Source organism: Rhizobium sp. MHM7A (assembly GCF_005862215.1).
Taxonomy (GTDB): domain Bacteria; phylum Pseudomonadota; class Alphaproteobacteria; order Rhizobiales; family Rhizobiaceae; genus Rhizobium; species Rhizobium bangladeshense.
This window is the reverse complement of sequence record NZ_VCHT01000001.1, coordinates 438,610-1,332,262: the sequence shown is the minus strand read 5'-3', so window position 1 is coordinate 1,332,262 and position 893,653 is coordinate 438,610. Positions and strand designations below refer to the sequence as shown.

The 893,653-nt window shown below is 53.7% G+C and carries 955 protein-coding genes, 45 tRNA genes, 1 other RNA gene and 3 pseudogenes (2 of these 1004 running past the window's edge); 515 read left to right on the top strand and 489 right to left on the bottom strand.

What is annotated here, in order from left to right; all coding sequences use genetic code 11:
* The 6 genes from FFR93_RS07585 to FFR93_RS07560 all read right to left on the bottom strand — a co-directional run.
* Positions 1-300, bottom strand: partial view of a hypothetical protein gene (locus tag FFR93_RS07585; RefSeq protein WP_138392734.1) — the 5' end (the start) only. Its footprint begins 495 nt before the window's first position; 300 of the gene's 795 nt are visible here — the first part of the coding sequence; its start codon is at positions 298-300; its stop codon lies beyond the left edge, outside the window.
* 484 nt (positions 301-784) lie between these two features.
* Positions 785-1,021: a hypothetical protein gene (locus FFR93_RS07580; RefSeq protein ID WP_138392733.1), complete on the bottom strand. Its 237-nt coding sequence runs from the start codon at positions 1,019-1,021 to the stop codon at positions 785-787.
* A gap of 3 nt (positions 1,022-1,024) precedes the next feature.
* On the bottom strand, positions 1,025-1,339 hold the full coding sequence (locus tag FFR93_RS07575; RefSeq protein ID WP_138392732.1) for a hypothetical protein: 315 nt from the start codon (positions 1,337-1,339) through the stop codon (positions 1,025-1,027).
* 456 nt (positions 1,340-1,795) lie between these two features.
* Complete coding sequence (locus tag FFR93_RS07570) at positions 1,796-2,068, bottom strand: hypothetical protein (protein WP_138392731.1); 273 nt, start codon at positions 2,066-2,068, stop codon at positions 1,796-1,798.
* Positions 2,069-2,157: 89 nt separating this feature from the next.
* Complete coding sequence (locus FFR93_RS07565; RefSeq protein ID WP_138392730.1) at positions 2,158-3,264, bottom strand: hypothetical protein; 1,107 nt, start codon at positions 3,262-3,264, stop codon at positions 2,158-2,160.
* A gap of 31 nt (positions 3,265-3,295) precedes the next feature.
* On the bottom strand, positions 3,296-3,703 hold the full coding sequence (locus FFR93_RS07560) for a hypothetical protein (protein WP_138392729.1): 408 nt from the start codon (positions 3,701-3,703) through the stop codon (positions 3,296-3,298).
* Positions 3,704-3,914: 211 nt separating this feature from the next.
* Here FFR93_RS07560 and FFR93_RS07555 point away from each other — a divergent pair, with 211 nt between their 5' ends.
* The 4 genes from FFR93_RS07555 (at position 3,915) to FFR93_RS07540 (ending at position 6,810) form a co-directional block, all read left to right on the top strand.
* Positions 3,915-4,943 carry a hypothetical protein gene (locus FFR93_RS07555; RefSeq protein WP_138392728.1) on the top strand — a complete coding sequence of 343 codons (1,029 nt, stop codon included), beginning with the start codon at positions 3,915-3,917 and terminating at the stop codon, positions 4,941-4,943.
* A gap of 165 nt (positions 4,944-5,108) precedes the next feature.
* Complete coding sequence (locus tag FFR93_RS07550) at positions 5,109-5,828, top strand: HNH/ENDO VII family nuclease (protein WP_138392727.1); 720 nt, start codon at positions 5,109-5,111, stop codon at positions 5,826-5,828.
* A gap of 6 nt (positions 5,829-5,834) precedes the next feature.
* Complete coding sequence (locus FFR93_RS07545) at positions 5,835-6,296, top strand: SMI1/KNR4 family protein (protein ID WP_138392726.1); 462 nt, start codon at positions 5,835-5,837, stop codon at positions 6,294-6,296.
* Positions 6,297-6,432: 136 nt separating this feature from the next.
* Positions 6,433-6,810, top strand: a complete 378-nt coding sequence (locus tag FFR93_RS07540) for a DUF4279 domain-containing protein (RefSeq protein WP_138392725.1) — start codon at positions 6,433-6,435, stop codon at positions 6,808-6,810.
* Between the two features lie 106 nt (positions 6,811-6,916).
* Here the strand turns inward: FFR93_RS07540 and FFR93_RS07535 are convergent, their stop codons facing one another.
* Complete coding sequence (locus FFR93_RS07535; protein WP_138392724.1) at positions 6,917-7,405, bottom strand: hypothetical protein; 489 nt, start codon at positions 7,403-7,405, stop codon at positions 6,917-6,919.
* Positions 7,406-7,492: 87 nt separating this feature from the next.
* Between FFR93_RS07535 and FFR93_RS07530 the strand changes: the two genes are divergently transcribed.
* Positions 7,493-7,975: a hypothetical protein gene (locus FFR93_RS07530; protein WP_138392723.1), complete on the top strand. Its 483-nt coding sequence runs from the start codon at positions 7,493-7,495 to the stop codon at positions 7,973-7,975.
* Positions 7,976-8,012: 37 nt separating this feature from the next.
* On the opposite strand, the gene FFR93_RS07525 is transcribed toward FFR93_RS07530, so the two are convergent.
* Both FFR93_RS07525 and FFR93_RS07520 read right to left on the bottom strand, forming a co-directional pair.
* Positions 8,013-8,825 (bottom strand): Ku protein, encoded by an 813-nt coding sequence (locus tag FFR93_RS07525; protein WP_138392722.1) that lies wholly within the window; start codon positions 8,823-8,825, stop codon positions 8,013-8,015.
* A gap of 2 nt (positions 8,826-8,827) precedes the next feature.
* Entirely contained in the window at positions 8,828-9,703 is an 876-nt protein-coding gene (locus FFR93_RS07520; RefSeq protein ID WP_138392721.1) for a Ku protein, read from the bottom strand.
* A gap of 755 nt (positions 9,704-10,458) precedes the next feature.
* On the opposite strand from FFR93_RS07520, the gene FFR93_RS07515 reads away from it, so the two are divergent.
* Together FFR93_RS07515 and FFR93_RS07510 are read left to right on the top strand one after the other, a co-directional pair.
* On the top strand, positions 10,459-11,913 hold the full coding sequence (locus tag FFR93_RS07515; protein WP_171049134.1) for an IS200/IS605 family accessory protein TnpB-related protein: 1,455 nt from the start codon (positions 10,459-10,461) through the stop codon (positions 11,911-11,913).
* Between the two features lie 298 nt (positions 11,914-12,211).
* Positions 12,212-12,562 carry a hypothetical protein gene (locus FFR93_RS07510; RefSeq protein ID WP_138392719.1) on the top strand — a complete coding sequence of 117 codons (351 nt, stop codon included), beginning with the start codon at positions 12,212-12,214 and terminating at the stop codon, positions 12,560-12,562.
* A gap of 597 nt (positions 12,563-13,159) precedes the next feature.
* Here the strand turns inward: FFR93_RS07510 and FFR93_RS07505 are convergent.
* The 7 genes from FFR93_RS07505 to FFR93_RS07470 form a co-directional block, all read right to left on the bottom strand.
* Complete coding sequence (locus FFR93_RS07505) at positions 13,160-13,564, bottom strand: hypothetical protein (protein WP_138392718.1); 405 nt, start codon at positions 13,562-13,564, stop codon at positions 13,160-13,162.
* Between the two features lie 996 nt (positions 13,565-14,560).
* Positions 14,561-15,163: a MarR family transcriptional regulator gene (locus FFR93_RS07500; protein ID WP_138392717.1), complete on the bottom strand. Its 603-nt coding sequence runs from the start codon at positions 15,161-15,163 to the stop codon at positions 14,561-14,563.
* Entirely contained in the window at positions 15,160-15,822 is a 663-nt protein-coding gene (locus tag FFR93_RS07495) for a hypothetical protein (RefSeq protein ID WP_138392716.1), read from the bottom strand. The genes FFR93_RS07500 and FFR93_RS07495 overlap by 4 nt, the downstream gene beginning before the upstream one ends.
* A gap of 182 nt (positions 15,823-16,004) precedes the next feature.
* Positions 16,005-17,309, bottom strand: a complete 1,305-nt coding sequence (locus FFR93_RS07490; RefSeq protein ID WP_138392715.1) for an aminotransferase class I/II-fold pyridoxal phosphate-dependent enzyme — start codon at positions 17,307-17,309, stop codon at positions 16,005-16,007.
* Between the two features lie 675 nt (positions 17,310-17,984).
* Positions 17,985-18,602, bottom strand: a complete 618-nt coding sequence (locus tag FFR93_RS40760; protein ID WP_171049132.1) for a transposase — start codon at positions 18,600-18,602, stop codon at positions 17,985-17,987.
* 359 nt (positions 18,603-18,961) lie between these two features.
* Positions 18,962-19,804: an EAL domain-containing protein gene (locus tag FFR93_RS07475; RefSeq protein ID WP_171049131.1), complete on the bottom strand. Its 843-nt coding sequence runs from the start codon at positions 19,802-19,804 to the stop codon at positions 18,962-18,964.
* The gene (locus FFR93_RS07470) at positions 19,770-21,335 is read right to left on the bottom strand and encodes a sensor domain-containing diguanylate cyclase (protein ID WP_138392712.1); all 1,566 of its coding nucleotides are present in this window, start codon (positions 21,333-21,335) and stop codon (positions 19,770-19,772) included. The genes FFR93_RS07475 and FFR93_RS07470 overlap by 35 nt, the downstream gene beginning before the upstream one ends.
* 597 nt (positions 21,336-21,932) lie before the next feature.
* On the opposite strand from FFR93_RS07470, the gene FFR93_RS07465 reads away from it, so the two are divergent.
* Positions 21,933-22,883, top strand: a complete 951-nt coding sequence (locus tag FFR93_RS07465; protein WP_138392711.1) for a hypothetical protein — start codon at positions 21,933-21,935, stop codon at positions 22,881-22,883.
* Positions 22,884-22,915: 32 nt separating this feature from the next.
* Complete coding sequence (locus tag FFR93_RS07460) at positions 22,916-23,245, top strand: hypothetical protein (RefSeq protein ID WP_138392710.1); 330 nt, start codon at positions 22,916-22,918, stop codon at positions 23,243-23,245.
* Positions 23,246-23,305: 60 nt separating this feature from the next.
* Here the strand turns inward: FFR93_RS07460 and FFR93_RS07455 are convergent, their stop codons facing one another.
* A complete protein-coding gene (locus FFR93_RS07455; RefSeq protein ID WP_138392709.1) occupies positions 23,306-24,244 on the bottom strand; it encodes a hypothetical protein in 939 nt (312 codons plus the stop codon).
* Positions 24,245-24,422: 178 nt separating this feature from the next.
* Between FFR93_RS07455 and FFR93_RS07450 the strand changes: the two genes are divergently transcribed.
* Together FFR93_RS07450 and FFR93_RS07445 are read left to right on the top strand one after the other, a co-directional pair.
* Complete coding sequence (locus FFR93_RS07450; protein ID WP_138392708.1) at positions 24,423-24,803, top strand: hypothetical protein; 381 nt, start codon at positions 24,423-24,425, stop codon at positions 24,801-24,803.
* 18 nt (positions 24,804-24,821) lie between these two features.
* Positions 24,822-25,523 (top strand): hypothetical protein, encoded by a 702-nt coding sequence (locus FFR93_RS07445; protein ID WP_138392707.1) that lies wholly within the window; start codon positions 24,822-24,824, stop codon positions 25,521-25,523.
* Between the two features lie 56 nt (positions 25,524-25,579).
* Here FFR93_RS07445 and FFR93_RS07440 read toward each other — a convergent pair whose 3' ends face one another.
* On the bottom strand, positions 25,580-26,599 hold the full coding sequence (locus FFR93_RS07440) for a hypothetical protein (protein WP_138392706.1): 1,020 nt from the start codon (positions 26,597-26,599) through the stop codon (positions 25,580-25,582).
* Between the two features lie 247 nt (positions 26,600-26,846).
* Between FFR93_RS07440 and FFR93_RS40755 the strand changes: the two genes are divergently transcribed.
* The 4 genes from FFR93_RS40755 (at position 26,847) to FFR93_RS07425 (ending at position 28,927) form a co-directional block, all read left to right on the top strand.
* Positions 26,847-26,987: a hypothetical protein gene (locus FFR93_RS40755; protein WP_171049130.1), complete on the top strand. Its 141-nt coding sequence runs from the start codon at positions 26,847-26,849 to the stop codon at positions 26,985-26,987.
* 173 nt (positions 26,988-27,160) lie between these two features.
* Positions 27,161-27,616 carry a hypothetical protein gene (locus FFR93_RS07435; protein ID WP_138392705.1) on the top strand — a complete coding sequence of 152 codons (456 nt, stop codon included), beginning with the start codon at positions 27,161-27,163 and terminating at the stop codon, positions 27,614-27,616.
* A 96-nt stretch (positions 27,617-27,712) separates the two neighbouring features.
* Entirely contained in the window at positions 27,713-28,117 is a 405-nt protein-coding gene (locus FFR93_RS07430; RefSeq protein WP_138392704.1) for a hypothetical protein, read from the top strand.
* Positions 28,118-28,504: 387 nt separating this feature from the next.
* Entirely contained in the window at positions 28,505-28,927 is a 423-nt protein-coding gene (locus FFR93_RS07425; RefSeq protein ID WP_138392703.1) for a hypothetical protein, read from the top strand.
* Positions 28,928-28,940: 13 nt separating this feature from the next.
* Here FFR93_RS07425 and FFR93_RS07420 read toward each other — a convergent pair whose 3' ends face one another.
* The 5 genes from FFR93_RS07420 to FFR93_RS07395 form a co-directional block, all read right to left on the bottom strand.
* A complete protein-coding gene (locus tag FFR93_RS07420; RefSeq protein ID WP_138392702.1) occupies positions 28,941-29,432 on the bottom strand; it encodes a hypothetical protein in 492 nt (163 codons plus the stop codon).
* Between the two features lie 11 nt (positions 29,433-29,443).
* On the bottom strand, positions 29,444-29,890 hold the full coding sequence (locus tag FFR93_RS07415) for a hypothetical protein (protein ID WP_138392701.1): 447 nt from the start codon (positions 29,888-29,890) through the stop codon (positions 29,444-29,446).
* A gap of 24 nt (positions 29,891-29,914) precedes the next feature.
* Complete coding sequence (locus FFR93_RS07410) at positions 29,915-30,634, bottom strand: hypothetical protein (RefSeq protein ID WP_138392700.1); 720 nt, start codon at positions 30,632-30,634, stop codon at positions 29,915-29,917.
* A 461-nt stretch (positions 30,635-31,095) separates the two neighbouring features.
* Positions 31,096-31,833, bottom strand: a complete 738-nt coding sequence (locus FFR93_RS07400; protein ID WP_138392699.1) for a hypothetical protein — start codon at positions 31,831-31,833, stop codon at positions 31,096-31,098.
* Positions 31,834-32,009: 176 nt separating this feature from the next.
* Positions 32,010-32,345: a hypothetical protein gene (locus FFR93_RS07395; RefSeq protein WP_138392698.1), complete on the bottom strand. Its 336-nt coding sequence runs from the start codon at positions 32,343-32,345 to the stop codon at positions 32,010-32,012.
* Positions 32,346-32,700: 355 nt separating this feature from the next.
* Between FFR93_RS07395 and FFR93_RS07390 the strand changes: the two genes are divergently transcribed.
* Positions 32,701-33,057, top strand: a complete 357-nt coding sequence (locus FFR93_RS07390; protein ID WP_138392697.1) for a hypothetical protein — start codon at positions 32,701-32,703, stop codon at positions 33,055-33,057.
* Between the two features lie 47 nt (positions 33,058-33,104).
* Here the strand turns inward: FFR93_RS07390 and FFR93_RS07385 are convergent, their stop codons facing one another.
* Positions 33,105-34,241, bottom strand: a complete 1,137-nt coding sequence (locus FFR93_RS07385) for a hypothetical protein (RefSeq protein ID WP_138392696.1) — start codon at positions 34,239-34,241, stop codon at positions 33,105-33,107.
* Positions 34,242-34,746: 505 nt separating this feature from the next.
* Here FFR93_RS07385 and FFR93_RS07375 point away from each other — a divergent pair.
* On the top strand, positions 34,747-35,583 hold the full coding sequence (locus tag FFR93_RS07375) for a nucleotidyl transferase AbiEii/AbiGii toxin family protein (RefSeq protein WP_138392695.1): 837 nt from the start codon (positions 34,747-34,749) through the stop codon (positions 35,581-35,583).
* Between the two features lie 177 nt (positions 35,584-35,760).
* Here FFR93_RS07375 and FFR93_RS07370 read toward each other — a convergent pair whose 3' ends face one another.
* From FFR93_RS07370 to FFR93_RS07355, 4 genes are all read right to left on the bottom strand, one after another.
* Positions 35,761-36,246: a hypothetical protein gene (locus tag FFR93_RS07370; RefSeq protein ID WP_138392694.1), complete on the bottom strand. Its 486-nt coding sequence runs from the start codon at positions 36,244-36,246 to the stop codon at positions 35,761-35,763.
* Between the two features lie 124 nt (positions 36,247-36,370).
* Positions 36,371-37,363 (bottom strand): metallophosphoesterase, encoded by a 993-nt coding sequence (locus FFR93_RS07365; RefSeq protein WP_171049128.1) that lies wholly within the window; start codon positions 37,361-37,363, stop codon positions 36,371-36,373.
* 1 nt (position 37,364) lies between these two features.
* The gene (locus FFR93_RS07360; protein ID WP_171049127.1) at positions 37,365-39,299 is read right to left on the bottom strand and encodes an AAA family ATPase; all 1,935 of its coding nucleotides are present in this window, start codon (positions 39,297-39,299) and stop codon (positions 37,365-37,367) included.
* A 38-nt stretch (positions 39,300-39,337) separates the two neighbouring features.
* Entirely contained in the window at positions 39,338-39,679 is a 342-nt protein-coding gene (locus FFR93_RS07355) for a hypothetical protein (RefSeq protein WP_138392691.1), read from the bottom strand.
* Positions 39,680-39,834: 155 nt separating this feature from the next.
* Between FFR93_RS07355 and FFR93_RS07350 the strand changes: the two genes are divergently transcribed.
* Positions 39,835-40,437: a hypothetical protein gene (locus FFR93_RS07350; RefSeq protein WP_138392690.1), complete on the top strand. Its 603-nt coding sequence runs from the start codon at positions 39,835-39,837 to the stop codon at positions 40,435-40,437.
* A 452-nt stretch (positions 40,438-40,889) separates the two neighbouring features.
* Positions 40,890-43,088 carry a DotA/TraY family protein gene (locus tag FFR93_RS07345; protein ID WP_138392689.1) on the top strand — a complete coding sequence of 733 codons (2,199 nt, stop codon included), beginning with the start codon at positions 40,890-40,892 and terminating at the stop codon, positions 43,086-43,088.
* Between the two features lie 38 nt (positions 43,089-43,126).
* Here FFR93_RS07345 and FFR93_RS07340 read toward each other — a convergent pair whose 3' ends face one another.
* Entirely contained in the window at positions 43,127-43,786 is a 660-nt protein-coding gene (locus FFR93_RS07340) for a hypothetical protein (protein ID WP_138392688.1), read from the bottom strand.
* A gap of 296 nt (positions 43,787-44,082) precedes the next feature.
* Here FFR93_RS07340 and FFR93_RS07335 point away from each other — a divergent pair, with 296 nt between their 5' ends.
* The 3 genes from FFR93_RS07335 (at position 44,083) to FFR93_RS07325 (ending at position 45,709) form a co-directional block, all read left to right on the top strand.
* Positions 44,083-44,604: an HNH endonuclease signature motif containing protein gene (locus FFR93_RS07335; RefSeq protein WP_138392687.1), complete on the top strand. Its 522-nt coding sequence runs from the start codon at positions 44,083-44,085 to the stop codon at positions 44,602-44,604.
* 8 nt (positions 44,605-44,612) lie between these two features.
* Positions 44,613-45,053, top strand: a complete 441-nt coding sequence (locus tag FFR93_RS07330; RefSeq protein ID WP_138392686.1) for a hypothetical protein — start codon at positions 44,613-44,615, stop codon at positions 45,051-45,053.
* Between the two features lie 119 nt (positions 45,054-45,172).
* Positions 45,173-45,709 (top strand): hypothetical protein, encoded by a 537-nt coding sequence (locus FFR93_RS07325; RefSeq protein ID WP_138392685.1) that lies wholly within the window; start codon positions 45,173-45,175, stop codon positions 45,707-45,709.
* A 569-nt stretch (positions 45,710-46,278) separates the two neighbouring features.
* On the opposite strand, the gene FFR93_RS07320 is transcribed toward FFR93_RS07325, so the two are convergent.
* Positions 46,279-49,680: an acyl-[ACP]--phospholipid O-acyltransferase gene (locus FFR93_RS07320; RefSeq protein ID WP_138392684.1), complete on the bottom strand. Its 3,402-nt coding sequence runs from the start codon at positions 49,678-49,680 to the stop codon at positions 46,279-46,281.
* A 41-nt stretch (positions 49,681-49,721) separates the two neighbouring features.
* On the bottom strand, positions 49,722-49,970 hold the full coding sequence (locus tag FFR93_RS07315; protein WP_138392683.1) for a YiaA/YiaB family inner membrane protein: 249 nt from the start codon (positions 49,968-49,970) through the stop codon (positions 49,722-49,724).
* 143 nt (positions 49,971-50,113) lie between these two features.
* Here FFR93_RS07315 and FFR93_RS07310 point away from each other — a divergent pair, with 143 nt between their 5' ends.
* From FFR93_RS07310 to FFR93_RS07300, 3 genes are all read left to right on the top strand, one after another.
* Positions 50,114-50,737, top strand: coding sequence for a TetR/AcrR family transcriptional regulator (locus tag FFR93_RS07310; RefSeq protein ID WP_138392682.1), 624 nt, complete (start codon positions 50,114-50,116; stop codon positions 50,735-50,737).
* Between the two features lie 78 nt (positions 50,738-50,815).
* Positions 50,816-52,081 (top strand): hypothetical protein, encoded by a 1,266-nt coding sequence (locus tag FFR93_RS07305; RefSeq protein ID WP_138392681.1) that lies wholly within the window; start codon positions 50,816-50,818, stop codon positions 52,079-52,081.
* A gap of 640 nt (positions 52,082-52,721) precedes the next feature.
* Complete coding sequence (locus FFR93_RS07300) at positions 52,722-59,018, top strand: putative Ig domain-containing protein (protein WP_138392680.1); 6,297 nt, start codon at positions 52,722-52,724, stop codon at positions 59,016-59,018.
* A 670-nt stretch (positions 59,019-59,688) separates the two neighbouring features.
* Here the strand turns inward: FFR93_RS07300 and FFR93_RS07295 are convergent.
* From FFR93_RS07295 to FFR93_RS07280, 4 genes are all read right to left on the bottom strand, one after another.
* Positions 59,689-61,488 carry an IS200/IS605 family accessory protein TnpB-related protein gene (locus tag FFR93_RS07295; protein WP_138392679.1) on the bottom strand — a complete coding sequence of 600 codons (1,800 nt, stop codon included), beginning with the start codon at positions 61,486-61,488 and terminating at the stop codon, positions 59,689-59,691.
* 133 nt (positions 61,489-61,621) lie between these two features.
* Complete coding sequence (locus FFR93_RS07290) at positions 61,622-62,695, bottom strand: hypothetical protein (RefSeq protein ID WP_138392678.1); 1,074 nt, start codon at positions 62,693-62,695, stop codon at positions 61,622-61,624.
* 63 nt (positions 62,696-62,758) lie between these two features.
* Positions 62,759-63,742, bottom strand: coding sequence for a hypothetical protein (locus FFR93_RS07285; protein WP_138392677.1), 984 nt, complete (start codon positions 63,740-63,742; stop codon positions 62,759-62,761).
* Between the two features lie 94 nt (positions 63,743-63,836).
* Positions 63,837-64,913, bottom strand: a complete 1,077-nt coding sequence (locus FFR93_RS07280; protein ID WP_138392676.1) for a hypothetical protein — start codon at positions 64,911-64,913, stop codon at positions 63,837-63,839.
* A gap of 156 nt (positions 64,914-65,069) precedes the next feature.
* On the opposite strand from FFR93_RS07280, the gene FFR93_RS07275 reads away from it, so the two are divergent.
* The 3 genes from FFR93_RS07275 (at position 65,070) to FFR93_RS07265 (ending at position 67,591) form a co-directional block, all read left to right on the top strand.
* Positions 65,070-65,831, top strand: a complete 762-nt coding sequence (locus tag FFR93_RS07275; protein ID WP_138392675.1) for a sulfite oxidase-like oxidoreductase — start codon at positions 65,070-65,072, stop codon at positions 65,829-65,831.
* Positions 65,832-66,352: 521 nt separating this feature from the next.
* Positions 66,353-66,787: a hypothetical protein gene (locus tag FFR93_RS07270; protein WP_138392674.1), complete on the top strand. Its 435-nt coding sequence runs from the start codon at positions 66,353-66,355 to the stop codon at positions 66,785-66,787.
* Between the two features lie 258 nt (positions 66,788-67,045).
* The gene (locus FFR93_RS07265) at positions 67,046-67,591 is read left to right on the top strand and encodes a hypothetical protein (protein WP_138392673.1); all 546 of its coding nucleotides are present in this window, start codon (positions 67,046-67,048) and stop codon (positions 67,589-67,591) included.
* Positions 67,592-67,776: 185 nt separating this feature from the next.
* Here the strand turns inward: FFR93_RS07265 and FFR93_RS07260 are convergent.
* The 6 genes from FFR93_RS07260 to FFR93_RS07235 all read right to left on the bottom strand — a co-directional run bounded on the left by FFR93_RS07260 (position 67,777) and on the right by FFR93_RS07235 (position 69,440).
* A tRNA-Asp gene (locus tag FFR93_RS07260) sits at positions 67,777-67,849 on the bottom strand.
* A 244-nt stretch (positions 67,850-68,093) separates the two neighbouring features.
* A tRNA-Glu gene (locus FFR93_RS07255) sits at positions 68,094-68,168 on the bottom strand.
* A 103-nt stretch (positions 68,169-68,271) separates the two neighbouring features.
* Positions 68,272-68,348: transfer RNA gene (locus FFR93_RS07250), tRNA-Asp, on the bottom strand.
* A 29-nt stretch (positions 68,349-68,377) separates the two neighbouring features.
* Positions 68,378-68,452 (bottom strand) — tRNA-Glu (locus FFR93_RS07245).
* Positions 68,453-68,679: 227 nt separating this feature from the next.
* Entirely contained in the window at positions 68,680-68,871 is a 192-nt protein-coding gene (locus tag FFR93_RS07240; protein WP_138392672.1) for a hypothetical protein, read from the bottom strand.
* A gap of 170 nt (positions 68,872-69,041) precedes the next feature.
* Entirely contained in the window at positions 69,042-69,440 is a 399-nt protein-coding gene (locus FFR93_RS07235) for a DoxX family protein (protein ID WP_138392671.1), read from the bottom strand.
* Between the two features lie 322 nt (positions 69,441-69,762).
* Here FFR93_RS07235 and FFR93_RS07230 point away from each other — a divergent pair, with 322 nt between their 5' ends.
* Positions 69,763-70,941, top strand: coding sequence for a CCA tRNA nucleotidyltransferase (locus FFR93_RS07230; RefSeq protein WP_138392670.1), 1,179 nt, complete (start codon positions 69,763-69,765; stop codon positions 70,939-70,941).
* A gap of 415 nt (positions 70,942-71,356) precedes the next feature.
* Here FFR93_RS07230 and FFR93_RS07225 read toward each other — a convergent pair whose 3' ends face one another.
* On the bottom strand, positions 71,357-71,842 hold the full coding sequence (locus FFR93_RS07225; RefSeq protein ID WP_138392669.1) for a hypothetical protein: 486 nt from the start codon (positions 71,840-71,842) through the stop codon (positions 71,357-71,359).
* 66 nt (positions 71,843-71,908) lie between these two features.
* Entirely contained in the window at positions 71,909-73,444 is a 1,536-nt protein-coding gene (locus tag FFR93_RS07220) for a hypothetical protein (protein ID WP_138392668.1), read from the bottom strand.
* A gap of 146 nt (positions 73,445-73,590) precedes the next feature.
* Here FFR93_RS07220 and FFR93_RS07215 point away from each other — a divergent pair, with 146 nt between their 5' ends.
* The 3 genes from FFR93_RS07215 to FFR93_RS07205 all read left to right on the top strand — a co-directional run bounded on the left by FFR93_RS07215 (position 73,591) and on the right by FFR93_RS07205 (position 75,106).
* The gene (locus tag FFR93_RS07215) at positions 73,591-74,151 is read left to right on the top strand and encodes a hypothetical protein (protein ID WP_138392667.1); all 561 of its coding nucleotides are present in this window, start codon (positions 73,591-73,593) and stop codon (positions 74,149-74,151) included.
* 116 nt (positions 74,152-74,267) lie between these two features.
* Positions 74,268-74,816, top strand: a complete 549-nt coding sequence (locus FFR93_RS07210; RefSeq protein ID WP_138392666.1) for a hypothetical protein — start codon at positions 74,268-74,270, stop codon at positions 74,814-74,816.
* Complete coding sequence (locus FFR93_RS07205; RefSeq protein WP_138392665.1) at positions 74,813-75,106, top strand: hypothetical protein; 294 nt, start codon at positions 74,813-74,815, stop codon at positions 75,104-75,106. The genes FFR93_RS07210 and FFR93_RS07205 overlap by 4 nt, the downstream gene beginning before the upstream one ends.
* Positions 75,107-75,111: 5 nt before the next feature.
* On the opposite strand, the gene FFR93_RS07200 is transcribed toward FFR93_RS07205, so the two are convergent.
* From FFR93_RS07200 to FFR93_RS07170, 7 genes are all read right to left on the bottom strand, one after another.
* The gene (locus tag FFR93_RS07200; RefSeq protein WP_138392664.1) at positions 75,112-75,402 is read right to left on the bottom strand and encodes a hypothetical protein; all 291 of its coding nucleotides are present in this window, start codon (positions 75,400-75,402) and stop codon (positions 75,112-75,114) included.
* The gene (locus FFR93_RS07195) at positions 75,399-75,845 is read right to left on the bottom strand and encodes a hypothetical protein (protein ID WP_138392663.1); all 447 of its coding nucleotides are present in this window, start codon (positions 75,843-75,845) and stop codon (positions 75,399-75,401) included. Before FFR93_RS07195 ends, FFR93_RS07200 begins: the two co-directional genes overlap by 4 nt.
* A gap of 42 nt (positions 75,846-75,887) precedes the next feature.
* Positions 75,888-76,409 (bottom strand): hypothetical protein, encoded by a 522-nt coding sequence (locus FFR93_RS07190; RefSeq protein ID WP_138392662.1) that lies wholly within the window; start codon positions 76,407-76,409, stop codon positions 75,888-75,890.
* Positions 76,402-76,914: a hypothetical protein gene (locus FFR93_RS07185; RefSeq protein WP_138392661.1), complete on the bottom strand. Its 513-nt coding sequence runs from the start codon at positions 76,912-76,914 to the stop codon at positions 76,402-76,404. The genes FFR93_RS07190 and FFR93_RS07185 overlap by 8 nt, the downstream gene beginning before the upstream one ends.
* 39 nt (positions 76,915-76,953) lie before the next feature.
* Positions 76,954-77,274: a hypothetical protein gene (locus FFR93_RS07180; protein ID WP_138392660.1), complete on the bottom strand. Its 321-nt coding sequence runs from the start codon at positions 77,272-77,274 to the stop codon at positions 76,954-76,956.
* Positions 77,275-77,548: 274 nt separating this feature from the next.
* Positions 77,549-78,370 (bottom strand): hypothetical protein, encoded by an 822-nt coding sequence (locus FFR93_RS07175; protein WP_138392659.1) that lies wholly within the window; start codon positions 78,368-78,370, stop codon positions 77,549-77,551.
* The gene (locus tag FFR93_RS07170; protein ID WP_138392658.1) at positions 78,367-79,713 is read right to left on the bottom strand and encodes a hypothetical protein; all 1,347 of its coding nucleotides are present in this window, start codon (positions 79,711-79,713) and stop codon (positions 78,367-78,369) included. Before FFR93_RS07170 ends, FFR93_RS07175 begins: the two co-directional genes overlap by 4 nt.
* A gap of 498 nt (positions 79,714-80,211) precedes the next feature.
* On the opposite strand from FFR93_RS07170, the gene nrdH reads away from it, so the two are divergent.
* The 5 genes and pseudogenes from nrdH to FFR93_RS07145 all read left to right on the top strand — a co-directional run bounded on the left by nrdH (position 80,212) and on the right by FFR93_RS07145 (position 85,000).
* Positions 80,212-80,439 (top strand): glutaredoxin-like protein NrdH, encoded by a 228-nt coding sequence (gene nrdH, locus FFR93_RS07165; RefSeq protein ID WP_138392657.1) that lies wholly within the window; start codon positions 80,212-80,214, stop codon positions 80,437-80,439.
* Positions 80,440-80,459: 20 nt separating this feature from the next.
* On the top strand, positions 80,460-80,867 hold the full coding sequence (gene nrdI / locus FFR93_RS07160) for a class Ib ribonucleoside-diphosphate reductase assembly flavoprotein NrdI (protein WP_138392656.1): 408 nt from the start codon (positions 80,460-80,462) through the stop codon (positions 80,865-80,867).
* Complete coding sequence (gene nrdE / locus FFR93_RS07155; protein WP_138392655.1) at positions 80,846-83,002, top strand: class 1b ribonucleoside-diphosphate reductase subunit alpha; 2,157 nt, start codon at positions 80,846-80,848, stop codon at positions 83,000-83,002. The genes nrdI and nrdE overlap by 22 nt, the downstream gene beginning before the upstream one ends.
* Before the next feature lie 27 nt (positions 83,003-83,029).
* Positions 83,030-83,992, top strand: a pseudogene (nrdF, locus tag FFR93_RS07150) (class 1b ribonucleoside-diphosphate reductase subunit beta); the annotation flags it as partial.
* 360 nt (positions 83,993-84,352) lie between these two features.
* Positions 84,353-85,000 carry a hypothetical protein gene (locus tag FFR93_RS07145; RefSeq protein ID WP_138392653.1) on the top strand — a complete coding sequence of 216 codons (648 nt, stop codon included), beginning with the start codon at positions 84,353-84,355 and terminating at the stop codon, positions 84,998-85,000.
* A gap of 94 nt (positions 85,001-85,094) precedes the next feature.
* Here FFR93_RS07145 and FFR93_RS07140 read toward each other — a convergent pair whose 3' ends face one another.
* The gene (locus FFR93_RS07140) at positions 85,095-86,123 is read right to left on the bottom strand and encodes an HNH endonuclease (protein ID WP_138392652.1); all 1,029 of its coding nucleotides are present in this window, start codon (positions 86,121-86,123) and stop codon (positions 85,095-85,097) included.
* Between the two features lie 196 nt (positions 86,124-86,319).
* Between FFR93_RS07140 and FFR93_RS07135 the strand changes: the two genes are divergently transcribed.
* Complete coding sequence (locus tag FFR93_RS07135) at positions 86,320-87,969, top strand: hypothetical protein (RefSeq protein ID WP_138392651.1); 1,650 nt, start codon at positions 86,320-86,322, stop codon at positions 87,967-87,969.
* A gap of 8 nt (positions 87,970-87,977) precedes the next feature.
* Here the strand turns inward: FFR93_RS07135 and FFR93_RS07130 are convergent, their stop codons facing one another.
* Entirely contained in the window at positions 87,978-89,921 is a 1,944-nt protein-coding gene (locus FFR93_RS07130) for a DUF4139 domain-containing protein (RefSeq protein WP_138392650.1), read from the bottom strand.
* 93 nt (positions 89,922-90,014) lie between these two features.
* Positions 90,015-91,514, bottom strand: coding sequence for a methionine--tRNA ligase (gene metG / locus FFR93_RS07125; RefSeq protein WP_138392649.1), 1,500 nt, complete (start codon positions 91,512-91,514; stop codon positions 90,015-90,017).
* Between the two features lie 642 nt (positions 91,515-92,156).
* Between metG and FFR93_RS07120 the strand changes: the two genes are divergently transcribed.
* The 5 genes from FFR93_RS07120 (at position 92,157) to FFR93_RS07100 (ending at position 97,167) form a co-directional block, all read left to right on the top strand.
* Positions 92,157-93,017 carry a hypothetical protein gene (locus FFR93_RS07120; RefSeq protein WP_138392648.1) on the top strand — a complete coding sequence of 287 codons (861 nt, stop codon included), beginning with the start codon at positions 92,157-92,159 and terminating at the stop codon, positions 93,015-93,017.
* Positions 93,018-93,064: 47 nt separating this feature from the next.
* Complete coding sequence (locus tag FFR93_RS07115) at positions 93,065-93,724, top strand: hypothetical protein (protein ID WP_138392647.1); 660 nt, start codon at positions 93,065-93,067, stop codon at positions 93,722-93,724.
* 112 nt (positions 93,725-93,836) lie between these two features.
* Positions 93,837-95,795 carry an ATP-dependent helicase gene (locus tag FFR93_RS07110; RefSeq protein WP_171049126.1) on the top strand — a complete coding sequence of 653 codons (1,959 nt, stop codon included), beginning with the start codon at positions 93,837-93,839 and terminating at the stop codon, positions 95,793-95,795.
* A gap of 168 nt (positions 95,796-95,963) precedes the next feature.
* Entirely contained in the window at positions 95,964-96,248 is a 285-nt protein-coding gene (locus tag FFR93_RS07105; protein WP_138392645.1) for a hypothetical protein, read from the top strand.
* A 181-nt stretch (positions 96,249-96,429) separates the two neighbouring features.
* Positions 96,430-97,167, top strand: coding sequence for an NUDIX domain-containing protein (locus FFR93_RS07100; protein WP_138392644.1), 738 nt, complete (start codon positions 96,430-96,432; stop codon positions 97,165-97,167).
* A gap of 148 nt (positions 97,168-97,315) precedes the next feature.
* Here FFR93_RS07100 and FFR93_RS07095 read toward each other — a convergent pair whose 3' ends face one another.
* Positions 97,316-97,780, bottom strand: a complete 465-nt coding sequence (locus FFR93_RS07095) for a hypothetical protein (RefSeq protein ID WP_138392643.1) — start codon at positions 97,778-97,780, stop codon at positions 97,316-97,318.
* A gap of 237 nt (positions 97,781-98,017) precedes the next feature.
* Here FFR93_RS07095 and FFR93_RS07090 point away from each other — a divergent pair, with 237 nt between their 5' ends.
* Positions 98,018-98,449 (top strand): MarR family transcriptional regulator, encoded by a 432-nt coding sequence (locus FFR93_RS07090; RefSeq protein WP_171049125.1) that lies wholly within the window; start codon positions 98,018-98,020, stop codon positions 98,447-98,449.
* A complete protein-coding gene (mutL, locus tag FFR93_RS07085; RefSeq protein ID WP_138392641.1) occupies positions 98,450-100,084 on the top strand; it encodes a DNA mismatch repair endonuclease MutL in 1,635 nt (544 codons plus the stop codon).
* A 152-nt stretch (positions 100,085-100,236) separates the two neighbouring features.
* Here the strand turns inward: mutL and FFR93_RS07080 are convergent, their stop codons facing one another.
* The 4 genes from FFR93_RS07080 to FFR93_RS07065 form a co-directional block, all read right to left on the bottom strand.
* A complete protein-coding gene (locus FFR93_RS07080; RefSeq protein WP_138392640.1) occupies positions 100,237-107,574 on the bottom strand; it encodes a putative Ig domain-containing protein in 7,338 nt (2,445 codons plus the stop codon).
* A 112-nt stretch (positions 107,575-107,686) separates the two neighbouring features.
* Complete coding sequence (locus FFR93_RS07075; RefSeq protein WP_138392639.1) at positions 107,687-108,382, bottom strand: hypothetical protein; 696 nt, start codon at positions 108,380-108,382, stop codon at positions 107,687-107,689.
* Positions 108,382-109,539, bottom strand: a complete 1,158-nt coding sequence (locus FFR93_RS07070) for a hypothetical protein (RefSeq protein WP_138392638.1) — start codon at positions 109,537-109,539, stop codon at positions 108,382-108,384. The genes FFR93_RS07075 and FFR93_RS07070 overlap by 1 nt, the downstream gene beginning before the upstream one ends.
* 93 nt (positions 109,540-109,632) lie before the next feature.
* The gene (locus FFR93_RS07065) at positions 109,633-110,256 is read right to left on the bottom strand and encodes a hypothetical protein (protein WP_138392637.1); all 624 of its coding nucleotides are present in this window, start codon (positions 110,254-110,256) and stop codon (positions 109,633-109,635) included.
* A gap of 111 nt (positions 110,257-110,367) precedes the next feature.
* Here FFR93_RS07065 and FFR93_RS07060 point away from each other — a divergent pair, with 111 nt between their 5' ends.
* The 7 genes from FFR93_RS07060 (at position 110,368) to FFR93_RS07030 (ending at position 115,069) form a co-directional block, all read left to right on the top strand.
* Complete coding sequence (locus FFR93_RS07060; protein WP_138392636.1) at positions 110,368-111,441, top strand: hypothetical protein; 1,074 nt, start codon at positions 110,368-110,370, stop codon at positions 111,439-111,441.
* 401 nt (positions 111,442-111,842) lie between these two features.
* Positions 111,843-112,457 (top strand): hypothetical protein, encoded by a 615-nt coding sequence (locus FFR93_RS07055; protein WP_138392635.1) that lies wholly within the window; start codon positions 111,843-111,845, stop codon positions 112,455-112,457.
* Positions 112,458-112,571: 114 nt separating this feature from the next.
* On the top strand, positions 112,572-113,060 hold the full coding sequence (locus FFR93_RS07050; RefSeq protein ID WP_138392634.1) for a hypothetical protein: 489 nt from the start codon (positions 112,572-112,574) through the stop codon (positions 113,058-113,060).
* Between the two features lie 10 nt (positions 113,061-113,070).
* Positions 113,071-113,457, top strand: coding sequence for a hypothetical protein (locus FFR93_RS07045; RefSeq protein WP_138392633.1), 387 nt, complete (start codon positions 113,071-113,073; stop codon positions 113,455-113,457).
* A gap of 116 nt (positions 113,458-113,573) precedes the next feature.
* A complete protein-coding gene (locus FFR93_RS07040; protein ID WP_138392632.1) occupies positions 113,574-113,894 on the top strand; it encodes a hypothetical protein in 321 nt (106 codons plus the stop codon).
* Between the two features lie 77 nt (positions 113,895-113,971).
* On the top strand, positions 113,972-114,436 hold the full coding sequence (locus tag FFR93_RS07035) for a hypothetical protein (RefSeq protein WP_138392631.1): 465 nt from the start codon (positions 113,972-113,974) through the stop codon (positions 114,434-114,436).
* Between the two features lie 3 nt (positions 114,437-114,439).
* Positions 114,440-115,069, top strand: coding sequence for a hypothetical protein (locus tag FFR93_RS07030; RefSeq protein WP_138392630.1), 630 nt, complete (start codon positions 114,440-114,442; stop codon positions 115,067-115,069).
* A 78-nt stretch (positions 115,070-115,147) separates the two neighbouring features.
* Here FFR93_RS07030 and FFR93_RS07025 read toward each other — a convergent pair.
* From FFR93_RS07025 to FFR93_RS07010, 4 genes are all read right to left on the bottom strand, one after another.
* Positions 115,148-115,222 (bottom strand) — tRNA-Lys (locus FFR93_RS07025).
* Positions 115,223-115,239: 17 nt separating this feature from the next.
* A tRNA-Lys gene (locus FFR93_RS07020) sits at positions 115,240-115,316 on the bottom strand.
* Between the two features lie 18 nt (positions 115,317-115,334).
* Positions 115,335-115,410: transfer RNA gene (locus tag FFR93_RS07015), tRNA-Lys, on the bottom strand.
* 286 nt (positions 115,411-115,696) lie between these two features.
* Positions 115,697-116,221, bottom strand: coding sequence for a sigma-70 family RNA polymerase sigma factor (locus FFR93_RS07010; protein WP_138392629.1), 525 nt, complete (start codon positions 116,219-116,221; stop codon positions 115,697-115,699).
* Between the two features lie 131 nt (positions 116,222-116,352).
* On the opposite strand from FFR93_RS07010, the gene FFR93_RS07005 reads away from it, so the two are divergent.
* The 5 genes from FFR93_RS07005 to FFR93_RS06985 all read left to right on the top strand — a co-directional run bounded on the left by FFR93_RS07005 (position 116,353) and on the right by FFR93_RS06985 (position 120,622).
* Positions 116,353-116,922 carry a hypothetical protein gene (locus FFR93_RS07005; protein ID WP_138392628.1) on the top strand — a complete coding sequence of 190 codons (570 nt, stop codon included), beginning with the start codon at positions 116,353-116,355 and terminating at the stop codon, positions 116,920-116,922.
* A 5-nt stretch (positions 116,923-116,927) separates the two neighbouring features.
* Positions 116,928-119,249 carry a transglycosylase domain-containing protein gene (locus FFR93_RS07000; protein WP_138392627.1) on the top strand — a complete coding sequence of 774 codons (2,322 nt, stop codon included), beginning with the start codon at positions 116,928-116,930 and terminating at the stop codon, positions 119,247-119,249.
* Complete coding sequence (locus tag FFR93_RS06995) at positions 119,242-119,529, top strand: hypothetical protein (protein ID WP_171049124.1); 288 nt, start codon at positions 119,242-119,244, stop codon at positions 119,527-119,529. The genes FFR93_RS07000 and FFR93_RS06995 overlap by 8 nt, the downstream gene beginning before the upstream one ends.
* Before the next feature lie 3 nt (positions 119,530-119,532).
* Positions 119,533-119,784, top strand: a complete 252-nt coding sequence (locus FFR93_RS06990) for a hypothetical protein (protein ID WP_138392625.1) — start codon at positions 119,533-119,535, stop codon at positions 119,782-119,784.
* Positions 119,785-119,872: 88 nt separating this feature from the next.
* Positions 119,873-120,622, top strand: coding sequence for a sigma-70 family RNA polymerase sigma factor (locus FFR93_RS06985; protein ID WP_138392624.1), 750 nt, complete (start codon positions 119,873-119,875; stop codon positions 120,620-120,622).
* Here FFR93_RS06985 and dut read toward each other — a convergent pair.
* The 3 genes from dut to thyA are packed head-to-tail and all read right to left on the bottom strand — an operon-like array spanning position 120,614 to position 122,587.
* A complete protein-coding gene (gene dut / locus FFR93_RS06980; RefSeq protein ID WP_138392623.1) occupies positions 120,614-121,153 on the bottom strand; it encodes a dUTP diphosphatase in 540 nt (179 codons plus the stop codon). The genes FFR93_RS06985 and dut overlap by 9 nt on opposite strands.
* On the bottom strand, positions 121,150-121,605 hold the full coding sequence (locus FFR93_RS06975) for a dihydrofolate reductase (protein ID WP_138392622.1): 456 nt from the start codon (positions 121,603-121,605) through the stop codon (positions 121,150-121,152). The genes dut and FFR93_RS06975 overlap by 4 nt, the downstream gene beginning before the upstream one ends.
* A gap of 4 nt (positions 121,606-121,609) precedes the next feature.
* Positions 121,610-122,587, bottom strand: a complete 978-nt coding sequence (gene thyA / locus FFR93_RS06970; RefSeq protein ID WP_138392621.1) for a thymidylate synthase — start codon at positions 122,585-122,587, stop codon at positions 121,610-121,612.
* 127 nt (positions 122,588-122,714) lie between these two features.
* Between thyA and FFR93_RS06965 the strand changes: the two genes are divergently transcribed.
* The 5 genes from FFR93_RS06965 to FFR93_RS06945 all read left to right on the top strand — a co-directional run bounded on the left by FFR93_RS06965 (position 122,715) and on the right by FFR93_RS06945 (position 127,153).
* Complete coding sequence (locus FFR93_RS06965; protein WP_138392620.1) at positions 122,715-123,056, top strand: hypothetical protein; 342 nt, start codon at positions 122,715-122,717, stop codon at positions 123,054-123,056.
* Positions 123,057-123,133: 77 nt separating this feature from the next.
* Positions 123,134-124,474 (top strand): hypothetical protein, encoded by a 1,341-nt coding sequence (locus tag FFR93_RS06960; protein ID WP_138392619.1) that lies wholly within the window; start codon positions 123,134-123,136, stop codon positions 124,472-124,474.
* Positions 124,475-124,570: 96 nt separating this feature from the next.
* Positions 124,571-125,653: a recombinase RecA gene (gene recA / locus FFR93_RS06955; RefSeq protein ID WP_138392618.1), complete on the top strand. Its 1,083-nt coding sequence runs from the start codon at positions 124,571-124,573 to the stop codon at positions 125,651-125,653.
* Positions 125,654-125,918: 265 nt separating this feature from the next.
* Positions 125,919-126,314, top strand: a complete 396-nt coding sequence (locus tag FFR93_RS06950) for a hypothetical protein (RefSeq protein WP_138392617.1) — start codon at positions 125,919-125,921, stop codon at positions 126,312-126,314.
* A 140-nt stretch (positions 126,315-126,454) separates the two neighbouring features.
* Positions 126,455-127,153, top strand: coding sequence for a thioredoxin domain-containing protein (locus FFR93_RS06945; RefSeq protein ID WP_138392616.1), 699 nt, complete (start codon positions 126,455-126,457; stop codon positions 127,151-127,153).
* 22 nt (positions 127,154-127,175) lie between these two features.
* On the opposite strand, the gene FFR93_RS06940 is transcribed toward FFR93_RS06945, so the two are convergent.
* Together FFR93_RS06940 and FFR93_RS06935 are read right to left on the bottom strand one after the other, a co-directional pair.
* Positions 127,176-127,649 (bottom strand): SprT family zinc-dependent metalloprotease, encoded by a 474-nt coding sequence (locus tag FFR93_RS06940; RefSeq protein WP_138392615.1) that lies wholly within the window; start codon positions 127,647-127,649, stop codon positions 127,176-127,178.
* A gap of 72 nt (positions 127,650-127,721) precedes the next feature.
* Positions 127,722-128,768 carry a hypothetical protein gene (locus tag FFR93_RS06935; protein ID WP_138392614.1) on the bottom strand — a complete coding sequence of 349 codons (1,047 nt, stop codon included), beginning with the start codon at positions 128,766-128,768 and terminating at the stop codon, positions 127,722-127,724.
* Positions 128,769-128,830: 62 nt separating this feature from the next.
* Here FFR93_RS06935 and ssrA point away from each other — a divergent pair.
* From ssrA to FFR93_RS06920, 3 genes are all read left to right on the top strand, one after another.
* Positions 128,831-129,275: a transfer-messenger RNA gene (gene ssrA / locus FFR93_RS06930) on the top strand.
* 96 nt (positions 129,276-129,371) lie between these two features.
* A complete protein-coding gene (locus tag FFR93_RS06925; RefSeq protein WP_138392613.1) occupies positions 129,372-130,496 on the top strand; it encodes an OpgC domain-containing protein in 1,125 nt (374 codons plus the stop codon).
* 101 nt (positions 130,497-130,597) lie between these two features.
* A complete protein-coding gene (locus FFR93_RS06920; protein ID WP_171049123.1) occupies positions 130,598-131,404 on the top strand; it encodes a metallophosphoesterase in 807 nt (268 codons plus the stop codon).
* 35 nt (positions 131,405-131,439) lie between these two features.
* Here FFR93_RS06920 and FFR93_RS06915 read toward each other — a convergent pair whose 3' ends face one another.
* Complete coding sequence (locus FFR93_RS06915) at positions 131,440-131,916, bottom strand: invasion associated locus B family protein (RefSeq protein ID WP_138392611.1); 477 nt, start codon at positions 131,914-131,916, stop codon at positions 131,440-131,442.
* Between the two features lie 148 nt (positions 131,917-132,064).
* Here FFR93_RS06915 and FFR93_RS06910 point away from each other — a divergent pair, with 148 nt between their 5' ends.
* Positions 132,065-133,177 (top strand): hypothetical protein, encoded by a 1,113-nt coding sequence (locus FFR93_RS06910; protein WP_138392610.1) that lies wholly within the window; start codon positions 132,065-132,067, stop codon positions 133,175-133,177.
* A 4-nt stretch (positions 133,178-133,181) separates the two neighbouring features.
* On the opposite strand, the gene FFR93_RS06905 is transcribed toward FFR93_RS06910, so the two are convergent.
* Together FFR93_RS06905 and FFR93_RS06900 are read right to left on the bottom strand one after the other, a co-directional pair.
* Complete coding sequence (locus tag FFR93_RS06905) at positions 133,182-134,123, bottom strand: 5'-nucleotidase (protein ID WP_138392609.1); 942 nt, start codon at positions 134,121-134,123, stop codon at positions 133,182-133,184.
* A 45-nt stretch (positions 134,124-134,168) separates the two neighbouring features.
* Complete coding sequence (locus FFR93_RS06900; protein WP_138392608.1) at positions 134,169-134,939, bottom strand: metallophosphoesterase; 771 nt, start codon at positions 134,937-134,939, stop codon at positions 134,169-134,171.
* 74 nt (positions 134,940-135,013) lie between these two features.
* On the opposite strand from FFR93_RS06900, the gene FFR93_RS06895 reads away from it, so the two are divergent.
* The gene (locus tag FFR93_RS06895; RefSeq protein WP_138392607.1) at positions 135,014-135,580 is read left to right on the top strand and encodes a hypothetical protein; all 567 of its coding nucleotides are present in this window, start codon (positions 135,014-135,016) and stop codon (positions 135,578-135,580) included.
* 1 nt (position 135,581) lies between these two features.
* On the opposite strand, the gene FFR93_RS06890 is transcribed toward FFR93_RS06895, so the two are convergent.
* A complete protein-coding gene (locus FFR93_RS06890) occupies positions 135,582-138,014 on the bottom strand; it encodes an ATP-dependent RecD-like DNA helicase (protein WP_171049121.1) in 2,433 nt (810 codons plus the stop codon).
* 397 nt (positions 138,015-138,411) lie between these two features.
* On the opposite strand from FFR93_RS06890, the gene FFR93_RS06885 reads away from it, so the two are divergent.
* Positions 138,412-139,461, top strand: a complete 1,050-nt coding sequence (locus tag FFR93_RS06885) for a hypothetical protein (RefSeq protein WP_138392605.1) — start codon at positions 138,412-138,414, stop codon at positions 139,459-139,461.
* A 78-nt stretch (positions 139,462-139,539) separates the two neighbouring features.
* On the opposite strand, the gene FFR93_RS06880 is transcribed toward FFR93_RS06885, so the two are convergent.
* Positions 139,540-140,277: a thioredoxin domain-containing protein gene (locus FFR93_RS06880; RefSeq protein WP_138392604.1), complete on the bottom strand. Its 738-nt coding sequence runs from the start codon at positions 140,275-140,277 to the stop codon at positions 139,540-139,542.
* Between the two features lie 61 nt (positions 140,278-140,338).
* On the opposite strand from FFR93_RS06880, the gene FFR93_RS06875 reads away from it, so the two are divergent.
* Entirely contained in the window at positions 140,339-141,259 is a 921-nt protein-coding gene (locus FFR93_RS06875) for a DnaJ domain-containing protein (protein WP_138392603.1), read from the top strand.
* Positions 141,260-141,319: 60 nt separating this feature from the next.
* Here the strand turns inward: FFR93_RS06875 and FFR93_RS06870 are convergent, their stop codons facing one another.
* Positions 141,320-142,012, bottom strand: a complete 693-nt coding sequence (locus FFR93_RS06870) for a Bax inhibitor-1 family protein (protein ID WP_138392602.1) — start codon at positions 142,010-142,012, stop codon at positions 141,320-141,322.
* A 59-nt stretch (positions 142,013-142,071) separates the two neighbouring features.
* Between FFR93_RS06870 and FFR93_RS06865 the strand changes: the two genes are divergently transcribed.
* Positions 142,072-142,758, top strand: coding sequence for a hypothetical protein (locus FFR93_RS06865; RefSeq protein ID WP_138392601.1), 687 nt, complete (start codon positions 142,072-142,074; stop codon positions 142,756-142,758).
* Between the two features lie 57 nt (positions 142,759-142,815).
* Here the strand turns inward: FFR93_RS06865 and FFR93_RS06860 are convergent, their stop codons facing one another.
* The 4 genes from FFR93_RS06860 to FFR93_RS06845 all read right to left on the bottom strand — a co-directional run bounded on the left by FFR93_RS06860 (position 142,816) and on the right by FFR93_RS06845 (position 146,405).
* A complete protein-coding gene (locus FFR93_RS06860) occupies positions 142,816-143,289 on the bottom strand; it encodes a hypothetical protein (protein ID WP_138392600.1) in 474 nt (157 codons plus the stop codon).
* 165 nt (positions 143,290-143,454) lie between these two features.
* The gene (locus FFR93_RS06855) at positions 143,455-145,068 is read right to left on the bottom strand and encodes a pentapeptide repeat-containing protein (protein WP_138392599.1); all 1,614 of its coding nucleotides are present in this window, start codon (positions 145,066-145,068) and stop codon (positions 143,455-143,457) included.
* A 21-nt stretch (positions 145,069-145,089) separates the two neighbouring features.
* Positions 145,090-145,728 (bottom strand): GIY-YIG nuclease family protein, encoded by a 639-nt coding sequence (locus FFR93_RS06850; protein ID WP_138392598.1) that lies wholly within the window; start codon positions 145,726-145,728, stop codon positions 145,090-145,092.
* Positions 145,729-145,811: 83 nt separating this feature from the next.
* Positions 145,812-146,405: a hypothetical protein gene (locus tag FFR93_RS06845; protein ID WP_138392597.1), complete on the bottom strand. Its 594-nt coding sequence runs from the start codon at positions 146,403-146,405 to the stop codon at positions 145,812-145,814.
* A 108-nt stretch (positions 146,406-146,513) separates the two neighbouring features.
* Between FFR93_RS06845 and dinB the strand changes: the two genes are divergently transcribed.
* Positions 146,514-147,632, top strand: coding sequence for a DNA polymerase IV (gene dinB / locus FFR93_RS06840; RefSeq protein WP_138392596.1), 1,119 nt, complete (start codon positions 146,514-146,516; stop codon positions 147,630-147,632).
* 96 nt (positions 147,633-147,728) lie between these two features.
* Positions 147,729-148,025 (top strand): hypothetical protein, encoded by a 297-nt coding sequence (locus FFR93_RS06835; RefSeq protein ID WP_138392595.1) that lies wholly within the window; start codon positions 147,729-147,731, stop codon positions 148,023-148,025.
* A 29-nt stretch (positions 148,026-148,054) separates the two neighbouring features.
* On the opposite strand, the gene FFR93_RS06830 is transcribed toward FFR93_RS06835, so the two are convergent.
* Positions 148,055-148,297, bottom strand: a complete 243-nt coding sequence (locus FFR93_RS06830) for a hypothetical protein (RefSeq protein WP_138392594.1) — start codon at positions 148,295-148,297, stop codon at positions 148,055-148,057.
* 123 nt (positions 148,298-148,420) lie between these two features.
* Here FFR93_RS06830 and FFR93_RS06825 point away from each other — a divergent pair, with 123 nt between their 5' ends.
* From FFR93_RS06825 to FFR93_RS06815, 3 genes are all read left to right on the top strand, one after another.
* Complete coding sequence (locus FFR93_RS06825; protein WP_138392593.1) at positions 148,421-148,837, top strand: hypothetical protein; 417 nt, start codon at positions 148,421-148,423, stop codon at positions 148,835-148,837.
* A 94-nt stretch (positions 148,838-148,931) separates the two neighbouring features.
* Complete coding sequence (locus FFR93_RS06820; protein WP_138392592.1) at positions 148,932-149,891, top strand: DUF808 domain-containing protein; 960 nt, start codon at positions 148,932-148,934, stop codon at positions 149,889-149,891.
* A gap of 80 nt (positions 149,892-149,971) precedes the next feature.
* Positions 149,972-150,313, top strand: coding sequence for a hypothetical protein (locus FFR93_RS06815; RefSeq protein ID WP_171049120.1), 342 nt, complete (start codon positions 149,972-149,974; stop codon positions 150,311-150,313).
* 54 nt (positions 150,314-150,367) lie between these two features.
* On the opposite strand, the gene FFR93_RS06810 is transcribed toward FFR93_RS06815, so the two are convergent.
* The gene (locus tag FFR93_RS06810) at positions 150,368-150,940 is read right to left on the bottom strand and encodes a hypothetical protein (protein WP_138392590.1); all 573 of its coding nucleotides are present in this window, start codon (positions 150,938-150,940) and stop codon (positions 150,368-150,370) included.
* Complete coding sequence (locus FFR93_RS40750) at positions 150,937-151,083, bottom strand: hypothetical protein (RefSeq protein WP_171049119.1); 147 nt, start codon at positions 151,081-151,083, stop codon at positions 150,937-150,939. The genes FFR93_RS06810 and FFR93_RS40750 overlap by 4 nt, the downstream gene beginning before the upstream one ends.
* Before the next feature lie 278 nt (positions 151,084-151,361).
* Here FFR93_RS40750 and FFR93_RS06805 point away from each other — a divergent pair, with 278 nt between their 5' ends.
* Positions 151,362-151,610, top strand: a complete 249-nt coding sequence (locus tag FFR93_RS06805) for a hypothetical protein (protein WP_138392589.1) — start codon at positions 151,362-151,364, stop codon at positions 151,608-151,610.
* Positions 151,611-151,743: 133 nt separating this feature from the next.
* On the opposite strand, the gene FFR93_RS06800 is transcribed toward FFR93_RS06805, so the two are convergent.
* The gene (locus tag FFR93_RS06800; RefSeq protein ID WP_138392588.1) at positions 151,744-153,438 is read right to left on the bottom strand and encodes a flagellin; all 1,695 of its coding nucleotides are present in this window, start codon (positions 153,436-153,438) and stop codon (positions 151,744-151,746) included.
* Positions 153,439-153,835: 397 nt separating this feature from the next.
* Positions 153,836-154,147: a hypothetical protein gene (locus FFR93_RS06795; protein WP_138392587.1), complete on the bottom strand. Its 312-nt coding sequence runs from the start codon at positions 154,145-154,147 to the stop codon at positions 153,836-153,838.
* 115 nt (positions 154,148-154,262) lie between these two features.
* On the opposite strand from FFR93_RS06795, the gene FFR93_RS06790 reads away from it, so the two are divergent.
* Positions 154,263-154,685: a hypothetical protein gene (locus tag FFR93_RS06790; RefSeq protein ID WP_138392586.1), complete on the top strand. Its 423-nt coding sequence runs from the start codon at positions 154,263-154,265 to the stop codon at positions 154,683-154,685.
* Between the two features lie 577 nt (positions 154,686-155,262).
* Here the strand turns inward: FFR93_RS06790 and FFR93_RS06785 are convergent.
* Entirely contained in the window at positions 155,263-156,699 is a 1,437-nt protein-coding gene (locus FFR93_RS06785; protein WP_138392585.1) for a hypothetical protein, read from the bottom strand.
* Between the two features lie 28 nt (positions 156,700-156,727).
* Positions 156,728-157,192: a hypothetical protein gene (locus FFR93_RS06780; RefSeq protein WP_138392584.1), complete on the bottom strand. Its 465-nt coding sequence runs from the start codon at positions 157,190-157,192 to the stop codon at positions 156,728-156,730.
* A 327-nt stretch (positions 157,193-157,519) separates the two neighbouring features.
* Between FFR93_RS06780 and FFR93_RS06775 the strand changes: the two genes are divergently transcribed.
* Together FFR93_RS06775 and FFR93_RS06770 are read left to right on the top strand one after the other, a co-directional pair.
* Complete coding sequence (locus FFR93_RS06775) at positions 157,520-157,786, top strand: hypothetical protein (RefSeq protein ID WP_171049118.1); 267 nt, start codon at positions 157,520-157,522, stop codon at positions 157,784-157,786.
* Between the two features lie 283 nt (positions 157,787-158,069).
* Positions 158,070-158,279: a cold-shock protein gene (locus FFR93_RS06770; RefSeq protein ID WP_138392583.1), complete on the top strand. Its 210-nt coding sequence runs from the start codon at positions 158,070-158,072 to the stop codon at positions 158,277-158,279.
* Here the strand turns inward: FFR93_RS06770 and FFR93_RS06765 are convergent.
* Positions 158,271-158,564 carry a hypothetical protein gene (locus FFR93_RS06765; protein WP_138392582.1) on the bottom strand — a complete coding sequence of 98 codons (294 nt, stop codon included), beginning with the start codon at positions 158,562-158,564 and terminating at the stop codon, positions 158,271-158,273. The two genes, FFR93_RS06770 and FFR93_RS06765, sit on opposite strands and share 9 nt — an antisense overlap.
* A gap of 443 nt (positions 158,565-159,007) precedes the next feature.
* Between FFR93_RS06765 and FFR93_RS06760 the strand changes: the two genes are divergently transcribed.
* The 5 genes from FFR93_RS06760 (at position 159,008) to FFR93_RS06740 (ending at position 160,890) form a co-directional block, all read left to right on the top strand.
* Positions 159,008-159,187 (top strand): hypothetical protein, encoded by a 180-nt coding sequence (locus FFR93_RS06760; RefSeq protein ID WP_138392581.1) that lies wholly within the window; start codon positions 159,008-159,010, stop codon positions 159,185-159,187.
* Positions 159,184-159,381, top strand: a complete 198-nt coding sequence (locus FFR93_RS06755; RefSeq protein ID WP_138392580.1) for a hypothetical protein — start codon at positions 159,184-159,186, stop codon at positions 159,379-159,381. The genes FFR93_RS06760 and FFR93_RS06755 overlap by 4 nt, the downstream gene beginning before the upstream one ends.
* Before the next feature lie 115 nt (positions 159,382-159,496).
* Positions 159,497-159,814, top strand: coding sequence for a hypothetical protein (locus FFR93_RS06750; RefSeq protein ID WP_138392579.1), 318 nt, complete (start codon positions 159,497-159,499; stop codon positions 159,812-159,814).
* Positions 159,815-160,083: 269 nt separating this feature from the next.
* A complete protein-coding gene (locus FFR93_RS06745) occupies positions 160,084-160,389 on the top strand; it encodes a hypothetical protein (protein WP_138392578.1) in 306 nt (101 codons plus the stop codon).
* 198 nt (positions 160,390-160,587) lie between these two features.
* Positions 160,588-160,890 (top strand): hypothetical protein, encoded by a 303-nt coding sequence (locus FFR93_RS06740; protein ID WP_138392577.1) that lies wholly within the window; start codon positions 160,588-160,590, stop codon positions 160,888-160,890.
* Between the two features lie 313 nt (positions 160,891-161,203).
* Here FFR93_RS06740 and FFR93_RS06735 read toward each other — a convergent pair.
* From FFR93_RS06735 to FFR93_RS06705, 7 genes are all read right to left on the bottom strand, one after another.
* Positions 161,204-161,279, bottom strand: a tRNA-Arg gene (locus FFR93_RS06735).
* Positions 161,280-161,284: 5 nt separating this feature from the next.
* A tRNA-Arg gene (locus tag FFR93_RS06730) sits at positions 161,285-161,360 on the bottom strand.
* Positions 161,361-161,446: 86 nt separating this feature from the next.
* Positions 161,447-161,520, bottom strand: a tRNA-Cys gene (locus tag FFR93_RS06725).
* Positions 161,521-161,606: 86 nt separating this feature from the next.
* A tRNA-Thr gene (locus FFR93_RS06720) sits at positions 161,607-161,682 on the bottom strand.
* Positions 161,683-161,715: 33 nt separating this feature from the next.
* Positions 161,716-161,791, bottom strand: a tRNA-Thr gene (locus tag FFR93_RS06715).
* A gap of 12 nt (positions 161,792-161,803) precedes the next feature.
* Positions 161,804-161,983: a hypothetical protein gene (locus FFR93_RS06710; RefSeq protein WP_138392576.1), complete on the bottom strand. Its 180-nt coding sequence runs from the start codon at positions 161,981-161,983 to the stop codon at positions 161,804-161,806.
* A 26-nt stretch (positions 161,984-162,009) separates the two neighbouring features.
* Positions 162,010-162,085, bottom strand: a tRNA-Trp gene (locus FFR93_RS06705).
* Positions 162,086-162,492: 407 nt separating this feature from the next.
* Here FFR93_RS06705 and gyrB point away from each other — a divergent pair.
* Positions 162,493-164,955, top strand: a complete 2,463-nt coding sequence (gene gyrB / locus FFR93_RS06700; protein WP_138392575.1) for a DNA topoisomerase (ATP-hydrolyzing) subunit B — start codon at positions 162,493-162,495, stop codon at positions 164,953-164,955.
* A gap of 2 nt (positions 164,956-164,957) precedes the next feature.
* Positions 164,958-165,593 (top strand): hypothetical protein, encoded by a 636-nt coding sequence (locus FFR93_RS06695; RefSeq protein WP_138392574.1) that lies wholly within the window; start codon positions 164,958-164,960, stop codon positions 165,591-165,593.
* Between the two features lie 30 nt (positions 165,594-165,623).
* On the opposite strand, the gene FFR93_RS06690 is transcribed toward FFR93_RS06695, so the two are convergent.
* Complete coding sequence (locus FFR93_RS06690) at positions 165,624-166,070, bottom strand: MucR family transcriptional regulator (protein ID WP_138392573.1); 447 nt, start codon at positions 166,068-166,070, stop codon at positions 165,624-165,626.
* A 678-nt stretch (positions 166,071-166,748) separates the two neighbouring features.
* Between FFR93_RS06690 and FFR93_RS06685 the strand changes: the two genes are divergently transcribed.
* The 4 genes from FFR93_RS06685 to FFR93_RS06670 all read left to right on the top strand — a co-directional run bounded on the left by FFR93_RS06685 (position 166,749) and on the right by FFR93_RS06670 (position 172,123).
* Positions 166,749-167,048 (top strand): hypothetical protein, encoded by a 300-nt coding sequence (locus FFR93_RS06685; RefSeq protein ID WP_138392572.1) that lies wholly within the window; start codon positions 166,749-166,751, stop codon positions 167,046-167,048.
* A 94-nt stretch (positions 167,049-167,142) separates the two neighbouring features.
* Positions 167,143-167,826 (top strand): polymer-forming cytoskeletal protein, encoded by a 684-nt coding sequence (locus FFR93_RS06680; protein ID WP_138392571.1) that lies wholly within the window; start codon positions 167,143-167,145, stop codon positions 167,824-167,826.
* A 24-nt stretch (positions 167,827-167,850) separates the two neighbouring features.
* A complete protein-coding gene (gyrA, locus tag FFR93_RS06675) occupies positions 167,851-170,655 on the top strand; it encodes a DNA gyrase subunit A (RefSeq protein WP_138392570.1) in 2,805 nt (934 codons plus the stop codon).
* 67 nt (positions 170,656-170,722) lie between these two features.
* Positions 170,723-172,123, top strand: coding sequence for a hypothetical protein (locus FFR93_RS06670; protein ID WP_138392569.1), 1,401 nt, complete (start codon positions 170,723-170,725; stop codon positions 172,121-172,123).
* Positions 172,124-172,286: 163 nt separating this feature from the next.
* Here FFR93_RS06670 and FFR93_RS06665 read toward each other — a convergent pair whose 3' ends face one another.
* Genes FFR93_RS06665 through FFR93_RS06650 form a run of 4 tightly spaced genes read right to left on the bottom strand, consistent with a single transcriptional unit; the run spans position 172,287 to position 175,366 of the window.
* On the bottom strand, positions 172,287-172,715 hold the full coding sequence (locus FFR93_RS06665) for a hypothetical protein (protein WP_138392568.1): 429 nt from the start codon (positions 172,713-172,715) through the stop codon (positions 172,287-172,289).
* Between the two features lie 43 nt (positions 172,716-172,758).
* A complete protein-coding gene (locus FFR93_RS06660) occupies positions 172,759-173,391 on the bottom strand; it encodes a hypothetical protein (RefSeq protein ID WP_138392567.1) in 633 nt (210 codons plus the stop codon).
* Positions 173,382-174,911 (bottom strand): extensin family protein, encoded by a 1,530-nt coding sequence (locus tag FFR93_RS06655; protein ID WP_138392566.1) that lies wholly within the window; start codon positions 174,909-174,911, stop codon positions 173,382-173,384. Before FFR93_RS06655 ends, FFR93_RS06660 begins: the two co-directional genes overlap by 10 nt.
* Positions 174,911-175,366 carry a hypothetical protein gene (locus FFR93_RS06650; RefSeq protein WP_138392565.1) on the bottom strand — a complete coding sequence of 152 codons (456 nt, stop codon included), beginning with the start codon at positions 175,364-175,366 and terminating at the stop codon, positions 174,911-174,913. The genes FFR93_RS06655 and FFR93_RS06650 overlap by 1 nt, the downstream gene beginning before the upstream one ends.
* A gap of 140 nt (positions 175,367-175,506) precedes the next feature.
* Between FFR93_RS06650 and FFR93_RS06645 the strand changes: the two genes are divergently transcribed.
* The gene (locus FFR93_RS06645; RefSeq protein ID WP_138392564.1) at positions 175,507-176,175 is read left to right on the top strand and encodes a hypothetical protein; all 669 of its coding nucleotides are present in this window, start codon (positions 175,507-175,509) and stop codon (positions 176,173-176,175) included.
* A 299-nt stretch (positions 176,176-176,474) separates the two neighbouring features.
* Here the strand turns inward: FFR93_RS06645 and FFR93_RS06640 are convergent, their stop codons facing one another.
* The 4 genes from FFR93_RS06640 to FFR93_RS06625 all read right to left on the bottom strand — a co-directional run bounded on the left by FFR93_RS06640 (position 176,475) and on the right by FFR93_RS06625 (position 179,599).
* Positions 176,475-177,434, bottom strand: a complete 960-nt coding sequence (locus tag FFR93_RS06640; RefSeq protein ID WP_138392563.1) for a lytic transglycosylase domain-containing protein — start codon at positions 177,432-177,434, stop codon at positions 176,475-176,477.
* 98 nt (positions 177,435-177,532) lie between these two features.
* Complete coding sequence (locus tag FFR93_RS06635; protein ID WP_138392562.1) at positions 177,533-177,811, bottom strand: hypothetical protein; 279 nt, start codon at positions 177,809-177,811, stop codon at positions 177,533-177,535.
* Positions 177,793-178,755, bottom strand: coding sequence for a hypothetical protein (locus FFR93_RS06630; RefSeq protein WP_138392561.1), 963 nt, complete (start codon positions 178,753-178,755; stop codon positions 177,793-177,795). The genes FFR93_RS06635 and FFR93_RS06630 overlap by 19 nt, the downstream gene beginning before the upstream one ends.
* 64 nt (positions 178,756-178,819) lie before the next feature.
* Positions 178,820-179,599, bottom strand: coding sequence for a hypothetical protein (locus FFR93_RS06625; RefSeq protein ID WP_138392560.1), 780 nt, complete (start codon positions 179,597-179,599; stop codon positions 178,820-178,822).
* Positions 179,600-180,134: 535 nt separating this feature from the next.
* Here FFR93_RS06625 and FFR93_RS06620 point away from each other — a divergent pair.
* On the top strand, positions 180,135-181,214 hold the full coding sequence (locus tag FFR93_RS06620) for a site-specific integrase (RefSeq protein ID WP_138392559.1): 1,080 nt from the start codon (positions 180,135-180,137) through the stop codon (positions 181,212-181,214).
* Positions 181,215-181,236: 22 nt separating this feature from the next.
* Positions 181,237-181,692 (top strand): hypothetical protein, encoded by a 456-nt coding sequence (locus FFR93_RS06615; RefSeq protein ID WP_138392558.1) that lies wholly within the window; start codon positions 181,237-181,239, stop codon positions 181,690-181,692.
* 19 nt (positions 181,693-181,711) lie between these two features.
* On the opposite strand, the gene FFR93_RS06610 is transcribed toward FFR93_RS06615, so the two are convergent.
* The 5 genes from FFR93_RS06610 to trpS all read right to left on the bottom strand — a co-directional run bounded on the left by FFR93_RS06610 (position 181,712) and on the right by trpS (position 186,561).
* The gene (locus FFR93_RS06610) at positions 181,712-182,206 is read right to left on the bottom strand and encodes a hypothetical protein (RefSeq protein WP_138392557.1); all 495 of its coding nucleotides are present in this window, start codon (positions 182,204-182,206) and stop codon (positions 181,712-181,714) included.
* A gap of 8 nt (positions 182,207-182,214) precedes the next feature.
* Positions 182,215-182,706, bottom strand: a complete 492-nt coding sequence (locus FFR93_RS06605) for a hypothetical protein (protein ID WP_138392556.1) — start codon at positions 182,704-182,706, stop codon at positions 182,215-182,217.
* Positions 182,707-182,768: 62 nt separating this feature from the next.
* Entirely contained in the window at positions 182,769-183,263 is a 495-nt protein-coding gene (locus FFR93_RS06600) for a hypothetical protein (RefSeq protein WP_138392555.1), read from the bottom strand.
* Positions 183,256-185,487, bottom strand: coding sequence for an ATP-binding protein (locus FFR93_RS06595; protein ID WP_138392554.1), 2,232 nt, complete (start codon positions 185,485-185,487; stop codon positions 183,256-183,258). Before FFR93_RS06595 ends, FFR93_RS06600 begins: the two co-directional genes overlap by 8 nt.
* Positions 185,488-185,544: 57 nt before the next feature.
* On the bottom strand, positions 185,545-186,561 hold the full coding sequence (gene trpS, locus FFR93_RS06590) for a tryptophan--tRNA ligase (protein ID WP_138392553.1): 1,017 nt from the start codon (positions 186,559-186,561) through the stop codon (positions 185,545-185,547).
* A gap of 279 nt (positions 186,562-186,840) precedes the next feature.
* Between trpS and FFR93_RS06585 the strand changes: the two genes are divergently transcribed.
* Positions 186,841-187,353 (top strand): hypothetical protein, encoded by a 513-nt coding sequence (locus FFR93_RS06585; protein WP_138392552.1) that lies wholly within the window; start codon positions 186,841-186,843, stop codon positions 187,351-187,353.
* 18 nt (positions 187,354-187,371) lie between these two features.
* On the opposite strand, the gene FFR93_RS06580 is transcribed toward FFR93_RS06585, so the two are convergent.
* The 7 genes from FFR93_RS06580 to FFR93_RS06550 all read right to left on the bottom strand — a co-directional run bounded on the left by FFR93_RS06580 (position 187,372) and on the right by FFR93_RS06550 (position 191,996).
* Positions 187,372-188,265, bottom strand: coding sequence for a hypothetical protein (locus FFR93_RS06580; protein ID WP_138392551.1), 894 nt, complete (start codon positions 188,263-188,265; stop codon positions 187,372-187,374).
* A 135-nt stretch (positions 188,266-188,400) separates the two neighbouring features.
* Positions 188,401-189,435: an AAA family ATPase gene (locus FFR93_RS06575; protein ID WP_138392550.1), complete on the bottom strand. Its 1,035-nt coding sequence runs from the start codon at positions 189,433-189,435 to the stop codon at positions 188,401-188,403.
* Between the two features lie 87 nt (positions 189,436-189,522).
* Complete coding sequence (locus tag FFR93_RS06570; RefSeq protein ID WP_138392549.1) at positions 189,523-189,879, bottom strand: septal ring lytic transglycosylase RlpA family protein; 357 nt, start codon at positions 189,877-189,879, stop codon at positions 189,523-189,525.
* A 13-nt stretch (positions 189,880-189,892) separates the two neighbouring features.
* On the bottom strand, positions 189,893-190,474 hold the full coding sequence (locus FFR93_RS06565; RefSeq protein WP_138392548.1) for a hypothetical protein: 582 nt from the start codon (positions 190,472-190,474) through the stop codon (positions 189,893-189,895).
* A gap of 5 nt (positions 190,475-190,479) precedes the next feature.
* Complete coding sequence (rpsU, locus tag FFR93_RS06560; RefSeq protein WP_138392547.1) at positions 190,480-190,683, bottom strand: 30S ribosomal protein S21; 204 nt, start codon at positions 190,681-190,683, stop codon at positions 190,480-190,482.
* A gap of 83 nt (positions 190,684-190,766) precedes the next feature.
* Positions 190,767-191,333 (bottom strand): hypothetical protein, encoded by a 567-nt coding sequence (locus FFR93_RS06555; RefSeq protein WP_138392546.1) that lies wholly within the window; start codon positions 191,331-191,333, stop codon positions 190,767-190,769.
* 48 nt (positions 191,334-191,381) lie between these two features.
* A complete protein-coding gene (locus tag FFR93_RS06550; RefSeq protein WP_138392545.1) occupies positions 191,382-191,996 on the bottom strand; it encodes a DUF882 domain-containing protein in 615 nt (204 codons plus the stop codon).
* Between the two features lie 87 nt (positions 191,997-192,083).
* On the opposite strand from FFR93_RS06550, the gene FFR93_RS06545 reads away from it, so the two are divergent.
* The 10 genes from FFR93_RS06545 to FFR93_RS06500 all read left to right on the top strand — a co-directional run bounded on the left by FFR93_RS06545 (position 192,084) and on the right by FFR93_RS06500 (position 198,152).
* Entirely contained in the window at positions 192,084-192,629 is a 546-nt protein-coding gene (locus tag FFR93_RS06545) for a hypothetical protein (protein ID WP_138392544.1), read from the top strand.
* Positions 192,626-193,657, top strand: coding sequence for a hypothetical protein (locus FFR93_RS06540; protein ID WP_138392543.1), 1,032 nt, complete (start codon positions 192,626-192,628; stop codon positions 193,655-193,657). The genes FFR93_RS06545 and FFR93_RS06540 overlap by 4 nt, the downstream gene beginning before the upstream one ends.
* Before the next feature lie 65 nt (positions 193,658-193,722).
* A complete protein-coding gene (locus FFR93_RS06535) occupies positions 193,723-194,142 on the top strand; it encodes a hypothetical protein (protein WP_138392542.1) in 420 nt (139 codons plus the stop codon).
* Positions 194,143-194,223: 81 nt separating this feature from the next.
* On the top strand, positions 194,224-194,820 hold the full coding sequence (locus FFR93_RS06530) for a hypothetical protein (protein WP_138392541.1): 597 nt from the start codon (positions 194,224-194,226) through the stop codon (positions 194,818-194,820).
* Position 194,821: 1 nt separating this feature from the next.
* The gene (locus tag FFR93_RS06525) at positions 194,822-195,376 is read left to right on the top strand and encodes an NUDIX domain-containing protein (RefSeq protein ID WP_138392540.1); all 555 of its coding nucleotides are present in this window, start codon (positions 194,822-194,824) and stop codon (positions 195,374-195,376) included.
* 71 nt (positions 195,377-195,447) lie between these two features.
* A complete protein-coding gene (locus tag FFR93_RS06520; protein ID WP_138392539.1) occupies positions 195,448-196,356 on the top strand; it encodes a hypothetical protein in 909 nt (302 codons plus the stop codon).
* A 75-nt stretch (positions 196,357-196,431) separates the two neighbouring features.
* Positions 196,432-196,980, top strand: coding sequence for a DUF5662 family protein (locus FFR93_RS06515; protein WP_138392538.1), 549 nt, complete (start codon positions 196,432-196,434; stop codon positions 196,978-196,980).
* A 30-nt stretch (positions 196,981-197,010) separates the two neighbouring features.
* Complete coding sequence (locus FFR93_RS06510; RefSeq protein WP_138392537.1) at positions 197,011-197,373, top strand: hypothetical protein; 363 nt, start codon at positions 197,011-197,013, stop codon at positions 197,371-197,373.
* 8 nt (positions 197,374-197,381) lie between these two features.
* Complete coding sequence (locus FFR93_RS06505) at positions 197,382-197,789, top strand: hypothetical protein (RefSeq protein WP_138392536.1); 408 nt, start codon at positions 197,382-197,384, stop codon at positions 197,787-197,789.
* Positions 197,790-197,798: 9 nt separating this feature from the next.
* The gene (locus FFR93_RS06500; protein WP_138392535.1) at positions 197,799-198,152 is read left to right on the top strand and encodes a hypothetical protein; all 354 of its coding nucleotides are present in this window, start codon (positions 197,799-197,801) and stop codon (positions 198,150-198,152) included.
* Positions 198,153-198,315: 163 nt separating this feature from the next.
* Here FFR93_RS06500 and FFR93_RS06495 read toward each other — a convergent pair whose 3' ends face one another.
* The 13 genes from FFR93_RS06495 to FFR93_RS06435 form a co-directional block, all read right to left on the bottom strand.
* Positions 198,316-199,221 carry a hypothetical protein gene (locus tag FFR93_RS06495; protein ID WP_138392534.1) on the bottom strand — a complete coding sequence of 302 codons (906 nt, stop codon included), beginning with the start codon at positions 199,219-199,221 and terminating at the stop codon, positions 198,316-198,318.
* Between the two features lie 173 nt (positions 199,222-199,394).
* A tRNA-Gln gene (locus tag FFR93_RS06490) sits at positions 199,395-199,468 on the bottom strand.
* Positions 199,469-199,708: 240 nt separating this feature from the next.
* Positions 199,709-199,796 (bottom strand) — tRNA-Ser (locus FFR93_RS06485).
* Positions 199,797-199,806: 10 nt separating this feature from the next.
* Positions 199,807-199,894 (bottom strand) — tRNA-Ser (locus FFR93_RS06480).
* Between the two features lie 26 nt (positions 199,895-199,920).
* On the bottom strand, positions 199,921-200,154 hold the full coding sequence (locus FFR93_RS06475; RefSeq protein ID WP_138392533.1) for a hypothetical protein: 234 nt from the start codon (positions 200,152-200,154) through the stop codon (positions 199,921-199,923).
* 21 nt (positions 200,155-200,175) lie between these two features.
* Positions 200,176-200,263, bottom strand: a tRNA-Ser gene (locus FFR93_RS06470).
* A gap of 43 nt (positions 200,264-200,306) precedes the next feature.
* Positions 200,307-200,380, bottom strand: a tRNA-Gln gene (locus FFR93_RS06465).
* A gap of 26 nt (positions 200,381-200,406) precedes the next feature.
* A tRNA-Ser gene (locus FFR93_RS06460) sits at positions 200,407-200,496 on the bottom strand.
* A gap of 53 nt (positions 200,497-200,549) precedes the next feature.
* Positions 200,550-200,762 carry a hypothetical protein gene (locus FFR93_RS06455; RefSeq protein WP_138392532.1) on the bottom strand — a complete coding sequence of 71 codons (213 nt, stop codon included), beginning with the start codon at positions 200,760-200,762 and terminating at the stop codon, positions 200,550-200,552.
* Positions 200,763-200,791: 29 nt separating this feature from the next.
* Positions 200,792-200,879, bottom strand: a tRNA-Ser gene (locus tag FFR93_RS06450).
* A gap of 227 nt (positions 200,880-201,106) precedes the next feature.
* On the bottom strand, positions 201,107-201,739 hold the full coding sequence (locus FFR93_RS06445; RefSeq protein ID WP_138392531.1) for a hypothetical protein: 633 nt from the start codon (positions 201,737-201,739) through the stop codon (positions 201,107-201,109).
* Positions 201,740-201,755: 16 nt separating this feature from the next.
* Positions 201,756-202,679 (bottom strand): hypothetical protein, encoded by a 924-nt coding sequence (locus tag FFR93_RS06440; protein WP_138392530.1) that lies wholly within the window; start codon positions 202,677-202,679, stop codon positions 201,756-201,758.
* Between the two features lie 72 nt (positions 202,680-202,751).
* On the bottom strand, positions 202,752-203,798 hold the full coding sequence (locus FFR93_RS06435) for a hypothetical protein (RefSeq protein ID WP_138392529.1): 1,047 nt from the start codon (positions 203,796-203,798) through the stop codon (positions 202,752-202,754).
* 576 nt (positions 203,799-204,374) lie between these two features.
* Between FFR93_RS06435 and FFR93_RS06430 the strand changes: the two genes are divergently transcribed.
* The 14 genes from FFR93_RS06430 (at position 204,375) to FFR93_RS06370 (ending at position 207,687) form a co-directional block, all read left to right on the top strand.
* Positions 204,375-204,448: transfer RNA gene (locus FFR93_RS06430), tRNA-His, on the top strand.
* 76 nt (positions 204,449-204,524) lie between these two features.
* Positions 204,525-204,610 (top strand) — tRNA-Tyr (locus FFR93_RS06425).
* A gap of 25 nt (positions 204,611-204,635) precedes the next feature.
* Positions 204,636-204,714 (top strand) — tRNA-Leu (locus FFR93_RS06420).
* Positions 204,715-204,792: 78 nt separating this feature from the next.
* A tRNA-Tyr gene (locus FFR93_RS40745) sits at positions 204,793-204,878 on the top strand.
* A 180-nt stretch (positions 204,879-205,058) separates the two neighbouring features.
* Positions 205,059-205,133 (top strand) — tRNA-Pro (locus tag FFR93_RS06415).
* Positions 205,134-205,253: 120 nt separating this feature from the next.
* A tRNA-Leu gene (locus FFR93_RS06410) sits at positions 205,254-205,339 on the top strand.
* Positions 205,340-205,356: 17 nt separating this feature from the next.
* Positions 205,357-205,434 (top strand) — tRNA-Leu (locus FFR93_RS06405).
* A gap of 39 nt (positions 205,435-205,473) precedes the next feature.
* A tRNA-Leu gene (locus FFR93_RS06400) sits at positions 205,474-205,560 on the top strand.
* A 43-nt stretch (positions 205,561-205,603) separates the two neighbouring features.
* A tRNA-Pro gene (locus tag FFR93_RS06395) sits at positions 205,604-205,680 on the top strand.
* Between the two features lie 60 nt (positions 205,681-205,740).
* A tRNA-Pro gene (locus FFR93_RS06390) sits at positions 205,741-205,817 on the top strand.
* Between the two features lie 197 nt (positions 205,818-206,014).
* Positions 206,015-206,095: transfer RNA gene (locus FFR93_RS06385), tRNA-Leu, on the top strand.
* Positions 206,096-206,536: 441 nt separating this feature from the next.
* A tRNA-Pro gene (locus tag FFR93_RS06380) sits at positions 206,537-206,613 on the top strand.
* A gap of 301 nt (positions 206,614-206,914) precedes the next feature.
* The gene (locus tag FFR93_RS06375) at positions 206,915-207,622 is read left to right on the top strand and encodes a hypothetical protein (RefSeq protein ID WP_138392528.1); all 708 of its coding nucleotides are present in this window, start codon (positions 206,915-206,917) and stop codon (positions 207,620-207,622) included.
* Positions 207,613-207,687, top strand: a tRNA-His gene (locus FFR93_RS06370). Before FFR93_RS06375 ends, FFR93_RS06370 begins: the two co-directional genes overlap by 10 nt.
* 10 nt (positions 207,688-207,697) lie before the next feature.
* Here the strand turns inward: FFR93_RS06370 and FFR93_RS06365 are convergent.
* Positions 207,698-207,919, bottom strand: coding sequence for a hypothetical protein (locus tag FFR93_RS06365; protein WP_138392527.1), 222 nt, complete (start codon positions 207,917-207,919; stop codon positions 207,698-207,700).
* 164 nt (positions 207,920-208,083) lie between these two features.
* On the opposite strand from FFR93_RS06365, the gene FFR93_RS06360 reads away from it, so the two are divergent.
* The 5 genes from FFR93_RS06360 to FFR93_RS06340 all read left to right on the top strand — a co-directional run bounded on the left by FFR93_RS06360 (position 208,084) and on the right by FFR93_RS06340 (position 209,831).
* Positions 208,084-208,160 (top strand) — tRNA-Pro (locus tag FFR93_RS06360).
* Positions 208,161-208,197: 37 nt separating this feature from the next.
* Positions 208,198-208,282 (top strand) — tRNA-Leu (locus tag FFR93_RS06355).
* A 257-nt stretch (positions 208,283-208,539) separates the two neighbouring features.
* Positions 208,540-208,624: transfer RNA gene (locus FFR93_RS06350), tRNA-Leu, on the top strand.
* A 157-nt stretch (positions 208,625-208,781) separates the two neighbouring features.
* Positions 208,782-208,867, top strand: a tRNA-Leu gene (locus tag FFR93_RS06345).
* Positions 208,868-208,997: 130 nt separating this feature from the next.
* Positions 208,998-209,831 (top strand): alpha/beta hydrolase, encoded by an 834-nt coding sequence (locus FFR93_RS06340; RefSeq protein WP_138392526.1) that lies wholly within the window; start codon positions 208,998-209,000, stop codon positions 209,829-209,831.
* Between the two features lie 19 nt (positions 209,832-209,850).
* On the opposite strand, the gene FFR93_RS06335 is transcribed toward FFR93_RS06340, so the two are convergent.
* Entirely contained in the window at positions 209,851-210,885 is a 1,035-nt protein-coding gene (locus FFR93_RS06335; protein WP_138392525.1) for a GGDEF domain-containing protein, read from the bottom strand.
* Between the two features lie 73 nt (positions 210,886-210,958).
* Between FFR93_RS06335 and FFR93_RS06330 the strand changes: the two genes are divergently transcribed.
* The gene (locus tag FFR93_RS06330) at positions 210,959-211,579 is read left to right on the top strand and encodes an ATP phosphoribosyltransferase regulatory subunit (RefSeq protein WP_138392871.1); all 621 of its coding nucleotides are present in this window, start codon (positions 210,959-210,961) and stop codon (positions 211,577-211,579) included.
* A 33-nt stretch (positions 211,580-211,612) separates the two neighbouring features.
* Positions 211,613-212,500: a UDP-3-O-acyl-N-acetylglucosamine deacetylase gene (gene lpxC, locus FFR93_RS06325; RefSeq protein WP_171049117.1), complete on the top strand. Its 888-nt coding sequence runs from the start codon at positions 211,613-211,615 to the stop codon at positions 212,498-212,500.
* Here the strand turns inward: lpxC and FFR93_RS06320 are convergent.
* Positions 212,497-213,432, bottom strand: a complete 936-nt coding sequence (locus FFR93_RS06320; RefSeq protein ID WP_138392523.1) for a hypothetical protein — start codon at positions 213,430-213,432, stop codon at positions 212,497-212,499. The two genes, lpxC and FFR93_RS06320, sit on opposite strands and share 4 nt — an antisense overlap.
* Before the next feature lie 71 nt (positions 213,433-213,503).
* On the opposite strand from FFR93_RS06320, the gene FFR93_RS06315 reads away from it, so the two are divergent.
* Positions 213,504-214,313, top strand: coding sequence for a hypothetical protein (locus tag FFR93_RS06315; protein ID WP_138392522.1), 810 nt, complete (start codon positions 213,504-213,506; stop codon positions 214,311-214,313).
* 10 nt (positions 214,314-214,323) lie between these two features.
* On the opposite strand, the gene FFR93_RS06310 is transcribed toward FFR93_RS06315, so the two are convergent.
* From FFR93_RS06310 to FFR93_RS06295, 4 genes are all read right to left on the bottom strand, one after another.
* The gene (locus FFR93_RS06310; RefSeq protein ID WP_138392521.1) at positions 214,324-214,992 is read right to left on the bottom strand and encodes a hypothetical protein; all 669 of its coding nucleotides are present in this window, start codon (positions 214,990-214,992) and stop codon (positions 214,324-214,326) included.
* Positions 214,989-217,166 carry an ATP-dependent Clp protease ATP-binding subunit gene (locus tag FFR93_RS06305; protein ID WP_138392520.1) on the bottom strand — a complete coding sequence of 726 codons (2,178 nt, stop codon included), beginning with the start codon at positions 217,164-217,166 and terminating at the stop codon, positions 214,989-214,991. Before FFR93_RS06305 ends, FFR93_RS06310 begins: the two co-directional genes overlap by 4 nt.
* 62 nt (positions 217,167-217,228) lie before the next feature.
* A complete protein-coding gene (locus tag FFR93_RS06300; RefSeq protein ID WP_138392519.1) occupies positions 217,229-217,540 on the bottom strand; it encodes a hypothetical protein in 312 nt (103 codons plus the stop codon).
* The gene (locus FFR93_RS06295) at positions 217,510-218,712 is read right to left on the bottom strand and encodes a hypothetical protein (RefSeq protein ID WP_138392518.1); all 1,203 of its coding nucleotides are present in this window, start codon (positions 218,710-218,712) and stop codon (positions 217,510-217,512) included. The genes FFR93_RS06300 and FFR93_RS06295 overlap by 31 nt, the downstream gene beginning before the upstream one ends.
* Positions 218,713-218,820: 108 nt before the next feature.
* Here FFR93_RS06295 and FFR93_RS06290 point away from each other — a divergent pair, with 108 nt between their 5' ends.
* The 5 genes from FFR93_RS06290 to FFR93_RS06270 all read left to right on the top strand — a co-directional run bounded on the left by FFR93_RS06290 (position 218,821) and on the right by FFR93_RS06270 (position 228,532).
* Entirely contained in the window at positions 218,821-219,378 is a 558-nt protein-coding gene (locus tag FFR93_RS06290; RefSeq protein ID WP_138392517.1) for a hypothetical protein, read from the top strand.
* The gene (locus FFR93_RS06285) at positions 219,371-220,159 is read left to right on the top strand and encodes a hypothetical protein (protein ID WP_138392516.1); all 789 of its coding nucleotides are present in this window, start codon (positions 219,371-219,373) and stop codon (positions 220,157-220,159) included. Before FFR93_RS06290 ends, FFR93_RS06285 begins: the two co-directional genes overlap by 8 nt.
* Positions 220,160-220,228: 69 nt before the next feature.
* The gene (locus FFR93_RS06280; RefSeq protein WP_138392515.1) at positions 220,229-221,560 is read left to right on the top strand and encodes an RNA-guided endonuclease TnpB family protein; all 1,332 of its coding nucleotides are present in this window, start codon (positions 220,229-220,231) and stop codon (positions 221,558-221,560) included.
* Between the two features lie 286 nt (positions 221,561-221,846).
* Complete coding sequence (locus FFR93_RS06275) at positions 221,847-226,685, top strand: strawberry notch C-terminal domain-containing protein (RefSeq protein WP_171049116.1); 4,839 nt, start codon at positions 221,847-221,849, stop codon at positions 226,683-226,685.
* Positions 226,682-228,532: a hypothetical protein gene (locus tag FFR93_RS06270; protein WP_138392513.1), complete on the top strand. Its 1,851-nt coding sequence runs from the start codon at positions 226,682-226,684 to the stop codon at positions 228,530-228,532. Before FFR93_RS06275 ends, FFR93_RS06270 begins: the two co-directional genes overlap by 4 nt.
* Here the strand turns inward: FFR93_RS06270 and FFR93_RS06265 are convergent.
* Together FFR93_RS06265 and FFR93_RS06260 are read right to left on the bottom strand one after the other, a co-directional pair.
* Positions 228,485-229,342 (bottom strand): hypothetical protein, encoded by an 858-nt coding sequence (locus tag FFR93_RS06265; protein WP_138392512.1) that lies wholly within the window; start codon positions 229,340-229,342, stop codon positions 228,485-228,487. The genes FFR93_RS06270 and FFR93_RS06265 overlap by 48 nt on opposite strands.
* Before the next feature lie 10 nt (positions 229,343-229,352).
* Positions 229,353-229,574, bottom strand: a complete 222-nt coding sequence (locus tag FFR93_RS06260; RefSeq protein ID WP_138392511.1) for a TraR/DksA C4-type zinc finger protein — start codon at positions 229,572-229,574, stop codon at positions 229,353-229,355.
* A 288-nt stretch (positions 229,575-229,862) separates the two neighbouring features.
* On the opposite strand from FFR93_RS06260, the gene FFR93_RS06255 reads away from it, so the two are divergent.
* From FFR93_RS06255 to FFR93_RS06215, 9 genes are all read left to right on the top strand, one after another.
* Positions 229,863-230,642, top strand: a complete 780-nt coding sequence (locus FFR93_RS06255) for an acyl-homoserine-lactone synthase (RefSeq protein ID WP_138392510.1) — start codon at positions 229,863-229,865, stop codon at positions 230,640-230,642.
* Positions 230,643-230,712: 70 nt separating this feature from the next.
* Complete coding sequence (locus FFR93_RS06250; RefSeq protein WP_138392509.1) at positions 230,713-230,964, top strand: hypothetical protein; 252 nt, start codon at positions 230,713-230,715, stop codon at positions 230,962-230,964.
* Positions 230,965-231,029: 65 nt separating this feature from the next.
* The gene (locus tag FFR93_RS06245; protein ID WP_138392508.1) at positions 231,030-231,614 is read left to right on the top strand and encodes a hypothetical protein; all 585 of its coding nucleotides are present in this window, start codon (positions 231,030-231,032) and stop codon (positions 231,612-231,614) included.
* Between the two features lie 465 nt (positions 231,615-232,079).
* A tRNA-Phe gene (locus tag FFR93_RS06240) sits at positions 232,080-232,156 on the top strand.
* A 22-nt stretch (positions 232,157-232,178) separates the two neighbouring features.
* Positions 232,179-232,255, top strand: a tRNA-Arg gene (locus FFR93_RS06235).
* 164 nt (positions 232,256-232,419) lie between these two features.
* Positions 232,420-232,495, top strand: a tRNA-Phe gene (locus FFR93_RS06230).
* Positions 232,496-232,524: 29 nt separating this feature from the next.
* Positions 232,525-232,602, top strand: a tRNA-Arg gene (locus FFR93_RS06225).
* 56 nt (positions 232,603-232,658) lie between these two features.
* Positions 232,659-232,734 (top strand) — tRNA-Arg (locus FFR93_RS06220).
* A 479-nt stretch (positions 232,735-233,213) separates the two neighbouring features.
* Positions 233,214-233,283, top strand: a tRNA-Ser gene (locus FFR93_RS06215).
* A gap of 10 nt (positions 233,284-233,293) precedes the next feature.
* Here the strand turns inward: FFR93_RS06215 and FFR93_RS06210 are convergent.
* Positions 233,294-233,938 (bottom strand): hypothetical protein, encoded by a 645-nt coding sequence (locus FFR93_RS06210; protein ID WP_138392507.1) that lies wholly within the window; start codon positions 233,936-233,938, stop codon positions 233,294-233,296.
* Positions 233,939-233,986: 48 nt separating this feature from the next.
* Between FFR93_RS06210 and FFR93_RS06205 the strand changes: the two genes are divergently transcribed.
* Positions 233,987-234,053 (top strand) — tRNA-OTHER (locus tag FFR93_RS06205).
* 11 nt (positions 234,054-234,064) lie between these two features.
* Here the strand turns inward: FFR93_RS06205 and FFR93_RS06200 are convergent.
* Complete coding sequence (locus tag FFR93_RS06200; RefSeq protein WP_246661279.1) at positions 234,065-234,574, bottom strand: hypothetical protein; 510 nt, start codon at positions 234,572-234,574, stop codon at positions 234,065-234,067.
* A gap of 66 nt (positions 234,575-234,640) precedes the next feature.
* A complete protein-coding gene (locus FFR93_RS06195) occupies positions 234,641-235,711 on the bottom strand; it encodes a hypothetical protein (RefSeq protein WP_138392506.1) in 1,071 nt (356 codons plus the stop codon).
* A 706-nt stretch (positions 235,712-236,417) separates the two neighbouring features.
* Between FFR93_RS06195 and FFR93_RS06190 the strand changes: the two genes are divergently transcribed.
* The 5 genes from FFR93_RS06190 (at position 236,418) to FFR93_RS06170 (ending at position 241,177) form a co-directional block, all read left to right on the top strand.
* The gene (locus tag FFR93_RS06190; RefSeq protein WP_138392505.1) at positions 236,418-237,560 is read left to right on the top strand and encodes a hypothetical protein; all 1,143 of its coding nucleotides are present in this window, start codon (positions 236,418-236,420) and stop codon (positions 237,558-237,560) included.
* Between the two features lie 159 nt (positions 237,561-237,719).
* Positions 237,720-238,145: a hypothetical protein gene (locus tag FFR93_RS06185; protein WP_138392504.1), complete on the top strand. Its 426-nt coding sequence runs from the start codon at positions 237,720-237,722 to the stop codon at positions 238,143-238,145.
* 409 nt (positions 238,146-238,554) lie between these two features.
* The gene (locus FFR93_RS06180; RefSeq protein ID WP_138392503.1) at positions 238,555-239,868 is read left to right on the top strand and encodes a hypothetical protein; all 1,314 of its coding nucleotides are present in this window, start codon (positions 238,555-238,557) and stop codon (positions 239,866-239,868) included.
* Positions 239,869-239,942: 74 nt separating this feature from the next.
* Positions 239,943-240,581 (top strand): hypothetical protein, encoded by a 639-nt coding sequence (locus FFR93_RS06175; RefSeq protein ID WP_138392502.1) that lies wholly within the window; start codon positions 239,943-239,945, stop codon positions 240,579-240,581.
* 20 nt (positions 240,582-240,601) lie between these two features.
* Complete coding sequence (locus FFR93_RS06170; RefSeq protein WP_138392501.1) at positions 240,602-241,177, top strand: hypothetical protein; 576 nt, start codon at positions 240,602-240,604, stop codon at positions 241,175-241,177.
* A gap of 6 nt (positions 241,178-241,183) precedes the next feature.
* Here FFR93_RS06170 and FFR93_RS06165 read toward each other — a convergent pair whose 3' ends face one another.
* Positions 241,184-241,840: a DUF2066 domain-containing protein gene (locus FFR93_RS06165; protein WP_171049115.1), complete on the bottom strand. Its 657-nt coding sequence runs from the start codon at positions 241,838-241,840 to the stop codon at positions 241,184-241,186.
* 201 nt (positions 241,841-242,041) lie between these two features.
* Here FFR93_RS06165 and FFR93_RS06160 point away from each other — a divergent pair, with 201 nt between their 5' ends.
* Complete coding sequence (locus FFR93_RS06160; protein WP_138392499.1) at positions 242,042-242,599, top strand: hypothetical protein; 558 nt, start codon at positions 242,042-242,044, stop codon at positions 242,597-242,599.
* Positions 242,600-242,669: 70 nt separating this feature from the next.
* Here FFR93_RS06160 and FFR93_RS06155 read toward each other — a convergent pair whose 3' ends face one another.
* A complete protein-coding gene (locus tag FFR93_RS06155) occupies positions 242,670-242,885 on the bottom strand; it encodes a hypothetical protein (protein WP_138392498.1) in 216 nt (71 codons plus the stop codon).
* A gap of 264 nt (positions 242,886-243,149) precedes the next feature.
* Between FFR93_RS06155 and FFR93_RS06150 the strand changes: the two genes are divergently transcribed.
* The 3 genes from FFR93_RS06150 to FFR93_RS06140 all read left to right on the top strand — a co-directional run bounded on the left by FFR93_RS06150 (position 243,150) and on the right by FFR93_RS06140 (position 248,230).
* Positions 243,150-246,911, top strand: coding sequence for a TraM recognition domain-containing protein (locus FFR93_RS06150; protein WP_138392497.1), 3,762 nt, complete (start codon positions 243,150-243,152; stop codon positions 246,909-246,911).
* Positions 246,912-246,913: 2 nt separating this feature from the next.
* Positions 246,914-247,537 carry an SAM-dependent DNA methyltransferase gene (locus tag FFR93_RS06145; RefSeq protein WP_138392496.1) on the top strand — a complete coding sequence of 208 codons (624 nt, stop codon included), beginning with the start codon at positions 246,914-246,916 and terminating at the stop codon, positions 247,535-247,537.
* Positions 247,538-247,639: 102 nt separating this feature from the next.
* Positions 247,640-248,230 carry a hypothetical protein gene (locus FFR93_RS06140; protein ID WP_138392495.1) on the top strand — a complete coding sequence of 197 codons (591 nt, stop codon included), beginning with the start codon at positions 247,640-247,642 and terminating at the stop codon, positions 248,228-248,230.
* On the opposite strand, the gene FFR93_RS06135 is transcribed toward FFR93_RS06140, so the two are convergent.
* The 3 genes from FFR93_RS06135 to FFR93_RS06125 all read right to left on the bottom strand — a co-directional run bounded on the left by FFR93_RS06135 (position 248,218) and on the right by FFR93_RS06125 (position 250,134).
* Complete coding sequence (locus FFR93_RS06135; RefSeq protein ID WP_138392494.1) at positions 248,218-248,805, bottom strand: hypothetical protein; 588 nt, start codon at positions 248,803-248,805, stop codon at positions 248,218-248,220. The genes FFR93_RS06140 and FFR93_RS06135 overlap by 13 nt on opposite strands.
* A gap of 130 nt (positions 248,806-248,935) precedes the next feature.
* Entirely contained in the window at positions 248,936-249,424 is a 489-nt protein-coding gene (locus tag FFR93_RS06130) for a macro domain-containing protein (protein ID WP_138392493.1), read from the bottom strand.
* A gap of 26 nt (positions 249,425-249,450) precedes the next feature.
* On the bottom strand, positions 249,451-250,134 hold the full coding sequence (locus FFR93_RS06125) for a hypothetical protein (protein ID WP_138392492.1): 684 nt from the start codon (positions 250,132-250,134) through the stop codon (positions 249,451-249,453).
* Positions 250,135-250,293: 159 nt separating this feature from the next.
* Here FFR93_RS06125 and FFR93_RS06120 point away from each other — a divergent pair, with 159 nt between their 5' ends.
* Complete coding sequence (locus FFR93_RS06120; RefSeq protein WP_138392491.1) at positions 250,294-250,854, top strand: hypothetical protein; 561 nt, start codon at positions 250,294-250,296, stop codon at positions 250,852-250,854.
* A 30-nt stretch (positions 250,855-250,884) separates the two neighbouring features.
* Here FFR93_RS06120 and FFR93_RS06115 read toward each other — a convergent pair whose 3' ends face one another.
* Entirely contained in the window at positions 250,885-251,403 is a 519-nt protein-coding gene (locus FFR93_RS06115; RefSeq protein ID WP_138392490.1) for a hypothetical protein, read from the bottom strand.
* Between the two features lie 39 nt (positions 251,404-251,442).
* Positions 251,443-252,255 carry a hypothetical protein gene (locus tag FFR93_RS06110; protein WP_138392489.1) on the bottom strand — a complete coding sequence of 271 codons (813 nt, stop codon included), beginning with the start codon at positions 252,253-252,255 and terminating at the stop codon, positions 251,443-251,445.
* 165 nt (positions 252,256-252,420) lie between these two features.
* On the opposite strand from FFR93_RS06110, the gene FFR93_RS06105 reads away from it, so the two are divergent.
* Positions 252,421-253,260 carry a hypothetical protein gene (locus tag FFR93_RS06105; RefSeq protein ID WP_138392488.1) on the top strand — a complete coding sequence of 280 codons (840 nt, stop codon included), beginning with the start codon at positions 252,421-252,423 and terminating at the stop codon, positions 253,258-253,260.
* 18 nt (positions 253,261-253,278) lie between these two features.
* Here FFR93_RS06105 and FFR93_RS06100 read toward each other — a convergent pair whose 3' ends face one another.
* On the bottom strand, positions 253,279-257,580 hold the full coding sequence (locus FFR93_RS06100; RefSeq protein WP_138392487.1) for a hypothetical protein: 4,302 nt from the start codon (positions 257,578-257,580) through the stop codon (positions 253,279-253,281).
* Positions 257,581-257,731: 151 nt separating this feature from the next.
* Between FFR93_RS06100 and FFR93_RS06095 the strand changes: the two genes are divergently transcribed.
* The 3 genes from FFR93_RS06095 (at position 257,732) to FFR93_RS06085 (ending at position 259,554) form a co-directional block, all read left to right on the top strand.
* A complete protein-coding gene (locus FFR93_RS06095; RefSeq protein WP_138392486.1) occupies positions 257,732-258,568 on the top strand; it encodes a hypothetical protein in 837 nt (278 codons plus the stop codon).
* 62 nt (positions 258,569-258,630) lie between these two features.
* Positions 258,631-259,311: a hypothetical protein gene (locus FFR93_RS06090; RefSeq protein WP_138392485.1), complete on the top strand. Its 681-nt coding sequence runs from the start codon at positions 258,631-258,633 to the stop codon at positions 259,309-259,311.
* A gap of 60 nt (positions 259,312-259,371) precedes the next feature.
* Positions 259,372-259,554 carry a hypothetical protein gene (locus tag FFR93_RS06085; RefSeq protein ID WP_138392484.1) on the top strand — a complete coding sequence of 61 codons (183 nt, stop codon included), beginning with the start codon at positions 259,372-259,374 and terminating at the stop codon, positions 259,552-259,554.
* Between the two features lie 72 nt (positions 259,555-259,626).
* Here FFR93_RS06085 and FFR93_RS06080 read toward each other — a convergent pair whose 3' ends face one another.
* The 5 genes from FFR93_RS06080 to FFR93_RS06060 form a co-directional block, all read right to left on the bottom strand.
* Positions 259,627-260,028: a hypothetical protein gene (locus tag FFR93_RS06080; RefSeq protein ID WP_138392483.1), complete on the bottom strand. Its 402-nt coding sequence runs from the start codon at positions 260,026-260,028 to the stop codon at positions 259,627-259,629.
* Between the two features lie 38 nt (positions 260,029-260,066).
* On the bottom strand, positions 260,067-261,845 hold the full coding sequence (gene recJ, locus FFR93_RS06075) for a single-stranded-DNA-specific exonuclease RecJ (protein WP_138392482.1): 1,779 nt from the start codon (positions 261,843-261,845) through the stop codon (positions 260,067-260,069).
* Positions 261,846-261,895: 50 nt separating this feature from the next.
* Positions 261,896-262,246 (bottom strand): ProQ/FinO family protein, encoded by a 351-nt coding sequence (locus FFR93_RS06070; protein WP_171049114.1) that lies wholly within the window; start codon positions 262,244-262,246, stop codon positions 261,896-261,898.
* Positions 262,243-264,102, bottom strand: a complete 1,860-nt coding sequence (locus FFR93_RS06065; protein WP_138392480.1) for an ATP-dependent helicase — start codon at positions 264,100-264,102, stop codon at positions 262,243-262,245. The genes FFR93_RS06070 and FFR93_RS06065 overlap by 4 nt, the downstream gene beginning before the upstream one ends.
* Before the next feature lie 73 nt (positions 264,103-264,175).
* Positions 264,176-264,553, bottom strand: a complete 378-nt coding sequence (locus tag FFR93_RS06060; protein WP_138392479.1) for a hypothetical protein — start codon at positions 264,551-264,553, stop codon at positions 264,176-264,178.
* Positions 264,554-264,679: 126 nt separating this feature from the next.
* Between FFR93_RS06060 and FFR93_RS06055 the strand changes: the two genes are divergently transcribed.
* Positions 264,680-265,300, top strand: coding sequence for a hypothetical protein (locus tag FFR93_RS06055; RefSeq protein WP_138392478.1), 621 nt, complete (start codon positions 264,680-264,682; stop codon positions 265,298-265,300).
* Between the two features lie 58 nt (positions 265,301-265,358).
* Here the strand turns inward: FFR93_RS06055 and FFR93_RS06050 are convergent, their stop codons facing one another.
* The 5 genes from FFR93_RS06050 to FFR93_RS06030 all read right to left on the bottom strand — a co-directional run bounded on the left by FFR93_RS06050 (position 265,359) and on the right by FFR93_RS06030 (position 274,035).
* On the bottom strand, positions 265,359-268,244 hold the full coding sequence (locus FFR93_RS06050; protein ID WP_205910729.1) for an ATP-binding protein: 2,886 nt from the start codon (positions 268,242-268,244) through the stop codon (positions 265,359-265,361).
* Between the two features lie 240 nt (positions 268,245-268,484).
* The gene (locus FFR93_RS06045) at positions 268,485-271,295 is read right to left on the bottom strand and encodes an AAA family ATPase (protein ID WP_138392476.1); all 2,811 of its coding nucleotides are present in this window, start codon (positions 271,293-271,295) and stop codon (positions 268,485-268,487) included.
* A 103-nt stretch (positions 271,296-271,398) separates the two neighbouring features.
* Positions 271,399-272,190, bottom strand: coding sequence for an A24 family peptidase (locus FFR93_RS06040; protein WP_138392475.1), 792 nt, complete (start codon positions 272,188-272,190; stop codon positions 271,399-271,401).
* Positions 272,191-272,272: 82 nt separating this feature from the next.
* Entirely contained in the window at positions 272,273-273,175 is a 903-nt protein-coding gene (locus FFR93_RS06035) for a hypothetical protein (protein ID WP_138392474.1), read from the bottom strand.
* 14 nt (positions 273,176-273,189) lie between these two features.
* The gene (locus FFR93_RS06030) at positions 273,190-274,035 is read right to left on the bottom strand and encodes a hypothetical protein (RefSeq protein ID WP_138392473.1); all 846 of its coding nucleotides are present in this window, start codon (positions 274,033-274,035) and stop codon (positions 273,190-273,192) included.
* A gap of 114 nt (positions 274,036-274,149) precedes the next feature.
* Here FFR93_RS06030 and FFR93_RS06025 point away from each other — a divergent pair, with 114 nt between their 5' ends.
* A complete protein-coding gene (locus tag FFR93_RS06025; RefSeq protein WP_138392472.1) occupies positions 274,150-274,653 on the top strand; it encodes a hypothetical protein in 504 nt (167 codons plus the stop codon).
* A 4-nt stretch (positions 274,654-274,657) separates the two neighbouring features.
* On the opposite strand, the gene FFR93_RS06020 is transcribed toward FFR93_RS06025, so the two are convergent.
* Positions 274,658-274,897, bottom strand: a complete 240-nt coding sequence (locus tag FFR93_RS06020) for a GapR family DNA-binding domain-containing protein (RefSeq protein ID WP_138392870.1) — start codon at positions 274,895-274,897, stop codon at positions 274,658-274,660.
* A gap of 124 nt (positions 274,898-275,021) precedes the next feature.
* Positions 275,022-275,210 (bottom strand): hypothetical protein, encoded by a 189-nt coding sequence (locus tag FFR93_RS06015; RefSeq protein WP_138392471.1) that lies wholly within the window; start codon positions 275,208-275,210, stop codon positions 275,022-275,024.
* Positions 275,211-275,300: 90 nt separating this feature from the next.
* On the opposite strand from FFR93_RS06015, the gene FFR93_RS06010 reads away from it, so the two are divergent.
* The 7 genes from FFR93_RS06010 to FFR93_RS05980 are packed head-to-tail and all read left to right on the top strand — an operon-like array spanning position 275,301 to position 282,306.
* On the top strand, positions 275,301-275,789 hold the full coding sequence (locus FFR93_RS06010; RefSeq protein ID WP_138392470.1) for a hypothetical protein: 489 nt from the start codon (positions 275,301-275,303) through the stop codon (positions 275,787-275,789).
* Complete coding sequence (locus FFR93_RS06005; protein WP_138392469.1) at positions 275,786-276,277, top strand: hypothetical protein; 492 nt, start codon at positions 275,786-275,788, stop codon at positions 276,275-276,277. The genes FFR93_RS06010 and FFR93_RS06005 overlap by 4 nt, the downstream gene beginning before the upstream one ends.
* Positions 276,274-277,131: a hypothetical protein gene (locus FFR93_RS06000; RefSeq protein WP_138392468.1), complete on the top strand. Its 858-nt coding sequence runs from the start codon at positions 276,274-276,276 to the stop codon at positions 277,129-277,131. Before FFR93_RS06005 ends, FFR93_RS06000 begins: the two co-directional genes overlap by 4 nt.
* Positions 277,128-278,093: a hypothetical protein gene (locus FFR93_RS05995; RefSeq protein WP_138392467.1), complete on the top strand. Its 966-nt coding sequence runs from the start codon at positions 277,128-277,130 to the stop codon at positions 278,091-278,093. The genes FFR93_RS06000 and FFR93_RS05995 overlap by 4 nt, the downstream gene beginning before the upstream one ends.
* Before the next feature lie 22 nt (positions 278,094-278,115).
* Positions 278,116-279,354, top strand: coding sequence for a hypothetical protein (locus FFR93_RS05990; protein ID WP_138392466.1), 1,239 nt, complete (start codon positions 278,116-278,118; stop codon positions 279,352-279,354).
* Positions 279,355-279,381: 27 nt separating this feature from the next.
* Positions 279,382-280,644 carry a hypothetical protein gene (locus FFR93_RS05985; protein ID WP_138392465.1) on the top strand — a complete coding sequence of 421 codons (1,263 nt, stop codon included), beginning with the start codon at positions 279,382-279,384 and terminating at the stop codon, positions 280,642-280,644.
* A gap of 3 nt (positions 280,645-280,647) precedes the next feature.
* Positions 280,648-282,306 carry a DNA topoisomerase gene (locus FFR93_RS05980; RefSeq protein WP_138392464.1) on the top strand — a complete coding sequence of 553 codons (1,659 nt, stop codon included), beginning with the start codon at positions 280,648-280,650 and terminating at the stop codon, positions 282,304-282,306.
* 2 nt (positions 282,307-282,308) lie between these two features.
* Here FFR93_RS05980 and FFR93_RS05975 read toward each other — a convergent pair whose 3' ends face one another.
* From FFR93_RS05975 to FFR93_RS05955, 4 genes are all read right to left on the bottom strand, one after another.
* A complete protein-coding gene (locus FFR93_RS05975; RefSeq protein ID WP_138392463.1) occupies positions 282,309-282,905 on the bottom strand; it encodes a hypothetical protein in 597 nt (198 codons plus the stop codon).
* Positions 282,906-282,970: 65 nt separating this feature from the next.
* The gene (locus FFR93_RS05970) at positions 282,971-283,747 is read right to left on the bottom strand and encodes a hypothetical protein (RefSeq protein ID WP_138392462.1); all 777 of its coding nucleotides are present in this window, start codon (positions 283,745-283,747) and stop codon (positions 282,971-282,973) included.
* Positions 283,748-283,760: 13 nt separating this feature from the next.
* On the bottom strand, positions 283,761-284,450 hold the full coding sequence (locus tag FFR93_RS05965; RefSeq protein WP_138392461.1) for a hypothetical protein: 690 nt from the start codon (positions 284,448-284,450) through the stop codon (positions 283,761-283,763).
* Between the two features lie 1,991 nt (positions 284,451-286,441).
* A complete protein-coding gene (locus tag FFR93_RS05955) occupies positions 286,442-287,323 on the bottom strand; it encodes a hypothetical protein (protein ID WP_138392460.1) in 882 nt (293 codons plus the stop codon).
* Between the two features lie 55 nt (positions 287,324-287,378).
* On the opposite strand from FFR93_RS05955, the gene FFR93_RS05950 reads away from it, so the two are divergent.
* Positions 287,379-288,827: a hypothetical protein gene (locus FFR93_RS05950; RefSeq protein WP_138392459.1), complete on the top strand. Its 1,449-nt coding sequence runs from the start codon at positions 287,379-287,381 to the stop codon at positions 288,825-288,827.
* On the opposite strand, the gene FFR93_RS05945 is transcribed toward FFR93_RS05950, so the two are convergent.
* The 6 genes from FFR93_RS05945 to FFR93_RS05920 form a co-directional block, all read right to left on the bottom strand.
* Positions 288,824-289,186, bottom strand: a complete 363-nt coding sequence (locus FFR93_RS05945; RefSeq protein ID WP_171049113.1) for a hypothetical protein — start codon at positions 289,184-289,186, stop codon at positions 288,824-288,826. The genes FFR93_RS05950 and FFR93_RS05945 overlap by 4 nt on opposite strands.
* The gene (locus tag FFR93_RS05940) at positions 289,186-290,037 is read right to left on the bottom strand and encodes a L,D-transpeptidase family protein (RefSeq protein ID WP_171049112.1); all 852 of its coding nucleotides are present in this window, start codon (positions 290,035-290,037) and stop codon (positions 289,186-289,188) included. The genes FFR93_RS05945 and FFR93_RS05940 overlap by 1 nt, the downstream gene beginning before the upstream one ends.
* 157 nt (positions 290,038-290,194) lie before the next feature.
* Entirely contained in the window at positions 290,195-291,187 is a 993-nt protein-coding gene (locus FFR93_RS05935) for a tetratricopeptide repeat protein (RefSeq protein ID WP_171049111.1), read from the bottom strand.
* 94 nt (positions 291,188-291,281) lie between these two features.
* Positions 291,282-291,803 (bottom strand): hypothetical protein, encoded by a 522-nt coding sequence (locus FFR93_RS05930; protein WP_138392455.1) that lies wholly within the window; start codon positions 291,801-291,803, stop codon positions 291,282-291,284.
* A 45-nt stretch (positions 291,804-291,848) separates the two neighbouring features.
* Positions 291,849-292,919, bottom strand: a complete 1,071-nt coding sequence (locus tag FFR93_RS05925) for a hypothetical protein (protein WP_138392454.1) — start codon at positions 292,917-292,919, stop codon at positions 291,849-291,851.
* A gap of 120 nt (positions 292,920-293,039) precedes the next feature.
* Positions 293,040-293,927, bottom strand: a complete 888-nt coding sequence (locus FFR93_RS05920) for a MucR family transcriptional regulator (RefSeq protein ID WP_138392453.1) — start codon at positions 293,925-293,927, stop codon at positions 293,040-293,042.
* Between the two features lie 480 nt (positions 293,928-294,407).
* Between FFR93_RS05920 and FFR93_RS05915 the strand changes: the two genes are divergently transcribed.
* Positions 294,408-296,327, top strand: a complete 1,920-nt coding sequence (locus FFR93_RS05915; RefSeq protein WP_171049110.1) for an ATP-dependent DNA helicase RecQ — start codon at positions 294,408-294,410, stop codon at positions 296,325-296,327.
* 8 nt (positions 296,328-296,335) lie between these two features.
* On the opposite strand, the gene FFR93_RS05910 is transcribed toward FFR93_RS05915, so the two are convergent.
* Positions 296,336-297,544 carry a hypothetical protein gene (locus FFR93_RS05910; RefSeq protein ID WP_138392451.1) on the bottom strand — a complete coding sequence of 403 codons (1,209 nt, stop codon included), beginning with the start codon at positions 297,542-297,544 and terminating at the stop codon, positions 296,336-296,338.
* A gap of 247 nt (positions 297,545-297,791) precedes the next feature.
* Here FFR93_RS05910 and FFR93_RS05905 point away from each other — a divergent pair, with 247 nt between their 5' ends.
* Both FFR93_RS05905 and FFR93_RS05900 read left to right on the top strand, forming a co-directional pair.
* Positions 297,792-298,415 (top strand): 3'-5' exonuclease, encoded by a 624-nt coding sequence (locus FFR93_RS05905; protein WP_138392450.1) that lies wholly within the window; start codon positions 297,792-297,794, stop codon positions 298,413-298,415.
* A gap of 94 nt (positions 298,416-298,509) precedes the next feature.
* Entirely contained in the window at positions 298,510-300,126 is a 1,617-nt protein-coding gene (locus FFR93_RS05900; RefSeq protein WP_138392449.1) for a hypothetical protein, read from the top strand.
* A 63-nt stretch (positions 300,127-300,189) separates the two neighbouring features.
* On the opposite strand, the gene FFR93_RS05895 is transcribed toward FFR93_RS05900, so the two are convergent.
* The 11 genes from FFR93_RS05895 to FFR93_RS05845 form a co-directional block, all read right to left on the bottom strand.
* On the bottom strand, positions 300,190-300,699 hold the full coding sequence (locus FFR93_RS05895; protein ID WP_138392448.1) for a hypothetical protein: 510 nt from the start codon (positions 300,697-300,699) through the stop codon (positions 300,190-300,192).
* 122 nt (positions 300,700-300,821) lie between these two features.
* Positions 300,822-301,292 (bottom strand): hypothetical protein, encoded by a 471-nt coding sequence (locus FFR93_RS05890; protein WP_138392447.1) that lies wholly within the window; start codon positions 301,290-301,292, stop codon positions 300,822-300,824.
* A 161-nt stretch (positions 301,293-301,453) separates the two neighbouring features.
* Complete coding sequence (locus FFR93_RS05885; protein WP_138392446.1) at positions 301,454-301,876, bottom strand: hypothetical protein; 423 nt, start codon at positions 301,874-301,876, stop codon at positions 301,454-301,456.
* Between the two features lie 347 nt (positions 301,877-302,223).
* Positions 302,224-303,384, bottom strand: coding sequence for a type II secretion system F family protein (locus FFR93_RS05880; RefSeq protein ID WP_138392445.1), 1,161 nt, complete (start codon positions 303,382-303,384; stop codon positions 302,224-302,226).
* Between the two features lie 13 nt (positions 303,385-303,397).
* Positions 303,398-303,898, bottom strand: a complete 501-nt coding sequence (locus tag FFR93_RS05875; RefSeq protein WP_138392444.1) for a hypothetical protein — start codon at positions 303,896-303,898, stop codon at positions 303,398-303,400.
* The gene (locus FFR93_RS05870; protein ID WP_205910728.1) at positions 303,883-306,135 is read right to left on the bottom strand and encodes an ATPase, T2SS/T4P/T4SS family; all 2,253 of its coding nucleotides are present in this window, start codon (positions 306,133-306,135) and stop codon (positions 303,883-303,885) included. Before FFR93_RS05870 ends, FFR93_RS05875 begins: the two co-directional genes overlap by 16 nt.
* A 40-nt stretch (positions 306,136-306,175) precedes the next feature.
* Entirely contained in the window at positions 306,176-306,391 is a 216-nt protein-coding gene (locus FFR93_RS05865; protein ID WP_138392443.1) for a hypothetical protein, read from the bottom strand.
* Positions 306,388-306,768 (bottom strand): hypothetical protein, encoded by a 381-nt coding sequence (locus FFR93_RS05860; protein ID WP_138392442.1) that lies wholly within the window; start codon positions 306,766-306,768, stop codon positions 306,388-306,390. The genes FFR93_RS05865 and FFR93_RS05860 overlap by 4 nt, the downstream gene beginning before the upstream one ends.
* Positions 306,765-307,901: a hypothetical protein gene (locus tag FFR93_RS05855; protein ID WP_138392441.1), complete on the bottom strand. Its 1,137-nt coding sequence runs from the start codon at positions 307,899-307,901 to the stop codon at positions 306,765-306,767. The genes FFR93_RS05860 and FFR93_RS05855 overlap by 4 nt, the downstream gene beginning before the upstream one ends.
* A 1-nt stretch (position 307,902) precedes the next feature.
* Positions 307,903-309,294 carry a type II and III secretion system protein gene (locus FFR93_RS05850; RefSeq protein ID WP_138392440.1) on the bottom strand — a complete coding sequence of 464 codons (1,392 nt, stop codon included), beginning with the start codon at positions 309,292-309,294 and terminating at the stop codon, positions 307,903-307,905.
* Between the two features lie 139 nt (positions 309,295-309,433).
* The gene (locus tag FFR93_RS05845) at positions 309,434-309,868 is read right to left on the bottom strand and encodes a hypothetical protein (RefSeq protein ID WP_138392439.1); all 435 of its coding nucleotides are present in this window, start codon (positions 309,866-309,868) and stop codon (positions 309,434-309,436) included.
* 314 nt (positions 309,869-310,182) lie between these two features.
* On the opposite strand from FFR93_RS05845, the gene FFR93_RS05840 reads away from it, so the two are divergent.
* Positions 310,183-311,037: a hypothetical protein gene (locus tag FFR93_RS05840; protein WP_138392438.1), complete on the top strand. Its 855-nt coding sequence runs from the start codon at positions 310,183-310,185 to the stop codon at positions 311,035-311,037.
* Here FFR93_RS05840 and FFR93_RS05835 read toward each other — a convergent pair.
* From FFR93_RS05835 to FFR93_RS05825, 3 genes are read right to left on the bottom strand one after another with little or no spacing between them, the layout of a single operon-like run.
* Positions 311,021-311,641, bottom strand: coding sequence for a hypothetical protein (locus tag FFR93_RS05835; protein WP_138392437.1), 621 nt, complete (start codon positions 311,639-311,641; stop codon positions 311,021-311,023). The genes FFR93_RS05840 and FFR93_RS05835 overlap by 17 nt on opposite strands.
* 5 nt (positions 311,642-311,646) lie before the next feature.
* Positions 311,647-313,221, bottom strand: coding sequence for a hypothetical protein (locus tag FFR93_RS05830; RefSeq protein ID WP_138392436.1), 1,575 nt, complete (start codon positions 313,219-313,221; stop codon positions 311,647-311,649).
* Positions 313,218-314,825 (bottom strand): hypothetical protein, encoded by a 1,608-nt coding sequence (locus tag FFR93_RS05825; RefSeq protein WP_138392435.1) that lies wholly within the window; start codon positions 314,823-314,825, stop codon positions 313,218-313,220. Before FFR93_RS05825 ends, FFR93_RS05830 begins: the two co-directional genes overlap by 4 nt.
* A 127-nt stretch (positions 314,826-314,952) precedes the next feature.
* Between FFR93_RS05825 and FFR93_RS05820 the strand changes: the two genes are divergently transcribed.
* The 4 genes from FFR93_RS05820 (at position 314,953) to FFR93_RS05805 (ending at position 317,853) form a co-directional block, all read left to right on the top strand.
* A complete protein-coding gene (locus tag FFR93_RS05820; RefSeq protein ID WP_138392434.1) occupies positions 314,953-315,834 on the top strand; it encodes a hypothetical protein in 882 nt (293 codons plus the stop codon).
* Positions 315,835-315,888: 54 nt separating this feature from the next.
* Positions 315,889-316,440: an outer membrane beta-barrel protein gene (locus FFR93_RS05815; protein WP_138392433.1), complete on the top strand. Its 552-nt coding sequence runs from the start codon at positions 315,889-315,891 to the stop codon at positions 316,438-316,440.
* A gap of 86 nt (positions 316,441-316,526) precedes the next feature.
* Complete coding sequence (locus FFR93_RS05810; RefSeq protein ID WP_138392432.1) at positions 316,527-317,279, top strand: hypothetical protein; 753 nt, start codon at positions 316,527-316,529, stop codon at positions 317,277-317,279.
* Positions 317,272-317,853, top strand: coding sequence for an SMC-Scp complex subunit ScpB (locus tag FFR93_RS05805; protein ID WP_138392431.1), 582 nt, complete (start codon positions 317,272-317,274; stop codon positions 317,851-317,853). Before FFR93_RS05810 ends, FFR93_RS05805 begins: the two co-directional genes overlap by 8 nt.
* Positions 317,854-317,912: 59 nt before the next feature.
* Here the strand turns inward: FFR93_RS05805 and FFR93_RS05800 are convergent, their stop codons facing one another.
* Entirely contained in the window at positions 317,913-319,139 is a 1,227-nt protein-coding gene (locus FFR93_RS05800) for an RNA-guided endonuclease TnpB family protein (protein WP_138392430.1), read from the bottom strand.
* A gap of 98 nt (positions 319,140-319,237) precedes the next feature.
* Here FFR93_RS05800 and FFR93_RS05795 point away from each other — a divergent pair, with 98 nt between their 5' ends.
* The 3 genes from FFR93_RS05795 to FFR93_RS05785 are packed head-to-tail and all read left to right on the top strand — an operon-like array spanning position 319,238 to position 320,666.
* Positions 319,238-319,873, top strand: a complete 636-nt coding sequence (locus FFR93_RS05795; protein WP_138392429.1) for an NADAR family protein — start codon at positions 319,238-319,240, stop codon at positions 319,871-319,873.
* Positions 319,874-319,928: 55 nt separating this feature from the next.
* On the top strand, positions 319,929-320,177 hold the full coding sequence (locus FFR93_RS05790; RefSeq protein WP_138392428.1) for a hypothetical protein: 249 nt from the start codon (positions 319,929-319,931) through the stop codon (positions 320,175-320,177).
* Between the two features lie 60 nt (positions 320,178-320,237).
* Complete coding sequence (locus FFR93_RS05785) at positions 320,238-320,666, top strand: hypothetical protein (RefSeq protein ID WP_138392427.1); 429 nt, start codon at positions 320,238-320,240, stop codon at positions 320,664-320,666.
* Here FFR93_RS05785 and FFR93_RS05780 read toward each other — a convergent pair.
* Both FFR93_RS05780 and FFR93_RS05775 read right to left on the bottom strand, forming a co-directional pair.
* On the bottom strand, positions 320,663-321,436 hold the full coding sequence (locus tag FFR93_RS05780) for a hypothetical protein (protein WP_138392426.1): 774 nt from the start codon (positions 321,434-321,436) through the stop codon (positions 320,663-320,665). The genes FFR93_RS05785 and FFR93_RS05780 overlap by 4 nt on opposite strands.
* Before the next feature lie 96 nt (positions 321,437-321,532).
* Positions 321,533-322,480, bottom strand: a complete 948-nt coding sequence (locus tag FFR93_RS05775) for an MYG1 family protein (RefSeq protein ID WP_138392425.1) — start codon at positions 322,478-322,480, stop codon at positions 321,533-321,535.
* 122 nt (positions 322,481-322,602) lie between these two features.
* Between FFR93_RS05775 and FFR93_RS05770 the strand changes: the two genes are divergently transcribed.
* The gene (locus tag FFR93_RS05770) at positions 322,603-324,441 is read left to right on the top strand and encodes an AAA family ATPase (RefSeq protein ID WP_171049108.1); all 1,839 of its coding nucleotides are present in this window, start codon (positions 322,603-322,605) and stop codon (positions 324,439-324,441) included.
* A 35-nt stretch (positions 324,442-324,476) separates the two neighbouring features.
* Here the strand turns inward: FFR93_RS05770 and FFR93_RS05765 are convergent, their stop codons facing one another.
* Entirely contained in the window at positions 324,477-325,562 is a 1,086-nt protein-coding gene (locus tag FFR93_RS05765) for a hypothetical protein (RefSeq protein ID WP_138392423.1), read from the bottom strand.
* A gap of 126 nt (positions 325,563-325,688) precedes the next feature.
* Here FFR93_RS05765 and FFR93_RS05760 point away from each other — a divergent pair, with 126 nt between their 5' ends.
* From FFR93_RS05760 to FFR93_RS05750, 3 genes are all read left to right on the top strand, one after another.
* Positions 325,689-326,072: a YkvA family protein gene (locus FFR93_RS05760; RefSeq protein WP_138392422.1), complete on the top strand. Its 384-nt coding sequence runs from the start codon at positions 325,689-325,691 to the stop codon at positions 326,070-326,072.
* A gap of 2 nt (positions 326,073-326,074) precedes the next feature.
* Complete coding sequence (locus tag FFR93_RS05755) at positions 326,075-326,551, top strand: cyclic-phosphate processing receiver domain-containing protein (protein ID WP_138392421.1); 477 nt, start codon at positions 326,075-326,077, stop codon at positions 326,549-326,551.
* A gap of 108 nt (positions 326,552-326,659) precedes the next feature.
* Entirely contained in the window at positions 326,660-327,883 is a 1,224-nt protein-coding gene (locus tag FFR93_RS05750) for an RNA-guided endonuclease TnpB family protein (RefSeq protein WP_138392420.1), read from the top strand.
* Positions 327,884-327,906: 23 nt separating this feature from the next.
* Here FFR93_RS05750 and FFR93_RS05745 read toward each other — a convergent pair whose 3' ends face one another.
* Together FFR93_RS05745 and FFR93_RS05740 are read right to left on the bottom strand one after the other, a co-directional pair.
* Positions 327,907-329,295, bottom strand: coding sequence for a hypothetical protein (locus tag FFR93_RS05745; protein ID WP_138392419.1), 1,389 nt, complete (start codon positions 329,293-329,295; stop codon positions 327,907-327,909).
* Between the two features lie 67 nt (positions 329,296-329,362).
* Positions 329,363-330,364 carry a nucleotidyltransferase domain-containing protein gene (locus FFR93_RS05740; protein ID WP_171049107.1) on the bottom strand — a complete coding sequence of 334 codons (1,002 nt, stop codon included), beginning with the start codon at positions 330,362-330,364 and terminating at the stop codon, positions 329,363-329,365.
* A gap of 104 nt (positions 330,365-330,468) precedes the next feature.
* On the opposite strand from FFR93_RS05740, the gene FFR93_RS05735 reads away from it, so the two are divergent.
* Entirely contained in the window at positions 330,469-330,840 is a 372-nt protein-coding gene (locus FFR93_RS05735) for a hypothetical protein (protein WP_138392417.1), read from the top strand.
* A gap of 151 nt (positions 330,841-330,991) precedes the next feature.
* On the top strand, positions 330,992-332,704 hold the full coding sequence (argS, locus tag FFR93_RS05730) for an arginine--tRNA ligase (RefSeq protein WP_171049106.1): 1,713 nt from the start codon (positions 330,992-330,994) through the stop codon (positions 332,702-332,704).
* A gap of 384 nt (positions 332,705-333,088) precedes the next feature.
* Here argS and FFR93_RS05725 read toward each other — a convergent pair whose 3' ends face one another.
* The gene (locus FFR93_RS05725; protein ID WP_246661288.1) at positions 333,089-334,372 is read right to left on the bottom strand and encodes a transposase; all 1,284 of its coding nucleotides are present in this window, start codon (positions 334,370-334,372) and stop codon (positions 333,089-333,091) included.
* A 149-nt stretch (positions 334,373-334,521) separates the two neighbouring features.
* Positions 334,522-335,196 (bottom strand): hypothetical protein, encoded by a 675-nt coding sequence (locus FFR93_RS05715; RefSeq protein WP_138392414.1) that lies wholly within the window; start codon positions 335,194-335,196, stop codon positions 334,522-334,524.
* Positions 335,197-335,356: 160 nt separating this feature from the next.
* On the opposite strand from FFR93_RS05715, the gene FFR93_RS05710 reads away from it, so the two are divergent.
* From FFR93_RS05710 to FFR93_RS05695, 4 genes are all read left to right on the top strand, one after another.
* Entirely contained in the window at positions 335,357-335,911 is a 555-nt protein-coding gene (locus FFR93_RS05710) for a hypothetical protein (protein ID WP_138392413.1), read from the top strand.
* On the top strand, positions 335,908-336,285 hold the full coding sequence (locus FFR93_RS05705; protein ID WP_138392412.1) for a hypothetical protein: 378 nt from the start codon (positions 335,908-335,910) through the stop codon (positions 336,283-336,285). Before FFR93_RS05710 ends, FFR93_RS05705 begins: the two co-directional genes overlap by 4 nt.
* 62 nt (positions 336,286-336,347) lie before the next feature.
* On the top strand, positions 336,348-336,665 hold the full coding sequence (locus tag FFR93_RS05700; RefSeq protein WP_138392411.1) for a hypothetical protein: 318 nt from the start codon (positions 336,348-336,350) through the stop codon (positions 336,663-336,665).
* A 3-nt stretch (positions 336,666-336,668) separates the two neighbouring features.
* Positions 336,669-338,189: a hypothetical protein gene (locus FFR93_RS05695; protein ID WP_138392410.1), complete on the top strand. Its 1,521-nt coding sequence runs from the start codon at positions 336,669-336,671 to the stop codon at positions 338,187-338,189.
* Positions 338,190-338,201: 12 nt separating this feature from the next.
* Here the strand turns inward: FFR93_RS05695 and FFR93_RS05690 are convergent, their stop codons facing one another.
* A complete protein-coding gene (locus FFR93_RS05690) occupies positions 338,202-339,095 on the bottom strand; it encodes a hypothetical protein (RefSeq protein ID WP_138392409.1) in 894 nt (297 codons plus the stop codon).
* 521 nt (positions 339,096-339,616) lie between these two features.
* Between FFR93_RS05690 and FFR93_RS05685 the strand changes: the two genes are divergently transcribed.
* Complete coding sequence (locus FFR93_RS05685) at positions 339,617-340,153, top strand: NYN domain-containing protein (protein ID WP_138392408.1); 537 nt, start codon at positions 339,617-339,619, stop codon at positions 340,151-340,153.
* Between the two features lie 66 nt (positions 340,154-340,219).
* Here the strand turns inward: FFR93_RS05685 and ligA are convergent, their stop codons facing one another.
* On the bottom strand, positions 340,220-342,343 hold the full coding sequence (gene ligA / locus FFR93_RS05680) for an NAD-dependent DNA ligase LigA (RefSeq protein ID WP_171049105.1): 2,124 nt from the start codon (positions 342,341-342,343) through the stop codon (positions 340,220-340,222).
* 618 nt (positions 342,344-342,961) lie between these two features.
* Between ligA and FFR93_RS05675 the strand changes: the two genes are divergently transcribed.
* A complete protein-coding gene (locus FFR93_RS05675) occupies positions 342,962-344,056 on the top strand; it encodes a DUF475 domain-containing protein (protein ID WP_138392406.1) in 1,095 nt (364 codons plus the stop codon).
* Between the two features lie 104 nt (positions 344,057-344,160).
* On the opposite strand, the gene FFR93_RS42050 is transcribed toward FFR93_RS05675, so the two are convergent.
* Positions 344,161-344,454, bottom strand: coding sequence for a hypothetical protein (locus tag FFR93_RS42050; protein ID WP_348640316.1), 294 nt, complete (start codon positions 344,452-344,454; stop codon positions 344,161-344,163).
* On the opposite strand from FFR93_RS42050, the gene FFR93_RS05670 reads away from it, so the two are divergent.
* Together FFR93_RS05670 and FFR93_RS05665 are read left to right on the top strand one after the other, a co-directional pair.
* Positions 344,383-344,568 carry a hypothetical protein gene (locus FFR93_RS05670; RefSeq protein WP_138392405.1) on the top strand — a complete coding sequence of 62 codons (186 nt, stop codon included), beginning with the start codon at positions 344,383-344,385 and terminating at the stop codon, positions 344,566-344,568. The genes FFR93_RS42050 and FFR93_RS05670 overlap by 72 nt on opposite strands.
* Positions 344,569-344,882: 314 nt before the next feature.
* Positions 344,883-345,575: a DUF6656 family protein gene (locus FFR93_RS05665; RefSeq protein ID WP_138392404.1), complete on the top strand. Its 693-nt coding sequence runs from the start codon at positions 344,883-344,885 to the stop codon at positions 345,573-345,575.
* Positions 345,576-345,592: 17 nt separating this feature from the next.
* Here the strand turns inward: FFR93_RS05665 and FFR93_RS05660 are convergent, their stop codons facing one another.
* From FFR93_RS05660 to FFR93_RS05645, 4 genes are read right to left on the bottom strand one after another with little or no spacing between them, the layout of a single operon-like run.
* Positions 345,593-345,901 (bottom strand): hypothetical protein, encoded by a 309-nt coding sequence (locus FFR93_RS05660; protein WP_138392403.1) that lies wholly within the window; start codon positions 345,899-345,901, stop codon positions 345,593-345,595.
* Between the two features lie 46 nt (positions 345,902-345,947).
* On the bottom strand, positions 345,948-346,598 hold the full coding sequence (locus FFR93_RS05655) for a hypothetical protein (protein WP_138392402.1): 651 nt from the start codon (positions 346,596-346,598) through the stop codon (positions 345,948-345,950).
* Positions 346,599-346,626: 28 nt separating this feature from the next.
* Entirely contained in the window at positions 346,627-347,106 is a 480-nt protein-coding gene (locus tag FFR93_RS05650; RefSeq protein WP_138392401.1) for a GNAT family N-acetyltransferase, read from the bottom strand.
* Positions 347,103-348,083, bottom strand: a complete 981-nt coding sequence (locus FFR93_RS05645; protein ID WP_138392400.1) for an adenosine kinase — start codon at positions 348,081-348,083, stop codon at positions 347,103-347,105. The genes FFR93_RS05650 and FFR93_RS05645 overlap by 4 nt, the downstream gene beginning before the upstream one ends.
* Positions 348,084-348,205: 122 nt before the next feature.
* Between FFR93_RS05645 and FFR93_RS05640 the strand changes: the two genes are divergently transcribed.
* Entirely contained in the window at positions 348,206-349,486 is a 1,281-nt protein-coding gene (locus FFR93_RS05640) for a hypothetical protein (protein ID WP_138392399.1), read from the top strand.
* Positions 349,487-349,500: 14 nt separating this feature from the next.
* Here FFR93_RS05640 and FFR93_RS05635 read toward each other — a convergent pair whose 3' ends face one another.
* The 3 genes from FFR93_RS05635 to FFR93_RS05625 are packed head-to-tail and all read right to left on the bottom strand — an operon-like array spanning position 349,501 to position 351,721.
* A complete protein-coding gene (locus tag FFR93_RS05635) occupies positions 349,501-350,256 on the bottom strand; it encodes a hypothetical protein (RefSeq protein WP_138392398.1) in 756 nt (251 codons plus the stop codon).
* Positions 350,256-351,101, bottom strand: coding sequence for a hypothetical protein (locus FFR93_RS05630; protein WP_171049104.1), 846 nt, complete (start codon positions 351,099-351,101; stop codon positions 350,256-350,258). Before FFR93_RS05630 ends, FFR93_RS05635 begins: the two co-directional genes overlap by 1 nt.
* A complete protein-coding gene (locus FFR93_RS05625) occupies positions 351,098-351,721 on the bottom strand; it encodes an NUDIX domain-containing protein (protein ID WP_171049103.1) in 624 nt (207 codons plus the stop codon). Before FFR93_RS05625 ends, FFR93_RS05630 begins: the two co-directional genes overlap by 4 nt.
* A gap of 133 nt (positions 351,722-351,854) precedes the next feature.
* On the opposite strand from FFR93_RS05625, the gene FFR93_RS05620 reads away from it, so the two are divergent.
* Together FFR93_RS05620 and FFR93_RS05615 are read left to right on the top strand one after the other, a co-directional pair.
* A complete protein-coding gene (locus FFR93_RS05620; RefSeq protein WP_138392395.1) occupies positions 351,855-352,544 on the top strand; it encodes a hypothetical protein in 690 nt (229 codons plus the stop codon).
* Positions 352,535-353,287 (top strand): hypothetical protein, encoded by a 753-nt coding sequence (locus FFR93_RS05615; protein WP_138392394.1) that lies wholly within the window; start codon positions 352,535-352,537, stop codon positions 353,285-353,287. The genes FFR93_RS05620 and FFR93_RS05615 overlap by 10 nt, the downstream gene beginning before the upstream one ends.
* A 4-nt stretch (positions 353,288-353,291) precedes the next feature.
* On the opposite strand, the gene FFR93_RS05610 is transcribed toward FFR93_RS05615, so the two are convergent.
* Genes FFR93_RS05610 through FFR93_RS05600 form a run of 3 tightly spaced genes read right to left on the bottom strand, consistent with a single transcriptional unit; the run spans position 353,292 to position 355,158 of the window.
* A complete protein-coding gene (locus tag FFR93_RS05610; RefSeq protein WP_138392393.1) occupies positions 353,292-353,531 on the bottom strand; it encodes a hypothetical protein in 240 nt (79 codons plus the stop codon).
* Positions 353,528-354,559: a hypothetical protein gene (locus tag FFR93_RS05605; RefSeq protein ID WP_138392392.1), complete on the bottom strand. Its 1,032-nt coding sequence runs from the start codon at positions 354,557-354,559 to the stop codon at positions 353,528-353,530. Before FFR93_RS05605 ends, FFR93_RS05610 begins: the two co-directional genes overlap by 4 nt.
* A gap of 59 nt (positions 354,560-354,618) precedes the next feature.
* A complete protein-coding gene (locus tag FFR93_RS05600) occupies positions 354,619-355,158 on the bottom strand; it encodes a single-stranded DNA-binding protein (RefSeq protein ID WP_171049102.1) in 540 nt (179 codons plus the stop codon).
* 367 nt (positions 355,159-355,525) lie between these two features.
* Between FFR93_RS05600 and FFR93_RS05595 the strand changes: the two genes are divergently transcribed.
* The 4 genes from FFR93_RS05595 to FFR93_RS05580 all read left to right on the top strand — a co-directional run bounded on the left by FFR93_RS05595 (position 355,526) and on the right by FFR93_RS05580 (position 359,480).
* Positions 355,526-356,251, top strand: coding sequence for a hypothetical protein (locus tag FFR93_RS05595; RefSeq protein WP_138392390.1), 726 nt, complete (start codon positions 355,526-355,528; stop codon positions 356,249-356,251).
* Positions 356,252-356,445: 194 nt separating this feature from the next.
* Entirely contained in the window at positions 356,446-357,645 is a 1,200-nt protein-coding gene (locus FFR93_RS05590) for an RtcB family protein (protein WP_138392389.1), read from the top strand.
* On the top strand, positions 357,638-358,258 hold the full coding sequence (prfH, locus tag FFR93_RS05585; RefSeq protein ID WP_138392388.1) for a peptide chain release factor H: 621 nt from the start codon (positions 357,638-357,640) through the stop codon (positions 358,256-358,258). Before FFR93_RS05590 ends, prfH begins: the two co-directional genes overlap by 8 nt.
* 154 nt (positions 358,259-358,412) lie before the next feature.
* Positions 358,413-359,480 (top strand): hypothetical protein, encoded by a 1,068-nt coding sequence (locus FFR93_RS05580; protein WP_138392387.1) that lies wholly within the window; start codon positions 358,413-358,415, stop codon positions 359,478-359,480.
* Here the strand turns inward: FFR93_RS05580 and FFR93_RS05575 are convergent.
* The 3 genes from FFR93_RS05575 to FFR93_RS05565 all read right to left on the bottom strand — a co-directional run bounded on the left by FFR93_RS05575 (position 359,467) and on the right by FFR93_RS05565 (position 362,542).
* Positions 359,467-360,606 carry a hypothetical protein gene (locus tag FFR93_RS05575; RefSeq protein WP_138392386.1) on the bottom strand — a complete coding sequence of 380 codons (1,140 nt, stop codon included), beginning with the start codon at positions 360,604-360,606 and terminating at the stop codon, positions 359,467-359,469. The two genes, FFR93_RS05580 and FFR93_RS05575, sit on opposite strands and share 14 nt — an antisense overlap.
* Before the next feature lie 4 nt (positions 360,607-360,610).
* Entirely contained in the window at positions 360,611-361,768 is a 1,158-nt protein-coding gene (locus FFR93_RS05570) for a DUF6384 family protein (RefSeq protein WP_138392385.1), read from the bottom strand.
* A 90-nt stretch (positions 361,769-361,858) separates the two neighbouring features.
* Positions 361,859-362,542 carry an NUDIX hydrolase gene (locus tag FFR93_RS05565; RefSeq protein WP_138392384.1) on the bottom strand — a complete coding sequence of 228 codons (684 nt, stop codon included), beginning with the start codon at positions 362,540-362,542 and terminating at the stop codon, positions 361,859-361,861.
* 143 nt (positions 362,543-362,685) lie between these two features.
* Between FFR93_RS05565 and FFR93_RS05560 the strand changes: the two genes are divergently transcribed.
* The 10 genes from FFR93_RS05560 (at position 362,686) to FFR93_RS05515 (ending at position 374,651) form a co-directional block, all read left to right on the top strand.
* Positions 362,686-363,726 (top strand): hypothetical protein, encoded by a 1,041-nt coding sequence (locus tag FFR93_RS05560; protein WP_138392383.1) that lies wholly within the window; start codon positions 362,686-362,688, stop codon positions 363,724-363,726.
* Between the two features lie 16 nt (positions 363,727-363,742).
* The gene (locus FFR93_RS05555; RefSeq protein WP_138392382.1) at positions 363,743-364,690 is read left to right on the top strand and encodes a hypothetical protein; all 948 of its coding nucleotides are present in this window, start codon (positions 363,743-363,745) and stop codon (positions 364,688-364,690) included.
* Positions 364,691-364,710: 20 nt separating this feature from the next.
* Positions 364,711-365,625: a hypothetical protein gene (locus FFR93_RS05550; protein WP_138392381.1), complete on the top strand. Its 915-nt coding sequence runs from the start codon at positions 364,711-364,713 to the stop codon at positions 365,623-365,625.
* Between the two features lie 16 nt (positions 365,626-365,641).
* Positions 365,642-366,928, top strand: coding sequence for an adenylosuccinate synthetase (locus FFR93_RS05545; protein WP_138392380.1), 1,287 nt, complete (start codon positions 365,642-365,644; stop codon positions 366,926-366,928).
* A complete protein-coding gene (locus tag FFR93_RS05540) occupies positions 366,912-367,517 on the top strand; it encodes a hypothetical protein (protein ID WP_138392379.1) in 606 nt (201 codons plus the stop codon). The genes FFR93_RS05545 and FFR93_RS05540 overlap by 17 nt, the downstream gene beginning before the upstream one ends.
* A gap of 91 nt (positions 367,518-367,608) precedes the next feature.
* On the top strand, positions 367,609-369,669 hold the full coding sequence (locus tag FFR93_RS05535) for a hypothetical protein (RefSeq protein ID WP_138392378.1): 2,061 nt from the start codon (positions 367,609-367,611) through the stop codon (positions 369,667-369,669).
* The gene (locus FFR93_RS05530) at positions 369,666-370,715 is read left to right on the top strand and encodes a glycosyltransferase family 2 protein (RefSeq protein ID WP_138392377.1); all 1,050 of its coding nucleotides are present in this window, start codon (positions 369,666-369,668) and stop codon (positions 370,713-370,715) included. Before FFR93_RS05535 ends, FFR93_RS05530 begins: the two co-directional genes overlap by 4 nt.
* A 1-nt stretch (position 370,716) precedes the next feature.
* Positions 370,717-372,654: a hypothetical protein gene (locus tag FFR93_RS05525; protein WP_138392376.1), complete on the top strand. Its 1,938-nt coding sequence runs from the start codon at positions 370,717-370,719 to the stop codon at positions 372,652-372,654.
* Between the two features lie 28 nt (positions 372,655-372,682).
* Positions 372,683-373,471 (top strand): ABC transporter permease, encoded by a 789-nt coding sequence (locus tag FFR93_RS05520; RefSeq protein ID WP_138392375.1) that lies wholly within the window; start codon positions 372,683-372,685, stop codon positions 373,469-373,471.
* Positions 373,461-374,651 carry an ABC transporter ATP-binding protein gene (locus tag FFR93_RS05515; protein ID WP_171049101.1) on the top strand — a complete coding sequence of 397 codons (1,191 nt, stop codon included), beginning with the start codon at positions 373,461-373,463 and terminating at the stop codon, positions 374,649-374,651. The genes FFR93_RS05520 and FFR93_RS05515 overlap by 11 nt, the downstream gene beginning before the upstream one ends.
* Positions 374,652-374,795: 144 nt before the next feature.
* Here FFR93_RS05515 and FFR93_RS05510 read toward each other — a convergent pair whose 3' ends face one another.
* The 3 genes from FFR93_RS05510 to FFR93_RS05500 are packed head-to-tail and all read right to left on the bottom strand — an operon-like array spanning position 374,796 to position 378,029.
* Positions 374,796-375,929, bottom strand: coding sequence for an acyltransferase (locus FFR93_RS05510; RefSeq protein WP_138392373.1), 1,134 nt, complete (start codon positions 375,927-375,929; stop codon positions 374,796-374,798).
* 1 nt (position 375,930) lies between these two features.
* The gene (locus tag FFR93_RS05505; RefSeq protein ID WP_138392372.1) at positions 375,931-376,791 is read right to left on the bottom strand and encodes a hypothetical protein; all 861 of its coding nucleotides are present in this window, start codon (positions 376,789-376,791) and stop codon (positions 375,931-375,933) included.
* Complete coding sequence (locus tag FFR93_RS05500; protein WP_138392371.1) at positions 376,788-378,029, bottom strand: glycosyltransferase; 1,242 nt, start codon at positions 378,027-378,029, stop codon at positions 376,788-376,790. The genes FFR93_RS05505 and FFR93_RS05500 overlap by 4 nt, the downstream gene beginning before the upstream one ends.
* A 155-nt stretch (positions 378,030-378,184) precedes the next feature.
* Here FFR93_RS05500 and FFR93_RS05495 point away from each other — a divergent pair, with 155 nt between their 5' ends.
* From FFR93_RS05495 to FFR93_RS05485, 3 genes are all read left to right on the top strand, one after another.
* Positions 378,185-379,606: an exopolysaccharide biosynthesis polyprenyl glycosylphosphotransferase gene (locus FFR93_RS05495; RefSeq protein WP_138392370.1), complete on the top strand. Its 1,422-nt coding sequence runs from the start codon at positions 378,185-378,187 to the stop codon at positions 379,604-379,606.
* Between the two features lie 49 nt (positions 379,607-379,655).
* Complete coding sequence (locus tag FFR93_RS05490; RefSeq protein WP_138392369.1) at positions 379,656-381,371, top strand: sulfatase-like hydrolase/transferase; 1,716 nt, start codon at positions 379,656-379,658, stop codon at positions 381,369-381,371.
* Between the two features lie 153 nt (positions 381,372-381,524).
* A complete protein-coding gene (locus tag FFR93_RS05485) occupies positions 381,525-381,782 on the top strand; it encodes a hypothetical protein (RefSeq protein ID WP_138392368.1) in 258 nt (85 codons plus the stop codon).
* Between the two features lie 77 nt (positions 381,783-381,859).
* On the opposite strand, the gene FFR93_RS05480 is transcribed toward FFR93_RS05485, so the two are convergent.
* Both FFR93_RS05480 and tyrS read right to left on the bottom strand, forming a co-directional pair.
* On the bottom strand, positions 381,860-383,167 hold the full coding sequence (locus tag FFR93_RS05480; protein WP_138392367.1) for a sodium:proton antiporter: 1,308 nt from the start codon (positions 383,165-383,167) through the stop codon (positions 381,860-381,862).
* Between the two features lie 178 nt (positions 383,168-383,345).
* A complete protein-coding gene (gene tyrS / locus FFR93_RS05475) occupies positions 383,346-384,557 on the bottom strand; it encodes a tyrosine--tRNA ligase (RefSeq protein WP_138392366.1) in 1,212 nt (403 codons plus the stop codon).
* Positions 384,558-384,994: 437 nt separating this feature from the next.
* Between tyrS and FFR93_RS05470 the strand changes: the two genes are divergently transcribed.
* The gene (locus FFR93_RS05470) at positions 384,995-386,098 is read left to right on the top strand and encodes an outer membrane protein transport protein (protein WP_246661287.1); all 1,104 of its coding nucleotides are present in this window, start codon (positions 384,995-384,997) and stop codon (positions 386,096-386,098) included.
* A gap of 77 nt (positions 386,099-386,175) precedes the next feature.
* Here the strand turns inward: FFR93_RS05470 and FFR93_RS05465 are convergent, their stop codons facing one another.
* Together FFR93_RS05465 and FFR93_RS05460 are read right to left on the bottom strand one after the other, a co-directional pair.
* Positions 386,176-386,736, bottom strand: coding sequence for a PH domain-containing protein (locus FFR93_RS05465; RefSeq protein WP_138392364.1), 561 nt, complete (start codon positions 386,734-386,736; stop codon positions 386,176-386,178).
* Between the two features lie 66 nt (positions 386,737-386,802).
* Entirely contained in the window at positions 386,803-387,204 is a 402-nt protein-coding gene (locus FFR93_RS05460; protein WP_138392363.1) for a hypothetical protein, read from the bottom strand.
* A 184-nt stretch (positions 387,205-387,388) separates the two neighbouring features.
* On the opposite strand from FFR93_RS05460, the gene FFR93_RS05455 reads away from it, so the two are divergent.
* Positions 387,389-387,982 (top strand): hypothetical protein, encoded by a 594-nt coding sequence (locus tag FFR93_RS05455; RefSeq protein ID WP_138392362.1) that lies wholly within the window; start codon positions 387,389-387,391, stop codon positions 387,980-387,982.
* A 44-nt stretch (positions 387,983-388,026) separates the two neighbouring features.
* Here FFR93_RS05455 and FFR93_RS05450 read toward each other — a convergent pair whose 3' ends face one another.
* Positions 388,027-388,794 carry an acyl-homoserine-lactone synthase gene (locus tag FFR93_RS05450; RefSeq protein WP_171049100.1) on the bottom strand — a complete coding sequence of 256 codons (768 nt, stop codon included), beginning with the start codon at positions 388,792-388,794 and terminating at the stop codon, positions 388,027-388,029.
* A 248-nt stretch (positions 388,795-389,042) separates the two neighbouring features.
* Between FFR93_RS05450 and FFR93_RS05445 the strand changes: the two genes are divergently transcribed.
* Entirely contained in the window at positions 389,043-389,486 is a 444-nt protein-coding gene (locus tag FFR93_RS05445) for a hypothetical protein (protein ID WP_138392360.1), read from the top strand.
* On the opposite strand, the gene FFR93_RS05440 is transcribed toward FFR93_RS05445, so the two are convergent.
* The 3 genes from FFR93_RS05440 to FFR93_RS05430 are packed head-to-tail and all read right to left on the bottom strand — an operon-like array spanning position 389,483 to position 395,050.
* Complete coding sequence (locus FFR93_RS05440; protein WP_138392359.1) at positions 389,483-392,929, bottom strand: SbcC/MukB-like Walker B domain-containing protein; 3,447 nt, start codon at positions 392,927-392,929, stop codon at positions 389,483-389,485. The genes FFR93_RS05445 and FFR93_RS05440 overlap by 4 nt on opposite strands.
* Positions 392,930-392,946: 17 nt before the next feature.
* Positions 392,947-393,633 carry a DUF4194 domain-containing protein gene (locus tag FFR93_RS05435; protein WP_138392358.1) on the bottom strand — a complete coding sequence of 229 codons (687 nt, stop codon included), beginning with the start codon at positions 393,631-393,633 and terminating at the stop codon, positions 392,947-392,949.
* Positions 393,623-395,050 (bottom strand): Wadjet anti-phage system protein JetA family protein, encoded by a 1,428-nt coding sequence (locus FFR93_RS05430; protein WP_138392357.1) that lies wholly within the window; start codon positions 395,048-395,050, stop codon positions 393,623-393,625. Before FFR93_RS05430 ends, FFR93_RS05435 begins: the two co-directional genes overlap by 11 nt.
* A 490-nt stretch (positions 395,051-395,540) precedes the next feature.
* Here FFR93_RS05430 and FFR93_RS05425 point away from each other — a divergent pair, with 490 nt between their 5' ends.
* Together FFR93_RS05425 and FFR93_RS05420 are read left to right on the top strand one after the other, a co-directional pair.
* The gene (locus FFR93_RS05425; protein WP_138392356.1) at positions 395,541-396,656 is read left to right on the top strand and encodes an acyltransferase; all 1,116 of its coding nucleotides are present in this window, start codon (positions 395,541-395,543) and stop codon (positions 396,654-396,656) included.
* Positions 396,657-396,729: 73 nt separating this feature from the next.
* On the top strand, positions 396,730-397,062 hold the full coding sequence (locus FFR93_RS05420) for a hypothetical protein (protein ID WP_138392355.1): 333 nt from the start codon (positions 396,730-396,732) through the stop codon (positions 397,060-397,062).
* A gap of 85 nt (positions 397,063-397,147) precedes the next feature.
* Here FFR93_RS05420 and FFR93_RS05415 read toward each other — a convergent pair whose 3' ends face one another.
* Both FFR93_RS05415 and FFR93_RS05410 read right to left on the bottom strand, forming a co-directional pair.
* Positions 397,148-397,789, bottom strand: coding sequence for a hypothetical protein (locus FFR93_RS05415; protein ID WP_138392354.1), 642 nt, complete (start codon positions 397,787-397,789; stop codon positions 397,148-397,150).
* 10 nt (positions 397,790-397,799) lie between these two features.
* A complete protein-coding gene (locus FFR93_RS05410) occupies positions 397,800-398,666 on the bottom strand; it encodes a thymidine kinase (RefSeq protein WP_138392353.1) in 867 nt (288 codons plus the stop codon).
* Positions 398,667-398,827: 161 nt separating this feature from the next.
* Between FFR93_RS05410 and FFR93_RS05405 the strand changes: the two genes are divergently transcribed.
* From FFR93_RS05405 to FFR93_RS05395, 3 genes are all read left to right on the top strand, one after another.
* A complete protein-coding gene (locus FFR93_RS05405) occupies positions 398,828-399,397 on the top strand; it encodes a hypothetical protein (protein ID WP_138392352.1) in 570 nt (189 codons plus the stop codon).
* A gap of 17 nt (positions 399,398-399,414) precedes the next feature.
* Entirely contained in the window at positions 399,415-399,717 is a 303-nt protein-coding gene (locus tag FFR93_RS05400) for a hypothetical protein (protein ID WP_138392351.1), read from the top strand.
* A 137-nt stretch (positions 399,718-399,854) separates the two neighbouring features.
* The gene (locus tag FFR93_RS05395) at positions 399,855-400,589 is read left to right on the top strand and encodes a hypothetical protein (RefSeq protein ID WP_138392350.1); all 735 of its coding nucleotides are present in this window, start codon (positions 399,855-399,857) and stop codon (positions 400,587-400,589) included.
* A gap of 52 nt (positions 400,590-400,641) precedes the next feature.
* On the opposite strand, the gene FFR93_RS05390 is transcribed toward FFR93_RS05395, so the two are convergent.
* The 3 genes from FFR93_RS05390 to FFR93_RS05380 are packed head-to-tail and all read right to left on the bottom strand — an operon-like array spanning position 400,642 to position 403,155.
* Positions 400,642-400,821, bottom strand: a complete 180-nt coding sequence (locus FFR93_RS05390) for a hypothetical protein (RefSeq protein ID WP_138392349.1) — start codon at positions 400,819-400,821, stop codon at positions 400,642-400,644.
* Positions 400,808-401,038, bottom strand: a complete 231-nt coding sequence (locus FFR93_RS05385; RefSeq protein ID WP_138392348.1) for a hypothetical protein — start codon at positions 401,036-401,038, stop codon at positions 400,808-400,810. Before FFR93_RS05385 ends, FFR93_RS05390 begins: the two co-directional genes overlap by 14 nt.
* Positions 401,035-403,155 (bottom strand): hypothetical protein, encoded by a 2,121-nt coding sequence (locus FFR93_RS05380; RefSeq protein WP_138392347.1) that lies wholly within the window; start codon positions 403,153-403,155, stop codon positions 401,035-401,037. The genes FFR93_RS05385 and FFR93_RS05380 overlap by 4 nt, the downstream gene beginning before the upstream one ends.
* A 285-nt stretch (positions 403,156-403,440) precedes the next feature.
* On the opposite strand from FFR93_RS05380, the gene FFR93_RS05375 reads away from it, so the two are divergent.
* Complete coding sequence (locus tag FFR93_RS05375; RefSeq protein WP_138392346.1) at positions 403,441-403,986, top strand: hypothetical protein; 546 nt, start codon at positions 403,441-403,443, stop codon at positions 403,984-403,986.
* A 65-nt stretch (positions 403,987-404,051) separates the two neighbouring features.
* Here FFR93_RS05375 and FFR93_RS05370 read toward each other — a convergent pair whose 3' ends face one another.
* Positions 404,052-404,999 carry a zincin-like metallopeptidase domain-containing protein gene (locus FFR93_RS05370; RefSeq protein WP_138392345.1) on the bottom strand — a complete coding sequence of 316 codons (948 nt, stop codon included), beginning with the start codon at positions 404,997-404,999 and terminating at the stop codon, positions 404,052-404,054.
* A complete protein-coding gene (locus FFR93_RS40740; RefSeq protein ID WP_171049099.1) occupies positions 404,977-405,138 on the bottom strand; it encodes a hypothetical protein in 162 nt (53 codons plus the stop codon). Before FFR93_RS40740 ends, FFR93_RS05370 begins: the two co-directional genes overlap by 23 nt.
* Positions 405,139-405,747: 609 nt before the next feature.
* On the opposite strand from FFR93_RS40740, the gene FFR93_RS05365 reads away from it, so the two are divergent.
* From FFR93_RS05365 to FFR93_RS05320, 9 genes are all read left to right on the top strand, one after another.
* On the top strand, positions 405,748-407,511 hold the full coding sequence (locus FFR93_RS05365) for an IS200/IS605 family accessory protein TnpB-related protein (RefSeq protein ID WP_138392344.1): 1,764 nt from the start codon (positions 405,748-405,750) through the stop codon (positions 407,509-407,511).
* Between the two features lie 617 nt (positions 407,512-408,128).
* Positions 408,129-409,016 (top strand): metallophosphoesterase, encoded by an 888-nt coding sequence (locus tag FFR93_RS05355; RefSeq protein ID WP_138392343.1) that lies wholly within the window; start codon positions 408,129-408,131, stop codon positions 409,014-409,016.
* Positions 409,017-409,030: 14 nt separating this feature from the next.
* Positions 409,031-409,594 (top strand): hypothetical protein, encoded by a 564-nt coding sequence (locus FFR93_RS05350; RefSeq protein WP_138392342.1) that lies wholly within the window; start codon positions 409,031-409,033, stop codon positions 409,592-409,594.
* Positions 409,595-409,825: 231 nt separating this feature from the next.
* Positions 409,826-411,607 carry an amidohydrolase gene (locus tag FFR93_RS05345; RefSeq protein ID WP_138392341.1) on the top strand — a complete coding sequence of 594 codons (1,782 nt, stop codon included), beginning with the start codon at positions 409,826-409,828 and terminating at the stop codon, positions 411,605-411,607.
* Positions 411,608-411,700: 93 nt separating this feature from the next.
* The gene (locus FFR93_RS05340) at positions 411,701-414,007 is read left to right on the top strand and encodes an AAA family ATPase (RefSeq protein ID WP_138392340.1); all 2,307 of its coding nucleotides are present in this window, start codon (positions 411,701-411,703) and stop codon (positions 414,005-414,007) included.
* Positions 414,000-414,851 (top strand): hypothetical protein, encoded by an 852-nt coding sequence (locus FFR93_RS05335; RefSeq protein WP_138392339.1) that lies wholly within the window; start codon positions 414,000-414,002, stop codon positions 414,849-414,851. Before FFR93_RS05340 ends, FFR93_RS05335 begins: the two co-directional genes overlap by 8 nt.
* A 144-nt stretch (positions 414,852-414,995) precedes the next feature.
* Positions 414,996-417,719 (top strand): DNA methyltransferase, encoded by a 2,724-nt coding sequence (locus tag FFR93_RS05330; protein WP_138392338.1) that lies wholly within the window; start codon positions 414,996-414,998, stop codon positions 417,717-417,719.
* 37 nt (positions 417,720-417,756) lie between these two features.
* A complete protein-coding gene (locus FFR93_RS05325) occupies positions 417,757-419,799 on the top strand; it encodes a DEAD/DEAH box helicase (protein ID WP_138392337.1) in 2,043 nt (680 codons plus the stop codon).
* Entirely contained in the window at positions 419,799-420,995 is a 1,197-nt protein-coding gene (locus FFR93_RS05320) for a GIY-YIG nuclease family protein (RefSeq protein WP_138392336.1), read from the top strand. Before FFR93_RS05325 ends, FFR93_RS05320 begins: the two co-directional genes overlap by 1 nt.
* Here the strand turns inward: FFR93_RS05320 and FFR93_RS05315 are convergent.
* Entirely contained in the window at positions 420,987-421,541 is a 555-nt protein-coding gene (locus tag FFR93_RS05315; protein WP_138392335.1) for a hypothetical protein, read from the bottom strand. The genes FFR93_RS05320 and FFR93_RS05315 overlap by 9 nt on opposite strands.
* A 28-nt stretch (positions 421,542-421,569) precedes the next feature.
* Here FFR93_RS05315 and FFR93_RS05310 point away from each other — a divergent pair, with 28 nt between their 5' ends.
* Positions 421,570-422,034 (top strand): hypothetical protein, encoded by a 465-nt coding sequence (locus FFR93_RS05310; protein WP_138392334.1) that lies wholly within the window; start codon positions 421,570-421,572, stop codon positions 422,032-422,034.
* 20 nt (positions 422,035-422,054) lie between these two features.
* Here FFR93_RS05310 and FFR93_RS05305 read toward each other — a convergent pair whose 3' ends face one another.
* The 7 genes from FFR93_RS05305 to FFR93_RS40735 form a co-directional block, all read right to left on the bottom strand.
* Positions 422,055-422,525, bottom strand: a complete 471-nt coding sequence (locus tag FFR93_RS05305) for a hypothetical protein (protein WP_138392333.1) — start codon at positions 422,523-422,525, stop codon at positions 422,055-422,057.
* A gap of 4 nt (positions 422,526-422,529) precedes the next feature.
* Positions 422,530-422,937 (bottom strand): hypothetical protein, encoded by a 408-nt coding sequence (locus FFR93_RS05300; RefSeq protein ID WP_138392332.1) that lies wholly within the window; start codon positions 422,935-422,937, stop codon positions 422,530-422,532.
* Between the two features lie 20 nt (positions 422,938-422,957).
* Positions 422,958-423,365 (bottom strand): hypothetical protein, encoded by a 408-nt coding sequence (locus FFR93_RS05295; RefSeq protein WP_138392331.1) that lies wholly within the window; start codon positions 423,363-423,365, stop codon positions 422,958-422,960.
* Positions 423,366-423,389: 24 nt separating this feature from the next.
* Positions 423,390-423,599, bottom strand: coding sequence for a hypothetical protein (locus FFR93_RS05290; RefSeq protein ID WP_138392330.1), 210 nt, complete (start codon positions 423,597-423,599; stop codon positions 423,390-423,392).
* A 98-nt stretch (positions 423,600-423,697) separates the two neighbouring features.
* Positions 423,698-424,036 carry a hypothetical protein gene (locus FFR93_RS05285; protein WP_138392329.1) on the bottom strand — a complete coding sequence of 113 codons (339 nt, stop codon included), beginning with the start codon at positions 424,034-424,036 and terminating at the stop codon, positions 423,698-423,700.
* Positions 424,037-424,348: 312 nt separating this feature from the next.
* Positions 424,349-424,540 (bottom strand): hypothetical protein, encoded by a 192-nt coding sequence (locus FFR93_RS05280; protein ID WP_138392328.1) that lies wholly within the window; start codon positions 424,538-424,540, stop codon positions 424,349-424,351.
* A gap of 77 nt (positions 424,541-424,617) precedes the next feature.
* The gene (locus tag FFR93_RS40735; protein ID WP_171049097.1) at positions 424,618-424,794 is read right to left on the bottom strand and encodes a hypothetical protein; all 177 of its coding nucleotides are present in this window, start codon (positions 424,792-424,794) and stop codon (positions 424,618-424,620) included.
* A 12-nt stretch (positions 424,795-424,806) separates the two neighbouring features.
* On the opposite strand from FFR93_RS40735, the gene FFR93_RS05275 reads away from it, so the two are divergent.
* The 3 genes from FFR93_RS05275 (at position 424,807) to FFR93_RS05265 (ending at position 426,801) form a co-directional block, all read left to right on the top strand.
* Complete coding sequence (locus FFR93_RS05275; protein ID WP_171049096.1) at positions 424,807-425,643, top strand: RNA ligase family protein; 837 nt, start codon at positions 424,807-424,809, stop codon at positions 425,641-425,643.
* 70 nt (positions 425,644-425,713) lie between these two features.
* Positions 425,714-426,358: a hypothetical protein gene (locus FFR93_RS05270; protein ID WP_138392326.1), complete on the top strand. Its 645-nt coding sequence runs from the start codon at positions 425,714-425,716 to the stop codon at positions 426,356-426,358.
* 86 nt (positions 426,359-426,444) lie between these two features.
* Positions 426,445-426,801, top strand: a complete 357-nt coding sequence (locus FFR93_RS05265; RefSeq protein WP_138392325.1) for a hypothetical protein — start codon at positions 426,445-426,447, stop codon at positions 426,799-426,801.
* Positions 426,802-426,810: 9 nt separating this feature from the next.
* Here FFR93_RS05265 and FFR93_RS05260 read toward each other — a convergent pair whose 3' ends face one another.
* Both FFR93_RS05260 and FFR93_RS05255 read right to left on the bottom strand, forming a co-directional pair.
* Positions 426,811-427,275 (bottom strand): hypothetical protein, encoded by a 465-nt coding sequence (locus tag FFR93_RS05260; RefSeq protein ID WP_138392324.1) that lies wholly within the window; start codon positions 427,273-427,275, stop codon positions 426,811-426,813.
* Between the two features lie 110 nt (positions 427,276-427,385).
* Positions 427,386-428,411, bottom strand: coding sequence for an ADP-ribosylglycohydrolase family protein (locus tag FFR93_RS05255; protein ID WP_171049095.1), 1,026 nt, complete (start codon positions 428,409-428,411; stop codon positions 427,386-427,388).
* A gap of 175 nt (positions 428,412-428,586) precedes the next feature.
* Between FFR93_RS05255 and FFR93_RS05250 the strand changes: the two genes are divergently transcribed.
* On the top strand, positions 428,587-429,123 hold the full coding sequence (locus tag FFR93_RS05250) for a hypothetical protein (protein WP_138392322.1): 537 nt from the start codon (positions 428,587-428,589) through the stop codon (positions 429,121-429,123).
* Between the two features lie 8 nt (positions 429,124-429,131).
* On the top strand, positions 429,132-429,557 hold the full coding sequence (locus FFR93_RS05245; protein ID WP_138392321.1) for a hypothetical protein: 426 nt from the start codon (positions 429,132-429,134) through the stop codon (positions 429,555-429,557).
* Positions 429,558-429,667: 110 nt separating this feature from the next.
* Here FFR93_RS05245 and FFR93_RS05240 read toward each other — a convergent pair whose 3' ends face one another.
* Positions 429,668-430,327, bottom strand: coding sequence for a hypothetical protein (locus FFR93_RS05240; RefSeq protein ID WP_138392320.1), 660 nt, complete (start codon positions 430,325-430,327; stop codon positions 429,668-429,670).
* A 24-nt stretch (positions 430,328-430,351) separates the two neighbouring features.
* On the opposite strand from FFR93_RS05240, the gene FFR93_RS05235 reads away from it, so the two are divergent.
* The gene (locus FFR93_RS05235) at positions 430,352-431,092 is read left to right on the top strand and encodes a hypothetical protein (RefSeq protein WP_171049094.1); all 741 of its coding nucleotides are present in this window, start codon (positions 430,352-430,354) and stop codon (positions 431,090-431,092) included.
* On the opposite strand, the gene FFR93_RS05230 is transcribed toward FFR93_RS05235, so the two are convergent.
* Entirely contained in the window at positions 431,093-431,650 is a 558-nt protein-coding gene (locus FFR93_RS05230) for a hypothetical protein (protein WP_138392318.1), read from the bottom strand.
* Positions 431,651-431,804: 154 nt separating this feature from the next.
* Here FFR93_RS05230 and FFR93_RS05225 point away from each other — a divergent pair, with 154 nt between their 5' ends.
* The 3 genes from FFR93_RS05225 to FFR93_RS05215 all read left to right on the top strand — a co-directional run bounded on the left by FFR93_RS05225 (position 431,805) and on the right by FFR93_RS05215 (position 435,645).
* Complete coding sequence (locus FFR93_RS05225; RefSeq protein ID WP_138392317.1) at positions 431,805-433,325, top strand: hypothetical protein; 1,521 nt, start codon at positions 431,805-431,807, stop codon at positions 433,323-433,325.
* Between the two features lie 54 nt (positions 433,326-433,379).
* A complete protein-coding gene (locus tag FFR93_RS05220) occupies positions 433,380-433,757 on the top strand; it encodes a hypothetical protein (RefSeq protein WP_138392316.1) in 378 nt (125 codons plus the stop codon).
* A 223-nt stretch (positions 433,758-433,980) separates the two neighbouring features.
* Positions 433,981-435,645 carry a zinc ribbon domain-containing protein gene (locus tag FFR93_RS05215; protein WP_138392315.1) on the top strand — a complete coding sequence of 555 codons (1,665 nt, stop codon included), beginning with the start codon at positions 433,981-433,983 and terminating at the stop codon, positions 435,643-435,645.
* 69 nt (positions 435,646-435,714) lie between these two features.
* Here FFR93_RS05215 and FFR93_RS05210 read toward each other — a convergent pair whose 3' ends face one another.
* The 5 genes from FFR93_RS05210 to FFR93_RS40730 all read right to left on the bottom strand — a co-directional run bounded on the left by FFR93_RS05210 (position 435,715) and on the right by FFR93_RS40730 (position 438,276).
* Entirely contained in the window at positions 435,715-436,038 is a 324-nt protein-coding gene (locus FFR93_RS05210) for an STAS-like domain-containing protein (RefSeq protein ID WP_138392314.1), read from the bottom strand.
* Complete coding sequence (locus FFR93_RS05205; RefSeq protein WP_138392313.1) at positions 436,032-436,388, bottom strand: hypothetical protein; 357 nt, start codon at positions 436,386-436,388, stop codon at positions 436,032-436,034. Before FFR93_RS05205 ends, FFR93_RS05210 begins: the two co-directional genes overlap by 7 nt.
* 3 nt (positions 436,389-436,391) lie before the next feature.
* Positions 436,392-437,036 carry a hypothetical protein gene (locus FFR93_RS05200; RefSeq protein WP_138392312.1) on the bottom strand — a complete coding sequence of 215 codons (645 nt, stop codon included), beginning with the start codon at positions 437,034-437,036 and terminating at the stop codon, positions 436,392-436,394.
* 176 nt (positions 437,037-437,212) lie between these two features.
* On the bottom strand, positions 437,213-438,052 hold the full coding sequence (locus tag FFR93_RS05195; protein ID WP_138392311.1) for a class I SAM-dependent methyltransferase: 840 nt from the start codon (positions 438,050-438,052) through the stop codon (positions 437,213-437,215).
* Between the two features lie 53 nt (positions 438,053-438,105).
* On the bottom strand, positions 438,106-438,276 hold the full coding sequence (locus FFR93_RS40730; RefSeq protein WP_171049093.1) for a hypothetical protein: 171 nt from the start codon (positions 438,274-438,276) through the stop codon (positions 438,106-438,108).
* 283 nt (positions 438,277-438,559) lie between these two features.
* Here FFR93_RS40730 and FFR93_RS05190 point away from each other — a divergent pair, with 283 nt between their 5' ends.
* The 5 genes from FFR93_RS05190 (at position 438,560) to FFR93_RS05170 (ending at position 442,290) form a co-directional block, all read left to right on the top strand.
* Positions 438,560-439,612 (top strand): DNA-processing protein DprA, encoded by a 1,053-nt coding sequence (locus tag FFR93_RS05190; protein WP_171049092.1) that lies wholly within the window; start codon positions 438,560-438,562, stop codon positions 439,610-439,612.
* 55 nt (positions 439,613-439,667) lie between these two features.
* On the top strand, positions 439,668-440,144 hold the full coding sequence (gene smpB, locus FFR93_RS05185; protein WP_138392309.1) for an SsrA-binding protein SmpB: 477 nt from the start codon (positions 439,668-439,670) through the stop codon (positions 440,142-440,144).
* On the top strand, positions 440,137-440,589 hold the full coding sequence (locus tag FFR93_RS05180; RefSeq protein WP_138392308.1) for a hypothetical protein: 453 nt from the start codon (positions 440,137-440,139) through the stop codon (positions 440,587-440,589). The genes smpB and FFR93_RS05180 overlap by 8 nt, the downstream gene beginning before the upstream one ends.
* Before the next feature lie 89 nt (positions 440,590-440,678).
* Positions 440,679-441,311 (top strand): hypothetical protein, encoded by a 633-nt coding sequence (locus FFR93_RS05175; protein ID WP_138392307.1) that lies wholly within the window; start codon positions 440,679-440,681, stop codon positions 441,309-441,311.
* A gap of 91 nt (positions 441,312-441,402) precedes the next feature.
* A complete protein-coding gene (locus FFR93_RS05170; protein ID WP_171049091.1) occupies positions 441,403-442,290 on the top strand; it encodes a metallophosphoesterase in 888 nt (295 codons plus the stop codon).
* On the opposite strand, the gene FFR93_RS05165 is transcribed toward FFR93_RS05170, so the two are convergent.
* Positions 442,247-442,990 carry an RNA ligase family protein gene (locus FFR93_RS05165; protein ID WP_138392305.1) on the bottom strand — a complete coding sequence of 248 codons (744 nt, stop codon included), beginning with the start codon at positions 442,988-442,990 and terminating at the stop codon, positions 442,247-442,249. The genes FFR93_RS05170 and FFR93_RS05165 overlap by 44 nt on opposite strands.
* Before the next feature lie 117 nt (positions 442,991-443,107).
* Between FFR93_RS05165 and FFR93_RS05160 the strand changes: the two genes are divergently transcribed.
* Positions 443,108-443,347, top strand: coding sequence for a hypothetical protein (locus FFR93_RS05160; RefSeq protein WP_138392304.1), 240 nt, complete (start codon positions 443,108-443,110; stop codon positions 443,345-443,347).
* A 279-nt stretch (positions 443,348-443,626) separates the two neighbouring features.
* On the opposite strand, the gene FFR93_RS05155 is transcribed toward FFR93_RS05160, so the two are convergent.
* The 8 genes from FFR93_RS05155 to FFR93_RS05125 form a co-directional block, all read right to left on the bottom strand.
* Positions 443,627-444,055, bottom strand: a complete 429-nt coding sequence (locus tag FFR93_RS05155; protein ID WP_138392303.1) for a hypothetical protein — start codon at positions 444,053-444,055, stop codon at positions 443,627-443,629.
* A 27-nt stretch (positions 444,056-444,082) separates the two neighbouring features.
* On the bottom strand, positions 444,083-444,466 hold the full coding sequence (locus FFR93_RS05150; RefSeq protein WP_138392302.1) for a hypothetical protein: 384 nt from the start codon (positions 444,464-444,466) through the stop codon (positions 444,083-444,085).
* Positions 444,459-444,962, bottom strand: a complete 504-nt coding sequence (locus FFR93_RS05145; RefSeq protein ID WP_138392301.1) for a CYTH domain-containing protein — start codon at positions 444,960-444,962, stop codon at positions 444,459-444,461. Before FFR93_RS05145 ends, FFR93_RS05150 begins: the two co-directional genes overlap by 8 nt.
* Positions 444,963-445,021: 59 nt before the next feature.
* Positions 445,022-445,657 carry a hypothetical protein gene (locus FFR93_RS05140; RefSeq protein ID WP_138392300.1) on the bottom strand — a complete coding sequence of 212 codons (636 nt, stop codon included), beginning with the start codon at positions 445,655-445,657 and terminating at the stop codon, positions 445,022-445,024.
* A 168-nt stretch (positions 445,658-445,825) separates the two neighbouring features.
* A complete protein-coding gene (locus tag FFR93_RS05135; protein WP_138392299.1) occupies positions 445,826-446,014 on the bottom strand; it encodes a hypothetical protein in 189 nt (62 codons plus the stop codon).
* A 15-nt stretch (positions 446,015-446,029) separates the two neighbouring features.
* A complete protein-coding gene (locus FFR93_RS40725; protein WP_171049090.1) occupies positions 446,030-446,203 on the bottom strand; it encodes a hypothetical protein in 174 nt (57 codons plus the stop codon).
* 71 nt (positions 446,204-446,274) lie between these two features.
* Positions 446,275-447,450, bottom strand: coding sequence for an elongation factor Tu (tuf, locus tag FFR93_RS05130; RefSeq protein ID WP_138392298.1), 1,176 nt, complete (start codon positions 447,448-447,450; stop codon positions 446,275-446,277).
* Positions 447,451-447,536: 86 nt separating this feature from the next.
* Positions 447,537-448,205 carry a hypothetical protein gene (locus FFR93_RS05125; RefSeq protein WP_138392297.1) on the bottom strand — a complete coding sequence of 223 codons (669 nt, stop codon included), beginning with the start codon at positions 448,203-448,205 and terminating at the stop codon, positions 447,537-447,539.
* On the opposite strand from FFR93_RS05125, the gene FFR93_RS05120 reads away from it, so the two are divergent.
* The 4 genes from FFR93_RS05120 to FFR93_RS05105 all read left to right on the top strand — a co-directional run bounded on the left by FFR93_RS05120 (position 448,167) and on the right by FFR93_RS05105 (position 451,186).
* The gene (locus FFR93_RS05120) at positions 448,167-448,958 is read left to right on the top strand and encodes a metallophosphoesterase (protein ID WP_138392296.1); all 792 of its coding nucleotides are present in this window, start codon (positions 448,167-448,169) and stop codon (positions 448,956-448,958) included. The two genes, FFR93_RS05125 and FFR93_RS05120, sit on opposite strands and share 39 nt — an antisense overlap.
* 148 nt (positions 448,959-449,106) lie before the next feature.
* Complete coding sequence (locus FFR93_RS05115) at positions 449,107-449,463, top strand: hypothetical protein (RefSeq protein ID WP_138392295.1); 357 nt, start codon at positions 449,107-449,109, stop codon at positions 449,461-449,463.
* Positions 449,464-449,536: 73 nt separating this feature from the next.
* Positions 449,537-450,058, top strand: coding sequence for a hypothetical protein (locus FFR93_RS05110; protein ID WP_138392294.1), 522 nt, complete (start codon positions 449,537-449,539; stop codon positions 450,056-450,058).
* Between the two features lie 156 nt (positions 450,059-450,214).
* Positions 450,215-451,186 carry a metallophosphoesterase gene (locus FFR93_RS05105; protein ID WP_171049089.1) on the top strand — a complete coding sequence of 324 codons (972 nt, stop codon included), beginning with the start codon at positions 450,215-450,217 and terminating at the stop codon, positions 451,184-451,186.
* Positions 451,187-451,192: 6 nt separating this feature from the next.
* On the opposite strand, the gene FFR93_RS05100 is transcribed toward FFR93_RS05105, so the two are convergent.
* Together FFR93_RS05100 and FFR93_RS05095 are read right to left on the bottom strand one after the other, a co-directional pair.
* Positions 451,193-451,882, bottom strand: coding sequence for a hypothetical protein (locus FFR93_RS05100; RefSeq protein WP_138392292.1), 690 nt, complete (start codon positions 451,880-451,882; stop codon positions 451,193-451,195).
* A 36-nt stretch (positions 451,883-451,918) separates the two neighbouring features.
* The gene (locus FFR93_RS05095) at positions 451,919-452,971 is read right to left on the bottom strand and encodes a sigma-70 family RNA polymerase sigma factor (protein WP_138392291.1); all 1,053 of its coding nucleotides are present in this window, start codon (positions 452,969-452,971) and stop codon (positions 451,919-451,921) included.
* A gap of 261 nt (positions 452,972-453,232) precedes the next feature.
* Here FFR93_RS05095 and FFR93_RS05090 point away from each other — a divergent pair, with 261 nt between their 5' ends.
* The 3 genes from FFR93_RS05090 (at position 453,233) to FFR93_RS05080 (ending at position 456,201) form a co-directional block, all read left to right on the top strand.
* Entirely contained in the window at positions 453,233-455,149 is a 1,917-nt protein-coding gene (locus tag FFR93_RS05090; RefSeq protein WP_246661285.1) for a protein-disulfide reductase DsbD domain-containing protein, read from the top strand.
* A 69-nt stretch (positions 455,150-455,218) separates the two neighbouring features.
* The gene (locus FFR93_RS05085; protein ID WP_138392289.1) at positions 455,219-455,677 is read left to right on the top strand and encodes a hypothetical protein; all 459 of its coding nucleotides are present in this window, start codon (positions 455,219-455,221) and stop codon (positions 455,675-455,677) included.
* A complete protein-coding gene (locus FFR93_RS05080) occupies positions 455,677-456,201 on the top strand; it encodes a hypothetical protein (RefSeq protein WP_138392288.1) in 525 nt (174 codons plus the stop codon). The genes FFR93_RS05085 and FFR93_RS05080 overlap by 1 nt, the downstream gene beginning before the upstream one ends.
* Here FFR93_RS05080 and FFR93_RS05075 read toward each other — a convergent pair.
* The 3 genes from FFR93_RS05075 to FFR93_RS05065 are packed head-to-tail and all read right to left on the bottom strand — an operon-like array spanning position 456,191 to position 459,645.
* Positions 456,191-456,772 (bottom strand): hypothetical protein, encoded by a 582-nt coding sequence (locus tag FFR93_RS05075; RefSeq protein ID WP_138392287.1) that lies wholly within the window; start codon positions 456,770-456,772, stop codon positions 456,191-456,193. The genes FFR93_RS05080 and FFR93_RS05075 overlap by 11 nt on opposite strands.
* A 4-nt stretch (positions 456,773-456,776) precedes the next feature.
* Positions 456,777-458,765 (bottom strand): type IV secretion system DNA-binding domain-containing protein, encoded by a 1,989-nt coding sequence (locus FFR93_RS05070; protein WP_138392286.1) that lies wholly within the window; start codon positions 458,763-458,765, stop codon positions 456,777-456,779.
* Positions 458,752-459,645, bottom strand: coding sequence for a hypothetical protein (locus FFR93_RS05065; RefSeq protein WP_138392285.1), 894 nt, complete (start codon positions 459,643-459,645; stop codon positions 458,752-458,754). The genes FFR93_RS05070 and FFR93_RS05065 overlap by 14 nt, the downstream gene beginning before the upstream one ends.
* A 110-nt stretch (positions 459,646-459,755) precedes the next feature.
* On the opposite strand from FFR93_RS05065, the gene FFR93_RS05060 reads away from it, so the two are divergent.
* On the top strand, positions 459,756-460,127 hold the full coding sequence (locus FFR93_RS05060) for a hypothetical protein (protein WP_138392284.1): 372 nt from the start codon (positions 459,756-459,758) through the stop codon (positions 460,125-460,127).
* A 96-nt stretch (positions 460,128-460,223) separates the two neighbouring features.
* Here the strand turns inward: FFR93_RS05060 and FFR93_RS05055 are convergent, their stop codons facing one another.
* The 3 genes from FFR93_RS05055 to FFR93_RS05045 all read right to left on the bottom strand — a co-directional run bounded on the left by FFR93_RS05055 (position 460,224) and on the right by FFR93_RS05045 (position 466,728).
* Positions 460,224-463,592, bottom strand: a complete 3,369-nt coding sequence (locus FFR93_RS05055) for a UvrD-helicase domain-containing protein (protein WP_138392283.1) — start codon at positions 463,590-463,592, stop codon at positions 460,224-460,226.
* Positions 463,589-466,258 carry a PD-(D/E)XK nuclease family protein gene (locus FFR93_RS05050; protein WP_138392282.1) on the bottom strand — a complete coding sequence of 890 codons (2,670 nt, stop codon included), beginning with the start codon at positions 466,256-466,258 and terminating at the stop codon, positions 463,589-463,591. The genes FFR93_RS05055 and FFR93_RS05050 overlap by 4 nt, the downstream gene beginning before the upstream one ends.
* A 110-nt stretch (positions 466,259-466,368) precedes the next feature.
* On the bottom strand, positions 466,369-466,728 hold the full coding sequence (locus FFR93_RS05045; protein WP_138392281.1) for a hypothetical protein: 360 nt from the start codon (positions 466,726-466,728) through the stop codon (positions 466,369-466,371).
* Between the two features lie 169 nt (positions 466,729-466,897).
* On the opposite strand from FFR93_RS05045, the gene FFR93_RS05040 reads away from it, so the two are divergent.
* From FFR93_RS05040 to FFR93_RS05025, 3 genes are all read left to right on the top strand, one after another.
* Positions 466,898-467,512, top strand: coding sequence for a hypothetical protein (locus FFR93_RS05040; RefSeq protein WP_138392280.1), 615 nt, complete (start codon positions 466,898-466,900; stop codon positions 467,510-467,512).
* 501 nt (positions 467,513-468,013) lie between these two features.
* Positions 468,014-468,691 carry a hypothetical protein gene (locus tag FFR93_RS05030; RefSeq protein WP_138392279.1) on the top strand — a complete coding sequence of 226 codons (678 nt, stop codon included), beginning with the start codon at positions 468,014-468,016 and terminating at the stop codon, positions 468,689-468,691.
* Positions 468,692-468,743: 52 nt separating this feature from the next.
* On the top strand, positions 468,744-469,511 hold the full coding sequence (locus FFR93_RS05025) for a hypothetical protein (RefSeq protein WP_138392278.1): 768 nt from the start codon (positions 468,744-468,746) through the stop codon (positions 469,509-469,511).
* Positions 469,512-469,515: 4 nt separating this feature from the next.
* On the opposite strand, the gene FFR93_RS05020 is transcribed toward FFR93_RS05025, so the two are convergent.
* From FFR93_RS05020 to FFR93_RS05005, 4 genes are all read right to left on the bottom strand, one after another.
* Entirely contained in the window at positions 469,516-472,269 is a 2,754-nt protein-coding gene (locus FFR93_RS05020; RefSeq protein WP_138392277.1) for a hypothetical protein, read from the bottom strand.
* An 85-nt stretch (positions 472,270-472,354) separates the two neighbouring features.
* Positions 472,355-473,074 (bottom strand): hypothetical protein, encoded by a 720-nt coding sequence (locus FFR93_RS05015; RefSeq protein WP_138392276.1) that lies wholly within the window; start codon positions 473,072-473,074, stop codon positions 472,355-472,357.
* 6 nt (positions 473,075-473,080) lie between these two features.
* Positions 473,081-473,629 carry a hypothetical protein gene (locus FFR93_RS05010; RefSeq protein WP_138392275.1) on the bottom strand — a complete coding sequence of 183 codons (549 nt, stop codon included), beginning with the start codon at positions 473,627-473,629 and terminating at the stop codon, positions 473,081-473,083.
* 129 nt (positions 473,630-473,758) lie between these two features.
* Positions 473,759-474,268, bottom strand: a complete 510-nt coding sequence (locus FFR93_RS05005) for a GNAT family N-acetyltransferase (protein WP_138392274.1) — start codon at positions 474,266-474,268, stop codon at positions 473,759-473,761.
* Between the two features lie 387 nt (positions 474,269-474,655).
* Between FFR93_RS05005 and FFR93_RS05000 the strand changes: the two genes are divergently transcribed.
* Both FFR93_RS05000 and FFR93_RS04995 read left to right on the top strand, forming a co-directional pair.
* A complete protein-coding gene (locus FFR93_RS05000) occupies positions 474,656-475,048 on the top strand; it encodes a hypothetical protein (RefSeq protein ID WP_205910727.1) in 393 nt (130 codons plus the stop codon).
* A gap of 82 nt (positions 475,049-475,130) precedes the next feature.
* Positions 475,131-475,379, top strand: a complete 249-nt coding sequence (locus FFR93_RS04995; RefSeq protein ID WP_138392273.1) for a hypothetical protein — start codon at positions 475,131-475,133, stop codon at positions 475,377-475,379.
* 108 nt (positions 475,380-475,487) lie between these two features.
* On the opposite strand, the gene FFR93_RS04990 is transcribed toward FFR93_RS04995, so the two are convergent.
* Together FFR93_RS04990 and FFR93_RS04985 are read right to left on the bottom strand one after the other, a co-directional pair.
* Positions 475,488-476,138, bottom strand: a complete 651-nt coding sequence (locus FFR93_RS04990) for a hypothetical protein (protein WP_138392272.1) — start codon at positions 476,136-476,138, stop codon at positions 475,488-475,490.
* A gap of 16 nt (positions 476,139-476,154) precedes the next feature.
* The gene (locus FFR93_RS04985; RefSeq protein ID WP_138392271.1) at positions 476,155-476,379 is read right to left on the bottom strand and encodes a hypothetical protein; all 225 of its coding nucleotides are present in this window, start codon (positions 476,377-476,379) and stop codon (positions 476,155-476,157) included.
* Positions 476,380-476,557: 178 nt separating this feature from the next.
* Between FFR93_RS04985 and FFR93_RS04980 the strand changes: the two genes are divergently transcribed.
* Positions 476,558-478,519 (top strand): hypothetical protein, encoded by a 1,962-nt coding sequence (locus FFR93_RS04980; RefSeq protein ID WP_138392270.1) that lies wholly within the window; start codon positions 476,558-476,560, stop codon positions 478,517-478,519.
* Positions 478,520-478,634: 115 nt separating this feature from the next.
* Positions 478,635-479,504, top strand: a complete 870-nt coding sequence (locus tag FFR93_RS04975) for a hypothetical protein (RefSeq protein WP_138392269.1) — start codon at positions 478,635-478,637, stop codon at positions 479,502-479,504.
* A gap of 31 nt (positions 479,505-479,535) precedes the next feature.
* On the opposite strand, the gene FFR93_RS04970 is transcribed toward FFR93_RS04975, so the two are convergent.
* The 10 genes from FFR93_RS04970 to FFR93_RS04925 form a co-directional block, all read right to left on the bottom strand.
* The gene (locus FFR93_RS04970) at positions 479,536-480,834 is read right to left on the bottom strand and encodes a hypothetical protein (RefSeq protein ID WP_138392268.1); all 1,299 of its coding nucleotides are present in this window, start codon (positions 480,832-480,834) and stop codon (positions 479,536-479,538) included.
* A gap of 54 nt (positions 480,835-480,888) precedes the next feature.
* Complete coding sequence (locus FFR93_RS04965; protein WP_138392267.1) at positions 480,889-481,407, bottom strand: hypothetical protein; 519 nt, start codon at positions 481,405-481,407, stop codon at positions 480,889-480,891.
* 113 nt (positions 481,408-481,520) lie between these two features.
* Positions 481,521-481,796: a hypothetical protein gene (locus FFR93_RS04960; RefSeq protein WP_138392266.1), complete on the bottom strand. Its 276-nt coding sequence runs from the start codon at positions 481,794-481,796 to the stop codon at positions 481,521-481,523.
* Positions 481,797-482,086: 290 nt separating this feature from the next.
* Entirely contained in the window at positions 482,087-482,557 is a 471-nt protein-coding gene (locus FFR93_RS04955) for a hypothetical protein (RefSeq protein ID WP_138392265.1), read from the bottom strand.
* Positions 482,518-482,775, bottom strand: coding sequence for a hypothetical protein (locus FFR93_RS04950; protein ID WP_138392264.1), 258 nt, complete (start codon positions 482,773-482,775; stop codon positions 482,518-482,520). The genes FFR93_RS04955 and FFR93_RS04950 overlap by 40 nt, the downstream gene beginning before the upstream one ends.
* A 128-nt stretch (positions 482,776-482,903) precedes the next feature.
* Entirely contained in the window at positions 482,904-483,137 is a 234-nt protein-coding gene (locus FFR93_RS04945; RefSeq protein WP_138392263.1) for a hypothetical protein, read from the bottom strand.
* A gap of 210 nt (positions 483,138-483,347) precedes the next feature.
* Complete coding sequence (locus FFR93_RS04940) at positions 483,348-484,331, bottom strand: hypothetical protein (RefSeq protein ID WP_138392262.1); 984 nt, start codon at positions 484,329-484,331, stop codon at positions 483,348-483,350.
* A 386-nt stretch (positions 484,332-484,717) separates the two neighbouring features.
* On the bottom strand, positions 484,718-485,389 hold the full coding sequence (locus tag FFR93_RS04935; RefSeq protein WP_138392261.1) for a hypothetical protein: 672 nt from the start codon (positions 485,387-485,389) through the stop codon (positions 484,718-484,720).
* A 145-nt stretch (positions 485,390-485,534) separates the two neighbouring features.
* Positions 485,535-486,236 carry a hypothetical protein gene (locus FFR93_RS04930; protein WP_138392260.1) on the bottom strand — a complete coding sequence of 234 codons (702 nt, stop codon included), beginning with the start codon at positions 486,234-486,236 and terminating at the stop codon, positions 485,535-485,537.
* Positions 486,237-486,412: 176 nt separating this feature from the next.
* Positions 486,413-486,592 (bottom strand): hypothetical protein, encoded by a 180-nt coding sequence (locus FFR93_RS04925; protein WP_138392259.1) that lies wholly within the window; start codon positions 486,590-486,592, stop codon positions 486,413-486,415.
* Between the two features lie 129 nt (positions 486,593-486,721).
* On the opposite strand from FFR93_RS04925, the gene FFR93_RS04920 reads away from it, so the two are divergent.
* The 3 genes from FFR93_RS04920 (at position 486,722) to FFR93_RS04910 (ending at position 489,113) form a co-directional block, all read left to right on the top strand.
* Positions 486,722-487,108: a hypothetical protein gene (locus tag FFR93_RS04920; RefSeq protein ID WP_138392258.1), complete on the top strand. Its 387-nt coding sequence runs from the start codon at positions 486,722-486,724 to the stop codon at positions 487,106-487,108.
* A gap of 99 nt (positions 487,109-487,207) precedes the next feature.
* Positions 487,208-487,960 carry a hypothetical protein gene (locus FFR93_RS04915; protein ID WP_138392257.1) on the top strand — a complete coding sequence of 251 codons (753 nt, stop codon included), beginning with the start codon at positions 487,208-487,210 and terminating at the stop codon, positions 487,958-487,960.
* A gap of 271 nt (positions 487,961-488,231) precedes the next feature.
* Positions 488,232-489,113, top strand: a complete 882-nt coding sequence (locus tag FFR93_RS04910) for a hypothetical protein (protein WP_138392256.1) — start codon at positions 488,232-488,234, stop codon at positions 489,111-489,113.
* Positions 489,114-489,360: 247 nt separating this feature from the next.
* Here FFR93_RS04910 and FFR93_RS04905 read toward each other — a convergent pair whose 3' ends face one another.
* From FFR93_RS04905 to FFR93_RS04895, 3 genes are all read right to left on the bottom strand, one after another.
* Entirely contained in the window at positions 489,361-489,861 is a 501-nt protein-coding gene (locus FFR93_RS04905) for a hypothetical protein (RefSeq protein ID WP_138392255.1), read from the bottom strand.
* A 1-nt stretch (position 489,862) separates the two neighbouring features.
* Positions 489,863-490,261, bottom strand: coding sequence for a hypothetical protein (locus FFR93_RS04900; RefSeq protein ID WP_246661278.1), 399 nt, complete (start codon positions 490,259-490,261; stop codon positions 489,863-489,865).
* 113 nt (positions 490,262-490,374) lie between these two features.
* A complete protein-coding gene (locus tag FFR93_RS04895; RefSeq protein WP_138392254.1) occupies positions 490,375-492,597 on the bottom strand; it encodes an EAL domain-containing protein in 2,223 nt (740 codons plus the stop codon).
* 604 nt (positions 492,598-493,201) lie between these two features.
* Between FFR93_RS04895 and FFR93_RS04890 the strand changes: the two genes are divergently transcribed.
* Together FFR93_RS04890 and FFR93_RS04885 are read left to right on the top strand one after the other, a co-directional pair.
* The gene (locus FFR93_RS04890) at positions 493,202-494,662 is read left to right on the top strand and encodes a hypothetical protein (protein ID WP_138392253.1); all 1,461 of its coding nucleotides are present in this window, start codon (positions 493,202-493,204) and stop codon (positions 494,660-494,662) included.
* Positions 494,659-495,750: a hypothetical protein gene (locus FFR93_RS04885; RefSeq protein WP_138392252.1), complete on the top strand. Its 1,092-nt coding sequence runs from the start codon at positions 494,659-494,661 to the stop codon at positions 495,748-495,750. Before FFR93_RS04890 ends, FFR93_RS04885 begins: the two co-directional genes overlap by 4 nt.
* A 181-nt stretch (positions 495,751-495,931) precedes the next feature.
* Here FFR93_RS04885 and FFR93_RS04880 read toward each other — a convergent pair whose 3' ends face one another.
* The 4 genes from FFR93_RS04880 to FFR93_RS04865 all read right to left on the bottom strand — a co-directional run bounded on the left by FFR93_RS04880 (position 495,932) and on the right by FFR93_RS04865 (position 500,045).
* Positions 495,932-496,897 (bottom strand): hypothetical protein, encoded by a 966-nt coding sequence (locus FFR93_RS04880; RefSeq protein WP_138392251.1) that lies wholly within the window; start codon positions 496,895-496,897, stop codon positions 495,932-495,934.
* Between the two features lie 220 nt (positions 496,898-497,117).
* Positions 497,118-498,383, bottom strand: coding sequence for a PD-(D/E)XK nuclease family protein (locus FFR93_RS04875; RefSeq protein WP_138392250.1), 1,266 nt, complete (start codon positions 498,381-498,383; stop codon positions 497,118-497,120).
* A gap of 186 nt (positions 498,384-498,569) precedes the next feature.
* Positions 498,570-498,812 (bottom strand): hypothetical protein, encoded by a 243-nt coding sequence (locus tag FFR93_RS04870; protein ID WP_138392249.1) that lies wholly within the window; start codon positions 498,810-498,812, stop codon positions 498,570-498,572.
* A gap of 345 nt (positions 498,813-499,157) precedes the next feature.
* Positions 499,158-500,045: a hypothetical protein gene (locus FFR93_RS04865; protein ID WP_138392248.1), complete on the bottom strand. Its 888-nt coding sequence runs from the start codon at positions 500,043-500,045 to the stop codon at positions 499,158-499,160.
* Positions 500,046-500,273: 228 nt separating this feature from the next.
* Here FFR93_RS04865 and FFR93_RS04860 point away from each other — a divergent pair, with 228 nt between their 5' ends.
* On the top strand, positions 500,274-501,380 hold the full coding sequence (locus FFR93_RS04860) for a hypothetical protein (RefSeq protein ID WP_138392247.1): 1,107 nt from the start codon (positions 500,274-500,276) through the stop codon (positions 501,378-501,380).
* 52 nt (positions 501,381-501,432) lie between these two features.
* Complete coding sequence (locus FFR93_RS40720) at positions 501,433-501,675, top strand: hypothetical protein (protein WP_171049086.1); 243 nt, start codon at positions 501,433-501,435, stop codon at positions 501,673-501,675.
* A 42-nt stretch (positions 501,676-501,717) separates the two neighbouring features.
* Here FFR93_RS40720 and FFR93_RS04855 read toward each other — a convergent pair whose 3' ends face one another.
* A complete protein-coding gene (locus tag FFR93_RS04855) occupies positions 501,718-502,233 on the bottom strand; it encodes a hypothetical protein (protein WP_138392246.1) in 516 nt (171 codons plus the stop codon).
* 290 nt (positions 502,234-502,523) lie between these two features.
* Positions 502,524-503,930, bottom strand: a complete 1,407-nt coding sequence (locus FFR93_RS04850) for a hypothetical protein (RefSeq protein ID WP_138392245.1) — start codon at positions 503,928-503,930, stop codon at positions 502,524-502,526.
* 559 nt (positions 503,931-504,489) lie between these two features.
* Between FFR93_RS04850 and FFR93_RS04845 the strand changes: the two genes are divergently transcribed.
* The 4 genes from FFR93_RS04845 (at position 504,490) to FFR93_RS04830 (ending at position 507,486) form a co-directional block, all read left to right on the top strand.
* On the top strand, positions 504,490-504,891 hold the full coding sequence (locus FFR93_RS04845) for a hypothetical protein (protein WP_138392244.1): 402 nt from the start codon (positions 504,490-504,492) through the stop codon (positions 504,889-504,891).
* 96 nt (positions 504,892-504,987) lie between these two features.
* The gene (locus tag FFR93_RS04840) at positions 504,988-505,869 is read left to right on the top strand and encodes a hypothetical protein (RefSeq protein ID WP_138392243.1); all 882 of its coding nucleotides are present in this window, start codon (positions 504,988-504,990) and stop codon (positions 505,867-505,869) included.
* A gap of 253 nt (positions 505,870-506,122) precedes the next feature.
* Positions 506,123-506,671 carry a hypothetical protein gene (locus FFR93_RS04835; protein WP_138392242.1) on the top strand — a complete coding sequence of 183 codons (549 nt, stop codon included), beginning with the start codon at positions 506,123-506,125 and terminating at the stop codon, positions 506,669-506,671.
* A 185-nt stretch (positions 506,672-506,856) separates the two neighbouring features.
* Positions 506,857-507,486, top strand: a complete 630-nt coding sequence (locus FFR93_RS04830; RefSeq protein WP_171049085.1) for a DarT ssDNA thymidine ADP-ribosyltransferase family protein — start codon at positions 506,857-506,859, stop codon at positions 507,484-507,486.
* Between the two features lie 82 nt (positions 507,487-507,568).
* On the opposite strand, the gene FFR93_RS40715 is transcribed toward FFR93_RS04830, so the two are convergent.
* On the bottom strand, positions 507,569-507,727 hold the full coding sequence (locus FFR93_RS40715; RefSeq protein ID WP_171049084.1) for a hypothetical protein: 159 nt from the start codon (positions 507,725-507,727) through the stop codon (positions 507,569-507,571).
* Between the two features lie 333 nt (positions 507,728-508,060).
* Between FFR93_RS40715 and FFR93_RS04825 the strand changes: the two genes are divergently transcribed.
* The 3 genes from FFR93_RS04825 (at position 508,061) to FFR93_RS04815 (ending at position 510,896) form a co-directional block, all read left to right on the top strand.
* The gene (locus FFR93_RS04825) at positions 508,061-508,396 is read left to right on the top strand and encodes a hypothetical protein (protein WP_138392240.1); all 336 of its coding nucleotides are present in this window, start codon (positions 508,061-508,063) and stop codon (positions 508,394-508,396) included.
* Positions 508,397-508,465: 69 nt separating this feature from the next.
* The gene (locus tag FFR93_RS04820) at positions 508,466-509,266 is read left to right on the top strand and encodes a hypothetical protein (protein ID WP_138392239.1); all 801 of its coding nucleotides are present in this window, start codon (positions 508,466-508,468) and stop codon (positions 509,264-509,266) included.
* 172 nt (positions 509,267-509,438) lie between these two features.
* Complete coding sequence (locus FFR93_RS04815; RefSeq protein ID WP_138392238.1) at positions 509,439-510,896, top strand: hypothetical protein; 1,458 nt, start codon at positions 509,439-509,441, stop codon at positions 510,894-510,896.
* On the opposite strand, the gene FFR93_RS04810 is transcribed toward FFR93_RS04815, so the two are convergent.
* Together FFR93_RS04810 and FFR93_RS04805 are read right to left on the bottom strand one after the other, a co-directional pair.
* Positions 510,875-511,867: a hypothetical protein gene (locus tag FFR93_RS04810; RefSeq protein ID WP_138392237.1), complete on the bottom strand. Its 993-nt coding sequence runs from the start codon at positions 511,865-511,867 to the stop codon at positions 510,875-510,877. The genes FFR93_RS04815 and FFR93_RS04810 overlap by 22 nt on opposite strands.
* Positions 511,864-512,145, bottom strand: coding sequence for a hypothetical protein (locus tag FFR93_RS04805; protein WP_138392236.1), 282 nt, complete (start codon positions 512,143-512,145; stop codon positions 511,864-511,866). Before FFR93_RS04805 ends, FFR93_RS04810 begins: the two co-directional genes overlap by 4 nt.
* Positions 512,146-512,383: 238 nt before the next feature.
* Here FFR93_RS04805 and FFR93_RS04800 point away from each other — a divergent pair, with 238 nt between their 5' ends.
* Positions 512,384-512,653, top strand: a complete 270-nt coding sequence (locus tag FFR93_RS04800) for a hypothetical protein (protein WP_138392235.1) — start codon at positions 512,384-512,386, stop codon at positions 512,651-512,653.
* 44 nt (positions 512,654-512,697) lie between these two features.
* Positions 512,698-513,315 carry a hypothetical protein gene (locus FFR93_RS04795; RefSeq protein ID WP_138392234.1) on the top strand — a complete coding sequence of 206 codons (618 nt, stop codon included), beginning with the start codon at positions 512,698-512,700 and terminating at the stop codon, positions 513,313-513,315.
* A gap of 87 nt (positions 513,316-513,402) precedes the next feature.
* On the opposite strand, the gene FFR93_RS04790 is transcribed toward FFR93_RS04795, so the two are convergent.
* On the bottom strand, positions 513,403-514,116 hold the full coding sequence (locus FFR93_RS04790) for a hypothetical protein (RefSeq protein ID WP_138392233.1): 714 nt from the start codon (positions 514,114-514,116) through the stop codon (positions 513,403-513,405).
* A gap of 395 nt (positions 514,117-514,511) precedes the next feature.
* Positions 514,512-515,111, bottom strand: coding sequence for a hypothetical protein (locus tag FFR93_RS04785; RefSeq protein ID WP_138392232.1), 600 nt, complete (start codon positions 515,109-515,111; stop codon positions 514,512-514,514).
* 404 nt (positions 515,112-515,515) lie between these two features.
* On the opposite strand from FFR93_RS04785, the gene FFR93_RS04780 reads away from it, so the two are divergent.
* Complete coding sequence (locus FFR93_RS04780) at positions 515,516-515,896, top strand: hypothetical protein (protein WP_138392231.1); 381 nt, start codon at positions 515,516-515,518, stop codon at positions 515,894-515,896.
* Position 515,897: 1 nt separating this feature from the next.
* Here FFR93_RS04780 and FFR93_RS04775 read toward each other — a convergent pair whose 3' ends face one another.
* Positions 515,898-516,095, bottom strand: a complete 198-nt coding sequence (locus tag FFR93_RS04775; RefSeq protein WP_138392230.1) for a hypothetical protein — start codon at positions 516,093-516,095, stop codon at positions 515,898-515,900.
* 297 nt (positions 516,096-516,392) lie between these two features.
* Complete coding sequence (locus FFR93_RS04770) at positions 516,393-517,067, bottom strand: non-canonical purine NTP pyrophosphatase (RefSeq protein ID WP_171049083.1); 675 nt, start codon at positions 517,065-517,067, stop codon at positions 516,393-516,395.
* Between the two features lie 222 nt (positions 517,068-517,289).
* On the opposite strand from FFR93_RS04770, the gene FFR93_RS04765 reads away from it, so the two are divergent.
* The 3 genes from FFR93_RS04765 (at position 517,290) to FFR93_RS04755 (ending at position 519,244) form a co-directional block, all read left to right on the top strand.
* Complete coding sequence (locus tag FFR93_RS04765) at positions 517,290-517,862, top strand: hypothetical protein (RefSeq protein ID WP_138392228.1); 573 nt, start codon at positions 517,290-517,292, stop codon at positions 517,860-517,862.
* A 75-nt stretch (positions 517,863-517,937) separates the two neighbouring features.
* Positions 517,938-518,408, top strand: coding sequence for a ribonuclease HI (gene rnhA / locus FFR93_RS04760; RefSeq protein WP_138392227.1), 471 nt, complete (start codon positions 517,938-517,940; stop codon positions 518,406-518,408).
* A 59-nt stretch (positions 518,409-518,467) separates the two neighbouring features.
* Positions 518,468-519,244, top strand: a complete 777-nt coding sequence (locus FFR93_RS04755) for a hypothetical protein (RefSeq protein WP_138392226.1) — start codon at positions 518,468-518,470, stop codon at positions 519,242-519,244.
* Here the strand turns inward: FFR93_RS04755 and FFR93_RS04750 are convergent.
* Positions 519,210-522,404, bottom strand: a complete 3,195-nt coding sequence (locus FFR93_RS04750) for a DEAD/DEAH box helicase (RefSeq protein WP_171049082.1) — start codon at positions 522,402-522,404, stop codon at positions 519,210-519,212. The genes FFR93_RS04755 and FFR93_RS04750 overlap by 35 nt on opposite strands.
* Positions 522,405-522,593: 189 nt before the next feature.
* Here FFR93_RS04750 and FFR93_RS04745 point away from each other — a divergent pair, with 189 nt between their 5' ends.
* Positions 522,594-522,836, top strand: a complete 243-nt coding sequence (locus tag FFR93_RS04745; RefSeq protein ID WP_138392224.1) for a hypothetical protein — start codon at positions 522,594-522,596, stop codon at positions 522,834-522,836.
* Positions 522,837-522,861: 25 nt separating this feature from the next.
* Here FFR93_RS04745 and FFR93_RS04740 read toward each other — a convergent pair whose 3' ends face one another.
* Positions 522,862-524,703, bottom strand: coding sequence for a hypothetical protein (locus FFR93_RS04740; protein WP_171049081.1), 1,842 nt, complete (start codon positions 524,701-524,703; stop codon positions 522,862-522,864).
* A 302-nt stretch (positions 524,704-525,005) separates the two neighbouring features.
* On the opposite strand from FFR93_RS04740, the gene FFR93_RS04735 reads away from it, so the two are divergent.
* Complete coding sequence (locus tag FFR93_RS04735; protein ID WP_138392222.1) at positions 525,006-525,230, top strand: hypothetical protein; 225 nt, start codon at positions 525,006-525,008, stop codon at positions 525,228-525,230.
* 54 nt (positions 525,231-525,284) lie between these two features.
* Here the strand turns inward: FFR93_RS04735 and FFR93_RS04730 are convergent, their stop codons facing one another.
* Complete coding sequence (locus FFR93_RS04730) at positions 525,285-526,901, bottom strand: ATP-grasp domain-containing protein (protein ID WP_138392221.1); 1,617 nt, start codon at positions 526,899-526,901, stop codon at positions 525,285-525,287.
* Positions 526,898-528,433, bottom strand: a complete 1,536-nt coding sequence (locus tag FFR93_RS04725) for a hypothetical protein (RefSeq protein ID WP_138392220.1) — start codon at positions 528,431-528,433, stop codon at positions 526,898-526,900. The genes FFR93_RS04730 and FFR93_RS04725 overlap by 4 nt, the downstream gene beginning before the upstream one ends.
* Before the next feature lie 299 nt (positions 528,434-528,732).
* Between FFR93_RS04725 and FFR93_RS04720 the strand changes: the two genes are divergently transcribed.
* The 5 genes from FFR93_RS04720 (at position 528,733) to FFR93_RS04700 (ending at position 532,079) form a co-directional block, all read left to right on the top strand.
* On the top strand, positions 528,733-530,469 hold the full coding sequence (locus tag FFR93_RS04720) for an NAD+ synthase (protein ID WP_138392219.1): 1,737 nt from the start codon (positions 528,733-528,735) through the stop codon (positions 530,467-530,469).
* Between the two features lie 27 nt (positions 530,470-530,496).
* Positions 530,497-530,820, top strand: a complete 324-nt coding sequence (locus FFR93_RS04715) for a hypothetical protein (protein ID WP_138392218.1) — start codon at positions 530,497-530,499, stop codon at positions 530,818-530,820.
* 23 nt (positions 530,821-530,843) lie between these two features.
* Positions 530,844-531,164 carry a hypothetical protein gene (locus FFR93_RS04710; RefSeq protein ID WP_138392217.1) on the top strand — a complete coding sequence of 107 codons (321 nt, stop codon included), beginning with the start codon at positions 530,844-530,846 and terminating at the stop codon, positions 531,162-531,164.
* Between the two features lie 4 nt (positions 531,165-531,168).
* Positions 531,169-531,465 (top strand): hypothetical protein, encoded by a 297-nt coding sequence (locus FFR93_RS04705; protein WP_138392216.1) that lies wholly within the window; start codon positions 531,169-531,171, stop codon positions 531,463-531,465.
* Between the two features lie 164 nt (positions 531,466-531,629).
* Complete coding sequence (locus FFR93_RS04700) at positions 531,630-532,079, top strand: hypothetical protein (protein ID WP_138392215.1); 450 nt, start codon at positions 531,630-531,632, stop codon at positions 532,077-532,079.
* 84 nt (positions 532,080-532,163) lie between these two features.
* Here FFR93_RS04700 and FFR93_RS40710 read toward each other — a convergent pair whose 3' ends face one another.
* From FFR93_RS40710 to FFR93_RS04690, 3 genes are all read right to left on the bottom strand, one after another.
* The gene (locus FFR93_RS40710; RefSeq protein ID WP_171049080.1) at positions 532,164-532,316 is read right to left on the bottom strand and encodes a hypothetical protein; all 153 of its coding nucleotides are present in this window, start codon (positions 532,314-532,316) and stop codon (positions 532,164-532,166) included.
* Between the two features lie 222 nt (positions 532,317-532,538).
* Positions 532,539-533,579, bottom strand: coding sequence for an SPFH domain-containing protein (locus FFR93_RS04695; protein ID WP_138392214.1), 1,041 nt, complete (start codon positions 533,577-533,579; stop codon positions 532,539-532,541).
* A 163-nt stretch (positions 533,580-533,742) separates the two neighbouring features.
* On the bottom strand, positions 533,743-534,993 hold the full coding sequence (locus FFR93_RS04690; protein ID WP_171049079.1) for a hypothetical protein: 1,251 nt from the start codon (positions 534,991-534,993) through the stop codon (positions 533,743-533,745).
* Positions 534,994-535,017: 24 nt separating this feature from the next.
* Between FFR93_RS04690 and FFR93_RS04685 the strand changes: the two genes are divergently transcribed.
* Positions 535,018-535,647 carry a disulfide bond formation protein B gene (locus FFR93_RS04685; RefSeq protein ID WP_246661284.1) on the top strand — a complete coding sequence of 210 codons (630 nt, stop codon included), beginning with the start codon at positions 535,018-535,020 and terminating at the stop codon, positions 535,645-535,647.
* 58 nt (positions 535,648-535,705) lie between these two features.
* Here the strand turns inward: FFR93_RS04685 and FFR93_RS04680 are convergent, their stop codons facing one another.
* Together FFR93_RS04680 and FFR93_RS04675 are read right to left on the bottom strand one after the other, a co-directional pair.
* A complete protein-coding gene (locus FFR93_RS04680; RefSeq protein ID WP_138392211.1) occupies positions 535,706-537,685 on the bottom strand; it encodes a hypothetical protein in 1,980 nt (659 codons plus the stop codon).
* Positions 537,686-540,151, bottom strand: coding sequence for a hypothetical protein (locus FFR93_RS04675; RefSeq protein ID WP_138392210.1), 2,466 nt, complete (start codon positions 540,149-540,151; stop codon positions 537,686-537,688).
* Positions 540,152-540,425: 274 nt separating this feature from the next.
* Here FFR93_RS04675 and FFR93_RS04670 point away from each other — a divergent pair, with 274 nt between their 5' ends.
* The 3 genes from FFR93_RS04670 to FFR93_RS04660 all read left to right on the top strand — a co-directional run bounded on the left by FFR93_RS04670 (position 540,426) and on the right by FFR93_RS04660 (position 543,222).
* Positions 540,426-541,022: a hypothetical protein gene (locus FFR93_RS04670; protein WP_138392209.1), complete on the top strand. Its 597-nt coding sequence runs from the start codon at positions 540,426-540,428 to the stop codon at positions 541,020-541,022.
* A gap of 76 nt (positions 541,023-541,098) precedes the next feature.
* On the top strand, positions 541,099-542,610 hold the full coding sequence (locus FFR93_RS04665) for a ribonuclease J (protein ID WP_138392208.1): 1,512 nt from the start codon (positions 541,099-541,101) through the stop codon (positions 542,608-542,610).
* 108 nt (positions 542,611-542,718) lie between these two features.
* Positions 542,719-543,222, top strand: a complete 504-nt coding sequence (locus FFR93_RS04660) for a DUF1465 family protein (protein WP_171049077.1) — start codon at positions 542,719-542,721, stop codon at positions 543,220-543,222.
* Here FFR93_RS04660 and FFR93_RS04655 read toward each other — a convergent pair.
* Complete coding sequence (locus tag FFR93_RS04655) at positions 543,207-543,758, bottom strand: hypothetical protein (RefSeq protein ID WP_138392206.1); 552 nt, start codon at positions 543,756-543,758, stop codon at positions 543,207-543,209. The two genes, FFR93_RS04660 and FFR93_RS04655, sit on opposite strands and share 16 nt — an antisense overlap.
* A gap of 140 nt (positions 543,759-543,898) precedes the next feature.
* Here FFR93_RS04655 and FFR93_RS04650 point away from each other — a divergent pair, with 140 nt between their 5' ends.
* Positions 543,899-544,300, top strand: coding sequence for a hypothetical protein (locus tag FFR93_RS04650; protein ID WP_138392205.1), 402 nt, complete (start codon positions 543,899-543,901; stop codon positions 544,298-544,300).
* On the opposite strand, the gene FFR93_RS04645 is transcribed toward FFR93_RS04650, so the two are convergent.
* The 3 genes from FFR93_RS04645 to FFR93_RS04635 all read right to left on the bottom strand — a co-directional run bounded on the left by FFR93_RS04645 (position 544,297) and on the right by FFR93_RS04635 (position 545,795).
* Positions 544,297-544,557 (bottom strand): hypothetical protein, encoded by a 261-nt coding sequence (locus tag FFR93_RS04645; protein ID WP_138392204.1) that lies wholly within the window; start codon positions 544,555-544,557, stop codon positions 544,297-544,299. The two genes, FFR93_RS04650 and FFR93_RS04645, sit on opposite strands and share 4 nt — an antisense overlap.
* Before the next feature lie 75 nt (positions 544,558-544,632).
* Positions 544,633-545,187, bottom strand: coding sequence for a hypothetical protein (locus FFR93_RS04640; RefSeq protein WP_138392203.1), 555 nt, complete (start codon positions 545,185-545,187; stop codon positions 544,633-544,635).
* The gene (locus FFR93_RS04635; protein ID WP_138392202.1) at positions 545,184-545,795 is read right to left on the bottom strand and encodes a hypothetical protein; all 612 of its coding nucleotides are present in this window, start codon (positions 545,793-545,795) and stop codon (positions 545,184-545,186) included. Before FFR93_RS04635 ends, FFR93_RS04640 begins: the two co-directional genes overlap by 4 nt.
* 121 nt (positions 545,796-545,916) lie before the next feature.
* Here FFR93_RS04635 and FFR93_RS04630 point away from each other — a divergent pair, with 121 nt between their 5' ends.
* The 6 genes from FFR93_RS04630 (at position 545,917) to FFR93_RS04605 (ending at position 549,948) form a co-directional block, all read left to right on the top strand.
* The gene (locus FFR93_RS04630; RefSeq protein WP_138392201.1) at positions 545,917-546,735 is read left to right on the top strand and encodes a metallophosphoesterase; all 819 of its coding nucleotides are present in this window, start codon (positions 545,917-545,919) and stop codon (positions 546,733-546,735) included.
* A 65-nt stretch (positions 546,736-546,800) separates the two neighbouring features.
* Positions 546,801-547,148 (top strand): hypothetical protein, encoded by a 348-nt coding sequence (locus FFR93_RS04625; RefSeq protein ID WP_138392200.1) that lies wholly within the window; start codon positions 546,801-546,803, stop codon positions 547,146-547,148.
* Positions 547,148-547,495 carry a hypothetical protein gene (locus FFR93_RS04620; protein ID WP_138392199.1) on the top strand — a complete coding sequence of 116 codons (348 nt, stop codon included), beginning with the start codon at positions 547,148-547,150 and terminating at the stop codon, positions 547,493-547,495. The genes FFR93_RS04625 and FFR93_RS04620 overlap by 1 nt, the downstream gene beginning before the upstream one ends.
* Entirely contained in the window at positions 547,465-548,358 is an 894-nt protein-coding gene (locus FFR93_RS04615) for a metallophosphoesterase (RefSeq protein WP_138392198.1), read from the top strand. The genes FFR93_RS04620 and FFR93_RS04615 overlap by 31 nt, the downstream gene beginning before the upstream one ends.
* Before the next feature lie 128 nt (positions 548,359-548,486).
* Positions 548,487-549,392 carry a hypothetical protein gene (locus FFR93_RS41260; RefSeq protein ID WP_205910726.1) on the top strand — a complete coding sequence of 302 codons (906 nt, stop codon included), beginning with the start codon at positions 548,487-548,489 and terminating at the stop codon, positions 549,390-549,392.
* On the top strand, positions 549,379-549,948 hold the full coding sequence (locus FFR93_RS04605) for a hypothetical protein (protein ID WP_138392197.1): 570 nt from the start codon (positions 549,379-549,381) through the stop codon (positions 549,946-549,948). The genes FFR93_RS41260 and FFR93_RS04605 overlap by 14 nt, the downstream gene beginning before the upstream one ends.
* A gap of 44 nt (positions 549,949-549,992) precedes the next feature.
* Here FFR93_RS04605 and FFR93_RS04600 read toward each other — a convergent pair whose 3' ends face one another.
* Positions 549,993-550,280: a hypothetical protein gene (locus FFR93_RS04600; RefSeq protein ID WP_138392196.1), complete on the bottom strand. Its 288-nt coding sequence runs from the start codon at positions 550,278-550,280 to the stop codon at positions 549,993-549,995.
* A gap of 144 nt (positions 550,281-550,424) precedes the next feature.
* Between FFR93_RS04600 and FFR93_RS04595 the strand changes: the two genes are divergently transcribed.
* Positions 550,425-551,492: a hypothetical protein gene (locus tag FFR93_RS04595; RefSeq protein ID WP_138392195.1), complete on the top strand. Its 1,068-nt coding sequence runs from the start codon at positions 550,425-550,427 to the stop codon at positions 551,490-551,492.
* On the opposite strand, the gene FFR93_RS04590 is transcribed toward FFR93_RS04595, so the two are convergent.
* On the bottom strand, positions 551,467-552,591 hold the full coding sequence (locus tag FFR93_RS04590; protein WP_138392194.1) for a hypothetical protein: 1,125 nt from the start codon (positions 552,589-552,591) through the stop codon (positions 551,467-551,469). The two genes, FFR93_RS04595 and FFR93_RS04590, sit on opposite strands and share 26 nt — an antisense overlap.
* A 129-nt stretch (positions 552,592-552,720) precedes the next feature.
* Between FFR93_RS04590 and FFR93_RS04585 the strand changes: the two genes are divergently transcribed.
* The 6 genes from FFR93_RS04585 (at position 552,721) to FFR93_RS04560 (ending at position 556,040) form a co-directional block, all read left to right on the top strand.
* On the top strand, positions 552,721-553,575 hold the full coding sequence (locus FFR93_RS04585; RefSeq protein ID WP_138392193.1) for a nucleotidyl transferase AbiEii/AbiGii toxin family protein: 855 nt from the start codon (positions 552,721-552,723) through the stop codon (positions 553,573-553,575).
* A gap of 8 nt (positions 553,576-553,583) precedes the next feature.
* The gene (locus FFR93_RS04580; RefSeq protein WP_138392192.1) at positions 553,584-554,303 is read left to right on the top strand and encodes a hypothetical protein; all 720 of its coding nucleotides are present in this window, start codon (positions 553,584-553,586) and stop codon (positions 554,301-554,303) included.
* Between the two features lie 102 nt (positions 554,304-554,405).
* Positions 554,406-554,774, top strand: coding sequence for a hypothetical protein (locus tag FFR93_RS04575; protein ID WP_138392191.1), 369 nt, complete (start codon positions 554,406-554,408; stop codon positions 554,772-554,774).
* Positions 554,762-555,235, top strand: a complete 474-nt coding sequence (locus FFR93_RS04570; RefSeq protein WP_138392190.1) for a hypothetical protein — start codon at positions 554,762-554,764, stop codon at positions 555,233-555,235. The genes FFR93_RS04575 and FFR93_RS04570 overlap by 13 nt, the downstream gene beginning before the upstream one ends.
* A gap of 284 nt (positions 555,236-555,519) precedes the next feature.
* Positions 555,520-555,831: a hypothetical protein gene (locus FFR93_RS04565; protein ID WP_138392189.1), complete on the top strand. Its 312-nt coding sequence runs from the start codon at positions 555,520-555,522 to the stop codon at positions 555,829-555,831.
* A complete protein-coding gene (locus FFR93_RS04560; protein ID WP_138392188.1) occupies positions 555,828-556,040 on the top strand; it encodes a hypothetical protein in 213 nt (70 codons plus the stop codon). The genes FFR93_RS04565 and FFR93_RS04560 overlap by 4 nt, the downstream gene beginning before the upstream one ends.
* Positions 556,041-556,191: 151 nt before the next feature.
* Here FFR93_RS04560 and FFR93_RS04555 read toward each other — a convergent pair whose 3' ends face one another.
* The gene (locus FFR93_RS04555; RefSeq protein WP_138392187.1) at positions 556,192-557,091 is read right to left on the bottom strand and encodes a hypothetical protein; all 900 of its coding nucleotides are present in this window, start codon (positions 557,089-557,091) and stop codon (positions 556,192-556,194) included.
* 63 nt (positions 557,092-557,154) lie between these two features.
* Entirely contained in the window at positions 557,155-559,434 is a 2,280-nt protein-coding gene (gene bamA / locus FFR93_RS04550) for an outer membrane protein assembly factor BamA (RefSeq protein WP_138392186.1), read from the bottom strand.
* Between the two features lie 173 nt (positions 559,435-559,607).
* On the opposite strand from bamA, the gene FFR93_RS04545 reads away from it, so the two are divergent.
* The 4 genes from FFR93_RS04545 to FFR93_RS04530 all read left to right on the top strand — a co-directional run bounded on the left by FFR93_RS04545 (position 559,608) and on the right by FFR93_RS04530 (position 562,707).
* A complete protein-coding gene (locus FFR93_RS04545) occupies positions 559,608-560,435 on the top strand; it encodes a metallophosphoesterase family protein (protein WP_138392185.1) in 828 nt (275 codons plus the stop codon).
* A 684-nt stretch (positions 560,436-561,119) separates the two neighbouring features.
* Positions 561,120-561,656: a DUF5565 family protein gene (locus tag FFR93_RS04540; protein ID WP_138392184.1), complete on the top strand. Its 537-nt coding sequence runs from the start codon at positions 561,120-561,122 to the stop codon at positions 561,654-561,656.
* Positions 561,657-561,804: 148 nt separating this feature from the next.
* Positions 561,805-562,098: a hypothetical protein gene (locus FFR93_RS04535; RefSeq protein ID WP_138392183.1), complete on the top strand. Its 294-nt coding sequence runs from the start codon at positions 561,805-561,807 to the stop codon at positions 562,096-562,098.
* A gap of 222 nt (positions 562,099-562,320) precedes the next feature.
* Positions 562,321-562,707 carry a hypothetical protein gene (locus tag FFR93_RS04530; RefSeq protein WP_138392182.1) on the top strand — a complete coding sequence of 129 codons (387 nt, stop codon included), beginning with the start codon at positions 562,321-562,323 and terminating at the stop codon, positions 562,705-562,707.
* Positions 562,708-562,958: 251 nt separating this feature from the next.
* Here the strand turns inward: FFR93_RS04530 and FFR93_RS04525 are convergent, their stop codons facing one another.
* Together FFR93_RS04525 and FFR93_RS04520 are read right to left on the bottom strand one after the other, a co-directional pair.
* Entirely contained in the window at positions 562,959-563,768 is an 810-nt protein-coding gene (locus tag FFR93_RS04525; RefSeq protein WP_138392181.1) for a zinc ribbon domain-containing protein, read from the bottom strand.
* Complete coding sequence (locus FFR93_RS04520; RefSeq protein ID WP_138392180.1) at positions 563,765-564,664, bottom strand: hypothetical protein; 900 nt, start codon at positions 564,662-564,664, stop codon at positions 563,765-563,767. Before FFR93_RS04520 ends, FFR93_RS04525 begins: the two co-directional genes overlap by 4 nt.
* 414 nt (positions 564,665-565,078) lie before the next feature.
* On the opposite strand from FFR93_RS04520, the gene FFR93_RS04515 reads away from it, so the two are divergent.
* Entirely contained in the window at positions 565,079-565,312 is a 234-nt protein-coding gene (locus tag FFR93_RS04515) for a hypothetical protein (RefSeq protein ID WP_138392179.1), read from the top strand.
* A 123-nt stretch (positions 565,313-565,435) separates the two neighbouring features.
* Here the strand turns inward: FFR93_RS04515 and FFR93_RS04510 are convergent, their stop codons facing one another.
* The 3 genes from FFR93_RS04510 to FFR93_RS04500 are packed head-to-tail and all read right to left on the bottom strand — an operon-like array spanning position 565,436 to position 567,681.
* Entirely contained in the window at positions 565,436-566,734 is a 1,299-nt protein-coding gene (locus FFR93_RS04510; RefSeq protein ID WP_138392178.1) for a type II toxin-antitoxin system HipA family toxin, read from the bottom strand.
* On the bottom strand, positions 566,731-567,072 hold the full coding sequence (locus tag FFR93_RS04505) for a helix-turn-helix transcriptional regulator (RefSeq protein WP_138392177.1): 342 nt from the start codon (positions 567,070-567,072) through the stop codon (positions 566,731-566,733). Before FFR93_RS04505 ends, FFR93_RS04510 begins: the two co-directional genes overlap by 4 nt.
* A 12-nt stretch (positions 567,073-567,084) precedes the next feature.
* Complete coding sequence (locus FFR93_RS04500; RefSeq protein WP_138392176.1) at positions 567,085-567,681, bottom strand: hypothetical protein; 597 nt, start codon at positions 567,679-567,681, stop codon at positions 567,085-567,087.
* 90 nt (positions 567,682-567,771) lie between these two features.
* Here FFR93_RS04500 and FFR93_RS04495 point away from each other — a divergent pair, with 90 nt between their 5' ends.
* From FFR93_RS04495 to FFR93_RS04480, 4 genes are all read left to right on the top strand, one after another.
* Positions 567,772-568,725, top strand: a complete 954-nt coding sequence (locus FFR93_RS04495) for a hypothetical protein (protein ID WP_138392175.1) — start codon at positions 567,772-567,774, stop codon at positions 568,723-568,725.
* Positions 568,722-569,165, top strand: a complete 444-nt coding sequence (locus tag FFR93_RS04490) for a hypothetical protein (protein WP_138392174.1) — start codon at positions 568,722-568,724, stop codon at positions 569,163-569,165. The genes FFR93_RS04495 and FFR93_RS04490 overlap by 4 nt, the downstream gene beginning before the upstream one ends.
* Positions 569,166-569,260: 95 nt before the next feature.
* Complete coding sequence (locus FFR93_RS04485) at positions 569,261-569,497, top strand: acyl carrier protein (protein WP_138392173.1); 237 nt, start codon at positions 569,261-569,263, stop codon at positions 569,495-569,497.
* Between the two features lie 93 nt (positions 569,498-569,590).
* A complete protein-coding gene (locus FFR93_RS04480) occupies positions 569,591-569,797 on the top strand; it encodes a hypothetical protein (protein ID WP_138392172.1) in 207 nt (68 codons plus the stop codon).
* Between the two features lie 51 nt (positions 569,798-569,848).
* Here FFR93_RS04480 and FFR93_RS04475 read toward each other — a convergent pair whose 3' ends face one another.
* Positions 569,849-570,094, bottom strand: a complete 246-nt coding sequence (locus FFR93_RS04475) for a hypothetical protein (protein ID WP_138392171.1) — start codon at positions 570,092-570,094, stop codon at positions 569,849-569,851.
* Between the two features lie 171 nt (positions 570,095-570,265).
* Between FFR93_RS04475 and FFR93_RS04470 the strand changes: the two genes are divergently transcribed.
* Positions 570,266-570,523: a hypothetical protein gene (locus tag FFR93_RS04470; protein WP_138392170.1), complete on the top strand. Its 258-nt coding sequence runs from the start codon at positions 570,266-570,268 to the stop codon at positions 570,521-570,523.
* Positions 570,524-570,529: 6 nt separating this feature from the next.
* On the opposite strand, the gene FFR93_RS04465 is transcribed toward FFR93_RS04470, so the two are convergent.
* Complete coding sequence (locus FFR93_RS04465; protein ID WP_138392169.1) at positions 570,530-570,775, bottom strand: hypothetical protein; 246 nt, start codon at positions 570,773-570,775, stop codon at positions 570,530-570,532.
* A gap of 168 nt (positions 570,776-570,943) precedes the next feature.
* Between FFR93_RS04465 and FFR93_RS04460 the strand changes: the two genes are divergently transcribed.
* The 4 genes from FFR93_RS04460 (at position 570,944) to FFR93_RS04450 (ending at position 572,799) form a co-directional block, all read left to right on the top strand.
* On the top strand, positions 570,944-571,504 hold the full coding sequence (locus tag FFR93_RS04460; protein ID WP_138392168.1) for a hypothetical protein: 561 nt from the start codon (positions 570,944-570,946) through the stop codon (positions 571,502-571,504).
* Between the two features lie 7 nt (positions 571,505-571,511).
* Entirely contained in the window at positions 571,512-571,922 is a 411-nt protein-coding gene (locus FFR93_RS04455) for a hypothetical protein (RefSeq protein ID WP_138392167.1), read from the top strand.
* Positions 571,923-572,101: 179 nt separating this feature from the next.
* A complete protein-coding gene (locus FFR93_RS40705) occupies positions 572,102-572,254 on the top strand; it encodes a hypothetical protein (protein WP_171049076.1) in 153 nt (50 codons plus the stop codon).
* A gap of 362 nt (positions 572,255-572,616) precedes the next feature.
* The gene (locus FFR93_RS04450) at positions 572,617-572,799 is read left to right on the top strand and encodes a hypothetical protein (RefSeq protein ID WP_138392166.1); all 183 of its coding nucleotides are present in this window, start codon (positions 572,617-572,619) and stop codon (positions 572,797-572,799) included.
* 85 nt (positions 572,800-572,884) lie between these two features.
* Here FFR93_RS04450 and FFR93_RS04445 read toward each other — a convergent pair whose 3' ends face one another.
* Entirely contained in the window at positions 572,885-573,748 is an 864-nt protein-coding gene (locus FFR93_RS04445) for a hypothetical protein (protein WP_138392165.1), read from the bottom strand.
* A 114-nt stretch (positions 573,749-573,862) separates the two neighbouring features.
* Between FFR93_RS04445 and FFR93_RS04440 the strand changes: the two genes are divergently transcribed.
* Positions 573,863-574,537 carry a hypothetical protein gene (locus FFR93_RS04440; RefSeq protein ID WP_138392164.1) on the top strand — a complete coding sequence of 225 codons (675 nt, stop codon included), beginning with the start codon at positions 573,863-573,865 and terminating at the stop codon, positions 574,535-574,537.
* A gap of 1 nt (position 574,538) precedes the next feature.
* On the opposite strand, the gene FFR93_RS04435 is transcribed toward FFR93_RS04440, so the two are convergent.
* Genes FFR93_RS04435 through FFR93_RS04425 form a run of 3 tightly spaced genes read right to left on the bottom strand, consistent with a single transcriptional unit; the run spans position 574,539 to position 575,368 of the window.
* Positions 574,539-574,775 (bottom strand): hypothetical protein, encoded by a 237-nt coding sequence (locus FFR93_RS04435; RefSeq protein ID WP_138392163.1) that lies wholly within the window; start codon positions 574,773-574,775, stop codon positions 574,539-574,541.
* Positions 574,772-575,044, bottom strand: a complete 273-nt coding sequence (locus FFR93_RS04430) for a hypothetical protein (protein ID WP_138392162.1) — start codon at positions 575,042-575,044, stop codon at positions 574,772-574,774. The genes FFR93_RS04435 and FFR93_RS04430 overlap by 4 nt, the downstream gene beginning before the upstream one ends.
* 9 nt (positions 575,045-575,053) lie before the next feature.
* Positions 575,054-575,368 (bottom strand): hypothetical protein, encoded by a 315-nt coding sequence (locus tag FFR93_RS04425; protein ID WP_138392161.1) that lies wholly within the window; start codon positions 575,366-575,368, stop codon positions 575,054-575,056.
* Between the two features lie 366 nt (positions 575,369-575,734).
* On the opposite strand from FFR93_RS04425, the gene FFR93_RS04420 reads away from it, so the two are divergent.
* The 6 genes from FFR93_RS04420 to FFR93_RS04395 all read left to right on the top strand — a co-directional run bounded on the left by FFR93_RS04420 (position 575,735) and on the right by FFR93_RS04395 (position 581,198).
* A complete protein-coding gene (locus FFR93_RS04420) occupies positions 575,735-576,460 on the top strand; it encodes a hypothetical protein (protein WP_138392160.1) in 726 nt (241 codons plus the stop codon).
* A 213-nt stretch (positions 576,461-576,673) separates the two neighbouring features.
* Positions 576,674-577,270, top strand: coding sequence for a hypothetical protein (locus FFR93_RS04415; protein ID WP_138392159.1), 597 nt, complete (start codon positions 576,674-576,676; stop codon positions 577,268-577,270).
* A gap of 26 nt (positions 577,271-577,296) precedes the next feature.
* A complete protein-coding gene (locus FFR93_RS04410; protein WP_138392158.1) occupies positions 577,297-578,271 on the top strand; it encodes a hypothetical protein in 975 nt (324 codons plus the stop codon).
* A 70-nt stretch (positions 578,272-578,341) separates the two neighbouring features.
* Positions 578,342-579,289, top strand: a complete 948-nt coding sequence (locus tag FFR93_RS04405; RefSeq protein ID WP_138392157.1) for a hypothetical protein — start codon at positions 578,342-578,344, stop codon at positions 579,287-579,289.
* 164 nt (positions 579,290-579,453) lie between these two features.
* Positions 579,454-580,410, top strand: coding sequence for a hypothetical protein (locus FFR93_RS04400; RefSeq protein WP_138392156.1), 957 nt, complete (start codon positions 579,454-579,456; stop codon positions 580,408-580,410).
* A 77-nt stretch (positions 580,411-580,487) separates the two neighbouring features.
* Complete coding sequence (locus FFR93_RS04395) at positions 580,488-581,198, top strand: hypothetical protein (RefSeq protein WP_138392155.1); 711 nt, start codon at positions 580,488-580,490, stop codon at positions 581,196-581,198.
* A 163-nt stretch (positions 581,199-581,361) separates the two neighbouring features.
* Here the strand turns inward: FFR93_RS04395 and FFR93_RS04390 are convergent, their stop codons facing one another.
* Positions 581,362-581,646: a hypothetical protein gene (locus tag FFR93_RS04390; RefSeq protein WP_138392154.1), complete on the bottom strand. Its 285-nt coding sequence runs from the start codon at positions 581,644-581,646 to the stop codon at positions 581,362-581,364.
* Positions 581,643-581,876: a hypothetical protein gene (locus FFR93_RS04385; protein WP_138392153.1), complete on the bottom strand. Its 234-nt coding sequence runs from the start codon at positions 581,874-581,876 to the stop codon at positions 581,643-581,645. Before FFR93_RS04385 ends, FFR93_RS04390 begins: the two co-directional genes overlap by 4 nt.
* Before the next feature lie 288 nt (positions 581,877-582,164).
* Here FFR93_RS04385 and FFR93_RS04380 point away from each other — a divergent pair, with 288 nt between their 5' ends.
* Both FFR93_RS04380 and FFR93_RS04375 read left to right on the top strand, forming a co-directional pair.
* Entirely contained in the window at positions 582,165-582,602 is a 438-nt protein-coding gene (locus FFR93_RS04380) for a hypothetical protein (protein WP_138392152.1), read from the top strand.
* A 55-nt stretch (positions 582,603-582,657) separates the two neighbouring features.
* On the top strand, positions 582,658-583,146 hold the full coding sequence (locus FFR93_RS04375; RefSeq protein WP_138392151.1) for a hypothetical protein: 489 nt from the start codon (positions 582,658-582,660) through the stop codon (positions 583,144-583,146).
* Between the two features lie 53 nt (positions 583,147-583,199).
* Here FFR93_RS04375 and FFR93_RS04370 read toward each other — a convergent pair whose 3' ends face one another.
* Together FFR93_RS04370 and FFR93_RS40700 are read right to left on the bottom strand one after the other, a co-directional pair.
* Positions 583,200-584,207 carry a DUF1963 domain-containing protein gene (locus tag FFR93_RS04370; protein ID WP_171049075.1) on the bottom strand — a complete coding sequence of 336 codons (1,008 nt, stop codon included), beginning with the start codon at positions 584,205-584,207 and terminating at the stop codon, positions 583,200-583,202.
* Positions 584,188-584,529: a hypothetical protein gene (locus FFR93_RS40700; RefSeq protein WP_171049074.1), complete on the bottom strand. Its 342-nt coding sequence runs from the start codon at positions 584,527-584,529 to the stop codon at positions 584,188-584,190. Before FFR93_RS40700 ends, FFR93_RS04370 begins: the two co-directional genes overlap by 20 nt.
* Before the next feature lie 141 nt (positions 584,530-584,670).
* Between FFR93_RS40700 and FFR93_RS04365 the strand changes: the two genes are divergently transcribed.
* The gene (locus FFR93_RS04365; protein WP_138392149.1) at positions 584,671-585,120 is read left to right on the top strand and encodes a hypothetical protein; all 450 of its coding nucleotides are present in this window, start codon (positions 584,671-584,673) and stop codon (positions 585,118-585,120) included.
* Here FFR93_RS04365 and FFR93_RS04360 read toward each other — a convergent pair.
* The 3 genes from FFR93_RS04360 to FFR93_RS04350 are packed head-to-tail and all read right to left on the bottom strand — an operon-like array spanning position 585,100 to position 586,651.
* Positions 585,100-585,888, bottom strand: coding sequence for a hypothetical protein (locus FFR93_RS04360; protein ID WP_138392148.1), 789 nt, complete (start codon positions 585,886-585,888; stop codon positions 585,100-585,102). The genes FFR93_RS04365 and FFR93_RS04360 overlap by 21 nt on opposite strands.
* Positions 585,885-586,265, bottom strand: coding sequence for a hypothetical protein (locus FFR93_RS04355; protein ID WP_138392147.1), 381 nt, complete (start codon positions 586,263-586,265; stop codon positions 585,885-585,887). The genes FFR93_RS04360 and FFR93_RS04355 overlap by 4 nt, the downstream gene beginning before the upstream one ends.
* A 2-nt stretch (positions 586,266-586,267) precedes the next feature.
* Positions 586,268-586,651 (bottom strand): hypothetical protein, encoded by a 384-nt coding sequence (locus FFR93_RS04350; protein WP_138392146.1) that lies wholly within the window; start codon positions 586,649-586,651, stop codon positions 586,268-586,270.
* Between the two features lie 182 nt (positions 586,652-586,833).
* Here FFR93_RS04350 and FFR93_RS04345 point away from each other — a divergent pair, with 182 nt between their 5' ends.
* The gene (locus FFR93_RS04345; protein ID WP_138392145.1) at positions 586,834-587,883 is read left to right on the top strand and encodes a class I SAM-dependent methyltransferase; all 1,050 of its coding nucleotides are present in this window, start codon (positions 586,834-586,836) and stop codon (positions 587,881-587,883) included.
* Positions 587,884-587,938: 55 nt separating this feature from the next.
* On the opposite strand, the gene FFR93_RS04340 is transcribed toward FFR93_RS04345, so the two are convergent.
* The 4 genes from FFR93_RS04340 to FFR93_RS04325 are packed head-to-tail and all read right to left on the bottom strand — an operon-like array spanning position 587,939 to position 594,935.
* Positions 587,939-589,090, bottom strand: coding sequence for a Wadjet anti-phage system protein JetD domain-containing protein (locus tag FFR93_RS04340; RefSeq protein ID WP_138392144.1), 1,152 nt, complete (start codon positions 589,088-589,090; stop codon positions 587,939-587,941).
* Complete coding sequence (locus tag FFR93_RS04335) at positions 589,080-592,562, bottom strand: SbcC/MukB-like Walker B domain-containing protein (protein ID WP_138392143.1); 3,483 nt, start codon at positions 592,560-592,562, stop codon at positions 589,080-589,082. Before FFR93_RS04335 ends, FFR93_RS04340 begins: the two co-directional genes overlap by 11 nt.
* On the bottom strand, positions 592,559-593,416 hold the full coding sequence (locus tag FFR93_RS04330) for a DUF4194 domain-containing protein (protein WP_171049073.1): 858 nt from the start codon (positions 593,414-593,416) through the stop codon (positions 592,559-592,561). Before FFR93_RS04330 ends, FFR93_RS04335 begins: the two co-directional genes overlap by 4 nt.
* Positions 593,409-594,935 (bottom strand): Wadjet anti-phage system protein JetA family protein, encoded by a 1,527-nt coding sequence (locus tag FFR93_RS04325; protein WP_138392141.1) that lies wholly within the window; start codon positions 594,933-594,935, stop codon positions 593,409-593,411. Before FFR93_RS04325 ends, FFR93_RS04330 begins: the two co-directional genes overlap by 8 nt.
* A gap of 288 nt (positions 594,936-595,223) precedes the next feature.
* Here FFR93_RS04325 and FFR93_RS04320 point away from each other — a divergent pair, with 288 nt between their 5' ends.
* The 3 genes from FFR93_RS04320 to FFR93_RS04310 all read left to right on the top strand — a co-directional run bounded on the left by FFR93_RS04320 (position 595,224) and on the right by FFR93_RS04310 (position 597,655).
* Entirely contained in the window at positions 595,224-596,261 is a 1,038-nt protein-coding gene (locus FFR93_RS04320) for a phosphoadenosine phosphosulfate reductase family protein (RefSeq protein ID WP_138392140.1), read from the top strand.
* A 189-nt stretch (positions 596,262-596,450) separates the two neighbouring features.
* Positions 596,451-597,104, top strand: a complete 654-nt coding sequence (gene pncA, locus FFR93_RS04315) for a bifunctional nicotinamidase/pyrazinamidase (RefSeq protein ID WP_138392139.1) — start codon at positions 596,451-596,453, stop codon at positions 597,102-597,104.
* A 116-nt stretch (positions 597,105-597,220) separates the two neighbouring features.
* Entirely contained in the window at positions 597,221-597,655 is a 435-nt protein-coding gene (locus FFR93_RS04310; RefSeq protein ID WP_138392138.1) for a hypothetical protein, read from the top strand.
* 100 nt (positions 597,656-597,755) lie between these two features.
* Here the strand turns inward: FFR93_RS04310 and FFR93_RS04305 are convergent, their stop codons facing one another.
* From FFR93_RS04305 to FFR93_RS04295, 3 genes are read right to left on the bottom strand one after another with little or no spacing between them, the layout of a single operon-like run.
* Positions 597,756-598,106 carry a hypothetical protein gene (locus FFR93_RS04305; RefSeq protein ID WP_138392137.1) on the bottom strand — a complete coding sequence of 117 codons (351 nt, stop codon included), beginning with the start codon at positions 598,104-598,106 and terminating at the stop codon, positions 597,756-597,758.
* Positions 598,107-598,124: 18 nt separating this feature from the next.
* A complete protein-coding gene (locus FFR93_RS04300; RefSeq protein ID WP_138392136.1) occupies positions 598,125-598,328 on the bottom strand; it encodes a hypothetical protein in 204 nt (67 codons plus the stop codon).
* Positions 598,329-598,339: 11 nt separating this feature from the next.
* Positions 598,340-598,852 (bottom strand): hypothetical protein, encoded by a 513-nt coding sequence (locus FFR93_RS04295; protein ID WP_138392135.1) that lies wholly within the window; start codon positions 598,850-598,852, stop codon positions 598,340-598,342.
* A gap of 61 nt (positions 598,853-598,913) precedes the next feature.
* Here FFR93_RS04295 and FFR93_RS04290 point away from each other — a divergent pair, with 61 nt between their 5' ends.
* The 6 genes from FFR93_RS04290 to FFR93_RS04265 all read left to right on the top strand — a co-directional run bounded on the left by FFR93_RS04290 (position 598,914) and on the right by FFR93_RS04265 (position 608,996).
* Positions 598,914-599,324, top strand: coding sequence for a hypothetical protein (locus FFR93_RS04290; RefSeq protein WP_138392134.1), 411 nt, complete (start codon positions 598,914-598,916; stop codon positions 599,322-599,324).
* A 171-nt stretch (positions 599,325-599,495) separates the two neighbouring features.
* Positions 599,496-606,272, top strand: a complete 6,777-nt coding sequence (locus FFR93_RS04285; RefSeq protein ID WP_138392133.1) for a putative Ig domain-containing protein — start codon at positions 599,496-599,498, stop codon at positions 606,270-606,272.
* Positions 606,273-606,431: 159 nt separating this feature from the next.
* Entirely contained in the window at positions 606,432-606,707 is a 276-nt protein-coding gene (locus tag FFR93_RS04280) for a hypothetical protein (protein ID WP_138392132.1), read from the top strand.
* Positions 606,694-607,104, top strand: coding sequence for a hypothetical protein (locus FFR93_RS04275; RefSeq protein ID WP_138392131.1), 411 nt, complete (start codon positions 606,694-606,696; stop codon positions 607,102-607,104). Before FFR93_RS04280 ends, FFR93_RS04275 begins: the two co-directional genes overlap by 14 nt.
* A 445-nt stretch (positions 607,105-607,549) precedes the next feature.
* A complete protein-coding gene (locus FFR93_RS04270) occupies positions 607,550-607,933 on the top strand; it encodes a hypothetical protein (RefSeq protein WP_138392130.1) in 384 nt (127 codons plus the stop codon).
* 175 nt (positions 607,934-608,108) lie between these two features.
* On the top strand, positions 608,109-608,996 hold the full coding sequence (locus FFR93_RS04265; protein ID WP_138392129.1) for an IS200/IS605 family element transposase accessory protein TnpB: 888 nt from the start codon (positions 608,109-608,111) through the stop codon (positions 608,994-608,996).
* 84 nt (positions 608,997-609,080) lie between these two features.
* Here the strand turns inward: FFR93_RS04265 and FFR93_RS04260 are convergent, their stop codons facing one another.
* The gene (locus tag FFR93_RS04260; RefSeq protein WP_138392128.1) at positions 609,081-610,109 is read right to left on the bottom strand and encodes a hypothetical protein; all 1,029 of its coding nucleotides are present in this window, start codon (positions 610,107-610,109) and stop codon (positions 609,081-609,083) included.
* A 255-nt stretch (positions 610,110-610,364) separates the two neighbouring features.
* On the opposite strand from FFR93_RS04260, the gene FFR93_RS04255 reads away from it, so the two are divergent.
* Both FFR93_RS04255 and FFR93_RS40695 read left to right on the top strand, forming a co-directional pair.
* On the top strand, positions 610,365-610,814 hold the full coding sequence (locus tag FFR93_RS04255; RefSeq protein WP_138392127.1) for a hypothetical protein: 450 nt from the start codon (positions 610,365-610,367) through the stop codon (positions 610,812-610,814).
* Positions 610,815-610,909: 95 nt separating this feature from the next.
* Entirely contained in the window at positions 610,910-611,065 is a 156-nt protein-coding gene (locus tag FFR93_RS40695) for a hypothetical protein (RefSeq protein WP_171049072.1), read from the top strand.
* A gap of 267 nt (positions 611,066-611,332) precedes the next feature.
* Here the strand turns inward: FFR93_RS40695 and FFR93_RS04250 are convergent, their stop codons facing one another.
* Both FFR93_RS04250 and FFR93_RS04245 read right to left on the bottom strand, forming a co-directional pair.
* Complete coding sequence (locus FFR93_RS04250; RefSeq protein WP_138392126.1) at positions 611,333-611,812, bottom strand: hypothetical protein; 480 nt, start codon at positions 611,810-611,812, stop codon at positions 611,333-611,335.
* 110 nt (positions 611,813-611,922) lie between these two features.
* Positions 611,923-613,041, bottom strand: a complete 1,119-nt coding sequence (locus tag FFR93_RS04245; protein ID WP_138392125.1) for a hypothetical protein — start codon at positions 613,039-613,041, stop codon at positions 611,923-611,925.
* 443 nt (positions 613,042-613,484) lie between these two features.
* Between FFR93_RS04245 and FFR93_RS04240 the strand changes: the two genes are divergently transcribed.
* On the top strand, positions 613,485-614,429 hold the full coding sequence (locus FFR93_RS04240) for a Lar family restriction alleviation protein (protein WP_138392124.1): 945 nt from the start codon (positions 613,485-613,487) through the stop codon (positions 614,427-614,429).
* 306 nt (positions 614,430-614,735) lie between these two features.
* Here the strand turns inward: FFR93_RS04240 and FFR93_RS04235 are convergent, their stop codons facing one another.
* A complete protein-coding gene (locus FFR93_RS04235; protein ID WP_138392123.1) occupies positions 614,736-615,020 on the bottom strand; it encodes a hypothetical protein in 285 nt (94 codons plus the stop codon).
* 170 nt (positions 615,021-615,190) lie between these two features.
* Between FFR93_RS04235 and FFR93_RS04230 the strand changes: the two genes are divergently transcribed.
* The 6 genes from FFR93_RS04230 to FFR93_RS04205 all read left to right on the top strand — a co-directional run bounded on the left by FFR93_RS04230 (position 615,191) and on the right by FFR93_RS04205 (position 619,449).
* Positions 615,191-616,132: a hypothetical protein gene (locus FFR93_RS04230; protein ID WP_138392122.1), complete on the top strand. Its 942-nt coding sequence runs from the start codon at positions 615,191-615,193 to the stop codon at positions 616,130-616,132.
* A gap of 11 nt (positions 616,133-616,143) precedes the next feature.
* Positions 616,144-616,443, top strand: coding sequence for a hypothetical protein (locus FFR93_RS04225; RefSeq protein ID WP_138392121.1), 300 nt, complete (start codon positions 616,144-616,146; stop codon positions 616,441-616,443).
* Between the two features lie 5 nt (positions 616,444-616,448).
* Positions 616,449-616,760, top strand: a complete 312-nt coding sequence (locus FFR93_RS04220) for a hypothetical protein (RefSeq protein WP_138392120.1) — start codon at positions 616,449-616,451, stop codon at positions 616,758-616,760.
* A 230-nt stretch (positions 616,761-616,990) separates the two neighbouring features.
* Positions 616,991-618,001, top strand: coding sequence for a hypothetical protein (locus tag FFR93_RS04215; protein ID WP_138392119.1), 1,011 nt, complete (start codon positions 616,991-616,993; stop codon positions 617,999-618,001).
* A 1-nt stretch (position 618,002) separates the two neighbouring features.
* Positions 618,003-619,058, top strand: a complete 1,056-nt coding sequence (locus tag FFR93_RS04210) for a hypothetical protein (protein WP_138392118.1) — start codon at positions 618,003-618,005, stop codon at positions 619,056-619,058.
* A complete protein-coding gene (locus FFR93_RS04205; RefSeq protein ID WP_138392117.1) occupies positions 619,051-619,449 on the top strand; it encodes a hypothetical protein in 399 nt (132 codons plus the stop codon). The genes FFR93_RS04210 and FFR93_RS04205 overlap by 8 nt, the downstream gene beginning before the upstream one ends.
* Before the next feature lie 38 nt (positions 619,450-619,487).
* On the opposite strand, the gene FFR93_RS04200 is transcribed toward FFR93_RS04205, so the two are convergent.
* Together FFR93_RS04200 and FFR93_RS04195 are read right to left on the bottom strand one after the other, a co-directional pair.
* Positions 619,488-620,675, bottom strand: a complete 1,188-nt coding sequence (locus FFR93_RS04200) for a Fic family protein (protein ID WP_138392116.1) — start codon at positions 620,673-620,675, stop codon at positions 619,488-619,490.
* Between the two features lie 291 nt (positions 620,676-620,966).
* The gene (locus tag FFR93_RS04195; protein ID WP_138392115.1) at positions 620,967-624,560 is read right to left on the bottom strand and encodes a vitamin B12-dependent ribonucleotide reductase; all 3,594 of its coding nucleotides are present in this window, start codon (positions 624,558-624,560) and stop codon (positions 620,967-620,969) included.
* Between the two features lie 264 nt (positions 624,561-624,824).
* Here FFR93_RS04195 and FFR93_RS04190 point away from each other — a divergent pair, with 264 nt between their 5' ends.
* Together FFR93_RS04190 and FFR93_RS04185 are read left to right on the top strand one after the other, a co-directional pair.
* The gene (locus tag FFR93_RS04190) at positions 624,825-625,802 is read left to right on the top strand and encodes a hypothetical protein (RefSeq protein ID WP_138392114.1); all 978 of its coding nucleotides are present in this window, start codon (positions 624,825-624,827) and stop codon (positions 625,800-625,802) included.
* Positions 625,799-626,026 (top strand): hypothetical protein, encoded by a 228-nt coding sequence (locus FFR93_RS04185; RefSeq protein ID WP_138392113.1) that lies wholly within the window; start codon positions 625,799-625,801, stop codon positions 626,024-626,026. The genes FFR93_RS04190 and FFR93_RS04185 overlap by 4 nt, the downstream gene beginning before the upstream one ends.
* A gap of 111 nt (positions 626,027-626,137) precedes the next feature.
* Here the strand turns inward: FFR93_RS04185 and FFR93_RS04180 are convergent, their stop codons facing one another.
* From FFR93_RS04180 to FFR93_RS04135, 12 genes are all read right to left on the bottom strand, one after another.
* On the bottom strand, positions 626,138-626,905 hold the full coding sequence (locus FFR93_RS04180; RefSeq protein WP_138392112.1) for a hypothetical protein: 768 nt from the start codon (positions 626,903-626,905) through the stop codon (positions 626,138-626,140).
* 235 nt (positions 626,906-627,140) lie between these two features.
* The gene (locus tag FFR93_RS04175; protein WP_138392111.1) at positions 627,141-627,446 is read right to left on the bottom strand and encodes a hypothetical protein; all 306 of its coding nucleotides are present in this window, start codon (positions 627,444-627,446) and stop codon (positions 627,141-627,143) included.
* A 2-nt stretch (positions 627,447-627,448) separates the two neighbouring features.
* Complete coding sequence (locus FFR93_RS40690) at positions 627,449-627,736, bottom strand: hypothetical protein (RefSeq protein ID WP_171049071.1); 288 nt, start codon at positions 627,734-627,736, stop codon at positions 627,449-627,451.
* A gap of 29 nt (positions 627,737-627,765) precedes the next feature.
* Positions 627,766-628,236, bottom strand: a complete 471-nt coding sequence (locus FFR93_RS04170; RefSeq protein WP_138392110.1) for a hypothetical protein — start codon at positions 628,234-628,236, stop codon at positions 627,766-627,768.
* Positions 628,237-628,506: 270 nt separating this feature from the next.
* A complete protein-coding gene (locus FFR93_RS04165; RefSeq protein WP_138392109.1) occupies positions 628,507-629,265 on the bottom strand; it encodes a VWA domain-containing protein in 759 nt (252 codons plus the stop codon).
* Between the two features lie 116 nt (positions 629,266-629,381).
* Positions 629,382-630,389 carry a hypothetical protein gene (locus tag FFR93_RS04160; RefSeq protein ID WP_138392108.1) on the bottom strand — a complete coding sequence of 336 codons (1,008 nt, stop codon included), beginning with the start codon at positions 630,387-630,389 and terminating at the stop codon, positions 629,382-629,384.
* Positions 630,390-630,540: 151 nt separating this feature from the next.
* Positions 630,541-631,620: a hypothetical protein gene (locus FFR93_RS04155; RefSeq protein ID WP_138392107.1), complete on the bottom strand. Its 1,080-nt coding sequence runs from the start codon at positions 631,618-631,620 to the stop codon at positions 630,541-630,543.
* Between the two features lie 3 nt (positions 631,621-631,623).
* Positions 631,624-632,508: a hypothetical protein gene (locus tag FFR93_RS04150; RefSeq protein ID WP_138392106.1), complete on the bottom strand. Its 885-nt coding sequence runs from the start codon at positions 632,506-632,508 to the stop codon at positions 631,624-631,626.
* Between the two features lie 170 nt (positions 632,509-632,678).
* Complete coding sequence (locus FFR93_RS41325) at positions 632,679-633,647, bottom strand: methyl-accepting chemotaxis protein (RefSeq protein ID WP_246661277.1); 969 nt, start codon at positions 633,645-633,647, stop codon at positions 632,679-632,681.
* A gap of 111 nt (positions 633,648-633,758) precedes the next feature.
* On the bottom strand, positions 633,759-634,328 hold the full coding sequence (locus FFR93_RS41320; protein ID WP_246661276.1) for a PAS domain S-box protein: 570 nt from the start codon (positions 634,326-634,328) through the stop codon (positions 633,759-633,761).
* Positions 634,329-634,386: 58 nt separating this feature from the next.
* Positions 634,387-634,983 (bottom strand): hypothetical protein, encoded by a 597-nt coding sequence (locus FFR93_RS04140; protein ID WP_138392105.1) that lies wholly within the window; start codon positions 634,981-634,983, stop codon positions 634,387-634,389.
* A gap of 60 nt (positions 634,984-635,043) precedes the next feature.
* Positions 635,044-635,247, bottom strand: a complete 204-nt coding sequence (locus tag FFR93_RS04135; protein WP_138392104.1) for a hypothetical protein — start codon at positions 635,245-635,247, stop codon at positions 635,044-635,046.
* Between the two features lie 299 nt (positions 635,248-635,546).
* Between FFR93_RS04135 and parE the strand changes: the two genes are divergently transcribed.
* The 6 genes from parE to FFR93_RS04105 all read left to right on the top strand — a co-directional run bounded on the left by parE (position 635,547) and on the right by FFR93_RS04105 (position 641,413).
* Positions 635,547-637,589 carry a DNA topoisomerase IV subunit B gene (parE, locus tag FFR93_RS04130; protein ID WP_138392103.1) on the top strand — a complete coding sequence of 681 codons (2,043 nt, stop codon included), beginning with the start codon at positions 635,547-635,549 and terminating at the stop codon, positions 637,587-637,589.
* Positions 637,590-637,650: 61 nt separating this feature from the next.
* Positions 637,651-637,932, top strand: a complete 282-nt coding sequence (locus FFR93_RS04125; RefSeq protein WP_205910725.1) for a DUF4326 domain-containing protein — start codon at positions 637,651-637,653, stop codon at positions 637,930-637,932.
* A 118-nt stretch (positions 637,933-638,050) separates the two neighbouring features.
* Positions 638,051-638,482, top strand: a complete 432-nt coding sequence (locus FFR93_RS04120; protein ID WP_138392102.1) for a hypothetical protein — start codon at positions 638,051-638,053, stop codon at positions 638,480-638,482.
* 99 nt (positions 638,483-638,581) lie between these two features.
* Positions 638,582-639,067: a hypothetical protein gene (locus tag FFR93_RS04115; RefSeq protein WP_138392101.1), complete on the top strand. Its 486-nt coding sequence runs from the start codon at positions 638,582-638,584 to the stop codon at positions 639,065-639,067.
* Between the two features lie 2 nt (positions 639,068-639,069).
* Positions 639,070-639,276 (top strand): hypothetical protein, encoded by a 207-nt coding sequence (locus FFR93_RS04110; protein ID WP_138392100.1) that lies wholly within the window; start codon positions 639,070-639,072, stop codon positions 639,274-639,276.
* The gene (locus tag FFR93_RS04105; RefSeq protein ID WP_138392099.1) at positions 639,242-641,413 is read left to right on the top strand and encodes a hypothetical protein; all 2,172 of its coding nucleotides are present in this window, start codon (positions 639,242-639,244) and stop codon (positions 641,411-641,413) included. The genes FFR93_RS04110 and FFR93_RS04105 overlap by 35 nt, the downstream gene beginning before the upstream one ends.
* Before the next feature lie 73 nt (positions 641,414-641,486).
* On the opposite strand, the gene FFR93_RS04100 is transcribed toward FFR93_RS04105, so the two are convergent.
* The 10 genes from FFR93_RS04100 to FFR93_RS04055 form a co-directional block, all read right to left on the bottom strand.
* Positions 641,487-642,224 (bottom strand): hypothetical protein, encoded by a 738-nt coding sequence (locus FFR93_RS04100; protein WP_138392098.1) that lies wholly within the window; start codon positions 642,222-642,224, stop codon positions 641,487-641,489.
* Between the two features lie 77 nt (positions 642,225-642,301).
* Positions 642,302-642,673 carry a hypothetical protein gene (locus tag FFR93_RS04095; protein ID WP_138392097.1) on the bottom strand — a complete coding sequence of 124 codons (372 nt, stop codon included), beginning with the start codon at positions 642,671-642,673 and terminating at the stop codon, positions 642,302-642,304.
* Positions 642,673-643,224 (bottom strand): aminoacyl-tRNA hydrolase, encoded by a 552-nt coding sequence (locus FFR93_RS04090; protein ID WP_171049070.1) that lies wholly within the window; start codon positions 643,222-643,224, stop codon positions 642,673-642,675. Before FFR93_RS04090 ends, FFR93_RS04095 begins: the two co-directional genes overlap by 1 nt.
* Before the next feature lie 69 nt (positions 643,225-643,293).
* Positions 643,294-643,599, bottom strand: coding sequence for a hypothetical protein (locus FFR93_RS04085; protein ID WP_138392095.1), 306 nt, complete (start codon positions 643,597-643,599; stop codon positions 643,294-643,296).
* 30 nt (positions 643,600-643,629) lie between these two features.
* The gene (locus FFR93_RS04080) at positions 643,630-643,977 is read right to left on the bottom strand and encodes a hypothetical protein (protein WP_138392094.1); all 348 of its coding nucleotides are present in this window, start codon (positions 643,975-643,977) and stop codon (positions 643,630-643,632) included.
* Between the two features lie 59 nt (positions 643,978-644,036).
* Positions 644,037-644,609: a hypothetical protein gene (locus FFR93_RS04075; protein ID WP_138392093.1), complete on the bottom strand. Its 573-nt coding sequence runs from the start codon at positions 644,607-644,609 to the stop codon at positions 644,037-644,039.
* A 78-nt stretch (positions 644,610-644,687) separates the two neighbouring features.
* Complete coding sequence (locus tag FFR93_RS04070; RefSeq protein ID WP_138392092.1) at positions 644,688-645,260, bottom strand: TerD family protein; 573 nt, start codon at positions 645,258-645,260, stop codon at positions 644,688-644,690.
* A gap of 82 nt (positions 645,261-645,342) precedes the next feature.
* A complete protein-coding gene (locus FFR93_RS04065) occupies positions 645,343-646,014 on the bottom strand; it encodes a TerD family protein (protein ID WP_281407898.1) in 672 nt (223 codons plus the stop codon).
* A 73-nt stretch (positions 646,015-646,087) separates the two neighbouring features.
* Positions 646,088-646,576: a TerB family tellurite resistance protein gene (locus tag FFR93_RS04060; protein WP_171049069.1), complete on the bottom strand. Its 489-nt coding sequence runs from the start codon at positions 646,574-646,576 to the stop codon at positions 646,088-646,090.
* Positions 646,577-646,677: 101 nt separating this feature from the next.
* Complete coding sequence (locus tag FFR93_RS04055; protein ID WP_138392090.1) at positions 646,678-647,247, bottom strand: TerD family protein; 570 nt, start codon at positions 647,245-647,247, stop codon at positions 646,678-646,680.
* A gap of 248 nt (positions 647,248-647,495) precedes the next feature.
* Here FFR93_RS04055 and FFR93_RS04050 point away from each other — a divergent pair, with 248 nt between their 5' ends.
* The 7 genes from FFR93_RS04050 to FFR93_RS04020 all read left to right on the top strand — a co-directional run bounded on the left by FFR93_RS04050 (position 647,496) and on the right by FFR93_RS04020 (position 652,893).
* Complete coding sequence (locus FFR93_RS04050; RefSeq protein ID WP_138392089.1) at positions 647,496-647,747, top strand: hypothetical protein; 252 nt, start codon at positions 647,496-647,498, stop codon at positions 647,745-647,747.
* A 23-nt stretch (positions 647,748-647,770) separates the two neighbouring features.
* Positions 647,771-648,307: a DUF1523 family protein gene (locus FFR93_RS04045; RefSeq protein WP_138392088.1), complete on the top strand. Its 537-nt coding sequence runs from the start codon at positions 647,771-647,773 to the stop codon at positions 648,305-648,307.
* A gap of 74 nt (positions 648,308-648,381) precedes the next feature.
* The gene (locus tag FFR93_RS04040) at positions 648,382-649,476 is read left to right on the top strand and encodes a phosphoribosyltransferase domain-containing protein (protein WP_171049068.1); all 1,095 of its coding nucleotides are present in this window, start codon (positions 648,382-648,384) and stop codon (positions 649,474-649,476) included.
* Complete coding sequence (locus tag FFR93_RS04035) at positions 649,473-650,231, top strand: hypothetical protein (protein WP_138392086.1); 759 nt, start codon at positions 649,473-649,475, stop codon at positions 650,229-650,231. The genes FFR93_RS04040 and FFR93_RS04035 overlap by 4 nt, the downstream gene beginning before the upstream one ends.
* A 10-nt stretch (positions 650,232-650,241) precedes the next feature.
* Positions 650,242-651,348: a cysteine protease StiP domain-containing protein gene (locus FFR93_RS04030; RefSeq protein ID WP_138392085.1), complete on the top strand. Its 1,107-nt coding sequence runs from the start codon at positions 650,242-650,244 to the stop codon at positions 651,346-651,348.
* 1 nt (position 651,349) lies between these two features.
* On the top strand, positions 651,350-652,294 hold the full coding sequence (locus FFR93_RS04025) for an HpcH/HpaI aldolase/citrate lyase family protein (RefSeq protein WP_138392084.1): 945 nt from the start codon (positions 651,350-651,352) through the stop codon (positions 652,292-652,294).
* 107 nt (positions 652,295-652,401) lie between these two features.
* Complete coding sequence (locus tag FFR93_RS04020) at positions 652,402-652,893, top strand: L,D-transpeptidase (protein ID WP_138392083.1); 492 nt, start codon at positions 652,402-652,404, stop codon at positions 652,891-652,893.
* Between the two features lie 83 nt (positions 652,894-652,976).
* On the opposite strand, the gene FFR93_RS04015 is transcribed toward FFR93_RS04020, so the two are convergent.
* Complete coding sequence (locus tag FFR93_RS04015; RefSeq protein ID WP_138392082.1) at positions 652,977-653,888, bottom strand: MucR family transcriptional regulator; 912 nt, start codon at positions 653,886-653,888, stop codon at positions 652,977-652,979.
* A 305-nt stretch (positions 653,889-654,193) separates the two neighbouring features.
* Between FFR93_RS04015 and secA the strand changes: the two genes are divergently transcribed.
* The 4 genes from secA (at position 654,194) to FFR93_RS03995 (ending at position 658,836) form a co-directional block, all read left to right on the top strand.
* Positions 654,194-656,773 (top strand): preprotein translocase subunit SecA, encoded by a 2,580-nt coding sequence (gene secA / locus FFR93_RS04010; protein ID WP_138392081.1) that lies wholly within the window; start codon positions 654,194-654,196, stop codon positions 656,771-656,773.
* On the top strand, positions 656,766-657,794 hold the full coding sequence (locus FFR93_RS04005) for an ATP-grasp domain-containing protein (RefSeq protein ID WP_138392080.1): 1,029 nt from the start codon (positions 656,766-656,768) through the stop codon (positions 657,792-657,794). Before secA ends, FFR93_RS04005 begins: the two co-directional genes overlap by 8 nt.
* Before the next feature lie 280 nt (positions 657,795-658,074).
* Positions 658,075-658,464 carry a hypothetical protein gene (locus tag FFR93_RS04000; RefSeq protein ID WP_138392079.1) on the top strand — a complete coding sequence of 130 codons (390 nt, stop codon included), beginning with the start codon at positions 658,075-658,077 and terminating at the stop codon, positions 658,462-658,464.
* Entirely contained in the window at positions 658,465-658,836 is a 372-nt protein-coding gene (locus tag FFR93_RS03995; protein ID WP_138392078.1) for a DUF3307 domain-containing protein, read from the top strand.
* A 27-nt stretch (positions 658,837-658,863) separates the two neighbouring features.
* Here FFR93_RS03995 and FFR93_RS03990 read toward each other — a convergent pair whose 3' ends face one another.
* Positions 658,864-659,304, bottom strand: coding sequence for an Hsp20 family protein (locus FFR93_RS03990; RefSeq protein ID WP_171049067.1), 441 nt, complete (start codon positions 659,302-659,304; stop codon positions 658,864-658,866).
* 138 nt (positions 659,305-659,442) lie between these two features.
* Between FFR93_RS03990 and FFR93_RS40685 the strand changes: the two genes are divergently transcribed.
* The 6 genes from FFR93_RS40685 to FFR93_RS03965 all read left to right on the top strand — a co-directional run bounded on the left by FFR93_RS40685 (position 659,443) and on the right by FFR93_RS03965 (position 663,387).
* Positions 659,443-659,586 (top strand): hypothetical protein, encoded by a 144-nt coding sequence (locus FFR93_RS40685; RefSeq protein WP_171049066.1) that lies wholly within the window; start codon positions 659,443-659,445, stop codon positions 659,584-659,586.
* A 138-nt stretch (positions 659,587-659,724) separates the two neighbouring features.
* Positions 659,725-660,966, top strand: coding sequence for a lytic transglycosylase domain-containing protein (locus FFR93_RS03985; RefSeq protein ID WP_138392076.1), 1,242 nt, complete (start codon positions 659,725-659,727; stop codon positions 660,964-660,966).
* 70 nt (positions 660,967-661,036) lie between these two features.
* Complete coding sequence (locus tag FFR93_RS03980) at positions 661,037-661,414, top strand: thermonuclease family protein (RefSeq protein WP_171049065.1); 378 nt, start codon at positions 661,037-661,039, stop codon at positions 661,412-661,414.
* A gap of 10 nt (positions 661,415-661,424) precedes the next feature.
* Positions 661,425-661,805, top strand: coding sequence for a hypothetical protein (locus FFR93_RS03975; protein WP_138392074.1), 381 nt, complete (start codon positions 661,425-661,427; stop codon positions 661,803-661,805).
* Positions 661,806-661,901: 96 nt separating this feature from the next.
* Positions 661,902-662,612 (top strand): autoinducer binding domain-containing protein, encoded by a 711-nt coding sequence (locus FFR93_RS03970; protein WP_171049064.1) that lies wholly within the window; start codon positions 661,902-661,904, stop codon positions 662,610-662,612.
* A gap of 16 nt (positions 662,613-662,628) precedes the next feature.
* Positions 662,629-663,387, top strand: a complete 759-nt coding sequence (locus FFR93_RS03965) for a LuxR family transcriptional regulator (protein WP_138392072.1) — start codon at positions 662,629-662,631, stop codon at positions 663,385-663,387.
* On the opposite strand, the gene FFR93_RS03960 is transcribed toward FFR93_RS03965, so the two are convergent.
* Complete coding sequence (locus tag FFR93_RS03960) at positions 663,344-664,087, bottom strand: hypothetical protein (RefSeq protein WP_138392071.1); 744 nt, start codon at positions 664,085-664,087, stop codon at positions 663,344-663,346. The two genes, FFR93_RS03965 and FFR93_RS03960, sit on opposite strands and share 44 nt — an antisense overlap.
* Before the next feature lie 107 nt (positions 664,088-664,194).
* On the opposite strand from FFR93_RS03960, the gene FFR93_RS03955 reads away from it, so the two are divergent.
* Together FFR93_RS03955 and FFR93_RS03950 are read left to right on the top strand one after the other, a co-directional pair.
* On the top strand, positions 664,195-665,238 hold the full coding sequence (locus FFR93_RS03955; protein WP_138392070.1) for a porin: 1,044 nt from the start codon (positions 664,195-664,197) through the stop codon (positions 665,236-665,238).
* 114 nt (positions 665,239-665,352) lie between these two features.
* Positions 665,353-665,703: a hypothetical protein gene (locus FFR93_RS03950; protein ID WP_138392069.1), complete on the top strand. Its 351-nt coding sequence runs from the start codon at positions 665,353-665,355 to the stop codon at positions 665,701-665,703.
* 75 nt (positions 665,704-665,778) lie between these two features.
* Here FFR93_RS03950 and FFR93_RS03945 read toward each other — a convergent pair whose 3' ends face one another.
* Positions 665,779-666,711, bottom strand: a complete 933-nt coding sequence (locus FFR93_RS03945) for a nucleotidyl transferase AbiEii/AbiGii toxin family protein (RefSeq protein WP_138392068.1) — start codon at positions 666,709-666,711, stop codon at positions 665,779-665,781.
* Positions 666,712-666,768: 57 nt separating this feature from the next.
* Positions 666,769-667,437 carry a type IV toxin-antitoxin system AbiEi family antitoxin domain-containing protein gene (locus FFR93_RS03940; RefSeq protein ID WP_171049063.1) on the bottom strand — a complete coding sequence of 223 codons (669 nt, stop codon included), beginning with the start codon at positions 667,435-667,437 and terminating at the stop codon, positions 666,769-666,771.
* 277 nt (positions 667,438-667,714) lie between these two features.
* Between FFR93_RS03940 and FFR93_RS03935 the strand changes: the two genes are divergently transcribed.
* The 4 genes from FFR93_RS03935 to FFR93_RS03920 all read left to right on the top strand — a co-directional run bounded on the left by FFR93_RS03935 (position 667,715) and on the right by FFR93_RS03920 (position 670,419).
* A complete protein-coding gene (locus FFR93_RS03935; protein WP_138392066.1) occupies positions 667,715-667,885 on the top strand; it encodes a DUF465 domain-containing protein in 171 nt (56 codons plus the stop codon).
* Between the two features lie 682 nt (positions 667,886-668,567).
* On the top strand, positions 668,568-668,897 hold the full coding sequence (locus FFR93_RS03930; RefSeq protein WP_138392065.1) for a hypothetical protein: 330 nt from the start codon (positions 668,568-668,570) through the stop codon (positions 668,895-668,897).
* A gap of 152 nt (positions 668,898-669,049) precedes the next feature.
* On the top strand, positions 669,050-669,640 hold the full coding sequence (locus FFR93_RS03925) for a hypothetical protein (RefSeq protein ID WP_138392064.1): 591 nt from the start codon (positions 669,050-669,052) through the stop codon (positions 669,638-669,640).
* A 215-nt stretch (positions 669,641-669,855) separates the two neighbouring features.
* Positions 669,856-670,419 carry a hypothetical protein gene (locus FFR93_RS03920; RefSeq protein ID WP_138392063.1) on the top strand — a complete coding sequence of 188 codons (564 nt, stop codon included), beginning with the start codon at positions 669,856-669,858 and terminating at the stop codon, positions 670,417-670,419.
* Positions 670,420-670,430: 11 nt separating this feature from the next.
* On the opposite strand, the gene FFR93_RS03915 is transcribed toward FFR93_RS03920, so the two are convergent.
* Positions 670,431-671,429, bottom strand: a complete 999-nt coding sequence (locus tag FFR93_RS03915) for a hypothetical protein (RefSeq protein WP_138392062.1) — start codon at positions 671,427-671,429, stop codon at positions 670,431-670,433.
* 1,487 nt (positions 671,430-672,916) lie between these two features.
* Between FFR93_RS03915 and FFR93_RS03910 the strand changes: the two genes are divergently transcribed.
* The 7 genes from FFR93_RS03910 to FFR93_RS03880 all read left to right on the top strand — a co-directional run bounded on the left by FFR93_RS03910 (position 672,917) and on the right by FFR93_RS03880 (position 679,889).
* Positions 672,917-673,462, top strand: coding sequence for a DotD/TraH family lipoprotein (locus tag FFR93_RS03910; protein WP_138392061.1), 546 nt, complete (start codon positions 672,917-672,919; stop codon positions 673,460-673,462).
* A gap of 17 nt (positions 673,463-673,479) precedes the next feature.
* The gene (locus FFR93_RS03905; protein ID WP_138392060.1) at positions 673,480-674,580 is read left to right on the top strand and encodes a type IV secretory system conjugative DNA transfer family protein; all 1,101 of its coding nucleotides are present in this window, start codon (positions 673,480-673,482) and stop codon (positions 674,578-674,580) included.
* Positions 674,581-674,691: 111 nt separating this feature from the next.
* A complete protein-coding gene (locus tag FFR93_RS03900; protein WP_138392059.1) occupies positions 674,692-676,314 on the top strand; it encodes an ATPase, T2SS/T4P/T4SS family in 1,623 nt (540 codons plus the stop codon).
* Between the two features lie 33 nt (positions 676,315-676,347).
* On the top strand, positions 676,348-676,740 hold the full coding sequence (gene icmT / locus FFR93_RS03895) for an IcmT/TraK family protein (RefSeq protein ID WP_138392058.1): 393 nt from the start codon (positions 676,348-676,350) through the stop codon (positions 676,738-676,740).
* A gap of 167 nt (positions 676,741-676,907) precedes the next feature.
* A complete protein-coding gene (locus FFR93_RS03890) occupies positions 676,908-677,933 on the top strand; it encodes a ParM/StbA family protein (RefSeq protein WP_138392057.1) in 1,026 nt (341 codons plus the stop codon).
* 104 nt (positions 677,934-678,037) lie between these two features.
* Positions 678,038-678,676: a hypothetical protein gene (locus FFR93_RS03885; RefSeq protein WP_138392056.1), complete on the top strand. Its 639-nt coding sequence runs from the start codon at positions 678,038-678,040 to the stop codon at positions 678,674-678,676.
* A gap of 16 nt (positions 678,677-678,692) precedes the next feature.
* Positions 678,693-679,889 carry a hypothetical protein gene (locus tag FFR93_RS03880; RefSeq protein WP_138392055.1) on the top strand — a complete coding sequence of 399 codons (1,197 nt, stop codon included), beginning with the start codon at positions 678,693-678,695 and terminating at the stop codon, positions 679,887-679,889.
* Between the two features lie 62 nt (positions 679,890-679,951).
* Here FFR93_RS03880 and FFR93_RS03875 read toward each other — a convergent pair whose 3' ends face one another.
* Positions 679,952-680,923, bottom strand: coding sequence for a hypothetical protein (locus FFR93_RS03875; RefSeq protein WP_138392054.1), 972 nt, complete (start codon positions 680,921-680,923; stop codon positions 679,952-679,954).
* A gap of 207 nt (positions 680,924-681,130) precedes the next feature.
* Between FFR93_RS03875 and FFR93_RS40680 the strand changes: the two genes are divergently transcribed.
* Positions 681,131-681,220: transfer RNA gene (locus FFR93_RS40680), tRNA-Ile, on the top strand.
* A 290-nt stretch (positions 681,221-681,510) separates the two neighbouring features.
* On the opposite strand, the gene FFR93_RS03870 is transcribed toward FFR93_RS40680, so the two are convergent.
* Both FFR93_RS03870 and FFR93_RS03865 read right to left on the bottom strand, forming a co-directional pair.
* Positions 681,511-682,737, bottom strand: coding sequence for an RNA-guided endonuclease TnpB family protein (locus tag FFR93_RS03870; protein ID WP_138392053.1), 1,227 nt, complete (start codon positions 682,735-682,737; stop codon positions 681,511-681,513).
* A 185-nt stretch (positions 682,738-682,922) separates the two neighbouring features.
* A complete protein-coding gene (locus FFR93_RS03865; protein ID WP_246661275.1) occupies positions 682,923-683,498 on the bottom strand; it encodes a DUF1643 domain-containing protein in 576 nt (191 codons plus the stop codon).
* A 181-nt stretch (positions 683,499-683,679) separates the two neighbouring features.
* Here FFR93_RS03865 and FFR93_RS03860 point away from each other — a divergent pair, with 181 nt between their 5' ends.
* The gene (locus FFR93_RS03860; protein WP_138392052.1) at positions 683,680-683,937 is read left to right on the top strand and encodes a hypothetical protein; all 258 of its coding nucleotides are present in this window, start codon (positions 683,680-683,682) and stop codon (positions 683,935-683,937) included.
* A gap of 12 nt (positions 683,938-683,949) precedes the next feature.
* Here FFR93_RS03860 and FFR93_RS03855 read toward each other — a convergent pair whose 3' ends face one another.
* Both FFR93_RS03855 and FFR93_RS03850 read right to left on the bottom strand, forming a co-directional pair.
* Positions 683,950-684,744, bottom strand: coding sequence for a hypothetical protein (locus FFR93_RS03855; protein ID WP_138392051.1), 795 nt, complete (start codon positions 684,742-684,744; stop codon positions 683,950-683,952).
* Positions 684,745-685,243: 499 nt separating this feature from the next.
* Entirely contained in the window at positions 685,244-686,422 is a 1,179-nt protein-coding gene (locus tag FFR93_RS03850) for a hypothetical protein (RefSeq protein WP_138392050.1), read from the bottom strand.
* Between the two features lie 148 nt (positions 686,423-686,570).
* On the opposite strand from FFR93_RS03850, the gene FFR93_RS03845 reads away from it, so the two are divergent.
* The 6 genes from FFR93_RS03845 (at position 686,571) to FFR93_RS03820 (ending at position 690,905) form a co-directional block, all read left to right on the top strand.
* Positions 686,571-686,903 carry a helix-turn-helix transcriptional regulator gene (locus FFR93_RS03845; RefSeq protein WP_138392049.1) on the top strand — a complete coding sequence of 111 codons (333 nt, stop codon included), beginning with the start codon at positions 686,571-686,573 and terminating at the stop codon, positions 686,901-686,903.
* 80 nt (positions 686,904-686,983) lie between these two features.
* Positions 686,984-688,159, top strand: coding sequence for a hypothetical protein (locus FFR93_RS03840; RefSeq protein WP_138392048.1), 1,176 nt, complete (start codon positions 686,984-686,986; stop codon positions 688,157-688,159).
* A 71-nt stretch (positions 688,160-688,230) separates the two neighbouring features.
* On the top strand, positions 688,231-688,731 hold the full coding sequence (locus tag FFR93_RS03835) for a hypothetical protein (RefSeq protein WP_138392047.1): 501 nt from the start codon (positions 688,231-688,233) through the stop codon (positions 688,729-688,731).
* Between the two features lie 80 nt (positions 688,732-688,811).
* On the top strand, positions 688,812-689,093 hold the full coding sequence (locus FFR93_RS03830) for a hypothetical protein (RefSeq protein WP_138392046.1): 282 nt from the start codon (positions 688,812-688,814) through the stop codon (positions 689,091-689,093).
* A gap of 57 nt (positions 689,094-689,150) precedes the next feature.
* Positions 689,151-689,876, top strand: a complete 726-nt coding sequence (locus FFR93_RS03825) for a hypothetical protein (RefSeq protein ID WP_138392045.1) — start codon at positions 689,151-689,153, stop codon at positions 689,874-689,876.
* A 336-nt stretch (positions 689,877-690,212) separates the two neighbouring features.
* Positions 690,213-690,905, top strand: a complete 693-nt coding sequence (locus FFR93_RS03820; protein ID WP_138392044.1) for a hypothetical protein — start codon at positions 690,213-690,215, stop codon at positions 690,903-690,905.
* Between the two features lie 27 nt (positions 690,906-690,932).
* On the opposite strand, the gene FFR93_RS03815 is transcribed toward FFR93_RS03820, so the two are convergent.
* The 3 genes from FFR93_RS03815 to FFR93_RS03805 are packed head-to-tail and all read right to left on the bottom strand — an operon-like array spanning position 690,933 to position 692,322.
* Entirely contained in the window at positions 690,933-691,217 is a 285-nt protein-coding gene (locus FFR93_RS03815; RefSeq protein WP_138392043.1) for a hypothetical protein, read from the bottom strand.
* Positions 691,217-691,603 carry a hypothetical protein gene (locus tag FFR93_RS03810; protein WP_138392042.1) on the bottom strand — a complete coding sequence of 129 codons (387 nt, stop codon included), beginning with the start codon at positions 691,601-691,603 and terminating at the stop codon, positions 691,217-691,219. The genes FFR93_RS03815 and FFR93_RS03810 overlap by 1 nt, the downstream gene beginning before the upstream one ends.
* The gene (locus FFR93_RS03805; protein ID WP_138392041.1) at positions 691,600-692,322 is read right to left on the bottom strand and encodes a metallophosphoesterase; all 723 of its coding nucleotides are present in this window, start codon (positions 692,320-692,322) and stop codon (positions 691,600-691,602) included. The genes FFR93_RS03810 and FFR93_RS03805 overlap by 4 nt, the downstream gene beginning before the upstream one ends.
* Positions 692,323-692,440: 118 nt before the next feature.
* On the opposite strand from FFR93_RS03805, the gene FFR93_RS03800 reads away from it, so the two are divergent.
* Both FFR93_RS03800 and FFR93_RS03795 read left to right on the top strand, forming a co-directional pair.
* Entirely contained in the window at positions 692,441-692,764 is a 324-nt protein-coding gene (locus tag FFR93_RS03800) for a hypothetical protein (protein WP_138392040.1), read from the top strand.
* Positions 692,765-692,853: 89 nt separating this feature from the next.
* Entirely contained in the window at positions 692,854-693,045 is a 192-nt protein-coding gene (locus FFR93_RS03795; protein ID WP_138392039.1) for a hypothetical protein, read from the top strand.
* Between the two features lie 23 nt (positions 693,046-693,068).
* Here the strand turns inward: FFR93_RS03795 and FFR93_RS03790 are convergent, their stop codons facing one another.
* Positions 693,069-693,485: a hypothetical protein gene (locus FFR93_RS03790; protein ID WP_138392038.1), complete on the bottom strand. Its 417-nt coding sequence runs from the start codon at positions 693,483-693,485 to the stop codon at positions 693,069-693,071.
* 34 nt (positions 693,486-693,519) lie between these two features.
* Here FFR93_RS03790 and FFR93_RS03785 point away from each other — a divergent pair, with 34 nt between their 5' ends.
* Positions 693,520-695,271, top strand: a complete 1,752-nt coding sequence (locus FFR93_RS03785) for an IS200/IS605 family element transposase accessory protein TnpB (protein ID WP_138392037.1) — start codon at positions 693,520-693,522, stop codon at positions 695,269-695,271.
* Between the two features lie 23 nt (positions 695,272-695,294).
* On the opposite strand, the gene FFR93_RS03780 is transcribed toward FFR93_RS03785, so the two are convergent.
* Positions 695,295-695,801: a hypothetical protein gene (locus tag FFR93_RS03780; RefSeq protein ID WP_138392036.1), complete on the bottom strand. Its 507-nt coding sequence runs from the start codon at positions 695,799-695,801 to the stop codon at positions 695,295-695,297.
* 11 nt (positions 695,802-695,812) lie between these two features.
* Positions 695,813-696,556, bottom strand: coding sequence for a hypothetical protein (locus FFR93_RS03775; RefSeq protein ID WP_171049061.1), 744 nt, complete (start codon positions 696,554-696,556; stop codon positions 695,813-695,815).
* Between the two features lie 161 nt (positions 696,557-696,717).
* Between FFR93_RS03775 and FFR93_RS03770 the strand changes: the two genes are divergently transcribed.
* Positions 696,718-697,125, top strand: a complete 408-nt coding sequence (locus FFR93_RS03770) for a hypothetical protein (protein ID WP_138392034.1) — start codon at positions 696,718-696,720, stop codon at positions 697,123-697,125.
* A 119-nt stretch (positions 697,126-697,244) separates the two neighbouring features.
* Here FFR93_RS03770 and FFR93_RS03765 read toward each other — a convergent pair whose 3' ends face one another.
* From FFR93_RS03765 to FFR93_RS03755, 3 genes are all read right to left on the bottom strand, one after another.
* Positions 697,245-699,440, bottom strand: a complete 2,196-nt coding sequence (locus FFR93_RS03765; RefSeq protein WP_138392033.1) for a VIT and VWA domain-containing protein — start codon at positions 699,438-699,440, stop codon at positions 697,245-697,247.
* A complete protein-coding gene (locus FFR93_RS03760) occupies positions 699,440-699,793 on the bottom strand; it encodes a MerR family transcriptional regulator (RefSeq protein ID WP_171049060.1) in 354 nt (117 codons plus the stop codon). The genes FFR93_RS03765 and FFR93_RS03760 overlap by 1 nt, the downstream gene beginning before the upstream one ends.
* Before the next feature lie 158 nt (positions 699,794-699,951).
* A complete protein-coding gene (locus tag FFR93_RS03755; protein ID WP_138392031.1) occupies positions 699,952-700,395 on the bottom strand; it encodes a hypothetical protein in 444 nt (147 codons plus the stop codon).
* Positions 700,396-700,782: 387 nt separating this feature from the next.
* On the opposite strand from FFR93_RS03755, the gene FFR93_RS40675 reads away from it, so the two are divergent.
* Positions 700,783-700,950, top strand: a complete 168-nt coding sequence (locus tag FFR93_RS40675; protein ID WP_171049059.1) for a hypothetical protein — start codon at positions 700,783-700,785, stop codon at positions 700,948-700,950.
* A 9-nt stretch (positions 700,951-700,959) separates the two neighbouring features.
* Here FFR93_RS40675 and FFR93_RS03750 read toward each other — a convergent pair whose 3' ends face one another.
* From FFR93_RS03750 to FFR93_RS03735, 4 genes are all read right to left on the bottom strand, one after another.
* On the bottom strand, positions 700,960-702,066 hold the full coding sequence (locus FFR93_RS03750; RefSeq protein ID WP_138392030.1) for a GSU2403 family nucleotidyltransferase fold protein: 1,107 nt from the start codon (positions 702,064-702,066) through the stop codon (positions 700,960-700,962).
* A gap of 94 nt (positions 702,067-702,160) precedes the next feature.
* A complete protein-coding gene (locus FFR93_RS03745; RefSeq protein WP_138392029.1) occupies positions 702,161-702,703 on the bottom strand; it encodes a hypothetical protein in 543 nt (180 codons plus the stop codon).
* 11 nt (positions 702,704-702,714) lie between these two features.
* On the bottom strand, positions 702,715-703,278 hold the full coding sequence (locus tag FFR93_RS03740; protein WP_138392028.1) for a hypothetical protein: 564 nt from the start codon (positions 703,276-703,278) through the stop codon (positions 702,715-702,717).
* 9 nt (positions 703,279-703,287) lie between these two features.
* Positions 703,288-705,105, bottom strand: a complete 1,818-nt coding sequence (locus FFR93_RS03735) for an ATP-dependent DNA helicase RecQ (RefSeq protein ID WP_138392027.1) — start codon at positions 705,103-705,105, stop codon at positions 703,288-703,290.
* Between the two features lie 165 nt (positions 705,106-705,270).
* On the opposite strand from FFR93_RS03735, the gene FFR93_RS03730 reads away from it, so the two are divergent.
* The 4 genes from FFR93_RS03730 to FFR93_RS03715 all read left to right on the top strand — a co-directional run bounded on the left by FFR93_RS03730 (position 705,271) and on the right by FFR93_RS03715 (position 708,914).
* A complete protein-coding gene (locus FFR93_RS03730; protein ID WP_138392026.1) occupies positions 705,271-705,474 on the top strand; it encodes a hypothetical protein in 204 nt (67 codons plus the stop codon).
* Positions 705,475-705,713: 239 nt separating this feature from the next.
* Positions 705,714-707,750 carry a PcfJ domain-containing protein gene (locus FFR93_RS03725; protein WP_171049058.1) on the top strand — a complete coding sequence of 679 codons (2,037 nt, stop codon included), beginning with the start codon at positions 705,714-705,716 and terminating at the stop codon, positions 707,748-707,750.
* Positions 707,751-707,817: 67 nt separating this feature from the next.
* A complete protein-coding gene (locus FFR93_RS03720; RefSeq protein WP_138392024.1) occupies positions 707,818-708,072 on the top strand; it encodes a hypothetical protein in 255 nt (84 codons plus the stop codon).
* 290 nt (positions 708,073-708,362) lie between these two features.
* Positions 708,363-708,914 (top strand): NifU family protein, encoded by a 552-nt coding sequence (locus tag FFR93_RS03715; RefSeq protein ID WP_138392023.1) that lies wholly within the window; start codon positions 708,363-708,365, stop codon positions 708,912-708,914.
* 96 nt (positions 708,915-709,010) lie between these two features.
* On the opposite strand, the gene FFR93_RS03710 is transcribed toward FFR93_RS03715, so the two are convergent.
* Positions 709,011-711,284 carry a Tex family protein gene (locus FFR93_RS03710; RefSeq protein WP_138392022.1) on the bottom strand — a complete coding sequence of 758 codons (2,274 nt, stop codon included), beginning with the start codon at positions 711,282-711,284 and terminating at the stop codon, positions 709,011-709,013.
* 122 nt (positions 711,285-711,406) lie between these two features.
* On the opposite strand from FFR93_RS03710, the gene FFR93_RS03705 reads away from it, so the two are divergent.
* Both FFR93_RS03705 and FFR93_RS03700 read left to right on the top strand, forming a co-directional pair.
* Positions 711,407-712,480 carry a hypothetical protein gene (locus FFR93_RS03705; RefSeq protein ID WP_171049057.1) on the top strand — a complete coding sequence of 358 codons (1,074 nt, stop codon included), beginning with the start codon at positions 711,407-711,409 and terminating at the stop codon, positions 712,478-712,480.
* Between the two features lie 81 nt (positions 712,481-712,561).
* On the top strand, positions 712,562-713,332 hold the full coding sequence (locus FFR93_RS03700) for a DUF2786 domain-containing protein (RefSeq protein ID WP_138392020.1): 771 nt from the start codon (positions 712,562-712,564) through the stop codon (positions 713,330-713,332).
* Positions 713,333-713,340: 8 nt separating this feature from the next.
* Here FFR93_RS03700 and FFR93_RS03695 read toward each other — a convergent pair whose 3' ends face one another.
* Both FFR93_RS03695 and FFR93_RS03690 read right to left on the bottom strand, forming a co-directional pair.
* The gene (locus FFR93_RS03695) at positions 713,341-713,721 is read right to left on the bottom strand and encodes a hypothetical protein (RefSeq protein ID WP_138392019.1); all 381 of its coding nucleotides are present in this window, start codon (positions 713,719-713,721) and stop codon (positions 713,341-713,343) included.
* 150 nt (positions 713,722-713,871) lie between these two features.
* Positions 713,872-714,312: a hypothetical protein gene (locus FFR93_RS03690; RefSeq protein WP_138392018.1), complete on the bottom strand. Its 441-nt coding sequence runs from the start codon at positions 714,310-714,312 to the stop codon at positions 713,872-713,874.
* Positions 714,313-714,702: 390 nt separating this feature from the next.
* Between FFR93_RS03690 and FFR93_RS03685 the strand changes: the two genes are divergently transcribed.
* The gene (locus tag FFR93_RS03685) at positions 714,703-717,156 is read left to right on the top strand and encodes an EAL domain-containing protein (protein WP_138392017.1); all 2,454 of its coding nucleotides are present in this window, start codon (positions 714,703-714,705) and stop codon (positions 717,154-717,156) included.
* 204 nt (positions 717,157-717,360) lie between these two features.
* Positions 717,361-717,786 (top strand): aminoacyl-tRNA hydrolase, encoded by a 426-nt coding sequence (locus FFR93_RS03680; RefSeq protein ID WP_348640319.1) that lies wholly within the window; start codon positions 717,361-717,363, stop codon positions 717,784-717,786.
* Between the two features lie 68 nt (positions 717,787-717,854).
* Here the strand turns inward: FFR93_RS03680 and FFR93_RS03675 are convergent, their stop codons facing one another.
* The gene (locus FFR93_RS03675) at positions 717,855-718,043 is read right to left on the bottom strand and encodes a hypothetical protein (protein WP_138392015.1); all 189 of its coding nucleotides are present in this window, start codon (positions 718,041-718,043) and stop codon (positions 717,855-717,857) included.
* Here FFR93_RS03675 and FFR93_RS03670 point away from each other — a divergent pair.
* On the top strand, positions 718,042-718,383 hold the full coding sequence (locus tag FFR93_RS03670; RefSeq protein ID WP_138392014.1) for a hypothetical protein: 342 nt from the start codon (positions 718,042-718,044) through the stop codon (positions 718,381-718,383). The genes FFR93_RS03675 and FFR93_RS03670 overlap by 2 nt on opposite strands.
* Positions 718,384-718,624: 241 nt before the next feature.
* Here the strand turns inward: FFR93_RS03670 and FFR93_RS03665 are convergent, their stop codons facing one another.
* Positions 718,625-720,109, bottom strand: coding sequence for a hypothetical protein (locus FFR93_RS03665; protein WP_138392013.1), 1,485 nt, complete (start codon positions 720,107-720,109; stop codon positions 718,625-718,627).
* A gap of 197 nt (positions 720,110-720,306) precedes the next feature.
* Here FFR93_RS03665 and FFR93_RS40670 point away from each other — a divergent pair, with 197 nt between their 5' ends.
* Entirely contained in the window at positions 720,307-720,483 is a 177-nt protein-coding gene (locus FFR93_RS40670; RefSeq protein WP_171049056.1) for a hypothetical protein, read from the top strand.
* 245 nt (positions 720,484-720,728) lie between these two features.
* Here FFR93_RS40670 and FFR93_RS03660 read toward each other — a convergent pair whose 3' ends face one another.
* The 3 genes from FFR93_RS03660 to FFR93_RS03650 all read right to left on the bottom strand — a co-directional run bounded on the left by FFR93_RS03660 (position 720,729) and on the right by FFR93_RS03650 (position 724,978).
* Positions 720,729-721,817: a hypothetical protein gene (locus tag FFR93_RS03660; protein WP_138392012.1), complete on the bottom strand. Its 1,089-nt coding sequence runs from the start codon at positions 721,815-721,817 to the stop codon at positions 720,729-720,731.
* A 2-nt stretch (positions 721,818-721,819) separates the two neighbouring features.
* Positions 721,820-723,430, bottom strand: coding sequence for an ATP-binding protein (locus tag FFR93_RS03655; RefSeq protein ID WP_138392011.1), 1,611 nt, complete (start codon positions 723,428-723,430; stop codon positions 721,820-721,822).
* Positions 723,431-723,658: 228 nt separating this feature from the next.
* A complete protein-coding gene (locus FFR93_RS03650; RefSeq protein WP_138392010.1) occupies positions 723,659-724,978 on the bottom strand; it encodes a hypothetical protein in 1,320 nt (439 codons plus the stop codon).
* A 262-nt stretch (positions 724,979-725,240) separates the two neighbouring features.
* On the opposite strand from FFR93_RS03650, the gene FFR93_RS03645 reads away from it, so the two are divergent.
* Positions 725,241-725,798 carry a hypothetical protein gene (locus tag FFR93_RS03645; protein WP_138392009.1) on the top strand — a complete coding sequence of 186 codons (558 nt, stop codon included), beginning with the start codon at positions 725,241-725,243 and terminating at the stop codon, positions 725,796-725,798.
* 119 nt (positions 725,799-725,917) lie between these two features.
* Positions 725,918-726,700 carry a hypothetical protein gene (locus FFR93_RS03640; RefSeq protein WP_171049055.1) on the top strand — a complete coding sequence of 261 codons (783 nt, stop codon included), beginning with the start codon at positions 725,918-725,920 and terminating at the stop codon, positions 726,698-726,700.
* Here FFR93_RS03640 and FFR93_RS03635 read toward each other — a convergent pair.
* A complete protein-coding gene (locus tag FFR93_RS03635; RefSeq protein WP_138392007.1) occupies positions 726,697-727,809 on the bottom strand; it encodes a hypothetical protein in 1,113 nt (370 codons plus the stop codon). The genes FFR93_RS03640 and FFR93_RS03635 overlap by 4 nt on opposite strands.
* 302 nt (positions 727,810-728,111) lie before the next feature.
* Here FFR93_RS03635 and FFR93_RS03630 point away from each other — a divergent pair, with 302 nt between their 5' ends.
* Complete coding sequence (locus FFR93_RS03630; protein ID WP_138392006.1) at positions 728,112-729,095, top strand: hypothetical protein; 984 nt, start codon at positions 728,112-728,114, stop codon at positions 729,093-729,095.
* 101 nt (positions 729,096-729,196) lie between these two features.
* Positions 729,197-729,403, top strand: a complete 207-nt coding sequence (locus FFR93_RS03625; RefSeq protein WP_138392005.1) for a hypothetical protein — start codon at positions 729,197-729,199, stop codon at positions 729,401-729,403.
* Positions 729,404-729,608: 205 nt separating this feature from the next.
* Here the strand turns inward: FFR93_RS03625 and FFR93_RS03620 are convergent, their stop codons facing one another.
* The 10 genes from FFR93_RS03620 to FFR93_RS03575 form a co-directional block, all read right to left on the bottom strand.
* Entirely contained in the window at positions 729,609-729,902 is a 294-nt protein-coding gene (locus tag FFR93_RS03620) for a hypothetical protein (protein WP_138392004.1), read from the bottom strand.
* 3 nt (positions 729,903-729,905) lie between these two features.
* Positions 729,906-730,859 carry a radical SAM protein gene (locus FFR93_RS03615; protein WP_138392003.1) on the bottom strand — a complete coding sequence of 318 codons (954 nt, stop codon included), beginning with the start codon at positions 730,857-730,859 and terminating at the stop codon, positions 729,906-729,908.
* A gap of 1 nt (position 730,860) precedes the next feature.
* On the bottom strand, positions 730,861-731,319 hold the full coding sequence (locus tag FFR93_RS03610; protein WP_138392002.1) for a macro domain-containing protein: 459 nt from the start codon (positions 731,317-731,319) through the stop codon (positions 730,861-730,863).
* On the bottom strand, positions 731,316-732,446 hold the full coding sequence (locus FFR93_RS03605) for a hypothetical protein (RefSeq protein WP_138392001.1): 1,131 nt from the start codon (positions 732,444-732,446) through the stop codon (positions 731,316-731,318). The genes FFR93_RS03610 and FFR93_RS03605 overlap by 4 nt, the downstream gene beginning before the upstream one ends.
* 66 nt (positions 732,447-732,512) lie before the next feature.
* Positions 732,513-733,556 carry a hypothetical protein gene (locus FFR93_RS03600; protein WP_138392000.1) on the bottom strand — a complete coding sequence of 348 codons (1,044 nt, stop codon included), beginning with the start codon at positions 733,554-733,556 and terminating at the stop codon, positions 732,513-732,515.
* An 80-nt stretch (positions 733,557-733,636) separates the two neighbouring features.
* Positions 733,637-734,698 (bottom strand): hypothetical protein, encoded by a 1,062-nt coding sequence (locus tag FFR93_RS03595; protein WP_138391999.1) that lies wholly within the window; start codon positions 734,696-734,698, stop codon positions 733,637-733,639.
* Positions 734,688-735,365 carry a hypothetical protein gene (locus tag FFR93_RS03590; RefSeq protein WP_138391998.1) on the bottom strand — a complete coding sequence of 226 codons (678 nt, stop codon included), beginning with the start codon at positions 735,363-735,365 and terminating at the stop codon, positions 734,688-734,690. Before FFR93_RS03590 ends, FFR93_RS03595 begins: the two co-directional genes overlap by 11 nt.
* Positions 735,362-735,931: a hypothetical protein gene (locus FFR93_RS03585; protein WP_138391997.1), complete on the bottom strand. Its 570-nt coding sequence runs from the start codon at positions 735,929-735,931 to the stop codon at positions 735,362-735,364. The genes FFR93_RS03590 and FFR93_RS03585 overlap by 4 nt, the downstream gene beginning before the upstream one ends.
* 81 nt (positions 735,932-736,012) lie before the next feature.
* Positions 736,013-736,600 carry a hypothetical protein gene (locus FFR93_RS03580; RefSeq protein WP_138391996.1) on the bottom strand — a complete coding sequence of 196 codons (588 nt, stop codon included), beginning with the start codon at positions 736,598-736,600 and terminating at the stop codon, positions 736,013-736,015.
* 14 nt (positions 736,601-736,614) lie between these two features.
* Entirely contained in the window at positions 736,615-737,694 is a 1,080-nt protein-coding gene (locus FFR93_RS03575) for a hypothetical protein (RefSeq protein ID WP_138391995.1), read from the bottom strand.
* 211 nt (positions 737,695-737,905) lie between these two features.
* Between FFR93_RS03575 and FFR93_RS03570 the strand changes: the two genes are divergently transcribed.
* From FFR93_RS03570 to FFR93_RS03560, 3 genes are all read left to right on the top strand, one after another.
* Entirely contained in the window at positions 737,906-738,748 is an 843-nt protein-coding gene (locus FFR93_RS03570; protein ID WP_138391994.1) for a hypothetical protein, read from the top strand.
* A 532-nt stretch (positions 738,749-739,280) separates the two neighbouring features.
* Positions 739,281-741,653, top strand: coding sequence for an EAL domain-containing protein (locus FFR93_RS03565; protein ID WP_138391993.1), 2,373 nt, complete (start codon positions 739,281-739,283; stop codon positions 741,651-741,653).
* Between the two features lie 297 nt (positions 741,654-741,950).
* Positions 741,951-744,041, top strand: coding sequence for a GGDEF domain-containing phosphodiesterase (locus FFR93_RS03560; protein WP_171049054.1), 2,091 nt, complete (start codon positions 741,951-741,953; stop codon positions 744,039-744,041).
* On the opposite strand, the gene FFR93_RS03555 is transcribed toward FFR93_RS03560, so the two are convergent.
* A complete protein-coding gene (locus FFR93_RS03555) occupies positions 744,004-744,258 on the bottom strand; it encodes a hypothetical protein (RefSeq protein ID WP_138391991.1) in 255 nt (84 codons plus the stop codon). The two genes, FFR93_RS03560 and FFR93_RS03555, sit on opposite strands and share 38 nt — an antisense overlap.
* The gene (locus FFR93_RS03550; RefSeq protein WP_138391990.1) at positions 744,239-744,613 is read right to left on the bottom strand and encodes a hypothetical protein; all 375 of its coding nucleotides are present in this window, start codon (positions 744,611-744,613) and stop codon (positions 744,239-744,241) included. Before FFR93_RS03550 ends, FFR93_RS03555 begins: the two co-directional genes overlap by 20 nt.
* A gap of 34 nt (positions 744,614-744,647) precedes the next feature.
* Between FFR93_RS03550 and FFR93_RS03545 the strand changes: the two genes are divergently transcribed.
* The 3 genes from FFR93_RS03545 (at position 744,648) to FFR93_RS03535 (ending at position 746,977) form a co-directional block, all read left to right on the top strand.
* On the top strand, positions 744,648-745,100 hold the full coding sequence (locus tag FFR93_RS03545; protein ID WP_138391989.1) for a hypothetical protein: 453 nt from the start codon (positions 744,648-744,650) through the stop codon (positions 745,098-745,100).
* Between the two features lie 63 nt (positions 745,101-745,163).
* Positions 745,164-745,535, top strand: a complete 372-nt coding sequence (locus FFR93_RS03540) for a hypothetical protein (RefSeq protein WP_138391988.1) — start codon at positions 745,164-745,166, stop codon at positions 745,533-745,535.
* On the top strand, positions 745,532-746,977 hold the full coding sequence (locus tag FFR93_RS03535; RefSeq protein ID WP_138391987.1) for a hypothetical protein: 1,446 nt from the start codon (positions 745,532-745,534) through the stop codon (positions 746,975-746,977). Before FFR93_RS03540 ends, FFR93_RS03535 begins: the two co-directional genes overlap by 4 nt.
* A gap of 60 nt (positions 746,978-747,037) precedes the next feature.
* On the opposite strand, the gene FFR93_RS03530 is transcribed toward FFR93_RS03535, so the two are convergent.
* Positions 747,038-747,646, bottom strand: coding sequence for a hypothetical protein (locus FFR93_RS03530; protein ID WP_138391986.1), 609 nt, complete (start codon positions 747,644-747,646; stop codon positions 747,038-747,040).
* A 203-nt stretch (positions 747,647-747,849) separates the two neighbouring features.
* Here FFR93_RS03530 and FFR93_RS03525 point away from each other — a divergent pair, with 203 nt between their 5' ends.
* Positions 747,850-748,965 carry an NUDIX domain-containing protein gene (locus FFR93_RS03525; RefSeq protein ID WP_138391985.1) on the top strand — a complete coding sequence of 372 codons (1,116 nt, stop codon included), beginning with the start codon at positions 747,850-747,852 and terminating at the stop codon, positions 748,963-748,965.
* 82 nt (positions 748,966-749,047) lie between these two features.
* Here FFR93_RS03525 and FFR93_RS03520 read toward each other — a convergent pair whose 3' ends face one another.
* From FFR93_RS03520 to FFR93_RS03495, 6 genes are all read right to left on the bottom strand, one after another.
* Positions 749,048-749,413 carry a hypothetical protein gene (locus FFR93_RS03520; protein WP_138391984.1) on the bottom strand — a complete coding sequence of 122 codons (366 nt, stop codon included), beginning with the start codon at positions 749,411-749,413 and terminating at the stop codon, positions 749,048-749,050.
* Positions 749,410-749,739: a hypothetical protein gene (locus FFR93_RS03515; RefSeq protein ID WP_138391983.1), complete on the bottom strand. Its 330-nt coding sequence runs from the start codon at positions 749,737-749,739 to the stop codon at positions 749,410-749,412. The genes FFR93_RS03520 and FFR93_RS03515 overlap by 4 nt, the downstream gene beginning before the upstream one ends.
* A gap of 9 nt (positions 749,740-749,748) precedes the next feature.
* Positions 749,749-750,213 carry a hypothetical protein gene (locus FFR93_RS03510; protein ID WP_138391982.1) on the bottom strand — a complete coding sequence of 155 codons (465 nt, stop codon included), beginning with the start codon at positions 750,211-750,213 and terminating at the stop codon, positions 749,749-749,751.
* A 3-nt stretch (positions 750,214-750,216) separates the two neighbouring features.
* On the bottom strand, positions 750,217-751,305 hold the full coding sequence (locus FFR93_RS03505; protein ID WP_138391981.1) for a hypothetical protein: 1,089 nt from the start codon (positions 751,303-751,305) through the stop codon (positions 750,217-750,219).
* A gap of 30 nt (positions 751,306-751,335) precedes the next feature.
* Entirely contained in the window at positions 751,336-751,617 is a 282-nt protein-coding gene (locus FFR93_RS03500) for a hypothetical protein (protein WP_138391980.1), read from the bottom strand.
* Positions 751,618-752,020: 403 nt separating this feature from the next.
* On the bottom strand, positions 752,021-752,620 hold the full coding sequence (locus FFR93_RS03495; protein WP_138391979.1) for a hypothetical protein: 600 nt from the start codon (positions 752,618-752,620) through the stop codon (positions 752,021-752,023).
* Between the two features lie 559 nt (positions 752,621-753,179).
* On the opposite strand from FFR93_RS03495, the gene FFR93_RS03490 reads away from it, so the two are divergent.
* From FFR93_RS03490 to FFR93_RS03475, 4 genes are all read left to right on the top strand, one after another.
* A complete protein-coding gene (locus tag FFR93_RS03490; protein WP_138391978.1) occupies positions 753,180-754,307 on the top strand; it encodes a type III PLP-dependent enzyme in 1,128 nt (375 codons plus the stop codon).
* 88 nt (positions 754,308-754,395) lie between these two features.
* Positions 754,396-754,887: a hypothetical protein gene (locus FFR93_RS03485; RefSeq protein WP_138391977.1), complete on the top strand. Its 492-nt coding sequence runs from the start codon at positions 754,396-754,398 to the stop codon at positions 754,885-754,887.
* A 30-nt stretch (positions 754,888-754,917) separates the two neighbouring features.
* Entirely contained in the window at positions 754,918-756,093 is a 1,176-nt protein-coding gene (locus FFR93_RS03480; protein ID WP_138391976.1) for a hypothetical protein, read from the top strand.
* A gap of 3 nt (positions 756,094-756,096) precedes the next feature.
* Positions 756,097-756,699, top strand: a complete 603-nt coding sequence (locus FFR93_RS03475; protein WP_138391975.1) for a hypothetical protein — start codon at positions 756,097-756,099, stop codon at positions 756,697-756,699.
* Here the strand turns inward: FFR93_RS03475 and FFR93_RS03470 are convergent, their stop codons facing one another.
* The 4 genes from FFR93_RS03470 to FFR93_RS03455 all read right to left on the bottom strand — a co-directional run bounded on the left by FFR93_RS03470 (position 756,700) and on the right by FFR93_RS03455 (position 759,846).
* The gene (locus FFR93_RS03470; protein WP_138391974.1) at positions 756,700-757,521 is read right to left on the bottom strand and encodes a hypothetical protein; all 822 of its coding nucleotides are present in this window, start codon (positions 757,519-757,521) and stop codon (positions 756,700-756,702) included. It abuts the gene before it with no gap.
* Positions 757,522-757,584: 63 nt separating this feature from the next.
* The gene (locus tag FFR93_RS03465; protein WP_138391973.1) at positions 757,585-758,703 is read right to left on the bottom strand and encodes a hypothetical protein; all 1,119 of its coding nucleotides are present in this window, start codon (positions 758,701-758,703) and stop codon (positions 757,585-757,587) included.
* Positions 758,704-758,705: 2 nt separating this feature from the next.
* On the bottom strand, positions 758,706-759,269 hold the full coding sequence (locus FFR93_RS03460) for a DUF262 domain-containing protein (protein WP_171049053.1): 564 nt from the start codon (positions 759,267-759,269) through the stop codon (positions 758,706-758,708).
* Between the two features lie 16 nt (positions 759,270-759,285).
* A complete protein-coding gene (locus tag FFR93_RS03455; RefSeq protein WP_138391971.1) occupies positions 759,286-759,846 on the bottom strand; it encodes a DUF262 domain-containing protein in 561 nt (186 codons plus the stop codon).
* 438 nt (positions 759,847-760,284) lie between these two features.
* Here FFR93_RS03455 and FFR93_RS03450 point away from each other — a divergent pair, with 438 nt between their 5' ends.
* The gene (locus FFR93_RS03450; protein ID WP_138391970.1) at positions 760,285-761,157 is read left to right on the top strand and encodes a hypothetical protein; all 873 of its coding nucleotides are present in this window, start codon (positions 760,285-760,287) and stop codon (positions 761,155-761,157) included.
* A gap of 686 nt (positions 761,158-761,843) precedes the next feature.
* On the opposite strand, the gene FFR93_RS03445 is transcribed toward FFR93_RS03450, so the two are convergent.
* Positions 761,844-762,332, bottom strand: coding sequence for a hypothetical protein (locus FFR93_RS03445; protein ID WP_138391969.1), 489 nt, complete (start codon positions 762,330-762,332; stop codon positions 761,844-761,846).
* 170 nt (positions 762,333-762,502) lie between these two features.
* Between FFR93_RS03445 and FFR93_RS03440 the strand changes: the two genes are divergently transcribed.
* Positions 762,503-763,429: a hypothetical protein gene (locus FFR93_RS03440; protein WP_138391968.1), complete on the top strand. Its 927-nt coding sequence runs from the start codon at positions 762,503-762,505 to the stop codon at positions 763,427-763,429.
* A 77-nt stretch (positions 763,430-763,506) separates the two neighbouring features.
* Here the strand turns inward: FFR93_RS03440 and FFR93_RS40665 are convergent, their stop codons facing one another.
* The 3 genes from FFR93_RS40665 to FFR93_RS03430 form a co-directional block, all read right to left on the bottom strand.
* On the bottom strand, positions 763,507-763,647 hold the full coding sequence (locus tag FFR93_RS40665) for a hypothetical protein (protein WP_171049052.1): 141 nt from the start codon (positions 763,645-763,647) through the stop codon (positions 763,507-763,509).
* A 13-nt stretch (positions 763,648-763,660) separates the two neighbouring features.
* On the bottom strand, positions 763,661-764,233 hold the full coding sequence (locus FFR93_RS03435; RefSeq protein WP_138391967.1) for an HD domain-containing protein: 573 nt from the start codon (positions 764,231-764,233) through the stop codon (positions 763,661-763,663).
* A 130-nt stretch (positions 764,234-764,363) separates the two neighbouring features.
* Positions 764,364-764,915, bottom strand: a complete 552-nt coding sequence (locus tag FFR93_RS03430) for a hypothetical protein (RefSeq protein WP_138391966.1) — start codon at positions 764,913-764,915, stop codon at positions 764,364-764,366.
* Between the two features lie 162 nt (positions 764,916-765,077).
* Between FFR93_RS03430 and FFR93_RS03425 the strand changes: the two genes are divergently transcribed.
* Positions 765,078-765,470: a hypothetical protein gene (locus tag FFR93_RS03425; RefSeq protein ID WP_138391965.1), complete on the top strand. Its 393-nt coding sequence runs from the start codon at positions 765,078-765,080 to the stop codon at positions 765,468-765,470.
* A gap of 29 nt (positions 765,471-765,499) precedes the next feature.
* On the opposite strand, the gene FFR93_RS03420 is transcribed toward FFR93_RS03425, so the two are convergent.
* On the bottom strand, positions 765,500-766,657 hold the full coding sequence (locus FFR93_RS03420) for a hypothetical protein (RefSeq protein WP_138391964.1): 1,158 nt from the start codon (positions 766,655-766,657) through the stop codon (positions 765,500-765,502).
* Positions 766,658-766,680: 23 nt separating this feature from the next.
* On the opposite strand from FFR93_RS03420, the gene FFR93_RS03415 reads away from it, so the two are divergent.
* Positions 766,681-767,025, top strand: a complete 345-nt coding sequence (locus tag FFR93_RS03415) for a hypothetical protein (protein ID WP_138391963.1) — start codon at positions 766,681-766,683, stop codon at positions 767,023-767,025.
* A 298-nt stretch (positions 767,026-767,323) separates the two neighbouring features.
* Here FFR93_RS03415 and FFR93_RS03410 read toward each other — a convergent pair whose 3' ends face one another.
* Positions 767,324-767,677, bottom strand: a complete 354-nt coding sequence (locus FFR93_RS03410) for a S24 family peptidase (RefSeq protein ID WP_205910724.1) — start codon at positions 767,675-767,677, stop codon at positions 767,324-767,326.
* A gap of 95 nt (positions 767,678-767,772) precedes the next feature.
* Between FFR93_RS03410 and FFR93_RS03405 the strand changes: the two genes are divergently transcribed.
* Positions 767,773-768,069, top strand: a complete 297-nt coding sequence (locus FFR93_RS03405) for a hypothetical protein (protein WP_138391962.1) — start codon at positions 767,773-767,775, stop codon at positions 768,067-768,069.
* A gap of 34 nt (positions 768,070-768,103) precedes the next feature.
* Positions 768,104-768,655, top strand: a complete 552-nt coding sequence (locus FFR93_RS03400; RefSeq protein WP_138391961.1) for a hypothetical protein — start codon at positions 768,104-768,106, stop codon at positions 768,653-768,655.
* Here FFR93_RS03400 and FFR93_RS03395 read toward each other — a convergent pair.
* From FFR93_RS03395 to FFR93_RS03375, 5 genes are all read right to left on the bottom strand, one after another.
* On the bottom strand, positions 768,645-769,058 hold the full coding sequence (locus tag FFR93_RS03395; RefSeq protein ID WP_138391960.1) for a hypothetical protein: 414 nt from the start codon (positions 769,056-769,058) through the stop codon (positions 768,645-768,647). The genes FFR93_RS03400 and FFR93_RS03395 overlap by 11 nt on opposite strands.
* 23 nt (positions 769,059-769,081) lie before the next feature.
* Positions 769,082-769,555: a hypothetical protein gene (locus FFR93_RS03390; RefSeq protein ID WP_138391959.1), complete on the bottom strand. Its 474-nt coding sequence runs from the start codon at positions 769,553-769,555 to the stop codon at positions 769,082-769,084.
* Between the two features lie 4 nt (positions 769,556-769,559).
* Positions 769,560-770,006 carry a hypothetical protein gene (locus FFR93_RS03385; protein ID WP_138391958.1) on the bottom strand — a complete coding sequence of 149 codons (447 nt, stop codon included), beginning with the start codon at positions 770,004-770,006 and terminating at the stop codon, positions 769,560-769,562.
* A gap of 14 nt (positions 770,007-770,020) precedes the next feature.
* Positions 770,021-770,776 (bottom strand): HD domain-containing protein, encoded by a 756-nt coding sequence (locus FFR93_RS03380; protein ID WP_138391957.1) that lies wholly within the window; start codon positions 770,774-770,776, stop codon positions 770,021-770,023.
* Between the two features lie 387 nt (positions 770,777-771,163).
* Positions 771,164-771,736, bottom strand: coding sequence for a hypothetical protein (locus FFR93_RS03375; protein ID WP_138391956.1), 573 nt, complete (start codon positions 771,734-771,736; stop codon positions 771,164-771,166).
* Between the two features lie 97 nt (positions 771,737-771,833).
* Between FFR93_RS03375 and FFR93_RS03370 the strand changes: the two genes are divergently transcribed.
* The 6 genes from FFR93_RS03370 to FFR93_RS03345 all read left to right on the top strand — a co-directional run bounded on the left by FFR93_RS03370 (position 771,834) and on the right by FFR93_RS03345 (position 774,936).
* On the top strand, positions 771,834-772,778 hold the full coding sequence (locus FFR93_RS03370; RefSeq protein ID WP_138391955.1) for a hypothetical protein: 945 nt from the start codon (positions 771,834-771,836) through the stop codon (positions 772,776-772,778).
* A 5-nt stretch (positions 772,779-772,783) separates the two neighbouring features.
* Positions 772,784-773,362, top strand: coding sequence for a hypothetical protein (locus FFR93_RS03365; RefSeq protein WP_138391954.1), 579 nt, complete (start codon positions 772,784-772,786; stop codon positions 773,360-773,362).
* 80 nt (positions 773,363-773,442) lie between these two features.
* Positions 773,443-773,703 (top strand): hypothetical protein, encoded by a 261-nt coding sequence (locus tag FFR93_RS03360; protein ID WP_138391953.1) that lies wholly within the window; start codon positions 773,443-773,445, stop codon positions 773,701-773,703.
* A gap of 10 nt (positions 773,704-773,713) precedes the next feature.
* Positions 773,714-773,926, top strand: a complete 213-nt coding sequence (locus FFR93_RS03355) for a hypothetical protein (protein WP_138391952.1) — start codon at positions 773,714-773,716, stop codon at positions 773,924-773,926.
* Between the two features lie 75 nt (positions 773,927-774,001).
* Positions 774,002-774,724 (top strand): hypothetical protein, encoded by a 723-nt coding sequence (locus FFR93_RS03350; RefSeq protein ID WP_138391951.1) that lies wholly within the window; start codon positions 774,002-774,004, stop codon positions 774,722-774,724.
* Positions 774,725-774,726: 2 nt separating this feature from the next.
* Entirely contained in the window at positions 774,727-774,936 is a 210-nt protein-coding gene (locus tag FFR93_RS03345) for a hypothetical protein (RefSeq protein WP_138391950.1), read from the top strand.
* Between the two features lie 78 nt (positions 774,937-775,014).
* Here the strand turns inward: FFR93_RS03345 and FFR93_RS03340 are convergent, their stop codons facing one another.
* Both FFR93_RS03340 and FFR93_RS03335 read right to left on the bottom strand, forming a co-directional pair.
* Positions 775,015-775,374, bottom strand: a complete 360-nt coding sequence (locus tag FFR93_RS03340; RefSeq protein ID WP_138391949.1) for a hypothetical protein — start codon at positions 775,372-775,374, stop codon at positions 775,015-775,017.
* A 63-nt stretch (positions 775,375-775,437) separates the two neighbouring features.
* On the bottom strand, positions 775,438-776,241 hold the full coding sequence (locus tag FFR93_RS03335; RefSeq protein WP_138391948.1) for a hypothetical protein: 804 nt from the start codon (positions 776,239-776,241) through the stop codon (positions 775,438-775,440).
* A 167-nt stretch (positions 776,242-776,408) separates the two neighbouring features.
* Here FFR93_RS03335 and FFR93_RS03330 point away from each other — a divergent pair, with 167 nt between their 5' ends.
* From FFR93_RS03330 to FFR93_RS03320, 3 genes are read left to right on the top strand one after another with little or no spacing between them, the layout of a single operon-like run.
* Positions 776,409-776,840: a hypothetical protein gene (locus tag FFR93_RS03330; protein WP_138391947.1), complete on the top strand. Its 432-nt coding sequence runs from the start codon at positions 776,409-776,411 to the stop codon at positions 776,838-776,840.
* Between the two features lie 2 nt (positions 776,841-776,842).
* Entirely contained in the window at positions 776,843-777,253 is a 411-nt protein-coding gene (locus FFR93_RS03325) for a hypothetical protein (RefSeq protein WP_138391946.1), read from the top strand.
* Between the two features lie 38 nt (positions 777,254-777,291).
* Complete coding sequence (locus FFR93_RS03320) at positions 777,292-778,080, top strand: hypothetical protein (protein WP_138391945.1); 789 nt, start codon at positions 777,292-777,294, stop codon at positions 778,078-778,080.
* An 8-nt stretch (positions 778,081-778,088) separates the two neighbouring features.
* Here FFR93_RS03320 and FFR93_RS03315 read toward each other — a convergent pair whose 3' ends face one another.
* A complete protein-coding gene (locus tag FFR93_RS03315) occupies positions 778,089-778,796 on the bottom strand; it encodes a hypothetical protein (RefSeq protein WP_138391944.1) in 708 nt (235 codons plus the stop codon).
* Positions 778,797-779,001: 205 nt separating this feature from the next.
* On the opposite strand from FFR93_RS03315, the gene FFR93_RS03310 reads away from it, so the two are divergent.
* A complete protein-coding gene (locus FFR93_RS03310) occupies positions 779,002-779,832 on the top strand; it encodes a hypothetical protein (protein WP_138391943.1) in 831 nt (276 codons plus the stop codon).
* 8 nt (positions 779,833-779,840) lie between these two features.
* Positions 779,841-780,326, top strand: coding sequence for a hypothetical protein (locus tag FFR93_RS03305; RefSeq protein WP_138391942.1), 486 nt, complete (start codon positions 779,841-779,843; stop codon positions 780,324-780,326).
* A gap of 423 nt (positions 780,327-780,749) precedes the next feature.
* Here FFR93_RS03305 and FFR93_RS03300 read toward each other — a convergent pair whose 3' ends face one another.
* The gene (locus tag FFR93_RS03300; protein ID WP_138391941.1) at positions 780,750-781,391 is read right to left on the bottom strand and encodes a hypothetical protein; all 642 of its coding nucleotides are present in this window, start codon (positions 781,389-781,391) and stop codon (positions 780,750-780,752) included.
* A gap of 463 nt (positions 781,392-781,854) precedes the next feature.
* On the opposite strand from FFR93_RS03300, the gene FFR93_RS03295 reads away from it, so the two are divergent.
* The 5 genes from FFR93_RS03295 (at position 781,855) to FFR93_RS03275 (ending at position 784,630) form a co-directional block, all read left to right on the top strand.
* The gene (locus FFR93_RS03295) at positions 781,855-782,325 is read left to right on the top strand and encodes a hypothetical protein (RefSeq protein ID WP_138391940.1); all 471 of its coding nucleotides are present in this window, start codon (positions 781,855-781,857) and stop codon (positions 782,323-782,325) included.
* 82 nt (positions 782,326-782,407) lie between these two features.
* Positions 782,408-782,932: a hypothetical protein gene (locus tag FFR93_RS03290; RefSeq protein WP_138391939.1), complete on the top strand. Its 525-nt coding sequence runs from the start codon at positions 782,408-782,410 to the stop codon at positions 782,930-782,932.
* Between the two features lie 65 nt (positions 782,933-782,997).
* Complete coding sequence (locus tag FFR93_RS03285; RefSeq protein WP_138391938.1) at positions 782,998-783,348, top strand: hypothetical protein; 351 nt, start codon at positions 782,998-783,000, stop codon at positions 783,346-783,348.
* Positions 783,345-783,929, top strand: coding sequence for a hypothetical protein (locus FFR93_RS03280; RefSeq protein WP_138391937.1), 585 nt, complete (start codon positions 783,345-783,347; stop codon positions 783,927-783,929). Before FFR93_RS03285 ends, FFR93_RS03280 begins: the two co-directional genes overlap by 4 nt.
* Positions 783,930-784,132: 203 nt before the next feature.
* Positions 784,133-784,630, top strand: a complete 498-nt coding sequence (locus FFR93_RS03275) for a hypothetical protein (RefSeq protein WP_138391936.1) — start codon at positions 784,133-784,135, stop codon at positions 784,628-784,630.
* Positions 784,631-784,690: 60 nt separating this feature from the next.
* On the opposite strand, the gene FFR93_RS03270 is transcribed toward FFR93_RS03275, so the two are convergent.
* From FFR93_RS03270 to FFR93_RS03255, 4 genes are all read right to left on the bottom strand, one after another.
* Complete coding sequence (locus FFR93_RS03270) at positions 784,691-785,287, bottom strand: hypothetical protein (RefSeq protein WP_138391935.1); 597 nt, start codon at positions 785,285-785,287, stop codon at positions 784,691-784,693.
* Positions 785,288-785,491: 204 nt separating this feature from the next.
* A complete protein-coding gene (locus FFR93_RS03265; protein WP_138391934.1) occupies positions 785,492-786,232 on the bottom strand; it encodes a hypothetical protein in 741 nt (246 codons plus the stop codon).
* A 126-nt stretch (positions 786,233-786,358) separates the two neighbouring features.
* Entirely contained in the window at positions 786,359-787,108 is a 750-nt protein-coding gene (locus FFR93_RS03260; protein ID WP_171049051.1) for a DUF262 domain-containing protein, read from the bottom strand.
* A gap of 12 nt (positions 787,109-787,120) precedes the next feature.
* Complete coding sequence (locus tag FFR93_RS03255) at positions 787,121-787,513, bottom strand: hypothetical protein (protein WP_138391932.1); 393 nt, start codon at positions 787,511-787,513, stop codon at positions 787,121-787,123.
* 278 nt (positions 787,514-787,791) lie between these two features.
* On the opposite strand from FFR93_RS03255, the pseudogene FFR93_RS03245 reads away from it, so the two are divergent.
* The 5 genes and pseudogenes from FFR93_RS03245 to FFR93_RS03225 all read left to right on the top strand — a co-directional run bounded on the left by FFR93_RS03245 (position 787,792) and on the right by FFR93_RS03225 (position 792,061).
* Positions 787,792-788,754, top strand: a pseudogene (locus FFR93_RS03245) (hypothetical protein).
* 53 nt (positions 788,755-788,807) lie between these two features.
* Positions 788,808-789,464: a hypothetical protein gene (locus tag FFR93_RS03240; RefSeq protein ID WP_138391929.1), complete on the top strand. Its 657-nt coding sequence runs from the start codon at positions 788,808-788,810 to the stop codon at positions 789,462-789,464.
* Between the two features lie 156 nt (positions 789,465-789,620).
* A complete protein-coding gene (locus tag FFR93_RS03235) occupies positions 789,621-790,649 on the top strand; it encodes an ADP-ribosylglycohydrolase family protein (protein ID WP_138391928.1) in 1,029 nt (342 codons plus the stop codon).
* Between the two features lie 64 nt (positions 790,650-790,713).
* On the top strand, positions 790,714-791,319 hold the full coding sequence (locus FFR93_RS03230; protein ID WP_138391927.1) for a transposase: 606 nt from the start codon (positions 790,714-790,716) through the stop codon (positions 791,317-791,319).
* A gap of 382 nt (positions 791,320-791,701) precedes the next feature.
* Entirely contained in the window at positions 791,702-792,061 is a 360-nt protein-coding gene (locus FFR93_RS03225) for a hypothetical protein (RefSeq protein WP_138391926.1), read from the top strand.
* A 76-nt stretch (positions 792,062-792,137) separates the two neighbouring features.
* Here FFR93_RS03225 and FFR93_RS03220 read toward each other — a convergent pair whose 3' ends face one another.
* Positions 792,138-792,770, bottom strand: coding sequence for a hypothetical protein (locus FFR93_RS03220; RefSeq protein ID WP_138391925.1), 633 nt, complete (start codon positions 792,768-792,770; stop codon positions 792,138-792,140).
* A gap of 117 nt (positions 792,771-792,887) precedes the next feature.
* Positions 792,888-793,667 carry an ADP-ribosylglycohydrolase family protein gene (locus FFR93_RS03215; RefSeq protein WP_138391924.1) on the bottom strand — a complete coding sequence of 260 codons (780 nt, stop codon included), beginning with the start codon at positions 793,665-793,667 and terminating at the stop codon, positions 792,888-792,890.
* A gap of 124 nt (positions 793,668-793,791) precedes the next feature.
* Here FFR93_RS03215 and FFR93_RS03210 point away from each other — a divergent pair, with 124 nt between their 5' ends.
* Positions 793,792-794,052, top strand: coding sequence for a hypothetical protein (locus tag FFR93_RS03210; RefSeq protein WP_138391923.1), 261 nt, complete (start codon positions 793,792-793,794; stop codon positions 794,050-794,052).
* A 145-nt stretch (positions 794,053-794,197) separates the two neighbouring features.
* On the opposite strand, the gene FFR93_RS03205 is transcribed toward FFR93_RS03210, so the two are convergent.
* Positions 794,198-795,385 carry a TadE/TadG family type IV pilus assembly protein gene (locus FFR93_RS03205; RefSeq protein WP_171049050.1) on the bottom strand — a complete coding sequence of 396 codons (1,188 nt, stop codon included), beginning with the start codon at positions 795,383-795,385 and terminating at the stop codon, positions 794,198-794,200.
* 211 nt (positions 795,386-795,596) lie between these two features.
* Here FFR93_RS03205 and FFR93_RS03200 point away from each other — a divergent pair, with 211 nt between their 5' ends.
* From FFR93_RS03200 to FFR93_RS03190, 3 genes are all read left to right on the top strand, one after another.
* On the top strand, positions 795,597-801,557 hold the full coding sequence (locus tag FFR93_RS03200) for a putative Ig domain-containing protein (protein ID WP_138391921.1): 5,961 nt from the start codon (positions 795,597-795,599) through the stop codon (positions 801,555-801,557).
* 284 nt (positions 801,558-801,841) lie between these two features.
* Complete coding sequence (locus tag FFR93_RS03195) at positions 801,842-802,309, top strand: hypothetical protein (protein WP_138391920.1); 468 nt, start codon at positions 801,842-801,844, stop codon at positions 802,307-802,309.
* 54 nt (positions 802,310-802,363) lie between these two features.
* Entirely contained in the window at positions 802,364-803,047 is a 684-nt protein-coding gene (locus FFR93_RS03190; protein ID WP_138391919.1) for a hypothetical protein, read from the top strand.
* 7 nt (positions 803,048-803,054) lie between these two features.
* On the opposite strand, the gene FFR93_RS03185 is transcribed toward FFR93_RS03190, so the two are convergent.
* From FFR93_RS03185 to clpB, 4 genes are all read right to left on the bottom strand, one after another.
* Positions 803,055-803,792, bottom strand: a complete 738-nt coding sequence (locus FFR93_RS03185) for a hypothetical protein (RefSeq protein ID WP_138391918.1) — start codon at positions 803,790-803,792, stop codon at positions 803,055-803,057.
* Between the two features lie 399 nt (positions 803,793-804,191).
* Positions 804,192-804,887 (bottom strand): hypothetical protein, encoded by a 696-nt coding sequence (locus FFR93_RS03180; RefSeq protein WP_138391917.1) that lies wholly within the window; start codon positions 804,885-804,887, stop codon positions 804,192-804,194.
* Between the two features lie 62 nt (positions 804,888-804,949).
* A complete protein-coding gene (locus tag FFR93_RS03175; RefSeq protein WP_138391916.1) occupies positions 804,950-805,267 on the bottom strand; it encodes a hypothetical protein in 318 nt (105 codons plus the stop codon).
* Positions 805,268-805,353: 86 nt separating this feature from the next.
* Entirely contained in the window at positions 805,354-807,966 is a 2,613-nt protein-coding gene (gene clpB, locus FFR93_RS03170) for an ATP-dependent chaperone ClpB (RefSeq protein WP_138391915.1), read from the bottom strand.
* A 331-nt stretch (positions 807,967-808,297) separates the two neighbouring features.
* Between clpB and FFR93_RS03165 the strand changes: the two genes are divergently transcribed.
* From FFR93_RS03165 to FFR93_RS03155, 3 genes are all read left to right on the top strand, one after another.
* A complete protein-coding gene (locus FFR93_RS03165) occupies positions 808,298-808,732 on the top strand; it encodes a DUF882 domain-containing protein (protein ID WP_138391914.1) in 435 nt (144 codons plus the stop codon).
* 70 nt (positions 808,733-808,802) lie between these two features.
* Positions 808,803-809,387 carry a hypothetical protein gene (locus FFR93_RS03160; RefSeq protein WP_138391913.1) on the top strand — a complete coding sequence of 195 codons (585 nt, stop codon included), beginning with the start codon at positions 808,803-808,805 and terminating at the stop codon, positions 809,385-809,387.
* 189 nt (positions 809,388-809,576) lie between these two features.
* Positions 809,577-810,944 (top strand): DNA cytosine methyltransferase, encoded by a 1,368-nt coding sequence (locus FFR93_RS03155; RefSeq protein ID WP_171049049.1) that lies wholly within the window; start codon positions 809,577-809,579, stop codon positions 810,942-810,944.
* Here the strand turns inward: FFR93_RS03155 and FFR93_RS03150 are convergent.
* Both FFR93_RS03150 and FFR93_RS03145 read right to left on the bottom strand, forming a co-directional pair.
* Entirely contained in the window at positions 810,941-811,354 is a 414-nt protein-coding gene (locus FFR93_RS03150) for a hypothetical protein (RefSeq protein ID WP_138391911.1), read from the bottom strand. The genes FFR93_RS03155 and FFR93_RS03150 overlap by 4 nt on opposite strands.
* A gap of 56 nt (positions 811,355-811,410) precedes the next feature.
* Positions 811,411-812,076 (bottom strand): hypothetical protein, encoded by a 666-nt coding sequence (locus FFR93_RS03145; RefSeq protein WP_138391910.1) that lies wholly within the window; start codon positions 812,074-812,076, stop codon positions 811,411-811,413.
* 327 nt (positions 812,077-812,403) lie between these two features.
* Between FFR93_RS03145 and FFR93_RS03140 the strand changes: the two genes are divergently transcribed.
* Positions 812,404-812,634, top strand: coding sequence for a hypothetical protein (locus FFR93_RS03140; protein WP_138391909.1), 231 nt, complete (start codon positions 812,404-812,406; stop codon positions 812,632-812,634).
* Positions 812,635-812,641: 7 nt separating this feature from the next.
* Here the strand turns inward: FFR93_RS03140 and FFR93_RS03135 are convergent, their stop codons facing one another.
* Positions 812,642-812,821 carry a hypothetical protein gene (locus FFR93_RS03135; protein ID WP_138391908.1) on the bottom strand — a complete coding sequence of 60 codons (180 nt, stop codon included), beginning with the start codon at positions 812,819-812,821 and terminating at the stop codon, positions 812,642-812,644.
* A 192-nt stretch (positions 812,822-813,013) separates the two neighbouring features.
* Between FFR93_RS03135 and FFR93_RS03130 the strand changes: the two genes are divergently transcribed.
* The 7 genes from FFR93_RS03130 to FFR93_RS03100 all read left to right on the top strand — a co-directional run bounded on the left by FFR93_RS03130 (position 813,014) and on the right by FFR93_RS03100 (position 818,845).
* Complete coding sequence (locus FFR93_RS03130) at positions 813,014-814,018, top strand: hypothetical protein (protein ID WP_138391907.1); 1,005 nt, start codon at positions 813,014-813,016, stop codon at positions 814,016-814,018.
* Positions 814,018-814,335 (top strand): DUF4031 domain-containing protein, encoded by a 318-nt coding sequence (locus FFR93_RS03125; RefSeq protein ID WP_138391906.1) that lies wholly within the window; start codon positions 814,018-814,020, stop codon positions 814,333-814,335. Before FFR93_RS03130 ends, FFR93_RS03125 begins: the two co-directional genes overlap by 1 nt.
* 94 nt (positions 814,336-814,429) lie before the next feature.
* Positions 814,430-814,759, top strand: coding sequence for a hypothetical protein (locus FFR93_RS03120; protein WP_138391905.1), 330 nt, complete (start codon positions 814,430-814,432; stop codon positions 814,757-814,759).
* A gap of 427 nt (positions 814,760-815,186) precedes the next feature.
* Positions 815,187-815,798 carry a hypothetical protein gene (locus FFR93_RS03115; RefSeq protein WP_138391904.1) on the top strand — a complete coding sequence of 204 codons (612 nt, stop codon included), beginning with the start codon at positions 815,187-815,189 and terminating at the stop codon, positions 815,796-815,798.
* A 91-nt stretch (positions 815,799-815,889) separates the two neighbouring features.
* Positions 815,890-816,627 (top strand): response regulator transcription factor, encoded by a 738-nt coding sequence (locus FFR93_RS03110; RefSeq protein ID WP_138391903.1) that lies wholly within the window; start codon positions 815,890-815,892, stop codon positions 816,625-816,627.
* Positions 816,624-817,733 (top strand): ATP-binding protein, encoded by a 1,110-nt coding sequence (locus FFR93_RS03105; protein ID WP_138391902.1) that lies wholly within the window; start codon positions 816,624-816,626, stop codon positions 817,731-817,733. The genes FFR93_RS03110 and FFR93_RS03105 overlap by 4 nt, the downstream gene beginning before the upstream one ends.
* 191 nt (positions 817,734-817,924) lie before the next feature.
* Positions 817,925-818,845 (top strand): hypothetical protein, encoded by a 921-nt coding sequence (locus tag FFR93_RS03100; RefSeq protein ID WP_171049048.1) that lies wholly within the window; start codon positions 817,925-817,927, stop codon positions 818,843-818,845.
* A gap of 86 nt (positions 818,846-818,931) precedes the next feature.
* Here FFR93_RS03100 and FFR93_RS03095 read toward each other — a convergent pair whose 3' ends face one another.
* Entirely contained in the window at positions 818,932-819,312 is a 381-nt protein-coding gene (locus tag FFR93_RS03095) for a DUF1127 domain-containing protein (RefSeq protein WP_138391900.1), read from the bottom strand.
* Positions 819,313-819,440: 128 nt separating this feature from the next.
* The gene (locus tag FFR93_RS40660; RefSeq protein ID WP_171049047.1) at positions 819,441-819,614 is read right to left on the bottom strand and encodes a hypothetical protein; all 174 of its coding nucleotides are present in this window, start codon (positions 819,612-819,614) and stop codon (positions 819,441-819,443) included.
* Positions 819,615-819,809: 195 nt separating this feature from the next.
* On the opposite strand from FFR93_RS40660, the gene FFR93_RS03090 reads away from it, so the two are divergent.
* Complete coding sequence (locus tag FFR93_RS03090; RefSeq protein WP_138391899.1) at positions 819,810-820,853, top strand: hypothetical protein; 1,044 nt, start codon at positions 819,810-819,812, stop codon at positions 820,851-820,853.
* Between the two features lie 101 nt (positions 820,854-820,954).
* Here the strand turns inward: FFR93_RS03090 and FFR93_RS03085 are convergent, their stop codons facing one another.
* The 3 genes from FFR93_RS03085 to FFR93_RS03075 form a co-directional block, all read right to left on the bottom strand.
* Positions 820,955-821,653 (bottom strand): hypothetical protein, encoded by a 699-nt coding sequence (locus FFR93_RS03085; RefSeq protein WP_138391898.1) that lies wholly within the window; start codon positions 821,651-821,653, stop codon positions 820,955-820,957.
* A 93-nt stretch (positions 821,654-821,746) separates the two neighbouring features.
* Entirely contained in the window at positions 821,747-822,508 is a 762-nt protein-coding gene (locus tag FFR93_RS03080) for a DUF6656 family protein (protein WP_138391897.1), read from the bottom strand.
* Positions 822,509-822,650: 142 nt separating this feature from the next.
* Positions 822,651-823,289, bottom strand: coding sequence for a hypothetical protein (locus FFR93_RS03075; protein ID WP_138391896.1), 639 nt, complete (start codon positions 823,287-823,289; stop codon positions 822,651-822,653).
* Positions 823,290-823,409: 120 nt separating this feature from the next.
* Between FFR93_RS03075 and FFR93_RS03070 the strand changes: the two genes are divergently transcribed.
* From FFR93_RS03070 to FFR93_RS03000, 15 genes are all read left to right on the top strand, one after another.
* Positions 823,410-824,492: a hypothetical protein gene (locus FFR93_RS03070; protein WP_138391895.1), complete on the top strand. Its 1,083-nt coding sequence runs from the start codon at positions 823,410-823,412 to the stop codon at positions 824,490-824,492.
* Positions 824,489-825,514 carry a hypothetical protein gene (locus tag FFR93_RS03065; protein ID WP_138391894.1) on the top strand — a complete coding sequence of 342 codons (1,026 nt, stop codon included), beginning with the start codon at positions 824,489-824,491 and terminating at the stop codon, positions 825,512-825,514. Before FFR93_RS03070 ends, FFR93_RS03065 begins: the two co-directional genes overlap by 4 nt.
* Positions 825,511-826,512, top strand: coding sequence for a hypothetical protein (locus tag FFR93_RS03060; protein ID WP_138391893.1), 1,002 nt, complete (start codon positions 825,511-825,513; stop codon positions 826,510-826,512). Before FFR93_RS03065 ends, FFR93_RS03060 begins: the two co-directional genes overlap by 4 nt.
* 3 nt (positions 826,513-826,515) lie before the next feature.
* Complete coding sequence (locus FFR93_RS03055; protein ID WP_138391892.1) at positions 826,516-827,553, top strand: hypothetical protein; 1,038 nt, start codon at positions 826,516-826,518, stop codon at positions 827,551-827,553.
* A 5-nt stretch (positions 827,554-827,558) separates the two neighbouring features.
* A complete protein-coding gene (locus FFR93_RS03050; protein WP_138391891.1) occupies positions 827,559-828,629 on the top strand; it encodes a hypothetical protein in 1,071 nt (356 codons plus the stop codon).
* Positions 828,630-828,637: 8 nt separating this feature from the next.
* Entirely contained in the window at positions 828,638-829,666 is a 1,029-nt protein-coding gene (locus tag FFR93_RS03045; RefSeq protein WP_138391890.1) for a hypothetical protein, read from the top strand.
* A 404-nt stretch (positions 829,667-830,070) separates the two neighbouring features.
* Positions 830,071-830,928 carry a hypothetical protein gene (locus tag FFR93_RS03040; protein ID WP_138391889.1) on the top strand — a complete coding sequence of 286 codons (858 nt, stop codon included), beginning with the start codon at positions 830,071-830,073 and terminating at the stop codon, positions 830,926-830,928.
* Positions 830,909-831,247, top strand: a complete 339-nt coding sequence (locus FFR93_RS03035; RefSeq protein ID WP_138391888.1) for a hypothetical protein — start codon at positions 830,909-830,911, stop codon at positions 831,245-831,247. The genes FFR93_RS03040 and FFR93_RS03035 overlap by 20 nt, the downstream gene beginning before the upstream one ends.
* A 309-nt stretch (positions 831,248-831,556) precedes the next feature.
* The gene (locus FFR93_RS03030) at positions 831,557-833,161 is read left to right on the top strand and encodes an ankyrin repeat domain-containing protein (RefSeq protein WP_138391887.1); all 1,605 of its coding nucleotides are present in this window, start codon (positions 831,557-831,559) and stop codon (positions 833,159-833,161) included.
* A gap of 11 nt (positions 833,162-833,172) precedes the next feature.
* Positions 833,173-834,129, top strand: coding sequence for a hypothetical protein (locus FFR93_RS03025; RefSeq protein ID WP_138391886.1), 957 nt, complete (start codon positions 833,173-833,175; stop codon positions 834,127-834,129).
* A gap of 1,648 nt (positions 834,130-835,777) precedes the next feature.
* Complete coding sequence (locus FFR93_RS03020) at positions 835,778-836,260, top strand: cupin domain-containing protein (protein WP_171049046.1); 483 nt, start codon at positions 835,778-835,780, stop codon at positions 836,258-836,260.
* 522 nt (positions 836,261-836,782) lie between these two features.
* Positions 836,783-837,571 carry a GNAT family N-acetyltransferase gene (locus FFR93_RS03015; RefSeq protein ID WP_138391884.1) on the top strand — a complete coding sequence of 263 codons (789 nt, stop codon included), beginning with the start codon at positions 836,783-836,785 and terminating at the stop codon, positions 837,569-837,571.
* Between the two features lie 554 nt (positions 837,572-838,125).
* A complete protein-coding gene (locus FFR93_RS03010) occupies positions 838,126-838,464 on the top strand; it encodes a hypothetical protein (protein ID WP_138391883.1) in 339 nt (112 codons plus the stop codon).
* Between the two features lie 116 nt (positions 838,465-838,580).
* A complete protein-coding gene (locus tag FFR93_RS03005) occupies positions 838,581-838,922 on the top strand; it encodes a hypothetical protein (RefSeq protein WP_138391882.1) in 342 nt (113 codons plus the stop codon).
* 80 nt (positions 838,923-839,002) lie between these two features.
* Entirely contained in the window at positions 839,003-839,815 is an 813-nt protein-coding gene (locus FFR93_RS03000) for a hypothetical protein (RefSeq protein ID WP_138391881.1), read from the top strand.
* Between the two features lie 32 nt (positions 839,816-839,847).
* Here the strand turns inward: FFR93_RS03000 and FFR93_RS02995 are convergent, their stop codons facing one another.
* Both FFR93_RS02995 and FFR93_RS02990 read right to left on the bottom strand, forming a co-directional pair.
* Positions 839,848-840,348 (bottom strand): hypothetical protein, encoded by a 501-nt coding sequence (locus FFR93_RS02995; RefSeq protein WP_138391880.1) that lies wholly within the window; start codon positions 840,346-840,348, stop codon positions 839,848-839,850.
* Between the two features lie 282 nt (positions 840,349-840,630).
* Complete coding sequence (locus tag FFR93_RS02990; protein WP_138391879.1) at positions 840,631-840,975, bottom strand: hypothetical protein; 345 nt, start codon at positions 840,973-840,975, stop codon at positions 840,631-840,633.
* Positions 840,976-841,154: 179 nt separating this feature from the next.
* Between FFR93_RS02990 and FFR93_RS02985 the strand changes: the two genes are divergently transcribed.
* The 3 genes from FFR93_RS02985 to FFR93_RS02975 all read left to right on the top strand — a co-directional run bounded on the left by FFR93_RS02985 (position 841,155) and on the right by FFR93_RS02975 (position 844,434).
* A complete protein-coding gene (locus FFR93_RS02985; RefSeq protein ID WP_171049045.1) occupies positions 841,155-842,171 on the top strand; it encodes a S1/P1 nuclease in 1,017 nt (338 codons plus the stop codon).
* A complete protein-coding gene (locus tag FFR93_RS02980; RefSeq protein ID WP_138391877.1) occupies positions 842,168-842,770 on the top strand; it encodes a hypothetical protein in 603 nt (200 codons plus the stop codon). Before FFR93_RS02985 ends, FFR93_RS02980 begins: the two co-directional genes overlap by 4 nt.
* A gap of 680 nt (positions 842,771-843,450) precedes the next feature.
* Positions 843,451-844,434 carry a hypothetical protein gene (locus tag FFR93_RS02975; protein WP_138391876.1) on the top strand — a complete coding sequence of 328 codons (984 nt, stop codon included), beginning with the start codon at positions 843,451-843,453 and terminating at the stop codon, positions 844,432-844,434.
* Between the two features lie 618 nt (positions 844,435-845,052).
* Here FFR93_RS02975 and FFR93_RS02965 read toward each other — a convergent pair.
* A complete protein-coding gene (locus FFR93_RS02965) occupies positions 845,053-845,595 on the bottom strand; it encodes a hypothetical protein (protein ID WP_138391874.1) in 543 nt (180 codons plus the stop codon).
* 202 nt (positions 845,596-845,797) lie between these two features.
* Between FFR93_RS02965 and FFR93_RS41315 the strand changes: the two are divergent.
* Positions 845,798-845,943 (top strand): annotated as a pseudogene (locus FFR93_RS41315) (IS1595 family transposase); the annotation flags it as partial.
* A gap of 441 nt (positions 845,944-846,384) precedes the next feature.
* Here FFR93_RS41315 and FFR93_RS02960 read toward each other — a convergent pair.
* The 3 genes from FFR93_RS02960 to FFR93_RS02950 form a co-directional block, all read right to left on the bottom strand.
* Positions 846,385-846,804, bottom strand: a complete 420-nt coding sequence (locus FFR93_RS02960) for a hypothetical protein (protein WP_138391873.1) — start codon at positions 846,802-846,804, stop codon at positions 846,385-846,387.
* Positions 846,805-847,351: 547 nt separating this feature from the next.
* Positions 847,352-848,041 (bottom strand): ATP-grasp domain-containing protein, encoded by a 690-nt coding sequence (locus FFR93_RS02955; RefSeq protein WP_138391872.1) that lies wholly within the window; start codon positions 848,039-848,041, stop codon positions 847,352-847,354.
* On the bottom strand, positions 848,038-848,703 hold the full coding sequence (locus FFR93_RS02950; protein WP_138391871.1) for a hypothetical protein: 666 nt from the start codon (positions 848,701-848,703) through the stop codon (positions 848,038-848,040). The genes FFR93_RS02955 and FFR93_RS02950 overlap by 4 nt, the downstream gene beginning before the upstream one ends.
* A gap of 423 nt (positions 848,704-849,126) precedes the next feature.
* Here FFR93_RS02950 and FFR93_RS02945 point away from each other — a divergent pair, with 423 nt between their 5' ends.
* The gene (locus FFR93_RS02945; RefSeq protein ID WP_138391870.1) at positions 849,127-849,435 is read left to right on the top strand and encodes a hypothetical protein; all 309 of its coding nucleotides are present in this window, start codon (positions 849,127-849,129) and stop codon (positions 849,433-849,435) included.
* Between the two features lie 101 nt (positions 849,436-849,536).
* Positions 849,537-850,556 carry a hypothetical protein gene (locus FFR93_RS02940; RefSeq protein WP_138391869.1) on the top strand — a complete coding sequence of 340 codons (1,020 nt, stop codon included), beginning with the start codon at positions 849,537-849,539 and terminating at the stop codon, positions 850,554-850,556.
* Between the two features lie 145 nt (positions 850,557-850,701).
* Here the strand turns inward: FFR93_RS02940 and FFR93_RS02935 are convergent, their stop codons facing one another.
* From FFR93_RS02935 to FFR93_RS02925, 3 genes are all read right to left on the bottom strand, one after another.
* Entirely contained in the window at positions 850,702-851,073 is a 372-nt protein-coding gene (locus tag FFR93_RS02935; protein ID WP_138391868.1) for a hypothetical protein, read from the bottom strand.
* Between the two features lie 16 nt (positions 851,074-851,089).
* On the bottom strand, positions 851,090-851,365 hold the full coding sequence (locus FFR93_RS02930; RefSeq protein ID WP_138391867.1) for a hypothetical protein: 276 nt from the start codon (positions 851,363-851,365) through the stop codon (positions 851,090-851,092).
* A gap of 98 nt (positions 851,366-851,463) precedes the next feature.
* Positions 851,464-852,909, bottom strand: a complete 1,446-nt coding sequence (locus tag FFR93_RS02925; RefSeq protein ID WP_138391866.1) for a hypothetical protein — start codon at positions 852,907-852,909, stop codon at positions 851,464-851,466.
* A 118-nt stretch (positions 852,910-853,027) separates the two neighbouring features.
* On the opposite strand from FFR93_RS02925, the gene FFR93_RS02920 reads away from it, so the two are divergent.
* The 4 genes from FFR93_RS02920 to FFR93_RS02905 all read left to right on the top strand — a co-directional run bounded on the left by FFR93_RS02920 (position 853,028) and on the right by FFR93_RS02905 (position 856,199).
* On the top strand, positions 853,028-854,242 hold the full coding sequence (locus tag FFR93_RS02920) for an AAA family ATPase (protein ID WP_205910723.1): 1,215 nt from the start codon (positions 853,028-853,030) through the stop codon (positions 854,240-854,242).
* Between the two features lie 89 nt (positions 854,243-854,331).
* Positions 854,332-854,982: a class I SAM-dependent methyltransferase gene (locus FFR93_RS02915; protein ID WP_138391865.1), complete on the top strand. Its 651-nt coding sequence runs from the start codon at positions 854,332-854,334 to the stop codon at positions 854,980-854,982.
* Between the two features lie 76 nt (positions 854,983-855,058).
* Positions 855,059-855,226, top strand: a complete 168-nt coding sequence (locus FFR93_RS02910) for a DUF3563 family protein (RefSeq protein ID WP_138392858.1) — start codon at positions 855,059-855,061, stop codon at positions 855,224-855,226.
* Positions 855,195-856,199, top strand: coding sequence for a D-alanyl-D-alanine carboxypeptidase family protein (locus tag FFR93_RS02905; protein ID WP_171049044.1), 1,005 nt, complete (start codon positions 855,195-855,197; stop codon positions 856,197-856,199). The genes FFR93_RS02910 and FFR93_RS02905 overlap by 32 nt, the downstream gene beginning before the upstream one ends.
* Before the next feature lie 2 nt (positions 856,200-856,201).
* Here FFR93_RS02905 and FFR93_RS02900 read toward each other — a convergent pair whose 3' ends face one another.
* Together FFR93_RS02900 and FFR93_RS02895 are read right to left on the bottom strand one after the other, a co-directional pair.
* A complete protein-coding gene (locus tag FFR93_RS02900; RefSeq protein WP_138391863.1) occupies positions 856,202-856,984 on the bottom strand; it encodes a hypothetical protein in 783 nt (260 codons plus the stop codon).
* A gap of 49 nt (positions 856,985-857,033) precedes the next feature.
* Positions 857,034-857,414 (bottom strand): hypothetical protein, encoded by a 381-nt coding sequence (locus tag FFR93_RS02895; RefSeq protein WP_138391862.1) that lies wholly within the window; start codon positions 857,412-857,414, stop codon positions 857,034-857,036.
* Between the two features lie 117 nt (positions 857,415-857,531).
* On the opposite strand from FFR93_RS02895, the gene FFR93_RS02890 reads away from it, so the two are divergent.
* Together FFR93_RS02890 and FFR93_RS02885 are read left to right on the top strand one after the other, a co-directional pair.
* A complete protein-coding gene (locus FFR93_RS02890; RefSeq protein ID WP_138391861.1) occupies positions 857,532-858,131 on the top strand; it encodes a hypothetical protein in 600 nt (199 codons plus the stop codon).
* 19 nt (positions 858,132-858,150) lie between these two features.
* Positions 858,151-858,912 (top strand): hypothetical protein, encoded by a 762-nt coding sequence (locus FFR93_RS02885; RefSeq protein WP_138391860.1) that lies wholly within the window; start codon positions 858,151-858,153, stop codon positions 858,910-858,912.
* Between the two features lie 6 nt (positions 858,913-858,918).
* Here the strand turns inward: FFR93_RS02885 and FFR93_RS02880 are convergent, their stop codons facing one another.
* Together FFR93_RS02880 and FFR93_RS02875 are read right to left on the bottom strand one after the other, a co-directional pair.
* Positions 858,919-859,179, bottom strand: coding sequence for a hypothetical protein (locus tag FFR93_RS02880; protein ID WP_138391859.1), 261 nt, complete (start codon positions 859,177-859,179; stop codon positions 858,919-858,921).
* Positions 859,180-859,184: 5 nt separating this feature from the next.
* Positions 859,185-860,120 (bottom strand): DNA/RNA non-specific endonuclease, encoded by a 936-nt coding sequence (locus tag FFR93_RS02875; RefSeq protein WP_138391858.1) that lies wholly within the window; start codon positions 860,118-860,120, stop codon positions 859,185-859,187.
* Positions 860,121-860,486: 366 nt separating this feature from the next.
* Between FFR93_RS02875 and FFR93_RS02870 the strand changes: the two genes are divergently transcribed.
* Positions 860,487-860,942: a hypothetical protein gene (locus FFR93_RS02870; protein ID WP_138391857.1), complete on the top strand. Its 456-nt coding sequence runs from the start codon at positions 860,487-860,489 to the stop codon at positions 860,940-860,942.
* 303 nt (positions 860,943-861,245) lie between these two features.
* Here FFR93_RS02870 and FFR93_RS02865 read toward each other — a convergent pair whose 3' ends face one another.
* The 3 genes from FFR93_RS02865 to FFR93_RS02855 form a co-directional block, all read right to left on the bottom strand.
* A complete protein-coding gene (locus FFR93_RS02865) occupies positions 861,246-861,713 on the bottom strand; it encodes a hypothetical protein (protein ID WP_138391856.1) in 468 nt (155 codons plus the stop codon).
* A 161-nt stretch (positions 861,714-861,874) separates the two neighbouring features.
* Positions 861,875-862,186: a hypothetical protein gene (locus FFR93_RS02860; RefSeq protein ID WP_138391855.1), complete on the bottom strand. Its 312-nt coding sequence runs from the start codon at positions 862,184-862,186 to the stop codon at positions 861,875-861,877.
* Between the two features lie 60 nt (positions 862,187-862,246).
* Positions 862,247-862,864, bottom strand: a complete 618-nt coding sequence (locus FFR93_RS02855; RefSeq protein WP_138391854.1) for a hypothetical protein — start codon at positions 862,862-862,864, stop codon at positions 862,247-862,249.
* An 89-nt stretch (positions 862,865-862,953) separates the two neighbouring features.
* Here FFR93_RS02855 and FFR93_RS02850 point away from each other — a divergent pair, with 89 nt between their 5' ends.
* Positions 862,954-863,466, top strand: a complete 513-nt coding sequence (locus FFR93_RS02850; protein ID WP_138391853.1) for a hypothetical protein — start codon at positions 862,954-862,956, stop codon at positions 863,464-863,466.
* Positions 863,467-863,574: 108 nt separating this feature from the next.
* Here FFR93_RS02850 and FFR93_RS02845 read toward each other — a convergent pair whose 3' ends face one another.
* Positions 863,575-863,964, bottom strand: a complete 390-nt coding sequence (locus FFR93_RS02845; RefSeq protein WP_138391852.1) for a hypothetical protein — start codon at positions 863,962-863,964, stop codon at positions 863,575-863,577.
* The gene (locus FFR93_RS02840; protein ID WP_138391851.1) at positions 863,964-864,464 is read right to left on the bottom strand and encodes a hypothetical protein; all 501 of its coding nucleotides are present in this window, start codon (positions 864,462-864,464) and stop codon (positions 863,964-863,966) included. Before FFR93_RS02840 ends, FFR93_RS02845 begins: the two co-directional genes overlap by 1 nt.
* A 136-nt stretch (positions 864,465-864,600) precedes the next feature.
* Between FFR93_RS02840 and FFR93_RS02835 the strand changes: the two genes are divergently transcribed.
* The gene (locus tag FFR93_RS02835; protein WP_138391850.1) at positions 864,601-865,146 is read left to right on the top strand and encodes a hypothetical protein; all 546 of its coding nucleotides are present in this window, start codon (positions 864,601-864,603) and stop codon (positions 865,144-865,146) included.
* Positions 865,147-865,222: 76 nt separating this feature from the next.
* Complete coding sequence (locus FFR93_RS02830; RefSeq protein WP_138391849.1) at positions 865,223-865,687, top strand: hypothetical protein; 465 nt, start codon at positions 865,223-865,225, stop codon at positions 865,685-865,687.
* A 28-nt stretch (positions 865,688-865,715) separates the two neighbouring features.
* Here FFR93_RS02830 and FFR93_RS02825 read toward each other — a convergent pair whose 3' ends face one another.
* On the bottom strand, positions 865,716-866,894 hold the full coding sequence (locus FFR93_RS02825; RefSeq protein ID WP_138391848.1) for a hypothetical protein: 1,179 nt from the start codon (positions 866,892-866,894) through the stop codon (positions 865,716-865,718).
* A gap of 123 nt (positions 866,895-867,017) precedes the next feature.
* Here FFR93_RS02825 and FFR93_RS02820 point away from each other — a divergent pair, with 123 nt between their 5' ends.
* Positions 867,018-867,749, top strand: coding sequence for a hypothetical protein (locus tag FFR93_RS02820; RefSeq protein WP_138391847.1), 732 nt, complete (start codon positions 867,018-867,020; stop codon positions 867,747-867,749).
* On the opposite strand, the gene FFR93_RS02815 is transcribed toward FFR93_RS02820, so the two are convergent.
* Positions 867,746-868,285 (bottom strand): dual specificity protein phosphatase family protein, encoded by a 540-nt coding sequence (locus FFR93_RS02815; protein ID WP_138391846.1) that lies wholly within the window; start codon positions 868,283-868,285, stop codon positions 867,746-867,748. The genes FFR93_RS02820 and FFR93_RS02815 overlap by 4 nt on opposite strands.
* Before the next feature lie 101 nt (positions 868,286-868,386).
* Here FFR93_RS02815 and FFR93_RS02810 point away from each other — a divergent pair, with 101 nt between their 5' ends.
* On the top strand, positions 868,387-869,691 hold the full coding sequence (locus tag FFR93_RS02810) for a replication-associated recombination protein A (protein ID WP_138391845.1): 1,305 nt from the start codon (positions 868,387-868,389) through the stop codon (positions 869,689-869,691).
* 40 nt (positions 869,692-869,731) lie between these two features.
* On the opposite strand, the gene FFR93_RS40655 is transcribed toward FFR93_RS02810, so the two are convergent.
* On the bottom strand, positions 869,732-869,872 hold the full coding sequence (locus FFR93_RS40655; RefSeq protein ID WP_171049043.1) for a hypothetical protein: 141 nt from the start codon (positions 869,870-869,872) through the stop codon (positions 869,732-869,734).
* A gap of 289 nt (positions 869,873-870,161) precedes the next feature.
* Here FFR93_RS40655 and FFR93_RS02805 point away from each other — a divergent pair, with 289 nt between their 5' ends.
* Positions 870,162-870,788 carry a PAS domain-containing protein gene (locus FFR93_RS02805; protein ID WP_138391844.1) on the top strand — a complete coding sequence of 209 codons (627 nt, stop codon included), beginning with the start codon at positions 870,162-870,164 and terminating at the stop codon, positions 870,786-870,788.
* An 8-nt stretch (positions 870,789-870,796) separates the two neighbouring features.
* Here FFR93_RS02805 and FFR93_RS02800 read toward each other — a convergent pair whose 3' ends face one another.
* Both FFR93_RS02800 and FFR93_RS02795 read right to left on the bottom strand, forming a co-directional pair.
* Positions 870,797-871,186: a DUF3010 family protein gene (locus FFR93_RS02800; protein ID WP_171049042.1), complete on the bottom strand. Its 390-nt coding sequence runs from the start codon at positions 871,184-871,186 to the stop codon at positions 870,797-870,799.
* Between the two features lie 85 nt (positions 871,187-871,271).
* Complete coding sequence (locus FFR93_RS02795) at positions 871,272-871,496, bottom strand: hypothetical protein (RefSeq protein ID WP_138391842.1); 225 nt, start codon at positions 871,494-871,496, stop codon at positions 871,272-871,274.
* Between the two features lie 185 nt (positions 871,497-871,681).
* On the opposite strand from FFR93_RS02795, the gene FFR93_RS02790 reads away from it, so the two are divergent.
* Complete coding sequence (locus FFR93_RS02790; protein WP_138391841.1) at positions 871,682-872,689, top strand: hypothetical protein; 1,008 nt, start codon at positions 871,682-871,684, stop codon at positions 872,687-872,689.
* Between the two features lies 1 nt (position 872,690).
* On the opposite strand, the gene FFR93_RS40650 is transcribed toward FFR93_RS02790, so the two are convergent.
* Genes FFR93_RS40650 through FFR93_RS02780 form a run of 3 tightly spaced genes read right to left on the bottom strand, consistent with a single transcriptional unit; the run spans position 872,691 to position 874,213 of the window.
* The gene (locus FFR93_RS40650; RefSeq protein ID WP_171049041.1) at positions 872,691-872,867 is read right to left on the bottom strand and encodes a hypothetical protein; all 177 of its coding nucleotides are present in this window, start codon (positions 872,865-872,867) and stop codon (positions 872,691-872,693) included.
* A gap of 60 nt (positions 872,868-872,927) precedes the next feature.
* Positions 872,928-873,311 (bottom strand): hypothetical protein, encoded by a 384-nt coding sequence (locus FFR93_RS02785; RefSeq protein WP_138391840.1) that lies wholly within the window; start codon positions 873,309-873,311, stop codon positions 872,928-872,930.
* A 50-nt stretch (positions 873,312-873,361) separates the two neighbouring features.
* Complete coding sequence (locus FFR93_RS02780) at positions 873,362-874,213, bottom strand: HigA family addiction module antitoxin (protein ID WP_138391839.1); 852 nt, start codon at positions 874,211-874,213, stop codon at positions 873,362-873,364.
* A 470-nt stretch (positions 874,214-874,683) separates the two neighbouring features.
* Between FFR93_RS02780 and FFR93_RS02775 the strand changes: the two genes are divergently transcribed.
* Positions 874,684-875,562: a hypothetical protein gene (locus tag FFR93_RS02775; RefSeq protein ID WP_138391838.1), complete on the top strand. Its 879-nt coding sequence runs from the start codon at positions 874,684-874,686 to the stop codon at positions 875,560-875,562.
* Positions 875,563-875,606: 44 nt separating this feature from the next.
* On the opposite strand, the gene FFR93_RS40645 is transcribed toward FFR93_RS02775, so the two are convergent.
* Positions 875,607-875,780 carry a hypothetical protein gene (locus tag FFR93_RS40645; protein ID WP_171049040.1) on the bottom strand — a complete coding sequence of 58 codons (174 nt, stop codon included), beginning with the start codon at positions 875,778-875,780 and terminating at the stop codon, positions 875,607-875,609.
* 135 nt (positions 875,781-875,915) lie between these two features.
* Here FFR93_RS40645 and FFR93_RS02770 point away from each other — a divergent pair, with 135 nt between their 5' ends.
* Positions 875,916-876,359: a hypothetical protein gene (locus tag FFR93_RS02770; RefSeq protein WP_138391837.1), complete on the top strand. Its 444-nt coding sequence runs from the start codon at positions 875,916-875,918 to the stop codon at positions 876,357-876,359.
* Here FFR93_RS02770 and FFR93_RS02765 read toward each other — a convergent pair.
* Complete coding sequence (locus tag FFR93_RS02765) at positions 876,331-876,528, bottom strand: hypothetical protein (RefSeq protein WP_138391836.1); 198 nt, start codon at positions 876,526-876,528, stop codon at positions 876,331-876,333. The genes FFR93_RS02770 and FFR93_RS02765 overlap by 29 nt on opposite strands.
* A 53-nt stretch (positions 876,529-876,581) precedes the next feature.
* Complete coding sequence (locus tag FFR93_RS02760; RefSeq protein ID WP_138391835.1) at positions 876,582-877,106, bottom strand: hypothetical protein; 525 nt, start codon at positions 877,104-877,106, stop codon at positions 876,582-876,584.
* 247 nt (positions 877,107-877,353) lie between these two features.
* Here FFR93_RS02760 and FFR93_RS02755 point away from each other — a divergent pair, with 247 nt between their 5' ends.
* Positions 877,354-878,058 carry a hypothetical protein gene (locus FFR93_RS02755; protein WP_138391834.1) on the top strand — a complete coding sequence of 235 codons (705 nt, stop codon included), beginning with the start codon at positions 877,354-877,356 and terminating at the stop codon, positions 878,056-878,058.
* Between the two features lie 42 nt (positions 878,059-878,100).
* Here FFR93_RS02755 and FFR93_RS02750 read toward each other — a convergent pair whose 3' ends face one another.
* Both FFR93_RS02750 and FFR93_RS02745 read right to left on the bottom strand, forming a co-directional pair.
* On the bottom strand, positions 878,101-878,565 hold the full coding sequence (locus tag FFR93_RS02750) for a hypothetical protein (RefSeq protein ID WP_138391833.1): 465 nt from the start codon (positions 878,563-878,565) through the stop codon (positions 878,101-878,103).
* 172 nt (positions 878,566-878,737) lie between these two features.
* Positions 878,738-879,130 (bottom strand): hypothetical protein, encoded by a 393-nt coding sequence (locus FFR93_RS02745; RefSeq protein ID WP_138391832.1) that lies wholly within the window; start codon positions 879,128-879,130, stop codon positions 878,738-878,740.
* Positions 879,131-879,353: 223 nt separating this feature from the next.
* On the opposite strand from FFR93_RS02745, the gene FFR93_RS02740 reads away from it, so the two are divergent.
* Complete coding sequence (locus tag FFR93_RS02740; RefSeq protein WP_138391831.1) at positions 879,354-879,896, top strand: hypothetical protein; 543 nt, start codon at positions 879,354-879,356, stop codon at positions 879,894-879,896.
* Positions 879,893-880,528, top strand: coding sequence for a hypothetical protein (locus tag FFR93_RS02735; RefSeq protein ID WP_138391830.1), 636 nt, complete (start codon positions 879,893-879,895; stop codon positions 880,526-880,528). The genes FFR93_RS02740 and FFR93_RS02735 overlap by 4 nt, the downstream gene beginning before the upstream one ends.
* A gap of 89 nt (positions 880,529-880,617) precedes the next feature.
* Here the strand turns inward: FFR93_RS02735 and FFR93_RS02730 are convergent, their stop codons facing one another.
* On the bottom strand, positions 880,618-881,133 hold the full coding sequence (locus FFR93_RS02730; protein ID WP_138391829.1) for a hypothetical protein: 516 nt from the start codon (positions 881,131-881,133) through the stop codon (positions 880,618-880,620).
* Between the two features lie 329 nt (positions 881,134-881,462).
* Here FFR93_RS02730 and FFR93_RS02720 point away from each other — a divergent pair, with 329 nt between their 5' ends.
* Both FFR93_RS02720 and FFR93_RS02715 read left to right on the top strand, forming a co-directional pair.
* Positions 881,463-882,092: a Sir2 family NAD-dependent protein deacetylase gene (locus FFR93_RS02720; RefSeq protein ID WP_348640318.1), complete on the top strand. Its 630-nt coding sequence runs from the start codon at positions 881,463-881,465 to the stop codon at positions 882,090-882,092.
* 75 nt (positions 882,093-882,167) lie between these two features.
* Positions 882,168-882,917: a hypothetical protein gene (locus FFR93_RS02715; RefSeq protein WP_138391826.1), complete on the top strand. Its 750-nt coding sequence runs from the start codon at positions 882,168-882,170 to the stop codon at positions 882,915-882,917.
* A gap of 15 nt (positions 882,918-882,932) precedes the next feature.
* Here the strand turns inward: FFR93_RS02715 and FFR93_RS02710 are convergent, their stop codons facing one another.
* Positions 882,933-883,385, bottom strand: coding sequence for a hypothetical protein (locus tag FFR93_RS02710; RefSeq protein WP_138391825.1), 453 nt, complete (start codon positions 883,383-883,385; stop codon positions 882,933-882,935).
* Between the two features lie 121 nt (positions 883,386-883,506).
* On the opposite strand from FFR93_RS02710, the gene FFR93_RS02705 reads away from it, so the two are divergent.
* Genes FFR93_RS02705 through FFR93_RS02695 form a run of 3 tightly spaced genes read left to right on the top strand, consistent with a single transcriptional unit; the run spans position 883,507 to position 884,529 of the window.
* Positions 883,507-883,980, top strand: a complete 474-nt coding sequence (locus tag FFR93_RS02705) for a hypothetical protein (RefSeq protein WP_205910722.1) — start codon at positions 883,507-883,509, stop codon at positions 883,978-883,980.
* A gap of 26 nt (positions 883,981-884,006) precedes the next feature.
* Positions 884,007-884,321: a hypothetical protein gene (locus FFR93_RS02700; RefSeq protein ID WP_138391824.1), complete on the top strand. Its 315-nt coding sequence runs from the start codon at positions 884,007-884,009 to the stop codon at positions 884,319-884,321.
* Positions 884,322-884,334: 13 nt separating this feature from the next.
* Positions 884,335-884,529 (top strand): hypothetical protein, encoded by a 195-nt coding sequence (locus tag FFR93_RS02695; RefSeq protein WP_138391823.1) that lies wholly within the window; start codon positions 884,335-884,337, stop codon positions 884,527-884,529.
* On the opposite strand, the gene FFR93_RS02690 is transcribed toward FFR93_RS02695, so the two are convergent.
* The 5 genes from FFR93_RS02690 to FFR93_RS02665 all read right to left on the bottom strand — a co-directional run bounded on the left by FFR93_RS02690 (position 884,515) and on the right by FFR93_RS02665 (position 888,101).
* The gene (locus FFR93_RS02690) at positions 884,515-885,153 is read right to left on the bottom strand and encodes a hypothetical protein (RefSeq protein WP_138391822.1); all 639 of its coding nucleotides are present in this window, start codon (positions 885,151-885,153) and stop codon (positions 884,515-884,517) included. The genes FFR93_RS02695 and FFR93_RS02690 overlap by 15 nt on opposite strands.
* Positions 885,154-885,243: 90 nt before the next feature.
* Positions 885,244-885,591 (bottom strand): hypothetical protein, encoded by a 348-nt coding sequence (locus tag FFR93_RS02685; protein ID WP_138391821.1) that lies wholly within the window; start codon positions 885,589-885,591, stop codon positions 885,244-885,246.
* A gap of 11 nt (positions 885,592-885,602) precedes the next feature.
* Entirely contained in the window at positions 885,603-886,886 is a 1,284-nt protein-coding gene (locus FFR93_RS02680; protein ID WP_246661283.1) for a transposase, read from the bottom strand.
* 229 nt (positions 886,887-887,115) lie between these two features.
* On the bottom strand, positions 887,116-887,397 hold the full coding sequence (locus tag FFR93_RS02670) for a hypothetical protein (protein WP_138391819.1): 282 nt from the start codon (positions 887,395-887,397) through the stop codon (positions 887,116-887,118).
* Positions 887,398-887,453: 56 nt separating this feature from the next.
* Positions 887,454-888,101 (bottom strand): hypothetical protein, encoded by a 648-nt coding sequence (locus tag FFR93_RS02665; RefSeq protein WP_138391818.1) that lies wholly within the window; start codon positions 888,099-888,101, stop codon positions 887,454-887,456.
* Between the two features lie 124 nt (positions 888,102-888,225).
* Here FFR93_RS02665 and FFR93_RS02660 point away from each other — a divergent pair, with 124 nt between their 5' ends.
* The 4 genes from FFR93_RS02660 to FFR93_RS02645 all read left to right on the top strand — a co-directional run.
* Positions 888,226-889,029 (top strand): metallophosphoesterase, encoded by an 804-nt coding sequence (locus tag FFR93_RS02660; protein ID WP_138391817.1) that lies wholly within the window; start codon positions 888,226-888,228, stop codon positions 889,027-889,029.
* A gap of 603 nt (positions 889,030-889,632) precedes the next feature.
* A complete protein-coding gene (locus FFR93_RS02655) occupies positions 889,633-892,500 on the top strand; it encodes a hypothetical protein (protein ID WP_138391816.1) in 2,868 nt (955 codons plus the stop codon).
* A 12-nt stretch (positions 892,501-892,512) separates the two neighbouring features.
* A complete protein-coding gene (locus FFR93_RS02650; RefSeq protein WP_138391815.1) occupies positions 892,513-893,019 on the top strand; it encodes a hypothetical protein in 507 nt (168 codons plus the stop codon).
* Between the two features lie 36 nt (positions 893,020-893,055).
* Positions 893,056-893,653 carry the 5' portion of a hypothetical protein gene (locus FFR93_RS02645; protein ID WP_138391814.1) on the top strand. Its footprint extends 158 nt past the window's final position, so only the first 598 of its 756 coding nucleotides appear in the window; the start codon lies at positions 893,056-893,058; the stop codon falls past the right edge of the window.

Here is an 893,653-nt window from a genome sequence, read left to right as displayed (position 1 = left end):
TTCTTCCTCAATGAGCGGCTTCTCCTGACGTGCATATTCAGCTACATCCTTGTCGCTGAACTCCGCCATTCGTGTATACCGGTCAAGACTTTCGGTCTTGCGATTCATCTCGGTCTTAATCTTGTGGAGTTGTTTGCGGATGTAGGCAGAGACATCATTGGCTGCGCTGATAATTGGATCGTTCGATTTCTCGCTCACTGTAGCCTTGGGCTCGCTCGCCTGCATCAACGCCCGGACCTGGTCAGCGTTTGCTCTTACCCAAGCTTCTTCTTCAGGTGTGAGGGGCGTGTTCGAATTCATTTGGTCGGCCTCTAAGTGCGTGCTTTACAGGCTAACTGCTTGGGCTGAAAGAATGAACTCCTAACGGGCCAGACGCAGGGCTTGGAAGCCCGGGAGCCCGGCTCATCCTCGACGGCACCTGAATTTCAGAAACTCATCGGAAACGATCTCAATGATCTGTTCCGTCGCGCCGGGCGGAAACTTGGCATCCTTAAAGAAGAGCCGGTAGAAACGCCTTCACCTTCCGCGCGGGGGCTGAACTGGAAGCATCGATAATGGCTATTATCGACTTCTGTGCTCCCAGTAACGAGCACAATCCGCGTCACAGTTACCCAGGTCTTTTGTCACGGTGTCTGGAGTACATCGAGACGGCGCTGAAGCGTATCAGCGGCCACGACCAGGAACGAATGCAATATCGCTGCTGACCTTGTCGAGGACGCCACTCCCTCCCCTCCCACGATGTGATAGTAGCAGCGAGGCCCTGTGTGGCCTCGGTCGCTCATTCTTAGAGTCTAACATCGCTGCCCAGGATGCGTAGGAAATGTAGCATTCCGCTTTTCCTATCGGTCATCATTACCTCGATGCTTGTTTCCTCCACTTCACTCACGGTAACAGTCTGACCTGACATCGACCTCAGAAATGAGGCCTCATCCTCTGGAAGACCAGCGACCATTTCGTCGGTTACATGCAACAGCGTCACCTGATCATTTTCAGATAGCTTCCGCCCATTAACGTCGTTCATGTTCTACTTTCCTGCTGTTTCACAACCAATATGCTTGGGTTGCATTCCCAATGCGTGAGTTGCCTTTCGCTTGGCTTCTTTCACCGCCATCGGACAATTTGCTGCCGTCGCCTCCCCAAAAGTGAACAGTGGCACACCATCTTTAAGATTGCCAGGAATGTTCCCATTTGCATCGGCGCGGCAAATTGCCGTGCAGCCTTTCTTTGGCCTTTTGGGCATAGGTACTGTGCGTTTGATCGGCGTCTCTTGGGTGTTCGATACCCCAGCGAACTGCTTTGCCAGTGAAACGATGTAGTTAGTGCACGCTACGTTTTCCAAGCAACTCTCGATGCTTGCGACCCCGCGATTGATTAGACCACGCGTAACCCACTCACGGCATGGTGCAGCCCGTAAGCATAGCGCGGCACCTGCTCCACCAAGGCCTAAGCCTTTCGTGAGCAGTCCAGACGAGGCGTGGTTTGGTACTAAGACTATTGAGGACATGAGATATGTGAGGAAAAGCAAATAACGCACTAAACCATTCCTTTCGGCATAACCCCAATCCTTCTAACAGGAATTCGGTACCGAAATCTTAACAAAACAATGATGTCAACATTACGCATCCCGCTCGACATACAGCGCACTGAAATAATCGGTCAAAAGCCGTTCCAGTTCCACGTCCTTGAAGGTAACCACAATAATGACTGCTTTAATTTCGTCAGTTGCTGGTTTCCAAAAAACCGACCTTCAGATCAGGAAATGACCTTAAATCCATCCTCACTCAATGCCTTCGCATCAACCTGCGACTTCTGCCCTCGCCCGCATGAGTCTGTCCACGTAGTCACTCATAAAAGGTTCTACGAGTTGTTTTTCTAATTGAGCGAGGACCTTCAGCAGAACCTTATACTCGCTGTCATGTTGAAAACACACGTCGGGCAACTCGCAATCAGGGTCTAACCAGCGAGAAAGCAACTCCAGCAAAACGAGCGCCTCGGGATGGGTCAATTTGACCAGGTGTTCGTCCTGGGAGGACTCATTAGTTGCTGAAGAAGGATTCAGATCGCTCATCACCCAACAATAACTTCAGGCTGTCCTGGTCGCAAACATCTTCAGACCGGCTACCATCGATAATGGCTCTTATCGAACTATAACATTCACTACCTTTTAGGGACATTTGTGGGTTGATCGTCTTCGCGGAGGTTCACTCCCACGGATTTCTTAGCGCCGATCCGGTCAAAGCAGTGTTTTATGGTGACTTCTGTTGTTACCCCGGGTTCCGACCCATTCACATTTAATCTCGGGATTGACGGCCGCACAAACCTCGGCCTGGCTTGTTGTGCCTCGAAAACAATCTTTAACTCCGTCTGTGCAGCCGCGCATGCGTGGAGTTCGCGTACGACGTTTTGCTCCGCTCCCTCACCGAGATGAACATAGAATTTTTTTATCCCTTTTTTCTTTAGAATTGAGACTTTTGTCTTGACCTCATCTAAGAGATGCAGAGGTCCGTTAGAGGCGTGAACGTTCTGCTTAACTCGCTTATTGATCAATGCTTCACGCCTTAGAGCGAGTATCAATAGATTAAGGTCGTTGCTCAACTGATCGATGTCAGCCTCATAACATCTCTGTTGGCCAACATTGAAGTTAAAAGCATCTCCTACTGCTATTGCTTTTGCCGCTTTCTTTAGAGAAGATATACCTACATACTTAAAAATGCTCTGAGTATATCCTTTATCTTTGGTATGAACCTTCACACTTTCTATATCCAGTGTTATTTGTGGAATCTCTAAATTTGATATCAGCTCTTCTATTGCATCTTTGATAGCGGTCGATGAGCCCTCTTCGCGCATCCATTGATCAAATTCTCTTGACCAGCTGTATTTCGGATCGCGTGCGATTAGGGACTGGGAAATGGGGTCGCGCATTCCTTCCCCGGGATCATAATTCATCAGGGATTTAAAATTTTGGCCACATATCTTCTCCAAATGCTTAATTTCAATGTTGTGCGTTTGTGCCGCTTCTTTGACGTGTAGAGAGAATTCTAACCCCCCAAATCTCGGGATAAAGGAATTCAACTGGTTCTTATAGGTGAACCCAATTGAATCAGCTATGTGGTCAAGCTCCAAGAAGCTTTGATCATTCCCCGACAACTGGTATGAGCTGAATATTGAAAAGACGGACTCTCTTACCGATTTACAAATGTTGTCCCGTAACGCGCCCTTTTCATAAGCAAGCCTGATTGATAGCTTGCCAGCGTGATCAGTCACCACCTTCCTTTTGTATTCATTCCTACTTGCCTCAATATCGCAAAAAAATACCGACGACTTTTCGAGCAAACTTGCTGAGCGGCTTTCCTGGATTTAAGCCTTCTATCGTTTCAAATATGGCCTCTAACGTGACCGAAATCCCCTTCCTGTTTCGGGACTGAGGTAGTTCCGATAGTTCAAAGCGAGATATCCTCCGGTCTACCTCTCTGAGATATTCACTTGGACTTGAATGGTTTTTTACGTTTATGTCTAAGGAGGAAGTCCCCTCAAAGGGGTTAATCTTTTTGTCCTCGATCTTTTCGTGAGTCTCGACTATCAGGCTATCGAAGGCCCTCCAGACCTTTATCCAATCGTCAACTTCATTCCACATAGATGTATCAGACAAACTGTCTAGCACGGCTTCTCGTGCTTCAGAATGAAATCGTTGTATCGTTGTCATGCGTTTCTCGAATGTTCAGTTTTCTGAATTTTCCCCCCTTCAACTGAAAGAAACTATACCAAAGAAATTTGTCGTAGGTTCCTCAAAAACAGAAAACAACCGATACCGGCTCTTATCGGCCCTTTGTCGCCTACGCTCGCGAGAAGTTCAACTCCTTGACCCAAAATCGCCCAGAGCGAAATATGTACATTCGGTTTTTGGATTTGCTCATTTGGACCATCAGAGTAGCCAGCTTGCGACACCCGTGCTCGACAACTTCTTTGCCAGACTCCAGGCAACCACTGGAGCTTATCCTTCTGGCGTTAATGATCTCACTGTGGAAGATTGCGTCGAGTTTTTAGCTAGTGTGTGCGATGGGGCGCATGCGCTCGACTATGAAGGCTATAACGTTAGCGACGCACCGGATGGACATCAGATCGCCGGAAAAATTCGAGCGGGTTACGCGCTTGATAAACAAGATAGAGAGCGTAGCCTAGAGTTCGTAAGAACTTATCGACGGACACAATTAGAGCCTGAGTTTGAGAAAAAGTATGAGCGCGGCGCGGTCGTGCAGTTACTACGAAATCCCCGTTTCAGGTTTAAGGCCTACCATGCAGAGTCGATAATTCCCCACCTATCAATCATTGAACAATCCGGGAGAATCCGTATAGATATTCCGGGAGCAGCAGGGCCAGAAAGAGGCACCATCCTTAAGGAGATGTTGCTCGCTGCCCGGAAGCACGGCGTCTCCCTGCGGCACCCTGACACCTTTGAACGACCTAATAAGGGTGAGACGCTTCATATCGCTTGGGAAAAGCCTCGACTTGGTCTGTTAGTTGGCGATAAGAATGTACAAGGCTACATTGACTGGCTCGCAAATAAGGGCTTTACGGTCGATAGTCGCATTCAAGCGATATTTTCTTCCAGCACAAAGTGCGTCCTTTTCATCCGCCCTCAAAAGGTCGAAAACGCGAAAAGATTATTCTGCTTCATCCAAGAGCGGAGAGAGGGCGCGAATATCTTCCCAACGGCTAAAATATTTGCGCAGAAGTTCGGCTTCAAAGGTGCCGGATGGGATAGCACCACCAGAACTGCGTCGTTTCCTTTTGGTGAGAAAATGATGGTTGACCTTAAGCACTTCTGTGCTGAAAACTCAATCTCAGGTTATCACAATGCTGTTCACGCGTTGCAACGTCCTGATTATGCGGAGATTCAATGGGGTTCACTAAGGAACAAACGCGGTTTTGTTTCTACCCGCTAGACAAAACAGGAAACTGAATGACAGCTCTTCACTCTCCCGACATCCTGCATCACCGATAACGTGCGTTATCGCTGGGTTGTGTGGCACTGATTAAAACTTTACGAAGACGATTCAGGATGCCTACATAATGGGACGCTATGTTGACACTCTAAAGTTGGAGTTCTCATGCTGCATAAAATCAAGGTATTCTTTCTCGTCGTCGCTTTGGCATTTTCTCCGGTATCGTTCACCGTCTCCTCCGGCATCATTTTATCGCACGCCGAGGCTGGGTTATTCAAGAAGCTGTTGGCTGGGCAAATTGCCCTTGCGTTGCTGAAAATGGCCTCTGCTGGCGTGACTGAGACAGTGAAGCGCTCAATCATCGCGTTTGTTAAAAAGCACGCCAATGATCCGGCGCTGCCGAGGAAGATTATCTCAAAGCTCGACGAATACCGTGGAGATAAGAAGTACGGCCAATATGTCGACCAGGTGAAAGGCATTATTGATGATGCATTCCCGGCTGTCGCGAAAAAACAGCTTGCCGACAAAGCGGGTGACGCTGTCGCTTACGCTGCGAAGTATTGGAACCGAGTTGTCAACTATGGCCCGGTTCGTGTATTCCAACGAAACGATCTGATCGATCCTAAGCGAATGCATAAGGGCAAGACGAATCTCGACCTAATGAAGGACGGGAAAGCCCCAATCGGACCTGATGGAAAACAACTCCAGCTTCATCACATGTTGCAAAAGGATGGGGAGAGCCTGGCCGAGGTTGGTGCGGATTTTCACAAGGGTTACCATAAAGCCCTTCACATCAATCCGCAGGGCATTCCTTCAGGGATCAATCGAGTTGAATTTGATCTCTTCCGCGCCAAATATTGGAAAGACAGGGCACTAGATTTCTGAGGTTGAATGATGACGGACTTTGAGAAGGCTGTAACGATCTTCGCGGAAATAGCGAGCGAGAGCGCTGGCTTCGATGGCGGCGTTCCTGTTTCCACGATTCTGGATGCTGAGCATCGTTTAGGTCTTACGTTTCCGGCAGACTTGAAAGCTTTCTACACTCAGTTCGGAGGCGGAGGTGTCGGAGGCATCGACATCGCTGGTCTGGCTTTTCCAGAGGGCAATGTTGTGGGCGTCACCCTGGAAGGACGTGAGGGCGGCCTTCACGAGAAGCTGCTGGTGCTGGAATCCACGGGAGATGGCGGGTTCTACACTTTAGACCTTCGGTCTGATGACGAGCAGCCCGTTCGCGTCTGGGCACCAGGAGCTTCTGACTCGGTTGATGATCTTGAGCCAGTCGCCGAGAATTTTGGTGAATTCCTCCTCATGCGTGCTGAAACAGCCAAGCAGGTGGTCGCTTACGAACCGTGAGTTCCCTAGAATTAGCTTTAGGCGTGTTTTCGTGAAACTCTAGCTCTATCAAAATGGAGCTAGAGTTTCTTTGGATAGCAGGTTAGCGGCGAAGATTTCTGATGCATACGCCCTCCTCCGGGTCTACTCGGCAACCATGTCTGTTGAAGAACTCACCCGTATTGCTGGTTTCAGGCCCACTGAAACTCTGATTAAGGGCACCCGTCACACGGATCGGTCATCTCCCGCGCCCGCAAATGCTATTTTTCTAAGCACCGAGAGCCTCGTGCGAGAGAAGGACCTTAATGCGCACATTCGCGAACTTGGCTCCCGACTTCCTAAGGGTGTTTTTTCGTCGAAGTTCGGCAATGAGGAGGTCACCATTTATCTGACAATCTATTGGTGGACCACCGAGGAGGTCGGGTTTTACCTCGACACGGAAAGTTTTGATGTCCTTTCGAAAATTGGCGTTCCCGCGTATTTCAATTTCCTCATTGATCCATCGCCTATCAATCCGACCGTAGAAACGGAATAACCAGGAAGAGCCGATAATGTGCGTTATCGGCTAATCCTTGGAACTTTTTCCCCGCGCCCTCGGCCTTAGATCGGGATTGACGCTTTCTTTGCTCAATGACCGCACATCATTGGGTGTCCAGCATAATACGCGCACCGTCAGGTAGTCCCCTGATCTGGCGCACTATGTCCGTTCGAAAGTCCAAGATCGTTTGTACTGGCATGGACACCATATTTTCTATCGTGAATTCGCCCCCGAAAACGATTTGCATTTTAGGTGTCAACCGATGCCCGTCCGGAAGCTTTCCGTTAGCGTCTTCCCACATCTTCAGAAAGGTTTGGCCGACCGCCCTACGGTCGTTGATCATGTCGGTTTCCCAAGCCGAAGGACTTGGCCATTCTTCAGCAACATCACCAGTTTCGGTCCCTATGCGGATCACACGATCCCTATGCAGGGCGAACACATCGGCGAATACGTCCATCGCGAAGATTTCTACGGAACCATAAACCGCACTCGTGTCCTTCATGATCTCGCTGTCGGACAAAGTCCGGTTGGACACCAGGATCAAAGCGCCAGCAAAGGTGTCGATGTCTAAGCCCAGTTTGATTTCGGTCATACGTCACCTCTCTTTTGGGTAAGTCGCCTTTTCCCTGCAACATCGTTTAATCTACCGTAGCAATAAGCGTTACGTGTGAGACAAACAATGCAATCGGTTGACCTGGAGCAAATCGACAGCTCGTACACCCAGGATTTCGATTCTGTAATCGATGCAAGCGAGGGCCGCCTGTCTGCAGATTTGTACGCTTTTCAGGTTAAGCACGAGGGCAAACCCGTCTCTGTCAAAATCAAAGTTGTCGGCATCGGTGTCGACCCAAAAGTTTGGCTTGTAGACAACGTGGTTGTTGTCCAGGCGAACTCGGGTATCTGGCTGCTGCAACCGGGCTCGGAAGATTTTAAGGAGATAGATTTTGGCTACCCTCTGCATGAGGTTTCCTCCTCCCGGTATGGCCTGCTCGTTTTCCACCTTCTCGGTTGCGAATTGGTTTCTCCTACGACTGGTCAGGTGATCTGGCGGTACATGGGTGGTCAACTTACCGAGTTCAGCGTGTTCGGCGATACCGTTTCTTTGAAATTCGATGACGAGGAAGTCCGTCTGCATAGCGACGACGGGAATATTGTATCTTAGTAAACTCTCACGTGAGCAGCCGCACGCGTTTCGACGATCAATTTGGTCCGCGACTGCTCTTTTTGTCTTTCTCCAGCGATTTTTTGAGCGCGTCCATGATGTTGACGACTTTATCAGGTGCTGGTGAAGGTTGCGGCTTGCTCGTTTTGATTTTTGTCTTCATCTGCTTGCGCTTGAGATCGATCATCCCGAGAAGACGCTTTTGAACTGGATCAGACACCATCGATCTGTCCCATTTTTTCGTCTCTTGAGCGATGAACTGGTCGATTAACGGAGCTAACTCGGGTTCACCGCCTTGAGGAATGCCTTGGAAGTAATCGTTCTTGTCCCGCACCTCTTCGCCGTACCGTAGTGTCCAGAGGACAATGCCTTTGCCGCGCGGCTCCAGCATGACGGCCCGTTCTCTCCTGGAAATGACCAGCCGCGCGATGCCAACCATCTCTTCAGCTTCCATCGCGTCTCGGATTACCGAAAACGCCTCTTGACCGACCGGGTCCTCGACCGAGAGGTAGTATGGGCTGTCGAGCCAAATCCAATCGATGCTGTCTCTCGGGACGAACTTGTCGATGTCGATGGTTCGGTTGCTTTCCAGCGCGACGTTCTCCAGTTCCTCGTCTTCCAGCATGACGTAATCGGTATCCGAGATCGGGTATCCTTTTACCTCGTCTTCGCTTCGTACCGGCTTACCTGTGACGGAGTCGACGTAGTGACTCGTGACCGGGTTCGTCGTGTTTTTGTTCAGCGTCCGAAATCGAACTTTCTCGTTCTCACTCGTTGCAGGCATCATCTGTACCGGGCAAGTGACAAGTGAGAGCTTCAAATAGCCTTTCCAGAAGGCGCGCGGGGCCATGGTCATCCTGCCTTACGTCGTGAGGTCGAAGGTTTTCGCCTTGCTGCTTGTTCAGGGTGTGCCTTAACGCTCTTTTCGCCTGCTGCACGTCGGGGCGGCCCAGCCAGGAGGCTGGCGCTCTCCCTTAGTGCCTTCAGGAGGTCGTTCGGGGTGGAAACCGTTGGTGTCTTGACCTTGGGCACCACCCTGCCCTCCATCTTGGCTTCCACGAGTTCCTTGAGCGCAGTTTCATATCGGTCCTCGAACTCGTCGATGTGGAACTCGCCGACCTTAGTTTTGATGATATGCTTCGCTAGATCGAGCATCTCACCCTCAATTTTGAGGTCTGGCATATCGTTGAAGGCTTCGTCAGCGGAGCGGACCTCGTAGTCAAAGTTCAGCGTTGTCGCGATCAGGCCGTCCCCGTCAGGGCGGATTAGCAGCGTTCTCATTCGTCGTGAAAGCACCGTCCTGGCGATTGCGGCGACCTTTGCGCGACGCATACCGTCACGTAGGGCTGCAAAGACGTCCCCGCCCAGCTTGTCTGGCGCGAGATAGTAGGGCTTGTCGAAGTAGACGTCGTCGATTTCAGTGAGTGGAATGAATGACAGGACCGTCAGTGTCTTGTTGCTTTCAGGGACTGCGGAGGCCACCTCGGCAGGGTCGAAGACGACGAACTGTCCGTTCTCGATCTCGTAGCCTTTGACCTGGTCGTCCTTGTCGACAGGTTTTTCGGTCCCGCTGTCGATGAACTCACGTTTTACCTTGTTACCGGTCTTGCGATTGAGGATGTTAAAGGTGATCCGTTCAGATGAACTGGCGGCGGTATAAAGGGCTACCGGAGCGGTGACTTCTCCAAACCGGATGGACCCCTTCCAATTGGCTCTAAGGCCAGTCATCGAACGACCCTTCCTCGGTCTTAGTTGAGCAGTTCAACAAGTAGGTAGGGCAGAAGTTCCGCGCCTCAAGCGAATCAATTGTGGCTTTTTAGAGATTGTCTACTAGTTGTAGTAGCTGAATTTGCGGCCTGCGGTAGACGTCGGCTGAAGCCAATGCTCGATAACGAGCCTAATCGGCGTTCAGACTGGGCCGTCGTGCATTGCACGCCTGCAGAGACTGGTGTCTGTGTGGAGTATTCTCATTAACCATAATCCTGTGATTGGGTGCGTGTATGTTGACATGATTCCTGTGTTCATGTTTTGATCTACTCCAAGGCAGTAGATATTGATTTATGATCCGCACATTCGAAACACGTATATCAGCAGCAGACGACAGGCATGCCGACCTGCTCGGCAAGATCGCTGAGAAGATGTGCGTCGCAGAGCGGAAAATTCATGCTTTCCTGGCGGCGGGAAAAGAATGGAAAGCCGACGAATATCGGCAGATTTACACCAAGCTTGGCCTTTCGGCAGTAATGTTCCGGAGTGCCAAAGACTCGCTGGACAGCCGATTGCGCTCGATTTCGGAGCTTGCAAAGGTCCAGGCGGCTGACCTTACACTGCGTGTCGATCAAAAGAAGAAACAGATTGAGGACAAGGCCGAGAGTCTCGCAAAGGCTCGGGCGAGCCTGGCAGGACTCCAGATCAAGCTTGACGACCTGTCCTGCAGGATCAGCGATCTTCAGGCGAATATCGAAGCTGCGTCGAAGCCATCTGTGAAGGCAAAGGCGGTAGCGAAGCTGAAGGTGCTGCTTGATAAGCGATCTATCGTCGCTGAGAAGCTCACAGGATTTGCCAACGACATCGAGCAGATACCCTTCAGCCTTCATCAACACCGCCGTAAACTTGCGAGCCTTGAGTATCAGCTGCATAGAGCGGAAGTTCGCGTAGAACCCCCGCACATTTGTTTCGGGACGAAAAGTCTGTTTCGCCAACAGTTCGAACTTGAAGCCAACGGCTTCAAGTCTCACACCGAATGGAAGAGCGCGTGGAAACAGGCGCGGACCTCCAGCTTCGCCTTTGTCGGAGTGGCGAATATGACTGGCGGCAACGAGGTCGCCCGACTAAAGCTACGCAAGGATGGATTGTTTAATCTGGAGCTAAGGCTCCCGCCAAGCCTGAGAACATCGAACCATTCCTTCATCACCTTCCGCAAGATCAGCTTCAACCATGGTCACGACGCCATTGTCGCGGCGCTGGCACGCCAACAGCCGCTGACTGTGAGGTTTGTTCGCGACGACACCAGCTGGAAGGTGCATGTCACAATTGAACAGCCGACGGCGTCGGTGAAATTCGACGATAATCGCGGCTGCTTGGGCATCGACCTGAACGCGGACAGCGTGGCGCTGACCTTGGTCGACCGGTTCGGCAATCCGATTCGCAGCTGGACCATCCCGATGGTCACCCATGGCCTGTCGTCAGATCAAGCTTTGGACCTAACGCGAAAAGTCGCAAAACAGATCATCGACCTAGCGACAAAGTATCACGTTCCTGTCGTTGCTGAAGACCTGGACTTCGCCACAAAGAAGGCGCAGCTGACATCCGACACTAGCCCGCGTTATGCGCGCATGTTGTCGTCCCTCGGCTATTCGTCTTTCCAGCGAGCGCTGGCATCAGCCTGCGCTCGCAATACCGTTTGCCTGAGGCAGGTCAACCCTGCCTTCACGTCCTTGATTGGCCGCACGAAATTCGCTCGCCGTTACGGCTTGAGCGTTCATACGGCCGCTGCGCTATCTATTGCTCGGCGAGCAATGGGTTTTTCTGAAAGAATGCCAAAGCCTATCGAGGGGAAGATCATTCTTCCCCTCGACGACGGTGGTCATGTCACTCTTTCCCGGCCTGCAAGGATCGAGGGAAGACATGTATGGTCGCCGTGGCGGACGCTGAACGTCAGATACAAAGCGGCGCTTGCAGCGCACAGGCGGACGAGACACAAGTCTCGATCCTCTGGAATGGTCTCGGGCGGTCCAAACCCCGAGGAACTTCCGTTGCGACGGACCAATGGTCCTTCGCCTGTCGGTTTGGTCCGGATGTTCCCGGATGAAACTGCGAAGTTCCGGGGTGGGGCTATACCCGGGCCGGGTGACATTTATCACTCGCACCAAAAGATCGGACATTGGGTGGGTCAACCACACGATAATCCGAATAGCCGAGGATATGTATGCCCTTAAGGGTATCGAGCCTTCGAAGAGGCAGAAATGGGGTGACGCAATCCAGAACCAGCTGGACACGCTGAATGGTATCATTGAAGCAGTGAACGAGAAGTTTGAGCCGGTGGCCGCGCCCAAGATGTAAGTTGCTGAATGCCTGGTCCAGAGTGGTTAAGCATAGGCCCATTAGCAGCCACTTCCCGCCATCAATACGAGCTTCTCGATCTAACAGCTCTATGTCTTAGCTCACGCTTGGCTCGGCTGATTGTCGATTGCGGAATGTCTGCATAGGCTAAATCGTCATAATGAGGAGCCTGACATGGCAAAGACACAGTTCACCATAACTCTTAGCTGGAGAGATGAAGCTTACGGGTCGATTTCCAGTGGCGCGCAGGCTTTCCGTCACTCGCAAGAGCCAATGATGTCCGACAACCAGTTCAAGCAGTTGAACCGATTGTTTAAGCGCTTTGGTTTCGAGGGCAATTTTTCCCGAGCCTCTTATATCGCTCAGTTCAGGGATGCGGATAATCCGGTGAAATTCACCGCTGCTTTGGAGGAGGCTGGCTACATCGTTAAGCACGATGGCGCGATCCCCGCAGCACTTGCACAAGCTTTGGCGGCCAGTCAGGACGATGAGCTGGCTGATGAACCGGCCGCACCGAGAATGTAAGTTGTCAGATCAAAAGGAAACCGGAGCCATGGGGCGTTTGGAATCGTCGATGCTACTGGCAAGAAAGCTCGTGCGCGCCGAAGTCGATCTGGCCCCAGGCCAGGCGACGGGTGCCTTGTTGAGGACGCTGATCTAGAGCAATTGACCTTCGACGCGATGATGAGCCTCAGATATCACGTTCGTCGCGGCATTAGCTATCCACGAGCTTATCAGGCCGCTGTTGATGAAATGCGGGTCAGAGAGACACCCGGAAGGACGACTGTTCAGGTTGAATAGTGCTGATATCGAGTGAAGGTTCCGAATACGCCGCTGGCTAAAGCACCGCGCTCCGCTGACGATCTTCGACCGCAATCTGCACGTCAATAAACGTTTAGGCTTTAAAGCTCTCAACGTTCGGGCTCTGCTAAGGCCTGCTTTGCGGCTGTTCGATCTTTGCGGGCTCGATCCAGCCGTTCTCGGATGCCACGAAACGGCTTCATCCTTTCGCGGAGCCCTTCAACAATCCTCATCTTCTCACCAAAAGACAAATTAGCTCGTCGATGAGAGCCTCCGCCTTGCGTTGCAGAATTGCATCTCTGGTGAATTCGCTTGGGTCTGTCATGGCGCTAAATCTACATCTAAAATATCGTCTCTTCTAATCTTGCGGCAAAATTCTTGCCACTGCGGTTCAAGCGAATGCCGCTCAACGACGCCTTTCAAGGCCTGTAGGTCCACTTTCTCTTGGTCAATAAAGTCGCCAACTCTCACGAAATCTTTTGATCTACCAGTGCGCAATGCCGTTGCGATCACATGCTCTGGACGGAGAATGCGGGTGATTATTTCGTCATCTCCGCCGAATGCGTCAGAAACCTCCAAGGCACCGGTCAGGGATTCTTCATCCAAAGCATCAGCCACTGGAAGAAATTGAACTGGCCACCCTTCGATGATGAGGCCTTCCTTTTCCCATTCAACGTAGCCAAGTTTTGCTGGGTAGCTAGTGATCGGAGTAAGGGTAACGATCAACGCTGTTTTCTGATTTTCGAATGGGAACGAGTGCTTTTTGCCCTAGCACGTCATCACTGTCGGCGCTTTCCGAAATTGGAGTGCCTTTAAGGCTTATTCCCGTTCGGGTCCGTACCAGTAATAGCGTAATTGCGATTTAGAGTTTTGGCCATGAAATCGATGGGGAACGCTGGCTGCGACAGCGGGGAAAGGGGCCGAACAGCTCTGTACGAAGACAGATTCGCTGGTTCTTGTCCTCCCGACTGAGGGATGGATCGAGGATGTCCCCTGCAAGGTTCTGTTAGTGCAGCCTTCGATTTTGATTGAAAAATTCGCCGCCTGGACTCATGCTAGAGACAGGCAACACCAGGCTTGAAAAGGACTTACAATGAAACGCCCAGTGATTCTGAAGCTCTCGAACGAGATTGGCATCTAACCGACGACTTCTTGCCTTCGCCCGTGCCCGTGATTTTCGATCCGATTGGTACGTGGCGAAGGCAGCCCATTTCAACATCTTCCGGAGCGAGGCTGGGCGGGTGGTTGTACCGCCTCGTGTTTCGCTCCTCGCCCTGACGTCGTGGCGGGAGTGCCGAACGCCATGGCTTCCGTCGTCCGTAACGGGCTTCTTCTCTTCCCTTTTGACTGCGTCGAGTGCATAGAAGATGTCGCAATGGTTTTCGTACGCGTATTCGATGGCACGTTCCAATCTATCTGGTCGCACCATCGCCAGGACTTGATCCGCGTGCTCGTACTTCCATGCTCGTGTGTTGCCGACGGCGTCACGCCAAGTCGTCTTATTTTCTTGCATGTTCGGTTTCCTCGCTGGATCAACTCCACGAGCCTCTTACTGTCTCGACCAAATTTTTTGTAAAAGTGGCTCATTTCGAAATGCAGCAAACGACATGAGGCACAGACGCCGACAATGTGCATTATCAAGGGTTGGCCACAGTCGGCTCATCTGGTCAGTATGCCGTGCGCGGCCAGCTCCATGGAGCACGCACGAGGCGTGTATGCTATTTACTTTCCGAGCCCGAATCGACTGGTCTCTTCGACTTCCGGCACTGGAGTAGGTTCTATGAGACTACATCTGACTTCTCTTCCAAATCTTTCCACTTTAACCAAGCCTTGATCCGACAAGCTGCTGATCCCGCGAGACACGTTAGGTTGGGCCATGCCTGTCGCTGTGGCGATCTCACCAATCGTCGCCCCCGGGTTTTTTCGAAGGAAACGACGAAGGCGGACCGAAACCGGGATCGGTTTGCTGGCGTAATCTTGGCCGATCTTACGTTTCAAATCGCGATGATATCTGGCTACTGTCTCACGCGCTGCCCAATCGTGAAAGCCGTACGCTAGCCTTCTCAATATCTCTCGTGCTCTCGCTTCTTTAGCTGCTGGCAGGTTCCCGCCAGCGATGCAATAGACGGGGTGGCCGGGTCGCGCGACTTTGAAATCAAAATTCCCACCATGCACCCTGATATCGGGCCAAACATTGGTTGAAACGACGTTGGTGAAACCTGCGTCGGCGACCAGGTCTACAAAACGCTCTGATGAACCTGCAGCTTTGGGCAATAGAGCCGGGGGTCTGATAGGAGTTAGGTCCAGGACAGCGTTGTCGATCATGGGGTAGGTCCACCATAATTAAGTTGATGAGCTTCCTCCACTTGCTGGAGTTTCTCATTTATTTTCATTCGAAGTGACTTCGCTTTGTGACTATTGCCATCGGCCAACCGCATCGCAGCGTCACCTTTCACAGCTTTCTGGAGATCAAGCAACAGGTCGTCGGTAAGCCTTGTGAGCTTGTCTTTATCAATCCCGTCTGCAACCAAAAGCATCCGCGCTACGTCATCCTCATCCTTGTCGCCCTTCGGCGTCCCACGCCGGTCCGCAAGAGCTTTCGCTTTAAGTACAAGGAGATGCTCAATACACGCGACGCGTAAACCGCTCTTGACCTCAGAAAAAGCTACAGCTTCCTGGACGGGAACACATAAATCCGTCTGACCCTCGACATACACATCGAATTCAAAGCCCTGTTTTACAAACTGCTGTTTGCTCAGACGCCGGTTCGGCGTCAGCATCTCGATATCCCGTAAATCAGCGTAGTCTGAAAGCAGAATCATGAAGTCTGCGTCATGGCTTTGAGCTGCGAAAATAGCCGTTTCTTCCTTCGACAGAGCATGCGCATAGACTGCAATACCCCCGATGAACACAAGGCCATCCTGGAAAAACTCTTGAATTTCTGCGACTGTGTTAAGAAGCTGTTTCCAGTCGTCGTCTGTCATATATATCACCTCGCTTATCATGATATATATCATATTCGCCATCGCTTGCATAGATCAACGCTGATCTAAGAAAGACGATATAGCGAAGGCCATTCGAGGGTGAGTCAATGGTCGAGAACGCAATGGAGCCCGGTAAGGTGTGGGCGCGATGACGATCCTTGAGAAATGTTATCGCAACCTCGTCAGATCACGCCGAATTTTCGTCCCAGCTTTTCCATCACGTCTAGAGTTCTGTCGATCTGATCGTAGGTGTGCGATTCATTGAGGATGAAGCGGAAGCGAACTTCCGAATGCTTCACCACCGGATATGCGACAGACGTGGTGAAGATGCCGTCTTCATACATCGCCTGCCCCATCTTAAGAAGCGTGTCGGAATCGCGCACGAAGACCGGGATGATCGGGCTGGTCCCTTCTCCAGTATCAAAGCCGATGCCCTTCAACTTGCCACGCATGTAGCCGACTTTCGACCACAGCGAAGTTAGCAGTTGCGGCTCCATCTCGATCACGTCCATTGCGGCGAGGATAGCTGCGACATCAGACGGTGGAATGCTGGCCTGGAAAAGATAGGCGTTGGCTTCCACCTGCATGAGCGTTTTGAATGCTGGCGTCGTCGCTACCACACCCCCAATGGATGCGGTGCTTTTGGAGAGAGTAGTCATCACGAAGTCGACGTTTTCAGTAACCCCCAGTTTATTGCACAGCGTCCGGTCGGAGTGCAGACCGAACGAATGGGCTTCATCAACAAAGAGGAGAAAATTATGCCGGTGTTTTAAATCCACTATTTCCCTCAGACAGGCTTCTTCACCGGTCATCGAATAAACGGATTCGACGACTACGAGGACGTTTTCATAGCTGGCGGCATATTTTTCGAGCTTCCGGTTCAAATCGTCGGCGTCGTTATGTCGAAATGGCAGAAACTTCGCCCCAGACAGCTTCACGCCGTCTATGATCGAAGCATGGCATTCGCGGTCGAAGAGAATGAAGCAGGATGGTCCCTTGGCGAGCGCTGATATAGCCCCAACGTTGGCACTGTATCCTGTCGGAAACAGGATTGCTTCTTCCTTACCCATCCAGTCCGCAAGCCGCTTCTCGGCCAACTTGTGCAGACTGCTGTGCCCGCCACTCATCGCCGATGTCCCGCAACCCGTTCCAAACGTTCTTATTGCGTCAATGGCTGCATCGACGACCTTAGGATGCCTGTTGAGCGCCAGGTAATGATTGATTGGCCAGATTATGCATTCCTTAGTGCCCAAATGAGCGCTGCTTCTGACCAGGCCGCTGGAATTACTTCCGCCTTCGGTGAAGTTATCGTAGCACCAGATACCTGTTTTCGCTTGATCGAGCTTAACCGCGTGGTAGGCTTCCGCCACCGTCTCAACATCGACGATACCCTGCTCCAGGCAATCCTTGCGCACGAGCCCAATCTGCCGTGTGGCTTTGTTTGCTACATCTATCTTCTGAAAGTCTTCACTTGAATCAATGTCCATAATAGGCCGCCCCGGAGTATCGCCAACGTATAGATTATGTGTGGCATGGGTACCTAGGGTTTTGCAACGTGGGGTATGGTTGATCAATCATTAATAGTTAATCGGCCCTCAGTCCGGACGCGCTTTTCATCATTGCGAGTTGAACGATAAGACGCATTATCGAGCGTCAGTTCACCGGGCAGGCCGCAACCCCCACTCCTTCTCGAATGCCTCCAATGTCGGGCTATCCGGAAAGTTCGGTTGAACTTCGAGCCGGTTCCTGTCTCCGCGAAGCATGACTAAGGGTTGCTGATGCAGCCCTCCCGCCAGAGGCCTCTCCACAGGCGTCAGCCTTGCGACGACGCCGCCGCAAAGCTCGTTCGGGCATAGCCTGCCCTACGTCTTGATTGACATGTTGTAGTCCAAGGGCCTGGAGCCCGAGGCGGCGCAGGTTCATCGCCGCATTGAGGTCCCGGTCAATGACCAGACCACAGTCGCACCGGAAGGTGCGATTGTGGAGACGCAGCTTGTCGTCTCCTGTTTTTCTCAAATAACACGCAGAGCAGGTTTGCGTCGTTGGTTCAAACTGACCGGCCTTGATGTGCTGCTTGCCCGCCCACTCGCATTTGTAGGCAATCTGCCGGTTCATCTCGCCCCAGCCAGCATCGTAGATGGACAGGGCAAGATGGCGGTTCTTCACCAGCCCTTTAATGTTGAGATTTTCCGTAACCACAGCCGAGGCGTCTCTGACCAGAGTTGATGTGGTCTTGTGCTGAACATCGCGACGAGTGTCGCGAACCTTGGCATGGAGGCGGCCCACAAGCCGCGCCTGACGCGCCCTGTTTTGCCGCCTTTCGTGCGGCGTGCAAGGCTCTTTGGCGGCTTGATCTTGACGCCGTCTGAACGGACCAGCAATTCCTTCAATCCGAAGTCACCGCCAAGAACTGTCTCTGGATCGGGAACGACAACGGGAACGTCAGCCTCGATCTTGCACTGGATGGTCAACTCCCAGCCTCTGCCGGTCCAGGCGACGTTCGCGCCAGCGATAACGCCTTCGGGAAGACGGCCCGCCCGGAATTTGACCTTGCCGGTCTTTGGCAGGAAGACCTTGTTCCGATCCTCTTCAATATGCAGTGCTTGGTTGATGACGTAGAAGGATTCACGGCTTCTGCCCCTGACTTTGAAGCGAGGGAAACCTGCTCCCTCCTTGAAGCACTTCTTGAGCGCCAGATCGAGGTTACGGCAGACCCGCACTAAGCTGTTACTCGGGGCTTCCGCCAGCCATTCGTATTTTTCCTTTAGGCCTGGCAGCATCTTCGACATATCGTGGAAGAAGATGAACGTATTCGTCGCGGCGTATTGTTGCTTCTGTAGGGCCAGCAGATGATTCCACAGCCATCGACATGCACCAGCATGTCGCGCAAAGGCGTTGGCTTGCTGCTTGTTTGGATAAAGCTTGAACCTATATGCCTTGAGATATTTCAGCTGCGCACCGGATGTTCATCAAATGTTCTTGTTGTTTTGCCAGCCGCTTACGGAATGGTCAACCGCCGAATCCGGTTATGATGAAGATGTTCTTAATACTGCTTCAACCGGATATTCCGGATAGCCAACATAAGAACGGCTCCCGCGACAAAAGCGCAGTTTCGGCGGTCAATCCTGCTAACGACGAGTTAAACCGCCTCTAGCGACCTTGAAGTTCCCACAAGCTTCAGCAAGGGGCCTCCGCTGGGCTTGGCAAATCTTGATTCTCGACGCGCGATCATATCCGAGGCAGTCAGAATTTTGGAGAAAACGTAACCCTGGATCATGTCGACACCTTCGACATGACGAATATAAGCGAGCTGTTCAGCCCCCTCGACTCCTTCAACGATGATGTCGAACTCAAGTTCCTTTGCAAGGCTTACAACGCCCCTGAATAGTCTCTGAGCCTTTGGGTCATCGACGATGTCGAGGATGAACGATCTATCGATCTTCACACGGCTTAGGGGCAGTCTGTCCAGATAGCTGAGCGAAGAATATCCGGTACCGAAGTCGTCAAGAGATGTCTTGACGCCCATCGACTTGAGTATCTTGAGCGTTGTGGCTGTTTTTGTGAAGTCCTTCACGAAGACGGTTTCCGTCACCTCGATGCATAGTTTCGATGCATCGAGGTCGAAATCATCGAGCGCGTTTCTGATCATGCCAACAATGTCATCACGTGCCAGATCAAGCGCAGATAGATTGACGGACACGCCAACGTCTGCACCCCAGGCCTTGCAGTCCCTGCAGGCTGTCCGAAGCACATATTCCGTAAGCTTCCCGATCACACCAATTTCTTCTGCCATTTCGACGAATTGTGACGGAGATATATACCCTGCCTCGCGGTGTTCCCAGCGGCATAGCGCCTCCGTTAACATCATATTCTGACCCGAGACGTCGAAAATTGGTTGATAGACAACCTGGAGAGCACCCTCGGCGATAGCACCTTTAAGGTCTTGCTTAATTCGGCTTGTCGCGACGTATTCCTCCTCCATGGCATCGTCGAAAAGCATCCACGACTGGGTTTGGGTTCCGTTTTACCTTGTACAGCGCCATATCGGCTCGGCTCATGTCTTCATACAGACTGAGATCGCGCTTCGAGGTGACGATTACACCCCCGCTGCAACGAACGTCGATCTTGTAGTCCCCTATAACGTAGGTCGACGAGATCAGCGAAAACACAAGATTGAACAGCCCTTCCGCCTCGTCTTCGGTTTTCAGTCCTGCGAACATTACGACAAATTCGTCGCCTCCAAGGCGACCAATCACCATCCGATCATCCAAGATCGAACCGAGTCGGGAGGCTACACCTGAAATAACCTGATCCCCAATGTGATGACCAAGGGTGTCGTTAATCAATTTGAAGCGGTCCACGTCCAGGAGGCAGAGAGCCACAATGTCCGATGGCCGTAGCGCACCCACTTTCTCATAGGTGACAGCTTCCCACCAGGAGCGGTTTGCGATACCTGTCAATTGATCGAAGCGTGCGGCAAGTTGAAGTTCGTTCTTGCTTTTCACCTTTTCGGTGATGTCCTGGATGATAAGGACGGCCGCACTATCGTTATCGCCGCCCGTATCTCCTTCAAAAAGAAAATCGTCAGGCCGGTCCAGCTTGCGGAATTCGAGTTGCAGCCATCGACCATCCGTCGTTTTCGCCTCGAACTCGCGGATATCAGGATTGTTCTTGTCGAAAACGGAGATCGCCAGTTCGAGGGAGATGCAAGCCACGTCAGCTTCATCAAAAACACTCGCCAACGCCACATCGAGCTTGCCGTTGTATGACGGTGCAATTCTCAGAGCCTCAGCAGCGCTCGCATTGATGACGGCCACGTTGCCCTCCCCGTCCACTATGATGAGGCCATTGGGCATGCTTGAAATCGCGACGTCGAAACGACGGGAGGTGATGCCAGAGTAGCGAATGGCAGACAGCGCGCTGACCAGGAGAGACCGAACGTATCGGGCTGCTTGCGTGGATTTTGAATGGACCTCCTTAAGACAGAGACCAGCCAGGACAATGTAGAACCCAGTGTTCATCATATTTGCGTCAGTATGACCAATTGCTATCGGAATGCCGAAGACCAGCACGGTGCAGATCGCGCACTTCAGGGGGCCGAAATTTCGACCTATAACCGCCAGGCAACTGCTGGTGATAAGGCCAAGTGATATGGTCGTGGAAATAGAATTTGGGTGAAAGTACGTGCTATAGACGCCCACGATACCCAAGCTTAGCAAAGCGGCGACCGGCCCATTTATGCATCGATCTTCCCCAGACCGAACGCCCGATACCGCAGCCAATTTTGCTTTTCTTTCCACATGGTTAGAGATCGCTCGAAGCCAATAGGCATACGCCACCATCGCAAATAGCGGAATACATAGGAACGTGCGATCCGCCGTCACCACATAGTTTACGCCAGAAGTCAGAAGGAAAATCGCGATGCATATGTGAAGCGCGGCTCCTCCGTAGAGGGCCGAATCCAGAAGCTCTTTCTGGGTGTGCCGCGTTACCATCGACGTGCCGGTTAGCATAAAATTGTCCCTTCGGGACCGAGTGACTAGAATTTGCGCTCTCCTTATTTCTAGAAGCTCCTGCGCGCAACGGCTATTTAGCAAATCCTCTGATATGGTTTACATCGCGGTTAATTGGTGCATTCCCGCCACACCTTCCACCGGTTGTTGAATTCCTTCTAGTGGCTTCAGTGAACAGGTTCAACGAGACTTTCGATCATCTTGTAAGGACAGGTTTTATTACCAATTCCATAGAAAATGAGTGTCATCCACCGACTTTCTGCGCACAGAGTTCAAGCTCCGCATGCCAAGTGGGCAAAGGAAATCGGCCGGAGGATCGACAAGGCGAAAGTCGGCGGTATTCGCCCTGTAGGCCTGCCAGAACCAGGTCAATCGTTTGCGATTGGAACTACTTGCTCGATGTCGCAGCACGACCGTCGACAACTCATCAGAGCTATGATCCGTTCATTACGGAGCCGGGGTGTTCTCGGTGGTTGGTTCTAACATGACGATCACGCCGTCGATCCACGCAGCGGTCGCAGAACGAAACGATGCTTCCGTCCTGGAGTTATGCGACACCTGCAGTTAACGTAGTTCAAACCAAGCGGGAGAACTCCGTTGCAGAGAATTATCGGAAGAGCTGGCAAGGACTTCAAAATTCAGGCCGAAGGATCAGCTTGGGAAACAGGTTACGGTGTCTACTTCGAACACGACAACGGAAAGCGGGGTTCCGTTCAATTCGGAGTTCATCTGACGTCTTCTATGCAGCTGATCAGTATTCCTTACAGGCTTCACGGCTCGGTTTCTCAAAATGAATTCGATATCGCCAAGGAGATCGTCTCGGAAGAATTGGAATCAAACCCGTCCGTTTTTCATATCCTCGAAAACGGTCGGACTGAGCGTGATCGGCTCAAACACGCGCTTAAGCAGGCGATGGAATTCAACCACGTCACCTCGTCCGATCCTGAGGCCATCGCCCTGGAGAAGCGAATTTCCGATCTGTCAGCTATCATAAAGGTCTCTACCGCTTGGGCGCACGAGCCCTCGAAGGCTCCATACAAGCAGTTTCTGACGGACTATCGATCCTCGACCTTTGAAAGCTCTACCTCGATACCTGACACCTGCCCCGTCCATAAATCGATGGGTCCGTATGATCTCGTTTCTCATGTGCGGAAGCTCGAACCAGAGGTTGGTTCCATTGTAGTCATCCCGACCGGTGACGCATTGTCGCGGGTGCCGTATGCCGTTGCTGAGAGACGCGACTATGACTGGCCCCTCCCTTGGAAATTTCCCGATGAGGAGACAAAATGGGTTCATTTTCACCGATTGGATTTCAAGCAGGATCGCTCTGAGCGCGCCAAGGATATCCTTTCCAGACCGGACACACTGGCTCTTGTTTGGACTCGTCGAACCGATGCGGCTGCATTTGAGCGAATTGCGTCGGTCATCGGTCGTGATGGCAATGACCCTCGCTTGCTTATCGGCTCACCCGAAGGAACCCTCAGTGGACGAGTGAGCGCCATCCGGTTAGCGATGGAAGCAGAGCCGACGCTCGCTCCGGCTATCTAAGCCTCGCTCTAACATTCGAAAGGAAGCACCGTATGGCCAAGCACGACGATTTCTCATGTGACCCTTCGAAATGGTCGCAGGACAAGCTCTTAAGAGAGCGCCGGAACGGCATGCCTGCTGTCGTCGCCGAATACGAACGGCGCATAGGTGAAAGCGAGCCGCAAGCCACTGTACCTCATGTTGTCCAGAAACGTTACGACGATTTCTCCTGCGACCCATCCAGATGGTCCGACGACAAGCTCTCCAGGGAACGCAGGAATGGGATGCCTGCTGTCGTCGCCGAGGTCGAGCGACGCGCAAACGAGCGTGAGATAGAGCAAGAGTCAGAAATTACGTCGGTGTCTGGCTTCTCGTTTCGCTAACAGAGCCTCGTAAGCTGGAGCTTTTGCACCTTTGGCATCCTTCGACTCCGGATGATCCCATCACGGCATGCCGATTGCTTGTTCAGCGATTTTTGATCGAATGTAGGCGGCGACCATTGGCATGGCTGCGCCCTTATCTTCACGAGGGGAGTTGATGCCTTGAATGTACTCTCCTTTTCCGTCAAGCAAGCGGATGCCCTCAAATTCATCTTCGTTGACGTAGATGCTGGCGAGGATTTCAGACCATGGAAGCCGTTTCACTACTGGCTCATCCTTATCCTTCCCAATTTCCAACATGTACAGCGCCTGCTCAGTAGCGGCCCAACCTCGATGCAGCAAATCTTGAGGGATATCTTTCATGAACTCGAACGCGTAACCGAATTTTTTGTGTTCCGCCTTCAAATCCTTCCAATCGCGATAAGCGTTGGTGAAGCAGAAGGTGGTCACCGCCGCAAACGTGGGGAGCACACTGTAGTGTATAAGTGAGGCCAAGTATCCTAAGCCCTGCTCCTTGAATGCAACCACTGCAACAATCGGTACAGCGAGCCCGCAGGCGATTGAGTTGAAGACAGCCTCTCCAAAGCGGCCGACCTTATCGAACTTCATGAATTTGTAGTAATACTGCCTCTTTTTCCAATTGGTCGAGAACCACTTTCCGTCTCTCAAGATCAGGAAACGTACGCTTTCGTGATTAGCCCTCACTGCATTTTCGAGGAGTTCTCTGACTTTCTTGTTTGCAGTTTCCAGATGGTGGTTGATGTGCTGCGCTCCGTCTCTGGTTGCGCCTTCGAAATTGATTGCCGTGGCTAACATATAATACGACCTCAGTTTTCTGCCATTATCCGACTGCATTATTTCGGCCGCAACGTTCACCCGCGTGCGATCTCTATTGCCAAATCTCATTGGAGGACGGATGATTTTCCTAATGCGTTCTCCAAAGGATTTTAGAATGGTGCTTCTCGCTCTTGCTGTCGCCTCTACCTGGATCGTCGTTGTCATCACAGCGGTAGTTGTTCAGACGGTTTAATCGTCTTTTTTGAATGTTCGCAGTGTGTTGAAGGTGAGGCCGTGAACCACTAAAAGGTCGACGATCACTGTCGCTGTCTCGTTTGAATCCTTGTTTCCCGGGCGTAATCCTCTAAATTGGAGGAGAAAATTTAGGATAGGATCACCATCAATGCGCATCGTTGATCGCCAAGAATTCCTTGCAATGCCCGCTGGCACTGTGTTTGTGAAGTTCCCCGCACAACCGGCTGATGGTACCCATATCGATCTTGGATATGATAGTGCCATTTGCATCAAGGAAGACACGGTCGGGAGCGACTTCATCGTCCAAGAATTGCTTCCCAATTTTGAGGATGTGAATGACGGCGGGGATTGGGCGGATGTGATGTCGTCGATGCTTGAGGGGAACGTTTCGCCGCCCTTGGATTACGAGTGTACCGCTCGCGACGGGCTATTCGACGAGAATCAATTGTTCCTGGTGTGGGAAAAGGCCGATCTGGAGCGCATGATCGGTCGGCTGAACGCCGCGCTTCTCTCTGGTTATGGCCTCTGAATTCGGACGGACAATTTCATGACATCCAATGTTTCCAACGTCCGCCTGCCTGTCTTCGATCTCTATGAGATTCCAGGCCGATTGAAGGTCGATCTTCTTGGATCACTGTCCGGGAAGCTTGAAAATGTTCGTTCTGCCACCCTTCGAAATGAAGACAAAGCCTTTGCGGAGATCACGATCTCGCCTGACGCAATGAAGGGCTTCACGCAGAGCGCTTATCTATCACCTGGTGAGTTGATCGCTGCGCTGGCTTTCGAACTGGCGAAGGTTTTATGGTTCTGCTCCTTCATTTGCTTGGTGGGGTCGATCTTGTTTTCCGTATCGGGAGGCTTTGTCTCTACCGAGGAACCTCTGAAGTTCTATGTGCGCGTGGGCTTTTGTGCGGGTCTCGTCGTTGCAATGGTTGGACTGTCGTTCCATCTCGTACCGATGCTTAAAGACGTCTGGGTCATTGTTGAAGTCATGCTCGGACGGCGCATTCCAGGCTGCACTACCATTTTGACCGGAGCTGTCAATTATGTGGCGGCGATTGGAGATAAGGGTATCTACTTTTCCGTCTCTTCATCTCCGGATTCAAAGCAATTTGTCGCCTGGCATGAAATCGACCGCGTTGAACTGACACCGCGCGGCAGCTGGCAGACTCTGGTTTTGCGGGATCAGAATGACCGTCAGCTTGGCGTCATGCTTTCCCCTTACGCTGGCGACCTGAAGATTGAGTAAATCTACGATGTCATTCACGAAAAGCGCCTGCAAGCTGCAAACCAGCTAGTCGACGGCTAATCATCCGCGTTCCCGATCAAGCGATCCAGATTCCGCAGTGATGGCTTGTGTGTCCTCGATGTTGGCTGCAGGAGTGTGACTATTAGTTCCAGAACATAGTCCGGAGCGTCGATATAGTGGCCAGCAATCAAAACCTGTGTCCGTCTCCGATCTTCTAGCTCTTCCGTTCCGCAATCTTCGTCAAATATGCCTTCCGGAGCATTCTCGTTCAGAGCATAGGCTATCAGTTCAGACCACGAAAGGAATCCATGCCAGGCGGCAACCATCGCCTCGATAGCGTCCGCCTCCATATGGAATTCATTGAGCAGGGCACTCCGGATCGCCATTGGCCTGCTTTCGTCTCTTGGAATGACAGGATTGTCGAGTTTCTTTGCGTGCCTTTTGATCGTTTCAGCAGAGGCCTGGAACTGCATCAACAGTTCAACCGCCCCCGGAACATCGTCCTCTGCCGCCTCGACTAGCAATTCGCGCGGATCGTAATCACTATCATGTATGCCGTGAGCAAAAATGAATTCCGCCAAAGCAAGCTTGGCAGGTCCATAATCCTCCTCGACGGCTTCTTCGAGAAGTTCCCAGGCGCGTTCCAGGTTTATCCGATTCCGATACATCCCCGTTTCGTACCCTTTCGCGAGGCGCACGTGGGCGTCGAGATGGCCGAGTTCCACCGCGCGCTCCAACGCGTCTATAGCCCGTCGTGGCTTACCGCCATCGACAAGGCATTCGGCGGCAAGTGCGAAATAAGCGTTCCCAGCCAGATTATCGTCATATCCGCGTGCTGCCCGACGCAGGAGCATCGCTCTGTGTCCCGGCTTCGGTTGCTCACGAAAGAAAAAGCTCGTTGCGCAGACGATAGCTGCGAGTTGATCGTCTTTTGCCGCCTTATCCAAGAACCTAAAAACATCTTGGGGAGTTTTGTCACCAAGGACATCTATGATCATACCGGCTAAAGGGATAGCTTCATCGTTATCCCTTTGCTTCACGGCTTCACGAAACAGATCGAGCTTTGATTTGTGCATCGAATTTAGACCCCCTATTCGCGCACATTACAAAGGTCTCGAACGATTACAAGGGGCAGTTAAAAGATGCAGTTGTCCGTGATTCAAAATGTAAAATGAAGGATTCATTTTGAATCAGGGAAGGCTGGCCCGCCTCATATTAGGGGTTAAACCTGATCACTGGTGTCTTCCAAACGGATACCTGTTTGACGGTGAAGCCAGTGCTATCTCCAAGCGGCCGTGTGCTCAGGTTGGTCAGTTCCGGGTATTGGACCAGTACGTGGGCATGTCGGCGATGCTCGAAATCTATAAGGTCTCGGAGGACGGTATAGTTCGCGCTGCTGCCTACCAGGATGACTACGAGGTCGGGTTTGTCGTTGACGAGAAGGTCACGACCCTGCGGAACTGAAGGCTGCCTTCGGGGTGAAATAACCTAACTAAGCGAGCGAAACCTTCTGTTCGCTCGCAGCCTTTCAACCCGCCTCTTGTCTTTCGTGCTCTACCCGGATGTCAGCCCCGCCAGCAGGCATTGTATCGTTCAAGGTATGGAGTAAACTGGCTCAAGTGCCAGGAGAATTCCTCATGCTTGAAAGTGAACGCCAACAGGCCCTCAATCTCATCGCCGCCGCCCGTAGTGAGTTCGAGGCCTCGTCATGGTGGACAAGCGGGAAGAAATCCGATTCCGCCCGCCGCTCCTTCGCGAAGGGCGTATTGCGTGATATCGAGCAACATCTCGACAGCCTCATGAATGGCGTTCAGTCCGTCGAGCGATTGCTATCAAACCTTAAGTTCCATTTTGAAGACGAGGAAGTCTATTACGGCATGAGCGTTGGATTTAAGCGCTCAGGCCCGGGCAAGATCGTCTGGATCAACATCGAGGGTGCTACCGACCCCATAGAGGCAAGTAAGTTTGCTGCCACATCAACGAGAGTTAAGCACCTGAAGGCTCAAGGGTATCGTGAATATGGAATCAGCCCCCTCAAGTCTTGGCGAACCAAGGCGAGTGCTCAGGCTGACATGGCCGGACCCAGGAGATAGTCAGCCAGTTTGTCTCATCAACAAGCTTAGCTTGCCTACGGCTTTGACCGCAGCGAACGATGGGGTTAGGATTTGGCGCAAATCGGAGAGTGAAAAGTGCCACTTACCCCAGACCAGCGCGAAGCCGTTCAGAAAGCCTTGAAAGACACCGGGATCAAGGTCGAATATCTTATCCTCGGGCCTGACGAACGAACTCCAGTGCGTACTGACACGGCAGGTTATCTGGACTGGTGCCTCGACAAGAGCGAAGACCGCGTTTCCGCTCAGATTGCTCTCGAAGAAATCGGGAACGTCCGCATTTCGACCGTTTTCATAGCGGCAACAATCATCAATGGAAACGAGTGGATGGCCAAGAGGCCTTTTGAAACCATGGTCTTTGAAGAAGGGCGTAACCTGGGAATGACCCGCAAATACGCTACATTCGAGGAGGCTGAGGTCGGTCACGCAGAGGTCATTGCAGAGGTTCTGGCACTTTCAATTTCAAAGCGTCCTGGGCGTTGAGCAGGTAAAGGTGATTGAAGCCGTCTTGCCAAATTCATCCTTTGGCTGGATCACCACGGTTTTATTCGTCACCGCGACCGCACCCTTTGGAACAGTGGCTTTTCTGCTCACATTGACAGAGAAGGTCTTTGACGCCTGGGCATCACCGGCTGCATCGGTGCCGACGATGGGGTATAGAGACCGACGGCCGCTGCCGGTGCGTCAATGCCGAGGCCGTCTTGCCACGTTCCCTGCTTCACATAAGAGACCGCTCCGATAGCGTAGCTGGTGTCGACTGCGAGGTTCCTGCTCGCGAAACTCACGAGTTCCTTGCTCTTCCGCTTATCGGCGTCTTGCCCTGGCGGCGGGCCAATTTATCCTGAATGAATGTGATAGAGAGGAATTCTTATGCCCGTTCATCGTGGAACACCATTATCCTTATCTCCGGCCCAAAAAGAATTCGTCAGGGAGCTTTTCGAGACACCGGACGGCAGCCGAGTGCCTCGAACTCGGGGCCAAAACGTCAAATTCAATGATGGAATTGCCGCCGCCCGGGATGCTTTCCTGAAGGACTCGTTGGAGCAGTTGTCATGGGTGACCGATCCGGATGGGATAGACAGCCTCAATGAGAAGGAACACGACACAGCTACTTCTGCCGCCTCGCTCATCACGAACATTCTGCACTTCGCCGGTGCAGCTGGCGTATGTCCGATGGAGGTCCTGGAGACGGCTTTAACTGGCTACAATGCCCAGCGAGGTCAGGATGGTGAGTTCCGCCTTGTCGCAGAGTTTGTCGGCGAATTGCTCGATACGGCAGAGGGCCGCGCATAGCGCGGCCCATGTCTTATAGCGTCGGGATGTTGCTTTCTACACGTAACTCGGCCAACCGGTCACTAAGGCGTGCAATGTAAGCATCAGAGTAGGCCACGATACTTTGATGTATCATCTCGGCTGCCAGAACTGCTGCATCCCCTTCGAAGGCGCGAATGGCAGCTTCTCCCGACCGTCCCCCGAAATTGACCCAGACGGTTTCCACAGTGTTTTCGAGCTTTGCGATCAGTCGCTCGGAGTAAACAATCTCAACTGCTTCCGTTGTTGGCTTCTCTGGTGCCGCACAATCACGCTGCACGGCACAGAATGCGTCAGTCCAAGACCCGTGGATGTAGGAAACCAGTTTCATAAGCTGCCTGGCTTGGATCAATCGTGCCCTATACGGCAAATTATCACCGCTTGAGGCAGCTCTTGCTAAAGAGGCGACATCATCCCTGATGAGATTGAGGTCTCGGACGGCATCCTGATAAACGGCAGAATTGTTTTTATGTGGGTCAGCGTTCATTGGCCATCACCTCAACGAATGCCAAGCTGATGCCCAGTATTCGGGTTTGGATCGAAACGATTTTCGATGTCGTCGAGCCAAAGCGATGCGGGGTCCGCCGTGTTGTCGAAGCGGACCAATCGAACGGCCATCGAGGTCACCAGATCGTCGCCACCCTCAACCACCGGACGAAGCTCGCGGACGAATGCTACAGGCACGTAATCCTTTATCTGAATTCTGAACGACATAGGCAGGCCGCCTGAAAGTGCTTCCTGGCTCAGATATCGACCATTTTGCGTTCCGATCATCGTATCTAAAAGGGCCGCCGGGTCTTCCGTCTCGTAGATCGGCTCGAATTTGTCGAGATTGAACTCCGAATCCGCTCCCATGCCGCCATCATCAGGATCGTCCTCGTAATGAAAGACGTGCAGGAAGCAGCCATCGTTGGGGTTCATGAATCCATAGGAAATCTTTTGCATTGAGACGCACCTTTACTCGTTCTTTTATGCCGTATCACCTTCGGCTGCCTGCGACACCAAGGAAGTGCCCGCAGTTTCGCAATGTAGGCGAAGGTCGATAAACATCCCTTTGGTGAGGGGTTCGATCAAAGCATGAATGGTTTTCAGCTTGTCTGGGAATCTGAGACCGTGCTGATCAATCGAGGTTTTGGTTATGATGCTCTCAAATGGTCTCGATGGGAGGTACGGCACCCGATCTCTTCCTGCCGCGACGATGGTTGCGCAAAGTGCGCTGAGTGCGTCGTGATTTCCCGAGGTATAGAGGTTATGGACCTTCCTCTCGATTCTAGCGCGAACTTCAAGCTCACCAGTCGGTTGGGCAAGAATGAATATCTGATTGCCATTATGAGCCATTACGCCTTCGACCAAGTCGACAAAGGCATCTTTGAGTTCAAACTCATCCGACGGTTCAGATGTCGCTTCGCTGAATACCTGGATTGCCTTCGGAATCCGGCCGTCAAGCTTTGTCGTTTTCGGCTCGCTTACTTCGGCTGGCGGCTCAGGTCGCTCTGACGGTTGCTCAGAACCGAGTGCATTCCGAGCTATCTCGGCGATAGTCGCCTGAATTTCGAGAAGGACATCGTCGTCAACGTCGTCGAGAGCGTTGCCGATACCCTTTCGCTTCCGCAGGTCCTTTAAGATGAGACCAGCTGCGCGAGCGGCCCAATCCTCACCAGGTGTCGTTTGCTCTGCAAGCGTCGTCATCTCATAGTTCATCGGTATGTGCAGTCCCTGTGCGCAAAGGATTTTCGGAAAATCCTCTCGGTCGTAATTTCTTACGTATTTAGCGTGTCCCAACCTGATCTACAAGGATTTCTGCAAGCTGAGGGAATCCGCACGTGCGTAAATTCATCCTTTTCCCATTTCCACGGTGGCCCGGCGAACTACGACAGTGCCAGCCATCTTGTCGTGAAGGCTCTTGTTCTGCATATCACCCATTAGGATCAAGGGGCCGAAGACTGTCAGAAACGAGATCACTCTTGCGAAATACCGTTTGGTTGCGTTCCTAACGGAGAGGCGGTTGAGGTTGTCGTCCCTGACCTCGATCTTCAGAAGAAGTTTTCCAGGTGTCGCAGAGTTTCCATCGGCGCACCTTCGTCCCTGGGGATATCCGTGGGTGCGCCGAACGTCAGAGCATTCGGAATGCCGATAATGCACCTTATCGGTCACTGCCTGGAAGTGACGACCTTTAGAGCGTTGCAATATTCCTTAGATTTTACTTCGGGGCACGCACCGACGATATAGTCCAGACGCTGATGAAGCTCGACTTCCGAGTCAATCTTTGACTCGATGCTTCCTTTGACATCGCCGATAAACACAGCGGTGATCAGAAGGGTTGCGAGGAATGCAACTATGTTTGCGCCGATGGTGGTCCATACAAAGAGTTCGATGCGCTCCGAGACAGTCGACCTTCGCTTTTCATTGCCGTTCTCGTGATAGGAGACGCAGAAGCCCAGGATCATCGTCGCGATCAGAACCCAAGCTGGGCTTGCATCTTTTAGCGTTGATCCGTATCCCTCGATCAGGCGGGTCCAGGCGAAGTTTAGCCAGAATGCAGAGAAAACGAAAACGGGCAGACGTCCCACAACATCGATCTGTCGCGGCATGAGATCGGATAGCACGAACGTGAGAAGGCCGCTTGCCAAAAGGGTCACGCCGAACGTCGTGAATGGTTGTTCTTTGACTGCAAGACTCAAAAACGTCGGTAAACCATTGATTAAGCCTGTGACGTGCAGAATGGCCAGAACAATGGCCATGATCGACACATTGAGGCACAGCCTTTCCTTGAACGGCATCGGCGTATACGTTTTTTCAGATTGGTCCGATTTCGCGGTTTCAGTTGCTTTCTCGGCAGCGTCAGAAATTAGTTTGACGGGTTCTTCGGTCGAATTTCCTGCGGACATGGTCGCTCCTACTGAGTTTTCGGAGCATGGCTTAAAGGAATTCTTCGGAGTAAGCAAGATTTCTTCCGCAAATTCCTTGCTTACTCTTTTAAAAGATGTGCCCAGCTCGCTGAGCGGACCTCTTCAAGGAGTTCTAAGGGACCATCACATCCAGGCCGCGAGATGCTCCTATCCAATTAGCAGAACTTGTAGCGGTCACTAAACCTTGCATACGGTCCGTCGTACCATAGGAGGCCTTCTTCATCGTCTTCATCGTCTTCTGCCACCTCCCGTTCTCCTTTGAGGTCAGCGAGTTCCTCCGGTGTTGCCTCAAAAGCGATAGCGACCAGGCGGCTCAGAGGTGTGTAACCTGACATCTCGTCGTCAAACTCGGCGTCCGCACCGATATAGTCCTCTGCAGCGGCATCGAGTGCTGCCATTGCCTTTTCAGGTGAGACTTCCGCATCACCGTTCCCAATCCAGAAAGCGCGAGCTGCAGCTGCCATGCCGCGTCCGACGTCGTGATTTCCCATGTTCATTTCCTTGCTTTTCTTGTGACTAAGGAGATGATGCTGGCGGCGATAAGGAATGTCTATACCGCCCCATGAATTGACTCTGCACCAATCCAACCTTTCATGAACCCATACGTTTAAGTCAGCCCGCTGTCTTTGCGTTGCCGTTTTGCATTTGCATCCATCGCTTCTAGCCTTGGAGGAAGCTCATCTGGGTGCCACAGCTATGATCTTGTACCACGGGACTAACAGCTCCTTCGACGCATTTACTGACGAGTATTTCGGCCAGGTGGCTGAAGGCCCGCAGAGCCGTCTGATGGGCATATGGACGAGCTTGACGCCTGTATTCCCAATGTCCTTCGCGCAGGATGTGTTGGTGTTGAAGATCGACACCCATCGGGTTCTGCAAATCCCTGCAGACGTTTTCAGACACCTTTCTGCTGACCTTTCCGGAAACCTTGATAGCGAATACGATGGGCTCTACGTCCATCCTTCGGTCAAATGGCGAGCATCAGGCTACGATCTTGTGGCTGCGATTGAGCCTAACGGTTCAATTGGCGACGTTATCGTCCTCAATCCGGAGAAGACCACGATCCTGGAGCGTGTTCCATCTCTCGATGTTGATCGGCTGCTTGAGCTTGAAATCGATCATTGGGACGACCGGCTCATGAGCCAACGTAGCAGGTTCGTCGAGTCTCTTTCTGAGACCGTCCAGTACAAGATGGCTATGTGAGTCAGAGGCCGCTTGACCTCTGCCTACGACGCTTCCAGCTTCTGCCGTCATACACTTGGTTTCGATAGTCTCATCGTCGCGGCGATTACTTCAGCTTTCTCGACAAGCTCGGTTGCCCACGTATTGGTCGCAGATGGGCAGAAACGTGTAACATCGTGGTTCTCGATGACCCGATAGGCTAGCGCGATAGAGCTGTAGTCCTGATCCATCTCTTCAGGGATTCTGTCATCTCTTGGAGTGATGGCCATAAGACGTTCTGCAACCCCCTTTCCACCAGCGGTAATGAAGGCAGTTGCGACTTCAACCGCAGCCTCAGGACTTACATCGAACGTTTTGACCAGGTCTCTAATGTAGGACAAGTCCGGGTCCAGGGGCCGTCCCGCAGCGATTTCTGCGTAGCATTCGAGCATCGATGCGGGTCCTACTGCCCACGGTGTCGTATTCAACCCCCAGGCTGCATATCTCGATCTCGGCTCAACTACATAGGCAAAGGTGATCCCGTCGACCGCGCTTGCCGCAAACAAAAGCTGTTCTTCGCTTAATTGAGTGTTGAGCTGGACTGCTTTGCCTACTACGCCTGCTTGATAAGCTTCCAGGGCGGCCTGTCGCATTTCAGGCGTTTCCTCTTTCGGATCGTTCCACGCTCTGATCAACCCGTCCTGCTTCGTTTCGCGCCAAACCTTAGTGAATTGCTTTTGGTCGTAGATAAGGGCACCGGTCACCGGATGAGCATGTTTGCTATTGACCGCGAGGTAGCCGGTCGCCGCCTTGACGAAGGTTGTGTCATAGAACTCGCTGATCAATTCGACGTCGGCCTGCGCCTTAGGGACGTCGCGAGCTAATACGTTGCTCGTGAGCGACTGCACGTAGCCTCTCGCTTCTTTCCACACGGCTGTATCCGTCACGAAATATTCTCGACGGTCGCGCCCTCCTCGTCCGCCGGTGAACATCACGGCAAACGGCTTATCTTCGAAGGTTAGCGCGAAGACAGTCACGGTTCGACTGCCATCGGAGGTGTAGCCAAGTTTCGTGTGAACAAGGAGGCTCTTGGTGTCCAAGTCCTTGTACGCAGGGTCACCGAATTCCTGTTCGAGATTCAAGACTTCAGGCAAGACCTCAGAAAAGTCCTTGTACCAGAGTGTCGACGAAAGAGAAGGTAGCGCGTAAATCTCATTTGGTGTCATTTTATACTCTCTGGTAACGCGTGAAGATTTTCCGAAGGATGATCCTGGAATTTGTATGGCACAAGCTCCCTCTGGAATGTTTGCGTTTGCATTCTTGCCTATTATCGGTTGTCCGAATTCCCGTTGTGGAAACAAGGCTCATCCCCGGTAACTGGCCGAACTAATCACCATCAACTGAGAGACGTTGTAGTGGAGTTTGCACCATGTGCTTCTTGCAAGTTTTATGCTATTATCGTGTTCAAAATAAACGTAAGCGTTTGGATGCTCATTTCGATGCCATTACCCGTCACACGAAAAATGACCGCCGAAATGGGTAGACCCGCACCCTCGAACATCGCCCGTCTGTATCACGAGGCATTTGACCGATACGAACTTCAATGTTTTTGGTCCACGAAGAGAATGGACGAGCCGAAATTTTCGGACGTTCTTGATGCAGTTAGTCGCCTGAAGCGGGATGGTGATATGGTTGCTCGTCGCCTCGCCGTCGAAATTGAGAAAGCCGCCTATGCCGCTCTATAAGGTTCAACGTCTTGCTCTGGCAGCCATTTCCTCTAATCGCCATCCCGGTAGCCATGTCGTTGGTGGCACGGTTATAAATCTGGATGGTTCGCGTTTCTCGCAGGATATCGATATTTTTCACGATCTTGCGACCAACCCTGACCGGGTTAATCTACTTCGCCAGTCTGTTTTGCGGGATGAAGCAGCGCTACTTGCAGCTGGCTTTGTTGTAAATTGGCAGTCTGCTCACCCTGAATTATACGAGGCTGTCATCGAAATTGATGGCGAAAAAACAGCTCTTGAATGGCGCATCGACAGCGACTTCCGCTTCTTCGATGCAGTTCCAGACGAGGTATTCGGATTTACGCTGCATAAGTTCGATTTGGCCACGAATAAGGTCCTGGCGGCTGCAGCCCGCCACGAGCCGAGAGACGTGCTTGATCTGATCCATCTGCACGAAAACGGAATACCTTTCTCGGCGATGGTTTGGGCCGCTCCGGCAAAGGACCCCGGGTTCACTCCAGAAGGACTGATCGCCGATCTTCGGCGGAATGCCGTTTATCGGCAGGATGACTATGACCGTGTCATTGGAATTTCTGAGATCGATGCGCGCGAAGTGGGGCGCAAGTTTAAGCTCATGCTTTCGGATGCAGCAGAATTTGTTGCAACAATGCCCGCCGAGCTGGAGGGCTTAGTTCATCTTTCAAACGGTTTGGTCGTGCAGCCTGATCCGTCCAAGCTGGAACAGTATGAAAGCGTTGCAGCTAGGCGGCATGCGCACTGGCCAAGTTCCCCAGAAATCGCCAGCGCAATGATTAGGACCGAGCTTAAGCCGAAGTCCTAAAACAAATAAACGGGCAGGTCAGAACGTATTCACTCCCGTAGCGCGTGAAGCTCTTGGCACGATGACGCCGGAGCTTGTAGGTCACAAACTTCGGCGTCTAATAGACTGCTCATCAGCTGTAATGACTGGCAAACGGTATCCTAGCCTATTTTCCTAATAGGAAATTAGGCTAACGGGTCATTCCTCGTCTGGCCCCTCGCCCGGCGGGATAATGCGCTTCACCAGGTCGCGGGGATGCTTGTGCTTCTTATCGCCCGCCCAGGCGAAGCGACCGTCTTCATGCCAGTAGCCATCATTGTCCCCGGTAGATGTAAAATGCACGTCGCGTCTAGAAGAGACCTTTAGCGGGCCTTCCATCACGCCTATCCGGTTCCAGAAATGGTAGCCGATGCGTCCGCGCTCCAAAGGCAGAGCGGCTTGTTTATCGGTCAGCGCAGGCGGCGTAAATGCGTCGATCTCGTTCATGCGGAGCGATGCGGAGTAACCGTGCATTGACGATCCGACCTCGGCGGAAATTTCAATTCCGATCTCTTGCTCATGATCGATCAGCTTGAGGGTCGGTTGGCCGTTTTTGTCTTTACCTTCTTCGACTTGCACGTCTTCGTGGAGAAACCTCCCAAGGAGTTCTGCAAGCTGCGATGCCGATTGTTTGCTATTGAACATGAAAAATTCCTTCGCTCGATTTTTGCGCTTTTCGTCGCCATATGTAACGAGTTTATGCGCTTCTTCAAGGTCTCGCGAAAGGAATTCTCGATTTTTCCATGCGCTGATTAGTGAGAGCGAGGGATTAACCTAAAACGGTTTCTGCTCGAATTTTCGCTTGTACGGTCGCGAACAGGCCCATGACGATATCCCTGACGTCCTGAGGTGTCTGATCCCGCTCGAATTTCTCTTCAATCTCCTCACGGGCAACTGAACCATCATCGGTCTTCTGCATCTCCATCGCGTCTTCAGCCTGGAGAATGGCGACGAAATCGCTGTCGTCATTCATCGTCTTTACAGAACCGGGCTCACCTGGTGAGACGGCGTCGATGTATTTGCCCTTGAGATTGAAGACACCTTGTTTATGGGGAACCACGATCTTTTTCAGTGATCTGGTTGGTGAGAATTCGTAAACGCAGGGCTCATGTTCGAGGGCGTCGATCTCCTGGCGTGTGATATTGCCTGGATTGAACCATGTGGTCTCACCGACAGCTGCTGGCGGCTTCGAGAGGTGCATATGACCATTTACAGCCAACCGGCATCCCTTAATCTCCGTAAGCGGCTCTGCGCCCGGATACGGGTTTCCAAAAGCCAGGTCGTGATGGGTAATCCACACAATCATGTCAGGCTTACCGAAATACATGCGGACGTCGGTCGGGATCGCCTGATCATAAGGCGTCGCTCCCAAGCCAACCGTCTTCCCGTCGATGCTGAACGTTTCGACTGGACCGGCGTCCAATGCGACGTGCATGGTGCCGTTGATAGCATATGACATCAGGCTGTCCTGATCGTTCAGAACCTTGTCCTTCTTGTCGTGGTTTCCGACGTTTGAGATTGGTTTGTACTTCGCCTTCATCAGGATACGAGCCAAGCGGTTTTCGATCCACTTTGAGACTACGTTCTTATCGAACATATCGCCAAGGAACACAGGCACCAGGTCATTGCTGTTGGCGTGCTCGATAATGAAATCAAGTTTACCAAGAACGGTTTCAGCAAAGTTGTCGTCCAGCCGTCGTCCTGGCGTCGCGTGATCGAGATGGGGGTCTCCGATAAAGAGCAAACCTTTGCATTCACGCATTTTACGCTCCATGCCGGTGAGCAGTGAACACGTGATGGTCGGTCACCGCTCCACCGCAAAGGGGGCATGCATTGCCCATCTCTTCGACTGTCTTCTTGATTTGTTCATCTACCTTCTCCAGATCGACCTCGGTGCAACGAAGCTTCTCACTCGTTTCCACCTTTTTCCGACGAAGCTCTGCAAGACGATCCCGGGTTCTGCTCCAATCCCTGGTGTCCTTGACGACGGGCACAGCGGCCGGAAGTCGTTCGAGCAGTCTCAGGCCCTTTCCGAGCTTTTGCCGCCGGGCTTTCTTCTGGCGCAGAGAGGTTGCAATGGCCGACATCGCTTCAGTGGACTTGATCACAGGCTCCCGATCCGGCAGCGCTGCAAGGATTGCGAGAGTCTGTTGAACTTGCTGCTGCTGTTCCCGAAGCTTGTTGAGTGAAGCAACGATATCGCTTCGCTTTTCGGAAACACGCATCTGTTCAATCAAGGCTTCGAGCTGCCCCGGGTCCGGAAGCCTCTGAAGAATGGCCTTCTTTGCTTGCAGTTGAATAGCCTGGGCTCGCAGCTGTTTGATCTTGTTTACGAGCGCCTCAGCCTGTCTGATGCCGTCGGCGTGCTGCTCGATCTCGACGCCGAACCGTTCAGCGTCATCGAGCTGCGACGAAAGGGCAGACACCTGCTCAAGCGTGGAGATACGCCTCAATACATCATGCATCTCAGCCTCACCGTCACGGATCAGCTTCCGGTCGGCCGTCGACGTTTCCTTCTGGAGTTTGATCATCGCCTGGATGTGGCTCGTTTCCTGACCAATGGACAGAACGGTCGCACGAACGGAACCGGGCTTGTCGAGCAGGAAGATTGGGCTCTTTTGCTTGATGATCTGCGGCTCATGCCCTTCAATCGGCCCAATACCGGTGATGTCGCTGACCCAGGCAGGGACCTCAGAGCCACCCGTATCATAGACGATGCCGTTCTCCGCCACGGAGGTCCCGTCAGCCGAAACCAGTTGCCAGACCTCGACGTTCGGCTTTCTCTTCGGGTTCCGGCTCCAGCGGAGTACCCTACCCGCTTCAAACCCGATCTCGACCACACATTCAGTCGCTCCCTTGGTGATCAGGCCGTCACGACCTTCACCGAAGAAGACGGCACGCATGGCACGGATGATGGTGCTCTTGCCGTGATTGTTCGGACCGGTCAGTGCTGAAATGCCCGGGGAAAGGTAGATCGTCTCGTTGTGGAAGCCCTGAACGTTGATGAGCTTGATGTAGCGGATGCCAGGCTCGTCTTCGCCCCAGCGGTACCGGGTCCCGTTGATGATGTGAGCGCCGTCTTCTGCTTTCGGATGCCCTGTCAGCCTTGCGACCGTGACCCCATCCGTGTTGCTGCCGTTTTTCTTTTCGAAAACCGACATATCGTGGTGAGAGATGGCGAAGCATTGGAAGCCAATCTTGCGAGCTGCATCAGCCAAGACGCTGTAGAATGACTGGACACGATGGTTTTCTACCCAGCAGTCACTCTCGTCCAGGAAAACGATGCGTCGAGCTTTGGCCTTGGCAACAGCGATCAAACGCAGACCGAGGACGATAACGTTTGTCAGTGCGCCACCCTGATCTTCAAAAATGTCTTCCCGTTCGTCTCCGCCGAGGTTTGACATGATGTCGAGCCACGGCTGGTTCCGCTTAATCGTCAAGTCGAGAGCGATTGGGCTTTCCCCGGGCATAACTTCCGCAACAAGGGCGCTAAGCAACCGTTCGAATGTTCCGAGACGCCGTAAATGCGCTGCCTCAAGGAGTTCTTGCAGAAATTTCTCGACTTCCGGCTTTTTCAGCTCCCGCCACTTCGCTTCACCGACGTCTTTTTCGAGCTTTTCCTTGCGTGCCAGCGAAGCTTTCAGTTCGCCTTGAGCCATACTGATCGAATGACGCAGTTTCGCGATCAGTGAACGCATTTCACTGTCGCCTGCCGAAATCACGGAAGCAATGACATTCATCGTTGAGGCGGAGTCCGGCTAGGCGGTGACTGCGGCCTGGAGATCGCAACCTGCTCTGGCGTACCAGCCAGCTGACGATAAGCTGCATCGATCTCATTGATGATGCTTACGAATTCGTCAACGACAGCGGTGTTGTCCACCCACGCGTCGCTGATGATCTTTTCCATGCCTTCTTGGTCACTGGTTCCAAGGAGTTCCACGGCAGTCGCTTCCTCATTCTGGATTTCCGTGTCCAGACGATCTTGCTCGGCGGAAAGCTTGATCTGCGCGGTGCGCAAGCTGTCATACCTGGGGCGAAGCTGCTCTAAAATGCGGATGTTTTCAGCGTCATTTTTCATGGGAATTCCTTTTGCGGAAAACTTAGGAAGTTAATGCGTCACTGTCAATGCGAGGTGCTCAATCGCTTCCCATGCGGCTGACATAATTTCCATTGTTTGCAATCTGGCAACGTTCCGGTTTATGATTCTCTAATCACTCTCGCAGAGAACTTTCCATGCCGAAAAAAGAAAAACCTGTTGAGGGAATTAGCGTTCCCGTAGAGGACAAACTTAGCATCAAGTCGACGCTGAAGAATGATCTGCTAGGCGCTGAGGACTGGAAGCGTAGCAAAATTGGCTATCTTACCGGATTCTCGGCTTTTTCACGTATGGGAAAAAGCTTCGTAGGAAATATTGGTGATTCTTACGGTCGAACGGCCGCGCTTTGGCGCAATCTGTTTCCGCCAAATTCCGACCTGCCCGAGTTGCCTGCTCCAACGGATGGAGAGACTGCATATTCACGTTTTTCGGCCGCTCAAAGGCAGCATGCAAGAAGTGACACGGATATCTTGCGCTCGATTATAAATACGAGACGTTCGGCCTATTTCTATTTGGCAATCGCTTTTATCGGGCTAATCTACGCATCGGTTTCCATCTATGTCTGGCCGCCAACCGGGCTTATTGATGTCGCTTTCCGCTTCTGCGTCCCGGCCTTGCTCTTGGTTTTCACGATTAGAGCTGCGTATACAAACTGGATGTTTAGAAATAAAGCATTGTTTACCCTGAGGGAATTTTTCCTGTCGGGTGAGTGGCTACCTAAAGACAATTTTAAAAAATAAAGGCCCCGATCAACCGAGGCCTTTACTTGATTAGATTACACCCATTCATCGGTACTCGGGAAATTTTTCGCACCATTCGATGTTCCTATATTTGGCCCAACGCTCCGAGCTGTCCGCTGCGAAGTAAGCCGGGCAAAGGTAAGCCGCGTTTCTGCGCTGACTTGTCTCTACCTGTTCGGCCGTCGGAGTGAAGTATCTGTCAACATTTGCTTTAAGGTTTATCATGCTCTTAGCTGCATGCGGAGCTATCATCGCGCCTGCACATAGGAGCGCTATCGCGCCTATTGTCGATAGGAAGTTCGCTGCAGCCGTCATCATCGTTCTCCTTTACTCTGTTACGATCTCAATGTAGTGCTGCTTTTAAAAAATGTCAACATATGAATCGGAGGGGCTTGTTGCTTTTTTCGCCAGCTCCTAAGCTTTTATGAAGTGTAGACCGTAGAGACGAGAAGATGTTTGATTTACTAGGTATTCCTAAAAGCACGGATATCGCTTACGGGTGGATCGTTAAGCTCTTCGATAGCGCGGAGAGTGCGCCGCTCGGAGCGGCGTTCGGCGTCTTCACCTCGTCCCTCGCGATCTTGGGCGCGATGTTTGTCTGCTGGCATATCTTGGTAGGTATCATTCATTCCGCATATTCCGGGAAGGTTCTAGGCGAGCGCTGGCATCAGATTTGGGCACCTCTTCGAGTGGTGCTAGGGTTTGGACTTATGGTGCCGGTTGGCGCAGGCTTCTCCCCCGTTCATTTCCTTTTGAAGGATGTAATTGGCGTGGCCGCCGTCAATTTGGGTAACGCGCCCATTATGGCCTATCTTACGGAAGCGACCAACCGCCAAACCGAGGGCAAACTTTATACAAATGCTGGCAGCGACATAGTGAACCTAGTTGTTGAACGGGAAATTTGTTACGGCGTGGTAACGGGATATAACGATATTCTTAGTCGCGCTGCCAGCTATGTTGCGGTCGTCTACAGGCCCACTAATGGTGAACCAAATACTCCGCAATTTATGAGTTCAATCGACCCGCCTCCAAGCGCCTGGTATTATGAGAATTGCGGCAGTCTCACGTTGAATCCAGTCGTAAAGCCATCTTCGGAATTCCTTAAGGCGTCCGATGCAGATTTCGACACCTTCAACAGAAAACGCGTCGAAGCCATGACTGCTCTGGTTAAGTCAGTGCAATCGAAAGACTTCATGGACTACCAGAAACTTGGCGAGTACCTTGCCACTCAAGGTGCCTTCGATGACGCTGCGCCGATTACTGACGATCAGGTTCGTTCACTGCAGGCGACGGGAGTTCTGCCAGTTGACCTTGTTTCTAAAACGCTTGCTATAGGTGAAACCTATAATCGTGCGGTCTCCGCCGCAGCGGCAGAACTCTTCAACAAAGCGTCGAAGGATAATGCTGAAACGTTGAAGAAGCGCCTCGTTGACTATGGATTTATGGCGGCAGGTTCATATGAACGTTCGTTGTCGATGATCTCTGGACTTGTTGTTGGTGTTGCCGACGCTAGACCGCAGAGCGTTGATGCTACATTTGCGCAAGCATATGCAGGGCGTATTGCCAAGGCTTTGACTGCAGCCGCTTCTGTGCGGAAGCAGGAGGCTGAACTCGGCGTTTCGACGGGCACCTCTCAGCCTTCTGATGAAAGCGAGTGGAGCACGTTCTTGTTGTCAAAGATTTTCACGCCGAATCTTTTGAACATGAAACTGCAGGCGAATAGCCCCGACCCTATTGGCGACATGATCACTTTTGGACACACGCTTCTCGGAGCTGCTTCGCTAGGGATCGTTGGCTTGGCAGGCATGAGTGCTGGCTCGGGCTTTCTTAGAGGCATCCCAGGTATGGGTGGAGCTGTAGGCGGCGTTGTCGAATACCTGTCTCAGTGGATCGGATATGTCATCATGATATTCGTCGTGGTTGGTATCATGCATTCCTTCGTGCTCCCGATGCTGCCTATGATGATGGTGTTCATTATGGGCGTGAGCTGGCTCGTACTTTTCCTTGAAGCTGCGATTGCCGGTGTCCTTTGGGCATTTGCATTCATCAGAATGGATGGGCAGGAGTTCTTTGATAAGAACCAAGCCCCTGGCGTCACACTGCTCTTCAATCTGCTTCTACGCCCGGCAATCAGTATGCTAGCCTACTGCGGCATGCTTCTGCTCCTTCCTACGTTGTTGAACTCACTTTCTCTTCTCTGGGATCAGTCTTATGGAGTTCAGACGGGGCAGCTGACGTGGCTTTTTGTTTGGCAATGGTTGGCCGGGCTCATTCTGTTCACGTACATGCAGTGGCACCTTACGCTTCGCATAACCTCCGTCATACCGACCATTGCCGACCGCGTCGGACATTGGATGGGCTTCAGTGGCATGCATGGCTATAATGATGGTCAGGAAACATCCCAGGCTCTTGGTGCAATGGGCGCTGTCGCCCTGGCTGCTAAGGCTGCACCGCTTATCCCTGGAGCCAGTGGCAGACGTGGCGGCGGCGGCGGTGGTGGCGGCGGCGGCGGCCCCAGCGAGACCGATAGACTGATCAAGGGAATGGCAGACAAGATGGGCGTCAAAGCGGAGTCGGAGCCGTCCAACACTCAGGCCACGAAAACCGAGGCAAATTCTAGCCAGAAGACCGGCGAAGCTCCTCAGAAATAAGTTTAAAGGCCCCGGAAACGGGGCCTTTTCTTTTGCCCCTACACCGAAAGTGCTGGCGTCGCCTCGAACGTCTGAAGTCCGGTCCGATGCGCTCTACACATCTCATCGATGTCGTCCAGGCCGAGAACCATCGGAAACATCATCTTGACGTTCTTGGCCTGGTCCAATCGACCAGCTACCACCAACTGTGTCGCTTCGTACTCGGCACCGCAAAACTTGAAATTTGAAGGCGCGATCTGCGGGTCATGGAACGCAACCCACCATCCCGTCTTCGCTTCGTAGGTCACGATCCTGGTTATCGCAGATGGAGGAATGATGCCCAGGTAGGTACAGTTTCCGAGCGTCTTCAGTGACCAGTCCCAGGTGCATCCGAGCGATGAGAAATCTTCGAGGAAGCCTGCGAACCACTGGACCTGCTTCTCCTGCGGTTGGTCGTAGATGTATTCCTCGACCTCATTGGGCTTGATGACTCCGGCCTTCCAGGCGAACCAGAGTGCGTCCTCATCTGCGAGCAGTTTCTCCTGGTCCGGCAGCAGGTCTGTGTCGATCTCGATGATCACTAGGTCTTCGGAGTCGTTCTTCCGAGCGTTTGCCGCGAAATGAAGACCGTATGTCTTGGTTAGGTAGACAACTTCGTCGCAGCTTTCAGCATCCCAGTTGGACAGGCGTTCGGCACGCGGGGCCAGACCCTCTTTCATGATTTGGTCGAGGTGTCGGCTGGAGGTTCCGTGATAAAGGCGCATTGAGGTCCTCGGGACTTGGTCACTGTCACGGACTATGTAGCGCATCACTGTGGGATTCTCAATCGAAGTTGCTTTCTGCCTCGGTCAGCCGCTGAGGAGCGGCCTATAACCAAGGAGGTTGCGCTACTATTTCTTTATCGCCAGGCGCTCCAAATTTCGCGGACGCTCTATATGTTGACATAATTATTAGGCTTTTGTTAATTTTTATGTCAACATATAGGAGGCAGAGAAAACCTTTGCCTGGGGTAAGCATGCGTTTCATTTTCGTAGTTCTCCTATCACTGTTCGTAACCGTCTCATCGCCAGTTTCGGCCGGTTTGATCGATACTGGCGCGAAAGCCTATACCGCATATCGGCTCGTAAAAATTGGTGCTACCGTTCTCAAGTATGGGCGACAGCTCCAGTCGATAAGCAAAATTCCACTGAATAGTCGTCAACTTTCTCTCTTGAAAGGGTGTTTCCAAGATCGGAATTGTGCCAGTTATGTGAGCAATCCAAAGACCTGGAACAAGCCGGTCAAAGACGCTCTTATTCGAGAGTGGGAAGCGCAGACAGGATTGCCGTGGCCAAAACATTCGAAAACCATCTACAGCAAACACGGCCGAATTCTTGCTGAAGCTGGCTCCCCATATGAGGCTCATCATATTATTCCAAAAAGCATTGGTGGGCCTCATAGTTGGTGGAATATGCATCCCGTTCCGAGACCGGAACATCAGTCCGTAGTGCACGCAGGAACATCGTTCCTCAACGAAATCATGAAGCTTGCAAGGTGATATAGAATATGAATAAGCAACAGGTTGTTCCCCTTTTCTATGCTGTTGACGCAAGTGACATCGCCGCCCTTTGCCAGGTGACCTCGGTGCACGAGAGTCTTGTTGATTTTTGGCGCTCGAAGGGAAGTGCTGATTATAACCGAGATGTCGATGGAGCGACAATTGAGCCGTTGATCACCAATCAGGTTCTTGGGCCGGACGAGGTCATCGAATTGATCGCCGAACCTACCTACGATACCGAGGCGATAATCAAGCTTGGCGTACCATTTTTCGTCAAACTCGACCGGGAATTTGTAGCGATTACCGACACTGGAGAGGTAGTTCAGGCCAAGCCTGACGGCTCCCCACTTGTCCTTGCTGCTAGCCTCTCTGAGTTCCTGGACAAGGTAACTGAGCGCCCACTATTTTACGACGACTATCTCCCCCCGGGTGACTTCCTCCCGGACTGAGTCTCGAAGCGAGTTGAGTTTCGGTCGCACTAATGTCCCATGGGACAGTCGAAAAATCCTAGTCATCGGAGCTTCGTTCCCTACATTTATAAGCACTCAATACGTACGGGAATTGAAGAATGAAATCCAAGCGTGGATATGACGATACCGCCCACCTTATGAAAATGGCGACCGGCCTCGCCGACGGAACTTTTGTGTCCGTTCATCAAGCGGCTAGACAGATTTTGAACGAACCTGACGGTCCTAACGTGGACCGTCTTCGCCGCAAATATCGTGACTTTCAAAGGAACGGCACGGTAACTGAACTGGCGCACCAGGAAGATGTCACCGATCCTTCAGCGTGGTGGAAACTGCGGTTATCGGATTTTCCCTGTATGGCGAAAACGGCTGTGCAGAACGTGCTTGTTTTCGTTCGAAGCCCTGCGAGCGCGTTTCGCAAGGCGTTGAAGGCTTCATCCCCTGCTCCATTGATGTTTCTGCTGATGGGTGTGGTCATGATCACGGTGCCAGGTGCACGTTTGGCTTTTGACATCTTCACGGGAGTGCAAACGGAAGTTTTGCCAGCCTCCTTGCTTGGAATTTTCTTCGCTGCCATTTGTATAAATGCAGCGACCGTGCTCGTCGAAGAGGACACAGTTCTCTGTGAAACCCAGTAGTCTGTCCTGAAAGGCATGCCCCTGCAGCGATACGGGGCTAAATGCCAAATCCGACAGGACTATTACCGGAATGCTCCAGATGTAGCCGTAACCGGCTTAATGAGCCCTTTGGACTTGCCCTAATGCGGTTTAACCTGGCCTCTGATTAAACAGGATGCAACCATGCCCTCCCAGTTCGACGACACAGATTCTTCCGACCGCCCTGACGCTGTCCGTCATCGCACCCCTTCCCGGCGAAATGTTTCTCAGTTTGAAGACACTGATTTCACCGATAGGCCAGACGCACCATCTTCGAGGAAACCGTCCACTCGCAGCGTCTCCCAATTCGAGGACACTGATTATGCGGATCGGCCTGATGGCGGCGGAATGGACCTGAGACGGTAGTGACACGGTTCGCCAATCCGCTAAAAGAAAGCCCCCGCATCGCTGCGAGGGCAAAAAGCCAAATCCGAGAGGCTCGGTACCGGAAAGGCTCCGACTTCAGGCTAACATCATTTTTCAGGTAAAGTTAGCCCCAACCTTCCTTGATCCGGAAGACGTCCCACCGATGCCTCCGATGGGACCATTGTTTACGCGGCGACAGCATTGCCGTTTCTTGCCAAGACCAGCGTCTTTACGGCACCGAAGTCAACCTTACCAGAGCCCAGCAGCGGAACCTTGGCGATGACGATCTCCGACGGAACGGCCAGTTCGCTGAGGCCTTTCGACTTGGCGAACTGCTGGAGTTCAGAACGGGTCGCCTTTTCGTTCTCAGTGACCAGCACCAGCTTTTCACCCTTCTTCGGGTCTGGAATGCTGGTGACAGACGACAGAGCGTCGGGCCACAGTTGAGCGACGACGGTTTCGACGGCAGCGAGCGAGATCATTTCCCCGCCGATCTTTGCGAAGCGCTTTGCGCGACCCTTGATGACGATGAAGCCGTTCTGATCGATGGTGACGATATCACCTGTGTCGTGCCAGCCTTCCGGCAGCGGCTCAAGGATGCCCGGATTCTCTGCGCGCAGGTAACCCATCATGACGTTCGGCCCCTTGATAAACAGGCGACCGCCTTCGTCAACGCCCGGCACCTTTTCCAGGTGAGCTTCGATGGACGGCAGTAGCTTTCCAACGGAGCCAGGCTGGTTGTACATCGGGGTGTTGAGAGCGATGACCGGAGCCGCTTCTGTCACGCCGTAGCCTTCGAGTATGCGAACGCCGAACTTGTTCATCCAGGTCTCGCGGGTCGAGGCCTTCACCGGCTCTGCACCAGCGAAGCAGTAACGCATGCTCTGGAAGTCATATTCATGCGCGGTGCGGGCATACATGGACAGGAAGGTGTCCGTGCCGAACATGATGGTCGAGTTCGAGCTGTAGAATGCTTCCGGAATGACGCGTGCCTGCAGCGGCGATGGGAACAGGTAAACCGGCACGCCGTAGACCAGCGGCAGGATGAGACCAGCCGTTAGACCGAATGAATGGAAGACCGGCAGGATGTTGAACACCTTATCGCCGCTATGGAAGTCGATGCGCGAACCAGCCTGGGCCGCATTGGCAAGGACATTCTTGTGGCTGAGGACGACACCCTTCGGAGTACCTTCGGAGCCAGACGTGAACAGGATGACGGCAGGAGCGTCAGCCTTGGACGGCTTCAGCGGGATCGTCTTGTTGATCAGGCCGGAAATCTTGTCGAAGGCAGTGATCGATTTACGAACGTCGTCGAGGTAGACGATCCGGACCCGATTTTCGATCTCAGCGATCACCTGGCCGAGTTTGGCGGTTCCGATGAAGGCCTTGGAGGTCAGGATCGTTTCGATCTCAGCCGCTTCGCAAGCTGCCAGGATGTTGGCGGGACCGGACGTGAAGTTGATCATCGCCGGAACCTTGCCGTTCGACATGACTGCCAGAACGGTTACGGCAGCGCCGTTCGCGTTCGGAAGCATGACGCCGACATTCTTTTCGCGGCCGAGAATTTTGGTGAGCTTGGAGCCGAGGACACGAGCGCCGGTTAGCATCTTGCCATAGGTCAGATCGCCTGTGACAGGGTCCTGGACGCAGAGCTTGCCCATTCCGTAGGTCTGGCCAGCCTTGATGACTTCCTCAAGAACCGTACCTTCCTTGGCCGAGGTGCGGAACACCAGATTGCTCATGATCTTGTAGAGTTCAGAACCGGCGATCTGGCGACGCTTACGGCCCTTTACCTCTGGATCGATGCTGATCGAGACGGGCTCAAGGATCGTGACCTTGACCTTCGGGAACCAGCGGTGCTTGCCATGTTCCGGACCAAGGCGGGAGAACATTGTCTTTTCCAGGCCGTCAATCTTGATCGGAACAACCTTGGCCTTGGTCTTGTCGGCGACCATGGCAGCACCGTCGTAGACCTTCATCAGGCTTCCAGTAACCGTGATACGGCCTTCCGGGAAGATAACCAGAGGCTGACCACCTTCAACGCAGCGGATCAGGGTGCGCGTTGCCATCGGCTTCGTCGGATCGAGTGGCATGGCATTGAACACCTTGAGGAAGGGTTTCAGCCACCAACGCTTGGCGATCTCCGAGTTGACCGCGAACACTGGGTTCTTCGTTGTCAGGATCGTTGCAAGAGGGGCATCGAGGAAGCTGACATGGTTGAGAGCGTAGATCGGGGTGTCGCCAGCCTTCTCCAGGTTCTCGGCACCGACGATCTCCAGACGGTAGAAAGCGCGAAAGAGGATAGAGATGAAATCGTGAACCGGGCTTGTCGGCAGCTTGATGAACATTGCGACACCGGCACCGACTGAGGCGACGCCGAGAAGGATGGCTACAGAGCCAAGTCCAGCACCTGCCGCCTGCATGCCAGCGACCAGCAAACCACCAAAGGTCATGAAGACGGCGTTGATCACATTGTTGGCGGCGATGGCACGAGCGCGCTTTTCAGGTTTTGCCCATGCCTGGAGGGCGGCAAAGGTCGGGATCACGATAAATGCGCCAGACACCGCGATCAGGAAGAGATCAAATCCGATCCGAATGACACCTTCATGCGACAGGAATTCTGTGAACGTCGCAGCGGCTGCAGGTGCTTCCGGCAGGCCATTTACGACGAGACCCAGATCGAGGGCGAAAATGCCAGCGAGGATGGAGCCGAAGACCGCAGGCAGAAGAACGATGCGACCAGCCGAGAACCATGCCGCGATTGCGGAACCGATTGCTGTCGCGATGGCGAACAGAGCCAGGTAAGAGGTCATAGCGATATCGCTGCCACCGACTTGCTTCACGATTGGAGGCAGGATCGAAAGAACGATAGAGCCTGCGAGCCAGAACCAGGAAACGATCAGCGTTGCGATAAGAAGACGCTTGTCGCCGCGCAATTCGGAGACCAACTGGAAGGTCGAGCGGAAGATGTTCTTGTCGACTACGAGCGACGGATCAGCGCGGCCGGTCTTCGGAATGAAGAGCGTGGCGACGAAGCTGATGAGTGCGATACCGCCGAGAAGAGGTCCAAAAACCCAGGGGCTGTGGCCGCCGTTTGCAAAGGAAATCCCAGCGCTGATCGTGCCCCCTAGAATTGCCGCAAAGGTCGCAGCTTCGATCCAGGCATTGGCCTTGGGCAAGTCTTTGCGTTCTAGATGATCAGGTAGAATGCCGTACTTGATCGGGCCAAAGAGCGCCGAGCCAAATCCAAAGAGCCCGAGGGATACCATGAGGGTCGTTACCGAGCTTGCAGCGATGCCGCCGACGGCGACGAATGCTGCCGCCAGTTCAGCAAGCTTTAGATACCGGGCCATGATGGCTTTATCAAACTTGTCGGCTAATTGACCGCCGAGTGCCGAGAAAAGCAGGAATGGAGCCATGAAGACCGCACCAGCAAGCGTCACTGTGGACGCAGCCTCATTCGCCGCCATGGTGGCCATGATCAGGAGAACGAGCGTGTTCTTCAAGAAGTTATCATTAAAAGCGGCGAAAAACTGCGCCCAGAAAAGTGGCGCGAATTTCTTTGAGAGCATCAAATTGGTCGACATAGGAATTCCTTTATCTCGGCTTGAGGGCTACATAACTCCTTTTAGGCGGCTTCGCTAGTGCGATGGTATTTTTCTTCGTTCTGCATGCGGTAATCGTGATTATCGCGAACGGTCTTGGTGACGATGATCGAGGTCATGACGGCCATGACGAAGGACATGGCGATGTAACCCTTTGTCCATAGCTCTGTCGGCAGGAAGAAGATGCCAGTACCGGCTAGAAGGACTGAGCCGAAAAAGCTGCCGTATACGAAGTTGACCCAGGTGGAGGAGTGAGGCTGTAGATTCGACATGCTGTTTCCCTTTTATGGTTGAAGCCCCGGTAGGAGCGAGTTATATTACGATCAGTGATCGTATTAAGACGATAACTCCGGCGAATTTCGCTGGCAAGTCCAAAACGATCAGTGATCGTAATAATTTTGTCGGAGACAGCTAAATGCGTATTTCTAATGAAGAAAAAGAGCAGATCGTCGCTCGCATCATAGACAGCGCTGAGCGCCAGATTGCGGCAACTGGCCTGTCTGGGCTCAATCTCCGAAGCCTCGCATCCGACGCTGGCATCAAGCCTGCTTCGTTATACAATCACTTCAAGGGCGGGCTTGACGAGGTAATCCTCCGTGTCAATTCGCGTACGATCAAAATGCTCGATCAATCCCTTGCCCGGGCGGCTAAGAAAGCCGACGGTGAGCCGGTCGCAGTGCTCTTCGATAGCATGGCCGTCGCCTACCTGCATTTTGCGATCAAGCATGAGAAGCGCTTCGCGGCGCTGTTCGAGCACCGGATGGCAAATGATGCTCCTATTCCGGAATGGCACCTGCAGGAACACTACAATCTGTTCCGGCACGTTGAGCGCCCGTTAGCGGCCATGAACCCCAACTTGGGAGAGGATGAGCGGCGCATCCTGGCCAGAACGATCTATTCCTCTGTGCACGGGATTGTCCATCTTGGTCGTCAGGGGCGTTTAATTGCACTGCCCGTGCCAGTGATTGAGCAACAGCTCGGTGTCATCACGCAGGTTTTGGCGGATGGATTGTCAGCGTTCGCTGCAAAGCTGAGCTAGCGGGCCGATCTCTCCATCTCTTGTCTGCTGCTGCGATCTCTTCGATGCTTCCTTATCGTATTTTTGTGAGTTCTTCCCATGCCTATGCCCGAAATCATTGCACCGACTAAGGACCTTCTGATGGCGTCCGAAAGGCCTTTGGGATTGTTCCACCGTATCCGCGAGCTTCGCCAGGAGGAGGAAGACCACCTTCACGTGAACCGTGTTTTCAGCAGTATTCAAAAATTCGGCGAGACAGTAATCGGCGATGCCTTGGCGATTTTCGATGAGGTTGCTTACCCGGTTGTGAAAGACCTACAAGTCGGGAACGAAGTTCGTTTCTCCGATTTCACGCTAACCGCAACCTCATTCCCTGGCGTTGGCTCAGAAGGTTTACGGGCGCTTGTGAGCGATCCCGTTGGAAAGCCGCTTTTTCAGGTAAAGTGGTCCGAGGACGCACAGCGTCGATCAATCACATTTCAAGAAAGCGCACCTGATCGCCCGACCTATCCTTATGCTGAGATCATTGCCTCTGCGGCATTGATGAAAGATGAGCGGTTCGGCATTCATACAATTGGCAGCGGACATTTGGATTATGCGGACTACTACAAAACGATGGACATCCTTTCCGTTGTGCGTCGGGAGCTTTTATCCAAGGCCGTAACGCGTGACACCGACCCGGATGAGCATAATTTTCGTCGTATGAACCTGCTGAACTTCGAGCAGGTCTTGTCCCTTGATGAAGGCGTGGCCGGACCTTCTTGTCATTGGACGATGACGCAAATGATGAACCAAAGCCTGAATGACGTAATGAAAGCTTCATCTGATCGCGTGCTGAAGCTTATTCCGGAAGTTGAAAGGCTGGGCGTTGAATGGGGCAAGAGCTTTTTCCGATTCAACGACGAGAGTGAGCACTTGACCCTCGTGCCCACCGATGTTCCCTGGAGAAAAGCACTCTTCGATTTATGGGTCGACTGGAGCTTTGAACATCAAGGTATTCTGGCGATTGTAGACTTCGATGAAAGCGGGCACCCGAAGGAAGCGACATATAACCTGATCCCCCGTGGTGACGGCGAGTTCAACAGGATTGTCGCGGCCGTTAAGGAAGGGCAGTTCGTCGGGATGCCAGCTGCGCGGTATTTCTATAAACAGGAAGATTGCGTTGTTCAGCAGGAGTTCATTGAAGCGCACGGTTTTGACGTCCTGACCTCCCTCATGCGCCACGTCTACTCTTTCGTTTGCCGCCATAATAAAGAGCCGAACGAAAGTGCTGAGGTAATCGATGATTTCCGAAAGCTGATGCAGTTGGATAAAGATGACGATTACGAGCGTGACAACGATGAACCCGATGCGCTTGTGATCTGACCCGCACCGACCACACGGGCGAACAGTCAAGAAAGCTGTTTGCCCGTGAACCCTTAGAGAACTGGGAATGGAGCGATGAACAGGTTTGGTTAAATTTCCCGCAGAATTCCTATGATAGTGCAATAGATCACCTTTACGATCACGGAGGAACGACGACTTGTGAGATTGTCTGGGGCGCAAAAGACTTAGCCGCAGCCTTGGATGAACCGCCATCAGCTCGTGCGCCCGAGGACACGCCCTCTTTTTCGGGCATGCGTCTCTAAATCGTACCCACAGGTTCAGCCCGCATCATAGACGCTTCCCTAATCGACGCGCACGACCGAATCTGACCACATCCTCGGGTTGACTCTGGGCAAGAGGAAGTCTTTGCATTTTTTGCGATGAAGGTATGCACCTGTGCGAACGGGATAAGCCTTTTCGCAATTTACGAATGAGGCGGCTATTTAAGCGGATGATCTGCAACCATTTGGTTGCGCGTAAGTATCTTTAACTCATTAGTTTAGGAGTTTTTATACAGGCAAGCGCGACGCGTTTCCGTGATTTTCTCCGTTCTTTGCGTTTTGTTTCATTTCTTCAATTTTGAATTTGTTTGGCGGCTCAAAATTGCCAATAATCTTGGCATACTACCGTGGGGCGAAATATGTTCAAAAAATTACTGACTTCTTTCCTCATTGCTGCGCATCTGGTCAACCCGGCCTTCGCTTTTGATGCCGGGAGTGGCTCCTACTTTTTTCGATACAAATCAAATGTAAGCCAAGCTGACGTCGTACCCGAGCCACAGACGAAGGACATTACGGCCTATTACATCGGTGGAGCTGGCAAAATTTTCTCGGAAAAACTGCCCATGAAACCCCAGTGGGCCGATGATAGCTGGCGCATCACGAAAGGAAATCTGCCTAGCGGATTGAGCTTTGACCCTGCGACCTTGACGTTCCATGGAACGCCGGAAACGGTCGAAATGAATGTCGAGGTCGAACTAAGCGGCTACGATGCCAGCAATCAAGAAGTCGCGTCGGCCGTTGCTCGATTCAACATTTATCAGTTGCCGGACAGAGAAGTTAAGGTCGACTTTTACAATCATAAAGGTCAATATTCGTCGCACGCCCTCGCCCTTCCTGCTGGCGTCGTTATCGACGGTGATCCCAAACTGATTTCGCCGTTGCCAAAGGGTGTAACCTTCAACGCGCGTTATTTTGAAGGGATTCCAGAAGAAGTTGGTGACTTCCCGGTCTTGGCAATCGGCTACGACTTTACGGGAGAAGCAATCATTGCTTTCACCGGTTGGTATCGAGTCGAAGCAGGTCCGACATTCGCTCAAATTCCAGATGATCTGCGCAGTTTAGTTCAAAACTCCTATTTTGGGTGCACTTACGCAGCTGAATGCGCTGTTTGGTACAAGCAGATGGTTCCTTCAGTCGGCCGCGCGATCAAGGATTTCTCGAAAATCAGGTATTACGTCGAGACGCAAGACGGTTCGGCGCTACCTGGCACCTTGAATTATGCTAACGACCCGTTCAAGCGCGAGCTGAATGGGTATGTCTTTAATGCTTTTGAGCAGGCCGTGGTCCGCTATAAGGCCGTGGATGTCGATAACACAATCGGTTACAGCAATTGGTTCAAGATTGGTTCTCTCGGCCCAACTTCCGCCTGCATACCCTATGGCTCCGCCACTTCGATCACGTTGTCTGGTGTGGTTGGCTATGACCTCCTGAATAACAGCTATCGCATTCCTTCGGGCCTCGACAGCGCTGCAAAGGTTTATTCGGTAAAGTCAGGCACTCTGCCTGATGGTATTTCGCTTAACCCGGACACCGGTATTTTGAGTGGAAAGCCTGCTGTCCTTGGCGATAAGAAGGGCGTGATGGTTGAAATCAACTATCCTGGTCGCCCGGATGCAACGCCCACGACATGTGGACCGTTTGACTTCCTGATTAGCCCTGCGCAGCTTTCTCTCGATGCATCGGGCGGTAAAGCCCAGTACCGTGTAGGAGAAGCGCTCTCAATCCAGCTTTCACCGAACGGCGCAGCCGTTGAACCGTGGAGCATTGCACTCGCGCCGGGTGCTGTTCTGCCTTCAGGCGTGTCATTCGACGCCGACACCGGTCTCCTCTCTGGAATGGTGGATCAGGCCGGAACTTTCAGCGCAAACTTCGTCCTCACCAACGGTGATGGCAAGACGTATGCGCGCGGTGTGACGTTCTCGGGCAACGCTAATGTCGACATCAAGGATGTGGTCGCGCGTGCCTCGATCAAGCGTTACGACGTTTCCAATGAACTTCTCAAGATCGACTACGATCCTTCGACGATTATCGGTCCCGGCAGCGAGACGCTTACGGTGGTGAATGGCCCTCTTCCTGACGGTATTCGCCTGAATTCCGGGGCTCTGGTCTTGGAAGGCGGTACCCGCATCGCTAAGGGACCCTATGGACCGTTCCGCCTGAAGCTGACCGACTCCACAGGCATGAGTGACGAGACCAACGATTTCTGGATTGACGTGCTCGAACGCGATCCGCTCACTCGTGGCGAGACGGCTGATCCAGTCTCCTTTGCTGTCAACCTTCAATCATCGCCCCAGAAGCCTTTTGCTGTCGAACAAGCTCCTCTGGCAAAGGGCGTCCTGCCCCTGACCTACACGTTGATCCCTGGCACCCTGCCCGATGGCCTGAGCTTCAATGAGGATGATGGTACGATCTCTGGCCTGCCGAAGAAGAAGGAGACCGTTTCCGGCTACACAGTTCGTATCGACGAGATCAGTGCTGACAATTTAAGGGAAACGTCTGATCCCTTCTCTATCGAGATCGTCGATCCGCCGGAGATTCCGCAAAAAACGCTGCCCATTCTCAAGGGCAATGTCGGTGGACCTGCCATTTATAGCCAGTCTCCGATGGCAACTCTAATCTCGATCAGAAACTATCTCGTTGGTTATGAGAATGCGGTTGTTTTTGACGATGCCCAACCGGCTGTGCCAGGCCTTAATTTCGCTCAAGACACTGGCATGATCTCTGGTGTGCCATCGGCTGAATTCTCCGGTTCCGTCGAGGTCACCTATCATGATGCCGCCTCGCGGTCCGGCAAGCTCTTTGTCCCGGTTTCAATTTACCCATACCCGGCTCTGACCTCGACTGCGGCCAGCTATGAGCTGCCACGTCTGGCGCAGGCTTCCGAGTTCGATATTCGGGTGTTCCCGGCAAACACTGGTTTCTACGCTGGTGTAACCTATGCCCTTGCACCGACGTCCGATCCGCTACCGACTGATCTTGCCCTCCTAAACGGCATGATTGTCGGAGCTACGAAGGCCCCGCGCGACTCCGTTTTAAACTTGATAGTCCGTGGAACCAGCGTCGCTAACGGCCTATTCGTGGACCACCCCGTGTCGATCAAGATCGTCGCGGAGCGGCCCATGCTTCTCGACATCCAGCCCGACGACAAGCTTTTGATGTTCATTGACGAGCAGACTGGCAAGCTTGTCAGTCGCCAATGGTTTACAGCGCCTCAACCTACCGGGTCCTTTGTCGGGCCGGTAAAATGGTCGCTGCAGCAACAGCCGAGTTGGATGAGTATCGACACCAACGGTCAGATCAACGGCACCCCGCCTGGTCTAGGAGAGTGGCCTGTCAAAGTTGTCGCAACTGATCAGGAGAACCGGTCTGCTTCCGATCTGGTGACGGTAAAAGTTACGTTGTCGGGACTGGTCAAGCTTTCTCCTGGCGGCGAGGCTCTACAGGTCCGTCAGGGAGAGACATTCCGCACCCAGCCGCAGACTGTCACAAATGTCGTCAGGCCGTTCGAATGGGTCGAAAACGCACCAGAAACCTTGGCTCTGAACACGGCGAACGGCGTCTTTGAAGGCCGCCTCGACGATGCTGGCATCTACAGGTTCAGTCTCGACGTCTATGATGCGGACACGCGTAAAGCTGGAACGCCAGCGAACTTCACTGTGGAAGCCGTGCCGAGAGTGACCATTCCGAATGCTGTCAGCGTTAAGAATGGCAAGCAGTACGATCCTGAAGGCGCAATAGAGATTTCGTTTGCGGCAGCAGAGAACATTCTGAAGCGCGCCACCTACGCGGTGACCGGCGACGTCCCTGGAACGCTTTACTACAAGTTTTACGACGATGATGACCCATCAAAGCTGGCGTATTACGTCCGCGAGGAGGCGAACGGTTCGATCACGACCATCCGTCAGGGTGCCAATGAAACCGTGGAGTTCGTAGAAGCCGCCTATCTTCAGCCGGATCACATGATCTTTGACACGCTCGCGCTCACTTTGAAGGGTATTCCTTCACGCGCTGGCGTGTTCCAGATCGGCTTGGCTGTTTCGGATGATTATCAGCGGACGGCTTACAAGGTCGATCCTTCCGATCCGACGAGAGAAGAATACAATTTCGACAAGACGGACATGTCGACCGTCCTGGTGGCGGATGCTGATCAGCTTGAAATTTCCAACTCTGCGACGAGCGAGGCACTTTACCAATATACTTCGCAGCCGACGTTGAAAACGACTGTGAAGAACACTGCTTACGGTAAGGGCATCATTTCCTGGAACCCAATCAGCGGAACGCTGCCAACCAAGGTCGTTCGTTCACCTACTGGTGCGGCGCTGGGTTACGCTGGATATCCAAGCGTACAAGGCACATTCGACGGGATTGCCTGGGAGGCTCAGGACTGGGCGGGTCGCAAGATCAACTCGGAACCTGTCACCTTCACGGTTGGACCCCGCTTGCCTCTGCAACTGGTCGCATCGTCATCCGTTCCCCGGCCGATGATTGTTTTTGATCAGGATGCGGACCTTCGAGTGTCGGCAAAGAACCTGGCAAATGGCGTCAAAATCGCCCTCAATGATTGGACGATCACCGGTGCGGACAAGTTGCCTCCAGGAGTCACGTACACTCTCACGACTGACGGTTTCCATTTCCAAGGCACGTCCGACAAGATCGGCCGTTACAGTGGCATCACCATTACGGGCACAGATTCACTGGGTGCGACCGCGTCGTTGCCGCTTATCTTTGACGTGATCCCTGATCCTGAAGCCATCGTGCTCAACGTCTTTGACATCAAGACGAAGCCTGGCTTCCCGATTGAGATGCGTCCACCGTTTGCGTCCGCCGCTCTTTCTACGGCTAACACCTACGGCACCGTTCGCTTCTATTCGAACGATCTACCGTCGATAGCCGGTATCAATCTTGATCCGTCGACAGGCTACCTGACGGGCAGCTTGTCGCAGCCCAACCGCCTGACGTTCGACCTGTTCGTGACGGACGAAACGAACCGCGTCACCAGCAAGCCTGTCACCGCTGAGGTCATTCCGAACCTCAGATTGATCGTTCCCACTCAGGTGGAAGCGGAGCAGGGCCTGCCAGTAAACATTCCCGTCGCTACTGACTACGTCCTCGGAAAGGTCACCTATTCCAAGGGTGCTGGTAATTGGCCGGTTGGCTTCGTGGTGAACCCGGACACAGGCGCGATCACGTCTTCATACGTCGACCCGGCCACTGGAAAGACGACGACCGACGTCATCGCCAATGCAGGCACCTACCCTGATCTTACGATCATCGGCTCCGATGCCTTCGGTAATTTCACGGATCAGCAGTCCTCCAACAAGTTTGCGCTTGTCGTCAAGCCGACCCTGGCTGCTCCGGATATTGCCGACCAGGTAAAGACAATCTTCGGAACAGAGGGTACGACAATCACCGCCTGGAAGCCAAAGGCCGCGTCCGGTTGGGCAAGTGGCGTGGTCGAAAAGGTGAGCCGTAAGGCCTGGATGTATTCGGGAACCGACTACAGCGCCAGCCACGACCTCTCGCAATATGGATTGACCTTCAATACGGCCACGGGTGAGATTTCCGGTACGCCGACGGCGGAGTTCATTATTCGTGATTTCGTTATCACGGTTACGTCTCAGCAGGGCGATGTCGATAGCACTGCGCCGTTCTGGATCGGTGTGGCACCGCAGGGGTCCATCACCGCGACAGCGGGACAGCAAACTGAAAATAAGGTTCGCGTTGCCGGTACGCTGAACGGCATCGCGCCTCAGTTTGACAATGTGATCGGTAACCTCACCTATTCAAAGGTTTCCGGCAATAGCTCGTTTGGCGTCGAATCTGGAACAGGTAAGCTTCTCGCGCTGACTGCCACATCGGGCTGGGCTGTCGGCACCTATCCCGTCGTTATTCAGGTCTCGGATGAATTCGGTCGCACTGCCCAGTTGACGCAAACGGTCAAAGTGATTGGAGCGCTTACGATTACGGTTGAAGGCGCAATTACACTTGACCGTGCGATAACGTATAACAACGTCTACACACCTGTCCTAGCCAACCTGGTTGGCGCATCGTCCTATGTCGTAACCGGCCTGCCAGTTGGCCTGACTTTCGATCCGACCACCGGCGCTCTATCTGGGAAGGTCTCTGACCAATATCTCGACACGGACAAGTTCCCGGTGACCTTCACGGTGACAGATGCCTATGACGGCGCGAGCAAGTCCGGTTCAACGATCATTGGTTTCGGAACGGCAAAGCAGTATTGGCGAATTCTGGATCGCGTCACGAATCCGGGCTATTACGATGCCAGCAAAGGTGCCTACGTGAACGGCGGGTTTGATACAACCGTCTGGGGTACGGCTGACGGGACTACTCCTACCAAGATCAGAGGCGCGATACCTTCCAACTGGTATCCTTCCGATGCTGTTTGGTCGATCTCAGGAACGACATACGACACCACCCATATGACCAGAGACACTGTGGGCTTCTGGCGAGCTTACAAGTTCGCGGTCCCCACGGTCATTACGTCGGTAGGTTTGCACTACATCAACACCTGGACAACCGCCAACACACAGTTCAGAAGCCCTGTTGTGCAGTCGTCCGACGATGGCGTCACCTGGAAGGATGAATTCTCAGGATACTCTTCTCAGGTCGGCCTTGACTGGGTGATCAAACGCTAAGCTCCACTGATACGGCCCTCATTTTTGAGGGCCGTTCTCTTTGATGCCGAGGTTTGGCTGAGGTCTGCTTAGAAACGCGGACTGTTTCCCATCGGGCAAGCGCCAAAGACAGGAGTTTGCGGCCTTTCTTTGGCGACAGACGTCAACCCGTCGTCGTTCCAGGTGTCGTCGAGGTTCTGAAGCGCCTCGGCAAAATCCGCAGCTTCGCCGTTCCTTATTCCAGACAAGTTCATGGAGACTTTGGTATGCGTTCTCGGAGTCACCTTGCAGCCAGGCAGCGCCTCTGCCAATCGCCCGGTCTATATTTCGAGCTGCGCGAACAACGGCGTCTACCTCCCCATCGAAGGTGGAAAGCTTCCGGAGCGATGACGGAGAGGTCGGAAAAGTGCTGCCTGACCTTGAAGCCGGGATGTTCAGTTCCGCGAACTCCAGGCATTTCTCCAGCTGGTTGAGATTGAAATAGTCTGTTCTGTCTGCCCCGATGTCGGTCCCGAGCACCAGTTTAATATCTGTGGTCGAGATCGTCGACAGAGCAATGACCGGTTCCGTGAAGAGACGCCGCCAAACTCCCCATCAATCGTCACTGGCTTGTTTCACAATTCATATCTGAGCCGTGCCCCGTTCGCCAAAGGTTTCCCGACGGGGTCTGAATTTCCGATTGCCCGGCTCGTTAGAGGCAGGCAATCGGAACAACTGCGCCACGCCTGGGGCTGATCCACCTGACGGTGAATTTATACGTCAGTCCGGCGTGATGACAGAAGCTTTTGAAGACCTTGCGGATAATGTTGAAAGCTCCGTTGACGTCAGCATGAATCCTGGAGAAACGCTTCTCCGCCACGACATTGTGTCGAACGAACCATGTGCGGTTCTTGGCGCTGCGCTTTCCAGAGAAGTTATGCTGCGGAACGGATCGATCCGCCTCGGTTTGGGTTGGTGAACTTTCCTTTTTCGTTTTCACCTTGGCATGAACCGGCAGTTCATCGCCGTCGATGAAGGATGACTGGCTGGTGTAGCTCTCCTCAGTGGTGACGACGCCGATGCCAAAGGCTTCGGCCTTATACCGGATCAGGCTGATGAGGCGAGCATGCGCAATCGCACGGAACATGCGGTTTTGTTGTTTCCCGCTGTCTATGTCGCTTTTCCAGCCCTTGTTCTTGCCAATGACGATTAGGTCGATCTTGCGGTTCACGCATTGATCGACAATGTCTGTGCTGATCTTGTGCTCGAAATCGGATTTGATCCGGTTCAGCCTCGCACTCAGGTTCCGATATTCCGGATCGGCAAAGCCCTTTTGCTGCTCCTTGCGCAGTTCGATCCGCTGAGCTTTGCCCAGCTTCTCACCCTTCTCTGACAGTTCCTGCTGCAGACGCTGCAGTTCCTTCATCCGGGGTGTAGCGCAGCTGGCCAGACGTTTGTCCATGAGCTGGTGGTATCGGTCGACGATCTCGTTTGGGCGTTCACCGGAATGAACGATGGCACGATGGCCGGTGGAAAAACCGACCGTCGCAATGTTTGTTTGCCCAAAATCTATGCCAGCCAGGTTCGCCTTCGTTCCGGCCCGCAGGATATGGTCCAGAACGAACTTTTCACGGTCTTCGAACGTTTTCAGGTCTGTGAACGAAGATTGGTATTCCTTGGTAATCCGATGAAGCAACGACCCTTCTGGATATGCCCTGTTGATAGCGACAACAGCTTCGATCTTCACCTTTGACGCACCGTCAGCGACAATTCTGATATGTTGCGGCTTTGCGTTGAGCCAACCGCGTTTTTCGCAGACTGCGACAGTGGCCTTCTTCAGGTCGTAGGAGCAAAACCGTTCCAGCTGATCTACGGGAATGTCGCCAAGTTCATTAAGAGTAGATGGCTTGGGTAGTCCACGGGTCATTGCCGTATAGGGTATTTCCAAAGGGAAATGCCCATCTTTCGGCTGGAAGTTCGGCAACTGCGGTCGACCGGTGTATTTTTCGGGATGTCTGGCAAAGTCACGCTGGGAGGACAGTGATGCTTTCCATACGTCAATGACAGAACGGACGACCTGCTGTGCAGCTGACGCTGGTAAGCGTCGGTAGACGATCTGCCCTTCATGGTCGACGTGGCTCCTGACCACGTTGTCCAGAACAGTAATGTCCAAGGCAATGTACAATGGAGAAATGGTCATGACAGGTTCGAGTGACGTAACGAACCTAGTCTTGTCGTTCAGTTTCAGTTTGCGCTTGGAGTTGACTATATCGATTACCTTATTAAAGGAAACCAGCGCGTCGCGCTGATGATCGTGCAACTCGTCCTTGAGACGGTACTTTCTGGATTCAGGATTGAAGACATAGGCGCTGTTGATCTGACGGATGAGGAACGTGCAGGTGTTATAGAGGTTCTTTGTCTCACGGGTCAGAGCGAGAGCGACGGCTGCCCATTCCTTATCGGGAACGGCCAGTTTCAAAACCCTCTTTTCCGCTTTAATAGCTTCGGACAACGAATACCTGCTTCATGTTTTCCTTGTAAAAACAAGAGAACATGAAGCGAACATCTATGTCAACATTAAACCGAAATTATATGTCGGCGATCAGAAGCAAGTTAGGGAATTGGATAAATGAGGGCGCTCATGGTCAGCGCCTCATTCCCATAGCGCTCTCGACCGGCCGCAGGTTCCAGCGTTCGACGACTGCTTTCATCGCATTGATATTGAGCTGGTAGTTACCGGAGAAGTCATGTGCGATGTTCGAGATGAGGTCAGCTACATCATCTCCATGCTCGAAACTGTCTTTCAGTTGATCGCAAGCCTCACTGATCCGCTTGAAATGAAGCTGCAGCGCTTCGTTCTCCGTGTCATGAGGGGCGAACTTGGCAAGCTTCAGTTGGGTTTCTTCTGCCATCGCCTTAAGGGCGCTCGCGTCATCGTAAAATTTGAACGCATCCGGCTCGTTGATCTTGATGTTCTTGATGTGTGTGCCAACCTCAACGCCTGGATATGCGGCCTTGATGAAATCCCGACAATCTTCCAAGCGGTTCAAACGGAAATAGGTATCATTTTCTGGCCCGATCTCACCCGCCTCGACGATGTCGATAAAGACCTGTCCGCCATACTTTCGGTCACAGCGGATGACGGGCTCGCTTTTGGTGGCCAGCCAAAGTTCTCCGTTGATGAAGGCGAACCGGTTTATCAGTTCCTCAGCCTCGGCCAGCGCTATGGCGCGTGCTTCCGGATTCTTGACCTGCTTTACCTTGTGCGCCTCATAGTCACTATGGCTACCGTCAAATGCTGTCGCTGTCTTGCTGCCGATCACCGGATTTGAGGGATAGGTGCTGGCCTTTTTAACAGGCACCTCGAAAGGCGTTACGGCAAAATCCTTCTTCAAATGAAGGTCCGGGAAGCTCTCTGGGGTAATCGCGAACCATTTGTTGAGGTCGTTCTTCGTATATTTCCTGACAGGGACATAGAACAGATCATCGAACGTGCGGATCGCGTATTCCTCGCTTTTGGCGCGGGGCTGTGATTGATCAATGCCAGGTATCGGTAGCCGCCACCTGGTCGCCACGCTTGCGACGACGGGTGCCTCGCCTTCGTCCAAATCCCTGACGTCGAATTCGACGGATTCCGTCACGAACAGCGGGTTAGCGCTGCGGAATCTCTGGTATACGGCCATCAGGGTGTATTGTAGCGGGAAAGCGATCTTTGTCATGGGAAGCCTCTAGGTGTTTCCCTTCGAGATAGTCACACGCCTACGCGTTGAACAATACCTTCCTTACAGTGCGAGGCCTCGCTCCACCGGTCTGACCTGCCACCGATTGACCGCTGCTGCGATCTCCTGGTTGTCGACGCCGAACTTGTCGAGGTCATGCTTTGCCAGTTCATTCAGGATTTCAGAGACGTAATCGAATTCCGCTTCGGTTGCGTTGTCTAGCCGGATGTTGCCCAACCGGTGTACCAGCCAGCTGACGTCTGGATTTTCGTTCAGGAGGTTACCGAACCGCATTATGGATTGGACAACCTCCCAAGCTGTCGCTCTCAAGGCCATTTCTTCTACCTCTAACTGAAGGACCGCGTCATTGTAGATTGAAAGGTCTCTGACCCACAGTTTGATCGGCTTCCCAGGATAGGCCGCCGCTACATGATCAAGACAATCCTCCATTCGGTCCAGCCTGAAGAATCCGCCCAGCTTTGGAGGCAGTAGATCGTTCTGCTCGATTGAGATGAACACCTCATCAGGAAAGTTCACGTAACGGATACGCGGCTCTTCTTCCAACCTTAGATGCAGATCGCCGTCGATCAGCGCGAATTTCAGGCTCTGAGCGACCTGTTTGATGTTCTTGTCCCGGTGATCGTGGTCAGGATCAATGTCGCGGACCTTCAGGCTCTCCCAGTCTCCCGTAAGGCTCTCCTCTCCCTCGCAGATCGTTGTGCCCTCAACAAAACTGGAAGGCGACACATCGTAACTTAAAGTCGAATCGAAGGCCGAGGCGAAACGGAACCGGATGTTGTCGATATTGCCGAGATCATCGAGGGTGACCTTTTCCGGCATCATATTCTCGGTTTTCGAGAACCGCTTCACCGGGGCGTAGAATGCACCATCTGCATGTCGAAGCTCGAAGATGCCGTTATTGAACCTGTCGTCGCTCTGTTCTCTGGCATCCCATTGACCCGGCAATCCTGATACCGGCCACGGCTTGTTGAGGCTGGCGACTACTTGGGCTTGGCTGCCCGTGTATTCGGGAATGTCGAAAGCCACGCCTTCCGTGACCTTCAGCATCTTCTGGGTCCGGTTGCGGCCGTACTTGGCGTTGACGTAATGGCGCACTGGGAGAACGATTCTTGCCATTTTGTCAGCCTCCGAAACCCAGGCGGGTACCGCCTTGTGCGGGTCTCATGTGCCAACGTTCCAGGTCACGCCTAGCGTTGTTGAGCGTCTTGTCGTCGGCGAAATGATTGAGAAGCTTCGTCGAAAGCTCAGCAAACAGTTCAGCCTTCTCCGGGGCGTTACCTTCATTGGTCTTCTGGAGTTCGTCCCGAAGATCGTACCATGCTTCGGCAACGTCTTCCGGCATCTGATCGATTTTCTTGGACAGATGCTGGCGCAGTTCATGCCCGACGGTCCACATTGTCTCTGCTTCATCGTCAAATGTGAAGGCGGATGGGTCGCTGACTTCGAGATCATATAGCTGCATGTCGATAGAACGCCCGGGATAGTTTGTTTCCAGGTGATCGATGAGATCATCCAGTCGATTGAGATTGAATAGGCGTCGTTTTCCGTTCCGGGTGGACGGAGTTTCCATCGAAACCGCAATCGGTCCGGTGTCCGGCACCTCGTATTGTAGCTTTGGCTCTTTTGCGATGGCGCGCCAAAGGAAGCCGTCTATCGCGATATATTGCCTGGCATCTTCCCTTGCGAATTCGAGGACATATTCCCGGGCCGTAACGTGCTTCTCGGTGGTCAGATCGCGCTTGCTGTGCGGAATCTCGTCGAGGGTCTTCAGATTGCCAGACCTCTGCAACGCAAGGCGCTTTGCTGTTTTTTCATCTCGCATGGCGTACAGGTGGGTGAAGGACGTTGCCATGTTGAGCCCTCCACCCATCACATCATCAAGGTCTTCGACCTTCGCGAAGGAATGCGGAACGCCACGGTTGATGACCACAGCCGCATAGAACTTGCCGTCGAAGCTCCTGATCTCGGTAATCGGCCGCTCCGGAGGGCGAATGTTGTTTCGCTTCTGATAGCTGTCTGCTGGAAAGACGCTCGACGGCCATTCTTTGTGCACCCGGGCTACGACGGGAGCATCCATGTCGTCACAGTTAGGAATGTTGAAAGCCACCTCGTCCGCAACATCGATTTCCCTTGGCTGTCTCATGCCCTTGGGCACGGCGTAGATTTGGTAGGGAATGGGGTAACGCAGGATAGCCATCGTCTTCGGGACTCACTCGAATTTTCCCCATTATGCCGGACTGGGTCGAAACTAACAAAGCTGAGACCACCAAAGATGAGAACCTGTCTTGTGCCAATATTCGGGGTGCGGCCCACTCTGCCGTGTAGGACGATATCGATAGGCAGGGAGCACGACATGGCAAACGTTTTGAAGCGACTGGGCGAATGGGTCGCGGGTTGGACAGGGAAACAAGATGATGAGGAGCCTCCTTTGACGGAGGCTGAGATCAGAGCCCTCATCGTCGATGAGTCCAAGCTTGTCCGGGCGAAGCGAAAGTTCATCCAGGAAGAACGCTTCATGAAGCAGGGGCGGCCTGAAAGGTCTACGGATCGGTTGCCACCAGGACAGACGCTGACGGAAGGCTTTCCGGTTCTCGATCTTGGCGTGCGCCCAGAAGTCCCGGTCGAGACATGGCAGCTTCGCTTGGATGGCGAGGTCGAAGCCCCTCAGGTGATTGATTGGCGACGACTGGCCGCCCTGCCCCAGGCAAGCATGACCGTCGACATTCACTGCGTTACTGCCTGGAGCAGATTTGACAATCAGTGGGGCGGCGTCCGGATTTCGACCATCCTCGACCTCTGTCGGCCTCTCCCTTCAGCCAAAGCAGTGATGATCGAGGGATATGACGGGTACAAGACGAACCTTCAGCTTTCTGATTTCGCGGATGCCAAGGCGATGATTGCGACCGCATGGCAGGGTAAGCCGCTCACTGTCGAACATGGAGCCCCTGCCCGGTTCGTTCTGCCACACCTCTATTTCTGGAAGAGCGCCAAATGGATCAAGCGGATCACGTTCTTGAAAGAAGAGCAGCGTGGCTTCTGGGAGGTCGGTGGCTACCACGTCCGGGGCGATCCGTGGCTGCAGCAGCGTTACCGTGGCGATGAACCGAGCACTTGAAGCTGGAATAGAAAAGCCCCCGAAGCACCGGCAGGTGCCGCAGGGGCGTTGATACCTATAGGATGCTTGCTTGCCTTGCCTGGCTCAAGCCTCGGCTTGCTGCTGGCTCAGCAGACCGCTGAAATGGGTAAGTCGTTGTACGCGGCGTCTGAGGGACGGGTGGGTCGAAAACGCGATGTTGCTTCAGGCAGTGAAACCAGCCGGTTGTAGAGCATGACGCCGACAAATGCGACGAGGATCACGATCAGAAGGATCGTGTACAAAAGGAATTCCACTCCATTATCCCCAGTGGCAAAATAGACGTTAACTCTTTGTGTAGAGAATTTCTCGCGTCATTTAAATGTCCCACTAGGAAATCATTTGGGTCATTCCCGCTATGGTGGGGGATTTATCGAGAAGGCATCGATGAGCAAACGATCACTTTCGCTGCAACACCGAGATGTCGAACAAAAATTGTTGACTGACGGAGATTGCAGGCCCATCGTCGTTGGAACGATGTCTTTCATTTATGGAGAATTATCATGCCCAACCATTACTCCGAAGAGTACGGTAACGATCCAATCGTGTCGGCGCTCGGCAACAAGATTTTCATGCTTGTTACCTGGCTGGTGTTCACTGCATCTGCTGGGATGTTTGCGTTTTGGCTTGGTGGGCGAATTGGTGCGGATGGCCACATCGCTTTGCGGGCACTTTTCGCCGAGGGATTGATCGCGGTGGTTTTTGGTTTGTACCGATCTCTTTTTTACAATTTTCTGTGCGGTTTGTCGGCGGTCGTTGCTTTCGTACTCTCGGTTACTGCTTTACTTGGTGGCGACATAGAGGGCATGTCAATTGGTTTGCGGATGCTTGCCATGCTTATGGGTTGTTATGCCTTCACTGGGGTCTTCATCGTTTTCAGCATGGTGATCCGGTCTTGGTCGGAAACACGGAAGAGCGTATTTGGGGCGGCAAGATAGCCAAAATTGGGTAACGGGCCAGTCGTGTGTTTAATCCCACAACTGGCTTTTTGCCGCTGCAGTCAGGCTGCAAGCAGAAGGAATCTTACCTCCGGAGACCAGTCCTTGAAGTAAGGATTGATCTCCCTTGGATCAGACGGCGACCCTCGTCTCCGTTGTCTGTGCCTTTCACCCCCGCTACGATCTTGATAACGCAACGAACTGATTATCGGCCGCGATTTACGCGTTAGTAGATCAGATCGTTTTTTGGAGGAATGCATGTCGGATATTACCGATGTCGAATCTGTCGTTCGATGGTTTTTAACGGATAAAGACGGCAATCCTCATGCCGAACCAACGCACAACGAGGCCGATCTCCGCGCCTTCGTCAAAAATATGACGACCTTTCCGTATCCGGATGATCCTTGCAAAAGGCCGTTGACCCCCGGCCGTGCCTGGAATGTGATCCTCGACGGGAATTTCCTCTATTTGAGCGGCAAGCTGGGCTGGCTCGATAGAGATGGAAAGCTTTTCTCCTGTGGATGGGCAAATCACGCCAAACTCCTTTACTGGATGGGCAAGCAAGAGGTCGAAGTCGAACAGGAAGGCTGGGTCCGCATCAATCGCGGCGCTCGTGGCCTCACCTATCGCTCGTGTTTCAAGGCCTCGCCAGCACAACGCCGTAAGCTGAAATCCTTGGGCGTCGAGGTCGATACGGAAGTCGAACGTATGCTGCCTGCATGGACAGAGCAGAACCGCGTCGGTCCGATCTCGTTCGAGAATCTAGGAGCCGACGCGGACGATTATGGCCGAGGCATGAAATAGGATTATGGGGCAGGTCTCATTGCCATATCGGTCGTTGCGGTCCTTTGTAGAATGATGCCCGATCTGCCGTTCGCGAACGGTTTGCGTCATCACCGGACCAGTCCACTGGCTCGGACCCGAACCAGCTTTCAATGAGGCCTGCTCATGCTCGGAAGGCCGATGATCGACCAAACGAGCGTAGAAGGTGGCGGCTCTGAAGGAATCGAACCCTCGTTCACCCGCAGACAACGGGGCGCTCTACCATTGAGCTACAGAGCCAAAAGGTATTCCAACACGGCTTCGCCCAGGACAGGAGTTTCACCTGCATTTCCGAACTCGTGCTCGGCGTCCTGATTAAACGACCTGGCGAACCTTGCCGTGCTGGAATTCTGATCCCGCCGGGATTTCATACCCGGATTTCCTGTCACTTATCCCTTATTGCCCTAAGCGCTGGAGGGCGTGGATGGTGACGTCTGGCGTCCTGAAGCTTAGACGACGGGAATTCCAGAATTTTTCCAAGAATTGGTAGGGCATAGGGGAGTCGAACCCCTCTCCCCAGGCTGAGAACCTGGTATCCTAACCGATAGACGAATACCCCACATTCTTTGACTTCACGCTTGCCGGTCGGATTTAAACACGACCCTCCAGGAGACCCGGGTGCTGGCACACTACACTACGGTAAGCGTGAATTCCTTGATTGATGGCGATGATGACGGGGCTCGAACCCGCGACCTCTGGCGTGACAGGCCAGTGCTCTAACCAACTGAGCTACATCACCAATTCTTGGAGAAACTCTAGAATTGATAGTGGTACACCTAACGGGAGTCGAACCCGTCTCTCCAGATTGAAAGTCTAGTATCCTAACCGATAGACGATAGGTGCACGTGATCATTACCAGCAGGACTGGCACCGAGATCGGCGGTCAGACAGGAGACGTCCTGGCCAGGAAGTTTCAAAACCAACATTCGAGCCCGCAGGCTGGAGTGTCGAAGCAACCGTCTTCTCTGTCTGTGCATTTGTTATCTCACATCCGATTTCGGCCGTCAACAACAAAAATGCATTTTTTTATTTATTTTCAATGCCTTAGCAGTGATTACATGAGGGATCGTTCACGCGTTTTGATGCGTGTTGAATGAAGGCAGCAATGAGGGTCCTACGAAGCGTTCTTCGTCGCGTTCGTCGCTATCGTCGCCGTCTTCCGGCATGGCGTTTCCTTTCTGGTTGGGTTGAATTTCAAAAACTGGACAAAACAAAAGGGCCACTCGATGAGCAGCCCGTGGTGAAATCTTTTCGATGTTCAACGATGGCCGCCTTCCCGGGCGGCCTCGCATACGCTATCGCCGCCTGGAGATATCCTCTTCAGAACGTTCGTCTCGGCGAGCGATGTGCATTGCGTAGGACATAAAAGTCCTCCTTCGTTGTTATCGGATCGAAATTAACAGTTGTCGGCGCAACCGTCAATGTTGACTTCTTAAGCCGACCTCTTCTTGAAGAGAACGTTGTCGAGCGCGACGGAACCTGGACCCGAGAAGACAAAATAAAGGAAGATAAAGCTGTAGAGGATTGCTGCGTCGCCGCCATTTAGGACCGGGAAGAAGCTCTTTGGTGCGTGAACAAGGAAATAGGCAAATGCCATCACACCAGACAGGACGAAGGCTGAAATGCGCGTGCCGAGGCCGAGGAAGAGCGTAAAGCCGAGAATGAGTTCGAAAAGGCCAGCAGTCCACGGCAGCGACCCGACTTCCGGAATTTTCTCCGATGCAGGGAAATGAAGAATTTTCATGGTGCCGTGAGCCATGAATGTCAGGGCGGATACCGCGCGGACCAGGCTGAGGGCGTGCGGGCGGAAGGCGTCGAGTTTCGCGATCATAGGTAATCCTTTTTAGTGAGGCGATAAAACATCATCCAAATCCTTATCACGGAAAGCAATTCACGGGACCACACAGACCAGTAAACAATCCGTGCTGCATTTTCGCTCAATCCCATTTTTTTCTTCTCACTGTCAGATAATCCTGTCACGCTCACGACAATTCCTTGTTGGGGCGGCCCATGCGCGACCGTTATGAACTCCTTTTCCAATGCTATCTCACAGAGCAGATGAGTGAGGCCGCGCTTTTCGAAGAGTTGAAGGCGGATGATGTTTTCCGTCGCTGGCTTGATCGCCGCCTGGCAAAACTTCGCAAGGAGCGCGTATGCAGATAGAACTCGATGATCCCCGTGTTCACGCTATCATGGATCGGCTCACGGAAGCCGGAGCGCAAGTACGTTTTGTTGGTGGTGCGGTTCGTGATCTTGTCGCCGGACTTCCGTTCAAGGATGTCGATCTGACGACCGATTTCCTGCCTGAAGATGTCATCGACCTTTTCGAGGACGCGGGTTTCGATGTGATACCGACGGGATTGAAGCATGGAACCGTCACCGTCGTCGTCGACGGCGAGCCATTCGAGGTCACGACCTTGCGGGCTGATCTTTCGACAGATGGCCGTCATGCGGAAGTTGGCTTTGTGACCGATTTCAAGGTCGATGCGGAGCGGCGTGATTTCACGATCAACGCGATGTCCGCCGACCGCGCAGGCAAGGTATATGACTATTTTGGCGGTATTGATGACCTGAACAACGGCCGGGTTCGCTTCGTTGGAGACCCGGAGCAGCGTGTGCAGGAAGATTACCTGCGCATCCTGCGCTATTTCCGTTTTCGTGGGCGTTTCGGTGTTACCGATCACGCACAATCGTTACAGGCGATCAAGCAGCATGCTGGTGGTCTCGAAAGGATATCCGTCGAACGCGTCTGGCGAGAAGTTTCCCAGATTCTTTCGCTCCAACGGTCGCCCAGCCAGCTGGTTTCTATGGAGACCCTTGGCGTCTCTCAGGTTATTGGCCTGCCGTTCACATCTTCCTTCACCGACCAGTTCGTGCGTCTTCGAGAGGAGACAAGTAATTCTGCGATCCTACTGGGCGCAATCGTCAGCGACGCCGATGAGGCCGAAAAACTAGGCTATCGCTGGAGACTATCCTCGAAGGAGCGTCGACAAGCCATGACGGCAGCTCGCGTGATCCAGGATGGCTCACCTGATTCGCATTATTGGCGCGTTAAGCAGTACGATGGGTTTGATGTAGCCACGCTGAAGGCCGTGCTGAATGCCACCGGCCGCACTGAAGCAGCCAACGGCCTGTTCGCAAGTGTCCCCGATTTTCCCCTACGAGGTCGTGACCTGTTGGCGATAGGTATTCCCGCCGGTGCTTCGCTTGGAACGGCGCTGAGCGACCTGGAGAACACCTGGAAGAACAGCCAGTTCACGCTTGACGCGAATGAGCTTCTCGAAATTGCGAAGCTTCAATACACAAATCCGGAGAGAACACATGGCCTTTAAAGTAGCAGGACGTTTCCCGACCGCCGGAAACAAACCCGCGTCGGCACAGAAACCCGCAGCAAATACGACTGATCAGCAGTCGTTCGCTTTCAAACCTTCAGCTCCGGTTCCAGCCGCAAAAGCGTCGCCAACCGCTCGTCCTGCTGCACCAGGTCCTGCACCATCACAGATGCGCCGACCAGCGCCCGCCGCGCCACCAAAGCCACCGGCTCAACTTGCGAAGGTTGACAAGACACGCTGGCATGGGAGGAGTGAGCCTCCACCGCCACGGGGCAGCAGTTATGCAGAGTATTACGAATGGGCAGCAGACGGACTCATTCCGGACGAATCTACCGCCGCTCTGGCGCTCGATTATTGTCTTGGCATTCGTGCTGACGAGGAACCTGAAGAGACTTCGACGTTCCGTCCCTGAACGTCAGAAGTCGATTCCTTCGATTTTGCCGGTCGTATCCAGCCATGTTCCATCGGCCAGCTTCTTTCGCGTCCTGCCAGTGATCGGGTGCTTGTGCCAGCCTTCGGGTTCGGTTCCCTTGGCACCGTCCCAGTTGTTGAACGCCTCCAGCGCGCATTCGAAGTTCTCGAAACACCACCTGTCTTCGTAACCGACGCGGTCATCCACTTGACCGATGATCATCATGTGATGATAGAGAAGCGGGTGAAGTGCCTTATACCAACCTGGGCGACTTGGTATCCGTTCGAAGGCGATCTCGTTGCGCTGCCCGGCCATGCTCGGCTCCAGAAGGTACATGGTCACCCACCACTCCGGCGGGTCCTTGACCCATTCCGGAAAGTTGCCATGACGTCCCAGCATTTCGAGAACGATCTTGAGCGCCTCGTCTTTCTCTTCCTGCGTTGCGTCGTCGATGCTGTCCAATGACAGATCACGCTGGGCCTTTCCCATGAGTCGCTCCATTTTCGATGGGCGACCCTATCTCGGGTTTTGTGGCGTCGTCAATCTCGCGTCCGGCTAGATGCGGGGTTTCAGCCCGTCTTCGTTGTCGAGTTCGAGCTTGGGCTCGGACAGTTTGATGACGCGTCCAGCGACGAGGTCGATGGTCACAACCGATCCTTCCGGATACTTTTGCCGGGCTTCCGGATCGCGGATGATCACCTGCCCCATTTCCAGCCCGTTCACTGCGAGGTGGGACAGTCCTCCGCCTTCTAGGACGATAACGGCTGCAGCTTCCCGGGCGATCCGGTCAAAATGGATGCTGGAATTGGCGACGACTGCGATGGTATTGGCGTCGACTTCCGTGTCCTTTTTGCAATGCTTGATCACTCCGGTTGCGCCTTGCTTCCCGGCGACAAGGACGTGCATCTTGAAGCCCAGTGTTTCTTCCTGAATTTGCCGAGCCAGGTCGTTCTGGATGGACATCAAAGGCTCTTTGCCGAAATCGTGCTGCTCCAGTCCAGCTCCCGTGATCCAGTCGGTATGGATGGGATCATCCCCTGCCTGCTTCAGGCCGGACATGCTGACGGGCTGCCAAACGGGGCCAGCATCGCGCATGCCGGTACCGCGTTTAAGGGCCCATCGCAGAAGAGGCCCGTTCGGGACGTCCCTGATGCCGATATCACCTCCGAAATCGACAGCCCTGAAGCCTAGGCCCAAATCGCGGTTCTGCTGCAGGATACGTTCACGTCGTTCGTCGTAATGATGAGGCTCGGCCGATTTTGTCGACTGAATGTACTCCTCAAGCTTTTGAGCTGCATTGGAAGTACCGTAACGCAGGCCAGTGTTTGCGAGGTTGAGTTTGGCCTGACGTGTCATCCGTTCGATGTCCTGTTCGACACTGAGGTCTATCGAGCCGTAGCTCCTCTGGTAGCCAAGCACGTTGAGTTCATGAACCATGGCCGTCGCAACTTCTTGCGCTGTCTTTGGTACGTACCAGAATGGCGGCTGTTCGGCCTCCGAGAATAGAACCCATAGAGGCGTAAGGGGACCGTCGCCATATATGTTCAGTTTGCAAAGTACGGCTTTATCGGTTTCCCCGAACGCATAGTGCATCGTTCTCTTCCCGAGGCTTTCGAATGTGATGCCCGGAAACGCATAAGGATGTTCTTCAAGCAATCTCAGGACGTTTTCGGTCGCGTAAGACTTGCGCCGCAGGGCTTCTGCATCACGCTCATTCAGAGCGTCGAAAGCGTCGAACTCTTTGGGCATGTCCTCGGGCCCGTAGTCGACGACATAGCCGTATGGCCGGTAGAAACCGCTCCCGATCTTGCAGATGCCATCATAGGCATCGGCCAGTTCTTCCTGCCATTCCGAGCTGTCCGGATCGTCGACCAGGAGAATGTCTCCCGGTTCCCCCTTGGGATCATCAATGAAGTGTTTCTCACCCTTGAAAATTTGAATTGCCTGATCGGTCGAAAGAGCTGGAAACTCCGCCTTGGCGAGGTTCAATGCCACGCGGTCGCCGTTCACAAGTAGGTTCTGTCGCAGCAAGTCGGTAATTGTCGATCCGCTTACATGAATGGCTACTGCGTTCACGGTAGACTGCGTCATTGTCCAGGTTCCTCACAGGTCTGAGACAAATATCTCCATCAGACTGGCATCTGTCAAAACCGTTGGTGGCGGATAGTATGCCTTGTCTGTCGCATTTGGTCTGGCGAAAATGTTTAGACAAGGTTTGGCCGGGCTGGAAAGTGCTGATGGATGAGAATGAGATCGAAGAGGCCGTGAATGCAGGGACCGTTCTCTTGCATGGTTGCTCGCTTGAAAACGTGGCCAACATCATCGTTGATAACCGACTTCGGAACGACATACGCGATCACGGAGGGCCTTTAGGCGTCAGTCTTACGAGATCATTGGCAATCGCTGAAAGTTTCGGCAAGGCGAGCGAAGAGGATTTTTCCGAAATTCTCTACGACTGGTATGAGCTAAAGACTGGCTTGGCAGCTCAGACCAGGAAAGGAGCGATCCTCGTTTTCAAGCGCTCCGATCTCACTGACCTCGCCCTCGTCGAGTATGACGATTTTGAAGGGTCTGGTCCGAACGAACAGGAGGAGCGCGTACTCGGTCAGATCAATAACGCGTTTCGTCGATTGTCATCCATTCTGGTTGATCGAGCCGAGTACGATTGGTTTCGCTCGGTCGTGGATCAGCATTTCAGAGCTATGAACGAACCGGCTGACAAATTGCTGGCCGCACTTACCAAGGCAGAATCCAAGATTGTATTCAAGGATGAACCCGTACTGGCTTTGGCAATGTAACGAATAAATCCTTTCGTGGTCTGACGGATCAGCGCATTTCGACAGTGAACAAGCACGTTGACAGAACTCCTACCTGCCACTCTACTAGATTGGAGAAATTCTCGTTCAGTTGACCCATGGCCAATATTCCCCGCATCAAACGACAGGTCGCTCTGATTGACGTCAAGGCAAGCGGGCTTATGTCCGGGTCATTTCCTGTTGAAGTCGGTTATCTAACCTATGGTCTCGACGCTCTGAAAAACTGGACGCCCCGGCTGTCGTCTTATCTGGTCAGACCCGACCCCTTCTGGTCACTAACCCACTGGGATTCCTTTGCGGAGCAGATGCATGGCTTGAGCCACTCTCATCTGCGTCGATTTGGGGAAGATGCGAAATCCATCGCTGCCCACCTCCAGGCGGACCTTGCATCACACCTGGTGTTCACAGATGCTCCCGAGCATGACGCGCAGTGGCTCGATGTCCTTCACGCATCGGCCTCCCGCCCTCGCGAATATAAGATTTACCCGATCAACCGGCTGCAGAAATACATCGGTCTTTCGCCTGATAAAGCGCAGGCGATCTTCAACGCCGCGCGAAAGAAGCACGGGCCGACGAACCGGGTCAATCTCGGCCTGGCCTTCATGCAGGAAGTCTTCGAAAAGTCGCTGGAGGCGGTATATCAATGAAATCTGTGTTCCTGGCAGCGCTGCTCATTCCTTTTGGTTTCACCGCCGCCCATGCATTCGAGGCAACGATTACGAGAGCAGGTAGCATCAAGCCGCATCCCGTCACCAGTGTCGCCAAAGGCGAATTGGAGCCGATTGAAGGTGTTGCCATCGCCAAGCCTCGCGAAGAAGCACTTTACCAACCGGAAATAGGCGGGCGCGCTTCTTCAGCCAGGGTCACCGGTAAAATCCCGGTTCCCACCCCAAGGCCACTGATCGCGCTCGCCTGTCCTATCGTTTGGCCTGATTAAGGGCTCTAGCCGAAAAACGTGGGGTTTGCTGCCAGGGCCGCTTTGACACGCCTTATCAACTGGTTCAACGCGTTGTGCCCTTCAGAATTTCCTTCGAACTTCAGGATGATTTTTTCAGCGTTGATATCATGCGGGCAATTGGTGACAGCCCGGGTGATTTCCCACGCCAAGTCATCGATTTTCTTTGATTTGTCATTCGATGTCGAAACTTCTTGGCCGGGTGAAGTCACGTCCTCGTTCTCCTTCAAGCTCGGCTCCCGGTTCATAGCCATCGCCTTCTTGTAGAGCTTCTTCATGCGCTTGAGCAGCTCCTTGTCCCCTTCGATTTGGCGTTCGGAGATGGGTTCTTTCGAACGATGATCGAAGGTGGATTGCCATCCGAATTGCCCTCCCCAGCACACGTGTACTGAACAGACGTTTGCACCTTTGCCAGAAGGGCGGTCATCCAATGCCACGGTTTATTATTCGCGGTTAGAAAACGAAGAATTATCCGGCCGTCGCCTGGTTTCTTGACCATCTTGAAAGGTGGGTTCGCCTGTGCATTCCACTTGGTTCCCCAAATCGAAATTACCTCTTCCATGTCGCCATCCTTCCATTCCCCACGTAGCCGATCAGGAAGCGGCAGTAGAATGTTGAAGTCGACAATTCCTTCACCGTTAACGGTCAACGCTTCAATTTCGGCGATGGCCTCGTCGCTGAGATCAGAGAAAACAAATTCGTTTATGATATAGTCCGGCATGCTGAAATCCTTCGAAATGTAAAATTCGTGGTAAAAGAAGTCTTAGGAATTCTGAGGCTTCTGTGCGCGTTCTGTCTCGATTGCAATTAAGGCTGCGTCGATGAGCAGCTTTTCGACCTGTTGCGACAGCTTTGGTCTTGGGCTACCAGCCTTCTTGATTGCAGTGTCCACGGCAATGGCAGCGGCATCACCGATACTGTGTTGATGCAGATTGCGCGGACGTTCGTTTGTGTGGTCGCAGCGGTCGCATTTCCAGGTCACCGTGGCGCGAACGTTGACCATAGGCTGATCGTTGTCGTCGTAGGGTGGCCCAATACCGCAGCTGTCGCAGAATTCGTCCAGGATTCTGTCTGTTTCCTGTTTCTTTGCGCCATTCATTGCGACCGCGATTGCCTTGGCCATGTCCAGCCATTCTTCACCCTGCCTGAGCTTAGGCGCGGCGCAGACGACCGTGAGTGAGCCGAACGGGTTCAGATCGCCCCGATAGCCGAGGAGAGTGCAGTCATCCCGGTGAACCATGACCCAGCCGTCTGGAAAGCCATCCGTATAGACCTTGTCAGCCATGTTTGGCTTCCTCATTGTCAGCGAGCAGGGAAACTACCTTCGAATAGGTGTCGAATGTCACGAACTCACCTTCGGAATGCCTCTGAAGCGTCGCCTCGCCGCCATCGGGATTGGAATATGTTACTCTGAAGCGCTCGGGCGTCCGGCTGGCTTCATGTTTTACCCGGTCGATGATCGATGCCTGATCTTCAATCGTTTTCAGCAAAAGCTCGATTGCCAGGGGATGGCAGGCCGAAATGAGAAGCTGGTTGGCCTTGGCTTCGCTCTTCGGCGGAGCATCATTCCCACCTTCGCCGACGGGTAGGCCGTTATCATGATGAACCGTCGCCACCGCGCCCATAATTCCGGTATCGGACAGGATAGAGCCGCAGTTGCAACGATGATTGTCGTCGCAAAGATGGCCTTCCAGCCACGGCCCGGCCGTAGGCCCAGCTTTGAGTGCACTCTCGATCCTGCTGATGACAGCAGGAAGGCTCAGGTCAACTTCGTCGATCAGATCAGCCATCTTCGTTTCTCGATCCGTGGGTCATGTTCATTTATTTTTTCAGAATGCGCATTCCGCATACATAGGCCGGTGCTTAATCTCTGTGTAGAGTTCACCTTCCAGTTTTAACTTCTGCTTGTCCCTGATAAATTGCCTGCACAAATCCCTGTAAAGGAATTCGGCTTCCATTGCAGCCTGGTTAGCGGCGGCGTTCATCATCAGGCTGTCTCCGAAAAAAGACCCGAAGAACTGGATGAGCCCTTCATCACGCATTTTCCTGGCGTGCGATTTGCTCAACAGGTAAATATCCTTGTCGATGGACAATCGGCCGATACGGTCACGTCGGAAACATACTGGCATCCTGTCGTTGTATTTCGCCATGATTAGGATGCGAGCGCGCTGCTGAGACTCGATGAACGGGTCTGTGTAACCGTCGCCATAACAGAACATGCATGGACCCGCGTCGTCGTAGCACTCCGGACACTCGCAATGGGTTCCGTCCCCGTTATCGGGTAGATCGCTCTTCTTCCATCCGAGAGCGTAGGCTCTCTTTAGGCGAACGGATCGTTGCCCATCGCACAATCGACAGTCAGGAACGGTAGAGCCCGTGCCCTCACATTCGAAGCATTTCACCCGGTCACAGCATTTCATCGGATCAGTCCCCGTTCTTGTCAGGCTGATGGTTGTAGGCAAAAGTCTCGATTTTCAGCGCCTGGATGGTGCTCAGCCACCAATCTGCCTCGCTGAAACGGCCGTTTGTTTCTCGTCCCGTTAACAGCGGACCGATATCGTCGGGAAGCGTCAGATACCCCTCTTCGTCCGTGTAATCCTCAAGGCCCGGAAGAGTCATCTGCTTCTGATCGAAGTAGGCTCTTTGGCTCACGGCCTTACGCTCAAGCTCTTCGATTGCCTCAAGCTTCCCTTGAAGGCGCGCCCGCGCTATTTCATCCTGCAGGCGTTTCGTAGTGTAGCGGGGCCGTGGATCGGTCTCATCACTCTCGGGCAACGCCTGCGAGCTTTCGTTGGCCATTTCTCGTCCTTGCATGACGGCATCGAAGTCGGAGAATGCGGCCCAGCATCGTCGTTCCCATTCTCTGCCGCCGCCCTGGACCTCGCCACGCTGTTCGGCGAGCGCATACCGCATCAGACGGCGCTTGGCCCACTCGACGGACCTGACGAGATTTCTGATGAACTTAGCCTCAGGCATGCGCTCGGCCAGCATGGAAAAGCGCGCAGCGTCACCCGCCAGCGTCCAGCGTGCAACGTTCTCACCAATTTGCCGGTCAGCTTCCTTGTCCGCCTCGTCCAGTGCTTCGTAAGGCACGAGCCAGGATGGCTTTGGGTTGGGCTGCGTTTCGGCCCATCTGACCCAGGCTTCGCGCACCATACGCCCAAGCACATCGCGGTCGAATGGCAGGCTGCGACCACCATTGAGCTGATTCTCCGCAGGATCGATGATCTTGTGTTGATCGCTCATGCCGCTTCAAGCTCCTCGATTACCGTCATCAGTCGATCAAGGTCGCTTGCCAACTCCTCCTCTTTCACCAGGCGGGTCTCCCGGTTCACTTCGATCTCGTAAAACTGCACGATGATCCACTGTCCCCGGGGGTCGTAGGCGGTGCGCAGGTAAGCGTTCGCGCCGTCTGGCTTAATCGCCAGGACTTCTTCGAGATCATACCGGAGGACGAACATGTTTTCTGACTTCAGATTGATGTGGACTGGCTCGCCAATCTTTTTTGCAGCGGCAACCTCGAAGACAGCCGTTCCTTTGTCGACGGAGCAGCCTCCTTTCGGCGTTTCCGTGAAAAGCTTGTCGTTCACCTCAATAAGGGAGACGAACTCGGGAAGCGTTTCACCTACGGGGTTCACGTAGGCCGATTTCGGAGTCTTGCTTTCGACTTTCGAGAACCGGAATTCCTTTACATCTATGCAACTGCCATTGCGCATTCCGAGCAGCCGATAACCATCTGTCCAGCCATGCGTACCGATATCGAATGTCAGCTGGTCGTATCGGGTAACATACAGGCCAGTTCTGGTGAGCTGACCAACCGACAGTAGATGGGCGTAAGCGAAGCCTTTGCCCTTCAAACGGTCGATTGCCGGTTTGCGGATGTACCATTTCTTCACATCGTCGTAGTGGTCGTATGGCGCTTGGTAGGACCAGTCCATTTTGGCGGCGTAAACCGGCGTATTATCCTCGATGAGGACGCCATGAATGTCTTTTGTTTCCCTGTGATATGCATGAGCAATCCGGTCGTGGGTATGCAGATAGGTCAGTGCGATATCCGAGTTGCCGACGCGAGCGAGATACAAAGGATCACCTGCCAGGGCGCGCGTGGTGAAGTACCCATTGTCGTAGAGGCCGGGCAAATTGCTTTTACCGTTCTTGTAGGCGAGACCCAGAATAAAATTGTAATAGGTGAAAAGTTCCTCAACGTCGACAATCTCGACTTTGCCGAAATCGCCCTCGACCAGTTTGTCGAAAACTTCCTGGCTCACCTGGCCGTATTCAGGGCGGTCATCCCTGCTCAGGTCTGCTCGGTAAGCTTTCTCGATACCTTCAAGCGTCGAGAGCGGCCCGATGCCATGTGCCACAACGATTGTCGGCTTTTCGCCCTTGTAGAGGCCGTAATACTCCGCCGACATTGTCGTGAAATAGCTGTTCCAGAAGATCGATTTTTTGTTGTTGGCAATACGCCCGAAAATGATCTCGGTCATTGTCGCAAGATGCCCATCTGGCCCGGCGTACCGTTCTGCGGCGCGAAACGTCGAAGCGAAATCCTTTAGATTGCAAAAACTCATTGCAGAAGGCAGGGTCATGGGCAGAACTCCTTTGATGTCAGCGCACCGTTATTCGAATAATTCCTTTTAGTCAACGAATTTTGAAGGAATTCCTTGCGGCGGACTCGGTATAAAATTTATCGGCGCTTGGCTACGAATAGTGTCGGCCGAAAGATTTATCCACAACATCTAGGTTTCCGGTGCTTTTTCAATGTCAACTCGCCATAGCAAGAAAAATAAAAAATAAATGTGACACCGACGCCCTTGGCTAAGACCTCATGAAGGAATTATGCTGGTCAACCAATAACGTTGACCCAGGATTTCTGGGTCCGGTTTCTTGCAAAAAACGTGTTGCTCAACGCGATTAAGTTCCGGACCATTGATCTATTGGAAGCCTGTAAGGACAGGTATCACCGCCGGGGAAACCGGCACTCTCGAAAGCGCGTCCGGACGCCATTTGACCCACAGACATCGTCTGGATGGGACAGGGATTTCGCTCCGCTTTCTTTTGTTTCGAGTTGAAGAAAGAGGAAGAAAATGTCGATTACCGTTTACACCACCGAACAATGCAATCAGTGCACCGCAACCAAGAAGGCTCTGGAGCGCAAGGGCATTGCGTTTGAGGCCGTTCACGTCGAGCGTTCTGATGAAGAGCAGCTTGAGAGACTGCGTGGCATGGGTTTCATGCAGTTCCCGGTGGTTATCGCGGGTGATCTTCAGTGGGCCGGTTTCCGTCCGGACATGATCAATAAGATCGCAGCCTGATACGGTTTTCCTGACCTTCGATGGCCTCGCTCGTTTATTTCTCCAGCCAGTCTCAGAACACGCATCGCTTTATGCAGAAGCTGGGACTGGCGGCTGACCGTATTGCGATCAGCCCGAAGGATGAAGACTTGCTCGTGAGTGAGCCGTTCATCCTGGTCACGCCGACCTTTGCCGCCGCAGATGGTCGCGGCTCGGTTCCGAAGCCGGTTATCCGGTTCCTGAACAATGCTGACAATCGTCGGCTCCTGCGCGGTGTTATCGGCACCGGCAACATGAACTTCGGGAAGATGTACGCCATTGGCGGCATCGATGTCGCAAAGAAGTGCGGCGTCCCCCTTCTCTACAAATTCGAATTGCTTGGCACGGACGAGGATGTCCGCAACATCAAAACCGGGATGGAAACTAGATGGAACACGCTCGTTCACTAAAGCCGGTCAGCCGTTTCGACGGTCTAGACCTCGATTATCATGCACTGAATGCCATGCTCAATCTTTACGATGAGTTTGGCAAAATCCAGTTTGACGCTGACAAGGCCGCTGCGCGCCAGTTTTTCCTGCAGCATGTCAACCAGAACACCATGTTCTTCCACGATCTGCGGGAGAAACTCGATTATCTCGTGGAGCACAAGTATTATGAGCAGCACGTTCTCGACAAGTATTCCTTTGAATTCATCGAGAGCCTGTTTGCCGCTGCCTTCAAGAAGCGATTCCGCTTTGAAACGTTCTTCGGTGCGTTCAAATACTATCGCTCGTACACGCTGAAGACCTTCGACGGCAAGAAGTACCTGGAGCGGTTCGAGGACCGCGTCTGCATGGTTGCGCTTGCCCTGGCCGATGGTGACGAAGCTCTGGCCCGCAATCTGATGGAAGAGATCATTTCCGGTCGTTTCCAGCCTGCTACACCGACCTTCCTCAACGCCGGTAAGGCTCAGCGCGGCGAGCTTGTATCCTGCTTCCTGATCCGCACCGAAGACAGCATGACGTCGATCTCGAAGTCGTCCGACGCAACGCTGCAGCTTTCCAAGATGGGTGGTGGCGTCGCTATTCTTCTGACCAATGTCCGCGAGCAGTATGCCCCGATCAAGATGATCGAAGGCCAGTCTTCCGGCGTCATTCCGGTTATGAAGAAGATCGAGCAAGACTCTTCCTACGCCAATCAGTTGGGTGCGCGCGACGGTGCTGCTGCCGTCTATCTGAACGTTCACCATCCGGACATCATGCGTTTCTTGGACACCAAGCGCGAAAATGCTGACGATGCCATCCGTATCAAGCGTCTGTCGCTCGGAGTTGTCATTCCGGACATCACTTTCGAACTCGCTGCTCGCAACGAGGACATGTATCTGTTCTCGCCTTATGACATTGAGCGCGTCTACGGCAAGCCGATGTCGGATATCTCGATCACCGAAAAATACTACGAGATGGTCGATGATCGCCGCATTAAGAAGACCAAGATCAACGCCCGCAAGTTGTTCGAGACCATCGCCGAACTGCAGTTCGAGTCCGGCTATCCGTACATGCTGTTCGAGGACGTGGCCAACCGTGCGAGCCCGATTGAAGGCCGCATCAATATGAGCAACCTCTGCTCGGAAATCCTGCAGGTCAATGCGCCGTCGACCTATCATCGCTCTGGTGTTCACGACCAGGTCGGTATCGATATCTCGTGCAACCTCGGCTCGCAGAACATCGCCAAGACGATGGACAGCCCGAACTTCGGCAAATCTATCGAAACCTCTATCCGTGCCCTGACGGCAGTTTCTGACCAGTCCAGCATTGAAGAAGTTCCGTCGGTTCGTCACGGCAACGAAGGTGCTCACGCCATCGGTCTCGGTGCCATGAACCTGCATGGATACCTGGCGCGTGAGCGTATTTTCTACGGTTCCGACGAAGGCCTCGACTTCACGAACATGTATTTTTACACGGTCACGTACCATGCGATCCGTGCATCGAACATGATCGCGAAGGAGCGTAACAAGACCTTCCGTAACTTCGGAGCCTCGAAGTACGCGTCCGGCGAATATTTCGACAAGTACACCAGCAAAATCTGGCGTCCCCGGACCCAGAGAGTGAAGGAAATCTTCGAGAAGGCTCGTATCCATATTCCGACGCAGGAAGACTGGCTGGAGCTTAAGGCATCGGTCATGAAGTGGGGTCTGTACAACCAGAACCTCCAGGCAATCCCGCCGACAGGCTCGATTTCCTACATCAACAACTCGACAAGCTCGATCCATCCGATCATCGACCGTGTTGAGACGCGTAAGGAAGGCAAGACGGGTCGTTGCTACTACCCGGCTCCTTACATGACCAACGACAACCTGGATTACTACGAGAGCGCATTCGATGTCGGTCTGAAAAAGATCATTGACACCTATGCGGAAGCAACCCAGCACGTCGATCAGGGCCTTTCCCTCACACTCTTTGTCACTGAGAAGGCGACCACTCGCGACCTCACCCGCGCCGTCAACTACGCTTGGTCCAAGGGCATCAAGACCATCTACTACTGGCGTGTCCGTCAGGCTTCGCTCGAAGGAACCGAAGTCCAGGGCTGCGTCTCCTGCAGCCTTTAAACCGAGAACGAAGATAGGAAAACGATTATGACAACACTAAAGCCCCTTCGCCGTATCTCGGCAATCAACTGGAACCGCGTCGAGGACCCCAAGGACCTCGACGTCTGGAACCGTGCAACCTCGAACTTCTGGCTGCCGGAAAAGGTGCCGCTCGCTGGCGACATCCAGCCGTGGGGCACCTTGGCACCGACGCCTCGCCAGTCTACCGTCCGCGTTTTTACCGGCCTCACGCTCCTCGACACCATTCAGGAAGAAGAAGGAATTCCTTCTTTGAAGGCCGACGCGAAAACCCCTCATGAATCAGCAGTTCTTTCGAACTTTGAATTCATGGAGGCTGTCCACGCTAAGTCCTATAGCTCGATCTTTTCGACCCTTTGCCTCACACCTGAAGTGGATGCGGCATATGAATGGTCTGACAAAAACGAGTATCTGCAGCGCAAGGCGAACCTGATCCGCACCCAGTATCGAAATCCTGATCCGCTGAAGCGCAAGATCGCGTCCGTGTTTCTCGAAAGCTTCCTGTTCTATTCCGGCTTCTACCTTCCGATGCGCTGGTCCAGCCGTGGCATGCTGACAAATACGGCCGACCTGATCCGTCTGATCATTCGTGACGAGGCCATTCATGGCTACTACATCGGCTATAAATTCCAGCAGGAATTCGCAAAGCTGACGACCGACGAGCAGATCGACCTGAACGATTTCGCCATCGAACTCCTTCTGGAGCTTTACGAAGTCGAGGCGCTGTACACGGAAAGCCTTTACGACGATCTCGGATGGACCGAGGACGTCAAGGCTTTCGTTCACTACAACGCCAATAAGGCTATGCAGAACCTCGGCTTTGATCCGGTCTTCGCTGCCGAAACGACGAAGGCTGATCCGACGATCCTGGCTTCGCTGACTGGCAACGAAAACCATGACTTCTTCTCCGGCTCCGGTTCGACCTACATCATCGGCCGCGTTGCCGAGACCAAGGATGAGGACTGGGATTTCCGCACGCTTCTGTCGACATATGACGGCAAGGTCGTGGAAACAGAAACCAAGCCGACCGAGGAAGAAGCCGCAGAAGGCTGGGCGTTCTAATTCCTTGAGCCGCCTCGCAGTCTCGAAAAAGGTGTGAGGCGGCTCTTGACGAGGCTCTCGTATCGGAGTCTCATTTTATTGTTCTACAGGGTAAAGCGACCCGCTTCGGCGGTGCCCGATCAAGGATTGCCGGACACAGTGCCGGTCCCGGATTTCCGGGTGGCGGTGGATAAGCCTACCAGGGGATCGTGTTTAACGCGCTCCCCTTTTCATTTTGTGGCTTTCCTCACTCGCTGCGATGCTTCTGCTAACAAACAGAGGCTGATCCCCATGAACATATCACCTGAAGAACTCGAAAAGCACGTTCGCGAAAGCCATAGGCTTGCTCTGGCAGGCGACATGGAAGCCAGCCACGCGGTGTTGACCGACCTGATCTCTGACGAAAAGGCCAGTTTCGAAGATATGCGTCCCCTTATGGATAAGGTCGATCCTCTGCGTGTCGTCTGGAATGGGTCGGTCGCCTCCGACGCCACGGGGCTGCGAGGCCTGCCGTTAATCGAGGCAAAGTACATTCTCGCTTCGAATGTCTACGGCCACGATATCAAAAGGGTTCATGGTGATCCCGATGCTCACGAAGCGTTCATCAACGCCTGCGAAGAAGGCTACGATAACGGACCTTTACATGGCTCTGGCCATGTCGTCGTCGAGTGTGAGACGGGCCGCTACCTCTTCCTGGTGACGGAAGTGATTGATGAAGAGCCTGTCGAGCCGGAAGACGTTGCAAAAATCGGAGAAGCTTACGGCGTCGAGTCTGCTTTAATGGCGTTCAACCATGAGCCGTTGGAAAGCGGTGGGAAGCCCGGCCAGGTATGTCTCACCGCTGCTATTGAGCGCGCGGAACAGTTCGGGTTAATCCGCAGTATATCCAATGATTTCAGCGAGCTGGTGAGGTCGACATCGCCTTCGAATAAGATGTAAAGGCGAGGTCGACCATTAGCCCATTACCGTGGTGTACAAGACCAGGAGTTCTGGTTGGCGCGCCGACAATCGTCTGCGTGCCTTTCAAAAGGATTCACGAAACTGTCGTCTGCATCAAGCCCGTCGAGGAAAACTCTTTTGACAGTTCTTTTGCAAATTTCCCTGGCATGCCGCGCCGCAAGCGCTCGTGTTCAAGCCGATGGCAGGTCGGGCACAGCAGAGCGAAATCGTCGATGTGGGTTTTTCGGATGCCGCCTTCAGCTAGAGGGTCGCAGTGATGAACATCAAGTAGGCTTCGTGGCTGGATAGTGCCAAGACCTTCCAGTTTTGCCGGATCGAAGTTGCAGTCATCGCATCGAAGGGTTCCTGCTTGCGCTCTTGCACGCGCAAACTTGTGTGCCAGCCATCGGGCTCTCGTCTTGATTTGCGCAATCACCTCCACGCTCATTCCCTCGAATGCGGTGTTTTTGAGGTCCTTGTCGATCTCTCTCCCGATGGCCTGTGTGTACGGCGTTGATTGGCTCCTCTCGGCAGCCCGCACGTCCAGTTCGATGGACAGCAGGTAGTTGAGCGCCGGTTTCAGCTTGATTTCCAGGCCCGCGATTAGTTGCCTGTCGATATCGTCCAATTTTCGCAACGTCGTTGAAGATCGCTGAAAGAGCCACCGGTATCGTTCATCGCCCAAAACTGCCTTTGCTTCAGGATGTCCAACGATTTCGTAGGTTTCAGCAATTGGGAACGCAGCCATCCATCGGTGACGCTTCCCCGGTTCTGACCACATATCCTGCAGTTCTTCGAATTCTTCCTTCGAAATGAAGTCGCGAATAGGTCTTGCCGTCGGCTCCAGTCGATGAAGCGCTATCAATCTACCGGCAAGCTTCTCGTGAGCGGCTTTATGGCTCAGATAAACTTCGCTCTTGTCATAACCCGCGTTTGGCGTGCCGTAGGAGCCCGTAATGTATTCGAGAACATAACCGCCTTCGGCCTGCGCGAGTACCGTCATCTCGGTGCGGCGGATGGAGTCAGGATGGCTGCTGCCCGGCGTAAACCCCATCCAGGCTCCAGCCTCGCTCCAATCCGATTTTGCTGCGGTGACTGGCCTGCTGAGATCGGCGATACGCACTAAATCCGCTCCATTATTCCTTCTCGATATAGCGGCCTTAATTTAAAACCGCAACCGTTGCGATCTTGTAAATCACTGCTTTTACGAGTGGGTAACCATAAGTTGCCAGGGACGACTCGCGCTCCTTAAATGTTGACATTTCACTTGCAAAAATGTGAGCGCTCGTTATGTTGACATTATCGAAGCGGAGTAGTGCATGCGTTACATACCTTTTTATGTCTGGTTCATGATTGTCCTTACCGGCCTTTACCTTAGTGTCGAAGTGCCGTTTGCGACCTACCTCGTGCATATTGTTGGTGGCCAGTCATCAACAGCAGACATTCACAAGGTCGAAGAGTTTGGCCGTCTGCTCACCGGCGTCGCCGTCTTCATTGCCATTCTCGGCTTGATGGTTCCTCGGTTTGCGGCGAGCCGTGCCACGGTGAAGCAGGTCTTGTTTACGTCCATCATGACTGGCGCGATCACGATTTTCGGCACGTTTCACCTTCTCAACTTCTACGGCACGCTCTCCGCTGAACTGGCATCTGAAGACGAGCTTCGTTCTGCTTATGTTGGAATGCTTGCGCGCCGCGTTGTCGCAGAGAATGGTGCTGGCGATCTTCGCCCCGGCGAGAATGATGCAGCCTGGCGCGCGTTTGTCGCGACTGCGGCCTCGACCTCTAATATCTCCAACCTCATTGCAGCCACGGGCTCGAATGTTAAGCAGCTTGTGGCTGATGAAACCGTTCGTACGGTGGGCATTTCGTCTCAGATGCGCGAGCGCTTTTTTGGCGCTTCCTTCGATAAGGTCCGTCGCTCCTATAACGATTATGTCGATGGCTCAAACGCCTATTCCAGTGCCATGCGCAACGTTGAGAAAGACGGTTCGCGTGAATGGGACAAGTACATCACTGAGCTTCGTGAGCGCTATCCCGAAGGGATTCCCCGTCGAGGCTGGACGACCGCAAGTATTCGTAACAAAGTCAAACAAAGGCTTCCGGTTTCGTCTGAGTGGGATATTGTCGACCGCAATGGCTTCATGGTGGCGTACCGCCAGGTGGCTGTGAAAGAGGTCAAGCTGGCCTATGCTGACAAGATCACGTCCCTGCTCGGCTCTGACGCCTTTCTGGAGCCGGGTCTTTCATTCCACGCCTTCCTGGCCGACAACGATGTTCAGAAGGTCGTTCGGACCAATATCAAGCGCGATCTGGGCATCGATATTGGTAATGCCGTCGTAGCACCGAACATGTCGTCCGCTTCATTCGATGCGAACGTTTATCGTCCTTACATTTCGAAGGTGGCCAATGACCTTGCGGACGTTGCCATCAACAATGACGCTCGACTATCGGGCACGCAGCTTGATCTGGCCAAGAAGGCTTATCAGGCCGCAACCCTACCTGCTACGGCACTGCTCCTATCGCTGGCCGGTGCTGCACTTCACGTTTTCAAGTTCACGAGCTATCTCGCACAGGCTTACGGGTTCATGCGCGGCTCGCTACGACTATCCCATGGTCGTTTCAAATTCGCCACCGGCACCGCCGTTCTCCTATGTGGCGTTAGCATGATGCTCATAATGGGTGACCGTGTCACACCGACAGCCACCTACCGTGCGATATCCAATGACGGCATATATTCGACAGTTGTTCGTAATGCCGTCTCGATCCAGCCTTCCTTTGAGACTTTCTCGACCGCCCTTGCGACAACAGGCCTCTGGTCGGTCGTTTCGACGACCCTTCCGAATCCTGAGCCATATCTGGCCAATGTATCGCGCGAAACGACGGCTTCTACCGTCGCCGATGCTGATCCAACGGAAGCCGAGACCGGTCTGACAAACATCCCGATCCCGACACCACGTCCAAAGGCGTGATCAACGCCTTAGAAGCGCTGAATAGCCTCTCTGACGCTACCTTCGAACTTGCGGATCGTTTCCTGTGCCGTCTTCCGTTTTGCCCGCAGGTCTTCAAGGGTATCCTCGGATTCGCTCAACTGGTTGAGATAGCGCTGCTGCATATCGCCCGGCGGTACGCTTTGCAGGTTCTCCCTCGTATTCTTCTGCGCCTCGACCGTTTCGTTGTAGCTCTGCTCGATTTCATCCAGCGCGCGTTGCGCCTCCATCTGCTGGCTTCTGGCATCGGCCAGCGCTTTCAGCTTGCTTCTGGTGTCCGGGTCGACTGAGTTGCCAACAAACATCTCGATCATGGAGGGATCGATATGAGCAAGCGCGACTGTCTCCTCGTAATCGGATGAGGTGACTGCTTCGACCTTCTTTGTTACTCCAGCCGGTACCGTGATCTTCATCCTGTCTCGCTGATTGGCTGCCTCGATGGCGTGCTCGGACTTGAATACTGACCCCGGTTGATGCGCCTGTTCAACGAGGACAACCCGCTCGGCATCGGCCGCGCCCTTAATGGTGTAGACGGTCTTCGTCTCGTTCGAATGGGCCATACTGACCATCCCGTTCAAGACCTTGATCTTCGTGACTCGGGACGTGGGCTCTACTTCCGTTGAGACGGTCACCTTCTGGTCGATGGCGAAGCTGACAGCCTGGGTTTCCCCTTTCGGGAAATTGTTGATCTTAGCATCTCCCACGTAGCCGACCTGATTGTCGTAGACGGTCAGAATGCCCTGCGGAAGGCTGATCTTGCTATCGTTCTCCAGGAGGGCTGCAGCAACCGGGTGTTCGCCACCGCGCTCAAGGATGTATTGCGAGACCATTTCGGCCTTCACTCCCTCTTCGATCAGGGGAACGGAGACGGTTTCACCGTTTTTCACCGACAGCTTATTTGGCAAGGCAAAGGTCGAGGTGACGTCGCCTTCGGAGGTTTCTGCTTCTTGCGCGATGGACGCCATGTCATAGGCTTTCTCTTCCATGACGGCTACATTGCTGCGGGCCATCATCGCCATGGGGGCTGCGGCGAAAACGCCGTCGGCCTCGGCCTTGGCTCGTCCGCCGCCTGGCTCCTGCAGCCTCACGGAGCTGGTGTCGACTTCCACCTCGGCGCGGTCTTTCCAGTGCCGCTGATGAAGCTGCTGCTTCAGCGTTACCGGTTTTCCGGAAGAAAGCGTAACCGAGATATTATTCCAGTCCTCGCCGGAAGCGTTTTCGAAAACTGCCCATGCCTGCAGACGTGCCTGGCCGTCCGTCTCCTTTACGAGCCGGTATGAAGTTTTCCAGATAGGAGCTGCCACGACATAGGACAAATCGACAGCCCGACTTCCTTTCCCTGAAAGCCCGATGTCGACCTTGCGTGTTGAATCTGTACTGCCATTGCCGATAACACCGAGAGCCGTCTGGATTTTCGCCTGCATATCCGGATCGGCGATGGAAATCTTGCTGCCGATGACAGGGACAGACGACAGGCTGCCGTCAGGCCATAGCAGCGACAGCATTGGCCGCTCTTCCTCGTTTGCCAGCTTCATCGTTGTCACGCCGAGGATTGTGGCCGTGTCCGCTTTACCGTCGAGCTTTACCTTTGTTCCCTTGATTGAGTTCAATAGCGATGGCAGGGATGTCAGGTCATTCGGACGGAACGGCAAGTTCTGAAAGGTTTCCTCCAGAGGGTTCGGCCCGTTGAGCGTCAGGCTTTTTACGCCACCAGCCTTATCTTTGACCACAAGGCTCTTCAGGAGGTCGTCGACCTGATTGAGAGGCACTTCAATGGAAATCTTGCTGTCGTCGCCGACTTTGGCCTCGCGCACGATTTCGGCCAGGCCTCCGGAAGACAAGGTCACCGTCTTGATAGGTCCATTGTTTCCGGCAAGAGCCGTCGAGGCGATCAGTGAGAGGAAAATCGATGAAAGGATCGTTTTAATTGGCAAGGTGGTCTCTCCAAAAGGGGCCGCAACCGACTGCGGCCCTTATACTGCGACGATCATATTGGCAGAGCCCATCGGCCACAAATTGCCCGCTCATCAGATGATTTTCGGGAAAAGCGGCGTAATTGCTAGTTCTTCGCCGTTGGCCACGTTTTCGATCCATGTCAGCAATGTCCCTGCCGAATCAGGGAGGAATGGCCGCGTGAGCGTGGCGACGGCTTGAACCAGGCCGATGAGTCTTCCCAAAGTCTCGGCTGCGATGTCGGCCTTCGTTGTGTCACCTGGATCGTTCACGGCTTCCTTGACCAAAGCCCAAGGTGCGGTATCCGCCACAGCTTTGTTGGCGTAAGCGATCAGTCCGAAGATTTCGGCAAGGGCTATGTGAAAAGCACCCTCTTCGAGAGCGTCCGATACTGCATTCCTTGTAAGCTGGACCGATTTTTCATCCGCAGGTGCCTGGAATGGTCGGACCCGAATTCCGTTCTTTGCGATGATCGACAGAAGACGCTGGGCCAGATTACCCACGCCGCCTGCCAGTTCGGCCGAGTAGGCTTGTTCAAGACGGTCCACCGAGAAGTCGCCATCCTCAGTCGCGCGGATATGTCGGAGCAGGTAGTAGCGCACGGCGTCCCGACCATATTTTTCGACAAGCGGCACCGGACTGATAGCGTTCCCGTTTGACTTCCCGATCTTTTGGCCGTCAACCGTCAGATATCCGTGTACATGGATGCGTGTCGGCAGCGGGAGCCCGGCGGACAGCAAGATTGCAGGCCAATAAACAGCATGAAAACGGGTGACCCCCTTCCCGACAACGTGTTCGCGGCTGCCAGCGTTGATCCAGTATTCCTCGAATTGCTTTTCGTCTGTTCCGTAGCCAAGGGCGCTGACATAGTTCCCGAGCGCGTCGAACCAGACATAGATCGTCTGGGAAGCGTCGTCCGGTACCGGAATTCCCCAGCCACGAGCCCGTTCGGAACTGCGCGACACACTGAAGTCCTCAAGGCCGCTGCGGATCAGGGACAAGACTTCGTTTCGCTTGGTCTCTGGAACGATCTTCAAGGCGTCAGAGACAATGGCCTTCTCAAGAACGTCCTCGTATTTCGACAGGCGGAAGAACCAGTTTGTCTCCCGGACCGTCTCCGGCTTCGTCCCATGTTCAGGGCAGCACCCCTCGATCAGGTCAGCCTCCGTATAAAACTGCTCGCAACCGTTACAGTAGAGGCCGGAGTAGGTCTTCTGATAGAGATCACCCGATGCCTGGCACGCATGCCACAGTTTCCGGACGGCAGGTTCGTGACGTGGGTCGCTGCTGGTGCGGATGAAATCATCCGCACCAATGCCGAGCGCCTCCTGAAGGGCCTCGAAACGTTTGGCATTTTCCCCGACGAATTCTGCTGTCGGTCGTCCGTCCCGTTCGGCTGCCAGGACATTTTTCAGACTGTTTTCGTCTGATCCTGTCTGGAGACGAACCTTGTAGCCTTCGGCCTTTCGCCAGCGGGCAATGACGTCCGCCTGGACAAGCTCCAGCGCGAAACCCACGTGCGGCTCTGCGTTCACGTATGGAATGGTGGTGGTGAGATAGAGAGTGTTATTCATGGCACGATCCTTTTCAAATAAGAAATGGCGGGCCAGAAAACAGAAAACCCGCCGAGTGGCGGGGGCGGTTTCCTTCAAGCAAACGACTTCAACCCCCGTCAGTGTGGAGGCATCATCATGTCAGCAGAGAAGAAATACGTTTTGTTCATAATTTGAAAACTTGCACGGAAATTCGAGGGTGTCAACATACATCACACGATGGAGAGCATCATGCTCTCCAAATCGCATGCATGACGATTAAGCTGCGCTCATCAGGTTCGCAGCCCGTCGGAGCTTCGTTCTCACATTCATCATGGAACGGTGATCGCTGGGTGTACCCGGCGCGAAAATCGTCCGCGTCGACCCTTTGATCCTCATTTCTACGGCAAAATGCCCACTCCTGGTTCTGTTGATTTCGTAATCGCTCGCAAATTCCTGAACCAGGCTTTGTAGATGCTGCAGATGCTTGTTCACCGACATTTTCGATTTGCCCTTGTTGCGTCATATGAGGTTTTTATGAGTTTTATGTCCTCATATGGCACAGGTGTAGAGTTGAGGTTTCAATAAAAAGTAAATCGAGACGGCCGAAATCATGGGTGTAAATCATCGTTTTATGGTAGGGGTATCGGTAAGGAATTCTAAAGGTTAGCGGCAGGTAAACTGGTGAAGACGATCAACGACACCTTAGGCGACGCATTGTCGGCCTATCGAAAGAAAGAGCTTGATGACGTCATGGCATTGAACGGCATCGTCATTATTCAGCTTCAGGGACTTGGCTTCGATCGATTGAAGCATGAGCTGGCTTTTATCGATAACGAAACTGTTGAGGGCGATCCCAAATTCGATCTCGACTTTCCACTTGGCCCGACAGCCGGAGAACTGGTCCATCGTTTCAGGGCTGTTGTCGCTTATGCAGGCATGTCTTCTATCAGTCTGGTGCTGGAGCCTTCACCGAAAAACGAGGCACCGCCGAGCTACTTCGAACTGGTGATGGAAGCGGCATCTGCGGCCGGGTTCCACTATGGCGCTCGCTTGGCGATCATGGCTGGGCTCACTCTGGATGACGAGCCAATGTCCCCTATCCGGTTCCAGGGCGACGTTTTCACGTTCCCAGATCGGGAACTGGCTAGTCGATTCATCGAGTGGCGGCAAACGTTGAACCATCGAGAGGTGACAACGGCACTTGGCCGTCGCTTTGGCGTGCATAACGAGGTGATGATGAAGTCCCCGCCCCAGCGCCGCGAAATCTTGGAGGCCAATGGTGCCGACTTCGAGGGCCGTCTTGGCGACGTTCTTCAGGGGCAGCTGGTTCGTCGGCAGTTGATCAGGCGCTTTCCGACGGAAAAGGAGCTTTCCCGCATGTTCAAGAAGCCGAAGAAACTGACCCAGGTTTCCAGAGCGATCTTCGTGCCGGATGCCCGTATCCCGAACCTTTCTGTGGTCGGCAACCTCTCCAGCGTCCTGTTTGAAGGAGCGGAGCCGGAAATTAATGATCTGCCGCTCGCTCGGGCAGTTGCCCCATAGTCAATTTCCGAGTGCAATAGTTCCATTGCGTCTCACCCGGAAATCCCATGGCAATCGACCTTTTCATCCCCGAGTTTCTGTTCTTCACTCCACGCTGGGAGCCAAGCGACTGCAGCGTGGTCGATCACCCACGATCTGGTCGGCTCCAGATATTCTGCCATATGTCGCAGCGACTTGTTGCGTTGGTAGACACTGTGGATGAGGCGGACATCCTGATGATCCGGGTCGGTCTTCGAATTCGTCGCTTTCCTGCTACGCCCTATAAGGACGACGATTTCATGAAGAGCTGGTTCGCCCCAGCAATCAAGTCGCTGCTTCAGAGCCTGGAAAAGCGTGGCCTCAAGGACGACGACCTTGCTCCAGAGATTGTCGGCCGTAACGCCTCTGTTCAGAACTCCTCGGCTGCTGCGACGGTGAAACGCCTCATCGATGGTCGTTCATCCATTTCTATCGCTTTGAACGATCTCTCAATCACTGAAAGTGCTAACGAGGGTGGTGCTCCAATTGCTTCCGTGTCGGTATCCAGGGATGAGGTCGACGACGTGGTCTCTACACTTTTCTCCGATCTGATGGTTGATGATGGTTCGGCCGATATCGAGCTATCGCCTGGGGAAGTCGCTGATCTCGATCTTCTGCTCGGCGATGATGATAAGCCAATCACACTCAGGATTACACGCACGCGCCCCGACTATCCCGGATATATCTAAACTTCTTGTAAGGAATTCTCGTCAACGGAATTGACAACTCCTTTTGTTGCTCTTCTAATCGTTGAACTTAAGGAATTATGGCCTCTTGGCCAACCGTGGCCGGGAGCTTTTCGTGAAAGATTCTATCTATGAAGGTTTGAATGATGAGCAGCGCGAAGCTGTTGCCTGGAACGAAGGACCTTGCCTTCTTGTTGCTGGTCCCGGTTCTGGTAAGACGACCGTCATCACCCGCCGTATCGCCCGTCTTATCATGGACGGCGTCAATCCTTCGTCCATTCTGAACCTGACCTTCACCCGCGCTGCTGCTCAGATGATGATCGAGCGCGCAAAGCGACTTACCCCGGAAGCGGAAGATGTCGTTGGCGGCACGTTTCACAGCATCGCTCACAAGCTGATCAAGGAAAACGCGTCCGTATTCCGTTTGCCAGATACGCTTTCGATTGCCGACCCGTCCGACGTCACCCAGATTTTCAAGCGCATCACATCCGAGCGCTCCGGCACCGGCGAAAACCCGCCGCCTTACAAGACGATTGCCAAAATCTACTCCTTCGCGATGAATACCCGGCGCACGCTCGAAGACGTCGTGTATGACCTGCACACCGACTACGTTTATGCCCTGAAATTCATCGAAGAGGTCGCAGGGGCCTACAAACAGTACAAGAAGGACCGTCGTATGCTCGATTACGACGACCTGCTCGGTCTATGGGCCAAGATGCTGCAGCATCCGATTGTCGGCCAGGCGATCCGTGACCGCTTCAAATACGTGCTGGTTGACGAGCATCAGGACAGCAACGCGCTCCAGAACGAGATCATTGCCGGACTCGGTCGCAACATCATGCCGGTTGGCGATCCTGCTCAGTCGATCTACGCTTTCCGTGGTTCGGCACCGCGTGCCATGTTTAGTTTCCTTGACCTCCACCCGGATACGAAGGTCATCAACCTGAACCTCAATTATCGCTCCTCGGCAGAGATCATCGACGTTGCCAACGCGATTGACGGGATGATGGAAGAGCGTTTTGACCGAACCCTGGTGTCGAGTTCAGGCACACTGGGCAAACTGCCGAAGTTTGTGACCATGTGGGATGGCTTCGAAGAGGCTGACTATGTGGCCGATACGATCCTGGAGAACAAGGCTCAGGGCACGCCTTTGCATGAACAGGCGGTTCTGGTTCGCTCGATGAACGCTGCTCGCCTGATCGAAGGCGCACTGGTCAAGCGTCGCATCCCCTACAAGGTCTTCGGCGGCATCAAGATTTCTGAGGCTTCGCACATCAAGGACTTCCTGTCGCTTGCCCGTGTGGCTGTCAATCAGTTCGACGAACCAGCCTGGCTGCGGGTGCTGTGCATGGCCAAGGGCGTCGGTGAGAAGAAAGCCATCGCGATCTATAACGCCATCATCGGCGGCGGCCTGATCGTGGGCGATCCGGCACCGGTCGCGCTGCGGATGACCAAGGACAATCCTGATATCCGCAAACTGATGGATGCCTTCGCTGTCATGTCTGGGGACGGCGATCCCGTAACCCTGCTCGATAAGGGCCTGAAGGCAGCTGATGACGTTTTCAAGAACGTCTACGGCGATGAGTGGAAGAACCGTAAGATGGATATCGAAACGGTTATCACCATGGCGGAGAAGTTCGCCACGCTCGACGAGTACCTGTCGATGATGACCATCGACCTTTCCGTCGACAAGATGAGCGAAAGCACCGGCACCGATGAATCAGAACGTCCGTTGACGCTCTCAACCGTCCACTCTGCCAAGGGTAACGAATGGGACATCGTCTATATCCCGAGCTTTGTGAACGGTCACATGCCGTCCGCGCGCGCGACAGAGCCTCAGGAGATCGAGGAAGAGAAGCGTATTCTTTTCGTTGCCATGACCCGGCCCCGGAAGAAGTTGATCGTGACAAAGCCGACCGTCGGCCGCCAGGGGATGATTGCTGCCGACAGCTCATTCCAAGCCTCGATCATTGAGAACTTCGAAAAGGTTCAGATTGGCCGTCTACGTCAACCGCAGAGCTTCGGCCTCGGCATGGACGCATATGACGACATCCACATCGACATTTTTGATTGAGGTAGGCCATGTCAGTTATGCGCTTCCCGTTCGCGATGATGCTGTTCTCAGCTTTCTTGTTGAGTTGCCTCATCGTTGGCGCGGTTTCTCCGTTCGGTGCGCTAAGTGGTTTTTTTGGCGCGCTCTTGATTTCATTCAGCACTCGCATCGGGGATTGAGGCTCATATCATGCTGAACCAAAAATCAACTCAGGGCCTGCTGATACCTGCATTGTTTACGGCGGCACTCATTACGGGGGCATTTGCTTTTGTCGGCCTGATGGCTGACGGCAACGGCACAAACACGCTTGTTGGCAGTGAGTTTCAGATTGAAGGTTTCCAGAAGGCCAAGATCATAGGCATTTCAAATAGCCGAGCGATTGTCGTCCTGACCAACAATGTCGGCCACAATTCCTTTGAAGAGATTTCGCTCAATACGGTGGAAATGCTGAAGTCTCTGCCTCAGGGGAAATAGCATGAGCATTTCAGTCTTCATGTGGAGTTTTTGGCTCCTTGGCTTCGTCATCGGCTCGCCCATTCTCGGGCCCGCTGTCGTAGCCGATCTGCGATCCGCGAAAGGTAGTGTCGAGCATTGTGCCACCGAGGCAACCAGCCGCGCTCATTTCCTATGATAGAAGAACTCCACGGAGAAAACTGTGACTGACGTGAACGATATAACCGATCTAGAATCCTTTGACCGTTGGCGCGCCGAACAATTGCAAGCCATGTATGAATGGAGGCCTTTTGACCATGCCAAGGACATCACACGTCTTCTTGGTAAGATCATTTATGCCATTTATTCTCCCGTGTATAAAGAAGGCAAGCTCGTTCAACGCGAGGAGGAAGGTCTGCGCTGTCTTGCGACGGGCCGCATCGTCGGTGTCGATGAAGGATATGCCTTTATAAAGAATTTCCGGGATAATCTTCGGCCATACCCTGATGAAATCGTCTACCACAATCCAAAGCCAGTCATCGTTGTGATGATGCGGGCTCCTTCTGGTGCAGTGTTAACACGCCGCGCTGAAGAGCGGACCCGTGGCCAGCTGGCTTTCCCTGCCGGTTTCCAGGAAAACAAGGATTTGACCTGGCAGAATGCTGCTCGCCGTGAAGTCTTCGAAGAAACCGGCCTGGTGATTTCTCCGGAATATCTGAAGGAATACAAGACGCACACGGTCGCCAACGGCAGCATCAATCTGATGTTTGCCTTCTACATGCGTCTCGTCGATGAGCCGCCGAAGCGGGAGCCTGATGATGAGGTTCTTGAAGTCGTAACAACGGCGAGGCCTATCGATCTTGCGTTCGAAACCCATACCGAGGCTCTGCGGGCGTTCCTGACGCTTGACGTTTCCCTGTTCAAGCAAGTTCAGGCTTCGGATGAAGATTTGACACTTTGAACCAATGAGCGCGCTTGGTCACGACACAAGGCGCGCTCCGCCACCGTCATGAGATCAGCTTGCCGTCCCTGTTCGTGAAGATGGCATTCGGGAGCAGCATCTTCTATTTCTCTGCCTAGACCGTGCCCCTGGAAGCTGTAGCGTCTGATCAGGCAGTCTTGACCTTGTGGATCAGCCGGTCAGCGCGTATTGCAAATTCCGGCAGCGGTAGTGTTTTAATTCGTTCTCTTACCCCCGCACTGTTTCCACGCATCGTAATGTGTGGCCTGAACGGCATGAAGTCGGAGACGTGGCCATATACGGAACGATAATGCATAAAGAGTTCATTGAGGACATCATCGCAATGCAGTTTCAGAACCAGCATATCCTCGTTGGGACCGAACATAGCGAAGGTTTCCGGCTGAAGAATATGCGGGGTGAATTCCTGTAGCCCTTCTCGGAACAACGGGCTCATCACTTTGCTGTACATGATCGTCATGTGGAATTTAAATTCATCGACTCTCAACTTCGATTGATCGTCAATGTCAGCCAATCCCAGTCGATGCGCTAGGCAGAAATCGAACAGATTGTTTGTTGTTTGTTCGTCGAATTCCAGTCTCGAATAATCAATCATGAGCGTCGCCTCAGTTCTCGATGCGTTGTGGTGTGAAAGATGATCTTTGTGAAAGGAATTATGTGGGATATTCCGGCTCCTGGGAATACTCCAGCAAGAGGATATGAATTTCTTTCCAGGCTCTTTCGAAAAGGAATTCCGACTTGGGAAAATTATCCGAAATTCAAAGCATTTCCTTGTTGCATAAAATCCGCCCCTACCTGACCCTATTAATGAAGCGAATATTGGTGGCAGATGATGGCGGTTAAGGGCTCAGAACAGAGCTGGGTAGATGCTGTGGTTGCGATGGATCGCAGCATGCGCGTGTTCCAGAATTTCGTGAGCCCGATCATGCAGCACCATGGTGCTGACCTGTCTCTGAACAATCTCAATTTCCTGCTGAGCATTGGCCCTGGTGATGTGATGGTGAACGACATCGTCCGAAACGGGCAATACGTGCCTTCGAACGCGTCTTATGCCCTGAAAGAGCTGCAGAAGCAGGGTTACATCGACCGTCGCCAGGACCCTAATGATCGCCGGAGCGCGATTGTGACCTATACGAAAAAGGGCAGTGACCTGGTGAAGGATATCAAGGCTGCCTCCAAGTCGGCCAGCCGTGCTTATCGGGATGTCATCGAACATCTTCATACGTTCGACAGTCATTGCGCTCGGCTGCCTGAAGGCTTCTAAATGCCTATCCGGGTTCTTCCTCCCAACGTCTCGGCCCTGATTGCCGCTGGTGAAGTCATCGACCGACCGGCAGCGGTTGTTCGGGAACTTCTCGAAAACGCACTCGATGCTGGTGCTACAACGATTGAAGTCGACATCGCGGGCAGACATTTTGGCCGTATCGTGGTTGTCGACAATGGTTTAGGTATGTCGCCTGACGATTTGGCGCTGGCTTGCGCGCGGCACGCAACATCAAAGCTTCCCGGAAATGACATCAGCGCCATCGCGACGCTCGGTTTTCGCGGTGAGGCTTTGCCTTCTATTGCTGCAGTAGCCCGTCTCAGGATCACATCGCGTCCCAAGGACCAGGACGTTGCCTTCGGCGTTACCGCAAACGCCGACACGATTTCCAAGGTGATGCCCTGTGCTGGTGGCTATGCGACCCGCATCGAAGTTGAGGGACTGTTTGATAACCACCCCGCCAGGCAGGCGTTTCAAAAGAGCTTTGCGACCGAACTGGCAGCCGTTCAGGATGTCGTGGACCGGATTGCGCTGGCGTGGCCTGGCGTGAAGTTCGTTTTCAGGGCGACATCGCGCACCGTGACCTATCCTGCGCGGCCTAATTTTGCAGCTCGCATCAGAGATGTCCGGGGAGAACCGTTAGCCTCGAATGCGGTAACGGTAGAGCACGTGGAGGATGGCATTACTGTCGCCGGTCTGACGAGCCTCCCGACGGTTATGGACGAAACGAAGAAGGGCAGCCTGGACCTGATAGTGAACTTTAGGCTGATTTCTGACCGTTCTCTCAGCACTGTGGTGCAATCGGTTTATAAGGGACTTACGGGAACGACAGACCGACCCTTCGCCTCTCTTGCGATCAGCGTTGACCCTTCTGAGATCAACGTAAACGTTCATCCCACGAAATCCGAGGTCCGCTTTCGCCATCCAGGCAAGGTCGCGGAGGTCGTTCGGAATGCTGTCAGTGACGCCCTCAATCGCGCGGGCATCCGGTCTCGAAAAGGCATTTCCGATCTCGCACGCGCCCTGGCTGCTCCAGTTGCAGAGGCTGACGACCAGCGCCGTCGCCCGCTTGGCCGTTTTCTGACGCAGGCAAATGACTCATGGATCATTGCCGAAACGGTTGATGGAATCGTACTCATCGATCAGCATGCTGCCCACGAACGCCTGGTGCTTGAACGCTTGAAAAAGGCAGCGGCTGATCTGCCTGACGAGATCGTCCGCCTTGAGCGGCCCTACCTTCATCCGGTATCTCATACACAGGCCGCAGCTGTTGAGGACCTTTTTCAATCGCTGAATGATTTTGGTTTTGGAGTAGCTGTCGGTGACCGGGTTGTTGCTATTCGGTCGTTTCCATCTGTCCTCTCTGATTGTTCGATTAGTGATCTGGCGGAGATGTTGGTCGAGCATTGTGAGATGGGTACCGTATCCGGACTTATGGGCGATGCTCTCTGGGAAAAGCTGGCAACGGCGGCCTGTAAGGCAGCGATCAAGGCCGGGCATAAGCTGACGCCGGAACGGGCAGAAGCGCTGCTTCGGGAGATTGAAGCGACCCCGAACGGGTCTTACTGCAATCACGGCCGTCCGACTGTTCGATATCTTACAAATACCGAAATCGGGAACATGTTCGAACGGTGATCAGAATCTGTGGGGCAATTCCCCGTTTAAAGGTGATGAAGCCCTCGTTTTATGAGCGAGGGCTTCATGCTTTTATGGTGCGCCGTTAAACCAAAGTTGCCGTACAAGACACGAAAATAATGGGGCCCGGCAGCGTGGCCAGACCCCTTCGCTTACAGGTCTCCAACTGGAACTGGAATACCGGAGTTAGTATTCTTCCAGTTGCCAAGCTGACCGTAATCATTGTCACCCCAGCATTGAGCTTGACCGCTGTCGAGCAGGGCGCAAGAGAAATCATCCCCTGCAGTTATGGACGCAGCCGTGGTGATGTTGCTAACAACCTGTGGCTGGTAGGTGTATCTTGAGTAAATTCCGTTCCCAAGTTGACCGCTTTCGCGCAAACCCCAGCAGGAAACAACCCCCCTTCGAAGAGCGCATATGTGGCCCATGCCTATCGCAGCATCTGAATTACTATACCCCGACAAGCTCATCCACCGAGGAGATGGGTAGCTGTAACTGTTGTCACTTTGCAGCTTGTTATATACTCCGCTCCCCCAGCAATAGAGCATACCGGTATTATTGATTGCACATCCATTTCCCACCCCTGTGACAAGCTTTTGGGTATTCGTCAGGGAAAGCTTGTCAGGTGACAGCACAGTCGAACTAGCGGTGCCATTTGCATAACCTTGCCCCCAGCACCAAACTTCTCCATTCACTTTCTGCACGCATGTGTGCATACGTCCTACTTTGAGCGTGGCGACACCACTTTCCAGGCCGGGGACCGTGGTGGGAGTAAGCGCCGTTGTCGTATTACCGGTGCCGAGCTGGCCCTGGTTATTGGCACCCCAACACTTCACTTCACCCGTTGTCAACATTGCGCAGGCATGTTGTCCTCCGATACCAATTTGGGCGACACCGCTTTGGAGGCCTTGAACGTCCCAATACCCGCGCAAGTTCGATATCTTACCCGTTCCCATATGGCCGTAACTGTTCGCGCCGTAGCATTTGGCCGCGCCTTCTTTTGTCACAACGCAATACTGACCTTGTCCGTTGGTGGTTCCCGCCGATACTGAGGCGACGTTCTCTCCTAGGGCTGCGACGGTCTGTGGATTGTTGGAATAGCCTGCTCCCCAACACTGCAGTGCACCTTTGGGAGTGACGCCGCAGGCAAACATATCACCAGCAGAAATCTGTGTGTAACGGAATTGTTTTCCTTTAACAGGGACGACGTATTCCTTCGTCACGGTGGCGAATTCATCTGTCTTGTCTTCAAAGGTCGCAGTGAAAAGCAGCTTGTAGTCGCCAGATGCCGTTGGCTTGCCGGTCAGTTTCTGGCCGGAAATGGCGAGACCCGGGGGATAAGCGTGCTCCTTCGCCGGATCGCTATCCAGAGACCAAGCAAACTTGACGCTTGTCTTCGCAATATTCTCGTTGGTCGTAATAAGTTGCGTCAAGTCAAAGGAGTAATCTGTGTTCACCTCTGCGTCGGCAATGGCTCCTCCGATGTCCAGGTTGATGACCGGCAACTTAACTTCAAGCGTGTAGTCCTTCGTGGCCTTCTTGCCACCGAGGCCGGTTGCCGTGACTTGGAAGTTGTAAACGCCGGAAAGTGTCGGCGTTCCGGAGAGGATACCAGTCAATGAATTGATGGAAATTCCCGGAGGGGTGCCGGTAGTACCGGCCGAGATCGACCAGGTAATTTCCGAGACGTCCATCCCGATAGCCGTGATCAGAGGCTTGAAATCGTAGGTGTAGGGCTCAATGCGCTTCATGGCGTTCGGCAGCGTTGCCGAGGCGAGCGACAGGAAGTAAGCACCGGCCTGCGAACGGATCATGATAGGGTTGGATGTGCCGACATCACCGAGGCTGTCGGTGCTGGTAACAGTGATGGGGCCGAAATCACCGAGAACCTGTGGATTGCCTTCAAACTGTCCGAGGCTCGTGTTGAAGGTCATTCCTTCCGGAAGGAGTGTCGGATCAACCGGGTTCCAGGTGGCCGCACCCACCGCGTTGAGGCGGGTTACCTTTACTGGAGCCATGGGTTCTTGAGCCGAAACGACCATTGATTCCGGGGCCGTTAGGGTCATTTTTGGCAGAACTTGAACTCGCACCGGTTTTGACGTTACGCGGAGCGTCTCGTCAGTGATCGACAGGTTGAAGGTGCGGTCGATGACTTCGTTGAACGAACCGGTCATCACGCCCGTGGTAGGATTGACCTCGATGTTCGTGCCCGCCAGGTCCAGGGAAAAGAAATTCGGTGGGCCAAGCACGTTATCATAGGTCGGCATGCCCGAAATGAAGGTGTAGCCGACCTTCGTGATAACGTTCGTCACCGCCAGGTCAATCGGATCGTCGTTCATATAAACCGTGAACCAGATTGGACCGACAGTTTTCGTGCCAGGCAGTGCGTCGCCAACTGTTAGCATTACCGGACCGAAAGCTCCCACCGCCTCTGGCTTGCCTTCGAAGGTGCCAGTCGTAAGGTCGAAGTACAACTCGTCCGGAAGTGTGTTTGCTCCGTTAATTGACCAGGTCAGCGGACCATAGCTGTTGTCGACTGCAGGTTGCGTGACGCCTGCATCGGTGAGCGTGTAGTTGAACAGCAGGTCGTTTTCACCCGACATGCTCAGTGTCAATTCAGGTACGATATTGATCGTGACCACGGCTTCTGCCGAGCGGGCCGTCACATCGGTCACCGCAACCGTCGCCGTGATCGTGCCGACCTCAGTGGCAGTGCCACTGATCACACCGGTTTTTGCGTCAATCGACAGACCAGTGCCGGAAAGTCCCGTCGCCGTCCACGTAACGTCACCGACCGTGTTGTTGGCAACTGGTGCATCCGTCCTTAGGCTATGACCGACACGCATATCCTTGCCCGCAACCGTCAATGTGATCGCAGAGCCGTCCTGCGCGACGTTGATCGAGAAGGTTTTCGTGCTCGAAGCCGTCGTCACCCCTTCATACGTATCGAACAGTCGGATCACGATATTTTCGAAAAGACCGAACTCGCTCGGAACGCCACGGAAAGCTCCGTTTGTTTCGTCGAAATACATGTCATTCGGCAGAGTACCCGATACCAGCTGCCAGCTGGCCTGGCCAAGCACGTTCTTCTTGCTGAGTGTGGTATCAGCCTTGTAACCGACCAGCGCGGGAATCGGTCTTGCATTGTCCGTCGCGATTTCCGGTAACTTGCGGTCGACAACGGACAGAACAATCGTCTTGTCACTGTAGTCGCCAACACCATCTGTCACGCGGAATGTGTATGGCACGGCGGAGAACTTGGCGTCGGCCGTCGCAGTCATCCGGCCTGTCTTATCGTCCAAAGTGAACCCGGCAGGCAACGCAGGTGTTACCGTGTAGGTTTCGCTGTCAATCGCGTTCTCCGATCCCAGGTCGAAGTAGCCTTCGAAATATTGGTTGAAGGCGAATGTGTCAGGGCCGGTGATCTTCAGCGGATCACGTGCATCGACCGACAGGGTGAAGGCGTATTCGTCCTTGCCGAGGTTGCCACCCTTGCCATCATCGGCCTTGATCGTGAAGGTCGTCGACGTTAGCGCCTCAGTCGGTTTGCCGGTGATGACGCCATCGTTGAAGTAGAGCCCGGAAGGCAGTTTCGGCTCAATCGACCAGTTCACTTTTGCAATGTCATTGGAGACAGTCGCAGCGGTGACTGAACCGACATCCTGGTGCTGCTTGAACGATGTGGCAGGTTCACCCGTGCCCGTCAGCGTTAGCTGATCGCGCGGTTCGATCTTCAGTGTGAACGGTTCTGTCGTTGCTGTCCCGAGCGAACCGCCCTTGGCATCAACGACCGTTACCTGAAAGGTGCCATTAAAGGTAGTGTTCAGCGAACCTGAGAACGCGCCATCGGTGAAGTAGAGGCCCGTCGGCAAGCTAGGCAAAATCGACCAGTTCGCAATTGGCGTTATCTCGTTCTCCAGAACGACCGAACCAGCAATTTCCTGGTACTGCTTGAAGCTTAGCGGCGGCACGGCAGCCGTCAGCTGCTCTCGTTGCTTAACCTCAATCGTTACATCGACGTAGGTCGTTGTGTTGTCGAAGGCGTCTGTCGCGACAACACGGTAGGTTGTCGGAGCCTTCACCTCAGTTGGCTCCCCTTCAATGACGCCGGTATCCTTGTTCAGCGTGAGTGTGCCAGGCAGAGCAGGGCTACCACTCGCCAGCGAATAGCTGATCTCGCCAACCGCATTGTCGACCGTAACTGCAATTGGTTTGGTGACATATTGGTCAAGCGTCACCGAAGTCGGTGCGTTGGCTTTCAGTTCTCCAACAGCGTCGAAGGTCACTGTAGTGGTGCCTTGACGTCCCAGAAGGTCCGTGGCGGTCACGGCCGTCGAATAGCTGCCGATTTCCGGGAATGATCCGGTGATCTCGCCGGTATCCTCGTTGAACAGGATATAGCCTACCAGCCGGTCAGCTCCTTCCGCGAAGCTGAAGTTGACGTCCGGAATGACGTTCGTCGGCTTCAGCACGAAGGTGCGGGATGCGGCCCCTGCCCTTGCCTTGAAGGACGCGGATTCGAACTCAACTTCGCCGGGTATCGTCACCTTGATCGTGACGCCGATTTCGCCTTGTTCTGGATATCGAACTGTGGAACCGGTGTCATAACCGACAACTTTGATTTTGTCATAGATGCCAGCTTGTTGCGGTGTACCAATAAATGAACCGTAGGTTGGGCTCTTGGCATCCAGATCGAAGGACATGCCAGGAGGCATGTCGCCCGTCACTGACCATTGAACCGCACCCAGCGAATTCACGACTTCCGGCCGAATTTTTGCAGGAGCGCCCTTTGTTACCGTAGCGGTTGGGAAGGTGAACGAAAACGGAAGTGGCTTGTCAACAATAAGGTTGAAGACTCCCGTGTTGGAGACGTTTCCGGTTTTGTCACGGACATAGGCAGTGAATGGGAACGTGCCTTCGACTTCTGGCGTTCCAAAGATCATGCCGGAATTATAGTCGAAAACTAGGCCCTTTGGCAGGGACGCAGTATTCGGCGCAATCCAGTAGGTGAAGCCTGGAATGCCGTATTCACGTACCATCCGAGCTTCGCCATATGTTCCGCGATTGAATGGGAATGCAGTAACGTTCTCTTCTGTTTTCAGAGAAACCGGCGGTTGGATCGTAAGTTTTAGTGTGCCCTTGAGCGGGTCTCGGTCGAGTTCATCCTTGATCTCGTAACCAATCTCATAGACGCCTGCTTCGTTCACCTGCCCGATAACAAGCTTTCTTACGGTTTGATTGTTGCCGATGGTGCCATCCTGCAATGTTAGACCGAACGGATTGGCATCAAGTGTATAGGTGACGTTGCCATATGTTCCCATGACCGTAGGAAGAGCCAGGTCGCGTAACGGCTGCCCTTCAGCCCAGGTATACGGAATTTCCAGCGTCCCGCTGATCGGGCGAGGATCGGCCGGTTGGACAACAGTTATATCGAAGGGCTCGGAGGTCCAGCTATAAGCGTTACCGTCTGCATCCGTGGCCTTGATCTTGATCCCGGTGTAAACGGTGCCCACAGGGTCCGTAGTTTTTCCAATGATGTATGCACGGTTATAGCCAGACGTGAGATCGAGTGTGTCTGGCAACGTGCCTCTATCGAGAAGTTCGAAGGTAACCTGTCCATGCTGCTTTTCGACCATGGCAAGGGGTTTAGTGGTGCCGTTGTAGACGTAGCGTTCGACTTCCGGCGTCACGATTGTGCCGACCAGCTTCTCGCGTGCCTCCACAGTGATATAGAACTGGTTTGACTTGAATGGTTTCTGAAGACCGTCAGTGATCGAAACTCCGAATGGCCCGTACGTCCCTGCCGGTACGTTGCTGTCCGGAGAGCCAGTAATCCGGCCATACGAGTTTATCGACAGCCACGACGGAAGTTCGTTTGACCCTGTGATGGCATAAGTCGCGCGATCATGAACGGCTGCATAGTCGACATCAACCCGGATGTCGACTTGCTCATTTTGCCTTACTGTCGTAGTCGCCGGATATTGAGGGTTGAGGTTCTCGTAAACGCGTATGTATTGACTCGCGGCAGCCGTCGGGTTGCTTAGCGTCTCTGGTCTAGCGGTCACGATGTACCGATAAATTCCCGCCGTTCCGATTCCGTTGGTCGAGCTGATAACTCCGTTTGCCATCGTCAGGCCGTCTGGCAGGGGCGTGGACTCGTGCATTTCCCACTTGACGTCTTCCTTAACTTCTTTCTTCAGTTTTGGAGGGGCTGTTTCAAACGCCTCGTCTACTCGCACGAACTTCGTTTCTAAAGTGAAGCTAAGGTCTTCTGCTGCGATAGAAAAGATGAAGGGGTTCGTCGAAGCGGTTGTAATCCCCTGCCCAGAGACAGTCACAACAATTCCTTCAAACTTGCCCGACTTAATCGGAGTTCCGGATATTTTTCCCGTGAGTTCGTCAAGCTCAAGTCCATCTGGAAGTTCGCCTGCGGTGACGTGCCACCGTGCATTCCCGCTGCTATCGACCGGGGCGAAACCTTGCTCGAAATATTTACCGAAAGAACCATAGAGGTTTTTTGTCGGTTTAAGCCGCAATTCCTCCGGCAAGGTCGTCAGCGTGAACTCGTTGGAGTAGCCAAGCGTTCCATCGGCGCTATCGCGCGCTTCGATCTTAAAAGCAGCGGAAGTATCAAAGTCGACGAAGGCCCCGCCAACTTCACCTGTCGCCGATGAAAATGTGACGCCATCAGGTCGAATGGTTGACGGAACTAAACGATAGGTGATCGTGCCAATCTGATGCTTAACGCCTGGCTTTCTGGAGAAGCTCTCCCCGTCATTTGTGTCGATGGTTTGGTCATCGATATCCTCGGCAAACGTCGGGCCGTCCTCGACAAGGAGGTCCCCGTAAACGTAAGCTACCGGCTCATTCAGATAGTTATAGCCTTGCCAACCAATCGCATAGGTGCCCGCTTTGTTAGGATTTCCTTCGAATGCACCGAATCTCGTGCGCATACCGGCAGGGTTCTCATAGCCTGGGAACGGCTCCCAACGGGTTACTGCGATATCGGTCGACGCCGGGAGTTGACGGTAAAAATACTGGCCCGTATGCGTGTAGTAGTGAACCTGGGAACCAACGCCGATGGGTTCAAAGACGGTGAAATGGATTTCCGCTCTGGCGATGCGATTTCCTTGCGCATCAAAGCCGATATAGACCGCCCGTTCTTGCGCAGCCGTGTCTGGAACTCCTTCAAGAACGCCATCAAGACGATCCAGTTGAATGCCAGAAGGGATACCTCCTGCTTGGCGAACCCAGTTCACGACATCACGCGTTGACACGGGAATCTTTCGAGAAAAGCTAACGCCAACCGGTGAAATGAAATACGCTTGTATATCATTTCCGACGCCGTATTCCTCCGCTGGAGTTTCCGGCGTGACTGTGCTGGAAATGCTAGCCGTTCTGTATCGAAAAAAGTATTCTTGCGAAGACACTGCGACCGGGGTCAACGAAACAGAAATTGCGGTAACTGTCGACAAGATTTTTTTGATCATGTTGATCTTCCAGGTTTTCCCTATAAGGATTGCGTAATCGGCCCCTTTTTACAATGCAACGAGATAAATTTGCCGAGAAGAGTTCAATTTTGATCTCTTGTCGGACGCCGAACTAAAAGGTTGGTGCGCTACCCAGTTCCAACTCTTCGTCGTTGAGATCGTCTTCTTCATACATGTGGCTGAAGTCCATCGGATGTTTTTCGAAGGCATCCAGACGGTCCTGGAAAATCGCGCCCCGGGGCGCTGACAGGGTTTCAACGTTAAGCGTCTCATCCCACCATACGCCGTCGACGCGAAGGTTCTTCTCGACATAGGCAAGTAGGACAAGGTCATATGCGAAATCGGATGAGATTTCGTGCCTACTAATCGGCTGATCGGACATGGTCAGCAGCTTTTCCGTAGCGCCCAGAACGAGCTTCGGGCCCTGGACACGTTTGCGCGGCTGGTCTTCGACCTCGGCCAGAGCTTCTTCCCGTGTCGAACATTCGATCTTGCGGGTGGCTTCGTCTTCGATGTCGTAATAGGACGCGATATAGACCTCACGATCAACGAGAAGCCCTTCCTGCTTGCCCCAGTCGACAATAGCGGCCTTCTCGTCACGCGAGAGCCTGGTGGCGTTGACGAATGTCACAGGCTCACCGTCCACACGGCTCAGCACGAAACCGTCGCCACCAAGCCTTGCGATTGAACTCCAAGCGCCGGGATGGATGGAGACGGAAAGGCACGCGCCCTCATACGATCCCTTGTCCTTCAGGGATCGATCCATCGTGCCGATGTGAGCGACGACCGGGAAGGCTATGGTTTTCATCAGCGTCTTCCCATTCCAAACGTCTTGTTTGGCCGACGTTCTTCCTGATCGACATCATGCCGCGCCGCGTGAGCTGAGTTCTTGGCATGTTCGGACGCCGCAGGCTTGCGAACTTCTGGATCGGGACCGCGACGTTCGACGCGCTCGGCCGCCATCTTGGCGATCTGTTCATCGTTCCATAATGGTCGGATACCGTTCGGCGCGCCGTTGAAGGCCCGAACCCTGCTCGGCACGCGCATGGCATCGACCGCCTGCCTGCGGAAACAGGGCTGAATTCCGGAAACGGCGCGGATGACCTTTCCGGTCGGCCCGCCAAAAGCAAATTCCTCTTCTTCGCCGATAATGGCCAAAGACGGTACATAACCCGTCAGGCCTTTGCGAAGATCGGTTTGGAAGAGCGTCGAGACAGGGCCGAAGACGGGTCCGGTTTCCCTGCGAGTGTCGACATCCAGAGAAATCTGGTCGTGACCGGTCGGCAGGCTCCAGGCAGGGATCAGTTCGATCTTTGCTCCGTCATCAAACACTTCATTGTGCTCAAGGTCTTCAAGCAGAGCCTGGAACTTTTCACCCTTCTTTAGTGTCCAGGTGATCCCACCACCGCCGTTCTGTCGGATGATGAAGCCCGGCTCGCCGCCCGGCCACTGCTTGGCGCTCACGATCTCGAAAGCCCGTTTCACGTGGTCAAGGTTTTCGGCGATCATGGCCTCGGCAGGATTGATGATGGAGACGAACTGCGTCGCACCCTTTGTTGATACGGAAGCCCGAGAAACCTTTGCCATGCAGGTGATGGCCTGGACGTGACCGCGCATCTTGTCGTGGGTCCTAGCCGTGACGATCCCGACAGCTGCCCTGCCCTTGTTCACATATGCCTTGTCGAAGCAAACAACGTCGCCTGGACGTAGAGGTGCGACCCGATCCGATCCGGTGATGGCGTTTGCCAATGAGCGGAAGTTTGGCGAAGCGATGGCCTGCTCGACAGTCACGCTCGTGCCCTCTTTGGTGCCGAGCCCGTCGATGATCAGCTTCGCCTTGATCGTCTTGTCGTCGACGATGGATTCAACCGTGACAAGGAGGGGTTCGCCCCTGGCCAAGCCTTGAACAGACTGAATATGCTCGGTTGAATCTGCGCTTTTGACGCCGCTTGCTTTGAAGGCCATGGAGGACACCCTTCGATAATCGTTCTCTTGACTATGGAAGGTGCTGGCGCTGCAAGAGGCAATCGGTTGACTGAGCCTAACCTGACCTTGCCGTCAGGTCATATCTTCAAACCAGGATGGCATCTTTTGCTGGGACGGTTCTATGTTTTGCTGTTCCGCCTTTCTGACAGCATCTTCCTTGGCGTATTTCGCCAGGATGGGTGCGAAGGCGACGATCTGCTCGCGTGCCTTATCCGCCCACTTATTGAGGTCGCCGTCGGTGATTGTCGCAAGCTGTTCCTCGGATACGATCAGTCTCCACCAGCACTCGACGCCATAGATGATCTGCTTGAGTGACGGAACGAAGATTGCTGGATTGCCGATCATTCCTTTAAGCTCGGCCTTGCCTGAATCCGGCACATGGTTGACCCCGACACCAGCGTTCATATCCCCAAGGATGATCCCGAAATAGGTTTTCGCCTCGTCTTCCTTCACCAGGCGCAGGGCAACGTACTGGCCCGAACTCCGTGGATTGACGATTTTAGGCATGCAGAAACCATCCACCAGAGTGAGATGAGTTACGGGCGTCTTGAATACGATCTCGGTCATCGTCGGCTTTACTTCGTTTAAGGAAATCACCATCATCAAGATAGCGCATATGACTGGACAATCCAGTCTGTTGTCCATTCGCAAAGGAATTCTGCCATGAAGCCAATCGTTCTCGTCTAGCTCTTCCATACGGGTCGTCCGCTCCGGGATTTCCGGTCACTTCTTCAGCCTATTGCCTCGGCCTCCCCCGTTGATCGTTGACCTTCTGTTTTCCGATCAACTCTAATCAAGGATGCCGATATGAGCATTTATTCCGATCTGCGCGAGTGCGCGCTCAAAACTCCTAACTCACAATTCCTGAAGGTCCCGCTTGTGCCGTCTCTCGGCATGGTGCTGGCCGCCGCTAAAGCCACGAACGTTTTCCGTCCGGGCGATGCGGTCATCGATTACCTTGCCTCCTATGAAGCTGACTATGGCTCAAGCGGCGAGAATATTTACCCTCACCCCGATCTCGTCTCGCGCTTTGGTATGCAGACAGCGTATTGTCTCGCGGTCATCGCCGACACCTGGTCCAACTGCTTGCTTGGTATTGAAAGCTGGCTTACGTCGCGGGCTCGCAACGGCCGGGCGAACCAGGCTGGTGAAGACCTTGTCTACTTTATCCCCGACCACTGCCCCGCGTCCGGTTACCCCGATACGAAGGCCGATTGTACCGAGGAGCATATTCAGCACAGTCGGTGTCTTACGGAGCCTTTCAAGGGGCATACGGTCGACTGGTACAATCTCGACCGGGGCATCATGATGGTCGCTCCTCTTCGGCTTCCTTATTACGCGGCCAACGTTGCCGCTCGCACTGACCTTTCGGTCGCGTCCTTTCTCGATTTTTCGGATGTCATGGACTGGTCGAAGGTCCCCTATGTCCCGAATTATTCCCGGGACGGAGCTTTCACAGAAGAAGAGCGTTACGAACTCCTTGTCGCTGCAATATGGCGGGCTTGTATTGCCTGGCTCATGTCTGAAGAACAGGAAGAAGCCGTTCCCTTTCCTATGCATCCAGACGCGCAGTCGGTCATTATCTCCAACGCGATTTTCCGGCACCACGACATCTACCGCCATATCGATAAGTTTTTCGACCAGCACCCGTTCAATCGCATCTCGATCCAAACGGATGCTGCGCTCCTCACCATTGCGACGACGGAAGGTAAAAGTTCCTATTCATATCAGGAGGCGGAGACCGGTGTCTTGATACGTAACGAGGGGCTGGCCTTGCAAAATGGCTATGATCAAAGCGGATTGCGCGAGCTTCTTCTGAAACTCGCGCAGAAGCCGATCAAGAGTGTTGAGGCAATCCCGCTTTCCGCGCCCCGGGAATAGGATCGTTCAACCGATTACTACTTCTGAGACCGCATCACTTGCCGGGTGGAAATAGACACTGATACGGTCCAGGCGGTAGTCTGTGGTGGTAAACCAGTCCGTCCGGATTTCACCCTGCATGCTCGGGGAACTTTTTCGAGAGTTCCTCGACGACTTCTTTGACGGGGCGACCGATGTATTCTTTGAAAGAAGGCATATCTGTCATTGAGGTTTCACCATGTTTTACAGGCCTCCATTAGAATTCACGGCGCACTGGCAGAGCAAGGAATTCTTTTAGATTCAACGCTATCTATGTTGACACAGTTTCCGCATGTGATATCTATTGATCGTTCAAGGAGAACTGAGATGAACAGGTTCAAGGCTGGCTTCGATTAACGTTACTCACGTTAATGGAGCCAAAAATGAGTAAGACTATTTCCCTCACCGACGCTGTCAGCATCGTATATGAGGGTGTTTCGTGCGCAGGCCTCCCTTCTGGGGCCGAGTTCAGCTCGCTGAGTCACTTCTTTCAGCGTCTGAACATCACTGGTTTTGGTTGGAGCGACACGTTCCGTTGTGATCTGCGTCCGCACAGCCTTCACGTCTCGCTGCCGCGTTTGCACTTCGGGGATCGTATCTTCACTGTTCCCGTGCTTGTCGAGGTTCGTGACGCCGATGGCGTTCGCATTCCTGGCTGGCGTCTGGTGGAGCTTTGTGCCGACTATGAGCGCGAGCGTGCTGTCCGTCACCGTGAGGTATGGGCCGCTCGTTACCGCTACCGTCGCTACGAGTTCCGCGATGGTCCGGTGCCCGGCGTCTTTAAGCGCCGTCGCCACAAGCGCAAGCATCCGCATCTTCGTTCGGAAATGATCTCTAATCAGGTCGTTCTCGAAGATGATGACTATCCTGATCTGGAGGTAAAGGTTCGCGCCAAGCGCGCGCCCAAGACCCTTCAGAGCGCGATCTGGTTTCATCACGGCCGTAGCCGTCGTGGCCATAGCTGGAAGGAGCATCGCTCCAGCCAGTGGCGTTCCTGATGGGACGATATCGATATGGGCAGGGTTTCGACCCCTGCCCATCTTCATTTTCCGCATTTGATCTAATCGAGCCCGGGGCCCACAGTCGAGCCAAAGATTGCTTGAGGTTTCCCTATGTCTGAAGTTCGTTTCGTCGTCAAAATTGATGTCGCCAATCCCGATGATTTGCTCGAAGCCGCGCAGGAGCGTGGTTATGAAGGCGCTGCCGATGACATTGCCGAGATTGTCGATGTCGTCGTAATCAATGCCGAAAAGGCTCCTGTTGATACAGGGTTTGAGATCGTCAGTTCAGCGGTGACCAAGGGTGCCGATGAAAAGGCTTACGAGATCGATTTCCATCTCCGGATCACGGACGAGACCGCTTTCATCACGGAGGCCCGTCGTCGTTATTTCGCCTGCTGGGGTGACGATCACTGGTTGCCTGACGGCCTGTCCGAAGCCGGTTATGAAATCCTTGTCGCCAGCAATGGCAATCCGGATAGCCCTGTTGATATCGGCTTCGAGATCACCGGCACCACATATTACGCGGACTTGCCTTTAAGCCCGGCCGTCATTGAGGCATTTTCGGATGATTTGAACGCGTCAGCAGTTCCTGGCATGTAAGGATTGAGAGATGACGATGACAGACAAGACAGTTGATGCCGTTATCGGCGCTTTTTACGAGTTGCCTGATGGCAGGATTGCCCGGACATACGGCTGGAGCGGCTCCACCCGGATGGTGGCTTACTACTTCGATACTGACGAGCCTCGTGGCAGGATTTTCGAAGACGATATGGCGGACTGGAAACTTCGCTCTGACCTGGCTGATTTTCCGAACGCAAGAGACCCGCGTCTTCCCCGAGAGTTCGATCTGCACTGGGACATCAAGTATATGTCGGAGCTGAAAAGGGTGCTGCGCTCCGGCGACCATGACTATATCGATGAAATTCGTGAGATGGTCACCAGTCACAGCCTCCCGATTGACGAGGCGCTGCTCAATCCCTCGAAGATAAGGCCGTAGGTGGTGTTTGCGGCTGAACTGTTGCCATGATGTAATCCTGGGTGTGCGGCATGGTTCTTTCAGCCATCACCGGGCATTTTTTGTCGACGTAGCAGCATAGACGGAGAGAAATCAGGATGGCCCTGTTTGAAATCATAATCGAGTTGCCGGTCGGTTTGGATGTCGACACGCTAACTGTCGCGGCAAAGCAGGCTGGTTATGACGATGCGAAAACATCTCGAACAGATGCTGAATCGCTGTTCAGTGTTTTGATCAGGCATCCCAAATCATCTTTCGAGACAGGTCATATGCTTGCGGAAACGATACTGCAGCATTTGCCACCGCAGTCCAGATACCATTCTCACAGGTCCTCCGTTTCGATCAGTGAGATGTCTCCTGAGGATTTAGACGCCCTGCTAAATGAAATCGAGAACTCGACATACGGCCAGGCCTCGTAGACCAAATTCTTTTGACTGAGGTCTCTTACAAGAACTCATGTGATAGTTGGCACCGCACGATCCAGGAGCGAAGCCCGTTGCCGACTTACCTTTCCCAAGAAGACTTTTTCCACCGGTACTTTGAAGAATTCGGAGACGGAATCGAGCCGTCGCCAGAAAACCTGACTATGGTGCGCGAATTCCTTCTTGAAAAGTGGCGTCAGAGGGCCGCCGAGTTAGACAAGGAACCGCCGACGGATTTGACGGATTCCTGCAAATTCAGCGCCCTGTTCGGAAGCGTCGTCTTCGGTGCGGACATTGGCGGTAACTGGAACCATGTCTACAATCTGGTTGATGGCGAAATTGTCGACATCAACGCTGAAGCTGCCGACGTGAAGGGGCGCAGGGGCATCTACAAGCACGACTCCAGCTTCATCGAGAGTTACGACTTCCGCGAGTCGATGAAGACGTGTAGAGAAAGAGTGTCGACCTGGCTGAGAGAATTCGCCCCCTTGTACACCTCGAAACTGGACGCCGATAACAGCTCAGCACCAGGAATGTAAGCCATGCTTCTCACGCCTGTCGATTACCTCATGAATGATAAACAAGTCCTGCGCTGGCATGACGGGCTGTCAGAGATACTTTCCCTGCAGCGCAGTGCGTCGACGCACGACCCCTGGCTGTTCCACGGCACCAGTCAGCGGAACGCCAGGGTCATTGCCGAAAGCGGTTTCAATCCTCGAACGTCATACGTCTTCGTCCCGGATTTCGAGCGAGGGAACGGCCATGGGAAGGTGCAGGATTGCGTCTTTTGGGCTTCAACGATGGATATGGCTCGAAACTTTGCTGAGAAGAAGTCAAATAGCGGGTACAACGGCTTTCCCGTGATCTTCGCTGCTCGCGCATCCGATCTTTCGGAAACAGGAAGGCTCATACCGGACTACAACACCTGGGATTACGACTGGGATCGCAATCCGGATTATCTTCCCGTTGATTGGCGCGATTCTCTCACGAAGCTCTCGGCGATTGCGGTCGCTGACTGTCGGATTGTACCGAACCTTCGAATGTTTGCCCCTGATGATCTCGATATCATGCCAGACCCGCAAACTGCCAATGCCCGGTTTGCTGAACACCTGGAGGAGCTATACAAGCCTGACTGCGATGAGGAGGAGCCTTCAATGGTTCCTGGGATGTGATTGCCGAACGTGACGCCAAAGATTTCCTGACTTTGGAGAAGCCTGATACCTGACTTAGACGTGACGATTGAGTTGGTTTGGTAGGGGCGGAGAATTGCGACATCTCGACCCTCCGCTTAAAAGGCGGACGCTCTTCCTCTGAGCTACACCCCCGAAACCAAGGAAATGTGTGGTGGGTGATCACGGGCTCGAACCGTGGACCCTCTGGTTAAGAGCCAGATGCTGCTACCAACTGAGCTAATCACCCACTTTATAACGAGCCAGATGGTGAATGCTGTGGGGTTCGAACCCACGACCTGCTGATTAAAAGTCAGCTGCTCTACCGGCTGAGCTAAGCATTCATCACCAAGCTCGTTATGTTTCTAATCTAGCAAACGATCTTTCGGTCGTCAATAACTATTTTGCCTTTTTTTATTTATTTTCAATGACTTAGGAGTTACGCAATAGGTCTCCGATCTGGGAGTTTACCCAAAGCCAGACATCTCCACGTTTTCGTTTTGATTTCGGCACCGGGCATAAAAAAAGGCCTCAGAATTTCCGAGGCCTACTTGTGAGAGCGCAACAGAAATCCTTACCTGGTTTTCACCCGGTGCATGGATTTTCGTTTAAGCTTCATCACAACGCGCATTACATTTCCTTTGCGAATTTCGGGCGTCCGACCGGATCGGCATCCAGTGCCTCAGCGACAGCTTGACGTGCCCTCATCACACGACTTTTAACAGCTCCGACGCCACAATCAAGCACTTTTCCTATTTCTTCGTAGCTATAGCCTTCGATGGCAAGGTAAAACGCTGATTTTTGCTCAACCGGCAAGGTCTCGATTGCCTCGCCCACGGTTCGTATCCGCATATGATCAAGTGCGTCGGCTTCGGAATATGTCCTTGGGTGAACGGCAGTCATCCTGTTCACGTAGTCATCGGCGACTTTCTTCCGCCGCTTCATGTTCTTATGAACATTGACCATGATCGTGAAAAGCCACGGGTTCATCTTCGTCCCGAGTTCGAATTTATTGCTGTTTTTCAGCGCTTCAATGACGGTGTCCGTCACGATCTCCTGGGCAAGCTCAGGATTCCGCGTCCTGGCAAGCGCAAAACGCTCCAAGTCCTCACGGCAATTTAATAGTTGTTCTCTGAATGCATCATTAGGACTCATATCCCCTCCAACTAAGCCCTTAAAGGAAATATGTCAACTTTTCCGCCTTGTGTCAAACTCATGATGCGAAATAACTATTGAGAAACAATTAATTTCGGCGGAAAATAGAAAATCTCGCGGGAATTTGAACGATGTTTTCCTTTGTTAAGAAGAAATTGGCTATAGAATCCCTGGATGAAACAGCAAAGATTGTTGTCCAGCGTTTGGGAGACCTTAGCCCTGTTGAACGCGCCCAGACTTTGGCTGTTACAAATTCTTTGATGATCGCCGGATCAAAAGTCTACGGCGCAGACTTCGCAATGAAGCCCATTGCTCTCTCTGAGGAAATCGCCATAGATGCGGTTCTGGAAATGAGAGATCGGCAGCAGAAAATCCTTGCGTCGACGCCGAACCTTGAAGGAATGAGTACCGGGAACCCGATATTTGCGGCTTTCAAAAGGGAGTTGTCAGGCTGCGAGGTGGCAATGATCACTGCAGGAGCAGCGTTCCACCCTGCTGCGCGGGCAGCTGCACCTAAGTGCTGGCGACTGCTTGCATCGTCAACTCCTTTTGCAAAATATGCGGTTGAGGTCTTGCTTCTTTATCAGAAAACTCATTCACTAAACGCCGTTGTCACCGTTAACGGCGAGACACCGGATGCCAAACTCCTTTATAGCCTTGCTTCCGTGCTGCTGCCGCTGTTCAGACCTAAAGGAAAATAGGCATCATGAGCTTGTCACGAACCATTCTGTCAGGCGTGTCCATCCTGACAGTGGTAGTTGGCGTTGCTGTAGCCGGTAGTGCAGTCAGTTATCTCAGGACTCTTTCCGCCGATCTCCCGAATATCGCGGCGGTCGGCAGATGGCAGCCTCGTGAAGGCAGCCGTATTCTGGGCGTCGATGGCACCGTTCTCGGGGTCCATGCAAAGGAATACCGCGAATTCGTTCAGCTGGAGTCAATCCCGCCTCTGGTTATAAGCGCCTTCCTGGCAGCTGAAGATGCAAATTACTGGCATCACAAAGGTGTCGATCCGGTCGCCGTTGTGCGTGCCCTTGTCTCGAACTTCAAGGATGACAGTCGTGTCATCGGCGGTTCGACTATCACGCAGCAGGTCGTGAAGAACCTCATACTGTCGTCCGAGCGTACGTTTGATCGTAAGGCTAAGGAAGCCTTGCTGGCGCTTAAGGTCGACAAGGAAATTGGCAAGGCCCGAGTGCTGGAAATCTATCTCAACGAAATCTATCTCGGCGCGGGCTGTTACGGTGTCCAGGCCGCTGCCAAATGCTATTTCGGAAAGTCGCTGGATCAGTTGCTTCCGGAAGAGGCTGCCGTGCTGGCAGGTCTGCCTCAGGCTCCTTCGGCCGCCAATCCATATTCGAACATGAAGAAGGCGGTTAGTCGCCGCAACTACGTTCTCGACCGTATGGGCAAGGTCGGCTACTTGCCTTTGGAAGAGGTTGCCCGACTGAAGACCCGACCGATCACCACTGTTGGCCGCTCCGATGCAGTAACAGGTCCAGTCGATCCGGCCTATGCCTACGCCGAAGAGACCGTTCGTCGCCTGCAGGTTGGTTCGGTCGGCTCTGACCAGTTTTACGGGGAGGGCGGCGATCTCAAAACCACTCTCGTTCCCTCATTGCAGAAAGTCGTACACGAAGAGCTTCGTCGAGGGCTTGTGATCGAAGATCGTCTGAAAGGGTATCGAGGGCATCTGGCGAGGGGTGTCAGTTTCCCTGTCGATTGGGAGCGACCTGAGCTTGCCCAGCCCGCTGGCGCTGAGAATTGGCGCGTTGGCATTATCGAAGACGTCGGCCGTGATCTTAAAGTTCAAACGCGCGATGGTTTCATGACCGTCGAGAAAACGGGCTTCTCATGGGTTACCGGAAAGCGAGGGGCAAGCTCGGTCTTCAAGCGCGGCGATGCCATTCTGGTCGGCGATATCGGCGATGGTCCGGAGATTGTCCAGGTCCCGAAGACGCAAGGAGCCATCGTCGTCATGCAGCCTGAGACAGGCGCTGTGCTTGCCCTCGATGGCGGCTTCAGTGCTGCGGGCAGCGAATTCAATCGCGCGACACAGGCAAAGCGTCAGATCGGCTCGGTGTTCAAGCCATTCGTATATCTGACAGCGCTCCAGATGGGCTACAATGCCATGTCTCCGGTGCTGGATAGTCCTATTTCGCTCGATACCGGTAACGGCAAGGGTGACTGGCGTCCGCAGGAAAAAGACAAGGGTTTGGGCCTGATCACGCTCCGACAAGCGTTGGAGAAGTCTCGCAATCTGGCAACCGTGCGACTGCTCTACGACATCGGTGAGAATACTATCGGGGACGTTGCGCGCAGCATCGGCCTGGAGATGCCCGCGAATATGACCTACGCGATGGCGCTGGGTTCTGCCGAGACCACGCCGTTGAATGTAGCTACAGCATACAGCGCGATTGCCAATGGGGGTCGCCCGGTCAACCCTGCCTTCTTTGGCGACCTTCATAACACCACCGCCGACAAGGCATCCTTTGACCCGATTGCCGTCGCCCAGCTTTCATCGATCCTGGAAGGCGTGACCTATGCGGGAACGGCTCGAACGGCGTTCTCGGACTTCCCACACGCTATCGCCGCCAAGACCGGCACGACAAACAGTTCGCGCGACGTCTGGCTTGCTGCCTACGGACCCAAATTCGTGATTGTCACGTGGCTTGGCAATGACGACTTCACGCCTCTTCACAAGGGAGCGGCTGGCGGACAAACCGTTGCACCGATTGTTCGGCGCATCCTTGACCGTTCTCAGGGTTCAATCGAATTTGCCGACTTTACGCTGCCTGAAGGATCGGTCACCATTCGAGTAGACCGCGCATCTGGTTCGTTCAATCCGGAAGGCGACGTCGTCGAAATCATCCGTGAAAATGAGCTGGCGTCCTATACGCAGTCAAATACCGAGGAGAGCCAAGATGAGCAGCCAACAGAGCAACCCGCAGAACAAGGAGTTTCTGAACCGGTTCCTGGACTACCTGAAACAGAGCCAGGAAGAGGAGACGAACCCTTACCAGGTGAGTAAGGGTGAGGTCATCGAGGAGGCAGTCGACGAAATTGAATCGAAAGCGATTATTTCCTATGCCGATCTCTCAATTGATCTCGACAAATTTGAGGGCCTGTCGGACGAAAAGATCATTGAGCACCTGCAACGCGTAGGAAAACTTGCGACGGACGGTCAGCTCAAAGAAGTTATCGGAATGCATCCAACCTATCCGTATGAGGGTAGTCATGATGATCTCGTCACCCTATATATCCAGCATACGATGAAGGTAATCTCCAATTTACGTTCACTGCAGGATTGAGAAATGCTTGATATTCGCTCGGTCATTGAAGAAGTTCCGCTGGACGAAATTGTCTTCGCAGAGCGTATCAAGGGTGTTCATGAGCCTTACGTTGGGCAGCCTGAGGGGCATCTTTACATCTTGCGCGATGGATACTTGGTTCGGATCATTCCGGCTATCGTCGCGCAGAAGAAGGTGTTCTTCTTTGACATTAACCATCGCTTCGATGCGGAAACCGTGAAGCAAGTCTGGAGAATTCGGCCAGCTGCAGATTAATCCCGGCCGATCTCTGCCATTGCCCTATTCTTGACTTTTTTCAGCCCACGCCGCTCACTTTTAGGAGAAACCAAATCCTGGAGGAGCGGTGACGATATCACGCACATCTGCTCTTTCTCGCCCGATGCTCGATCCCGAGGAAGAGGCTAAACTCATACAAAGAGTGAAGGATACCAACGACCTTGCTGCTGAAACGCGCATCGTCGAATCCTATTATCGCGTCTGTTTCAGTACGGCTGCGAATTATAGCAAGAACCCGGCCGACATCGAGGAACTGGCACAGGAAGCCTATTTCGGGCTGCGTCGCGCCATTCATAAATACGATCCCGCGCGCGGCACTAAATTCTCCACCTACATTCGTGATTGGCTCAGGTCCCATATATCGGCCGCATCATCTAAAACAATGAGCCCCATATCCATTCCACCTCGGCTCTACATCGACGCCAAAATGAACCGTCTGGACAGCAAGAAGCATGCTTCCGCGTTGAATGCGGTCTCACCTGTTCTTGAGCTGGATGCCCCCATCATGCAGGAGGAAGGCAGTGAGAGCGAGCAGACCCGCCTTGTCGACACTTCGCCGAACCCTGAAGAAAATGCCATCTCAGTCTCGTCCCGGCAACATGCTAAAACCCTGATTGCGCTGGGGATGGAGAAGTTGACGGATCGCGAACGTCATATCATTGCTCGACGTCGTCTGAGTGAATATCCGGATACGCTGGAAGAGATAGGCCTCGATCTAGGCATTACCCGCGAACGAGTAAGGCAAATCGAGATCGAGGCCGTTGAAAAAATGACAGCGCTTTTGTCATCGCTGCCTGGAGATCAGCGTTTACTTTGAGACCTGCACGACGCCGCCGGTAGAGCCGAAACCGCCCTCGCCTCGTTCGGTGGTGTCGGCGAACTGTTCGACATCCAGAATCCGCGCCTGTTCAACCCGCATAAACGCGATCTGAGCGATGCGGTCGCCAGGATTGATGGTGATCGGTGCACCGCCCTGGAACAGGATTTCGTCCTTGTACTTGATCGTCGGCATCAGGCGGTTCCATGCGACACACTTCAGTTCGCCCTGGTAGTCGCTGTCGATAAAGCCGACAGTGTTACCCATGACGAGGCCGAGCGAACCGGTCGAGGAGCGCGGCATGACGACACCTGCGTAACGTGGGTCCTTGATCCACATCTTGAAGCCCATGTCGAGCTTCACCTGCTGCTGCGGCTGCAGGATGATCGGCTTGTCGATACAGGCGTAAAGGTCCATGGCACCGGCACCCTCGCTCTTGAACATGGGTACGCCGTTTACCGTGCCATGGCGGCCGGGCAGGTTCCGCAGACGTTGGTCGATTACGATAACTTCAATGTCGAGTTTGCTCATACTTTTCTCCAAAATTCGATGATGAGAGTGGGGGTTAGAAGTTTTTCCGCAAAAAGCCGCCAGCCAAGCTCACTGAGATTTGGCATGAAGGTGTCGCAGTTGAACTGACCAGGAATTCTTGTGATTTCCGCGTGAGAGCAGAATGGTTCCAGTTGGCGATAGATTTCACCGCCACCTGCGACCAACATTTCAGAGAGGCCGTTATCGTGGCCGACCTCAATTGCCGCCTGGATATTGAGCCCGTTCCCATCCTCACTGCGGCTCAGGACATGGATTGTCCGGCCTCTGAGTGTGGTGGGCAAGCTTTCGAAGGTGCGGCGGCCCATGATCAGGTGCTGGCCCATGGTCCGCTGCTTAAAGTGAGCGAGATCGGCGGGCTCGTGCCACCCGAGCGAATTTGCGCGACCGATGCCCCAGGCCCTGTCGCAGGCCGCAATCATAGTAAGTTTCATGGGATTACACCGCTACAGGAAATTCGATGATGGGATGCGGGTCGTAACCCTCAACGACAAAATCCTCGATCCGGAAGTCATCGATGTTGTCGACCTTTCGAAGTGATTTCAGCTTCGGAAAAGGCCTCGGCTCTCGGGACAGTTGCGTCAAGCAACCTTCAATATGATCAAGGTATACGTGAGTATCTCCGCCGCTCCAAATCAGTTCACCAACGTCCATGTCGACTATATTTGCCACCATATGAAGTAACGCTGCCGCCCCAATCAGGTTGAACGGCAACCCAAGCGCAGAATCTACACTTCTTTGTGTCAACATAAGGGAGACCCTTGCTTTCTCCTTTACCGAATTTCTTCCGAGTAGACTCCAACCAAGAGACGAATTGCTAGACAGTGCTTCAAGGTTTACTTCAGCAGGATTTGTAACCTGGAACTGATACAGCAGGTGACAGGGAGGCAGCGCCATCTTGTCGAGGTCTGCAACATTCCAGCCATGGAAGAGCATTCGGCGGCTTGCCGGGTTTGTCTTCAGCGTCTTGATGATGTCGCCGAGCTGATCGTATTCCTTCCCGTCCGGCCCCATCCATTTACGCCATTGCTTTCCGTACACGGGACCGAGATCGCCCCATTTCTCGGCGAAATCTGTATCGGCTACAATCTTGTCTTCGAATTCCCTTTGCTCGATCTGATGGCCTGTTTCCTTGCGATATTTTGCCAGCGGCCAGTCAGTCCAAATTCTGACGTTCTCGATCAGCAGGTCGCGAATGTTAGTCTTCCCGGTTAGAAACCAAAGCATTTCCTTGATTGGAAGTTTCCAGAAAATCTTCTTCGTCGAGAGCACTGGGAACGATCCGTCCGACAGATCAAACCGAAGCGCCGTTCCGAACTTCGCAACTGTTCCCGTGCCGGTTCGATCAATGCGGAGGTCCCCCGTTTCCAGAATATCGCGCATGAGGTCGAGGTACTGGTGTTCGGGCAAAGTCATGCAGATGATCCGGAAAAGGAATTGGTTGAGGAATTCTAGGATCAAAAAAAGGCTTTCGGCAATCCGTGAAAATTTCTTTTAGCCGACATCGTCCGCTTCCATACTTGTTTGGTAACGGAGAATTCCTATGACTAAACGCAAACCAACAAACGTCGTCGAACAGTTGAAAGAACTCGTCGTCGAGACATTGAGTTCAATCGGCTACGATGTGTCGGGCATTTTCGCCACCGAGCGCGGCCTGGCTATCCCGTCGGCGAAAATGCAGGTAACCCTCAAGGTTTCCAAGGGACACCGCGTATTCGAGTGCATCGAGCAGTATTCCGTCATGGACGTTTCGACAGGTAAGGAGACCGTTCTGACGATGGTTCGCTTCGAAGAGCCTATGGAGAAGCCTGCCAGCATGGCTCGTTCGATTGCGCTCCATATCGCACAGAACCAGATCGACGGAGCTATTGATCGAACAATTTGACTTGCATCAGCAATTTGTCGATTTCACCGCCACGACTTAGGATTTTTACGAAATTAGAATAAAACTGTGAGGAAGCGATGGCGGCTGCAATCAGAAAACCAGCAAATTCGAGCGGCTTCGGACGTATTATCGAAAATGTTGCCCAGCGCCTCGACACCGCGCTGAATGGCCGACTGACGTCGGCTCTCAAAAGCTCGACTACACTGACGCCAGCACGAGGCATTTTCGATCTCAATCCTCGCTTTGGCGTAATTTCGGCCATGGAAAGCACGGTTACCCGTGACTGGACCAAGGCGGCGTCTGATTTTGCCCGGTTCACCATCGACGAAGCGCGCGAACGTCTTGCTGCGCTGCTGGATGGTGATTTCTTTGTCGACAGTTTCCAGGACCTGATGGAATACCTGAAGGAGCGCTCGCTCGCTCTGGAAAGTCGTATCTTCCAGGGAAACATTATCAACTTCCTGGTCGACACCAAGACCAAGCAGTCTGTTCCGGCAGCTCAGGTTCATCCAAGCCTGTCCCATCAAAACATCCGCGCCCTTGAGATGCGCGGCTCGCTTAAGCGCGTTGTTGGTTCCAGTGATCCTGCCGAGGTTTTCGGCAACTGGCAGGGCATGTCCATGCTTCTTGATCAGTCGAACGAAAACCTGGGCTACACGGTGTCAGGTGAGACTGGCTATTTCGGTAAGAAATATGCGGTGGCAACTGCAAATGCCGACGAGAACATGGCGATCATTCGTAAGGCTCGAAGCGAGGGTGTGGAGCTGATTGTTCCAAACCGTCCGGGTCACGAGCCTGGAGACATGGTTGCTGGCATGCCTATCCTTCGCAAGGCGAAGTCTATGGACGCGTCACTTGTCCATTCGTCGCTGGATCACCGTAACCTGACGTTGGCATTCGGCCAAACGATGTTCGATCTATATGAGGAACTTGCTCGCAAGAACTCGGCCGGTCCGGCTACGACCCGCTCCATCGATGTAAAAAGCGCCGAGGTTGTGTCGTTCGAAGACTTTAAGGCTCGGTATACCGCGCCGAAGAACGCGGTCAACGAGTTCGCCGATAGTGAGGACGACGGCCTCGGTTTCGGTGGCATGGTCGAACCCGCGCAGAAGACGATTGGAAAACGCACCATCGTACTTCGTCGCGGTGCAGACGCTGCAGGATCGCTGGCGGTCTGGGACGCAGATAGCAAATTCGAACTTCAGATGGCACCCAACTGCCTTCCAGAGGGTGAATACCAGCGCCTTGCAGTCAACGGCGAACTTGAAGGTTACTCCGTTGTCGGTCAACGCGGTTCTCTGAAACATCTCGACAAGAACCGCCGCCCAGTGCAGGAAATCCATCATGAACAGGAATTCGATCAGGAATTCGGAACAGACGAAGATTTTGCACCAGCGCTACAAAGACGCTTGAAGTAGCCAAGGAATTCTCCCATATTCAAGAGCATCCGAAATGCCTTGTGTCAACGAGTTTGGCACAAGGTTTTTTAATTCACGCTACCCTTGGAGAAGAATATGGCGCGACCGAATACGCAAGAAGCTCCCGCTGCAGGAGATAAGAAGAAGGCGCTCGATGCTGCCTTGGCTCAGATCGAACGCTCGTTCGGCAAGGGTTCGATCATGAAGCTCGGCGAAAATGAGCAGCCGCGCGACATCGAAGTCGTTTCCACTGGTTCGCTTGGCCTGGATATCGCGCTCGGTATCGGTGGTCTGCCGAAGGGCCGCATCATCGAAATTTATGGACCGGAAAGCTCGGGTAAGACCACGCTCGCTCTCCAGGCCGTTGCTGAAGCGCAGAAGAAGGGTGGCGTTTGTGCCTTCGTCGACGCCGAGCATGCGCTCGATCCGGTCTACGCCAAGAAGCTGGGCGTCAATCTGCAGGAACTTCTGATTTCGCAGCCCGACACTGGAGAGCAGGCGCTTGAAATCACGGACACCCTGGTTCGTTCCGGCGCAATCGACGTCCTCATCGTCGACTCCGTCGCTGCTCTGACGCCGCGCGCCGAAATCGAAGGCGAAATGGGTGATAGCCTGCCGGGTCTGCAGGCTCGCCTGATGAGCCAGGCACTGCGCAAGTTGACCGGTTCCATCTCCCGTTCGAAGTGCATGGTCATCTTCATCAACCAGATTCGTATGAAGATCGGCGTCATGTTCGGTTCGCCGGAAACCACGACCGGCGGCAACGCGCTGAAGTTCTATGCCTCGGTTCGTCTCGACATTCGTCGTATCGGCTCCGTGAAGGACAAGGAAGAGGTCACCGGCAACCAAACGCGCGTGAAGGTCGTCAAGAACAAGATGGCACCGCCCTTCAAACAGGTCGAATTCGACATCATGTACGGTGAAGGCGTCTCGAAGACGGGTGAACTCATCGACCTCGGCGTCAAGGCCAACATCGTCGAGAAGTCGGGTGCCTGGTTCTCTTACAACAGTCAGCGTCTCGGCCAGGGCCGCGACAACGCCAAGAACTTCCTGAGGGACAATCCGGCACTTGCCGATGAGATTGAAGCCAAGATCAGGCAGGACAGCGGCGTTCTCGGTGAGGCTCTGATGGGTGGCGCTGAGCCTGATGCCGACGGCGTTGAGCCCACCGACGATTGATTCCTCCAGGTCCGGGCGATTACCGTCGCTCGGACCTCTCTGTTCGAGAGTTACCCTTGTCTTCTGAACTTCGTACATTCACGGCTGTTTACGACCACGAAGATGACCTCAGGGTCTCGATTTCGCCAGTCGACGCGTTCTCCTGCCCTGCAACGACAATGTCTCAGTGCCCTCGCACCGACAAAAGCTCTTCGCTGTTTCTGGTCCTCCGGCCAAGCTCAGTTCTCTTACCGTCCGCACGCTTGGTAGAGGTTGATCCCTGATCATGTCGAATGTCTATGAACAAGCGGAAGTCTTGACATCTCTTTTGGTTCTTGGCGGTGCCACCGATATTCCGGATCATAGCGGCATACTTGACCGCGCTCTGGGTGAGGTCGGTCAAGGATTGCCCGCTCCATTAAAGCTAACTTTCGCGACGACCAGCGTTGGATTCCGGTGTTTTGAGCTACCGGACATCATTCTGGCTTGTCATGAAACCGGGTTGGTCGAATGGCAACACGGCGATATGCGGGTGCTGAAACTCCGCCTGCCCATCGAGCACGCTTTTGAAATCGCATTCACCAATCTCTCGATTGCCAGTTATCAGGAAACAGGGCAGACGCTTGTCGCAGCGCTTGAGAATGCGGAGTATCAGGCGGCAAAGATTTCGTCATCTCGATGATTCCGGTTTTTTTCACAATTCCATTCTCCTCCCAAAAGTATTCGTTGACCGAAGCCTTCACGGTGGTGTTATTGGAGAACTCCTTGCGGTGCAGTCGAATCCATCGCAGCATCTAACAATCCCAAGATAAGGAATTCCTCATGCTCCGCAGAAAACTCCTCGCAGTGATCAGTTCTGTCTCCGTGTTGTCGGTGGCGCTCGCCTCTCCTGCAGCCGCTATTCAGCTTGGAACACCTGAGACTGCAGCCCCGGAAGCACCCAAGACTGTCGCCTTCAATCCGGAGGTTTCCTATCCCAGCGATATCGTCACCGGCTCCGCCTCGGCACCGGTTACCATCATCGAATATGCATCCCTCACCTGCCCGCATTGCGCCAATTTTCACACGAAGGTCTACAACGATCTGGAGAAGGCGCTGATCGACACTGGCAAGGTCCGTTTCGTATTCCGCCATTTCCCGCTCGACCAGATCGCAGCGGTCGCCTCCACGGCTGTTTCCTGCGCTCCGAAGGAAAGCCAGGCGAAGGTGGTTTCCGGGCTCTTCACCAGCCTGCTCTCCGACAAGCCCTGGCCGAATGCAGGCACTTTTGAAGTTGGCGCTGGCGCAGTGTTTTCTCATGCTCTCGGCGACGCATATGATTTCGAAGCCCTCAAGAAGTGCGCTGAAAACGATGAGCAATTCCGTGAGGCTGTGAAGCCACGCTTCGATGCTGAGAGTGCGAATGTCATCACCGGCACTCCGTTCTTCTTTATCAATGGCCAGCCTTACATGGGGCCGCGCACCGTTGAGGAATTCTCCAAGGCTGTCGACGCCGCTATCGCCGCCAAGCAGGCGAAATGATTCTCCTGATCTAAGAACGACGTTAGAATTCCAGGTCATCAAATTGGTGATCTTTCGGCCTGAAGGTGTAGGTACACAAAGTATCTCCGATCTTCAGGCCGAATTTCCTTGCGCCTGCTTTCATTGGTTCAATCGGAATGCGCAGGAAATGGTGATAATAGTCGATGCACTTTGCCACGAACGCCGGTCCATGCGGGTCCTCACCCTTTAAAAGCGCCTGGAGCGTCGCAAGATGCGCCATCTCGTGCAGGATCGTTACCGGCGTGTGTCCCCAATCGGCAATATGCACGCTCCATGTATCCACTCGGGCATAGCAGGGCAGATTGTCCACGGACATGAACTCGACCTTGGGTATCGGCATGTTTTCGCGCATGGCGACTGATTTCACCAGGCCCCGGCATTGATCGCGGGAAAGGATTGCTCGCGCTTTCGGTTCCACATACATCGCTTCCCAGGCATAGCAAGCCTCGGCAATAGCGTTCACACGGCCTGCCATAAAAAATCTCCGCCAAATACTCATGATAGGGCCGTCGGCGGAGATTTCGTAAAGCTATAAAACCACCTCCAATCAATGGAGCGTAGGAGTGACTTCTGTTTCGAGTTCTTCTGTCGCCTCTTCTTTCCACTGTTCTTCCTTCGATTGTCGGATCGAGGCCAGGGCGAAAGAGACCGCGTGGGCTGGATCGGCCGTGTCAATGTCGACCGACCGAACGAGGCCATAGAGAGCGACCAGATCGTTGTCCGGCAGTTCCTTTAGCCAGGAGATGAAATGTTCGCGGTTGTCGAAAGCCATCGGGCACGTCGCCCAGCCTTTCGGTTTGGCACCATTCCATTCGGAGAGGACGAGATGTCCACCCTGGCGACCATTTGTGTAGAACTTTGCCCTGATGTCTTCATCCGAGTGAGGCTCGTAGTTCCCTTCGGTGAAATGCCACAGCGCGTCACTGCAAGCTTCAAAGAAAACGTCGCTATCACTCTCTTCGAACTTTTTCCAACGTTCGTTGAAGGCTTCGTTGAATTTGAAACCTTCTGCTTTCGATGCCGAGCAATCGCCCCGGACCTTGATATCCCAGGCGAGGACAAATCCGCCGTTGTTGGAATTCATGGGATAGTATCCTTCGTGGCGAGCAAGCGCCACGATCATCTCATCGCGAGTTGCGTCGGGATAGGAATAGTCGGTCTGATCATTAGCGTTAGCGCTCTTCATGACTTCCGTGCGGAGGTCTGGTCCGGTGGGATTCTCGACCTTGCCCTTCGAAATCCACAGATCGAGGATGTCACCTGCATTAGGCTTGGTGCCACGGTCGATGTCGTCGATGCCGCCGCGATATCGAGGAGACTTGCGAACATACTGGGTGAATTGCTCCCAGGTCATATCCTTGATCGAGTCAAACTCCTTACGGGCGTCCGATCCTAAGAAGCCGCGATTTTCCAGTTGGCGGTCAAGAACGACCTGTCGGAAATTTTCGTCAAGGATCGCGATCCCGTTGTACTCGCTGCCGATGATGCCGCCCGCGTTATAGGCATTCGAAAGCACGACCGTGAATGTGCGGTCTCCGAACTTCTTTTCGAAGATGTCGTTCTCACTTCCGTACTGGTATGGGCCTTTGTTCATATGTCGTGATCTCCTTGTGCTGGGCTCAAGATAAAAAGATTTCCTGCAAAAGACCACTCCTTAGTGTTGACTTTGTCAAAGAAGTTCGTATATTCAATCTTGCCTTCTTCGGAGGGCTATGGTGCTAAACGACTGTGATGAAGCGGTAAGGAAGGGGTCTTCAAGTGATCCCCACCTCCACCATAAGTATACCTCAGGGTGACTTGGACTACCGGAGCGAGTGGCATAAGCAAGAGCTACGCGTGGTGGTCAACAGGAAATCCTAGCTCGAAATGCGAAGGGGTATATTTATGATGGGGGTGCAAGGGTTCGACTTGCTGATGGAGTTAGGTTTTGTACTCGGCATGATACCGCCGTTATCGGGTCAAAAGTGTAGTTGCAAACGACAACAACGCTAAGGCTTTCGCTCTCGCTGCCTGATGGCGGTGCGGGTTAGCCGCTCCAAGTCCTCCTGGTTAGCACCTTGAGGCGGGGTCCCTGGGTACCTGGCAACAGAAACCCAGGAATTTCTCCAAGCAATCCTTTAGAGCCTGTTTACACTCAGGCAATTCTGTCGATAATTCCTCGTGTCCGGAATTCGGAATTCCTTACCTGAGGCAAATTATGAGTGCAGCTGCTACCCAGCGCGGCGAGCGTGATCTACGGCTCGACTTCTTTCGTGGCCTGGCCCTGATCACGATTTTTATCAACCACGTCCCTGGGACAATCTTTGAGCTGGCTACGACTAGGAATTTTGGCTTTTCTGACGCAGCTGAAGCATTCGTGCTCATGTCTGGAATCTCTGCTGGTCTTGCCTATACAAACGCTTACCTGCGCGATCAAATCCAGGCTCGACTGATCATTTTACGCCGGGCGGCCCGCCTCTATAGTGTTCACCTTCTAAGCACAATCATTGCGATTTCCATTCTGCTGCTCGGTCATTTTTTCTTTGATACAGACCCCCTCTCTCGGAGGATCAATCTCTATCCGGTGCTGCATGAGCAGGCGGAATGGGTTCTCGGCTTCATTACGCTCGGGCATCAGCTCGGGTACTTCAACATTCTGCCGCTCTATATCATTCTCTTAGGCATCACCCCTTTCCTTTTGCCGTTCGCGTTGAAAAACTCAAGACGGCTTATTCTGGCCTCAGTGATCATCTGGTTCCTGGCCGGACATTTCCGTATCAACCTGCCGAATTTCCCAGCAGACGGTTTCTGGTTTCTAAACCCATTCAGCTGGCAGCTGATTTTCGTGGTTGGTCTCGCTGTCGGTGTCCGTTGCAAGCAGGGCAAGGCGCTGCTTGGCTATAACCCCGTCCTGTTGGCTTTGGCCGTCATTTATGCCCTTTGCGCCTTGACGGTGGTCCAAGCGCATCTGTGGGACTATGTCATGTTCCCACATATCACGCACGTCATTGGCGGCTTCGACAAGGGCATCCTTCCCTTGCCTCGCCTGCTGCACATCCTTTCGCTGTTCTATATCGTCATTAACCTGAACGTGTGTTTCCGCATTTCGATGGCCAAGGCGTCGGAACCAATCGTCATGCTCGGTCGTCAAAGTCTTGCGGTTTTCGCCTGGGGTTCTGTTATCAGCATCGCGCTCCAGATGTTGAAAGAAGCGGAGCAGTTTACCTGGCAGATGGATTTGGCTGCTCTGGCGACCGGTCTTTTCATTCAATATTTGGTTGCCTGGTATCTGAATGCGAGAAAGACCGTAAAGCGAGCCGCAATTGCCACTCACGCGCACTGATAAATCCGTGGCATAATTCCTTCATGACCTCAGTGTTGACACCATTTGGCAAGTCGCCAGTTCTGTGTTATCAACATTGAAGCTCACGAATGGGAAATGACATGCGAGACAGCGCCAGGTTTTTTATCGGAGACATTCACGGTGAAGCACGATTGCTTGAGCAGCAGCTTGCCTTTATCGAGGATGAAGCGCGTCGCCTGAATATCCTCCCACAGGTTACGTTTCTTGGTGATATCGTCGACCGGGGTCCGGACAGCAAGCTTGCGCTCCAGCTGGTTCGCTCGACCTTGCAGCTTTGGCCGGGCTCGAAACTCCTGCTCGGGAACCACGACGATCTGTTTCTGCAAGTCTTGAAGCGGCGACGCCTGGATAATTTTACCGAACAATGGCTGAAGAAATGTGGTGGAGATCGAACTGTTGCAAACTTCACCACTGAATCCTTCATGCCTTTGGTGTGCCAGGAGATTGAACGGCAAATTCCAGATGAACTGGAGATGCTGCAGGATGCCGATCTGATTGTCGGCTACGGACCTTTCGTGGCCTGTCACGCGGGTATTAATGGCATGGTTCCACTCGACCAGCAGGTTGAAGACGATATTCTCTGGATACGGGAAGGTTTCCTCGACCGCGTCGATCCGTTCATGCCTCCGGTCATTCATGGACACACGATCATGGAAGACTATCTGCCGACAGTCACGGAGAATAGGATTTCTCTCGACACCGGTGCTTTTCTCAGTGGTCGGTTGACATCCTTGCTGGTGGATCACGAGCAACGGAGTTTGCGGTTCTTCCAGACTTTGCCCGATGGTGTCGGTGAGGTTCAGCCGAGGGTTATCAATCGCGGCAAGGGAACGATCTATGATCGTCTTCGAGGCCTTTACAAGGCTCACGCGGCTTCAAGGAGCTAAAGGCGGCGGTTACGAGGCCGCCGCCTTTCTGTGGCTTATCGGCAGTTTTCGATAGCGGTATGAGCGGCAGAGAACCCTGCCAGCGAGTAGGTGTCGGTCACGCTTTGCCCATCGTTCGTGCTCCATGCGATGGTCAAGGAGTGGCCCTTGCGCATTGCCGACAGCACTGCCGCCTCAGGCTTTCCGCTCGCCGCAAAAGCCGCGTCCTTGAAGGGAAGAACCTCGAATTCTTCACCGTCAACCGTAACCTTCACCGTTCCAAGTCCGGTTAGTTCGGAACCAGAGACAAAGGAGATCGCGCCACGAATGCCTTCCTTTGGCGAGTTCATGACCGTGATGTAGGGTGCATTACGTCCATTTATCGCCCCGTCGTTCGACTGCGGGCTGGCGAATGCGATACATCTTCCGTCGGGCTTGTGATCGGACACCCAGTCGGTGTGTTGTGTCTTTGCGTGTGCGATGCCTGTCATGGCAATAAGAAGCGCAGCGGTTAGGCCGAACCTTTTTGTCATTTTGCAGCCCCTTCGATTTGAGCGATTGAAACCTGTTACCCAATAGGAGACACCGAGGATTTCCTGAGCGCAATAGACGGATTGCCCTGCCCTAGTTTCTTGCGATGCGCGCGACCATTATTTTGAAAAATACCCGAGGAATGTTGTCATGACAGAGAACACAGACGAGAAGAATTTCACGTACCAGATTGAACTGGTCAACATCTCGTTTTCACCGCAACGAGGCGGCAACCTCAAGCTGGACGGCAAGACGCGTTCCGGCAAACCGTTCTATGGCATGCTGTTCGACGGCGCGGCGCACGCTCTCAATAAAAAACTGGGCTCGATCATTCCACCTGGAGAGAACGTGTCTTCAATGAATCTTGTCGCCGACATTACCGGCCGTTGGATCGAGCGCGCCGTCACCAAGGACGCAGACTGTAAGGATAAAAAGGGTAGCCGATATTTTCGCATCCATGAATTCGATGTTCTAAACGGTCCTAGACTAGAGGTGGCTCGTATCGGTCGTGAGGCTGCACGCGCATTGGAGACGTCGCAAAAGGTCGTCGACCTTGAAGCCGCTTATCATGTTCTTGCCGAATTTGCCGCTCGCATCGGGGGCGTCACCTTCGATCCGCGAGCATCTTCTTACCTTTCGAAGAGCAATGACGACACCCTTAAGGATGACCAAGCGCCGGTTTCCGATCCGGAAGAAGACGCTGTCCGTCGTTACGAAGACCAGGACCGTGTGTCCGGCCTTACGAGCGCAATCATGGACGCTCCAGAAATCGAGGCCGCGCCTGCGGTCGATCCAGAGCCAGAAGTCCCTGCAATTGAGGAAACAGCTCTGGAAGAGACTGCAATCCTTGATGCAGATGACGAGGTGGTTCTGGAAGGTTCAATCGAAGGCGTAGAAAATGCTCCGGAAATGGAGGCATTCACGCTGGAAGACGAGAGTCCGTTGTCGGCGGAGCCTGTTGTCACCGAGGACGAAGAGCCAGAGTTCGGCAACGAAGTTGACGCTGAGGACAGCCATGAAGTGACCGAGGACGATGAAGCCGAGGCCTCACTCGCCCAGGAAGTAGTTGAAGAGGTCAAGGCTGAAGAGCCGGTTGCTCCGGCGCGTCCAGCACCATCAGTTATTCCGGCCCGTCCGTCGGCTCCGGCGCGTCCAGCACCATCAGTTATTCCGGCCCGTCCGTCGGCTCCGGCGCGTCCAGCACCGCCTTCCAGAGTGCCGCCACGCCCGGTCGCTCAGGCAGCACCAGGTCCGCGCCGCTAATCCTTTACGCGACGGCCTTTACGGGCTCCGTAACGGCCGTCGCGTCTTCCCTTTCCACCGCTTCACCCATCCACGGCACTCTTGCTGCCGGGACAAGCTTTGATGCGGGTTCAACGTGAACGTCCTGGTCATCCAAGAAGATATGTGGCCGTGCCGCCTGAACAATCCGATCCTTTTTCATGCCGTTGAGGAAGTGCGTTTCGTCAACGGAGCTTTCCCAACTCTTGAACGTGCGCATGACCCGTGTTGCCGGGTCCATTGCGTTTCTCGCCGTGACCAGGATCACATAGAAGGGCTTTTTCCCAATGGGTGCCTGCTTCTGAAGTGTCATGATGAACATGAAGAAGGCGGCAAATGGGCCTTTCGGCAGAGGCTCGTTCACCTTTTCGGTTTCATGCTCCAGAAAATCGTCGAGTCCTTTTGCTTTGTAGATGCGCTCGGAACTGTCGTCGAACAATACGGCATCGCCATCGAAGACCACTCTGATCTGGTCGCCTTCATCGATCAGAGGATGCGCTGGAGCATCATACATGAGTGCAGCGGCAATCCCCTGGTTCATGGCCTTCTGGGCATCAGCTTCGGATCGCGTAATGAACAGATTTACGTCGTTTGCCTGGAGATAGGGAACAATGTCAGCGCCGCTTACGAAGGAGGCCCGCTTGATTTCCAGTCCGTGGTGCTTGCAGGACGTGATGACGCGCATTCCGGCTTCAGGCTGGATGCTGGAAACGATGATGATCTCGACAACCGGCTTTTCGTAGCGGTCGTTCAGACGGGTCAGAGCCTGGACGAGTGGAAAGGCAGGCCCCGGTTCGAACGGAACGTCCTCGTTTTCGATCAAATGGTTCAGGAAGGCTGTCAGTCCCTGTTCTTGGAAGATCACGTTTGACGCTTCCATGTCGAAAAGAGACCGGGCTGAAACAGCAATCGTAAAAGGAGTTCTCATGGTTGAGCCCGCTGTAAAAAGTGGCGAAACCTTAGCAGTATTCCTTTAGATGTCAACAGTTCTGAGGTATTCCGCCTGCGGGCGTTCTTCAATGGAATTCCTTTTAACGACAGCCGTCCTTGGAATTCTTTCTCCGGGCTCAAAGCATGCTATGGCCAGTTTCCCCGTGCCATAGCACCCGGCATCAAGGCTGATCCGGTAGTCGCTGACAAAGGGGTTGTTCGTGTCTGGTGCGTGTCCGTGAACGACGGGTTTCCCGAAGTTGTGGCACGCCATGAGAAACGGCCCTCTGATCCACAGAAGGTCGTGCTCTATCTGATCGTCGAGGGCGCGCTCGTGATTGAGCCCCGCATGCACGAAGAACAAGTCGTCCGTTTCGTACATGACTGGCAATTGCTCCAGAAAATCGACGTGTTCACGAGGGACAAGGTCGCACAGATCACCAGGAACCTTGTCCAGCAGAGGATTCCATCCGTAAGACATCAACGTCTGCTGACCGCCATTTTCCCACCATGAACCCGTCAGGTGGTATTTTGGGTCATGCCAGATCGTATGCAACAGGTGATCATGGTTGCCCTTGATTGGAACGAGGACCAGGTTTGAGTAAGGCGAGCCAGAGATCAGCAACTCCACAACATCTCTGGTGTCCGGCCCTTTGTCGACAAAGTCACCCAGGAGAATGACTTCCGCATGGACGCCATCCGAGGCCGCGTCTTTCGAGCACCACTCCAACGCGCGCTCAAGATGGGAGAGGCATCCATGGACATCTCCAATGGCATATCTTCTGACATCTTTGTTATTGCGGATTACGTGCATCGGAAAATTCTCGCTTCCTCTAAGGATTTCGCCATACCATCATGAAGTCTGTCCGCGCAACAAATGAGTGCTCGATGCGCTTTTCAAAAAATATTGCCCTGTCTCTGATTGTTGTAACAGGGGTGCTTCTCGGAAATGTCGCGTTTTACACCGAGCGTTACCCAGCAGTATTTGCCGGGGAGCTTTCCGATGAGGCCCGCGAGACCCTCGGCTGCATCGATTATTCCGCCTTTGCCTTGATGGACAGTTTCCGTGACGCTGCAAATCTGAAATACGAACCGGAGGTTCCGCCCGCCGCCAAACTGAATTGGCTACAGACAATCAGCACCAACGCCAGTGCGCAACTCGGAGAACTCGGCGACTGCTACGACGAACTTCTTGCGGTCGATGAAGAGCTGGATGCTGACAGGGTGATGGAGAAGCATATCGAGACAATCATCGATCTTTATGAGCCGATTTTCGTTGGTGAAGCCGTCCATCTGTCCAAGACCATCCGAGAAATGGTCGGGATCAGTAGCCCGTCTGTTTCACCATCGCCGATTCGCATGCCCGCCGTGGATTCGAGTGAGTTCATCGACAAGGCTTCCATTGCGGTGAATGCCTTGTCGTCCGAGATCGGCAGGAAGGTTGCCGTCCGGTAGATCACCGGAACGACATTCCTTCGACCATGTCGGGTTCCACAGACCTGTCCATATCGAGCCCGATACCCGATTCCAGCATCTGACGCAGTCCTGTAAAGCGCCTGCTTGTATCGGCGGTGGATACGGCATGTTCAAGCGCTGCGCGGTTTCCGACCACGATGCAGAGCTTCTTCGCTCTGGTGACGGCGGTATAGATCAGGTTTCTGGTCAACATACGCTTGTGAGCGTTCGAGCATACGATGATGGCGACCGGGAATTCGCAGCCCTGGCTCTTGTGAACCGTCGCCGCCCAGGCCGGGATGATGTCGGAGATGTCGCTGCGTTTATAGAAAGCGAAGTGGCCGGAATAATCGACCTTGATGAACTGCTCCTTGGAACCGTTCTCGTTGATTTTCTCGCCGATATAGTCGACGAAGCCGACTTCACCGTTGAAAACCGACTTTTCGTAGTCGTTTCTCACATGCATCACGCGGTCGCCGACCGAGTAATCCTGCGTTCCAAGGTTCACCCCATTTTCTTCCGTCATGGGGTTCATTCTGTTTTTCAGATCATCGTTCAAGACATTGATGCCGAGGTCGGTGATGCGCATTGGCGTCAAAACCTGGACGTCATCGAGCGGATTAAAGCCCATCGCTGGAAGGCGCTCCGCCATAAGGTCAACGACGGTCTTGCGGATCGCAGCTTCGGAATTTCGGTCCTGGTAGGTTCCGTTGAAGTTGTCGATCAGTTCGAAACCGTCGATGTTTTTACCGTCAATGTCGGGGTACTCCCCGCGATTGATCATCGACGCCGCGATGACGATGCCGCTGTCTCCGGACTGGCGATGCACAGTCTGCAAGCGGGTTGTTGGAATACGGCCGCTTTCGATCATGTCGCGCAGCACCTGTCCCTGTCCCACTGATGGGAGCTGGTCCACGTCACCGACAATGGTGATGCCTGCAGTCGGCTTGATCGCGTCGAAGAAAGCCGATGCGATCTTGATATCGACCATCGAGAACTCGTCGACGATAAGCCTGTCGATCTTGAATGGGTTCGAGGCACTGTGAAGGAAGCCGCCTGCCCTCGCATCGAAGGACAAGAGGCGATGGCAAGTCGAAGCGTCCATGCCCGAGACTTCCGTCAGGCGCTTTGCGGCGCGACCCGTCGGAGCTGCAGCCATAAGGGTGCGGCTTAGCCTGCGAAGGGCTGTGACGATGATCTTCTGTGTTGTCGACTTACCGGTACCGGGTCCACCCGTGATGATGGAGACCGGGTTGCAGATCGCCATGATCGCGGCATTGACCTGGCTTTCATCGCGCTTGACGCCAAGCTCGACGATGACTTCCTCGATAGCGGCGCGGGCATCGGCTTCGTCGATGTAATCGCCCTGCTCCATCAGGTTTTCGATACGGTTCACAAGGTTCTTTTCAGCCATGTACAGCGCGACCGGATAGATCAGTTCGCTGTCCTTCGGCTGGATGAATGCACCCGTATTGATGATGAAGTCGACTTCGTTGTCGATAAGGTTACGGTCGACATTCAGAACGTCGAGCGCTTCCATGATCAGAATATCGCGCGGTAGTCCGCAATGACCTTCGGAACCGGTCTTGCGATCAATGGCGGCCTTTAGACCTGCACGAATGCGCTCGGGCTTCTTGAGGTCGATCCCGACGATGGTCGCGATTTCGTCAGCCTTCTCGAAGCTTATGCCCTGGACGTTCTCAAACAGCCGCCAAGGATTTTCTTCAACAATTCGGCGAGCAGCCGCGCCATATTTGTTGATGATCTTGGCCACGGTCATCTGACCGATTGGAAACTTGCTCAGGAACGACACCAGTTCCGGCTGTGCGGCATTGCTGTTCCAGGCGTCGGCAATCTTTTCCGCCTTGTCGCGGGGAATGCCGGATTTCACGAGTTCGTCGGGGTCCCCGATCACCATCTCGATTTCATCACCGAAGTATTTGGCGATCTTTTCTGCTGTAGCGACACCAACACCTTGGACAACCTTCGTCTTCAGCCAGCCAACGACGCCCTTGGCACCTCTGGCGATTTCCTGGCTAATGACGGTGGCTTTGAAGGTCTCACGGCCCTTGTAGATGCCCATTTCGCCAAGGGCGACGATCTTGTCGTTGCGGTGGAACGGCACGTTGCTGGTGACAGAAACGGTTAGATCATGGCGCAGACCATCTTCGCCCTTGGTCCGCACCGAATACACAGCATATCCCTCAGGCGTGGAATAAATGACGCGCTGAATGGTCCCGGTAATCCTTTTAACATTAGGGTCTTCCGGAGCTTCGGAGGGTTCGGGGGCAGCTTCACGAACGACTTCGGCGGCGGCAGGCGCGAATAGATCATCCTCTTCATCATGCTGGACGCGAGCTTTCGAGAAACCGCCCGTTTTAGGTTTGGTTACAGGCTTAGCTGCAGCTGGTGTTGCAACCGGCGCGGCAGTCATAGGCCTTGCAGGTGCGACCGGAGCTGGCCTTACAGACGTCATTGGAGCGCTGGGCGCTGGACGCGACGGAGCAGCCGTCGGAACGGGTGGACGAGGTAATGGTCGCACAGCCACGGGACCAGGTCTCTGAGGCACAGGAGCGCGAGCGATTGATGTGTTTCCTGCATACATATTCGCGGCATCGCCTGGATTTCCAGTTCCAGACTCCGTTCTCCTTGGCGCAGGAGGACGAGGCGGGAGTCGCGTCATGGTTTATTCTCCGAATTCCTTGTAGGGGCGCAAAATGCACCATTTTATTGATAGCAGCAACCCTTGAATAAAGGAATTCAGAATTTATCTCGACGGCTCCGCTTTTCTCGTTTTATCATTTTTTGAAATCTGCCAAGGAGTTTTGGGCATGCATCGTTTTCTGGCGTATTTCTTTGTGATTTTCGCTGCATTGGCTGCCACAGCGTCGGCGCAGCAATGCATGACCGACACAAGGGCCGTCGTCCTATCGTCTCAATATTTCAAGGAGCAGTTCAAGAGTGCGCCCGGTGGGACGCAAGGTTCCCTGACCCTTCAATTGAAAGATGATCCTCGTATTATCGTGAACTTCGCAATGGAATCTCCTTTGCCGAGTGCCAAACGTTCGATCTCGCAGTATCTGAACGTTGTCCGATCCGATTTTTCCTCATACATCGCTGCCGTCAAGGCTGAGGGTCGATGGATCGAAATGACGACGTTCCCCTACGAGCCCTTGGCTTGGCGCATCGTGGAAGAGGCCAAGCTTCCGGATGTGGGGCCTTCGCTTGTCGGCCGCATGTATATCCGCCTCAGCGAAGACTGCTTGCTTGCCGCTAACTTCGTAGCACCGTCGAACATCAACCTTCGTTCGCGTTGGCACGCTTTCTCGGACGCCATTGCCAACCTGCGCACAGATGCCGGTGGCCTTGTTACCCCAACTCAGTGGGCTGACGAAGACACGACGCCGACTGGGGTTATGGCGCTCGCTATTGGCTACTTCTCACCGATGTTCTGCGCTATCGCAGCATTCTTCCTTCTCGGTCATCTGACGCGCCTGGACCGCCCGTCGCTGTATACCCGTATCGTTCTGTCCTGCATCGGCGCTATCATGTTTGGTTCGATTGCTTACCAATGGAATGCGTTCGCTGAGGAGTTCAGGCACCTTCGATACACCGATAATGCTCTGCTTCTCGCGACTACCGGTCTGCTTTGCTTCGTCGCCCTCGGTTTCAATCAGACGATGACGGTTTTGGCCCTCGTGACTGCTTGTATCACTGGACTTACGCTTGTGAGCCTTTCGTTCTTTGAATGGACACCGGACCCGAATATCAGCCTGGTGGTTGGTGGAGCGATCCTGATCATGGGCGTTCTCGGCTTCCTGGCCTGGTCTATGGGTGACGTTCTCGACACGCGAGCGCCGGTTCAGCGCGAATTCGACTGATCGTTTCCCTCTGATCAAAAAAGGCCCCGATTGCTGAGCTTCCGGGGCCTTTTTATTGTCTGCAGGTTTGGGAGTGGTTCAGTCGGTTTTCGCCTGGTTCTGCGGTCCTGCCGCAATGATTTCGGCCACCTTTCCTGCTGTTACGGGAGATGGCAGAAGCTGGACCTGGTCTCCTATGATCATGATCGCGGCCGGACCTGCTTCGATCCCACTGCGCTCTGCAAGCATTGCGTTCTTGTCGAGGGCAATCTGCGCCAGGTCCCGATCTGCTTCGCTTGGATAGCTATGGCCTTCTGCAAGCGCAACGATGCGCATTTCGGGTTTGATCTGGCCAGACAGATAGGCTTGCCTGATTGCTCTCCAGTCCTTCTGACCGCTTGCCGCTGCAATCAGGTCGACGCTCGCCTGAAGTGCATCGTCTCCGCTGCGAGGCAAATCCCTTAGCACGATTTTGATCCGACTGTTTTGCGCAGCTGCATCAAGCAAAGCTTTCGACTGCGTGTTGCAGACTTCACAACCATAATCGGAGAAATCCATGATCACGATATCGCCTTTCGGATTTCCTTCGACGAGTTCGATCATCCTGGGAGAAGATTTAAGCGTGCCTCGCGCCTGTTCCGCCTCGCCCTTTGCAGATTGTTTCAAGGTGTTCAGTAATTCGAAAGCAATAGACGGATCGCGCTTGATCCGGTCGATGATCATCTCAACGATTTCTTCTTTTTCACGCTGGGTCATTTCTGCAGATGCGAACCCGGGCGTGCCGAGAGACAGAATTGTTACCATTGCGCCGAGCCCGTAACGGGTTAAAATTTTCATCAATGAATTCCTTCCTGACGCGGCAACAGCTTCCTCGGGAACTTCTTCCTATTGAGGCCGCATGTCTTATCTTCTTACACTCGGGTTGCCGTTTGATGCGGATGAAGAGGAAATAAAAAAGGCGTATCGCTCTCTCGTCAAGTCCTGTCACCCGGATCGTCACCCTAATGATCCCACGGCCAGAGAAAAATTCGAGCGTGTCACTGCTGCGTATCAGGGTCTCATGCGAGAGCGCGGTTACATCCAGTCCAGCGCCGATCAGCGCACCACATCGTCAGCGGCTTCGAACCAAGGGCCGCTGGAATTCCGCAAGACCGTCTCAATGACGTTTGCCGAACTGCTGAAGGGCAAACGTTTCGTTTTCGATGAAGTCGCTAAGCAATGCCAGAACTGCGGCGGTGAGGGACATGTGCATTCCGAACGCCCGATAGACTGTCTGGATTGCATGGGCCGTGGTTACGCACAGCGCGTCCAGGGCCTCATCAGGGTCAAGATCGAATGCATCGCCTGCGCAGGTTCCGGGAAATCCCACTGGTATCCTTGTGATCAGTGCGGCGGCACCGGGCGCATGCTACAGGGGAAAGGCATCGTAGACATTCCGCCGGGCACGCTCCCTGGAACGGAGCTTCACTTTCCAAGGCAGGCGGTGGACTCATCCGGTCGCGTTGGAGACCTTTTCCTCGTGGTCGCGTTGGATGACAAGCGGTACCGCCTGAATGGCCTTCATATCGAAGCCAGAATGCGCCTTCATCTCGTGGACATTCTTCTTGGCGGCCGTTTTCCCATAGTGGCACCGGATGGCAGCAGGATCGAAATCAACGTGTCGCATGGCAGTCATCCGGGGACATTTGTCGTTGTTCCGGGTCTCGGCTTCAAAAACGGTAATGAAACCGGTGACTTTCGTGTTCAGCTAATTGCCGCTCCCTTCGACCTGTCCAATGACAAGGTCCGCGCGCTACTGGCGGAGCTGAAGCGCTATTGAGCGCATGGAAAAGGCCTGCAGATATCCGCCTGCAGGCCTTTTCGTAGGTGATCAGATCGATCAACGGTTGCCGATGATAGACAGAACCGAGCGCATGAAAGCGACGACCGAGATGTAGATGCCCAGAGCGGCGTTGTACTGGATCAGGCCCAGTTCCTCGCTGTTGCGCGCCGTGTAATAGGCATTACGAACATTCTGGTTTTCCCATGCGATCAAGCCACCGAAGACTATCAGGCTCATAGCTGTCAGCGCAAAACCAACTGCGCCGGAACCGAGGAAGATGTTCATGATCCCGCCGAGGATAAGCCCAATGAGGCCAACGAACAGGAAGGGGAACCAGGAGTTCAGATCGCGTTTCGTTGTGTGAGCATAGTAACTCAAACCGGCGAAGGCCGCTGCGGTGATCGCAAAAGCCTGGAAGATAGCGCCGGGAGCGAAAGCGACACCGAGCATTGCGAACCATACGCCCTTCAACGTGACGAAGGCCCAGAAAACCTTGCGGCTGGCGGCCAGGGTATTTGGAATGATGTTGAACATCTGCAGGAACAGAATACCAAGCGGTGCGAGCATCGCGATCCAGCCAAGCGTCGTCAGGCCCTGTTCCGCATTGAAGAACAGGCCAAAGGCGGTGTAATAAACCACGACGGCGGAGAGGGCGGATACAGCCAGACCTTTCGCCAGCAGTCCATAAACTGTCGCCATGTGGTTGCGAAGGCCGACGTCAATGCCGACGTCGATAGTTTCAGCGTTCATTTGAACTCCTTTGCCGCCGGTTAAATCCAAGAACTTCTTTTGGCGGTATCATAATTATAATGTTACAGCTAGAATTTTTCAATGTTTCCAAAGGAATTCTGAGCGCGATGTCGACATTGTTATTTCTTGCAGGTTCGCTTTTTGGCCTTCTCGCTCAGGAAGCTTCGGCGAGTTGTTCATATCAACCGCCCCAGATCGAAGTTACGACGCAGTTCGACGGTCCTACGCTCGACCGAAGCCAAAGCTCCGCTTCTCTCGGTGCCTCGCTCGGGAATGAATCTTCAGAATTTACGACCCAAGGCGTCACCCGGACTAAGTCCTATGTGAAACGGAACATCTCGGTCAGTTTCAGTCAAATGCGGGATGGGCAACTTTGCGCCAATATTCAGCAGATATCGGTTCTTGTTGCCTTGGAAGGCCCCGCGCAGGTTTTCGTTGCTTCCGAGGTCGAGCCGGGCAGTTGTCGGGATCGGGTGACGATTGAGCATGAGCAGCTGCACATCAATCACGCTTTCGAGGCGCAGCAGAAGACAAAGGAAGCGATTGAGCAGAAACTGCCGTCAGCGCTTCGTCGCATCCTGCCGGTCGTGGCCCGCGATGGGGACCAGGCCGTAGCTATGATAGGTGCTCATTTGGATGGGATTATCGATCAAATCAGTGCGCCGATTGACGCGGAGAGGTCTGCCAAGGATCGCGCGATTGATACCCGCGAGTCTTACAAGAGGCTGACCGCCATGTGCCCCTGACCCCAATTGTGAGGGGTCAGGGCTCTGTTCGGGTCGACATCGTCGCCCCAATCGCGGTTAAGCGGCTCGGACAGTCTTTGCTCTGCGTGGAGCCTTTGCGATTGGTGGTGGCGCATCTGCCTGGGAATTTTCCCAATCCCAGTTGCCCTTTTTCTTGGGCTGTTCCGGTTTGGCCGCTTTGACGTTTGCCAGTTCTTCGGCCAGGACGATGCGAAGGCCTTTTTCGATCAGGGCTTCAATCCGGATGCCGAATTCCCGGCAATGGTCCTTGACCTGCTCAACATCAACGCGTTCGAACCAAGCGCCAATACGCTTCTTTCCGTCGCGAACGCTTTTTTCGAGCTTCTGCACCTTGGCCGGTGATTTTTTCCGGATGACCAGGCGTTCCCGGCCGACCTTCAGAAATGGCGTCCTGCCGTAATCTGCGATGGCGGCATTGATGGATTCAGCGAGTAGTTCCTGAACAGTGAGATTATCTCTCGTACACTTCTTGTGAGCCGCATCAACAAGGTCCGGCGTCAGATGCGCCATGACCTGTTTCTTATTGACGCGACTCGGGGGTATTTTTGGCGATCCCGGTTGCATAATGTGTCTTCCTTTTCGCTTGGGCAGGGACGGTCCTGCGACAATCGTAATGTTGACACTACACCATAGTTGACACGGCGTCAATTGTTGACTTTTCCCGCCGCGCTGAGGCTAAGGTCCGGGTGGTATTTCCGCCTGATTTTCCTTGATGCGTCTGAAATTTCTGTCTCGCATGCCGCCTTGACGGAAATAGAAGCATTCATCAGCTGGCGTAACAATGGCCGGACCATACTGATTGTCCAGCTTGCCTGTTTCCCGGTGCGTTACGACAATTGAGCCATCAAGACCTTGATGAATGATATTGGTCTGAGGATCGAAATCGAAGTTAAGGACGTTTGTATCCAAAAGGATGGCGTCTGCGAACTTTTTCAACACGAGTGTGTGCTCGTTATGCGGACCCTGAGGGATTACAGCACCTTCCTCGACAATCGGAACACCGGCGATATCCCACTTCTTTTTCTTCACTGTGCCATTTCCGGTGTTCCAGACGGCTTCAATTGTTCCGTCGCGGCGAAACATCATGGACGTGGGAATCCGCTCATCAACGATGTCCCGCGCCAGTCTTGTAACAACGACATCCTGATTTTTCGGACGGTTGCCGTTGATTGTGTCGGAAATCCTGTGAAGTGCGACGGCAAGGTTTTTCCGGTTTGCTACGATCACGTCTATCGATCCGGAAAGATTGGCCGCAATAGCTGCAAACGGTGCATTTTCCTTTGCCAGGGCAGCCTTCAAAGCATGTCCACCAGCCCCGATTGTTACCGCGACTGAAATATTCTTGAGTGCCGTGCCTCGCCCTGTCATCTCCTGGATGGCTGCTCGGACTTTCAAGGTTGTGTTGCCCGCAATATTGGTGAACCCGTCCTTGAACAAATCCTCGATACGATCCTTCATCAGGATCAGCGCCGACGTTACGCCTACGAAACCCCAACCGGCATTTCCCACCACATCCTTGATAATCGAGAAATCAATATCCATTGGAACGTAAGTGCCAGCAGCGGCCAGAGCAAGCACCGGAGCAGCTCCGTAGGCAAATTTCATCGAACGGCCCCAGATGCTGTCATTACGGAATGCAGCATTTCCTTGCCCGATCTTGGTGTGCTTGTAGGCGTTGCCGATGATACGCGCGTCGATGGTGCGATCTGGAATGTGTTGCCTGTTCAGGGCGTCGTATGTCGGCGTGAGATCGGCCTCCTCGAAGGAACAGGCCTCGACTGTTGAGCGGCCCCACTCGACATTGTGCAGATATGACTTGTAGAAATTGCAGTTCTTGAGCGCCGCGTTGACGAACGTCGTGTTGGACATGCTGGTCCAGGTGAAATTTGTGTCCTCGCAGATCGCGTCGTCGAAATTCGCATTCTGGAGGATTGCGCCGTCAAGTCTGGAAGGGACACGGCCGATGTACGGATGATCGTAGCTGCCGAAGACCGCGCCCTTGAAGCTCGCGTGCTTGGCCATGAAGCCCATGCCGACAATGCCACGCATGGATGCTCCGCTGAAATTGCCTCTCTTCGCGCGGGTGCCACGCAGATCGCATCCATCGAGGTTCGCCCCGTCAAATACGCCGTTATCGAGATTAAGGTGGGTGAGATCGGCCCCTTGCAGGTCTGCTCTTGCCAGCGACTTCCCATCCCGCACCAGTTCACCAACAAACGCTTTTCGGGATTTGGCCCTCCCCTCATACATGAGGTTGCCATCAATGTCGCAAATGCGGATATTGTTCACGATAAATTCCGGTTCATAACTCTACACAACGTTGAGATAAGAACGGACTATTTCGCTTAGCACAAAAGTCTTGGAGGCGATCATCTGATTGATGGCTGGCAGAAGCGTTGCTACGCCGACAGCGCTCACCACTCCGTGCTTGAGGCCAAATCCTTTGCCGAGGACCGCCAGATACTCCTTGATAATCGGCGGCGTTCCAAGGCTCGCAGCTGAGGCGCAGGCGATTAGCCAGGCGTATCCCGCATAGGGATGAAAGGCCGATATCGTTGGGAACAGGAGGGCAGTCATGGCTGCCGCACTTCCGAGAGGAACGTCTTTGACACCACCTTTTCGGGCGTAGCCTCGATTGTAGGCCTTGGGTCTAAACGTCCCTGGACCTTCATCCACGGCCCGTCTAAGGGCATTTACTGCCTCCGGTACCGAGACATGGAAGAATTCCCGTTTTTTGTTCACCCTGTGCGCAACAAGCAGCCGGTGTACCGTCGACTCGGTTTCATCGATATTCGGGGTCTCGATGGTTGCCTCGATGGTGAAGGGCGTCGGTACACCACTGGCAAAAAGTTCGCCCGCTCGTGTTCGCGGATCACGGGTCGTCTTCCCGATCTTCACCATTCCGGGCATGGATCGGTTTGAGAGCACATAGACAAAGCCTGCAGCCATATCCGAATTCCCTTTGGACTTTTGAATATGGTCCGGGGCTTCCGAGCATGGCGCAAGCCGATAACTCTATCTCTGGTGATCCGTTAACCGAAGGCCGGAGCTGCGGATGGCTCCAGTTCCTCGCTCAGTGCCGACCCGTGCGTTTCAATAGCGTTGACGAGAGCAGTACGATTGGCTTCCTTGCTGATCAGGCGCACGAGGTCCGGCACTTGCTCCAGTTCGGCGAACTGGGAGACCTCACGTGCCGCTTTGATGAACGCGCTTTCCTCGTAGCTGAAATCAGTTCTTTCAATGGTCTCCTTGACCTTGATTTCACCATCATGAAAACCCTTCACGGTGAAATCCCCACCAAACTGCGACAGGACTCGTTCGACGATTGGCGTGAACTTGATCCAGTTCTCGCCTTTGATCTCGTGAACGATGGCGTCGGAGACTGAATCAGGCGAGATGGCACTGATCGAGATCGGGGTTTTGATTGGACCACCGACATGGTGCATGAAAAGCGCGATGAAGCGGTTGTCTCCCATCTGCTTCATGTGCAATCGATAGGGAACGTCCGTCGCCACGAAGGCCTGCTTTACGGCATCGACGATCTTGAAAAAGTCGACCTTGCCTTTGAACTTCCCCGTGAAGCTATCCATTCCCGGTTTAAATTTCTCATTGGTTGGAAGCGCCATGGTTCTACTCCTTAAGCATTCGCCGCATATTTAGCGAACGCGGCGCGTTGGACAAGCTGATTTCTGTGCCGCCATTCGCCATTGACTTCGTGACCTGGTCGAATTCCAATGGTTGCGCATTTGTTCTGTGAGCCGACGACCGAAGTGATTACTTCAACAAAGCGTATCCTGCACATCGACATGGATTCGTACTACTGCTCGCTTGAATATCGCGACAATCCGGAGCTTCGTGGCAAGCCCCTGGTCGTTGGCGGTTCACGCGAACGTGGGGTCGTGGCCTCAGCTAGCTATGAGGCCCGGGCTTTCGGCATCCATTCCGCTATGCCTTCCGTCACAGCCAAGAAGAAGTGTCCCGATCTGATTTTCATGCCGCCGAGGTTCGATGTCTACCGGGCTGTGTCCCAGCAAATCCGCGAGATTTTTCACGAGTACACGGACCTGGTCGAGCCTTTGTCACTCGATGAGGCCTATCTCGATGTGACCGAAAACAAAAAAGGCATGCCAATTGCAACAGAAATCGCCGAGGAGATACGTGCCAAGATTTTTGCGACGACCGGGCTAACAGCTTCTGCCGGTTGCAGTTATCAGAAGTTCCTCGCCAAGATGGCGTCGGATCAGCGAAAGCCAAATGGACTGTTTGTGATCCGACCAAGCCAGGCAGAAGCCTTCATGGAAGCGCTCCCGATCCGCAAATTCCACGGGATCGGACCAGCAACCACGGAAAAGATGAAGCGGCTTGGCATCGAGACGGGTGCTGACCTAAAACAGAAGACCATAGAATTCTTGCGTGGGCAGTTCGGTAAGTCTGGCCCCTATTTTTATAATCTCGTGCGCGGGATCGATGAGCGCGAGGTCAATCCGACGCGTGTCAGGAAGTCATTGGGCAAGGAGGACACCTTCCCTGTCGATCTTTCCGACTTCGGCGATCTGAGGGATTCTCTCCTGTCGCTGGTCGAAGAGGTCTGGAATCTGCTCGAAAAGCGTGACCTGCATGGACGGACGGCAACGCTGAAGGTCAAATATGCGGATTTCGAACAGATCACGCGCAGTAAGTCCTTCAGGAAGCCAATCGAAACGCCTGCTCAATTGGGCGAAACTGTTGTTGCATTGCTACGGAGTCTGTTCCCGTTGCGGACGGCGATCCGCTTGATCGGCGTGACCATGTCTGGTTTCGATCTCCAGGCGGAAGATGGCAAGGAAAGCGATCAGCTTCAGCTCGACCTTTAACTATCTTTTGAGACTTCTTCCTCTAATGCGTTTTTGCTTTTCAAGGCCATTTTCCTGAAGTCCAATTGATGGAAGATAAGTTCGCCCCAGGAGTAAATGGCAGTGTTCACGGTAATTCAAGGTGGCAAGTCGCTTGCGCAGCAGGATGTGAAGGCATTTGCAGGCCCGGTCCCTGCTGACGTTCGTAAGGAAGCTGATCGTCGTCGCGATGCATATGGGATCAATTCACTGCGAAACCGTCAGATGGCAACCGGAGCGATGATGCCGCGCGATCTGCATTATCTCGGTCTTCAGATCGATTTTGCCGCAGAAAGCCTCTGTAAGCTCATGCCGATCCCCGAGGATTTTCGCGCGGATGGGTATTGGCCGCAGGTTATGTCGGGCAACAGCTGACTATGAGCTGTTGCCCGACATTTCACTGTTCAGAAACCTGGTTTCGCCGATAGCTTGGCGCTGATCGCGTCGCTCAGTTTCTTTTTTAGGACGTCCAGGTCATCAGAGAGGTTCTCGAACTGGAACGCGATGTCGGTTTGCGGGTCTTCAGCTTCGCAGCTGTCGAGAATTTCTTTTACGAGGTTTTTTAGTCCCTCTCCGTAACCGCCAGCCATTTCGTTTTTGGCTTCTTCGTAGATTTCTTCCAAGGTCTCGACAAGGATATTCGACATTTCTGCTCTCCGTATTGGGGTGCCTTGAAAATTAGGAGAGCCTCCTGCAAGTGTCACTGGGGATACCTTGATGATTGCAGGAGGCTGGTGTCGAATTACTCGTGTCTTTGAAAGGGAATGCAAATGGCAAACAGACCAGACAGACAGATCGTGCACAGTGGCAAAATGAATTCTCATGAAAATTACGGAAAACTGGACGTTGATGTCCGGGTGGAAATCCTCGGAGATAGCCGCGTCGTCATCTTCTTCACAGAAGCGGATGGCACCACACGTGAAGTCACAGCAGAATTGAACGGTGAGAGCAACGAACAGATTTTGCTCATGACCCATGGCCCGTATGATGCCAACAATGCGGAAGAAACTTACAACGATGAGCCGTCCTTCATCGCGAAAGTTGGTCATGATCGCGCTTACGCCTACAACAACTACACAGGCCAGGGTGGGCGTATTGGCACCGCATTCGTCAAAATTTCTGATGAGGGTATCGAACTGACCAATAACATGGAGTTCCCAGAACCATCAGTTGGCCCAAAACTCTAAATTCCTTTAAGCCCGACCTTCACAAAAGGAGTTCGGGCTTCTAGATACCAGCATCAAATGGCCAGATCGTCTGGCCCCCTATATGGAGATTTCGATGGCTGGTGGCCTAATGATGCTTTTCGATGACATGGCGGCGCTCGCCAAGTCTGCCCTTGTTTCGTTGGATGACGTTGCGGCGCAAACGATCAAGGCTGGCGGCAAAGCCGCAGGCGTTGTGATCGATGATACGGCTGTCACCCCGCGCTACGTTGTTGGCCTGAGGCCTGAACGTGAGCTGCCGATTGTTTTCGGCATCGCGCGCGGCTCGTTGTTCAACAAGGCCATCCTTACCGTCGCCATCCTCCTCATCGGTCAGTTCCTGCCCTGGTACGTTCTGACCGGCCTGCTGATGGTCGGTGGCGTCTTTCTCAGCTACGAAGGAGCCGAGAAGGTCCTCCAGGTCCTGATGCCGCATGCCGCTCATGCGCACGAAGCCCATGTTCTCGGCACCGAAACTGATCCGGTCAAGCTTGAACGTGAGAAAATCAGGGGTGCTATTCGCACCGACTTCATCCTCTCGGCCGAAATCATGGCTTTGACCTACTCGACAATTACGGATGAGAGCCTGGGCATGCAGATCGCGGTTCTGATCGCCGTCGGCTTTATGATCACGTTTGGCGTCTACGGCGCTGTTGCGCTGATCGTTAAGGCGGATGATGTTGGCCTTGCTATGGCGCGCATGTCCTCATCTTTCCTACGTGTCATTGGCCGTGGCCTCGTGAAGGGCATGCCGGTCTTTCTGAGCGTCCTTGCGACTGTCGGTACTGCCGCCATGCTTTGGGTTGGTGGTCAGATCATCACGCATGGACTTGCGCAGCTTGGCTTTGCGGCACCGGAGCACGTCATTCACGATGCCTCCGAAAGCATTGGCCACTTGGTCGGCTATGGCCAGGGGCTGGTGATGTGGCTCGCTGCGACCTTGATGCAGGCCGTCGTCGCGCTCGCTGTCGGTGGTGTGGTGATCGCGTTGATCGAGTGGCTGATGTTGCCGACCATGCGCCTCGTGAAGAGCTAAGTGCACCCCCCGGTGCGGTATCTTTACCTGCGCTGGGGAACCCGTCTGAATTTCTCAAAGAACTGCACTGGAACCCTATTATGAAGCTTTCTGCGGTGTATGCGGCCTTTGTTGCCTTCAATGTTCTGTTCTGCGTGGCCTTTTATGCGTCGCAGCGGGTTCCGATCATCTCCTTATCGCTGCATCCGCAAATAAATGAGTGCGGGGGCCTGCATACGTTCGCCGACGTGGAGTTCTTGAAGCTCTTCCTGGTTCAGGTGGCTTTATCGATGCTCCTGCAGGTTTCAGGCGTTTGGTGGATGACGAACAGTCTTCGGCATCTTAAGCCCTTCTGGACGTTGCCGCTGCTCGTCGTTGCCCCCTTCTTGATCGCACTGATCGTAATGAAGCTGGAGCCTCTTTTTGTCGAGTGCGTGAAATGAAATTCCGGTATATGTCACGTTTATGTTTCTTGAAACAGGCTCTTTGAGAGGGCTTTAGTATACCGGAATTTCCTGGACAACCGCGCGTATGAATTTTTTGGTCTCAGTTTCAGTATTTTCTGAATTCGTGAGATTTAGCTTTACACGGGATAATTCCGATCTCTTGCTAAAGTTCCAGATGATCATTTTTGCTGTTTTCAAATCGTTTCCATCAGCATTTCCGATTTCATAACTGCGCAGGAATCTGTCTGCCAGCAAGTCGATCTCTCCTCGTTTGGAAGAATTGGCCGATAATGCCCATGCACCCATCAACATTTCACGCGTGTACGAATTCTCTTCGAATAGCTTTACTACCGCCGCTCGTGGGTCATCGCAGGAAATCAACATCATGAGCAGGGACCCATTGCCGAATTCTTTTTCCTCAGGATAATCTTCCATTCGTGGGAGGCCTTTGCATGCCAATTCCCTGTGGTATCTGAAGACTTTCGCACGCGCGTCGATGGCGTTAGGTGAAGCATCTTTTTCAATAAGTTCTCTCGCCCGCGATTCCGACATTTGAGCGTGTAATTGAATAGGATTGATCAACAATCCTATGACCATCAAGACTGTGACTAGCTCAATTCTCATATTACATTCCAATCACTGAGGCCGTTGAAATGGATCGTGCTCGTCTCCTGGATGCTCTTCAGCTCGATCCCGAAATCGAACCCACCATCTCGATCTGCGTCGATTGCGAAGAAGGCCTCGCCGGGATTATCGCCCTCGATCATGCTGGCATGAGCCCGCCCACTCGATCTCGCCGAGACCAGACAGTTTCGATGATTGTGTCGTCATTGACGCCGAAGATCGTATCCCAGAGTCCTTCAGGCCCCGTGCTACCAGTTAGACTGACATTGTTCAGGAAGCTGTCGCTTATCTCGTTGAAGACAATCGTATCGGTAAGCGTGTAAATAGTGTCAGCACCTGGTCTCCATCTCCGCCATTTACGACTATGTCGGTGCCGTCATATATATCTCCTATCATATTGTTATGGTAGGAGAAGACGTCCATGAGCACAACCGCTCGCCCAGTTTTTCAAATCGTTGCCGTTTTGGTTTTCGCTGTTGCGCTTTGCTTGATGACTTATGGGCGTTTTCTATATTTTGATTCGACAGTAGATTCGACTATCAGTTCGATTAACCCTTGTCACAGCTTCGACCATCCCTATCGCGTGGTTTCTTGTGGCTATGCATTTGGCGATACCATCTTATTTTGCGGGTTGGATTTCAAAATCGTGGGCTTCCGAAAAGTCACGTGACGCACTTCGGGGGGCGGGAGCTGGGGCCTCAGCTTTAACTATGTATCTGCTTTTCCAGCTGCAACCCAATATTGTTAACTGCGTATCCTAGCGACTAGGTGGCGCGCCTGGTTTACCTCGACGCCGGGACGCATCACCGGAACAGCTGCAAGATGTTTTCCGCCGACGCGTTAGCGATATTCAGGGCTTGCATTGACAGCTGCTGTTGGGCCTGGAGCGCCATCAGGCGTGTTGATGCCTCGTCCATATCAGCATCGACCAGGCGACCAACACCTCTCTGAACGGAGTCTATTACCGCCCTGTTATAGCTCTCCTGCATTTCCAGGCGGCTCTTGACGGCTCCCAGGATGGCGGTTCCGTTGATTACGCGTGAAAGCATAGCCTCGACGCCACTGATGTAGGCATCAAGGCTATAATTCGAGGTCACGTCGACATCGAGCAATCCAAATGACGGCGTGTTTCCAATGTTATCGGTCACTCCAGTGACGCCCAGTGACGTCTTTCGTCCTGCTTCAGGCAACATCGTTTCGATGAGATCGTACCGAATTAGCCCTGAGCCGAGATCACTTGCTTCGATCCCCATACCCTGATCCGCGAAAGCGTAGTTGAGCACCTGGATGTAGTCGCCAATGGATGTCACCTCCCCCGTGGTCGTTCCAAGAGCTGCCATGACAGTGTCTCTTGTCAGTGTGAGCGTCTTGTTTGTGTTGTTCTCGGTGATCGCAATGTAGGCTTCTATATCGGGTTTCAGCTCGAACGCTTCATCCCATATGCTGTATGTGTAGGCTCGCGAGCCGTAAACGGTCGCAGGGCTGTTTTGAAGGCCACCGGTCTTACCTGACAACAGTGTCGAAGTCACACCGCTCATCTGATATGAAGAACCTCGTCCCGAGGTTTCTGTAGTCTCAATCGAGTATTCTGCCGGGCTCGAAGAGTCCTGAAGGATTCGAACTGCGCCGCCGATTACGGATTTCAGCACCTCGCGCCATTGAGCGCGGCTGGATACCACCCCATTCCATCCGGAGTTAACGGCGTCAATCGCGTCGCGGTCGATTGTGTACGTTTGCGTCAAGCCCGGCTGCGGCCCCGTCGTCGTTGCGGGATCGTCGGCGTCCAGGTTGAGTGTAAACGTGATTGCGGTGCTGTTGTCGGTAAACGTCAAAGGGCCATCGAAGACGTAATCTTCCCACGCCGATGTTCCGACAGGGGCGAAGGAGTAGATTGTATTCCGGATGCCACCGACCGTGCCAGGGCTGCGATCATCTGCTTGAAGCAAGCCACCGCCAGTGCTGTTGTACAATGACACCTTCGACAAATCGACTTCCGTGCTGTTCACATGGACTGCCCCTCCGTTGGATCGGACGAAAGATGTGGTCAGCCTTTCCGAGCTTTCAGCGGTGTCGTAGATGTTGGTGAATGACGTGTTTAACCAGTTTACGCCGTTGAAACTCGCCGACATCGCCATGCTGACGGTTTGACCCTTCAGTTGCTCAAGCTCCGCCTGAATTTTGGCTCGGTCGACACCCGACTCTTTGGCGGCTACCAGTTTTGCCTGGAAGTTGGTCAGGACATCGATGGTCGACTCCATCGCCGCATAAGCGGTTTCCACTTTTGCTGACCCGAGACCAATTGCGTCCTGGACCGCATGCATTGCCAACTGATCTGAACGCATCGTCGTGGCGATGGACCAGTAGGCCGAATTGTCCGTCGAAGTGGCAACCCTGTAGCCGCTCGAAACCTGGTTTTGAACCCTGTTGAGCTGATCGTTGATCGACCTCAGAGTCTGGATTGCAATGATGGCGCTGTTGTTCGTAATAATGCTAGTCATGACAATCCTGGGTCAAAATTCAGTGTGGTCGTCATGACCGAAAACTCGCATTCTGCGAATGAAATCAAATACGAATCCTGTTAATAAACCCTTAATTGGCGCACTCAAAGTTGTACGCGGGTTTGACGACCGCATATCGATGGTCGCTGTTTTAGATACCTCTTTCTGGCTTCTCGATCCGCGATTGGAAGAGCGCTCCCCTTGCAGCCGTTTGAGCCTGATCTTACTGTAATGGTGTGGCCGGGGGCGTCGGACCCTACTAGTTACCCGGGACCGGTCACGCAGCCTTTTTACGCGCAAGGCTGGATAAAAATGTGGGAAGCCTTGGCTTCAGCGCCCGGACGCACGAGCAGCGAGCCAAGGTGGCGAATGTTCGAACCGGTGGTTCCGGCCCGGGTTAGAATTGCATCCCCAGCGTCGTCTTGCAGACGTCCAGAACGTCTTGCGTTTCGGCCTCGGCCAGCTCTTGGTCATTGAATATGATCGAAGTGCCCAGTTCATAGCTCTCAGCAATTGCCTGCAAGGCCTGCGGGTCACAGTCCTTCAGGGTCTCAAAGATGCTGTAGATTGAATTGGATAGAAAGCCTTTTGTTTCCGCCAGGTCGAACTCGTAGGTAGCTCCGCCAGCAACAATAATTGCCGCGAAGTCGGCTTTCGAGCCCAATTCGCCGGGAAACGTGGTCTGTTCGATATCGATCTTGATCGTCATCTTACCTTCCTCGGTGTGCATTCCCTCAAAATCGCACTGTGAATGGCAAGGGACATTCGTATTTGTTTGACGCGTGGGGCTGGGTATCCTCGCGGTGAATAGGCGGAACCTTGAGATGAATGAACAGGAATGGGCCGAGCGCCGGACCGTTATCAGTGATGATCTTTACGAGGCCCTGCTCAAGGAAGCTGACTGCGGGCCATTCGATGGCGGTTGTCTGGTGGTTGCTCAAGCTCTCCAACAAGTCCTTGGCGGCGATGTCGTTGTCCTGGTCCGCGCACAATCGGGCATCGCCGATCATGCTGCCCTGCTTTTCGATGGGATGCTGTGGGATTTCGATGGCCCACTGTCACCGTCGGCATTTGTCAAGCGTTTCCAGGAAAATGAGCTGTTTGGCACTGGCGCAAAATGCGGCGGCTTCCGGCTGATTGAGCCGGGTGACTTGGAGGATACGCCTCACAATGATCGTCTTGTGGAACGGTTGGCCGACATCTTTCGCACCATCCTCCCCGATACCGAGATTTCACCTAGACCTTGACGCCCATGCGGGATGCTTGCACACTTCCTATATGGCTTTGCCACGGGGATAGGCTTTACGCTGTCCGCCTGAAGGGACCCTCGGGTCCCTTTTGTGTAAGTCAGCGGTATCATTCCGCAAGCGTGGCCGCTGCTTTCGGTCTCGACCACATTTAACAACGCCTCACCGACACGTCGGCGGCACCTCCCCGGCTCCGGCCGGGGACTTCTTTTAGCCTCGACATCACTGCAGCCTAACGTCATCCTCCAGAGGTATGCGAACGCAATTAGTAGTGGTTTACCCATGAATATCGTTGAATTTCTTGAGGCAACGCGACGCGATCAGGAGCTTATTGCTCATGGTATCGCTCCTGCTGGCGTAGACGCCTGCGAAGAATGCAAAAAGCCTCTTCAATCCAGCATTACCGGCCGACACGAACTCGGTGACGGAACCCAGATTTGCAGCAGTTGCTACTGGGACGCGATGTCGGCGGAACTGGATAAGCATCCAATCAGGGCACTCAGACTTTGCCGCGCGGTCGCCGGAACATTGCCGGTGAAGCTGCTAACGACACCGGCAATCCTGATGAATGAGAAGTTCAGATCGATGGTGCGAGGGTCTTGCCGATCTGTTCGAGCCAGGTCTCGATTTTGATCTCATTTTCGTCGCCGAGTTCGGTTGCTCTCGCATCGCGTTTTTTAATGGCAAAGGTTCCGACTTCGCTGAGATCGCCCTTGATACCGTTCGTGAGGGCGTTGTGATCGATGTCGATCATGTCATTAAGGTAGTCCAGAACTGTCGTATTTTCGAAGAATGGCCCCCGGGTAAACTCACCGGTTTTCAGGCTGTAGGACCCGACTAATCCAGGCTTTTCGTCATTCAGCAACGCCTGGAAAACCTGATCCTCACGAAGCGTGCCGCCGTTCTCGTCCTGATATTTTATCAAGGTGGCAAGGGTTTCCCAGTCCATAGCCTCGTCATCATAGATTTCACTGGCGTAGAGGGTGGAGTACCATGGTTTGCTGATGTGGATATCGACACTGTCGTATTCATTGCCTTCGCCGTTCAACGCGAGCAGATAGACGTTTTCGAACCGGTCGATGTTATTGTGCACGTAGATATCCTTAGCTGCGGCTCGATGAACATAGACGTTGCGATCATGATCACCGTATGAAACATAGGTTTCTGGACCGAGTTCCAGATATTCGGCAGCCGCGACAATCTCCTTGATCATCCCCATTTTTCGCTCGAATAAGGTTTCAAGCTGAAGCGCCGCAACCGAATCCTCGTGCTCTCGAACAGTTCCAGCTTCAAGGAAATCGAGATAGGCTTCTTCGCGCAGCCAATCTCTGTCGGCATCTTCTGTGCCAATAATCTCAGCAATTCGATCAATGCTTGCCATGGAGCTGTTATGCGGAACTGTTGCACGGATTGTCGTTAGGCCCCTTGTGCGGTAATAGGAACCGTAGACGAAGACGTCACCCTTTGCCTTTTCCAATCCTTTTTCATCTATGCTTTCGATCACCCCGGCGATGTCTGTTGGATCGACGTATTGACCACGGTTTTCGATGGAAAAGGGTGCAGCCATATCCTTTGCCTTTTGCAGCACGTCGAGATCGAAATGCTGGTTGTTGATCATGATGTCGATTTCGGATCGGAGGTTAGAAGGCAGGGGCGGCTTGGTTTTGAAAAGTCTGATGTGTCCCCGTTTCTCGTCTGTTTCCCATGCATAGAGAAGCTCGTTTCCGTTCCCGTCCGGAATTGCGAGAACTTTGACACCTTTTGCTGTTGGCACAATTCTGATGCCGTCTACTCTGGTGCTTTCCGGGCTGGCTGCCAGTTCGTCGAAGATATCGTTCGCCTTGTGGAAAATTGCCACGATGGCTGCTTCCGCGACCTGAGCGTGAAACGTACGCTGAATCTCGTTAACGACATAGGCGTACTGACCGTCATCGTATTTCTTCGCCGCTTCAAGGTCGTAAGCGAAGGTTTCTTTTGCCAGGGCTGAGGTCGCGGCCATGGGGGTTTTCTCCATGCTATTACTCCTTACTGCACATCTTCGATCACATTGCCACTCGCATCTCGCTCAGGTCGAGTTGTTCAAGGTGGGCTTCCAAAGAAGCTTCGAACATTTTTAACGAGAGGAGAACGGCTTCTGGTGAAGAGTATCTTCCTTTGTCGAACCGGCAGCATTTGTCATCGTAGGCAGCCCAGGTGCCATCCGGCTGCTTTATTGCAATCCCGGCAATTTCCTTGCCGTTGAGCACACGCCAGACATGATCATCCACCTTCTCGACCCGGAAGTTGGCTGCAGCGTGAGGCCTTTTTATGAATTCGACCGCGTTTATGCCCTTTACGGTCAATTCAAGCTGGTATGTTTGCGGATTATTACGCATCCATATGCAGTACCCAGTGTTTATAAGGTCGTTTGCGGGCGGGTAATCTGGACCGATCCGATAGTTTGGATTCTGGGCATTGAGTAGCAGATCGCGATGCGCTTCTTCGAGCACCATGTTTAAGTCAGTCATCGGAAAACCTGTTCGAACTTATCTCGTCATTCGACGTATTTGTTCTAGTAAAAACAGATTTCTTGCAGGCGACAACCGAGCCCGTTAATCAGTGCCAATCTCCCGGCACCAGCTTGGAGTCCGGGACCATGGGCTTGAATTTGCAGACCTATACAAGCGCCTGGCAGCCTCCGAGCTAACGAGGAAGGTTCTGGCCGCCGTTCTCGGCAAGATGTGAGAGCTGGGTTACGTGGAGTCTCTACGTGGAGTCTCTCGTTGACGCCCGTTCCAGTGTTTAGGCCCGCAGTCAGCTATTGTTCTTCCTTTGTTCACGTCTTATGATGAGCCATGGTCGAGACAATTGGTGAAGCATTCAGTGCAGGATGGCAGTTGAAAGCGCGGTGCGCTTACGGCAACCGTGAAGGGCTTAAATCGATCCGTCGATGTACTTGGACCTACGATCTCGACATGCTGACCCTGGTAACAACGCGCGGCCGAGATTTTCCCCTCTCGATGGTCTCCAGTCGTCTGCGCTGTCCTCGCTGCGGCTCCAGAATTGTTACCGTGCTGTTCATCACGCCAAAAGAGGGTGATCGTCGGCGAGGTGCTGCATAAGAAATATTAGCGTTCGGTCGAAGCGTAATGAAATCTGGCTTTGCTGAGTCCGTATCTGATCAAACCGCTGGACCCGTACCCTTCACTAAAGCCATGGGCGATAATTTTGAGTGTAAACATCCACCAATGACCTGCGGGATGGTCTCGAAAATCACATGTAAGGCAAGGTGATCGGTAAGGAGCCTGCACGATATTCCGTGCGGGTATCCTTTTTTCAGTTTTCCCTTGCAAAATCAACTTAAAGTTACCATGGTTCCTCGCCAACCAACGGGAGGGACGTAATATGGCAAGTGGTACCGTGAAATTTTTCAATGTCGACAAGGGCTTTGGATTCATCACGCCAGACGGCGGCGCGAAGGATGTCTTCGTGCATATCTCTGCGCTTCAAGCTTCGGGAATTCAGTCGGTGAAGGATGGTCAGAAGCTTACGTTTGAGACAGAGCCTGATCGCACTGGTAAAGGGCCGAAAGCCGTTAACCTTCGCTTAATCTAAATCGTTGGGGCATGGGCTTGGTGTCCATGCCACTTTGCCGGTTACTCTGCTACTATGATCGCGGGTGAAATGTTCACGCTCCCGAGCGTGAAGCCCGATTCGAACTGTGGCATTGGCCCAGGACGCCCTGCGGCAAGTGTTGGTGATGGTGATTCTGTCATTGACCGTGCAGAGAGTGTTCAGCAGAATTTTTAAAAGGATTTTCGAGGAGGGTTTCGCGTTTTCTCGCCATACCACGGCCACGAATGCCTTGGTTTGAAAGGACGCTTCTGTCATCGGCAGCATTTGCATTCCTGCTCTTCTTCCACAACCAGGTGCTCCCGCAATTCGGCAGATCGGTTTCGGCTCTGAGTATGAGTTCGTGGTCCGGGTAGTCGCCTGTTTCGTTGGCCTGCTTTCGGCCCTGCTCTTCCTCTGTATACTCTCAGCCTGGAAGGACATCGTTTCGCACCAGGCGAAAAACGACGACGCTGGCTATAACCGCGTAGGAAAGGCGGAGGATTATCTTTTCCGGCGTTATGGTCGGCTGTCGCATAGAGCGAATAAGCGCAGATTGTTTCGTTGATCGGCCGAAATGCCGCAAAAATTGCCGATCTGTAAATTTCAATTTACCCAATTCTGTCATGCGGTTAGCGAGCAAAAAATTCGGAAATTTCCGATCTTTATTGCCGATCTTGGAATGTTGATGTTTGCTGGTGACTATCGAATGTCATCTAGAGACCGTCCAAATGTCCAATGTACCCAAACACCACCTCTCAGGAGAGGCTGCAGGCTCGTCCTTTGAGAGCTTCCTGGAAGAGGCAGGCATTGCTGAAGAGGTTTACGCTATAGCCGTGGAACGCGTCACCGCTTGGCAGGCGCAGGAAAGGGTGCGAGCCTTGTTGAAAGAACAGGAACAACCACGATGACAGTCATCATCTCCAAGGCATTGCGTGACGAGGTCTTGTCCAGTGCCCGTGCAAAGCATGCCAGTGCGACCGCTACCCTGGTTTCGCTGTACACCGCTCATGGCAAGCAAGCTGCTAAGCGTCTTAAGCGCAAGTGGACAGCTGATGACGATCAGAAGGTCCGTACGGTTGTTGCGCGTCAACTGGCGCTGTGAGTGATGCATGTTGATATTGGACCGTTCCCGTTTTCCTCGGAGGCCAGATGACTTTATTTCGATCAACAGGCTCCCTGTCCTGTACCGGCCGGTCCTGGGCTCGCCGGAGCAGTTCGTGGTCGGTGTCCTGTGCTTCAACGCCGCCGGGCACCACCTTGAGCGCGCCAACCGTCTCGAAAAGCTCACCTGCCTGTATGGAGACAACTCGACTGGCGTCCTGTTAGCGATAGAGCTGGGCCTCGACGTCCTTGCAGCCGCTATCACGTATCCTGGCTTTGAGGTGCTTGATTTCAAGTCTTCGGTGTCTGGGATGTATCTTGGTGAGGTAGGGACAACAGAAGCACCCTCTTTTCAGGTTGCAGCGCGCCTTTGGTTGTCGTCTCACTGTTCTCTTTGTTCGTTTTCGGAGTTCCCCTATAAGCAGCGATCCTGACCTTCTAGTCCTGCGGCAAATCGGTTGGGATTTCTGGGACCCCATCGGTATTCGGAGGATGAGCGGTGATGCGTGGCAAGGCGCAGCAGCAAATGAATACGACAGCTACCTTCTGAAGGCCAGCTGAGGGGGCGTACTCGTGTAAAACGGCATTTGGCCGCATCAGGACTTGGACCACGAATATCGTCCTTATACGGGATTGAGACCTTTGTGGTTGCTGGTTCATTCCTTATATTCTGTTGGCGGAACCAAATTGGGGTAACAGGGGCATGGCAAAGGCAATTTCAATGACCTTTCAGGAAGCCATCACGGCTCGGGCGATCCTTGTCGGCGGTGACTTGCCCAAGGCTTCGAACCATGACAAGCCGGAGCGGCGTGTTGAGAGAATGATCAACAAGGGTTGGGTGGCCGTTGATGGTGAATCCCTGACCGATACCGGAGCCTCTCTTGTCATCCAATATGGTAGCCGGGAAGGCTGGCATCCGGAGATGATCGAAAAAATGCGGATTTGCGCCGCAGCTTCGAAGGCGGCGAATACGGAGGATCAAGAAACCCTTTCTGGTCCCGTGCCCTAATTGATCTCATGCCGCCGCTGATGAACTATGTCTTCCAGATGTGGGAATCGTCCGAGAACTGTCGATGAACGTCCATGAGTTTAGAGGCGCTGCGCCGTGATGAAGAGTTGCTGGCGCAAGGCATAACCCTTCCCGGCATGATATAGTCGTATGCCTTACCTTATGAGTTAATGATATCGATAAGTAGTGGAGCGAACGATGATTGACTGGACTGGCGTGCTCAATAAAACCACCCAAAAAGCGGGCTGGTCGATTATTGATGGCCCTGATTCCAAGGTACATGAAAGCTATTGGTTCGGCTTGGACGACTCAGACATTACCGGCACCTATGCTCGACTCAACATTGTTCAGGGCCGAGCCTCCCTGGTTCTGGTTGAAACTCAGAAAGAGAATTCGAACCAGGTGCTTTGGAATGGAGAAGTTGAAAAATTGGTTGCAAATCCGGAGTTCTCTGAATTTGTCACCGAGGAATTAGACCCATCTACGGGTCCGAGAATTTGAGTAACCAAGGGAGGTAGGCGACGCGGTTCAATTCGTTGACCGAAAGTCGAGCAGGAGTTGAAACGTTCTCTGCGTCTTGTTGTAGCCAGGCTTCGATGTGACCTAGCGATCTAGGCTGCGAACCCAAGACCCCTTGCATGTCGAAACACCCTCAACCCGCTGATATCCCGACTTCGGCAATGAATAGGGCGAGTCCTGAAAGTGATTGAGATAATCGGCAATGCCGTCTTTCACGGTTTTCGGTGCGTCAGTCAAAATTAATCCTCGGGTATAAAACGGTCCAAAACTGCTTCGATATGAAGCTCGAAAGGTTTGGCGACCAAGGAGGGATTCGAACCCCCGACCCGCTCCTTAGGACGGAGCAACTCTATCCACTGAGTTACTTGGCCGAACTTGGCGATTCCTGTAGGATTCGAACCTACGACCTACTGCTTAGAAGGCAGTTGCTCTATCCACTGAGCTAAGGAACCAAACTATACTTGCGTGGACTGCAAAGTTAAATTTGGTGGAGCGTTCTCAAGGCACCCCTTGTCCGCTACTCCAGAGCGGAGATTTTTGGAGGCCTGACCGGGAATCGAACCCGGGTGGGAGGATTTGCAGTCCCCAGCGTCACCACTCCGCCATCAGGCCATCCCCATATTGATCGACGGTGTTTTCGATCAACGTATTCCTTGGCCTGCATGCAGCGAAAGGTTTCGCGCTTCAAACCAATAATTTGGTGCCCCCAGAGAGACTCGAACTCCCGACCTACTGATTACAAATCAGCCGCTCTACCAACTGAGCTATAAGGGCGAACTCCTTATTTTCAAGGAATTCTGGTATTTCTGGTGCCGCTTAGGTGATTCGAACACCTGACTTCGTCATTACGAATGACGCACTCTACCAGCTGAGTTAAAGCGGCAATTCCTTTCTGTCAATACTCGTCTTTCTCCAGATCGACGATTTCGTACTTCCCTTTTTCCATTTCTCCGAGAACACGTTTGATCTCGGAATTTCGTCTTTCCTCTGCCGCCCCGAGCCGAGCAACTAGCTCAGGCTCGGGGCGCTTCCCTGGTTCCAGAAGGAGGACCAAGTCCTCAAAATGATCACTCATATCTACCCCTTCCGACCATTCTAAACTGGCACGGGCAGCCGGGCTTGAACCGACGACCTGCGGTTTTGGAGACCGCCGCTCTACCAACTGAGCTATACCCGCAAACTCTATAAACCCTTGATTTCAGGCAAAGAAAAAGGCCCGGAACTTGCGTTCGGGCCTCACCTGGGGATGCTGTGTGTCAGAAACCAACCCGACAACCACCATCGCCTTCAGGGGAGCCCCTGTAGCGTGTCCAACACGTCCATGTGTTTGTCCTGGTTCTCATCGGTCTGCTTCTTTCATCCACCAATCGCGGCAACAAGTGTCGCGTCAACTTGATCCTATAAATGACAAACTGGCGCGCAGGTGTCAACTCTCATTTTCAAAAAAAATTTTAGCATCGCTCTTTTCATACTCCTTTCCGTGGCCGACAATAAATTCAACAGAATCCTCCAGCGACAATTAGTTGACAGAACTCCTTTCTGCCGACACAAATGTCATCTGCATATTTTTTGAAGGAATTCCTTATGTCCGAATCCGCCGCTCTCTCGAAGGCACAAGCTGGCGCTGCCGATTATGGCGCGGACAGCATTAAGGCCCTGAAGGGTCTAGAAGCTGTCCGTATGCGTCCCGGGATGTATATCGGTGACGTTGGCGACGGCTCTGGTCTCCACCACATGATCTACGAAGTCGTCGACAACGGTATCGACGAAGCGCTGGGTGGTTACTGCGACACCGTCACTCTTACGCTGAATGCCGACGGCTCGGCTACGGTCACCGATAACGGCCGTGGTATTCCGGTCGACATGCACAAGGAAGAAAATCGTCCGGCCATCGAAGTCATCATGACAGACCTTCATGCGGGCGGTAAATTCGACCAGAATTCCTACAAGGTCTCCGGTGGTCTACACGGCGTCGGCGTATCCGTGGTGAACGCGCTCTCCACGCGCCTTGAAGCGACCGTTTATCGTAATGGTCAGGAATATTTCATCGCTTTCGAACATGGTGAAGTCGCTGAGCCCCTTCGCGTCGTCGGCCCGGCGGTCCCGGCCAATCGTACTGGTACGACCGTAACGTTCTGGCCCTCGCCGCAGACCTTCGACGCTGTCGTTTTCGACCAGGAAGTCCTCCTGCGTCGTATGCGTGAACTCGCCTTCCTGAATTCCGGAGTGAAGGTTCTATTCCATGATGCGCGTGTTGAAGGTTCTGTCCCGAAGGAATTCCTCTACGAGGGCGGCATTCGCGCCATGGTCGAATACAGCGACCGCAACGAAAAGGTAATCAACGCCAAGCCTATCGTCATCCGTGGCGTCCGCAAGGGAACCCGTAACGGTGCGGAAGTCGAGGTTACCATCGACATCGCAATGCAGTGGAACACCGGTTATCGCGACAAGATTCTGGCGTTCACCAACAATATTCCGCAGCGTGATGGCGGTAACCACGTCGCCGGTTTCCGGGCCGCTTTGACCCGCACCATGTCGCAGTTTGCTGAAGCAAATCTGACGGGCAAGCAGAAAATTTCGATCTCCGCCGACGACATCAAGGATGGTCTGACCGCAGTCATCTCCGTCAAGGTGCCCGATCCGAAGTTCTCCTCGCAGACGAAGGACAAGCTGGTTTCGCAGGAAGTCCAGGGCCCGGTCACGCAGCTTGTGAACGAAGTGCTCCAGGTCTGGCTGGACGAGAACCCGGCTGAAGGCAAGAAAATCGTGCAGAAAATGGCTGAGGCCGCTTTGGCTCGTGAAGCCGCGCGTCTTGCTCGTGAAACCGTTCGCAACAAGAGCAAGCTCGATATCGCTTCGCTTCCGGACAAGCTTGCGGACTGCCAGTCGCGTAAGCCGCATGAAACCGAAGTCTTCATTGTCGAAGGTGACTCGGCAGGTGGCTCCGCAAAAACCGGCCGTGACCGTAAGTTCCAGGCTATCTTGCCACTGCGCGGTAAGGTGCTGAACGTTGAGCGCGCTCGCATGGACAAGATTTTGCAGTCCGAGCAGATCGGCACTCTGATCATGGCGCTCGGCACCGGCATCGGCGAAGAGCACTTTGATGCCGACAAGGCCCGTTACCACAAGATCATCATCATGACGGACGCCGACGTCGACGGAAACCATATCAGAACGCTTCTCCTGACGTTCTTTTACCGTCATATGCCGGAGTTGATCGCTCGCGGTTATATCTATATTGCGCAGCCGCCTCTGTTTAAGGTGACGCGTGGCAAGAAGAAGGAATACCTTCTCGACCAGGCTGCTCTGGACCAGTACATCATGAATTCTGGCCTGGAAGGCACGTTCCTGACGCTCGCAGACGAACGCGTCCTTGAAGGTGAAGCCTTGATCAAGGCGGCTCTCTCCGCTCGTGAAGCTGAACGCTACATCGCACCTCTGGTCGATGAAGTTGGCAGCGTGGATGTTGTTACCGCCATGGCAATTTGCGGCTTCTTCCATCCGGCTGGTTTCGAGACTGAAGAGAACAAGGCAAGCCTCCTTGAATGGCTGCTTGAGTTCCTTACGAGCCGTACGGAAAAAACACGCTGGTCTGGTCAGGTGACTGACGATGGTCTTGAGATCACCTGGAGACATCGTGGCGTGATCAACCAGTGCTTCGTCCCGAACAATATCGTCAAGAAGCAGGACGCTATCGCCCTGACGAAGATGGCTGAGCAGTTGGGGGAAATCTACGGCCCCGGCGCTGAATACACGGCCAAGAACGGTGAAAAGTCGATGGTCTTCACTCCGGCCGCTCTTTTCGATCTCGCGGATGCAACTGGTCGCAAGGGCATTGCGATCCAGCGCTACAAGGGTCTCGGCGAAATGAACGCAGCGGAATTGAAGGAAACGACGCTGCTGCCAGCAAACCGTTCTCTGCTTCAGGTGAAGATGCGCGATGCCGAGATCGCGGACGAACTGTTCGCTGTTCTCATGGGCGATGAAGTGTCGGAGCGCAAGCAGTTCATTATCGACAACTCCAAGCTTGCCGAGATCGATCTGTGAGCATGGCTCAAGCATTGCCGTTGGCCGGGACTTCCCTGGCCAACGGTTACGATCCGCGTGTGTTGTTGTTGAACGATCTGCTCCTGAAAGGTGTAGCACATCTCGAAGACCTACGCATCGAGGGTGTCGCGAAGACCAATTTCATGAAGTGCGACGAGCGCAGCATCTACGTTCTCGAATACCTCTTCAAATCTCCCTATGAGATTATGGATGCAGACATGCCGCCTTTGCGCAGGTCGCATAACCATTCGGTCGTAAGACATCTGGTCGATCTTCTTGGTCGCAAGGATCAGGTCTCGGCTGCGGCCGAACTATCTTCTGCTTTGACCGAGTGCGACCCTGTTCGTATCAGTGATCAGGAGGCTTCTACGGAACTCCGCGTTTGTTATATGATCGAGATGCATACGCTTATCTTCGGCATCCTCAGCGAGGTTATGGATAAGCGTCTGTCGGTATCGCTGCTTAAGAAGGCTGAGAAGGTGCGTGCACAAGCGATTTTGCCGGAAACCTGTCGGCCCGGCCTGGCTTACATGCACAAGGATCGCCTCATTGAATTGCTCGCGCTACGCTTGACATCTAAGGGACATGAGTGGGCTGCAGAGATCGTGTTGAATCAAAAAGGGCGGCCGATCTGGTAGCCGCCCTTTTTGCATTCCTCAGTCGGCGGATCAGGCTGCCTTACGCTGACTTGCCCGACGGCGGGTTTGTCCCAATCCACTTTCCCTCGCGAGCGCCGAGCGTTTTTCTGCGTAGCTGGGAGCGACCATTGGGTAATCAGACGGCAGCGACCATTCTGCCTTGTATTCTTCCGGTGTCACGCTGTGATGGGTGGCGAGATGACGCTTCAAAGACTTGAAGGCCTTGCCGCATTCAAGGCAGGTGATCTCTTCATTGGTAACAGACTTCTTGATCGATACCGCAGGCTTCCTCGGCTCGACCTTTTCTTCTACCTTAACCGGCGAGTCAGTCGTCCTGAGAAGCGCGCCGTGCACTGAAGCGATCAGCTCGGCGAGTTCACTTTGCGGAACTACATGGTTCGTTACGTACGCAGATACGATGTCGGATGTGAGGACAACGAGGCCACCCTTGTCCTGGGTCTCAATGGTTTCGCTCATCTATCGCTCCTTTTGGTCGGTGATGAATCAGTGGGATGGCATCCATTTAGACCTATTGGCTAGGATTTCAAGTCATAAAGGGTTGTAAATGGAAAACCTCAATTAAAACCTTTATATTGCCCAGAGTAAGAAGATAAATCCTGCGGCTTGAGCCCTGTGCTAATAGCTTCTCCTTAGAAACCATTGTTAGAAAATTCCACGGCCTCATTAACCTTGAATCTTTCCTCAAGGAACCACTTCCCTTTAGGAGATTATTAACATCCCAAATTATTTCCCTATGTCTATTTTTACTGTCATCACACAGTGGCATATGCCTCCGGTCATAATTCCGTTCGATTTAAACCTAGCTGGTGGCGAAACCTTCATTGTTGCTTATTTTCCCCGCCGTTCATCTCACCGCCGTGGCTGTGTTCTTGACCATCTCTTCCTGGTCTCGGCCATGGTTATCCTGGCTCGGGATCAAGGACATCTGCTGTGAAAAACGGGTTGATTCCGCTTGCGGGCAACCTTTTTCAACGCGTCTGTCGTTGTTGTTTAAGCTTGCTTACCCTTACCTCGAAGGCTGTTTCGCGGCTGAACTGAATAATTTTTCTCATTATAAATTCGGCACTGTAGTGCTTGCGAAAATTGATGGGTGGGTCATCATGTTAATATCGTATTTTCCAGAAGGAACTCCTTATGTCTGAAGCCCTCGCAACGTCTGCGAATGAAATCCCCGTGCGCTTCGAAGTTGGTGAGAAGGAAATCAGTCTCACTGAGGTTAATCGTGCCATTCGACGCACTCTGATGAAGCATGCGGACAAGTTCCGTAAAACGTACGCGGCGTACAAGGACCTGCGAGATAGTGAAGGTCGCGGTGTGACGATTGTCATCAAGTCGCCCAAAACTCTGTCACTTCAGATTACGGTCTCCCTGGAATTCTCTGAAGAACTTCGCCCTCAGATCGAAGGCTCTCAGCAGGCTGAGCGGGTAGCCTAATTTCGTCAAGAATTCCTTTTGAGCGGCCAAACTTTGTTGACAGGCGATTGGTTTGGCCACTATCCTTAAAGGAATTATCCTTGGAGAAATCCTTATGACCACAGTTCTAGACATTGAGCACCAGTTGGACGGTGAAATCATTGTTCGTGATCAGCACGTCGGCGATATTCGCTGCAAAAAGCTCACGATCACTCGTTCCGGCTCCGTTAAGGGCAATATCCTCTGCAAGCATTTGCAGATCGGTGGCTATGTCGAGGGAATTGCGGTCTGTCATGTTCTCGAAGGCAACACCCAGGGCACTCTCCATGGAAGCCTTTATTACGTGACTAAAAAGGACGAAGCCAAGGTCGCCGGTATCGTTGATTATCGGGAACCTCCCGTTTCTGTCTGGGCAGTTGTCATGCCTGAAGCAATTGATGTTCCGGCACTCTCTTCGGCCGATGAATTCGATGTTGCTACCGAGGAAGCTTTTGCGGATGCCGTTGAGGAATTCGTTCAGGAAATTGCCTCAGAACCGGTTGTCGATACGCTCGTGTCTACGGACGCAGTTGTGGTTGCCGACAGCATCGCCGCTGAAGAAACTGCTACGGGTGATGAGGTCGGTTTTGCCGCGCCCGTCCCCTCCTCACACCCTGTTGAGGTCAGCGGCACATCTTCGAAATTCTTCCCAACGCCAGTTGAAGTGGTTGAGGCCCTGCAAAAGCCCGTCGAAACCGCACCAGCTGTTGCCTGGGTATCAACGGGCCGCAAGGTGCCGCTTGGCGCTCGCTTCTTTTAATTTTTGAATAGCAAGGACCTCAAAATGGGTATCGAAAACCAGTTCTCTCCAGAAGATCACGAGCCATCGGCAGTCGCTGCCGTGACCGATGGCAAGACGATCTTCATGGAAGACGAAATGAAGAAATCCTTCCTGGATTACGCCATGAGCGTTATCGTCGCTCGTGCACTTCCGGACGTTCGCGACGGCCTCAAGCCCGTTCACCGCCGCATCATCTACTCGATGTTTGAAAAGGGTAATACCGCATCGAAGCCGTATGAAAAGTGCGCAAAGACCGTCGGTAACGTGATCGGTAACTATCATCCGCACGGTGATCAGGCTGTCTACTCTTCTCTCGTCCGCCTTGCTCAAGACTGGGTCCAGCGTCATCCGATCATTGATGGCCAGGGTAACTTCGGCAACCGTGATGGCGATCCTCCGGCTGCTTACCGTTATACCGAAGCCCGACTTCACCGTCTTGCTGAACGTCTTGTGACCGATCTACGCAAGGGTACGGTTGAATTCATCCCGACCTTCGACAACAAGGAAATGGAGCCTCGCCTTCTCCCGGCTCGTTGGCCGAACCTGATCGTCAACGGCCAGATCGGTATTGCCGTCGGTATGGCGACCGAAATCCCTTCTCACAATCTATCTGAGGCCATCGACGCGTGTTTCCTGATCATGGACAACCCGAATGCGACGGTCGATGACATCATGCAGGTTATGCCGGGTCCCGATTTCTCGACCGCTGGCGTGATCATGGGTCAGGGCGGCATCCGCCAGGCCTACGAGACTGGTCGTGGCTCGATCCGCGTCGCCGGTCGTTGGGATATCGTCGAAACAAAGGGCGGCAAGACGCAGATCATCATTACGGAAATGCCGTGGGGCACCAACGCCACGAACACCGTTAAGAAGATCAACGAAATGCGTAAGGTCGCGGACAAGCTTCGCCAGACCAACAAGGAGTACGACAAGGTACTCGACGGAATCGCCGAAGTCGTCGACGAAACTGCAGAAGACCTGCGTATCGTTGTCGAGGTCAAGCGTGATGCCGATCCGAATATCGTCCTCAACTTCTTGAAGAAGAAGACCGACCTCGTCACGACCTTCTCCTATAACTCTACGGTTCTCGGTTCGAACGGTCAGCCGTCTGTCATGAGCATGGCGGAAATGATCCGCGAATTCGTCGCCTTCCGCCGTCAGACGGTGCGCAAGCGGACGATTTTCGAACTGAATGAGGCGCGCGAAACACTGACCTACACCATCGGCTTGTATGCCGCTGTTTCGCAGGTCGATCTTGTCGTGAACACGATCAAGACTTCAAGCGATCAGAGCATCGCACAGGCTCGTCTGCAGGAAATCGACTTCCCGACGGAAGGGGAACTGGCAGAACTCCTTTTCGCTGCCGATCCTGACTTCGAAGTTGACCCGAACTACCGTCTGACGGCTGAACAGGCCAAGCATGTCCTCGAAATGAGCCTGGGCCGCCTGACGGGTATGGAAACCTCGAAGATCGCTGACAATGCTCGTGACCTCGTGAAGCAGATCGAGTTCCACAACTCGGTTCTGAACGAGCGTTCGATCCTCGACGGCATCGTTCGCAATGAAATGCAGGAAATCAAGGATCGCTTCCATTCGCCGCGTATGACTGAAATCCAGCCGTATGACGCCGATGAAATCGATGATGAAGACCTGATCGAGCACAAGGACATCGTCGTCACCCTGTCGAATTCCGGCTACGTTAAGCGTACCGAGCTTGGTGCCTATCGCGAGCAGAAGCGCGGCGGTAAGGGTCGCAGCGGCATGGAAACGAAGGAAGACGACTTCATCCAGACTGCGCTTCACTGCAGCACGAAGTCGACACTTCTGCTGTTCACGTCGCGCGGCATTGCCCATACGCTCAAGGCTTTCCAGCTTCCGGAAGGCAACCCGAGTTACAAGGGTCGCCCGATTGTGAACTTCATCAATCTGCTGTCCGACGAGACCATTACTAATGTTATCGTCATGCCGCGTGATCCTGAAGAGATTGCTGAACTCAGCCTCCTGTTCGTCACCGATTTCGGCGACATTCGCCGCAACTCGGCAACCGACTTCGCCAAGGTCAACAAGAACGGCAAGATCGCCATCAAGCTTGAAGGTGATAATGGCGAGCCGCTGGGCAAACTGGTCAAGGTTCTGCTTGCCGGAAACACCGATGACGTTCTGATTTCGACCGAGGAAGGCAATTGCTGCCGCTTCCTGGTTGACGATCTCCGCGTCTTCAACAGCCGCGCCTCGACCGGCGTTCGTGCGATCAAGCTGGCTCGTGCTGGTGACAAGCGTTCGGATGGCTCCATTCTGGAGAAGGACGATGCGGTCAACGATGCAAGCGTGGTTTCGAATTTCCCGCTGACGCCGCAGGAGCGTGATGCTTACCAGGCCGGTGGCACCCACACGTCCAAGAATGCCGATGGTGTCGAGGAAACGACGACGTTGACCCAGGAGCGCATGGCCGAGATGGCTGCCGGTGAGGAATTGCTCATCACGGTATCCGCCAAGGGCTTTGGCAAGCGTTCCTCTGCTTACGAATACCGCAGGACTTCGCGTGGCGGCGTCGGCACGAAGGCTGCCAATATCAACCCTGAGACAGGTGCGCTTGTCGCGTGTTTCCCTGTCCAAGAGTCTGACGGCCTCGTCATGATCACCGATGGTGGTCAGATGATCCGCACCCGTGTTTCTGAGGTTCCGGTCTATGGCCGTGCGACCCGTGGGGTTCGGATGTTCCGTCTGGCCGCAGACCAGAAGATCGTTTCGGTCTTCCGCGTCAACGGTGACGAAGTCGCGGACGAAGAGCCAGCGGCCACCGCCTGATCACAGACAATTCGGGACGCAAGCAATGCGTCCCGCCTTTCATTCACATTCTGAAAACGGAGCTACCATGTTCGATAAAACGAAATTCCTGGTCGTTGGTGATGCGCTTCTCGGCGTGGATCGTGCCAACAACCGCCTGAATGCCGCCAAGGCGCAGCTTGAAACCGCGAAGGGCATTGTCGAAGCCGCGCGCGCCGATATCGAGACCGCAAAAGAAGGCGTTACCACTGCCAAGGCCAACCTGGATACCATTCTGGCTGGCTTCGACAACAGCGGCCTGTCCAAGGCCACCATCCTGTCGACAGCCGAAGACCTGAACCGCGTGTTCAGTGCAGTTGAGCCGGTCGCCGAACAGGAAGTCGTTGCTGAGCCGGAACTTTCGAAAGCCTCGGCCCGTAAGGTGATCGATTCCTTGCGCGACGTGCTTTCCACTGTTTCGGATCGCGAAGACTACGCCGACCTCCGTTCGCCGCTCGAAGAAATCCTTGCCACGGTTCAATCCGTCGGCGGCTCGTCCAAGGACGAATCCGAGACCAAGCCGAAGCGTAAGCGTCGCAGCAAGGGTGACGAAGATGATACCTCTGCAGCTGAGGCAACGACCGTCGTTTCCACCGAAGCCGTCGAACCGGCTGCCGTTACCGATATGGCTGCAGTAGAAACGGAAACTGCAGCGGTCGTAGTTGGTGCTGAGGAACAGCAGACCGTTGAGGTTGTTGCAGAAGCGGTCGCCGATGTCGTTAACGAAGTCAACAATGACGAAGTTAAGGATGAAATCATTGAGCTGATCGATTCCAACGTCCCTGCAGGTGATCTGAACAACCTGATCGCAACGACTGCTTTCGCTGTCTACCTTGGATCGCAGGACCGCCCGCTTTCTCTCGGTGATTTCCTCGATGCAATGACGCTGGAGACGGTGAAGTCTGCAAGCGGCGCTGATTACCTGGATGACGAAATGCGTGGTCTCGTCGCCAACATGCTCGAAGACTCCGCTTATGTTTCCTCTGCCCTCACCTGGTTCGTTGCTGGTGTCCGCGCACTCGAAAATGGCAAGGACTTCCCGGCATTTGAAGGCGTCGTTCAGGCTGACGTGATCGAGGAAGCCGCTGTCGTTGAAGAGGTCGCCGATGTTCCGACTGAGGTCGAAGAAGAACAGCCGGTCGAAGAGGTTGACCTGACTTCTGCTGACGACCAGACAATCGTCGGCCCGGTAGATGCTGCCAGTGATGAAGTAGTGGCTGAAGATGAGCTACTGGTTCTCGAAGAGGCTGAAGAGGTCCTGGAATTTGTCGAAGAAGTAGCCGAGGAGATTCAGCCCGAAGCCGCCCCGGTCGTTGTAGAGCCTGCTCCCGCACCATCGCCGGTTGAAAAGCCTGCGACGGCACCGGCACGCCCTGCTCCTTCGGCACCGGCTGAAGGCTTGAAGAAGCCGAATTTCTTCCAGCGTCCGAGCTTCCCGACCAAGGGCTAAGTATCTGCCCGTTGAGAACGAACGCCACCCCTTCGGAAGATCGGGTGGCTTTCTGCTTTTTGGGGATGCGTGTTGTTCGTTGACGGGAGGGCAACAAAAAGGCCGCGTCGCGACCAGATATATCCATTATGAAATCTGTTTCGTAGAAAGGCGACGTCTGGCGTCACTTCAAGGAAGGTGCACCGTATTCGGGTTCAAGATAAATAACTTCTCTCGCCTTGAGCGCTTGACCAGGATTCGTGAGCATGATTTCCCGGTCGCCAATCCATCCGACAATCCCATTTTTTAAGAATGCATTTGCTACGGCATAACTCGTGGCTTCTGGATCATCGCAAACGGCCGTTGCCACGGCTTCCCAGCGTTTCAGAGCTGTAACGTCGACGAGATCGATGTCGTCGATTGTTTCGCTTACCAGGACCCGCCCGAGGCCTCGTTCCCGACCCTGTGGAAGGCTTTCAGACCAACCGACCCATCGAATCGCGTCTTCATGTCTTAAGGTGAACCAGCAGGGACCATCCGGGATCGCGAAATCTCCTGCAGAATCGGTTCCGTGGTACAGCATCGTGCCTTTCGCTATTGTCACTCGATCCATTGTTAAATCCTGGTCAGTTCGGCTAAAGCTTAGCCGTGGCAGTTCACATTTCCTTGAAAACCGATCCCGTCCAGATGACCGTCCTCGATGGAACTTCATCGTTCCCGACAAGCCCAATCAGTACGGTACCGAGTTTCTCGCCTGGCTTTGCCATTATTGTAAAAGTCGTTGCCTGAAACTTCTTCACCCAGGCCTCCCCGACAAGCGAATAAATTTGGACCAGGCAGCCATCGGGCTTGCAGTCACCTGGAAGTCTCGATTGCACGATCAGGTCATTAAAATATGGGTTGGTGATCATTGCAGCCGCAACATCAATAGATGGGTTATCCGGCTTCTGTTTTCCTGTTCTCTTTATATAGTCCGGAAGAACGACATCGTTCAGGACTTGCTGCACGTACTGGGTATGTGTCTGCCAATCGAAGTCCATAAACCCACGTTCATAAAACACATCATTATCCGTCACGAGTTCATTGCCGTCTTCCTCGTTATCCAGTTCCTTTTTGTCCCTCACGATATCAGGGATAGAGTCCGCCTCGACAGGCGGCTTCACCAACAATGCTGGAATCTCAGATTGAAGTCCTTGCGGATTATTTTGTTGGGCGACAACCCCAGATGCGATGTTGCCACAAATCGACGTCGCCAGGAGAATCGTCTTGATTGATCTCGTTATTTGCATCCGCTCTGGTTTCCCCATTCGACGTGGTTGTGGCCAAACTTCGTGTAATTCGCGTAAGTTGGCGTAAGGACGAGTTTGAAGCTTGAGCACGCAATAGCCTTCACCTGATTGGCGATTGCATAGAATGGGGCGGAAGGGTTTCTTACCTGAGCCATTGAGACCGCTTGTCCACCATAAATGAACCCGCCCCAGTCGACAGCCCATCCTTTTGCGTGACCCGTGATCGTACCTGGGATGTTGCCACGGTCGTCACGCTTAGGGCCGCAAGTGCGGATAGCTGAAATGTCGGACGTGTAACCAGATACTCCTATCCCTTTCAGCTTTAGCCCCATGTTCTCCATTGCAACTGCTGTATCGCATGCCATCGTTATCGTTTTGCCGAAGGGGAGTGCCGTACCAGACAGTGAAACAGCATTTTCAATAAAACATGATGTGCCGCCGTAGGTTCCATTCGAAACCTGGCCAAGTGAATTGAACTGCACCCCCATGCCTTGAAGTTTCTGGATGCATGCGGGGTCCGATACCGGGCCTGTTGGCTGCTGAAGGTTGTTGTCCATGCCGTCTTGGTCGGCAACGACTTCCTTTGCCCAGGAGCAGGCCAAAGCGAACGACCAAGAGCCGGTGCCTGGGCCAAATGTCAGGTTTTCGCACTTTTCCTTGTTCGGGCCCTTCGGCTCTTTTTCAGCCATGGCTTCAGCGGAATCGCATTCACCCTGTGTCATGAGGTAAGGTTGCGTTCGGCGGCAGAATGCAGCCGTCGCGCCCGAGAAATTCGCACAGCTGATCTCGTTGATCATCTTCATCGTCGGGACACAGGTTTTCTTACTCATGTCCTTATTCGTGACAGAGCACGAAGAGCCAGCGCACATGTAGGTTTGCACGCACATCCCGTTCGCGTCGGTGGTGCTCGCGCCCAGTGTGTAGCCTGATGGCGACGTCTGGCCCTTTTTACCGCAGAAACCGCCGCTCTTCAGGAATTCATTAACGCCTCCCTGACCCATCAGCTGCGCACCCATCAAGTAAGCACCCTGAGACATCTGACCGCATCCGCCAGGAATTTGGGCTCCACTGGCAATTGCATTCTTTGTTTCACTAAGGGCGTAACTTGCCTGCTTTGCTTGCCATAGCGGCTCCACCAAGTCCTGAACACTTGAATTACTCATCCAGTCTTGAGCAGAATTGATGCCATCCTTCCCGGTCCAGTTGGCTGGATTGTATGTGGCTTTGTAATTGATCGAGCCGTCCGGGTTCCTACTCGTCCCCTTCTTCAGATAGCCCATGTCTTCGAGTGCTTCCGCGCCCATCTGGAACTTACCGATGTAGCCCTTGTTATTGTCCGCCTGATAGTTTCCGGAACCTCGGGATTCGAACTTCGCCTTCAACGCATCGATATCGCACTTTTGTTCGGTAACCGCTTCACCATCGGCTTTTTTCGCAATGGCATCGTCGGCGGCGAACGACGGAGGCGTGAACGCAATAACCGCTGCAATTAAAGCAGAAAATAAACGACCAGATTTCATCAGTTTTCCTCACCCTTCGACGTTCTGAGCGGGATCACGTAGTCACATAGAAATGCAGAATTCCTTGTGGCGGTAAGTGTGTGATCTTCTTCGAACCTGCAGACCTGATCATTGAATATTCTTTCGCCTGCAACAATTACGCGGACAGGGCAATTCATGTCGGCACACTGCTGCCGGTCGACCCAGATGGACATCACAACATTCTGTCCGAGATCATTTTTGAATTCTGCGATCTTGGCGTATTTGCCTTTGTCATAGCCGTGCCACCAGCTGTCATCGGCAGCGCTATCCATCCAGATTTTCTTCAAGCGCGGATCGTCTAGCTTGACCATTTTGTAGGGGACCTGGTTCGAGGTGTCGTTGACCTCTGTGGGACTGAGAGCTTCCTGAGCCGCCAGAATGGTCGGATGCACCAACGTCAGTGCGACGAGAACCGCGCCAAAAATGCTTTTCACCGAGAATTCCTTATTACAATAAATCCGCATTTCAATAATTCAGCCGGAAGATAGCCAAGTCAAGAAATTGAGGACACGGCTTGTGGGCTCGACCATCTCGATTTAGGCTATGTTAACTTAGCCTTCGATTTAGGTGACAAATGAATTTCAAACATTTGTTTGGCATGACAGGAATCTTGTGCGCAACCGTTCTCGTGTCCTCATGCACGACGACCGGTTCTGCGGTAAACGCTGACATTATCAAAGAGCATAGTGCGTCCTATCAAGCTAAGGGGACGGCCGCAGTCTCCAACGATATCAAGACGATACTGATGGCGGGCGGCCTCGATGCGAGCGATCCTTCGTCACCTACGTCATCGACAAGGACAGCGGAACTTCAGAAAATTCCAAGCCGTGACCAGAAAGAAGTTGAGGCTCTTGTTGCCTCTTTGTCAGGAAAACCTGCACCGGTTCAGGAGATCAAAACTTCGTCATCACCGGTTGTAGTGCCCACTGCCATGGCTCAGAAGACGCCGGAAAAGCCGAAGTCTGAGGCCGCTGCGCCGACAACCGCTCTCGCCCTGGTTACTCCGCAGGAATCTGTTACCGAGGAGCGTTTCAAATTTCCAGATATTGGTCCTAATCTGAAGCCCGGGCAGGTGATCAATACAGAAACCGCCGCCGCCGTAATACCGGTCCCGGAGGTCGCGTCCGTTTCGGAGGTAAAGCCCACTCCTGAGAAGTTCCAGAACGTGGGGAAGACGATCAAGAAAGCATCTCGCCCGAAAAGCGATATCGTCTACGCCAAACCTTCGGTGCAGCGATTTTGATATTGATCGTTTCCGATAGTCGCGCTTAATCATTCGTCGAGGACCTTGGTTCTCGACGTTCTTGTTTGTTGGCTTTGCCAATCAACGAAAACGGGCTCAGTAAGGTAATGAGATTGTGAGCGATGAGATCACTTAAAACTGCCGCGCTAGTGCGCAACTCGCCGGATGCGCTTGATAGCTTCTCATTGATGAAATTCAGATGAACAATCCACGGACACTTTCTCCTGATAGTCTGGTGTCCAATAAGACATTCTCACCAAGGCGAGCGTTAGAAGGCCGGGGAACCATCGAAATGAGTTTTATTTCGTCGTGCTCATAGTCAAGTACGTGATGTAGCTACCCATGACCTTTTGAACGTATTCACGCGTTTCCTTGAACGGGATGTTTTCAACCCAATCCACAGGGTCCGTTTGTCCACCCCTCGGGTCTCCGAAACGCTTCAGCCACTCTTCCGTTCTTAGCGGACCGGCGTTGTAAGCTGTGAGCGCGAGAGCCGTGTTCTTATATTCGCCCATCAAATCCCCAAGCACCCGACTTCCAACGGCGATGTTGTAGGCTTCGTTGTTTTTCATTTGGTTGATGTCGATCTTGATGCCTTCCTGTTTGCCGACCAGCCGAGCAGTGCCGTCCATTACCTGCATCATGCCTCGTGCACCTTTGCCGCTTGTGGCGGTCTGCTTAAAGCGGGATTCTTCGCGAATGACGGCCAGGACAAGTTCCTTTCTAGCTCTCTGGTCGTGCCAGTAGAGGTCCTTCACCGGAAACGAGCCTGATGCCTGATTTACATGGGCTTTGCTGATGGAAACGTTTGCGGCTGAGGCCGACAGTTGGCCGTAATAAGTGGTGCTGTACGCCATTGCAGCGCCATAAACGATCTTGGCGTCCTTAGCTCTTCCCTGGGCTTCTAGCGTTCGGCCGAGCCAGTATCCGGCCTTGGCACGAGCGACGTTACGCTCCCCTTCCCGCAGAAGCGGGATGTAGCTTGTCATGCTCTTGAAGTGTGCCAGGGCGACATCCGGCCGGTTCAGGTTTCTCAGGGCGATCCATCCCGCCACGAATTCTCGATCTACCATGTTTCCGCTGTTTGCCTGGTAAGACACGGCCGCCCGATAGGCCTCGACCACACGACCAGCTTCCTTCATGCGCATTGATAGTTCACGAGTACCTGGCCAGTTTCCGCCCTTTGCCGCTGAAGCCTGAAACGGCACGATGAAAATCAACGCGCAGAAGATCGCCATGATCAATTTGTGACCGCGCATGCCGCCCCCGAGAAACAGATGTTCTAACGGATTTATGCTGTGCTGCACGTGAAGGCAGTGCAAGTTAAAAAGGCGATATGTAAGGAATTGCGATTATTTTAGCCGTAATTTCTTGCTATGGCGCGTGTCACCACACCTTTGCAGACGTGGATGGCGACCGACGCCGCTATGTCGTTTAAAGCGGAGGTTTCCAAGCGAAACAAAGGAGTTTCCGGTTTTGAGGCTTCGACGACAAAGGTCTCATCGGCATCTTCGTAGATTACCAGATCACGGATGATCAGTTCGTCATTTTCGAGGACAACTGGAATTTTGCATCCAAGCTCGGTGAAAGCGAGTTCGATTCGAGCTTGGATTTCTTTCAAAGGGCTCGGCGACATATGAAGAGCCTGTTCTGTTTCACTCCGCCTTCGATCTCCAGGAGATCAGCGTCGAGGAGCTTGTCGACAATATCCTTTGCTCCTCGATCCGTGACCTTGAGGGCTTCGGCCAGTGTTTTCATGGAGAAGACAGGCATTCCGAGCATGTAGTCGATTGCTCTTCCTATGCTGGATGTTGAGCGGCCAATGGGACACAGTGCGGCTATCGTAGCGCGGCCGGGTGCTATCTCCTTGATCAGCCCGGTCTCAATCCTGACCCCATCGGCAACCGCTCCCGTAAATACGGAAGCCCAATTGATGGCCGAGGTAGAAGATTCCCGAACCTCATCGTTCTGACGTCGCACACCTTCCGCAGTTCCGAGGATCGGAGACTTGCAATCAAACGCCTTAGCCAGGCAGATAGGAGCCATCAGCAACGCCATCCGGATCGCGGTGCTGGAGAAACGCCCCGAATTGAAGATTGTGCGGATTACTTCCATCCATGCCCATGGATCATTCTTCTCCGCGACCTCGATCAGTTCGCCCTGCAGCCACAAAGCATCGTTCTCGATACTCCAAAGGAACTCTGGTCGCCGGACACGGCCGAAGCTTGCATCGGATACCTCAAATATTTCAATGATTTTCTGACGATCAGGCAGGTCTGTGCCAAGGGACACAACGAGCTTTAGGGCGTCGTAAATGTCCAGAGCAATGCGGGTGCCTCGCTCAACATTGGTCAGTTCCCGCTTGCCCAGGAGTCGAGCAAGGTTCTCTTTTCGTGCACCGGCACCTTCAAGCGAAGCGATTGCCAGTGCTTCACGGCGTAGAGCTGCAGGTATGTAGACGACATCCCTGTTCGGGATGGTCTGGAAATTCTCATCATATCGTGCGCAAGCAGCTGCGGCCGATACGAACGCAATATTGTCTACCAAAAGGGTGTCGTGGTCGTTTTCAGTCATGCTCATAGAGAAATCGTGACCGATGGCCACGATTCCGTCTATAGCAAACCGAAAATCTCAGATCGTTAGATCAGACGAGCGCGCGTGGGGTGTAACCCATGCTGTTGATCGCTTCGTAATAATGTTCGCAGGCAACCGAGTGAATTTCTGCGACAGTCGCTGGCAGGGTGATGTATCCACCGTGGGTGCTGACCGAAATATCGCAGACATGAGAGATGATGTCTTCGATAGGACGCCGCTGACCGATATCCAGGTGAGGGGTCTTGGAGCGGTGATCGTCGCGGATTGCCTGGGCGGCGCGGCTTGCGATCTCTTCGCTGAAGGTCAGAACCGGCATTTCGTCGGCATCCTGGCCGTACATCATGCCCGGGAAGGTGCGCATGATGGGATGAGCCGCCGCGATAACTGAGGCAATAGCCGCCCAGCTGACGCTCGGGCCGTACCAGCCGCATTCCTGGTCTGTGACCGGGTAAAGGCGACGCATATGAAGTGCGATGTCAGAAAGAACGATGCGCATCATGGCATCTTCGGAAATGTCGTTGTTCAGAATGTCGTGGCCGAGGATAACGAGACAGTCATCGGCGTGAATGTCGACGTCCAGAAGGTTGGCGCAGTCTTGAGCCAATTCCAGCTCATCGCGCAGGGCATAGGTGTAATGGTGGCCGGTCATGCCCGGCATCATGATGACGTGGAAGGTGATGTTGTCGTCTTTGATGATCTGGGCGACGCACTCTTTATAGAGCGCCTGCATGGCAATAGCGATCTTGCTGCTTTTTTCAGCCTGGACGACTTCCCGTACCGTTGCGGCGTTGCATTGGGTCGGACGAGGAAGGTAGCTAAGTCGTGTCATTAGAACAATTTCCCTCAGATTTGGTCCGTAACTACGCAGTTTGTCTACAAATTTGTGACAAGCTGAGGTCGTCCCCGGCGGACCGTAAATGTAGTCAACCTTGATTAGGTTCAAAAGTGACACATTAATCCGAACGCCAGCCAGCAGCTATAAATCGTGTTCTGACGGGTCAGAATGATTTCGCCACCTGCGCCACCCATATTCTGATGTCCAATAAGCTTCATTATCGGACCCTAGCAAAAGCCAGGTTCATATGGGTCGGTTGGGTGCTGAACCAGGTCATTAAATCAGAGCGATCTCAACCAATTCAGCGATGTCTTCATGTTCGACTTTGGAACTGAGGATTGTTTAGCTTCAAATGCGGTTGCAGACAAGCCTAAAAATGGGCCTTTGTTAACAGATTTTAATGTGGGAAAAGCCTTGGTATTCGGATGGTTAACACAGATGTTGTTTGTTCCGAATTGAAATAAATGGCGCTTTGAAAAAGCCCGCCGTAGCCCGATGCTATAAGGAATTAAACTATCAGAAACCCTGAATGCTTGAACAACCCGGCACCGGACTTGATGTAATCGAACAGGAAGGCAACCGTGAGGTGAGCCAATTCCTGGATGATCGCGCGCGTTCCAGGTTGAAAGCTATCGTCGACGATGGTACGCCGCCGAACACGAAGGCGGCTTATGCATCCGATATGCGCTACTTCTGGAGTTGGGCATCGGCCATCGGATGGACCGACGAGCCCGTTCTCCCGGTTCCCGTCGAAATTGTGGTTCGGTTCATTACCGACCATATGGACGGTCTGGATGACGACGTCGAAGACGACCTCATTGCTCGTGGCGCAAAGGCGCATCGTGGCCCTCTTGCGATCAGCACGATTGATCGCCGGGTATCGACGCTTTCGAGCTTCCATCGTGTGAAGGGTCTTCCCAATCCATGTGCCGACCCCGGCATCGTCAAGCTGATGTCGAAATCCCGCAAGGCTGCGGCCCGAAGAGGGTACAGGCCTCGCAAGAAGAAGGCCGTTATCAAGTCCGTCCTCGATGCGATGATCGAGACCACCCAGGAAAATCGCCTCATCGACATACGGGATCGAGCCCTGATGCTCTTCGGCTGGGCGAGCGGCGGCCGTCGCCGGTCGGAGATCGCGTCAGCGGTCATCGATAGCCTGGAAGAAGTGGAAGGCAACTATGTCTACCATATGGGGATCACCAAGACCAATCAGGAAGGTGCCGATATCCCTGTGCCGATCAGCGGCAGGGCCGCGATTGCTTTGCGAGAATGGCTGGTCGCTTCCGGCATTAAACGCGGCCCGCTGTTCAGGACGGTTGACCGGCACGGCAACCTCTCGGTCGGCGCGATGAATGACAAAACCGTCGCCAGGATCATAAAGGCCAGAGTTCGCAAGGCCGGTTTCGATCCGGCAACGTTTAGCGGGCACTCCTTGAGATCGGGCTTTCTGACAGAGGCCGGTATTCAGAACGTCAATTTGCTCGAAGCAATGAAGATGTCGCTTCATAAAACTGTGCAGGTTGCCTCGGGTTACCATCAATCCGGTGGCATCTTGCACAATGAAGCTGCATCAATGTTAGATGACGATCCCGACAGGCAAGCTGCCTGATTCATCCCGAGGCTAATTTCCTATGAGCAAAATAGTACCACAGTCCAATCTGCGGATTTGGCCTGCCGATCTCCCGCTTGAAAGCATGCAGGTTGAAGTCCTCGTGCCTTATGATGCGAAAACCGGGGCTGTTTATCTGAACGCTTGCGGGGCAGATGAGGATGAGGTGGCCTCTGCTCTGACAGCCATCGAGATCGTGGGTGAAGCCCGCTTCCAGATCAGGACCGTTGTCTCCACTCTGGATTTCTCAGACGCGGCTGCGCTTCAGAGCAACCTGTTTCCGGTTCATGTTCCCGTTCACGTCGAAACAGGAAAAGTTCTCCTTGCAGGGATCGGAAGCAATGCGGTCGAGGCGGATGCCAATCTGTCGTTCTCGAATGTCGATGCCGATGATTACCGGATCGTCACCGCGATGATGCGCATGCCAGCACCATCATTGGAATACGATGCCGACGAAAGTCTGCTTCCTTCTCCTTGACGCTGAATAGCCGCACCCGTTAACGGCGTCGGCTCCACGTCATCTCTTCCTCATCGTCGTCCGGAAAGTAGGAGTCGATAGGCCGCTGTTCAGGACCATGAGGACCAAGATATTCTGCCGTGAACTGTTCGACTGCCAGGTTTTCGACATTTGGCGATAAGTCGGACATGGACGCTTCGACGTAGGTGACGACCGCTTCACCAATCTCGCTGATGGTGCTTTTGATGCTGGGAGTTGCCGCCCCGCAAACGATATATTCGCGGAGATGGTCCCACCATTCCTGCTTGAAGCCTGGGAAGTTCGCTCTCAGAAAACGGAGTGATCCGCTGTGGTTGTTTCCGCCGCCATTATTATAAGCGTCGTGCTCGATTTTCGCGAAGGCCCGGAGACACTCGCCTTGCAAGGTTTTCGCATGTCCAAAACCGCTGGATGGAAACAGTTCCGCTTTAAGCCTGTCGTACAGTTCTTGCCGTGGGTTTTTGCCGCCCCAAAAGGTCTTTTGCCAATCCATCATCGAGCTTCTCACATTTTCATCGTTGGCTGGTTGGCGATTTCCTGTGCGATAGCATCAACGGCTTGCTTCGCAGCCCGTCGGCGATATCCGAATACGTCCTCGCTCGGTTCGAAGTCGAAAAGCTCGACAATTTTGTTCTGACCAAAACCGAACGTCTCGCGTGCTCTCACCCGATCCGCTGTTACATCGATGGCGAACCACCTGTCGTCGATCTTGTTGATGAAACTGATGCGCTCTGGGGCGCTGTTCTTTTCGACGCAGAGGTACCCTTCACTTTCCAGGTCCCGGATAAGATCGCGGACTTCCTGAGCTTCGAGCGCCTGATAGGCTTCTCCCTCGGCTTCATCTTCAGAATGCCACGGTCCGCTCCAGCTGCTTTCGCCGGGCAATTGGAAATAGAGACCATGGCCTGCCCTATCTGGATCACCGTCTGGATCGGCGTCGAAATGCTGATACACAACCTGTTTGGCATCGATCAGCTGGATAGTTTCTTGGTTCATGGCATGGTCTCCGAGTGTCTCGACAACCATGCCCGGCCGGAATGCTTAGGAGAAGCGCGGCTTCAAGGAATGAAACGATTTTCGAGCGACGTGACGAAATCGTCCAACTTTTGCTGGAATTCGGCCGTGTTGAAGGGCGCATGAGGCAGCAGGCGCATCACGCCAACCAGGTTCTTCATCCCTGAGTCCTCCATGTCGACCTCGAAACTGCTTGGTTCCGGCGGCTCGCTCTCAAGAGCGTTCAGCTTTATCGACGGCTTGATGCGAAAGTGAGTGCGAATTCCGTCGAGATCGGTCTCGCCGCGCACATCGATTAATTTTCCGTCCCCGTCGCGCACGACAGAATGATGGCCGAAACCCCAGCTCGGGTCCTGCCAGGTTAACTTGACTACCTGAAGGCCGGTGACCTCATGCAAGAGCCAGGCAAACTCATCGCAGTCCGACGACATGAAAGCCCGTTCGATGACTTTCAAATGGTCGTTCGGATCGAGGTCGTCGTCTTCATAGAGTTCGCAGACGTCGTAATACCAGGACGCGATTTCGCCGATGTCAGCCATACCGACGTTCCTGGTCCAGTGTGTCGTCCTCATCATCGTGGAAGCGAATCCGGTCGCCCTCGATGGAAACACCGTTGGGAGACAGCCTCTCGACAGGTCTTGGACCGGGCTCATTATCGAGCGCTTGGTATTTGCCGCTTCTGTAGAGACCGGATGTCGCCTTCACCGCTGTCCGAATGCGACGGATGGCGTCACTCGGGAATATCTCGCGAGTTATATCGTCGTTAAGCTTGGTGTAGTCCTCGTTATGGGGCGAGTTCAGGATGTGCGTGACTTCGTGGACTGCGCGGACCATCAGCCGCCAGAGATCATGATCATCCGAAAGGGAATAGGCGATCTTCCCGTCGGTATCGACCGGATTGAGAAGCAGTTCATGCATATCGTGGTCGTCTTTGCTCCGTTGATGAACGGCCAGAAAATTGCCAGGTCGAACTGCATCGCCTTGCCACTCAAGCTCTGGTACAGAATATATCCATCCAGACCTCCATTTGACCGGCTGAAGATGAGGCCGGACCTCAAACAGTTTCTCGATGGCAATGGAGAGCGCCGTATTCCAGGCGGTCAGGAGCATGTGCGGGACTTTGCCAGCCCCGGTCGAGGTGTCCCAGTTGTCCGGATGGTTGCGCCGGATCGAAGCCTTTGTCTTGTCATTCGTTGACAGGATGCTGATCCGGACATCGTGCAGGTTCTTGAGCCGTTTTTCATGCTCCACACGCAATTCGGTCCGGCTGGCTTCCATCCGCTCGACAACAGCATCGATGATCCATGGCTTCAATTCGTCGGGGCACAATTCGACGAAGACATCTTCAGATATATCGAAATCGAACGACCGCTCGCGGACCTTTTCCACGAAATCGAGGATCATGCTCCGCAGCGGCCCACTGTCCAATTCCCAAACAAGCTCGTTCAAAGGGCCTTCGTGATATTTTATTCCCTTTATCAGAGATCGCGTCATGTCAAAGGTCATGCCAGCCTTGTGCAGTTGGGCAGCCGTCTTGAATTGCGCTGCCTTCCTGACATCCGTGGTCACGTACGGCTTTGCCATCAAACCTTCGAGCTTCGCGCTGGACAGAGTTTCATGAACGGTCTTCGCCCGGGATTCAAAAGCCCCGTGCTCACCCTTTACCATGATCTGGTTCTTGGCTTCCTTTTTCATTAAGGCGGAGTTTACATCTGTGGCAAGTTGCTGCGTAAAAGCGTCGACTTCCTTTCTGTAGATGGCGTTCAAGCCGTCTCGGTTGGAATTGAGGACGCTGCGCGATTTCTTTGGGTCGATTTCCAGGACGACGTCGGACCCTGTCATCGTTCCTATGTGCGTCGAGAACATAGCTGCGCCGTCAACACGAACAATCAGCTTTGCCGTGTCCTGAGTATTGGGTTTCTTAACGACGTAGACGGTGGCGAATTCTTCGAGTGTTTCTGCCGACCCTACGGAGAGTCTGTCCTTCGCCCTGCCTTTCTTCGTTTCGATCTTTTCAGAAGCCTGGAAATAAGCTTCCGGGCTCATATCGTTAATCGTAACGTTCGGCTTGATCTGACTCTCGGACAGGTACGTTTTAAGGGCCGCCTTCATTCGCTCCAGGCTGGCTGGTCGACCATAGTGGTATGATGGGTCCCTCTCGGTTTCCAGATCGACCTCGACGCGGCACCCCTTGTAGCCCCCTTGAGCAATCGCGGCCTTGACCATCTCGCGGTCCCGCCAGATTCCCTGGAGCGATGTATTTGAAGAGGTTTCGACAGCGGCAGACTGCGTCTTCACGTCTCTTTCGAAATCGTCCAACTTTGCCAGTGCCGTATCAAGCGGATAGATGTCGAAGTCACCGCCCTCCCCCACAACGAAGTTGTCTTGTGTCAGGATGGAGTAGCGATCCTGTGAGAAGCACGTCATCAGGCGTGCTCGCCCGAAGCCGCCTACGCTTCCATCGTCCGCAGTCTTGGTTGTATGCCCGATGGCGAAGTAGACGTCGTCGAGAACATCATAGGACATTCCACATCCGTCATCGGCAAAGACCACCCGAACGACGTTTGGCGGATCACTTCTATAATTGCCGAAGGAGCCCCTGCCCTCTTTCTGGTCGAGATAGATGCGGATATTCTCCGATCCGGCATCGACCGAGTTTTGAAAAAGCTCTCGCCAGAACGCGAGAAACCAGTCGCTATAGAAGCCGTCACGCTCCTTCTTGAAGAAGCTTTTATGAATGGTGACTTTGCGCGGTTCAGACATATTGATTACCTTGTCATATTTCGCCCCAGCCTTCCAGACCGGGGCGAAAGGCACAAGTCAGAGACGAAACAAGCCCAAGCCGTCCTTTACCTCATTCAAGGTCTGCCCGACAGCTGCTCTCGCTTTTGCCGACCCGTCTCGCAGCATATCGAACAACATGCCCTTGCTTGCGAAGGCCTGGTCTCGCTTCTCCTTGATCGGCTGGATCAGGTCATTCAGCGTCGAGATCAGAAGCCGTTTGATTTTGACGTCACCCAACCCTCCGGCTCGGTAGTGGGCTTTTAGCGCCTCTACCTCTTCCTTGTCTGTGTGGAAGGCATCGAGATACTCGAATACGATATTCCCTTCCACCTGGCCCGGGTCCGTTACCTTCAGATGGTTCGGGTCGGTGAACATCTGCATCACCTTCGCCGAGACGGTCTTCTCGTCGTCGCTCAGGAAGATTGCATTGTTAAGGGACTTGCTGGCTTTCGCCTTGCCGTCGATCCCCGCCAGACGTTGCACAGATGACAACATGGCTTGCGGTTCCGGTAACACGTCCTTTCCCGCCAGTCGGTTTATACGCCTGACGGTCTCGACCGCGATCTCGATCATGGGAAGCTGGTCGCCGCCGACGGGAACGACGGTCGCCTTCAGCCCGGTGATATCTGCTGCCTGGGCGACAGGATAGCAAAGGAACCCTGCAGGAATATCCCGTTCGAACTGCCGATGCTTGATCTCGTCACGGACGGTCGGATTGCGCTCCAGGCGAGAGACAGTGGTCACATTCATATAGAGCATGGTCAACTCGACCAGTTCCGGTACCGCAGACTGGAGGAAGATAGTCGTTTTGCCGGGGTCGATCCCCACGCCGATATAGTCGGCAATCAGTTCCGGGATTGCCTGCGTCACCTTATCGATGTTGCCCATGTTGTCGGTGAAAGCCTGGGTATCGGCAATCATGATGTAGCGTTCACCTTGGAGAGACTGCATGGCCACGCGGTTTTTGAGGGAGCCGATGTAGTGGCCGAGGTGAAGCGGGCCGGTCGGACGGTCGCCGGTCAGCATTATAGGAGTAGGTACTTGATGAGACATTTCGATGATCCTTCTTGAAGATGGACCATTCCCGTGGGCGCAATACGATGTGACACGTCCCAAGGGAACGGTCACGTTGTGTTTGCAGATTGTTGGAAAATGCAGAAACGCGTGCCGTTCAGTTTCCTGAACGCCACCAACCCTGATGGGCCACAACAGCAATAGTTACGTTTTCGTACATCATGCTTTCTTTATGGCTTGATCTTTCTAAAAAATCAAGCTCCCATATCGCAAAAGGAATTCTTACGAATTTCCAACCTTCAGATAAGGAATTGTCTTATGCCGTCAATTGATCTCAACGCCAGAGCAAAGGAAATCATCAATCTATTCCCTTCGTTGTATGGCAAAGTAAAACTCGATGATCGCGGTGAGCCAGATATGGCTGCCTATGTCGTCTCTCTCGTTGCCAAGCTCGGCGCTGGTTTCAATGCAAAATATGCGAAGCAAGCTCATCCGCTCTGGGAAGGTCATCTGGAAGATGAAATTCTGATCACCGAGGCCTACATCATTCTCCTGCATCTGGCAGGAACATTCGATCTTATCCTGGACAATAAGAAGATCGTCGGCAAGAACCGCAACACCGTCGCCGGTCAGATGATCGACCTCGTCAACACTCTGTCGAAGCTCGGAAAAGCGAGTCTCACGATCAGCGACCACAGCCTCGCTTCCAGTGCTCTCAATCAGCTGCTGATTTATGCTGACCGTAACAGCTACGAGATCGAAGACGTTTATCAGAAAATGGTGGCCCGCCTGACTGAAGGCGAAGCCACCGAAAACCGTTTGGCCAGCTAATTAGCGGCTAACATCGCCTCAATACCCAGTCGGGTAACGTTCCAAGCCATACTTTTGCGCGAGGCGGTCACATTCTTCCTGGGCCGCCTCTATCAAAGGCATACCCGTAAGGTTCTTTTTCTTCAGCCCGATAAAGTCATTCACCAAGACGTCTTCATGCTCGTTACGGAACTCGTTATTCATGAAATCCGTAAAAGCGTGCCGGTCGAACGCCTTGAGATAGACCGTAAATGGGACAACATCATTCAGGGTAATTTTTTCCTGCGCCAACGCAAGCTTTACGAACTCATCCTTCACGTAAGTCTGCACGTCGGCAGAAATGTCGTTTCCATTGGCGCGTGCGCTGAGCGTTGCCAGTTTGCTGATCGCGGGAATTTCGTCGTCAGAGGGCATCTTCCTCTGAAGCTCAAGGAACAGGATTTCTGCTGCGAATTCGCTAATCTGCGTGGCCTCTTCGGTGGAGATGGAGCTGTCCTTCATCTCGATGGCAATCGAAAGAGCGACATCATCGACGAGACGTTCGATGCTTCCCTTGTGCCATGTCAAAGCTCCTGGTCCCCACAGGTGTTCGCGTTTGGCCAAAACACGGGTTTTGATCTCCTCAGAATACCCCTTGTAGAACTTGCTTGCTTCGTCCTGCAGTTCCTTGACCCGCTTGACACCGTCTTCAGGAGACTTTGCGTCCTCGACCCACATCGAGCCTGACGCGACGGGTACACCATAGATCGGATATTCCACCTGTCCGCCAGACGTCAGGAATTTTTCGAATGAGCCCTTGCCTTCATTGGTTTCGACGTCCGCTTCGAGTTCCGCAGCTGTCGTGCCGTGATACCACTGGCCATCAATGCAAACGGAGTGGTTGAAATAGAATGTCTTGTAGAATTCCTGCTCGACGGCAATCTCGGTTGTCATGACGATTTCCTTTGATGATTTGTCCTTACGCTATCCAGGTGAGACGCTTTACACAATCAGGATTCAGCAACCGTCAAAACAAAAAGCCTGGGAAGCGTCGCTGCCCAGGCTTTCCACATGACACAAGACAACAGATCAGAAGAAGCCGATCTTCGCCTTCTTCTGATTCAGACCATTGAACAGTTCGGTCAGGGTGAAACTATCGTTTTTCGAGGCTTCGACATCGAAGGAAAGGTCGCACTTCTTCACGAGCGCTTCCGCCTCGTTCCGGTCGAGCTGACGGAAATCGACAACTGCAAAGCATCTGCCTGTGCGTAGAAGAGCGTCATCGATATCCGTGCGCTTGAGGTTGCCGGTCAAGACGATCTTGAAATGCGACGTGTCGAGGATGCCGTCGGACATGTTCAGGATCGTGCTCATGATGCCATTGTCGTCTCCGATGCGCTTCGACATATTGATATCGGCGTCTTCGAGGACGAGAATGGTGCGCTCTTCAGATTCTTCCATGACCTCGGCGTAAAGCTCCTCCTTCGCCATGACCTTGGGATCGTACACAACGCGGACATTCGCCTTGCGACGCTGTGCGATGTGATTGATCAGGGTGGATTTTCCAGTGCCTGGATCACCGTTGAGGATGACGACGTTCGCATTGCTGTCGAGGAATCTGTCGACCCATCCGTCGACATCCTCAATGAACGGGTACGCTTCCTGAACCAACGGCCGGAGAGGCTTCAGCGGAAGACGTGCGAGCGCCAGGCTATTACGCTTGTCGAAGTAGTTCCAGTCGGCGTACTTTCTGGCAGAAAATGACTTCGGGAACGTATCGGTGAGGTCCGGAATTTTTGTGCCGGTCGCCGTCATGTCCAGGGTCTGTGGCAAGCGCTCACCACTGTCGAGATAGGCGATAAATCCTTCGACATGGATGACGAATTCCTCGAAAAGGAGGGTAAGCGAATGAGCGCCTGGCTCCATGAACAGATGAAACTCGCCAAACTGCTCCATCTGCTCAAGGAATTCTTCGATTTTCAGATCGGTGTCGATCTTGAAGGTCCTGAGTTTCGGTTTTTTGAACTGGCTGGAGTGCAGGATGTAGGCTTGTTCCGAAACTCCTGTCTCAGCGTTATATTGCGCATTGGTTGCAGGGCTCGACTTCGGGGTATTCATAAGCATGCGGGGCTGAGCCTCAATCTGGAACTCGATGCTGTATTGTGGTCCGGCCAAAAAGCGATGACAAGCGCTATCAGCCAGACCAAGGAGTTATCTGGAAACGATCTCGTAGCAGACGCTGCTAACACCTGAGGATACCATGCCGATATGCTGTGCCGCACCCTTTGAGATATCGAGTACACGTCCATGAGTGAACGGCCCCCTGTCGTTCACGCGCACGATGACACTTTTCCCATTGCGCTTGTTGACGACCTTGATCTTGGTGCCAAACTTCAACGAGGGATGTGCTGCGGTCAATTCCATCGGCTTCATCCGTTCGCCAGATGCCGTTTTGGTGTGCAGGGCATACCAGGATGCCTTGCCGCAGGAATTGTTTGACTTTGCCAAGGCTGGCATATGCGCAAACGTGACCATCATCGCCGTAGCGAGTACAACTTTCTTCAGCATTTCAGATTTCCTTTTACTGGCGAAGCGACAGGGATTTTAGGAACGTGTCCATTTCCTGCATACTGCGCAGTCCGGCGAGACCTCCTGCGGGCTGCCTTGCTACCTCGTTGAGCAAACCATCGAATTCTTTGTCGATGGTGAACAGGTTGATGTTGCGATGATCCGGGAAGATCGAAACAGTGGCGTCAATCGGCATGCGGCTGACGGAATTTCGCAGTATCTCGATTCCCATGGCACCAGTTTCATTGTCGAGCTGCCTTTGATTGCAATAAACGTCCCATTCCAATTGCAGCTCGGACAGGAAATAGGAACGCACTAAACTGACATCGAATATCATGAGCGTGATGCCATAGGTTTCGATGGCAGAAATCTTGTCGACAGAAGTCCATCGAGCGGACTTCAAGGTGTCGAGGCTATCGGCGATTTGATCGGCCAACCGGCCAAGAAAAACGTGGTCGGTGTTTGGAAGTCGCGCATAAATTTCAAACAGCCCTTCTTGGCCAACAACGATGAGCGCGGTCGGCTTCAATAAAGGATTACTGGAAACGATCTGCAGCTCGGCTGACGCTTCGTCTATGATGAGATCAGCCGCCATAGGCTTTAGCGACGATCCGCTTCAGCAGCCTTCGCGCGCGTCTTGGCGATGCGGCGCTGGGATTCGTTCGCCTCGCGGCGCTTCTTTTCAGAGGGTTTTTCGTAGTATTCGCGTTTGCGCAATTCCTTCAGAAGGCCTTCAGCCTGGAGTTTGCGCTTCAGAACGCGCAGTGCTTGATCGACCTTATTTTCTCTTACAGTTACCCGCACGCAATTACCTCTGTTGCAGAATTTTCCAGATTGTAGACCAAGGAATTCCGCAAAATCAACCCTTGGAAACAATTTTGAAGGAATTACGCGGTTGAATTACCTTTTGTGGTTCTCTTTTTCCCTTTTGCAGGCCCTGGAAAAGCAAGGATATTTGAGATTTCCACAGCATGTATTTTTGTAACTGATGATCCAGGCATTTGGCCTGCGATGTAGCTCAATTCTGATAGTCTCAGAACATCTATTTGTCTGATCGATACGCCCGCAGCATTTTGACATTGATTGACAGCATTCAGGAATCCGCCAAGTTTTCTGATCTTTAGAAGCTCTTCCCGCCGCCCTGAAAGCGCCTCGGCACTGGTCGCATCTGCAATCGCAGTTGCGCGCAGTGCATGGCTTTTTCCTAATGCTACGATAAATTCGAATGTGTTGGCGTCAATTCCTTCAAGCCCCCAACGCACAGATGCCTTCGTGCGGGATATAGCTTTTCCGAGCCAGGCCCAGGAGATGGCAAGATCAACGGCGTCGGCTGAAACTTCTTTTACGATACCCAATCGAATGGCCTGTTTTCGAAACTCAAGCGCTGCTTCACTCGGGTGGCCATCCTCGGCCACTTCATCAAGGATATCTCGATTTCTATGCATTTGTTTCACTCAACGACCCTTTTTTATAGTGGTCGTTGGCGTTTTCTGGCGCAACAGCTAGATGCCCCGGCCCCACTTACGTTGACCTGCGGTATCCATGTGCGTGAATGTATCATAGCTTCCGACGCCGCCGATGCGTGTCCTGCTCTGGAGAAAGAGCACAAGCTTCGCTGCATCAAGCGGTTTGACACCTGGAATGGAGAAATCGACCGCTCTGGCCTGGATGTGTTGACTGTTCACTGCTGGAGCTTCTGCTGTCACACGCCCCTTCCTTGTAATCGAGCGCGCCCGAAGCATGGCATTAGTCTCAGGTGAGCGATAACCAGAATTTATGTTTATGAAGGTATCAGCTTTGAATGCGCGTTGAATGACATACAGAGCTGCGAAGATGCCTGGGTCGATATCCTTGATCTGATTCCCCTTGCTCTGTCGCCAGTCCCTCATGATCCAGTTGCAAACAACGAGTGCGTTTCGATTGAAATCAGCGCCGCTGAAGAGTTCGATTTCATAGTGTTCGTCGGTATGTGGATTGCGTAGACGCAGAGGTACGATGGGCGCAGCCATGGCAGATTCCGGCAGCATCAATGAAGACAATGGGCATGCGCCTGCCGCGACACCAAGTGTTGTCGCGAGCTTGATAAAGGACCGCTTATTAAGCTCGTAGTTTGCCATTTCTCTAGGTTTTCGTTCGCCGCCCCTTGCCTATCTTTTGTAGAAAACACAAGATCGTCAAAGGCCCACTGCTCTAAAGGTGTGGAAATGATCGACCAGAATTCCTTACAAGGCAACCCCGTGTGGCTTCCGAGTTTCAAGTCATTTGTTTCTGAATGTGCATTTTTTGCATTTTCTTCGGGGAATTCAACCATCTGGTCTGGCGGGAGAATGGTGTTCAATAATCCTGAAGCCATTCCCGATCCGGAGCATTTTCGCGAAATCCGCCGGATATATGGAGATACAGCACTTCCATCCTGGGCAGAGCAGATTATTGCCGCCGTGGACGCTACATTGCCTTCTCCGGAGATAATACTGGCTGCGCTCGATGATCATTCCATGGTCGTTTCTTCGTCGCCTGCTCCATTCAGAATTCCCCAAACCCCTTCCTCAGATGAGCTGGCTAAATGTCTATTCGCGGCTCGCGCCCTTGCGGCTGTGCGCAGCGAACTGGTCTTTCCGCTGGAAATGGAAGAAGATGAAGTCGTTGATGAACTTCATCAGGCGGCGCATTTGTGTGCAATGATTGGTGGAGATAGAACAGTCGTAACGGCAATGGTCTGGGCTGACGACGAAAGGAATTATGGACTATGACATATAGCCGCCGACAATTTCTGTCCCTGGGAGCCGGTGCAGTGGCGTTGTCGGCTGGTGACGCTCTTGCCCAGGCTTCGAACCCATTAATTTTGCGTCCGGAAATCGAAGGTGATCCTCGATATGCGCGGTACGCCAGCAATGGCATGTATATCACCCCTGCATCACCGGTCGTCTTCACCACTGAGGTTTCGAGAGTCTACATCTATTACCCTCTTCAGGTAGCGAGATCGCAGGTTATCGTTTTCTCTCACGGCGCTTTGACAGACCCGAATACCTATCGCGATCTTCTCTGGCACTGGGCAAGTCACGGTTATGTCGTTATGGCACCATTGCATGATGACGCCGTATTGTTGAACGGCCCGGCACTGCGCAAGCGTACAGACGATTCACTTTCAGAATGGCCAATTCCGAGCCTCCTTGAAGATAAGGCAGCCTGGAACAAGCGCATACTTGCTTGCAAATCAGCACTCGATCTCGCCACCCCTTTGACAAACTCGCTTGGCATCGAGGTAGATTTCACGCGACCAATCATCGCTGGACACGGTTATGGTGCTTTCATCGCCAACCTTCTTCTCGGTGCGACAGTCGTCGACCAGGACAAGAAAATTGTCTCGTTCCGCGATGAGCGATTTTTCTCGTCCATAAGCCTCTCCCCGCAGGGCCCTGGCGTTATGGGCCTGCACGAGAAGTCGTGGGAGAACATATCTTCCCCTATGCTTGGGCTCGTCGCTGAAAACGACGTCGATTTCACGACCCAGCCTTGGCAGACCAAGGGTCAGAGTTTCAAACTCGCCAAGCCTGGATACAAGCACTTTGGGTTGCTGACGCAAGGAAGCAGCAACAGTTTCTCAGGCCAGATGTCAGGCGGCAGCGCTCATGAAAAGAAGCTCTTTGAAGGGCTGAAGGCATTCACTGCTGCGTTTATCAAAGCGTATGGTGATTACGACCCCGTTGCGTTCAAAGATATGACAACAAACTTTTTCCAGCAAAACACCCTGAATGCGATCAAGGAATATCGGCGCTGACGCCATTTGACACTGTCGGCATCGCCTGCGAAGAAGGTGGAGTGCTGTTTTATACGGAGATTGTCATGAACCTGGAAGAATACAATAGTCTGAGCCGTCTGGGGCCCGCTCCGCAGCGGATTGGTCCGATGGGAGATGAAACCCGCACTTTGCTCTATGGTTATGATTGCGACCGTCGCACCTACCACGTTTTTCAGCATGATCGTGAGCTTCACCTTGTGATCTACACACCCGGCACCGATGGGCCGAACATCCATGATCACAAGCACGATCTCACATTGGCTATCGACGACATCATTCCTAACAAGCGCGTCTATCCGGCTCTTTCGGATTTCGGCTTCTGCCAGGCCTTAATGAACAAGGGTATCGACATCCCATTCACCACTTACGATCCTGAGCGAACACTCGAAAGCAGAGACGGCATCGCGGGTGCCACCGGCATCGATGAAATTGACAATCGTTCCTCCGGCCCAAGGTTCCGCTAAGGAATTCCTTTCGTAATTCCATTTCCGTTTGACAATTAATCGCAGAATTCCTTATATGGCTCGCAACCAAGGAGTTCTGCGATGATCGATCCGACGAAGATTACCGATTTTGGCCGTTCCCGCCATGAGCTAGAGGAATTCTGGTTGTTCTGCATCATCGTTGCGGGAAAGACGGCATCGCAGATGGCACTCAAGCTGGATCAGTTTCTAGAGGGCCGTCTTCCAACGGAAGGGCCTTTCGATTACGTCCGTCGCCTTATCGCGGAAGACCGTCTGGACGCTGAAATGCGCGCCATAAAGCTCGGAAAATACAATCTTCTGAACAAGGGTTTTCCGCAAAGTGTCGCAGTTGATGCTCCGGCCCTTGAGAGCGCGTCAGCACAGGAACTGTCGGCGATTCATGGTGTAAATCACAAGACCGCGCGCTTCTTCATTCTCCATTCGCGTCAGGATGCCGATGTCGCTGTTATCGACACGCATGTTCTTAAATTCCTTCGTCATCGAGGTCATGAAGGAATTCCGACATCGGTTCCTCAGAACGACAAATATTACGTTATCGAGGAGCTTATGAAGGCAGAGGCAAGGAAATCTTCTCTGAGCTACGCGGAATTCGATCTCGCCGTCTGGAACCACTACTCTTCGAATGGCCAGTCTCCTCTTCCGCTGATGGCCGTTTGATATGCAGTTCAAGGATTTCCAGGTTCAACTTGAGGGTCATTTCAAGTTCGGCTGCAGTGACGATGACGAGCGTGCGCAAACGCAGCTTTGCCTCGATTTCCTGCGGGATGATCCGACCTGCTTTGATCGGTCGAACCTGCAGAGACATTTTACGGGCTCGGCTGTCGTTACGGATTCGGAGACGCATAGCTATATTCTGATGACGCTTCATCGCAAGGCGGCTCGTTGGCTGCATCTCGGCGGCCATTGTGACGGCTTGCCGCAGCCTTTCGTGACCGCCTGGACGGAAGCCCACGAAGAGTCCGGCCTTCGGTCGGTTTTGCCTGTCGATCCTCGGATTTTCGACATCGATATTCACGATGTTGCACCTCACCTCGATGTCGTGGGGCACAAGCATTATGACATCCGCTACTGGTTTACCGCCCGGAGGAGCGAGCCTCTGCGCATCAGCCATGAATCGATGCAGCTCGAATGGGTGCCAATCCGGCAAGTGCTTGATCGCAACAGTGATCCAATCGTTGGAAAGCTTGTCCGCAAGCTTGCGTTCTTGGTCTGAACCCTGCTGGTGTTGCCTGTTGCGTCGCGGTGCCTCTCTATGAGGGGACGTCATCGAGGTAAACAACAAACGTGTCCGATATCTTCCCAAGCTCCAGCGTCCGCAACGATCAGGGCGACCTGAAGATTGTCTATCGTGGCGACTTTCGGCCCATTGATTTTGCTGTCGGTTTCAAGGTGCATGATTTTGAAGACGGCGAAGGTAGCGGTGGGCTGTATTTTACGGAGGACCCGTTCGTCGCCAGCTCCTACAGCACGAGCAAGGGGTATTACGATGAGAATGCCTGTGAGGTTCAGCATCACCTCTGGCTGACAGGTCGAACGGGTCGGCGGGTTCCCCTTCTCGATTTTAACCGGCAGCTCACCAGCAGGAATGTCGAAGCCATCAAAGCTCGCATCCTTTCCTACAACGGAAGCTCATATGAAGGTGGCGCACCGGTTATTGCGGAATCGACGCTTGAGGAATACCTCGTGCGTAGCCGTAGGAATGTTGTCCTGATGACCGTGAACCTGCTCGTTGAATCGGGCGTCATGAGCGTTCCGGAATTCATCCAATTCTGGAAGGACGTCAGCGTGGCGCAAAGGGTGGATTACGACGACCCATACGAGCCTCGCTCGGTTGTGACGCCGGTCTACCTGGATGTTCGAAAGCCGCTCGATCTTCGCGCTTGTCCCGCCGATCTCCTATCGCGCCTAGAGAGCCGCACAGGCCGTCATGACGAGACGCTGATGGCGCTGAAGGATATCCGGGATACCCAGAGCGAGGATACGTTGTCCTTCATCACGCGCCCCTTTCGTGAAGCGCTTATAGCTGAGGGTTATGACGGCATTTGTGACATCGGCGGTGCCATCACCGGCGGTGTTCGTCACAAGGTTTGGATCGCCTTTGGTCCTGAGCAGATCATGTCAGCCTTCAGCGCAAACGCCGTGCGTTACCGTATGGATCGGGCTGTGGAGCCGTCTGCGGCGTTTTCTCTTTGATCTGGCGGAAATGGCGATGACACGAAGATTGATCTCCTTCATCATTTTGGGTGTGACCTTTTCAGTGAGGGGTCGATGAAGGCGTTCCTATGTATCTGTCGGTATGTGTTCAAAACCGTCCGGCATAAAATTCTGGTTTTCAAATTCGGCCTGAAAACAGGCGCTCCTATCTGGAGGCTTGTCATTCATGACTGGACGAAGTTTACTCCTTCAGAGCTTCCGCACTACGCCAATCGCTTCTACGGCGAGGAGTATGGGCTGGAGGTCGACCACCTGAAGTTCGCCTTGGCGTGGAACCATCACCACAAAAGCAATCCGCATCACGCTGAATTCTGGATACCGACGACGACCCACATGCTGAGTTTGTTGCCTGCCGGTGTTCCCTTGCCGATGCCTGAACCGGTGATCCGAGAAATGGTCGCAGATTGGCTGGCGGCAAGCACGTCATACACCGGCATTCATCCGACATCTGTTGCTGAGTGGGCTTGGTTCCAGAAGGAACGGGCGAATTTGCAGCTACACGCTGAGACCTGGAGGATTCTCGACCGTGTTCTCACTGATTATTTCGGATCGCCTGCTGACCTCGACTCGGCTTCTTTCTTGCAGGTTTCGCCCGCACCATGAGGGCAAGAAATCCATTATCCAGGAAGCGTCGTGTCTAATTCCCTGTTCAGATTGACGGTCAAATCGGACGGAAAAGTCGTTCCCGCATTTGCACCGTCCGAGAACGCCACATGTTTCGAAGAAGCCTACAAGAGCTTCATCTTCGAAAACGATGTGCAGCTTTTTGCTGATCTGATCGAGTTCAATCAGATGACGTTCCTGTTCGCAGGCTTCGACATACCTGGGTTCGACCCTACAACGCACGATGCCCTGTCCCGGGATATAGCGGTTTCCGGGGCTGTTCTTGATGACGGCTCCATTTCCCTGGTCGATGGTCGCGTTCTCTCGGTAGAGGACCTCTGGACTAGTCACCAGCTTGATGTACCGTCGTTCAATAACTCGTTTAGAATGTGAGAGTGACCATGTTGCAATTTGACAAAAGCCGTGAGCGCGTATTTCTCCTGATGTCTTCAGTGATGTTGCGTGAGCAGCCCGCCTATTGTCCTGATAGCAATGCCGCCTCCTTTGAAGACGCCTATGCAAGCTTCACATATGCGACCGAGGAAGCGGCCCAGGCTGAGATCAAGGACATCATCGAGACCCGTCGCGCTGAATATGAGCCCGACGAGAATGACGAGGCAGCGGAAGACGACGCGGCTGAGGACCTTGACGATTCCGAAGAGTTTACGCGTCGTGGGATTATCCTGGACGATGGCAGCATCCAGTTTACCGATCATCCGGAGATCGAGGACGACATCATGTCGGTAGAGACCATTTTCGGAGCCTACGGGGTAGAGATTCCCGATTTCTCCGCAAAGCCGTCAATCTAGGGATCGACCATGACAACGAAGTTTTGCGTGATGAGCAAAGTGACGTTCGCCCATGAGGTATCAATTCTTCCTCTCTGGTCGCCGTTTGATGGCGCTAGCTCGTTTGAACACGCCTATTCATCGTTCGCTTTTGATGACGAGACGCAAGCAAATGCGGAAGCTCGTGAAGAAGAAGCAGAATTGAAGGCATCCGTGGAGAGCGGGCAGCTGACCGATGCTGATGACATCATGGTCATGAAGGCTATTCTTCAGGATGATGGGACGCTCGAATTCGAGGATGGGGCAGTGTTGACCGCAGAGCAAATCTACAGCCATTTCGGTATCGATCTGCCGCCATTTTACTCCATCGCAAAAGGCCCCTAAATCGGTTACGCGTTGCGAAGAAATCAGCGGGCACATTGATTGAAAACAAGGGAGGGCTGGCACCAATGGGTCCAGCCTCCCTTGTTTGTCCGAGGGGATTTCACTGCCAGCCTTGGATGAAGCCCCGCCTTTCAACAAGTGAAAATTGCGGCAGCTGCCCGGTTTAATTAGACATCTTGTATTGTTCGCGGTACTGCTCGTCTCGATAGGTCATGAGGCTATCGTAGTGAGGATCACACCACCATTTCCAAGGCATCGCGACGCGCACGAAGCTGGGGTAGAAATAATAGCTATCGCAAACGTCGAGAGCATCGGCCTTATCTGTGTAGCCACCGCGAAGCGATTTGTAGTCGCTAATATTCATCGGCAGCATTACCGAGAAAAAGATCGTCAAAGCCAGGCACGCGATCCCGACCTTCTTCCCAGTCGTGTGTGACGGGGTGGTCCAGGAGGGGACCGATCCACTGCGGAGCTTTCTGTGCGCCACCGATCCAAAAAAGATGATCGCGAACCACAGCTCAAGAACGAATTGCCTTAGCGTATCCATTCCAGCAAAAATCGTGAAGAACGACAGAAGGAAACCCCAGAACACTGCCCGACCCGCAAAGCGGAAAATGGTTCCTGCAGAAATCTGATTGCGACGGACGCTCAAGTCTTTGAGACGCTTCCCTTCAGGAAGCATCTCGTCTCCGGATCGCATGACTTCGAACATTCGGAGGATTACCTGGCTCCGCTCAACGACGCCCACGTTGCGTTTGACTGGAAAAGCCTTGCCTGAGATTGTCAGTGTGACGGTGTGCCCTTCGTAGCTCACGTTCGTCACTTCAGCAATATCGTAGGTATCTTTACCGTCGAAAACCTTGCGATCTCTAAAGTTAAAAATGAAGCTGGCGCTAACGAAATCGCCGTTTTCGTCCCATCCTTGGTCGCCAGCCATAATGACCTGCGCTGCTCCCCTAGCGACAATTCCTGTGAGACCAACCGCACCCTCAGCTACACGGTTCGCCGCCGCCCCTGCTGCGATTCCAGATGCCGCCCCGCCGAGTGCTACCGCCTTATCCTCACGCATTTCCCAACCTCAAATGAATTAATCGTCCAATGGCGGGCAAACTGGCAGAAAACCTTTAAGTTGCAGAGAATGCGGCAGGTAAAATTTTAAATATGGAAGGTTGTTACGGGCCTTTGCCCTCTTAGAGAGACCGAGGGAAATTCGGTAGTGGCGACAAGGACTTGAGAAAAAGGTGGCTACCGGGCCTGGAATCGAACCAGGATTAACAAATTCAAAGTCTGTTGTCTTGCCATTAGACCAACCGGCATCGCCGAGTCGTCTAATGTGACGACCCGTTAAATCACTACCGGCTGTTGTTGGATGACGGCCGATACGAGATCGGCAAAAGCGAAGTTGATCATCTTATCGTCCTTTCATCTTTCTGACCCGCAGGTCGGTTGAATTCCTTTTCAGGGGACCGGCCGCTGAACTGTAGCCCAGCTTGCCGGTCCCCTCCGTTTCGCCAACCAGGAGAACGATTATCCTCTACTGGTCAGCATTCAAAATGTGGCGGATGAGGTGAGATTCGAACTCACGGAACCTTTCGGTTCGTCGGTTTTCAAGACCGATTCCTTAAACCACTCGGACACTCATCCAGTTGCACTATGGCGGAGAAGACAAGATTCGAACTTGCGGAACCCGGAGGTTCACTCGCTTTCCAAGCGAGTGCTTTCGACCACTCAGCCACCTCTCCATATAGTGGCAAACTTTATTCCTTCCTTACGCCTCGACCGTTTCCGCCCGAGCCGTTTCCAGCATTGCCGCATGCTTACGGATGTACCGCATCAGCATCGAGGCCTTGATGACGGCGTCGAAAGATGCATCACCAGCATCAGCGACCGGCACCGGGAACTCGAAGCCAAGCTCGGTCCGATACCAGAGATCACCCTTGCGAAACTTCACAAATGTGCAGGCACCGACGATGTGGGCCTTGATATCAAACTTCTCACTCATGGCTCTCAAGCCCTTTCAAAATGGCGGAAGTGGAGGGATTCGAACCCCCGATACCTTTCGGTATAACGGTTTTCAAGACCGCCTCTATAAACCACTCAGACACACTTCCAATTCACATAAAGGCACAGGAACTCCTGTAACTTCAGATAAATTGGCTGGGAAAGCTGGACTCGAACCAACATTAACCGAGTCAGAGTCGGTCGTTCTACCATTGAACTATTTCCCAAGAACTCCCTCTTCAGGAGCGGTTTATGGCGGAGGCGGTAGGATTTGAACCCACGATACCCTTGCAGGTATGTCGCATTTCGAATGCGGTGCTTTAAACCACTCAGCCACGCCTCCGTATTCTCATTTCGGCTCGATCATCAACCACCTACCCGACATTTCAGTCTCCTTCATAGAGCAGCCATCCGCTCCCGAACATTGATCTTTGGCTTCGAGGAACGGGGAAATTCCCCACTAATTCCTTTGGCCTTCAGCTTGTTGACCAGTTCCCGAGCCTTTTCCAAGGGAATCGGCGCTTCGCGGCGCGATCCATCCTTGCCCAGGATCGTAACTTTTGCTTCCGTGTCCGAGATCGCGAGGAAGCTTCCGATAATTCCGTTCATTTTCCACCCTCCTTCGTACACTTCAAAATTGGCGGAAAGGAAGAGATTCGAACTCTCGACACCTTTCGGTGTACTCCCTTAGCAGGGGAGCGCCTTCGACCACTCGGCCACCTTTCCAAAACAAAAAACCCGCCGTGTTAGGGCGGGTTCGTGGAGACATTTCAGACGCTTAGGTCTAAACGATTGTCACCTTGATCCCGCGCAGCGAAGCGGACGAGTTCGATGAACTCGACTGACTTGATTGCTGCTGTTGGTTGCTCGAAACGAACATCGGGATCACTTTCCTAAATCTGTTATCCCATTAATGTTTCCGGTCGGCGTAAATGTCAACACCAAAAATGCAATCAGCGAAATTTTTTTATTTCCGTGATTTTCGGGCGGAGATCATTCACCACAGCGCTTATGAATTCCTTGAGGGCCTCGCCCTCTGTCCCCTTGCTTGAGGTTACCTCCCCGGTCGTGTCTTGATAACGCAGTCGCCCAGCGCTCTTCCTTGCGGAAGCAATTTCTTCGCCGTGACGTGTAAAGGAGATACGCGGGCGGTGGTTCACTATTTGCAGTTCATGTGGGATTCGTTGACGTTCCAATTCCATGATCAGGGCGAGAAGGTCCTCATCGTGGAATTCCCGGGTTCCTTTCGACAGTTTCGATTTGAACTGGTGTCGGTGAGCCCAGAGGATGTTGCAGAACTGGACGTAAGAATTGATCTGCGTCGATTCCAGGTTTTTTTCAACCCGGAAGACATCACCGGCGTTCGTGATCGTTTCCGCGTAGTCCCAATGGAAGGCAACGGTGCCAAGGAGTGATGAGCTGTCAGGGTCGGCCTCTACGTAAACTGTCAGCTCGTTTCCAAGCTCGTTGTAAAAACGTATGGTCTCACCAACACCTTGCTCGTCGGAATTCTGTTCTAGCTTCGGCTTCAGTTTCATGTCGTCGAGGGCGATTGCACACTCTCGAAGCAGTTCATCATAAATCATGCGCCGGAACCCGTTCTTAGTTGCTCATGGCCAGCGAACTGGCGGTCTGCCATATATAGGTGTACGCCTTCTTACTATCACCACCCCATGTCATCATAGGTGTATAGGTGATCGGTGGCGCGCCGATGCCGCCGTTCGCATACATCCATATCCATAGATTGGAGTCGGAAACAATGCCAGTCGCATTCTGCGTGACTCCACCATTTCCGTTTGCCGTCGCCTGGCAGTTCTCCCCCTCCTCCAATCGCCGGTCTCTCGGAATCTTTTCGATATCGATGCTCGTGTTCGCGGCGACTCTGACGTCGCAATTGTAGCTTCTGTTCAGCATCTGCGCGGCCTGGTTCTTCCACAGATCAAGCAGGACGCGCTCACCAACACCTGCCGCCCAATAGGCAGCACTGTCATTGGATATAATGCCAAGTTCCCGCCAGGCTGATTGTTCGGTTCCAGCGGTGAATGCAGGACTTCCGTCGAGAAGGGCAATGGCAAGCGTTGCGAAGGCCTTGGCTCGCCTTTCCTCAGAGCCGTCAAATACCGTGTCGAGGCAATGTGCAGCATGATAGAGCATCATCCAGTCTGCAGTGATGGTGCCACTTGGATAATGGATCGGACCTGAATAGCCGTTACCGAACAGGTCTGCGATATAAGTTGGGTGCAGTTCGCGGATTGGCGGCGTGATTGCGCAGACTTTTTTGGTCGGGCCGGTCTCGGTGTTTTTGTATTCGATGATCCGGGAGCCGCCTGAAATTTCGGTGTTATCCGTCATAAAGCGAACGTCACTGGCGCACCATTTGTCTCCGGTTTTAGCACAGAGGATGGCTGCGGTTCTCGCCCAGTACATCTCGGTCGTGTCCTGGCGCTCCAGAATTGCGATGGGCACGCCAGACATGGTTTCCATTGTCGTTATGAACGCCACCACTGCGTTTGCCAAATTGCTCATATCAAACTCCCAGACATATGGGATTATTGTTCGCGTGAACCGGGCAAAAACCAAGCCAAAAAACTTGGCCGTTTATTTGAGGGTGAAAGCTGGCTCTGGTGCGACTTCGTAAGGATCAGCCTCAAGCGGCCTGATGCCATCGGCCAGCCTATATGTCGATCTCTTCCCTTCCAGGAGGACGACGATTTCAGCCGACACCAGTTCCGATAGCAGTTTCTGGGTTATCTTCGATGGTTTCCCATTGTCTGGATTGATGCTGGCTTTCGGGCCGCCTTCAATGGTTCCACCGCTTGCGAGAAGGGTTATCACCTGCTGGGCCTGCGGCGATTCGTAAACCTTGCGCCTGCGTTCATCCCGTTTTGCGGTGTAGTCTACGTGATATACCGGCCCGTATGCAGGGATAATCCTGGTCAGTAGCCCGTGCAGGTCATTGTTGATCGGGAAGGCGATGTCGTCACCAACCAGGCGTCCATTGAACTGCTTTGCAATCTCGTCGATTTGTTCGCGGTACCTTCTGCTGCGTGATCGTCCCATGGTCCTCACGGCTTCGAGTTCCCCCAATTTCCATAGGAGGAGCCGTTGACCGTCACGTCTGACGATCTCAAAGCTCTTCACACCTGCGTTTTTGATCTCCTGGAAGTCCGGATGCTTTTCCCACCGGTCATATTTGAAAACGAATGGGAGGCGTTCTTCGTCGGCGTCCCTGGAAATCTGTGCGGCAGTGAAACTGGAATCGGGGTTTTTGGATGCACCACGCAGCATTTCGATTTCGCTCGCCCAAATCACATTGAGCCGCCGGTTCCGCGCGTTGGCGTGCTCGACAAGTGGAATCGCATCTTCCAGCGTTTGCGTCTGAGCCGCGTCTCTGTCCCGGCGATGCACCAGAACTGATTGCTGTGCATTTTCGATGCCGGATGTCACATCTATTGAATTGATTCCGACAGAGAGAATTCCAGCTCGGAATGCGCTTGCCTCACTTGCCGACCCGAACCAATGGAGTTCGTAGGTGCCCTCCCCCAGCTCACTGACATCGGAGACAACCTCACCAACAGGAGTTCCAGCAGGCGTCAGTTGACCGTCAATTTTAGTGACCCAAACGAGGTCGTGAATGGGGCGCATCGGCGCATCTCCTTTGCAAGTCACTCCATGCTAATGACGTTCACGGCCAGGGACAACGCGGTTTTCGCATCTTCGCATCCGTCGAAAAGCCCAGAAAATAAGGCATTCCGAGAAATGCAAAGTATTTTCAAGTTTTCTTCTTTTTTATGCTTGACAGTTTCGCCGCCATTCGGCATCTATTAGATACAAGGTCGCAATGGCCACAACACGCAATGAGAGCAACGACAATGTCGACGATGAACGCAAACATGAGGGGCAATGCTGACAGCATCAGTGCTGTCTCGAATGCTGCTGCGTTGTATCTGCTCCCCTTACACCTCCTCCCGTATCCACATACGGGCGGTCAGCGGGCTGTTGTGGCTTCGATTTCAGGGTTAGAGGGAGTGATTTAGCCTCCTAAGCACCTGAAAAAGCTACAGAAAGGGACCCCGCTGACTGAAGTCGCGGGGTCCCTTTCTTTTTGCCTGAAATTTGAGCCGCCAGCAGGCGGGATACCCATCCGGGTATGGTTTTTGACATCGTTGGTTTTCGGAAGGAGTGGTCTTCTACCCATTTTAAATGGACCACTCCGATATGGTGGGCGTAGCTCAATGGTAGAGCAGCCGCTTGTGACGCGGCCTGCGCGGGTTCGAGCCCCGTCGTCCACCCCATTTTTTACTTGGATATAGTAAAATATCCCGTGAGTATAATTGCGTCGTTATACTTGCGCTATACTAGACGCGAATTGGGACGGTGCCAGAGTGGTCGAATGGAGCAGACTGTAAATCTGACGGCTAAAACCCGCGAAGGTTCGAATCCTTCCTGTCCCACCAAATTCCTGACAGCGGAGAGCTGTTTGCGGCGATGGCGAAAGTGGTAGACGCGCTGGGTTCAAAACTCGGTAAATTTGGGAGTTCGAGTCTCCTTCGCCGTACCAAATACGAATGGCTAGCAGCATCGGAGTGGCCACCGGGACGCGGGACGCGAAAGCGCCGAACGAGTCCAAGCTGCAAATGGGGGATGTTAGCCTCGGGTAGTGTGCAGACGCGCTGTAAACGCGTTCCTTTAAGGTAGCGGTTCGACTCCTGCCTTCCCCCACCATTTATGGAGTGTGTAGCGGAATTGATCATCCGTAGCGGGCCTGCCTATCCCGTGCAGGTCGTACAGCCTGCCCCTCTGGGCTCCGGTAAAAATCCGGTTGCACTCCACCAAATTCGTCTTGGGACAGGGACCTGCTGCCTTGATTGGCGCTGCCCGGTCCCCGGATGGAGAATAGAGTTTCTGGGTGTAGCTCAGCCTGTGTAGAGCGCCTGGCCTGGGACCAGGAGGACGGGGGTTCAAATCCCTCCACCTTGACATTTGTGAGAGCGCCGGTGGGTGATTGGTAAGCCTAACGTTGCGACGAGACAGACGGTCTCTTTAAGTTGCTCTGGCACGTCGGTTCGAATCCGGCACGGCGCTTTCACAAATCAGTTTGCGGGTATGTTGAAATTGGTAGACATCGCTGTGTCAGACGCAGCGGCCTTTGAGGCGTAGAGGTTCGAGCCCTCTTACCCGCACCACTAACCAAGAATTCCATGCGCTTGTGGCGGAATTCGGTATACGCACTGGTTTCAGGTACCAGGCATTGAGGGTTCGAATCCCTCCGAGCGCACCAGTTCTTGATCTCGGCGAAAGCCTTGAGGTCTTTGAGTTTGCGGACGTGGCGAAATTGGTAGACGCGCAACGTTGAGGTCGTTGTGGGAGAAGTCCCCTGGAAGTTCGAGTCTTCTCGTCCGCACCAATTGCATTAGGTTATCCTTATCTTATCAGGATAACAGGGAATTCGGAGTGTAGCGCAGCCTGGTAGCGCATATGGTTTGGGACCATAGGGCCGGGGGTTCAAATCCCTCTACTCCGACCATTACATGATTGATCACCCAAGGATCGATCAAAGTTCCGGCGAATTTCCTGGCCGGAAGATCGGAGCGTAGCGCAGTCAGGTAGCGTATCATCTCGGGAAGGTGAGGGTCGCAGGTTCAAGTCCTGCCGTTCCGACCATTTATTCAAGTTCAAAGGCTATGCCGGGCAAATTCTAGAAAAATCCCGGTAAGCTTGCGGCATCCGAGACCGGCCGGTTTCGATGTCGGAGACGTTCTTCGGTACAGGCGGCGGATCGTGGACGAGCCTGGAACACCCCAATCTGTTGGTTGGACATCTCCTGATGATCTCTCAGGGAGGTGTGGACGTCTGATTTTGCGCGCGTGGACAAACCTCTGGTAAAGTCGCCATGTTGAGAGCGTGGAGTTGTATGGGTTCGAATCCCATCGTGCGCACCAGTTTTTGAAATATGGGGGTGCTCGCCTATGAAGGTGCAGGCAGTCGCAAAAATGTATAGGTCGCGGCAGGAGTAAAATCCGGTCCACTAAATATCGGCAGCACACGGGTTGTGGATGCACTGAAACAGCCAGAGAGGGCCGAGTAAGGAAGCGCGTTTCCCAAGCATGTCGGTAGCCTCTGGTAATGCGGAGGTCGGTGACACCTTGGCGGTTCGAATCCGCTCACCTCCACCATTCGTTTGCAGCGCCCTAATTGTGCGCTTAGAGAAGGGGGTTCCGTTTCACTGACGGGACAGCCAAGGGGAGTAGTGACCCTTAGGCACCGCGCGAATTTTCATCGATGCTTTATGCGTTGATGGAACGACCGGAGCCGCGTCATAGGTCGTTAACAATGCTACGGCTGGGAGGGTGCAAGGCCCTCAACCAGAGAATTCAAGAATTCGGGGAGTAGCGCAGCCTGGTAGCGTACTCGTTTCGGTAACGAGGGGCCGTCGGTTCAAATCCGACCTTCCCGACCAGAATTTCGCATGGCGTGTTGGAAGTGGTAGACAACGTCGCGGACAAGCCTATGAGGGATGGGATACTTGTATCTCCTGGTTCATGGCAAAAACTGATGGGGCAGACGAACCAGACCGAGCTGTCTATAAGGGTTCGATCCCCTTCGTCATGCGAAACCTTTTATTGTGCGGGCATAGCTCAGTTGGTTAGAGCGCCGCCGAACGATTTGATCCAATCCGAGTTGATTGAAATCTTTGTGTCAGGCGTTTGATCCATCACTTTTTTCGGTTTAAGCTTTTGTAAAGTCGCCGAGAATTGAAAATGGCTTCCAATTTCGAAAGATTTAAAGAGCTAAGGGAAGAACGCCTAAATCCCAATCAAATAGCCAAGATCATAGGATTAAGCAGCGCGACCTGTTACAAGATGGAGCGTAAATTGGAGCGCGAGGTTGGCCCTGATCGGTATGCTCAAATCGATGTTGGTCAAGCAAACCGGGCTCGTGTTGTTCGACACCGAAAAACGAACGGTTCGGTGGTGAATTTGAAAGAGCGCGCCGAGTTTGAGCACGTCATTAGAGAATTGCGTGATCAGCTAAAACAAGCATTGTTGCAACCAGGCACTCCTATTGCGGAAATGTCGTCGACGGGTCGCGGAGCCCTTGCTGAACAACTCGTTCGTTATCGCTTTCAGAGGCATGGCTTGGAAGTTCTCTTGCCGACCTTGCCTACTACTGGCACGGACATAGCCGTAGTTGGCCCAAGTGGTAAAGTCTTCAGAGTTGAAGTTAAGTCGGCCATCGCTCCCTCGCCGGGACTTCGGGTTGCGCGGACACTGGCCCGTAAAAACCGAACTGGCCCTGTTCGCGGTTTCTACGACGAAGGGTCGGTCGATTTCTTCGCGTTAGTCGATTTACTCAATGAAAATGTTTTCATTTTGCCAGGGTCGCAAATTACCAAGCCCAGGACGTTTGTCTTAAATCCTGGTTCCGAAGTCTGGGAATATAAAGATAGATATGACTTGCTGGCGTAGTTCAGTGGAAGAACGCGGGTTTGTGGAGCCCGATGTCGTTGGTTCAATTCCAACCGCCAGTGCCATTTTTTTTGGCTATGCCGGAACTTCCGGAATAGGTCCGCCACACATTTCGGCGACCTTCTTCTGCTTCAGCCACTGCATCGCCAGTTCGACGCGGTAGCCAATCCAAAGGAGTTCTTCCTCGCACCATGGTTCGCCGTCTTCAGGCGGCCTTGGCGGGCAAGGCATTCCAAGTTTCCGCATTCGTTTTCCGGCAAGGAAAATACGGGTGTTGTTGCTGACGATGTTCGTCACGGGGCAGCCCTCGGTTTTCACGTTAGGAATTTACGATGCCTTGAATAACACCTCTTCGGTCGGTTTTCCACAGGCGCGACGCGTATTAAAAGGAATTCCTTCGAAATTCGTCAACTTTTTTGCTTGCAATAAGGAATACGATGATCTAACTTAATTTTCACGGACGGAGTGTAGCGCAGTCTGGTAGCGCATCTGGTTTGGGACCAGAGGGTCGGGAGTTCGAATCTCTCCACTCCGACCATTTCATTCAATGTTTGCAGGCACTTGCCTGTTCAGATGCGGGTATGGCGAAATTGGTAGACGCACTAGATTTAGGTTCTAGCGCCGCAAGGCTTGGGGGTTCGAGGCCCTCTACCCGCACCAGAACTCCTTTTGAGGCGACTGTTTCCCATGGAGAAAACCTGGATGTCTCGCCTCTGGAAAACGAACTTCTTACTGACATCGCGCCCTCTGGTGTTTTTCAGCACCAGAAGGATGTTATTCGTGTGGTTCAAGCGACGACACCTTCCCTTTCTTTTGGGCTGGAGGGCGAGCTGGCCGCTACGAATGTTTCCTTGAATACACACTTGCCGGACAACTACATCCTGTCGTCCTGCATTCTCAGTTTTGGTTCATAACACGCGGACGTGGCGAAATCGGTAGACGCCCGAGACTTAAAATCTTGTGCCTAATGGCGTACCGGTTCGAGTCCGGTCGTCCGCACCAACCCTTTGAACCTATTGATTAGTCGATAGGCGCATGATAGAAAAGAATACCTGAGGTTCAGAGGTTGAGCGATCTCCTTTGTACTAATGCACGACAAAAGCAGAGCTGTTGGGAATTCCCGTTTCCTCCTGGAAACAAGGTTCTGGCCTCAAAGTATGCCCCGTTGGCGAAATTGGTAGACGCGCCGCACTCAAAATGCGGTTCCTAACGGAGTTGCTGGTTCGAGTCCGGCACGGGGTACCACTCTATCCCCTTGATAATAATGTGCTTTTCAATCGATAAAAAGAAGAAGGCTTCTTACCGCTTTCTCTGTCAACTTTGTGCCATCGGTTCTTCGGTATAAAATCCGTCGAGAACAAACAGGCAGGCACAGATGGCTATCCCGAAAATCCTGGCGACTCCTTTCGTTACCCTTCTCATCGTTTATCTCGTCATCTGCGCCTCCATGTGGCTGTACCAGCGGAATATGATTTATATACCGGATGTCGGTGCTCGTCCGCCGTCATCCTATGGTTTGCTGAGCGTCGAGAAAATTGTCCTGGATACGCCGGACGGAGAAAAGCTCGAAGCCTGGAGCTGGAAGGGTAACCCCGACAAGCCAGTCATAGCCTTCTTCCATGGGAATGCCGGTAATCTGTCACACCGGGCGATCACATTCCGGATGTTTAAGGCACTCGGTCTTGGTTTTGTCGCACTCGATTACCGAGGCTTTGGAAACAGCACTGGCAAACCGAGCGAAGCTGCTCTGTACCGAGATGCAGAGCAGGTTCTGGCCTATATGAACGAGAAATTCGGCGTCGAAGATTGGAAAATCGTACTCTATGGTGAATCTCTTGGAAGCGGGATCGTAACGGAGATGGCGACACGCCGCCCCTTTGCCGGGGTGGTCTTGCAATCACCTTACACATCGGTGGCAGCCGCTGCCAAACGCCGTTTCTTCTGGTTGCCTGTCGATCTTCTACTGACCGAGAGATTCTCGAACATTGACCGAATTGGTCGTATCAATGCTCCCCTCCTGGTGATCCACGGCCGCGATGACGAACTGTTCCCTGTCGATATGGCTGAGACGCTTGTGGAGAACGCACGTTCTCCCAAGACCGGCATCTATCTGGCCGACACCGGACACAATGATCTCGATATCCGAGATATCGCGGATCATCTGAGCACGTTCATCGCCGCACTGCCTGATGCGCAAGCGGGGCGTTGAGAGGCGGCGAGGAGATCGCTTAGCGGTACATCTTCAGCGCGCCACCCGTCGTCTGGTCCGGCGTGAAAGCTGCGTAGCTCCATTGCGTTGCACGGTTACGTCCGTTGTTCTTGGAAGCGTACAGCGCCTGGTCAGCCTTGCTGATGAGGTCCATTGCATTTTCCGCATCGGCTGCCATGCAACTACCCACTGAGATAGTGATACCCTTGAACGGTCTGTTGCCGCTCTGGATTGACATTTTCTCGATAGTAGCGCGCAGACGGTTGCAGATCATTTCCACGTTCGGGGCATTAACACCACTCAAAATGATTGCGAATTCTTCACCGCCATAGCGTGCGATGTACGAATCTCGAACGTTCAGCTTTATCGCATCTGCAACGAGTTGAAGAATTCGGTCGCCAAATGGATGCCCGTAGGTGTCATTCACGGCCTTGAAATGATCGATATCGAACAGGATCAGCGAGTATTTGCTGCTTTCGTTCTTCTCGTAAATGGCGTGAATCGCTTCATCGAACGCAGCTCTGTTTTTCAACTTCGTGAGCTTGTCCGTATAGGCTTTGTTTTTCCAGTCAGCGATTTCCTGCTGCGCGACTTCGAGAGCTATCTTGTGGTTGTCGAGGCGCTTCCCGGAGTTGATGAGGTCTTCTTGCGTAAGTCCTGCTGTACGGAGGAGCACGGTCAGCGCGGAAATCGCATTTTCTTTGTTCAGGTCGACCTTGGCACCTTCAACGGCTGCAGCGAACGTGCTGAGGTTGTCGGACTGGCTCTTGACTTCCTTCTGAAGGGATTCGACTTGCTTGCCCATGCGGTTGCCAGCCTTCTGAACCACAGACGCGCCAGTGCGCTCTGGAAAGAACTGGTCGGCAACTTCATCGATATCTGACTGGCTTGGGTTTTGCCCGAGCAGCATTACCTTCTTCTTCAGGTCTGGGTAGTTCCCTGAGAAGGCACTGTAGTACAGCTCATAATTTCTCGGCAGCGTGGCGATGCCATTCTTCACCATGTTGTGGATCACGACGAGGCCGAGATCATTGTTATTTCGCTTGTTACTCATAACCCATCCCGAAAACCGGTGCTTGTCTCTTCTCAAGTTTCAACATTTTCGCCCTATATAGAGGTCCAACGTGATGTTGCGAGGAACAAGAGTAATAAAATTTGAAGATGCTAATCTTTTTGTAAATGTCGTCGATCAGCTGCGCAAGCTTTCCCGCGAAAGCGGTTTTCGCGAAGTCATATTTCCTTCGATCTGGGAAAAGTCGACTTTTATCCAAAAGCTTGGCATTGAGAAGGAAAGTCAGATGTGGACTTTCCAGGATAAGGCCGGGAGGGATTGCTGTCTTGTGCCGGAAATTACCGGTGTCGCCCAAGAACTTTGGCGAACAGAGTGGAGTAAGCAATTCAGAAGTCCTTTGCCGATCTTTTACGTTCAACGCTGCTACCGGTATGAGCGCCCTCAGGCCGGGAGATATCGTGAGTTCAATCAGTTCGGCGTAGAGATACTTGGTGATGTGAGCGATACTGCCATGTCAGATGTCAAGGAATTCTTAAAATTATGCATCGAAAGCTTTGGAATTGAATATCGCTTCCAGGACACGGTAAAGCGTGGGTTATCTTATTATCTTGATGACGGGTTCGAAATCGAAGTCGAATCCTTAGGCGCGCAGAAGCAGATTGCAGGCGGTGGTCGATATGCAGAGGGTGTCGGGTTCGCCATCGGACTGGAGCGGATGATTATGTCGATGAGTTAGAATTAGTTATTTCCGTTCGCGTTAAGGATATGGGTGAATTATTATGACGAAGGAATTCACCCAATGGTCTTTTCACGACAGCGGACTTTCCGTCAACCTGTTCAGGTTTTCGGCGTAGGACTTCATTCCGGCATTGAATGCAGCGTTTCATTGAAACCGGCTGCTGTATCGACAGGTATTCTTGTCCAGATCGATGGCGGAATGCTGATGCCAATCGACCGTGTACATGTCATCAAGACACTCCGCTGCACGCGCCTGTCGGACATCGAGGGCAATAGCGTGGATACGCCAGAGCACCTGCTGGCTGCCCTGGCTCTGGCAGGTGTCGATAATTGCATAATTGAGTTCAATTCGGCCGAGGTCCCGATACTCGACGGTTGCGCCTCGGCATGGCTGCAGCATTTTGCTCAAGCCGGAATTGTCGATTACACCGCGCCCGCGCAGATGTTTGAAGTTACCGAAAGCTTTAGCTTCAACGAAGGCGGTTCCTCTTACATCGTGACCCCCGGCCATGCCCGTATCATCGTTGACATCGAGTTCGATCACCCGATGATTGGTCGGCAAATTGTAGATGTAACCGGCGGCCAGTTCTTAAGCCTGGCGTCAAGTCGCACGTTTGTACTGGAGAAGGATGTTTCCAGACTTCAAGCGGCTGGCCTCGCCTTGGGTGGGTCTTTGGATAGCGCTATTGTCATCGGGGACACCGACGTTTTAAATCCAGGTGGCTTCCGTTTCGACGACGAGTGTGCCCGCCACAAGGCGCTCGACCTTATTGGCGATATGTATGTGCTTGGGCACCGGATCATTGGGGCTATTCACGCCTCGCGGCCGAGTCATTCTGCCAACGCGTCGTTCGTTGCGGCGCTGAAAGCAAGTGGTGTTCTGCGCATGGATGTCCCCGTTATGTCAGAAGCCGCTTAAGGAGTGTCGTAGCGCTTCTCTTGATCGAAAAGCTGGCGGGAGACGATCTTTTTGATCGCTTCAACATACAATGCGTCAGGCCCTTCGACGCTCTTTCTATTCATGTTCATCACCCATGCGGAGATTGTCGACAGGCTATCGATGTCGAGGGCAATCTTGTTCTGTTCGGAGGTGTTGATCTTTAGTACAATTTCTCTGGTAGGATTTGACGCATAGGCAAGAGGAATGGGTTGCCCCTCATGCGTAATTTGTAATTCTGGCACCAATGCAACATGGTTCCAGCGTTGGGCCGACATATCTCGGTCAAGGGCTGTGACGATGTCTGAGGTGAGCCTTGCAGCGTTTTCTGAGCCCTTCTTCCTAATCTTTAGAATTTCCTTCATGACCGGCAGGCAGGCCTCGACATAGAGCTTGATTGTCGCGCTGTCTTCCTCTTTCACCTCCGTAAAGGAACGGCCGAAGATATCCTTTGAATTACTCAGCAGCCAGACCGGGTCGCGTCGCCATTTGATCAGGTCTCCACAATAGGGGAGCCTGAACCCTGCAGGCCAGCGATCTTTTACCATTTCCGCAACTTGTGTTGATTTGTTCGAGATCGCAAGGAATTTCCTTACACTGTCCTCACCCAGAGCCAACCTCCAGTTCGTATAAAACACTCGTGTCGCAACCGTGTATTCGACAGGTTTGTTATCGCATGCCTTCGCATTTCCCTTCAAATTTTCGATGTCGGTGACGGTCCATCGTTCAGGATGTTTCCCGAAAATATCCATCGAGAAAGTGAGGAGTGCGCGTGCCGTTTTTGTGGCGTTGTAGTGAGCGAGGATCGCGCAATTGTCTTTTGCCGCTGGCTCTCCAGCTGCCATTGCGTTCCCGCCAGCTAGCAATGTGGCCACCATGCCAAGTGCTAATGCAAATTTTGCTCTTGCGGTCATCTCGCCCATCCTTGTTACAATTACATACTGATTGTCCTCTGTTATCGGCGCAAACGTTTGAAGGATTTCTCATGCTGGATGCTGCATTGAAAGTGGTCGAGGCCGCCCGCGCACTAGGTCTCATCGAACAAGGCGGGATCACGCGTAGCCCCCTCGACAGACACACTCTGGCCCTCAATCTCTCTGCGCTTCGAGCTTCAATCGAGACCTTCGATCACGATACGGCGGCGGGTTTCAATACGCCGGAATACCTGGCAAAGCCGAATTTCGCGACGCCTCCCCAGTTGGATGATGAAGGCAGCCAGGAGATGAACATCAACCTGACGCCTGACTTCCTTCCTGGTCCTGAAGCTGCAATGCGTCGCGAGGTGTTGAAAAATGATCCTGAGCAAAAGCTCTCCGCAGAGCTTACCAACATACTGAACAACAAGCCTGCGGTAACCGCTCTCACTTCACCTGTGATCATCCCGGGTATGCGCCGGGACTCAAAGCCGGGCCTCAATGCCGATTACTCCGATCTCGACGACACCTTGCTATTCGATAACGATGAGAGTGTTGGCGATTTCATGCTCGCTATTGACCGCATAGAAGACAAGATGGGTTACGCGATCCAGAAGAATGGATGGAACCCTAGACTGAAGAGCCTGGCTCATGCTGTGATGGAAATGCGTAAGCGTTTGATCCTTGAAGTCCGCCAGGACGGCGCTCTGATCACGATCCCAGCCCATGTCTTCAGCGGTCTTACATCAACAATTGCAGACGCCGTGCTCGACGCTGATATGAAGATGCTCGTACCCCAATTGAAGCTGAGCAAGGACCAGACCCGCGAAAAAGAGCTGGAATACGTCCGAACGCCAAAGCCTCCAGGCTATTTCGGCTGAGGACCAAGGACTAATAGAATGCGATGCAGCCGCTTCCGAGGATAGCGGCATCTTTGCAGATGGCATCGGCGTTTTCGTCGGCGATATTTTCAACGGACAACATCGTGATGTCCGCCACGTTTGTCAGCGTTGGCGTGAGGTTTTTGAGCGACGGCCCCTGTTTCTGCATGGCTTTCCAATGACTGATAACGTCACTCGTCGAGACAGAACGATAAATGCCGATGGTAAGGTTCAGGAGCTTTTGCTGTTCGATCTTTGTCGACGGAGGGATCGCCCCGGTTTCCTGCCTGAATTTCTGCATGGCGTCTGTCAAATCAATCGGCATCGATGGCGCTGGCTGGCCGGAACTGATCATCGCAAGCGCGGTCGCGAGATCGTTCGACGGGGTATTGTCACTCGTTCCACCAGCAACCTTCCCAGACGAGATGGCATCGACACCCGGCGTCACCGCTCCAATGGATTCAAACGATGGCCCGTCCTGGAGGAATATACAAAGGGCGTCCGGGTTCTTCGCATAAACGAACATGCGTTCTTCCTGTCCCGCATTCGCAGGAAGCTCTTCCTTATAGACGATCCTGCCGTTCTGGGTGCAGGTGACACGCAGAACGTCCTTTGCCTCAGCGCCAGTTGCAATGACCCCGGAGAGTGCGAGTCCCAACAGAAGGAGCCTTGAAATCATCGTGCAGTCTCCAATTCAAGTACAGATGATGACCCTGGCTCTATTGCTTGTGACAGGAGTTTATTCTTAACTCTCGCTTGGAATTCCTGCCGCAGTTTCGTGATCTTTTGATCGGCGGATGAAGCGGCTTTGAGGATGAATTCCTTAAGCTCAATAGCAAGTACGAACTCTCGTCCTGACTTCCGCATTTTTGTTTGCAGGTTTTGCGTCATCGTATCGAGCAATTCCGCGAGTTCATTGATACCAGGCTGACCAAGCGCCACGTGGCAGTCAACGAGTTCTTCGAGATCGGCCCGCATCGATGTTTCGTCTTCGCCTTCGCTTAAGCTCCGAAAACCTATATGGCTCGTTGTTTCCGTGTCCTTGAGGAATACGACATAAACTTCACTTGCCGACACCGGCTTTTTCGCGGAATCCGTGATAAGACCGCTGGCGATCATCGCGATGACGGTCTCCTGAACGTCTGGATGAGCAAGTTCAAAGTTCTTTACAGCAAGCGTTGTGCGTGGATTGCGTCGTATCGCTTCAGTGAGTTGCCCGCCTTTCGCGTGATCCTGGTATCCTGGCATCGTTCCAAGCAATCGCCATATCGCGCTTTCGTGTTGGTGCTGTTGACCATCCAACTCCAGCAGCCGTGATCCCGTAGCTTCCGCCAGGCATTTGACGAAGTAGTTCTTTCCAACACCCTCGGGCCCTGAGAGCGTCAGCACGCCTTTGACCTCACCATTTACGAGGCGCAGATCGACAGCTCTCATGAAGCGTTCAAGCTCTTCCAATGCGGGCACCTGGCCCACGATTTTCTTGCGAAGCGATTGTGTGGCTTCTTCAGGATTGAACGGCGAAGCTCCGGCACCGGCCATGTCATGAATAACCACGTCAATGGACTTCCTGGAGACGCTCGGTAGGCCTGAGGCAACCGCCACCGCTCCAGCTTCGTCGATAAGGTCGATAGCCTTGTCCGGAAGCGCCTGGCGTGGAATGTGCCGGATGGCCATATCGACGGCGTGTTCGGCTATATCGGGGCTGAATGCCACTCCATGATGCTCCTCGTACTGCGGCAACAGTCCTTGGATGATCTTGATGGCGGTATCGCGATCTGGTTCGTTCACCATTACCGGCTGGAACCGCCGCGCCATCGCCGCGTCCTTTTCGAAATGCTGGAGATATTCCGAGTGCGTGGTTGCGCCGATTGCAGTGAGTTCGCCGTTGGCAAGGGCTGGTTTGAACAGATCGCTGCAGCCATCCAGCAGTCTGCCGGTCAGGAGATGAATCTCGTCTATGAACAGGATGACGTTGCCCAGGCTTTTCACCTCAGCCAGCACTTTCTTCAGTCGCTCTTCCAGATCGCCGCGAAACTTGGTCCCGCCGACAAGCGCCCCGAGATCAAGTGACAGAATGATCTTGTCTTTCAGATTTGCCGGAACCAGTCCCGCAACAATGAGCCTTGCGAGTTCTTCTGCCACTGCCGTTTTGCCGACACCAGGTTCCCCGAGCAGGATCGGATTGTTTTTCTTCCGGCGCGACAGAATACGTATGGTCCGGCCAATTTCCTGTTCCCGGCCGATGACCGGATCGGTGCGCCCAGCACGCGCCTTCTCTATTAGATTTTCGCAAAATTCCTGCAATGTCGGGCAATTGGCGGGCACTACCCCGGTCTGTATCCGGGCCAATTTCTCTTTGACCTCGGCGTTGATCGTGGCATCCACTTTTTCCAGAGGCGGTGCAATCTGATCGCCAATAAAATTGGTGTAGGAGATGTGCTCGTAGAGATCAGTCCCGTTCAGTCCGTGTTTTTCCATGATTTGGGTGATGTGATAATGACCGTCACCGGGACGGCCATCCGTCAGGCCAGCGAGCAGGTATAGTGGAGAGAAATCCTTCTTAAGGTTCCGTGCGAGACCTGCCCCCATTTTGTAAACGAACAGGGTCGCTGGTGACATCGCAAATCGTTCATTTGGTGATACGACGTTTTGTTTCTCCAGCGTGTCCAAAAGTGCGCAGATTTCTTCGCAGATCGCTTGACCCGAAATTCGGTTTTTCTTCAAGAAGTTCTGTACTTCATTCGTCTGAAGCGTTGCCAGTGCTATTATAGAGACGTCGATGTACGAAAGCCCTGAGTGGCAGGCGTAAGTGGCAGCGCTGTCTAGAATTTCATTGACGGATTCGGTACCCATCACGCATCCCCAAGGATATCCTTGCCAAAAAGGTATCCCTGGTGTTTATGTGCGTCAACAGATTAGTCTTGATTTTCTTGCTTCAGATCAGTGGTTGCCGCAGGCTTCGCCGCCTCCGTAATGCGGAATTCCTTCATCTCGCGCTTGCCGATTTTGCCGTCGAGTTCTTTTTCCTTCGCATACTCCTCATCGCGGACTGCTTCCAGCTCACGGAAACCGCCCTTCGCCTGGAATTTGCGCACTTCTTCGATCAGGATTTGCCCTGGACGATTTTCAGTGATGTCTTCTCGTCCCAGTTCAAAAACAGCCTGAGGTTCTCTCGTCAGGCTCGCCAAATCCAGGCCTATGACGTTTGCCGTTGCTTCTTGTCCCATTCTTCAAGCTCCCTTGCGGCCAATGACTTGCTCGGCCGGTTAAAACTGGACAGCGATTGTCTATGAAACTCGCTGAAACTTATGTCGCTGACGATGGCGATGAACTTTGCACGAAGCAAACGGCCTTCCGCATCCTTTTCGACTTCGACCAGCACTGCTTCCCTGCAGCTTTTCAGATGATCCCTGGCTGCAGGGGGCACGCCCGCAACGGTGCCGTAGTTCACCCCGCTTTGCTTGAACGAAATTTCTCGGGAACTGACTTGAACAAATATCCGCGCGTCGACTGCCAGGCCAACACTCGGCACCGCGATGAAGGTCCGTCCATCATGGGCCAAAATGACGTCAGCATGGTCGATATGGGTGGCTTTCGCGGCAGGTTCGCCTGGCTCTTCCTTGTCTTTGGCCTGACTGGGCTTCTTTGCCGTGATGGGTGACTTGACCTCCCTGCCCGATGTCTTTGCCGGTTGAGCAGGCAATTGGCCGGTCATCAGCTCTTTTGAGACTTCTTTCGGCAGGGATCGCGTTGCATATTCGCGAAGACGTGAGATTTCCTCTTCCGATGTGTCGGCTCGTGATTTTTTATCTTCTGCCAGCAGGGCGGAGACGCAATTCTCTATCCGCGCTTCTGCGGACGGAATGTGCCCGCTTACCGTTTTCCAGGAGAGCCCGGGTAGCGGTGGTTCAAGAAGAGACAATGTTATCGCTCGACCAAATTTGCTTCGCTTTGTGAGCGTTCGCCAAACCTTTTCTCGCATTTCCCAGTTCTGCTCGGAAATGTTCTCAGGCCTTTTCATATCCTCGGACCAACCCCAGAACTCGACAGCGCGTTTGCGTTTCCAGGCCGCCTGATAGGCCGCATCGCCATGGTCAAAAATTGCAAGCACGGCACCGCTCAGGAACATGAAATCGATGCGGCAATTGTAGGTATGATGTCGGAAATCCGCGCTCGCCAAGTCGTCGTTGAGCTTACGGCACGCGTCCTTGATGTAGTCCTTGGACTTTGGCTTGATCCCCAGTGCCGCGAGATCGGCTGTAAATGTCGCCTCACGGGCAACATCGGCAGTCCATTTTGACGCCAGCACACGGGTCGCGTCCCCTCGGAAATCGTCCATAAATCCGGACAAATCGGCGAGGGTCGCAAGTTTCAGTCTAAATCCGCGAATTGTTTTCATAATCGTCTCCGTCAATCGATTAGAAATCGGGGCCGATTTGGCATCAAGTGGAATTGACCGTAAGGAATTCTCCGGGCGATAATTTTGCAAGAATCTTGAGGCAATTTGATGAGACAATCTTTTTCCGGTGTTCTCGATATTTACCGGTTCGTACTGGCCGCTTCTCGTGCCGATGCGGAGGATCGCGATAGTCTGGAAATCGCTGAACAGGTTTTCCTTGCTGCGAACAGTTCTGCCCTTGTCGATATTGCGTCTCACTTTGCGCAGTTCAAAAGCTTTCTAGCCGCGATTGATGGCAAAACGTCTCATGAAGGTGCCACTCATATCGTGCGTTTCAGCCGGTCCTCGATTGTCGAGAAGTTCAGAGACGCGGTCGATCATGACCCAGCCTTTCCCCTGTTTGACTTCGCCAACGATAAAATCGAGAGCCGTTTCCGGCTTGCCGAAATCGATACTTACCTTGCCCGGTCGCTGATCGCCTCAGCGATTGACCATTCGGCCGAGGCGGTGTGGCAGTTCCTTTCAGAGTTGTCCCCGGGACAACCTCCGCAAGGCAGCATCCATATTTTCCTCAATTGCAAGGAATGGGATGGTTTCGGCGAAACGTTCCCTCTTTTCAAGGTAGGTGACCTTATAAATATCACTGCGGAGGCCAAAAATGTCTAAGGTCTGCGTAATCTATCCAACGGAAAGCCTAGTTGATGAGTTCGGCTCCTTTTTTGAGGGTAAGGTCGGAGTCTGCATCATTGATGGTGAGCACGCCACAACGTCAATCGTTCACCGCAGCGAGCTTCGTTCCGTCACCTCAGGCCTCGCCTGCGTTCCCTCCCAAGGAGGCCGTATCCATCTCCTGCCTCTCGACGATGAGCTGGAAGCATATCGCAGAATCCGTCAGGAAGCGGCCAACCTCGCCTTTGTCTCTCGCCCGGCACTACCGCTTGGCTTCTACAAGCCGCAGGCCCTGTGGTTTGGCATGTTTGCTCTTTCCATCGAAGTGGGAAGCATGCGCATCAGGGTCGGCCACGGGCTTGCCACCGCGCTTGGATGGAGAGAGGGTGACGGCGTAGCTCTCGGGATATCGTCCGATCAACGAACGCTTGCGTTTTGTTATGACGCTGCCGGGAGCCGCCTTACCGGTGGCGATCTGATCGCCTCATATCCTTTGGGTGTTGGCTTACCTCGCGAACTGGAAACGTTGTCGCCCGGGGAATGGGTGCCGGTTGCGATTGAGGTGCGTGATCAGATTGTGTTTGTTCGGCTTGAAGATTTCATTTCAGGTGCCCGGAAAGAAGAGGCATCAGACAATCCGATGCTCAATACACCTGATCGCACTGCTTCCGACGGTGACGTCTCAAACCAGCCGAGGCCCGTGCTTGCTGCTCTCTACTGGTGTCTAGGCGGGTTGAATAAGCTGCGAGCGCTTACCCGGTTCTTCAGGGCCGGGTAAGCGAGCCCTTTCTTTCCGATCTTTGTTCTGGTAATGTTCCTGTTCGTGCAATCAGAGTAGAGCGTTAAGTTGCAGACAGGCATCCGCCTCAGGGCTTATCCGACGGGACCGCAGAAGCAGACGCTGAGTCAATGGATCGGCTGTGCACGCGTCATCTGGAATGCCAAATGCGATGAACATCGCTACTATTCAACCTTCGCCAAGAAACACTTCCCGCTCGGGACTTACGCTCCGCTCGATCAGACTTTCGCTTCGTTCAAAGACAAGGAACTGACACCTTGGCTTTCGGAATGTCCGTCGCAAATCCTGCGCAACGAAGCGGTGAAGTGGTATCAGACATACCAGAGGTTCTTCAAAAAGCTGGGCGGACGCCCTAAGCGAAAGAAGAAGTCAGACCGTGGGTCGATTCACCTGACCCGCGAACTGTTCCGCTTCGAGACGTGCTCAGAAGGTGTCCTTCGCATCTTCATCGGTTCGAAGACGAACAACATCGGCCTTCTCTCCTTTAAAGCGCATTGTCGTTTCGGCGAGCCAAATTCGATCCGGATCGTCAGGGAAGCGGGAAACTGGTTCGTATCCTTCAGCTACGAGACTGAGGAAAAGCCCGCGCAGACTGAGGTCAAGGTTTTCAATTCTCCCGAAGAACAGCTTCAATGGCTCAGGGAGCAGGGCGAGGAATGGCTGACAGCAAACATCCAGGGTCACGACAGAGGCGCGACTATACCGGTCCATTCGGTGTCGACAGTCTACGACTTCTCGCCTGAGCAGAAACGGTCGAAAAAGCGGTTGGCCAAGAAAGGTAAACGCCTTCAGAAGCGCATGTCGCGACAATTAGTCGGATCAAAGCGAAGGGCAAAGACGAAGTTTCGTCTCGCCAGGACCAAAGCCAAAGTGCGTTACATCAACAATGACTTCTGCCACAAGAGCAGCAGGACGATGGTAGACGGCCCGGCACTCATCAACGTGTTCGAGAACCTCAAGCTTCAGAACATGACGCGGAAACCAAAACCGAAGCAGGACGAAAACGGCAAATTCCTGCCGAACGGCTCGGCTGCCAAGGCGGCCCTCAACAAGAAGATGCTTGCTTCGGGGCTCGGCCGACTCGTGGACTTTGTCCGATACAAGTCATTCAGGGCCGGGAAACTCATGTTTCTCGTTCCTCCCAATCATACCAGCCAGGAATGTGCCTGCTGCGGACATGTCGACCCAGACAGCCGCAGGTCTCAGGCGCTGTTCGAATGCACCTCCTGTGGCCACCGTGATAACGCGGACCGCAACGCGGGCATCGTCATCGGTAAACGGGCTGTAAAACTCATTCTAGACCCCGGGATGGGGTTGTCATCAAGGGGCGTGCTGTCCAAAAGGCACGCCCTCCGACACAGGACGTGGAGCTGTAGATAAGACGGACGTGGCGAATGCCGCGCTCGCACGCGGCGACGAAGCGTCAAAAAAGAAACCTCAGAGCATCTTTCATTTGGAAGATGCTCTGAGGTGGAAGCTCAGTCCTTCCGGGCTGAGCAGTTCACCGCTATAACTCCGATCAGGTGATCCGCCGCTTTGTCGATTGCGACCGGTAAGGCAATGATAGGGTCATTCCAAGAATTGCTCCGGATATTTCGATAAAATGACGGCTTCTCCTCCTGAAAAAACAGATCGTTGGATTGACCTTTCCGCCTATGGAATGGCCGTGAAGGAAGTTGTGCTTCCGAGCAAGAACAGCATTCTTCTTCTGACTGGCGGCGACGATCATGCGGACGCTCTGAAGGAACTCGGATATGAGCGTCGTCAGAACGGCACCTGGATTCGCAAGAATGCAGACCTGAACCCGCGCAACTACCAGAAGCGGTTCCCGCTGATGAAAATGGCGCAGATGCCTCTTTCACAGATTGTCGAATATATCGAGAAGCCATCTGCCACACAGCCTGCCGAGATTGTCCAGGAAGATTTGCCGGTTGAAAGGCTTATCGGTCTCAACCGTAATGAAATGATGGTTTTCGAAGACGAGCAGGGCGTGCGCTACGTCAAGCACCAATATGGCAAGCGTCTGCTTGAAACGGACAACTCGTCATACCAGCCCCCGCAGTTCCTTCGTTCGCCTGAGCCTTCCATGTTGCTTGGTTGCGCTGACGGTTTTCTGTTCACGCGCACCAAATTTGCGGCCGAGCCCTTTGCTGACCTCGCAGCGTTTGCGAAAGCCGTCGGGGCGGTTGACGTCGATACATTCAAGGAAGCTGTCCACGCCGCTGTTGCCAAGAATATCATCAAGGACAAGGCGCAGAGACTGGAGGACCGGTATCTGCAGGCGCTGGAGTACCGCAAGCTTTTGAGCGGTCTCGATATCCCTCACCTCGACAACACGACCCTGTTGATGGTTGCCCGTCGCCTGATGGGCATGGACAAAGACCTCATTGGCGAGAGTGTCGCTTGCCGGGGCGATCATTCCGGTTTGTTCGGCAAACTTCTGCCCGAGCGCGGCGTCGCGACAGCCGAGCGCCCCTTCGATGCGACTGTGCTGATTGACTTCCCGGCCTCCTCCAAGCAGGCGGCTGAGACCATGCTCAACCGCAAACCCGGTGGCATGACGGTTTCTGTGATCGACGCGAAAACGCCGAATAAGGCCCACAAAATCCTTGAGCAACTGGCTCAGATCGTTGATATCGACACCGCTCTCTATGTCGGAGAAGAGGCTGGCGGCCCTCGTCTAATCGTTGTTTCTCAGGTGGTTCCCGAGCCTCGCAAGACATATGAACTTCGCGAGTTCGCCAGTGCCAGTGAGCTTTGGACATTCGCCTCGGTCTCAGTCACGACCCGTTCCCATGCCATTGAGGCTGTCAAATCCGGCCTTTCGGACACGTCTGACCTGACGGCAGCGGCGGCGTATATCAGCCAGAATGCGTTGCAGATTCCTTATGCGTCCGCTTCGAAGACTGCCGAGCCTACTCTCCATGTTCCAAAAGAGTTGAAAGACTCGACCAATAAGGCACTGGATCGGCTGATGTCGACCGTTGGCGACGTTGATCAGTTCGTGGCTAATGAGTTCGGCTTCAGTGTCAAAAAGCTTGGAGAGTTCTTCTCTCCAGAGCAGGTAGATGCACTTGGCCTGGCCGTATTGAACGAACGCCGTGGACGTGCAACGTTGAACGCCGACGGTGCCGGTGCCGGTAAAGGCCGTTGGAATATGGGGCTCGTGAAGAGAGCGATCCAACAAGGCAAGAAGGTCATCCTGCTCACCGAGGCCGTTACCAACCTCGCGGACCTTATGCGTGACGCGAAGCATCTCGGGATGCTGGACATGCTGAAGCCGGTCGTCATGAACGACGGTGCCAAGCTCATCGACGAAGCCACTGGCTTGCCCTTCGACATGATGCCGGATGAACTGCTTGAGCAGGGCATTGCCAACGGTGAATGGCCTAGAGGCGTCAATCTGGTTCTCGGGACATATAGCCAGCTGAACAGAGGTTCCGATCACGAACGGGCTGTCTGGCTGGAAGCTGTCGTAGATGAGAACACTGTTCTTCTCGGTGACGAAATCCATAATGCCGCAAGTCTGGCTTCCAATACGTCTCGCAATGTCGGCGCGGCGATTGATAAGGCCGGTAGCGTCTTCATGTCGTCCGCGACCCATGCTCACTCGACGCAGATGGTGGCGTTCTATAACCGCCTTCTGCCTCCTGGCATCGATAGAGACGAAGTCCGGGCTATGATGGTTCGCGGTGGGGAAAACTTCCAGGAAGTTCTGACGTCCATGCTTGTCGCCGACGGTGTCATGGTACGCCGCGAACTCGACGTGACCGACCGCGAGTTCAAGCAGTCTGTCGACTTCGCAAATATGGATCGCAACAAAGCCTTGATGGATCAGGCAGCAGTCATCATTTCGGAAATGACGGCTCTTTCGGGCTCGCTCGACAAGGTGGTCGAAGAGCACAATGCCAACGAAGACAATCGCCGTGATGGCCTCGAAATGAAGAAGATGGGTATCGGGGCATCCTTGCACCATATGATCCGTCTGTTCGATGCTGCCCTGATGGCGAAGACCGTTGGCGAAGCTGCCGTCCAAACCCTGAAGGACGGTGGCAAGCCGGTCATTCTGGTCGACAATACGATCCATGCTCTCCTTGAAGAGGCGCTGAAATTCCACGGTGGCCGCGCGCCCGATTTCAAGGACGTGTTCACCCGCGTCCTTAAGCAGATCGGGAAGGTCTCGATTGTCCGCAACAAGCCGGAGGATGCGGAAGGCCTTACAGAAACCAGCATTGTTCTGGAGAACGGTGAAGTCGTGGTGCTGCCGTCCGCAGTAGACCAGGATGCGCTCGATGAGGCTGAGGTTGAAGCCGAGTTCGAAGGCGATGCACAGGTTGTTGAGCCCGGCACCGATTTGGTTGCTGATCGTCGTCGCTTGGACCTGGTAGAGGAACATCCGGCCTTCAATTCGGATATCGCGCGAATTCAGATGCTCATCGAGCAGTTCCCGGATATGCCTGCTTCGGCAATCGACATCGCCAAGAACACGATCAAGGATGCAGGGTACACCTGCGGAGAGATCACGGGCCGCCAGCTCGAAGTCGGACAAGATGGCCTGGTCTATCCTCGTCAGGATCGGGACCGTATGGTCGTGAAGAACGGCTTCAACTCCGGCCTCTACGATGGTCTGATCATCAACTCGGCCGGAACAACCGGCAGTGACCTTCATGCCTCGGAGCGCTTCGCTGACCAGCGGCGTCGTCACTTCCACGTTCTGCAGGCTCCGGACAAGATCAACAAGGAAATTCAGTCCTACGGTCGTGTCAGCCGCCGTGGCGCTGTCGTCAATGCTCTGATCCACTTCCACAGCAGCGGATTGCCTTACAAGATCAGGCTGGATTCGATGCGGAACAACAAGCTCCGCTTCACGTCGGCCACCGTCACCGGTGATCGTCAGACCAACCTGTTGATGGAAGGTATCCCGGACCTCATCAACTCGGTCGGGGATCGCGTTGTCTGGAACTATGCCCAAAAGCGTCCCGATCTTGTCGAGAAGCTGCACCTGACCGCGAAGTTCTTCCCCGAAAATGACAACGGTGGTGAAAAGGCTGTCGAGGTCCTCGCGGAAAAATTGGCTGAAGGCAAAGAGAACGAGACCAATTACGAGCGTGAAAAGCGCGAAGAAAAGCAGATGCGCATCGACGCGATCCGCCGCAACAGCCACCTGGCGAACGACTTCCTGTCTCGCCTGGCGTTGTTGCCTGTTGCCTATCAGGAAAAGGTTCTGAGGGAACTGGGTTCGGAATACGAACTGGCCATCGAGGAAATGAACGCCAAGGGCGAGAACCCGCTCCGGCCGCGTGAGATTTCCGGTGTTGTTCATGTCGTCAAGCAGCGGCTTTTCGAAGGCTCCGAAGATGCGGTCATCGAAAGCGCGTTCGACGGTCCGCTGCACTTGGTCGACGTGGACATCGAGCGTATTGCTGATCCGATCACGGCTGACCAGGTCATCGATATGATCGACAGCAGTGTCGGTGATCACAACGAATGCCTGAAGATGGTCAAGGAGGCGATGAAGCATCGCGAGACCTACCTGCGTCCTTACCTCCCACGCAACGCGGCTTCTGTGGAAGATGCGGTCCTCGCGGGCAATGCGACGGTCATTAACATGGTCAACAACATGCATGACCTGCATGAGGCCATCGAAGGCATGAAGCCCGGTCGCCAGATCGATTTTGTGATGCCTGACGGGGAGAAGGTGAAGGCCATTGTTACGAAGGTTACCGGCTACCCCGGCTTCGAGCACCTTGCCAGCAGCTATTCCGTCACGCTTGCGGTTCCGGGCGAAATCCAGTTCATCCGTCACAGCATGACATCGCTGATCAGGGAACAGCCGATCTTCGAGCGCGACGAGAACAAAAAGACGATCCGTTTCCTGTCTGAGCCGGGCCTCGAAGGAGCCGACTACGAGAATATCCTGTCGAGCTTCGATCAGGCCACCGGCCGCCGTCGGGTTCCTGCCAAGATTCTGACGACCAACCTCTACAGCGCCGTGCGTGTCGCGGCTCAGTTCAATATCGGTCAGCTGGTTTCTTACGTTGATGTGGACGGTAAGCGTCAGCGCGGTGTCTTGATCAGCAAGGCGGCAGAGAAGAAGCTCGAAAAGGCTTCGATCCGCGTCGAGGGCAAGAAAGCCATCCGTTACGCGCTGGTCGATGCTTCCGTCGAACTGAACTCGTCACCTTATGGCACCAAGAACAGCGTGATCATCACGCCACTGAGCAAGACGAGTTTCCATGTCCGCGTTCCCGAGCCCAAGAAGGTCGGCGGTGTGGTCCGGTGGCCTTCCCCCGCCTACCGTGATCTGTTCGAGAGGGTTGAGAAGATCGACAGACTGGAAAGGGTTCATGTCAAATCGGTCGACGATCTGGACAACGTGTTGTCCATTCTCGCCGAGGCTGGCGTGATCAAGAGCATGTATGCATCGGCGAAACATCGTGATCGGTTGAAGGCCTTCGACGAAGATCAGCAGCCGGAGATGAAGATGGCCGGAGGAATGAGATGAGCGGGATGATAATCAGTTCCGTCGATGTCGACGGCAAGCGCGGTGTTCGTCTGACGACTAAGGAAGGCACGCTCATCCGTACCCTTGCTGTCGTTGCCGATGAACAGGGGGTGGTGACCGCCGCCGAATGTCTGGATGAAATCGACGATACGACACTTATCAGGGACCATGCCGTCAGCGACAGTGGTAAATACGTGCCATGGATTTGGTCCATGCTCGCGGGTGAGCTTGACGACAATGTCCTTCGTCAGCTGAATTACCGCAATCAGTCTGAGATACCTGGACTTCGTGAGCGTTTCGCTGAAGCCGCAGGGGTCCGTCTGTCTAACGTCGATCAGGCCGCTGTTTCATTGCTCAGGTCGAGTGCAGAGCCGCGCCTTCACCTTTTGCCATTCTATTCCGGTGCCGATGAAAAAGCGGAAAACCGAAAGCGTCACGGAAACATTTACCCCGTTTTCTCTGACGTCATGGCCTCAGGTCTGCGCACCAAGCGTGTCATCGACATGAAGGAAGGATCGTTGCCAGAGGCTGTCTGCAAGGCACTCTCAACAACGGCACACAGTGTGACGCCTCCCTATCTGAAGCGCTTTGCTCAGTTCAAGTCATTCCCTGAGGGCTGCAGCCGTTCAGCTGTCGTGGCTTTCGCCGTTAACGTACCTCCGGATTGGATGCCAAAGACGGAAGCCGATTGGGTTTCGTTCTGTCAGCTGGCCACAGCTGTCATCGACGACCTCAACCCGCCTGCCGATCTCTTGCCCGCTATGATCAAGGCAACGGGTGGAAAATGGTCCGATGTTGTGACGAAGATCATGAACGCGGCCTATCCCCCTGTTCCTCGGGAGGCCGAAAGGCCAGCTCCTGAAGGCGGTCAGCTTCTGCTGGAAGCGCCCGCCGCTGCCGCGCCCCAGGGTGGAGATCAAGCACTTGTCGTCGTGCCCCTCGAAAACCGTCGACCCGAACCATTTTTCGGGATTCGGGCATCGCTGAGTGACGTTCGCGACATGGTTTCGCTGTTTGCCGACAACGTTGTGCTTCCTCTCGCCGCTTTCGGTCACGATAGCCAGAATGTCTTCCTGAGCAGTGAAGTCCGCGCATCGGCGGAACTGACCGCTTTCCGTCTGCTGTTCACGAACCGCAATCTCCAGGATATCGCTGATCTGGGTCGGCGTTTCCATCAGGAACATCACACGATCATGGAGGGCAATGAGGCTCTGCAGCAGGAGAGGAAGCGCTTTATCGCCCAGCAGGTCGATGGCGACTGGCCGGGTCTGTCAGCGAAGCGCCAGGCCCCGAACGGTCTCTGGATCGTTCCTGAGACGTCTCTGAATGGTCTGAAGCGCGTTTCGGCTGAACTCGATCACTGTGTGGGTCGAGGCAGCTATGATGTATCTGCCGAACGTTGCGACTGCCACATCGTCTCGATCAAATACGTCGATCCTGCCGGGCAGTTGAAATGCCTCTCGACAATCGAATTCGCTGGCATCAAGGGTCCGAATGGACCGTTCGTATCGAAGCAGCACCGTTCTCATGGCAATGGTGCGCCGCCGGATTCGGCTGAAGAAGCTGCAAGCTGGTATGTCGGATCGTTGAAATCGGGCCAGATCGAAACGAACTGGGAGCAGATCAAGATTTTCAAGGATGTCGATCTGCGCAACACCGATTCCATCGAGCGGGCATGCAAGTACGATTGGCGGGAGCCGGAATACGTCTTTGCGGCCACAGTCCCCTGGCATCCTTTTCTGGCCAAGTCGTTCCGTGGTCTGACATTCGAGGAATTGCTGCAGTCGCCTGAGATTACGTCAATCGCCGACGGCTTCGCTCCCGACATCCTCCGCATGCAGCGGTGATGCCGGTTCTGCCCTGACAGGGGTCTGCCAGGCGATATAGGGATTGGTGAACCTTGCTTTACGTTTGAATCCTACGAGACGGTTGGGATTCAAACGGTCTAGCCAGGTCTTTCGCGGTGGTTCAACGGGAGTCCTGGTGAGACGAACCTGCGTCTCTCCATCTTCCAGCGTTTCTGATGTCTCGGTGAGCAGCCCATCGCTGGAGCGCAGCATAAGCAGAGCGAGCGTGAACGGAATTTCACCCGTTGCGCTTTTGAGGGCCTCGCCGATCACTGCATCGTCGTCCTTGAACTTCAATAGAAGCTCATCCTGGAAGTCCTGACTGATCGTAACGCCGATACTGTCCAGAAGACGTCTCAGGCTCTTCGCCGGAGTTCTATTCATTCCGATAGATCGAGCCACCGTCGCGCTGTACCGCAGCTTGTCCTTGTCGATGAAGGCTGCCGCGTACGAATGGTTGGCGTCGGCGTCCCCGTCCTTCCGCCACCCTGAAATGGCCATGAGCACTTCCTGAAAATCCGGATGAGGGCAAATGAGAATGCCGGTGGAAGCTCCGATGCCGGATTCCTTAATGATCGTCGCGGCCAGTGGCCATTCGATCCAAAGAGGCTTTTCAGGCCAATTGATGAGGTCCGTATTGGATTCCACGCTCCAGGGATGACGCTCTACTTCATCGTCAATATCGATTGCCAGTTGTTCGTCCACGACGACACGATCTGCTCCGAGAAGGAGCCCGGCGATCTGCTTGTGATCCGGAGACCAGGGATTGTCGATGCATGCTCGATATAGAGCTTCGTAGAGCGTTCTCATTTTCGAGCCCTTATAGACGGCGAACGCCCTTGTGGATTTTATCGTCTATCTCCTGACATACGATGCACCGCGTTGCATAAGGCACCGCTGCGCGTCGCGCGGCCGGGATTTCCTTGCCGCAGTCTTCGCAATATATATCGGTATTCACAGTTTTGAGCTGATTGGCAATTTTAGCCATAGTCGCTGCCGTGCGAGCTTCCTCCAGGTCGGTTGCCTTATCAACATCATCCATTTCAAACACTCCAATGTCGCCAATATCCGGGCGAATTCCTTTGGTGATGGAAATTATGGCGGATAAACAAAGGCGTCAACGAGTTTTTCCGCATTTCGCCGAGAATTCCTTTCATGCTGGGCATGTTATTGATTTTGCTGCGCTTTTAAAACTCGCGCTTAGTGGGTCCCAAGGAGTTCTGGCGGGAATTCCTTGTCTATTGTCGATTTTTACGTTAAGAATTCCTTAACCCTATTGCCTTGCGGAAATCCTTTCGTTACGGTCATGTCCGCGAAAAGGAAAAAAATTATGGAAATGAAAGCGGTAGCCGAGAACATGGCCGTGCCAAGCGAAATTCTTTATCCAACGGGATTAACGCTTGGGGTCGTGGATTTTTTGAACGATGTCTCATATCAGGTCATGCGCACGGAAGACCAGCTTGAGGATATCTTTCGCCTTCGTCATGACACCTATAAACATGCCGGTTATCTAGAAGGCAATGCCGATGGCAGGTTCCGTGACGAGCTTGATCTATCGCCGAACGTTCACAACGTTGCAATCTATCTGTCCGGCGCTTTAGTGGCCTGCATTCGCCTTCACTTGATGACCGCTGAGCAGCGCGAATCCTGTGCGATTGGAATCTTTCCGGCCGAGATTAATCAGAGGCTCGACGAGGGAAATATCATGGTCGATAGCAGCCGCAATTGCTGCGACCCTAAGCTTGAATCGCGTTACCGCGCTTTGCCGCTTGCTGTTATCCGAGCTGCTGGTCTGTTGGCGGTTCATGCCAATGCCAAATGGACGTTGGCCACTATTAAAGAAGGTCATATCCCTTTCTTTCGTCGCATCCTCGGCGCGACCTCCTGGCACGATGGCGGAGTCCAGTATGGCGGCCTTGACAGGGCAACTACTATCCATCTTCTGGGAGCCAGTGTCGAAAATTTGCGTCGCGCCTCCAAAACCAAGCAACAATATTTTCTTTCGACTCCGGAAGAACGCTCAAAATTGTTCGACGGGGCAAATGGTCCCGTTCCATCTTCTGTTAGACAAATCCTGACCGGAGAGATTGTCGACCCCTACTGGGCGTGAGCCGTTTATCGGCTTTACAGCCTATCCGTATCGGGAAACAATCAATCAGCTCCATTGAAGGAATTCTCAAATGCTCCGTTCCAAAAGCTTTCGTTTGTCCGCTCTTGCGCTGCTCTGCGGCGTCTTGGCGTCCTGCTCTTCGACTGGTCAATATCTCGACGGCGGAATGAACAAGCGGTATGGCGGCCCCGGCGCGGTAGCTGAACGAGCATACATTCCGGCCTATAATGGTTGGCACATGAACTATTCCGAGCGCCAGGCGGAAAAAAAGGCCATTGCTCAGGATATGCCGTTCTCGACCGTTCGACCCAGCGCGCTTTAAGTCCTGGTTGTCTTTTGCAGCGCTGGTGACGATGTTTTAGACACCAGCGCGTTTCCGGAGCCTTTATGGATAAGCTCGATATGAAATACGTGGCGGCATCAGCGCTGCGTATAAACTCTAATGAATTAAGTGAGGTTTCACGTTCAGTGGTGCTGCCGCCACCATCCGTCAATGTTATGGCCCGTGCCGGTTTCGAGTTGGCTGGTTTTGATATCAATAACGATGCCGGATACCGCCAGGCGGTTCTTGCATTCTTCAAAGATGAATCGTCCGACGAGTATCGTCAGGCGTTCTCTCCTAATTCTCTCTACATTCACCCATGTGATTGCGGCAACGATCCTGAGGCTCTTGCAGTTGCTTTGAAGCAGCATGGGCTTGCGGTTAGCCTCGTTCGAGGTACTCAATATACGGGTTTTGTTTTGAGCGCTGGTCACGTTGATCTCAGTGCCGATTTGTCCAGTGCCTACCTGTTAGCCGGGTTCGTCCCTCCTCAGGAACTTTTACTGCGCGGCCTGGAAAAGAACGCGACCGGTGACCTCGACACGCTGTACCAGCAGGCTGCAGCCCAGACCATCAGCCACTTCAGTGAATATGTTGATCGGCTGGAGCAATTTGTCGATCCGGATTTCTCGTCGGCCATGACGCCTTGATTTAATCGTGAAATCCGGGCATATAAGTTTGGTAATCAGGGATAGAAAAATGGTATCTGTCATCATTGCACGGCGATTTAGCTTTACGGAACATCCGGTTGGATGGACCTTGCTTCGTCGTATGAGGTGATCTGAGCAGATTTCAGACCTTCCAGAAGCCAGCGGCCCCAATCGGAAACGGTTCGGGGCCGCTGGCTTCTTTGCGTTTTATTTTCTCAACTCGTTCACAAGGAACATTTTCATGCGACGACGGCGATTTAGCGAGCGATTTACCACCGAAATCCGGGCGCTTTGCCCTGTTTCAACGCGGAATTCACAGCTTCCGTGAATGCCTTTTTGCGCCTTTAGTTTTTCGCTTAAGTCATTGAAATTATTTTGTTTTTCTGCATTTTTTGTATTGACGCCGAATTTGAGTTCTGGCAGATTTAAATCATCGAAACGACGGCAACGAAGTTTAGATGAAACGCCTCTGTAGCTCAGTTGGTAAGAGCGCCTGGTTGAAGCCCAGGAGGTCGGTGAATCGAAATCACCTGGAGGCACCACATTTCGCCCGAATGGGCATTAGCTTTCGTAACTCAACTGGACAGAGTACCTGATTACGAATCAGATTGTTGGGGGTTCGAATCCCTCCGAAAGCGCCAACATAGCCCGAATTGCGGGCGTCCCCTGCGTGAAGTTCTCTTCGGGCCGCGCTGGAGTGGGGGCGCATACAAGGAGTTCTACGCCTGGAATTCCTTGATCCCGCTCGGGTACATTTCCCGGTCCAGGCGACGAAGTTAGACTTTTAGTTCCCGTTCGGGAACATGCCAAGGTAGCTCAGTTGGTAGAGCGCCTGAGTGAAGATCAGGAAGTCGGGAGTTCGAATCTCTCTCTTGGCACCATTTGGTATACTCGATCCTTCGGGATCAATGCGAATGTAGCTCAGTTGGAGTAGAGCACCCGGCTACGAACCGGGAGGTCAGGAGTTCGAGTCTCTTCATTCGCACCATATTGTTTTATGTGGTCGCCGCGAGCCTGTAAGGATATTTAATTTTGCGGCTTAATGCACCCGTAGCTCAGCGGATAGAGCGTTGCCCTCCGAAGGCAAAGGTCAGGAGTTCGAATCTCCTCGGGTGCACCATTTTCCTTTAAAACAGCAAAAGGGGTTTACAGAATGATTGCGCTCTCTTGGTTTGTCGCTGAGACCATTCCTGGTCACTGGTTTCACTAGTATTTCACGCACGCCAGTCATTTCCTATGGGCGAGGCGCTCCGATAGAGTTGTCCGAATCCGAACTAGGGATAAAAAAATGGCCCGCCGGAGCGAGCCATCAATCTATGGATAGTAAGACCTTGGATCAGAAATCGAGGTCGAGAACATCTCGTTTCAGGTAATAGCGCGAATTCCGACCGGTAGGTTCGAACAGGGTTGACACCTTTATCTACAGACAGACAGAAACAGAAGAACAACAACAACAACAGCGATTTCGCTCCTAACTGGAAATCGTCGCTGCTCAATACGCATCGTTAATCGATACGTAAGAAAGCTTCACCTTGAGCGTGACCTCGGATGAACAGGCACGTTCGGTGAAGCTTCTCGAATTCCTCCGAACAAATTCTTGGGTCTGCAACTCAGAGGTAGAGTGCCTGCTTGACGCAGGATGTCGGAAGTTCAATTCTTCCCAGACCCACTAGATCACCTTATGGGACCGCCCGCACGGTCACACGCTGAAATGAACCGAAATACACAAATGGAGGCTTTTCAGTTGGAGCGTTTTTCTCGGGGTCCCACATATGAGGTCCTTCGCATTTTACCAGAAAGTGATAAGTGCCAACGATCTTGGGATCGAGTGTGATCAACTCGAAGCGTTCCTCGCTATTGACATGAGTAACGTACTTGCCGTCTTCCAGGCTACCCAAGCGTGACCGATGCAACACGTTCAACCCGTTCGGCCCACCCGAGTCCCAGCAGTTATCCGCCTCAGAGGGAATGAAGTAGTAGTATCCATCATCCTTGCTGAGTGAAATTGTTGCAGAAATTGGAGCGGGTTGCCTGAACGTCACATAGTTGTTCTCGAAGTTCTCCCAGTGATAGTCCCATTCAGAAGCTTCATAAACGAGCACATCGGGATCGCTAGTGGATGGCGTGTCAGTGCCTTCTGAAGGGGGCTGAGGATCACTCGAAAATGCATCTAACGGAAGAACCTTCGCAGACGATGGCACAGTTGGGGGTCGCAGAACGTAGATCGGCTCGGCGAATACGGAGGTCACAACCGCAAGCGAAGCACTTGCAAGTAGAATTGTTTTCAACATGGAATCCTTAAATTGCGCGATCACTAAACTCATTGTTAGGTCGGCGTTCGCTCAAGGCAAGGAATTGTTAAAAATGGCCGGGTAGCTCAGTTGGTAGAGCACCCCCCAAGGGGGAGGTTCGTGGGTTCGAGCCCCATCGGCAGCGCCAGAAACTCTAATTTAGCTTTCTCTTTCAACAGCTCTTTTCAGTGTTGTCGATCCATCATTGTAGCCCGCAGCGCCTTCCAGGGGCTCGACATTTGGCTGTGCCCCACTCCCGAACCTGTGCCACGCTTCGCGAAATTCCGGGCGGTCGTAGGCTGTCGGCTGTAACCACATCGACATCTTCCCATTGCTGCTTCTGGCGGGATCGCTTCTGTGGCAGAGCGCCTTAACTTCTCCCAGCGAAAGAATAAAGCACACCGGGTCATCAGTTTTGGCTTTGATTGTAATGATCCACCAATCAGACCTCAGATTGTCCAAATTTTCTCCGAGACCTACCGGGGCTCGTTTGGTCAACCCCTTGCTCTGGACCCCGAAAAAGATCGTCTCAGCGTCATTCGAGCAGAAGAGATCGCTGCCCTTCGAGTTCCGGGCGGTGAGCAGGACGTTCCAACCTCGGCGTGACAGCTGCCATGCCGCATAGTGCAAAGCGGCGTTACCAGTCACCTGAGATGATTTAACGTCCACGATAAACTCCAGGCGTCGTCGCAAAGGACCGCCATGCAAGCATGACAATCCAGTTGGTCCTCATTTTCATTGCAGCTGAGTCGGTGCTGCCTCTGCGGCGATCTGACGACGATCCATGCTGATCCGAGCCGCTTCCTCGGAAGAAATGCGATGGAATGTCTCGGGTCTCTGTCGACCCGTGACCCGAAGGGCTTCCTTGCCACGATGCTGTCCGATGTCGCGAGCGATACGGCGATCCTCCATGAACTTTTCGGAGAAGCGAATGGTGAAACGAATGTCCGTCTTCACCCTGCCTTCTTTGATCCCTTCGGCCTTCACATCTGCGATGACCTTCAGGTCCTTCAGCTTCTTGATGCTCTTTTCGATGTCGGACAAAGCGTCCCTTTCGCGAGACCGGGAGTGTCCGTAGCCTTTCATCAGCTCCGAAGCGAGAAGGTGGATCGAGTCGCTATATCGCTCACTGTCGGCCAGAAGCAGGGAGGCGAACTTGAAAATCCACCGAGGCAGTGCACCTCTCACCTGCATCATCCATTCGTAGTTCACCTGCTCAAACTCCAAAGCGCGGATCGCATGGGCCAAGAGCGGGTTGAATTGAGCGTAGGACATAGCTTTCGGATCATTGTCGTCCTTATAGACCAGCACCGGGAGTGCTGAGGCATGTACCACAGGCTTCGGCTTCTTTTGCCCAGGTTGAACGACACGAGAAATTTCGATCTTCGCCCCAGTGAGGATGGATAGGGCTGCTTTGATTTCAGTATAGCTAAGCGTGTGTTTGTGGCGACGCAGTTCCTGGTCGATCTGGTAGAGCGAGAACGGAACCATCAGTTCGTCCTTTTCGCCAAGGGCAAGCTTCTCGGCTGCAAACCGTCTCAGCACGTCTTCGATCAGCGCTTCCCGGTCGCCTGGAAGTTCGTCCCATTCCTGACCTTTGTTATCTGCCACGCGGGCGGGATAGATGGTGACGCTATACAGTTCCCCATTGAACGGAAACTCGCGGGTGACCCGCGTCAGATAGGGTTGGTCTGCGTCTCTTTCTGCCCGCTGCACGAAGCGCGGTGCGAGATCGTAAAGAGCGGTGTAGTTCGTGTGCTTTTTGTCCGGTGTGTTAAACAGCGACAACTGCAAGACGTCGTTCATGAGCCGCTCCTGATTCCAGTTCAGGAATTTGTGCGCACTTCGACGGATTCGCGCAAGCCCATACCGCCAAACGCGCGCCGTTCCTCACCAACTGCGTGAAAAACCTAAGTATGAGAAGCCTGATTCTTTTGGCTTTCTGGGAAACGCGCGGAAAACCTCGGTACAGAGTCAAGGCGAGCCCCGGCACTATCAACAAGTTGCATGACCCGTCGCCTCCGATTCGTTCTGGTTGCTCACCCGGCCAATTTTGCGATGCCGTTTTCGCGCCTGGTCGCGAATCTGGCCGCTGGCGAGCCGCAAGTGCGCGAAAAACCTAGGTAGTTGTCTCAAAATTTGTGATTACATTTCACAGACGATGGCGAAAACGCGTGAAAAACCTCGGCAAGTGCGCGCCAATCCTCGGTATCTGCGGGCTATTCCTCGTCTTTTTGATCGTTTCCGAATCGGAATACAGTCTGCCGTGACGCAACGAGAAAGCCTGCCACGATGTCCAAGACCTAATCCCTGAAACGAAATCGCCGTCCACGTTGGAGCGTGAACGGCGATGTCTGAGGGGTCGTTTCCAACCGATTTGCACCTGGAAATTACCCCACCGCATTTTGACCCGCAAGCACTTTCGGCGTTTCCGGAAGCGAGAAATCGTGTCCGCTGAAATGGTGGAGTGCCGTCAGCCTGCCGCGCATCCGTTCGGCGGAAAGGTGAAGGTATGTCCGATTTTCTGCCCGCGTCCGCGCGTTCTTATATCGATGACGGAGATAAAATCGTTTCCATTCAAAGGCTAACGGCCGCCGTTGCCTCCGGTGACGTGGATATCGCGGTCTTGAAAGCATACGTGGACGCGACTGCATCCGGTCGTCCGATCCGGTTCCAGCAAACCAAGCCAGTCTCTCTCATCATGCTGGAGCACATCCGGTGCCATCCGAATGAGGAGCCTCGCCGGGTCGTCTATCGGGGCCTGAATGAAGGCCGTTGGACCTACGAGGACGTGGAGCAGTGGGAGACGAACAATGTGGTTCTCTCAAACGCGCGAAAAACCTCGGTATCCAGAAGCGTCTATCTAACCCGCAAACGCCGGGTTCGCCGCACCCTACCGAAAGTCTCCGATCAGTTCGTTCCCAAGATGGCGATGGACGTTATCTGCCACCGCGATCTTCCGGATGGTGCCAAGGCCTGCCTCGCGGCTCTTCTCGGTCTCGCTGGCAAGAAGGATGAGATCGTTACTTTCACCAGTTCGCTTGCAACGATGCTGGGGCGCACCGCCCGAACCGTCCGCAACTACTTCATCGCTTTGGAAGAATGCGGTCTCATCGAACGCCGGGCTGGTTCCTCGCCGAATACCGTTCACATCAAGATCAAGCCGATCAGCAAGCCGGAGCCCTACCAGGAGCCGAAAGACATCACTGCCTATCGAATGGCGCGTCGGTCTGCCAACCCCGTCCTGCGTGAAATGGCAGAGACCGTGGCTGCATTTTCCTGGCAGGTGCATCAGGCGGTATCGTCATCTACAGAGGGGCGGAAAGTAATTTCCGCATTTAACCTCAATTTGAGTCCTAAAGAGAGCACTGCGCCAGTTTTAGGGTTCGGACCAACTACATATTCGAAGTTTCGACCTCAGATGAGAACTGATCGCAATCATTGGAACCCACATAGGCCTATCTCATTGAACCTTGATGGCAACGAAAAGGATGGGATACATACCGGACCGTTTTGCCGTCGCAACAACCAGGCCATTCGGTGTGGAGAGAGCGTGCAGAAAAACAAGTGCGCGAAAAACCTTGGTATGCCCGGCTCCAGAAATGAAGAAGGCCCCGCAGACTGTTCGATCCGCGAGGCCTTGGCCGTCGGTTAATCCGAAAACATCTCTGTTTCCAGCATCACATTTAAAAGGCTGACATCAGGGGACAGAGTTGGCAATAGCCTAAATTCGTCAACAGCTTTCCGATGTCGAAAACGGTTTGCCTTATGCCTCGCCGTCCCTCACGATCTTCAGGTATTTGAGGGAAGTCCGATGACCGAATTGATCTTGAAGCCGAAAACGTCGGTTGCCTCCGGGGAAATGATGGGCGAGCACCAGAAGGCGTTCTCGTGCTTCCAGGAAGCGCTCGACTATCTTCGAGACCATCCTTTCGGCACCATCGAACATCCGGACATGGATATGCTCGCGTTCATATACATCAAGAACGACGGCAGTTTCGCATTTGTCGACGTGAAGCATCGGACATACGGCAAGAACCTTCGTACCGAAAAATTCATCGACTCCCTTCTGTCGGATGATGATCTCAAGGCGTTCGAGGACCCTAAAATCTGGGACCAGTCGAAATTTGTCTACCTGGACGGGACCGAGATGGCGTGCCGTATCGACGGCATCGCATGGTTCGATGATCTGCGCGCCGATCTGTCCCTATCCAGCTCGCCTGGGCTGCCTAGGTTCTGAAAGAGACCTCATTACCTCGGTTATCACCTACGACTTTGCAACGCTCGGCAGCACTTTGGTTCGAAATTTGGCTACTACGAGAGTAACGAGCCAAGATTATGATCCATAGAAATCAAGAGACCGTAACAACCTCCGTCTATGTATTTGGCTCACCTGTTTGGCTGGAACCATTTTATAGGCTCTCATTTGAGCCAAACTCATGGGAGGCTCTCCCATGTGCTATTGCGATCTTTGATCGGGGCAGCGGCTGACAACAACGATCATGACGAGCGGAGCGCCATGTGGCACAATCCGCTGACCGTCACAAAAGAGGTCGCATAGATGCGCCCGGCTTTCTTCTCTGAGGTCGCGATTTGTCCCTCTCATCGGCCAGGGCTAATGTCGATGCATCCTTTGGAGCTGGCAGACCATGACCAAGACATACGACATCCCAGAAAACCGGATTACGGGCCTTCAATATCGCGTTAACAAGCTCGCGACACGCGCCCGCAAGAACGGCCTGTTTGAACCGAGCTTCAAGGTCCTGGATCGCTTCCCGAAGACAATCGAGGTGCATGATCCGCTCGCTCGTATCCGTGGCCACGACACCAACGTCAAGAATGTCGGTGTGATGATTGCCAAGGTCGAGGCTGGCGGTTTCAACCCTCAGCTGGGAGACTGGAATATTGTTGGCTTCCGCTACGGGCAACGTATCGATGGTCAGGATATCGCTTTTTCCAAGTGGGGCGAGGTTCCGGCAGAAAAGCATGGACAGCCTCTTTGCTGTGATCATTGCGGCCTCAAGCGTCGCAGAACCGAAACCCTGATTGTTCAGCGCGAAACGGATGGGAACACCGTGGAAGTCGGCACCAGCTGCCTCGGCGACTTCACCGGGCAAGACTACAGCGACAGCTTCCTGAAAAGCCTTTCTGATGCCGGTCGCCTCATGGCCGAAATTGAGGCTGCTTCGAACTGGTCTCTGGATGATGCTGACTTTACGCTGCAGGACGAGATCAGGAACGTCATGGCGGTCGCGGTCAGCATCGTGCGTGTGGAAGGTTTCATCAATGCGCGTGATGCGGAGACCCACAATACGCCATCGACAGCCCGGCTCGTCGCCGACGAACTGGCCCGTCTCAACGGTAAGAATGTCGACCAGAATACCATCATGGTCATCCACTCCGACTTTGTGACGGCCGATGCCATCCTGGAGCATTTCAGCCAGAAGCCAGCAGACTACGGGTTTAACGACAAGGTGAAGGCTTGCCTCACACGTGGCCTGGTCTCCCCTGGCGATGTCGGGCTCCTCGCCGGTGCCGTGGGAAGCTATTACAAGGACTTGGAGCGTAAACGCAAAGCTTCGGAGTTCGGCGATGTCCTGACCCAGTCGAAGGCTCAGGGAGAAACTGGCGAAAAGACCCAGCGCCGTGTCACAGTCGCCCAGACCAAGACCGTCAACAGTGACTACGGTGTCATGAGGATCGTGTCCTTCATCGATGACCAGGCAAACCTGTTCGTCTGGAAAACGTCTTCAGCCCACGAGTACCTGGAAGGTCATCGCTATGAGATCGCCGGTCGAGTGAAAAAGCATTCCGTCGGCCTCTATCCTCCTTTCCGCGATGCGGTCCAGACAGAGCTTAAAAACGTGACCATGAAGGATCATTTCGGGCCAGCTATCAAACAGGCCGACACCACTGTCTCTGATGCAATCGACGATGAACTGGAAAGCGTTCTGGGCTTCTGAACGCGTTTGTCGCTTGCGAGCGGTTGGCGAAATCTATCCCTGAAGACGGCGAAAAGCCGTCACTGGAGATAGACATGAACGAGACATTCGGTGATGAAAAAGTGGTTGCTTTCCCCGCTGCGCGGATTGTGCGTCGGGGTCCTGCCGATCCGGTAGCCGCAAAGTTTCTCGGTGATGTCCTTCCTTTGATGAAAGCGTCGACGGGCATCGATTATATGCAGGCCAAGGAAACTCTTCATGGTCGGGAAAAGGGCTTTATGGAATTCATCCGTGACGCTCTTGATCGTGGAGCCTCTCCCGAAGAATTCGTTCGCTTCACCGTCGAGAGCAATGGCTTGAAGAAGGTTGGACCAGGCGTCTCGCTGGAGCAGGCTGATGAGTTCAATTCTGTAAAGCTTGCAATCATCGATTTCGCAGATGAAATGCCTGACTGGACCCGGGGTCTCAACGGCTCTGCCAGTTCTCTTGTCTACGCAAGTGATGGTGGCATCGTTGCGTGCGCGATGATGAATCCTATCGAGAACCCAACGACGGGAGAAGTGGGCGTCGCTGTTCGCGTTTATCCGCGCGATTTCGACAATCCAAACTCGGAGATGGACAAATTTATGAGCAAGCCATCCGAACAATACGCTGGCTTTGACATTGAAGACCCGGTCGCCGAACTCGATGCCTATAAGGCAAGTTTTCAGCACCAGGTGGCTTATATTAGGTAACGGGAATGAAGGTGGGACACATGACGACTGCAACACTGTTCGAACGCTTGCAAGCCGTGAAGGGCGTCACTGTAGGCATTCAGCCATACCTCAATGAGATCGATCAGGATATGCAGACCCGCTACGGAGTTTCCTATAGCGAGCTTGCCGAACTTGTGAACCCTGATGGAGAAATGGTGAAAAGCGCCTTTGACGACGGCCAGTCTGCCAAGGCTTTCGTCGACCAGACGGCTCGCAGCCATTACATGCTTCCGGTCGGTGCTGAGGTGTTGAACGGCGGCGATGCTGGCAAGTTCAACCTGGTTGCGGCTCATATCTCTGACTATGTAGGCAGCCGCCCAGATGAGTGGCAGCGCCGAGATCGAGGCATCTGCCAGGTCGTTGATGACGGTTTCGCGATCCTTCGCCCGGTTAAGGAAGCAAACGGCTCCGGTTATGGCTTCGGCATCGAAGTTCGCATCGGCGGCGTTCTTAATGCCAACGGCTACAAAGTCGACGATCTTGGTAAGCCAGGCGAGCGTTTCTCAGCCGGGGACCTTGATGAAGTCCTCGAAAAGTTTGAGCAGACGAAGGCTCTGAAGTTCAACGCATTCTAAGATCGGTTAGCGGGACTGCAGTCCCGCTTCCTGCAACGCCTTCTCGATTGGCGTATTGTCGTTCATCCGGATTTCGAGAACGCTTTCGTCGGATGACGCTCTGCCCAGAACCATGAAACGGTTCGATCCCAACATTCTGTTTTCGGCCTCTATGTTCGGTGCCCTGACCCGATACTCCATGGCCTGCGCCTGAGCATTAAAACGTTCCGCTAAAACAGACACGCCTTCAACATGTCTCTGTTCTGCTCCGAAATCCGAGGTCGCCATGGCCTGGTGTCCCGAGAACAGCTGATCAATCGTTTCCAGAGATGCCTTGCGGTTCTCGAATCCCCCGGACGTATAGTCCCAGGTCGCGTTGTAGCCGGGAACCCATGCTGCGACAACCTGCTCGTCACCGGACGACACCGCAAGGGCGATTGCCGGGGCATTGTATTTCCGAGCGATCTGTCTGAGTGCCGAGGATTGCATGTTGTCGATCTGAGCAGCTGCTATGAGGCGTTTGTCTTCGCTATCTCCGACGATGGCGACGGTACGCAGTCCCTTTGGCGTCTTCTCCGGGACGATCCATTGCCGAACCCAGCTATCCCTACGATCCCAGACGAGGAGCGTTCCGTCCTCCTGTCGCTTTGCAGGCACCACCAGCACCCAGGCAGGTTTCCTCAATGATCCGCCCCGCGCATCCTGTGGCCATGATCCCTCCACGTTCGTTGCATGCGCATGTAATGGAACAAAAGCAAAAAGGAGCGGCAAAAGGAATTTCTTCATGGTCATGACCGGCGAGTTGCGTGCGGCGGATGCGCGTGGGTAAAATAATCGAACTGGAAAGATAATTGCGAAAAATCGTCACTTAGCAAGGAAAACTAAATGCTGAAAAGAAGATCGCTCATTTTAGGTGCTCCTGCTGCTATTTTTGCAACGCAAGTCCATGGCCAGACGCGCGACGTCGGTCGCTCAGTCGGTCCTGATTTATTGGCGGCTGTGAATTCCTTGCCAGGTGTGACTGAGGGTCATGGCAGAGGCACTCTGACGATCCTTTTTGCGCCATGGTGTCATGTCAGCCCCACCCTTTACGGCGTGACCCGTGGGTTTCTGAATGAGATCAGTTTGCGTTGGGTACCTTTTTCGGGTGGTCAGCCGGAAGGTAGAATTGGAACGGAACGCATACTTGCCAGTGGTAGCGCTGGATCACTTGCTCGCAATTTCATTCCAGCGGGGAGCCAGCCGGAGGTGTCGGAGCCGACACCTCTTTCCGATGCCCAGGATCAGCGTATGCGGCAGGTCGAACGGGCGGTTGTGACCGAGACGGGTCGGCCGCTTGCCACTCCGACGCTTGTCTATATGCGTTTCGATGAAAGATATCGCGCTATCCTGGGAGGTGTGGACGCCGTTGATCTCCGAAATATCGCGAATGTTATTGGATGAGGAGGCTTACAAAAAAACGAAAACGGCGGCTGAAGTGTCGCCGCCGTTTTCGTTGAGGGAATTCTCGATTTTAGTATGCGGAAGAGGTTAGACCCTGGTCCTGGGAGCGCATGGCACCGTCAGCAATGCCAGGCTTGCAGATTTCAACCTTGCCACCGTTCGCGAAAAAGGCTGCGATTAGATCGTCGTTTGATGGATGGCCCGGCGGCGTCTTTATCTTCTTGCGGCGCTTAAATTTATTCATGACGACTTGGCGTCCGGCGGTAACGGGAACGTTGGAAGACATAGGCAATCTCCGGAGGGGGCGGGGCTTCGGCCCGCGCGTTTTCGGTAACAAGGAATTAATCCGAAAATTGTCGCCAACGCAATAGGAATTCCTTCAAAATTTGAACCTAACTCCTTTGTGTGGCTTTTCCGCCAAAGGAATTCTTTTCAAAACTCTTCTGTCGGCCTTGTCAGATTCAGTCTGACGAATCAATATTTTAGCAGTGATCTAGCGGCAGGCACGAGACCCTCATTAAGGAATTCTCGTGTTTGATGAGGAATTGCAATGGCCGGTCAACAAAAAATCAGAGGCGTTGAGGATTTTCAGGAGATGATGGCTGCGGCCAACGTCCGCGATCCTCGTCCAACGGCGACGAAAATCATCGATTGGCTGAAAGTTCCCAACAATCTGGCGTCGGTTGTTTTCTTCATTGGAGCCATTGCCTACTTCGTTCCTGCCATCGCTGATATCTGCCTGGCGGTAGCCGGGCTTCTCTTCTGGTTTGGTATGACGCGCACGGAGACGTTGCCGCTCAAGTTTCCGATGCAGTCACACGTGATCGACGCAAACGAACCTGACCCGAGCAAGGGCGGCGCACCTGGAAAAGCCAAGGGCATCTTCTTCCTCGGGAACGAGGTTCGTTCTGGCAAGGAAGTCTGGCTGACGAACTCCGACTGCCGTCAGCACTTCCTGCTGCTCGGTACGACCGGTACCGGTAAAGCCCTTCCCCTAGATGCCAAGGTCCATACGCCAACCGGCTGGAAGCAGATGGGCTCTCTCAAGCAGGGAGACCGTGTCAGCACCCCCGATGGCCGTTCTGCGTCGATCCTTGGTTATTATCCTCAGGGCGAACTCGATATTTTCAAGGTTACCTTCGAAGACGGCCGTGAAGCTGAAGCCTGCGGCGAACACCTCTGGGAGGTTCACCACAAGCACTGGAACGGGAAATACAAGCCAGGCGTCAGCCGCGCTGGAGCGGCTGCTCCGCGCGTGCTGCGCACCCGGGAAATCGAAGAGTTGCTCCGCTCAAACAAGGGCGCTTTCTCGGTTCGTCTTCCGGAAGAAGTCCAGAAGCCTGCGGCTGATCTCGCGCTTGATCCTTATCTCATGGGTGCGTTGCTTGGTGATGGTGGCAATTCCGGTGTGACCCCGAGCGCTGACCCTCATGTCGTTGAAAAGGTCTCGAAGAAGCTGGCACTGATCGGTCACGATCTTCACCAGGACGATTATGCAGCGGACTGCGATTACCGTATCCGTACTGCCGACAAGGCGCTCGGGGGCCTTTCCCCTTTGCGTGGCAACCTCCGGGCCCTTGGACTGGAAGGCACGAAATCCGATACGAAATTTATCCCTAATGCGTTCAAGGAAGCGTCTATCGAGCAGCGCTGGGCCCTTGTACATGGCATGATGGACACCGACGGCACGATTGATCGTCGAACAGGTTCCCTGTCCTTTTCTACGTCCAGCCTCCGCATGGCACAGGACTTCCAGGATGTAGTCCGCTCCCTGGGCGGTCTGGCGAAACTGACCGAGAAGAATACCTTCTACAGGAATGCAGAGGGCGAGCGCGTGGAGGGTAAGACCTCGTATCGCATTTCCATTCGACACCCTCGCCCGGCATCGTTCTTCAGCCTTCCGCGTAAACTGGCGCTTGTTCATCAGAACTATCAGTATAGCGAAAGTCTGAAGCTTCGTATTCGCTCTATTGAGCCCGTTCGCCGCGCTGAAGCTGCCTGTATCCTCATCGATCATCCAGAACATCTGTTTATTACTGACAACTATGTCGTCACCCATAACACGGAATCACTTTTGGGATTTGCTTCCAACGCGGTGTCCTGGGGCTCAGGCTGCTTGTTCATCGACGGTAAGGGCGACGTCAACACCTTCGCGAGCTTCTATGCGCTCGCCCGTCGATTCGGCCGCGAAGATGACGTTCTAGTCATGAACTATATGACAGGTAACCAAGACGTAGGTGCAGGCGGCGGCGTACTATTGTCAAATACAATGAACCCGTTCTCGCACGGCGCATCAGATACTCTAACTAACATGATTGTATCTCTGATGGATGATGTTGGCGGTGATGGTGCCATGTGGAAGGGGCGTGCCACCGCGATGTTAACTGGTTTGATGAGGGCGCTCATCTGGTTGCGTGATAATAATAGAATTGATCTTAACGTCGGTGAAATTCGCGACCATATGAACCTGAAGAGGATCATTGACCTAGCTGATCCTTCCAAGCCGCAGTATACAGACCTCCCAACTCATATCCGAGCCAACATTAAGTCTTATCTACTTTCACTTCCCGGCTTCCAGGAAGATAAAGGCTACAAGCAAGGTCAAACTACACTTGACCAACATGGTTATTTGGAAATGCAGTTTACCCGTATTCTCGGCTCTCTTGCTGATGTATACGGACACATTTTCAAGACGCCATTTGGTGAGATTGACATGAACGACGTAGTATTGAACCGTCGACTACTATTGATTATGCTTCCGGCGCTAGAAAAAAGTTCTGACGAAATCGCTAATCTTGGTAAAATTGTAGTTGCCACCCTCCGTGGGATGATGGGTTCTACTCTTGGGTCAGCAATTGAAGGCGCTTGGCAAGATATTGTCGAGAATAGACTAACTAAATCGCCAAGTCCATTCATAGTTATACTTGATGAAGTTGGTTATTACATGGTTGACGGCATGGATTTGATGGCCGCGCAAGCCCGTTCCCTTGGCTTTTCTTTGGTGTTCGCCGGACAAGACCTGAATGCCATGAAGCGTATTTCCGAGAAAGTATTCGGATCGGTTCTTGGTAACACCCGAACAAAGGTTCTGCTCGGAACTGAAGATACCGAGACCATGGAACTCGCATCCAAGCTCGGCGGCAAAAGCTTGCGTACTCACATGTCCGGCTACAGCGGGGAAACGGGTGAGTTCGGCAAGACCTATTCTGACAACATGGAAGCCCGTATTGAGGAAGTGGAACGTATCCATGGCCTCGACATCAAGGCTCAGGGTCCGGGTGAAGCGCACATCATGTTCGCCGACAAGCTTGTGCGCGTGAACATGTTCTATCCGGCTCCCAACACGACGCTGAACCCGAGAAAGCTCACTCTACGAACGAACCACTTCATCACCGTCGGTCATCCGAACGTTGAAGCCATTCTCAGCCAGCAGCGGTTGCCTGATATCGTTGAGAAGCTCTGCGATCCCGACTTTGCGAAAATGATGCGTCACGATGCGGATAACGCGGTCAAGAACCTGGCGTTGAGCGGAGAGCTGGAACCGTTCCATACTGCGCTAACCGAGGGCAAGAAAAAGAGCGAAGCCATCAACGGTGCTTTGGACCTCTATTGTGCCGGTTTCGCCCAGATCGTGAACGACACGGACAGCATGACCGCTGACTATCAGCAGCAGGTGCCCGGCAACGTCAGCCACCCAGCGCTCAGCAATATGCCTGGAGCTGACTTCACTCTCGATCAGAGCGGGGATGCTCGTCGCCCGAGGAATATCGAGAACCCGCAGACTGGTGCCGTTCCGCCCAATCGCCAGGCCAATGCTGCCGCAAACGTGCGCCGCCCGGCCGAAGCAACCTCCTTCGATGGAGAAGTTGTTCCCACCAACCTGGCCCCGGCACCTCCTCGCCGTTCGGACAACAAGCCGTTCAAGTCGTCGAGGGTCGATGGAAAGGTTCGTCATGGCGTCAGCGTCGATGGCAACGTCCATGACATGGTCGACAAGCTCCCAGCTGTTCCCGGTGTTCTCGATGCTTTGGCCGCGCTCGATGCGGATGGGACGATTTCGACCAAGAAGGAAATCAATGACGCTCTGAATGACGCGATCAAGTTCGCGGATGACGTCGACGATCTCGGTTTCCTCGGTCCTGCAACGCAGGGCGATATCAAGAAGGCTGAAGACTACACCCAAAAGGCGATGCCTGATTTTGAATTTGCAGACGACAGTGAGATCGAAGGAGATAACGATGCAGATGGGGACGGTAAAGACGGCTCCACCATGGATTTTCTTACCTCCCTTATTGAAACAGAAGGTGCATGATAATGGCGGCAGGAATTGGCGCATCGATGGCGGGTGGAAAACGTGGTTCCGGAGGAGATCGGCCACGTCAAAAAGACGATTGGTATCCCACGCCTCCCCTGGTAACGCAGGCCTTGATGGATAACATTTCCTTCGATGGGCCTATTAGCGAGCCTTGCTGCGGCGACGGCTCTCTTGCCCGGGTGATCGAGCACTATGGTCACCATGTTATCGGTACCGATCTCGTAGATCGTGGATATGGCCTCGGTCATGGACCGGCTTACGACATTCTTCGCGCCAAGTCGTTGGTCGCGCCGAACATTATCACCAATCCGCCTTTCAATATTTCCGCGAAGATTATCGATCATCTGATGCAATTTCGCCCGAAGAAGATGGCTCTTCTCCTGAAGGCTACCTACTGGCATGCCAAAAACCGGAAGAAGTTATACGATAAATACCCGCCATCCCAAATTCTAGCTCTGACCTGGAGGCCGGATTTCCTTCATCAGAAGCGACCGACGATGGAAGTATGCTGGTTTATCTGGGACCGAGATCACGTGGGTGGGACAATTTACACCCCGGTTTCAAAGCCGTTACATGAAATCGAAATTCCTGTTCCTACGTTTGTCCAAAGCAAGGCCGCGTGATTTTTCTGCTTCGATGAGCGGTGAATTTCTTCGCAGTTCTGTTGACAGAGCATTCAGATCGCCAGACCATGGTCGAAGAAATCCTTATTTGGAGTGCGTGGCATGGAAGACGGAAAGCAACTCGTATTGGTCCTCAATGGCCCTCCGCGCGCCGGTAAAAATACGGGTATCGCTGCTCTGGAAGCGGCTTTTCCGGATGCCGAAGTGTTTGAGTTCTTCCGTCCAGTGAAGGAACTGCTGCACCGCGAACGTGGTCTGGATGTGCGTCACGATCACTTTGAAGAGGTCAAGGATGAGCCCTGCCCGGAATTCGACGGCAAGGCTCCACGCTACGCCTACATCGACCGTGGTGACGCGCTGGAGGCCGAGCGCGGCCCGACGGCGTTGACGGACTTCTATTTTGCCGCCCTGGGCGACTGCAAGGCTCCGATCCTCATCACCACATGTGGCAAGGATTCTGAAGCGCTCCAGCTCGCCAGCATGTTTGGCACGGAGAACACGCTATTTCTACGCATCCATATGGATGGCAAGGACTTCTCCCAGGACTCTCGCAGCTGGGTTGTGTCCTCGACGTTGAACATCCGCGACGTTACGAACGTCAAGGACGAGGCTCATCGCTATCAGGCGGAGATTGTCGATGTGGCGCGGGAGTATATTGCTACGCGCGCGCTTCAGGTGGATTACGCCGCCTGAAGCGTCGGTTCGACGTCGCACTGAACCATCAGCTTGACCTCTCCAAGGGTCAAGCCCTGGTTCCTGAATACGTTGTAGGCAGCCTCCAGGCAGGCAATCTGCAAGTCCAGCTCGTAACGTTGGACGAACTTGTGTGGCAGGAGGATTTCTTTCCTGTTGGCCGAGTGATAGTTCTCGACCATCCATTTGTAGAGGGGAGTTCTACGCGGCGGCCAGGACAGCCATGCGCGTCCGATGGTGCCGTGAATACCGATCTGGTGATCTTCCTTATTTACAACAAAAAGAACCTTTGGGTTCTCAGCCATCCACCGTTCACCTGCATCGTTGGCGACCTTGATCGCCTTGCGCCAGAGTGCTTCGATGTAGTGTTCCTCGGTCGAGGTGAGACCTGCACGCTCTCTGGCTCGCCGTTCGTAGGCCTCTTCGATCTTTTGAGCTGCTTCGTCGAAAGTGAGACCGCTATATTTGCGTCGGTCCAGCCTCTTCAAAACTTCATATTGCCAATCTTCGGCGCGTAGGCGACCCGGCTCCAGAAGGCCAACATTGTAATTTTTGCCTCTGCTGCCCCAACCCATATTGGATACTCCGTCAAGAAACTGAAGAGAACACATTCATGTGTCGTCTCTAGTTATGCAACGAAGGTCTCATTGTCAACAGTTTGGGGCAGCCCTGTGTCACAAATTGCCACAGGGCGTAGCGGGAGAGTTAATTTCTCGTTGGCAGGGGTTCGATATGATAAACTATTGGTTTTACGTGCGTACATGCCTTTTCGATGATTTCCGAAATGACATTCCAGTCGCCACCGCCGAGGCTCGCACCTATGAGTGGCATGGCAATACGGTCAAATCCATTCCGGTTCACCGAGAAAGGAATACCGTCTTGTGCAGCCAGGTTGATCGTCTCCATGGCGAGGCGGATGGCGTCGTAGCTCACATACTGTTTGCCATCCCGCCCGTAGTGTTCCTGGGTAATTGCATTGGCAATCGATAGATTTCCTTCACTCGCCCAGATGATCGAGCCAAGAATCAGTTTCGAAGATCGTGCGGTTTCCATATAGGCATCGTAGGCAAAAGGATGCCTTTCACGAACGGCCCCTGCAAAACCACTGGCGAATTTACCCTGGGCGTTACACCCATGGATGATCACCGTTTCGGTTCCTTCGAATAGATTTCCTTTTCTGTACTCGATCTTCATCGTTCAAAGCCTCAATGCGTTCCTGATCAATCAGCGATCAGGATTATTTTGTTACTTTCATTGGACTTTGTCACCTCATTTGCGGCCTCCAGCAGATCAGAAATTGTTGCCGACTTCTTGTTGATCTTGAACATCCGGGGACCGAAGATTTCGATGACTTTGCCGTGTTCCTTGAGGAGATTGATGATCTCGACAATTCCCATCGGCCGCACCTGTTTACCGGCTCGGTTGGCATCCGTTAGCACCGCTGCGGCGGCCCCATAGGCACCCGTCACTGGGAAGTAGGTTGATCGCGCCGGAGCGGAATTCGATCTCAGCTTCGGCTCTTTCTTTGTTTTCTTCCTGGGCTTGATGACCGAAGCCAGGTACTCGTCAGCGACGACCAGAATGATTTTGCCATCCTCGATCTGTATCTTCGTTGCCGTCTGCGGCAGGATCATTTCCTTCAGGCCGAGCGTGGTTGTCGCCGCCTCGAACGCATGCCTCGGATTTCCTTTTCCCGTCTTTGCTGGGAATTTAATCGGACCCTTGTCGTCCTGCTGGATGACAATTCGCCCGTCGCAACAACGTGCTGAAATCCTGACACCTTCCTGGAAGCCAGCTTCCTTCGCAACACTGTCAGGAATTGACACTCTACCATACCAACGGTTCCCGTCGCTGCGCGCTGTAATAGCCAAGGAACCCTGGTCCGCCACGCCTTTATCAGCCATGGGAACACCTCAATGAAAATCTGCCTCTAAGTTAAGTGAGCAATGAAAAATAATAATGCGCAAGGAGTTCTGCGATAAATTGCACCGGGCTTGTCACGTTTGGTTTGACCCAATCAATGGCGCGGATGACAATAATTTAGGTTCTTTGAGGTTTGAGAGATGAAGCAAGAAGTTCACAATCTTATACAAGCAGTTCGTGACCTGAACCTCGAACTGACCGGCGAGCCGAGCCCAAATTGTGTACGGATCACGGATAACCGTAATGTTTTTGCTTCGAAACTTGAAGTATTGCAGAGGGCTTTGGAGGTCGCTGACAAGGCTGACGCGCTCAGCAGTGATGTTTCGGTGCCACACCCTTCAAATAATCCGGATAAATTGAAATTGGCGCTCGACGGGCTGATGCGGCTTTATCAGCTCAAGGGTGGAAATCTGCAGGAAGCGTCTGATCTCATCCAGGAGGCGCTTGGCCTGACAAATGAGAAACAGAGCAATGAGGCAACCTATGAAACGTTGCCAAACTTCGCTGCAAGCCGGATCAAGCGCAAACGGAGCAGGAAATATCGTTTGAGCCTTGTCCCGGACAAACATCAGACGGTGACATTCAATTCACTACGCAAGATGCATTTCGAGGTGCTCGATTCCCAGGCTCTTCTCGGTCACACCGTACGGCATCTTCGCCCAGAATACACCGAGGCTGACGCGACTTTGAAGCTGAAGTGAGTTGTCAGGGCGGTCAGTTTCTGAAAGCCTTCAGAAAAGATTGTAGACGAAGCGGGCAACGGCCAAGAGGCTATTGCTTTGCCAAACGGCGTATCCAGCTGCGATCATCATGGCCCACATCAGGAGCGCCACGGCGAAGACGATCAGCCCCTTCGAGCGGAACCTGTAGCGCCGTGCCTTTGGCGACGCGCGGCGCTGGCCTACTTTTGGTTCCGGTTCCGGCCACGACAAAGCTTGGTCAACGCCAGGATTGATCCTGAACGTCGGCGGGTCCTTGTCGACGTCCACCTCCGTCAACCGCTGAGGAGGCAGCGCGCTTGACGGTTGATGGACAGCCGGAAAGGAGAAGACCAGTGGCGCAGCTTCTGGCGACAGGCTGGAGGCAACAGGCGTGTCGCTGAGAGGCTGAACCTGGTCAAGGGGGACAATGGCTTCTGGACGTTGCTGTTGGCTTTCCTGACGCTTTCTGGCCAGCAGCAATGTCTCGATCTCCATGTCGACTGCTTCGATCTCGTCGTCGGAGAAGAACAGATTTTTCGACAGAGTCATGCCTTTCTCCATCCCGAGTTCGTTGTTGTCGATAGTGGTTCAGCCTGCAGCAGCTACCTGGACGCGCTCTTCGACGATCTGCAGCGGTCCGAGGGCCTCTGCAGCATTGTTCAGCCATGTCATCAGCTTCTTCTTATGGACGCGCGCAGCGACCTGATCGAGACCGGCACGTTCGACGACTTCGTCCAGACGTTCGATGATCTGGATCGGGTTGAGCTTCATGGCGCGGCCGAACTCGTTCAGACGGCTTGCGCAGTATGGAATTTCGATCAGCTGCACGGAGCCGTTGGCCGCGCGCTTCTTCAGCTCGACGAACGAGGGGTTGAGTTCGTACGGCTTGAAGCCTGCACCGTCGGATGTCTGGTTCAGGATGACGAAATATTCTGCGGCATTGCCGAGAGCACGGTGAGCGGTATCGACTGCGTCGACTGCCGACTTGAGGGCCTGGTCATCTGGCGAGGCGCAGGCAACGAAGCGGAAGTCGATGTTGTCTTCAGCGGCCATCTCGCCGATTTCGCAATAGCTGAACCAGTTGAAAAGCGCGGTTGTCATGTTCGCGCCGAGGTCGGTCAGGCTGTCGCTGTTCTGCCAGCCGTTATAGACCTTGTTGAAGTGGGTTTCAGACGCAAACCGGTCTTCGATGATGGTCTCGATGTTTTGCGTGGCATCGACGGAAATGACGTTCGTGCCAGCTGGCAGCATGGACGATAGCTTCTTTTCATTGTCGATTTCGATGATCGTCAGAGGATACTGGGCCTTCGCATATAGAAGGCTGACGAGCAAGGAAATCATGGTCTTGCCGACGCCGCCCTTATTGGAGCCGATGATCGTGCAGGTTTTCTTTGCGGGCATGGTTTCTCCTTGACGGACACTTGGCTTATCAGATGTTGTCAACGACATTTGCACCACAAAGGAATTCCGTCAAGGAGAAATCGGCGCTGAACAAAGGAATTATTTCGAGAATTCCTTGATGATGATCCCTTGCCTCCTTTACGATTTCCTTAATGGAGAGCGAAGATGCCAACAGTTGATTTTGCGACGACACAGATTTTTATCGACGGACAACTCCTTGATGTGAGCTTCGAGTTCGGTCACGACGAGGTTAAGCAAGTTGTTCAAAAATATCGGGGCTACTTCAACAAGCAGAAAAAGGCCTGGAGGCTTGATGCTGGTAAAGCTAAGGTCGATCCGTCTGTCATCGCGGGAGAGATCAGACAGGCGCTGTGGGATTCCGCGCCTGAGCAATGGAAGCCGCTGGTCGAAAAATTCGAGACATTCAGCTGCGCAACGCGCCGCTACGACGTCAAGTTCGGCGTTGGCGGCGTACGCCTCATCTTTCCGGCGGGCCATGCCTGTCATTATCAGCTCAAGAAACTCGTCGGACGAGACACCAAGCTCGACACCTGGCTGCTTCCGGCCAAGACGCTGAAGCTCAACGCCATCATTCCGATGATCAAGCGTGCGGACAAGGAAGATAAGGAGATTGTTCTCGATACTTTGGAGCCGTACGAAGGCCGCAGTATCCGTGGAACGCTGCTGATGAAACCTGAAGAAGCCGTTGCGCACAATGTCCAGCCCGGCAAGATCGTCTTCGCTGATTTCAACTTCGTTCGTCAGGTCGAGCCGCATGCTGAAGACAAGAAACTGCATTACTGGCCTTTCCGGGTTGCCGAGGTTCAAATGCAGCCGAGGCCCGACGATCTGGACGAGGTCGATCTCCAGGTTCGTTTCCAGTATCTCGATGCCGAGCATGCCTGTGCGGCAATCCGGAAATATATGGCCCTGCCCATCGAAGACCGGCCGTGGCCTCTCGATATCACGCGAGCCAACGCGAAATGGAAGTCCAAGGCAGGGTGAGCGAGGTCCCCGTGGCAATTACCACGGGGCATCCTCGTCTTCCTCATTTTCGAACAATGTGTCCAGAATGTTCACGACATCAGTTGCGTCGGCGTTGCTCATCGCCAGGTATCGGTCCCAGCGATTGTAGTCGTTCTCGTCCATGGCCACTTCATCGGAGCCTTGAACGATGCTGTCGACCAAACCCATTTCGTCGGTTTTGGCCCCGTATCCCATCTCTTTCCAGAAAGTGTCAGTGGTGATCTTCGTCGCCATTTCACTGAAGTTGATCCGGTACTCTCCGGAATCTTCCTTGTCGGAACGTTTTACACCGGTCGCCAACAGGACAGGTAGCGGTCGCTCGACACGCGGGATCAACAGGTGGGCCAGATGCTCGGGTTGTTGTGTAGCAAGCGCCTTCAGTGCAACCTCGTCCGACCGCTTGATTTCATTCAGCCGACGCTCTTCAAGGGTCCCGAGTTCGAGTTCGATCTTGTCAGGGGTACGACCCTTCGCCATGGTCTGACCCTTGGACTGGCTTATCTTCCGGACATTCTTGATCCTTAGGCCGAGCACATTCCGCATTTCGTTGCGCAACGCAGCTTCCGCATCCGGCAGATCGCCGCGAACGAAGGCATAACGCTCCGCATTGCTCTGGTCCTGGAACTTGAGTGCGACCATGCCCCATGCCAGTCGCGGATCGATATCGCCCGTGACGCTGTTGAGCCCTTCCGATTTCATGTGTTTGCGAACGCTATCGGGATTGCCGAAATGGTCTGAGGCAACATTAGCAGTCAATTCTGCCTCGATGATGCCGTTTCCGCGCCGCATGGCTTCGAAGATGGCGGGCTCGCCCCTGCCCCGCCGCAGGAGGTCCTGAAGCGTCAGCATGTCATCGACGATGACTTCTTCGGGAATTACCGATGACAAGCTGAACCAGATCGGCGGCTCACCCTCACGGTAGACCGGTCGCAGACGGCCGAGGAACTGCAGCAGTTCTTCCTCTCGGTACTGGCGCTGGATCATACGGGCCCATTCACCGTCGTACTTCGGGACCTGGATCACGAGATCATGGCCGCTGCGCATCTTGACGATCTGATCCCTGGAGGGAACCAAGAGGTCACCGCCTTCGTCATTCTTGCCGGTCCCATACTTGTCGAACGGAATTTCCGGAACAGGATCATCGTAGGTCAGCGCCGCCACGAGACCGTCGACAACGCGGGTTGGCAGCTCCATGCGCCCAACGGACACGGCGGCATTGTGGTATTTGGCAAAGTCGAGACCACGCATAGCGCCGAAATGGCACCAGTCGATGTTGGACGGACCGGACCATTCCTTGTTGATGACCTTTCGCACCAGGATCGAGCCACCTGCAACGACACGACCCCAGCCATACATGGCGGACGTCAGCGAGAGAACGCGGCGCAGGTTGTTCAAGAGCTGGGCCGACTGAAGCTTTTCCCTCGCGCTGGATGAAGGCTTGGCCACGACAGAAGCGTTCGAATAGGTGCGGTCGACGATTGCCACGGTTCTCGTGTTGATCGCTGCCGGGATATCATGAACGACGACCTCTTTTCCGCACCAGATTTTTTCAATCATCTTTGGTGCAGCGGATGCGTCGAGCAGAAGCAATGGACGGTCAACCCAGTTAGGTTCCGTTCGCCAGGATATACGGACCTGATGGTTGATCTCTCCATCCTCCATCTCGTCGGTCACGTATTGTATGCGCATTTCCCTATCGCCAATGGCTTTCGGCTGGTAGTTTGCCTGGTTCAGCTCGATGGCGTTCATGTCGATTAGACGGTCGCTCATTCGTTCTTGGACGATTTTCCAGAAGTGATATTCTTCGCGCACGAACTTGCCAGTTGGCTGATTGCAGATTTCCTCCAAAAGTTCTCGGGTGATCTTTGGTGTAATATTATTGTCTTTTTTCAAGGAAGCGCCGCATGATCGCAAAGCGCCTTCGACCCATCCGACGATTTTGTAGACGTCTGAGCCTTCCGCTTTTTCCTTGATCTCAAGAAGAGCCTCAACCGGGCATGCGCGTTGCAAGAGTGCAGGTTGAACAACTGCAATGGCTTCCTGGCGAGCTGCAACGAAATCTTCAGCCTGAACACCTGCTTCCTTCTCTGACTTCAGCAGTTTCGGCGATTTTCGGACGTAATTGAAGGTATCGAGTGGGAAAACCGTTGTATGCAAGAAAAGGTGGTGAATGCGCTCGTCAGCGACAACTGCGCGAACGTTTTGTAATTCTTCCGGAATATTGAGCGCGAGGAAGGCATGTGGCATGAAGACAACATGGGCCTTGGCGATGAGCGCTCTTTGTTCGATGGCGGGACAAGTTGTCTTGCACGACTTATCACCATCGAAATCGTGATAAAACTCGCATCTTTCTGTCTTCATCAATGGTTTGTTTGTTCGACTGTCCAATTCGCCTGTCGGGACTTCGGCTTCACAAAAGCCGCTAGTGCCTAAGCCTGCAGCCATGGCCAGTTCGACCATGTCCTTCATCTTGCAGCCCGCGCGAACCTTCCCCTGATAGATCATGGTTTCGATTCCGGCTTTCTTGGCATCGCGGCGCAGTTCCGCGAGCTTTTCCGGAAGATCGTCTTCATGAATGAGGTTCATGTTCTTCGCCTCGGCCCGCAGCTCGTGATCGCTTAGCGTCGGGTCAAGGTTCAGGATTTTTGCGCGATGACGAAGCTCGTCGATGTTGGCGTAAGTCGGCATCAGGACAAGGATCGGAGCCCGGCCCATATCGACAAGGTCGCCCTTATCATCGCGACCCATGTAATTTTCTTTGGTACGCGGGTCCTCTGCGATAAATGAGATACCGCGCGACGTTTTACCAGCACCGGTCGGAGCTTTCAGAATATGGATACGCGTCGTGCAACGGTTCTGATCGTAAACTTCGTCCCAGAAATACGAAAAAGCCTTCAAAAGACCTTCCGAGACGGACTTCGCAATGCGAGCACGGTTTTCCTCGATTTCCCGCTCTTTGAAGTTGGCCGCGATCTGTTCGTCGGTCAGTGGAACGACGCTCATACGAAGAGGCCGACGAATGTTGGGCTTAGCCGGGTCGAAGCCATCTGCCGTCGGATCGACGAAGGGCGGAAGGAATGCAAGATTGTCCGTTCCAGGCTTGCGAGGCTGCGCAGGGAGATACATGGCCTGGAGTTGTTGCTGGAACGTGCCGTCTGCGTTCTTCTTCGGGACGAAGGCCTGCACCTCGCCGCGCGCCAGCTTTTCGGCGACGCGACGAACCTTGTCTCTCGCGGTATGACTGAGCTGACGTTTCCATTTCCCGTCGACGACAGCGGTTGCCTCGAACTGGTCGACGACATGTTTCGCCAGCGTATTCAGCCCCTGCTGATTGATTGCCTTCATCGTCGCGTCGAGCACCACGCTCGGGTTCGCGGTGACAATACGGTAAGCGAGTCGTGTCAGGTAAGCTTCACGGCCGTCTGCGACCTTCCCCTCGTCATCCTCGGTCCAGTCGATGGAACCGCCCGCTGAACGGACGCTCGGGACGTTCACCTTTGCTTCCGGATCGTATTCCCAGGTCGTGATCGTGTCGTCACGGAAGCTCGCGCGCTTGAACTGGCGCAGGCTGTCCACGGCATCCATGAAGTCGGCGACCTGCTTGGCGGTGACCAGCGGAGCCTTTTCCGGTCCGAGCGTCTGCGGTGTACCATGCAGCCATTGGAAGTAGTTACCGGTTTTCCAGTGCTTTCCATAGAAAGTCATCGGCTTGCCGGTGGAGATGATTTCAACGCCCTGGTCGGTATTGCTAGGGTTCTCATCGTTGATGATGGGCGCGAATTTCGGCGACCGGCTCTCGATCACCTCGTCGTCCGCGTGGCGATACACAAGCGCGATCTTCGGGAAGCTACCAACACGCTGGAGAGGTGTGTGGCCTAGAATGCTGTTCGCAAGCTCTCTGATTTGAAAGCTGAGGGTCAATTCGACGACGTCGATGTCGATAACGAATGTGTTTCCGGAAGCCTTACCGAAAACGACAGCAACGTTCAGATGGCCGCACTGCGCCATCCAGAGGTCGAGTGCTTCCTTTTTCGGTAATTGGGTCGCAAGCTTATGCTCTTCCGCCCAGCGGATCATTTTCCGGTTGACGCGACCGGGTTGACGACGTTCGTTCAATTCCTGTGGAAAGATACTCCAGCCGGATGCCACCATGTCCTTGGCGACCGCAGAGAAAACCGCTTCCTGCGGCTTGTTCATATGCTCGATGATGACGGAACCGGTGTCCGAAGCTGTCAGGTCGACTTCATTGTCGCCAAACAGATCGGCAAGTTCATCAAAACCGGATACGCGCTCCACCAAGGAATTCTCCATAAAATTACCCAGCGGTTTTCCTATGCCCGCTTAAGATTGTCAATCGATTATAAGGAATTCTTCTTGCAATCAACTCCTTTCCGAGGCCTTATGTTGGCACTTGGAACACGGAAGCGATCACTTCCAAAATGGTATCTGGATGAGCGACAGAAAGGAATGGCATTCTTGCCCGCCCAGTCTCGACGTGGGGCTTTGGGACAAGATTCCATCGGATCGTAAACAGGATTTTTTTGAGTTGGCAGCACGACAATTGCGGTCGGGTTTCCACCCGAATACCACCGCGCGCAAATACCTTCTCGATCTAGGTATTATCAAGCCAGCCGTCGTCAACAAACCACCAGCAGATTTCTTCAAACGGTCGCGGGCGGCGGCCTCGGCCCATGCTGCAAAGCCGACGCCTGCGCCTGGGCAATCCCGTCCCTCGCCCCCGGCGGCTCCTGTTGCGGCGAAGCCTGATGCGCCGAAATCATCTGGTTTCAAGAAGAGCTTCAAGCCCCAGGCTGCAGTTCAAGATGACATTGAAGACGACAATGATGACTTCGTCTTCGTGGATGAGGCAGCGCCATCAGTGTCGAATTTCAACGATTTCCCGGATTTCGATGACGGCAATGATATTGACCACACACCCACGCGACCCTTCGGATTGAAATCCATCCCTGCTGTTGGAAACGTGCCAAAAGGCAAGATCGGTCACGCTATTCACCGGCTGCTTGGACTCTCAGGAGAGCCCGGCAAAAAGGCGGCAGAGGCTGAAGCCAGCGTGTTGTCTGCAATTGCTGCCGATCCCACCTATGCGGCCATGGAACCTTCACAGCTCGGAAACCTTGGATGTTCCGTTCCCGAATATGTCCTGTCTTCGATTGAGGATTTGATCCTCGAAGAAGTTCAGGCCGTAACCAGGGATATCAAGGCTCGCAAGGAAAACTCTGATCCCACCGTTCTTGATTGGCTGCCGCCCGATGAATGGGGAGCATGAATGGTTGACAAAATTCCTAACTGAAGAAATCCTTGTTGAAGCCTATTTCAGGAAATTCCATCATGAACAAGAAATCCTTTTACGCGATCTTGACGGCTGGCCTCATCTCGTCTGTCCTGTCGGGCTGCGGTACTCTCGACAGTCTCGTTCCCCCGCAGTCAATCGGTAATGGTGCACAGCTGGAAGGTCCGGTGGATGCCGGTCCAGGTTGGCAACCGTACAATAATGGAGCCGCTGCTCCGACGAATATGCCGGTGCCCTCGTCTCCTGATCCGAACTGGCGTTCGGCTGCCTCGACCAACGTTGTTCGCGCGGAGCCTCTGGAACCCGTCACCCGCGCTGTTCCGGTTGATCCGAGCCTTTCGGACACAGGTTCCGTCCGTGACCGGATCGACAACCTGAAGAATAATGAAAGCAGCTGGGGAACCTACTCCGGCGGCGGCGCTGTTTCGGGCAACCGGGCCTATTCCTCTCGTCCTGACCGCCAGGCTCCGAAGTCCAATATCTATTCTCCATGGGCAGACCGAGTCGTCGGTGCTGCTGAGAAGGCTGCGTTTAATCGGATGGTCATGGAAGCCACGCGTACAGGCGGTTCACGCCTGATACTGCGTGACGGTCGTTATCTGTCGGCTGATCGTCTGGAAACCACTACCCCTGGAGGTTGTCTAACCGTTGTGGTGAATGCTTCCAGCAGCGAGACGACACCACCGTTTTCGACAGGCGAAGTCACAGTCTGTAACTGAATTCCTTGAGCGGCCTCCATCAGGGGGCCGCTTGTTTTCGCGCTTCTTAAGGAAAACAAGATGGCACACCAAGGCAATCTATCCAATGACCCACTGAAGAGCATTGTTCCCCCGGAGCTTACAAAGGAGTTCCTGGAGTGGGCACGCGACGGCGGATACGACGAGTCCTATTTTAATCGATGGGATTCCAAATCACGTGCCCTCGAAGAGCTATTCATGTCGGAGTTGGCTGAATATCAATGATCCGCCGTCGCGACTAATTTCAGAGTTTTCAGTTCGTGCCATGAAGCTGACATCGAGACACATATCACAGCTTTAAGTGTTAAACTTTTGCGTGTTGGCCGGTCGATCAACCGCATCAGCCAGCTGTTTGCCGAACGCTTTCCCGTCTTCGATTTCGATATCGAGGTTTTCAAGTATGTCCATCGCCCGGCTTGCACCAATTACGACGCGGTCGTTAAGATACCGAGGCGGGATTGGCTGTATCAGGTGGCTTTCAGCTGCAGCCTGGAGGATTGCTGGAAGCGTGTGGCATACCCGCCCGACCGCGCTATCGCAGAACAGTAAAACGCCTTGAAAGCGCGTGGGAATATGACTTTCCACTGCTTCCAAGGCTCGATCAAGTCGTTCATGACCAACGGGTAAATCGCGACCGGGTTGTCCGAGTCTCCAACTGGAAATCAGGAAGTTCGCGAATTCGTAGTAGATTTTAGACATCACCTATCTCTGACACAACCCAGCATGATCGTACCCGTTCAAGCAGCTTCTCCATGTTCTGCCGTCAAAGCGCCCCATCCTTGAATCATGGCGTCTTCGATCTTGAGCTGTGCGATCTGCTGGGTTCCCCAGGTATTGACCTGTGCGGTGCCGATAATGTCGACGAACTTGTTTTTCGACGCGATCAGAGCTTTGCCGAGTTCTGTTTCCTCGCCAAAGAACAGGATCGCTTCGGCATTGCCTGCTTCTCCAGTCAGGAAAATTTTGACGTGGCCGTTACTCAGCAGCTTTGTGCCCGAGATGAAGCCTCCGTAGAGAACGACCTTTGGCTTTGGGTTGCCCATACCGAATGGCTGCATCCTATCCATGGACTTCACCAGATTGACCGAGAGCTTGCCGACTGGAAGGGCGAGATCAACGCGTACCGGCGGAGCCTTTGTGCCTTCTGCCGCCTTGTTCATAAACGCGCGAAATTCCTCGACGTTCTCTTCGGCAATAGTGACCCCGGCCGCCATGTGATGGCCACCACCCTTGATCAGCAGGCCCATCTCCTTGGCTTCGATGACAGCGGCACCAATCTTGAAGTTTTCGTGGGTGCGTGCCGAGCCTGACAGATTGTCACCGTGGCGGCCCATGACGATGGCGGGCTTGCCGGTGGCTTCTTTGATGCGACCGGCGACGATGCCGACGATGCCCGGATGCCAGTCATTGTCGTAGACAACGATCACCGGGTCGTCCTTGTAGACCGTTGTCGCCAGGGTGATTGCCTTCTCTTTCGCGAGTTCCGTCATCGCCTTGCGTTCGGCGTTGATTTCAACCAGATCGCGTGCGATTTCCATTGCCCGGTCCGGGTCATCGGTCGACAGAAGGAAGGTTCCGGTTCGGGTGTCGCCGATGCGACCCGCTGCATTGATGCAGGGACCATATACGAAACCGCAATTGTGCTCGTTGAATTCCGCAGGAGTGTTGTCTTTCCTGGAGCGGTTCAGCTCGGACAGCGCCTTGATGCCAGGGATAGAGGCCATTCTGGGCAGTCCCAGCGTGACATAGGCTCGGTTGAGGCCGACGAGCGGCATTAGGTCGGCAACGGTGCCAAGTGCAACGATGCCGAGCCATTCACGAAGATCGACTTCCTTGCGATCCTCGGTGAAGAAACCCCGGCTGCGCATTTCCCGTTGAACACCGACCAAGAAAAGGAAGACGAGACCGACAGTGCAAAGGTAGCCGAATTCGCGGCGTTCTTCCCGCCGCTGATTTGGATTTACGAGGATACCCTTCGGATCACGGCTGTCCTGTTCGTGGTGATCGATTGTCACGATCTCCATTCCAAGTTCAGCGGCGAGGTCCAGGCTATCGTGCGCGGTCGTGCCGGTGTCGAGGAACATTAGCAATTCGACGCCTTCCTGTTCTTTCAGAAGGCGCACGGCGTTGACGTTCGGCCCATAGCCTTCGGTCATGCGATCCGGGATGTAAAACACGCTGTCGCCGCCCATGCGACCGATCCAGCGAAACAGAAGAGAGGTGGATGTTGCACCATCGACGTCATAGTCACCGAAGATGCCGATTTTCTTTCCAGCCTGGATGGCGTCGCAGAAAGCCTTTACGGCATCTTCCATGCCGACCAGTTTGTTAGGGTCAGGCATAGCCTTGAAGGACGGGTTGAAAAACGTCTCCGGTTCAAAGCCTCTGGATACGACGACGCCGCAGATTTCGGGTGAAATATCCTCATAACCCTGCGTTTTTATCGGTGTGAATTCAGACCATTCCTTCTTGCCGATAGACAAGGAGTTAACGTATTCGACAGCGCCGTTGCTCATGGAGTTTTCCTTACAATTTCTTGAATTGTAAGTTCCAAGAATTCCTTATGTCAACGTTTTGGTGCTTTTCTTGACCGTCTGGCATCGAGAATTTTCCTCGCTTCCGAAGCGTGGTTATCTGACACCTTACCTAGCGGTTCGCCATTAAGACTCATGCGTTCGCTGCGCCGGGTGACGGACTTCAGATAAGCGGTCGAATTCGTCCAGATGGAAAGAAATAGCCTTATCTGGGTGGTCGAAGCGTCGACAGTCCCCTCTTTCACGATATCTTTCAGAATTCCGACTTTCAGCGGCGGGCGCGTGCCCCGCATCGGAAACAATGCAGGATACGCAATCGCCAGTTCGCGCCGGATACGCTTGTAGAGCTTGAATTTGACCGAAGGGCGCAGCGACTTGCTCAATCTCGTTCCTCCGGTGGGATCAAGGAGCGTCGACCATCGGCAAGAATGTATGTCTTCACGGGGCCTGAACTGACCGGCGTGCTCTTCTGCGAACCTGCGACCGGTTGGGCTCTTCCTTGTGATACCGGCTGTGGTTTTGCGGCCGTATTCCAGTCGTCACCGATGAACTTGAATGCGCCATTCGGAGCTTTACTGACTTCAGCGAGGAAGGGGCTTGGTGTTTGCGCCCGGCCGAAACGAGTTCTGGCCGTCGAGAGGTCGACCGCGCCCTTTGTTCTCGTGATGGCCACGTAGAACAGTCTGCGCTCCTCTTCGATATCCTCGGCGCGATGGTGAGGCATCATGGATGCTTCGCAACCGATTACAAAGACCTGTCGCCATTCGAGGCCCTTGGACGAGTGAATAGTAGTCACTGAGATGCCAGCGTTCTCTGCAGTTGCACGGGCCGACATTTCGACGACATGCGCCTTGAACGCTTCAGCTGTCTCATATTCCTTCATGATGTCGGCGAGCGCGTAGCATGTGTCGATCCAGGTAGCCTGACGTTCCGAGGCAAGACCCTGTATGGGATTGTCTCCGATCACCCGCGCAACCGCCATCGCAGTCTCGATAGGGCTTGACCCCTTCATCGTTTCGACCAGGTCACGCGCGCCCTTGAAGCGCCCGGCTTTCGACGGATCACCTCGTTCTATGGCGACGAGCAGGTCTGTCATGGCCTGTACCTCTGGCAACTCCCAGAAACTTGCAGTTCCGGAAAGCGCGAACGGCACATTGTGCTTTTCCATTGCCTGCTGAAGTTGGGCGGTAACGCTTGCCGTCCTGAAAAGAACGCCGATTTCGCGCGGGTTAGCGCCTTCATCCATCATACGTTTCAGGACGCGGGCAAGCCATTCGGCTTCTTCCCTGTCGGTGGCGAACGAGCGTACCCGAACGATATTGTTTTGCTTGTGCTGGCGTCCTGGCTTCAGGTTTTTGGCCACCCTGACCTTGTTGTTCGCAATGATCGTATTGGCTGTCGCGATAACGGCCGGGTCGCAGCGGTAATTCGTCATCAAGAAATACTGCTTCGCGTTGGGGAAATATTTTCTGAAATTGACGGTGTATTCGACCTTACCGCCTCTCCAGCCATAGATAGCCTGGTCATCATCCGCGACTGCCCATAGATTGCTGCCGACGCTGGTTACGGCGAACAGAAACTGGACCTGAGTGCGGTTGACGTCCTGGAATTCGTCGACCAGGAAATGCGGCATGCGTTCCCTGATGAAGGATTTCACCTTTTCACTTTTCTCGATGATCTCTGTCGCGCGCACAAGAAGGTCGGAAAAATCGAGATGGCCGAGCCTTTCCAAAGCTTCCTCGTAGTGGGCGTAATGTGCCGCCGCCTTGCGCAGTACGGAATTCGCTTTTCGAGTCGCTTCCGCATCAGCTTCGTCCGGCGTGACGAGAGAATCCTTCCATCTTCCGATGATGTCGGAAAGATCGCCGTCATCCTGATCCCAGTCGATGCCGAGCTTGATGAAAAGGGAACGCTGGTCAGAAGGGTCCAAAACTTTGAAGTTCTTCGACAGTCGCGCCTCGACGTTGAAGCGTTTCAGAAGTCTCAGGCACAAGGCGTGGAATGTGCCGATCCATGCCCTTGATGACGCTCGCTCGCCCAGACGCTTGCGAATTTCTTCAACCGAGTCCTTGGTGAATGAAATTGCGACAATGCCGTCTGGATCAACACCCGTTGAACATAGGAAAGCGTGTCGCGCAATAAGAGTGCTGGTTTTACCAGTCCCTGGTCCGGCGAGAACAATCGCATGGCCACCCTTATGGGTGGCGGCGGCGACTTGATCGCTGTTGAGACGTGCCATGGGCTTTTCCGAAATGCATGTAATTAAAAGGCTGGAGTGATCCCATGCGCCTGTCAACAAAGTTTCGAGACAATCAAAGGGCGGAGATCGATTTTATTTTATTGGCGAGCCCGGCAATTCGTTCCAGAGCGATGCGCGTTCCGAATGGAGCCTTTGGGTCGATCATGGTGATGTCGGCGATCTGCTGAACGAGGTCTGCCTGCTTTTGAATTTGTTCGTTGCGTTTCCAAAGGTCCGAAAGCTCGGAGAGGATTGCGATTGTCGGCATCAGCTCTGCTGGTTCCCGTAACTGCGCCACCTGATTCATCAATATGTTGACATTTTGCTGCGCATCAGGTTCTTTATTCGCGAGGTCTTCATTCAGCGCGGCAATCAACCCGGAGATGAAGTCTGGCGGTGCTTTCTGGACAGTGAAGAGGAGTTTTATGGCGAGAGTTTCAAAAGGGTTCATTGCCGTAGGTCCGGTGTCACTGCAGGAATTGTGACGCAGGCTTTTCAATAAGGCAAAGCTTTCGGCCAATGAGTTTGTCGTTCGCGACAGTCGGGATAGAATTGCACTATCAGCCAGGAGATCATCATGTCAGCTCTTTCTCGTTTTCTAAGTCAGCAGAACGCCCTGGGTCGTGCTGCATTGGTTGCGATTTGCCTCGCCGCCCCTGCTGTCCACGCTGAGGACGGTATCCAGCTTAAAGCCACCGTCTACAGCGACGAGGGACCCATTGTTCAGACCTTTTCGGACGCAGAGCTGAAAAATCGCATTGTCGATGTCACGAAGAACGTTGATCGCAATTTGAAGGCTATGGGTGATTTCCTGAGTAGTCTGCAGACCATCGGCGAGAAGAACATCTCCGCCGAGGCCAAGCTCCTGGAGTTGCGTAAAGTCAGCCAAGCGACCGTCAATATTCTGAATGAGGGTCGAAATTTCCGGTACGACTTCAGCAATCTGCAGGCAATGCCACAGGAACGGACGATCCGAGACATTGATCTGCTGACGGCTCGGTCAAACCGCCTGAACGAGTTTGTGAAGAACATGGAAATGACACTGAAGGAGTTCGACGTCGCCCTTGAACAGCATAATTACGCTGGCATCGACAAGGCATACTTCAAGGTCGCGAGGGCCTATGACGAAGAGCAGGCAATTGAACGTCAGATGCGCGATAGTGGTTTCATTCCCCAGGAGGCGGCTAACGGTCTGTGATCAGTCAGTACGCAGTTTAAAAGCCCGCACCGATCATGTCAGCGCGGGCTTTTTTCATTTAGCGGTCTCGATATCTCGGTCCAGCGATTTCCTTAACCAGTTGCTCGATAATGCCCTGTTCGGCCTTGGCCGTCTCCTTAAAGGCTCCTTTTTCGAGCGCGATACGAACTCTGCGTTCGATCTCCTCCTTCGCCGACCCACCCGGATAGCGCTTGCCGAGTTCAAGTCGCGTCTCCTTAGGGCCAATGATGTCATAAAGGCGAGTACGGAGTGCGACGTCTTCGGCCGTTGTCGAGAACGCCCACAATTCTACCGGACCGAGGGTATTGTAGAGCAAATGCTCGTGCCGACCTTCCTTCAGGGTCAGCACGGCCATGACGGGAGCGCCTGCTTTACCAGGTGCGCCGAGGTTGTTCCGGATGATGTGGTGAGCCGTTGGGGACAGGCCGAACGTCTTCTGTGCTTGATGTGATGCGCGTTCGCTGACGCCCATGATCCAGACCCCGGTGGCCATATCGACCATGGACTCGTCGAAGTCTTCAAGACGTTGACTTGCGAGGCAGATATGCACACCGAACTTTCGGCCTTCGCGCATGTCGGTCATCACCTGATCGCGTACGGACGAAGCCTTCGACGTGCGGTGGAATTCGTCGTATACGATGCGCTTTGGCATTTCTCGAAGGCGACGAATGCGTGGCTCGTGCCAGGCGTGGTATTCCTGCGGGATGAACTTCAGGACGTCACGTCCGATGTAATAGTCCTTTGCCAGGACGAAACGCGCGAGCATGTACATCAAGGCAGTCTGCTTGTTGGCTGTATCGCCGCCGCTCGGCGCGACGTCCATAAGGTCGAGGGCAACGATCTTGGTATCACCGATATCGAATGCGGTCGGCTGCTGGAAAATCGGGTATTCGCGGATAGCCGATGCAATTAGGCGAGAAGCCGCGTTCGCCAAGGTTTCGCCTGTTTCCGTGTTCGCGGTGGCGTGAACGCTCATGACGTTCGGGTCACGCAGGATTTTCATCAGGTTGTCGAGGCGGGGCACGGCGTAACGCTGCGCTACGATGGCATGGTGCCGGTCTTCATGAATGAAGAGTTCGTCGACGACTTCCCACCATTGCGTGTTGCCCGGCTTGACCTCGATGTTGTGCTTCTTGAGTGCTCGGTCGACGGCGATGTTGACGCCGGGGTTATAGATGTTCGGGGAACCTTTGCCCGAGTTGTCGTCGAGCATGAGGTATGCAGTATCGACCACGGCACCCATCATATTGGCTAGACCGGAGGGCGGCTCATGTCCCGGGTCAGTCGTTAGCAGGGTGAGGAAGTTCACAAGGAATGCGCGCTGGTTCGGGTCCGGATGGCGGGCACCGAGCTGAGTGTCGAACGGATTGATGGCGAAGTCTGCCGACATCTTCATTCGATGGTAGGCCACCTCCTTGCGTCTTCCCGGAGGTAGGGCTTCCTGCAATAGCGAGATCAGACCTTCGGAGGATGGCCCGATGTCGATGATCGAAATTCTCGGCAGCTGAACACCGCCGGTGCCGCTTGTTGCCAATGCACTGAGGGCGACGCCGAGATTGACGGTTGAAAGCCAGACCGACTTACCGCAGCCTGGAGGTGCGGATACAAGGTCGTTGAAGGTTGTCTGCAAGGACGATCCAGGGGAGTATGGCCAGAGGCGTCCATCGGCCGTTCGGAACATGACCGCGCCGCTTTCCCACGGTGACGCGTCGCGGTTCCATGGAAGCATGGCGACAACATCCGAAATCGGGACAGCGCCAGCCGGAGCAGTTGATGCGCAGTCGAGCCCAAGAGCGCTGGAGAAGGTACCGGCGACCGGATCGCCAACCAGCGAGGTAACGTTACAATAACCCCACCCTTCGACCGCGTTCTGAAGCTTGGAAGCGCGCTCTTCGATCAGCTTTAGGTCGCCGTCGAAACCGGCCGGAGACCAGGTCGCGAACGACATGCGCATGCGAGCAACCGTGGTGCCATTGCTTGTCCTTGCTTCCTGCAAACCCTTGATCGCTTCGTGGATCATGCGGTTGTCGCCGTTGGTGAACTGGAAAATCGACGCGAGGATTCGCTTGATATTCATAGACTTCAGTCCGCCTCCCTCGATGAGGTAGGAGACGCGCCATGGGCACTCGCCAAGGTCCATCATGCGCTGAAGCAGGAATGCAAAGGAGGAGGTTTCCTGAGGACCGACCGTCATGTCCATGGACGCAAAATACTGCGACCCGAGTTTCACGATGCGAGGAGAAACGACTTCTGCTTCCCGGTCGAAAATCTGCTCATCAATGCGCGGCCACATCAGATGGGACATGTCGTAGTCGCCGATTTCCGGGGCCCTGGGCTTCAGTGGGTCCCCCGGCAAATGCGGTCTCCAGTTCGATCCCATGAGGTCAGGATAGACGCTCATCTTGATGGCCTTCACAGCATCATGTGTGTCCAGGCGTTTGAAGCGGATATCGATACTCTTGAGGTCGGTCTCGACGCCTTGGACGAAAGCCTGATGGCGGGCCAAGAGCGCCGAGCCGATGGTGAACGGATTTTGTGCGTCGGCTAGCGTAGGGATCGTTTTCGGGGTTTTCGTCTGCCGCTTGGCGATTTCCCGCTCTTTCTTTGTCAGGATCGACATGCGTGTCCAGAGCACAATGTAAAATCCTTCCCAAACCACCCAGTTCGGCAATGTGCGCTGTTTTTCATCGAACAGATCGTCCAGATCGAGAGATAGTTTCTTGGCCACTCCGCGTGGGCTGGCCATCATTTCCCTGATCATTTCCGGAGCCAGGTCAGGATTTCTTGCGAACCACACCTGCAGGGCTCGGCCCTCCTCGGCGAGGTACGGCGACATCTGGATCGTCATCTTTTCGATGATTTCCTTCAACTCATCGTCGCCGACGACTTTCTTGACGCCATCAATTCGTAGAATTGACGCCATGGAACCGTCCTTCGCGACGAGGACGTGTTCTCTGTCTACCGTTTCCAGGAAGCTGAAAGAAGAAAGGTGTTTTTTCGTTCCAACCCCTGCAGCTTGCATGATGCTGGAGAAAATTCCCGGAATCGACATTCGTAAATCCTTTTACTGCGCACTTCCTTCAATGGTCAGGTAGAGCGATTTTCGGGTCAAGGATTACTTGAATAAATTGCCCTGAAAGGAATTCTCTCAGGGCAATTTATATTACATCTTCATGGCTGCCGGTTCTTCTTCGGGAGTCTCGACCGCTGGCTTGGGGGCAGGACGAGCAGGAGATGTCGGTCGAGCTGGAGGCCTCGGGACCGGTGGACCCGGTGGTCTTGTTGGTGCGGTTCTCACCGGCGCAGGCGTCGTCACGTTATCCTCAACCCGCATCGCATTTGACTGCGCTAGCGGGTTAACGATAGCGGTCGCCTGTCCTGTGGGCCTCGGCATGGGCGGCCTTGGAGGAGCCTGACGAACGGGTGGGGCCGGTGGCTTCGAGATATTGATCGCTGGCCGGGGCGGTGCTCTTCCAGGCGTTGTTGCAGGTGTTGTCGTCGGCTGTGGGGTAGCCGTGCGTACTGGCGCTTTTCCTGCAGGAGCCTGCTGAATCGGCTGCCTGGGTTGAACCCGAGGTTCCTCGCTGATGGCTTCGAGTTTCATCGGAGCCAATGGGCGCAGATCGACTTTAGAGGTCAGCATCTGTTTCGACGGCTTCAGACCCAGGGAGGCGAACGCCTTCTTGAGTTGTTCCGGTAGACGAGTGCTTCGCATCGACGGCGTAATGTTCTGCATGTGTCCGATGAACGCCTTTTCCTCTCCAATCAGGAAAAGGTTGTTCTTTGTTCGCGTCCACATCGTATAGAGCAGCGTTCGGCTGTACATCTTCGCGTGCGCTGAGGATAGCGGCAGGATCACGCATGCGTACTGGCTACCCTGCGATTTGTGGCCGGTGATCGCATAGGCCGTATGCAGGTATTTAGCTTCCGCAACTGAGAATGAGACGAGTTTGCCGCTGTCGAATTCGACAAGCACCGAACCCTTGACGATGTTGCCGTTCGCGTCTTTGCCGTCGAGGGTCGCCTTGCGGATGATGCCGACGTCTCCGTTTGCCACCTTCTTTTGCGAGTTGTTCTTGGTCAGGATAACCCGATCACCGATACGTGGTGCGGGACCATTTTCGCCCCGCGCTGTGCGTTCGTGCGCTTCCATAAAGGGGATTGGCTGGCCCTTTGGATTCATTTCAGTCTGCATTGCCCGATTGATTTCGTGGGTTCCGCCAGCGTGATCGCGCATGGGAGCCAGGATTGCGACGTCCTTCAACGGGTCGAAACGTCTGTCGGCCTTTATCTTTCGAACTGTCTCGATGACTTTCTGGACGATGGCATCTTTTCTTGTTTCGTAAAACGCCAGTCCACCACGGATGTTGTCGTCCAGTCTGCCGATATCGAATGTCCCGTTTTTCAGTTCCACCGCACCGGTTGCGACTTCGGAATCTGCTTGCGAGCGATAGACGTTGATAAGCTCGGCACAGGGAATGCGGACGCCTCCCTCGCCGACCGTCGTGATCAGGTCGCTGAAAATTTGACCGGGGCTGACACTTGGAATCTGGAATCGGTCGCCGACGAGGATGATTTTCGTGTCGTCGGTAATCGCGTCAAGCAGAGCGGCAAAGACACGGGTGTCCAGCATCGAAGCTTCGTCGATGACGATAACAGACTGCTTGTCGAATGGGTTGCTTTTGTTCTTTTTGAAAGCGCTGCCGTCCTCATCCCCGATAGCCTCCAGCGCAGAGTGAACGGTCTGCACGTCATCGCGCCCGGTCGTTTCACTCAGTCGTACCGCCGCCTTGCCCGTGGGAGCCATTGGACGGATTGGACCTTCAGCGACCTGTGAAACGATCTTGACGATAGCTTCTGTCACGGTTGATTTACCGGTGCCGGGGCCACCAGTCAGGATGGATATCGGTTCTCGTGCGCATAGCCTGACGGCCGCCTTCTGAATGTCATCGAAGCGGGCGAATTTCGGTTCCTGCAGGACACGCTCAGTGACGGCATCGATATGCGAGAAATCGAGGTTCTCATTGCGCTTCAACAGGGTTGCCAGGCGCTTGGCGATCAACATCTCGAAGCGAGCCATCTGGGCGGACTGGATAAGCGCCTTTCCGCTTGATGACGCGATGACAACCCCGGTCTGATCGGCGCTCTTGCCGCTTTTGGAGAAGCCGACAATCTGTTCAAGCGTGATATTCCGCTCATCCTTCAGCTTATCGAGGATGCTGGTTGTCACATAGGTGTGGCCGTCGTTCTCGACGTGTGCGATGCAGTCTAGAAGACCGGCAGCAATGCGATTATGGTCAGCGGGAGAAATCTTGAGATGGCGTCCGATCTTGTCGACTTCTAGAAAGTTCACGCCCTTGATCTTGATGAGCCCGTACGGGTTCGTCTCGATTTCATGCATCGAAGCGTCGCGGTGATATTTTATGATCGCATTCGAGGTTTCTTCCGAAACGGCAGCAGCCTTCAGAAAGCGGATCGGCCTTCTTGCGGCAACGCGCTTTGTCCAAGCACGCAAGATAGCGTTCCTGGCAACGTCTTTCTTCTTCGACATTTCCAGAAGGATTTCAGGCTTGTCCTCCGCCCTCAGGGCTGACTCATCGCCATATTTCTCGACGAAAGCCTTGATAGACGCCGTATCAATTCCGAATTCTTCGGGGTTCTCAGGGTTGAACGTAGTCCTGAAAAGCTCGATTGCGCCTCTTTTCGAGGTGGGCAGGTCAGGCCTCAGTTTGAAGAATTTGAAAAACTCATCGCCTTTTTTTGCTCTTGGGCCGGTTTCAGGGACGAACGAGCCCTCGAACGAGAACCACTCGTTCTCCTGCGCAAGCATCGGGAAATTACCCTTCACAACCGCAGGCGTCAGACCACTGACACCTTCGTAGAGAACTTGAGCAATGCGCCAGTTCTCTGGGTTCTCTTTCTTGTAGAGAAACGCAGTTACACAAGCCCGAATGTTTTCAACTGTTCTCGCCATCGTTCAGGGGGAACCCATATGCATCAATCCGCGCATGTCCGCGCAGTCAGTATCCGATAGTCCATTCTAGGTCCGGGTTGCGCAAGGAACACCTGCGGCAGGCTCAAAACTGAGGGACTTGGCCGTAAATCAGGCCGATGAATTGGTGAAATGGCATAACGGCGATAATCGCAGCCGAAAAGGCCGGGCCACAAGGCGCTCCATCTTCACGGGTTTTGCGGAGCCCACCAGCATGCAGAGCGTAGAAGACACAGAAGGCGAACAAATAGATAGGCGTCGCGAAGATACCGAACCAGGCACCTATTAGGGCACCCATGGCGGCATCTCCACCATTTCCCCCTTCCCTGCCCTTCCAGGCCTGAAGGACCCACATCGACATGTGAAGCATGAACCAGCCAAAGGCTGCTCCTGCCACTTTCAACTCCATGCTGGCCTCGAATGGTGACATCAGCAGTCCAAGGAAAAGCAAGGGGGTCGTCAACTCATCAGGAATGATGTTGATCGACAGGTCTATCGCTGAGATGACGACAAGACTCCAGATCAGGCCTAGCACCAGGATGGTGGTCTGGATGTCCGGGAAAAAGGCCCATGCAAAGGCAACGCTGACAGCGCCCAGAAGCGCCTCTGTGAACGGGTATCTCACTGGAACCGGATGATGGCAGTGCCTGCATCGCCCCTTTGTCAGTACCCATCCCAAGATCGGAATGAGGTCGACAGCGCGAAGCGTTTCCTTGCAGTTTTCGCAGTGCGATCTCGGTGCAGAAATAGTTTTGAGAATTCCTGCCTCCGCAGGAATTGTCTTCAAGCGAAAATACACAAGTCCGGAGAAGCTGGCGATTGACGCTCCTGCCATAAAAACGATTATGGCAAGAAGCATGATCGAAATCGTGTCCATGAAGGAAATCCTGTGCAAGCCTTGCACAAGGATTGTTCGATTTTAACCGGAATGGAAGGAGTTCTTTCGAATTTCCGCCTTGTTACTCCGCCGGTGCGTAGTTTCTTGCCACCGCTTGATGGTCCGGCTTCACGTCGTTCAGTCGCTTCGCTGAGAGGATCGACATTCCGGCTACGCATGCGGCCCACTCACGGAAATTGTTGCAAATCGCTTCCAGAGGCTTTGTCTTCGCCAGGTAGTCGAGCCGGTAGGTTTCCGGCTTTCCCCTGATCGCTTTCAACACTTCACGGGCCTTTTGGTCGTAACAGGCCTGCATGAGGCTGGACATGTTGTTTGCGAGGGTCTGGGTAAGATTTTGAACGTCATCTTGTGTCGCCCCAGCCGGGAGCATTGCCGGAGCATTCCTTTCGGCTTCCGAAATCACTGTTTCGATCATGATCTCGAACACTTTCTCGGTGCCCTGGCGGAAATCGTAGTTGCTGACACAATCAAACAGGGCTGCCGCAACGTTTGCAGCGGTGATGACAATCCAGGTGTTGGAACTGACTTTATTCCCATCGTTAAAGGGATCATGATCCCATTTGCGGTCGGCAAGTACGGCCACCCCGGCAATCTGCCTGGCGGCATCGGGGATATCCAGTAGCTTTCCCGTGGTCCAATGAGCTGCAACCCATTCGGCGGCCGGGTATCGGAACGGTCGTGCCTGAGCAGCGTCGATCTCACTCGGGTCACATCCGTGGATATGTGCAGCGGTGAGGGTCGCCAGCTTTATTGCATTTGTGACGAGTTGCGCGAGAACCTCACCCTTGAGGATATCCTTCGTTCGGACGCCTTTGTTCGCGAACGCCCTGAAGAGAGGGACGTTATGGTTCATGAACTGCTGGAGCGCGACCTTTTGACGGAACACATTGTCGCGTTGTTCGCGCTTGTGATCTTCCTCGGCCGTTTGGTCCTGGATTACATTCTTTTGCTTCTTGAATCCCAAGGGTATTTCTCCTGTCAGCTGGAAGTTGCGATCCGCAGTTCCAGACTTGTCTCCAGTTCCGGTGTCAGATGACCCGTGATGAAATTACCGAACCTCGTGATGCATTCGTCAAGGATATACTCCCCTCCTCGCTTCGAGCGCCGAATGACATCGACGAGCGGGAGCATAAGCAAGAGTGGCGAGGAAACCTCTATGTGAGATACCCTGAACATCAAAACCGCACTATCGTCTGCCTTCATATGAACGACGAAGCCGCCCTTCCCCTGTTGAGCCGCGACCGGCATCGTCCAATTTTCTGCAGCCGCCAAAAGTACCGCAGGCAGCAGGAATTCGGGCATGACGACTTCTTCCACGCTGACTTCCGGTCCGCCTGCGAAGATTCTCTTTCCCTCCGTCACCTTGGCGATGGCACCTTGGATCATTTTCATGAGGGTTGGATCGAGAACACGCTTGCGCCGCTCGATTGCGTGTTTTTCCAGTGCAACCTTTGCCGCCGTATACTGATCAGAGGACAGTTCCTGGAGTGAAACGGAGGCACGGCCCATCGTTACGGCGATATCTGTTGCCATCTGCGGGCCGGAGCGGATGAGGATCGGTGGCTCCACCGAGGTAGCGGAGAGCGCGAGAGGAATTGCCTTTGTGAGAATTCCAGCCTTCTTGAATGCCTCATTCAGTTCGCTTGCGCCGGTTTCAGCGTCAAGCTTGTTGTCATCCGGCACCAATGCGGCAGCGCCAAACTGCGGATGGAGAATGGCAATATAGGCGAAGCAGTCCACGAGATGGTACTCGACGCCCAAAAGCTCTTTTGCTTGTACGATTAAAGTCTCGACAGGACGCGTGGGCGCAACGGCCACCGTCAACGGGTTATTCGATGAATTCATAAGTTTGGCTCACATTGGCACCTGAGAATCTTTACAGCTGGCGGCCCGTGCTGCAACAATTTCCTGATAGTGGTTCTTTTAAAGATTGAATGCATGAGCAAGCTAACTGAACATCCTTTCGCCGCCTGGATTGGCGGTCTTGCCGCTGAAAACCTGGTTCAGGTGGATGGAAGCCGGAACAACGACATCAAGCTACGCGGTCTGGCGGCCAAGCGTTTTGCTCTTGGCGTATTCAATGAGCAGCCGTTGCTTGCAATTCTTGCAGAGGATCGTCCTGCCATTCAGGCAATTCGTTGGTCTTCGGCAGCATTGCTGATCAATCGCGATAATTCGGACTGGATTGCACTTTCGTCCAAAGATGTTCGCCCGGGAACTCCTGTTGGCGGAGAGCCCTCTCCGATGCGTCTGTTTATCCCGGTTCAGCATCACCGTTTGCTTGCCTGGAAAAATGTCGACCCTAAGCAGGTCTTGCATATTGGCGTAATGGATGTCGACAAGGAAAAAGGGCTCCCGACGAGTGACGGAAGCCCTTTCATGAACTTGCAGGCAATGATTTTCTTCAATCCGGACGGACCGAGAGCCCGCCCGGCGAAGTGAAATCTTAGAGCATGCCCAGCGCGTTGAGGTAGGTGTTGAGGATTTCGTCTTCCTGGACGCGCTCGTCGCGGTCCTTTTTCCGAAGAGAGATAATCTTCTTCATGATTTTCGGATCGAAGCCCATAGCCTTGGCTTCGCCGTAGACGTCCTTCACATCGTCGGCGATGCTTTTCTTCTCTTCCTCAAGCCGTTCAATTCGCTCGATAAAACCGAGTAGATTCTTGGCGGTTTCGTTGTCGGACATGTCGCTCACGTGCAGAACTCCTTGCTAGATGCGTGCTGGTCACAAGGATTTCCGCAAAAAATAATCCTGTCAACGCGTTTTGCAGTCGACAGGATTAATTAATGAGAATTCCTTGTGGATCGAATTACAGAAGGCGCGGGCGTGGCGCGTAAACTTCCGGTTCGTAGTCGTAAGTTTCGTTTAGAACCGGCGGGGCATCGATCATATCGTTGCACAGATCGACGAGTCCGGCCATTGCAAGACCTTCTTCCATCTTACCGTTATCGATAGGGCGGGTGCTGACGGACAGACCGTTGGCTGGTGTCAGGTTCATTTTTTTACTCCTCGCAGCTTGCTTAAGAAAGGAACACAGTGCTCAATATTAAGAAGATAATGCGTACGGCTGGCGCAAGGAACAATACAAATGCAATTGCTTAGCAAGGAAGCTCTTGAAGCTTGGCGAGCAACACTTCCCGATGATGTGTTGACATGTATCGAAACAATCGACGATTCCGGCCAAGAAGCTGCTGATTTTATCTCTAAATTTCTCCCCGATTTGAAAAATTCCGATGATTTTTCAGGTTTGGTTTCGGCCAATCGCGAAAAGTTCATGGAAATGGGCCGCGCTCGACGTATCCGTTTTCTTGCTTGGTGCGCCGCCAAATTCCATAGTGATAAGGACGAAAGATTGAGGTTGATCTCGAAAATCACCGAGACTGGGTCAAGCGAAGAAGGAAGTGGTTCCGGCAATCAGAGTGTCGGCATCCTGTTTCTCGAAGATATCAAGGCTTTCGCGGCGGCCATGGGACCTCGTGCAGCGGCCTTGATCGTGGACGAGAATACGCTTTCGACTGTTGCTGGCGTTGGTCTTGAGATGGCGAGCGACATGGAATTGCGTGGAGGACGGAAATGAAAAGAACCGGAATTCTAAAGGGTGCGTCGTTGGCGCTGATGTTGTTGGCATCCACGTCAACGGCTCTGGCGGATGACTCTTGTGTCGCGGGCGTTCAGACAGCCCTGGACCAGCAGCGGACGAGCTATATCGCCTCCCAGACAAGTCTTGCTTCCCAAGGATTTTCCAGGCGTCCTGGATCATTCGCCGAAACCACCTGCCTGGACACTCTCATGCAGACTGGTGGTCTAGATATCCTTTTCAAGCCGCCGTCACTCGACTCTATTTTAGGCATGGTCAAGAACCTCGCTTGCAAACAGGCCACGCAGATTTTTGATCGCCTGACAGGTGGTGGTTTGGACAATCTCACCAGCTTGCTTCCTGGTGAAATCTCTTCCGGCATCAACCTCAGTGGTAGCCTGTCCAGTGTTATTGGCTCATCGACGCAGGTTGGCGGTACGCTTGACACCTCGAACGTGTCGACATCTTTGAGAAAGCTTTTCCAATGAAGAAGTTCGCGTCCTATTTCCTTGTTGCAGCAGCGCTGATGGGGTCTGTCCCCATGGCGACCGCCGCACCTGTGCCTTTTAATGAGCCGCCTGGCTCTCAGGCCCGTAAGATCGTCAACGTCGTGTTGGCCGACTACATCAATGCCAGAACTGGTATCCAGATCGGGGTCTCGGTCGTCGATGTTGACCAGGATGGAACGGGAGAGATCGTTGCACGGTTTGTGCATTCTGGTTCGTGTCGTGCAGGCATGGAAGAATGCCGTACGGTCATGCTTCGGCATGATCCCGACAAGAACTGGCAGATCATTCTCGATAAAACGACGAAAAAGATCGAAGTTCTCGTCGATCAGGCGAAAAAGAACCGCCCTGCCCCGATCAAGACGGATAATGTGACCTGGAACTGGTCGTATCCGTCCTACAAGCCGGTACTTGAAACCGCTGGCAAGCCGGTCGAGTTCAAGCCGTTGCCGGATAGTCTCGTCGCGCAGATCGCGCCAGCTTTTGGTCCGGGTGCAGCCAAACTCGTCGCTGATCATGGCGCTCTCAATTTCGAATATGCCGAGCCTGCTATCTCTGGCTCCCTGAAGTCGATCCTTGTCCGGATGAACGGCCTCAATGCTTGTGGTGCGTTGGCCGGTTGTCCGATGCGTCTCCTCGTTCAAAATGGGAAGAACTGGACGCCTATTCTTCAAGTGTCCGCTGAACCGGGCGTGGCCTTGTCGGACGTTGATCGTGGCGGCTATCGCGATCTCGTCCTGTCGACGAAGTCCGGCCTTGTCGTAATGGGGTGGAACGGCAGTGCATATGCAGTGGCCGAGCGCCTGGAACAGAGTATTCCGGAGAAGAAGAGATGAAAATGACGATGCGTAGTCTTTTCCTTGCAACTGCTGTTGCGGCAGTATGTCAGTTCGGGATGGTACAGTCATCACAAGCTGCATCTTCGACCCTGTCGTCGATCATGTTCCAGGATTCAACCGGGCTTAATTACAGCAACGAAGACATTCAAAGCACCTGGAGTGCGTTGAAGTCGATGGGAACAGATTCCTTTCTCGGCGGAATGATCGGCTCCTTCAAGCTGGACGAGGCGTCCCTTATCGCTGGTGCGTTGAGCATCGGCGCGACGGAATTTGATAACTTCCTGCGGACTGGGTCGCTTGGTTCGGTCACGAGCGACATTTCCAATCTACTTTCAAACAACATGCTGAAGGCAGCTGGTATCGACTTGTCGTCATTGACGGGCAGTTTTACCGTTGGTGGTGGCAGCGCAAACGGCGTCTTTAGCGCAACTTCTGTATCTGCTGCTGCTTCCGGCGGCCAGTGCGATCCCAGTGTATCCAACGATCTTGTGAACATTGGCAAGAAGCATGTTGAAATGATGCGCGAAGTCGCCCTCGGAGATGACTATGGAATTTCGAAGATCAATTCTCTGGCTGGCAGTCAGGGAACCGGCACGGGCTTTGCCTCTCTCGGTTGCCTGGACAAGCTTTTCCAGAATGCCGGGTCTGACATTCTGTTCAAGCCGCCATCGCTCGGCAATCTGATGAGCCAGTTGCAAAACTGGACCTGCCCGAAAATCCCTGGCGTGGCTGACCAGGTCATGGGCGGTTTTGGCCAACTCGACATGTTCAACACTCAAGGGATGGGCGGGTTCTACGGCTACAAAGCCTTTGGCGAAGCGAATGATGGCCCTGTCACCCCACAGCCGGGCCTCGGCAATGACGTGAAGAAGGTTTTCGGTTCTTCTTTCGGAACTCTCGCTTCAGTCGACGGCTCCAAGATTTCCTCGATTACCGATCTGAAAAAACTCTTCCAGTAATGACCCAACAAGGAGTTCTCTAATGAAACCAAATCTTCTATCGACGCTGCTTCTTGGGTTTTCCTTGGCCGTAGCCACTGTCTCAACCGCTTCCGCTGAAGATTCCAGCAGTTCGTATAGCTTCAGCGTTCCTGACACCGCAGACAACACTTGCTGCACCGACAAGGATGATGGCTACGACCACGACAACGCCAATGGCAACGCCAAGATCATCATGCAGAACACCAACCAGAAGCTTGCGGCAGTTCAGCTTGCGATCATCGAGACCCTGCGCCTGGCAACGGGTCAGCTGTCTGGCAACTCGCGTGAACAGACTGGTGCTCAGCACACTCTGGCTGACCAGCAGGATGACCGTTCGACCGTTAAGGCCATCGAAGAGCACACACTGAAAGCGATCAACTCCGCGACGACGTCGCCTTCTGCCTGCCGCATCATTTCCGGTTCGCAGAGCGGTGACATGGCAGCTGCGAGCCAGGAGGTTGCTGCCGCTTACAACAAGGAAATGCTTTCCTGGCTTGATGGCTCAAGTGACATGTCCAGCAAGGGGCAGGATGACGCTGTCATGAAGCGCCTTGAGATGCACTGCTCCAGCTTCGCAACGGATGCTGACGTCGAGAGCGGCGTTTGCTCCTCGGAGGCCACACCGGATATGCAGAACGCAGACCTTGATCCCCGTAAGTCTTTGTTCGCTAACAACGGTCCTGTTGAAGCACTGACGGACAATCAGGCCAAGGCTGCGCAGGCCTACATCATGAACACCATTTCTCCGGTGCCGTTCACGAAGCTCTCGGAAGAAGAAGCCAAGACGGTTGAAGGCAAGATGCGTGTTCAGCGTCAGAAGACCGAAATGGGCCGTATCGCGCTTGCTGCGGCAACCCAGCACGAAATTCTGGCTCGCCGTAACTCCTTGTCTTCCGACTCCAAGCGTATCGGCTGGGCCCAGGGAACTGCCGCCAACATGCAGGGTTATGAAAAGGCCGACTATTCCAAGGGTGTCTCTTATGACGATTGGCTGAAGCTCAACAGCCAGTCCTTCCTGCTGAACTCAAACGAGCAGCTGAATGCGGAAGAATCCGAAATTACCGCCCTGAAGCATATGAAGAACATGATGGCCGTTCTGACCTACCAGCAGTTCGAGAATTACAAGGTTCTGCAAAATATCAGTGCGAACCTTGCAATGCAGACTGCTATCCTCGCGGAAGGAACCAGAACAGATATCAACTTCACTTCGGCCCCGGGAAAATCCTCAGCCGGTAATTGATATCCCGGAATAATAGGGAGTTAGGCCATGGGATTTAAGAAGCAGCAAGCAGCAGCGGCAGTTGCAGAAGACGTCGATGCTGGTATGGAAGCCAGCATCGACAGAGAAGCTTCCTCGGTCGAGGAAACGCCGGTAGCCACTGCTGAAGTGGCATCGGATACGGTCGTTGTTGCGAATGAAACCGTGGACGAACTCCAAAAAGCTGACGAGGTTAAGCCGGAGGAAGAAAATGATCCTTCGGCTTCCCCGACTGAATCCCTTGACGATCAGCTTCTCGCTGGCGGCGGCATGGAATTGTCGGACGACGCTATTGATCCTCCTGCTCCTGCCGTTGATGCCGTTCCCGCCGAAACGGGTGCTGCGGTTGAGAACGTTGATGCAGTAACCGAGGCTCCTGCGGCCGATGAAGTCGCACCTGAGGGCGGCAAGCCACGTTTTGAGCCTCTTGTCGGCAACGGAAGCGCTCTCTCGCAGAATGCACAGCGTAAGGCCGCTCAGGCTGAAAAAGACGCGGCAAGACAAGGTTATGGCGGCGGCGGAGGTGGCGGAGCAATCGGCGCGCTAGTTTCAGCCCCAATTTCCGGTCTCAAATGGGCCCTTTCTGGCGTTGGAGCCGGTATTATGCATGCTGGAGGCCAGAAACTTGCAGACCGTTTCTTCCAGCCAGGTGATCCGGTATCCGTTGCGAAGCGTGCGTTCAGGCATCGTTACGCCGCGTACGATGGCGCTATCAAGAAGATGAACGCTTCAACGGCTGCGCGCGATGCCAGTATCGATCAATTGAACAACCTGATCGTTCAGTCAGAAGCAGGCCGCACCCTCAAGCAGATGGCCGAGGCCCGAAAGGTGGAACTGCACGATTTGATGAGCGACGTCAGATCGGGCAAGGATCGCGACCCGTTTGCGCTGAAGTGCATGGAGAGATTGGAGCGCGATCCGAACTTTGGTCCAGCCGCTCAAAATATGGTTGCGGCTCAGAAGGCCTTCACCGATGCAGAAGCCATCGCACAAACAAACCTGGCCCGTCTCACTGCGGATCACGGAGCCGACATCAACCCAACGTTTGAAGCCAATCGTCTCGTTGGCGCAATTGAAAAAGCCGAAACGGACGCCAAAAAGCCCCTTCCACTTGAGGTAACGGCGAAAAACAGCGAGACTGGTGCTGAAGAAAAAATCGACACTGAGAAGCAGCACAAGAAGTTCATGGAGGCTCTTGATAAGATCAAGGAAACCATTGCCGCGCTGCTTCATAAGATCATGTCCAAACTGGGGATAGGCGGCCCTAAGTAAGTTATGCACGATGTGTTCATCATTGAAGCACCCGGTAAGGTCCGGGTGTTTCAGGACCTCCTCAGAAAAGTCGGTGTCGAGGCAAAGGTCCAGGCGACCAATGGTCATATTTGCGAATTTCCAAAAGAGCCGCGAGACCTTGGGATCGATCAGGCGTTTCGGCCTTTCAACCGCATTTTAAAAAATCCAGAAACTGGTCGCTACATCCGCGAAGCGCTCACAGGAGCGAAGAACGTCTTCATCGCGACCGATGCTGACCAGGAAGGCGATGTCATCGCCTGGGACGTAGCAGAACTCATTGCTGACATATGGCCGGAGCCTTTCAGAGTGCGGCTCAAGGGCATGGACGAAGACTCTGTCCGCGAAGCGATCACTGACGCTAGAGCTGTCCGAAAAGAGGACGCTGTGCCGGGTCGCACCCGCGCGATCCTGGATCGAATGATAGGGTTCACGTTGTCTCATAAGGGTGTGAAGGTCGGCCGCATCAGAACCCCTCTTCTTGGCATCTGTCGCGATGAAAACCTTCCGGTTGCCAGATTGCGCCTGATTGCCCCCTCGAAGGATCGTGGGCGGCCCTGGGTTGCAGAGTGTGATGTTCTCGACCCGATTACCCTAAAGATTGCCAAGCAGCTGGAAAATGTCCAGTTCCCCGAACTGGACAAACGGCGGCAAAGCCAGCCATATACGTCGAAGCCGAAGCACACCGGGGAGGTTCTTGTCAGGGCGGGGGACGTCTTGCAATTGAAGCCGCATGAAGCTCAGCAGAAGATGCAGGACCTTTATGAGTCCGGTAAAATGTCATATCCGCGTGCAGGTTCGAAAGGCCTCTCTCCCACGATTGCTGCGAAGATTGCCGAAATCGTGAAGAAGAGCCGTTATAACTTTGAACCGGCGAATGTCGCGACGAAGACCGATGCGGATGTTCACGACGCCCCCTACCCTATTGGTGCTGTCAATGTGACCCACGACCCGGAGAAGGTCGGCGATCATGAAGGCATGCGTGTCCTCATCGCGCGTGACCTCGTGAAGGCTGGGCAGAGCCACATCATTGAGGAAGCTTTCGGCTCTGTGGCAGGTGACCATCTCCGCAAGCTTGGCTTCTCTGACGCTGTCTCCGACTTTGTTGCGAAGCTTCCCTGGCGGCGCGAAAACGGGCCGCGTTATCCCGGTCAGGAAGCGTGGCCAGAAAGCCAGGTGATTAATCGTCTCCCTGAGACGGTTCTTCTGGAAGCTGTGATGAAAAAGGGTCTTGGCCGTCCCTCGACATGGGCGCGTCACGTTGAGAAATTCATGGAAGATGGCCTGGTCGACAATCAGTTGAAGCTGACTGGCAAAGGGAAAGCGTGGGCCGAGGCAAGTCCGGAAGTGCTCCTTGACCCTCGCCTTTCGGCTGCAATCGAATCCGCGTGCGAACGGGTCACCGATGCGATCATGATCGATCCTAACCGTGAGCCATGGGAACTGCTGTCGGAGAAGATTATCAAGGCTTTGCCTGCTGACATCAGGCAGAAATTGATCGAAGCTATTGCGGATGTGAAGCAGCGCCCGAAGATCGATCTTACTGCCATGTATCGTTCAACGGTCGGTCTCGATGAAGTCCTCGAAGCGGCCAAGGAGAAGACTTATTCTCTCGGCCCCAAGGCTCCAACGCTGGAAGACTAGTTTTACTTGAAGGAAGGTCCTGGCGGTGTGCGACGAGGTCCGCGCGCTGCTTGCACGGCGAGATTGCCCTTTGCCCGGTTCCTGAGCGATATGAAGGCGTCGGCATATCTGGTCGCGCAACCAATGTTTTCAGCGACAGCAACAGGTGCACCGAAATAGAAGACCGTCCATTGCCCGCCTGGGAGATTGGAGCGCTTGGTGATGGTGAAAATATCCCCATCAAATGTGGTCTTTTTAAAGGAATTCTTTTCGTGCTTCCACCCACGCGGCGTCGGAATGTCCTGGAACGGTTCCTGTTCGACGTCGAATTCGCCGGAAATCTCCCGGATCAATGTCATCAACCGGTCAACGCTTCGCGTCAACGTATGGTTCATATCTCCAGATTCGATGATTGGACCAAGGACGGATGCCGCACTCGATGCGACACTGATTCGTGCCAGGCGTGCAAGCCTGGTCTGGCCGATAGCGACGCGCCCCATCGAATCTTCCACTCCATTGATTGCGGATGTGAAAATTGGTGTATGTTCCGTATAGAACTCCTTGAGGCTCGCAAGCTTGGAAAGGAGTTCATCGACGAGGACGGGGTATTCTAAACGCATAAAGGCTCTCCATACACTGCAAGTATTGAAGAGCCTTTGAAAAACCACAAGGGGCCGTTTAAGGTTTATGCAGCAGAGCGGCTGCCCTCGTCGTCATCCCCTTCCATGTCGGTTTCGACGTAATTGCCGTTGTCCTGGACTTCGAGGCCAAGAGCGTGCGCCATGTACCGTGCGAACGTCTTGCTCTGCGCGTCAATCATGAGCGTGTGTTTCGGATCGTCGTGGGTAGCGATCTCTGCGAGAGACTGCATGTCCGGGATGTACTTCGGGAAGAGCATTCCCTGTTGTTCGGCCTTGAAGATGTAGTCCTTGATCCGTGGTTTCGCCATCAGCGAATCCATCTTGGCTTTCACACCGGGCCACCTGTTTTGAAGCAGCAGGACCTGCGTCTGCTTGAAGGGAGCCCCCGTCTGCTCGATGGCCTTCTTCATTTTCTCGTGGACGGTTTGCCGGATCGCCCAATAGTCCCCGTCAGCCACATCGATATCTTCCTTGCTCGTCCCAACCGGGATAAGGACGATATCGCAGAGTGCTGCGAGCGCCAGGTCGAGTGCCGAGCGGTTTGCACCACCGTCGATGATCATGACCAGGTTCTGTTGGGTGGCGAACTTGGCATAAACCTGGAGGATGTGGTTGAGGTCTGTTTCTGGATCGATGTTGGGGACGGATGTCATTGCGTACCTGCGTTTCAGGTGGAATTCGTCCGGTCGAACCGTTCGAACGTCCGTCTGCAGGATCAGGGTGTCGATGTCGAGACCCTTGGACATGCCGTGGGCGAGGAAATGGGATACCAGGGTCTTTCCGGAGCCGCCCTTCTTGCCGAATACGCCGATGACTTTCATGGTACTACTCCTCTTAGCCCGGCAGGACTTTGTTGTCCTGGATGTGCTGCTCGGCTATTTCGATCATCCGCTCAACGATTGCCGAGGCCGAGACTGTGCGTTTCAACCTGATCTGCTCGTGGGCGGCGAGGTCACGGACCCGGTCCGCAACGTGCGGCGAAAGGGTATACGAGGACTCCCGCTTCTTTTCGTCGCTAACCCTTGGCCTTCCCCTCAGCCTTGGTTTTGCCTGCAGACTGTCGGCGTGGACCGCTGCGTCGTTCACTGGCAGGTTGTCTGTTTTTTGAGTTGCCGGGTCCGAAACAGGTGGTGGCGGCAGAATGGCTTCTTCGCTCTTGGGTGCCGTTTCAGGCTGCGGAACCTCTTGCGGTAACTCACCCTTCGCCTCGACTGCCAGCGCCGGGCCCCGAGGTGTCACTGTTTCTTCGACCGCCGTGGGGGCTGGAACTGGTGTCGCGCTGGCAGTTTGTTTCTGGGCCTCGGGTGAAATGGCGCGCTGAAGTTCCTCGCGCTGTGTCTCAAGGCTGGTGGCAGTGCGAAGATCAGTAACGGGAGGATGTGGCCGATCAGGTTTTCCAATCGGATTTTCCAGGCGAATTTCCTCCATAAGGAACTGCAACCGGTTGTTCCCCCGGAGGGCCGCCATCGCAGGATCGTTCGCCGGATCGGCCTTGTTATCAATTTTTCTGTTGGTAGCGTTCATCTGTCCGCCTCTCTGCCTTGTCGGTTGTCTTTCAAGCGCTGCAACTGCGAATCAGTGTCCTGAATTAGCACGATTTGGACGCTAATTGGTTAACAAACTGTTAACATCTTTGGACGATTTGCACCGATCCGATGATCGTCTCGGGCTAATCTGCTGCCATTACAATATGTTGACTTCCTCATAATAAATTTCCCTAGGTCCCTGCTTTGGCCCTTGGCTATGGTCCTGTTACTCCCGGATGCTCATCGCCTGACTGCAGGCCTGGAAGTTTTCGAATCAGGGTCTCATTCTCGTTGAGTGAGATCGGCATATCGAAATTGGCTATGTTTCACTGAGGTACACAGCAAGACTTGCGCGTAGCTTGTGAGGCCGTCCCGATCACAGCATTGTTGGCAATTTGGAGAATGGGCAGATAGGCCTTTTGCCTGATGTACTGCTCTCATGCTTGGACAATAGCAAATGATCCTCTCGGCCTCATTCGGTCTTTGCTAGTTAAGCTAATTTGCAGCTTGTCCGGCTGGCAGTTATGACATCTCGCTGTCAGGCTGCGGGGCAAACGTTCAATTTGTGAATGATGCAACTCGCCTAATCGCATCACTGCCCATTATGGCAACAGGTCCGCATTATCTCTGGAGCCGACCAGGCTATCCAATTATGCAAATGCGCTGGTATGGGCAGTGCCTATCATCGTGGTTTCATCATCTACACGTTTCGTGGCACCCGCACATGCTCGCGGTAAATGATTGTCTGAGCCTCTGATGCTGGTTCCCTCACGAGCAATTATGCGGATTTGTGCTCAGTCTATTTTCCTATTAGGAAATTATGATAACGGTCAGGTTCTCAGCGATGAGGACACAGGGCTATACTGACCGTCTCCTAACCAGACTGACGCTTGGCCTGGTCGAATATCGCGTTGCTTGCTTTCGCCGTTTGTGGCTGTTTCTGGCATGAAGGAAATACCTAATAGGAAAATAGGATATGATCCAAACACCAGCTAAGGTGTTGATAATCGTGCATTCAGCTCGTTATCTTGGATTGTACGGAATGATTGTCAAACTGTGGGTTTTGCCAAGACGCACGGACCCGGATGATCTTTTAGGAAACTCCACCAGGGTCATATTTGGCGATGATCTTGTGAGGACAGTCGGCTGTGGGCAAGCCTGCCTCCCGTTCTCCGATCCACATTGGCTGGGAGGGGCTGAGAAAAGTCTCATGGCTGTCTGACGGCCTCCTACCGCAATCGCCAGGTAGCATCTGATGGTGGCTTCCTGTTTTTGAGCTGTCCTGTGAGCATGAAAGGACATTCGGAAATGAGTGGCCGATGTGACTATCGTATCTGCGTCGGAGACTGCGATACTCGCTTGAAATGAGGCAGCCATCCCGTGATTATCGCTTGCTATTTGTCGATGGTGATACTTTCCTCCCAGCCTCCCAGCCTCCCAGCCTCCCAGCCTCCCAGCCTCCCAGCCTCCCAGCCTCCCAGCCTCCCAGCCTCCCAGCCTCCCAGCCTCATAGGAACTGATGCAGGTTGAAAAACAGGCTATTTGCATCTTGTTCGGATTGGGCGTCTTGATCTTCTGCTGCTCGGAAGTTGGTCTGGCAACCAAATAGGCAAGCGTTCACGGATGATGATTGCCAGGTAGACACGCTTGGTAACTGGCAGTTCGTCTGATTGTATCGGACTCAATGAGGAAAATTGACAACTATGACAGCAAGCTATGACGCAATGAGCCCATCAGCTTCTTTTGCTGGTGTTACGGCTTCATCGTTGAAAGACGGTCTAGCATTCTATTTTGAGGGCGTGCTGGCCTGGTGATTGGCTGCTTTTCTGGTTCGGCAAGACCGGAGCCTCAAATCATGGTGATACGGAGTGAGCGTCTTAGCCCGAGATCATATTGATCAGGCATAAAAATAGGCTCAGGGCAGGGTAGCCGCCGAGCCTATTTTTCTATTGCGCTATTTTCCTATTAGGAAAATTGGCGGCTAGGAAATCAGCCTTTGTTGTCGAGGAAATCGAGAAGCAGAAGCGGCGTGGAATCGCCGTCTCGCAGCGGCGTGGTGTCGTTGATCACCCAGCCATCGCCTGGATTTCGAAGAAGGCAGCTGCATGGTGTCCACAAGGGTTCGCCGTCCTCTCCATACTCAATATTCTTGCGTTGCGCCGAGAACCGGCCCGCCCGATCAGGATCAACGTTGGCCCTGAAAAATGGAACCAGGAACCACGGTTTCTTGGACTTCGCCATCCACTTGCTGTCTTCGGGTGAAATGCTGGGGGCGATGGAGGCGAGAATTTGGTCGACCGTCAGATCGCCTGTCCCGCCAACCTGGTATTCCGCTGCTTCGCCGCTTTCGGTCTCGCCTGTAACGATGATCCCGGGCTTGCCATATCGACTTGCCATTTCGAGACCCATCTGGACTGCAGAAACAGCGTTTGCGATTGGCCCCTTGATCTGCTCGGCGTCATCCAGCACCGCGATCAAGCCGTCGTCTACCACTTCGGTGTGTTCTGCTGGCGGCGGCATGATGAACGCAGCCGCGTTCGGGGTGAGGGCTACCTGACCGTATCTCGGCGTCTCGAAGAGGACGTCCAGCTCCTTGCCTGTCAGATGGTCTTCACTTTCCAGCATGACCTTCTTGAGGAGTACGATGCCTCCGACACGAAGGCCCATGTTGTCATAGTAGAATTTGAACGTGATCTGATTTTTATCAAGTTTCTTTGGGTCGTAACGCAATTTGACGTGAAATATCTGACCGGCGCGGATTTTCAGTTCAGGAATTGGTACGAGGACTTCGACGCGGGCACCAACCTCTTCAAACCAACCCAGAATTCTGGCCGGTACGTTGAATGTTTTCGTAGGCTTATCCTGCATCATGGCTTGTGAATTTCCTGGGGCTACGGGACTATTGAGGGGCTTCTGGAGATTTTGCATGCGCGGTGACTCGATAATTTACGATACAGAGAACTCGTCCTTGAACAGGAAGTTCGGTCAGATTACTCAATATGGTGGTATAAGGGTCGCATCTGATCTCCAAATCAAAGAGGAACAATCCTTAGACATTCGCCTGCTGCCGTGGGTCGTGCCCAGCCCAGGCGCGTGTAGGGTCACAAAAGTCGGACCCGAAGAGTTGACGCGCCCTGACCGTCTCCCAGAATTTAGCGCGGCAAAAAGAATTTACAAGTTCATGGATGCTGGATACGGCCAACCAATCAATTTTATCACCTATAACGGGTTGGAACATGATGATAAGTTCCTTCGAGAACTGTTTTTCCGCAACCTTCATGACCCATGGTTTACTTCTGGTGCACTGAAAACGCGTATCGACCTATTTCCTCTAGTCCAACTGATACATGCGGTAGACAGCAAAGCTCTGGTTATTCCGACAACCGAGGACGGAAAGTTCTCATACAAATTGGACCGGATTGCGCCCGCAAATGGAATCGAACTCAAGGCGCATGACGGACTTGGTGATGCACATGGTTGTCTTGACCTCATAAAAATCATTATTGAACGTGCTGGGTGGGCGTGGGAGTTGGCTCAAATCAACGGACGTACTGCCAACGCGACGACCTCTATCCAAAAATCTGTTACGGATGTCAAGCCATTGTGGTTGTTCACTCATTTCGGCGAACCCGAGTTTATTCCGGTCTTTCCGGTGGCCGTTTCGGGTAAGGATGCGCACTTTTGCGTCGATCTTCGCAGGAAGGATTACCGCGAGGTATTTGAGGGAAATAAAGATAAACTTCTATTCAAAGGAAGCTGTTTCCACCGCCTTGAACCAAAACGGCTTCCGACATTCGTGAGCGAAGACCTGGTTCGCAAGGCTGGCATCGAATTTGACGCGCTCGAACTTCTTGAACGCGCTGAAGAGATCAATGGCGATTTGGCCTTCAAGGCTGACTTAACAGCCGTGCTCCTTGAGCAAAAATATCCCAAGCTCGCAAATGAGCAGAGCGAAGATAGGCTGTTCCCGTTCATGACCAACACGGCGAAGGCTGAGATGCGTCGGTTCGTAGAAGCTCCGACATGGGAAGAACGGCTGAGATGTCGGTTTACCGATCCGAGAAGCCGCGACTTCGCGGCCAGGATCATTCTGGATGCGCATCTGCACGGCGACGCAGAGGTCTCTGAAAAACTTGTTCAGCAGGTGAGGGATATCTGCCAGCCGATCATGAACCGGCCTTTCGATGGAGCGGATGCAAGGTGGTTCACGTTGTCACATGCAATGGCTGAAGAGCCAGATCAGGCCTGGATCGATTGGGCGCTCGAATATTACGGAGCCGACCCACGGCTGACCGGCGAAGTTCCCGTCAAAGTGGATAAGGACGTTTTAGCTGCGGAGCCTGAAGCCACCCCGCAGCTGGCATTCACATTTTAGGCGAGTGCCTTGTCGGCCTGCATTTTCAATTGCTGTACGATGGCAAGCACGAGGTGATAGCACCAGCGCAAGCCTAAGATGGTCATCCAGCCGCAACCAATGGTCAGGATTGCGTAGACCCACAGCGATCCCATTGCGATGAGCTTGTCGACTACGCCTGGGCTGGTTGCCCAGGTGGTGAGGGAAGGAATATCCAGTTTCGGAATAGGACCGACGGTTGCCCACGCGCTGGTTGCCTTATCGTATAGCTTATTGGTTGCCCATGCGAAGCCAGAAACAAGCGCTAGGTTCGCCCCAACACCCATCAGACGCACGGTGCCATCGAGGCCATTGAGGACTGTCTTCATTGTTTTCAACATCACTGTAGGCTCCGTTCTGTGTAGATTGGTTCCGGCTGAATTTCGGCTTGTGGAATGAACCGTGGTCCCCGGTCCTGTTCCTGTGTTTCGTTTTCGATTTCCGATGCCCAGGCTGGCGCGTCGCCAGTGGGTGCTGGCTCGTTTTCGTTTGTCGAAACGAAACCTCCACCGTCTTTCTTGTAGATGTCCGGATAAAACCGGATGCGGTCGTTGCTGTCTGGCCAAGCTGTCCAGTATCCGATGATGACACGCACGGGCTCAGGCGGGTTGTGGTTTCTCATGTCTCCGGATGAAATCCACTGATTCACCTGGCCGGTTGGCACCTGGAGAACCCATGCTGCGATATCACGAACCTGCTCAATCCGGACGCAGCCTGCCGAGGCGGATCGCACGGCATCTTCGAACTTTCCTGGATCATTGGTGTCATGCATGTAGATCGCCTGATCGTTCGACAAACCGATTTTCAATGAGCCGAGTGCATTGTTCTCACCCGGTCTCTGGACGAAGGTTGTTACCTGATACGCTCTGTCTGCAGCATCGAATGCCGATACGGTGCGACCATCCAGGATAACGTCGAAGCCAGAGTTTTCGAAAAACTCCGGATCGTCAGCAAGTTTGTCGCGCCAGTTCTTCCTGGCGATGATCGACTGCGGCACGGTCCATGTCGGATTCGGCCTCACGAAGGTAACGGTGTTGTCGAGTTCTGGAGTAGGGGTGGCCTTGCTTCCAACCACTGCCTTGCTCTCGATTACCGGATTTCCGTCCTCATAGGCTGTGACCACGCCGCTCGCGATGTTTACGACGATCACACGGCCTGTCTGTGGTAGTGACAGGTTGCGGATGCGCGACAAGGTGCCCTTGATCGCTGCGGCCTCGGCTGAACCATCAGGAAGCGTTGCTGCCCGGTTATGGAGAGCGGTCCTAACCCAGTCCACGGGATTTTCGGCATGCGCCGTCATGGGTGCCATGAGCATGACACCCAGAACCATCGTTTTCAGAAAATTCATGTTATCGGCCTCTGTTTGCCCCTTGAGCAGCCAGGTTCTGGGCGTCTTCGATTTCCCCCACTGACATGCTTTGTTCCAAGGCTTCCATTTCAGCTTTCGCCGCTGTGCCTTCTGCTCCGTTGTCACGAGCAGCGAGGTTTAGCCAGGAGTGGGCGATCACCTTGCTCTTGCCTACGGCATGGCCACGTAGGTACATCTGCGCTAGCTGCCGCTGAGCAGGGGCGTAACCCTGCCGTGCGGCCAGCGTGAACAATCGGGCAGCTTCGGACGGATCGAGATTCGCACCATCGCCGTTCATGTATTTGATCGCAAGGTTATACTGAGCAGACGGATCACCTGCAGCGGCTAGCTCCGACAATCCCTTGAGGCTTCTGTCAGCCATCTTGAATTCGCCAATCGAACCGCAAGCCTTGCAGTTTTCCGACGAGAGGTAGCGTGTGACGTCGGCGGGCTTAACGATGCCTTCGACGCGCTCCGTTGCTGACTTGTTGCCACTGGCTACAGCCATGTCAAACATTCTTCGCCACTCATTAGGATCGAGCGGGACTGCCTCACGCGTCTCCAGCAAGATCGACAGACGATATTGAGCCTCGGAATGGCCCATCTCGGCGGCGATGCGATATTCTTCAGCGGCCTTGCCCGGCTGATACGAGCCCTGGAAGCCGCTTTCAAGCAGCAGGCCCATGTTGAAACGTGCGGATGACGAGCCCATTTCGGCAGCTTTGCGGAAATAAGACATTGCCGAGGAGCGGCTGATACTGGTTCCCTGGCCCTTCATGGCCATCACACCGAGGTTGTTTGTCGCCTTGGCGTCGCCAAACTTCGAGGCACGTTTGTACTCTTCGATGGCTCGTTCGTAATTGCGAGGGACACCGATACCGTTTTCGAAGCGATATCCATTCTCGAAGCCATGGCTTTGTGCAGTCGTCGTTTCAGCGGGAAACAGCGGATAAACGTGTGTTGAGCCAGCGCAGCCTACGAGAGCTGTGGACATGGCTAGAATTCCTGCAAGAGCGAGACGGCGCATGTAAGTGTCCTAAGGAGTTAATTCCTGTTACGACAATGCTACTGTGGAAAATATCGCTGACTCAAGGGTGACTGAGTTGAACGATGCCATTTTCTTTGAGCCACAAAAGGTTTTCTTGCTCACTGGGCTCCAGCTTTCCAGAATCCAGGAGCCATTTAACGTACTTCTTTGCCTTCTGGTCCAGGCGAAGGGTCTTGCCCTTCATCTGCAATCGCGTCATTAGCACTTTCTTCCTGGCTTCAGCTTCGACAGAAAAGGCGCGACGTTCTTCACAAAGCTTTTTCATCTTTGCGAGGGCGAGTTTGTAGTCATGGAACAAGTCAAGCGCAATCCACGGATGGGTCGGGCTTTCTCTGAAAATCTTGAAGATTTTCCGGCCTTTTGGGTTGATGGAGTAGCTCACGTGGTAACTTGGAATTTGTCGCCGTTCCTGGTTTTGGCGGATCATTTCCTCGTAGCCGACGTCGAGATTATGCCCCTTCCAAAGCGGCACCGCGCCTGAGGGGCAGTGCTCTGAATCGGTTCGAAACAAGCGGCAATAACCTATCTCCTTGTCGAGCACGACAATATAATACGGTTCCATAGAAGAACTCCTTGCACGCTAGGTGCCGTCCGCCTGCCTGGGCGTTTAATTTTCCAAATTTCGAAGAATAATGTCACTTCTTTGCTGCATCTCGTCAACCAAGGAAATGTCGACGGTTTTGCAGGTGATCGCGTTTTTGGAAAAGCATGCCTGTATATCGGCCCAGACGGATTTGTCGAATTTTCGCCACTCGTTGGTGCCTTCTCCGGCAATTGGCATCGCTCTAACGAGGTTTGCGTCAGTTACCTTCAGGTCGACGTCTGCGTGCCCTTCGTCCTGGGATAGTGCCATTGCGAATTCGTGAACGATGTGGAGACGAGACTTGTTTCCCGTCGGATCGCCGAGCGTTCCATAGATTTCACGGTTCTCATGGCGGCCGTTTGCGAACCGGATGCGCATGATCACGACCCATCCGGTTTGGCCGCCTTCAAAGGTCGTCGTGGCGAGGAATGCGGATACTGCTCGGTTGGAACTGGCCCTCTTGACCTTGATATCCTGTTGCGGCTCGACCGCCCTTACCGTTTCGACGGCATTTCCCGCTGCTACGGCTTTTGGAATGGTTGCAAGCCTGGAAGGCTCCATGAAGTTGCGAATGTCCATCTTGTGCTGGTACAGCCAAGCGGATTGCTCTTCTATGGCTCGCCGCACGTGATCTGGACCCCACGCAGGAAGAAGCACGGTTATGACGGCATCGAACACCGTTTCCGGGTACCAGTATTCGATCTCCTGGTCTTCCATCTTGGAGTAGGCTTCTTCCAGCTTTCCCACAATGGTCTCTGCGGCCTTTTCGAGCTGCTTCATGTAGTTCTGCATTGCTGCAGGTGTCATCGACTTGGGAGGCGCATTCGCGTTGTCAGCAAAACCGACAATGGTCGCATGTCTGCTGGTCAGAAGCGAGATAATCTCTTCTCGATCTAGAGAGTTGAAGATGACGCTCATTGCGGCATACCAAAGCCCTGGAAGGAGTTGCTTGGTCAGTCCACGCGCGTCGAGCGGAACACCTGCCGACAGCAATGCTTCACTCACCAGAGAGCGGGCCTTTTTGCGTTCTTGAAGCTCTTGTTCTCTGGATAGCACCACTGGTTCTTCCAGTGGGAGGCCTTCGGCATCCGACATCTTTACTCAACCCCCTCGAAGCCACTTGAAAAATGATGGCCTGCTCAGTCGCGGAGGACAAGTGTAAAAGAGAACGACGCGGGAACGGTGAAGTGCTCACCATTCCCGCGTCGTAGCTTGTTAGGCTTCCTGTGTGGCGCGAGCCCGTGTTCTGCGAACCGCCTTCACCGGAGTGGCGATTGGCTGTTCGGGCGCTGCCTCCTGCTCGACTTCCTCTGCCTTGTGACCCAGTTTGGTTTTCTTGGCGTCGACGCTCTTGGATGCGGAGAAGTCCTTGCCGACTGGTCTGTAGCCTTTCGATAGACCGAAATGCCTGATGTATTCCGGGACGGTCATGCCGTAGTCGGTGCCCAGATGGCGTTTCAGCATCTTCCTCGTCGTCCCGTCAAACAAGCTCCTGACGACCTCGCCGTCGAAGGTCTCTTCCTCGGTCATGTTGTTGAAACGTTTCGCAGTGCCATCAGGGTTGGTGCCAAAGCGGTCCAGCAGATGCTTGAACTTGTAGTCTGGAGCCTTCGGATCAGGGTTGTTGAACTCGGTGATTGGCTCTTCCGCTGCAACAACCTCTGGCGTTTCCGTTGTGGTCACCTCTGATACAGCTTCCGTTTCAGTTTCCTGGGGTTCAGCTGCTTTTCTGCCGGAACCCTTCGGTCTGCCTGGCTTGCGCTTCGCAGTAGCCTGCGCGCCTTTTTTCCTGCCTCGACGTTTCTCTGGTTCTGCGGTCCGCAGTTGCGGGGCTTCTGTCGTGGAGGCTGCTGCGGGTGCCTCAGCAGGCTTTGTTTCTTCGACGGGTGCTGCTGTTGGTGCCGGTGCTGGGGTAGCCTTCGCTGTGGGGGTATCGGCTGGAACTACGCCTTCTTCTTTGTTCTTTAATTCGAGGAGCCGGTCGCCGAAATTGGTTATAAGGTCTCCAAGCGCGTTGGCGTCGACTTTGTTGCCGCTTGCTAGAAGGTCCTTGACGATATCAACTGTGTAGGCGAGGACCGTGCCTGAGGGTGTGTTTGCCATAGCAGGTATTCCTTTTCCGAGTTGTAGTGAACTCTTGCATTTTCCGGTTCCCGTAGCCTTTTCCCCCAGGCCATGGAGAACTCAATCAGCGTTGTAGGCCTATTTCTCCGGAATTAAAAGACATCGGAATTTCTGTTTCGCACTTTTTTGTGCTTTTTCATCGCCTGGCAGCGTGCATAAGGCCTTATATTAGGTCTCATGGCCATTTCCACGGACAGTCGTCGGTTGCGCCACGGTAAATTCAACCCGTTATCGCTGCTGAACTGGTCCCGGTTTTTTTCCTCAGTCACTCCAGCATTCCTTGTAATACGAGGTTTCCAGCTTCGTTTCCAAAGAGGCGCAGCGAATATGGTTCGAAACGGTGCACTGGCTTCTATGAGAGGCCTTCGGCAAACGTTTTTCTAACGAAGAGAGCTTTTTCCTTTGAAAAAGGCGGTTTCTGTTCTCATCTATATGGGTAGCTAATCCTACTTCGAAATGATGACCGAAATAGACGCCTCACTGTTCTTCGATGTTCCATTGCCTCGTGTTTCGAAACGGCAGACGGGCGCGACCACCTATGGAATCCTGAGCGGCATTTTTGGCTTTGGAGGTTTCAGGTCCGGCCAGGGAGAGATTGTCGATCACCTGGCCAGGGGAGGGGATGCCCTGGTTCTCATGGCGACCGGTGGCGGAAAGTCCTTGTGCTACCAGGTCCCATCGCTTTCCCGTGCCGGAATGGGCCTGGTTATTTCTCCTTTGATCCCGTTGATGAAGGATCAGGTGGAAGCTTTGCGCCGTCGTGGTATCCGCGCTGCTGCTCTGACCCATCTTCTCGACCAGCGTGACCGTGACGAAATAGAAGTTGCGCTGTCGGAGCGGTCAATCGACGTTCTTTATGTCTCGCCTGAACGTCTGCATACACTTTCCTTTGAAAGACTGCTGTCGCAGCAGGAAATTTCTCTTATCGCCGTTGATGAAGCTCATGTCGTCAGCCGTTGGGGGCATGCTTTCCGGGAAAGTTATCTTGTCGTCGGCGATTTTCTGGCACGTTTTCCTGGCGTTCCGAAGGTTGCTTTGACCGCCACTGCTGACCCTGACACGCAGGAGGATATCCTTAATCGATTGAATTTGGGTCAAGCCAGGATTTTCAAGAACAGCTTCGACAGACCGAACCTGGCCGTCGACGTTCGTCGGAGAGGAAATGTTCAAACGGACATTCTTGATATTCTTCAAGCTCACCCCGCTCAGGATGGAGTGATTTTCTGTTCGACAAGAAAGGCGGTGGAAGAAACCGCGTCATTTTTATCGAGAGAACAGGTCCGTTGTGTCGCCTATCATGCCGGAATGACCAAGGAGCAGCGCGGGTTTGCGCAGAAACGGTTCATGGAAGAAGAAGGGATCGTAGCTGTTGCTACGATTGCCTTCGGTATGGGCATCGACAAAGCAAATGTTCGGTATGTCATTCACACGAGCATGCCGAGCACCGCAGAAGGGTATTATCAGGAGATCGGTCGCGCTGGTCGTGATGGATTGCCTGCGCATGCTTATCTTCTTTATCGTCCCTCCGACGGAATGCAGGCACAACGCCGTATCGTCGAACAGATCGAGGTCGAAGAAGATGACGCAGTCAAACAGTTTCTGTTCAAGGACCTGGGCAAGCTGCAGGATATGATGGGCTTCGTGGAGTCCGCGCAATGTCGCAGGAAGTCGTTACTCCACCTCTTTGGTGAAGAGTTCCATGGCAGCTGTGGGTCGTGTGACCGTTGCCGTTACCCGATCAATTGTGAAGATTGCTCGGAAACGGCCCGTTCACTGGTCAAAGCAATTGCATCCACTGGACAGAAATTCGGTGCTTCCTATTTGACTGAGGTGCTTCATGGCCTCCCCACAACCCGTGTTCTTGCAAATGAACATGAGCACCTTACCGTTTTTGGCGCGCTGAGATCGGTGGCAAAACGCGATCTTCTTTCATATCTTCGCCAAATGCGTGTCCAAGGCTACGTCAAATATGGAAAGAACGGCGTTCTGGGGCTTGACCAGGGAGCCTGGCCACTCATTCGCGGCGAGGGTTCGGTCAAGCTCACCGGTGTAAACACGCGTCGCCCTTTGTCTGCATCATCCTTGGAAGCTCGTCCAGCTTCGAAAAGCCGATCCGTGGGCTTGCCTGCGCGTTCCCAGGCCTTGTTGCAGGAATTGCTGTCGTGGCGAGCGAGCCTTGGTGGTCTTGGTTCTCACGTTTCGGCAAACAAGTTGCTGGAGGTTGTGGCGCTTGGTCAGATCGATATCCTAACCCTGAAATCCACCCTTGATCCGCATTCAATGCTTTCCGAGACGGATTTGAACGGGGCTTACGGGATCGTACAAAAGGCGAGGGGGCCGCACGCAGCCGTGGACCCCCTCGCTTCGATTGCATTCTGACCGGCTGATCACGCAGCCTTTGCGCGGATCGTGGCGATCTTGTTGGCGATTGCGATGCCGGTCTTCGTAATCGGTCCCTCGATGTTGCGGTGACTGGAAACGTCCATTTCCGGTATGCCCGTCATCACGAACTTGTTCTCGGCTTCGATGATGATCCACCCGATATGCTCACCGGCCTTCGTCTTGACCTCATAACCGAATGTGGAATCGGCGGTCTGGGTCTTGGCTGGCCCGATAACGGAGCGACGTTTCGCCGGTTCCATTTCCAGGGCCGTGAAGTCGAAGCGGTAATCCCCATTGTCTCCAATGATGTAGTACGCCTTCAGCTCCTTAATGAAGCCTGGTACGTCGCCGCTGATCTCGGCGCTCTTGTGATTGGCGGTCATCGCGGCCGGGAACGGTCCGCCCGATGGATGCGGGGTTCTCGTGATCGGTGAAACCGGCGCGGTTTCCGCCGTTGCAGGCGTCTTTTTCGCCCGGGTCTTCTTTTCTGTCGTTGCCGTCTTCGCCTTGTCGACAGTGTCGGTCACAGCGCGGTTCTTCGGCGGCCGTCCACGACGCTTTACGGGAGCTTCAGCGGCAGCGGTTGTTTCCGTCATCTGAGCAGGAGCGGTCGCGGCTTCGGGCTTGGCCGTCGGCTCAGGTGCTTGTTCCTTCCTCTTGCGACCTTTGCGGGCTGGTGTAGCTGCGATTGAAGCCGCTTCGGTCTTCTGAGCTGCTTTTCGTCCAGGCTTTTTCCGTTCCGGCTTTTCAGGGGCAGCTTCTGCAACTGTGTTTTCTGCCGCAGCCGTTACTGGCTCAGCGTCGGTCGATTTGGCTTTCTTGCCACGACCCTTCGCTTTCGTCGCCGGTTTTTGCTTGGAAACGGTCTGGTCGCTCGCCTGCTCTGCGTCCTCGTCTTTCATAGCGGGAACGTATTTCCCGGGCTTGACGGCGAAGAGGGCCAAGGCGGCGGCGACGTCGGTCAGAGCGTTTGCGGTCACCGTGGTTTCCTTGCCGGAAAAACCATCGCGTATCTGGAAGGTCGTGCCAGGTTCGAGGGTCGGGTTGCCCTCGGGGGAGAACTGGGAAAGGATGTTGGCGACGGCCTGGAAAGAGTTCGTCGAGATCGTCAGCTTTTCCGCGCCAGCCTGCAGCGTGACTTGCTCGCCATTATCTAGAGTTTTCGAGGCGTAGGCCTTAGGTAGATTGTTTTCGCTGGCCAATCCGATTTTCATCTTTCCGGTCCTTTCTGCGAGGGGGTGACTGGTGCCATGAGCACTTGCCGTAGCATGTCATATATAGTGGTCGCTGTTCTCGTCAACGATAACCGAACCAAATAGTTGGATAAGGCCGGAATTCCAGTGTTTCCGCACAAGAGTTCTGGCTCGGGCGTTCGAAACTTCTTTTTGTCCATTATGGATTTCCATTTAGCAGGCTCTCCATCTACCATGTTTGAAGCGAGATGGCGGCAGAGAGACCGTGATGACAACTGGAAAATACAAGGTCCGCCAGGACAAGCGACTCCACGTCGACTTCGAATTGACCTGCCCGGACGATGACGCGCCTTTGACCGTTCCGTTTGAGCCGGAAATTATCGAGATGGGGGTCGCCGAACTCGATCTGCAGCTCTTGGAAATCGGGCGACGAGACTCTTACTATATCAAGAACGAGTATTCGCCGGTTACCAAACGCTGCACCGAACTCACAGGCATCACGCAGAAGATTTTGGACAAACAGGGTCGGCCGTTGTCTGAGGTCTTTGCCTCATTTTCCAAGAAGTACGGTCCAGGCAACAAAGCCTGGATTGCCTGGGGAAGTGACAAGGAAGCCGTGGATCGCGATTGTTTGCGCAAGAGTGTCCGCTCCCCATTTTCCGAAGCTTTCTTCAATATGGGGCTGGAGTTCTCGCAAATGACGGGGCTTGGTCGTTCCATCGGCCTACACGATGCCCTGCGCATATTGGGCGAGCAGCCGATCACTGAACATCATCGAGCAGTCAATGATGCAATTGAGTCCGCTCGTGTAGACATTTTCCGGATCAAAAGGATGCGAGCGGTCGTGGACCTCACCTATTTCGAGGAGCCATCTCAATCCTTTAAGCCCTGAAATCCGTTGACAATCCCGGTCGGCCAAGAAATCCTTTGAATGGGTTTCTTTCGGGCATACTATAATGTGTGCCAGAACTCCTTGGGAACATTTCATGGTCGGCCTTTTTGTATCGGTGATTATCACCCTCTCTTTGATCGCGGGTGCTGCAGCCGCAAATTATTACATGCTCGCTTCCACCCAGGCGACGTTGGCAGTTCAGCAGACCCAGGTCCGCGTTCAGGCAATCAGCGACGCCTTGCGTTTTCGTTTTTCGGTTGTCGAAGGGCAGGTGGCCTTTTCTCTCGATGGAATGGAGAAGAATGATGCGCAGGCTTACAAGTCCGTTCTTCCCAATGATCTGGTTTTCACAAAGACGAGCGCCGGGCACACCATCGTTTTTTGCCCTGCTATATATAAAGAGAATATGGTCGGCTCCGAGGAGTTCGCCGATGGCACCTCGGAATATGCTGTTGAGACCCGTTCAGGATATCTTCTCGGGGGGCATCCCGATTTTCGTGACGTGGAATCCACTGATCAGGCGGGAACCTCGAAGATCGATGTCGAGCAGTTGAACAAGAATGGCGTGTTCGGGTTTCTGATCTCGCCAAGCCCGAACGGCAAGCAAGAGGACCAGCCGATTTGTTCCAATATCGTCCGATACAAAGGGTTGGATGCTGACACCTACCTCGTGAAGGGCGGCTCGGTTAGCCTCGTCTTCGCGAATATGAGCAAGGCGGTCTCCAGCGAATATGTGGTCAGTGGCTCAGTTGGCGTTATTGACGGTATCAATCATGTGCCAGGGCTTCTCGACGCCGTTCGCCTTGTCGTTCGCAACGAGCAGGCAGCTGCCAAGATCAGTGTCACGTCCGATGTCGCGCTTACGGAAGCCGATCTTGCCGCGTTGAATGACCTTGGCCGTGGCCGTTCCATCGAGGTCACGTCTGACGGCCTCAGCACTGTATCTGTCGCAGGTGGTAATAGGGTTCTTGAGCTTCCCGGCACCTGGAAGTTCACCGGCTTCAATATGTCGGGCCTCACTCTGGTCTCCGGCGAGGACAGCGCCGTCACCTTGGTCGATTCTCTGATTGGCTCAATCCAGATGAACGGCGGCAAGGTTCGTGTCAGCGGCGCGTCACAGATCGTTGATACGACCGCAGGCAGCGCCGACGCCATTGTAGTTTCCAATGCTGGAAGCCTGACGCTGGCCTCGACATTGTCAGGTGAGCCGGTTGTGACCTCGCAGACGAGTGGCCGTGCAGCCTTCAAAGTGAATGGTGGCAGCGTGAACATCGAGACCGACACCCGCATTGCGGATGACCTTGTCGTCTATCCAGTTCCTCCGGCTGAGGCTGATACAACCTTTGCTCCATCGAAGCCTGTCACACGCATTGGCCTGAGCAACATCGTGCTGGGTGCAGGATCGGTGTCGGCCTTTGAAGACCTGTCTCAGAAGGTCACCGAAACAGGCCCGTCCGACTGCGGTGTCACTGGATGCGAAATCGAAGCCTTCTGCCCAGCTGATCAGATCGTTGTTTCGGCGGACTGCTCGTCCGGCACCGGCTCTGATATGGGGCATGCTCTTTCCAAATTCGGTCCGATCAAGCACACTTCTGATGGCCGGTATGGCTATTCCTGCAAATGGCAGGGTGCCAGCCTGATGCCTGGAGAAGTTCCTGCCACGTCCAGCGCAGTGTCTCCTAAGGTCGTTATAACCTGCGCAAGGCCATAATCTCAGCTGTGAGAAGCCAAAACGCCCGGTTCAAAGCCGGGCGTTTTCTGTTGCAGGCTATATTCACATCCTTGGCGAGAAGTCGATCTCATGATCCAGCTTGATTGGGAATGGCGACCCGGCTTTGAAGACGAGCAACCAATTTCCGAAACCTCTGTTGATGTTTTCGTCGGGGATGGCCGCGAGCAGTCCTTCTGCTGCCAGATTGATCTCAATGGCTGGACCGTAGCTACGGGCGTAATCTTCGTTCTCGGTGACGAAAAGGATGCGCACTTCCTTGCCCAAATTTTCAAGACCGGAATGTTTGGCGAGATCACTCAGACTTTCTTCTTCCGAGTGTAGTAAGGCGTCGTAGACGATGTTGGCGTAGGCTGTCCTTAGTTGATGTATCCTTTCGAGCCGTTCATCCGGGTCGTCTTCGTTAAAGACCGGGTTGAGGAAGCTGTCGTGATCGATGAACTGCCACCACCCACCTTTTTCGCAAGCAGGAAGCAGCGTGGTCGCCTGGTCGGCGTTCTGGGTGCCGTGCCAGACGCGGATTGCGACAGCTTCACCGTCGACATCTTTAAACATGCACGAACTCCTTCATTTTTATATTGGCTCGCTCTACATGGCATATTGACGCCAATGTTCGAAAAAGAAAAAGGCCCCGAAATTCGAGGCCTCGATTATATACTTTTGGAATTTACCTGACATCAGGGAACGAACTGGCAGCCAGGCCATCCCATGAAGGCTTCGGCGTCAGCTAGCTGCTGAGAGCCTTCTGCACCGTTGCAAGGTGGGCAACCGTCATATTGGGAGGGAACGAGGCTGGTATCGTAACCTGCAACGCGGTTCATGATGCGGCAGTTGTCAACACTCTGCACTTCGATTGGCTTGTAGAGAGAACCTGGCTCAACCTTCCAGTCACCGACTGGAATGTCTTTCAGGTATTTCATGGAATACAGTTCTTGCAGGAGTTCCATGTCCTTGGATGCGGGGTCTTTGGCGTGATCCTGGAAGTACAGCTGCATTGCCCCTTCAATCTGAGCAGCAGAGTTGATGCTCTGCGCGTAGTATGCACGGGCATTTCCTTCAGTGAAGGCTTCCGATCCCCAGAAAATAGACGCCAGCGCCAGAGCGGCAACCAGTGCTATGCCGAGAATTACGACGATAAGTTGAAACATTGTCCTATCCTTTTTAAATCTGTCCTGTCGGAATTACTGGAGCAAGGTTTGGTTCGAGAGTTACAAAGGGCGGCTAATTCCTTTGCGGCGGTCTAAAGCAAAAGGGAGCGGAGTTACCTCCGCCCCCCTATTGGTCACTTCAACCGTGACTTCCGGCTGGATTAGAGCGGGAAGTAGTAGAAGCCGTTGGAAACTTCGCCGACGTCTGCTTCGTCAACAGCTTCCGTAACCTTGCCCTGTGCGTCGGCAACGGGGTCGATGGTGACGTAGACGTTGCCAGCGGCAACATCGATGCCCCAAGCGCTGCTAGCGCCGGTGATCTTCTGCGGAGGCGTGATGTCCGTGGTCAGGTACTTGACAGTGCCGTCAACGAGGTCGACCTGGATGTCGGTGGCGTCAGTGCCGCCCTTGTCGTTCTTGTAGAGCGTGTTAGCGCCGGAAATCTGCTGGGCCTGGTTGATCATCGTGGTGACCTGGGCCTTGAGCTGGCCACGGGTAAAGGCTTCACCGCCGTAGAAGATCGAGGCGAGAGCGAGAGCGGCAACGAGAGCAATCGAGATAACTGCTACGATAAGCTGAAACATGGAATTTTTCCTTCGAAAGTAGGGTCTTTTTCTTTTCTGACCCTTTGTTGAACCGAGCCCCCGCCTTCAGAATTTCTTTCTTTCCGCTGGGGACAATTTAAGGATTTGTTAAAAACTCCTTATCGTCAACGAAGGAAAACGGAAAAAAATAGCAACAAATGAGTTTCGAAATAACGTCTCGTGGAATTCCAATCTCCGTCAACAAATTTTTTTTCTTATAAAATTCCTTTGTTTCCGAATTTTTCTGTTCTCTGGCGGCGTCACATCGCCGTTCTTTATTTAGTCCAACGAAAAAGGCCGCCGCAGTGCATGCGACGGCCTTAAAAATCTCGTTTTGAAACAGTTGATCAGAATGCTGCTGAGAGTTGCAGGAATGGGAGAATGGTGAGGCCGAACATGACAACGCCGGACAGGGCAATACAGAGAGCGGAGATCGACTGTAGGACTGGGGCAAAGGATCGCATGCGCGACATGTACAGGTCTCGATACTGCGACGCCAACATGTCGAGCGTTCGTGCTGTGTCGTCGCGGTCAGTCGATGATGTCAATGCAGCTCTATCGGTCGGATGCAGGGTCTCCAGGCCATTGGCCCAGTTTTTGCCGTTCTTGGCAAAACGTAACGCCCTTTCGAAATCGCTTCGGAGCGCCCCTTTGGGAGAGCCATCCGCCGTGAGGATCAGGCACTCTTCCATTCGCATCCCCGATTGCACGAGCAGGCCGAATTTGTAGAGGATGATGTAGCTGTTTCGGCTCAGGACCAGGTCCTTGTAAAACGGAATGCTCAAGATGATCTTGTCGGCTTGATCTGGAATGATTAGACGGCCAGCGGTCCCGAGCCACAGGAAGAACGCGCCGATCACGGCTCCCACACCCATCCCCCAGGTTAGACCGACACCCATAACCTCAGCCCAACCGACGTTAACGCCAGGATTGTTTTTGAAGAGGCCGTTATTCAGGACTTCAGGGCCCATCCAATAAACACTGCCCCACATCATTGCGAAAGCAACGAAGTAGTTGACGATTGCGGTTGCCATTTCTTTCATGGCACCTTTCTGAATACCGGCGATCATGTACTCAAAGTCGGCAGCATTCTTGAGTGCCTCCCAAGTTTTACCACCTTCGACACCCGCCTTGATCAGCGCGCTGGTGGCAAGTGGGAAATTCTTGGTGTCGGCCGAAATGGCGTCATGCAGTGTCGTACCGACTTCGATTTTTTCGAGAAGGCCTGCCGCGCATCGACTGATCTTTCCGGAGAACGTCGTGGCCATCAGACGAAGAGCTTCAGCTCCGCCCATTTTTGAACCTAGCATCGCCGATAAGCGGAGAAGGAACATGTGTCTGTCGCTTGGCGACAGACCGCGTGAGAAATCCATGTTCGCATTTTTTCTGATCGACAACACCTGGCCTTTTTTGCTGGCCGCGCGTTCAGCACTAGCTTGATCAAGCGCATCAACTATAATCGATCTCACTCCCTTTTCGGAGGAGATACGGGCGGTAAACTTGGGCATGGTATCGGCCTTTTTATTTCAGCTCAAAAATGACGGCGATTGTGTTGTTTTTCTCCAGGTCCGCAGCGTTGCTGCTGGCGTCCCAGACGAATGCTTGACTGTCCGTGCAGCTGCTACCGACTTTGACCGTCCCTGCTGGTCGTGCTCTGCTTGCGGCCGATACAAACATCGTGGTACCCGCTTTCACGGCAGTGTTCATGTCGCTCGAATTGAGGCGTTCAAGGCAGAGGTTGCCGCCCTGAAGTTTCCATTTCAGCTCGTCGTCTTGAGATAGGGTCGGAATTTTGCCGCCCGGCAGGTTTCCTGCGATGGCATCGATGTTCGAAGACGGGAGGAAGCCGTTATTCTCTGATCGGTATGATCCAATTGCAGCGGCAATACCTTCGAGCTGTGAATTGAGGCTCTGCTGCACTTGCAGGCGTACACCGGTGTCGGAGTTGAAATAGGAAATTCCACCGATCACCACAAAAGCGGAAAGCGTTATGGCAATAACGACCGTTACAAGTTGGAACATAGGAGCTTTTCCTCGTCAGTGAGATAGGCGTAGATTTGCGATCCAAAGGTGCGCTCAAGGCCCGGCACGTCTGTAATGCCTTCCCGCATCTTGTTAACGGCGTCTTCAGCCATGCTGGTCCATCGCCGTTCGTCGTAGGCAATGGTGTCGTTTCTGGCGTTGAGAAGGCGGTCTACATCTTGTACGGACTCGAAATATTCGCATTCCGAAGCCACAGTACGGCCGACGTATTTTTCGCCGTTACAGGTCTTGCAGGTGTAGAGCTTGTCCGGGTGCCCATGGCAGTTCTGGCAGAGCTTCGGAACGAGGGATTGGACAAGAATTGCGCGCAACATGAAGCGGAGTTCTCTTGGCTCGACGCCGAGGTCCTTCATGCGGGATATCGCGCCCATGATCGAGCCGGTGTGAAGAGTAATCAGAACAAGGTGGCCTGTGTCTGCAGCCTTGACGGCGTTTCGAGCGGTTTCGGCATCACGCACTTCGCCCAGGATGATGACATCAGGGTCGTTACGCATGAAGGCCTTAACGGCAGCCGCGAAGTCCAGACCCACCGCCGGGTTGATCGAAACCTGGTTCACGAACGGCACACGGTATTCGACCGGGTCTTCAACAGTGAAGATGGCCTTGCCGAAACGGTCGATTTCGCGAAGCGATGAGTTGAGCGTTGTGGTTTTACCGGAGCCGGTCGCTCCAGCGATGATGCAGATACCGTCCCGCTGCTTGAACCCGCGTCTCCATTTCGCAACCTCGGTAATACCGAGAGTGTCCAGATTGGGGTGCACGCGGTCAGAATCGAGAACGCGGATCGTGACATGTTCTCCGTTTTGCACCGGCAACGTCGCCACGCGCAAATCGATCATCTTGCCGTTATATTCGACCTGATAGGAGCCATCCTGAGGCTTCCGCTTCTCGGCAAGGTCGATTGTCGCCTTGTCCTTCACCTGGGCCATGACGGTGTGATATTCGTCCAGCGGTCCCATTCTGATGATGCGTTTTACGCCATCGATACGGAACTGAACGGAATAGCTGTCCGATTGCGGTGTGACGTGAATATCCGACGCCGACATTTCCAGCGCCTTGTAAACGATACGGTCGAGCATCGTTTCCTTGGTTTCACGGATATCCTCGACCGCAGCCGATCTCTTCATCGTCGTAATGAAGCGAGACATCGAAGAAGGATCGTAGGATACGAATTCTATCTTCTTCTCCGGATAGTATTCAGCGACAACTGTTGACACTTCATCCTCTGGGTAAGGTGAAGCGACAAAAATCGTCTCATCGTGCTCTGCCGAGATAATGATGCTGTACTGATCATGGATCGTGACAGGAATTCTGGACCGGGAAACCTGCTCCTGCGCAATGCGGGATTCTTCCACCGCAAGAATTGCTTCAACACGTTGCTTGTCCGTCAGGAAGCCGTTTTTAACAAGGATTTGCCCGAGGGGTTTTCCGGTGACTTGCTGTTCGCGCGATGCCGCGTCGAGTGCGTCGGCGGAAATCTGTTTGCGCTCATACACAAAGCGGCCGAGACGGTGGTTCGGTACAGGTTGCCCATCCGAACGGAAGATCGGCTTTAGTTCTGGCTCCGGTTCCGGTGCCAGAACGGGCTCGCTTTTCGTCAGCACGATTTCACTTGCGGGCACTAGCGTTTCCGCGTCTGCAACAACAATTGCGCCTTCATCTTCGTTCAGCGATGGAATTTCGCCTTCGGATGGCGCAGTTTGGTCCGGGATTTCGATTGTCGCGTCTGAACTTGACAGATCAACATCGACGTCCTTGTCGGCGTCATGCGTGGCTTCGTCCGAAGGAGTAGCGTCAACCGTCTCGACCTCAGAGATCGGGGTTTCGATTTCGGCCGCAATCGCCTCTTCGGGTGTATCGTGCTGAATTTCGGCGATTTCCGGCTGATCCGATTCCACCCGGAACACAGCGGGCTTTGCTGCTTCAATGTCGGCCTGCGGGGCTAGAATCTCCGGTTCTTCGACTTTTACCTCGTTTTCCGGTGCATCCTTTTGAAGGGCAGCCGAAAGCGACTGTGCAAGTTCTTCCTCAAGAGATAGAAACAGTTGTTCGTCAGACGGAATTTCGGCGGGTTTAGAGGCACTTTCCCGGATTGCCATGGGATTGAAGTCGTCCTGCGCAGGAGCTTCAGCCTTGGCTTTTTCCTTATTAGCCTTCTTATTCCTCATTTTCTCAAGGAATTTACCGCCCTTATATTTTGAGTTTTTGCCGAACACGCTCTATTCCTCAAGGAATTCTTTATAAAAATGGGTGGGATTAATTAACGCGTCTTCTGACGAAGCTGTCCATCCATTTTTGGAATTTTCCGAGGGGCCGATAGTAGGAAGCGACACATCCCAGGACGCCGCCCACGATGAAGATCGTGGACGATGCGTAGACGCCATAAGCTAAGCATCCAAGCGCCAATGCCCAGTCGAAGGCTTTCATGCCCTTGGAGTCAAAATCGAGTTTTGTGAGTTTCTGGACGTTCATGTCTTTTGCCTTTCGCTGAAAGTCATCTTGAGGATCACCTTGTTCCCAGCGCCCTCGCACTGATCGCCAAGGCAAATGTTTTCGACGTTCTTGTTCGGGCACATCATCATTGCGAGCGATGCCGTGCCGAGCGCGCCTCTGGGATCGGTAAAGTCCTTGAGCGTCAGCACGGTATTGGTCCTGACGGTCTCGACTGTCCCCTTGCCGAAGGCAGCGAGATCATTCAGTTTCTGGGTGCACTGAAGCGCGGTAGCGCGATCACGTCGGATGTTGGTTTCCTGTACGGAGAGCGCGCTAATGAGCGTGAACGTGCCTCCTCCGATAAATATGAACGCGCTCAGCGTCAGCGTGCAGCCAATCAATGTTCTGCTCTTCATGGCTTGGCTCCCTGTTGTGCGTTCGGTTGCGTTGTTGCCCCCGTAGCGGGTGCGTTCCCTGCTTTCCGGGCATTCATCTCGCGCATGCGCTTGATTTGATCCATGACACGCTTGGACCGTTCCTCGTCAGCAGTCGGCGTTGCCGTTCCCGTAGAAGGCTGCTGGTCCGGTGTCTTGACGATGGATGGCGTCTCAGTCGGTTTCGACTGGATGACCGGGGCCGGTTTCGTTGTTGCCGGTGGAGTCACGGTCGGTTGGACAGTGGTAGGCTTCGTCACCGTGGCCGCTGGCGGGGTGTCGGATTGGGCCTCCGCCGCATTTGCTGGTTTTGGTGTCGTCGCTGGCGCTACGATGCCTTTGCCTGCTTCAAGCTTTTCGAACTCGAATTCCTTGCGACCAAAATCGGCGTTGATTTCGCGGCCTTTCTGAATTTCAAGCTCAAGTTCCGGAATGGTGTGCTGACGCTCCGTCTTTTCCCATTTGCCGTTGCTGTATTGCAGCTTGGAAATGATGGTTCTCGGGTCGGTGAATTCCACCATCGACCATTGTGCCGTGGGAAGGTCGGCGATCTTAATGTCGCGCACGGATGGACCAGGTTGCCAAACCGTCAGGTAGAAACCCATCGTTCCGAGCATGTAGAGGAAGCTTGCTCCTGAAAACACGCTGCCGAAAATGAGCATGCCGGTGCCGCGCCGGGCGTAAGGGACCATCGACGATCTTGCGATCAGCGGTGTCCGACCTGAGTTGCGGATAGCAAGGCTTTCCTGCTCATTTGGCACCAGTGCCTTTGGCTTGCCGTCCTGCATGACGATGCGGACAACCTTCGTCGGCCCGTTCGGGAACCAGTATTCTCCACCAGGATTGCGCTTCAGCTCGTCGACGATGGCGTCGAGGTAGCTTTTCCCTGGGCCGCCTTCATGAGCTTCCCAGAAATACCCACCCATGAACGGCACCACGCGGTACCAGGCTGCATCCTTGGCGACGAAACGCTGCTCGATATGACCCTTTGCCATATCGACCGCATCCCGTTTTTTATCGGCCTGCTCGATCCAGCTGATTTCTACACGCATCGGCAGCTGACCCTTGATCGGGTCAGCCTGTGCGTTGTCCTTGTCCTTCTTCTTCGAGGCCATCTTACTTCTCCGCCTCGTAAATCGTGACGGCCGGTCGCAGGATGATGAAGAGCGCATTGCGCTGAACGTCACGCTTGCGCTTTCCGGTGCTCAGACCAGCTTCTTTCAGGCGATCCCTGATCATCGAAGGCTCGTTACCGGAGCTGTCGACGGAATCGTACTGAAGACCACCAATGACGACCGTGCGGCCTGCCTGGACCTGAACGAGGTCCTTCAGGTTCTGCTTCTGCACCTGCGGCTGGGTGAGGGTGCCGATGTCATTGCCAGCGCTCAGCTCTACGAAGCGGACAATCGAGTCGAGGTCGAACTCGACACTCATTGTGATCAGCTCGGAATCGCCATCATAAAGCGGCTTCAGGTTGAGCTTCAGACCTGTTTCAACGGTATCGGTATCCGTCGATCCGTACGAATTGTTGCTGCTGTTGCTATTGTTGTTGTAGTTGTTCGTCACGCCTTTCACGTACGGGACTTCCTGACCGGACTGGAATTCGACTTCCGTGCCAGACAGCGTCTTCAGAGACACGTTCTGGGTGACGTTGGTCGTTCCGAATGTCGACAGGAAATTGATCGCCGACGTGACGTTCAACGCGCCATAGGTTCCGAACAGATTGCCGGTGCTCGTCTTTCCGAGGGAAAGAGCGGAGCCTGTGAGATTGATCACGCTACCGACAGTGTCAGGCGTGAACCCTTCATTGCCTGTTCCCGTTCCGGTATCGGTATCGGTATCGGTATCGGTATCGGTGTCGGAATCCGTATCGGTATCGGTGCTGGAGCCGGTGCTGTTCTTCACACTGTTGACGGTTTCAGCCGTGCTGTCGAACGCGACGCGGAACTGTTCCCAGTCGAAGCCCGATTGAGCGTTGTCGCTGAGCGCCAGCGAAACCACTGCGATCTGGGTGTTGATCACCGATAGATTTCGGCTCATTCGGTTCATGAACGGACCGATGAGTTCATCCTGAACTGAAGGCGTTGCGGTGTAGAGCAGCTTGCCCCCGCGAAGCGACGTGACGACGTTTTCCGCGCCGAGTTCCTTCACCTCGTCGGCGACGGCCTTGAGGATGTCTTCGTTTTGCGGAACCGTGACGGAGTAGCGTTGTCTATCCGATAGATAGATCATGCCGTCTTCGTACCAGGCAACGAGGCCGAGACCATTGCGGAGCGAAGACAGGAGTTCACCAACCGTCCCCTTAAAGGACAGGAATGGAAGCTTTTTCTTCAAGACCTCTTCGCCCTGGGTCGGGTTCGACCATTGGAACGTGATCCGTACGTTTTCCGACGCCAGTGCGAACACCAGTGATTCCAGTGTCGCCTCGTGGGTTGCAGGGAAGCCGATGTCGAGCTGACGCGCCGTGACGGCGGGTGGCACAGACGGGCGTTCAGCCGTCGGCTTCATGGACGATTTCGGCACGCGAATTCGTTCAATCGCAGGAGTTTCCGCCACGAAGGCGTCGGTAGCCTTTTTTTGCTCAGCCTTAAGATCAGGTAGATTGTCGGCCTTCGGAAGAGGTGTGGCGCAACCGCTTAAGACCGAACTAAGGAGCAACGCAACGGTTGCTGTCCGAAGCATCTTGGATGAGGGTGTTGTCTTTGTCACGATAGAGCGCCTTCTTGTTTACACACGCAACGAAAGTCGCCCCTTCCGGGACCAGCGACTTGGCGGTTTCGGTTTCTTTGCTGTTTGGTTCACCGGCTTTCGAATTGGCCGGAGCTAGATTTGATGTCGCGGACCGAACAGCCTCGTCGACTTTTTGCTTCAACGACTGCTCCATCGTGTCGATCTTGCGTTCAAACTTGATCGCGACCTTGTCGACTATTTCCGATTGCATGCCGCGAACGATATTGCGCGTGCGTTCATCCTGGATGAGCTGTTTTTCCTGTTCTGACGGCGGTGGCCTGAAAGGATTTGGTCTGAAATCGGCTTCCTGGGCGAGGGCTGAGCCCGCCACAAGGATGGCTGCGAGAGCCATTATTCCTCTCATTTTTTGCATGCCAATGGGTTCCCGGTCGGATCGAATATTTTCGTGTGCACTAGGATGGCTGCAAGAATTAAACGGGGTCAAGCGAAACAAAGGAATTCTGACCGGGAAAAATTCGTAAATCCTTGCAGCTAAAGGAAATCACGCACAAATTCATGGACATAACCAAACAATGGCTAGAGCTGTCGGCGAATTGACAACATGCAGATCAAAGGAATTGTCAAAAAATCGACCGGAAATCTGAATTGGGATTGACCTCTTCATCGGCTGACTTGACCATTTTAATGTCAGCAGGAGAATTTGAAATGAACACCTTTCGAGCGACGATCAAAGAGGGCTCACTTCGTTACGAAGACGTAGCGCGAATCCTGGGACTCGATGTAGCAACTCTAATCCAGTTTGGGCTCAAGGTGGGTTTTATCAATCTCGATACGTGCATGGCCATTTGTAATCTGCTCGATGTGAGTTTCTTCGATTTGTTCCCTTCCCTGGATGATATGCGACCGGAACTCGGTAAAGATGCCGAGTTGGAGGACGAGCTTCCTTTCATTTACGCTCTGTTTGAAAAGACAGAAAACCATCCCAAAGTCTTGGGCTGCGGCATCGATCCCGATCTCCGGCCCTGGTACGTCGCCGTGCACTTGACATCTGGTGTGGAGCGTCGATATCGCCTGAGTTCGGTGGAGAAGAACCGGCTCGACAATGCCATGACATCAGCCAAGGACACGAAGGGATACTTCGTGTTCCACGCTGATTGTCAGACCATCATTCTCCGTCGTTCAGCGGTACAGGACGTTCGCTTTTCCAACGCTATGAGCTACGCACAGTTCAGCTCGGATGAGCGTGCATTTGCGGCGACTGTCGTGCTGCCGAATTCTCCGTTCCCGGCTGTCACAGGCATGACGGCCGATGACTCCAGCCCGGGTGGTCACGGTAGCCCGCTTTATGACCTCATCAATATTGCGCGTGCCGGAGGCGATCTGCCAGCCTTCATCCGGTTGCCGGAAGAAGAGGAACTCCGGTTCCTTCAGATCGAGAACATGGAAGTCCTGGAAATCCCGGTCGGTCTGACTATTCCGGGTTTCTACGACGATGACGAAGATGATGGGCAAGAGGTCCCTGAAACACTTCTGCTCATGGAAGCTATGGGAACGGCTTGAAGCCTTCATTTTCCATCTGCTGGGCGAGACCGATTTGCTCTTTGATCTTGTCCAGCAGACCAGCATCCGCGTCCGACACGTGGTAATAGCCGTTCACGGCGTTTGTCAGAAGCGCGCTCAAAGCCGTTCTGTATGCGTAGGGCACCTGGAAACGCTCTGGAGACAGGTTTCGGCTGTCCGGACTGTAAAGAGCCGCCAACTCGCTCGCCATCAATGCATCTTCAGCCAGCAAAGGTGAATGGTCGGCGTTTAATGCCTTCTCGATCAAGGTCATCGTTTCCGGCCGCATTTGGTCCATCCAGGCGAGGTCTCCATTGTCGGCTCGGAGGAATAGCTCGGTCTCAAGAATGTTGGGAAAGATGCGGTTTTGACGCCTGCTTATGCCGAATGGAGTTTCCAGCCACTGGACAAGATAGGCTCCATCTCTCCCGGTGCTCTGATTGGCTTTTCGATAGTGGAACGTGACGTCGGTGCCGAGCCCTTTGCTGAACCCAGTCAGGAACTCAATACCGTTGTCGTCCCTGCTCATGGCCGGGTCGGTCACAAAAGTCGCCAGGCAATTATAAGGCTTTTGCGGAATGGTGTTTGCCTGGCCGTCCAACATCGTCGTCACAACCCCAGAGAATCTAGCTCGTCGTCAAATTCTTTGACGCTCTGATTGGCGTTCGCCAGGAAACTGGTGAACATGGTCTCGAACTCGGGTCGCCTTTGAGAGTGGCTTGGAATCCATATCTTCGGCGTGTGGCTGCCGTCCTGCGGGTAGTATGCTCCTGCAAGAATTTTCTTCGTCGTATAGTCCGCGATAGCCAGCAACTGACCTCTGCCGTCGGCGGCTCGTCCTGCATAGTCATCGACATTGACCTGCAGAGCGTTACCCATTTTCCGAGCCTCGATCAGGGTGCTGATCTCGTAGCACCGTTCGGCTTCGGAGAAGAACGGGGTGGCATCGAGGGCGTGCTTGTTCCAGTCCAGGCGAGTATCGGTTTTGAGATCATAGAGCGCCAGTCGCTGTTCCAGTCCTCGCGCGATTTCCTCGAACTTCTGATAGAGCTTTTCCGCAGTCTCATAGCCATAATGTGGGAACGCCTCCTTGTTATAGACGTCCCATTTTCCACTCGCCGACTTGTACAAAGCGGCAACAACCCTTGACGCTCTGACAATTTCTGGAGTCAATGTCTCGTTCGCCTCGATGGCACGTGCGAAATCGTAAACAGCCAGGGTTGCTTCACGACTAAGGTGATCAAATGCGTAATTTGAACTGCTCATCCCATGGCCGTCATTCGCGGCAAAATGCATGTAAGCCGAAAGCGCAAAATTGAAGAGGTTCTCTGACTCGCCTCTAAAGGTCACGAATGCTGGATTAACCTCGCCGAATTTGACGAACTCTACAAACTTAAGGCCTGTTGTCTTTGCCAACAGCCGACCCGCTTCCCGCGCTTCCTCGATCTGGTCGATGCCATATCTCAGATTAGTGGCTGATGTGCCTCTAGGTTCCTTGTTATTTAGTCGAGGCATCGGGTTCAGCTCGTCGATCACGAGCTTGATGGCTTGACCGGTATCAACAACCTTCAATACAGGTTCTCCGACCCTTTCATAAACCTTGCCGTCTACGATGATGAACGTGTCGAAGACTTGTTCTGCCAGCTTGAGTGCATCGGTTTCGAGTGGTGTCCAGCGCTTGACTTCCGGGATACCCAGACTTGCTTCTACTTCCGCCCTTGTGGTCGGAGCTTCTGGCTCAAACCAGCCGAATTGCTGCTTTTCACTCATATCCTGTTCTGGATGCGAGAACTTAGCCTGACCGAAGAGAGGTGACGAACTGATTTTTGACCAGTTCTCTTCCCCGATAGCGGGTGCTGAAAATTCTGCCATAGCCTGATCGGAGGGAAAGCGTTCTGCGTAAAATGCTCCCTCAAAGTGGATGACGTCCAACGGCTGTTCCGCGCATCGAAAAGGCTCCTTGTGCAGGGCTTGTTTCCTTGCTTCATCTTTCGTGTCGGTAAAGGTTTGCGGCAAGGAATGTTCCACCCTGGTCTCCCCGATCCGGAATGCAACCTGAACATCCGCCTTATCGACCTCACGGATTACCCCGGTGAACTTGGTCTGCATCGTATGCTTGGACCAGCCAGACTTTTTCGGCATCTTGTAAAAGGCCGTATAGTTGAGTGGAAGAGTGAGTTTCATCGCGTTGGCCCCTTCAGCATGGCTGTGGCCATGTCGTGCTGCATTTTTGTTTCCTTGGCGTCTGCAAGATACGATTCCGCAATCTCCAGCGCCTCTTCATCGTCGATTACAGCTGCTTTGTTCGCAATGACACGGGGTTCACCGGCCTTAACGGCAACAATAGCGCTCGCGCCGCCCGAAGTGAGTATTACTTCTTCACCGTATAAATTCGTTGTGGTCTCCGGCTTTTTTGCGATCTCAATGAGGCTAGAACCGTCGATGACGGCGGCGAGCAGAGCGTCATAGTCAGCTCCAGCCCGCTGGCTTAACATTCTAAGCTGCCAAGTGGTGTTGACCTCCCGAACGGTGAAATCGCTATAGACAGCAAACATGGCATCTGTTGTTTCAATGGGAAGACGGTCATATCCGGCACCGGCCTCCCATCGCTCCAAAGCGAGTAAGGCCTTTTGCTTGATCGCTTTGGAGCCGTCTTTCTTCTGATGGACGAGGGCGGCGACATGAAAGTTGGTTCTCGCCATCTGGTCTTCCGACTGATGGTAGTAAACATGCTTCGAAAGATCAGTACGCTTCATCTGATATTTCGCAATGAGCGCCGCCTGGCGGTCGATTTTCTCAACTTTTGTCGTGACCAGTTGCTGTAGAGCTGCAACAAGCCGTGGCGAAATTGCATGGAGACGATCAGGTTCTCTTCGAAGCGTATCCTCAAGAACGAAGGACGCATCGAGGATGTCGCGTGGCAAAGCCCTGGCATCGCGACCGAAGCTCTTGAGGATTTCGTCCGCGATCATCTGAACGTCCGAAGTCGTTCCGTCATAGCGACAGACGGAGGCGTCATACACTTTGAATTCAGGTTCTCCACTGCGCCCGTCAAAGAGCTTGTGCTTTCTCATGAAGGTGAGGAAGCCTTGGCTGTCCCGGAGCGAGGAGCTGTAGCTGCGCCAGTTGCTTGGATAAGGTGCATTTGCCGACCACGTATCGCCCCGCTCGCCAATGCGCAGCTTGCTACTGTAATCGCTCAACTTGAGGATAGGCTCGCGGCATTTCAGGAAGATGGTGCCGTCCACAAGGATGATCTCGTTGGCGCGTTCCTTAAGGGCGGTCGCCATTCTTTGCCCGCCATCGTCCTTTGTCAGTTCTTCTCGGATTGAGACGTATTTGCCATTGCGCCATTTCCCGTGAAGCCTTCTAATCTCCTCGATATGGGTCATCGGCTTCAATGTCGATGTCGTGGTGTATCTCCCGTTCTGATAGGACTGACCGACATCGAAGTTCGCGGGCTTCACGGTTCCAAATGGCGTTGAATTGATCGTGCGCAGGTCCGCCATTTTTTCGCTGAGATCGGCAGCAGTTTCGTCTTCAACGAAGAAATCGCCATCGATCATCGCGACCTTTCGAAGCTGGCCGTCGGCCTTTTTCCGGAAGAGATCGGTAGCAGGATTGTACTGTTCGACTGGGTTTCCAACCTCGAAAACAACCGGCGCAAGATCGGCCCCGATTTCGCGTATCTCGACTTCGACGCTGCTTTTCCCAAAGACGTGAACGGGGTTCTGGTGACCCGCTTTCACGTAGCTGATCGGGTACTGAAAATCGATTGTCTGCTTCATGGTCGTTGTCCTGTCTGTTAACCAACATTTACAATGTTCGATGAAAGCTACAAACCCTTGGCATTGGCGCTTGCGCCTCTCGTTGCGGTGGAGGACGATTTAATATTCGACCTTTTGTGGAATCTGGATGCCGCCGCCTATCAAGCTGTTTTTATCGCTGGAAAGACGTGACCGCTCAGGCGTTACAGACCTGGGGCAGTGGGACCTGACTTTACCGGCACTTTTTGCTATCCAGGATGGCGTTATATCCACTTGGCTTGCAGGACGGATACCAAGCTCGGCTCAGCTGAGCCTTTCCGTTCCGCATGCCGTAAGGCAGGCGTCGTGGGATGCTGCCTTGTTTATCAAAGAAAACGATAAACGACTTGAAAACTTTCTGAAGAAGTGTGCTGCGGTCAAAGACATTGCAGGGCTGATTTTCAAGATTGAAGTGCTGCAAGCGGTCACAAGTTTGCGTGTCCATGCGGAAGCGCTTCTGGAGGCTGTAATTTCAACCAGCTATCTTAGTGAGAATGCTAGGAAAGCAACACACCCTTTGACTGGTCAGATATCGAAGGTAGATACCGGCGCAGAATTGGTGCCTTTTCGTTTTGGGTCCCTGACCGGCCGCTGGAAAGGGGTAAAGCCCGACGATCTCGCTGACTTCATGCGCGAAAGCCGGTTAATCGACGCTCGGACATTCGTTTCAACCATCCTGACCCGTTCAAATGTCGAGGCTCTTGATACCCGGCCGCTGGACGATGCGCTTGTTCATCTCGCTCGAACTGGCGATTTTTCGACATTCAGGAATCTGGTTGAAGGGTGGAACAGTAAACAGCATGTTTTGGTGGATTTCAGCGATCCCCAGACGATTGTCGTCCCGGATGGAGCAACAGGTTACGAGATAGCCGTCAATTGGTGCCGCCAGTATCTACAATCGGTTTACGAATTGGAGCAAGGAGTTCAGGAATTCCTTTCCTCTCAGGTTTCAATCCCATTGACACCGCCATTTAATAGCTCAATCCTTTAAGTAAGAAGGCCCTCAAGGTGTTCCGGGCTGTGCAACTAAAAAAGGAATTCTTGCATGAAGAAGTTGTTCATTCTTTCGATTGCTGCTTTGGGCCTTGCAATGGGCGTCGCCAATGCGGCCGATAAGAAGTTCGAAGGTTTCTACCTGGGTGGCGGGGCCTCCTATTCGAAGGCAGAAGCCGAGAATTTCGACGATAAGCCGTTCGGCGGCTACGTGCTGGGCGGTTACGGCAAGCAGTTCGGCAAGTGGTATCTCGGCGGCGAAATCAATGGCGGTTACGCCAAGACCAAGCTCGGCGACTCCACAGGTTCGGTCGAGCGTGATCTGACCTACGGCGTTGCTGCTCGCGCTGGTTATGAAGTCATGCCGGGCATCCTCGGCTATGGTCTCGTCGGCCTGGAAGCCGCTTCCGCCAAGGTCAGGACGGCTACCGGCTCTGCCGACGTGAACGATTACGGTCTTCGTTACGGCATCGGCGCTGAAGCTTTCGTAGTCAAGAATTGGACCGTTCGTTCTGAAGTTTCCTTCATTGACTGGAAGGGCAAGGGCGAAGCTCCGAAGAGCGATGAAGTCCGCGCAACGGTCGGTGTCGGCTACCACTTCTAAGGAATGCCCGGCTGACTCTGTTGGCCTCGGCAAATTTGGCAGGGAGCCGGTCATCGGGCTCCCTGTTTTCTTTTCGGGCGTAGCGCATGGATTTTGTTGAAGATCAAAACAGACAAGATGATGAAACCTTCATCCTGAAGCTTGATGCCTGGGAGGGACCTATCGAGGCCCTTCTTGAACTGGCAAAAAATCAAAAAGTGGATTTGGCAGCGATCAATCTTCTTGAATTGATCGACCAGTACGAGCGTGTCGTTGTCCGTGCCATGGCTCTTCGTATCGAGCTTGCAGCTGATTGGCTGGTCATGGCAACCTGGCTGACTTACCTGAAATCCAAGCTTCTTCTGAAACGGCCGAAAGATCGCAAGACTGATGTATTGTCTGACGACATTCTGGCATTCCACCTCAAACGCCTAGCTCTGGTGAAGAACGCCCATGACCAGCATGCGGAACGCCTCACGCTTGGTCGAGACTGGTTCGCTCCGGCCGCTCGCCACGTTGATTTTGCGGCGAACAGCAAGATCGGCCGTTCGTTTCGGGAGTTTCTTTTGAGTTACCCGACCCCTGATGTTGGGGTTGCACTGTCGGACAATCCTGCAATACCGACCTTTGACGTTGCGTCAATCGAAAGTGCCCTGGCGCGTCTTGGACGGTCGATGCCACCGGAGTGGACGGAGTTGTTGCACTTCATCCCACATAGCAGCGGCCTGCGTCTGAAGTCACACATTGCGACATCGTTGGTGGCTGCTTTGGAGATGACGAAGTCTCACAAAGCCGACATCCGTCAGGAAGGCACGTCTTCTCCGGTCATGGTTCGTCGCCTGGAGCCAGAGCATGAGTGATATTCAAATCGCAGACAAGTTTCTGGTAGAAGCGCTGTTATTCTCCTCAGGCTCATCCGTAACGGAAGAACAGTTGCAAGAACGGTTGCCAGCGCTCATCGACGTGCGCACCGCCCTCCAGGAATTGCAGACGGATTACGAGGGTCGTTCTTTCACCTTGTCGGAAATTTCGCCATGCCGGTGGGCGATCCGTACGCGTCCCGAGCATTCCGATCTTTGCCGTGAACTGCTCAGGCGGCCTTTGAAGCTGTCCAAGGCGACCATCGAGACGCTTTATGTGATCGCTTACTTCCAGCCAGTTACAAGGGGTGAGATCGACCGTATCCGTGGGGTGAAGTCAGGTCGCAATTCGATGGATGTCCTGATCTTCAATGACTGGGTGGTTCCGGCCGGGCGACGCCCTGGACCGGGCAACCCCCTGACGTTCGTAACCACCCAGAAATTTCTGGAAGATTTCAATTTTACCGACCTCGATAGTCTGCCGGACATCGAAAGATTGAGGAAAGAGGGGCTCATTAATCGAGACCTCGGGATAGACCTGCCGACGGGCGGCGAAGAAGGAGACGACGGATGATGGGGCTATCCGGATTTCAGTGTGGAATCACACCTTGATCCTTATGGCGCGTCGACTGCTTACGCAGCCTCGGCAACCATCTTTCCGGGACAACGCACGGGCTGATGCCCCAGGTTAGCGTCCCTGGGCGGCATAGCCCGCCCATGCGCCTTGCAGGCGCGCTTCAGAACAACAAGCGCCGAGTTGTAGTCCCTAGGAAGGTCAACGCCGCAGTGCGGGCACTGGTGCTGACGTTCGTCAAGGGACTTCTCAACGATGCTTTCGCAGAAGAAACACTCCTGCGAGGTGTTCTTAGAATTGACCTTCACCATCTGACCACCGGCTCTTTCAGCCTTGTAGTCGACAAATGAAATCAATCTGGAAACCGATGCATCGAGCATGGCTCGATTGATTCCGGCTTTTTGCCGGACATTCTTTCCAGGCTCTTCGACGGTTCCCTTCGCCGAGCCAGTCATGTTTTTCACGTTGAGCTTTTCAACGCCGATGAAGGCATAATTCCGGGTAATCTTCGCCGACGCCTGGTGAAGATACGTCGCCCTGGCGTTCGCCGTTTTCCGCTTCAGAAGCGCCAGCTTCTCCTTCACCTTGATGCGCCGCTTGGAGCCTCGTTTGCAGCGCGTCAAGGCACGCTGCGCGACCCGAACCTTGCGCTGATGCGCTTTTCCGATCCTCGGGTTTTCGATATACGTACCGTCACTTAGGAAGGCCAGGTGCTCGATCCCGACGTCAATGCCGACAATCGTCTCTGGCTTTGCATGTCCTTCAGCAACAGGAACATCCATTTGGATGGCTACATACCAGAACCGCCCGGTTCTGGTGAACGTGCATGCTTTAAGAGATGCACCGTCTGGTATCGGCCGATGAAGTCGAACCTTCAGCCGACCGGTCAGCCCAGAAAACAAAAGCTTCTCATCGTTCAAACGGATTCCAGACCATTCGGAAAAGCCGAAGCTCTTCCAACGTGAACGAGGCTTAAATCGGGGGAAACCAGCCTTTGTCCCACGCTTAACCCGTGAGAAGAAGCCCTTGAACGCGTCGTCGACCCGGGAAATAGTCCAGCGAGACAATCTTGATGGGACTGATGAATAGGTCCTATCGAAAGACCTTATTTCGCTCAACGAATTGAATTGATCGAGCTTGGTGATCGAGATTTGCTGCTTTTTCCATGCCTCAACGCGCTCTTGCAGAGCGGCGTTGTACAATTGTCTCTGATCCTCGCACAGCTGCGAAAGCGCAGCGTATTGCGCTTTCGTCGGTGCGAGCTTGAAACGGTACGTGAGAAGCATGTATACTATCGACAGTTAATGTTGACATAGATCAAACCATGAACAGGATTGCATGTCAACATTCATTCTTTGATTCCACATCAAAATCCGGATAGCCGATGATCGACCTTTCGAGATACAAAATGAGAGAGACATCAACGCATGTCTATTTCTACGGAGGACCGGGAAGCCAATGGCACCGTGGTTCCTTTTCCGTCGCTTTGCCCCGTGTCGTGGATCGCGATGGTCAGCGCCGCCTGGTGAAGTCAGATGACCTCAGAACCTTCAACTGTGCGGAGCAGGCTCAGATGGCAGGCAAGGCGACAATTTTCAACGATCCAGTGCGCCTCAAAGAGATCATGGATGAACCCGAACCTTACGAGCAGAAGAAGCTCGGTCGCAAGGTCAGTCCCTTCGTGGACGAGGTCTGGGCCAAGCTTCGTCCTATCGTTGTGACTATCAACAATGTCGCCAAGTTCTCGCAGAACGACGACTATTTCGATTGGATTATGTCGACTGGTCAAAAGACATTTGTTGAAGGCTCCCTCAAGGACACGATTTTCGGTGTCGGCTTAGACTGGGCTGATCCCCGGATTGAGAACGAAGCCAATTGGCGCGGCACAAACATCCTGGGCCATTGCCTGCACGATACACGTTTGATCCTTCAGTTGCACGGCCGTGACGTCGACCCTTGGTCTTCTGTGTCACAGTTGATCCGTGAGCGTCGAGCAGAGCCTGCTTCGCTCGTTCCCTGATGCCCTTGTGGCGTGCAACTATGAAACCGACGATCTTCGATAAAGGAGATCAAACATGTCTACAGCATACTGCGCCGTGCTCTCAGAGCTTCGTGATGACGTTGCCCGCGATGGCCTAAACCCGGCAAAAGGCGGGTTCTACCTCCTCGCTTCATGTCCGGATGACGTTGACGCTGATTTCGACTTGTGGGTCATCGACTTGAAGGATCAATCATTTCAGGGCGAGGTCGTCATGCTCTCCGAACCGATCCCGGCCCATGACATGCAGCTGGCACCGTCGCATTCAATGGGCATGGCGATTTAGTCGCCGAGGCGTTTGCGGCCGAAAAACATTTGATTCACTCTGTAAGCAAGGAGTGGTTCAATGTCCGAGACGATGACTGAGGAAGAGGAAGTCGATTTTCATCGCGCCCGTTTCCTCAAGTTTAAACAGATCAAGAAAACATTGCGTGAAGCAGGATTTCCCGTGTTGGGAGATCGTTTTCCCTATGCGATGCACCACAATTTCTATCGCACCAAAATCCGGATCGCTGGACGGAAGTGTCGTCACAAGGACCTATCTCGTCTCTTGGACGACTGGATGGAGACGAGAAGCGATGAAGAGGACTATTTCTGGCAGGTCGTCAGTGGTGCCGTGCGTGACTTGTTGTCAAACGAACCCGCTCTGGTTGGTCGACTACCTCAAGCAGTCCGCCACGGCATGATGACGGTCGAGGACGGTCACCTGTTCTTGCGATACGCTAAATCCCAGGATTTCCGTCTTATTCTGGATGATGACGTGTCTAAGGCTTAGAGATCGTAGGCCGTAATAGGTTTGCCCGTGATTTTCTCCACGTCATCCGGGTGAAAAATGTTCATTACCCCGTCTTCGACCTTTGCGTTCTCGTTTTCGTTTTTCTTAAGTTGTTCGACCACGTCTGAAAACTCGCGCTTGAGAAGCGACAGCTCGATCAGATGCTTCCCGGTCATGGAGATAGCTTCCTCGGCGTAGAGCTTCTTCTTTTCCAACTTGCGAGCCTCATCTTCAGGAAGGCCTGACTTTTTTAGACGCTGCACCAGATCGATGACGAAGGCTTTGGGCTCAACGAGAGCGTCTTCCACTTTCTCACGCATATCGTCGACGAAAGTGACGAGGTCGCTTATATCCTTCAGGATCAGCGTGTTCCAGCGTGAAGCGCGTTCAAAGGCTTCCTGTGGGTTGACATCATTTTCCTGGGTGGTGGGAACGGCTGGTGCTTTCGGTTTCCGGCCAGGAATAAGACGGGACCAGAATTTCGGTTTTTCCTCGTGTACTTCTGGCTGTTGAAAGAACGCGCTCAGTTTGTCCAGGTCGGTTACGAGATGGGGAACCTGATCACGGAGTGTTGCAGCGGCTTCTTCTGAAGCACGAAAAAATTCACGCAGAGCCACTGTATTCGCGAGGTCGAATCCCTCATTATCCGGGATGAAAATCAGCGCATTGATCGCTTGCTCGGCAGCATGTTCGCGCTCAGTTCTCGCATTCTCAAGCGTTATGATACCGGCTTCGATCCGGCTGCAGATTTCGGTATATTCGCGGCTCATTCGTCTGGCTCAAATATGCGCTGGCTGTGTTTATAAATAAGATGACTTCGGTTTTCCTTTGTCAACTCATTTGCCGTTATAAACCTGAGAACCCGGTTAAGGTTTCCGGGTTGGGGACAATCCGTAATCCAGCGCCTGCCTCATCATGTCGAGGATGCCTTCGCGGCTTTCTGCGACGCAGACAAACAGCTTTTCATGACAGAAAACTGCATCGTCAACATTTGTAGCTTTCACCAGCTCGGCCCCGCGCAGGCCTGCCCACTCTTCCGGAAGTGACTTTCTGTTCTCGAAAGACCCGATTTCGGCTTTAGCGGCGCTGCAGTACCAATTTCCGTGAGCAGGATAAATGGCGTAGAGAACATCCTGATTTCCGATATCGAAGACATGGCCGTTCCAGTCAAGGCTTCTTGGCAGTTCGATGACACGAGGATCGCTTGTTTCCTCGATTGCGGCCAGGACGACCTTTCTCGCTCGTTCGTAAGCTGCTTCCGTTTTGATGCGGGCATCAAGGAACTTCCTGCAGACCCCGGCCGCATCCTTGAAAGCCCTGTCGTAATCGGCGTCAGTATCGTCAAAAACGGGGTTAAAGTGCTCGATCATAAGGGAAATCGACGTTGTGGTTCCCTTACGGGTGACGCCTTCCGGATAAACGCCGTTGTCGGCGCAGTCGATGAAATAGATGAAGTCCTTGTCGATCCGGTCCCATATCCGCTCGACGGCACCCTTATCTTCGAAAGCGACGTTTGCTTTCAGGTAGTCGTGGCCGTGATGCTTCCAGATCAAGCCTAAAGCGGAGTAGGGGGCTCCATCTGGTCGTGAAGGCTTGTCTCGCTGATGGTGATCGTACCGCCGCTCTTCAGCCGAAAACTTCATGCCGACATCGAAGACAATGTCGTCTGCCTGTGTTTGGGTCAACACAGCGTCATCCCGGGTTCTCACCAAGCGAGCGCCAGGAAAGAGACCTGAGAGAACGACGTAGCTGAAGAGATCGTCTGCATGGAATGAACCTGAGTGCGTTATCAACCGTGAAACTTCCGAGCCCATTCCATTCCCCCATTAACCTTGTTCTCGATCTTCATTATACATGGTTAAGCGATGGTAAACAATTCCTTGACCGGCTGCCGATCATGGCGAATTCTTTATGGGACAACACAAGGAGTTCTTTCGTGAATATCTTTCAAAAAATCAAAAAAACCATCAAAGATATGTCACCGAAAAACATTTTCCGGCTTACATGCGCAATATGCTTCATCTTCATGGTTGCCGGAGTCATCAATCTGCATAATGCCGTGTCTTCCCTGATGCCTCAGGAAAAGGTCAAGGTCGAGCCGACAACCGTCAACTACACCGAGTTCATGAAGAAGGTCACGGCGCATGAATTGACGAAGGCGACGATCCTGGCCGACCGGATCGAGGCAACGGAGAAAAGCGGCACCGAGATTGTTTTGTACCATGGCCGCATTCTTACTGAACCGACACTGCCCAAGGTTATGGACGAAGCAGGCGTCGAGGTAAGCTTCCCCGAGGAAGATGCGCCGGGCATTGGCGATTATATCGGCATCATTTTCGCAGTGCTGTTCCCCCTGTCCATGATGGTGTTTTTCGTCGCGGCCGGAACGCTGCTCTACCCGCAGATCAAGGAAAAATTCTCGGCTTCCTGGATGAGGATCGTGCCTAAGACCGGCGTAACGTTCAAGGATGTTGCCGGGCAGGACGCGGGCAAGGAAGAACTGGAAGAGATCGTCACCTTCTTGAAGCATCCCGAAAAATACAGCGACACCGGCGCGCGTGTGCCCTGTGGCGTGCTGATGATCGGTCCAGCGGGTACGGGCAAGACATTGCTTGCGGAAGCCGTTGCCGGTGAAGCTGGTGTCCCATTCCTCGCTTGTACCGGTTCCGATTTCTCCAACAAGTTTGTTGGGGTCGGCCGTGACCGCGTCGAGGCGATGTTCAAGAAAGCTCGAAAATTCAAAAAATGCATCATTTTCATTGATGAGTTCGACAGCGTTGCGCGTGTTCGTGGTGCCTCGAATTCTGATGTTGGACGAGAACAGGATACGACGCTTAACCAGCTCCTGACCGAGATGAGCGGCTTTGGTAAACGTGGCAACGTCGTGGTTATTGCCGCGAGCAACCGTCTTGATGTGCTCGATCCTGCTGCTATCCGCCCAGGTCGTTTTGACCGCCATGTCTTGATTGGCTTGCCGGATATCAAGGACCGTGAGGATATCCTCAAGGTTCATACGGAAGATAAAATTCCACTCGACAAAGATGTCGATCTGAATGTGGTCGCGCGTGGCACCCCAGGTTTCTCCGGTGCGCAACTGGAAATGCTGTGTAACGAAGCCGCAGTTCTATCCTCTCGGCGGGGTTCCAAGCTCGTGACGGCCGCCGACTTTGAGTCGGCTCGCGATAAGGTCCTGATGGGCCTGGAGAGCAAGAACAAGACGACCGATCAGGCGGAGCGCAAGCTCACGGCATATCATGAAGCTGGTCATGCCCTGTTGGCCTGCGCCAACCCGCATTCGGACCCTGTCCACCAGATGACGATCATGCAGCGCGGCACCGCGCTCGGCATGATGATGCGCCTACCGGAAAAGGAGAAGCTTTCGGTCACTCTGGCACAGTTGAAGGCTGACCTTGATGTTGTGATGGCTGGTCGGGCGGCTGAGGAAATCGTGTTCGGAAAAGAGTTCGTCACCAGTGGCGCGATGTCAGATATCGAGCGTGCCACCGATATTGCAACAAACATGGTGGTCAATTGGGGCATGAGCGAAGCCATTGGAATGCGCAAGATCGCGCAGAGCCCGCTTGGCTACGGTGAGATTGTCGATAGAGAGATCAAGGCGGTTCTGGATGGCGCTTATCTCCGGGCCATCGAAACCCTGAATTCGCAGCGCCCGGCTCTGGATGCGATTGCAGAGGCTCTGCTGGAGCGCGAAACCCTTTCGGGTAAGGAAGTTCGGGCTATCTACAAGGCGAGCCTGGAGCCTTTGGCGGCGTAAGCGGGGAAACCGCTTACGCCTTGCTTTTTGATAGATCAGAAAGCCGGTGCTGGGCTGTCCGGAGTGACATCGGCGTCCAGCGTCAGTTCATTCGGATAGGCGTAGGCGTAGGCTGGCATGCCTGGAAGATCGCTGAAGGTGATTACCGTCATCTTCCCGTCCGTGAACTCGTGCACCGGGCTTGTCCGGTATCCTGGCATCATTGCTCCACCGTCAAATGGGGCAACTTCCTTATGTTCAGGGAACGCGTCAGACAAGACAGCAATCGACTCTTCCAGCGTGGCAAAGCGTGTGACACCGACCTGGTCAATCGGGAAGTCCTTCAGACGTGAAGCCATGAAGTATTTAAAGATGCCACGCACCTGGGGATTCCGGAACATGGCGTTATTGAGGAGGATACCCCATTCCGCGTCGGTACGGTTTGCCAGCTGACTTCTTTCAATCAGCGTTTCCTGGTTTGCGTCCTGCTTCGCACTGATTGCATCGTCTGTGTACGTTTCATCCGGTGCGATCTTGTTAACATCGCGAGTGTAGGCCCGGGCCTGAACCCATCCGTCAGGGTCGTGCTTCATGAGTTCGAAGTCTCGTTCGATCTCAGCCAGGTGATCCGCAGCACCAGCGTCCTGACAAAGCTTCTCCTGGATTTCCAGTGGCCTGCTGAACTGGCAGATCATTCTACCGGTTTCATCTACACGCACGGCGCTTTGCATCCCGTAGGCGAACTCATCACCTTCTAGTGTCCTCAACCCTTCGGCCGTTTCATAGGTCAGGATGTTGTTCACGCGGTCGATGCTATATCGGTATCCGATAGGGTCCGAACCTTCGACCGGGACCAGCCAGATGTCGGCATCCGGCATCGCTTCTCCGAAGATTTCGTGTTCCATTGCATCGGGATCGATCTGACCGTCGAGAAAGTCGTCTTCATTGTCGAACCCTTCTCGGGTCATCAAGAAGAGCGCGCGGCCTTTTTCGATATCGTCGCGTGTGAGGGTTACCGGGACGCTTTGGTCATCGTCATTCCTGGCCTGGCCTTCCATGACATCGTTTGTGCTTTCGATTTGTGGGATTTCAATTCTTTGGGCGAAAACAAATCGTCTGCCATTCAGGAATTCTGTGCTCATCGTGATCTCCAAGCTGCTACATTGGGGTGATAATGACGGCTTGTGTTGCGAACGACAATCCTGCCTCTTGCGGAAGATTGTCGCCATGCCTACTCTTTTTCTGTCTGTTGCAGACAGGAGTTCAAGATGGACGCAGTATTTGAGAAATTTCCCTTCCTAAAGCGGTTCGAGCTTGGTCAGTTGCCAAAGCTTGCGGACATCGCCGAGCGGGCGAAGAAGATCGCCAACAAGGTGCCCTTCTCCGATGATGTTGTCGCACTCTATTTTTGTGCGGTGGACAAGGCTGTTCCGGGAAAGGTGAAGGTCTCGATTATCGCGGCGCTTGCTTATCTCGTCCTTCCGGCCGATTTCATTCCGGATTTTCTGGTTGGCCTTGGCTTTACTGATGACGTGGCCGTGTTGACGGCGGTCTATTCCTTGGTATCGAGCCACATCAACGACTCGCATCGGAGAGCGGCCAAACGCTTTTTCGACGAGAATTATGAAGAGCCTCCGGTCAAGGAGTGCTGATCATGGCTGGCTGGAGACTGTTTCTCGACGATGACGCCGACACCGTGCGCCGTCCCGAAATCAGCGTCGAGAACCGGGAATGGCGTGAAGATCGTGGATTGTCCCCGACCCCGCCGGATACGGCATTTCTCGGAGCCTGGAAGATTGCTCGCTCAGTCGAAGAGGCGTTAGCGCTCCTGGATGAATACGGTCTGCCGACCTTCGTGTCGTTTGACCATGATCTTTGCGACGAGCGACCAGGATATACCGGTTTGAAGGTGGCGGAAGAAATCGTTGCACGTGACATGGTGACAGGCGCGTTGCCTGAAAACTTCGCCTATGAAGTCCATTCGTGGAACCCGAAGGGTGGACCAAGGATCGTGGGGCTCCTCAAGGGGTACTTATCTGAGAAGGCCGCAGGACGCGTGGATGTGGGTAATCCGCTCAATGCGCTCAGCCAGGAAGATGCCTATTTGAAGCTCTTCACTTCCAATCCATAGTCGTCGGCTATTCGGAATAACGTGTGGATTACAAATCCGCACCTGAGTGTTGACATCGGAAGATGTTCGTGTTTTGATCCATGTCAACATTAATATTCCTTCGCCTAGATGCTCCTCACATATCGTCTGAAACTCGCACCGACCAAAGCGCAGTACGCTGCGCTGGAACGGCTGTGCGAGGATCAGCGACGATTGTACAACGCTGCTCTGCAGGAGCGCGTTGAAGCATGGAAGAGGAACGGGATTTCGATCACCAAGCTTGATCAGTTCAAATCCCTGACGCAGATAAGATCATTCGATGAGACATATTCATCCGTGCCTGTCGCGATGTCCCGCTGGTCCATCGCTCGGGTGGATGATGCCTTTAAAGGGTTCTTTTCCCGCGTAAAACGTGGTAGGAAAGCCGGATTTCCACGATTTAAGCCTCGCTCGCGTTGGAAGAGCTTCGGATTTTCTGAGTGGGACGGGGTACGTCTACGAGATGGAAAGCTGCTGTTTCGAGGGCTGACCGGCGGACTGAAGGTCCGCCTGCATCGTCCTATCCCAGATGATGCTTCGCTCAAGGCATGCACGTTCACCAGAACCGGCAGGTTCTGGTTTATCGCCATCCAGATCGATGTTCCAGTCGCGGAAGGGCATGCAAAGCCTGACACGGTGACCGGAATTGATGTGGGTGTCGAACACCTGGCGACTCTCAGCGATGGAACGCATATCGAGAACCCGAAAGTTGGTGTGAAACATCAACGAAAGGTTCGGATCGCCCAGCGCGCCCTGGCGCGCTGCAAGCGGGGATCAAAGCGTCGAGCCAAGGTTCGCGAAAAGCTGGCGCTCTTAAAGCGGAAAACGGCGAACGCCAGGTCGGCATACCTGCACCAGGTGTCCGCAAAGATTGCGAAGGACTTTGCTTTCATCGCTGTTGAGAAGCTCAACGTGAAAAACATGACTGGCACGGCGAAAGGAACCGTCGAAGAGCCAGGGACGAATGTGCGGCAGAAGGCAGGACTTAATCGAGCCATGCTCGATGCAGCGGTTTCCAGATTGATTTCATTTGTCGACTACAAGGCTGAAAGAGCCGGTGGTCAGATGGTGAAAGTCAATCCTTATCGATCATCCCAGGAGTGTTACTCCTGCGGAGCAATCGTCAGGAAGACCCTGAAGGACCGTCAGCACCGCTGTAAATGCGGCGCTGATCTCCATCGGGACTTCAACTCGGCGATTGTGATTTTAGAGCGTGCGCTTTCAGCGCATGGGCGGGCTATGCCGCCCTGGGACGGTAACGCAGGAGGTTGCTCCACACGTCGTCCCGGAAAGGTGGTTGCTGAGGCTGCGTAAGCAGGCAAAGCGCCATACAAGGATTATCGTGTTCCACACGATAATCCGAATAGCCAGTCGTCCTTGGCTGCCGCAATCGCGGCCAGGGTGATGTACGTGTGATCTCGGCCCTGGAGCCCGACGAGCAGTGCCGCCATTTCTTCGCTATCAAAGCCCGCGACCGCCCGATCTGCAACCTGCTTTTCAATTTGCAGATGGCGACCAAGCGCCTCCGCAGCAGCATCACGCAGTTCTCCTATGTCGACTTCACTAGTTACCCACTGGGTATCGACTCCGAAGTTGATACGCACAGCCGTCACAATCTCGTTGGCGATCTCACTTTCAGTTCGTCTCAGCGGCATTTCCATGAAGACGCTGGTGTCTTTCATGCGCCCGTTGAACGTGTTCTGGGTGAAGCCATGGCTCAACGCGAGCCCGAACTTCTGAAGTTCAGGCTGGACGAACTGGCAAGGCCGGGTTTCCAGTATCCTGCTCCCTTCAAACCGCAAGGGGTCGCCGGTGCCGTTGTCAAAATCGTGGAGACCGAGGACCCCGCCGGTAATCGACATAGCCTTGGACCAATCCCTTTTGACGAACCGGTAAGCGTTCAGAGAAATGGCGATCAATGGAGAGAAGCCATGGGCCGAAGCATCAACGGCTTCAAAAAGTTGTTCTGGCGTAACAAGAGGCTTGCCTTTCGGCACCCAGTTCGCACGCTTCCACTCCTGAGCGATGACCTTGCTGCCATGTGTATCATCAGACGGCTTATCAAGCTCGACGCCGGTTCGCTCAGCGACAACTTTAGTCCATTGTTCCTTTGTAATGCCTGTTAGAGCCATGAAGTCTCGAAATACCTGATCCGGCGCGATGGTCGTAGCGTCCTTCTCTTCTGAGAAGTAGCTCACTGTCGGCATGCGCGCGCTTTTCATCCGGTCGAAGTTCGGCATGTAAGCAAGAGTGATGTTGATGCCCTTCAGTGCGTCGAGCGGTGATGACGTATCACGGCGGCGGACGATGTTGATGGCTGCGTCCATGACAACTTCGGAAGCGATGTTCGCCAGGATTTTCTTCGTTTCTGGAAAGCGTTTGACGACACGTCGAGAGAGCGCCTCGATCAACGGTGAGAACTCGCGCATGTGCATGACGTCGCGAAGGAGATCGTGCAGGGTTTCGGATGTGTCGAGATGCTTTGCAAGGTGCAGTTCGCAAGATTTGACGTTCTCGCTCTCCAGAAAAATTTCAATGGCATCCGAAACAGTGTCTAGATCGATGTTTTGGTCATGCGACGAGAATTCACGAAACCTTATCTTCGCGCATAGGGCTTCGAGCGAAGCCTGTACTGCTTCACTTCTGATGAGCGCTGTCAGTGCCTGCCGGACTGTGTTGCAGCCGGAAAGGTCGAATGCCGAGAGGTCTGTGATCAAGTGTGACAATTTTATAGTTCCGTCGCCAGTTCATTTTAAAGGTCGAGAGCCTTTATGAAAGTGACAACGTTTTTGGTCATGGAGACCGGTCAAAACCTTTGAATTCTTCGGCGACCACATCGAAATGCGCCTCGACCACGAAATTTTCGAACGTCTCCTTGTTCGGCAGTAGCGGCAACGAGGTTGCTTGCTTGGCGTCGGCGATGCGCGCAGCAAGCAGGTCCAAACGATCCTTGACGTTTTCCATCGACACGTTGCCGACCTTGACCTCATACAGGAATTCCCGCTCAGGCCTCGGGAACGTGAGCATGCCTGTCTGCAGTAGTTCGATCATTTCCGAAGAAAGACGAACCGCCAGGCTCAAATGTTTCCACTGCTCCGGTGCCAGTGTTTTACGCGCCTGGTTTGCTGCCGCCTCCGTGGCAATGCTGTTTGCGAGTTTGAAGGCGAAGCCTATGCTCTCGTCAACCGGCACGGCCTTGTGCGCGATTGCAAGAACGTCGTGACTGGTTCCGTCGCGGCCTTCTCTCACGTCCCTACGGACGATTTTCGGATCGCCGACGGCCGCAACGATGTCGTCTATATGTGGTGATACAGATTTCTTCCTGCCGGTCCCTTCCATCAGTTTGTAGAGCAGGGTGCATATCTTCCGGGCGGCGTCCTCTTCGACTTCGCCGACCTGGACGATGGTGCTGGTCTTCCTGATAAGCCGTTCGAAGGGCACCAGGTCTGCATGGATGAACTCGTTACTCCTCGCCTGGAGTGTCCGCCAGGTTGACGAGGGAGGGACCAGGTGCGCGTGATCCGGCGCAAATAGAAGCTCAAAGCCTTCGGGTGAGCCAGCCTCCACAAGCCTCATGAATTTGATCAGATCGTGATTGTCCTGGTCGGTGTCGTCTGAGGTATTTTTCCCCATGACGTTGCTTGTTCCGTCTCGATTGCTGGTCGAGATGCGGCCCAGCAGGATGTCTCTCGCCCCGGGGACAAACACAGTCTTGATGTCGACATCCGATTTTTCGGTCGTCGTGCCGAACAAACGTGACCCATGGGTGATTTTGGCGATGATGTTTCCGGTCATGGGGCCTCCTGCTGTCACCAGGAATGTCGGCCCGGTATTTCCGCGCATCGAGTTTAGTGGTAACGGTTTGCCAGAGGCAAGAAGGTAAAAAGGGAGGAGCGAACTTGAAGGCGATCCTGATCCATCCTTACAACCGCACTGTGGAATATGTCGATGTCAAATCCGGCCGAGACCTTAATTCCTGGATCAAGGGCAGCATATCGATGGGACATATGTTCGATAACGGTGACATCCTGTATGCCGATGACGACGGAATAGGAGAGGGGCTTGATGCCCTTGCAGGACGTGGAGAAGTTTTTCGCGTTTGCCAGTTCGATCTCGGACTTCATCAAACGTATTTCGGCATCGGCATTATCGTCGGTGACGAAGACGAGGTGGGCGAAATTACAGACGTTAAGACACCTATCGAAGAAATTCGTCAGCGCATCAGTTTCATCTGGCCCCGGGCGCTGGCGGCTTCAGGAAAACAGAATTGATGTTCTTGCCAGAGGCGCAGTGAGACGTTATCTGTAGAGAACTTCTTATTGAGGCCGACAAAATGTTTTCGAAGACCAGGATTGAGCGACGAAGGTGATTTCGACGGGTTTGCCCGAACGAATTCCCATGTCCTTTATCCTGGAGTTGAAAATGGCCTACGCCGAAATCTCGGCCGCCCTTGCTGCGGCATTTAAATCAATCGATCTCGATATCACCCCCGTTCTGTCTCTTCCTGCCATGGGGCGGGGTGCTGACCTGCAATGTAATAGCCTGATGCCAATTGTCGGCAAATTGCCGCCTTCCGAGGCGGCGGTTGTCGTCGCACAGGTCGGTGCGGCGTTGAACCTTCCTGCCGAGGTCGGCATCATCTCGCCGAGCGGCCGGGCATTTCTGAATGTGACTCTGTCCGACGCTTATCTGGCAAAGATTGCCAATGAAATGATCGGCGATCCTACCTTGGGAGTCATTCCAGATGCGACCGGCGTTGCCGTTCTGGATTTCGGCGGGCCGAATGTCGCAAAGCAGTTGCATGTTGGCCATCTGCGGTCATTTGTCATCGGGGAATCGCTTCGGCGGCTGCTGTTGTCGAAAGGCCATAAGGTTATCTCTGATATTCATCTGGGCGATTGGGGCCTACAGATGGGGAAGCTGCTGCTGGGGCTTGAAGCCTCCGGATACAGCCTGGATGCCTCAGGGCTCGACCGGATCAAGAAGGCAGACTTCAAGCTTTCAGACCTCCAAGCCTTTTATGTTATCGGGAACGACCTCTGTCCGGCGAAAGATGAAGATGACGATTCTGATAGCAATCAGGCTTCTCTGACCGCCCGGGCTCGGCATCTGACATCCCTTCTGCAGGGTGGGCATCCAGAGATCACCGACATCTGGTCGATCCTTCGGTCAGTATCCCTGTCCGAGATCGGGGAACTCGCCAAGACCCTTGGGGCGCACTTCGATCTGTGGCTTGGGGAGAGTGACAGCCATTCGGACGTCCTGGCCATGGTCGAGACGTTGACGGGTGCCGGTTCCATGATCCATGACGCCGGTGCCTTGATCGTTCCTCTGGAGAACCAGAAGCCTCTGCTCATACGGTCACAGGCGGGAAGCGTATTGTATGGCGCGACTGATCTGGCGACGGCTTGGGCCCGGTACCGGGACCTCAAAGCGGACTATCATGTCTATTGCGTCGATAAACGGCAATCGATGCATCTGTCGCAGGTCGAGCAAGCCGCTCACTCTACCGGTCTGGTGTTGGAAGGCGTGTTCCGGCACGCTGCGTTCGGCACAGTGAACGGCAGCGATGGAAAAGCGATCAAGACGCGGGAAGGCAAACCGCCCGCCTTGACTGATTTGATCGATACAGTCACTCGCAAAACCCGGGAGAAGATGGGACCTGGCGTGGACGATGCCGTCGTCGAGATGGTGGCGATTGGAGCCCTGAAGTTTGCCGATCTGATTAGCGACCGTACATCTGATTATCTGTTCGATGTCGAGAAGATGACAAGCCAGGAAGGCAAGTCTGGTCCCTACCTTCAATACGCAGTGGTCCGGATCAAATCTCTTCTCGATAGGGCAAATGCCGTGCCTGGCACCATCGAACCGCCGACCGACCCGGCATCCCGGCATTTGCTGTTTGAGCTTTCACGGTTCTCCATCGTGGTTGATCGGGCCTATCTCGAACTCAAGCCGCATTTTGTGGCCGAGTATGCTTTTCAGCTGGCGCAGGCCTTCTCCACTTATTACGCGGCGGTGCAGATTATCGGGAGCAAGAGCGAGGCGTCGGAGCTTGGCCTGTGTTTGCTTACGATGAAGGTCCTTGAGCGGTGCCTGTATCTTATGGGTATCAACGTACCTGAACGGATGTGATCGGTCGCATCTGCCAGCGCTCCAGCTGTTGGCAGATGCGTTCCAATTGCTGGTTCCAGTTCCTTGGGAACGTGCGAAGGACGGCGATGTAGGCAGCGGCTGCTCAAATCCTGGATAGGGAGCGTGAGCAAATCATCGACAGCAACATCTGCAGCCATGGACCGACCGGATGGCAGTGGGGTCGAGTTACGTGGCTGAGCTGGCTGTAGTGCCGCCCATTCAGGAAAACTGTTTCGTCGCCGCTCCACGGTGTCGCGATGGGAGCATTGACCGGCTCTACGTCCCCAATTTCCAGGTCATGCCACGCTATGCGGTAGTTATGTCCATCATGGATTTCGCGGTCGATCTTCCCCACCGCGCGTCATATCCCGAATGGCAAAAGGGCTATCCGGAAAGCTCGGTCGAACTTCGAGCCGGTTCCTGTCTCCGCGAAGCATGACTAAGGGTTGCTGACGCAGCCCTCCCGCCAGAGGCCTCTCCACAGGCGTCAGCTTTGCGACGCCTTCGTCGCAAAGCTCGTTCGGGCATAGCCTGCCCTACGTCTTGATTGGCATGTTGTAATCCAAGGGCCTGAAGCCCGAGGCGGCGCAGGTTCATCGCCGCATTGAGGTCCCGGTCAATGACCAGACCACAGTCGCACCGGAAGGTGCGATTGTGGAGACGCAGCTTGTCGTCTCCTGTTTTTCTCAGATAACACGCAGAGCAGGTTTGCGTCGTTGGTTCAAACTGACCTGCCTTGATGTGCTGCTTGCCCGCCCACTCGCATTTGTAGGTGATCTGCCGGTTCATCTCACCCCATCCGGCATCGGAGATGGATAGCGCCAGGTGACGGTTTTTTACCATCGCCTTGATGTTGAGATTTTCAGTGATTACGGCCGAGGCATCTCTGACCAAAGCTGAGGTGGTTTTGTGTTGAACATCGCGCCGCGTGTCGCGAACTTTGGCATGAAGACGGCCCACAAGCCGCGCCTGACGCGTCCTGTTTTTGCCGCCTTTCGTGCGGCGTGCCAGGCTCTTCTGCGCACGAGCCAGACGCTTCAGCGCCTTACGAAGGCTCTTTGGCGGCTTAACCTTCACGCCGTCGGAACGCACCAGCAGCTCCTTCAGCCCGAAGTCACCGCCCACCACCGTCTGTGCCTCGGGGATGACAACGGGAACGTCAGCCTCGATCTTGCACTGGATGGTCAGTTCCCAGCCTCTGCCGGTCCAGGCGACGTTCGCGCCAGCGACAACCCCTTCGGGTAGACGTCCGGACCGGAACTTGACCTCGCCGGTCTTTGGCAAGAAGACTTTGTTCCGATCCTGATCAATACGTAAAGCCTGGTTGATGACATAGAAGGACTCGCGACATCTACCTCTGACCTTAAAGCGAGGAAAACCTGCTCCTTCCTTGAAGCACTTCTTCAGCGCCAGATCGAGATTACGGCAGACCCGCACCAAGCTGTTGCTTGGTGCTTCCGAAAGCCATTCGTATTTTTCCTTGAGCCCAGGCAACATCTTCGACATGTCGTGGAAAAAGATAAACGTCTTGGTCTCTGCGTATTGTTGCTTCTGCAGAGCGAGCAGATGATTCCACAGCCATCGACATGCACCAGCATGTCGCGCAAAGGCATTGGCTTGCTGCTTGTTCGGATAAAGCTTGAACCTATATGCCTTGAGGTATTTCAGCGACGCACCGGATGTTCATCAAATGTTCTTGTTGTTTTGCCAGCTCCGTACCGAATGGTCAACCGCCGAACCGGTTTATGGTGAAGATGTTCTTAATACCACTCCAACCGGATAATCCGGATATCCGGCAAAAGAAAGCGCACCGGGGCTCAAGCGGCCTGGCTTGTATTGGCATCACCAGGAGCCATCTTCTGGAATTCGATCTCGCGCGATCTCCAGTTGGCGGCCCGCAGCAATTGAGCTTCGATGCGCTCGGCTTCACGCACGGCGTCGGCGTGGTGGAAGAAGACCATTGCGTTCTTCCACGGCTTGAAGACGTCGTTTTCCATGATTGCCGGGTTTTCCGTGATGAGCAGTTGGCCGTCGCGCTTGTAGCTGAAAGAAATTCTGATGAACTTGTCGGCCTTGATGTAGACGTTGCTCGGCATCAGGTCGACAAGGTCGATCAAGTCCGGTGGCGGCAGAGAAAAATCCACACCTGCCAGCACGTGGTCCTCGACGCACAAACCTCGGCCGTTCAGGTCGAATGTCACGAGGGTGACATGGGTGAGGGGCTTGTTGTCTGCCCAATGGCGATTGACGCGATTGATCAGCGGAGACTGGGTTGGAAGCTTGATCGCTTCTGGCAGCCGCTCGATTGGATAATGCTTATATTGGGAATTCCTGATCTCATCGAGAGATGCGAACGTAGCACCGAATGCGAATGCAGGCCGGTTGTGACCGAGATTTTCACGAATCACTTTATTGCCTTCATCGACAAACCATACGTTGCCATAGGCTGGGACCGCTGCCTTATCTCGGGAAACTGGGCTCACTTGCAACATCGGGACTATCCACCTTTTCAAAACCGTTGACACAGATGCCAGCAAAACTCCTTTGGGTCAACAAGAAATCCTTGCGTTTCCTGTGAATTAAAATCTTGACGAGGCGACGTAGTTGGAGTGCCATTAATCACCTTAATTCCTTGCTATGTTGGTTTCTGGAGTGCGCAATCAATCAAAACTCCTTGTTGGGCTCGGTCGTTTTGACGATGCAATAGCTCAACCGTTTCAGATTCTGGTTAGCCTTCTGTCGGTAAGGAATTATCGTCTAAACGCGGTGCTTCGGGATGCCGAATGCCTGGTAATCAGCGGATGGATTGTTACTTTGGCGGCAACGTCCTTTTCGACGTACGGCATCACTGGAAAACTGCTGATCGCTGTGGTTTCTCTTGTGGTGCTGATGGCTGAAAAGAAGCTGCTGTTTGCGCACCACAGCATGTGTAAACTCGGATGGAATCGTGAAGTTGCAGAACTCTATAGGTCCTCGGCTCTCCGTTACAAGGAACGTTTCCTGCTCTTCAGGGTTTGCGGTCTTGCCGGATTTGCAACTCTGCCTGCTGTGTCGCTTTTGTTCGATCCTGAATGGCAGAGTGCCGATGTTACGGCTTATCTGACCCTGCTGATCTATATCTGCAAATTCTACATCGAGCGTTCGTTTCCGACGGATGACTGGCGTCTGAACCATGTGCCGATGAGTGCAGGGGAGGCGGGTCGATGACACCTGTGGCTGAATTCAAGCGCAGCGCTGGGATTGCGGCGATGTCTTTTCCGGAATTTCCTGGGCTAACATTCAGTTTTGGTGGGCAGCCCATTCAGTTCGGCGTTCTCAATGAAATTGGTCCGAATGACGTGGAGGTTCAGCTCTCAGGCCGCGACCTCCACGATCCCAGATCATCAAGAGTGATCGGATTGATCTGTTTCCTGGCTGATGTTCGTGGCGTAAATCTTATTCTCGACTTGAAAACGGTTGAGGAAAAGCTTTTGGCCCCTGTTCAAGCGATGCTCATCCTCAACGGCTTCAACTCGTGTAGGGAGTCTGATGACGGAGATGCGGATTTGTGGCTTCGTCTGGCGCGGTCAATTGTGGTTTGATGCTCGTCCCTTGCTTTTCCCGCATGTAGGCTAACAGGGATAGATTCAGCATCGGTGGCATAATGTCCTTCACACCAGTTTTAGACGTCGCACTTTTCAACACCCAGGACGACGGTAACACGTCTTTCTGCATGTATGTCGTTCCTGAAGACGACGAAGGTGTTGTCTTTGCTCGTGTTTACAAAGATGGCGACGACCACGTTTTTGAAACTGTCGACGGCGACAAATATCTGGTCCCACCATGGGATGGTGCGTCTTTCGATGAAGCGGTGGCGCGTCCACAACAGCTATTTCAGCCGGTGGATCGTGACGGTAACCTACTGCCATTCTATTTCGGCGAATTTCTTTCCTCCCCGCCAGCAGCGCGCTTTGGAGTTTAATTGATGCGGGATCATATCGTCATCGGAACAGTGAGAGCGAAAAAGGGCGACAAGTATGTTGTCGTCACCCGTGAAGGCGCGCCCGTAGAGGTGAGTTTCAATGACGGTCGTCTGCCACTGATCGGTGGCGATATCGTTGGCGTCTTCAAACCAGGCCCGACAGGTGATCTTCACCTCGCTCTGAAGGACAATCTCGTCGATGCAATGATGTCGACATCGACAACGTTCATGCTGTCGGGTGCACGACCTGATCTTACGGCGCGGTTGTTGGCAAAGATGCTGTCAAAGCAGAAGTCGGCAATTCTTGCGCCTGGAAGCGGCATGACGATCAAGAGGCGTCCGCATTCCGATGATGCCGATCTGCAATGGGCTGTTTCAAAGTTTTCGCCGGAAGCCGACCGGCTGCAGGTCGCGCTCAATGTGATCGATGTCCGCAAGATGTCGTCTTCGATCTGGCAGACCTCGACGCTTCGAGATATGTCGCTTCCTGCCGACATTGAAGGAAGCCGCCGTTCCATGCATGAACTGACGCGAGTCCTTCGGTCCGGATTTCATCCTGAAGTCAGTCGCATGATCGAATATGTGAGTGGCAACCAGGATATCTCTGTGAACTTCGTCATGCCGTATTCGCCTTTCGTTGGTGCACTCGGGTTTGCCCGCACCATCGGGGCCATGAATTCCGGCTACTTCCCAACGGTCGAATTTTCGATCTCTGACGCGCGCCGTCTTTCGAGTGCCCGCATGGTCGGACTTGCAATGGCGCATAAGGCGCTTGGCGCTGGACAGGCTAATGCTGCCAACGTCGATCAGTCCGCGCGTACGCGACATGTCGCCAGCTCATTTGCTGATGCGATGACGGCAATTGCCTATCTGACAGAAGGCGGAAACCCGGAAACAATCGAAACTTACGCCGATCTGCGCGAGTCCTCACTTTGTTTCGGTTTTGACCAAGGCACCGGTCGTTTGAGCGATGGCATCCTGGAAGATGCGACGCATCGTTCCATCCGCGCTGTCTTGAATGACTTCAGAGCTGGAAAGTTACCTGCAACGATGGAAGCGCGTCAGATCACGGAACGCGCTGTTCGCATAGCCCGCCGTAATGCCTTGCCTGCAGCGTCATTCGAGCCTGACCATATTGGCGTCACACCGGAGGAGATGGTCAGGGCCGTCGAGGCGGCGAACCGTGTGGCTTTCGATCTGCGCAGGGCCAGTGTCGCCGATGTTGAGGCTTTCGGGGAGGTCTATGCGGCCGAGGTGCGGCAACTCGCTGAAGAACATGCCAACGATGATCGCTCAGCGTCTCGCATGATCACATTCGGAGCAAACCACGCGCCCCTTCGAATGGACGATATCTTCAATCGAGAAACGCGAGACCTGTCCAACCGCTTCGATCCGGAAGCGATCAGAGTTGAGCTTGGTGGTTCAAAAGAGGTTACGAACGCCCTCTACGACCGTATCCGTGTCCGCCGAGGCGAACACGCGAACACAGACCGTCTTCAGTACGCAGAACCTTTGATGCGATAAGACGAACGACGCTCAGTCTTCGTCTTCTTTATCGAGCTGATCGAGATCGTAGAGTTCCCAGAATTTGATGTAGTTCTGGAATGACATTTGGCCACTGAACGCAGTCCAGTTGATGCGGACGAGAATATCGTTCGGGTTGCCTGGGCGAAGCGCCATGATGCGCCTCATATACCATTCGGGAATGTCCGAGATCGGCGCTCGTTCACATTCATCAAGCAGCTTGAGCGCCCGTTTCGTTTTGTCATCCCGCGTGCGTTTTGTGGTTTCCTCGTCGGGGATTTCCAGGGTCCAGCCAAGGCTTTCCATGAGATCGATCACACCGGGATCGGTCACTTCGCGTTCGTCTGCGTCGCCGAGCAGGAATTTCGTATAGGGCTCGTTGAGGCCGCGCATTTCCACGACGGTGCGTGCAGCCTTGTCCCACCCACCCTGCCACCGGCGTCCTTCCTGAATCCAGACTCCGGCACAAAGGGCTCCATAGAGCTTCAGCGCGAAATCTTCATCGCGGGCAAGTTCACATGCATGTGTTCGGCTGATCAGTTGCGATGGCAGTGAATTGGCGGGGAACAAAAAGGGTTTCGGCTGGTCGATCCGGGGGACGAAGACAACATCATCTTCACGCACACGAATATGGCCGTAAATGCATTCTCCGCCATCTTTCTGGTAGTACCAGTCTTCGTGTTCAGGCATGCCACGCTCAATAGCGTTGGTGCGGGAACCGTCGGGCAAAAGAACTTTTTCAACTGAATGGATCAAGCCTGCGATCCAATTGACCTTGGCGGTGCCGTGCTTTGAGGTCTTGTCAGTTTTCCCGGCATGAACGCTGCGAATGAGGGTGACATTTTGCTGTGGCTTTGCGCGACCACCATCGAACAAATCATTCATTGCGGCACCTGTCTTGATCATTCTAAAACCCTATCGGAACTTCAAGGAAAACGACGTAACGTGCGGCATTAAGCCATCAAAGACTTCTTTTACAAGCCGAAGACGCGTACGCGCGCCGAGCCCGTTGAGATAGACATGTCGATGGATGAGGACATTGGAGAAGAAACATTAACGAACCGGATGCGGCAAACAGACGAAAACGGAACGATGTGAGTCATGATCTTCCAATCAAATGCAACGCAGAACAAAAAGCACAAGGATGCCTCGGAGGAGGTTTTAATCATTTCGATTCCTGGTCGTCAACCTATAATTCTTAATGGTTCATTTTAATTATCGTCAAGAGAGGTATGCTGCTGAAATTCCTAGATAAAAAACTGTAAATAATTATTTTACGTTTCGTTTAGCCGCCTGGGAGAGAGTTGATTTGGTTGTTTTTTCAAGGTGTTGATTTCCTTTCGCGAGCTTCGAAATTATCGCAGGTTTGCCAAATCGGTTGATTGTAGATACAAGGGCCCGCACTCACTCCGACTCAGGCTGATTTTATGTTTGATCCTCGTGAACGAATCCAAGTGTTTATCGACGGTGCTAACCTTCACGGCGGCACTAAAGCGCTTGGTTTCGATATCGATTTCAAGAAGCTTATGCAGTATTTTTCAAATAACGGCTATGTGCTTCGCTTCAATTATTACACAGCAATTCTTGATTCAGAGGATGTTTCTTCCATCCGTCCTCTGATCGACTGGCTGGAGTATAACGGTTATCGCATTATTTCCAAACCTGCCAAGGAATTCACGGATCATTTGGGACGGCGGAAAATCAAAGGCAATATGGATGTCGAGCTTGCTGTCGACGTTCTTGAGCAGTGTTGCAGGACTGATCACGTCGTGATTCTTTCGGGGGACGGAGATTTTACGGCGCTTGTTGCAGCGGTTCAGCGAAAAGGTCTCAAGGTCACCGTGGTCTCGACGATGAAGACAACGCCGCCAATGATCGCCGATAATTTGCGCCGAGTGGCTGACCAGTTCATCGATCTTGCCACGATCAAGGATGAGATTGCCCGGGACCGTCCGGATCAGTAGGATGAAACCCTGTAAAAGCTTCCCGGGGTCGATGCTGTTGCGTCGACCCCGGGTTTCCCTTGACAGTTAGCCGACGAGCGCGAGCCACTCGTTTTCGTCCATTATCTGGACCACCTTCAGCGCTTTTGCTTTCTCCAGCTTTCCGCCTGCCTTTTCGCCCGCGACGAGGATCGAAGTTTTGGCGGAGACTGAGCCAGAGATTTTCGCGCCCAGGCTTTCAGCCTTTGCTTCCGCTTCATCGCGCGTCATGCTGCTGAACGATCCGGTGAAGACGATTGTCTTTCCCGTCAGCGGGCCAGCCTCTGTTGCCTTTACCGCCTCGATCTGGAGTTCGGATACGAAGTTTGTCACCGCCTCGACGACAGCCGTATTCGAGAACATTTCCTTGATGCCATCGCACACGGCAGCACCGAAGCCGTCGAGTTCCGTAAGGCGCTTGATCGCGGCCTGATCGTCCCTTGCGATCCCGACGAAGTTTTCGAGTGCGTCGTCCCATGTTCGATAGAGTTTGGCGATAGCCTTTGCCGTGCTTTCGCCAACCTGGCGAATGCCGAGTGCAAAGATGACCTTATGGAGTTGCTGTTTCCGGGCCTTGTCGATGGCGTCGAAGAGCTTGTTGACGGAGGTGTCCTTGTACCCTGCCCAGGTTCTCAACACGTTGCCGAGGTCTGCATCGCGTGTGCGAAGGGTGAAGATGTCGCCAAGAGATTTGATCGGCAACGTCGTGTTCTCGTAGAAGTAGTCGATCTGCTTGTCACCGAGACCATCAATGTCCAGGCAATCGCGAGAGACGGCGTGCTTCAGGCGTTCCACGCCCTGCGCCTCGCAGACGAGGGAGCCCGTGCAGCGCCTTACGGAGCCGAGTTTGCCTGTCGTGGGATCGATATCACGGACAGCGAGACTTCCGCATACGGGGCAGTTCTCCGGCATCTTGTATGGTGCTGCGTCTGCGGGTCTCTTACTCAGATCGACATCGAGGACTTTCGGGATCACGTCGCCCGCTCTGTAGATCGTCACGGTGTCGCCGATTCTGAGGTCTCGACCTTCTCTGATCGGACCCTTCTGGCCGATACCGGCGATGTAGTCTTCATTGTGCAAGGTGGCATTCGAGACTTCGACGCCCCCAACGATCACGGGATGCAGCCTAGCAACAGGGCTGAGTGCGCCAGTGCGTCCGACCTGGATATCGATGCCGACCAGCGTCGTCGTCGCCGTTTCGGCCGGGAACTTATGGGCTGTGGCCCATCGGGGGCCTGACGAAGTGAAGCCCAGACGTTGCCGGAGTGCGAGATTGTCGATCTTGTAGACGATGCCGTCGATATCGTAGGCCAGACCGGGTCGCGCGTCCTGCAGGGCTGAATAGGCATCCAGGAGGTGGTCAGCGGAGACAAGACGGATCAACGGATTGACGAAGAAGCCCAGCTTTTTGAAGTAATCGAGCATGCCCATCTGCGTATCGGCTGGCATGGTGCTGACTTCGCCCCATCCATAGGTGCAAAAACGCAGCGGGCGTTTGGCCGTTTCCGTTGCGTCGAGCTGTCTCAGTGAACCGGCTGCGAGATTGCGTGGGGTTTTGTAAAGCGGCTTGCCTTCAATTTCCCGCTGCGCATTGATCGCCAGGAAAGCGGCTCTTTCCATGTAAATTTCGCCCCGAACCTCAAGAATGTCCGGAGCGCCAACCACCACCTGGGGGACTTCCGGGATCGTCCTTACGTTCGGAAGCACGTCTTCGCCGACTTCACCGTTGCCGCGAGTTGACGCACTTGTCAGCTTGCCGAATTCGTATCGCAGATTGAGCGCCAGACCATCCATTTTTGGTTCGGCCGTGAACATCAGGTTCTCGGCGGCATCCTTGCCGATGAAGTTGACGATTTTGGTCAGGAAGCCTTCCAGGTCTTCGTCCGTAAAGAGATTGCCGAGCGAGAGCATCGGAACCGCGAGTGTGATCTGCTCGAACTCTTTACGCGGTGCGGCACCGACCTGATCCAGTGCCGACTTTGCTGGCTTCAGAAGAGGGAACCGTTCGACAATCGCCAGGGCGCGTCGTTTGAGCGCGTTGAACTCGTCGTCCGAAATCTCGGGAGCGTCCTGACCGTGATAAAGCTCGTTGTGCCGCTCGATTTCGGCGAGCAACGTTTTCAGTTCGCTCCGGGCATCCATTATGGAAAGGAGTTCTACGACAGTCTGCATATTAATTCCTTTGGTGGTGGCCATTTTAGCCTTGGTTAGCGCGACTTTGTCTAACCAGCAAGAGCCAGCGCTCATGTTTCTTCGACATTTCGATCATTTTGCGTTTTAACAGATCATACTGTTCGGTCGAACCCTGGTATTGCGCGTGAAATTCCTCAGTAGTCGAGAGAATGATTTCGATTACGTTTGAGAAGCAAAAGCCGCATTTTCCGCGTTTTTGCAGGTAATGGAACAGCTTGTTAGGCACAATCAATTGCCACGGTTCCTCTACGAGCATCTCGTAGAGCGCCGTTCGAAGCTCGACGTCAGTAATGCGATTGCACGAACATACGATCATTTCTGTTCCGTTGCAGCTTTAGCGCTGCGTTTCCAGGAGTTAACTCTGCTGGCCACACTCATCTTCCGCTAAAGGAATCCTGCCGTCAAAAGGAGTTCTCACAAAAATTGTTAAATAATCGAGAATTCCTTGTTGCAACAGAATTCCTTTTCCCGTAAACGAATTTGTGCCGCGAATTCCTTGCGGCTCTTGTTGCGGGCCCCTCTGGCGAGAATGACTGACCTTCTCGTGATGTCGGAACAAGTTTTTCCTCATCCATTCTCGGTCAGCGGGACAAAAATATGTCAGAGAATACGATCTCAACAAAATCCACCGCCAGCTATTTTACCTGGTCTTTCATCATCACGGCCGTCGGTATCGCCCTTGGTGCCTTTCTAGGCTGGGAACTGACCGGCACCGTTGCCGGGACACTGAACGCCGCATTTATCTGCGCTGTTTTGGCAGTTCTCGAAATCTCGTTGTCTTTCGACAATGCCATCGTCAACGCTGCCAAGCTGAAGGAAATGACCCCGGTCTGGCGTAAACGGTTTCTGACCTGGGGTATCCTGATTGCCGTCTTCGGGATGCGTATCGTGTTTCCGCTCGCAATCGTCGCCATCGCGGCGCATCTCGGCCCTATCGAAGCGCTGCTGCTCGCCCTCGAAAAGCCTGCGGAGTACGCGGAAATCCTTACCGGTGCCCACCTCTCTATCGCTGCGTTCGGCGGCACCTTCCTTATGATGGTCGGCCTCAACTTCTTCTTCGACGAGGAAAAGGACGAGCATTGGTTTGGTTCGCTCGAAAATCTTCTCTCGAATTCGGCGACGGTGAAGGGTATTGAAATTGCTATCGTCGTTGCGCTAGTCTTGACGTTCTCAGCTTTCCTTCCGTCTGAAGAGGCATTCACCTTCGTCAAGTGTGCTCTTTACGGTCTCCTGACGTTCCTCGCCGTTGAAGTGCTGGGTCACGTGCTCGATGCTTCCCAGGAAACAATGAACGCTGCCGCACGCGGCGGACTTGGTGCATTCCTTTACCTCGAAGTTCTCGATGCGAGCTTCTCGTTCGACGGCGTCATCGGTGCGTTCGCCTTGACACAGCAGCTTCTGGTAATCGCAATCGGACTTGGTATCGGTGCCATGTATGTTCGTTCGATGACGATCATGCTAGTCGAGAAAAACACGCTAACGAAGTATCGCTACCTTGAACACGGTGCCTTCTACGCGATCCTGGCTCTTGCCATCATCATGTACTGCCAGACGATTGTTCATGTTCCGGAAGTCATTACCGGTCTGATCGGCGCGGCACTCATCGGTATCTCGGTCTGGGCCTCGGTCCGCGCCCAGAAGCGCGAAGCACTCGAAACACCGGTCACCGGCCTGCCGGAAGCAGCCGAATAACATCGACCCACAGGTTTGATGGAAGTCTGCTCCCGTCACCACCCCTGAAACGAACGCCCCCTCGACACATGCCGAGGGGGCGTTCTGCTATTGGGCCTTGTTCGTCACGCCACCGCTCCAGGTCGTCTATGCAGGTGTAAACAACGGGAACGAAGATCAGACTGAGCAGTGTCGATGAGATCAGGCCTTGGGGGCACCCCCATCGGAACGCGACTTTCCGCACCAGCGCCGATCCCTAGCGCGATAGGAGCCAAACCAGGAGCCATACCAGCACTCATCGCCACCGTCTTCATGACAATAGGCCTTGCGCGCTTCCTGGCGCGTCCATGAGGGCTGATGCCGTGCCCGTTTTTGATTTCAACGATGGCGTATTCGAACAGCAGAATGGATTTCTTCACGGCGACGCCCTAAAACACCTTTTCAATCAGTTTCCCACTCAGCTGCGGAGCGATAGCGACGTTCTCCAGGGCTTCTACCCGGCCGGTTCCAGTGATTTTCTGACCAGCTTTTGAGATTTCGACCTTACCAAGGATTACTGAGATTGAATTTTCCTGAGCAAACAGGGTCTGCGTAGCCGCTAAAAAATATGGCGGTGGAGGAGAACAAGGTGTCGCATCAATGGTTTCCGTTTCAAAGCCGTTTCAGGGTTCGCGGCGGATTCTCGACAACCGACAAAGGATTACCATTTGTGTCATGGTCGAGTTTTACGTTTGATTTACCCTCTCTGGGAGATATGTTGACATTATTCCTGGATCGTGCGAAAACTATGTCAACAATTAGCTGGGACCCATGTCGGCCTCAGCTTGGTTGAAAGAGGAATGAGCAGATGACCGAGAACAAACCGCTTCGATACTACGACGCTCCTGAATATGCGGCGGACCTGGCGCGTGAGGCCGAAAACAAGCGGGGCGGCAAGGTCGGTGAACGTGGTGCAACCCGGTGGCTGCGCGGTGAGACGAAGGCTCGTACGCAGAAGGAAATTGACGACCATAACGCTAAGGTCGATTACGAGGCTCGCAAGCGTTATCTCGGTCAGCTTGAAGTCAAGGATCGCACCATCGAGCGCATGGACCGGCTTGGCCAGAAGACTCACGCGCACTTCAACCGCGAACTTCCCGACGGCTACAGCATTGTTCCGGTGATCGAATCTAAGTTACTGGAGCAGTATCCGCATCTGTGCGTGACACAGTTCACGCATATTCCGCTTCGCACGGCCGAACGGAACGTCTTCTGTTCGATTTACGTGACCAACTTTGCGGCTGACATCGATATGACAGGTGACCAGCCGAAGTTCATCGTGAAGAACCATGAATACGGTCGCATGTTCTATTGCCTGGCCTGGCGAATTGATCCGGCAACCGGTGTGTCGACCATCGCTCGCGATATGTTTTCGGAAGGTCTCGTGTTCCGCACGGGCAACCAGCAGATCGCTTTCGATCACACCGTTCACCTGACGACCGGGACCAAGGCTTCTGTCTGGCGTGAACGTCTGCGCCAGCCGATCAAGAAAACCGCCTGATCGGCTGTTGCAATTATTTAAATCCTGATAGGGCCGGTATACGACGTGTACCGGCCTTTTTTGTCCAGCTTGATGTAGGCGCGGCTACGACGTCTGCCGACCACGATGAAGGTAATCTGCGCCGCATCGGACTGGACAAGTCTGAGCGCATTTTCCTCCGCGTCGATGTAGCTCAGATCGCCGTCCTCGATCTCCTTGAAGCCGAGGCTTTTCAGGAAATCCTGATTACGATTTACGCGCTTTCTGGCCCGATGCCTGCGAGGGTGCAAGACCGGTTCGAATGCCGATTTTAGGCCGGACAGAACTTTCTGGATCGCGCCGTTCAACCGCCTGAACGGCGCTTTGAAGAGCCGTTTGATCATCGCGCCGCCGTCAGAATTTCATGGCTGCCGGTTCGAAATCAGCTTTCCATTCCATGAATTCCTGATTGTCGGTGTTGAGCGCATAATAGACCGACAGGTCAGCGCGGAAATTATCGACGATCACACCTTCATCCGGATGAACGAAAATGCCGGTTTCAAGGACAACCTTCCGATCTTTGTCGGTGAGGCAGTGTTCCTCGCCGCTGTTCGGGTCGGTATAAATCCAGACCTGCTTCAAAATCTCGACATCATCGCGTTCGAGGATTTCAATCGCGGCATTCAGCTCGGCATCGTGGAGGCTGTCATCGACCATGGATTTGAGCTGACGTGGCGTCATCATGCGCAGATGCGATTCTTCTGTGTCGCGTAGTGTCGCAATCACCAGATGAACGGCACGGTTTTCGACGACGTCGTCAGGAAGTAAGAAGCTGCCTGCTTTACCGATCTTCACCTTGATTTCGTGGACCTGGATGTGTTCGACCGGAATACCGGCGTCCTCGCGCTGCTTTTCCGCTTGGAGATATTCGTTGATCACGTCCCAGCATGCCTTATCGGCCTGATCGGTGAGAACGCAGACGAGAGACATGAACAGGGGCGAACCAAAGTGACGGCCTGGCTCTTCGAACGGCGTCAGCGCCCTTACCGCTGCATCCAGAGCCATCCGCAGCTCCTGGTTTTCTTTGATGAGATCAGTTTTGGATTTCTGCGGAACCGGATTGGACATTGTCGTTTTCTCTCTTTCTTTCGTTGTAAAAATGCTCGATGAACCCTGTTTTCGGGTTCACCTTGCTCGATGTTTGTAGAAATCCGAGCTTCTTCAGCAGCTTGTCGACGGGCGCGTGATTGGCTTCAGAAACGCTTGTTAATGGTCGATCCGTTCCAAGCCAGAGACAAGCTGCTCTGATCAGCTGGTTGCCGATGCCGCGACCTCGGAAGTCAGGATGAACCCAGACGGTGCAGAGCTTTTTCTCCCCGTCTTCATTCTTGGCGATCACGATACCGGCCAGTCTGCCATCGTGCTCGATGACATCTAGATACCGTGTCCCGGCGTCGATGCCCGGTTGGACCTTGTTGTCGAACCAATGCCGGAAGCCGGGATAGATCGTCTCCAGATAGGAGAGCTGTTCCCGGCATCTGATCAGGGTATCTGGTCCGACGGCGCGGCTCATGCGGCGAGCAACGTGGCAAGCGGTGTATGGGGACGTGCGCCGTTGCTCTCGACAACGACTGCCGCGCAGCGGCTGCCGAGGAGGAGCCGATCCTGCGGTGTCATGCCTGCGGCGTGAGCGTAGAGATATCCGCCCGCGAAAGCGTCACCTGCGCCGATCAGGTCGGCGACTCGCTCGACCGGGTGCGCAGGTGCATGAAATGTGCGGCCATCGGCGATCACCGTCGAGCCCTGTGCTCCTCGGGTCATCACTGTGGTGAAAGAAGCTTTTTCCGCCTTGATGCAGACGTCAGCCCAGCATTCGGCTTTCCAGAATTCCATCATTTCGGAGTCGTTTCCGATGAGGATGTCTGTGAACTCCGCCAGTTTGTAGAACGCGTTCAGATTGCGCGTTACGCAGTTCTTGTCTGACAGGGTGAGCGCAATCTGACGGCCTTGCTCCTTTGCCAGCGCGACGGCGCGAATTGCTGCATCCCGGCTTGACGGGGCATCAAGAAGATATCCTTCGATGAAAAGAATATCGGCGTCATCCAAGGAATAGTTTTCAATGTCACGTTCGTGCAGAAGCTGACATGCACCAAGGAACGTCGACATTGTCCGTTCGCCGTCAGGCGTGATCATGGCCAGGCAGTTTGCAGTCGGAACGTCCGTAAAGTCGCCCTGGAGGAAACTGACGCCAAGGGCATTCATGTCGTTTGCGTAAAAGTCGCCGAGGTCATCTGCACCAATTTTCCCAACGAAGGTCGCTCGTCCGCCGAGGGAAGCGATGATAGCGGCGGTGTTTCCGGTCGAACCGCCGGATGCAAGCTTCACGATTTCGGAGGAAACGTAACCGCGTCTTTTTGAGGATTCCTCAGCATCAACAAGCATCATTCGGCCCTTTTCGAGGCCCTTTTCCAACAGCAGCTGGTCGGAGACCCCGACGATGAGATCGACCATGGCGTTACCGACGGCAAAGATATGAGGTGCTCGGTTCATAAAGGAAATCCTTGTTGGTGGCGCAAACACAAAACTCCATTTTCAAGGAATTATCAATAGAATTCCTTCAATTTGTGGGTGGCATATCGAAATGAAATCCTGTTGCGCAAAAGGAGTTCTTTATGTTTTGGAATAGCGAGCCGGAAAGAGATTTTGGTCGTATGTGCCGCATGGGCGAAAGGGAAGCCGATGATGCCATCATCAAGTTCAATCGCGACTACACAAAGTCCTGTGTGATACCAGATGAGATATTGTGCCGGGCGTCCCTAGCCGAACTGGCGGAAGAAGCTGGTTTCGTGACCGACGATTTTGCGGAAGTCATCGATAAAGCTCTGCGGTCATGGCGCAATAGTCCTTCAAGATCGATCCTCAATGTCACCCGACTGACGGATGGGGCGGTTCCTGGCACACCTATGTTCAAGGACCTCAGGTCACAGCATCAGCTTCTATCAGCTGCAATGGTGGTCCATCTGTTCCAGCCCTATCAGTTCAGGACAATTCCTGACCGTGAGACTGAAGTCGGTCGGTTGCGACCAAAACCTCTGAAGATCGGCGATTTCGTCGCGATGACCGCCGACGCTGACGGTGAACGTTTGATCAATAGCCTGGCTTATGCTGTCCGGCTCTGGGAGGAACGCAACAAGGCCATGGTCCGCACCGGTCGGGTCAAGTTACCGACGAAACTGTATCGTGGCATACGAGGTGGCAATCTGGCCGTGACGATGGCCGACCTCCCGTCAGACCTGGAGCGCAGCGAACGTGATTGCCGACTGACGATGATGCGTGCGCAGCACTTAGTGGAAAGGCCTATCGCTGAGTGGTCACACTCCCCCATCCTCTCGTTCACAACAAACGAAACGGTAGCCAACTTCTTCACGAGAAACGAGGGCTTCGTGGTCGAGTTCGAACCGACGTTGGATATGGTCGTAGCGTCTCATCTCACGGATAACGCGCTTGACGTGGTCGACCCCTATCTCAAAAAGCACGAAAGAGAGTGGATACTCCGCCTGCCTGCTGACGCACAGCTCGAACCTGATGCCGTTCGTCCGCAATCTGCAGCCTGGTTTGCCGGAACGCGGGACTACAGGGGCATTGCCGTTCTGGACAGTCATGTTGAGGCCAAGTTTCTGATGGGCAACAAGGAGCTTTCAGCGCACTGGCGTTGGAATAACAATGGGAAGGGCGGCAAGGTCGTCTTCCGGGAAAACGATGACTTCTTTTCTCTGACCCGTGCGGAGTTCAAGAAGGAAAAAGGCTACGACCCCGTACCGCAGGCCGCGTCCGAGATCAGGAACCTGGTATATTTCAGAAAGGAGTCGTCGACGTTTAACAGCAAGCCGCCGGTGGAAATTCCACATTGGCGATCTGAGCTGTTTCCGGAGGAATTTTCGCCTGCACCGTGACGCTTGATGCCCGACTACAGCCTTGGAGTTGGCGGGCTCTGTAGACGTTCGAACATAGCATCGACGAATGGTGTTCTTCCTCGATCAAGGTAAGCGACGACCTGTTCGCGCCCTTCGGCCGGAATAAGGCCATCGATCATGCCTGCCAAGCGATCCAGAAGAATGTTCTCATCGATCTCGCCGCGCTTTCTCAGCTCTCCGATGCTTCCCGCGAAAACTTTCGGGAAGCCAGGCTTGTCACCGATGCTCGCAATGTACCTGCGGCTCTCATCATCGTTCCATTCGATCATGTAGGAGAGGAAACCGGCGTTCAAAGCCGGGTGCAGACCGCTCTCTCCGGTCACGAATTTGGTTCTGATCTCTTGGTTTTCAGCATGCTGCTTCTCGTTGAAGGCAAGCTTGCCCGGGAAAGCTGCCAGAAGTGACTGCGCGTCAGCGTCCTCTTCTACCCAGATATTTGTCGCCAGGCTGTGACCATGATTGCTCGAATGCTCCATCCAGTGCCAACGGCCCTGGGCGTTGTTGTCAAGCCACTCAAAGATTTCATCTGCAGCTTCGTTACGATAGGCAGAGGCGTCTTCTGCAAGCCGTTTGAACTGATGGTTTTCGCCATCGAACAGGAATAGGCCATGCGGACCGTGGATTTCCCGCAGGTCCACTTCATTTTTGCCTGTACGTTTTTTCGGGAGATAGGGAAAAGTCTGTCCGTCGGCGTAGGCCTGCCGGTTAGCGGCTTGTTCCTTATTGTCGAAATCGAACAGTCTCGGCATCAGCGTTCCCCAATCAGATGTGTGAGATAATCTTTCATGGCGGCTTGATTGTTGCAAGTCAGGACGAACTCCTGACCTCGGCCGACGATGTTCAAGGTGGCCATGGCTTCGGCGTGGCCCCAGCGCGCAGCATCGAGATGGTAGGACAAGGCGCTCCCCTGATCCGGGTGCATCCAGGATGGCAGGCTCCAAGCAGACCTGCCGGGCGCGTTGTCGCGGGTCAAGATATGCCGAGGCTCAAGAACCGAAACCCGGCCCCATCCAGGGCCAAAGGCAGTGTCTCCGATGACCAACTGTTCGCTGGCGACATAGATCGTATTGCCAGCCTCACGTCCCCGGCGGACATGGGGATGCGTTGCAAGCCATGGATGGTTTTGCCAGGATTGCCGGTCTCCAGACGACAGGTCTATGACCTCGCCGATCTGCAACCAGCCAAACAGCGCATGAATGTTTCGGCCTTTTGAAGCAAACCGGTACTTTCCGTCCTTCAGATCGACGTCTCTGAACCAGCCGAAAAACAGGAATACATCGCCGACAGTGACGCCCTGCGACTTCAAGTGAGAGGCGGCGGCGCTTGTCTGACCCAGAGCGCCACGCCAACCCTCCGTTCGAGGAATCGAGCCATGCTCCAGATCGGGATCGAGGTGGGCCGGATGGCGTTTCTGATATCGACCATTTGTCAGGTCTTCGACCAGTTGCCCGGTCGGGCCATCGATAGCGCCGTATCTTGTGAGGCTTCGTCCATCGGGGATAGGCAGGGATACCAATGACCCGTCCGGCAAGATTGCCGAGGCGCAACCGCCACTTCCTGAATCAAAGCCTTTTCGGCTGAAGATCAGCTTCATGGATGGGGTGTTTCCGCGTTTTCGACGAACCCATGTTCGGCCGCGAGGTCCGGGAAGAGCGTCGCCATGGCATGCTTGTAGAGGACGAATTCGCGCGCGCCCAAGAAGCGTTCGGCATCTTCTGGTTTGACGATGACCGGACCATGGCATTCATTGCGCTTGACCAGGCTGAGATCGAACCGGTCCACGATGCCCATGAAAAACTGCTGTGTCGACCAGGGATGAGGGTAACGATAGCCTTCCGGCTTCTTGGCTCCGGTGATCGAGCGGAACATGCCGAGGGGCTGAATGGACTTCAGGATAACGCCAGCTTCTTCGCCGCCTTCCCGCTCGGCCGCCTCGGCAGCGGTTTCCATCCTGATGACGGTGATGCCATCTTCGTCGAGGATCGGGTCACGATGGCCACCGCAAGCCTCTGGACCTCGCTTGACATTATCCGTCAGGACGACATCGCCGTTTTCCGTAAAAGCCAGGATGAAAGCCGTCGGATTGACGTCCGGCGGCGCGACCATATCGCTGATGACGACGCTGACCTGGTTTGGCTGCGGCAGATAGGAAATGTCGTTGGTGGTGTGAACAGAAGCCAAGCCAATCAATTGCTCGATACTCAGGTAAAGCATAGGGTCTCCAAAATGGCGATGTCGCCTACCCATTAGATAAAGGTCTGCCTCGCCTCCCACAAGGAAATCTGGCTTGGATTTCCTTTGCATGATGCGGATTTTCGATGGAGGATCGTGACCAAGGAGAATTTAAATGTCAACTGATCCTCAATTTTTACATGCCATAGCCAGAACTCTTGAATCACCCGATGTTCCGGCTCGTCTCGAATTGGCTGATGGCCGTGCTTTTAACTTCTCCGTTGTCAGATCGGATGGGCAGGAAGAATTGCGTTCTCAGCTTTTGCCACGCCTCAACGGTGAAAAATGGGGCGTCTACGAGTGGATTTCGGACGCAATGTTGTACCCAGGTTTCGTCGTGTCCATCGAGCGCGAAGGCGAAGATCGATCTTCGGGATTTCTGGCCTTTGATACGCGCGTATTCATCTTCAATGTGGGTCAGCAGGAAAGTCTGAGAATTTCGGTTACTGTCGAGCCTAAGGTCGTTTACGTCAGCCCCGACGCCAGAGGTCAGGGGTTCAGTAGCGCTTTTGTCGCTCTTCTATGTGGTCAAATGCAGCATACCCTCGGCCTGATCGAGACGGCGATGCAAACCAGCTTGAAGGGATCACGCGTCAAGGACATCACACTAGCTTTGGAAGCCGAGTGCGTGTCGGAAGAAGGAGCGCGTTTCGTTCGCAACGCCTTTCGTGCCTGCCAGGTTGGCCTTCAAGACTTTCGCAGTCAGCGTCCAGCCGACAGATGCTGGGGTGCGGACATCACTGATGCTGTAGACTATTCTGATTGGGCGGATGAGGACGAACTCGTGGCGGTTCCGTGCCGTTGATCGCGGTTCCGTTTTCAGGAGATCAGAAAGAACTCTTGGCGCAGTTGCTTGATGCGCTTGATGACGAGGACCTGAAAAGGATTGCCCGTCTCGACTACGGAATGGATTATGACGAACACCTCGCGAAACTCCGCAAATTAAGAGCCATCGGTCCGGATGGCTTTGACCTCGATGGCTATCTGCTCGAAGTCCTGAGCCTCTGCGCATGGTCGGAACCATCATCAGACGAGGACATGATCCGGGTTCATCGTCAGCGCGCGTTCAGTTGCGGACTGGTCTATTGCTCAGGCTCTAAACCGTCCGACCGACCCTACACCGATGAAACGAACCTCATTCAGTTTATCGAAAGCCTGATTGTCCTCGGTCAGCCCCGGCTAGCCGTTATCACGTCCCTTTGCTGGCTTCTGTCGGACGTCGATGTAGGTGATCGTGAAGGAGTCTTTATCGGAATCGCGCTCCTGATGTTTGCGCTCCAAGAGAAGAGGTGCTCCAACGACGAGATACTGACGTTGATCGACTGGATCATGAGGGCCGGTGACGCCGCCGATATGAATGAGCCCGGCAGAAGGTGCGTGCGCGGCTGGGACTTCGGGATTGATGGGCGAGGGCGGTTCAATACGAAATGGCGGGCGCTGATGGCAAGCTTACCTGGGCATGTTCAAACGCGACACGGCTCATTGGTCGAAGAAGGCGTCGCTCTGCTTGTCGCGATGACCTTACCGGCGGTCACGGAATACATTTGACGGCCTAAGGCGACGCCCAGCTTGCCAGTCGTTCCTGACAGTCATTCGGGAAGTCCTCGTCGCCATCAAGCTGGCGTTGCCACTTAGGATGACACGGCGCGACCGGATAGGCCACATCGCGTTGCCATCCCTCATGGGCCTCATCGATATCGATCAGGACGCCATTCACGCATTCGACGTCCTGTCCAAACTTGTTCCCCAGGAAGCCATTTTGGCAGTGATTGCATTGTGCCATTACGTTCACGCCGCCTTTCCGGCCCTTGCAGCCATTTCTTCGTCAGCAGTTACCTTTGCGAGCAACATTTTGCAGCCATGTTTGATGGCATCGATCTGCCATTTGGTTCGCACGGGATAAATGTCGCTACCGTAATAATCCTCGAATCCTGCATCCCGCAGAAATTCGACGATCTCGTGCTGCTGGTCGCAGAGATTTCTGATTTCCTCTTTCAGTTCCTGGCGGTTGCGAGGATTGAGCACAAATGTGGGATGTGCGTCCGGGTTGTCTGAGTTTGCAGTGGGGTCGTAATAACCATTTGCCCTCAACGCGACCCAGAACGACACCCAGGTCTCATAGCCGCAAACATACCAGGCGCGGGAAACGGTATGGTGGACATTGGAATAATCCGCGCGGGACAGCGTATTGTCTTTCCATCCAGGGTTTCGAAGGACCGACCCGAATTCTTCCTTGTAGGGAAGGAAATCTTCGAGTCTTGGTTCCTCTTCCTTTTGTTCTCCGGTCGTGTATTCGGCAAAAGCCGCCTCGTATTCGAGAGCTGCCTCCTTGCATTCCTTGCGGTACCGGCGAATGTCAGGCCTCACGCCGTTCCTGCGAATATATCGCTGGTCCTGGTAAGACCATTCGGAATGGCCAAGCAGATGCTCGATGGCTTCGCGGTTCGCCGTATGGATTAGATATTCGTAGGTTGCCTCGGCATCGTATTCTTTTTTGACGCAGGTTTTGCCCATCAGATAATCGTAATCGGCGTCAACGACCCATTCCAGCGCTTCCTTAAAGGATGGCATTGCGTGTTTCTGGACGAGCGTCAACTCCCCAAGATCGCCTGTCAGGAGGATGTGACCTGGTCGCCAGGTGATTTCGAAGGAATAGGCCGAGCTTCTCGAAACACGCACGCTTTCCTTGGTCAGTTGCGGAACATATTTCAGCTCACGTGAGTGACCAAAGAAGCTGAACGACTGTGATGGAGCGGGAACAAAAACGTGCTCCTTGAAGGTGCTGTCAACATGTTCCCGGATTGAAAATTTATTGCCCATGTTCCCTCGCGGCGGCATTCCAAAGTCTTATAAATCATTGAAATCATTTACGAATTTTGCTAGAATGGTATGTCGTCTGAGAGGTCGTTGGACTTTACAAACTCCGGACCACTTAGAAAATCATCCGTCTTGTCTTCTGCTGTTTCGTTCTCGAACTGGCGATGATCATCGTTGCCGCCGTCTTCATCGGCGTTCCGGTCTTTCTGCGCGGTCATGCGGCCTAGACCACCAGTATTTTTCGTCGCCTGCGTAGCAGGTGCCTCTGTCTTGGTTGCCTGCGCACTGTCGGGCATCTGCATGAGCTTGGCCTGGCCAAGATGATCCCAAACAACGATCTCGGCTTTTCCAGCGGAATTATAGCTCAGTTCGCCAACAATTCGGACGACGACACCAGCGACGGCGTGCTCGCTCATGACCGGCACGGATAGCTTTTCACGGATGACGACGGTGTGAACCTGGAAAAGCCGGTCCCGCTGGCCAGTTTTGGAGCGCACAAAACGTTCGGTTTCGACCTTCATCTTCACGAAGGGATGACCAGAAGAAGTCTTCAGCTTCTCGACCTGACCTACCACCCGGCCGATAAACTCGACCTCGTTCACATGTGCCATTTGCATTTCTGTCACTCCGATATTTTCAGGAAAATCCTTGCGAGATGGGCTCGCTCAAAGGAATTGTTTCGAAAATCATTTGGCGAAACAAATCTGTTGTCAAACCCTTTCTTTTCCTTCATATTGATTTTGAAGAATTCAACTGACGTTGAGTTTTTCCTTTGAAAACCGAAACTCCTTAGCCGCCGTCGTGCGGCTCTTTTTTTTTAGGTGAGCGATGACACTTCCATTTGAGACGACAACGGCCAATGATCCGTTTTTCTTCCTTCGGTATCAGCGGCCGGTTTATCAATGGCATGGCGGCACCGATGTTTCATTGTTCGCGAACGCAAGTCTTCCGCAAAGGCCGGAGCCGTCGGTGTTTGTCTTCGATTTCAGCTCTGTGTCTGCCGGGAGCGTCGATGTCGAAGCTTTTCTTCAGGACATAGTCTTTGCTGCCATTTCAAAGCCTGAGCACCTGTTTTTCATCCTGGCAGAGCCGAAGCTGTTGTCGAACGCTTTCCAGGATTTCTTTTCGCGGCCTGATTTTGTCGCCTTGGAACAGTCCATGGTGGAGTCGACTGACCCATCGTTTCCGGCACCCAGGTATCGCCGTATCCTGAAGCACATCTTCGTGGGCTCCATGTTCAACAGTGAGGACAATCCCAGTCTTGAGCACAATCTGCCCTGGCTGATGACGGTCAAGTACCTGCGTACCTTCGCCTATGTAAACGGGAAGCTGGATGACGACCTGAATCTCGAAGACCTCCGCCCGTGGAGCGGAGACATTCCGGATCATGGTGATTTCGACCTCTTCGAAGGTGTCTCCTACGAAGTCGGCTCCTATCGTTATCGTGACAGCGATAGCGCTTTTCGCAAGTCGTTCCGATCTCTGTCCCTTGCGGTCTTCAGCCTGAACGATGACCTGGACTATAAACAGGCTCGTCACCTTGTCGCACAGGCCGACACGGCGTCACAGAAAGGAGTTCCGAACGTGCTCCTTTCTGGTGGCCGTCATCAGGAGCTTCGCCGCCGGGAAGACGAGCACCGCTACGAACCGGAGGAAATCCTGTCATTTTTGCAACGTGACCTTTATCTCTCATGAGTGTGGTTGCAAAGGAAGAAATCCTGTGAAATTATCGAGGCAGTCATTTATGAAACAGGGAGATGCCGACATGACCGTTCTGTCCGCTAATCGCCCCTTTGGGGTCTTCGCCTAAGCACCAGTCGGTGTCTTAAGAGCGAATTTTGAAATCTGGCCTCGGCCGGAGACTATTCCCTGTTTCTAGGATTCATTTCATGGGCAATACCCAATTGGACTCCGGTCCAGCAGTGACGGCTGCTCCTTCCGTCATTACACGTTACTATTCCGAACTCTCGTGGATCGAAGGTGCGGCCGAACAGCAGTTGGTCCAGCTACTCGACGTTGAGGGCGTAGATGCCGTTGCTGCGTTCCCGGACCTTCACCCGGGCAAGTTCGGACCCGTCGGGGTCGCGATCCGGTCATCCCGCATCCATCCAGCCTATGTCGGCAACGACATCGGCTGCGGAATGGCCCTGTTCCGGCTCTCGATCCCCGAGCGGAAGCTCAACATCGAGAAGACGGCCAAGCGGCTTCGTCAACTGGCTTCTGACGAATGGGATGCGGCTTCTGACTACCTGGCGTCTGCAGGTCTGCTGCCGTCGCTTTATCCGTTCTCTTTGGGAACGGTGGGTGGTGGCAATCACTTCTGCGAGGTTTTGGGTGTCGAGGACGCTTCAGAAGCCTTCTCCGGCCGAAAGGGAGACTTGTTCCTTCTGGTCCACTCCGGTTCCCGGGGGCTCGGGGAGGCGACATTCTCGAACCTTGACGAGAGCCGTCACCTTGGCATGGCAGCGGACACACCTTCGGCGATCTCCTATCTCGAAGGGCACGATCTCTGCGTTCGCTGGGCAGCACTCAATCGCCAGGCTATTGCGGGTCGAGCGGCCGAATTGATCGGCTGCGAAGCCAGTCTGGTTTCCGATGCGCCTCACAACCTAATTTCCTATGAGGAAAATAGGTTCGTGCACCGAAAGGGGGCTGCACTTGCCCGTCCGGGCGACATCGTTCCGGTGGCCGGGTCACGCGATAGCCTGTCATTCGTTGTGGCGGCCAAGGATGATGTCTCAAAGGCGTTCAATGCCTTGTCGCATGGAGCCGGTCGAAAATATGATCGGGCCACGATGCGCCATCGGGTGGGAGCCACCAAGGCCGAGCGGGAAGCACTTACCCGCAACGCCTGGGGTGGGCGTGCCATCGTCGAGGATCGGAACCTGCTGCTCGAAGAAGCTGGTGCCGCTTACAAGTCGTCGGTTCACGTCGTCGACGAACTGGTCAAGCATGGTTTGGTGGAAAAACTGGCGGCCCTGAAGCCGCTCGTCACCTTCAAGCGTGCTGACCTTCACCAGGAAGACCATACGGCCAAGGACAAGCTGCTGCTTGATCGCCGCAAGCAGAGGAAGTCGAAGCGTGACTGATATCGTCAATATCGCCATAACGTCAGGCAGTGGGCCGGAGGAATGCCGGATCGCTGTTGAGCGTCTCGTCGAACACATCAACGCTGCCGCCCGGAAGGACAATCTGAAGGTTCATTGCCTTCATGGTCCGTCCGGGGGAGGTCGGCTTCCTCGCTCTGTCATTTTGACGGTGACAGGCAAGGATGCCCAGTCTTTCGTCCGACCCTTTATCGGCACCGTCCGTTTCGTGTTTGACAGCCCTGTCCGCAAGGGTCACAAGCGCCGAAACTGGTTCGTGGGCGTCAGCCTTCTCGGCCAGTCGATTCTTCGTGAAGAGGAGGCCTCTCTCAATCTTGCGGATGTCCGTTTCGAAACGTTGAGGGCGGGTGGTCCAGGCGGCCAGCACCAGAACACGACGGATAGTGCGGTCAGAGCGGTCCATATACCGACGGGATTGACGACGCTTGCCAGGGATGAACGCTCACAGCATCGCAACAAGGCGCTGGCAGTTCAACGTCTCGCTGACATGCTGTCGATCATTGCGGACGAGAAGCATGAAGCTGAAAAGAAGGACCTCTTCCTGAGTCACAAGGCTCTTGAGCGAGGCAATGCCGTCCTGACGATCAGCGGCTGACTGTTCACCGGTTCGAGAAGCGCCTGGAATGTCGCCTCCAGGTTCGTTTTCCGGTCACTTTTCGAACCGGCTTCAGCCTATGCGGGCTTAACGTTTGTTTGCGACGCCCGATCCTCCGGAGTATAGGAAGGCTCTACGATTCCGGAGATGCCGCATGCTGTTTACTGAAATCTATGAAAAACAGGACGCCGTGCCGTCTGTTGGAGGCATTCACCCCGACACATTGCTTGATCCGATCCGCGCGAGGATGAAGGAAGCCGAATATTTTGTATTCGACGAACAAGCGGTTGCGATGGCCGTCAACGTCTCTCAATCCAAGCCCTCGTCGATCATCGCTTGCCTCCCTTTCGTCAAGCTTCCAGCGCCCCTGTTGTGGATCGAATTCTCCAATCAGCATCTACGCCAAGCCATGGGTGCTATGGGGAGCCCGAACATTCGAGGCGAGCGTCATATCGTCGACATCGAGAGGACGGGGTTTCTTTTATGGGAGGAGGACGGCCAAATCCTGATGGACCACGTCCACCGGGATCGACTTCCCGGAGGCGGCACGACTATAACGCTTGCGAATGTCAGATTGGCGTTCGATCCGGACACAGACAGCCGTCGTCACGAGATGGTGGCGTCCATGTCTCATTTGATTGACAAGCTGTCTCATTCCGGTGAACCGGTGGAAGATGATGGCCCGCCAATCGTCACCGGGAAGATTGCAAAGCGCATCAAGCAAATCGATAAGGACGATGCGGAAGCGATTGCAATGAAGCAACTGAGTTGGCGCTTTGGCATGGCTCCACATCCGGACCAGAAAGCGCTTCGCCAGGCGATGCTTTCGATAATGCCGGAACAGAAATTAAAGTTGATGGAAGCCGATCAGACGAACGATGCTTTCCGCATTTTCGTAAATCTAATCCTTCCCGGCCTGATCCTGCTCAATTGCCGTAATGCGGTTCGCAGAGAAGTGGTACCTCCGCCGGAAAAGCTGAACAAGCAACGCTTGAAAAAGGGCAAGCCCCCGATTGAGGGTTACCAGTATGTGCGATTGCATCTCACGCCGAAGAAAAAACGCCTCTACGAGAGATACGGCATCTCGACACACAGCGTGACCGGCGGCGTCGTGATCGGCCATTTCAAGGTACGAGAAAGCGGCATCTTTTGGTGGAATCCCCACTGGAGAGGCGAGCACGACGCCGTTGCCAGAAAGAAAATTTACGTCATGACGCCCTGAGTCTGGCCTTTTCCTCTACCTCCGGAACGCGGTCTACCATGCGTTCCAGAATGTCCTCGGCGTTGAGGGTCTCGTCATTGAGCCACTCGTCGAATTCCAGAGGGCTTTCGAACCGGTAGCGATGCTCGAATGCGAAATGCTGCCGGATGAGGCGAAACAGCTCCGTGATCTTCCGATATTTGTCGCGCAGTGTGACCGCCGCCGCCCTGTTGCCGGTCGAAGAAGCTGTCAGCTGATCCTGAAACGCCTTGGCAGTTTTGGCGTTCTCAGACCCTTCACCGAGATTGAGAAGGGCGGCTGCCTGCAGAAAATACGCTGGTCGGAAGAGGTCGACTGCTTTGTAAAGCTCTGTGACCGCCAGTTGACGTGCTTCGTCATGGCGGTCGAACTTCTCGACCTCAACCGTGGCAACGTTCAGTTCCCTGGCGATGCGCTCACGCGCTTCCCTGCGGTATGCAACGGTCCTGGCGGACATGATGTCCTTGAGTTCCGAAACCCGGTCGCGTCGGCGTCTCGCCACCTCGCTGTGGGCGGAACGATATCCCTCGATCTGCTTTGCCAGTGTTAAATACGACTCGTAGCCGGTCCAGCGCCCGATAACCTTGTCGAAAACGCCGAACTGCCGTCCCTCAAGCTGCTTGCCATCGAGATAGGTGATGAGAGGGTCGGTCGCGAATTTCGTCAGTTCAGCCTCAAGGGCTGACGTTTCTGGTTCGTCTGCACCGGCAGTTTCAATCGCGTCAATCCGCGTTTGAATCTCGACCATTTTCAGGTCGGAGGAGGGGCGGCTTTCGAAATTCTTCATCATGGCCTGGAAGCGTGCGCGGATGGCTTCAGCAGCCTTCTCGCCCTTTGCGCAGCCGCTAAAGTTGTCCAGGGTCAATGCCTCATGGGTGGCCGAGAGCCGAATTGCGTTCGTAAGCCGTTCTTCCGCTTTCAAGACCGCTTCCTTCGCCACACCGAGGTACGGGTGGCCAGCATCCCGTTGCTGAACCGACGCGATCAGAAAATCAATGCTCTGTGTTTCGAGAGCAAGCAGCTGGACATAGTTTGTTGCGAGTTCCCGCAATGCCGATTGTCTGGTTTTGAGGAGGTAGTCACCGATTTCTGACGATGTCATAAACATTGGGTCACTCCCACTCCGTAAGCATGTTGCCGGTAAGCTTTACCGACCATTTCGGTTCTGTCTGGTTGGACGGTGCCGTACCGATAACCGTATTGGCGATCTTTCCGGTTTTCTTCTTTTCGTTCGAGAATTTCATGAAATCATTCTCCGGTACCTGGATTGCCCACTTGGTGACGACTTTGACTTCACCAGTGTCCATGCTCATGACGGGCGTGGGGATAGCTTTTCCGCGCGCATCGACAGCTTCAATGACCAGGAACCATTGTGTGGTGTCCGGGTTCTTGTCCTTCATTCGACGAAAGCCTGCCTTCTCACCATCCCGATCAATGATCTGGTAGCGAACATCCTTGATCTCTTCGACGCCGGTCGGCTTATCTTCCTGCGGCCTCGATGCTGGAACGGGGGCAATGTCTTCCGGGACGATCTCCTCTCCGTCAGTGCCGCCGCCTTTGTTTGCGACAGCGGGGGCATCAGTCTTCGGTTCGGTTCCGAAACCAAACTGATCGATGAAGTCGCTTGCTGATGCGGTCATTTCGGGTGCGCCGTCTGCTTCCTCGTGAATATTCACCTGATTGAGGGGCACGGCGATGGTGCCGACGACGGTCGGCGGCGCGACAGTGACCTTTGGCGTTGATTTGTCGAGGTATTCACGAAGCTCCTCGGTGATTGGCGTCAAGACAGGCGGCGACACAAGGCCAAGATCATTGCTCAGCAGGCGCTCTTTTCCGCCATCTTTCATCTGAACATATGTCTGCAGCGCCTCGCTCTTCGGTTCCTTGACCGGGACGTCTGTCTTGGCAACTTCCGGGAGCTTTATTTCTGGCGAGGCTTTTTCATTATCCTTTGTCTCAGGCTGAACGGTTGCAACCGTGGTTGTCGCTTTGACATCGGTGTCACCGGCAACGAGGCTCGGGACCAAGAACAAAGCGGCGATGCCGAGCGTCGCGGCGCTGAAAGCGGTTGCGGTGACGCGCTTGTGCAGCATGAACCATGCACAGGTCGACTTCAGCCTGGAAAGCTTTGTGTAGGAGATCGTCGTTTCAGCCAGTTCCGCGAGACGTTTCAGATCGGCATCATCCTCAGCAATGATATCTGCGACCGATCTGCGTGCTTTTTGATCCCGTGTTTCCTCTGGCAGGAACAGGTCGTGTGCGGTTTTCATATTGCTGACTTCCGGCTCTAATTCCTTTTAATGGAAATTCAAACGAGCCGTCTTGTCAACGCAATTTGAGCTGAATTATTTGGGAACTCCTTAGATTCGGCTGTCGAAATTCACCACGCCTGGCACAAGCTCGAACAACTCGGAGGGACGAGTTGCACGGCCCAGTCGCACTTTTTCATTTGTGGTCCTGACGATGCCAAGAGAGAGAACCTTTCTGCGGAAGGCTGCCATGTCGATTTCCTCGCCGAGAACCGCAGAGTAGATTTGTTTCATCTGAAGCATCGAGAACTTTTGCCCCAGAAGCCGGGCAGGGATCGTTGAATACCCACCTTTGCCGCGTACACGTTCGACGGCGGTGTTGACGATCTTTTTATGATCGAACGGCAATTTCGGTAGCTTGTCGACCGGGTAGAATGTCAGCTCCTGCTCGTTCTTTTCGAGTTCGGTGATCGGAAGCAGCCCATAATAGGCGACGGACACGGACCAACCACGGTCGTCGCGGTCCCTGCTGCCGAAGGTGTAGAGCTGCTCTACAAAAATTTTCTTCAACCCACCACGCTTGGCAAGAATACGGTGAACCGCATGGTCGAGTGTCTTGTCTTCATCAGGATGCACGGTCCCTCCGATCAATGCCAACTGACCATTGAGATAGCTTGACCTGCTCTTCACCAAGGCGACCTGCAGTTTCTTATCGATGAGGGTCAGGAGCACGATGTCTACGGACACTGCCGGAGCGGCGAGAGCATCATTGCCTGTCGATTGATTTTTTTCCAAAGCGCTAACCTCATGATTTAATGGCTTTTAATCTAAACGCGATATGCAAAAAGTCAAGAAGCAAAATACAAAATGCAAATTGCATCTTGCATTTTGTTCCGCTCGGGCGCATCGTTTGGTCATTCGGTTCACTGAGGTGAGACATGACAGACGCCCAAGCCATTCTAGCGATTGACCTTTCCAGCGCGCCCAAGCTGTTTCCGGGGGACAGGAAGGCCGTCAACGCCAAGTTCCGGACCTTGGTCTCGGACTGGCATCCTGATCACAACAACGCGCCAAATGCCCGTTCTGTGTACGAGCACGTCGTGAAATTGCGAAAGATCGCACTCGATCTATTGAGCGGCAACGCGGCCCCCAAGCCGTCGTCTGTCTTGGCCAGCCGGGAGTACGTGACCGAAGAGGGGGCGAAATCGCGTTTCAGCTATCTACGCCAGCATTCGGGTGATCTAGGGGACATTCTCATCGGAAGTCGAACCGTCGCCTATGAGATCGGCGTCGATTACCGGGATGTTGCCGAGGCCGAAATTCTACGGGCTGGCAGTCTTCCCTATGCAGACGACAAGATGCGCAACGAGATGAAGCGTTATCATCCAGCGCTCAAGCGAAGCCTCGTTCTCGGGGACAAGACCGTGCTCTTCTATGATCGGCCTGCTGACTGCGTTCTCCTGGAAGACTTGAAGGGTTTTCTAGGCGGTAAGATTGCTCCGGTTCATGTTGCATGGATCGTGTCGTCGCTGATGAACATGGTTTGTTATCTCGATTGGGCAAAGCTCGTCCACGGTGCGATCAGTCTGGACACGGTTCTCGTCTGCCCGGCCAAGCATTCGATCATTCTGGTTGGCGGCTGGGGTTATGCGACCTCAAGCGGACAGCGCCCGGTATTGCTGCCACGTCGGACAACGTCGCTCGTTCCGCGACTGATGGTAAAGGGCGAGACCGTCAGCACCAAGGTGGACATCGACCTGGTCAAGGATATCGCCCAGGACCTGCTTGGCGCTCCAGGCGGCACCGGTCTCCATTTCGACAAAACCATTCCGCGTCCGCTGATCGACTGGACCTTATCGCCTTCAAGCGATGATGCGCCCGACGAATACGGCGTCTGGACCAACACCCTCAATGCCGCTTTCGGCAAACGTCAATTCGTCGAGCTGAGTGTCTCGCCGAACAGTGTCTACAACACCTGAACAAAGGAGTTCTATCATGGGTAATTCGCGTTTCAGCTCTACTGACTGGAGCAACTACAGCACTCAGAATTTCAGTGGCAAGACCCGCCAGCAGATTTTCACGGCAACTTCGATGGCGGCCGACGTCAATCCTGTCAACATCCAGGTCCGGGAAAGCCGTGACTCGGTTGCCAATCCTCGCTCGACCCCGATCATTCTATCCTCGGACGTCACCGGGTCGATGGGTGAGACGGCGCATATCCTGATCAAGGATGGAATTGCGAAGGTTGCCAAGGAAATCTACGACCGCAAGCCCGTCAGTGACCCTCATATCCTGGTGGCTGCCGTCGGTGATGCAAGGTCTGACCGTTCGCCGCTGCAGGTAACTCAGTTCGAGGCGGATATTTGTCTAGCCGATCAGGTTCGCAAGCTCCATGTCGAAGGCAACGGCGGCGCTAACGACGGTGAATCCTACAGTCTCGTGCACCTTTTCGCCGGTCAGAAGACGGTCCACGACAATTGGATCAAGCGCCGCAAGAAGGGATATCTTTTCACCATTGGCGACGAGCCTTGCCACAAAATGGTAACGCCTGAAGACATGAAGAAGGTCTTTGGTGCAGCCTCTTTGCCGGGTGACGCTGCGTCGCGTAAGGCCTGGAAGGGCTACACGGCCGCAGAATGCATCGCGCTCGCTTCGAAAACCTATGAAGTGTTCCACATCGTCCTGGTCAATGAGGGCTACTGCTACGGTGGGCGTCACCGCGATGTAGTCAAGGGCTGGAACGATATTCTGCCACAGCGGGTCATTCCGCTTGAAGACATGTCTTTGCTCGCTGAGACAGTCGTTTCGACCATCCAGGTCGTCGAAGGCGCAAGCAAGTCGGCGGTGGCGAATTCCTGGGGAACCGGCACCGATCTCGTCATCCAGAATGCAATCAAAAACATCGCGGCCCGCACCCAACTGGGCGGCGCGGTTCGTCTTTAACTGAAGAAAGGAGTTCTGACATGGGTAGTGGTAGATGGGACGCAGGAGCCTGGGCAGCATATTCGTCTGCAAGCGTCGCAGGCAAATCGACAGCAACATTGTTCAAGTCCACCGATATGCAGCCGGACTACGATCCGGCTCAGATCGCGGTGCGTGAAAGCCGGGATTCGGTCGACAATCCTTTGTCCACGCCGATCATTCTAGCTGCAGACGTGACTGCTTCGATGGGGATGATCGCGGATTTTCTAATGCGTGAAGGTCTGAATACGCTTGCCACGGAAATTTATGATCGCAAGCCTGTCAACGATCCGCACATCATGGTCGCGGCGGTGGGTGACGCCGAGGTTGACCGGTCACCGCTGCAGGTGACGCAATTCGAAGCCGACATCAGGATTGCCAAGCAGGTAACCGACCTGTTCCTGGAGCGCGGCGGCGGGCCGAACCGAGGTGAAAGTTATCTTCTTCCTCACCTTTTCGCCGCTCGCAAGGTGAAAACGGACGCGTTCGAGAAGCGTCGAAAGAAAGGATATCTATTCTCCATCGGAGATGAGCCTTTCCTTGACGGCGTCACGAAGGCCCAGGCAGCGAAATTCCTTGGCCTGCAAGAAAAGAAGGATTTGTCTGCGAAGGAAATCGTTGCACTTCTTGATCCGATGTTCGAGATTTATCACGTCATTATCGGCGAAAAAGCTTCGTTCCGCTCGGACTACAGAATGCAACTCGCCGAGTGGAACGATCTCCTGCCGCAGAAAGTAATCGTCCTCGACGACTACAAGATGTTGGCGGAAACGGTTGTTTCGGCCATCCAGATCAACGAAGGCGTCTCAAAAGATGTCGTTGCCGGAAGTTGGGATGGTTCGACTGCTGTGGTGGTGGCCAATGCAGTGAAATCGCTCGCACAGAAAGCGGCGGGCAGGGGCGTTCAGCGCCTGTAAATGAAAGGTGAAAGACATGTCGAATAGAATTGCAAAAGCAGTGATCGGAGCCGGTTATGGTGATGAGGGGAAAGGTCTGATGACCGATTACCACGCTGCTGCAGGTGCTAGTGTGGTTGTGCGTAGCAATGGCGGGGCCCAGGCGGGTCACACGGTTACCACGCCCTCCGGAATTCGGCATGTCTTCCATCATATCGGCTCCGGTGCCCTGGCCGATGTTCCAACCCATCTCAGCCGGTTCTTCGTGGTAAATCCTGTCGTTTTCAATGAGGAGCTATTTGCCCTGAAACCGGTCGGAACGACCAGGAGTACGACTTCGCCGCAGGCCCTGGTTACGACGCCGTTCGACATGATGATCAATCAAATCATCGAACTCCAGCGCGGTCATGGCCGTCATGGCAGCTGTGGTCTCGGCATTGGCGAGACGGAAGAAAGGAGCTTGCGCCCTGAATTCCGTCTGCAGGTCTCTGATTTGTTATCTCCGACGCCGAAGAGAAGAGCGCTTTTGCGGTCCATTCGTGACGAATGGGTCCCGCGCCGTCTTGAAATGCTTGGGGTCACGGACATCCCTGATGGATTCAAGGATGTGCTGAGAAGTGACGATGTGATCGAGCGCTTCTTCGTCGATTGCGCATTCTTCATGGGATATACGACGCTTCTTGAAGATCGTGAGCTTGCCGGGGACGTACTCTTTGAAGGCGCGCAAGGATTGCTCCTTGACCAGGATTATGGCGCGTTCCCGCATGTGACCCGCAGCAATACGGGCTTGAAAAACATGGTCACCATCGCTCGCGAGGCTGGGATCGACGAGATCGAGGTAACATACGCCACGCGCGCCTACGTCACCCGTCATGGAGCCGGTCCACTTGCGCACGAAGGTGTCGACATGTCCTGGCTTGATATGGTCGATCTGACGAACCAGCCAAACGAGTGGCAGGGAACGATCCGGAAGGCTCCATTGGACATCGACGTTCTCGTTGCGGCGATCAGACACGATATTTCCCTGGCTCAAGGCGTAAAGATAGCGCCCGTCATTTCGATGAGCTGTCTTGACCAGATAAAGGGCAGGGCGGCGGTCGTGTTATCGGGCAATATTTTAGACGTCGAGCGGGATCACATTCCAGCTCTTGTTGAAAAGCATTCCGGTTTGAAAGTCGCCTATAGGTCCTACGGACCGACCCGTGAAGACGTCGAGAAAGGAAATCTGAGTGCTGAAAAAAGCTTTGCGTCCTCGTCAACGCGCGGTACCATTCCATCAGTGATTTCGCTGGCGGAGCGAAACTGGAATGCACTTGCAAATTGATGGTCTTACCACGGAAACCATTTCCGGCCCGAACGGTGACGAAATCCTTCGTCTTTATCCTGAGGGCCGGAATAAAAACCGGTTCATCCAGATAAAGTTTGGAATTGGCGGTTCGGCCGACATTGCTCTTATCGAGGGCAAAACGTCTCCTGGTCTCGATGACGGTGAAAGGCAATTGATATCCCGGGACGCTGACAAGTACGCAGACCGTATCGTTCGAGCCATGGCAGCCCTTTATCTTGGGGTGGATGAAGCTCGTGACGGATACGCCACCATTGACGTTGAGATGGTGAAGCGCGGTTTTCACATCACTTTTGCTCCAGATGGGCAAGTTGCCTGGCTGCGACAGGACGGTTCGACCGTCATCGTTATTAGCCAGACGAACGAGGGCGGTCTGCCCTTTCCCGGCGACTTCATCGCCCAGGCTATTATCAGAGGCGCTATCGGCGGTGTCGTGACCGCATATGCACCATCCATTTTCCAGCTTTTGAGCTATGTTGACGATGGAATTTATGCTCGTCATCTGATCCCAGGACAGGAATACGAATTCTGGATTTCTCCCGATGTTGACAGAATGAAGCTGAACTGAAAGTCAACAATTTTAATTAGCGAAATCCTATTGCCGGTAAAAAAAAGCAGGGCTAGCCTTTTTTAGAAGAATTCCTTCTGTGAGAATGCGCGTGCCCCAGCAAAAATCTTTTCTATCCGATGTCGTAGTGGCCATTCTCGGCCTACTGACGGTTGCCACCTTCTTTTCGTTTGTGCTTGGCCTTCCCTGGCAGAGTCTAGGCATGTGGCGTCAGACTGAAGTGGCAAGCGCAACATTTTATGGCGTCTCAGGATTGATGATTGCCTGCTTGGTAACGCTTTTCATAGCCAAGGACGAAACCGCAATCGGTATTGTCCGCGACAAGGTCTCGCTTGCTTTTGGTGCCTTCTGCTTGCTCGGGTTTATTCTAGCCTTCTTTTCAGATGCGCCGCAGCGCTCAATTCACGGCACGATGAAGCATGGCGCAGGAGTTATCTGGTATCTGGAACTATTTCTTCTGTCTGTGTCGCTGAGGATACTTTTTGAAAAGGGCTGGGCGAAAACCATCCTCCTTGCGAGCACGTTCGCGGCTGTCGGCATCGCGCTCACCTATGGACCGTTGGAAAAGGTCACAGGCGTCCCGCTTGGTTTTGAAGAATGGGCTGGCATGGCGACAGGTTTGGCTGGCCTTGTCCTCGTCCTTGAACGGGATCGATTTTCGGCCAGGTGGGCTCAATTTCTGTGCGTTGCGGTTGCCGCTGCCGTGATCTTTTACGGCTACTGGGTATCCGACAACCGTACCGTAGTGCTGTGCGTTGCCGCAGGCGCGCTCGTCTATGCTGCCTGGTGCATCAAGTTCATCGCTCGCCTGCTCGATAAAGCAAGTGCCCGAGCGGCGATTGTAACCGCGATAACTCTGGTCGGCATGTTTGCCGTTTACCAGTCTGGCCCTGTGATTGAACGACTGTCGCTTGCTGCCGACACACTCAATAGCAATGTCGATACCAGTCAGGTGCTCTCTGACAACCCGCTTGACCGCCTCGCGCTTGAGAAAGGCGGCTTGGGAACGATCTGGTCCCGTTCCTATCTGGTGCGCGTCCTCGTTGATGACCTGATTCAGCACCCGGTGAAGCTTCTCACCGGCAATGGCTGGGGTGGGTTCGAAGATGCCTATGAGCGGAACGCCCGGAACCTGCCTGGCCGCGCATTTCTCGACAACTTTCCTTCGGCTTCCCAGGCCTACTGGGACGGACACCACAAAGCGAACTTCCATTCCCATAACATGGGTGTCGAGGTGCTCTTCAGCGTTGGCCTGCTCGGTCTAGTTCTGTGGCTTTCGATCTTTGCCTACGCCGCTGCCGCCTCCAAGAAAGGCTTCTATGTCGCGCTTGCCATTTCTGTTTATGGTACATTCTGGTTCCCGGTAAATCACGCGACGGCATTCATCGCTCTGGCGATTGCGTTGTCTGTCGCCGTCACGCCGGTTAGTTCGAAAACACGGACGATAGTCTCCGGGCTTGCGCCTCTTGGATATGTCGCTGCCATCGCGCTTATCAGTCTTTCTGTTCTCTTTGGTAAGGTCATCCGGTTCGAGACTTTCGAGCGTGGTTTCACGCCGAGCATGCCGGATGCGAATGTCCAGACGTGCGGCCTCTATAGGACGTCGGTTTTCCCGGAGAACGAGATCACCTGGGCGCTGTACACGCTGCTCAATCGCCGTGTCCTGGCTGCTGAAGACCCTGCGCAGTCCGTCTATGATCACACGACCAGCTTCGTGAACGTCACGTGCATGTTGCGCCGCTATAGCCTCGAAAAACCCGATGCTGTGACGCTTGCTCTTTCCCTGAAAACCCGTGGGCAGTTGGTGGCGCTGGGGAATAAGACATACGGTGCCCTCACGCAGGATATCGTTAACTGGGGTCAGGACATCGACAAGTTCCTGGCGGTTGCTCCCAAGCGCACGGAATTCCTCGCTCCATACCTCAATCTTCTGGGGCAACGGTCGCCTACGAACGCTGCTGCTGAAATCGAGCGTTATCTGCCTCGGTTGAACGAAGCCGATCCGGTGCGTGAATATCTTCTCTATCTCAAGGCCTCCATCGGCAACGATCAGGCTGGCATGAAAACCCATATGCAAAAGGCAGTTGATCTAGGATTTGCAAACCTCTGGAAGGTCACACCCGCCATAATCAAGGAGTTCGACCTGAAATGAGTGATGCTATCCAAAATTCCGAGTTAATTTCGGTCATTATTCCGACCTTGAATGAAGAGGATTATATTGCAAAGGCAATTGACGAATTGTCTTTGTCAGATGACGATTACGAAATCCTTGTTGTGGACGGTCTAAGCACCGACCGAACGAAGGAAATCGTTCTCGAAATTGCTTTGGCGAATCCAAAAGTGCGTTACATCGAAAATCCACGCCGTATTCAGGCCGCCGCAATTAATATCGGCGCTCGCGAGGCTCATCCACTGGCGAAGGCTTTCGTGCAAGCGGATGCCCATTGCGGTTACCCAAAGGATTTCTCGCGTAAAATCGTCTTGGCGATGCGAGAAAATAATGCGACGAGCGCTGTTGTTCCCATGTTGACCGTAGGAGAGGAAACTCCTTTCCAAGCGGCTGTTGCATTGGCTCAGAACTCGAAACTCGGTAACGGAGGCTCTGCTCACCGCGCATCCGGGACGCAGTCAGGATGCGTGGATCACGGGCATCATGCCGCGTTCGACAAGGCATTTTTCCTAGAGCACGGTGGCTATGACGAGAATTTTCCCATCAACCATGATGGCGAATATGACGTCAGGACCGCCAAGGCAGGTGCTAAGGTTTGGATGGCCGCTGACTGTTCCATTCGCTATTTTCCGCGCAAGACCCTGAAAGCGTTGGCCAAGCAATACTTCCGGTATGGCTTGGGTCGCGCAAATACGATTTTCAAGCACAAAGCGCGGCCGAAACTTCGTCAGCTTGCTCCAGTCGTAATCACAACGGGTGTGGTTGGCGGCGCTGTTCTTGGTCACTGGGACGGCCGCTTCAATCTTCTGCCCTTGGGATATGGCGTATTGATCGCCGCCTATTCGTGGAAACTGGTTCGCGCATCCGATCCGCCTTCGGATACTGCTACGACAACGCTCAAGGTCTCGCGGGTAACCCTGGCTTTTGCAACGATGCACTTGGCTTGGGGAGCCGGTTTTCTGACCAAGGCCACCTCAGTCTTTGCTCAATGGGTGAAAGCTCAAATCAACGCCTCACGGAAATCTTAAAATGCCAGCACTTGCCAGTTTCGATATTTTTGACACGCTTATTTGCAGAGGGGTTGAGCACCCTGTCGACATTTTCCGTATCATGGAAATTTCGCACCCAGACAAGGTGCCAACCGGCTTTGCTGACCTGCGGGAGCGAAGCGAGCGTAAGTCTCGCCGCCTGACCTCTCGTGAAGACGTCACGTTGGATCAGATTTACGAAGTCCTATCAATGGAGCTGACTGGAGAATTCAAAGCTTCAGTGATCAAGGAGATCGAAGTCGAGACGGAATTGCTGTTCTCGCTGCCTCGCAAGGATGGAATTGCTCGCCTTGAAAGGCTGAGAAACGATGGCTACCGGGTCATCGGCATCTCCGACATGTATCTTCCAAAGGCGGTTATTGCAGCGATGCTGGCGAAGAACGGCATTGTTCTCGATGAACTGTATGTGTCCTCCGAACTGGGGGTAACCAAGGCAACTGGCAACATGTATCGCCAGGTGGCAGTCCTTGAGGATCAGCCTTTGTCGTGGACACATCATGGCGATAATTACAGGTCTGATGTGGCAAACGCGATAGCCTTGGGATTGCGTGCTATCCATACGCCCATCACAGACTTTCCTCTGTACCATAAGGGAAATAAGCCCGTCGGTATGACTGAGGGTGTGGTGACGGCGCTTGTGCGCCACCTGATGTATGATCGCGGCAGAGATGTCTCCGAGCGGACGTGGTTCCAGATAGGCGCGCAACATACAGGCCCACTGTCGATCCTTCTTTGCCATCTTGTTCGGCAGACCGCTGATCGCACGGGTGCTCGGAACATTTTCTTCTTGGCGCGCGATGGCTACGTTTTAAAGCGCGTCTATGAGATTCTATTCCCGAATGATGCCCGAAAATTGAGCTACCTGGCTGCTTCTCGTCGAATGATCAATTTTCCACTCACGACAGATGAGGCTGGTATTCTCAAGTTCGTCGGTTCGGATGCTGTCGGCATGACTGGCCGCCAACTCTTGGCACGTGTACAGGTTTCTGTTCGGGCAGATGATGCGGAAGCGGATGTGGTCTTGAAGACCGACAGTCAAATTGCGAGGTATGCTCAGACCTATATGACGGCGATCCTGGAGCAAGCTCAATTGGAGCGCGGATATGTTGAGCGCTACCTTCGTGATGAAGGTCTTCTATCCAATGATGAGTCCGTTATCGTTGATGTGGGTTGGCTTTGCTCGATGCAGAAAAATCTCACAAGGCTCCTTTCCGAGCGAGGACTCAAAGGTGTGCTTCACGGTGTCTACTTTGGAACGAATGTTCACCCAGGCCCCGGTCTCAATATCGAGGGTCTATTCTATACAGGTCTCAGCGCGACCTCAGCAGTGAAGGCGGTCGCTTCCCAGGTTGAAGTCATGGAGCTTCTATTCGCTTCAGCTGAGCAAAGCATTGTCACCGTTTTGCCTGACGACGAAGGGGCGTTCGAGTTCGTCCGTCTTGGAAATGACAGCGAACTAACCCGAATGCAAGCGGCGTCTAAGATCATCGAAGGTGCTGTGGCATTCGCGGAACTTACTAAGGCTCTCGGTTTGGAAAATTATCTGTCGAGCCCAGATGCAAAGCAGGCAGCATTGGTTGCTTTCAAGAAATTGTGCCGTCAACCAAGCATGGATGTGGCGGTGTGTGCTTCCTCCATCAACCACGCTGTCGGCTTCGGCGGTTCGCGCCACACGGCACTCGCCCCGGCGGCCTTTGGAGGTAGAAGTCTTTATAAGCTTCTCTTGGACTACAGCGAGTCGTATTGGAGAGGCGCAATGCGACGCATGGTTTCACCGCAGGAGCGACTTATTCTCCTTCCGTTAAATGAAACTACGCTTCGGTGGATGTGGTATCTTCTTTGGCGATTGCCAAAACCTGTCAAATCGCTCATGAAAAATAGTGTGCGCCGCGTTCTAAACCGGTTGAGAGCCGCATAAATCCTTAGGCGAATGGAATTTCCGGAAAATGTTGAACTACTGGCAATCTTTTTTTACGCGTCGTTATCTCCTGCTGACACTCATCAAGCGCGAATTCAGAATTCGTTACAAGGGCTCTTTTCTCGGTTGGTTATGGGTGTTCGGAGCGCCTCTTTTAATGTTGGCAACCTACACGGTTTTTGTTGTAGGTGTTGTCCATTCGGCCGTTTCTGGGCGTTCTCACATTGGCCAGCTCCCCGCTCTCTGGCTGTGCATTGGAATGTGGCAATGGCTCACAGAGAGTGCTAATCGCTCCTTGTCTGCATTTCATGATAACGCGCAACTTGTGAAGCGAACGCCAGTTCCGTTGTTCCTGCTCCCACTGACAAACATCATTGTTTCGGCAGTCAGTTTCTCGATCCCGGTTTTGATTTCCTGCGTGACGATGCTGTTGCTCGGGAAGGGTTATACGGCCATTATGGGAGCGTTCGTTGGAGTGGTGGCATTCGTTCCCTGGCTGATTGCAATCACATTCGTGATGGCGGTGACAGGGACCTATATGAAAGACGCACGTCACGCACTTCCTCTAATCCTGAGTGTAGGTATGTTCCTGTCGCCAGTGCTGTATGATGCCAATTCGACGCCATCGCTTCTAAAGAAGTTCATTATGGCTAATCCACTGTCACAGAGCCTCTCCGGCGTTCGGGCAGCAATGGGTGGGAATGCCCATCTTTGGCAGACGTCGTTCTGGCTGGTCGCCGCGCTCGGTGTCGTTGCCATGTTCGCCTCGTTTAAGTTCTTTACCGCAAGAAAGTCGGATTTTTATGATGCTGTCTGACACCGCTGTTTCTGTTCGGAGCCTGTTCAAAACGTACAAGCTCCTTAACAACCCCACTGCGCAATTGTGCAACCTGGTGGGTCTGAACAACCCCCGTTTTGTCCCTCGAAAGGAGGTCCTTAAGGGTATTTCTTTTGACGTTCGGCAAGGTGAGAACGTCGGCATTCTTGGGATAAATGGTGCGGGAAAATCGACCCTTCTCAACATGATTGCAGGTATGTCCAAGCCGACAGCTGGTGAAATCGTCACGAATGGCACAATCGGGGCAATTCTTGAGCTTGGTGCCGGATTTCACCACGAATTGTCAGGTCGGCAAAATGCCGAGACTGCACTGATGCTCCAGGGCATTGATCGTGGCAAAATTCCCGAACTTGTTGAGAGGATCGTCGAGTTCTCGGAGTTGGGCGCTGACCTGGATTCTAAGACGCGCACCTACTCCAGCGGCATGCTTGTCCGCCTCGCCTTTGCGACTGCATGCGTGGTTAATCCCGACATTTTTATCGTCGATGAAGCGCTTGCGGTCGGCGATGCTCGTTTTCAGCAGAAGTGTTATGATTTCCTGCTCAATGACATGTCAGAATCCACGCTGATCTTGATCAGCCACGATATGGCGGCGATAACTGCTATCTGTGATCGCGTCATAATTTTGAATGGCGGCCATGTTGTATTTGATGGTCACCCCGCCCAAGGTGTTTTGGTCTACAACAAGATCATTCAGTCCTCTTCCTCCATGAGTGCACATGGTGATATCGATCTTCGAAAGACTGGCCCGCGCGATATCGACATTGCATCCGTTTCAATGCTGGTTGCAGGTGCCGAGGGGAATATGCTGCGTGATGGTGATAAGATTGAGATCACGTGTAATCTGGATAACAAATTGGATGCGACCAATCTGATTGCCGCCTTCAAGGTAACGGATGTGCGCGGCCAGGCAGTCTTCGGACAATCCGCTCTCGTGGGGGGCGGGAGAATTGTACCATCAGGGAAATCGACTTTTGCGCTTTCATTTGATTGGCCAATGCTGGCACCTGGCCAATATTGCATCAGTCTCGGCATCGGTAAAGGTAGGCACACCAGCATAAGCAAAAACCAGTGCTGGATTCAGAATGCTTTTGAAGTTACGGCCGTCATGAACCAGCCTGCACATGGCTTCTTCAACGTACCAATGGTTGTTGCGTAGACCCAACCTCTTCGCAATTTGTCGAATTCACTCCCTCGTTGAGCGATTACTCGGCGAAGGAATTCTTGTTTTACAAAGATATCATCACTGCTGCCTGGCCATAGTGATCGTCCTTGGCGTTGGGGACTTGACCAATGATCCAACTCAGACGGGATCAGGCAGTCGTAAGGTTTTCCATGCTTTGGTGCCCGCCGCCGCGATTGCTTTCCCAATTTTTTTGGAGAGTGAAACCACAAGTGTTTCCATGGGAACTAAAGCAGCCGCTAAAGCGAATGCGCAAATGGATGACAGTGTAAGGTTCACCAGAAAAGCGGCTTTCGTCCCGAATCCCATTTTTTGCAGTTCAAGGTACAAGAAGGACGTGAGGGAGCATATGACAAAGATATGGCTGAGGTATAGCGGGAATGAAAGCTTCCCGAGAACTTTGCCTATTTTGCTTGAAAGTAAGGCTTTGGCGGTCACAGACAAGGTACATCCAAGCACAAGGAGTATGGCAATCGCAGCCCAGTAGAGTTCCGTTTTTGGCCTGAAAATACTGACCAGGACGCTTGCACCTACGATGAGGACGATCCCCGCGAAATTTACTCCCTTCCACTTTCTACCGGCCAGGTAGATGTTGAGATCGGCAATAAGGTATCCCGCGAAAAAACAGGCTATGAACGTGTTGTTCTTATAAAGAGCGACAAAAAGCACGATTGCAGCAAGGCGTCTTCTCTTTGGATCGTTGATCACGAGTAGCATCAGATAGATGGCAAGTGAACCAGCGAATTCGAATGGGATCGTCCATAGTGACGAGTTGTAAGAGGTCTTTAAATTGTAATCCATTAGGGCTTCATAGAAGGAAAAACGAAGCACTCCTTCAATTGAAGGGAACATTGGGTAAAATGAACCCAGCCAATCCACTGATATCCCTGTTCTCGCGGCTTCTTCATTGTACATGAGCCCGAAGCCCATTAACGCGAAAGCGATCAACGATGTGAAGAAGATTGGGAGCGCCAAGCGAAAATACCGCGCTGCCAGGGATGGCAGGATAGGTGCATCTGGATTTTTCAACGATGCGGCGCTCAATGCCATCCCTGAAATTACGAAGAACACCTTTACCGCTAGTGGGCCATCCAGCAATACCGAATGGTACAGTGCCGTGTATTGCGGAAACGGGATTCCTATAAACATTACTAACAGGTGATAATAAAAGACGACAAGCGCACCAACGCCACGTATTCCGTCCAGATAGTCCAGGCGTCCCTGGTTGTTATTGGTAGATATTGACGCTGGCATATTATTTCCCAACCAAATTTCTCAGTTTGATTTTCAAAAATTCGGGATACGGATGCTTGTGGATGGTTCTTATCATCGCGCTTTTTGCTGATCTTCCGGACGGCTCAAGGCCTGCACTTTCAAGTGGCCACCAAATCTTGTCGATACCGCTTTTGTGTCTGGAATATTGTGATTTCCAGTCGTAGACGACCCACGGTTCGATTTTGAATTCTGCTGCTCTCACTCCATCGGAAACCGGGTCTGTTCCGACATGTAGGTCCGGCTTCCGTTCCAAGGTCTTGAATAGTCTCCCGGTATGTTTCCGAAGTCCTTTGTCCGCGCTTGTCACCCATGTGTCGATGAAGTCGGTGACACCGGCCTTTTGCGACAACTTGCGCAGATCATGTGCCGAGAATGAGGTGTCCTCAACGATCATGGTGTGCGTGAAGTCTCGGTTCACATTCGCGATGACTTGAATGAGAGCTGCATTCGCAGTTGCATGATCTGCAAGGAATTCGATCTCGTTTTCAACGAGAGCCTCTGCAAGATCGGCGATCTCCTGGTCCGTTTGCGCGTGCCCGTTCAGAAGTCTGATCCAGCGATCAAAGACAACGCGCACCGGCGGCTCCCAATCAAGACCTTTGGAAACATGGACCGCATTGGCGAGGTTCCAAGCGCTTTCCAGTGCCGCGCTGACGAGGGTTTCATCCTGACCCAGGCGCTGGGCCAAATTTATCATAGTTTGTCGCCTGGCGGCCTGACGGTGAACATCTAGGTCAATCAGGCCACCGAAGAAGGAGAACGACGCCGTTTCAACGTCCTTCCTGCTGAGCCACATTTCGAGTTGCGGTCCGGCGCTTTTCCAAGAAAGGAACGTCCTCATGCCTTATTCCAATTTTTGATTGTGGCCTGGTACAAGTTGACATGCTCCATGACGAAAGTTTCTTCGCCGAAATTGCTCTCGGCATGACGTCTCGCAGCGTGTCTCATTTCAAACAGCTGACCGCTGCCGACATCATTGCCTATGATCTCCGCCAGCTCTTCTGGAGCGCGCGCCTGGGCAAAGCGGCCAGTCTGCCCATCCACGATCATCTCCGCTGCACCGCCTGTAGGGTAGCCATATACAGGGGTTCCACAGGCTAGAGCCTCGGCGATTGAAAGAGGTTGATTGTCGGCCTTCGATGTGAAAAGGAAAAGGTCAGACGCGGCAAGCCAGCATCGAAGCATCTCCCGGTCTCTGAGGTATCCGGTCGGCATGTAATCGACACCCTCCAGTCTTGAGTGGAGAGTGGGATCAGGGTTGCCGATCATTACGAGCGTCGGGTTCAGGTGCTTAAGTTGCTTGATACAGGCTATGCCGTCGTCCACGCCTTTGCGAACATCTGATAGAAGGCCGGATGACAATGCGATCACCAATCCTTCGGGGTTAAGCCCAAGCCGTCTCCGCAAGCCCGTTCTGTCGTCCGTATCGAAGAACTGCGTGGTGTTCACCATATTGCTGATGACGGTTGGCTCAACAGACACATTTCCTGATTGGATTGCTTCAAGCTGCATCCATTTCGAAGGAGCAACGGTGACGACATGTCCCTGCTTGTGCAAAAGGCGGCGCAGCTTCAGAGCTACGCCTGTTGTATCCAATCTACTGGCCAGGGGCCATTCGTGAAGTTGAGGACATTTTCCACACGTGGTTTTGTATCGTTCGCAACTGACCACTTGCGGATAAAGGCAACCACCTGTGAAAGGTGAACAGTCATGGAAGGTCCAAACGACCGGCTTCAGTTTTGAAACGAGAAACAGGGTCAATGGAGAGAAGGCGGATGATGTGTCATGAAAATGAACGAGGTCGTAATTTCTGACCGCGTATAAGACGGACAAGACCTCGAAAGGGATAATCTCTCCCAATCCGAATTCACGCGCCGTGCTCTGGAGTTTGGAAAGCAATATTCGTGGCAATTTGGGTCCCAGAATAGGCTTTCTTAGGTCGGTCCATCCTTGAGAACTTCTAGCCGCAAGGTGTTTAACTGCGATCCCTCTGGAAGCCAGGCTTTCGACGATGTCGTTGGCGACGCGACTGGCACCGCCCCCTGTCGCATCTGCTTTGCTAACGACAGCAATTCTCATGATTGGATTCCGGGTTGAAGTAAGAAAATGCTATTTTCCTTTTCCGGCATCTGCAAGTGGGAAGAAGGAAATGTGACACTGTTGTCGATGCCGCTCTTGACGAAAATTTTTCCGTGGTCGACCCTTTTTGTTAAGATAATTTTCGGAATTCCTGCATGGGTACTTCCCGCTTTCAACTCCTTCTCAGCGCTGCTTCGGAGGAGTTCTGTGCGAGTCTGACACGGTCGCATCTTCGTCTTATCGTGGATTTGGCATCCTTTTTCTTTGCTAGTGCGATAGCCTACAAACTGATCGAGATCGTACTGAATGTTTTCGGGGGGACGTATGTCAGCTGGTCGAGGATCATTGATGAGCGGGGCGCAGCCTTCGCACTTACGTCGCTCATCATCGTAGCCTGGCTTTACCTCAAGGGTGATTATCATCAGAAGTTGCCATTCTGGGATTCGACAAAAAACCTGATTTACGGATGTCTTGTCGCGCTCTTGATCGAGGGTTTTATTCTTTATGCGTATAAGAGCGATGTTTCACGTCTTTTGACCTTTGTGACGTGGATGATCGCTCCCCTCCTTGCCATGGCTGCCAGAGCATTAGAGAGGCGCATAAGTCATGCTCGCGGGGTTGGCCTGGCTTCGGTTTTGATCCTGGGGCGTGAAGTGTCAGCTATAAATGCCGCTCGTTTGGTGTCGTCAGACCCGCACCTTGGTTTGAGCGTCGTTGGTCAAGTCGATCCTGCAGATGTCGATGATATTCTGACGCTTCTCAACGGCTATCCCGATCTGGACTATGTCCTAGTCGCGATGTCAGGTTCCGACGAGGTCGAGAACCGACTTATCCAGCAGCTACGCACACAAGGCGTCGACCTTATCGTGGTGCCCGTCTCGAACGGTGTCGCGTCAGGCATGGAGGTTCGTTATCTCCTCGGCGAAGAATCAATCCTTCTCATCGATAAAATTGAAGTGGTTCCACGTCTCAATCGTCTGGCTAAGCGCGCGTTCGATGTGATTGTTTCCGCGTTGATCCTATCGGTGGTTGGGCTTCCGATGTTGGCAGTTGCCTGGGCTGTTCGCCGCGATGGCGGGCCTGCAACCTTTTCGCACGAGCGCATTGGCCTCGGAGGCAGGGCATTCAAGTGCATCAAGTTCAGGTCAATGGCCACGAACGCTGACGAAATGCTTCAGGCCTATCTCGACAGCAGTGAGGAACATCGTCAAGCCTGGGAGAAGAGCCGAAAGCTGAAGGATGATCCACGTGTCACGCCGCTTGGCCGTTTTATCCGCAAGACGACCATCGACGAGTTGCCACAACTGATAAATGTCTTGCGCGGTGAAATGTCCCTTGTTGGCCCCCGTCCGGTAACCCAAGGAGAACTGGACTATTACGGCAACACAGTCTCATTTTACACATCGGTGAGACCTGGATTGACTGGTCTGTGGCAAGTTAGCGGTCGGAGTGACCTTAGCTATGAACAGCGGGTCCGTTTGGATACGTGGTATGTCAGGAACTGGACACCTTGGCATGACGTCGCCATCCTTCTGAAGACCGTTCCGGCCGTTCTTTTCAGGAAAGGCGCGTACTGAGAATTCCAAGCGTCGCCATCATTTTAACTCGATCATTCAGGTGAATTTCATGCCCGTCATTTTACGTAAAGCCACATTCAATGTTTGGCAGTTTGCCCCCTGGCTTTTCTGCATGCTCTATTGCGCGATCACCGTTCTTCGGGCGTCTCAGCCCTTGGTGTTCGTTCCTTTTGCGGTTTCGATTATTCTGGCGTTCTCATTGACGTTCTTCCTGGCGGGCAAGCTGCGATCCCGAACGGCTCACGCTTTCCTGGCTCTTTTGCTTTTGTTGCCAATTCTGTTGCAAATGCAAAGTTTCCATCTCTCCGGGGAGCTGATCACCGTAATGGCTTTGGCCAATATTGATTCAGCAAAGGCCGTATCCATTAATTGGAAACAAGTCGCACCGTTTGTGGTTCTCGTTGTGTTGTCCATCGCCACATTGGCGTTGCCGGTGAAACATGGAGGTCGTTTGCCGAAGAGCATGATATTAGGGATTCTTGGTGTCTACGGCATACTGCTGGTTCAAAACCTTCGAAATGATCAGATCATCAATCAGCTCGATTTGCCTATTTTCTCCCTCGTAACAACAGTCGCGGACGCCGAATTCACAGAGGGGGGCGTATATCTCAATGCGGAGGACCGGGCCGTTTTGGAAAAGGAATTTCGTAAGGAGGTTACTTACGATCCGAGCCAGAAGCATGCGTCTCTTCTGAGTACGTTTCCTTCGCGACCGAACTTCCTTGTTCTTTTTACGGAAGGCATGTCTGCCCGCATGATGTCCGCTTATGGCGGCTCGCGTCCGACGTTGATGCCAAATATGGATCGTTTCTACCAGGAAGCGCTCGTTTTCGACAACTATTACAACCATACGGCCGCGACATTCCGAGGGTTGAGAGGGCAGCTGACATCTAGCTTTATCGGTGCTCGGGAGGATGGCGAAACCGGACTCGCGTTCGTCGAAAATGGAGAACTGGTTGATCACACCTACAGGGAAAATGTTATCAGTGTTCCCCAGATTCTGAAGTCCCGTGGATACGACACTGCGTTTCTCACGCCACATTCAGAGGAAATGAATCTCAATACCTTCATCAAGGATATTGGTTTCGATCAAGTGATTACCGGAACCGACGTAGCAAAGCTGCAGGGGCATGATCAGGTTCCCGTCGGCGACAAAAACCTTTATCAGTTTTTGCCCGATCTCACGGGCAAGTTAAAGGAGCCATATTTCCTTGGTGTCTATAATTTTGGAACACACCTGTTCCAGGATAGCCCCGATGAAAAGTTTGGTGATGGTGGCAGCGTTGTCCTCAATCGTTTCCATAACGTCGATACCCAGTTCGGCTTGTTCCTGAAGAAGTTCAAGACAGACCCTCAATTCAGGAACACTGTTCTCATTTTGACAGCCGATCACGCTGCGTATCCTGCGCCGGAATTCACGCAGGTCGAGAACGTAAAGCCTGGCTATTTCATCGACCGTATTCCGATGATGGTTTACTGGAACGGCGTAAAGCACCAAAGAATCGACATGGCTGGCAGGAATTCTTTGTCGTTCGCGCCTACGATTATGGAAATGGCAAAGATCAGGGATGCGAAGAATTACTTCCTTGGATGTTCGATGTTCGCAGAAGGCTGCGACATCTCCAGCTACGTGACGAACATTAATGCATTTTACTTCATGACGAACACCGGTCAGATACGCTATTTGACAGAAAACAAGGCTGACCCGGATTACACCACGGCACGAAATTCTGTTGAGCGCTTCGTCAAATATTCCGGGTTTTAAAAGCGTCGCGCTGTATGTCGATTGTCGTCTAATCAGCATACAGCGCGATTTCTGGCAGCGCGGTGAGAACTGACATTGCGTTCACCTCCTAAACCGTTGGTCGCCGTCGTCGCCAACCGCTACACTGGCTAAGTGCAGGCATGAGGAATGGGCATGAAGAGTTTTGTAATCGACGCCAACGGCAGCGCAATTATGTTTCCTGGCAGGGTCCTGGTGTTAACTCTTCCCGAGCACGTGGTTCAGGCGCATGAGCACAGCAGCAAGCTCGGAGGAATACCTTTGCCAGTGTTTGCCGGTGTCGAACAGCTTCTGTCGAATGATCAGGTTGAAATAAGGCTTTCGCACCCGGAAACGGGCGAGCCTTTCTATATTGAAGTGGACGGCAGTTGTCTGGAGTGGGTCCCGCGATAGCGTGTGCTTGACTCGATAATGCTTGAAGGAAAACGCGGCGCTCTTCCGAACGCCGCGTTTTCTGTTTGGATCAGGATTTAGTGTGCTGGTGCCGGGTGGATATGTTTGGTCAATCGGTCGACCATTGGCTTGATTGTCAGTCCCTGGGCGATAATCGAGAAGCAGACCACGATGTAGGTGATCGACAACAGTAGGTCCTTGTATCCGGTATCGGGCATGGAAAGCGCCAGAGCAACCGAAATGCCGCCTCTGACACCGCCCCAGGTCATGATGCGGATCGAGCCTGTGTTGAAGGTCGTGCCGGTGAACCGAAGACCGTGGACCGGAATGGCGACCGAGATCATACGGGCGATCAGAACAATCGGGATCGCAGCGAACATGATGCCCCAGTTGGCCGTTGCGAACTTGATCACCAGGACTTCGAGGCCGATCAGGAGGAACAGCACAGAGTTCAGGATTTCATCGATCATCGTCCAGAACGGCTTCAGGTGAGCCTTTGTCTTTTCCGACATGGCCTTCACACCCCAGTTGCCGATTACGAGGCCCGCGACGACGACCGCGATAGGAACCGAGAAATGTAGCAGGCTGCAGAAAATCGCCGTGCCGAGCACCAGTGCAATCGAAAGGAGGGTCTCGACTGTTTCGTCGTCGATGGAGCGAAGCATGAGGAACGTGCCAAAACCACCGATGACGCCGACAATGACTGCACCGACAACTTCCCACAGGAAGGTCCAGGTGACCGCCAGAGCATTTACAGTGCCCGTTGCGTCGATGATATGACTTTCCGGATCGACAGGCCCCCCTGTGGTCGCCAGGGCGACTGTGAGCAGGACCGTGAAGGCGATAACGCCTGAACCGTCGTTGAAGAGGCTCTCGCCCGCGATTTTGGTCTCAAGGCTCTTGGAGATGTCTGTCGTCTTGAGGATTGACAGAACTGCAACCGGGTCGGTCGGAGAAATTAAAGCGCCGAAGACCAGTGCCCAAGCCAACGGGAGGTCGATCCCCATCATCTGGGCAACGTAGTAGAGACCGCATCCGATGATGACAGTGGAGATGACAACACCGACCGAGGCCATGAGAAAAATTGGTGTGCGGTGCATTCTCAGTTTGCGAAGGTCCACATGCTGCGCGCCTGCAAACAGCAGGAAGGAGAGCATGCCGGTCATCAGCGTTTCGAAGAAATCGATGCTCCGAATGGCTTCTTCAAGATGATTGATGAAGGCGAAGCCGGGAATATAGATGTCCCCGAGGATTAGAACGAGTGACCCCGCCAGAGGCATGATCAACATGGCAATCGCATGGGGAAGCCCGATAAATCGTGCATTCACCCATCCGAGCACTGCAGCCAAAATGATCAGCAGCGCAAAGATGTGGAACAATGACATAAATAACTCCTTTCGGCTGCCCGAATTATCAAGGAATTATCCGGCTTTTGGAAGGGGTTACGTCAACTTTTTGGCAGAAATTGATGCGTTCTAGCAGGAGTTCTGTCGATATCTAAGTGGCCAAGAATTTGAGACCTGTCCGCAAACGGTGGCAGACAGGTCATTGTTTGTCTCACCCTTAGATAAGGATAAGGCGCACGCGGTTTCGTCGTCCGACAGCAAGCTGTAATTCCGTTTCTTGCGGCAGTTTCAGTTTTTCGTCTGTGACATGTGCACCATCGATCTTGACGGCTCCACCCTGCATCAGGCGACGCGCTTCTCCCAGAGTTTTTACCCACCCAAGGGCCTTAATAACAGACAGAAGACCGGTTTCTTCTCCCACTTCAATCGTCTTCAGCTCTGCCTCTCCGACCCCACCAAAGAGTGCTTCCGCCTGCTTCTGGCATCGATCAGCGTCAGCCTCGCCGTGCACGATAGTGGTCACTGCGTTTGCCAGGGTAATCTTCGCTTGGTTGACGGCATCCGGTTGGTCGCTCGCGCACAATTCCTCGATGGCGTCGACGGACAATTCCGTGAAGAGCATCAGGAAACGCCGAACGTCCTGGTCGGCTACGTTGCGCCAGAATTGCCAGAAGTCGAACGGGCTCGTTTTGCCTGGATCGAGCCATACTGCGCCCTTTGCAGTTTTACCCATCTTTGTACCGTCAGCAGTCTGAAGGAGCGGTGTTGTTAGGCCGAACAATCTCTTTCCATCGGCTTTGCGGGTCAGTTCGATGCCGTTGACAATGTTGCCCCATTGATCCGACCCTCCCATTTGGAGCGTGCAGTTGTGTCGCTTCGCAAGCTGCTGAAAATCGTGAGATTGCAGCATCATGTATGTGAATTCGAGAGCTGTCATAGGATCGTTGGCTTCAAGCCGCGCTTTTACCGTCTCCATCGACAACATCCGGGCTACCGTAAAGTGAACGCCGACTTCGCGCATGAAGTCGATCAGCCCCACAGGTTCCAGCCAGGTCGCATTGTCGACGACGATCAGGTCATCATTCGCCACCACTTGCCGGATATTCCTTGTGATGCCCGCAATGTTGTTGGCGACGGCCTGCTTGTCGAGCATCGGTCTGGCTGCGTTGCGAAAGCTTGGATCGCCAACGAGAGAAGTTGCTCCACCAACCAGTGCAATCGGCTTGTGGCCGAGTTTCGAGAGCCACCGCATCGACATCAAGGACAAAAGGTGTCCCACGTGAAGACTATCGGCAGTGCCGTCGAACCCGATGTAGAAAGTGACGGAAGTAGTGCCCAGACGTTCCCTTAAACCTTCAAGGTCTGTGCATTGTGCAACGAAGCCACGTTCTTCGAGAATGGATAGGGTATTTTGATTGATAAATGACATCTTCTTTTCCTTGGGTGTTTAAAAAACGAATCCGCAAGGAAGACTGCAGGCCGACCTTACGGGCGGCTGACAGGAAACAAAGGTGTTCCAACGGCCGCTATCGCGCGCCGTAGTAATAAAAACCTTTGTTTCCGATACTCATGATCATTGTGGTGCTCACATTTGGACGATTTGATCGTAGGGATTCGCATGAGACCTGGCAACGGCAGGAAATCGTCCAAGGAATTTTGGGTATTCGGTGTTACTGAACAGACACAGTTTCTTCGTTTCCAGCCGCGTTTTTCGACTTTATTTACCTTGAATTCCAGTGACTTCCGGGTTTGTTGAGATTTTTGCGAAGTTCTCGTTGCTTTTAGCACAGGAGTTGATATTTAACCCTGGAATTTTATGGGCTTCCTAAGGCGGGGCCGTTCTCGAAGGGGTTTATCTTGAAGATTGTGCTTGGAGCGTTGACAGCGGTGTTGACGTTGACTGCAGTACCGAATGCGTATGCCGGTGGCTTTGAGCGTGGCACGGCCGATACGGACATCCTCTACGAGAACGGGAAATTCGATTTTCGCTCTGGCGTCACCTACGTCCAGCCGAATCGTAAGTTCGACGACAATCCGGTACCGGGTCTGCGCGGCACAGAGTTCTCGCGCGGCTATTACGTCCCGTCTGTCGCTATCAAGGCAAACATTACTGATGCATTCCGTTGCAGCGCGACCTATGTCCGCGCATTTTCGGCCGATTCCGAATACGTGACGATGAGCAATCGAGGCAAACTCGAAGAAAAGTTCAATGCCGACGAATATGGCCTGACCTGCGGTTATTTCATGCCTGCAGGCCCTGGCAACCTCGTTCTGCTCGGTGGCGCTTTCATCGAGACCTTTGACTATGATTTCGAAGGCTTCACCAACAGCCCTATCGGTATCACGCCCCTGAATTTCGGGCTCAAGGACAGTGACATCGGTTACCGTCTCGGTGTCGGCTACGAAATTCCAGAGATCGCATTCCGTACTCAGCTGATGTACCGGTCCGGAACCGATCACACCCCGGATGGTACCGCGCATCTGCCGGTGCTTGGCATGTCGATGCCTGCCGCAGGTGTCGGCGAGTTGCCGCAATCGGTGGAACTCAAGGTCCAATCCGGCATCGCAGAAGACTGGGTGGCGTTCGGCTCGATCAAGTGGACGGATTGGTCCACTCTGAAGACCCTGGATGTCACCATCGGTCCGAGCGGGTTCCAGAATCAGTATTATTGGCAGGACGGCTGGAAGCTCTCGGCCGGTGTCGGTCACAAGTTCAACGACACTTGGTCCGGTCTTGCTGCAATCACCTGGGATCGCGGCGTCTCAACTGGCTATGACCTGATGAGCGACGTATATTCGGTTGCAGCTGGTGTGACACGCAAGGATGAGTGGGGCGGCGAGCTTCGACTGACCGGCGCAGTCTTCTACAACGAGGCGATTGAAGAGACGAAGTATGCCCCCGGCATGAACGCGTCTGCCCAGGCTACCTGGGGCTATGGATTGAATGTCCAATACCGGCTTTCGTTCTGATAGCGGAAATTCATTGATACAATCGGTCAGAGCCGCTGGTGAAACACACGCCAGCGGCTCTTTGTATTTTTGCGCAATCAAAATACGCCAGCGGCTTCGTTGAGTACGCGCAAAGTGCCCCGGCGGGTCTTGCATTCCTCGGAGGCGGTTCGAATGACATTCCGGACCCGCGCTGATTGCGTTACCGAAGCAATCGCGACATTTCCTGTTTGATCGGTCGACTTCACGAAAACGGTCCCGACCCCTACCAGCATTTGAAGAACATTCGCTGACTGCAGGACGTCGACGACGCGGTAGAGTTCGACCTCGTCTTCCGTGCGCACAAGAATGCCTTTACGAATGATGAGGCGTTCGGAGGTGCATTCGTAATTGGTAGTGACCTGACCCAGGAACGACCAGACACCTGGCAAAATGAAGATGGCAGCAAGGATATAGGCCGAGTAATCCATCCACGGCGCGTAGTGGCCCGAAAGTTGAGCGGCAATTCTGGCTGCAATTTCTTGGATTTCTGGGTAGTAGATGAAGCCAGCAACAATGGCGCAAACGCATACGAGCGGAAAAACAATCGCAACGCGTTTGGAAGGAGAACCCGTCCATAGGGAGCGTTCAGTTTCGGCAGCCGAATTTCTTTTATTCATTTTTCCATTCCAACGTTCGGATAGGAAAAATGGTAACGGCGAAAGCTGCAATGAGTAAAGGCGGCTTTAGATCACTGAGGGAGACGGTCCGGCTTCCAGCCCGAGATAGCACTCAAAAAAATCGTCTGCGGTGAGAGTTGCGTCAAGACTGCTGTGTTTCCATTCGAGCCAGATGGAATGTCCGATATTCATGCCCACGCCAGGCTGTTGATGCTTTTCGAGCCATCGTTCGCCGTCTTGCATCAGCCTGGCTACGACACCAAAATCGCCCTGCAACGGCTTCAGGGTCTGGTACGGGGTCCCGATGTCTTCTATCAGAATGACGTCCTGTCCATGGATTGCTACACTCGAAACATTATCTTCGCCGACGCGCTGATGCCTGAAGCTCCAGCCGGAAATTTCCATTGGACATGCGAATTTTCCGCCCGTTAGGTCGTGTTTTTCTTTTTCATTTACCTGCAGCGGCATTGCCTGTCTCCGTCCACACACTGTCCATAGATTTGCGCGAGGGACGCAAGCCACAAGGAAAACTGTTGTGGTAATTTTTAATTCCTTATACCTTTCATATGTCGATAACTTGTCGGCGGCAAAGGAGTTTCCCATGCGCAACGAGGTTTCCCATTTCCGTTAAGTACCAATAACGGAGATACACATGTCTAAAATTGTGCCATTCAACTCCAAGGTTATCGTTTGGAGAGTGGGATTAATTCCTGCGGAACCGGCCTACATCTACCCCGACCTCGATGCGGCGATCCGGTCAATTTTCAACTTCGCTTCGGCGATGACCGATGAAAACGAGACCTTTGTCTACATGAGCCGGTCCTACCATCCGTCGGATTACGAACCGACTGCGTACATGAACGCCTACAATTTTTATTGGGGTGACTGGACGCATATCGATCCGCTGGAGATCGTTGCTCGCGCAGAGGAGTTGGCTGAAGCGTGGCGCAATCGCCCATCATTTCGCATGCGCAATGCCAAGCCATTCGTGTTCCGGAAGGGACCAGTGCCAGGTATTCACAAGCGCAGCGCGGGACGAGGACGTTTCCTTCGTCATCCTGCGACCATGCAGGAAAGGCGGGAAAACAGCGCTATCGACTATGACGGCGAAATGCTTGAGTTGAAGCTGAAGCCAAGGGGACGGCGCAGTCCCTCGATGTTGCCGACGGTGTGGGATGACATCGTCGTTGGCGATCACAGCAATTACAGCTGGAAACGGCATCGCCGTTTCCAGTGGAAAAACTGAATTTAAGGGCCTGCAACTTAACCTGTTTGCAGGCCCTAATTCCTTTAGGCAGCCTTCTGTCCCTGTCGGGTGAGGTTGACTCGGATTGCAGCATCGGCTGTCGGCTTTACATGGATGATATCCATGTGTTCCGTCCTGGGACTGAACAGCAATTCCCGCTCAAGAGGCAACGACCGGAAGAATGGTAATCTCGCGAAGACCGCATTCTCAATCGTTTGCAGGTGGCAGGCATATAGATCGACAGGTTGGGCAAACCACTCGACCTGTTGTTCCTTGGCCCATTGTTTCATAAGGAAATAGCGCCGGTAGAACGCACCATGCTCCGGCCTGATGACAGAAAGCATGTAATCAGCTTCGTAATAGAAGCATGCCATCGCCGTCAAACGGGTTGTGAACAGTGGCAGGTTTGGAATTTTCTGTGAGAAATTCGCATCCGCGCAGAACCTGCTCGAATCTATGAACGAGGCTCCCTGTTCAAAATAAGGTTCAAGCACACCTGGGAAATGTGACCTGGTTGGGCACACAGGCATTGCCGCCGTGGCGTGGTGTATCCTTATGGAACTGGCCAGCTCGCCGTCATAATACAGACCAAAGATTAGCGCATTCGGGCTTTCATCATAATTGTCCGAACTCATGCCTGATGTGTTTTCACCGATCAGACCATCTCTCCGGTAGGCGTCATAGCGAAGCCGAAAGATATCTTCCAGCTCTTCGCCTCCGTTTATTCTGCGGTACTCCAGTGACCTGAGGACTTCGAGTGCCTTCTCTTTGAACCCTGTTTCCAAGGGGGTTCTTTCCTTGGAAGTCTGCATTTCATTCATTCCTATATACCCCGAATTGTTCGGACACCGGATGATTAACAATTTATTAAAAGGCGAACAATCTGGGCCGTTGCGTCAAAATGGTACATCTACCAACATGGTTAACAGGGCGTTAATTCGCAAGTTCGGTCAACGTGTGGCAGGATGTTTTGTTTCCAAATGGGGGTGACAGGGTTGTGGATAGTCCCCATATAATTCGGGTCGCCAGCTGTTTCACGCGACAACAGAAGGAATGCGCGGTGCCTGAAACCTACCGCTACACACACGCCAACCTTGAAAACGTTCACCTCCTGAACGGCTTCTTCATCGAAAACGACCCTGATCTCGGCGAGTCTGCTGGAATTGAGGCCATCAATGAAATGAATGATCGCTTGCGCAAGATCATGATCGTGCAGGCTCCATACCTAGATGGTGTCCAGCTCTACTGGCTGCGATCTGAAATGGGGATCAATCGGGAGACACTGGCCCGCCTGATGGCTGTGCCGGTCAGGACCATCGCCTCTTATGAGGAGAGGAGGATGCCTCTTCCCCAAGAGTTCGATGATGCTTTTCGAAGCCTGTTCTGTGAAAAGATGGGCCTCAAGGTGTACGACAAGACATGGGCCAGTCAGGAGTACGGGCATCCTTATAGCATCCGCCTCGCCATCGAGGGCGGATGCTGGGTTGGCCACATCGCTTACTAGTGTGTCCGGAAGGCGTCGATACCGCCGTGATCCGGATTGATGCTGGCGAGGCCCACCTTCGCCAGTTCACCAGGGTATTCCGCGTCGATGTAGACCGATTGGCCGTCCGGTGATTTGTTGACCAGGATGATTGTATCGAGCACCTCGGTGAAGGTCGCCCGCTTGTCTTCCGGTCCTGCGATGACCAGTTGCAGCCCCATATCCTTGAACAGGGTCAGCAGCGTCTGGGTGTTGGGGACGTCAAGCTTGTTGAAGGCTTCATCGAAAAGAACCAGTCCCATGCCTCCCGGTGTTCCAACCGAATGTCCCGGATAGTAGGCCGCATTCATTGAGGCGGCGAACGACACGTAGAACGGAGCCTGCGCTTCGCCACCGGAGCCTTTGACCGCCCGGGACGACATTGTCGTCCGGCTGCCGACCTTATCCGTCATGGCGATCTCGAAGTTGAAATACTCACGGTAATCCGCGAGCTTTTCCGTACCTTCGTTACCGTGGATCAGGCTTTCGAGTTCCCCGACGGCCTCAGTCAGTTCCTGTGCGTCGAGGCCGACGGCTTCCATATCGGACGCCATGCCGACTTTGATTGCCAGATCGTGCATCTTCTGGAAGCGCGGGTTGACGGCGAAGGTGAGGGCGTAGGTCTGCCCGGTTACTCGATAGCGACTGAGGAGTGCGTTGAGACGCTCGACCTTATGATCCACCTTGATCAGTTTCTCGGCCAGGCGGCTCAGCAGGTCTTCCTTGAGCAGCCTGCGCATTTCGCCAGAAGCTTTCTCGCAAGCCGCGCGGTGTCGCCGCAGCTCGTTGCCTTCCAGGCGTGCCTTTTCTCCCATGACCCATACGTAGCCTGTGGTCATTGTTTCGTGATCGATGGTCGGGACATTGATATCCCAGGCGGCCTTGTATTCCGCGATTTCGCGAATGACGCCGGACTGTTCGCGTTTGACCTCGGATTCAAAGTTGTCGGCCACGACCTTGTAGCTGTTGCGTTGGCCTGAGAGGTAGGCTTTCGGATCGCTTCGTGCCCCTTCGTCACGGCGAAGGTCAGCTCTGATGCGTTTTAGAAGCGTATGCGCATCTGGCTCATCGATTTCGGGATCGAGGGTCAGGAGCTTCTGCACGTCCGGATGGGTAAGCGCGGCCCAGGTCTTTTGCCGTTCCTTATAGGCCTTGGCGTAGGCTTCCAGACCGGTCTCCAGTCTGGCACGTGCATTTGCAGTCTCTTCCTGCAGCTTTGCGATGCGCGGCTCGATCTCGTCCTCAATCTCGCTCAGGTAGAGTTGTCGCTGCTCTTCGATGTATTTGATTTCCTCCAGAAGCGCGGCGGTCTCCGTGCTGTGCCCACCTTCGCCTTGATGCTTCTTCAAGTCCTGCAGACGCCCGGAGAGTGCCTGCAAGGCATGTTCCAGGTGGAACGGGCCATCTCCATCGTTCAGAGTGTCGAGTGCGGTCGGTACAATGCGGGCAGCATCACGCAGCAATGAGAGTTTCGATGATTTTTCCCGAAGCAAGGCTCTGGACCGATCCAGATCGTTGCGCAACGTTTCGGTGCTCTGATGCCGAGCGGCCTTGCCAAACATGAGCGTTTTGGCCTTGTAAGGCACAGACAGTCTCATACCCGAGCGAAACTTCCCATTTCGCATGACCCCTTGGCGCATCCGGCGCAGATCGTCTTCCGTCTCCGCCTTCTGGTAGCCCCCGATGCTGTCGTTCAGGAAAGCGGCAGCGTACTGGTTGTCGGTGGAAAGGGCTTCCAGCACCGATCCCGGATTGAAGTTTGTCCGGGTCATGTTCTGGGCATTGGTCGCGACCAGGGTGCAACCGGCATAAACATCCTGTTCACGCCGCATCATCTCGAATGCTTCGTCGACGCTCTCCGGCGGCAGAATGATGGCCTCTCGCCCTCGGCCGAGCAGGCTTTCGATGGCTTCCTGCCAATCCGGCTCCAGGACTTCGACGACATCACAGAGCGGAATCGGCTGCATGCCGCGCCGTTCCAGTGCATTGATAAGGCGATTTGTCGTTGTCGAGAGAACTGCATGTTGCCCGCCAGATGTGGCAGTCTCCATCAGCTCCACGTCCGATTGAAGCTGCCTGATTTCTGCTGCCAGCTGATCGGCATTTTCATGAAGGAGGACTTCGAGCGCGCGAATGCTCGTAACCTCATCGACCAATCCTTGAAGCTTCTCCCCCTTGTTTCGCAAAATGTCAGGAGTTTGCGCCGTGTCCTGCAAGAGGTTCACGGCTTCCTTTGCAGCGTCGATGGACCGGGCGTGGTGCGGAGCAAGACTGGATTTCAGCGCCGTCAATTGGGCCACGTTGCCCAAAGCGGTTTTGATCCTGGCGATGCGTCCGAACGTTTCTTTCATCTCGCGGTCGACGTGTTGGACCTCCATCTCCAGCTGGCGACGAAGGCTGCCATCACCGCTTGCCTGAATGATCATGTTCTTGGCGCGGAGGTCCTCGTCATACTCGCGAACCCACTGCTTGCGGGTCGCCAGAGCGTTTCGCTCGGTGGCGAGGTCTTTGCCCTTGGTAATGGAGAGTTCCCGGTAATGGCGTACATCGTGTGCACAGCGTCTGGCGTCGGCGATAGCCGCGTTAAAGCGGGCTCCCTCGGCTCTGACCTTGGCCCGTCCCCAGTTGCGGAAGCGATCCGACAGGCGGTTGACACGTCGAAGTTTGTTCTCGATGTCCTCAATGACGCGTTCGAGTTCCTGCCATGTGGCAATCGATGTTCTGACGCGGTCGATATCGAGCTGATCGGGTTCCAGGATGTATTCCCGGACGAATGTCGTCGGATCAAAGATCGGCTTGAACGCCAGACCATTGGCAAAGGCGCGCAGGACGTGTTTAGGGTTCGGCGGCTGTTCGGCCGGTCGCATGATACGCAGCATTTCGCCCGTGAACTTTTCGGCCGATGCGCGAAACTCCTGAAGCTCTGGCGATTTCTTCCGGAGGTTTTCAAGGATGTCTGACCATGGAGCCAGGGTTTCGCGACCGCCGCTGCGCCGCTTATAATCCTCGACAGAATAGGCGTAATCCGGCGCGATGAAGCGGGACAGGACGTCTTCGCGGGAATCGCCCATGCGTGCGGACATTGCCACGCCGACAGTGATCGGTCGCTGCGTTTCCTCGTCCCTGAAGACAAGTGCCAGAACGGTCTCACAGCTGTCCCGCAGCGGCTTGCCACCTTCTGCCGGGTCCTTTGTCAGACCAAGGCAATATTCCAGCACGGATCGCCCGGATCGCCCGCTGGCGCTTGCGTTCAGGTTCAGCCGGTTATGGTTTGCGCCGGTGATGACCGTCTGCACGCCGTCCTGAATGGACGACTTACCGGCACCGGTTGGACCGATGAGGGCAGCCGCCCCCTTGATTTCGATGTCCTTTGCTCCGATCAGATACCAGTTCTGAAAGCATAGCCGTGAGAGCACATAAGGCATGGTTTGATCCTTTTTCTCTAAGCGGCCTGGTCTCGGTCAGGCTGGTCAGGGGTTTCTACCGGTTCAGCCGGTGCCGGTGATGCTGCCCAAAGGCGTAAGTCATCGACAAAGCCATCTGGAACCAGGATGGACACCCCGGGAAGAAGAGTGATCGGCGTCACGCGGTCGATGCGATCTGTAATGCCAATCTTCACAGCGCCCTTGCGCGAAAAGTGTCGCAGTATCTCCATCAGGCGGTTCTCTTCAGGTGGTTCCTGCTGAATGATGGTCTTGTAGCGGTCAATCAGGTCGCCCGTCGTCGTTTCGGCCACTCCACCCTCGCCAATGTCCTGGCGTCCGATGGCTTCTTCCCACATCAGGCGCATGATCAGGAGGACCTGGGTTTCATCCTTGCGAAGGCGTTCATAGACCGTGTCGTAGCGCGATTGACCGTGGGGAACCTCGATAGCGACCATCTGTTCATTGGGATGTATCCGCAAAACATAGCCAGCCGCCCCGAAATAGCGTTCGAAAAACGGGTTGTAGTGGACGATGATGTCGTAGAGACGGCCGAGGTTCGGAAGCCATGAATAGACGCATTGCCGGGTCAAGAGCAGCTGGATAGCCCTTTGCAGTTCCTCCGGTGTTGGCCGTTTTTGCATGTTTGGGCCATGCGGCCAGTCGCCGTCGACAATCTCTGTGAACTCTTTCAGCTCAAGCGGCATTGCGGGTCATCCCTTTCTTCACGGCCACGCGGGGCCTGAGGATAAAATCCTGACACTCGATCCATGGGTTTTTGATCCGGCCCGGTAGAAGCTCCAGTTCATAGCGGGTTGCCGCTACGCCATCGAAGAGGCTTGGTATTTCTCTGAGGCGCTGGAAGCAGACAAATTCCTCCACGGTATGGATCGATATGTCGCTGCCGGTTATTTCCGTTCGTCCCGCCAGTACGCGGTCGATGAACTCGAACATCGTTTTTGGCGTTACCCGAGTGATGCGGGTGTATTCGGTTTTTGCTGCTGTGAACGCCTCGAATGCCGGGTCTTTTGGGACCTCTTTTACCTCCGACACCTGGATCGGTGGTTTCGGTCTCCGTGGTGCTGGGATATGCGGCGGCCCAACTGGAAGGCTGGTCGGCAGATGCGGTAGTTTTAGTGAGATGTAACCGTCTGGCGTGGGGGCAGCGGAGATCGCCTTGATTGTCTCGATCAGACGGGCTTCGGCGTTGCGACCGGCCCGATCCATATATCGTGCGGTGTTGAGAATGCGCTTTTCGATGCGCGAAACGGTAGCATCAATGGCGGCAAGGTGGTTTTCCGTACCATCAAAGATCGCGATGATCTCGGCCAGATCGCTTTGCACGTCAGCACGACCAGCCTCGACCGTGGCGGAGCGACCCTCGTTTGCGTAGGCTTCTGCCAGCGCCTGTATGAGAAGGGGCGAGGAAGTGATCTGGTTTGCCTGATGGATGATCCGGGACCGAAAACGGAAGGGATTGGTCTTCGTGTGGAGTGTTTTGTAGTCGGTAATGAGGTGTCGCTGGACGAAGTCTTCGAAAAATGCCTTGAAGATATCGTGCAGGGTCTCCCGTCTGAGGATGAACTCTTCCAGTTTTCTGAGCGATACCGACACGATCCGCATATGGGATAGGAAGTCCCGCGCGCCTTTGAGGGCGTTTCGGATGTTTTCCGAGCGTTCTTGCGGGTTGGCGGCAGCATTTTCGAGTGCCGAAAGGACGCCGATGACCGCGCCGCCATAGGTTCTGGTCTCTCCGCGATTGATCGACGACAGGACATGTAGCAGCCCGGCCGCATCGGGATCGATATCGACCAGCCTGATGTAGCGATCCTTGCTTTCGATCAGCCAGCCGGTCTCGATCAATCGCTTGTAGACTGCTCTCGCGCGATCTTCATCACTGAGCCCACCCTGGCTTTCGTCTTCGTCTCGCACCTTTCCATTGTCCCGTTCCCAGTTCCGGTGGAACGCGGTGATTTCGTAGAGGACGTCCGTTCGTCTTGGGGCGTCTGCTGTCAGCCCGAACGTCTTCTCATGGAGAGAGAGCAGCAGGTCGGCGTAAAAACCCCTGGATGGAGACGCCAATGGCTTGAACAGGTCAGTGGGTAGTATGTCGAATAGCGCCAATGGCACCGGCCCCTGAAAAATGAATCAATGGTTAAGATCGCCGGAGCAGACCTCTTTTTACCGGCACTCGTCAACCTCTGACACCTTTGAACGCGCCAACTCTCACAGACTTCTGACGGAATTGGCTGTTTTTTGGCTTCCTGGCAGCAATTCTGAGCTGGTCTCAAGCGGTTTGCGGGCTGTCATGAAGCCTTGAAATTCGAATCAAATCGCACCTAGAATTTCTAAAGGCCGAGAGGCAACGGGTTATCTTTCATGACAACAATTGCGTCATCTGACGTGTTTATTCCTGCTGGCCCTTACTGTTATCAGCTACTTGAAGTGGTGAACCGCCCTGGCCAGTTTCCTCTCCTGCGCACCAGGCCTTGCAGTCATTTCGAGAAAGTCGGCGAGACCAGTCGCTGTAACTTTCTTGGCGTGCAAGGTGACCTTTTACTCGACGATTCCTGCAAAATCTGCGGTTTGAACGACGACGCGGAAGAGTAAGCCTGTGTCTGTCATTCCGAGCCGCATTGCAGACATTCAGGTCTTGAGAGGAATTGCAGTTAGCGCAGTCTTTATCCAGCACTATGCTTCGTGGTTCCCCCTAAGGGTAGCGGACAGCTCGATGAAGCTGAACTTCCTTTGGATTGGGGTCGACCTGTTCTTTGTGATCTCTGGCTTCCTCATCGTCTCGAAGCTTCTAACCTATGAGCGCGACGCGCCTTTGACGGTGTTCAAATCGTTCTGGCTTGCCCGGTTCCGGCGGCTTTTACCCGCAGCCGCTTTCTGGGCGGTGGTCGGATTGCTCGTATCCCTTGGTCTTACCTGGCTCGAAAACGCCTCGATCACCCAGGTCGGGTCCACCTCATTGGCATCGCTCACCGGTGTTTCGAACCTTTACTGGTCAGCCTGTGCTCACGGTTATCTCTCTGAAAGCGTCTGCGCCGGGAAGGGACCGTTTGCAGTGTACTGGAGCCTCTCGCTCGAAGAGCAGTTTTATCTGTTGGCGTCTGCCTGTCTTCTCCTGGGCTATCGGAAGTGCTTTCTTACTCTCCTCGTCGTGGCCTGTGCATGGAACCTGTCGACCGCCTGGACTTCACCCTGGTCCTTAGGTTGGGTGCTGAGACCATATGGCTTGGCCGTCGGGAGCGGTCTTGCATTCATTTTCTGGAAGTGGCCCGGGTTATCCTCGAAAGTGATGGCTGTTCCTGATCGGGTAGCCCTGGCGGCGATCCTGGTCTGCCTGATCATCTTTATGGGAATTTTCTACACCCCTGTGACGACCTTGCTCGCCTGCCTCTTCTGCGGCGTTCTGGTCTGGCTTGCGGCCATGGACGGCTGTTTTTCGAAAACACCGGTTGGTCGATGGGTGGAGTATCTCGGTGAGCGATCCTACTCCTTCTATCTCTCCCACGTCATCGTTATTCTCGTCGTCAGGGATATTGTCATGCGCTTCACAGGAACGAAGGATATGGAGACCTTGCCCCAGTCGTGGCTGGTATTCGCTGCGACGTTCGGCGTTACCCTTATCGTGTCAGACCTGTCGTATCGCCATATCGAGAACCGGTTCAGGCTGCGAGGTAAGGGTAGTCAGCCTGGTCGCCCCTTGCTGGCGGTTCGTTGAGACGCTACCTATCTACACGGTGCGGATGACATTACCGCTGAGGCGTGTGAACAGAAGGCAAGGGGCAGTGGCAATGGAATTCGAGCGTTGGAAGGCTTTACCGCCGGTCGCAAATCTCGCGAAGTCGCTGTCCTTCGACGCAGAACTTTTGCAATGTAAAGACTGGGACGAATATGCCAAGCGGTTCATCGCGGCGAATGGCGATGACGGCCACATGATCGAGGCGGCTCGCAGGCTATCAAAGACGGCCTCGACGGGCGAAATATCCGTGTTGGCAGCGATGCTTCATGCAGGTGATTTCTCGCACGTCGCCGACGAAATCTCGCAGGTGGGCGTCTGGTCGAGGTTTGAGCGTACGCGTGGCGATCATGCCGAAGCCGTTGCCCTTGCCATCAAGCGGTCGTGACGTTGGCTCGGTCATCATGGTATGACCACAAGCAAACAATGCCCCGATAACTGACGTTACAGGGGCATTGTCGAAGACACTGTGTTTAGCCCTTCTTGAAAATCCGGCTGAAACTTCCGACGAACGGAGTCTCATCAGCTCGCAGTTCAAGCGGAGAGTAATAGTTGTCGATGAGAGCCTGGGTGATCCTCACACGCTGGTCATCTCCCTTGTTCTCGTAAATGACGTATCCGTCCTCATACATCTCGGAGATAAATTCCCGGCGGAGAGCCGACAGATCGCGTTCAACGAGTGTCGAAACATTTGGGCAGTGGATTGCCCATGCCCGACGTTCCTGATCGAGGAAGGAGTTCACTGCTCGGTACAGGCGTGCGTCGCTGATCCGCAGACGCGATGCCGACCTCATGTCGATTTCATAATCTGCCAGGTCGTTGCGGATCGGTCGCAGATCGTTGACGTTGATCTTTCGCGTTAATGCCATATGGGTAAAGATTGCATCGACCAGAAGGTTGATGGCATAGCCAAAGGAGATTTTCTTTTCGCGTGCTTGCGTCGAGAGTTCTTCGTAGCTCTTTTCAAGGGTGCGATCCGCTTTTGTCTTTCGACCATTCTGCCGCGCATCAAAGAATAGCTTCGTTTCAGCGCGAAGCTTTTGTGCGAGCTGGGTGAATGCGTCCTGAAATGCCTGAGGTAGCAGGTCTTGTTGAGCAATCACGGTTTGATTCATTTTTATACCTTTATCTGGATGGGAAAAGTTCGCGTACAAATTCGACAATTCCTTCGTCCAGGAACTCTTGGACACAGGGGTCACACACGATGCCGTTGCGAATGTGCTTCGGGCGACCGCTGCGGAAACGATGAATCACGGTGTCAGTAATCGCACTTCCGTAAGCACCGGAAATTTCGTTGCCGTGAATGTAGCTCGCGCAGTCATTTGCCTGGTTACGGCTGAACACATGGCCGTAACCAGTGCCGCAATGACTGCAGTGAACCTTGTAATCCTTGAGCGAATTCATGGCCTTCTGTCCGATATCGCCAAGTTTGTAATGGGGACGGCAGACCGAGATATATCGTTTCTCGCCGCCGGGTTCGATTACATTCCCGCTTCTTTCGATTTTGCCCGTTGGGCCGTAACGCAAGATCATCGTTGCGGCTTTTCCGCAATGGCAGATATTCCTGACTTCGTTGATGACATCTGCAACCGCGAGAATTTTCGCGACGGAAGGTCCGAAGATTTCGCCAAAAGCGTTGTTTTTCAGGCCATAGGCCATAACCGGTATGCCGAGGTAATCGACGACATCCGTCGCCTGCTCGATGTGGTCCGCTGTCATGAAGTTGACTTCGTCAAGGAAAACAGCAGACAGCTTTTCTTTCCCATGCTCGGCTTCGATTAGGTTGAACAGATTTTCGTCCTGTCCGAGAGGGTAGGCATCTGCCTCCACGCCGATCCGTGCAACGATCTTCCCGGTGCCGGACCGGGTGTCGCCCATGCTGGTAACGAGGAGAACGCGTTTGCCGTGATCCTTGTAAACATAGGCGGCCTGCAGGAGGTCGGTGGTTTTACCCGAGTTCATTACCGAGTAGTTGAAATACAGCTTTGCCATGCAAGACGTCCGATTTGATTTTGCGATCTGCCGCTGGAATTTGCATCGATAATTCCTTGCGTGCCGAGGTCTGTCAATCTATTTTGATGAGAATTCCTTTGTGGTGAGTGCATCAAAATATGCTTTCAAGTTTTCTATCTCCTTCCGGCTTGATGGCGCGGATGAAGGGTGCAGATTGGGAGAGGGTTCTCACCCTGATCAATGACCGTAATGCCTCCATCTGCCTGGTGCTGCATTTTCTTCTTTTCCTGGCTTTGCCGTTCACGCTTATGGTCTATGTGTCCGACAAGATGCTTGGCGGCACTTCAACGCCGTTGAAAGAAGGCGACATCGTCATCCTTCGAATGCCACAGGAAGTCTGGAGCGGTTTCTTTTGGTTCTCCAATTTCTATGGAGCCCTCTGCGGAGTGGTTATCGTCGTCTTTGTTCTTTATCACCTGTGGGACAAAGGATTTAAAGCCGATCCTTTTCTCCGAAGCGCAGTGAAAGCCGGACTTGCAATCGCTGTTGCGTCGGGCCTCCCGCTCAAGCTGATCGTCAATTACCTGATGATCATGCCAGCCTCGGATCGTGTTGCCGTCGATATCCTTGGCGTTGTCGATCTCACCGCCATCGCTTTCTCGCCGTATGTCAGCGCAACCGGCCCATGGTTTCTGGTGAAGTTTCTGATCACCTGCCCCCTGTTTTTCAGCCTGCTTGCGCTCGTTCATTGGCGTAAAAGCGATAACTAATCAAGGAAGTTCATCCGATGCCGCGTCACATTGATTTCCACGTCCCGCTCGACCTTCTGACCACCCCTCGCTCCGGAGAGTGCGTTGTCGACAGCTGGTGGATGGTTCACCCGGAACACGGCGCTTTGTTCGTTGCCGACGTATGGGAAACCTCGATGTCCCGCGCACCGATACCGAGGACCAATTACGATGAGCGCATCGTAAAGAGGTTCTTGCAGAAGGGCTACGAGGCGCGGCAGATAAAGGTTGCGTTCATGAGCCAGGCCTATGGACCGATGAAGACGGCCTACGATGCCTACAAGGCGAACAAGAGTGCGTGATTTGTTAATTTGCCGTGACTGGAGCGAGGGTGGGTGGCCCGCACAGTATTCGACTGGTGCAGCTATCGTCTGGCCGCCAGTTGTTTAAAGCGTGGTAGGGCTTTACATTACTGTGCAGATGCAAAGGAGTTCTCATCGTGGATTACAAGGATATTTTTGCCGACATCACCAGTCATGCCGGTGACTTCAAGAAAGCTATCGCTATTGCGAAAGCACATGCACAAGTTCGTGATCCGGATATCGATGACAAGGCTTACTGGGACAAGCAGCTCAAGACCTATGAGCGCATCGAGAAGGTTGCCACGCTCATGATGGGTGGCGATGAGTTTGAGCCGGTCGGCGACACCAACAAAGAAAAGTTTGAAAGCGTATACGATCATGCGAACGAGAAGGTTCAGGCGTTCGAAGCTGTGACTGGTGTGGAAGACGTCGCGCTGAAGATCAAGAGCCTGTCTGCGGCCGAGCAGGTCGCCCTGGTGCTCGGAGATATGTATTATCAGATTGGCAATGGCGGAATCCAGCAATACATCGACAATGGTTATGCCGCCCAGACTGGCGCGATCAACATCTCTGCTGCGGCATTGATCTCCCGTTTCAGCAAGCTCACGACAGATGTTGATGAAGAGGTTTCTAAAGCTGTCAAAGCCTGCGCGGCTGCTGCTCACGAGCATGCGGATTTGAACGACTACAGCGAAGGCTTCTTTGACCGAACGATTGCGAAGTTTGGACCCCTTGAAGCGGCGCTCTTCGAATTGGATCAAGAGCGTGTCTTCGAATACTTCTTGGGTGCAATCCAGCGGCTGGAACCGGCAAGCCGTCCCTTTATCGAGGGACTGGTTGTGAATGAGCCAGTGGCCGCTCTCACCCCTTGATCCCAGTACGATTTCGAGCGAACAGGGCCCGCAAAAGCGGGCCTTTTTGCGTTCAGCAGTTGCCGCGCAATTTGTTCGAAAGATCGAGCCAGTATTGGACTTTCGCGTAAAGCTTCTCGGCTTTTTCCGTCTTACCCTGTTCGTTCGCCTCGTTTGCATCGGCGAGGTGACGGCTGCCCATCATATCGGCATGGGCAATGCGCTCACTCAGGGTCTTTTTACTCTTGGCCATTATCGACATCCTTTTTCAGTTTGAACTTTGATCCCGAGCGATACCCGGCGTCAATCTCGGCGTTGCATTTCTCTATGGATGGCCCGTATCCGAGACTGGCTTCGGTTTCCCCGACACATCCCCAGCAGTCGCCGCCACAGTCTGAGGACAGTGGATCGCCTTCCACGTCGAGTTCCCTTCTGCAGGTGGCGCAGGCGGCCTTGATGATCGAGTTCATAAGCCCATCGCTCTCCGGTCGATAAGTTCGGGGTTCCATTCGTCCCTAGCAATCTCTTCCGGAACGTTCTTGACCACCAGTTCTTCAAGCTGCGCCGGAAGTTCTGCCTTGGTCATGATCCTGGAGAGGCCTCGTTTGGACAGCGGGACACCGACCTGGAGATTGAGGCGTTGCCAGGGATTTTTCAGCGCCCAGTCCATGGGGTCGATGCGGTCGAGGAGGTGATTGCCAGATGGGGCTTCGGCGAGGTCATAATGCTGCAGTACGTCGGGCAACTGGCTGACCTTTACACCTGCGAGCAGTGCCACTTCAAATGCGTTCACAGGGGAGAGGATTACGCCGTAAGACGGCTTCGTGTGGGTGATGACACATTCCCGACCGGTGTATTCGCCGTATTTTTCGACATTGACGGTATCCAGCAGCGAGTGATCGCTGGATCGCTTCGCCTTGGCTGGCACCAGGCGCGTCAAGCTTCGCATCGTTCGCGGCAACCCTTCGATGTCGGCAAACTTCGTCATTCCCAGCCTGACCTGCGGCCCGGTTCGGTTTGTGTAGCTGCGGCTTTTTGCGTTGGTTTCATCCAGCCAGATCAGCCCGCACCCGGCCATTTTCAGGATTGCTTCGCGATTCCGCTGGACGGCCGTCGTATACCACTTGAGCACGTCCTTCTTGCGCTCTTCGTATTCCTGTTGCGCCAGGATCGCGATCTGCTCGACGTAGTTCGCCCGGGCGATGTACATGCGGTTGGCCAGCAGGTTCTCCCGGCTTCCGAATGTGGTGGCATCCAGAGACTGGATTACGTTGGTGCGGCTCTTGAACTCTTCCTTCTTGAAGTAGTCCAGTGCTGCGACCTCGGTTTTCTTGCGTTCGTTGACCTCGCCGTTATGTTCGATGAAGACCAGTTTGTCGGGGGAGGCGATAGCATTTAACGACGCTTCGGAAATGCGGTGCCGGTAACGTTCCTCCAGCCATTTGTTCCGGTTCGAACATTGTTTGCCGATGCCGTCCGCCTCGGTGGCGTCGGCAGCTTCCTGCACTGTGACAGGCGCGACATTGATCGGCTGATACCCGATGGTCGGAAGACCCGCCTTGTAGGCAGCGAGTTCGAGTTTGTCCTGAACAAGCACCATTTCTCCAGTGTAGGAGAGCGCAGGAGCCTTGAAACCCTTTTTCCAGAAGCGGTCGATAATCAGATCGAACATCATCAGTGTCCAGACGAGTTCACCTGGAGCCAGTTCCGAGATCGGCTTGACCGGCAGAGCCTCTTCCTGGTGAAGGACGAGAGCCGTGCTGTCGCTTTCGGCAAAGGCAAGTCGACCGTCTTCATCCGTCTTGATGTTCATGATGCCGTAAGGGAACCAGTGCTTCGAGATGCGCTCGTCCATTTCGCGGTCGGGACGGCGGCTCTGGCTCGGCTGCAGTGGATGGGTCCATTGCGGCGCGTCAGACAGGACAAAAATGTTGTGCCCGTTCTTGATCAGGAAGCAAAAGAACGAGTGGTAATCATTGTGGTCGCGGATGAGGTTCAGAGAGACCCCTGACGGCATATGGAACGCCGCCTCAAGCATGGAGTTGATGTTCCACCACTGGTGAACCATGGGATGGTAAAGAGGTTTTGTTCCCTCTTCAGCCGGTTGCCCGTCGAAGAACTGGTCGACCTTGAGTTTCTGCATGCTGCGAAGGGCGTCACGGCGAAGGATACCAAGCGTTTCGACCTTGTCGATGAGTTTGGCGACGTCTTCGCGTTCGTCGGCACCGTAGTGCTTCAAGCCGTTCCTGACTGCCTGCATCAACATCTCTGTCTGCTCGGCCACTTCAGGGCGATTCAGCAACTCGATCAGTCGACGGGTTCTTGCAACATCTTTCTCGACCTCGCCTGGCGTTTCGATGAGCGTCTTTAGCGTGTATTCCCGGTCCGCGATGAAGACGTTGAGAAAATGTCGGAGGAGGAGGGTTGCTGTGATCTCGGACGTATCGATTTCGAAAGCTTCCTGGAGCGCTTTCAATGTATCGTACAGTCTCCAGGCCCCAATCGTCTTCGCACTCTCTTCAGCACGAATGCCGATGAGCTGTTGCCACAGTTCGAGTGCTTCTTCGGTCGGGGTCTCGAATTCCATCAACGCGTAATCCTTGATCCAATAATGTTGACATTATCCGTGAAATAAGGAATTCGCAAGTCAATTTTTGATCGGGCTGCTTGGGGATGTTGGCCACCAATTAAATCGCAATGCAGGCACGAAACGGATAATTTTTATTGCCGTTCTTTCATACAAATGATGAAATCTAACGAGCGTTTCCGTCGATCCTTTCTTCCAATCGAGAAGGGACCGCAGCTTTTATGGGAGAAGGTATAAGGTTTGGGGAACGTAATTCTTTATGCAGTCCTGGGGACGGGTTCCCTGTTGGTTGTCCTCACTATCGTGGGTGCTTTGTATCGTTTGTTCAAAATGAAATGGACCCTGATTGACGGAGCCATGGGTTTCGCATCTTTGTTGGGTGTGTGCGTGATATTTTTGACCCTTTTGGGGATCGATCTCGGACTTCGATATGCCATTTATGAAGGGTGCTTGATCCGGCGAGCGACACCTGAATCTGCGAACTTGTTAATAGCTGGTGCCTTTTTGCCTTATAGCTTGATCGCCTTGGGTGTTTATCTCTGGCATCTAAACTCTCACGCTTATGCGCATGCGAAGGAAAAAACGGGCAAACATCTGGGCTCCTCGATCAGAGACACTTTGGCGTTCTATCGTCGAGAGCCTTTGATACTGATCACCCAGGCAACGGTTCTTTCGGCAATACATATTGCCTTAAATGCACTTATCGTTTCGTTGCTTTTGCTGCAGCCCCTTCAGGGTCTTGCATTCGGCACAACCCGGTACGACAAGTTTCACGCTTTTACGTACGCTGATGGGTGCGTTCCATATAAAAGTGAATTTCGGAAGTTTTGAGTTCTTACCTGTAACTGACGGCCAATCATTCGCGTTTAGCTAAGATTGGCCGTCATGAAAAACTTTTATCCCGCCATTTTCATCGCAGGCGCATCATCTTCAGGTGTTTGTTCCGGTCCCGCATCCTTCTTGTATTGCGGGTGGTAGTTCAGGACGAGGTCGGCGATTTTTTGAGCATCCTTGGCAGCCCGGAAAATCTCGCGCTTGTCGTTTCTCAGCTTTTCAAGCCAAGAACCAATGTAGCTGGAGTGGTTTTCGATTTCGGCTGTCAGGCCGAGTTCACTACCGATGAAGGCCGATGCCAGCTCTGCACGAAGTTCTTCCATGGCGTAGTTTTCGTCGCCGAAAGCCTTGCCAAAGGTCCTGTTCAAGCGCGATGAATGACCTGTCCAGTGACCAAGCTCATGGAGTTTCGTGGCTGCGTAGCCTTCGACCGTGTGGAAACTTTCCTTTGGCGGCATCTGGATGTGGTCCGTTGCCGGGCTGTAATAGGCCTGATTTCCGCCAACTCTGATGTCAGCGCCACTGTTACGCATGATTTCTTCCGCTGCCTCGATCACCGACCAGTCGTGACTTCGAGCAGCGGGGGCATATTCCGGAATACCCTCAATCTGGGATGCATGGAAAACGGGGAACGCCTTAAGGAGCGGGATCGTCTTCGGGTTGCCCTCTTCATCGAGTTCGTTCTTCAGTTCTACTCGACTGTAGAAATAAATCGTCTCTGACTTGGAGCCCTTGCGAACCTGCCACTTCTTCTCCGCTGCCTTGTTATAGGTGCACCAGCGAGGATCGCCGGTCTGCATGGCGAGATCGCTCGAAAGCAGGATAATGTGGTTGATGCCGGAATACGGCTGACCTGTAACGGCGTTGACCGGCCGTCCCATCATTGCAGCGCCGTTTTTATCCCAAGGATTTACCCAGGGTTTCCGGCCAGCCTCAAGCATGGCTATGATCTTGTCGGTGACCTCCTGGTACCGATCAACAGGAGGTTTATTGCTCTTTATCTTGGCCATCTTTTTTCGCTCTCACCACTTCTTCAACTTCTTCCCACGATGGCCCCAGGGATGCATCAGCTTCTTCAAGACCAAGCTCCTCGATCTCGCTGGGCTTGATGATGTTTGGGTTATCGCGGTCGACTTTCAAGTTGTTCATGATGAGAGGGTCCCGGTTAGCGAGGAAAGGCACAAGATATTTAGGCTTGTTTTACAAATCCTGATAATTTTTTCCATGATGATCTGATTATGGATGAACGCAATGGGTTTGAAGAATGTTACGCATGTTTTCGGTCTTGAAGGAAGTAGTGATGAATGATGCACCAGGTTTTGAGTCTGGCCAAAAGATGCTCGATCTTCACCCGCTTCAGCGACAACCGTTGTTTTGTTCGTTGCCTTTTCCGCGTCGATCTTGAACATAGTTTCGTTCTTTTTGGATCGGTCGTTTCAAGAACGATCCATCGCCTGATGCTCCAGCATAGGCTCGATCCGCAAGGATCGTATGCTGGGATAAGCCGTAGTGGCAGAGCCGTCCTTAGATAGGAAAACGCATCAAACAGTAATTCGGCCTTGAATCTGCAAGGTGCTCCGCGTTGGTTGGTTTCGGCAAGATGATAAAATTCCTTGATCTTGTCGAAGATAAATGCTGGGAAGTGAGTTTTAGTGTTGACACTCTAGTTCACTTCATGCTCTCCTATGTTGACAGAGAGTAAATGAGGCAATTGTTCAATTGGCTGAAGCGGTTAAGGCAGAGAAGAGAGTATTGAGAGTGCCTATTCTCGACAGGGAATTGACCGCTGTCGCGCTTGCTCTAACCCGTGAAGCGAAGAACCTCTACAACACATGCACGTTTTTCATCCGTCAGATCAACAGCGCCTACGCTTTCGATCCAGAATCCAGGAATTATCGTCTCAAGGACGACCTGCATGATCATCAACGTGATGCCATTGCCGCTCTCAATCAGGTGATTGGGTCGGTTAACGCAAAGCGTAAACTGAAGCAGAACGAGAAAACGAGGCTCGTCGCTTCACTCGAATCTGTCATGACCGTCTCTCCGCTCTATGTCGCTTTAGACGTCACCGTCCTCGACAACGTGGTTAAATCCCATGTTGATCATGAAGGGCAGATCGTCTATCGACGACTGCCCGGGGCAGCAGCACAGCAGGTGGTCCATTCCGTCATTGACATCTGGAAAGCATCGCTGTCTGCGCAACGGGACTTTGCCAAAAATCCTGGCAAATACACTGGGCGGCCAAAGTTTCCTAGTTTCCAGCCGAAGGATGGGCATTTTCCGCTGGAAATGCCCTATGCGAACATGACCCGAGGTTTGCCAAAACCGACTGTGCTGAAAGAACTTGGCGATGCTACCGTCGATCAAATGAAGCGTTTCTACGCCTACGATCTGAAAAAGGCTGCCGTCGACGCATGCGAGAAGCGCGGTTGGCTCGATGCCAAACCACAGCATATCAGAATCGTCGCAGATGGTGCAGCGAAGGTGAAGATCGAAGTTGTGGTGGCTCTGAACAGGACTTATCCGAAAGGATCGCTGCTTCACCGCATTGCAAAGGAACATCAAACCGCGTTCACAGACCTGAAGACGGTCGAAGATCGTGAAACGCTTATTCTCAATCATGTTCGAAGGGCTGACCTAAAATTGAATCTGGCTGGTGTAGATTTTGGCCAGACGAACATTGCGACAGTCGGCTTTTCGACCGGTCACCGAGCCATCGTTCATTCCGGTGAACGGCCGAACGAGATCGTGAACCGTTATCATATGAGGATGGACGAGCGTCTGGCCGCTTGCGCTACACCTCGCATGAAGGAACTGCAGCGTCTAAAGCAGGAACTGACAGACAAAGGTGAGAAGCTGGGCAAAGACCAGCGGATCGAACTGCGCAAGGAGCTGCAAAAAGGCTTTGCCGACCCGGAATACAGAAATCTGAGCGCCAGGCTAAACCGGATAAAATCCGACTTCGAGCACAAGATCAGCACCGACATTGTCGATCAATGCGTAAAACGCAAGATCGACTTGATCGTTATTGGCAAGAACAAGGGCTGGAAAAGCGACATCGACAGCGGCAGGGAGCAAAATCGCATGTTCCATGCCATTGCGCATGCCCGCCTGATCAGCCTCATCCGATATAAGGCGGAGGCCGTCGGCATCGCCGTCGTTACCACTGAAGAAAGCTATACCAGCCAGTCATCCTTCATCGACGGTGATGAACTACCGGTTCACGCCAAGCTGAAAACAAAAAAGGAAAAGTCACAGAATACCCAGACCGAAGCGGATCGTTCCGTTCCGCAGCATCGATTTTCTGGAAAGCGCAGCGCCAAGAACCGCACCTGGTTCGTTCGACACAATGTCGTGGCGGATAAGCGTTTCGCCAGGATTCATGCTGACGTTAACGGAGCATTCAACATCATCCGCAAGGTCTTCGAAAACTTCTGTCATCACACCGGGCTGACGTATAAATTCACCGTCAGGTGGATCAGCCCCAGGCGTGGCGCAGTTGTTCCGATTGCCTGCCTCTAACGAGCCGGACAATCGGAAATTCAGACCCCGTAGGGAAACCATTGGCGAACGGGGCATGATTCAGAAATGTATTGTGAAACAAGCCAGGAAACTGAAAAGTTTCTCAAGAGTAGTTTTATGATGGCGATGCCGCCTGCAAAGGTTGGTGTCATTACTCTGCAGGCGCAACCTGTCACGATTTTATCCGAACTGTCCGGCCGCAAGTCCAACGCCAGACTCGGGAACTTGTCCAAATACAACTCGACCTCGGCTCGGCAAGCCAGCTCACCAGAAATCTCTCGACCTGACCCGGACATCGTATGAGACGGGAGCCAGCGATCTCCTGGATGTCTTCTCCGCCAAACGATCCCTGTTCAGTGCCCAGACCAACGCGAAGAATCGTGTCGCCATGGCGCTCGATTACGTTTCGCTGAACAAGGCGCTCGGGGCCGGGTGGGATGGCAAGCTTGAGGTGTCCAAGCCTGTTGTCGTCGACGGCAAAATCGAACCGCGTCTCGCCAATAAGTGATAAAACTGCTCCGGTCTCAAATGGGCCGGAGCAGAACTCCTTTCTGGTGGCTTTTTCACTTTGCTTCGTTATCTTATTCTTTAAGCGGCGCGTCGCCTGGGGCAATTGAATGAAAATCTGGTACTTCTCCTGTATTCACCTCGACATCATGAGTGTGTTTTCGAAGCGTTTTCTGGTTGGTTCGCTTGAGGATTTGTCTCGTCCCGAGCCGATTAAACCGCGCGTCCACACACTGGTTTTCGATCCTGGTATCGATGCAGACGTTTGTGTTGTTGCGGGCGACTTCTTTCCGGACCTTATTCGTTCGGTAGAGGCTCTTGAGCCAATCTCGAAACGTATGCCGGTCATTCTCGTACCCGGTAACCGAGACTATTATCGAGGCCCATTTCGCCCGGATACCAAGACCAAGCTTCTCAGTGTCGCCAAGCGCCGCGCGAAGAAGATCGGAAACATCCATGTTCTGGAGAACGGCAGCGTTGTGATCGACGGCACCACGTTCATCGGGTCTACGCTCTGGACCGATTTGCGCGGTGTTACTGATCCTGCCGTGTTCGAGCCATGGAACGATTTCCGAAAGATTTTCGTCAAACCTGATCAACGGTTCACGCCAGCGCACCAGACGCGCGCATTCCTGCGTTCCAAGGCGTATATCGATGCCGAGTTGAAGAAGCCGAAGACGGGTCCGCGTGTCGTTGTCAGTCATACCATCCCGCATCCGGCCGGTGTCTCGCCTCGCTTCGCCGACAACGCCTTCGGGGTCTTTTTCAATAATGACTTCTCCAACCTCCTTGCGTCGGCGGATGCTCCAGAAGCCTGGATATTTGGCAACAATCTCGATGGTTGCGATGTCCAGGTCGGACGTACCCGTCTTCTGTCAAACCCTCATGGGCATGTCCTGAAAAACGGGCAGGCCGAGAATCCCAACTTCAACGTCAACAAGACGTTTGAGCTTGGAGCGATTGCGCAAACGCCGGAACAGCAAGGGATGCTTGGCTAATGAACCGACACACATTGGAAGATGATCTTGCAAAACATGAGGCCTTCAAGGCGCGGCTGAAGGATCGTCGCTTTGCGCTCGATGCTTATCATCTGCTGCGCAGCGCGATCATGCACGATGACGGGTCCCGCCACTTTCTGTCTCAGCGCAGCATCGGGGAAGTCATTGCGGACCTTCGCGGAGAAAACGAAGACTACACCGATTTCTATCTAAGCGACCTGGGCCTCAAAGGTGCCGACCTTGAAGCCGTCGGGAAACATGATCAGGAACTGGCGGAATTGCTCGGAGAGATCGGCTGGAGTTTGTTGACGGTCGAACAAGAAGTTTCGCTGTATCAGGCAGCGCTTCTTCGACTTGACGAGGCTGAGAAGCGAGAGGTGGGTTCGACCCCGCCGTGGTTCTCTGAACGGTTCGGCAGGGATTATTCTGCAGATCGGTATCGGCCAGGTTCTCCTTATTCGCGCCTGCAATTCCTTTCTTTTACCGGCCGCCTGGATATCGATGACGTCGAGTTCGTGTCCCGCCACATCTTTTTGTCGGAGCTTGCGTCGTCGTATGCGGTTGATTACGCGCCCTGATTTCGCGTAACTCCTGTTGAGAAATACCCCGAAGATTTTTAGATAATTCCTCGTTGACGTTCCGGAAGGCATTGTTTTTGTTGACTTGCGCCCGGATGCATAGGTCTCAATCGAAAATAATTGGCCCTTAATCCAAAGATTTCCTTCGTCCGCCCTTTAAAATTAGTTGACACCTTGCATATAAGTTGGGAGAAGCAACCAAAATCTGGTTACGACACCCAAGGAGAGATCATGTCGGAAGACGTTTTTGCAAGGCTTAAGGCGGGCAAGCAGGCACAGGCCGCTGCGGCAGAAGTTGCCAAGACCAAGAAGGTCGTGGCCGCGCAACCGGTCCAGAAGCAGGAATCCTTCGCGATTTCGGAAGCCCAGATCAAGGCAAATCCGACCTACGCGATCCTGACTGACGAAAAGCTCACCGACGAAGCCAAGTACGAGAAGCTCGTCGCTCTGAAGGTTTACAACAGCACCCTGTCGGAAGCCGAGAACGAAAAGAACCGTCAGTCGGTTAACGAATTCCTTTGGTATCTCGAAAATCAGCTGAAGTCGGCGTCTCAGAAGGGCATGGAATTCACCAACGACGAAGCGTTTTCGCTCTACGACGCGGCTGTTCGCGAGCTGTTCGGCAATATCGCGATCTTCAAGGGCTACATCCAGCCGTTCCTGAAGGCGCTCGAAGTCCTGACCAAGGCTCGTGACGCTGGCATTTCCGCCAACGAACTCATCGAAGCCGTCTCGAAGATGCGCGGCGACATCAGCCAGATGCAGGTCGACAAGGACGGCAAGACCGCAGAACTGCAAACGTTGAAAAACGAGATCGTCACGATCAATGGTGAATCCTCGCGCCTTTCGTCCCGCCTGGAATCGCTGAACTCCAACATCGAGCACTTCCGCGACCAGAAGGTTCTGGCCGAGAAGAGCTGGAATATCTTCGGCAAGGGCAAGCAGATCGCTGACGCCCAGTTCGAGATCGACCGTTATCAGAAGCAGATCGACGCGGCGCTCAGCGAAGCCAAAAACCTCAATGATCGCCTGGCCGCTACGACTGCGAATGTCGGTGCGGCCGAGGCCGCGCTCGTGGATTTCGACGCCAAGATTGCGGCAGCGCAGGCTGAGTTCGATGCCAACGAAGACAGCCAGGCCATCGCCACCCTGATCGAAATCACCGGCGACGATTTCAAGAACAAGCGCGAGGAAGTCGTGACTGCGGCCCAGACCATCGTCGAGCGCTCGGTATCCAAGATCGAAAGCTCCATCGGTCGCTTCGCGAGCGGCAAGAACGAGGCGCGTAGCCAGCTCAACGTGATCACCAACCTCGGTGACATGGTCGGCCTGCTGTCGACTGTGGACAAGAAGGTACGTGTTGTCGACGGCGACTTCATCCAGCAGCAGAAGGCTATCATCGACCGGATCAAGGAAGCCAAGGGCAAGGATGCCATCTACGATCCGGACTATGAAATCGCCATGAAGCATTTCAATGCGGCGAACGAACATATCTCGGAAGTGACGTCCACGGCTTCGCGTACGGCGACCCTGGAAGGCAAGCTGATCAACCAGTCCGGCGCGTTCAAGAGCCTTCGCGACTCTTACAGCCAGAAGGAACTCGACGCGAACAACCTGCGCACCAGCGCGGCCGTCGATATTCCGGCTCAGCTCGCCATCGTGGTCAAGTCGGTCGAAATGGCAACGGCGACCGAAAGCAACAACATGGTCAACGACGCCTTCGCCGACTTGTCCCGCACCACCCAGCAGTCGGTTACGTCGGTCTTCGACATCCTGTCGCACTCGACCGGCCACAACAACGAGCAGCTGCGCAAGACGATGGAAAGCACGTTGCAGACCATCAACATGATGAACGAGGTCGAAGCCGACCTGCGCAAGAAGACGCAGGAAAACTACGAAGTCCGCCAGAGCCTGGACGTCGCCCAGCAGGCCCTCAAGGACGTCACCAGCACGGTCGCCTCGGCTGTCGTAGACGAAGAAAACAAGGCCATGGCTGCCGCCACCGCCGAGTAATCGGCCCGGTTCTCCTTGTTTCGATAACACCTGTGGGGATCGATCCCCACAGGTGTGCCCTAATCTCAGCCACAAACTTCGGAAATTACCGTCATGCGATATTTTGACCTCGGGATGGATAAGAAGCTTATCGTTCCCTACGCTGATTACCTCAAGGCAATGAAGCCCGATTTTGCCTTCATCGGTGATACCGGCGAGATTGTCGATCTTGTTCGCTGCCTTTATCTGCCGAGCGCCAACAGCGTGAAGCTTGTCGGTTCCCGTGGTGCTGGCGTGACGGCTCTGATGGATGCGCTCGTGCATCACCAGACTTCTAGTTTCATGCCGGACGATTTCATGGTTCGTCCGATTTTCAAATTCAACGCGAACAGCCTGTTCAGCACCTCCGACTCCGGTCTGATCGAAAAGCGTTTCTATGAAGCGCTCGAAGAACTGCAGCGACATAACCGTCAGCGCAGGGTCAAGCCGATTGTGATCATCGATGACGGCACGACCTTCATCGACAACGCGCCGCAGCATGTCGTCAACGGTCTGATCGAAGCCGCAATCCGCGCTGACTATGTTGACATCATTATCGGCGTCGACAAGAAACACATCGACGAGTTTCATGAAGCCCATCCTGAATTCAAGGACAACTTCTCGCGCAAGGATATCAATGAGCCGCAGCGCGACCAGCTGCTGGAGATCGTGCGCCATCATGCCAAGAAGCACGCGGCCAAGAACGTCATCCTGACGGATGAAGTCCTGTTGCATGCTATCGACATCACGGATCGCTTCAAGAGCATGTACGATACGGCTCAGCCGAACCGCGTCATCCGGCTGATTGACAGTGCCGCGACCGCGTTCCGCATCAAAATTCACAGCAACGCTCCCGGTTCGTATGAGAAAGAACTCGTTCTCAATGACCTCGTCGCCAAGGGGCAGATGAGCGGCTTCGTTGAGAATGACGAAAATAATCCCTACGCTCGCGAGATCGCTTCTCTGCGCGACGCGCTTGAGCGAGCTTCAGTGCAATGGGATGGTCATCGAGAGCAGATCAAAGCCCACCAGGAAGATATTCGCAAGTTCGAGGCGATGATCGGATCGGCGCAGATGGAGATCGAGAAGCTCGATGAAGAGACGCGCACCAACACGTATAACGATTTGAAGGACGTCTACTTCGATACCAGCGAAGGCGATGCTCTCTTCAAGGGCCGTGCTCGCTCGGACATTCTCAATCTCGACCGTGACAGCTTGCTGAAGTTCGCACAATTCGACATGTCGGTGCACCGCAATCCTCGCGTCAAGGAGCTGAACTCCGACATTGCAAAATGGACGCAGGCGATCCAGCGCAAGCAGGAAGAACTCCTTTCTTTCAGCGACGTGATGCACCAGGACGTTGTCATGCCTCCGTCGGTTATCGACGATGAAGCAACCAAAGTGACGAAGTCTCCTGTCGGCGGTATTTCCGGCCGTCTGCGCGAAAACCTTCGCAATGGCGTCTCTCTCATGAAGGAGAGCGTTTACGGTCAGGATCACGTCATCGAACCGATTGTGAAGGCCCTCCAACGCGCCGCCGCCGGTCTCAACGATCCCGACAAGCCGCTCGGCGTCTTCATGATTGCTGGTCCTCCGGGTACGGGCAAGACCTGGACCGCGAAGCAATTGGCGGTCAAGCTCTTCGGCTCCGAAGACTACTACGAAGAATTGAACATGAACGATTACGGTGCCGAGCATAACGTGTCGTCTCTGTTCGGTGCGCCTCCCGGCTATGCCGGTCATGGGAAGAAAGGTCGCCTGATCCAGATCGGTCAGGACAAGCCTTTCTGTGTTCTTTGCTTAGATGAAATCGAGAAGGCGCATTACGATGTCCGCCAAGCTCTTCTGACGGTGATGAGTGCTGGTCGTGCGGTCGGTTTGGACGGTGAAGTTGCCGACTTCCGCAATATCATCATCATCGCGACCAGCAACTTCGGTAACGACCGTGGCATCTGGAACGGCGAGTATGAAGAAGGCGTAGTGCTCTTTAACAGCCTCATTCGCAGCAGCGGGCAGGACTTCTCGCCAGAATATCTCGACCGACACGATGCCCTGCTGTGCGCTGGCCCGCTCGACCGGGAGTCCTTGGCGAAAATCATCGTCCGCGCGGTCAAAACGCTGGAGAAGAACGCACAGCGCAACAACCCGGATTTCGACCTCGTGGTCGACGACGCCTCGATCAGCAGGTTCGTCGAAGAGCATTGCATCGGCAAAAGTGGCCGTCACGCAGGCCGCCTGATCAACCAGGTCATCGGCGATAAGCTTGTCGACATCATTCTGTCTGCCTCGAAGGTCTCCGGGTCTTTGATGGCTCACTACGACATGACGAACAAGGCGTTCGCCTTCGACTTCAAGGCCAAGGAACTCGCTGAACATGCGTGATGATCAACTCAGCGCTGCCGAACGTCTGCGTCGTGCTGTGGAGGCTGCAGAAGCCTCCCAGAACCCTGAAGACGAGGGTGAGCGTTACAAGAAGGCAAAGGGCAGGGCGCGCGCAGATCGGAAGGGTGACATCTTCGGCGAAATCTGGCGCACGGCCTACCTGCGCTACGGCTTCGTCAAGAACGCCTACGATACCATCGAGGTGATTTTCAAGTCGAAGATCATCCTTGTCCTGACGCTTGGCCTGAGTTTCGTCGCCCAGCAGTATTGGCGTTTCTGCAAATGGGCCTTCAAGAAGTATTCGGTGGACAAGGAAACCGGAGACTACGACAAGAAGCGCGGTGCCATCGCTCTGATCTTCCTGCTGCTGTTCACCTGGTTCGGCGTACCCTTTACCGCGCGTCTCAGCAGCGAAGCGGTGATGATCGAAGGGTTCTCCTACTGGACGACCGAGATTTTCTCGAAGCCCGACCTGATCGACGAGAGCCGCAACATCTGGTCTGTTTCGTCCTGCTCGCGATATCCTTGCGAAGGTGAGACGGATACCACAGAACACCGAATGACCGACAGCAGCTGGCTCGACTTCAAGTACCTGATGACCGGCCGTGTCTCGCATGACCCGGGTGAGTTGAAGGGCGCGTTCGTTTCGGAAGAAAACGCCTGCAACGTCAAGGAATACAGCTATCGTCTGAAGGTGCCCTTCAACATCAGTATTCCGGTTGTTCTGCCCCAGAACGGCTTTTACCCGCGCATCTATGTGGCGAACTGCGACTCGGTCAATGCAGATAACTGGAAGGAAGTTCTGGACCGCAAGCGCGCCGAACGGCCGGACCTGAAGAATTGATTCTCGTCAACATTGGAGTGGGTTAACGATATCCACTTTAATGTTGACACTTGTTCTGCGTGTGACTGGTAAAGTCGATCTTTATCCTCTATATGTCCTCTGAAGTTGAGAATCTTTCGACCTTTGGGCTTTTGAGGGTGGAACATGGCAGTTAGTCCTTCTGAAATCGAACTTGCTCTGGACGAACTCAAACGCAAGCCTTATTCGCCTTCTTCATTCTTCTTTGGCTTCCTCGAAGCCCACGACGCTCCCAAGGCTACGATATCCAAAATCCGAAACAGTTCGGACGCGCTGGGAGTGGAGTTCGTCTGGCCTCGAAAGATCGCGTTTCGCAGTGCCGAGAAGGGTCATGTTCTTAAAGAGTTCGAGAACGTCAGGGCAGCCAACAGCAACCGGAAGAACGCGCCCAGGTTCGTGCTTGTCTCGGATGGTGTGAACATCTCGGGCTACGACAGCGTAACAGATGAGCCGTGGCACGACTCCTTCGATAATCTGAATAGTCATTTCAACATGACGCTCCCGCTCGCCGGTCTTGAGCGGTACCGTTCGGTCGATGAAAACCCGGCGGACGTCAAAGCTGCTGGCCGGTTGGCGAAGTTCTACGATGCTATCCTCGAAGCTAACCCCGATTGGTCCGGTCTTACGCATCGTCACGAACTCAACCAGTTCATGACGAGGGTGCTCTTCTGCATGTTCGCGGAAGACACGCACATCATTCCGGAAGACATATTCACTCGGACTATGGAGCAGAACACCAAGGTTGACGGCAGCGACGTCGCCATGGTCCTGAGCAAAGTGTTTGAGGCTCTCGATCTCAAGGTGAAGGATAGGGTAGGGTTCCCGTCCTATGTCAACGACTTCCCTTATGTGAACGGTGGCCTTTTCCGGGATAAGACTGCTGTGCCTCGGTTCTCGCAGCGAGCCCGCACCATTCTTATCGAGGCTTGCAGGCTGCAGTGGGCCGAGATCAACCCGGACATTTTCGGGTCGATGATCCAGGGCGTTGTTGACGAGAAGAAGCGCAGCGAACTCGGGATGCACTATACGAGCGTCCCGAACATCATGAAGGTCATCGGGCCGCTGTTCCTCGACGACTTGAAGGCGGAGTTCGAACAGGCTGGCAACAATGTGAAGCGGCTGGAAAAGCTTCTGGCAAAGGTGGCTCGCATCCGGGTCTTCGATCCCGCCTGTGGCTCCGGCAACTTCCTGATCATTTCGTATCGAGAACTGCGGCGACTGGAGAACGCGATCTTTAAGAAGCTGCAGTCGCTTGCTTCGCAATCCATGTTGCCTATGTCGCAGGTTCGCCTCAGCCAGTTCTACGGCATCGAATACGCTGATTTCGCGGCGGAGACTGCGAAGCTTTCGCTCTGGATCGCCGAATACCAGGCAAATAAGGAATTTGAAGTCGAATTCGGCAAGGCTCCTCCGGCGCTTCCCCTCAAAGATGGTGGCAACATCGTCCGGGGTAATGCCGCTCGTGTGGACTGGTTGACAGTTTGTCCGCCAGACCCCTCAGGCACTACTTACATCGTCGGCAACCCGCCTTACCTGGGAGGTACATCTCTTGAGCCTGAGCAGAAGGAAGATATGGCTCTTCTGTTTGCTCAGCATTTGGACGTTTACAAGTACCTTGATTATGTAAGTTGCTGGTTCCTCAAGGGGGCTGACTATTGTGGTGCAACGGGTGCTCAGGCGGCATTCGTTTCCACAAATTCTATCTGTCAGGGAGAGCAGGTTGGCTTGCTCTGGCCCCTGATGTTTCAGCGAAAGATGGAAATAACGTTTGCTCATCTGTCCTTCAAGTGGAGGAACAATGCTTCCAAAAATGCAGGTGTGACGTGTGTGATCGTTGGATTCGCCGCGTCTGCTCCTCGCACGAAGCGTATATTTGAGAACGAGACCGTACGAGTAGCAGACAACATCAACCCTTATCTCCTGGATTTCGAGAACGTCATCGTCTATCCGCGCACCCGTCCTTTGACCTCCATCGTGCCCGTCACGAACGGGAGCAAACCGACCGATGATGGCAATTTGTTCTTGACGGCAGAAGAACGGAACAGGTTGGTGGCTGCCCATCCAGAGGCGGCGTCTTTTCTTCGACGCGTGTACGGGTCGAAAGAGTATATCAATGGCATCGAGCGTTGGTGTCTTTGGATACCCGACGACCGGGTGGAAGAGGCCCTTGGGATCGCGCCAATCGCGCGCCGTATTGAAGCCGTCCGGGAATTTCGTCTGGCAAGCCCAAAAATCCCGACGCAAAAGCGTGCCGAGGTCTCGCATAAGTTCGATCAGATCAGGCAGGAGGAATGTGAGCACGTTCTGATCATTCCGAGCGTCTACTCCGAAAAGCGTCAATATGTGCCGTGCGGCCTTTTAACCTCTTCGCCAGTTGTGACCAACCTTGCCTTCGCGGTTTTCGATGGGCCAATCTGGCTTTTGGGTTTGCTGCTCAGTCGACTGCACGCGGTCTGGATCAGAACAGTGTGTGGCCAACTCGAAACCCGCATCAGATATTCCAACACGCTTGGCTACAATACGTTTCCATTGATCGACCTTTCGGCCAGGCAACAGCAGCAAATCGAGGATGCGGTTTGGGAAGTCGTAGCCCAGCGCGAAGCGCATTCGGGCACCAGCATCGGAAAGCTTTACGATGTGAAGACGATGCCCGAAAGTTTACGGGCAGCTCATCAGACACTCGATGATACCGTTGAACGTATATACCGTGGCCGGGCTTATCGAGACGATACAGAAAGGGTGGAGCATTTGTTCCGTCTCTATGTGCTCCAAAGACCAGAGGTTGGTGATAGCACCACACTCGATGTCGAACTTTCGGTTGACGAAGATGCCGCAGACGAGGACATCTAACGTACGAGACTGCAGCTCAAGATGGAAAGTATGCCGAATGACCGATCTTGTAAACGTCGCATACGCCCGCACAGGTGCGAGCACTAAGAGTAACAGCATGGGAATGCGTGAGATGCAGTCTCGCGCATTCGATTTCCGGAATGCTCAGTTTTTGTTGGTTAAGGCTCCGCCCGCGTCTGGCAAGTCTCGGGCTTTGATGTTTATCGGTATCGACAAGGTCAAGCGGCAAGGGTTGAAGAAAGTCATCGTGACCGTCCCCGAGCGCTCTATAGGGGCATCATTCGGCTCTACTGAGCTGTCGCGACACGGCTTCTACAGTGACTGGGATGTCCGAAGCGACTTTAACCTCTGCAATCGGATTGGTTCCGCTGGTCAAGGCACGACAAAGAAGCTGATCGACTTTCTCGGCTCAGATCAGGAGAATCTGGTTTGCACGCACGCGACCCTTCGCAATGCCTTCGAGCAACTTGGGCCGGAAGCTTTCGAAGATATCTGCGTCGCCATCGATGAGTTTCATCATGTTGCCGTCGGTGATGACAACGTGCTTGGCGATGTGGTTCGTCGTCTGATGAATAATCGGAACACGCATATCGTTGCCATGACCGGGTCCTACTTTCGAGGGGATGGTCAGCCAATCCTGCTCCCGGAAGAGGAGGCGCGCTTCACCAAGGTCGCCTATACATATTATGAACAGCTGAATGGCTACGATTATCTCAGCACCTTGGGCATCGGATATCATTTCTATCGTGGGACATATCTTGAGGCGATCCAGGAAGTTCTCGATGTCGATAAGAAGACCATCATTCACATCCCGCATGTGAATTCGAACGAGTCGACCCGGGAAACCAAGTATGACGAAGTCGACCGTATCATTGACAAGCTAGGTGAAGTTGATCGTTTTGATCCGGCGACCGGTATCCATCATGTGACCCGGCATGACGGCCGAGGGGTTTTGAAGGTCATCAATCTCGTTGAGGAAAGAGGGCGCGATGTCGCGATGGCGACGATCCGCGATAATGTCGGGAAGCCTGACGGGCGTGATGATTTCGATATGATTATCGCGCTAAACCTGGCCAAAGAGGGGTTCGATTGGGTCTGGTGTGAACATGCCCTCACCATCGGTTACCGAGGTTCGATGACCGAAGTCATCCAGATCATTGGGAGAACGACACGTGATGCTCCCGGCAAAGCGCACGCCCAATTCACGAACCTGATCGCAGAGCCTGACGCAGCGTCGTCCAAAGTCACAGAAGCCGTGAACAACATGCTCAAGGCTATTGCCTGCTCGCTGCTGATGGAGCAGGTTCTGGCACCGGTATTCAAGTTCACATCTCGGCGGGACAGTGACGAACTGGATGGGACACCTCACACAGACGAGCAGACCGGCTCCGTGGGTAAGATCACCGTATCTGGTCTGAAAGAACCATCATCTGAGCGGGTACGGCAGATCATTGAAACGGACCTGGTCGATCTTAAGGCAACGATTCTGCAGCATCCGACGATCCTCAAGGCGGCGCTCAACCCAGATGTCTTTACCCCTGAAGTCATCAATCAGGGCCTCATTCCCAAGGTTATCGCTGAACGTTACCCCGACCTCGATGACGAAGCAGTGGAAGAGGTCCGCCAGCATTTCCTCGTAGACACTGTGGTTCGTAGCAGCGCCATGGAGGGAGGATCATCGGCGTTGGTTCGCCCGGTCGGTGATGATCTTGAAGATGATGAAGACCGGCATTCTGGAGACAATCGGTTTGTCCGCTTTGCCCGACAGTTCAACGTCTCCGACCTGTCCATTGATCTGATCGACAGCATCAATCCATTTCAGAGGGCATACGAAGTGTTGTCCAAGTCGGTGACCGCACCGGTCCTGAAGACCATCCACGATGCTCTGCGCTCCACCAAGATTGAGGTCACTGAGGCCGAGGCGGTCTTGATGTACGATGAGATCGTGGCCTATAAAAAACACCATGGAGAGTGGCCGTCAGCCGACAGTCCTAACCCGAAGGTCGCGCGTATGGGTGAGATTTATGTGTGGCTGCGTATCCGGAAGGCGCAGAACAAGGCAGCTCAGGAAGCCGTTTGATGGTCCGTCGCAGTATCGATGACATCCTCGCCAACGACGACCTCATCGAGGAAGTCGTCAAGGCTCCTCAGACGTCGAGCACTGATCGGATCGGCTCGGATTTTGAGGAAATCAACGCGTTTGTTGATCGATACGGACATGCGCCGCGCGAGTTCTCCACGCCAGGAGAGTCTCCCGTGTCGGTGGGCGAGCGTTTATTGGCAATCCGGCTTCACAGGTACCAGAACCATCCGGCGTTGCCGTCGGCTCTGTCTGGATTTGACCGGCATGGCCTACTCGCGTCGACCCCGAGAGAGCCTGAACGTGGCCGCACCATCGACGATGTCCTTGCTGATCTTGATACCATGGAAGACGATAGCTCGGACGTCGATTTGTTCGTTATCCGCAATGCTGGCCGCGCCGCGACGAAAGATGAACCCGAGTACATAGCGGAACGCAAGAAGTGCGAAGACTTCGACCGGTTCAAACCACTTCTGGATCAGTGCGCAGAGGAAATTTCGTCGAGCAAAAGGACGACTCGCCGATTCGTCAACGAGTCTGAAATTAAACAGGGCGACTTCTATATCCTGAATGGGGTCATTCTTTACGTTGCGGAGATGGATGAACTCGAAGAGACAGGCAAGACTCGCCGCAAGAACGCCAGGCTTCGGGTGATTTACGATAACGGAACCGAGGCCGCTCTTCTGTTTCGTTCTCTTGCCCGGCTGCTTTACCGCGACCCGAATGGTCGGCGCATTAGCAACCCAGAGCAGGGGCCACTGTTTTCGCCAGAATCAGCTCAGCCAGACAGGCTGACGGGCTATATTTACGTTGCCCGGGCGGAGAATCCGCCGGAAGCGCTTCGAAGTTTCGAACATCTCTACAAAGTTGGCGTAACGACTGGTCAACCGAAGGCACGCGTTGCCGGGGCAAAGGACGATCCGACCTTCCTCTTTGGCCGTGCGGTGCTGCTGAAGCACTACGCGATATACAATTCCGATCCCAGGCAGATTGAAGCAAAGTTACACGCCTTTCTCTCCGCTGTATGCCTGGACATCGAGATACAAGATCGGTTCAACAGACCTTACAAGCCGAAAGAATGGTTCTTGGTCCCGCTACCGGTCATTGACCAGATCGTTGATCGAATTGTCGACCAGACGCTGGTCAGATATCGGTATGACCGGTTGGAGCGGTGTCTGGTCGAGATTTCAGGTTGAGGGTTTTCGGGCGTCCCGCAATTTGCGTTTGTACATCCGTCTTTTGAGCTTTCGGTGCCAGGCGGGATGATTGAAATCCAACCTTACCCCTTTCCGGCAAAGCTCGCTTTCGGAGAGGGCTTCAACAACTTCGAATGATTTGCCGTTGTCGTAGGTCTTGAAGACCTTGCCGCCGGAATGAAGTACGGCTTGTCTCAAGCTCAGCTTGTTGTCGGCAACGTCCTTCTCCCGTTTGCCCGTCATCGGTATGACGAGATAGGGAATGACCTTGGCTGCCTCGCTGCGTTCGTCTTCGGCCAGAGCCTGGAAAAAATATCGCCTGGTTGCTGTGCCGATGGAAAAAATCATTGGGCCATCGTACCACATGTATTCACGGTACCCCGTCCACAGGGACGTGTCTCCAGGAGTTTCGTTCAGGAATTTTATAGGATTTTCTTTGTTCATACCAAAAGTCTGATCTGGATTTCTCCTTGCTGCAAGCGTTCGTCTGAACATTGTAAGGATTTCAAGTGTTGACATCTTGCGCAGCCGCGTCGTTTCGTGCATCGTTCCTCAACAATTGAGGTTTTGCGAAATGAGCACTGAAAAACAGACTGAAGTCTCCTGGTATGATCGCCTGAGCGCTGATTACCCCGGTTATGTGACGCGCTTCCCGGAATGCAATGAAGGGTGGGATCGGCTCCTCCGGGGCTTCTTCGAAGTTGTGATGGCGTCGGGTGTCAAGCCGGAACAGTTCGACCTGCGGCAGATCAAGGAGAAATGGGGCGAACTCGTCATCTACTATTACTTCAAGGACGAGGTCGACGAAGAGACGATTGATCGCATTCGCGCCGCCTATCATGCCGCTGAAGAGGCGAGTCGAGAAACCTGCGAGATCACCGGCAAGCCGGGCGTCCTGATCGAACGCGGAGGCTGGTATCTGGTCCGAAGCCCTGAATACATTCAACCTGGCGACAACATCGACGGACCGATCCCGGAGACGCTCAAAGAGGCTGTAGACAAGGCACTCGCAGGTTCGGGTGTCGCTGGAGAAGCCTAAGAGACCGTCTCTATGGTGCGCTATGTCGGCGCGCCATACTTCGCGATGAGGGTCTTCAGCAGGGCCTTGTCCTTGGTTTCCTGCCGGTTGGCGGCTTTTTTGTTCGCTCTCGCAAGCCTTGCCTGCTCCTTTTTATCGTTCTCAGCCTTCTCCGCATAAAGTGCGGATTCCACGGACTTCATTCTGTCGACTACCTCTTCCATCTTCGGGCCGTAGAGAGCTTTGGTCGCGGTATCCATAGATTCGTAGAGGGCCCAGTCGACGCCATCGATGAGTACGGTGATATCCCAATCGATCAGGTTCTCGCCGAGTATGTTTTCGCGAAGCAGGGGCGAGACAAATGCCACTAGTTCGTCGAGATCATCAAAGCAGCGGATGAGGTGATCATCGTCCTGCTGATCCCCGGTGTCCCGGTTGAAGTGACTTGGCCGGTAGCAGATAGCAGAATAAATGGTCGGCCGCGCGATGGCTGTGCAAGTCTTCTGACACATAAGATCAATCCTTCATCTTGAATGAGGGATTGCGGGCCAGGAACTTGCGCCAACGCCTGTCGTCCTGACGACCGTGTTCGCGGTTCTTCTGCCATTCTTCCCAGTCGATGATGATTGGTAGGTTCGGGTCTCTGACATCGAAGACGGTTAGCACGTCATCCGGGTACTTGGACTGGTAATGTGCGCGTTGATCCTCGGCATCCTGGAAACCGTCCAACTCGTGCGTCCCCAGGATCGAGTAGGCTTTTCCACTCCAGAAGAATCGAACGGAATCGGTCTTCCAGTCCATGGAGAATGAGTTCTCCACAAGCGCCTTGTAGGCATTGTCGCCCTTGCTCATGCGCAGGAGGATCGCGCCCTGGGGTACTTCGTCCGGGACGTTATGCTGCATTTCGGGGTTGATGGAGGTCATGTCCTTGTCCTTTCCTTGTTTCAGTTGGCGGCAGTTGCGGCAAGAGCAGTTTCTGCCTCTGCGACGCGCTTCTCGTAGAGGGTGAGGTCGCTTCGCGCCTTGCCCAGTTTCTGCTTTTCCTCTGAGAGCTTGGTTTCTAGCCCCCAAATGGTTGCGGCCTTGACCGGGTCGACGGCGTCGATGATGTGTTCCGGAAACTCGTAGAAGTCTTCCTGCGGGCACGAACGGACAGAATATGTGGTCTGGATATGCACCATGCCCCGACTGATATCGATGTGCGCCAGGTTGTCATGGCTGATGCCGCCGAGTTTTGCAGCGACGATGATCTCGTTCAGGCGGTCCTGGCATTCCGAGACGTCCGGGTGCTTATACGTATACAGCTCCGACGCGGCTTCTTCGATGATTTCTCTGAGGGTCTGTTCAGTCATGGCTGGTTCCTATTCTTCTTCCGGTTACGCGTTGTTTTTCAGGGCAGTTTCAGTGAGCAGGTGCATCTGGGCCCAAAGAGCATCGAGTTTTTCATCTGCCTCTTCGCCCGGGTCTCGCCCGCTTCCCCATTGCGATTGCATTTGGCTGGAAAAATTCCAGTAATCCCTATTGGCCTGGGCCAAGGTTTTCAGATGCTCCTCTGGGGACATCCTGGCGATCTCTTCTTGCGTCATGGCAAAGAATTCCTGTGGCGAGACATGCTCGCGAACGGTTCAACGATTTATGGTGCAGGGGTGGGCGGGGAGAGCGTTTGCTCTCCCCGTTTAGGCCATCAGGCCGCCTTCTTGCACTCTTCGAAATGTCGTCGTGCGACAAGCTTCAAAGCGGCGCGCAGCAGCATGTAGGCGCGGGCGTTATCCCGGCCGGTACGATGATTGGTGATGGCGGTAGAAGCCTCAGGCGTGCCGCCTTTGCGTTGCGGCTTCAGGTCACGCTGCTTCTGGGAAAGAGCTTTGTACTCGCTTTTCCAGCTTGCGATGGTCGCAAGATAAGCGTCGCGATCCATGGGACCGATATGATCGGCAACCTTGGATACCTGTTCGGCATCGTTGATGTCGCGATACTTCGCGAAAGAAATGAGGGATTCGAGGGTGGTTTTCGTCGTTTCCATAGTAATATCTCCTGTTAACCCGGTCTTCGGGTGGAAACTTCAGATCAAAGTTGAATGATTGAAGCAGGAGATCGCGGAGGACCGCGAGGGAACGACTTTTTATACGGAGGGATGCAGCACGCAGGCGCGCTTTCCCAGAAAAATACTTTAACCTCGGCCTTAGCCGTGCGGACGACCCGTATGGAAGAGCTAGTAGTTCATGATCGTGTGATCCGTTGTTTGGGTTGAACTTGCTGTGTCTTAAAGGTGGTTCATCCTTTTCCACTTTGCAAGAGCCGTTTTGCAAAAAATCTCAGACGAAAGAAATCCGGATCACTGGAACGCGGATGCAGTTGGAATGTGCGGATGATTTTCTCCGCCTGCCAGCAAGATGGTCAGAGGAATTAATGAAAACATGATGACAAATAACAGAAACGGCAATGCGAGCGCCAGGTTTTCAAGCCTGCTGCGTCGCAATGCCTTTTTCTGGAAAGAATTCGGTGGTTGGCGAAATAATGTCAACATTACATATTTCCTTTCCGTTTCGAATATTGTATGAACGGCCTTGAGAAATAAAAATCGCCGAGAGTGTCATGTCGCAGTCATTCAAACTTCTGGCCCGGGAAGAGTTCAAGGACAAGGTCTTTGCGCGTGACAATTACAAGTGCCTTGTCTGCGGCGAACCGGCTGTTGACGCGCACCATATTCTGGAGCGTGATCTTTTCGATGATGATGGCTTCTATCTTGAGAACGGAGCGAGCGTCTGCAACGCTTGCCATATCCGAGCCGAGATGACGCTGATCACTGTCGAGGAATTGCGCGCACTTGCAGGCATCAAGGTGCCCGCGCTCCCGGCTGGCATCTATTCGACGGACGTCGTCGATAAATGGGGGAACTATATTCTCCCGAACGGCACACGTATGCGTGGTCCGCTGTTTTACGATGACGGCTGTCAGAAAATTCTGGGCAAGGCCGGGCTTCTCGACAGTTTCAGCGAGCGCGTGAAATATCCTCAGACGAAACATTTGCCGATCTCGCCTGGTCGCAGTAAGGACGATGGCATCATCGCCGATCTGTCGCAGTTGGTCGGCCACGAGTGTGTGGCGAGCGAAAAGGGTGACGGCGAAAACTGGACCATGTATCGAGGCCCTGGCAACTGTCATGCTCGCAGCCTCGACGGACGTGATCACTGGACCCGCAGCTCAGCGAAGCAATTTCATGCTGGTATCGAGGGGGATATTCCGGAGGGATGGCGAGTCTCGACCGAGAACATGTTCGCCATGCACTCGATCTATTACCCGCAGACGCCGCTTCTGTGGGGGCTCAGCATCTGGAATGAGCGCAACGTGTCTCTGCCCTACGATGAGACGCTCGAATGGTTCAACTTGCTGAACATCACCCCAGCACCGCTTCTGTGGCGTGGTGTGTTCACGATGAAGATCGCAGAGGAACTGGCGGCGTCCCTTGATGTCGAAAAACAGGAGGGTTTTGTCGTTCGTCGCGTGGATGAAATTCCATACTCGATGTTTGGCAAGAGGCTTGCTAAATGGGTCCGCAGCGGCCACGTCCAGACGGACGACCATTGGATGCATGGAGAAGTGAAGAAAAATGGTATCATCTACCCCTGAAGTGGTTCGCCGAACGATTTCGGAGTTGCCGGAGCAGTATGTCGATCTCGCTGCCTGTTTCATGGCAGTCGTGCATGACCTGAAGATTGGCAATTCCGACCGTTACCAGGAAAGGGTGACGCAGCTTGCTGAAAGCTACTTCGTCCTGATGCTGGAGGCCTTCCGCTCGCCGTCGGATGGAATGTTTGGTACGCCGAGTGTCATCCGCGCGCTTTTGCATCGGGCTTCGTCCGAAGAGTACATCCAGGCAAGTCCTCCGCATACTGTCCAGCTTGTGGAAGCGGTATTCGAACAGTTCGAAGTCCGACTATGGAGCTTGATGACCGGCGCATTCTCCGGCATGACTCTGCCTGAAAAGGGGGCCTGCGACCTTTTTGTGCCGATATTCGGCATGCTGTTGAAGGATCGTATCCGCCTGATCGAATACGACAATGTTCCGGCGTTGAAGGAGTCGGTAAAGCACGCTTTTTCCACTATCCAGCCATCGGAAATCCATGGTTGCATCGTTGGTTTCTGCCAGAGCATGTTGAAAATGATACAAAGCAAACCTCCGGAGTCCGTCCGGCGCGTCAGCGAGGACCTTTCGGCCTTCATCTCCTCACTTCAGCCGCTTGTTCCGGACCCAGTGGTAGAGGAGCTTGATGTTATTCGCCTTGAACTCGGTGAGCAGGAAGAACAGGCACCCGTTCGTAGCAGGGCGTTTGCGCTGAACTGATTGTTGGTTGCAGGTTTTGCCTCGACCTTGGCTGCATGAGTGCAAAGCCCAAAGTCGAAGAGTTTCAGGATCGTCGTTTTGGCCGCGTGCGGCGGTTCAACGATTATTGGCGCGACGCTAAAGCGGTTTGCTTCCTGTTTGGGGACGGTCCTGGGCCGGAAGGTGAACTTGTTCGCCTTGTTGGAAAACCCAAGCGTGGTGGCGAAGGCTTTAAAATCCATTACGTCCGCAGTTATGAACCTCGACAAGGGTACGCTTCGAAGGCTTACGACTTCATTTTCGAGATGTATGGCGTGATCGATGCCATGGAAATAACGTCTCCGGCGGGTCTCGCCCTCAATGAAGCGATGAAGAAGGCCGGTCTTGTGGATAAGCTGCAGATCGAGAAATCTGCTTATGGCCCGGCCGCTGAGGAGCAGCCGGGGCCTTCACCGGGCCTTTGATTACAGTTCTCATATCTTCGGGGCAGGCGGTAAGAGCACATCGCCAGTGATGAATTCCGGCTCCTCGATATCGCCACCAAAGACCGGCACGACGGAATAGCCAGGATTGCTTTCGACCCAGGTACGGGCGGTGTCCTGTGCGCCATAGCAGAGGATCGAGTAGCTGCTCAGATCGAAGGGATCATCGTGGTCGCCATGAATGTTGTAACCATCGCTGTTGACAATTTGCCATCCGTCGAACGTTTCGGGCATGTTCTCGCGGCTGATTTTCGAGAAGTGGGCTAGGTCCAGTTTTTCCTCTCTCTGCCAGGCAACAACAACCTTTCCATCGGGTCCGGTGATGAGCAAGGTATCGCGATCTTCAAACGTGTACTCGTCGGTGAACTCGCCGAACTCGTCGGACATCCACTCTTTCATGTCGTCGACAGTGTTTTGAGCGCTCTCCAAAGTCTTATGCTCGACTTCGAAAGCCATGTGGGGGTGTGCGCTCAGGACGTGGACCTGGTAATTTGACATCTCTGTTCTCAACTGTTTGTTTGCTCTCCCTTTTCTACGATGCTCGTATGCAAGGAAGAGCAGCGGCGTCAGGTGAGGGCGGCCTTCTGAAAACGGGCGAGCGTCATGTCGGTCGCCGCCTTCAAGTCGAGGTCCCCGTAGACGCGATCCATGTCCGACCACGCTTTTCGAATGCCAGACAGGCCGAGCTGGGCTCCGATCAATTGGCCGGTGATGGCAGCCGTCGAGTCGCTGTCGCCGGAATGATTTGCTGAGACGGTCATCATGGTTTTGAGTGGTGCGTCCATCATCGCTGCTGCCAGGGAGATCGCCAGGCATTCGTGTCCGACCCATCCACCGCCGATCATTTCGATTTCCTGTGGCGCGATTTTTTGCCGCCCGCTCAGGACAAGCGCTCGATCTATCATCGCGATGAGTGTATTCCCGTGCGGGAGGTGTTTGATGTGATCAATGGCGGCGTTCGTTGCCTCCAGGACAGTCGCTCCTTGCGAGAGAGCTTTGAGAATATAGGCCAGCATTCCGCTTGGCATCCAACCCATCGGATGTCCATGGGTGAGCGCCGCCGTCGCGCAACCCAGCTCGTAGGCCCCCTGGAAGGACAGGTCTTTCAGAAAAGCAACCGGTGCGACGCGCATGACGCCACCGCATCCCATGGAATCGTTCACCGGCTCTCCCGGCGGTGTGAATGCCCCAGCGCCCTCTCTGCATGCTGCAAGGCAAGTGTTTCCCGGCGCTCGCGGGAAGAACATTTCCGGATGTCCGGAGAGCGCACCTTTGTCGTCTGACGGGGTACTGCGGCCCCTTTGGGTCTCATACCAGCGCAAATAGGCCTGTCGCACTTCAGCGATGGTAATCTTCCCGAGGTCGCCGGGTTCTTCGCGTCGCTCATAGGCTATTGCGATCCCTTCTGCCGTAAACAGCGTCATCTGAGTGTCGTCGCTGGCTATGTAACGTCCGTCTCGATCTCGCCACTTGTCGAGGTCGGCGAAATGCATCGGCCCGCCGTGCTTCTCGAAAATCTTGTAGATGTCCTCGAATTCTATGACGTAGCCGTAAGCATCGCCAACTGCGCCGAGCTTGATGCAGCCATGCATTCTGTCCACCAAAGGAGATAAAAGACTGGGCTGAGGGTTCTGAGCAGGATCGGTTGTCTGATTTGGCACAGCGCTCTTCTTTTTGAGAAACTTGAACATGTGGTATCCAGGCGGGAACTGTCCTAAATATGGGGCACTGCTTGTGATTGGTCAAAGTTCGCATGGGGAGAAATAGATGATCGCATTGACTTCTGATGTGGCTCCCTGGCTGGCGACCGTCACAGAGTCCCTCGTTCACGCTGTCATCGAAGCAAAACATCTGACGGGTGAGACCCTTTATCGGTTTGACCAAAGGGTGGTGGATCGGATTCAGCTTGAGATCGAGAAAGCTCAGTCCGACATTGCTTCACTCATTGAAATCGATGCGCGTGGCAGAGTGCGCATCTACCGGGCCATGCGTCTGCGGGCTAATCTCATCTCGTCAATGTCGCCGGGGGACGGACTTGGAGAGAGCTGGTCTTTTTCGAGATTGGGAGCCCATTCCTACGATGCGACTGGATCAGGCGATGGATATAGCTTTCAGGCAACTCTACATCCGGATACGATTCACTGGCCTGCAACCTTCGCCATGTGGTCGAGCGGAGTGGGTGAGTGCCGTTTGATGGCCAAGGCTGATATCAGTCTGGAACGGATTGAGACAGGCGCTGGTGAACTTGTTCGGCCCGATCTGATCAAGAAGCTTTTCAAGGTACGCGGCCGGATTGGTCATTAGGAGATCGCATGCCAATCAGTATTGTCGACGATGAAGGCTTCACCTGGGTGGTTCTGGATGGACCGGTGGCTGACGACATTTTCGTACCGCGCCTCGTGATCGAGCTTTTGTCGCTTGCGCGCCCTTATGGTGCCGGGGTCGCCCAAGCCGAGAGAGAAAAAGCCCGCCCGCTTGACGAGATTGTCGCCTCTGCCGTTTCAAGTGCACGGATTCCGCTTTATGGGTCGCCACGCAAGCATGATGTCCAATACATCTTCGATTATATCTCCGGTCATCGCGTCAAGGTCCGGTATCTGCCTCAAGGCCTATTGCCTGATCACAATCGGCTGGCTCTTAGACAATACGATGGGAAGCCGATCCTGGAATCGAATACCTTTGATGAGATGTATGGAAACGGAGCTTTGCTAAATGCTGTAAATCTGGCGCTGCTTTAACCAGAATTCCTTTTGATTGTTGACATTACAAAGCCAAAAATGTCGCCGCAGCAGCCGATGCGGAATTGACCTCCCGCATCGGCCTTTGTTTATCCGGGAGCACCTTCATTTTAAAGACCGGGAGCTGGGACGAGAGGCTCGATATCCGACACTACCGCCTTGGCTTCCAATGTTTTTGTGCCGCGTTCAACCAGAACAAACTGCCATCCCTTCCGCTCGTACTCGGTGTCGGTGATCGGCCATTCATCAGGCACAGCCGAAACCATCTTCACCTCGCCGATGACGGAGTCGATCTGGTTGATGTAGATGAACTCACCTTCCTTCAGGCTGCGTCCTTCTTCCGGAACGACAACATAGGCCTCGACGTCGAGCCCTTGCACGGCTTCCTGAAGCTCAGCGCTGAAATAGCGATCCCGCAGCTTTTGAGGCGTGGCCTTGAACGTCCTGGCTTGCTTCATCTTGCACCTGACAACTTCCGGCAGTTCGATCTGCTTTATGTCTTCAGACTTGCTGAAGGCATTCTCGCTACTCAGGAAAGCGACCGCGACGAACTCATCAGGATCGTAACCGCCCGTTACGCTGTGATACTGCGAAGAGCCTCTTTTTGTCGGTTCGGTGTTAAAGAACGCGACGATATTTCGAACGTGGTCTTCTTCGAAGCGCTTGCTGGCGTGCATCGAGAATGTGCCTTTTGAAAATTCGCTTGGATTGTAAACGCCCATGAACTCCTGGGTTTCCTTGTGCATCAGGCCATATTTAACGCTCTTCATGCTGGTTTCGTCCTCTACAAGATCATGCTGACATCATCGTTTCTGACCACGCAAGCGGCAACGTCTAGCTATTGCCGAAGGGGCTTTCAACTTGCATCCGCCTCTGTCAGGCTTAGCGTACAGAGCCTGACAGATCGCGTCATCATGAGATTGGCATTCGAGGATTACCTCTACAACAACGGACAGGCTTACGAACGCGCCCTGGACGATTTCCGGCTGGATCGCTCGGTCGAGCTTGGCATCTACCCTCAACTACTGCCCACTTTGACGTTCTCCGAGATAGGAGAAGTTCTACAGTTTGAGGATATCCTCATCGGCTTTGACAAACTACATCCCGAACATACGGTACGTGAGACCACGAACAGACGCTTGGCGAATGCATTGTATCAGGAATTCAAACTGGAAATCTTTCGAAACCAGTTCCCCGACACGGTCGAAGACGTGGTTCGTTCCTTCGCGGCATCAGTCGGAGAGATGTCTGCGAGGGCAGGGGGCCGTAATCAGGACCTCCTCAAGCTTCATCGCACGCTGCGCGCGGCCGACCTTTTCAACGACCATCCTCAAGCCCTGATCAGCATGCGCGAGCCTGCTGTAAACTTGGCATTGAGCCTGCATGACGAGGGCAAGGACTTTGCCGCTCGCGAGTTGATGCAGATGGTCTCGGCCAGCATTTACATCAGCAATCCTGAGAGATGTCATCCGCAGATCAGAAATATCGCCAACGACAATCGTGCCGATGTCCCGTCGAGTCGCCCCGGCTTCTGATCACCGCCACCGCTTTTCGTCCTGGTCGAGTTCATAGATCATCTTGTCTATCGCGTCCGGGTCTGTGAGGTCGACTCCCCGGACGAAGGCTGCCTCGGCCATGTCAGCCTCCGGCGCTTCCAGCAATCCATTGTTGTTGAAGTCGCTGCGTTTGGCGATTTCGAGCAAAATACGCCGGGCATCGCTAAGTTTGACGACACCGGTGCGGAGTGGGTCAAGAGACTTCATGACGCCTTTTTCCGTGTCACGCGCGTAAGCCTTCATGCGCTCGATTTGCTGATCACGGTGGTGCTTGAAAAAACCTTCGGCTCGTTTTCGTCCGGAATTGCGCGCGGCATTGATCTTGTTTTCAGTCGACTGCGTGTAGAACCTGGTCATGTTCTCTACATAAGCACGGCTCACATCGCCATAATTCTTCGCAGTCATTTGCCCGTCAACGAACGGCAACTTTCTGAGCATGTCTGTGGACCAATCGTCGAGAGTACGCACTTCAGACCGCGCATAGGCGGATGAACAACAGGAAAATGACAGCAGGAGCGTCGCGATAAATTTGAGCATGAGATGCCATCTCGACAATAGTACACTCATTACCGCAAGGAATTCTGGTTTCTTCAAGACGTATTTTGAGGAGTTCAGCAAAATTGGTGACTTCCATGCAGCGCGCCGTGGTGTGATGCTGGTGTTTAGCAATTCGACTTGAGTTTCCTTATAAATGTCTGATCCCCATCATCGCCTGCCGTCGGTTTTCCTCGGCAATCTCCTGGAAAGTACCACCATCGAGCCTTTGGCAGATAATTTCGCTGTCTCCCGGTTCCTGATGGACCGTGCTTTGGCCGATCTCGGTGGCAACCCGATCAATGGGCCTTCGGTTGAAGGAGATAATCTGATCGCCTCGATGCTGGCCGATGAAGCCATGTATGCGTTGTCGCGCAGCGATGCACCGACCTCATTGACCTGGTACACCGACGCCATCGAACGTATGATCGCTGTCGCCACGATTCTCCATCCTGAAATCTCCTCGGACGAGGCGGCTGTCAGCCATCCGTCTGGACGTTTCAAGTCAGCCTTGGAAGCGCGTGTCGTCCTTTTTACGGCGATGGCGCTCACCAGTCAGAACAACGCCGTTCTGGATAACATGCGCTATGCCTTGGAGCAGTATCGTGCCTTTTTGGCGACCGGCGAATTCCTGCCTAAGGTCTATGGCGCTAACGGGACAGCTGTCTTCAGTAATTTGCAGCGTTTCAATTTCGTGTTGTCCCGGACGAACGGCGACCTGACCCGTTTTCACCGTCTTATGACCATGGAGTTGACGATGCGTGACCTGGTCAAGTTTGCGGAGCGTTTCGATATTCAGGTGGGCGGCAAGGAATTGGCTGACGAAACCGTTTATGGCAGCATGATTTTCGGTCCCAAGGTTGGGAATGGTTTTCTGCAGAACCTGCTGGGGAACCACAAGCCCATCACCATCGATCTCTGGTTCATGCGGACCTGGGGCCGGTATACCGGCACGATCCTTCGAGATCAATTGGAAGATGGTGTTCAGACGAAGTTGGCGAGTGCATTGCGCCGTTCGCAGCGATCCGAACGCATGACCAAGTTGATGGATGATTTCGGTGTGCTGCGCAAACCGGCAGAAGTCCTGGAAATGGACAATGTCGAGCTGCTTTCCTATGCGCGAGAACTGAAGCTGTTCTGGGAAAAAATCAGGCGCAACTACACGGCTGGTAAGCTCAACGATCAGATGAATTCGAGATCGTCGAAGCTTGCCGCCAAGAAGACGCAAGACAATGCGTCCGCTTCGGAACTGAAATCAAAGCTTGGCTGGCCGAGCGCGTCTGAATCAATTCTCAGAGGCCTTGGAGCACCGGTTGACAGTCCTCGCAACGCCAGCAGCCGTGCGTGGATCAGATCGGTCTGCGAGCTTGCCTTGAAGAAATTGAAGGCTAATGGCTTCAACATGACGGCAGCCAACCTCCAGGCGACCCTTTGGTATCCTGAGAAGGAATTGTACGGAAAGTTGACGGGGCGGCCGGTGACGCGCTTTACCATGTCATACGACGATGCAATTATTGACCTGGCGAAAAAGGAAGGGTTTACAGATGAAAGAATTGCCGCCGCACTACGCACCGTGGCAAAGGACGGAAGAGGAAGACAGCGCGATACAGAACGCGATGTCGAAAGCCTCACCGGAACAGATGGCGGGTTTCATCGACGCATTGCTGGAAGAGGCTGACCGCCAAGCCGAAAGCAAAGAAGGCAAAGATGGCAAAGCGTAAAGGATCGACCAATGGACAAATATTCGCGTGAACAGGTCGCTGATATGATCCGCGCGAAGATTGATGCCTTTGGCGAGGACGCTTGGTTTATAAACAATGGTTGGTGCTGGGTGTTTGCCAATGGTTTGGCAGAGAAGCTGGGGCCAGACGCGAAGGTCGTTAACTCATGCCATCATTACCGAGATGGGACGTTTCCGGGTCATAGCTGGGTCGAATATAATGGCCTGCACTTCGATGCTGAAACGCCGGATGGTGTCAGCGAACCCAGGCAGATGCAATACCACCGCCGCCTGCGGGCGATTGCGGATTCACCGGATAATGTCGATGAAAATCAGGCCGTCATCGATGCCCTGGGGCATGAGCCGATCTATTACGCACCCGGGTTCTAGATTTGCGCGGTGTTAGGCAAGCGAACTGATGGAACGTATTTCCAGGTTGCCAAATGGCGTCACTCGATTGCGCCGATGCTTCGCGGGGCTATTCATTAGGGCAAACAGGCCAATCGTGTGTTTAATTGACTTTCTATGTTGACATTCACTTTCTGTTCCCGCTAGGATGTGTTGACATGAGTCAGCGTGAGGCAGTTAATTGGCAAAGCGGAAGGAAGGCAAAGTGGGCGAAGCCGCGCCGTCGATTTTCCGTTGCGACAAGTTGCCGACGCATATGAATGCTGGAAAAATTCAGACCTTGAAGGTCATGCTGCAAGCATGGCGTAGATCGGCGAAGGTGATTTCCGATCTGCAATGGAATTGCTTCTTCCAAACAGGCGGGTTTAACCCCTTCTTCGACCCTGCAGCGGTTCATCGAAAGCAAGGCGTTGAGGTTCGTACAGGTGTTCTGCGGCAAATTAGTCATCATTTCGGAGTAGAACCGACGGAGTTTGAGAAAAAGCGCCTGCCGAGAATGATTCCGGGTCTGGTCGATGTCCTCGCGCCGCTTAAAGCGGCACTCGGCGCAGCCGAAGTTCAGATGGTTCGAGAGCAGGTCCTGGGGACGCTCAACAGCTACCTCTCAAATCGTCAAAATGACTTTCGCCAAGCCGTTTTCGGATCGTGCCTGTCTGCCGATGAGTATGAAACAACGCGACACGCGTTGTTGGTCATCAACAAGGCGAAGGCTTGGTTCAATCTGAAGCGCGAGCTTCAGATTGATGGCAATCCAATCGACATGAGAACACGCAAATTGGCGCGGAACATCATGTCGCAGATCATGAACCGACACCGGAAACCACGGTTCTCTCGCATTGGCATGGTCGTCGACCAGCGTATCGCGACACTGTCGGCCAGCACCTGTGGCACGTCTTTCGACATGTGGCTGAAGCTGCGCATCGCGGGTTTAAGGGAAACACGGAAAGCTGCAGGACAGAAAAATCCCGATGGTTTTATTCACATCCCGATTAGAAGCTACGACCGTTTTAATGCTCGAAAGGGAGCGCGCAAACAGTCCTTCCAGATCATCGAGGATCGCCATACAGGGACAATCAGCGTTGGCATGATCACCGATGTCGGTGAAGCATTCCAGGCTTCCCGGGAGGTTTATGCGTCCAGCGCTAATGGACCATTGGCGTTGGACTTCGGGCTGAAGACCTTGTTCGCTACGGAACATGGCGATCTGCTCGGCAGGGAGTTTCTGCGCAAGCTCAAGGCCCTGGATGAGACGTTGTCGGGCATCGCGCGACATGTGCAACGCTCCGGCCAAAAGCCCCGGTCGTCAAAGCGGTATGTGATGCATGCCGAGCGGACGCGAGGTTATATCAAGACCGAGCTGAACCGGATCATCAACCGGCTCATTGCCACGAAACGGCCTTCGAAGCTGTTCCTGGAACGCTTGAACTTCCAATCCACAGGCCTGTCCCGCCGGATGAACCGCTTGCTGCAGAACTGTGGTCGCTCCGTCTTGCAGACGAAGCTCCAGGCGATCAATGATGAATTTGGCATTGAGACGACGGAGGTCGTCTCGGCCTACACCAGTCAAACCTGTTCCTGCTGTGGATACGTCGACAAGCGGAACAGGCCGAGCCAAGAGCGGTTTACCTGCAAATGGTGCGGAAGCAAGATGCATGCGGATGTCAACGCAAGTCGTAACATCGGGTCGGAACGTTTCCGGTCATTCACGGCGCTACGACCCGGCATCCGCAAGGCTGTCCTCGATGTGCTCGTAAGCGAACACATCGAGCGAAACAAACGGAGACGAGGGTCGCCGTCTGATCCAAGGGAGACCAATCCTTATTTCAAGGACTGGACTCCGGAGGTGAGGTTCCTTCCGCTTGCAGCCTAGCTGCAGCGGCAAAAAGCCAGTTGTGGAATTAAACACATGATTGGCCCGTTACCCTTCATTAGTTACCTCTCAGGAGATTGCTGGTGTCCTGGCGGCAAAGTACCGCTTCGCGTTCTCGACCACCAGATCGATCTTTGCCTGATCGCCGTCGCCGAGGTCGACATATGTCAGGTCATTCGCGAGAGCTTCTTCCGGAATCCGCCCTGCATAGAGTTGACCGATCACGACGTTCAGGAACGCGGTAATAACCCGTTCCCGTCCTTTGAACGACAAAGTGACCTTTTCACCGGCAAGCAGAGCCGCTGATATTGCGTCGAAGACCTTCTGTCCGTCGGCCGCAGAGACCCAGATCGGTGTACCGGTAATGTCCAGTATCGAAATCTTCTTCACCATGCGCGATCCGCCTGGACTTGCGGCATGGTCAGCCCTCGGTCGGCAAGCAGTTGGCCAACGAGTTTCATGACGAGGCGGTCTCCGTGCCGATACTGTTCCCAGCGGCTGTTGCTGTAATGCTCGTCGGCAACGCTGCGACCTGCGCGGTATTTTCTGCGGCCGGTCTCGTCTTCATAATCGCCGCTGCAGGCGTAAATGGTTGGACCGCGACCGGCAGCCTGCATTGAAAGCCTTTCACCACAGATGCGGCACGGCGGAATGGTCTCTGGCGTGTAACGGTTCACCAGTTCCTGTGCCGTTTCCATGATTTCATCATTGGTCATCGGAATGCGTTCTTCGGTATCAGTCATCTGTCAGCCCTTAAAAACAATGGTGCGGAAGCGTGTCGCGAACGTGACGATCTCGGTGATTTCTCGAACTTCCTTGTGCAGTCCGGCGCTGCGAAGGATGTTCAGGAAAACTTGCTCCGTGAGATCAGACAGCAGCGTTTCGAACGTTTCACGCGTCGGATCGGTGCGGAAGTCTCGCAGCGAATATTCGAGAGCCGTCAATTCCGCCGACTTCATAATTCGCGTGCCGCTCGATGCGGTCGCCAGGTTTTTCTTTGCCTTGCTGACCGCTTCGACGATGAACTCGGGCGTCACGAAGGAAAACCGCGCGATATCGACATCAATCTGGTTGGGCTCGATCTTCTCTGCAATTTCAGAGATGATGCCGATGCGTGCTAATTCCATGGGGCTGGTGCTACCCATCTGTTCAACATTCAACTTCGATTGGAAGAAGCGTGGCTCGTCGATGATAATCTGCAAGATGCTTTCCGGTGTGGCCGGAAGAAGGTCATTGATCAGTCGCATGCGAACGCGACTGGCTTCGTCTGGCAGCAGACCGTGAACGGCGACGCCATCAGCCTGCGCCTCATGGAGACCTTCAACATAAGCGGCCCGATAACCGGCTTTGGCATTTTCAATGATGGAATTAAGCAAATCCTGACTGGACATGGGTGAAACTTTCATACGTGATTTTGGTCAGGAACCTTTGTCGAGGTTTCCCACGAGGAGTTCTGGAACCAGATATAGTCCATGCCGTGCAGTTCGATAAGGTCGTGACCTCAGATCGAAGCTGCTCGATCTCTTTTCTTATCGTTCCCGATAAGGTTTGTGATGGGTGCAAGCCGTCATTTCTTGAGGTCTCGCCGCAGCTTGAGCACCAGTTTCAGATGCGTCGGATCGGCAAGCTGGATACCGAAAGTATTGTCCACCTCTTGATACAGGAACGGCAGCGTGTAGTGGTCCTTATAAATCGGTATGTATTCGTTCGGGATCGAGGCCAGAAAGTCCTCATACGGAGTAGGAAGGTAGTTCTCGCGCAGTTCGCGTTCCCAGTTATCGACGTATCGGTAAGTGAGGAAGAAATGAATAAGCGACCAATTTTCCGAGATCGAGCCCCATTGTTTCTCCCAGTCGCTGAGACGTTTGCGGCCATCCCTCATCTTGCCGAAGACCTGACGGACCCGTGCGACATGGTTGGGATGTGCCGGTCGCGATGCGTGTTCGGAAACCATCATGTCGCGAAAGGCGATGAAGTCGAAGACAACGCCGTCCTGGCCCCAGATTTGGTCCATGACCTTCTGAAGGTCTTTGCCCTTCAGATACATCTTGATTTCATGGACGACGCTGGCAAGGCTGAGCGCGGCTTTTCCACCCTTCGCTTGATGGGCGTTGACGATGGCCGCGACCTCGGCCCAATCCGACGTATAGAGAATGGGTTTACTGGGGTTGCCCGGGTTGCGCATTCTTGCGCGGTCAAGCATTTCTTGGTCGTTGTCGTAGCCGACCAACTTGATGCCGGGAAAGTTCCTGGCGATGAAGCCCAGCATCGCGCCGTCCGCACAGCCAAAGTCGATAAGCAAGTTTGCGTCGATGAAGTTGACGAAGAAGGCCTTGTCCCACATGGATTTGGCCATTTCGTCAGTGTAGAACTGATCGTTGATGATGGGATTAACGTGCTCGTTCATTGTCAAAAACCTGCTTATCGGATTCTCAGGGCAACATGGGCTGATTGTCGGCTTCAGCGCTCGGATCGGCGGTTCTTATCCTTGCACTCAGCAATTAACGCTTTAAGCTCTTCCACGCTGATACCACGGATGGCGGCGGAATTTCGAAGGCTTTGCTCGTGAGCCTCTTCCTCGCTCATGCGCTTTGGCGGGCGGGGTTTCTTGCCGGTCTTCGGGGGTTTCATTGTGCCCTCCACGGCTAGGGGCGAAGTGTCGTGTCTGGCTTGATCCGGTGAACCATTCGGTCCCCGTCGAGACCCTCTGCGCTCCATGTCGTCTTCATTTTTTGATCCTGATCTTTGCCAACTCTCTTCTTACCGACGCACTATAATTCCACGACTTTAAATGTCAACATTGATGGTGGAGAAATCCCTTGTTTTCCTCATTCGGTAAACTGCTTTTCCTGTTTGTCGCTTGCTGAATTTCATGCTTGAATTCCTTGTGACGAATTCATGCGGAAGATGCGCCATGCAAGATATCAAACTCAAATCCGCTGCGGGAGCCCTTATCATCGGGAAGCTTGAAGGTTTTGGACCGTCGGCTTTTGCCAAGCTTGCTGCACGGTTCGAGACCATTGGCGCTCTTCTGAACGCCCGAGAAGCTGACCTGACAGGCGTGGTCAACATCACTCAGCGAAACAGTTTGATGATTAGTGGGCACAAGGACCTCATGCGGGCCCATATGGAAGTCACAGCTGACTTTGATCGCGTCATCGATATGGGCGCGCAGCCGATCAGCATTTTCGACGATCTCTATCCACGGCGTCTGAAGCTAATCCCGAATGCTCCGACTGTGATTTATGCCGCAGGCGATCTTTCTCCGCTTGAGCGTGCAGTCGGATGCGTGGGCACCCGCCAGCCAACGCGGTTTGGTCAGGTGGTTGCCGCGAATATGACCAAGATGTTGGCGGAGAACGGTTTTACGATTGTTTCCGGCCTCGCTTCCGGCATCGATAGCATTGCTCATAGGGAAGCCCTTGCTGCGAACGCTCCGACCCTTGCGGTTCTCGGTTGCGGCCTGGATAAGATCAATTATGGAGCCTACGAGCTTTACGGTATGATCGGCGACAGTGAAGGCGGCATGGTGTTGACAGAACAGCCGCTCGGCCAGGAAGCGGATCGCAATACGTTGTCGCGCCGTAATCGTATCATTACCGGTCTTTCGGTGGGTACGTTTGTGTTCCAGCTTGAGCGTGATAGCGGCACCATGCACACGGTCAAATATGCCTTCCGCCAGGGCAAGCCGATGTTTGTTCCGGTTATTCCTGAGCGCTTCAGGGAGGAGCCTGAAAACAACACCGCAATTGATATGGCGAACATGAAGCCATCGGATTTTGCTCGCATGTGTGACTGGAAAAAGGAATACCTCGATGCTGCAAATGAAAGCAGTCTTCCGTCAGTCGCGGACAGCATTTCCGGGAAGGACGATTATCCACGCCTGATTGAGCGTCTAAATGCTCTTATTCAGGAAGGGAAACCGGAAGAAAACCTTGAAATTGAACAGGTCGCCACTTTCGCTTGAATGATTTAACCCCTATATAAGGTGCTCAAAGGAATTCTTTAAAGGGGATACGACCGTGGCCACGACAGATCAGAAGAACGGACAGAGGAATTTGTCTGAGAACCGTCGTGCGCGTTTCGATTACGAAATCGTCGAGACGATTGAAACCGGTATTGTTCTGACGGGTTCCGAGATCAAGTCGATTGCCCAGGGCAAAGGTCTGATCGCCGAATCCTACGCTTCCTGCGAAGGCGGCGAACTGTGGCTGATCAATTCGCATATCCCTGAGTATTTCGAGGCCAGTCGGTTCAATCATGAGCCGCGCCGTCGTCGCAAGTTGCTCGTGCATCGAAAGGAACTGGCTCGGCTTGCCAACGCGGTTGGTCGCGACGGCATGACATTGGTTCCTCTGCGTATCTACTACAACGAGAAGCGTCGCGCCAAGCTGGAGCTTGCTGTTGCTCGCGGTAAGAAGTCTCACGACAAGCGTGAGAGCATCAAGGACCGTGAGTGGGGCCGTCAGAAGCAAAGGCTCCTGAAGCAGAATGGATGATGAAAGCATCGTTTGCGAGCGTGCCCGGGTTCTTCGCCGATCTCAGGCACTCTCGGTAGCGTTCTCGCGTCGGCTGGAGTGCGGTATTCTTCTCGTGGTGGATGATTCCGAGGCGCTGTTCAATCACTATACGCGCGAATGCATCGATCACATTCTCAAAGTCTTTGTCGTATTCGACGATGCGACTTTGCTCGACGTCACCGGCAGGCATGATCGCGGGGTTATCGAAGGTCGATATCTTCGTTCTAACACTGCCGATGGTTCTTACCGGTTCATAGAACTCAAAGGCGAAGCTCAACTGGCATCTTTCGTATCCACCGATTGGGATTATGCATTGAGTCCTGTTTCTGACATGGAGATCGACACTGCGTTCTGCGATTTTCTGCAAACCTATCCTGAATACGGGCCTTTGGAATTGTCGCTGTGCGGGAATGTTAAACGCTGACCGCATAGCCTGCGCAGATGCTGGGTTGTTGATTTCGGTCGGTCATGCTGCACTGTAAATGAAACTCTTGAATTTGTGGAACTTTTGCGATGATCAGCCGACCACCTTTAATGCGTTATTTCGATGTTCTGTTAGCCTGGATCAAAGACACAGAGGCTACGGGCACTTTCAAGGGGTTCTCCAGGCAATTGCGGGAATTGCGTGCGGTCGAGGTCCTGGTTGAAACGCTTCCCGCCGAATACACGCGGGCCGTCAACCGCATGACGATGAACATTCAGCAATACGGGGCTCACAAGGGTGGCATGCGCGATCTTCTGGAATTGCGTTCGATTGAAAAGGCGTTCGCTCCTCATCCATCGCGTCTTTACGCTGACGAGGACAAACAAGGACTACTGGCTGCCCTAATGCTCAAAGCATACAGCGTTTATGAGCGCCCTGACGGCGCGTCACCCTTGCGGGACAAGAATGTCATCGTTGCCGGTGACGACCGCTATGTCTACACCTGCCCTGTAACCTATGTTTCTCCAGCGTCTGAAAAGGAGAAAGCATTCTTCGAATGCGAGTTCAATCGCGACGATCTTTCCCTGATCTCTGCTCGCTTCGAGCGGAGTGTGAGTGGGGAAGCGCTTGGGCGAATGACGGAGAAGGGCATTGCCTTGGTCAATGAAGAACGTGACGAGCTTCTTGAGACCATGGGACTGACATCGGTGCCGACCATCTGATGGAAATCTCCGAGACCACAGTCAAAGTGATGTTCATCTTCGCCTGTGCTCTGGTAGCACTGGTCATTGCGGATTCGCGATGGTTCGGTCCATGGAGAGCCGCCCGCCGCAGAATCAAAGTGGAGCAAGACAAATCTTGAACCGTCCAGCCATCCTGTATGCCATTCCCGATATTCATGGTCGCGCCGATCTGCTCAAGGCTGCTCTCGATTTCATTCGCGCGGATGCAGGTTACTACGGCTCCCGGCCGGTGATCTATTTTCTCGGCGATATCGTCGACCGTGGGATGCGCAGCAAGGAAGCGATGGAACTGGTCAAGGAAACGCTCGCTCGTCATCCTGACTCGATTTTCCATATCGGGAATCACGATTGGTGGTTCATGGATGCGGTTCTCGACCGAGACGTCGATGCCGAATTCATCGATGCCTGGAAGAAGTATGGTGGCCTGCAGACCTTGCAAAGTTATTGCGGGAACGTACCGGATCGGAAGGCCTTCAATGAAATCCGTTATCATCACCGGGATCATATTGAACTGATCGAGCAAGGATCGCTCGTAACGACCCATTCGAAGTTCGTGTTTGCGCATGCTGGCCTCGATTTCAGCAAGCCGCTGCGCGAGCAAACGGTCAATGACTTGACGATGGTACAGAAAGGCTTTCTTGACGTCGTATCGAATAAGGCACCGGTTGTGATCCATGGTCACACGACCTTTCGAGGCGGCCCTGTCGTCACGGAGAACCGTATCTCTCTTGATACTGGTGCGTGGAGCACCAATCGCCTGGTCTGTTGTCGTATCCATCCGGAGAAGAAGGAGATCAGCTTCTTCGAGACAATTGGCAGCCAGACGATGACTGAGACCCAGGAATGCGAGGCGATCATTGAAAATCGCGGGTTGGGGTCAATTTTTGATCGTCTCGACGAGCTGTTTGAAAACTTCAGCGTTGAAGATCGGGTTTCTCGCAAAGGCCATTTCGGATAAGGTCCCGGTCTTTCCAATGCTCGTTGCCATCGATGATGGCCTGAATGAAGTCCTCTCGCACCCACTTGAACCGGCCAGTTACTCTGGCCGCGTCCTCAATCTTGCCGTAGACGCCTTCCATTCGCCCTGAACCGTCCAGTTTTGCCTGAGCCGGAACGTGGCTGGAGCAATAATACGACTGTCCCATCAAGCGTTTTGGATGGACGGCATCGGTGGCTTCTCCCTCGAAAAGGACGTGGATGGGCATGGTCGGCGCTCCTTTCAAAAACTCGCGTCGCCGCGCTGTTGAAAGGAAATCGCCCGTAAGCTTGTCCTGGACGTCGAACTCCAACAGGTACGAAGGTAGCCGGTCGTAGAAGATGGCATGAGCTGCGAGGCACCACATCCCATACACCATGAAACGATCTTGCAGCCGGTCGAAGAGTTCGTCCTGATGAATGCCAAGCCAGACTTTCAGCTCATCATAGACCTTCTCGACACCCCCGTGCATTTCCATGTCCAGGATATTCGCGCGTTCCCGTAAGATCAGGTTGGCGTCCTCGTCGAAGTGAAAGCTCACCTCGGAGCCGTCGACCTTTTCTTCAAGGACGATGTTCTGGCCAAGTACCGAAGTCCATTTCACGCGATCAACATCGTTCTCGCAACCGGCAAGACCCGATCCTGACAAATGTGGTGTTCGTGGTGACTTGAGCTTGATCATGATGACGACATCTCCAATAAAAGGAATTCGCACGCGACTTGGGAAATGTCAACATTACTCTTCCATGCAAGTCGACTTCATGCTACCAATTACCGTATGGATATGGAGCATCTGAGCATGGTTGAACAAGTCGAACCCTTCATCAAAGATTACCAGGAAGCTTTTCGCGCAGCCAACCCGGAAGCAAAAGGCGATATCCGCGTGCAAGTCTGGACGCGAGGCTGGTACCGTATCGCTACTCCCGGTTCCGATTTCAACACCAAGAAATACCGTAAATCCGAAATCGTAGCTTTTACGGCGCGCTTGCGCGCGAAGGTCGCCGAACCTTCAGCCGTTCCTGCGCCAGGTGCTATGTGAGGCAGGATCGATATTCGTTTCTCGGTCCTCGGACACTCGTTGCTGATTTTGAGGCTGCGCTTGCCACCGTCCGTAAGACTTGGCCCACCGCATATGCGGAAGGCTCGACCGGTGCCGAGAGGACGTTCTACGTGGGACCCAGTGATAAAGCCGGGTTGGTAGCCCATTGCTGGCTTCGCCGTTTCAGAGAAGAGGCAATGTATCTGAGATGCTTACCCGCTGACAGGCAGCCATACCTCGACACTGACATGCCTGGCGGCTAACGACAATCTCTAGACCTCACTTACCGTAGGCTGCCCACCAGGGCAGAATTGCGCACACGGCTTCGCGGTCACTGCCAACGAACCCCCAATTCCCGGTGATGATCCGCCACCCCTTCTTGTTGTGTCCGTCGTGATCTGGTTCGCGACCGAAGTCCTGCTCCGCAAGCCACCGTTGGGCAAAGTCTGCAGCGCCCTTCGCATCAAGCTTGAACGGCAAGTTGATGGGACCATCTTCTGCAAGCTTTTCCGCCTTTGTCCATCGCAAGATTATCGCCGTCCTTCCGTCGACGCTCTTGGGAAGGCCGTCGTATTCGTCGCTCACCAGCTTGCTGATGTGATAGCTTTCCACCCGGTTTCCTGGTGCATTATGTGCGAATGCGATCTCAATCGCTTTGAGCAAGCTTTCCTGCCCTTCAGCGATCACGTCGATACTGAAATTATCCATTGCCGCTTCCCTTTCTTGAACCCCGGATCAGCCGACGAGCTTTTCCAACTCGCTCACGACTTCATCGTAAACCTCACGCACCTGTGGGGCCCAGGGAGCTTCGAAAATCTTCGGACGGGTATCGATCATCGCCGCGTTCAGGCGATTGTCTTCAGCCAGGCACAGCGCACCGGCGCGCACAAGGTTGCTGACGCGGTCCTTCGGCTTGAACCATTCATCCTCCCACGGCCAGGTGACTGGAATGCCGCTTTTGTTTACTGGTCCGGCCTTGTCCGTGCCGAATTGAAGGTAGACCACGGCCGCCGAGAGCAAGGCACCGTCGGTGTGCTCCGCGTCATGTTGATATGTCCAACCTTCCTTGTCGATCTGGCGTTGACGTTCCGCTCGAATGAGTGTGCTTGCTTCAGACATTATAGCCTTCCTTTGAAAGGTCGATTTCGTTTAGCCCTTCAAGAGCAAGCCTTGCATTCTTGAAGCGGGTGTCAAAGGTCACTTCTTTCGTGACCCACTCTGGGAAGTTTGAGATTTCGGCAGCATCATCGCATTCGATCTCAGCCACGGTGAGGCCATCAAGGTCGCCGGAGAAAACATCGATTTCCCACGTGCGCCCGTCGAATTCGACGTAATGGCGTAGCTTCGAGATTTCGATACCGACCATTTCCTTACGACGATGCTCGTATTCGTCCCACGGAAGCACGAACTCGATCTCATTCATTTCCATCGGGTTGGTGCCAGACTTGATTGCGAGGACGACGCGCTGGTTGTTTTCCACGCGAAGTCGGATTGCCAACTCCTTCGAGGCGACGATGTAATACTGGCGGAGGTGGTACCGCTTGGATGAAGCTTCGAGCACTGGCTTGATCATTTCGAGATCAACAAGGAATTTGCGTTCGATTTCTTTAGCCATGATTGTTCCTCTTCAAACAAGTCGCACGCTATGGCGTGCGACTTTGCAGAACTTTATTGTCAACGAGTGGGATTAAGCGCTTCCGCAAGAGCCGAAATCTCAGCTGAATTCAATTCGGTTTCGGTGGCTGGATAAGAAGTCTGGATTCCCCAACGCACGTTCTCGAAATCGATCTCGGCGCGACGGGAAATGGCCTGGCCATCTTTCAAGGTGCCGACCACAAAGGCGCGTCGAATAGCGACGCTGTTACGATTGACCTGGGTTGCGCCCTTTGCCCAAATTCGGATGTTTCCGATGGTCACGCAAGGGAAAGTGTCAGATTCGACCCAGGTGCTGTCGACAGAAGCCCCGTTGAAAGCGCATCGCTCTCCAAATCGACGTTCCGTAATGGAATCGACGATTTCTGTTAGCTTGACCAGTGCCGCTTCTTTCTGGAGCTGTTCGGTGCGGTTCGGGATGTTGTTCACCATGCTAACGACGGCAACAACGTAAAAGAGTGCGCTCATGACCGCCCACTGCCTGTTCATGCGCTTGTCGAGTTTGTCCTCGAAGTTCTTGTAATCATCGGGATGGTTCTTCTTTCGTTTAGATACACGAAAGCCGAATACACCCAGGAAAAGTAGAAACAACGCACCAGAAGCCAAAGCTGCGAGCCCGAATGCTGCGAAATTAAATTCGCTAAAGATATATACCATTAAATTCGCTCTCAAAGAATTCCTTGTGAAAGGGTCGTTGAGTTGCGTAGTTCTGTCAACGCCTTTGCCTGTTAAAAATTCCATTCTTGTTAAAGGGTTTTGAAAACGTACAACGGCCCCGTTGGTGACGGAGCCGTGACCATTGGAATTCTTCTGGCGGGATCGATGTCAGGTGACTGGCAAGAGATTGTAATCTCCGAACAACGAAAACAACAGGGCGAGAGCGACAGTGAAAAACACAGGATAGGCCCAAAGTGGTGCGGGTCTCCGGCTCATCGATTCCATTCCCGCATATATGGCGGTGCCTATGATGCAAACCGGCGTCAGGAAAATGAGCAAAAATAGATTCCAGTCCATGATTAAATCCCTTGGTCAATACGCGGAGTAAGGTGCCTGCAGGAAGCAACCTGCCACAATTCCCACGACTCCGAGAAGCGCAGACAAGCAATAGAGGAAGGTCACCAGCGTGTCGGCCTTAATCCCGAAAATTCGCCATACGGGGATCGGGCGCTCCGCCCACCATACGTGTTCGACATCATCGTGCATGAATTCGTCCTATACCGTTCAGGCTTCAGAAGGCCAGATGCGCCGAGTTTCCCCGGCGCATCTGTTCGAGATTACTCGACGATGGAGGCGACGATGCCTGCACCGACGGTACGACCGCCTTCGCGGATTGCGAAACGCAGCTTTTCTTCCATCGCAATCGGAACGATCAGTTCGACGTCGACCGTCACGTTGTCGCCCGGCATCACCATTTCCGTGCCTTCCGGCAGCGTAACGATGCCCGTCACGTCCGTCGTGCGGAAGTAGAACTGCGGACGGTAGTTGGTGAAGAACGGCGTATGACGGCCGCCTTCTTCCTTGGTCAGGATGTAGGCTTCGGCCTTGAACTTCTTGTGCGGCTTAACCGAACCCGGCTTCGCCAGAATCTGGCCACGCTCGACGCCATCACGGGTAACGCCACGGATCAGCGCGCCGATGTTGTCGCCAGCCTGGCCCTGGTCGAGCAGCTTGCGGAACATTTCAACGCCAGTCACCGTCGTCTTCGAGGTCGGGCGAATGCCAACGATCTCGACTTCTTCACCGACCTTGACGATACCACGCTCGACGCGGCCCGTTACGACCGTGCCACGGCCGGAGATCGAGAACACGTCTTCGATGGGCATCAGGAACGGCTGGTCAACCGGGCGCTCGGGCGTCGGGATATAGGCATCGACAGCGGCCATCAGTTCGCGGATCGCGTCTTCGCCGATCTTCTTGTCCGAATCTTCCAGAGCAGCAAGCGCCGAGCCCTTGATGATCGGAATGTCGTCGCCCGGGAAGTCGTAGGACGACAGGAGTTCGCGGACTTCGAGTTCGACGAGTTCGAGAAGCTCGGTGTCGTCAACCTGGTCGACCTTGTTCAGGAACACGACGATGGCCGGAACGCCGACCTGGCGGGCGAGCAGGATGTGTTCGCGGGTCTGCGGCATGGGGCCGTCAGCCGCCGAGCACACCAGGATCGCGCCGTCCATCTGCGCAGCACCGGTGATCATGTTTTTGACGTAGTCGGCGTGGCCGGGGCAGTCGACGTGCGCATAGTGACGGGCAGGGGTCTCGTATTCGACGTGTGCGGTCGAAATGGTAATGCCACGTGCCTTCTCTTCCGGCGCAGCGTCGATCTGGTCGTAGGCCTTGAATTCACCGAAATACTTGGTGATTGCTGCCGTCAGAGAGGTCTTGCCGTGGTCAACGTGACCGATGGTGCCGATGTTCACATGCGGTTTGTTACGTTCGAACTTGCTCTTCGCCATCGCGTAGATTTCCTTTAGTTGCGGTTGAAATGGTAAAGCACGCCCCAGATAAAGCCTTTGGGACGGAAAACAAGAGAGAAGGAATTTTATTTGCGGCTATTTTCCAGCTGCTGCAGGTGTTCGGCAGCAAGGTTCGCAGCATAATATGCCTCGGCATAACCAAGTTTGAAGCCCACTGAAAAAAGGAATACTGCACCGACCGCGAAAAGAAGGGTGACCGTGTTTTCGCCCTTTTTGGCCTCAAGGAATCTGTTAAGGGCAATTGAACCAGATACGCCGCTCAGGAACACCCCGAAACAGATCAGGAAAGCTCCCGCAAGCGTATGAAAATAGACCCGAAGTGCGATTGTTGCATCGGAAACAGCTCTGATCGGCGCGTGGTTCAACCACTCCAGACCAAGCAGCCCCGACGCCACGAACGCAATGTTTCCAAAGATGTTCATCCGTTGACGTGTGGTGCACATTGCACCGGCTATCAGAAGGCCCAGTCCGGGTAGTGATACGGACAGAATCAAGATTATCACGACCTGTGTCGGGAACAGATAAATCGAATTTGGAGCCTGGCGCTTCATGTTCTTGATCCAATGATTTCGGCCAACAGATAGCACAAGGAATTCGTGGGTCAATAGGCTGAAAATACCGTCGTCACCGAAACAAATAATGTTGACATTTTTCGCGACGAAGCTATTCTCAACATCAACGAAAAGGATTAGACGATGACCAAGCCGATCACTGTTGCCATCGCTGATATTCACGGCCGCCCGGACCTGTTGCAGGCCCTGAACGTACGCATCGCCGAGATCGCCAGTGAGTACGACGCGGACCCGGAAATCATCTATCTCGGCGACATCGTCGACCGTGGCCCGGATAGCCGTACGAGCATGGAGCTAGTTCATCGCGCTGTTACCGAAACGGGCGCAATCGTTATCAAGGGTAACCACGACAACTGGTTTTACGAAGCGATTTCCGAAGGCTGCGACATCGCCCTGCGTAAATGGCTGGGCAAGGGTGGCGTCGAGACGCTGACATCCTATCTGCCCGGTTGCCTCAACGATTCCATCGATTTCGTCCTGCGCAAGTTCCAGCGTCACATCGATCTGATCGCTAATGCGAAACCGTACCACGTTTCGAACGGCGTCTGCTTTACCCACGCAGGTATCGAGCCGGGCGTCGCGCTTGCTGATCAGGACGAATATAACCTGATGTGGATCAGGGACGAATTTCTGAACCATGTCGGTTATCTCGACCACATCGTGGTTCACGGTCACACTGTTGTTGGTGATCGTCCGGTCGTGACCGAGAACCGCATCTCTCTGGATACAGGTTCTTTCCAGACTGGACGCCTGACCGCTATGATTATTGACTGGGAGAAAGAAACGGTTCGTTTTATCCAGACGGACGGGGATGCATCGTCTGTCATCGATATCGAGCCTGAATTCCTTGATCGCGGACTTGGGCTTGCAACAGAATTCCTTTTCCAGCATAAAGGTGTCCGACTTGCTGCTTGAGGGCAGGGACGTCCAAAGGAATTGCTGTGGTTAATGCCGTAGACGGAAAATTGAATGGCTCAGCCTATGCTTCCCGTGAACTCGGCCTGAGCGCCTTGCAGGTATCCGACCGGTTTGATCGGGCGATGTTTATGAGCGCCGCAGCCCGATGAAAAGAAGGTATCCCGATCCCGCAATCCTCAGCGATTTCGAAGTTCTCTTCGAGGCGCTGGAGCTGATTGCGTCTCAGGCCGACAATCACAAGGCCTCAATTGCCTATAATGGTGGTGAAAACATCGCCCTGGTGAATATTCGCAATATCGCTCAGATCGCGCTGAAGCAGGCGGCAGAGAAATCGAAGTCGGAAGGCTCATTCGTTCGCCTCAAGCTTGAAAACCATCAGCTGAAAGAGACGGTTTCGCAGTTGGCGGAGGCTCTTCGCCTCTATGGCAATCGCATGCCGCTTTCGCGCGCCAGGGAAGATTTGCAGTTCAATATTGACCGGGCGCTTTCCGCCGAAATCTGAAGAAAATGCGTTGACAGTCTTGGAGAATTCCTTCGCAATAAGGCAGCTAAAACCAGCGTATGGAATTGTTCTCATGACTGTTTTAATTAAAAGACACGCGAAAGCTCGGTTCGGCAACGCGGTTTTTTATACCTTTGCTCTGTTTATTGGCACCGTGCTGAATGTCGCCTTCGGAACCGGTGCTTTTATCTCGGACACGGTAAAAGGACTGGCTGCAATCGATCTATCGTTATCGAAGAAGGTCGCCCAGGAAGAAAACCGTCCGATCTTCGATGTTGAGAAGGGTGGCGACCGGTTCTTTGTTCTCAATTACATGAACTCGGTTGCGGACCAGCGCTGCACGATCAAGATCATGAAGCAGGACTTGCTGAACAAGCCGGGTAGCCCATGCCAGAGCTACGGAGATCACCTGATTTACACCAAGTTTGATGGCGACCGTCAAATCATCCTCGGCGTGATCAAAGGTCGTAACATCGAAACCAAGGCCGTTGTCGTCCCGAATGAGTGGCAAAACGGAGAGTGGCGCGTTGCGGCTGTTCCCAATTTCGACTGGGCAGAAGCTGCTCGGATTCTAGCTGCTGGAAACGCTCACTGATCTGGTTGTGGCATTCCTGCATTGCTGGTCTGCCACAATTCCCATTTACGCCTCTGGTAGTCTGCAGCGAACCTTGCTACGATTATCACATCACTAAATGGTTTCTTGTCGCTCCTGGGGATGGCTCCGGGTTCGCCAGCGGCTGAGGGAGTATGTATGCCTGCGATAGATTTCGTAGCCGATGTCCACGGCTATGCCGACCACCTGGAAGAACTTCTCAAAAAACTTGGTTATCGATATCGGAACGGTGCTTACCGTCATTCCGATCCGAACCGCATGGCCGTTTCCGTCGGTGATCTGATGGACCGTGGACCGCGCCAGTTCGACAGTATCGATATTTTCCGTCGCATGAGAGATGCGGGTACAGGCACTGCGTTGATGGGGAACCATGAGCACGCCGCCATTGGCTGGATCATGCCGGATGAGCTGGTGCCTGGAAACTTCCTGCGCAAACGGAGCGAGAAGAATTACAGGCAGCATAAGGCATTTCTTGATCAGATCGGTGAAGGCTCCGACCTGCACAGAGAGCTTGTTGCCTGGATGATCACCATGCCGATCATCTTCGACGGCGAGGGTGTCCGCGCGGCGCATGCCTGCTGGGACCCGAAAGCGCTCCTTTCCTTCGACCGGAATTTCAGTGCCGATGCTTCGCTTCCGCTCGATGTTCTTCTGCGGACCTACGTGAAGGAAAGCTGGGAGCAGGATGCCATCGACCAAATCCTGCGCGGTCCGGAAGTCGATCTGCCAGAAGGCGTCTCTTATCTTGATGCTCAGGGGACCCGCAGGACGACATCGAGGTTACGTTGGTGGGATGAAACGCTTACGACCTACCGCGACGGTGCGATTACCGACGACGTTTCCTTCGAGCAGATTCCGTTGACACCGCTGCCGGAGGAATCGCTTATCGTTGATCGAGACCCCCGCCCGATGATTTTCGGCCACTACTGGCTGCCTGGAGAGCCTAAGCTGCTTTCCGGCCGCCGAGCCTGTCTCGACTTCTCGGTCGCAGCAGGCGGCCCTCTGGTCGCTTACCAGTGGGATGGTGAAGAAACTCTGATGGCTGAAAACCTGGTCAGCGTTGGTGGACCCGATTTAGCGGTCGAAAAGGCAATGGCGTTCGGTGGGTAGCCGCCGTCACTTGCTTGGCTGTGGCCAACTGACGTCGAAGATGTCGATCTGTTCGCGACCGATCATATAAAGCATATCTACGAGTTCCAGGAGTTTTTTGTGGAACTCAAGCGCCTTCGGACTTTTGGGACTGGCGGCATCTTTGATGGACCACGCGATGCCGTCAATTTCTCGCGCAAGCGAGATCAAGACCGCCTGTACGGATGATCTTTCGAGTTCCAGCAGCCTTTCGGGCGTTTTATCCTCAAGATAAAGAAGGGCGAGGCCTATCCAGTTTTGCTCGATATGCACCTCGGGGTAGTATCCTTTCCGCCTGCACAGTGTATCGAGGAATTTCAAAGCTTTCGGCACGATATCGACAACCACGCCGAGGTCATACGGAGCGTGCTGCTTGGCCACGTTCCAGTCGATTGTGCTTTTCCAACTTTTAAGCGCCTCTTGCACGACGATCCGGTGAATGGATTCACGCACGGTCTCGGTGTCGTGCGCCTTTTGGTCGAGAATTTGAGGCACATAGTAAAACAAGGTCGCGATGTTTATGTCATCGACGACGAACGCATCACCTGCAACCTTCTTGGCGATTCGTTCGGCCTCATTCCAAAGGAGTTTGCGAGCACCTGCTTTCTTGCGTGACGCAATTTCCTCTTCGATCTTTATCGAGGCCGTCGCGCCAATGTCGTGCAGAGAAAAGGACATGAAAACTCGCTCTATCTTTGTTCTGGCTGGTCTCGATTACGGGCAGAAGACCAGTTGGCGTTCACCGTTGCGTGTGACAACGTTCCAGCCCGGGGTCTTCTTCGGTGCCGCAATTTTCTTTGGTTCGGTGACAGCCGCGAGGATCATCTTCGGCTTGTCGGTCGCAGCCTTCGAAACACGCGTCCTCTCGGCAGCAATTCGGGCCAGTTCTTCACCACGCCGCGCCAGTTCTTCCTTATGGATGAAGGCCTGGACCTTTTCGAAGGCCCCGACTTCGATCTGTCGGATACGTTCGCGTGAGACACCGAATTCTCCCGAGAGCGTTTCGAGTGTCTTGATATCGTCCTCGTCGACCATGCGACGCCATTTGAAGATTGCCGCTTCGCGTTCGTTGAGTGTGCTCACGGCGCGCTGAAGTATGTTGTGTCGCGCAGATCGTTCATCCCAATCGGCGACGACTTCTTCGGGAAGCGGAGCGGTGTCCGGGATGAAATCACCGAATTCGCCAGTACCTTCCTCCTGTCCGGTCGGGTCGCTGAAGGATTTGGTTCCGGTCGAAAGAGTATGGATGATACGGACGGTATCAATGTCACACTCGCAAGCTTTGGCGATTTTCTTGTAGATTGCCGCGACGTTGCCGTTGCCCGATGCGAGTGCAGTCTTGGCCTTGCTCAACAACATCAGGACTTTTTTGTTTTTCGCGGTGTTCGGGATTCGAATACTGGACCGATTTTTCATCATGTAATCGGCCATGAAAGCTTTGATCCACCAGGTCGCGTAGGTGGTCAGGCGGTGACCCTTGCTGACGTCGAATTTTTGGACAGCCGTCATCAGACCCATGTTGCCTTCCTGGATCAGGTCTTCGGCACTGAAGCCGTATTTAGCCCAGACCATGGCCATCTTGACGACCTGGCGGAGATGGGAATTTACAAGGAGATTACGAGCGTCGCTGTCTCCATGTTCCTCCAATCGGCGCGCAGCCGCTGTTTCTTCGGCCAGCGTCAGATATGGCATCGCCTTTGCCTTTGCGATGAAATCGCGGGCGGTAGGAGTTTCAGCGCTCTTGGCAATGGCGATTGCGGTGACCATAAGAAATTATCTCCTTGCAAATCTCTGTTTCTGTCCACTTCTTTTAATGTCTTTTGTTTTTTCGTCAAGCACTATTTCAAGGCCCAGTTCGTATTTAATTTATATTTGCCACAACGTAACTCCTTTAAGGTTCTGTTAAACCTTGTTGACGTTTCGATGGGTTGACTTGCTCCTGCGATTACCGGAAATGTCATGGACAGCGCGCAAGGAATATGTCCAAATATCGGACCTCTCCATAAAGGAATTCCTATCTTGATCCGCGTGATTTCCTTTCTATTCGCACTGATTTTCTGGTTCGTGCCTGCACACGCCGCCGACAACGTCGATATTGAATTAATTCCAGGGAGGTATTTGCCCGGTTCGGACATCGCTTATGCGGGCTTGTCGATCTCGATGAAGGAAGGCTGGCACGTTTACTGGAGGTCGCCGGGGGAGGGTGGCCTTCCTCCGGCTTTCAAGATCACCTCTGCTAAAAATCTATCGGCCATGGATGTAGAATGGCCAATGCCGAGGGAGTACGAAACGAGCGGCGCTGTCAGTTTCGGCTATAGTGGCGATGTTGTCCTGCCATTGAAGCTAAAGCCTACGGCGTTCAACCAACCGATCTTCCTTGACCTCGATCTGACGCTGTACGGCTGCTCCGATGTCTGTGTGCCTTTCCGAAAGCACCTCTCTGTGATGGTGACGCCTGAAGAGAATGCCGTGCTCAGTGATGTGACGGACCGATGGTTGGCCACAGTACCGACGCATAGCGGCCAGTCGCCAATATCGGCGAAGTTGTCTGGGGATGGTTCTGAGATGACTGTCGATCTGTCTTCAACAGCATGGAAGGCCGGGTCAACACCTGTCATCGATCTGGGCCTCGATTTCGCCGCCAGGCTAAAAGGCATCGAAAGCAGGTCACTCTCTCGTTTTGAAGTGCGTAATGTCAACAACAAGACATTGACCGGTAGTGAAAAGGTTCTGTTGATGGTCGAGACGGCCGGTGGACCGGTCAGGAGCTATGCTCTCTCCCTGACTGCGAAATCGGGTGACGGCTATCTTTCTATGAGCCTGCTGATCGCCCTGGCCGCTGGTTTGATCCTTAACGTGATGCCGTGTGTCCTGCCTGTCCTGGCAATCAAGTTGGCGGGCTTCACGAAGGATCATGCCGAAAGACGCCAGAGTTTCCTTTGGACCGGCGTCGGTATCGTGGCGTCGTTTGTCGCACTATCCCTCGGCATTCTTGCGTTGAAGGCGGCCGGTCAGGCAATCGGCTGGGGCATACAGTTTCAAAGTCCGCTCTTCCTGGGTGCGATGGCAATTATCACGATGGCCTTCGCAATTGCCATGCTTGACGGCTTCATGATCCGCCTGCCGTATCGTTTCACCGACCAGCTATTGGCTTTCGGCAAGGGCTCCGGCCGCCTTGCATCCTTCTTCCAGGGGCTTGTCGCCACATTGCTTGCGACGCCGTGTTCCGCGCCTCTTGTCGGAACCGTTGTTGGCTTTGCATTCACTGCCCGTGCCTTCGAGATGGTCGCTATCTTCCTCATGATGGGCGTGGGGATGGCTTTGCCGTACTTCCTGATCTATCTCATTCCTTCAAGCAGGCGTCTGCTCCCGAAGTCAGGCCAGTGGATGGGGAAGCTCAAGGTGTTCCTGGCTCTCGGGCTTGTCGCGACCTCTGGCACACTACTCGCCTATCTTGCCATCACCAGCCTATATGCCGCATTGGCTCTGGCAGCCGTCCTTGGACTTTTCACACTTGTCCTTTTGTCCTCAAAACGTCTCGCAGCGCTCATTGTGACAGTAATGCTGGCCCTCGGGCTCCTGTCCTATCCGTTCGATTACGGCGTCAAGTCGGTGGACTGGCAACCGTTCGAGCCAGCAAAGATTTCAACGGCGGTTTCAGAAGGCAAAACCGTCCTGGTTGATGTGACCGCCGCGTGGTGCATTACGTGTAAGGTCAACGAAACCGTTGCCTTCTCCAACGCGTCCGTCGCCAGACGTCTCGGAGAAGCGGACATTGTGGCAATGCGTGCGGACTGGACCGCAGAAGATGCGGCGATTTCCGATTATCTGAAAAGCTTCGGCCGTTACGGAATTCCTTTCACCGTCGTTTATTCGAAAGAGTATCCGAACGGGAAGGTGCTACCGGAAATCCTCACTCCCGGAACATTGCTTGAAGCTCTGTGATTGTCGTTGTGCAACTCATTTGTCCGTGGTTCAATTTCTTATGTGTCATACGCCTCAAGGAATTGAATCATGGACCTCAGGGAACAAGTTTTCGCTGTTTTAGAGAAAGCTGGCGCTCTCCATGTCGATTTTGACGTCTTGAACGACAATCTACGTGACAAGGCGGTGGCAGATATAGCCTACGCTGCGGCCTTTTTCGCGGCCAATGAAGCCGCAATTGACAACGTGAAATCCTTAAATCTGACGAATGATCCGGAAGACCTGGTCGAGTATCTCAAGGATTTCGCGGATCGACGTTTCGTCGACGAAGCCGCAGATGAAGCAGGTATGGCTCGTTCCTTCTATCATGAACTTCAGATGCTTCTGGCGGGTCTCGAAATTCAAACCGGCCTTCCTTTGACGTCGCCTGAATCTTTTGGGCAGGCCTATGACGCCTATTGGCATACAACGAAATCCATCATCCTGGCTGTTCAGTATCATCGTCAGAGCCGTATTCCTGATCATGCTGAAGAAGACGAGGATTTCTAATGATCCGTCAGCAGACAGCACTCCGCGTTCTCACAGAACTCAATCTGCACGAAGTCTTCTTCCCGAACGAGTCCGAAGCCGAAAGGGAGGAGCACTGCAAGCGCATAATCAAATTCCTTGCTTTCCGTGCAGGTCGGACGGATAGCCAGTTCTGGATTGGCAGGATGGACGGCGAAAAGACCGTTCCCGAGATTCTCGGTGACATCCTCTTTATGTTCAACTTTGAACGACCATACGAGCCTTTCCAGTCTGGACCATATGACCGCGTGTTTACGGATATGGCCATCATCGAAGGCGCAACAGCGCTTGATCTGACGTCTCACTCCAAGCGGGCATATGCGATGATGGTGTACCTTCGCGGGGTCAAAAGCACGATTGAACTGTTCAAGAAACAATATGAAATCAGGAAAGAAGACGAAGCACGGATGCAGATACCATCCTTAGCGCCTGTCGACCTCGTTCCTGTCAATGAACCTGCTGATGAGCCCGAGAACGAGCAGGCAAGCCTCGTTCCTACCCTGTAAGGGCTGTTACAGACCGTGTCCGGTCTGAGCAAATCAAAGTTGCACCTTCGAAGTCCGTCCTGCTGATAGCCGTTCCCTGTTTGCGTTCAAATTCGTAATGGGTGAATGCGCCGACCACACTTGGGTGAACCGTCCTACGACCATGACCGTTGATGAGGTGCCAGAAAGCGGGGTCCGAGACCTTTGCCCATCCAAAATCGGTTGTCGAGGTGAAGGAGGCCTTCGCTTTGACCGCTTCGATGAGGCCCAGAACGACAGTTGCTGCGTAGAAATGCCTCGTATTGAGGAGTTCCAGCACCTGCTGCAGTTCCTTGTTAATCCTTTGGTCCGACTTGGTGATGAAGGCAAGTCTGGCTTCCTGTTCGGTTCCACCGCTCAGGCGTTCCCATAGTTGTTGAATGCCCCTTTTACGGTGGCGATTAAGGCTTTCGAATGACGTCCACGGGCCTTCCAGTTGCTCGACCAATGCGGGAACATCGAGGGGAATGTTTCCTGGAGCAGGTTGAACAAGATCAGTGTTGATGGAATGTGTGGCGAGGTGTGAGAATGCGGGGTCGAAACAAATCTTCATGAGTTCATCCACGTTCTTGCTGTTCTTGTCCTGAAGACTGGGAGGCGATCAGGAGTATATAATCATTCGATAGGTCTTGATTTTTCGGTTCCTTTTTGTCTTTCGCGAGCTTCTTTTCATATTTGTCATCGAGCAAACTGGTGCCGCGCGCGACTGGTCCTGACAATTCGTGGTGCAGAAAGCCGCCCTGCTGAAAGCCCATAGCCTTGTTGAAGCCCGTCAACATGTATCGATAAATGTCGCGCCCAAGCTTTGCGAAATAGTGATGATCGTGCGGACCATCGTTCGGAATCCAGCGCAGATTGTGCACGGGGGCTCCTAAATCCGCATTATATGGGTGCGTAAGCCAGGTTGCCGACATCTGATCCTGATCCACTGCATCGATCTCGGACCTGCTTCTCTTCACCATTGAAGCTGAGAGCTGTCTTATACGATCTCGCTCGCGCTGTGCCTGGTCGTAATTTGGGATGTGCGCCAGGGGAACGAGGTTCACCTGGTAACTGCGCTTGTCGTCGACAAGTCTGACATACCCGCTTTTGCCAACCGTGAACCGATTACCGTGGGTGACGATCATGTCGCCAGCTTCAAATCCCTTGAGGAGTGTCTCAATCCTGTCTTTCGTGTTGCGTTCGGCCCCGGCGATCAGGATTTTGTTGATCTCTTCGATCTTTTTATATTCCTCAGTCCGACTGCCGCTTCCGTAGTTGATCTTGTCGTTGATCGCATTTTTTCGGGTAACATGAAGCATACCCATCTTCGCAAATCGATCATGCATGAAATCCTGGAAAAACCCTGTCACTGTGCGTGCCACGGGGCCGTCTGGATATTCCGATTTCATCAGGACTTTCGTATTGGTATTCGCGAGAATTGCCTTGGTCACCTTGGGATTGGTGAGCATGAGGGAATCGAAGTCCTGGGTGGCGAAAACCAGCCCGAAATCAAGCGAACGCGCTTGCTGGGCCATGTTGTCCATTCCTGAAGTCAGGTACTGCCCGACCTCATCCATTATGAAGAGGAACGGATATCTTGAATTCGATGACCGCGTTCTGATGACGTCGCTCCATTCCCCCTGGACGGGGTTGCGCAGAGCCTGCGCCATCATCGCCTTGACCATCCCGATCATCAGTTTCCCAATGTTCTCGATGTCCGAGGACGACTTTTCGAGAGACGGCAACATGATCGTCAGGATGCGCTGGTTCAGGACGACATCCCGAATATCGATGTCCGGCGTTTCGACATCGAGGATATGGCCGAAGCCTTGTGCAAGAAGTCCAAGAGGCCGCGTCCACTGCATGGTCAGGTAATTGTGCTGTTCGTAGGCCGTGGTAGCTTGTTCCTGCAAATGCATTTTATACCCTGGAAGCAGCTGCAGGTAGGTCAGCATCTGGCTGATGATCGTCGCTGGCACCTCGGGCATGGCTGCCAGGCTGTCATATAGCTTCCTGAAGGCGGCGAGCGGCAAGGCCTCGACGATCCTTGAGACCGTCAGCGGTTGCCCCCTGTTGTTTCGGAGCCAGACCAGTGCCTGGACGACCGTGGTCATCAGCCCGATAGAGCGTTCTCGCCACATATTGTCTTCGGCCCGGGTGGCTGAAATCATGCCAGCCAGAATCTGGGAGAGTTCGTCGGCGGACAGGATCGCGAAGGGATTGCAGGTGTGCGATGTGATGCCTTCGTGTGCTTTAACGTCGGCCATCGAGAAATTCAGGAGTAGGATATCGTCGCTTCGCCCTGTCGCCGTCGCTATGGCATGAAGCTTTGAGAAGAAGGAAATGTCGCCTTTGCCATCCACCACGATTGCTCCAGTTCCCCAAAGCATCGAATTTGTCAGAAGGTTGAGCAGGAATTCCGTTTTCCCAGAGCCCGTCGATCCCGACACGAACATATGCGTCGTGACTTCACTCTTGTTGAGCCATAGCTCGCGATTGTTCCGATCTCTTCCCAGGAACAGGATGGAGTCAGCGCTTCGGGCGAGGAAATCAGTTTTCTTCATTTTTTCCCTCCCTGTGGCTCGCTGGGTCTGTAGGCATATCGGTGAGCGGAAAGGCTGCGGGGACGCTTCCGACGAGCCCTGCAAGCAGGTTTCCGGTTTCGGATGCAAATGGGTCTGCTGAATGAGGGGCGTCAACGCTGTCCCCACCACTGTCGTCACGTAGTTCTCTTGCCAGAGCTTTCTCCATCCGGGCGCGTAGTGTCGCGATGCTTATCAACTCTTCGAAGAATTTTTCTTTGAGATATGTCCAACCTTTGACGCGGCTGGAGTCAAAAGCTAAGGGTATGTAGCGAACACTCCAATCAAAGATTTTCGTTTCGTCCGGAGCCAACAGTTGTCGCGCCGCCTCGATGTCTTCCCAGTCGTCGCTGACAATTTTCTTGTCGTCGCAGATGACCTGGGACAGCATCGCCCCGATTTTTTCTGTCCGAGCTTTGAACTTTTGCCGGAGGATTTCTTCAATCATCTCGGCGTCGTCATCGCTCGTGACGTCGAGCCATATCACGACAGCGGCTGCCAGCTTTTTCCGTTGTTCTTCATCCAGTTGAAGGCCGCTAATTCCAGGAATTTCCTGCTTCTGCAGGCAAGCATCCACGAGCCTGGCGATTTCGTCTGACCACAGTCCCGTGTGAACAAAAGCGGCGACCATTCGGGACATGTTGGCTATTGAAACGGACGTCATTTCGTTTTCGAAGACCATCCTGAACTGCCCCTTGTAACGCAGCGGGTCCTCGTAGACATGGCATTCACGGCATGAAATCCTAACTGCATTGGTGCCAGCCTTCTTCCAGCGAATAAGACCCTGCTCTATGAATTTGCAGGTTTCGCATTCAAGTTGCTTGTCCGAGGGGGCAAGAATTTCCGTTCTGAAATCCGCCATGTCCATATCCAATGTTGGCATCGTTAACAAGGATCGATTTTATCCGGCGATTTGACAACAGAATTTCTTTCCTATTTTACTGAAATCTAGTCAGAGCAAGGAATTCTGGAATGGCAATTGTTATCAATGAGTATCTGGTTCAGGTAGGTGCCAAGAAACTGGCGGAGCGGGCATTTCCCGGCGTTGCCTGGTCGGCGCTGAAACCGGAAGTCCAGAACAGGTTCTGCAATGATTTTCGCGATGCCTTCAACGCGGCGTCGGAAGCACATGATGGCCGCGAAGGTCGTTATCATCTCGACACCGTGGTTTACCAGCGTGGCGATGAATGGGTTCTGGAAACCACAGGCACCATCAACGACACTTACATGAGTATCCGGCGCACAGAGCCGCTTTCGATTCCTGTTGAGGAGGTTCCCGAACTGCCGAGCTACAGGAAGGCGGAAGAGCCCGAAGACGAGCCTGTAGCGGCTCCGGGCCTTTGAGTGCAGGCTGTCCCGTGTCCTGGGACTAAGGACGCTTACACCAAACAAAAAGGGCGACAGTGGTGTCGCCCTTTTTGTTTTCGGATCAGTCTGGACTTAATCCAGCCACTTGTAATCCGTCATCGACAGTTCGATGACGCGGCCGGTTGTCATGAAGACAATCAGGCCTCGGCCAATTCCCTTGGCGTCCAGGTACTTCCGGACCTGATCGATATAATCATTGATGGCCTTCTTTGACGGGTTTACGTCACTCTTCCAGTCGATGACGCTTGCCACGTAGGCGTTGCCATCGGCCCCGGGAGGCAACACTTCGGCCGCATCCATGATGCCGTACATGATCTTGGTCCGACCCTCGACCACCCGGCGCGAGGACGTGCCGAGTTCAGGAATGAGCCTTGGCCGCAGTTCCTTGACGACCGGGATGTTCAGCGTTGTCACCACGCAGCGGGCAAGCTCGTAGGCGCTCAAATCTTCAAGATCACGGAGTTCCCGGGCAACGATCTGTTCGATGAGTTCCTTGGCGCGCGACTGGAGTTCCGGCTGCTGATCGGATGTCTCGCCCGTCAGAACCTCTTCCATCAGCTTGTGAAGGATGACACCGCGTTCCTTGCTGCCGCGAATACCGGCATATGGATCGAGGTCCGGAACGGCGTCCATCAGTTCGTCGATGGAGAGCCTGGAGGTCAGCGCCATCGTCCCCTCATGTTTGGAAGGTGTGACGAAATCGATCAGAGACGTCTGCGCTTCTTCGAGCTGGGCCGTGTTCATGTCGAACCTGGCCTTGTCTTCCAGATTGACCGAGGTTTTTTTTACGCTCCAGTCGGCAGGGATCAGGTGAGCGATATCAATCTTCGGCACGACCTCTGTATCAATGTCGAGGAGTTGCGCCCAGGCTTCGCCCCGCGTTTCCAGATTCTCGATGCGCGGGAGAATGAGCAGGTTCTGCGCACGGGTCATTGCCACATACCAGAGACGGAACCGTTCCATCCGGTTTTCCATATCATTGTGTGCAGCGGCCAGTCCATAATCCGACGGCTTCATGTCGAAGAATGGCATCGACATTGTGCCAGCGGCGCTGTTCTTGATGAGCGGTGGCGGACGCAGGAAGGATGTCATCGTGTTGATCGGGAACACGACCGGCCATTCAAGGCCCTTGGCGCTGTGCATGGTGATGAAGCTGATCGCATCTTCCTGGCCATCGGGACGGCCTTCTGACGTGCGTTCCGCATCTTCCCAGGCGGCACGCATCGCGTCGGAGAAGGCTCGGAAACCACGAACCGAGTAGGACGTCGACATTTCGAGAAATCGGTCGATGTTGGCGAGGCGTCGTTCTGGCGAGGACTTGAAACGGGCTCGGACCTTCGGTCGGATCATGAACAGGTTTACGGCTTCCGACAGAATGTCATGCGGGCTCTTTTTCAGGGCTTCCGCGCGCAGCATCGCAAGTTTGGTAAGGGTGTCGATCAGGACTTCATTGGTCAGGATCGAGGTATCCATGCCGACAGAGAGGAAATTCAGCGAGCCGTTGGCGCGTTCGCCCAGCCGATGTGTCTCATCGAGCAGTTCCTGTTCTGTCAGGCCGATCAATGGACCGCGAAGGAATGCGCCGAGCGCCAGTGTATCGCGCTCATCGGCAATCGTTCGGGTCAGCGCGATCATGTCCTGAATTTCCTGCTGGCGGTACATGCCCTTGCCAGCCTGGGACGCAATCGGAATGCCTGCTTCTTCGAGCGCATTCTCATAGTGATAGAGTTCCGTACCCTGGGGGACGAGGAAAGCGATGTCGCCTGGACGGCAGACATGGTATTCGCCGTTCTTCTGCCGGATCGGATAGTTGCCGATCAGGCTCTTGCACAGGTCTGCGATGGCAGTCGCTTCGGCCTTGCGCCAGTCGGATACGTTCGGCTTGGGCAGCTTGGTGTCGACGTCAAACCAGGTGACCGCCGGAATGTTGAGTTCGGAGCCACTGTTGTGAAACGGTTCCAACCTCTCGAAACCCGGATTTGCAGCAAACTTTTCCGCAAACACCTCGTTTACGTATTCGAGGATCGGGGCCTGCGAACGGAAGTTCACGTTGATCTTCAAGAGCGCATCTGGGTCCGCTTCCTGCAGCCTTGACCGCATCAGCGTATAGGTTCCGACGTCTGCGCCACGGAAACGATAAATTGCCTGCTTCGGGTCTCCGACGAGGAAGAGGCTGCCGGGGCGGGGCCTTGAAACGCCATCAACGACCTCAAAGGTCAGCAGCATCAGGATTTCGGTCTGGATACGGTCGGTATCCTGATATTCGTCGACGAGGATGTGGCGATACCGGTCGCTCAGCGCTTTGCGGACTTCCGGATAGTTCTGAAGCAGGCTCACTGCTGAGCGGAGCAGGTCGTCGAAATCGAGCGCAGCTGCTTCTCGCTTGAACGTCTGATACTGTTCGATCAGCGGAAGAACGGCGTTGCGAAGTTCCTGCACAGCATAGCTCGCGGCGATTTCCCGGAGTGTCAGATAGGCGGTCGCGAAACGGTCATATAGGGCTTCGGCTTCCTGGAAGAGGGTATCGCCCATGCCTTTCGGCGCTGCCTTTGCCCATTTGCCCTTGCAGCGATACTTCTTCACGTCGCCGCCGGTGGCTGTGTAAATCGCGTTGTTGAGGCCGAGCGTCACCATGTTCATCACGGCAACATGCGGGACATCGAACTTGAACGCCGAGACAGCGGCATAGATCGAGCGGGTTGCCGCAACGATATCGACATGCTGCCCATCGACATTTGACCAGAACGGCAGATTATCGTTCCAGTCGAGGAAAGCCTTAGCGGCGTCGAGGTACGGCTTCGTCACCGTCTCATCGAAGATCGCTTCTGACACAGTGATTTCAGCGGGATCGCGCAGGGCGTTGGCAACACTCCGGATTGCCGGAAGAGCGCGGCCTGGATCGTGCATGATCATGGCGGCGATAAGGCTGTCCCGGCCTTTCTCCTCGGTCAGCTCGTCCCGCAGCCATTTTTCGAAGACGTCGTTGAACGCCAGATCGGCATCCGGTCCCGCGATGATGGTTGCACCTGGATCGATGTTGGCTTCAACAGGGTATGGCTTAATCAGTTTCTGGCAGAATCCGTGGATGGTGGAGATCGTCAGCGACCCGATGGCGTGCTGAGCCCGTTGCAGGTTTGCCTTCTGTTCATCGGTGATGACGTCCGTGAAGGCCGTCTGAAGCTCCACACCGATTTTTTGGGGTGCCTGCCATGCAAGGCAAAACTCGATACCTTTGCGGACACGGCCGAGGAGTTCACTGGCAGCGGCTTCCGTGAAGGTGATGGCGGCAATGTTCTTCGGATCAATCCCGTTTGCAAGCATGCAGATGACGCGAGCTGCGAGCACCGACGTCTTGCCGGAGCCAGCGCCTGCCTCGACGATGAACGATGAACCGATTTCGCGCACAGCCCTGTGGCGCTGTTTCATGTCGACAACGGTCATTTTTCACTCCAAAGCTGGACGAGAGCAGGTGTGCGCGTCTCGGATTTAGACAGGCTCTTCGGCAGGTAGGTTGCCCCTGCATTGGCCGGAAGAGCGAACAGGTGCTGGTTGAACGTGTCTTCTGCGCCCTTGCCGGGAACAGCCAGGCCGCTCAAGAGGTAGTTCGCGGCGCTCTGAACGTAGAGGGCCATGTCGGACACGAGGGTATCCATGTCTTCGGCTGCCGCGTATTGGCCGGAAGACAGGTAAAACAATCCGGCTTCGACTTCCTTGACGGTTTCGATCAGCGTTTTGACAGCCGTGTAGTAGATCGGCCTTTGCAGTTCCTCGCCACCCTTCAGCCGGATTGCGTCCAGGTCCTTGGGTGTCTTGCCCGTCTTGTAGTCTACGATCCGCGCGGTTTCCATGTTCCCGCTGAGAGTGAGCCGGTCGAGAATACCCTCGACATGAATGTCGGTACCCTCAATTTTGACCATGCAGTTCGCGAACAGGGGCACGCCATTGCGAATATTCTTCTCTTCGTTGCCGAAGGGGATTTCGCAATGTGTGATCTGACCGGGCAAGGGTTCGAAGTCGAACGTCAGAGCTTGCTCCGCCATCTTCTGCGCGCGTTCGAGTGTCTGGTGCCAGATCAGGTCTGGTGGGATCGGTTGTTCGGTTGCAGTCTTCTGCGCGACGAGGATACGTGCTCGCTTGATGGCGGCAACGAGTTCTGTTCGCGGCGCAGCCTGGAACCCACCTTGCTCTTCAAGGGATTCCACAGCCTGTTGCAGAATCGCATGGAGCAGGTTTCCGAACTGTCGGGCGTCGACGAGCAACGGTTCGTCCTCGTATTCCGGGGCGCGGAAACCAAGGCAATACTGCCAGACGAACGAGATCGGGTCGCGTAGCATTTTGCGAAGCGAGGTTGCCGACTGAACCTTGCTCAAGGTGGCGACAATACGGGGATGGTTCTCACTGACGATACCGTCGTGCTCGGTCCACTCGTCCGAATACCAGTTCGAAATGACGCTGTTTGCGCGTTTGGCGAATGGCAGCGTTGAGAACTCTTCCGGACGGCAGAACAGTCGGTCGCCCTCTGACATGGTGTTTTCGGCAATCCGGGACCGACCGAGTTCAATCGCGTTTTTCAGGACGATTGCTGGTAGCAGGCCACTTGGCTCGCATTTGCGGCCATCGCCATCCCTGCGTGGCCAGGACATCGTGAGATTGCGGGTCGTCGTGCAGATCGTCTTCCAGTCGGCTTCATCCAGCTGATGCAGAGGCATCGGATTGAGTTGGTCTCCGGGGATCACATGATCCGGGATCAGTGCATCTTCAGTATCGAAGCGTGGCCAGGAGTGGGACGTCATCCCGATCAAGCGGACATGGCTGCGAGGGCTGCTGGCAAGGTTTTCGGCGCTCATAAAGCAGGGATGGAGCAGCGGGTTCAGGTCATCCGTTACACGGATAGCCGGAATAGTCTTGTCGAGCGCGTGGGCAGGACCATCACGCAGTGCGCGCTTCCAGATGTCGTGTGCCTTGCCGGAAAGAACGGCTTCACCGATCTCAGCAGCATGTTCCACGCCACCTGTCAGGAGCTTGACAAATGGGAGGATGCGCTCGCGGATCGGCGTTGCTGATTGCTTCTGGAGAGCCGCGACCCACCGTTCGTAGGTCGTGAGCGATGCATCCTGTTTCAGATGGTGTGTCCAGTCTTCCGGGAGCCCGTTGATCAGGTCAGCGCTCTTGCGGCAAAGCTCGATGAGGCGACGAACGCGTTTTTGAGAAATGCCGCGCAGGAGAATGTCTGCCAGCGCCGCACAGGCCTGTCCCTCGGCGGTGTGGATCGAAGACATGCCATGAACGAGATGTATCTTAAGTGAGGCTTCCGCTGCCGCAGACGTGAATATGTCGTCGTAAGCGCTGGTTGAGGTTGTCGCAATCGCGATCTCACTGCCATCGACGCCATCGATCATCAGCTGACGGACCCATCGGATGGCTTCAACCACTTCGTGCCGCGCGTTGGCGCAGGTGACCGCAGCGGCTTCTGGTGTGGTTGGCAGCGATCTGACAACCCTGATCTTGTCCGAAAGCCATGCGGGCGTGTCGCGTGGACCAGCTTCCCAGATCAAAGGCTTTCGTTCCGGCTGGTGCTCGGCGATGGCAAGAATGAGGGATTGCCATACTGGGTGGAGATTGGTCATACCCCTGATCGTGATCTGACCGAAGATGCGCGATGAAAGATGCGCCCGTTTAACCGCAAGGTCACGCAGATCGACCGGTCTTTTCATGTTGGCGGGCATGCGTTCGAGGACGGCTTCTTCAAGCGCGAGGATCGCTTGCATGCGCGGCAGATGCCTGACCGTGTCTGGATCGATACCCGACATCCAGAATTTCATCAGAGACGAGGCAGCGGCTTTTGCCATGCCCGGTAGCGTCTGAATACCGTTCAGTTCTCCCATGTCAACGTCAGGGAGCACTTCAGCGACAAATTCACGTAGCGAGACGATATCGACCATTTCCAGCATGCCGCCTGCAAGGCGAGCTGCCACATGCTCGATGGCCATGACCTGAAGCCCTTCGACTCCTCGCGCTGCTGCGAAGAAGCGTTCGCTTGCCATTGCCAGACGTCCATTTCGGATCGCGGTGCTCTTGATTTCGTTAAGATAGGAGTTATCCGACATGCGTCCGCCAAATTGTTGACTTTTCCACTTCCTATTTAGCTGAAGCGGGATCAATGTAAAGGGCGAATGGGAGTTTCATGCGCGATTATGAAGGAATTCTCTAGTGAGGTTTAAGCGACCAACTGCGCCTGCATTCCCTTCACGATATAATTCGACGGCAAGATTGTCGCGATGCTACGAGTTGCCTTTACGATCACGGCAATAAGGCCGCTTTTCATCCGCTTATAGTATTCGATTTTGGTTTCGTGGATGACGGTCGCCTGATTGAGGTCGTGGTATAGTTTTGTGCGGAAATCCTGCAGGTCCATGTTTTCCTCGATATATGCTACGAGGTCGTTGTCGCTTACGTGTTTCCAGGACGGTTTGGAAAGCATGACCGCTGCTTCGATCCTGATTTCAGTGAAATCCATGTCGAAGCCACGTTCGAGGAAGCGTACCAGCGCGTGCGATGAAATTCGGGTTTTAGCCATCACATAGCCTCCTATGCCGGTACAAAGGAGTTAAATGGTGCGACAAGAAAGTTCCCTCGTAAACCGATTTAAGGAATTTTGCGCAGAAATCCTTTGCTTGCTATTGACGGCGTGCCCATACCAGGTCTGAATTCCACTCCTGTTTATTCTGACGATCGGATTTGTAAAAATGGGACTCCGCTCTTTCTCCGACGAAGGGTTTCCGTCGCTTCTTTCGTTTTTCTCGCCATCCGTTTCTGGCTGGAAACTGCATGTCCCCGATATCGGTGCCAATTCCGGCTTCCCGGGGCCGTTCGACTGGAATGACCACTTTGATGACGATGACGGTGTGCTGATCGTTCCTCAGACGACGTTCCCCGATATCTCTGCCGAGCCTGGCTTCAAGGCGGTCGAAGAAGATACGGGCTCCTTCGCTTTCATCTCGTTTCAGCGTTCGGCCACATGGGAAGAGGGCGTTCTGATCTATCGCATTGCTCTGCCGAAGATCGTCAAGACCAGCAAAGATCGTGAGGTTGGTGTCAACATGGAGCTGTCGGCGGCGCTTGCTGCGGTTTGTCTGCAGATGCAGACCGACTGGCTTTGGTTGATCGAGGAGCTGAAATCTCACCAAAGCGACTGGACAATCCGGACCATCGTCGATGTTTCCTCGTCGGTGCCGGATGAGGTGAAGGAAGCGTTCTATGAGATATCGAACGATGCGGCTTGCCGTTTTTATGACGATAATCCGAGGGTAGGTCAGTTCACCGGCTTTGAGGAACCTCGCCTGGTTATGATCGGAGCATGAGGTTGTTCATGGCTTTGACCCGCGATCAGATGGGCTACCTGGAAAGTTCGGTTGAACTTCGAGCCGGTTCCTGTCTCCGCGAAGCATGACTAAGGGTTGCTGATGCTCCCCTCCCGCCAGAGGCCTCTCCACAGGCGTCAGCTTTGCGACGTCTTCGCCGTAAAGCCCGTTCGGGCATAGTCTGCCCTACGTCTTGATTGATATGTTGCAGTCCAAGGGCCTGAAGCCCGAGGCGGCGCAGGTTCATCGCCGCATTGAGGTCCCGGTCAATGACCAGACCACAGTCGCACCGGAAGGTGCGATTGTGGAGACGCAGCTTGTCGTCTCCTGTTTTTGGGAGGTCGCCATGGGCATTCAAGCTAGCCGGAATCCCCTACACACATGATGACCCGGCCGAGACCTGGATGTTTCCCGACCAGCTGGGTGATGGACAAGAGCGCAACGCCTGATTAAAACCGGATCGAACGCGGCACAGGCTTTGCCGTTATTCCGGGATAGTGCATGTTCGACTTCAAAACAGTGGAAATACCGGCGCGTATGCGTCATTTGCCGAAAGATCGACGGGGTTATCCAATCCCGGTGAACGTGCTGGTCGACAAGACAGGCAAGCCGCATTTCACAATCAATGACGACGAAAAGCGGCAGGTTCACTTGCGCAAGAAGCAGTGCCCTATTTGCGGTGGGGCTTTGCTCCGTGGTCGCTGGACGGTCGGCGGCCCGGCAAGTGCATTCATGGAAGGAGGCGCTTACATCGACCCGCCGATGCATTACGAATGTTATCGATATGCCATGCAGGTTTGTCCCTATCTCGCTCTCCCTTCTTTCACTAAGCGTATCGATGCCGGTACCGTTAAAAGAGAGGACGTCGAAAAACACCGAATTTTCATCGACAACACGGTTCTGGAAGGCCGTCCGCCGTTGTTTGTCGCCGTGATGCACCTGGGAGAGGAGTATCAGACTGACGTTTTCGGCACCATTCATCGATTTAAACCCAAGCGCCCTTATCGCAACATCGAATATTGGCAGGATGGGAAGGAACTACCTGCTGCGGAGGGCAAGGCGCTTGCTGACGCCTATCTTGCGGAAAAGGGACAATCGATGCTGGACACAATCAAGGCTGGTAAGGGTCCAACCATTGTGCCGCTAGCCTCGAAACCGGCCAAGGCACAGGTCGGTTAGTCATAAGCAACAGTATGGTGTTCAATCACCGAAAGCCATCGGAGTTTACGCCATGACAGAAATGACCAAGGTTGCGTTTTATTACGGGTTGAACGCGAAATCCCATATTATCGATCACCTCGTGCAGCCTGAGCCATCACTATCCTGGGTTCCGGCTCTCCTCGATACGCAGCAGCGAAATCTCTACCAGTTAATGGGCCTCGCCAACGTATCGACCGAAGCCTGGCGCGACTATTTGATTACGAAATATGGCTTCGACCCTGCCAAGCCAACGGCTGAAGGTCTATTGAGGGCGGGCGTTGACCAGTCCCGTATCTCGTTCGCCATGGAAACGGCTGCCGAACTGGCCGAGGCCTGGGAAGACCCTGAAAGCAGGCTTTGGAGCCATGACGAGGACTTTCCTGCCAATTTGACGCCCGCTCAAGTCGAAGAAGTGTTGGCTGAAAGTCGTGGGCGCGGTACGCCCGTCATCGTATTCCAGGCTCCAACGGAGGTCGTCGAGAAGGCCCTTGCTGAGGATAATCAGATCACTTTGACTGGTGTGAACGGGATTTATGTCGGCCTGAGCGATCCCATCAACGGTTATGGGTGGTCACCTAGCCATGTGAACGCTGTCACGTTCCGTCCATCCGCTGAAGGACTTGTGGTTCTGGGCGAGCACGCTGTCTTCGAAAACTGTGTCGACGACGCCTATACGGCAGGTGTAGCTTTCGAACCGGGTGTTCCGCTGAGGCTTTCGAGCCGTTCGGAGGAAACTTCTAGCCTCTCGCCACCGCCTGTGCGTGATGAACGCGAGGCGGCTCCATCCATGCGGATGTGACGCATCAGGCGTTGATCAGGATACGGTTGGACTTAATCTTCTCGTGAAGTCGTCTGATATCGGGTTGTTCCCCGAACTTCACTGAGATCGCATCGGCCGTATCCTGCCACTTCATGGCCATATCCTTCCGGCCATGGACGAGCGCCGCTGTGATGAGAGTCTTGGTGGCCTCCATCGCAATAATAGCGATCTTTGCGTTCCAGTTCGACAACGGCTTCTCCATGATCACCGTCAGTCTATGTCCCCAGATTGGCAACTTCGAATAGTCTTTTATGGCGTAGTAGTTGATCATTTTCAGGGCTGTCTGCATCTGCGCCTCGACACACTGCCTGCATTCATACCCCGGCATCCTGTTCATGACCTCGGTCATGTTGAGCGCCCACCGTTCCGCCGCTTCCGGGTGCTCGTTCTCAAGGAAGGTCTCGATAACCGTTGCGATCATCTTGACCTCACTGCGCATGATTTCGACCTGGTTCTGCTCGTGTTGCTTGACGCTGTTGGCCTTCTCGGTCGGCATTGACATCAGGTTCTTTGCCCAACGTTCTACGTCGCCCAATCTGCCGTATTCCCGGTAGCAGGTAATCGCAGCTGATGCCATGGTGGCCCATGTTGGTTCCAGTGCCCGTCTGCTATTGATCGGTATCCGCGCTGCAAGGGACCTGAACTGCTTGGCTGCCTCTTCCATGTCCGTCATCTTGCCCAATGACGCGTTGGTCAGCATGAGTTCCGTTGCCATATGGGCTTCAGCCATCAGCATTTGCGTATCAACGGCTGAGTTGAAGTTTCGATTGACCTGCTTTGCCCGGTCCAGCCATGCTTGGATCAGACCAGGTCTATCGAGCCGAGCGTAAAAGGATGACGCCGACCTCGCGATCTCGAAGAAAATCCGATGCACCGGCACGGATGCTCCGCAAGCCGGATGTTCCATGAATTTCATCACCATTGAGGTGAGCTTTTCCAATTCGGTCTCATTCTTGCGCTGACCAGCATCGTAGATCATGGCAAGGAACAGGTGCATCGTCGATGCGGCGTTGCCGATATTGATGTCATTCAGTGCCTGTTCCAGCTCTTCCTGGCAACGGATGTACAGCGTGTTGCCGAGCGCGTCATCTACCTTCGCTTTGTAACACGTCAAAAGCGAAGCCATCGCCATCCTGCGATATTCGTCCGACTGCCGAAGCTGCGGCAGATTTGCCGAGCGTGTGTGGCCGTAAAACCTCTGGAAGACTTCGCGGGCGTCGTCAGTGAGGCCAAGGTCGGCAAGCTTCTCCTGCAGCTTCGGCACACTCTCCGCATAAAGCCGGAAAAGGTTCTCATTGTCTGGGCTGGAGAACCAAAGCTCCTCGATCCGGCGCGCAGCGATCCTCACGTCGAATGGGTGGTCGCCTTCCAGAGCGCTGGCGATCAGGCGGGCCTCGTGTTCCCGGGCTATCGAGAATTCGGGAGCCATCTGGTTGAACAGGTGGCTCAGTTTTTCCGCAGTCGCCATCCTCTTTGCCGACGGCCATCTGTTTTTCAGAAGGTTTGCGATCCGGGAGCGCAGGGCATGCGGGTTGAGCTTGACGTGCGATGCAATAAGCTGTCGAAGATCGTCGTCGCCCATATTCTGCAGCAGGATGAAGGCAATCTCGTCGGCCATCATGCATGGCTGGATTGCAGGGATAGTCCCGTCCAGGATGCGCACGCGGGTGCCCCGGAAAATCAGGCAGAGCGTCGCCAACGGCTTTCTGCTGACAAGTTCAGGGGGCATCTCGGCGTAGCTCAATGGGCCACAGAAAACGCTCAGTTTCAGCAAATCCAGCGCGTTCATATGTTTTGCGAGCGTGTGAATCTGCTCTGCATGAAAGAGCATATCTGTCGCCGCGTCTTCCACATACAGCAGCGCGCCCGGATTTCCATCGCATTTTTGAAGATCGTCAAGAGAGGCTTTCGGTGATATCGCGGTCAGTGCCTTGTATGGCAGTTTCTGCAGACTGCATTCGTGCAGGAGACGAAATATGATCGTCATGTCCGGATGGTCCAGGTCGAAGGCGGGCGGCTTCGAAAGGCATTGCCCAGCGAGGACGACGATCACCAGCGGTTCCCGTTCAAGCAGCGATCCAACCAGTTGCCAGAGGTGCGAACGCGCGTCCGCGTCATCTATGAATACAAGCGTTTTCCGTCGGAACCTAAAACGCGACAGAACTTCGGGAGTTACGTCTAGTTTGAGGAAGCCAGTATCCCAACCAGCGTTGCGCATCATCCTCATCAGCTCAATGCCGAGACGGGTTTTTCCCATTCCAGGGTTTGCTGAGATTGTAATGTACTTGTTCCTCTCACAGGTCTGAATCTTTCGAAGCAATTCATTCAACAGCCCATCGCGCCCATGAAAAGGGACATGTCCGCTCACCAGATGGATGTGATCATCCTTTCTGCTGAGGTTGTGGTCGTCGAGAATGTGCGGATAGATCGGCCAGAGCTTCCCGATCAAAGGACGGTTTTTGTCTGGAAGAAACGCGAGTGTAAAGGTCGCGATCAGTGCGCAAAACAGAGATATCGTGATGATCAGGCCGTCATTTATGGAGATCGCCGTCGCCTTGTGCCATAGCTTCGGACTCTCCGCCAGCCGCTTGCTGTGGGTCGCTTCACTGATGAGCCGCTTGAAATGTTCGACAATGGATGACGCGTCATCAAGAACTAGGGCTGTCAGGAACAATGACAGTCCGATGATCAGGCCAACGAATATAGATTTGGCAAGCGGTTCGTTCACGCGTCGCAAGTGCCGACCTCATGGCAGGGTGTCGCTGCCCCATATCCTTATGGTCATTCCTCGGCAAGTGCGAATTTGCAACAAGGTTAAGACGTTAGGCGGTTCCGCTCACGCCGTTCACCATGCCGAGGCCGTCGATCCCGCGAACAGGAAGCAGCTTTTCCTTGTCGCTTTGTTCAAACCAGCGATGGAATTCTTCAGAGACATCGACGCCGTCATGGATGATCGAAATGGTTTTCGACCGCTCGACTTCGTCCCATCCAGTGCGTTCCTTCTCCAGACTGCTGAGCACAACCATTCGACCAACTCGTTCAAACACTTGCGTTTTCAAGCTGGCGATGAGGGTCGCGATGATGCAGAAGTTTGCATTGAAGGCTCTGCGGGCACAGAAAAAGTAAGGACTCAGGGCCAAATCGTCGAAAATGTGGATGAATGGGTCGTTGTCGCAAAAGTTCTTGAACAGGTTTTGCCGATTTTCTTCCGTCGCCTGATTGCCCGCGACACTCAAAAGGAATGAGCCCGATGGGATCATTGCTTCGAAACGCTTGATAAATGGCAGATTGCCAAACACGGTACACATCGAATTGCGCGTGAGTGCAACGACGCGATAGCTGAGAGCTGCAAGGTCGGAGGGTTCTCGACGATCTTCGCCGGAAAAGATAATCACTCGGCTCTCGTCCCGGATCACGAAGTTCGGGTTGCAGGCCGGTGCCGGTGGGTTGTTGATGATGTCATTTCTCGGGAAGTTCGTTGTCATCCGAACATTCATGACGTCATCGCGTGGGTGGCTGTTGTTGATCTTCAGGTTCTGCATGGTTGCTCACATGTGATAGTTGTCGCGCGATCCGGGATTGGCGACTTGAGTGTTCATTGGAGGATATCTGAGGCGAGTTCGTTCCTCATGGGCACGAAATTCAGCCGTGACGTCCTGGCCTTCGAAAAAGACGCGGACTCGTTCTGCGCGCTTTGCCGTGTCTCCATACCAATGCTTGAGGAAATGAATTCTGATCTGGCTGAAAGCGTCTTCAATCGTTTCCGTGAGGATTTCGCCAATGAGATCGCATTTTGCCTGCCAGGTTGTTGAGACGATGTCGCTCAAAGCGCATGGAAGCCCTTCAAGAATGGCGATGTCGGCGCTCCGAATGACCGGTGCAATTTGGGCTGCGTCAGAAAAACTAACTTCGAAACGTGCCAGTTGCAGCTGCGCGGCGATATTTAAGTCAGGTTTCCCTACTTCGGCAAAGCACGCTATCCAGCCCGATTTTCGTTGCGTCAGTTCGGCCATAATCGTCGCTGCATTCAAAGACCGGTCGGCTCCGCAGACGAACAGGATGTCCTGTCGGCGGCGAATGTTGGGGAATGGGGACATGAGTGCGTAGCTCTTCAGCTGACAATTCTAGGACAAGATATTAAAGCTAGATTTTAAACAAGGTAAGCGCAAGGAATTATCCGCAGTTTTTGATCGTCTAAAGACACGAATTCCTCGCGCCGACCATCTTTATTCGTCGGCCACGGAAAGGGTGATCTGGCTTTGCACCTCGATCTTTTCTCCCTGGAGAGAGCAGAGCCTGTTAAGGCCATTCGAAGCGACCTTGTGCGCAGGTTCGGAAAAACAGTCCGCAATGAAGTTTAATCGCAAATCCAGCTTTAGAAGCAGGTTCTGCGCCCGTATGGCCTGGATTGAGGCGTTGACGGTTTCCATGGCCACCTGCATCAATGTGGCTGCAACACCGTTTCTGCGTTCCTGCTCAGTAATGTAAAGGCTTTCGATTGAAATCTCGGCTTCAAGCAACGCCTTTCCGGGCTTTTCAGGCTTGATGTGGAACTCCGAACGATAGGCGATGAACCCGGCCCACTGACCGAGGTCGGAATTGTAGGCACCAAGAATTTTCGTGTCCTGATCAGCCGCAGCTTCGTCGACCCAGTCCATAAATGGCCATGTGTCTGAAAACTCGGTTCGAGCCATCAGGTCGTCGATGAGCGCCTGCCTGGTCACCTCATCAGCCACCCATTTGATCGTTACCGATTGAAGAGGTGCCGGGCTGTCGGTCGAAGCGTTCAGAACGTGCATTTCGAGAATTCCTTGTGAGCTTGCGGCAATGGTTCCCTGGTAAATCCCTCTTCGCAAGGAAAAATATCGAAATTTTCGTGAAATTGAGCGTTGACGTGGTTTCTGGACTTTGGTTTCATCGTCCTATGCGCACTCTGCTTGAAATTTTCGCAAGAATTTTCGAGGCCCCACCAAAGGCTGATAGCGTTGTTCGACCTATGAGCCGGTTTGAGCGTCGCCAATGTGAAGCTCTTACGCTTTCTATGCATGCTCAGGCCCGGGCGATCCTCGACGGCCGCGCCCGCAATTTCGGCTGAAATCCAAGAGCGAGACAGGGAAAACAACATGGATTACACAGCTGAACAGCTCGCGGGACTGACCTATCGCGAAATTCCTGCAGGCGGCTACAATGAGCTTCTGCTGTGTGATGGGAACTGCAAAAAGGCTTGGGGTATCAATCACCGGCCGAAGATCGAGTTTTCTGATGTCGACCCCGATGACTATGCGTTCTTGCCCGATTCCGAGCTGGGTGAGGCCCCTGCAGACCCCGGTACATATGAAGGAGGCCACGCCAAGCCTCTCCACAATGCCGGTCCCCATCGCCAAAACAAATGGTGCTTGCGTGAGTGCGAGCGCTCTATATCGCTTGATCCTGGTGAGGAGTTCCGCTTGCCGCATGATTTCTCGAAGCTGGTCTATAACATGCAGGCAAGGCGACTTTTGGAAGAAGGCTGCTGAGGCTCGAAGGAATTCCTTGCACAACCCGGACCAGCCGCTACATAGGGTGCAACACTAGGCGATTGTGCCAGAGGGTTGAGATATGACCGACAACGAAAAGCTCCAAGCACGGGTGGCTTCCATCATCTGCGCTGAAACGTGTGGTCTCACATCAGAATGCAAAAGTCGTGAAGCGGCTGCTGCCCTGTTCGCACAAGGATATCTGTCTGGCGGATTGACGGACGAAGGTCTAAAGGCCGCCATGGCGAAGGCGGCCGAGTTGGACGTGAACGGCAGTGAGGATGATTTCAGGCTTATCCTGGCAGCCGCCTTTGAAGCGCCGGTGATTTAGCAATTTCGTTTCTAACGATTGTTGCCCCATCGCGGCATTTTATTGCCTGTCACGCCCAGATGATGACCGTGACCTCATTGTCGGGTCCAAAATCAGGATAATAGCGCTTCATTCCGAACCGACCTCAATGAATTCCTTTTGCGCGTCTTCGATTCTGCGTCCACCGATATCCATTGTGGCCTGGTCGCCGTCCATTTCGAAATGGATTGGTGGAACCTCAGGCCCCATCGGCGCGCACAGTGCATGAATCCGTTGGCGGCGTTTTGCATATTCGGGCGCATCATTTTCAAACGGAACCAGACGGTTGAGGATTTCCGCCGCAGTCATGGTTCCGCCGCTGATAACGGCCTTACCTAGATTTGCGTCCACATTGACAAGGCGCAGCAGGTCAAACACCTCCTGAGCTTCACGGAGGCAGCTGTATGCGGTCACGGTCAGGCCCATGTTGTTGAGCCGTAGACCGCCGTAGATCGCATTCTTGAACCGGGTAAACAGGGAGAGTTTCGCCATAACCTGTACTGGCTCATGCGAGATGATCAAGCGGAGATTTGTTTTTGTCGTCACGAGTTCGGCCGCTGAAAATCGCTTGTCAAAATGTGCGAGAGGTCTGGACGCGTCCAGTTCGCTGGCAGCTTCGAGCGCATTCGAAAGCTTTTTCAGGTCTTCCAGATCAACGCCACGGTTAAGCTCCATCTCATGTCCGATGGAGTAGGTCCTGTGATCGTGTTGTGGCAGATCATCGTTGTGTTCAGGGGCCATTGGCATCGAACTCCGGTCACTGGCGATTGATCAGAAGGTTTTTGACGGTTTTGAAAGTCAATCGACCGAGGGCAAACGCTAACGAAGCGGCCACCATTGTGGTGACGATTTTGAGAGTGGTTGCCGACCAGAATTCAGCGTTTTGAATTTCATTCTCAAAAATGAAGAGGACCAGGACAACTGGACACAGGTCCAATGCGGTGAAGGAAAAGCGGGCGGGCTGCTTGGTTTGATCCGTCATGAGTTCGATCCAAAGGAATTCTGATAAATATGAGGAGTTACAAACTCGCGCTTTGTCAACTGGTTTAATTCGCAGGAATTCCTTACTGGAAGATTTTGCCGCGCTTCAATATTGTTGACATTTATTTGAGTTCCGTGCTTTATTGACTGCAACCAGTTAAGCCCATCGGGAAATGCACATGACTGACCGTAACGAACTCGACATCTCTCAAACCGCTGAACGCTTTGATAGCGGTGAGCGGATGGCCGTTGACAAGATCGAGATCGGGCAGTGGTATTGGGTCAAAGAAACGGTCAGGTTCGATTCCGACAATCGCAAAAAGGGCGATACCTACGAGTGGTTTGGCTGTGTCATGGACATCGGGTCCAACTACGTGGAAATCCAGTCGCCGCATTCCAAGAATGGCCATAGTTCCAGGCGCGTACATTTTGATGAGTTTGAGGATCAGCTTCGGTACGAACCTGATGCGAACGCTGTCATCGACGGTAAGAAGGCTCACTACACACATCGCATCGCCGTCTTGAATGGCGAAATCCAAGAGTTGACCGCCCGCCTGGGTGTCGCACCATCGAAGATGGTCACGGACAAACTGCAGGAAGGCACCACCGCACTTGTGGCGGTGAGCAGTCAGGTTGATGTGTCTGGCTACAAGCTTGCGCTTATCGAAGCGCAGAAAACAACGCTGCCAGCCTTGTTCGAAGAAATGAAGGCCGCCCATGTCGAGCTTGCCCGCTGGCTCGGCGCGCCGATGATGGCAATGCAAGCAGCCATGAAGCTGTCGGAAGGTTCTCACGACATCATAAAGGATCGGCTCTATACGCTTGAACTGTATGCCGGTCTTACCGAGGAAGCGATCCAGGTGCGCGAAGGTGCGCCAGCCTCCAAGGATGAGAAGCTGCGGGTAATGCAGCGTCGATTCTACATGGACGAGGAGTGCCTGGTTGCCTATGAAGCAGGGGGCATGGATATCCGCGACATCAAACAATTTGACGAATGGCTGTCACGCGAGGAGAATTTCAAGCGGATTTTGCCGTTCGACCGCTGCGTGGTGGCTTTTCGGGTGCGTCGGGACGACAAAGATCGCGAAACAGCTACCCTGATGCAGGCGTTCGTCAATGTGATGCTTAAGGATGCTGATAAGTCCACGTTCCTCTATGTTCGGAATGGTGAGCAAATTTGGCGTGTGAATTGCGCCTTTGATTTTGGTGAGAAGATCATCCCTGATGCTACCGAGTTCGACCCCAGTCAGCCGATGATGGTCAAGATGTTCGGCTCGTTAAGGGTGGACAAGATCATTCCGCTTTCGGCTTGGGAAGACATGCGTGAACGGTCGCAGGCGATCCAGAAGCAGATCGAGGAACAGAACGTCCAGAAGAAGCTCCATCCTGAAAAGAAGGATTGGCCCTATCTTTACGATAACTATTCCGACTGGCGAGAGTACGGGCCTTTCGATCCTTCGAACGTTCACTATGATGAAGCTCTGTCTGAGATCGGCAAACGGATCAAGGATTACAACCGTGTCGCTGTGATCATTCAGGGCTTGTTCGACCGGTCGATGGTGCTGCACCCGCACAATCCTGTTAAGGTTCATCAGCCCGACAGCTTCGCTGCCAGCATCGAGTTGATCTATGACGCAACGACGCTGACCTACGGAGACAAGCCTGACTTTGAGGCGTATCGGAAACGCTTGAACCGTCGAATGACGGACAAGTCGGTTGTTGTGGGCCAAGACGACTTCTGGCAGCGAGCAGAGGCGGAAAAAGAGAACAAGCGCCAGGAAAATGATCACAGGTCATCTCGCCTGTCCCATTACACGCGTTTCAAGCCATATGGGAACCCAGGCCCGGGTCTCGTTGCCCAGATGGCAGAATGGAAGCCGAGAGCCGGGAAGGCTGTCTTCCGCTGGGAGCGCAAGCGGCAGAGGGATCGGTATCTGGGCCCTGTTTCGTGCACAATCACGGTGCCGGTGGAAGAGCTTTTGAACGTGTCCGCCTATAAGCCCGGCGACTTCAAGCAGTTTTTCGATGACCCGCGCACCAGGCGTGAATACCTCAGGTGGGCTCCCCTGATGCTGGCTGCTGAAGACTATCACGCTGGAAAGCGGCCTTTGAGCAGCAAGGATACGTCCGACTTCGATTGAGCGGCTATCTGATTGATGACGCTAGGGCAGGCACGGGGAAACCCTTGCCTGCCCTTTGTTGTTTGCAGGCGGCGCGTGGCTTAATCTGCCAAGAAACAAAGGCACGCGGTTAGATATGACCAACCAAGACACGCACGTCATCGTTTTTCACGGCACCACGAGCGCATTCGATAAGTCGATCCAGGAGCATGGGTTTCAGCTGAAACCTGAGCTTCGGCCGTCACATCAGATGAATGTAGAGGAGCAGCATCTTTGCTCTTTTGACGGCACCTACGTCGCTTTGGACCGGGACACTGCGCGCTACTATGCGAAATCAGCCGTCGAAAAGAATGGTGGTGAGCCACGAATTTATGCGTTTCGCGTTCCTCTTTCCGTCATAGTGCCGGATGAGGATGAGGTTCATTTTGCTTTGACCTGGAATTTGGCCAATGAGCTTGGATTCGATGAGAATTCCGATGACGACGTTCAGCTTGGGACGATCCCTTGGTCTATCGACGTTGCGAAGCGCGCTGTAGCCGCGATCTCTCAATGCTTCGGGATGGATGAGCATCAGATCGGAAAGGCCGCCGCCCATCTCAATGCCATGATCGAGCCGGTGATAGCGGTCTGGGATCGAGACCTGTATTTCTTCCACCCAGATAGCAACGACAAGGGATGGTCATCTCCGAATTGGGTGAGAAAACTCGTATCGCTCGATGGCGGCTACGAATTGTATCGTGAACATATGGATCAGTTCGTCGGCTGTATGAGGGGTGCGTCACCTGAAACGTGCCCGGCTGGCTCCGAAGCATTCAAGGGGAGGGTGATCGTTCCATTCGGCTTCGATGGTTCGCATGGGGTCGAGATCATCGGCTACGGCACAATTGCCGACCCCTTCGAGGACTATAGCAATTTCGACAGCTATCTGGGGACGGAACTGAGCCTTGATCCGGAATTTATCAATGAGGCTAAGAATTCCAGACAACCCGCGTTGCGGTTCGGCTAAAGCCGACGTGGCTTGAGTGAACTGGCACCCACTATCCTCTTGATGCCTCCAGCGCCATGTCGTGAAACGAGATGATGGAGTTCAGGCCATATCTCAGTCGCTGAAGGTCATCACCCAGTCGGTAGTCCGTTGGACGGATGAGGGTGACAGCGTCGCCATTTAGTGCGAAATCCATGATGACACGTTCAACGGCCATCGTCCTTTGATCCAGATCGGCCACGATAATGCGGTCTTTCTCGATGACGTAGGACGTCGTCATTTCATGTTCCACCATGAAGATCGCGAAGCCGTCTTCTGACGCACGCGCAAACAGGTTGTGACTGTATTGAGCGTGCGCGTTTGTTGGCAGCGAATGGGCGTGTTCGATCAGAAGTTTTGCAGCTTCTTTGAGGATATCGACCTGATCCATTATGCCAAGCGCAGCTGTTCTTTTCCAAAGCTGGGCAAGAAGAGATGGTAGTTCGCTTGTGGCAAAGGATGGCTCTGAAAGCGTTGGCCTCATGATACCGAACATCTCGGCCCCATCCTTGGTGAGGGAAAAATAGGACGTATCACGGTGTTCGTCCATCGCCGCCTGATAGCCAGCAGGGTCGTGCTCGGTAAGAAGATCGGCCATTACATACAACGCTTCAGAACTCGCATCTACCGAGCTTGCAGCCGTCGTTTCCGACGCGAGCAGTCTTTCCCCGTCTTCTCGGGTCTGGGTCCGTGTGGGATCGCGACTCGCTTTGGCCTGGGGCATGTATTGCCAGAAGGACAGACCGCTACCGCTCGCCAGAGCGTTCACGAGGTCGTCACGTTCGCCCCATTCCTTACCGAATTGGTAGAGCGTAAAATTGGTGAATCGGCTGGAATCTTCTGGCGTATACGCTGCTGAGACCGCATTCTCTTTGAAGAGCCGCTGTTTTTCGCTTAGGCCTTTCAAGGAAGCGAACAAATCGGCAACTGTCTTGGGCTTCGCCCCAGGCAACTTTCTTTCGATCATGCTCAGAGTGCCTTTGAGAATGTAGCCCCTGTCGTGGTCGTTCGGTGGCATGAACTCCAGATGCTTCTCCCAAATCCTACCCGGATCGAGCCGTTTTACGGTCCAACCGGAAGGCAAAACAATGCCCTTATCGCCTATGACATCGGGCCCGATCATCAGGTGTGCCCATAACCATTGTGTCGCATCAAAAAAGTACGACATGCCGAAGCCAAGCATAGGCCCGAGGTCATCTCCTCTGAAACGGTGAAAGATGGGCGTCCTTTGCGCATCCAGTGGATAGCGCTTTTCCAGTAACCGGGCAGCTTCGTCTCTGGTTTCTGCGATGGAATAGGTTTCGATTTGCAAGGGATGACCCCAATTTCCGGACTGGCGGGAGCTTAGACCCCGAGTTGGCAAACTTTACATTTGGGCCTGGATGGCTCTCCAGTCTTCTGATTTGACGAAGACAGGGATCGCATGAAGTTCATCCTGCTGTTTCATCATTGCTGGTTTGAGTTTGTGGCCAAGGCTGACGGAAATGACATCGCTCGCCTTTGCAAAGCCGATGCGTTTCGGGCGTGGAACCGGTGCCATGCGCTCGATGCTGGCCTCTGCCTCGCCCTTGGTCATGAAGCGGACTGGCTTGTTGTCCAGCCCGCAGACCAGGCCCTTGCCATCTTCAGAGATTGACCAGTTGAAACCATCGTCCTGGTTTGGAAGATTGATGGCGGTGTAGCTGGCGGGTTTCGCCAGAATTTCAGCATTCGTTGCCGTGGTCTCATGCCGAGAATCCAGGTGCATCTCGCGTGAGGTCGCGAGTTCGCGCAGTTCCTGAAGCAGAATGTCCAGAATGGCGGCGTCTTTCTTGGATGCAGCCTTCACCGACCGCTCCAGTGCCTCGCATGCAAAGACAAGATTTGAGGGGAGCTTGAGCGACATGTGGTATCTCCGTTGAGCTATCTGGAGGCTGGTGATAGGGATGTTCAATTCGTCTTTGCGGCCAGAAGCAGCCCCATCAAAAGACGAGACACGTTGAGCCCACGCCGTTCGAATTACGCTGCTACGGCGTCTCGGAAGCCGTTCCAGGCTTCAAGTTTCACCTGGAAGCGGAAAGTCCCTCTGAGAAGGGTCATGAGCGCTGTGGAGGAGAGATCGGACACCAGCACGTTCTTCAGTGCGGTGTCTATCTCTTCCCATGCACCGTCATTTGCTTTTGCTGTGATGGACTCCAAAACAGAGACCAGGACACTGCGATGGATATCCGGGCCGTCGCTTTCGATCAGTTGCTTCAGCCAGTCGGGGAAGATTGGTTGGTTCGCGATTTCCATTCAGCAAGCCTTCTCCGTTTTCTTCAGATTGTAAGTGCCCTGGAGCTTATTGCTGCACCTGTCGCAGCAATTGTGGTCATCAATGATGGCTTGCGGTTCCCGTTTTTCCATCGTGAGCCATTCAGCAGAGTTTGTGCCGCAAAGTGTGCGACCCTTTTCGTTTTAGGACATGGAATACATCGCTATTCCACCACTGATGCCCTTTTGCGCCTTTTTGGACGGACCGAGTGCCGTGAATCTATATCATTCGCAATTAATGTCAACATTGCGTTTCGATAGAGCGTAGCGAATTAAGCGCCGCCTGTACCCTTTAACAGGGAAAGAGCATTGGAAACCTTTTCAGGATTTTCCTTCGTATATGCCAGAAATTCTTCGACCTTCGCCGCATAGTTCTGGAGATCGCCGCGTTTTCCTTCATCGGCGGTCGAAACCATGTCGATCATGTCGAAGCGGAGGTCCATGTTGATGACGCTGTTTTGCGCGAAAAACATTTCATAAACATGGTCGTTTAGCGCGCCCAGGTCGATGGCATCCAGGTCTTCTTGGCAGAGCCCACTTTCAGGTTCCGCAGGCGTAGTTTGCGTCTGTTGACCGATCTGGAGCTTTTGCTCCTCGATCTCCAGGGCCGCTGCGTTTACGGAGCTTGGCGTCGCATCGTCCTTATTGAGTGCGGCAATGACCGGGGACAAGACTGTGTAGACTTGTGTGGACACAATCTCCTTCAGAAAGAAGGCGGCGGGCAGGTCTTCATAGATTTCCATTGATAGGACCATCTGGTCCAGTCCTTGATTTCATCAAGAGAAGCCACTGCCTCCGCCGTGCTCATGCTTGCCATTTGCTGTTGCACAAACGCTTTCAGCTCTTCAATTGCCTTATAGCGCAGGTGATTAGTAATTGTCTCGTCAGATAGCACATCTTCGTGGAGCTTTGAGATCAAGACGTGGCGTGCGCCAAATGCAATTGCGTTGATCAGGGACATGGAAAATCTCGGTTCCGTTGATTTCGAATGCATATAACGCGGCCACACTGCTGTTTCAAACAAGAACCTGATCAACAGCAAGGAATTCTCGGCAATTTTCGAGCGCTGACACTTTACCGCTCACGCGGTCATTTCATCTCGTCGATGACACGATTGACGTCTTCTACCGACACCTTGAAATTTATCGCCAGCCACTCTGGCGAAGCTAATTCCCCACCCCTTTTGACGTATCGCTTGATGGAAGCGATTTTGGCCGGGGTCAGGATGCCCTCGTTCCTCCGGTCGATTTCTTCGATGTCGTGAAGTATGTCTTCAGCATCGGAAATAAAACCAGGGCTAGGGCGGCGTACTTCGTCCTTCATTGTGTCGATCCACGTGTTGTTTCCGTTATCATGATGGGGCGACGAAGCGCGAAACCGCAAGAGAGTTTTCAGTTGAGCCTTGTTCGGCGTTGGCATTCATGCAGAGACGGTCTGGGATCAGCTCAAAAAGGAATTATCATCCCACTGCGCCTTTGATGTCGAGTTGACGCATTTTGCCTGCGAAAACGAGACAATCTCCGATAAGCACCATTATCGGCGTAAGGTGCCTGCTCTGTAGGCTGCGCGTCTCTCTATCTCGGCCTCGACTGTCTGCAGTGTGTTCCGCAGGGATGTAGCGATGATTTCGAGCTGGTCGTCAAAGCGCTCATTCTCCTCGTCGAAACCGTTTCGGTCCGAGAATCCAACCATTGAAGCTTGGACGGTATTGAGGTTGAACTTCGTCACGATGACGAGATTGTCCCCTGTCGCGTGCGCGGATGGCTCCAGGTAGCGACGCATCATGCGCAAGCCATAGCTCAGTTTCTGGAAATCAGCGAGGTTTTCGTAGATCGCGACCAGTTTGCTGCCGTCGGTTTCCTCTGCCCCTCGATGGTGCCTGTGTAAGGCGTTCTTCGCATGATGGCCGAGAAGATAAGGCTCCAGATCAATGAGCGCATTGGAGACTTTAGGTACCGTGATCTCTTCACCTGAGATGGTCACATAGACCTTTGCCGACAGCGCGCCCATCTCCGAGATCGTCCAGTATTTATCGTCTCCGGCTGCGACCCGTCTCTTGGCATCGATTGTGATTTTGGCGGCAGTTCTGGCGTCGGTAGTAGTGTCCGATTCCGTCTTTGCAATCGCGATCAGCGCCTCTGCGGTCGTGGCATGCATAATCGCGAGGCCCGGTGCCACTTCCTCCTGATTGAACCTGCTTGTGCCGAGTGTGATCTTGGCTTCGTGTTCGTTCAGCACGGTTTTTCGAAACTGTTTCCATGGCATGCCTACCAGGCTTTCGAAGACAGCCAATGAGACTTGTCCCTCATCTGGGGTGAAGTAGCCATTGTCGTTCAGGCGACCGTACAGAAGCATCGAGAGTGGTTCGAAACGGTCGTTGGGGTACACTGGAGCTTGTGCTGGGAATTCTGCGGGGTCTGGGTAGCCATGCATCGTTGGAACTATGACGATGCCGACTGCACGATCCTCGCTGTTGATCGCCCGTCCTGTAATGAAATCCGTTTCGAAACCGCTCATCTTCAATTTCCTTGATCAGACGACCTATGTTTGTCCGTCTGCATGCCTGCAACAATGCTTTGGCATGTCATCCGTAAATGTTTCCAGCTTTGACCTGGCGTGCCGTCTTGCAATGACGGCCGTCACTCATATGCGGAGTATGTGTGCGAAAACGCATACGATAGACGTCGTTCGTCGAGTTCGTCAGACCAGTAGATGATCGAGGGTTGGGATGAGACGACGGAAGCGGATACTCGTAGCCGATGACAAGCTTCGAATTCACCGACTGTTTCCATGCTTATGACACTGGTCCAACTTGATTCAGGTGTTTACCAGCGTGCTACGCGGCTTCGTCGGAATTGCCTGCTGTGTCAGGTCACGGCAGGCTTGGGCTTTGCCTGGTTCAGTTAGGCGGTCACACTTCTATCGGTCGACCACTTGAGGAAGCTCTCAGTGACGTCGACCATGTCATGGAAGACCTGAATTTTCGGCTGGCCCCTCGTCAAATACAGAATTTCCTCGTCGTATGTATCTGAAACGAGAGTGAACAAATCCTCTGGTGTTGCCGCTCTGACGCTTCCTGCTACACACCGATGCATCATAACGAGGCCCTGAAGATCGTAGGGCGAAACCGTTGGATTGGTGCCCGCCAGCCGTTCAAAGATAAACAGGTCCGGATCGTACCGAAGTGCCGATTTCATATGCTGCTTCATGTCTTCGTCGTGCTTGGAGCGATCTGCCGCATCCCCGACAAACGAGATCAAGACAGTGTTGTCCACCGGCCGCGCGGCTCTTAAAACGTCGGTGAAATAAGCGTCACCAAAAGAGAAAGTCGGATAGATCGAGGCGTCTGGCCGCGAGCTAAAGAACCGTCCTACGTACTCTTCGCAGGTTTCCGGCTTCGATGACCCCAAGATCGTCACGAGACGGTTCTTGAAAACCGTATTACTAGGCAAAAACGAGTTGGCGGTCGCCGGAATCGTGGCGTCACCAGTCGTGGCGTTCGCGTTCGTCTCCAATGGCATTACGGTGGCCAGTTCTGCACCTGCGGCGCTAGCAAGGAAATCGCGTCTATTCATTGATGTTCTCGCTTTTCAAGTGCCCGTTATCTAACGCGGGAAATTCTGATTTCAATCCGTAGCTCATAGAGGTCCACTTGATAAGGCATCGGCACATTCAGTCGCCACCAACCTTCTCAAGTGGACCTTCACTGTTTGATTTGGATTATTTGCCTGCGGTTTCCACCAGCAATAATTCCTGTTTCAGTTTATCAAGATTTTCTTGCTCCTTCTTGATTCTTTCCACGAGTTCTGTTCTTTTCTCAGCCGAACGGTCCACGTAGGCTTCTCGGATCGCCATTCCAACAAATCCGCTGACCAAGATCATCATTACAAGTGCCACGACGGTAGACATCGTTACCTTGAGCCACTGGGTTTCGGTGTCAAAATTCGCATATATGCAGTGACGACCAAAGCATACTGCTCCCATCAACATAGCGATGTGCAGAGCAACAACTGTAGTCGGGGTGATCGGAATGATTGTCCCAATGGAATCGATTGGAACCCCCTGGATAACAGCCAAACTGGCCACAAGAATCCGGTATTCGAGGGCAAGAAAAGCAACGAAGCCGCCGCCCACCATCACAAAGATCATGCCGCAATTGAATACGAGTGCGAAGTTATCGCTGATTTTTTCGAGGAATTTTCCGATCATTCCGGGAAAGAGTTTTTCCAGTGTCATTAGACCGCAGATGAAAGCTACGCCTGCTCCACCAATCGTGAGCATTGGCGCGGCATATTTGATAGCAGTAGCGAGGATTGCGGGGATCATGCCCGGGAATGCTAGAATGATTACGGTGAGAAAGAAGGTGGCAGCAATTAGCGCGCACAGCTTGCCACTGCTAATTTTAAGATTGAGGGTATTCACTGTGAACTCCTTACGAGCGGATTCGTATATTGAAATTGGACTTCATTAAACCTCATTTCGTCAACCATTTTGTGGTGGAAAACTCAAGGAAATCGTCGATATGTGCTGAAGTGGTTGAGCATTTCGCGGGCGAATAGCTTCTCATTAATGTTGACACGGAATTGACCTCTGATAGGTTATTCCTTGCCGATGATGGCGAGCCCGAACCCCACAAAGGTGCCGCACTGTACGTGCGCGCAATAGAAGAACTCGGGGTGGCTTCTGCCAAACGCCTCCTGCTCGCCGTTATGGAGCGCCACGACCTCAGAATGGATGGCTATGACATCGCTGGACTTCGTGGTGAGGCGGGCGAGCACTGATTTACTCCGACGTGTGAGACTTTGTGCTGAACGGGAGATCGGGTGATCTCCGAACGTCGAAGCCCAGCGCTTGAAATTTGCTGGAGAAGTGATCAAGGTTTGTCCATTAATGCCTGGAGAATGAAAATGGCATCCTACATGCTCAAGCAGCCTGACGGGCTGATCGCGATCTTCAGCTCGGTTGTCGACGACTTCACGTACTACGACCTCACGCCAGAGCAGGCGCTTGAGTGTGGTACCGAACAGTGGGGTAGACGCACGGCTCAGGAAAAACTTGACCGAGCACTCGCCGATGAACGCCTGTGGAAGCCTCATACGACCGATGACGGATTAGGCCGCTGGAGAGAGTCTCTCAAAACCATCGCCTTCCGACATGGCATAAAACATCTCAAAAAAGTGCTCGAAGAGATTGGGCAGGGCGATGCCGAAATTCCACAGGAGGCGATTGAAGCAGCTCGTGACGTGGAATCCGATATGGATCACGAGTCCGAGGCCTATAAGAGCAGGATGTAAGCGTCTCACCAGGTCCTCTCGGAGATCGCATCATTGTGGGCGTGTCGCTTGCGGTGATGCCTACTAGAGTCATGCCTGGCACACATGCGGGACGACACCATGACGAGCATCATTCCAGGCAAAACGACCTTCCATTCGATTATCGCCGACAGTAATGCCTTGTGGCGTGTGGTAGCGCCTCGTGGTGACAATACGTGGGACTGCATGGTCGACGCAGATAACCCTGATTACGCTGGCAGAAAGAAGGTCTTTGGGGGCGAAGAGATCATCGCTGCTGTCAATCACGGCAAGATGTGGGATGACCTCCGCAACAGCAATCGTGATTTCTGGCAATCTCGTCAAATCGGAGATGTGCTGCACTACGAAGATTCCAGAAATCGCTGGGTCCGGGGAGTCGTGGTCCAGGGTTTCGATAAAGACGGCAGAGCAGCGAAAGTGCTCCTGCCGACCGCGCTCGTCGGTAACTGGGCTAAATTTGATTTGCCAATGTGGACGGACGCGGGTGTGTATCGCGAAGGATCATACAACGTCAAAAAGATCGCGGAAGGCGCAACGTTCCAACCGAACGAAAGCTGCATTTGGGAATACAAGCAGGGTTCCGGCCAGCGAGTTAGCGGCGATCCGCGTGGTATGGAGGAAATCGACCTCTCTGCGCCATCGCCTACGGAGGAACAACACGCGGCTTCCCTTCTACTGAAGCAGATCGAGGCCATTCGGATCGCTGTTTCCTCGTCTGTCGCGGATGTGACCGATTATCCGGCGCATTATCGGGCCCAGCTACAGAAGGTTGCCGATCTCGTAGCGAGTTTCGATCTGGAACCGTCGAATACTGAGGTAACGCCCGGCCGCTGAAGCGTGGGAAACAGGTCACGACCAAGTGAAGAAGTGTCGGCGTCCTAAGGTCCCATTGCCTGACAGGATTTGGGCTCCTGGCCTCCATTCGAAGAAAGGAGGCTTGACCAGTCCGCCGGTTCTCGTATCCTTTGTTTAGGTCACCGACAACCGTGGCAGCTTCCGCTCGAAAGGGTTTGCTGAACGTCGGTATATGAAACCTCGATTTCCTTTCCCTTCCGGATATCGAGTGATGGAAGCAGCTCGACGATGTCTGGGTTTGGAGAACGGAATGACACAGATTGTCGTCACGCAGGCTGCAGTGCGTAAACTTGCAGCGATCCTTTCAAATACCAACACCACATCCATGCGCCATGGAGATCGTCTCGACCTGATTGCGTCCGCATTTGGCTGGAAAACCGATGCCTTCATGCATTCCCTCAAGAAAACAGGCAAGGCCTTGACACCGGCTGTGGTTGACGCGATTGAGCCGTCGCCATTCGACGATCAGCCTTGGGGAAGGGGTGTCCCTCTCAGAAAGCTGGGCATCAGGCTGTGCTTTGCGTGGGAACTGGCAGCGGAACAAAATAGTGGTGTGCTGATCGCGACTGGTGCTACGGGGTCAGGTCGTTCAACGACACTGACATCCACGGCGCTATTCCTGGCTAAACAGGGACGTAAACTGCAGCCTGGAAATGATGAATTGTTGCTGCAATATGGGAAACCGGGAGATGTTATTTCCTTTGGGTATATCAGTACCCGAGAGCGTGCGTATTTGGCCTATCAGCTCGCTGAAAAAGGCATGCTTGTCCTCGCATCGATGGGGCATTCGGCATTCGATGATCTTTCCCTGCTTCGGAACCTTGGTATCTCGGCTAAGCGGTTGGAGCTTACGCGGGCGATTATTCATCAGAAATTGGTCCGGAAGATCGCTCCTAAGTTGGCCGATGGTGTAGCGGGCCCGAAGTATCAGGGCCGGACACTGGTTTCAGACGTGCAGGTCTTTGACAAACAGCGCTCGGTTGAACAATTTTTGAGTGGGCCGAATTATGGGGAAAGGCACTTCTTGGCCGACTTGGTGGAGAAACTGGACGGTAAAGTGATCGACCGGGAGGAAATCGAGAGCCAATTCGGAAACGACGTCTTTAAGATGTTCGGGCGAAGGCTCCCATAAAGCTCGCCCTCATTATCAATCAATGGGACACCCTCCCAGCGAAGTGAGAAACCGTAATCCGTAAGATCGATGGCGGCTCCGTTCTTGTAGTCGGAGCCTAACCAAAGCCTTTTCCGACGGACCTATTGAGGGGCGACGCGTCTTTGCTGCAAAGCCGGACACCATTGTTTTCAACAGGTCGGTCGACGCTGAAAAGGCTCCGTTGCGGAGCCTTTTCAGTTGGTTGGATTGATTGCCGGGCCTCTGCTCAGGGCCTTACCAGCAAAACGGCGGGCGATATATTCACATTGCCAAGCGTATAGCCGTCAACAATCCCCTTGCACGTCACGAACTGACCCGCCTTCAGGTCTTTGACGAACGACTGCTCAGGATCGTCGCTTGCAACTCTGCAGAAAGCGCCGACACCTGCGCTGCTGTCGGTCTGGACGACATAGTTTTCGTCTCCATCCTTCGAGACGTTCCAGACAGGCATCGTCCACTGAACGACCTTGCCCCGCATCCCATCCTTGATTCGGTCCTTCTCGACCGAGGTGTAATCAGAGGTCCAGGATAGTGCGGCAACCAATTCGGCCGGTGGTTGTGTGCTGGCTGGCTCGCTTTGCTTGATTTCGGATGTGTCGATTGGCCGGTTGTTCGGCCCACCGATATCGGTGAAGCTGGATAAGACGAGGCTGATCAGGATGCCAAAAACAGGAACCCCGACCAACCCGATTACCAGCCAGAACGCTATGGTTCCAAGTTTCTTCACATTAGGCGCTCGCAATGGCGACTTGTTTTTTCGTGCCGATGGTTGCCAACAGGCCACCCGCAAACGCAAGAACCATGAAGATTGCCACCAAAGTGCCGCCAAGGATCGCGCCGCCGAGTGCGGACAGCATCAGCAATGCGCCAGGAACCTTGCTTTTGGCACCCATCGCGACTGCACCGAGAATGATAGCGATAAATGAGAAGAGGAGCCCGCCCCAACCAAGGCCCACGACTGTGTTTGCGCCGTCTGCCTCGACGGCTTTCGCGACGCCGCCGAATAACAGCGTAATGCCCGCTGCGATGACGCCAAAGATACCCGCTATAAGTCCAATAATGCCCCCAGCCTTTTGCATGCTCTTTAACTCCTCAAATAGATTTTGTTCGCTGACTTCGAATGCCATGAAATCAGAAATGAAGACTCATAACCTTCGGGGTTATCCCCGGACAAATGTGGAGCATATTCGGGTGATCTTTGCAACATGACTCAACCTACGGGACGTAGTTCAGCCAGGTATCACATTTTGGAGCCTTTCAGTCGGGGGTATGCATCGTTCTGCGTCGATGCCAATTTTTGCAACAGTTCGCCGACCTGCTTTCTTTGGAGTGGTTTTGAGAGAAGGTAGCCCTGCAGGTCATCGCATCCTAGCGTAGCCAGGATATCGTTCTGTTCTTGCGTTTCTATGCCTTCAGCAGTCGTCGCAAGACCTTTGGCATGTGCGAGCCCGATCATTGCTTTCACGATATCTTCGTTTCCGCCCGGTTTTCCGAAGCCATCAACGAAACATTTGTCGATCTTGATCCGGTCGACATCGAGCCGTTGCAAGCGTCCGAAGGATGAAAAACCCGTGCCGAAATCATCGAGGGCGAATCTGACGCCTATGGCCCGCAAGGCGGTGATGTTCCGCTCGCAATTCCCGGTATCGTCGGCGAGAGCGGTCTCGGTGATTTCGATCTCAAGCTTTTTTGGGTCAAACCCGAGCTTGTTGAGAATACTGAGAACCCTCGGTGCATAGGTCTCACTGCGAAGTTCTATCGCCGAGGCATTCACGGCCACTTCGAGCCCCTTCCATTCCAGGGCTGCCGTACAAGCTTCATTGAGCACCCTCTCTCCGAGACTTTCGATCAACCGCGTCTCCTCCGCTACAGGTACGAACATTGCCGGTGGAACCAGTCCCCTTGTTGGATGCCGCCAACGTACCAATGCCTCCACGCCCTTGATCTTGTGATCGGCGGCCGTGAAGACCGGCTGATAATGCACCTCGATCTGTTCATTGCTTTCGATTGCATCCCGGAGATCGCGTTCAAGGTCTCGTCGTGACCTCACCATTTCGTCCATATGTGACCCAAAGATCGCGAAGCGGTTTCGACCGGCCGCCTTTGCGTGATAGAGCGCAATGTCGGCCTTTCGCGTCAATTCCGTTGCCGCGATTTCCTGGCCTCTTCCCATCGCTACGCCGATACTCAACCCGATCAGGATTGGCTGCCCTTCCACTGCGAAAGGTAGCCTGATCGCCGCGATAAAGTGGTCGCAGAGTCGCTCGACATCCTGTTGAGAGACGTTGCTAATGGCTGCTGTAAATTCATCCCCACCAAGCCGCGCGACAATGGTATCTGCGCCAGCAATTTCCCGAAGCCGCGCCGCCACCTGTATTATCAACTGATCACCGACGGGATGACCGAGAGTGTCGTTAACCTCTTTGAAGCGATCCAGGTCGAGATAGAGGACAGCGTTCGAATGATTTTTCTCCGAAGCCGCCAACATTTCCTCCAGACGCCTGGCGAAGGTAGCGCGGTTCGGCAGACCAGTAAGGACGTCATTATGGGCCAAATGTGCCAACTGCACCTGACTGGCTCTTAGATGTGCAGATCGTTTCCAGAGCAGTCCTCCGAGCAGGGTCATGAGCGCTAGCAACGCACATCCAACTCCGGCCAAGACTGGGGTCGTAGCCTGCATCACTGCCAAGCCAGGCTGGAACGGCTTCCAGGAAAAGTAACCCACTACCTGTTCTGATGCGGCCCTCAGTGCTGCGTAACTCCTGGTGTCATCCGACGTCTCGCGCTTCGAAAACCGGAGATCATCAAATTGGTAATCCTCAGCAAGTTCTTTGAGGAAGTCGTCGTCGAGGAACTGGACCGCTACGTGCAAAAATTCTTGGCCCGGAACCGGGGTTAGATTGCCTGTATCAGAAGTAATCGGCTTGATGCTGACGATTGCCGGGCGTCCAGCAATCGATGCAAAATCGCTTTCTCCGATGCTCAAAACCTTGTCGTCAACACCGGTCGTGTCCCCGACCGCTAATCTTGTCTGGAGTTTCCTTACCAACGGGTCAGTCGACGGCTTGATGATGTCGTATGCTGACTTGTTGTCCGACTCAGTGGAAAGGAATGCATATTTTACTTCCCGCTTCGGACTGAGTACGAAGGCACCGTTATGTCCAAAATACGTGTGCATCCATTTGCCAAGGTTGTTGTCTAGCCATTCCGTGTCCACTTCGCCTTGGACAGCGTTTACGGCATCATCCCAAACCGTGGAGCTTTCCTGGTCATGAGCGATTCTGGCCTGCAGTCGCGACACGATAAGTTCGACCAGCTGTTTTTGTCTGGCCGAGGAGACAAGATCGGATTGATGAGAAGACCATCTCAGGGTCGCATAGAGAACGAGGCTGAGACCAACTGCAAGCAAAACTGGGATGGCGACCTGGAGGAGAAGGTAGGTTCTGGGCGTTGGCTGTTTCATTTTTGCATGCTCTTAATTCTGGGCTGTGGTTCGATTAGCGCCTTCGAACGTTAAGAGGTTGCGAACGCCAAAGACGTGGCATGGAAACAAGGTTAACAGTTGGTGCGAAGAGTCATCCCTCCGTTTGTACCCCGCCAACTAGACCCAACCGGACGTTTTAAAACTTGCTCTCGGGGCATTCTTTAGCCTTCAAGAACCTCGATTATCGATCATCGCCATGAAATGTTCATGCAGGGATGTCGCATTTCTCCGGCGGCAGCTGATTGACCCGGGCATCAATGCTCTTTGAATTGATGAATGGCGTGCCGGAAGCGGTGGTGAGCCACACGAGGAACACATTGAATGTTTCGGCAATCAGGTCAAGGTTGACGCGCTAGACGCCTTTGCCAACTATTTCCTATCTGAGGTGGATAATACGCTTGCCAAGCTGCAGATCGGCTTCTTTCATATCGTCCCCAATCTACACCCAGATTGTCAAACAGTGTTCGGCACCTAAGCGTACTCAGTTTTCTGTTCAACGTCCCCGTGAGACTTTGTTGGACTGATAGACAAAGGCAAAATTCCAGATAGTATCCCGTCCAACTGTAACTTGGGGTGAGGTTGCATGACTTCTTTGACACGACGGATGTTTTTGCTTGGATCGTCTTCAACCATGACCATCCAAGCGGTGGGGCGGATATCTCTCGCCTCAACGGCTGTTTCATTGCTTTCAGCCACGCAAGCAAGGGCGTGGGTGACCGTCGCTCTCCAGGGTGCGTCGATGATTGCAAAAATGATATCCGACTACCATAAGTCTGATGGCGGCGTTGGTGCAATGTCTGTCGCGAATTACGAGCTGTTGAAGGTGGCATTGGATAAGCTGAACGACATCCAAACCAAGTTGACCGAGATTTACAAATTGCTGGCGGACCTGCCCTCTCAGTTCGATGAAATTCTGAAGAGGGAGAATACACGCCTGTTGCAGATCAAGCTCATGTCCGTCGGTGTGGGCTATCGACAAGCATTGTCGATACGGGATGCACGCGTTCCGGAATACGAATGGCGTAGCGATCCGAAGACTATAACTACCATGAACGCGCTTTTGCTTCGCCTCAAAGAACAGCGGGAACAGGTCACGGTGATGAACCTACTGGACCCCGCAACGGCGCTGATAGCAGCCGACCTTGGTTTCATTGAGGCGAACCTGATGAACATTCTTGGATATAGCCGTCAGGCGATCCACGAAACAATACGAACCATCTACATCTCTTGGATCGACGCGATCTTGGATGCCGACAGGGTCGGGTCTACAGCGAACTACGTGTTGACGGCGAAGGCTAGGCTGGACGAACTGTGGAAGAAGGCATTGGCGAACCCTGTTGGGGCAGCCTTTAAGATGACCCCGAGCGAAGGCTTACTCCTTGGCTGCACAGGCTTCAACGACTACAAGCCTGAAACTAGAGAGTATGACAATTCTTGCGCAGAACCCCATAGAGACAAAACGGAACTTAACGGGCCAGCCACAAGACGCGATACCATCCTTGTCGCCCTGGCCAAAGAGGACACTGCAGGTCCAGGAGAAATTGGGGCTAGGGCGGGAGAATTTTCATTCGATCATGTTCTCAACGCTCATTCCAATGCGCATAGCATCGTGGAAAGCGATGTCATAGAGGTCGCCCGAAGGTGCGAGCTGGTGGAACCGGCAAGAATTGGACCGAAGGACAGAAGTGGTATTGCATTCGAATTGCGGGAAACCGAGGCCGTCTATGATGGCCAACCAACCGGAATCATGATTTTTGAAATTGTGCAAACTAATGAGGTGTTCGGTCTAGCAGGCGACGCAAATTTCCCGACTGACTCGGGCTGCCAGATTGCTGTGGAATCTCAGTGGAATGAAGATATCCGGCGGGCAACGATGCAAAATATGGCAAACCGAAAGAATTATGAACAATACGCTCGTGAACTGGCACAGATAATCGACGAAATTAATATGGAACGGTGTAGGATTGCCTATGGGGGACGCACAATAATCGGATGCGAGATCGCTCGCGACAACCTGATTAGGCTTATGGAATACTACAGATGATCAAATTTCCTATGAAAAATCTATCATATGCAGTCTTTTGCGCCGCGAGTTTTTTATTGCTCGCGCCCGCCGCTAACTCGTCAACCTCCCGCGCAGGAGCGGCGGTTACGGATTATGCATCTGTACCTCCTTCCCAAACGAGGGCAGCGAAAGCGGCGTCCGACGCCGTTGACCTCCTGCAGGGTGCGGTAACGTGGCTAAACGATCTCGGCGTGGCCAAGCAACTAAGTGAGATATTCAAAACGGAAGACAATTTTATCGAGAAAACGCTCAAGTCAACGCAGCAAGCTGGTATGCTGTATTTGATCGAAATTGAAGTAACTCGTGGGGAAACTGACTTTTTTCAAGTCGCTCCGGGTGGAGTGAGGCTGGTCGGTGCCGGGTCTTCTCCCTTTGCGGTCGCAGCCGCGAGGAGAAACACGCCGTTCACGGCTCGGTACGGCGGCCCTTCGCAAGGAGCCGTTATCGATTTGGATCGCAGCCATTACATCTGGTTCGCGCATGACGGAACTCAAGTGCAAGCGGTGGCCTACACCATGGCCTCCATTGATCGTTCTGTAGCATTCAGGTTTGCGGACGAAAAACTCCTTGAGACGGAAGGACGAAAAGAACAAATCAGAGCGCTTGAGACAGCCTTGAAGCGTGTCGAGCAAACTATCAAAGATGAGGCTATCAAAGGTCGTATCGCGGCGTGGAGGGATACCCAAGATAAGACGAATGCCGCTCGCCGAGAAATAGAAGCAAAGTTGGGAGTGGAGTTAGAAAGGCAACGAAAGGCCGAAAAGACCGCACAGTTGTTTTCGTGGATATCAACGGCGCTCTCATTGGCCGCGCAAAAGGAAATGGTCAATTTGGTTCTCGGGGACAACACGCCCGCAGATATCGCAAATGCGTCTTCGAATACCGAACTCAGGGACATGGTTCAGAAGCTTGCCGACGACACGAAGCAAAGGGTTGATACCTATAACATTCAGTTCAACACGACCGTCCAGCAGACCACTATCAATTACTCTAAAGCGATAGCGATCCTCCAGGAGAGCAAGTATCCTGTGGACACTGTCCCTGAGTTAAAATTGAATTTTCACTGAACACGGTTGGTCGAACTGAATTATGAGGGAATTGCCATTCCGCTGTACGATCTTATATTCAAACTTCACGAGCACGGCTTCACGCCCTGATTTTCGGTGCGCGAGGCTAGTAAAGCTCAACACCTCATCTTACAAGCCGTCGGGATGCCTTATCAGGGCGCTCCCAACGGCTTTTTTACGGCTAGTCGATTGCGCTTTCGAAAACCAGTTCGGCATTGCCGCCCTGCCGGGTTTTTGAAACGATATCGCATCCCTTCTTCGCACGAACGGGAGCTTCCCCGCGAAGAACCAGCGTATGCCACGACTGGCGTTGACCCCCGGACACCGCATAAGGTTCAGGTGCACAGCCCTTCTTGAAGATGTAGGCGGTGCCCTGCATGCCCGGTTCACTTTCGTACAGGTCCCACGGCCTGCCACGGAACAGCACGTCTCCGGGCTTCACGCTGTTGGCAATCGACTTTTTCGGCTTCTTGTAAATGATCAGGCCACGCTTCGGGTCGGCAACCATCAGGCTGTCGTTATGCCAGAATTCTGGACCTTTGAGGTCGGTCTCGCGGGTATAAGCGGCGGCGAGGCTGGCATCCGCCGCCGCAGGGGTGCCTTCATCGGCATCACGCGGAATGCCGTCATTCACCCATTTGGCCGTGTCTGCGAAAATCAGGTTGTTGTTGTCGTCGCAGGTCTTCCAGATGCCATAGCTGCCCTGATAGTAACGCCAGATCGGGAAGCAGAAGCCAGCCCCGAGCAGCTCGATGTCCGGGAACTTGCCAGCGCCGCGCTCGTGGTACTTAAGTTGGGCTGTGTCGTAGCCAAGGTTCGGGGTCCACTCGCCCCTGTCGTTGGCAATCGCAACATAGATGTTTTGGCCAACCATCCCAAAGCAGCCGGTGCCGCCTTTCCCGAATTCCTTCGGGCCAGTACGAACGATCACTTCGTTGCGGCTGTCGTTGTTGAGGTCGCGCTGTTCGGTCTCGTATCCAACTGACGTGCCTGCATTTCGCAGGCATTCACCGATACCTGGTTCTTCGATCTTCGAAACCGACGCGACAGCTGCATCAAGTTCCGCCTGGGAAAGTTGGGTTGCGAATGCATAGGCGGTCGAAATGGTCGTAGCGATCAAAACGAGGGGGAATGCCTTAGATTTCATGATCAATCCTGAATAAAAGCGGTCGACACCTTCCCATTACTTGATATCGCTTTGGATTTCCTTGACCGTGCTCCGTGCATTTTAATGAAATTGGCGAAACCTGGTGATTGTAGATATTGCAGTACCTGCCACCGAGTATCCTCCAGCCCCTGCCAGCCGATCACCGGTCCCGATCTGGCAGCGGCCAGAGCCTGGATGATCCCGGCCGTCGATCCGAGCCCTAATCGGCTTCCAGCAGATCGTTGACTGCCTTGGCGAGCACGACGAATTGGCTTGCCAGGTCTTGGATTTCCGGATGGTCCTTCACGTCACCAGTTGGAGACTCCAAAATGAGCCGGGCACAGTTTTGCAGGGCCAGGTTCTTTTCCGGAAATGACTTATACCAGGTCCACCAAACTGAATTCTTGCCCCCTGCTATATCTTTGGCCATGTTCTCAAGGATTTTTCGGGCCGGGCAGGCGTAATGCTTTTCCACGGTATTCTTCGCGGTTCCATCAGGAGCTTTTACGCCGAAGATGATATCGAGATAACGATTAGCTGATGCCTCGATGGCAACGTGGCAATTGACCGGCCACGTCGGTCTTCTTAGGCCATATGGCGTCCAGCGTACCCAGAGACACTCCGAGATCAACGGGTCTACTTCCGCATTGTCGCTGGCCGCCTCGAAGTCAGGGCTAACGTTCTTCCTGACCTGATCAAGAAGGTAGTCGCCGATCTCGTCAAGGATGCGGTAGTGCAGCGTATCTTGGGCCAAAAGAACGGAGGCTATCGCCTTACGCCGATGGGGGCTGTCGTACTCCGCGTTTACGGCATCTGTATAAAGTTTGTCAGCCGGGCTATCCACGTATACGCCTCCAAATGTCGTTTCGATGTAGCGCAAGAAGTCCTCGACAAAGGCCTTTGGCGCAGTCGCCTTTATGTCCTCAACCACCTTGCTGAGGAGAGCATGAAAAGTCGTCTCGCCGTTCGTCGCGGCATAGTAGGGAACTTTGATCGTGTCTTCAGCGGCTGTCGCAGCGTCCTGATCCGAAATGAAGATGAGGATGGGTTTGCGGCCACGAAGGTCGGCCCTCAACTCCTCCCGATAGTCCTTGAGCTGATCCTTTTGTTGGATCGCCCAAGGCTTGTTCTCGATGCCAATCACGTAAGCCGATGTCTCGATGACAACGTCGATCCTGCGCTTCGTCCGTGTGGACGCCTCTCGACGAACTTTGACTGCATCCAAGCTGTTGATGCGAGGAATGCCGATAGCCGTGAGCAGTGCATTCAGAAATAGTAGACCCTGACCGTGCGAAGCAGCCGGATCGAAAAGCTCGGCGATGACGCGGCTCAGCGTGTTTTCATCGGGGTCGAAGATCGCGAAAGGCGAGAACGTCGTCGCACCGTAGAGATCGACGCCTTCCCGCATGGCTGCAAGTCGAGGCAGCATTTTCGAGAAGTCCGTGATGAAATCTGAAATTGGCTGGAAATCTGTTTTTGCGGTCATGCCGCGATACTTGGCGCATTCTTCAAAGCATTGCAACCGTTGCAAGTAAAAAAAGGGGTTCGCAGATGTCAGCCCATAATTTGCTTATTGCAATGGGCTGTACCTGCACGTTTCGAACGAAAACATCGGACGCTCGGAACCATTGCCGGAAATTTCGGGGACGCTGTCAACTGCGTAGAGCGACCATTAATTTGGCGAAGCGACATCCTCAGGAGTGATTGTTGCGGCATCATTTGCGGACTCCAGAAAAGCGGCAAATTCCTCGGGTCCCATTTGATAGCGCATATCCTCTTCGATAGTGCCGTCTTCTCGGAACCATTCCATTACCAACGTGTAGCCCATCTGGCCCTTGTTGATGGGATCGGCCCAGGGAATGACCCGCGTGCGTCGCGAAGGATGGGGAACGTCCTGTGTAACTGTATTCGGCATAACGATGTTCTCCTATTGCACGAACTCAATCGGTGCGACGCCCACGCTCCTGCTCCACAGGTACATGTCTGTCATCGTGATGATTTCCGAGCCTGTTCCTGACTTCCTGTCTTTCTCGGCCTTCAAGAAGCGCATCGCGCAGTCTGTTCGCCATACGAGTTTCCGAATGGATGTGTTGTACGACTCCGCGCGCTCGGCCCATTCAAGGGCTTCTTCGATTTGAAGGCCGCTCAGGATTGCGTGCCCGGCAAATTCACCAAATTCTTCTTGGACAGGTCCACCGGTGTACCATCCCGACAATTCCCCAAGGAGGTAAAACAGGAAACCCTTGTCAAAGCTCGGCTCCTAGTTGCTCAAAGACCTGCAAGTCAACTGGAACCCATCGAAATGATGGTACAGCGATTTATCAGAAAGCTGTTTGAGACCAGGGTAAAGATTGCGAAGCTTAACCAGGTCTTCGCTTGCATAATCTGAGATTTCATCGTCAACGCCGTTGCATGCTGCCCAAGAGAAATTCTCCAGCTGCAGCCAGAGTTCGTCGATGTTATGCAGCGCATCGGACCTCATACGCTCGCGATCAAGTACCCAACGTTTTTCGATAGCCTGGATACGTTCAAACCGCGCCTTGCTCACTGGAGAAAAGCCTTTAAGGAATTCTGTCCCGCCAAGTGCTGTAATGGTTTGCTGGACCGCCGGACATTTGCGCAAAACTTTCGGCTTCTCGGGCAGCAAGTCCGGGTCCATGCTGTGCGTGTAGATGAGGTTTTGGCCCTTGTAGGCGAAGTTGCCGTCTCCCGGAATGTTCTCGCCCTTCAGCAGAGATACGAATGCGTCATTTGCATCATCCTTCGTCGCAAAATCTTGTGGGAGGTGGGCGTGCAATTCAGTATGCCAGATGCGGAAGCCAGGATGCTCGGGCTCGACCCTGAAACCCAGAGGGACAACTCGCCAGTCTTTGACGGCTTCTGCGATAGGCATAGTTGCGGCCGAGACCATGTCTGATGCAAAATCGCGCGGATCAGCATCTGGATGGTCTTTCAGGTGTTTTTTGACCAACGAAACCAGCTTATCGAAGACGAAAACCATGTCTCCAGTCACGACATAGGTAGCATTTGTGATGCCGTCGAGCGCCCTAAGCGTTTCCTTTAACCGGTCATCTATGGCCGGATCATAATATCCGATTTCGTCTAAGATAATGCGAAAGGGACCCGAAGCGGTTTGTTCCGTTGTCATATTGTCCTTTGAACGCGGGTTTCCTGGCCGCGTCTCTCTCAATTTAAAAAAGGTTTTCGCCAGAGAATTAACACATCGCCGAGTGGACGCAAGGAGAATTCCTTTGGATCAACCGAATTCTTCGAGCGCAGGCCGTTGACGGCATCCAAGGAATTCTCTATCTAAACCCTCGGCAGACCCTCTGTCCTTCGACCAAGCCTCATCTTGCAAAAATCGCATGGAGTAGACATGAAATCTGTCGACGTTTCCGCATACCTAGATTCCGATCACAACAACTTCATCAAGCCTGTCGTTGTCTTATACCCTGGCCGAGGGGTGCCAAAGCCAAGAGCTTCTGATCTCTCGCAATTCCGCGACATTCAGGTCTTGAGTATTCCGCTCAACAGTCATTTCAGGCATCTGAGACCCAGAAACCTTCCCTGGACCCATTGGCCCGTCACATTTGATGTCGTTGCAGAGATCAACGCGAAGGCCGTTGATGCGGACTGCGAGCTGAATGTCTCGTCGGCAGTGGTACGGGACACGTTGCTTAACCAGAGTCACTTCATCGTCGACCTGCGGTTTGTACATCCGGAAGATCATTGCACGCTGGCACGGGCAATATCGCGTTTCATGGTCATTCGGAAATCTATGGCACCTGAGAAACCGATACTAATGCGCCACCCGCGCCAAAAGGTTTTCGTCGATGTGATGGATAGTGAGATCGCTGACGCAGCTATGGGGTCTTTGCGGCTTGAGCACAACTACGCGTGCAACTTCAATGTGATTGGTAATTCGGTCCTTGAGAAGTGCTTCGATCATCGTTTCGATCAATTTAATTCCGCTCCTCGATTCTGGCACCGACAGGCAGATATAGCATCCCATGCTCGGGATAAATGGACCAACGCTTCGTCGACCATTTTGGATGCTCCTGTAGCGCTTCAAGTTCTTTTTGCCTTGCGGGACGCTACTGATGCCGACGGAACGCAAAACTACTCAAGTTTTGACCAATTTGACGGTAACTCTAAATTTTCGGCGGGAAGCCGGTTGAGGGGCAACGAGTGGAGGGGTTCCGGCAAATACCCGTCATTCTTAATGGAAGGCCGAAACTTAGGATTTCTGTTCGGCCAGTTTTGGGGTTTGGGTTTGATCGAAGTCTCCTTCGATGAGAAAACCGTTCGCCTTACCGGCTCTGGTCATCGCTTCTTGGAAGTAATGCATCGAACGAATGATGACCCGGATAGCCTTTTGCGTTTCCTCGATCCTATCTCTCGGTGCATTCCGGATTCCTCCTGTGACCGCGTCGACGAATGGATGCTCCGGTTTTTCCGTAAGATGAAGCAGAAAGGCACGTGAGTAACAGCGTCCAGGGCTTGCCGAGCTGTAGCCTGTTCAGAGGAGAGTTTCGTTGATAGTCGATGCCTCCATCGGCATTACCACGATGATGGTTGGCTTTTTGGTCAGAGTTGAAAGCGGCGGAAAGATCGGTCGTGTGGTCATGCGAGAGGCCTCCATGTCTATCCTAAGGATGCCTATCGGCCGAACAAGCGTCCACCAAAATCTGTCCGGTGGACGCAGGGGCCAATGCAATCGTTATACCGATAATGCCCATTATCAAGCTACCTTCCCAGAGGCGCATCAAGCGTTGTGACCTCTGGGTCAATTCAATTTGCAGATTAAAATTGTGATGAGATCAGGCGGCCCTGCTAAGCGGCCGTCCCGTCAGCGAAACAGCCAGTTCTGCTGTCTCCAGCCTGGCTTTAGCGAACCTGAAGCCATCCTCGCGTCCGCGCTCGTTCGCAAGTGCGAGAGTTTCCTGGTCGGCCTCAAGTGTAACGTCTCCCAGCATGGTGAAAACTTGAGCGGCCCACCCGACGCAAAGCGCATCAATAACTGCGTATCGCGTGCGTAGGGGCATAGGTTCGCACTCTATGACCTCCAACAAATTGATCAGGTCGCCACCATTCATCCGGACGCTTCCAGCTGAGGGGGCAAATGCTTTCGAGGGCGCGCTCTCCACAAGACGTTTCACCATCGAAAGCGGAAGATATGCCTTGTTGCGACCGCTGGCGATCTCCATCAGAGGCTCGCTTACAGGAAGCCGCTCGATCAGATGTGTGAAGGGCATATTGCGGATGACTGTTCCGAGAATACGGCGAAGCCCTTTCGTTTTGTCATTACTGACGATGTAGTCCGATTCTTGATGCATCTGATCATCTCCTTGCAGAAGTTTGCGACGTCTGGATGGGGCCTACTTAAGGAATTGTCGAACGAGGTACAAGTCGCGCTGGAGCAAAACACAAAGTCGGCGACCTGTCGATAAGGCCCATTATCAAGCTTTTGAGCGAAGAAATGTCTCGATTGCTCTATCGTCAACCAATATCAACGTAATTTTGACTCGCTGGGCGTCTCGTCTTCCTCAATGCTTTTGACAGGCTTGGCTGCTCTGGAATTGATCCGCTCTTTGTTGTTCGCGAGCAGGTGCTGGTATGACGTATTTCACCTGTTGGTCGAAGGTTGGTGCGCGAACTCTTTCTGAATTTCTGTCAGCACAACAACATCCGGAATGATCCCTTGAGTGTCGCGCAAACGCTCTGCCTGCTCCATGACGCGGACAAATCGGGGAAGCCTGAATGGCTTCATACCGAAATGGTTGCGTGCGATCCTACCAATCTTGTCTGACGGCACACCCATTGCTCGATAGGCTGCATACACACCGAGGAGCCGTTCAGTTTTTAAGCCTGTGAGGTTCTCAAAGTGCGTCCTTCGCGCCTTCTGATCTTTCGTGATCTTTGCCTGGAGCTGGGTTTCCTCCTGATCGGTCTTTCCGAAGTTTTTTCGAAGCGCGCGCGCCTCACTTCGGTCGATGACAGGGGCATCTTCTTCAATGCCCATGGTCCGGAGGACTCTCTTGATCTTTCGACCTACCTGTTCGAACTCTTCCGGTGACGGCGCATTTTTCAGACCGAATTGCCTTTCCAGCACGCGTATGGTTTCCGGCATGGTGCTGCGCGCGTCAGACATCATCGTCAGCAGCGACGCCAGGCGCGGGGCAGGGATACAATACGTGGCCTCAATGCCGTCATAGGCTGATTTCAGCTCCAGTTGGCGCAAGCGCTCTGCCTCCTCCTGTTCTCGCTGGTATTGTTCTGACTCGATTGCGCGGCGTTTTTCTTCTTCAATGGCCGCTGTCTCTGCTGCAAGCTTTTTTCTCTCAGCGTATTCCCAGGCGCTTACTTCTTCCCAACCGACGATTCTGTCCCGATCATCTCGGGTGACAAGTATCCGGTCGAGCAGTTCCACGTCAAAAACGCTCTTCAGATAGGTGATTTGCTCTTCAAAAAACGAGAGTGCTACATCGAGGAGTGCGTTCCGGAAATGATAAGCCCAGAAGGTGGATTTTTCCCTCCCAATCTCATGTGCCGACGCCAATAAGGTATCAAATTTTCTGAAGAAGATGAGTTCCGTCAATTCAGGCGTTGAGTAACGTCTCTGCTGATCCCAGTAATCGAAGCAAAAATCAGACTTTTCTCCGTATTTTTCGCCCCACCGGAGCCGCAAATTGCCTTTGCCGGTATATTCGTAGGTGAGTGTAAGCTTGGGTTTTCGCAGCTTGGTCTCGGAGTCAACAACCCCAGGGCTTCCCTCCAGGAGAGCTGGTATGTTCCACTTTCTGACATCCGTGATTTTTTTGATGTTTTCTGCAGCTTCGTCGATGCCGCGATGGATTTGTGCGAGGAGGCTGCGTTCGTAGTCCCTTGGTCCAGTGCGGAGCCAGATGTATTCAGAAAGTTCGCGAAGTTTGCTCTCTGAGCTATCCCTTGAGATGTACGCCCGATTAACGATCCAATTCAGATCAGCAAGGGGATTTTGATTGCGTCGGTCGACATTTGATGAGGGGGGCAAGGCAGTTAATTCCTTCTCGAATTTGCTAAAGGAGTTATCTTATTAAGACAGGCAATTCAAGCGGATTTATTGGAACGCAGGACGTCTATTCGGGGAGATTCCAACGTCAGACTTCAGCGGGCTTGCCGATAAGTCAACTTATCGAGCCTTTAGCTGTTTGCAAATTGGGAATTTGTTGTTATTTCCTTGATCACCTATCGATGAAGAGGAATTCGGAGATGTCTCAGGCGAAAACTGAAGCTGATGCGAACGGGGATGAGCCCGTATGTGTGGGCCCTAAGCTACCTAAGTGGGTCCAGCCTGGGGCTTCTTTTAAGTACAATTTCGGAGCTGAGAACACCTACACCGGCCGTGAGTTTCATGTCCGTGCGATTGTTGACGGACAAGCGGTGATCCGTGAATGGAAGGAGTCTTCTGGATGGTGCTACACAGTTGAGGGGCCGTATTACTTTCGGGCTTATGGGAGGCGTATCGTCCCCAACAAAGCGGTTAAGCGCTCTAAGGCTCCTTAAACTCACCAATTGAGTTCTGCGTATATTTCCCATGACGGCGGACGTCGGTGAGTGCCTTCTTCGGAATGACTGGCCTAGTCGGTGGCATCCTGCTGAACCTTGTATTGAGAGCAAACGAAGAGCCGATGATGCACAAACGATACGCGAACGTCACAAATCCGGCCATGCGAGCGCATTGGGATCGATGCGAAAGAGCTACCCTGGAAAAGTATAACGTGGTTCCGGACGAGGCGAAGAAGCACGTTCTCAAGGCGTGGAGGTGGGCTAAAGACCACCTGATGCGGAAGGAAGGGTCTGGACATCACTTCTCATTTATCCGCAATAAGGATGGGTCGATCTGTTGTGCATTTGCCAAACCTCAATGGAATGCCGATCATTGTGGGGAAGGAATGCCCACCGGCGCAGAGGCCATCATTCGGGCAGTCTGTGAATACGAGTCCGGTTACTGACTTTGGTTTGCAACTAGCAGCTGGCCGAATTTCGGCGTTTGACCTGGACTGGCGATAAACATCACAATTTATGCAAGGAATTAATTGCGATGTCTTATGTCCTCTGCCCAAGTCGTCCCATGTTCAGGCGACCCGAATGTTTCGCCTGATGCGGACAAAATTCTTGCTTTCATGCGGAAGGCGGCAGCTGCTGAATTCGCCCCGGGTTTGACTGTTGAGGAGTTCTGCAGAACACCAGCATATCTTCTCGCTGTCGAACGAGGGAGAGGTCAGAACGCTGCCGCGACGCTTCCAAAGAAGAATTTCATTGCCTCGATTTTGGATCGCATGCTCGCTTTGGGACTTATAGCTTCCTGGATCGATACAACGGGCAGGGGGCGTTGTGATTACCTTATCGTGATGAAAAGCGGCAGACGAGTCGCCATCGAGGCCAAAGGAAACCTCGATGGCAATAGCGCAGCAATTTTCGAACGCCCTGAGGGTGTCGATGAATTCTACATCTGGTCTATGTCATCTAATGCAGGTACCGATTTGCGACATGGCATCTGGTCCGGACTTCATTCCAGGCTAGGCGTCAACATCGTGACGGCGGATGAGCAAATTGACGGGTTGATCGTTCTAGACAGCATCTGCGGCACAGCCCAGAGACCTTGTCCAAAACTAGGTCAGCAAGGTGAAGCCATAACGATAGTCGGCAGATTCCAGGTGCCTCCACCTTGCATCTTCATGTTCCCGAAGGTTGTCACCCGAGACGGTCTCAGCCGGAGCCAGCCCTTGAATGACACGGAGTTTGCGTCAGCACTGCACGAGTGCTTTCAAGGTCGCGACAGCGATGTGAGCTTCGTTGATTATGAGGTGCTATCCGAACAGGGCGGGCTATCGAGGCAAACGACGCTTCGTCGGGGAAACCACCTAATCAAACAATCTGGGTTTACGAAGATCAATCGCCGTTTAACTGAGAAAACGGGTGTACGATAAAGCATAGGGCCGATAACGCCCATTATCAGGCTATTGATTATTGATCAGAAGACCGTCGACTCAGTGTTCACCTTCGAGATTTTCGAGCGACCTGTGCTGAAGAACGCGTAAGCCAAAGCGCCTGTTGCCAGAGCACATATGGGCGCTCGTTCAGCTCTTTAAACTGGACTTTTTTTGGTATTTGCTGCGTCGGCGGTTGGCGTGCCTCTCTCCGTCCTTCTAACATTTGCTCATGTAACCACAGAGTATTGAGATGATGCGCACAATTCCTTTTGCTATAGCCTTCTTATGTTTGACCGGCATCGCTCAAGCAGCCGAAGTTTGCTATGTGACTGTGACCGTGGATCAGCCGTTGGAATGCACTGGGGGATACGGTGGCGGCTCAGCAGATTTCACGGGCGGATGCAGCTACGGGCCCGAACAGGTTCAAGTGCCTATAGCATGCCCACCAAAAGGTCGTTGGGTTAATATTCCTGCATCTACCTTCCCCATGACAAATCCTGCACCAACGCAGGCAAAGGTTTGCGCGTCTTACGGGATGAAGGCTTCGAGCTGGAACGGCAAAACCTGCGCATCCGGCGAGCGTCGTCCGACAAGTGGTACTGGTTGGGAATCAATTAACTACAGGTACGGCATCAAGGGTGGTGGTAACGGCGGCGATGGCGGCGACAAGCTCGTCAACATCGGGGGTAAAGACGCGTTTGGAAACAGGATTAAGCCTGCTCAGATGTGCTACGACAATAAAATGGGCGCGAAAAACGATACGAAACAGGACGCTTCAGTCGCCGTCTTTTGTGAGTAGCGTCCTTATTCGATCCTAGCCCGGCAGGCGCTCGCCGACATCAAGGCAAGCTCTCCTATTTAATTTGACTAATTTCTTCCGATAATGCGACAACGTCTATTATCGGCCGGACCAGAAGTTATTACGATGTGGGCGGCAACGCGCAGCGGATCAGGAAGGCTGACAGGCCGGATGGAGGTGTGACCGTGAAGGATTATCAGCGCGAGATCGAAAAACTTGCAAGGTCCAAAGGGATTGAGAAGCTCTACCACTTCACTCCCGCTGTAAACGCAGCGAGCATCCTGAAAAACGGTTTGGCCTCGCAGCAGCTCTTGCAGGCGCACGACATTGATTTCTATGCGCCGGATCAGTATCGGTTTGATGATCGTCTCAGCGCCCTTTCCCTGTCGATCCATTCGATCAATGAGGCGCTGCTCAAGAAGAAGATAGCCGAGCACGGTGGAGACTGGATCATTCTTGAAATCGAGGCAAGCATCCTATGGACACATAGTTGCCGCTTCTGCTGGACGAACGCGGCATCTTCTGAGGTCGCAAACTACAGGCCATTCCTCGGCGGCCCCTGGGGCTTCGAGGAGATGTTCAAGGATCGTCCGGTCAGCGCAATAGACCTGCGCTCGCAGCGCGATACATATGGGAAACGCAAAAATCAGCCAACCGATATCCAGGCGGAGGTCCAGGTGTTCGATCCAATCGATTCCGACCTCATCGTAGACCTCACCGTGAAGAATCCGAGGGTGAAACGTGAGATGGAAGCCCTGATGGAACGCATCGGGGAAAGGCGGCCGGTTGTGATCAATGAGCAGATTTTTTGGTAACCGTTAAAGAGCGAAATTCGTAAGCTTCGATCTTGTCTACGAGGTCTTTTCAGTTAAGCCTATTGATGCCGTGATACCACGGTCAAACTCTCACGCCGCCCCTTACGCGTTTGAAGAGACCCTTGCCTTTGGCAAAATCATACGCGACCAGTTCCCACCCATTATATGCCAATTCATTGAGGATCACGATGACCTCGTCTTCAATCGCGCTGCCCATGGTTTGAAACTTGTATTCCCACATCGTACCTACTCCGGAAAAGTCGTTATCTCCAGTACATAAGGAGTTTCGCGTGCTCTACAAGGTTCGCGAATGAGTTGCACACTCGCCCGGGAATGTCAGATCAGCGTGTCTTCACGCTGATCGCGGCAGAATGGGATGACATGCCGAGAGGTAGCGCGGTCGTGAGTGTTGAACGCAGGACTGACAACGGGCCCTTCCGGTCGAAGAGATGGTCCACGTCCAGTGGATTGCCGGGGCATTAGACAAGGATTTACCCCTTAAAATAGCTCCTTTGAAAGTTGACACAGAGGCAGCTTTCTGTTTGATTGCCGTCAGAATCCAAAGGAGAACACCATGCGTTTGACTAAAAATGTTGATTCTAACGGTAATGCAGCATTGAGTCTCTTTAATTACTGGTTCGTAGGGTTTATCGCCAACTCGGTCGCGCTATTAGCAGTTTTCTTGCTGCTGGTAGCAGTTAATGATCTCAGCCCTCTGACGGGATTCGGCCCCTTTTATCCTATCATGAAGTTGCCACTTACCGCATTTTTGTTGCTGGATGCGGCCCTTGCTTTCCCGATGGGGTTTATGGTCGCTGAATTTTCCGTTCTTGGAAACAAACTGCGACAGGAAATTCAGTACAATATTGACCGTGATGGCTACGCAGGTTTCGGGTTTCCGGAGGACTGATTGTTCATGCCGTAAAGTTCATACGGCTGTATCAGCTTCAATGACTCGTCGAGAAAAGGCTTTCTAAATATGAAAATAGAGATCGACATCACCGATCAAATGCCGGAGATGGTTGAATTCATCAGACACCAGACCGAGATCGATATTGACCAGCAGCAGATCGCTGATCTTCTCGCAAAGGAAGTCAGGCTTGTCGCCGATATCGCGGAATGGGGGTGGTGCGATACAGAAGTTAAAAGTCGCGTTATCGGCGTTGTAACGCATCGGTTCCTTAATCGTGGTTGGCCGACCTATGGCGAGAAAATGAATGTGAGAACGTTCATCAATCAGCTTAAGAAGGCAGCGGAGGCGCAGGGTTTCAAAACTCTGGCACAGTCCGAAGACCTCGATGAGGATGCAGGCTCCGGACATCCCGCTCCGACGGGCTGGGAGCATCGCAAGCATCCGTTTGCGCCCCGCGATCACGTAATGTCAGCCGCCCAACGTTGGGCTTTCACCACCGAGAATGCCGATGTGGCTCTGCGCACGAAAGCCTATGCGGCATTCGGCGGGAACATGGCTCGTTTGGCCCTGGTGACAATGTTTCCTGATGGCTCCGCCTTACCGGAACTCAATCGCCGAGTTGCGGAGCGCCGTTCACATGATCCCGACGTCAACATTTATAAGTTACGGAATGAGGTTATCGAGGATATTGCGCAGGAGGTACTAGCACTCGGGAAGAAGCTGAGTGAGGCAAAGCTCAGCTCCTCTGCGCAATCGTTGCTCAAAGAACGCTTCAATCAAGACCCACCCCGGGCCCCATTTCTTGCGTTGCTCACTCACTCCGATGGTACGCAGGAGATGTTGTTGAGCGGCATAGACGGACGATGAGACAAGTCCGAGATCGTGCCGAGGAAGGCTGGGTTCGATCTCGGCGGATCAGGCCAACTCAGGTTCAGGAATGAAGGGCTATCAGGTGTCAACATTTTAGTTATAATCTAATGTTGACATGGGTAATCACTCGTGTTTTCATTTGTTGTCAACATTGATTGTTCCGAGTTCCATGCAGACCATTTCCATTCCATACCGCTGCAGCTCTGAAGACCGCACGTTTATCGCTGCGGTTCAACGGGTCTATTCCGCAGCGGTGCGGACTGGCTTTGCCAATGCGCTGGATAGTAAAGGCAATCTAGTTCCGGAGAAAGCCTTGCGAGAGCTGGTGAAGGATCGCCATGCTGGCGATCTGATCGACGCATGGTCGTTACACTGCGCGACGCTGGAAGCCAGGGACTTACACAAGTCCGGGCAGCCGCAACACATGGTGTTTGGCGGTCGAAAGAATCTGGAACGTCGGCGCAAACGGCTGATCACCAGAGATGAATGGAAAGCACTGCGTCTCAGACCATTCGCTTCGCGAGGCGATAAATCATTCGGCGGCAATCGGCATTTCAAGTTAAGTTTAGACGGCACGAACTGCACCTTCACGATGATGGAGCCTCAGGGAGACGCATCGTCGAGGAAGGGCATGAAGTGGCGCAAGGTCCATCTAGACCTGGCGATTATGACCGGGAACGCCGGTGAGATTATATGTCAGGCAGCCATGCTGGCCTCACTGAAGAAGATCAACGTGATGTTTCGCATCGATCAGAAGAAGCTTCACATCACCGTCGATCCTGTCGATCTGACCGCACATCCGGAGCGTCGTTCCTCGGTTCGGGCGGTGAAGGGTCGGGCAGTCGGCATTGACCTGAATCCAGAATCGATTGGCGTCAGCGCGGTCGAGAACACGGCCGCCGCCTCAGACCTAAAGCTTACCAAGCTGCTCGATCATTTTATCACCGAGACGTCAGCACCAGGCTCGACGACGAACGAAGTCGTTCGTGAAATGTTGGCGAAGACATGCGACCGCATCATTCGCCTTTGTCGGAAATGGGGCGCTGGAGTCATCGCCGTCGAGAAGGGGCTGGGGAAACTTCGATCCGCAGGTCGCAGCAAGGACACCAACCGGAAAAACAACTTCTGGACCAGAACGGTCTTCGTTCACATGCTGATGCGCAAAGCGCGTCTCGCAGGAATGGAAGTCGTCGAGCTATGGGGTGGTTATTCCACCACCATCGGAAATATCGCATTCAAGGCCCCTGATGCTGCTGCAGCAGGGGCAGAGATGGCCCGCCGAGCCTTGGCTCGTCAGGCGAAGATTGAAGAGACCTTGCCGGTTTTTGACGGAGAGATTTGGGATTACCTACAGAAGGATTTTCCAAGTCTCGAAGACTTCAACGACGTCACCAGTTGGCAAGGCGCTCATCAGGCAATCAAAGCGGCGAAGATTGGCTATCGCCGCCCGCACCCGGAGGTTCTCTCTCCGGGTCCTGATGACCGAGGCAGACGCTCCGCGTCGCTCGGCCATGCGGTCTTGCGCCTTGGTCATCGCGGACGTCCGGGGCTTGTGTTCCGGCCTGTGACGATTCAGGTGCAAGCAGATAGTCCGGTGAAACGTGTTTACACACGAAAATCCGGATAGCCAATGAAGGGCACCGTCTTGATCTTTTCGCTTTCGATCTCGGTAAGGAGACTGACTGGTTGACCATAAGCGAGAGCGCGCCAGCCAAGATATTCCTTGACGACATCTGCTGTGTGGACCAACTCAGGTGGTGATGGGCTGCGGTCAAAGCCACTTGTGGGCTTATCGATCAAGACGGTTCCCGACAGCCAATCTCCGGATTGTGAGCGCGTAATCCACTTGGCGCTACGTGCGCCGTATCTGATGCTATGGTTCTTTATCGCTCGATACTTCTCCAGGCTGTTTCGACCGAGGTCCGCTTCTGCCATTTCTGCAATCGGAACAAAAATTTCGAAGAGGGGACCTGTGCCTACCCGCGCATAGCCACGCAACATTATGGTCACCCAATCTCCTTCGCCTTGGAGAACGACTACATCTCGACCGACGGCATCATCTTCCGCGCTCTTAGGAGCATCCCAGGTCTTACAATACTGCACAGGTAGTCCGCGATCCAAGATCGCCAATTGCTCAGTGTCGACAAAATCCGGCCCGAATTCGCTCGTTCCCTTTCCGCCGTATCGCTGCGCATTGTACTCAAGGACCACGGCAAGCGCGTTTTCGGAGAGCTTCAGGGATGGCAGCGGGTAGCCGTCGGCGTTGGGTGGTCCCATAATGCCCAGGGAATAGTATTCCTGCTTCCATTGCCACTTTCCGTCCGTCAGGACACGGCGTTCAACCAGATTGAGGCACGCACGATATTCGTGAAAGATGTCATCGAATAGGGGTGATTCACACCAGTCGTCCATCTGCAGGTCCGCTTCCGGCATTTCCAGGACAGGCCACAGGAGGGTCTCGCTGATATCAACCGGATTTGCCTCCAGTCCTTCACCTCTCATTACGAGGCGTGTTCGATGCTGGTCCACCACGACGGCTGCCATCTTCCTCCCGTTGTCTTCAAAAAGAAGGACGATCAAGTTTCGATATTCGCTCATGGTTTCCCCTGTCGGTGAACATCTATCAAGGTTCGACGAATTTGATCGGTTTGAAAAGGAGTTAGTTCATCTGTTGGGTAACAGTGATTGCTTGTAACTTCATCATCAGTCGAGGACTGTGGATTGTTCTGCTGAGGGCGTTTCTTTCCAATATTTTCCAATGCAATTGTGATGGCCAACGCCGTTGTTAGGATCACTATGTCAATGGTCCATCCTAACCAGGAGAACTCATCCACGCCGAGTGAGCTGGAGACGAGGCCGCCGACGATGTTCGCCATAAATCCTAAGAGGGCATATTTTAGAAGGTACAAATTCGCCTCATTGCGTTGGAATTCCTGTTGGAAGGATTTTAAGGCCGGAAATTCTCACTTCACAACAGAATTCCTTGTTGCGTCAGTTGCGAACGTATCTATATTGACTCCTAAATTAAGGGCCACTCTCCCGCTTCCCACGGGGAGGAGAGATGCTTAAGAAGGTCACGTATGACGCAAAGTGTGCGTTTTGAGAAGAGGACACATGTTCGGATTTTTGAGAAGTCAGCGCATCGCTAACAGACCTCCACACCGTTATGAGGTGCAGGGTGGCCCGTTGGCTGGTCAGACCGTGCCGCTACTCGACGCACATGAGCAGAATGCCTTCGCGGGAGGAGTTTACCGGTTGGTGGAACCTGACTTCTGGGGTTTTAGCGGCGTCGTGCCGTTGGGCGTTTTCTATCACTGGTATGAAGGCGGAAGAAAAAATCCAGATTACCAGTGGGACAAGATTCACTATGGGTGGACCCATTGATCTTCGGCGGGGGCCAAGGCGTCTAGTTGGAAAGGTTTGTACGAATGGGCGGAGTTATTGCGGTAGGGATTCGGCGAGAGCCAGGTCAGTTTGAGACCATTGAGGTCTGGACCAACCAGTTGCCAAGGACAATCCAGAACGGAAAGTTTCTGTCTGGGGACGTGTCGGGCCTTGAAGCCTATCTCGACGAGCACAAAACCGATGCGCGCGGCCTGTACGGTGTCTCGAAGAATGTTCCGTCGCAGTATGGCTATGTGCTGGTTGACTACGTTGACCGCCGGGTTGTCACCGTTTCGGCCTATGGCCATCTGTCTGCGAAGACGGGTGCGAGTTTCTACGTGGGCGTTGAACTCGGCAACGATGAGGATCGAGAATCGGTTTCAAGCCTAATGGAGCATATCCGGTCGCGATGGAGTGAGGACGCACTCATAGGTGTTGGGCCGTTCGCCACGCCCCAGGAACTGATCGCTGACCCGGACTTCAAGGACGCGAATGTTTATCACATTTCCTCTTCTTTCTGGAAGATCGAAGACTGTAATGAAAACAAGGCTGGTTACACGTACCTCAGAGACATCCTGAAGACGATGGTCACGTTCGACTACGCAGAGGAAATCGCCTGGTCGAAAGCCACGGGTGATCGCCAGCCTGTGATCGACTACTGATTGGCTGGGTTCACGGCATCATGTGTGAAACGGCGTTCCCGACGATTATGGCAACGCCGTTTTCGTGTCGCATCGCGCTGCTGCGAGTTAAATAACAACTCTCCGATCCCAATAATCCCTTCTCGGGACGTCATCAGACCAATCAGTGATTTGTCTGAACAGGGCTTGACCGATAAAGATCGCCGGTATGTCGTATCCCGTGTCCTGGCCATTCCATTGCGTTCGCCAAGCCAGCACGGGAAAATCGCCTTTTACCTCTGTCCGCGCTGCCGGATGGTGACCGGCTTCAGCAGAGAAGAGGGCCCGTGCACCAGATGCCAGATCAGGACGCCGCAAAGGGAAGTCGTGCAGTTTACCGCCTTGACGAAAGCTGATTTTCCCTAGCGTTTTGCCTTCGCATCCAAGCCAAAAGCTGTCTGCTTTGAAAGGATCGAGTAAAGTCGACAGATGGTTGAGAAAGCTCACACGGGTATGATGCTCGGCGGGTCGTTCAGATGTCGGGTGCAAAGCTTCGACGAGATATCTGGCGATGCTCGTTTCGATGCCGCACTCGGTCAATCTTGCGATGAATGTCACGCGCCGCTCCGCGCACTGGCTTTGCGAAATGAACTCATCGTCCAGAGTTGGCTGTGTCAAGGCGTGAGACTTACTCATTTCATGCCAGTCGGCATAGCCAAACATCCTCGCGACTAATGCCTGACACCTGGAAAGCTTGATCGTGGGCTCGAATGGTTCGAGCAATTGTTTCATACGTTTGGAAACGGCCTTCGTCCGTTCCAAGTTTGTCATGTGAATACGCATGATATTTTTCCTGACGGAACCTGCCCACTTGGCTCCGGAAAGGAGCAAAGGATTTCTTTGCAAATAAGTGTCTGCGTGACTTTGCCGATGTGGGCGGCTGGCACCTTACGATGTGCACAAACTCAACGTAGATAATCGCGCCCTCGTATGCAAGTTCTCCTTTGAGATTTCCTGCGGGAATTATTGTTGAATGTGGTTCTCTTAGGTCTGACAGGCGAACCGGAGACTTCCTTGCAATTTTGCAAGGAAGTTTACCGTGAGGATATGTTCCTCGTCGTTGGAGTTATCGCGACCAACAATCTCGGGGACTTCCCTGCATAAGCGGTGTTGATGTTCTCGTTTTCGAACAGCCAGGAAGAGCGGATCATCGACGCAATGCTTGAAGTGCAGAAATGCTAGCCGCGCAGCGGCCGGGGCCCTTCTCCGATAGGATCGTAAAAGCCAAGGTTGGGATCATATCGCAAGTGCTCAATGCCCACTCGACGAAGGTTATTGATTAGAATGGGTGCCAGATGATTATCGTCAAACTTCACCTGGCTATTTTTCCGTGCCGAAGGGTTGTCGAGCGGTCTCATGCCCTTTTGCTCCAGTTCAGTTATTTTGATCTGAACACTATCCATCAGCCGTTGATATGCTGCGGAACGGGCCTCGCGGTTCTCAGTTAGACCAAGCAGGTTCTTCAGTGTGCTGGTCTCCCCGATGGCCTCATCGATGACGTCTCTTTTCTCTTGGAGAAGCGATTTTAAAACAAAGAGATCGGCCGCTTTTTGATCTCCGGATTGTTCCATGATCCTGATTACTGCGTTCTGCGTATCGAAGCCATCGACAAACAGTTGCCTGGCCTCTGCTTGCTCCGTTTTATGATATTCATAGACTTGGTCGCCACCGGTCATAACGGAGCTTGCGATGGCTATCGCCAAGAGGCTTCTACCAATAATGCCTCTAAAACGAGGTTCGAGCTTCTTTAACTCAGTCGCCAATGTGTGGTCTCGCATGCCAAGTCTCCTTCGCGTCAATCAACAGTATTGCTTCCGCATGCAACTTTCGAGTCGCCGCTCGTGCAGAAGGAATTGTGTTGTATTACGTCACATTTTGTCCGGGATGATTGCAGGGATTTCCTTGTCCTCCCAGACGGCCCCTCCCTCGCCGGTCGATCCTTGGGCGCTTCAAATCTTGTACGTGATCCGGGACCTTACATCAGAGGAAAAGCTCGTTCTCGCTGAAATGGACCTTGGGATGGGGCTTTGGTCTGATCGGCTTCTTTAAGATGACGTTTGGAGGTCGTATCGCTTGAGCTGCCACGTTCATCCAGTCCGGACCGTCCGGCCAGTGTGACTCTTTGGATTTGTTCCTTTACATCGACCCGGCCGTTGTTCAGGCTTGATGTAAAGGAGACCTCATGAACGCCGCAGCAGAATTTCTTGTCCTTTGGCATCTCAATCGATGCGACATATCAGATGAAGACCGCACTACCCTTGTAGATGCCTTGAAGCGCGGACACGACTTGGGTGAAAGCGACGCTATAGAGCTTGTTTCCGCTTACATTGGCCTGGCCGTCGATGGTTCACGCGGACTGCCAGATGCCGAGATCGTCGATCTTATGATCCGGCTTCACAAACTTCATGAAGCAAACAGCCAGGAGGAGCGGACCATTGATGCTATGCTCGATGTTCAGAAAATCCTGGCTGATCAGCGTCCGGGGCCATTCTCTGAGCGGATAGTCAGCGCTAAGGTCGCGGGCATCGTGCAAAAGCTGAATGCCCACGCCGCGAAAATCTGATTCAGAGCTTCAGACCGGATTGTTTCAAGATGAAGAAATCCGTTGCTTTCTGATTTCCCGAATTCTTGATGATTTGCGCCAAAAGCTGGTCGGTCGCGCGCGCATCCTTAATCAGCTGTGCCGTTTCCGTTCTATCTGCTGTGTGGTAGTCGGCCAAAGGGCCTGTGACAGCGGCCATTGGAGCCCCAATAGTCATCATAGCAACTCCTGTGACCAGACTTCGGGCGATCAGGTCCTTTGAACTTCGGGCCGAGCTTTTCGATCTGGGTTGGTGTTTTCTGATTTTGCATTTTGACGTTCTCCGTGCTTTTCGCACGGGAAGTCGTCGGCCCGCAAAGAAGAACTGCGGTTTCCGCGATGCACGAGTGACCGTCCCTTGAGCATGTTCGACGACGCAATGCGGTAAATCCCCGCACTCCTAAACATCTGATGGCTCCCACTGGATCGACGACGGCGACTAAGGAATCAAGCCCCCGCTGTCAACGAGGGGTGTTGATCACGGATGCTGGAAACTACCTGTCCATTCCTGAACATCTTCGATAACAGCACGTTCTGTCGGAACGTTGTCGATCATGTTTCGAGCAGCGCGGTTTCTTGCGGAGTATTCGTCTTTGCGGCCGACGCTTTCGAGCTGGGCCAATGTCATATCTTCGTGCTCGATCAGGAAGTAGGGGTCATAATCCCAACCTTTTCCGCGTGCAGGCTGAAAGACGCCGTCTACGGTGCCGGTATAGACGGAGACAACGCCGTCCTCGTTGACGCCAAGATTGACGACCCAGGTCGTGCGTTTGCCGAACCATTCATGCACGGAATCCAGACGCCAACGTGCGTCGACAAAGGTTTCGCCTTCAACGACAAGAACGGAGTCTTCCACGATGCGACCGGGGCCTGCGGCGATTGCCTTGTGAATGATGACTTCGAGCGGAGTACCGTCGACTTCGTTGAGGTCAACGCCGGTCTCGACCTGCAAATCTTCAACACCGAAACGACGGTATTCCTCAAGCTTTCTTGCGTTGGAGGAAACAAGTTTTAGCTTTGAAAAATCGATCTTGCTCATAATGCCTGTACCGTTTATTGAGAAATAAATAGACAGCAAAACTCCTTGGATGGGAAGCCCGCATTTGATCGTTTCAGAGAAATCACGGAGCATTCCTGAAACGGAGTTTTCCAAGTGACATATCAAGATCATCTGAAGAGTCTCAGCCAGGAATACGAGCAGTCCTACGGCTTCGGTTTGCCTTGGGCGATCCCTCATTACCAGCCTACCGTCGTCGGATCATGGTCACTACGATCCCGGCCCGGCGGGATTTATGAAAGCTATCTGGCAGAATGCTGTGTCGAGAAGCCTCATGATGTCCTCTGTCATAATGGCGATGCCTGGATGTCTACCTCGATGCTGGAGATCGAGAGCCACGCCTGGCACCTTCACTGTTCGAAAGGCAACGTGTTGATCGCCGGTCTCGGTATGGGCATGTTCCTTCACGCCGTGGCGGCCAAAGACGAGGTGGAGAACGTCGTTGTTCTTGAGATCGATCCGGATGTCATCGAGCTGTTCAAGCGCTCTACAGGCTTCGAGGAATGGCCGCATAGGGACAAGATCACGATCTTGAACATCGACGCGTTATCTCCGAACGCGGCTGCTGATGTGCGATCTGCATTCGCTGGGAAGCGTCCCGACTACCTCTATGTCGATATCTGGCCTGTCTTTCCCGCCGTCGAAGCGCCGGAAGACACCAGGAAGATGGCAGCAATCCATAATCCTGTTTCAACTGGGTGGTGGGGGCAGGAGGTTGAATACGGCCTATGGGTGGAAGCAGGAAACCGGCAGATCGATAGCGACGGCCTTGCTGCGTTTTTCCGGCATCAGGGCATCAATGTTCCGCTCACTGTTGGTTACGTGCAGTTTTGTGCTGACGTTGTCGAAATTCAGTTCGACATGTCTCCTAAGGCCCTGGCACTGAAATAGCTTGTCGCAATTCTGTTGACGCCAATGTCTTTCCCCGGCCACACTGACGCATTGCATTTCTTCTACGAGTTTTCCATGAAATCCATCGACATCTACAGCGACGGCGCGTGCTCAGGTAATCCGGGGCCGGGCGGCTGGGGCGCTATTCTTCGCTTTGGCGCAAAGGAGAAAGAGATTTGCGGTGGCGAGGCGGAGACGACCAATAATCGCATGGAGCTTTTGGCCGCGATTGAAGCCCTTCGTCTTCTGAAGGAGCCTTGTGTCGTCAATCTCTATACCGATAGCTCCTACGTGAAGGATGGCATTTCAAAATGGATTTTCGGCTGGAAACGCAACGGATGGGTGACTGCCGATAAGAAGCCGGTCAAAAACGCCGAGTTGTGGCAGGCGCTCGATGAGGAACGAGGCCGTCATAAGGTGGAGCTGCACTGGGTCAAGGGGCATGCCGGGCATCCGGACAACGAGCGTGCTGACGCATTGGCCCGACAGGGCATGGCTCCCTTCAAGCAGGCGGCGAAAGCCAAGAAGAAGTCTGCAGCGGCCTGACCGTCTCATAGTCATTTGCTGATGGCTGGTATAGGTTCCTATGAGTTAAGGAGCCATGCATGCAACCGAAGACACCAGACCATGAATGGGAAATCGATCTCGATCTGAGGACCAAAGCCGGTGAGCGGCTCCGGATGTCCTATGGAACGAATGTCGAAGCTGAAAATCGCGGGATCATCGTTGATGAGGTCACCGCATTCATAGGGCAAGTCAAGGTCGGTTACCTCAAAATCGAGCTTCTGCCTGAAGCGTCTTTACCAAAATTCTTCCCTTCAGGCGTGCTCAATTACATGAGCCATTTCTCGGGCAACCTGGTCTTTCCCTATGGCATGGATTCGACGGACATTAAAACTGCCGATCTCGCGACGCTGCAGCATGTCGTCGATTACTTTTCAACCGGGTGGACATCACATGCGCCTCGGATCATTCTCGAAAACACCGCCGAATTCGATCCTTGGTACCGCAAGAACGTTCTTTCGAAGAAGTGGCTCAAACCCCAGGTCGACCGCTACGACGAGTTCGTGAATCGCCGCCTCAACCAGGCATTCGTGGCCTATGCCAACACGGAATCCCCGAACAAGCAGGTCTACGAGACATCATATTCCGGTAAGGGGATCGGGACTGCCATGTACATCGCCGCTGCCTTCGAACTGGAGCGTCAGGGCATGGCTCTCCGGGGCAGCGAGGTGTGCAACGAGAAAGCTCAGGCGTTGTGGGCTTCTCTCAACGAAAAGGGGATCGTCGAGTCTGTCGGAAACTCACGTTACGTATCCGCGCCCATGATCCGCGAGCGGCTCGGGATCACGCCGCCTTCCGAGATTGCTTTGTCGCTTTAGGGGCCTTTCTGTATTTGACGACCCCTAGGCCTTGAAGCGTTGCGATCTGCTTGTCCGATAGCTCGTCGTCGCGCCACGCCTTCAGCCAGGAGTTCAATCTCCCGCCAAGATGCACGCCTTTGAACATGCTCAAGGGACCGTTCTGAGGAACGTTGGGCGATCCACCGTTCTTGATGTAGCTTTTCAGCAGGCGAATGAATTCGTTGAAGCTCGCAGTGTTGTTAGGCTTGTTTCTCTTGCTTCGCGCAGACATCCGTGCCCGGACCGCTTTCAGATCGACGGGCTGCACGAGGCCAAGGGAAGCAAGCCGCGCACGTAGATCATCATTGACCCTGTTCTCGCGCAGCGCCGATCTGACCGCAGCAAGGTTTCCCTTGTATCGTTTGAAACGAGCCATATCTGATTTAGATAATTTAATGGTGCCGAATTCATCGTAGATCGTCTTTAACTGCGCGTATTTGTTTTCAAGCGCGTCCACCAGGCGGTATTCCCGCCCGTCCTTCTTGAAATTCACGGCCTCAAGTTTGGCCATCTCTTTTACCGACAGACGGGCTTGGGTGGCTTTGTCTCGCAGATAGCCGGTTACAAACCTCCCGAGTTCGAAGCCCTCTTCATTGATGAAACGGTGAGGTACGTTCGAATGTCCGTTGGCAGCGAAATAGGCGAGGAGATGCGGATATCCCTCCTCGAATCGTTGATCCTTTTTCACATCGAAGGAAAAGCCACATGCTTCGATGGCATTCTTTCGCTCCTCTGACAGGGACCCTCTGTTCAGATCGCGACGCCGGGAATCGAGCCAGACCCGTAGCTTATGGTACTCGCCATGAGCCGGAACCTTGCAATGACCGTGCTTCTCCGAGAAAGCCTGCAGCCAGGACAGCCCGGCTCCGAACCTGGACTCGTTCGACGTCGGATTGATGCCAAGCTTGCGTAGAGCGTTTTCACGCTTCTCGTCCATTTTACCGGAAAGCATGAATGTTTTCTGATTGGCAAGCCATAGACCCAGTCGGACGCCACATTCGGTCACGAATAACTTGTTCACCTGGTTCAGGCCATGGGTTTGCGAAGCCGCTTCCAGAAGCGCGAAATGGTCCCAGAAATTGCCCTCGATAGGGTCGATTGAAGAGACGCGGATCAGATCGGCCAGTTCATCTCCTGAGAAATTAATGAAGCCGATATGCTGGTCGAGAACGGCTCGCGCGTCCTCGGTTGGCTTGGGGTCTTTGCTTGCTTTCGCCTTTCGGAATGTCAGGTAAGCGGACTGGAATTCAGGATCGAGCGCCAGCAGTACCTTGAAGACTTCGCGGTATGTTTTCATGCCGGGGATGTCGGCCAACCGTTCACGGCTCATATCCTCAGTGTTAGAGATCACTAATGGCAATAGGACGTGCCCATGATCCGAAACAGGGTTCTTTGGCATACGGACGCAGCGGCCGATGATCTGGGTAATGTCGATTTCCGATTTGACTTCGGCCAGTAGAGCAACGAGGTCTGTTGCAGGGGCATCCATGCCTTCTGTCAAGCAGCGAACATTCGTCACGAGGGCCGGTTTCGTGCCTTCGAGTAGCTTGACGTTCTTGGCTCGGGTCGTGGCCCGTTGTCCGCTGTGAACCACACCTGTCTGGAAGTCCTGCAAAGCTTCCCGGCTCAGGTCCGCGAAGACTTCTGCGCTCTTCTTCGAGCCATGGAATGAGATGATCTTCCGAGCGCCGCATTCCGCGACCGCCTTTTTCAGGCTGGCAATATGCGCGGCCATGTGTCCGTTGACCTCCGCGCGCTCAAGCTGAACTCGCAGGCTGTTGAGGTCTACAGGGAGGTCGTTGACGTCAATCTGGACCACCAGCAGCTTCACGCGCCTGATAACGCCTGCATCGGCAGCCTGGCCGAAGGAATAGCTATGCGCCACCTGGCCAAACAGTGCTTCATTGTCCATTGACACGAATTCGACGTCCCTATCGGGCGGGACATAGCCCTTGAGCTGAATGTTCTTGAGCGTCGCCGTCTGAAACAAGCGTTTCCTGATCGGAATATTTTCATCGAAAAGGGGTCGGGAAAAATTGCTGATGACATCATTCTGGACCTGGCTGACGACCATGCGGTGCGCCTCATCGAAGATGCCGAGATCAAATCGGAATTTCGCGCTTTTGAGGGCTTTTTCGATGACGTCTGAGGAGTGATAGGTCGAAAATACGACCCGAAGTTCTCCCGGACGGCGTTTCTGCTTCAAGAAGTTGCTGACCGCCGCGTCATGGGTCGTGACTGGAAAGCCGACCTCGGACTTCGAGATGTCGTCGATACCTGTGCTTGCAACAGTTTCGTCAGAACAGGCAACAAGGAAACTGACTGGCCGACCGGAGGCAGCGATCTCGGATGCCCAGACTGCTAGGTTCTGCTTGATGAGGGTGAGGGTGGGCTCCATCACAAGGACGGTGCCGCCTTTGCTCAGCACCTCTTCCGCCATGAGAATGGAAGAAAGCGTTTTGCCGGTGCCGCAAGCGGAGTGATGGATAGCGCGGTCGTTCTTTTTCAGCCACTTCGTGACGTCGCTGATTGCGGTCAGCTGGTGTGGTTTTGGCTGGAAGCGGGAACCCGGTGTTTTTACCTTGCCCGCCAGCCACTCTACCGCCCTCGCAATATGGTCCTTTCTTAGGTCCATATGGGCATCGAGGCCCATGACAGTCATGGTATTTTTCTCGGCCATCGAGAGGTTTTTGACGACCTTGTTGCCCAGGTTCACGCTGACAGCCGTTGTGGCAATCAGGTGATGCGAGACGTTCGTGGCCTGTTGGAAGAACGTGGGAAGGTCGCTGTATACGACGTTCTGCTCCGGCTTCAGGTGAAACTTCTGCTGGACTGCAATAACGCGGCCGATCTTATCGACGATGATCCGGTCGATCCCGTTGTCGGCTTCGTCAACGATTCCGAGACTTTGCAGGAGGGTGGAGGGCGCATCTGCGACTCGATAAATATGTTCCACCTGGAGCTTCGGATCGGTCGCGAGAATTGCGGTCGAGAACGCCTCGAAGGCAGCTCCGCGCTGCTCTGGATATCGGAGACCGTCAATCGCCGTCTTCACCTTAGCGAACGTAGAAAACGGCTGTCCTGCCTTGTCGGAAAAGAGCTTTACAAAATCCAGTTTGATTTTATGCGATGCGTTCACTGTTGCGGCCCAGAGGTGGGGTCGCAATCATGGTTCGGCAATTCCGGATGATGGTCAACGATTTTTGGCAGGATTCCTTTGAGAAATTTCACGAACTCCTGGTCTGTAAGGAGTTGCGTCGAAAATTCCCTTGTTTTGGATGCAGTTGCAAATCATGCTTTTTACTTTTTAATCGTCAGGGAGTTCTCAGTGGGTATTGTCGACATCATCAAGGCCGTTCGGGCTGGCGTTCCGAAAAATAAAAATGCGGAAATGCGCTGGTTTACGCGCTTGAGCCTCTTCGCCCATCCATCTTTCTGGCAGGTCCTGCCCCGCGTTCGTCAGATGTCGAAAGTTGGCGGCCGGAAGCGCTGGAGAAGCTGGCTGAACTGGCTTTTCTGGGAGACATCGATGTCCCCGAGGCAGGCATTGGGGACCTCATGGAGAATATGACGCGCAGGTCCATTGGGAATGGGGGCTATCCGGAAACTTCGGTTGATCGCTGAGACCAACCGAAGCCATCCAGAGGTAAACGTATTGTCTCGATGGACGATATGCCACCCAGGCAAGCCCTTGCCCGGGTGTTGCGTTCCATAGCGGGAGCCACTCCCGATCCGGACAATGACGAGGGGCCATTGGCCCATCTATCCCGCAGGCTTTGCCTCCCCTTTCGGGTCGGCCTCCTTGCTTTGGATCGGGAGGTTGATCCTTCCGCCCGTCCAGCCTCGGCATACGCCTTGGCTGTCGCCTTTTTGTACTGACGCTGCAAATCGCTCCAACTCGACCATACATGCCTGATGTTCGTCCTTGCAGGGGGACACAGGGTGACATGATCGCCTGTGTCCAGAGGGACGAGAACGTTCCTCTGGACCACGAATGGCACACGTTCGGACAACCCAATCGCCCGGCGGGCGATAGTGACAGCGGCGGCCGCATGGACGCTCAAGCCATAACGGCGAGCGAACTTGGTGCGACCGATCAAAGAGGTATAGGCGGGGTTTACCCGCCGCAGATGCACGGCATGGCGGGCACAGGCTGACGTCAGTGCTTTGTCAAAAGCCGAGTAAGCCAGGTTCGACAGCATGTAGGCGTAGGCCTTGCCGAAGGCAGCGCCGAGCTGCTCTTTCTTCTTGGCGAAATCCAGATATTCGGAAACGACGGGGACGCCGTGTTGCTTTGCCAGGAGCGCAATCTCTTTGGCGATCTTGCGCATCGCATCGAGGTTCTGGTCCGAGGTTTTTCCCTCAGGGCAAAAGTCGAAACGCCACGTTTCGACGGGATTTCCGAACCGATCAACCAGAGATGCAGCGATATGATCGGCGTTGAAGTCGACGCCCAGCGCACCAAACGACCAATCGATGGTTCCGGCATCTGGGAGAGCTTCATCAACGGTGACCATCACCTTCCAGCTCTTTTCGTCTCGAATGAAGCGGAACGATAGTGGCTGTTGAGCGGCAAGCGCATCGACGAGGACGTCATGGCCATGATTGAAATTCAGGCCGTTAAAAACGATGGAGGGAATAACCCGGCCGTTGACTTTGGTCGCCGCTGTTGCCTGCGATGCCAGCTTCGGCGGTAGACGAAGTTCAAGGGTAAAATTACCGTCTGGCAGAAGCGATAGCCTCACCAGCTCATTTCCGCCCGGCGCGGATCGTGCCCCGACCAGGAAGAAGGACGATTTGCGTGTCTGCCGCCAGTCGTTCAGCCATTCCTTGTGGCTGTTGTAGCCGTTTTTCGCGAGGTTGTTCTGTTTGCGAAACAGCGTCTTCGACCCGAAAGCGATGGAGGGGTTTTGCAGACGTGCTTCCGCGACGTCCAACTTTGCCTGCAGATTGCCGATCCGACGATTATGCGCATGGATGTCGTTCCTGTTTTTCTTGGTGGCGACACGAAGCTCTTTGATTTTTGCCCGCTCGATATCTGCCTTATCCAGGAGCTTCTTCAGTCGAGCCAGGGCTTTCTCGCGTGGCACTACCTTCACAACCGGCAGAGCATCAAGTTTCTCCTTTTGCTCTGCGATTTTCCCCTTCAGCCCTTTGAGTTTGAGAACGGATTTTTCGACTTTTCCCGCGAGAGCCTCGTTCTCCTTCAGCTTTTCCTTCGCCTGTTTTTCCTTGGCTTTAATTTTGCCTTCCAGAGTGGCGATGTTGAGTTTCACCAGTTCTTTAACGGAATCGATCTTACCCTCGTAACTGGTCTTTGCAGATCGGAACGCGGTGGAGGATAGCCCGAGTTTCTGGTAGATCGATGCGTAGTTTTCCGCCGTCCATTCGTTTCCGGCCATCAAGAATGCATGGATTTTCCGTTCCGCCATAGACATGAGATGCGCAAATCCCTCCAGGCCCTTGCCTGTGAATGCTTCATCTCTTGAAATACGCGTTTCGAAAACTCTAATCATTCAGTCCTGTTTCGACGGGAATTTTGCCTTAGCGGCTCGCGGTTAATGTTGACATAAACCAAAACATGAACGGCTTATCGTGTCAACATACCGATAGCCAGTCATAGATAATAAACCGTTGACGGAAATTTCGAGGTTCAACCTGGAAATCCGGATAGCCGGAATGGGAAGCTCTGAAGCAGGCGTCCGTCATCGTGTTCTGGGTGCCGCGCGAGATTGCGGCGATGCCAGCATTCACGACGAATGTGGAATTCGGCGATTGGGTGAAGAGCGGCAAGGTCATTTTAGGGGCACCAGCCGATGGGCCGAAAATGAGCTATCTCAGAATACTGGCCAAGAAATACAACGTTCCCTGTTTCGACACGCTGGATGAGACCTTGCAGGCCGCTGTTGAAAGGAACCGGCGCATGGTCCGCGAGACAACGCGCCGTATCACGCCGGACGCTTAATGTTTTTCGAGGGCTACCGGGTGTTCCGAGTAGCCCTCGACGGGATAAACCAGGTTACGCCGCATCCTGCAGTGCAGCCGTTGCCAGACGGTGCAAAAGCGCTTTTGTCACCACGCGTGCTGCAGCTTCACTCTCGCAAGCTTCAGCATGGCTCAGGTCGGCCCGGGCGGCAGTGCTTCTCTTGGATTGTTCATCGAGAGTTTTCTGACAGACGCGTTCTGTCACGAAAGACGGCACAGCCTTCGACGTTTCGGCATCACAATTAATCAAGCGAGAAGCCTCGTCGATAATGCGCGTCTTCAGTTGTGCCATCTCGGCTTTTCGCGCCTTTGCATAAGACCTTGCTTGCCAACGATGATCCATGCAGTAAGGACCAGCATAGTGCAGCGTGTTGATCTCGACAGCTGTGATGCCGCGCTCCGTCAACCCCATGTCGACGACATAGTTCAGGATGCCGTATGTCTTCAGCTCTGCTGCGATTTTCCTTACTTCCCGGGCAAATGCGGCTGAAGTCTTTCGATCAACGACATAGGAGGTGATGCCTCGGTCGTATGCCCCTTGGTTGATCGCGGGAACCTTTAGAACGGCGAGACGGTCATCCAGGCGCTTTCCTTCCCTGCAGTCAATGCGGGAAAAGTTCCGGTCGGAGCAGGCGGACGTGATTAGCCGTCCATTGTGAATGTAAAACCGCTGCTCGTGAGTAAACGGCAGGCGTTCTTGGACGATGCTGGCATCAGTTGCCTTGAGCATCGTGAGCTTGCTATCCGCATCCTCGACGGTCCGAATGCCGGTGAGATCAATCGTCCACGTTCCGGACTTCGATGAAGCGCCTTTGATAAAGGCATGGGTCTCACCTTGCCACGCCATGTCGGCAATGATGGCAGCAGCGGTTTCTCGATTGGCGGCAAAAATGGACCGGCGCTTCATGTATTTCATGAACGGTGGCCAGAACCAGTATTCCGGGTGGTCATTCAGACGGTGTTCCATCCACGGCTCAACGTTCCCGACATTTTTGAACATCGGCAATCCGTCTTCGTGCTTGCCGATGTATCGGAATGCCATGCCGCTATGAACAAGGGTAACGCCCCCTGGCAACATCGACGCACAGCTCAGCACGGTATCCGCATCGTCGATAATGTGAAGCCGTGAATCTCGCGGATCGTCCTTGGCGTAACCGGCAGCATGGTCGACTTCTGCAAAGAACTTTGCCTTTTCCGATAAGCCGACGGCCTGCAGGGAATTCTTGGCGCTCGGCTTTACGGTCAGACCTTTTTCGCCTCTGTCGAAGTGCCACTTCAACTGCGAAAGGGTCCATCCCACATAGCTCTGGCCGACTTTCTCATGGTTCCAAGATGGATCGTCATTGAATCCCGGAAAGCTTCGCTCCCAGGCAAGACGCCATTTTTCAAGGATTTCGCGCGCTTCCGGACGAAATTCGGCGGCTCGCTCGATCACTTCCTTGTAGGGGACATTTCGCACGAGTTGGATCAGGCACGTTGATTTTGCGGGTCGTTCGCTCTGGGGCGGACGAAACATTTCCTGTGGCATGTTCTCGACATTCCAGAATTGCCCAACCCAGGCAGGCCTCAAATCAGGGCTTGTCTTTTTTGCGCGTGCTCTTTCGACGTAGACGTCTCGTAAGCCTTTTTCAATCTGTACAGTATTGCTCATTTCATGCTCCTGAAAGGTCTTTTCGGCGAAGGTTTACTGGACGCACAATACCGGTCAAAGACAGCGTTCATGTAGAAACACCCGTCTTGTTTTGCGGCTTCTAATTCGCGCCAGAGTTCCCGATGATTTGGGTTCTCTGGACGTACGCCGTTGCGCTCCTTAACGGTATCCACAAGGATTTCGACCATCTTTTTCTTGACCAGGTCAAGAATGTCCCCCTCGTCGAAATCAAGGTATTCAAGGCAACTGGCGAAAACTTTGCTCTCCAAAGCCTGATCCGCTAGCTTTTCGATATCAGCGATCTCCTGCTCGAAATTGGCAAAATGCAAGCTTTCCAGTAGCCCGTTATCGAGCTTCGGCGGCATTGACAGCTCGACGCCGCGCCTCCATAGACGGTCGCCCTCATACGCGAAAATACGTACATTGGTGTCGGTGATTAGCACCCTTGCAGTGAATATTGCTCGCGTGCCGACGCATGTCTGACCGACAGCGTCCGCAATGATGTCAAAGAATTCCTCAGTCAATGGAACATGTTTTGTTTCCTGAGAGGATTTTTCTTCAGGAATGTCGAAATCGAAAACTGATGTGTCGAAACCGAGCGCATCGGACTCCGTCTTTCTAGTCACTTGATCCTGCGTCTCCTGCTGGAAGAAAATATGTTCGGTCATCAACAGGTTGCCTAGATTTTCGGGCGCGAAAATCTGGTTTATCGCTGTAGTGTCGTCGGTTCCCATGGCAAGAACCCGATTTCCCTGGATTAGCAACGAAGCTGACAGCATTCGTCCCTCGCAACAAAGGTTTTCCAAGAACACAGGTTGGTTTGTACAGTTGAACTTCCGCTCCCCGGCCGGGTGCGGTTCGATTCTTTGCACCATTTCAAGGGCGTTGCGTTCGTGACAACCACGCTTCCTGATCTGGTACATGTGCTGCCCGACCATGACGGTCATCGTTCCCAACTTACTTTTTTCGAAAGTCGCAAACTTGAGAGCGTCACGGATAAGTTCGTCGGCAGTCTCGTCGATGTTCTCCGGAGCCACCTCGGGAAAATCATCGATGTGCAGTTCGTCAAACACCCGGTACCATTCGCCCAAAAGCCCCACAAGGTCTGGGCGTTTCCGGATGGCTGCAGCAACGGATGTGGTATGGAACGGCGTGACAACACCAAAGAACGGCTCTCGTTTCCACAAGTCGTTCGGATACGCGACGGTTCTCGTATGTACGGAAGCTTTGGCCAGAAGGGAATCATCCCTTAACCGAGCGAAAAAATTACTCAGCGACATGCCAATATCATTACCGTCAGCTAGAACCGCTTCCATTGCCTTTTTGGCTTCGTTTTTCAAGTCTGCGTCGAGAGACCAGGGTCCGTCTACGAACCCCAGTGAGCTAAGCGCTTTCATCACTCTGTCGTTGGAGGAAATGCGTTCCCGGAGATCAAACGTGCTACCCGGAGGCCGGTCCGCAAACCTCATTGGGCGGCGCGGGGCGCTCTCAGAAGCGAATTCATCAGGGATGGTTCTCTCGGCGTTTGGCATCGGTTCTCCAGCAAATATGACAGATTTGAATTTCCGAAAGGAATTCAGATGCGGATAGTTTTGTTGACGAATTCCTTTTACGCAAGCTCTGTCTCAAGAATTTTCGTCAACAAAATTTTTGCCTGCCCTCTGAGCTGTTTTTCAGCGCTTTTGTGGCAACATGTCGTTTACCAGAAACCATTTTCCCGTACCCAAAATTGATATTCGTCAGCGCTGAGACCTGTTCTCCTGTTTTCCGGCTTGAAGTTCTTTTGATTTGTCCATAAATCTCTGGGTGAATAACCCGCAAAGGAAATAAAATGTCCACGCAGAACATTAAGATCGCCATGTGCCAGCTGAATCCGACGACAGGCGATTTCGAAGGCAACTTCAACAAGGCTGCCGTTGCCATTGCTTCTGTTGATGCCGACATTTACGTGCTGCCCGAGTGCTATGTCTCCAACTACATGGCGCGAGACCTTTTCCTCAACGAAGCTTTCATCCAGGAAACCGCGCGTTGGGTCGAGAAATATGCCGCGCTGTCCGGTGAAACCGGCAAGACCATCGTCTTCGGTGCACCCTATGGCGGACGGACGAACTCCAATCGTACCTACAACATGTTGCTGATCGCCCGTGATGGGAAGATCGTCTGGACGCACAGCAAGCGCAACCGCCCGAACTATGACGTTTTCGACGACAAGCGCTATTTCGAACATGGCAGTGGCGCACAGGCTGATTTCTACGAATGGATCGATGGTGACCGTCGCTTCAATATCGTCACCGGCATTTGCGAGGAAATCTGGCAGAAGGCACCGCTTGCGCAGGGCGATATCGTTCTGGTCATCAATTCGAGTCCTTATGCCATCGGCAAGGCAACCCGCCGCCGCAAGATCGTCATGGAACGCGTTTTCGAAACCCGTATGCCGATGGTCTATGTCAACCAGGTCGGTGGCAGTGACGATCTCGTGGTCGACGGCGGCTCCAGCGCGGTCGATTTCGACGGCCGCATCTATGAAATGGCCCCGTTTCGCGAAGGCGTTGAGGTCGTGGAATTCGCGCGTGACGCCGCCGGTCCCTTGAAGCTGGTTGCGACCAAGGAGCCGCTCAAGCCCCATGACACGGTGGAAAAGTATATCGCCGCATGTATGGGCCTTCGTGACTGGTTCTACAAGAACGGCGTCTGGAAGTCGGTCGTGCTTGGCCTTTCCGGTGGCAAGGACTCCTGCATGGTCGCCTTGATGGTGTCGGACGTTCTTGGCGAGGACCTGCTTCGCGCCATTACGATGCCGAGCCAGCACACGGCTGACATCTCCAACACCTATGCCTTCCGTCTGGCGGCGGGCGTAGGTCAGGGCATTCGGACCCATACCCTTCCCATCGGTGGCGTGTTCGACCGTTTCCTTGCAGAACTCGATGCTGTCTTCGGGCAAGAGGCTCCTGGCCTGGCAGACGAAAACCTGCAGCCGCAAATTCGGGGCGACTATCTGTCATTCTATTCGAACCGGTACCGCGCGATGATTGCCTCGACCGGCAACAAGTCCGAAGTGGCCATGGGCTATGCAACCTTATATGGCGACATGAGGGGCGCGTACAATCCAATTGGTGACCTCTACGCGACTGAAGTCATCGATTTGCTGAAGATGCGTCACCGTCACGCGGTGGAAGGTGATGCCGTTTTCGAGAGCCGGTTCGTTGAAGCTTTTGGTCGCAAACCCGTCACGCTGACCGAGGACGCGGCGCTTGCTCTTTACGAGACCCTCAATCGTGCGCCGTCGGCCGAGCTTCGTCCTGACCAGAAGGATACCGACAGCTTGCCGGACTATCCGATCCTCGACAGCATCATCAAGGCGATGGTCGACAACCGGGAGAGCTGGACCAATGAGCGCATTGCCCAGGAAACCGGACATTCGCTCGAAACGGTCATCTTCGTGCGGGCCAGACTGCGCCAGAACGAGTTCAAGCGTGATCAGAGCTGCCCGAAGCCAAAGATTCATATGAAGTCGTTCTCGAAGCTTGATTGGCGTTACCCGCTGGTCAACAAGTTCGTGGAGAAGTAAGGTCGGCTCCGAAACGGAGAGTCTGACATGCCTTATGGACCATTCGGCGATTATTACGATCCAAACCTCTTGAGGATCGCATCTGAAATCCGGGATCGGTACTTTCCTGATCCCGGATTTGAACCAGGCCTGATCGTTGACCATAAGGATGGCTACCGGGTCCGGATCGAGAGTGGGCAGTATCTCGGACATAGCGGCCCAGTATCCGGCATTTCCAATTTCTGGACGTGGCACCGGGTTGATGAGCACGACAACAAGATCGGTGAGCCGGTCAGTGGTTATGGCACTGAGCTGATCTCGCCGAGGACCGCAGAGGTTATCCCGTTTCCGGGAAGTTCCGGCCCAGGCTGATAAAAGTGAAGAGAGACGCGCTGATGCTGACAAAACGTGCCTGGGAAGTTCTGCGGCAGATGAATGCCGAGGAGAAGGCCGGGAACCATGAAGACGCGGAAATCGTGTGCGAGGGCTTCATCTGCTATCTTGGCGTGGAACGGCTTTCCTATCGCACGGTCTCCAACCTCCTGTCTCATTGCTGCGTTTCATCGACGAAGGATGAGGGCAGTTCGATGGATCGCTTCAGCCTGAACGGCACGGGTCGCGCCGCTCTTGAGGATGAAGGCGTGCCGGAACGCGTCCGGCTTGCTTTGGCTTCCAACACTCCCATCGATCAAAAAGGCTTCCCCTCAACGATCTGACTGGATGATCCGGACGGTCGGATTACAGCAGGTAAAGGGCGACAGCGAAAACACCGGCAAGTGGGAAAATGGTCTCGTCCCTGGTGAAGTTGTTCGCCCGCAGAAGGCCGATTTTCGTCGACAGGCCGACGAAGCAGACGACGGCAAAGAACAGGCAGCAAACAAAAACCGATTTGCGTCGACCATCATCCAGTGCCTGGATCGTTTGGACCATCTGAGGCGCTGCCAAAATTGCTATACCAAGCCACAGGTAGAACACGGCCATCAATCCATTCATCGCGGCGTCGAACCGATCTCTTAAGGGCATATGTGAATTCCTTTGTGTTTGCTGATGCCTGTATTGAAGTTTTTTGGTTATTCAAACAGCGGTCAACCTAAAAATCAGAAATTATCTTGCTTCCAAATTGTTGACATTGCCAGTGTTTGCGATACATTTCCGTTTAAGAGCAACGGAGTATCCTTACCATGGGCGTGATAGTTGGGTTTAAGGCAGGTGCTAAAGACAAGACTTCCTCCAAGAAGATCGACGACAGCTCCACTCCGAAAACCCTGAACATCCCCACTGCCGGGATTTCCTATTACCCTTCATACGCCGCCGGAGATTTCGCTCTCGCGCAACAGCGCTTCCACTATGCCAGCGGCCTCGAAAAAGCGAAGACCCGCGAAGATCGTCGTCAGGCGGCAAAGGATCGTGAAGCCTACGGCGGTCTCGTCCACCTTGATCTCTCCGACCCTGAACTGGTGCTGGAAATTGACCAGATCGATGCCTTCGTCCTGCGTGTTACGGGTCATCCTCATGCCTGGCTCGCGGCCTGGTCTTATCGTGAATACGTTCGCTGCATTGTTACCAGTGGAGACCTGAACGCACAGGAATACGTGGATCAGGCCTACGCTGCGGCGATTTCGGTTGGTTAATCACACTTCTGTTGAAGGTAGTTCGTCTCAGAAGCCAGGTTTCCTTAAAAGAGGAAAGGGCGGGATGAGCGCCCTTTGAACCCGTCAGCGTCTCATTGCGTTATCGCGCATGGTGTCGGCCCAATCGGATGGTTCTTCACCGTGCTTGTACTTGAACGCCGAGTCAATGTCAGAGGCAACCACGCCCTGATCCTTGTCGAAACGGTGCGACAGCTTCAGAGCTACGCCCATCACCACGGCCGACGCCTCTTTGTCCCTTAGAATTTCATCGTGGATGTGCTCCAGTTGAGATCCGATTGCCTCGTCGACAGTTCGTCGAGGGTTTTGCCCATTTGTTTAGTCTCCTGTGAGTTCTGCCCCTAATCCTAACGGTCAATCACGCTTGTGACCATTGCCCCAACAGAAAACGCCGCCAAGAGGTCCCTGACGGCGTTTGCCTGTTTCTATATCGAACCCGGATCAGCCTTGGAAGGGATCAGTGCCGGGGGCAGGCTTCCCATTGGGCGTGATTGCGCCAGGCTTCAGTTCAGCAGAGACCTGGTGCTTTTCCGCAACAGGTCTGGCCGGTGCCGGAGTTGCTGGCTTCACCGGGTGACCTTCGTGATCGGAGTTGATAGCAGCGACCATGTTGTTCATCAGGACGTCGGAACCGCCGCTGATGAAGACCGTCTTGCCACCATTTGCCGAGGCGTCGCGCAGAGCTTCACGGGTGTCGAGAGCGTTGAAGAAGCCGAGGGCGTCACGCGAAGTGATCGTACCGTCGTGAATTCCTTCAACAAACTCGTTCAAGCTACTTGCGTTACCACGAGCCATTATTTCGCGGGCAGCGACGAGTGCCTCAGTCTTCTTCTTCAGCGCCTCACCTTCAGCCTCAGCGCGCATGACACGTTTTACCTTTTCGACTTCACCTTCCGCCTTCGCGGCATCCAGGTTGCGCTCGGCAATGAGCTTGCGTTCCCATGCTGCGGTCATTTCAGCCGAAAGATGTGGCTCGTCAACGAGAAGGGCTGCGAGGTCGAAGCCATACTTGTCGAACTCTTCAAGAAGTTCTGCCTTGATGCGCTTCGAAATCTCGTCCTTCGACTTCAGGATGGTCGCAACGGTCTGACCGTTGATTTCGCCACGTAGATTGGCTTCGAGGTAGGACTGAATCTGGCGAACTGGATCGCTCAGGGTGTAGGCAGCCTCGTAGTATTTGCCTTCCTTAGGCGAATACTGGGCTTTGACCGTGATGCCCATCTTGGCACCGTCTTCAGTGACGGACGAGGCGCTGATGACCATTTCCTGAATCTGTAGAGAGACTGTGCGGTCCTTCGATTCAATCGGCCACGGCTTCTTCAGGTGAAGGCCAGCGGTGTAGGTCTTGTGATATCGGCCGCCAAAAAGCGTGGTGGTGACGTAGCTCTTTTCGTCGACAACGATCCAGCCCGTCATCACGATGATGAACGCTGCTAGAACAATGAACGCCAACGCGAAGGTCGCGAAGATGGTGAAAAGCATCGATATTCCTCAGTTCATGTTTTCGGTGAGGAATTATCGGTTTAAATTTCTTTTTCTGTCAACGCATTTTGCGATGAATTCCTTTGCAAAAGCTACGAAAACAAAAACTGCGGCGGAATTCCTTCCGCCGCAGTTTGGTGCGCGCGCTATTTGAGGGCGCTCGTTATCTCATCGTAGAAATGGTGGGTTCTTTATCCAGGTCTTGTTCTGGATCATATCCGACGACGATCTCATTTGCGTCCATTTTTCCGCTCTGGTAGTAGCTCGCTGGTCCCGCCCAAAGCGAGCGATACGGTTCCAGGCGCGGATCATCGGATGTGAAATCGAAATCCCAGTCGATGACATCATTGCCCTTGTCGAAATCTCTGATTTGATATTTCGCGCGGTCAGAATCGATCCGGAACTGGTCGATGGAAATGGGATCGCCCGTCACGAGCGCGGGCGGGTCCAATTGGATATAGTGTTGCTGGTCGGTATCACCGAAATATCCGCAGCACGATTTGATGTAGACCTGCTTCTGGCTGATCGCCTGGGCATCTCTCCATGCGAGCGTGACGAGGTCCTGGTGAGACAGGCTTTCGTATCCCATGTCTTCGATGGTTTTGCCTGTAAGCATCATGTCACCACAAAAAGAGCCGTCTGAATGCAGTAACGGTGAATGAACGAACCCGGTTTGTTCTGCAAGTGGTCCGGTCAGAAACTTGAGGCTCCATGTGCCGCGAACATACGGCATACTGTTTTCATCCAGGTCTCCTATGGCAAGTTCCTTTTCTGGCGTCTCGATGACAAGAGCCAGGTCATATCTTTGACCATTGCTTGCGTCCCGTGTGCCCTGGAAATAACCGGATACGTTTGCGTATTCCGTGACACGGATGATCTGACCGAGCTTACTCTGGTAGTTTTTGGTCGCACGTTCGATCAGAGCTTCGAGCGTATAGGTCGCTTTTGGCGGTTCGCTTGCAGGATGCTTTTCGCCCCCAATGACCGGCTCTTCAGCCTCGGCAACTGGTGACACGGGGGTGGCGGCCTCGGTGCTGGTGACGTCGATGGGATATTCGCCGCTACGTTCATCGCGTTTCGTTTGAACTGCAGCAGCGAAGTTCTTCGAACTGAAACCAGCGAAGTGCATCATCGGCAGGTCCTTAACCACGGCCCAATCAACGATGCCCGCTAGAACGCTGAGTTCGTCTCCCTTACGCTCTGTCAGGTCCCGGAAATATTCGGGATGAGCAGTCCTGATATATTCGTACTGCCTTGCACATTCCTGAAGGAGTGCCGCGTTCTTGTCTTCATTGCTTCCCGAGTCTTGGAAACCGACGGTGTTTTTGAAGTTCTCGACGAACCTCCAGTAAGGTGTGTCATCACCATACTTCTGGACGATCTCCAGAATCTGCTGCTCTGCACTGATGCTCATAGGTGTTCCTCTTGCGTGGTCTTCATGATCGTCAAAAATAAGTCAGCAAGGAGCAACGGCAATATCGTTGCGAACTCCTTTGAAAGCAGTCAACATATGGAGAATTCCACGCCTATGAGATTATCCATGGCCATCAAACGACTTCTTTCACCCCTCAATGCGGCCTTCGCCGTTTCGGTATCGGCGATTTCAGGTGCCCTGCTTCTGCAACACGTGTGGGGCTATCAGCCTTGCGTCCTCTGTCTTGAGCAGAGGACGCCTTATTACATCGCTCTGCCGCTCGTTTTCCTGGCGATTGCCCTCAAGGCCTTCCGGAACAACATGGCGACGGCTCTCTCCCTTCTGCTGACAGTCGTTTCTGTTGTTCTCTTCGCATGGGGGCTCGATACCGCCGTCTTTCATGCCGGTGCCGAGTGGCATTTCTGGGCGGGTCCGCAGACCTGCGGATCGACAGCAGAAGTGGCGAACAGCCTTGACGCCTATATTGCGCAACTGAAGGCGACCCCGGTCATCGATTGCACCAAGCCTGCGCTGGTCTTTGGCGGTCTTTCGCTGGCTGGCTGGAATGTTGTGGCTCTGTGCATGACCATCGGTCTGCTTCTCTGGTCTGCCAAACAGACTGCGGATGCAATCTTGCGTGATCTAAAAGGCTAAGATCAGTAATCACCTGAATTGAAAAGGGGCCATTTCGTAATGGCCCCTTTTTCTTTGCTTAGCTTTTGTCTTCTTCGAGCAGCGTGAGGAAAAAGTCTGCGACGTCGTCTTCACCTGGGGCAACATCGGCAGACTCGGCTTCAGAAGGAGGGTCATAATCCGGGATTTGCATGAACCCGCTGTAATGAGCATCCGCATTATACAGTCCAAGCGAACTATCGCGATATCGCTCAGTCACGCTACGCGCGAACGGATCAACCATTTTCGGAGCGGAACGTCGCTCGGATCGGCTCGGTGCCGAGTCAATCGGCCTGACGGTGACGTATTTGTCACATTCGTTCGACGTGCAGTACCGCCAGGTTTGCTGTTGCTTTTTCTTGAACCATAGCGCGGCATCCAAGATCGGTACGAGATGGAAGAGGTCCTTGCTGTTCCATAAGTCATCGACGGTGCCGGGGAAGCGCTCACAGAAATCTTTTCGAACGGCTTCAGCAAAACCCTTCAAGTCGTATTCCTTACGCTTGTTTTCCGAAATGCCAAGGTGTTCGGCCAGCCAGTCTTCGTCGGCATTCCGCTCGCTTTGTGTAGTTTCCCCATCCGCCTGAAGCAACTCGCGGATTTTCGCGGTATTCTCAACGATTGATGAGAAATCCTCAGTGTCGCCAAATATGTCGTGTCTTTGCTTATTGTGTTCGGTATCCTCCGTATACTTCAAAATGCGGCAATGCTGCATGCGCATGCACAATGAACCGAGCGCGGCGAGTTCATGAGCATCGAACTTTTGAGCGACGGATACCCCCGAAGTCATATCCCGGATCGCCGACTTCTGGATAGCATCAGCCACGATTGCTGGTGAAAGAGCGAAATAGTCCGCAGTTGCCAGATCAAAGATATCGATGACGTAGTTGCCTTTGGCGTCGAGCAGCAAATCCATGGCGTAATGATTTTCGCCGATTTTCTTGAGATTGGCCGCCACTTCGTTCGCCTTCTCCATGAATTTCTTGAACAGCACCGGTTGAATAGAACATTCCTGGAATTGTGTTTTGTAAGGTCCTGTGTGCCCCTCCGAGAGCGAATTCCCAATCTCTTCGACGAAGGGTTGCGTCTGCTGTCCTGGTTCGGCGATTGCCGTTTGAGCCGTCGCGGCAACGATCACGCCACTCACGACAAATACCCGTACCCCGTGTTCTACTCGTACGAACGGGCGTATGACGCTTCGTTGAGACCAACGATTACGCGTTCCCTGGATAGCCTCCATCACTTTGACGGGCAGGGAACTACCCAGGTGCTTTTCCATTTCCCGAATTGACTTGATCGGTTCTAGACCAGTCACGCAATGGCCGTTCTCCAGCTCATCATATACGAAAACGGCATCATATCCTTGTGACGCGATGTCAGCCGCTATGGCTGCGAAGTCATGCTCCTTCCGGATGCAGGCCGGAGGCAATGCATGCTTCGCGATGACATGGAGTGCCTTTTGGAGATTTCCGCGCATCAGGCGGTTTCCATGCCGATAGGAACCAATTTCCCCATCCTTGTATGCTAAGGTCATCCCTTGCGAGATTTGGATCAAAAGCTGGCCACTAAGAACGTCTGAAAATTCCTTCATTTTGAGCGCGATTTTCGCGATCTCAAGTGGCGTCCACGACGGCGCTGCTGTTTTGGCCTCCAGTTCGTAAGCCTTCTTGAGCAGGTCGAAGGTCGCGTTGCCGTTTGGTCTCGCATAACTCTCCCTTGCCTCCCTTGCTTGAAACGGCTTGGCATGCCTGTAAAGACTCTTCGTGGCAGCAATGATCGCTGAATACTGTGGGTATTCTTCTTGCGCTCGCATTAATTCCTCTTCGGTGAACATATCAGCCACATCAAGCTGGACCGAAGGAAAAGCGGTGAATTTTTCCTCTTTCACCTCCTCTGGCGCAGGATCAGCATCTACCGGAGGCCAGAACATCTTTGAATAGAACGGCGTGACCCCGCGCAGGGTTTTCCAGTTTGCAAGGTGGTGGCGAACTGTATTCTTGAGTGCGTCATCGACTAACATTTAAGCGGCCTCTGTCATTGTCTGATTTTCGTGATTGGCTGTGCTAATTATCGCAAGCAGCAGGATGAGCATCGCGATCTTCATCTCCTCGCTCGCGCGCCGACTATTCGGTGCGTCCGCGAATGTGAGCGACAACTGCACCAGGTTGTCGGACGCCATGGCAATTGCGACAGCCTTCTGCTGGATGTGCTCCGGAAGCTGGCTCGACCTGATAATCTCGCATGCCTTCTTTGCAAGGAGATCGTTCGCTCTCTTCCGGGTTCGCTCGAACTGCTTGGTATAGAGTTCCCGGCGCATGTTGTATGGCCCGGCCATGTGCAAGGTATTCACTTCCACCGAAATCATGCCGCGCTCGGTCAGCCCCATATCAATGCTGTAGTCCTGCAAACCGTACTCTCTCAACTCGGCAACGATCTTACGAACCTGACGCGCGAACATGGCTGAGGTCTTGCGATCTTCCAGATTTTCGGTTTGGCCTCGGTCGTAGTAGCCAGCGTCAACCGAAGGCCGCTTGAGCACTGCCACCCGGCTGTCGAGACGCTTTCCATTAGAGTTCATTGCAGAGAAGTTGCGGTCCGAGCACGCGGACGCGAACATCCGGCCGCCCTGAATGTAATATCGCTGCTCATGCGTGAACGGGACGTGTTCCTGCACATACATCGGTTCGTTCACGTGATCTCTTTCGAGGGTTCCGGCTAGGCGCTGCTGTGCGGTCTCTAGGTTTGTTACGCCACCGAGATTGACTGTCCAGGTTCCTGACTTTTGCGCGACGCCCTTGAGGAAGGCATGGCTATAACCCTGCAATGCCATGTCTGCGAGGACTGCTGCAGTATGCTTGCCCTCTTTCGTTACTACACCGCGTCTGCCGAGATATTTCTTGTAGAACGGCCAGTTCCAGTAGTCAGGGCAGCTGTCCAGGCGGTCTCTGACCCGCTTGCCTGCTTCCTCTGCCTCCTTGAAGATTGGGTAACCTTCGCCGTCGGTTCCGATGTATTGGATGATAACGCTCAATGCGTTGAAGAAGCCTGCGCCAGGGGCAAGGTGCACCATCGCGCAAACGGCATCTGCATCATCGATGACGTGAAGCCTGTAGTCTCGCTTGTCATCGGATACGTCTTCGATCCAATTGTCAAAGACAGCGATACCCTCTGCCATTGAGACCGATTTATTCGAGGCCCAGTTGAACGCCCTGTCGATGTCATAAACGAAGTGTTCGGTCGTTGGCTTTTCCGACTTGTCGAAGTGCCACTTCGGCAGAGATTGCCACCCTGGGAAGCTGCGGTCCCAGATTTCTCGCCAGCGCCTGAGGAGCGGCTCCGCCTTGGGCTGAAACGCAATCGTTGCGTTGATGACTTCGTCATAGGGGAGGCTGTTGATGCGTTTGATGCATGCAGCGGCGCAGCCAATGGATTCGCGCTTAAGTTTGAACTCGACATCCTGCTCGCTCCAAAAACGGCCGTACCAGAACGGACGCTCAGCCGTATGGGAATCGATCATGGCATTCGCTTCTTCGCGCGGTAATGTGATGTTCGTGTTCGGTTTCCATGCAGCTATGCGCGGTTCGTCATTGTTTTCTGGAAGCTTCAGTTCGTCTATTCCGTTAAGCAACGCAAAATCCGTGAGCGCAAGTCGCAAGACCTCCGCATCGTAAAGGCTGTTTGCTGCAGCTGGTTCCGGACGGCGCTGTGGGCCTGTGGTTGGACGTCCTCTGCTTATAAGGTCGGCGATAGTCTTCCTTTGTTCAGGCGTAGCAATGATATCGGCCTGTTCAAACTTCCTAAGAAGATCATCGACCTGCAGGTGGACAGCCCGTTCGATAGCAGATGAACCGAGAAGCGCACTCAGCCTGAGATGGTTGGCGAATGTCGCATCGTCGGTTTCAATCATGATGTGATTGAAGGTCTGGTCGGCGTTATGGAACTTGATGAAACCTTCCCAAATGCTGACAGATAGGATTAGATTTTGGCTCTGTTTCTCGTCCCACAAGATTGATCGCGGCTTACGCAGCAAGCAATTTTCAAAGAAATTCATAACCTCTTTGAAAACGGCTTGGGTCGCGAAATCGGATGCGTTGATGGATGCGTGGGCCAAGTTCAAGGACTTGTCGGAAGATACCGTCATGACGAGTGTGATCGCGCCTGCCGGAATCTCTTTGTCATGGAGTGCTAGGCTGCTGTTGCCGACGTTTAGATCAGTAACGCCGACCGGTTGAAGGAATTCCTTGAATCTGCCCTTATGTCTGGCACCTGTCTTGTTGACCAACAGCAGCTCGTTTTCCAAGCGTGCGGCAGCTACATAGGTGTCCGATGCCTTCAGGGCTTGATATTTCCTCTTGAGAGCTTCAAGAGCAGGCAAAAGAGTCTCGGTTTCTTCAGAAGATCGCTCGATCTCATTTGGAAACCTTAGAATGCTCCCGTGCCAGTCTGCGAAGCCCCCACTTCCTATGTCGTATTCATGATCGTTCAAGGACCTGAAAGTCCCACGCGTCTCATCTCTCCACGTCCATGGTATGATTTTACCCATCGACGGAGTGTACTGGCATTGTGCGGCAGACACGACATATTCACGGACGTCTTGGAGGGTCGGCATCTATAACTCCTATTCTGTTGACGAATATGATGACCGCGATGTTTTTTCTGGCAAGGAATTTCTTTGAAAAATCTTTGCCGCTGCATGAGCCATTCTCAGATTTGTGAGATGCGCTATTGTTTTGTCTCATCGATGCGATTAGGAGTTGACTATGAGCGAACAATTCATCCCAGCCTTGATCGATGGTGAGATCAATCCCCAGCTTCTCAAGCGGTCACGTTATGAGATAGCCGGGCTGCAGTTTTGCAATCGTGAAGGACTTGGGAGCGTTCCGAATGTTGACAACATCGGTTACATGGGCGCACTTATCCTGATGAAGCCCTCGCAGTATTTGAGCCTTGTTCCATCCCTGGGCGGGTTCACAAAAACAGTCAACTTCCTGAAGACAGGGCAGGAAACGCTGTTTGGCACACCCTTCCTAGATATCAACATCAACGAGGAGACGCGTACCGCACAGGTTAAAGGGCACGAAGGTCGCTCACGGATGTCCTTCTTCCGGGAAGTGACCGGGGACGCGCCGGTGCCGGTGGCGCTTTTCATCCGGGAGAGCAATTTCACGCTCAGGGCTCGTCATATCGAACCCTGGATGCTCGAACTAATCCAATCTGGCGTAACCAGTGAACGGACAGAGGTCAGCCGAGGAGACTATGTCGAGGGGCCACTTTTTGATCAGGCCGCATACCTTGATAAAGGCAGTCGGATTGCTCGAATTTCACTTCCTGCTTCCGACCGCATGCTGAGCTTTTGAAGTTAAAAATTATGCCCATCCGGCACTGAATGTCGCATTCCTTGACATAGCCGTCAGAATTTGCGACAACTGGCGCATGAACAAAGAAGTTAGGTATGGAAGCAATCCGGCTTCCTCGAATGTTTCATCGATTATCAGAAACAAAACCGGCGATAACAAAGATCGCTTTCCTTTCCCCCAAAATGACGAAATTCTTGTTTGTCCGATAGGCGGCGTTGCCGAAATCGGGATGAACTGGACGCTCTACGGTCACGCAGGCCGATGGGTTCTCGTCGATGCCGGAATATCTTTCTCCGGCGGCATCGCTTCAGTCGAGGCGATCTTCCCCAATCCGGAAATCCTCGATCCCATCATGCCCTACCTTGATGGGCTCATTATCACCCACGCGCATGAAGACCATATCGGGGCCGTCCATCGTGTTTGGCCCCGTATCAATTGCCCTATCTATGCGACACCCTATGCAGCGGAAGTCCTCTCCGAACGTTTTAAAGAGGTCGGCACACGTGGTCAGGTCCGATTGCATCGCTTCGATCCTGGCGACACGATTTCCGTAGGACCGTTCGAGGTCGAGACTGTTCCGATTACACATTCAACGGTCCAGTGCGTGGGGCTCCTGTTCCGCACTACCATTGGCAACGTTTTCCATACTGGTGATTGGAAGTTTGATCCTGATCCGGTGCTTGGCAACCCCACCGACAAGACACGTTTGGCAGAGATAGGCCGTCAAGGCGTGCTTGCCATGGTTTCAGACAGTACCAATGCTGCCCGAATCGGAAAGACAACGTCCGAAGGCTCGTTGCTAGACGGCTTTCGCTCGGTGATGGCTTCTCACAGAGGCACTATCGTCATCTCCTGCTTTGCCAGCAACGTGGCTCGAATGGCCACCATCATGAAAGCCGCACAGATGACCGGCCGGTACGTGGGCCTGGTCGGTCGGTCCATGGAGAAGAATGAGCGGATTGCCCGTTCTCTCGGTATGCTGGATGACTGTGATACACCCATACGGTTCTGGGAACTGAAGCACGTTGACGGCTACCAGAGAGTGATCTTGTGCACCGGAACACAGGGAGAGGCCTCCGCAGGGCTTTCCAAGATCGCGCGAGGAGAGGCGGACAAGTTCCCGAAGCTCGCCCCAGGTGATGTTATCGTCCATTCCGCCCGCGCGATCCCTGGTAATGAGCATTTGATCGGTGACATTCTCGACAAATGTCGAGAGCAGGGGGCCATCGTGCTGGAGCGCGAATTCGGTGGGCTTCCCCTTCATGCGACCGGTCATGGCTCGGCAGATGAGATGATCGAAATGTATGACCTCATCAAGCCGACATATGCGATCCCGGTTCACGGTGGTCCTGTGCAGCTTGCCGATCATGCGGCGTTGGCCGACGATTGCGGGGCGCAATCATTCATTCCCAAGCCGGGTTCGGTGCTCCAGGTGACAGCCGCTGGCGTCAGGGAACTGGCGGTCGTACCGGTCGACCTGATCTGCCAGTATGCGGTTCCAGAAGGTGATCCGCCGGAATTTGGCCCTTGGACTGAAGAAATTCGACAGTCCATTCTCAATCCTATCTCCTTGGCGGTTGCAATCTGACAACCTTTCGCTCGGAAGGAATTGCACGAATTAACTCTATTTTAACTAAGGAATTGTCAGCTCAAATTACTGGTGTAAATGTGGGATCAGACCAAAAGGAAATCTCACATGACAATGCATGCGCAGTTCGCTCCGACCACCCTTGCTCGCCGCTATCTCGACACCCACAAATTCATGGAACTCTATCGGGAAGTTATGGCTGTCGTTGAAGCGACGGCTAATTATCTCGATACCCAGGGCCGGATCGAGCGCAGAGTGCTGAACCGCACGCAGGAAATGCTCTATTCGAAGACGTCCATGCAGCTTACCACCCAGCTCATGCAGATTGCTGGTCATGCGCTCGTTTTGCGTGACGTCGCCGAGCGCAAGCTGGATTTGGATGAGGCGCTGACTAAGATTGTCGAATCCCGGGTTAGCGCGTCCGTCGAGAATAATCTCGCTGCTATTTCCGAATTGCCCAAAGGTTTTGTCGATCTATGCGAGGCTGCAAACCGTGTTCGGTCGCGACTGTTCTGGGTTCATGAAGGCTTGACCAAGCAGCAGATCGAGCCGGTGCCGGTCGAGAATATGGTTCACAACAGTCTTGAGGCTCTTCGTCAGGCCTTTGCCTGATCTGGCGTTTCCGCGTCCCATGGGATGCGGATCATCGCCGCTTTCGACGTGAAGGTGTTCTGGGCGATTTTGATCATTCGTCGAACGGATACGAAGAGGAAGATCAGTTTTACGCCCATCAATCCGACCAGTGACAATGGCACGGGATGAAACGGCCCATAGGTGTAAAACAATCCACCCATCAAAGCGACCATGACCAGACCGACAATCACATCGACGATATGCCCGAGAATGGAGCGTTTGTAATGCTGGTCGATATAATGTTGCTGGTGCAAGGACAGCATAGCCATCACTTCGTCGATATAATATTCGCGCCTTTTCAGTTCCTCGGCATCCGGTGAATTGAGTTCAAGGATTTCCGTTGCTTTCTTATGAAATGCTACCGAGGGCAATGTTATTTTACCGCCAGGAATGATCTCGCTTCTAACTCCGGCAAAACCACGCCAAAACCCTAGCTTGGCCCACGACCGAAGCGATTCAGCGAACAATGCGGCGTCCGCCTTCGAATCGTAAATGATCTCCTTCGTGGTGGTCATAGGAATTCGTCCTTTCAATCCTTGCCTTCAATTCTGCATCAGCTACGATAAGCATGGCAATATCATTTAGGCCATATTTCCTTGTCGCATCAGCAATCGCTGGAAACAAGTGGAAATATTGGGACAAACGGGAATTCTCGATGAAGAAGTTTTTCGCAATCGCCCTTATGGCATGCTCGTTCGGCTCATCTGTCTTCGGGAACGATCAGCAGGAAGTCGAGAATATCGGCCATTGCTTGACGTTCGCATACGTGCGGGCAGGGCTCGACGGTGAAAAAGAAATTCCAGCTGATCTAGCCGCTGGTCTCGCTTTCATAAAAGACGAATACGAGGTTAGAGCTGCAAACATTGGGATGGACGAAGAGGCGCGGCAGAAGGCGATTGTTCTCGCTTTAAATGAAAAAAACGTGATTATCCAGACTGAAGGGATGGCGGCGCTTGAAGCGCGCTACAAAACGCTGTGTCAGAACATCGCTGAGACTTTTGCCCATGATGTCGGCAACACGTCGGGCGCTACCGACAACTTAAGCCGGGTCCCCTAAAATCTGGCCCGCGCCGAGCCTAATCGGTCAATTGCCCGGTCGATCATTGTCTGCAGATCGTCGGGCAGGGCGTCCGGGGCAGTGAACTTGCCGAGATACTCTTTCAGGACCAGTTGATGGTCACCGAGATGCTGGCCTAAGACGAGTTTTGCGATGGCGACGGCCATCTGGCTCTCGACAACCTTGCGGCGTGCGCGGTGCCGCCTTGATCGTTCGGCAATGCTGTCCGGTTCTTTCTTGCTCGTTTCGACTTCCATACGCCTGATCCGGTGCTTCTCACTTGTTTCAAGAGATAAGCACCGATTGCGATTTTAGGAAGGCCTGTCCGGTTTTTAGCGGGACTGAGGTGTGGATACTGTCATCCAGGGCAGGGCGTGAATGAACGAACCCATCGTGGCGCGCTTATTATTCCACAATCGCCGGACGAGCCTTTTGCCAAGGCTGCCGGAGATGAACGGCAGAAACAGACAGGGAAAGCTGCCGTATGCGATCTCTGTCTCGCCGGTGCCGATCCCATAGGTGATGGCAGCGAGTGTTCCGACCATGATGCAGTATCCGATAAGCAATCCGGCCGACTTCCAGGAGGTCGCAGCCTTGAACAAGTACCGGACTTCGTTAACGCGCAACTGGGCCATCGCCTTTTCACCGAAGCGGAGCCTTTCCTCGGCCTCGGTAGGGTCGAGCTTTGCAATGCCGTGATAAAGCGCCCCTTGCGGCCCGAATATGTTAGTATGATAGACGCGCCCCTGGAACGCATCGTGAGCGGCCACATCTCTGCCGGTCAACAATGCCAAGCCGTGGAAGAAGCTGACCCAGACATAGTATCGACCGTTGAAGCTCCACTGGTTTGCGAAGCGGATCGGATCGATACGATCCCAGACGCTCATGGAAGCCTCTCGACAGTTGCGGGCGGGGCAATCCCGACGGCATTGTAGGCCGCATGCATGATCGGCCTGGTCCGATTCCTTTCTTCCGTGAAGTCGATCTCGCCAAAGGCTTTGAGGTAGCCTTGAATGTAGCCGATCTGGAAAGAGGCCCATAGAACTGACGGCCGTCCCTCGGCCGCATGTTCACCGGCAATCCACTCGATATCGAATTGCATAAGGTTGAGGATGGATGCCGGAACGTCGGCTCTGTTACGAAGTCTTTTGAGCCTGACGGAAAGTTCCGGAACTATCTTGGCGTATGCATCGCTAAGACTGATGGGCATCTCGACCCGGGAATGGCTCAGGATTTTCCAGATTTCCTGTTCAGCATGGCGCGGAACAGCGTTTTGTGCGGCGGTGAGGCCATAGACGCAGCCTAACCAGCGGCCTGCTTTATCGTCTGGCATGTCTTGCGTGTCTTGGACTTTACCGATCATCCAGCTTAGGTGAACCGGCGATGCATCTTGATCGTAGGGCTTCCCTTCAAGGCGTTCTGGTGCCATTTGAGCAACCGCATGCGGAAGAAAATCCGCGATTCTCAGAATCCTGTCTCTGTCGGGTCCAGCCATTTTCATGTCTCAATAAGGAATGGAATTCCCCATTATTAAGCGAGGTTTTTTCCTGCCACACAACCCGAATTTCTTGCATATTTTGGAGAACAATGCATTTTAGGTTTGAAAGGAAACGACCTTGAAAATTTGGCCGATCTCGGACCTACACCTGCGTCAGACAGACGCGATGCATCTTTGGATGCCTTTCCAGATTCCGGAAGCAGACGTGTGCCTGCTTGGAGGCGATGTTACGGAGGGGTTTGCAAACGCAATGCATTGGGCCGGGAATCTCATCGCTCAGAAGATGCCCGTCGTCATGGTGCATGGGAATCACGACGTTTATCGTTCGAGCATCGACCGTGCCAATTCGGAGTCGAAATTGCTGGCTCGGGCGTTCAAAATCCATTTTCTCGAAAACGATGAGATCGTGATCGATGGCGTGCGCTTTGTCGGCGCGACCCTGTGGACTGACTATCGGCTGCCTGTCGGAGGCATGTACGCAAAGAAGAGCGTTGAAGAAAGGATGAAGGACCTTTTCCATATCGTCCCCAGGGAGTTGGCGGATTTCGGTGAGATTTATCGGTCGGACGAACGGCAAGAGGGTGAGACCGGGTTTATCACGATCCAGGAGCTTATTCGCCGCCACGAGGAAAGCCGAGCTTACATCGACGAGGTGCTGTCGACGCCGTTCGACGGGAAGACTGTTGTTCTGACGCATCATGCGCCGCTTGGCCGGTCGATCCATCCCTCGTTCGAAGGAGAAATCACCAATGCAGCTTTCGCAAGTGACCTGAGCGATCTCATTGCTCGCCGCAAACCCGCCGCATGGGTTCATGGGCACGTGCATCATTTTCTTGATTACATGGAAGATGACACCCGAGTCATCTGTAATGCCAAGGGGCATTCGGGGCAGAGAAATCCAAGTAATTTCCGGTGGGATTTCACCTTCGAGGTATAGCCCTTAAATGTTGACATTTACTGCCGGTAGGGTATTTTCTCCTTTGGAGCTTCATTGGAGAGAACATGGCTATTCTGGCAGCAATAATTGATCGGCAGTTCGAGACACATGTCGACGATGTCCTTGTTGTCGATCAGGTTGTCGCTTTTCCAGATGGCGATCATTCGGAAAGATTTGTCGTTGGTCAGTTCAACAGGGACGAGGCCATTATCGTGCTTCGCCGGTATTTTCCCGTTCAGGTGGGCAACATCAAGAAAGTATCGACGGCTGGCGACGAATTTCTGATTTATGAATTCAAAATCCAGGGGACAGATGCCGATCCGCAGCTGATACTTGAAGACGAGCCGTCAATGGTTATCCCTGTGGCGATCTCCGACGTTCCCTCTGCAGGTGCCGGGAAGGAGTCCAGATAATGAATACGTTTCTGGTTGGCATTACAGAAGACCCAAAGTCTGGTGAGCGCAAGAACCATCTTTTCCACGAAGACGTCCTCCAGGTCGGGATGAAGGTTTACCGTCGCGGTCTGGATGAAGGTCCGATCCGTGTCGTGGGCGTTGATCGTTCCAAGAACCTCGTAGCGCTTCATCACGAAGGGTACACGGCCTATCTCGGCCGTGCGTATGGAAGCCAATATTCTCCAGCTGTTATGTCGCTTCACCGGTACGAACTGCGCACCGATTATCAGAGCGATGGGCCAAACAGAAAAATCATCGGCGTGCATTTGCTCAAATGCGTCGCCGAGGTGCCGATTGCCCGCTGACGTTTGGTTTGTTGCTGGCGTTTGCCGATGGTCTGCTGGTCTGCATAGACCTCGAACTATCGGTTCACATGGAAATTTGGCATATCTCAGACCTACATTTCAGTGAACAGCAAATCGCAGACGCATTTTCTCACGGCGTTATCCCCAAGGCCGACATTGCCGTCGTTGTTGGCGATGTCAGTGATAGGATGGAGGATAGCCTCGCCTGGTGTGCAAAGGTCATCAGACCACACATGCCGGTCATCTATGTCCCTGGCAACCACGACTTCTATTTCGTCGACCTGACTGAGACCTCGGCGCGGGCGAGGAAGCTGGCGGCGAAGCTCGGTATCTATTACCTGGACGGCGATACGGTTCTTGTTGATGGAGTTCGCTTCATCGGGGCGACATTCTGGTCGGACCTTGAACTCGATGCCGTTGAGAATGGCAGATTATGCCCTGTGAAGATGGGTGATAATCTCCATAGAGCCCGAATGGGTAGCGACTACAAGAAAATCTATTCCGACCGGCGCAACAGCCGTTTTGTTACGCCCGAAGTCACAAGGGCGCTCCATTTCGAGCAGAAGCGGTACATAGGTCGAATGCTCGCTCGTACACATGATGGCCCCACGGTCGTTGCCACGCATTTCGCCATTCATGAGAAATCTGCCAACCCGCTTTATCGGTACACGCCAACGTCTCACTGTTACCTGTCCGACCAGGATCGGTTGATCGCACAATTTTCTCCGACACTCTGGCTACACGGCCATGTTCACGATTGCTACGAGTACGACATCCACGGAACGAGGGTCGCCTGTAATCCGGGTGGGTATGCGCATGAAAGCGGAAACGGGTTCCGCTGGAATCTTGTCCATACCGTCTGAGACAAATCCTTATTCTGAATCAGCGCGATAGGAAATTCCTTGTTTCAAGGTCCGGTACCGCCGTTGACAGCTGCGCATGGGAAAGGAAAACTTTGTTATTGAAAGTCCAATGAAAAGGCTTTTGTCGCATGGTAAATCTCAACAGCGATTACAAGAAATTCCTCGATATCGATTATCTCAGGGCGACGGGTGCTAAACCGCACTTCTTCCTCGACTTTATTCAGCTGAAGCTGAACGACCGCGAGCGAATGCATTTCTGGCACCCAGATTTGCCTGCTTATGGCGCAGAAGAAGAGTTGCATGACCACCGTTATGACTTCGAAAGCCGCGTGCTTGTAGGCTCCACAACGCATGAAGAGTGGTCCTTCGTCGAAGACGCAAACGGCACTTTCGAAATTATAGAAAAGTCGTGTCAGCCCGGTAATGAGATCGCGCCTCGTCGAATTGCAGTGGGTGACGTTCGCAAGGGCGGGACTTACAGCATGGTTGCTGGTTCGGTCTACCATTTCCCGCATGACCGCTATCACCGCATCCACACGGAGCGCTGCGTAACCTTCTTGACCCGGGGCGAGATCGTTAAAGATGTGGCCAGGATCATCAAGCCGCTGAATGCGCCTGACTTCTGCCCGTTCGAGACTAAGATCGAGGAAGATCGGCTGTGGGACATCATTGCGGACCTGCTGGCCGTCGAGCAGCCTGGCTATCATCTGCGCGAAATTCCTAAGGGTGTCTTTGGTGAGGCCAGCAAAATCCTGGAAGAAGCAGCCGAATTCGGTGAAGCGCTGGAGCAGGGGAGTAAGCTTATGGCCCTGATCGAGCTTTCGGATATGCGCGGCGCGATTGATGGCTACATCCAGAACCATCATCCAGGGTTCACTCTCTCGGATATGGAACGTCTCCCGGCACTTTGGCAGCTGCCGAACCTGCTCGCTGCCGTGCAATCGTATCTGACTGTACAGCGGCCCTTGTCCAGCTCCGATCTTGAACTGTTTTCCCAGATTACCCAGAGGGCGTTTCGCAATGGTCGGCGTTGATTGGCAGCTCCTCGGTAAGGCCGTTTTCCATTACGAATGCGCAGGCTTCAAGCAGATTGAGGTTCCGTGGTCGGTGCCGGGTGATGTTGCTGCGGTGACATGCCCCGACAGTTCCAGGATGTATCCCTTTGCCGATCAGGTTCTGGTCGGCTCGGCTGAGCAATCATTCATGCAAATGCAGTTTCTCGGCCAGCTTCCACCCGACAAGTACGTTGCCTGCACCCCGTGCTTCCGTAACGAAACTGTCGTTGACGAACTGCATCAGAAATATTTCATGAAGGTGGAGCTGTACTCGACGGAGGATGACCAGAATGGAAAGGCCATGGCCTTCGCTCTGGCAGCCCAGAACTTCATCAAGGCTTGGGGGCAGGCACCTGCTCAGACCAAAATCGTGCCAACCGAAGAAGGTCTGGACCTTACCCTTGGCGGGATCGAAATCGGTTCATACAGTTCCCGCGAGTACAACGGTTTCCGTTGGACGTGTGGAACAGGTCTCGCCGAGCCACGGTTCACAATCGCCAAGGCGAAATTCCTGGAAAGCAAAAAGGGCCGCTAATATGGCGGCCCTCTTCACTTCATGGCCCGAGGCGGGCATCTGGGTTAGCTGACGTCAGGAACCGAGATCGCTACCGTCCGCTCGATTGCGGGCGGGATATCGTATCCCGGTTTAACAGGCCCCATCTCGACGTCATGGTCACCGGATTTCCAGTGATATGGCTCATGCACTTCCATGTACGATCCCGTCCCGTCGCAACGAAATCGGTTGGTTGCTCGACCGGCCACGACGAATGGCTTGACCATTATTGCGCATACCGGACAAGCTTCGTGGAAGACGAACACCCGTTTTCCAGACTTGGCGGCGGCAAACTCGATGATCTCAGCACTCATTCATCCTTGCTCCTCTGTTAGCCGACTGGAATATCGCGAGCAGGAGAAAATGTCAACATTATATGATTTTGCTGATCTCACTGGTATTCCTTTGCCGGTTCCCTAAATTTGGGTGACAGGAAATGCGATAAAGGAAAAACGCTGATGACTTCGAACAAATCCGCCGCAAAAAAGGAGGTGGCCCACGTCGATCACAGCGCCGTATCCAGGCGGCTCGTTTCGCTCCTCGACCATGTTACGGTGGAGGCGAAAAAAGAACTCAACATCGTCGAGACGCTCATCACGAAGAAGCTGATTTCGCGTGAAGAGGTTCATGCTATCGCTGCTGCAAATGGCGAATCCTATGATCCTTTGATTGCCTGCGCCCCTCAAGTTCTCGATCTGATCGCGGTTGCAGCAGGCGCAAACATGCGTTTGCTACGCTTGCGTCACCAGGAAGAATATCTCCCTGTTCAGACGACGAAACTGCTTGATCCGTCAAACGTTGATCCCGACGTGGATTCTCTTTCCTGCTTTATGGAGGTCCGTTTGAACGGCGATGGCGGCGTCCACCTGTTTCCGCTGTCGAAAACCAACCACAATGCCGTTTCGTCCAGTCTTTTCGCGCGACGTGACCGGTATGGCCTATCTGAATTCTATGAGGATTATCTCGCATTCTTCACGCTTGATAGTCGGCTTGTGTTCATCAATCGAGCCCGCGTCAAGCATGTGCTTTTCCACGATCCGTTAACTGCCTCGGTTGAATGTAAGGCGATGCCCGAAGGTCTTGTCGAGGCTTTCCACGACTATTTCGAAATCCTCGACATGTTCTCTCATCTTGAGTTCTCGGCTGCTGCCCCGTTGCTGGCAAATCCGCTCCTGAAATCAGTGCATCGGATTGTTGGGGACATGAGCGATAACCTGGCCGAGATCGCCGAACAAAATGAGGACCTTCGCCCGGCCGATACCATCGATCTGTTGTTCAACAGGTCGGAGATCGAGTCCTACAATGTCGACCATATCGACCTTGTGGCACTCGACGCCACGTTATCGGGTAATAGCGCTGACTTTCTGGTCAATCACGCCCTCGACGAACTGACGTTCCGCAAGAATGAAGTCGCGATGGTCACGTTGCCGGTATTCCGTTGCTGGCAGTACGCGAACAGCCTGGAAATGACCCATTACCAGTCAGTCCAGGCCGCGTCTGCTATCTCCGCAATGACGGTGCGTTGAATTCGCGCATTTGCCACTGAGAATAGGCGAGGGTAAAGTCAAAGCTGACGCCCTCGTTATTTCGAACTGGCTTCGTAAATGTTTGGGACCGGCTTACACGATCATATTCAAGACAGTTACCGATGATCCGCTCTAGTGCCGGGCTTTCGGTCATCCAGTCACCCCTGTTCATCACAATGCTCAGGTCCCTTAGCATGCCAAGTGCTTCGTTGTTCCAGTCGAGCAATTTGTCGATAACGCTCGAAGTGGTTCCGCGCTTCATATTATCTGCCACGCTTTCCTCGATCTGTTTTCCCAATCGATAGAGGGTAAGTTCATCAGCATAGCTTGTGATAGGCGAGTAGTGTTCTACGGTATATGGCAAATTGTCGTTGCCGTCATAAGTACCACCTACCTCGTCGGCTAGTTCCCGTGCAAAGTCCTGTGCGCGTTCCAGGTCGGACATGTTGAAGAACGCGAGTGTAGTCTTGTCGCTTAGCAACACTTTTTCGAATTCTGCTTTGGTGCCGTATGCCCACTGTTTGATCTCAATCTTTTTGTCATTGAGAGATACACCGAAACTTGGTTCTGGCAGGCGTTGATAGAGTGATCCCTGTGATACGATGTATTGTGACACGGCTTCGCGGGTTGTGGCCCGGGCGAACTCGTCGTTCCTTAGTTCCAGGTGTTCGATGACTGCGGTCGCAAGGTTCAAGAGCCGGTCATGTGAATAGCGGTTACGTTCGCACAGTGCCTTGGGGAAGTAATCCTTGTTAATTTCTGCTTCGTTCCTATTCCGAAACTCCTGGCGAATGTCTCGCATCATCGTGTCGATGAATGGGTTGCCTTCGCTGTTGTAAAGGGCGGAAAAATGGTGTCCGTCGCGCACAGCGTCCTGCTGACCTCGTCCGTGGCCAACTTTCTTGTAAAAGTGGCCATCTCCGTTCTGCAGATATTCGATTGTCGCGTACTGAGATTTCAACTCTATGGCCTTGGCCATGGGGTCATCATTTGCGTCTAGGTTAAATTCTTCGGATAGATGGCCGACGATTACCTTTGTTCCGGAGTGGCCTTTAGGCCGCCCTTTAGCTCTGACCGGGAAATCGATGATGACGCGCATAATAAACCTCATTTCTTCCGGTTAAGGATCGGGGCGGTCTTCGAATAGCACAACATTTTTGGCCGACCCAGCGTCTTTGTTGCATTGCCCACCACTACACTGACTTTGACTTGTAATGGGAGAAGTGGCATGTCGGTTGAGGCAGTAGCAAAAGCGTTTGGTCTAGAAGGTGACCAGGCGGCAATCGAGTTGATGCAAACCCGTGTTCTTTCGGCGTTGTTCAATCGAGTTGTGGATCGTGAAATTGTTCTAAAAGGCGGTTTCGCGATGAAGGTGATCGCCAACAGCCAGCGTCTTACGAAGGATATCGATCTTCATGCAAATGGCGCGTCTCTTGAACGTGTTCAGTCGATCACACGAGCAGCGATCAAGGAGCTTGAGAAGTCCAAATTGCTGGATGACTTCAAGGTCTCAGAGCCTAAGCAGACCGACACCACGCAGCGGTGGAAGATCAATGGCCGTATCGCCGGAGGGGAGACGCCCGTTCACTTGGTGATCGAAGTTTCGCGTCGCGGTAACATCCCGACAGAGCTGATTGCGCCGGTCCGGTTTGAGCCGAGCCCGATTTTTGGTGCTCCTCCAGCTATCGTCGAAACGCTGAATCCGACGGCCATCGGAGCTGCTAAATTCGACGCTTTGTCGTCGGTGACCCGCGAATCTCCGAGGGATGTTTTCGATCTGGATGTTCTGCGCGAAATGCGCATCGAACCGCCGTCGTCGATTTTCGCGGAAAAGTACACCGCAGATGTTCTCGCTGAAAAGTTGATGATTATCACGGACAAGCTCGAAAAGATGGACTTCGACACGGTCAAGGACACCTTGCTCCCATCATTGGCTCCCGAGGTTCAGAACAATTTCGGCCCGGCTCAGTGGGAGACAATGCGCATCAATACCTATCTCATGATGGAAGAATGGGTCAGGTTGGCCCTGGAAATGAAAAACGAAGCAAAAGAGCCGACAGAAGAACCGGCTCTGACAATGTGAATTAGAAAATGAGCACAAATAATATCATGCGCGCCCTCTCGTCCGGGGGCGCTCCTCGCGTTCTGACACGTAACACCTTGCGTCGCGTGATCGAGCGAGTGAATCCTATGGATGGGAGAGCCACGAACACGATTGCCGAAAGCCTTGTCGGTGTGAAAGCGCTTCACAAAGTCGCCGACGATGTTTTTCTAAACTATCTCGTTAAGCCGTTGCCGTCCCCGGCAGAAGCATTGCGTCTTGTTGTTCCTGGAGCCTATCTGTCTTTGCATATGGTGCTCGGACAGTGCGGCGTCCTCAATAATCCTTCAAACCTCTATACATGCGTTCGCCCTTCGACCTCGTCCGCTCCCGAGGGTGAGATTTTGCTGGTTGGCCGTCGCTTTGCGACGAACAATCCTGCCCCGCTCTTCCACGTCTACGCGCTCAAGCCGAATATCCCCAATGGCGATAAACTTGACGATCATATCGACGGCAAGTTCAGCTATCCCAGGGCAACTCCGGAACGAGCTTTCTGTGACTGGCTTTATCTCGCGAAAAACGACGTTAAAGCTCTCGGAGCCGAGCCACCGCTTGACTGCGACATGCATCAACTCGACATGGACCGTCTTTGTCGTGTTGCCTCACATCTGGGCGTAAGCGACGAACTTGAGTGTTGGCTCGAAAGACACCGTGAATATCTGCTCGATGTCGGGAATGCCTCGAATACGAGTGAGGCTCTGGGATTCTGATTTAAGGAATTCCCTACTGAAATCGAGAGCCAACCAATCCGCAACTTTAATTGTTGACATTTTGCCGGAACAGCGATAATTCCTTGAGAAAAGGAGACTTCGATGTTCCGTTTTTGGTGTTCAGACTGGTCGGATAAGCTTAATTGGAAATCGGCTGAGGCCGAATCCTTTGAACAACTGATCAAGAAATACCATCGTGAACATCTGTGGACCTATGACGCCGATAATGGTGGAGAGGACACGGCGACCTTTGCAATCGTATCTCCAGAAGGTGAAACCCGATATTTCCGGCTCAATTACGAGTGGAACATTGAATATCGGGATGATGGTGATGGCGACGGTCATCATTTTCACGTCGACAATCCCTATTGGATCACGGAAATCAATCGCAATGAAGCTGGCAACGTTCCTGGTGACCGGGACTGGCTGATTTTGCCCAAAAGCTACAGGCCTTGCACATGCGGACGATAAACCAGATCGGCGTTGATCGAGAGCTTCTGAAAGCAATTGCTCCGGAGCAACCTATGCAGCAAGACGAGCAGGGTGGCTGCGTCTGGTGTGGGGAGGATAGTTGGGGTTCAGGGTCCTATAGGGACTATGAACGCCACGAGGGTTGCCCTTGGGGACGGGTTCGTAAGATCATCTGCGAATCCGCTGAAAGCACCGTTGACGCCGACGGTATGGTTGCCTCACTCGAATTCCGCGACTACATCCGGTCCCGTGGTTATGGTGTCGAGACCGAATACGACAACCAGAACAACGCCTTTGTCACCTACGGCTATAAGGTAAGCACACCGAAACGCCGTACGGTGATCGACAGCTATCCTGCGCTTGGGAGTTGCGATGTCGCGTTGCGGCCATTCCTCCTGGCCAAGGAATGGTGCGATCAAAAAGATGCCAAAGCCTCTTTCAGCACAGGAGCTTTGGCTTGATGGTCGAGAAACCGCTTGAAGGGATTGAGGCCTTGATGCGAGCGAACGGCTACTCGGTCGGTGCGCTAAGCGGCATGCGTGTTGGCAGGATCATTCGAAATTGATGTTGAGGGCGCTTTCCATGTTCACGAGGTTCGGAGCGTTTGCCAGTGCGACTTCGACGAACCGATGAACTCAGACTACGAAAGATGAAGGCTAAGTCATTGAACGCTTTGAGAAACCCGCAGTCAGCTGCGCTCCAAATGGTAGCGGCATTGCAAGCAGTTGTAGCCGATAGGCACGGCATGACTGAAGATACCTTTCGCAAGGTCCTTGGCGCGCTTAGTGCGGCCGGTGTCGACGCTTTTCCACCACCTGCCTATCGTCCGGTGCACAAGGTTTCGCACTACAAGGATGGGAAAGACTGGTGGGTCCACGACCCGAAGGAAAACACCTACCTTTGCGGTGATGACGGCGACTTCGCCCGGTTTGAAACGGAAGAGCAGGCGATTGCCGCTATTGTGGAGAATGCCGAGCAGGAGCGTGAGCTGCAGGCTGAGATTTCTGCTTCCGCTCGCGGAACCGCTCGCGCCATTGACCTGGGAGCGACCCGGTGAAGGACAATAGCCTGCGCGAATGCGCCAACGACCACGAGCGCCTGCTCCTCTGTGAGATCGCTCGCGTGGCCCAGGTCGCAGTTACAGACCACGTCTACGAGCACGTGATGCGCCTCCCGACCAAGGCGGTGACGTGCGACTTTAACGTCGTGACCATCGACACCTTCGAGCATGGCCAGTTCGAGATTGTCGTGAGGAAGAAGATATGAACACGGCACAAGTCGCGTCCCCAACGACCTAACCCGGGCGACACTGACACAGTGGCGTGAGCCGTACTTCGTCTGCATTGATAATCAGGCATTGCCGCTGACGTTCGCGCAGCAATGTTGCGATGCCCGGTTATCTGTCGCTGCTCCTGTCTCATTCGACACTGTTATTTCCAACCAGGAACATGCCGCAGCTCGCGGCGACATCGAAGCCAACGCGATTAACCATTCGAGCGCGTTGGCCGTCTGACAGCGCGTTTGTCGCCACGACCATGAAACGTTCGATATCCATCTCCGATGCCTCTCTGGACTTATCGTTCGCCGGATTATAGCGGACGAGATTGAAGTCAAAGCTGACGCCCGCAGCCTTCGCCATATCGAAAGCTGCCTTGGCACCCTCTGGATCATCGTTTTCGCCTTCGATCAGAGCCCAGTGGAGGATGACGCGGTTATGTGATGCCTGTTGATAGCGCCGCAGCCATGCGAGCGCCTCGGTGGGAGCCTTGGCCTTTGGTATCCAACGCCTACGCCAGGACGCGCCAATGCTGTACAGCGAGTAATAGAGGTCAACCGGAGGAGTGTCTTCGTCCCAGAGGTTTCGTCCGTCATCGGTGATTGTGTCCAGCGGCAGGATGGTGGATATCTTGATCCTGCAGTCCAAACCACGCTCTTGAGCCAGAGCGTTCAACTGCTTGAACAAAGTGGCGTCAACCGCCGGGTTTGACAGGGGCTCACCTCTTGCCATGAAGTTGAAGTGAACGAGCTTCGCGCCCCCGAAATTGCTTTCATTCAAGACCTGCTCGGCTTGCGCAATCATCTGCTCCCTGCTCAGGAGCGTCGCCATCGTCTCTCCATTTTGCGTGAGATGACAAAAGCGGCACGCTTTATCGCACCCCGTCATAGAGGAAATATAGACAATGAAACGGTCCGAATACCTTTGGACGAAACGCGTCTCGATTTTCCCACCGTCCGGCGTGCCGACAAAGAAGTTCACGCTTTTATCCAAAGCGGAATTCAGGCGCTCAAAATCCATCTGTTCAGGCATCAGCGACATGGTTCAGGTCCCAAAAGGAATTGTTTGAATTTGGCGTTCGCTCACGCAAACCGCCAATGAGAATTAGAATCGTGATCCTGCAGAGAAGGAGAACCACTGCAATTTATCGCCGTCTTCCTTGGCAATCGGCATCGCAACGTTCGCCTTGATCAAGCCGACAGGAGAATTCCATGCAATCCCGGCACCTGTAGCGGCGCGGATCGAGAAGTCGTCTGAAAGGACATTGGACCCGGAGTGGCGGACGCTTGACTTGTCGGGATTGAAGACCGAGCCCGCATCTACGAAGAGAACACCATTCAGACCGAAGCTTTCTGGGATGAAGGGCAGGGGCATGGAGGTCTCGGCTGTGCCACCAAGGTAGAACTGGCCGCCCAAGCTGTAGCCGGTCGCCGCGTCCCGTGGGCCGAAACCGCCGCGTTGGAAGCCGCGCACGAGATTGCCGTCGGTGCGGAAGTGATCCACGAAGGCCAGGTCCTGCCCAATAGCTGTTATGTTCCCGCCCTTCAGGCCAAGCGAGCCGACGACATTTTCTCTTGGGAAGAGTTCGGAATAGACGTTGAATTTGGCTTCCGATTTCACCCAAGCTCTATCACCGCCGATCCCCGCGAATTCCTGAGTAAAATTCGCATAGATGCCGTCACTCGGCGCTGTTAGATCGTCCAACGTGTTATAGGTAAGGTCGTAGCCCAGGAACGATACGACCTTAATTCCATCCTCAATGAGGAATGGTGAGCTGGCCGTTTGAATGCCCTGGTAGGCTGCGGGAACGTCTGTAATCTCACGGTCATAGAGGCCGTAGTACAGCGAACCTGTGAGATCGTCAGTGATCGGCGCGCGCACGCCTATCCGACCGCCTGTGCGTGTTTCGTCATACGGGTGGAAACGGTCGTTATCAAAGCCGGTGTTCCGATGATAAAGTTCGACGAAACCGGTGGCGCGATATCCGAGAAGGTGGGGCTCGCTGTACGAGAAGAAGTAGTTATCACTGTCTTCGCCACGGCCGACCTCAAATGCCAGCCCACGGCCGGTACCCATGAAATTCGATTGCGATATGCCAGCAGTGGCCAAGACGCCTTCCGACGAGGAATACCCAGCGCCGATAGAGAATTCGCCGGTCTTCTGTTCGACGACATCAATGACCATGGTGGCGCGATCATCGCTGCTCGCCTGAACGGTCTTGATCTGAATGGACTGGAAGAAGCCAAGCGCCTTCAGACGTCGCTCAGCTTCCCGGATTTGCCGAGAATCGACCCGGTCCCCTTCCGAGAAATCAAGCTCGCGGCGGATAACGTAATCCTTTGTCTGCGTGTTTCCGTTTATATCGATGCGGTCGATATAAACGTTCTTCGCCTTGTCTACCGTGTACACGACATCCATGGTGCCGTCGAAATTACGGTTGGTCCTCACCTTTAGATCGGTGGAACCTGACACCTGGTCGGCAACTTCACGCTCAATGACCTGTCCTAGGCGGGTGACTTCAGAGGGATCGTAATAGCCGCTGGCCCCGTAATCCTTCTTTCGATCACCACCATTGTAGGATGGGATCGTGCTCTCGACGGACACGTTCTTTACCTGGTAGAGCTGACCTTCTTTAATGTCGAACCCGATCATCGTTTCCAGGGTATCCGCATCGAAGGTTACGTCGGCGTTGCTAACCTGAACGTCCGCATAGCCCTTGGATTGGTAATACTGAATGATTTGTTCGCGATCCCGGTCCACCTGATCGACGTCATAGACGTCCTTGTTCAAAGCTGTTGTGAGCAGACCGCTCTCTTTCGTGAAGATAACCCCGTGAAGCTGAGTGGCGCTTACATGATCGTTGCCGGTAAAATAAATCTTGCTGATTTTCGACTTTTTGCCTTCGTTGACAATGAACTGGATATTTGTGCGACCGTTGTTCTCGGCTGTTTTCACCGTAACGCGTGCATCATTGCGACCCGTCTTCGCATAAGCGTCGAGGATCGCCTTTCGGTCATCCTCAATTGCCTTCTGTGTGATTGGTGCACCGGCCTTCAAGCCGATGAGATGTTCAACCTGTTCGTCTTTCAGTCTCTTGTTACCGGCAAAGTCGACAACTCCGACGATATCGGCTTCCGTGACCGTGATAACCGATACACCACCTTTCAGGCGGGACACCTTTACGTCGGTGAACTGGCCGGTCTCGTAAAGAGCTTTCACACCGGCGTCGATATCATCTGCACGGCTGGTTCCGTCTTTAGGGAACTGAGCAAGCACGAAATCCTTTGCTATGCGATTGTTGCCCGTGACCAGGAGCTGATCCGCGTGCGCGGTTCCAGACAACAAGATAGCTGTGGCGACGACCAATCCGATGCGTTTCGACAAGGTTCAAGTTCCTCAGGAATTCGGCATCCGCCGCAAAAGGTTCCCCCATGATTTGAGAGGAATTCCTGCTTGGCAAGGAAAAACAGAAAAATTCGATTAATTACGATGTCCATTTCGTTGACATCTCCTTGTCCCGTGGTAGCCTTTGGAAAGGTGTCGTTGAGGGATTGAACATGCTCCCGCGTATTCTGATTGCATCCGATGCACACAATGAAGGCCGCCCCGACGGCATCATCCTTCCCGACACAACGGACGTGGACGTCTGTATTGTTGCCGGTGACTTCAACGAACCTATTGCGAAATCGATCTACAATCTTCAGGAGGCCTCAAAAGGTGAGGTCGAGATCATATACGTCGCGGGAAATCATGAGCATTATGGTCGCATCTACCGCGACAACATCATCGAAGGGTATCGAGCTGCTGACGAATGTCCGAACGTTCACTTCCTTGAGAATGAGGTAGCAACGATCAAAGGCATCCGGTTCATTGGTGCGACCCTCTGGACCGACTACGCAATCAACGGCAATGTTGGTCTCGGTAAAATCGCGGCTCAGAAGTCCGTCCATGATTACCGGCATATCTACGAACGTGAAGGCAAACTGGTCACGCCCGAATTTTTCGAGGCGATGCACTCACGATCCCGACAGTTCATTTCCAGCGCGCTCGGCGTGCCCTTCGATGGCCCGACCGTTGTCGTGACGCATCATGCGCCGCATCCGGAATCGATTTTTCACTGGTATCGCAACGACGCACACAATGCCGCCTATGCGTCAGACCTCACAGAGATCATCTTCAAGGGGGCTCCAGCCCTTTGGGTTCACGGTCACACCCACCATTCGTTCGACTACAAGGTCTTCCAGACAAGGATCATCTGCAATCCGCTTGGTACTGCGGGAGCGCCTAATCCCGAATATAATCCCCGTCTTGTCATCAATGGCAGCGACCTCATTACCCAGGTCCAGGCTCCCATGAGCTATGAAGAACTTTTCGCAGGCAATTAACGACCACCGTGTTGAGTTGCCTGACCAACCCTCCTTATCGCCAGCCGTAATTGAGACGCCGCTAGACGCCCTTCGCGTACTGGTGTGCCCTCAGAATGTCGACGCGAACGTTGCTTTCATCCACATCAGGTAAGCCCACGAGAAAGCAGTCGATGTTTGCAGAGTCCTGTTCATTGAGCGATTGACCAAGCCGAAAAAATCGCACCTTTCTGGTGCCAGCACCTGCCCTGGTTACCGCAAGGCCAATCATATAGAGCCTGGACTTTCCTTCCTTTGTGGCAGGTGTCGCTTCGAAAGCCTCCTTGATGGATTTTTCCAGGAGCAACCCGCACTCGGCGGGTTCATCGGCTATTCTGTCGCCAAACTCGATCCAGTCTCCGACATAAGTTTAGCAGATCACCGGCCGCCTCGGGCGTCGCGTCAACGATCCAGGGTTCCTGAAGCTCGTTGCGTTCGGTAAGGCTTAGTGATGTGGCTTTTGCATTCTCCGCTCCTGGTGTTCGTGAAGGATTTCCTGTTGATCGTTGGACTTTGCGTCATGGCAACGCCGACAGGCAGCAAAGAATTCCTTGCAATGAATGTTGACATTCTCCTTCGCGTCTGATTATCTGCGGACATTCCTTTGGAATTGGTGAGCTGAGCGGGATCGAAATCCTCACTCATCAATCGAAAAGGAATACACTGATGAAGAAGATCAAGACGGTTTTCGTTATCGACCGTGAACTGCGGCGCGCAACGGAGGTTGTTCAGGAAGAATGGGTTCTGAACGGTGAAGGGAAGGCCACCATCAAGTTTGATGGAACGTCTTCAATGATCCTGAACGGGGTCCTCTACAAAAGGTTCGATGCCAAGCACGGCAAAACCCCTCCCGAGGGTTTCATGCCTGCTGAGGCGGCTCCGGACATCCATACGGGTCATTGGCCTGGCTGGGTTGCTGTTTCGGAAACCGCTCCTGAGGACAAATGGCATCGCGAAGCATTCTCTGCGGGTCCTTTTGAAGACGGAACCTACGAACTTGTTGGTCCGAAGGTCCAGAAGAACAAATACGGCAAAGCCAGGCACGAGCTGATCAGGCATGGTTCTGTCGTAGTCGATGTTCCTCGGACGAGGGAAGGTCTGATCGGATGGCTCGAAGCAAACGAGCACGAAGGTCTCGTCTTTCACCATGAAGATGGTCGAATGGCCAAGCTGCGCCGGAAGGATTTCGGCATCAAGTGGTAAGCGTCTGCTGGCAGGCATACGTTTCGCGGAGGGTCGCTGGAAACAGCGGCCCTTTTTCTGTATTGATTGCAACACAATAATGTTGACATTTAGTGGTCGGAGTGTAATTTGAGGTCATTATTCTGGTTCGTTTGCGTAAGGATTGAAAATGTCTTTGAATGCAATTCGCCTGGGCCTGCTGCTCGATCTGAAAGAGCAATTTTCTGGTCTTGGCAGCCGTGACGTTGACGATCTTGCTCCTTTGCTGACGGCCATTCATCGGTTCGATCACATAACATCTGAAGAAGAACCGGCGGAAGCTGACATGCAGCGTCGGAAATTCCTGCGAGGCATCGTCGATATCGGTGTCAATGCGATGGGCACCAAGCCTTTGCGCGAGGAGGCGAGGTCGAAGATTGTCGGCTACGGCAAAGAACTGTGGAAGCTGTCTCCGGAAGACTAATTACTGAGTAGGAGTTTTGATAATGCAAACTCGTGATGGAAAGCCCTGTACCGTCCTCGGTCCCGGTCCCTTGTCCAAGACCTTCCTCAACGTCAGTATTGAGGGGGAGAAACCGTACCTGGTGTGGGAAAAAACCGGGCGCTATCGCTTGGACGAGCAGGATCATCCCAAGGACCTGGTCCGATAGTAAAGTAAGCGGCTTCTTTAAAAAGGTTGCAAGAAATGTCGAACACGCCTTTGGTCATTTCGTACTCGGTCGGTGATGGATACACGTTTACGGCCGAGATCGTTGTGCCGGTTATGGCAGAATCCAAAGAAGCTTTTTTGGATGCCTTTGACACAGCCATGGCGGCTTATGAACCTCACGGGAATGAGTATTTTTCGATATTCGGACAGACGTTTGAATATCGCCACTTCATCCATTGGAGCGAAGAGCAGATCACCAAGCGTCGGGTTCGGGAAACGTATGATAGCTTCCCTCCTACCATTCAAACCGTCGATGAATGGCTGTTGGCGAGCCAATCTCAATCGAAGCGTCTCATGAATGAGCGACATGGGCAGATTTTCACAGTTTCGACCGAAGCTTCGCCGGGCGTGCAGAAAATCTAAAACGCGTGAGCAGTGATGATCGCGCCCCAAGTCGCCTTCGTCTTCATTTGCCTGAGACTCGAAATATGGACCGGGTCTAATCGCGTCGCTCTTCACAACTTGCAGTTTTTATTATTCAGAGACTTGTCAGCGCTTTAGGTCGAAATTCGTTTGCTCTAATCTCCGCCGTCTGAGACGCCTCATATACGGATTTTATCCGGAGAGGGCGCATGGGTATCTGGAAGATGATGGGTAACGGGCCAATTGTGTGTTTATACACCTTTTTGCCACTCGCAGCTGGCTGCAAGCGGAAGGAACCTCACCTCCGGTTTCCAATCCTCGAAATAAGGATTGGTCTCCCTTGGATCAGACGGCGACCCTCGTCTCCGTTTGTTTCGCTCGATGTGCTCGCTGACGAGCACATCGAGGACAGCCTTGCGGATACCGGGCCGTAGCACCGTGAATGACCGGAAACGTTCCGATCCGATGTTACGACTTGCATTGACATCCGCATGCATCTTGTTTCCGCACCATTTGCAGCTGAATTGCTCCTGGCTCGGTCTGTTCCGCTTGTCGACATAGCCACAGCAAGAACAGGTTTGACTGGTATAGGCAGAGACGACTTCCGTCGTCTCGATGCCAAATTCATCGCTCAGCGCCTGGAGCTTCGTCTGCAAGACGGAGCGACCGCAGTTCTGCAGCAGGCGGTTCATTTGCCGAGAGAACCGCGATGATCGGAAGTTTAGTCGCTCCAGGAACAGCCGCGACGGCCGTCTCGTGGCGATGAGCCGGTTGATGATCCGGTTCAGCTCGGTCCTGATATAGCCTCGCGTGCGCTCGGCGTGTCGGACGTATCGCTTCGATGTCCGTGGCTTTCTTCCTGAGCGTTGTACGTGCCGCGCAATCCCCGACAACGTCTCGTCCAGGGCTTTCAGCTTGCGCAGGAAGTCTCTGCCCAGCAGGTCTCCTTCGTTCGTTGCAAACAAGGTCTTCAGGCCGAAGTCCAATGCCAATGGACCATTGGCATTGGCGGCGTAAGCATCTCTCGCCGCCTGGAATGCTTCGCCGACGTCGGTGATCAAACCGATGGAGATTGCCCCTGTATGGCGATCCTCGATGATCTGGAACGACTGTTTGCGCTCGCCTCGCCGAGCGTTGAATCGGTCATAGCTTCTGATCGGAATGTGGATAAAGCCATCCGGCTCTTCTGTCCTGCAGCTTTCCGGGTTTCCCTCAAACCTGCGATACGCAGTTTTATCCACATGTCGAATGACGTGCCGCTGGTACTGGTCGACAATGTCGCAATGCGCTGGTCGACAACCATGCCTATCCGGGTAAACCGTGGTTTCCTGTGCCTGTTCATGATTTGCGACATGATGTTCCGCGCCAGTCTGCGCGTTCTCATGTCGATGGGGGTGCCATCAATCTGAAGCTCTCGCTTCAGATTGAACCATGCCTTCGCCTTGTTGATGACCAGCAACGCGTGACGCTTTGCTTCATATTCCTCATTTGAGAGGCACGAACCGAAAACAGCTTGGCGAAAATCGTTTTGACGATTGGAGATGTAACTATTCAGGGTTTCAAGAACCTGTTCCCGAACCATCTGGACCTCGGCCGCCCCCAGGACCGCTTTGAGCGGTTCGAGGGCATCGACCAGACCCGGAATCATTTTCGGCAGACGCTTTTTCTTGAACACCGTCGGTTCGACGCCAAAATGAAGACTTATTTGCCGTAGAATACCCCGACGAGCGTCAGCGCCTTGCTTCCGGTGAACCGTCGAAGGATCGAAGAAGGAATCAGACGCACCATCCTGGAAAAAGCAATTCCATTGTAGATCGGCGATCACCTTCGCCGACCTGCGCCACGCCTTAAGCATGACTTTCAAGGTCTGGATTTTTCCAGCATTCATATGCGTTGGCAACTTGTCACAACGGAATATCGACGGGGCTTTGCCCTCCTCACCTTTCTTCCGCTTCACCAATCGACTGCTCTACGCTGAACCATGTCAACATATCGTAACGGGGACGAAGGGGTAGTGTCAACATAGAAAATCAATTAAACACACGACGGCCCGGTACCCAAGATGATTAAGTCCGGGAGGACGTCGCAGACTTTCAACGTTTGATGGACGCTCCGATACCGGCTTGGCGCGCTGCAGATTTGTTCTATAACATCCTTGGCGATGACAGTCTGTTGGATCATTTCGTAGCGGCGGTTGCGGTCGACAAAGGCGCGGACGTTCGGAGCCTTGTCGTCAACCGCATCGATCAACTGTATTTCACAGAGACTCCTACTGAGGACATCTGTGATTTCGAGGTTGCCAGCATTCTAAAAATGGTATGTTGACAGTTTTAAGCCAGCAGAAAGCGATATCTTTTTTACGCTTCAAGCGGTGAAAGACGACAGCGCTGCCAGGCAGCCTGTGATGTGGGCCCGCGATGATAGCGATGGTGATCCTGCTGAGTACGTCGTCAAAAGGGATGCGATTGGCTTGGATTACGTTGTGATTGCGCCCGATGACAAGGTCTATCGGGTCGAGGCCATCCATGCATGTGTTGTGCTTTTTCATCCTGATAACGCGGCCCGGCACCATGTCAGTTCTATCAGTTCGCTCACCATGAACTGACTTGGTCGCGTCCGACTCTGACACGTTCGTTGCCGCTGCTCCTGGAGGCTGATACAACGGCAACGAAACATTTTCACCGATGAAATATGACGTATAATGCATAAAACTGCTGAAATATGTATTTTAACGCATATTTCTGACGAGGCCCTGAGAGTGATCGAAGTCAGCGCCAAGTTCGTCGACGAGCGCCAGCGACTTCGTCCGCTCGACCAGCGTTTCAGCAAAATCTTCTGGCATCGGCAAGTCTTGCAGCAAAGATTGCCATTCATCGGCCGCTTTCTCGACGACGAGCTTGATCTCTTTCTTCACTCTCGCGGTAGGCACGTCGCAGAATTCGGCAGCCCGCTGAAAACGTGCCAGGTCCATGATCCTGCTGTTGTGTGTTCCACGGAAGCGCAAAGCCATGTCGTGTCGATGGTCATAGACGTAGCTTGCGACGATGTCGTAAGCAGGGCTCAGCTGCCCTTCGTGCGGCTTTGGATACCAGAGCGACCAATTTTTCAGATGGGCGTCGGTGTTCCCCATGAGGATGTTGGCGGCTATCCTGCGTGCAGCCTGAAGGAAAGGAGCGGTCCCGCCGCCGCCCAGGCGGGTGGCGATCTTCAAGACAGTCTCTTCGTTGGCGGCCGTGTATTTCCGGTCAGTAGGATCGCCCAGGATTTGCAAGAAGTCTTCCATGTGGACACGGGTGCCATCTGGACGTCTGTCGAACCTGGTTACGGCCAATACCTGATCGCCACCTTCCAGCACTTCTTCCGAAAGACCCGATACCGACGAGGTGGGGACCAGATTAAATTCTGGAACGGTCACGCCAACTGCAGCAGCGAGGGTCATCGAGGAATATTCGACCTCAGGCAGGTTCCGGTATTTGACGCTGGGGAGTTTTGCAATGATGTCGCCGTTCACGCCTGTCGCAGGCAGCGTCAGGCGTTCGTCCTTTGCCTTCTGCATGCTGAACTTCAACTGCACGCCTGCAAGGCTGAACCTAATCCCATGCTGTTCAGTGGTTTCATCGGTGATCGGAGGGGCTGTCCGGCTGCCATCTTCGGCAACGACCGAGACCGCGCCTGGCAGATCGTGTCCTACCCACTTCAAGACGTCGAAATCTGTCGTGGAGCCAGTCGGCATTCCACGAAGCACGAGTTCCTTCAAAGCGCCTTCCGGCAGCAGATTGGTGAACCATGGATGCACATCACGGCCACCCTTTAGCATCGGCGCGCTGCGCAGAAGGGTGCGCGTGTACTCTTCGTCTCCTATGCGCAGCAGGGACGAACTCAGGATCGGCCGGTACTCACCCAGCTCGATATAGGACTCGTCGATATCGAAACGAACCAGGCCGCCTGTATCACGCAACAACGAACCGACACGAACCTTTTCACCGGCGGATTCGATGTAGACGCCAAGGATTTCAAACTTACTCATATTCTCGGCCCCATATTCGGTTCGTCGTCGTCAATGTCATCGGGGATCAGCAGATCGTCGCGCACGCTCGTGACAGGGCGCGAAGGTTCTGCGCGGGTCGACTGCTTCAAGTGATTTTCGATCAGGTTTTGAACAGGACCCAAAACGCGACGCGGCACCAGAACGATCTCCAGGTCGAGCGCGGATGCAATGGAGGTGAGGGTGGACGCTTCGGCGTTCACAGTCCCTGCCTCGATTTTTGAAATACGGGCCTGATCGATACCAGCGATTTCAGCCAACTGACCTTGAGTCAGTCCTCTGGCCTTCCGTAGCCGCCTGATTGCCTGGAGGAATCTCATTGCAACCTCATATTATGTCCTATAAGCCATATTATCCGTGAAATATGTTCTATAGGCCATAATTACACACTTACCTGCAAGGAACAAGAGCAATGGCTTAACGCCGTGCGGCAACCTGCGGACGGTCACGAGCGTCGATGATTCGACATGTTCCATGAACCGGTCATGGATGGTTGTGATGTGTTCGATCTTGTCTGAAATGCTTCCGATGATCAGGTCATAAGCAGCGCGATCCACATCGCGGGGGGCCCTTTCGGCGGCGAGCTTCTCAATCATCGCCTTGTGAAACGGCAGGATGTAGGAGTGGACAAGCTCGTCCCAGGCAATGATCTCATCCACGGACAACTTTTCGCCGCCCGTCCCGGCAAGTCGACTGGCCCTCAAGGCTTTGGCAATGCGCTCGGTCTTGGACCTTGTGTCTTCAGTCATAGGCGTATCGACACCGAAGAAGTGGCGATGAACCAGCGCCGGATCGCGCTCGACCTCGCCGGTCAGTCCTTCGAAGAAATCGAGGCTCTGGGCTCGGATGCTCGCGATCACCTGCAAGCTTTCGGATGGGTGGTAGTTTTCATCCTGCTTGTCGTCAAAAAAGAAAATTTCAGCTCTCATCGGTTGTCTCCCCGGGAAATGAATATGGCCACATCAAGCATTCTACCCCGGGATTCTGGAGTGTTGAGCTGACCCTCAAAAAGATAGAAGATGGCACTGCGCAGTTCAACCTTTTGTGCTAAGCAGTTACTGGTTCGACAGTTGGTGCAGATTCATCGGACTCTAGGCAACATGGGCAAATCGAAAATCCTCAAGTCATTTCCTCGCCTTCAGAAAGCGTTTCAGTCCGCTGAAGACGAGGATTTTCGCGACCAGTTTGAATCGGCAATGAACACCGTATCTGGCTTTGGTGAAGAGAAACCGTATAAGGTCGAGGTTAAAGCTGCCGACAACAGCCTCAAGGAACTGACAGACATTGCCTGGCAACGTCTCATCAAAGACCCATACGCAGGGGACGATGCCGTTGATCCAGACATCAAGAAACTGTTCCTCCGGCTGAAGCACGGCTCAGTAGAGCAAATCGAACGTTCGTTGACCTTGCTCGCCGACAGCGGGAAACACGGGAAAGTCATTAGCGCTGCCTGGGAGGTGTTGAAGGAAATCGAAGGCATCCATTGGAGCGTCTTCAGTGCCAGTGAATCTGCTAAAAAGGGCACTCCGCCTGACCTCCTGTCCAGAGGGCTCGGCACCTGCTCCTGTTGTTTTGGCGAATTCCACGTTCGTAACGAGAAAATGGTTCGCCACGGCCAGCGCAAAATCCAGGACTACATGTGGTCCCCAACCTGTTACGGCGTTGCGTACCCACCTCTCGAAATCTCGACACAAGGGCTTGAAGAATTCATCGGTCGTTATGAGCGCGGCCGGGAGCAGCTCATCGCAGAGATCGCTGACCCCGAAGCAATTCAGACTGTGCCTTTGAAGACCAAGGAAGGCGTAGGAAAGCTAAATCGCGGGGAGGCAGGGTTCGACAAGGCGCTGGATGCCTATGTCGTTAAACTGAAGCGAGATGTCCAAGACATGACCGCAGACCTTGAAATCTTGAGGGACCGTTTGGAGCATTGGTCCTCGAAGCTTTCGAATGAACCAAAAGGTCCTGGCCGATGACCCACCAGGTGACGGTCTCGCGTCCTGAATACGTTCTGCCTGATGATCGTCAGCCTATAGCGATGAACGTCTTTGTGAACGAGCGCCACTACGGTGTTTTGAGGTTCAATGGCGGTGCATATGTCGGCTGTATGCCGACGCATGATGGAAAAATTTTATCCGGTGAGCGCAGTCTTCGAGAGTGGAGGTCATGCGCATCCCAGATTAACAAAGTGGCTTCCGATTTCGACCGCGCGTTGCGACCGGATAAATTCGGTGCGGCGGCAACGTCGATCCTGAATGATCGCATAGCTGCCGCCAAATCCCGACAGATGGATTTCTTTGAAGCGGCAGGAATCCTGCCAGGAGATGTTCACTCAATGAGCGCGGAAGAAAAAGATCGCGTACTGACGCTTTATGGTGAGTGGCTGGAGGCCAACGGAACAATTCCTTTGTTCTGACACGTTTCCTCTTAGAAAATGAAAATGTCCGCTTGACGGTAAGGAGTTTTGGCTCCAAATAGAATTAAGATTTTGTCCAACTGAGGAATTATTGGATGTCTGACACTGCTACAAAGGTCAAAAAGATCGTTGAGGACCACCTGGGTGTAGACCCGGAAAAGATTGTCGAAGGTGCAAGCTTCATCGACGATCTTGGTGCGGACTCTCTCGACACGGTCGAGCTGATCATGGCCTTCGAAGAAGAATTCGAAATCGAAATCGGTGACGACGTTGCTGAGCAGATCATCACGGTCGGCGACGCTGTCAAGCACATCGAAAAGGCAAAGGCGTAATCTTTCTTCGGCCTAGATCAGTATTGAGGGCCGCTGCACTCAAGTTTCAACGATCTTGAATTCAGTTTTAGAGCAATCAGGAAAGGTCATAAAGTGGGCTACAGAAATATTACAGTCAACAATAAGCGGTACCAGTATTCCGTCGGTCGCAGCGGCGTCCACATCAAACTCCCACAAGGTGGGGCGATTTACGCGGACAAGCGTCAGATCGGCATTGATCGAGGGGACGACAAGTTTGCGGTAACGCCAGCTTGCATCCGATCCAAGATCGAGGAACTGGAAGCCAAGACGTCGATGTGATCTCATGTCGATATTCAGAAGGAGCCGCTATCACTAGCGGCTTTTTTTGTTTTAAGAGCCAGAGATCAGGGCCGTAGTTGCCGTCTTTCCGCTTGCTTCGATCCGGTCCACTTCTGCCAGGGCATCGTTCAGAACAGCGATATGTTCTCGCGCAGTCGAAAGCTCCAGCGGAAGGTTTCGCGACATACCGATTGTCCATTTCCCGCCGCTAAAATCGATGCAAACAATTTCACGGCCATGGAGAAGGCCTGTAACCTCGAAAGAGTTTTCACCATATTCCCGCAGCTTTACAGTCATGACAGTTAAACCTTACGCCCGTGTGGTGTTGTGTTGTTTTTGTCAGCGACAGATTATTCGTGGCAGCGTAAAATGTCAACATTTCGCGGGTAACTAAGGAACCGTCTCGCCCTGCTTGTTGATCGTCGACCTAACCTGCGATATGCATGTCGCATTGAAGGGGAGGCGATAATGGATGATGGCTTCGATCTTTTAACGTGCCGGGCGCGAGCACTCGAATATCTAGATGGCGACTCGCCAAATCCGATCATGGCTGTTTCGTCAATGTTCTCTGACATGATGAAGGGGGAGGCCACAAGGAAGCTGCTGGTTCCATCAGTTATGGCTGTCGGTCAGAAAGCGGCGAACCAGGGTGAGGCTGCAGTGCGGCGGTGGCTGGATGCGTTGGTTGAGGCAGACAGAGGGCTTAACGCCGGAACAGTTCACTGACAATGTTCACAGCTTGAGGCAGTACCACTCTAAATCGCGGTAGAAAATGAGCACGTCCTCTGTTTCCTGGGACTTGTCGCCACCCGCAATCTTAGCCCTGTACTCTGCCACTTTTTGGCTTAGATCGTCGGGGTTCTTGAAACCCAACATCGCTTGGGCGCACGATTCCTCGTTCCATTTTTCATTTGAAACTTGAGCGCCTGCTGAAGTGGTGAGCAATGCCAAAAGACCGGCGACTACTATTTTGCGCATTTTTTTGTTTTTCTGCGAACTCCAATGTGTTTAGCGTCAAGGAATTCGTACAACAACGCAACAGTCGAATGTTGACATTTCGGTGAAACCTTTTAATTTCCATACTTCATTTGGAGATGTTCTATGCCATCTAACCGTTCGCGCCCCTTGGGCAGCCTTCAGACTGACATGCTGGTCAACCTTGGTCAGTCTGGTGGTGAGTGGTACTCGGGCTGTGGCAGGCATTGGTACTCGCCCCGCCAAGACACCCAAGTATATCGAACCCTTGTAGCGCGCGGTTATGTCGAAGAGCGGGAGATCGTCCTTCACCGTCAGTCCACGACCTTGTTTCGAATGACCCGGGCAGGGCGTGAGTGGTATTTCACTCGTACCGGCAAGCGTGTTCAGCGCCATCCTTTCGCGAAGGTGACCGACCCTTATGAGGAAGGTGAGTTTCTTGAGGATGTCTCGCCTGGGTCTGCGACACAAGACGTTTCCCCCGTACCTGACGACGAGTTCGACGATTACTCTGTTCGCGATGATGGTATCCAGGGCTGGACCGTGTCTTCGCAGATCGATAGCAAGGATCGCAGGATCATCGGTAACCGGAAAGTGTGGTGGGTGTCCCAGTGGGGCTTTGACGAAGCAAAACGCCTTGCTGAACAACATGCGGACTGGCTGAATGATGATGGTTCGTTTACGGGCCCGGCCATCGCTGTTCCCATCATGATCGCCCCGTTTGGAGCATAGGACCCCGATGCCATTCTATCACGCGACCTGGCGAAAGCATTTGCCGTCCATCCAGAAGTACGGGTTGGGAGGCGCTGCACCGGATCGGCAAAATTTCCCGGTCGAGGCAGGTGTGTACCTGGCGAATGAGCCCATTGTGGCCATCTCGATCCTTTTGGAAGCGTATATCGAGACAGGTGATGAACTCGGCCTAACCCCGCCAGAAGCCTTGGCAGCCATGTGCGTCCTTGTCATCGACGATAGCCGTGTGAACGTTGCCATGCTCGACAGCGACCCGAATATCGAGCGGCGAGACCTGACGCATCTCTATCGCGGCATCATCGATGTCACCGGTTTGCCTGTTCTTTCTGTCGACGATATCGTTCCGCCTGATGCGATGACGGACGAGGAAGCAAAGTCTGTGCTCGGCATTGAATGACCTGGGGGAGGCACCCCCGACGGCGGCAAACCACCCAAATCGATTTCAGCATCACCGAACAGCGGCCCTTCCACAACAGACCGACCCCGCTGCGACCGGACCCGGCGTCTCAACTTCTCGATGACCAGGGAGGTAATGTCCTCTTCATAGTGGTCCTGGAGCGCAAGGCGAACCGGCACATGTCTGTCTTTGACAATCGACGTGAGTGCGGTCATCCGATGGCGACCTTCATGCGAAAGTGCAAGAGGATCGCCGCCGCAGATGCGGAAACGAAGCTCAGCTGGGGCGATAGCCTGCCCGGCGTTGATCTGGCCCGTAAGCCAATCAAGTGACGCTCTCGGGACGGGGAGAGGTGTCGCTATTGCCAGGAATATAGATGGACGCATCAGCGTCCAGATCGCTCCTTCATTGAAAGAGTGATCGACGCAGCCAATGGCATTCCGGTCGTAGAAAATTCCTTCATGCTCGATTGTCATGAAGTGAGGAAACTCAGTTTTGGGCATTTTTAGCCCTCCTTTCGCTAGCGAAAGGGGAGCTACGGCGGGATTGTTTTCACGACGATTTCCTTTTACAGGAGAACAATATCGTGGAGGAGTTTATGATGGGCTGCAAGTCGCCAAGAAATCCTTGGAATTAAAATGTTGACATTTTCCGAATTCGCCTACATTATCTGATCAACAACAGGAGATGAGATATGTCCGTTCATACCAACGCCGCATTTCGTGAACGTCAGAATGCTTCTCTGGAGCGTTCGAAGCGCACTGCGGCTGCGCTCGATCAGGCGATCAAAGAAGATTTGGCTGAGATCGTGAACGACGCCTCCGGCCAGGAGGTAAGCGTGGAAGAGGCGTTGCAACGTCTTGAACGTGAAGATTAAGGCACTGCATACTGGCTTAGCAAATCTCGGCGACTAGCATTTAAGATCAAGGGCTGCAGCCAAGCCGCCCTTGATCTTTTTCCTATTACCGCGTTAGCCCTGGGACAGCGTACTTTTCCTGCATCTCTGCATGCCAGGCTTTCAGTTCCGGCGTCAGCTTCGAGAACCCGTCCCAGTCGGTCGGTTCGTAATGGGTAGCGGGTATCGCAATCCATTGTGTCACCGCTGCTGTCTCTGGCGAGAAGCCGTAAGAACGATGTCCGACGTTACCCCATCGTTTCATTTGCGCGAAATCGTTGATCATCACACCGAACTTTCGCTCGTTCCAGGCGCTCTCGAAGGCTTTCGTCTGGTGATAATCGACTGATGTCAGGTCCGGTTCGTCTGAGGTCCTCAAATCGCTGAAGTTTTTCGGTTCGCCCAGCGTAATGAAAAGGTGCCCCGGCAACTGATATGAGGCAGCCATAAATTTCCAGCCTTCGTCGCTACCGGCCTGACTGACCTCGATGGTTTCCTCATCGGGATATCCGAGGCCGTTCTTGCTCGTGAGGAATGCCCAGCAGTCTCCATAGGTGGGCCAGTCAGAGGGGATGCGCCACGAAGACACTTCGCCGTGTTGAAACGTGATGTCGAAACATTCTTGACCGCTGATCTGCTTGGCCAGTTCGTTCCAGCCTGAATGCTCTTGCGGCCGTACCCGCTCAGTCATGCGATAGCTACTAGGGCGATGCATGTACATGGTTATGCCAGAGTTAGGAATGTAGCTTTGAGCGATCACCGGACTATCTGACGTCCACAGGACGTTGTCATATCCTCCAGGCTTTAGTTGCCCGTTAATCGGCTCGCCGGTGCCATGAAAGAGCAACCCTAAGGGTGCGACGCCATCGCGGATAGCGGCATCAATACGTTGGAAAACTTCCATTTCAAGTTCGTCTGGTGACATCTTCATTACCCGGCATCAATCCCCGGTCACTATCTGTGTTCTCCTGGAAAGCGACAAGCAACCCCGGGGCGGTGATCTATGCAAAATCTATTGGCACCCTCATATAAACGGGGGATTGTCATGTCTCATATCACTAAGGTTGTTTTCACCGATCTGTTTTGGGAAACATTGTCCGATCATCGCAAGCACTCCCGTTATCGCGATTTTCGCAACAGTATCGCCATGTGCATTCGACACAAGTCCCAGAACCGAAGCTTTACGAGTGCGAGCGATAAGCCGTTCAACGCCGACCCCACATTGAAAGGCATCTGGCACTGCAAACTCAGCCGCAATCCGGACGTCATACTTTTCTACCGTATGGCTGAGAACACGATGTTCCTGTCGATGATCGGTGATCATCACGACTACGGATATAACAACAAGGGCACCAATGCTGGCCAGGTCATGGCCAACCGCATCGACCAAGCAATTGCGCGAGGTCATGTTCCGTCGCCGGACTGGGATACGATCAAGTGGTCGACGCCTATGGAGTTGCTGGATCACCCGGAACTCGCCGAGCTTAGCCTGAATGCGTTAGGCCGGGTTCATTCAGCGATCATGACTGAACAGGAAAACTTTGACATGCTCGTTCGCGTAGAGGGCGAACAAAGAAGTCAGTTGCCAGAAGTTTACACGCCATGGTTTGAGGCCCTGGACGCCGTAAACGACAAGATTGAAGCAATCATAGACGCTCGACGCCTTCATAAGAAAGCCGCGCGCGGATATGGCGTGGTGGAAACCGCCTTTACCCGATAGCTCAGATTTCCGGCCACGGGATCGCGCTTACGTATTCCCACCCCGAGGTGTCAATCGTCTCTGCGTTGGTGTCGTGCGAGTTCGAATGGGTCCACGTCTTAGAGCCCGGGTTCCACTGCAGCGCCACCAGCTCCGTGCCGTTGTCTGCGCTGCCATACCGATGGGCCCGGAGCCAATGCATCCCGCAAAGGCGCACGTGCTCGTTTGGCGGGATGACCGTATCGCGGTTGAAGGTCATTGCTGGTTTCCATTCTGGTTTTCAATGTAGGCGTCAACGGCGTCGGGCAATTTGAGCCGCTGGGTACGGGACATTTGGGCCAGGATATCCGCGAGCTTTTCACCCTCGACATCGCCCCGTTCGGCAGCCCATGCCTTGGCACCTTCAACGTCGCAATTGCGAACATTCTTGTCATCGAGCACGCAGTGAAGCGAGCCCCACACGCCGTTTTCTGGCATTTGGTAGTAGGCGGCAAACAGTGGCACAACCTCTGGGATGGTGGGCTTCATGTTCCTCTCCTAGGCAGCTTCTTTTCGTGTTTCCGCAATCTGATCCGCAAACGGCTTCAGGAATTTTTCAAGGCGGTCGATGTTCGCCGGATAGTTCTCATCATCGCGGAGGATGAAAAGCTTGTTGTAATCCTTGTCAACGATCATCCACCCCAGAATTTCTTCATCCTGGTTCCGCATGAACCCTTTTTCCATCGTTACGGAGAGTTCGGGCTTCATTTGGTCGACGAACTGCTTCTCTCCGATCACGATAGCGGGAAATTTGACCTTCGTTACGCCCCAAGTGCCTTTGAAGTTCACACGCCGAGCGGTCATTTTTGCCATCCAGCATGAACCCGGCCAGTTCGCCACGTGCACGTGTGGTCGCGCCGCATTCGAATTCGGCGTAACCCATGTAGTCGTAGTTGAATCCGATCTTCTCGTCGGCAATCATGCGCTGGAGATGAGCCATAACAAAACCTCTGGCTAGATTTTCGATACCAATTTGTTGACATTCCGAAACCTATCATCGAAGTAAGGAAAAGCAAGCGCTGCCTTAAGAAAAACACGCGAATTTCCAACGGCAGCGCATCTGAAAAGGAATTCCTTACGGTCGTTATGTTCCCCGCAGGGGCGTGCCGCAAGGAAATATCGGTTGCGTTTTTCTCTCGCATAAATAGGCTGCTGACGTATATCCAAAAGGAAACCTTGATGTCTGTCATTGATGAAAATCTTATCTCGCTTTCTGATGAAGCAAAAATCCTTGCTTTTTGGCTTTTCCGAGGTGCGTCGCCGGTTCCAGTGCTCTCTAGTCCGGATGGCTTTTTTGGCCCTGTTTACGAGGCCGCTCTCCGGGAACTGAAGGCAGCTGGCATTCTTGGAGAAGCTGTCGAGCGCACTCCTCATCTTGCCTGCTATCATGTCCACCGAGACCTTAGCTCGTTGGTATGGTGGTTTGTCTCACAGACGACGGGACACCGTGACACGCTGGTCGCCTCGATGAAGCGCCGCGAACCGGATGACCGGCCAATTGCCAAGATAGTACGTAGACTTGACGTTACTCTTTCGTGCATTGAGTCTTATCGGAAGTCTGACCAGACTGATTTCGGTCCTTTGGTGGACGTTGTCGACAATCTGCTCAAGGACCTCCGCCTTGAACTGGTCGGCCCCAAAACGGGACCAGACATCAAAAAGGCCAAGCGATTTGACATCGATGCGCAATGGCACCTGAAAGACGATTTGAAGGCGTCCGACATCAAGAAAATGCTGGGTGGCCTAAAAGGAGTTGAAGGCGGCGACAGTAAGTCCAAAGTCAAATGGTATTTTTCGGTTGATGGTGAGAAAGCGGCGATCTGGGACTGGAAAGGGGCTTGGTGTGCCTTTGGCCCTCAGACGGCGTTCGAAAAGCTCGGTTTCAAGCAGATATCGAAGTGGTAGAAGGCGGGGGTCGTTTTTCGCGGCCCCTCAGTCATCACATGCATATTCAGGTGCCTGATCAGTTGCATTGACAGGATGAAATGGTGCAAGGGCGGCTACTGTCAAAAGGGTCCTGAGCAATGGTTCTCAACAAAATCGGTGACGCAAAAACATCTTGGTTGACAGAGAACTCCTGTAGACCTTGAAATGGGATATTCGTTTCACGGACCCCATATGGAAATCTCCTGGCATCAAAATCCTTTGCGAACGACGGTCTGTCTGACCGAGCAGGAAAAAGAGCTTTTCCGCCTGCAAGTTATCGTAGCCGAACTGGAAGAGAATATTGGAACGGCTGCGTTTCATCTTGATACGACTGAGCGAAACAAAACATACTTTGATCCCGAGGAAGCTTTCCAGTATCTAGGGTATGCTGTTGAGGCAGATGTCGGGGATCGGGAGTACAATCTATACCTCTCAGAACTGGAGAGCGGTTCCCATATGGGTGACTGCACCTGTTTTCCGGCCTCCTGTGTGAAATGCCACGCTGAATCCATTTTGGGCATCGACACAATCGATGGTCTGGGCAAGCACTCTGCCCATAAGATTTACGGCTCATTTTCACGGGATGACGCCACCACCATTCATGATGTCATTGAGCGTCTCAGCGATTATGAGCCTGTCCGCTCTGGCGCATGGCTCAATATGCCTGAAGAAGCTTTTAACCAGCACGTGCCCCGCTGGAAGGCCGAGGCGCAAAGGGCGTTGACCTGGCTCACGAGCTACCGAGATCGCCATTTCCCATTGGCTGCTGAACCCGCAAATCCCTATTAATCCGTAATCGAAATGAGTGTTGTTTCATGAGCCGAGAAGTTCGCCGTATTGCCCTCGATTTTAAAGCCCCTGTTGGCCAGGTGTGGGAAGGCTATCTAAACCCCTATCGATCCCGGGCGCGCAAGTGCGCTTGCTTTGCAGAGGGTCGGAACGGTCTCTCACCTCGCGCTCATGAGCTTACCGAGCGTTGGTGGGGTTATAGCCGGTTTGCACCGGAGATGAATGGTTCGACCCCGATAAGCCATCAACATCCCCATATTGCGATGCTTGCCAAACGGAATTTGCTGCACAGTGCGGAGCATTTTGATCTTTCTCGTGAAGAGGTTCAGGCATTTTTCGACGCTGACGTTGATCCTGAAACCGCGACCTGTGACGTGTCGGCTGAGTACATGATCGAAGCCTTACGGCTCACCAGACACTATAACAGTATGTGGGAATTCCATCTGAACGAGTCCGATATCGACATCCTGGTCAAGCGGCCGGAAGCGCTCGGGAATACCCATCACAAGGATGCGGACGGCAACTGGATCGAAAATGACCCTCCCGTTCGGCCGACGGTGGAAGAGTTGCAGCTTTTGATGATGAGCCGTTTCTCGAACTCGCGGATCGAATATCATCTGATCAACGGTATCTGCGAGCGTGAAGGCGCGCGCTACCTCTGCGATACCTGCGAGGGCGATATTGAGATTTGGCCCTCTGAGGCTGATCGTAAGCTTCATGATGAATGGGAGAGACCAGAACCGCCGAGTGGTGACGGGTATCAGCTCTGGTCGACAGTTACCGAGGGGACGCCAAACTCGCCGGTGTTTGCGACGCCGGAAGAACTAGCTGATTTCCTGGTCAGCCCGGATAGTCCGGAGCGCAGAGGCATCAACAGCGATCTCAGCCGGGAGGAATGGCTGATGTTCATTAAAGGGGAGATGCAGTCGGTCGGTTCTGCTTCCACGTCGGCCGCTGGATTGGTCGGTGGTGTGAAGGCCGCCATTCTTACTGCCACGTGATTCATCGTCTGGGTTTGTGCCCTGCAGTCGGTTGCTCCCATAATCGGGCTCGAAAACCCGGGGAACAATGATGTCGAAGATTTCAGGTGTACGAGCAACGCTGGCAGTCCAGCATGCGATGGATCAAGCTGGTTTAAAGAGAACGTCGACCTTGAACGGTGGCGAAATCAATGGCTGGATCGAACCTCAATACTATCGCTCACACGGGTTCGGCGTAAAACTGGACAAGCGGCCCGGTGAACTTGATTGGAGCGTTGTCGTCTCCGGGAAACCTCATCTGCGGTACGAGGAAAGCAAGTATCTTGACGGCGACGAGGTCATGACCTCAAACGATCCCGTGAACCCGGAGCGCCTCTATGATCGGATCAAGAAGGTTTTCGAGAGCTTGGGCATCGTCGTCCATCAGGTCGAATACACCGGCCACCAAACGATGTGGGATGATGACGTCAATTACAATATCAGGACCAATCATCCCGATTGGCTAGAAGCCTACGCTCCCAGTAACCCTGTTCCAAAGATAACGCAGCCTCGCTTGGTCTGTGCACGGCTGATCGAGACCCGGAACACTGCGGTGAAATCATTCACCGCTCTCCCGATGTATCAGATTTCAGACAGAGTTATCCGGGATCAATATTTATTCTCGGTGACGTTTCAGCCCAATCAATTTGGTCTCACGAAGGAAGCGCTGCTGGTTTTGATCGACAACGTGAACAGCTTGGCAAAGCACACACCTTCACTGGTCGATGCCGTGCGCCTAGAAGGGGACGAGCTTCACCTGAAAGTCGGCTTCGAGGACGTGGTTCGCCCGAAAACGATCACCAATGCCTGGGGTGATGACGTCGAAATCTATCTCTGGCCGAGATCGAACATCTCTTTGGAGCGCAAGTACACTCCCGCCTGCCCGATGCTGATCGCTGGCGAAATGACCTCCGCTCCATCCTTCCCGGTTCTCGATCTTCAATATGAGGGAGAAGGTCCCTGGACAATTGAGATGCCGTCGCGTTCATTTACACCTTGATCAGGACCATTCGCATGAAAAACTCTACTCCCCTTGCTCCAGTGTCTTCGGAGATCGCCGCCCTTCTGACTGGGAATTCGCAGGCGGATCGTCTGATCAAACGCGTTCTAGCTCGGGCCGTAACTGCGGGTGAGGAATCATACGATCAGGAGATTGATCGGAAAATGCGTCAGGTCTCATCTTGGATCGCAGACGCGGTCAATAATCGAGATACCTGGTTACAGCGGCGAGACCGAGACGGATACCCGAAGCTGCTTCGCAGGGCCTACACACTCGACGCTTTGGTCGGCCTGTCGGAGAAGACCCGCTACAGGGAAGACAATCGGCGCGCGCGGCTGCGTTACGATACCGACAATTTCCTCACTGTCGCCGAGTATTCACACGGCATGAGCTTGGTCCGACTGCTGTCTCCTCTCGCGGTCGATTTTGAAGGTGGCCGCATAGGGCATCCAGTGGCAGGTACCGCATATGCCCGCAAATTGGATCAGGGGCATCAGTATTTCAGTCTTAGGAATGCCAATAACGAACCCGTTGCGATCATGGCCACCCACAATGGCCGCTTCAAGGCTTGGAGCAGGGAAGGCAAGAGCGTGCCACAAGAGCACCTTATCGTGCTCGGACCTTTCGTGGCGGCATGCCAGTTCAAGACATCGATATCGGCCGAGGCATTCGGCTACATCAGGGATGACAAAGGAAAGTGGCATCCCTTCAGTGATCTGCCTGATGGGTTGGTTGTTCCTGATAACTTGTTCCTGGGAGGCACCGGGATTGAGGTTCTTTCCGGCGACATGATCATCAAGGGACTGCTCGACGCCGGTAACAGCAACCTTCGTCACCTGTCGGACGGTCTTTCGGTTGACGGGTTCATGTGCATCAGCGGAACCAACGTCACAAGGTTGCCGAGGAGGCTCGTTGTGCGTGGGAACCTCCTGCTGTCCGGGCTCGATATCGATGAACTACCTGACGACATCAATGTCACCGGGGTGATCTACATTCGAGGAACGAAGATCAAAACGTTGCCGGACACGATGAGGCCGAGCCAACTGATCGACTGCGAGCATGGAACGATCACGGCGGCGGAGTTTCGCGAACTGAATGCGAGGCTGGAACCAAGCTTCTGAGTTGGGAACCAAGGAATTCCTTGCGCGTGGCCGAAAATTGTATATGTTGACATTCTGTGGTCGCAAAGGATTTCAAGGTGGCAAAAGCTAAAATTCGTCAAAGCCCGGGGCAAGGCAGCAAGATAGACACGTTCCATTTTGACGTTCAACAGGTCATTGGAGAAGTGTCCGACGGCGAAGGTAATAGCAAGGACCGCATTCTCCAGCGCAAAGTTTCATTTGACCTGTTTATGGTGAAGAGGTTCGATGAAAGCACTGATCTGCCTCCTCCAGCTGCAGTTACGGACGTTTCTTTTCGTCTTTTCTGCGAAGAAACAAAGGACGAGGTATTTGGCTCTGATGTTTCCGTCATGCTGAAAGACATGCGTTCGCGGCTCGACAAACGCTTCAGGATCACGTGGAAGCCTTGGTTCCTCGTGAAAATCGATCCTGCTCGAATTTACGAAGGTAGTGGTAGTGGACTGACAATTTCCTGGGAAGATATCGAACGAGGTGAGGCCTATGACGGCTCGGTGCTCATGCGTCGATGGGATCGCTACGCGCAGCTTCATTCCAGTCACTGGAAAGTCAGTACCTGGCCGAAAAACTTCATCGAGAAGAACAAGATGTTGGCTGCCATTGAAGCTACGCCAGAAAATCGAGCTGCTCTTGAGCTTGCGCGGGACCAGATCGATGAGCTGAGGCGTGTACTTGTCGAGCGGGTCGGCCCAAAGTTCATCGAACAGACGCTTCGCACTTTGATGGGTGGCGGCAATTTCCTTTTGCAGCATCATGCAGATGACGAGTAGTTGTGGGCTACACGCACCTCGCAACAGCGACAATCTTCCTGCACCACGATACTTATCTCGTGACGCGTGCCAGCATAGATGACTGGGAACGTTCGAGCACTTTGACGGTCTCGATTGCCACATTGCCCGCGCACCTGCTCGCTAACTGAGTTTCAGGGGCGGTTCATACGGCCGGGACAGATGCCTTGTTAGCCTTCAAAGCCTGAAACACCTCTTGTACGACGCCGTCCAGGAATAAGGGTCGGCTACTGAGATCGATCTTTCGACCGGTCTCCTCAATCAGGGCGATCTCGATATTGTCGATATGATACTCTTCAATGCCGATATCGCTTTCCAAGGCGTCGGAAGACTCGCAGTTTTCTATCGCAACTCCAGACACGTCGAATACGATGTCGCACACCAGCTCAAACGCTTCCTGGCCAAGGGCTTCAATGTCTTGTTCAGTCATTGCGTGTTTTCCTTCCGGGGCTGGCTCAGTGCCTCCTCCAACCGTTTGAGTTCCGTTTCCAGCGTGTTGGTAATCCGGTCCAGGCGTTCAGCATTGTGCTCAGCGCACCAGAATGGGGACCAGTGCGTTCCGGCCGGTTTATCGCAACCCTCTTCAACGCAGCGCTTCCCGGTGTGGTACTTCGAAGAATTGAGCGGATGTTCGAGGTCTCGATGTGGAAGATCGGTCATCGCATTTAGCCTCTTTGCGCCCGGAAGGAGAATTTAGCCATTGCCGACGACGCAAGGTCGATCACGAACAAAAGCATGACTGATGCGAAAAACGCCCGATCTTCTTTGGCACGGGCTATTTCGCCAGCGGTTTTCTTGGTTCTGGAAAATATCTTCATTCAATCATGCTGCCGCCAGATGCAAGGAGTTGTCAACGCGCAGGGTCAGGATTTTCCCGCTCAGTATCACTTCAATACGTTGACAGCTGCCTTTTCTCCTTGGACACTTTCTTGGTCAAGGAGTTAAACAATGCCCAAGTTTTCTGATGAAATGTCGCCGCTTGAGCGAACTCTTTATCGTTCCAGTCCCCGAACTCATGAGTACGAGTCGCTCACTGGGAAAATCAGGAGAGGCGAGCGAAAAAAGGCCCTGGAACAGATTCAGACCCTTTGGCACGGCTGCACGCCTGAAGAAGCAGTCATGATCTATGATGCATTCAAGCAGTACGCGGTCGGCTCCGATGGCACGTTGGTAGAGATCGATGTTGAATCCGTGCCAGCTGAAATAGCTGAGTGGGAGAAAACCAACACAAATCCATTCCGGAAACATCTGATCTTCTTCGGCCGTATCGGCACCACTATGGGGACGTTGTCTTATCAGAAGGATGGCGGCGGCTATCGGTTCAATTCGGCGTATGTTTCCAAGAAACAAATAGACCAAGTTTGGAAATTCGTACCAAATCCGTAATAACTTCAAATAGATATCAATCAAGACAGTTATCGGCAGCTTCGGAGAGCCCACAGTGAAAATTGCCTCTCAACATGCATGGAAGGACAAGGACTACACGCCTCGTCACGATTGGCCGGGTGACACGCTGGTCCAGTGGGGAGGCAGCGGAGTTGTCCTTGGCAAGAACCCATATACGACCGCCTTTTTTGAGGCCTTTCCCGATAAGGATGTCACGGCCGCTGGAGGGTTCATTCGCGGCGAAGGTAAGACAATAGCGGAGGCCGAGGATGACGCGTTCGCTCGATTTAAGAAAGAAACGTCTTGCAATCACTTATGGGGACGCGAGCATTATACGAATAGCGGTCAGCTGTGCCGACACTGCCGCGCCTTCCGGTGCAATGAAGTGAAGCCAATTGTGAAGCTGGGCAGTTGGCGAAAGCCAGTGGAATGGTACGAGACCTGCTTGATGGAGATCGACAACAAATATTCTCGCGTCCTCCGCCTCCGAGCGAAATTTTTCGGGGTGACTCAGCGTCCTGATGCGCCTAGCCCATCTGCCTGATCCGCTTCGAGTATGAGCACATTTCGCGGATCAGGCAGACCACGTTCGCTTCATCAGCCGCATGCCCAAACGTACTTGAATACGCCGGTCTCTTCGGAGAAGAACAGGTGACCACGGCCCCAGGTAGGCCACTTAATTGCATTCTTGTCGTAGTCTCCGACGATGCCTTCGTGCCCTACCTGCAGAATGTACTGCATTTCGTTTCCTTCGTCGTCGGCAGGTGTCTCGTTGCCCTGTTCCCAACGCGGCTGCCCACCCACTTTGTCGCACTCGAACGTATGAAGGGCGGGCAAGACGCCGAGCCTCACGCCTTCATGCTCGTTATAAGTCTTGCCGTCGTTCCCGACGTATTCACCGATGGTGTCGCCGAAATAGTCGCCAAACGCGTCAAACCGATCCGCACCCTCCAGGTCCCAGGTATCATCACCCCAGAGGACGTCGGGCATGGTCTTCCAGTCGACCAGCTTCAATGCCGGGTTAATGTGGACGCCCTCCGGTGTTTCCCGAAGCCCGCCAGGCATTAATGTGTCGACAATGAAAATCTCGCTCATGTCATCGCTGTACTCATCTGCATGGAAGAATACGAGGAGGCCGTCATCGCCCAGCGGCTTGCCTGGGATCGCTGCGACGTCCATCTGCATGACGAAGTTCATCGGCTTGCCGTTGCGTTCCGGCCATTCAATGTCTTCGTTCAACCAGGGACGGCCGAAGTATCGGCTTTGGGTACCTTCTTCGTCCGCTGGGCAAACGGCGACAATCGGGATGTGCGCGTCACGGATGTGAGGTTCCATGAACGCTTTATAGGCGTTCTTCGCCTCTTCCACCTTGGCGGAGAGTTCGGCAGCTGTGATCTCTGGCAGATCGGTCATCCGCTTCACACCGTCTTCGACGTATTCGTGTGTCGCTTCTTCCTTGTCTTCAGGTCCGCAAACGTCTGCCCCAAGGCGTTCGAAATCGACACGAATGGCATCCTGGCGCTCATTCATGTCCGACCACGGCAACAGCACAACAGTCTCTTCCAGGCTCCAGGACGGGCTCTGTTCAGTCATCGGTATCTCCATTTTCGAATCTGGATGTTGGTGGGTAGTCGGCGACAATCTCGACACGATAGGCTCGGACGTCGTCACCAGAACCGTTATGGGTCCAGTCGATATGATGCGCTTCGTCGACGAGGTAGAGTTTGGACAAGGGCGACGAGCGGTAAACGTGAACCTTTTCCTCTTCGAGGTCGGCCGGACCGGCTGGATCAGAGCCATCCCATTCTTTCCAAGGACCCCAGGTCTTACCGAAGTCCGGAAATGTGGAACGTGCGTTGAGGACAGATGTCGCGAGATTGTTTACCTCTTCAACGATCCGGTCCTTGATCTCTTGAACGCTTTGCATCGCAGTCTCCTGTTTCAACGATAATTAGAGGATTTGAGCTGTGCTTTCAACGTGGACAAAAGGAATTCTGACCGCTTGAACAGCAATTCGAGCGCTGCTAAGTAAGAAGTGTCCGCACAGATTTTACGCGATGGAGCAACTATGCCTTTGGAAATTGATTGCGAAGACCCCGAGGTCCGCATCTGTTCCTGTTGTGGCCACGAAAACCTCAGCCTTTTTCGCACGATTCATGATGGTGAAAACGCTCTCGCTGTTTACCTGGTGACGCTGCCTGCTCACGCAGGTTTTCCTGTTGTGGTCCTTCTTACGATGGGCCGCCTTGACGATGACGCATCGCCAGCGGAGCGATTTGCGATGGCCTTCCAGATCGTGAGCCAATCGGCTGGCTACGGAACGATGATCATCGAGCCTTCAGATGCTGGCTGGGGTGAAAGCGACTTCGCCACGCTGCTTTCCCGAGCAGAGGCGCGGGCACGCTTTTCGAAGGAAATTTTCGCGTTCAGCGATTTAATCATTGCAGTTGATCCGGTCATCCGCTCCTATCTGGACGCGAGTTTGACCCATGGGATGTCAACCGTCACCCGTCATTGATGACTTTTCTGCTCGTTTGTTTGCCTTCCGGGCTCTGCTAAAGGCACCAACCAGCGTCAGCACGTCGTCGGCTACAAAAAACGCTCTCAGGTCAGATTTATCTCGAATTTCCCTCCATACAAACTTCGCGATTTCGCTCTTCGTATAAAGGATATGCTTGCCCTTCGCCAGCAAAGCGAGATTGGTCTTTAACTGTTCAGCGTGATTATAGGCAAACGATCCAATATCCTTCTTGTTTTTGCCTTGCCATTTCTCGATGATCTCGGTGACGCACTTCGCGTATTCGAGCGCCGGGTTTACGCGCTTGTTGTGCCTGATCAGATGCCCTGCGATGACATCGTTCAAGGCGTCCGTGATGTTGCCCAAGACTTTGCCTTTAAGGATCGTCGCGACATCCCAGTCAGTCGGTGCGCGGTCCAGCTTGCCGGAAACAAGCGCTGGTTCGCTGGCGATCAGGCGAACGAGCACATCGGCATCCTTCAAGGCGACGGTCAGTTCACCAAGCAGTTCATCTCTTTTTTCAATTGCCGTGGCACAGTCGCTAACCGGGACCTCGTCGTCCTCTGACCCCAGCCTGGCAGCCATCGCGCTCAGAATGGACGAGTAGCTATACGCGATGAAGCTGCCGACACCGACCGAAAGGCTGGGCTTCATCTGCTTGTTCAGGTCATAATAGCCTGGGCCAGCTTTGTCCCAGGCTGCATCGAATTCCAGTCGGCCGCAGAGCTTCTTAGCATCGTCAGCATCGATGGTGAGGTAGCCGGTCATGAACGTTCCTTCTGGTGATTTTCTGTGTTTTTCAAAGGCGGCATCGTGAACAGTCGATACGACTGGACTGCGGTCATGTCGTGGTCACTGATCGTAAGACACCAGCCATAGCCCGACAGATTGTTGTCTTCGTTCACATAGAGCGTTTTTCCCACGAGTTTCCGGGGTGGCGTATCAGTGTCCAGGATCACCTCTGGATATCTCTTGAAGTCAATCTTCGCATCGATCATCGTCGTGAGCCTGTCCCTCACGTTGCCGACGAGAAACGTACTTCTGCATTGCCCATGCGCTTGGCTGTGAAATTGCAGAGGTTCGATATCGAACGTCACACCATGCGCCTTCAATCTGGCGATGATGTCGTTTGCTGCTGCAGACATCCTTATGCCTTTTCTGCGTTCAAGCGCATTTCAGCGTTGATGCGTTCCGAGACATTCGCGGCAGCGCGACTGAGACTTGCGGCGACGTGAAGTGCGTCGCGAACCTTGTCAGGCGTATCGAGCCGATGTGGGACATGCACTCCTGGTGCCGGGTTGAAGTAATGCGCACGATGCAGCATTTCCCATGTGATCACAGATGCACCATCAGGATCGGGGGCAAGAACGGCCTTCCGGACGGTTCGAAAGAAGTCGTCAAGCTCATGCATCCGCTCGAATGACACCTCCGCCCAACCGCCACTGCTTTCTGCTCGCGGCGTTTCCAGCAACTTATCAAGCGCAGCGATCAGCTCGTCGCGCGTTGGAATGTCAAAACGGTCGTCGTGCATGGACATCTCCATAATGTTGACATTTCATACTACGGTTATTTGAGGTTTTCAACTGCCGCAAAAGGAATTCCTTGCTTGAGACGGAGCGAAAGGAATTTCTGAGAGATTTCGAGCAGACGGTTGCCTGAGAATTGGCCGAACATCATGCTGATATGGTCATCACTTCCAATCGGAGTTTTTCTTTGTCTATTTCATCCGTTGCGCTAGACGGTCACAGCGCCATCACACCTCAAATGATCCATAGCCTCGTATCGGAAGCGGCTAAGCGCGAGGAAAATCGTTCATGCAGCACGGGCGAAGAAGAGCTTCAGATCATCTTGGACCGAACCGTGGTGCATTTTAAAGACGGTGTCGATCCGCGTAAGGTGCTCCACCATCTGATTACGGACATTTCTGAACTGAAAAAGACGTTGTCTCTCACTGCCTGGCAGGCTCTTTCCGTAAAGGGTAGAGAACATCCCGTCATGGAATACCTGCTGGAGGATATGTTCACGCGATGGTCCATTGAAAAGCCGCGCGGTTATTCCGGTGATGCGGGCTTGATCGACTTCATTTATTACCATCCCTCGGTCGCGGCGCATGTTGCTGCTGGCACCGATTTCGGCCGGACGCTTTATGAGTACACCACCGCCACTGCCCCGGGTGTTGCCTGTCGCGAACGGAAGGAGTTCTTGGCGAAGATCATCGACAAATCGGCGAAGGATCATGAACGCCCGATTGATGTTATGACCGTTGCTTGCGGAAACCTCCGTGAAGCAGCTGTTTCCGATGCATTTCATAACGACGGCATCGGCCGATGGTTGGCTCTGGATCAGGACCCGATCTGTGTCGAGGGAATTGCTGAAAACTATGAAGACACGGTGATTGAACCGCGTGAAGGGTCCGTGCGAACAGTCCTTCAGAAGGGGCACACCTTCGGGACGTTTGATCTAGTCTATGCCACGGGCTTGTATGACTATCTAATCGACAAGGTGGCTATCAAGCTGACGAAGAAATGCCTATCGATGCTCAATCCCGGTGGCAAATTCGTCTTCGCTCAATATGCGACGGGCCTCGTCGAAGGTGCGTATATGGACATGTTCATGAACTGGGCTCTGATCCTACGCGAAATGGGTGATGTCGAGCGCATTCTGGAAAAGAGTGTTGAGGGAGAGGATGGCACCTATTCCTGGAAGGCTTATTTCGGTGTCCATAACACGGTTATTTACGCTGAAATCACCCGAGTGAGCTGATCATCGGCTTAAACGGTCATTGGGCTCCCCTGGACACGCTTCAGAGGAGCCCTTTCTATTCCGGCCGTCTTGGGTCCAGAACTTCCTGTTCAAGCGTCCTTGTGACGTCGTCTCGCAAGGCGTTAGCAATATCTTGCACCTGAGGAGGCCACGCCTTCGATGGGATGGACTGAGGCACTGATGATATCTTGCCGGATTTGAGAAGAATATCGACGGTCATCAGATGAGGTCGAACCCGAGGACAGAGACGGTGTAAGGTTGAAAATATCTCCAGGCCCCCCAGGTCGATATCCGACCAATGGAATACCGGCGTGCTTTCATCGAGTTGCAACAGCAGGTGCGAGTACAGCGTCTGAACATTGTGGGAAGGTTGCCCGCCGGTAAAGATGATCAGACCGTGCTTGTCTTGATTGATCTCTGCCATATGCCGGTTAAAGCTGACCTGGTTTTCAATGGTGAGCACATATTCCGGGTTTCTGATTAGTTTGATTTGCGAAAGATCATTCTCTGCAATTCCGAGATACTCAAAGTGTTCTCCAGCAGGAAAGCTCCCTTTCCCGAATGGACCTGAAATAAGGACAGGCTGTCCGCCTTTCTGTAGTCCAAGAGCTTCAATGATGCCCCTGGTGGTTTCGGCAGGTTTCTCATCACCGTGGAATGCGTAGGCGAACACTGCCGCTGCTCGGTTTTCGATGAACTTGCTGTCACCGACAAGCCGGGAACAAACTGTGCGATGATCGTGGCCTTTCCACTCTCCGGATTTGATGGCGCGGGCCAATACCTGGATGGCGTTCACAATGCCGATATCCTCAGGACCAAGTCGCTGCCACCGCTTTTTCGTCAACCAAGCTTCCTTGATCGCGGTAATCGCGCCCTGTTCCCAAGGTTCATGTTCGCTATCGAGCCTCGCGAGGGTACCAGCGAGGACGTCTTGAAGGGCCATTCTTCCCAGTGACGAAAAGAGCCTGTCTTGGTCCTTGAGTGTTACCCTGGCCAACCGTCGACTGAAGCCTTTCCCGTCGTAATGTCCAATCAGGATATCGCTCTTGATATGCCCCAGGATCGACTTTTCGAACGCCTCTGCTTGGCGGGCACTCTCAAACTGGCCATGGTCGATCTTGAAAGAGATGCGGCTGCGACCGCCTTCTACGGCATCTGCCATTGCTTCCATCAAGTCGTGAGCCGTGGCGTAGTGATCACGCAGCATTGCTGCTCTCCAGCATTTGCTGCAGTTCCTCGTCAGTCTTGCGCGAGGGATCGATCTCGGCCATCTCCCGACGCGTCAGATCGGTCAAATATTCCGGGGTCACCGACGTTTGCCGACCATTCGTCGATTTTACGACGGTCAGGAGAGTGTCGCAGTTGCGTTGCATGGTGGCCTTCTTGTCGAGAGGTCCGCACGCGATGAGCTGCAGCCCCAGTTCGCGCCCGAAGCTGACGATCTGGCTCGCAACACGTTCGTCCATGTTGTTGAAGGCCTCGTCGAAGATCGCCAGGCAGAGCCCGCCTTCATCCTTCTTGAGGTGACTGAAGGGACCGCCATAGTAGACGTTCGACAACGCTGTCATCAAGGCGATGTAATAGGGGGTCTGTTGCTCGCCGCCGGAGCCGGTTCCCTTCCGCGACATGAACGTGTTCTTCGCGCCGGTCGCCGTGTTCGTAATCTCGATGTCGAAGACCCAATAACGCCGGTAGTCGGTGTAATCGTCGAGGTTTGTTGACGGGTCTTCGTTGAAGATCGTCTTCTTGACGGTCTCCATGGCATCGTCGACTTCGTCGCGGTTGGTTGCACCCCAAGCAAGAAGCCCGCCGCCAACGATGTCGCCGACAGTTCTGGATTCCTTGATCACCTTGTGGAAGGCCTCGTAACCCGGAGCGACGATCTTCTTGATCTGGTAGATTTCGCCGAGGAATGGCGTCGTCTTCAGCAGATTGTTGATCGCGCCAATCTCCTGATCGAGTTTCATGAACCGGCCGGTCAGGTCCTGGATGTAGCTAGTCTTGAAGATTTCCATGCTTTCCGCTTCCGCAACACGCAGGTTTTCTTCGTGGCCCAATAGAGTGACATCTCTCAGGAGGGTGATGGTTTCATTCACCCACGGGACAATGTGCGTCGTCAGATCGAATTCTTCCGGCACCTGAGAGGTGGCTTCGAGAGATTCCAAGCACTGTTTGGCCTGAACCGTGCACTCGGTCCTCAGGGTATTTGCCTCATTCTCGCTACGTTGACGCGCAGCGGCAGCCTCAGCGGCGATACTGTCGAGCGGCTTTCCGGAATTATAGGCGCGACGGGCAAGCTCCAGGAAGGCACGTCGATGCGCTTCCGAACTGGTGTTGACGGCAACCTTTTTGTACTCCTGTCTGGTTTGGTTCACCTGGTATGTCGACCCAGATGTGCGCACGTCTCCATCACGCTTCTTGACTGCGTCTTCGAGCTGATATTTCGCACGGGAGGCTTCAGATTGATCGACCTCGATCTTTGCGTTGATCTCTCTGATTTCCTCGACGAGCCCGTTGATTTCGTCATCGTAGAGGGTGGTGTCGACCTGCTCAATCGCTTCCAGTTGCTGGTTTACGTCGGCCATTTCCTTCCGAATGGCTTCAGCCTGGCTCACGGCATGGGCAAATGAAGCGCCATCTCGGTCCAGCATCTCAAAACTGTCCGATACAGCAGCCAATATCTTGGATGCGACTTCAGACTGATCCTTGGCGGGTTGCAATTCGGTCAGAGCATCCTCGATGTCGAATTTGCGTTCTTCGAATGTCTGCCGATTTCGTAGCAGCGCGGCGCGGCCGAACCGATGTTCGGCTTCATAACGAGGGCTAGCGGACAGACCGTCGTAGAAAAGGCCGTCCTTTGAGAGCCAGCGACCACCTTTATCGAAATCCTCCCGCTTCTCAGCCAGCTTAATGCCGCCCGCGAAACGGGTCAGGTAAGCCCTGGCGTATGGGTTCTCGGTCTCGAACACAGCATTGAGGGTACCGGGTTCCGGAGGGTTCTCGGAACTGATGTCCAGCGTTCCCGTGTTCGCAACGCTTGCGCCTGCGTATTCCCTGCGGTTCTTGACCAGAAGCCCGTAGACAAGGGGCCAGTCTGATGGCGCAACGAAAATGGTCTCGCGCCGTTTGCCGAGGAAGGACTCCGCTGCATCTCGCCATTCCTCTTCGCTGATGTCCGCGATGTCGCAGAGCAGATCGGCACGAATATTTGCGCCATCAAGCGCTCTCAGGAGACGCATGGTCGCCGGGCTCCGCTGAACCTGGCTGCTTTCCAGTGCTTTCAGCTGATCGTTGACGGTTTTGAGTTCATCCTTGAGCTTCTGCTGCTTTCCGATCACACCCTCAAGGTTAGCCTTCAGGTAGGTTTGAGCGGGTGCGAGCAGGGGACGAAGCTGATCCATGAGATCGTCAGCTTCCTCTGGATACACTGGCAAATCCTCGATCAAAGGCAGACCACGTCCGCTGACTCGATCAGCCAATCCCGATATGATGCTGGGGAGGTCGCCCAGATTTTCATCAATGGGCATGACCTTGGCCAACATCGCGATCTTACGACCAATGCCGATATCGCCAAGCAATGGTCGGAGCAACCGCTCCCGGTCGGAGGTTAGCTTTGCTCGCGTGGTTTCCAGAGCCGATTTCTGAGCGGATTGGCTGAGCAGGGTACGCTTTTCCCGAGTTTGGATCAGCTCATGTTCCAAGCCTTTCACCGTGTTTTTAGCAGCGGTAACGCGGTCATTGGCAGTCGCGGCCCGCCTTTCGAGGCTGGATATGTTTCGGCGGATAGCCCGATTTTCCCGGCGAGCATTAACAGCGCGGGTGAGCACCGCGACCATTTGTTCAGTCTCGCGTTTTTCATTCGCTGCCTGATAGGCTTTTAGTTTGCAATCCAGAAGGTCCAGGCGTGCGAGGTTTTCCCGGACGGTTTTGACCACGTCAAGGAGTTCGCGATACAGGGTGTATGACTGGCGCAGTTTGAAGATGTCGATCTCATCTTCGCCAAGAACATGCTTCTGCACAAAATCGTTCACGGTGCCCATTCGGTCGAAGCCGATGCAGTTCAGAAAGTTCTTCTGGAACTGTTTCCAGTTGCTCGAACGGTTTTTGAACATCAGGACATGCATGTATTCCTTGATGAATTCCTTGGCGGAATCCCGGCATTCCTGCCAGGTGCCGCCGCGCTGCTTGATCAGGTCGAAGATGCGATCTTTGCAATCGTACCAGGATTCGACCGTCATCTGGTCGCCCTCGACGATGGCGATATCCTCAGCGGTCAGGACGGCTCCCTTGACGATTAGACGAGTGGTTAGCGTCGGCCTGGTTTCGCTGCGGCTCGCTTCGAACGCCAGCATGACCGTGATAGGAGGCTTGATGCCCTGAGGGTCTTCGAACGCAAGTAGAATATAGGTCGCGCATTGTTCACGGATCGTCTGCTTCTCATCAATGCGGCCGAGGCAATAATCGTTGATCGACCGCTTGGCAGATGCCTTGTCGACGGACGCGCGTTTGTTCAACTGCACACTTTCGCTGCCGCCTGTGAAAACGACCTGCACGGCGTCAAGCACGGTGCTCTTGCCCACGCCGTTTCTGCCGACGAGGCCAATCACATTCCCCGCAAGCTTTACGTCTGTCAGCGGATATAGATGCCAATTAACAAGGCCGATATTGGAGAGGATCATGAATTATTCCTTGTTAAAAAGCTGGGACGGCCGAACGGGGTCGTGCGAGGTTTTTCAATGACGGCCGGGGTAGGGGCCGGATCAGCAGCTTCGAGGTCTGGCAGGGCAGCCTCAGGGTCTTCCACTTCGCTCTCGCCGTCGAAGTTCAAAGATGGATTGACCACGTCTTCGGACCCGTTTTCGACTTCGTCGAGGATGATTTCTTCCTCGTCCTGAATAGCGAGGGGTACCGTTACTTTGTCGGGATTCTGCACCCGAGCGACGTACTCGCTCAGTTTCTTCATAGCGTCGATACCCGCCAGTCGCCGAATGAAGGGATGGATTGTCATCGCTCGATCCTGCGCCTGTTCATCCATGGCCTTCAGATCGATCACATTGCTCTGACGCAGCTTCTCAAGCGTCGCGAGGAGACTGGAGGTCTTGATATCTGCCATGCCGCATTGAGCGGACTGGAAGGTAAGATCATCGTGAAAGGCGTTGAAGCTTGTAATGGCATTAGCCTGACCGTCCACGTCAGCTGAAGCGAACCGCTGTTCGTAAGTGTTGGCTAGAACGAGGATGATGAAGGTGTCGAGGGCGGTCATCGACTTGGCTGCGACAGCGTCGTCCTTCGGCAGCACTCCAAACCAGCCTTCACCCATCTCGAACACAAGTTCCCATCCGCTGAAAGCGAGGTGCTGTTTGATGAACTCTCGGGTCTTGTTGTTGTTGAGAGCGTTTCTGATGGACACGCGCGACCGCTGACCGCCTATGAACAGCTGCCTTTTCTGCAAATAGGCAATCGCCTCTCTCATGCCTTCTTGCTGTTCCGGCGTGAAAGTCTGATCGATGTAATCGTCCAGGTCCTTATACATTCGCTTTGCTCTTCTGCGGCGTTTTCCGCGTAATGCGATACCCGGGCGATACGGCATACCGGGTCGATATCATTTGACTGATGGGTTCGATCACGTAGTCCTTCCGGATCGACGGCGGAATTTCATCACCCCTGGAAAGGGTCAGAATGACGGACGAAGCAATGAAATCGTCGATATCCGTGAGAATGTGATCACCGAGTTCCACAGTCTCGTCCGCTCCCAGGGATTTCTCGATGAACGCCCGCAATACCTGGTCGGTCGGCATGATCCGCTTGAGGAATGCGTCATCAAGTTTCGCCCGGAAGTTCGCCAGATGGTCGATGCGGTCGTTGCGGCTTGTAACGGTTTCGACCTTCTTGCGGGGTGCCGACGGTTCCCAAAATGCCTTCGGGTGAATGGACATTGGACGCTCGACGAGCAGTGATGGTACGTCAGGCAGCTCTTCAGGAGCCTCTACGCTCGCAAGAAGGCGGCCGAAATGACCTATCATGTCTTCAACTTTCCGTTCGTGCTCAGGGCGCACGCGGTGCTGGTGCCTCGCCTGGACGCGCAGTTGCTCTTCCAGCTTGGACTTCGCATCCATAATCGCATCAGTATAGACCTCGATCTGATCGAGGCATTCTTCGATAGCGGCGAACTGCTGCTCAGCCAGGAGCACCCCGGCGTCGATTGCCTCTTCCCGTTCGCTGTATGACAGCTGTTCAAAGGGTTTGCTGATCTTCTTGGAAGCCAGTTCTTCCCCGATCTTACGCATTTTCCCGCGATCAGACATGAAACCACGAATGATCGCGACAGTACCCGTCCGCATGAGATACGGGTGTCTATCAGACATCATCCGTTTCAAATCCTTGATGAGAATCTCGTTAACGAACTTCTCCATCAGGGTATCGATGCGGTCACCGATGGTTTTGCCACGCAAAACTTCGTCACGGATGCGCGCCATGTCGGAACGGGTTGCACGAAGAGATGTCTGGAATTCCCGTAGCTGCTTGAGGCAACTTGCGAGCCCGCTTGCGAACTTGTCTTCGCCATTGGCCAGCTGCGCCAGCACGGCATTCAAGGTCTGCAGGGTTCCGTCCATTTCTTCAGAAATGCCCTCGTTGATACGGTGCAGGGTCTCCATCAAGGACTGTGCGGCGGGCGTCAGTTCCGTGTGAACCTGAAGGCCATGAACCATCTCGGTGAACCAGCCTGTTTCGCACAGATACCGATAAACCCTGCGGGCCCGGGCGATGGCTGGATGCTTGGATAGATTCTCGTCCTCACGATATCTGTTGCCACGCCTTGGCCTGGCCGTCGGGTTCTCATCTTGCAGTTCATCGATTTCCTCCACCCATAGATCGGGATTGTCATGAATGACGTCAGCCAAGGTTCGCAGCATGCCGTCCTTGGTAGGGAATTCGACATTATCGAGATAAAATTTCTTCAGAATGGCCAGCAAGCATCTCTCATGAAGGCGCGTGTTGCCACGCGCTAACGGCGCAAAGAAGCGATCATCGAGCTGATTGAACAGAGCCAAGGATTTATTCCATAAGGAAATCGGAGTGGCGAGACTTTTGCGCAATAATTCCTTGGTGTCAACGCATGAGAGGAATGATTTCCCTCAGAATTCCTTTGGCTTGGTTATGCGGCGATTTTTGTGACGCCGCGCATGGCAAACTCACCGGGTGTTTTCTGACTCCTGTCTAGCACGCCTTCAGCGATTCTCTTCTTTCGTCTCCGCCTGATTTTTCAGTGAGAATAAATGTCAACAATTTGACAGTCTTAGAAATCCTTGCTAGAAGGACCCATCAAAGGAGATCGAGCGATGCTGCATGTTAATCCGACGGAATTGAACATTGATGGCGACGTCACTCCTGACCTTAATTCCTACGATCACATCATCGTCGCATTCTCTGGCGGCAAGGATTCGCTTGCCTGTCTTCTGCATCTTCTGAAATCTGGTGTCGACCCACGCAAGATCGAGCTGCACCACCACGATGTGGATGGCAATGGCAACATTTTCATGGATTGGGCGGTTACCCCAGATTACTGCCGGAAAGTCGCCCATGCTTTTGGCTTGCCGATCTACTTCTCCTACAAGGAGGGTGGTTTCGAGCGTGAGATGAACCGTGATAATGCTCGCACCGCTCCGATCAAATTTGAAGAACCCGACGGCCAGGGTGGTGTCAAAGTTTCTCAGGTTGGCGGTAAAGGTCAGACCAGCACCCGCCTGAAGTTCCCTCAGCTTGCTGCAAACCTGAGCGTTCGTTGGTGCAGCGCCTATCTGAAGATCGACGTCATGTCGGCCGCGATCTGCAATCAGGCCCGATTCCGCAAAAAGCGTCTGCTGGTCGTGACCGGCGAGCGGGCGCAGGAATCGACCGCTCGCGAGAAATACAAGACCTTTGAACCGCATCGGACTGACCGCCGTAATGGGAAGACCGCTCGTTCCCGTCTCGCGGATCATTGGCGTCCTATCCATCGTTGGTCTGAGGCTCAGGTCTGGGCCATCATTCGCGAGTTCGGTGTGGTTCCGCATGTAGCTTATCAGCTGGGTTGGTCCCGGCTGTCGTGCCTCGCCTGCATCTTTGGCAGCCCGAACCAGTGGGCTACGATCCTTCACATCTTCAAAGATCGTTTCGAGCAGATCGAAGCCTATGAAGTGAAGTTCGGCGTCACCATTCGTCGCAGCGGCACCATCCGCCAAGCGGCAGCAAAAGGAAAAGTCTATCCGGCTGCTTTGAATAAGCCTGATTTGGTGGCGCTTGCTCAAAGCCAGGAATGGACCGGACCTATCATCGTGGCTTCCGGTGATTGGCAGATGCCAGCAGGAGCCTTCGGCGAGAGCGCCGGGCCAACTTAACAATCGTCTCAAGCGAATTCCATGTCCGGTAGAAAAATATCCAAAGGCTTGTTTCACAATTCCTCTAATTTCTCTTGCGATGTGGAGTCATCTTCTCCATATCAAGAGGAAGGGGGGCAATTCCTTGCGCGGATGTATGCCACATTAGAAATTCCGGTTCCGTAAATCTCTGAGACAGGATCAAAGCCTATGACTGCAAAACAAAAACGTGCACTTCTTATCGTCGATGTCCAGAACGGATTTTGCCCCGGTGGCAATCTCGCGGTCGAAGGTGGTCATGAGATCGTTCCACTGATCAATGGTCTGATCCGAAACGGCGAGTATGACGTTATCGTTGCATCCCAAGACTGGCATCCGGCCGACCACGGCAGTTTCGCATCCCAGCACCCTGGCAAGAATGTTTTCGACATGGGCGAACTGTCGGGTAAGCCCCAGGTCATGTGGCCCGATCACTGTGTTCAGGGCACGCCAGATGCCGAGTTTCATCCAGACCTCGACATTGCGAAGGTCCACTATATCCAGCAGAAGGGTCTCAACCCTCTCGTAGACAGCTATTCAGCCTTCCGCGACAACGATCAGGCGGCCGTCACCGGTCTGGCTGACTGGTTGATCGCCCAGGGGATCACCGATCTGGACGTCTGCGGGATCGCGACGGAATACTGCGTCAAGTTCTCAGCCCTTGACGCGAAGGAAATGCTCCCGGGCGTCAACGTCCGCTTTTTCGAAGATGCAAGCCGTGGGATCGACCCGGCTGCGATTTCGGCAGCAATCGCTGAAATGGAGGCGGCGGGTATTCCGTCGATCCAGGCAAAGGCTATCCACGAAAATCGGATGCCCTGGTAGGCCAGTCGCTCACAAGCGCTTGTTCGTAGTGGGAAGCGAGGTTCTGGATAGGAACCTCGTGTCTTGCTATAGGGTGGTCAAGACGGCGCTATAGCAGCGTTAAAGGGGAAATTCGGATGAGTGGACGGGACAAGGCAAAGGTTGCGGCGCGAACAGACTGGCGGGCTATCGTCGAACGGCTCTCCTCAGTCGACCTGCTGTTCGCTCAGGACGAAAACCGTCGTCGCCGGGCTGACCGAACAACTTACGTCTCGCGCCTCGACGATGGCGATGTCAAGGAGACGGTCGAGCTTGTCGTCATGCATACCTCCCGTGAGACTGGCGTCGTGACGATCACTGACGAGGATTTCGGCGACTACATGGTCACGTTTGACATGACTGAACGTGGCACACGCATGTCGATCAATTCGTCTGTTCATTCCCCGCCGATGACGATCATTCCCGAGGAAGGCGCTGTTGTCTTCGAAAAGCTCGCGCAAGCAGCAGCGGAGGCGGCTGGTGAGCCATTCCAGTTTTCAGCGTCAACCGCCACCACCTGTGCCAGGAAGTGATCTTCCGCCTGGAGGGGGCAGACCCGCACTGAGAACAATGAAAAACAAAAACGGCCAGAAGGTTTATCCCTCTGGCCGTTTTTGTTTTCTTCGAATGCGATTAGGCTGCCGGTTGCTCCCGTTTGTCGACCGTTTCCGCGATCTGCTGGTAAATTCCATCGAGCGGCGCGTCATGTGAAATACCGAAAAGCTCCGCAATGGCTCGCAGGTGGGTAACAATGCGATTGCCCAGCTCCGCAGGTTGCCACAGCGTTCCATCAGGCGTGAGCAGGAGCGGGGTTTGTTTGGGGGCTTTCAGCAGTTCGGCCAGCGCGGGAACCGCGTCACGGTCGAACGAGTTGGCGCTCGAATGATCGAAGCGCAGAATGCCCTCGACCGGCTTTACTGACCGGTAGCCGTCCGCGCCGAGCGCAAGTGACGTCTCAATAGCTTTCTGGTTTGAGTTTGCCATTATGGCTGCTCCTGGCGCTTATTCGTTGATCGTCAAGGCAAAGCCTTTGGCTTCGCTGTAGCGATTGATGATGTCGTTTGACCACTGGGTGAATTCGATGAAGTTTCCATCAGCATCGCGTACGACCCAAAGACCATTGAACGGATTGCCGTTAGGGTCCGTGCCTTCGTGCTCGCGTTTGGCGGATACCTTTGTTAGAGCCTTTTCTTGAATTTCTGTCACCGATCTTCCCCTTACGCTGCACGCGATATGATTTCGATATCGTCGAGTTTGGCGTCCATCCAGTAGCCATCAGTCCCGGCCCATACGACCCTCGGCATGGCCACGACAGCCTTGTGAGGCTTATGGAGGTTGTCCGTGTATCCGTGCTCGCAACGGTGGACGCTGATGTTGCGGGTGACACCATTCACTTTCTTATAATTGTTCTTACGATCTTTTGGATGCAGACTACCGAGAACGATACCCTTCCTGAGGCGGACAACGTCGCCCTTGTTTACGGAGTCGAGTTGGAAGCAGCCGATGTTTCGGCAGGAGCTGATGCCTTCACGCTCCATATAGTCCGCGATGCCGCGAGCTTGTTCTGCGCGATGATGGGCCAGGCTCATATTCGCGCCTGGGACCGGATCATTGCCCTCTTCGATCTGTTCCATCACGGCATCCCATTTGGCGGCAATCGCGCGAAGACGTTCCGGGGTGAAGTCCTCGGTGCCTTCGACTTGCGGATATTGTGCCAGGTACGCGTTCATAGGCCGCTCTCTCCTTCTCGTTGCAGGCATACTAGGAGAGGTCGTAGAAAATGTCAACATTATGAGGAGCAATGATTATGCGCAAATTATCCAGGGGCATCTGGTGGCTCCTACGCAAGGATTTCTTCTTCAATTTGGTTGTCCACGGCAGGTCTCATTTTCACAGCTTCTAAATCTGGAACTGAATTATGAAAGAACTCCTCAAGGCCGTGCGGACGGCGGCAGAGCCTCGGTGCTGGATGGCACCGTCAATGCGAATGACCTACGCAACAACAAAAAGCAGTTGGCAGTAACGCTTGCCAAGACAGCTGTCTGGACGCTAACTCAAAGGCATCCTTTATTTATCGTTTTCAAGTATGTTTTCACACGTCAGTCTACCAATCCAATCCTTTCCTTAATATCTCGCATGTATTCCTTCATGTTGATTGTGCAATTCAGTCGCCGTAATTGCCGTCTCTATGAGGATAAGTGAAGTCTTATCCGGCGGTGATGTGATCTCAACGCCAACTTGTCCTACAAACCTGTAGGACAAGTTTCCCGCTATCCTAAGAAAAAATTGATAAAAGCGAATGGTGTGACTTTTCGTAATTGACCCCCTCATTGCCTATGCTCACTATTATCAAAAATCAGTAGAGTATCGGTCATGTTGCGCAAACTCCTTTCTGTTCTCCTATCCCTCGCCTTGACGGTTGGTAGCACAGCCCCAGCTGCAGCCATTGTGGCAGAGGAGGGCACCTATTTCTTCCGCTATAAGGATGGCCCACTTTCAGTAGTGTCCCCCAATCCCGGTACGGAAAAGAACATAACGGCTTTCTATATCGGCGGGGTCGGTGTCGATTTTGCTGAGCGCCTGCCGATGAAACCGGAATGGGAGGATGATGCCTGGTCAGTTTCATCGGGTGTCCTGCCAGACGGCATTTCTTTCAATTCCCGGACCTTGACGTTCGAAGGAAGGCCGACATCGGTTGTTACCAAGCGGTTTGTCGAGCTGACAGGACGCGATAACAATGGAAACGAGATCGCCACCGCTACCGCGACGTTCGATATCTACAATCTTCCAGATCAGGTGGTGAAGGTTAATTTTTACGGCCACACTGGCAAGTTCGGCTCTAATGCCTTGAAACTGCCGACAGGTGTCGTGATCCACGGTGATCCTGATTTGATTTCTCCCACGCCGCCCGGCATCACTTACAATGCTGCATACTTCGAAGGTACGCCGACAAAGTCAGGACCATATCCTGTCCTGGCTATCGGCTCGGACTATCTTGGCAAGCCAACAGTCGCGTTCATCGGGAATTATCTTGTTGAGGACGGCCCTACTTTTCCGAAAATCGCGGATGATGTGCGCGATATCCCTTGGAACAAGGGAGTAGCCCAGTGGTTCGGCGACGCGGTTCCTCAGGTTAACAACGCGATTTCCGGAGATAAATCGAAGGTTCGCTATTACATTGAGACCCGTAACAACGACCCTCTTCCAAAATCCCTGTTTTACACGAGCAATGTCTACTTCCGTCAGCTTCATGGTGCTGTTGGAAACTATTATGATCAGGTTGATGTTCGCTATCGTGCAGTGGACACAGATGGCACCGTCGGCTTTTCGAACTGGTTCAGACTGGGTAGCGGAAGCGGCGAGACGATGTGCCAGCCGATAAATACGGCCGCAATCGGTGTTCCCGGCGTAGCTGACACCGTGTTCAATGACTATAGAATCCCAAGCGGCTTCGATAGTGCTGTCAAAAAGTATGAACTCGTTTCTGGTAAGTTCCCTGAAGGACTTATCCTTGACGAGGATACAGGTGTCATTTCTGGAACTCCTGTGAAGGAGGAAATCCAGAGCAATGTTTACGTTGATATCACCTTCCCTGGAAATGACAGCGCTGCTACCGTTCACTGCGGCCCATATCAGTTCCACATCTCTCCTGCCGAATTTTCGCTGCAGGCATCACGCTATGCACCACAGATTCGTATCGGCTCCGATCTCGACATCAAGCTGACCCCGACCGGCGGCCTAATCGAGCCTTATTCGGTCTCCCTGGACGAAGGTGCGAATTTCCCTGCAGGTGTCACTTATAACACCGCAACAGGGGAATTGTCCGGTCCGCTCAATCAGGCTGGCAAGTTCTCAGGCACGTTCCGTCTGAAGAATGGTGATGGCCTCGAAAGAACCCGCAGTGTTGCGTTTTCCGTGCACAATCCTTTGAAGCTTGAGGAAATTCCCGATGGGCAGATACCGCAATACGATTGGTCGGATGAACTGGTAAAGGCCGTTTGGGACGACGAGACGATCATTGGCGATGCGACTATTGAATTGCTTGGTGGGCCGCTGCCAAATGGCTTCGTTTTCGACAATTATAACCTGATTTACGGCGGAACGAGACTACCTCCTCTTCCGGGCGGGTTTGGGCCATTCACACTTCGCCTGACTGACGGTTCCGGTGAGCACGTCGATTCAAATCCTTTCCGCATTATTGTCCAGGAGCGGTCACCGCTTTTGACGAGCGATACGAAGGACCTCACCTATTCGGTCAATCTGAATGATCCCGGTCAACTGGCTATGGAAGTCGAGCAAGCGGTCCTTGCAAAGAATTTCTTGCCGCTGGAGTTCTCGTTGTCTGGGCCCAACGCTCTGCCTGACGGCCTGACCCTCGACCCGGCAACCGGTGAGATCAAAGGCATCGCGAAGCGGAAGGGCACGTGGACTGGCTTCAGGCTGACCGCCACCGAACTGAGCCCCGACGGTCTGTCTGCCACGTCTGACGCCTTCACGATCACGGTTAACGACCCGCCGCCAATCCCGGATGTCGTAGCCGTGAAAACGGAAGGCAACGTCAACGGCCCAATGCTGTCATCAGAACACCCGCTTCCTTTGCTGATCTCGATCCGCAATAGCCTCGTCGGTTTCGAAGACAGTGTCGTTTTTGACCGCATGGAGCCAAGTATCTCTGGCTTGAGCCTCAATACGACGACCGGACAAATTCAGGGTCGCCCACTCGAACTTTTCGATGGTGAGGTATCGATCTTCTATAAGGATGGTGGTGATCGAGAGGGTAAATTGATCATTCCGATGGAAATTCATCCTTATCCTCAGCTCGGGTCGTCGGCTTCGGTCTACGAAATCCCACGCCTTTCTGACGCGAAAAACCAAAATGTCATTGTGAAGTCGCTCAATGACGGCTTCTACAAGGGCGTCACCTGGACCGTCGATCCTTCTGGTGATCCGCTTCCTCTTGGTATGAAGCTGCTGGCCAAGGACGATGAAGTTCAGGTCATCCTGTCGACCAAGGAGGCAGTCAATTCCGAACGTCATGTGAAAATCGCTGGCACTAGCATTGGCAACGGCCTTCGTGTTCTGCACGAATTGACCCTGAAAACCATTGCGCCACTGCCTCTGGAACTCGAAATCCCGGACGAGGCGATGACGCGCATCTATCTGAATGGGCCGACAGGCGCTGCCGTTACACGGGATGTTTTCGAGCCTGCGGAATGGCTGAATGGTTCGTATGTCACTCCGTTGAGCTGGATGCTGGGTAAAAACCCAGGCTGGATGTCGATTGATAAGACGACAGGTCAGATCGTCGGTAATCCTCCGCAGATTGGCACCTGGCCTGTTGAACTGACAGTCCGCGATGCCGAAGGCACGGTCGCAACCGGTGTCGGTGCACCTGATTTCAAGGTGCGTGCAACTTTGAACGGGAATATTGGCATCCAACCTGGCGGCGAAGCGCTAGCGGTTCGCCTTAGTGAGACGATAGAAACCGGCATCCAGACTGCATCGAATGCGGTATCTCCGTATCGCTTCGAAGTTGACGATCTTCCGTCGACATTGGCTATTGATCCTGTCACGGGTGTCATTTCCGGTCGGTACGATACCGACGGTATGAAGACGCATTTCCTTTCGATAGTCGATGACCATGACCGAACGGCCATCCGGGAAGACAAACCATTCAAGATCAACGTCATTAAGCCGCTGAAACTTGATACGCCAATGGTCAACCTTCCAAGCAAGCTCTTGACCCCGGATCATCCGGTTACGGTTCAATTCCGTCCGGCTGTAAACATCATCGGCACTGTAAGCTACAGCATCGTTGGCGAGGTCCCTGGCACGCTGTTCTACAAACAGACGCTGACGAATGGTCGCTATGTTTATCGACATTATCCAGAGACCGGTGGTGTTGTCGAAGTTGTCCAGGAGGAGAACCAAACGGTTGCGGACGTCGAGGCCAGTCTCCCAACTGATCGACTGATTTTCGACACTTATCGCTTGACGCTTTTTGGCGTCCCATCAAAGGCCGGTGTATTCCCAGTTGAGCTTGTCGCCTATGACAATCACATGGATACGGGATACTCCGCCAACCCAAGCGATGTGACACGTGAAGCCTACAACATGGCTTCGCAAGAGCTGACGTTGACCGTCGAGGACAGGGCACCTCTGATCCTTTCCTCGCCATACACTCCTACCGTGGGCAAGCAGTACGACACCTCGGAAGCGGTTGTTGTCTTCTTTAATGGAGCTGAAAATAGCATTGGCCCGGTCGAATACACGTTGACCGGTGACATTCCTGGAACCCTCTATTACAAGACGGTCACGAGCCAAGGCGTGGCTGAATATCGCCAGACGGAGAATGGCGCTGTCGTCTCGGCCCAGGGGCCAGATGAAACCGTTGCACAGGCGGAATCCAGATTGGCTCCGGACCGGTTTGTATTCGATTCAGGTATCCTGCGCCTTGTCGGCGTCGGTTCTCGTGCCGGAAAGTTCCAGCTGACACTGCATGCTGAAGACAAACATGGAATTGTTGGACTTGATGGCAGCCCCCGGAACAAGGCCGAGGTTAGCTTCGAGATCGAAGTGTTGCCTGCGGAGTCCTTTAAGATGGCGACTACCATCGATGGACAGGCTGCTTCTTCGGAAACCCTCCACCAATTTACGTCTCAGGCAAAGATCACTAGCACTGTCAGCAACGCGGCCTATGGTCTCCCAGTGACGTGGACAAAGGTCTCTGGCGATCTTCCTGCCAACGTGACTGCCGCCACCGGTGCGACACAGCTCAGCTACCTTGGATTTCCAAGCGCAACTGGCACTTTTGCCGGAATTGTCTGGCAGGCGAAGGATGCCGCTGGTCGTGAGATAAACACGCCTTCGACGACCCTGACTGTTGGTGACCGCCTCCCGCTGGAAATTGCTTCCAGTAAAGCAAATCCAAGAACTATGATCGTGTACAGCACAGAGGCAGATATTCTGCTCTCCGGAAAGAACACGGCTATGGGAGAGCCGATTTTGCCGGGTGACTGGAGCATTAGCGGATTGGAAAATCTGCCTCCGGGAATGACCCACTACATTACGCCTGAGGGTGTTCGTCTCACGGGCACCTCGACTGTCATAGGCAGCTACTCAGGTGTCCGAGCAACGGGGCGTGATGCCCAGGGTGCACAGGCTAGCATCGATCTCCGGTTCGAGGTTATTGCGAACCCTGCTCCGATTGAACTGAACGTCTTCAATGTCAAGACAAAGGTTGGGTATCCGGTAAGGATGGAGCCTCCATTCGCTTCGGCCGCACTCTCTACGGCGAACACCTATGGTAAGCTTCGCTTCTACTCATATGACCTACCGAGCATCGAAGGTATTGAGGTGAACAGCGCCACCGGCTTTGTCGACGGCGAGTTCGAGACGGTGCAGAAACTGCAGTTCGATCTTTACGTCACGGACGAAACTGACCGCGTAACGTCAAAGCCTGTTCAGATCGACGTCATTCCAAACCTGCGACTGATTGCGCCTGCGCAATCTACGTTGGCTCAGGGTGAAATAATCAACGCTACGATTACGACAGACTACGCCATCGGCCAGGTTTCGTATCGTAAGGGGGCGGGAGTCTGGCCTGATGGTGTCGACGTCAATCCCCAAACCGGTGCCCTGACTGGAACGGTCTCGGCTGCTGTTGGAACGTATCCTGGTCTTACGATCATCGGCACAGACACATTTGGCGTTCACACAGACACCCAAGTGTCGAATGTGTTTGCGATCAATATCAGTGCTATCGATGCCGATCCCGTGATTTCCGACATTTCGGGCAACAAGCTCGTTTATGGAAAAGTTGGTATTGCTGGGTCGTTTACTCCGACAGTCCGCGACAGCAGGTACAACAGACCCTGGAACTATGCGGGCACGGTTTACACCCTCAACCACGACCTCTCGGCTTATGGTCTCTCTTTTGACAGCACCACCGGTAAAATCTCCGGAACACCGACGAAAGAAGTTGTCATCAACGATCTGGTCATGACAGTGACTTCTGAACGTGGCGACAGCGATAGTACGGCTCCTTTCTGGTTCGGTATCGCACCAGAGAAGGACATGGTGGCGGTTTCTGGTCAACGGTTCTCGGTCCGCAAGGGTCAGACCCTGCAAACAGATGCACCGAAGTTCGAAAACGCCATCGGGAAACTAACTTATGGCTATGTATCAGGTAATTCGGCGATTGGTGTTAATGCAACGACAGGCTCGCTGGTGTCTGGTCAGCCAACGAGCACTTGGACTGCCGGAGATTATCCGATCACCATCCGTGCGACAGACGAGTTCGGACGTTACGCCGATGCAGCCATCGTGCTCACGGCCTACGAAGCTCTCACCCTTGATGCGCCCGACATTTCGCTGGGAGTGGGCGAGATCGCAACCCGAAAGCTGTTTACTGTAAACGGTATTGGAGCACTCGATATAGCGGTCTCTGGCGTACCTTCATTCGTCGTTCTTGATAGCGCTACGCAGACTATCTCTGGAACCGTACCGGCGGAGGCTGTCGGAAACGCATACAATATTTCGGTAACGGTGACGGATGGTCAGGACGGCAGTTCAATCACGAAAAGCTTTATCATCCGTATATTCACAGCGAGGACATGCATCGCACCGAAAGTGGACAATCGTTACAACAACACCTCTCGGTATTGGATGGTGGGCTTCTGGAGCAACGTGCAGGGCAGCATAAGTCATACCGCGCGAATGGACCTAAAACTTGCGGACATCCGCTTCTATGACAGCAATGGCGATTGCTACATCCCAAGTCAAATCAAGACTTACTATAGCCAAGGCACCTATCTTGCTGCTCAGGCTGCGTCAGATGGCGATCCGACGACCACGTTTATTGACGGTCTCGGTAGTGCGATCTGGTTCGACTTTGGTGTAAACGTGGCCTTCTCCCATGCCGAAGTGACCATGGTCGGGAATACGGTCAACGATCTGCGTTCCGTCTTTGTCTGCCACGGACCTAATGACGGCTGGGGAAGCGGATTGCATTCCTATTGCTCTCCAACAACCACAACGTTTGCGCCGAAGGGTCAGATGTTCTCGCCAGGAGCTATGCACACTGTTCCTGCACTCTATGATCGATGGGTCCATCACACCCAAATCGACACCAGCAACGCAAACCAGTAAACTGGACGGCCCGGAAGCGGGCCTTCCTTTGTTCTCAGCGGCGTTCGGCGTTCTCTAGGGCCGGAATTGCGGGGCCATGCAGGAACACCTGCTGGCAGCAACGTTTTATGGACAGAGGCACTTAACTCCTTTAGGCTTTGGAGGAGAAAGGAGGTTCAGATGGATATCCTTATTAAATTTCCGCTTTCTGTGCCCGATGATTTGGGCACATTCGCCGAAGTCCGTCAGAATCTCGGCGATTTGTTTTTCCGTGACCTGCTTTCTGCAAAGAAAATTGCGCTTCTTGAAACCTTTGCGGCGAAGCATCCTGGGTCTCCAGAACAGCTGTCGGCGATGAGGGAGACCTTGAAAGGGGAAATCAAACTGATCGAGAAAGCCATGGAGATGAAAACCATCGAATTGATATCTGGCCAGGCCGACCATGAAGCCGTTTAGCGAATACAAAGCCTACGTTTCTGACGTTTTTTCATCTGTCCCGCAATGGCCGGACGTTCAAGCGCTACTCACCTACATCCAGGACAAGCCGAACACGAAAGTGGCCTATGGCGACTTGATGCTGGCGCTAAGGACCGATGACCCTATGCGAGTCCTTAGCGCGACCGTGATTTTGACGGGCGGCGCGATGCCTGTCATGAGGCCATATTTCCGGGTGAAGGCGTCTGACGGCACCATGCATGACGTGGCCAGCATTCCAAAGGCATGCCTCGATGGTGAGTATCCCTATACCCTGGAGGCCACGGGCGAGGTTATAAACCATGTTGCTGAACGCGCTTATACCGCATTCGAGATAGTGGCTTTTCGTCACGAACGGTTGAAACCGATTCAGTGTTGACATTAAAAGTCAACGAGATATGATGAACGTATCAGGAACGTTTTGAGTATTTGCGTTTGCAGGTTTCGGTTCAGACTAGGCTGGATTTATCGGCAAGGAATCATCAGTTCGATGATCTTTTCCACGATTACGCCGCGTTGATGAACAAGGTCGAGCGCACGATCCATGCCAAGCTTACGTCAGGTCGGGAATGGCGAGGGGACCTCGCTGTTTCCCTGTATAAAGAGTTCGGGATTTCTGCGAAACTCATCGAAAGTGCCTATTTCTCACTGCAAGGGAAGGTGCAGTCAGCGTCCGAACTAGCGAAACTCCATGCGACGGAGTTAGGTGATAAGATCGAGGTGAAAGCCAGATCACGCAGAAGACCAAAAAGCGCAAAAAGTGTCGCGAAAACTTGTTAATTGCCCTCCGGAAACTCTACGCCTGCACGGTGAAGTCCAGCATCTTGAAAGGTAAACTGGACGGCGCGAAGGCTGACAAAAGGGCCAAAGCTTTACAGCGGTATAAGTCCGAACTTGGCAAACTGCATGGTTTGAAGAAGAAGGTCTCCGAGCTTCGTTACGGCATAAAGCGCCTAAGCCACGATCTTCATCAGCATAAGCGGCGTCTGGAGACGCTGCGCCAGAAGCTGAAAAAAGGTTCGCCAGGATCAAAAATCCCTCAATCTGTTTCGGATCGAAAGCGCTGTTCAAGGCGCAATTCAATCTGGAAAAGAACGGCTTTGCCTCGCATGCGGAATGGCGTGCTGCATGGGTCGAAGCTCGCAACTCGACGTTCATCATCGAAGGCCTGGCGTCGGCTGAGTTCGGAAACCAGTTCGCAAGGCTGAAGCCTCGCGAAGACGGACTGTTCAATCTGGAACTGAGACTGCCAGAGGCGCTGAGACAGCGTGCCACCAAGGTCAAAGTAGTCCGGAAGAAGGGCGTATATCTTGCGACAATCAATGGCCTGTCGTCAGCCACAACGCGGAGCTTTTACGCGAAGCGCTGACCGGCGAAACGTCCGTGGCCGTCCGCTTCAAGCATGACGATAAGGGTTGGCGGGTTTGTGCTTCGTTCAAAGTTGAGCATGAACGGGCCGTCGAGGATTATTCCTGCGGAGCCATCGGTGTAGACCTCAACGCTGGGTTCGTCTCTGTCGCACGAACCGACCGGTTCGGCAATGTCGTCGAGACGTTCGACATCCCGATGGACACCTACGGAAAGAGCCAAGGTCAATCTGCCTCAATCGTCAAGCAGGTCGTAGTCCAGATCATCGAGTATGCGAAGAGGCACGGACTGCCCATCGTCAGCGAGAACCTGGACTTCTCAAAGAAGAAACGTGCTCTCAAGGATGAAAGTCCGCGCTACGCGCGCATGCTCACCTCGTTTGTCTACAGCGCCTTCGACGCTGCACTGGCATCCGCCTGTGCTCGTCACACTGTCTTCCATCGCAGGGTAAACCCTGCCTACACATCCATCATCGGCCGCACGAAGTTCGCCTCACGTTATGGCTTGAGCATCCATGCCGCCGCAGCACTTGTCATTGCCCGCAGGGCAGTGAACCTGAGCGAAAGGCTCCCTCTGTCGTTCAAAGAAAGGGTTGTCACCCTTCCTCTGAACGACGCCCACCATGTCACCCTCGAACTACCTGCAAGGAAGAACCCCGGCAAGCAAGGCGTCGGAACGAGGCATGTATGGTCGGATTGGAATGAGGTGAACAAGACGCTCAGACGTGCGCATGCAGCGCGCAGACCGTCGAGGCGGGAACGTCGTCGATCCATCCCTGTGATGGGACGGAATGACCTTCATTCCATGGTCTGCAGGAGCAGACGGGACGTTCTCGAAAGCTCTTCCGAGCCATCAGGCCCACGGGTTGGACCTGGTGCGATGGTGTCAACGGTTAAACGCTGACATTCATGAATTCGTGGATTGGTCTTTCAACCGGTCGTGACGAATACCCGAGATAGTAGACTTCAGTACGAACGCCTGAACAGTTTATCGCGTCGGTCGCTGCATCTGTTTCAATCGTTCCCTCTCGCGCCTGGATATCGGCAAGGAGCTGGTGGACTTGGACTTGCGCAATGCTTTGCGCGCCCTCCACACCTCCACCTCTTCTGCTGTGAGCCGTGGCGGAATGAATCTGGCTTGCCCTTCTGGCAAGGAAGCATGATTGACTATGGCGTGAGCGATTGCCGCTTTTGTCGACGTCGCTGCTTGTTTAGATGACTTACTCTTCACCGTTTTTGTTTTCGATTTCCAGGTGAACGGCTTCTTAGATTTGTTCTCCTGCTCCCGCTGGGCGCGTGCCGTAGCAAGCTTACGGGCCTTTCGAAGGTGCTGGACAATCGTGTTTCTGAGCGATGAACGCTTTGCTGTCCTATCATCCGTATTTACAGCCTCAACCCATGAAGATGTCAGGCCCTGGTACGTTAATTTTCGGACAATTGTGACCAGGAGCTTGCGTCGTTCCCAATCGTTGATCGCGGAGTTGATCCGGCTACTATTTGCCTCTTCCAGATCACTCCAACGGCATTCAGGGTTACGCATGAAGGCGTCCAGATTGCTCAGAATGAGCCTTGAACGTTCACTATCCCCTAACTCTGGAAGCTCGCTGAAAATACGTTGCCAATCTTCCTCGCTTCTTACGATCAAACTCGCTCGCTCTTTCGGGACCCGAAGATTGCGAATTTCGAGCAAGGTGCGAATGATCAGGCTCCGCAAACCCATATGGCTGTGCGTTACAGCATCAAGTGGCAGTGTCGATGGCCAATCCTTTGACAGCCCGAGTTCTTCAAAAGCACTGATGAGCCGACGCAGCGTTTCATCCTGGTTCCATCTGCGCACCGTGGCCTGCAGCGAATTAGGTGGATATCTGCCTTCGGGATCGTCAGCTACGTCAAGACTCACGTTCTGCATGACCAGCAGCAGGCTTTGGACAGATAACTTGAAACGTTCTCTAACTTTAATGTCCGGCACAGCCTGAGTGATGCTCTGCCAAATATTCTCAGACCACGATGCGGACACTGCAAAAATCCTCAAAATGTGTATATCCCGGGCAACATAAACATCATCATCGTCAAGTCAACCTCTGGATGAGATTCGATCCAAATCTCGGAGATTTTGAGTTGTAGCTCGCTGTTTTCGAGCGTCCTCTCGCAGAGAACTTTATTCATCTCCGAGATTCGGAACAAAGGATCAAAATATTGATATGTCGAGAAGAATTAACTTGCGGCTGTCAGATTTTCAGTGTTCAGTTTTGCTGCTTCAAGGGGTTTTGCGATGACATATGGTAGTATTTCCTTCGACGTGGATGAGCGGGCGCTTGTTGAAGGACTTCTTCAAGACGCAATTTTGAAAAACACTACTTTTCTGGCGGCTGCCCAGGATGACGCAGAAGCCAGTTTTTATAACGGTGTTAGGCCGTCCCTCCAGTCTTTGCTGGAAGCTGTTCAACAAAGCTCGGGAACAACGCCATTCTCGGAAGAGCAGCTGAGAATGTTGAAGGGCCTGTTGGCATCTTCTTACACAGAGTTTCGCGATATCTACCAGAAAGCGCTCGAAAACGCCTTGCCAATGCTCAACGACCTCAAGCGACAATGGGCAATTCGTGGTGGACTTTCAGCAAAGCTCGATGCGCCATTTTCGGCGGACACTTCGTGTGACGCAGAAGAAGGGCTTTTTGAGGAGGAACAGACTGAATACGGGAGACTGCCGGACACGATGCCATAGCTGATGATAACTTGTATCATTGACTAATAGGCTTGCAGGCTTCTGTTTTTCGGATCACGCTAGCTTATGTCCAAGAGCTACCCGCAAGGAAATCCATGGCTAGGTTCGAGGAAGTTAAGAGATCGAAGTCCCGCTCGATTTGGGATGAAAATGTGGACGACGAGAAGGTGAAAAAGCTGTCCAAGGAGGACAAGCACAAACTCTTTCCCAATGATTACGCTGCAGATGGTAGCCCGTACGGCGACTATTGAAAGCGAGAAGTGAGTGGTCAAGAAGGGTTTTCGAATAGGAGAGCAATGTACTCAACAAAGGAGTTACAAGGCCCGATGAAAAACGAGACGCTGCTGTCGCCAACGGCTCTCAGCAATGTCCTGGCTGCCGGTGCGGTAGGATTCGTCGGCGGCTACCTCTCCAGGCAGACCATATAACAAAAATCCCCCACCCGGATGTTCCGAATGGGGGTCAGCAATATGCTGAGTTGGTGCGTTTGCAGTAGGAGAACCAAACGCGGTGCTGAATCAGAAGTTGGTCATCTTCGATTCAAGACGGCAGCCGTAGCTGTAATTCTGTGTGCGGACGAGGTCGCCGTAGCGATCCTTGCAGATAAAGGTTTCGCCGGAAGCCCGCGCGGCCTGCGAAAGCTTGGCGTTCACGCGGCGCACGCAATTGCCGTCGACCTGTCCACGGTAGCGGCAATCTGCATAGAGGTCATAGGCCGGTGCGCCCGGATCGCGCTGATATCCGCCGTATTCCTGATATTGAGGCTGGTAACGCTGTGCCGACTGCGTAGACATGCCCGGGATGCGAACACCGAACATGTTGGCAGCGATAGATGCCACGCCCGTCATGAGTTCCGCGCCGCCGCCATTGCCGCCGTCGACGTATCCGATCAGTTCGTCACCGTTATTCGGATTGCGATCACGCGAGCCAGCGTTAGCCGGGGATGCAATGGCGCAAGCCGCCACCAGGCCGAGTGCAAGGATTTTGGAAATGCGCATTGGGTAACTCCCTGTGTTGAACATGAGAGGAGTTAACCACCACTATGTTGACATTTCAATTGACAAAGGAGTTCTTCCGGAAAACGGTCGGAAGTATGCCTAACAAATGGTTACCGCAGGGATGCGACAGCATATTCCTCGACATCAGTTGAGGTTCGCTCGATGAGCGCCTCAGCTTCCGTGCTATAGTGCAGTTCAGCGATGAGGTCGTATTCCTGCAGGTCTGAATCCTTGATTTTGGAAATCAGGTCATCCGCAAGTTGCTTGGACCCCATTAGAAAGACGACAGCGGTTTCATTGCCGCCTGTTCTGGAAGCGGTCATGACGATGTCGGTGAATTGCTCTAGCGCGCTTTTGGCGACTGGATGATCCCAGGTCTGCAAGGAGACAAGTGTCTGCTTGCAGACAGCAAGTTCAAGTGCAACGGTCTCTTTCAGCAATTCAGCCGCAGAAAAGCCCCTTTGAGCATTCTCGACGGACAGGTGGCTCTTCGAAATTTTCTCAAGGTTCTCGTTTCGCACTCGGAAAATTCCGTCATGCACCTCGTTCAGGTCAGCGTTGAGATTAACCAGGGTTCGGTTTGTTCCCTCAATCTGGTCATCGATCTTTCCGACAGCGATGGTGCCACTTTTGAAGGTTCTGGTTCCTTCTAACCAGGCGGATACGTTGCCGATCACCTTGCCGAAGAGGTTCCTGGAAGATGCTTCCTTCTCGTCGATCTTGTTTTGATAGAGAGCCCATACGAAAGGATTCTCGATTTTCATGATACTCATGCGGACCTGGTGTCTGTCTCGCAGCAGGCGGAGTTGTCTCTTCACCGCAAGGATTTCGTTCCCTATCTGCTTTGCCTGTCTGAGATCACGTTGATGATCAGTGTCGGTGTCAGTCTGAGCCTGCACCGTCTTCACGAAAGCATCGTGCTCTGACTTGGCTTGATCAAGAGCGCCAAGCTGTTTGCCGAAAAGGGTTGTCGCTAGCCGCAAACGCTCCTGCGCATCTTTTACGGCTCGTTCTGCTGCAGCCACAGCATCATTATAGGCAACAAATATATGTGAACCACTCGACAAAGCTGTCCGTGCAGCACGATTGATCAGGCTATGAAATTGCTCAGCATTGTCCTGGAGTGCTCGTTCTACGGCCATCGTCTCCGCACGCGCCTTCTCTCTCGCAATGGCGGCCGGAGTGCGTAGGGTAACGACGTTATTCTGATGGTGCTGTACGGTAGTCATTTGCTCTCCAATGACGACGGCCACTCAATATGAATGATCACAAAACCTGCATGTTGCAAGGGGCCTAGTCGAATGTCGGAGAAGGAGTAGTGGTCGCTGATAGACGACGACGATGAGGAGGACGAGGTGTCCTGAGGCGTCGCATCGATGATGGCATCCAGAACTTGGTCAGTCTTACTGAGAACATTGCCACGAGCAAGAATTCCTTACGGATGATCGACAGGCAGTCTTGCAACTCCGTTCGGAACGTCGCCATAATTGAATAGCTTTGTGAGACCGCGAGATAATCCAGGCAGTCGAGGACACTCTTCGACCACCTTAAGCGCGCTGTAAGCACGCGGACCTCCGGCTGAAGCCGTTACCTGGACGCAGGTGACATTCCGAAACTGACCCGTTTTTGGGTCAGTTTCGGTTTTACCCAATTTTGGGTCACAGGAGAATGAATGATTGATCAAGAGAACGAAGTGTTTGCTGCGCTGGTGAGGATCATCGACCCTCGCGCCTACGATATTTGGGAGGCGGGCAACCTCGATCCAGGGTCCACGTCCGATAAGCGCTGGAAAGCCGCCAAGGATAAGGCAGAGGCAATCCTGCGCTTAGTTGAGAGCAGTTCAGCTATTGATGCCGATCCCCTTTCATCGGGGCATCGCGAATGCCCATTCTGTGGCGGCAAACCTCGTCTCTGTGATCCGAGCTATGATGGCCCGGCAGACTGCTGGGATACCTATGTTGAATGCAAAGAATGTGATGCCCGATCTCCGGGGGTAATTCGAGAGCATGGGGACGATGAAGAATGGGCAGTTGGCGAGGCCTGGCTCCAATGGGACCGGCGTGTCGTCGACGACGCCCGGTTGCTTACCAGCACATCCGAAACCTTCATAAAAGCCCTGGACGCTGTCGTCAGCGATACCGATCTGGCCACTCGTCTTTGGGCCTCTGTGCTTTCTGTCGCCGGGACAAAACCCATCGGTTGGACACAGCCTGGGGAAATCGAGCGGGTTCAGTCCGGTGAAAGTGATGTTTCTGCTCAGTTCTGGCCGCGCCGAGACATGAGCACCACTCGATCCATGCTGGCGCAGTTTGGTATCAGACACGAGGTCCCAGATGATGTCCCGCTTTTCGCCGCCCCCATCACCGCGATGATGTCCGACGCAGTCTCGCCGACCGTTGCCGACCTGTCCTGGTCAGTAGGCGGTGAGGGTGACGAAGAGACCCACTTCGTGGAGACAATCATCGGAAGATATGCGGCCTGGATAAAGAAGGAAGAAGCGCACGTTTTCGTCCCTGGGGCCATTCGTAGTCAGGTCGTTGGCTCGATGATTGAAGACGCACTGCAATTTGCTCAGAGACACTTTGCAGAGCGAATATTAGATCAGCTGAAACGATGATTTGGCGCGATTTCTTTCGGATACTCGATGAAGGCAGGGTATCAAGGACACAGCCCGTTTCCGGATTGATATGGTCCAGCCCAGAGAAAGAAGCGACGGCTCGACGTCTTTGTGTGCGCTGACAGCTACTTCGTGCGCTTAGGCCGGAACTTCTCGCATTTGCAGCCCTTGCTCTCCGGATAATCGTCGGGCGTTACTCCGCAATCGAAGCCGCCATGCAGGTGAGCGCCAAGCGGATGCCCGCATTTGCATATGCGTTCAAAGTTGTTGTCGAAGGCGAATTGCCCGGTACCCGGATCGCGAACCTTACGTTTTCCCGAACTCATCTTTTTCCTCTTCGGTCAGGCAATCGTCGCAGGAGCCGCCGTTGTCTGCCTCGATGAATTCCAGCATGCAGCTTTCAAACCAGTGTTCGCAGCGCTTGCAACGCTCAACATTGACGTCGAGCAGCTTGTCATCCCAGTCAGGGTCCTCGGGAAGGTCCAGAGCATCACAAGCCATGAGGATAGATGTGCAAGTACCCACAAGGTATTCACCCATCTTCTCGATATCGGCTCGCGTGATTTCTTCGCATTTGATGTCGCCGGGCATAAGCGCATTCTTTCAATGAACAACTACGACAAAACTAAACAAATTCCGCAAAATGTCAACATTTCAGTTTTACGCGCAACTCCTTGCTGTCAGCCTTATGATTGTTGACATTTTGACCTGCGCCTGTATTTTGCGGGGACAGGTCAAAAATAGCGATCAAGGAAATCCGAATGTCCTTTCTGAACCAGGTTGCGTTTCAGGGTATGAAAGTCGTCATGAAAATGGATGAGGAAGCGCGTGGCCAGGGCCGCAAAGGACCTCCAGACGGCGCGACCGGCATGCTCCTCAAGCGCACTCGTTATATCGAGTATCGTCAGCGTTATGGCCATGATCGCTCGGTTTCAGAGCCCGGCATTTATGAGCGGGACGGAGCCTGGCTTGCTGTCATGGATGATCCGACGCTGGGCGACGTGATCGACGGCTTCGAAACCCCATTGATCCTCGCTGGCAGCGATTTCGATGTGCATGAAAGTTCTCGTGCGGAATATCAGCGTCGACGCGATGAGCTGTGGAATGAACCGGTAAATCTCCTGAAGACGATCAGCTCGTTCGATCAGGAGGCAATTCTCGACAATCGCGTTCGTACTGGGGACCTTCCGGAGACGAAAGCCTGGCAGCTCGACACCCTGATCCCGCTTGACGGATTGCGCGATGAAGACAGCGATCTCCGTTTCGTCGTGACCAGTGTGGCCTACCACGCCGACGTGCTGCACTATGACGTCATGGCCTTTAATCATGAGGGACGCAGCTGCTTCTCAACTGCTTTCCGTGACGAGGATATCAAGGAGATCGTTCGCGGGAACCTCTGGAAGTCCGAGCATAACGAACCCCTCGTGTTTTCCGATCTGAACGAGGAGGCCACATTCGCAAAAGGACTTGGCAAGTGCCATCAGTTGGTGAACCCGGCATCTGATCTTTACAAGTGGACGCTCGACGAATTTTCTGAGGCGGTGAAAGCTGATCTCGCCGACGGAATGACGAACAGTTTTATTCCGTTCACGTCGACCCAAAGCATCCGGGCGTTTCGCTTCACGGATCGCGAACTTGGCGAACGCGTGCGGCAGGAGACGATCAAGGGGTTCGATCTCGATCACTTCCCGACCGCAGCGTAACGGAGTTCCTGATGGGTGAAGCGCACGATAAGGCGATTGCGGCAACAGTCGACAAATGCCGGGAGAACATGAAGCTCAACCTGACAGCAAAGCAGGTTGGCTCCATTGTGAAGACCTACCTGAAAGAGGTCGGTGCCAACAAACCGATTGGCTGGTCCTGGCAGCTGATGCTGCGGGGAGAAGTCATCAAGGAAGGCGTTATCTGGGACAGCAAGAAGCCTGACCTCAAGGATACGGTGCCGGGCGTCAATTTCGAATATTTGCCCCTCTACGCGCTTCCTGGCCGGGATGCAGACTCTGGAGAGAAATAGACCGCATGATAATCTCTGTTGATAGAGAAGCCGATTTCATTGATGTCCTGAACTCGCTGCCGTACGGGAAGAAGTTGCTTTTTGGCAAACTGCGTGGAAATCACGTGCAGCCCTCCTATGAAATCCGCTTCATGGGAACGGCCGGAGGAGGGCAGTTCGGCATGGCGGAAATCAATTTCCTTAATCAGCGTGGCAGTGGCATCTACACGCGGGATGCGGAGGAGGTCTTTATTCGAGCCGTCGACATCGAACGTCGAGGCGGTGACGAATGGTATCTTGTCGATGATGTCGAGCACACGCTGCATACGTCATACTGAAAGAGCAATCGTAATATGAGGAGTTTTGCCGCCAGGAGATTTCCTTGGCGGCATTCTCATTTCGAGGAAATATGGGTTTCTCCAGTGGTTGTCTGGGAGTAAATCGGGCAATCGCATCTGATGAGGAACTTGATTTTAATTCCTTGACGGTTCTCTGAACTCCTTATATCTCTATCCACAGTCCGTGGCTAAGCCGCGCTTTACCAACCGTCCTTTAAGGAGCCCGGACCATGTCTATCGTTCTCGTGGCGAACACGCCGCATTCTGCTGCCCTCATTATTCCTGCAATTGCTGAATTGCATCCCAATGCGGGGCCTGTCATCACTATCGTCGCTACTCACACAGCTTTCGCTTTTCCTGAGAAAACGGCCTACAGCGAATTTCCGATCATTCGAGATGTTGAACGCGAACCCTTTTTGACTGGCCACGGTTTCGCACCGCGCCGCAAAACAACGCCGATTTCCAGTGACGAGGTTATTGAAGAACTTTGCCAGGCGTCGGCAGTTTACCTGTTCAATCCCGAACCAGAAGGTTTTCGGTCTCATTATCATGCAACACTGATGGTCCGGTCCTGGAATAAGGACGCCAAGATTCGTGTAATCGAGGATCACCCGTTGCATCCGAGCGTCACAATCCGCGCAATCGAAACTGCAGCATTGATTGAAGATTATCAGCCTGTCCTCGATGCTGTCGCCATTGGTGAACACTTCGACTTCAATTTCCGCCTCAACAGTTATCCCCTCGTCACTAAGCTCTTCGAGCGCGCAGGATCAAAAGCCTGGTGCAACATGAGTGCTGGCGCGCTCCAACTGCTGCTTTGGTTCCGATCCCGGGAGAAAGGCAAGGGACGTCGTTCGTTTTCTTCGAAGGAGCTGGCAATCAAGGTGAAGCTTTGGGAAGGCTCAGGGAAGTTCGCGCGTGTCGATAGCTTTGGACGCAGAGTTTCGCTCCAGCCGGGCTTCCATTACAATGACCCTGTGGACGAGCTTAGCGGAATGAGGCTCCTCGATGATGAGTCGGAACGACTGCGCCTGTCATCGACGGGCCGCTTCGTCGCTGACGCGTTTCCATCCATTTGCCACGATGACGATCTCCCTTTTAGGGTCGAGGCGTGGAAGCGCCTGCCACTCGCAGAAGCTATCAGTGAGATTAATTCGTATCTCATGAACTTCTTTGCGTTTCACCAATCCGTCACCGGCGATAACTCTTCCGAAGAATTTTTCTGCAGGAAAGGAGCGTAAGATGAGAATCGCCCTTATCTGCGAAAAACCGTCGCTGGCAAAGCGTGTGATCGACGAACTGCTTTTCATCGAGCCTGATATGGATCGCTCTGCCTTTGTCGTGGGCTGGGCCAACGAATTTTATCATCTTAACTCGGCCTTTGCCATTCCGAGGGGGCAGACCTATCAAAGCTTCCCGATGACCCGTGAAGCAGTCTACAAACCCATCACGTTCGACGGGAGATATTTCGACAGCGAGACCCTGATGTCTGCCCGCAGAGGGATTTCTGCGAGGTACAATAGCAAGATTGACAATGACGACTTCCTTTCCAGCGTAAAACGAGCGGACGTCGTTTATATTGCATGCGACGCTAGTCCGTCGGGATATCATGTGCAAATGCGGGTTCTCGACTGGCTCAAGTCCCTTGATGCCAATTTCGTCATTAAGCATTTTCCCGTCATGTCGTTGGTTTCGTCTGACCTTTATCATGGCCTCGTCAATGCCAGGGAGATCGACAATCTCGCTGAACACGCGCAACTGAGCCTTGTCCGTAGGCATTTCGACTACAATTACCTGCTCAACGCCTATCCGATTATGGGTATGACATTCGAAAAAGCTTTCGGCAAAAGGCTTGCATGGCCGCTCTCAAAGCACGAACTGCAGGTCTTGTATTTCATGAGACACGGAAATTCTTTGACCGAAAGCGATCTTTTTGACGTGATGAAACGCTGGAAAGGCACTGGCAGGTACGACACCAAAGGCTGGGACAGCTATTATGGGATCGGAAACAGCGCCTCGCGTTCGGATATCATGGGCAACCTGAAGGCCCAAGGATTGCTGGATCGTGCGGGAAAACATTCACTTGTCATCTCTTCCAAGGGCGAGCGGCTGCTGCGGTTCCTCCACCCAGATTGCGAAGACCCTGACCAGGTCATGCGTATCTATTCCTGGGCTCAGTTGCCAATCGAGGTGGCAAAGGAGAAAGTTGACCGCTACATAAAGACTTTCTTTGGCAAGCAGAAGCGTTTCCTGTCAAAAGTGCAAATGGACTCGAATATGGAGTTAGAGAATGTCTGATCGGAAAACACTGGATTTCAAAGCGATTGAAGATTGGGCGCTGGCGCATGGTTTTCACCAGACACCAGACAACAATCTTTCTGCTCGACATGGAGAAGGCTCTGTTCTTATCGAGTTTCTGAGCCGTGATCTTCGCGTTTCGGCAGTAAGGGGCGAGCATCATCAACGGCTGATCACAGCGCATCCGAAGCAACTTCATATCGATGAGAACGATATGTTGCAGGGAGCGGGCCTGTTCAGCCGGTTCTACACCAGCTACCGCGACGACCATCGCGAGCGTCCAGAAAGCGCCTTGGTGCCGGTTTGGTTCGGCGAAAAGGTTCGGGCGATGATCGCCGAGCATATCGCCAAGGAAGAGCAGGAAACCCGGCTTACGCCGATTGGCCGGTAATCGATATTCGAACAAGTAAGGTCGCCAATTCCTGACGCCTACATACGATAGCCGCTGGGCTCGTACTCTCCGAACGGTCTGTTGAGAAGGGCCACAGCCTCAGGCGCTGTGAAGACGCGGTTGCGCGAGTATCCAGTCTTCTCCGTCAGAATCCCGATCTCGACCAGGTTCTTCATGGCGGTAGAGGCCGATTGGAAAGAGACGTCGAGAAGCGAAGCCAAGCGTCCGGCCGTCAGAACGGGATATTCGTGCAGTATGTCCAAGGCGCGGAGAGCCGTTGATCCTGCGCGCCACTTGTCGCGGCGCAGCCAGTCGTCACGTAGTTCAGCGAGATCGCTCCTAAGCCTCTTCAGTTCGTAGACCGATTCCTTGATCGCGTTGGCCATGAACACGACGAGAGGCGAATAATCCATGCGCTGCTGCGCGGCCTTCAGTCCATCGTAGTATCGCTGTTTGTTCTCCTCGATGAAGGAGGACAAATAGACGGGCTCGTGACCTTCGGCAGCCATCATGACAGGAAGCAGCAGGCGGCCTACACGACCGTTGCCATCGCGGAACGGATGCACCCCCTCGAAATGCGCGTGAGCAACCGCCATCCGGGTGATGAAGTCCTGGTTCATCATCTGCATGCCGTCCCCTTGAAGATAGCGGATATGGTCCTCCATGCACCCCTTTACGAATTGTGGAGGTGGCGGATTGTAGGTCGACTGGCTGATGTCTCCGCCGCCAATCCAGACAGGCCTGTTACGGAATTGACCTTTCGGATCGCGATAGTCCGCGTCAGATTTCATGGTCGCGGCGTGGAGGTCACGGATTAGGTCGAGATCGAAGATAGCCGAGCCGAGTTCTCGGGCTCTGGGCACAACAGTCTCCAGGGCGATAGCGTAGTCTCGGACCTGATGCGTCGCATCGTTCTTTGAGCTGTCTTCCTCCTCTACGAGAAGAAGTTCATCGAGCGTACTGTTGGTGCCTTCGATGGACGAACTGCTGAGGGCTTCCTTGCGGACCGGGATGCGGGTGAGCAGATAATTGTCCGGGAGGGTACTGGCGATGACAGCGGCCTCTTTTAGCGCAGCGTGCGCGTCGCTGACGGCAACAGCGACACCCTGGAGCGGTATGCTGTCTTCGGAGGGTGCTGCAGGAACGACGCCGTAATGGGCGTCATGCGGCTCACCAAAACGCTGGAGCGTCTGGCGCACCGCCTCGGAAAGATTGTTCCTGTTCATCCCATCATCCTTTAAGACATACTGTCGGTGAGGCTCCATATTCAAAGTTATGGCGCTAACCTTGAATAAGATACTGCGTCGGCCTGCCATATTCAAGGTTTCAGCCAGCTTCAGTAGTGCGTTGGCAACCGACAACAGCGGCATCGATTGCGCGGTTGCCGACGCTTAAATTGGTTTCTCGACCCGGGCGCTACCTGCGTCGAGGTTTTTTGGATTTGTCCACGGAACCCTGGTCGGGCGTGTTTTTTCGTGGATTCAACACTGCTGCTGCTGCTGCTGCGGCTTCTCGCGTTATGAGCATCCAGTCGTTTGCCCGCACGCATCGCAGAGCAAACAAGACCCATTTCGCCTCATTTGGTAGCTCTGACAATTTGTGCAGCAATCACCCGTAAAGCCTTGAGCCCGGTAAACGGCCCGTTTGTTATCGACCGTCTTATCGCCAACCTCCTGCGTACTCACGCTGCTCAGTTCATGACCGCGATCTGCAAACAGATGCTCTGGCAGGGCAGGGAACTGCACTGGACCACGACTGAAGCCTGATGATGCAGAGGTCTTGAACAGCTGTTCGATATAGCTGGCTTCGCTGCCCTCTTCTGGGACCAGGTCTGTCAGCGACGGCTTTTCCGGCTTCACATGAGCGAGATCGTCCCTGTCGAGATAGGATACGGCCAGCTCCCGGAAGATATAGTCAATGATTGATGTCGCGTTCTTGATGACGTCATTGCCGATGACCAGCCCGCCAGGCTCGAATTTCGTGAAGGTGAAGGCTTCGACGAACTCCTCCAACGGGACGCCATGCTGCAGGCCGAGCGAGATCGCCATGGCGAAATTGTTCATCATTGCCCGGAAGGAGGCCCCTTCCTTATGCATATCGATGAAGATTTCCCCGAGCGCGCCGTCTTCATATTCCCCGGTGCGCAGATAGACGTTATGGCCGCCGACCTTTGCCTTTTGGGTGTATCCCTTTCGCCTATTCGGCAGCTTTCGCCGTGCTGGCAGCCGCTCCACGATCTTTTCGACCACTTTTTCGACGATCTGGACGACACGCCTTTCGCCTGTGACTTCCGGCTCGTCTCCGGCCATATCATCCAGTCCAAGTGATGCTGACAGTGGCTGAGATAGCTTTGACCCGTCCCGGTAGAGAGCGTTAGCCTTGAGACCGAGTTTCCAGGACATCCAGTAGGCGGCCTTCACCTCTTCAATGCTGGCATCTGCGGGCAGGTTAATCGTCTTCGAGATCGCACCGGAAATGAACGACTGGGCAGCGGTCATCATCTTGATGTGGCTTTCTGCCGAGAGATACCGTTTTCCGTTCTTTCCGCACTTGTTCGCGCAATCGAAGATGGGGAGGTGCTCTTCCTTCAGACCGGGAGCCCCTTCAATCGTGCCCGCACCCGTCACATAGAGGTTGGCAGCATCGATCTGATCCTTGTTGAAGCCGAGGAATGCCAAAAGGTCGAAATCGCTGCGCTCCGAAGCTTCGGCAGGAACGTTCATCCGTTCAAAAAAGGCATCGCCGAGCGTATACCGGTTGAAGATGAATCTGATATCGAAGGCATTCTTTGCCGCCTCCTCAAGACGCTTGGCTTCGTCCGGGGTGAACATTTCGCTGTTCGCCTTGGCGAACGGGTCCAGGTAGGGCGCGCCCTTGAGAGAGCCGTGACCGGTCGCGTAGCTGGCAATGCGTCTGATCTCGCCCTTGCCGTATCCCAGGCGCTGCAAAGCTTCCGGAACCGACTGGTTGATGATCTTGAAATAGCCACCACCGGCCAGTTTCTTGAACTTGACGAGCGCGAAGTCCGGTTCGATGCCGGTCGTGTCGCAATCCATGAGAAGACCGATGGTGCCCGTCGGAGCGATGACCGAGACTTGAGCGTTGCGGTAGCCGTGAAGCTGTCCAAGTTCAAGGGCGCGATCCCAGGCGGCTGACACCATGTCAGCAACGCTGCTCTGCCGTAGGTCGGCAGGCTTGAATGGAGTTGGCCGTACGCTCAATTGCTCGTAGTCGCCCAATTCTCCCGCATTATGCGCACCAGAAATACCGTAAGCAGCCCGTCGGTGGTTGCGAATGACGCGCAGCATGTCGGCGGCGTTTTTCCTATAGCCCGGGAATGGGCCGAGCTTCTTCGCGAGCAGGGCAGACGTAGAATAGGCGGTGGCCGTCAAAATGCTGGAAACTGCTGCCGAATAGGCCCTGCCTTCGTCGCTGTCGTAGGCAATGCCGTTTGCCATCAGGAAGCCACCGAGATTCGCAAACCCTAGACCCAGGGTTCGAAACTCATAGGACAGTTGCGCGATCTCCCGGGAGGGGAACTGTGCCATGGCGACGGAGATTTCCAGAACGATAGTCCAAAGACTGCAGGCGGTCATGAAGCTCTCGACATCCAGAAGCCCATCAGCCTGTCGGAACCGCATCAGATTGACCGAGGCAAGATTGCAGGCGGTGTTATCGAGGAACATGTACTCAGAGCAAGGATTGGATGCCCTGATCGTGCCGGACGCGGGACATGTATGCCATTCGTTGATCGTCGTATCGAACTGAAGACCCGGGTCGGCCGACTGCCAGGCGGCCTCTGCGATCTTGTCCCATAAGGTGCGTGCGGGGAGGGTCTTGGAGACTTTTCCATCAGTGCGGCGGATCAGGTTCCAATCCGCATCAGCCTCGACGGCGTGCATGAAGGCATCGGGGACACGCACCGTATTATTTGAATTCTGGCCAGAGACAGTTTCATAGGCTTCCGAATCCCAGTCGATTGTGTAGGTCTGGAACTTGATGTCGTGGACGCCTTGACGGGCCAACTGCAGGACGCGCCCAATATAGCTTTCCGGGATCATGCTGGCGCGTGCCTTTGAAACCGCATTGCGAAGCTCAGGATGCGCCTTGGGCTCGAATGGGTGTTCCAGTTGCTCTGTTGCAACGGCGGCCTTCAGGAGGGTTCTCAGGTGCTTTTCGGCAATCTTCGAGCCAGCGACGATAGCCGCCACCTTTTGCTCTTCAGCGACCTTCCATTCGATGAACTCTTCGACATCTGGATGATCGATGTCGACGATGACCATCTTCGCCGCGCGGCGCGTCGTGCCGCCTGATTTGATTGCGCCAGCCGCACGGTCGCCGATCCGCAGGAATGAAAGAAGCCCCGACGACTTGCCGCCGCTGGACAAGGCCTCGTTCTTTCCCCGCAACGAGGAGAAGTTAGAGCCGGTGCCGGAGCCGTATTTGAACAGTCGCGCTTCCCGGGTCCAAAGGTCCATGATGCCACCCGTCCCGACCAGGTCGTCATTCACTGACTGGATAAAGCAGGCATGGGGCTGTGGGTGTTCATGGGACGATGTCGATTTTGTCAGTTTGCCGGTGAAGGGGTCGACATAAAAGTGCCCCTGGCCGGTTCCGTCGATGCCGTAGGCCCAATGAAGGCCGGTGTTGAACCATTGCGGCGAGTTCGGCGCGACCATCTGGTTGGCGAGCATATAGACGATCTCGTCATAGAAGGCCCTGGCATCTTCCTCTTCAGCGAAATAACCGACCTTCCATCCCCAATAGCACCACGTACCAGCAAGGCGATGAAAAACCTGCCGTGCACTCTTCTCGCTGCCAAACCGGTCTTTTTCCGGCATTCCGGCGAGAGCCTCTTCGTCAGGAATGCGCCGTTGCAGCCAGGATGGAACTCCATCTTCCGCGACCGCTTTTGTGGCTGCCGGAACGCCCTGTCTGCGAAAATATTTCTGGGCGATAATGTCGACCGCGACCTGAGAGAAGTTCTCTGGAACCTCGATATTATCGAGAGAGAAAACCACAGAACCGTCGGGGTTACGAATTTCGCTTTTTGCCTCACGATACAGGATTTCGGAATGGCCTGGATGCGTAAATGCTCGGATAATTTTCATCTTAAAACCTTGCGCTGCTGACTTTTGCGGGCAACGATTTCCTCCCGCTCCGGGGAGTTAGCCAGCTGAATTTGTTGGACAGATTATTGATGATGAGGCGAATAAATCCGCTCTCTTTGTTCTACAGCAATGAACTGGTATTTAAGGTCTGACGAGAATTCAGCTGAAGACTTTAAATTGTTGACATTTTCTCGCGGCGGCTTATTCTGTCACCATCAAATTGGATCAAAATAATTCCAGATCGGATGCGGAGTCTTCGAACCCATGGCAAAGACAGCGAAAATCGAAAAGCCCCGGTCAGACTTCAAGATCGGCGACTTTCCGACGCTCGAACGGGCAGCCAAAGATTACGACGCCAAAATGGGCCGCACACGTTACCATCAGCACTTGTTGAACTGTGTCGCAAACCTGGCCGAAGGTGTCGAAGCCGGTGCCGTCCGCAATGTAATTTTCCAGGACTCGAAGCATACTCTCGGGACCGTAATCCATCATGTCTGGAGCCTGGAAATGCGCCGGGCCGTTCACGCGAACGAGTCAGAATGGAACTACGATACGAAAGAAGCGATGAACTACTTCCCGTTCTCCGGCATCAACGACATTCGCGCCCTTGGCAACAAGCTGCAAAAGCTTAAACAGCCTGGTTCGCACAAGGACGCCCTCCAGGGATTTGTCGATGAACTTCGCCCCCTGATCGACGCTGTCGAGTACCTGAAGACCCGCCTGGTGAAGGGCAGGGCTCCCAACACCAGGCCGCCTGCGCCGGTCAATCCGAACAAAGATGTCAAAACTTGCCCATGCTGCTTCCGTTCGATTGCGGTTCGCGGTGGCAAGATGGTCCATCATGGTTACGACCGCCCGGGTGACGGGCACCAGACGGACAGTTGCTGGGGTATCCGCTATGCTCCTTTGGAAGTGTCCACGGAAGGCCTGGAATGGCTTATCGGCTTTCACGATCAGAAGCTGAAGGAAGATAAGCTTGAGCTGAAGAACCTGCCCAACGCGACCAAGATTTCGATTCTGGTGCAGAATCCCCGGCTGAAGCTTGAGACCTACACGCCTGAGGATAAAGGCTGGAAGAAAGCGTATGATTACAGGAAGGGTGAGTTGGAAGGTGACATTCGCAATCGCCGCTTCAATCTTACGATCTACCGTCGCCACCTGAAGGAATGGATCAAGTGGCATGAGGACCGGGGCAAGACCCTCGACATTCCCGACAGCGTCAAGGACGGAGAAGCAGAATGAAGACCAAACCCGATCTCATCACCCGTATCAAGGCGTCGATCCCGGAGGGTGAGACCCGGACGGTCCGTGAATTGGCCGACAAGCTCCGCCTGTCCATGAAGAAGATCATCGATGAAGTCGACGGCAGCCATGCAGGCCTCGACCTCATCGTGGGCTTCCGCACCTATAACGGCGTCGGCGGTCTCCCGCGCCGTGACTGGCAGATCGAGCATTACCAGGCCTGACCCAAAAGTCAGTTGCGTTGCGCAACGCAAGTCATCTGAAAACTAAAAAGGCTGCGGCACCTGTTTGGTCCCGCAGCCTTTTTAGTTGATGTTGTCGCACCATACTCCTGCTTAGAAGACTGGTTTTGCGCTCAGCGCTTCGACTTCAGCCCAGGTTTCAAACGTTTTCTCCGGCTCTGACGGGCCGAACGTATCCGGAAGTGGCAAGGTGTAAGCGTTGTCGATGGCCTCACGAAGGGTCACGCCCTCAGCGACGAATACCCAGCGGTCATGACCCTCCCCGAATTGATAAAGACCGACCGTCCAGACGGGCTCATCAACCGGTCGATCAAGGACCCCGTCATCATCAGCGGTGATGAGGTAGTAGGCTTCTGCCAGGTCTGGATGGTTTTTGTGGAATGCGAATATGCCGCCGCCTGTATGATGGATAGTGTAGTCGTCTTCGAAGGCGATCTTGTGCGGCCCCTGGGCGAACTTTGTCTCCAGGTCCGTCAGTGCGTTGTTGAGAATGACAGGGAAGTCATCCCAGGACTGATAAACGTCCATGCCTGCTTCGCGCTTGGTCGGATTCGGCAGCAAGTGGACCTTTTCCAGCACCTTGGCGAGCGTGGTCTGATCATGAACAGTGCTGGTACAGGCGCGCTCAGGCCCATATCGCTTTTTGAACGCAGTCCAACCTTCCTCATTCGGATCGCCGACAGCTCCATTGCCTGCACAGTCCAGGACCGTGAACACGGTGCCGTCTGGGGTCTTTTCCGCCCTCGTGAATTCAAGCTTGTTCGGCTCGACCAGCTCCAGTTTGAAGCCCTTCTCATGAGCCATGCGGTGAGCCTCGAATGAGACCATCTCTAAGGTAGGGTCGAAATCAGTATCGCTCATCAGTGTCTCCTAAAAAGTATGTTCCGAGATCACATCCCAGGCTTGAATTTGACAAGATATGGGGCGGCTCACAGCGATTGATTCAAATTTGCAACAGTCTGACCCGAACCCGAAATTCAATCTGATTTGGGGGTGGACGAAGCGGATTGCGGGTCATAGAAGGGCCCCACGCGACGCGAGGTCGCTTACGGGTTCCGGGAGAAGAGGCGGCTTCTTTCAGGAACCCGTTCACGTTTTAGCGGGCCGGTGCCGTCGGCGCATTGTCGAGGTACACCCTCAGCTCAGCCAGGATTTCGTCATGCTTCGCCTTGGCTTCCTGGTCGTGAACCGGCTTGTAACAGCCACTGCCCCAGGACGAAAATGGCATCTGAAAAGGCACGTCTGCCTTCAATCGTTCAGCCGCTGCATAAAGCATCGAGCTGTCCGGGCCGTTGAAGCGTTCACCCGGATCATCGTATTCCGGGTCATATGCCGCAGCGATCTTCGCGTGCGCGTCCAGGAAATCGTGAATCTTCTGTGCCAGTTCCAGTCTTTCAGTCATGTTCAGCCTTTCAAATGGCTTGCCTCCGGCTTCTCGACCGGCCCGTGAGCCTGCCGACTTTCCTCATTCCATGCTTTGAAGGCGAGGCGGTCCATCGTCCGCAATCTTCTCGCATTGGCGTCCATTGCGTGATACTCGATCCGAGGCCCTTTATGAGAACATGTCCCGCATACCACGTAGAGGTGGGTCATGTTTCCTGAAAGCCCCATAGACCAGATGATCCCACAGGCGGGGCAGGGCTCGTAACGATTCCGACCGTCTGTAATGTCGAAAGCTTCTTCTGCCTGCATGATCCCCACCTATTTCGTTCAGATAATCGTCAGGCAGCTGTCTGCATCAACTGGCGCGTTGCCTCGAATACGTCGAGCGCCTCCTTCAGTTCCTCAACTTCAGGAGAAACGGTCTTTTCACTCGAAGATGCACCGTCAATGATGCTCTCGGCCGCCCGCACCAATGCATCAAAGCTCTTTTCGAGCTTGAAAGTGTACCAGGCTGCCGACAGGTAGAGTGGCGCGAACTCATATGCGTCCGGTTTGGCAAGGTCGAATGTCTCGCCCTCATAGAAATGCCACAACGAATTGCCTTTCAGGCGATACCGCCACGCGAATGGCTTTTCATCTTCTTTCCCGACGAAGAGAGCAAAGACGGAAGATGCGCCATAGTCCCCGACCCAGCGGTCGCGCGTCTCAGGATCGTCGGTGATATGAGCGCCCGCTTTCGGATGTTTGTAGAACATCCAGGCAACCGTGCCCGCTGCGACCTGAATTTCGGCTTCCATCATCTTTGACATAAGATTTCCTTGCGGTAATTGATTGTCTGAACACTATCCCGATTCCAGAAAATGTCAACATTACACTAAAGCAGGTATCTCCCTGTATACAGAATTCCTTGTAAAAAAATCCCCTCGACAGCCTTTCGGCCGGAGGGGAGAGGTGGCGACAGGCCAATGACCAAAACCCGTCGCGGGAGGAGACTGGAAACTTCGGCCCTTCTCCGATGGAAAGGAAGACATCGGAGAAGGGCACCGGCGCACTAGGGAGGTTCGCGCCAGTAACTGGAATTACTTCTTCAGCCAGGCCGTCAGCTTGTCGGACAGGAAGAAGTCATTGATCTGGTCGTCGGACATACGGGTGAAGCCCTTGATGTCCGTGATCGTGTGGAAGGCCACATTGCGATGGTTACGGGCGAGCCCATCTGGGAAGCTGAAGTCCACACGCTGATTGGAAGCGCCAATCATGATGATGAAGACTTCGTAGCCTTCATTGTCAGCCTGGGCGACGATGGTGGACGTAGCAGCCTTGTCTTCCGGCTGGATTTCGCCATCCGTGATGAAGAATAGAATGGCGCGACGCGGTGCGCCGGACGACGCTTCAGATGCACCCTTATTGCCACCGAACAGCTTGCCAAAGAAGCCGCCGGACTTCGGCGCTTCACCGCCAGCAATCCAGCCAAAATGCTGAAGTGCCTTGCGAATGACGTGCGAGTAATGGGTTCCGCCGTTGTAGCCGGGCACCTTGTCGATGACGTGGTTCGGGATGTAGTTGATGTAGTTCTTTTCATCCACAGAACCAACCAGATAGGCGCTGCGCTCGCCGCTGGAGAAGGTGAATAGATCGGCTTTTTTATCGGGGTCGAACGTCATTCCCCACGGGATGAGACGGGTCAGAAGGTCGTTCGTCAGGCCGTCGCGATGTTCATCGTCGAAGGAACCGCTCACGTCGAGCAGTGCAGCCATTTCCATTTCCGGCATTTTCACAATGCCGCGCTTTTCCAGTGAAATGCGGAGGTTCTGGGCTGACTTTTGTAGATTGATCTGCATCGGGGTGATGATTTCCTTGTTAGTTCGTTGAGAACAAGGATTTCCTCGATTTAATGCGTCGTCAACCTATTTTGGTTGGAATCTCGAATTATTTTCGAGAACTCCTTGCGTGAGCATCAAGGAGCCACCACGCTTCTCATGACCGGACGAATATCGAAACGCGCAGTGGCCTTTTCGATGATTTCGGTTCTGGCTTCATCGCCGAGCACGTTTCTATACGCCTTCATAGAGGCGTTGAGTGCTTCCAAATTCTCCTCTGAAGGATCGTCATGGGCAGCGCTTATTGACTCTTTGAGGTGAGCCCAGCGATGGATAACTTCGGTATCGACCCACATCAACTCACAGTGACCATCAGACATCAAGCCCGCAGCTGTTCGCTGAAGCATATCCGCCTCATCGTTGTAGACGAGCAGGGGATCAATGATGATCTCTGGGACCGACGGCAGTTCCAGCCTCAGGTCGGCATGTTTGCGGGCGTATACCTCAATTAGGTCGCCGAGATCGTCATGCCGGTCAATCCTTAGCGCAGGACGCTCCCACGCTTCATGAGGATAGACATCGCCCCTGACACCTGAAAACGTGGCAGGCAGCTGCGGCTCCACTTCCACGTCGACCCGGACGATCAGCCGTTCAGGATCATATTCATCCTCGAAGCTCAAGACGAAACGAGGCTCCTCGCAGTGGCGGTAGACCTCGTTACCGACGATGATCGCCGTCTCATAGGCTTCTTTTACGCGTGGCTCGAACCTTGAGGTGGGGCCGCTGATCTGAAGGGTAGGGACCTGATCAACATCGACGATCTGATTTCCCCCAAGCTCTCCGTTCTCCAGTGGAATGTCCTGCCAGGAATTAAATAATGCCACGCAGTCTGGGTAGTCGAGACTGGAGCCACTTGCCCGCATCAGGGAGCGCAGCAGCATCGCAAGTCCACGGGCCTTAGCCGGATTTCCTGTTACCAGGTCATCAGGCGTCACGCGGACTGCCTCTGCCAGGCCATCGTATCCTGTCGGGATAAAAAAACGACCATCGAAGTAACGGACATCCCAGGTCTGTTGATGCCGGTCAGTAAACCTGACAGCGACCGGCGCATCTATCGCTTCGACCTCCTGTATCGAAACCTGCATGCGGGAAAGTACCCACCCAGATTCAAGTCTCCGACGGCTGGAACGCTTGTATGATCGATACTCGATACATGGGAGAATGCATTCCATTCGGTCCTCTGGGGCGGCGATCCATTTCCCCACAGATAAAGGTAACGACAGGTCTTTCAAGACCTCAGAATTTTCGTGTCATCCCGACCGGCCGCATGTCGAAGCGATTTGTGGCATCGACGATGGCGGTTTTACTGTCTTCTGACATTGCAAAAGGGTGGTAGTCACGCAAAGCCTGTGTGAGATCGTCCCCCAAATCAGCTTCGCCTGATCGTCTCAATTGACCGATGTCTCTCTTAAGTTCAGCCCAGGCAAGAGTAGCTTTGTCCGATGCAGTCAACAGGTATTGATAATCCTCTTCGATAATCCAGCTTGCTGATCGGATGAGATCATTGGCCTCATCATCGTATTGGAAGGCACCCATGTCATTCAGGATAACTTCCAGGTCTCCGATAACACTCCGCTCGAAGTTTTTGGCGACACGGGAATCCACGTAGTCCACGAGATCGTCGTGACGATCCAATCGAAAACTGGCCAACTCCATCGGCGGCTCATACTCTTCTTCTTTTTTGAGACCCAGTGCCTTGCCATGTGCGATTTCATCGAAACGAATATCGATCTGGACGTAACTGAAGCGAAACCTGGCCACATATCGCGGTTCCGCGCACGGCCTGTAAGGAATCCCGTCAATGATACGGCAAGACTGGTAGGCATGGACGGCAGCGCGCTGCATGGTATAACGCTCTTCCTCCGTCACTGTGGACCATCTCATCCCTGCTTCGGGTACGTAGGCCGCGTGCCCGCCACCATCACTCCCTTTGAGGGTCGTGAACATGTTCTGGTAGGCCCAATAACCATAGTGCGTCGTCATGTCGACCGCCCCTTCGTCATTCAAGACGGGGCGTAGCATTTGAACGAGAGCCCCGGCGTAATCGGGCCAGTTGGCTCTTTTCAGATGGTCGAGCCCGAGAACCTCTTGCTTTCCCCCCGAATAATCGATCAGCGGAACATAGAATTGATCACCATATCGTCGGACGGGAATGGTTGCGCCGAACTGCTTCACCTCAGCAACAGCCGGTGCGGCCTCGCCACTCAATTCAGGGATATCTACATCGATCAGATAAGTGATGTATCCCTCTTCGTGTTCCGTTCTTCTGCCGCGCTGAAAGTGGCCTTGAACAATGTAGGGAAGCTTGAACAACATGCCTTATGCCCCGACCATAGCTCGGACTGCGACAGGCTGCTCAAATGCGGCCTTGTTCTTCAATTCGTCACATACGAATGAGGGCACGTGACGGTCACGAGCCATGTCCCGAGCCGCATCCAGAAGCTCCAGGTAACAATCCTGACGAATAGATGCCGTGTAATGGAGGCGAAAAGCATCCAAAATCTCATTGTATGCCGGGACCACACGCTCGGCAAAATTGGCCTTCAGCTTATGGGTCTTGGCATCGAAATCGGGCAACTCTGCATTTTCCAGCTTCTGCTTGCAAAACGCCTCCTGCACCAGCGCTCCCGTCTTGGCCCAGGTCCTGTCCAGCAGAACAGCAATTGCGCCCCTGTCAGCAAGTTCGTTGCCGCAAAAAATGATCTGGTCAGCATCGCGATCCGCATCCGCACCGCTCACCTCTACAAGCCCCTTCACAAAGACATCGCCAACTGGCAGACGCGCCTCACCCAGCGTGTTCGCGTCATACCAGACAACGTAGAATTCGGGATCAGCTGGCTCCTGGGTGTCTACCGGGACAGCCCAGCCAGCCGTCTTGAGTTCATGATAGCTACCGACTTCAAGCATAGACTGGTCGCTCTTCGACAGCAGACGGAGGAAATATGACCATGAGCCCTCAAAACCATAGTTCTGAGCAAGAGTCTTATCATTGACACCAGCCATTCTGAAAACCGCACCATCCGTTTCAGCCGCTGGTCGAGCCAAATTCGCCAATTGCATGCTCTCGCCATACATGAACGACTTTTCCGATGGAAAGACGGTGTATGAGTATCCGTCCGCTGCAACAGTTACGCGTTCCGGAAACATCTCTTCATGGAAAGTGATCTCGATGTCCGGGCCGACATTCGAATGAATTTGTGACATGGAACTAAGCCCTCATTGCTATGAGGAAAGCATAGTTCGCGTTGACGCAAGGGACGTGGCCAACGTCATCATTCGACGGGATCACCCGCTTCTTTTCGCCTCAAACGAAAAACGCCCGTCGGGATACTCTTCCGGGCGAATGTTTTTTGGATGGACCGGCAGCTACCTGATCATGCGGCACGCCGCAGTGTCGATTGAGTTTCGGCTTTTCCAAGAGAAAACCGATCCGTCAAGCCTGCGAGATCGTGAGCCTCCGCAGCGAGGTTGTGACTTGCCGCCGTCGTTTGTTCAGCCATCGCGGCATTCTGCTGTGTTGAATGGTCGATGCCGTTGATTGCCTGGCTGATCTCGCGGATGCCTGACGTCTGTTCCTTAGCGCTTTCGAAGATGACACCGATATTCTTATCGATATCAACGATCTTACGCGCCATGGAAGAGAGCACTTCACCCGTCTGCCGGACCCGTGAAACACCGACATCGACTTCCTTTGCCGACAGGCTGATCAAGGCTTCGATCTCTTTGGCGGAGGAAGCGGTCTTTTGCGCCAGGCTTCTGACTTCCTGAGCGACAACCGCAAAGCCACGGCCTGCATCACCCGCACGAGCTGCCTCGATCCCTGCGTTCAGGGCCAGGAGGTTCGTCTGGAAAGCGATTTCGTCGATCACGGAGATGATGTCGGCCACTTTCTTAGAGGTCGCCGCAATCGCGTCCATGGCATCGACAGCACTGGATACGACGCTAGCAGAGGCATCAGCCTCCTTCTTGGTGTCATTTGCCAGTACAGCCGCGTTTTCAGCCATGCGAGACGTTTCTGCGACGGTGGTGCCGATCTCTTCGAGGGCTGCAGCCGCCCCTTCAACGCTCGCGGATTGCTGCTCGGTGCGACGGGAAAGATCAGCGGCGGCGGTGGCGATTTCGCCGGATGCCTGGTCGATAGAGAGCGAACTGACGCGGATAGACGACATCGCATCGCGCAGGCGCAAGATGGACGAATTGAAGTCGGAGCGAACGGCTTCCATGGTCGGGACAAACGCCTGATCCAAGGAGACCGAGAGGTCGCCCTCTGCGAGGCGGCGAAGACCTTCGGAGATCGTCGCGATTGCCTCCATCCTGACTGTGACATCGGTGGCCACCTTCACGATTTTAGATACCTTGCCTTCAAGATTGACGACAGGGTTGTAAGTGGCTTGTATCCAGACCGGTTTCCCGCCTTTGCCCACACGGAAGAACTCGTCCGAGCGACTGTTGCCTTATTCCGGGCTGGCGACGTATTCCGGCTTACAAAACATGTTATGATGCTTGCCGACGATCTCAGAAGCTTCATAGCCCATCGTCGCGCAAAAATTCGCATTCGCGCGGATGACCGTTCCGTCAGGCAGGAACTCGATAACGGCCTGCGACTGAGAGATGGCGGTCAAAGTCGCACGCTCTTCGTAGGAAGCAGCAGTCCTCTGCGTGACGTCGGTAGCGATTACGACGATCTTGTGGGGTTTACCATCTTGCCCAACCGGGCAGTAGGTGGCGTCCATCCAGACTTCGCGACCGGCTTTGGTGACGCGTTTGAAACGCTTGCGTTGTGCATGCCCCTCGCGGAGCTTCTGCCAAAACTGCCGGTAGTCCGGCGATTGCTTCTCCTCTGAGCTTACGAAAATCGCGTGATCCTCACCTTTGATTTCGTTAAACCCGTAGCCGACGAATCGGAGAAACAAAGGATTGGCGTCGATGACTTTTCCATTCAGGTCGAACTCAATTATCGGATGTGTCGCGCCAATGGCGTTCAAAATCGAGCGCGCCTCGGGCTGAAAGAAGGAAAAACGCATACCTGTCTCCAAAACACAAATGTTGACATTTGTTAGATCGTGAGGATTTAACAAGATATTAATGGAGACGATTTCTTTTCGGATTTTGCGGAATTTTCCGCGATCTATTCTCCGGTGGCAGAGACAATCCGAGCTTGATAAAAGGAAATCTGTCCGTAATCGAATAAGGTGACGGCGCTTTTTTCGCCGAACCCGAAATTGCTAGAGCAATTTCTGCTGCGTATTCCTTATCTGCGATATCCGGGCCGAAGACGGGAACGTACCGCGCTGGAAATCTCACGCCTATATGCGGGTCCGAAACTTCGTATTCATTCGTGTCAGGATGATAGAATATAGAGACGTCCTCTATGCGACCCATTTCCAGTCTGGCCGGGGCAGGGCGCAGTACCGGATCGTGGAGGTTGAGCTTTTCTAGTGCTGCCCGGCAAATGAAATTTCCGACAAGCCCACTGTACAGCGGGTGTTCTGCTCGCAGCATGGGAATGTATTTAGTTGCGATGTTGGAAATTTCGCAAGGTTTCACACGAAGGTCGGCTACGAGAAGCAGTAAGTTATGCGCATCACTCGTATCAACCAGGTGACTGGCAAGATGCCGATACCAGGCGGCCTTGAAATTGATGACGTCTATCGAGTCGGATATATCGTGATGACGCATGGTGCTCTCGCTTCTGACGAAAGCATACCGAAGCCTCCGAGGTGATGACAATCGCCGATCTTAGGCCTTTGGGCCATACTTTGGAGCGTCGACAGGGTTCCACATGTCATAACCCGCATTCGCGATCACATCCACCATTTCATCGGTCGCTACCACGATGTTGTCAGCATAATCCGTAGATGCGTGTTCTTCTCCGACAAGATCGACCAATTCGCTCATCAGCTCGTCGGCTTTCTTTTGGAGAGTCTTGGCTCTGGCCAGCAACGACCTGCGCTGCTTTGCGCTAATCGACTTCCGTGGAGTTGCGTACACTGGATGACCTGTAAAACCTTACAAGGAATTCGAGCGCTAAGCTATGCGATTTGAGAAAAATGTCAACATTGCGAGTTGCGCACCGCGTTGAGTTCTGGCAGTGTCTTCCAACTGACGGACTTCATGACCGCCATGGATGAATTTGAATAACCCCTAAAAGCGGTGGGCTTTACTCAGTTTGGCATACGAAGAGAGAATCTGATAAACCAGTTCCTCGCTCATCGTAGACCTTTTCAAACAGATCGGGACACATGGCAGACCTTTTTGATACCGAGCCGAAGGCTCCAGCAACCAAGTCGCGAAAGAAATCAGAAGCAAATCCGATTGCCGTCACCGAAGAAAAGTTGAAGGCCTCGACAGCGGCCTCCGACAACTACGGTGCGGACTCGATCCGCGTCTTGGAAGGCCTTGAGCCGGTCCGGATGCGACCAGGCATGTATATAGGCGGAACCGACGAAAAGGCACTCCATCATCTGTTCGCAGAAGTCATTGACAACTCGATGGACGAAGCCGTCGCGGGACACGCCAATTGGATCGAAGTCAGCCTTAGCGAAGACGGAAAGCTCACTGTTGAGGACAATGGGCGCGGTATTCCGGTCGATCTTCACCCCCAAGTGCCAGGGAAATCCACACTTGAAGTCATCATGACCAAGCTGCATGCGGGTGGTAAGTTCAACAGCGGAGCCTATGAGACATCGGGCGGTCTCCATGGTGTCGGTATCTCTGTCGTGAACGCCCTGTCGGACTCCCTTGAGGTCGAAGTGGCCCGTAACCGGCAGCTTTATCGCCAGACCTTCTCCAGAGGCTTGCCGCAGACAGACCTTATTCACGTAGGCCCTATCAATAACCGGCGCGGCACCCGGGTTACGTTCCACCCTGACGAAATCATTTTCGGGCGAGGGGCGAAATTTGATCCCGGCCGCCTGTTTCGAATGGCGCGCTCTAAAGCCTATCTCTTCGGCGGAGTGGAAATCAGGTGGAGTTGCGACCCATCTAGACTCGATCCGAGTGCGTCCATCCCTGAAGAAGCCGTACTGCATTTTCCTGGAGGACTTCAGGACTACCTGGAAGAGGCCCTCGGCAAAGAGCACCGCGTCGTCAAGACGACATTCGCCGGTAAGTCCGGTGCCGCTGGCAAGCATGGCAGCGTTGAGTTCGCAGTCTCCTGGTATGGAGGTGACGGTTACGTCAACTCCTACTGCAACACGATTCCGACGCCGGAGGGAGGCACGCACGAGGCTGGGCTGCGTAATGCTCTGACGAAGGGGTTGAGAGCGTTTGGGGAAAGAACCAACGTCAAGCGCGCAAACCAGATCACAGCTGATGACGTGATGGTTTCTGCTGCCGGGATGTTAGCCGTTTATATAAGAGAGCCTGAATTCGTCGGTCAGACGAAAGATAAACTGGCTACGACGGAAGCTCAGCGCATCGTGGAGAAGGCTATCGGCGACGCGTTCGAGCACTATCTGCACGACAACCCTGCCCAAGCGAGTGCGCTTCTCGGATGGGTCATTGAGCGGCTTGACGAACGCCTGAACCGTCGCAAGGAGAAGGAGGTCAACCGCAAAACAGCAGTCAAAAAACTGCGCTTGCCGGGGAAGCTTGCTGATTGTTCCCAATCTGGCGCGGCAGGAGCCGAACTCTTCATCGTCGAAGGCGATTCAGCCGGAGGATCAGCTAAACAGGCGCGCAATCGTGTCAATCAGGCGATCCTGCCATTGCGTGGTAAAATTCTGAACGTGGGCAGCGCAAGTCGGGACAAGCTCCAGGCGAACCAGCAGATTGCCGACCTTATCCAGGCGCTTGGGTGCGGGACAAGATCGAAATACCACGATGACGATCTCCGCTACGAGCGGATCATCATCATGACAGACGCTGACGTGGACGGAGCCCATATCGCGTCGCTACTGATCACCTTCTTCTACCAGGAGATGCCAAAACTCATACAGGGCGGTCACCTGTACCTGGCTGTGCCTCCCCTCTATCGCCTAACCGCAGGCGGCAAGACCCTGTACGCGCGCGACGATGCCCATCGAGAGCAGTTGATGAAGAAAGAGTTCAAGGGCAAGAAGGTCGAGATCGGCCGCTTCAAAGGCCTTGGCGAGATGATGGCCGAGCAGTTGAAGGAGACCACTATGGACCCGAAGAAACGAACCCTTCTCAAGGTCATGATAGACAACGAGGATGCAGAGGGCACGCGGGAAACGGTCGAGAACCTGATGGGGACCAAGGCGGAAAGCAGGTTCCGCTTTATCCAGGAGAGGGCTGCCTTTGCAGAAAACATCGATATCTAGGCGGTCGCCCCCGACCAGGCCGCAGGTCCGGGCAAAACCTGTCGTTCCGGTGGTTCCTAGGGTGCTTAACAAGAAGTTGGACAAGCCGACGCCCAACAGCGTCCTGATAGGCCGACCATCGAAATGGGGAAATCCCTTCGTTATTGGTGCGGACGGCACGAGAGACGAGGTGATCGAAAAGTATCGGCAATGGCTTCTCAAATCGACGCTGATGGACGATCTCCATGAACTGCGGGGTAGGGACCTTATCTGCTGGTGCGCGCCACTGCGCTGCCACGGCGACATTCTTCTCGATCTCGCCAACGGCGGCACGCGATACCTGGCGGCTGAAGTGGTCGATTGAGATGCCCGCGCACTGGCACCAAATGAGCCTCTAGGCCGTTTCTGCTACAAACCGCCTCTTCGTCTCTTGCCTTGCGATACCGTAAAGTCGCCGCAGTGAACGCACGAGAGGCCTGAGAATGACCGCAACGCAGCATACCGATACATTCGCCACCTTGACTGAAATCGCCGAGCTTCTCGAAGGAGCTTGGGAAGCCAAATCCTCCGAGAACTACGTTATTCGCGCGTTCATGGTGGCAACCGGAACGCTCTTGAGACATCAAGGGACGTTGGGAAACCCTCTCGGCCAAGCGCGACAAGACCTGAAACCACTCTTCAGAGACGAGGTTCTCGACAACTTCGGGAAGCTCGACCCGCTCGGCGCAGTCGTGGAAATCAATGCCCTGATCAACGGCACATGGAACGAACTTAGTGAGGATAACTATCTTGTTCAGGCGTTCATGCGATCCACGGAACTGATGCTCGAAAAGGGGGCACTGATGACGGATGGGACCGTTGCACGGCGCTACGAGGACATGAAAGCGAACTTCTCCCAGGCTATGTCGATCTGAAAAAGGAATTCGGCGGAAATCATGTGTCTCCGCCCATTTTCCGTTGTCAGACGCTAAAAATGGACAGATAGTTTTTTCATCTCCATGTGAGGAATTCCTATGTCCGAGACTGTACGCGTGTGTTTCCGCATTCCGGATAATTACACTGATCTCCTAAATCTCATTCAAAGCTACCAGGGCCAAGTCATTGGCGCGTCCGTCGGCGCTGCAGAGTATGACGATTTCTTCGCTTGGCATGTCGATGACTTCGTGGATGTTGCGTTCGCAGCTCCTACTAGGCAGGACGCTGACGCCATGCTTTCCCTGTTCTTCCAGGAGTGCGAAAAGATTTCCTTGCCTAGCGCTGCGGCCACAACCTCGGTCTACGAGAACATCGAGGATAAGGAAGTCACCGGGATTCTCTATCACAATCAGACAGGAGCCTTTGACGACATCAAGGCCAGAACGACAAAGGCCCGTAATTGCACCAATGTTCCTGTTCGTCAGGCTTTCCATGAAAGCGGAATGCACAAGGAAGTGGTAGCGCAGATATGGGAAAACATGTCTGTTGTGGTGAATTCGCCAGATTATGCGGTTGGAACGTAAAAATGCAGGAAATCCCGCTTGACCATTCAAGCGAATTCCTGCATAAAAATACTCGTGCGGCCATGGACGTGGTTCCTTCTCTTTTTTCGGATAAAAAAACTACCGCCCCGCTTTCCGCACATACCAAATGGCACCTTGACGGTGCCATTTCTATTTCAAGCCAGGAGCATCCCCATGCCGAAGCCGCACAAATCGCTCAAAATGAATGATGACATTCTCCTCGTTCAGAACGGTTACGTCGCGGTTCCGGACCTGAAGCCGAGTAACATTGGCAAGCCGACAGAGATGCGGCTGCAGAGCTTGGGAACCATTTTTTCCAACATGGCATCTTACGGGTTTATCCCGTCGCTCAATGCGACGCAGGAGATCATGCTCCTGAGCGACGCGGGTATCTATGAATTCTGGAAAAACCTTGAACCAGCACTCAAACATGTGACCGGTGCCGACCGCAACATGGACGACTTCGTTGTCTACAAGAATTTCCCGAAAGAAGTTCTTGAGATGTCTCAGGCCGAATACTGGACCAATCAAATCCTTATGTACTGGGGCTTGCCAAACGAATTGTTCACGGAGTCGCCAAAGGCACGCGAAGAACTCAAGGAACGGCTCAAGCTGAAAGTGCTCAACCTCGCGACCGAGGACACGGCATTCAAGGTTTTCGAAAAGCTGTGCAAGGTTCGCGTAAAGTGGACGGACAACCAGGAAGCCCAAATCAGCTATCTGCTGAATACATATTCTCAGCTGACGTTGGACATGGATGAGTTCGCCTTCAAGGAGAATGGCGTCAATGTTATCGCCCAGAGCCTCGAACTGATCCTGGCCGGTCGCAGAAAAGTTGCCGTGTCGAACGCTACCGACGTTCTCAGGCTTTCTGCGGCGCTTTCGGATGGCGACATTTCGCTGCGGACGCCAACGAAGCTTCGCAACTTGTCGCGGCCGGAGCGCCGGTTACTTGTCGGCCTAATTGAAGGCAGCAAGAACCTTGCCGATGATTTCGCCACGCGACCGGAACAATGGAAGCGGCTTTTGTCGCGTTTGCACCCTTCTGAGTTCAAAGCGACGCGCACGGTCGACGCTTATGACAAACTCTATCGAAGAGAAGCCAAGACGCTGGCCGCTCGCGTAGAGCCTGCGCTGGCACAGAAAGATGCAGCCGCGCTCGGTCTGCTGAAACAGCAGCCAGGTCGGTTCATGCGCCAGCTCCACCAGGCTTATGACCTCTTTGGCGAGGCCGCATTTGATGCGTTCCAGGAGGTCACCGACAAGCTGGCTGTTGAGCAGCTTGTGAAGCTGGATTCGTATCTGAAGACCATCAACACGCGCAGCAACCTTCTGATCACGCCAAAGGGGATTTGGAGCAAAGCTCAGGTCGTGGAGAACGGTAAGCGAAAGATCGACCGAAAGCACCTGGCACGCCTGCGGACCCACATCTCTTCCGCAATCTATCAGCGCCTCGACGCCCTCTATCCGGACGGTTTCGACCTTGATATCGGCCTCGAAAATGTAAAACTTCAGGGATCGTCGCAGAAGTTGGCCGCATATGGGCGCGGGACGACCTTCGACATCCCGGAAAATGCGAAGTTCCTTCGAACGGCCAGCTTCTGGTCCAAGAAAGCCGTTGGCAACGTGTGGTTTGACGTGGGCTGGAACATGTTCGACCACAATTGGAAGAGCGTCGGAACCATCTGCTGGGATTCTACGGAACCGTTTCGTAAAAAGGGCGCGGTATTCAGCGGAGACCCAACGAATTCCAAAGACTTGAAGGGCCGCGCAACCCAGATGATCGATCTGTACCCAGAGCGCCTTCTGGCTGACGGAGTGCGTTACGCCGTGTGGAACGTCCTCTGCTTCAGCCGCATCCCGTTCTCCAAAGCGGAAGAAGTCCTCGCCACTTTGCAGTGGGGCGAAGAGCCGCAGAAGGGCAAACTTTATGAGCCGGGTCGCGCACAAATGGTGTTCCCGTTGACTGGCAACGAGATGAGCAAGTTCGTGGCGTACATCGATCTTGTTGAACGGAAACTCGTCTACATGGACGTGAGCCTGCGCGCGAATGTGCAGTCGGCGAAGCATAGCGCGAGCGCCCTCTCAAAATTCATGCCCTCGTTTATCGAGCACCTGGAAAGCCTTCCATCAGTTGCCGACGTTTTCGTCCACGGCAAAAGCGGCAGCATTCCAGTTCTGGTCAACGACGAGGGTCGGAGCATCGATGGGACCGCGTTTGTGCACGAGCGCCGCAACGCGGAAAACAATTTCGAGCCAATAAACCTCGAAACCATCCTCAATGCCAAGGGCGATATCGTCTCTGCGGACTACGATCTCGACACAGCCAGACGACCTGGCATTTAAGTTATCACCAAACAAAAGGGCTCCGAACAGACATGTCGGAGCCCTTTTGTTATTCTGCTGATGAACCAGTCGGTCAAATCGACATCGATGGGGCGGGCTCCAGATCGTAAGCGGCCTTGATCTGATCGACGCGCTCCTGGGGACCAACCACGTTGATCTTGAAGGTTTTCCAGCCTTTGGCGTAGTAGTCACGCTGCAGGTTAGTGATATAGAAATCGCGGTCCTTTGCATCGATGCCGATCCTCTCGGCAATTGCCTGCGAAACCAGTTCTCTACGATCTTCAGATTCCGATGTCTTGAAGCCTCTCTTAGGCTCCTCGCTTTCCAGGCTGAACTCAACAGATGAATTGCGCTCGGCGTCCATCGGAGCGGCGCGTTTCGCCAGTTCATCTGTCGCTTGAAGCATCTCCATATATTCGTCGGAAATCGGCGTGTTCTTCACGTCGAACTCTAAGCGTTCTGTCAGATTGTAACGCACGCCATCGACGATCAATGCCAACTGGATGCTTTCGTCATCTCGGCCGTCGAAATTCGTTTGAGGCTGACGGTCCCAATAGACCGAGTAGGACTTGCCGCTTTCAAGCGCGGAGAAACCGTTGAACCAGCTGTATTCGCGGCCACCGCGAAGCGGCAAAGGGCAAATCTTCCTGGCTCGATCCGCCATCTGAAGGTAACGCTCCTTAGCCTTCTTGCCACCAGTACGCACCATCGCCTCGCAAGCGGATGAATGCATTGCCGCCGCGATCAAGCCAAGCTCTGCAATCGAGTATGGGATGTTGACTTCGTTCACGCCGTTATCTTTCCTGGACATACCGGAATTCCTTTAATCGATATGTTCTTCTGACACGGAAAGTCGCGAATTTCAAACCGAATAAGGAATTCTTCCTATCAAAGAGAAATTTTCTTTAAAGCAATGCACGCCCGCAGCATGTTGATCGAGTAGATTGAAAGAGCAATCGAGATCGCACTGTCAGGCTGCAAGAATATGACATGCAGGGCTGCCACCAGGACATTGGTGATGACCAGAAGTGCTGCTGCGGTCCGCAAATGCTTCTTGGATACGAAAACCAAAGCGAACAAATTCTGGATTACGCCGAGCGTGCTAGCAACAATCAGAGGAACCGACCCTTTGAAAAGCGCGAAGACCAAAGCGACCGTCATCAAGGCGGCGAGTGAGAGGAACACAAACTGCGACCTACCCAAGCCGCGTTTGATCTCCTCAGCCGAATACATTCCGTAGCGTGGCCAAAGCGTTTCCATCAGTTGCCACCCTTTTCATCAGCTTCCGCTTCAGCGGCTTTCGGCTTCTCGGTCACCAGGAGTTGAAGGTCTTTGACGAACTTGGGCAAATCTGATCGTAAACAAGGGCCAACGCAAACGACGGTGTAAGTTGGTTCAGGGAACCAAGTCCTGGCTGCGTCCTTGATGATGACCGACGGCAAGTTGGCTTCCTGGCAAAGGCGATATGCCTTGTGCAGATCGGATTCCTTCTTGATGCGAACACTGATCTTAGGCTGCGCTTCATTGAGATAGCCCAGCGCGACAACAGGATTCTGAAATAGTCCGCGAAGCCAGCTGACCAGAACCCCATGTCCTGCCTGTGGCATGCCCTTCTCGATGGGCATCTTGATATCCGTGCGGACGAGAACCCACATTTTCTTTTCAGGGACAGCAGGGTCCGGTACCCGGTGTTTGAAACCATCAATCGCGCCGTCGGATAGAACAGCAGGATCGATGTAGCGTTTGATAACGTCCAGCGCGTCCAGGAGGTCCTGCGGCAGCGCTGCACTGTCGATAAGAGCAATGGTCATCTTGATGTCCGATGGAGGGTGCCTTGTCATTCTCGTAAAATCGAAACCGAATGACAAGGCTGGCCGTGATTATACTGCAATTTCGAGAGGGAGACCGATCAGGGCCGCAATTTCCTTCGATTTCGAGCGAACGAGGTCCGGGTTCTTATCGAACTGCCAGAACTCGAACATGTGATAGTTCGATGGGCGATTGTCCGGGTTGGTGCCGGACTGATGAAACCACCCCGTTTCCCGAGGCATAAGAGCATAGACGTGCTCGACGAACTGCTTCGACAGCTCAACCCAGGCAGATTCCGGCAATTCGTCCTTTGCCCAAAACTCCAGCTTCACGCCCTTCGAAGGATCGCGCTTATTCAGTGAAAGAGAAATTGTCATTTTGCTGGACCTTGCTAATCTTCGAATTAATCAGGCTGCTGCTGCCGTTTTCCGCTGAAAACCGAGAACGAATCTCTGTTCACCCACCATCACGTAATAGCAATCAGGGGACGTCTCACTCAGGCTTTCAAAATCGGAGTTGTAGAAGTCCTCGTAGGCGAAAGTCCTGTCCAGAGGCTCAGCGATGAATTTGAAATCACGTGCTACCTCGCGATACGGTCGTTCATGCGCACGAGCTTCCACGACCTGTGGCGGGTTGCTGGTGTCGACCGTCACGAGGCCGAGGAAACCGTCACGTTTGCGTGCCGGAAAGAAGATGCGCAGATTTTCCGCGCCAAATTCTTTTGCGAGGTCTGCAATTTTAATCCGCTGCGCCATGGTAAGTCCTCTTGTCATTCAAGAGGACCACAATAGGTGCTCGGGATTAAATGTCAACACTAATTGGAGCAGACAGTGAGGTCGTTCCAGCGCATCCAGTCGGCACGTTTGAAACTGTCGGAGAACGGCACCCATTCATTCGGCTTGCAGTGAATAAAGTAGACTTGAAGGAATTCTGGCGTCACGTCGAATGACCGGAAGATGATATCAATTGCTTCGCGTTCAGAGCGAGCCTGAATTGCTGCACAGTTGGTTTGTCCGCCGTCGTAGTATCCGGATCGGTACCACGGGAAACTAAGTTCGAATCCCTGATCTTTGCCGCAGAAGAAGCTGACCCACAAGTTCCTTAGCGGTTCATGGTCGCCATGGAAGAAATGAGGGCGACGATACACAATGACCTGGCTGTTCCTAGCCATGGTGTCGCGAGCACGCCGAGCAGCATTCGCAAAACGTCTCCAGGCGAATACCCGAGGATGACCAGCGATGCGTTGATCTGCAAATCCTTCACGGTCCGGCGGGGCGAAACAACCTTCGCTGTCAATGACACCGCTGATTAAGCTGTCAAAGGGCACACCACTTGCCGCACAAAGCGTTTGCGCCAACGAGGTTTCGGGATCGAGTGACATTTCCATTGGTCGCCTCCTTGTTTAGACGAGAAACGGCGACCGAGGCCGCCGTTTCGTTTGCGTTTGAGCGTCGAATAGAGCTGATTAAGCGTTGCCGCCATAATGCTGGATAAGCGGCTGCAGACCGCCTGCGAAGCCCTGGCCAACAGCGGTGAACTTCCATTCGCCGTTGTGCAGGTAGAACTCGCCCATGATGACGGCAGTTTCGGTCGAAGCGTCTTCAGCAAGGTCGAACTGAGCGATTTCTTCGCCAGTTTCCTCGTTGCGAACGATGATCTTCGGGTTCTTCACCTGGCCGAAGTTCTGGCCACGGGCGGCGGCGTCGTGGATCGTGATCGCGATGGCGATCTTCTTGACTGCGGCGTCGAGCGAGGCCAGGTCAATGCGCACGGTTTCGTCGTCGCCTTCACCAGCGCCGTTCTTGTTGTCGCCGCCGTGCTTGACGGCACCATCCGGCGATACCGGCTCGTTGTAGAAGACGAAATGCTTGTCAGAGATCAGCTTCCCTTCATCGTTCAGAAGGAAAATGGAGCCGTCCAGGTCCCACTCTTCGCCGTCGGTGGTGCGCTGGTCCCACTGGAGGCCAGCAAGGATTTTCTTGAGCGACGGGTTGGTCTTGGTGAGGTCGATCTTCTGACCCTTGGTTAGATTAATCATGTCGGATTTCCTTTCTAATGAAGTGACATGTTGGACTTGATGGAAGGAATTCTGCCGAAACTAGCTCCGGCAGAACCAGCTTTTAGGAACGCAGACCGGCAACGTCCTGCTCGGAATTCGGATCGACGTAGTCGTTGAGCAGGCCCTGAAGACCGCTCGTAAATCCCGAACCAATGGCGCGGAACTTCCAGTCGCCGTTGTGCGAATACAATTCGCCCATCACCATTGCAGTCTCAGTCGAGTAGTCTTCCTGGAGATCAAAGCGAGCGATTTCCCCGATCTTCAGGCGTTCGATATCGATCATCGTTGCCGAAGGGTTCTGGCTCTTGTAGGCGTCGATTTTCTCGCCGTCACAGATACGGATGGCAGATGCGGGAACCTGCCCGAAACTCTGACCACGGTTTTGCGCATCGTGGATCGTTACCGAAAAGACGACGCGATTATTTTCGGCCGGAAGAGTAACAAGATCGATAACGATGATTTCATCGTCGCCATCACCCCTGCCGTTCTTGTTGTCGCCGAAATGCTTTACGGAGTTATTTTTGTTCTGGGTGTTGTTGAAGAAAACGAAATTCGAATCCTTCATTACCTTCGGACCAGGACCGCAGATGAAAGCGGAGGCATCAAGATCGAAGTCCTCGCCATCAGTGGTTCTCGGGTCCCACTGGAGACCAACCAGGACCTTCTTCAGACCCGGGTTATCCTTGGACAGGTTGATGTTCTGCCCCTTGGATAGATTGATGGAAATAGACATGTGACTGTCCTTTCTGTTCACGTTGGATTGGAGTGAGGCGGTGCCCACGCTCGATTGCGTGGGCGAGGACGGCTCAAACGGGAAAGTCGCTCGGGTTGAGCCCGAGTTCCTTCACGATAAGAGTGATTACGTCCTTCTCCTTCTGGTCGAAGGTGCCGTCGGAATTGGCGAGCGAGATACAGACGCGAACAAGCGTACGGGACGCTTCAACGTTCTTCTTGATCTTCGAGATGCGCTTCAGCGCTTCGACTTCACCCATTCCACGGTCGAAATCGAACAGAGCGACAGCCTTGTTGAACTCTTCGACGACTTCCTGACCATCAAAAACCGACAGCTCTTCGGAGACGCGTAGATAGTTGGCAAGCGTCGTGCGCTCGGCCTGGTCGATGTTACCATCCGCAAGCGCAACAAGCGCAGTCGCGGTGACGATGGCGACAAGGAATTCCTTGTTCTTGTACTTCTTCACTTCCTCGGAAAGACGCAGCGAAAGTTCGGAAGTGGTGGATTTCAGCTGCGATGCGACCTGATCGCCGACAGCGCGAAGTTTATTGAGGAAGCTCATGTTTGCCTCTGTGTTTGCGTAAAACGCGAAATCATGCCGGAACCGGGCACACGGGAAGAGAACGAGGTCCGACACCATTGCCGCACCTCGACTGGGTTCGATTAGGCGGCGTAGTTCTTGGCGGCCGGGATGAGGTCTTCGGCAGTGCGACCACCCTCGGCAAGCTCACTGATACCTGCCATCTTCCATTCGGAACCATTACGGTAGACCGACGCTAGAATGGCCGAGCGCTGAGCACCCTTCTCGGACAGCGTAATACGAGCCAGTTCCGAGCCATTGCGCGCGTCAACCAGGCGGCAATAGGCCTCCTTGACGTCCTTGAACGTTTGGCCACTGAACGAGTTGACGACGAAGATCAGGGACTTGACGTTCGAGGGCACCCGAGCCAGGGACACAGTAATCTTTTCGTCGTCACCAGCGCCAGCGCCGGTGAGATTGTCACCAGAGTGGATGACCGAGCCATCATTGGAACGCAGCTTTCGGAAGGATACCAGGTCGACAACATTCTTGTTTTCGTCGAATAGAATGACTGAAGCGTCCAAGTCGATATTCTTGCTGCCGCCAAGCCAGCCGGAAACGCCCTCCCAGCCTAGACCCATCAGCACTTCAGATAGACCGGCGTTGCCCTTGGTGAGGTCAATGCGCTGACCCTTTTGCAGATTAATACCCATGAGAATTCCTTTCTTTCTCGGTGATGGGTATTATTGGCGGGCTATTATTTTTCTTTGTCAACGGATTTTTTCAAAGAATTCCTTTTCCAGGTCGGAATTTCCTTTTTTTAGGCGCAAGGATTTTTTTGAGAATTCCTGTATTGACGATAATTCCTTGTCCATATATGACCGAGAAATCCTTAACTACGCCGCCCCCATGGAATGGTCCTCGATCTCCATGTGATGGGACAAACCGGAGCGTTCCCGTCATGTGGAGATTGTTTCTATATTTTCTGGTGCTGTCTGCCGTGCTCACAGTGCTGCGGTTCATCATTCTATTGGTTGCAGAGCCCATTCAACGCCGTTCCCTGAAGAAGCGACTTGGCGAAGGAACCGACAAAACGCTTGAGTCACTCGTTGCCGACTGGCGCAAGAAGGCCGGTCGCAGCCTCTGGTTCAATTTCGTGGGCATCCCGAGCGTTGCCTTTATGGCCATCATTCTAATCGCTCAGTACGCCTGAAGCGCAATCTGAAAGGAATTCCGATGAAGAAGTACATTCTACGTGCTGTTCTAGCCCTCGTCCTGCTCGCTCCTCCAGCGCTCTTTCTACATTTCTATTTGCCTCGTTCGGTAATCGTCCAAGCAGACGGTACGGACGTAAAGCGCCTAGATCAGGACATCAACCGTGTCGGCCAGACCGATGTAAAGCCTGGCGCAAACCGCGATGTATTCCTGATTAATACTTCCGTTCCTGGAAGTGACGAAGTCGTAGTCTTCAGGAATGAAGATACCGGTTGGGGCTGGCCCCTCTATTTTAAGTTTAACGATTCCGACATCAATGCAGTTGCCCAGAAGTTCGGAGCCGAAAAAGCAATTGTGAAGATCACATACTACGGTTTCCGCATTCAGTTGCTCAGCATGTGGCCGAATGTCGTCAAAATCGAACGCGCGGAACTTGGTGACAGCACGTTCCCGGTTGCGCGCACGCTTATCCTCGCCATTCTATTCTCCGTCCTCGGGTTGGTTTATTGGAAGCTTCGCGGCCTCTTTTCCCGCCTCTTCAAGAAGAATGCTGCCTAATGCGACATCAGGCTCAGCTCTCAACCGGAGTGATCAGTGTTGACATCGACCAGGCTATGGTCCCGGCCGATGAAATGTTCGGCTTTGCCGAGCGCATCAACCCGAAGCGCGCATTTCTATTCGTATCGAAAGTCTTGGGGCGGCATATTCCAGTCGCCCCAGAGAAGATGCATCAGAGTTTCACCATGCTCGCCGAGCAGATCGACGCCGAACTCCCTGGCCCGGTCCTGTTCATTGGTATGGCTGAAACGGCAATCGGTCTAGGCGCTGGTGTTCACATGGAATACAGCCGCCAGGCCAATCGTGCTGACGCTGTTTTTCTATGCACCACCCGCCATGATCTGGGATCGGAGAAGCTTTGCGAGTTTTCTGAAGATCACAGCCATGCGACCCAGCACCTGATCCACATGCCGCAGGATGAAAAGACCCGCGAAATGCTCTCCCGCGTTCGCTCTCTCGTCCTGGTCGACGACGAGGCATCCACGGGCAATACGTTCGCGAATCTATTTGCGGCGCTTCCCAAGGAAATCACTGGCAACGTCGAAAAGATCAAGCTTGTGACCCTGACCGATTGGTCCAACGGTGCGGCCGAACAAAAGCTTCAAGGTGACGTGGAAAGCATTTCGCTGATCCGTGGACGCTACACCTGGCTTCGGGATGAGGCAGTTCAGTTCCCGAGCGTGCCGAAGGCTGGAGCCACCAATACGAAGCCGGAATTCAAACCAGTCTCCGATCTCGATTGGGGCAGGCTTGGCGTCATCGACCATCAGAACACGCTTCCTTTGCCGGACGCGCTCGATCTCAAGGGGCACGTGCTTGTCCTGGGTACTGGCGAACACGTTTGGCAGCCTTACCGCTTGGCCTTTGCACTCGAACAGGCTGGCCACCAGGTGTCTTATGCGTCGATCACCCGCTCTCCGATCTCGGTCGGTCATGTGATCGGCGACAAGACATCGTTCTCCGACAACTACGGTCTAGGGGTGGCAAACTATTGCTACAACCTCGATCACAAGAACTACGGAACCGTCATTCTATGCGTGGAGTCGCCACTGTCCTACGTGGACCCGATCCTCTACGCACGTCTGAAATCCATCTGCCGGAACGTCATCCTGATCTCTTCCGTCGATGGGACCGCAAAACTAGAAAACAATGAGGAAATTGCCGCATGACCATGCTTCGCCCGATCATGTTTGCCGATCTTGATGACACCTTTTTCCAGAGTCTTCGCAAGGTTCCTGAGACCCAGCACGAAGGAAAAGTGCTGGTGTCGGAAGCCATCAGCGGTAATCACTCGTATCAGACGATCAAGCAGCAAAACCTTTTTGCGTGGCTTGCCGCAACGACTGATATTGTTCCGGTTACCGCTCGCAGCTCACGTTCTTTCGCGAACGTTCAGCTCGATTTCGGTGCAACGTTCAAAATCGTCGGCAATGGTGCTGTTGTTATCAAGCCAGACGGCGAAGTCGACCAGCAGTGGCACGAAATCCTTGTATCAGAGACGGCCAAGGAACTGGAATCGATCCACGCACTGGAAGCGGCCTGCCTCGCCGTGGCAGCGGAACTTGGCATTGCTGTGCGTTGCCCGCAGAGCATCGAAAATGGCATTCGCCACTCTGTGATCGTCAAGCAGGATGACCCGGATGTGAAGATTCGGCTCAACGAAATCCTTGCTGGCGTTTCCGTTCCTGCCGGGTGGACGTCCCACCTCAACAGTAACAATCTCGCGTTCACAGTTCCTTCCGTGTCTAAGAAACGTGCGACGGAATATGTGATGTCGCAGATTCCGGACATCGACCAGAGGATTACATTCGGCCTCGGTGACAGCTTCACCGATATGCCTTTCATGGGCCTTTGCGATTTCTTTGCCACGCCGATGCGCGGCCAGGTCGCCGAAAAGCTCATTTCCACGCAAATCAATCACTAAGGAGGCGTCAATGAACGCAGTGACCAAGATTTCGGCTGCCGGTTTTTCAGGTAGTTACGACGCCGCAGACATCACGTTCCTTCTGCAGGACGTTGCCATCGAATCCACAGATGTTGCCGAGAAGGAAAAGGCAATCCAGTCCGGCACGAGGCACTATTCTGAGATGATTTCGGAAGAAAAGGCTCCGTCGGCCGCTTACAAGGCGATCTTTGCGAAAGCGATGGACGCTGGCGCTGTCCGGTTCGGAGAAGACGTGGCTCGCCTCGCTCTTACCCTTGACCGCACCATTGATGGGCCGATCACCCTGGCCAGCCTCGTTCGAGCCGGTGCCCCTATGGGTGTACTCCTTCACCGCGCGCTCAAGGCACTGGGTCGCGATGTCCATCACTACGGCATCTCGATCATTCGCGACCGTGGTCTGGACGACGCGGCCATGAAGCACATTCTCTCGGAACGGCCGGTCGAAGGGCTTGTCTTCGTAGACGGTTGGACGGGCAAGGGTGCCATCTCTTCGCAGCTCGAAGAAAGCTTCAAGGCCTATTCCGATCTACCGCCACGCCTTGTCGTTCTCGCTGACCCTTGTGGACGAGCATGGCTGGCCGCTTCCGGCGACGACTGGCTGATCCCCTCCGGTATTCTCGGCTCGACGGTGTCTGGCCTGATCAGCCGCACCGTTCTCAATGATGAGATCGCGGCATCTGGCGGCTTCCATGGCTGCAAGAGCTGGCACCATCTTGCCGATCATGACGTGACCCGTTCGTTCGTCGATGAAATCTGGGAGTACGTCCAGAAGAAGCTTTTCACGTCGGCTGTTGAAGACTTTGCTGAATGGTCTGACAGCGACCGCGCATATCACTGGGAAAAGTCCCAGGCCGCCGTACAGTTCGTCGCGGACACCCATGGTGTCACCAACCGGAACCGCATCAAGCCAGGGATCGCAGAGGCAACGCGAGCCATTCTACGTCGCATGCCGAATTGTGTTTACATCTCCAGCCTCGAAGACCCCGATCTGGCGGCAATGATCCATCTGCTCAAGGAGAAGAACATTCCGTTCGAGGTGCGGCCGGAAGCGATTGCTCCTTATCGGGCAATCACCCTGATCGAAAAGGTTTCCTGATATGAAGATCATCAGCCCCTTTGCGCTTGGCGCAACCATGTACATGCCGGTAATCCAGGACGACGCGATCAAAATCATTCTGGGCGAGAAGATGCCAAACCTGAAATCGATGGTCCTGTGTCTCGAAGATGCGCTTCTTGAACAAGACATCGAACGCGGTCTGGCACGCCTCGAAGAAATCACGGCGGAACTACGCCATCATAAACGGACGGAAGAAGCTCCGCTCCTGTTCGTGCGTCCACGAGACCTCGATATGGCGCGGCAGATCGTCAAAATGCGCGGGCTCAAGGAAATCGACGGTTTTGTCGCTCCGAAGGTCCGCCCTGGACAGATCGCCGAGTGGATGAGTGTGTTGAACGGGACAAACCTCTACCTCATGCCTACGCTCGAAACGGCAGAAGCCTTCGATGCGGAAGCAATGCGGGCACTTTGCGAGGAAATGCTCACCAACAATCCGAGCAGAATTTTGGCCGTCAGATTCGGAGGTAACGACCTGATGAGTTGCCTTGGCGTTCGCCGCAAGCGCGGCATTACGCTGTATGAGGGGCCTCTAAACTATGTGATTTCCTTGCTTATGAGCGTCTTTGGCAGCAAGGGCTTTGCCTTGACGTCGCCCGTCTTCGACGACATCTCCGACTTGGCTGGGCTTCAGCGCGAACTTGAACGCGACGTTCACTTTGGCTTTGTCGGGAAGACCGCGATCCATCCTTGCCAGATCGACATCATCCAGAAATCCTTCGCCGTCCCACAGCAGGACTTCGAAGCCGCAGAAAAAATCCTCGAAAAGGATGCGAAGGCTGTCTTCAAATTTGCGGGCTCGATGCTTGAACCGGCAACCCATTCAAAATGGGCAGAGCGTATCAAGATGCGGAAGGATCATTACGGAATCATGGAAGAAGTTCATGGTTTCCTCCAGCCAGCGATGGCTGGCATCACTCACCCTTGATTGGCAATTTGGCAACAGCCGTCAAAGCGATTGTCCGCGCGACTTTTTGAAGGATTGTGGCCGACGACTATGGGGGTATCCTTGAATAAAACCAAAAGGATACCCCCATGAAACGCCGTGCATTTCTTCTCCTTCCGTTGTTGGCCGTCGCGTTCAAAGCTGAAGCTGCAAAGTTCGGCCCCTGGGATGGCGACGAGGCACCTGGTACTGTCGTCATCATTACCAGCGACCACACACTCCATTACATCGACGACTACGGCACGAGGATTTCCTATCCTATCGCAGTAGGAAGAGAAGGCGCACAATGGACTGGTGTCACAACAGTTACTCACAAGCGGAAAAACCCTGATTGGCGGCCGACACCTAACATGAGGGCAAAGGACCCGTCCTTGCCTAGCATCGTCAAGGCGGGGCCTCACAATCCTTTGGGTACCAGAGCCATCTACCTTGCAGAGGGATATCTGCGCATTCATGGCACTAATTCGCCTAGGTCAATCGGCAAAGACGCTTCGAGCGGTTGCTACCGAATGTACAATGACGACGTCGAGGAACTCTTTGAGATGGTATCACCTGGAGCAGAAGTTATCGTACTACCCTGAAGAGGGCATCGATCCAACAGGAATTCGCTCACAAAAAAAGCCCGGGGAAACCCGGGCTTTTGCGCTCATACAGACGGTTGATGTCAAGCCGCAGCTGTTACCGCAGTCACATCAACGATCTTGGTCCTGCGGGCGCGACCGCTGGGCCGGGCAACAACCACGGGCGTTTCAGCCGTCGCCCGATTGCCTTCGGTGTCTTCAACACCGGCTTCGGAGGCCAAGGCGAGCTTTGCCTTATGCGCCTGGCGCATCTGGATCGTTCCGAGACCCAGCCGCTTGGCGTCTTCCTTCTTGCCAGCCTTGAACTTCGGCGGAGTCGTCGGATAGTCAGCGGGCAGGCCGTAGATACGGCTGTAATCCTCGAACGACATACCGTAGTTCTTCTGCAGGTAACTGTTCAGGAAGCTGACCCGCTTTCCGTCGATGAGGCAGGTCATCTTGCCGTCGCCCGTATCCTTCAGGGACTGCTTGATCGTGCACTTGGCCGGATTACGACGGCGGAACGCGCTGTCCAGTTCGGCCTGATCGGCGTCATCGGTCGCATGGGCGAGTGGCTCCGGCTTAGCCTGCGGCACCTTGCGCGGACGACCCGGGCCACGGCGGAGCACCGGCTCCTCAGCAGGCACCTCCTGATCGACCTCGACCGGTGTCTCGACCGGAGCCTCGACCTTCGTACCCTTGGCAGCACGCATCCTGGCCATACGGGCAAGCATGGCCTCGCGCGCCGGACCAGACAGATCGCGCTTCTTGCGAGCGTCAGTCTTGACTTCCGCCGCCTCAGCCGAAGCCGTCGCTGGCACTGCAGACGGGATGGCGATACCGCTTACGGCTGCACTGTTGGTGAAAGCCTGTACGATCTGGTCGACCAGGCCGGGAATCTGATTGATTTCTGCTCGGTGGCTCTTGACCATCGTTGCAGCGATGTCGACTGCTGTGAGGACCACTGCATTGTGAAGGTCCGTCTCGGCTATTTTCTGCACGTTGTTCTTGACCATTACAACTCTCCTATCAATTCCTGCGAACTTTCTTACCTATCGGTTAATTCGTCAGGCTGATCTTCTTTGCTTACAACACATAATGTAGCGTCGCGGGAAAAGGTTTCAAAAAAAGTTGACGAAAGTGTGGTTTTCCTTGAAAAACCTCGTTTGTTCCTGTTACGTTCTCAAAACTCAATGTATCAGCATGGATTTGTAGACTCCTTCTCATCGTGATGCCCTCTTTAAATTCTTGATCACCTTCCGAATTGGCCCTAGCCTCGGTGATGAACTCCTGGACCATCGTCCGTGTATAAGGTTTCCACATGCCCATTTCCTTTATACGAAAGCTGATCTCATCAGCTGTTAGCCGTTCGCCGTCAATTATGCAAGAGATCGCTGATATAAACTCCTTGGAACAGGAGTTCACACCGCTCTCGGACGAACAGCTAAAGGAAAAGGCTGCAGAGCTTCGGGTCTACGCAGCTTCGCTTCCAGATCAAGAATTTGATCATCACCTAGTTACCCGCTCCTTTGCTCTTGTTCGAGAAGCTTCTAAACGCGTTCTGGGTCAACGCCCCTACGACGTTCAGCTTTATGGCGGCCTAGTTCTGCATAAGGGAAAAGTAGCCGAAATGAAGACGGGCGAAGGAAAAACGCTCGTTGCGGCACTTCCTACCTTTTTGAACGCTCTCAAAGGTAAAGGTGTTCACGTGATCACGGTGAACGATTACCTGGCAAAACGAGATGCGGCAATGATCGGGAAGGTTCATGAATTTCTTGGCCTGAGTATCGGTGTCATTCTAGATGACATGCCCGATCACCTAAGGAAGAGGGCTTATGCGTGTGATGTGACATACGTCACGAATACGCAGGCTGGCTTTGATTTCCTTAGAGATAACCTGCGCTTCGATCATTCCCAGATGGTTCAACGCGGCCATAATTATGCAATCATCGACGAAATCGACTCGGTGCTGATCGATGAAGCAAGGACTCCGCTGATTATTTCGGGCCAGCTTGCTGACCAGTCTGAGACCTATCGGAGCATCGACGCCCTTATCAAACTCCTCAAGGCGGACCTCCATTATAAGGTTGATCTGAAGTCCCGTACGGTCTCCTTAACGGAAGAAGGTCTCGACAAAATTGAGATGCTTCTGCGCGACAATGGCTTCCTGACCACTGCGGCCCATTTATATACCCCTGAGAATAGCTTGGTCGTTCACCACGTGAACGCTGGTCTGAAAGCTAATGCTCTGTTCCGACGTGATCGCGACTACCTTGTTCGTAAGGGTGAAGTTGTGCTGATCGACGAGGGGACCGGACGCATCATGGATGGACGTCGTTACAACGATGGTATCCATCAGGCTATCGAGGCTAAGGAAAACGTCGAGATCAAAAACGAGAGCCAGACTCTGACGTCGATCACCTACCAAAACCTGTTCCGTCTCTACACCAAGCTCTCCGGCATGAGCGGCACGGTCAAAACGGAAGAAGAAGAATTCGGTCATATCTATAACCTGGATGTCGTTTCCATCCCGACCCATCGGCCGATCCAACGCGTGGATTTGACCGACGAAGTCCATTTCAACCAAAACTCCAAATACGCGGCGATCATTCGCCTGATCGATGAAGCCAACGCCAAGGGACAGCCGATCCTGGTCGGAACCCCTTCGGTCGAGAAGTCTGAACGCCTGGCGGCATTCTTGCGAAAGGCTGGATATTCCGACAATGAGAAAGCTGCGAAGCCTTTCAGACTGTTGAATGCCAGAAACCACGAAGTCGAAGCCGAGATCGTGGCTCAGGCAGGCCGTCCTGGTGCGATCACCGTGGCGACGAACATGGCTGGCCGTGGAACAGACATCAAGCTGGGAGGACACGAGGAGGCCGAGATCGAACGGCTTGAGGCGGGATACGCCGATATGCCGGAAGATTACGACCTCGAAAAAGCAAAGGTTGAAGCTCTGGCGCAAATTGCCAGTGATCGTGAGGCTGTGATCAAAGCCGGTGGACTGCTTGTTATCGGTTCTGAACGACATGACAGCCGTCGTATTGATAACCAGTTGCGTGGTCGTTCTGGCCGTCAGGGCGATCCAGGGCAATCGCAATTTTTCGTCGCCCTTGATGATGATGTCATCCAGGCGTTCGGATCGGAGAAAATCCAGACGCTGGTTAGCCGCCTCGGGCTGGGAGAAGGGGACGCGATCAGCCACCCGATGATCAGCAAGCTTCTGGATAAAGCACAGATGCGCGTCGAAGGGACCCATCTGGAGATTCGAAAAGACGTCGTCAAATATGACGATGTCATCAATCAACAGCGCAAGGCGATGCACGAGTTCCGCAACGAAATCATGGGAAGCAACGACTGCACTGCCGTTATCGACGAAATGCGCCATATCGTTATTGAGGAAACCGTGATTAAGCACGTGCCCGAAAATAGCTATATGGACAGCTGGGACATCAAGGCTCTTGAACAGGAATTGCTGGAGCTTACGACAATCCTATTTGACATGACCGACCTCGTACAGCGAGATGGCACTGACGAGAACACAATCATTAAAAAGGTAACCGAGAAATCGGACCTCGTTGTCGGAATGCTTCGGGATGGTTTCCCGGAAGGCAGGTACGAGCTTGCCCGAAAGGAATGCCTGCTGATGTCGGTCGACAAGGCATGGCGAGAACATTTGCAGGCCTTGGAAGAACTTAAGGGCGCTGTCTCCTTTAGAACCTACGCACAGCGTGAGCCGGTCGCTGAATTCCGCACAGACGCTTACGAGATGTTCAAGGCCATGATGGACGCGCTACGCCAAGAAGTCGTTCGAACAACCTCTCGACTACGCCCACCAGAGGCACCGATCATGATCAACCCCGAAACTGCAGCCACCGAGACGAGCCTCAATCATGCGTAAACATATTTGGATCAATCAGGGTTTCTCGTCCATGCGAGATATCGCGCTTCAGATCAGGGAGCACGCTCCCACATCGCTTCTGAGCGTCACACATAAGGATGACCGGCCGGAGATCACGGCCCTTTCCGATTTCCCGCTCGATCTGGAATCGCGGTCGAGTGATGCCGATGAATATCTCGCATATGTCGTGAACTACATTGACCTATGTCGCCATCGCAACGTGCCGTTGTCCGCCATCCTGGCAACTCGTTATCGTCGCACCATTCAAAAGAACATCGAACTGTTCGCGGGCAGGGGCATCCGCATATGTACGGGATCGACAGATGCCAACTGGCTCGACATTTGTGAAAACAAGACCCTATTCACAAACAAGCTGGTTGAAGCCGGATTGCCTGTGCCGAAGACAATAGAAGTGAATACAGGCAATGAGGTTGCCAAGGCGATCAAAGAAATCGAGAGCCTCGGGCATACGGCGTGCATAAAGCCTTCTATTGGCGTTTATGGCGCTGGCTTCTGGATATTTGACCGCAACGCCGACGACTTCTCGCTCTTGAGCGACCGTGAAACACTCTCGATTCACCCGGAAACTTATCTCCGCGCCTTCGACGCCAGAAAGAACCCACAGCCTCACATTGTTATGGAGACCCTGCCAGGGATTGAAACTAGCGTTGACGCAGTTTGCGAAGATGGGGAAATTCGTTCGCACGCTTGCAGGACCAAGTTTGACAGCCACCAGTTCATTTCGACCGGTGGCGAGGTGTATGACCTTGCTGCTTCCGTGGCGCGTCTTTGCAAGCTCGACGGTCTTGTGAACATCCAGTTCAAGGCGGATGATCACGGCGCGCACAAGGTACTCGAAGTCAACACGAGGGCGGCTGGAGGCTTTTCCTACTCGTCGGCAGCAGGAATTAACCTGGGCTATGACTGCCTCATGATGATGCATGGCGAGAAAATCACACCGGTATCCCTCGATCAGAAAGTCCGTGTCAAGCCGGTGAACGTGACACTTCGCCTCGCCTAAGAGGATTTCTCTATCCCTACAATTTTAGGGGTTTTCGCCGACAAGAAGTGCGCTTAGCCTAAAAACAGGGCAAAAAGTTGGGGAAGCAGGGCAACAAAATGATACTCCACGACGCCTCCCACTTAAAACTATCTCAGCCTGGCAGCGATGCCAGGCTTTTTTTTCTTAAGTCGGAGGAATGACCCCAAAGGAATTCTAACAAAACTCTTGACAAGGAATTCCGCAAATGTAGAGTTTGCAAAGGATTTATCGGGAATTGTCCCGCCAACAGGAGTTCTTAATGCCTTCGTCCGTCGCGCCGTTCACCGTCGACGCTAACACTAGCGGTGTTAACACCCGTATCGATTACCGTCTCATCACGCCATCCAAAAGCGTCAAGGGCTCGGTCGTAGTTGAGGGAAAATTCACCGATGACGACATTCAAGCTCTTCGGGAAAATCTCAAGAACGGCGTTTCGTTCGTACCGCGCAAACTCGGCGTCCCCGACCTTTTCCATCTCATGCCTTCGAGCTGGAATGGCTCTGAAGAAGAGCATGTGATCGAGCGCATCGCCTCCAGCAACGCCCAGGCTGATCCGGATTCTCCGACATTTGAACAGGTGGTCAGCCTCTCCGACGACTTTGATCTCCACGCGTTCAACACCGAAAACGCTCCAGCGACCGCGATCTAAATGGAGCCGGTGGCCGTCCTACTTCTTCTGGTTTTCGGCCACCTGGTGGCCGATTACCCTGCTCAGAACAGTTTCCTTGCTCTTGGCAAAAATAAATACCGGGACGAAAAGACGGTTGAGAAATACAAGCATTATCCCTGGTGGTACGTTCTCGGCGTCCATGCCGGAATTCATGCAGGTTTTGTCCTTCTTTTCACAGGAAGCGCCACCCTCTGCATTGCAGAGTTCCTGCTCCACTTCAAAATCGACAAAACGAAAAATGAGGGAAAGATTTCTTTTCTTCAGGATCAATCGCTACATTATCTTTGCAAACTGATTTGGTGGCTTCAGATGCCATTAATGGGAACGACGCCATTCATCGGACCTCAGTGATCCTTAATGGCGTCGCCCAATCGACGCTTATGCCGTTGGTTCAGAGGCTAGCGCAGCGTTAATTTCGACCTTACGGAGCTGGCGTTCTACCGGCACAATTCGTTCCAGCTTGATTTCGAGCAGGCCCAGCCGGTGGCTCGCGTCTTTCACTTCTACATATTCGCCTAGCTTGAAACGCTTACCAAAGGCGCGATTGGCGATCCCACGATGTAGATACTCGACCTCTTCATCCTTTTTCGGGTTGCCTACAACTGACAACACACGATCCTCGACGGTGACCTCGATGTTCTCAGGGGCATATCCTGCAAGCGCAAAAATGATCGAGGTTTCGTTCTCACCGGTCTTAACGATGTCGTAGGGAGGGAAGGAAGACAATGAGGAAGGCGTTTCGGTCAAGGGCAACACATTATCGAAAATGCGGGTTACGGCTTGTAGAATTGCGGGATTGATGGACTTGGCATGCGACATAACAGTTCTCCTTGAGCAACTGGTTTCAGTTATCGCCGGGATGGCCGATAAAAGAGGTCCGATAGGCACCTGTAAAGGAAATCTGCATTCCATTGCGCAATTTCAAGGGGCACAAAAAAAGAAAATGAGGAAAAATTCATGATTTCTCTCGAAGGCATTGAATGGGCTATTAATAGAGAAAGAGAAATCCTTCTAGGGCTGGACACTTCAGAGCGCACGGTTGTCCCCAACAGCTTTCATTTTGCCAAGGGAAGCGCCGGTTACGTGATTTCGAAAAGCTGAGGTTCTAAGGGTCGATATTCCGGACGAAATCCTTGTTTCAATTGTCGCCGCAGCGAATATTTAATTGTGTCGTTGAGGGGCGGGGCAATTCTTGCTGAAAGGCGCGTGCCAATTTCGCGCGGTTAACCGGAGAAATTGATGGCTGAGGCCCCTGAAACAACGAAGTTCTTCGCAAACGGTGCGACGATTTTTTCGAACAAGCAAAATTCTGCTCTTGCGAGCTTCGCTAGAATCGCTGGCCTGGCTGCTGTTGTTACCACAGTCGCGCCGAGCGGCACTGGGGACGTTTCGCCCTCCAACACGATCACTGCTGACATTGCCGCAATCGACGAGATTAACAGGATCGTGACGTTCAAACCTTTGACCGAAACACTCAAAGTTGACGGACTAAAAGTCGAGCTTCCCACGACGACAGTCGCTAAGAAGTCGCCTCCTGTGTCCAATGGCGACGTAAACGCGATCATAGACGCGGTGACCAGCGACCTGAACGCCGGGAGCGTTTATCATCAATATGGCGACTACAAGGTTCCCCATAACGTTCTCAGGGACCTCGCCAGAGCGGCGAAAGACGCGGACTTCCCGACGGATTACTTGTTCGGGATCGTGGAGAAGGAAAGCGGCTTTGACTGTCATGCCGAACCACCGTCGGGATCAGCTCGTGGATGCATGCAAGTGATCGACCAAACATGGCTTCGCCTCGTAAAGGAATATGGAGCGAAATATGGGCTTGCGGAAGAGGCGGAGTTGGTTGAACTCACCTACAACAAGCGCAAACAGCCAGTCTACAAGGTCAATGACAGGGAAGAGGCGCGGCGTATCCTCGATTTGCGATATGATGCCTACTATGCGGCGGCATTAGCTGTTACGGACCTCAAGTCAGCTAAATCCAAAATAGAGAAAAACCTGTCGGCAAGATTCAACGACGATAACCTATACCTCCCTCATTTCATGGGAGAAGATCGCGCAGAAGCTGCTTTGGCCGCATATAAAAAACAACCAAACGCATCAGCCAGTAAGATTTTCCATCGCGAAGCAAGAGCTAACCCTGGCATGTTTTACGACGGCAAAGGACGTCGACGAGTTCCAATCGACGTGGCTGACTTCATCAAGCGCGCGCAGAATGTCATACTGAGCCGTAGTGCGAAGTACCACAACGTTGAGCAGGTGGCTCAGAAAAATAGCCTGGATTTCATCTCGACAGGAAGCATCCCCGTCCCCGTCGCCAAACCGAGCATCAGTAAGGACTCTTTCGTTTCAGCCATGAAGGCCCGAATTGCGAGCAGGAAACTGGCTGTACTCCAGAGTGACAACGTCGCAGCGTCTTATCGCGTCCTGGATACGGACCTTCAGCTCGAAGATAATGCAGGACCTAAGCTGTAAAACCGACCGCTAATTGTTGACATTTTAATCGGCGCTCCGTAAGGTCATGTCAACAATTTGGGGTGTGAAAATGAGCATTATCCAAGCCGTTGTTTGTATCTCGACCGTCTGCAGTCCGACTCCCGTAATCATCCGCGACGGCGACACGATTGTTGTCAATCAGGTCGCGTATCGATTGAAGGGAATCAATACCCCCGAAATCAGCGGAAAGTGCGAAAACAACAAGGAGCATGAGATCGACCTGGCGTTCCAAGCCAAGGATTATCTGACCATGCTACTTTCGTCGGGGGATGTGCATATTTACCGCGACGGGTATGATCGCTACCGCCGCGTGTTGGCGGACGTTGTGGTGAATGGCGAAAACGTCGGCGACCGATTGATCAAACAGGGCCTCGCTCGCAAGTGGACGAAAAAGTGGAGCAAGCAGCCAGAGCCCTGGTGCAAGTGAGGATAATGTCGTGTTGACTAACCTCTTTGTGGTGGCTGCCGTAGGTGTCTCTGGTGCTGAACCGGCAGCAAATATGTCACTTCCTGCCGATGTAAGCTCGAAAATCGGGCTGTATCTTCTTGTCTCTGCAGCGTGCGATCAGATGGTTGGCACTGATGCGGGACGGACAGCCAAGTCGACGTCGGGGCCGATTTTGCAAAGCTACGGCTTCACTAACGCAGAGGTTGAATCTATGATGAAGAAATTCGTCGGCAACAACCTTGACTACTACATCGCTTCCGTCGTCGAAGCTTCCGGCAATAGCAAGCCTGCTATCCGCTACTTTTGTTCGAGCACAATCAAGCAGAAACAGAAGGCGGTTGAAGAAATTAAGGCATACAATCAGCCTTAACCGCCCACATGGGGACAATTTTGCGTCAATTGCTTGACGGCAGAGTCCGTCAAGCCTAAATGCTTCAAAGTCTGGTGGTTCTCTGCGGAGTTAATCGTGGTCGGGACAGTTGTCGAAATCAGTGCGGGCGTGGCTTATTCAATCCACGAGAAGGACGCACAGATTGCAGCGACGCTGAAATCGTTCGCTCGCGACATTCAGGCATCGTTCATCGCATTTCACGTCTATAATCACGCGCAAGACCGGCAGGTCGTTTTTACTTCGGGGTTCCATGAGTTCTACGACGGCTACGTGGCCTCGGATGCTTTTCACGCGGACCCTGTAATGCAGGCGGCGCGAACCCAAAGAACTCCGTTCGATTGGCAAGACGTCATTTCTTCAGGCCAGGATAAGGAGAAGTTTTGCAGTGAGTTGTTGACTGCGGGAATTCACTGTCTGTCCATTCCCGCAGGGAATAAGGATTTCACCGCTGCACTTCATATTGCCTCTAATCTTCCGGAAGCGACATGGAGACATCACATCGCAGATGTTATCTGGTTTGGAACGATGGTGGCGAAGCAACTCTTTCAAAGAGTGTTGAGAACCAGGCCCACGGAAACACCAGAGATTAAGCTCGATAAAATACAGACTGAATGCTTATCGCTTCTTGCGGCAGGTAAAGATTTGGATGACGTTGCGACACTCACTGGAAAGCGGCAAGCAACGGTTTCGAGGCATGTCGCCGAAGCAATGTCTCGCCTGAATGCCAATAACCAAACCCATGCCATCGTAATGGCACATTTTCTAGGCCTGATCCTGATCGAGTAGATGTGGGAGCGAACTTATGATTCTGATCGAGGAGAAAAAGTATCTGGAGCTTCTACAACAGGCCCGTCAACTCGACACGCCCGAGAAGAGCTTCAGGTTTGTTTCTTTGATGAAAGAGGCATACGGCTTTGATCACGTGTCTTTCGCCACCTACGATGAGAGCGCAGATACGTACATACGAGTTTCTGGAACCTATCCGAAAGAGTGGATCGACTTCTATAGATCGGTTGAAAATAGGGAAAAAGTCGATCCCGTCCTAAGACATCTCAAACGTCACAAACCTTTCTTGTGGGCTGACATGACTGACATGAGCCCAGAGGAAAAGGAGCTTATGAAGAACAGCTATCGGCTCGGCATTGGACCCAATGGGTTCACCATTCCGTTTCGTAGTTCAGACGGTCACATGTCCTTTTTGTCGGCTACGCAAAATGACATCTCGGCCGAGGATTGGCGGAAAAAAGTGTCTGTCCTCAAAGGAGACTTGGTCGATATCGGCAAGATACTCCACGCGGCACTGCTCACCAGGATTGGCGTGCGACCGCCCTCAATCGATTTGTCCGAACGAAGCATTGCCTGCCTCAAGCTCAAGGGATGCGGGATGAATGAAGAGCAGATAGCGCGCACGCTACGCATCTCTACGCGCAGTGTCAAAAATCACCTCAAGACCGCACGCGAGGCGCTCGGCACACGTAACAACGAACAGGCGATCACGTTCGCATTCAAGCTTCGGTTCATTCCGCTCCCGGGTGAGGGGAGCCCGCAAATTTCGTCCTGACGATTTCGAAACCTGCTTCCCAATCACGAGCGACCAAAGTGTGATCGTCCCCTAGATTATGGGGTTGCCGGAACAGGACGCTAGTCAGACCTACTTCCTCAGCTGTGATCGCGTGACTAGCTAGATCATCGAAGAATATTGCCGACTTCGGCAAGCGGTCCAGGTGACTCCGCTTCGATGCATGCATATCCAGGATGTGGATTTCGTCAAACCGCAAATTCCGTAGATTTCTCTCACGTAAGGCCTTTGTCCTTTCGGAATTGCCAGGCGCTGTGATTGCGATCAGCTTCATTTCAGGGTGTAGATCACGAAGGCGCGCTAACGCACTCTCGAAGCCAGACATAATCGGCATCGAAGCAAAACCATCGTCCTGGCTGAAGTCCACCATCAATTGCATGATTTCGTCATACGACCTGCCAGGAAACATCGGGCTCATCGTATAACAGTCACAAGCGTCAGGTTCGCAGCCGACCTGGATTCCTTTGTTGATTGCCCACGCATGCATTCCTGCAGCGTGATTCAAAACAACTCCATCAATGTCGACCGCTAGAATTTTATCCGACGCCATAAAAGTTATTACCTTTTTCCTGTTCCACGATGATGCGCGAAAACCGGCCAGGACATCAAGGAGTTCTTTGCCGGTGTCACCATTTTTGACATTAAAACCCTGTTGCGAATTTATCACTAAATCCTTTCGCATGGCAAAAACGCCTCTGATTAGGGTTTCGCCGCCAAGGAATTCATGTCCCAATTATTCAGGTGACGCCGCGATGCGGCAATTCAAACGCCAAAACTGAAGGAAAAAACATGCGTAAATCGATTCTACTCGCTACCAGTGCACTTGCTCTGCTGGCTTCTGGTGCAGTTGCTTCTGCTGCTGACGCCGTCCCGACGCCGGAAGCTGCAGTTGCCGCTGAAGGCAGTTCGTACGTTCGCGTTTGCGACGCGTTCGGAACCGGCTACTTCTATATCCCGGGTTCTGAAGCCTGCCTGCGCGTCGGCGGCCAGATCGAATTCTCCGCTGGCTACGACAGCTTCCAGGACGAAGGCTACACGGCGACCGAAGCTCGCATCGACATCGAAACCGCTCAGGACAGCGAGTTCGGTGCCATCAAGACCAAGCTTCGCATTTCCAGCGACGTCAATCTCGACGGCTACACGATCCCGAGCGCCTGGGGTGCTGGCGTCGACCGTGACACCCAGCTCGAAATCGCAACGATCTCCGTTGGCGGCTTCTACGTCGGCTACGCCGAGACGCTGATCAACACCGACGTTCTTTACGGCGACATGCTCGACCTGGAAACGTTCGGCGATCTGAACTCGACCGCAATCGGTTACCTGTCGGGCGACCTGGGCGGTGGTGTTTACGCTGGCTTCGCTGTTGAAGACGCTCGCCGTGGTGGCGGTGCAGACTTCGCTCGCTTCGGCGAAAACGACAAGCCTGACCTGGCTGGCCGTGTAGGTGTCAAGCAGGCTTGGGGCACCTTCGACGTTTCGGGCCTCTACGGCACTGAAAACGAAAACTGGTTCGTCAAGGCAACTGCCGATCTCGATGTCGTCGAGAACGCTGGCTTCCGCCTGACGGCAGGCTACGGCGATGCTGGCAAGGACTCGTCTGACGACGCTTGGTTCGTTGCTGGCGCTGGCAAGTACAACTTCACGCAGTCGATCCTCGGCTTCGCTGGCGTAGGTTATGGCGAAGAGAACGACTTCGACGGCGTATCCGCCAATGCTGGTGCCGTCTGGACGCCGGTCGCCGGTCTCGACGTGAAGGGCGAAGTGATCTACACCGACATCGGTTCTGGTCTCGACACCTACAACACCAAGCTCTCGCTGGTGCGTTCCTGGTAATCATCTTTCCAGGAAAATTTAAAGGAGAGGCCGCAAGATCGCTTGCGGCCTCTTTCTTTTTGAAAAGTTTCCCTTTATGAAGCAGGAAATCTGATCGCTGTGGGGCTGGCGTAAGTGCAATTTGCATTGAACGAATTAATTAAAATCCAAGGTATTCTGGAAACGATGTCCGAACCCGCGTTCGTTGACGCCGTCGAATGCCTCATGTCCCAGGAGCCAAAGGCTGCCATCGCCGTGTTCAAGTGCGAACATTTTGGTGAATGCGTGGTTTCCCGGCTCCTAAGCGACGATATTGACGCTTTGTCGGAGGCCGACCTACAGACCATGGCAGGTATCGCCAATGATGAACTCGATAGGATCATCATGGCGAATGGCTGGGGCTCCATGACAGATCACGAGGTTGATCTGGGCCACGCGGATGTTCCAGAAGGTTTCGTTATGGAATTTAGGCCGGTCCTAAATTGACACAAGGTGTCATTTTTTAAAACGTAACCTGCCTCTCAAAGGAAAACATAGTGGCAGCAGGAGTCCTTTGCGGCCCTACATGCCGAGCGACGGTGAAAGCACTGGGGACCATCCTTCACCAGGTCTCCAGTCCATCTCGAACTCATTTCGTTCGGCCGTGGCTTTTACGACCGGTTCGATGAATGTTTTGATCTCGGCAACCACATTTGCGAATGGAAGAGGTTCCCGATAATCGATCTTCTTCAGAAACGCGTTCCAGGCGACGTTGTGGTCTTCGATGAACTCCGTTGACAATCCAACCATCTCAAGAAGCGGAACGGTTGTCTCGCGGAAATCGAACGTATTGCGAATAGCCTGAGAAAGAACTGGTCCGGAAAACTCTTGCGTTTTTGAAATCATCAGAAGGTCAAAATAATCTTTCAGCCTGGTGTTAATCATTCCGTGCTCTTCGATGATGGCCGATTTTTCCGCAACTACTGTCTCAATTGGATAGGCGAGTACAGTTGGCGCGGGGACCATGCTTCCAAGCATCGTCGGCATCACAAGCGTTCTCACTTCGGGAGTGATCTTATTTCCAAAACCAACGTCGACACTCAGATCGACTCTTGCTGTTCCGATCTTCGCGATCAGCGTGATCTTGCCTCCAGGGATACGTCCTTCCCTTACGGCTTTAATCTTCATCGAATCGAGGAGGATTTCTACACCATCGTCTACATTGCAATTCGTGACGACCTGGCGCATGACGTCACCGACCTTTTCAATCGTCCCATCGGTAAGGAAGCCATTGAAGTCGATGTCGTCTGACGGACGTAGAAGGCGGCCCTTGTAATAGGCACTCAACAAAACTCCGCCCTTTACGCAAAAGTTTCCAGCTTCTGGGGAGACAGATAGACGATAGAGCAAGCGCTCTTGAGCATAGCGTCGCAAGATCGCAGGCATCGCAATTCCGGTCTCTTTACTCAGAGCCTTCAATCGCGCCAGTGCGCTTTCACCTACATTTTTTGCCATGCCATTCTCCTGCCTTTTTGCAAGGCTCCTGCATGGCCATGATACTGACAAGTGAAGTTAGGTAGCTGACAGCCGCGCCTTGGCAGACTGCGTTGTTTCGATCACAATGGACAAGGTATCCCAGACACCATACCCGTTTGCGATGGCTCTCAGCGCTTTGGTATCAGGTGTCAGGTCAGGATGATCAAGGTAACGGCCAATGGCGTCCTGGATGCCTTCAGGATCAATGGCGAATCCCCGTCCCGTCTTGTTTACATAGGTGGAAAAGCGGAAGAGATCGACAATCGTCCGCTCCGGAGACGTGATCGACACGGGCGTGTTCTCGACAACAATCTTATCGACCCCTTCCTGAAGGTCGCGCTGGTTCCTGGTACGAATGAACTGGGCTCCACCTTCGATTTGCCATTTGTCATAACCTTTGAAGGCGTGCGGGATCATGACGACATTGGTTCCGCCCATCGATTCCGTCAGCCCATGATGAACAGCAGCGCTCAGCAAGCAGACTACGGCCTGTGGGTACGCCCTCGCGATACATGCCCAAATGAAGTTCGGGTCCTCCGCTTCCGTGGGAATGCGATAAATGCCGCGCATCGGCCTTTGCAAACGATCTTCGGAAACCAGCCGACTGATTGTCATCTTACTCATCCCGAGGCCGACAAGTTCCGCCGTTGTGAAAGGCTTATGCGCGAGCGCGATATCGGTCAGGATGTCCAGGACGTGCGCCATTGTTACCAATATCCCCATTTATTCAATCCTGGGGATAATCGTAACATAGCCTTGCCGCACCCGCAAGTATGTTACCAATCACCCCAATTCCAATTAATGGGGATAATCGTAACAAAAAATGCCTCCGAATGTTACTATGCACCACCCTTATGACCTTCGGGGAATTTGGTAACAAAATAAAATGACAATCCTTACGGCTTAGGTTGAGCCGCCGTCATCGAAACGTTACAATTCCTTCGTGGGGTGAATTTTAATCCTTAGTTTTAGGAGAACGCCAATGTCGCTCGAAGCACATGTTACCACTCTCAAGCGGAAACATTCCGATCTTGAGGATCAGATTTCCCGACTCGCGAACCATCCAAGCGCCGATCAGTCCGAAATCGTTACGCTAAAAAAGCGCAAACTCCGTTTGAAAGATAAAATCGAGCAAGCCACGCTCACTCACTAGGAATTCCCATCGGTACATAATTCCTTGGGTTGGGTTGTTCTAGGAACCGCTCGGCGTATCAGGTGACCCCGGTAGACACCTTACGTCAACCGTTTTATCGATCTTGCAGTTGACCAGACCGCAAGATCACTCAAACCCACGCGTAGCGTTGAACAGCCTGTCCCTGATGGTGCAGCCGACAGTGCGGTTCTGGTTAAGATCGAAGGTTTGGACATCCCTGTCGAACTCCGTATCCTCGTGCAGACCGACAGCAAGACGGCTCCTATCGTCGTTGTGGGCGGTCTAGACGACATCGAAACCCGTATTCTAACCCCGACGATCCGTTCTATCGTGCGCAACATTGCAGGCACAAACCCTCCCCGTTCCTAAGCGCAAGCCGGATGGCACGGCGATTGAAGGCGAATTCGAAACTCGTCCGTCCAAGGTTCTCGACCTTATCGAAAACCGCGAGGCAATCGAAGCCAGCATCGAAAGGCCATCAAGATCGAAGTCGTAAGGCCGGTATCGAAATCAAGGAAATCCGTCTAGGCGAATTGCTATACCGCCTGAACTCCTTGTATCGCGTCTCCGTGAACAGCTTGCTCAGCAGCTCAAGGTCACGTACCAGCGTGAAAAGGAAGCCCAGGACGAGCGCATCAACATCGAACAGGCTCGCGCTACGGCCGATCAGCAGGACACGCTCGTGACCGCTCAGATCAACGTGCAGGTTGCTGATCAGAAGGAAAAGGAACGGGAAGCTCTTGGTCGTGCCGAACGCAAGTACCTTGAAAACCTCTCGGCAGGTCAGAAGGCACAGGCAGTCGTCCTCGGTGAAGACCGCGTTGCCATGCTGCAGGCTCTCGACAAAATCCTCGAAACCCTCCATGACAAGCCTGAACTGGCGGCAATGGTGAACAAGTTCGTTCCGAACATCATGGTCACCGGCGATAATGGCGGCGGTCTCTCTGGCGCAGCAGCGATCCTTGGAAGCACGCTTATTCAGAAAATCGAGACGTCGGCAACCAAGAACTAGATCGAAGTTCGAATCATTTACGAAGGGCGGAGCCAACAAGGCTCTGCCCTTTTTGAATCTAAATACAAGAAGTTTCGCTTCGAAATTCGAATCGCAAATGTTGACATCTAAAGACGAGACTGTAATGTGGCCACTCATTTAGGAGTGTGCTGATGTTTATTCCGAAGGTCGACCTCCCCGAGGGAAAATCCGGTCCCTGGTCAGTCCAGCGTTTCACGATTGTGCCGAACGCTCCTGGTCTCCTCTATCTCTCTTTGAAAGGGCGAGCCCTCCCTCCAGGTGAGTACACACAGCTGGTTCATGAGAAACGCGGTTGCGTGATGAGCGACACCCCGGCCGAGATGAAAGACCACTATGACTTCATCCGTCAGGCGAAGGGCAATGTCCTGATCAACGGCCTCGGAATTGGAATGTCGCTGAACGCGATCCTGAAGAACGAAAATCAAGCGTCGAAGGTCGAAAAGGTTACGGTGGTTGAAATAGATCGCGATGTCATCGATCTGGTTGGCCCCCATTACCTCCGTGATCCCCGCGTCGAGATCGTTCACGCCAGCGCCTTCGATTATAAACCCCCGAAAGGCGTTCGCTACAACGCTGTCTGGCACGACATCTGGGATTCTATTTGCTCCGACAACCTGGCCGAGATGACATCGCTACACCGCAAATACGGGCGACGGGCGGACTGGCAGGGAAGTTGGTGCAGGAACGAATGCTTCGCGGGACGAGCAAGGATGTACGGATGACGGAGCAAAAGGCCATTACTGCTATCGACGCTGCCCTGCTTGAGCATCAAGGAGAAGGAGTGCTTTCGGTCAGCGGGAAAAAAATCATTTTCAAGAGGGGCAACCGACAGTGTACATGGTCCTACGGAACGAGTAAGGAAGCCAAAGAATCACTCAGGCTGCTTCGGGCGGCCCCGAAATACCGGAACAAGGTTTCGTCAATCTAGACCTCAGGCATGAATATGAATTCGATTACTACCCAATTCAACACCTTCTCCATTTCCGAAACTGTTCACGAGCAGTGGTCTGGAAAGAACCAACGTTCCTGGCATGTGCTACGCGAAGGAGAGCTGGTCGCCGAACTGACCTTCATTCTGAGTGACCAATTGATTCGGGTATCGCATCTAAAGGTCGGAGACGACAGCCTTTTCAATGAGATCGGCAGAGAGCTTTTCTTGCTTTTGCAGTCAAGCTACCCAAGCCACTGGCTTGAAATTCCTCCGCAGGCCTCAGGGGCAGCAGAAGAAATCTCCATTGGCAAAAGGAATAATGAGGATCGGCAGATTGCAGAATTGATCCTCAAGAAATTCGATGCTCAGATGGTCGAAGCAGAAAAGCTCTTCGAGCATATGAAGTCCTACCAGTGGGGCTTCAGCGGTCGCATGGAATTCTATGGGAAATTCCCCGACTTCTTCAATCAAGAAGAGGCCAGGGAAAAGTTGGTGGCGAAAGTTGAAGCTCTGCCCGAACACCTCGTTCGAGTATCACGTCCAGCACAAAGCCAGGTCGGGTCTTCATAAGGTCTCGCTTATTAGGTTTCCACGTCGAAGCCCGGCGATCCTTTTATCAGACCCGCTTCGATCTGGTGAGCAATCTTTTGCTTGAAGTACGTGATACGAGGCTGAACCATTGCGACTTCGTTCTCGACCGGACGAGCCCGGTCTCTGATTTCCTCGGGAGCCCAGGCAGAAGTTTTCTTTCCATAGTTCGCGACCGCCGTGTCGACAACGAGATGCCCGCACATCGCCGAGACCTCCTCGTTCTTGTACAAGGATTTCGAGTTGGCGACGAATTGGTGCCGAAGCGAATAGAGGGAGTAGGTTTTCCCCTTGAGGGAGGAAATCGCATCACACGCCTTATATAGCACCTGAGAGCACTGACGCTGCATGGCATCGAACTCCCCATCTCTAAGCCATTCGAAACCCCGCTCGGACATCCGACGGACGGCCGATATCGTTTCCTCGGAGCAATAACTCAGGTCCAGAGTACGAACGAGCCCCAGGGCCCGGCCGTTGGTCGCCTTGGCATTGAGAACGTAGAGCCAGACAGCCTTTCCATTGGGCATGGTCGGATCGTCTCGCACTTCGAAATCAGTTGAAGCCCACTCAATAGGTCGGAGGCCGGTCGCAAGGGTCGCGACCATCCAATCGACCATAGCCGCTGAGTGCTTCGACCTCGCAAACATCTTTAGATAGGAGAGGACCTGGTCGAAGTGTTTCTTCGGGAACCGCTTCTCCTTGTCTGCTGACGTTTTGCGGATAGCCTGTCTGGGATCGGCATCTGGATTGATCGGTTTCTTTTTCTTCTCACCGGTATCTTCATTGATATCGGCATCGAGAAGGTTGATGGCTTCGGACGTCCGTTCATGAGGCAGCGTATCCAGAACTGTGCGAATGCCTTGCTTGTACGGTCGCCACGCGCTCGCCTTGATGGTCGGCTTTATCGAAAAGCAGTAGTTCACGAAGTCGACGGGGTCGATGGCTTCCGCAGGAAGGTGGGTCAAGCTGGCAAAGCGCTTGTAGCGTTCCATCAGGCTTTCGCCCCGGCGCAGGTAATCTTCGTGCGTCTTCCGCGACCGGGTCTTTCCTTGGGCGACCGGAGACATGAGAGCCCCTGCATTCGGATCGCGACCGCGCGCAGCTGCCCTGTCGACAAGCATTTGTTTTCTGCTCTCAACGACGGCCAGGAATCGGGCTTCATCAGGCCCCGTTCTCTCCGCAGGTCTGTCCGGTCTCGGAGGGACAGGAATAGGCGGAATGCTGACTGAGCGGGTGGAGGCCCCTGCGCCAATTCGGGCTGGCTGCGGTCTATTGTCCATGATGTCAACACTGTATGATGATGGCGGTTTCGGCACTGGCCTCTTTGGAGGAGACGGCGGGGGGCGCGTCGCTCGGGACCTGGTATTGTCCATAATGTCAACATTGGAAGAAGGGGCGGTTTCAGCCGAGCTTTGGCCGGAGCCGGGCATGGTGGACTTGTCCATGATGTCAACATTGGAAGGGAGGGGCCGTGAGACGGGCCAGGTGGCTTGGCCTTGGCCGGGGGAGGGCGGGCTTCGGCGGATGACGACGCCTGCGTGGCTGCCAGGGGCGGCGACGGGCTGGTGAGCGGCGGGGCCGGTAGCCTTGGAGGCGAAGCCGGTTGGCTGGGGGGCGGGGCCTCCCATTTGGGAAGCTGATCCGTGAGCGCCTTGGCGGTCAGCGGGCTGATCTTGCATTTACGGGCTCCATTTATGGGCCTTTAGAGGGCCCTTTTAGGCGAGGACGGTTACGGACGGCCAAAAGGCCTCCTAATAAGAGTTTACTCGTTTCCCCCCATTACTTCATATTTTTTAATCGAAGTTATCCAACTTTGAATCGAAAATATCGAAACGCTTCGAATTTCGAAGGAAGAGAATCCGCACTACAAGGTGTTCCTCAACATCCTCGCAAAAACTCCGATTCAAAATAAAATATTTCCGATTCAAAAAATCGGGCTCTATCGGCGGATTTGTGATTTTTAGCTGCCCCAGCAGCAGCTTTTTTGCTGTCTTTCGGGATTCGGGAATCGAATTTATCAACGCACCGGATCACACCTTTTCACAACACCGAGGCGGGAAGGTCCACGCTCGGGCCACCAAATCGAAAGTCGAAAAATTCTGCGACACATCACTTCGTAATTCGAATCTATTCCGAAAAAGACCTCTATCCTACCAACAGGCAAATTATTCGAACTTTCGAATCATCTCTGTTGTCCGACCTCAATAAATCCTTGGACGGTTGTTTCGAAGTTCGAATCGATTTTGTTCACTTTTTGAATCGTACAGGACCATTTCCGAATCGTTTGCATCGACTTTCGAATCGAATGTGTGGAACCTGTTTTAAATTGCGGGCAACTTATGACACCGGCAAAAAACCTTGCCACGGCATTTTAACAAGGAGTTTTGGACTTGCGCCCATTGGATTTCGCGTCCAGCATCAATTGAGATGATGCCTGCACAAGGTGTTTTGGCGTGAAATTGTATCAGGAGAATGTCTGATGAAGTCAGTTCGAATTGTTTGGGGAGTGACGGCCTTGTCAGCGGCTGTTTTGCTTTCCTCTTGTGGCACAACACCCCAGGAAGCGCGGGTTGATAGCTCCTACATGGTGAGCGTCGAGAACCGCCTGGATAAGGCCGCTGAGCAGGCAGCAAAAGCGCAGACAGACCTTGCACGCATCCAGAAGGCTCGTACGAAACCCTCGCCGCTCCCGCTCGACGAAATCGGCATGAAGCTACCCGAGGAACTGAAGCGACCGGCGACCCTGGAATGGTCAGGCCCCGCCCATGAAGCCGCAAAGCGTATTTCAGCGCTTGTCGGTTATCAGTTCAGCGTCGTAGGCAATCCGCCTTCGATCCCACCCGTTATTCACGTGTCTCTCCAGGACGTACCAGCTGCAAAGGCCCTGGAACAGATCGGCTTGCAAGCGTTCCCGTTCGGCGAAGTTGCTGTTGATCCGAACCAGAAGCGCGTTGAATTCCGGTATCTGCAGGAACAGACGCAACCGATCACTCCGCGCGGCACCTCGCCGAGCTGGGGCAAGTAAGCAAGGAGTTCCTCAATATGCGCATTCGATTTCTCAGTGCGGTTTCTCTCGTTGCTCTCGTAGTATCTGGCTGCACGACCACGACCACTTCTCCACCGGTCGATGCTGTCAAAACCGCTTCGGAAGCGCCTTTGAGGGCTGATGTGAACACCGATTATGCAGCTGGTCGCGTCAGCATCCCGACTGCGGAGACGGCTTCCCTCAGCCAGATACTCGCTGAAACTGACAAGGCCCCGAAAAAGCCAGACGCCAAGGAAAACGAGGACCGGCTGCGCCTCCCGGCCATGCAGGAAGCTGCAACGGCTTACGGAGCACAGGCTGGCCTTGCTTACGCCACCCGCCAGATCAACAAGAAGCTTGAGAACGATTCTCGCCAGCTGACCCAGACATATGATTTCAAGCGTCTTATGATCCAGGGCCCAAACAACAGTATGCTGTTGCCGCCGGTCATCGTCGAAGCGGTTGATGCATGGGAGACCTCCGACGCCTCGAAAACGCTCCGTGTGGCCGACAAGGTCTACGAAATTGTTGACCAGACCCGATTTACTCCGGTCGCGCCGCTCTGGCAAACCTACCTGATCGTCAATTACGAAGAGCCCCCGAAGCCACCGGAACAGCTTCTTCCGAGGGATGAAGACGAGAAGAAAGCCTGGGAACGTTGGACTACAGAAGGCTGGAAGAAGGGCGAAGAGCAGGCCGAGGAAATCTTTCAGGCGAATCTCGACCGCCTGAACCGGGATTTCACCGGTATGGTCCGCTATCGCGCACTTCTTGAAGAGGGCAAGGTTTCCGGCCCGACCGTTGGCGACACCAATATGGGTACGACTGGGACAGGTCAGGATATGCGTGAAAATGATCGCCTTATGCGCATCACCCAGGACCCGTCACTGCAGGTGCAGAACCGTAAATGGGAAGCGCCTGTGACGACCAGCACGTCTACCGGTGAGCAGGTTGGCATCCCGGCCAACCAGACAAATGTGGTGACGGAAGAAAAGCCGAAACCCAAGCCGACCCGAAGGTCGACAAATACAGAGAGGAAGCCACAGCCGAAGAAGGTTGTGCCTCCTGCCAAGAAAGCCGTTGACAAGCCCACGACAAGTGGTGGCGACCGCTTCTAACCTGAATCGCATGGTGCGGAGTTTGAATCGAACACATCGAAATTCGAATCAAACTCCGCATTTCTCGAATCTATTACTTCTAATTTGGAATCAAATCTTACGAGTTTCGAAATGAACCTGGACGAATTACCAAGCATTATCCACGGAACTGATCCAGGCGAAATCATCCCCTTTTCCTTTGAAATCGACATGAAACGAACTCTCGATGATTCCTTCATCGAGAGCCTGGTCGAGTTCTGCAAGCTTAATAAACTCTCAGCTGCAGTTCTGGTTAAGGACCGCAAAGTTCTCGCAATCCATGAAGAGCAAGTCGTTGCGATTAGCAGTCGACCAGTCATGGAGTTCGAGGCAGACGATATTTTTACAACGATCAGCGCTGATGACCGCGATGCGGCAATAGCGGCAACCGGCAGATTTGAAGTCGATGATCTAGTTGTTACGCAAGATAACGTAGAAATTCCTTTCAAACGCGTCTACAGCGAAGAAAATGCGCTAGGCAGGATTTTTTACGTCAGGCTGGATGGGATCACGACCCATGCAGAAACATATGCCGAGCAACGCCTGTCCGACGATCCGTTTGCGGGACGACACAACGGCACATTCTTCGAGTATGACAACTACCTGAATGAGAAGAAATTCGACGACATGCTTCGGTGGGCTACCGAGCAAAAAGCGTCCGACATCAGCCTCCAGCCAAACATTCCGGTGATGGCTCAGATTGGCAGCGATATTGTCCCGATTACCCGCATCCCGATCAACACTGATGAGATTGATCGAATTGTGCGCCATGTCTCAAGCCAGTCGGGGCCAGCTGAAGTTTTGGGCGGCGCTGCTCTCGACCCAGCCCATGAAGTTTTTATCAAAAAGAAGGGGCGTATACGGTTCCGCGTGAATGTGACCGGCGGCAGGAGCTACGGGGGATCGAGCGCTCAGATCAGTATTCGAAGTCTTCCGACGACGCCCGTTGATATCAAACTTCTGAATCTAGAGCCGGAGCTGATCCACGCCGCTACCAACCCCAAGATGGGGCTCGTTCTATTCTGCGGTCCAACAGGATCGGGTAAATCGACAACCATGTCTTCACTGGTTCGCTACAAGGTGGAACTGCCAGACGGGAACATCAAGGTCCTGGAATTCTCCCAGCCGATTGAACACGTTTATGACGCCCTAGTCATGCCATCGTCGTTTGTGTTCCAGACAACTGTCGGTCAGGAGCTTCGTGACCCGGATGGAGGCTCCGATTTCGCTTATGCCGTGAAGAACGCTATGCGTCGTAAGCCTCATTGGATCATTATCGGCGAGTCGCGCGATACGGACACAATGCAAAACACGCTGGCAGCATCTCAATCAGGCCATCTGGTACTCTCGACAATGCACTCGACCAGCGTCGCCAATACGATCAGACGTGCTGTCAACATGTTTCCGGAGAACGTTCGCCAGCAAATGGCAATCGACATCATGGAACAGCTCCGTCTGATTTGCGTCCAGCAGCTTATCCCAAAGATCGGCGGAGGTCGGATAGCGATCAGGGAATTCATGGTGTTTGGCGAAGAAGTTCGGGAGAAATTCCTCCGCGAAGAAACAAGAAAATGGCCGAGCCTGACCAGACGCCTATTCGCAGAAAAATCGGTGATTGGGCAATCCATGAACGAGGCGGCGCTGCGAGCACTGATGGCCGGACAGATTACTGAAGAAGAGTACGAGAAGGCAGCGGCTACAGGGATTGACGTTTAATAACGGCCATCAAAAACTTAAAGGAGAAGGTTCGTGCCACACTTTAGAAACACATATAAACCAGCACGGTTCTTTTTTATGGACGTGCGGGTCGGCGTGGTCCTTATGGCCTCAATGCTTCATATCCGTGGTTACACAATTGCCATCGATCTTCTAGCCGTGGCGCTGGCCTGGTACATCGAACGTCTCGGCATGGGACTACCAGGAGGCCTCAGAGCTTTCCGGGCGTGGCTTGCCGGGCCATACCGACCGGGGCTTCCGAACCATAAGATCAGGAGGAAAGTTGACTTCCAGTATATTCGGCTCCCTTGGCAGCAGGAAGCTTACAACGGCATGATTGACCTAAAGGCGGTTGTCGTCACCAAGACGGAAAACGACCGGATGGTGAGCAGCAAAGCAGAAATTGTTCCGGGAAAACAGAGGTAAGCGCGATAACGGCGGCGACGTCGCTTTTCCGCAACATTTCGGCTGAAAGCGGAATCGGAAACAAAGAAAAATGAATCGTAATTATCGTTTTGCTTTGACCATTCCAAAAAGCCGCTCACAATAAAATCTAAGCACACGAGCCAATAGGCTTTTGAAAGGAAATCCTTATGTCCTTAAAGGAAAACGCGCCGCTCATCGTCGCTGTCGATGACGGCTACGCCCAGATCAAGCAGTACAGCGAAACTCCAGATGGCCGGATCATCAAGACCCGAATTCGCTCCTCAGTCCGTTCAGGTCGCTACGGCATTGGGTCCGTTTCCGGCGAAGGTATGATCGGACTCTATGGCACTGAAGTCGGTCCATTCACTGTCTCTGACGAGATTGAGTCCGAAAACACGCAGTTCGACGGTTTCCACACCTCCCCAATGAACCGTGTGCTGGTGAACCACAGCATTCTCTCTTCTGAGAAGGGAATCTATGCAGGTCAGGAAATCAATCTAGTTACCGGTCTTCCGGTGAGTGACTATTTCCTTCCGACAGGCTTCAAGAACGACGAAAAGATTCAGGCGAAGACCTCGAACCTCATGAAACCAGTGGAACTTCTCTCTGGTGGCGTCGCACCGTCCATCCAGTCTGTCACCGTTGGCTGTCAGGCCGTTGCTGCATGGTTCGACTATGCCCTCGATGACAAGCTTGAAAAGCGCGGCGACGTTTCGGGCGAAGTTGCCATCATCGACATCGGCGGGCGGACCACGGATATCGCTGTCGTTATTGGCGGTCATTCTGTGGATCATCAGCGCTCGCGTAGCACCAATATGGGCGTCCTCAACGTCTACAACGATGTCTCCAAGGGCATCCTTGCTCATTTCAAGCTCACAGACGAGCTTAAGATCAAGGTCATTGATGAGGCCGTTCGCACCGGCAAAATCACGCTCTGGAATGAGGAACACGACGTGTCCAGCATCGTGGATCGCGTCATTGCCGAGTACCAGGACAAGATCGCCCGTGAAGTTGAGCGCCGTATCAACAGTGGCGCGACCATGTCGGCTATCGTATTCGTAGGTGGCGGTTCGGCTCTATTCTCGAAAATCGCTAATGAGTTCCGCAATGGCAAGATCATTGATGATCCGGAATTCTCGAACGCTCGCGGCCTGTTCAAGTTCGCCAAACTCAAGTCCTTGGCCGGGAAGTGAGAACATGGTCGTTTTCACTTCGGAAAACCACTGGGTAACAGCTGCCACCTTCGGGCTGACGGCTGACCCGACGTGGGCGACCGAAGTTTCAGGCGAGACTCAGAATGCCTAAGGTGGACATCTCACTCAAAAGGTCTGTCGCGATCCAGCTGTACCTGAAAGAAGGTATTGCGGACGAGGACTTGTTGCTTCGCGTGTGGAACCTGGCGCAGCAAAAGGGTAAGGCTCGCGGGCAGAACCTATTTCGCGCGATGCTCACTGCAGGTCTCATGGCCCTTACCGAAAACGGTCAAATGCCTGAGGAGATCGTCGAGTCGCTAAATCTCGACATGCTCGTCGACAAGAAAATCAGGCGTAAGCGACGCATCGAGGAGGCGAGGAACCCTCAGTCAGCAGCGCAGGGGCACCCGCCTGCAGGCTTCGGCTACCCGCAGCCTTATCCGCCGCAATTTGTGCCTCAGCCGTATCCGGCCCAACCCTACTATCCCCCGCAGGTTGCCCCATTCTCGCAGCATCCGCAGGAGGGCCCGTACGAGGCTGCACCTCGCGTTCACGACCATACCCCTCAAAAGATCGCAGAACCGCACCCAGCGCCCGCGAGAACGAACGAGAGGCCACCCCAGATCGCCAGAGAAGATAAGCGTCCGATTTCTGGTGAGGTAGCCGCCGACGAAACTCCGATGAACAATGGGAATGGCGAAACGAAGGGCTCCGACACGAAGTCCTTCCTCGATCTAATGTGAGCAAGAAGGATTTAAGATGGCAGGCCCCAAAAAACCAAATGACAACGATAGCAATACAGAGGCCTATCTTTTCGTAATCCTGGCGTTCATCGCCATGGTTTGCCTTCTGATCTGGTTCAAGGCGAGGGCGGTTATCGTGCTCCCCTTGCTCGCTATCGACTACGTTTTCATCCTGCTGCTGGAATACACCATTGGCATCGGAGAAAATGGTCAGAAGTACAAGGAGTACATCGGCTATTTCTTTGACGGGACATATAGCGCCTGGACAGACATCTCGTGGCCAGTATTCCTTCAGATTCGGTCCACCGTCGGTGGCCAGGTGAACATTGTTCTAGCTGCCATCATCATAGGCCTTGGTGCCTGGTTGATGCTCAAGATGAAGGGCAAAGGTTTCAGCCGTCGCTTCGGCTTGGCTGACAATCTACAGAAGAAAAAGCAGGACCGGCCAAGCTTTGGCAAATACCAGTCAGAAGAGTGGAAGGTCGCGACATATTCCGCTCAGTTCGATCCAGATGGCCGGGACAAAGATGTACGCCCTTCTGATCGTCCGACCGATTGGCTAAAGGCGCACGGCATTTCCTGGGAAAATGGACGCTTTGATGTGGAAAACAAAGCCAAGGTATTCGACGCGTTCAAGGCTCAGCTCGGCGCGCCTTGGCACGGTTTTAAGCGTGCAAGCCTCCACGTCCAGGCGATCCTTATTCTGGGCAGTCTCCACTACCTCGGTTCGATGGAAAAATATTACAAGAAGTATCAGGCGCTCGCTGTCAAAGAGCGCGAAATCCTGAACATTGCATGGGCGGGAGACAACAACGGTGAAAAGGCATCGCAGGACCTGGTCAATCGATACAAGGACACCGAAGAAGTTATCAAAGTCATCGACCATTTCTGCAAAAACTTCGGCTTTGAGAACACAGCGGTCTTCGGCTTCATGTCGATCACGAAGAAGAAGTCCGGGATTCTCAAAGATGCGGACATGGGCTACGTCAAGCGCTTCGACCGATCTTTGTGGTACACGCTCAACAACAATGGCCGCCACGCCTTCCTCATCGAGGGAGCAGGTGTCGTCAACCACTGGAAGGCAGAAATGACACATCTGAACGCCCTTCGAGAGCCACGTGTGGAAGAAGCCGTGCTTGGCCTGGAGCGATACCTCAATGATCAGGGCATCATGTCGCTGAAGCAGTTCTTCACACACGAAGAGATCGTTTGACAGCTGCTACAGAGATGTAATCAAGGAAAAGGCCCCAGTCGGGGCCTTTATCATTTCCGGGCTTAGATCACCTTAGGCCCCCTTGACGCATCACCTGATACATCGAACTCAGCGTCGGGCCGTTCCGGATCGAATTCGGTCTGCTTCCACACTGAAAGCTTATCCTTTAACGCAACCAGCGTCTCTTTGGATATCCGGATGTTGGATTTCACGCGATATTCCCAATCCTGGAGGGCCGATGCCCATCCCTTGTGCTCTGGGGTAATTTCGATCACTTGACCCCTGCTATTCTTCACCGAGAGCGTTGTCTTTGTATCCTTTTCCGCCAGGTCGTTCTCGCGGCGGGTGATATGGTTCTCCATTCCGGTGATAGCCGCCCGCAGCCCTTCGTCAGAGCGCTCCAGCGGCTTATAGTGAATGCCCATGCAGCTTGCAGTCTGCATGCCCTCCCATGGGCGTTCGTACCCATGGTGGACCATTCTGTTGGATTGCACAGCGATACCACGGAAGCAGCACGGACAGGTGCGAACCACTTTGTTTGGATTTTCGGGCTTGGGATCGGGGTTCGGCTCTCTTCCTTTGACAATATGAGCCTTGAGGCTGTTGACCGCGTCGGTAAGTGGCTGCAGCTCATTTAGCAGGTTTCGCGCCGCTTCAACGGCCGGACCTTCAAGCTTGGTCTTATCAGCACGCTTCTTCGCTGCGGTAACGCCATGTAGCCCGCTGACGCGAACATCCCAGCCGAATTGATACAAGTCTTCCGATTGCGCGCGCTTGCCCCAGAAGTAGGGCTCATCGATCAGCTTTTCCCATGCGTGATCGACGAACCGGCTCAACGCGTCCTTCGATTCCTTCCACGCAATGTTTCTGATTTCGCCTCGACGCAGACCGGTATCGATGTAACGAAGGGCTTTGACGTACCGCTCTTCCGATTGCAGGCCACGGCCGACAATGTATGCGGTCAGCAAGGGAAAGTCGGAAGGGCGGATATTGGTAAAGTCAGAAGTGTCAATCGAAAGGTCTTTTTCGGACATTGTAGCGGTCTCTGAGGAGTTCTGAGCTTCAGCCTATCCTGGTCATCGGAAAGGTGCAATTTCGGTTCAAAACAATTCTGTCAACATTAGGCTTGACGAGGCCGAATTGATCTACTAGGTTTGAAGCATGACGAAAAATTGCACACCCACGAATGCTCTGCGAATACGGTAAGCCGGTCACGAAAGTGAACCAGACACTGTATCTCAGGGCTGCGCACGGGTGTGCATGAGGGCCTTATACCCCCTTTGGCGCTTGATTAGCGCCCACGCTGGGTTCGAGTCCCAGGCGGCCTACCAAACTCATTTCAAAACGAAAAGTCCTAATCCGGGCAAGGCGACGAGCTAACATCTTCTTTACGCGGATGCGCAGGCAAACCATTTTTGTGTGAGCCGGTATAGCGGTAACGCCGAGCTTCTACATTCTTCAAATGCAGGCTCCCCGTGGGCGCTAACTCCTTATGCGGGTCAACAGCTAACGCCCAGGAAAGCATTGTAACACTGTAAACCTGATGAGCCAGACAGCTTCGGGGATTAGCGCTGGCTGCAAGAGGGATTTATACCGTTCCACCAAACTTACACCAACCTGATCATGTATAGACATTCTCCGGTTTGCTGTTGATTTCCTGTTTCGCTGGGGACGGTTTCACCTTCACCGACTTGCGACGACGGCCAGCGCCTTCCCCTCCACAGGCAGCCACCGTGGAACTCACGGCGATATGCCTTACAGCATAATTCTCAAGATTGATCGAGGCGTTGACATCCCGGTCATGGAACGCTCCGCACTCTTCGCACGTCCACTGACGCTCCTTCAGCGTCAGCTTGTCGTGCTTCCACCCGCAGCAGTGGCAGAGCTTTGAACTTGGAAACCACTGATCCGCAGCAACGACAATCCCGCCACGCATGTCGGCCTTGTAGGTCATCTGTCGACGGGTCTCGAAGAAACCCATGTCGGCCGTCGCCCTGGCACGTCTCCGGTTTTTCAACATACCTTTGACGTTCAACCCTTCCATGCCGATGGTATGGAAACGCCTCGTGACGTCTGTCGTCAGCTTATGCATCGCATCGTTACGGATGTTGGCAATCCGCATATGAAGCTTTGCAAGCTTCACCCTCGCCTTGGTCCGGTTCTTCGAACCTTTCACTTTGCGGCTCAGGCTGCGGGACAGCTTCTTCACTCGATTGAGCAGCTTCTTGTGGGGTTTCGGTCCTGCGACCTTCTCCCCATTCGAGAGCGTTGCGTGGGTCGTCAGACCGACGTCCACACCTGTTGCGCCTTGGTTTTCGGCTTTTGGCAGGTGCTTAAGATTGTCGAGTTTGACGTTGAAGGAAACGAACCAACGGTCTCCCTTGCGGGAGACCGTTGCGGACTGGACTTTTCCTTCAAAGCGCAACGGCTCTCGCATCCGCACCCAACCGAGATTCGGGATGCGGATGCGAGAGCCGTTCAAGGTGAACTTGTCATTAGTTAGGGTGAAGCGGTCATCAACGCCTTTCTTCTTGAAAGCTGGATATTTAGCGCGTCCGGCCCAAAAATTTTTGTACGCTTCCCCGAGCTGAATAATAGCCATCTGCGGGGCGTTCTTGGTGACTTCCATCATCCAAGGAAAGTCCGTGCGCTTAATTCTGTTCAGATGCCGTCGGAGTGACATCTGCGATGGTCGAGCCAGACTGTTGTCCGCCTTCCAGGCGGCGTATTGCTTCTGCCACTCGGTCAATGCCCAGTTATAAGCGAATCGAGCCGTTCCGGCGGCTTTCGCGAAATAGGTTCGCTGCTTATTGTTCGGGTCGAGCGCGATTTTGTGAGCAAGCATCATAAATATAAAAAGCTAACCGTTGAATATCGATCAGGAACAACACTTTAACCTATATTCCAAGCGCAAATCAAGGACAGCGCACAATCCTCTCTTTCGATGCTCCTCAACCTGGTGAGGACCCCAGCTGGGCTACCAAAACCAAAGTCTCTTTAACGGCCCCGTGAAGATCGCCGAGCATTTTCCGATCAAGCAGCCTGCCTGAACGGAATTGGCTCAGATGAATCCAGCTGATACAGCGGATGCGCGGGCAAACCATCCTTCGTGTGGGCAAGGCAATACAACGGTATTCCTAGCTTTGTCAGCTCATCAACCACACGCTCTCCATATATGCGGAGTTTCTTGTGCGGGGCTCCGAATGCCAACATGACGAGAGATGCCCCTTTCGCGGCCTCGATGATCGCCTTCAGGTTTTCTTCGCTGCACGGGATTACCCCTGGCTCCAGCAACATTTTCGGTTTCGTTGCGCGGTAATCCATCACGTTGCACTTCACATAGTGCGAGTAGCCCCAGCGATTGGTGTATTTCCGCTCTTTCTTGACTGTCGGATCATCGAACTTGGCGTCTGCTGTGCTCGGATTCATGCCTATCCAAAGGACATAGCCCGGGCGCGCGGTCTCAGAACGCCACCGACGAGATAGAAGCACACGGTAACGCTCACAATCCGAGAACACGGCGTGGCTCTCGATGTCGTCTGCCAGGGCAAGCCGCACCTTGCCGCCTGGATCGTGTTTTCCGTTCAGTTCGAATGAAAAAGCATTCACAGGAATCACCCATTCAGTTCTGCGCCATGGATATTGGAGCTAAGGAGTTAATTGAAAGTGTTCCCGATAAAAAGATGACTGGCAAGGCTGATCGACCTTAACTGATAGAAGGATTCCGACTTCAATGTTGACATTTAAGGCGACCTGGCACATAGGTAGGACTTCCAACAAGGACATCAAAATGGCCAGCGCTGACATTCTTGAAAACCGCAGCAGACATCATGGTTGGATGCCCAGCGGACGGCCGGGCATCGCAATCAGTCCGTACCGTATCCACGGCGGCATTTCAGCTGTCCTGGCACTGAGTGCAGCAGTAGGCGTCGGCTATGACGCCGGATATCCGGGCGGCGCTATGTTCATCGAATACCCCACAAACCTGGGTGACGTGTCGTTGATCGACGAACTGATCGATGAAGCGTACAAGGCCCGTGTAGACTGAAGCCGACCAGTTCTATCCAATGATCTGAGCGCGGGCACTCTCATCGTAAGTGATGAACGGCGCAACTTTCTTCGCGACTGCCTCACAAAGATCGAGATCGAGATAGCCATTAGTGCGGACCCGGTTCTCCATATCGATCCACGAGTTCCCAACGTCTGAGGACTTCAAAATCTTTGGAAGAGCGGCGTCAATCGTTTCGGGACCAAGCCCCCCGGCGAAACCCGTAGCCTTGTTCTCGAACGCGTCCGGCCACGCGTCAGCTTCGATGCCGCGCCCTCCTGAAAGATCGAAAAGGACCTGATGGTTTTTCGCCTTCAATGCGGAAACCAGCTCAGCATTGGGCGGGAAATGCTGCGTGATGATCTTATATGGTGCCGTAGAAATTGCTTTATCAAGTTCTTCCATGGTGAATGGTACGCGGTTTGCGCTGAAGTTAAGCTGGACCCGGTCAGCGTAAAGGGCAGGGCGTTTCACCACCTGATCACCCGCCACATAGGCATTCACAGCGCTACCGCAGACATGCAGTGCGAGATTGACGTCATGCGATGCCAACTTTTTCAGAACAAGCTCGACAACCGACGGAGCCATGTATCGCGCATCCTTGTCCCCTGGAGTAAGCGACAGGAGCACCCCGAACTCCAGGAATGGAAACTCCTCCGACAGCGCCAACACTCTGTCCAAGTCGGTCTTGGCGTCAATTCCAGTAAACGTGCAAATGGAGATCATTGAAGAAGTTCCTGTTTCCGTATCACCATTGAGCGCATAGAAACTGCGACCCTGCAACCCAACAACTGGGCTTGCCGACACGATGGGACGCCAGCCCAGGTAAGATTGCAGGCATACGTTGCTACTCTCGTTCAACGGGCGAAGCGCAGGGAATCACACACGTTAACAAATGAGCCGCGAAATGTCCCTGATTCCGCTCAAAATGTCGCCTTCCGTTTACCATCATTTTGGTATCCCCCAAAAAACTAGGGATTTCAGTGAGTTCGCCTTGACCGCTTGGGGGCTGCGAATGTATGGCCAAATAATGGCTCACAAAGTAACGTGGGCGATGTTATTGTTGTTTTAGTAAGTTGTGAAATGCGTTGTACACACAAATGTTAGCTACTCTGCAGGCTATCGTTATGACAACTGACATATTATCATCTGACGTTTTTAAGGTTCTCGCGTTAGCCGTATTCGCGATCTTGGTTTTATGTCTTTGTGCTTTTTTGCTCACGATGAACAAAACTGATGACGGACGCCGAACAAAGGGCGGCCATAAGATCAAAGACGTGAACCCACCGAAAGCGGATGACGGAAATTAGGGCTTGAGACCGAACTTTTCCAAGTCTGACACGCTCTGAATATCACCACCGCCGGGCAACGGGATGTGCACCGTAGGGTTACCTCTTGCCTGCCAGGACGAGTTTTCGGGAATGCTGGATATTCCGTCATGTGTCCGGTAATTGTCGATGACCTTTGGCGGCAAGATAATCAGCTTCGTAGGAACCCCTTTTTCATCTGTGGTCTCGATCCCGGTTGGCTCCGCCTGGGCCTGGGACGCTTCCGCATTGGTTCTTTCGATAAGGCTGCGAAGGTTCGCCGGTAGCGATGCGAGAGCTTCACCCTTCATTTGACCAGGGGTCAACATGCTGATCTTTCGCAGCACCTCCGATGCCTGTGCAGGTGTCAGATTCTTCAGTTCAGCTTCGATTTCGGCATTGAGGTCTGCTGGTTTCGAAGCTGCTCCCTGGTTGATACCGACTGACGCTTTCTCGGTCGGCTTCTCGACCGGCAGCGTCTGATCTTCCTTGTAGAGGTCCGGAGAATACTTCGGAAGGCCGGTTGTCGGAGATGCTGCTTCCGCGCCTTGCTTACCTTCGCCTTGCGGCTTCAAGTCTGGGACTACCTGTGTAATCGGCTCCTTGCCGCCTTGGCGGAGAGCCTCAGGGGACATCTCGGAGCGCTCCGCGAGTGACGGCAATAGGTGGGTGTAATCCATGCCAGTCATCTTCATCGCGTCAACAAGTTCGCTGAAATCGATCTGGTCCTGTCCAGAGACCGGCGATCTCGGCTCGTAGCGATGAGATGGCCCGAGGAGTGCACAGACCGATACAGCGGCCAGAAGGCTCACAAAAAGGAGAGATTTGAACGAAGTTCGCTGATTGCCAGGCGCGTCACGACGGGCACGGTCCTTGATCAGGCGGAAACGCTCTTCGACCTGGGTGAAGCTACCTTCATAAAGGACGTTCACCTCGCCCTCGATCAGGCTCTCAATACGCCAGTTGGCTGGCGACCCCTTCTCAGGCGCGGCCAGGGATACCCGCTGGATAATGCCAGCCGCCGAAAAAACCAGATAGTCGCCACCGACAAGAACGTATTCGGTGCCACTGCCGATGTTGAAATCGAAATCTGAAAAGCTGGTATGACGGAGAAGGCCCATGTGAATTCCTTTAATGATCCACAAAAATTCTATCTCAAAGAATTTCCCGAAGACCACATGTTTTCGTCAAGGCGCGCATTAAATTTCTGTGAGGTGGAATTTCATCCCGTTAACGGGTCGCGCCGAGGTTTTTTCATAATTTGATTTACGTGCAAACGAGATCAGCATACCTTAAAACAAGTTGAATTTGTCGCCTAAAACGACCATGCCTCAAAATTCGCATTCGCATAGCGCCGATGAGCCTACTTCGCGCTACAAAAATACGACGCTTGACCTATTGCGCGATGCATTGATTTATGAACGTCAATCCCGTCGTATGAGCCTTCGCGAGCTTAGCCGGGTGATCGGTTGCAGCCGGAGCGCACTGTCAGAATTTGAAAGCGGTTCGTCGAAGACATCGGCCATCATCATCTTCAAGTACGCGGCAGCGGTCGATCTGGAGATTTCCTTCTCCGCAAAGGCCGATTTCCGGCTAATCGACCCTCATTCGCACGATATTGAAACGAGTGAAAACCCACACCCTTCTGGTGTCCAATAATCCATTTCGGCTGGAAATTCTTCCGTTGATGTTAGCGAGACCTGCGAGCATCATTGGTCGCTATCTTGAGAGAGACCTCCATGATCAATCGAACCATCAGTTACCTTTCCCAGGGCACCCGCGTACTCGTCCATGACCCACGGAAATTGTCAGCAACCAGCTTCGCAGAGATCAAGGTCGATCTAGATGGGAAACGGAACCTGGTCACGCCAGACGGCAGCATCTATCTCAATCAGGGGTACGGTTCGTTCCGACATAGCGATAAACCAGAAGAAGGCATAGCGGTCGCTTGGGCTGGTCCTTTCCCTGCGCTGTCAGATGAATCGATCATTACCTACTACCATTCCCTTGCGGAAGTTCAGCGTCACCGTCGAAACAGTTCAGACCCCTCTCTCCTCATCCACCTGACCGAGGTGTCAGACGGGACCGTTCGCGGCAAAATCGTCGAAGGACTCAATTCACGGCCACGTCACGGTAGAGACGAGGATGAGAACAACAGTGTCACCTTAGGCCACATTGTCGTCGGCGTAGGCGAACTAAACATTTCGACCGTTGGAATTCCAGAAGGCGCGCGCCGAGGTGACGTGCTGGTCAGCAGCGATTTTTCCTGCCAGGCGACCGTTAATGAAGACAAGTCACTAACCTATACGGTCACCCTCGAACACGTGGCCATCCTGGGGAATGCCGGAAACCCAAACGAACTCCTTGCGCTCGTTCCTGATAGTACGTCTGAAACCCGCGCGAGCGAATACGAGCAGCTCGGCTTCACATTCCAGAGCTTCGACATCATGAGTGCCGGGGATGTTCGCTACCAAGAAGACGCTGCGCGAGCACGAACAGAGCCAGATTTAGGACTCTTTATCTCGATCCCCGACAAAAAAGGGAACTGTTACCCTGCATTTCTGACAGGAACAGGAATTCAATTGTTTGGTCATAACCTTTATGGTGTGGAAGATTTGCTCAAGACACCTTGTCCGCCACAGGGCGTTTGGGCATTCGTAGACCCCGAATTCTGGGCTGGTTCCTACGATACAGACATCGGTCCGGAGTGGAGTCAGGAATTAAACGGTTCCTTTGTTCCTGCCACGCGCGAACATCTCGAACAACTTGAAATTTCCCTGGGCGAATTAGGAGAGACCATTCTCGAATATATGCGAGATAACGGACATGACGTGCGTGGCGAGGCGCTGGAGTGTGCAAATGCCTGGATGGAGCTAGCGCCCTCCTATCAAAGCGAACCAGCTCTAACCCTCTGATTCGTTATCCCATTGTCTCATTCTTGGCCGTTACGTTAACATTGTGTTAGTCAATGTAATGAGTGCCATAGATGAAACTAACTGACCATCTCAAAAGCCGTATTCAGAAGAAAACGGCTACATTCCCCGCTGGCGTCTATCGAGAACAGCTGGATCGGAAACAAAATGAGGGCGAGGCCTTCATCCGTGATCCAGCCGCCGAGCAGGTTATTCTCCAGAAGTGGGAAGTCGCATTCCTCTATTCTAAATATGTGCTCAAGGATGCATGGCCAGCCTTTGAAGCCGCGATGTTGGAAGCCCCATTGACGAGAAACGTCGTCAGCCAGAAGGCCGCCTACAACTATGCGACCGACGTCAAGAGAGGCCCAGTTGACGGCGTTGCACGGCAGATTTCCTTGAACGGAGAATTGTCGGCAGACTACGCAATCAACGTAGTAGGACAGGCCTGGGACCCTGAAAACCCTGACCACAAGCGTGCGCTCAATTCCATTGAGGCTCATCCTCAAGCCAGCGACGCCTATGCGGAAGGTCTGGATGAACTAAGCACGAGCCATAGAAAACGGCGTGCTTAACGGCTGACGATTTATGTTGCAGCGCAGCATAAATTCGCCCTATGATTTCCTTCATGGCAATCCGTGGAGGAAATCATCCCATGACCACTAATTTCAAGAACTTCTTTGACCATGAAAAGATCGCTGCGGCCGGTAAATCATTGGTCTCCGATCAGCTGAAACTCGCCGAAGAAGCGACCAAGTCCGCTACCGCAGAAATCGAGCATTTTACAAGCTTCATCGGTTCGCTGACATCCCTCAAGACGGGCGACGAAATCGCAAACGCAGCTATCTCGTACTGGTCAAATGCAGGGCTCCGCAGCCTGGCTTTCGCGGCCAAGGCAAAGGAAAGCCTCGAAAACGCTGCCAAGTCCTTGGCTTGATCGACAATTGCATCGGTCGTGCTTAGACTCCCCTTAAAGTACCCCGAGACACGACCGATGCAGACTTCGACAACCGGAAACGAACGCTTCTACCTGGAAGTAGTTAAGGCAGAGACCGCCGCACAAGAGGCCCATTCTGCGCTCTTCTCCACCCACGCGGATGCGTATAATCGCTACTTTGACCTAGCCTCTGATTTTGGTGAGCCCTATGTTCGCGAGAATTTTCCTGACATCACGAACTCTGTCGAGCTGATCAATGCCAGCAGTGCGCAACTCCAAGAGTTGCGAAGCAATTCCCCTGCTCGGCGCAACGCCCTGATTGAAAGCCTTGTGGCTGAGATGAGGGAGATTGGAGCGAAAGGTGGCGTGACCGATGATCCGGTTGTCCGGCTGCGCTCAGACCTGATGGAGCTTTCTTCCTTCCGTTCTGAGCGGCTTGATGGCGTCAAGATTGACTTCTGGCTTGTTAATGCAAAGCGCCAAGTGTCCCACCTGGATAAAAACGGCCTCAGTGGACCAGCTATAACCGCATGGTGCAAAGCACGTGGTATCAAGCCAAAGACGCTTGATGAAGCGCTATGGACCATTGCGCCACTGTGGGATCAATACCCTCACCAGCCCATCCAGATCATCTCGACAGTCTCGGCTGCGCTGGACAATTATCCGTTCGATGCTGACAACTTGCTTGAAAGCGCCCGGTCTTGGCCGGAGGCAAATCCCGAACTGGTCGAAGGCGTAATTACGGCCAGAAATCTCACAAGTTCAATGTCACCTGGACGTTGAGCCGGAGAACTTGCTCTTCCCACGGTATCGGACATGAAGCAGGAAAGTCCAGCAGATCAGGAAGCCGCCGGTCGCCCACCCGAAATCCCAGGCGGCTGAATACCCAAGGCTGAAACTGTCTCGGGCAATTGCCGCCAAGCAGGCAAAGGCTATACCGCCAGCACCAAGAGAGTGCGCGAGCATGAGAAGGTGTTCCTGAAACGGGTCGTCTTTGCGTAGTTTTTCGCTCATAAGCCATGATGTGACAGGGCTTGTCGCGGGTCAATTCGCAAAGAAGGACTTGTTCAAGGTGTTCTCGCGCGGCATCCTTTCCTGAAGCGGTTAGGAAATAGCGTCATGGTTGATTTGGAACAGCTGCAAAGCGAGGGTTACGTCGTCAATAAGGAATTCATCACAAATCTCGCACCGGAAGAACAGGCAAATTTCCTGAATTACTTGAAGTCAGAATTCTTCCGCCCGGGTGAGAAGGTACGAATTTGCCGGGATACGGTCGACAGGGCCATCGCCCTGGTGCGACGACACAACGGCGATACCCGCGTACTTGATTCGCTGAAAGCGGCAGACCAAAAGATTTTAGAGATTGAAAAGGTCTATTTCAAGCACGAACGGGACATCTGCTTCAAGCTCACATCCAGTGATATTCTTTTCAGCTCAGAGTATTTCATCGACAGTCGTCCGACCCTGAACATGTATGGCGTTATCTTGCTGGTTGATGATCGTATCTTTGCCGTGCGACTGGATGGCAATGAGCCTGCCAAAGTGCTGGACGGTTATGAAATTCAGGGCGAAGTCGAGCTTGGTTTTGGCGGCGTACTTGGTGTGAGTAATCGCGAGGAATTCAAGCATTTCCTTCAGAACGACGCTGACTGGAAGAATCGGCTGTGCGGCGAATTCTATATTTCTGACGAGGGTATGGAGACTTGGTGCCTAAGTGCTAAAGCCTGGTTCACCGGCGCTTCTCCGCAGGAAGTCGAGGTCGCGACGAGCTACGTCGAGACCATGATGTGTTCAGCGCCTAAACCGAACTGACGAACAAAGGAATTCTTTCAAAGAATCCTAGATCACCATCACTGCCGGTGCCTCATCGTCATAGTCTGGCTCAAACATACCCATAGCATTGTAGAAGCCGCAGGTCGGAACGACGACGGCGACCTTCTCTTCGATCAAAGCAGGCAATTGAAACGTGTCAACGGGCACTGGAGCTGGAAGGGCAAGGGCGTTTATGCTGGCAAGGCCGAAATGATCCAGACCCGAATTCATGTCAGCAATCAGCTCTGCAGGCGACCAGCCTGCATCAACCGCAGCAACAATCGTTTGGATATGGTCGACCGTAAGCGCCATTAACCGCCCGCTGGACCGTTGTCTAAGGGATTAGTAGCGCGCTTATCGCCCGTGGGCTCTACGCCAGGGAACGGCACGGGCATATCGACAGCGCGCCCGACGACATCCATGAACGTCTTGTAGAACTCTCCATGACTCCCAGCGGCTACATCGCGGCCTGTCGCCTCCCAGGCTCGTTTGAGGTCATAGAACATCTGCAGGAAGAGCATACGCGGAACCACGATGGTATCGCTTGCCGCGAGATACTTGCGGAAAAGCTCATGCACGTCGAGCGGCATGGTGATCGGAGCGGCTGCGAAACCCTCCGCCACGGCTTGAAGGCCCGCCCGATGCTGCACCGGCTGAAAGGCGTAGGGATCGAGCGCTGTCGTCATGAACTCCGTCATGCAAGAAGTTCCTCAAATGTCTTCATCAAATAACCAGCCTTCTCCAGACCCGCGACCTTGATGCCGTTCGCAAGCGTGGCGACGTATCGCTGGTGAATGTGGCCATGAACGATCATTTTAACGCCCATTACTTCAGCCAGGTCGTCAATCTCCTGATGCCCGTACTTGTGAGAGGAGGGGGCCTCGTGACTGATGAGCACATCGGCTTCAAGACCGGCCAAGGCGTTGAAATCCTCGGCAAAGATCGTTGCGCGGTGGCGCAATGGTAAACCGTCTCGCCACGCCTTTTTCTGGTTTGCCGCCATGTAGTCTGCACGCGTCGCAAACTTCGGCTTGCCGTTGCCATCTTTCGGATGCCAAACGTCAGCTTGAAATACGCCACCGAGCCCGGCGACTTTCACGCCGCCGATATCGATCACGCGACCGGAAATGTTGCGATCAGCCAGAGCGCTTGCGAATGCGAAGTCATGCCACTCGACGCGGTCGGCGTCGTGATTGCCCGGAATCCAGGAGACTTCGGAACCAGCGTCGATCAGAGCAGCAAGCTCCAGTTCGAGCGGGCGATCAAGATCAAAATCTCCGAGAAAAAGCGAATGCGCCGGTACTTCCCCTGAACGAAGCACCTGCTTCACAGAGCCAAAGTCGCCATGCGGATCGGAAAAGAAGCCGATCTGATTGTCGTATACGTTGGTCACGTCACGGTTCCGAGGTGCATTCATTTTCTAATGTTGACATTTTGATAGCACTAGGACACAGTCTTGGCAAGCAAATAAGCTGCAATTCTTCGAAGGAATTCCTGCCTAAATTGCATTGGAACAGTCGCACGCGAGAGTGAAAATGACGCAAGTTTCTCCTATTTCTGATGAAGATCGTTTGTATTCAGCAGTTCCGGAACTGGTGCGCCGTCTGCGCGATGACCCCGTCTACACCCGCATTCCGGACGGCGTAAACGTCATCGACGCCCGTCGTCGGGGAGTGAGGGTACGTGAAGTTGCAGAAGAGATCGCCCAATATTGGGGAATTGATCGGATGCTGCTCATCAACACATGCGCTCAGATGATCGGCGACATCCGGGGCGTCTTTGACCAGGATGAGGCTCGGGAAGCTCTCATGGCGGAGATTTCGGAGGAACGGGCGGAGCGCTTGCAGGCGATGCGTTAATCCGAGATTTCCTTTCCAACTCCGCTGTAGCCGGAAAACAAGTTGTGAGTTTTCCTTACAGCGACCAAATTGACATATGGAGCGCACGCATGAATAACCGTCGCAAATTTTCGAGCGTGACTGTGATCGCTGGTTGCTTCGTCTGCAACGGTTCTGAAGCTATTTGGACGACTGCCAATGCCATGGCGGTAGCAGCTCGCCATGCGGACGCGACCGGGCACGACACCTGGGCCGATCAGATTTTAAATGTTCGATATGTCTGTTCGGACGCCGCGCAATAAGCGCCTAATGTCCTTTTCCATTATTAAGGAAACATATCCTTCAAAGCGAGCGCCTGCTCGGCAAGCAATATACATCTGGCAAAGATAGGATAGGCAGGATTTGACTCCGCATTGCCCAGCGCCATCGTATTGAAGAAATAAAGCAGTTCGTTCTCTGCATCCTTGATATGGCTGACACCGGACCGAAGATTTTCGAACGTGTATCCATCAGCGAGTTCGATGTCGTTCTCCTGCAGCCAGTTCACCAGGTCCAGTGCTGCTTGCTGATAGTTGCCCAGTGGGTCGAACCCAGCAGGGAATTGACGTATGAACCGTTCATTAATCCCTCGTGCCTGTGTGGCCTTGAGATAACGGCTATTCGGAATACCGTGTGGATCATCCGCATTAACCATAAGTCCCTGATTGTCCCGAGCAAATGTTGACATGATTTCGATGTTCATGTTTTGATCTACCTGAAGCATTAGATAGTTTTTTATGATCCGCACATTCGAAACACGCATAGCAGCAGTTGACGACAGGCACGCTGACATACTCGGCAAGATCGCTGAGAAGATGTGCGTCGCAGAGCGCAAAATCCATGCTTTCCTGGCGTCGGGAAAAGAATGGAAAGCCGATGAATATCGGCACATTTACACCGAGCTTGGCCTTTCGTCAGTAATGTTCCGGAGTGCCAAAGATTCTCTTGACGGCCGATTACGCTCAATTTCGGAGCTAGCGAAGGTCCAAGCAGCAGACCTTAAGCTGCGTGTCGACCAGAAGAAGAAACAAATCGAGGACAAGGAAGACAATCTCGCCAAGGCGCGCGTCAGCCTAGCAAGGCATCAGGTCAAGTTTGACGATCTGTCCGGCAGGATCAGTGAACTTCAGGAGAAGATCGAAGCTGCGTCGAAACCATCTGTGAAGGCCAAGGCAGTGGCAAAGCTGAAGTTGCTGCTTGATAAGCGAGCTATCGTCGTTCAGAAGCTCAAGGGACTTGCGAACGACGTCGATCAGATGCCCTTTAACCTTCATCAACACCGCCGTAAACTTTCGAGCCTGAAGTGCCAGCTGCGTCGAGCGGAAGAGCGCACAGAGAAGCCGCGCATTTGTTTCGGAGCGAAAAATCTATTTCGCCAACAGTTCGATCTCGAAGCAAACGGCTTTAAATCCCACGCCGAATGGAAAGAAACCTGGAGAAAAGCTCGAACATCCAGCTTTGCCTTTGTAGGAGTGGCGAATATGGCGGGCGGCAACGAGGTCGCCCGACTGAAGCTGCGCAAGGATGGATTGTTCAACCTTGAGCTAAGGCTTCCGCCGGGAATACGAACGTCGAGCCAGTCCTACATCACCTTCCGCAAGATCAGCTTCAACCAGGGACATGACAAAATCATCGCGGCATTGGCACGCCAGCAGCCGTTGACAGTGAGGTTCGTTCGGGACGAGATCAGCTGGAAGATACACGTCACAATCGATCAACCGACAACACCGGGGAAATTCGACGATAGTCGCGGCTGCTTGGGCATCGACCTGAACGCGGACAGCGTGGCGCTGACCTTGGTCGACCGGTTTGGCAATCCCATCCGTAGCTGGACCATCCCGATGGTCACCCACGGCCTATCGTCAGATCAGGCATTGGACCTCACACGAAAAGTCGCAAAACAGATCATCGACCTAGCCAGAGAGTACGATGTTACTATTGCCGCTGAAGACCTGGACTTCGCCACCAAGAAGGCGCAGCTGACATCCGACAGTAGCCCTCGCTATGCGCGTATGCTGTCGTCCTTTGGCTATTCGTCTTTCCAGCGAGCGCTGGCATCAGCCTGTGCACGCAACGCCGTTTACCCGAGGCAGGTCAACCCTGCCTTCACGTCCCTGATTGGCCGCACGAAATTCGCTCGCCGTTACGGCTTGAGCGTCCATACGGCCGCTGCGCTCTCTATTGCCCGCCGGGCGATGGGGTTTTCTGAAAGAATGCCAAAGCCCATCGAGGGGAAGATCATCCTTCCCCTCGACAACGGTGATCATGTCACTCTGCCTCGGCCTGCAAGGATCGCGGGAAGACATGTGTGGTCACAGTGGCGGACGCTGAACGTCAGATACAAAGCGGCGCTTGCAGCGCACAGGCGGACGAGACGCAAGTCTCGATCCTCTGGAATGGCCTCGGGTGGTCCAAACCCCGAGGAACTTCCGTTGCGACGGACCAATGGTCCTTCGCCTGCTGGTTTTGTCCGGGATGTTCCCAGGTGAAACTGCGAAGTTCCGGGGTGGGGCTATACCCGGGCCGAGTGACATTTGTCACTCGCACCAAAAGATCGGACATTGTGTAGGTCAACCACACCATAATCCGAATAGCCGAGATAACTGGCGACCAAACCACTTCTTGCCTGGTCAATGATCGTCTTCTTCGCTTCCTGTCCCGCAAACGAGAAATGCAGGATTTCGGGATTTCGAGCAATGAAGCCAGCCAGGTCGATTTCTGTTTTTAGGTTCGACGAGAAGTTCTCACATGCTCGGTCAAACAGGAACTCGATCATGTTCCGTGTAACGGGCTCTCCTTTCCCCTCGGCCAAAACAGCCTTTTCGTGCTGGAGCCAGAGGAGGCGAACGTCCATCGACAGCCTCGAAATATCACCCGTGCCGCCGAGCTGAGCCGTCATGGAAATCATGGCGCTGTCGACGTCACCCGGAAAGGTATCGTCATCCAGCTCGTTGAGAAGTTCATTAACGGCAAGTGCCTGCAGCGTCTGAAGAACGACCAATGTCATCTTGATACCCATTTCTAAAATTTCTAAAAGGCGACGTCGTAATCGCGGCCTTCGTCATTGCCCAACTCTGCTTCACGCCATTCGGGAGCATCTGTCCAGCGACCAGCAAGCTTCAGGCATTGTTTGCATGTGATTTGGCTCACATACCGTCCATCGACTCCATGATCGCTGGAATGCCTGTAGCCGGTCCAATCCTGACCATTCGAGCCCGACGCGGATGTGCAGAGGAATGAACCGCTAGATCGTTCGAACTTTCCGTCGGCGAGCCGCTCCAGAAGCAAAACGTGGTTTACCGTCCTGGCGTTTTCGCCGGTACCGCTGCTATTACGGAGAAGCCCTGAAAGGACACGTTTTTGACCGGAAGTCCATCGGACAGGAATATGGAGTTTCGCATTTTCCTGTTCGGCGCGAATTTGCCGATCCCGAAGCCTTTGACGTTGAGCTTCCTTGTCTTTCTCGATCTTCGCCAACTCCTTTTGGCGCGTTGCCTCAAACCTTAACGCCTGGGTTTCCTGTTCTTCAGCGAGAATGAAGCCGCCGCCAATTTTGGTCAGCCTCACTTCTGTTCCTGCTGGCGGGATAGCGCCTGCCCGAAGCACGAGGACATCTCCATACATGACGATCTGGCCGGTGTCATCGACGACTGTCTTCATGTTTGAATGGTCATATGACCAGCTGAACCAGATAGGCGAAGGAATTGAGGGAAGCGACATGATCGCCTCCGCGTGGGGATACTCCAGCCTCAATGCATCAAGTTTTTCCGACAAGATTTATCCTCACGAACTGTAGGAAAACTTTTGCACGTTGCGTATAAAATGTCAACATTGCGCACCCGCGCCCTCGCACGAAGCCTTTCGTTGACAATCCAAGGATTTTGGGTGAGATGTGACGCGCCCGTTGAGGGCAGTATCGAACGAAAGGATGCGCCATGAAGTTCAGCGCACTTGAAGCTTCCCGGATAAAGTCGTCGGTTGACGGCAATGTTTGGAGCCTGGTCGATCCTAATCCAGCGCAGGCGCACCTCCTGGAGCACGGTGTTTCCCAAGTCCCCTTCGAGCGCCTCTCCTATGAGCAGTTTGTGGACAAGGCGTCTCGGTTCTCTCCACGCTTTGCCGGGGTGCCTGGCAAAGCGGATTGGGTAACGGCCTGGCGATTTCATCAGCTCGGAATGGCTGGGTTCGAAATGATTTACAATGAACTGAGAGATCGACCAAGCAAGTCGTTCCGACTGGACGATCCGTCGGAAGCCAATAATCCGGCGTGGGGCGTGATTTCGAACCGGAGATTTGAACTGGAAGGTGGCGATCCGCTCGCGCGGCATCTCGCCGCCGGGTAGGCGAACAGGCGTCTACTAAGCCCATATTTGAGGTTACGGATATAACTTTGAATATGGATCGGAAAGTGAGTGTTGTATTCAAGGTTAGAGGGGCAGGGCGGGCCTGCCCCTCTTCTTTATCAGACTACTGCCAGAACCGATTCCACGTCGGCCGCTTGAACACCCTTGAGATGACGCCGCTGGATACGGTCGGCAGTTCGCACCGTGTCCTTTACGCAATATGCGAGCAGGGCGATGGCGACGGTCTCGACCTTGAGAGCGTATTTGGTTGCCAGGGACAGAACTGCTGCGTTCACGGTCAATGCCTTGATGCGGGCTCGGATCGACAACGGCAGTTTATCGACGTCACCTGCCAGCAGATCGTTGCTATGCGCGTCCCAATCAATCGGCCGTGTTGCAAGCGATGACTTCAAGGTCCAAGTGACCGGGACATTGACCTGCTCGAACTCGACCGACTTCAGATAATCGGAAAGGTCGCCGATGTCTGATGGTGACGGCACGTGACCAGCAACATCACCAGTCTTACTGTCACTCACCCAACCTCCGCCGAAGGAGCCTCCCATGATGCGGTCGTTATCGGATGAACGGTCGATAAAGGTCAGGTCGTCACTAGGGTCTGCAGCTTCAGGACGGAAACCGCTGCCCACGATCATCGCACCCCGGCCTCTGCGTGCGCCGCCTGGAGCAGCCATAAGGAGAGGGCCACCCTTGGCAGATGCTGCAAATGACATCGACGCTGCTGCCATTGGTGCTGGACCGGCTGCCATGTACGACCGCATTGCGGAGGCGGATTCCTCAAGGGCGATCTTGCGCTGTGCTGGAATGCCGTCAACGGCTTCTCCGGCTTCGTCGACGAGGACAATCGAGGTCAGGTGCGAAACGAGCCCCTCTTCAGCAGAGAAGATGGCTGCACTGTCTTCTGTCATTCCAGACAGGGCGAGATATGCCGCAAATGCAGACAGGCCGTTGATTTCTTCATAGGGCTTCTTGGATGCATTCCATTTTGCAGTGACGGCTACCCCACCCATGTTCTTGGTGACAGCCCCAGGCCGCGAGGGCGAAACGGGCAGTGCTGGCGCAAGATAGGCCATTGCATTGATCGCTGCGGCGATATCGCGTTCGGTTTCTAGGCCAAAACTGATGAAGGTCTGACCGCCAGATACAGCAGCCAGGTGGCTGATGTTTGCTTCGAGGGCGTCACCACCCAGGAGGACAGCCGTGACACGGCACCCTCTGGAAAGCATACGTTCGACATTCAGCTCTCCCGCCCGACCGTCCGTGATAACCAGGATGTTGGCACCTTCACGGGACTTGGCGACCTGCTGCAGGGCGCTATCGAGTTCTGTCGATCCTCTATCGAATGTAATGCGACGAACGCGCTCGCTAAGGTCTTTCCTGGTCGTGGCCCCCTCATAGCGCAGCGTGGTTGCGAAAACCCACAGATGCACCTTATCGTCATCACGCAGGCCAAGTGCCTCGACCTTCGTGAGCGCGTCGATCATCGCATTCCACTTAACGTTCCGCGCGTTATCGATCTCCGACATGGAACCGGAGGCGTCGAGCAACAGGTCGATCTCCATGCTCTCCTGGCGCTCGGCCAGCATTTCGAAGGCTACAGTAACCACCCGGCCATCCTTGGTAGCGGTCGTCAACGGCTTGAGCTGATGGTTCTCGATTTCGATGTCGATCACGGCTCCCAGCGAAACACGCTGGGCCGTTTCATCAATGGCGCGGCCATTCAGACGAGCTTTGGTCGGCACCTTGATGGTGACATCCGCGAACTGTGCGGGTCCGCCAGTGAGAAGTCGGTCGGAGTCCTGCATCGGCAGATTGCCGTAAATCTGTCCAACAGTCAGCGGAAGCCGGACTTTACCCATAGAACCGACCATCGCCACCGGGGCGGCAAAATTAGCAACGACTTCGATGTGCGAACCTGGCTTTACGTTGGCCACGGAGACCATATGAAGGCCCTTGAGCAACTGTTCATGGAGAATTGCCGCCTTTCCATCGTCGATGGCAGTTTCATATGTCTCCCGGGCTTTCGCCTTCGGTTGGGCCTGGCCTACAAGCTTGCGCCCATCGATCACGGTTGAAATGCGGGTCACAGCGGCTTCGTATGGAACCGGGAAGGTCAAGATAGCCTCAATCGGCTTCGCTTCCTTGTTTTCGAACTTCCGTGTCATTTGCACGAAGGCTAGACCAGAGCGCACTTCGACAGAGTAGCTTGTGGCAGTGAGGACGGCCTGCTCAGCGCGTCTTCCGCGCGCCTTCTCCCGAATAAATTCGTCTAAGCTTTTGATACGAGTACCGAACATTATGAATTCCTTTCTGCAGCGATTTTTAATGTTTCGAGAGCGTTCAGCACGTGTGGATCGAGCATGAACTGCTGATATTTTTGAGAAGTGGTGGAAAAGTGCATCTCCAGGCCGGGCACGATTTCCAGGATGTTTGTGACCTTGTTGCCCTCGGCGACCCGTTTACGGATTGCGTCCAGCTTTAGCCCTTCATCCTTCCATGCGCGATAATTCGCCAAGGCTTGTAGATGGTTGGTGTCATATGACGCACCACGACCCGAGCCATTCGGCTCCGGTACGATCTTTTCAGCGATGAGGAAACGGATGGTTCTGCCATCCAGCCCCGACTTCTCTTCCAGTTCTCGGCGATCCACGGCCGCCTCCTTTCGTGACGGTAAAATTGTCACGAAATATTCTATGGGCGTCAATCGCTTCGTGACAAATTCACTGTCGCGAAGCCTCAAGTCTTTGATTTATGTGAACTAAAAATGACAATTTTCGGCATATCAGCATCGACACGCCGCCGAAGCGATTACGGATCGAGCAGTCCGTTCATGAGCTTGTCGACAGCCAGGCGCTTGCGCTTGATCGCGCGGTACGCCTTGTCGCGCAAATGGCTCCAGTCAGGAAGAAGCTCGCGCATTGCGAAAGTCGTGCGCAGAAGCGTGAGAAGAGCAATCGGCTCCAGTTCCTTGACATCAGCCTTACGGATCACGCGGTTCAAGCCTACGAGATTTCCCGACAAAACGAGATCGTCAATGCTCGACATCGTTCGCGACAGAGTGTCGATATCGGCCTGTGGTGCGATGGAACTCAGCAGCTCCAGGACTTCGCTCTCAGCGCGTGCATCCTGACGGCTCGGACGGCCTGGCTTCGAAAGGACAGCCTCGATATTGACCGGACCACGAAACGTCTTGATGACCAGCGATGTGGCGTGATGACCTGTCGGGACGCTTTTCGGTGAGGATGAAGCCATTTGAAGATGCATTGTTTGTGACCTTGTCGTTCCCAATCGTGAGGTGATTTGCCGCGCTATTCAAGACCGTTCTGTGACATTTAAACAGCCTGGGCTACTGCAGTCTGAATTTGTATTGGCAATCATCTGGTTTTTGCGGGTCTGCAGCCCAGAACCTTATTCATTCGAATGTTGCCCGTAGATGCTCTTTAAGAGGTGTCTATTATTTCAAATTTCGAATGAAACCATAGCAGCCAATCCCGATCTCTACAAGGAAAATGTCAACAATTAAGGAGGAATTCCTTCGAGACAGAATTTCCGAACCTTCGATTTCCGAATCATCACTTCATTGACACCTGAGCGAATTCACTTTGAGAATAGAATCATCAGGAATTCTGGATTACAAAAATGGCCGAAGAAATCGTGGAAGCCGTGGTAGAACTCGCAGGCGAGGTGCTTGCGGGCGGTGTGAGTGAGGCCAGCCGAGGCAAGCCCGGCTGCCGTTGGCGCACTGTTTTTCTCGCTTTCGTCATCATTGGCGTGGTGGTCGTAGGCACGTATTGGCTGTTTGGCTGAAGCGCAGCGTCACGCCTGGCCTAGTCCATATGCCGCAGGATCGCGCTCTATCTGTTCCATGCCTTGTTGCAGGCCTTCTATGATCCGATTCCTGCTGTCTTCTTTGAGAATACCTCGCAGCCCGACCGTCAAGGCTTCCTGCCATGATGGTCCGCGATCCCATGCTTCAGCATAGACCTCAGCCAGATCATCCTGGCGGCGACTGGCGATCAGAGCTTCCATCAGAACCGTTGCCTGGAACACGTCCTTTAGCCGCTTGTCCGTCGGGCCACCCTGATTTCGACGCTTGGTCGAGATAATGAGCTTGTGGACAGCAAAGCGTTCGGGCGCGGGAACCGTCACCGGCACGCCACCTCGATGCAACAGGACTGCCTTAACGGGATCGTGGATCAGGAAATCCAGATAGCGCAGCGGCTGAGCATGGGTATCTCCTAGTGCTGGCATTGGAGAGGGCCTGCCCTGATGATCGTCGCTGCCACGATTAGGCGTCAGGAATTCAACCATATAACCGGTGGCATTTTTGAACTTCGTGTGTTTCCGTCCATCGATCTGGTTCATGATTTCGGCGAAAGACGGATCAACCTGGCGAAGGGTCTCAGCCACTCCCGGCGTCATCCTGTCCTCGACTTCGGCGGAAATCGAATGAAACTGGGCGAAGTCAGCGTCGTCAGTCTTGATGGTCGCAGCGGGCAACTTGACCCCCAGAAGCCCGGCATAGACTTGATAGGCAACGGCCCCGACCATTACGCCGCGCAGACGAAAGAACCCTGACAAGGCCATGGCCTGAATGATGTCGCCAGTGAACCTGTCCGGCCCGAGCAATCCTGCCTGGTTTCGAAGTGTCTGGACAAGTTTACGACGGCCAGCCAAATCGCTCTTCAGGTCTTTGAAGGCTGCAACCCTTCGTGCGACATCGGGATCGGAATTCGGGCCAACGTACTTGCGTTTGCGACCGCCTGCGGCAGTCGGTTCGTCGAAATACCAGTAATCTCGTCCCTTGTCGGATACCGAAACAAAAGAACCGTTCGGCGAAAAGTCCGAAACGAAATGTGCATCCAGCGCACGCTGCGTAAGCTCGCTGTAGACGGTTTGAAACATCAGGTCGACAGTGTTCATGAAAGGCTTCCACACCAACAAGAACACCAGTCTACACCGAAGCTATACAAGATTCAAAAACTTTGTATAGCTGAAACAAAATCAGATAGTTAAGTTAGAAACTTGAATCATCTCTCAACCGACCTTGCAGGGGCGGCAAGTCTGTCGCGGCCAGAAAACCGCGCATTGCGTGGTTCGCGAAGTAGAGCGTCACCATCGAGAAGAAAAAGATGCCGTGGCCGCCGCCAATGAGAAATCCCTCGGCGACCAGGATGCACATGAAGCAGGTGACGATGAAGATGATAAACCGTTTGTTCGCATCGTTTGATCGCGCAAACACTGCACCAACCAAAAGCTTGTGATGCTCTGCTGCCGACCAGATAGGGGCGTTGCGGACAGTTAAGATGATCGACCACAACGCCGCAAGGTTGATCGACAACCACATCGCGTATGGGATGATCCAGATACTGAAATCCGGCGTTCCATAAAGTTGATAACCACCGATGACCCCACAGATTGACGAGAGTATCAGTGTGAAAACGCTGACCTTGGAACGGAACTCTGGCGGTGTCAGAGAAAGGGTTTCACACGCTTTCGCCTGCAACGTACCGGCGATTTCGATCAACTTGTCGTCCAAGGCTGAGATCAAATTCCACATTTTCTGTCCTCTCAAGCGCCCTGCGGCACCATTTTCATGTCACCGCTTTCCGGCGGCGGTGGATCAGCGCTGACGATATGAAGCACCATGACCATCGCCAGAGCCCAAACAAGGAGCGTAGCGAAGGTCAGGGCGGTTATCAGTGTCATGAGACCCATCGATTTTATGATGAGAACGTTGATCGACGTCGAGGTCAAGACCACGACCGACGCTGTTCGGATGTCTTGCTTAGTCCGGTAAAAGACGGCTTTTGCCATTTCATCCTGATAGTCATGCTTCTCCCAGCGATGTGGAGCGGTGCTCTTGTAGAGCCGGTACATAATCCAGCCAGAGGCAGCCAGGACAGCAATCTGACCGATAACGATCAGAAACTCCGGCCGCCAGCCCCAGACCTCAGCCCCCGTGAACACCGCAAGCACTAGCGTCGCCGCCCACGCCAGCGAGAATGGCACGACTCTATGCAGCTTCGGCGACACGCCAAGCATCTTGTAGAGATAGAGCCTCGCGTGCGTGGAGCCCGCAATCAGACTCGCATCTATCTGATGAAGGCAAGCCATCAACCTATTGAAAAGCATTGTCGTTCCTCACGCGTAGTCGCGGATGATATTCAGGAAGGTCACACCATATCGCTCCGCCTTGTCCGGACCAATGCCCCTGATGTTCAAGAGATCAGTCAAGCTGCGCGGCAGGTCAACGGACATCTGCTGAAGCGCCGCATCGTGGACGATCATGAATTTTTTCACACGGCGTTCGCGGGCAATCGAGTTGCGTTCGCGGCGCAAGGCCTCCAGAAGCGGCGATCCTTTACTCCGGCGGCTTTTCATAGGACGGCGTTCCGAGGAGACAGGACGTTTCGTCTTCGATTTCGACTTCGACTGCTTAGCCACCGGTTTTTCGGTAGGAGCTTTCTTCGTGACAGGCAGAATGGATGCCGAGGCCAGGAAGTAGTCCTTGTTACCCGTAAAGCGACGGTCACCGTCGACAATAGCCGAGCCAAGGGCAGTTACGGACAGTGCCCCATACTCAGCATGGTCGACCTTCATGTGGCCGGTGATGACGAGCTGGCGAATGATCGAAGATGTCTGGACGCTCGGCAGACTGCTGCCGTTCACCACATCATAGGCGTTGATACGGCGAGTGGCAGTCTGCACGACGTGCAGGATATCGCGAGCTTCTTCACTCAGGTCGCCAGCCTCAAAACCGCGAGCGCAGTTATCGCATTCGCCGCAATCGTGGTCCATGGTCTGGCCGAAATAGGTCATGACTGCACGGCGACGGCAGCCTGTCGTTTCGCACAGGCCGATCATCGCGTCGAATTTGGCGCGTTCGGTGCGCTTACGCGGAGCCGATCCGTTCGACTTCGCGATCATTTTCTGACGCTGCACCACAGCCTGGTTGCTGTAGAAGAGGTAAGCGGCTGCTGGCAGTCCATCGCGACCGGCACGGCCAATTTCCTGAACGTACGATTCAGGGGTTCCCGGGATGGTGTCGTGAATAACGAAGCGGACATTGTCTTTATCGACGCCCATTCCGAATGCCACGGTCGAGACCAGAATATCGACCTCATTGTTGGTGAAGCGATCCTGGTTGATTTCACGGTCCATGATGTCCATGCCAGCATGGTAAGGCAGCGCGTTATAACCCTGCTCAATCAACCAGTCGGTCGTGTTGTCCACCGTAGCCTTGCCCAGGCAGTAATAGATACCGCACTCGCCAGCATGCTTCGCCAGAATCTGTTCAATAACCTTGCGGTGCTGCTTCTGGGCCTGGCGGGGTGCCATGTGCATGGCGATGTTCTTGCGATCCAGATCACCCTTTACAACAACGGCATCATCCATATTCAGGATGGCCTTCATGTCCTCAAGGGTAGCTTCGTCCGCAGTAGCAGTCACAGCGATACGCGGCACGTTCGGCAGCAGGAACTTCAAAACGCCCAGCTTCTTGTAATCGGGGCGGGTGTCGTGGCCATACTGGCTAGCACAGTGGGCCTCATCGATCCCCACCGCTGCGACATCGACTTCCTTGACGAATTTCTGGAACCAAGGCTGAGCGACCAGTTCCGGGGTAACGTAAAGGAACTTGACCTCACCACGACGAACCGCATTCAGGATGTTCTGGCGATCATATCCGGTGATATCCGAATTGATCGTCTCGGCCGTCAGGTTCAGTTCCTGCAGCTTCGTGATCTGGTCAAACATCAGGGCCTTGAGCGGGCTGACCACGATACCAACGCCCTTACGAGCCAAGATCGGGATTGCGTAGCACATCGTTTTACCCGCCGACGTGCCCATCAGGGCGATGACGTCCTTGCCATCAATTGCTGCCTCACACGCGTTTTCCTGCATGGGCCGGAAGCTCTCGTGCCCGAAAACGCTGTTGAGGATTTTGATGGCGGCGGTCATTATGTCATTTCTCCGTTTGCTGATTGCACCCTAGAAATTCACGCTGAAAATGTCAACATTGTTTGGCGTGTTTCCTCGCTGTTTTTGACATTTTTTCCGACCTTTGAATTGTCGCTTGCTCGAACTTGATAAATCCTTTGATTGTCGATGATTGAGGGGTTGGTTATGGGCAAGCCGAAAAACGAAAAGGGATCGGATTCAAGCAATTGGGTCCCAGGCTGGTTTGGCAGCACATTGACGGTGAACACGTCCTCTAATCAGTTCAAAAAGCATCTAAAGGACCGGATTGCAAAGGCCGCCATTGCCAAGCAAGCGGCTGCTCAAAGCGTCTTTGAGAAAGCGGAAGCTGAGCGCCGCTTCGGGATGTAAGGCAGGAAAAGGAATTCTTGACAACTGATTTGATCGGGCCGTTAATCAAATCCCCGTAAATTCCTTTTCCTGCCATGAACATTCTAGAAAAGTGCGAGACGATAAGTTTCAGGGACAACGGCTATCCTGCAGACGCATTTTTGCGACGCGTTGTGTACTTTGTGTGGCAGGATAATTCCTTAAGAAATCATAGCATTCAAGCCGCAGAGCGCAGCTCATGGGAATTCTCATTCGCAAACATGATCCAGCGGCACCTTCCGAAAGACGAAGCGGAAAAGACTGATTTCAAATGGAGGATGAGTGTCGGGAAACGTCTGGTCGATGGCCTGATCGAAGCGGGCACCCTTGTTGCAGATGGAAATGAGGGCAATTTCAGATTCGTCGGGAACCGTCAGGCTCCTGACACAGCCGAAGCCAGAGCAGCCAACTTCTCGGGAGCTTTGAAGAAGCTTGCAGAAAAGACGGTGAAAACGCCGGAAGCTCAGCAGAAACTGCTGCAATTTCTTATAGATGCACGAAATCTATATGGCTTCCATTTCATTGAAACCACCGAGGGAAGGGCGGTGATGTTCCCAAGCAGCTTCGCATTTGATGAAAAGGGCTTTCGCCTGAGTGCGGCCACTGCTTTAATCAGCACCCAGCGTGGATTGGAAATTTGGGGTATTTCTGACGATAAGTCTTTTCAGGTTTTTCTGGAGGAGGGCAGACCAAAGTTTCGGGTCTCGCTCGATGGTGCCGCACGCGACGACGCCAAAACCTCGGACTTTCAAACGACAGTGCTGCTGCCTCATGCCGGAAAATCAGACTTCAGCAAAACGATCAATGATGTTTCTAAACAAATGAGTTCGAGCGTGAAGTGCCTTGCCGGAAAACGAGAGCTTGTGTCCGGAATCGTAGGTGAAGACATTGAGACCACGAAATGGCTTGGTTTTGTCCAAAGTTTTTACAAGGTGCGACCGTTCTTTGCATCCATTCGAGGCGTTGTCTTTTCAATCCTCGATGTGGACGTGAGAAAGCGCGCGGGGAGGGCTCGGAAAGCGACCTACGAACACTATAATTGGTTTTTCAAAGGTTCTCAGGAGATCAAGGAACGCAAATTACAAGCGAGTGACGCGTTCCCCTTGTTCACGGGTGAGTTCATGACCGAACCTCTCGACTCGACGATCACGCTTGGTCTACCTCTGTTGCCGGTTATCGCCGATCAGTTCGGGCTCAGCGTTCCCCAGGCGCGGCAGCTGAGAGGGCTGCACTGGCAGCGCCTCGGCTCTTCAATCCATCAGTACGAGGATTTCTTTAAGAAGGGCAATCGAATGTTTGCCGGTGTGCCGCCGGAGAAAATACCAAAGACAAAGAAGGAGTGGAAACAGGCGGCAAATCTAGTGGACCTGTACGGGGGAGACACCGTCTCGGCCTTGTCGGACGCCATGATAGCCCGCCTCAACCGCAACGTATTTGATAATTTCGACAAGCTTCCAGAGCAGCTCGACATCGATAGCGTGATGAACGACATCGCTAAAGCCTTGTTTCCATTATCGACAGGGCAGTATTCTCCACATTTCACGCCCAGCGCTCGGGATCGGGCCGCGTTTGTCGGAGCAATCGTTGGCGGAAACTTTGGAAGTAAGCGCCTAAAATCGTTGAGCGAGGACTGGCATCGCCTCGCGCCCTTAAGGACCGGTGCAATCCGCTTGATGCTCCGAAAGGTGCATAATATTCCGCTCGCCATATGGGAACCTCTTACAGAAAACTTCGAATGCGAGCATGGAACCCTGACCTGGCTTACCAACGAAGGAGAACTTATTTCCGAAGGCTTGCGGATGCGGCATTGCGTGGGCTCCTATATCGACCGGTGTGTGCAAGGGATCACAAACATAGCAACGATCTGTAGCAAGGATGGTAATTTCTCTACCGCTGAAATACGTCTTGACGGAGCCGATTCCAAAACGGGGAAGCAGTACGTTGTTCAACATCGCTCATACAAGAACGGTAATCCTGCCGACAAGTGCGAGCAGGTCCTGGCAGCGTATCTCAAGAAGCATCGCAAGGAAAAACTCACTGCTAAAGGTGGCACGGCTGCCGGGCAACCGCCGCACATGGTGGTTCCTCTGTGCGACACGATGCGGAAATCCTTGATGGAGGCCTACAAGGACTGTGTGCCAGCAAAAGTTTTCGCCATGTCCCGTTCAGACTGGGAGGAGGCTTACCGCATCTACGCACGCGATGACGGTACATGTCTTTTGCCTCAACCGAAAATGCAAGCTTATCCAGCATTTTAACAATCTCATTAGGAAAAATTTAGAGAGGCAGGGGCATAAGGTAGAGTGTCACAAGGAGTTTCTTATCTTGGCCAGCACTCGTCCAAGCGAAATGTCGGCACCTGAAGCCGCGAAATATGTCGTGTCAGAGCTGTCAGCTTTGAACTGTTCATTGGACTTTGCCGAGCGGCTTCGACAGGCACATCGGCACATAAAGTCCGTTGAAGGGCGCAAGGACGACGATCATCATCGGACCTTAGCCGAGGAGATGATCTTCAACGAGCTTGAACTTCGACTAACCGAGATCGAAGTCGAACGTCTCGGCGGCCGGGTCTTCCACTAAGCATCTGCTCATAATCGTCTTGAGTTGCAGCGCCCCATTCAGTTCGATGGCGGCGCTTTTGCCGTGAGGGTGTTGTGGGGCTCCAGGGTCTCAATCTTAAAGCCCCACAACACCGGATGCTCGTACGCGAAACTCGTGGAGCAGTGGGAATTTAGATCGGGCTGGTTAACAAGCCGTTACGTGCTGCTCTACATATCTTTGCCGTTGCAACTTTCTCCAGGAGAGACGTAGCAAGGCTTGTCCGGCAAAACAACGCGCGCTTTAATACTCCTTCAAAGGAGTTCTTTCGAATGACGATTTTCACAGAGCCGACACCAAATCCTCGCACCATGAAATTCCTCCCAGGCGAAAGCATTTCGACCGTTCCCCTGGATTTTGTGACCGCGCCAGCCGATGACGCGCTCCTACAGGAAATCTTCGACATCTACGGGGTGACCGGCGTCCATATCGGTGATGTCTTTATTGCCGTCACAGTTGAAGAGCCATCAATGTGGCCCGACGTGAGAAAAGCAGTGACCAGTGCTCTGGAAGTGGGCTTCTCAGGCTTCAACGCAAGCAAATATCGCGAAGAAATGAACGCTAACAACGCTTCAGAACAGGATACGGAGATCGTCACGCGGATCAAAGACGTGATCGAGACCTACGTTCGCCCTTCTGTGGCGAACGATGGTGGTGACATCGTGTTCGGATCATTTGACGAAAATACCGGGCTTCTGCGCCTGTCGATGAGAGGCGCATGCTCAGGTTGCCCGTCATCGACCGCTACCCTAAAGATGGGTATTAAAAACCTGATGAGCCACTTCGCGCCTGAAGTTCGGGACATCGAAAGTTTGACAATGTGATGTCGCTTGTGTGGAGGATTGAGAGCCCCTGCATCCATTTCCTGGTAACCTAGGACCCTCAATCGCAATTCTGCTTGGTAAAGCTTGGGTCGGGCGCTAACGTAGCGCCCGTTTGAATGCATCGGCAAACGCAGTGTTGCCCTTGTTTTCCTTCGGTGGTGAAGCCGATGTTGTCCTTGTCTGCGTTTTTGGCGCGGATTTGTCTGCTCCGGGATAATCTGGGTGCGATTTCATGGAGAGACCGATCTTCTTGGCCTTCACGTCAACCGAGATGACGGTGACCGAGACAATCTTGCCCGTGCTCACAATCTCCGAGGTATCCTTCACAAAACGGTCGGACAGCTGCGAGACGTGAACGAGGCCGTCTTGGTGGACGCCGATATCGACGAAGGCACCGAAGGCTGCAACGTTGGTGACTGTGCCCTCAAGTTTCATTCCTACCTTGAGATCGGTTATCTCATGTACGGCATCAGACAACTTGGCAGCCTTGAACTCCGGACGTGGATCGCGGCCAGGCTTCTTCAATTCTTCGAAGATGTCCCTCACGGTTGGAAGGCCGAATTCGGAGGTCACGAAAGTTTCAGGCTTCAGTTTGCCAAGTGCCTTGGGATCGCTCATGACGGATCGAAGGTCTCGACCACAGGCCTTCACGATGTTTCGCGCGACTTCATAGGCTTCCGGGTGAACTGCGGAGGCATCCAGCGGCTCGTTTCCATTGAGAATACGCAAGAACCCAGCGCACTGCTTGAATGCTTTCTCACCCAGTCTTGGGACCTTTAACAAGTCCTTGCGACTGGAGAACGCGCCATTCGCATCCCGATACTCGACGATAGCTTGAGCCAACGCCGGTCCAAGTCCTGCTATATGAGATAGGAGGGGAGCCGAAGCCGTGTTCACGTCAACGCCGACGGCATTCACCGCGTCTTCCACCGCACCTTCCAAGGCCCGAGCGAGTTTCATCTCGTCGACATCATGCTGGTATTGACCGACACCAATTGCCTTTGGCTCGATCTTCACGAGTTCCGCCAAGGGGTCTTGAAGACGTCTGGCAATCGAAACCGCACCGCGAAGGGAAACGTCGATGTTCGGCATTTCCTTCGATGCCAGCTCGGATGCGGAATAAACGGAGGCTCCGGCTTCAGAGACGATAATCCTGGATGGTTTCTTACCATCGACCCGAGCGATCAGTTCTGCGGCAAGTTTGTCGGTTTCGCGGCTTGCCGTGCCGTTACCAATCGCGATCAGCTCGACCTTATGCGTCTCAACCATTCGACGGAGCTTCATGATGGCTCCGGATATGTCGTTATGGGGCTGGAATGGGTAGACAGTGGCGGTTTCGACGAGCTTGCCGGTCTTGTCGACGACGGCAACCTTGACGCCCGTGCGAATGCCTGGATCAAGACCCATTGTCACCTTGGGTCCGGCCGGAGCAGCGAGCAGCAAGTCCTTCAGGTTTCGCACGAAGACTTCAATTGCCGACTTCTCCGCTCTTTCACGCATCTCGCTGACGAGATCAGTATGGATGCGGTTCGAAAGCTTGACCCTCCAGGCCCAATCGACGGCCTTTGAAAGGAGGGGATTGACCAACGATAGCTTATTGTCCGCTGCCATCCCCACCTTGATATCGGTCACATCCTGCTCTGTCTGAGCCATATCCAAGGTTATAAGGCCTTGTTTGGAGGCTCTGAGGATTGCCAGTGCCCGGTGGCTCGGGATCGTTGACCAGGATTCAATGTGATCGAAGTAGGCCGCGTATTTCTCCGCTTCCTTTTCTTTTCCTTCAACGACGCGCGTAGCGACCTTCGCCTTGGCACGGCTCTTTTCGCGGACCTTGCGGGCCGTATCGGCATTGTCAGCAATTCTTTCGGCTATGATATCACGAGCACCCGCTATTGCGTCAGCGACCGTGGGAACCTTGTCTGTCACAAAGGCTACGGCAAGTTCTTCAGCACTCATATTCGGAGAGGCGATCACCTGATCTACGAGAGGCTCAAGGCCATTCTCTATAGCGGTCTGAGCCCGGGTTTTTGTCTTGACCTTATAAGGAGCGTAGAGGTCTTCGAGTTCGGTCTTGGTGGCAGCTGCAGCCAGTTTCGCAAGAAGAACTGACGTCATCTTCCCCTGACCTTCGACCAATTTGACAATCTGCTGACACCGGTCCGACAATTCCGACAAGTACGAGAAGCGTTCGTCGAGTTTTCGCAACTGGATGTCGTCCAGACCGCCAGTGACTTCCTTTCTGTAGCGCGCAATGAAGGGAATTGTGGCTCCTTCCTGCATCAGTTCCACTACCGATCTGACCTGACCTTCCTGGCAACCTATTTCCTGTGCCAGACGACGGATTATCAGCGGTTCGACGATTTTTTGCATAACTGCTCCTGTAAATTTCTGCATTGATCGTGATCTGAGAAATTGCTCCGGTCAAATATTGAAGCTTGGTCCACGATGTTCTAAATACGGTTGCATCAATCTCTGAACAGGGACGTCAGGTTTTGCGCGAAGCCTCACAAATTAGTCCGTTCAAAACGGACACTCGGCCGTATAAGGGCTCCTGCATCCCGTTATGGATCGTATTCTCGGCGGCGCTCGCAGTGGTTTCCTGGCGGTTTGCAATCGGCAAAGCACCTGCGGAATTGATTTCGGTCTCTGCGCTGGTGGTGCTGTCCATCTCAGGCTGCGCACTTTTCATCGCGATCATTAACTACTTCAACCACGATCCGATCAAAGTCACGGTCACATCCCACGCGATCCGGATCGACAATGGCGATGAACAGATGATTATTCGCCTGGTCGATCTCATCGAAATCCAGAGGTCTCGCAGTTGGCTTATGGACGAGATCGTGCTGAAGGCAATCGGTGATCGCGGGTTCTCGCTTGAAAACCTGCGGGAGCCCGATGAGTTTCTCAACGCCATTGTCACCAATGCTTCGTCTGCAGGCTCCAACCGTCGGAGAAATGGACGGGAAGCGGCATTTTCCCTTGTCACCAAACACTCGCACCTAAAACTGCATGAGATGGTCGGTCGCAAAAAGTATGGCTCGGAAACAAATAGTCTCGAACTGACGAACGACTTCACGGCCTATCTGCTGACTCTTCCCTTGGCTGCGATCCTGCCTTCTCTTCTGGTCTCGCCGGTCATTCTTCTTCTACTGCTCACCTTCCAGACTGCGCCTATCACGGCATCGAGCCTGGGGGTGACTGGCTTGATCGCGCCGAGCTTATATCTCATCATTTGCTACGTCCTTTTCGTCGAGAAACAAATCTCGATCAATGAGGACGAAATCGTGATCGAGTCATCGACGGATCGCACGATGATCTCAAAAAACACGATCACCAAGGTCTTCACCCGGCGCTCTGGCCTGTCGCGCGTCGTTAAAATAGAGACCAAAACCCAGGGTACGATCACGTTAAGGGGCTACTCAAATCCTGACGGGGTCGAGGGAGCGATACGGTGGGTCACAACGAGCACCGATGTGCGGAACGACGCGGCCAATGACAGCGAAGCTCAACGCTGCTGCAAATCTCCCGCTGAAGTTTTTCTCAGTGGCTGCAGAGGCGAGCCGTAACAAGCCACCGCGTTGACACCACCTGGTTTAGCGGCAATTCTTTTGGACTGACGCCCTGAAAATCGATTCCCAGGTAATTGCATGGCAAAAAAACTCAGCCGCAAAGACGTTATCGATAAGATAAACGCCTTCCTGAACATGACCGTAGAGCGCGGGGCAAGTGAAAACGAAGCCCTGAAAGCGGCGAAGCATGCCGCAGCGTTGCTCGCTGAATACGACCTAACGTTCGCTGATCTCACCGAAACCATGGAGACCACCGGCAAGGCCGATACCTTTACGTTCCGCGACGATCTCGCCCGGTTCATGCACGCCCTGGCGGAAGCAATTGGCGAATTGTGCGCGGTCGAGGTGCTCATCTACGGCCCGGGGAAAGGCATGATCAAAATCATTGGATCGCCGGTCGATGTCGATTTTGGCCGCTATCTCTCGGCTATTTGTCTCCGCGCTATCGAAGAGCAGGCGGAAAAGGCCACTCGGGAATTTGCGCTTATGCGACTGAATGTGCGCCGCCGTCACGTGGAATCCATCTTGCAGGGCATGGCTCACAGGTTGAGCGAACGTATCCGCGAGCTTGCTTGGGCACGGCGTTCAGCAATGTCCAATGCTGTCGTGGTTGCCAAGGAAGATATCATTACGAAAACCATCGAAGACCTGGGTATCAAGGTGAAGCTGATACCTTTCCGCGAGCGGGGTGTTGATCCTGAAGCCTACAAGCAAGGAATAGAAAGCGCCAACAGGGTCTCTCTAAACAACGCCGTCAACGCGAGGAATCAAGAATTTCATGATATTCTTAAAGACGACGATGAAGACAAAGAAGATGGCGATGAGGGCCTGCTGCTAGGGCAGGGGTGAATTCACCCCTAGTCCCCGAATGCTGGAGCCTTATAACCGAATTCGAGGCATTTATTATAGAGTTCCACTGGCGACCAGCCGGTAATGTGCCGAACGGTTCGCGCCTCGATTTCGCTTTCAACGTATCTACGGCAAAGTTCGTTGTCGCTGGGCCTTTCGAGACCGGCTTTCAGACTCTCGATGATATCGTCCATATCGCCCAAGCACTGAACCACACCCGGGACATTGGCGAAGACGGACGAAACCTTCTGCCGTAAGCCTTCGATGTGGTCAGGGTCCAGAAAATTCTCGGAGAAGACTACGTCCGTGCCGAGGCTGTATGGAGGGTCACAAAGTCTGCGTTTCAGTTTACGCGTCTTTTCCAAGACTTCCGCTAAATCGAACGTCATGCAACACCCCGAACAAGACCCGCACGCCCAGCCAAGACCGCGCGAGCAATTTTACCCCGAGGATATTCGTATCCGATTTTCATCAAGATGAAATCACCCATTTGAGGTATATGTCCCGTCCATTTTTGGGCGATATTTAAGTCGAACGGCTCAGCCTGCCTTGTAGGCGACAAGGTCCTCAGAGGAGCGAACACCATCGTTCGTCAGAACGATAGTGTGATCCACCCCATCGGCAAGGTACTTTACGTCACCCTCGAAACCTTCCTTCGCCAGGACGTCCAGCAGTTCTTTTCCTTTGTCGGAAACGACACCGCCTGCAAAGAGACCATGTGGCAAGACACGGAAATCAAGCCCATCCTGGTTCACACGAACAATACCGCACCGTTGAAGAGCGCTGACCATTGTATCGCCAGGTCTCAATTCCTTATGATTGTCGAGAAAGGTCAAGGTCTCGATATAACCAAGCGTTGGCGCAGACCGGGGGCAGGAAAGATTTCCTCCGAAGTGAGCAACGGAAGCTTGCTCCACGGCTTTCGCACGACGCGGCATCATCTGGATGATGGCAGCTGTTCTCTGAACGAAATCTGACATTTAGTACCCCCTTCCTACCGAAGGATGAACCTTCGGAATTCCTTTCACACATTGGCGCATGCCTAAGCAATTTGCAAAGAAATTAAAAGCCTCAAAATAAGCGGCCAACGAGAATTCTTAGCTCGCGCCTGTGAATAAGCCGCCGTGTCAACATTTGGTGCTGCAGAGATCGCGTAAATTTGCGACAGGTTTTCCTGTGGTGCTTTTGGATTCGCGAAGGAAATGGATCGAGATTTTCCGATTTTCCATGTTTGTGAAAGGATTTGTTAAGGACGCGATCAAGCCCTGATTAATAAGAGCGTTTTCCTTTTGCGTCTACGTCGAGGATTGCGTAAGTGTGCAGTGAACGAAAATGTGTGCATGCAGATACCCCGCAAGGACTTAGTGTAGATGACAAGGCATCCTCTGCTCGAAGCAAAAGACACCAGTGTTCATAAGACGTTTGTCGAGACGCTTTATACGCAGACTGGCACGTTGACGATGGGTTGGTTCGCCCAGGTCGTCTGCTGCGTCGTTGGTTATCTGGAATTCGGCAGTAACGCCTACCTGTACCTCATCGGATTGATGACGGTCATTCTCGCGGCGCGACACCTCGATGCGCACATCTTCACACGTCGCGTGGGCGGCAAGGATGTAAATGACCTCTCGCTCGAAACGCTCGACTACTGGGAACGCCGTTATGTCATCGGATCGTGCTCTACGGGGCTCGGCCTCGCCGTGATCACCGCCTTCACGATGGTGACCAATCCGCTGTCGATCACATCGCTGCTGGGCCTTGGCGTCGTCATGGGACATCTGCCGTCGGTCGTCGGCAAGAATTTTCCCCTGAAACACAACATCGACTATCTGGTCACCGCTCTCTGCATCCCGATCTTTGCGGGCCTGACGTTCAACTCCGGACTCTCCATGTGGAGGGAAGGTTTGACGATGCATAACGCATTGCTGGGTGTTACCGGCCTCATGATGATCTTTGCGATACTGATCACTCGCGAGATGGCTGGAGAAGTCCGGCAAATCCTGCTGGACAAGATCACGAACCTGCACGAGGCGGAGAACGTGCGGAAGCTCCTTCAGGCTGCTCTCTATTATATGCCCAGCGGCATGATGATGGTGAACGACGACAATCAGATCACGCTGATGAACCAGAAAGCTGCCAGGATGTTCGGCATTCGCAGTGAGGACGTCGATAAGCTGATCGAGGCGCGAGTGTCTCTCTCGCGGATGATCACTATGGCCGTCTATGCCGGTCTTCTTCCGCGTGCTGATGCACGCGCGATCCGCTCGCAGCTTCATGAAATGATGCTTTCCGACCAGCCAAGCCACGTCGTGCGCATGGGCAAGCATTATATCCAGATGACGATCAACAACCTTCCCAGGCGGCACAAGGGTGACCTGCACTCCATCACCGGTTCCGTGTTGACCTGCGAAGACGTGACCAAGCGGGTCGAAAGCGAAATCGAATCCACGCATAATGCCAATTACGATCTTTTGTCCGGCTTGCCGAACCGACGGTTCATGTACGAGAGCCTGAACAACTCTGTCGCCAGAATGGCCGATCACGAACTCATTGCACTTGCGGTTCTGGACATCGACAAATTCAAGTCCATCAATGACAACCACGGCCACAAGATGGGAGACGAGGCGATCAGGGCTGTCGCTCGCGAACTGCAGTCGTTCAAGCACGAGAATGTCTTCTGCGCACGCCTGGGCGGCGACGAGTTCGTTATCGCCTTCCACGGTCTGCAAGATGATCGTCGCATCGATGAATTGATGGACATGATCTTCAGGAGCCTCGGCAAGTCGTATCAGATCACGGTCGACGTCGAGAATGGCCGAAACGACGGTCTCGGGCTCTCGCGCAAGAGCATCGACATCCATTGCTCTGGCGGCGTCATCGTGCGCTCAAAAGCAACATTCAATCTCGAAGACGCCCTTAACAAAGCAGACATCGCCCTGCGTACCTCCAAGAAGGAACGCGGCACTGGCTGGTATCTGTTCGATGAGAAGATGGAAGCCGAGCACCATAGTTACGAGCGCCTGCGTGAAGACTTCCGCGCGTCACTGACGAACGGGGAGATTTCGGTCGCCTACCAGCCGATGTTCACGCCGGATGGCCAGCAGATTGTCGCCTGTGAGGCACTGGCCCGCTGGAACCATAAGGAACTTGGCTTCGTATCTCCGGCCAAATTCGTGCCCTTGGCTGAGCAGAACGGCTACATCAATGACCTGACCCGCCATATCCTGCGACAGTCCTGCCTGGATTGCGCAAGCTGGCCGGATCACACGGTTTCGGTCTCTGTGAATCTCTCGGCCATCGACCTTGCGAACCGGGAGATCATCAAGGATGTCGAGGGTGCCCTGCGAGCGGCCAAGCTGGACCCGAAGCGCCTGCAGATCGAGGTGACCGAAAGCGTGTTCCTCAAAGACCGGGAAGAGGCAGCCTCGGTCCTCCAGCATCTGCGCAGCCTCGGCATCAAGGTGGCAATCGACGATTTCGGCACGGGCTACTCCAGTCTGGCCTATCTCAAGGATTTGCCCCTCGACAAGCTGAAGATCGACAAGCATTTCGTCAATGAAGTCGCAGTCCAGCCGAATGCGGCCCACTTCTTTGACACCATGGTCACCTTCTCCAAGGCCCTGGGCTTCGATGTGGTCGTCGAGGGTGTGGAAACACATGACCAGCTCGCCGTCATTAAGCGGTCCAATATCGATCTCATTCAGGGTTATCTGTTCGGCAAGCCAATGAACCGAACCGATGTGCACTTGGCTATCGATGCCCGCACGAAGCCTGAGAACCGTGTCCAGAGCAATGTGATCGCTCTCAAGCGCAAGATCGCGCGTTGAACCAGTAAGCCCGTGGCTGCGAAGTTTTCGCAATGCTGGGATCGGGAGAAGGCGGCTTTACCCGCAATCGACCACCGAAGCACTTGAAAACTTCCGAGCCACATTTCATCTTAGAATGAGCGGGCCCATGGTGGGTTTGGCTCAACTAAAAGGAAATCTCCATGTCTGATATGATGTTGTAGCTCTTGCGTACGGGACGGCCGTATCGCAGACATTGCGAAAGCAACTGACACCACAGGCTCGACAGAGCGCGACGAGCACCTGTTCATCTATTCTATCATCCGCGCTGATCTCGACATGCCGGAAGGCAAGATGTCGTCACAAGCAGGCCATGGCTACACTGAGAGCCTGTTCGCCTGTCAGGATATGCATCCTGAACTCTTTCACCGGTACAAGCACAAAATCAACGCAGGCTCAAAAGCTACCCTGGTGGCTAATGATGCCGAGACCCTGTTGAAGGTCGCCCGTCAATGCGAGGAGGCAGGGATTGCTCATGCCCTCTTCTACGATGAAGGCCATGTGATGCCGCCACATTTCGATGGATCGAAAATCCTGACTGCCCTCGGTGTTGGTCCCGTGAGCAGGAAAGATGCCAAGCGCATCGTCGGAAAGTATCGATTGGTGAAATGACGCAAAAACGGGCGGAGTGAATGCTCCGCCCGTTGAACTCTGATGCTCCCGAATTCGGCCTTACTGCTTTACGATTTATCAAGAATCGGGAGACGCCCCTCTGCTGCGGCCTTGGTCATCAGGTCCCACATGATCTCAGCACCTTTAGCATTGAAGCTGAGATAGATGTGCTCCTGGCTCTCATCACGGAGTATTCCATGAACATCGAAATCGTCGAACAGGCCCAGACGGTTCAGATTGCGGCCGACACGGGACATGCGACTTGCCCGAAGCCATACCGTCGTCGAAGTCCATTTTCGACAGACGCTCAACGAACTCCGCCTTCTCCATGCCTTCAAATTCGAACTCACCGGCAAGGATATCTTCGAAATAACCTTCGAGAAAGTTTTGCTGCGGCTTGGTCAATGTGATTTGCTGTTCCTGCATCGTCGCTCTCCGAAGGTTGTGTCTTTGTCACTCCTGGATCATTCCAAGCGCATCGTGAGCGGGCTCTGTCCAGGTGAAGGATTTATGCTCAGTATTTTCGCAGACGAATGTGAAGCCCCCTGGTGTCACCCTTGCTTCGCCGACCTGCTGATCACACAAGGGGCAGAGTGACTGCCGGGAAGGGTTCCCCGTCCTCATGCTTTTACCGCGTTCAAAGGAAATAACGTCGCCCAACTTCTTGCCACCTCATTTGCGAAATGAGAGTAAGAGATTTCGAGAAAATGTCAACATAGTGAACTGACCCCGGGATGATTTTGAGGCCATTTGTTTTTCACTCTACCAGTGTCGGGACAAGGCTGGGGGTTTGTGTCCCATTGCCGAGCTGACCGTTACCACCATCACCCCCAGCCAATCACGCTTCTGCTGCGCAGAGGCGCAAGGGGATAATCTCCGCCTTGGTATCAATAACGGCTTGAACAGCTTCATCAGAGATCGGCAAGGCAAATGCTCTCGTCATCCATTCGAGATGCCGTTCAAGCGCATCGACATCGCTTCGTGTATTTGCGCCAACTGCCTTGAGCGCTTCCCTTGCCGCATCGATTTCTGGTTCCATCCGCAGAACCTCTTGCAGATCGATAAAGCGAATTCCTTCGTCAATAGCGGTCAACTGGTCACCGGCAACAAGCCAATATTCCTGGGTGACGATATGCTTCCGCGCTGCTTTGACCACCTCGTCCAGAGGGCGGTTCAATTTGCCTGAAGCAACGGCCCCAAGCTGCCCCGTCAAGCCCGGAGCACTCACGGCCTCCGCAAAGGCCTCAATGTCCTCGATCACAGCGTTTGGTGAGATCGATAGCTCGTCAGCGATTTCACTCCAGTCGATTTCTGCATAGCGAGCGGCCGTCATGAAATGTCGACGCATCAGAACATGGGCGAGAAGTTGCGGCACATCATTCGGCGTGAGGCTGAACTCGGCTAGAATATGATCGAATGCGGACATCTGCTGGAACAGGGAAAGGAATGCCTGGCTGGCGACAACCAGGTCATCGTGACTTTCGACGGTGCCTCCCAGACCTTCAACGGCAAATCGGAAGTCCCCCGATGCATCTTCACCCAGGGATCGTTTCACGCCGGACAGGGCAGCGTTCGAATATTGCATCGCGTTGACGCCGGTGATGCGACGAATTTTGTCTGCAGCCGAAACGATGTGACGGCGCAGTTTGTCGATCTCTCCAAGGGTCTCATCCGAGAGCTTGACCGGAAGCGCAAACCCCGTCGCGAGGTGTTTCATGCTGTCTTGCAACGTCTGACCGGCTGTCACGGCAACAATCGTCGCGGCAATCGAGAGGTCTCGTCGACCGAACAAGGGGTCGAATTTGACCATCACAGTGTCGACGCGGTCCGCGAGGATGGTCACTCTCGACATGTTATCGCGCTTGGCCGCGATAAAAGATGCCAGGGTTCGACCAAGATCAGTGGTTTCGGCTTTGATAATCTGTCGTATTTCGGCGTTATTGCCCATGGCATCCGAAAGCCGTACCGCAGTCTGATTGAAGCGTCGATACAGATCGACAGATTCCGCGAGACGGCGCACATCGTTGGGCTTAGTGATCACGTCCCAGGCAAAGGATGACGCCGCCACAGGCTCCGGGAGCCTCGACAGCATCTGGCGCAGGGCTTCAATTTCCTGCGATGTCATTTCCCCGACTTTTTCGAGCCCGAGCCATTGGATCAATGCTGCGATGAGCGGGTCATCACGATCAAGTTCGACCTCCGGTTCGGGGCGATGTTTGGTGCCGTGTATTGCAAGGACGTCGTCCTGAGCGACTTCCAGATCAACGCTAACGTCAGGGCCAGCGGGAGCTTCGATATCGATTTTCGGATGCGTATTGGTCATGAAGGAATTCCCTGCGATTTGACGTCAATGCTACCCACAAAAATGTGGACACGACAATAGAAAAACTTCGACTTTTCGTCCCGGAAGGAAATCTGGTTTTGTGCCTTCGAAAAGAAATCCTTGACACCTTTGCTCTGAGGGTTAACAGCTAGTTAATTTCTTTATTCAAGATGAGCACATTCGCCTCGGAGATTTCCATGCATCGAGTCTATATGCCGCTTCCAGACACTAACGAGGCTGAATATCTGCGTGAATGGCATGCCAATGCTCCTTGGCGCTTAGCTGGCATGACCTTCATGATGTCGAGCGCCGTCGCGACCAGCTTGCTTTACATCTATCTGGCAAAAGTGACGCTCTCAGCCTTCTCAGGTTAACGCGCTGATCATTGAGAAACGGACGTGTTCATGCGGTCGGCTGATATCCAGCGACCAAAATGCTCGACCTGCAGGGCAGGGAACGCGCTTTATTGAGCGACTGCCTATTTTCCTAATAGGAAATTAGGCAGTCGCGAAACCATACTGTTGATCCGGCTTCCTCACTGGATGGCAGGGAGCGAAGTCCAGTCAAATTTCAAAAGCCCCGGCCTTGAAACCGGGGCTTTCTGGTTGGTTTCGGCCGATTACGCCGCTTTAGCGTCAGCCTCGGCAACCCAGGCATGGATTTCGAGTTCAGTCTTGCCGCCGTCCTGGCTGCATAGAATGACATCGGCCGAACGATCCCGGCGATCCAGCAGGATGAAGCACGACTGGCCTTCCACGTAATCAGGGTAGATAGTGCGAATGTACTTGCCGATCCCAGTGACCTTGCGCGCGTCCTTGCCGTCGATGTTGTACCTGATGCTGCCCTTGGCGCGCTTGTTCGCATAGACGCCATGGATAGCCTCACGGGCGCTGGACGGAATGTTGAAGCTGTTGCCTTCGACATTCTGCTCAGAGACCACGTACTGAAGCACGATGCGCTCGCCGTTGACCGACTTGTACATCGAAACGTAGCTCGACTTGTCTTCGGAGCTGGTGAGGAACGGGTTCGGCTCGTAACCGATGAGGCGATTGACATCGCGTGACGGCTTGAGGACGAATGGGATACCCTTCAGGATGGAATAGTCGGCCTTTGTGCGGCTCGGTGTGCCGGGCAGCATACGGCAAAGACGGCTGGTCGGCGCACAGCGATCATACTGCAGCTCCAGAGTTTCCAGAACGGCATACTCCAGGTCGGTCGGCTCGATGACGTATTTGGTCGTCGAGAAATCGACACCCTTGTTGCTCGATGTCGCACCGATGAACTCCGCAAGCTTACGAATGACATTCTCGGACGGATAGATTTCCAGGGTATTGCCCCACCGCTTCCCGAATTCCTTGCGAATGCCAGCGTCGGTTACATCTGGACCCCACTCAGCCATTTTTACGATGGCTTGTGCCACATCCGTGAAAGGAATTACACGATTATCTGTCACCGCAGCGATACGAAGCATGGTCCGGACGGCAACGGTTTGGTTGTCTAGAATGACACCCCAACCATTACCAATCTGCACCACCTGATCGATATCCTGGCGCAGATTGCGCAGATCGTCGAAAACCTCCTCCTCATTTGCGACCTGTCGCAGAACCGAGGTGTGGAACACCCCGATGCTGATGAAGTCGGTTAGGGTCGCGGCGAGATCGATGACCGGTGCGGCATCAGCTACGATGGGAATTACAACGTCTTCCATGATCATTCTCCAACCGTGAGGTCGCTGATTGCCTGTTCTTCGGTTTCCGCCATGGCACAAGACAGCTTGCGGAACGCTTCAAACTGACCCTTGACGAGATTGTAAGCGGTCTGCTCCAGCTCCTGGCGAATGTTGCGTGCAGCCTGGGTGTACTCGCCGACAGACTTCGGGCCTGCTTCACCAAACATTTCGTCGAGCCGTAGACCGATTTCCATATCGATAAAGGCCGCGATACCTGTTTCAAGCACAGCCTGCTCGGTTGCATAGGTCTTCTTGCCGTTGGCCGCGATAGCCTTGAGGTGCGCGTACCGCGTATTTACGGTGATTTCCATGGCTTCGGCATTGAAGCGGTAACGTTCCTGATCGTTTCCGAATTCTTCGAGGCGGAAATCGACCGGAGAACGGGACGGTTTGCGCTCTGCGCGCTCGACCATTTCGCGTTTTTCGTACGGTCCACGAGGCTTACCGGTGCCAAGGCGGAGATGGCGACGGGCGCGCGTGCAGAAAGCCGAAATGTTTTTCCCGATGCGGCTCTCCAGATCGCGCGTCTGCTGATCCAAGAACTCCTTGCGACGCTCGGCGTCCTTCTGGTCCAATTCCTTCATGAAGTCGGAAACGATCTTGGTGACGAAGTTCTTGTATTCCTGAGCTGCCGGAACGATGGTCTTCATGCGAAGATTGCGGCTTTCAGAGGTGAAGCGTTCGCGCTGATGTTCAAAATGCGCTTGAGCCCATTCGACGCTTGTGTCGCACTTCACGTAAACGCGGTTGGCAAGACGATGGCCGTCCTTGCCCCACTTTTCAGCGGCCACAAACGTGCCGTTGATAAGAACGTGCACGTCCTGAAGCTCGTGTTCATAACCCTTTTCAAGGTAGTACAACTGGGCCGTGAAGTGGCCGCATTCTGAGCGTTCGGTCCGCTCCTCGTCACGCGGAACCGAAAGCGCTTCGACTTCCACCTGGTTTACCATGACGTGGCCCATAAACATCCACATCATGCGTTCCTCGGCGATCTTCGCATGGACGCCGCGAATGAAACCGGCGTCGAAACCTTCGGGGAACTGCTCCTTGAGAGGCTTGGAAATCGTGATGACCGTGCCGTTGCGTGCGGCAGTCGGTACGTCCTGCTCGACGGTCACCAGCTCCGGGTCTCGCCTGTCCGCAGCGGCCTGGCGCACTTCTGCCAGGTCTAGATAGGCGGTCTGACGTAGACCGTCGCGAACGGTAGAAACATGGATTCGTTCAGCGAAGCGAAGAGCGGCAATCTTGCCGGTTCCGTTGTAACCACGACGGTTGAGACCGTTCGGGCGACGCTGGGTTTCGGCATGCATACACCAGAAGCGATCAAAGCCATTGGAATCCATGCCGCAGCCATGGTCGGTGACAGTCAGCTGATCCTTGGAAATATTGACCAAAACGAGCGGAACATTGTCACGGTTGTAGGATTCGTAGGCGTTGGAGAAATACTCGTGGGCAGCATCGACGTTGCTGTGAAACTCATTGCAGCGCTTTAGAATGTCCCGAGCGATTTCGGACTTCATCCGCTTCTTGTTCAACTCCGTCGGAGCCGGAACAGCGGTGTCGGTCTGGAACTTGAAGTGCATAGAATTCATCGTTGCTAGCCTCTAGCCGGAAGTTTTGATTGGCCGGAGGAAACAACAATTCCTTAATGTCGTCAACGAAATTTTCGAGGAATTCCTTGTGCGTCGGCTCCCTGGAACAAGGAATTCTTTCCGTTGTGCGACCTAACTCCTTGATTTTTCTCAGCGGCAAGGAGGTTAATTATTTTTGAAGATTCCAAGGAATTCGTGTGAAGCCCATCCTCGAAAGGAATTCCTTCGTTATTTTATGCCGTGGGCGGCACCGTCATTCTCGATTCGCTGTTCGACCTCCAGGTCCGCCGGGAAATCGGACGAACGGATCGCGGCCAGCAAGGCGTGAATGTCTGGAAGCGAGGCCTCGAAGTCGGCGACGATCTCTTCATGGACCTCTTGCGCAAATCGCCGGGCGAGGGCGAGCGCAACTTTAAACGATGTTGCTGCATCGATCAGCTCGGCCGCATCCTGCCCTTCTGGATTGTCATTGGCGGCACGTTCGAGGTTTACGACCTGGCGCAGCGTTTCCATCGCTTCCGCAAACGTGATCTCGCCATCCTGAAGTCGGCTCGCCTTGCTCTCGATCAGCTTTTCATACTGCTTCAGCTTCGCTATCCGGCGATTGGCGAGGTTGATATTGGTTCGCACCACAGAGAAGCCGGTTTCGGCTGCCCGTTCGATGGCGGCGAGGAAGATGGCCAGTTGTTCCGGGGACGGAGGCACATCGGCATCGATCAATGACTGACCGGAATACTCGTTTGCCATGCATTCAATCGCACTGAATTTGTCGTCCACACGGAAAGCATGGGTCTTCAGCGCCTGTCCGGCTCGCTCCAGAGCCTCCACCGCTGGCATACCCGTCGCGATTGCCTCGTCAATGTTCTCAAGAACGGGTTCGTCGACATACCTGCGAAGGAACCGAGTGAACGAGCCAGACAGGCGTTCAAGGTCTGCGTATGGGCGTGTGCCGCGCTCCGACCAGCGAGGGGCTTCACAGAACGCCTTGAGACGTTCAATCAGGTCTTCCATGCCATCAACCGCGACTTGATCACCAACCTTGGAAAATTTCATCGCAGAGGCGCGGATAAAATCGAGGGCAGGGTAATTCTTCAGCTTCAGGAAGGTGTCGACGATGGGAGACGTGTCGGTCTGGTCCACGCCCATCCGGCGCAGATATAACGCATAGGCGCTGATGGTGGTCTCTGCCTCGTCGTGGCTGTATTCCCATTCCGATGATCGGGAAAGGAGCGTGTAACCGCCGTTTTCCTGTGCAAGGGCCCAGAACAGAGAATTCATCGTAGCTCCGGTCCCGCCCGACTGACTGCAGGCGAAATCGACGTTCATAATCTTGCGTTCTTCAGCATACGCAGTCGGGGCAGGAGGTGTCTTCTCTTTGCCATCCCGGGAAATGCGATCTTCGACAAATATTGACGACGAAACGAAAACGCCCTTCGGATATGCCATCACCGGCAGGAAATGCATCCTGTGCGCGCCAGGAAGGCCATAAAGCACGTCAGGCAAAGCCAGTTTAGCTTTGGCAATGAACTGGTCGATGGTCAAAAGCATGGTTTCTCCGGGCTTTATTCATGGCCATTGCCATGCTGTCTGAATGGAAAATTGACGTTTTGTTCTGCTTTGGTCAATAAACTCAACTTCCACATTTCCTGTGTACACGAGGAAACGTTAGCATTCTCTTGACTTTTGAGGCCAGAAACCGCGCAGATTTTCTGCTCTTCAAATCCAGTTCCCATACTCTAAATACTGGTTCAATGGTTTTCGCCTGCATGAACTTCCGTATGATGTTCTTAGCGGCAAAGGAGTAGATCGGATGAAATGGGATCGCGAACGGGCGCAAGATGCCCTATGCCAGATCGACGCAAGCATTCTTGATGGTATTGCTGCCTTGAACCGGCGTGTTTATCGGGCAGCAGGCATCCATCCTCTTCTTCTCTTGCTCGCCGTTACCGTCGGAAGCCTTGTTGTGTCGGCTTCGATCATCGTTTCTGCTGGATCAGAAGATGTCGAAGCGATGCTGCTTTTCCTGATTGCGCTCTCTGTTTTCCTTTGGCCCACTGTGAAGTCCGCCCTTGGTCTGGCCAGAGCCGTCAGGCGGGAGTGGACGCTTTCCACCTACAAGCCCGCGATGGCATACCATCTGGCCACTCGGACCCTTTGGAAGCGCCGTATGGGTGGCCTCCTACGTTGCCTTGCAGTGTTCAGCATGCTTTTTGCGGCGAACCTCCATTGGCCTGCGCCGGACTTCATCCTTTATCTGGCCATGCTTTGCCTCGTCGTCCCGCTGGAAGTCTACGTCCGTCACGCTGAGCCGCCCGTTCCGACCGACGGCGGTCACCTGGCGCGCGACCTTCAGGCGTCTCCGGCCTGATCAATCTTTGTGGCTTGCCGGGTTTCAGACCATTCTACCGCTACAAGCCATTGCCATTAACGGGGCCGCCCATGAAACTGCCTGACATCCATTTTGCTATGACACCGTTTGAGATCGGGATGACCGTTCCCCTGAGCGATGACGTTCGTGGGTCCTATCTGAAACTTGCTCCCGGGACGATGGTCACCATCCGAAGTTTCACCGCCACCTCCAGTGGCCTCGCCAATAACAATGGAATGTTGCCGGGCATCTACGAGAATTTCCGCTGGATGAATGTCGAAACTGCAGATGGACAAAAAGAGACGGTCCCGCAACACTATCTCGACGACACCAACCTGCCGCGACTTCGCCGCGAGCGCGCAAAAATTGCCGACCTGCCAGAGGTTCCATTCTGCGAAGGCGATACTGTCATTGCCCTTGGCGGTCGCTATTGCAAGATCGTCAACATCGACTACCTCGCCTTCTGGAATAAGCAGAACGGTGAGGCAGATGACGGCATAAGACGCCCATTCACGGTACGAAGCACTGAAGGCTCACTCCAGTCGGAGGTCTCCGCCGACGAAATGAAGCTGGTCAAGCGGGGCATGGTTCATGCCTATTATGCAGGGAATGCCGTCGACTTCGACAACGCCGAGGAGGAGGCACAGTTCTACACCTGGCTTGGTCATGCAGAAAGCATCGTCAATGAAGCGAGCAAAACCAGAGCATTTACCCGCGATGAAGCGATAACGGCATTGCAGGCTGGCGATGCCGATGTTGTCTTGTCGATCAACAACCATTTCGAACCATTGGTCGAGGACAAGACCTATCACCTGCACAAGTTCCGAGACGAAGCCGTAGGAGCCCGCGTCCGGGAAGCCTACATGGCGACGCTGGACGTTCCGGCTCCGAAGTTCGCCTAGTCGCGCAAGAGCTTCTTTAGCCGGGCCTTGCTCCCTTCTGCATGCTTATCCAACTCCGCTTTCGAGACATTGATCGAGAGCGGAGTTTTGTTTTCGGCCGTGAAGGTGGCTGTGCCCTCAACAGTGACACAGCGCCCCACAAGACCCTGCAAAGCCAGGTTAACATCCGGGTTGATCGCTTTCAGCGTTGTTTCCCCTTCGCGATAACCCGCTTTTGCCTTACCGGCACCGGTCTTGGCATCGAACTGCGTCAGCTCGATATGGAATGACCCGGTTACGAGCCCTGCACGATGGGCAGATCGGCTTTCCCCGCCACCAAACCAGCGCTTATAAACCACGATCTGGCGAGCCCAGCTGTTCCTGTCGAACAAGGCATCCCGCGCGACCGAGTTGACGTCGGTACCGATTGCCTTGGCTGCCCGATGCAGCATGTCAGTGATGACTTCGAAGGGCGGCAGCTCCGGAGGCCGTTCCATTGTTTCCCAGGCCCATTCCTCACCGGTTGGAGCCACTTCCGTCTTGTCAGTCGCGGCCAGAAGGTTCCGGGCGGTGAGCCAGTAGGCAATGCTACAGTATTCAACGAAGGATTGGCTGAGCTGCTTGGCGAGCCATTTTGTCTCCTCCCAAAATTCTCTGGAAGCTATACTCATCGTAGCGTCTGCCAGATCGTTGTCGGATGGCAAAACTGGAGTAGTAGGGACGAGGTCATCGTCAATGCCCAGCCGCTCCTCTGCCATGGGGAAGAGCTGCGTACGTGCTTTGGCCTTCTGCCACGACACCTTCAGGTTCTCATTGTCGACGACATCATGGAGCAGGTCGCCGAGACGCAGCAGACATTCGAGTACCACAACAGAGTGCGACCCAAGATCGATGCGAGGCCTGATCGCGTCGAAACCAACGAAGACGCCAGACCGGCGCATGATCACGGGAGCCGACTTCTCAGCCAGGAGATTGGCGAGATCGATCTCGACATCCTCTGAAGAGCTACTGGAGTAGGGACCGGAAATCGCAGGCCAGTGCGCGGTGAGAAAGAGGAGTGCGTCACCCGGAACCATTCTTGCGAGGTCCTCTCCGAAGAGAGAAATCCGCCGCATGCCGAAATCGGTCATCCCAACACTCAAGCGAATGGCAACGTCCCCGCCGGTTTTCTGGACCGTCATCGAGAAATCTGGAATTCCGTAATGGGATGTCTTGTTCTTGCGAGTCATCTGCTTTCCCGTGTTGCGCCTCCATGTTCAAGGAATTCGTTACAGTTTTCAACTTCCCGCCACAAATTAGGTTCCAGACAAACTCATGCACGAGAAATGACAGCTGTATAGAAGGAAATAATTTCGAAATTCAAAACACCTCTTGCGAGGTTTCCAGACGCAGCTATATTTTTTAGCATCATTCCTCCTTCGAGATTTGCCCAATGACATCTATCAGGCAATTGGCCGATATTCCGGCCTCGGTTGGTCAGTGCGAACAGCTTACGGGACTTCAGGTCGCGGCAGGTTTGGTCACCTGGACCAACGTGCTTATGGTTTTCGCGCTGATCGTCGGCACCGTGAGCTTTGTTTTCCTCTTCGGTCGTGCCGTCCTGCGGCTGCTGGCTATTTTCAAAGTCATCCCGGTCGCGGTCTACGAAGCAGGTGGTTACGCGCTTTCGGCCGCATTGCTCGCAGCACCCTCGATTTTCGACATCTCGGACTCGAAAACCTGGTTCCTTGTCCCCGGCGCATTACTGCTTGCTGGACTTCTGCTGCTGACGGCAAAACTCCATAAGCTCAAGGAAAACCCGCCGCGCTATTTCCTGACGCTGACAATCCTTTGGGGCGCAATGGCCTACTATCACCAGGAGCCAATTCTTGGTTTCGCGACAGTCGCCGCTTTTATGGCCTTCATGGGTTTCAGCATCATCATCACGCCGCTCGCGTATTTCATCGGCTTTGAAGATGAAAAGACCATGAGCCGTGCCGGTGGCGCTGGCCTCCTGATCAGCGCTCTGCTCGTTTTTGAGCGCCTGTTTACGCCCGGCATTCCACAGCTCGACATCTTCCGCACCGGGATGCTCTGGCTTGGTCCGTTCGTTTTCGCGCTCTCCATGCTGATCCGCGCGAACCGCTGGATGATCACTGAGAAGCAGAGCTGGCTTGGCATGCAGCTGATGGCGTTCGGCGCATTCTTCATGCTGATGTCGGCCGGTGCGAACCTGCAGATCGAGGCCATGCTGAATGTCGGCACCGGCTTCATGATCCTCTATGTGCTGGAGAAGCCATTGGAAATCAAGCAGCGCAGCTTGACGACGCTCGCCTTCACCGGCCTGTTGCTGTCGATCCTCGTTGGTGCATTTGTCTACTGGACGCAGCAGAACCCAGAAACGATCCAGCAGTATTTGCCACTACTGGCTAAGTGAACGCGACATTCAGCAGGGGGCCCAGACCATTATTTATCGGAACTATAGTTGCGCCGATAGGGCCACCGTGCGTCAATCGCGCTTCAGCGCCGGAGATTGTGATGCAAAAACAGATTAGAAAATCGAAAAGGCGTAAGCTCAAAATCTTCGGTCTGTTGGCTCTTGTTCTGACCGTCGCCTCTGTAACGCTTTTTGTAGCAGAGGCGACGAACGAAAATGGAAGCGTAATTGCTGATCGTTATGGGCAACTTATTTTGCAAAAGAACAAAGGGCCTGCGGGCTTTGGAGAAGGAATCGGCGGCTTATGAGATAACGAAGAAGTAAACAATAAAATTTTGAATTCGGCTTTCTCGCGGCGATGAGCGAAGGGTCATCAAATGGTTCCCTGATCTCGCCAAGCTGGGCGAAATGGATACGGCCTACAATGATGTGGCCCGTAACGCACAGGCTCTATACCTGGCTTTTGACGCTGAACCAGAGCTTGAAGCGGACAACGCCCCAAGGCTCTGACGCTCACGTGGGTTGCTGGTCCTGCTCTTTCTTCTTGTGAGGGACCCACAGCTCATAGACGATGCCATGCAGGTCACGGACCCAGGACGTATTCCTGACGATCCTGTAGTCCGTGATATTGTGCTTCTTGGCCCAGGCCTTGAGCTTGCGCCGCATCTCCCAGCCGTCATCGTCGTTCGACCATTTCAGGTCGTCCGGAGCCCCGGCGTCATAGGTGCACGAGAACGAGCAGTAATAGCCCTCGCGCTGCAGCTGCCGTTCCAAGGCGTGAAATGACGTGTAGCGGTCTCCGAGCATGACTTACGCCGCCTTTGCTGCAGTATGTCCGCTCTCACGGCGAACGACGCCATACATCGAGCGGATATCCGTCCACTCATAGCGATCCTTCGAATAGGAGCTGATAGCGGCCTGCTGGAGAACGCCGTCGACATACATCGAGAACTGACCCTCGTCGCCCATGTAGCGCTTCTCATAGGTCGAACGGTCCTTGAACAGGCGGTCCGGCCGCAGCAGCGAGATGGCAAGGGTGTCGAACGACAGATGGTGATTGCGGGCGAGGATCGGCAGTTCACGGAACCACTGATCGATGTTTGCCTGAACCTTCTCCGAGAATGCGTGACGGTATTTTTCGCCGCGCCCGAAGTTCTTGTAGCCCAGGATCAGTAGCTTCGAGCGTTTGACGTCGTCGAGCGCTTCCGGCTTGTCGACGCCAGCGATCATGTGAACGACCATGTGCTCATAGTCCCAGTCGGGCATCTGCTCAAAGAACGAGACGCCGACGCCGAACAGATGACCACGGCCAATCAAGGTTTCGAGCAGGGCCCGGTGACGCGCGATGTGGCGACCATTCACCGTGACACTCGGGATCAGCCCAAAGCCACGAAGGCCCGCAACCAGATCGGCAAAGCCGGGATGGGAGAGGGGATCACCACCACCAATGGCGATCTCGACGCCGGGCGGAAGGTCCTTCAGCAGGTTGAGCATCGCATCAACGTCGCCATGCTGGCCGCGAGTGGTGCTCTTCTCATGACACCAGGCGCAACCGGCATCGCACCAGTCGGTGATCTTCAGGTCCATTTGCTCCGGATGCTCCGGCGCGATAGATGGATCGAAGGCGTGACGAACCTTGGTGCCGTTGGCATAGATCGAAACGTCATAACCACCATTGCGGTAGGCGTGAAGCAACGGTGCGCCGATTTCGGCAGCCGTCGTTCCGATGATCGTGGGTTCTTCCTTGGCGATTACGATGGTCATGTCAGTTTCCTTGCGGAGGATAGAGGTAAACCCGGGTTCCGGTCAGCGGCTCCATGGCGCGTTCGATCCGTGGACGAACGTCATTCCAGGGAAGCCCGCCGTTTGAGCAACCAAGGGCAGGGATGGCGATGGACGCCACTTTGTTGCTTTCGATGAACCGGACCAGGTCCCTCAGACCTTCCTCGATCCAGATCATCTTGGACGGGGCGTTCCAATGCTGCTTTGTCGGAAAGTTCACGATCCATTTGCGAGCGAACATGTCACCGATATCCGACACGAACATGGTGCCCGGACGGACTTCGTTGCGTTTGCACGCTGCTGCATACGCCTTGAAATTCGTCGGATAAGCGTCCTTGAAAGCCAGAGCGATGCCTTTTCCCATGACGCCGACACAGTTGACTGTGTTCACCAGCGCCTCAGCGTCGCACTTCAGCAGGTTATCGTGGCGAAGTTCGATCATGCGGCCTTATCCATCAGAACGCTGGCTGACTTCGCACGAACCTTGAGACGGGTCTCCTCGTCGCATGCAATCCGGACCTTGAACTCCTTGCAGTCATGCGGCATACGCGCCACTTGACTGGATGTACCGTCCTCAACCAGACCCGGCTCGAATCCAGGCTTCATAGTAATGCGAGCGGCCTCACCGGCTGGGGCGTTTGCTGACACAGCGTAGCTCACGAAGGCGTTCATCAGGTCGAGCAATCGATCCTTGTTTGCGATCTGCAGATCAACGTCCAGCTCTTCCATTCCCGCTGGCCAGGAGGAAACGTAGACGGGAAGGACGATATCGCAGCCGACCAGGTGGAAGTTCACAGGCCCCGCGACCCGGACCAGGTCGTAGAGATCGTAGACACGCGACCCGTCGCGGCTGATGATTTCACCATCCGCATCTTCATAGGACAGCGACTTTCCATCAGCGGCAGTCAGGGTGAACCAAGAGGGAAGGTCTGTCCGCTCCACAACCCGCTCGGCAAAGTAGGTCTCGATGCCGCGATCATCGGTCGGAATGAAATATGGGGCCAGCTCATTGTCGTAGCCGGTTTCGACATAGGACTTTCTGCTGAAGATCAGGGACTTGAGCGCACCATGATCCTTGAGGAGCCACTGCGCAGACTTCGCCTGATCACTGCCAATGCAGATAGAACGGGGAACAGGGGAGGGTTCCGGAACGGTCGGGAACGACAGCTCCACGCGACACCCGGTCTCACGCTTGACCCAGTCCATCAGGTCACGCAGACGCTTGCGGTAACGCGAAGCAGGAGCGTCGGCTAAGTCGCGAGCACGCTTATAGTTGTAAGCCAGTGTCGGCAGGATATCGACGTCGGGGAAGTGGGCCGTGATCTTTCCGTCCACCGCGACAATCAGCATATAGAGCAGGATGTTTTCAGGCGTGTAAAAGCGACGCCATTCGTTCTCGAAATGGACCGCATCACCATATTCATCGACAGGCACGACGAGCTTAATTACTCCCGAACGAAGCGTCTCCTGCGAGAAGTTCATATCGAAGATATTGTCAGCCGAAATCGACAGCGAGTGGCTGGAACTTGAGTTCGTCTCGTAGCAGCAATCGCGGACTTGAATATCCATAGGAATTCCTTTCGTTGATTGCTTTTCCCATATTGTTGACATTTCCGCAAGCGGAAAGTCAGGAAATCACGAGTGTCGAACGATCTTCTTCTCGTAGCGCGTCCCGACACTCTCCAATGTTTTATTGTCGCATTCCACCTTCAAGCGAAAACCCACTTCGCCAAAGAATGGGTCCTCAAAGCTCATGGCCCGGCGAATTCCCCGAAGGTTGGGCGCGATGACATTGGAAATCGTCAGATTGAAGACATCTTCCCGAATATCCGGACGCGCATTTTCCTCGAAGATAAAGTGAACCAGGTTGTGGAACGCCTCCTTGATCTCTGCCTCGGTTTCTTTCGGCAAGCTCGATACTGCCTCCTCATCGCGACCGACCTGCAGGCTAACAATATGCGCGTCAATGTAGAGCTGAGCCTGGAGGAAATGGACAGCATCAGGAAGCGAGATCACGCCGTTGATGACAGTGCCCGCACTGTCGGAATAGGTGATCCGCTTGTCGACGAAATAGATTTCGAAGCTCTGATCCAGCTGACGCCCTACGTAGGCCTGCGGATTACGCAGGACTTCGCCGAGGTCACTGTCGATGAAGCGCGAAAACGCATTGCTCTGGTCGCTCCCAACGTCGATCCAGGATTTGCTGGATTTCAACAGACGACGAAGCGTAGCTTTCTCTTCCAGCATAGGCGTGAGGTTCAAGACCTCGTCATTCATGCGGATGGAGTCGGCCGTTTCAAAGTCCATGACAAATTCCAGCACGCAGCCGGTTTCTGCGCGTACGAATTCCACCAATCCGCGCAGTTCGGCATAGTCGACGCGCTCGTGGTTCAGCAGGAAGGGAAGGACGTCGATCTTTTCGTCTTTGAAATCGAATTCATCGACGTGGATTCGACCGCCCATTGCCAGGATCAGCAAATAGGCAAGTTTGCCATCTGGACTGTTGTATCGGTAGGGGCGAGAGCCATATCCAAAATAGCGCGGTTCCACCACGATTTTGCCCGCACGCAGCTCCAACTGATCGAAATCCTGGTCAAGAATATCTTGTTCCGAGATCACAGCGGCATGGCTGGAGCTGCTGTTTGTCTCGAATACCGCGTCCCGGACCTGAATTTGCATGAAGAACTCCTTTGGTTGCCACTTCATTGCAGACATTCGAAGGAATTACAACATACAAAAGCGATCAGGCTTTGAACTTACTATGCTTTTGCCCGAATTGCGTCTTCGAAATATCGCCTGACGTCCACCCGTGTTGCTTCATCGCAGGCAACAGCAATCTTGACGCCGGTTTCTGCGACAAAGTGTGGCCAGAAATCCTTCATCTGCCGCCGACCGCGCACGTGGGCCTTGATCCCAGGCTCCACGGTCAACTTGAAGCCGTATCCCTGCGCCTGGTCGCTCGCGTTTCGGAGATAGAGGTAGTGCACCAGGTTATGGAAGGCATCTGCAAACGGGCTATCACTTTCCGGCTCCAGATCGACACGCGGCTCTTCATCCCGGCCAATCTGTAAATCCACGATATGAGCATCTGCCGTCTGAGAGCGGAGGAAAATGAAGGAATTGGTCGCTTCCTCCCATGCACTCGGCGGAGTAAGCACTCCGCTTACCATGTCGCCAATGCCATCACTGTATGACGCCATTTCGCCTCGGAATGTTAGCTCAAAATGCGACGGAAGAGACCGTGACACATAGGCGTGCGGGCTTGCGAAAATCTGACCGATGTCGCTTTCGAGGTAACGGTCGAAGTGGAACACGTCCTCACCGTGGCGGGTGTCGATCCAAGATTTGCTGGAAAACAGGAGGCGACGGAGTTTCGCTTTGTCCTGCACCAGGCTGGCAAGGTCGATTGATTGCGCAGATACATAGATCGATGAAGCAAGCTTGTGATCCATGACGAAACGGAGTTCGCAACGGCACTCTTCGCGAACAAAGTCATACAACGCCCGAAAATTGTCAGCGTAGTCCGGGCGTCTGATCATGTGGGGAAGGATATCGATTTCCTTGCCGTCGAAAACGGAGTGATGGATATCGATTTCACCCCCAGCCGCCATAACCAGCAGGTAGCCCATTTTGCCTTCAGGGGTAACATAGCGAAACTGCTCGGAGCCATAGCCATTCGCGCGCGGCGTAATAGTGATCACGCGATTGCGAAGACCCTCTTTGTCGAACGAGAGATCGAGCATGTCATCGGCGGCAACCGTAATTGAATGACTGCTCGAACTATTTGTTTCAAATACTTGATTTCTAACGTTAATTGTCATTATTTTCCGGGCCTTCAATCATCGCTTCCAGCATCCGGTTGGTGTCCTCCAGCGCCTGGAGTTCGCGCACGACCTGTTCATCGTGGTCGGCAACGAAGTCATCCTCGCCCAAATCCGTCGGGATGAACTTCGGCTGCACGCCGTAGCCATTCTGGGGATTGGTCTCCAGATACGAGCCGCGATGGAATAGCAGCGCCTTCAGACGATCCTTCTTGTTCAGATAGCCAGTGAGTGGTTGCAGGTTGCCCGTTCCGAGCATGGAAACCGTGTCATCGCGACCGAGCAGGAACTCAAACTCCACGCCGTATTCGCCCTCCAGGTAGGAGATCGCACTGTCGATCACCGGAAAGTTCCAGCGCATCACCGGCAGGATGTCAGCTGGCCGGATGTCAGAGACCATGTCTGCGATGTCCTTCCTGAATGCCTCAAGGCGAGCCGTCGCCTGGTTCTCGACTTCGGCGATGATCAGGTAGGCCAAAATGTTCTCCGGCCGATAAAACCGGAACCAGCGCGTATATCCCTGCTCCTGTCCCGACAGGATTACTTTTCCTTGCCGGGTCTCGTTCAAGGAGAACGAAAGCTCGAAAATATCACCATTAGCAATTACTAATGAATGACTGCTCGACGAGTTGCTTTCAAAACACGCATCTCGAATGGAATATGTCATCGGGTTCTCTCCTGAGGCATTCTCTTTTCACTATAGGACATCGCACGTCCCATATCGGTGTTGATCCAGTCGTCATGCAAACTGTTTTCCGGATTGGTCTCAATGTAAGAGAACTCAGAACCGAACAGACTGCGCAAACTTTTTCGGTGATCCAAAATTTTGTCGAAGCTCAGGCTGTCGTAGGTTTCCAACAACTCGACGTCTCGTGGCTTGCACTCAAGCCTGATTTCAACACCATATTCCGACTTCACAAATTCGGCCAGTTTCCCGATCTGAGGAATTCCTTTGACCAGGTGCGGTATCATGTTGATTTCGTCGTCATCCCAATTGAGTCCCTCGATATAAAAGACATCCACATAAGAACCGATGATGTATTTCACGATGCTTTCCGGACGGTAATACCGGAACCAGTCTTGAAAATCTGTGTTCCCAATTGACAATTCAAGAACTCCCGCCCGCAATACTTCCTGCGAAAAGGATTTCGTTAGAATATCATCACGTCCGAGCACCAGACTGTGGCTACTCGAACTATTGCTTTCGAAGGCACCGTCGCGGATTTGCAGCATTTCATCTCTCATTTTTCTCGTAATCGTCAACGCATTTTGCAGAGACGTCAAGATCATCGAAGATGAAATCGACGGCGCGTGTTACGCGGCAATGCGGCCGATATCTGAGTCAATCGGCAAGTCGCTCCAGCCATTCTCCATCGTCGTTTCGACGTAGGACTCCTTGTTGAACAACAATTTCTTCAGCGTATCCGGATCGGTCAAGTACCCGGTGACGTAACCAAGGTTTCCGGTATCCACGATGAGCGGGCGGCCTGGGCTGATCACCAGTGAGAATTTCAGCCGGGTGAATTCCTCAAGGAATACGATCCCGGCATCGATTGCAGAATAATGCTGGCGTAGAACTGGCAAGACATCGATCTCCTGGCTTGCGACAACATATTTGCCATAGCCGGAAAAACCGAGTTCTTGCCAATTCGGGGGTTCGATGGGATCATCGTCACCCTCGATTTCGCCAGCTATCAGGAACCCCAGAATGTTCTCCGGCAGGTAGTACCGGAAGTCATTCTGATAATCCCCGCGCTCTTCCATTCGAATGTTTACCACGCCGCTTCGAACCGCTGCTTCATCGAAGAAACGATCCATATTTTCGCTTGCTGCTACCGACAAGGCATGGCTGCTCGAACTGTTGGACTCATATGCGGAAGCTCTAATGTATGTCTTTCCCATTGCGCACCCATGGCTTAATCCACGTTATGCCAATGACTATACGCGTTGATCATCTCGGCGCGAATAACTTCAAGTGAGGAATCGTCGGTCAGGAACTTGACCTCGAACCTGTCGACATCGGCGATGCTCATGTTGGCCTTGCTGCTTGTCCCTGTGACAGTGACTTTGATATCAAGCTCCGGGGCAATATACATGCGGCGATCACCGGTATTACCAAAGCCGTCACGAGCAACGTTCAGGAGCCAATGCAGCTCGTTGCCCGCAAACCATTTGCGGCCAGACGCGCGCGTGTTCTCGAAATCCGGATCGGCAGCCCTTCGCTTCTCGTAATCCCAAGAAATATACTCCTTGATATCGAGTTCGCATTCAGTCACAACCCCAAAGAACTTACCCTCGCCAAAGAGATTGGACGCAAGATACGTTGCGATGGTCGGCGCATGCTCATAGCCTTCGTCATCGACATAATTGACGACGTCGTCCGGCATGAACTGCAGCTTGAACCAGCGAGCAGGGCGATCTACGGCTTCAAAGAGTGTTGGATCGTAATATTCCTTGCCGTCGCCCTGTCCGTCGCCGATATCGGTCAGAATACGCAAGGGCGGACTTTGTTCGTCGTCGCCGGTCTCGATGTAGGACTTGCTGCTGAACAAGAGCCTTTTGAGGAGGTCTTGGTCATTAATATCGAGATCGAAACCTTGGCGAACCTCCGCGAACAGGTAGTCGCTGCTGTAAGGCTCAATGTCCGGGCCAGGATTGAAGATCAACTCGATATCGCACTTGGTGAGCTTGCGGACCGCCTTGACGATCTGCTGCACCTTGGGCTTGTCCATGATGGAAGGCAGCACGTCCTTGCCGCGTGGAGCGGCGACATAACCTCCGGCCGCAACCGTCAGTAGGTAGCCAAGCTTGCCTTCAGGGGTACGATGACGCTTCCATCCACGACCGTATGAGCGATCCGGATTGATTGTGATGACGCCGCGACGCAGAGCCTGCTGGGAAAAAGAAAGATCGTTGATATCGCCTTCAGCTACAACCACAGCGTGCGTTGAGCTGCTATTTGTCTCGTAGGCTGCATCGCGGACGAAAAGTGTCATCTCAGATTTCCTTGTAACTTCGCCATTTAAATATCAGATCAAGGAAAAATTTCAATGCTTGAACCCGCTTTCCCAAAATAATGTCAACATATCTCCTTGCGTAAAATTCAGCGGTCATCCGTAATCGTGCAATAGACGATGGTGGTATGCTGGTATCTTTCCTCGCCTTCAGGGATTGTGTTTGCACGCCCATCGTAGCAAGGTCATCGGCATGAGATTTTTTCACGGCTCCGCACAGTTTGACAGCATCATGAAAGACGGCCTTATCCCGGGCAGCGGGATCGAGACCGACTTTTCTGAAGACAATCGGCTGGTGTCCCTTGGCGGCGTCTATGTGACCAACGATCCGAAGGTGGCCGGTTTCTACGCGGAAATGGCCACTCAGAGCGAACAATCGCTTGGTATGGACCCATGCATCTTCGAGATTGAGATCACCCATCATGACCTGATCGCAGACGAGGATAAAGTCTGGTCCGCAATTCAGGACCGAGTGCTGCGCACATATGGGCTGGAAAAGGAGGAGGGCGGCTTCGATCAGGAGGAAATCGACGCCATCCTGGCCGAAAATGACTACGAAAAGGACCGCCTGGTCAGCGACGTGGCATTCAAGCTGCAGACCTACATCCCTCATGAAGAGGACGAGGCGGTGGTCTATGCGGCAATCCGGGGCTTCGTACTCCGCAGTTTATGCTATGAATGGGACCCGGCGGGCGAGAATGCCGACGAGGTTGCGGCAATCAATGAGCTTTGCCGTCGAGCGCGATGCACTCTGACCGACGAATGGTGCAGGCGGCAATTCGGAGCCTATGCGATCACGGCAAGGACGTTATCGCCTATCGCAGCGATGGGCTCAGATGCCGAGGCCAGGATTGTCGGCTTCGCCAAGCTGATGCTGTCGCGTGACGGCCTGCAGATCACCGGCATTAATCAGGGCGGGACACTCACTGTGGATGACGCTCTTGCTCTGCAGGAGACGTACATCGAGAAGGCCAGCAATCGTGGGGTTGTCATCGAAGCTTTCGAAGCGGAAGCGCCTGCCCAGACCTTTGGCTGACACCACATCGGCCACAAAGATAAACTATCAAAACTGACACCTGTGGCGTTTGTGCATCAGGGAGCCATAATGAAGAACGTTAACCTTGGGTTTTCCTAAAATCCAAGGTTTTGTGACAGGTCTGGTCGTTAACCCTAACAGCGATTAGACCACCTTTTTTCCTTGGTTCTTGGGCCCTCGGGAGGCGTTTTTAAGGTGATTTCCCTTATTTTGCCGTCATTCCAGCGTGCGTGCGACGTTTTTACTCGCCTCCTGAGAGAAACCTTGCCAAAACCTAAATATTCGTTAAAAGGATCGCCATGCGGATAAGCCGTGTGGAATTGTTGAAATCGCTTAAGGTTTAACGAACTCGATAAGCGTCCATCAACAACCCACCGAGTAAGTCTAACATGGGTAGGAAAGCACACCTGGCTCCATTTGGGGGGCAGGCGATGATTGGTATGGTCTCGGTTAACCTTCAGGGTGACCACTGGAAAGTTCGCGTAACGTGTCGTCACCAAAAACGTATATTCCAAACGATGTCCAATTTGCGTTGGTACGCTCTCTTTATGAGCATAAGCAGGTTCTGGTTGCGGGGTGTCTCATTCACCTTCTCAGCCTTGGTGTCGCCTGGGTCTCCACATCGTTCGACACCGCCTATGTAATCGCAGCAGCAGTCATTGTCCTCATCTTCCTGGCACGCCAGAAGGACATGTCGATCTTCACCGAACGCTTCCACGAGCGCACCACCGACGACATCGTTATCATTCGTGAATGGGAAAACCGTTACATTATCGGTTCTATGGCCGTCAGCCTCGCATTGACGTCGATTACTTCCTATTCGTTCTGGCAGACACCTCATTCGACCGCGTCGACGATCTGCCTCGCCTTGCAGTTCGGCTCCCTTCTATCAGTGGTGGGTCGAAACTTCGGTTCTCAGAGGAACGTACGCTTCCTGACGGTAATCAACGGCTTCCCGCCCTGCATCGCCTATGTGGCCACCGGCTTCTATACCGGCGAGTACACCCTGGCGGCAGCGGGGCTTCTGCTGATCCCATCAGTTCTCGTGACGGACAGTTTCTCAAGCTTTATTCGCGGCATGCTCGTTGCCAGTATTCGACAGGAGAAGGAAGCAGCTTCAGCCAATGCACGGCTTGAAGCCGCTATCGCTAATATGCCTAACGGCATGATCATGCTCGATCAGAACAACTACATCGTTGAGATGAACGGCACCGCGATCAAGGCAATAGGTCTCCCTGAGACGCTGAACCGGGAACGGATGCATGTGGATGAGCTTCTGAAGATGGTTGGTCAGATGGCCGGACACACCAAGGAAGAGCTGGCCAGCATCAGCGAGACCATTTACTCGCTGCTCAACGGGTCGAAGACTACGGTTGAAATCGACGCCAAGTCCGGTCGATGCATCCGTTTTACAGCACACGTCATCAACCCTTCGACCGACCGCCGATCCAATCGCGACGCCCAGTTCACCGGAGCCGTCGTCCTGTGCGAAGACGTTACGGAACAGCGTTTCGCTCTCCAGACAAACTGGCGTCAGGCCCGCTACGATGCGCTCTCGCATCTGCCGAACCGGCGCTACATGCACGAACTGATGCAGGAAGCGGCCGATAATCTAGGTGAAGATCGCCTGATTGCCTTCTGCCAGTTTGACGTTGATGGCTTCAAGACCATCAATGACACCCAGGGACACGACGCTGGTGACGAGGTGATCGAAAAGGTTGCCGCCAAGATGCTTGAGCTGCAACGTGAAGATGATCGCATCATCCTCACGCGCCTCGGCGGTGACGAGTTCGTGGTCGCCTATCGCAACCTCCTGCCTCATGAAGACGTGGCCGCACTCTATAATCATGTCTTCTCGTCCATCTGCACCACCTATGAAATCAAGGGCAAGCCGACGAAACTTCGTTGCTCGGGTGGTGTCGCCCTGACCGATGCGGCCAATTTCAGTCTCGACGAATTGATGCGGAAGTCCGACTACGTGCTTTACCGTGTCAAGCACAATCCCAAGCGTGCCCCCAATCACTTCTGGGGTCTTTTCTCGGGCGAGCTGGAAAATGAATTCATGCTCCAGATCGACGTCCGCGATGCTCTGAAGCAGGCTATCTACAATGACAACCTCACAGTCGTTTTCCAGCCGATCTTCAAGACGCCGGACAAAGCGATCTCCTATTGCGAGGCTCTGGTTCGATGGACTGACCCGGTTCTGGGTGAAGTTTCGCCAAAGGAATTGATCAAGGTCGCCGAGGAACTCGGTCTTGTGCAGGCGATCACGCGGCATGTCCTGAATATTGCCTGTGCGGAATGCTCCAGTTGGAACAGCGATGTTGGCGTAGCCGTCAACTTCTCCACCCATGACCTCTACCAGAGCGATTGCCTGGACATGATCGAAGAAGCCCTGGCCAAGACCGGCCTCGATCCGAGCCGTCTTCACATCGAAATTCATGAAAACGCGGTGATCAAGAATCTGTCCCATGTAAAGTCGGTCCTGGAGCAGATCGCAAACATGGGGGTCAATATCGCTGTCGATGACTTCGGTAGCGGTTATCAAGTCCTGAACTATGTCCGGCAACTGCCACTCAGCAAGGTGAAGATCGACCGTTCCTTCATCTCCTCGCTGCAGCCTGATGAGAAAATGCGGCAGCCACTCCATGCTCTTGTGGCACTGTCCGCAGGCATGAACGCTGAAGTCGTTGTTGAAGGTGTCGAAACGGACGCACAGCTCAACGCCGTCATGCGTGACCAGCAAATCGATCATATCCAGGGCTACCATCTTGGATATCCGATGGATCGAGAACAAATCCGCGAGAAGATTGCACTCTTCGCAAGCGCCAGGCAGGGGGAGGTCGTGCTTTTCGAAAAACGGCCTAAACCAGACCTTTCCAAAGCGCCCGCCAGCGCACAGTGAGGCGAATGCATGCCGCTTTCTTTGCAGACTGGCCGAGACAATAACGCGATTATCCGGCACCGGCTGGTGCGAGAGCTTTATGGAAGCCTCAAACAGTCCGTGTTGGGCGCGATCTGCCATATGATTGTGAGCTTGATATCTTACGGCGCGACCGGAGATGTCATGTTCCTGGTGTTCTTCTTCATCGTGATCGCCGTCTTCATAGGCCGGACCTGGGATTTCAAGAGATATCGCCAGGCCTACACTCCAGAGGCAGAAAACGACCTCGCCTTTTCAAGGCGCTGGGAGTTCCGTTACATGGTCGGCGTCAGCGGGATCGCCCTCTGGATAGGAGCCTTTGAGTTATACTCCGTCCTCTTCCACGGCTTTCAGGTTCCTGTTTATCTGGCAATCGGCGTGGCATTCGGCACGCTGACATCAACAATCGGTCGTAACCTGGGAGCAAAGAAGCTCACCTGGACCTTCCTCATCTTGGGTGTGATACCTTTAGCGATTGCCATTTTCGCAGTGGGGGTGATTGAGGAAAATTACTGGTACTGCTCGGTTGCGGTCGTGTTCCTCCCATTCGGCATGGTCGCGAAAACAGCGGCTCAAGAAGTCACCGATCTGGTGGAAACAAACTATCATAACCGCCTTGAGGCGGAGGACCTGTCGGTCGCGCTCAATCTTGCCCTCAACTACCAGCCAACCGGCATGATGATGCTGGATGGCGAAGGCAGAGTTGCTCTTTTGAACCAAACGGGTCGCCACATGCTCAAGTTGCCACTTGCTGGTGACGAGGACGAGCTGGTTGGTGCTCCCTTTGAATTTTTGTTCGACACTGTCCGAAAACGTTATGGGGTCACCGTCGAGGATTTTGAACCGCTCCGTATCAAACTGCGGGGACTGCTTGGCGGTCTTGAAGACAAAACGACGATCCGGACGCCGGAAGGGCGGCACTTTGAGTTTCGCGTCAATCACCTGAGCGACGTTGACCAGGGAAACCCGTTGCAGGGCGCGGTCATCGTGTTCACGGACATCACCAGCCAGGTTGAGAACGCAAGTGTCATGGCACGTCTGGCGAACATGGACACGCTGACCCAGACGCCCAATCGTCGTCACTGGAATAGTCTGGTCGAAGCTTCATCCTCGAAAATCCGTTTGGGCGAGCGCATTGCGATTTGTGTCCTCGACATCAATCAGCTGAAGTTGATCAATGACACAATGAGCCAGATGGCAGGCGATGCCGCTATCAAGCAGATCGCCGACAAGCTGAACGAAATAGAATTCGAGACGATCATCGGCCGCTACGGCGGAGACGAGTTCGTCATCGCAATTCCGGGTATCAAGTCGACTGACGACATTGCCGTCAAGCTGGACACGATCTTCAACAAGATCAACACCAACTATATCGTTCACGGCCATTCCATCGACATCAAGGTCTCTGGCGGCGTTTACGTGCACAAGTCGGGTCGATTTGTTCTGACGGAGGCTTTCTCCCGCGCAGACCACGCTCTGCGTAAGGTGAAAGGCATGCCGACGCGGGCCTGGACCGAGTTCACACGCAGCATGGAAATGGAGTACCAGCGCACTCTCCAGATCAAGGCCGCTCTGAGAGAAGAAATCTCCGAGAATTCGTTGAAGATGATGTACCAGCCAATGTTCCTGCCAGACGGCTCGGCATTTGATTGCTGCGAAGCATTGGCCCGGTGGGTTCACCCCGAACTTGGAGAAGTGGGACCTGCCGAATTCATCGAGATCGCGGAAGAGATCGGCGTAATCCAGATGGTGACAAGGGCCATTCTGATGAAAGCCTGCAAGGACTGCGCAACCTGGCCAGCCAACGCGACGGTATCCGTCAACTTCTCGACGCTAGATGTCGCTCATCCTGAGGTCCTTGGCATGGTCCGGTCCTGCCTCACAGAAAGCGGCCTGGACCCGAGGCGGCTACAGATCGAAGTCACCGAAACCGTCTTCGTCAATGATTTCCACAACATGTCGCGGACGCTTAAGAGCCTTCAGCAACTTGGTGTGCGGATCGCACTGGACGATTTCGGCACCGGCTATTCCGCACTCAGCTACCTGACCAAACTGAATTTCGACAAGGTGAAGATCGACCGAAGTTTCATTATCAACGTGGCGCACGATCTGCAGTCACAGTTGCTCTTCAACGGCATTGTCGCCCTGTCGAAGTCCATGAAGTTCGACGTGGTGGTGGAAGGCGTCGAGACACAAGAACAGCTCCACGCGGTCACGGCAACCGGCGAGGTTGACCGAATTCAGGGCTTTATCTATTCCCGACCGCAGACGTCCGAGGACATAATCGAGCGGCTGACGGACGGCGACCCCCCGCCAACCCCGTCCAAGCTCGTTACGTTTGAGACATTTCGGAAGGGTCGGAGAGCGTAATGGCGCTCTCCACTTCGGTTTCCGGAGAGCCCTTTTCCACGCTGGCCAAGGCGTCATAGTGCTGTTTGGAGATGAGCACGAAGCGGCGTCCCTGTTCATCCACGACGTGATAGACTGTGCCAGGGTTCGCATCGAGATCATCGACGATCTCGTCAAGCTGCTCCTGCAGTTCCTCTACCGTGACGTTCTTGCGCAGCTCAGTGAAGCGTTGGGCCAAGGTCTTCTCCATTCGCAATCATTTCCAGGCGCTCAGGCAATCTGCCGACGCGATTGGTGACCTGGATGCACGCATTGACCTCCTCAATGGTTTCCGGCCCGATCTTGAAGGTTACGAAGGTCAAGCCTTCCGCCAGGCCTGGCATGTGAGAACCTGAAAAAGCCGCCGCCAGCGTCTCCATGTATTCCGCCACAAGCGAGGCCTGCCCGTGCTTCAGCAGCATGGCTTCCTGCGCATCATACCCGACCCCGAACAGTTCGGTCGTGTCGCAGACCTTGATGGCACCGCTCTGATTTCTGAAATAGAGCGCGTCCCCGTCGATGAAATACGGGCCATCGAAGTGTTCGAGCATCATGGGATCACCTGTCCGTGGTCGGGAATTCTTGAATATGAAAATAGGCAAACAATCCTTGCGTGACAAGCAGCATTGGCTATTATCCAGAGCGACGAAAGGAATTCTCGTGAAGACTATAGCTGATTTTCGACGGCATCAGGCTTTTTCAATTCTGAAAGATTTTCTGGGGAAAGCGCCGGTGCTGTTCCATGGTACGCGCTATGCGAACGCCATTGTCAGCAGCGGCTGGTTGCTTGCGCCAACCCTTGGCGACAAGTGCGTTTCCTTTTCCCGCAATCCTGCTGTCGCCATTTATATGGCTGCCCTTGAACGGGAGGACGACGAAGGGCAGGGGACTGTCTTCGTTGTTGACCGAAATGTCCTTGCCTCACGTTACCGGCTCTACACGCGCTGCAATGGCTTCGAATTTCGAGAAGAAGCCGAGGAAGCCGTCTGGCAGGATGTCAGGCTCACCAAAGGCCTTATCCTCGATCAGGTCCGGCTCTAAAAACGATTGCTCATTGCGTTGGAAAAGCGCAGGCTCCGGACAGTGAAGCCGGAGTACATCGGCATGTCGAAGCAGTATGTTGAATCAACGCCCCATTTGCATGCGATAAACCTGAAGACAGAGCGTGCGAACGCTGCCCAGGAAGCTTACGAGGTCTACGAATTTGACAACTTGCTGGTCGAATTGCGCGGCCAGTCTAACTGGACATTTGCCTTCGGCGAAAAAGATGCTCCGGTTATGTTCCGAACGATCACGATATTCAAGGACAGGTCCCGAGAGAACCCGATCCTGGCGCAGTTCATTGTTGAATTCGAGCCCCACAGTGCGATCCCCACCAAGGCTTACGCGAGATCGGACAAGCGAACGTTCTTTGGCTCGATGCCAGACGGCTACTTCGACACTCTCGATGCTTCAGCCGGGAGGAAGTTTTCATGAACATCGATCCGACCCTTCAGCCCACGATCACTAAAGCAATCGAAGCTCTTGCCAGCGTCTGCGACCATGCGCAGGCCCGAGATCGGGCCGGTTTCTCCAAGGCGACGGCAGGTCCAGGACACGAAATCGCAGCGCTCGGGCCGGTTCGATGGACTGAGGCTCTGTGGGACTACGCAGGCCGTCTGAGTGCCCACCATGGGCGTCAGCTCGAAAAGGCCGGTGTCCTTGAAGAACAAGACGTTGCTCGCCTGCAAGCCTTCGCCAATCGAGGCCATGCTTCGCCGGTCATCAAGACTGACTGGCTTGATGTCGACGTCATTGAAGGCCAGCAGATGCTTATCGCGAGCATCAATGGCAACCGGAATCTCGTCGAGGTCTTGAAGCGATTGCCTGACAGTGAGGCCTATCGTCCGGCAGGCAGTGGCCGTCTCTGGAGAATTAGCGCCCGTTTCGCTTTCGCTGTCAGTGGTTCCACGGACGAATATGATCGCATGTCTCCGTTAGTGGACGCTTTCATCGCGGAAAGCGAAGCCAAGGCTACTCCAGAAGACCGGCTCCTCGCCCACCAAGGCCCACTCTTCATGCTGGACGAAAACAAGAGAACCGTCAGCTTCATTGCTCCTTATGACCACGAACTGCGCGAAGTGCTGCGTGGAATGGAAAACGCCTGGTTGGTGAAGGGGAAGAGCTGGCAGGCAATCACCTACACCGCTCGTCTTAATTCGGCAGGCGTCGAGTTTGTCGATGTCGTGTTCAATCGTTACGGCGGCAAGGCCACGCAGGACGCGATGGAAGCCATTGAAGCTGCCCGCACGGTGGCACCGGTATATGTTGAGCCGGAAGCCCCCTCGGTCGCGATGACAGAGGTCGATGGCCGGATACACATTCGGCTCAGCCGCGCCGACAAAGCCATGGTCGCGGCGATAAAGGAGATCGAGGACAGGAAGTATGTGGATGGAGCGTGGTCGGTCCCGGCGCATTCCTCTTCCTTTGTGAGGCTTATCCACGCCAGCGAGAGAATGCCCGGGGCTATCGGTTTAAAGGAGCCAGCGGAGAAGATGCGAGATGCTCTTCTAGCATTGGAAGCTGCCGATCCGGTCGCCGCACGCAATCGTGGTTACTTCCCGACGATATCGCTTGAACCCCAAGCGAACGGAGAGAAAGTCGCAGTGACAATGTCGCAATATGTCGAGATATGGGTCGATGGCCTGCGTTCTCTGCCTCTTGACCGCCGAACCTACAACGGAAAGTCATGGATCGTGCAAAACAGTGAGCGCGTATTCGACTATCTCGCGCGGTATTTTGACAAGGCGCATGAAAAGCAGAATTACCCGGCCTGGGGCGATGAAGCCGTAAATGTGCTGAGGCGTCATATCGCGCACTTGCGTAGTGTCAGCGCGACGGCTGAAAACGAAGAAATCGCCAAAGGCCCCGGCCTCTAAGACTTGACTGCCCGGGAGATAAGCGGCTGGGGACGGATTGCTTTCCGACCCCTGTTACCCTTACAGGCCAAAGGCCAAACCGCCCTGCAGGTGGCGATAGTTCTGCATGTCTGGCTCCCACATCAGATATGGCGGCTGGAATCCACGGTTCTCAGAGACTTCCTGTGTGTACCGGCTCAAGACATCTTCCTTGTTGAAGGAATGCGCCGGTACCACCCGGTCCAGCGCGAAGGCCACTGGGTTGCCGTTGGCCACATCGTGCGTCAGGACCTCAATCGGATCGACGTCGTTTGGGTCGCGGATGCGCTTCTCGTCATTGAGGATAATGTTGGCGCAGCTCATGATGACGTAACCGGCATGAATCCGGAACTGGGCATCTGTCATTGCCCTTATATGACGCTGTCGCTCCCCAGGAATTTCGGATCGCTCTCCCATGCGATAGGAAATCTCTGGAATTATGTCCCAAACCAGCGTGGAGATGGTTTTATTTCCTTCACGCGGATTGAGGGCAAGGAAATCAGGATGACGCGCACGCGCATTCCTCGCATGCCTCATCAGTGCGCGCGCAAGAAATCGTGTCGGAAGGTTGAACAGCCGCGCGATCTCGACGTCGACACGTTCGTAGTAGGCCCGCTGTAGGGGGGTCATCAGATTCTTGAAATCAACCATTGCTTCCGATCTCCCGACAGGTCTAGCTCACATTCCTCAAGCAGTCATCGGCAGTTCCATGCCTCAATAACCTGCAAAATCAATAACATTGCGAAAAGCAAAATGCAAGTTGCACTTTGCACTTTACATTCTCGACCGACAGGGGCAAACTGATTTCAATGAAACGAAAGCGGTCGTTCCGCACCTGATCAAGGCAATCCACCATGCCACTATCCATCGAAGCTCTCAAGGAAATCGGCACCGTCGCCAACAATGCGCTTGTAGATTTCGCAGTCTACATCGGCCGGTTCCAGCCTTTGCATAAAGGGCACGAGAAGGTAATCCGTGACGCTCTCAAGAAAGCGAAAAAGGTTATTGCCTTCTTGGGATCGGCAAATTGCCCGAGCGACACGCGCAACCCTTTGAGCTACGCAATTCGCCGGAAAATGCTGATTGCCGTTTTCCGCAAGGAGTTCCGTGAGGGTCGCCTCATTATCTGCCACGTCGATGACCACACCTATCACAACGGTGCCTGGCACAAGGAGGTCATCGAGAAGGTCGCGGCTACTGCCGCCGCTCAAGGCGTCGAGAACCCGACGGTCGGTCTCCTTGGTTTCCACAAGGATGAAACCTCGGATTACCTGGACTGGTTCCCGGGCTGGACCTCACTCGTGGTTACCGAACCTTTCGGCATCCTCAACGCCAGCGATATTCGCATGCCGTACCTGAAGGACGGCGTGATCTTGACCGAGCACCTGAGCGACGAGGTCGTCCGTATCCTCAAGCGCTGGAAACGCACCAAAGCCTATCGTCGCCTGATTGTCGAGATCAACAATATCGAACACGTTGCCGCAACATACGGCAAGGGCCCGTTCTGGACCTCGGACGCCATCATCGAACACCGTGGCAAGGTTCTCGCCATTGTGCGGGGCGGGGCCTTTGGAAACGGTCTCCTGGCCTTTCCGGGCGGCATCAATGACGGCGAGGAGCCGGATGAGTGCATGCTGCGGGAACTGGATGAAGAGGTTGGCATGTTCAAACTCAATCCATGGCTGACGCGGGAGATGTTCCGGAGCTGGATCGTCTACCACGAACTGTTTGCCGATCCACGCCGCGATGGCAGGGGCCACTACAAAAGCCATGTCTATCACATCATCATTCCGGATGAGATCGAACGCCCGGTGGTGCGCGGTGACGACGACGCCAGGAAGGCCCAGTTCATCGACCGCGCGCGGTTCAAGGCGAAGAAGACCTTTGCCGACCACTACCACGTCTATCGCAAGTTCCAGCGCATCAGGAATGGGGAAGAGCTGCCCGTTCCTCTGGCTCTTGCAGCCTGAGAACAAGCTTGAAAATGCAAAAAGCCGACGGTCACGAGACCGTCGGCTTTTTCTTTGACGTCAGTGGTGTCAGCCATCGTGGTCAGGTGATCGGCGGCAGAGACTCCACATCCGGCAGCACGACATCGGCGCTATATCCGGCCGGAAGAGCCGCCAGATCGACAGGATTGTTGAATTCCGACCAGTAGCGGAAATCCTGCGGACCCAGGCTGTTGTCCAACGTAGCCCAGCGTCCATCCGACATGCCGAAGACTGCGTCTCGCCAATAGACGAGAGCAACGCCACCAAGACCCACGAGGGTCTTCACGTGTTTCTCCGGGATAACCTCACGGCGAGTGGTCCGGGCAGGCTCGATGCGGTCCTTCCGATGCCAGGACAGGCCCGAAGTCACCAGGATGACCCTGTCGCGGGGCGGAGCTTCTTCGGAGACCGACTTCCAGTCGATCATGGTCCGTATCCCTCTACCATCTCTTCGAACGCTTCGAGTTCGCGCTTCAGCCGCTCGTGTGCGTCGTAAATCTGGTTTCCGGCCGGATCATACAGCTCAACAATCACGTCGCCATGGCATTCGTGGCTGACGATGCTATTCCAGAGCGTCCCGGGATCGTAGCCACCCCGAACTTCACCGATCTCTTCATCACTAAAGAACGGGGCAAGATCATCCTCGATCTGCCTTCCCTCATGCTTCCATTCGAGCATGGTGACCTTCGCAAGCTCGTCGATTGTGAAGAGATCGAGCAGACGTGTGTTCAGGAGTTCGACGTTGTTCTCCATGGTGTATCCTCAGCTTCCGTCTTCGAGCGCGTTTGCAAGATAACGCACGACAGCGCATTCATCGAGGCGAACCTGCGTGCGCCGACCGTCGAAGTCGACATAGAAGAGACCGCCAGCTCGGCTGACTTTGAGGTCCTTGCCCTTGCGACGGCAATCGGCGACAACCTCGTCCTCACCCCACTTCTGCTCGATCTTTTCGAGCGGATAGGAAGCTGTAGCTGCACCGGAAACGGCATCCGCGCGACGGCGGAATTCGTCGAAAGGCTTGTTCGGGTCGTCAGCCGGGAACCATTGAGCATTCTGCACGCCCGCCGGGGCACTCTCGAAAACGGCATAAACATCCCGCACGCCTTCGACGCCCGGCAAGACGAGGTTGTCGTACTTCCAGAATTCGAGGGAAACGCCACGGGCGTACGGCACCTCACCGAGGTTCTCCGCTTTCGTGTAGTGCCAGAATTGTGTATCGGCGCTCATATCTCAGTCTTTCTTCGTTTTGAACTGCTCGGCGAGCGGGCAATCAAACTTGCTTCCGTATTCCACGGGTGACTTCTTCTGATGAGCAGCTTCCCAAAGGCGCTGCGCAAACACCAGAGACCTCACTTCCATGGCCGGGTCCGAGGAATCGAACCAGCGACATTCTTCCAGGACGGCAGCCATCGCAAGGATTTCCCGCTCGCGGTTCGCCTTTTCCTGTTCGTCTGCGGCACCTTGAGCAGAGACGACGGCGGAGGGCTGCAACGGCAGCATGTTCCATTCGGCGACCTCGTCGACGGCATCGGCAAAGGTGCCACCATAAAGAACGCTGGGCCTTTCCTCGCAGTCGCCATTGTCACACAGGATGAGGCCGTACCAGTTGCCTGGGACGTTATTTTCGGAGACGACCGGAACAGACTGACAATACGGGCAACGCTGCAACATAGCCTTCGTCATCACCGGAACATCAACCGTCGGATCGACCTTCTGCCAGGTGGCATTGCACTTGGCGGCGTAGACCTCGTCTGCCTCGCTCGGCTTGCCGTCGCGGGTGGCCATAACGTTGCCATGCATATTGGCACGCATTTCCCACCGCTCTCCGGTCACCGGCTTCGCGACCACGTCCACAGGCCAGTCCTTGACGATCCTGGTTAGGCTACGGTTGTCGATAGCCGGTGCTTCGCCCTTCAGCAGGGACTTCATGACGCCGGAGAGCTGCTGAACGAAACCATCACTGATCTTGGTGTTGCCGAACGGAATAGCGTTCGACAGGACCTCGACGGCCGTCTGGGACGCCTCTTCCACTGCGGTGATGACATCCGCTTCATTGATATTGCGCTGTGCGTTGGCATCGTCGATTGCCTTGCGCAACGCCTCGAAGGAAATGGTCGCGCCGCGCGCAGGATAGTCATGCGTGCTAACGCGGAAAACCGTCGGATCGTTCGTCCACATCGAGGACCCTTCAGCAGGAATGGTGCCGAGCGCAAAGAAGCTGTAGTGGTTTTCGGCCAGAACAGCCTTCATTTCATCGACAGTGATGCCCAGCGGCAGGTCAGCATCCGTCAGCTGACGGTTCAGTTTTTGGTCGTACATGGAAAACTCCGAATTGGAAGGACGCAGCCTTTACGCCGCGACGGAAAGAACAGCTTGACGATAAGCCTGGCGCTGGGCGTAGTCCGGAACGGGATTGTCGACCTCGGCCATGAAGCACTGGAAGACATTCCCGCGCAAACCAAGCTTTGCGATGTTCGCCCTGTGAATTTCGATTGCCTTGGAACGCAATTCGTCTGCACCCTTGGCGAAGGCGACGATGACGCTGCGGTCTTCGGCAGACATCTCCGGCATTTCAGCCGCAACCGGTGCACGCGGGGAAAGAGCGTTGAGCCAGGCCTTGATCACTTTCATGGGAAACACCCTACATGCAACCGTTGAACATGAAGGCAAGAATATACCCCAAAGAAAAAATGTCAACAATTACGGAGCGTAATTTTTATCGGTCAGGTTTACGCCGAAAATCAAGAATTCCTTGGAAATGTTTTCCGACGCACGACAAAGAAAAACCCCGTCCTGCCGTTTCCAGCAGGACGGGGCGAGAAGAAACTTTCAGCGGAACGACGAAAGACGAAGGATTGTGACCTGTAGTACACAATCTTACGACCAACAAAGCACAACAGACAAAAAGCGACTACCGGGTAACAAAGGACAACGCCGCAAGGCTACATGTTAAAATGGACCCAGGACGAGCGCTTTCTTTTGCGAGATGATTGGAATCATCCTGAGGTGCTCCGCAGTCTCTTCTCAGTACGGATCAGACGATCCCCTGCTCGATGAGCAGGCGATGATCATCGTCACCGATCTCGATTTCGGCGCGCGCGTTGGCCACGGCCCGGCTGTCTTCCAGCTCGGCCTTGGTGCGGCGCAAGCCAATGAGTTGTTTCTCCAGATCAGCGGCAACGGTCTCGGTTACCGTGTTGATCGAAAGCGAAGCCGTTTCGGCGCTATGGCCGTAATAGCCAGCGGAAGGAGAAGGCGTCTTGAGGCTCTGCAGCCGACGCGTGATCTTGTTGTCGATGCTGTCGAGATCGACACGGGGAGCCGCAACCAGCTGCTTCAGCTTTGCGATCTGGCGGTCGATATTTCCCTGCTGCGCGAGGATTTCCTCGACGCCGCTTTCGACGTTTGCCTTGGCGATAGCGATACGAACCTTGGCGAGCAAGGCGCTGAGACGCGCGAAAGTCTCCAGGCGTGCGGATAGACCGGCAGCGGCTTCAGCAATGACGTCAGCCGGACCGCTCTGGACACGCTTGGAATCCACGTCGAGTTCGACGGTGGCCTTAAGGTCGTAGGACTTGAGCTTCTCCTCGATAGCCGAGCGAAGACGAAGAGCTTTGGTGACGGTAAACTTCATAGCGAAACCTTTCAATTGAGGACAAAACCGCGCAAAACGCCTCGTTTTGAGGGGATGCCGCGAGCTGATTTTTTAGGTTGGGGATGTCGTTGATCGGAGGCTGTTGCCTTGAATACAAAAATGAAACCACGGCATTTTTTGACCGTCAACAGGAATTCTCAATTTATTTGCCGCAATCGAAATCATAGGAATTCTTCAAAATCCGTTTGCGCCACGCCGAAAATGCCCCTACCGTTTGATCAGCCCAAATTCGCACGTGCAGAAGATGCAAATCCTCCAGGCCTGTCAGACGAGACAGCAGGAGGGCACTTCCAGAAACTCTGGAAGCTTCCCAAAGCAACGACGGTGCGGGCCTTTCTGGTCTCGTTCGGCCCTCCAAAAGCTGATGTTACTAAAGAGGCACACCATCATTGCCGGAAGGTTGGGAATACTCCTCCAATCCAAGGCGCAAAAAGCTGTGATGAGCTTTCCACGAGTTCATCAAGGCCCTGAACTTTAACCCATCCGGGACGATTGCCTGAGTGGCACGACCGGTATTCGTTTTTGTTTTGGAGACACCATGTCCGACCGAATCTACGACTTTTTCCGTTCCGCAAATCCTGCTTCGCCGTGCTTGGTGGTTGACCTCGACATCATCCGCGAAAACTATCAGCGGTTCACATCCGCCATGCCTGACATGAAGGTCTACTACGCAATCAAGGCGAATCCGGAGCACAAAATCCTTTCCGTGCTCGCCTCCGAAGGTTCGAATTTCGACTGTGCTTCTGTCGCAGAGATCGAAATGGCGCTGTCTGCAGGCGAGGATGCAAAGCGCATTTCCTTCGGCAACACGATCAAGAAGGCAAGCGATATCGCGCGCGCTTTCGATGTCGGTGTTCGCCTGTTTGCGACCGACAGCATGGCTGACATGGTCAACATCGCACGCCACGCACCTGGTTCCGATGTGTTTTGCCGTATCCTAACCACGGGTGAGGGTGCGGAATGGCCGCTTTCGCGCAAGTTCGGTTGCGACTGGCAGATGGCGGTCGATATCCTGTGCGAGGCATATGCCATCGGCCTCAACCCGCGCGGGGTCTCGTTTCACGTCGGTTCGCAGATGACTGTTACTTCGGGTTGGCGTTCGGCCCTTGAAGAAGCAAGGCTTGTGTTTGACGCTTGCGCAAAGGAAGGCGTCCATCTCGACCTCGTCAACCTCGGCGGCGGTTTTCCGATCCGTTACCTGAAGGATATCCCGACAACGGAAGCCTACGGGGCTGCGATCCTGGCTGACGTTGACGCAGTCTTCCCGGAAAAGCGCCCAGCGCTGATCATCGAGCCCGGCCGTGGAATGGTTGGCAACGCAGGTATCATCAAGTCTGAAGTGGTCATGGCCTCCTTCAAGAGCGCCAGCGATCATCTCCGCTGGGTCTTCCTCGATATCGGCAAATTCGGCGGGCTTGCAGAAACCATGGATGAAGCGATCCGCTACCCGATCCGCACCAGCCGGGATGGGGAAGGGGCTATCTTAAGCGTTCTTGCCGGGCCGACCTGTGACAGTGCCGACGTTCTTTACGAGAAGACCCCATACGCATTGCCGCCAGTCGACAGCGGGGATTTCGTCTTCATCGAAGGGACGGGCGCATATACGACCACCTATTCGGCAGTGGCATTCAACGGCTTTCAGCCGCTCAAATCCTATGTAATCTGAATAGGGAATTCCTTGCAAAGAAATGTTGACATTTTGCCGGAATGCCGTAGTTTTGGCAAAAGATATTCTTTGGAACATTGAGGCTATCATGTCGACCAAGACCGGAACCACTGTCGAGCAGCGCGCTGACGAGATGAATGCGCGGTTCTCGGAAGAGAATATTTCGGATTTTGGTCGTGATCTTGAGCGCGTGCCTGGCTTCAAGGATGAGGCCGACGAACGCAGCGAACTCCTCGACGTGATCGGCATGCTCCACAAGAACATGCACAACGTAAAGCCGCCTTCTGGCATGTATCGCGATCTGCCCATCGGAGAGCTGCGCAAGGTTTATCAGGAATACAGCGCCTCCAACGAGGCATATATGACGCAATATCATGCGGAGCAGGCGCAGACCGTCACCGACTTCGAGGCTGAGATCGAAAAAACGATGGCTGACCACGGCATCGACCGTGATACGGCGATCCGCTGGGATATCGATGCTCGCGGTCTGACGGACGATGTCGAGCATTACGGCCTGGAATATTACGCGAACGAGCGCGGGTTGCCCGGCGGGTATTTTCCCGCCTCACCGAAGCTTTAACGCGTGGCTCCATCAATCAGGGATACCGATATGACAGCGTTTAAGATGAAGTCTCGCGAACAGCGCCTCGTTGAGGCCGCACTCGAAATCGTCTTCCTGGAGCCCAAGCAGGAAACCAAGGTTTCACTCCCGGTACAGGAGACCCTTTACTCCGTGCTGAAGCTTCCTGATGGGCCGACCATGCTTGCGGTGGACATCAACGAAGCACTCGATGTCATCATCCTGCCTATCGGGTATACCACGTCCGTCGGTCGCGTGACCTTTGCGCGCATGGACTGGGAGCTGAACAATCTCGGCAACAGGCGTCATTATAATGAAACTCTGGAAGTCGACCCAACAGGTCGCACCTGGGCCTATCGGAGCAACAGCAACATCGAACTCAGCTTTGCACACTTGGCTGACGACGCATTATGCGACGCCAATGTGGTCCTGAAGAACCAGCCTTGGCTCAAGGACGAGGACAAGAAAGATCGCGCCTCGCGGTCAGCTGAAACGGCCGCAAATTTTGCGAGAGACTTCGCCCAGAGCATCGTGCAATATTATTCCGGCAAGCTCGCCCTCTCAGGACCGGAAACCTCTCACAGGGCGGTCGCTTCGCCCGTCTATGAATTTTTTATCTCCGAAGCCTACATCGAGGCACTCTGCCACGATAAGGATGCACATGGCATCCAAACGCTCGAAGTCGACAGGTTTTGTCGAGACGAATGGGTCCGAAATTGCCTGACGCTGCCGCTCTACGAGTTCGAAGGCGTCGTCAAGCTGATCGAAGCAATGTCGGCAACCGAAACGCGCACGGTCTGCAACCACCACGATTTCGTGTCCCTCGAAGCGCGAGCCCTGCTCATGAAGCAGGATACCTCGGAGAACCCTTACGCGTTCCTGGAAACTGCTTTGATGGAGTTGGTCGGCCATATCGAACAATACAAAGGCATCTACGATGATCCGGAGCGCGCCGATGTGATCAAGTCCATCAAGAATTGGGAAGGCTTCAGCCCGATCCATCGTCGTGCCGCCGCGAGCCTGCACCATCACGTAGCGAAGCTCAAAGCCTTCGTCGATACGGACTTTAATGAAGACTTCGAATTCACTTTGCTGCGTTCGAAGTGGGAACTGAAAATCTCTCCGCTGGAAGTCATCCTGATCCGCCTTGCTGGCATTATCGCCCTGTTTAATGATATCGACGCACTTGAAGCGGGCCTGGAGTGAAGGATGACTGACAACAGCAACGAGAACCCTGCGGTTGATCTTCGCGAACTTCACGTTCCCTATTCAAAAGGCGACTGGCTGGAGACGACTGGCGAAAGCCAGTTGCAGATCGCGCGTGTTCGGGAAGCCTACTGGTATCGCAATTCGGACGGCGAAGTGAAGCTTTACGGCGATCTGTGGCTCTACAACTACAATGGAGACCGGATCGGACGAGAGTCCCCGGCATTGGGTGGGCCACAGACTTATGAGCCGTTCTGTGATCTGAGCAGTTATCAGCGGATTGAGGAACCGGAGTTCCCAATTGGTCTTCATGCCTATGACACCGGCGAAACCAGTTATACATTCCGATATCAGACCAAGGCAAAGGTCCTTGGTCCTCGCAAGCCGAGAAAGAAGGCGAAGCCGGTGAAGGCGGTTGCCAAGGTCGTGGTTGTCGAGAGCAACAACGGCTTTGACCCGCAGGCTGAGGCAAGGGCCCTTAAAATTGCCGCTGAGAACCTCCGTGATACCGCGAGAACTTTGCCTGCCGAGGCGCGGGCGCTGGTGATCGAGAAAGCCGAAGGTCTCGAAAGGCAGGCAGCTGCTCTCCTTTCACCTGCCGACTGATCAGGTCCGGAAACTCACAAAGGTCTGGTCATCATGCTGGGACATTCCCGCAACCAGGCCTTTCGTGGACGCCCTCGCACCATCCAGGCCGATCCTCAACGGGTCAATAATATAGGATTTTTCCTGGGCTGCCCGAGTGTCTGCAACCGTCGCCTTCGGGAAATCGAAGCCATCGCTGGTCATGACGACAAAGCTCCCAGGAGGGACCGGCACAGGCTTTTCCATCAGGTGGGCCGGAACCTCCTCTCCGTTCACCACCGGATAAGCAAACTGGCCCTTCGCCGCATTTGCGAACTTGTACTGGTTTGCCAGGCTCTGCAGGATAAGGTCTCGGCCGGGATCATTTTTCAGAAGGTCCGACACGCTCGCACCGGCAAGAAGGCAGGCCTTCAGTTTTCCCGCCCGGGTGTTTCCATGGTAGTCGTCGATCTCTTTTCCGCCAGGGAAGTCTCTGCCATCGATGCGATAGTGGCAATCGCCGACACGGAACATCTCTCTGCGCTGAACAGAATAGGTCAGGACGCTCGCGGCCGGGCGCTGGAGATCGTCTGGCCAAGATACCCGGTTCAGTTCGGCATCAACCTTCTTGGTGACGGCCTCGATCCAACCTGCCATGTCGATCTCGGCTGATAGTTCTTCTGATTGATGAAGTTCGGCAACGGCCTTGGCGACGAAACGCCCGCCTTTCATGCCTTCAACGACGTATCCGGTCTTGTCGGTCGCGCCATCGACAACGAGGACGAAGTGATCTGTCGTGATCAGGAAATCCTCATTGGCTTCCTGATTTCCTTTTCCGTGACAGTATCTCTCAATGATCTTCAAATCGCGCGACCCGATTGCTACGAAGTCAGTGTCGCGCGGTTCGAAGCCTTGAGCAAAAGCCGATCAGGGAGAGGGCGAGAACGCAGGCTCTGCGATAAGTTCCTTGAGGCCGCGTGCACGGATTTCCAGCACTTCGAGCGGCTTCACCTTGTATGGCCATTTCAGCCGTTCTGCCAAAAGGTCGTCGAATTTTGGCTCGCTCTCAAGAAGCAGGTCTCGCAGGCTGAGGATTTCATCCAGCTTCGAGTTCGCCGCATCATGATCATGCAACCACATTTTCGTATGGAATTGCAGGGCATTGAAAGCGGCATCCAGAGCCTTGTTGCCTACCGGTCGCAAGGCTCCAATGTGGTGATTGAGCGCCGAGACGAAATCGGTGAAGAATCCACCATCTGCCCAACGCTCCCGATTATGGGTGAAATCCTTGGCCCAAGCGGTATCTCGACGCTCGACGAGTGAATCACGAGCTACTTTTCGATCCGGATTTCGTTCAGCAAGAAGCTTCAGAAACTCGTCGGCCGCTGCATATTCCAGGATGCCGAAGGAGAGTGGTACATCGTGCCTGGAAGCGAAATCAACCGAAACATTCGACCGAAGCCTATCGGAGCGCTTGTCGAACATCTCAAGGAAGAGCCATTGACCATTGTCAACGAGGCGCATTCCTGGAGCTGCGGAACCTGTCAGGATGGTGTTGTCAGGTAAGACAGCATACTGGCCACTGACTGCGGACAGGACGCCGCGAGCCTCTACCAGAGCCTCTTCCTCATCGTTCCAGGTTTTCCGGGCGAGCGCCTGATCTACGAAGCTTAATGCATCGTCCTTGATTGCGGTCGCGACGTCAGCCACGGGGCTTGCTTTCAGCCACCAGAACATCCCGGCTCCATCGTAGGAGATTGGCAGCATTCCATGGCGATTTTCTTCTACCTCTTCCGTGAAACGGCCATTACCAATCGAAACCAGGCCCCCTGCATCGAGGATACGCACCGCAAGGTCATATTGGAGTGTGAATTCCTGGACGTACGTGTGTTCGGGCTTGGCAGCGTGAATGATGACGAATTGCTGGTCGTCAACCGGCAATTCGACCAACGTTTTCTTGTTGTCGCCGTAACTTGCGCCCTGCAAAGTCCTCAGGCGACCGGCAGACGCAATCTTCCGATCTTCGGTGTTCTGACGCTTCTGCATGCTCACAGCTTCATCGCCCTTTCGTATTCCTGGTGAGGCGTTCCGGCGAAGTTCATGAGGTCATAATATTCGCGGCAGGCAAGTTCAGTCGTGAAGTGGGTTTCGTAAAAGGCGAAATTTGGCGTCATCAGGAATTGCTGCTGCTGATCCTTGTCGAGATTGCTCCAGAATTCACCGTGAACGGGAAATTTGTCATCGAAAAATTCTTCCAGCGCGTTCAATCGCTGCTGCCCATCGAGCAGCCAGCCTTCGCCCATGTAATATTCACGACCGTCCTCGTCGACCCGCTTGCACTCGGCGATCTGGAAGGTGAGATTGACGGTATAGGTGCCGAGCGGAACGCAGCGACGTGCAGAGTCGATGAACCTGACCTTCTGCTCTTCGGTCCATACAAGCTCACGCTGGAAAGGCGGAATGATGAAGCCCATGCTCGAACGCTCTTCCTGCTTCTTGTAGGAAAAGTGATCCTTCGGGTCCCGACGGGCCTGCAGCATACTGAAATGCAAAGTGTAGATTTTACCCGAAACCGGGCTGCCAAACTGATTACGTTCAAACCAACCGCTCATTGTATTTTCCTTTGTTTCAGAGGCTCGGAACTGCGCGCTGGTGCGGCTCATGAGGCGTCCCGCCGAAGGCGAGGATGTCATAGAGCTTCCGGCATTCGAGTTCGTCGGCGATTTTTGTCTCATAGGACGGGAACGGTGAATGCATCAGCAGACCCATTTTCTCGTTCTTGCTGAGATCAGACCAGTAGTAATTGAAAACAGCAAACTCGTTGCTGAAATATTTGTGCAGGGTGGTCAGACGCTGCTGGCCGTCGAGAAGCCAGCGGTTCCCGGCGTAATACTCTTCGCCGTTGTCGTCGATGCGTTTGTTACTGTCCATCCCGACGGTCGTGTTGAAAGTGAAGGTGCCGAGGGGAAGACCGTAGAAGGCAGACTCTACGAACCGCACCATCTGGCTGTCCGTCCAGACGAACTCCCGCTGGAATGGAGGGATGACGTAGCCGCAGATACGGGGACCTTTGTCCGTCATGTGAGCATGAGGATCGACCCCGTTCACAGACATCTCAAAGGTGTGATGCAGCTGGAACAGCGGCGTCTGGTAAAGCTGGCCGATTTCAAGCCTTTTTGGGAGTGTCATCCAATATCTCCTTGGTTGAAATCACAATACAGATTGCGCGAAATAATACAAAGGAAAAATGTCAACAATGTAGGAAAACTGGACGAATTCTTTGGCTTAATAGCACCGTCACCGGAGTTTTCGAGCGATTGGATTGCCGATCAAGCGGCACAACTCACTCGGCCTATCACCGGCTTACCTCAAATCAACCGCCGAGAAGAGTAACGACACGTTAACTTCTGCGCGTGTTGTGGGGATGATTTCGGAAGCGTCCGACCTCGACTAAGTCGTACTTTAGATAAATGTTTGACTTTCGGGTCGAAGTTGACCATTTTCCGCAATGTTCGAATGCTTCGCCGATTTGAATGAACTCCATGATGGTACTCGGCGACATCTCGGTCAGGCTGCTTCCTTAGAGATCGGCCTGAGAACTGGAACAACCAGGCTAGGGAAAACGCTATGGCCCGCAAACCCAACACAGAAACAGCGAAGCTTCTAGAAGTTCGCAATGGCAAGATCGATCAGCTTTCTCAGATCGCGGATCAGATGCAGCATCTCAGAGACAGCGTCGCGCATCTTCAGTCGGATATCGAGAAGCTCGACTTCGCACTGACAGTTCTGAACCCAAATCACGTACCGATGGACGCAAAGTCCAGCACCAGTGGCCGACTCCTGATCGACGCCCAGCCGCATCAGATCGAAGAGCCGCAGCCGGTAGAGGCTTCAGCAAGCCAAGGAACGACTGCTGTCGTCGAGGAAGTGGCGACGCCCAAGCGCCGGGCCAAGGCTACGACTAAGGGCAAAGTCAAGAAGACTGCAGCCGCCAAGCCGGTAACAGCCAAGAAAGCAGCAACGACCCGCAAAGCCAAGAGCGAACCGGTTCCGCAGACAGCTGTCGACGCCGCCGAGGCGATCAGCGGCACTCGCTCTCGCAGTACCAACGAAAAAGAGCTTCGCGCCCGTCAGGTCATCAACGGCTACATGACAGACATCAAACCCGCAGACGAGATTGAAGCGATCCTGAAGAAGGGTCCAAAACGCGGGCTGACCGTCGAAGCGATTGCTGAAGCCTTCGTCAAGACTCATCCTCTCGAAGATGCTCGAAACGAAGTCCTGATGATCCTCAAGAACCGCATCTCCTCCAACATTTCCCACCTGATGAAGAAGGGGGTCGTTGGGAAGGGCAAGCCGGAGGGCGAGAGCCTTACCCACTACTTCTTCCAGAAGAAAGGTAAAGCAACACCGGCCAAGGCAGCACCTGCTAAGGCCGCTGAACCTGTAGTGGAAACGGTGGAAACACCTGTCGAACCCCCCGCCGAACAGGTCGCCTGATCACGCCACTCGACTTTCGAGTAGGCCGTTAGCGAAAAGTCCCCGATGCTCTCGCGTTGGGGACTTTTTCTTTGAGAGCCCTCAAAGAATCTCATTAGTCGACCTTGGCTGCGTGTAGGGAAGTTCTGATCTCATCCTGGGAAGAAACAGCCAGAGAAATCACGGTCACCCAGCACCAGCCGAACGATCACGCCCCCATCGCTTTGCTAGAGTCTGCGTTAGTCGTCATCTCGCTCTCTACCTGCCGGACCTAGCTCCGTCGATGTGGGCGGGTCTGGCCATTGGCACGGATAGAACATCATTCGTCTCTCCACGAACCTGTCGGGAAATCAGAGACAAAGCGACCGGCCTAAAAGCGAACGTCGTCGTCGACAACATTTCCGCGTTCCTCGAAAATTTCAGGAACGGGCACCAGGACTTCCTTTGTCGGCATCATCCAAGATGAATTGATACCCCGGCACCTCCCAGGCGAATTCCTCGAAGCTGGATGTGCTCATGTAGGCTCCTGGATTTGCGATGATGAATTCACACATCGCCTTTCCAGTCGGTCATCGGCGCACCGCTAGAGAACTCCGCAATGTTCTCCTTGACGGTCGATATCGAAATGCTTTGATACCGGGGGAGACCGTCATAGGAGACATTGAAGTGAAGGAAGCGCGGCTTCACCGTCATCGGACAGACGTTATTCAGGCAGCTTCGGATTCTTCCTTGCGCTTGATGAAGCGAATGGCATCTGCGAGGAAGGCGTTGAGACGCTCGGCGGCCTTCTCGTCGGAAGAGCGCAGAATGAAGAGGGGTGCTTCGTTCTTGAGGGTCATCCAAGCATAGACGGTCTCATAGCGCTCACCGAGAGGCAGGCGCTCCATGGTGACGGACCAGTTTTCCGGGATTTCTGCAACGTCTGCGGACGAACCGACAACCAGGGCGTCAACGAATTCACTACGATCCGTCGTCAGCGTAACGCGCTTGGCAGTCAGATCATTTTCCAGGAAGGCAGCAGCAACATGCGTACGGGTGCGGCGACGTTCGGCATCGCGGTACGAAATAGCCTTTTTCTTGCGTTCTTCGTCAGTCAAAACACTGCCGTCAGTAGGGGCAACCTCAAATCCCTCTAGACCCATGTCCTCGTATGCGAAACCGTCCCATTCGTCCTTGGCGAGTCTCTGAAAATACATGCGAAATTCCTGTCTGTCGTTGGTCTACGAAAATTATGGTGAGTGACGAAACTATCGATAATGCCGCAGAAATTAACTTAGAAATCCTTTCCCGCGAGCCGCGTCGCTTCCGTCACCACGGACTGTTAAAGGAGTTATAATCTCCGGTCAATCATTTTTCTGAGAATTCCTTGGAAAAAACTAATCAAGCCCATTTTGCAAAGGAATTCCTTGGTGGCCTTCAGAAGGAATTCCCTTGTTTGCAGGTTGTCGCGTCTCGAAATTGCCTCTTGCAAAAAACAGCAGGATTTTTGAAAGTGCACAAGGAAATTAAGGGCGATCACATGAGCGAACCGCAACCCACGTTCTCTGTCTTCATCGAAGACGATGTGAGCTATTGCGTGCTGAACGGCTCAGCCGAGTTTCGGCACAACGTTGCGTGTGGAAGAGAGCTGATTTGGGATCAGGCTCCAACACAGCTCGCCGGGTGGGCGCGGGCGGTGATCGAACGTGGATGCCTGCCGCAGGACTATGATGATCCGATGTGGCCGGTGGCCTTCAGCTCGCCGCGAAAACTCTATCGCTCCGTTTCGCTTCATGAGCTTGTCGACATCATTGAAACAGGAGAGGTGAGGGGCGGAAGCAGTCGGTTCAACGAATTGGAAAAGCGCCCATTCGTATTCTTCTCATCCGAACCGACCGAGCAGTGCATAGGCCAGGGCTGGGTGCGGGAACGTACCGCCATCCATCGGGTCCTGCAGCATTTCGATGTGGCGACATATGAAAACGACAGACTGGCGAACGAGGCGTTCAAGACGCTGGTGCGAGCGGAGATCGATGCTCTCAGCGCCATTATCGACCCGCTACCGCACACCCATGCCGTCCTGGAGACGAAGCCAGTAGGGCCGGGGCTCCACTATTCACGCGAGCACGGGGCGACCGCCATGAACGGCGAGGACGAGTTTGCTCTGTTTCCGGGGCAGGTGACGGTCGGCGACATCGTGGCCGTCCATTGGGCACGCCAATTCGAGCTGGCGGGTACAAGCTCTATGGAAGAGGCGGCCGAGCGTCTGGCGGACTACGGTCTGCTGGTGAACGCGCCAGCGATGCGCCGCTGAACGTCTCCGCTAACGCGACAGAATGTAATAGGCGTAGATCAGATAGGGCGTGCCCGTCAGGCCAAAGGCTCCAGCCATCAGGAATACTCGGCGCTCCAGTGCTGGTTCAGAGCATATTCGTGCCGACGTTTCATGGCCCACAGCATTTTGCGGAACGTGATCACCGGCAGCGGGGAGATCGCCAGGAGCAGGAAAAGGATGATCGGTGCCTTATCCATTCAGGTCAGGCCCTCAGCCGTATTTGAACTGCCGGTTATAGTCTTCCTTGCGGCCTTCCAGCGCTGGCCAGAGGATCGCATAGGCTCGCTCGTATCGATTTTTGATTGAACGCTTCTCTTCTGGCAACTGCGAAATGCGCTTCTCGGAGCCGTTGTCGCGGTTATCCGCAATCTTGACGATCAGCGCGAACACGCTGCCATGATCGGCAATATCCCTGATCCAGACCATGTAGACCGGCTTCGGATCGACGCGAGACAGCATGTTGAGGTCGGCGATAAAGTCCTCGGACGCACCCAGCGCCCGGATTTCGTTTCGGCGGATTTCGCGCTCGGCCTCGTTCTCGGCGGTGTCTTCGAGGACGTCGTGCAGCAGGGCCAGGCAGTAGATTTCTACGATCTGCTGACGATGGAACGTCAACATGCCGTAGGGCATGTCCTGCGCCGTGAGGCGAGCGGCTTCCGCAACGCGAACGAGGTGATCGAAATGGGGATCACCGCCATCGTCGATCTGGCCTTCATGCACACGGTGGGCGTAGGCTTCGACTTCGGTGATATTGAAACTGGAGGGTTGTCTTTCTTTTTTCATGCGATGATTTTAGCATGTAAAACTATAATGTCAACATTAGCCGTGAGAATTTCGTCCCGCTTCACCAAAGGAATTCCCGGCTAAACAAAAAATCCGAGCCAGGGCCCGCGCTTCGGGGACACAAATACGCTTACCTGAACGTTCTGAGCGTGTTGTTCCACTCATCCACGGCCCTTTTCAATATCTCCCGCGCCCCAGGTAAAACCCGGCGGACTGATGCATGCTCGATCCCACTTCTTCCTCGTCGATAAGACTGGAAAGTGTGCGATACCTTCGTCATTTCGAAAAAGCTGTCGCTTGCGCAGCCACCCAACTGGTGCTTTGCCAGGTCCGTCACCTCTCCGATGTAGATCATCGGCTTTTCCTCTCCCCATAAGATGCTGGCAACCGAGGCGTCTTCAGTTGCAACTGGCCATGACATCAGAAGAACGTCGCAATCATCGCCATACTTCTTGACCGCATTGGATGCAGGAAGTTCCTCGACATCGCAGTGCATCCCGTGTTCGTGAAAATCGTGCCCCTGAAACGTGGTCGTTGGAATGATGTCGACGCCGCGTTCACGCAACTTCTTCGCAAGAAGACCATTGCCTGAAAAGACCTCCAGTACACGTCTTCCATCGATCCATTGGACCAATTCATCAAGGAACTGATCCTCGAAATTTCCCCACGAATATTCCTTCACCGCTGCTATCCCTTACGCCTTCTCGTTCTAAGCTCGAAGACTAACCGGCCTCGATGCAAATGACAGTTGGCTCTGGTACCATGCAGCTCGACGATTGACCATCGGTGCAGTGTGGTCCGGAAGCGGGCCAGGATATCACCAGACATTAGTGGAAGGACAATCATGATCGACTTCGGCCCCGAGTTCAAAGAAGCGTTTGCGAGCTACGAAAAGAACGCCGTCACCATCAAATTTCATCTGGTCGAGAAAATGGCAGCGGCGATTGTCGATGCAGCACTCGACATTGCGCCCAATGCAGAAGACTTTAAAACTGCCGTTCATGAAGATGGCCCCGATGGTCACGCACTGATCGTTGCCGAGGACCTGTTCGTTCCGATCTTCGAAAAGCATCCAGAACTCGTCAATATCATGCGCAGCAGCGCCGAATGGGATATGCAGGTTCGCACGACGCCGCAATCTGCCGCCGCCTATGCGCTTGCCACCGAGGCTTTCGGCTACGGTCGCGCCGAGGCGCTCTGGGAGGAACGCCGTCCGGCCGCTGCGCCATCGCTCTGATCCGGATTAAAAGTTCAACGGCCCACGTTCTATCGGAAGGTGGGCCCGATGGCTCTCAATGAAAAACGCTCAAGGGCTCGGGAGGCGACTTTCCGAGCCTTTTCATTGCGCGAAGCGGAAGCAATGAGGTCAAGGGCAGCTTCAATTTCCTCACCCGAGCAAGCTTCCAGCGACTTCAGACCTTTGGCAACGGCAACATCCGCGTCATGCCAGGCTTCAATAAACGACTTGCTCGCACCGCGCAGCTCCGGTTGCGTCATGCTGAGGACCTCGTCGGCAGACCTCACCAGATTGTCGACTTCATCGTCGTAAACGAAGAACTCTGGCCGCAAGATTTGAAGTTCCGGCAGGACGAAACGCGTTTCCACACCGTCCTCGCGTCGACATTCACCGATGGAATCGATCATTTCCTCCATACGATCCAGTCGGAACGTGGGGCAGAGTTGCGGTGGCTCGTAGGGGGTTTGCCTTAGTACGCCTCCAAGCTGACCGGGGACCGGTCTGCGCTCAGATACAGTGATCTCGATGTCAGTCTGACCATCAAAAAAACCGCGCTCAGGTCGTTTTACGATCAGGTGCGGCTCGTCTATGCGCATCCAGACCATGCCATCAATAACCAGCGCCATCTCCTCATAGGCAACGCGCGCCAGGTTCCGGCGGCGTTCAATTTCCTGGTCCGCATTGTCAAACCTCAGGACCTCGTGTGACCTGACTTCCCTGAGCATTGATGTAAGACGGGAGTATTCGTAGATGAATTCGCCCGGCGTTAGCGGATTGCCGCCATTCACCAGCACCGCTGCCAGCTCCCTGTTGTCGACGTCTTCCGGGAAATGCCGTTTGTTCAGCTCTTCGGTGTCATACCAGCCTATCGATGCAGGTCGATAGAAGTGACCTTCAAAGACACGATAAGCCTCCTCCGCGACTCCTCCGAACATGACCTTGGCCGCGAGAACAGTGTCCTTTTCTTCAGCTTCTCGCACCTCAAAGGTCTCTTCGAAGACGACATAGCCATTGGAATATGATCGCTTGCCGGGCAACACGCGGGAGCAGGATACGGGGAAGGGCAATCTGACTTTCATGCTGGATGTTCCAATCAAGGTTTCTCCCACCATATCGATTGACGATGCAGGAAACACCTTCCGCTGGGCGGGTTTGTTTGATGCGCGGTTTAACTGGAAAATCTCCATCAGTTTAATACATGGAGTTTCCAATGAGCAGCCTAAGAGACATTTTCGATGACGCGCACCGCCGTGTCTGCATCGCCAAACAGCGTAACGAGGAAGATCGGAGCCGGATGTGGACGGGAATGAACTATCCGCGAGAGATGAGGCAGGCTGTGGAGAAGGGATTTATGGTTCCACTCGCCAAAGAGACCCCGCGCGTGATGGGCTGGTACAAATTCACAGAAAAGGGCTGGGCACAGTACGATCATATCTTCAGCCAAGCACCCAATTATTTCGATGCGGCTTACCAGGGCTTTCATATATCCTACGACGCTCTGACAAAAACGCCTGAAATCAAAGAAGTCGAAAAAATTGCAACGCCGACTATCTAAGTCTCTTGCGCCGACGGGTGTTTAAGATCACCGTCATATTCAGGGTCGGCAGTGCTGAAGCTTCGGTGCGGTGGTTCTCCAGCTGGCCGTCCAGTTCGTTCTTCTCTATGAGCGGTCCGCAAGGACTGCAAACTCGCCCTGGAACAGGTCCGCCGGTTCCAGGGTTTTCTTTTCCGATTTATAATGTTGACATTTTCCAGCTCTTGCCACAATGGCAATCGGAGTAGGGATGGTGCTTTTTGGAGGCGCGAAACTGGTCAACCGACTGGAGCCTTGCCCTGGTACGGGTCCGCAAGCGCTAGAAAGTCTTCTGCCGACCATCGGATGACGAGGCCGAGATAACGCGACCATAAATCGTCTTCGTCCAGCCGTTGTCATGCCCATGATTGTTGGAGATCAGATACCGCTCGCCCTGTATTGCCGTGATCTTGTGGGCGTCGATGTAGCGCCCCTTCACTCTGCAGAAGACGATATCACCTATCGCATAGGTTTCTTGTTTACGGTAGGTGCAAGTCGAGGGATTTGAAAGGATCGGCAACATCGAATTACCGGCGCATTTCATGGAAGGTGTTTCGCCACGCTCCAGCGCAGCTTTCAAATTTTCGTATTTATTCATTGAGGACAGCATGCCAAAGATCATTCCGATCTGCAAGCTGAACTCCTTTGCGCTTTCTCTCAGATCGAAGTTCAGGTAAATACTAGCCTGAACATTGCCAGCCAGACGACATCACCTGAAAGGTTTGAGAAATGACCAGTTCCGAGATCAAAACGACGCTTCTGACAGGACGGCAAGCCAATGTGATGGACCATGCGCTGGCTTTTCCGAAGTTGAATCGCAACGGGTTCGAAGCGACTGACGGCTTGGCCAATGACGACACCTGGAAAGAGCTTGTAGCGCTTGGTTACGCGGCGAAGGTCGAGGGCTTCTCAGTGCCCGGCAAAACCCGATACGAGGTCACTGAATCCGGTATCAAAACCTTGCAGGCCTTTCATGAAGGCAAGGCCAAAGAGCCGGAAGCAGCCACCCCGCCCAATCCGTTGTAACATTTTCGCCAAAACGGTATAACCGGCTTAGCTCTTGTTTTCGGCCAAGATTCCGAGTTTGCAAGGAGCGCTGATATTTTCTCCTGATATGGAGAAAATTATGAGCAACACTCCCCCGAACACTATCAAGGTCGTCCAGGCATCGAAGTTGCCTGGAACACTCGACGAAATCGTGTCGAACGGACCGGCGTTCGAATTCTTTCAGTGGGGATATCCGGACGCACCTGCCAGCGAGAAGATCGACATCTACCGCATGGATGTGATCCATCACTATGCCGATCCTGAACTCAAGCGCGTGATCGACCTGACTGTCCAGATCACGAATAAGGAGACCGGCGCTGCGATTGATCTGTCTCTGACACGCAGGAACAACGACCGCTTTGCAGGCTTCTACAACGGCAGAATCATGGATATCGGCGATTTACCCGCCTTTTTCGATGCTGTCGCTGACCTACCCAAATCGCCGCCACCGCTTCGGATGTTCACGAACATTCATGACCACCTGAAAGCTCGGATTGCAGAACGCTCTCAAGGGATCAAGACGAGTTTCGAGGACGACGATCCGGACACGGGCTTCAAGCTGTAGCAGCCATTCTCCTGGTCGCAGGCTGCGGATCGATCAGAAGGAGGCTATCTGAGCCCCACCCATCCGAAATACTTCCTTTGGCCTTACCAAGGCTCATCGCGAACAAGGAATGGAATTTCGACTCCCTGTTATCGTCAAACGTGGTCTGAGCCCCTTCAATTTCTCTGAATACGTTCTGGTCAAATGACAGAGAATAAAGTGGCGACCCGTCGCAATCGCGATCATGGGCGACGACAAACAGTCGAACTCCTTTGTACACGCTGCCAAACTCCCCAATGGGACAGTCTGTGGTAATCTCGACCAATGCGCCGAGTGGCAATTCGTGCGGGATTCCCTGATTGTTCTCCCGGACAGTCTTGCCATTGGCTTCGACCAAGTCGGCAACAGTGATAATCGCGGACATTTCAAGGCTTCCCACAAACTGAGTTAAAGATCGATGTCCAGTGTTCGCTTGCGGCTGGGTTCATAGTGCTCTGGGACATTCGCCGTCAGATGGACGTTGACGGTTCCGTCGTCGACACAAACCTTGCCCCAACTTGCTTCCCAGGTTTTGCCTGCCACGAAGAAGGACTGGAGTTCACGCTCCAGAATTTTCAAGAATTTTGCAGCTTCGTGGTCGCACATTGGCAAGCAGTGATCGATACGCTTGGCCATAGCGCTCCAAAGGCCATCGTCATCAAAGAGCGGCAGAACGTTCGGTGTGCTCGTCCTCATGAACCGGAATTCGGCAATGATAATGCTGTAGATCGTGCTTGCAATTTCTTCCAACAGGACTTGAGAAGGAATATAAGCGACCGCGCTGGCAGCAATTCGCCCCCTGGAAAGTCTGATCGACTCCGAGAGGCCTGCACGCCACATATCTACCAGTTTTGTACTCGGCAGAAATTCGTCAGGCACCATTCGTTCACCTCCCCAATACATGAACCTTCAAGGGCTCTCGCCTCCAGGGAAGATCAAGGAGAACCTTCGGATCAACGGCTTCTTTGTCTGCCACGACGAGGGTAATCCATTCCCTGAATGCGGAGACGACAGGCACAACATTAATGTGATCAGCCCATCCCGCAAAGCCGATGAAACCTTCAGGGTTGAAGGTCACTGCCTCGCGCTTATCGAAATAATGAGCGCTACATGTGACCGCGCCATACACGCCATTCGGCATGAACTTGAGCACCACCTTCTTGTCGGCCTTATACGTCCCCTTCATCAGCATGCTTTCACGCAGATGACGGTCTACGATATCCCGCAGCAGGCTCACGCGCGGCAACGTAAGGTCGTTATAGGCAAGACCAACATCCTTGAATGCGGCGCGGGCTTCGTTGCACATAGCAGTTCTGATTTCATGTCCATCCATAATCGCTCTCCTGATCAGATGGCCATCGACCGGGCTTCTGAAAAATCCTCGAAGACATAGGAGGGCTCGTCGCGTGGCATACGATACTTTTCCAGGCGGAGCTTCCATTCTTCGGAAGCGTCAACTTCGCGGAAGAACGCATCGAGGTAGTCAACCATCATGTTGTGCCTGGTCTGGCCTTCGCGGCGACCAGCATTCGTGTGCATCATCGTATGCAGCTTCAGAAGCTTCTCGAAGAAATGGGCGACCGTCGAGCCGTTGTTGGCGGCATACTGTTCCTTGGTGAATGTTTCCATGGGGATTTCGTCGGGATCGAACATCTGACGGCTCTTGAAAGCCCCGTAAACAAAGGTCCTGGCGATACCGATGGCACCGATGGCATCCAGTTGATCCGCGTCGGAGACGATCTTGGCTTCAAGGCTGCGCTCGACATTGCCGGACAAGGTCTTGTGGAAGCCGATGGAACCGATCCCTTTGAGCACCGTCTCGATAACTGCAGCGTCGATGCCTGCCTCCGTCATGATGCGGCGGGCGGCTGGAAGCGTCTTCTCTGTGTTGACGTCACCTGTGAGCTTTCGATCATCCACGTCGTGGAGAAGGGCGATCAGCATGACGACATCGAGGTCCGCGTTTTCTTCGCGAGCAAGTCGTCCTGCGGTCGCGCACACGCGCCGGATATGCTGCCAGTCGTGGCCGCTGCCTTCATGCTCATGAAAAGCCTTAACGGCGGCGACAATGTGCTCGAAATTGTTGATCACAGGTTCACTCATCAGATTTATCGTCGTTTCGATATATCTGGCATACACAAGGAATTCAACCTATTTCCGAAAGAATTCCTTGTGGCAGCTTGTTATCCGGTGCGGCAAACTCCCCGGAGTCTGACGTCGCTGTGGATACGACTTCTTATGGTCCTAATTGCAGGAGCCCATGTACCAGAACCCAAGGAAGGACTTCCCCATTAATACGCCTTTCGAACCACAAACATTGTAAGCGAATGCGAATGATCCAATAGTAAGAGATAGGATTCCAATTGACGCCAGAACGTAGACACTAGCCAAGCGCATACTCTTTCTCCGAGGGTGAGATTTGTCTTTGCCACTACGACCTGAGCGGGGCACGGAATTCAACATTTTACAAAATTTCTTATGAGGATGCATTTATTCGGCGCGGTAAAGTTCTTCGCAGCTTCCTACTGACTCTGCGCCCTGTTCCTCGACTTCATCCTCGTTTTCACGAGGATCGACGAACGAATAGCGGTAACCGGCATTGTATCCGCCGCCATCCGTCCAGCGCCAGGCGGCAACGTCGCCGTTCTTCTTCAACGTCAAACCGGTCAGCTTCGGTGTTTCGGAGCCGCGCACGAGATGTTTTTCAGAAGTCGCCACCTCCGGCTCACCATTGGCCCAGATCGCCAGCCAGGCAACGACTGAGCCATCTCGTTCCTGCTTTTCAACTGGCTTCTGGGCAGGCTTTCCGTCTTCGGTGAACGCCTTGGAGATCGTTGCGACATAATGATCCCAGGCAGCCTTGCGGGCTGTGGCCTCATCTGTCTTTTCGGTGAGGAACTTCTGCTCGGAGCGCTCATGCTCCATGAACACGAATTCCGTGCGATATTTTCCCTCTTCGCGCGTCACCCAATAACGACCGACAATCGTATCGACACAGTGGCCCATGTCGTCGCAATCTTCCCATTCGAAGGGGACGAGTGCTGCAAGGATCGCCGATTTCATATCTATCTCCATCGTTGTCTGCTGCAGGATATACAGCAAACGTAAAAGGAATTCAATTAGTGTTGACATTTATATGAGGCCTCAACCCTCGGAAGAATTGAACACGGTTGACTTTCTGACGGAAAAGGAATTTCTTGTGGACAGGCCGCCGGGCCTTCCATCCCCACCTCACAAGGAACGGAGAATCGGCAAGATTGCTACCACGTCACCACTTTCCAGTGCGACAGGACGCAGAAGCAACGGGGGTCCTTTTGAGAATGCCAACGTCGCCGAACGGGAAGTCATGACGGAAAACACCAACGCGCACCTGCCGCGTAATCTGGAGCAGGCTAAGAAACGCGCTTATTCGATCAAGGAGCGCTTGGGCGAACTCGGACATACCGTGGGCTTGAGCCACGTGTTCGAAGTCCTGGCTGTCGCATGCGGCATGCGCAACTGGAACACTTACCAGAACACTCTGAAATCCGGAGCGGACTGGAATGACGAGCCCACCGCTTCCACGCCGCCGACTGCCATACCCCACGACCTCACTCAATTCAGAACAACGGATGGCAAGGTTTGGCCCGCGCCTGTGCCGCCCAAGACAGTCGAATGGAACTTCGCAACTCCCGGACGGGCCCGTAACCGTCACGTCCCGGCCTCGCTGGGCGATGTCATGACTCATCTGAATGAAATCCAGCTCATATGCGACGGCGAGAAATCAACCCACCATGATGTGAACTGGGACCAAAAGGATGCCGAGTTCTGCTTGCACACGATCAAGGGGCATATCGCCACCATTGTCCGGCTCCTTGACGACTGGACGGTGAAAGAACCCGTATGGACACCGGTCAAGCGGCCACCTACCGCAGGTGGACCCTATGTCGTCGGAGGTTATATCACCAACGGCTCGCTCAGATCGTTTCATTGGGCCTTCGCCAGCCTGACGCTGACCGTCGACGGGCCAGAATGGCGACACTGGGACAAGGCACGCAACCACATCCCGATTGAATTTTGGACCGAGCTGCCAGCCCATCCAGAGCACTACCAGAACAAGGAATAAACACTATGAACAAAGTGCACGGGGCCATACCCAATCTCACGAATGCCATGCGCGTTTATGCTGCTTTCGACCTGCAGTCGGTGGTGAAAGGAAAGATCGTCGAAGCCGGAGTTCACTTCACTGGTTCGAGCCCCGTCCAGTGGGAAATGCACGGCATCACGTTCAAGCGGACGACTGACAACCATCTGATCCGGCTTCATCTGACCGTGGAGCGCGGCGAGAGTTCCTGCGATGGGGAACGTTACGGAGCGCCATCAATCAGGCTCTACGCCGATACGTCCCACGACGCCGACCAGCTCGTCAGCGCAGTGGTTTCTCTGTTTGGCGGTTCTGTTCAGGTTCGCCCCGAGGACTCCAATTCTGCTAATTATCCTTGGGAATACATCCCCTGCACCGATCAGCCATGGGCTCACAGAATCCCGGCCGGGCGTGCCACGCAAATCAGGCTCCTCGACACCATGCTTGGCCAGGGGCTCGAACTTCTGAAGACCCTCGGCCCCGCAAATCCCGATGCGTTGCTGAAGTTCCGTGACGTACTGTCCTCTGACGCTGCTCTGACAGAATGGACCGGTGACGCCGAATAAGGAATTCTCAAGCGAACAAGGAAATATAATGTTGACATTTTCAGCCGCATGTTGGACTCTGCCATTCAAAGGAGCCCAACATGTCCGCGCTTACTTCGATCTTGAACGACCTGTCAGATGAACAGCTTATCGTCCTAGCGCTCGCCAACGGATGGTCTGCTGACACCGCCAGCCTCTATGACGAGGAAGGTGTCGAAGGTTGGCGCTGGGAGTCACCTGATGACAAGACCGATCTCAGCTGCATCGGGGCATGGGATCATCCACGCATCGACACCCCGATCCGTGAGGCAATTGTCGACGACCTCGCGGCGCGCGGTATCACTCAAAGTTTCAGCATGTGAGGGCAGGGCAGTGACAGACGCTATCGTTAAAGGCCGTCTCTTCGAGACGAAGTCCGGCAAGTACCTCGAATTGATCCCGAGCAACGCGCGCTTCCATTCGGATGCCGAGAGGGCGACCCCTGTCGAGAATGCAGATTTCGACGATCTGGCGAAGCGCCGTCAACTGCTCGACCATCATAATGTCGACTGGTATTTCGGATCGATCATCTGGCAGCCTGCATAACCTGGTGGCGCTCGTTTGGCGCAGGATTCTTGCTTCGGATAGCAGGATATTTACCTGACATCGGAAGGAAGAGATATGAGCTGGAATTGCGACGCCCGCCTGACTGAGCAGGATTATTATCATCAAAATCAGCGGGTCGCCTTTCGGGCGGGATATAGCGATGCCTTTCATGGTGCGCCTATGTGGGCGGGCAATGAGCGGAACTGGCACCCTGATGAATATCGAGCAGGTTATGATGCCGGGGCCGCCGACAAGGCGCTGACCATCGACGCCGATGGTCTTGACGATGATGAGCCAACGTTTTCGCTAGAGAGCATCACAGCCGCGATCTATAAGCTTCGCGCTGACTACGTCGCGAATGGCGACTATGACAGCTACCAGGCCATCAACGCGGGCGGTTGTGAGGATTTTGCCTCGGACATCCACGAACTTGTCGGTAGCCCGAGGGAAGACGCCGACTATCAAATGATCGATCCGGCCTACTTCCTTCAGGCTCCAGCAGAGGGTGACGAGGACAACTGGGGTTATCCTCTTAATCGGGACCATCTTCAGTCAAAGTGGCCATCAGTCGTCCCGCCTGCTGGACTGGATTGGGATGATCTCGACCACATATCCGCATTTGGCAACTTCTTTTCCGGCACGCACATCTGGATTTACTGCGACGGAAAGCACTACGATGCCGAAGCACCTGAAGGTGTAGCCACTCCCTTTGACCTACCATTTTTCCAGCGCATCATCGGAAGATGGATCGAAGCGGGAAAGCCGGAAGCAAACCCACTACCAACGCCAGGCATGTGAGCATGAACATCCACGAACTTGAGATCGATCAGAAGCTGCTGGCGGTTGGCGTCCTCGATGCTTTGAGGACAGCGCGGCAAGTGGCATTCGACAATGCCAGGGAGATGCCTGAACTGCTTCCGACATACCAGGCTATCGAGACGCTGTACCAGGACACCGCGACTGCGTTCGGGGCCAAATCATCCCAGTTTTCGACCGGGATCAGCATATAGCTGAACGCATTGAAGCGGGGGACGAGGCCTATACGGTTGCGTATGGCGCTGGCCCTACCATCTGACGGCAGAGTGATTTCAGATAGACGGCCGATTGGTTGTCGGAGGCGTTACCGAGGCTCTCTTGCGATCTCGCGGTGCTGCAGTGGCTCGTGCACCCATCAAATCCTGCCATTCGAAGAATTCCCGGGTTATGCCTCCGACCTTTTGGTCGAACCGCAACCCCAGGCCGTCATCCGACAGCTTGATGACTTCCGCCCACTGACCCGCTCGCCTTCCGCCAAACGCAAGCGGAATGATCACATAATCTCCAAGAACGACATCCGTGCCGTCGCCGATTTCGTAACTCGGCCGATTCAGATCGGCGATACGCTTACGAACCGCAGGATTGGCGAAGCCGTCGAAGAGTGCTTTCGCAAATTTTCCTTCACTGCTCATTTCGCCTCGATATTCCCTGCGAGCCCTGACACACCATAGCGTACCCCGTCTTTTCCCGAACGGCTATATGCGCGGGCCGGATGGCGCGTCATCCTCGTCCAGTTCAACCGGCTCGATAGCCTTTCCATGCCTTGCTCGATCAATCGCAAAGACTTTGACCATGGATGGCGGCAACGCCTCTGCAAACTCAATGGCAGGCGCACGCCCTTTGGTTTCCATGATCTCAGAGAGCTTGGTATTGACGATTTTGCCTAAGACATCTTCAGCTTTTCGATTGGCTTTGCGGGCTTTCAGCCAGTCCGTCAACGCCACGGCGCGCTCAGCCGTCAATGGTAGCGCCTCAGTTTGCCCTACCGAATTGGCATCGAAATCATGCCCTGCATCCATCAAAGCGGAAATACCAAGGGTTCTGGAGACGCAATCACCGTGAATGGAAACGACGATCTTCAAAGCGTCGGTCGTTTTGCCTTGGGCAATCAGGCTTTTAATATCCTTCAAAAATAGCTCGCTGATGACGTCGTCTGCTGCCTGGTATGCTGCACGGGCTCGGACGATTGCGGCGCTGGCCTCTTCGAAGTTCGGAACAGCATCCACCACCTTTACCGCAGGCTCTGGTTTGGTAGCGCGCACGCACCAGTCTTCCTCTACTTTAACGCCCTGATCCAGATACCCTTCAACGAAGTAATCACGAACCTCCTTTGAGCGGAATGCCAAGAGCAATCGCCCGCCCGGCGACACCTTCTCGGCATCGATGAGATCGGGCGAGGGGTGAAACTTCCAGGAAACGTTGCCGCTGACACTCGCACGATAAGGGCACTCCTGTGCGATTGTCTTCCAATTTTCAAGATATGGCGGAACGTAGGTCATCAATATTCTCCTGGCGATGAGGCATGATCCTATCACTGGCAACAAGCCACAAGGCAGAGTAAAGAATTCCTTTATGGAAACTCACCGGACACGTGGATTGCGGTGGCAGTCCTTATCGTCGCTTTTATAATGTTGACATTTTCTGAGAACTCCTTACAACTTCAACCATGAGCAAGAAAATGCTCCATTACTCGGGTGAAGGTCGCTGTATGTCGAATGTATTGCCACCGTTGTGCCGCTACTGCGGAAAGCCGATTGGTAAACGTACGAAGACAATCATGTTTGGTTCTTCGGACCAGGAACCCGCTGATCACGGATGGTTTGCCACACGTAGGGAGAAACCGCGCACGCGCGCTGAAGCTCAACGCTTTGTGAACCACCCAATCGTTTCTGTCCGCTATCTCGGGGAAGGCGAGGACCGTTTCGTCTCCAACGCGAGTGTTTGGGACGGTGTCAGCTACAAAGACGACTTTTTCTGCTCGAACGAACACGCTCAGAACTTCGCTTATGCAGTAGTCCAATCGCCCGACAACAAACTTACGACCCAGGCGTATCGCGACGCTCGTGATGCCCAGGCCCAAAAAATTAAGGAGAAATAACTATGACTGAACAAATGACCAATTCCGCAATCCGCGCTGAAATCCTGGACCGTCTGGAGAACGCGGTGCGCCGTGATATCGAAAAAGACGGAACCGACGTCATCAGTGCCGGTCTGCGCTCCACGACCGATATCGCTGGCTACCTCTATCCTCAGGTCCCCGTCAGCAAGGTCTCCCGTATTCTCGACGCCATGTGCCTCGACCGTGAAATTGACTGGTACGGCAAGATCGAAGGCCTGGGCAATGTCAGTTTCTGGCGTCTGGCACTGAACGAGGGCAACGATGGAGACGGCGAGCCGGTAATTGTCGAACTGCAGGCCATTCGCGACAACAACCTGGCGCAAGTTGGGGTTGCCAACGAGAAATCTGCCGTCGATGTTGACCTCGATTACTGGTTCCCTGTCGCAGCCTAATCTTATCTTCTCACTTTTGACGAAACTGGAAGAAGCTTATGAGCTACTTTTTTGGGAAACCGGATGTCACGGCGCTGGCGCTCACGATCAGCGACAGGGGCTGGAATCTCGACAATGTTGAGATCGCAGTCATTCCCACCGTGGTCATGACTACGTCTGAATTCGAGGGCAGCACCAGCACATCAATCTCGACCAGCCCGCCGGTGATTTCCCTGCTCCACGGCAATGCTGTCCTGCCGCTCAGTGAAGATACGCCTGTGATGCACGCCGTAGGCTCGTGCCTCGAAGCTTATTTCCGCCTTCCTGAGCCCGTGGATCGTGCGCATGCGCCCGTCATCGTCGACCGAGACAATGCGCTACTCATCGTTCCGGCCAAGCACCTTATCAATCGGTATCAGGCATTCGAACGTGCCGAACTGGCGGCGCGGGCCTATGATCGTGACAGGTCTGAGGCGAACTGGCAGGCGCGACTGTCTGCCGAATGGGCACGTTTCCAGCTCGAAGAGGCGTTTGCCGCTTTGCCATGTGATGAAGCGACGTTCCGCGCCATCTTCTCTGAAAACGCAAGCCTGAAACACCCGCATCCTTTCCTGGAAACCTACCGCCATTACTGGCAGTCAAAGCAGGCCAACCTCGACGGCGAGCAGCCGAGCGACTTTGCGATTGCGGTTTCCAAACGCTGCGTCAAAGCTGGGATTGCGGGAAAATGGACGGGCGAGATCGCTGCTGAAGTTATCCGGTCACTACATCTCCACCCACTTCACTACAACCTCTTCCACGCCTATGTCGCGGAGTTGCTGATTGCAGAAGGGTGGGGATTGCTGTAAGGCGATGGCTACGCGGTCATTGCCATATTGGCGGCATAAAGCGGACTGTCGGTTCCGTCCGCTTTATCGATCTTGCGAATGCCGGTAATCGTCAGTTCCTTGATCTTCGTATTGGTCATTTGTCCGATCCGGCCCCGACGCTCTATGAAATCTGAAATCCGGTCTACCATCTCGTCAACGACTTCCTGTGGTGGGAAAGTTTTCACGAAGATGGCTACGCTCATATAGGAAGGACGTCTGGGATCGGCGGACCTGGCTGCGGCGATGTTCTCGTTGGCCAACTGGACGGCCTTCTCGCAATTGTCCCGTGTCCATCCAGTCGGATCGGTAGCGAAATCTTGCTCTTGAAGCCGCCTCAATATGGGCTCCAGGAAGGCTTCCTGACTGCTCCGAACGGCCTTTATTGCAGCTTTCTGCGCAATCTCGAAGTTCTCTTCCGTGTCGAGGAAATGGTTGCCCGACGCGTCAGCGAACCACCCTGGAGTGCGCCAAGGCCTGACAGCCTTCTTGTGATCGGCTTCCGTGGTGACGGGGATCGTATTCTTTTCCCACCAGGATGCGTGAACAATCTCCATTGCCACCTTATCAGCCACTCTCGTGCCAATCGCGGTGCACGCTGTCTCGCCGGTCAAGAACGCAAAGAGTTGAAGATAGAAGTTTTTGGCGTCTTGCTCGGTGTCGATAACAATCGCTTTAGTTGTGTCGGCGGCAGCCATAGTCGGCTCTTCCTCTTGTTACCAAGCTGACGAAGATTCTACGGGATTCGCGAGTCCTTGCCAGTTAGATAGTCTTTATTGAGCTAAACAGCAAGCCCAGGCCAATCTTGCAGCTTACTGACGGCGGCGCGGACGGCGAAACACCGACAAACGCGCAGCTCTGCCATTTGGTCCGTGTGTACAATATCGCTCGATTTTACCACAGATGAGGTTTCGGTTCAAAACTCTTGAAGTAGGCGAAATCCACGTCAACAATGCCCGTGACATCAAAAGGAATTCCGTAATGAGCGCAATGAATAGCCTTCGAAATTATCTCGTTTCAAATAGCCTTGAGGCCAAGGACTTTACGATCAAGGCAACGGTTGAGATGCAGAAGGCGTACTCGAAAGGTATCCTGGACTATTACGAACCAGAGATCATCACAATCGAGCTGACCGATGGCATGACGACCCATGTGATCGCACCATCGAAGGCTTTCGATGAAGTTGCTCGCGCGGTGCACGATTCCGCAGAAATGCCATTTCACTCTCGGTCGGAACCGAGAGGCTCCGAGCATTCGTTCCCAAGCACTCAAGTCCATTTGCCTCTCGATCTGACCATCCGGCGCGCGGAAGCTGAGCGGGAATTGCAAGACGCCATGCACGACGACACCGAAGGGAGCGAGCAACGTTTCGAGGACGCGCGATGGAAGGTATTTGCTCTAACGGACGTGTTCGCAACGAATCCTTGCTCCAGGGAATTCTTTGACGCGGTGAGCCTGGAAAAGGAGCGTCTCAATGATCGGTCTTGCTTCCGCGACTTCTACCAAGCCTGGAACGATGCAGACGAAAGCACTGTCGTAAACGATGAGATTTCGCACAATGTCCGCGAGTTGGTCGAAAAAGCCGCCGAACAATTCCTTGTAATGGACGAGACAGGTGATGAGGCAAAGAAGGCGATCTATGGCAGCTTCAAGGTTCATCCTCGGCACCGGCCATTGTTCGATGCGGTCGTAGACGGCATCGTTGGTGCCAGAAACCGTACCTTCAGCCGCTAGGAGCCACCATGTCATTTGATAAGAAACAGAACCCCGATTTTTGGGAGCAGCTTGGCGCAACGTCCTACTACAGGCCGCTGTCACCAAAGACCGTCGATCAGTATTTCTCGGGCGAAGTCGATGACGTATTCATCAGCCGCGACCATGGCAAATGGTGGGTGAAAATCGATGGTGTTGTCGGTGAAGACCCGTATGAAACGCTGGAAGCCGCGAAAGCTGCAGGTGACGCTGTCGTCGACAAGAGCGACAACGAGATGACCGATACGATGCTGGCCAACCTCGACCTATCAAAGGACGAATGGAAGCTGGAGATCGTTCACGGGCTTCCAGTTATCACGTCATTGACGAATGATGATTTTGTGCTCACTGCCGGTGAAACCAGCCCACGTTGGTCGCTCCTCCATGGCAATGACTTCATCATCGAGACCGATGATTTCAACGCAGCGATATCCAGGGCAAAAGACCTCCTCCAACGCCCAGCACCATCGCTTTAAGGATCAGCTGATTATCATCCGAAGAAGCCCCATCCATGGAACGTGGGCTTCGCGACCGCCTCCAAAGGCTCCGGTTCCGGGGCCTTTTTGGTTTCCGAAGCAGCGGGCTTCATTGAGGCTTCGATTTGATCGCGGAGTTGCTGCGGGATTTCGATGCCAGCGTTCGTTGGAGCGGGATCGTACCAAGCTGTTGAATATCGCCTTGCCGGTGCAGCAGGCGGCGTTTCCCGAAGATGCTTGTCACCAAGCGCAGTTAGATGGGCGACCTGGATATGCCTGACCCTCATTGCGGCTTTCGAAAACTTCATCGCACGCCCTTGTCGGTTGTCTGATCGAATCTTTCTTTGTCATCAAACACGCCGCAGGTTAACAACGGATGTCGAGATTGCAAGAAGAACGTATGACCAACTTTTGTCAGGACGGTTACATGCGATATGTCGCATCTTCTTCGGCGGCATCTGGGCCTGACTCGGCCAGCCACTCCTTGCTCTGCCGTTCGTGCTCCTCGGTCCATTCAAACTCATACGGCTCGTAATCCTCGGGATCGACGGCCCCGGGAGAATTTTCGATAGTCATAGCATGGTTATAGGATGCAATTGCTCGATCCCAACGTTCCTGACTGACATGGTCAGGACGCTCTTCACCACGGTCGATCAGTTCATGTAGGGTTGGCGGAAGGGGCAGGGTATGGAGATCGAAGCCATTTCTCGCCAACGAAAGCTGGACACCTTCCCGCATCGCAATGTCGCCAGGAAAGGGATAGCCGATTTGTTTTCCTGCTTGCATATCCCTGATCTGCTCGATGATTTGCTCGACCATGGCGGCTGGAGCTTTATCGTCCGGGCGAGGAAAGCGTCCTTGAGCCGCGAGTAAATGCACCTTCGCCTCCCAAGCGAGCATGTTGAAATGCTCCGAAGCTCCAGCCCATAGCGGGATTTCACTCTGAGCGGAATTATCTGACGCAATACGCTCAAGCTGGTCGCGATTAAGATGTCGTGGCACCGCTTTGATCAGGTGAACGATGGTGTCGAGAACGACGAGGTCTGTGTGGCTTTTTATCGACATTTGGCATAGTCCAATGGGAGCATCTACATGACGTTGGCGTCATTAAATGCATGCCACCACGGGGCAGCACCGGCTTAGCCCAGCACGTTGTCGGGTGCGAACGCTAAGCGTGCCCCCACTTTCTCCGGAAGGTTCGCACCGCGCCTGATGGACTGTGTTGTCAAAGAAAACTAAAATGACACCGCCGCGAGATCGGCGGCTTAATCATTAGAAGTTAGCGCTGATGATGAAACCTCTAAACACGAAGGGCGCTTCCTCGTTTATGCCGCCCCAATCACGCAGGTTTTGAGGCCGGTTCAACCAGCCGCACACCCTTGATCACAATCTTCTCACCATGATCCGAGCGATATCTTCTTAATTTCTTGATTTCAACTTACGCCAATAAACAAGAAATCCTTCAAGCAAATAATGTTGACATTTGGAAGCGCTAACGATACCAGACTCCGATAACCTGGAGGGCAACTTGAAGAACGACTTCATCAATGACGACGCCGCTGAAATGCACTCGATCCTGCGTTCCGCGTCCTGCATCAAGCGCTATGATTCCATCAGCCATCAGCTGCTAAGCGAACTGCTGGTCGCTATCGCCACGGAAGGCGAGGTCGTCGGGGGCAACAATCGGGGCAGCGACGTGCTTTCGCCGAAATACGGGAAGATCGAAGTCAAATCGCGCATTCTCGGCACTGACGGGCCGTTCCCCAGGGTTTCGCTCAAGCCGCACAATATCGAAAAGGCCGATTGGTTCGTCGGCATTCGCTGGACCAGAGACTTCCAGTTCCACGAAGCCTGGATGCTCCCGAAGAGTGCGGCATCTACGCTCCACGCGGCCAGAAAACAGGGCTCCGGACTGGCACACATCACCTGGGAAAGCTGGAAAGCCGGGCCGGGTGCAGTGGACCTTACGTCGAGCATTAGAGCCGCCCTCTCAATTTAACGCGGGCCAATTCAGACAAAACAGTTGACACAAGGAATTTTCAAAGCACAGAATTCCTTGTGCATTAGCTTGGGAATTTCTGATGATTTTACATGTGTTCAACCGGCGCGGCATGTGCGGCGCAATTTCCGCATCTGCGCTCTTGGCGGCGATGCTCTATGCCAGAGGCACCGACATTCTGGTTGAGATCGGCTATATCGTGGCCATAGGTGGCGTGGGAGCAGGATTATTCGGCGGACTTCTCATCGCACTTGGCGACTTCTTTAACTCCAACTTTGCTGCACGCACCGGCCACGCGATCTGTAGCTTCTACACCAAACAACGGATCAGCGTCATCTGGGCTACGCGATGTGTGATCGTCGCCATTACGGCCTCAACCTGGTACTCGACCACGTTTTCGTCGCCAGAATTCTTCGCCGTCCCGTTGATGACGCCGACGCAAGCGGCCGTATTAGCAGTTGCCTCCATTATTGCGAGCATCTGTGCAACTCCGTTCTATCTCTCAAAACTGCCAGAGACCGACCGCGCAGCTATTGCGCCTATCGCCCATGTCCTTGGTTGGTTCGTGGTCAGCATTCTCTGCATTGTCTTGATGACCTCGAAGTGAGCAAACCACCGGCCGAATTCACGGAACAGAAGTCCTGAAAGCCATACCAAAATCTGGAGTATCACATGAACTACGGTCTCTATTTCCTCGGCGCTTCCGTCTTCGCGCTGGCCGGAGCCATCACCTATGCGACAGCAGTTATCCCAGATACCGTCAAGGATGCTCGCTACGTCATCGACCAAGCTCCGGTCGTGATGGATAAGGCCCAGAAAACCATCGACAGCGGCCGGGCAGCAACCGTCGAGCTGAAGGCAGCTTTGCCGACCGTTGAAAGCCTGAAAGCTGCTCTCCCGAGCAGCGAGCAGACCGAGAAGCTCGGTACTACCGCAGGCAAGTTTGGTGCGAATGCCATCAAGGGCTTTGCAGACCGCATTTCCGGTGCATCTGGCGAGAGTTCGGAAGGTAAAGCACAGTGAGTAAGCCTGGCTTCGTCGAGATCGCGCTTGTTCACACCCACTTCTTTGTGGCGAACAAGCGCATTCCTGATTACACCATCAGCAGCTACAGGAACGTCTTCGCCTCTGAAAGTGGCTCCTTCTTCTATGAAGACGGTGACAGCCAGGTAACGATCTCGCATGTGGAACCGGATACTCGGGGTCAAGAACCGGTCTACGAGCAGCATGTCCGACTGCCGGTCAGCCCGGAATATGCAGTCGAACTGGCGCTGGACGCAACACGCAAGGAATTATCGGACGCGACGGATGCAATGATCGTGGAAGCGATGACGCGCCGGTTTGCTCCTCCTGTCTTCAAGGCTTTTCTGGAAGAAAACGGCTGGAAAGATATGGAAGTAGGGCGGCATGACGGGCTCTACGTGTTCGCACACCCGGATTATCCTCCAAGACAAATCATCTACGCCTGCACCACAGACCCGGAACTCGCCAACTACGTATCCGAGGATATTCATGACATGGTCAGAAAGTATGCGGAGATCACGAAGCGGCCGGAACTTGGCGTCCGTTTGGACCTGATCAGACGGGCAACCGTTTACGGCTGAATGCTGGTTGATGGTGGGCCGGTCATCGGCAATGGCTCCAGCGCAAGGAATCTGGTTCCGACACGAGCCGATGGCTGACCTAGCCAGGTCTCGAAAGGGGTCGCAGCGAAAGTTGCGGCCCCTTTTCTTTGCGAGCTTCCGGAGATTGGCGGTTATTAGGCCAGCAAACGTTTCGGGTGATGGTCTGATGGAGCGGTCAAATATTGGAAGTCGCCACCCCAGTTTCCTGGGATCGGCATGTTCCAATGAAACCTCACCAGACCACGAAGGAAATCAACATGCCGAAAGCCAGCCACCACATCTTCAAAGCCTCTGTCACGGTGCAGAGAGGTATCCGGAATATCAAGGACAAGAACGAACTGCGGCGCATGATCTCAACCATCGCCTGTTATCCGGTCGAGCACCCGGAATCCCAGGGATACGAGGTTCTTGCCGAGCCCGCCGTCTATCCAACCGACTATGAACACACCTACGACATCGACATACCGGTGCGTATCCGCCATGCTGGCCTGTTGGTCGAAAGTGCGATTTGCCATCGTCTGATGCGTGGCTTCGAGACCGAAGAGCCGTATGGCGAAGCGGACGCTCTGTTCGACCTGATGATGGAATTGGGCGGTGGACCGCTGCCGGAAGAGATGGGGCTGGAGTTCAAGCTCATCGGTCTGGAAAAGGCACAGCCAGCGCACGCCACTGTCCAGTAACCCGATTAATGAGAGCCGCCGGTTCTATTCCTGGCGGCTCTCACAAAATGACAGAAAAGCTCACACTGCCAGTCTGGTAGAGGCCTTTTCTTCAAGTGACATCTGAACGTCTGACAGCAGCTTCATTGTGTCCGGCTTGCTGGAGCCGCCAAGCTCGCGGGCGACCCTGACGAGTTTTTCCGCAACACCAGCCATCCTCCTAGCTTCTTCTTTGCTGGAGACCTCGAACGCAGCATCTCGGTATTTTGATGCGGAAATTGCCATTGCGTCGACGACATCGCTAGTCTCAAGGCTTTTGAAGAAGTTTCGACAGAAAGCATCCGACCGGCGTTTGGTAAAGTCTCCGAAAATTCCGTTGAACTTCCTGGTCGTCTGTTTCTGGATATCCGCTGCCTTCTCATCCCTGATCTTGATGAGCTGAAGCAAGACGGAATCGAGTTCATGAGAGTCCTGATTGAACGCGGCAGCCACCCGGCGCAGGGCTGGAGCGACGTCCAGAGCCGTCAGTCCGACCATTTCATCCAGCCGGTCCGTCACGGCATTCATCTGCGCAGGAGCCGCTTCATTCCGGCCATCCTGAAACCCCATGACCGCACTGAGCTGAAGGGAGATCAAGGAAGGAAACTCGGGGTGACCAGCCTGCCTCGGCTTGAGCAATTCGTCCCTGTAGGCCTGGGCGAATTGCGAAAAGCCAGTCTCGAAGAGGTCCTTATGACCATCCGACAAGGCTTTCGAAAGGCGATAAATCGCATTATCGAGACTTTCAGTGCGGTCTATGACAGATGCTGCAGCGGTCATAATACAGCCCTCGGTGCTTGGTCCCGTTAGAATGCATCGAAACCGTGCAACAGACGAGTCATTTTACACTAGGGAGGCTTGCTGCTCGTTGAAGTCGTCGGCAACCTGCTCGACCTTTTCCAATGCGGCCAAGGTTTCGGCGCGGTCGATGTGACAGACGTTGATGGAAGCCGTTCTCAGGTAATCTGCCGCTATAATCCAATCGCTCGCTTCATCGGGAGAGGTCTCCTTGGACTTGCGGCAGAATTCAAGAGCGGCGAGGGCCATTGCGTGGGACAGATCGGCATCGGGTACGGCATGGAGATAGTTGCACCCCAGTTCGCGGAGGTGGCGAGCTTTCTTCTTCCTCGAAAACCAAGAGAACAGGCCACGCTTCCTGAGCCGCGCAGTTTCTACAGCGGCGTCTCTCATGATCATCAACTGGCGAAGGACTGCCTCCATGATTTCGGCGCTGTCCAGCCCGTAGAAGGAAAGCTCATGAAGTGACGCCGAGGCCTGCGACATCGTACTGACAGCGGTCTCGTCCACGTCCCGCATGAGGTATTTCAGTCGATTGTCGTCCTCATCATGATCAAGATGGTCGATATAGCCAGCCGCATAGGCTTCCTTAAGTTCAACGATGCTGGGAACTTGCCGGGCAACGACACCCACATCCGCGATCTCGCGACGCATCTCTTCGAATAGCGCTGCATGGATAAGCGTAAAGGAAACCGAGCCTTCTGCGAAAGCGGCACCTGCCAGATAGGCATTCTCGACCGCACGTGAACGTTTCCCATCCCACCCGAAAAGAACATCATCGAACATGCGCGGCCCTCCATTCACTCTTCGATGGTGAACGAAAGACCCATGGGCGGCAATCAGAAGAAGAGACACCGGGTGACGCTGCAGACATGGTGCTGCAAGACGTCGCCAACGACAACCAATCGCGGCTCAAAGGGCCAGCGTATTCGGTTCATCCATCGAGCCGATCCATTCCACAGCTCGCGTGTAGTCATCCTTCGAAATGGGCTGACCAGCTTTCGCGATAACCAGGAAAGCCTCAAGCGCTTCGGCCGTGGTCGCCTGGGCGATCTCAGTCACAACGGTGCGCTTGGACTGGAACCAATGAGGCACCTCGTCCAGCATCCAGTTCATGTATTCGTCACCGACGCCTTTTTCTGCCATACGCTGGAAGAGGGTGCGGCTCGACTGCAGGGTCATGACGCCATAGGAGAGTGCTTCGCCCAACGGCATCCGGTTCCGTCCCCAGGCGTCGGCCGTCGGAACGAAATGGATACGCTTCTCATCCGCATCGATGACGAGCGTTTCACCCGACAAGAAGACGGCCACTTCCTGCTGGGAGTAGGGATGACGGGGATTTGCGGGGGCCTCATCGACGCGTGCCGCCCACACCAGCGTAGAAAGCCGGTTTTGGCCATCCAGGATGACGGTCTTGGTCTCGACCCCATGTTCGACAGGGCCAATACGACCCTTGGAAGGCGGCGTTGCGCCAGAGCGCTCGTCCGGCGTCCAGAGAAGGAAGGTTCCGACGGGGAAACCCTTCTGGATCGAGATCATGAAGTCTTCGACATCTTTCTTCTCCCATACGAAAGGACGTTGGAAGGCGGCGATACCAAAATTGCCGAGAGCGGCGTTCTTTATGTAATGGCCGAGAAATTCGTGATGCTCGTTGATCTTCAAGGAAATGTCCTGTTAGCCGCTCATTTCTGCAGCACGACGCTGCGCTGGAGCGTATTTCGGCTGCTGTATCGCGATCAATATATGAGACGAAAGAAATTCTTTCAAGGAATCGTCCATTTCGCCGATGATCATCCCGTTCTTGCCGTCGAGATGGTAAACAGTTGTCTCCACCTTGTCCCAGTTCATCGAAATCCTGTCGCTGAAATGATCGACCTTGAAGCGGAAATGGAATGTCGGGGCAGGGGGGAGGCGATGCCGCATCTGACTGATGGGCTTTTGCTGAATCGTCACAATTACAAGCTGGGAAATTTTGCCATTGAAGGAGCGCGCATTTCCCGGATCGCAGAGCAGCCGATAATCCGGGCTTTCGGCGTAGTCGATTACCTTAGACGCAAGTTTCGCCATTTCGTCATCGTCGAGACGAAAAGTTTTCATGAGAAGCACCCCCTGTGTTGCGGCGCTTTTTCCCAAATCAGGCGGGGCGTGTCAATGTGATTTTCGGTCACATCCGGAGTGAATTTTTGTGGGTATATATTTGGCAGCCAGTTAATTCGGAAGCCTCAACGCTCGCTCACGAAAGGCGTGAAAAATTCCTTGTTTGAGCGCTCTGCGCTATCAATTCCTTTTGGACAGAAGCAACAAAATCCGCTACAAAACTGGCTAAGAAAAATCGAGACCTGACCATGATTAATTTCGCTGAAGTTCGAGAACGCGCAGGATACAAAATCAGCAGCACCAAAAAGGACGTCGTCGTCACTTCAGCCGCGCTCAAAGAAGAACGAGAGGCTCATCAATCTCCAAATCCTGCGCATTACTTTGATGGCTTCGACGTAGCGCGCGCGACGAAACAGCTCCAGGAGCGTTTGGGCGCGGTCGTCGAAGACTTCCCCAGTGCCAAGGACGATACAGTCCTTTCGTTTCTTCTCGATAGTCGCGGGGGAATGAGGGGATGGCCGCTCGTGGCGTTCGCGGGCGTTACCGGCTGGCTTACGAAGGAGCTTGACGCGCTCGGGATCAAGCACGAAATCCTCAGCCACACCACGAATGAGTGGAAGGCTTCCCCGGAGCATGCAGCGCGTATTCGCGATGAAAGATAAGCGACGGGAACTCACGCCTCACCTGGACGCGTAGGCAGCCTTTTACATGTCATCTGGAAAGAAGTAGACGGCACTGCACCAGACATCGCATTGCAATTCCTCAGCCTGGGTCACACCGGCATCCTGAAGGACAACGTCGACGGCGAGGCAGTCGAATGGGCATATAGCAGGATCGCAGCACGCTCGGAGCCCAATAAACTCCTGTTCACGGTGAAAAGCGGCGGTCTCGATCCTATCAGCCAGGCGACCGAACTCTACAACGGCTCCGACATCAGCCTTCTTCACCGGCACCTGCTCAATACGGTAAACGCCATCAAGGCTGAAGGCGATGTGCAGCTCTCTGCGGTGATTTTGGACAGATACGGCTCGACCACCCTGTTCAACGACCGTGGTGGCGTTAGCGACGACGTTGTGACTGCTGCGTATGATGGCATTTACTCAAGCGCCACTCATGATTGGGACGAGATGACAGATGCGCTTATCGACGCGATCTCCAACTCAATGCGTCGTTCGCTGGAGTTGAAAACCACTAGAACTCCTTCCATGTAACGTTGACGCTGCAGAGAGATTTCCTTTAAAGTCCACTCGACAAGGAGTCTCTCATGGGCATTAAAATTCACAGGGCAACCGGCTATGGAATGCCCTGGAAAACCTTTAAGAAGGTCGCTAAGTTTTCGTCCGAGGCGGATGCCAAAGGTGATTTCTACGAAGTGTTCCGGCAAAAGTTCGACGCCCTGACCAAAGAAGACCTGTTCATGACGAAGGAGGAGCGAAAGCTTCGCCCCGAGCATTCTCCCTATGCGCTGGAGCCACACCTTCTGGCTGAAAGCCTCACGATGGGCGGGCGCTATACCCCCGAATTCGGCCGGGCTGAGGACTTGTACCAGCTGGTCATGAACCCGGACTACATCACTGACATCATCTTCTTCCCGAACATGATGTATGCCAATTCGTGGTATCGCTCCGACAACACCGTCGACTACATGTTTGAATGCTTCGGCAAAGATGCTGATGTCCACGAGTCTCCGGACTTTACCAAATACATTCGGCACGGCGTCTACCCCTACAATAAATTCCTGGTCGACAAAGACGGTCAGCCTCTGTCGTATGACGATTACTGCATGGACTACCAGAACCCGGAGAGTGGCATCCGTGGTGCCGTCCCTCATGAAATCCGCTGGTATCTGACGAAATTCGGATTCCTCGACGAGGCTGGCGTCAATGAATTGCGTCCCGTTATCGCGCAGTGGTGGTGCTAACAGCCATCCAGAGTTGCTGGAGAAACCGTCTCCTAAACCGTGAACCAACTGATTTCGTCCCACCAGAATTGAGATTCTGGGACAGAGGCAGAAATTGCTTCCGCCACTGGATATCCGCGCCCATAATCGAGCCTATGGTTTCAGCGGAGATTTTTCATGCTCGGTGCTTTTGCAGGTGATTTTGTCGGTTCCAGGTTCGAATTCTTTCCGATCAAGTCCCGCGACTTCGAAATGGTCTCAGAAAGCTGCAGGCCAACAGACGACACGATCCTGACAATTGCCGTCGGAGACGCCTTGGTGACCGGCCGTGACATGGGCGAAACGCTGCGCATGTTCGCGCAATCATTCCCGACCTCCTACGGTATGCATTTCCGCGAATGGTTCAATGGACGCCTTGGCAGTTACGAGCCCTACGGTTCATGGGGCAATGGTGCGGCCATGCGCGTATCCACGACTGCCTGGCTCGCGACTTCGTTTGCGGAATGTATGGAATTGGCGGAGAAGTCAGCGGCGATCACGCATAATCATCCAGAAGGCATCCGGGGCGCGAGAGCCGTCGCAGCAGCGATCTATGCAGGCCTCTCCGGCTGGCACCGGGACGATATCAAGCCATTCATCGAGCGCGCTTTCGGCTACGATCTGTCCCGCAATCTTGACGACGTCATGCTCGAATCCAGGTTTGAGTTGAAATCCGAAATCTCAGTCCCGAAAGCGCTGATGTGTGCTTTCCATGCCGAAACCGTAGAAGATGCGATCCGCAACGCCGTCTATCTTGGCGGAGACTGCGACACCGAGGGTGCGATTGCCGGTTCTATCGCGGAAACCTGGTCGAATGTGCCGGAAGATGTCATGGAGGCATTCTGGACGCATATACCCGGGCCGCTTCGAAAAAGAATTCAGGATATTCAGGATAAAATGGCTGCGACAGTTCGCTCACCACTGACGCGTGAAGAGGCAGATGCTGTTGTCGCCTGGGACCCACAGGTGGTCGAGGACTGGAATGCTGCGCTGAAGGCTGCCGAGGAAGAGGCCAATGCCGACGAAATCTCGGCGCGCAAAGGCGAAATCGATAGGCTAAATGCTGAGAGTGATCGGCTCGACGGAATTATTCGTCATAAAAAACTCCCGCAACAACCTACCGGCATTGTTGCGCAGGTAAAACTCCTACTGTCCCGTTTCAGGTGAGCCCTTATAATTCCTTCATGATCCCCTAAATAGGTCGAACGGATTTCCTTTTTGGAAGAAGTTCATGCTGGAAAAATTCAGTCGTCTCGACGACAAGCAATGGGATGTCATTGTCAAAGCCTTGAAAGCGGCTGGGGGAAATTTATCCCGCAACACGCGCGATCACGTTGATGGCATCCTGTTTCTGATGCAGCACGACCTGCCATGGCGTGATCTCGACCCGGCATTCGGGAAGTGGAATTCAGTCTATGTTCGCTTCACTCGCTGGACCGAAAAGGGTGTGCTGGATCAACTGGTAATAGCTTTCCAGAAACTCGGTCTGACCGAACGGTGGAATACGGAATGGGTCGAGTATTCTCGATCCCAGGGCGCAAAAGCCGCCCCGACCCGGCGTGAGATCATTGCCAAGAACGTTGTCGAGGGGAGTTTAGCCCCTCTGAAGGATGTAATTTCAGCCGTGGAGACGCACAACTTCAGCAAGCCGAAGACGACCAAGTACAAATCGACAACCGCTTCAGCTAGCGAGGAAGCGTCGAACCCTGAACAAAAGACTGCATCATCGGCGAAGTCCGCCCACGCCAAGCGTCAGGCCCGCAAACAAAACAGGACCCTGACCGCCATCAGGGAACGGCGCGAGCGGCGACGTCAGTTCGGCTTGCGGCACCTGTAAGGGGAGGTCATCCGTGACCGTAGTGCAACCGGGCACCAGCCTCGCAACCGCAGAACCGGCCACAGTCCATCCCGCTGTCAAAGCAGCGTAAACAGTTCACGGACCGCTCTTCGGCGGCCTGTTGACGATCTTTCAAAGCCTTGTCTATCAATCTAGACATTATACGCATGCTTCGGGTCATTTGCTCGTCCGCTTCCTCAGCCATCATGGCCTCCGTCCACCAGCGACAATGTCGCCGGAAAAAGTCGAGTACAGCAAGTCTGTACTAGATAATGTAATCAGGAACGAGATTGTCTCAGTTGCGAGGCTATTTCATTATCTTATGGTTACCTGCACCCTAACATTCGGCCCGAGGCCCGACAGAACCGAGGCATTCAATTCAATGGAACTCTACATCGGACGTGATTTCAGCAGGCTTGCGCATACCCGCTACCGAAAGGATGGGGTGGAGAGCGGCGAATCGTTTCGAGAGGAACGGGTGGTTCCGGCCCTTGAACAGGCCATCTCTGCCGGTCGCACACTTACGGTCGTCATCGACGTCTCATGCTCTGGCTCTTTCCTGCATGAGGTCTTCGCAAAACTGCCTAATCACGGCTTCAGCCGCCTTCAGGTCAGCCAGCACCTGGTGATGACCGCCAACGAGGCCTATCTCGAACCCTATTCGATCCTGGCTCTTCGTTATCTTCGCGAGGGATATGAGCCGTCTCTCCAGGACAGCACCTCTCCGATGCCGGTCCAATAGCGCAAAAAGGGCTTCCGAAATGGAAGCCCCTTATCGTTTGCACTACCGCTGTACTTATCAGTCTTCCTCTTTCGGCTCAGGCCGTGTGCTGCTCGATCATCTTGACCAGCGCATTCAATTCGAGGTTCGACAACTGTGACCCAAACCGAGCACGGATCGACAAAAGCCCTTCCAGGGTCTCGGTTCGGATGCGTTCTGCTTCTTCCTCGAAGCGCTTTTGTTCCGCCCGCCGTTCCGCCCGATATTTTTCCATCTGCTCTTGGTCCCGAGCGGCTTGCTCCTTCTCTTCGCGCACATGGTTCGCAAGCTCGTCCAGCGTCGGGATCACCGAGTAACCACCCCACCGGACCGTATCTCTGAATTCAATGATCTTATGCGCGGCCTGCTCCAGCGTATACAGCCGCTCCGCCAGTGGATGGAAACGGAAGCCCCAGATTACGACGTCTCCGTAACGACCCTCGTAATCTTTCCCGAGCCGCTCGATCTTGAAGTGCTGCTTGCCGACCCCCAAAGGCATCGAGAGATTGGCGACATGCGCCTCATCGATAAATACCTCGTAACGAGCACGCTCATCGGGATGCGGGATCGGATTGCCGTCCTTGTCATTCCTGAAGCTGTAATCGCGAACCTTGAATGGGATTTCCTGAAACCGAACGGTGCGACCGTCGACGACGTGACTCTCGGCTTTGAATTGCTTCGGCTTTTTCATAAAGAATTCCTTCTGTCGGAGCAGATTGGCGCAACTCAGAAAAAATGTCAACAATTACGAAAAATAATGCCGCCAGCTTTTGACCGGCGGCATCGATTAGACATTCGGGACCGACGGTTATGCCCGTGCGGCAACCCTTGCATTGAACTGGTTGAGGATCGCCTTCAGGTCCGGCGTCAGTGTCGGCACACACCTGTCTACAATTTCGGCCGGGACCCCGAACCGAGCTTCAGCAATCGAACCTGCAATCGCAGCTTGGGTATCACTGTCGTTCCCGAGCGAGACCGCATTGCGGACTGCGTCTTCGAAGGAAATCGCTTCCAGCGCGCAGGTGATGGCCTCAGGAACGCTGTCCTGGCAGGAAACGGCAAAACGTGGGTAGTTCGCCCGGATTTCGTCCACGGATCGGTCGAGGCTATAGCCGGTGAGGCGAACGATTTCCCTGCGGATATCGGCGAACGACACCCCGTCGAGAGCGAGCTTTACCGCAGCTGCGGCAGCAACCGCACCCTGGATGCCTTCAGGGGAGTTGTGAGAGGGCAGGGCGCTCTGCCGGGCGATCTCGATCACTTTATCCAGAGAACCTGCAAGCCAGGCAATGGCACTGACCCGCATTGCCGAGCCGTTGCCCCAGGAGTTGCCCTGAACGCGATTGTCGTCCAGCAGCCACTTCTTGAACATGCCGCCGAACCCGCCTTCGATATGCCGACGGCCATATTCGACGTAACACTCTTCGAATGATCGACCATTGAGCACGGCGTCAGCGACGGCAATGGTCATGACGGTATCGTCAGAGAACCGGCTTCGGTCAGAGAACAGCTCGAAGTCTTTCGTCAACACGAAATCCTTGAACTCAAAAGGCCTTCCAATAACGTCCCCACAAATGGCACCGATCATTCCGTCTCTCCTTGCTGTTACCCACAAGATAGAGTCCTGGAAGGGCTCTACTACTGGTAAGTTTGATTGTCCGATGAAATCCGGTAAATCGTCATGCGAATCGTAACAGGGGAACGCTACCGTTATGGATCAGGAAAAGGCCGCCCAGGTCCAGAGACTGACACAGTTGATCGTCAAACTGCATCGCTCCCAGGCAAAGGAGCTTTCAACCGGAAAATTCTGCAAGGGCCTCAAGGCAATCTACCTTGGCACAAGCATCGAAGAGTTTGAGCAGCACCTGAAAGATTGCGACCGGGCGCTCCAGTCAATCCAGTCCCTCCATCAGGAACGGCAGGCACTGCTGCGTTCATTTATCGACACGAGAAAGCGGACCACCGTCGATTAGAACTTCACGGTCCCGGACTGCAGCAAGGTTTCAGCCACGAAGTCTTTGAAGCCATGTCGAAACTGGCTCCGCAGCTTGAGATCAAGCTTCGCCAGGACGATTGCGCGGACAGACGGCAACTTTTGGATTTTGGGTGTCGAGCGGATTACTGGGTGAGTCTTGGGGCATCTCCAGCCGCATCAGCAGCGATGGATTCAAACGCCTTCAGAAGCTCGTCTGCATCCTTGGCGTCAAAGTACGTCTCCGCACTGGAAGCGCAAGCGCTCAACAATTCCTTGCCGCCCTTTGGCGCATTGAAGGCAATCGAGTAGATTGTGATGCCGAGGGTCTTGGCAGCCGCGCAATGCTGCAGGGTCTTCTTATCCGCGCTGTTCGAGTTGTTCTCGCCGTCTGTCATGAAGACCAGGTATTTCTTGGGCAGCACGACACCATTTTTCAATGTGTGGGTGGTGACCTCCGACAAGGTACCGAGCGCCCGGTATGCTGTCTTGAACGCGTCGGCTGAATTGGTGCCGCCGACTGCTTCGAGATTATCAATATTGGACCGCGAGTTGTCGACGCCCCACGCCAGGGCGGAGTTGGACTCCTGCACATCGGAATAGGCCACGGACCCAAAGCGCATGTACATCTTCTTGGGGTCCGCTTTTTCGAACTTGTCGAACATGGCGTTCGTCGCATTCTTGAGGGCCTCGATCTGTGTGTAGTAGCAGGGGCTTTTCTGCTGGCTGTAAAGCGCGGTAGCGGTCGAGTTGAGCCAATAGTACGTGCATCTGCCCTGGTGTTTCACCTGACTCGTACTCGCCAGCATGGAGCCGGACTTATCTAGCACGAAATACATCGAGAAGGCGTTTTTTAATCCGGAAACGCTCACGCTCGTGGCCGCGACACCGACGGGTTTGTCGGTGACACCAAGAACTTTACTCAGACCACTGTTCTTGTGTATCGCCGTAGCACCAACGTCGACCGTCCACTCTGTGGAGCCATTGAGACTTTGCTTCGACGTGATGGCTATGTCGCTCTCGTAGGTTTGGTATCCCATATTGTGCATGTGCGTCGAAAGGAATTGCGACGCCAGTTGTTCCGCTTCCTGCTTCGAGACTTTTCCTGTACCAAGGGCTGCGGACGCTGCGAGAGATGCAGCATCCGCAGCCGCCTGGAATCCGGTCTTTGTATGAAGCATGGAAGCGACGTCAATAGCGACCCCGCCAGCACCGATCAAAACGGGTGCAAGCAACGCCGACATGATGCCGAAATTTCCGTGTTCGTCTTTCGCCAACTTTCTAAAAACGCGCTCAAATACCTTCACGTCGCCCAACCGCCAGAAAAAAATCATATGTTGACACATATGGTGCAGAACTTACCAAATCCTTTAAATGAAGGATTTACTGGGCGTTTCCTTCCCGAACGTAATGAGCCAGGCTGTATCCCTTTTCCTTGTGTCAAACAAATCTGGAGATTTCCGTGTAGGGAATTAAACATGACGATCCCTCACTTTCAGTTTCGCTGATGTTCCCGGTGTTTTGACGGGTCATGCCTCAAAATAATTGTATTACGATAGTATCTATTTCGCCCACCGGCTGCTTGCTGGCCTGTCTCACGGATCATATGATTTTGACCAAGATAGCTCCTTTAAGATTTCTACAATGTTCAGGAAGTTTCTGACGGTTGCATTCGCGACCCTGTTTTGTGTGAATGCAGCTGCAGCAGATTTCAGCGGCAACCAATATTGGTTCCGCTATAAGGCAGACTATGCGACTTCCGAAGAAAATGCGGAGCACAATAAAGATATCCGGGCGTTCTATGTTGGAGCAGTCGGAGTAGACTTCTCTGAGAAACTCCCAATGAAATCTGAATGGGAACACGATACCTGGGTGCTATCGAAAGGTCGGCTTCCAAACGGTATTAACTTCAACAGCAGCACTCTGGCGTTCGAAGGAACACCTTCTGATAACGCGACCGACGTCGAAGTGGAGTTGACGGGATACAGTGCTAACGGAGACAAAATCGCGTCGGCCGTTGCCTCGTTTGATATACTCAATCTGCCCAACTCTACAACAAAACTTGATCTCTATGCCCATACCGGCACCTATTTCTTCAAGCAATTTGCCGCTCCCTCAGGCGTGGTCATCGACCACTGGAAGCAGTTTTACGCTGCTCCCAAGGGAATAAATATTATCGGGCGCAATTTCGATGGCACTCCGACGGAGGCGACGAACGCTCGCTATTTAATCGAAGGTTTCGATTATTTAGGAAATCCTTTGATCGCATACTATGGCAACTTCATCGTTGAAGATGCGCCGTCATTCCCCTTTATCGCGGATAAAGTTTGGGCAGTCGATAAATATGTCTGGCTTCAGGAAACGGACATTAAAGTCGGCAAACTCAATTACGCTTTGAAAACTGATGCAGACGTGCGGTATTACGTAGACGTCAAAGATGATGGACCGCTCCCCGGATCGCTGCAGGTCACCTCAAATCCCTATGACCGACACATCAAAGGCGTGGTACCCGATAATTGGGACCAGCAAACAATCCGTTACCGCGCCATCGACATTGACGGGAAGGGGGCCACCTCCAATTGGTTCAAGATTGGCACCGCAGGTCCGGTTCCTGTCTGTGGGCCCTACAATGGCGATCCGCCGCCAGCGGACATCATTGGCTGGGTTGATACTCCTCTCAGCTACTTCATTCCGACGAAAGGACAGGGAAAGAAACAGTATGTCGTTACTGCCGGAACGCTGCCCGATGGTGTTACCCTTGATCAGAACACGGGTTACTTCATTGGTACGCCGACGGCAGCTGGAAAGCTGTCCGACGTCATGGTCGAGGTCCACACGATCAATGGGGAGCATGACGATCAGATAACCTGCGGCCCATATTCCTTCAGCATCAACCCTCCGATGGCGCAAGCGGTCGGCTTGACCTATTCGCTCGCACAGGCCGACATCCGTGTGGGCGAAGCATTCAACGGCAGGCTCGTTACGACTGGCAAACTCGTTGATCCCTGGAAAGTTGAAATTGACGATCAGGGCAAGCTTCCACCGGGCATTTCATTTGATCCCGCAACGCTTTCACTGACTGGATCGTCTCTCGTTGCCGGTATCCATCAGCCAAGCTTCACGCTCACGAACGGAGACGGACAGATTGCCCGCAGGACAGTAACAATTGGCATCCATGATCCTTTGTCTCTTGCCTCCGTACCGTCACCTCTTTCGATCAGGCAGTACGATCTGGTTGATAATCTGTACCAAGCCGCTTTCCCGACAGAGCCTGTCACCCCTGTCATCGGCAATCCTCATTTCGAGATCATTGGCGGGCCGCTCCCCGACGGCACTAATGGGCAAGGTCTTCAGATCGATCCGTCACGCGGCATCATCTCTGGGGGCACAACGCTTCCTCCAGAGAACGGTCCTTATGGGCCCTTCCAGATCAAGCTGACCGACGATCACCAAGGGTCTGTCGTAAGCAATCCGTTTTATATCGATGTCCTTCCACGTGATGCGATGGAGTCCCTTTCGACGAACGATTTGACGCTCGTCGTGAACTACGACAACAAGGATCAGCAGCCTTTCTCGGTCAAACAACCGCCGCTCGCCCAAGGTCTTCCTGTTGCATATGCGTTAAGCGGTCCACAATTGCCAGCCGGTCTAGTGTTCGATGCCGCAACCGGGTCCGTTTCCGGAAAGCCCGTCGAAAAGTCCGAAACCGCTGGATACCGCGTTCAGGCTAGCGACACTGCAGGAGGCGCTGCGACCTCTGATGAGTTCAGCATCACGGTTGTTGACCCTCCGTTGCCCGCAGCCGCTGATCTGGCCCCGATCACCGTTAATGTCGGCAGGGATGTTGCGTCTCCCTCCATTCAGTTCAATGAGATCACTCTGGTCGGTGGCGTTGATGCCGTCGTCTACGATGACTATGAACCGAAGATCGATGGGCTTACGTTCTCGCAAGGCATTTTGTCGGGGCAGCCGCTTGAAGAATTCTCCGGGACAGTTCTGTTGCGCTTCCGCGATGGCGCGGGACGAGCTGGTGCAGCCAAGCTCCCTCTCACGGTACTGCCGTATCCAGCGCTAACGACCGACCAATCAACCTATAACGTTCCACGGCTTGCCGATGCAAAACAATTCGGACCCAAAGTCGTCGCGAACAACGGCTTTTACGGAGGCATTACCTGGAGTCTCTCGACAAAGTCTGGCCGGTTGCCGACAGGCATGAAGGTCAATCCTGACACCGGCGTCATCCAGGGCTCGACGACCGACGCAAAGGGAGTCTTCAAAAACATAGTTATTCAAGCTCGTGACAAAGTGACTGGCCTGGAGATCGATGGACCGCCCTTTGTTCTGAACATTGTTGACCGTGTCCCTATGACGCTTACGGCTTCATCGAATACCCTGACCTATCTCCTGGAGGAAAACACTCTCAACAGTGCCGGAAAAACTCCAGCGAATTTCTCTCTGAGCGTCGGAGGCTCTGTCGCCGGTAAAGTGACTTATACTCTGTCGTCACCACCTCCGGGCGTCACAATTAACACTGCCACCGGCCAACTCGCGGGAGTTCCGAACACACTAGGAGACTGGCCAGTAATTGTTATCGCGTCTGATAGCGAGGGGATGACCTCGAATGCCCTACAGCTCAAGATTAAAGCGACTTACAACGGAAGCCCGAAAGTCACTCCAGCAAGCCAGACATTCTTGGTTCGCCAGGGAGAGACATTCAAAACTGCTCCTCTTCGAGTCACCAATTCCGTGGGCTATCCGACCTATACCAGCGTCAGCGTTCCAGCTTCTCTTTCGTTGAATTCATCCACGGGTCTCCTGCAAGGAAAACTGGAAACCCCCGACCTCTATGAGTGGGTGGTCGGCGCTACAGATACAGATGGACGGCTCTCTGTTCCACCTGCGCAATTTAGCGCGACCGTTATTCCTCCGTTGGCACTTTCGCTATCCACCACCAGTTACACAGCTACCCAATATTCTGCCGATGATCCGATCAAAATCCACTTTGAACGGGCGGACAATGCCATCGGGGAAGTGACCTATGCAATCAATGGCACCCTTCCTGGGAAGCCCTACTATCGGATTGGTTCCGCGTTTGTGCACTACACCGATGCGGGCTCGGAGGTTGTGCAGTCGGCCGCCGATTTGCCCGATGACGCTCTCGTTTTCGATTCAGAGTCGATGACTTTGACCGGAGTCCCATCTAAGTCTGGGACCTTCGGCAATCTCTACCTTTTTGCAAGTGACGATCATCAGCTTCAATACCTTGAAGACGATCCAACGCGGGAATCGTTCAATACCGCGATGGCCGGACCGTTCAGCATCAATGTGGCTTCAACTCCGCTGAGTATCGCGTCCAGTCAGAATCCAAAGGGTATCGTCGTGCCTGATGGCAATGCGGATGTTGTTCTGAGCGCTGTCGGGGACGCCTATGGAAAAGGTGTGACCTGGACTGCCGGAGCAAGCACGCTTCCGTCTGGCATTACCTATAAGATCGAAGACGGAGAGGTGCGTTTCTCTGGATACTGGACAAACATCGGCACCTATTCGATCCAGTTCACGGCTACTGACACGCTTGGCCGCACCGCTTCCATTAATCAAACATTCAAGGTTCTGTTCGCTACCGATCCAATTGTCTTGAATGTGGCCGATATCGTTACCAAGGTCGGCTATGCTGTAAAAATGGAATTGCCGTTTGCAACAGCATCTTTGAGCACTTCCAACACGTTTGGAAAGCTTACATTTAGCTCGCCTGATATTGGTCAGCATGCTGGTCTGACGCTCAACCCAACGACCGGCGCAGTCACAGGACAACTGTCCGCCACTCAGGCGTTCACGATCAATCTACGTGTTTCAGATGAGACCAATCGCATAACATCGAAGCCCGTTAACATCTCGGTAATCCCGAACCTGAGACTAGTGTTGCCAACCCAGATCAGCCTGGCTCAAGCCGAAGCCGCCAATGTTGCGACTGACACAAGTTACAATATCGGTAAGGTCACATATCGAAAGGGCTTGGGAACCTGGCCTGCTGGTCTCGACGTAAACAGCACGACCGGAAAAATTGTCGGCAGCGCGGCAGCGCCTACCGGCACCTACGCCGGTCTAACAGTTGTCGGTCGTGACGAGGCAGGTGACGAGCAATCCTCAAACCTTTTCGCCATCAACATCACAAAAAAGCTGACGACGCCGTCTATAGCCAACATCGCAAATCGGACGGTAACGGTTGACACAGTTATGACGGACATCGCGCCGTCGGTCACAAATGGCGCGTCGGGTGATGTCTATGGTCTCGTTGGGGCACTCCCAGCCGGACTGAACTTCAACAGCGCCACAGGAAGGATTTCAGGCACTCCGACAGAGACCGGCATCTTCAAACTGGTCATGCGCATTCGAGACATTAACGGGGACGGCAACCAGACGGCCGAATTCAGAATCAATGTTGTGCCGAAGGACGCCATGGCATTTACGTCACCCGTACCAGGCAGTTCCTATAGTCTTCAAACTGGGGTCGCTACGGAGCCTTTGCCGCTTTCGGTAAAGAATGCCGTCGGTAACGTAACCTACAGCATTGCTTCGAACTCCGTTCCGGTCACGCTCGACACGGCAAACAAAACCCTTAAGATCGGCCCATCGACAACGGCCGTGACGAACGGTGTCGTCCAGGTCGTTGCGACAGACGAGCTTAACCGTCAATCAATCTTGTCGGTCGGCGTGACCGTAGCGAAATTCGAAGTCGTTACTCCTGGGGAGATCACTGTCGAGGTCGGCACGTCCTATTCGGCGACGCCCGTCACCATAAAGGGCGCTTCCGGGGCCGTTACGGTCGCAATGTCGGGACTGCCATCGGGACTAAGCGTCAATGGTGATACCGGAGTTGTTTCGGGAACGCCGACGGCGGCGCAAGGTGCGAACCAGGTGACTGTTACAGCGACAGACCAAAAAACTGGCGCTACAGCAACCGGATCGTTCACGATCTTTATTCGAGATTCTGCCGGTTCACGGTATCGGTTCTGGAGAATGTCCGTGACGACGCTGAATACCGGACTGACCATCCGCACCAACGCCCAACTGTTCAGCTACTTCGGCAATGCGCCTGCAACTCCCACCATAACGAACGTAGGTGACACCTATATCAGTGATCCGGCGGGGTTCGCCAGCGGAGGCGGGTACAATGCACTCATCACGCTTTGTAAATCCGCTGCGTGCAATCAATCGGTTGCGGGCTCCACCTTTGCCTGGCAAATGGATTTTGGCCCAGCTGGAGCAAACCTTGCAGCCTTCAATGTCTGGGAATCTGGCGGTGGGTGGATGAATGATGGCCAACGTCTTATGGCCCCTCAGGTCGCAGGCCTCACTACCTATACGGCACTTCCTAACGTGAAAATGGAGCGTTCCAACGACGGTCAAAATTGGGAACGGGTCTTAGTGACGGGGAGAGATTGGTACGCTGAATGCGTGGGTAGCGGTTACTGTTATCGCAACACTCTTTATCGTCTTTATTACTAATCGCAACCGAAAGCCCGGGCGAAATCAAAGACCTGCTCGGGCTTATGGTTGCGAACCGCAAAAGCGGTGGCTATCTACTCGACGTATCGGATTAATTCCTTTGTGGAGGCCATTGCCGAAGATTTTGACCCTGTCACGGCCGAACCTCAAACTGCGTAGGACAGATTGGCCGATATGTATTCCTCTTACGCTAGACCAAGAAAGACCATGAAGCCGCTGGTGTTGCTGGGAACCTGCAGCGCGCGCCCGCAAACATGCAAGTTTTATCAACCAGGGAGAGTGAAGTGAATAATCGTGATCTGCCAAGCAGCAAGAGGTTCGTACCCTTCTTTGAACTCAGGGCACATTCTTACCAGAAGACGCTTCATGGACGTCTTTTTCAGTTCGATTACCCGATCTTCTCCACCAATCTTTTAGGAGCAAGAGAAGAGAAGGGCCTGTTCATCTCCATTCGAGACGATTCCGACCTTGACGCTTACGTTTTCATCGACCAGGAGACGCTGAAATTCATGATGGACGAGGACGCGGACAATCTGGCTGATCTCCCGGCAGAGAAGATCATCGATTTCGCTACTCGTAACATGTCGATGATGACCAAGCTGGTGATCGATTTGAACAACACGAGCAGAAACAGGGACGAATTCGTATCCGAAATGGAGAGCGTGGAAATTTCCACGGCGAAGGGGCGGGCGGTGCGCATCTACCGGTTCCCGACCGTCGAATATGACAATCATCTCCGACTGACGCGTTGATCCTTGCGCTATTTGCGCTCATGGTTTGGCGAATGACGCAGTGAAGGACCGAAGATGAAAGAGCGCAGACACTCAAAAAAAAGCTGGAAGGGCGTCGAGAAATTTTTCGACCGGGTCCTGGCAGCCTATGCAGCGCGTGGCATCAATCTGGAGATCACGACGCCCTTCAACAAGAATGAAGTCGGTAGCCGCTTTGGGGCGGAAGGCGAGGCCATGACTGATGCTGGCCGGATAACGATCAGCGTTCATGACTGGGTCCACATGTGTTTCGACTTGCCGAAAGCTGCTGTCGGCAAGGTCAATCCATTCAACGAGCATTCCGGCAAATGGAACTTTTACACCGACAGTCATGCCATCGATAATCCCGATTGGCAGGACGACTTTCTGCGCGATCTCGAATGGAACCTGGACAAGATCAACGCGCGGCGTTGGGAAGTCACCCCGAAGCATATCACCGTCGAAGAGATCGCGACCAGACCGATTGAGGACTGGATCGTCGACGAAAAGATGGGAACGCTCTACATTATCGATGGCTTTGATCGCGGCGCGACCGCCAGGTCGGTTATCGAGGAAAGCAACAAGGGTCAGAAGGAAAGCATGATTGCCATGCACACGTCCTGGCTCTCGCGCAAGAGCGACATCGAGGTCTATCAGGCCAAGCTGTCATGGGAAAAGTACAAGACTGACCATCCGCATGAATTTGCCGAACGCGACGAGCCCCGCGCTCTCGGGATGTGATGTTCGGTCAGGCGACCTTGAATGTGCCGTCTGACCAGATGAATGTTTCCTTCGAGATCGGCTTCGGGAACACTCCGATCCTCGACCCGTAATCCCATTTGGGACCGAGAGCCGCCATTGCCTTTTCATCCTGCGATGGCGCGAACATGATCACGTCGCCGGTGACAATCCGGATTGCTGGCGGCGAGCCGAGTTCGCGTTCCTGATCTTCCCAAAACTCTTTCAGCAGGAAAAGAGCTGACGCTGGCGGGTTTTCGCTATCAATCGAACGCACCCCGTTTGGAGATGTTTCAACACGAATATCGCCTGCATCGACGTGATGTTTCAGATTGCTGAGCCCGATATCGTAGAGATCGTTCGGCTGCACATCCATCGCCGCGCACATGATTTCGGTCACTGGCACAGTACCTGCGGGGACCTCGATTACCGGTGAAAGGTAGAGTTCACCAAATTGCCGGAAGGTAATCGGCATCTCGAAAGAAGGCCGCAACTCTCCGTCACGCAGCTTCATGCCCTCTTCCATCAATTTCACCTGCAGATGATCCATCAGCGCCAGCGAAACCTTTGTCGGATCGAAATCTTCGTTTACGAAACCTTGTGGAGGCTCAATTTCCTTCAAGAACCGAGCGCCAGCATTATCCAGAACCTGGATCACTTCGTCTTGAGTGGTCACATGAGGCGCGAATTCGGCGAGGATTGCATCCATCGTAGTCTCGACACGCAGCGAAGGCGAGACATACATCATCTTGCCTCGGAATATGAAAACCCTTCCGGCGCGGCCGATTTCCTTGAGAAGATAATTAAAATACCGCACAATTGTTGAACGATCCTGAAAACACGTTCCATCGATCAATGGCGCTGTTGAGTTGATCACAAAGGTCTGGGCAGCATTCATAACAGGGGTTCTCAATATATTCGCTCGTCGGTTATGACGATGTCACGTTCTAGGACAAACGGTCAGCCGAGGAAATCCCGGAAAACGGGTTTCGGCCGACAAGGTAAACGCCTTGGCCAATCCGCACATTTGATGACAATTTTACGATCCAATGGTGCTGTCTCCAATGCGCAACGGGTGCCGTCAAACGCATGTAACAACGTCCGGTTCGTCACTTATCCCAACAGGACAATGATCTCAAGAGAGAATTCAGTTGAGGGCCGGTGCAACGCTCATCGTTTCCTGGATCGCCTGCATTGCGCTTGCCAATGCTTTCTCTGGCGCGGAACTGCTCCATGGCGTGTAGAGAAGCCCCCAGGTCTCGGCTCCATGATCCTCGACAGCGAATTCACCCGCCATCGCCTGGCGATCTTCGCTTCTCAGCAATTCGGCAAGGCTCGTCAGGCTATCGATACCCAGCTGATGTTGGGCAGCGCGCCCTGGTTCCTGCGTGATCTCGAATACCTGCCTTGCCTCGGAAGTCTCGTCGTCAACATGAACGAACCAGAGCCGATCCTCATGCAGTGTCAGCACGCCGTATTCGTGGATAAAGGGCAGAGCATTCGTGCAGAAAGTGGCTTCGACCTTCAGATCACTGCCGACGAAGGTGTAAAGAATGTCACCCACCGCATCGACATAGACGCGCTCGACGGTCAGCCGATTGTCGCCCACGTTTTTAAGAGCATGCAGTACGGATACATACTCTGCCATCTGCGGCTTCGAGGTGAACTGATCGATCCATTGGGAAATCAGGTCTTGCCTCAAACGAACCTGGTCCGCCGGGCGGTAGGCAAGGGTTTTGAGACGTTGAACATATGTTTCGACACCCCGATCACCGCCAAGGCCAGCCAGGATTTCAGGAGATATCGTGTAGCCCTGCCGGGCGAGTTCTAGCAGATCGAGCATATCGAGTTTCCGGATCAATCTCCCTGGAATGTAGTTCCAGAGAACGCAATGTAGAACCGGACTTAACGGATTTCGGTGACGCTATCGTCTGCGCCGGTGTACTTTTTCCTCTTCTCATAGCGGTTGAGCTTCAAGTAGGAAGCCTTCACGTTCGATCCATCTGCGAGGATCAGAATGAAGGTTTTGCCACCATCTTCCACATCGTGAAACTTCCCGATGCGGCCGTCTTCCATCTGCCATTCGGTGTCCTTCAACTCCTTACGCAAATTCTTGTGCACAAGCCCCGAAATCCTGTTTGCGGAAGAGAATAAATACGGCTTTGCCAAATAGTAGAGCCAGATGCCGATCATCAAGAAAAAGACGAAAAGCCAAAAACGCATTAGTCACTCCAAAGTGGACCTGAGAATATGATGGGAGAGCAGGCCGTCAGCAGCAAGTGAATTAACCGCCAACGGCCACCTTCTGCCTACTCTGCCGCGATAGCCGCTACCAGCTCCGGTTTCGCCTTGACCGGACGGATGATCAGCCTGTCAGAAGCATCATCGACCCGAACCGTTGAATCGTCCATCACCTCGCCAGACAAGATGACTTCAGCCAGCGGGTCTTGCAGATACCTCTGGATCGTTCGCTTCAGGGGACGCGCTCCATAAGCAGGATCGTAGCCGTGCTTTGCCAGCCAGGTAGCCGCACCCTCAGTGACGTCGAGAACGATCTTCCGCTCATCGAGCAGCTTCCTGATCCTGCCAAGCTGGACATCGACAATCTTCGCCATATCCGACCGTTGCAGCCGGTCGAAGAGAAGGATGTCGTCAACGCGGTTAAGGAATTCCGGACGGAAAGCAGCCTTCACTTCGTCCATGACCTGCTCGCGAACGCTTTCAGCCTTCTCGCCGTCCTTCAGGTTGACGAGATATTCAGCGCCCAGATTGGACGTCATGACGATCAGCGTGTTGCGGAAGTCGACCGTGCGGCCCTGACTGTCCGTCAACCGACCGTCATCGAGAACCTGCAGCAAGATGTTGAACACATCCGGATGCGCCTTCTCGATCTCGTCGAACAGGACGATCTGATAGGGACGGCGACGGATGGCTTCCGTCAGGACGCCGCCTTCCTCGTAACCGACATAGCCGGGAGGTGCGCCGATCAAACGGGCAATGGAGTGCTTTTCCATATATTCCGACATGTCGACACGCACCATGGCGGTTTCGTCATCGAACAGGAACTCTGCCAGCGCTTTCGTCAGCTCGGTCTTTCCGACACCAGTCGGACCAAGGAAGATGAACGAGCCAATCGGACGGTTCGGGTCCTGGAGGCCTGCGCGGGAACGGCGGATCGCACGCGACACCGCCTGGATTGCGACGCCTTGGCCAGCAACCCGCTTTGCCAACTCATCTTCCATACGCAGGAGCCTGTCGCGTTCGCCTTCCATCATCTTGTCGACCGGAATACCGGTCCAGCGCGATACGACAGCAGCGACCTGATCCGGGGAAACGGCTTCCTGCTGCAGGACGCCCGAGCCCGATGCCTGCTTTTCCGCTTCCGCAAGCTTGCGCTCCAGTTCCGGAATGACGCCGTAGGTCAGCTCGCCAGCACGCTGGAAGTTGCCGCCGCGCTGTGCCGAGGCAAGTTCATTGCGTGCGGTTTCGATTTCCTTCTTCAGGTTGGCGGCCAGGCCCAGCTGGTTCTTTTCCGACTCCCAGCGAAGGGTCAGGGTGTCAGCCTGCTCCTGGAGATTGGCGATATCCTGCTCGATCTTCTCAAGACGAACGACGGAAGCCCGGTCCGTTTCCTTGCGAAGCGCTTCGCGTTCGATCTTCATCTGCAGAAGCCGACGGTCGATCTCGTCCAGTTCTTCCGGCTTGGAGTCGATCTGCATGCGAAGACGCGAGGAAGCCTCGTCGATCAGGTCGATAGCCTTGTCCGGCAGAAAACGATCCGTGATGTAGCGGTTGGAAAGCGTCGCGGCGACCACGATGGCGGAGTCCGAAATGCGAACCTTGTGGTGCTGCTCGTAACGTTCTTTCAGGCCGCGAAGGATCGAAATCGTATCTTCAACGGTCGGTTCCTCGACAATCACCGTCTGGAAACGACGGGCAAGAGCCGCGTCCTTCTCGACGTGCTTGCGATATTCATCGAGCGTCGTCGCACCGATGCAGTGCAGGGCTCCACGCGCCAGCGCTGGCTTCAGCAGGTTGGAAGCGTCCATGGCTCCATCGGTCTTGCCCGCGCCGACCAGGGTATGCATTTCGTCGATAAACAGGATAATGCCGCCTTCAGAAGCATCGACCTCGGCCAGAACCGCCTTGAGGCGCTCTTCGAACTCTCCACGGAACTTGGCACCGGCGATCAAGGCTCCCATGTCGAGCGCCATCAGCTGCTTGCCCTTGAGACTTTCGGGGACGTCTTCATTGATGATGCGCAAGGCAAGGCCTTCAGCGATGGCGGTCTTGCCGACGCCTGGCTCACCGATCAGGACAGGGTTGTTCTTCGTGCGGCGGGACAAGACCTGCATGGTGCGGCGAATTTCTTCATCGCGGCCGATGACGGGGTCGAGGCGACCGGCTGCAGCATCTGCCGTCAGGTCTCGCGCATATTTCTTCAGGGCGTCGAAGCTGTTTTCAGCATCTTCGCTCGTGACGGTCTTTCCCTTGCGGGTACGCGAGATGACTTCAATCACCTTCTCAACAGAAGCCGCCGAAATGCCGACCTGCATCGGCACGTCCGAAGGCTTTGCCAAGAGGCCGTAAAGCAGGGCGTCGGCAGCGACCAACTGGTCACCCAGTCCTTTCGCGAATTTCTTTGCGGCTTCGATGGCGGCAGCAAGGGGGCCGCTCATATAGAGGCCGGAGCTGCCTTCGACACGCGGGATTTTCTTGAGCTGAACGTCGATTGCCGCGCGCAGGGCAGGGACATCGACACCGGCTTCCTTCAGGATTTGCGTTCCAGTCGCTTTATCGTCCGCAATCAGACCATAAAGCAGGTGAAAAGGAACCCATTGCTGGTGTCCTTCAGCAATCGCCTTTGTCTGTGACTGCTGAAATGCATCGCGGGCTGCATTCGTGTATTGATCAAGATTCATTCGGCCTCCAACGCTCTTCGAGCGCGTATTTTCCTGCAATTAATGTGATGTCGGAGCACAAGGATTTTTAGATGCGCCGCGACAAATTTTCGAAAGCAATTATCAGAAACCAGATCATTTTTTCAATCGAAAAACGTACATAAACGATCTGATTTGCGAGGTTTTCTTGAACTTAACGATGCGTTCACAAGGAAATCGCAAAGGAGTTCTCGTGTGCGGTGCACAAATTTGACACTTTTCCCCGCCAAATTCCTTGCATCGAAGAAAAGCCCTCTTATTCCAACAACGCAATGGCGTGTTCTCAGGGCTACGACTTTCAGGAGTGTCCCTCATGAAAAGGATTCATCTCGTTGTGGCGAGCTGCCTTGTCTTGACCGCTTGTAACCAGACCACCCAACAGCGATTCACCAAGGTATTGCCCGCGCATCACACTGTTCTGCCGTACTCGAAGCAGACCGTGTCAGTTAGCGGCGGATGCTTCCCCACCAAACTTCTCGGTGTCATTGCCCATATCAAGGAACGAACTGGGAGGCAGCCCATTCTAACGTCCGGACACCGTCACGGTGGAAAGACGGGCTCCTATCACCGCAAATGCATGGCGGCGGATATACGCATTCCCGGAATGTCCGACCAGGCGATTATCGAGGTAGCAAGGACCGCGCCCGGAGTCGGCGGCATTGGACGCTATTGCAATGGGATCGTCCATGTCGACGTCGGTCCCAAGCGCACCTGGAGCCATTGCGGCAGAAGCAAGCGTCGCGGTTGAACCTTCGAAGATGTTTTGTGGCCGGTAGTTTCCACAGCTATCATCCCGAGCTATCTTTGAAGGTGGCGACATGAGAGCATCGGAACAAGAGGGGCAGGCCAGAGGTCAAATGGCGCACAAGGTGCGACTGCATTATCGCGCGCTTTTCGACGACAACCCCGACACAGCTTCAGAGGCCGCGTTTTGGCTTGTTTCCAACAGCAACGGCTTCGGGCCAGAGTTCGATGCCTACGAGAGTTTATCGCAGCTCCCGGCAGAAATGACCGAACGCCTTCGGTGGTGCCTTTTTGAAATGCTCTCAAAACAGGGTGTCAACGAACGCATTCGCTTTGAGGCACGGCGGCCGGTGATGGACGACACAGGACTGACCTGTCGGGTCGAGTTTCTTGTTACCGATACGCTTTCTTTCGATCTTGATGGGATACAGTTCAAGCTTCCTGTTGATCAAGACTATGAGGTTCTTGAACACGAAGTGCTTCTTGGCTGTCCGAAGGCGCTGTCGTGTGCGGAGACGTCATTTCAAGGCCGCATAGGGACGAGGATTTTCCGCAAGACGGCGATATTCCGCCTGGCAGACGATTTCGCCGACTCTACGCTCAACTGCGTTTGCGCTTGGCCCGGCGGTCTTTTGAATCGGAAATTATCTTTCATATGAAGTTCGGCGGTTTGTTGTTTTCAACGATGTTTTCCAGACTCGTGTGTCAAATCAGGGAATATATCGATGAGTGCACAGCCTTCGCGTACCGCCGGTCCGGCGATCTCTCACATCTATACGAAGATCGCCGATCATCGCGGTAAGAAGCGCCTCTGGCTTGAGGGTCGGAAGCTTGAGCGTGCACATTTCGTGCCCGGAACGCGATTTTCCTTAACCTGGGACCCCGAAACCTCGAAGGTCGTTATCACGCCGGATGAAGACGGCGCACACAAGGTGTCGCGCAAGGAACGCAACGGCAAGGAAATCCCGATCATAGACGTTCTCGGCAAACAGATCGACGAGATGTTCGGCGAAGGTCTCGCGCGCGCCAAAGTGACCGTCAAGAAGGGGCAGATGACCATCGAAGTCCACCCCGATGACGCGGCGACCAAGGAGCGTTTTGATCGTTTAGTGGATGCCGTGAAGAGTGGAAGGCCAATTACGACAGGCGCGCTCGCTCATGGTGGGGGTGTGATTGACCATGCAATTCACGCTGGGCTCGAAGATTTAGGCATTCAAGCGCGTCTTCAGTTCGCGTGCGAGATGGACGCCGATACGCTCGACCAGTCGGCCAGATGCAATCCTATATGGTCTGATGACAGCATCCTTATCGAAGCACCGATGCAAGAGGTCGACATTGAAGATTTTCCAAAGGTTGATCTTCTGGTAGCGGGCTTGCCATGTGTCGGAGCCTCACGTTCTGGTAAGTCCAAGAACGGCATCACTGCTGCAGAAGAACACCCGACAGCAGGGGCCCTCTTCATTCCCTTCCTGCGTGTAGTGAAGCACTGTAACCCATCAGCGATTGTATTGGAAAATGTGGTTGAGTACGCAAATGAAATTTCTGCGAAGGTGATCCGAGCAACTCTTGAGACATGGGGATACACCATTTACGAGACAACCTTCTCAGGTAACGAGATGGGCGCTCTGGAAAACCGTAAGCGCTGGGCCATGATTGCGGTCTCAAATCAATTCACGGTCGATTTGGAGCGGCTCCTGCCTGTGCGGGAAAAGGAAAAGACCCTCGGCGAAGTGCTCCAGGACGTTGATCCCGACAATGCCATCTGGAAAGACATCAGCTATCTCGTCGCAAAAAACGAGCGGGATGCTGCGGCCAAGAAGGGCTTCAGTCTGAATTGGGTCGACGCCAACTCCGAGAAGGTCGGCACCATCGGTGCCGGTTATGCGAAGAACCGTTCTACGGAACCTCGTATCGCTCACCCGACTAAAGAAAACTGGTCTCGTCTTCTGACCCCGGAAGAACATGCGGCCGTCAAGACGATCCCGCCGGAACTGGTCGAGGGACTGTCCCTGACGCTCGCTCACAAAATTCTGGGCAATTCCTGCATCTGGACGGCTTTCCGCTCGGTCGGCCGTCTCATCGGGGAAACCGTGCTCTCCGAGGTGCAAGAGCAGCAGATCGACGCCATCGCAGAGCGCCAGCTGACGCTCTTCGACCTGCATGACGAACTCAAGCAGGTCGAAGAAGCGCAACATAGCGTTGGAATGCGGCGCTAAACCTTATGGCCCTTGGGAGCATTGCCAAGGGCCAACTTATCAGCCAGTTCCTGAAAGCGACTTGGAATCGCTTTCACAAACGTGGTGTACTCGTCGCCGATCACCTCCTGCAGCTGCCGAATGGCATTAACCTCAGCTGCCGTATCGCAGATCAGCTTGACCGTTCTCATCTGGAGTGAAAAGGGCTGATTATCCTCAGGGTCCAGCTCATCCGTGTATACCTTGCGGTTGATTGCACGGTCCAGCTTGCCCTGCAATTCGCGCACTTGAAGAGATTTGCTGGATACAGAAAGGACGCGCACCGGGTTGGCGTATTCTTGGCCTATGACCATCCCGGCGCTCATCACGATGCGACCGACGATATTTTCGACATCGGAGGGCACGAGGCCTTTGGGGCGAAATTCCAGCATGTCAGAAATCCTTGTTGTTGGGTTCAACCTACAAGGACCCCAGCAAATGTCAACATTTAAATGGCTGGGCCAGCAAGCGTCACATCGAGTGACACAAGAGGCTTGCGCATCACCGATAGAATGTGATCGTTCGCGGCTTCGACTTCATTGAGCCACGCTTCGATCTCGGCTTCATTGGCTTCAAGGATGTCATGGCCATGCAGACGCTCATAAAGGGGTGCGTCCTGCGCCTCCCGATAGAGAGCTTCGGAGATTTCCTGAAGTGCAGCCACCGAAAGCTCATGGACTTCTGCGTTGTTCAGAAGGTCCGATGGTCGCGACCAGCGAACACCTTCCCATTCCGGCGTTGGCACGTGACCTTGCTCGATTGAGTTACGGATTCTCGATCCAACGCCGTTTGCGCGGGCAAAGTTCTGCCCACCGGACGGGAAATCATCATGTTTTCCGAGCATTCCGAGCGTGAGGGTGTCGCCCTCCATTGAGTAAAAGAGGACAACATCCGGATTGCGCGAGATCGAGCAGTGCCAGATACCGCTCAATGATGCCAGGCGCTTGTCATTGAAGACCTTGTCCCTGGCGTTCACCGGCATACGAGACTCCGCCTTCTTCTGGACGAGTTCACGAATGTCGGATCGGATTTTTTCATAGCGCGGCGTTCCCCGAAGTTCCCCCAGGGTTTTCCAATACAGAGATGTGGTCACCACCTTGCTTATGGCCTTCATTTCGCGCCTCCGAGAACGTGAAAGGAATTATGTCAAAATACAGCGCAAAAAAGAAATCTGCAGAAATCATTTTTTGAGAACTCCTTGTTGACGACCAGAACTCCTTATCCTACATAGAGAATATGATGCACACGACGCCCTCCTCCCCCCCATGGTCGTGTGTCGTCGAAAGTCCCTCATTCCCCCAGAGGGCAAACCCTGACCCCCGGTTCGTGTAGTGACGACCGGGGGTATTTTTTGAGAATTCCTTATTTCGCCACATCGGTGCCGCTGCATCGTCATGATCGGCGTCCACGCTCGATTGAACGACAAGCGTGAGGGGCTGAGATGAGTGATTTTTGGATGAGTTTCTGGGCCAAGCCTGTTTCAGCAATAGCCCTTGGGCTTGTTACAGGCTGCATCGCCTACGCGACATTTGGAACCGTAACGTCGGGAGCCGTCGGGTTCGGCACGCCATCCGGACTATGGGTCGGTTACGAGATCATCCGGTTGGGCGGCGCAAATCTTGTCATCGACCTTGTATGCGCAGTGCTTGAGGGAGTTGGAGACCTGGGATAGTCCCAGTTCAGTCGTCCTCGATCAGGAAATCACGGACTGACTGGGCGCTCTCTGTTGTCGAATGATCGATCTTTTCCGCTATCGATGTTTCGAAATCATCAATAACGGCCTGCTGCTTTGCCGCGATGCGATCTGCCGCTGCGGCCATAAGGGCGCGTTTGCCCGATAGGTTTTCCTGGTCAACCATGAATACTCACCTCACTCCAGCGAAATCTGCTCGCTTGCCGCCCATATAGAAGCTTCTCGGGTTATTGTTAGGTACGGCTGGTCGATTTTCAACAACAGCCTTGCCAACCTCAGGATAAGCGGCCACTTTGTGCCATTCGAAGCGGTTCAATAAACTCCTGTCAGACAAACCACTGCTTTCCCGGATTCACTGATGTCGAAAAAGAAATTCACCTATCCTCAACTCGCATTGTGCGACTGGTTGTTCGAAGCAAATGCTCCGGGCCTGCGATTTCTGACGCTCTACCATGGATCGTGGAACAGCAGTCGGCAGGACTTCACGTTCCACGAAATCACGGAAAAGGACGAGAACGGCCTATGGATCGACCGCGTCCTGGGCAATTCATCTGGAATGAGCACAACCGACGAGGACAGACAGTTCATGATCGACCTCACTCGCCGTCTGGGTGGGTCGCTCGCGATTGACTGCCAGAGCCTTTGTAACGAAGGCATCCTGACAAGGCGCAACTACCTTTCAGGCGGAGCGTCCGTTGACGAGTTCTCGAAGAAGTTCGTGAAATTCGAACTGCACCACAACACGTCACTCATTCGCAGAACGGCAACAGGCCGCGATTGGTGGATAGAGCAGGGCAAAGCTCTTTACGAGGCTGAGCATCAGAAGCGGTTGGCAAAGCGGAAGGACGCGGAACGCACCATCGTCATCGGAGCGTGGATGACGATTACGGCGACGCTTCCAGAGCGCCTGACAAAGAACCTCCCCGAAGACATGAAGCTTCCGACACCGAAGCGGAAGGTTTTTCGACCATTTGCCACCGCGACAGTACAAAGCCAGAGCGAGAAGCGTATCGGCGTGACGAATATTCAGATGTTCGACGACTGGGAAAAGCATCGCTACTATTCCTCGGCTGGTCTAGACATCAAGTGGCCGATCCTGGGCAGGGAACCCAATTTCTTCATCTCGCCCGAAAATCTGATGGTGGACCACGCTGACAACTATATCGGCAGCAAGCTGCATAACCTCCACAGCGAGGAAGAACTGGATTTTTCCGCCAGAGCAACCGACCACATGTCAAAGATCGTTCCTCTAATGCTGTCCATGCACTTGGCACTGGATCAGCAAAAAGCGGGCTTAGAGGACATGACGAGAGAAATGATCCAGAATTTCACCGGAAACGGACCCGGGAAGCTTGCCCCCTGATGGCTGTTTACGTCGACAGCGGCCGATGGAAGTTTCGTGGCATGATCATGTGCCACATGCTGGCGGACACCGAAATCGAGCTGCACGCGATGGCAGCCCTGATCGGCTGTAAACGGGAATGGTATCAGTGGCACGCCAGCACGCCGCATTACGACCTGCCGCTCTTCAGACGGCAGGAAGCGATCAAAGCTGGCGCGATTGAAATTGATCGAAAGCAGACTGTTGCGCTTATCAGACGCATCCGCACCGGCCAGGCCCGCTTTTTCGCAGTCAGCGATGAAGGCCTGAAGATTGAGAATTCCTTATCGGTTGACTGATTTCAGAGTTTTTCAAGGAATTACTCCGGAAACTCCTTGCGAAAATAATTCCAGCCCGATATGGAATTATTCAGTGAATGAAAGGAATTCTCCCATGAAGCGTTTCGCAATCCTCGCAGCTGGTGCTGTTCTCCTGTCGGCTCAATCCGCCATGGCTGATACCTGCTTCGTCGAGGAAATGAGCCCGTCTCTCAAGACCTTCAGCTTCGACAATGTCGACAAGAATTTTCGTGAAGTGGTGCGCAATCGCCTCATCGTGATCGCAGGCGTCCAGGCCAAGAACTCTGCATGGCCCCGCTCGGCTCCGAGTGCGACCGTGACGTGCTTCAATGCCGTCGACAGCGCGCCGACCCTGCTGCAGAAACTCGAAGTTTACCGCGACTCCCGCTCTAATGAGTTCAAGGTCCGCGAAACCGGCCTCTGATCCAGATGATCAACGCAGCTCCAGAGTCGAGGCTTATACTGGATGGGTGCCGGTCCTGTTCTTCGAGCTTGTGTTCGTTTACCGTTAGCGTCATCACCTGACATAGCTTTCGGGCAAAGAAAAACCCCGCTGCAGAGGACAGATTTGCAACGGGGCTCAATGGGGACTCAATTCACGCAGACCCTTTGGTCGACACTCATCCAGGGAAGGAACCTAAGAAGAGGGAATGAAAACCCAGCCAAGGTCTTCATGTCCTTCATAATAGCGCTTTCCAGTGTTTCGGCCCAACGGCTTTCTTTTTACGTTTTTTTGCCTTGCGGCGGCTTTTGTTTCTGAAGATTGCTGCCATCCCTTTGAGAACGACCACTGGTCATTGGCATGACGCTGCGCTACCAAAGAGACAGCAAACATTCATGCGAGGTCAACCATGCCAGCTCCCTATCCGCAGTACGTTTATGATTTCACAGCCGCGCGCGGCGTTGCTATGCACCTTGATGCATCGCTCGCCAAAGCGCTGGTTGAGCACCTCGATGGCCAGGTTTCAGGCAACAATGATCTTGCGAATGATATCGTCAAGGAAGTGGAGTCTATGTACAGCTATATGCTGTCGCAGCCAGGGCTGCCGGATGTAACGCTCAGTGAGGCGGTTGGGAAGTTCAAACCACACGCCGCGCGAGGACTTGTCGCAGCCCTGACACGCGACACGCCTGAACTGTCGCCGAAAGCGAGCGCTCTCCTGCAAACGGTGTCGAAGGTTCACGGCATCAGTTCTCTGGCCGCGAATGAAATGCGAGATGCGTTACTCGTCTGCTCCGTCGCCTATACACTTCCACGGATGACTGCATCGGTGAGCACTGTATCGGACCATGTCATCGCGACATGGGGCGAACTGTCGCCCGATACGCAGCAGGAAATTCGCTCCCTCATCTCGGAAGCAATTAGGACAGGCCGGACAGGCGCGGACGTCGACAAACGCGGCTGGATCGCCGTCCTCGACAACGCCGAGGCGCTCGACACCGCCGCACAGCCCAGCTTCTAACGTCGCCTCGCCTGTCCATGTAGTTTTCCGGCTATGCAAAGGAATTAAAATCGGTCAGCCTTTCAAGAAGTATTCCTTTTGAGAGGCTGATATGTCCGGAAAAAACCGTGTTCTGGTCGTCGATGACGATGCCGAAATCCTGTCCATGTTGTCGACGTTTCTGGAGAACCAAGGCTTCGACGTAGAACGCGCAGAGGACCTGGCTCAGTTTCGCGAAGTCATGGCGCGGTCCGAGATTGACATCATCATTCTCGACAAAATGCTTCCCGATGGGTCCGGCACCGATGCCTGCCGCGACCTTCGTGTCAGCGGAAACAAGACGCCAGTCATCATGGCGACTGCCGTCACCGAAGAGATCGACAGGATCATCGCTCTTGAGGTCGGTGCCGACGACTACATCAGCAAGCCCTACAATCCTCGCGAACTCGTCGCACGCGTGAAGGCGATCCTGCGGCGCGTCAAGGACAGCCAGGAGCCAACGCCGGATGCATCACTCAGCGTCTATCTCTTCGAAGATTTCCGTCTCGACAATGCCGCCCGCATGGTCACGTCACCGAAGGGCGAAAAGCTTGAGCTGACCAGCGCCGAATTCGACGTTCTGCGCACCTTTATGGAACGGCCCAATCGCACGATCACGCGTGTCGAAATCATCGAAAACACCCACAATCGCATGGCCAACGATCCTTTCGACCGCTCGGTGGATGTCCTGATCAGCAGACTGCGCAAGAAGCTCGAAGAGGCTGGCGGGCGCGGCGACCTTCTCAAGACAGTGCGAAACAGCGGCTACCAGTTCACCGCTCGCATCCAGCGAGAAGAGTCGCCGCGATGAAATTCCTGCACACGCTTCGGTTCCAGGTCACGATATTGCTGATGATCGCGATGATCGGCATCAGCATCATATCTGTTGCCTCGCACATCACCTACCAGACGATCAAGGAAATGACGTCGGAGGAACTGCAGCCGAGTGTCGTGTTTCGCCACACCAGTGGCGAGCAGAAGGACCCTAAAGAGGAGTCCGCTCTGCGCAACGCTATCGCCGAGGAGTTGTTCAATGCCCAAAAGGGGGTGACGCCACTTTGGGTCATTCTCGTCATTGGCGGATATGTGACCCTGATTTTTGTTTGCGCTTCCTTCGTCGCCATCGTCGTCGGCAACATGATCGCCCGGCCGTTGTCGATCCTTGGTCGGGCAATTGACTCCGTGGACCCGCGCGATGTCATTCCCATGCTCAAGGAGGATGGCATCTACGAGGACCGCGAAACGATCAAGCTGATCAACAAGCTCTCGGAAAAGGTAAAGCTGGCCATGGAAAGCCGTATGCGGCTCGTCGCTGCGGCCGGTCATGACCTGCGCACACCTCTGACCCGTATGCGGCTGCGCTGCGAGTTCATTGAAGACGACAAGCAGCGCTCGATCTGGATGCGCGACGTGGACGAGCTTACGAATATTGCCAATGACGCGATCACGCTTGTGAAGGAAGAGGTCAATCCGGAAGGAAAGGCCAAGCTGCGCCTCGACGATATCGTGAAAGAGACGGTGCAGGACCTGCAGATCATCGGTCACGACATCAAGCTCGTCCGGTCTGTTCCTTGCGAGGTCTTTGGGAAAGCCCTTTCCCTCAAGCGGGCACTGAGCAACCTTATGGTCAATGCCGCGACACATGGCCTTGGTGCCCAGGTCGCGATTCTGGTAGAACAAGATCAAGCAGTCATCCTGATCGTCGATAACGGCCCTGGCATTCCTGCGAACATGATTGACCGGGCGTTCGAACCGTTCTTCCGGGCGAACATCGCCAGGCAAAAGCACTCCGCCGGAGCGGGCCTTGGGCTTGCTATCGTCAAAGAGATCATCACCGCCCATTCCGGCACGGTTACCTTGGCAAACCGCTCGTCCAAGGGCCTTATCCAGCGGGTCACTCTTCCACTCGCAGGTTAAGTCCGGAGCCCACCATCCTTGCTTGTTCTTTTCACAATAATCCTGAAGGGTGAAGCTTCATATTCTGGATGCAGGCTATTATGGCAGTTTTCGAATTTCCGGTCCCTTACACCGCGACGCTCAAATTCAACGAGAAACCAAGAAAGTACAACGTTCTCGGCTCATTAAGGGCGGACCTTGAAGAACTTTCGATGCAGGACCTGACGCCGGTCGCAAGCTGGCAGGCCGCAAATTATGGGGACACCAGGCCTCTTGGCCCATCTGGGGAATGCTACTGGCACAACGGACGGTTCCTGTCGCCGATACTTGTTTCTCCCCATGCAGATACGGAACCGGATTTCCTCCCGCTCCGCCCCATCGATGTCCGCCGGACAATGCTGACCAGAGACCATGTCTTCACATACGACGAAACATTTTTCCGGAACTCGCAGCCGAGCGGCTACGACCACGACCTTTTCCACGAGACGTTCGCAAACGACAGCTGGCGGCCGGATAACCTGCCAAACGGCGAGCATGTCGAGGACACGTTTGCGCTAAAGTCACATTCGGCAAGGGAATTTATTCGCAGCCTCGTCCTAGTGGATGGCAACCTGTTCCAGATCACAGCGGAACCGGTCCTTGGGTGCATCTACAGCTCAGAGAATGAAGCTGTCTCGATCCACATCAGGACGGTCGACAAATTCCATGAGGATTGGGAAGTGTTCCGACTGGACCGGCTCGACGATGCCATAGCCTATGCCGAGGACCGCTGGCCCAATAAACGCATTCGGTTCGTTGGTGGTCAACCCACAGTACACGACGATAGCCACCTGTCATTCGATGACGAAGCCTACAGCCTCATCTATTCTGCGCGCGCGATCATCGATGAAGTCCTGCTCATCCTGCCCAACCTCCCGAAAGAGGTCGGGATGAATATCGTCAGGCTGAACCATGTCGTGCCAAAGTTTGAAGAAGGCAGACCCGATCTTCCGGATACTGAAACACTCGAAGACATCGCAGTCAAACTTTCAGGAATCAAAGCGGCTCTGAAGTCCCATGACAAAGCCCGGCTTGACGCCGCAGTCGAGCGCTGGAACCTCAGACCAAACCTATCGACGTTCACATTCCGGTGAAAATCCCGCAGACGAAAGGGCATCGCAACCCACTACGGATGCGATGCCCTTCTCATGTGAGACCGAAATCAGGCGCGAGTGAGGGGTCACGCAGCCTTCAGATAAGGCTCACTTACGCTGACAGGCACGCGCGCGGTCTCGATGACATGCACCGCTGCGCTACGAGCAGCGGCAACACGGGAAAGGGAACCAGTCGATGTCAGACCACCCTTCGAATGAATTGCGGTAACGAGGTCAAAACGCGTCAGGCCGATGTCACGCAGCAGGGCGTCGCTCATCGTCATCATCTCTGCGAACTGGCGGCGGTCACGACGGCGTTTGATCAAAAAACGGGCAGGCGTCAAAACGAAACGAGAGAAAAGGGATTGAGAGGCCGCTTCGTGCGACATGATTGAAACTCCAACAAAACAAAGGATTTCAACCATGTTGGTGCAGGTCTTGATGGGCAACAACGGCAAATGCCGCATGTTTGCTATGCAGCATTTGCACGCCTTTTAATCGTCGGCGCTATCAATTCGCCTTATTTCTGCTCAGATCATTTTTGGAAAGTCGCATATCGATGCGAGTTTGTCGCCTTAAGGCATCTGAGCGAACCTCATCCACCTTCGTCTCCGCCACCTGACGCGAGTAATGTGCCGCATTCGGCCGATCCAGCCAGCTCGACCGTTCTAATTATGACCTGGGCATCCTGCTCGCTTTTCTTGAATACCCGCACCAGCGCCTGACGCAGGAACTCCGAGTCAAGGCTCTCGGTCTTGTGGATCGACACGCGAATTTCGCCCGGGCGTCTACCTCGCTCACTTGCAGTCACCGTTCACCTCCAGTCCCTCAGAAGTAACTTGACCAGCGCTCATCTGAGGTAGAAAAATTCCGCATCTGTTTCAAAATTTAGCAACGAATGGTAGTTGGATTAAGGCGTCGCGCCGGGTCAGACTGCGAAATCCAGAGCTATCGGAGCCTACGCATGCGCCTCAGACTTCCCATCGACTACACAATCACCGCCGCCTTACGCGCCAATAGCCTCGGAAAGAAATACGCTGTCATAGAAGCGGTAGAAGTGAACATACAGGAGATCGACCGCGACGATTTCCCGATGGCAGTTTCCTGGCAGCAGAAGTCGCTTCCGTGGGATGAGCCGGTTGGGAGGCGTCACACGTGCTTCATAGCAGGAGATCACTGGCGACCGCTTGGCTCCGTGGGTGGCGATCAGGTTCGATTTAGCGACGATGCCATTGCGAATCAGGCTGCGATCAACAACCTCCTGCCGAAGGGTCTTAAGCGCAACAGCCGCATCCTGGAAGCTGCGTCGGACGAGAAGAGGTCCATAACCCTGCAGGGTGAAAGTCTTCCGATCCTCGACGCCGAAAAAATCGCGAACGTCGAGCTTGATAGTCTCGACCTCAGCAATCAATTCCAGGCCCGGTTCGAGTTGCACCGGAAAGCCAGCGATCTGCTCCTCTGCGACGGCGTTCTTTATCACCGTGTTGGAGAACCCGTCCTTACCGCAAACCTGACAAGCGAACACCGGCCGCCGGACACGCTCACCCTTACAGTGGGCGATACAACCGGCTCCTACGCCAACAACGCCCGTGAAAGGCAGTTGCCGCTCTACACGCACAGGATCGACCGGCTGGACGATTTCCGCACCGTATTCGACGACAGGAAGCCCACAGGAAATTACGAGGTGTATGATCTCATTGAGGATATCGAGGTCTACAGACCCGACGTACTGCGCTTTGAAGATGACATGGAATGTCTCGACAGCTTGCTGGCCGAGGTGCGGAGCGGCTTAAGCGCGCTACCAAATCAAACCTTCATCCAGGATGCGGTCGAATTGCATCGGCGGGTCAGTCGCAAACTGAAGGGTTCTGAAAAAGTCGAACTTCTGTCGGAGCTTGCTGACCACCCGACGCTTTTCAAAGGTTCGATATACGCCGATCTCAAGTCAAGAATTGACCTGGTGAACGACCGCTGGCGTTTCCGCCCGATCACAAAATTGAGCATGTAAGCGCGGCGATTGGCTTACAGGTCCGGGTTAGACTGCTCGTTTTTCCCCATCATGAGTAGGACGAGCATTCACTATCCTGATACATCCAGGACCGTGGACAATTAGGAACGGGCAGCAGCGTTCCGTGCAGCGGCAGCCTTCAGTTCCTCGATGGAGCGACCGGTCGACGCAGCAACGATTTCGTAAAACGCCTCGACCTTGTTGTTGGTCTGGAAAGAGACGCCACGGTCGCCCTGTTGGAGGTTGAAGCCGAGCGGTGCGAGACGGCTCTGACCGCCAATGGTTTCGACCTTGCAGATCGTGTTGATGCCGTAGATCATGCGCGGCTCGTGGCTGATCTTGCGATCCTTCAACGAGAAGATTTCGCCGGTCTTCGTCTTGCCGGTGAGATCGATATCGGCATCGAAGGTCGACATGAAAATCTCGTTCAGATGAACACGGTCGCCATCGCGCCCCAGGACGACGTGGCCGATCTTGCACGAACCGAGATACGGTGCCGAGCGCAGGGGAGTACCCTGAAGCTTCTGCGGCGACTGCAGCTTGTTGCCTTCGGGCAGCTTGCTGATAAACATATCACGTGCCTGAGCGCCGATGATCGGAAGGTTCTGCGCGGTTATCTTCAGAATTTCTTCGGGGGAAAGCTTACGCAGCATTTCCTCCGTCAGCATGATGAGCTTCGCTGCCGAAGGGGCGGAATCACCGAGCCAACGGTCAAGGCGGGAAGAGCCACCGCTCTGCTGCGCAGCTGCAGCCATCATTGCCGGGGACCGATTTGCGTTGTTCATTACCTGGGCCTGCATCATTTAATCCTCGTTGTGTCGGACTTTACCCGTTCACTCAGCTCGTAATGTTGACATTATCAACGGTCGGAATTTATGTCAACATTATTCTGATTATCTTTTGTTGCCGAACGGGACGCTTTCGAGCCCCGAAAGGGAATTAATAGTCTTGCCCTTGTTTTTCTTATCCATGGACAGGAGTTCTGAAAAACTGCGGCCCGTGCTGATCGCAGCGATTGCGTAGGTGGCGAGTGCCTCGTCCTTGGTCTGATAGTAGACGCCTGAATCACCAAAACGCCTGTCGAAATTCAGGCGGCGGCCATAGCGATCCGCGATGATGCCGATGCCGAAGAACTTCGGACCGGCTTCGAGCGCGGCTTCCGAGGACGGGTAATTGTAGAAGTGCTTGCCTTGCGTGGTAATCTTGGCGTCGAAATTCGTGACATAGAATTCCGCCATCGAAAGAAACTGGCCCTCTGGACCAACACGGCCAATAGGAACCCGGCCAATTCGGCAGGTGCCAAGATATGGGGTATTCTTCAGCAGTTCCGCCAGAACAGCGTGCTCCATCCGATGACCATGCGGCAATGCTCGGGCGATCTTGTCATGCATCTGAGTCCCTGCATCACGCAGGATACCGAGCGTCTTTTCCGCCAGCTCACGCTCCGATTCAGTCTTCTTGACCGCCGGTTCCCGCAGTTCCTGGATCGTCCGCTGACCGTCAAACCAGTCAACATATTTCGGCGTGACAACCGTCGTGCCCGGTGGCGGAGGCATGCCGTTGGCCAAAACCAACGAGGTGCCGGGCCTGGACTGCGAATGCCGCGCCTGCATTGAGACGATTGCATCCGAGAAGTCCCTGCTAGACTGATTCATTTCGAACGTCCTTTCTGTCCGAAAGAAATTGAGTTTCCTATCGTCAAGAATATCACTACGGGGTCAGCCGTGAGGAAGATATGAATTTCACCATTAACATTTTAACGAATGTCGTCTTTTTCGGCAAAATGTCAACATTTCTTCAGACGAATTTCCAGTTTTCCAGCTTTCTTTTAATGCGGACGTTTTTCCGAGCGCGCTGTTTCCTTGTCAATCCGTTGTGTCGCAAGCCTTTTGGCGGCAAGAACAGGGGGCCGAAGTCAGCATGTTGACGCAGAGAGTAAGAAGAGAACTCCTGCGTCAGAAATACGGGATTTGATGAAAACCGGATAGCCTCTCGAAGTGTCAACAATCCAGACACTATATCGTTCTTGCGCTTAAACGTTACTTTTGTCACCGCGTAGATAGGCATTTCGTGCATCTCCCCGACACACACAACCAGAAAGTCGCGACCGAAATCGTGCACTATTCGCGGGGAGGGGTTTCCGTTAAGAAAGCTGTCGAGACCGGGATTGAGATCGAAATCGAGACTTGGCAACTGAACCTCGAATAGTTGCACCTCCGGATCGGACAGGAGGGCCTTGATTCGAAGACGCTGAACCTCATTGTGGCTATCTTCCGCCGTAAGCGATGTCATCAGCGGCGTCAATGGCTCCACCAGGTAGGTGTAGGCTCCAGTCTCATCCGCACCCGCGTCTCTGATGTCATTAAGACGATAGGGACCAGCGTCGAGTATTGCGCCAGGTCCATGCTTCTCAGCGGCAGCGTAGATATAGTCCATCTCTGTCCGGTCCTTGTCGGTTTCCTTCGATTGTTGCCCGAGAATGGAAGGCGATCAACGGCCCCTTCTTACATTCAACGTGAACCGGTATTATTCCCGTCACGCGTATGGAGCCGGATAATGCACATTAAGATATCGATTGGGTACAATGCCGACGTCGTCGAAATAGGGAAGCGAAAGCCCGTTGAGACCAATTTCTTTGAGTGGATCGACATTCCCATTGCAAACCCCACTTCCGAGGAAGCACCAATTGCTGTTGCGTGGCGAGAGGAGCAGCCAGTCGTTGGCGACCGCTATCAGGCTAGCTACGATCAAATTCACAAGTACACGGCGTTGGGGGTAACTCCGATTGACGGATTTCAGCACACGCGCTGGTACGAAGGCGCGCACTGGTGGCCGATTCTGCGAAAGGTCGAGGGCGAAGACCGCATTCCACGCGGCAAACGCCTGACCGTTGAAGACTACCAGAAAGAATGGCTCACCGAGATGTCGGGGTATCCACTTGGCAAGGCGGGCGTTTACTACCAAACCGCGAAGAACTTTCCGGACGGAAAACCAATCGATCTCAGCCTTTACCGCACTGTCGAAAACAATACGCGCGAAGACCGAATCCGGCAGTTCGAGGAAGACATCAAACAATTGATCGTTGTCGATGGGATCGTCTATCAGCGCCTGCAGGAGCCGGTCTACGTTGTGGGCATGAACTCTTATGTCAACCACGACAATCAAAGTGTCCTGCGCATCATTCCTAACGATCCAGAGAAGCTTCCAGTCAAGACACAGTTCTGGACGATGGACCGGTTCGAGGAGGCGCATGAATTCGCCATGACAGGTAACTTCAGGAGCGAGCGCTCTAAGCGCGAAAGCCTGAATATCGAGCGCGAAGCGATTGTCTATATCCCGGAATCCTTGAAAACTGACATGGACATCCAGGGAATGGTTGCCGATGGGGAACTAATCCTTCGGTATTGCGAAGATGAGAAAATCAGCAAGTTCTCAGAAATTCAAGCCATCACATACGTGAAGTTCCGGACGGCCTACTCGACATTCCTGGAGGATAAGAATCCGCAACCCCTCTACGAAGCTGCCGTTGCCTATCGTGAGGCAATCGGCAATGGCCACTCAAGCCTGCATGACAGACTGAAAAGCCTGATCGAGCGGCAGGAAATGAGACCTGTAAAGAGCTTCGGAGCCCGGGGATGAACGTTCGCCAGCTTGCCATACCGTTGCCATTCACGGTCGCGGTGCAGAAGACGGCTCGCCACAAGCTTGCTGACGCGACCTATTTCACCGTGGTGGACATTGCCATTCCCGTCTATGACGGCAAAGAGGCACCCGTTGCCGCTCATTTCGACAGCTTTGGTGCGCCTGAAGGCCGCGATCACGTCAGGACGACAGGCGACGGTTTTTTCAGACCGGTGTTCTTTCAACCCATCGAGTTCAATCCGGTTCGGCGGCTGCCACCGATTTTCATGTCTGAAGAAAAGTTCGTGACCAAGACTGCCCAGGTGGATGGCCAGGATTTTCGCCTATTTCCAAAGGACATCGGCTTCATGGCCGCAGATTACAGGAAGGGCGAGGTTGCCGAGTTCGATGCAGATCACGTGTTCAATTACGACAAGCCTGCGCTCAACGCCAAGATTACGGCCGTCCAGGAGGCAGCATGCGACCTCGCGCTGATCGATGGATATCTATACCAGCGGTCTCCCGAACCATACTACAAGGTCAAGGGACCTTCCGAGAGCGAGGACGAACCCAGCGTTTCAGTCGTCGTTGCAGGACAATCCAAGGATCGAAGCGTCGCGTACGAGTTCGCCCTCTCGAATTTTGATGAAGCTTCCGATTACGCTGAACGCATGTTCGGCCAAGCTCTCAAGAACGCCGACGCTGCAGATGTTCTGATCCCCCACGCCTTCTCGCTGGATCGCACCCGGGACGCAGTTCTGGAGCTTCTCGACAAGGCTCTGGACGAGCACGCGCCGTACCTGACTTCTGCTGATCTCGCGACGATGATGGCATGGGGCCACCTTCGTGACGCCGTTCTCCGGGCAGAGCGAAGCAATGACCCCACGACTTTGGACGCGGTCTTCGAGATTCACGCCGAGCGATACACGGCTGCGCCCGAAGCCAAGCCACGCGCCGCCTTCTATCTGAAGCAGGCTCGTGAGCGCTGGTCACTGCGCCCCGTCCACTCCTTCTCCGAACGCACAGCAGGCCTCAAATGAAAACACATAAAATTACGGTTCCGGTCATTTTCTGGTGTGAAGCTGTGAGCGCCACACGGCGAACGAAGCGAGAGCGCTTGAACGGCTACATCCCTCTGGAAGTGGAAATCCCCGAGTATGACACTCAGGAGGCCCCGCTTGCCTGTCGATATCCCGAGGCTTACAAGCCGGAACCGACAACCCCAGTGCGGTTCATCGACGGACGCTTCTACGAGCCTGCACATCAAGGAAGTGCCGGGCAGGGAACGCTGACCTATGTCGCTGCCGAGGATTTCCTCAACAACGCCACGTCTGGCTATAGCACGTCCAACCCCCTTTCCAGGTCTGGAGGACCTGTATCTGAATATCTAAGAGGCGAGTTGGTCCCGTTCACATCAGAGGCTTTCAGGGACTACGACAAGGTCGCGGCCAAGAAATATACCGATGAGATTTCCGAGGCTGCCAAAGGATTGGCTCTGATCGACGGCAAGCTATGGGAGGAAGTCCGGCAACCCGTCTACCAGATCGTCCGGCCGATGCACTACGAGCGCCAGCGCTTTGCCGCGTGGGTGAAGGTCAGTCATCTCGATGATAGTGCGGACAAACGCGAGATCATTCCTCTTTCTGACTGGGAACAGGCTGTCGATACGATCAAGAGCCGGTTTGGCGATGAACTCTCGCCTGAATGGCAGGCTGAGGTGTATCTACACGATGTCTTCACCTTCGACTTCACGGCAAAGCTCGTGCTCGACGACCTGGTCAAGGCAAAGAACGCTCACTATTCCTCGATAGGCAGCGCCGACGAAGAGACGATGATTGCCTGGGTGCGATTCCGTGATGCCGTTGATCGAGCGGTTGCGTCGCCAACGGACGCCTTGATCGATGACGCCATCGACCGGTACGGCAACGACTACCGCAGCAGCCCTCAGCCAAACAAGGATGGCATCTCTTATTTGAATGTTGCACAGGATCGATGGACGATGCGGGTAATTGCACCGTCGTCAGCCCGTTTAGGATAAACAATGCATCAGCAGTCGATTAGAGTCCCGATCATTTTCAAAGCACAGGTCAAAAACGGCAACGAACGGAAATTCCGGGAGGCCTGGTTCGGCGAATGGGTCGATCTCGCGATCAACACGGCTGATTCAACCGAAGCGCCTGTAGCAGCAGAGTGGATGAATAAGGATATTTCGAAGCTGACGCCAGCCTGTGTTCGAGTGCTTGGCGATCAGCTTTACAGCCCTAAGAAAAATCGTCACGGAGAAGACCAGGCGAACCTTTCCACGTTTTCCAGTGACGATGTCAAATACGGCCGAGCACCGGTTGCTAGTGCTTTCGCCAATGCAACCCTTGCAATGGAACGCATGGCCTTTGAAAGCTTCATCAACGGGAGGATGACCACGGGCACCCTGGCGGATCAGAAAGAATATTACGGCGACACGAGAACGGAAGCCTTGGAAAAGGCACAAGCAATCGTTGGTGACTTGCTCGTAATCGATAACCTGCTCTGGGAGAAAACGAACGAGCCCGTCCTGTCCTTGACGGGGGACAATATGCACAGGGATAAGCATGTTGCCTACGAAGTCGAGTTCCCTTCAGGCAACTGGCAATCCCCGGGTCACAAATTCCGCCTCACCGAGTGGGAAGCCATGATCGCATTTGGCGAGCTTCTGATCCCGGCCACGGAGAATGGGGGCAATCGGTGGGTCTTCGACAAAGTCACTGACTTGAAGATACATATCCCGCAGGCGTTCAAGGCAAAGGTCGATCTAGACGCCATGGTGAAGCTGGCTGCGGAGGTCCTGAAATTCAGCAAAGATCAGGTCTTGGACGTTGGCCGCGAGGCGACGACCTTCTGGCACGACGTCAAAGATCAGCTCGAAGAAACAAAATCGACAAGGAGCAATGCTGATCTGGACCTGCTCAAGGAAGTGACGGAACGCCTAATTCTGGCCACCGATAACGATCCTTCAAGCCGGTTTCGTCGCGAGATTGCGGCAATGAGTGACCGCCTCGAAAACCGGATTATTGAGCGGTCCCAACCGGCATTGGGGCGTTAACGCCGATGAGTGATTATCCGGAAGTCGTCGTGCAGATTCCACTGATTTCCCAAGCTGAGGCAAAATACGGCCGAGAGCGCGCCTTTCGGACGGTGTATTACGGCGAATGGGTTCCGTTTTCCCTAAAACAGCTGGGGTCGGACGATGCGCCGGTCTTTGCCCGTTGGGATTACATGGGCGGCTGGTCAGACGCGCGTGAAGTCAAAGGGCGGGAAATCGTGCGCGTGTTCGAGGACCAATTTTACCGACCCTATCGAGGCGACCGTAATCGTCTAGCGAGTCCGCACTACGACACGAGCTGTCTGGAACAATGGGGCGACACCGGCGAGCGCACTACGCCACTCTTTGCCATTGCAGCCCTTGGAGGCGACGACCGGAAGAAAGCTCTAAGCGAATTCGTTAACGGCGAACTCTCTGCACTGTCACCGCAGGACGCCAAGGAAATCCGGGAACACACCTTGGATGCTGAAGCGACACGGCTGAAGACCTTAGGCTCTTCACTGATCATCGTTGATGGTAAGGTCTGGGAACGTTGCAATGAACCGCTGCTGGCGCTGGATTATCATATGGCCATGGGCAACTCCAGCGTCGACGTGGATGTCGTGTTTGGTGGCGAAAGCACTGACAGGGTGGAACTGTTTCGTTTGAACGACCGTGAGGGGCTCCTGGACTTCCTCCGGCTTATCCGCAAGCTCGACAACCCGCACCGCCAGGCACCTATCGTTGATAATGCGGCAAACATTGAAATCGAACTTCCACAAGTCATCTCGGCAGAACCGGAACGCCAAAGTCTTCTCAGAGTCTGCAAGAAGATCATTGCGGGTGCCGAGGACTCGATCCTCGCTCACGGAAAAGCCACAACGAACGCCTGGTTTGATCTTAAGGCCGTGGTTGAGGCGGCTGAAAAGGATCGTGACGTGGAATTGGACGAAGTCCTGGATGTCTTCAGGCACTTCGCTGCCGCACATGCCAAAACCGAACCGCTCGGCAATAACTACTACGAAGATCGCGTGGAACTTTACGCGAACCGCATCGAAAACCGGCCGCTGAAATCCGCCCACAGAAGAACACGATGAGAGGCACCATGACCCACGTAAAGATGAACCTGCCTTTCGAATATAAGGCCGATGTTGTTGCCCCGGGCAAGCGCACGCCTACCACGCGCCGGTTTACGGAGTGGTGCGAGGTCGAAATTGAAGCCGTTTCGAGCGCTGAAGCTCCTATTGCCGCGCGATGGCAGGAGTATCACAAGATAAAACGTGTCGAATATGCACGGGCACTCCGCCACTACAACGACGGATTCTATGCGCCAGCGGACGAATTCTCAATGAGAGGCGTTTTGACAATCGACAACAAAGACGATCCCGCCTGGTTCGCAGAAAAGACCCATCCAATGATCTCGGAAGAGTTGTTGAACGGGATTGCCGCTGCCAAACTGTACGGCGACCCGAAAGCTCACCCTTCCGATTTCCGCCACCAGGAAAATAACCGTCGAGACGAATATTTCCGGTCGTTCAAAAACAATGTCGACCGGCATATCTTCGTCAATGGAGACCTCTGGCAGCGTGTCTACGAACCCATCCTGACAGTGAGTATCTTTCCTGTCGGCAGCAACGATGTAGCGCGGGTCTCAATCCAGCAGTTTCAAGACATCGATCTGTTGGCGAAGCTTGAAAACCAGAACGCCGCCAATTTCTTTCGCTTTTCCTTCGCTGAGATCGATGCGCTGGATGATTTCATTGCCGTGAGGGCGGCTGATTACGATCCAACCTACTTCCAGCGCGAGGATAAGTTCTCCTCATTAGAGGTTTTGCTTCCGGACGCATTTCGCATCGATCTCTGCGCCAAAGATTGCAAGAGCTTCGCCTCTCTCCTGGTGGAGGGGGCTCATAATCTTCATGAGAAGGACACAAGGGCGATTCGATGCTACGCTGATCTCAAAGACGCTTGCGCTGCAGAAATTCAAAACCCGTCGCCAGAAATAAGCGACAGATTGATCACGGCGCTTGCAGGATATGCGGAGTTTGATGGCGATTTCCATAGAGGCATCGCACACGCCCTTGTTGAGCGGCATGCCATGCGCCCAGTTTCATCGATTGGAAACAGGATTTAATAGGAGATCACGGGGATTTCGGGAACGGAGTTCCGCCGATGGGCGAAGGCTGGTTACATTCGGGAATTCTTGCAGATGCCCATCGGCGGTAAAGCCGGGCCACGATATCTTGCAAGAGAGGCCAGAGAATTGGTCGAACGGTGCCGGTCGATGACGAAGGAGCCGACCCAACCCGGAATGCAGTCACTACTAACCTACAGTCGAGCTGCAGGGCTCAACATGGGAGACGTCTTAGTCATGGTTCGAGCAGGCAAGACGCAGCCGTCAGGTATCGATTTATCGAAAGAAGGGCTGCGGGCGCTGTATTTTTACTCACAGCGGTGAATCCGCGTTCGTCCCAGAGCGCTTTATCAGCTCCCTGCGGCATCACTTGTCGAAGGGATGGGATGGGTGTAATTTAGACTATGCGTAACTTCAGCTTCACGTTGGCATTGTTTTTTGGCTGCTCCACCAGCCAAGTATTTTCGGCGGAAAAATTCTTCGATGAAGTTGTCTTTGATTTTATAAATAAGACTGTGGTAGAAAAATATCCGGTTCCGGAAAATTTTGACATAAATAAAGTCTCAGTGCAAAGCTATGAGATACTGAGTATGAACATAATCTACTCAGACAATCCCTCTTATTCCAAAAAGGACGATAGGGTCATCGATCACAAAACTATCGAGAATTGCTCGGCCGATCCCTTTGAAGACAAAATTGATATCACTGAGGTTTCATCCATCGAAGTGGTCAAGCGATCCCTCCGGTTCTACCAACAAACAGCAAAGCTTACGAACTCGGTTACCATCAAGGGCGACGGCGGCTTCAAGGCTGGTGCCGCAGGAGGCTGGAATGCCACAATTTCAGGAGAGTTCAGCCAGACATTCTCGGACGAGGTTATAAATCGCAGTGAAGAGGAAATTACAGAAACTAAAAAGACAGAGGTGACCAAAAAGATTCAAAAAACGGTTGTAATCCCGAAGCATACCGTTCGAACCTACAAGGTTATTGAGCCTCGTGGCGCTTATGATATTGACTCTAGTAGTCGAATATTGATCGACGCGAAGGTAAAGGTTTCCTTCAAGCCTACAAAAGCATTTGCAGACAAGGCAAAAGCGCTTAAGGCGAGCGTGAGCATGCCTCCCAAAATTTTCAAACTTTCTGATTTTCAGACAAATCCCTCTGATCGGATAGTCCACTTCGCTGACAGCTTTATCTATTTGCCGTCTCCTGCGACAAAAGTATCTATACGGGATGAGAAGTATGAAGACTTCTGCAAATAGCTGGCTACGGATAGCGCTGGCGTTAAGCTGGTTTGGCTTAGACGGGGACTTCGCTTGGGCGCAGATGCATACTTTCGAAGAAAATGGAGAGGCAATCATTGACTGTCAGTGCCCGACGCCCAGTACGCATCTCGACTGTGGAGGAGCGACCAAACTAGAAGCTTTCTCTGCACGGATATTCATAAAAGAGGGATTGGCAGTCGATCTGGCTGACGTCTGTTTCAAAGAGAAAACTGATGGTATCGACGATCAAGGCCCCCTGTGCTGCGCGATGCCCAGGTCAGATTACTCCGGCAAAGTCGGGCAGATCGTAGAATGACTAGCAGCGAGAGTGTCATCGCGACCCGAGCATCGCGTCGACCGCGTCGATTTCTGCCCTCTTCGTGCTATGGATTCGCAGTCCGAATCTGCATGGCGGTTCTGCCGAACCCGCATTCGACCAAGGTGTCTTGCCAGCGTCTAACACGACGAGGCCACGCATGGTCCTCCTCGACCACCAGTTTCCACTTTTCGCCACATACATTTGAACTTTCGCCTCTTCAACCCTTGGCGTACAGTGGTATATCGCCAGGCGCAGATCATCATTGTGTGATCGGAAGGTGGCAATTGAGATTTGCTGGAGGGGCAAATGCTACGAGTGTCACGGGGGGATGCGCGTACTCGCGTAACGGCTTTCGTCGCTGCCATCTGTCTAGCGGTCTTTCCAATCACGTCGCTCGCGACCGGCCAAGAAGCGACCGTCGAGACGTCTAAATCTCCACAGCTCGACTTCTTCGATGGGTTAAGGGCTTGGGAATATGGCGAACGTCCACTCGCGGTCGGCGTTTGGCTCAACGCTGCCAAGGGCGGTGACTATAGGTCGATGCGCCGACTGGCGGAATTATACCAAAAGGGAGACGTTCTCCCCTACGACACGGCGCTCGCCTATATGTGGTTCAGGCTTGCTGCACGGTTCGGCGACGACACAGCGGCAGACCAAGCGTCGGGACTTCGGAGCGGACTCGACGAGAAGTCCCTACCAGGGATCGAGCAGGCTATTGCGGAATGGAAGCCTGTCGAGCCGAAACCCGTTAGCAAACAATCAGAACCCAAGGATGCTTCAGACCTGTTCGCTGCATGGGAACGCCGTGACATAGCCACGTTCCGCGCTTCCCTCGATGCTGGAGTGTCTCCTGATGTGACCAGCCGGTCGGGATCGCCCATTCTGTTCCTTGCTATTGCCTCTGGCGCAGATGAATTCTCCCAGGCTCTGCTCGATAAGGGTGCCAAGCCAAATGCGCGGCTCAAGCAAGGGCTCTATCCGCTCCATGTGGCTACTGCTGTAGGTAATGTTGTCGCCGTGAAGCAGTTACTCGCAAAGAGCGCCTCGGCATGCGTCAGGGACGACAATAAAGTCTATCCGCTGCAGATCGCCAAGAACAAAAAGAACGCCGAAATTGTCACTCTTTTGAAAGCCGACATGGAAGCACGTATGGCCTCATGCATCACGCCGTGTGACGAGATGGCGAGCCATCCATATGACCCCGACAAGCCCGTTGATCTAGCTGGAACAGATATCGACAACCTAAAGAAAGTTGGTACCGATGCCGTAGAGGCGTGCAAAGAGGCTTCTGAAGATTTTCCAAAAAGTAGACGTTTTGCTTATCAATTGGCGAGGTCGTTTGAGGCTTCCGGCAGCGGTCGAGATGCATTGAACTGGTTTAACAAAGCGATCCAACTGGGATCACCTCAAGCCATCGTAAGCGCGGGTATATATTACCTGGATGGTAAGTTTATAGAGAAAGACAATCAGAAGGCGATTCGCCTGTTTGAAGAGGCTGCCAACCTTGGCAATCCGTGGGCGATGGCTTGGATGGGGTGGGCGTATGAAAATGGGGAGGGGGTCAAGACGAATCTAGAAACCGCCCAGCGGTGGTATGAACGCGCCGCTAAATTAGGTAACTCAGACGCATATCTGTTTCTCGCGAGGGTTTTGTCAATAAAGTCGCGCGGCGAAGTCGATCACGATTCGGCCCTAAAGTATCTGCTCGTGGCATTTGCGTCGAAAAGGGAATGGATCATTGACATTTTTTTAGACGATGTAAAAAATGGCGTTTTCAATCGAAAAACACTTGTCGCTCTACAGCTAGTCTTGATCAAAAAAGGCTTCCTCACAGGCGATGCTGACGGAAAATTCGGCCCCAAAAGTCGTGACGCGCTTAAAGCTTACGAAGCTTCATTGAAGCAGCCATGAGAGGGCGAAAGATGCACTTGCAGCGAACCCTTCGAATTGTTCTCGGCTTTTCTGCCATGTTGTCGTTCACATTGGATGGCGACCACGCGTTCTCCCAGTCGCGTCCACTGTTGCCGTTCAATCCGACCAGTGACGAATGCGCCGACTTCACCAAAGAGTACGACGCCTATCTTGGCCAGTTGCGGGCGTCACATGAAAAATGCATGCGCGCCAACACCTTCGAGCCCTACAACACATATGCCGAGACTTGCCCTGGTAGACTGCAAGTGCCCCGTCAATGTGTTTCCGTTCAAACGCAGTATTCGTGTGCAATAGCAGCATTTGGGGCAGAGGTAAATGATTGCTACTCCCGTGTACATGTCGACGAGGACGACCCAAAAAACATAATTCGGGACAACCTCTTTGAGAGAACGTTTCACCTCAACGACCGCGATGCGTGGTTACAAACTCCAGCTTTTGTGGGCGACTACGAAAATCTCCGAACCTCACTCAACGAAAGCAACCCCCCCAATGAGCGAATACTGAGCGCACTGTCCCTGTTGTCAAGCCCGCTGCTCGGAGACGGTGCGCTCGCGGAGTTTCAGCAGGAACAACTCGAACTCGCAGCGAAGACCACATCCGACATCCAGCAAAGCCAGCTGAACAAGATTATCGAGGAAATCAGCGCCATCGGGACGTCATCTGACACCGTGCCAACGGATCAACCATCCGGCCCCGAGGAGACTATTGCGAGTGTGGCGAAACTGACAAGTGATATTGCCGCCGCGAATAACGCAAAGGCGAAGAAGGACCAGCCGAGGATCAATACAACAGCGCCAACCAAAGCGCACGCCTGTCCGAAAGGAACATCGTGGTCTCTCCGGATAGGGCCATCATCGCGTCTTGAGTGGAATTGCTTCTGCCCGCCCGGCACCCAATTTGATAGCATTGATTTCTATAATGGGCGGACCACGTCATTCTGCCAATAGTCTTAGCCATCGGCGAGACTGGGCGAACGAAGAGAAGGATCGGTCTGCAGGGTAGGGAAGCTCGCGAGACGACTACAAGTTCAATGCCGGTCTCGCTATGAGCGGCAGACATCTCTCTGTTGCACTGCTTTCCGCGCTGAAACGGATGGGACCGAGAATCTCATGACTGGGTACTGGAGAGCGACGCCCAGCAGTCCACCACATGCTTCTCTATTTGATCCAGATTGAGGACCACCGCCACCTGGGCAGGGCCGGTGCTTTTTCAGAGTTATGCCGCCGTGCTCCCTCGCCGTGGCCTTCCATCAGAAGCTTTGGGATGTGACATCCACTGGCAAGAAAATCGCCGATCTCCCGTTTGCGGACGATTTCGCGCCTCCATCCGAAGATCGGCGCAGTCCTGTAACACACGAAGTAGGCCTCATCGTCTTTGAAGGCATGCACACCAATTTGCGTCAGACTACGAAATTGCCACAGTCAGGCATTGAGGTTTCCCTTTTTGCCTGACTTGCCTCTGCAATACCTGTCTTACAAAAATAGCTCTCGCCGAAAATTATCCTCGGGATATGAGTGCAATCTGCAAGAGGTAGCTGACCACCTCCAGCCCCCTGGCAAGGAGTTCTACTAAGGGGGTCCATCTGTTTAAATCGGGTAGTCTCATCTCTGCACACTCCTATGACCTTGGTGCTTGTGGGTTGCAGCAAGGGATACAGAGAATGGATCACACTTCACAAAAGTGACTTCCCATCAGCTGACGACGGCACGCCAATGTCGTCGTCAGCCCGCATCCTTTACTGTTTTCATCGTTCCTGATGCGCGTGCAAGATTCGATGGCGTGGCCCATAAAGTCGGAAGACGTCCAAATTTCCCGCTGGAGCGGTATCTTGCCCGTATCCTCCAAGACGATCCGAACAGTTAAATGCTCTCAGGATCGAGTTGATGGAACAACAGAACCCGGACAAATAGCAAAATCATTTCCAAAGATGCTGAGTCCAGGACGCAAATCTTCTAAAGCCCTCGAAGACGTTTAGCCCGTTCGGCTATCTCTCATGTCACACTTGCGAGAGAAAAACATTTCAGCAGATTTCCGCCGATGGGTGCTGCCGGAGAAGAGGTATTTCCTCAGTACGTTTCACTCGACCGTTGATTGCGAATCCTACAGCGGAGTTCGACCTGACGGACATCATTGAATGCGGGACATCTTCATTCACCGGGCAGACTTGTGACGGTGACTGCGCTGAAAGGAAGTGTTCGGACGATTCCGGTCAGACGTGAAGTTTTACGCCTCCATTCCGGGCGGATGCGATGCTCATTCCGGAAAATACTGGAGCCCAGCGCGATTTTCGCAATGTTTACAGCGATGGCGATCCCGCTCGGATGTGAAGCTCGACAAATTTAACGAGCTTCACATCCACCCGGAACAACCTCAATCGATCCGGAATTAACCTCGCATCTGAGCGGCGAGCATCACATCGATCCGGAACATGGTCAGACGATCCGACAGTTGTTCGGAGCGAATGACGGCGAGATCGTCTTGTCCGCTCTTTGGAGAGAAAGTTACGGGTTGAGACTGTCTATCTTTGCTAATTCAGCAGCAAGTTTAACAGCCTCCAGAAGTATGCTATGCATATCGCAACGGGGGGGGGTGGCAATGTCTAGTTTCCGGAATGCAGTCGTCTCTTTGCCTGGCAAAGAGCGCGTCGCGAAAACGCCGTTTGGTGCGAAGGTTGTTATCCACGCCACGGCCGCCGAAACTGGTGGCGCATTCGGGATGTGGGAGACCTTCACTCCGCCGGGTCATGGCCCAGCCCCTCACGTTCACACCCGGGAGACCGAAGTTTTTCGCGTAATTCGTGGCCTCTATCGTTTCCAATGCGGTGATGAGGAGTTCGACGCACCTCCGGGGACCGTCGTCGTTCTGCCACCGCATGTGCGGCACAGCTGGCGAAATATAAGCGACGAACCCGGCCAGATGTTCGGCACTGTCGTGCCGGGCGGTTGCGAGCAGTTGTTTATCGACATCGAGGCTTCTGCGGCCGACACTCCCGAGAAAATTGCGGTGATTGAAGCCCGTCTAGGTATCGCAAATGAAATGACGCTGGCGCTTGGATTGACGGGTTCCATTACCAGCTAATGGTGAGACTCTGCCGATTTCTATCCGCTTTGGGTGGGATTGTGCGAACTGAGGTGCACGAAATGACACTCAGGATGGAAGGTCAACCGCTCCTGTTGCAGGTAGCAGTTTGGGGTTGTGTCGGTGCATTTCTCATAAGCTTCGCTATCGCTCTCTGGACGAACGTCGCGGCGTTCAGTCGGACCGGGGGCATAGTAAATCGGGCGGAGGACCAGGGCCTTAGCTGGGGAGAACGGCAGGGTCGTAAGTCCAGCCGCTTCGGCAGGTTCTTTGTCGCCGAGGAATTTCGTTCGTTGCGCAGGTTAGCTTACAGCGCGTGGACAGGTGTGGCTTTGTCTTTCGGTTTTCTTCTGTTGTTGATCTTTCTGTTCGGCGACAAAACGCCTCATTAGGGGGCTCAACCGGCATTTTTTGGCTCCGCTCCCAAACGTGAGGTTTTCTAGCTCATGATAATGACTGAAGCCCAATCCCGACAACACGGCTGTTGCTTCAGGCGGCCGATCAGGACCAATGCGAGGGGCAATGAACTACTACGGCACTGAGAAACAGCAACGTCTCCAGCGCCAGTGTGATGAGGCGCAGTCGATGATTGCGGTCACGCCCGGCCTTGTACAGGCGGGAAGGTTCTTCTCCGTCGATGATATAGACCGCATCGACTGGGCTTTCGTCGAAGACCGCCTGGCGAACGACGGTGTTTTCGGCTTTCGCATGGTGCCGTCCAATCGGGTCGAGGAAATCCGCGAGAAGTTGGGATCGTCTTATCGGCTGGACCTGTGGAGCGTCTTTAGCGCTAATCGGGATACGGCAATCGCCGCCTGTACTTCAGTCTTGCAATCTGGTCTGCCCGACGGCCTGAAACGCATCGACCTGACCAATAACTCCGAGGGCGAGGCGATCAGGCTAATTCAGACTTGCATGGCCGAAAACAGCATCGCGCCGTTCTCTGGCGCGATGCTGATCGGCAACGTGTTGCCCGCAGCCACGCTCGCGTTCGCGGACGCCGACGGCCACATCGTTGCGACGGCACATGCGAACATGGGCTTCAATTCGCACAGCAGACATCGAAGCACCGCGTGGGTGGGGCTGATCACGGTTGCGCCGCAGGCGCGTGGACGCGGCCTCGGCCGTTCCATCAATGCAATGGCGATCATGGCAGCGGTCGAAGACCTGGGCGCGGATGCAGTCGTCGAGTTCGTGCACGCCGACAACACGGTTTCGCGCCGTATGATAGAGGCCTGCGGTCTACGACTCGACCCAAGGCTCGTCTGCGGCCTGGCCGTACCAACAGTCGACGCTCGCTTTACAACTTAGGCAATCATATCGCGACAGGGCTTATCGACGGCCTTTTGTGATCCGCGTAGATAGCGGGGCATCCACTCGAAAGTAGATGTCCCGATTACCGCTATTCGCTTGTCGCCCAATCCTGAAATTCGCCTATCCCGTGGAGGAATGTTTCGAGCGGCTTTGGTAAATCACCGTGGCACGTGCGTTTCCGGGTCACTCCGAAGCGGTCGTCAACACGAGGGGCAACGCCAAAGGAGGAGGGCAGTCGTTCGTCCTCCAGCCTCCCGCCACCTCCAGATCGCGGAGCAACGGAGGCATCGGGGGATTGCACTCCCCAGGCAACCATCCCGTGGTGACGGTGAGAATGCCGGTCAGTGCGGGGCCCCTGAGAAAAGCGACACCCATTGGTGGTATCCCTTTTTGGACGTGATGACCCTTCAAATCCTCGACTGCCCTTCAGATTGCGGCGAGTTTGCCAGGCCTGATGATACTCGTCAAATCACTCAATCGGGTTAATAGACTCAACCGCAGGTATGCGCCACTGTGCCTGCTTGGGTCTACAGAAAGGGAAGTCGTCGGTTATGAAATATGCAAAGTTGTTTTGCTTCGTGGCTTCCATGACATTGTTTTCGGCCAATCAAGCATTCGCGTTCACTCTTACCCGTCGTATAAGAGTCCCGGACTGGATGGACATTTATTTCGCCGAACTACTGTTTGCCCTTTCAATCAGCTATTTCGGGGTGATGGTGACGAAACCGCGCGGAGTGCCCTTTAAGCAGCTCGCCCAGGTGCAAATTTCTCCTCTCGCAAACTTCTTTCGCGTGCTCTGTCTCATCATGGTCTGGATGCTCGTCCTTATGTTTTTTGCAGGCATGTTCCTTCGTCGGTACGCAGAGTTCTCGGCTAGGTTTGCTTCCTGATCTGCTTGTGGCGCAAATGGATGAGATGGGAAAGAATTGAGCAAGGATAGGCGGTTAACGCGGTCGATTCAGAAACTATATTCGCCCAACGGTCTTGAAAGGGAGTCCAGTCCGCGATGAAACTTCCGGTTGCTGCAGCTGTTATATGCTCCCTTACAGTCGTTGTTTCTGCACAAGAACAGAAGCGACGCGTCCCAAGATACCATTTTTTCCACTGCACTGCCGTGCACAGGATTTTAGCGGAAGCCTACAAGCAAATAGGTGACAAGGTCTCTGAGGCAGTCCAGAGGGAAAAGGCCGACCGTCGTTATCAAGAAGGCAAAAAAGACTTGATTGAGGTAGGTAAAGACCCGTCGGAGGCGGAGGGAAGAGTGCGGAAATACGTTGACAAAATCATTGGCGAGCTAGAGGCGGACCCTGGGAAAATCCGGGTCTTCGTGTTTGGCTGTAATGAATAACACATCCCAGGTTCGCGGTTGAGTAGGGCGTCGTCTCACGAAACAACAACGAGTCGAGTCGGTCTGGGAAGGCCCGCTAAGTGTCACGGTTTGCTCTCCACTTCTCGATCACCCTTATCCTGACGATACTCACGCAGCTCGGTGGTCTCGCATATCTCGCGGCTCTCATGGCGACGCATGCATTGGGGATCAGGCGATTCCTGATAAAGGTCGCAGTGTTCCTGTTTTGCTATGCTGGTGCAGCATTCCTATCGAGCCTCATCGCCCCGACGCTTGGACGGGTTCCCCTGTCCTGTTTTGCAGACGCCACGGACAGGCTCGTGGTCCGCTCCCCAATCTACTGCTTGTTCAACCGCAACTACGTCACGCCGCCTATGCGCGACTTGGCAAGGGCGCTGGCGGAACACATGGACAGAGAATTTCCAGGAACTGTTACGGTCGCATTGGATGCCAATTTCCCGTTCATGGACGGTTTTCCGCTGCTTCCTCATCTGTCGCATGACGATGGAAAAAAGCTCGACCTCGCGTTCTACTACAAGGATGTGGAGGGCGCGTTCTTGAATGGCACGACGCGGTCGCCGGTCGGTTACTTTGCTTTCGAGCAACCTGCCGCCGACGAAGAACAGCCGTGCGTCGGAAGGAGCGACTGGCTGACCGGACGATGGAACCTCGATGGCCTGCAGCCTCTATTTCCAGCTTATCGAATTGAAGAGCAGCGGACCGCTTCTGCCATCCGTTGGCTCACCACGGAGGGGGTTGCCCGGTTCGGCTTGGAGAAGGTCTTCATAGAGCCTCATGTCAAGAATGCGCTGGGCATCACCGACGGCCATGTGCGATTTCAAGGATGTCGTGCCGCGCGTCACGACGATCATATTCATATCCAGATTGAGTAACTGAAAGCTGTCCGCACTGGAAGGCGCTAAGATTAACGTCGATAGTGCATCTCAGCCCAAAGATGAAAAAGAGGAACACCCAGGGTCAAACCATACACCAGAAATCGGAACACTCTCTCATCGAACAGGTCCGTTGTCAGACCCGGTAAAAGGGCATTGGTCGCGATTAGAGGAAGAACTGCCCAGGCGAGGCAGCTCCAAAAGCTATGACGATGTTTCCGCAGTTCGGCCGCGCCTTGGCTCACAAAGACCAGTGACAAGGACAGGAACTTCACGAGCGCAGTCGCGCCCATGCCTATCAGGGCGGCGGCCGCCCCTGAAAGGGCCATTACGACCAATGTCATTCCGGGTGTCTGCGGTATGTCGAATGAGATGCTGGCCGCTAGCATTGGGACGGAGCAAAGAAACACAATAAACGCGCTGGGGCCCACCAAGAATGTCCATGAGGCCAGAGCAATGGTCGGAGGCAATGCGAAGATGACGAGTTCCAGGACAAAGAGCGTTCGGCTCGATTTTTCAGATATGCTCACCATGCCCCACTCATACTCGCCGCCTCGTCTACCACTAGCACAACTTCAAAGAGAGTGTTAGCAGATGGTCTCTCTTTTCTTGATGCTCAGAGGCGATCATTGGCGTTGCAGATGATCAGCTTCCGGGAACCGCTATCTAGGAATGCCATCGCACCTATCGCCACGGCTCGCCAGTCCATCGAGCCGAGCAATTCCGTCCGATCTGAACTGAATAGCCTCCGATCGAACAGTCAAAATGTCTTGACGCAAGGTGTGGTTTTGCCTGGAGAGTTCTCAAACTCCGCGTCATAGCGCCCAACCTTCGGTCATCGCTCCAACGCGATCCGTGAGGGTCTTCGTACCTTCAATCATTGATGCCATCTTCATGAGCATCTGTCTTTGGAAATCAGCGTCGTCGGTCATGCGGGTTACTCGATCCTGGTTCTGAACGAAAATAGGCCGCCTTTCGCAAGTTACAAGCATAGCCCTCGCCACAGGAATGTTGCACTGCAGGACTCGTTCCCAACCGCTTGCACGGGCACGAATCGGAATCATGCTGTGCAGCACGGTGCGATGATAGGCGGCAGCGGCCGAATGAAAGGAGGATGCCATGATGAACGATTGGGCGGCGGGATGATGGGGAATGGGCATCGTGGCGCTCGTAAAGTATGTGTTCCTCCGTTGACAATACGTTCGCGTCGTACGCGCTCACCGGTGCGCATGCGGTTCAGTTCGCATAATGCGATCAACTTCAACGTTATTGAGCGGGCCTTTTCTTTCTCCATAGTTGCGATATGATCCCGCTGTCTTTGGCTCGTAGGGGGTGCGACATGGGACGCTTCGGCTCAGTGTTTTTTGTTTTCGCTTTGGTTCTTGTAGGCTGTTCGTCCATTCCGAGGACTGCCTTGGCTTGGGGCGAGTTCGGTCATCTGACGGTCTGCGACTTAGCTTATCGCAATCTCACCGATGCATCGCGAGATGAGCTGAAGCGCATTTTCCACGCAGGGCAGGGTGGCATCACCGTTCATGCAAAAGATGGGACGGAGCTTCGGCATTACACGTCGTTCAATGTCGGCTGCTTGGAGGAGGACGAGAGGCCGCGTAAACACGCAGCTGATCACTTTGTGAACGTTGACCGCACGACAACGTCGATTCCTGCTGCGAGCTGCCCTGTTGGTGGTTCCTGCATCTTCGCTGGAATTGACCGCGACCTCACAATTCTGAAGGATCGGTCGAAGTCTGATGAAGATCGGGTCTTCGCCTTGATGGCGGTTGGACATTGGATCGGGGACATCCACCAGCCACTCCACATCTCTTTCGCGGACGACAAGGGCGGAAACGCGATCAAAGCCAGGGTTGTCGGCGGATGCGGGACTTCCTCTTATCGGCCTGGGAATTTGCATGCCATATGGGATGGATGCTTATTGGAGGCCGGTCTCTTTCAAAAGGTTCGGAACCGCGCCGACTTTAAATCGACTTGGGGCAGGCGGACGATCACTTACCGCGCAGTCGATACGCTTCTTGCCAACACAAGCCTCGCCGAGGAACAGGCTATGGTGGGAACCGATCCTGCTGTCTGGGCCAATGAGTCTTTCCAGATTACGCTGCAGCCCGACGTCCAATACTGCGTGAAATCCGGCAATGCCTGCCATTACTCAGACACCCAAGCGAGCCTTGGCCCGGACGATGAAGAGCGAAAGGTATCGTTGGGCAGCGATTACCTGGAGCAGTACGCACCTATTGCAGAAGACCGCGTGCGCTTGGCTGGGTTCCGACTGGCGCACCTGATCAATCTTGCGTTGGATACAGCGTACCAGGGACCTGCAAAGGACTCGTTGCAGCCGTGAAGCGCTCTCACATCCGATACCGGCTGAATTTTCTTCTTGCTGCACTGTTCGTTGCTCTAACCGGCGGGACAGCGTCAGCCAGCATGGCGTTGAGCGAATGCAAGGACGTCTCCGACTTGGCCACGGTAGAATTCGATGACACCCTGATTGTCACCTTGTTTTCGGACCGGAATCAGCGTGTTTGCCGGTTTAGCGTGGCTTTGCCGCCGAACCTTTCATCGTCCGCTGACCCCGGATTGGCGGCGACCTATAACGCCATCGGCGTCCTGGGGACCATTAGTAGCGAGTTCAAGGCGGGGACGCCGGAGCAAGCGGACGCGCTCCGCTCGAAGTTCGCCCCGGTACTCTCTGACGCATTCGTTCGACCTTTGACGGAAGGTAATCTTCGCACCGAGAAAGCGGGACCATTAATCGAAGCGATACAGACAGACGAAGGCCGAAATCTGATTGAGCGTTGCGTATCTGAAGCTTTACCAGGTCGGCAACCCTTTGCCGACGAGCGACGGCTCATCTCGTGTGGCACAATCGGGGAGAGAGGTTTCGGCATCCAGGCTCGGTTCGAAGACTTGTCGTTCTCCCTTCTTTTCCCGGCTTACTGAAATGCCCGATTGGCGGAGATGTCTCAAATCACTTTGGGAATGGCTGAAGGAGGGCATTCCAGGTGATATCCGGTCCATAGTCGTTAGTTCCGTAGTCGCAGCCGTAATCACGATGGTGACGACCGCTTGGATCGGTCCGGAACCACTCCATTTCTCCGCGTTCGCGAATGCTCAGGGGTATACGCAGCCGCTGGAGCCACTGAACAATGCCGTCTCGAAGTCGGGCGAAACTGTCGAATTCGAATTCCAGCCGCCGGAGCTTCGAAAGGCATATGTTTGCGAGTTCGCGCAGGTGGAGGCGACTACGCATCGCCAGCTGATGCTCAGTTATTTGAGCCGATATCCGACATGTTTTTCGGTTTCGCACATGTCTCAGGACAAGTATCGCGTTTTCATGACGGGATCGACGGTCGACATTCGGAACGTGAACGGCAATTTCCTCTGCAAATGCCCCGCGCCCTGATTTGAAGTCTGCCCCAAGCGCCCACGGAGCGCAGGGCATTGCCGCGTGCGATTTTTGAACGCTGCCGCTCATCGTGGCGAAGCTGCAGAGCACCACGAGGTTTTTGAATTGTACTGGCCTGGTGCGAGCTAAGCGAAAACTCTAAAAGCTGGTATCAAAAGCGGATGTGAATCGGGCTACGAGGCCACGTTGTGAGCGTCTTAAAGAGGATATGCCGATGTCGCTCACGAGCGAAGTGCTCTCTGCAAAAAGCCAGACCCGTATGTTTATCGATGAGCATGTTCCTCATCTTAAAGAGGTAACAAAGCGCCTCCGCTCCAGAATCCGCCAACAGAATTTCGAACCCGATAACACATATTCCCGAGCCATCTCATATGCGTTTGCAGGCTCGGCGATTGATTACCGATTGCGTGCTTTCTTCTCGAATGACTTCTATCGATCTCCCGCAATCATCGAGGGAATAAGTTGGCTCGAAAGAACCGACAATGGCCAGAATCCGTGGTTTAACATCGATGCGATTTTCAGGCGGACAAGCGCAACAGACCACTCTTTGGCGGCAAGGTTATTCGATTTTCTCGACGAGTTTGTCGCCAGAGAACGCCCGGCCGGGAAGCAACTGCTTCCTGATTCTGAAAGAACTTTGGCGTCGATCTCCGTCCTGTGCGCGGGCATCGATGCCTGTTGCCGGAGATCATTCGAAGCCTTGGACTATGTCCGCAGCCTAGGGGACAAGGATGTTCAGGCAATGCTGTCGAAGCTGGACCGGGCGATCATTGACGACGTCTCTTCCGTCTTTGCGCGTTTCTTCATCCAGAACGCGGCCAGGTTCCGCGACGCCAAGAACGTTCACGTCGGCGCAACGTTCTCAGGTTCCGAGCACATCGGAGGAGCCGATTGCGATCTCATCCTTGATCGCACCTTGATTGACTTCAAAGCTTCGAAACTTCCAAACATAAGGCTCGAATACGTCTACCAGCTCATCGGCTACTTTCTCCTGGACTATGAGGACGAGTACCAAATACGGGCGTTCTCACTTTGCTTTCCCCGGCATCTGTTCTGGCTGGATTTCGAGGTATCAGAGCTTTTCGACGAACCCCGAATCCCTGCGATCCGCGCCGAATTCAAGAAGCTGCAGGCGCAACGCTACGAGGAACGCAAGTTGGCGTTTGCAGCGACGGCCGCTCCTCGTCATGGTGTTTGAAGGGCTACCGTTCAGAACGTCGGTCTCACTGAATGCCACCGACCTTTCTTCATCCGTGAGCGGACATATATCAGGAAGTCGTCGGCATCCTTCGGACGCTTGCTTCTGTGACGTTTGTTGTTGCAGTGCTGACAAGCTGCGACGATGTTTTTCTCGCTATCGCGCCCTCCGTCACTTCGCGCCTGCAAATGCTCCGCAGTGCATCGAAAGACTAGCGCAGCTCGCTCAGGCACCCGATAGCGCGTGCTGAAATCCTTCGGATCACTGTCCCACATGGGCTGCTCACAATAGAAACATTGCCACCCTTGGCTCTCGGCGGCCTTGCGTCTGAGTTTTCGTATTTGGCTGTTTTTCACGAGTGCACGTCCTTTGCTTCATTGCTGAAGCGGACGTGCAGCGCTTTAAGAAGCGCCCCTCAGTTGGGAGGATAATCCTCGCACAAGACGACGCATCAAATGCGTCACTCCGCAGTCTCTAAACGGTACGAGCGCCTAAGATGCGCCATGCTGACGGGCCTTCGACCAACCCCAAGCAAGTCTATTACCTTGCCTCCGTTCACCATCAAGGTATCGGGGCTGCACAAATTGTCAATGACGCGCGAGGGCGGGCAGGGGAACATCACTCGTACTGGCCGCGAGGATCGCTTCGGGCGTGCGGCAGGAGTTCGTAGCTCTCCAGCTTGGCCATGGAGAGGAAATACTGTGACTTGCGTTTCGGTGTGCCTCGGAGCCATTCAGCAAGCTCGTCTTGCGCGAGCTTCAACCAATCTGGAAAATCCTCTGGCCCCGTAAACTCGCCCTCGATGAGGCCACCTAGGGCATTGGTGTAGATGATCCGACCAACGCCTGGAAATTCGTAGATCGAGTTGTCGCGCTTTCCCTTCTGTCGGTCCTCGATCAACTTACACCCAAGAGCAAGCACCAGCTTGTCTTCCGGAAATCGCTCATCTTCCCAAAACCAATCCACGATCTCTTCACGGCGGTCCTTATCGCTCGAACCGTGGTAAGCACCGAGACCCATGTTGCAAATGGTGCAACAGGGGACCAGTTTGCACTGGCCGAAGTTCTCTTCGATCTCCCGCTTGGTAACCAGGCCACCATTCGCGAACCGGTGCAGAACATACACTGGAGGCTGGTGGTCGAATTTCCCGTCGTTCGGCATCCCGCAATAGATGCATCGTTCCCCGGCGACGGGTTCATAGACCCTCGCGAAGCGCTTCTCAGCCTCCCGTCGATTATATTTAAGTTTAAGACGCGCCCTGTTCACAATGGTTACATCGATATCCCGGACCACAATGAATACGTTCTTATCTTATCTAGATTAAAGTAACGCTAAATTGTTGACGATAATTGCTCGGACTAGCCGGGCCATGGTCGATCCGGACCGGAAGCCGCTGCAGAGCGTTGTCGAGATCGACGAGACGAACGTGCCGTACAGAACGAAGACCGACCCCTCAGCGGCGGCCAGGGGCGCAGCCCGATAGGCAAGGTCGTCCTGGTCGGAGCAGTGAGTCGACAGGTTCTATGCGGGCCGCATGCGGCGGCAGATTCCGCCCGGATGCGATGCTCGTCAAAATTTTGCTGTTCGCCACATACGTTTGAACTTTCGCAAGTCAGGGGCGATCTTACAGGCGGTCTGATGTTTGTGTTATGGAATTGACCTGTGTCGCGGGACCGACGATAGCTGGCTTTAACCGACAAGGGGTATCTGAGGGGGACGAAATTGGTTCGAATGGCGAGCGAATTCCTGTCTCGTGAATTCATTCATGACCACCGCTCAAACGTTTGTGGCGACGGTTGCTGAAAGACAATGAAAATATAACCGACATGTTCAGACGTGTGTGTCTGATAACAAAATTTTGCGCTTCACATCCGAGAGCGGAAGAAGTTCTTTTAATCCACAAACTTCATACCCGGACGAAATCGTTTTGGGACCCAACTGATGCCGTCGTTAAGCAGATTTAATGATGATGACCTGATGCTCGTCTCTACCCGATGCACTGGCCCAGGCAGCATAGGTCTCGACAACCTTTTTAGCAGACGTCAGATCAACGCACATGGGGTCGAGCGCATGCCGCGCGAATGCGCCGTTCCCAGATAAAATGGAATGCACAAGTTGGAAAGTCTTTCCGGACATCCAATATGAGACACCGCGATCCGCTGCGTAAAGACGCATTGTCTCGCGCAATTTATCTTGAAACTCAAACGACTTTAAGTCTTCCTGCACCTCGAATTCCGACACCGGATAGAGGTTATAATGACCATTCTCTCTTCTCTTGATCAGAACGACACACATCGACGCATTTCGATGCCGGTACAAGAGTGCGACCATGTTGATGGATCGAGGACTGTCGAGATGATCGGCGGTCATTTGGGAAATGTCCTGTTTTCTTTGAAGGAGTTTGTTTGGCGCTCCATTGACTGTCAACGCCGCGAGACTCGAAGTCATCACCCGCCAGCAAAGGTTTTCTCTAGACAGGCAGACAGAGATGAAGCGCCAATTGCGTAGAAACCGCCGGGCGTTTCGGGATAACAGTGTAAAATCCAGACGCTGTTCGCATCGATTGCCTTTGTCTTTTCAGCCTCGCTTACCCAGCTCACATGCCTGAAATCACCGCATTCCTCCACCTCGCGAGCGTCTATGACGCTTGACGAATGCTCGTTAAATGTAAATGCTCACGCTCGTGTACTTGCCTCTTAGCAAACCTTTAAGCTGTCGTTCCAAGACATCGACGCTTTCCATAGCCTAACTCCTTCATCCCTACGGCAACACCATAATGTTCATTGCGCAACGGATTGTCGTCAACCAAATGTGTTCGCAACTGCATATTTTCGACCCACGAAAGACGACACAGACGCGACGATAGCGCGCGCGTCCGCGCCGTAAAACCGTGAGGCGTTGAAACAGTTGGCCTCCACTATTCCAATCCTTCCGAAAGCGCTATATCAAGACAAAACACATCCGCAGGCTTCCAAAGTTCTGCAGCCTCGAACGCTAAGTCAATTGCACGGTGAGGGACGTGGAGGTCCATGTTTCCGAGCCCGTTGAACCGATAGGAGGAGGCCGCGACAACCTCTCCGTCGACGATAAATGTGCGCCATTCAGCATCGACCGTTATCGGTTTCGCGATGACGATCTCCGTGCTATCGCTGACACGTCCTTTTTTGATTGCAGGGCCGAGAGTGGCCGCCAATGAACTCTGATTATAGAGGCCGCCATCGAACGCCTTGCTGTCCTCGTCGGGACGAACAAACATGTTTTCATCTGCAATTCGCGACATTGCTTCTGGCAGACTTACGACCAGAGCATCGGAGCTTGCCATCAGATCGCCCCATCCAGCCTGGAAGGCTGACCAGCGAAAGGTCGCTGCATCGAAGAAGATTCCGGGCGAAAGGGCAGGGTATCGCAAGGCTCGCGGTACGAACGACGGACCGTAACAAACCGTTGGGCGAGACATATCCAATGCTTCCGTCTCGGGAATATCCGTGGAATGCCCTTTAAGTGTCACAAGGGATACGTCACTCGCTTGATCGCGCAAGATAGCTTCGATCTCGCGTATGGAGGATAGGTTCGGATGATTATCTTGAAGAAGCCATTGGGTTGTCATCGTGGACGCCGCAGCCCGTTTTCCTGGCTGAGTACGGCGTCGAGCGCAATTTCTCCAGCCTTCACGAATGCCAAGAACTCAAGATATTCATCGGCACGACGCACCTCGTCGAGATACCCGTAATCCATGTTCTCGTTGTGAAACGCTTCACGAAGCTCGAAGACCGTGGCAGCCAGCGCCTCCAGATCGTCCTGCGTATCGGCGACGCTTCGATAGTCGATGGTGCGCTGGGTCAGGCGTTGGTACTTCGAAGCCGCCTCCACCACGAACTCCAGGACGTCTTCGGCGCGCGTTTTACTCCATTGCTGAATAACAATGGCTTTGTGTTCCTGATCGAAAGCACGGTCAAGAATGACCTGTTCAACGGCATCGACGATAGCCCTTTTGAGGGGCACCGGGGTCGAGAACGTCAATCGCTCAAGCGCTTCCGGATAGTCGATGAGATAGGCCTGCGCTTTCTCCGGATCGAGCTTCAGGCTCTCGAATGTGTGAGCCTTCGTCCGCACCAGTTTCCTCGCCTCTTCCAGAAGCAGACGCTTGTGCAGGCCGTTGCCTTCCCAATCGGATTTTGCGCCCTTGTTGACGCGTTCGATTTCGTAATGAAGAGCAGCTGCGAACTGCACCTTGATGAGAACCGAGATATCTTGTTTTTCATTTGTCATGGAAATCACTATCTCCTGCCAACCTGAAAATGTCAACATTAAGATGAAAATGGTGACCTGCCGCTGCCAGGTCGTGCACTACTTGACCTTTACGGTCTGGCCGTGCCGCGCTACGCGGGATGCGCTTTATGTTTATAGAGCGAGGCACCTCAAACCCGCTCTCTGCGTTGCCAGCAGAATAGGTCAGCAGGTAACGCATAAAGGAATTCTGTTCTCTGCAATCGAAAACCGCAAGCGCTTTTGGCGTTTGACAAAGAAGGATTTCTAATCCAATCTCGTGAATGTCTTGGCCACTTTGCGTGGCGTGTTTTAAAGTCTGTTGGTCCCAATAAGGATTCCGCGCATGTCATAATAAAAAGGCTCTGATCAGAACGCTAACATTCGACCAATCCCGGTCGCATTGCGTCTGCAAGGAGCCTTTCTATGCGCAAAGACATCGTTTTCATCGACCCCGAACTCCGCACCGACAACATCAACGCCGACAAGCTGAGGCTGAAGGCCTGTGAAGTTGCCCACTCGATCATTGTTCCAAAGGGGATCGAGTTTGCCCAATTCGAGTATGGCGGACGCCGCTACGCCCTGGAGGCAAGCCTTTCCATTCAAGTGAGCCAATTGGACCACGCGGTCTCGGAGGCCGTTCTCCGTGACGGCACGCTCAGAGAAGCCCTTGAGGCAAACAAGAAGCGCTGGAAGGAGGAGGGAAAACGGAAACCCGTCTTCGTCCGACGGTGACATTCGCGGGTGAGGGCCTTGGATGCGCCTCACCTGAATATTCACTGGAATATTCAGGGAATTTGGCTGAGCATTGTTCCATCTGATGCCGGACCATGCCAATGCCACTCCCTTCTATCCTTCCTCCCGGCGTTAAAGCGTTGGCCGCGCGTCATGGCGTCGTCGCATTCTTCGCTCTGACTACCTTGGCGTTCGTTATCAACACCTTCGGAACCATTGAATATCTGATTGAAAAAGGATGGACGCTCACTGAATTCGCCCTCTGGATCGACCAGACGATCATCAACGCAATTATCGTGCTGATGGTCTACATGTGTGCCAGCCGAGGCTTCCGATTTTTCATGTTGCCGACGATCCTGGTTCTTGGAGAAATCCTTTACGACAAGATGTTCCTCATCAAGGACTTCCATTCGTTCCTGAACGAGTTCGATACCTACAGATGGGCGTTTGGTCGCCATGCCAATAATGTTGTGAATCCGCAATATGGCATGTTGGTTGCCTATTTCCTGGTGTTTGCGGTTCTTCTCACCTTGGTTCTTATCCGTAAGCACAGGACGTTCGACAGGATGATGACGGTTGTGCTGGCAGCGAGCGTCATCGCCACCTTTACGCTGTTCCATGTCTTTCTGGTTCTCGGGATCAACAGTGCCATTTCAGTCGAGAAGCGAGCGATGGCGAGTATCTATGCCGGTGGATCGGCAGCCTTCCAGCAGCAGTGCGATGCGCTCCACGCTAAATGCTACGTGATTTCAAAGGATGCACCGACTGTCGACATGAAGACCGGCGAAACTATCGATCCAGTGATTGCCCGCACTATGGAAGACATTGCAGAGCGCGACATTCAGCTGCGGACGCCTTACTTATGGTCGGAGACGACGTTGCTGCATGGGAAGAGCCTGTTCTGGGTCGCAGCGGTCGCGACCGCCCATGACGACATTTACCTGGCGGTATCGGGAGACGACTTTAATGCGGCTGTGCATGCCGAGGAACTGCAGTTCGAGTTCCAATCGGTCTCCGCCCATGTGACATGGCTTCTGATATTCCTCGGACTGGTGGTGATCCATCGCAAACACAGCCGCAAAACGATCCGAAAATTCCTGCCGCCCGACGCGTTTGACTGAACCGCCGGACAGGCCGCATTATGAGCGATGATGGCCTTTGCCAGAGCAAACGGCCGAGCAGCCGAAATCATCGGCCCCTTGCGCACCCAACTGCCTCCGGAGACAGGCTTTCGATAAATGTCACTGAAATAGCTCCTCGCAAGCGTTAGATGACGCGTTCCGGCCGGAAGTAGTCCATGGCTTCACGCTGCGCGGGTGTGAGCGAGGTCAAGAGGCCATCCCATACGGCCTGCAAGCGCGCGATCCGGGCAGCGTCGCTTTCGACATGAGGCGATCCAACGACCTCCCATCGGAAAGATTCCCACCGATCAGCATGCGGAAGCCGACGATCCGCATTCAGCAGGACCAAATTCACAACGACCTCTTCCGAACTGTCGGTGTATGGATCGCTATGAGCGTCGATCAGGGCCTGATCACTCGCGGAAGCGGGACAGCAGCCGTCATACTTCAACATATCAACCGGGAACTCGCCACTACCCCTGACACTGTAGTGAAGGTTGTTGCCTTGCTTATGCATCCAAATCTCCGAATGGTTAGACCGTTTGCGCCAACGCATAGTCTGAGACTACACCGTCCCGGCGTTCATAATCACGATGCTTGATTGCGTCAGCCTCCGTGGCCCAGGCGGTTACGATGACATTGTCCTTGACGAAGCTGACGACGAGAAACTGTTGATTGAAGAACACGCGCTTGGAGTAAACAACCCCGTTGATAGTGGCGAAAATTTTTCGAGACTTTCTTCCTGCGGTCGCGGACGTCCCGCCCTTACAGCCATAGTCAGGTTGATCAACTGTTCTCGACCTGCGCATCGCCACCCCACCTTAAATAAGGCCATCAAGGAAAACTTAGAGTGTTCTCATACTTTAGTCAGAAAATGTCAACATTTAATTTGGCGCGGTGATTTTAATTAATTGGCTGCCAAGGTTTTCCAGTAATGTTCCAAATCCCGCACTAGCCACTCCCGACGCAGATTTATTTCCTTTGCCTTGGCAATCGCAGCTTCCGTCTCTTCCGATGTTGCCTCCATACCAACATGGTCCGGATGGAACTGGATGATCATCCGCTTGTAGGCAGACTTGAATTCCTTTTCATCCGGAGCAAGCCCGGAGAAGCCGAAATATTGCAGATATTCCCTTGTCATCAGAGGGAAGTAGCCGACCGGCAGTTTCTTCGTTTTCGGCTTGTTTGCCTCAGCCCGCGCCCCTTGACCGGCAGAAGTATCGGTATATGCGTCGCCCGCACTGCGGCGGCCAGGCTGGTCGCTCCATTCTTCTTCCATATCCGGCTGGCGGGCACCCATGCTCGGGCCGCCGCCGAGAATGACGACCTCTTCCCACGGTTTGCCCTCCAGCCCCAATATCCGGTCAATGACGACAGGCACGTGTCCCATTGAGTGCCCTTGAAACAGGGCGATCTCGTATATGAAGTAGACCGCGAGATCGGACAGCGTCTTCCCATCAGCGGCAACCTTGACGAGGTCGGATACTATATCGTCGAACCGAAGGCGATGAGCGTATTCCGGCACCCTGCAGAAGTCTGCGACGGCATTGTACAGATTGCGGGTCGCTCTTTTATCCAAAGCAAGCTTGATGAGGTCGATATTGTCGAGGTCGAGCCGCAAGGCTGCGAGATCAATGCCTCGGGCAACGGCAAACACCCTCACGCGATCTGTCAGACCCGTACGGTTCCAGCCGCCAGCGATAGCGGCCAACAAGACAAGGGACCGGATTGCTCGCTCCTCGAAGTTGGACCAGGTATTGGTCATGTCTTCCTTCGGACGTTCCTTGCGACGATCTTTCAACAAGATCGCCAGGATTTCCGGGGAAAGCCCTACATCGAACATCTGGAACATCAGGGCTCGCTCTCCTGACTGCTCTCGATATTCAATCCGCAAGGCTTCTCCCTCGGCGCGGGCATCGAAATCAGATGAGTAGATGCTGGTCAGAAAACGGCCGCCGTCGAAGATGTCCCCGGCTGGCGTGAACCGAAAACGATCAATGGAGAATGGCCGCCCACGCGAGAAATGCGCGGTCAGAAGGTTTCTCCAGCACTCGTAGGCGAGCACTCGGATGTTGTTTTCCGCCCGCTTTACCTCTTCCAGGAATTTGGCTCTGCCTCTTGCCCATGCCGGTGGCCCCTTGAAGACAAGCACGGCTCCTTGTCGAAACCGCAGCGTCATCGTCGGTGGCGCGAAGCGCGGCTCATCAACCGTGATCGCCTGTATTTCCTGGTAATAGGCGTGAATACCGTTCAAAGAACATGAGGTGCTTCCGAGCTGAACCATCGGGCTACCGATCTCAGTGATCGTTCCGGTGAATTCGCTCGTGGTATCGATATCGGGTCTTTTATGCATTCTGAGCCCAAGGATGTAACTCCTTTAGTCTCAAGCGGTTTGACTTCCGAGACAAACGAAATATATTCGGGAACGAAATGCGGGTCATCCGCTCCCTTTCCATTTAGCGAGATGATCCATGAAACCTTCAGCTATTCACGCCGACTTCCAGAAGATGATGGACATCGTCCCGAACGACGCGGGCGACTTTTCCTGGGACGCTGTCATCAACATTTTCCCGTTCCTCGCGGACCTTGAAAAAAGTTCGCAGGACCCGATCCATCACCAGGAAGGCAACGTCGGCATCCACACCCGCATGGTCATCAACGAGCTTGTTTCATCGGCTGAATACCGTGATTTGAGCAGCCGTGACCGCTTCAAGATGTTCTGGACCGCTGTCTTCCATGACAGCGGCAAGCCTGCCACGCGCGAAGAGCTTCCCGGCGGTCGCATTACCAATGCTGGCCACTCACGTCTGGGGGCAATGATCGCCCGAGAGAACCTGCGGTCCAAAAAGGTCCCGTTCTTTTTGCGGGAGGAAATTTGCAGCCTCATCATGCTGCATCAATGGCCGTTCTATCTCTGGGAGACGAATGAGCGTCGCTCGCCAATGCAGCAACGCAAGGACGCCATCAAAGCCTCACTGATTAGCGACACCCGTCACCTGCTTATGCACGCCACCGCCGACGCGCGCGGACGGATCAGTGCCGACAACGCTGGTATCGTCGAGCGGGTGGGCTTGACCGGCCTTCTCTTCGAAGAACACGGCATCCTTGGCAAGCCATATGAATTTGCCAACAACGAAAGCCGTCTTGCCTGCTTCGATCATGAGGATCGCGAGCCGGACTATGCTGCCCGCGAAGACTTCAGATGCCACGTCACCGTGATGAGCGGCTTGCAGGGCTCTGGAAAGGACACCTGGCTTGCTGAAAATCGTCCGGCGCGACCGACTGTCAGCTTCGACCAGTTGCGGATCGACATGAAGATCGACCATTCGGACAATCAAGGCGCGGTCGCGCAGGCGGCTCAAGAGCTTGCGAAGACTTACCTGAGAGCCGGGCAGAACTTTTCATGGAATGCCACCAATGTCCTGCCGGAAATGCGGGGCAAGGTTCTGCGGCTTCTTCGGGCCTACAATGCCGAGATAGAGATCGTTTATATCGAGACGCTGCCTGAGGTTCTGCTGAAACAGAACGCCAACCGCAAGGCGGCGGTGCCGGTGGATGCGATCAATCGGTTGGTTCGAAAGATGGAGCCACCACAGCCCTGGGAGGCCCATTCGATCAAGTATGTGCTTCCCGACACGTTGACGAACGAGTTCATGTTCGAAAACCCAGCGATCCTTGCGCCCTGATCGGCGCAAGGAATTCTCGCAAAAATTTGTGGACATGAAGAAGTTCTGCGGCAATCCTTTTCCCATCAAGGAATTCGGAGCCGCCCCAGATGAGCGACGTGACCACACGTTTTTACAACGAAAATGCAGACGAACTGTTTCCCCGTTATCGATCACTTCGGTCAGAAGACGTCTTCAAGGATGTGATTGCTCATGTCCCGACCAAGCCTGGCTTCGTTGCCGATATTGGGTCCGGTTCTGGCCGCGACACCAAGTGGCTGGCCGAACTTGGTCATACCGTCATCTCCGTGGAACCTTCCGTTGGCCTGAGAACCAAGGCCATGGCGAACGGGATGCCTGCGAATGCGATCTACGTCGATAGCGCGCTTCCGGAGCTTCCGGGACTGGATATCTTCGTTCAGCGCTTCGATCTCATCATCTGCTCGGCGGTCTGGATGCATCTAGATGCAAAGGAACGTGAGACCGCTCTGTCGCGCTTTTATGCATTGCTGAGTGACGACAGCGAAGCTCGCGCCATCATCACCTTCAAGGTTGCCCCAGAAGAGCCTGGACGCGGCATGCATGTTCTGGACGCTGACATCATCGCAGAGGAGTTCGCCGCGAACGGGTTCTCGTATGTCTCGACCACGCTCAACAAGGACCTGATGAACCGTGACGATACGCGTTGGTATACGACAGTCCTCTACAAGAACTCCTTTCCTGCACAGGAATTAGTCAACGGCCTTGCGTTGGGCGCATAGCTGACAAGGAGTTTTGGAATTTGTGCGGCGCAGCAATTCACTCCATTCTTTCAGTATCGAAACAGGAGTAGAAACCATGCTGCGACAAGCAACAGCGAGAGCCACCACCAAACTATTCGAGTTTATGACGCATGACCCGATCAAAGCCCAGGCTGATCGCTATATCAACGGCGCGCAGGACATATACGATCTGGAATTCCGTCAGCGCCAGGTTGACCGGGGCCTGTTCAGAGCCTCTCGCTAAGTTCGGCCGACGCCAGGTCTATGGTTTTGCCTTAGCCCTGTCGGCCGCACTCACTTTCGCGCCTGATGCGCGGGCGATCCCCCAGATTCTCGTCGACGAAACCACGGGGCGGGTGATTGCAGAAAATGAAGCTGATGTGCTCTGGCATCCAGCATCCCTGACCAAAATGATGACCGCCTACCTTGCCTTTAAGGCAATAAGTGAAGGACGCCTGTCCTCGCAAAGCGTGGTCATAATGTCGACGAACGCGACATCAAAAGCCCCTTCCAAGCTTGGCCTTCCTGTCGGACATGGCCTCACCTTATCCGACGCCCTCAAGATCACCCTGACCCGCAGCATGAACGATGTGGCGACTGCCATAGGCGAAACCGTGGCCGGTGGTGATGAGCCTGCCTTCGTTCGCCTGATGAACCAAGAGGCCAAACGCCTTGGGATGCTATCGACACGCTTCACCAACGCCAGCGGACTGCCTGATCCCGATCAGGTGACCACAGCCAGAGACTTTGCCATCCTCGCAACGGCTCTATCCCGCGACTTCCCGCAGTTCGACGGCTATTTCCACATCGAATCCGTGACCTATGGCGACAAGACCTTCACCAACACCAACTCGCTGCTGAAGAAGTTTCCCGGTGTGACCGGCATGAAGACGGGCTATGTCTGCTCATCGGGCTACAACCTCGTGAACCGGATTATCATGGGTGATCACAGGTACATCTCCGTGGTAATGGGAGCGGCAAGCGGAAGGGAACGTGAACGGCTCACGATTGGGTTGCTCGGCCTAATCCCGAAAAGCGGGGAGGGCTATCCGCTGCAAAGCGCTCCCGCCACAACCAAAGCTCCCGTAAACCTGAAGAAATATGCATGCGGGAAATCCTATGGCGTTGGCAAGACAACCCCGAAACCCGCTCGACAGCATATGACAGCCCCGACCGTCACCTACACCTACGAATATCTAGGTGACGGCACTTTCTAACCTCACCGGGTGCTGACAGAGAAGGATTCTTCGGTTGTCGCCATTTCGTCCCTGAATTCTTTTTGCCAGGTCTTCAGCGCTGAAAAATCGGCCTGAAGGGAAGCTTCCGTTGGCTGAGATGCCAACAAGACTTTGTCGAAGAGGTTTGTCACCTCCTGCAGTGCCTCGCGGTAGTAAGTATTTTCGTCCTGTGACTTTGCGATCTCGTCGACGACATAATCGATGTCCATCTTCGTCTCCTCAATCGCATTCAGAATGTCTTGACGACTGGCAGCCAGTTGGGCATACGCGCTAGGCCTCACAGTCTGCTCCTCGGGCGAAAAGGAAATTTCGACAATATCCTCACCAGGACCGACCAGCGCAAGCTTTCCCTTGGCGATCTTGAGGTTATTTTCGACAATCCGACGGGCCAGCGACACCTTTTCCATAGGGGAAAGTTCCGCAGCCTCGGCCCCGAACAGGTCATTTACGTCGTCGACCAGACCATCCATAGCTCTGAGGACCTGCAGATGTCGTTCTGACAAGGCAATTTCCGATTGTAGATCAGCAGTGTAAGCTTCCAGGTCTTCGACAGACGCCTCCAGCATTTCGGTCAATCTGGCCGTCGACAGTGCTGGAGCAACGGGCTCGGGAGACGGCACCAACTGCTCTTGTGGCGGCGGCGATGCAAGTTCAGGATTGCCCAGGTTTGCATAGGCCGGGCTGGCAAGGATCGACATAAAGATCGCGCCGCTCATGATTGCCCGGCCTGCTGGCGTTCTTCTGAATTTCTCAAGATTGGTCAATTTTCCCTCCCCGAACCACCTCGAATTAGATTGTATCAACCCGCAACCATCACGCGGCCGTTCGACATTCGCATGTGGCGATCACTGCATTGATTTGTTTAAGAACGATCTTGGCAGCAAGTGTGCTGTCTGTTCGACTGGACAGCAATTTGGCAATATCCACGATCTGCTGAACCCGCATATCCATCTGCTCGTACAAGTCGTCGAGACGGCGTTTTGAGATCATTAGGGAAATGATGTCTCCGTAAATCCCAGGCAGCCTGGGGGACGTCAAACACCTGTCGATCAACTCCTTCACAATGACAGTGGCCGTGGGGTCTCCCGCCGCGAGGTCTTCCTCAAGCACGCTGATCAGCTTGCTGACGGTTTCCTGCTCATGACCCTCGTAAAGGAAAAGGCACGCCACCATAATTCTTTCGGTCTGTTTCATGGCATTTCCTCGAATGGACATTTTTATGGTGGGCGGATTTCCTGCGTGCTCAAAGCCTTTTTTCTGGTCCCATGCAGGCCCAGGGCATCAAAATTCTGAATGAAATGGAGAATTTCCGTGGGCATTGCGCGATACTTTCAGCTTTCAGCAATCAAGAACGGCGACCTGGTCACCACGACAGGGCGAGAAGTCGTTTTACGCCTGACCGATGGCGAGGAGCCGAAAGGGGTCTTCGTCGGTCCTGTCCTTGTCAGCTCTGAGGACCATCGCGCCAATCAGGCCGGGTATCGCAACGCCAAGGCGGAACTTGTGGCTAAAATTCAGGCCCATCTTCCGGAGGCGGACGAGTTGATCTGCCTCGACAACAAGGATGAGATTGTGGGCCACTACAAGGTCGCGAACGGGTTCGGCCATGAGATGATGCGTATCCAGCAGGAATTGCCATCCGAGACAGAGGCTTTTGTCACCACGGAAGCGGCCTCTAAAGCGGAGCGTGCCATTATCACCGAGATGTTTGGTCTCGAAGCCGACGATAAGCCCCTCGTCACGATCATCATGAACGATCAATTCAAAGTCGCTGCTCACGTCGGCGACGATATCACTGGTTCCATGCTCGACGCGACAGGAACCTTGAAACCATGGACGGCACCCGGCGGGTCACTCATGGAAGAGGTCTTCCGGAACCGTTTCCCTAAATCCGCTGCTTATGCTATCTGAAGGCAAGAGGTAATCAAGAATGCGCGCACCCACACGCCAACTGTCTCGTACAACGAATTTCGGCAGCCTCGCAGCCGCACATGTCAACTTCAAAGCTGAAGTGCAGGCACGCACAGAACGGACAGCCAACCTTCAAAAGACACAGGAAGCCGTCTACAGCGGCACCCGACTGGACGAGGTCGCGCTTGATCGCGTCGCGACACTCTTTGCGAATCCAGACGCTTTCCGGGACACGATCTCCGACGCACAGGCAAGGGCCAACCAGGGACGCGTCCGGGTCAATGACACCACGCCTGACAGACCAGAAAACCCCCACAATCTGCCTGCGATCTTCAGCAACAAGCTTGTTGTTGCAACGGGCGAATTTTATCCCCAGTGGCATCTCGTCCGAAACCTGCCTGCCTATCTGCGCGAGCCAATCCGCGCCGTTGGACGTATCGCGTTGGCTTCCTTCACCCGAACCGACATGGAAGAGGTCCGCCTGACCAGCTCGGCTGTCGCTTCCGAGGCGGAAATCGGAGAGATGATGTCCTGGATACGCAACAACGGCTCATACGTTGAACAGCCCGACAAGGAGCGAATGAATTTCGCAGGGCTGTTGAACGGTTCCCGTGGGCAGGACTATGAAGCGCTCGTCAAACTCTATGAAGTCGACGGCGTAGACTTCCTCCTGGTCCGTGATGACCACGGCAAGTACATCTACAGCTGGCCTACTAGGGACCGGATCGGACTTGAATTGCGGCTCGAAAACGATCAGCAGCCGCTGCGTATCGGGCGCTAAAAAGCTTCAGTTGTCGCCGAATGGGTTGGCGACAACATCCACCTTGGTGGGGTCAATCTCTGGCGAGGCCACCTCTGGCAGTTCACCGAAGCTCAAGAGTTTCGCCTTGATGTCACCAAGCAGGGACTCAAGTGTCTCGACACGTTGCAGTGACCGCCTGTCTCGTGTGATTTCCAGAATTCCGTGAATGGCGATCAGGTCAGGACCATTGTCGATGGAAAGTCCCGAGAGGGACATGGATTCTTTATCGTTCTCAAACGGGCGCATGGGTCTCACTTCAGAAGGCGTTCAATTACAGCCAGGCCCAGATCGAGCCAGCCAGATTCCGCAGTCGGTCTTGGCGCTGCAGGTGCGGATGAATGGTGATCTGCCTGTCGAGGTTTAGCAACATCACTCTTGTTTGAATAAGCCTTTGGCGCTGGCAATTTCGCGGCGTTTTCCTTGATTGCTGCGGGCAGGGCAGGAAAAACGTCGATCCCAGTCCTATTGGACAGTTCCGCAAGGCTGATGACCTCATACTCGCCACCCTTACCACTGTTCACGGCCCACCAGACTCCAGCCTGCTGTGCTCCGGGCACATACACCGCCTTGTATACGTGGCTTGGCACGATGACGCGCCCGTTCAGGCGATTGAGGTTTTTTCCGATAAAGGCAGGACCCGTGACGACATAGACTTCACCATATTGGCTGGCAAGACCGCGCGTGGTTCCCTCAACCCTGGACCATAGACCACGGTTCAACTCCGGAAGCTGTGGAACCATATTCGCAAGACTGAAGGACTGATCCTGGGCCTTCACCGAGGCCATGTCCGCTGCGGGGACCATATGACCACGGTCGTAGCCGCTGCGACGGTAGTCTTCCAGCTCCGAACGGTTCGATGGAGCGAGCATCCCCTCCGAATGAAAAACATCTTCCCGGTCGACTGCTTCAGCAGCAATGACACCCTCGGAAGTAAGGTGTTGCGCGGTCCAAAGGGGCGTCTTTGTCAATCCTGAATGAAAAAGAGAGAATTCCTCATAGCACAGGATATCGGATTTTTGTTTCAGTGCTTCATTGAGGATTCGTGGCTGTATGGAAGACGGAGACATGGCGTCGCACGCACTGCTCGCCACGGACGCGCCAGTGAAAGCCAAGGAAATTGCGGAGACGGAAAGGAATAATGCTGCAAATGCCTTTGCCGAGATGCCATTGCTGTGGATAGAAAACATCCAGAAATCCTGTGGATGCGCTTGATCTGCACACCGTGAGAAGCTGTTCACTTTCTTTATGTTCGCGGATTTTCTTACAAGCTGCAATCTACTCTGTGAAGCTTCGGGCCAGTGTGGCAATTCGGCCGACAGGTTTTAATAACAACTTCTTCGATTTGCGCCTTTCAGAGTCCTCAACGACATGCCTGCAACCCAAGGATCAGTTGTGTTCTGCTTGCCTTGCACAAGGCAATTTCTTGGCAAATTCAAGGAGATACGTTTCTGAAGGTTTCTCCGACGGTTTTATTACAAAGATTTAATATATGGACACTTCTTTTCCATCGCCGACTGAAGCACAGTTTTCCTTGTGACAACGAGGTCACTTGCTTGTTGAAGGAGATTTTTATGAAGAAAACCGCTCTTGCATTGATTGCGCTCGCTGCGACTGTCGGCGTTGCTCAAGCAGGTCCGAAGGACCCCGGCCAGCGTGAGCATCCGAACAAAGCGGATAGATTCATCGAGGCTGCAGACCTGAATATAGACGGTGCCGTGACGAAGGAAGAATACAAGGCATTCCTGGCGAAAAAGAGCGAAGAGCATTTTTCCAAGCTCGATGCGAACGGCGACGGCTCAATCTTGAAGGAAGAGTTTCTGGCTGGTGCTCCCGGTGGTGAACGAGCAGACCGATCCTTCGAACGCTTCGACGTGAACAAGGACGGCAAGATTGACCTCGCGGACGAGGCCGAGGCCGGACACAAGATCAAGCAGCGCCTAGGCGATCACAAAGCCCCACCACCACCGCCTGGCGAGCTTGATGCCGAAGCCAAGCCTCCGGCAAAGTAGTCTGTTCTCCATCCCCTCAGGAGGATAAGACTCCAACTGGGCGGTCCTTTCGAGGGCCGCCTTTTTCATGGCTTACAACTCCTGACACATCAGGGAAGCACATTAGAAAGGCAACAGCAATCGTCATTGATGACGCTAGCACTTTTCCAATCTTTGAGACATTGTGTCAGAAATTTTGAAGAAACCCGCTAGGGTGCGCGTGTTCCTTGTTGATCAGTTTGTTCCAAGAGCCTCCCTGGAGCTAGACGCAGCGAGCCTTGATAGGATCGCCGAACGTTGCGTCGAGCGCGCGACATATCACGGTTAAGCCGCTTCCCTTTCACGTGCGTTCTCACGGGATGCCCGTTCAAGCCAGTGGGGAACGTTTGCGTCAAAGCGTCCGTAACTTTCAGCAACGTGAGGATAGGTTCGAACCCAGGTCTTCAAAGAGTTCCATGCCTCGCTACCAACAAAAGTAGACGAAGTCATATGATTGGCGCGGATGCCAAACTCCATTGCGAGACGCGCTATTTCTTCGTCGTTGAAACCATTGAGTGACAGCCGGAGCTTCTGACAATCGCTTTTGAAAACACCCCAATCGCCATTATCATCCTTATCGATGAACGTCCCGCTTCCGAGGGAAACTCCCTTCCCGGAATACAACGAGCCGACGTCAAGCAACTTGAGGTACGGGCCTTCCATCGACAATCTACCGATGAATGTCCTGCCTCCGATTTCGGCCGTGTGGAAAGTGTTGAGTTTCGCGTCCAACCAATCAGCCGCAGTGAACATCCATTTTCTCCGTGTCGTTTGCCGTTCCTATAGGTAGGAGAGCCCCGTATTGCCAGAAGAAAATTGGATAACTGCCAATGTGGTTAAGGTCAACGCGAACATTTCCTAAGACCCAATCAGGGCGGTCCTATTCAGCTATTCAGGACCTCTCTTTTCGTGGATTACATGCGGAGACCGGTCGGCTCTTCTTCTGTCAATTCGGCTTTCAGCGTCCGGGCAGCCAGGAATGCCTTGATGTCTTCAGCATGATAGCCCGCAAGTTCCGGAACTTCCTTGGCAACAGCGTGGTCGAGGCTAACATAACGCCGACGCGCCGTGATGCCCTTTCCTCCGTTAGCCCGGCTATCGATATAGGTTTTTCCCAGCGCATAACTGTCGAGCCAGCCTCGTGCCGTTTTGTTTGCCTCAACCCATTCTTCAAGCCGGGCCGCCTGGTGGTCTTCGATGGTTACGTTTTCGAGTTCTGGACGCATGCAAATTCTCCTGTTCGGGACATTTGTAAAACCCGCTGATGAATTCTACAACGACCGCTGTCAGCTTCCCAAAATCGTTTCGACGTACTCATCATCGACGAGAAGCCTGAACTGGGCAGCAGCACGTAAACTATCGGGCCCGGCCCTGTGCACATGGGGATATCGCTGCTGAACCCGTACCGTGGCCCTGGACAAGCGTTCATACCCCTGACGTTCTAGCGCGGCAATTCGAGCCTGTCGCAGGAAAAGATTGACTGGATACAAATCGAGGGCGTCAAAATCTGGAGACAGCCTTGAAAGCCACTGACAATCGTGAGCAGGATTGTCCGACAGACCGATAAAACCAGGGGCCAGATCAAGCCTGATGCGACCAACGGCCCCATCTGCATTGATACCGAACCCTTCCAGGTCTTCCAGCGTGATATTGTGAAGGTTCTGCGAGCTAGTGGACCAGTCACTCAGCCTGAAATCATGCCTGCGCCTTATGAGGAAGGACGACGGCTTCAAATCGAGGCCACAGCTCCCGTACTCTATAGGATAGCTGTCTTTGCCGAGACCACTGGATTCGACGTCAATGAAGCGGAGGAGGGAGAAATCGTCGCAAACGTCCTCTATCCTCAAGCCCTCTGTCTGGGCGAAGAAATCCAGCTGATCCGGATCGAAGGTCTCGTTCGTCATGACAGTATTCTAACGACCCGTTTTCTGCTTGCAATCCCAGAATTCCTTGCACACCATGATGGCTTGGACGCTCCGGAGCCCGCTTTGCAATGATCGAGAAATTCCTTGAACAGGCCTTCCCGCAGGTCGATGCGGACCTTATTCGCGCGATGGCTCAACAGCTGCAGCAGCGCGCGGAGCCTAATTCAGACGCCCGGGCGGAAATCGAACATCTCAAAGAACAGCTTGCAGCAGCTGAGAATGAAGCGCTGCGCCTCAACCAGCGTCTTTTGTCACATATGGTCGGCACCAAGAACGCCACCAAGGGCGGGCTCGATGTGCTTGCAGAGCGTGCGAGCCATTATTCGGACAAGGGCTTTACCGATAGTCACGACGACAATCACAGCAATTACGAGATGATTTCTGCCGCCATGGCGCATCTATCCGATGCACGCCTGCGCGCTCAAGGCATCCCTGGGCACAAGTCTGCGCCGCCTGACTGGGCATTGGATGAAAGCAGCTGGAAAGCCAAGGACACGATCAGAGAGTCACTCGTTGTCGGCGCATCCTTCATCATTGCGGAAATCGACCGCATCGACCGTGGCGGCCTCGATAAAATCTGAAATCCCAGCTCTCCCAACGCGTTGGTGACAACCACTCGGCGCGGGGAATTGGTGATAGAAATGGCGGGAAATCAGTCTGAGGGCCAACCGCTCGGGAAGCATGTCCGTTCAAAGCTTTGGACCGGACGGTTTCGGGGAGTACGCCTCGACAACCAGAGCTATCACCTTTTTGAGCGAGCGTGAGTGCATCTGTCCGTGATAGTAATAGCCTTGTTCGGCCACCTTGACGTCCTTGCGGTGCTGCCCAGGCAACAGGATCATGATCTCGTTTCGCTCGGTGCGAAGATTGACCGCGCTCGCAGGACGCCCATGCTGGAGGTTCCTGATCGAAGCGCGCATTATCTCCGTGCCCGATAGCTGTCGAGTTCCGACATCAACCCTCAGCTCAAACACAACACCCCCTTCAGCTTCGATGAAATAGCGGCCAGATTGCATAGCTTTGTGGCTATCGGGCAGCTCATCGAGCGGAAGAGGGTGTTGGTGCGAGGTTCTTCTCATTACATCCTGTAGCCAGATGCGGCCGGTGTATCGATAAGCGTCTGACGCTGCTGTGCGCCGAGCTTACGGGCCATGTGCATTTCAGCCTTTTGGATGACATTTTTCACGGCGTTGTTCAAGTTCATTTCGTACTCACCGTTGACCTTGTACGACCTCATGCCTTCGGCTTCGATCTTGAAGCGGTAATCCTGGCCATCGAGTTTGAAGGTCATGTAGACGCATGCCTTGGTCGTCTGCTCAGTGCGAAGGTCGTTGGTGTACTGGCCAAGTGCCTTGCCGTTGCGACGGTCGTTTGCTGCTTCAGCAATGCGCTTTTCGATCAGGCTGATGGCATTGCCGTTAGTCGTGTTCGGGGTCACGCGAAGTTCGAAGTCGAAGCCGTTTAGACCGGTCGTTCCATAGAAAACACGACCAGGAATGAGGTCGTGATGAGTTGGGACTTTGGAGACGTGCTGACGGGCTTTGATTTCCGTGCCGACATCCGAGAGCGTCTTGAACATAGCGGTTTCTCCTTTTGCTACATCAAGCGTTTCTGTCGGCGGCGCATCATGCAAAGGAATTCTTAACCATGATGCGGGTTGTCGAAGGCAACAGGCCCTGTAATCTGGTGACAGGCACCCGAACGAGGCTCATACAATGGCAAATCTCAAAACCTACTCCGACGAAGCAATCGAAGCTGCACAAAAGGGACCACATCGCACGTGGGACACCTATGACATGCAGAACGAGGGTGTGCGCATCCACACGCTCCACAATCTCGTATCGGCTGATGTTTTCGATCCGGAAGAGGCTAAAGCGGTTCTTACCGAACTGGAACAATTGAGCCGTTCCTACGGATACGGGACCTGTGACAGCCTGCTTTGCGAAATGGACAACAAGACCCGCGCCGATCTCGAAGAAGACACTGTCATGCAAATTCGCTTCGACGGCCTCTTTTACAACGAAGACGAAGACAGCTACTTCCATGATGCGAACACCAGCGAGAAGAAGCTGTGGGAGGCTGCCAAGACAAATGAAAGCCGCAACTTCCTGAAAGGCGATCACATCTCCTACAACGGCTACAATGGCGCACTCTCGTCCACCATGCTGGCCGCATTCAGACATGGCCGCGACATGAGGGCGCTGGAAGCTGGACGCGAAGACCTGGTATCAGAAAATTCGCCTGCAAAGCTCACGCCATAACGGGCGTTGTTGACGCGAACTGGGAACGCGGCAACAATTGACTTACTTTTGAAATGCAAAGTACCCGGAGGATAGGATGGACGGACGCACGTTGACTGCCTTGTCATCGCTCCCGATTCAGACCTATCCCGGGTACAGTGTCCGAATGGCAATCGTCGAGGCCATCAAATCGTCGAACACCCTGCAGAAAGCGCTGGAGCCTTCGTTTTTCCGGAAACTTCTTGGCGGCATCACGAAAGACTATGCTCGCAGTATCTGCGCGATCAGCAATGAACAGATCAGAGTTGTCCGAGGCATCGTAGGACAGGTTGCCCAGGTGGCCATGGCAGCGGAAGGCAGAACACATGGCTCCGAGCTTCAAAAATGGAAAGCCATCTCCGGGACCTGCCGTCGAATTGTAGAGAATCTCGATGAATGGCGCGTGTTGGCACTGGATTTCGAGGCCAACACGATTGGCTCCCACGCCGCTCTATCAGATGAGAACAAGCGACTTATTCACTTCCTTCGCGACCTGGAGCATCCAGCAGCTGGGCTCCAGTAAACGCGGCTAACGCTCCGGACACTGTGCGTCAGCGAGCCACAACCCTCGCACCAAGGATATCGAGCAACTTGCGACCATCGGCATCAGTTGACGTCATTGCGCCTGATAGCGTCGACAACGTCTCGCCTCGTTCCGGAATGACATCGACCTCAAGGATGTTCGGAGATGCAAGGAACTGGCTGACAGGCTCCGTGATGAGCTTCTGGTTCCTGACCGCTTCCTTTTCGCTGGAATTCTGCGTTACCCAGGCATTGGTGATTGCCGAAATCACGGCGCTTTGGCCCGTGAATACCGGAGCAAGACCAGACAGGCTCTGCCCCTGATAAAAGAGCGTTCTGACAGAGATATCAGCGATCTGACGGTCCAATTCCGCTTTCAAGAATTTGAGCTTCTCCTGATCGCCAGTCACGTTCTCATCACCCCGCGCAAAGTAGCTCTCCAACAAACCGTCGTCGAAGCCACCGAGGGTCGTTTCAATCTTATGACTGCCAAGTTTGTCGGTCTTCACAGCCAAGGACGCGCTCAGCGATCCAGAGGACGTCGTCGATGAGAGCCGAGCCGTGACATCGGCGGAATAGGGTTCGCCTGTCAGCATTTGAGGCGCTGCGCCCATCGGGAGCGACATTTGACCAAGCAGCACGAGAAGAGCCTGACCCGAGAACGTCACCGAGGCCTTTACGTCCAAAGTTGCCGGGATGGAATACAGTTCCTTCCACTGACGCCCCTTGGCAACGAGAGAGGAGACCGTAACCAGCGGTGCATCAGCGTGTTTCCACTGTCCGTTGACGACAGCCAGTTCATCAAAGGCGAAGCCTGGTTGACCACTATCCACGTCGAGAATACCGAAGCCATTGCTCAAAAGCGCTTCAGCGTGAAACGAGTCTGGCCCGAACGTGACATCGATATTGGAGAAAGCCACTTGCGATGCCCGGGTCCAGCGATAGCCAGCGTCGATCCCCGTTATCTCGATCCGGCCGAACTTAAACGCCCGGTCGTTTGCAGACCCTGAAAGACCGTCGATGACGATTGTATCTTCATTCCCCTGTATCTGCTGAACTCTGGCGTCCGCGAAACCTTTCGCCTTCAACAGTCCGAGCAGTTCGCTCTGAACCATTTCCACCGGGTTTTCTTCCGGCTGCTCCTGGGCGATAGCCGGTAAAGGAAAAACGAGCAATGTTGTGGCAAGCAAGGCAGATGAAGGTTTCATAGAACTTGGTCTCGGGGAGGTCCTCTACAATGTTAGGCGCGCCTTTCACCCGAGGCAAGGAATTCTCGGGTTTGCCTGTTGCATGCCCCTGTGTAGTATCTGACCTATGATACGGAGAGAACTATGACACAGTCCGCAGGCACCAAGCGCATCAAGGTAACATTCGAGACGAGCAACCCGGAGGGTGACGTCATTGATCAAGGGTTCGAGGACGCCGAGGGCCGTGCCTTCGACAACGTTCTTGAGGCCGCGACCTGGCTGACAGACGAAGGAGCCATCTTCCCAAGCGCATCGGACGCGAAAGGCACGATCTGGTTCACGTCAGAAGACGACACTGATTTTACGACCGGCCAGGCCACCCGTCGCTCGTTTCACCCCATCGGCTTTACGCAGAACGAACTCAACAGCCTGTTCTTTGCGGTCAGCCAAGGTAAAAGTCTGGGAAATCCCATGGTCCTCGACAAAGCGATGGTCGACGACTTCGAGACGTATGCCCGGACCTTCCGCGTCAATGACGACGGCATCATCACCGACGCCACCGACAAGAAGCTCGTCGGGTACCACCAGGCCGTTGCCTACATCGAAAAATTCGCAGGGCCAGTAATCAGCAATCAGCTGAAGGCTTCGCTGGCTAGAGAAGCAGAAGTTGCGACCGAGGACTTCTTCCCGGGGCAAACCTTCATCGAGCTTGCTGCGCGCGACGCGATCTATTTTGGCCTGACAGACAGACCAATCCTCGTCTCGACGATTACAGCCGACAGCACGGTATCGCATCAATTCCTCTCACGAGCCGAGATCAGGGCCCAGGCCGAGGAAATGAAGGCAGACGGCGTGAACAGGACGTTCGGCCGCTAACCTGCCTGATCAGCAAGACCGCGAAGCAGCCGCACTCCGGCTGCTTTGTCATTTGTATTTTCGTAGGCTTGCCAGGCTGACATGATGGCACCGTTTCTCGAAAGAAGGGTGTCAGCGTGCTGCAGTACGACACGGTTGCACACAGCCAGCGGGCAAATCTGAAGCAATTGATCGACGGCTTCCTTTTCACGGCCGACACCAAGACGGTCGGCGAGGATTGCCAGTGCAGCACCAGCGGAACGGCTCTGACCCTGGAAGCAATGAACCAGCAGACGCTTGCCACGGTAATGGCGACCGATCTCAAGGATACGTCGGATTTGCGCCAACTCCGGAGCAAAGGCTTGACCGCCAATCCGGTCCGTATCATCGAACTGAAAAACCATCTGCCGGGTCTTCTCCGACTGGATACGCAGACCGTCGGCGAAGTTAGCGTCTTCGATTGTGATGACGCCATCAAAACCAATCCAACCATCGCGAGCAGCCTTCAAGGATTTAACTGCGATAAATTCATCCTGTGCTGAACCGATGATCAACATTTCAACAATCCGATCTGAGATATTCCGCAAGAAAGCCTTGCTTGTCTGAATTTTATGCCATGATATAGGAGCCGATCTCGTCCAGCGACAGGAATTTCAACGTGTCCGATCTTTTTTCCAAAGCAGCCGCCTCGCGGGCAAGGCCGCTTGCAGATGAACTCCGCCCAAATACGCTTGCGGACGTTCTTGGACAGGAACACCTGTTGACCGGCAACGCTGAACTGATGCGCAAGATCAAGAGCGGCAGGCTTGGGACCATCCTTCTTTACGGACCGCCAGGCATCGGCAAGACGACGATTGGCCGGATCATCGCCAAGTCCATCAACAAAGAATTCAAGCCTCTTCACGCGAAGAACACAGGCGTCGCTGAAATCCGCAAGCTCATGGATGAAGCGCATATGAAACAACTGGTCGTCTTCATAGACGAGGTCCACAATCTGAATAAGAGCCAGCAAGATCAATTGCTTGAATCCGCTGAAACGGGACTTTTCGACCTGATCCTAGCGACCACCGAAAATCCCTATATCAACATCAACGCGGCGCTCAACTCGCGCGGACGCATCTACCAGCTCAAACGACTGGAGCCGCGCCACGTTACGATCCTCATCGACAAGGCCATGAATCACTACCGTCACGAGGGCATTCGGGCGACGATCTCCGACGAAGCGCGAGACACCGTCATCCGGTTTGCAAACGGCGACGGCAGAATGGCTATCGGTCTCATCGAAAGTTCGCTGATCGGACGCGATCCTGGGGATTTCCAGATTGATCAGGAGATCATCGAACAGGTCATGGCGACCGCGCCCGTACGCTTCGACAAGCAGGGAGACATGCACTACGACGTCACATCGGCGTTCTGTAAATCGATGCGCGGTGGCGACGAAGATGGGACCGTGTTCTGGCTGGCTGCGCTGATCAAGGGCGGGGTCGATCCGGTCTATATCGCCCGAAGGATCATGACCCATGCCAGTGAAGATGTCGGTCTTGCCGACAATACGTGCCTGGCAAGCGGAGAGGCGGCTATGACCGCTGCAAAGACCATTGGCCTGCCGGAATGCGCTATCATCCTTGCTCATGCCGCCCTGCACGTCTGCCGCGCACCGAAATCCAACTCCGCTTACCGAGCCATCGGAGCCGCCCTCGATTTCATCGACAACAACGGCATTCCGGAGGTCCCCAAACATCTGCGGGACACGCACTACAAGGGAGCAGCGAAGCTGGGACATGTCGGTTACATCTTCCCACACGACATGGAAAGTGGTTGGGCGAACCAATCTTATCTGCCGGAGGGAGTGCCCGTAGGCTCGTTCTATCAGAGCGATGCGCGTGAAAACCCGACCTACGAAGCCAAGGCGGATGACTTTTGGGATCGTCGCCGCGACAGGAAGACGCCACGCCGCTTCTGACGGAGATCGCGTTCTATCTCAGATGAAAGCTCACCGCGCCTTAGGCGGTGAGCAGGTATGCTCCGCTTACGAAAGCGACGAGCCCACTCAGCAGCATGGCTGCGACCAATCTCCAGTTCCCGGTCTTCGCACCTATGGCAACTTCGCGGTCGATTTCCTGGTCGATTTGCACTTTTCCCATTGATCTCGCTTTCGTCAAAATCCTAGCGCCTGCTCTCGCCCCGCCCTTCACGAGGATCAGCCAGTCCACGGGTCCTGTCAAATCATCCCCGCACTTTTCGTCGGCTTTACGCGGCCAAGTCCACAGTGGAGAATTCCTTGTAGCCCATCGTCCTGACTTGGCACCATAAGGAATTCGGTCGGCGGAAATTAACCAGTCCTTAACTATGCGCTGGAAACCATGGAATTATCGGGTAAATTTAATCTGACGAAACCGGGGCTCCGAGAAGTTCCGACCAGGACGACGCGAGATGAAACATTCAGCAAGGCAGCTATTTCAATATTGGCATTCCCTGAAGACAGATGCGAAAACGCATCCGCTGCGTCGTGACTTCAACCCCATGGCAATCCCTGCGCTCCTGCCTTCAGTCATGCTGATTGACACCTTGGAGCCGAAGGTTGGAAACATACGGCTTGCCGGTACGGGACAGGATGCACTCTACGACCGACCTCTGAAGGGCGAATATCTACCATCTCTGTTTGTCGAAAAGGATCAGGGTACCGTTCACAAGGCGTTGCAGGGTCTTGAAGCACAGTATGGAGCAATCGTGCTGCAAGCAGAGATGCCCGGGGCCGAAGGTACGTTTGGCACCGAATTCACCTTCATGTGCCTTAGCGACGACAATGGGCGGCCTTACCAGGCGCTCGCATTGCAGACGACAGACCTCCGGAAGGTTTGGAAATACGCAACCCCTCCCGGTCTATGCAAGATCACCAGCTTCCGAATCGTCAATCCGGACGAGGCTCTAAGAGTTGCGGATGACGCCTCTGCGGTGCCGCAGGCAAATGTGATCGAATTCTCCCGGCGGGGCAGGGCTCCGGAAAATGCGAGAAAGGTTGCCCATCTATCGGTGATCGATGGCGGCAATCACCCCTGATCGAGGGATCAGGTCGCCGCACAAACCGCTGCTTTGAACGCCTCAAGCTCGGCGTCCTTTAGGCGGGAGTGGGTCGCCTGGCATTTGTTGATTTTTGAGCCGCTGATGAACTCAACCGGGATATCCGCGAGGTAGAGAGCCAGTCCCTCCATCTTCAGCGAGGCCGCGCCTGCCCGCATCCGTCCGGTCTCGGCTTTCTCCTTGATCGCAATCTTCGTCGGGCCGATCTCAGTGAGAACATCTTGAAAGGCTTTGGCGAAACGCTTCATTGCTTCCGCATCTCGGGTGCCGGTTAGCACGATCCTGCCGGACGCGCCCGCCTCATGGCTAGTGCCGTTGCTGTGCACCTCAACCCAGCGCAAGGTCTTTGAATCCAGGTCGACACCAAGAATGGCCATTTTCAATTCCTCAAAAAGACAGGGCCGCGCGCGACCCTGTTCTGCATTTATCATTCAATGATTGCGACGGATGCGCAATAGGCGCTTAACGCTTCAGCGCCTTGATTGCCGCCAGCGTGCTTTGCACAGCATCCATATCGACGCTCTCACCATTCAGCGTGATGGCCTCAGCAGCATTGATGGCATGCCGGGTGTCGCTCCCTGCGAATTCCATGATCAGTTCGATTTTCAGTTCGGGCTCATCAAATTCTTCCGCGTCATCATGATCAACGAAGAACGTCTCGTCCGCACCTGCCCATTTGACCAGCACGCGGGGCCTTCCATGGTGATTTCCACCAGGTAATCATTATTACTCATTTTTGTCGTTCTCCGTTGATGACGAGCAAAAATGACGTATTCCTACGCTTCTTACAAAGTGATGCGACGCGCAGAAATGTTGACATTTGCGATTTTGTATGGAATTCCTTGTTGCGATTGTTTTTCGAGGCCGCCCCCATGTTTCAAGTCGATTATATGCCGCTCCTGAAGAGCCTGAATACGCAGACCGGATTGTCCTTCGTTGAGGGCGAGCCGGTAGAGACCTTGGCCGACCTGCCACTTTTCAGGATCGAGGTCCGCAAATTCCGAACCGATGATCACGCGCAGGCGTTCGTCACCGGGCTGGAAGTTGTCGGCTCGATGAACAAGATTGTCTTCGACTGGGAAGAGGGCGCTGAGAAGAACAATCGGCTGGTGCTCGTGGGCTTCCTGCAGGATGAAGTCACGCCTGAAACACCACTCGAAGAGCGAATTTCCCTGGTAGAGTTCGCACCTTCGAAGCGCGACTACAACGCCCGGGTCAAGGGAAGCGAGCGGCATCTCGAAGAAAGCCGACAGTTCTCCCGGAAAATGCAGGCTGAAGCGGACGATATGATGTCGCCCCTTGCTACGCTGGGATATCGACAAACCCGCACCGCAAACAATCACGTTTCGGTAAAGGGTCCCGACGGATACGGCGTCGGCATTAGCTGGGGCTTCAACCAGGATGGCATTGAAGTTTCTACCGATTTGTTCGAACTGAAGCACGGGTCGCTCGATCTGAGTGCCGAGTTCGATGCCTATGTCGCGACAACCAGCTGTCAATTCGAGAGCACTCTCCAGACTACGCTTGTCATCAAAGGCTTGCAGTCAAAGGACGACATCCCGGACGCCATTGAACGGCTTCGAGCCGTCGAAGAAGGGCTGAATGCGATCAGAAAGAAAGCTTACTGGGATCATTTCGTCAAAAACACCCCGATGACCAAGCCTCGCCGCGAGTTCCTGAAAGGAGCAGATGAGGGCGGCATCAGGTGCTACATCAACCGCGCAAACAAGCGCGCCTCGGCCGGAGGTCGTGACATTGGGCAGACCGAGATCGATACGCTTGTGCGACGTGGCTGGCTTGAAGGAACGCACCCAAAACTGCAGATTTCCGACCTCGGCCGCGCGGATGCGAAGCTGACCTCGGCCGCTCCGAAACCCTGACTTAGCCGATCTGAGCCTGAGTTTCTGCGGCCGAATTCTTGAGGTCTGAAAGGATTTCTGAAAGAGCGAGTGCTTCAACTCCGCCGACGGCTTCTTCCTTAAGGATGAGTTCGAGTGCCGTTTCAAGCGCGGCAATCTTGTCTTCGATGGTGATCGGGTACTCGATAATGTTTCGCATGCTGCTCTCCTCCAGGTTCAGAGTAATGGTTCCCGGAAAGAGGCAGGTCGTCAATCGCGTTCAGATTCCCGGTCCGACAGCCGCCGCCAGATCGGCCGCCGAGTATTCCTCGCCATTGACGACAACCTTGTCGACCTCGAACGAACCACCGGCAAGCTCCATGTCGTAGACGGCTTGCAGAGCTGCCACCGTGGAAATCAGGATTTCCCCGGGCTCAGACTGATCACCATCCGGCAAATCAATGGTGGCCTTGATCTGGTATTGTGGAATGCCTGAACCAACCTCCAGAATGTGCATCCGGCCTTCAAACTCAGGAAATTCGCTTAAAAACTGGATGGACAAGGCGTTTTCGTCTTTTGCCCACGACGTCGAGCGAATGACATCGAGATCGTCATCGCGTTCGCGTGTGAAAGTGACGGCAACGTAGTTGTCAGACATGGGCATCTCCTAATCGGGTACCCCGTTTTAGTCGCCCCAGCTGCAAGGGGCAAGGTTCAACCAGGTGCGGCGAGCGACCACATATGCGCGCGTTCGCTCGACCTACGCCAACGGAGACGATCCATCTGATCGATTGCCTGCAGCACGGCCTCGAAAGGTCGCTTCCCGGGTGACAGGTGAGCGATGCCGCCACTGATGGTGAACCTGACGCCTGTCCGCTTTTCGAAATCGATAGAAGCCGGTACCGCGCTGAAAGCCTCCTGGAGCCGGTTGACCGGATCGTCTGTTCCCGGTGGCAGCAGAAGAACCAAGGTGTCAAAACCGTAGTGGTAAATCTCAGCCCCGAGCGTTAAGGCTGCAGCCTCGGTTCCAGCCGCCAGCTTTCCCAGCATCACCTGACCATTTCCATGGCCGACGATATCGGAAATGTCCTGAAGACTGTCTATGGATAGCGCGACCGCATAACCAGGCGACTGAGAAGCTGTTGCATTCTCGGCAACAACTGCCGCGTCTTCGATTGCCTTGTACCTCTCGGAATACAAGGCATGTGCGAATTTTTCGAGTTCACTCTCAGCCGGGGTCGGAACAGCAAGCACCGGCTTCCAGACAGGCTCGATCCCCTCAAGCTCCTGACGTATGTCCTGGTACGCCTCCCAGAGATCGAGGTCCCGCTGAAGATTTACCCAGACATCGACACTCGTGCCCGTTCCCCGGGACAGCTTCAACGCCATCGTAGGCGTCACGGCCCGTCGACCAGAGATGATCTGACTGATCGTGAAGCGCGAGGTTCCTATGGCTCCGGCGAGTTCCTCCTGAGTTACCTGCGCTCGCTGCAACAGTTGCCGCAGGTAACTACCTGGACGGGTGGGTTGTGCGCTTTGCCTTGCCACACTTTCAACTGTGATCATATCGATCTCCTTCGCGTCATGAAGCCGTAATCGACAGGCATATTCAGGTCAATTATGCCGCGCATTACATCGACCAGGGATCGCTCACCGTGATTTACGGGATGGCGACGAACCCCAGCGCAACAACAACGCCAAAAGAAGAGCCAGAGCAACCTGAAGGCCGACCGACGTCTTACCCGATTTCGAGATCAGCAGTGGACGCACTGTGCGAACGCTCGCCATCGAAGGCGGCCTTAACGTGAATGCGGCTGCACCATAGAAGACAGAGGTCAAAGCTAGAGTTGCCACACTTGAAATGGCAATGGCAGCGATAAGAAGTTGAAACATAGAAAATCGGTTCTAGGACGGGCCTAACTTCATTGCGTCGCCAATCTCTTCCTCTGTCAACAAGAAGTTCCGTCATCTAACTCGTGCTGGTTGACGCGACCGCCGTTCCGCCCAACAATTCCTTTACCTCTCAGGAGACGTCATTGGAATACTTTGACCTAACCCCGACATTGCCGCGACCGAAATCACTGTCAAACCTCTTTCGGGGGAAAACCAGGTCTACTCTGAGACGCAGCTTTGGCAGCACGTTTCCCGGAATTGGCAAAATAGGCCTGAACATTCGGGCTGCCGACCATGAGTTGGTGAACACGCTCGAAAGTGCAGAGTTGTGGGATTATGGTCGCGTGTCGGTCGCGCGGCGAGATATCGTGAGGGATGAACTCCAGCCCTTTGCCCCACTTATCGCGCGCAAACACTTTGTGCCATTCCACGCAGACATGATCCCTACAACGTCATTTGGAGCGTCCTTGGCGAACCTATTGACGCCTGTGAGTTGGAAGGCAGTCCGGAAGCCATTCTTTCAGGCGGCCGGTTACGTCTGTCAGATTTGCGGGGAGGCCGACGGAGCTGTCGAAGGGCACGAGGTTTGGCAGTTTTTCGACGGTAGAGGCGAGCGCAATGGGTGGGCGCTCCAGCGGCTGGAGACGATCCTCTGTCTCTGTCGGGGATGTCACCAGATGTTTCACCTCGGGCTTGGCGCGATCAACGGACAGTCCAAAAAAATCGGAGAGCGGATACGCTCAATCAACGAATGGACGGCTGGCGAATATCGCTCATACTTCGACAACGCCAAACGCCAGCACGCAGCAAGAAGCAGGCGGAATTGGACCCTCGACCTGAGTGCCGTAGCCGGGCCGCTAAGACTTGATCTCAAATCCATCTGGACGCGGACTTCATCGCAGACCTTGTCGGCGAAGACAGCAACCGGAAACACCGAGACGAGGCTTGTAGGGGCCAATTATAGGCTCGACGGATCATTCTACTTTGAGCCCTCAAGCCTGAATATTGGTGCAGTGCGCTAAGCCGGTACTACAGAACCTCCTGCCCACTGCGGGTTTGACAGAGTTCACGTCGCAGCGCCGTTTGCCTTTGCCTTTGCCTTTTTCTCACCGAGTTCCAACCCGGCGCGGAAAGCGGCCTCTGCCAGCATCCACTTATCATCTTTGAGAATGACCTGCCGACCCTTTGGGAGCGAGAGGAACCAGTCGTTCAGGGCAGTTGGGGACGTTTGTGAACTCATATTTTTGGTCTCCGGATTACATTTCACTCTAGATAGCCTTGCAACTGCCGAATGCAAGGAATTCTAAAGCTGAAATCTTGACAAACCTGGCTACGGCAACTCTCATATCTTCAATAAATGCCGGATTTCACAACGATGTCAGATAAAACTCCAACCGACAGATTGCTTGATGCTCTGAAGGAGATCATCCGCAACCAATACGGTATGCAGTCGATCATGGAGGAGCATAGCGATGTGAACGCCTTCAATTACCATGCAAAGGAATATTACCGCCGCATGGTGGATTCCTATCGGAGCACGGCCTTCAAAGCGTTGGAGGCCTACAAGGATGCTGCGGGAGAGCTATCGGACAAAGAGCTGTTCGACCGGCTCGCTTACGAATCCTGGCAGCTGCGGCCGATCAACGTGCCGTCCGGGGGCGACGATTACCTTATTCACTGGCAGGTCATGGAAAACCAAGGTGAATGCGAACCTCTGCTTGAGGTCGGGTACGCGTGTTGCGATGACCCGAGAGAAGCTGTCCGGGACGCGATCCGGAACCGCAGGCAGGTCACGAGGCCATCGGAACGTTCTTCATAGCCTCACCCAGCACCTTTTCGGCATCGTCGGTCAAAATCCGGGGCCATTTGGTCGTAATGAAAGCCCAAACATCGTCGTCCGACGGAAACTTAAGCGTCGAGCGGTCGAGATTGTCCGCCATCCAGTTGCGCGTTTCTACAACCTTGTTCTGAAACTGATCGATGTCCATCCGAATCTCTCTTATCCTCGGTGCCGCACGTTACAACGTTAGGCGCTGTGAATTCAATTCTCGCGAGACGGCACCCGGTAACCGGCCGCGACAGCGGCATCATGCACCTGTTTGATGAATGCTCGCTTGTCGATCTGCTCCTGATTCATCGGCCAGTCGCGTCCGACAAGCTCGGTGGCCAAGGCGTCAGCGAGCGTCTCACGAACCTGCGTCTCAACTTCGCCGAGGTCTTCGATGAGTTGATCGACCTCCGAACGAACAAGAAGTCCCTGCATCTGCTCAAATGAGAGCTGTACGCCGGTTTGACGTTCCAGATCGTCAATAGCTTCGCGAACATTGGCATCGGATACGGTAACCATGGTAACTGTCTCATCGTTATTGGTGATTGCGGAAACTTCAAGCAGAAGCGGCGGAGAGGCGGCCTTCGAGGCATCACCTTCGATGCGATTGAAGCGAAAGGTCGCGCAGCTCAAACTGTGGCCGTTATAGCATTCACAGATCGGGCAATATTGATCCTCACGGATGACAATAGTGGGCTCTTCATCGTCTTCGACAAAGCTCGCGATTTCGTTCTGCATTGAAAATTCCTTTCCCGGGCAATATGCCTGTCCGCGAAATTATGTCAACATTATATTTCTCCACCGTTGACAAATCCTTCTTGCTGTTCCAAATATCTACCAGGAGCCGCCAACAGCCTCCGGCAATCCTCACCCTAACGGGTATGCTAAACGTTGGCATTGAAATGAACTGCCATTTTCCCGATCCATTTCATGATCGCGGAGGTGATGAGGATGACCGCCTAAGCGATCCAGGAGATGTAGATCGATGTCTATCTCGTTTGACTACAACGAAACCCGCGCCCTGGCGAAACAGTTCCGCGAACTTACCGGCCGCGATATCAAGCACACTCAGATCATCCAGGCGATGGCGACGGTTAAAGGCATGAAGGCCGATAGCCTCATGCACATGCTGAAGCATGCCAACGAAGCTGAAGTCGAAAACTGGACGCCAGAGCGGACACAGCGCGTAGAGCGAACAGAACGCGTCTTCTTCGAAGGGAAGGGGCTCCTCGATGTCCTGCGCCGGGAACTGGACCTTCCACACAACCCCCTCGTCATAATGCACCATATGGTGGGAGTTTTCGATTTGCTCCCTGCGGACCGGACTTCCATTTTTGAACTTGGGCACATGCGACGCGCGGTTAAGGACGCACTGATCTCACAGGCCGCCGATCCAAGGATCATCGTCGGCTTTCTGGACAGCCAGCACTTCGTCATCGCATTCCCGCATATCATCAACATCGACTCGGTTCCCAGCCTTTTCGATACCACGCTGAACTTCATTCCACGCTCTGTTCAAGTTGATAACAGCGAGCTGTATTTCAGCCTCTGTGGCGCGGTGGCAAACGTCTCTGACGCCAAACATTTGGACGAAGCGTTGTCAGCTTGTAAGGCCGAAATTCCCGAATTCCAGAAGCAAATTCCGACATCTGACAGCGGTCACCAGTGGGACATAGTCGAATGGGAATAGCATAAACGCTCAGCCGGGTAGGGAGCTTCCGCTTCCACCCGGTCATGCTTTCACGGTGAGCAGTTCCCCAAACCGGCGGGCGACATCTTCAGTGATAGGGTTTTGCGGATAGATCGTTGGACCACCCCAATATCGCGCCTCTACGCAGGCGTCCGCATACTTGGCCAGGATCGCTTGCAACTCAGCGATAACGGCCGGAGACGGGCCTGCTGTTTCCGGAGCAAGAACCAGGAAGGGCGCGATCTTCCGGAACACCGTAATTCGGTATTGCTCTTCAGCGGCGAGCTTCGCCGCCTCTTCCGTTGCGGTGTCCTCTTCCTGGTTCGGCGTCTGGAAGTAGGGCTGGTTGGTGGCGTCAGTCCCATAGCAGAACCGACCTACTTCACTATTCGCTTGAAAAAGGCGGTAACCGTCTTTGGAGCGGTCGATCCACTCCAGTGGCTTCGGACGCACCCCGGCCAAGTGTTTGATAATGTCTTCGACGTTCGATGCTTCTGTGTTTTCCATGATGCGGTCCCGAGTGGATGCGACAAGTCTCACGGAAAAAAGCGACTGAGCCAAGGGTGACTGAAAAAGAATATAGCTGAGTGGCGCAAACCTGGATAAAAGCAAATGGCTCAAACAATCTTGCTTGACCAGTTTCTGAATCCCGCAGCAACGGGAACTTTAGCGCAGTTAATTAGCTGGCCTTGCAATTTTCATATTCGCTCTTGATGAACGTTTCCACGCGAGTTCCCCACCCCAGAGACCGGTAAACGGATGCATATTCGCGGGTTGTTGGCACTGTTGAAACAAAAGCCCCGCGTCTTGCCGGAATAACGCGACGAATAATAGCTTCGCCCGCTTCAAGGTGACGGTGATATTCTGCCTTTGCGTCTTTCTCAGCGTAGTGATCATCAAGCATTGCGTATGTGGCAGCTGCCACACATCGGTTGTGGAACGCCAGCCGTTCGCGGTTCTCAGATACATCAAAAGACGGCAACACTTTCTCACTGGGTGGAACTGACGAGCCACCATAAGCCGGTGCCGAAACAAGGAAAACAGCAGCGGTGATCACTTTAAACGCGGTCATGAAGGATGCTCCACAGGGCGAGATGATGGGAACCAGCGAATGCGCGCTGGAGCTGATGACTTCAAGCCGATATAGGAGACGGTCCTCGAAGCGTCAACGGAAGGAATTTTGCCGACGTTGATATTTTTCCGAAGGGGATTCACATCCCAGGCGACAAATAAGTTGACACAAAAGGAAAACGCCGACGACAATTCCTTATATTTAATCCTTGTGAGTTGCGCCGTTGATCAAAGCTGTTCCATTGAACTCAGTAGCAGAAACTACCGAAATACCTTTCATTCTCCTGGCGGACGGTTTCATCCTCAAAGAAGGCTTCACCTCCCGCAAGCACGGCATTCTCCGTTTTCTGAAAACGAAATCGGCGGGTGAACTTCTGCAGCCAACCGGAAAGCAAAGGCATGTCATTTTTTCACTGGCACAGCCGCCAAAACAGGCAGAGATTGAGCAGGCGCTCAACAACCCGCAGGCAAGTGCGCTTCCGGTGTTCGAAGTTAGCCCTGCCTCCGGGAAATTCATGCATCGTGCCTCTCAAGTCGCACTTGGTCTTGGGATTGTCTATCTCGCCGGTGGGCTCCTTGTCGGAGCTGCGCTTCCTACGGGCCTGAGATGGGTAAGCCAGTATTATGGTGGCGGAGCCATGACCATCGAGGAAAGACAAAGAGCGAAAAAGGTGATCAGAGAATTCGAGATCATGAAAGAAAACGTTGTCGATCAACGTGCAAAGGATTTTTTTAAGGCGATCAAAGGCGCGAGGACCGAGAAATGAACTATCTTCGTACCAAAACCATAACGAACCTAATCCTGGCAGGCGTCTTCATCGTCGTAAGATATTGCCTGCAGTGGGCAGGCCTGGCGACGATTACATCGAGAATGACTTCCGCACTGCAGACGCTGTTGCTTGTAAATTATGAGTGGCACCTGAATATGGCCGTCATGATCCAGATGCTCTATCTAGGAGATATCTGGTGGTGGGACACGGTCGCGCACATCTATACCGCCTGGGCCGTCGGCGGCTTAGTGATCATCGCCGGATTATACAGGTTCCTTTCGATCCGCCTCGCAGCGCTTGCAACGATAGCTTTCATTCTGGGGACATTCACCCTCGGCGCGCCCGCCAATCTTTCGGAACGGTTTGTGATTAGCGCTGGTGGTAAGGTCTACGAAAGAGCGATAGTGCCTCACCCAAATGAAACTTCGGAGGCTTATGACAACCCCAAGCCCCCGACTGTCGCGGATTTTTGGAAAGCCGAGGATGGCGGGCTGCCATTAGATTACATTGGGGTCGGTTTTGCGTGGGCTGCTGCGCTGTACAATATTGCCCGTTTGATCCTGATCCCCTTCATTACGATCTCTCTAGCGATCTATCTGCTTGCATCGCTGCGCCGTTCACGCGCCTAGATTTCAAACTTATCCACCCCCGTGCCAACGGGCTGGGGATGGATAGAGCAGCCACCCAAACTTCGGTCGAGTAAGCTCAGCCAGGGAGTTTAAAGGGTAGGTCCCGGCGCAGGATTTGCAGCTTCGTAAGCTTCCGCCAGCTTTTGCTCAAGTGCGGCATCTACGACAACGTACGACTCTTTGAAAGGCAATTCCCATTCACCAGCCTTGGCCTTCAAACGCTCCTGCACGTAGTCGGAATCGACTTTCAATACATCGCTCGACAGGTGAAAGTCGGGATACATGACGCCTTGGCCATCTTTATCCGCGACAAGAACCGCCAGGCCTCTCTCGTCCGCGAAATAACGGATTTGTTCACCCGCATAACGAGGAACGAAGGGATCGCTGTGGATGCCGACGGGATGAAACATTGGTGTGAGGACTTTTCTCAAAGCCTCTGAACTAGCCTGTAGCTGTTCGCGTTTCTCTGGAGCGATCTCGACTGCCTCATCAGACAGGAGTTCTGCCACCAGCGACCGCAGTTGAAAAACGTGCTTGTAGACATCGTCCTCTGTCATGTTGTTTGCGATGAGGGCGCGTGCGTGAGCGTTGTAATCGAGAGACATGCCGTAACTCCATTTCTTTGTTCACTGACTCTCCGCGCAATCGGAGCAAAAATCAATAAATCTGGATTGGGTGTCAAAATGCGCCGATAATAGGTGTTATCGGCACATCGCCTGATGCTAGCGTTGACACGTTGCAGCATGAGGCCGGATACTTTGGAGAGCGAATGCCTCCTGAGAATTCCATTGAGACCCAGCAACAGAAAACCGAAGATTATCTTTCTGACCGGTGCAGGCCTGTCGGCGGACAGTGGTATGCGCACGTTCCGTGGCGCGGAAGGGCTTTATAACGGCATGAAGGGTGAAGACCTCATGTCGAAGGAAACTCTGAAATCCCATCCCGACTTGGTTCACCGTTTTGCGATGACCTCCGGGTTGGCCTGGGCTCCTACGCACCCAATCCCGCTCATAAGATGATTGTGAGGATACAGCTGGCCTATGGGGTTCAGACTATCCATCTGACCCAGAACTTCGACGACCTCAACGAACGGGCAGGGAGCCCGGAGGTCGTCCACCTGCACGGCGAGCTTCGAAAGATACGAGCGCTCGGCAATCATAAGGATATAGTCGACATTGGCTACAGCCGTTACTGGAGCGGGCCTGCAGACCAAGCAGGCGATCTCGGCTACCAGTTCCGCAGCAAAGGCAATAGCCTCTACAGACCTGATGTCGTTCTGTTTGGTGAATACGCGCCCCGCTATGCCAAGCTGAACAAAATCTTCAAACACATTCGACGTGACGACCTGATCATCGTGATCGGCACCCAAGGCAACGTTCTTCCCGTGGATTGGCTTTGCAGCAAGGCGGATTGCCCGAAGATTCTCGTCAATCTCCATGAGAGCGAGCACATCAACGGACTCCTGTTTCAGCACTGTTTCTTTGAGCAAGCTTCTACGGCTGCGGCAAAGGTCGAGACCCTCGTTCACGAGCATGTCGAGCGCATTCGGCTGAAACACCGCTGAGAAACTGGCACCTCAGACGATTTTCCCTCGTAAAAGTCGCACGGGCTTCTAAATAAATAGAAAACAGGAGTTCCCATGTCCGACCAGAGACCATCCCTTGTAGAGCAGTACGAAAACGCACCGGCCAAAGGCCTGAAGCGTTTCTGGATCAGTTGGACATCGTGGCTCGAAGACTGGCCTGAAGAAGCGCCGTTTTTCTACTGGCAAACAGGCTCCACAAGCGATGGTCGTCTTCGCCCCAGCATGAAGGATGATCCACGCGCTGCGAACCTTCCAGAACACTCCAAAATCTTCGCGAACCTCGATCTGCTGCAAATTACCGACGGGTCAAAGGATGAAGTCCAGGAGAGTGAGGACGAAGATGAGGACGATTCCTTCGACGTCTTTTACGTTTCGGGTGGTACGATCTGCGCCTGGATCGACGCGGTCGATGAAGAAACTGCCTGGCAACAGGTAGCGCAGCAATTCCCGGACTTCGAAAAGCGCTTCTGCGAAGAAAGACCACACGGCACCCTGTCAGGGAACGCGCGCGGCGGTCGTTTCGAGCATCCTGAGGTCAACCCCAAGAAGCGCGGCGTATTCATGTTGGACCACGGGTTCATTGTGTGTGCATTTCTGGATAAGCACGGGCCGAACTCTGATGTGGTTCACACCTTCGAAGGTGGAGGACGCTTCCGTGACCGGCCGCGCAGTGACTTCAGGAAAATGAGCATTGCTCAGCCTGGGAAGTATGACGACACCATCAAGTTCCTTGCCGAGGAATTCCAGATCGAGGTCGAGGCTGTAAACAGCGTGGCTGAACTCCTCGCGGAAGCCGAGGCGTAATCCCGGCGCACAGCGTCAGTAGTAGCCGATTGCCCGGTAGAGGACCCGCTCCATGCCGGACATGCACTCGATGTATCCGATGGGATCGCGCTCCTTGAATTCGAGGCGTGTCTCCGGGTTTATCGGCTGCATCATTCGAAACTCGCACTCATATTGCTGCAGAGCAGCCCATATTTGATCGTCTGAAAATTCGACGGGTCCAACCTTACGTGCGACGTTCCAAAGGATAATATCAGGATCGGCGTCCAACGCCGCGAAGTCCTTGGCCTGAACGTCGGCGTGGATGAAGCCGCGCTCGTAGAAAATGTCGTTACGATCCTGTGGGCGGACCGTAGCGTTCGATAACGAAGACGGAACGCTCTCGTCATCATTCACCTGAACACAAACCAAAAAGCTCGATGCCTCCTCGATATCCTCGAACCAACGGGTGCCGCGATAAAGCTTCTTGTAACTGGATTTCTCAAACATGGATCGCTCTCGAATAATGCCCGTCAATCAATGAGAGCCCGGATTGCCAGCCACATCAAGTGGGCTTCCATTTCGTCGTTTTTGGAGCGACCCTCAACAAAGGCATATCCTGAGGACCATCATGAAGGGCAAGATCACATCAGCCAAGTTGCTTAAGGGATTCGTGAATGGACCGAAACCCGGGGAAACCGAGGAGCAACGCAAGGAAAAGGCGCTGGCCGTCTTCGCAGCCATGATGAACGAAGGCCGTGTCACTATGGCGCGAACAATCTCTGTCCCACGATCTCTGCCGTCACGAGTGGGGCATCTCGTGTGTTCGACCGTGAATGCCCCATACGGGACGCACTATGACGCAAACGACCTTGCCGCGCTTATCAACGAACCTGGTGTTGCCACCCGGAACGACCCAGCGGTATTCGCGTTCTTTTCAGAGGTCGATGTGAAGCTTCAAGTCGCCTTTCTCAAGGAATACGGCATTGGGTTAGATCACGCTAAATCAGTTGTACACGCGCTGTCCGCTCTTGCCGGGTACAATCTACCACTCACCCAGACGTGGCCAGATTTGCTTGATGCAGAGGGCCAACCCACCATATAAGCATTGCAAGACGCAGGAACCCGACCATGACCAAAGAGCTGAGTGAAGTCGAAATTCTAGCAATTCAGGCTGCGGACGCCGCTTTCGATGCCGACTACAAGGACAGCAAGTGGCACGGCCTGCTGGCAGAGGATTGCAACACACTGGCAATGGTAAAAGGCGAAGAGGCCTATGCCGCTGTCTTCGCAGAACACGGTGTGGAACCAGCAAATCACCAGATGTACTGGCGCGTCCGGGACCGGCGCGCTACTGAATTCATCGCACGCGAGGACGCGCGCCTTGAACGAGAGTGGGCGTCAGGCATCGCAGAAGGCGATGGCTTCAGCGGACCACGTATCTGATCAGGGGATAAACATGGCCGAAAGAACACCAGAAAAGCTTGATGCATTGCTAGGCACGGGCGATGCAGTCCTCGGCCTGCCGATCCCCGAAAATGCTTCCGAGCATTACCTGAGGTCCAGGCTAGCGACCGAGCAGGCGATCAAAGAAGGTCGCCTTGACCCGGTCGAGCACATGATGGATGACGAACCGCCGTCACGGAGCCTCTGACAGCTCCTTTCGCCACGCGAAAGCCGCAGCGATTAGATTTGCCTTCGTCTCATCATCGGAATAGCCGACATCGTCGATGAACCAGACGTCCTCGCCGAGCAACTTCCAGACCTCCGGGCGACCCCTGTCGTCCTCTGCCATGTAAGGCTCACCGGCGGCGAGATAGGCATTTACGTTCTCGGCGATCAGCTTCGCCTGGGCCTCGTCTTCACTGTAAGCGTGGTCACCGATCTTGTGGCACTGCCTCCAGGCGTCGTAGACAGGGGCAGGCCAGAAGGTCTCACGTGCGCCAATCTCACTGAACGTCCTCAACATGGCTTCCAGCGCGGACAGATGAGCGGTCTCGACGATAGCCTCCGGCACGCTGTCCTGACTCCAATCTGAGCGCTTCTCTGCAGCAATTTTTGCCGCCTGGCTCAGAACACTGACACTTGGCTTTCCCAGGGATTCCAGAATATTTGCAGCGACACCAATAGACATGGCATCAACCCGGCCGAAGTTGCTGCCGTCGTCCATATCGTCCTGAATAAGGCGAAGACGTTTAACAAGGCTCTCGATGTCCTTCCACGGTATGAGCTGCAAACTCAAGACATGGTCAGCTCTATCTTCAGTGATTTCGGTCATTAGCTCGTATCCGCACTTAACACTCCGCCGCTTTGCAGGAGTCAGACCATTTAATATTGAACCTTACGATCAGTGCCGACACCCGGAAGGTCAAGCCGATTTTGCATCGATACCAAAGTTTTGAGTTTGACTAGCGCCGAGGTGTCGAGTGGTGATCTCGACAATGCGTGACGCAGCCTCGGCAGCTGGCATTTTCAAGTAGTGATCGTAGTTCTGATGATCGATATGCTCGCTGTCATGGAGGTTGTTCAGCACCTTCTTGCAGGGCAGGGCCCAGACCAGGTCATCGATGCGGACAACCCCGCCCTGGGTTCCGATCACGATCAGCAGGTCATCGCGGCCAATACTGCCTAGCGTCTTGCGCAACAGCAGATAAAGAGGGGCGACTTCGCCAAACAGAACGACATGGGCCGGAACAAGGTGCCGGTGTCCGGGCACTTAAACCTGGGCTATCCGGAAAGTTCGGTCGAACTTCGAGCCGGTTCCTGTTTCCGCGAAGCATGACTAAGGGTTGCTGATGCAACCCTCCCGCCAGAGGCCTCTCCACAGGCGTCAGCTTTGCGACGTTTTCGTCGCGCAGCTCGTTCGGGCATAGCCTGCCCTACGTCTTTATTGACATGTTGTAATCCAAGGGCCTGGAGCCCGAGGCGGCGCAGGTTCATCGCCGCATTGAGGTCTCGGTCCATGACCAGACCGCAGTCGCACCTGAAGGTGCGATGCTGGAGACGCAGCTTGTCGTCTCCTGTTTTTCTCAAATAACACGCAGAGCAGGTTTGCGTCGTTGGTTCAAACTGACCTGCCTTGATGTGCTGCTTGCCAGCCCACTCGCACTTGTAGGTGATCTGCCGGTTCATCTCACCCCAGCCTGCATCAGAGATAGACAGGGCCAGGTGGCGGTTCTTCACCATTCCTTTGATGTTGAGGTTTTCGGTGACCACCGCTGATGCGGCTCTTACCAAAGCTGAGGTGGTTTTGTGCTGGACATCGCGCCGGTGGTCGCGGACCTTGGCATGGATTCTCCCTACGAGCCGCGCCTGACGCGCTCTGTTCTTGCCGCCTTTCGTGCGGCGTGACAGGCTCTTCTGGGCGCGACGCAGACGTTTCAACGTCTTGCGTAGGCTCTTTGGCGGCTTCACCTTGACGCCGTCGGAGCGAACCAACAATTCCTTCAACCCGAAGTCACCGCCCAGCACCGTTTCGGCCTTGGGAACGACGACAGAAACGTCCTGCTCGATCTTGCATTGGATAGTCAGCTCCCAGCCTCTGCCGGTCCAGGAGACGTTCGCGCCTGCTACAACCCCTTCGGTTAGACGTCCGGACCGGAACTTGACCTCGCCGGTCTTCGGCAGGAAGACCTTGCTCCGGTCCTTTTCAATACGCAGTTGCTGGTTAATGACGTAGAAGGATTCGCGGCTCCTGCCTCTGACCTTGAAGCGGGGAAAACCCGCTCCTTCTTTGAAGCATTTCTTTAGAGCTGAATCGAGGTTGCGGCAGACCCGAACCAGGCTGTTGCTAGGAGCTTCCGACAGCCATTCATACTGGTCTTTGAGCCCAGGTAGCATCTTCGACATGTCATGGAAGAAGATGAATTTCTTCGTCTCTGCATAATGTTGCTTCTGCAGGGCCAGCAGATGATTCCAGAGCCAGCGACACGCACCAGCATGTCGCGCAAAGGCATTGGCTTGCTGCTTGTTCGGATAAAGCTTGAACCTGTATGCCTTGAGATATTTCAGCTGCGCACCGGATGTTCATCATATGTTCTTTTTGTTGTGCCAGCCGCGTACGGAATGGTCAACCGTCAATTCCGTTTATGATGAAAATGTTCTTAATGCCGATTCGACCGGATAGTCTGGATAGCCAATAATTCGAGGCTGTTTTTCTTTAGACATTTCCAGGCCCAGTCTTGGAGGTGGCGACCTTAACCGAATAGCCCTCATCATTTATGAGGGCTATTCGCAAAGTTCAAATTTTCGGACCAGCAACAACTGGGCCAGACGCCAGGATTTCGGAGCGATGTTCGTCGACCTTCTTGTTCAGGCTGGCAACGATCTCCGGTCCCAGCTTCTCGCCAAGGGATTTAACCAGGTCATTGAAGGCTGCGGCCGTTGCCAGCGCCTCGATCAACTCGTCATGATGGCTTGTCAGCGTCTCGGCATAGCCGATCATGCCGTTGTCGTACATGCTCTTTTCTTCAACCTCGTAGCCGTGCTTGAGGGCGGCCACTGCTTCGTAAAGTCGGTCCATAGTTCAGCTCCTTGCTTTCAGCAGGAGTATGGCCTGGCTTACTGCAAGATCAAAGGTCACAGGGACGGAGCTGGTAGCAGCGAATTGGCGGCGAGGTATTCATCGATCCGCTGATCCATACGACGCCAGGTCGCGTCGGTCGGCCTGGTGCGATGACGACCATTTTCCCGGTTGTCCTTCACGCGCTTGACGACTTCGTCACGCACGGCATCGAGGCCAAGATCACCTGCCTGAACCTCAGCTGCGACCTCAGCCATATTGAGGCGAAATACGAACTCCAGAAGACGTTTCTCCGTCCAGACTGCCAGATGATGGCCGTCCAGCTCCCACTTGCTGTTGTTGGCTGCATCATCAGCAATGAAATACATTTCATTTGGATCGAGGCCGACCTTTTCAAAGCGTTCCTTCATATCCCAGTGCTTCATCAAACGAAAGTTAAGCTCGTATCCTGGGACCAGCAGGGAATGTGGCGCAAATTTCCCAATTCCTATCGCATCATTACGGATTGCAGCGGCTGACCTGCGAGCAGCCTCTTCCTTTGTCTTACCATAGCCATGAGGAGAAAAATCCGGATCACCGACGTAGCTGTCAAAGCCACAATCGAGAACGGCGTGAAAACCATCGCCGTAGCGTCTCGCGCGGGTTATGATGTGGTCCGCGAAGCTGTCGAGCGTGCGTTTATAAAAAGGAGTTCTCGCTGACATTTCCTGCCCTCGGTTATTTGAACGAGCATGACCCGCCGCGCTGCAAGGGTAAACAAGGAGCCGTGCTTTCAACTCCGGACGAAACGACCTATATGCGAAGAATTGCGAACGAAATGAGTGACTTATGAAGGCGTGGATCGTATCTGATATTCATCTGACAAGGATGCCCGGGATGATCACGTCCGCGCCTTTTCCGGTGCCGGACGCCGACGTCTGCATCGTTGCGGGAGACACCTCCGGAACGCTGTCAACCGCAATTGATTTCCTTCTGACCGATATCGAGCCGATCATGCCGGTCGTGGTGACGCTCGGAAACCACGAATATTTCGGGCTTTCCATCAACAAGGCGATTGCCAGAACGCGACGGCGCGTCCAAGGGACAGGAATTCACTTCCTTGAGAATGACACCTTCGTCATGGGAGACGTTCGCTTCATCGGCGCAACTCTGTGGACCGACTTTGCGCTCGAAGTCGGCGATGAGGCGGAGCTGCCCCGAGACCTTCGGGTTGAGGTCGCCAAGCTGGAAATGAAAAAGCACGTCGCGGACTACACTGAAATCCTGAGCAGTGATGGGGACACCCATTTGCTGACACCGGACGAGACAATCCGTCGACATTTCGAGAGCCGGGCATATTTCGAACAGGAGCTTCGCAGACCGTTCGACGGTCGAACCGTCGTCGTCAGCCACCATGCGCCGCTGCCGGATTCAGTAGACAGGAGATTTGCCAGTTCGATCAGCAATGCCGCTTATGCCAGCGACCTGTCGGAACTGGTCGACGCCTGCGGACCAGACTTCTGGATTCATGGCCATGTCCATCAGCCGTTCGATTATCGTCGCGCGCGGACACGCTTCATCTGCAACCCGCGCGGCTTCTCCAATGAGCGCGAGCGCAACGGCTTCATTCCGAACCTCGTGATCGACATCTGAGTACGTGCATCCTTGCAAATCCGGAGTGCAGTTCCAGAAATGCAAGGATCACAGAGGTCGCTGCCGACGAGCTTCCTCCTCCAGCGCCCAGAGTAAGGCTGCCTCTTAGCCTTCCTGAGACGGGGTCTTATATGGGCTGTCATATGTTGTTTTGCACTCGCTCAACTCGATGCAGGTGGTGAAGGTTAGTAAATGCCCTGGTCCAAGCTTTGACTTGGGTTCGTTATCGGGGAGCAGGCTTATTCGGCCGGTGTCATTGATGTCGCCATAAACACCTGGAGCCCCCGTGGGCACTTGTAGTACGGCCCCGTTTGCCTCAGCGGAGACAGAGTGAGGGGCAAGAAGACCTAGAGCGAGGATGGCGATGAATGTTTTGCGCATGTGCAGGAAAATTCCCATTGAGTGTGCAAAAGCTTTGTCCGACAACGATTGTCCGTCCCATACGTTCACGATTTCGATCAGCCGATACCTGAATCCATCGAGCAGGTTGACCGTTGCCCCGGAAAGGACGGTCTAAGCCTACGAGTATATAAGTACCTGTTGACGTTAAAGTTGAATTGGATATCTTGCGCTTCAAGGCCATAGGGAGTTGGGGGACTCAAGATGAGAAAAAAGCTGGAATTTCTGGCGGTTGCTCTAAGTTCCGTCGCCTTTCCGCAGCTTCTATTCGCCGCTGACGTCCTGCCAGGTGCAGAACCCATGCCCGCGCCCAACTTTGTTTATCGCGATGCGTTTGAACAGGGCACAACAGGTAGACTTCCAATATCGGTGCTTTCCATCATCGGTGCGGAGACCGATATCCTGGCTGAGCGTGACATAACAAGGTCCGTGTCAGCGACAAGCGGAGGGGCGGATGGAAACAGTCCGTCTGACGACAATCCTGTTGCCATGATCCTGCAGGGCGTTGGTGAAGCGACGATTAAATACAATCAAAAGAAAAAAGAGATCGAAGATGACTCCCGAGACTTTCGCTCGGTCACGTCACTGCTGTCTGGCTTGAACGGAAAAAAGGCAGAGGGTGTGCCTTTGATCACATCCATTCTAGCGAACATGGGGACCAGGGCTGACGAGCGGGAGGTAAAGAAGCAAACCGCAATCGTTGAGCGCGAATATTCCAGAAGCATCACTGAGGTGGTTCAAGCGGCCGTTGCAAGCGCGGATAAGGCGACCCGCGACAAGTGGATGAAGGCCGGGATTGATACGCCTGAAGAAGCAAGCGAGGCGATGAAGTCTCTTTTCACCAGTAGCGAGGGCGACTTCTTCAACAAATTTGGCCTGGTCGCATTGTCGAAGGAAGCTCGCGACGAGTTTATAAATGCAAAAACTGACATCGTTAAAGACGCCCTGGAGCGTTTCGCAAAACAAACTAGGCAGGAACGCAAGACCGATCTGGAAAAACTACAGGGACAAATCGCCGATAACGCCGATCAGATTGGCAAGACATTGAAGGAAGTTCAGACCTTTAGAAAAGAGATCAAAGAACAGTTTGACGGTCTGGAGAAGACCGTGAAAACCTCCATCCATACAATGGAAACCGAGGTCTCCGCCGTGAAGGCCGATGTCGCTGCGGTGAAGGGGGATGTCAAGGCAATCCAATCACAAATGTGGCGTCAAATGTCTCCGCGCGAGCGCTTGGCGGCCCTAAATGAAGGTTTCCTCAGTTCGGTACAGGGGCAGAAGCGCGAAGAACTCAGGGAAGGCCTGGAGGCGACAGTCAAGATTCATAACCTTCGCGACAAAGCACTGGAAAGGCTTGGAGATGCGGGAGCTATCGGCAGGCTCGCCTATAATCTCGGCTTGCCGATAGACATTCAAAACTTCTCAAAAAACATCAATACAGCCAGCGCTGTCGTGAACATCGCATCTAACCTTGCACTCCAAAACTGGATGGGGGCCGTTGGTGGTGCAAACAGTCTTTTCGGCGGAGGGGGTGGGGGCGAAAGTGCCGCGATCATGGCACAGCTGAATAGAATTATCGCTCTCCAAAAACAGACGTTGCAGAAGCTGGACGAGCTTTCTAATCAATTAAAAGACAGCACGGATAAGATTCTGTCAGAACTTGAAAAGATAAACGCCAAGCTCGATCTGATCGCCAGCAACCAGGTCGACATTGGGTATAAGTCACGAGTTCAAAGCTGCGCAGAGTTTGTCAGCCGTGCCTCCCTATATGGGATGAAAGACGGCCTGTTTCCGTCATATGAAATGAGAATGGCTCATTTCAACAGGGACAATTCCACGGGCTACGAACACTACAAGAGTTGCCGGAACTTCTTGAACGAGTCGAAAAAGATCGATCCGCAGGGGCAGAGTTTTGATTCAACGTATGTTGTTCCGAACATCTATCTGGAAAGCACGATCCTTCGGAAAGACGCGACGCCTGCTGAACCGAAATATCAGCGTATGCTGGATATTACCCTCCGGTCCCTCGGCGAACAGATTGACACGAGGTGCATGGACCGGGCACTCGCCATGCTTTCGGACACGCCGCGAACTTTTGTTGAGGCGCAGGTTCCGACTGTTTCATGCTCTTCAGGGGTTGATAAGGATAGGCATCTCACATCCCAAGATCAAACCGTCAACGGGAAACTGGCGGTCGATCACTATATGTCCCCGTTGGCGGTACGCACGCTGGTCGGCTATGCGCTATTTGTTGCCCCCTACGACAGCCTGCAAGTTCGAAAAGATGGATACAGGGAGCTAGCAACGGTCGAAGATTTGGCAATCGGAACGGCCGAAGTAAACCGAGACGATGATGCCGTCATCTGGCCGAAATATTACGCCGACATTCTCAAGATCGCATCAGCTCAGCAGACCGTCACAGCGGGCCTCTATGCCTTGCCGTTCACTGATAATGTCATCGCCACAAAGGGTAAATATGGGGCTGAGGCCGGTATAAAGTTCGTGGAAGTCGATACGACTACCAGGGAATGCAAGCCCAGCGAAATCGCAAAGTTTAAGAACAACGACAAAGACAAATATTACACAATCGACAACTACGCAGCGGTGTCCTGCGTTCTCGCCGAAAACGTTTGGTTCCGCTCCAATTTCATCAGATATCTCGTAACCAAAGCGCTCATCCAGGCGAAAATGACAATCCCTGAATATGCGTTCGCTCTGCGCTCAAATGACGGAACCCATATCAGAGAAGCTCTGCCAGGCCTCCCGGTCAAATGGAGAAAGCCAACAGATGCGGGGGCATCACCTTGGGTCATCGAGATCAAGGATGCTGCCGGAGCGCCTTGGGAATTGGCACTCCCGACACCACCCGAAATTCGCTCGAACATCGTTGCCTATCATTTCGGCGCTGACGCGATCTTTAAACTCAGGGATCAGATCGCCAGCCAAAACATTCTCCAGTCTGCATCACTGGATGACGCGTTGAAGACCAACGGGGCAGCGTTCTTCCGGGCGGCCTTAATGAGCAACAAGGCCATAGCCCAGGTCGATCTAATCGGACAAACTCAGGAATAGGTGAGGGATCAAATGATCAGGACAACAGTTTTCGTCGGCATGGTAGTGATGAGCATGTCTGCAAGTGCATCGTATGCTCAAGACGTATCGTCCAAAGAAATTTTGGTGATGGACGAGGGATGCAAGCAACAGAAGATTGCCGCTTGCGTTGCTGCAACAAAAAAATATGTATTTACGGGGAAAACCAACAAGTGTCCTCAGTATAACGACCTTGGACAACGAAAGAACGATGAAGGCAAGGACGTATACGCAGTTGTAGAAGACAACAATTACGTTATGCACTGTGAGTTTAAAAATAATCAAACAGTTCAAGATTCACCATTTTACATACAAGTAGTCCAGCACTGCAAAACCGTTGTCGAAAATCTACCCGCGACCGATGGAAATTCGTGCCTTAAGCCTCTCGCACAAGAGCGGATTGCCAACGCCATCGGCACCGATTTCAAGCACCTGATCAAACAACTGTGCGCAGTGTCTGGAAACCCGAAATGCGACGAGCTTGATAAGGTCCCGCAATAAGGAAGCGAACAAAACGGCGGATTACGGAGGTACGATATGCAACAGTCAGCTTCGACAGCGCACGCTGAACGCTACAACAGCCTTCTGGACATCAAGGATGCAAGTCTCGAACTTCGACGCTGCGGCGGTGAGGCTGTGGTATCGAAATTGCTCGAAGTTATTTACGACGCCGGATTGGCGGACGAAATCGGTATCCGGCTGCTGCACAAACACAACGAAATCGACGCCATTGAGATAATGTACGAAACCGCTGTGGAGGACGAGGAAGGCTTTGCGCTCGTTACGTCGGCAACCAGAACATCAGGCACCGATTTCGAATGCAACAGCTGGCAATTAAACAAGGGCAAATTTGTTCCTGTGGAGTTTTCAGATAGGCAACTCGTCCGAGAATTGGATGTGACCAAGGCCGGTCCTGTTTTTGCCAGGCTAGCTGACGTCATCAAAGCTCAAAATGTCGAACACCTCCTTGGACCAAGCTTGAACTACAGCGAGGCCGTCTGGGGTAAATCACCTACTTCCGATCCAGCCTTGCTGGAAAAGACCGACTTTGATGAAAGAGCCAATGTTGTCAGGTTCGTTGGACGTGACGAGGCCATTTTCATCCAAAGCACGAAGACCAAATGGTACGCCAAGA

What these genes read in the sequence shown, in the direction of transcription:
- FFR93_RS07370 (WP_138392694.1), bottom strand. Translation starts at nt 36,246, where the DNA reads ATGTTCAATAGCAAACAATCGGCATCGCAGCTTGCAGAACTCCTTGGG.
- FFR93_RS03225 (WP_138391926.1), top strand. Translation starts at nt 791,702, where the DNA reads ATGGAACTCTACATCGGACGTGATTTCAGCAGGCTTGCGCATACCCGC.
- FFR93_RS05750 (WP_138392420.1), top strand. Translation starts at nt 326,660, where the DNA reads ATGCTCCTCACATATCGTCTGAAACTCGCACCGACCAAAGCGCAGTAC.
- recJ (WP_138392482.1), bottom strand. Translation starts at nt 261,845, where the DNA reads ATGAGCAACGGCGCTGTCGAATACGTTAACTCCTTGTCTATCGGCAAG.
- FFR93_RS04755 (WP_138392226.1), top strand. Translation starts at nt 518,468, where the DNA reads ATGCAACCGAAGACACCAGACCATGAATGGGAAATCGATCTCGATCTG.
- FFR93_RS05390 (WP_138392349.1), bottom strand. Translation starts at nt 400,821, where the DNA reads ATGGCCAAGAGTAAAAAGACCCTGAGTGAGCGCATTGCCCATGCCGAT.
- FFR93_RS05920 (WP_138392453.1), bottom strand. Translation starts at nt 293,927, where the DNA reads ATGGCAAACACACCCTCAGGCACGGTCCTCGCCTACACAGTTGATATC.
- FFR93_RS06095 (WP_138392486.1), top strand. Translation starts at nt 257,732, where the DNA reads ATGAGCGACAGAAAGGAATGGCATTCTTGCCCGCCCAGTCTCGACGTG.
- FFR93_RS07500 (WP_138392717.1), bottom strand. Translation starts at nt 15,163, where the DNA reads ATGATCGACAACGCTGTCCTGGACCTAACTCCTATCAGACCCCCGGCT.
- FFR93_RS05805 (WP_138392431.1), top strand. Translation starts at nt 317,272, where the DNA reads ATGAGTGATATTCAAATCGCAGACAAGTTTCTGGTAGAAGCGCTGTTA.
- FFR93_RS04065 (WP_281407898.1), bottom strand. Translation starts at nt 646,014, where the DNA reads ATGTCTATTTCCATCAATCTATCCAAGGGGCAGAACATCAACCTGTCC.
- FFR93_RS04495 (WP_138392175.1), top strand. Translation starts at nt 567,772, where the DNA reads ATGGCACTGCGCAGTTCAACCTTTTGTGCTAAGCAGTTACTGGTTCGA.
- FFR93_RS05975 (WP_138392463.1), bottom strand. Translation starts at nt 282,905, where the DNA reads ATGCGTTTAGAATACCCCGTCCTCGTCGATGAACTCCTTTCCAAGCTT.
- FFR93_RS05885 (WP_138392446.1), bottom strand. Translation starts at nt 301,876, where the DNA reads ATGTTTCAGCTTATCGTAGCAGTTATCTCGATTGCTCTCGTTGCCGCT.
- FFR93_RS05525 (WP_138392376.1), top strand. Translation starts at nt 370,717, where the DNA reads ATGCCAGCACTTGCCAGTTTCGATATTTTTGACACGCTTATTTGCAGA.
- FFR93_RS05285 (WP_138392329.1), bottom strand. Translation starts at nt 424,036, where the DNA reads ATGGAAACGACGAAAACCACCCTCGAATCCCTCATTTCTTTCGCGAAG.
- FFR93_RS05145 (WP_138392301.1), bottom strand. Translation starts at nt 444,962, where the DNA reads ATGGCTAAAGAAATCGAACGCAAATTCCTTGTTGATCTCGAAATGATC.
- FFR93_RS06500 (WP_138392535.1), top strand. Translation starts at nt 197,799, where the DNA reads ATGACAACGAAGTTTTGCGTGATGAGCAAAGTGACGTTCGCCCATGAG.
- FFR93_RS04070 (WP_138392092.1), bottom strand. Translation starts at nt 645,260, where the DNA reads ATGATTAATCTAACCAAGGGTCAGAAGATCGACCTCACCAAGACCAAC.
- FFR93_RS05400 (WP_138392351.1), top strand. Translation starts at nt 399,415, where the DNA reads ATGCCGCGTCACATTGATTTCCACGTCCCGCTCGACCTTCTGACCACC.
- FFR93_RS07080 (WP_138392640.1), bottom strand. Translation starts at nt 107,574, where the DNA reads ATGATCAAAAAAATCTTGTCGACAGTTACCGCAATTTCTGTTTCGTTG.
- FFR93_RS05230 (WP_138392318.1), bottom strand. Translation starts at nt 431,650, where the DNA reads ATGCTCAAATTTATCGCGACGCTCCTGCTGTCATTTTCCTGTTGTTCA.
- FFR93_RS04740 (WP_171049081.1), bottom strand. Translation starts at nt 524,703, where the DNA reads ATGTCTATGGCGGAACGGAAAATCCATGCATTCTTGATGGCCGGAAAC.
- FFR93_RS05540 (WP_138392379.1), top strand. Translation starts at nt 366,912, where the DNA reads ATGCACTTGCAAATTGATGGTCTTACCACGGAAACCATTTCCGGCCCG.
- FFR93_RS03695 (WP_138392019.1), bottom strand. Translation starts at nt 713,721, where the DNA reads ATGACGTTCGATTTAGCGGAAGTCTTGGAAAAGACGCGTAAACTGAAA.
- FFR93_RS04575 (WP_138392191.1), top strand. Translation starts at nt 554,406, where the DNA reads ATGTTCCGTTTTTGGTGTTCAGACTGGTCGGATAAGCTTAATTGGAAA.
- FFR93_RS03870 (WP_138392053.1), bottom strand. Translation starts at nt 682,737, where the DNA reads ATGATGCTTGCTCACAAAATCGCGCTCGACCCGAACAATAAGCAGCGA.
- FFR93_RS04040 (WP_171049068.1), top strand. Translation starts at nt 648,382, where the DNA reads ATGTTCGGCTTTGCCGAGCGCATCAACCCGAAGCGCGCATTTCTATTC.
- FFR93_RS05705 (WP_138392412.1), top strand. Translation starts at nt 335,908, where the DNA reads ATGACACCTGTGGCTGAATTCAAGCGCAGCGCTGGGATTGCGGCGATG.
- FFR93_RS03805 (WP_138392041.1), bottom strand. Translation starts at nt 692,322, where the DNA reads ATGAATGCACCTCGGAACCGTGACGTGACCAACGTATACGACAATCAG.
- FFR93_RS03965 (WP_138392072.1), top strand. Translation starts at nt 662,629, where the DNA reads ATGATTCTGATCGAGGAGAAAAAGTATCTGGAGCTTCTACAACAGGCC.
- FFR93_RS03500 (WP_138391980.1), bottom strand. Translation starts at nt 751,617, where the DNA reads ATGAAAGTGATCAAGGCCTGGCTCAACGCTCTTTCCCCGCGTGCACCG.
- FFR93_RS05080 (WP_138392288.1), top strand. Translation starts at nt 455,677, where the DNA reads ATGATCCGTCAGCAGACAGCACTCCGCGTTCTCACAGAACTCAATCTG.
- FFR93_RS05845 (WP_138392439.1), bottom strand. Translation starts at nt 309,868, where the DNA reads ATGGCTCTCGCAGCCATCCTTGTGGCGGGCTCAGCCCTCGCCCAGGAA.
- FFR93_RS40740 (WP_171049099.1), bottom strand. Translation starts at nt 405,138, where the DNA reads ATGAACAACTTGAAAGTCGACCGCGATAACCCAAACATCATCAAGCCC.
- FFR93_RS07410 (WP_138392700.1), bottom strand. Translation starts at nt 30,634, where the DNA reads ATGACGACGCTTGCAGAGCAAACGACACCTGGTGAGGATTGGGCCGCT.
- FFR93_RS03590 (WP_138391998.1), bottom strand. Translation starts at nt 735,365, where the DNA reads ATGACATATTCCATTCGAGATGCGTGTTTTGAAAGCAACTCGTCGAGC.
- FFR93_RS06125 (WP_138392492.1), bottom strand. Translation starts at nt 250,134, where the DNA reads ATGGCTGATAAAGGCGTGGCGGACCAGGGTTCCTTGGCTATTACAGCG.
- FFR93_RS40730 (WP_171049093.1), bottom strand. Translation starts at nt 438,276, where the DNA reads ATGAAACCCCCGAAGACCGGCAAGAAACCCCGCCCGCCAAAGCGCATG.
- FFR93_RS02695 (WP_138391823.1), top strand. Translation starts at nt 884,335, where the DNA reads ATGGCCGAAAGAACACCAGAAAAGCTTGATGCATTGCTAGGCACGGGC.
- FFR93_RS07520 (WP_138392721.1), bottom strand. Translation starts at nt 9,703, where the DNA reads ATGACTGGCCTTAGAGCCAATTGGAAGGGGTCCATCCGGTTTGGAGAA.
- FFR93_RS03065 (WP_138391894.1), top strand. Translation starts at nt 824,489, where the DNA reads ATGAACGTTCGCCAGCTTGCCATACCGTTGCCATTCACGGTCGCGGTG.
- FFR93_RS02830 (WP_138391849.1), top strand. Translation starts at nt 865,223, where the DNA reads ATGGACGGACGCACGTTGACTGCCTTGTCATCGCTCCCGATTCAGACC.
- FFR93_RS05835 (WP_138392437.1), bottom strand. Translation starts at nt 311,641, where the DNA reads ATGTTGGACGGCCAGGCAAACACCATTCCGCAAAAGCCTTATAATTGC.
- FFR93_RS05025 (WP_138392278.1), top strand. Translation starts at nt 468,744, where the DNA reads ATGACAGAAATGACCAAGGTTGCGTTTTATTACGGGTTGAACGCGAAA.
- FFR93_RS06685 (WP_138392572.1), top strand. Translation starts at nt 166,749, where the DNA reads ATGTCTGAAGCCCTCGCAACGTCTGCGAATGAAATCCCCGTGCGCTTC.
- FFR93_RS06755 (WP_138392580.1), top strand. Translation starts at nt 159,184, where the DNA reads ATGACAGTCATCATCTCCAAGGCATTGCGTGACGAGGTCTTGTCCAGT.
- FFR93_RS03230 (WP_138391927.1), top strand. Translation starts at nt 790,714, where the DNA reads ATGCTGGAAAAATTCAGTCGTCTCGACGACAAGCAATGGGATGTCATT.
- FFR93_RS06330 (WP_138392871.1), top strand. Translation starts at nt 210,959, where the DNA reads ATGTTGCGAGGAACAAGAGTAATAAAATTTGAAGATGCTAATCTTTTT.
- FFR93_RS40690 (WP_171049071.1), bottom strand. Translation starts at nt 627,736, where the DNA reads ATGCAGGCAGAAGAAGCTTTCGACATTACAGACGGTCGGAATCGTTAC.
- FFR93_RS07300 (WP_138392680.1), top strand. Translation starts at nt 52,722, where the DNA reads ATGTTCAAAAAATTACTGACTTCTTTCCTCATTGCTGCGCATCTGGTC.
- FFR93_RS05755 (WP_138392421.1), top strand. Translation starts at nt 326,075, where the DNA reads ATGGCTGGCTGGAGACTGTTTCTCGACGATGACGCCGACACCGTGCGC.
- FFR93_RS05810 (WP_138392432.1), top strand. Translation starts at nt 316,527, where the DNA reads ATGGATTTTGTTGAAGATCAAAACAGACAAGATGATGAAACCTTCATC.
- FFR93_RS03625 (WP_138392005.1), top strand. Translation starts at nt 729,197, where the DNA reads ATGCAAAAACAGATTAGAAAATCGAAAAGGCGTAAGCTCAAAATCTTC.
- FFR93_RS04940 (WP_138392262.1), bottom strand. Translation starts at nt 484,331, where the DNA reads ATGAGCGGTTTCGAAACGGATTTCATTACAGGACGGGCGATCAACAGC.
- FFR93_RS04275 (WP_138392131.1), top strand. Translation starts at nt 606,694, where the DNA reads ATGAAGCCGTTTAGCGAATACAAAGCCTACGTTTCTGACGTTTTTTCA.
- FFR93_RS04095 (WP_138392097.1), bottom strand. Translation starts at nt 642,673, where the DNA reads ATGGAAACGCTTTGGCCACGCTACGGAATGTATTCGGCTGAGGAGATC.
- FFR93_RS05620 (WP_138392395.1), top strand. Translation starts at nt 351,855, where the DNA reads ATGTCAACTGATCCTCAATTTTTACATGCCATAGCCAGAACTCTTGAA.
- FFR93_RS02895 (WP_138391862.1), bottom strand. Translation starts at nt 857,414, where the DNA reads ATGAAACAGACCGAAAGAATTATGGTGGCGTGCCTTTTCCTTTACGAG.
- FFR93_RS03830 (WP_138392046.1), top strand. Translation starts at nt 688,812, where the DNA reads ATGACCACTAATTTCAAGAACTTCTTTGACCATGAAAAGATCGCTGCG.
- FFR93_RS05325 (WP_138392337.1), top strand. Translation starts at nt 417,757, where the DNA reads ATGACCGATCTTGTAAACGTCGCATACGCCCGCACAGGTGCGAGCACT.
- FFR93_RS06915 (WP_138392611.1), bottom strand. Translation starts at nt 131,916, where the DNA reads ATGACAAAAAGGTTCGGCCTAACCGCTGCGCTTCTTATTGCCATGACA.
- FFR93_RS06195 (WP_138392506.1), bottom strand. Translation starts at nt 235,711, where the DNA reads ATGAACGACGTCTTGCAGTTGTCGCTGTTTAACACACCGGACAAAAAG.
- FFR93_RS03350 (WP_138391951.1), top strand. Translation starts at nt 774,002, where the DNA reads ATGAGCTGGAATTGCGACGCCCGCCTGACTGAGCAGGATTATTATCAT.
- FFR93_RS05980 (WP_138392464.1), top strand. Translation starts at nt 280,648, where the DNA reads ATGCACGATGTGTTCATCATTGAAGCACCCGGTAAGGTCCGGGTGTTT.
- FFR93_RS05505 (WP_138392372.1), bottom strand. Translation starts at nt 376,791, where the DNA reads ATGAGGACGTTCCTTTCTTGGAAAAGCGCCGGACCGCAACTCGAAATG.
- FFR93_RS07470 (WP_138392712.1), bottom strand. Translation starts at nt 21,335, where the DNA reads ATGCTAACCGGCACGTCGATGGTAACGCGGCACACCCAGAAAGAGCTT.
- FFR93_RS06585 (WP_138392552.1), top strand. Translation starts at nt 186,841, where the DNA reads ATGCCGTCAATTGATCTCAACGCCAGAGCAAAGGAAATCATCAATCTA.
- FFR93_RS04155 (WP_138392107.1), bottom strand. Translation starts at nt 631,620, where the DNA reads ATGTTGTTCAAGCTTCCCTACATTGTTCAAGGCCACTTTCAGCGCGGC.
- FFR93_RS04380 (WP_138392152.1), top strand. Translation starts at nt 582,165, where the DNA reads ATGCCCAAGTTTTCTGATGAAATGTCGCCGCTTGAGCGAACTCTTTAT.
- FFR93_RS03105 (WP_138391902.1), top strand. Translation starts at nt 816,624, where the DNA reads ATGAAATTCCTGCACACGCTTCGGTTCCAGGTCACGATATTGCTGATG.
- FFR93_RS05500 (WP_138392371.1), bottom strand. Translation starts at nt 378,029, where the DNA reads ATGAGAATTGCTGTCGTTAGCAAAGCAGATGCGACAGGGGGCGGTGCC.
- FFR93_RS03240 (WP_138391929.1), top strand. Translation starts at nt 788,808, where the DNA reads ATGGGCATTAAAATTCACAGGGCAACCGGCTATGGAATGCCCTGGAAA.
- FFR93_RS05880 (WP_138392445.1), bottom strand. Translation starts at nt 303,384, where the DNA reads ATGCCCAAGTTTACCGCCCGTATCTCCTCCGAAAAGGGAGTGAGATCG.
- FFR93_RS03285 (WP_138391938.1), top strand. Translation starts at nt 782,998, where the DNA reads ATGAACTACGGTCTCTATTTCCTCGGCGCTTCCGTCTTCGCGCTGGCC.
- FFR93_RS03310 (WP_138391943.1), top strand. Translation starts at nt 779,002, where the DNA reads ATGAGGTTTCGGTTCAAAACTCTTGAAGTAGGCGAAATCCACGTCAAC.
- FFR93_RS02950 (WP_138391871.1), bottom strand. Translation starts at nt 848,703, where the DNA reads ATGACAAATGAAAAACAAGATATCTCGGTTCTCATCAAGGTGCAGTTC.
- FFR93_RS04715 (WP_138392218.1), top strand. Translation starts at nt 530,497, where the DNA reads ATGCCTTATGGACCATTCGGCGATTATTACGATCCAAACCTCTTGAGG.
- FFR93_RS04285 (WP_138392133.1), top strand. Translation starts at nt 599,496, where the DNA reads ATGTTGCGCAAACTCCTTTCTGTTCTCCTATCCCTCGCCTTGACGGTT.
- FFR93_RS05055 (WP_138392283.1), bottom strand. Translation starts at nt 463,592, where the DNA reads ATGACCGTTGTCGACATGAAACAGCGCCACAGGGCTGTGCGCGAAATC.
- FFR93_RS04990 (WP_138392272.1), bottom strand. Translation starts at nt 476,138, where the DNA reads ATGGCCCCTGAACACAACGATGATCTGCCACAACACGATCACAGGACC.
- FFR93_RS04875 (WP_138392250.1), bottom strand. Translation starts at nt 498,383, where the DNA reads ATGACCGCAAAAACAGATTTCCAGCCAATTTCAGATTTCATCACGGAC.
- FFR93_RS05315 (WP_138392335.1), bottom strand. Translation starts at nt 421,541, where the DNA reads ATGCACGAAACGACGCGGCTGCGCAAGATGTCAACACTTGAAATCCTT.
- FFR93_RS04825 (WP_138392240.1), top strand. Translation starts at nt 508,061, where the DNA reads ATGCGTTTGACTAAAAATGTTGATTCTAACGGTAATGCAGCATTGAGT.
- FFR93_RS06945 (WP_138392616.1), top strand. Translation starts at nt 126,455, where the DNA reads ATGCTCCGCAGAAAACTCCTCGCAGTGATCAGTTCTGTCTCCGTGTTG.
- FFR93_RS06770 (WP_138392583.1), top strand. Translation starts at nt 158,070, where the DNA reads ATGGCAAGTGGTACCGTGAAATTTTTCAATGTCGACAAGGGCTTTGGA.
- FFR93_RS06695 (WP_138392574.1), top strand. Translation starts at nt 164,958, where the DNA reads ATGGCTCAAGCATTGCCGTTGGCCGGGACTTCCCTGGCCAACGGTTAC.
- FFR93_RS07275 (WP_138392675.1), top strand. Translation starts at nt 65,070, where the DNA reads ATGGCAAACGTTTTGAAGCGACTGGGCGAATGGGTCGCGGGTTGGACA.
- FFR93_RS04140 (WP_138392105.1), bottom strand. Translation starts at nt 634,983, where the DNA reads ATGCGTCATCACGATATATCCGACTCGATAGACGTCATCAATTTCAAG.
- FFR93_RS05995 (WP_138392467.1), top strand. Translation starts at nt 277,128, where the DNA reads ATGAAAATGACGATGCGTAGTCTTTTCCTTGCAACTGCTGTTGCGGCA.
- FFR93_RS03700 (WP_138392020.1), top strand. Translation starts at nt 712,562, where the DNA reads ATGGCAAAAAAACTCAGCCGCAAAGACGTTATCGATAAGATAAACGCC.
- FFR93_RS04960 (WP_138392266.1), bottom strand. Translation starts at nt 481,796, where the DNA reads ATGGAAATCGCGAACCAACCAATCTTCCCCGACTGGCTGAAGCAACTG.
- FFR93_RS03910 (WP_138392061.1), top strand. Translation starts at nt 672,917, where the DNA reads ATGAAGTCAGTTCGAATTGTTTGGGGAGTGACGGCCTTGTCAGCGGCT.
- FFR93_RS06825 (WP_138392593.1), top strand. Translation starts at nt 148,421, where the DNA reads ATGGCAAACAGACCAGACAGACAGATCGTGCACAGTGGCAAAATGAAT.
- FFR93_RS03020 (WP_171049046.1), top strand. Translation starts at nt 835,778, where the DNA reads ATGTCTAGTTTCCGGAATGCAGTCGTCTCTTTGCCTGGCAAAGAGCGC.
- FFR93_RS03070 (WP_138391895.1), top strand. Translation starts at nt 823,410, where the DNA reads ATGCACATTAAGATATCGATTGGGTACAATGCCGACGTCGTCGAAATA.
- FFR93_RS06860 (WP_138392600.1), bottom strand. Translation starts at nt 143,289, where the DNA reads ATGGCGCATCTGACGCCGGACCTTGTTGATGCGGCTCACAAGAAGTGT.
- FFR93_RS05630 (WP_171049104.1), bottom strand. Translation starts at nt 351,101, where the DNA reads ATGAAGCTGATCTTCAGCCGAAAAGGCTTTGATTCAGGAAGTGGCGGT.
- FFR93_RS07375 (WP_138392695.1), top strand. Translation starts at nt 34,747, where the DNA reads ATGCCGCTCTATAAGGTTCAACGTCTTGCTCTGGCAGCCATTTCCTCT.
- FFR93_RS03420 (WP_138391964.1), bottom strand. Translation starts at nt 766,657, where the DNA reads ATGGAGATTTTCCAGTTAAACCGCGCATCAAACAAACCCGCCCAGCGG.
- FFR93_RS04840 (WP_138392243.1), top strand. Translation starts at nt 504,988, where the DNA reads ATGTCCTCTGCCCAAGTCGTCCCATGTTCAGGCGACCCGAATGTTTCG.
- FFR93_RS04670 (WP_138392209.1), top strand. Translation starts at nt 540,426, where the DNA reads ATGAGCGAACAATTCATCCCAGCCTTGATCGATGGTGAGATCAATCCC.
- FFR93_RS07305 (WP_138392681.1), top strand. Translation starts at nt 50,816, where the DNA reads ATGCCTATGCCCGAAATCATTGCACCGACTAAGGACCTTCTGATGGCG.
- FFR93_RS03750 (WP_138392030.1), bottom strand. Translation starts at nt 702,066, where the DNA reads ATGAACACTGTCGACCTGATGTTTCAAACCGTCTACAGCGAGCTTACG.
- FFR93_RS06305 (WP_138392520.1), bottom strand. Translation starts at nt 217,166, where the DNA reads ATGGGTACCGAATCCGTCAATGAAATTCTAGACAGCGCTGCCACTTAC.
- FFR93_RS07560 (WP_138392729.1), bottom strand. Translation starts at nt 3,703, where the DNA reads ATGACAACGATACAACGATTTCATTCTGAAGCACGAGAAGCCGTGCTA.
- FFR93_RS05440 (WP_138392359.1), bottom strand. Translation starts at nt 392,929, where the DNA reads ATGCCTTATGTGCTCTCACGGCTATGCTTTCAGAACTGGTATCTGATC.
- FFR93_RS04045 (WP_138392088.1), top strand. Translation starts at nt 647,771, where the DNA reads ATGAAGAAGTACATTCTACGTGCTGTTCTAGCCCTCGTCCTGCTCGCT.
- thyA (WP_138392621.1), bottom strand. Translation starts at nt 122,587, where the DNA reads ATGACTTTGCCCGAACACCAGTACCTCGACCTCATGCGCGATATTCTG.
- FFR93_RS40695 (WP_171049072.1), top strand. Translation starts at nt 610,910, where the DNA reads ATGGCTAGGTTCGAGGAAGTTAAGAGATCGAAGTCCCGCTCGATTTGG.
- FFR93_RS02765 (WP_138391836.1), bottom strand. Translation starts at nt 876,528, where the DNA reads ATGGACATCGATCAGTTTCAGAACAAGGTTGTAGAAACGCGCAACTGG.
- FFR93_RS05225 (WP_138392317.1), top strand. Translation starts at nt 431,805, where the DNA reads ATGTCTGATCCCCATCATCGCCTGCCGTCGGTTTTCCTCGGCAATCTC.
- FFR93_RS05945 (WP_171049113.1), bottom strand. Translation starts at nt 289,186, where the DNA reads ATGTTGAAAACAATGAAGACAGTCCTCAATGGCCTCGATGGCACCGTG.
- FFR93_RS04580 (WP_138392192.1), top strand. Translation starts at nt 553,584, where the DNA reads ATGAGCACAAATAATATCATGCGCGCCCTCTCGTCCGGGGGCGCTCCT.
- FFR93_RS06290 (WP_138392517.1), top strand. Translation starts at nt 218,821, where the DNA reads ATGAGACAATCTTTTTCCGGTGTTCTCGATATTTACCGGTTCGTACTG.
- FFR93_RS04030 (WP_138392085.1), top strand. Translation starts at nt 650,242, where the DNA reads ATGAACGCAGTGACCAAGATTTCGGCTGCCGGTTTTTCAGGTAGTTAC.
- FFR93_RS07290 (WP_138392678.1), bottom strand. Translation starts at nt 62,695, where the DNA reads ATGACAAAGATCGCTTTCCCGCTACAATACACCCTGATGGCCGTATAC.
- FFR93_RS02660 (WP_138391817.1), top strand. Translation starts at nt 888,226, where the DNA reads ATGAAGGCGTGGATCGTATCTGATATTCATCTGACAAGGATGCCCGGG.
- FFR93_RS04620 (WP_138392199.1), top strand. Translation starts at nt 547,148, where the DNA reads ATGAATACGTTTCTGGTTGGCATTACAGAAGACCCAAAGTCTGGTGAG.
- ligA (WP_171049105.1), bottom strand. Translation starts at nt 342,343, where the DNA reads ATGCAGACTGTCGTAGAACTCCTTTCCATAATGGATGCCCGGAGCGAA.
- FFR93_RS07345 (WP_138392689.1), top strand. Translation starts at nt 40,890, where the DNA reads ATGTTTGATTTACTAGGTATTCCTAAAAGCACGGATATCGCTTACGGG.
- FFR93_RS03825 (WP_138392045.1), top strand. Translation starts at nt 689,151, where the DNA reads ATGCAGACTTCGACAACCGGAAACGAACGCTTCTACCTGGAAGTAGTT.
- FFR93_RS04430 (WP_138392162.1), bottom strand. Translation starts at nt 575,044, where the DNA reads ATGAAGCCCACCATCCCAGAGGTTGTGCCACTGTTTGCCGCCTACTAC.
- FFR93_RS02990 (WP_138391879.1), bottom strand. Translation starts at nt 840,975, where the DNA reads ATGCCCATTCCCCATCATCCCGCCGCCCAATCGTTCATCATGGCATCC.
- FFR93_RS03635 (WP_138392007.1), bottom strand. Translation starts at nt 727,809, where the DNA reads ATGACCGATTTCGGCATGCGGCGGATTTCTCTCTTCGGAGAGGACCTC.
- FFR93_RS04110 (WP_138392100.1), top strand. Translation starts at nt 639,070, where the DNA reads ATGCAGGAAATCCCGCTTGACCATTCAAGCGAATTCCTGCATAAAAAT.
- tuf (WP_138392298.1), bottom strand. Translation starts at nt 447,450, where the DNA reads ATGGCGAAGAGCAAGTTCGAACGTAACAAACCGCATGTGAACATCGGC.
- FFR93_RS06615 (WP_138392558.1), top strand. Translation starts at nt 181,237, where the DNA reads ATGAGCAAAATAGTACCACAGTCCAATCTGCGGATTTGGCCTGCCGAT.
- FFR93_RS05640 (WP_138392399.1), top strand. Translation starts at nt 348,206, where the DNA reads ATGTTTTGGAATAGCGAGCCGGAAAGAGATTTTGGTCGTATGTGCCGC.
- FFR93_RS02930 (WP_138391867.1), bottom strand. Translation starts at nt 851,365, where the DNA reads ATGCGCAGGTCGAGAACAGTTGATCAACCTGACTATGGCTGTAAGGGC.
- FFR93_RS03745 (WP_138392029.1), bottom strand. Translation starts at nt 702,703, where the DNA reads ATGTGGAATTTGATCTCAGCCTTGGACGACAAGTTGATCGAAATCGCC.
- FFR93_RS02840 (WP_138391851.1), bottom strand. Translation starts at nt 864,464, where the DNA reads ATGTTCAAGACGCTCTCGGATGTCGGCACGGAAATCAAAGCCCGTCAG.
- FFR93_RS07310 (WP_138392682.1), top strand. Translation starts at nt 50,114, where the DNA reads ATGCGTATTTCTAATGAAGAAAAAGAGCAGATCGTCGCTCGCATCATA.
- FFR93_RS06900 (WP_138392608.1), bottom strand. Translation starts at nt 134,939, where the DNA reads ATGCACGTAATCCGCAATAACAAAGATGTCAGAAGATATGCCATTGGA.
- FFR93_RS06690 (WP_138392573.1), bottom strand. Translation starts at nt 166,070, where the DNA reads ATGAGCGAAACCATTGAGACCCAGGACAAGGGTGGCCTCGTTGTCCTC.
- FFR93_RS02790 (WP_138391841.1), top strand. Translation starts at nt 871,682, where the DNA reads ATGTTTCAAGTCGATTATATGCCGCTCCTGAAGAGCCTGAATACGCAG.
- FFR93_RS03345 (WP_138391950.1), top strand. Translation starts at nt 774,727, where the DNA reads ATGAACATCCACGAACTTGAGATCGATCAGAAGCTGCTGGCGGTTGGC.
- FFR93_RS05330 (WP_138392338.1), top strand. Translation starts at nt 414,996, where the DNA reads ATGGCAGTTAGTCCTTCTGAAATCGAACTTGCTCTGGACGAACTCAAA.
- FFR93_RS05530 (WP_138392377.1), top strand. Translation starts at nt 369,666, where the DNA reads ATGAGTGATGCTATCCAAAATTCCGAGTTAATTTCGGTCATTATTCCG.
- FFR93_RS06670 (WP_138392569.1), top strand. Translation starts at nt 170,723, where the DNA reads ATGTTCGATAAAACGAAATTCCTGGTCGTTGGTGATGCGCTTCTCGGC.
- FFR93_RS40655 (WP_171049043.1), bottom strand. Translation starts at nt 869,872, where the DNA reads ATGGGAAAAGTGCAAATCGACCAGGAAATCGACCGCGAAGTTGCCATA.
- FFR93_RS05495 (WP_138392370.1), top strand. Translation starts at nt 378,185, where the DNA reads ATGGGTACTTCCCGCTTTCAACTCCTTCTCAGCGCTGCTTCGGAGGAG.
- FFR93_RS07315 (WP_138392683.1), bottom strand. Translation starts at nt 49,970, where the DNA reads ATGTCGAATCTACAGCCTCACTCCTCCACCTGGGTCAACTTCGTATAC.
- FFR93_RS04510 (WP_138392178.1), bottom strand. Translation starts at nt 566,734, where the DNA reads ATGAGTAAGTTTGAAATCCTTGGCGTCTACATCGAATCCGCCGGTGAA.
- FFR93_RS05195 (WP_138392311.1), bottom strand. Translation starts at nt 438,052, where the DNA reads ATGAACGAGCACGTTAATCCCATCATCAACGATCAGTTCTACACTGAC.
- FFR93_RS07230 (WP_138392670.1), top strand. Translation starts at nt 69,763, where the DNA reads ATGCAGATAGAACTCGATGATCCCCGTGTTCACGCTATCATGGATCGG.
- FFR93_RS07320 (WP_138392684.1), bottom strand. Translation starts at nt 49,680, where the DNA reads ATGTCGACCAATTTGATGCTCTCAAAGAAATTCGCGCCACTTTTCTGG.
- FFR93_RS07355 (WP_138392691.1), bottom strand. Translation starts at nt 39,679, where the DNA reads ATGAAAAATGACGCTGAAAACATCCGCATTTTAGAGCAGCTTCGCCCC.
- FFR93_RS06045 (WP_138392476.1), bottom strand. Translation starts at nt 271,295, where the DNA reads ATGGCGAGAACAGTTGAAAACATTCGGGCTTGTGTAACTGCGTTTCTC.
- FFR93_RS03390 (WP_138391959.1), bottom strand. Translation starts at nt 769,555, where the DNA reads ATGGTGCCTGACGAATTTCTGCCGAGTACAAAACTGGTAGATATGTGG.
- FFR93_RS05675 (WP_138392406.1), top strand. Translation starts at nt 342,962, where the DNA reads ATGTCAGAGAATACGATCTCAACAAAATCCACCGCCAGCTATTTTACC.
- FFR93_RS05135 (WP_138392299.1), bottom strand. Translation starts at nt 446,014, where the DNA reads ATGGACTGGAATCTATTTTTGCTCATTTTCCTGACGCCGGTTTGCATC.
- FFR93_RS05310 (WP_138392334.1), top strand. Translation starts at nt 421,570, where the DNA reads ATGAGCACTGAAAAACAGACTGAAGTCTCCTGGTATGATCGCCTGAGC.
- FFR93_RS07195 (WP_138392663.1), bottom strand. Translation starts at nt 75,845, where the DNA reads ATGCCGGACTATATCATAAACGAATTTGTTTTCTCTGATCTCAGCGAC.
- FFR93_RS04100 (WP_138392098.1), bottom strand. Translation starts at nt 642,224, where the DNA reads ATGTCCAGGAAAGATAACGGCGTGAACGAAGTCAACATCCCATACTCG.
- FFR93_RS07530 (WP_138392723.1), top strand. Translation starts at nt 7,493, where the DNA reads ATGCAATCGGTTGACCTGGAGCAAATCGACAGCTCGTACACCCAGGAT.
- FFR93_RS04350 (WP_138392146.1), bottom strand. Translation starts at nt 586,651, where the DNA reads ATGCACGACGACCGTTTTGACATTCCAACGCGCGACGAGCTGATCGCT.
- FFR93_RS03315 (WP_138391944.1), bottom strand. Translation starts at nt 778,796, where the DNA reads ATGGCTGCCGCCGACACAACTAAAGCGATTGTTATCGACACCGAGCAA.
- FFR93_RS04865 (WP_138392248.1), bottom strand. Translation starts at nt 500,045, where the DNA reads ATGACAACGGAACAAACCGCTTCGGGTCCCTTTCGCATTATCTTAGAC.
- FFR93_RS04710 (WP_138392217.1), top strand. Translation starts at nt 530,844, where the DNA reads ATGCTGACAAAACGTGCCTGGGAAGTTCTGCGGCAGATGAATGCCGAG.
- FFR93_RS03785 (WP_138392037.1), top strand. Translation starts at nt 693,520, where the DNA reads ATGATCCGCACATTCGAAACACGCATAGCAGCAGTTGACGACAGGCAC.
- FFR93_RS04475 (WP_138392171.1), bottom strand. Translation starts at nt 570,094, where the DNA reads ATGACTGTAAAGCTGCGGGAATATGGTGAAAACTCTTTCGAGGTTACA.
- FFR93_RS03520 (WP_138391984.1), bottom strand. Translation starts at nt 749,413, where the DNA reads ATGATCGACTGGAAGTCGGTCTCCGAAGAAGCTCCGCCCCGCGACAGG.
- FFR93_RS04725 (WP_138392220.1), bottom strand. Translation starts at nt 528,433, where the DNA reads ATGCCAAACGCCGAGAGAACCATCCCTGATGAATTCGCTTCTGAGAGC.
- FFR93_RS06015 (WP_138392471.1), bottom strand. Translation starts at nt 275,210, where the DNA reads ATGAACCTGACACCAGCCAACGGTCTGTCCGTCAGCACCCGCCCTATC.
- FFR93_RS04250 (WP_138392126.1), bottom strand. Translation starts at nt 611,812, where the DNA reads ATGCGCATTTCCAAAATCCTTGCACTCGGCCTGGTGGCGGCTTGCGCC.
- FFR93_RS03820 (WP_138392044.1), top strand. Translation starts at nt 690,213, where the DNA reads ATGGTTGATTTGGAACAGCTGCAAAGCGAGGGTTACGTCGTCAATAAG.
- FFR93_RS05550 (WP_138392381.1), top strand. Translation starts at nt 364,711, where the DNA reads ATGGGTAGTGGTAGATGGGACGCAGGAGCCTGGGCAGCATATTCGTCT.
- FFR93_RS41260 (WP_205910726.1), top strand. Translation starts at nt 548,487, where the DNA reads ATGGTAAATCTCAACAGCGATTACAAGAAATTCCTCGATATCGATTAT.
- FFR93_RS04490 (WP_138392174.1), top strand. Translation starts at nt 568,722, where the DNA reads ATGACCCACCAGGTGACGGTCTCGCGTCCTGAATACGTTCTGCCTGAT.
- FFR93_RS06020 (WP_138392870.1), bottom strand. Translation starts at nt 274,897, where the DNA reads ATGTCCGACAACGAAACCGCCAAGAATCTACTCGGTTTTATCGAGCGA.
- FFR93_RS05085 (WP_138392289.1), top strand. Translation starts at nt 455,219, where the DNA reads ATGGACCTCAGGGAACAAGTTTTCGCTGTTTTAGAGAAAGCTGGCGCT.
- FFR93_RS03435 (WP_138391967.1), bottom strand. Translation starts at nt 764,233, where the DNA reads ATGAAAAAAGAAAGACAACCCTCCAGTTTCAATATCACCGAAGTCGAA.
- FFR93_RS05645 (WP_138392400.1), bottom strand. Translation starts at nt 348,083, where the DNA reads ATGAACCGAGCACCTCATATCTTTGCCGTCGGTAACGCCATGGTCGAT.
- FFR93_RS04870 (WP_138392249.1), bottom strand. Translation starts at nt 498,812, where the DNA reads ATGCCGAATACAGTTACACAGGACGTTCCCCATCCTTCGCGACGCACG.
- FFR93_RS03215 (WP_138391924.1), bottom strand. Translation starts at nt 793,667, where the DNA reads ATGATCGGTGCCATTTGTGGGGACGTTATTGGAAGGCCTTTTGAGTTC.
- FFR93_RS06535 (WP_138392542.1), top strand. Translation starts at nt 193,723, where the DNA reads ATGAACCTGGAAGAATACAATAGTCTGAGCCGTCTGGGGCCCGCTCCG.
- FFR93_RS03505 (WP_138391981.1), bottom strand. Translation starts at nt 751,305, where the DNA reads ATGTACGACCAAAAACTGAACCGTCAGCTGACGGATGCTGACCTGCCG.
- FFR93_RS07460 (WP_138392710.1), top strand. Translation starts at nt 22,916, where the DNA reads ATGGCCAAGCACGACGATTTCTCATGTGACCCTTCGAAATGGTCGCAG.
- FFR93_RS04660 (WP_171049077.1), top strand. Translation starts at nt 542,719, where the DNA reads ATGACAATGCATGCGCAGTTCGCTCCGACCACCCTTGCTCGCCGCTAT.
- FFR93_RS06880 (WP_138392604.1), bottom strand. Translation starts at nt 140,277, where the DNA reads ATGAAAATTTTAACCCGTTACGGGCTCGGCGCAATGGTAACAATTCTG.
- FFR93_RS06635 (WP_138392562.1), bottom strand. Translation starts at nt 177,811, where the DNA reads ATGTCGCCGAGCCCTTTGAAAGAAATCCAAGCTCGAATCGAACTCGCT.
- FFR93_RS06505 (WP_138392536.1), top strand. Translation starts at nt 197,382, where the DNA reads ATGTTGCAATTTGACAAAAGCCGTGAGCGCGTATTTCTCCTGATGTCT.
- FFR93_RS04085 (WP_138392095.1), bottom strand. Translation starts at nt 643,599, where the DNA reads ATGACAATTTCTCTTTCACTGAATAAGCGCGATCCTTCGAAGGGCGTG.
- FFR93_RS04885 (WP_138392252.1), top strand. Translation starts at nt 494,659, where the DNA reads ATGATCAAATTTCCTATGAAAAATCTATCATATGCAGTCTTTTGCGCC.
- FFR93_RS40705 (WP_171049076.1), top strand. Translation starts at nt 572,102, where the DNA reads ATGTCTGTCTTTGACAATCGACGTGAGTGCGGTCATCCGATGGCGACC.
- FFR93_RS03160 (WP_138391913.1), top strand. Translation starts at nt 808,803, where the DNA reads ATGAGAGCATCGGAACAAGAGGGGCAGGCCAGAGGTCAAATGGCGCAC.
- FFR93_RS05460 (WP_138392363.1), bottom strand. Translation starts at nt 387,204, where the DNA reads ATGCCGCTGCAGGTAAATGAAAAAGAAAAACACGACCTAACGGGCGGA.
- FFR93_RS04445 (WP_138392165.1), bottom strand. Translation starts at nt 573,748, where the DNA reads ATGAAGATGTCACCAGACGAACTTGAAATGGAAGTTTTCCAACGTATT.
- FFR93_RS04980 (WP_138392270.1), top strand. Translation starts at nt 476,558, where the DNA reads ATGACTGACCGTAACGAACTCGACATCTCTCAAACCGCTGAACGCTTT.
- FFR93_RS03515 (WP_138391983.1), bottom strand. Translation starts at nt 749,739, where the DNA reads ATGGAGAACAACGTCGAACTCCTGAACACACGTCTGCTCGATCTCTTC.
- FFR93_RS03190 (WP_138391919.1), top strand. Translation starts at nt 802,364, where the DNA reads ATGAAAGAGCGCAGACACTCAAAAAAAAGCTGGAAGGGCGTCGAGAAA.
- FFR93_RS06110 (WP_138392489.1), bottom strand. Translation starts at nt 252,255, where the DNA reads ATGCCCGCAAAGAAAACCTGCACGATCATCGGCTCCAATAAGGGCGGC.
- FFR93_RS03660 (WP_138392012.1), bottom strand. Translation starts at nt 721,817, where the DNA reads ATGGAAGACGTTGTAATTCCCATCGTAGCTGATGCCGCACCGGTCATC.
- FFR93_RS06870 (WP_138392602.1), bottom strand. Translation starts at nt 142,012, where the DNA reads ATGAACGCTGAAACTATCGACGTCGGCATTGACGTCGGCCTTCGCAAC.
- FFR93_RS02780 (WP_138391839.1), bottom strand. Translation starts at nt 874,213, where the DNA reads ATGATCACAGTTGAAAGTGTGGCAAGGCAAAGCGCACAACCCACCCGT.
- FFR93_RS03175 (WP_138391916.1), bottom strand. Translation starts at nt 805,267, where the DNA reads ATGCGTTTTTGGCTTTTCGTCTTTTTCTTGATGATCGGCATCTGGCTC.
- FFR93_RS03255 (WP_138391932.1), bottom strand. Translation starts at nt 787,513, where the DNA reads ATGGCGAAACTTGCGTCTAAGGTAATCGACTACGCCGAAAGCCCGGAT.
- FFR93_RS06115 (WP_138392490.1), bottom strand. Translation starts at nt 251,403, where the DNA reads ATGACTCTGTCGAAAAATCTGTTCTTCTCCGACGACGAGATCGAAGCA.
- FFR93_RS04775 (WP_138392230.1), bottom strand. Translation starts at nt 516,095, where the DNA reads ATGATGACTATTGGGGCTCCAATGGCCGCTGTCACAGGCCCTTTGGCC.
- FFR93_RS04585 (WP_138392193.1), top strand. Translation starts at nt 552,721, where the DNA reads ATGTCGGTTGAGGCAGTAGCAAAAGCGTTTGGTCTAGAAGGTGACCAG.
- FFR93_RS04235 (WP_138392123.1), bottom strand. Translation starts at nt 615,020, where the DNA reads ATGCCCGGCGACATCAAATGCGAAGAAATCACGCGAGCCGATATCGAG.
- FFR93_RS04485 (WP_138392173.1), top strand. Translation starts at nt 569,261, where the DNA reads ATGTCTGACACTGCTACAAAGGTCAAAAAGATCGTTGAGGACCACCTG.
- FFR93_RS07215 (WP_138392667.1), top strand. Translation starts at nt 73,591, where the DNA reads ATGGATGAGAATGAGATCGAAGAGGCCGTGAATGCAGGGACCGTTCTC.
- FFR93_RS03165 (WP_138391914.1), top strand. Translation starts at nt 808,298, where the DNA reads ATGAAAAGGATTCATCTCGTTGTGGCGAGCTGCCTTGTCTTGACCGCT.
- FFR93_RS04185 (WP_138392113.1), top strand. Translation starts at nt 625,799, where the DNA reads ATGAAGACCAAACCCGATCTCATCACCCGTATCAAGGCGTCGATCCCG.
- secA (WP_138392081.1), top strand. Translation starts at nt 654,194, where the DNA reads ATGCCCATTTCCTTTATACGAAAGCTGATCTCATCAGCTGTTAGCCGT.
- FFR93_RS05795 (WP_138392429.1), top strand. Translation starts at nt 319,238, where the DNA reads ATGATCGACCTTTCGAGATACAAAATGAGAGAGACATCAACGCATGTC.
- FFR93_RS06435 (WP_138392529.1), bottom strand. Translation starts at nt 203,798, where the DNA reads ATGCGCCCCATTCACGACCTCGTTTGGGTCACTAAAATTGACGGTCAA.
- FFR93_RS07365 (WP_171049128.1), bottom strand. Translation starts at nt 37,363, where the DNA reads ATGCGTGAATGCAAAGGTTTGCTCTTTATCGGAGACCCCCATCTCGAT.
- FFR93_RS07360 (WP_171049127.1), bottom strand. Translation starts at nt 39,299, where the DNA reads ATGCGTTCACTGATCGCGAAACTGCGTCATTCGATCAGTATGGCTCAA.
- FFR93_RS02815 (WP_138391846.1), bottom strand. Translation starts at nt 868,285, where the DNA reads ATGTTGATCATCGGTTCAGCACAGGATGAATTTATCGCAGTTAAATCC.
- FFR93_RS03085 (WP_138391898.1), bottom strand. Translation starts at nt 821,653, where the DNA reads ATGCAGGCCCAGGTAATGAACAACGCAAATCGGTCCCCGGCAATGATG.
- FFR93_RS06130 (WP_138392493.1), bottom strand. Translation starts at nt 249,424, where the DNA reads ATGAAGATCGAGTACAGAAAAGGAAATCTATTCGAAGGAACCGAAACG.
- FFR93_RS03925 (WP_138392064.1), top strand. Translation starts at nt 669,050, where the DNA reads ATGTTTATTCCGAAGGTCGACCTCCCCGAGGGAAAATCCGGTCCCTGG.
- FFR93_RS07000 (WP_138392627.1), top strand. Translation starts at nt 116,928, where the DNA reads ATGAGCTTGTCACGAACCATTCTGTCAGGCGTGTCCATCCTGACAGTG.
- FFR93_RS06545 (WP_138392544.1), top strand. Translation starts at nt 192,084, where the DNA reads ATGATCGACCAGAATTCCTTACAAGGCAACCCCGTGTGGCTTCCGAGT.
- FFR93_RS02935 (WP_138391868.1), bottom strand. Translation starts at nt 851,073, where the DNA reads ATGCATAAGCAAGGCAACAACCTTCACTACAGTGTCAGGGGTAGTGGC.
- FFR93_RS07190 (WP_138392662.1), bottom strand. Translation starts at nt 76,409, where the DNA reads ATGGCTGACAAGGTCTATACGGATGGCTTTCCAGACGGCTGGGTCATG.
- FFR93_RS03335 (WP_138391948.1), bottom strand. Translation starts at nt 776,241, where the DNA reads ATGACCTACGTTCCGCCATATCTTGAAAATTGGAAGACAATCGCACAG.
- FFR93_RS04700 (WP_138392215.1), top strand. Translation starts at nt 531,630, where the DNA reads ATGGGCGTGATAGTTGGGTTTAAGGCAGGTGCTAAAGACAAGACTTCC.
- FFR93_RS05455 (WP_138392362.1), top strand. Translation starts at nt 387,389, where the DNA reads ATGTCTAAAATTGTGCCATTCAACTCCAAGGTTATCGTTTGGAGAGTG.
- FFR93_RS05545 (WP_138392380.1), top strand. Translation starts at nt 365,642, where the DNA reads ATGTCGAATAGAATTGCAAAAGCAGTGATCGGAGCCGGTTATGGTGAT.
- FFR93_RS03415 (WP_138391963.1), top strand. Translation starts at nt 766,681, where the DNA reads ATGAGCAGCCTAAGAGACATTTTCGATGACGCGCACCGCCGTGTCTGC.
- FFR93_RS04590 (WP_138392194.1), bottom strand. Translation starts at nt 552,591, where the DNA reads ATGCGCGTCATCATCGATTTCCCGGTCAGAGCTAAAGGGCGGCCTAAA.
- FFR93_RS04680 (WP_138392211.1), bottom strand. Translation starts at nt 537,685, where the DNA reads ATGTTAGTCGATGACGCACTCAAGAATACAGTTCGCCACCACCTTGCA.
- FFR93_RS06055 (WP_138392478.1), top strand. Translation starts at nt 264,680, where the DNA reads ATGTCAGCTCTTTCTCGTTTTCTAAGTCAGCAGAACGCCCTGGGTCGT.
- FFR93_RS05875 (WP_138392444.1), bottom strand. Translation starts at nt 303,898, where the DNA reads ATGTTCCAACTTGTAACGGTCGTTATTGCCATAACGCTTTCCGCTTTT.
- FFR93_RS03220 (WP_138391925.1), bottom strand. Translation starts at nt 792,770, where the DNA reads ATGAAAAAGCCGAAGCAATTCAAAGCCGAGAGTCACGTCGTCGACGGT.
- FFR93_RS06940 (WP_138392615.1), bottom strand. Translation starts at nt 127,649, where the DNA reads ATGGCAGGCCGTGTGAACGCTATTGCCGAGGCTTGCTATGCCTGGGAA.
- mutL (WP_138392641.1), top strand. Translation starts at nt 98,450, where the DNA reads ATGCCTATCCGGGTTCTTCCTCCCAACGTCTCGGCCCTGATTGCCGCT.
- FFR93_RS02955 (WP_138391872.1), bottom strand. Translation starts at nt 848,041, where the DNA reads ATGACAACCCAATGGCTTCTTCAAGATAATCATCCGAACCTATCCTCC.
- FFR93_RS03640 (WP_171049055.1), top strand. Translation starts at nt 725,918, where the DNA reads ATGACCGTTCCCCTGAGCGATGACGTTCGTGGGTCCTATCTGAAACTT.
- FFR93_RS03595 (WP_138391999.1), bottom strand. Translation starts at nt 734,698, where the DNA reads ATGACAATTAACGTTAGAAATCAAGTATTTGAAACAAATAGTTCGAGC.
- FFR93_RS03100 (WP_171049048.1), top strand. Translation starts at nt 817,925, where the DNA reads ATGCAGGACCTGACGCCGGTCGCAAGCTGGCAGGCCGCAAATTATGGG.
- FFR93_RS06300 (WP_138392519.1), bottom strand. Translation starts at nt 217,540, where the DNA reads ATGGGACAAGAAGCAACGGCAAACGTCATAGGCCTGGATTTGGCGAGC.
- FFR93_RS03560 (WP_171049054.1), top strand. Translation starts at nt 741,951, where the DNA reads ATGGTCGGCGTCAGCGGGATCGCCCTCTGGATAGGAGCCTTTGAGTTA.
- FFR93_RS03320 (WP_138391945.1), top strand. Translation starts at nt 777,292, where the DNA reads ATGAGCTACTTTTTTGGGAAACCGGATGTCACGGCGCTGGCGCTCACG.
- FFR93_RS06320 (WP_138392523.1), bottom strand. Translation starts at nt 213,432, where the DNA reads ATGACCGCAAGAGCAAAATTTGCATTAGCACTTGGCATGGTGGCCACA.
- FFR93_RS03835 (WP_138392047.1), top strand. Translation starts at nt 688,231, where the DNA reads ATGAAACTAACTGACCATCTCAAAAGCCGTATTCAGAAGAAAACGGCT.
- FFR93_RS06495 (WP_138392534.1), bottom strand. Translation starts at nt 199,221, where the DNA reads ATGCGTGAGGATAAGGCGGTAGCACTCGGCGGGGCGGCATCTGGAATC.
- FFR93_RS05690 (WP_138392409.1), bottom strand. Translation starts at nt 339,095, where the DNA reads ATGATCAAGACAGGTGCCGCAATGAATGATTTGTTCGATGGTGGTCGC.
- FFR93_RS03810 (WP_138392042.1), bottom strand. Translation starts at nt 691,603, where the DNA reads ATGACGGAGTTCATGACGACAGCGCTCGATCCCTACGCCTTTCAGCCG.
- FFR93_RS05955 (WP_138392460.1), bottom strand. Translation starts at nt 287,323, where the DNA reads ATGATGCAGGATAAGCCTACGAAAACATTCAACGTACCGGCCAGAATT.
- FFR93_RS07510 (WP_138392719.1), top strand. Translation starts at nt 12,212, where the DNA reads ATGGCAAAGACACAGTTCACCATAACTCTTAGCTGGAGAGATGAAGCT.
- FFR93_RS07225 (WP_138392669.1), bottom strand. Translation starts at nt 71,842, where the DNA reads ATGGGAAAGGCCCAGCGTGATCTGTCATTGGACAGCATCGACGACGCA.
- FFR93_RS06920 (WP_171049123.1), top strand. Translation starts at nt 130,598, where the DNA reads ATGCGAGACAGCGCCAGGTTTTTTATCGGAGACATTCACGGTGAAGCA.
- FFR93_RS06815 (WP_171049120.1), top strand. Translation starts at nt 149,972, where the DNA reads ATGAAGCTTTCTGCGGTGTATGCGGCCTTTGTTGCCTTCAATGTTCTG.
- FFR93_RS04900 (WP_246661278.1), bottom strand. Translation starts at nt 490,261, where the DNA reads ATGGCATTCGAAGTCAGCGAACAAAATCTATTTGAGGAGTTAAAGAGC.
- FFR93_RS03015 (WP_138391884.1), top strand. Translation starts at nt 836,783, where the DNA reads ATGAACTACTACGGCACTGAGAAACAGCAACGTCTCCAGCGCCAGTGT.
- FFR93_RS07065 (WP_138392637.1), bottom strand. Translation starts at nt 110,256, where the DNA reads ATGGAAGAGCTAGACGAGAACGATTGGCTTCATGGCAGAATTCCTTTG.
- FFR93_RS05050 (WP_138392282.1), bottom strand. Translation starts at nt 466,258, where the DNA reads ATGTCGGATAACTCCTATCTTAACGAAATCAAGAGCACCGCGATCCGA.
- FFR93_RS04815 (WP_138392238.1), top strand. Translation starts at nt 509,439, where the DNA reads ATGCAGACCATTTCCATTCCATACCGCTGCAGCTCTGAAGACCGCACG.
- FFR93_RS04690 (WP_171049079.1), bottom strand. Translation starts at nt 534,993, where the DNA reads ATGAGCATCAGTGCAGAGCAGCAGATTCTGGAGATCGTCCAGAAGTAT.
- FFR93_RS40735 (WP_171049097.1), bottom strand. Translation starts at nt 424,794, where the DNA reads ATGGCAAGCGTTGCAGACGCTCGCTCCGTTCTCAAGATAGAAGCCATC.
- FFR93_RS05250 (WP_138392322.1), top strand. Translation starts at nt 428,587, where the DNA reads ATGATCGCATTGACTTCTGATGTGGCTCCCTGGCTGGCGACCGTCACA.
- FFR93_RS05205 (WP_138392313.1), bottom strand. Translation starts at nt 436,388, where the DNA reads ATGACTGATACCGAAGAACGCATTCCGATGACCAATGATGAAATCATG.
- FFR93_RS04910 (WP_138392256.1), top strand. Translation starts at nt 488,232, where the DNA reads ATGACACAGATTGTCGTCACGCAGGCTGCAGTGCGTAAACTTGCAGCG.
- FFR93_RS02715 (WP_138391826.1), top strand. Translation starts at nt 882,168, where the DNA reads ATGTCCGACCAGAGACCATCCCTTGTAGAGCAGTACGAAAACGCACCG.
- FFR93_RS03840 (WP_138392048.1), top strand. Translation starts at nt 686,984, where the DNA reads ATGATCAATCGAACCATCAGTTACCTTTCCCAGGGCACCCGCGTACTC.
- FFR93_RS05305 (WP_138392333.1), bottom strand. Translation starts at nt 422,525, where the DNA reads ATGTGTCAGAAGACTTGCACAGCCATCGCGCGGCCGACCATTTATTCT.
- FFR93_RS06340 (WP_138392526.1), top strand. Translation starts at nt 208,998, where the DNA reads ATGGCTATCCCGAAAATCCTGGCGACTCCTTTCGTTACCCTTCTCATC.
- FFR93_RS04810 (WP_138392237.1), bottom strand. Translation starts at nt 511,867, where the DNA reads ATGAGCGAATATCGAAACTTGATCGTCCTTCTTTTTGAAGACAACGGG.
- FFR93_RS06565 (WP_138392548.1), bottom strand. Translation starts at nt 190,474, where the DNA reads ATGGCGGCTGATCTCATCATAGACGAAGCGTCAGCCGAGCTGCAGATC.
- FFR93_RS04895 (WP_138392254.1), bottom strand. Translation starts at nt 492,597, where the DNA reads ATGAAACAGCCAACGCCCAGAACCTACCTTCTCCTCCAGGTCGCCATC.
- FFR93_RS07265 (WP_138392673.1), top strand. Translation starts at nt 67,046, where the DNA reads ATGTCGGATATTACCGATGTCGAATCTGTCGTTCGATGGTTTTTAACG.
- FFR93_RS06975 (WP_138392622.1), bottom strand. Translation starts at nt 121,605, where the DNA reads ATGAAACTTACTATGATTGCGGCCTGCGACAGGGCCTGGGGCATCGGT.
- FFR93_RS04950 (WP_138392264.1), bottom strand. Translation starts at nt 482,775, where the DNA reads ATGTCCCTGATCAACGCAATTGCATTTGGCGCACGCCACGTCTTGATC.
- FFR93_RS03485 (WP_138391977.1), top strand. Translation starts at nt 754,396, where the DNA reads ATGTCGACCAAGACCGGAACCACTGTCGAGCAGCGCGCTGACGAGATG.
- FFR93_RS05065 (WP_138392285.1), bottom strand. Translation starts at nt 459,645, where the DNA reads ATGGCGGATTTCAGAACGGAAATTCTTGCCCCCTCGGACAAGCAACTT.
- FFR93_RS04025 (WP_138392084.1), top strand. Translation starts at nt 651,350, where the DNA reads ATGAAGATCATCAGCCCCTTTGCGCTTGGCGCAACCATGTACATGCCG.
- FFR93_RS03735 (WP_138392027.1), bottom strand. Translation starts at nt 705,105, where the DNA reads ATGACCGCCGCCATCAAAATCCTCAACAGCGTTTTCGGGCACGAGAGC.
- FFR93_RS05140 (WP_138392300.1), bottom strand. Translation starts at nt 445,657, where the DNA reads ATGGTATATATCTTTAGCGAATTTAATTTCGCAGCATTCGGGCTCGCA.
- FFR93_RS04540 (WP_138392184.1), top strand. Translation starts at nt 561,120, where the DNA reads ATGAAGAAGATCAAGACGGTTTTCGTTATCGACCGTGAACTGCGGCGC.
- FFR93_RS03380 (WP_138391957.1), bottom strand. Translation starts at nt 770,776, where the DNA reads ATGAGTGAACCTGTGATCAACAATTTCGAGCACATTGTCGCCGCCGTT.
- FFR93_RS03460 (WP_171049053.1), bottom strand. Translation starts at nt 759,269, where the DNA reads ATGAGCGGTTGGTTTGAACGTAATCAGTTTGGCAGCCCGGTTTCGGGT.
- FFR93_RS04360 (WP_138392148.1), bottom strand. Translation starts at nt 585,888, where the DNA reads ATGACCGGCTACCTCACCATCGATGCTGACGATGCTAAGAAGCTCTGC.
- FFR93_RS07340 (WP_138392688.1), bottom strand. Translation starts at nt 43,786, where the DNA reads ATGAAAGAGGGTCTGGCCCCGCGTGCCGAACGCCTGTCCAACTGGGAT.
- FFR93_RS05170 (WP_171049091.1), top strand. Translation starts at nt 441,403, where the DNA reads ATGGAGAGCCGCCCGCCGCAGAATCAAAGTGGAGCAAGACAAATCTTG.
- FFR93_RS04245 (WP_138392125.1), bottom strand. Translation starts at nt 613,041, where the DNA reads ATGACTACCGTACAGCACCATCAGAATAACGTCGTTACCCTACGCACT.
- FFR93_RS05780 (WP_138392426.1), bottom strand. Translation starts at nt 321,436, where the DNA reads ATGAGCCGCGAATATACCGAAATCTGCAGCCGGATCGAAGCCGGTATC.
- FFR93_RS06000 (WP_138392468.1), top strand. Translation starts at nt 276,274, where the DNA reads ATGAAGAAGTTCGCGTCCTATTTCCTTGTTGCAGCAGCGCTGATGGGG.
- FFR93_RS40645 (WP_171049040.1), bottom strand. Translation starts at nt 875,780, where the DNA reads ATGAGTTCACAAACGTCCCCAACTGCCCTGAACGACTGGTTCCTCTCG.
- FFR93_RS03010 (WP_138391883.1), top strand. Translation starts at nt 838,126, where the DNA reads ATGAAATATGCAAAGTTGTTTTGCTTCGTGGCTTCCATGACATTGTTT.
- FFR93_RS05765 (WP_138392423.1), bottom strand. Translation starts at nt 325,562, where the DNA reads ATGAGCACAGAATTCCTGAATGGCAGACGATTTGTTTTCGCCCAAAGA.
- FFR93_RS06600 (WP_138392555.1), bottom strand. Translation starts at nt 183,263, where the DNA reads ATGGCTGACATCGGCGAAATCGCGTCCTGGTATTACGACGTCTGCGAA.
- FFR93_RS03815 (WP_138392043.1), bottom strand. Translation starts at nt 691,217, where the DNA reads ATGGCGCTTACGGTCGACCATATCCAAACGATTGTTGCTGCGGTTGAT.
- FFR93_RS03725 (WP_171049058.1), top strand. Translation starts at nt 705,714, where the DNA reads ATGATCCAGCGGCACCTTCCGAAAGACGAAGCGGAAAAGACTGATTTC.
- FFR93_RS03090 (WP_138391899.1), top strand. Translation starts at nt 819,810, where the DNA reads ATGCGCCTCAGACTTCCCATCGACTACACAATCACCGCCGCCTTACGC.
- FFR93_RS05480 (WP_138392367.1), bottom strand. Translation starts at nt 383,167, where the DNA reads ATGTCATTGTTCCACATCTTTGCGCTGCTGATCATTTTGGCTGCAGTG.
- FFR93_RS05045 (WP_138392281.1), bottom strand. Translation starts at nt 466,728, where the DNA reads ATGGCTAAAACCCGAATTTCATCGCACGCGCTGGTACGCTTCCTCGAA.
- FFR93_RS04985 (WP_138392271.1), bottom strand. Translation starts at nt 476,379, where the DNA reads ATGACGGATCAAACCAAGCAGCCCGCCCGCTTTTCCTTCACCGCATTG.
- FFR93_RS05865 (WP_138392443.1), bottom strand. Translation starts at nt 306,391, where the DNA reads ATGAACGTCCAGAAACTCACAAAACTCGATTTTGACTCCAAGGGCATG.
- FFR93_RS03860 (WP_138392052.1), top strand. Translation starts at nt 683,680, where the DNA reads ATGGCCAGCGCTGACATTCTTGAAAACCGCAGCAGACATCATGGTTGG.
- FFR93_RS02710 (WP_138391825.1), bottom strand. Translation starts at nt 883,385, where the DNA reads ATGTTTGAGAAATCCAGTTACAAGAAGCTTTATCGCGGCACCCGTTGG.
- FFR93_RS04975 (WP_138392269.1), top strand. Translation starts at nt 478,635, where the DNA reads ATGACCAACCAAGACACGCACGTCATCGTTTTTCACGGCACCACGAGC.
- FFR93_RS06810 (WP_138392590.1), bottom strand. Translation starts at nt 150,940, where the DNA reads ATGAGAATTGAGCTAGTCACAGTCTTGATGGTCATAGGATTGTTGATC.
- rnhA (WP_138392227.1), top strand. Translation starts at nt 517,938, where the DNA reads ATGAAATCCATCGACATCTACAGCGACGGCGCGTGCTCAGGTAATCCG.
- FFR93_RS03600 (WP_138392000.1), bottom strand. Translation starts at nt 733,556, where the DNA reads ATGCAAATTCAGGTCCGGGACGCGGTATTCGAGACAAACAGCAGCTCC.
- FFR93_RS06595 (WP_138392554.1), bottom strand. Translation starts at nt 185,487, where the DNA reads ATGTCTGAACCGCGCAAAGTCACCATTCATAAAAGCTTCTTCAAGAAG.
- FFR93_RS06085 (WP_138392484.1), top strand. Translation starts at nt 259,372, where the DNA reads ATGGCACACCAAGGCAATCTATCCAATGACCCACTGAAGAGCATTGTT.
- FFR93_RS04765 (WP_138392228.1), top strand. Translation starts at nt 517,290, where the DNA reads ATGCTGGAGATCGAGAGCCACGCCTGGCACCTTCACTGTTCGAAAGGC.
- FFR93_RS05850 (WP_138392440.1), bottom strand. Translation starts at nt 309,294, where the DNA reads ATGAAGCCGACGGCTGAACGCCCGTCTGTGCCACCCGCCGTCACGGCG.
- FFR93_RS06710 (WP_138392576.1), bottom strand. Translation starts at nt 161,983, where the DNA reads ATGAGTGATCATTTTGAGGACTTGGTCCTCCTTCTGGAACCAGGGAAG.
- FFR93_RS07135 (WP_138392651.1), top strand. Translation starts at nt 86,320, where the DNA reads ATGCGTTACATACCTTTTTATGTCTGGTTCATGATTGTCCTTACCGGC.
- FFR93_RS05655 (WP_138392402.1), bottom strand. Translation starts at nt 346,598, where the DNA reads ATGGCTCTGGATGCAGCGGTAAGGGCGCTGACGCCGTTCGAAGAGCCA.
- FFR93_RS06990 (WP_138392625.1), top strand. Translation starts at nt 119,533, where the DNA reads ATGCTTGATATTCGCTCGGTCATTGAAGAAGTTCCGCTGGACGAAATT.
- FFR93_RS06005 (WP_138392469.1), top strand. Translation starts at nt 275,786, where the DNA reads ATGAAAAGAACCGGAATTCTAAAGGGTGCGTCGTTGGCGCTGATGTTG.
- FFR93_RS06525 (WP_138392540.1), top strand. Translation starts at nt 194,822, where the DNA reads ATGCAGTTCAAGGATTTCCAGGTTCAACTTGAGGGTCATTTCAAGTTC.
- FFR93_RS05570 (WP_138392385.1), bottom strand. Translation starts at nt 361,768, where the DNA reads ATGAAAACCGCACACGACCTGTTCCTGCCAGAGGAAACACGGGATCAA.
- FFR93_RS06105 (WP_138392488.1), top strand. Translation starts at nt 252,421, where the DNA reads ATGCCAACAGTTGATTTTGCGACGACACAGATTTTTATCGACGGACAA.
- FFR93_RS07580 (WP_138392733.1), bottom strand. Translation starts at nt 1,021, where the DNA reads ATGAACGACGTTAATGGGCGGAAGCTATCTGAAAATGATCAGGTGACG.
- FFR93_RS03385 (WP_138391958.1), bottom strand. Translation starts at nt 770,006, where the DNA reads ATGGATGGACATGAAATCAGAACTGCTATGTGCAACGAAGCCCGCGCC.
- FFR93_RS05560 (WP_138392383.1), top strand. Translation starts at nt 362,686, where the DNA reads ATGACAGACGCCCAAGCCATTCTAGCGATTGACCTTTCCAGCGCGCCC.
- FFR93_RS03880 (WP_138392055.1), top strand. Translation starts at nt 678,693, where the DNA reads ATGGCAGGCCCCAAAAAACCAAATGACAACGATAGCAATACAGAGGCC.
- nrdH (WP_138392657.1), top strand. Translation starts at nt 80,212, where the DNA reads ATGTCGATTACCGTTTACACCACCGAACAATGCAATCAGTGCACCGCA.
- FFR93_RS03710 (WP_138392022.1), bottom strand. Translation starts at nt 711,284, where the DNA reads ATGCAAAAAATCGTCGAACCGCTGATAATCCGTCGTCTGGCACAGGAA.
- FFR93_RS03210 (WP_138391923.1), top strand. Translation starts at nt 793,792, where the DNA reads ATGGATCAGGAAAAGGCCGCCCAGGTCCAGAGACTGACACAGTTGATC.
- parE (WP_138392103.1), top strand. Translation starts at nt 635,547, where the DNA reads ATGGCAGACCTTTTTGATACCGAGCCGAAGGCTCCAGCAACCAAGTCG.
- FFR93_RS06040 (WP_138392475.1), bottom strand. Translation starts at nt 272,190, where the DNA reads ATGGACACGATTTCGATCATGCTTCTTGCCATAATCGTTTTTATGGCA.
- FFR93_RS05825 (WP_138392435.1), bottom strand. Translation starts at nt 314,825, where the DNA reads ATGAAGCAGACAATCGATTTTCAGTACCCGATCAGCTACGTGAAAGCG.
- FFR93_RS06310 (WP_138392521.1), bottom strand. Translation starts at nt 214,992, where the DNA reads ATGATTTCAAGGCTCCTTCTGTTGGGACTCGCACTCTCCGGGGTCATT.
- FFR93_RS05970 (WP_138392462.1), bottom strand. Translation starts at nt 283,747, where the DNA reads ATGAAAGTCATCGGCGTATTCGGCAAGAAGGGCGGCTCCGGAAAGACC.
- FFR93_RS07185 (WP_138392661.1), bottom strand. Translation starts at nt 76,914, where the DNA reads ATGGCTGATCTGATCGACGAAGTTGACCTGAGCCTTCCTGCTGTCATC.
- FFR93_RS04005 (WP_138392080.1), top strand. Translation starts at nt 656,766, where the DNA reads ATGCGTAAACATATTTGGATCAATCAGGGTTTCTCGTCCATGCGAGAT.
- FFR93_RS03475 (WP_138391975.1), top strand. Translation starts at nt 756,097, where the DNA reads ATGACTGACAACAGCAACGAGAACCCTGCGGTTGATCTTCGCGAACTT.
- FFR93_RS03615 (WP_138392003.1), bottom strand. Translation starts at nt 730,859, where the DNA reads ATGACCATCGTAATCGCCAAGGAAGAACCCACGATCATCGGAACGACG.
- FFR93_RS06065 (WP_138392480.1), bottom strand. Translation starts at nt 264,102, where the DNA reads ATGGCACGTCTCAACAGCGATCAAGTCGCCGCCGCCACCCATAAGGGT.
- nrdE (WP_138392655.1), top strand. Translation starts at nt 80,846, where the DNA reads ATGGAACACGCTCGTTCACTAAAGCCGGTCAGCCGTTTCGACGGTCTA.
- FFR93_RS06570 (WP_138392549.1), bottom strand. Translation starts at nt 189,879, where the DNA reads ATGCTGAAGAAAGTTGTACTCGCTACGGCGATGATGGTCACGTTTGCG.
- FFR93_RS04420 (WP_138392160.1), top strand. Translation starts at nt 575,735, where the DNA reads ATGTCTGTCATTGATGAAAATCTTATCTCGCTTTCTGATGAAGCAAAA.
- FFR93_RS41320 (WP_246661276.1), bottom strand. Translation starts at nt 634,328, where the DNA reads ATGCGTTTTTCCTTCTTTCAGCCCGAGGCGCGCTCGATTTTGAACGCC.
- FFR93_RS05235 (WP_171049094.1), top strand. Translation starts at nt 430,352, where the DNA reads ATGCTGACATCATCGTTTCTGACCACGCAAGCGGCAACGTCTAGCTAT.
- FFR93_RS06050 (WP_205910729.1), bottom strand. Translation starts at nt 268,244, where the DNA reads ATGGCGTCAATTCTACGAATTGATGGCGTCAAGAAAGTCGTCGGCGAC.
- FFR93_RS06620 (WP_138392559.1), top strand. Translation starts at nt 180,135, where the DNA reads ATGCTTGAACAACCCGGCACCGGACTTGATGTAATCGAACAGGAAGGC.
- FFR93_RS03995 (WP_138392078.1), top strand. Translation starts at nt 658,465, where the DNA reads ATGGAGCCGGTGGCCGTCCTACTTCTTCTGGTTTTCGGCCACCTGGTG.
- FFR93_RS03790 (WP_138392038.1), bottom strand. Translation starts at nt 693,485, where the DNA reads ATGAACATCGAAATCATGTCAACATTTGCTCGGGACAATCAGGGACTT.
- FFR93_RS07030 (WP_138392630.1), top strand. Translation starts at nt 114,440, where the DNA reads ATGCTTCTCACGCCTGTCGATTACCTCATGAATGATAAACAAGTCCTG.
- FFR93_RS05245 (WP_138392321.1), top strand. Translation starts at nt 429,132, where the DNA reads ATGCCAATCAGTATTGTCGACGATGAAGGCTTCACCTGGGTGGTTCTG.
- FFR93_RS02910 (WP_138392858.1), top strand. Translation starts at nt 855,059, where the DNA reads ATGCTGCGACAAGCAACAGCGAGAGCCACCACCAAACTATTCGAGTTT.
- FFR93_RS40650 (WP_171049041.1), bottom strand. Translation starts at nt 872,867, where the DNA reads ATGCGAAACATTATCGAGTACCCGATCACCATCGAAGACAAGATTGCC.
- FFR93_RS07330 (WP_138392686.1), top strand. Translation starts at nt 44,613, where the DNA reads ATGAATAAGCAACAGGTTGTTCCCCTTTTCTATGCTGTTGACGCAAGT.
- FFR93_RS03120 (WP_138391905.1), top strand. Translation starts at nt 814,430, where the DNA reads ATGAAGCGTTTCGCAATCCTCGCAGCTGGTGCTGTTCTCCTGTCGGCT.
- FFR93_RS03040 (WP_138391889.1), top strand. Translation starts at nt 830,071, where the DNA reads ATGCGTAACTTCAGCTTCACGTTGGCATTGTTTTTTGGCTGCTCCACC.
- FFR93_RS03755 (WP_138392031.1), bottom strand. Translation starts at nt 700,395, where the DNA reads ATGGCTTCATCCTCACCGAAAAGCGTCCCGACAGGTCATCACGCCACA.
- FFR93_RS03510 (WP_138391982.1), bottom strand. Translation starts at nt 750,213, where the DNA reads ATGAGCGCCGATACACAATTCTGGCACTACACGAAAGCGGAGAACCTC.
- FFR93_RS07440 (WP_138392706.1), bottom strand. Translation starts at nt 26,599, where the DNA reads ATGCACAAATCAAAGCTCGATCTGTTTCGTGAAGCCGTGAAGCAAAGG.
- FFR93_RS04385 (WP_138392153.1), bottom strand. Translation starts at nt 581,876, where the DNA reads ATGACCGATCTTCCACATCGAGACCTCGAACATCCGCTCAATTCTTCG.
- FFR93_RS04230 (WP_138392122.1), top strand. Translation starts at nt 615,191, where the DNA reads ATGTCCTTTCTGAACCAGGTTGCGTTTCAGGGTATGAAAGTCGTCATG.
- FFR93_RS07475 (WP_171049131.1), bottom strand. Translation starts at nt 19,804, where the DNA reads ATGGAGGAGGAATACGTCGCGACAAGCCGAATTAAGCAAGACCTTAAA.
- FFR93_RS06190 (WP_138392505.1), top strand. Translation starts at nt 236,418, where the DNA reads ATGTCCGATTTTCTGCCCGCGTCCGCGCGTTCTTATATCGATGACGGA.
- FFR93_RS05100 (WP_138392292.1), bottom strand. Translation starts at nt 451,882, where the DNA reads ATGTCCTTTTCTCTGCACGACATTGGCGCGACGGCCTCGATAAAGATC.
- FFR93_RS07060 (WP_138392636.1), top strand. Translation starts at nt 110,368, where the DNA reads ATGAGCATTTATTCCGATCTGCGCGAGTGCGCGCTCAAAACTCCTAAC.
- FFR93_RS07045 (WP_138392633.1), top strand. Translation starts at nt 113,071, where the DNA reads ATGACGATGACAGACAAGACAGTTGATGCCGTTATCGGCGCTTTTTAC.
- FFR93_RS05200 (WP_138392312.1), bottom strand. Translation starts at nt 437,036, where the DNA reads ATGTCCAGTCAGGATTTGCTTAATTCCATCATTGAAAATGCCAAAGCC.
- FFR93_RS03115 (WP_138391904.1), top strand. Translation starts at nt 815,187, where the DNA reads ATGCCAGCTCCCTATCCGCAGTACGTTTATGATTTCACAGCCGCGCGC.
- FFR93_RS04800 (WP_138392235.1), top strand. Translation starts at nt 512,384, where the DNA reads ATGTTCGGATTTTTGAGAAGTCAGCGCATCGCTAACAGACCTCCACAC.
- FFR93_RS02705 (WP_205910722.1), top strand. Translation starts at nt 883,507, where the DNA reads ATGAAGGGCAAGATCACATCAGCCAAGTTGCTTAAGGGATTCGTGAAT.
- FFR93_RS02805 (WP_138391844.1), top strand. Translation starts at nt 870,162, where the DNA reads ATGAAACATTCAGCAAGGCAGCTATTTCAATATTGGCATTCCCTGAAG.
- FFR93_RS04290 (WP_138392134.1), top strand. Translation starts at nt 598,914, where the DNA reads ATGAGGAGCAATGATTATGCGCAAATTATCCAGGGGCATCTGGTGGCT.
- FFR93_RS05415 (WP_138392354.1), bottom strand. Translation starts at nt 397,789, where the DNA reads ATGAATCAAACCGTGATTGCTCAACAAGACCTGCTACCTCAGGCATTT.
- FFR93_RS06265 (WP_138392512.1), bottom strand. Translation starts at nt 229,342, where the DNA reads ATGAGAACGCTCTACGAAGCTCTATATCGAGCATGCATCGACAATCCC.
- metG (WP_138392649.1), bottom strand. Translation starts at nt 91,514, where the DNA reads ATGAATAACACTCTCTATCTCACCACCACCATTCCATACGTGAACGCA.
- FFR93_RS02865 (WP_138391856.1), bottom strand. Translation starts at nt 861,713, where the DNA reads ATGTTCACTGCGGCTGATTGGTTGGACGCGAAACTCAACACTTTCCAC.
- FFR93_RS03490 (WP_138391978.1), top strand. Translation starts at nt 753,180, where the DNA reads ATGTCCGACCGAATCTACGACTTTTTCCGTTCCGCAAATCCTGCTTCG.
- FFR93_RS04720 (WP_138392219.1), top strand. Translation starts at nt 528,733, where the DNA reads ATGTCCACGCAGAACATTAAGATCGCCATGTGCCAGCTGAATCCGACG.
- FFR93_RS05900 (WP_138392449.1), top strand. Translation starts at nt 298,510, where the DNA reads ATGGTCGGCCTTTTTGTATCGGTGATTATCACCCTCTCTTTGATCGCG.
- FFR93_RS03150 (WP_138391911.1), bottom strand. Translation starts at nt 811,354, where the DNA reads ATGCTGGAATTTCGCCCCAAAGGCCTCGTGCCCTCCGATGTCGAAAAT.
- FFR93_RS05335 (WP_138392339.1), top strand. Translation starts at nt 414,000, where the DNA reads ATGCGTGATGATCAACTCAGCGCTGCCGAACGTCTGCGTCGTGCTGTG.
- FFR93_RS06965 (WP_138392620.1), top strand. Translation starts at nt 122,715, where the DNA reads ATGACTAAACGCAAACCAACAAACGTCGTCGAACAGTTGAAAGAACTC.
- FFR93_RS04425 (WP_138392161.1), bottom strand. Translation starts at nt 575,368, where the DNA reads ATGGCAAAAATGACCGCTCGGCGTGTGAACTTCAAAGGCACTTGGGGC.
- FFR93_RS06805 (WP_138392589.1), top strand. Translation starts at nt 151,362, where the DNA reads ATGAGCACAACCGCTCGCCCAGTTTTTCAAATCGTTGCCGTTTTGGTT.
- FFR93_RS04460 (WP_138392168.1), top strand. Translation starts at nt 570,944, where the DNA reads ATGCTGGTCAACCTTGGTCAGTCTGGTGGTGAGTGGTACTCGGGCTGT.
- FFR93_RS04370 (WP_171049075.1), bottom strand. Translation starts at nt 584,207, where the DNA reads ATGGAGATACCGATGACTGAACAGAGCCCGTCCTGGAGCCTGGAAGAG.
- FFR93_RS07115 (WP_138392647.1), top strand. Translation starts at nt 93,065, where the DNA reads ATGGCAATCGACCTTTTCATCCCCGAGTTTCTGTTCTTCACTCCACGC.
- FFR93_RS07400 (WP_138392699.1), bottom strand. Translation starts at nt 31,833, where the DNA reads ATGTCCGCAGGAAATTCGACCGAAGAACCCGTCAAACTAATTTCTGAC.
- FFR93_RS05290 (WP_138392330.1), bottom strand. Translation starts at nt 423,599, where the DNA reads ATGACGCAAGAAGAGATCGCCAGGATGTCCCCAGAGGAGCATCTGAAA.
- FFR93_RS03060 (WP_138391893.1), top strand. Translation starts at nt 825,511, where the DNA reads ATGAAAACACATAAAATTACGGTTCCGGTCATTTTCTGGTGTGAAGCT.
- FFR93_RS06210 (WP_138392507.1), bottom strand. Translation starts at nt 233,938, where the DNA reads ATGAGTTTAGTGATCGCGCAATTTAAGGATTCCATGTTGAAAACAATT.
- FFR93_RS07395 (WP_138392698.1), bottom strand. Translation starts at nt 32,345, where the DNA reads ATGGGAAATCACGACGTCGGACGCGGCATGGCAGCTGCAGCTCGCGCT.
- FFR93_RS04665 (WP_138392208.1), top strand. Translation starts at nt 541,099, where the DNA reads ATGAACAAAGAAGTTAGGTATGGAAGCAATCCGGCTTCCTCGAATGTT.
- FFR93_RS07095 (WP_138392643.1), bottom strand. Translation starts at nt 97,780, where the DNA reads ATGATTGATTATTCGAGACTGGAATTCGACGAACAAACAACAAACAAT.
- FFR93_RS04190 (WP_138392114.1), top strand. Translation starts at nt 624,825, where the DNA reads ATGGCAAAGACAGCGAAAATCGAAAAGCCCCGGTCAGACTTCAAGATC.
- FFR93_RS05510 (WP_138392373.1), bottom strand. Translation starts at nt 375,929, where the DNA reads ATGCCAGCGTCAATATCTACCAATAACAACCAGGGACGCCTGGACTAT.
- FFR93_RS03075 (WP_138391896.1), bottom strand. Translation starts at nt 823,289, where the DNA reads ATGGACTATATCTACGCTGCCGCTGAGAAGCATGGACCTGGCGCAATA.
- FFR93_RS03730 (WP_138392026.1), top strand. Translation starts at nt 705,271, where the DNA reads ATGGGCAAGCCGAAAAACGAAAAGGGATCGGATTCAAGCAATTGGGTC.
- FFR93_RS07050 (WP_138392634.1), top strand. Translation starts at nt 112,572, where the DNA reads ATGTCTGAAGTTCGTTTCGTCGTCAAAATTGATGTCGCCAATCCCGAT.
- FFR93_RS02965 (WP_138391874.1), bottom strand. Translation starts at nt 845,595, where the DNA reads ATGCCGAACGACGGGAAATTCGACCACCAGCCTCCAGTGTATGTTCTG.
- FFR93_RS06580 (WP_138392551.1), bottom strand. Translation starts at nt 188,265, where the DNA reads ATGACAACCGAGATTGCCGTCGAGCAGGAATTCTACAAGACATTCTAT.
- FFR93_RS07200 (WP_138392664.1), bottom strand. Translation starts at nt 75,402, where the DNA reads ATGAAGAAGCTCTACAAGAAGGCGATGGCTATGAACCGGGAGCCGAGC.
- FFR93_RS06295 (WP_138392518.1), bottom strand. Translation starts at nt 218,712, where the DNA reads ATGAAAACAATTCGCGGATTTAGACTGAAACTTGCGACCCTCGCCGAT.
- FFR93_RS06530 (WP_138392541.1), top strand. Translation starts at nt 194,224, where the DNA reads ATGATCGATCCGACGAAGATTACCGATTTTGGCCGTTCCCGCCATGAG.
- FFR93_RS03395 (WP_138391960.1), bottom strand. Translation starts at nt 769,058, where the DNA reads ATGTCCGCGATTATCACTGTTGCCGACTTGGTCGAAGCCAATGGCAAG.
- FFR93_RS04855 (WP_138392246.1), bottom strand. Translation starts at nt 502,233, where the DNA reads ATGCATCAAGAATCGGACTACATCGTCAGTAATGACAAAACGAAAGGG.
- FFR93_RS02665 (WP_138391818.1), bottom strand. Translation starts at nt 888,101, where the DNA reads ATGTCAGCGAGAACTCCTTTTTATAAACGCACGCTCGACAGCTTCGCG.
- FFR93_RS03375 (WP_138391956.1), bottom strand. Translation starts at nt 771,736, where the DNA reads ATGAAATCGGCGATCCTTGCAGCACTCGTCCCCTTCGAATGGGAAGAT.
- FFR93_RS06800 (WP_138392588.1), bottom strand. Translation starts at nt 153,438, where the DNA reads ATGACTAGCATTATTACGAACAACAGCGCCATCATTGCAATCCAGACT.
- FFR93_RS05860 (WP_138392442.1), bottom strand. Translation starts at nt 306,768, where the DNA reads ATGAAGAGCAGAACATTGATTGGCTGCACGCTGACGCTGAGCGCGTTC.
- FFR93_RS06315 (WP_138392522.1), top strand. Translation starts at nt 213,504, where the DNA reads ATGCTGGATGCTGCATTGAAAGTGGTCGAGGCCGCCCGCGCACTAGGT.
- FFR93_RS06885 (WP_138392605.1), top strand. Translation starts at nt 138,412, where the DNA reads ATGCATCGTTTTCTGGCGTATTTCTTTGTGATTTTCGCTGCATTGGCT.
- FFR93_RS03045 (WP_138391890.1), top strand. Translation starts at nt 828,638, where the DNA reads ATGACCCACGTAAAGATGAACCTGCCTTTCGAATATAAGGCCGATGTT.
- FFR93_RS04615 (WP_138392198.1), top strand. Translation starts at nt 547,465, where the DNA reads ATGCGTCGCCGAGGTGCCGATTGCCCGCTGACGTTTGGTTTGTTGCTG.
- FFR93_RS40715 (WP_171049084.1), bottom strand. Translation starts at nt 507,727, where the DNA reads ATGTGGGAATACAAGTTTCAAACCATGGGCAGCGCGATTGAAGACGAG.
- FFR93_RS02885 (WP_138391860.1), top strand. Translation starts at nt 858,151, where the DNA reads ATGCGCGCACCCACACGCCAACTGTCTCGTACAACGAATTTCGGCAGC.
- FFR93_RS02945 (WP_138391870.1), top strand. Translation starts at nt 849,127, where the DNA reads ATGCGCAAAGACATCGTTTTCATCGACCCCGAACTCCGCACCGACAAC.
- FFR93_RS03145 (WP_138391910.1), bottom strand. Translation starts at nt 812,076, where the DNA reads ATGAAGGCCATAAGCAAGGTGGTGACCACATCTCTGTATTGGAAAACC.
- FFR93_RS06775 (WP_171049118.1), top strand. Translation starts at nt 157,520, where the DNA reads ATGGTCGAGACAATTGGTGAAGCATTCAGTGCAGGATGGCAGTTGAAA.
- FFR93_RS04175 (WP_138392111.1), bottom strand. Translation starts at nt 627,446, where the DNA reads ATGACTGAAAGACTGGAACTGGCACAGAAGATTCACGATTTCCTGGAC.
- FFR93_RS02750 (WP_138391833.1), bottom strand. Translation starts at nt 878,565, where the DNA reads ATGGAAAACACAGAAGCATCGAACGTCGAAGACATTATCAAACACTTG.
- FFR93_RS07540 (WP_138392725.1), top strand. Translation starts at nt 6,433, where the DNA reads ATGTCTGTTGAAGAACTCACCCGTATTGCTGGTTTCAGGCCCACTGAA.
- FFR93_RS04215 (WP_138392119.1), top strand. Translation starts at nt 616,991, where the DNA reads ATGTCTATCGTTCTCGTGGCGAACACGCCGCATTCTGCTGCCCTCATT.
- FFR93_RS06925 (WP_138392613.1), top strand. Translation starts at nt 129,372, where the DNA reads ATGAGTGCAGCTGCTACCCAGCGCGGCGAGCGTGATCTACGGCTCGAC.
- FFR93_RS05095 (WP_138392291.1), bottom strand. Translation starts at nt 452,971, where the DNA reads ATGGTCACCGCAATCGCCATTGCCAAGAGCGCTGAAACTCCTACCGCC.
- FFR93_RS07040 (WP_138392632.1), top strand. Translation starts at nt 113,574, where the DNA reads ATGGCCCTGTTTGAAATCATAATCGAGTTGCCGGTCGGTTTGGATGTC.
- FFR93_RS03605 (WP_138392001.1), bottom strand. Translation starts at nt 732,446, where the DNA reads ATGGATATTCAAGTCCGCGATTGCTGCTACGAGACGAACTCAAGTTCC.
- FFR93_RS05240 (WP_138392320.1), bottom strand. Translation starts at nt 430,327, where the DNA reads ATGAAGAGCGTTAAATATGGCCTGATGCACAAGGAAACCCAGGAGTTC.
- FFR93_RS06780 (WP_138392584.1), bottom strand. Translation starts at nt 157,192, where the DNA reads ATGACTGACTTAAACATGGTGCTCGAAGAAGCGCATCGCGATCTGCTA.
- FFR93_RS04595 (WP_138392195.1), top strand. Translation starts at nt 550,425, where the DNA reads ATGACTTCGAACAAATCCGCCGCAAAAAAGGAGGTGGCCCACGTCGAT.
- FFR93_RS05895 (WP_138392448.1), bottom strand. Translation starts at nt 300,699, where the DNA reads ATGTTTAAAGATGTCGACGGTGAAGCTGTCGCAATCCGCGTCTGGCAC.
- FFR93_RS40760 (WP_171049132.1), bottom strand. Translation starts at nt 18,602, where the DNA reads ATGCTGCCAGGCCTAAAGGAAAAATACGAATGGCTGGCGGAAGCCCCG.
- FFR93_RS06445 (WP_138392531.1), bottom strand. Translation starts at nt 201,739, where the DNA reads ATGATTTATGATGAACTGCTTCGAGAGTGTGCAATCGCCCTCGACGAC.
- FFR93_RS06875 (WP_138392603.1), top strand. Translation starts at nt 140,339, where the DNA reads ATGTCTTATCTTCTTACACTCGGGTTGCCGTTTGATGCGGATGAAGAG.
- FFR93_RS06745 (WP_138392578.1), top strand. Translation starts at nt 160,084, where the DNA reads ATGGCAAAGGCAATTTCAATGACCTTTCAGGAAGCCATCACGGCTCGG.
- FFR93_RS06785 (WP_138392585.1), bottom strand. Translation starts at nt 156,699, where the DNA reads ATGGAGAAAACCCCCATGGCCGCGACCTCAGCCCTGGCAAAAGAAACC.
- FFR93_RS05070 (WP_138392286.1), bottom strand. Translation starts at nt 458,765, where the DNA reads ATGAAGAAAACTGATTTCCTCGCCCGAAGCGCTGACTCCATCCTGTTC.
- FFR93_RS02650 (WP_138391815.1), top strand. Translation starts at nt 892,513, where the DNA reads ATGATCAGGACAACAGTTTTCGTCGGCATGGTAGTGATGAGCATGTCT.
- FFR93_RS06285 (WP_138392516.1), top strand. Translation starts at nt 219,371, where the DNA reads ATGTCTAAGGTCTGCGTAATCTATCCAACGGAAAGCCTAGTTGATGAG.
- FFR93_RS05490 (WP_138392369.1), top strand. Translation starts at nt 379,656, where the DNA reads ATGCCCGTCATTTTACGTAAAGCCACATTCAATGTTTGGCAGTTTGCC.
- FFR93_RS05665 (WP_138392404.1), top strand. Translation starts at nt 344,883, where the DNA reads ATGACCGAGAACAAACCGCTTCGATACTACGACGCTCCTGAATATGCG.
- FFR93_RS07145 (WP_138392653.1), top strand. Translation starts at nt 84,353, where the DNA reads ATGAACATATCACCTGAAGAACTCGAAAAGCACGTTCGCGAAAGCCAT.
- FFR93_RS06155 (WP_138392498.1), bottom strand. Translation starts at nt 242,885, where the DNA reads ATGTCTTCCAACGTTCCCGTTACCGCCGGACGCCAAGTCGTCATGAAT.
- FFR93_RS06950 (WP_138392617.1), top strand. Translation starts at nt 125,919, where the DNA reads ATGTCGAATGTCTATGAACAAGCGGAAGTCTTGACATCTCTTTTGGTT.
- FFR93_RS03715 (WP_138392023.1), top strand. Translation starts at nt 708,363, where the DNA reads ATGACGATTTTCACAGAGCCGACACCAAATCCTCGCACCATGAAATTC.
- FFR93_RS03670 (WP_138392014.1), top strand. Translation starts at nt 718,042, where the DNA reads ATGCGACTTGCCCGAAGCCATACCGTCGTCGAAGTCCATTTTCGACAG.
- FFR93_RS03685 (WP_138392017.1), top strand. Translation starts at nt 714,703, where the DNA reads ATGACAAGGCATCCTCTGCTCGAAGCAAAAGACACCAGTGTTCATAAG.
- FFR93_RS04455 (WP_138392167.1), top strand. Translation starts at nt 571,512, where the DNA reads ATGCCATTCTATCACGCGACCTGGCGAAAGCATTTGCCGTCCATCCAG.
- FFR93_RS05340 (WP_138392340.1), top strand. Translation starts at nt 411,701, where the DNA reads ATGCGATATTTTGACCTCGGGATGGATAAGAAGCTTATCGTTCCCTAC.
- FFR93_RS07180 (WP_138392660.1), bottom strand. Translation starts at nt 77,274, where the DNA reads ATGGCGAAATACAACGACAGGATGCCAGTATGTTTCCGACGTGACCGT.
- FFR93_RS06645 (WP_138392564.1), top strand. Translation starts at nt 175,507, where the DNA reads ATGAATTTCAAACATTTGTTTGGCATGACAGGAATCTTGTGCGCAACC.
- FFR93_RS02820 (WP_138391847.1), top strand. Translation starts at nt 867,018, where the DNA reads ATGACACAGTCCGCAGGCACCAAGCGCATCAAGGTAACATTCGAGACG.
- FFR93_RS04255 (WP_138392127.1), top strand. Translation starts at nt 610,365, where the DNA reads ATGACATATGGTAGTATTTCCTTCGACGTGGATGAGCGGGCGCTTGTT.
- FFR93_RS07450 (WP_138392708.1), top strand. Translation starts at nt 24,423, where the DNA reads ATGCGCATCGTTGATCGCCAAGAATTCCTTGCAATGCCCGCTGGCACT.
- FFR93_RS03525 (WP_138391985.1), top strand. Translation starts at nt 747,850, where the DNA reads ATGCCACTATCCATCGAAGCTCTCAAGGAAATCGGCACCGTCGCCAAC.
- FFR93_RS05450 (WP_171049100.1), bottom strand. Translation starts at nt 388,794, where the DNA reads ATGCAGACTTCCAAGGAAAGAACCCCCTTGGAAACAGGGTTCAAAGAG.
- FFR93_RS06910 (WP_138392610.1), top strand. Translation starts at nt 132,065, where the DNA reads ATGACAGAGAACACAGACGAGAAGAATTTCACGTACCAGATTGAACTG.
- FFR93_RS03290 (WP_138391939.1), top strand. Translation starts at nt 782,408, where the DNA reads ATGATTTTACATGTGTTCAACCGGCGCGGCATGTGCGGCGCAATTTCC.
- FFR93_RS04955 (WP_138392265.1), bottom strand. Translation starts at nt 482,557, where the DNA reads ATGGAAATCTATGAAGACCTGCCCGCCGCCTTCTTTCTGAAGGAGATT.
- gyrA (WP_138392570.1), top strand. Translation starts at nt 167,851, where the DNA reads ATGGGTATCGAAAACCAGTTCTCTCCAGAAGATCACGAGCCATCGGCA.
- FFR93_RS06440 (WP_138392530.1), bottom strand. Translation starts at nt 202,679, where the DNA reads ATGAGCAATTTGGCAAACGCAGTGGTGGCGTTCATAACGACAATGGAA.
- FFR93_RS05110 (WP_138392294.1), top strand. Translation starts at nt 449,537, where the DNA reads ATGACTGTTTTAATTAAAAGACACGCGAAAGCTCGGTTCGGCAACGCG.
- FFR93_RS06090 (WP_138392485.1), top strand. Translation starts at nt 258,631, where the DNA reads ATGAACAAGAAATCCTTTTACGCGATCTTGACGGCTGGCCTCATCTCG.
- FFR93_RS05380 (WP_138392347.1), bottom strand. Translation starts at nt 403,155, where the DNA reads ATGGAATTCGAGACCCCGACCGAAGAAGCACTCGAACTGTGGCAACAG.
- FFR93_RS04860 (WP_138392247.1), top strand. Translation starts at nt 500,274, where the DNA reads ATGAAATCTGTCGACGTTTCCGCATACCTAGATTCCGATCACAACAAC.
- FFR93_RS06605 (WP_138392556.1), bottom strand. Translation starts at nt 182,706, where the DNA reads ATGAACCAAGAAACTATCCAGCTGATCGATGCCAAACAGGTTGTGTAT.
- FFR93_RS03530 (WP_138391986.1), bottom strand. Translation starts at nt 747,646, where the DNA reads ATGGTTGATTTCAAGAATCTGATGACCCCCCTACAGCGGGCCTACTAC.
- FFR93_RS06120 (WP_138392491.1), top strand. Translation starts at nt 250,294, where the DNA reads ATGAAGCAAGAAGTTCACAATCTTATACAAGCAGTTCGTGACCTGAAC.
- FFR93_RS06160 (WP_138392499.1), top strand. Translation starts at nt 242,042, where the DNA reads ATGCTGAAAAGAAGATCGCTCATTTTAGGTGCTCCTGCTGCTATTTTT.
- FFR93_RS04150 (WP_138392106.1), bottom strand. Translation starts at nt 632,508, where the DNA reads ATGTCACAAATTCATTCGAATGTCGGCCCGGACATCGAGATCACTTTC.
- FFR93_RS05855 (WP_138392441.1), bottom strand. Translation starts at nt 307,901, where the DNA reads ATGGCCTCGAAGAAGAAGGACAAGGACAACGCACAGGCTGACCCGATC.
- FFR93_RS04600 (WP_138392196.1), bottom strand. Translation starts at nt 550,280, where the DNA reads ATGAGTGCTGAGATCATCGAGTTTGCCGCCGCCAAGTCTGGAAAACGG.
- FFR93_RS07445 (WP_138392707.1), top strand. Translation starts at nt 24,822, where the DNA reads ATGACATCCAATGTTTCCAACGTCCGCCTGCCTGTCTTCGATCTCTAT.
- FFR93_RS04655 (WP_138392206.1), bottom strand. Translation starts at nt 543,758, where the DNA reads ATGACCACCACGAAGGAGATCATTTACGATTCGAAGGCGGACGCCGCA.
- FFR93_RS06795 (WP_138392587.1), bottom strand. Translation starts at nt 154,147, where the DNA reads ATGACGATCAAGATCGATATCGAACAGACCACGTTTCCCGGCGAATTG.
- FFR93_RS05555 (WP_138392382.1), top strand. Translation starts at nt 363,743, where the DNA reads ATGGGTAATTCGCGTTTCAGCTCTACTGACTGGAGCAACTACAGCACT.
- FFR93_RS05000 (WP_205910727.1), top strand. Translation starts at nt 474,656, where the DNA reads ATGGATTACACAGCTGAACAGCTCGCGGGACTGACCTATCGCGAAATT.
- FFR93_RS04330 (WP_171049073.1), bottom strand. Translation starts at nt 593,416, where the DNA reads ATGTATAAGGACCTGGACGATTACATCGATCAGACTTTCACGCCGGAA.
- FFR93_RS40685 (WP_171049066.1), top strand. Translation starts at nt 659,443, where the DNA reads ATGATTTCTCTCGAAGGCATTGAATGGGCTATTAATAGAGAAAGAGAA.
- FFR93_RS05670 (WP_138392405.1), top strand. Translation starts at nt 344,383, where the DNA reads ATGAGGGCTGATGCCGTGCCCGTTTTTGATTTCAACGATGGCGTATTC.
- FFR93_RS04115 (WP_138392101.1), top strand. Translation starts at nt 638,582, where the DNA reads ATGTCCGAGACTGTACGCGTGTGTTTCCGCATTCCGGATAATTACACT.
- FFR93_RS06170 (WP_138392501.1), top strand. Translation starts at nt 240,602, where the DNA reads ATGACGACTGCAACACTGTTCGAACGCTTGCAAGCCGTGAAGGGCGTC.
- FFR93_RS05210 (WP_138392314.1), bottom strand. Translation starts at nt 436,038, where the DNA reads ATGGTGAAGAAGATTTCGATACTGGACATTACCGGTACACCGATCTGG.
- FFR93_RS05700 (WP_138392411.1), top strand. Translation starts at nt 336,348, where the DNA reads ATGTCCTTCACACCAGTTTTAGACGTCGCACTTTTCAACACCCAGGAC.
- FFR93_RS04310 (WP_138392138.1), top strand. Translation starts at nt 597,221, where the DNA reads ATGAGTGGACGGGACAAGGCAAAGGTTGCGGCGCGAACAGACTGGCGG.
- FFR93_RS03005 (WP_138391882.1), top strand. Translation starts at nt 838,581, where the DNA reads ATGAAACTTCCGGTTGCTGCAGCTGTTATATGCTCCCTTACAGTCGTT.
- FFR93_RS07280 (WP_138392676.1), bottom strand. Translation starts at nt 64,913, where the DNA reads ATGGCTATCCTGCGTTACCCCATTCCCTACCAAATCTACGCCGTGCCC.
- FFR93_RS02975 (WP_138391876.1), top strand. Translation starts at nt 843,451, where the DNA reads ATGTCGCTCACGAGCGAAGTGCTCTCTGCAAAAAGCCAGACCCGTATG.
- FFR93_RS04535 (WP_138392183.1), top strand. Translation starts at nt 561,805, where the DNA reads ATGTCTTTGAATGCAATTCGCCTGGGCCTGCTGCTCGATCTGAAAGAG.
- FFR93_RS04020 (WP_138392083.1), top strand. Translation starts at nt 652,402, where the DNA reads ATGAAACGCCGTGCATTTCTTCTCCTTCCGTTGTTGGCCGTCGCGTTC.
- FFR93_RS05405 (WP_138392352.1), top strand. Translation starts at nt 398,828, where the DNA reads ATGAAGGGTGCAGATTGGGAGAGGGTTCTCACCCTGATCAATGACCGT.
- FFR93_RS03800 (WP_138392040.1), top strand. Translation starts at nt 692,441, where the DNA reads ATGACGCAAGTTTCTCCTATTTCTGATGAAGATCGTTTGTATTCAGCA.
- pncA (WP_138392139.1), top strand. Translation starts at nt 596,451, where the DNA reads ATGACTGCAAAACAAAAACGTGCACTTCTTATCGTCGATGTCCAGAAC.
- FFR93_RS05685 (WP_138392408.1), top strand. Translation starts at nt 339,617, where the DNA reads ATGTTTGATCCTCGTGAACGAATCCAAGTGTTTATCGACGGTGCTAAC.
- FFR93_RS05040 (WP_138392280.1), top strand. Translation starts at nt 466,898, where the DNA reads ATGGGACTCCGCTCTTTCTCCGACGAAGGGTTTCCGTCGCTTCTTTCG.
- FFR93_RS02825 (WP_138391848.1), bottom strand. Translation starts at nt 866,894, where the DNA reads ATGAAACCTTCATCTGCCTTGCTTGCCACAACATTGCTCGTTTTTCCT.
- FFR93_RS04210 (WP_138392118.1), top strand. Translation starts at nt 618,003, where the DNA reads ATGAGAATCGCCCTTATCTGCGAAAAACCGTCGCTGGCAAAGCGTGTG.
- FFR93_RS06610 (WP_138392557.1), bottom strand. Translation starts at nt 182,206, where the DNA reads ATGATGGATTGGCAAAAGACCTTTTGGGGCGGCAAAAACCCACGGCAA.
- FFR93_RS03080 (WP_138391897.1), bottom strand. Translation starts at nt 822,508, where the DNA reads ATGAATCAGTCTAGCAGGGACTTCTCGGATGCAATCGTCTCAATGCAG.
- FFR93_RS03770 (WP_138392034.1), top strand. Translation starts at nt 696,718, where the DNA reads ATGAAGTTCAGCGCACTTGAAGCTTCCCGGATAAAGTCGTCGGTTGAC.
- FFR93_RS04295 (WP_138392135.1), bottom strand. Translation starts at nt 598,852, where the DNA reads ATGAACGCGTACCTGGCACAATATCCGCAAGTCGAAGGCACCGAGGAC.
- FFR93_RS07220 (WP_138392668.1), bottom strand. Translation starts at nt 73,444, where the DNA reads ATGACGCAGTCTACCGTGAACGCAGTAGCCATTCATGTAAGCGGATCG.
- FFR93_RS04795 (WP_138392234.1), top strand. Translation starts at nt 512,698, where the DNA reads ATGGGCGGAGTTATTGCGGTAGGGATTCGGCGAGAGCCAGGTCAGTTT.
- FFR93_RS05915 (WP_171049110.1), top strand. Translation starts at nt 294,408, where the DNA reads ATGACCGAAATAGACGCCTCACTGTTCTTCGATGTTCCATTGCCTCGT.
- FFR93_RS05990 (WP_138392466.1), top strand. Translation starts at nt 278,116, where the DNA reads ATGAAACCAAATCTTCTATCGACGCTGCTTCTTGGGTTTTCCTTGGCC.
- FFR93_RS04320 (WP_138392140.1), top strand. Translation starts at nt 595,224, where the DNA reads ATGCTGCATGTTAATCCGACGGAATTGAACATTGATGGCGACGTCACT.
- FFR93_RS07010 (WP_138392629.1), bottom strand. Translation starts at nt 116,221, where the DNA reads ATGAGTCCTAATGATGCATTCAGAGAACAACTATTAAATTGCCGTGAG.
- FFR93_RS07075 (WP_138392639.1), bottom strand. Translation starts at nt 108,382, where the DNA reads ATGAAAACCATAGCCTTCCCGGTCGTCGCTCACATCGGCACGATGGAT.
- FFR93_RS02920 (WP_205910723.1), top strand. Translation starts at nt 853,028, where the DNA reads ATGAAACCTTCAGCTATTCACGCCGACTTCCAGAAGATGATGGACATC.
- FFR93_RS06830 (WP_138392594.1), bottom strand. Translation starts at nt 148,297, where the DNA reads ATGTCGAATATCCTTGTCGAGACCTTGGAAGAAATCTACGAAGAAGCC.
- FFR93_RS07550 (WP_138392727.1), top strand. Translation starts at nt 5,109, where the DNA reads ATGCTGCATAAAATCAAGGTATTCTTTCTCGTCGTCGCTTTGGCATTT.
- FFR93_RS04640 (WP_138392203.1), bottom strand. Translation starts at nt 545,187, where the DNA reads ATGAGCGTCTGGGATCGTATCGATCCGATCCGCTTCGCAAACCAGTGG.
- FFR93_RS03915 (WP_138392062.1), bottom strand. Translation starts at nt 671,429, where the DNA reads ATGGAACGCTACAAGCGCTTTGCCAGCTTGACCCACCTTCCTGCGGAA.
- FFR93_RS06850 (WP_138392598.1), bottom strand. Translation starts at nt 145,728, where the DNA reads ATGGCTGCAGGCTTTGTCTATGTGCTCTCAAACCGATCCATGCCCGGA.
- FFR93_RS04565 (WP_138392189.1), top strand. Translation starts at nt 555,520, where the DNA reads ATGACTGAAGATACCTTTCGCAAGGTCCTTGGCGCGCTTAGTGCGGCC.
- FFR93_RS03030 (WP_138391887.1), top strand. Translation starts at nt 831,557, where the DNA reads ATGCTACGAGTGTCACGGGGGGATGCGCGTACTCGCGTAACGGCTTTC.
- FFR93_RS04820 (WP_138392239.1), top strand. Translation starts at nt 508,466, where the DNA reads ATGAAAATAGAGATCGACATCACCGATCAAATGCCGGAGATGGTTGAA.
- FFR93_RS06760 (WP_138392581.1), top strand. Translation starts at nt 159,008, where the DNA reads ATGTCCAATGTACCCAAACACCACCTCTCAGGAGAGGCTGCAGGCTCG.
- FFR93_RS04835 (WP_138392242.1), top strand. Translation starts at nt 506,123, where the DNA reads ATGATGCGCACAATTCCTTTTGCTATAGCCTTCTTATGTTTGACCGGC.
- FFR93_RS05830 (WP_138392436.1), bottom strand. Translation starts at nt 313,221, where the DNA reads ATGAAACTCACTCTTCCACTCAACTATACGGCCTTTTACAAGATGCCG.
- FFR93_RS07455 (WP_138392709.1), bottom strand. Translation starts at nt 24,244, where the DNA reads ATGACAACGACGATCCAGGTAGAGGCGACAGCAAGAGCGAGAAGCACC.
- FFR93_RS02800 (WP_171049042.1), bottom strand. Translation starts at nt 871,186, where the DNA reads ATGGCCATTCTTGGTGTCGACCTGGATTCAAAGACCTTGCGCTGGGTT.
- FFR93_RS05740 (WP_171049107.1), bottom strand. Translation starts at nt 330,364, where the DNA reads ATGACCGGAAACATCATCGCCAAAATCACCCATGGGTCACGTTTGTTC.
- FFR93_RS04500 (WP_138392176.1), bottom strand. Translation starts at nt 567,681, where the DNA reads ATGAGAGCTGAAATTTTCTTTTTTGACGACAAGCAGGATGAAAACTAC.
- FFR93_RS03610 (WP_138392002.1), bottom strand. Translation starts at nt 731,319, where the DNA reads ATGATCGAACTTCGCCACGATAACCTGCTGAAGTGCGACGCTGAGGCG.
- FFR93_RS07495 (WP_138392716.1), bottom strand. Translation starts at nt 15,822, where the DNA reads ATGACAGACGACGACTGGAAACAGCTTCTTAACACAGTCGCAGAAATT.
- FFR93_RS40725 (WP_171049090.1), bottom strand. Translation starts at nt 446,203, where the DNA reads ATGCACGATGATGTCGAACACGTATGGTGGGCGGAGCGCCCGATCCCC.
- FFR93_RS04050 (WP_138392089.1), top strand. Translation starts at nt 647,496, where the DNA reads ATGTGGAGATTGTTTCTATATTTTCTGGTGCTGTCTGCCGTGCTCACA.
- FFR93_RS03690 (WP_138392018.1), bottom strand. Translation starts at nt 714,312, where the DNA reads ATGTCAGATTTCGTTCAGAGAACAGCTGCCATCATCCAGATGATGCCG.
- FFR93_RS04000 (WP_138392079.1), top strand. Translation starts at nt 658,075, where the DNA reads ATGCCTTCGTCCGTCGCGCCGTTCACCGTCGACGCTAACACTAGCGGT.
- FFR93_RS06835 (WP_138392595.1), top strand. Translation starts at nt 147,729, where the DNA reads ATGGCAGTGTTCACGGTAATTCAAGGTGGCAAGTCGCTTGCGCAGCAG.
- FFR93_RS03875 (WP_138392054.1), bottom strand. Translation starts at nt 680,923, where the DNA reads ATGTCCGAAAAAGACCTTTCGATTGACACTTCTGACTTTACCAATATC.
- FFR93_RS06335 (WP_138392525.1), bottom strand. Translation starts at nt 210,885, where the DNA reads ATGAGTAACAAGCGAAATAACAATGATCTCGGCCTCGTCGTGATCCAC.
- FFR93_RS06575 (WP_138392550.1), bottom strand. Translation starts at nt 189,435, where the DNA reads ATGCTTATGAATACCCCGAAGTCGAGCCCTGCAACCAATGCGCAATAT.
- FFR93_RS04060 (WP_171049069.1), bottom strand. Translation starts at nt 646,576, where the DNA reads ATGAGCTTCCTCAATAAACTTCGCGCTGTCGGCGATCAGGTCGCATCG.
- FFR93_RS04225 (WP_138392121.1), top strand. Translation starts at nt 616,144, where the DNA reads ATGGGTGAAGCGCACGATAAGGCGATTGCGGCAACAGTCGACAAATGC.
- FFR93_RS06145 (WP_138392496.1), top strand. Translation starts at nt 246,914, where the DNA reads ATGGCGGCAGGAATTGGCGCATCGATGGCGGGTGGAAAACGTGGTTCC.
- FFR93_RS04080 (WP_138392094.1), bottom strand. Translation starts at nt 643,977, where the DNA reads ATGGCGCAGCGGATTAAAATTGCAGACCTCGCAAAAGAATTTGGCGCG.
- FFR93_RS03940 (WP_171049063.1), bottom strand. Translation starts at nt 667,437, where the DNA reads ATGGCGCACGTCCTGGACATCCTGACCGATATCGCGCTCGCGCATAAG.
- FFR93_RS07055 (WP_138392635.1), top strand. Translation starts at nt 111,843, where the DNA reads ATGAGTAAGACTATTTCCCTCACCGACGCTGTCAGCATCGTATATGAG.
- FFR93_RS02985 (WP_171049045.1), top strand. Translation starts at nt 841,155, where the DNA reads ATGGGACGCTTCGGCTCAGTGTTTTTTGTTTTCGCTTTGGTTCTTGTA.
- FFR93_RS04305 (WP_138392137.1), bottom strand. Translation starts at nt 598,106, where the DNA reads ATGGCAAACTCAAACCAGAAAGCTATTGAGACGTCACTTGCGCTCGGC.
- FFR93_RS06540 (WP_138392543.1), top strand. Translation starts at nt 192,626, where the DNA reads ATGACATATAGCCGCCGACAATTTCTGTCCCTGGGAGCCGGTGCAGTG.
- FFR93_RS02835 (WP_138391850.1), top strand. Translation starts at nt 864,601, where the DNA reads ATGGCAAATCTCAAAACCTACTCCGACGAAGCAATCGAAGCTGCACAA.
- FFR93_RS03465 (WP_138391973.1), bottom strand. Translation starts at nt 758,703, where the DNA reads ATGCAGAAGCGTCAGAACACCGAAGATCGGAAGATTGCGTCTGCCGGT.
- FFR93_RS07170 (WP_138392658.1), bottom strand. Translation starts at nt 79,713, where the DNA reads ATGACCCTGCCTTCTGCAATGAGTTTTTGCAATCTAAAGGATTTCGCT.
- FFR93_RS07525 (WP_138392722.1), bottom strand. Translation starts at nt 8,825, where the DNA reads ATGGCCCCGCGCGCCTTCTGGAAAGGCTATTTGAAGCTCTCACTTGTC.
- FFR93_RS03620 (WP_138392004.1), bottom strand. Translation starts at nt 729,902, where the DNA reads ATGCTCGGAGACCGCTACACGTCATTTCACGCCTTGGAACGGCAGCTG.
- FFR93_RS05385 (WP_138392348.1), bottom strand. Translation starts at nt 401,038, where the DNA reads ATGAACTCGATCATCAAGGCCGCCTGCGCCACCTGCAGAAGGGAACTC.
- FFR93_RS03780 (WP_138392036.1), bottom strand. Translation starts at nt 695,801, where the DNA reads ATGGGTATCAAGATGACATTGGTCGTTCTTCAGACGCTGCAGGCACTT.
- FFR93_RS03340 (WP_138391949.1), bottom strand. Translation starts at nt 775,374, where the DNA reads ATGAGCAGTGAAGGAAAATTTGCGAAAGCACTCTTCGACGGCTTCGCC.
- FFR93_RS06665 (WP_138392568.1), bottom strand. Translation starts at nt 172,715, where the DNA reads ATGGATCGAGTGACAATAGCGAAAGGCACGATGCTGTACCACGGAACC.
- FFR93_RS06640 (WP_138392563.1), bottom strand. Translation starts at nt 177,434, where the DNA reads ATGCGCGGTCACAAATTGATCATGGCGATCTTCTGCGCGTTGATTTTC.
- FFR93_RS06475 (WP_138392533.1), bottom strand. Translation starts at nt 200,154, where the DNA reads ATGAGTGAGAAGTTTGATATCAAGGCCCACATCGTCGGTGCCTGCACA.
- FFR93_RS03665 (WP_138392013.1), bottom strand. Translation starts at nt 720,109, where the DNA reads ATGACCAATACGCATCCGAAAATCGATATCGAAGCTCCCGCTGGCCCT.
- FFR93_RS05950 (WP_138392459.1), top strand. Translation starts at nt 287,379, where the DNA reads ATGCGCGGTGACTCGATAATTTACGATACAGAGAACTCGTCCTTGAAC.
- FFR93_RS04120 (WP_138392102.1), top strand. Translation starts at nt 638,051, where the DNA reads ATGACCGCAACGCAGCATACCGATACATTCGCCACCTTGACTGAAATC.
- FFR93_RS03305 (WP_138391942.1), top strand. Translation starts at nt 779,841, where the DNA reads ATGTCATTTGATAAGAAACAGAACCCCGATTTTTGGGAGCAGCTTGGC.
- FFR93_RS04355 (WP_138392147.1), bottom strand. Translation starts at nt 586,265, where the DNA reads ATGTCTGCAGCAGCAAACGACATCATCGCCAGATTGAAGGCGCATGGT.
- FFR93_RS04735 (WP_138392222.1), top strand. Translation starts at nt 525,006, where the DNA reads ATGCCAGCATTCACGACGAATGTGGAATTCGGCGATTGGGTGAAGAGC.
- FFR93_RS03035 (WP_138391888.1), top strand. Translation starts at nt 830,909, where the DNA reads ATGAAGACTTCTGCAAATAGCTGGCTACGGATAGCGCTGGCGTTAAGC.
- FFR93_RS05190 (WP_171049092.1), top strand. Translation starts at nt 438,560, where the DNA reads ATGCAAGATATCAAACTCAAATCCGCTGCGGGAGCCCTTATCATCGGG.
- FFR93_RS04780 (WP_138392231.1), top strand. Translation starts at nt 515,516, where the DNA reads ATGAACGCCGCAGCAGAATTTCTTGTCCTTTGGCATCTCAATCGATGC.
- FFR93_RS03795 (WP_138392039.1), top strand. Translation starts at nt 692,854, where the DNA reads ATGAATAACCGTCGCAAATTTTCGAGCGTGACTGTGATCGCTGGTTGC.
- FFR93_RS06765 (WP_138392582.1), bottom strand. Translation starts at nt 158,564, where the DNA reads ATGCTGCCGATGACAGAAGCGTCCTTTCAAACCAAGGCATTCGTGGCC.
- FFR93_RS07490 (WP_138392715.1), bottom strand. Translation starts at nt 17,309, where the DNA reads ATGGACATTGATTCAAGTGAAGACTTTCAGAAGATAGATGTAGCAAAC.
- FFR93_RS07105 (WP_138392645.1), top strand. Translation starts at nt 95,964, where the DNA reads ATGCTGAACCAAAAATCAACTCAGGGCCTGCTGATACCTGCATTGTTT.
- FFR93_RS06740 (WP_138392577.1), top strand. Translation starts at nt 160,588, where the DNA reads ATGATTGACTGGACTGGCGTGCTCAATAAAACCACCCAAAAAGCGGGC.
- FFR93_RS05010 (WP_138392275.1), bottom strand. Translation starts at nt 473,629, where the DNA reads ATGTCCCCATTCCCCAACATTCGCCGCCGACAGGACATCCTGTTCGTC.
- FFR93_RS04605 (WP_138392197.1), top strand. Translation starts at nt 549,379, where the DNA reads ATGGTCGGCGTTGATTGGCAGCTCCTCGGTAAGGCCGTTTTCCATTAC.
- FFR93_RS03055 (WP_138391892.1), top strand. Translation starts at nt 826,516, where the DNA reads ATGCATCAGCAGTCGATTAGAGTCCCGATCATTTTCAAAGCACAGGTC.
- FFR93_RS40670 (WP_171049056.1), top strand. Translation starts at nt 720,307, where the DNA reads ATGCATCGAGTCTATATGCCGCTTCCAGACACTAACGAGGCTGAATAT.
- FFR93_RS40700 (WP_171049074.1), bottom strand. Translation starts at nt 584,529, where the DNA reads ATGCAAAGCGTTCAAGAGATCAAGGACCGGATCGTTGAAGAGGTAAAC.
- FFR93_RS05760 (WP_138392422.1), top strand. Translation starts at nt 325,689, where the DNA reads ATGGACGCAGTATTTGAGAAATTTCCCTTCCTAAAGCGGTTCGAGCTT.
- FFR93_RS05180 (WP_138392308.1), top strand. Translation starts at nt 440,137, where the DNA reads ATGGATGATGAAAGCATCGTTTGCGAGCGTGCCCGGGTTCTTCGCCGA.
- FFR93_RS05965 (WP_138392461.1), bottom strand. Translation starts at nt 284,450, where the DNA reads ATGAACGCTACCAACAGAAAAATTGATAACAAGGCCGATCCGGCGAAC.
- FFR93_RS05925 (WP_138392454.1), bottom strand. Translation starts at nt 292,919, where the DNA reads ATGTCGGATGCCGAAGGCCTCCCACTGGAAGAACCAGTGGTGCTATCC.
- FFR93_RS07270 (WP_138392674.1), top strand. Translation starts at nt 66,353, where the DNA reads ATGCCCAACCATTACTCCGAAGAGTACGGTAACGATCCAATCGTGTCG.
- FFR93_RS03955 (WP_138392070.1), top strand. Translation starts at nt 664,195, where the DNA reads ATGCGTAAATCGATTCTACTCGCTACCAGTGCACTTGCTCTGCTGGCT.
- FFR93_RS04965 (WP_138392267.1), bottom strand. Translation starts at nt 481,407, where the DNA reads ATGTCGCTCAAGCTCCCCTCAAATCTTGTCTTTGCATGCGAGGCACTG.
- FFR93_RS07385 (WP_138392696.1), bottom strand. Translation starts at nt 34,241, where the DNA reads ATGACACCAAATGAGATTTACGCGCTACCTTCTCTTTCGTCGACACTC.
- FFR93_RS03180 (WP_138391917.1), bottom strand. Translation starts at nt 804,887, where the DNA reads ATGCTCGATCTGCTAGAACTCGCCCGGCAGGGCTACACGATATCTCCT.
- FFR93_RS04650 (WP_138392205.1), top strand. Translation starts at nt 543,899, where the DNA reads ATGAAGAAGTTTTTCGCAATCGCCCTTATGGCATGCTCGTTCGGCTCA.
- FFR93_RS03540 (WP_138391988.1), top strand. Translation starts at nt 745,164, where the DNA reads ATGTCGAAGCAGTATGTTGAATCAACGCCCCATTTGCATGCGATAAAC.
- FFR93_RS02850 (WP_138391853.1), top strand. Translation starts at nt 862,954, where the DNA reads ATGATCGAGAAATTCCTTGAACAGGCCTTCCCGCAGGTCGATGCGGAC.
- FFR93_RS02690 (WP_138391822.1), bottom strand. Translation starts at nt 885,153, where the DNA reads ATGACCGAAATCACTGAAGATAGAGCTGACCATGTCTTGAGTTTGCAG.
- FFR93_RS04415 (WP_138392159.1), top strand. Translation starts at nt 576,674, where the DNA reads ATGGAAATCTCCTGGCATCAAAATCCTTTGCGAACGACGGTCTGTCTG.
- FFR93_RS05060 (WP_138392284.1), top strand. Translation starts at nt 459,756, where the DNA reads ATGGCAATTGTTATCAATGAGTATCTGGTTCAGGTAGGTGCCAAGAAA.
- clpB (WP_138391915.1), bottom strand. Translation starts at nt 807,966, where the DNA reads ATGAATCTTGATCAATACACGAATGCAGCCCGCGATGCATTTCAGCAG.
- FFR93_RS05890 (WP_138392447.1), bottom strand. Translation starts at nt 301,292, where the DNA reads ATGTTTCAACTTATCGTCGTAATTCTCGGCATAGCACTGGTTGCCGCT.
- FFR93_RS04055 (WP_138392090.1), bottom strand. Translation starts at nt 647,247, where the DNA reads ATGGGTATTAATCTGCAAAAGGGTCAGCGCATTGACCTCACCAAGGGC.
- FFR93_RS05575 (WP_138392386.1), bottom strand. Translation starts at nt 360,606, where the DNA reads ATGTTTATGACATCGTCAGAAATCGGTGACTACCTCCTCAAAACCAGA.
- FFR93_RS40665 (WP_171049052.1), bottom strand. Translation starts at nt 763,647, where the DNA reads ATGGATAAGGCACCGATCATCCTTTTCCTGCTCCTGGCGATCTCCCCG.
- FFR93_RS04555 (WP_138392187.1), bottom strand. Translation starts at nt 557,091, where the DNA reads ATGTCGCTGATGCCTGAACAGATGGATTTTGAGCGCCTGAATTCCGCT.
- FFR93_RS06180 (WP_138392503.1), top strand. Translation starts at nt 238,555, where the DNA reads ATGACCAAGACATACGACATCCCAGAAAACCGGATTACGGGCCTTCAA.
- FFR93_RS05840 (WP_138392438.1), top strand. Translation starts at nt 310,183, where the DNA reads ATGAACACCTTTCGAGCGACGATCAAAGAGGGCTCACTTCGTTACGAA.
- FFR93_RS05075 (WP_138392287.1), bottom strand. Translation starts at nt 456,772, where the DNA reads ATGAAGATTTGTTTCGACCCCGCATTCTCACACCTCGCCACACATTCC.
- FFR93_RS05115 (WP_138392295.1), top strand. Translation starts at nt 449,107, where the DNA reads ATGAAAAGAAGGTATCCCGATCCCGCAATCCTCAGCGATTTCGAAGTT.
- FFR93_RS05155 (WP_138392303.1), bottom strand. Translation starts at nt 444,055, where the DNA reads ATGGATAATTTCAGTATCGACGTGATCGCTGAAGGGCAGGAAAGCTTG.
- FFR93_RS03185 (WP_138391918.1), bottom strand. Translation starts at nt 803,792, where the DNA reads ATGATGTATGTCTCGCCTTCGCTGCGTGTCGAGACTACGATGGATGCA.
- FFR93_RS02855 (WP_138391854.1), bottom strand. Translation starts at nt 862,864, where the DNA reads ATGACGAACGAGACCTTCGATCCGGATCAGCTGGATTTCTTCGCCCAG.
- FFR93_RS04695 (WP_138392214.1), bottom strand. Translation starts at nt 533,579, where the DNA reads ATGCTTTTCACCATCTTCGCGACCTTCGCGTTGGCGTTCATTGTTCTA.
- FFR93_RS07435 (WP_138392705.1), top strand. Translation starts at nt 27,161, where the DNA reads ATGCTTGAAAGTGAACGCCAACAGGCCCTCAATCTCATCGCCGCCGCC.
- FFR93_RS06905 (WP_138392609.1), bottom strand. Translation starts at nt 134,123, where the DNA reads ATGAGAACTCCTTTTACGATTGCTGTTTCAGCCCGGTCTCTTTTCGAC.
- FFR93_RS03300 (WP_138391941.1), bottom strand. Translation starts at nt 781,391, where the DNA reads ATGTCGATAAAAAGCCACACAGACCTCGTCGTTCTCGACACCATCGTT.
- FFR93_RS03650 (WP_138392010.1), bottom strand. Translation starts at nt 724,978, where the DNA reads ATGCTTTTGACCATCGACCAGTTCATTGCCAAAGCTAAACTGGCTTTG.
- FFR93_RS04410 (WP_138392158.1), top strand. Translation starts at nt 577,297, where the DNA reads ATGAGCCGAGAAGTTCGCCGTATTGCCCTCGATTTTAAAGCCCCTGTT.
- FFR93_RS06245 (WP_138392508.1), top strand. Translation starts at nt 231,030, where the DNA reads ATGGATAAGCTCGATATGAAATACGTGGCGGCATCAGCGCTGCGTATA.
- FFR93_RS04015 (WP_138392082.1), bottom strand. Translation starts at nt 653,888, where the DNA reads ATGGTCAAGAACAACGTGCAGAAAATAGCCGAGACGGACCTTCACAAT.
- FFR93_RS03585 (WP_138391997.1), bottom strand. Translation starts at nt 735,931, where the DNA reads ATGCTGCAAATCCGCGACGGTGCCTTCGAAAGCAATAGTTCGAGTAGC.
- FFR93_RS06820 (WP_138392592.1), top strand. Translation starts at nt 148,932, where the DNA reads ATGGCTGGTGGCCTAATGATGCTTTTCGATGACATGGCGGCGCTCGCC.
- FFR93_RS04945 (WP_138392263.1), bottom strand. Translation starts at nt 483,137, where the DNA reads ATGAAGGACGAAGTACGCCGCCCTAGCCCTGGTTTTATTTCCGATGCT.
- FFR93_RS07425 (WP_138392703.1), top strand. Translation starts at nt 28,505, where the DNA reads ATGCCCGTTCATCGTGGAACACCATTATCCTTATCTCCGGCCCAAAAA.
- FFR93_RS05220 (WP_138392316.1), top strand. Translation starts at nt 433,380, where the DNA reads ATGGACAAATATTCGCGTGAACAGGTCGCTGATATGATCCGCGCGAAG.
- FFR93_RS03740 (WP_138392028.1), bottom strand. Translation starts at nt 703,278, where the DNA reads ATGCTTTTCAATAGGTTGATGGCTTGCCTTCATCAGATAGATGCGAGT.
- FFR93_RS03845 (WP_138392049.1), top strand. Translation starts at nt 686,571, where the DNA reads ATGCCTCAAAATTCGCATTCGCATAGCGCCGATGAGCCTACTTCGCGC.
- FFR93_RS02700 (WP_138391824.1), top strand. Translation starts at nt 884,007, where the DNA reads ATGACCAAAGAGCTGAGTGAAGTCGAAATTCTAGCAATTCAGGCTGCG.
- FFR93_RS06655 (WP_138392566.1), bottom strand. Translation starts at nt 174,911, where the DNA reads ATGAAATCTGGTCGTTTATTTTCTGCTTTAATTGCAGCGGTTATTGCG.
- FFR93_RS03535 (WP_138391987.1), top strand. Translation starts at nt 745,532, where the DNA reads ATGAACATCGATCCGACCCTTCAGCCCACGATCACTAAAGCAATCGAA.
- FFR93_RS03960 (WP_138392071.1), bottom strand. Translation starts at nt 664,087, where the DNA reads ATGCGAAAGGATTTAGTGATAAATTCGCAACAGGGTTTTAATGTCAAA.
- FFR93_RS06375 (WP_138392528.1), top strand. Translation starts at nt 206,915, where the DNA reads ATGGCTTCCAATTTCGAAAGATTTAAAGAGCTAAGGGAAGAACGCCTA.
- FFR93_RS06895 (WP_138392607.1), top strand. Translation starts at nt 135,014, where the DNA reads ATGCGCTTTTCAAAAAATATTGCCCTGTCTCTGATTGTTGTAACAGGG.
- FFR93_RS03450 (WP_138391970.1), top strand. Translation starts at nt 760,285, where the DNA reads ATGGCCCGCAAACCCAACACAGAAACAGCGAAGCTTCTAGAAGTTCGC.
- FFR93_RS02845 (WP_138391852.1), bottom strand. Translation starts at nt 863,964, where the DNA reads ATGAGAAGAACCTCGCACCAACACCCTCTTCCGCTCGATGAGCTGCCC.
- FFR93_RS05420 (WP_138392355.1), top strand. Translation starts at nt 396,730, where the DNA reads ATGGAATTCGAGCGTTGGAAGGCTTTACCGCCGGTCGCAAATCTCGCG.
- FFR93_RS03545 (WP_138391989.1), top strand. Translation starts at nt 744,648, where the DNA reads ATGAAAATAGGCAAACAATCCTTGCGTGACAAGCAGCATTGGCTATTA.
- FFR93_RS06140 (WP_138392495.1), top strand. Translation starts at nt 247,640, where the DNA reads ATGGAAGACGGAAAGCAACTCGTATTGGTCCTCAATGGCCCTCCGCGC.
- FFR93_RS04805 (WP_138392236.1), bottom strand. Translation starts at nt 512,145, where the DNA reads ATGGCGAACATCGTCGGCGGCCTCGTCTCCAGCTCACTCGGCGTGGAT.
- FFR93_RS05580 (WP_138392387.1), top strand. Translation starts at nt 358,413, where the DNA reads ATGCTGTTTACTGAAATCTATGAAAAACAGGACGCCGTGCCGTCTGTT.
- FFR93_RS02785 (WP_138391840.1), bottom strand. Translation starts at nt 873,311, where the DNA reads ATGCCCATGTCTGACAACTACGTTGCCGTCACTTTCACACGCGAACGC.
- FFR93_RS02925 (WP_138391866.1), bottom strand. Translation starts at nt 852,909, where the DNA reads ATGCATAAAAGACCCGATATCGATACCACGAGCGAATTCACCGGAACG.
- FFR93_RS04180 (WP_138392112.1), bottom strand. Translation starts at nt 626,905, where the DNA reads ATGAGCGATACTGATTTCGACCCTACCTTAGAGATGGTCTCATTCGAG.
- FFR93_RS02960 (WP_138391873.1), bottom strand. Translation starts at nt 846,804, where the DNA reads ATGACCGCCGATCATCTCGACAGTCCTCGATCCATCAACATGGTCGCA.
- argS (WP_171049106.1), top strand. Translation starts at nt 330,992, where the DNA reads ATGGCCTACGCCGAAATCTCGGCCGCCCTTGCTGCGGCATTTAAATCA.
- FFR93_RS05520 (WP_138392375.1), top strand. Translation starts at nt 372,683, where the DNA reads ATGTTGAACTACTGGCAATCTTTTTTTACGCGTCGTTATCTCCTGCTG.
- FFR93_RS07235 (WP_138392671.1), bottom strand. Translation starts at nt 69,440, where the DNA reads ATGATCGCGAAACTCGACGCCTTCCGCCCGCACGCCCTCAGCCTGGTC.
- FFR93_RS06135 (WP_138392494.1), bottom strand. Translation starts at nt 248,805, where the DNA reads ATGGGTTGGGGCAGCAGAGGCAAAAATTACAATGTTGGCCTTCTGGAG.
- FFR93_RS06455 (WP_138392532.1), bottom strand. Translation starts at nt 200,762, where the DNA reads ATGAACGGAATTATCGGAAGCTTCCTCGCGATCTCGGACACGGAAGCA.
- FFR93_RS04570 (WP_138392190.1), top strand. Translation starts at nt 554,762, where the DNA reads ATGCGGACGATAAACCAGATCGGCGTTGATCGAGAGCTTCTGAAAGCA.
- FFR93_RS02755 (WP_138391834.1), top strand. Translation starts at nt 877,354, where the DNA reads ATGTCTATCTCGTTTGACTACAACGAAACCCGCGCCCTGGCGAAACAG.
- FFR93_RS02760 (WP_138391835.1), bottom strand. Translation starts at nt 877,106, where the DNA reads ATGCAGAACGAAATCGCGAGCTTTGTCGAAGACGATGAAGAGCCCACT.
- FFR93_RS02995 (WP_138391880.1), bottom strand. Translation starts at nt 840,348, where the DNA reads ATGGTGAGCATATCTGAAAAATCGAGCCGAACGCTCTTTGTCCTGGAA.
- FFR93_RS05015 (WP_138392276.1), bottom strand. Translation starts at nt 473,074, where the DNA reads ATGCAGAACCTGAAGATCAACAACAGCCACCCACGCGATGACGTCATG.
- FFR93_RS04105 (WP_138392099.1), top strand. Translation starts at nt 639,242, where the DNA reads ATGCCGAAGCCGCACAAATCGCTCAAAATGAATGATGACATTCTCCTC.
- FFR93_RS04390 (WP_138392154.1), bottom strand. Translation starts at nt 581,646, where the DNA reads ATGACTGAACAAGACATTGAAGCCCTTGGCCAGGAAGCGTTTGAGCTG.
- FFR93_RS05800 (WP_138392430.1), bottom strand. Translation starts at nt 319,139, where the DNA reads ATGCTTCTCACGTACCGTTTCAAGCTCGCACCGACGAAAGCGCAATAC.
- FFR93_RS03265 (WP_138391934.1), bottom strand. Translation starts at nt 786,232, where the DNA reads ATGTTCGATGATGTTCTTTTCGGGTGGGATGGGAAACGTTCACGTGCG.
- FFR93_RS04470 (WP_138392170.1), top strand. Translation starts at nt 570,266, where the DNA reads ATGGATGATGGCTTCGATCTTTTAACGTGCCGGGCGCGAGCACTCGAA.
- FFR93_RS40675 (WP_171049059.1), top strand. Translation starts at nt 700,783, where the DNA reads ATGGCCGAAGAAATCGTGGAAGCCGTGGTAGAACTCGCAGGCGAGGTG.
- FFR93_RS04685 (WP_246661284.1), top strand. Translation starts at nt 535,018, where the DNA reads ATGATCGTCAAAAATAAGTCAGCAAGGAGCAACGGCAATATCGTTGCG.
- FFR93_RS04170 (WP_138392110.1), bottom strand. Translation starts at nt 628,236, where the DNA reads ATGTCAAAGATGATGGAAGCCGAAATTCAGGTCGCAGCGGGCACGGTT.
- FFR93_RS07210 (WP_138392666.1), top strand. Translation starts at nt 74,268, where the DNA reads ATGGCCAATATTCCCCGCATCAAACGACAGGTCGCTCTGATTGACGTC.
- FFR93_RS05635 (WP_138392398.1), bottom strand. Translation starts at nt 350,256, where the DNA reads ATGCCGAGACTGTTCGATTTCGACAATAAGGAACAAGCCGCTAACCGG.
- FFR93_RS05410 (WP_138392353.1), bottom strand. Translation starts at nt 398,666, where the DNA reads ATGGCAAAGCTGTATTTCAACTACTCGGTAATGAACTCGGGTAAAACC.
- FFR93_RS02670 (WP_138391819.1), bottom strand. Translation starts at nt 887,397, where the DNA reads ATGGACCGACTTTACGAAGCAGTGGCCGCCCTCAAGCACGGCTACGAG.
- FFR93_RS05030 (WP_138392279.1), top strand. Translation starts at nt 468,014, where the DNA reads ATGTTCGACTTCAAAACAGTGGAAATACCGGCGCGTATGCGTCATTTG.
- FFR93_RS03495 (WP_138391979.1), bottom strand. Translation starts at nt 752,620, where the DNA reads ATGAAGTTTACCGTCACCAAAGCTCTTCGTCTTCGCTCGGCTATCGAG.
- FFR93_RS03480 (WP_138391976.1), top strand. Translation starts at nt 754,918, where the DNA reads ATGACAGCGTTTAAGATGAAGTCTCGCGAACAGCGCCTCGTTGAGGCC.
- FFR93_RS03130 (WP_138391907.1), top strand. Translation starts at nt 813,014, where the DNA reads ATGTCGAAAAAGAAATTCACCTATCCTCAACTCGCATTGTGCGACTGG.
- FFR93_RS06175 (WP_138392502.1), top strand. Translation starts at nt 239,943, where the DNA reads ATGAACGAGACATTCGGTGATGAAAAAGTGGTTGCTTTCCCCGCTGCG.
- FFR93_RS04505 (WP_138392177.1), bottom strand. Translation starts at nt 567,072, where the DNA reads ATGAGATTCCTCCAGGCAATCAGGCGGCTACGGAAGGCCAGAGGACTG.
- FFR93_RS05275 (WP_171049096.1), top strand. Translation starts at nt 424,807, where the DNA reads ATGACGCTGATCACTGTCGAGGAATTGCGCGCACTTGCAGGCATCAAG.
- FFR93_RS06025 (WP_138392472.1), top strand. Translation starts at nt 274,150, where the DNA reads ATGAGCAAGCTAACTGAACATCCTTTCGCCGCCTGGATTGGCGGTCTT.
- dinB (WP_138392596.1), top strand. Translation starts at nt 146,514, where the DNA reads ATGGTTGCGCATTTGTTCTGTGAGCCGACGACCGAAGTGATTACTTCA.
- FFR93_RS05370 (WP_138392345.1), bottom strand. Translation starts at nt 404,999, where the DNA reads ATGGCCAAGATAAAGAGCAATAAACCTCCTGTTGATCGGTACCAGGAG.
- FFR93_RS03425 (WP_138391965.1), top strand. Translation starts at nt 765,078, where the DNA reads ATGATCGACTTCGGCCCCGAGTTCAAAGAAGCGTTTGCGAGCTACGAA.
- FFR93_RS05605 (WP_138392392.1), bottom strand. Translation starts at nt 354,559, where the DNA reads ATGGGCAATAAATTTTCAATCCGGGAACATGTTGACAGCACCTTCAAG.
- nrdI (WP_138392656.1), top strand. Translation starts at nt 80,460, where the DNA reads ATGGCCTCGCTCGTTTATTTCTCCAGCCAGTCTCAGAACACGCATCGC.
- FFR93_RS02735 (WP_138391830.1), top strand. Translation starts at nt 879,893, where the DNA reads ATGAACTATCTTCGTACCAAAACCATAACGAACCTAATCCTGGCAGGC.
- FFR93_RS04090 (WP_171049070.1), bottom strand. Translation starts at nt 643,224, where the DNA reads ATGACCATTGCTCTTATCGACAGTGCAGCGCTGCCGCAGGACCTCCTG.
- FFR93_RS06060 (WP_138392479.1), bottom strand. Translation starts at nt 264,553, where the DNA reads ATGAACCCTTTTGAAACTCTCGCCATAAAACTCCTCTTCACTGTCCAG.
- FFR93_RS06080 (WP_138392483.1), bottom strand. Translation starts at nt 260,028, where the DNA reads ATGTCTAAAATCTACTACGAATTCGCGAACTTCCTGATTTCCAGTTGG.
- FFR93_RS04160 (WP_138392108.1), bottom strand. Translation starts at nt 630,389, where the DNA reads ATGCAGGTTTCGATACAGGAGGTCGAAGCGATAGATGCGCCGGTCGCT.
- FFR93_RS02860 (WP_138391855.1), bottom strand. Translation starts at nt 862,186, where the DNA reads ATGCGTCCAGAACTCGAAAACGTAACCATCGAAGACCACCAGGCGGCC.
- FFR93_RS04440 (WP_138392164.1), top strand. Translation starts at nt 573,863, where the DNA reads ATGTCTCATATCACTAAGGTTGTTTTCACCGATCTGTTTTGGGAAACA.
- FFR93_RS05280 (WP_138392328.1), bottom strand. Translation starts at nt 424,540, where the DNA reads ATGTTGACATTATTTCGCCAACCACCGAATTCTTTCCAGAAAAAGGCA.
- FFR93_RS03050 (WP_138391891.1), top strand. Translation starts at nt 827,559, where the DNA reads ATGAGTGATTATCCGGAAGTCGTCGTGCAGATTCCACTGATTTCCCAA.
- FFR93_RS06680 (WP_138392571.1), top strand. Translation starts at nt 167,143, where the DNA reads ATGACCACAGTTCTAGACATTGAGCACCAGTTGGACGGTGAAATCATT.
- FFR93_RS07335 (WP_138392687.1), top strand. Translation starts at nt 44,083, where the DNA reads ATGCGTTTCATTTTCGTAGTTCTCCTATCACTGTTCGTAACCGTCTCA.
- FFR93_RS04075 (WP_138392093.1), bottom strand. Translation starts at nt 644,609, where the DNA reads ATGGAAATGTCACTCGATCCCGAAACCTCGTTGGCGCAAACGCTTTGT.
- FFR93_RS03365 (WP_138391954.1), top strand. Translation starts at nt 772,784, where the DNA reads ATGAACAAAGTGCACGGGGCCATACCCAATCTCACGAATGCCATGCGC.
- tyrS (WP_138392366.1), bottom strand. Translation starts at nt 384,557, where the DNA reads ATGTCATTTATCAATCAAAATACCCTATCCATTCTCGAAGAACGTGGC.
- FFR93_RS07415 (WP_138392701.1), bottom strand. Translation starts at nt 29,890, where the DNA reads ATGCAAAAGATTTCCTATGGATTCATGAACCCCAACGATGGCTGCTTC.
- FFR93_RS06660 (WP_138392567.1), bottom strand. Translation starts at nt 173,391, where the DNA reads ATGCAAATAACGAGATCAATCAAGACGATTCTCCTGGCGACGTCGATT.
- FFR93_RS06960 (WP_138392619.1), top strand. Translation starts at nt 123,134, where the DNA reads ATGGCGGCTGCAATCAGAAAACCAGCAAATTCGAGCGGCTTCGGACGT.
- FFR93_RS04200 (WP_138392116.1), bottom strand. Translation starts at nt 620,675, where the DNA reads ATGAACAGGAACAATCTTTCCGAGGCGGTGCGCCAGACGCTCCAGCGT.
- FFR93_RS05485 (WP_138392368.1), top strand. Translation starts at nt 381,525, where the DNA reads ATGAAGAGTTTTGTAATCGACGCCAACGGCAGCGCAATTATGTTTCCT.
- FFR93_RS05815 (WP_138392433.1), top strand. Translation starts at nt 315,889, where the DNA reads ATGAAGAAGTTGTTCATTCTTTCGATTGCTGCTTTGGGCCTTGCAATG.
- FFR93_RS06630 (WP_138392561.1), bottom strand. Translation starts at nt 178,755, where the DNA reads ATGAGCATGACTGAAAACGACCACGACACCCTTTTGGTAGACAATATT.
- FFR93_RS02940 (WP_138391869.1), top strand. Translation starts at nt 849,537, where the DNA reads ATGCCACTCCCTTCTATCCTTCCTCCCGGCGTTAAAGCGTTGGCCGCG.
- FFR93_RS04340 (WP_138392144.1), bottom strand. Translation starts at nt 589,090, where the DNA reads ATGCTGCGTGATCACTACGCCACGGCTCACGACTTGATGGAAGCAATG.
- FFR93_RS07420 (WP_138392702.1), bottom strand. Translation starts at nt 29,432, where the DNA reads ATGAACGCTGACCCACATAAAAACAATTCTGCCGTTTATCAGGATGCC.
- FFR93_RS02745 (WP_138391832.1), bottom strand. Translation starts at nt 879,130, where the DNA reads ATGACCGCGTTTAAAGTGATCACCGCTGCTGTTTTCCTTGTTTCGGCA.
- FFR93_RS06790 (WP_138392586.1), top strand. Translation starts at nt 154,263, where the DNA reads ATGAATGAACAGGAATGGGCCGAGCGCCGGACCGTTATCAGTGATGAT.
- FFR93_RS03990 (WP_171049067.1), bottom strand. Translation starts at nt 659,304, where the DNA reads ATGTCGCATGCCAAGTCCATCAATCCCGCAATTCTACAAGCCGTAACC.
- FFR93_RS06250 (WP_138392509.1), top strand. Translation starts at nt 230,713, where the DNA reads ATGCTCCGTTCCAAAAGCTTTCGTTTGTCCGCTCTTGCGCTGCTCTGC.
- FFR93_RS05260 (WP_138392324.1), bottom strand. Translation starts at nt 427,275, where the DNA reads ATGGCTTTCGAAGTCGAGCATAAGACTTTGGAGAGCGCTCAAAACACT.
- FFR93_RS03125 (WP_138391906.1), top strand. Translation starts at nt 814,018, where the DNA reads ATGGCTGTTTACGTCGACAGCGGCCGATGGAAGTTTCGTGGCATGATC.
- FFR93_RS03885 (WP_138392056.1), top strand. Translation starts at nt 678,038, where the DNA reads ATGCCTAAGGTGGACATCTCACTCAAAAGGTCTGTCGCGATCCAGCTG.
- FFR93_RS06890 (WP_171049121.1), bottom strand. Translation starts at nt 138,014, where the DNA reads ATGACTGCCGCGCCGGTTGCAACACCAGCTGCAGCTAAGCCTGTAACC.
- FFR93_RS02915 (WP_138391865.1), top strand. Translation starts at nt 854,332, where the DNA reads ATGAGCGACGTGACCACACGTTTTTACAACGAAAATGCAGACGAACTG.
- FFR93_RS03765 (WP_138392033.1), bottom strand. Translation starts at nt 699,440, where the DNA reads ATGTTCGGTACTCGTATCAAAAGCTTAGACGAATTTATTCGGGAGAAG.
- FFR93_RS05790 (WP_138392428.1), top strand. Translation starts at nt 319,929, where the DNA reads ATGTCTACAGCATACTGCGCCGTGCTCTCAGAGCTTCGTGATGACGTT.
- FFR93_RS02655 (WP_138391816.1), top strand. Translation starts at nt 889,633, where the DNA reads ATGAGAAAAAAGCTGGAATTTCTGGCGGTTGCTCTAAGTTCCGTCGCC.
- FFR93_RS05905 (WP_138392450.1), top strand. Translation starts at nt 297,792, where the DNA reads ATGACAACTGGAAAATACAAGGTCCGCCAGGACAAGCGACTCCACGTC.
- FFR93_RS05320 (WP_138392336.1), top strand. Translation starts at nt 419,799, where the DNA reads ATGGTCCGTCGCAGTATCGATGACATCCTCGCCAACGACGACCTCATC.
- FFR93_RS03570 (WP_138391994.1), top strand. Translation starts at nt 737,906, where the DNA reads ATGAGATTTTTTCACGGCTCCGCACAGTTTGACAGCATCATGAAAGAC.
- FFR93_RS03205 (WP_171049050.1), bottom strand. Translation starts at nt 795,385, where the DNA reads ATGATTTTTTTCTGGCGGTTGGGCGACGTGAAGGTATTTGAGCGCGTT.
- FFR93_RS04205 (WP_138392117.1), top strand. Translation starts at nt 619,051, where the DNA reads ATGTCTGATCGGAAAACACTGGATTTCAAAGCGATTGAAGATTGGGCG.
- FFR93_RS05345 (WP_138392341.1), top strand. Translation starts at nt 409,826, where the DNA reads ATGTCGGAAGACGTTTTTGCAAGGCTTAAGGCGGGCAAGCAGGCACAG.
- FFR93_RS04450 (WP_138392166.1), top strand. Translation starts at nt 572,617, where the DNA reads ATGTCCGTTCATACCAACGCCGCATTTCGTGAACGTCAGAATGCTTCT.
- FFR93_RS03110 (WP_138391903.1), top strand. Translation starts at nt 815,890, where the DNA reads ATGTCCGGAAAAAACCGTGTTCTGGTCGTCGATGACGATGCCGAAATC.
- FFR93_RS02770 (WP_138391837.1), top strand. Translation starts at nt 875,916, where the DNA reads ATGTCAGATAAAACTCCAACCGACAGATTGCTTGATGCTCTGAAGGAG.
- FFR93_RS04645 (WP_138392204.1), bottom strand. Translation starts at nt 544,557, where the DNA reads ATGGAAGTCGAAACGAGCAAGAAAGAACCGGACAGCATTGCCGAACGA.
- FFR93_RS05465 (WP_138392364.1), bottom strand. Translation starts at nt 386,736, where the DNA reads ATGAATAAAAGAAATTCGGCTGCCGAAACTGAACGCTCCCTATGGACG.
- FFR93_RS05820 (WP_138392434.1), top strand. Translation starts at nt 314,953, where the DNA reads ATGCCGCCGCCTATCAAGCTGTTTTTATCGCTGGAAAGACGTGACCGC.
- FFR93_RS03445 (WP_138391969.1), bottom strand. Translation starts at nt 762,332, where the DNA reads ATGTATTTTCAGAGACTCGCCAAGGACGAATGGGACGGTTTCGCATAC.
- FFR93_RS04915 (WP_138392257.1), top strand. Translation starts at nt 487,208, where the DNA reads ATGACGAGCATCATTCCAGGCAAAACGACCTTCCATTCGATTATCGCC.
- FFR93_RS05650 (WP_138392401.1), bottom strand. Translation starts at nt 347,106, where the DNA reads ATGAGCCGCGCCGTCGGACCAGATACCCTGATCAGATGCCGGGAACAG.
- FFR93_RS05785 (WP_138392427.1), top strand. Translation starts at nt 320,238, where the DNA reads ATGTCCGAGACGATGACTGAGGAAGAGGAAGTCGATTTTCATCGCGCC.
- FFR93_RS04435 (WP_138392163.1), bottom strand. Translation starts at nt 574,775, where the DNA reads ATGACCTTCAACCGCGATACGGTCATCCCGCCAAACGAGCACGTGCGC.
- FFR93_RS04730 (WP_138392221.1), bottom strand. Translation starts at nt 526,901, where the DNA reads ATGAGCAATACTGTACAGATTGAAAAAGGCTTACGAGACGTCTACGTC.
- FFR93_RS05120 (WP_138392296.1), top strand. Translation starts at nt 448,167, where the DNA reads ATGACCAAGCCGATCACTGTTGCCATCGCTGATATTCACGGCCGCCCG.
- FFR93_RS04545 (WP_138392185.1), top strand. Translation starts at nt 559,608, where the DNA reads ATGCTCCCGCGTATTCTGATTGCATCCGATGCACACAATGAAGGCCGC.
- FFR93_RS03405 (WP_138391962.1), top strand. Translation starts at nt 767,773, where the DNA reads ATGACCAGTTCCGAGATCAAAACGACGCTTCTGACAGGACGGCAAGCC.
- FFR93_RS06515 (WP_138392538.1), top strand. Translation starts at nt 196,432, where the DNA reads ATGAAGGCGTTCCTATGTATCTGTCGGTATGTGTTCAAAACCGTCCGG.
- FFR93_RS03095 (WP_138391900.1), bottom strand. Translation starts at nt 819,312, where the DNA reads ATGCGGCATTTGCCGTTGTTGCCCATCAAGACCTGCACCAACATGGTT.
- recA (WP_138392618.1), top strand. Translation starts at nt 124,571, where the DNA reads ATGGCGCGACCGAATACGCAAGAAGCTCCCGCTGCAGGAGATAAGAAG.
- FFR93_RS05775 (WP_138392425.1), bottom strand. Translation starts at nt 322,480, where the DNA reads ATGGGCTCGGAAGTTTCACGGTTGATAACGCACTCAGGTTCATTCCAT.
- FFR93_RS06550 (WP_138392545.1), bottom strand. Translation starts at nt 191,996, where the DNA reads ATGGCAAACTACGAGCTTAATAAGCGGTCCTTTATCAAGCTCGCGACA.
- FFR93_RS05935 (WP_171049111.1), bottom strand. Translation starts at nt 291,187, where the DNA reads ATGTCCACAGCTCTCGTAGGCTGCGCTGGCTCAACACACGTTTATCCG.
- FFR93_RS06270 (WP_138392513.1), top strand. Translation starts at nt 226,682, where the DNA reads ATGAGCGGGATGATAATCAGTTCCGTCGATGTCGACGGCAAGCGCGGT.
- FFR93_RS03025 (WP_138391886.1), top strand. Translation starts at nt 833,173, where the DNA reads ATGCACTTGCAGCGAACCCTTCGAATTGTTCTCGGCTTTTCTGCCATG.
- FFR93_RS03580 (WP_138391996.1), bottom strand. Translation starts at nt 736,600, where the DNA reads ATGGGAAAGACATACATTAGAGCTTCCGCATATGAGTCCAACAGTTCG.
- FFR93_RS05165 (WP_138392305.1), bottom strand. Translation starts at nt 442,990, where the DNA reads ATGATCAAGCTCAAGTCACCACGAACACCACATTTGTCAGGATCGGGT.
- FFR93_RS06625 (WP_138392560.1), bottom strand. Translation starts at nt 179,599, where the DNA reads ATGACACGACTTAGCTACCTTCCTCGTCCGACCCAATGCAACGCCGCA.
- FFR93_RS05355 (WP_138392343.1), top strand. Translation starts at nt 408,129, where the DNA reads ATGAAAATCTGGTACTTCTCCTGTATTCACCTCGACATCATGAGTGTG.
- FFR93_RS03980 (WP_171049065.1), top strand. Translation starts at nt 661,037, where the DNA reads ATGAGCATTATCCAAGCCGTTGTTTGTATCTCGACCGTCTGCAGTCCG.
- FFR93_RS07570 (WP_138392731.1), bottom strand. Translation starts at nt 2,068, where the DNA reads ATGAGCGATCTGAATCCTTCTTCAGCAACTAATGAGTCCTCCCAGGAC.
- FFR93_RS04465 (WP_138392169.1), bottom strand. Translation starts at nt 570,775, where the DNA reads ATGCGCAAAATAGTAGTCGCCGGTCTTTTGGCATTGCTCACCACTTCA.
- FFR93_RS03905 (WP_138392060.1), top strand. Translation starts at nt 673,480, where the DNA reads ATGCGCATTCGATTTCTCAGTGCGGTTTCTCTCGTTGCTCTCGTAGTA.
- FFR93_RS03675 (WP_138392015.1), bottom strand. Translation starts at nt 718,043, where the DNA reads ATGTCCCGTGTCGGCCGCAATCTGAACCGTCTGGGCCTGTTCGACGAT.
- FFR93_RS05435 (WP_138392358.1), bottom strand. Translation starts at nt 393,633, where the DNA reads ATGCCGCTTGAGCTGAAAGAGTTCACAGAGATTGTCGACGGCGACTGG.
- FFR93_RS03550 (WP_138391990.1), bottom strand. Translation starts at nt 744,613, where the DNA reads ATGATGCTCGAACACTTCGATGGCCCGTATTTCATCGACGGGGACGCG.
- trpS (WP_138392553.1), bottom strand. Translation starts at nt 186,561, where the DNA reads ATGTCTCATCAAGTACCTACTCCTATAATGCTGACCGGCGACCGTCCG.
- FFR93_RS05255 (WP_171049095.1), bottom strand. Translation starts at nt 428,411, where the DNA reads ATGCATGGCTGCATCAAGCTCGGCGCAGTTGGCGATGCTTACGGCTAC.
- FFR93_RS04995 (WP_138392273.1), top strand. Translation starts at nt 475,131, where the DNA reads ATGACCGACAACGAAAAGCTCCAAGCACGGGTGGCTTCCATCATCTGC.
- FFR93_RS02880 (WP_138391859.1), bottom strand. Translation starts at nt 859,179, where the DNA reads ATGCGCCCGTTTGAGAACGATAAAGAATCCATGTCCCTCTCGGGACTT.
- FFR93_RS03330 (WP_138391947.1), top strand. Translation starts at nt 776,409, where the DNA reads ATGAGCAAGAAAATGCTCCATTACTCGGGTGAAGGTCGCTGTATGTCG.
- FFR93_RS07090 (WP_171049125.1), top strand. Translation starts at nt 98,018, where the DNA reads ATGGCGGTTAAGGGCTCAGAACAGAGCTGGGTAGATGCTGTGGTTGCG.
- FFR93_RS07535 (WP_138392724.1), bottom strand. Translation starts at nt 7,405, where the DNA reads ATGACCGAAATCAAACTGGGCTTAGACATCGACACCTTTGCTGGCGCT.
- FFR93_RS04920 (WP_138392258.1), top strand. Translation starts at nt 486,722, where the DNA reads ATGGCATCCTACATGCTCAAGCAGCCTGACGGGCTGATCGCGATCTTC.
- FFR93_RS03935 (WP_138392066.1), top strand. Translation starts at nt 667,715, where the DNA reads ATGTCGCTCGAAGCACATGTTACCACTCTCAAGCGGAAACATTCCGAT.
- FFR93_RS06845 (WP_138392597.1), bottom strand. Translation starts at nt 146,405, where the DNA reads ATGGCGCTTCCAACCAATGAGAAATTTAAACCGGGAATGGATAGCTTC.
- FFR93_RS06185 (WP_138392504.1), top strand. Translation starts at nt 237,720, where the DNA reads ATGACCGAATTGATCTTGAAGCCGAAAACGTCGGTTGCCTCCGGGGAA.
- FFR93_RS04935 (WP_138392261.1), bottom strand. Translation starts at nt 485,389, where the DNA reads ATGAATAGACGCGATTTCCTTGCTAGCGCCGCAGGTGCAGAACTGGCC.
- FFR93_RS03655 (WP_138392011.1), bottom strand. Translation starts at nt 723,430, where the DNA reads ATGAATTCTATGCACTTCAAGTTCCAGACCGACACCGCTGTTCCGGCT.
- FFR93_RS05175 (WP_138392307.1), top strand. Translation starts at nt 440,679, where the DNA reads ATGATCAGCCGACCACCTTTAATGCGTTATTTCGATGTTCTGTTAGCC.
- FFR93_RS05590 (WP_138392389.1), top strand. Translation starts at nt 356,446, where the DNA reads ATGGGCAATACCCAATTGGACTCCGGTCCAGCAGTGACGGCTGCTCCT.
- FFR93_RS04195 (WP_138392115.1), bottom strand. Translation starts at nt 624,560, where the DNA reads ATGAAAATTATCCGAGCATTTACGCATCCAGGCCATTCCGAAATCCTG.
- FFR93_RS04880 (WP_138392251.1), bottom strand. Translation starts at nt 496,897, where the DNA reads ATGAAATCTAAGGCATTCCCCCTCGTTTTGATCGCTACGACCATTTCG.
- FFR93_RS05515 (WP_171049101.1), top strand. Translation starts at nt 373,461, where the DNA reads ATGCTGTCTGACACCGCTGTTTCTGTTCGGAGCCTGTTCAAAACGTAC.
- FFR93_RS06255 (WP_138392510.1), top strand. Translation starts at nt 229,863, where the DNA reads ATGGAAATGAAAGCGGTAGCCGAGAACATGGCCGTGCCAAGCGAAATT.
- FFR93_RS03360 (WP_138391953.1), top strand. Translation starts at nt 773,443, where the DNA reads ATGTCCGCGCTTACTTCGATCTTGAACGACCTGTCAGATGAACAGCTT.
- FFR93_RS07325 (WP_138392685.1), top strand. Translation starts at nt 45,173, where the DNA reads ATGAAATCCAAGCGTGGATATGACGATACCGCCCACCTTATGAAAATG.
- FFR93_RS07205 (WP_138392665.1), top strand. Translation starts at nt 74,813, where the DNA reads ATGAAATCTGTGTTCCTGGCAGCGCTGCTCATTCCTTTTGGTTTCACC.
- FFR93_RS04785 (WP_138392232.1), bottom strand. Translation starts at nt 515,111, where the DNA reads ATGCGAGACCACACATTGGCGACTGAGTTAAAGAAGCTCGAACCTCGT.
- FFR93_RS07175 (WP_138392659.1), bottom strand. Translation starts at nt 78,370, where the DNA reads ATGAGCGATCAACACAAGATCATCGATCCTGCGGAGAATCAGCTCAAT.
- FFR93_RS05300 (WP_138392332.1), bottom strand. Translation starts at nt 422,937, where the DNA reads ATGACCTCCATCAACCCCGAAATGCAGCATAACGTCCCGGACGAAGTA.
- gyrB (WP_138392575.1), top strand. Translation starts at nt 162,493, where the DNA reads ATGTCCGAATCCGCCGCTCTCTCGAAGGCACAAGCTGGCGCTGCCGAT.
- FFR93_RS05985 (WP_138392465.1), top strand. Translation starts at nt 279,382, where the DNA reads ATGGGATTTAAGAAGCAGCAAGCAGCAGCGGCAGTTGCAGAAGACGTC.
- FFR93_RS04365 (WP_138392149.1), top strand. Translation starts at nt 584,671, where the DNA reads ATGCCTTTGGAAATTGATTGCGAAGACCCCGAGGTCCGCATCTGTTCC.
- FFR93_RS04220 (WP_138392120.1), top strand. Translation starts at nt 616,449, where the DNA reads ATGATAATCTCTGTTGATAGAGAAGCCGATTTCATTGATGTCCTGAAC.
- FFR93_RS05910 (WP_138392451.1), bottom strand. Translation starts at nt 297,544, where the DNA reads ATGAAAATCGGATTGGCCAGCGAAAACAATCTACCTAAGGCCTACGCC.
- FFR93_RS04035 (WP_138392086.1), top strand. Translation starts at nt 649,473, where the DNA reads ATGACCATGCTTCGCCCGATCATGTTTGCCGATCTTGATGACACCTTT.
- FFR93_RS04705 (WP_138392216.1), top strand. Translation starts at nt 531,169, where the DNA reads ATGATCCGGACGGTCGGATTACAGCAGGTAAAGGGCGACAGCGAAAAC.
- FFR93_RS05930 (WP_138392455.1), bottom strand. Translation starts at nt 291,803, where the DNA reads ATGGAACCGTATTATATTGTCGTGCTCGACAAGGAGATAGGTTATTGC.
- FFR93_RS04240 (WP_138392124.1), top strand. Translation starts at nt 613,485, where the DNA reads ATGATTGATCAAGAGAACGAAGTGTTTGCTGCGCTGGTGAGGATCATC.
- FFR93_RS04530 (WP_138392182.1), top strand. Translation starts at nt 562,321, where the DNA reads ATGTCGAACACGCCTTTGGTCATTTCGTACTCGGTCGGTGATGGATAC.
- FFR93_RS05150 (WP_138392302.1), bottom strand. Translation starts at nt 444,466, where the DNA reads ATGTCTGAAGCAAGCACACTCATTCGAGCGGAACGTCAACGCCAGATC.
- FFR93_RS05695 (WP_138392410.1), top strand. Translation starts at nt 336,669, where the DNA reads ATGCGGGATCATATCGTCATCGGAACAGTGAGAGCGAAAAAGGGCGAC.
- FFR93_RS03135 (WP_138391908.1), bottom strand. Translation starts at nt 812,821, where the DNA reads ATGGTTGACCAGGAAAACCTATCGGGCAAACGCGCCCTTATGGCCGCA.
- FFR93_RS04625 (WP_138392200.1), top strand. Translation starts at nt 546,801, where the DNA reads ATGGCTATTCTGGCAGCAATAATTGATCGGCAGTTCGAGACACATGTC.
- FFR93_RS03575 (WP_138391995.1), bottom strand. Translation starts at nt 737,694, where the DNA reads ATGACACTTTTCGTCCGCGATGCAGCCTACGAGACAAATAGCAGCTCA.
- FFR93_RS04405 (WP_138392157.1), top strand. Translation starts at nt 578,342, where the DNA reads ATGTCGAAGATTTCAGGTGTACGAGCAACGCTGGCAGTCCAGCATGCG.
- FFR93_RS03630 (WP_138392006.1), top strand. Translation starts at nt 728,112, where the DNA reads ATGACATCTATCAGGCAATTGGCCGATATTCCGGCCTCGGTTGGTCAG.
- FFR93_RS05295 (WP_138392331.1), bottom strand. Translation starts at nt 423,365, where the DNA reads ATGACTGAACAGACCCTCAGAGAAATCATCGAAGAAGCCGCGTCGGAG.
- FFR93_RS03920 (WP_138392063.1), top strand. Translation starts at nt 669,856, where the DNA reads ATGAATATGAATTCGATTACTACCCAATTCAACACCTTCTCCATTTCC.
- FFR93_RS04280 (WP_138392132.1), top strand. Translation starts at nt 606,432, where the DNA reads ATGGATATCCTTATTAAATTTCCGCTTTCTGTGCCCGATGATTTGGGC.
- FFR93_RS03985 (WP_138392076.1), top strand. Translation starts at nt 659,725, where the DNA reads ATGGCTGAGGCCCCTGAAACAACGAAGTTCTTCGCAAACGGTGCGACG.
- FFR93_RS04890 (WP_138392253.1), top strand. Translation starts at nt 493,202, where the DNA reads ATGACTTCTTTGACACGACGGATGTTTTTGCTTGGATCGTCTTCAACC.
- FFR93_RS07070 (WP_138392638.1), bottom strand. Translation starts at nt 109,539, where the DNA reads ATGGCCTTCAAAGCAAGCGGCGTCAAAAGCGCAGATTCAACCGAGCAT.
- FFR93_RS05105 (WP_171049089.1), top strand. Translation starts at nt 450,215, where the DNA reads ATGCCTGCGATAGATTTCGTAGCCGATGTCCACGGCTATGCCGACCAC.
- FFR93_RS03900 (WP_138392059.1), top strand. Translation starts at nt 674,692, where the DNA reads ATGAACCTGGACGAATTACCAAGCATTATCCACGGAACTGATCCAGGC.
- FFR93_RS07350 (WP_138392690.1), top strand. Translation starts at nt 39,835, where the DNA reads ATGCCGAAAAAAGAAAAACCTGTTGAGGGAATTAGCGTTCCCGTAGAG.
- FFR93_RS03645 (WP_138392009.1), top strand. Translation starts at nt 725,241, where the DNA reads ATGAAATGGGATCGCGAACGGGCGCAAGATGCCCTATGCCAGATCGAC.
- FFR93_RS05715 (WP_138392414.1), bottom strand. Translation starts at nt 335,196, where the DNA reads ATGTTGCAAGTGAGCCCAGTTTCCCGAGATAAGGCAGCGGTCCCAGCC.
- FFR93_RS03455 (WP_138391971.1), bottom strand. Translation starts at nt 759,846, where the DNA reads ATGACACTCCCAAAAAGGCTTGAAATCGGCCAGCTTTACCAGACGCCG.
- FFR93_RS04635 (WP_138392202.1), bottom strand. Translation starts at nt 545,795, where the DNA reads ATGGCTGGACCCGACAGAGACAGGATTCTGAGAATCGCGGATTTTCTT.
- FFR93_RS04335 (WP_138392143.1), bottom strand. Translation starts at nt 592,562, where the DNA reads ATGATCCTCTCCAATATCGGCCTTGTTAATTGGCATCTATATCCGCTG.
- FFR93_RS40750 (WP_171049119.1), bottom strand. Translation starts at nt 151,083, where the DNA reads ATGATCGAGGGCGATAATCCCGGCGAGGCCTTCTTCGCAATCGACGCA.
- FFR93_RS06865 (WP_138392601.1), top strand. Translation starts at nt 142,072, where the DNA reads ATGTTACAGCTAGAATTTTTCAATGTTTCCAAAGGAATTCTGAGCGCG.
- FFR93_RS06260 (WP_138392511.1), bottom strand. Translation starts at nt 229,574, where the DNA reads ATGGATGATGTTGATAAGGCAACCGACCTGGAGGAAGCTCGCACGGCA.
- FFR93_RS06010 (WP_138392470.1), top strand. Translation starts at nt 275,301, where the DNA reads ATGCAATTGCTTAGCAAGGAAGCTCTTGAAGCTTGGCGAGCAACACTT.
- FFR93_RS05625 (WP_171049103.1), bottom strand. Translation starts at nt 351,721, where the DNA reads ATGCTTTACCTGAGTATCGAGCAATTGATTGGCTTGGCTTCTGTTCAC.
- FFR93_RS02875 (WP_138391858.1), bottom strand. Translation starts at nt 860,120, where the DNA reads ATGTTTTCTATCCACAGCAATGGCATCTCGGCAAAGGCATTTGCAGCA.
- FFR93_RS03945 (WP_138392068.1), bottom strand. Translation starts at nt 666,711, where the DNA reads ATGGCAAAAAATGTAGGTGAAAGCGCACTGGCGCGATTGAAGGCTCTG.
- FFR93_RS07005 (WP_138392628.1), top strand. Translation starts at nt 116,353, where the DNA reads ATGTTTTCCTTTGTTAAGAAGAAATTGGCTATAGAATCCCTGGATGAA.
- FFR93_RS06935 (WP_138392614.1), bottom strand. Translation starts at nt 128,768, where the DNA reads ATGAACAAAGGCCCATACCAGTACGGAAGTGAGAACGACATCTTCGAA.
- FFR93_RS04400 (WP_138392156.1), top strand. Translation starts at nt 579,454, where the DNA reads ATGCGTCAGGTCTCATCTTGGATCGCAGACGCGGTCAATAATCGAGAT.
- dut (WP_138392623.1), bottom strand. Translation starts at nt 121,153, where the DNA reads ATGAGCAAACTCGACATTGAAGTTATCGTAATCGACCAACGTCTGCGG.
- FFR93_RS06150 (WP_138392497.1), top strand. Translation starts at nt 243,150, where the DNA reads ATGGCCGGTCAACAAAAAATCAGAGGCGTTGAGGATTTTCAGGAGATG.
- FFR93_RS04165 (WP_138392109.1), bottom strand. Translation starts at nt 629,265, where the DNA reads ATGCAGATCAATCTACAAAAGTCAGCCCAGAACCTCCGCATTTCACTG.
- FFR93_RS03140 (WP_138391909.1), top strand. Translation starts at nt 812,404, where the DNA reads ATGAGTGATTTTTGGATGAGTTTCTGGGCCAAGCCTGTTTCAGCAATA.
- FFR93_RS03235 (WP_138391928.1), top strand. Translation starts at nt 789,621, where the DNA reads ATGCTCGGTGCTTTTGCAGGTGATTTTGTCGGTTCCAGGTTCGAATTC.
- FFR93_RS03325 (WP_138391946.1), top strand. Translation starts at nt 776,843, where the DNA reads ATGACTGAACAAATGACCAATTCCGCAATCCGCGCTGAAATCCTGGAC.
- FFR93_RS04790 (WP_138392233.1), bottom strand. Translation starts at nt 514,116, where the DNA reads ATGCGTATTCACATGACAAACTTGGAACGGACGAAGGCCGTTTCCAAA.
- FFR93_RS03890 (WP_138392057.1), top strand. Translation starts at nt 676,908, where the DNA reads ATGTCCTTAAAGGAAAACGCGCCGCTCATCGTCGCTGTCGATGACGGC.
- FFR93_RS07545 (WP_138392726.1), top strand. Translation starts at nt 5,835, where the DNA reads ATGATGACGGACTTTGAGAAGGCTGTAACGATCTTCGCGGAAATAGCG.
- FFR93_RS02730 (WP_138391829.1), bottom strand. Translation starts at nt 881,133, where the DNA reads ATGTCTCTCGATTACAACGCTCACGCACGCGCCCTCATCGCAAACAAC.
- FFR93_RS05160 (WP_138392304.1), top strand. Translation starts at nt 443,108, where the DNA reads ATGGTTGAACAAGTCGAACCCTTCATCAAAGATTACCAGGAAGCTTTT.